Source organism: Pseudomonas sp. St290, assembly GCF_018325805.1.
GTDB lineage: Bacteria > Pseudomonadota > Gammaproteobacteria > Pseudomonadales > Pseudomonadaceae > Aquipseudomonas > Aquipseudomonas bijieensis.
Map to the genome: position 1 here is coordinate 748,662 of NZ_AP014703.1, position 912,897 is coordinate 1,661,558.

Here is a 912,897-nt window from a genome sequence, read left to right on the forward strand (position 1 = left end):
CGCAAGGCTGAAAGCGACGCCCTGGACCATGCGTTCTACTGGCTGGAAGTGGTGGACCTGGTGGATTGTGCCAACCGCCTCGCCGGGGAGCTTTCCTATGGCCAGCAGCGGCGCCTGGAAATCGCCCGGGCCATGTGCACCCGCCCGCAGATCATCTGCCTCGATGAACCGGCCGCCGGCCTCAACCCTCAGGAAACCGAAGCGCTGAGCGCGATGATCCGGCTGCTGCGTGACGAGCATGATCTGACCGTGGTGCTGATCGAACACGACATGGGCATGGTAATGAGCATTTCCGACCACATCGTGGTGCTGGACCACGGCAACGTGATCGCCGAGGGCGGTCCCGAGGCGATCCGCAACGATCCGAAGGTGATCGCGGCCTACCTGGGTGCCGATGAAGAGGAACTGGTATGAGTGGACCTATCCTCGAACTCAAGGAACTGGATGTGTTCTACGGGCCGATCCAGGCCCTGAAAAAAGTCTCGATGCACATTGGCGAAGGCGAGACCGTGAGCCTGATCGGCTCCAACGGGGCCGGCAAGTCCACGCTGCTGATGTCGATCTTCGGCCAGCCACGTGCGGCAGGCGGGCAGATCATCTACCAAGGCGTGGACATCACCCACAAGTCGTCGCACTACATTGCCTCCAACGGCATTGCGCAGTCGCCGGAAGGGCGGCGGGTCTTCCCCGACATGACCGTCGAGGAAAACCTGCTGATGGGCACCATCCCCATTGGTGACAAATACGCCAGCGAAGACATGCAGCGCATGTTCGAGCTGTTTCCACGGCTCAAGGAGCGGCGCAACCAGCGGGCCATGACCATGTCCGGTGGCGAGCAGCAAATGCTCGCCATCGCCCGGGCATTGATGAGCCGGCCAAAGTTGTTGCTGCTCGATGAGCCGAGCCTGGGGCTGGCACCGATCGTGGTGAAACAGATCTTCGCCACCCTGCGTGAGCTGGCCTCCACCGGGATGACCATCTTCCTGGTGGAGCAGAACGCCAACCACGCCCTCAGGCTGTCGGACCGGGCCTATGTGATGGTCAACGGCGAAATCCGCCTGACCGGCACGGGCAAGGAACTGCTGGCCAACGAGGAAGTGCGCAACGCGTATCTGGGCGGGCACTGAGGCGGGTACAGCAATAACAAAACCCGGCGAGTGATCGCCGGGTTTTTTTATTCTTCAACCCACCGAAAACCCCTGTGGGAGCGGGCTTGCTCGCGAAAGCGGAGTGCCGGGGACGTCAATGTTGACTGACCCGCCACCTTCGCGAGCAAGCCCGCTCCCACAATGGGATTTTGGCTGTGCCGAAGAATTGTGGACAACAATCCTGAGCCCCTGCGAAACCGCGACATAAAGTCGCCGCAAACAGTTGTTTTGTCACGGTTTTGACTTGTCCCCGTTTGCTGTGGAACTGGCTGTGGGTAACGTGGGAGTAGCTGGCTGCAAGCCTTTGAATACGTGGCTTGCAGGGCTGTGGTTATTTTTTGATCAGGTGTTTTTGGTCAAGCTCAAGGAGCTGTTGTCAACACTTTTATGGGCGCTGCAATGGGCTCGAAATTCTGCGGGCAAGCCTGTGGATAAGTCTGTGATTAAACTCTGGAAAGACCGCGCTGAGGGCCGTCGTTACTGGCTTGGAGCCATCGCCCACCGAGTGTCGGCTTATAGCAGATAAATTGCGTTGCACAACGTTACTTGCAGGGTCAAGCGAAAAAAATTTCCAAATACCTCGCAAAGCCTTATGCACAGCGGCTTGCGGGATTTGCACTTGCCCCCGATTACTGTGGACGTGCCTGTGGATAAGATGCGGGCAACCGGCTGCGGGCCTTGTTGGACAAGGCCTTGCCTGGATTGGATGTTTTATGAGCAGTTGTGGGGCAACGCGCGTGTGCAAGCCTTGCTCCCAGCGTGCCAGGCCGGGCATGCTGTGTGCCGTTTCCATTCAACGGCTTTTGAAGTTCAAACAAGGAGAACACGATGTCTGACACCCTGTTTATCACCGGCGCGACGTCCGGTTTTGGTGAAGCCTGTGCCCGTCGTTTTGCCGAGGCCGGTTGGAAACTGGTGCTGACCGGTCGTCGTGAAGAACGCCTCAATGCTCTCTGTACCGAGTTGTCGAAGCAGACCGAAGTCCATGGTCTGGTCCTGGACGTGCGTGATCGCAAGGCCATGGAAGAGGCAATCGCCAACCTGCCGCCGTCCTTCGCCAAATTGCGCGGGCTGATCAACAACGCCGGCCTGGCCCTGGGCGTCGACCCGGCGCCCAAGTGTGATCTCGATGACTGGGACACCATGGTCGACACCAATGTGAAAGGGCTGATCTATAGCACTCGCCTGCTGCTGCCGCGCCTGATCGCCCACGGCCGAGGGGCCGGGATCGTCAACCTGGGTTCCATCGCCGGCAACTACCCGTATCCGGGCAGCCACGTGTATGGCGCGAGCAAGGCGTTCGTCAAACAGTTTTCCCTGAACCTGCGTTGCGACTTGCAAGGCACGGGCGTGCGGGTGAGCAATATTGAGCCAGGCCTGTGCGAAAGCGAGTTTTCCCTGGTGCGCTTCGGTGGCGACCAGGAGCGCTACAACGCCACCTACGCCGGTGCCGAGCCGATCCAGCCACAGGACATCGCCGATACGATTTTCTGGGTGCTCAACACTCCCGCGCACATCAACATCAACAGCCTGGAGCTGATGCCGGTGAGCCAGACCTGGGCTGGTTTCGCCATTGAGCGCAACAAAACATAAGACCGCGTTATCGTTCATCGCGGGCAAGCCTTGCTCCCACAGGTTTTGATTCATTTCTGGGAAATAGGGCTGTTCCCACAGGCTTGATCTATCCCTGGGGGGGCAGGGCTGCTCAAATCCCTGTGGGAGCAAGGCTTGCCCGCGATAGCGGTTTGCCAATCAGCCTAGATAATCGGCCAGCCCGCGATAGCAGGTCAGCAGGTGATACGGCGTGGTGGACGGCATGTCCCGACGGCTGACCATGCCATCGGCGTCCAGGCATTCGTTCCAGCCCTTGGCATGCAGGAAATGCTGTTGCAACGCCCGTAGTTGAGACAACAAAGTCCCTTCGCTTCCCGAACGCAATGTCAGCGCCCGCAAGTATTCCGCCTGAGCCCAGATTCGTTGGGTGGCATCGCGTGGGCCTGCTTGTGGCTCCAGGTCCAGCATCGCGCACACCGCACCGGAGTCCGGCTCGACGCCGCGTTGTTCGGTATGGCCGAAGCTGTGTTCCAGGGCGGTGTGCAACTTGCCGTTGCGCAACAGGGGCGATGAGGCCAGCAAGTAATACCATTCGAACTGGTGACCTGGCTCGAACCAGTTATCCACAGCCTTGAGTGGTTTTTCCATCATGACCCGTTGCTGCGGTTCGATGAAATGCTTGGCCATCCCGTCGCACAGGCTCAGCAACGCTTGGCGGACGTTGGCGTCTTCGCGGACCGCGAGGGTGGCGAGGAACGCTTCGGCCAGGTGCATCAACGGGTTTTGCAACGGGCCGGATCCGCTCGTCGACCAGTCGCGCTTGAGGCTGGCTTCGTAGAGGCCGTCTGCACTGGCAAAGCGCTGGGCAATGACCTCCAGGCTGGCGTTGAGCACCGATTCCACCAGCGGTTCGCGAACCTTGCCCCAGTAATGGGCGCAGGCGAACAGGATAAAGGCGTGGGTGTAAAGGTCCTTGCTGGTGTCCAGCGGTGTGCCCTGCGGGTCGATGCTGTAGAACCAGCCGCCATGTTCGGCATCGTGGAAGTGCCGTTGCAACGAGCGGAACAATGCGCTGGCCCGCTCCTCGGCCTGGGGCACTTCGCCAATCAGGCTGGCGAACACATACAACTGCCGTGCACAGGCCATGGCGCGGTAGCGCTGGGGCGGCAGCGGCGCATGCCTGGCATCCAGGGATTCGTAGGGCAACGCCAGTTCGGCATTCCAGCCCGGGCCTTGCCACATTGGCACGATCACCTCGTGAAAATGCTCACGCACCGTGGCGAACAGGGCGGTCAATTCAGGCTGGGGGGCGGGGCGGGAAGCATCAGGCATTGGCGGACGTCGTCACGGCTGGGGGCGATTGCGCGACATGGTAGCAGAGTGGCAGGCCCGAGAGATGAGGGGCCTGCGAGTCCGCCATCGCGAGCAGGCTCGCTCCCACAGGGTATGGTGTACACCGATTAATGTGGGAGCGAGCCTGCTCGCGATGAGGCCTTAACGGGCGCTTGAAATCAACCGGCCAACAACCAAACCCCGGTCGCCGCAGAAGCCGCCCCAGCCAACCGAACCAATGGCGCCGCCGCTCGTGGCATCACCCGCACCAGGGCAAAACCTGCGCCGTGCAGCGCCGCCGTGGCCGCGACGAACCCTGCCGCATAGGCCCAGGGGCTCGACATGTCTGGCAGTTCCAGGCCATGGGCCACGCCATGGAACAGCGCAAACAGTGCCGTCGCGCCGATTGCCAGGCTCAACGGCGGACGCACGGCCAGTGCCACCGCCAGGCCCAGGGCGAGCACCGAGGCGGCGATCCCGCCTTCCAGCGCCGGCAGCGCCAGGCCTTCAAAGCCCAGCAGGCCGCCGAGCAGCATCGTGCCGACGAAGGTGCACGGCAGCGCCCAGCGTGCGGCACCCTGTTGTTGTGCGGCCCATAAGCCGACCGCGAGCATCGCCAGCAAATGGTCGAGCCCGCCGATGGGGTGGCCGAGGCCGGCGATCAGACCGTTGTCGCCGTGGCCGGGATGGGCGAAGGCCAGGGCTGGGGTCAGTAGCAGGGCGAGGGCGCCGAGGATACGTTTGAAGGTCATGGATAGGCTTCCTTGTGGTCAGTCGGAAAGATCAGGCGGCGGTCAGCAGGCCCTGGCGTTCGATGAAGGCGATGATGTCGTCCAGGCCCTGGCCGGTCTTCTGGTTGCTGAACACGAAGGGCTTGCCGTTGCGCATCCGCCGGGTGTCGCTGTCCATCATTTCCAGGGACGCGCCCACCAGCGGTGCCAGGTCGATTTTGTTGATCACCAGCAGGTCTGATTTGCAGATGCCCGGTCCGCCCTTGCGCGGCAGCTTGTCGCCGGCCGAGACGTCGATCACATAGATCGTCAGGTCCGACAGCTCGGGGCTGAAGGTCGCTGATAGGTTGTCACCGCCCGATTCCACCAGGATCAGGTCCAGGCCCGGGAAGCGTCGATTCAACTGATCCACCGCCTCAAGGTTGATCGACGCATCTTCGCGAATCGCCGTGTGCGGGCAGCCGCCGGTTTCCACGCCGATGATCCGCTCCGGCGCCAGGGCCTCGTTGCGTACCAGGAAATCGGCGTCTTCGCGGGTGTAGATGTCGTTGGTGACCACCGCCAGGTTGTAGCGTTCACGCAGGGCCAGGCACAGGGCCAAGGTCAGGGCGGTCTTGCCGGAACCCACCGGGCCGCCGATACCGACGCGCAGAGGTTGTGTATTCATGGGTGTCTCCTAGGAACGGAACAGACGGCTGTACTGGCGCTCATGGGCCATGCACGCCAGGGACAGGCCAAACGCGGCGCTGCCGTAATGATCGGGATCGAGGTTCGAGGCGTTGTGCTGGGCCTGTTGCAACAGCGGCAGCAGTTCGCTGGTCAGGCGCTGGGCGGCTTGCTGGCCCAGGGGCAGGGTTTTCATCAGCACTGCCAGTTGGTTTTCCAGCCAACTCCACAGCCAGGCGGCGAGGGCGTCCTGGGGGGCGATATGCCAGGCGCGGGCGGCCAGGGCCCAGCACAATGCCAGGTGCGGCTCGCTGCGTTGTTCCAGAAAGCCCCGTGCGGTGGCGTCGAGCTCCGGCAGGCCGGCGAGCAGTTGCTGCAACGAGTAGCCCATTTGCCGGCTTTCCTGATACAGCTCACGGGTTTCCCGGCTGGCGCGGTGCGCTTCACAATGTTGCAGCAGCGCGTCCCAATCGTCAGCGGCTGCTGCGGTGCAGTGAGCCAGCAACAAGGGCGCTTCGAAGCGGGCCAGGTTCAGCAGCAATTGATCGCTGATCCAGCGACGTGCGTCGTCGGGATTTTTTACTTGGCCGTTGTCCACCGCCATCTCCAGCCCTTGGGAATAGCTGTAGCCGCCAATTGGCAACTGTGGGCTGGCCAGACGCAGCAGCGCCCAGGCCGGGTTCATGTGCGCACGCCGAATTGATGCAGGCGTGGCGCGTAGTTGAAATCTTCGTCGCCGTGCCGGGAATGATGATGGCCGCCACCATAGGCGCCGTGTTCCGGTTGGAACGGCGCTTCGATGGATTCGGCGCGGGCCCCCAGTTGTTCGAGCATCGCCTTGAGTACGTAATCGTCCAACAGGCGCAACCAGCCGTCGCCCACTTGCAGGGCGACATGACGATTGCCCAGGTGATAGGCGGCGCGGGTCAGTTCGAACGCGTTGGCGCAGGTGACATGCAGCAATTGCTCGGCGCGGGCACAGACGCGCACGATGCGACCGTCTTCGGCTTGCAGGCATTCGCCGTCGTATAACGGCGGCTGGCCTCGCTCAAGGAACAACCCCACGTCTTCACCCTCGGCACTGAAACAGCGCAGGCGGCTTTTGCTGCGGGCGTCGAAGGTCAGGTGCAACTCGGCGTCCCAGCGCGGTTGAGTGTCGATTCTGCGGTGAATCACCAGCATCGGAGTGCTTCCAGCAATGAACAGTGCTGTGTTTAGAGCAAGGGGCTTGCCAATCGAAGGAGGTGTAGGAAATAGCTGGGATGGCGTTTCAGGATGGGGCGGATTGCGTGCCATATTGGTGCGTGTCCGGATATTGCGCACCATTTTGCGACTGACACAAAAAGAACCTGTGGGAGCGAGCTTGCTCCCACAGTGGGTACATCGGGGTTCATTCGGTACTGCCCAGCCCTTGCCAATGCTTGAGGCCGATAAAGATGAACCGCAGTTGCTGGGTAATCTTCGCCTGGGGCGTGAGGTGTTCGGGGAGCGCGTGAGCGGGTGGGTCGATGATGTCCGGCAGGGTGGCGAACACGCTCTTGACGATGAGGTCGGCCATCACCCCCAGGGCTGCGAGGTCCAGGTGCTGCAGCTTGGGCATCAAGGCCAGGTCGGCAGCCAGGTCCGAGCTGATGTCTTCGCGCAGTTGGGCGATGGCCTGGCGCACCGGCAGGGAGCCGCCGTATTGCTCGCGGGCCAGGAACAGGAACTGTGAGCGGTTGGCCTGCACCACATCGAGAAAGATCCGCACTGAGGCATCGATAATGCCGCCCATGACGAATTCGTTGTGGCGTACCAGGCGGATGGTTTCGCGAAAGGTCTGGCCGACTTCGCAGACCAGTGCCAGGCCCAGTTGGTCCATGTCGTCGAAGTGCCGGTAGAATCCGGTGGGCACGATGCCTGCCGTCCTGGCAACTTCCCGCAGGCTCAGGCTACCGAATCCCCGGCCACACTCCATCAAATGGCGGGCTGCATCCATCAGGGCAATTCGGGTCTGTTGTTTCTGTTCGGCGCGGGGCAGCATCGCAAGCTGACTTCTGATTCATGGGAGCGACGCACTCTAGCAAATCGGCTTTGCCAACGTCGAACGGTAGAGAGGGATCGATTGGGGAAAACGAAGGGCTTGAAAAGTCAAAAGCCCGATTGGAGGAATCGGGCTTTTTTCCGGGCCACCATGGGCTCAGCTCACTGCACTGTTGCGTTCGATCACGCGGTCACCACCGTCTGCTGCCAAGGCTTCGCCCAGTGGGGTGCGGTCAGAACCACCTTCGGCCAGGGTTTCGCCCAGTGGAGTGCGATCGGAACCGTCAGCTGCCAGGGTCTGGCCCTGTGGGGTGCGATCGGAACCGTCGGCTGCGAGGGTCTGGCCTTGTGGGGTGCGATCGGAACCGTCGGCTGCTAGGGTCTGGCCTTGTGGGGTGCGGTCGGAACCGTCGGCTGCGAGGGTCTGGCCTTGTGGCGTACGGTCGGAACCATCTTGAACCAGGCCTTTTTCTTCCAGGCGATCACGACCACCTTCAGCAACCGTCTGGCTGTAGACAGAGTGGCTGTCCTTGACCTGTGGCGTGGCTTGTTCGGAAGCTGGCAGTGCGAAAGCAGTAGAGGCCAGCAGTGAAAGGGACAGGCTCATCAGTAATTGGCGTTTCATGATCGTTGCTCCTTGGGAGGGCGATAAAGTGGGTACGAGGGCAATGCTACTCTCGATAAGTCGATATAAAAGTTCATAAAGACAATGGTAATAATCAACGGAATTGATTGTTTGCGCGGAAGGCTCTAGAACGGGCTTTTCCGAGGTGCGGTTTTGCACTGTCGTGGGTATTTTGTACCCATCGACGCCTCGCAAATGTGCGGGTGCGGTAACAGTTTGTTGGCTGGTTGGTCAGGATCCTGGCTTTTTTTGCGCCGTTCATCGGCACCTGTGGGCCGTTCTACCAGTCCAACCCTTTATAACGAACCGACTGCAGGTTCGTGTTTCCAAGGCGTCGCGATTGCGAGACGCTGATTTGTTCATCAGGAGCCTTGTGCATGACGCGCACCTCGAAAATCCTCGCCTGGAGCTTTGCCAGCCTTGTTGTCCTGCTGGCGGTGCTGGTCCTGGTCATCGCTTTCTTCGACTGGAACCGCATAAAGCCCACGCTCAATGCCAAGGTTTCCGAGGAACTGCATCGCCCCTTCGCTATCAACGGCAACCTGGCGGTGGCTTGGCAGCGTGAGCCAGAGGAAGGGGGTTGGCGAGCCTGGTTGCCCTGGCCCCATGTGGTGGCCGAGGACTTGAGCCTGGGTAACCCGGACTGGTCGAAAACCCCGCAAATGGTCACGCTCAAGCGTGTTGAATTGCGTATTTCGCCCCTGGCGCTGCTGGCCCGACGGGTGGCGATCCCGCGCATTGACCTGACTGAACCCGACGCCAACCTGCAACGCCTGGCCGACGGGCGCGCCAACTGGATCTTCCAGTTCGACCCGAAAGACCCGGACGCCGAGCCGTCCAGCTGGGCGGTGGACATTGGCGCCATCGGCTTCGACAAAGGCCATGTCATCCTTGATGACCAGACGCTCAAGACCCGCCTCGACCTATTGATCGACCCGCTGGGCAAACCCATCCCGTTCAGCGATATCGTCGGTGACAAGGCCGCGAAAAAAGCCCAGGACCAAGGTGCGACACCGCAGGACTACGCGTTCGCCTTCAAGGTCACCGGGCAGTATCATGGGCAAAGCCTGAGCGGCTCCGGCAAGGTCGGCGGCTTGCTGGCCTTGCAGGATGCATCACGACCCTTTCCACTCCAGGCCCAGGCGAAGATCGCCGATACCCGCGTCGAACTGGCTGGCACCCTGACCGACCCGATGAACCTCGGGGCCCTGGATTTGCGTCTGAAACTGGCCGGCAACAGCCTGGCTCATCTCTACCCGCTGACCGGCGTGACCCTGCCGGATTCGCCGCCTTATGCCACCGATGGCCGCTTGATTGCCAAGTTGCATGAGCCGGGTGGGGCGCTGTTTCGCTATGAGGCGTTCAACGGCAAGATCGGCGACAGCGATATCCACGGTGACTTGGCCTACGTCGCCAGCCAGCCCAGGCCGAAACTCAGTGGCGCACTGGTCTCCAATCAACTGCTGTTCAGCGACCTGGCGCCGCTGATCGGTGCTGACTCCAATACCGAGCAAAAGGCCCGGGGCGGCGCCAGCAAGCAGCCGGCCGACAAGGTCTTGCCCGTGGAAGAGTTTCGCACCGAGCGCTGGAGCGTGATGGACGCCGATGTGGAGTTCACCGGCAAGCGCATTGTCCATAGCGAACAGTTGCCGTTCACCGACCTTTACACCCATCTGGTGCTCAACGATGGGCAGTTGAGCCTTGAGCCCCTGCGCTTCGGCGTGGCTGGTGGCCGGCTCGATGCACAGATCCGCCTGAACGGGCACACCCAGCCCCTTGAAGGCCAGGCGAAGTTGACGGCGCGTGGGTTCAAGCTCAAGCAGCTGTTTCCGGGTTTTGAGCCGATGAAAACCAGCTTCGGTGAATTGAACGGCGATGCCGATATCTCCGGACGCGGCAATTCGGTGGCGGCGTTGCTGGGCACTTCCAACGGCACACTGAAAATGCTCATCAACGATGGCGCCATCAGCCGGGAATTGATGGAACTGGCGGGGCTGAACGTTGGCAACTACGTGGTGGGGAAAATCTTTGGCGACAAGGAAGTGAAGATCAATTGTGCGGCGGCGGACTTCGACATCAAGACGGGCCTGGCAACCACACGCCTGTTCGTGTTCGACACCGAGAACGCGATCATCTACATCGACGGCACGGCGAACATGGCGAGTGAACAGCTGGACCTGACCATCACCCCCGAGTCCAAGGGCTGGCGCCTGATTTCCCTGCGCTCGCCATTGTACGTACGAGGCACGTTCGCCAAGCCCGCCGCCGGGGTCAAGGCGGTGCCGCTGATGCTGCGCGGTGCCGGGATGGTGGCATTGGGCGTGATCGCCGCACCGGCCGCCGGGTTGCTGGCACTGGTGGCGCCCAGCGGCGGTGAGCCGAACCAGTGCGCGCCGCTGCTAGAGCAGATGAAGGCGGGCAAGGCGCCGGTGACGGTCAAGCCCACTCGGTAGCCAAGTCTTGCAGTGAGGCTACTGGCCCTATCGCGAGCAGGCTCGCTCCCACACTGGATCGCATTCTTCCTGAAGAAACCCGATCAAATGTGGGAGCGAGCCTGCTCGCGATAGCGGTATCAGAGGTCGGCCAGAATGTCGGCCATATCATCGGCGTGCTCTTCTTCCTGGGCCAGGATGTCTTCGAAGATGCGTCGAGTGGTCGGGTCTTTTTCACCGATGTACTGGATGATTTCCCGGTAGCTGTCGATAGCGATCCGTTCGGCCACCAGGTCCTCGTACACCATTTCCTTGAGGGTGTTGCCCGCCACGTACTGGGCGTGGGAATTGCGGGTCAACAGGTCGGGGTTGAACTCCGGCTCGCCGCCCAGTTGCACGATGCGCTCGGCGAGTTTGTCGGCGTGCTCGGCTTCCTGGTTCGCGTGTTCGAGGAACTCGTTGGCCGCCACGCTGGCCTTGAGGCCGGCGGCCATGAAGTAGTGGCGCTTGTAACGCAGCACGCAGACCAGTTCGGTGGCCAGCGCTTCGTTGAGCAGGCGGATGACTTCTTGTCGATCGGCGCCGTAGCCTTCGGTCACTGCGCCATTCTGCACGTTCTGCCGTGCACGTTCGCGCAGGGTGGTTACATCGGATAAGTGCATGTCGCTCATCTCGTTCTCCTGGAGGCTGATCCGGTTTGGGCGTCACGCTCTGCTGGCGCGATCACTCTAAATGTGAGTGACGCGGTCCTGAAAAAGTTTTACCGAGTTTTTCAGCGCATGACCGGACAGCCGCGCTTCCTCTCCCAGCCACTGGAAGAATGCCCGCACCGGCGGATGGCGTTCGCGACCCGGGACGCACAGGGCACTGTAGCCGGCGCCATTGACCTGGACGTCCGGGCGATAGCCCACCAGCAAGCCGCTGGCGATGCTTTCGGACGCCAGGATATTGCTCGCCAGCACCAGGCCCTGCCCGGCAATCGCCGCTTGCAAGGCGTAATGCTCCTCATCGTACTCGCGCATGCATGGCTGTCGGGTCAGCCAGGTTTCCCCGGCCTGGGCGCACCAGGCATCCCAACCGTGGGCGTACAGCTTGGAGTTGTGCCAGCGCACGCTGATCAGCGTCGGCGCCTGCCGGGTCGCCAGGGCTACCTGCTCAGGCGAGCCATAGACCCCGAAGCTCTCATCGAACAGGCACATGCCGTACAGGTTCGGGTAGGCCTCCAGGCTGTAGCGCACCACCAGGTCGACGCTGGCGTCCTGATGCAGGTCGATCACTTCGCAATGGGTGTCCAGGCGCACGTTGATGTTCGGGTGCCGCGCATAAAACCGGCCCAGGCGAGGCACCAGCCACAGGGCGGCAAACGCGGCGGTGGTGGACAGGGTCAGGTGGGTGGTGCTGCGTTGCGGGCGCAGGGTGTCGACACTTTGCGCCACCTCCAGCAAGGCCCCGTGCAGGCTGTGGAACAAGCGTTGCCCACCCTCGGTGAGGCGTACCTGGCGCGGCAGGCGCTCGAATAGCATCAGCCCCAGCCAGCTCTCCAAGGCTCGAATCTGATGGGAGACCGCCGTCGGTGTCACCGACAACTCCGCCGCAGCCGCCTTGAAGCTGAGCAGCCGCGCAGCTGATTCGAAGGCGCGCAAGGCATTGAGCGGCAGGCTGGCGAACATCTGAACTCTCCTGAAAACACAATGGATGAAATTAATTCATCCAGATGAACTAGCGCTCATTTGTCTGGAAGCAGCCCTGGATATCAAGCTGCAAGGCACGAACAGTGTTGATTGTAGCTGCATAAAAGGAGATTCAGATGAGCAAGATTCTTGTAGTGCACGGTAGTCCTCGTGGTGAACGCTCCCATTCCCGGCGCCTGGCCGAGGCGTTTGTCTCGGCGTGGCAGGCTGCCCATCCACAGTCGCAATTGACCCGTCGCGAAGTCGGACGGACGGTGATCGCGCCGGTCAACGAAGCCTTCATCGCCGCGGCGTTCTACCCCGAGCCTCAGGAGCGACCATTGATCATGCAAGCGGACCTGGCCCTGAGCGATACCTTGGTCGAGGAGTTGCAAGCCCATGATCGACTGGTGATCTCCGCGCCCATGCACAACTTCAGCGTGCCCAGTGGCGTGAAGGCCTGGATCGACCAGATCGTGCGCATCGGGCTGACGTTCAACCACCGCCTGGATAACGGCGTGTCGCACTACGAGCCGTTGGTGTTGGGCAAGAAGGCGCTGATCGTGACCAGTCGCGGCGATTTTGGTTTCGGGCCCGGCGGCCAATTGGAGAGCATGAACCACGCTGATACGCTGTTGCGTACCGTGCTGGGGTTTATCGGTATCACCGATGTGACGGTGGCGGCGGCCGAAGGCGAAGAATCGGCCGAGCGCAGTTTTGCCTTGTCCTGTGCCGAGGCCGAGGAGCGCTTGCTGGCGTTGGCACGGACCTTTTGAGAAAAGCCTGCTGCACCGCCCAACGGGAGCAAGCGCTCACAGTTTCATGGCTCGCAAGTGACACGGGTGTCATAGACTGGTCATCATCGGTACCGATGCTGGACCACCTCTTGATCACAAGGATGTCGCCATGTCGCAACGCTGCGCCACTCGCTACCCGCTGGTGCTGGTCCCGGGCATGCTCGGGTTCATACGCCTGGTGCTGTACCCGTACTGGTATGGGATCGTCTCGGCGTTGCGTCGCGGCGGGGCGGTGGTCGTGGCGGTGAAGGTTTCGCCGCTGCATTCGTCCGAAGTTCGCGGCGAGCAATTGCTGGCGCGGATCGAGGAGATCCTGCGGCAAACCGGTGCGCAGAAAGTCAATTTGATCGGCCACAGCCAGGGCAGCCTCACCGCCCGCTATGCAGCTGCCAAGCGCCCGGACCTGGTGGCGTCGGTCACGTCGGTGGCCGGCACCAACCACGGTTCCGAGCTGGCTGATTACCTGCAACTCCACTATCCGGCCGACAGTGCCGGGGGGCGCGTGCTCAGTGCCGTGCTGCGACTGATCAACGCCCTGATGAGCCTGCTGGATACTGGTTATCGGGGGCCGAAGCTACCGGTGGATATCCACGCTTCCCATGCCTCCCTGACCACCGCCGGGGTAACGCTGTTCAACCAGCGTTATCCACAGGGCCTGCCGGTGACCTGGGGCGGGCATGGCCCGGAAGAAGTCAACGGCGTGCGCTATTACTCCTGGTCCGGCACCTTGCAACCGGGCAAGACCGATAAGGGGCGCAACCTGTTCGACGGCACCAACCGCAGTTGCCGTTTATTCGCCCGCACCTTTGTAAGGGAGGTAGGGCAATGCGACGGCATGGTCGGACGCTACAGCTCGCACTTGGGCACGGTCATCCGCGATGACTATCCGTTGGACCACTTCGATATCGTCAACCAGTCGCTGGGGCTGGTGGGCAAGGGGGCCGAGCCGATCCGGTTGTTTGTCGAGCATGCCGAGCGGTTGAAGGCTGCCGGGGTGTAGCTGGTTGGACCGCGTTGTCGTTCTTCGCGAGCAGGCTCGCTCCCACAGTTGATCGCATTCTTCCTGAAGAAACTCAGTCAACTGTGGGAGCGGGCTTGCTCGCGAAAGCGGCATATCAGGCACTGAGGATCAATCGGGTGAAGGTGTAACAGGCTTTGTCTACACTGCACTTCATCGCCGTACCCTCGTGCGGCAGCCAGGAGAAACACCATGAAGATGCTTCGTGTGCCTTTGTTGATGATTGGTTTGCTGCTGTGTTCCCAGGGCTTCGCCGCGACGGCGCAGCAGACCAAGATGACCACCTGCAACGCCGATGCCTCCGCCAAGGCGCTCAAGGGCGACGAGCGCAAGGCCTTCATGAGTAACTGCCTCAAGGCCACTCCTGCTGCGCCGAGCACGCCCCAGGAACGCATGAAGACCTGCAACGCCACGGCCACCACCCAGGCCCTGAAGGGCGATGCCCGCAAGGCGTTCATGAGTGATTGCCTGAAGAACAAGTAAGTGGCGCCTGCGGGGGGCCTCATCGCGAGCAGGCCCGCTCCCACAGTGGATTTGTCGTGCTCGGTCCATCGTGGGAGCGAGCCTGCTCGCGATGGCCGGCGCAAAAGTTACAAAAAACCCCTGAACTGCGACCAAGGTCGGCCGACACAATCCCTAGTGCTGTCAGCGGATCGCTGGCAGACTGCCGATCCTTTCACGCCGTTTTGTCCTGAGGCTGTATGCCAACGTTTTCTCAGCGTCATGTGTTGTTGGTGATCAGTTGGGTGATCATTTTTGGTGGGCTGTTGCTGGTGCTGCCGCTGCGCCTGTTGCCGAGCCTGCTGGCCGGGTTGCTGGTGTTCGAGCTGGTCAACATGCTCACCCCGCAGTTGCAACGGTTGATCGAAGGCCGCCGCGCTCGCTGGCTGGCGGTGGCGTTGCTGGGCACGCTGGTGGTCAGTGTGCTGACGTTGATCTTCGCCGGTGCCTTCAGTTTCCTGCTCCATGAAGCGGAGAACCCTGGCGCGTCCCTGGACAAGTTCATGGCGGTGGTCGATCGTGCCCGCGGACAGTTGCCGCCGTTCATCGACGCTTACCTGCCAGCCAGCGCCGCCGAGTTCCGCGTGGCGATCGGTGACTGGGTGAGCAAGCACCTGAGCGACCTGCAACTGGTGGGCAAGGACGCGGCCCACATGTTCGTGACGCTGCTGATCGGCATGGTCCTGGGGGCCATCGTTGCCTTGCAGCGCATCCCCGACCTGACCAAGCGCAAACCCCTGGCCGCAGCGCTGTTCGATCGCCTGAACCTGCTGGTCAAGGCGTTTCGCAACATTGTCTTCGCCCAAATCAAGATTTCCCTGCTCAACACCTTTTTCACCGGGATCTTCCTGGCGGTGGTGCTGCCGCTATTCGGGATAAAACTGCCGCTGACCAAGACCCTGATCGTGATGACCTTCCTGCTGGGGCTGCTGCCGGTTATCGGCAACCTGATGTCCAACACGCTGATCACCATTGTCGGCCTGTCGCTGTCGATCTGGGTCGCCGTGGCGGCGCTGGGTTACCTGATCGTGATCCACAAGCTCGAATACTTCCTCAACGCCCGCATCGTCGGCGGGCAGATCAGCGCCAAGTCCTGGGAGTTGCTCATGGCGATGCTGGTGTTCGAAGCGGCATTCGGTCTGCCGGGGGTGGTGGCGGGGCCGATTTACTACGCTTACTTGAAGAGTGAGTTGAAGCAGGTGGGGATGGTTTGAACCGGTGGGTGTGGCGTCTGATCTGGCGCCATCGCGAGCAGGCTCGCTCCCACAGTCAACGGCATTCCTTCTGAAGAAACCCGGTCAAGTGTGGGAGCGAGCCTGCTCGCGATAGCTGCGCCTCGGTCTTGGATCAGGCCTGCGTGCCGTAGCGCTTCATCGCCTCGATCGCCAACCCGCTGCCGATGCTGCCGAAGATATTGCCTTCCACATGCCGCGCCTGGGGCAGCATTGCCGAGACGCTGTTGCGCAGCGCCGGGATGCCGCTGGAACCGCCGGTGAAGAACACCGTGTCCACCTGATCGACCCGCACGTTGGCATCGTTGAGCAACTGCGAGACGCTGCCGCGCACCCGTTCCAGCAAGCCGTCGATGGCCGACTCGAACAAGGCTCTGCTCAGGTCCACGCTCAGGCCCGGCTCGATCCGGTCCAGTGGCACGTGGCGCTGGTCGCTGTGAGTCAGCTGGATCTTGGTTTCTTCCACTTCCATCGCCAGCCAGTGCCCGGCGCGCTGTTCGATCAACTTGAACAGCCGGTCGATGCCGCCAGTGTCTTCGATGTCGTAGCGCATGCTGCCCAGGGCCAGGGTGGATTTCTGCGAGTACACCGCGTTGATGGTGTGCCAGGTCGCCAGGTTCATGTGGTGGCTGGTGGGCATGTAGGCGCCGCTTTTCATGCGGCTGCCGTAGCCGAACAGCGGCATCAGGCCGGCCAGCGACAGTTGTTTGTCGAAGTCCGTGCCGCCGATATGCACGCCACCGGTGGCGAGGATGTCGGCGTGACGGTTGTCGTGGGTGCGACGCTCGGGGGACAGGCGCACCAGGGAGAAGTCCGAGGTACCACCGCCGATGTCGACGATCAGCACCAGCTCTTCCTTCTCGATGGTCGATTCATAATCGAAGGCCGCCGCGATGGGTTCGTACTGGAATGAGACTTCCTTGAAACCGATGGCCCGGGCGACGTCCACCAGGGTGTTCTCCGCCTCCTGGTCGGCCAGTTCATCGTCGTCGACGAAAAACACCGGGCGCCCCAGTACCACTTCTTCGAATTCCCGACCGGCGGTGGCTTCGGCGCGTTTCTTCAACTGGCCGATGAACAACCCCAGCAAATCCTTGAACGGCATCGCCGTGCCCAACACGCTGGTGTCGTGCTTGATCAGCTTGGAGCCCAGCAGGCTCTTGAGCGAGCGCATCAGCCGGCCTTCGTAGCCTTCCAGGTATTCGTGCAGGGCCAGGCGGCCATACACCGGACGGCGCTCCTCGAGATTGAAAAAGACCACCGAGGGCAGGGTGATCTTGTCGTCCTCCAGCGCGATCAACGTTTCCATGCCGGGGCGCAGCCAGCCGACAGTGGAGTTGGACGTGCCAAAGTCGATGCCGCAGGCACGGGCCGGGGATGCGTTTTTCATGTCTTTCGGGTTCCAGTTGAAAAAACGGCCGCGCAGTGTATGTCAGTGCGGCGCGGATTCGAAGGCCGGTTATCCGCTAATTCGTAAACGTTGGCCTTGAAAGCTGCCCTCATACCCCCAAACTTGCTGGCATGGGCCTGGTAGCACAGGGCGGTGCAAGAACCGCCACCGGCTGCCGATAAACTTCTGAAGCGCCGCCCGGTCACAAACCTTGAGATCGGTCAAACCCTCAGGACTTGTATCACGAGCATGCTGCGGGTGGCGGTGCGATATCGATAACGGATGGTGATCCTTCGATGGACTTCAAAGACTATTACAAGATTCTGGGTGTGGAGCCGACGGCTGACGACGCCACGATCAAGGCCGCCTATCGCAAACTGGCGCGCAAATACCACCCGGATGTGAGTAAGGAAAAGGACGCCGAGACCAAGTTCAAGGACGTCTCCGAAGCCTACGAAGCGCTGAAAAGCGCCGACAAACGCGCCGAATACGATGACCTGCGCCGCTACGGCCAGCACGGCCAGCCGTTCCAGGGCCCGCCGGGCTGGCAGAGCCGTGGCGGTTTTGGTGGGCAGGACACTGGGGATTTCTCGGACTTCTTCAGTTCGATCTTCGGCAATCGCGGGCCGGGTTTCGGTGGCGGACAGTCAGGTCGCAGCGCCGGCCGTCGAGGGCAAGACGTGGAAATGGAACTACCGATTTTCCTGGAAGAGACCCTCTCGAGCGAGTCGAAGAAAGTCAGCTTCCAGGTGCCGCAGTACAACGCGGCCGGCCAGCATGTGAGCAACACCAGCAAAAGCCTGAACGTGAAGATTCCGCTGGGCGTGACCGACGGCGAACGCATCCGCCTCAAAGGCCAGGGTGCACCCGGCATTGGCGGCGGTGCCAATGGCGATCTGTACCTGACCATTCGTTTCGCGCCGCACCCCAAGTTCGATGTCGAAGGCCAGGACCTGATCATCACCTTGCCCCTGGCGCCGTGGGAGTTGGCACTGGGCACCGAAGTGGCGGTGCCGACCCTGACCGGCAAGATCAACCTCAAGGTCCCGGCCGGCAGCCAGAACGGCCAGCGCATGCGCGCCAAAGGCCACGGCCTGCGCAACAAGACCGGCGAGCGCGGCTACCTGTTCGTGCAGCTCAAGGCCGTGATGCCCAAGGCCAACGACGAGGCGGTCAAGGCGCTGTGGGCGGAGCTGGCGAAGAAGGCTGCGTTCGATCCGCGGGAGAACTTCTGATTGTCTTGAGGGGCTAGACTCGACAGTTAAAGCATTGGGAGAAGCAGACCATGAACAACCCGATCATTGAACTGACTCTGACGGAATTCTGCGAGGCCGCCGCGTTGGCGGATGTCCATGTTATCGAGATCGTCGAGCATGGCATCCTCGAACCCCACGGCGCGGCCCCGACGGATTGGCGCTTTACCGATTACGAACTGGTCTTGGCCAAGCGTGCCGCGAAGTTGCGGCACGACTTGGAGTTGGAATGGGAAGGCGTCGCCCTGGCCCTGGATTTATTGGAAGAGGTCCAGCTGCTGCGAGCCGAGAACCGCCGGTTGCGCCAGCAACTGGGCCGCTGGGTGGGCTGACAGGCCCGCCGGCCACAGTGCTCGAAGACGCAATAAATAGTTACCGCACACCGCGGTGACGCACTGGTTAGGCTCGGGTTTTCCATTATCAAGGATGACCCGATATGTCAGAGTTCACCCCCCGTCTTGCCATTCCCCAAGGCGAGCATTTCGACCTGCTCAAAGCCCGTATTCCCGGCTGGTACAGCGGGGCCATCGTGCAACGCCAGCAGGAGTTGAGCGACCATGCGCTGGAGTTTCCGGACTGGTACGCGAAAGCGTCCCCCGACCTCTGGAACAACCTCAAGGACAGCCACGCCCGATACCGTGAACGCCTGAACCAGGTCGACAACTACTTGGGCAATATCCAGGATATCCGGGCCTTTGCCGAACCGTTGCTCAAGCAGGCGATTCAGGATGAGTTCAAACTCTCGCTGAACGTCAACGAGGTTTATTTCGTCCGTAAGTACGGGCGCAAGACCCGCGATGATTTTTTTGCCGCGCTGGTCCTGGACAACGAAGGTGGCCACTTCGATCGCTACGAATACCGGGGCACGTCGTTGCTGGAGGCCGCGCTGGCCAATTTCGAGTCCGGCGAAGAGCGCAAGCCCGGTTGTGAAGACTGCAGCGCCATTACCACGCAGCGCCCGTTTTATGGTAGCGACGTCATGCCTTCCATCGAGGCTTTTCGCGCGTCGGCACTGCCGATGGCCCCTGAAGCCTTCGCCAGACTATGTCGCACGCTGGATTTGGGGCGCCAATACCAGGCACACATCAACGCTATCGTGCGACCCGACGACAGCGGCGCACGCAACCGCTTGGATCATCAGTTGCGCGAGCACCACAAACAGGGCTTGGCGCTGAGCATCGAGATCGCCCGGGCCAAGACGGACATCAGCCCGGCGGCCTACTCAATGCTGCAGCAGGTGATCCACGGGGCAAGCGGCATCAGCCTCGATGGTGAAGCGGTGACGTTCACGTCCCTGAAAATCTTCGACATCGAACTGGTCGGCCCCGTGTTGATCGGCCCCGACCTTGAAAGCAGTCGTCGGGTGGTGCCCGTCGTGGCCTACCTGCCTGGCGATCCCGAGCATCCCCTCAAGGAATATGCCTCCAGTACCGACTTCATGGCCGAACTGCGGCGACGCCTGCATGGCATTGCCTATCGCCGCTTCTTCAGCCGTTTTGTACCGCTGCGCCAGCAAGGGGCATTTTTCAAGCAGTTCAACCGTTTTTATCGACCCTCCTCGCAAGCGAGTGATCAGGCCGATTACCCGCTCAAGTCGTCATTGCGCAACCTGCCCATGGACAACTCACCGATTCCCGGCGACCTGTGGGAGGCGCTGCGTCTGCGGCAGCTCCAGAAGATTCAGGCGGACGCCCGGGCGGTGGCGGTGCCTACCGGCGATGAAGACAGGAGCGCGCGTCTGGCGCGCCTGGACAGCTACCTGAACGCGGTGGTCAATGTGTTCAACCTGGCGGCGTTCGTGGTGCCCGGATTGGGGCCGTTGATGCTGACGGTAGGGGCCGTGCAAATGTTCAACGAGGCGTTCGAGGGCATCGAAGCGTTCGAACATGGGGATATCCGGGAGTTGTGGGCGCATTTCTCCAGCGTGGCCCTCAACACGGCATTCGTTGCCACCGGCGCGGCGGTGCTGCCGCACATTCAATGGTCGGGCAGGGTGGAGCAGTTGGAGTCCGTCCAATTGGCCAATGGCGAGTCGCGTCTCTGGCGTCCCGACCTGACGCCCTACCGCAGTGAATTGGAACCGCCCGCGACCTCGATTCCGGATGCCCAGGGCCTGTACCGGTTCGACGACCGCCGGATCCTGCCTCTGGGTGAGCAATACTACGAAGTGCAACAGGACCGGCAGAGCTTGCGCTATCGCATTCGTCACCCTGCCCGCCCGGAGGCTTACCGACCCGAGCTGACGGGCAACGGCAGCGGTGCCTGGAACCATGAGCTGGAACGGCCGCGCACCTGGCAAGGGGGGACGTTAATGAGGCGGCTGGGTCATCGCGTCAAGGCTTTCAGCGACGCCGAGCTGGAGCAGATCCGCGTCGCCAGCGGTACCACCGAGGACGTGCTGCGACGGCTGCATGTCGAAGGCGAACCGCTACCGGTCTTGCTCGCCGATACGATCGAGCGCTTTGACCTCTGCCGGCAGATCGACCGTTTCATCGGGCAGTTGCAAAGCGAAGATTCGCTGCGCCGTGAGCAGGCCGATCCGATGCTCCAGTTGCATCTGCTCACCCAATACGGGCCGTGGCCAAGAGGGCTGAGACTGCAAGTGGTCGACGGTTCCCGCCGGAGCCTGTGGGAATACCTTCGGCCATCGGAAGGGGACGCCCCGATTCGTGACGTCATCGTTCCCGAGGCGGACGTACGCAGCTCTTTGGCGTTGAAAAAACTGATCGAGGCGGTGGACGCCGTGGGCATCGATCTGTTGGCCGGTACCCGGCCACCCATTGCAAAAACGAAAATAGACGCCCGAGTCGGGCAATTGCGCAAGACCCTGGCCGAGCTGGCGGAGAATGACAAAGTACAACTGCTCAATGATCTCTACACCAGGGGAACACCGCCGAGTGACCCGTCTGCTGCGCTGCTCAAATCCCGTTTTCCCTCGGTACCGACCGCGGCGATCGAGCAGATAGGCCTCTTCGCCAGCCCGCAAGAATTGCAAGAAATGCTCCGCTGGGACTTCGCCGATGCCACCCAGACCAAACCCATCCCGCTGCGTATCGCCGAAGAGCTGCGTTACTATCAGCGTGCGGTGCGTTTGAACCGAGTCTACGAGGGTTTGTATCAGGAGGCACTGGCCACGGCGGACACGCCCCGGCTGGTGTTGGCCACCTTGAAAACCTTGCCCGGCTGGAGCGATACGGTACGCATTGAACTGCGCGAGGCCGCTGTTTCCGGTGCTTTGATCGACAGCATCGGGCCGCAAGACGCCAGCCAGGTCAAGGTTGTGGTCAGGGACGATGATCGCTACCAGGCTTTTGACGACAGCGGCAATGAACTGAGCCATTGGGGCAGCGTTTTCGATGCCTTGCAGCACGCCCTTCCGGATGCCGAACGCAGGGCCATGGGCCGGCCTTCGATTCATCAGGCAGACCTGTTGAAACAGGCCATTGGTGCCGCGCCATTGCCCAGGGATGCGCTGGCGAGCCTTTTGAAGATGCCCGCGCTCAAACCCTCCTTCCGGTCGCCGATGCGCCTGGCTTCGGGCAAAGTCGGCTACCCCATGGGCGGGCTGCGGGATTGGTTGGGCCTGGGCCGATCGCCGCAAAGCCGGGTCCTGGAGTTGTACCCGGGCTATTCGGCGGAACAAACCCAGGCCCTGTTGCGATCATTGGGCGATGGCGCGGTAAAGGAACTCAAACGACGTAAAGTCGAGTTGAAAATGCTGCGGCGGGATCTGGACCGCTGGGTCGCTAGCCCTGCATGGCGCAGTGTGGGTAATTCCCAGCAGCGAGTGCCGATGTTGCTCAAGCAGGTGGCGGCTGACCAAATCGAGCGATGCTGGCGGCGCCAGAGCCCGGTCGCTGTGGGGGTGGACGGCCGCAGGATCGGCTATGAGCTTGAGCTCAACGGCGTCAATGTCGGGACATTGCCGGAGCTGACGGCCGATTTCAGTCATGTGGGCGTACTCAAGCTTCGTAACATGGGGTTGTCACTCAACCACTGCGACGACTTCCTCAGCGGGTTCTCCTCCCTTCGTCGGTTGGACATGTCCGGGAACAGGTTGAGTGATATTCCGCAGGCCGTGGCGGCAATGAAGGATCTGGACACGCTTGAACTGCAGAGGAACCGGATTGGCCTGAGCCCTGGCGGCGTGGAAGTCCTGCAAGGTCTTACCCGCTTGAAAAACCTCCACCTGGATCACAATGGGCTGAGGCGGTTACCGGATTTCAGTGCTTTGCCTGACCTGGAACGATTGGATCTGAGGCATACCGGGATCACTACCTGGCCCACCGGTCTGCGGGACCAACCGCTGGAGCTGATTGATTTGCGCAATAACGGGTTGACCGAAGTGCCGGATCATTTGCTCGATCCGCCCGCCGAGCGTGCTCATGCCACGGCACGTCTTAACCGCGTGACGCTGTTGCAGGGCAACCCTCTGAGCGAGATAGTCCAACAGCGCATGCGTGATTATTGGGATACGGTCTTGCAAACGCGTTCCGAATGGATGGTCCTGCGTCTGCCCGGTGCGTTTGGGCATGCGGTGCCGGGCAGGCCGTCGAACATGCAGCGATGGTTGCGCAACCTGTCCGGAGAGCAACTGGCGGACAAAAGGGCTTTGTGGATGAGCCTGGCGGGTGAGCCACAATCGGGAGAGTTTTTTGAGTTGTTGAACCGGTTGGCCGACTCCTATCAGGGCCTGAGAGATTATCCGGACCTTCATGCCCGCGTCTGGCAAATGCTCGAAGCGATGGGGAGCTCCACCGACCTGCGTCATGAGTTGTTCGACCTGGCTGGCCGGCCGGCGTGTGAAGATCGCGCGGCGCTGTCGTTCAGTTACCTGGAAATCAAATTGATGATCCACAACGCCAGGGCCTTGGCGGCTGGCAAGGATGAGGCGACAGCGCTCATCCAGTTGGCCAAGGGGCTGTTTCGCCTCGATGAGGTGGAGCGTATTGCCCTGCAGGATATCCAGCGGCGCCGTGACGCGATCAATGCCCGTACCGATCTGACCGACGAGGAGAAGCTCGAAAACCTGGTGCTGATAGAAGAAGTCGAGGTCCGTCTGGCTTACCGAGTGGGCCTCAAGGATCGGCTGGCGCTGCCGGGACAACCCGCAGGCGGGAGTTTTCTCACGCTGGGGGATGTCACCCCCGCAATGCTCGACGCCGCCGCCAGTCAGGTCCTGGCCCTGGACGACTCACCCCAGCAGTTTCAGTCATTGGTGGGCCGGGATTTCTGGATCGATTATTTGAAGCAGCAGCATGGGGCTTCTTTCCAGGCGCTGAATGACACCCTTATCGCCAGGCAGATTGAACTGGATGAGGCAAAGTCGGCCGGGACCCTGGAGGAATCCGACTACGTCAACCAGTCCGAGGCGTTGGACTTGCAACACAAGATCAAGGAAGCGGAGCTGATCCAGTCGTTGACGCGAACCGAGTTGGCCGCGCTGCCGGAAAGCACCGATCTGTAAGCGAATCCGGCCCGATCATTTCAGGCCGGAATGACCCCCGTGGTGGGGAACTCATTTGTGGCGAGGGGATAAATCCCCTCGCCACAGAAGCTCTCTCGCCACAAGGGTTGCGCGGGTTCAAAACAGGAAGTAGCGCTGCGCCATCGGCAGCACTTCGGCTGGTTCGCACCACAGCAACACCTCATCGGCCTTGACCTGATAGGTCTGCGGATCGACATCGATGCTCGGCAAGTAGTCGTTGTGAATCAGGTCGGTCTTCTGCACATCGCGGCAGCCCTTGACCACGGCGATTCTCTTCTTCAGCCCGAGCTGTTCCGGCAACCCGGCCTCGGCGGCGGCCTGGCTGATGAAGGTGAGGCTGGTGGCGTGTCGTGAGCCGCCGTAGCTGGCGAACATCGGCCGGTAGTGCACTGGCTGCGGTGTCGGGATCGAGGCGTTGGCGTCGCCCATCAGGCTGGCGGCAATGGCCCCGCCCTTGAGGATCAGCGTCGGTTTGACGCCGAAGAACGCCGGGCGCCACAGCACCAGGTCGGCCCACTTGCCCACTTCGATGGAGCCCACTTCATGGCTGATGCCGTGGGTGATCGCCGGGTTGATGGTGTACTTGGCGATGTAGCGTTTGATGCGGAAGTTGTCGTTGCCTTCGCCGTCACCGGGCAAGGCGCCGCGTTGCTTTTTCATCTTGTCGGCGGTCTGCCAGGTGCGGGTGATGACTTCGCCGACACGGCCCATGGCCTGGCTGTCGGAGCTGATCATCGAGAACGCGCCCAGGTCATGAAGAATGTCTTCGGCGGCGATGGTCTCGCGGCGGATGCGGCTCTCGGCGAAGGCCACGTCTTCGGCAATGCTCGGGTCAAGGTGATGGCAGACCATCAGCATGTCGAGGTGTTCGTCGATGGTGTTGCGGGTGAACGGCCGGGTCGGGTTGGTGGAGCTGGGCAACACGTTGGGGAAACCGCAGGCCTTGATGATGTCCGGCGCATGTCCGCCACCGGCGCCTTCGGTGTGGTAGGTATGGATGGTGCGGCCCTTGAAGGCGGCGAGGGTGGTTTCGACGAAACCGGATTCGTTGAGGGTGTCGGTGTGGATCGCCACCTGCACGTCGTACTGGTCGGCCACGCTCAGGCAGTTATCGATAGCCGCCGGGGTGGTGCCCCAGTCTTCGTGCAGCTTCAGGCCGATGGCGCCGGCCTTGACCTGTTCGATCAACGGCTCCGGCAGGCTGGCGTTGCCCTTGCCGGTGAAGCCGATGTTCATCGGGAAGGCGTCGGCGGCCTGGAGCATGCGCGCCAGGTGCCACGGCCCGGAGGTGCACGTGGTGGCGTTGGTCCCGGTGGCCGGGCCGGTGCCGCCGCCGATCATGGTGGTGACGCCGCTCATCAGCGCCTCTTCGATCTGCTGCGGGCAGATGAAGTGAATGTGGGTGTCGATGCCGCCAGCCGTGAGGATCATGCCTTCGCCGGCGATCACCTCGGTGCTGGCGCCGATGGCGATGGTCACGTCGGGCTGGATGTCCGGGTTGCCGGCCTTGCCGATGGCCGCGATGCGCCCGTCCTTGAGGCCGACATCGGCCTTGACGATGCCCCAGTGGTCGATGATCAGCGCGTTGGTGATCAAGGTATCGACGACCTCGGCGGCCAGCAACTGGCTCTGGCCCATGCCGTCGCGAATCACCTTGCCGCCGCCGAATTTCACTTCTTCGCCGTAGGTGGTGAAGTCCTTTTCCACTTCGATCCACAACTCGGTGTCGGCCAGGCGGACCTTGTCGCCGACGGTGGGGCCGAACATGTCGGCGTAGGCTTGTCTCGAAATCTTCATGTGCTTGCCTTGGAATTCAATTGAATGTGGAAACCGTTCGCTTCGCTCACTCATCGCGAGCAGGCTCGCTCCCACAGTTGATCGCATTCCCCTGTGGGAGCGAGCCTGCTCGCGATGGGGCCGGTGCTGGCACCCTATGACTTAAAGGTCGCCCATGACGCGCCCGGCAAACCCGAACACCCGCCGATGCCCGGCCAGGTCCACCAGTTCCACCTCGCGGCTCTGGCCCGGTTCGAAGCGCACCGCCGTGCCGGCCGGGATGTTCAGGCGCATGCCACGGCTGGCGGCGCGGTCGAAGGTCAGGGCGTCGTTGGTTTCGAAAAAGTGATAGTGCGAACCGACCTGGATGGGCCGGTCACCGCTGTTGGCGACGTTCAGCGTGAGCGTGCGGCGGCCGACGTTGAGTTCGATGTCGCCGGGTTGGACCTGGTATTGGCCTGGAATCATTGCGGTTGCCCCAAAAGCTTGTAGTAGATGGCGGTCGGGGTGTAAGTCCCGTCCGGGCTCTGGCAGTAGTCGGGCAGTTCACCGACGCGGGTATAGCCCATGGCGCGGTAGAATGCCTCGGCCTCGGAACCGGCCTCGGTGTCGAGGTACAACAGGCCACGTTTGTGTTGGCGGGCGCCGAGTTCCAGGGCGCTCATCAATTGCTGGCCCAGGCCCCGACGGCGAGCCTCGCCGCGCACGAGCAGCTTCTGTACCTCGGCGCGGTTGAGGCCGTTGGGTTTCTGGCACAAGGCGAGTTGGACACTGGCTTGTACCTGTTCATCCTTGACCACCACCCACAGCAACAGGTGGCCTTGGTTGAGGCTGGCCTGGACCTCGTCGAAATAGGCGCGGGCCTGGACGGCATCGAGATCGGCCATGAACCCCACGCTGGCGCCGTACCCGACGGCGTCGAGCAACAGATCGATCAGGCCCTGGCGATAATGCGCAAAGCTCTCGGCGTGGACTCGACGCAACTGGGCGGGGTTCATTGGCTTTTCACTCCTTATCGACGGCAGGCGGTAGCGCCCCGGGATTGAGGTTCAATTGCATGAAGGTCAGGTCCAGCCAGCGACCGAACTTGGTTCCCACTTCGGGCATTTGCCCGGTGATCACGAAACCGGCCCGCTCGTGCAGGCGAATCGAGGCCGCGTTACCGCTTTCGATGGCGGCGACCATGACATGTTTATCGCAGGCCCTGGCACGCTCGATCAAAGCGCTCATCAATAGAGGGCCAAGGCCATTGCCGCGCTGGTCGCTACGCACGTACACCGAATGCTCCACGGTGTGGCGGAAGCCGTCGAACGGCCGCCAGTCGCCGAATGAAGCGTAGCCGAGCATGTTCTCCTCGGGGTCACTGACCACCAGTATCGGGTAGCCCTGGGCTTGCCGGGCGCTGAACCATGCCTGGCGGTTGCCCAGGTCCACGGGCTGTTCGTTCCAGATCGCCGTGGTGTTGAGGACGGCGTCGTTGTAGATGTCACGGATCGCCGGCAGGTCGGCGGGCTGGGCGTCACGAACGTGATAGGTCATGACACGGCCTCAGGCGATGGGCTGGTGGACGGTGACCAATTTGGTTCCGTCGGGAAAGGTCGCCTCGACCTGGATTTCCGGGATCATTTCCGGGATGCCTTCCATTACCTGTTCGCGGCTTAGCAGGGTGGTGCCGTAATGCATCAGCTCGGCCACGGTCTGGCCGTCACGGGCGCCTTCGAGCAGGGCTGCGGAAATGTAGGCCATGGCCTCAGGGTAATTGAGCTTCAAGCCACGAGCCAATCGCCGTTCGGCGACGAGGCCGGCGGTGAAGATCAGCAGCTTGTCTTTTTCGCGTGGGGTCAGGTCCATGTGCAATCCAATAAAGGCAGGTAAAAATTACAGATCCTTGAATACTGCCCCTGTGGGAGCGAGCCTGCTCGCGATAGCGGTGTGTCAGTCAACATTTATGGTGAATGTTCCATTGCTATCGCGAGCAGGCTCGCTCCCACAGGACCAGCGGATTCAGGTGCTCCAGATTCTGGGAGGTACCGCCTCTCGACCGAGCATTGCCGGGCGCAGAAGCCTCCACAATTCAATCAACCATCCCCGCGCCAGCAGCGCCTCGCTCGCCAGGCAGCGGGCCACGACCAGCCCGGGCAACTGCGTCAAATCCCCACGCACGTCATGGCCCAGGGATCGGCATTGTTCCAGCCGCTCGCTGTCGATTTCGCCGGTCACCAACAACGTGGCGAACACCGGGTCGCCGCCCAGGCCGATGGGCGAGTCCAACAACCCATCACCGCCCACAATGCGCTGGCGCTCATGCCACAGCAACTGGCCGTCGCGGCGAATGTCCAGCCGCGACTGGAAATGCCCCAGGTCGAACCGCTCGCCGCTGGCCGGTCGGCCGAGGGCAACCATGTCCCAGTAGAACAGCCGCCCATCGCCCTGCAGGTCGATGCTCGTGCTCAGTTCGGCCTGGGCCGCGCTGAAGACGATGGTTTCCTGGGGCAGCCATTCCAGGGTTGCGCCGGGGGCGACGCTGAGGCTCAGTTGTTGATACGCCGGGCCGGCGGCGCGATACCACTTGGCCGCGCCGGGGCTGGTCAGTTGCGCCCAGGCGCCAGGGCCGACGTGGGCCGAGATGTCCAGGCGGTCACCGCCGGCAATCCCGCCAGGCGGGTGGACGATGATGTGCTGGCACACCTCGGGGCCTTCGGCGTACAGGTGCTTCTGCACCCGCAGCGGGCCTTTGTGCCGCCGCTGGACCGGGCGCGTGCAATCGCCAAAGCGGGCGTAACCCAGATCCAGCTCGGCATGCCAACTGGGGGTGAACACCGCAGAAGGGGCCAGTAATGAGACAGGTAGATTCATGATTTCTGATTATCGTCAGGACGCTACAGACTAGATCGTAACCAGCCCGCGCACACCCTCGGCTTCCATATTTTCTCCGCGCCCCTGCTGCACGATCTCGCCCCGGGACATCACCAGGTACTGATCGGCCAGTTCGGCGGCGAAGTCGTAGAACTGCTCCACCAGCAAAATCGCCATGTCGCCCCGGGCCGCCAGTTTCTTGATCACCGCGCCGATCTCCTTGATCACCGAGGGCTGGATGCCCTCGGTGGGCTCGTCGAGAATCAGCAGGCGTGGACGGCTCGCCAGGGCCCGGCCAATGGCGAGCTGCTGTTGCTGGCCACCGGACAGGTCACCGCCACGGCGTTGTTTCATCTGCAACAGCACCGGAAACAGCTCGTAGATGAACGCCGGCACTTCCTTGGCCTCGGCACCGGGGAAGCGCGACAGGCCCATCAGCAGGTTTTCTTCCACTGTCAGCCGCCCGAAAATCTCCCGGCCTTGAGGCACGTAGGCGATGCCAGCGTGTACCCGTTGGTGTGGTTTGAACGCGGTGATGGCCTTGCCTTCCCAATTCACCGCGCCTTCCTTGGCCGGCAGCAGGCCCATCAGGCATTTGAGCAGGGTGGTCTTGCCCACGCCGTTGCGCCCCAGCAGGCATGTAACTTCGCCGACCTTCACGTCAAACGACAGGCCGCGCAGGATGTGGCTACCGCCGTAGTATTGGTGCAGCTTGTCGACTTGCAGCATGTTCCAGATTCTCCTCAAGTCCCTTGTGGGAACAATGGCTTTCTGTGGGAGCAAAGCTTGCTCGCGACAGCGGCACCTCGGTCCATCGGAAGGACCGCGTTATCGTTCATCGCGAGCAAGCTTTGCTCCCACAGGCCCGCTCCCACAGGGGGAATGTGTTTGCAGGGCTAGCGACCGAGGTACACCTCGATCACCCGCTCATTGTCCTGCACCTGTTCCAGCGAGCCTTCAGCCAGCACACTGCCCTGGTGCAACACGGTGACGTGGTCGGCAATCGCGCCGACGAAGCCCATGTCGTGTTCCACCACCATCAGCGAATGCTTGCCCGCCAAGGACTTGAACAGCTCGGCGGTGAACTCGGTTTCGGCGTCGGTCATGCCCGCTACCGGTTCGTCGAGCAGCAACAGTTGCGGGTCCTGCACCAGCAGCATGCCGATCTCCAGGAACTGCTTCTGCCCGTGGGACAACAACCCGGCAGCACGATTGACCGAGGTGGTAAGGCGAATGGTTTCCAGCACTTCGCTGATGCGCGTGTGTTGCTCGCCAGTGAGTTTGGCCCGCAGGCTGGCCCACACCGATTTGTCGGTCTTGAGCGCCAGCTCCAGGTTTTCGAACACGCTCAAGGCTTCGAACACCGTGGGCTTCTGAAACTTGCGACCGATACCGGCCTGGGCGATCTGTACCTCGCTCATGCTGGTCAAGTCCAGGGTTTCGCCGAACCAGGCCTTGCCATGGCTGGGTCGGGTCTTGCCGGTGATCACGTCCATCAGTGTGGTCTTGCCGGCACCGTTGGGGCCGATGATGCAGCGCAATTCGCCGACGCCGATGTACAGGTTCAGATCGTTCAAGGCCTTGAAGCCATCGAAGCTGACGCTGATGTCTTCCAGGGTCAGGATGGTGCCGTGACGGGTGTTCAGGCCAACGCCCGCCGCCTGGCCGAGGCCGATGGCGTCGCGGCTGCTGCCGGCATCCTGGTTGGGTTCGGGCGGAAAAAAAGCGGGTTCGAGCATGAATTCGGCACTCGCTGTAATTCTCATTGTTCACCTCTTTTCTTCAGCAGGCCGATCACGCCCTTGGGCAAGTACAGCGTCACGACGATGAACAGCGCACCGAGGAAAAACAGCCAGTACTCAGGAAAGGCCACGGTGAACCAGCTCTTCATGCCATTGACCACGCCGGCGCCCAGCAGCGGTCCGATCAGCGTGCCGCGCCCGCCCAGGGCGACCCACACGGCCGCCTCGATGGAGTTGGTCGGCGACATTTCGCTGGGGTTGATGATGCCCACCTGCGGCACGTACAACGCGCCTGCCAGGCCGCACAAAACCGCACTCAACACCCAGACGAACAGCTTGAAGCCACGGGGATCGTAGCCGCAGAACATCAGGCGGTTTTCCGCGTCGCGCAGGGCGGTCAGCACACGACCGAATTTACTGCGGGCCAGGCGCCAGCCGATGAACAGGCTCGCCACCAGCAACACTACCGTGGCGAGGAACAACACCGCCCGGGTGCCCGGTTCGGTGATGCCAAACCCCAGGATCGAGCGGAAGTTGGTGAAGCCGTTGTTGCCGCCAAACCCGGTTTCGTTGCGAAAAAACAGCAGCATTCCGGCGAAGGTCAGGGCCTGGGTCATGATCGAGAAATACACGCCCTTGATCCGCGAGCGGAAGGCGAAGAAACCGAACACCAGCGCCAGCAACCCCGGCGCCAGCACCACCAGGCACATGGCCCAGAGGAAGCTGTCGGTGCCGGCCCAGTACCAGGGCAATTCGGTCCACGACAAAAAGGTCATGAACGCCGGCAAGCCATCCCCGGCCGCCTGGCGCATCAGGTACATGCCCATGGCGTAGCCGCCCAGGGCGAAGAACAGGCCATGACCGAGGGAGAGCAGGCCGGCGTAGCCCCAGACCAGGTCCAGGGCGAGGGCGACGATGGCGTAGCAGAGAATCTTGCCCACCAGGGTCAGGGTATAGGCCGAGACGTGCAACGGATTGTCCGCCGCCAGCAACGACAGCAACGGCAGGCTCAGCAGCACTGCCAGGATCACCGCGCCGACGGCGAGGGTGACTTTGGGGCCGGCCTTTTGCGTGGCCGTGAGCATCAGGGGCTGGTTCATCAGTCGATTACCCGTCCTTTGAGCGCGAAGAGGCCTTGCGGACGCTTCTGGATGAACAGAATGATCAGCGCGAGGATCAGGATCTTGCCGAGCACGGCGCCGATCTGCGGTTCGAGAATCTTGTTGGCGATGCCCAGGCCGAACGCGGCGAACACACTACCGGCCAACTGGCCGACGCCGCCGAGCACCACCACCAGGAACGAGTCGATGATGTAGCTCTGGCCCAGGTCGGGGCCGACGTTGCCGATCTGGCTCAGGGCCACGCCCCCGAGCCCGGCGATGCCCGAGCCGAGGCCGAAGGCGAGCATGTCCACGCGACCGGTGGGCACGCCACAGCAGGCAGCCATGTTACGGTTCTGGGTGACGGCGCGGACGTTCAGGCCCAGGCGCGTCTTGTTCAGCAACAGCCAGGTCAGCGCCACTACGAACAGGGCGAAGGCGATGATCACGATGCGGTTGTATGGCAGCACCAGGTTGGGCAACACCTGGATCCCGCCCGACAGCCAGGCCGGGTTGGCGACTTCGACGTTCTGCGCGCCGAACACCAGGCGCACCAGTTGGATCAGCATCAGGCTGATGCCCCAGGTGGCGAGCAGGGTTTCCAGTGGGCGCCCGTAGAGGTGGCGAATTACTGTGCGCTCCAGGGCCATGCCGATGGCGGCGGTGATGAAAAACGCCACCGGCAGGGCGATCAGCGGGTAGAACTCGATGGCGTTCGGGGCGAAGCGCTGGAACAGCATCTGCACCACATACGTGGAATAGGCGCCGAGCATGAGCATTTCGCCGTGGGCCATGTTGATCACCCCCAGCAGGCCAAAGGTGATTGCCAGGCCGAGGGCGGCGAGCAGCAGGATCGAACCCAGGGACATGCCGCTGAAGGCCTGGCCCAACAACTCGCCCACCAGCAGTTTGCGCTTGACCTGGCTGAGGCTGGTTTCCGCAGCGGTGCGTACGCTGGCATCGGTTTCGACGCCGGGTTCGAGCAAACCTTCGAGGCGGGTGCGGGCCAGCGGATCGCCGGTTTCTCCCAGCAACCGCACGGCAGCCAGGCGCACGCTCGGATTGGCGTCCACCAGTTGCAGGTTCGCCAGGGCCAGGCTCAGGGCGGCGTGTACGTCTTCGTCCTGCTCGCCGGCCAGTTGCCGATCGAGAAAGGCCAGTTGCGCCGGACGGGCGCTTTTTTGCAATTGCTGCGCGGCGCCCAGGCGTACGCGAGCATCGACAGCGAGCAGTTGATGGCTGGCCAGGGCGGTTTCGATCAGCCCGCGCAAGCGGTTGTTCAGGCGCAGGGTCTTGGGCTGGCCATCGACGGTCAACTGGCCTTGCTGCAAGGCATTGATCAGTTCGACACGCTCCGGCTCGGGCTGCGCGGCCCAGGTTTCCAGGAGCTTAGCCTGCTGGGTCGGGTTGGCAGCGACGAAGTCTTCGGCGTCGCCGGCGTGGGCCCCCAGTGGCAACAGCAGCACCAGGGCGAGGATGAGGCGGTAAAGGGCGGTGGGCATATGCTAGGCCTTGCGCGAACTTCTTTCTGTGGGAGCGAGCCTGCTCGCGATAGCGGTGTGTCAGTCACATCTTTTCTGGCTGACCCACCGCTATCGCGAGCAGGCTCGCTCCCACAAGGGTTGTGTGTCGGTTCCGGGATCCGGGACCGACACCCATGGGCTCAGTTGCTCTTCACTGCATAGTCAGGCTTCTTGTCGTTGCCGGCGATGAAGGGGCTCCACGGTTGGGCGCGGATCGGGCCTTCGGTCTGCCAGACCACGTTGAACTGACCGTCGGCCTGGATCTCGCCGATCATCACCGGCTTGTGCAGGTGGTGGTTGGTCTTGTCCATGGTCAGGGTGTAGCCCGACGGTGCGGCGAAGGTCTGGCCGGCCAGGGCTTCGCGGACTTTGTCGACGTCGGTGGACTTGGCTTTTTCCACCGCTTGCGCCCACATGTGGATGCCGACATAAGTGGCTTCCATCGGGTCGTTGGTCACCGCTTTATCGGCGCCTGGGAGGTTCTTGGCCTTGGCGTAGGCTTTCCAGGAGTCGACGAATTTCTTGTTTGCCGGGTTATCCACGGACTCGAAGTAGTTCCATGCCGCCAGGTTGCCCACCAGCGGTTTGGTATCGATGCCGCGCAGTTCCTCTTCGCCCACCGAGAAGGCCACGACCGGTACGTCGGTGGCCTTCAGGCCCTGGTTCGCCAGTTCTTTATAGAAGGGCACGTTGGAGTCGCCGTTGACCGTGGAAATGACCGCAGTCTTGCCGCCGGCCGAGAACTTCTTGATGTTGGCCACGATGGTCTGGTAGTCGCTGTGGCCGAACGGGGTGTAGACCTCTTCGATGTCTTTGTCCGCCACACCTTTGGAGTGCAGGAACGAGCGCAGGATCTTGTTGGTGGTGCGCGGGTAGACGTAGTCGGTGCCCAGCAGGAAGTAGCGTTTGGCACTGCCGCCTTCTTCGCTCATCAGGTATTCCACCGCTGGAATCGCCTGCTGGTTCGGCGCGGCACCGGTGTAGAACACGTTTGGCGACATCTCTTCGCCTTCGTATTGCACCGGGTAGAACAGCAGGCCGTTGAGCTCTTCGAACACCGGCAACACCGACTTGCGCGACACCGACGTCCAGCAGCCGAACACCACCGCGACCTTGTCCTGGGTCAGTAACTGACGGCCCTTTTCCGCGAACAGCGGCCAGTTCGACGCCGGGTCCACGACCACCGCTTCGAGCTTCTTACCGTTCACACCACCCTTGGCGTTGATCTCGTCGATGGTCATCAGCGCCATGTCCTTGAGGGACGTCTCGGAGATCGCCATGGTGCCGGACAGCGAATGCAAGATGCCAACCTTGATGGTCTCGGCGGCCTGGACGGTCCAGGCCATGCCCATCGCGGCAATGCTTGCCGAGAGTGTAAAAGCCTTGATCAAGCTACGACGCTTCATTGTGCGATCTCCGTGGACTTATGAGTTTTTTTTGAGGGCAGATGCAAACGCTGAAGGTGCTTTTGCAAGGGGTGTGCCCGGTCGGGGGAAGGCTTTGAAATGCGGGGTTGGCGGCGGGAGAGGAAAACGACAATGCACCATCAGTGACCGTATCACCGGCGCTGGTGCAATGTGGCGCTCTGCATTGGGGCGTGGATAAGGGTTAATTCAACGTGAGATTTTCGACCGCCCGACTATGCTGACTCTTCTGCCATTCTGAAGAGGGGAAATCCGTTTGAATGACGCTGGCGTTGCAAGCTTTTTTCTTCTCGATGAGACGGCGGTTTTTGACGTGTTGCCTGACGTTAAACTGGCCGAGCATCCGACATGGATGCATGTGGCGCACTTGAGAGAAGCAAGATATTCGCTGATTCTCATCGCTGGAGAGCACCTTCGAAGTAGTGAGCTGAAGGTGTTTCCTGATTCAACGTTACACATTCGTTTTTCGGCTGCTCTACCCAGCATCAGTTTGGATGGGCTCACATGCTCAGTTGCTTTTTTCGATGATAAAGCTCAAGCCGAATTTCAACTTGGAACTTTTCATTTTTGCGCAGGATATACACCGTCGGAATGGAGGACGGTGGATTTGGACTTGGCTTGGTTGGCAGGGATGCGTGGCCGTCTCTTGATAAAGTGCGGGCCTGGTGCGCAGAACGATCCTACGGCCGACTGGCTGGCGATAGCTGACTTGTGTGTCGCCAGGGAGGGACAGATGAAGGCGCTTCTGGCGAAAACCCATCATCAGATGCGCATGAAAAACGAGATAGCACACTTCAGTAGCGTCTACCGGAACGCGTTTTACTCAAACGTTCAGGAGCGACAGAGTGAAACTGCAATGGGCGTTGCTCGCACCGTTCGCCAATTAAACGGACTGGCTCAGGCGCAAGGGTTTGGTGCGCAGGCTGACATTGTCATTTCGGAGCCGTTTGAAGGAGAGGCCGCCTACTCTTATGCGACTCGTCTCCTGAGGGCGAACGTCCCGCAAACTCCGCCTGATTTTCAAGCGAGGCTACGCCAAAAAGTCACGGACCACGGGGCAATAAAGGTCTTGTCAATCTGCAGTGGCGCCGCGCGGATAGAGGCGGGTTTGTCAGCGGCTATTCCCGAAGGCGTCGAATGGTCACTGCTGGATATCAATGAGGACCTGCTCCAAATCGCGGCAAAGCAGTTTCCGCCAGGGATCAGCCTCGATTTGATCGTGGCGGATGCGAATAACCTGGTGCCTACCGGTGAACAGTGGGATGTCATTATTTGTGTTTCGGCATTGCATCATTTGGTGGAGCTGGAAAAGGTAATGCTCTTTATCTCCCGTAGTTTGAAAAATGATGGGGAGTTCTGGAGTGTGGGGGAGGCCGTGGGACGTAATGGCAATCGTTTGTGGCCCGACGCAATAATGGCTGCTGACGCAGCATTCTCTTCCTTGCCAGCGCGCTACCGATTAAATGCCGACACTCAGGTTGTCGATGCTGTCATTCCAGACAAGGACCATTCGATTGGGTGTTTTGAGGGGATTCGAAGCGAGGAAATTACCGCGCTCCTTGAGCGTTGGCTACAACCGGTAGATGTTTACCGCACCAACTGCTTCCTCTGGCGAATGGTTAATCTTGCCTACAGTGGAAATTTTCATCTTGAAGACGCTGAAGACCAGGAATTGGTCATTGATATGGTTCGAGCGGAGCTTGAGCATTTTCGTAATGGAGGCCTTGGGACCGAGCTATTCGGCGTGTACAAAAAGAAGCATCTTTTCAGCGACGGCGCATCAGGCCGATGAAGAATAGCCCGCCAATGGCTGCGGTAGCGACTCCAATCGGCAAGTCTTCTGGGGCGATCAACGTCCGCGCCGCCACGTCCACCCACACCAGGAACAGGCTGCCTAACAGCACGCAGGCCGGCAGCAACCGGCGATGTTCGGCACCGACCAAACGCCGGGCAATGTGCGGCACCATCAGCCCGACAAAACCAATCGAGCCGCTGATGGACACCAGCACCCCGGTCATCAGCGACGCGATCAAGAAGATCCACAGCCGTACCCGCGCCGCGTTCAAACCCAAAGTCACGGCGGTCTGTTCACCCGCCATCAACGCGTTCAGCGGCCGGGCCATGCCCAGCAGTAACACCAGCCCCAGCGATACACTGGCCGCCGGCACTGCCAGCAGCTCCCAGCGTGCCAGGCCCAGGCCACCGAGCATCCAGAACATCACTGCGGAGCTGGCGCGGTGATCTCCCAGGAACAGCAGTAGATTGGCCGCCGCCATCATCACGAAGGACACTGCCACGCCGCACAGCAACAACCGGTCACTCTCCAGGCGGCCCTGGCGGGCAGCGATGGCGAGCACCAGCAGCATGCTCAGCAGTGCGCCAATGAACGCAGCGAGGGGCAGGGTCAGCAGGCCGATGATTTCGCCGATATGCAGCACCACGATGACCGCGCCCAAGGTCGCACCGGACGTCACGCCCAGCAGGTGTGGATCGGCCAGTGGATTGCGCGTGACCGCTTGCAGCACCGCGCCGATCAATGCCAACCCAGCGCCCACCAGGGTACCGAGCAGCAGGCGCGGCACGCGGATCAGCCAGACAATATGTTCCTGCCCCGGCGTCCAATGCACCTCGCCCAAGCCGAAAGCCTTGTTCAGCAAGATGTCCCAGACCACCGCCACCGGCACCCGCGCCGGACCGAAGCCCAGGGATACCACGCACGACACCAGCATCAGCGCGCCGAGGAGCACCAACAGGGCGCCATAACGACGACCGTTCATTGGCGGTGAAACCCCCGCGCCAGGGTTTGCACCGCCAGCACGTTATCGATTCCCGGCGTGGCCTGCACGTAAGGAATGACGATGAAGCGCCGCTGCTTGATCGCCTCCACCGATTGCAGGGCCGGGTTGTTCAGCAGGAACTGCTGCTTCTGCTCGGCGCTGACTTCGCCGTAGTCGACGATCACAATGACCTGCGGGTTGCGCTCGACCACGTTCTCCCAGTTCACCCGGGTCCAACTGCTTTCCACGTCATCGAGAATGTTGCGTCCACCGGCGGCATCGATCAGGGCCTGGGGCATGCCCAGGCGGCCGGAGGTCATGGCGCGGTCTTCGCCGCTGTCATACAGGAACACCCGGGGCTGGTCGGTAGGCAGGTGCTTGCGCACTTCGGCCACCTGAGCCTGCATCGTGGCGATCAGTTCGTTGGCGCGATCCTGGACGTCGAAGATTTTTCCGAGGCTGCGCAGATCGTTGTAGGTGTCTTCCAGCGAGGCTGCCGGGCGTTTCATCACGAACGCGCAGGACTCGGTCAGCTCGTAGACGTTGATGCCCAGCGGTTGCAGGGATTGCGGCGTCAGGTCGCCGCCCACTCGCATGCCGTAGTCCCACCCGGCGAAGAAGAAGTCGACGTTGGCACTGAGTAGGGTTTCCACCGACGGGTACTTGGCCGCCAGTTCCGGCAGGCCATCGAGGATCTTCGCCATCTCGGGCGTCACCGACTTCCAGCCACTGATGCCGCTGTAGCCGACCATGCGTGGCTTGAGGCCCAGGGCGAGCATCATCTGGGTCATGTTGATGTCATGGCTGACGGCATGTCGGGGGGCTTCGTTGAACACCACCTGGCGGTTGCAGCTCTGGATCGTCAGCGGGTAGCGGGTGGCCTCGGCCAGGGCGTGGGCACTGCCCAGCAGCAGGGCGAGCGACAGCAGGGAACGCAAGGTCATGGTTGGGTTATCCAGGTGATTCGTGGGTAGCCGGACAGCGGGTGCTCATCCACCAGGGCGTCGACGCCGAACACCTCACGCAGCAGCTCGGCGCTGAGGACATCCTTGGGCGTGCCGCTGGCGACGATGCGTCCGTGTTCGATCACGTACAGGCGGTCGCAGAAGGCGGCGGCCAGATTCAGGTCGTGGAGGCTGGCGAGGGTGCCGATGCCCAGGCCCTTGATCAGTTGCAGCAATTGCAATTGATAGTGGGGGTCGAGGTGATTGGTCGGTTCATCGAGGATCAACAATTGCGGCTGCTGGGCCAGGGCGCGGGCGAGGATCACCCGTTGCTTTTCACCGCCCGAGAGGGTGGCGAATGCATGCTCGCCAAAACCTGCAAGCCCGGCCGATTCCAATGCCTGGAGCACCAGCCGGCGGTCGTCGTGATTGTCGCCGTCGAACAGGCCTTTGTGGGGTGTGCGGCCCATGGCGACCACCTCCTCCACCGTCAGGCCGAAGGCATCGGGAAACTCTTGCAGCACCACGGCGATGCGTTGGGCGCACCAGCGCGAAGACTGTTTCCAGACGTTGTGATGCTCGAGCTTGACCTCGCCCTGTTCCGGCCGGCTGAAACGGTAGGCACAGCGCAACAGGCTGGTCTTGCCGCTGCCGTTGGGCCCGATCAATCCGACGAACTCCCCGGCCGCCACCTGCAACGTCACGTCACGCAGCTGGAACTGGTGATGGCAGTGGCCGTGGCCCAGGGGCGTCCAGCCGAGGTGGGAGAGGGTTAGCGAGGTCATGCATCTACTCAAATTATTGGATCGACACACAGCCTCTTGTGGGAGCGAGCCTGCTCGCGATAGCGGTAGGTCAGTCACATCTCTGTTGGCTGATCCACCGCTATCGCGAGCAGGCTCGCTCCCACCATTCGGACTGTGGTTGCAGCTTGATAGCGGGCGCGATTGTAGAGGTTTCGCGCCGCCTTCCGTTAATGCACCGTCTTCAGCTTGAAGATGAAGCGATCTCAGGCTGGCGATTGAGCCGGCTGACGAGCCGGTCCAGCAACCACACCACCACCAGCGAAGCCCCCACCAGCGGGAACACCAGCGCCAGGGCCAGCATGATGAACACCCCGGTCTTCCAGGTCGGCAGATCGTGACGCAGCGGCGGCACGCCGAACTTGCCCTGGGGCCGGCGCTTCCACCAGATCACCACGCCACTCACGGCGCTGAGCAGGATCATCAGGCAAATCAGCAGCACCATGATCTGGTTCAGCGGGCCGAACATCTTGCCTTCATGGAGCATCACGCCGGTTTCGGTGGCGCGGGCGACGACGCTGTAATGCGCCCAGCGCACGTCGGCCAGGACCTTGCCGGTGTATTGGTCCACGTGCAGGGTGGCGTCGTTGCGCGGATCGTCGGCGAACACGGCGATGGTGAATACGCCGGTGGAGGTGGTCGGCAAGGTGATGCTGTAGCCGGGCTCGACCTGGCGCTCGGTGGCGATGTTCTGCACCGCTTGCAGGCTGACGGTCGGGGCGGCGGGGCCTTCGTGCATGCCGCCGTGGCCCATGTGCTCGGCATGGTCGCCGGACATCGGCATCGGCGTATTTTCCACCGCCCACGGCACGGTCTGGCGGTGGGCGTTGTTGAGGCTGCCGGCCTCGACGTCGGACTTGGGCACGTCGTTCCACATCACCGCCGGAAAGCGGTTCCAGAGGTTGGCGTATTGCTTGCCCCAGAAGCCGGTCCAGGTCATGCCGCTGAGCAGCATCACCAACAGCAACGCCGCGCCCCAGAAGCCGACGACGACATGCAAGTCGCGCCAGAACAGCCGACCGCGTGCGCTCCAGCGTGGCCACAGCACCCCGGCCGACGATTGCCCGCGCGGCCACCACAGGTACAGCCCCGACACCACCAGCACCACGCCCCAACCGGCGGCCATTTCCACCAGGCGGTCACCGACCGTGCCGATCAGCAGCTCGCCGTGGATGGCCCGGGCCATGGCTTGCAGGTTGTTCTTCGCATCCTGCTCGCCGAGGACATCGCCGTGGTACGGGTCGATGAACACGTTCAGTTCCCGGCCCTTGTCGATCACCACGAATTGCGCGCTGCGCTCGGCGTTGATCGGCGGCAGATACTGTTTGATCTGGCCTTCGGGATAGGCCTGGCGGACCTGCTTGAGCAAGTCGTCCGCCGCCAGGGTGTGATGGCCGGCGGGCACATTCAGCAGGCTGCCGTACATCAGTGGGTCGAGTTGCGGCTTGAACAGGTAAATGATCCCGGTCAGGGCCAGCATCACCATGAACGGTGCCACGAACAGCCCGGCATAGAAGTGCCAGCGCCAGGCCAGGTTGTAGAAATTGGGTTTCGGTTGGCTCATTAGAAAGCGCTCCGCAGGGCAAATTGGGTTGAACGATGGAACCCTTTGTGGGAGCGAGCCTGCTCGCGATAACGGCGGTACATTCAGCACCAATGTGTCTGATAGATCGCATCGCGAGCAGGCTCGCTCCCACAGGTTTTATGTTTGCTTCGGGCAAGTGTTTAGAAACTCATATCCACCTTGGTCCAGAGCGTGCGCCCCGGTTCATTGATGGCTTGCGGGTCGCTCGCCGGGTAGCCGAACCCGGCGTTACCGGCCAGGTTCAGGTGCTCGGCGTAGGCTTTGCCGAACAGGTTGTCGACGCCGCTGCTGACCTTCCAGTGTTTATTGATGCGGTAGGCGCCGTTCAATGAGAACACGCCGAAGCCTGAGCTTTTGCCGTAGTCCTTGCCGACCACGTTGCCCTTGTTCTCATCGACCCGGTGCTGCGCCGCCACCACCCGCCACAAGGCCCCGGCGCTCCAGCGGTCTTCGCTGTAGGTCAGGCCCAGGCGTGCGTCCAGCGGCGGCATTTGCGCCAGGGCGCTGCCGTCGCTGCTGTTCTTGCCCCAGGCGTAGGCCAGGGTGGCGTCGGCTTTCCAGCGCTCGGTCAGCTTGTAGGCTGCGCCCAGCTCACCGCCCATGATCCGCGCATCGATGTTCTCGGCCCGGGAAGTGGTACCCATCATCCCTGGGGTGTAGTCGAACAGAATGTAGTCGCGTACCTGCCCGACGTAACCCGATGCCCAGGCTTCGAGGGTTTCGGTCTTGTATTGCAGGCCGAAGTCGAGCTGGGTGGTTTTCTCCGGCTTGATCGCGTCGAAGGCATTCAACGAACCGCTGGGGCCGGCGTTCGCCGAGAACAGCTCCCAGTAGTCGGGGAAGCGTTGCGCGTGACCCACGCCTGCGTAGAGGGTGGTGGGGCTGTCGTCCAGATCGTGTTCGTAGCGCACGAAGCCGCTGGGCAGGGTGTCGGCACGGGTCTCGTCGGCGGTGGGGTTGGGCCGGGCCGACATGCCGGAACCGATGCTCTGGCGGTAATCCTTGGCCGAGGCCCGGTCGAGGCGGGCGCCGGTGATGACTCTGTCGCGGTCGGCGGCGTACCAGGTCAGCTCGCTGAACACGCCGTAATTGTGGAAGTCGGCGTCCTTGGTGTAGGGCAGGTCCTTATAGGTGTCCACGCCCATGCTGCTGCGTTGGCGATGCTCGTTGGTCTGGGCGTCCAGGCCGCTGATCAATTGCACATCGGCCCAGTGCCAGGTGGCCTTGATACGTGCGCCGAGGGTGCGGCGGTCGACGTTGGAGGCCATGGGCCCGGCCATCATCCCGGTGCCGGAGGGTGTGCGCAGCGTGTAGTTGTCCATCACATGGTCGGCGTAGTTGTAGTAGACCTGCGCCTCGACCTTATCCAGCACGTCACCGATGTTCGAGCGCTCGAAACGCAGCCCGAGGCTTTCGCGCTTGAACTGCGAGCCGTCCATGCCACGCCCGGCGTAGCGTGCTTCGCCGTCGCCCTTGCCGGCCGTCAGCTCCAGCAGAGTGTCGGCATCCGGGGTCCAGCCGAGGGTGACGTCGCCGTTCCACTTGTCATAGCGCGACGGCACGGTGTCGTTGTTGCCGTCGCGGTAGTCGTCCGAATGGGCGGTGTTGCCAATTACCCGCACATAACCCAGCGGTCCACCGGCGGCGGCATCCACCACTTTGTCGAAACGGCCGTTGGAGCCGGCCAGCACGCTGGCGTTGACCCGCGTGCCGAGCTCGCCGAACTGTTCCGGCTCGCGGTCGAACAGGATGGTCCCCGCCGATGAGCCGGGGCCCCAGAGCACGGTTTGCGGGCCCTTGATCACGGTGAGCTTGTCGTAGGTTTCCGGCGAGATGTAGGAGGTCGGCGCGTCCATCCGGCCTGGGCAGGCGCCCAACAGCATGCTGCCATTGGTGAGGATGTTCAGCCGCGAGCCGAACATGCCGCGCAGCACCGGGTCGCCATTGGTGCCACCGTTGCGCACCAGGGCGAAGCCGGGAATGGTCTTGAGGTAGTCGCCGCCATCACTGGCCGGTACCGGTTGGCGCGGATCCTTGGGGTTGGTGACGACGGTCAGGGGCGAACTGGGGGCGATGGCGGTGATGACTGTCGGGCTCAGTTCTTCGACCTGAGCCTCGTGATGCTCGTGCTCATCGGCAAGTACGTAGGGCGTGAGCAGCAGGCCGCACAGTGCGGCGACCGAATGACGTAAACGAACCCGTGGCTCGTTCGGGGGGCAGCGAACCTGGGCAGTGCCCAAAGCGGTGCCAGCAGAAAACCTGGACATGATAATTCCATCGAACAGACGTAGACGACACGGTCGGGCAGCCTGGGGCTGTCTTGTGCGACCGGGATGAGGTAAGTGTCGGGCTTACGCGTCGAGGGGCGGTGCGCGGGTGCGGGCACCTGGGAAGAACGCTTGCCGGGCATGGCCCAGGCGTGGGGAAGGGCTGGTGTAGGTGTTGGCGTGAGGTGTGCCGAAGACGGCGAAGGTGTGGCCGCCCGGTAATGCGGGACAGTTGAACAGCAGGCTGCAATAGCCGCACTTTTCCCACAGTGCGTGATGCTCGCTCTTGGGCTGGCAGTGTTCGGTCGCTGGTGCGGCATGCTCGGCGTGGGCTCCTGCCGACATGTCCATCTCCATGCTCATGCCTATAGACACAGGCATGGACGAAGACATGCGCTGATCCATCGGCATCGACTGAGAAATCAGTGGACCGATAAAGATCATCAGCATGGCGAACAGGCTGAGCCAGCTGCCGCGTGTCAGGCTCATGGGCTGACGGCGGGGCATGGCGGACCTGTTGCGAGGAAGAGCCACGGGCAAATGCGCTTAGTGCATGTGCATCTGGTTTTTTTCGCCGCCGGGGGCTTTTTTCTGCACCGCGACGTCGACCGTGACATCCCCCGCTTTTTCGAAATGCAGGGTCATGGCAAAGCGTTTGCCATCGCTGAGCAGGCTGCGATCGTTCAGGTCCAGCAGCATCACGTGATACGCCATCGGCGCGAAAGTGACGGTGGCACCGGGGGCGATATCCACGACGGGCACCGGTTGCATTTTCATCAGGTCGTTTTGCATCACGTGTTCGTGGAGCTCGGCCTTGCCGGCAATCGGCGAATCGACGCTGAGCAGTTTGTCGGCGGTGGTGCCCTTGTTGTGAATCACGAAATACGCGGCCACGGTCGGCGCGTTGGGCGGCAATTCCTGGGACCACGGATGGGCGATTTCAAGCTCGCCCACCTTGTACTGGTGAGCTTGGGCGAAGCCGACAGGAAGCAGCAGGGCAGCCAACAGGATGAGTCTGTTCAACATGGGTGATTCTCCAGAACGATTCAAGGCGCAGGGTTATGCGGAAGGAATCAGACCAGAGGCGAGGCGCGGGGGTTGAGGCTCGGCCATTGCTGGCGCGGTGTGGGACTGTCGAGTTTCGAATGGGCGATTCTGCGATGCGCCAGCTGTGCATCCAGATACAACTGTGGGGCCTGCCCGGTAAGCGCCACCGATGGCGCCGAACCTGAGCAGCACCAGCAATGCTGCATTGTCGAATGATTGTCCTTTTGCGGCGTGCCCTGCTCGAATTTGCCCAGGGAAATCGCCACCATTTTCATGCCGCTGGAGGAGCAGAAACTGCCCCACAGCACTTGTTCGGTCGGTGCACTCGCCATCGCGCCACCGCTGCCGGAAAGGGGCATGGCAAGCATGTTGAACAGCACTGCGAAGCAGGCGATCCAGGCAAATGCAAGCCGTTGTCGGGACATGGGGCAATCCGCTCGGTTGGGCGATCAGGTGGCGGTATTTAGCCTGATCGGGGTTGAGAAGTAAAAAGGCCACGTGCGGTGTAGGGTCGCAGGGCTAGGGTTTAACAGTAGCAACAGATCTTCAAGTAAGTGCTCTCGTGGCGAGGGAGAACGTTTTGTTAAATGGTTGTAGCATGTAACCTCAAGCCCAAAACTTTCATGACTTTCATGATAGTTGTGAACTCTGGATTACCCGCACTTCCCAGTGCTTTGTAAAGACTCTCTCGCCCCAGGCCCGCATCACGGGCAATTTGCGTCATGCCTTTTGCCCTGGCGATATCGTTAAGAGCTGCTCGAACCAGTACGCCGTCACCCGCATCTTCTTCAAAACAGGCATCCAGATATGCGGCCATTTCCTCAGGCGTCTTGAGGTAGGTGGCTGCATCGAAACGTGTGAATTCCTCGGTCATGATTCACTCCTCATTGCCCATGGTTTGCGCCATTTGAATAGCGCGTGTGATATCCCGTTTCTGAGTCGATTTGTCACCTCCCACAAGCAGTAAATAAAACACGGGCCCTCGACGGGAGAAGTACACTCTGTAGCCCGGACCCGAGTGAATACGCATCTCATATACTGCGCTGCCCACCGGTTCGCAATCACCAAAATTTCCATGCTCTGCAGATCGAAGCCTGGCGATGATGCGAGCCTTCCCAGAGATGTCCTTCAACCCGCTAAGCCAGCTTGAAAATACTCGGGAGTGTTCAAATTCGATCATTCGGATCGTATTCCTTGGGATACACATTGGCAAGCAGCACTTTCCTCGGCGCGAGACGGCTCGTTCATGCTTAATGGCAGTCAAGTGCTGCGGCGGGTATTAAGGATTGGAACTATAGAGTTGAACGTCTTGGACGAAACAGCCGGCTCCGTCTTGAAAGTTCGTCGGAAATGTCGCGTTGGCGTGCTGAATTCAGAACCCGTCAGGTACGAATAAAGCGTCCAGCACCTTATCGACCACTCCAAACTCCCGATCTACCCCCGGCAACACCGGCCGCTTCAACACCAACACCGGCACCCCCAGCTCCCGCGCCACCTCAAGCTTTGGTTCGGTGGCCGTACTCCCGCTGTTCTTACTGACCAGCACATCGATCTGCCGCCGCGCAAACAGCTCACGCTCATCCTCGATGTGAAACGGCCCCCGCGCCCCGATGACTTCACAGCGCTCATTCCCCGGGTAAACATCCAAGGCGCGCAGGGTCCAGAATTGCCCGGGCGGAATTTCGTGCAGGTGTTGCAATGGCTCACGACCGAGGGTGAACAGGGGCCGGTGGAACGGTTGCAGGGCCTGGATCAGGTCGGCCCAATCGGCCACTTCGCGCCAGTCGTCCCCGGCCTGGGGCTGCCAGGCCGGGCGGCGCAGGGCCCAGCAGGGGATGGCGCAGACGCTGGCTGCCTGGGCGGCGTTGTGGCTGATCTGGGCGGCGTAGGGGTGGGTCGCGTCCAGCAGCAGGTCGATGCCTTCGGCGCGGATGAATTGCGCCAGTCCTTCGGCACCGCCGTAGCCGCCGACGCGTACCTGGCAGGTCAGGTCGGTGGGGATGCGACCGATGCCGGCCAGGCTGTAGATGTGCTGGGGTCCGAGCGTGCGGGCGATGGCCAGGGCTTCGGTGACGCCACCGAGCAGCAGGATACGTTTCATTTAAAGACTCCGGCGTGGCCGACGATCCCGCCCTGGCGATCGATGGCGAAGACTTCGACCTGGACCTGGGTCGGCACCACACTGCGGGCGAAGGCCAGCGCATGCTCACACACCGCGTCGCCGAGGGCGATGCCGGCGGCGCTGGCCATTGCCAGGGCTTGCTGGCTGGTGTTGGCCTGGCGAATGCCTTGCTGCAACGCCTCATCGGCACCGATGGCGGCGGCCCATTCGGCCAGTTGTGGCAGGTCGATGCTGGAGTGACGGCTGTGCAGGTCCATGTGGCCGGCGGCGAGTTTGCTGATTTTGCCGAAGCCGCCGCAGAGGCTGAGTTTTTCCACGGGTACCTTGCGCACATGTTTGAGCACGGCGCCGACGAAGTCGCCCATTTCGATCAGGGCGATTTCCGGCAGGTTGTAGACCCGGCGCATGGTGTCTTCGCTGGCATTGCCGGTGCAGGCAGCGATGTGCAGGTAGCCGTTGGTTTTCGCCACGTCGATGCCCTGGTGGATCGAGGCAATGTAGGCCGCGCAGGAGAACGGCCGGACGATGCCACTGGTGCCGAGGATCGACAGGCCGCCGAGAATCCCCAGGCGTGGGTTCATGGTTTTCAGCGCCAGGGCTTCGCCGCCCTCGACATTGACCGTGACTTCGAAGCCGCCGGCGTAACCGCTTTCCTCGGCCAGACGGCCGAGGTGGTCGTTGATCATTTTGCGCGGCACCGGGTTGATCGCCGGCTCTCCGACGGCCAACACCAACCCCGGTCGCGTCACCGTGCCCACGCCGCGACCGGCGACGAAGCGCACGCCGGGCTCGGCGATCAAGCGCACCTGGGAAAACAGCAGGGCGCCGTGGGTCACGTCCGGGTCGTCGCCGGCGTCCTTGATCGTTCCGGCCTCGGCGCCTTGCTCGGTCAATCGGCAGAACTCCAGGCGCATCTGCACTTGCTTGCCCTTGGGCAGTACGATTTCCACGGCGTCGGCTTCGGTGCCGCGCAGCAGCAATCGAGCGGCCGCCAGGCTGGTGGCCGTGGCGCAACTGCCGGTGGTCAGGCCGCTGCGCAGGGGGGCGGGTTGTTCGGCGGTTTCGTCACGCATCGAGGGGTTTGACCAGGTCGAGCAAGGTGATCGGCAAGGCCTGGCGCCAGGTGTCGAATTCGCCCAATGGCTGGGCCTGGGCGATGTGGATGCGGGTCAGTTCGCCGCCGTGACGTTCGCGCCAGTGCATGAGGGTTGTTTCGCTTTGCAATGTCACGGCGTTGGCGACAAGCCGACCGCCGGGCTTGAGTTGGGCCCAGCAAGCGTCGAGCACGCCCGCGCGGGTGACGCCGCCGCCGATGAATACCGCGTCCGGGCGCTCCAGTCTTTCCAAAGCCTGCGGGGCTTTCCCGCGAATCAGTTGCAGGCCGGGCACGCCGAGGCTGTCGCGGTTGCGTTCGATCAAGGCTTGGCGGCCTTCGTCGGCCTCGATGGCCAGGGCTCGGCAACTGGGGTGGGTGCGCATCCATTCGATGCCGATGGAGCCGCTGCCGGCGCCGACATCCCAGAGCAGTTCGCCGGGCGTCGGGGCGAGGCGGGCCAGGGTGATGGCGCGCACGTCGCGTTTGGTCAACTGGCCGTCATGTTCGAACGCGGTGTCTGGCAAACCGGCCAGGCGTGACAGGCGCGGTGTCGACGGTTCGGCCCGGCATTCGATGGCGATCAGGTTCAGGTCGGCGACGCTCGGGTCGGACCACTGCGTCGCCGTGCTTTCGATCCGTCGTTCTGCCGCGCCGCCCAAGTGTTCCAGGACGGTCATGGGGCTGGGACCGAACCCGCGCTCGCGCAGCAATGTCGCCACGGCGGCGGGGCTGTGGCGATCATTGCTCAGCAGCAACAGCCTGACGCCTGTGGATAAATGCACATTGAGCGCTGCCAGGGGCCGTGCCACCAACGACAGCGTGACCACGTCCTGCAGTGGCCAACCCAGGCGCGCCGCGGCCAGCGAGCAGGATGAGGGCGCGGGGATGACCAGCATTTGCTCACTCGGCACCTGTTTCGCCAGGCTGGCGCCCACGCCGTAGAACATCGGATCGCCGCTGGCCAGCACGCACACCGGCTCACCCTTCCGAGCGAGCAGCGGTTCCAGGGAAAACGGGCTCGGCCACAGCTCCCGTTCGCCGCTGATACACAGTGGCAGCAGCGCCAGTTGCCGATCGCTACCGACAATGTGCGACGCCCGCAGCAAGGCATGGCGAGCCGTTCGGCCCAGGCCCTTGAAGCCGTCTTCACCGATGCCCACTACGGTCAGCCAGGGGGTCATCTCTGTTCCTCGAATGAATGGGGTTGATCGACAGGACGTTGCCGCCGCGAACCGGGCCGCCATCATACCGCGCCCCGGCGGATCAGGCGCCTGGCGCAACATCATTGTGGCTGCTAGACCGCTTTCGCGAGCAAGCCCGCTCCCACAGTGGATTTGTGGTGAACACAGGATTTGCGCACAACCTGACCAAACCTGTGGGAGCGGGCTTGCTCGCGAAGGCGGCGGTCCATCCGACATCACCTTTTCAGGCAGACCGCTATCGCGAGTAGGCTCGCTCCCACAGGGGATTTTGGGTGAACCACAGAGTTTGTGCACCACCAGACCAAAACTGTGGGAGCGAGCCTGCTCGCGATGGGGTCGGTCCATTCAGCATCAGCTTTTCAGACAGACCGCTATCGCGAGCAACAGACAACCTCATTGGAACAGGCCGCCCGTGTTCTTGAGCAATCTCACGTCAATCCGACCAGCAAGCTTTTCATGACCCCCGGCAAAGCAGGCATAATGGCGCTCCTTCGCCGTCATGGCGTGCCTCATTTCTCGGTCTGCCCTTGAACGAACGTCCATCCTCCAACGTCGTACGCCCCTCCGGTTGCCCGGGGTTGCTGCGTGTCGTCCAGGCGCTGGACGGCGGGATCTGCCGGATCAAGCTCGATGGCGGTTCCATTCAGGCCAGTCAGGCCGAAGCCGTGGCGTCGGTGGCCGAGCGGTTTGCCGGGGGCGTGATCGAGGCGACCAACCGGGCCAACCTGCAAATCCGTGGGATCGGCCTTGAGCACGGTGCGCTGATCGAGCCATTGCTGGCCGCCGGGCTTGGCCCTCGCAAACCGGCCGGCGATGACGTACGCAACCTGATGCTCAGCCCCTCGGCCGGGATCGACCGACAGATGCTGTTCGACACCCGCCCGTTGGCCGAGCAGACTCTCGTCACCCTGCAAACCCAGGAACGCTTCCATGAGTTGTCGGCCAAGTTCGCCGTGCAACTGGACGGTGGAGAAGCGTTGGCGATGCTCGAACATCACCACGACCTATGGCTGTCGGCCCTTGTTCGCGATGGCGAGCCTTGGCTGGCCTTCGGCTTGGCCGGCGTTCCGTTGGATAAACCGGCGGGCAGGGTGCCCCTGGCCCAGGGGCATGCGCTGGTGGTGGCGGTGCTGGAGTTGTTTCTCGAGCTGGCCCGCCCGGACCAGATCCGCATGCGCCACCTGCTGGCTGAAATCCCCATGAATGAGTTCATGGCCCGGTTGGCCCGTCGTGTGCCCCTGCAACCTTGTCTCGATTGGCAGCGGGACGTGTCCATCGACGGACTGCATATCGGTATCCATCCCCAGCACGATGACCGCGTCTACGTCGGTGCCGCTGCGCCCCTTGGTCGGCTCGACACCGCCATGCTGCGCGGTGCGGCGCAGTTGGCGCGGGAGAAGGGCGACGGCAGCCTGCGCTTCACCCCCTGGCAAAGCCTGTTGCTGCCCAATGTGCGCCGCGCGGATGCCGACGAAGTGCTGGCGGGGCTCGAGGGGTTGGGCCTGTTGTGCTCGGTCGAGCAGCCCCTGGCGCAACTCATCGCCTGCACCGGTTCCAGTGGCTGCGCCAAGGCCCTGGCCGACACCAAGGCCGACGCCCGCCAACTGGCCGAGCGGCTGCAAGGCCAGGGTCATGCCTTGAAGGCTCATCTATCGGGCTGCCCGCGCTCCTGCGCGGCGGCCCATGTCGCGCCGGCCACCTTGCTGGCCGTCGCTCCCGGTCGTTACGACCTGTATTTTCGCGATGCCACGCTGCCGGGTTTCGGCGCGTTGCAGGCACACAATCTGACTATTGAAGCGCTCGGCCACTGGCTCGACGCTCGCCCCCGGAGCCCCCTTGATGCTTGATTACATCCGCGACGGTCAGGAGATCTATCGCAACTCCTTCGCGATCATCCGCGCCGAAGCCAACCTGGCGCGCATTCCGGCCGACCTGGAGAAACTCGCGGTGCGAGTAATCCACGCCTGCGGCATGGTCGAGGCCATCGACGGCCTGCAGTTTTCCGAGGGCGCGGGCACGGCCGGGCGCCAGGCGTTGGCCGCCGGTGCGCCGATCCTGTGCGATGCACGGATGGTGTCCGAAGGCGTGACCCGCGCTCGGCTGCCGGCCAACAACCCGGTGATCTGCACCTTGCGCGACGAGCGCGTGCCGGCGTTGGCCGTGGAACTGGGCAACACCCGTTCGGCGGCAGCGCTGGAGTTGTGGCGTCCGCACCTGGAGGGCAGCGTCGTGGTCATCGGCAACGCGCCGACCGCGCTGTTCTACCTGTTGGAAATGCTCGATGCCGGCGCACCGAAACCGGCCTTGATCCTCGGTTTCCCGGTGGGCTTCGTCGGCGCCGCCGAGTCCAAGGCGATGCTGGCGGCCAACAGCCGTGGTGTGCCGTTCGTGATCATGCAAGGCCGCCTCGGCGGCAGTGCCATGGCCGCCGCCGCCGTCAACGCCCTCGCTACGGAGATCGAATGATGCAGCAGCCTGGACGTCTGATCGGCCTCGGCGTGGGCCCTGGTGATCCGGAACTGATTACCGTCAAGGCCCTGCGCCTGCTGCGCGAATCGCCCGTGGTGGCGTACTTCGTCGCCAAGGGCAAGAAGGGCAATGCCTTCGGCATCATCGAGGCGCATTTGCAGGACGCGCAGACGTTGCTGCCGCTGGTCTACCCGGTTACCACAGAAGCGCTGCCGGCGCCGCTGTCCTATGAACAGGTGATCGCCGATTTCTACGACACCGCCGCCGAGCAGTTGGCCGTGCACCTGGATGCCGGGCGCGACGTAGCGGTGATCTGCGAGGGCGATCCGTTCTTCTACGGCTCCTACATGTACCTGCACGATCGCCTGGCCGAGCGCTATGAGGCCCAGGTCATTCCCGGCGTGTGCTCGATGCTCGGCGGGGCCTCGGTGCTCGGTGCGCCGCTGGTCTATCGCAACCAGAGCCTGTCGGTGCTCTCCGGCGTCTTGCCCCATGACGAGCTCAAGCGACGCCTGGCCGATGCCGACGCGGCGGTGATCATGAAGCTGGGGCGCAATTTCCCCAAGGTTCGCCAAGTGCTTCAGGAGCTGGGCCTGGATGGGCGGGCGCTGTACGTCGAACGGGCGACCATGGCCAACCAGAAGATCGTGCCGTTGGATGAAGTCGAGCCGATGTCGTCGCCGTACTTCTCGCTGATCATCGTGCCGGGCGAACGGTGGCAGGGTTGATGGCCGCCAAGACGCCGGCCATCGTCATCCTCGGCCCCGGCAGCCTGGCAACCGCCCGACGGATTCAACAGCGCTACCCCGAGGCGTTGATCCACGGCCTGGCTGGGCGGGTCGAGGGGGTGGATCGTCAATACCTCGAGTTCGGCACCACGTTGCGCGAGCTCTATCAGCAAGACACGCCGATCATCGCCTTGTGCGCGGCGGGTATCGTCATCCGCACCCTGGCGCCGCTGCTGCTGGAAAAAGGCGTCGAGCCGCCGGTGCTGGCCGTGGCCGAGGATGGCAGCGCCGTGGTCCCGCTGTTGGGCGGCCTGGGCGGGGTCAATGTCATGGCCCGGGAAATCGCCGCAGCGCTGCAAGTCGCGCCGGCGATCACCACCAGCGGTGAACTGCGTTTTGGCACTTGCCTGCTCAATCCGCCGAGTGGCTATAGCCTCGGCGACCTGGAGCAAGGCAAGCGTTTCGTCTCCGATCTGCTGGCCGGTGAATCGGTGCGCATCGAAGGCGCCGCGCCATGGCTGGATCAGGCGCAGTTGCCCGAGGATGAACAGGCACGGCTGGCGATCCGTATCGACAGTGCTGCGGGTAAACCGGCGGCGGATGAACTGCGTATTTATCCGCGCAATGTGCTGGTGGCGTTGAGTGCAGGGGCGTCGGCGGACATCGGCGCGATACTGGAGCAGGCGAGCCTCGCGCCGCAGTCGCTGGCGTGCCTGTTGGCGGCGGACAGTGACATGGCCCGTGCCGAGCTGCACGAAACGGCTTCAGCGTTGGGGGTGCCGCTGCGTTTTGCCGCGGCCAATGGCAACCTCGAAACGTGGTTGAGCGATGCCCTCGGTCAACCGGCGTCGCTACAGGTCATGGGCAGCCATGCCATCGCCGTGACCGCGCAACCCCTCGATCCGCAGCAGATTGGTCGTGCGCGCGGGCGCCTGGCGGTGATCGGCCTTGGCCCGGGCGCCGCCGAGTTGATGGTGCCGGCGGTGCGCGCCGAGCTCGACCGTGCCACCGATGTGCTCGGTTATGAAACCTACGTGCGCATGGCCGGGCCCTTTCGGGCCGATCAGGTGCAACACTGCACCGACAACCGCGAAGAGATGCAGCGGGCCCGACATGCCTTCGAACTGGCGGCCGAGGGCCGCTCCGTGGTGGTGGTGTCGTCCGGCGATCCGGGCGTGTTCGCCATGGCTGCCGCCGTGTTGGAGGCGTTGCATGAGTCGACGGATGCCCATTGGCACAACGTCGACCTGCAGATCCTGCCGGGTGTCTCGGCGTCCCTGGCGACCGCTGCCCAGGCCGGTGCGCCATTGGGGCATGACTTCTGTGTGATGTCGCTGTCGGACAACCTCAAGCCCTGGTCGATCATCGAAAAGCGCCTGGCTCTTGCGGCTGAGGCCGACCTGGCCCTGGCCTTCTACAACCCGATCTCCCGCTCCCGGCCATGGCAGTTGGGCCGGGCGCTGGAGATCGTCGGGCAACATCGCACGGCGCAAACGCCAGTGGTGCTGGGGCGCGATATCGGTCGTCCGGGGCAGACGTTGCGTGTCACCACGCTGGGGGCATTGACCCCGGATCAAGTGGACATGCGCACCATGGTGCTGATCGGCTCCTCCACCACGTGCGTGTTCCCACGCGCCCAGGGTGGCGACTGGGTGTACACACCGCGCTGGTATGGCAACAAACCTCTTTGATCAAACCCGGTGGCCCGTTCGGGCCACCTTCACCTGAGCTCGTGATGCCCTGGCTTCTACATGGGCAAGTCTGTTCAATGATTGCTTATATAAAAACTTTTCAGCGCTGCGCTTATTAAGCGGTGAAGAAAAAAGTTTGAACTCCTGCTGGTTGGAAACTTATTGAATTCCTTGTTAGTTGAGCCGCGCGTCAATGACCGTTATGTTTTTATCCAGCCCATTGGGAATAATTGTTGCCTGAGTTGATGCTCATCATTTGGTTAGGCCGCAGGCTCCCAATGGCCTGTTCGCGCATGGATGCGTGAAGTTTTTCTTATCTCTATACAATAAATGGAAGTGTTGTTTATGAGTGAATCCAAGTTTTCATCGGCGGATAACTACGTCGATTTTGTGGGGTTGTTAAAACTCAGGGATCTCGAACAGGCATTAATTTCCCACAAGGGCTCCGAACAATATGATGCGGTGCTTCGGTATTACTTCGGTTGTATCACCTTGCTGGATTCGCCGCGCATGTTGGAACCGTTGGGGTTGCTCAAACAAGCGGTAGGCGCTTTGCGGGGAAGTAGCCGGTCTCGTCGTGCGACAGGGCCGTTGAACTCAGAGGACGCCAGGGCTGCGGACCTGGCGCAAACGTATAACAAGATAGAAGGGTTTGAAACGCGTCTGCACTACAGTTTCGAACAGTTGAAACTGCCCGCCACCGAGGTGCCGAAGAACCTGCATTTTGTCTGGCTCGGCGGCGGCGTCGGGGCCATTCAGCGTGACTACATCAATGTCTGGAAAAAAGTAATGGGCGCAGAGGGCTATCGTCTCAGCCTCTGGTACGACAGCGACGCGCTGCTGGCCCATGAAACCAACCGAATCATTGTCGAAGCCGCCAAGGCCGATGCCATGCTCAATGGCGCACAGGCCAGTAGCGATGCGTTGGCGTTGGGCGACCGTTATGAAGAGCGCGCCATTGTTCTCAAACAACAGATGTACGCCCATATCAAGAAGGTGGTGGAAAGCGGCGGCAGCGCCGATGACGCGAGAATCGATTTGCTGGTTCGGGCCTATGGGCAAGATAAGGCACGGCTGAAAGCCTTGGTGAACGATAACCGTCTCAGTCTCATGGCCGTGGCTGACGGCGACCTGATACTGCGCGATGTTGCCATTGGTGAGGCACCCTTGCATTTGCGGGATATCTACGAACGCGAGATCAGCCTGCGCGGCATGTTGGCGGGCGGCTCCGATATCGTGCGGGTCGAAGCCTTGCTCAGCGAGGGTGGCAGCTACGTCGATATCGATCACCTGCCGCCGTTGTTGGACAAGCTGGGCGAGGTGGACATTCGCGGGTTCAAGACCGACGCACGCCTGGGCGTGTTGCAGTTGCTGCTCGATCGAAATCCCGAATGGATGCCGGGCCGTCAGGCATTGCGCGGCCAGTACACGGATTATTCCAGTGCGATCCCGGCCGAGCATCGCGATGCACTCGAGCGTTTCGCCAAAAGCCGACCCGAGTTGAACCGCGTTTTCTGCCCGCCGGCGCAGCGCCTGGCTCGTCCGTACGAGCTGCGAGCCGTGACCGTACGAAATTCGTTGAGCAACGCCTTCCTGATGGCCCACCCAGGGGCGGCGATGCTCAACGCCGTGCTCGAGCGCTTCAGGCGCAATTATGCAATTGTCGATGCCACCGCTCGCCTGGCGGATGAACAAAACGTGGCCCTCACCGATGTCGAGGCCATGAGTGGTCTGGCGCGGCAGGCTGCGACGCAGGTTTTCGGTGCGTTCCATGAGCTGCCGCCGGAAGCGGAAATGGGCGCGGCTTTTCTGGTCGAGGCGGCCGCCACTTACTACAGCGACGGCATCCGTCCGCAGAGCGAAGGGACGATTTATCTGACCGGGCCTGGCGCCATGCGTGAGGGCATGGCGCAATACCTGAACACGCACTTTACGCCTCAAACCGCTGAGCAGTGGCGGGAGGAGGCTGCCATTGCCGCCGTCGGCACCGTCAATGGCGCCACCGAGGAGGAACTGGATCACTCCTGGAAAGAGAATCAGAGTGACACCCGGCAGTGGCTCAGCGATGAGATTGAACGTTGGCAAACGGGCCAGTTCAAGGTTCGTTATGCGGGTGAACTGGCTGAGCTGCTCAAGTACCGCACTCTCCAATTCGATGACGGCTGGCCGGTGATCGAGGGGCGGTATGTACTGTCCACCGACCTGTTGCAGCACCTGGCCGATGAGCTGGGTGAGCCGTTCAAGCAGAGCATGAGTCGGAGCCATGACGGCGTGGTGACTTTCGACAAGGCCATACCGCTGGGCTTTGATGAGCGTCAGGTGATTCTCGCCCAAGGCGTCGACGTGTTGCCGCCTGCTTCGTTGGGTGACGCGAAGACGCGGCAGTTGCCCATCGCCGAGCTCTTGAAGCAACTCGCCGAAGGGCGTTTCGAAGCCGCGCAATTGAGCCCCCTGCAACGCTTGCTGCTGGGCGCCTTGACGGGTGCGAAGACCTTGGATAATCGCAGCTTCGACGCGGTTCGCCCGCAGTTGGATAACCTCGCCAACAACCTTGCCGCCCATGGCACCGCTGGCCGTTACGCGACGATCGAACAGGCGTTGTATCAACATAAGGCCCCAGCCTTCCTGGCCGGGCTCGCCAGCGCTACCGATGATCCGCCAGGGCATGACGAAACTGCCTTGGGGCTGAAGAAAGCCGCGCTGGAACAGCCTTTGACACTGCGCCAATGGGGTCGGCAGGTGGCTCGCATCCGGCAGGTGGCGAAACTGGAATACCGTGTCCGGATCGTGGAGCACCTCGGTACCGTCCTGGACGATTTCGGAGCCGACACGATCAAGCTGGTGCCCCAGGATTTACTGCTCCAGGGTGAGGGCGATAGGGTCGGCGGACGTTGTTATCCCCTGGCCCTGGCAATGGCGGCTGCCTTGTCGGAGGGCAAGGCGGCAGTCAATACCCTGCGCGAGCGCTTTTACTTGGGGGTTATCGAGCCAGAGGCCAGCGATTCGGCGACCTTCTTGCAGTGCGTGGAGTCGTTGCGCGAGGTGCAGATCGGCGATGTCGGCAGTGCACTGGCACGCTCGGACCTGAATGCAGTCGTGGACATTCTGCAAGCCAGGACAGCCACCAGCACACTGATGCTCAACTCCGATAATCACGCCATGCTGGTAGCCAAGACCTGGGAGGGCGAGCGCGGTACTTACCACTTCTACGATCCGAATTTTGGGGTATTCGAATTCGAGGATTCGACTCGGTTCAGGCAGGCATTGGAGCAGTTCTTCCTCCAGCAGAAGATGGCCAGTCATTACGCGGCGTATGGCGATGCGGTTCGCCCGACGTTCGACCTGATCGAACTGGACGGCGCGCGGGTGTCACAGGTGACATTGGCGGGTGCCGTCCAGGTCGCGAAACTGCTGCAACCCGGAGCGTTGCCCGGCCAATTGCAACGTCCTGTCAGGCAGCGGTTGATCAACGCTCGTGGGCAGTCGCTGCAGAGCAATCCGCGGCTGGGCAACTGCCTGCTGGCGCTGGATGGTCACTGGTGGGGCCAGCAGATCGAGCACGTGACCAGCGGCCTCCAGCAGAAAAATCAGCTGGCCCCTCACCTTGTGCCGTTGTTCGAAACCCTGGAGGTCATGACGAACGGGTCGTACCGGATAAGCCTGATCGATCCTGGGAACCCGGAACAGTTGGTACGGGCCATCACGGACGACCCTCGACTCTTGCGGATAAAAAACTACCTCTCGGAACGTTTTTCAGCCTTGGCCAATAGACCCTCCGTAGCGAGCGATCCGACCGAGGTGGGCAGCGTCCACACCCTGAACGCCGGCTTCGCCATACAAGCGCTGATGAACGCCTTGCGGGGCCGAGAAGGGCCTGGTCGGCCCCTTAGCCTGGCGGTCCGGTTGCATGCCTATGTCAATTACGCGCAATTGGTGCACGGCAACGTGGCCGATATCGCTGGCCTGGTCGGCCTGGTTCGACAGGCATTGGCCCAGGAGAAACTGATTGCCCAAACCGTCGCGCCCGTGGTCAAGACCGCAGTGGGAAGCAGCGTGAGCGAAGCGACCGGGGGATTGCTGCAACTGGCGAATGTCGGGTTCGACATCTACCAGTTGTCGACTGCACAAAACGACGTCGAACGCGCTCAGTTCGGTACCCAACTGGCGTTCGACTCGGCCAGCCTGATGTTGTCGGTGAGCGCCTACGCTGCCGGCGCTACCACCGCTGGAGCATTGCTGGGCGGCGCTGCGGTGATGCTGGGCGGGTTGGCGGTGGGGGTGGCGGCGCTGGCCCAGGGCTTCGCCACCATTGCCGAAGAAGCCAAGCAGGTCGGGCTGTTTTTCGATGAGGTGGCAACCGCCCATCTCCAGCCTTATCGGGCTGATGCCCGCGGTGGCGCATGGTTGCCGCGTTCATCGCTGATCGTTCATACACTGGACCTGACCCGCGCCGAGCTGATGCTGGACAGCCCCAAGCTGTATCCGCTGCGCGATCATTTCGGGGTGCCTACCTTTGATGACGATTACGACCGGGCGATCGATATCCGTCGCCAGCTGAATCTGCCGGGTCGAGCCCGATTCACGCCACCGGCAGGTGCAGCCATCGTCCTGCCCTGTACGCCGCAAACCTGTTACCGCTACGAGTACAAGGCATTGCCCTTCGCCGGGCTGCGCCATGACATCGGGTTCGACACGGCACGGCGCCTGGAGAAAAAGACCGCGCAGGGAGGATGGCTGTTTCTGTTTTCTTTCTACTCGTTCCCCAGTGACTACATCCTTTATCGCCTGGTCCCGGATTACCGGCCGACGGTGATCAAGGTGTTGCTCGATGGCATCGATCGCTCGCTGGTGGTGCCCGTGTTGCCACCGGATTGGCACGGAAAAATCACCTATGAGATCCAGGGCGCCGGCAAGCGCTGTGCATTGGTGCTCCACCCCGGCGTGAGCCTGACCCTGGATACGGCGCGCCCGTTGAACTCGAGTTGGGTGTTGGACGCCCCTTGGGCCCAGGAGAGTGATATCCGGCTCGAGCGTTACGCGAGACTGTTCATCGGCGACGTTCAGGTGGCGCTCACTGGATCGGGGCGTCACGACGTGCTGCTGCGGATCAGCCAGAATCAAGTGTTCAAGGTGGAGGCGGGCAAGCTTGTGGTTGTCGAGCAGGATGTGCCTGCGGGCATGGATCGACAGGCATTGCAGGAGCACTTCAAGAGCCTTGCCAGGCAGCACCGCCTGGTGATGCCGTATACGCCGGTTCATCGTTACCTGGTGCCGTTCGAGAAGCCGGAAGAGCCCCGCTACATCACGGCCTGGTATGACGCCAAGGATGACCGTTTCCTGTTCATTCGTAATGAACTACCAGGCGTCGATGACGCGGTGCTGGGCGCGGTGGCAGGTGGTGCCTGCTATTTCTATGACCCACAGGACCTGATCATCTGGCAAGCCGACGCGGTCACCGGGTTGCTGAGCCATCGTTACTGGTTGCGCAGCACAAGGAATGCGACCGCCACCATCCAGCGTGTCGAGGCGGATGCGCAAGGGGTGATTCATGTCGTGCAGCGCATCACTCGCGAGGATCAGACCGACGATGTGCTGGTGTACGTGATCCATGAAGGGCAACTGCTGCTCAGTTCGGTCACGCGCGATCTGGACCCGGCGCTGGAATCCATTTTCAGCGCCAGCGAGACACTGGCCGACTGGTCCCAGGTGCTGGGCAGCGATTACCCCTTTGTCCCGTCTGTTCGCACCGAGGACACCTTTGTCACCGTCAATTGGCAACCGGCTCCCTTCGTTTCGGTCTGCTGGAAGAGCGAGCCGCAGTTGCGGGACATGGCCTGGGTTCGCCACAGGGACGGCTTGATCATTCGTCCTTCGTCGAGACGCGGCCGTCCCCGTGGCTGGGCCGACTCGATCAAGAACATGACGGACCTGACGCTGCTCACGCTGGCGGACGACAGCGATAGGTTTGTTGTGTATGACCGGCTTGCAAAGGAGCTGTGCCGCAGGCAGCGAACTTTGGTCGCGGGCAAAGGGCAGTGGTCCAACCGGTGGTTGCAATCCGACAAACTGGAGAATGTGATCGCTGCCGAGAGTGGCTACGTGGTGCTGACATCCGATGGCCGGTTCTTAAACCTGACGAGCCAGGGCGACCTCAAGCTGGGCGGCGTGAACGAGACATGGTTCAAGGATCGGGGGCATTGGTGGCTGGCATTGGAGTCGTTGGCCCGGAGATCGGCGAGCGAGCAATTTGCCCTTATCGGTTTGAGCAACTTCAACGACGACGCCAAATTATGTGCCTGGTACGTCGGCAACAGGCTGTTACTGGCTGAGCTGGGCCCTGCAAAGGAAGTACGCCTGCTCGGCGCTACCCCGGATGGCGAGGCGGCGTGGTTATTCGATGTTTCGAGGGGTGAAGTCTATCGCCAGGCCTTTATCGACCCACAGAAACTGGAGGCGGCTTTTGGCCAGGGTTCACGCTTGCTGCAGATCGATGCGCTACCCAGCGCGCAGCGTGAATGGGCGCCCTGGCAGTTTGTCGAGCTGACGGCTGAAGGTGTGGGGCTGCGTGGCGTGACATTCGAGGGGGTGGTGGTCGCGTTACGAGACCAGGAGCCGGCCTCGATAACTGGTGTCACTCATCAATGGCTGGTCGCTCAAGATGGCCGGGAGCAAGAGGGGCTCAGGCAATTGGCGGCCCAGTCGTCTCACGGCGCACTGCTGTCGGTGGAGGAGCCCGGTAGCCTGACGTGGTTCGTCGCCAAGACCGGACGTATGATCCGAGTTCCCAGGGCCGCGATTGCGCAGTCTTTCGAGCTATTGGGAACCCAGCGCCAGACCCAGGTATTACTTCATGAAAGCGAGAATGGAAAGCTGTTGACCCTGCCGGAGGCGGGGCATGTGGGGCCACTCAGTTATGTCCAGCGCGAAGGCGAGGTGCTGGTCGTCGAGGGCCAGGACATGAAGATCGATGATCTGCTGGCGCTGATGCCCGACGATGTCACGACCCTGATTTTGCGCATGGGGCAAGGTGCGGTGAGTTACCGGCTGTCAAAAGCGGCCTGGTTGCGGGTCAAGTCGGTCATCCTCGACTGCCGGCATGCCCTGGGCCGCGCGGTGACAATCCCCGGAAAATTGCTCTGGAGCCTGGATGAGCCTGATCAGTTGTTGTTCAGTCGTGTCCAGGAACACCTGGTGATCATTGATCCGGACAGTGGGCACAGTGTGATTGTTCGTGAGGTGTATGCGACAGATATCAACATGCGTGGGGAAGTCCTGCTCAGTTTTGGCGGGAATCGACATTATGCCGTTTCGACCCTGATAGAGCGATTGGACGCCTTGCAGGACGCCGAGAGCGGTATCACGCTCAAGGCGCTGAGTGTGTCGTCTGCGGTGGAAACCAATGAGGTGGGTTGATTACGGCACCAGATAGCCTTTGACCCCGGTAAAGATGATCTGCGCGGCCAGCGCACAGACAAACAGCCCCATCAGGCGGCTGACGATCTGCAAGCCCTGGTCGCCCAGGATCCGCTCGATGCGGCTGGACAGGTAAAGCACCACGCCGACGGTGAAGCTGGCCAGGGCGATGCTGATGATGGCCATGAGTTTGTCGTCCCAGTGCGGTTGGCTCACGCCCATCACCAGCAGGGCGCCGATGGTGCCTGGGCCGACGGTCAACGGAATGGTCAGCGGGACGATGGTCACGTCCTGCTGAACGCTGTCGGTCTGGACGGCCGACTTGCCTTGGGCCATGCCCAGCGCCGAAATGAACAGCACGCTGCCGGCGCCAATACGGAACGCGTCCACGGTGATGCCGAATACACTGAAAATCACTCGCCCGAACAGGTACAGCAATACGCTGGATACCAGCGTCGCGGTCGCGACCTTCCAGGCCAGGCGACGTTGTTCCTTGCGTGAATAGCCGCGAGTCAGGCCGATAAAACACGACAACACGAAGAAAGGGCTGTAGAGCACCAACATCTTCAGGTAAACGCTGAACAGCACATGGAGCATGGTCGAAGCTCACGACGAATGAAATTGCCGTGGAGTTTATCAGGCGCTGGGGGTGTCTGTCGGCTCGCCCGTGAACGTGAAATTTTTAAGTGCCGAAAACTTCGCTTTAATTGTGAGGAGCGAAGTGTCGTTGAAATGTCAGTGTCGCAGGAATTATGTGCCGTTACAGTTTTGCAGTTGTTGTTCGGAGTGGGTTTGAGTCATGTTGTCCCCGGGGTCCATGGAGGACCTTAATTAAATAAGGAATATATCTATGAGTGTTAAGTTTGATTCGGTTTTAACCTTGGCTGATCGTCTTGATCGGCTGAATAGTTATGAAATCATGCCGGAAAATTTAGTTGTTTCTTCGCGCACTGTTGCAATCAATCCTGTCGGGTATAAAGCGGCTGTGGAAAAGCCGGATCGCGCTTCGATTGTCGGGGAAAGTATCCTGGCATTCGTCTCGGGAATGACTGAGCAAAATCAGGCGGATATCCAGCATTCCTATCTGTATGCATCGTTGGCGGCGAACAGGGCGTATCCACGGGAAGATCAAGGTAGAGAGTGGTATCAATTCTTTCTGCAAGTCATGCAAGACTGCGGCTGGACGATCCTGCAACGCTATTACGACACAGTCGCGGCGTCGGGCAGGAGCTTCAAGATGGATCAACTGGTGTTGAGGATCCTGGGTTCGGCCGTGGCTGCCGCCGCTGTTCCTGGGCCAACGTCGGCACTGATGCTTAAAGTGGCAGGTGACGCAATAGCTGCGCTGCAAAGCAGTGACAAGCCACTTCAACTCTTTGATCAAAATATCAGGGAGACCGGTGCGGGTGGTTTTGGTGTGGCGACCTGCCACGAAACCCCACACGGTGAAGTCATCATGGCATTGGGGGCCGTGCGTTTCATTAATCGGACGAATCAGACCAAAGTCCTGTTTGTGAATTGGGACAGCAGTTCGGTCGATTTGTATCGCGGCGAATGTCATATGACCATGGTGCCGTCAATTATTAATCGTACCCGAGCCACCATCATTGCAAGGTTGGGTGATCGTGCGCAGAAAAAGATCGAAGACTACGAGATTTAATCTCGTTTGATCTTTTGGCGACTACACAGTGGTCGCCATCCATTAGCGAATCAGGTAACTATAATGAGTGATCATTGTTCGGTTTTTATCAACGCCGGGGCTGTTGTCTTGTTATCAGCGGATATGCTGGAGCAGGAGAAGTGCGATGTAATGAATTCGGTATTGTTTGCGCAGCTGGTAGCCGACAAGAAGTATCCGGCTCTTACGTCACTGGATGAATGGTACGGGGCATATCGGGAAGTCTTACAGACGGGTTGGTTGCAGAAGGCGGTAGCGTGGGACAACTTTACACTCGATGCTTCTTCGACATGCACCATGATGACTTGGGTGGAAAAACGACTGGGTACATATGTTGACCAAACTAAAGTGACTGAATTCACGCGCCTGTTGAATCGTGTCGCTCAATTGCCCTGCACCTTGCCGGCCATTGAACGATTGTGCAAGCGGGTTCAAGGCACCAGATCCCCGGAGCCTGCGTGCAGGGTCAGGCTGCAAGTCATCCTGGCCCAGCGGGGGCCTGTGCTGAACAGTGTTTGCGTGGAGTTTGAGACTGGGCACATTACGACCAATCCTCTTGGGTCGCTTTTTTCCACCGGTCCTGTATCGGGTGATATTCAACTGCGCTGCTTCCAGGCGAACTTGTCCGATGCGCTCTATGCGCCCGTTCGCGATGCCATTATCAAGAAACTGGGGGATAAGGCCGCCAAGAACATCATCGATATTTCCGACGCGGTCGAGCCTGAGGTAACGGGGGCTGTGTCTTTATGAATGACATGGGGGGGCGATCGACCGATGGGCAGTTGCTTCGCCACAGCGGCACACCGGCGGCTGCCGTGGTGGGCGGGAGTATCGTGTCATTCGATGAGGGGCTGTCCTTCCAGGATCGGGAGGATATCTACCTGAGCAACCTGTACGCGCAATTGGCAACACGTTCGGCCTACAAGGACGGTTTGGTCGGCAACTGGTTCGACTATTACAAGAATAAACTCAGGTATCTGGGATGGGATTCGGCGCGTCCTGTCAGTGCCGGGCGGGCGGGGCAGGGATTGATGGTTGATAGCGTTTCGCGGCAAATATCCCGGTCATTCGATGAACGTTTTTCCCGGCAGGCGAGCCAGGCGTTAGGAACCCTGAGGCGTAATCCCGATGCGCTCGAGGTATTCGAAAGGACAAGCCTGCTGCGTGATAGGGGATTCTTCCAAGTGATTCCTTGCACGTCCAAGTCTTCTGGAAGAATAGAAATAGGCCTCTACCACAAGCAGTTCCGCACCCGCAGAACGGTCTCGAGATTTCTGTTCTGGCCGATAGAGGACGTGGTGGAAAGCAGCCAGGAGGAAATGGCGGTCATTACATTCAGCACGCTGCACTACGCGACGTTCAGAGAAAAAGTCGCCGCCGCGGTGATGAGCGAGACAGTCCGACATCTGCATGCGTTGGAACTTTGAACAGAGCGGCGGGGCCCGCTGACAGCCATGTCGCCGCCTAGGATGTGTGCGCCGCCGACCTGTTCTGCTGATCACGCTGGGCCACCCAGTGCTCGATCAGCTCGCGCAATTGCGACAGCTCCACCGGCTTGGCCATGTGCCCGTCCATTCCGGCCTGGCGGGCGCGTTCCTTGTGTTCGGCCAGGATATGCGCGGTGAGCGCCACGACGGGGGTGCGGGTCCGCTGGTTGCCCATTTCCCAGGCGCGCAATTGCTGGGTGGCGGAAAACCCGTCGAGGATCGGCATTTCACAGTCCATCAGAACCAGGTCGTAGCGTTGTTCCTTCATGGCCTTGAGGGCTTCTTCGCCGTTGCTGGCGGTGTCGGGTTGCAGGTTGAGCTTACCGAGCATGCCGCGAATGACCTTGGTGGAAATGCTGTTGTCCTCGGCCACCAGGATGCGGAAATCGCTCGGTACCTTCACCGGCATGGGCGGACCGGCATTCACCTGTACATTCGTCGCCTGGCCCCTGTTGCGCTGGTTCAGCTCATCCGCCAGGGTAGTCTTGAGGGTATAACCGGCCACCGGTTTGGCGAGGATGCGCTTGACTCCGCTGTTGCGCGCCACGATCTTGCTCGGTGCGTTGCTGATACCGGTGAGCATGATCAACAGGATGTCGTGGTTAAGGCTCGGGTCTTCCTTGATCTTGGCCGCCAGTTGCATGCCGGTCATGCCCGGCATGTTCTGGTCCAGCAGCACCACGTCGAAATAATCGCGCAGGTGGGCCTTGGTACGCAGCAGCGCCAGGGCTTCCTTGCCCGATGGCACCGCGCTGACATTCAGGCCCCAGGCGCTGCACTGTTGCACCAGCACTTTGCGGCAGGTGTCGTTGTCGTCGACGATCAACACGCGCGCTCCTTGCAGCGGGCCATCGAGGTCGGAAGTCGGATGTTCGAGGCGATCCGGGTCCAGGGGCAGGGTCAGCCATAAGGTACTGCCCTGGTTGCTGCCGCTTTTGATGCCGAATTCCCCGTGCATCAGGATGATCAACTGGCGGGCGATGACCAGGCCCAGGTTACCCCCCAGGCGCGTGGCCGAAAGGAAATTCTTGCTGTGCAGCTCGGCGTGCATCAGTGTGTCGCGCTCTTCAGCGTCCATCGGTGTCCCGCTGTCCTGCACGGCGATGCGCAGGCGCGGCTGATTGCTGCGCTCGTCGAGGGCGACGACGATCAGCACTTCGCCCTCGTCAGTCTTCTTCAGGGCGTTTTCCAACAGGCTCAGCAGCGCCTGGCGTAGCCGTGTCGGGTCACCACTGATCACTCGCGGCACCTGGGGCTGGATGAAACTGATCAGCTCGACATTCTGCTGTTCGGCCTTGGCGCGGAAGATACTCAGGCAATCCTCGATCAGTGCATTGAGGTCGAACTGCACGTCGTCCAGCTCGATTTGCCCGGATTCGAGCCGGGAAATGTCGAGGATCTCGTTGATCAGGGTCAGCAGTTCATTGCCGGCGCTGTGGATCGTCTGTACGTAGTCGCGCTGCTTGACCGACAACGGCGTGCCCAGCAGCAGCTCGGTCATGCCCAGCACGCCGTTCATCGGGGTGCGGATCTCGTGGCTGATCTTGGCCAGGAACTCGGCCTTGGCATTGATTTCGGCATTGCTCGCCGCCAGGTCGCGGCTGATGCTGAACCGGCTTTCGTTGATCGAGCGTTGGCGCTCGCCCAGGGCGACACTCATCAACAGGCCGCTGATGCAGATGAAGATCAACAGGGTGATGATCAAGCCCTGGGGAGGAACTTCCGTGAGCCCTTGCAGCGCCGGAAGGATGATCAGCGTGCCCAGGTTGAAGACCACCATGGCCGCGACGAACAGCCGGGCCGGGCGGTAGCCCTTTTGCCAGTGCCAGGCGCTGACGAACAGCATGCTCAGGCCGGCCAGGGCCACCAGGGTATAAGTCATGATGTTGAGCGGCAGCGTGTTGACGAACAACAGCAGCAGGCAGCACAGCATGACGAACACAATGTCCCCCAGCAGCAGCCGGTTCAATGGGTGCGGTCCCAGGGGAGCGAAGAAGCGGTAGGCGAACATCAGGCCGCAGGGCGCCGTCAGCAGCAAGGCCAGGTAGGCTCCTGGCGTCTGGACCGCAGGCCAGTCAGGCAACCAGGGCCCGGCCAGGTTCAGCAGCAACGCGAGGCTGAGCATCAGCAGCCCTTCACAGGCTGCCAGCCACAGGCAACTGCGTGAGCGAGTGTAGGCATAGCGGGTGAGGTTGTGCAGGATCAGCATGGCGATGCAGCCGAACAGCAACCCGTAGATCAGCGTCTGGTTCTGATCGGCCGCCGCCACGACCGCCGATTGCAAGGTCACGTAGGGGCGCAGTTCATGGCGCGAGGCCAGTCGCAGGTAGACGTCCAGTGATTTGTCGCTGCGCGGCAGGGGCAGCATGAAGTCGCTGCTGGGGACCGCGGGTTCGGTGTGCGGCGTGGCATTGCCGCTGACTTGTTGGTCAACCAGGGTGTCGCCGTCCAGCACATAGAGGTTCAGGCGTGACAGGTCGGGCGCGAAGATGCGCAGGATCTGTTCGTGTCTGTCGGGGGCCAGGCGGAAACGCAGCCACAATGCTCCGCCGGGCTCGGCGGCCTTGAGGCGATCCAGGTCGATGGGGCTGAATTGATTGGTGTAGCGGGCAGAACGGATGTCGCTCAGCGTCAGGTCGCCCTGTTCGTCGAGCAATACCGCCCAGCCACTGCCTGGCGCGGCCTGGGCCGGGAGCATGCAGAGCAGCGTCAGCAGGGTGACGGTAAGGCCTATGGCAATCCTGAGCCAGCGCACGGCGAAATCCCTTCGTAGGTTGATGCCAGATTATAACTATGCGCGGCGCCGGAACAGTCAGGCAAGGGTCGTAGACCCTTGCCTGGCTGAATGGCTGGGTTATTCCAGATTTTCGCCACGCTCGCGGGCAATGGCGCGGTAGCCAATGTCCTTGCGGTAGAAACAACCTTCCCAGTCGATCTCGGCGGCAAGCTTGTAGGCCTGCTGCTGAGCTTCGTCGACACTCGCGCCCATGGCGGTGGCGCAAAGCACACGACCGCCGGCGGTGACCACGTGTCCATCCTTCAACGCTGTGCCTGCATGGAAGACCTTGCCTTCCAGCCGGGCCGCGGCGTCCAGGCCCAAGATCGCGCTACCTTTGGCATAGTCGCCCGGGTAACCGCCGGCCGCCAATACGACACCGACGCTTGGGCGTGGATCCCACTGGGCTTCCACTTTGTCCAGTGCCTGGGCCAGTGCGGCCTCGACCAGCAGGACCAGGCTCGATTGCAGGCGCAGCATCACCGGCTGGGTCTCAGGATCGCCGAAACGGCAGTTGAATTCGATGACTTTTGGGTTACCAGCCTTGTCGATCATCAGGCCAGCATAGAGGAAACCGGTGTAGACATTACCTTCCTCGGCCATGCCGCGCACGGTCGGCCAGATCACCTGGTCCATGACCCGTTGGTGCACTTGGGCGGTCACCACCGGGGCCGGGGAGTAGGCGCCCATGCCACCGGTGTTCGGGCCGCTGTCGCCATCGCCGACGCGCTTGTGGTCCTGGCTGGTAGCCATTGGCAGGACGTTCTTGCCATCGACCATGACGATGAAGCTGGCTTCCTCGCCGTCGAGGAACTCTTCGATCACCACGCGCGAACCGGCGTCACCGAAGGCATTGCCGGCCAGCATGTCGCGCACGGCGTCTTCGGCTTCGGCCAGGGTCATGGCGACGATCACGCCTTTACCGGCCGCCAGGCCGTCGGCCTTGATCACGATCGGTGCGCCTTTCTCGCGCAGGTAGGCCAGGGCCGGTTCGATTTCGGTGAAGTTCTGGTAGTCGGCGGTCGGGATCTTGTGACGCGCCAGGAAGTCCTTGGTGAACGCTTTCGAGCCTTCCAGTTGCGCGGCACCGGCGGTCGGACCGAAGCAGTCCAGGCCACGGGAGCGGAACAGATCGACCACGCCGGCGACCAGTGGCACTTCCGGGCCGACGATGGTCAGCGAGACGTTTTTCTCGGCGAAATCGGCCAGTTGTTCCAGGGCCAGCACGTCGATGGCGACGTTTTCACACTTGGCTTCAATGGCGGTGCCGGCATTGCCCGGTGCCACGAAGACCTTCTGCACACGCGGATCCTGAGCCACTTTCCAGGCCAGGGCGTGTTCGCGGCCACCGCTGCCAATGATCAAAACATTCATTTCAAAAACCTCGGATGACGCTGATTCTGTTGAGCACCACAGAGATGCTTTTCTGTGGGAGCGAGTCTGTGTGGGGGCAAGGCTTGCTCCCACACAAATCCAGCTCCCACATTGATCGATGTTAGTGACGGAAGTGACGCATGCCAGTAAAGACCATGGCGATGCCAGCCTCGTCGGCCGCAGCAATCACTTCAGCGTCACGCATCGAACCACCCGGCTGGATCACCGCGGTGATGCCGACCTTGGCCGCATTGTCGATGCCGTCGCGGAACGGGAAGAACGCATCGGAGGCCATGACCGCGCCTTGTACCTGCAAACCGGCGTGCTCGGCCTTGATGGCGGCGATGCGGGCCGAGTTCACGCGGCTCATCTGGCCGGCGCCAACGCCGATGGTCTGGCGGTTCTTGGCGTAGACGATGGCATTGGACTTGACGTACTTGGCGACTTTCCAGGCGAAGATCAGGTCGTTGATTTCCTGCTCGCTCGGGGCGCGCTTGGTCACCACTTTCAGGTCTTCGCTGCCGATCATGCCGATGTCGCGGCTCTGGACCAGCAGGCCGCCGTTGACGCGCTTGTAGTCCCAGGCCGGCGCACGGTCGGCCGACCATTGGCCGCAAGCCAGCAGGCGCACATTGGCCTTGGCGGCGACGATGGCGCGGGCTTCTTCGCTGACCGAAGGGGCGATGATCACTTCGACGAACTGGCGCTCGACGATGGCCTTGGCGGTCGCGGCGTCCAGTTCACGGTTGAAGGCGATGATGCCGCCGAAGGCCGACTCGGTGTCGGTGGCGTAGGCCAGTTCGTAGGCCTGGCGGATGCCGCCCTCGGCGTCCGGGCTCACGGCCACGCCGCACGGGTTGGCGTGCTTGACGATCACGCAGGCCGGCTTGACGAAGCTCTTCACGCACTCCAGCGCGGCGTCGGTGTCGGCCACGTTGTTGAACGACAGTTCCTTGCCTTGCAGTTGGGTGGCGGTGGCAATGCCGACTTCGGCTGGCTTGGCTTCCACGTAGAACGCCGCGCTCTGGTGCGGGTTCTCACCGTAGCGCATTTCCTGGGCCTTGATGAACTGGGTGTTGAAGGTGCGTGGGAATTCACTGCGGCCTTCTGTGCTCAGGGTTTCAGCGGCCTGGTTCACGGTGCCCATGTAGTTGGCGATCATGCCGTCGTAGGCGGCGGTGTGTTCGAAGGCCTTGAGCATCAGGTCGAAACGCTGAGCATAGGTCAGGCCACCGGCCTTGAGGTTTTCCAGCACGCCGGCGTAGTCGCTGGCGTTGACCACGATGGCCACGTCCTTGTGGTTCTTGGCTGCCGAGCGGACCATGGTCGGGCCACCGATGTCGATGTTTTCGATGGCGGTCGGCAGGTCGCAACCAGGCTTGCTGATGGTGGCTTCGAACGGGTAGAGGTTGACGGCCACCAGGTCGATCGGCTTGATGCCGTGTTCGTTCATGATTGCATCGTCGATGCCGCGACGACCGAGGATCCCGCCATGGATTTTCGGGTGCAGGGTCTTGACCCGACCGTCCATCATTTCCGCAAAACCGGTGTAGTCCGCGACTTCCACTGCGGCAACGCCATTGTCCTGCAGCAGCTTGAAGGTCCCGCCGGTGGAGAGAATCTCGACGCCCAGCTGTTGCAGCTCGCGGGCGAATTCGAGGATCCCGGTCTTGTCGGAGACGCTGATCAAGGCGCGGCGGATCGGCAGGCGGGTGGTCTGGTCGGTCATTTCAATTTCCATCAAAAGCAAGGGAAGTCAGCAAAAAAGGCGACCGTTTTTTACACGGGCGCCTTTCTGGTTTGATTGAATGCTTACAGCAGATCGTACTGCTTGAGTTTCTTGCGCAGGGTGCCGCGGTTCAGGCCCAGCAGCTCACTGGCTTTGGTCTGGTTGCCCTTGACGTAGTTCATCACGCTTTCGAGCAAAGGCGCCTCGACTTCGGAAAGCACCAGGTTGTACACATCCGTGACGGCAGCGCCCTCAAGGTGGGCGAAATAATTGTGCAGCGCCTTCTCGACACTCCCGCGAAGGGTCTGGCCTTCTTCGCTGGGCGTATTGAGGTGCTGTTTCAAATTCACGTTGTCGCTCACGGGTGTTGTTCCACTCACTAAAGTCTCGGTCATCATCGTCATGCGGCCACCCCTTCGTCCCCTGTCAGGCTCTTGTAACGCTCAGCGAAGAACGCCTGAACGTCGGCGCATTGTGCTTGCGTACCATCCAAACGATTGAAACGGGCGCGAAACTCCCTGGCGCCCGGCAGGGTTGCGAGATACCAGCCCACATGCTTGCGAGCGATGCGTACGCCCATGACTTCTCCGTAGAAGGCATGGAGCGCGGCCAGATGCTCTAGCAGAATACGTTCCACCTCGGCCAACTGCGGCGCCGCGAGCTTTTCCCCGGTGCGCAGGTAGTGTTCGATCTCACGAAAAATCCATGGCCGCCCTTGGGCGGCCCGACCGATCAACAGGCCATCGGCACCGGTCGCGTCCAGCACGTACCGGGCCTTCTCGGGCGAGTCGACGTCGCCATTGGCAAAGACCGGAATCGACACCGCCTGCTTGATCGCGGCGATGGTGTCGTACTCGGCCTCGCCCGTATACAGGTCGGCACGGGTGCGGCCGTGGACCGCCAGCGCCGTGATGCCTGCCTGTTCGGCGATCTTCGCCACCGTCAGGCCGTTCTTGTTCTCCCGGTCCCATCCGGTGCGAATCTTCAGGGTCACCGGCACATCGACTGCGGCGACGACCGCCTGCAGGATCTCGGTGACCAGGGCTTCATCCTTCAACAGTGCCGAGCCTGCGGCCTTGTTGCAGACCTTCTTTGCCGGGCAGCCCATGTTGATATCGATGATCTGCGCGCCCAACGCCACATTGGCCCGGGCTGCCTCCGCCAGCATCTGTGCATCGCCACCGGCGATCTGTACCGAGCGCGGCTCGGGATCGCCTTCGTGGATCATGCGCAGACGCGATTTGCGGGTGTTCCACAAACTCATGTCGCTGGTGACCATTTCCGAAACCACAAGACCTGCGCCCAAGCGTTTGCACAGCTGACGAAAGGGCTGGTCGGTGACGCCCGCCATAGGGGCGAGAACCAGGCCGTTCTGCAATGTATATGGGCCGATGCGTACCGCCGACATAGGACTTCCCTGAAGTGGGGCCGGATCATGAGAGTTCGAAAAAGGGTTGGCATGATACCCGCTCTCGATGACTGGATAAAGGTCGAATTGGATAAAATCTGAACAGCTATTTTGTTATCGCCAGCGGTTTGGTCTGGGTGGGGTGAGTCAGAAAGCTGCCGTCAATCGACCGACCCGCGCCGGCTTCATTCGGGAGAATGGAAGCTCAGGCTGTAGTTCACCGCTTTGGGACCAGGGTCCAGGATATCCAGCGCGATGTGGATGGGCGTCTGCGGCGGCATTTCGCCGCGCCCCTCGAGATCGCCACCCAGGTATTCCCCTGGCTTGAAGCGGCGACTGGCGATCAGGTGCCCGTTGAGGTCGGCAAAACGCAGTTCCAGCAGCGGAAAAGGCTGGGAGAAGGGCGCACGGTTATAGATGATCGCGTCCACCACCAGGGCGCCGCTGAATTCCGGATGGCTGCGCACCACCAGGTTGCTGCTCTTGATCTTGGCGATGTCGACCTTGGATGGCACGTCGCAACCGATGGTCGGACAGATTTGCAGGAACCATGGGCGGTACTGGTCCTGGCGGGCCAACTCCTCGAAATGGTAGGCAATGTACTGACCGCCCAGGGCCGCGGCGGCGAGCAGCACCAACAGGCCCCACAGCAGGCGGCGGCCCCAGGGCGAGCGGCGTTTGCGCCAATCCAGTTGCAGTGGGTCGTCGTCCAGGTCGTGGAGCGCCTCGGCACGTATCCCGGGTTCCTGGCGTTCGCGTGACTTGCGCAACGGTGCCGGTTGCTCGGGTTCGTCGTCGTGGTCGTCGGTGGCGGACAGGCGCTCGAGGTGTTCGTCGGGCTCGTCGTCTGGCGCCAGGTGGAGCGGGGCGACAGGTTCGTCGTCCGGTTCCAGTGGTTCAAGGGCCAGGGACAAGGACGGCTCGGTACGCGGTGGTCGCACCGGTTCGTGGGGTTCGAACGGTTCGAACGGGGTATCGAGGACAGTTTCGACGCGCTCGCTCGGGGTTTCGCTGTACAGGCTGTCGGGCCAGGCTTGCTGCTCGCTGGAGAGCGAGTCGCGTTGCGCGCTCAGGTTGTCTTCCCGGCGCCGGCCGGTATTTCCCGGGGCGCGATTGTCGCGTCGTTCCAGGCGCGCCAGTTCCTTGTCCAGGTCATCCAGATCCAGCTCGGCGGCGCTCCATTGTTTCTGGCTGATCGCCCGGGGCGGGGCTTCGACGGCAGGCTTGGCGGGCGGCGCGACGGCAGGAGCCGCTTGCTTGGCAGTGCGTTGTTCCAGCAACTGTCGTGCGGCATTGAATACCTGCAGGCACGAGCCGCAACGAACCACCCCGCGGGCCACGCTCAATTGAGCATGGCTGACGCGAAAACGGGTGTGGCAATGCGGGCACTGGGTGACGAAGCTGTCAGTCATGCGGCAATCCGGTGGATACAGGCGGTCATTCTAGCGCCGACGTCCGGTGATGCGCACCCAGCCATCGCGATTGGCGATCGGGTCCAGGTCAAAGTCCGCGGCATAAGCGCCAGCGACTTCTTCGCCCTGTTCGGCGAGGATGCCCGACAGCGCCAGGCGTCCGCCCGGCTTGACCAGGCTCGACAGCTGCGGCGCCAGGGACACCAGTGGGCCGGCCAGGATGTTGGCAACCAATACGTCAGCCTGGACCGCTGGCAAGTCTTGCGGCAGGTACAGCGGGAACTGCGCCTCGGCAATATTGTTGCGTCCGGCGTTGTCGCGGGAGGCTTCCAGGGCCTGGACGTCGATGTCGGTGCCGATCGCTTCCCTGGCGCCCAGCAGGAGCGCGGCAATCGCCAGGATCCCCGAGCCACAGCCGAAGTCGAGCACGTCGCAGCCCTTGAGGTCCTGGCCGTCGAGCCATTCCAGGCACAGTGCGGTGGTCGGGTGTGTGCCGGTGCCGAACGCCAGGCCCGGGTCCAGCAGCAGGTTGACCGCGTCCGGCTCCGGTGCGGCGTGCCAGCTCGGAACGATCCACAGGCGCTGGCCGAAACGCATCGGCTGGAAGTTGTCCATCCAGCTGCGTTCCCAATCCTGGTCCTCGATCACTTCGCTGTGATGCTCGGGCAGCGGGCTGCCGGTGAGCAGTTCGAGGTGGGCCAGCACGCTGGCCGCTTCGGTACCGCCTTCGAACAGGGCCAGCAGGTGGGTGTGGGACCACAGCGGGGTGGTATTGAGCTCTGGCTCGAAGATCGGCTGGTCTTCGGCGTCCATGAAGGTTACCGATACGGCGCCTACTTCAAGAAACGCGTCTTCGTAGGTTTCGGCTTGTTCCGGGCTGATGGCCAGACGTACTTGCAGCCAAGGCATGGCGGGCACCTTTGGAAAAAATCTACAGGGGGACAGCACGGGGCTGCAAAGGCGCGCAGTGTACGCCAGGTCGCCGTCAAAGTGGATAAGCGAGTCATGCGCCGTCCAGCTTGGTGTTTCGATATATATATGTATGACATGGAGGAACTGGCGGGCAGATAAGGTGCGGGTCCACACAACAGGGAGGAATGTGATGGATAACACGGTCGAGCGACAAAGAAACGTGAGCGGCAGGGGGCCGATATCTTCCCCGCAGGCGGCAACGGCACAAGCGGTCCTGGAAACACTGACTCGCTGGCAGGCAGTCATCGACCCTCGACTGCAAGCCCAGATGAGCGTGCTGGAGGTGCTGGAGGAGTATCTGCTGGTCGAACTGCGCACCCATTATTACCAAGACAACATCGATCCGCACTTCATCGGCACCCTGCTCGATACGGTGTTGCAACGCATGATCGACCAGCAGCCGGTCATGCCCGACGAAGAGCAGGACGCACCTTACCGTTGGCCGGACGCGGCTGATCGAGGGATGCCGGTCGAGCGCCAGGAGGTCATCGCCCAGGTGGTGGAAAGCAGCGCTTCGGGTTTTATCAGCCACTACCGGGCCTATCTGCAACGGCATTGGGCAATGGCCGAGGGCGAAGCCGCTTTGATGGAGTTGATCGAGCAACGGCTCGAAGGTCACATGGCCGACGTCGTCATGATTTTCCAACCGGACGGACTGGCAGGCCTGGACGTTGATGAGCTACGGGGCCAGCTTGAAGAGCTCCAGGAGGGCTGGCGTCGGATGAGCGAGCCGGTCGCGTTGGCGAGCGCGTCGCAGCGTCAGAGTCTGCAAGCGCTCGCGCGTTCGCAGCTGCCTGACTGGTTGCGGGGGCTGGGCGAAGCTGACCGTAGGCAACTTGAGCTTTGCCAGGACCAGACCTTCCAGGCGCAGGTGCTGGTGGACGGGTTGCTTGAGGGCTTGGGGTCGTTGCGGGCGTTCGCTCGGCAGTTGGTCAAGGACTATGTCAGGCATGAGTTGGACATGGAGGTCGAACCTGACAGCATTCGGGTGCAATTGCAGTGGCGAAGTGTGATGGGCCAGCCAGTGCGCACCCATAGCCTGAGTGAGTTGCTGGCGGCCGGTCCGATCAGGCCGGACGCTGTTTCGGTGTTCCTGGTGGAAAACGGCGCAATGCTGCGCAACCAGCCGCTTACACCAGCATTCATGAGCCAAATGCTGGCGCAGGTCGATGCCCCGGCCGGGTACTTGCGGGCACTGGTGGACCGGTATGGCCGGAGCGATCTGAAAGACGCCATGCTCGATTGGTTCACGGCACGGTTGCAGCAAAGCGCATTCATTGCCCGCTGTGCAGGTCACCTGAAGCAGGCGAACCATGAGGCGGTCAAAGCCTTGTGGGAGAGCGAGGCCTCGGCGCAGGCCGCCAGCGTTTGGCGGGTCAGCTGCGTGGTGCTTGCGAACGCTATGCGCTGTGCCGATTTTCTCTTGTTCTATCGCCAGGACCTGCAAGGTGACCTGCTGCTGTATGCCCCCGACAAGCCGGATGGGCAGGAGTGGATCGAGTTGCCCTCGTTATGGGCCGTCAGCGTGGAGATGGGCGCATGGACCCGTAGCGAAGTCGGTCGCGAGTACTTGCTGCAGCGCCTCTTTCCAGTCGAACGGAGCGGGGCGCGGGAGTACTTTGCCAGCGTGGTGGACAAGCCGACGACTTGGGATTCGAGCAAGGATCCCCGGGGGGCGGTGAGCGGTTTCAGGGCTTGCCTGGAAGACCTCGTTGCGATGGGCCTGAACAACAATCTGGCACAGGTGGCGGCGGACGAATCGCCTCGCTGGTACGCCGCCTTGCCGCTTGATTCCCGGCGAAACATCAGCAGTCTGAGCCAGGAGCTCCTGGTTCATCAGGAGGTGCTCAGCCAGCAGATGGCAGGCTACGAAGCCTTTGTGGATTTCGCCAAGCGTATCGTCACGCAAGCCATTGCCCCTTATATGCGCAGCAAAGGTGTGCAGGGGCCCGTCGATCCCGAAACGGTGCTCATCGACTACAACCCGGGGTTGGCCGATGGCAAGACGAACGTCTCCAGCCTGCTGGAGCTGGCCATCTACGGCTATGACGACAACTCGGGCATCGACAATCCGCGAAAAGGCGTACGTTCATCGGTGGGGCAGGATCTGAGGCAGGTCCGCAGTGCGGAGCTGGCGTCCTATCTTCGGCGGGCGTACGTGGGTGAGCAGTATGCGCGGCAGATCCGTGCCCGGTTCCTCGACGCCCGTGCCGCTGATTACATCTTGCGTCGCACCGCCTACCGTAACCTGGTGCTGACCCGGATGGACCGTGACCTGCGTGTCGCAACGGGTCAGTTCCAGTTGAGCGCGAACGAATTCTGGTGGCTCACTCGACAAGTCACCCTCCTGAGTGAAGCGGTGCCGGTGGTCGGCCCGGTGTATTCGGGGGCTGTCGTCCAGCGTGAGGGGGTGATCAGGTTTTCCGTCGGCGGTCATGTCGTGATGGGCGTCTACGTCTTCACCTACTTCGATCCGAAGGGCTCGTCTTGGCTGTATACGCCTGACGCTCCGGACGGTGTCACGTTTCGCCCGTACCGGGACTTTACCGGGAAAGTCGTCGCGCGCCTGCATGACTACGTGCTGGAGCGGGTCGGACTCGGCGCCCGTACGGCGGTCAGGCGTTCACTGGTGGCTCTGGCGGCGGCGAGCATCGGCGTCGATACGTTGCGCGAGTTCAATCGAGTGAGCGATATCCAGGCAGAGTTCGATGCTTGCATCGAGCGGGCTGTCACCGATGTGGAAGACATCACCCAGAGCCGTGCCGAAGTGATCAGGCGACAGGTCATCAAGGGGCTGCTGTTTGCATCGGCACCGGTGTGCCTGGTCTACCCGCCCTTTGCTCTGTTGCTGGATGCGGCCGTGATCGCCGTCAGTGTCAAGCAGGCTGCGCAGGCGCATGGGCAGGGGGACACGGATCGCGCGCTGGGCCACTGGTTGATGGCCTCCTGGGGGGTACTGTTCGCCGCGCTGGGAGCAGGAACCATTGCTTCGTTACTGGGGCCGGCGGCCAGAAGCCTGAAGCTTGTCGTGAAGTCCATGTCCTTGTCCGGGCAGCGCTTGAAACGCATGACGCCGCTGATTGCCAAGGAAGCCGGACCGATCGTCCAACCCATACGCTTCAAGCCGAAACAGGCGGTCAGCAAAACCCCCGAGAATCTGGAGCGGGTGACCGAGGAGGGCATTTACCAGGGGACTTATCGCAGCCCATCCAGTGCATCGCAGCCGCTCAATACATATTTCATACGCAGCAGGGGCAAGTACTACCAGGTGAAGGAAGATTCTCGTTTCGGCGGCTTGTGCCTGGTGGACGCCAGTCGCCCCGGCGCTCTGTACAACCTGCCCATCCGCAGAATGGGAAATGGTCAGTGGGCGCACAACTCAGTCGGCTTGAAGGGGGGCAATGAGCAAACGCTTGTCCTTGGGCGAGTGAGCGATCTGCGGGAGGCGTTTCCCAACCATGTCTTCCCGGATGTATCGAGGGGCGCGTTGCAAGGCGAGGCCGTGGTGGCAAGGTTCAGCGAGGCGGCGGCGGACAACTATCTGTTCTCGCTGAACGCGCAGACCTGTGTGATCGCTTCGTTGTACAACCCGACCACCCGGGTGGGGGCGGTGATTCATTTCGATCACAATATCCGCGCGCTCATCGAACGCAGTGTTCGCGACGTGATGCAACGCCTGGGGGGATCGGGCAAAGACATCCGCGCCACGCTGGTGGGGGGGGACTGGTTGACGGGGGTCGACATTGGCGGGCGAGTCCGCTCGGCGATGAGACGCCAGGGTTTGCAGCCCACCTGGGATCACTGGTCGTACTCTTCCTGCTTCGGCAATACCTACGGCGTGTCACTGGAGCTGCGCAGTGGTGTCACTACGGTCTTCAAGACCTCACGCAGTCAAGTCGAGCGCTACTACATACCGGTGCTGGCGAGGGCGAAAAAGAGCACCGATCCCGTATCAGTACGTGCCCGTGGGTTCATGACGCGCTTGCGCAGCGAACCGTTGGTAGCCACTGCCAGCGGGGCCATCCGTACTCCGCAGGGCAGGGTCGCGACAGCGTCGCAGATCGAAGCGCAGGCGTTGCCTACGGTGGTGCTGAGCTGATTGGGTTCGCCGCCATCCCGCAAGGCCGGCAAAAAAAAGACCCCGGCCAATGGACCGGGGTCTTTTCTACATCACTTGAAGCATCAGTGCTGGTTGCCCAGCTTGTGTTCCAGGTAATGGATGTTGACGCCGCCTTTGCAGAAGCCTTCGTCACGTACGAGGTCGCGGTGCAGCGGGATGTTGGTCTTGATCCCGTCTACCACGATTTCGTCCAGGGCATTGCGCATGCGCGCCATGGCTTCGTCACGGGTCGCGCCGTAGGTGATCAGCTTGCCGATCAACGAGTCGTAGTTCGGTGGAACGGCATAACCGCTGTACAGGTGCGAGTCGACGCGAACGCCATTGCCGCCCGGGGCATGGAAGTGCTTGACCGTACCTGGGCTTGGCATGAAGGTTTTCGGGTCTTCGGCGTTGATCCGGCATTCCAGCGCGTGACCGCGGATGACCACGTCATCCTGGGTGAACGACAGCTTGTTGCCGGCGGCGATGCTGAGCATCTCCTTGACGATGTCGATACCGGTGACCATTTCCGAGACCGGGTGCTCCACCTGAACACGGGTGTTCATTTCGATGAAGTAGAAACGACCGTTCTCGTAGAGGAACTCGAAGGTACCGGCGCCGCGATAGCCAATGTCGATACAGGCCTTGACGCAACGTGCCAGGACTTCTTCGCGAGCCTGCTCGTCGATGCCCGGTGCCGGCGCTTCTTCGAGCACTTTCTGGTGACGGCGTTGCAGCGAGCAATCGCGGTCGCCCAGGTGGATCGCATGGCCCTGGCCGTCGGACAGTACCTGGACTTCGACGTGACGTGGGTTGGTCAGGAATTTTTCCAGGTAGACCATCGGGTTGCCGAACGCCGCGCCAGCTTCGGAGCGGGTCAGTTTCGCCGAGGAAATCAGGTCTTCTTCCTTGTGTACCACGCGCATGCCGCGACCACCGCCGCCGCCAGCGGCCTTGATGATCACCGGATAACCGACTTCGCGACCGATGCGCAGAGCGGTTTCTTCGTCTTCAGGCAGTGGGCCGTCGGAACCCGGAACGGTTGGAACGCCGGCGGCGATCATGGCGTGTTTGGCCGATACCTTGTCGCCCATCAGGCGGATGGTTTCGGCTTTCGGGCCAATGAAGGCGAAACCGGAATTTTCGACCTGTTCGGCGAAGTCGGCGTTTTCCGCCAGGAAGCCGTAGCCAGGGTGAATGGCGGTGGCGCCGGTCACTTCGGCAGCGGCGATGATCGCCGGGATGTGCAGGTAGGAGTGCGCAGCCGACGCCGGACCGATGCAGACGGATTCGTCCGCCAGGCCCAGGTGCATCAGTTCTTTGTCGGCCTTGGAGTAAACGGCGACGGTCTTGATGCCCATCTCTTTGCAGGCACGCAGAATCCGCAGGGCGATCTCACCGCGGTTAGCGATCAGAACTTTTTCCAACTTCGCAGTCATCAAAGGCTCTCCGCGGTTCAAACGATGGTGAACAGCGGTTGGTCGTACTCAACCGGCTGGCCGTCTTCGACGAGGATGGATTCGATCACACCGCTGGTTTCAGCTTCGATGTGGTTCATCATCTTCATGGCTTCGACGATGCACAGGGTGTCGCCTTTCTTCACGGTCTGGCCGACTTCAACGAAGGACGGCGAGGATGGCGAAGACTTGCGATAGAACGTGCCCACCATTGGCGAACGGGCGACAGTGCCGTTGAGCGCTGGTGCCGCAGGTGCGGCTGGCGCTGCGGCGGCAACCGGGGCGGCGGCTGGAGCGGGCGCGGCGGCCGGAGCCTGCATTGGGGCCGGTGCATAGAACTGCTGGGCCGGGGTCTTGCTGTGGCGGCTGATGCGTACGGACTCTTCGCCTTCCTTGATCTCAAGCTCGTCGATGCCGGACTCTTCCAGCAATTCGATCAATTTCTTAACTTTACGGATATCCATGAATCATCAACTCCCAAGGGTCGGTCAGGGGCGTTTAACGCTTGTTGTTCAAGCTGTTGCCGGTCTTTCAAGCTGCTCTAGGGCGGCCTCCAGGGCCAGTCGGTAACCACTGGCGCCGAGGCCGCAAATCACTCCCACTGCTACATCGGAGAAGTAGGAGTGATGACGGAAAGGTTCGCGTTTGTGCACGTTGGACAAATGCACTTCGATGAATGGGATGCTCACCGCCAGCAGCGCGTCACGTAATGCGACACTTGTGTGTGTAAAAGCTGCTGGATTGATCAAGATGAAATCCACGCCTTCGCCACGGGCGGCATGGATACGGTCGATCAATTCATATTCGGCGTTGCTTTGCAGATAGAGCAAATGGTGGCCGGCGTTGCGGGCCCGCTGCTCAAGGTCCTGGTTGATCTGGGCCAGTGTCACGGCCCCGTAGACGCCCGGTTCACGGGTGCCCAGCAGGTTCAGGTTGGGTCCATGCAGGACCAATAGGGTCGCCATCTGCTGTTCCTTGTTATCTGTGAGCAGGTATCAGAACCTGGCGACTATGCCGCAAAGCCTTAATGACTGTCCAGTTCTCGGCAATAGCCAGCACGATGACCGATGTTTACGCGAAATTTGTGACCATCCTCCAAAATCCGGTCATCCCCGGTTTCGCCAGCCTGTCCTGAGCCCTGTGGGAGCGAGCCTGCTCACGAAGACGGCGGCACATTCAATATCGATGCACGCTGACCCACCGCAATCGCGAGCAGGCTCGCTCCCACAATGGATCTGTGCTGCTTAAACCCGAAACGCCTGCACCGCCGTGTGCAGCCGCCCGCCCAGCACCAGCAGGTTATCGCCCTGTTCCCGCCCTTGGCCGATGCGTAGCAGATTATCGCCACCCAATAGATGAATCCGCTCACTGTGATCGCGGATTTCGCTGACGGCGCCGCTTTGTTGGGCGGTGACGTCGGCGATACGTACCGCCGTGGCGGAGATGGTCTGGATGGCGCCGACGATTTCGTCCAGCGCGCCGTCGGCCGCCTGCGCCTGGTTGGCGGTGGCTTCGGCGTGTTCGACCTGGGCGCGCATGCCGTCCACCGATTGGCGCGCGGCCAGTTGCAAGCGGGCGATCAGCGTCTGGATTTCGGCGGTGGCGCCGGCCGTGCGTTGGGCCAGGGAGCGGACCTCCTCGGCCACTACCGCGAAGCCTCGGCCCATTTCCCCGGCGCGGGCCGCTTCGATGGCGGCGTTGAGGGCCAGCAGGTTGGTCTGGTCGGCAATCGAGCGAATCACCGTCAGCACGCCGCCGATGGTGGCCGATTCCTCGGCCAGTTGTTCGATCATCTGCGCGTTGTCCTGCACTTCCCCCACCAGTGCGTGCAGGCCCGTGAGGCTCAGGCCGATGACTTTCTGCCCTTGTTCCACCGCCTGCCCGGCATTGCGGCTGGCATCCGCGGCCTGGCTGGCATCGCCGGCCACTTGCTGGATCGTCGCTTCCAGTTCGCTGAGGGAATCACGGATCAGCGCCGTGTCGCCGGCCTGATCCTCGGCGCCGCTGTGTAGCTCGCCGCTCAACTCGGCCAGGGCCCGGCTGCTGCCGGCGACCTGTTCGGCGTTGACGCGGATGGTGCCCACCAGGTCCACCAGATAAGCGCGCAGACGATTGAGCGACGCTTCGATGTCTTGCAACTCGCGATTGCTGGCGCCGACATGGATATCGCGGCTGAAATCCCCTTCGGCCCAGGTCGACAGGGCCGGAGCGAGGTGCGTCAAGGTGCGGGCCAGGCGTCGCTGCAAGGTGTCGATGAGCAGCGCGATCAGCAGGATCAAGCCAATCATCACCCCTTGGATCAGGCGAACCTCGCCCTGGATCTGCCCATGCTGGGCCCGCACCGCCGGTTCCATGGCATCGATCGCCTGTTGCACGTCGGTGATTTTCAGATGCGTGGCGCTGCTCAGTTCGGTGCGTTTCTGGATCAGTTCGCGGGTGCGGGTCAATTCGGCGGGATAGCGACCCAGCAGGCTGTTGAGTTCGCGCTTGAGGGCGATGCCGGCATCTTCGGCAGCGGCTTTTTCCTGGGCCTCCAGGCCCATCAGCGCGGCGAAATCATCGCTGCCCGATTCACTGCTGGTAGTGACGCCCAGCAGTGGCAGGCTGTCGAGGCGTTCGGCCTCAAGGCGGATGCTCGCCAGTTCCCGCTCGACGTCGGCGGCCAATTCGCTGCGACCGCTGCTGACCAGTTTGTCCCGCGTGAGAGACAACCGGCCCAGGTGCTGTGAAGCGGCAAACAATGCGGGCAAGTAGGCAGGGGTGCCATTGGCGTATTGGGCCAGTTGGTCGAGGCTGGCACTCAGTTCGCGCTCGGCTTGCAACAATAAGGCTTGCGGATCGCCGGCCAGTTTGCCGGCGGCCAGTAGGTCGGTCTTGCTGAAACCGTCGAGGTTCGACAGGCTCGGGCGCAGGGTCTTGGCCAGTGCCGGGGGGAACTGATCGAGGTCTTTTTGCAGGGTCTCCAGGGCCTGGGTCGCCGCGCTCAGGCGCAAGGCGTCGCCGCTGGCCAGGTAGTCCTCGATGTTGCGCGCCACGTCGCCCTGGAATTGCCGCGACAGGCCCAGGTAGCGCTCCATCAGCAAGTAGGGTCGTTCCAGGGCGATCTGCGACCACCATAGCGTGGCCCCAAGACCCAGGCACACGGCAACGAGAAGAAGGGTATTGAGATTGGTCAGCAGCTTCAGGCGCATCAAGGGTCTACCAAGGGCAGAATCGTAAGTGCCTGAATTTATTGCGCTTGCGTTACAGGTTTATGACCGAATCGGTCGATTCCGATGAAAAGGTGGCACTTTGCTTTGATTGCCGGGCGCTCTGTACCCGATTGCGCCCGGCGTGCTTGGCGCGATACAGCGCTTCGTCCGCCTGGCTGGCCATCATCAGGCTGTCGGAGTCATCGCTCATCTCCACCACGCCGGCGCTGAAGGTGCACCACAAATCCTGGGGCTGGGCCGGATAGTGGATTTCGGCAAAGCGCTGGCGAATTTCATCCAGCACCTTGCAGGCGGCGTCGATATCGGTGTCGGGCATGACGATGGCGAATTCTTCGCCGCCGTAACGGCCGATGAAATCGGTCTTGCGCAGGCGCTGCTTGAGAAACAGCGCCAGGCTCTTGATCACCCGGTCGCCCATGGGATGGCCGTGGCTGTCATTGACTCGTTTGAAATGGTCGATGTCGAGCATGGCGAAGCTCAGGGGCTTGCCTTCGCGTCGAGCGCGGAAGCTGCAATCCTCGAGCAACTGGAGGATATGGGTGTGGTTGTACAGGCCGGTGAGGCTGTCGCGCACCATCCGCGCCTTGAGGTTGCGCGCCCGGGCGGCACGGTTGCGCACGGTGGTGATCAGGTGCCGGGGCTTGATCGGTTTGGTCAGGAAGTCGTCGCCGCCTTCGCTCATGGCGTCGAGTTGTTTGTCCAGGTCGTCTTCGGCGGACAGGTAGATGATCGGCACGCTGACATAACGGTCGTTATGGCGAATCACCTTGGCCAGCTCCGTGCCGGTGCAGGCCGGCATGTACATGTCGAGGATGATCAGGTCGGGCTGGAAGTCCGCCAGTTCGGCCATGGCCTGGATGGGTTCGATCAGCGTGCGAGTGATGATGCCGGCGCTGTTGAGCAAGCGTTCGGTGTGCATGGCCTGGGCGCGGGAGTCATCGATGATCAGCACTTTGTATGGATCGTACTGGGCGACGCAGGTCAGCACTTCGATCTTTTCCAGCAGGCTCGAGGCTTCGAGGGTGCCGGTGAGAAATTCCTGGCCACCGGCGCGCACCGCGGCCAGGCGTGTCGGCGTGTCGGTTTCCAACAGGCTGAAGAACAACAGTGGCAGCGGTTGTTCCAGGCCTTCCTGGGCTTCGGCGGCCAGTTTCAGGCCGGCGCCGGGGCCGCTGAAATCCACATCCATGACGATCGCTGCCGGCAGACGCTCGACCATCGCTGCCCGGAACGCCGCGACATTGTCCAGCGCCTGGGCGCTGAGGCCGAAGAACTCCAGCTGTTTGGCCAGGCGCTCGGCGCGGTCATGGTCCTGCAGCAACACGTAGATGGGTTTGCGCAGCGGTGGCAGGAAGGTTTGTTCGAGCTGGTCGCCGTGGCGCAGGCCGGTACGAGACAAGCGCTGCATCAAGCGGTTGATTTCGGTGATCAAGTGGCTGCTCAGGCGTCCGCGATTGGCGTCCACCGCTTGCAACGACTGGCTGATGCCTTGGGCCAGTTGGGAATGCTCGGGCTGTTCGAAGCGCTCGGCAAAGCGCAGCAAGCGCAGATTGGCCTCGCTGAGCTCCGCCAGGTCGGTGCTTGACCACTCAGTGCGTTGCAGGCGCTGCCAAATCTCCAGGATCTGACGAGCCTGATGAATTACCCGCTGGGCAAAGTGGTGCTTGAGGCGCTCACGGCTGGGGTCTTCTGGCTCGGTCATATCCTGACAACTAGTTAGGGTGCATGCTGAGGTCGACTGGTGGCTCTATGCTAGCACCTCTTTTCACCCACATGAGTGTCATACGTCAATAATCTGTCCTGGCACGAAATTCAGTTTGTGACCGGTCAGTCTCATAGGCCGCTGGCAGCGCTTCCTTTATAGTGCCGGTTCGACTGCCCTGTCGTGGCCGGCATGATTGGTGGCGCATTATCGCGTTTCAAATCAGGCACGATGGCGTAGGGTTGTGGTCGAACCGTGAACTCAAGTGATTGAAGGGATATCGCCATGCTGGACTGGAAAAACCGCGCGGGCAGCGCGCCTGAACGTGCCGCCGAGCCGAAATCGGAGGCCCGCAGCTACCTGGGCGGGCTTTTTTTCAGCCGCGCACTGGCTACGCTGATCGGCCTCTACCTGTTGGTGACCATTGCCGTCGGCTGGTATTGGAGCCAGGAGCCCGCGCTGTTCCCGGTGCAGCAGAACGCCCAGGCCGCGGCCGAGAAAGATGGCCGGCAAATGGTGGTGGGCTACACCACGGTCGAGACGCTCAAGACGGTGGCCGGGACCCTGCTGACCAAGCCGGGTGGCTACATCTCCAATGACCGCTTCCCGCCAGGCCTGTGGATGGACAACATGCCGAGCTGGGAATATGGCGTGCTGGTGCAGGTCCGCGACCTGAGCCGTGCCCTGCGCAAGGACTTCGCCCGTTCCCAGTCCCAGTCCGCCGAGGACGCCGACCTGGCCAAGGCCGAGCCGCGCTTCAACTTCGACAACCGCAGTTGGGTGCTGCCCTCCAGTGAGTCTGAGTATCAGGAAGGCATCAACTCCCTGAGCCGCTATCAGGCGCGCCTGTCCGACCCAAGCCAGAAAAGTGCACTGTTCTACGCCCGTGCCGACAACCTGAACAACTGGCTGGGGGATGTCGGCACTCGCCTGGGTTCGTTGTCCCAGCGCCTGTCGGCCAGCGTTGGCCGGGTCAAGCTCAACACCTCGCTGAAAACCGAAGTTCCGGCCCCGGGCCAGGTGCCGCAGGTGGATGAAGAGGTGGTCGAGACCCCGTGGCTGCAAATCGATAACGTGTTCTACGAGGCCCGCGGTCAGGCTTGGGCGCTGTCGCACCTGCTGCGCGCCATCGAAGTGGACTTCGCCGATGTACTGGCAAAAAAGAACGCCACGGTCAGCGTGCGGCAGATCATTCGTGAACTGGAAGCGTCCCAGGAACCTGTCTGGAGCCCGATGATCCTCAACGGCAGCGGCTTCGGTGTATTGGCTAACCACTCGCTGGTCATGGCCAACTACATTTCCCGGGCCAACGCAGCGGTCATCGACTTGCGGCAATTGCTGAACCAGGGCTGATACATGAGCGAAAGCCCCCGGGAGGTCGCTCACCGAGTGGCCTCGGATGCCGAGTTGATCGCGTGGGTCGATGAGCAGGACAACCTGCTTGGCAGCCTGGTGCGTTCAGAGCTGCGCGAGCGTGGCCTGATCGGACGTGGCACCTACATCATGCTGTTCAACTCGGCCGGTGAGCTCTGCGTGCATCGGCGTACCCTGAGCAAGGCCATTTACCCCGGTTTCTGGGACGTGGCGGCGGGTGGCATGGTGCAGGCCGATGAGACCTATGCCGAATCGGCCGCCCGTGAGCTGGCGGAGGAACTGGGTGTGAGCGGCGTGGAACTGACCGCCCACGACCATTTTTATTTCGAAGACCCCGGCAGTCGCCTGTGGTGCTCGGCGTTCTCGGCGGTGTGGGACGGCCCGCTGGTCCTGCAACCGGAAGAAGTCCTCGAGGCGCGTTTCCTGCCGCTCGAACAGGTGCTCGATGAAATTCAGCGTAAGCCCTACTGCCCGGACTCTTTGGCGGCGCTCGAACGCTATTTGCGGGTCCATGGCGACGGCGTCGCAAAGAAGCTATAAATTGGCGCTGATTGGCCCTTAGCAAGTCGGCTTTTTGCCGTTACACTGCGCGACTTTTCAAGCTGAACCGTCTCTGCGGTCCAGTAGCGCTGCCCCTGCCTGAGTGGGGTTTCGCGGTCGAGGCACGTTCCCCCTCGGCCAGTCTTTGTCCTCCCAAGAGGATTGCCGGTGGCCAAAAAAGCCGCATCCTTCGCCGCCCTGGGCGGCCTGGTATTTTCTACCGACGCCGGTCGTCATTGTCCTGATTGCCGTCAACCGGTGAATGCCTGCATCTGCAAACAGACCGCCATCCCTGAAGGTGACGGCATTGCGCGCGTGCGCCGTGAAAGCAAAGGCCGCGGCGGCAAGACAGTGACCACGATCACCGGCGTGCCGTTGGCCGAAGATGCGCTCAAGGAACTGGCCACCACGTTGAAGAAACGCTGTGGCACCGGTGGCGCATTGAAAGACGGCGTCATCGAGATCCAGGGCGATCACGTCGAACTGCTGCTGGCGGAACTGGTCAAGCACGGTTTCAAGGCAAAGAAATCCGGCGGCTAGCAGCCTCTGTGAAAACCACCCTCGGCTTGACCCGAACCCCACGTTCGAGGTCGCCCGCATGGTTTTCACAGAGCCTGTTCTGAACGGGTTTCTAAACTCATCGCTGGGAGCAGGGTCTACCTTGCTAACAGGCAATTCGTCATTTTCACTCTCTAGACTGCCCCAGCCTCCGACCGGATGGTGCATTTTGACTTCTTTATAGGGGACTTCGATGTCCGTACGACGCACACGCAAAGACGATGGCAGCCAATGGACAGTTGCGGACAGCCGCAGTGTTTACGGGATTCGCCATTGGGGGGCCGGGTATTTCGCGATCAATGAAGCCGGTCGCGTCGAAGTCCGCCCGAACGGTCCCGGCAGCTCGCCCATCGACCTGTTCGAGCAAGTCGATCAGTTGCGCCAGAGCGGCCTGTCGCTGCCCTTGCTGGTGCGCTTTCCCGACATCCTGCAAGACCGTGTACGCCAGCTCACCGGTGCCTTCGACAGCAACATCGCGCGCCTGGAATACCAGAGCAAGTACACCGCGCTCTATCCGATCAAGGTCAACCAGCAAGAAGCGGTGATCGAGAACATCATCGCCACCCAGAACGTCTCCATCGGCCTGGAAGCCGGCTCCAAGCCGGAGTTGCTGGCGGTGCTGGCCCTGGCGCCGAAGGGCGGCACCATCGTCTGCAACGGCTACAAGGATCGTGAGTTCATCCGCCTGGCGCTGATGGGCCAGAAGCTGGGCCACAATGTATTCATCGTCATCGAGAAAGAGTCCGAAGTCGGTCTGGTGATCGAAGAGGCTGCGGCGCTCAAGGTCAAGCCACAGGTTGGCCTGCGGGTGCGCCTGTCGTCCCTGGCATCGAGCAAGTGGGCTGATACCGGTGGCGAGAAATCCAAGTTCGGCTTGTCTGCCGCGCAACTGTTGTCGGTGGTCGAGCGCTTCCGCGCGGCCGGCCTGGACCAGGGCATTCGCCTGCTGCACTTCCACATGGGCTCGCAGATCGCCAACCTGGCGGACTACCAGCACGGCTTCAAGGAAGCGATCCGTTACTACGGTGAACTGCGCAACCTCGGCCTGCCGGTGGATCACATCGACGTCGGCGGTGGCCTCGGCGTGGACTACGACGGCACCCACTCGCGCAACGCCAGTTCGATCAACTACGACATGGACGATTACGCCGGTGTCGTGGTCGGCATGCTCAAGGAGTTCTGCGATGCCCAGAGTTTGCCGCATCCGCACATCTTCTCCGAAAGCGGCCGCTCGCTGACCGCCCACCACGCCATGCTGGTGGTGCAGGTGACCGACGTCGAGAAACACAACGATGACGTGCCGGTGATCGAAAACAAGGAAAGCCTGCCGGAAACCGTGCAATGGCTGGTTGACCTGCTGGGCCCGACCGATATCGAGATGGTCACCGAGACCTACTGGCGCGCCACTCACTACATGAGCGATGTGGCGACCCAGTATGCCGATGGCAAGTTGACCCTGGCTGAAAAAGCCTTGGCCGAGCAGTGCTACTTCGCGGTGTGCCGTCGCCTGCACAACTCGTTGAAGGCCCGCCAGCGTTCCCATCGGCAAGTGCTGGATGAGCTCAACGACAAGCTGGCCGACAAATACATCTGCAACTTCTCGGTGTTTCAGAGCCTGCCGGACACCTGGGCCATCGGCCAGGTGCTGCCGATCCTGCCGTTGCATCGTCTGGACGAAGAGCCGCTGCGTCGCGCCGTGCTGCAAGACCTGACCTGCGATTCCGACGGCAAGATCAAGCAGTACGTCGACGAACAGAGCATCGAGACCAGCCTGCCGGTTCACGGTCTCAATCCAGGTGAAGACTACTTGCTGGGCATTTTCCTGGTGGGCGCCTACCAGGAAATCCTCGGTGACATGCACAACCTGTTCGGTGACACCGACTCGGTGAACATCTACCAGAACGCCGATGGCAGCGTGTATCACGCCGGTATCGAAACCCACGACACCATCGAAGACATGCTGCGCTACGTGCACTTGTCGCCGGAGGAGTTGATGACTCACTACCGCGACAAGTGCGCCAGCGCCCGCATCAGCGCCGCCGAACGTACCCAGTTCCTCGATGCCTTGCGCCTGGGGTTGACGCGTTCGTCCTACCTGTCGTCTTGATGGGCAAGTTTGTGGCGAGGGGCTCACCCTTTTAACTGATCGGCAACGCCCTCCGGAGCTGTCAGAAAAGACACCGCATGTTGCGGGTTTTTTCGGATAGTTCCGGAGGGCGTTTTTGTTTACGCCACGGCTATTTCCTCCCTCCGGTGCGTTTAACCGGCGATGTCCTTATTTCGTGTAGTCCCTTTCCTAACTTGTACTTGGCCCCTCTACTCGGCCATGGCTCTCGGCGAGAATCCCCGACCGCCCCTCCTGTAGAGAAACGCCGATGTCCGATCCAGCCAGCGAACCAGCATTTCGTCTGGAGATAGCCGGTCTGCCCGAGCCCGTTGACGTCGTGGCTTTCACGGGTAGCGAAACCATCAGCGAACCCTTCGTTTATGAAGCGCAGCTGTTGTTGCCCGATGCGAACCTGGACTTGGCGGGCCTGCTATACCGCAGCGTCTGGCTGAGCTTCGGGGCCCCAGGCCGGGGCATTCATGGGCAGCTTCATGAGTTGGTCCAACACCCTCATGGCGCCGGCTGCCGGGTGCGTATCGGACCGAAGCTGGCCTGTCTGGCGCAGCGCTTCAGCCAGCGGGTCTTCAGCGCCCGCTCGGTGCCGCAGATCATTCGCCAGGTGCTCAAGGCCCATGGCATCAGCGGCCGCGGCCTGTGCCTGGACTTGATTGGTGATTATCCGCCACAGGACTTCTGTACCCAGTATCGGGAATCGGACTTGCAGTTTCTTCAACGCGTATGCGCCCAGGCAGGCATTCATTTTCATTTCGAACACACCCAGGACGGACACTGTCTGGTGTTCGCCGACAATGCCCACAGTTTTCCCCCCGTCGGTACAGCGGTTTACGCGGACGACGAGGCGACTGCCGCAGTGCGGACCTTCAGCGTGCAGACCGATGTGTCGGGGGAGCAGGTCGCCCAGGGCCGCAGCGATTTGATGAACCTGCATGGTGGTCGAATGTTGTCGCTGACGGCTCATCCTTTTGCTGGCTGGAACCGGCGCTGGCTGTTGACGAAGGTCGAGCACCGGGTGCAGGCGGGGGTGTACGGCAATCATTTCAAAGCCATTCCCCGGGGCGTGCTGTTCGTGCCGGATAAGATCCCGGCAAAACCACGGATGGTGAGCCGGCAACGCGGCTGGGTCGTGGCAGTGGACGAGCCGCCAGCGTTGGGGGCAGGGCGTGTGGCGGTGCAGTTTGACTGGGTCTACCAGGGCGAAGGTTCCAGCCCCAGTCATTGCTGGCTACCCTTGGCGCCCGAACTGGTCGCGGGCGGAGCGGGCGCCCTGTGTGACGGCACCGAGGTGTTGGTGAGCTTTATCGAAGGCGATCCGGATCGGCCATTGATCAGTGCATTTCTGGACGCGCCTGTCTCAGGGGAGGTTGCGGATGAATCATCCTCAGGCGAAACATTTGTGCAGTCTGTTGCCGATCCGCTCCTGTTGTCTGCAATCCGCGACGCCGAGCCGCTGGTCTTGTTGTGCCTGTTGCCCGAAGGCGGGCCTTTCAGCCCCTGCGCCCAACCGCTGTGCACCTGCCGTATGCTCATGGGGCGTGGCGCGGGCGTTGCTCGATGAGTGCCGCCGTCCTGCCTGGATCAACGCCGCAATGGCTGTTGCTCGACGTACCGAGTGCGCCTGCAGCCGCACGGCTGGTGCACGGGCAGTTCGCCAAGGCACGGTGCTTTGCCCTGTTTGAAGGTACCGAGCTGCATGGGCTGCGAGAGCACGGCCCGCTGCTGGTGGATCTGCGTCAATCGCCTGCGCTGGTCAGCCTCTGTCACCTGGACCCACGTTCCTGGCCGGGGCTGCTGTTGGTCAGCTCATCGCCCGCCGAGCAATTGCTGGCGCATCTGCGGCGCATGCTGACGGTGACGCTAGGCCTGCATCACAAAGCCTTGTTGAGCTACTACAACCCGCACATCGCCAGCTATTTCTTCGACGGCTGCGACCCTCGGGAGCTCAGTTGCTGGCTGGGTCCGATCAGTCTGTTGCGCTGGTTTGGTGGCACCTGGGCCGACCGGGCGATCGGCAGCCAGGGGTGGCAACAACTGTCCAACCCGGGGCTGCCGGTGGCGGCGCTGGAGACGGAGCACAGCCTCAGCGATCGACAGCAGAGCCAGTTGCAACGATGCCTGCTGGAGCGTCATGCCTGGCAATGGTCCCGTGCCACCGGGCGTGATTACCGTCGGCTCTGGGAGGATTTGCAGCAGGGACTGACGCTGGGGTTTACCGAGCGGACAGTGCTCGATGACTGGCTGTGGCTGCGCCTGCAATACCCCGAGGCCCGGCCGGTGCCGGACTTGGTGGGCGGTTCGCAGCGTGAACGGCTCGATCAGCTGCGACGGCGTTGGCAGGACGGCCAGGATTGAACGTTACTGGGCTGACGCGCCGAGCCAGCGGTCGTGTCGCTGCAAGCGCCAGGCGAAAGCGCCGAGGGTCAGGCTGCGCAAGGCCATGAACAGCAGGAAGGTGATCCACAACCCATGGTTGCCCAACCCTCGCAGCGCCCAAGCGATTGGCAGCACCAGCAGCAATGTCAGCAGCATGCCGTTGCGCATTTCCCGGGCGCGGGTGGCGCCGATGAACAGCCCGTCGAGCAAGTAACTCCAGACCGCAATGAGTGGCAGGGCCGCCAGATAAGGCAGGTAGCGGTAAGCGGTATCGCGCACGTCGGGGATGTTGGTCTGCATGTCGATGAACAGGTGGCCGGCGAGCAGGAACAGCAATGCGAAGCCCAGGCTTGCAATCAGCGACCAGCCACACGCCACCACCAGCGAGCGGCGCAGTGCCAGGCGGTCGCGGGCGCCAATGGCATGGCCGCACAGCGCTTCGACGGCATGGGCCAGGCCGTCCAGGGCATGGGCTGTCAGCAACAGGCCGTTGAGCAGCAAGGCATTGGCCGCCACGGTCGCATCCCCCAGGCGCGCGCCTTGCACGGTGATGAGGAAAAACACCGCTTGCAGCGCCAGGCTGCGAATGAAAATGTCCCGGTTCACGGCCAGCAGCGGGCGCCAGTTCTGCCACAGTCCCAGGGCGGCCCAGGCCACCTGTCCGGGCCAGGCGCGCAGTGTGTGGCGGGCCAGCGCCAGGCCGACCAGCGCGCCGGTCCACTCGGCGATTACCGAGGCCCGGGCCGAGCCGGTCACACCCCAGTCCAGGCCGATCACGAACCACAGGTTCAGGGCGATGTTGACCAGGTTGGTCACCAGCAGGATCGCCAACGGCGCCCGGGCATTCTGGGCACCGAGAAACCAGCCCACCAGCGCATAGCTGGCCAGCGCCGCCGGCAAGCCGAAGAGCCGGGTGTGGAAGAAGTCACGGGTCAATTGGTTGAGCTCGGCGGACGGCTGCATGAAGTGCAACGCCACGTCGCTCAATGGCACGCCGACGGCACCGAGCAGCACCGCCAGCCCCATCGCCAACAGCAGGCCTTGCAGTAACACTTGCCGCAATGCCGCGCCGTCACCACGCCCGGCGGCCTGGGCGGCGAACCCGGTGGTGCCCATGCGCAAGAAACCCATGGCCCAGGCCAACACCGTATACAGACTCGCCCCGACCGCCACCGCGCCCAACTGATGAGCATGGGGCAAATGGCCGATGACGGTGCTGTCCACCAGCGCCACCAGCGGCACGGAAATGTTGGAGAGAATCATCGGCGCAGCCAGCGCCCAGACCCGACGATGGGTCAGGCGGTCGCGCCAGTCGGTGATCAGGTTGGACATGCGGGCTCCTTGATGGAGCGCGATTGTAGCGGGTTATGGTCTGATCGTTCTCCAGGGGATCCTGGACTCCTTGTGGCGAGGGGATTTATCCCCATTCTGTGGGAGCAAAGCTTGCTCGCGATCCAGGCGCCTCGGTTCCCTGGGAAACCGCGTCATATTCATCGCGGGCAAGCCTTGCTCCCACAGAGCATCCTCGCCACAAGGGGGCTGGCGCAGTATCGATCCCAGCCTTAGTGAATGATCCAACTCAACAGCCACAACCCCAGCACCAGCCAGATGATGCCCATGACGATCGAGGCCCGCATGAAGGCGCGGATGGCCGAGTACAGCAGCATCAGCCCGAGGATCAGCGCGATGATGCTGATGATCGAGGTGTCCATGCCCAGGGTGCGTGACAGCCCATCGACGAAGTTGCCGCCGGCATTGGCCAGGGTGTTGAAGAGACCGCTGAGCAGGTCGACGATGAACCGGATCACCGAACCGAGCGCCTGGCCGAGCCATTCGAAAAAGCTTTCTACCTGCATATGTGCATCCTGATGGGAGGGAGTTTGAGCCGAGCCGTTGGCTCCTGATTGTAGGAGCTGTGGCGGCCGAGTTGGTTCGATTATGGGGTAAACCGTCGCTTCCTACCGAGACTCTTGCCTTCCCCGGTCATCCCCCTGAAGCTATGCGCATTCAGGAGAACCCGATGAACCTTGTTGAACTGACCGAACGCCTGCATGCCATTCGTGACCGTAACGACTGGCGGCAATTCCACAGCCCGAAAAACCTCGCCATGGCCGCCAGTGTGGAAATGGCCGAACTGGTGGAAATTTTCCAGTGGCTGACCGAGGACCAGTCACGCCAGTTGCCGGCGGACAAACTGGCCCACGCCGGGCAGGAGGTCGGTGACATCGTGTTGTACCTGTTGCTGCTGTGCAGCGAGCTGGGCCTGGACATGGACGCCGTGGTGCGCAGCAAACTGGCCGACAGCGAGCGGCGGTTCGGCCAATGAGCGACCGGCATTTCGATCAACTCGCCACGCGCTTTGCGGAAAAAATCTATGGTGGGGCCAAGGGCGCGATCCGTCTGGCGGTGCTTCAGGCCGATCTGCTGGAAACCTTGCCCCAACGTCCGCTGCGGGTGCTGGATATCGGCGCTGGCCTGGGCCATATGTCGTTGTGGCTGGCCGAGCGTGGCCACCAGGTGACCCTGGCCGAGCCGGCCGAGCCCATGCTCGAAGGCGCCCGCCAGCGCTTTGCCGATGCGGGCCAGAGCGCCACGTTCATCCAGGCGCCGTGGCAGGACCTGCTCGGCCAGCTCACTGAACCGTACGACCTGGTGCTGTGTCACGCGGTGCTGGAGTGGCTGGCCGAGCCCCACGCGATCCTGCCGGTGCTGCATCAACTCACGGCGCCTGGCGGTTGGCTGTCCCTGGCGTTCTACAACCGTGATGCGCTGGTCTATCGCAATTTGCTCAAGGGGCATTTCCGCAAGTTGCGCAAGAACGACATGGCCGGCGAAAAACAGAGCCTGACGCCGCAACAACCCCTTGATCCGCGAGCATTGGCGGCGCAACTTGAAGGCCTGTGGCAGGTCGAAAGCCAGAGTGGCGTGCGGGTTTTCCATGACTACATGCCGGTGGAATTCCAGGGCCGCGTGGAGCTTGCGCAGTTGCTGGAAATGGAGCTGGCCCACCGTCGCCACCCGGCGTTTGCCGGGTTGGGACGTTACCTGCACTGGATCTGCCGTCCCCTCTGATCGGAGGGGGCAATCGGAGAGCGAAATGAACGGTCGTTCAGGGTTGTTGGTGCTGTGCCTGGGGCTGGTGGCCTGCCAGGGCAGCAACCCCTATGTCGCCACTTCCAACCCGCTGCCACCGGCGCCGCCCGAGGCCGCCACGGTGTTCGATCGCAGCGCCTACCCGGCGCCACCCCGTGATTATGGGCGCTATCGCAGTTGGGCCTGGCGCGACGGGCGCCTGCCCTCGGGTACCGCCTGGGCGGATTCGGCCCAGGTGGCCGAAGCGGTGAGCAATGCCCTGGACCAGCGTGGCCTGCGCCCGCTGCATGACAACCGGCCCGCCGACTTGTTCGTCAGCGCCGACCTGCGCCTGGAGACCCGCGTACGCCAGGTCCGGGACGACTACGATGCCGGTTACTACGGCGGCTATAACCGTTATGACCGCTATGGCCCGGGGTATGGCGTGTACCATCCGGTGCCGATGGTGCGCACGTATCAGGAGCAGGTCGTGGTGGTTCGGGTGGACTTGTTCGATGCCCGCACCGGGCAGCCGGTGTGGAGCGCCAGCGCCGAGACCGGCCAGCGTGGCAGCCAGAGCGAGCGCACCGACGCCATTCGCGAAGCGGTGGAAAAAGCCCTGTCGGCGTATCCCCCAAGTTGATTGCTCAACGGAGAAAAACCATGTTTCGCCGTCTTGCTCTACTGGCCTTCACCCTGCTGTTGGGCGCTTGTGCCTCTAACCAGGTCAATCATGACTTCGACACCAGCCGCGATTTCGCGGCGTACCGCAGCTGGAGCTGGAAAGAGCCGGCGCTGCAATATCGCCCTGATGACCCACGCATCAAGAGCGACCTGACCGAGCAGCGAATCCGCCAGGCGGTTGCCGATCAACTCGATCAACGCGGCCTGCGCCCGGCTGCGGCTGGCGGACGCGGCGATGTGCTGGTCCAGACCTATTTGATCGTCGAGGATCGCCAGCAGCAGGTCACGACCAACTATGGCGGCGGTTGGGGCGGCCCTTGGAACGGCTATTGGGGTGGGCCGATGTACAACGAAACCCGCAACATCAGCTACAAGGTCGCCACCGTGCAGATCGACCTGCTCGATGGCAAGGACGGCAAGCTGGTGTGGCGTGGCAGTGACGAACAACTGCTCAGCAACTCTCCCAACCCGACGGACCGCAACACGGCCGTGCGCGAGACAGTGGGGCGGATTCTGGCCAACTATCCACCGCGCTGACCAGGGTGCATTCAAGATGGAGGCGAGCAGGCTCGCTCCCACAAGGATTTTGTGGCGAACACTCGACCCGTGAACACCCCGGAACAAAACTGTGGGAGCGAGCCTGCTCGCGATGACGGCGGCCCATTCAACCCTGGGGCAAGCTGATCCACCGCTATCGCGAGCAGGCTCGCTCCCACAGGAATTCGCTGTGAACACCATCGACCTGCTCAGGTCACCGGCCGCCACTCTCCTACCATATGCTCCAACCCCCCAGCCCCCATCAGTTGCAGTTGCCCACTGGAGCCCGCCGCACTCGCCAGCAGCGTCACCTCGCTGGGCAGGCGCACCGGTTTCTTGAAGGTCACATCGATCTCGATGTTGGCCTCGGGCAAGTGATCATCCAACGCTGCAAGAGTCCTGGCCTTGTTCCACAGGCCATGGGCGATGGCAGTGGGGAAGCCGAACAAGCGGGCACTGAGGCCGCTCAGGTGGATCGGGTTGTAGTCGCCGGACACCTTGGCATATTGCCGGCCGATGTCGGCCGGTGCCGTCCAGCGGGCGACTTCGATCAAGGGCAGACTGGCCTGCGGTGAATCCTCCACGAGTGCTCCGTCAAGCTGGACACCTTTGCAAAGCATCTGGCTGCGGGCCTCCCACAGCGGCCCCAGTTGATCATCGAGGCCGGTCACCAGGTCGAATACCGCGCCCTTGGGGTGGGCCTGCAGGTTCTCGACATTGACGCTGGCCCGCACCTGGCCGACCCCGCCCATGGGCCGCAATACACGGATGCGGTTGCTCAGGTGGATCAGCCCCAACAGCGGAAATGGAAAGTCCCGATCCGTAAGCAATTGCATCTGCAGGGCAAATGCCAAAACGTGGGGATAGGTCGGCGGCAGCAGTCCGTTATCGACGAAACCGCACACTTTGCGATAGGCCGCCAGGCGTTGCGGGTCGACCTGAAGCACCTGGCGCAAGCCTTTCTCGGGCAAGGTCGTTCCAGTGACCTTGCGCCGTGTCGCCGCTTTTGAATAGAGCCCGGACATGGATGGCGGGCTGCTGACCTCATGCCATTGGATCGTCATGCTCATGCTCCCAAAAGGCTTTGCCCGCATACCCGCAGGGCCTGTCCTGTCACCGCGCCTGTGCCCGGTTGCGCGAGCCAGGCCACGGCTTCGGCGACATCCTGGGGCAGGCCGCCCTGGCCCAGGGAACTCATGCGCCGCCCGGCTTCGCGCAAGGCGAAGGGAATCTCGGCGGTCATGCGCGTTTCGATGAAACCCGGCGCCACGGCATTGATGCTGATGCCCCGTGGTTGCAGCAGCGGCGCCCAGGCCTGGGCCAGGCCGATCAGCCCGGCCTTGCTCGCTGCATAGTTGGTTTGCCCACGGTTGCCGGCAATGCCGCTGATGGAGGCCAGCAGAACGACCCGGCCGTTGTCGCGCAGGGTGCCGCTGTCGAGCAGGGCCTTGGTCAGCACTTGCGGGGCATTGAGGTTGACGGCCAGCACCGCGTCCCAGAATTCCGGGGTCATGTTGGCGAGGGTCTTGTCCCGAGTGATGCCAGCGTTGTGCACCACGATGTCGATGCCGTCGGGGAGGTGCTCGATCAGTTGTGCGGCGGCGTCCTGGGCGCAGATATCCAGCGTGACGCTGCGCCCGCTCAAGCGTGCGGCCAGGGCGTCGAGGTCGGTCTTGGCCTGCGGCACGTCCAGCAGGATCACGTCGGCGCCATCACGGGCCAGGGTTTCGGCGATGGAAGCGCCGATCCCGCGGGCGGCACCGGTGACCAGTGCCTTGAGCCCGGTCAGCGGTCGGGTCCAGTCCTGGACCTGGGTGTCACAGGCGTTGAGGCGAATGACCTGCCCGGAGATGAAGGCGCTCTTGGGCGACAGGAAAAACCGCAATGCGCCTTCCAACTGAGCTTCGGCGCCGTCGCCGACGTACAGCAGTTGCAGCGTCCCACCGTGGCGCAGCTCTTTGGCCAGGGAACGGCTGAAGCCCTCCAACGCCCGCTGGGCACTGGCGGCGAACGGGTCGGCAAGACGCTCTGGCGCGCGACCGAGGATGACGACATGGGCGCTGTGATCGAGGTTTTTCATCAGTGGCTGGAAAAATTCCCGCAGCTGCTTGAGTTGGTCGGCCTGCAGCAAATGGCTGGCGTCGTACACCACCGCCTTGATTTTCGGGCCATGGCCGGGGATCCACTCGGTGGCCAGGGTCGGCTCGCCGCCGTAGATGAAAATGCTGTCGGTCAGGCGCTTGGCAAACGTGCCGATCTGTTCGATCAACGGCCCGCCGCCCAGCAGCAATGCGCCTTCGATCGGCCGCAGTCGCCCGGCCTGCCAGCGTTCCAGGCGTACCGGCGATGGCAGGCCGAGGGACCCGACCATGCGCCGGCCAATGGGCGAATTGGCGAAGTCGATATAACGGTCAGACATGGAACACACTCCGGCTGATGAGGTTCCAAGTGTGGACCATGATTGGCAATCAGTCGTTCGATCGGCCAGATAAAGCCTAAGCTTGGGCAGGAACAGTGTCTTTTTCAGGCCCTTTGGCGCCTTCAGACTTACACGGGGAGTTCTTCATGGCACAGCTACGTCGCGTCGCGATCATCGGTGGTAACCGCATTCCCTTTGCCCGTTCCAACGGGGCCTATGCCACCGCCAGCAACAAGGCGATGTTGACGGCTGCCCTCGAGGGGCTGATCGAGCGCTACGACCTGCATGGCTTGCACATCGGCGAAGTGGCCGCCGGAGCGGTGCTCAAGCACTCCCGGGATATGAACATGACCCGCGAATGCGTGCTCGGTTCGCGGCTGTCACCGATGACGCCGGCCTATGACGTGCAACAGGCCTGTGGCACCGGGCTGGAGACGGTGCTGCTGGTGGCCAACAAAATCGCCCTGGGCCAGATCGACAGCGGCATTGCCGGCGGCGTCGACACCACGTCGGATGCGCCGATCGCGGTCAATGAAGGGTTGCGCAGGATCTTGCTGCAAGCCAATCGCGCCAAGACCACTGCCGAGAAAATCAAAGTCTTCCTGCAATTGCGCCCCCAGCACTTGCTGCCGGACTTACCGCGCATCAACGAGCCGCGCACCGGCCTGAGCATGGGCGAGCACTGCGAATTGATGGCCCAGACCTGGCAGATCCCCCGGGAAGCGCAAGACCAGTTGGCCTTGGAAAGCCATCAGAAATTGGCCGCGTCCTACGCCGAAGGCTGGCAGAACGATCTGATGACACCGTTTCTCGGCCTGACCCGGGACAACAACCTGCGCCCGGACCTGACCCTGGAAAAACTCGCCTCCCTCAAGCCCGCCTTCGAAAAAAGCGCCAAGGGCACGATGACCGCGGGCAATTCCACGCCACTGACCGATGGTGCCTCGTTGGTGCTGCTGGGCAGTGAAGAGTGGGCCAAGGCCCGGGGCTTGCCGATCCTGGCGTACCTGCGCGACGGTGAAACGGCGGCGGTGGATTTCGTCAATGGCGCCGAAGGGCTGCTGATGGCTCCGGTCTATGCCGTGCCGCGCTTGCTGGCGCGCAACGGTTTGACCTTGCAGGACTTCGATTACTACGAAATCCACGAAGCGTTCGCCGCCCAAGTGTTATGCACGCTGAAGGCCTGGGAAGACCCGGACTACTGCAAGACCCGCCTGGGCCTCGACGCGCCGCTGGGGGCCATCGACCGCAGCCGGTTGAACGTCAAGGGCAGTTCCCTGGCCGCCGGGCACCCGTTTGCCGCCACGGGCGGGCGAATTGTCGCCAACCTCGCCAAGTTGCTGGATGCGGCCGGGCGAGGTCGTGGGTTGATTTCCATCTGCGCCGCCGCCGGCCAGGGCGTGACGGCGATTATCGAGCGTTGAGGAGGACGCCGTTCTGGCCAGACGCCAGTTCCCGGTGACGGCTGGCGTAGCGCTCGGCCAGGATCGAGCAGACGATCAACTGCAGCGGGTGATAGATCATGATTGGCAGCAGGATCAGCCCCAGGCCGGGATGGTTGCCGAAAATCAACGCCGCCATCGGCACCCCGGCGGCGAGGGATTTCTTGCTGGCACAGAACACGGCGGCAACTTCATCGGCACTGTTGAATCCCAGGGCTCGGGCGGTGCGGGTGGTCGCCCACAAGATGATCGCCAGCAGCACGGCACTGCCAATCACGGCGCTGAGCAACACGCCGTGGCCCTGCTGCTGCCAGATCCCCGACACCATCGAATTGCAGAACGCCGCGTAGACCAGCAACAGGATCACCAGCTTGTCGATGACGCTGGTGTAGCGTTTGTACCGACCGAAAAAACCGGCCAGCCAACGCCGCAGGAACTGCCCCAGCACTAGCGGCAGCAGCAACATCATGCACAGGTCGAGCAAGGTCGAACCCAGGTCGATGCCACCGGCACCGCTGCCGACCACGAAACTGACCAGCAATGGCGTCAGGACAACCCCCATTACACTGGACAGGCTCGCATTGAGAATCGCCGCTGGCACGTTACCGCCGGCACTGCCGGTCAGGGCCACCGAGGAAGAAATGGTCGAGGGCAGGGCGCACAGGTAGAAGAACCCCAGCATCAGCAGCGCCGGCACATGGCTGCCCAGGAGCCAGTTGCTGAGCAGCCAGAGCAACGGAAATACGCCAAACGTGAAGCCCTGCACCATCACGTGCAGCCGGATGTTCTTCAAGCCGTGGCGGATCTGTTCGCCGGACAGGTTGACTCCGTGCAGGAAGAACACCACGAAGATGCCGATGTTGACCACCCATTCGGCATGCATGGCCCCGCCCGTGGCGCCAAAGGTTGGAAAGAAGTACGCCAGCAGCGTGGCGAGCAACATGCCGCACAGGAACCAGTCGGTCGCCATGCGTTTGAGGTGTCTGAAGATGTGCATAGGGCACCGCAAGTTGTAAGAAAAGTCGACTTAGCCTAACGTCGTCCCTACTAGTCGTCTTGCGACATAAGGCCAATCAATGCCGCCTAACGGACACCAACAGCTCGAACGCCGCATTCCCGACCTGGTGCAATTGCCCAGGCCGCTTTATGCCCGTGTCGAAAGCTTGAGCGCCGGTTCCTGGACGCAAGCCCATCGGCATGACTGGGTGCAGTTTTCCTACGCCATCAGCGGCGTCCTCGGTGTACACACCGCCGCGGGCAGCTTCTTTGCCCCGCCACAACGGGGCATCTGGATCCCGGCCGACCTGGAGCACCATGTCGTCACCTCCACCCGGGCGGAAATGCGCAGCCTGTACGTGCATCGCCACGCCTGCCCATGGGCCGACGAACGCTGTCGGGTCCTGGAAGTCACGCCACTGGCCCGTGAGTTGATCAAGGTGTTCTGCCAGCTTCCGGTCGATTACCCACAGGGCGATACGCAGGAAGAACGGCTGGTGCAGGTGTTGCTGGATCAACTGGCAACCCTGCCGGAAGTGGGCTTCTCCCTGCCGCTGCCTAGGCATGCCCGTTTGCTGGGATTGTGTAACGAGTTGATCGAACAGCCGGAGCAGAACGTCACCCTGCAAGCCTGGGCCGAACGCTTGGGTACGTCGGAAAAAACCCTGATGCGCCTGTTCCAGCGCGAGACCGGCCTGAGCTTTCGCGCCTGGCGCCAACGCATGCGCTTGTTGTCGTCCCTGGGATCGCTGGAGAAGGGCGACAGCGTCACCAGCGCCGCGTTGTCCTGTGGGTATGACTCAACATCGGCGTTCATTGCCGCGTTCAAGGGAATGTTCGGCTTTACGCCGGGGGAACTGTTCAAGCATTGAGTCGTCGCACTGCCTACAACCAACGGTAGGCACGGCTGTCAGCTCTTGTCGCAAATACCCGTGCATTCAATGGGCAACGCCAAGTCCGGTCTCGGCTATGATTCGGCTCGGTCGATTAATCCGGCACATTGTGTGCATTGCAGGTTCATAGGTCGGCAACCCCTCCCCGTGGAGGAAGGATTGCCGTATAACGACTGTCATTCGCGTGTTTGGTAATAAAGGACCCACAATAAAAGCTGATGAAGACTCCAAAACGCATTGAACCCCTGATCGAGGACGGTCTGGTCGACGAGGTGCTGCGCCCACTCATGAGTGGTAAAGAAGCAGCTGTTTATGTGGTGCGCTGCGGCAACGAGCTACGTTGCGCGAAGGTCTACAAGGAGGCGAACAAGCGAAGTTTTCGTCAGGCGGCCGAATACCAGGAAGGCCGCAAGGTCCGCAATAGCCGCCAGGCCCGGGCCATGGCCAAGGGCTCGAAGTTCGGGCGCAAGGAAACCGAAGACGCCTGGCAGAACGCCGAAGTGGCGGCGCTGTTCCGCTTGGCTAGCGCCGGTGTACGCGTGCCCAAGCCGTACGACTTCCTTGAAGGCGTGCTGCTGATGGAACTGGTTGCCGACGAGTATGGCGATGCCGCGCCGCGTCTGAACGATGTGGTACTGGAGCCGGACCAGGCCCGTGAATATCACGCTTATCTGATTTCCCAGATCGTGCTGATGTTGTGTACCGGTCTGGTGCACGGCGACCTGTCCGAGTTCAACGTCCTGCTCACGCCGACGGGACCTGTGATCATCGACCTGCCGCAAGCGGTGGACGCTGCCGGTAACAACCATGCTTTCAGCATGCTGGAGCGGGACGTGGGCAACATGGCCTCCTACTTCGGCCGGTTTGCCCCGGAGCTCAAGCGCACCAAGTACGCGAAGGAAATGTGGGCGCTGTATGAAGCCGGTACCTTGCACCCGGCCAGCCTGCTGACCGGCGAGTTCGACGAGCCGGAAGAACTGGCGGATGTCGGCGGGATCATGCGCGAGATCGAGGCCGCGCGCCTGGATGAGGAACGTCGCCAGGCCGTACGCGCCGCCGACGATGCCCCGCCCGGCAAGACCGAAGAACCGCCTCCGCCCTGGATGCAGTGATCGGTTGACCAGAAACCCGGCCATGGCCGGGTTTCTTGTGCCTGCCAAAACCCTCAACCCCACAGGGGGGCGGTGGGCATCAATTCTTGCAACACCCCGACGCCAGTTCCTTGAGGATCGGACAATCCGGGCGGTGGTCGCCGTGGCAGTGCTCTACCAGGTCTTGCAAGGTGTCGCGCAGTTCGGCCAGTTCGCGGATTTTCTGGTTCAGTTCGTCGATGTGTTGCCGGGCCAGGGCCTTGACGTCGGCGCTGGCGCGTTGACGGTCTTGCCAGAGGGTCAGCAGTTTGCCGACCTCTTCCAGGGAAAACCCCAAGTCCCGGGAGCGCTTGATGAACGCCAGGGTGTGCAGATCGTCGGTGCCATAGATACGGTAGCCGCTGTCGGTGCGATGGGCGGCCTTGAGCAGGCCGATGGATTCGTAATAACGGATCATCTTCGCGCTCAGGCCGCTCTGGCGGGCCGCTTGGCCGATGTTCATCGCTTGTCCTCCAGGTGCTGGGGTGTCCAGAACTTCAACAGTAACGCATTGCTCACCACGCTGACGCTCGACAGGGCCATGGCCGCGCCGGCCAGCACCGGGTTGAGCAAGCCGAACGCCGCCAGGGGAATACCGATCAGGTTATAGACGAACGCCCAGAACAGGTTTTGGCGGATCTTGGCGTAGGTCTTGCGGCTGATGTCCAGTGCCGCCGGCACCAGTCGCGGATCGCCGCGCATAAGGGTAATGCCCGCGGCGTGCATCGCCACGTCGGTGCCGCCGCCCATGGCAATGCCGATGTCGGCGGCGGCCAGGGCTGGGGCGTCGTTGATGCCGTCGCCCACCATCGCTACCACCGAATCGCGCTTCAATTGCTGGACGATGGCGGATTTATCCGCGGGCAATACCTCGGCATGGACATTGGAGATCCCCAGTGCCTGGGCTACCACCCGGGCGCTGCCCTGGTTGTCGCCGGTGAGCAGGTGGCTGGCGATGTGCTGTTCATTCAAGGCTTGTACGGCGGCGAGGGCGCCGGGCTTGAGGGTGTCACCGAAGGCGAACAGGCCCAGCACCCGAGGCGCCGCGCCTTGCTCGATCAGCCAGGACAACGTGCGGCCTTCGGTTTCCCAAGCCTGGGCCGATTCGGCCAGCGAGCCGGGGTGCAGGCCCAGTTCGTCCAGCAGGCGCCGATTGCCCAGGGCCAGGCGCCGCCCGCCGAGGCTGCCGGCGATACCGCGTCCGGCCAGGGCCTGGCTGTCGCTGATATCCGGCACGTCCAGGCCGCGCTCGGCGCAGGTGTCCAATACTGCTTTGGCGAGGGGGTGCTCACTGCCGCGTTGCAGCGCGCCGGCCATTTTCAGCAGCGCGTCCTCATCTCCCTCCAGGGCCGTCAAGTGGGCGATGCGTGGCGTACCGGAGGTCAGGGTGCCGGTCTTGTCGAACACTACGGTCTTGACCTCATGGGCGCGTTCCAGGGCCTCTGCGTCCTTGATCAGGATCCCGTGGCGCGCGGCCACGCCGGTGCCGGCCATGATCGCCGTGGGCGTCGCCAGACCCAAGGCGCAGGGGCAGGCGATCACCAGCACGGCGACGGCGTTGATAAGTGCGGTTTCCAGTGGCGCGCCGTACAGCCACCAGCCGATCAATGTCGCCAGGGCCAGCACCAGCACGACCGGAACGAAAACCTGGCTGACTTTATCCACCAGTTTCTGGATCGGGGCCTTGGCCGCCTGGGCGTCCTCCACCAGGCGGATGATGCGCGCCAGGACGGTTTCGGTGCCCAGGGCTTGCGTGCGTACCAGCAGCCGGCCTTCGCCGTTGATGGCGCCGCCGGTGACTTTGTCGCCGGGCTGTTTGGGGACCGGCAGGCTCTCGCCGCTGATCAGCGCTTCGTCGGCGTGGCTCTGGCCTTTCAGCACTTCGCCGTCCACCGGGAAGCGTTCGCCGGGCTTGACCAGGACCAGGTCATTCAAGCGCAGTGCACTGATGGCAACGTCCCGCTCCTGGCCATCGATCACCTGGATCGCCCGCTCCGGTCGCAAGGCTTCGAGGGCGCGGATGGCGCTGGCGGTCTGGCGTTTGGCGCGGCTTTCCAGGTATTTGCCCAGCAAGACCAGGGCAATCACTACGGCCGAGGCCTCGAAATACAGGTGCGGCATGCTGCCGGGACGGGCGATCACCCATTCATAAAGGCTCAAGCCGTAGCCGGCGCTGGTGCCCAGGGCGACCAGCAGGTCCATGTTCCCGGCCCCGGCACGCACGGCCTTGAAGGCGGCGACGTAAAAGCGTGCACCGAAGATGAATTGCACCGGTGTCGCCAGGGCGAACTGCACCCAGGCCGGGAGCATCCAATGCACGCCGAACGGCTGCAGCAACATGGGTAACACCAGCGGCACGGACAGCAGGATCGCCAGCACCAGTACCAGGCGTTCACGGTTCAGGCGATTGACCTGCGTATCAACGGGCTGCTCGGCCTGCCAGACAGTGGCGTCATAGCCGGCGCGCTTGACCGCATCGATCAGGGTTTGTGGATTCACCTGGCCGAGCAGTTCGAGGTGGGCGCGCTCGTTGGCAAGGTTGACGCTGATACTGTTCACGCCGTCGACCTTGCCCAGGGCCCGTTCGACCCGGCCGACGCAGGAGGCGCAGGTCATCCCTTCGATGTTCAACTCCAGGGTTTGCACGGGAACGCTATAGCCCGCCTGTTCGACGGCCTGCATCAAGGCCGGCAGGCTGCCTTCGGGGGCCTGCACGCGCGCCAGTTCAGTGGCCAGGTTGACGCTGACGGCGCTGGCCCCGGTGACTTTGCTCAAGGCCCGCTCGACCCGCCCGGCGCAGCTGGCGCAGGTCATGCCGGCAATCGGTAGATCGAACGTGGTGGATTCGGACATCGGTCAGGCTCCCTGTAGTGAATGCCTACAGGATCAACCTTGCCATGCTGGCAAGGTCAAGCGCCAATCGAAAAGCTTGAACGCATCTCTGATATGGGAGCTGGTTTTGTGGGAGCAAAGCTTGCTCGCGATCCAGGCGCTGCGGTCATCCGCAAATCCGTGGTGCTTTCATCGTGGGCAAGCCTTGCTCCCACAAAGCTCGCTCACACGGTGGGGAAGTGGCGTGTCAGTAACCGAGCCCAGCCTGCTTGAGGTACATACCTTCCTGGGTCATGGCGATGCGGAACTTCAAGATGTCACCGGCCTTGAGGGTGATGTTCTGCGACCCAGGCGCGAGCATGCCCGGGTTGCAACCCGGCGCCTGTCCCGGCAGCAATTTCAGGCGCAAGGAAAACTGGCCTGGGGGCAGGTTGAAGGAGGTGCTTTGCTCCTGGAACAGCCTGGCCGAGAGCTGATCCTGGATGTAGATGCCGATTTCGCATGAGGTCGCCACTTCCAGGCGCTCGCGAGAAATGATCAGCACGCCGTAGTCTTCGCCGGCGGCCGATGCCTGGGGCGCCACCGCTGAAAAACCGAGCATGCAAAACAGGCTGAACGCTGACCAGCGCATGGCTGAACCTCCGGTGTGAAATCCTTGATGTGTGCAGCTTGGCTGAGCGCGATGCCGATTGCCAGCCCGGCAGTTTTTGTCAGAACTTGACCTTGTCATGATGGCAAGCTTGAAGCTATCGGCAACCTCAACCAAAGGAGTCATCTCATGCAAACTTTCAATGTCCAGGGCATGTCTTGCGGTCATTGCGTCAAGGCCATCACCCAGGCGGTCCAGGCCAAGGATCCGGCGGCCGACGTGCACGTGGACCTGGGCACCAGGACCGTCCAGGTCCAGAGTTCGTTGCCGGCCGATGCCGTGATCGCGGCCATCAAGGAGGAGGGCTATGAGGTCAGTGTCTCTTGAAATTTTTTAATCGTTAGCGACCTATCGGAATGTTCAAGAGCGCCCGGCCCGGCTAGACTGTCGGGCTGTCGAACGACGCCTGAGCTGGACGCCCGATGAACCTCCGTACCATTCTGATTCTTGGCGCCTTGAGCGCTTTCGGTCCCTTGGCGATCGACTTCTATCTGCCGGCCTTTCCGGCGATGGCCTCGGCCTTCGGTACTGACGAAAAGCACATCCAACTGACCCTGGCGGCTTATTTCCTCGGCTTATCCATCGGGCAACTGGCCTACGGGCCGGTGGCGGATCGATTCGGGCGGCGCATTCCGCTGCTGACTGGCGTCGGCTTGTTCACCCTGGCCTCACTGGCCTGCGCCTATGCGCCGAGCCTGGAATGGCTGATCGGCGCCCGCTTCATCCAGGCCCTGGGCGGATGCGCCGGGATGGTGATTTCCCGGGCGGTGGTCAGCGATAAATGCGACGCGGTGGGTTCGGCCAAGGTGTTTTCGCAGTTGATGCTGGTGATGGGCCTGGCGCCGATTCTCGCGCCGATGCTGGGCGGACTGCTGGTGAACCTGCATGGCTGGCAGTCGATCTTCATTGCGCTGACCGTGTTCAGCGCATTGGCGTCGACGGCAGTGGCCTTGTGGCTGCCGGAAAGCTTGCCGGACTATGTGCCTCGGCAACCCTTGTCGGGGGCGTTGCGCCAATATGGCCGGTTATTGACCGACGCCGTCTACCTTGGCCATGCGCTGACGGGGGGCATCGCCATCGCTGGGATGTTTGCCTACATCGCCGGTTCGCCTTTCGTCTTCATCAAGCTCTACGGTGTCCCGGCCGAGCATTTCGGTTGGCTGTTCGGCACCAACGCGGCGGGCTTCATCCTGGTTGCCCAGGTCAACGCCCGGCTGCTGTCCAAGCGCGGCCCGGCGTTCCTGCTGACCCGCGCGGTATGGGTCTACCTGGGCGCCGGCCTGAGCCTGTTGGCGGTCAGTTCATTGCAGCCTGTGCAGTTGTGGCCGCTGCTGGTCCCGCTGTTCATCTGCATCGCCAGCCTGGGTTGCATCCTTCCCAACGCGTCGGCTTGCGCCATGAGCGGGCAGGGCGCCCGCGCCGGTAGCGCTTCGGCGATGCTGGGATGCCTGCAGTTTTCCGTGGCCGCCGGGGCCGCCGCGTTGGTGGCGGCGCTGCATGACGGCACCGCCGTGCCGATGGCGCTGGTCATCAGCCTTTGCGGGCTGTTGGTGGTGGGTGCAGCGATGCTGACCCGTCGCCTGCAAAATGCCCGGGCACTGGCCCAGGCCAGTCGCGAGGGCTGATTCAGCCGGCCGCGCGTTGCTGTTGTTGTTCGGGGAAGTGATGGGGCGCGTGGATCCGCGCTTGCAAGGTCGTGGCGAAAGCCTGGGCTTCGGCCTCGGTACGGAAGGTGACGACGTGCTGGTCAAGACGCACTTGCCATTGGGATTTTGCCACTTCTTTTATCAGGATCTTCATTGCTGACCTCCTCACGAAAAGATTACGTTGCAAAGGCCTCGAGTGTAGACCCGAATGCGATCGCAATTGTGACAAGAGTCAATTCTCAGACTGACGGCACGGGATTTTTCTTGTAGGAGCAAAGCTTGCTCGCGATAAACGATGACGCGGTCCTATAGAGAACCGCGCTACCTCTATCGCAGCAAGCTTTGCCCCCACAAGAGCCTGGCTCTCAGCCCTGGTCAGAAGCCTTCGAGCACAATCTTGCCCTTGGACTTCCCGCTTTCGAGCAAGGCATGGGCCCGGCGCAGGTTCTCGGCGTTGATGGCGCCGAAATGCTCGCCGACGGTGGTCTTCAGCGTGCCGGCATCGATCAGGGCGGCCACGCGGTTGAGCAGCTTGTGCTGTTCAAGCATGTCGGCTGTCTCGAACAGTGAGCGGGTGTACATGAATTCCCAATGCAACGACAGGCTCTTGCGCTTGAGCTTGGTCACGTCCAGTGCCTTGGGATCGTCGATCAGCGCCAGTTTGCCCTGGGGCGCAAGGGCTTCGACGAGTTCATCCAGATGCTGGTCGGTCTGGGTCAGGCTGGCGACGTGAGTCACCTGGGGCTGACCCGATTCTTTCAATACCTTGCTCAGTGGCTGGCTATGGTCGATCACCAAGTCCGCACCCAGGCTGCGCACCCAATCCTGGGTCTGCGCGCGGGACGCAGTACCAATCACCTTCAGCCCCGTGAGTTGGCTGGCCAGTTGCGTCAGGATCGAACCCACGCCTCCCGCCGCGCCGACGATCAACAGGCTCTGGCCCTGGTCGCCCTGGTCGCCCTGGCCTTCCTGGATTTGCAAGCGCTCGAACAACAACTCCCAGGCAGTAATCGCCGTCAGCGGCAGCGCCGCTGCTTCGGCGAAACCAAGGGTCTTGGGCATGTGGCCGACGATGCGCTCATCCACCACGTGCAACTCGCTGTTACCGCCGGCGCGAGCGATGGAGCCGGCGTAGAACACCTTGTCCCCGGCCTTGAACAGCGTGACCTCGCTGCCCACCGCCTTGACCACGCCGGCCACGTCCCAGCCCAGCACCTTGGCTGCGCCGCCTTCGGGCTGGACGTTCTGACGGACCTTGGTGTCCACCGGGTTGACCGAGATGGCCTTGACCTCTACCAGCAGGTCCCTGGGGCCGGCGACCGGTTCCGGCAGCTCGACGTCCTGGAGCGATTGTGGATCGGTAATGGGCAACGAGTGGTAGTAGGCAATGGCTTTCATGAAGCGGCTCCGTTAGGTGAGTTCGATGGAGGCCATGTTTAGCTATTTATCACCGAGATAAAACCGGCTAAAAGAACAGGCTCTTTCAATAATTTTTTGATAATGGGGCCGTCATGCTTCGCTTCGATGACTTGCAATTGTTTGTCCGGGCGGCAGATCTGGGCAGCCTCTCGGCTGCGGCCAGGGTCATGGACCTGTCGGCGGCGGTGGCCAGTGCCGCGTTGAAACGCATCGAGCAGCACCTCGGCGCGCGGCTGTTGGCCCGTTCCACCCGTAGCCTGCGCCTGACGGCCGAAGGGGAGGGCTTTCTCGAATATGCCCGTGCCGCGTTGAGCAGTCTCGATGAAGGCCGGCGGTTATTGACCAGCGGCCAGGACCAGGTCAGCGGGGTGTTGCAGTTGTCCGCACCGTCGGACCTGGGACGCAACCTGCTGCTGCCCTGGCTGGATGCGTTCCAGCGCGAGCATCCCGGGCTGACGGTGCGGCTGTTGCTGGGCGATCGCATTGCCGATCTGTTCAAGCAGCCGGTGGACATTGCCTTGCGTTATGGCGAACCGGAAGATTCGAGCCTGGTCGCCCTGCCCATTGCCGCTGATAACCGCCGGGTGTTGTGCGCATCGCCAGACTATCTGGCTCGTCGGGGTGAACCCCATCAACTGGAGCAACTAGCCCAGCACAACTGCCTGTTGTACATGCTGGGCAGCCGGGTCCATGACCGATGGGGCTTTCATGATGGCAAACGGGAGGTGAGCCTCACCGTCAGTGGCGACCGCTTCAGTGACGACGCCGATGTGGTGCGACGCTGGGCGGTGGCGGGTGCCGGGATTGCCTACAAATCGTGGCTGGATGTGTCCACCGACGTGCTGGCCGGGCGCTTGAAAATCCTCTTGCCGCACCTGCAATGCGAACGCGCGCCCCTCAATCTGCTGTGCGCCCATCGGGCGCAATTGAGCAAGCCCATCAACCTTTTGCGGGACATGCTCCAGGCCCGCTGCGGCCAGTTGACGGCCCGATTTCCATTCTCGACAGGGGCCGGCCATTAGTCGCGGGCAAATAGAGACTTTTCCCTCATGAACAATCGCCTCCAAAGGTTTCCGGAGGACAGGAAAGCTCGATCGCCGCGCTTATACTAGCGACCGGCTGCGCCAGAGCAGTAGACGAATGATTCAACAGGGAGTGAATACATGGAACATGCACCTTGCATCAGCCAGATCGCCACGTTGCTGGCTGACCCCAAGCGCAGCGCAATGATGTGGGCCTTGATGGACGGCACGGCCCGACAGGCCGACGAGTTGGCGTTGCTCGCCGGGTTGTCGCCGTCCTCGGCCAACGCACATCTGGGACGCCTTTCCGCCGGTGGCCTGTTGAAAATCGAAGCCCGGGGCCGCAAGCGGTTTTTCCGTCTGGCAGCGCCTGAAATCGGCGCTGCCGTCGAAGCGCTGGCCAGCGCGACGCTGGTCAGTACGCCACGGCAGATTCCGGACGTGTTCAGGCGCAGGGTCATGCCGACCAAGGCCCCATCGGCCCCCGCTTCGTTGATGCGGGCCAGGCTTTGCGACGACCACCTGGGGGGAACCCTGGCGGCCGAGCTCTACCAACGTCTGCTGGACGCCGGGTGGATCGAGCAGTTCGAACAACGGGTGATCGTCACCCACAAGGGCGCCAATCAACTGGCCGAGCGTGGCCTGTTCATCCAGGCCCTGGCCCATCGCAACGCCCGTGTCGCCTGCGCCTGCCCGGACTGGAGCGAGCGTCGTCCGCACCTGGGGGGCGCGCTGGGGGCGGCCTTGCTGCAACTGTTCATGCAGTCGGGATGGCTGAGCTTGCCCAACGATTCGCGAGCGCTGCAGGTGACGACGCTCGGCCAGCAGGAAATCCACCGGTTCGCCCGGCAGGACACCGTGGAGATGGCGATCTAGGGAACGTTCCCGATGCGTCGCTCAGGGCTGTCGACAGGTCGTATTCAGCAATAGCCACCTGCAAGGTTCGCGCACACTCAGTCCGGGGAATTATCGGATTGGGGAGGCGGCATGGACACTCACGGCTACAGCGCGGCGGAACGCCTGGAACGGTTACCCATCAGCGGTTATCACCGGGTCATCTTCATTATCATCGCCTTGGCGTTTTTCTTCGACTCCATGGACCTGGCGATGATGACGTTCCTGTTGGGATCGATCAAAGCCGAGTTCGGCCTGAGCAGCGCCCAGGCCGGTTTGCTCGCCAGTTCCAGCTTCTTCGGCATGGTGGTGGGGGCGTCACTGTCGGGCATGCTCGCCGATCGTTTCGGGCGTAAACCGGTGTTCCAGTGGAGCATCGTGTTGTGGGGCATTGCCAGCTACCTGTGCTCCACGGCCCAGGACATCGAGACCTTGACGCTGTTTCGCATCCTGCTGGGGATCGGCATGGGCATGGAGTTTCCGATTGCCCAGTCGATGCTCTCGGAGCTGATCCCGGCCAAGCGTCGTGGCCGCTACATCGCCTTGATGGATGGTTTCTGGCCGCTGGGTTTCGTGGCGGCGGGGGTGCTGTCGTATTTCCTGCTGCCGGTGATCGGCTGGCGCGACATCTTCCTGGTGCTGGCGGTGCCGGCGGTGTTTGTCCTGGCGATTCGCTTCTTCATTCCCGAGTCGCCGCGCTGGCTCGAACAGGCCGGTCGAGGTGACGAAGCGGACACGGTGCTCAAGCGAATCGAAGACAAGGTCCGAGCCTCTCTGGGGCAGCAGAACCTGCCGGAGCCAATCCGTTTGCCGAGGGTCGAGAGCACGCCGGGCAATTTCTTTTCGGCCCTGGCGCAGATCTGGTCGCCGCTGTATCGCCAGCGCACGATGATGATCTGGAGCGTCTGGTTCTTTGCCTTGCTCGGTTTCTATGGCCTGACGTCCTGGCTCAGTGCGCTGCTGCAGCAGTCGGGGTTCGCCGTGACCCAGTCGGTGTACTACACCGTGTTGATTTCCCTGGGCGGGATTCCTGGTTTCCTGATGGCGGCCTGGCTGGTGGAGCGCTGGGGGCGCAAGCCGGTGTGCATCATCACGTTGCTGGGCGGCGGGGCGATGGCGTTTCTGTATGGGCAGAGCGCGGTGTTTGGCGGCAACGTCGGCCTGCTGATCGGCACCGGGCTGCTGATGCAGTTTTTCCTGTTCGGCATGTGGGCGGTGCTCTACACCTACACGCCGGAGCTGTACCCGACTTCGGCCCGAGCCACGGGATCGGGGTTTGCTTCGGCGGTCGGTCGCATCGGCTCTTTGCTCGGTCCGCTGGTGACCGGGTTGGTATTCCCCATCACTGTGCAGGGCGGTGTGTTCGCCCTCGGCGCGCTGTGCTTCGCCGTGGCGGCGGGGGTGGTCTGGTTGTTCGGGATGGAGACGCGGGGCAGGACGTTGGAGGAGTTGAGTGAGGGCACGGTGGCCGGTTAAACACCAACCCCTTGTGGGAGCGAGCCTGCTCGCGATGGCGATGAGTCAGTCGACATCAATGTTGAGTGTCATACCGCTATCGCGAGCAGGCTCGCTCCCACAAGGGTTCATCACGAGTCTTAGGGTTTTACTAGCCGCGCATCCAGGCTGTTCTGCGCCAAGCGCTTGGCCTGGTCCTGTGTCATGCCCAGGTGGGTGTATAGCGCGTGGAAGTTCTCGGTAACGTAGCCGCCGAAGTACGCAGGGTCATCAGAGTTCACTGTCACCTTCACACCGCGCTCAAGCATGTCGAGGATGTTGTGCTGCGACATGTCGTCGAACACGCACAGCTTGGTGTTGGACAACGGGCAGACGGTCAGCGGAATCTGCTCGTCGATGATCCGCTGCATCAGTCGCTCATCTTCGATGGCCCGCACGCCGTGGTCGATGCGCTGGATTTTCAGCAGGTCGAGGGCTTCCCAGATGTATTCGGGCGGACCTTCTTCACCGGCGTGGGCGACGGTCAGGAAGCCTTCGTTGCGCGCCCGGTCGAATACGCGCTGGAACTTGCTCGGTGGGTGACCCATTTCCGAACTGTCCAGGCCCACAGCCACGAAGGCATCGCGGAACGGCAGCGCCTGGTCGAGGGTTTTCTCGGCTTGTTCTTCGCTCAAGTGACGCAAGAAGCTCAGGATCAAACCGCTGGTGATACCCAGTTGCTGCTCACCGTCCTTGAGGGCGGCGGCGATGCCGTTGAGTACCACTTCGAACGGGATGCCACGGTCGGTGTGGGTTTGTGGGTCGAAGAACGGTTCGGTGTGGATCACGTTCTGCGCCTTGCAACGCAGCAGGTAGGCCCAGGTCAGGTCGTAGAAGTCCTGGGACGTGCGCAGCACATCGGCGCCTTGGTAATAGAGGTCGAGAAATTCCTGCAGATTGTTGAAGGCATAGGCCTTGCGCAGGGTGTCGACGTCGCTCCACGGCAGGGCGATCTTGTTGCGTTCGGCCAGGGCGAACAGCAGCTCGGGCTCCAGCGAACCCTCCAGGTGCAGGTGCAGTTCAGCCTTGGGCAGGGCGTTCAGCCAGTCGTACATGGTCTTTTCTCATCAGCGAATCGATGGCGGGCATTCTACAGGGGCTGGCCGCAATGTCTGGTAAAACCTGACCGGCTGATCCACTACACCGCCTGTTGCTCCCGCCGATAAGCATAGGTGTCGGCGAAGCGTGACAACAGGAATTGTGCGCAGGTGGTGGTCGGGTACTTCGGCGGATGGGCGTCATCCTGGCAACCGGGCAGGCACTGGATCAGTGTATCGGGGTGTGGTTCGGCAAAGAACGGCATCGAATACCGGTCTACCCCCAGCGGGCTGATCACCCGATGCGGCGTGGACAGGTAGCGGTCGTTGCTCCAGCGCGCCATCATGTCGCCGAGGTTGACCACGAAGGTGCCGTCGATGGGGGGCGCGTCGATCCACTGGCCGTTAACGTTGCGCACTTGCAGGCCGCCGGCGGCGTCCTGGTAGAGCAGGGTGATGCAACCGTAGTCGGTATGGGCGCCGGCACCTTGCTGCTCGGCGCTACTGGCGGTCTGGCGTGGTGGGTAGTGGATCAGGCGCAGTACGCTCACTGGTGCGTTGAAGCGTGTGTCGAAGAAGTCCCGCTCGATGCCAAGGGCCAAAGTCATGGCCCTTAGCAGGGTTTGAGCGAGTGCCTGCATGTCGCGGTAGTGCTCCTCCATCAAGTTTTCCCAGCCCATCAGGTCCGGGTGGCGGTTGGGACCACGCAGAGGTTTTTCCGCCAGCACATCAGGGTGATCGGCCGGCAGGTGCAGGCCCATGTCGAAGGTTTCCTTCAGGTCGCTGGGCTTGGTCGGGTCCAGTTGTTCGGTGGCGATGGCGCCGTAGCCACGATGATGGCGGGTCTGGGTGATGTCGATCTTGAGTTTTTCTTCCACGGGCAGGGCGAAGAAGCGTTGGGCGTTGTCCAGTACCTCGGCGATGCGCGCCGGGCTGATGGGGTGGCCCTTGATGTAGAAAAAGCCCCATTGACGACAGGCGCTGTCGATCTGCTCGGCGACGGTTTGCCAGGCGCTGGGCTCATCGCCGTAGAGAGGGCTGATGTCGATGATGGGCAGGCTGTTCATGCGGCTTTCCTGACTTAAGAATGAAGATCCCTGTGGGAGCGAGCCTGCTCGCGATAGCGATCTGTCAGTCGACATGCCTGTTGAATGTCGGTCCGCTATCGCGAGCAGGCTCGCTCCCACATTGGATCATGTGTTGAGGCCGGGATTACTTCGGAATCTCAGCCTTCATACCTTCGACGTAGTAATTCATCGACGCCAGTTCCGCATTGGTGGCGCTCACGCCCGCCGGGATTTTCTCGACGCCGGCCTGATCCTTGATCGGGCCGGTGAACGGGTGGAACACGCCGCTCTCGATGTCGGCGATGATCTGCTCGGCCTCGCCCTTGACCGCCGCCGGCACCAGGTCGCTGATCGGCAGTTTTACGGTGCCTTCCTTCAGGCCGCCCCAGTAGTCCTGGGATTTCCAACTGTGGTCGATCACGCTCTGGGTCGCCTGGATGTAATGCGGGCCCCAGTCATTGACGATGGAGGTCAGCACCGCCTTGGGACCGAAGTGAGCCATGTCCGAAGCGTAGCCCACCGCATAGACGCCGCGACGCTCGGCGGCCTGGATTGGTGCCGGGCTGTCGGTGTGCTGGAACACCACGTCCACGCCCTGGTCGATCAGCGCGTTGGCGGCATCGGCTTCCTTGCCCGGGTCGAACCAGGAATTGACCCACACCACTTTGATCTCGCTGCCGGGGTTGTATTTGTTCAGGGCCAGTTGGATGGCGTTGATGTCGCGGATGACTTCCGGGATCGGAAAGGAGGCAACGTAGCCGATCTTCTTGGTCTTGGTCATCTTGGCCGCGAGGAAGCCGCCGACGTAGCGGCCCTCGTAGGTGCGAGCCAGGTAGGTGCCCAGGTTCTTGTCCTGCTTGTAGCCGGTGGCGTGTTCGAAGATCACCTTGGGAAACTGCTTGGCGACTTTCAGCGTCGGGTTCATGTAGCCGAAGGAGGTGGTGAAGATCAGGTCGTAGTTGTCCTTGGCCATGTTGCGGATCACCCGTTCGGCGTCGGCGCCTTCCGGTACGTTTTCCACGTAGTTGGTGGTGATCTGCTCGCCGAACTTCGCCGCCAGCTCCTTGCGCCCTTGTTCATGCTGATAGGTCCAGCCGTGGTCGCCGATCGGGCCGATGTAGACGAAGCCGACCTTCAGCGGATCGGCGGCACTGGCATTCAGGCCGGCACCCAGGCCGACGGCTGCGACGACGGCGCAAAGCAACTTATTCAAGGGGCGTTTGTGCATGAACTCGAACTCCGTGTTGTTGTGAGGTTGGCTGTACGGCTTCAATGCAAAATGCTGACCAATAGGACAACAAATGCTCGATGTCCTGATGCCGCCATCGCGGGCAAGCCTTGCTCCCACAGATACTGAGTGGGTTTGGCCTTGCACTTGTGGGAGCAAGGCTTGCCCGCGACGAGGCCGCTGAGAACGATTAAGGTGCGCCTGCTTTCCGCTTGCCACCCCCTGGTGCATCACACCGAACGAAACGTTCGCGTCCCCCCATAGTCAGTAGCTCATGACCCCGCCCACGGTGATAGGCCCGCGATGCTCACTTTGATCAAGCAAGAAAAACTGCTGTTGCTGGCGCTGATCGCTGCGCTTGTTGCCTATCCGCTGGAGCACTGGCTGTTGGGCAGCGGGCAGATCGTGGCGTTGCTTGGCGGTTTGGTCCTGATCGGTTTTATCGTCGCGGCTTCCATGCGCGTGGCCCATCACGCCGAACTGCTCGCGGAAAAAGTCGGTGATCCCTACGGCACCATGATCCTGACCTTGTCGGCGGTGCTGGTCGAAGTAGTGATCCTGGCGATCATGATGAGCAACGAAGCGTCGCCGACCCTGGTGCGGGACACGATCTACTCGGCGGTGATGCTCGACATCAACGGGATTCTCGGGCTCGCGGCGCTGATGGGCGGGATCAAGCATGGCGAGCAGGCTTACAACGACGATTCGGCGCGCACCTACAGCGTGATGATCCTCACCGCCATGGGCGTATCGATGGTGGTGCCGGAGTTCATTCCCCGCGAGAGCTGGAAAATGTATTCGGCATTTACCATCGGCGCGATGATCGTGTTGTACACCCTGTTCCTGCGCATGCAGGTCGGGCCCCACAGTTACTTTTTCAGCTACAGCTACCCGGAAAAACGCCGCAAGAAAGAACCGGTGGAAAACGAGCCGAAACCCATCAGCCTGACATTCTCCATCAGTGCGCTGGTGTTTGGCGTGGTGGTGATCGGCGCGCTGGCCGAAGTCATGTCCAAGGCCATCGACCTGGGCTTGGAGGGTTCGGGTGCGCCGCCGGTGGTCACTGCGATTCTGGTGGCTGCCATCTCCGCGGCACCGGAAATCCTCACCGCCCTGCGCGCCGCCCTGGCGAATCGCATGCAATCGGTGGTGAACATCGCGCTGGGTGCTTCGCTATCGACCGTTATCCTCACGGTGCCGGTGATGGAGGCCATGGCGCTCTATACCGGCCAACCGTTCCAGATGGCAATGACCCCGGTACAGACGGTGATGATCTTCATCACCCTGATCGTCAGCGCCATCAACCTCAATGATGGTGAAACCAATGCCATCGAAGGCATGACCCACTTTGTGTTGTTCGCGACGTTTATCATGTTGTCGCTGTTAGGCCTCTAGAAGAGCATCGCGGGCAACCCTTGCTCCCACAGTGAAGGGTGGGTGTTTATGCAGGCAGCCTCGCCGCGAGCCTGTGGGAGCAAGGCTTGCCCGCGATGGCGTCCGGTCAGGCGCCGGCGATCAGTTCCCGCGCCGCCTGGCTGTGATCGGCAATCAAGCCCTTCAAGTCCAAGCCCTCGACCTGCCCGTCGATCACCCGCCATTGTCCGCCGACCATCACCCGATCCGCCCGGTCCGCCCCGCACAGCAGCAGGGCTGAAATCGGGTCGTGACTGCCGGAGAAACGCAGCTCATCGAGCTTGAACAGCGCCAGGTCTGCCTGCTTGCCCACCGCCAGTTCACCAATATCGCTGCGCCCGAGCAGTTGCGCCGAGCCCCGGGTCGCCCAGCCTAATACGCGCTCCGGGGTGATCGCTTGCGCGCCATAGCGCAGGCGCTGGATGTACAGCGCCTGGCGGGTTTCGAGGATCATGTTCGAGGCATCGTTGGACGCAGAACCGTCAACGCCCAGGCCCACGGGAGCCCCGGCGGTGCTCAGTTCCAGGGTCGGGCAAATGCCCGAGGCCAGGCGCATGTTGGAGCTCGGGCAATGACAGATGCCGGTGCCTGCGGCACCGAGACGGGTGATTTCATCCGGGTTGAAATGGATGCCATGAGCCAGCCAAGTGCGCGGGCCGAGCCAGCCGACGCTGTCCAGATATTCCACCGTGCGCAGGCCAAAACGTTGCAGGCAGAAGTCTTCTTCATCAAGGGTTTCGGCCAGATGTGTGTGCAGGCGTACGTCGAGTTTTTCCGCCAGCTCGGCGCTGGCGCGCATGATCTCGGGGGTGACCGAAAACGGCGAGCAGGGCGCCAGGGCAATCTGGATCTGCGCACCGTCGCCGCGCTCGTGGTACTCGGCGATCAAGCGCTGGCTGTCGGCGAGAATCACCTCGCCCTGCTGAACGGTCTGCTGCGGCGGCAAGCCACCGTCGGCCTCGCCCAGGCTCATGGAACCGCGAGTCAGCATCGCGCGCATGCCCAGCTCGCGGACGCTTTGCACTTGCACATCGATGGCGTTTTCCAGGCCCTGGGGAAACAGGTAATGGTGGTCGGCCGCCGTGGTGCAGCCCGACAGCAACAACTCGGCCAAGGCCACTTTGCTTGCCAGGGCAAGTTTCTCCGGGGTCAGTCGCGCCCACACCGGGTAGAGGGTCTTCAGCCAAGGGAACAACGGTTGGTTCACCACCGGTGCCCAGGCACGCGTCAGGGTCTGGTAGAAGTGATGATGGGTGTTGATCAACCCCGGCAGGATCACATGTTCGCGCGCGTCGAAGACGTTGTCGCAAGGCTGGGCGGGTTGCTGGCCGGCGCTCAGCAGCTCGACGATCACACCGTCCTGCAGGACGAGACCGCCACGGGCGTCGAGGTCGTTGGCGGTGAAAATGGCGAGGGGGTTTTTTAACCAGGTACGGGTCGCAGGCATGGTGGCCGGCTCCTCTGAAAGTGGGTTCAGGTTAGCCAGCTCAGTGATGCCCTGTCTGCTGATCCAGGGTCGCCCGTTGGGGGGCGAGGTGCGGAGTTTACTCAGGTTGTGTTGCAGATTTCCAGGGTCTGCCGAGATCCAAATGTGGGAGCGGGCTTGCTCGCGAAGGCGGACTGTCATTCAACATTGATGTCGACTGATATACCGCTTTCGCGAGCAAGCCCGCTCCCACAGAGGATCGTGGTGTTTACCAGGGAATCGTTTCGCCCTTGTAGTTGACGAAGTGATGCCCGCCCTTGCCGGCGAAGGCGTTGACTTGATCGATCAACCCGCGGGTGCTGGTCTCGACATCGATATCCGCGCCTTCACCGCCCATGTCGGTTTTCACCCAGCCCGGATGCAGCGACAGCACGGTCAATGCCTGCTCGCCCAGTTGGCTGACAAAGCTGTTGGTCATGGAGTTGAGCGCCGCCTTGCTGGCCTTGTACAGCGCCAGTTCCGGCGCGTCGGGCATGGTCACGCTGCCCAGCACCGAACTCATGAACGCCAGCACGCCGCTGCCATCGCGGATCTGGCCGATGAAGCGCTGAGCCAGGTTGATCGGAGCCACGGCGTTGGTGAAGAACAACTGACCGACTTCGGCCAGCGTCGCGCCGCCCGGGCTTTGGTTGTCCGGGCCTTTGACACCAGCGTTGACGAACAGCAGGTCGAAGGTTTCACCCTTGAGCTGCTGGCTCAGGGCGATGACGGCTTGCTGGTCGTCCATGTCGAGTTTTTCGATCCGCACCGGGCCCAGTGCCTTCAACGTCTCTGCGTTCTGCGGGTTGCGCACGGTGGCGGTCACGTTCCAGCCGTCGCTGAGCAGTGTCTTCACCAAGCCGAGGCCCAGGCCCCGGGAGGCGCCGATGATCAATGCGTTTCTTGCCGAATTCATGAAGGCATCCTTGAGTGAAAAGGTCACGGATTTAATGGACAACGTTGTCCGAGCCGTTGTTTCAGCTCGTGGCGCAACGCGTCGAGTTCGGTGATGCGGGTTTCGATCAGGTTCAGCTTGTCTTGCAGCAGTTGCGTCACGGCGCAGTCAGGGTCCTGCGCCTGCCACAAGGCGGCGACGCTGGCGCCGATTTCGCTCAGGGTAAAGCCCAGGCGCTGGGCCGTCTTGATGTAGAGCACCAGTTGCACCATATCGGCGGGGTAGTGGCGATAGCCGTTGGCGCTACGCTGCGCCGCGATCAGGCCGCGCTGTTCGTAGAAACGCAGGGTGTCTCGACTGACGGCGCAGGCCTGGGCTAATTCACCGATGCGCATTGTGGAGCTCCAGAGGACTTGACCTTGGAGCATACCCCAGGCTTTAGCCTCTTCGCTCCCCCCAATTATCTGGAGCAAAGTGTATGTGGACTTCGATGCAATATCGCCGGGTGGTGCGCGGCAGCGCCTGGTACGACCTTATCGTGTCGGCCGTGCTGGCGACGCCGTGGAGCTTTGCGGCGTTGCATGGTGTGTTGATGAGCCTGACTCAGCTGCTTGACCTGCCTGGAGAATTGCCGCCGTTTGCGCCGGCGCATCTGCTGATGGTGAATTTGCTGGGCTCGATAGTCTGCGTGTGGTCGGTGCTGCGGATTCGGGATCCGCAGCCGCTGTATGGGCGCTATGACGCGGCGGGGCGGTTTTTGTTTTCGACCTGGATGCTGTATGCATTGCTTCATGGGGCCAATGCGGTGTTGTGGGTTTTCCTGTTTCTCGAGTTGGCGTGGGGTTTGGTTCAGGTATTGCCTGTTCGGGACTCATCACGAGCAAGCTCGCTTCCACAGGGGGACCTGAGTCGAACCTGAGCCTCTGGTCAAGTGTGGGAGCGAGCCTGCTCGCGATAGGCTCGCCGCGGTCTACCTCAATGCCCTGCCTGCCAAGGCTGCCCCAGCGACACCGGCGCATACAGCCGGGTGCGCACGGCATCCCGCGACAGCAGCACCAGCACCACGATGGTCGCGGCGTACGGCAGCATCGCCAGCAGACTCGATGGAATCGCCAGCCCCAACCCCTGGGCCACCAGGTGCAGGATGCTGGCGAGGCCGAACAGGTAGGCGCCCAGCAGCAGGCGCCACACTCGCCAACTGGCGAACACCACCAGCGCCAGGGCGATCCAGCCGCGTCCGGCGCTCATGTTCTCGGCCCACATCGGCGTGTAGGCCAGCGACAGGTAGGCGCCGGCCAACCCGGCCATGGCGCCGCCGAACAGCACCGCCAGTGTTCGCACCCGCAACACTGGCAGGCCCATGGCGCTGGCGGCATCGGGATTCTCGCCGACGGCCTGGATGATCAACCCAGCGCGACTTTTCACGATCACCCAGGCCACCAGGGCAAACAGCGCGAAGGACAGGTAAACCAGCAGGTCCTGGGCAAACAGCATCCGCCCGATCAATGGGATGTCACTCAGGTAGGGAATGGCCAGCGGCTCGAAGCCCGCCAGCGGTTTGCCGACCCAGGCCGCCCCGACAAAACTCGACAGGCCCACGCCGAAAATCGTCAGCGCCAACCCGGTGGCCACCTGATTGGCGTTGAACACCAGCGCCACCATGGCGAACAGCGCCGACAACAGCATCCCGGCGGCCATCGCCAGCAGTACGCCGAGCCACAGGTTGCCGCTGTTGAACGCGACGATGAAACCGATCACCGCGCCGAACAGCATCATGCCTTCCTGGCCCAGATTGAGGACGCCACTTTTCTCGCAGACCAATTCCCCCAGGGCCACCAGCAGCAAAGGCGTGCCGCAGCGGACCATGGCGTAGAAAATGTTGCTCAACAGGTCGATATCCATCACAGCGCTCCTGCCTGTACGGCGGTGGTCTGGGTGCGCCGGGCCCAGCGCAGATTCAGGCGTGGCCGGTACAGGATCAGTACGTCGCAGGCCAACAGGAAAAACAGCATCATCCCCTGGAACAGTTGGGTGATCGCTTGGGGAAGGTTCAGCGACATCTGCGCGCTTTCGCCGCCGATGTACAACAGCGCCATCAACAGGCTGGAAAACAGAATGCCGATGGGGTTGAGGCGTCCCAGGAATGCCACGGTAATTGCCGCATAGCCGTAGCCCGGCGACACCTGCGGCACCAGTTGGCCGATCGGCCCGGTCACTTCGCAGACACCGGCCAGCCCGGCCAGGGCCCCGCTGATCAACAGCGCCAGCCACACCAGCGGCTTCTGGCGAAAACCAGCGAAACCGGCGGCGCGGGCGTCGAGGCCCAGCACCTTGATCTGAAAGCCGACGAAGCTTTTCTGCAGCAATACCCACACCGCCACCAACACCAGCAGGGCGAAATACAACCCGGCATGTACCCGGCCATCCTCCAGCAACAACGGCAGGCGACTGGCCTCGCCGAACATCGCCGACTCCGGAAAGTTGAACCCTGCCGGGTCTTTCAACGGCCCGTGAACGCAAAACAGCAGCAGGTTCAACGCAATGTAATTGAGCATGATGCTTGTGAGAATTTCATTGGCATTGAAGCGCGTGCGCAGCCACGCCGTCAGTCCGGCCCAAGCCGCACCGGCCAGGGTGCCGGTCAGCAGGATCAGCACCAATGCCCAGCGACTTTGCATGCCGATGATGTTCACCGCCAAGGCGCTGCCGGCCAGGGCGCCCAACAGCAGTTGGCCTTCAGCGCCGATGTTCCAGATTCGCGCCTGATAGGCCACTGCCAGGCCGAGGGCACAGAGCAGGATCGGCAGGGTCTTGACCAACCACTCGGACACGCCGTACAGGTCGCTGATCGGCGCGATCAACAAGGTGTACAAGGTTTGCAACGGGTCGTGCCCCAGGGCGATAAACAGCAGCGAGCCACAGGCCAGAGTCAACACGGCGGCCAGCAGCGGCGAGCACCAGAGCATCAGGCGCGATTGCTGGCCGCGAGGTTCGAGAGAAAGCAGCATGTAGAACTCCGTTACGCCGACGCGGGGGCGGGGGATTGAGGGGCGTCGAACTGGCCGGCCATCCAGCCGCCGACGTCGCTGAGGCGGGTCTCGAGCGCGGGCCTCAAGGCGGACAGGCGTCCACCGCACAAGGCACCGAGGCGATCGCTGATTTGGAACAGTTCGTCGAGGTCTTCGGAAATCACCAGAATGGCCGCGCCGGCATCGCGCAGGGCAATCAGTGCGCGATGGATAGTCGCGGCCGCGCCGACGTCCACGCCCCAGGTCGGGTGAGCGGCCACCAGCAGCTTCGGCTGTTGCAGGATTTCTCGGCCGAGAATGAATTTCTGCAAGTTGCCCCCCGAAAGGCTGCGTGCCGGGGTTCGAGTGTCAGGTGTCTTCACGCCGAAACGACGGATGATCTCCTCGGCCAAGTGCTCGACCTTGCCACGTCGAATCAGCCCGTGACTGACCAGGCCCTGTTGGAAAGCAGTGAGCAAGGCGTTATCCGCCAGGCTCAATTGCGGCACGGCGCCATGGCCCAGGCGTTCGGCGGGGACAAATGCCAGCCCGAGTCGGCGCCGGGCGTCGGGGCGCAGGTGCGCCACGGGTTGCCCGTCGAATCGGATCGTTTCGCCTTGCTGGCGGGGAAGTGGCGTTTCTCCGCTGAGCAATGCCAGCCACTCGTCCTGCCCATTGCCCGCGACCCCGGCGATACCAACGATTTCGCCGCTGCGTACCTCAAGGTCAATGTCCCGCAACGAGCAGCCGAACGGGTCCGGGTTATGCCAGGACAACTTGTCGATTTGCAGGAAGGCCTTGTCTGCGCTGACTTTCGGGTAGTCCGTGATCAATCCGGCCGCTTGGCCAACCATCAACTGCGCCAGCTCCCGATCCGAACAGTGCGCCGGAGTGCAATGCCCGGACACCCGCCCGCCGCGCAGCACCGTGGCGCTGTGGCACAACGCTCGCACCTCCCCGAGCTTGTGGCTGATGAACAAAATACTGCAGCCCTCGCTCGCCAGGCGACGCAGGGTCACGAACAGTTCTTCGGCTTCCTGAGGGGTGAGCACCGAGGTCGGTTCATCGAGAATCAGCAAGCGAATGTCCTGCATCAGGCAGCGAATGATCTCCACCCGCTGGCGCTCGCCAATCGACAGGCTGTGAACCAGCCGCTGCGGTTCCAGCACCATGCCGTAGCGTTGGGAAACGTCGCGGATCCGTGGTCCCAACTGCGCCGGCGAACCGGCCGCCGCGCCCATTGCCAGGGCAATGTTCTGTGCAACGGTGAGAGTTTCGAACAGCGAGAAATGCTGGAACACCATGCCGATCCCCAGGCTGCGGGCCTGGGCCGGGTTGCGCAGGTTGACGCGCTGGCCTTGCCAGATCACTTCGCCCGAATCGGCAGAGGTAACCCCGTAGATAATCTTCATCAGGGTACTTTTACCCGCGCCGTTTTCCCCGAGCAGGGCGTGGATCTCGCCAGGCTGGATACTCAGGTCAATGGCGTCGTTGGCCTGGCAACCGGGATAGCGTTTGCTGATCTTGCGCAACTGCAGGCGCGCGGTGGAGTCGGGGTTGGACATGACAAGCTCGGGTCGAAGGACAGGAATGCCTGTGGATAAAGCAATTTCCTGGCCATAAGGTCAGGAAATTGCCTTGGCCCTGTCCCTAGAGCCCTCTGCGTGAGGCCTGGAAACTTGTCATAGGAATTTTCTGCACTGGCTTGGAGCGCGCAGGCTGAATGCAGGCACCGGTTTGCCCTGAAATGGGTGGTTAAAAATTGAACAAGCGGCTGCGAGCCATGCCTTTCTTGGGGTGGAAGGAGCCATGAACGGGTTATCCACAGGTTGCTCCACAGTTATTGTGCGCAAGCCGAAAACTCGGGCATAAGCACTGCGGGGCTTTCTTCTAAAGGTGATAAACCGTCGCAAGCGTTTGTTTTGTGGATGGATTTGTCGCTTTGGCAGGACTTTGGATGAAAAATGAGCAACCCTCTCAAACCCGCATGACAGAAGGGTTACAGGGGGATGTGCTCAGGTTATCCACAGTCGGGTGCACAGTGGATGTGGGCAAGTTGAACGATTGCGAGGCGCCCTGAAAGGTTGCAAGCGTTGGAGCTCAACGCCCTAACAGAATCCGTCCACGGCTCAGGTCGGCCAGTTGCGTTTGCAACGTTTCGATCTGCGCTTCACCCACGGCCAACTGCAGGTCGACACCATTGGCCGTAAAGCGTTCTTCATTGACCAGTCCGCCACATTCGGCGACCCGCAGTTTTACCAGGGCCAGTTCGGCGAACCCACAGCTGCAGTGCAGCGCCACGCGGCTGATCAGTTCGATTTTCTCGGCGTTTTGCAGGCATTTGTTTGCGCCGCCACCATAAGCCCGGGCCAACCCGCCCGTGCCCAGTTGGATTCCGCCGTACCAGCGGATCACCAGCACTGCGACCTGATCGCAAGCCTGCGCTTCGATCGCTGCCAGGATCGGTCGCCCGGCGGTGCCCCCCGGCTCGCCATCGTCGTTGCTGCGGTATTGATCACCGAGTTTCCAGGCCCAGCAATTGTGCGAGGCATTCAGGTCGCTGTGCTGTTCGATAAAGGCCTGGGCGTCAGCGGGGCTGGTGATGGGCGCGGCGAAAGTGATGAAGCGGCTTTTGCGAATTTCTTCGCGGTATTCGCAAAAGCCGGCAAGGGTAAAGGGCATGGCGATCTTAGAGGGTTGGTGTCAGGCCGCAGCCCTTGAGAATGATACGGATCAGGTTGTCGCCAGCCTCGACCATGTCCTGCTTGGTCAACTTGCTGCGACCGGTCACACGACAGATCTGGGTGGCGAAGTCGGCGTAATGCTGGGTACTGCCCCACAACAGGAAAATGAGGTGCACCGGGTCGATCGGGTCCATCTTGCCAGCCTCGATCCAGGCCTGGAATACGGCCGCCCGACCGTTGAACCAGGTGCGGTAGTCCTGGTTGAAATACTCGGTCAGGCATTCGCCCCCGCTGATCACTTCCATGGCAAACAGTCGCGAGGCCTGGGGCTGGCGACGAGAGAACTCCATTTTGGCGCGGATATAGCGGGTCAAGGCTTCGGCCGGATCATCCTCGGCGGTGAGGGTATTGAAGGTGCTGTCCCACAACTCGATGATGTTGCTCAGCACCGCCACGTACAACCCGAGTTTATTGGTGAAGTAGTAATGCAGGTTCGCCTTGGGCAGACCGGCCTTCAGGGCGATGGTGTTCATGCTGGTGCCTTTGAATCCGTGACGGGCGAATTCATCTTCGGCGGCCTTGAGGATGGTCTCTTCGTTCTTCTGACGAATGCGACTGGTGGGCTTGCCACCGTGGGCAGGGACTTCAAAGGTCATGGACGTTTCCGGGCTGGTCTGTGGGGCGAGCAACTGCGTTGATAGCGCACCGGCAACGATCCGACAAGTGCCATCACACTAAAAGCTTTTCGCGAGTGGTCTGGCCAACCCCAACCAATGTGGGAGGAGCCAGGCTCGCTCCCACAAGGGGTCAGCGAGTCGCCGCAAGGCTCTCGAGAAAACTCTCCAGCACCAGGTGAGGCCGGCGGCCCTTGCGCGTGACCGATGCCAGGCTCAAATCATAGAACCGTGCCGCAGGTTTCAGGGCCCGCAACCGACCTTGCTGCACCCACAGGCTGGCGTAATGATCGGGCAGGTAACCGATGTAGCGCCCGGTGAGAATCAGGAACGCCATGCCTTCGCGGTCCGATGCGCTCGCGGTGCAATTGAGTGCCTGGTAGTGGGCCTGGATCTCGGCTGGCAGCCGGAAGGTCGGCGCGATGGCGTCCTGGCTATTGAGACGAGCGTCTTCGAGTTGCTGGTCATCCACATAGAACAGCGGATGTCCGACCGCGCAGTACAGTAGCGATCGCTCACTGTACAGCGGTTGATACTCCAGCCCGGACAGGGCACTGGCCTGGGGGACTACGCCGACATGCAGGCGTCCGTCGAGCACACCTTGCTCGACTTCGTTGGGGGCGATCATGCGAATCTGGATCTGCACGTCGGGCCCGCGTTCTTTCAATTGCGCCAAGGCATGGGTGATGCGCATGTGGGGCAGGGTGACCAGGTTGTCGGTCAGGCCGATGGTCAATTCACCACGCAAATGCTGGTGCAGGCCGTTGACCTCGGTGCGGAAGCTTTCCAGTGCGCTCAATAGTTGCAATGCTGATTGATACACCTCGCGACCTTCCTCGGTCAGGGAAAAGCCCGCGCGCCCACGCTGGCACAGACGCAGGCCGAGGCGTTGCTCAAGGTCGCTCATCTGCTGGCTGATGGCCGAGCGACCGATGCCAAGCACGGTTTCAGCGGCGGAGAATCCACCACACTCCACGACACTGCGGAAAATGCGCAGCAGGCGAATATCAAAGTCGCTGACCTGGGCCAGTGGATCGGGACGACGAGCGCTCATAAGTTTAGTGATCCACCGACTGAAGGTTACAAAAGTTGGATTTCACCGACTTTATCGCCGTGGCAACTTAGCTGCAAGAACGCTTTCGATCCCTGCCGCCTATGACCTGCGAGGTTTTGTCGATGAACATGCCCGAACACGCTGCCGGTTCCCTGGCCAGCCAGCTCAAGCTGGATGCCCACTGGATGCCTTACACCGCCAACCGCAATTTCCAGCGCGATCCGCGCCTGATCGTCGCCGCCGAAGGCAGCTGGTTGACGGATGACAAGGGGCGCAAGGTCTATGACTCGCTGTCGGGCTTGTGGACCTGCGGCGCCGGGCACACGCGCAAGGAAATCCAGGAAGCGGTCGCCAAGCAGTTAGGCACCCTCGATTACTCGCCAGGTTTCCAGTACGGCCATCCGTTGTCGTTCCAACTGGCGGAAAAAATCACCAGCCTGACCCCGGGCAATCTCAATCATGTGTTCTTCACCGACTCGGGCTCCGAGTGCGCCGATACCGCGGTGAAGATGGTCCGCGCCTACTGGCGTCTCAAGGGCCAGGCGACCAAGACCAAGATGATCGGCCGTGCCCGTGGCTATCACGGTGTGAACATCGCCGGCACCAGCCTCGGCGGCGTCAGCGGCAACCGCAAGCTGTTCGGCCAGGCCATGATGGATGTCGACCACTTGCCCCACACCTTGCTGGCCAGCAATGCCTATTCCCGTGGCATGCCGAAGGAGGGCGGGGTGGCACTGGCCGATGAGTTGTTGAAGCTGATCGAATTGCACGACGCGTCCAACATCGCGGCGGTGTTCGTCGAACCAATGGCTGGGTCGGCCGGTGTGCTGGTGCCGCCAGAGGGTTACCTCAAGCGTCTGCGGGAAATCTGCGACCAGCACAGCATCCTGTTGGTGTTCGACGAAGTGATCACCGGTTTCGGTCGCACCGGTTCGATGTTCGGTGCCGACAGCTTTGGCGTGACGCCGGACCTGATGTGCATCGCCAAGCAAGTCACCAATGGCGCGATTCCCATGGGCGCGGTGATTGCCAGTTCCGAGATCTACCAGACCTTCATGAACCAGCCGACCCCCGAGTATGCAGTGGAATTTCCCCACGGCTACACCTACTCGGCGCACCCGGTGGCGTGCGCGGCTGGCCTGGCAGCGCTGGACCTGCTGCAGAAGGAAAACCTGGTGCAGAGCGTGGCCGAGATCGCCCCGCATTTCGAGAATGCGCTGCACGGTTTGAAGGGATCGAAGAACGTCATCGACATTCGCAACTATGGCCTGGCCGGCGCGATCCAGATCGCCGGGCGGGATGGCGATGCCATCGTGCGTCCGTTCGAGGCCGGCATGGCGTTGTGGAAAGCCGGGTTCTATGTGCGGTTCGGCGGCGACACCTTGCAGTTCGGGCCAACGTTCAACAGCAAGCCGCAGGATCTGGATCGTCTGTTCGACGCGGTCGGTGAAGTGCTGAACAAGCTCGACTGATCCGTTCTTCTATATAGCTTTCAATTACAGGCGTTCGGTCATGGGCGCCTGTGGATAATTCTGGAGTCCCCATGAGCCTCATCCCGCATTTGATCAATGGCGAACTGCTGAGCGACAGCGCTCGCACCGCCGATGTGTTCAACCCGTCCACTGGCCAGGCGATTCATAAGGTGCCATTGGCTGATCGCGCGACCATCCAGCAGGCTATCGACGCCGCCAAGGCGGCTTTCCCTGCCTGGCGCAGCACACCTGCGGCCAAGCGTGCGCAGGTGATGTTTCGTTTCAAGCAATTGCTGGAGCAGAACGAATCGCGAATCGCCCAGTTGATCAGCGAAGAACACGGCAAGACCTTGGAGGACGCGGCCGGTGAACTCAAGCGCGGGATCGAGAACGTCGAGTTCGCCTGCGCGGCACCGGAGATTCTGAAGGGCGAATACAGCCGTAACGTCGGACCGAACATCGATGCTTGGTCAGACTTTCAGCCTTTGGGCGTGGTCGCAGGTATCACACCGTTCAACTTCCCGGCGATGGTGCCGCTGTGGATGTATCCGCTGGCGATCGTTTGCGGCAACTGCTTCATCCTCAAACCATCAGAGCGGGACCCAAGTTCGACATTGCTGATCGCCCAGTTACTGTTGGAAGCCGGCTTGCCCAAGGGCGTATTGAGCGTGGTGCATGGCGACAAGACTGCTGTGGACGCATTGATCGAGGCGCCGGAAGTGAAGGCGCTGAGTTTTGTTGGTTCGACGCCGATTGCCGAGTACATCTATGCCGAGGGCACCCGGCGTGGCAAGCGCGTCCAGGCACTGGGTGGTGCGAAGAACCATGCGGTGCTGATGCCCGATGCCGACCTGGACAACGCCGTCAGCGCACTGATGGGCGCGGCGTACGGTTCGTGCGGTGAGCGTTGCATGGCGATTTCTGTGGCGGTGTGTGTCGGTGACCAGGTCGCGGATGCGCTGGTGGCCAAGCTGGTGCCGCAGATCAAGGCGCTGAAGATCGGCGCTGGTACATCTTGCGGATTGGACATGGGGCCGTTGGTGACGGGGCAGCATCGGGATAAGGTCAGTGGCTATATAGAAGATGGTGTGGCGGCAGGTGCTTCGCTGATTGTCGATGGTCGTGGCTTGAGTGTGGCCGGGCATGAGGAAGGCTTCTTCCTGGGTGGTTGCCTGTTCGATCGCGTGACACCTGAGATGCGTATCTATAAGGAAGAGATCTTCGGGCCGGTGCTGTGCATCGTCCGGGTCAACAGCCTGGAAGAGGCCATGCAACTGATCAACGATCACGAGTATGGCAACGGTACTTGCATCTTTACCCGTGATGGCGAGGCGGCGCGGTTGTTCTGCGACGAGATCGAGGTCGGCATGGTGGGCGTCAACGTTCCATTGCCGGTGCCGGTTGCCTATCACAGCTTTGGCGGCTGGAAGCGTTCGCTGTTCGGCGACCTGCATGCCTATGGCCCGGATGGGGTGCGTTTCTACACCCGTCGCAAGGCCATTACCCAGCGCTGGCCGCAGCGTGCAAGCCATGAGGCTTCGCAGTTTGCGTTCCCCAGCTTGTAACGGGTAATAGAAGAGGCCGGCGCCCTGGGGCGCCGGCCTCTGCTTTTGCGGGGCTTTTTGACTGATGTGACAGAATTGTGAAAATAGGTGTTGACGGCAGATTCTGGACGTCTATAATTCGCCCCACTTCCGGCGCAGTCGAAACGGAAAACTCCTTGAGATTCAATGAGTTAAGTAGGTTTCGAAGGGGTCGGGCTTCAGTTCATCGAAGCCAGGAAGTAGCTGATAAGGCAGTGTGGGTTTGGCCTTTTCAGCGGTTCGATCTTCTCGGTCGAAAGCGGCGAAAAAGAGGTGTTGACAGCAGCGAGTAACGCTGTAGAATTCGCCTCCCGCTAACGAGAGATCGGAAGCGCAAGTGGTTGAAGTTGTTGATGTTTCTCAAGCGAAACTTTGAAAACTTCTGAAAATAACCGCTTGACAGATACATCGGGCGCTGTAGAATGCGCGCCTCGGTTGAGACGAAAGCTCTTAACCAACCGCTCTTTAACAACTGAATCAAGCAATTCGTGTGGGTGCTTGTGGAGTCAGACTGCTAGTCAACAGATTATCAGCATCACAAGTTACTCCGCGAGAAATCAAAGATGTAACCAACGATTGCTGAGCCAAGTTTAGGGTTTTCTCAAAACCCAAAGATGTTTGAACTGAAGAGTTTGATCATGGCTCAGATTGAACGCTGGCGGCAGGCCTAACACATGCAAGTCGAGCGGTAGAGAGGTGCTTGCACCTCTTGAGAGCGGCGGACGGGTGAGTAATGCCTAGGAATCTGCCTGGTAGTGGGGGATAACGCTCGGAAACGGACGCTAATACCGCATACGTCCTACGGGAGAAAGCAGGGGACCTTCGGGCCTTGCGCTATCAGATGAGCCTAGGTCGGATTAGCTAGTTGGTGAGGTAATGGCTCACCAAGGCGACGATCCGTAACTGGTCTGAGAGGATGATCAGTCACACTGGAACTGAGACACGGTCCAGACTCCTACGGGAGGCAGCAGTGGGGAATATTGGACAATGGGCGAAAGCCTGATCCAGCCATGCCGCGTGTGTGAAGAAGGTCTTCGGATTGTAAAGCACTTTAAGTTGGGAGGAAGGGCATTAACCTAATACGTTAGTGTTTTGACGTTACCGACAGAATAAGCACCGGCTAACTCTGTGCCAGCAGCCGCGGTAATACAGAGGGTGCAAGCGTTAATCGGAATTACTGGGCGTAAAGCGCGCGTAGGTGGTTCGTTAAGTTGGATGTGAAAGCCCCGGGCTCAACCTGGGAACTGCATTCAAAACTGTCGAGCTAGAGTATGGTAGAGGGTGGTGGAATTTCCTGTGTAGCGGTGAAATGCGTAGATATAGGAAGGAACACCAGTGGCGAAGGCGACCACCTGGACTGATACTGACACTGAGGTGCGAAAGCGTGGGGAGCAAACAGGATTAGATACCCTGGTAGTCCACGCCGTAAACGATGTCAACTAGCCGTTGGGAGCCTTGAGCTCTTAGTGGCGCAGCTAACGCATTAAGTTGACCGCCTGGGGAGTACGGCCGCAAGGTTAAAACTCAAATGAATTGACGGGGGCCCGCACAAGCGGTGGAGCATGTGGTTTAATTCGAAGCAACGCGAAGAACCTTACCAGGCCTTGACATCCAATGAACTTTCCAGAGATGGATTGGTGCCTTCGGGAACATTGAGACAGGTGCTGCATGGCTGTCGTCAGCTCGTGTCGTGAGATGTTGGGTTAAGTCCCGTAACGAGCGCAACCCTTGTCCTTAGTTACCAGCACGTTATGGTGGGCACTCTAAGGAGACTGCCGGTGACAAACCGGAGGAAGGTGGGGATGACGTCAAGTCATCATGGCCCTTACGGCCTGGGCTACACACGTGCTACAATGGTCGGTACAGAGGGTTGCCAAGCCGCGAGGTGGAGCTAATCCCACAAAACCGATCGTAGTCCGGATCGCAGTCTGCAACTCGACTGCGTGAAGTCGGAATCGCTAGTAATCGCGAATCAGAATGTCGCGGTGAATACGTTCCCGGGCCTTGTACACACCGCCCGTCACACCATGGGAGTGGGTTGCACCAGAAGTAGCTAGTCTAACCTTCGGGGGGACGGTTACCACGGTGTGATTCATGACTGGGGTGAAGTCGTAACAAGGTAGCCGTAGGGGAACCTGCGGCTGGATCACCTCCTTAATCGACGACTCAGCTGCTCCATGAGCTCCCACACGAATTGCTTGATTCATTGAAGAAGACGATTGGGTCTGTAGCTCAGTTGGTTAGAGCGCACCCCTGATAAGGGTGAGGTCGGCAGTTCGAATCTGCCCAGACCCACCAATTTCATGGTGTCCCCGGTAAAGATACGGGGCCATAGCTCAGCTGGGAGAGCGCCTGCCTTGCACGCAGGAGGTCAGCGGTTCGATCCCGCTTGGCTCCACCATTACAGATTGGCACAACGTTTAAAGCTTAGAAATGAGCATTCCACCCCAGGGTGATGAATGTTGATTTCTAGTCTTTTGATTAGATCGTTCTTTAAAAATTTGGGTATGTGATAGAAAGATAGACTGAACGTTACTTTCACTGGTAACGGCTCAGGCTAAGGTAAAATTTGTGAGTTGCTCTCATGAGCAAGATCGAATTTTCGGCGAATGTCGTCTTCACAGTATAACCAGATTGCTTGGGGTTATATGGTCAAGTGAAGAAGCGCATACGGTGGATGCCTTGGCAGTCAGAGGCGATGAAAGACGTGGTAGCCTGCGAAAAGCTTCGGGGAGTCGGCAAACAGACTTTGATCCGGAGATGTCTGAATGGGGGAACCCAACCATCATAAGATGGTTATCTTGTACTGAATACATAGGTGCAAGAGGCGAACCAGGGGAACTGAAACATCTAAGTACCCTGAGGAAAAGAAATCAACCGAGATTCCCTTAGTAGTGGCGAGCGAACGGGGACTAGCCCTTAAGCTTCTTTGATTTTAGCGGAACGCTCTGGAAAGTGCGGCCATAGTGGGTGATAGCCCTGTACGCGAAAGGATCTTAGAAGTGAAATCGAGTAGGACGGAGCACGAGAAACTTTGTCTGAATATGGGGGGACCATCCTCCAAGGCTAAATACTACTGACTGACCGATAGTGAACTAGTACCGTGAGGGAAAGGCGAAAAGAACCCCGGAGAGGGGAGTGAAATAGATCCTGAAACCGTATGCGTACAAGCAGTGGGAGCCCACTTTGTTGGGTGACTGCGTACCTTTTGTATAATGGGTCAGCGACTTATTTTCAGTGGCGAGCTTAACCGAATAGGGGAGGCGTAGCGAAAGCGAGTCTTAATAGGGCGTCTAGTCGCTGGGAATAGACCCGAAACCGGGCGATCTATCCATGGGCAGGTTGAAGGTTAGGTAACACTGACTGGAGGACCGAACCGACTACCGTTGAAAAGTTAGCGGATGACCTGTGGATCGGAGTGAAAGGCTAATCAAGCTCGGAGATAGCTGGTTCTCCTCGAAAGCTATTTAGGTAGCGCCTCATGTATCACTGTAGGGGGTAGAGCACTGTTTCGGCTAGGGGGTCATCCCGACTTACCAAACCGATGCAAACTCCGAATACCTACAAGTGCCGAGCATGGGAGACACACGGCGGGTGCTAACGTCCGTCGTGAAAAGGGAAACAACCCAGACCGTCAGCTAAGGTCCCAAAGTTATGGTTAAGTGGGAAACGATGTGGGAAGGCTTAGACAGCTAGGAGGTTGGCTTAGAAGCAGCCACCCTTTAAAGAAAGCGTAATAGCTCACTAGTCGAGTCGGCCTGCGCGGAAGATGTAACGGGGCTCAAACCATACACCGAAGCTACGGGTATCACGCAAGTGATGCGGTAGAGGAGCGTTCTGTAAGCCTGTGAAGGTGAGTTGAGAAGCTTGCTGGAGGTATCAGAAGTGCGAATGCTGACATGAGTAACGACAATGGGTGTGAAAAACACCCACGCCGAAAGACCAAGGTTTCCTGCGCAACGTTAATCGACGCAGGGTTAGTCGGTCCCTAAGGCGAGGCTGAAAAGCGTAGTCGATGGAAAACAGGTTAATATTCCTGTACTTCTGGTTATTGCGATGGAGGGACGGAGAAGGCTAGGCCAGCTTGGCGTTGGTTGTCCAAGTTTAAGGTGGTAGGCTGGAATCTTAGGTAAATCCGGGATTCTAAGGCCGAGAGCTGATGACGAGTTACCCTTTGGGTGACGAAGTGGTTGATGCCATGCTTCCAAGAAAAGCTTCTAAGCTTCAGGTAACCAGGAACCGTACCCCAAACCGACACAGGTGGTTGGGTAGAGAATACCAAGGCGCTTGAGAGAACTCGGGTGAAGGAACTAGGCAAAATGGCACCGTAACTTCGGGAGAAGGTGCGCCGGTGAGGGTGAAGCACTTGCTGCGTAAGCCCACGCCGGTCGAAGATACCAGGCCGCTGCGACTGTTTATTAAAAACACAGCACTCTGCAAACACGAAAGTGGACGTATAGGGTGTGACGCCTGCCCGGTGCCGGAAGGTTAATTGATGGGGTTAGCTAACGCGAAGCTCTTGATCGAAGCCCCGGTAAACGGCGGCCGTAACTATAACGGTCCTAAGGTAGCGAAATTCCTTGTCGGGTAAGTTCCGACCTGCACGAATGGCGTAACGATGGCGGCGCTGTCTCCACCCGAGACTCAGTGAAATTGAAATCGCTGTGAAGATGCAGTGTATCCGCGGCTAGACGGAAAGACCCCGTGAACCTTTACTATAGCTTTGCACTGGACTTTGAATTTGCTTGTGTAGGATAGGTGGGAGGCTTTGAAGCGTGGACGCCAGTTCGCGTGGAGCCATCCTTGAAATACCACCCTGGCAACTTTGAGGTTCTAACTCAGGTCCGTTATCCGGATCGAGGACAGTGTATGGTGGGTAGTTTGACTGGGGCGGTCTCCTCCTAAAGAGTAACGGAGGAGTACGAAGGTGCGCTCAGACCGGTCGGAAATCGGTCGTAGAGTATAAAGGCAAAAGCGCGCTTGACTGCGAGACAGACACGTCGAGCAGGTACGAAAGTAGGTCTTAGTGATCCGGTGGTTCTGTATGGAAGGGCCATCGCTCAACGGATAAAAGGTACTCCGGGGATAACAGGCTGATACCGCCCAAGAGTTCATATCGACGGCGGTGTTTGGCACCTCGATGTCGGCTCATCACATCCTGGGGCTGAAGCCGGTCCCAAGGGTATGGCTGTTCGCCATTTAAAGTGGTACGCGAGCTGGGTTTAGAACGTCGTGAGACAGTTCGGTCCCTATCTGCCGTGGACGTTTGAGATTTGAGAGGGGCTGCTCCTAGTACGAGAGGACCGGAGTGGACGAACCTCTGGTGTTCCGGTTGTCACGCCAGTGGCATTGCCGGGTAGCTATGTTCGGAAAAGATAACCGCTGAAAGCATCTAAGCGGGAAACTTGCCTCAAGATGAGATCTCACTGGGACCTTGAGTCCCCTGAAGGGCCGTCGAAGACTACGACGTTGATAGGCAGGGTGTGTAAGCGCTGTGAGGCGTTGAGCTAACCTGTACTAATTGCCCGTGAGGCTTGACCATATAACACCCAAGCAATTTGTATCCTCCAGGCCAAAGGCCAAGAGACCAGATTGCGGTGTGTGAAGACGAAACGAACCGAAAGTTCGCATCGCTCACGAACGCAGCACACAAATCTATCGCATACCCATTCGCTGGCACGTGACCGCAAGGCACGCACCGGCTACCGAATTTCTTGACGACCATAGAGCATTGGAACCACCTGATCCCATCCCGAACTCAGCAGTGAAACGATGCATCGCCGATGGTAGTGTGGGGTTTCCCCATGTGAGAGTAGGTCATCGTCAAGATTAAATTCCGAAACCCCTATCTGCTGACGCAGGTAGGGGTTTTGTTTTGCCCGCAGGAAAGTTCGTACGAGCATCGCGGACAGTTCCCGGCTGTCACAGCCCACCGACAGTGCTAAGGTTCTGCCCTAGCTTTTTGCATTTTCAAGGATGCCTTTCATGCCGGACGCAACGTCCCTTAGCCCAGCTTTCATGGTGGTTCACGGGAATCGCCTTGATGAATTGCGCAGCCTGGTGATCAGCTTGATGCGGCGCTATCCGCTGGCCCCCCTTGAAAATGAAATCGCACTGGTACAGAGCAACGGCATTGCTCAATGGCTCAAGCTCGCGCTGGCTGAAGACCCGGAAGACGACGATTCAGGCGGCTGCGGTATTGCGGCTGCCATTGATGTGCAACTGCCGGGCAGTTTCATGTGGCAGCTTTATCGAACAGTCCTGGGACGTGATGAAATTCCGGCCAAGTCCCTGCTGGATAAGGCCCCGCTAACCTGGCGCCTGATGCGGCTGCTGCCGCAGTTGATCGAGCAGCCTCATTTCGAACCTCTGCGACGATTCCTCACCCACGACGCTGACTTGCGCAAGCGTTATCAACTGTCCGAGCGTCTTGCCGATCTGTTTGACCAATACCAGGTGTACCGGGCCGACTGGCTTGAGGATTGGGCTGAGGGGCGACACCAGACAAGAAATGTCCGAGGCGAAATCAAACCGCTCGCGCCGGCAAATTGCTGGCAAGCGGAACTGTGGCGAGCCTTGTTGCTTGATGTGGGAGAGCAGGGCATGGCGCAAAGTCGTGCCGGTGTTCATCAGCGCTACATCGAACGTATCAACAGCCTGGAAGTCGCTCCAAAAGGCCTCCCCGCGCGGGTCATCGTGTTTGGTATTTCTTCATTGCCTGCCCAAGTCCTCGAGGCGCTCGCCGGTCTTTCCCGGTTCAGCCAGGTTCTGCTATGCGTGCATAACCCATGTCGTCATCATTGGGCGGACATCGTCGCCGACAAGGACTTGCTGCGTCATCAATACAAGCGCCAGGCACGCAAGGCTGGCATGCCCGTCGTCCTCGATCCGCAAACCCTGCATCAACATGCCCATCCGTTACTGGCTGCCTGGGGCAAACAGGGACGCGACTATATCAACCTGCTCGACAGCTACGATGATCCCAACAGTTATCGCTCTGTATTTCGTGATGGGCGAATCGACCTGTTCACTGATGGGACCCCCACGACCCTTCTCAGCCAGTTGCAGGATGACATCCTGGAGCTACGCCCCCTGAACGAAACCCGGGAACACTGGCCTGTCGTCGATACGGAGCGGGACGGCTCGATCCGTTTTCATGTGGCTCACGGTGCCCAGCGTGAAGTTGAAATTCTCCACGACCAATTGCTGGCCCACTTCAGCGCGGATCCGACCCTGCGCCCACGGGACATCATCGTCATGGTCCCGGACATCGACAGTTATGCGCCGCACATTCGCGCGGTGTTCGGCCAGCTTGACAGGAACGACCCTCGTTTCATTCCATTCACGCTGACCGACCAGGGCCAACGTGGACGTGATCCGCTGTTGATCGCCGTCGAGCATTTGCTCAAGCTGCCGGACAGTCGTTTCCCGGTCAGCGAAATCCTTGATCTGCTGGATGTCCCCGCGTTGCGCGAACGGTTTGGCATTGATGAGGCCGACCTGCCGACTCTGCATCGTTGGATCGAAGGGGCAGGCATTCGCTGGGGGATGAGCGCCGAACACCGTGCCGGGTTGGGCCTGCCCGCAGAACTTGAGCAGAACAGCTGGCATTTCGGCCTGCGTCGTATGTTGCTGGGGTATGCCGTCGGCAGTTCAAACGCTTATGAAGGCATTGAGCCCTATGACGAGATCGGAGGCCTGGATGCGGCGTTGATCGGTCCCCTGGTAGCTTTGCTGGATGCCTTGGAAGTCGCCCATCAGGAACTCACCCGGCCGGCTTCACCGCAGCAATGGGGGGCACGCCTGCAAGACCTGATGCAGTTGTTTTTCCAGGCGAGCAACGAGCATGACGACTATCTGCTGGCCCAACTTGAAGACTTGCGTGAAACCTGGCTGGAAACCTGTGAGTCGGTGGGGCTGCACGATGAATTGCCGCTGACGGTGGTGCGTGAGGCATGGTTGGCCGGGCTGGATCAGGGGCGACTGTCCCAACGTTTCCTGGCCGGGGCAGTCAACTTCTGTACCTTGATGCCGATGCGCGCGATCCCCTTCAAACTGGTGTGCTTGCTGGGGATGAATGATGGGGATTACCCACGCGCCCAGCCACCCCTGGATTTCGATCTGATGGGCGGCGATTATCGCCCGGGCGATCGTTCCCGGCGCGAAGATGATCGTTATCTGTTGCTGGAGGCCCTGCTTTCGGCCCGGGAAAAACTGTATATCAGTTGGGTTGGGCGCAGCATTCGCGACAACAGTGAGCGACCGGCATCGGTGTTGATTGGCCAACTTCGGGACCATCTCGCCAGTGGTTGGCGGCTGGCAGATGACAGTAAGAGTCTTCTCGATGCCCTGACCCAGCAGCACCCGCTGCAACCGTTCAGTGCGCGTTATTTCCATCAAGGCGATGAGCTGTTCAGTTACGCCAGCGAATGGCGGATGCTCCATGACGCTTGCGATCACACCGACAAGAACCAGGTGCTGGAACCCTACGTTCAGGAAGAACCTTTGGGCCTCGGACAGTTGCAGGATTTCCTGCGCAATCCAGTCCGCCATTTCTTCAGTCAGCGACTGAAGGTGTTCTTCGAGGCCATCGAAGCGCCTCTGGCCGATGACGAACCTTTTGTGCTCGATGCGCTGCAACGCTACAGCCTGAGTGACAGCTTGCTTGAAGCGGCCCTGGTACGCCTGGACCAGCCGGATCTTGCCCTCACCGCCCACGCCCAAAGGCTGCAGAACAGTGGCTTGTTGCCTATGGCCGGTTTTGGTGAGTGCCTGCAACGCGAGTTGATCGAGCCCTTGCCGGATCTGCTCCAACGTTACCAGCAGCTTCTGGCGTTATGGCCGACACCCTCGGCCAGCGCTGTGCCAGTCAGCCTGCAATTGCAGGGCGTGAATGTCGAAGGTTGGCTCAGCGGCTTGCACCAACGCTCCGACGGTGCGGTCCTCGCCATCACCGCCATACCCAACAGCATCGGTTCTACCAAGACCCGTAAATGGCATCGCCTGATACGACCCTGGGTCAATCATCTCGTGGCCTGCGCTAACGGCTTGTCGTTGACGACGGCGCTGGTGGCCAGTGATGACAGCTTGCTGCTGGCACCTTTTGAAGAGCCTGTGGCACAAAAGTTGTTGGGCGACATGCTGCAGGCCTGGCAGGCCGGTATGCGCCAGCCGCTACCGATCGCAGTGAAGACGGCTTTCGCCTGGCTCGGCCAGAGTGATCCGGTCAAGGCCGGAGCGGCGGCTCGCAAAGCCTATGAAGGCGATGGCCAGACGTTTGAAGGCGAGCGGCGGGAAAGTCCGGCCCTGGCTCGACAGTTTCCTGATTTCGATGCCTTGATGGCTGACGAAACATTCCCCGATTGGTGCGATGCGCTTTACCGACCCTTGCTCGAAGCTCCATGGCGTTCTTTGGTCGGCGAGGAGGTCCGTTCATGAGCCGGCAGACACCATTGGCACTGGCGTTCCCGCTACGAGGCAGCCAACTGATCGAGGCCAGCGCCGGGACCGGCAAGACCTTTACCATCTCGGCGCTGTACCTGCGACTGGTACTGGGGCATGGCGGTTCGGCGGCCGGTTTTGGCCGCGAGCTGCTTCCACCGCAAATCCTGGTCGTGACCTTTACGGACGCTGCCACCAAAGAGCTGCGTGAACGAATTCGCACCCGTCTGGCCGAAGCTGCACGTTACTTTCGTGAAGAAATTCCAGCCCCGGATTCGCTGATCGCCGAGCTGCGTGACGAATTCGATGCAGGGCAATGGCCCGGTTGTGCGAATCGGTTGGATATCGCCGCGCAATGGATGGACGAGGCCGCTGTCTCGACCATCCACAGTTGGTGCCAGCGCATGTTGCGTGAGCATGCCTTCGACAGCGGTAGCCTGTTCACCCAGACCTTGGAAACCGATCACAGCGAGTTACTGGGCGAGGTGTTGCGCGATTATTGGCGGCTGTTCTGCTATTCGATGCAAGGCGAGGCGCTGAACTGGGTGCGTACCCATTGGGGCGGGCCGGCGGCGCTGTTGCCACGGGTGAGGGGGTTGTTTTCCAGCGAGCGTGGCGACGCTGACGAGCTTGAGCCTGCCGAACTCATCGCTGCCTCCCTGCAGGAACGTAGTGCCGCCTTGCTTGATCTCAAGGCGCCGTGGCGGCAATGGGCGGTGGAACTGCTGGAGATCTGCCAGCAAGGCGTCGCCAGCAAGTCTGTCGATGGGCGCAAGATGCAGGCGCGTTACTTCGAACCGTGGTTTCAGAAGATCACTGCCTGGGTGGATGACGAAAGCCTTGAACTGCTGGATATCGGCACCGGGTTCACACGGCTGACCCCCGAGGGCATGGCCGAAGCCTGGAAAGGTGAAGTGCCCAATCATCCAGGGCTGGACGCCATGGCCGGTCTCAAGGCCAGCCTGGAGGCGTTGCCCACGCCGGATGCCGCGGTGTTGCAGCATGCCGCGCAATGGGTCGGGGCGCGCTTCGAGGCCGAGAAACGGCGCCGCGCCGAGATGGGCTTCGATGACATGCTCCTGCGCCTCGACACGGCTCTGCAGGCCGACGGTGGCGAGCGTCTGGCGAGCCTGATCCGCGAGCAGTTTCCGGTGGCGCTGATCGATGAGTTCCAGGACACCGACCCGGTTCAGTACCGGATCTTCGAAAGCATCTACCGCATCGAAGACAATGACCCGGAGACCGGGCTGTTCCTGATCGGCGATCCGAAGCAGGCGATCTACGCTTTTCGCGGTGCCGACATCTACACCTACCTGCGCGCTCGCGAAGCTACTGCTGGCAGGCTGCATACGCTGGGCAGGAATTTCCGTTCCAGCCACGCCATGGTGGGTGCGGTAAACCATATTTTCCAGAATGCCGAGTCCCGTCCAAAGGGGCGCGGGGCCTTCCTGTTCCGTGAACCTTCGGGCGAGAACCCGGTGCCGTTCCTGTCCGTTGAATCCCAGGGGCGCAAGGAGACCTTGCAGATTGCGGGACAGGCGGTGGCGGCACTGAACATCTGGCACCTGTCGTCGGACCAGCCGCTTTCCGGTGCGGTGTATCGACAGTCGATGGCGGCCGCCTGCGCCAGTGAGATCACGACGTTGCTCAACGGCGGCCAGTCGGGACGCGACGGCTTTACGGTCGATGGAGAAACGCTGCGAGGTTTGCGCCCGGCGGATATCGCCATCCTGGTGCGCGATGGGAAAGAAGCGCAGGCCGTGCGAGACGAGTTGTCCGCGCGGGGCGTACGCAGTGTCTATCTGTCCGACAAGGATTCGGTCTTTGCCTCGCAGGAAGCGCGGGATCTGCTGATCTGGCTCAGGGCCTGCGCTGAACCGGATGCCGAACGACCGCTCCGGGCAGCCCTGGCCAGCATCACGTTGAACCTCTCGCTGACGGAACTGGAGCGTCTCAATCAGGATGAGCTGGCCTGGGAAGCCCGGGTCATGCAGTTCCGCGGTTATCGTACGGTCTGGCGCAGCCAGGGCGTGCTGCCCATGTTGCGGCGCCTGTTGCATGACTTTGAGCTGCCCCAGGCCCTGATGGCGCGCAGTGATGGCGAGCGGGTGCTGACCAACTTGCTGCACCTTTGCGAACTGTTGCAGCAGGCCGCCGGTGAATTGGATGGCGAGCAAGCCTTGATCCGGCATTTGTCCGAGCACCTGGCCTTGTCCGGACAGGCGGGAGAAGAGCAGATCCTGCGCCTGGAAAGCGATGAGCAACTGGTCAAGGTGGTCACGATCCACAAGTCCAAGGGGCTTGAGTATCCGTTGGTCTTTTTGCCTTTCATCTGTTCGACGAAACCGGTGGACGGCAGCCGATTGCCGTTGCATTACCACGATGAGACCGGCAAGGCGCAGATCAGTCTCAAGCCCACCGCCGAATTGATCGCCAAGGCCGATGACGAGCGTCTGGCCGAGGATCTGCGGCTTCTCTATGTGGCCCTGACTCGCGCACAGCATGCCTGCTGGCTAGGTGTCGCGGATCTCAAGCGGGGCAGCAACAACCGCTCGATCCTGCATGTGTCCGCGCTGGGTTATCTGTTGGGAGGTGGTGCGCCGTTGGCCGAGTCGATGGAACTGGGGCGTTGGTTGGCCGACCTGCAACAAGGTTGCGTCGCGGTAAGTTGCCAGCCAATGCCCGCAGCCACCGACGAGCACTATCGGCCGCCGCGCAACGAAGCAGTGTTGCGCGAGCCCTTGGTGCCCTTGCGAAAAGCCAGCGAAAACTGGTGGATCGCCTCCTACAGTGCCTTGCGCATCGGCGAAAGCCTGAGCGAAGGCAGCGATACCGCGCCAGAGAGTCCGCAGGCCCAGAAGCTGTTCGACGATGAACGACTGGACCCGGACGCGCCCAGGGAAGCCCTCGCCGTGGGGGGCGACATCCATCGCTTTCCCCGTGGTCCTAACCCCGGCACTTTCCTGCATGGCTTGCTGGAGTGGGCCGCTGGGGAGGGTTTTGCATCTGAGCCAGCGGATATCGAGGATGCCATCGCCCGACGCTGTAATCGCCGAGGCTGGAAAGGCTGGATCCCGACGTTGAGTGACTGGCTGCAGCACTTGATCAAAATGCCCATGCACGTCGGCAATGACCAGGCGCCAGTGGTGCTCGAACAGCTGACCCGGTTCCAGGTCGAGATGGAGTTCTGGTTCGCCAGCCACAAGGTCGATGTGCAAAAGCTTGATCAGTTGGTTTGCCGGTTCACCCATGGCGGTGTGGCTCGCGTCGCTGCGGAACCGGTGTTGCTCAATGGCATGTTCAAGGGCTTCATCGATTTGACGTTCGAGCACGACGGTCGGTATTACGTGGCCGATTACAAATCCAACTGGCTGGGTGTCGATGACATGGCCTACACCGTACAGGCTATGGAACAGTCGATCCTGGACCATCGCTACGACCTGCAATACGTGCTGTACCTGTTGGCCCTGCATCGCCAGCTCAAGGCCCGGCTTCCCGATTACGACTACGACCGGCATGTCGGCGGCGCCTTGTACCTGTTCCTTCGCGGTACCCGCTCATCCAGCCAGGGTGTGTATTTCACCAAGCCGCCACGGGCATTGATCGAACAGCTGGATCGCCTGTTCCAGGGCGCGCCCGAACCCAAGGCTGAGCCGGCGTGGGTACAGGGGGAATTGCTATGAGTCGTTCTTTTGCCGACTTGCTCCCCAAGTCGTCCGACGACGAGAGCCTGGTGGCGCTGGCGCCCTTGAGCCGTGCAGACGACCTGCTGTTGTTACTGACGCGCTGGGTCGAGCGCGGCTGGTTGCGTGCCCTGGACAAGGCGTTCGTGGCGTTCCTCCATGAGCTGGCGCCTGACGATGATCCATTGGTCCTGCTCGCCGCTGCGCTGACCAGTCATCAACTGGGCCACGGGCATGTTTGCCTGGACGTGTTCGAAACCCTCAAGGAGCCGGACTTCGCCCTGTCGCTGCCCCCCGAGGGTGACCTGCAGACTGGCGTGATGCTGTTGCCATCGCAAATATTGCAGACCCTGGACGGCGCCCATTGGTGCAAGGCCTTGGCCTCCAGCCGGCTGGTGGCCCTGGCTGCGGATGGGAGCGAAGAGGCGCAGCAGCGGCCATTGGTGCTGTCCGGAAAACGTCTTTATCTACGTCGTTACTGGGGTTATGAGCGGCGGATCGATGAGGCGTTGCGCCAGCGGCTTAGCGAAAATGAGGCGGCGCCCGGTGACCTGCGCGAGCGTTTGGACGGGCTGTTCGGACCGGCCAATGCCAATGGTCCGATCGATTGGCAGAAACTGGCCTGCGCGCTGGCAACCCGTGGGGCCTTCAGCATCGTGACTGGTGGCCCGGGCACCGGCAAGACCACTACCGTGGTGCGTCTGCTGGCGCTGCTGCAGGCACCGGCCGTCGAGGCCGGGAAGCCGCTGCGGATTCGCCTGGCCGCGCCGACTGGCAAGGCGGCGGCACGCCTGACCGAGTCCATCAGCCAGCAGGTCCGGACCCTGGATGTGGACGACGCTGTGCGCGAACGGATTCCTTGTGATGTGACGACGGTCCATCGTTTGTTGGGCAGTCGGCCTGGTACCCGACATTTTCGCCACCATGCGGGCAATCGGTTGCCATTGGATGTGCTGGTGGTCGATGAGGCGTCGATGATCGACCTGGAGATGATGGCCAATCTGCTGGATGCATTGCCGGCCCACGCACGGTTGGTGTTGCTGGGGGACAAGGACCAGTTGGCCTCTGTGGAGGCCGGTGCGGTGCTGGGGGATTTGTGTCGAGACGCCGAGGACGGCTGGTACAGCCTCCAGACCCGAGCCTGGCTTGAGTCGGTCAGTGGTGAAAACCTGGCGACCAGTGACCTGCAGCAGGATCTTGATGGCACTCATCCCCTGGCACAGCAAGTGGTCATGCTCAGGCATTCCCGGCGCTTCGGCGAAGGCAGCGGGATCGGCCAACTGGCTCGCTGGGTCAATCAGCAGCAGCCTGAAAAGGCCCGTCAGTTGCTCAAGCAGGGGCAGCATGCCGATCTGTTTTCCCTGGCGTTAACGGGCGAACACGACGCGAAGCTGGAAAATCTGTTGCTCGGAGGCCGGCCAGAAGGGCCGCAAGGCTATCGGCATTACCTGAGCCTGCTACGGCAGCGACGCCCGGCGAATTCTCGCCCGCTGGAAGACAGTTGCTGGGCCGATTGGGCCCGGGAAGTCCTGGCGGCTTTCGACGAATTCCAATTGCTCTGCGCGGTGCGTAAAGGCCCGTGGGGCGTCGAAGGACTGAACCAGCGCATTACCGCCGCATTGCTCAAGGCCCGTCTTATCGATAGCGATCACCAGTGGTACGAAGGACGCCCGGTGCTGATGACCCGTAACGACTATGGGCTGGGATTGATGAACGGCGATATCGGTATTGCCCTCAAGTTGCCCGAGCGTGACGGCCCCGATGCCGGCAAACAGGTCTTGCGGGTCGCGTTCCCGCGCAACGACGGCCAGGGCGGTGTGCGTTTCGTCCTGCCCAGCCGCCTGAATGATGTGGAAACCGTGTATGCCATGACGGTGCACAAATCCCAGGGCTCGGAATTCACCCATACTGCGCTGATTCTCCCGGATGCGCTGAACCCGGTATTGACCAAGGAACTGGTGTACACCGCCATTACTCGGGGCAAGCAATGGTTCAGTCTGATCGAGCCGCGAGCGGGTGTATTCGAGGAGGCGGTCCGGCGCAAGGTCAAGCGCTTGAGCGGGTTGATGCTGGAGCTGGAGCAGGCTGACTGAACCATCAGCTTTTATTGATTCATGCCCCCGTCGCAATTTCGCCTGTACCGTTCCGAAGTCTACGTAACACGCTGTCTCGCTGGCTTTTTGGCACTGTGCTATCGTTCCGGCACTTATCGCTTGGATCAAGAGACTTTCCATGAAGGTGCCTGTACGGGAGGCAGTGCGCAGCAAGGGCTGGGGGCATTTTCTGCTTGCCGGCCTTTTGTGTCTGCTGTCGCCTGTCGCACTTACCCAGGAACAGGCAACCACGACCCAGGCTGAGCAGCGGGCCGAAGCGGTGACCCAGGTTGTGTTGGGAATCCTCAGCTACGCCCGTTGGCCTGTGGAGCCAACCCAGCTGCAACTGTGCATTGTCGGACCCACCCAATACACCGACGATCTGGTCAAGGGCACTACCCAGGCCACGGGGCGGCCGGTGACTGTGCAGCGGCTGCTGGCCGATCATCCCGATATCGCCACTGAGTGCAACGCGGTCTACATCGGCCGGCTGACCAACGATGAACACACCCGTCTGTTTGCGTCCTTGATCGGCAAGCCGGTGCTGAGCATCAGCGAAGGCGGCGACCAGTGCACAGTGGGAAGTCTGTTCTGCCTGCGGGTCGGCGATGAACAAGTGTCTTTCGAGGTCAACCTCGACTCGGTGGCACGCAGTGGCGTGCGCATCCATCCGAGTGTGCTGCAGCTTTCCCGCCGCAGGCCCGCAGCGCCATGAAACAGCGCAAACCAAAGGTCCGTCCCACCCTGGGTTCGGTCATCGGTCGCGGTCATCTGATCGTCGCCTTGGTGGCCATTACCATGGCCAGTGTTTCCCTGACTTTGCTCGGCCTGCTGGCGTTGCGGGTCTATGCCGATCACAACCTGCACCTGATCGCCCGTTCGATCAACTACACCGTGGAAGCCGCCGTGGTCTTCGATGACCCGGCCGCGGCCACCGAAGCTCTGGCCTTGATCGCTACCACCGAAGAGGTCGCCGATGCCCAGGTGTTCAATGAACATGGCCGTCTGTTGGCGCGCTGGCAACGACCGGAAACCGGCTTGTTGTCGGAACTGGAAGTGCACATTGCCAAGGCATTCCTGGAAAAGCCCATCAGCCTGCCGATCGTCCACCAAGGGCAGAGCATAGGTCGCATCGTGTTGGCCGGCCATGGCGGCAGCCTGTTGCGCTTTTTGCTCAGTGGCCTGGCGGGGATCATCCTGTGCACGGCGGTGAGTGCCTGGGTGGCGCTTTATCTGGCGCGGCGCCAGTTGCGTGCGATCACCGGGCCGCTGCGCAGCCTGGCCGAGGTGGCCCACGCGGCACGCAGCGAGCGAGCCCTGGAACGGCGCGTGCCGCCGGCCGCGATCGCCGAACTGGATAACCTGGCCAATGACTTCAACGCCCTGCTCGATGAACTGGAGTCCTGGCAGACCCACCTGCAAAGTGAAAATGAAAGCCTGGCCCACCAGGCCAGTCACGACAGCTTGACCGGCTTGCCGAACCGGGCGTTTTTCGAGGGCCGGCTGATTCGCGCCTTGCGCAATGCCAGCAAGCTCAACGAGCAAGTGGCCGTGCTTTACCTGGACAGCGACCGGTTCAAGGGGATCAATGACAACTTCGGTCACGCCGCCGGTGACGCGGTGTTGACGGCCGTGGCGACCCGAGTCCGGGCACAGTTGCGTGAAGACGACTTGGTCGCGCGCCTGGGGGGCGATGAATTCGCCGTGTTGCTGGCGCCCTTGCACAAGGCCGAGGACGCCGAGCTGATCGCTGAAAAGATCATCGCCAGCATGGAAATGCCGATTCAATTGCCCGGTAATGCTTCAGTGCTGACCTCCCTCAGTATCGGCATTGCCGTTTATCCCGATCATGGTGCCACCCCGGGTACCTTGCTCCACGCCGCCGATGCGGCGATGTACCAAGCCAAACGCCTCGCCCGAGGCGGACAACATACGGCGGGCTCGGATCATCCCGTCGCTGATCTTCAAACCAGGAGCTGACTCGTGCGTTCATATCCTCAATTTTCCCTGCGCTGGTTCGCGGCGTTTTTCTTGCTCGCCCTCCTGGCACTGGGCGGTTGCCAGACGGCACCGCAGAAAGGCCTGACGCCGGCGCAGATTACTGTGCTCAAACAGCAAGGCTTCGAATTGACTGACGATGGCTGGGCCTTTGGTCTGTCGGGCAAGGTGTTGTTTGGCAGCGATGTGGAAAATCTCAACCCGGCCAGCACCGAAATCGTCGAGCGCATTGGCAAGGCGCTGCTGGGTGCGGGAATCCAACGGGTACGCGTCGATGGCCATACCGATGCGTCGGGCTCCCAGGCCTACAACGAACAACTGTCGATGCGCCGGGCCGCCAGCGTCGGCAAGGTGCTGACCGGCGTTGGCATGCGCGAAGAAAACGTCCAACTGCGCGGCCTGGGCAGCAGCAAACCCGTCGCCTCCAACGACACTGCCAGCGGCCGCACCGAAAACCGCCGCGTCGCCATCGTGGTCATCGCCGATTAATCGGCGAACACCATCTCCCGGCTTTCGCCCATCAGCAGTGGCTGATTCTGTTCAGTCACCTCGCGAATGTAATCCCACAACAACGTAATCCGCTTGAGCTTCCTCAAGTCCTCCCGGCAATACATCCAGAACTGCCGGGTGACGGTGATTTCCTCCGGCAACACCGGCAACAGCCGTGGATCCTGGGCGGCGAGGAAGCACGGCAGGATCGCCAGCGAGCGGCCTTGCTGGGCCGCGACGAACTGCGCGATCACGCTGGTGCTGCGCAGATGGGCATGGGCGCCGGGCAGGACGTTGGCCAGGTAGAGCAGCTCGGAACTGAACGCCAGGTCGTCCACGTAGCTGATGAATGAGTGCTGGCTCAGATCGGCCGGGTGCTGGATGGGCGGGTGGTTGTCCAGGTATGGCTGGGTGGCGTAGAGCTGCAGTCGGTAGTCGCACAGTTTGCAGCACACGTATGGACCATGTTCGGGGCGTTCGAGGGCGATGACGATGTCGGCCTCGCGCTTGGACAGGCTGATGAAGTGCGGCAGCGGCAGGATGTCCACCGAAATGGCCGGGTAGGCGTCGACGAAGTGGCTCAGCTGCGGAGTGATGAAGAAGCTGCCGAAGCCTTCGGTGCAACCCATGCGCACGTGGCCGGACAGCGCGACCCCCGATCCTGAAACCTGTTCGCAGGCCATGTGCAGGGTGCTCTCGATCGATTCGGCGTAACCCAGCAGGCGCTGGCCTTCGGCGGTCAGGACAAAGCCGTTGGTCCGGGACTTTTCGAACAGCAACGTGCCCAACGAAGCCTCCAGCGAACTGATGCGGCGCGACACCGTGGTGTAGTCGACGGCCAGGCGCTTGGCCGCCGTGCTGGCCTTGCGGGTGCGGGCCACTTCGAGGAAGAACTTGAGGTCGTCCCAATTCAGCGACCCCAGGGAGGTGATGTTTTTTTGCATGATGGACCGGCTTTTATGTGCATTCTTATTAGAAGTTTGCACATCTATACTCCAAAAACCGTCTCATCACCAACGTGCTCCTGCATCTTGGTCTTTGCTGAACCAGCGCTCTCTATAAGAACAATCCCGGAGGCCAGCATGAACGTTTCCCTTACGCCCAGCGACACCACCCTGCAAACCGTCAGACTGCTGATCGATGGCGAGTGGGTCGAGTCCCAATCCAGCGAATGGCACGACATCGTCAACCCGGCTACCCAGCAAGTGCTGGCAAAGGTTCCGTTCGCCACAGCCTCGGAAGTCGATGCCGCCATTGCCGCTGCCCAGCGTGCTTTCCAGGCCTGGAAACTGACCCCCATCGGCGCGCGGATGCGCATCATGCTCAAGCTCCAGGCGTTGATCCGCGAGCATTCCAAGCGCATCGCCGCCGTACTGAGCGCCGAGCAGGGCAAGACCATCGCGGACGCCGAGGGTGATATTTTCCGTGGCCTGGAAGTGGTCGAGCACGCCTGCTCCATCGGCACCCTGCAGATGGGTGAGTTCGCCGAGAACGTTGCCGGTGGCGTCGACACCTACACGCTGCGCCAGCCGATCGGTGTGTGTGCGGGCATTACCCCGTTCAATTTCCCGGCGATGATTCCGCTGTGGATGTTCCCGATGGCCATCGCCTGCGGCAACACCTTCGTGCTCAAACCCTCGGAACAGGACCCATTGTCGACCATGCTGCTGGTGGAACTGGCCATCGAGGCCGGCGTACCAGCCGGTGTGCTCAACGTGGTGCACGGTGGCAAGGACGTGGTGGATGCGCTTTGCACCCACAAGGACATCAAGGCGGTTTCCTTCGTCGGCTCGACGGCCGTCGGCACCCACGTGTATGACCTGGCGGGTCGCCATGGCAAGCGCGTGCAATCGATGATGGGCGCCAAGAACCACGCGGTGGTGCTGCCCGACGCCAATCGTGAACAGACCCTCAACGCTCTGGTCGGGGCCGGTTTCGGCGCGGCGGGCCAGCGTTGCATGGCCACTTCCGTGGTGGTGATGGTGGGCGCGGCCAGGCAGTGGCTGCCGGAGCTCAAGGCCCTGGCACAGAAGCTCAAGGTCAATGCCGGCAGCGAGCCGGGCACGGACGTCGGCCCGGTGATTTCCAAGCGGGCCAAGGCGCGGATTCTCGAGTTGATCGAGAGTGGCGTGCAGCAAGGTGCGAAGCTGGAGCTCGATGGCCGTGGCGTCAGCGTGCCGGGCTTCGAGCAAGGCAACTTCGTCGGCCCGACCCTGTTTTCCGGCGTGACTACCGACATGCGCATCTACACCGAAGAAATCTTCGGCCCGGTGCTGGTGGTGCTGGAAGTCGACACCCTGGACCAGGCGATTGCCCTGGTCAATGCCAACCCGTTTGGCAACGGCACTGGCCTGTTCACCCAGAGTGGCGCGGCGGCGCGCAAGTTCCAGAGCGAAATCGACGTCGGCCAGGTGGGCATCAACATCCCGATCCCGGTACCCGTGCCGTTTTTCAGCTTCACCGGTTCCCGCGGTTCGAAACTCGGCGACCTCGGTCCGTACGGCAAACAGGTGGTGCAGTTCTACACTCAAACCAAGACCGTGACCGCGCGCTGGTTCGATGATGACAGCGTCAATGACGGTGTGAACACCACCATCAACCTGCGTTAAGGAGCCGGACATGAAGATCGCATTTATCGGCCTGGGCAACATGGGCGCGCCCATGGCGCGCAACCTGCTCAAGGCTGGCCATTCGTTGAATCTGTTCGACCTGAACCAGACGGTATTGGCCGAGCTGGCGGCGCTGGGCGGCACGATCAGCGCATCGCCGCGGGACGCGGCCCAGGGCGCCGGGTTGGTGATCACCATGTTGCCGGCCGCTGCCCATGTGCGCAGTGTCTGGCTGGGTGAGGACGGCGTGCTGGCCGGCATTGCCGCCGGTACGCCGGCTGTGGATTGCAGCACCATCGATCCGCAAACCGCCCGCGACGTGGCGGCTGCCGCTGCGAAGCAAGGGGTGGCGATGGCCGATGCGCCAGTCTCCGGCGGCACCGGCGGTGCGGCGGCGGGCACGTTGACGTTCATGGTTGGCGCCACGGCTGAGCTGTTCGCCACCTTGCAACCGGTGCTGGCGCAAATGGGCCGTAACATCGTGCACTGCGGTGAAGTGGGCACCGGGCAGATCGCCAAGATCTGCAACAACCTGCTGCTCGGGATTTCCATGGTCGGCGTCAGCGAAGCCATGGCCCTGGGCGATGCCTTGGGGATCGACACCCAGGTGCTGGCCGGCATCATCAACAGTTCAACGGGCCGTTGCTGGAGTTCGGACACCTACAACCCATGGCCCGGCGTAATCGAAACAGCACCGGCGTCCCGTGGCTACACGGGTGGCTTTGGCGCCGACCTGATGCTCAAGGACCTGGGCCTGGCGACCGAAGCCGCGCGGCAGGCCCATCAGCCGGTGGTGCTGGGGGCGGTGGCGCAACAGTTGTATCAGGCGATGAGCCAGCGGGGCGAGGGCGGCAAGGACTTTTCGGCGATTGTTAACAGCTATCGCAAGCCGCAATAAGCGCGACGATATCGACGAGCTTTTATGGCGAGGGGAATTGTGGGAGCAAGGCTTGCCCGCGATTACAGGCGATGCTGTCTCTGAGGTAACGAGGTGCCTGCATCGCGGGCAAGCCTTGCTCCCACAGATGACTTCCTCGCTACAGAGGTTGTGCAATCTAGGTTGTTTTCCGAGAGACCATGTCGGGTGGTCTCTCGGTTTTTTGCTTCAGGCAAACACGAAATATTTGCGCACGGTCTCGACCACTTCCCACGTGCCTTTCATGCCTGGCTCGATGACGAAGATATCACCGGCCCGCAGATGGATCGGCTCCATGCCTTCCGGGGTGATGATGCAGTAGCCTTCCTGGAAATGGCAGTACTCCCATTTCACATACTCCACATACCATTTGCCAGGTGTGCAGATCCAGGTGCCCATGATCTTGCTGCCGTCTTCGCTGGTGTAGGCGTTGAGGTTGACGGTGTGCGGGTCGCCCTCGAGCTTTTCCCATTTGCAGGCATCGAGGACGGGCAGCGGATGGGTGTCGCGCAGGACGGTGATGGGTGCGGTCATGTGAGCTCCGAAAGGGGGCAGAAGAGAACAGCACCCTACCGCGCGACATGAGCGAGGAGATGCCTGTGGTCGACACCGGCCTATCCAGAAGCGCGCATCAGTCGGCAAGATGCCGGGCCAGGGCCCTGGCGTAGGCCGGCAAACCTTCGAAGTTGCGGGCGCATAACAGCAACGCCCGATGGGTCCAGGACTCTTGCAGCGACACACATTGATACGAAGGTTCGGGCGGGCGCCGTTCGACGGCCGCCTTCGGCACGATGGCTACGCCTGCACCATGGGCCACCATGCGAATCATCCCGTCGAAACCATCGGCGCGAATACGGATTTGCATGCGCGAGCCGATGTGCAGCGCCTGCTCTTCCAGGTAAATCGCCAAGGCACTGGATGCGTTCAGGCCGACATAGTCGTGGCTGAGGGTCTCGCTGAACCGTACGGCTCGCCCGTCAGCCAGCGGGTGCCCGGTCGGTAGGATCAATACCAGCGGATCGTCGCGAAACGGCCAGGCCTGAAGGCCATCGGTGTCCACGGCGTCGGAAACGATGCCCAGGTCCGCCGCGCCCTGGCGCAGGGCATGGGTGATTCGTGAGCTGGGCAGTTCCTGCAGGTCGATGTCGAGGTTGGGATGGGTGCTGAGGAAACCGGCCAGCAGTTCGGGCAGGTATTCGGTCATGGCGCTGGTGTTGCACAGCAGCCGCACCCGGCCTTTGACGCCCTTGGCATATTCGGCCATGTCCTGTTGCAGGCGTTCGGCCTGTTGCAGCAGGACCCGGGCGTGCTCGGCCAGGGCCTTGCCGGCCGGAGTGGGGGTTACACCTCGCCGTCCGCGTTCAAGCAGGTCGATGCCCACGGAGGCTTCCATGGCACGGACTCGCGCACTGGCCGCGGCCAGGGACAAATGGCTGCGGGCCGCACCGGCGGTGATATTGCCGGTGTCGAGGATGTTCAGGTAGAGGCGCAGGTCGGTGAGGTCGAAGTGCATGGGCGATGTGATCCTGTCCGGGTCTGGGGTGGCTGGTGCATTGCTATCGCGAGCAGGCTCGCTCCCACAGTGGGCCGAGTTTCTCCAGAAAGAGTGCACCCTCCTGTGGGAGCGAGCCTGCTCGCGATAGGGCCAGAGGCATCGACGCATTCCTGCCTCTTGCCAGGCAATAGGCATCCTCAGTATATGGCAGATTTTCAAGTCAGGTCCCGGGGCGCACGATACCCCTATGGACACACTCAGCGCTTTCTATCAAAACCTCGGCCTGGCCCTTTCCCTGCTGGTTGTCGGCACCTTCCTGCTGGCCGGCACCATCAAGGGCGTGATCGGCCTCGGCCTGCCGACCATTTCCATGGGCTTGCTCGGGCTGGCTATGGCTCCGACGCAGGCTGCGGCGTTGCTCATCATCCCGGCAACCTTGACCAATCTCTGGCAATTGGCTTTTGGTGGCCATCTACAAGCCCTGATCCGGCGCCTGTGGCCGTTGCTGCTGGCGATATTCCTCGGCACCGGTCTCGGTACGTTGTGGATCGGCATGACGGGAGGCGCTTGGGTGGTACGAGCCTTGGGCGGGGCGCTGCTGCTGTATGCGTTGAGCGGGCTGTTGCTGCCGACGCTGCGGGTCGGCGCCGACGTCGAGTCATGGGGTGCTCCGCTCTGTGGGTTGCTGACCGGGCTCATCACGTCTGCCACCGGAGTGTTCGTCATTCCGGCGGTGCCCTATCTGCAAGCACTGGGCTTGAGCAAGGATGAACTGGTGCAGGCCTTGGGCCTGTCATTCACCGTATCCACATTGGCCCTGGCCGCCGGCCTGTTGTGGCGCGGCGAGCTGGGCGGGGGCGAATTGAGCGCTTCGTTGCTGGCGCTGGCACCGGCGCTGCTGGGGATGTGGCTGGGGCAATGGCTGCGGCAGCGGATCAGCGCCGTGCTGTTCAAGCGGGTGTTTTTCATTGGCCTCGGCGTGCTCGGCGGCCATTTGCTGATCAGCGGCTAGCCGAGGACGGGCTGAGCATGTCGACGCGGCGGATCTCGAAGTCGCGCTCCAGGTAATCCATGCGTCGCTCGAAGAACTGCTTCATGTGCGGCAGGTTCGAATGCACATCCAGGTGCGCCTGGGAGGCCCAAATCTCGTAAAAGATAAACAGTGTCGGATCTTGCTGGTCCCGCAGCATGTGGTACTCGATGCAACCGGGCTCGGCGCGGCTCGGTTCGACGTAGGCGCGAAACAGTGCTTCGAAGGCTTCGGCTTTTTCCGGACGGGTCTTGGCATGCAGGATGAAACCGTGCAGTTCACTCATGAGCTGGCTCCTGAAATAAAAGTGCCAAGAGCCTACGGCAATAATCGGTCGATCATTCGTGCGTATAGGTCAAATGAGTTTTGCCGCTGCGGTGCTTATTCCGCGCGACGCTCATCGTTACGCTGCCGCCATCGTTTTCAACCTTTCCATTCGGCCGCCATTCAAATGGCCCGCGCCGTGGAACCCGATGAGGCTCCCCATGAAAAAAGTCCTGTTGCTCAATGGCGGCAAACAATTCGCCCACTCCGACGGTCGCTACAACGCCACCCTCCACGACACGGCGGCCAGCGTGCTGGACCGTGGCGGTTTCGATGTCAAAACCACCTTCATCGACGGCGGCTACGACATCAAGGAGGAGGTCGCCAAGTTCCTCTGGGCCGATGTGGTCATTTACCAGATGCCAGGTTGGTGGATGGGCGCGCCCTGGACCGTGAAGAAATACATCGACGAAGTCTTCACCGAAGGCCACGGCAGCCTCTATGCCAGCGACGGTCGGACCCGTTCCGATGCATCGCAGAAATACGGCAGCGGCGGCCTGATTCACGGCAAGCAGTACATGTTGTCGCTGACCTGGAACGCCCCACAGCAAGCCTTCGACGACCCGACCGACTTCTTCGAAGCCAAGGGCGTGGATGCGGTGTATTTCCCGTTCCACAAGGCCAACCAGTTCCTGGGCATGACCGGCCTGCCGACCTTCCTGTGCGTGGACGTGATGAAGCGCCCGAACATCGAAGCCGATGTGGCGCGCTATGAGCAGCATTTGATTGAGGTGTTCGGCCTGAAGGCGTGACCTGTCTTTTGCTACGTATCCCGATACTATCTGTTTGATCCGGGGGCACGGTTTCCTGTGGCGAGGGGATTTATCCCCGCTCGTCTGCGAAGCAGACGCCAGGGCTGCCTACGCACGCTCTTAACTCAGGTCCGCTTCGCGGCCCAGCGGGGATAAATCCCCTCGCCACAAGAACTCAGTCGACAGGGGGATGCGTGAAAGCCAGATCCGACGAATTGCAGATTTTCGTCTGCGTGATCGAATGCGGATCAATCTCCGCTGCCGCCGAGCAGGTCGGGCAGACACCGTCGGCCGTCAGCCGCACGTTGTCGCGGCTGGAGGCCAAGCTCGAGACCACGCTGATCAACCGCACCACGCGGCGCATGGACCTGACCGAAGAGGGCAAGTATTTCTTCGAGCAGGCCAAGGGTATCCTCGATCAGATGGACGAGCTGGAAGAGCGCCTGTCGTCCCGCCAGAAGAACCCCGCAGGACGGTTGCGGATCAACGCGGCCTCGCCGTTCATGCTGCACGCCATCGTCCCGCACATCGAAGAGTTTCGTAAGCTCTACCCGGACATCCAGCTCGAACTCAACAGCAACGACCTGATCATCGACCTGCTGGAGCAAAGCACCGACATCGCCATTCGCATCGGCACCCTCACCGACTCGACCCTCCATGCCCGCGCCCTGGGCTGCAGTCCGTTGCACATCCTCGCCAGTCCGGCCTATTTGAAGCAGCACGGCACACCCACAAGTGTCGCCGAACTGGCGGACCATGCGTTGCTGGGCTTTGCTCAGAACGAAGGGCTCAACCAGTGGCCGCTGCGTCATGTGCACGGCGATCGCTGGGCGATCCAGCCGGCCATCAGTGCCTCCAGCGGCGAGACCGTGCGTCACTTGGTGTTGCAAGGGCAAGGCATTGCCTGCCTGTCGGATTTCATGACTCGCGAGGACATCCAGGCCGGTCGGCTGAAGGTGCTGCTGGCCGACGCCAACAGCGGATATCGCCAACCGATCAATGCGGTGTACTACCGCAATTCCCAACTGGCCCTGCGGATCCAGTGCTTCCTGGACTTCATCCAGGGCAAGCTCGCTGAATACGCCTCACGGGAATTCAAAGGCTGATTCGTGACTTCAAGGCAAGAGTGATTTGGGCAATGTGGGCTGTTTCGTCAAGGAGCGGTCCTCGATACTCGGTTCAATCACTGATGCAGCCAAGAGGTTTTCCATGAACGTATTCGTCACCGGCGCTGCCGGTTTTATCGGCGGTTCCATCGCCACCGGCCTGGTACGCGCCGGGCATCACGTCACCGGTCTGGTGCGCAACCCCGAACAGGCGAGCGAACTGACCGCGCTGGGTATCCAGCCGGTCATCGGCACCCTGGAAGACAGCGCGCTGCTCACCGCCCAGGCGCGTGCCGCCGACGCCGTGATCAATGCCGCCAGCAGCGACCATCGCGGTGCGGTCGAAGCCTTGATCCAAGGGCTCAAAGGCTCGAACAAAGTGTTGTTGCACACCAGCGGTTCGAGCATCGTCGGCGACGCTTCGGGCGGTCGTTCCAGCGAGGACATCTACTACGAAAACAAGCTGCCGCAACCGACCGCCGACAAGGCTGCCCGCGTCGCGATCGACAACCTGGTCCTGGCGGCGGCGAAGCAAGGCGTGAACTCGGCGGTGATCTGCAACACTTTGATCTACGGCCACAGCCTGGGCGTCAAGCGTGACAGTGTGCAGTTGCCGCGGCTGCTCAAGCAGGCGCGTAAAAGTGGGGTGGTGCGGCATGTGGGGACGGGGCAGAACATCTGGTCCAACGTGCACATCGAAGACGTGGTCGAGCTGTACAAATTGGCCCTGACCCGCAACGTACCCGGCACGTTCTATTTCGTTGAAAGCGGCGAAGCCTCGTTCATCGACATGACCACCGCCATGGCCCGCGCCTTGAAGCTTGGCGAACCGCAGGATTGGCCGTTGGCCGATGCCGAAGCCGAGTGGGGCTATGAAATGGCCAACTATGGCCTGGGTTCCAACAGCCGGGTACGAGGCAAGAATGCCCGTGAGTTGCTCGGTTGGGCGCCCAAGCGCACTTCGGTGGTGGAGTGGATTCTTGACGAAATGGTGTGAGGCAGACATCGACTTGTGGGAGCGAGCCTGCTCGCGATGGCATCGGATCAGTCAGTATTGATGTCGATCGACACACCGCTATCGCGAGCAGGCTCGCTCCCACAAGGTCTTATGCGGTCTTACAAAGTTGGTGGCAACCTCAGTCGTGCTGCACGCCCGCCCGCTTGAGCATTTGCTTGCAGCGCTCGGACAGGTGGAACACCCGCAGGTGCTTGTCGGCCTTGGCGTAGCGTTCGCGCAGAGTCTTGAGCGCGGCAATGGCCGAGTAGTCGACGAAGCGCAAGTGACGGCAATCGAGGGTCACCAGGGCCGGGTCGTTGGCTGGGTCGAACAGGTTGAGGAACGGCGTCGTCGAGGCGAAGAACAGCGTGCCGTGCAAGCGATAGAGTTTGCTGCCATCGGCTTCCAGGTGCATGTCGGCGTACAGCTCCCGTGCCTGTTGCCAGGCGAAGTTGAGCGCCGCGATCACGATGCCGCAGAGCACGGCCACGGCCAGGTCGGTGAATACCGTGATGACAGTCACCGCGATGATGACTAGCACGTCGTTCGCCGGCACTTTGTTGAGCACCCGCAACGAAGCCCAGGCAAAGGTCTGCTGTGACACCACGAACATCACACCCACCAGCGCCGCCAGCGGGATACGCTCGATCAGCGGCGACAGGAACAACACGAACAGCAACACCATCACCCCGGCCACCACACCCGACAGCCGCCCGCGCCCGCCCGAACTGAGGTTGATCATCGTCTGGCCGATCATGGCGCAACCGCCCATGCCTCCGAACAGGCCAGAGGCGATGTTGGCCGCGCCCAACGCCACGCATTCACGGTCCGGGTAACCACGGCTTTCGGTGATTTCATCGGTCAGGTTCAGGGTCAGCAGGGTTTCCAGCAAACCGACCATCGCCATGATCACCGCGTAGGGCGCGACGATCTGCAAAGTCTGAAGGTTCCAGGGAATGTCCGGCAGGGCAAAGGCTGGCAAGCCGCCGGCGATGTGGGCCATGTCGCCCAGCGTCCGGGTCGGCAGGCCGAGCAGGTCGACCGCCAGGCCAACACCGAGGATGGCCACCAGGGCTGGTGGCACGCTGCGGGTCAGGCGTGGCAGCAGGTAGACGATGGCCATGGTCAGCGCCACCAGGCCGGCCATCACGTACAGCGGCGGGCCGCTCAGCCAGGCCTCGCCATTCTTGAAGTGTTCCAACTGGGCCAGGGCAATGACGATCGCCAGGCCGTTGACGAAGCCGAGCATCACCGGGTGCGGCACCATGCGCACCAGCTTGCCCAGTCGCAACAGCCCGAACGCCATCATGATCAGCCCACCCAGCAACACGGTCGCCAACAGGTACTGCACGCCGTGCTGCACCACCAGCGCGACGATCACCACGGCCATCGACCCCGCCGCGCCCGACACCATCCCGGGCCGACCGCCAAACAATGCGGTCAGCGTGCAGAGGATGAACGCGCCGTACAGCCCCATCAATGGGTTGAGATGGGCCACCAGGGCGAAGGCGATGCACTCGGGGAGCAAGGCGAAAGAAGTGGTGAGGCCGGCGAGGGCGTCGGCGCGAAGGCGTGCTGGTTTCATGGTTTTCCTGACTGGGCGCCGGTGGAGCGTCGGCTGCCGGGGAGTGGTGCAAAAAAAACAGGGGGCGATGGTACGGAATTGAGTGCGGAGCGGCCAGCGGTCTGTGGCGAGGGGATAAATCCCCTCGCCACAGGAGGTCAATTGCGGGATGAAAGTCCGGGGGTGAATTTTCATAGCCGCTGCTTCGCGATGTCCGTCAGCGACAAATTTTATCTGTGCGCGAAAATTACTTTCAGTGGGTTTGAAGATTCGTCGTCGAAATGATTTATGAGTTTCACAACACATCGACGTGACCCCATTCGAGGAGTAACGCATGGCACCTGCTTTCGGTTACTGGCTACTGGTCTACGCGGCCATCGCGATCATTGCGCTGATCGTTCTGATCGCCCGGTATCGGCTCAATCCGTTCATCGTGATCACCCTGGTCTCCATTGGCCTGGCGCTGTTGGCCGGGATGCCGCCGTCGGGTGTGGTAGGGGCCTACGAGGCGGGTGTCGGCAAGACCCTGGGGCACATCGCGCTGGTGGTGGCCTTGGGCACGATGCTCGGCAAGATGATGGCCGAGTCCGGCGGGGCGGAGCGAATGGCGCAGACGCTGATCGAGCGTTTTGGTGAGCGCAACGCCCATTGGGCAATGGTGTGCATCGCGTTCCTGGTCGGGCTGCCGTTGTTCTTCGAAGTCGGTTTTGTGCTGCTGGTGCCCATCGCGTTCACCATTGCCCGCCGCGTTGGCGTGTCGATCCTCATGGTCGGGCTGCCGATGGTCGCCGGGCTTTCGGTGGTCCATGCGCTGGTACCGCCGCATCCGGCTGCGATGCTGGCGGTGCAGGCGTTCCAGGCCTCGGTGGGGCAGACCTTGCTGTACGCGATCCTGATTGGCATTCCCACCGCGATCATCGCCGGGCCCCTGTACGCCAAATTCATCGTGCCGCGCATCCAGTTACCGGCCGACAATCCGCTGGAACGACAATTTCTCGAGCGCGAGCCGCGTGCCGACTTGCCAGGTTTCGGCGTGACCCTGGGGACGATCCTGCTGCCGGTGATCCTGATGCTGATCGGTGGCTGGGCCAACCTGATCTCCACGCCGGGCAGCGGTTTCAACCAGTTCCTGTTGTTCATCGGCAACTCGGTGATCGCCTTGCTGCTGGCGACCATCCTGAGCTTCTGGACCCTCGGCCTGGCCCAAGGCTTCAGCCGTGAATCGATCCTCAAGTTCACCAACGAATGCCTGGCCCCGACCGCCAGCATCACTTTGCTGGTGGGCGCCGGTGGCGGTTTGAATCGGATCCTGGTGGACGCCGGTGTCACGCAACAGATCGTCGGCCTGGCCCAGGAATTCCAGCTGTCGCCACTGGTCATGGGCTGGCTGTTCGCCGCCCTGATGCGCGTCGCCACAGGCTCGGCCACGGTGGCGATGACCACGGCCTCGGGCATCGTTGCGCCGGTGGCGATCGGCCTGGGTTATCCCCATCCCGAACTGCTGGTACTGGCCACCGGGGCCGGCTCGGTGATCTTTTCCCACGTCAACGACGGCGGCTTCTGGCTGATCAAGGAATACTTCAATATGACCGTTGCCCAAACCTTCAAGACCTGGACGGTATTGGAAACGCTGATCTCCGTGGTCGCGTTCGCCTTGACCCTCGGGCTTTCGCGCTTGCTCTGAGCGCACCGTAACGCCACAGGAGCCGCCATGGACATCCTCTACCAGATCCGCTCCCGCCAGGATTCTTTCAGCGCTGGCGAAGGAAGAATCGCCCGGCTGATGCTCGACGACGTAGGCTTTGCCGCCTCCGCCAGCCTCGATGAACTGGCCCAACGGGCCGAAGTCAGCAGTGCCACGCTGTCGCGTTTTGCCCGCACCGTCGGTTGCCGCGACCTTCGCGACTTGCGCCTGCAACTGGCCCAGGCCAGTGGCGTCGGCAGTCGTTTTCTCGACCCGGCCGGGGCGCCAGAACAGTCGGCGTTCTATGGGCAGATCGTTGGCGATATCGAGTCGACCTTGCGCCAGCATCTGTCGGGGTTCGTAGAGTCACGGTTTGGCGATGCCGTACGGATGATCGGCAAGGCACGGATGGTTCATGCATTCGGCCTCGGTGGTTGGTCGGCCTTGTGCAGTGAGGAGTTGCAGGTGCGGCTGGTGCGTTTCGGCTACCCGATCTCCGCGTGCCGCGACCCGGTGATGATGCGCATCACGGCCACATCCCTGAGTGAACATCACCTGGTCATTGCCTGCTCGCTCACCGGCATCACTCCGGAATTGCTCGGCGCGGTGGAATTGGCTCGCAGCTACGGCGCGGCGATCCTGGCCATCACCCGTGCCGACTCGCCGCTGGCCCGCCTGGCGGATGTGGTGTTGCCCCTGCAAGGCGCTGAAACCTCGTTCATCTATAAACCTACAGCGGCGCGCTACGGCATGCTGCTGGCCATCGATGTGCTCGCCACCGAACTGGCATTGACTCACCCTGAAGACAATCAAGAGCGCCTGCGGCGGGTCAAGCTCGCCCTGGACGATTACCGCGGCGGCGACGATGACTTGCCGCTGGGAGACTGACATGCCCTACGACACCCTTATCCGCAACGCATTGGTCATCGATGGCAGCGACCGCCCCGGCTACAACGCCGACGTGGCGATTCGCGCGGGGCGCATCGAGCGCATTGGTGACCTGGGCGATGCCCCGACGCTTGAAGAAGTCGACGCCGCCGACCGCGTACTGGCGCCAGGTTTTATCGATGTGCACACCCACGACGACACGGTGGTCATTCGCCAGCCGCAAATGCTGCCCAAGCTCAGCCAGGGCGTGACCACGGTCATCGTCGGCAACTGCGGCATCAGTGCCGCGCCGGTCAGCTTGCGGGGCGACCCGCCGGACCCGATGAACCTGCTCGGCACCGCCCAGGCGTTCGCCTACCCGCGCTTCGCGGATTATCGCGGGGCGGTGGAAGCGGCCATGCCGGCGGTCAACGTAGCGGCGCTGGTGGGCCACACGGCGTTGCGCAGTAACCACATGGACGATTTGTTGCGCACTGCCAGCGTCGGAGAAATCGCCGCCATGCGCCAGCAACTGCGCGAAAGCCTGGAAGCCGGCGCACTTGGCCTGTCCACCGGCCTGGCCTATGCCAACGCGTTTTCGGCATCCACCGACGAAGTCATGCAACTGAGCGAAGAGTTGAAGGCCTTCGGTGCGATCTACACCACCCACCTGCGCAGCGAATTCGAGCCGGTGCTCGAAGCCATGGACGAGGCGTTCCGCATTGGCCGTCACGCCCAAAGCCCAGTGATCATTTCCCACCTCAAGTGCGCGGGTGCCGGTAACTGGGGGCGTAGTCCACAGGTGTTGGCAGCGCTGGAAAACGCTGCAAAAAACCATCCGGTCGGTTGCGACTGTTATCCCTACGCGGCCAGCTCCTCGACCCTGGATCTCAAGCAGGTGACCGACGCCCATCGCATCACCATCACCTGGTCGACCCCGCATCCGCACGTGGGTGGTCGCGATCTCGCCGACATTGCCAGCGATTGGGGCGTGTCGTTGCTGGACGCAGCGCGTCGTTTGCAACCGGCCGGCGCGGTGTACTACGGCATGGATGAGGGCGACGTACGACGCATCCTTGCCCACCCGTTGTCCATGGTCGGCTCCGACGGCTTGCCCGAAGACCCGTTTCCCCATCCACGTTTGTGGGGCGCTTTTCCACGGGTACTGGGACATTTCAGTCGCGACATCGGGCTTTTTCCGTTGCACACCGCTGTGCACAAAATGACCGGCCTTTCAGCGGCGCGCTTCGGTCTGAGGGATCGTGGCGAAATTCGTGAAGGGCATTGGGCGGACCTGGTGTTGTTCAATCCACACACCGTTCGCGACGTGGCCGATTTCAACGAACCTCAACGGGCTGCCGAAGGGATTGATGGCGTGTGGGTCAATGGTGTCTTGAGCTATCGCGAAGGGCAGGCAAACGGGCGTCGGGAAGGGCGGTTCCTGGCGCGCGAGGGCGATCTGCGCCAGGGGTTCAGGCCATCCCATGGCATGTAAGCGGCTGAAAATGTGTAAATTGACGTCACAATAATGGCACTGCGACACTAAAGAAGCCGGGTTTAAAGCCGAAGCATTGGAGTCAACCCATCTACACTGGGTCTTTTCAGCCAGGGAGCAACCCATGAGCTTCGGTAAAACCACTCCGATCCTGCGGATCTTCGATGAAGCCAAGGCGTTGGCGTTCTACGTCGACTTCCTGGGCTTTACCGTCGACTGGCAACACCGCTTCGGTAACGACTTCCCGCTGTACCTGCAAGTCTCCCGCGGCGACTGCGTGCTGCACCTGTCCGAGCACCATGGCGATTGCACACCGGGCTCGGCGTTGCGGATCGAGACCGATGAGCTGGAAGCCTTCCAGCAGCAATTGCAGGCCAAGCAATACCGCTATGCCCACCCACAGATCCAGGCCATGCCCTGGGGTAGCCAGGACATGGCGATCAGTGATCCGTTCGGGAATCGGTTGGTGTTTACCAATGCGATTAATGTCTGAACCGTTTGGCACCCCGTCCTCCTGATAACGCAGGATGTGTTAGCCTCAATCAATGATTTCATTGATTGCAGGAGGCATCGTGGCCAGCATCACCATTCGAAACCTTGACGACCAGATCAAAGAACAACTGCGAATAGCCGCTGCCCATAATGGGCATTCGATGGAAGAAGAGGCTCGGTTGATCTTGGGAAAGGCATTGGCCTCTGTTAATCAAACAGGAGGTCTTGGCAGCCGGATCCGCAACAGGTTCAGCGCAAGCGGCGGGGTTGAGCTCGATTTGCCTTCGCGGCAGGAGAAGGCGAAGGCGGCGGATCTTTCCGAATGATCGTGCTTGATACCAATGTCCTGTCAGCGTTCATGCGGTTTGAGCCCGATCCTAGAGTGTTGGCTTGGGTCGACGAGCTGCCGGCGATGGATCTTGCGATCACTGCGGTGACCGTGGCGGAAATTCTCCATGGCATTGCCCGACTCCCATCCGGTAAGCGTAAACAGAAATTTGAAGCCCATGCGATGGCGATGTTCGAAGAGGACTTTGTCGGGCGAATATTTCCGTTTGACGCCCATGCCGCCGTTGAGTACGCGACGCTGGTGGCGAACTGCGAAGCAAGGGGGCGGGCGATGTCGATGGCCGACGCGCAGATTGCTGCTATTTGCCGAGCCCACGGCACTTCGATTGCGACTCGAAATGTTCGGGATTTTGAGTTTTCCGGGGTCGAGATGATTAATCCTTGGCAGTCCGAGTAGCGAGTTTTATCTGATCATTCACGCGTTTCAGGTCATACCCTGAAATCCAGGGGATGATCGTCAATGCTCGGTTCATATACCTGATATGAACCGATCAAGTTCTGCATCAAGACTCCCACTCAAGACGCACTGCCAGAACGCCGGGGTCGATTTATTTCCGATACGTGAAAGTTGTACAACCCATAGTTTCTAGGGTTGCGACCAGTCGGGATGTTGACCTCTTCGGGGATAATGCCGCTGCAGTTGAAGCAGGCGATGAAAGGCTCCGGTTGCGTCACGCTGGTCAACTTTTCGGTGAACAGATGCGTATCCGAAAGTACCCTTTCAACTTGACCCGGGTAGAGCGCAACGACTGAGTTGAGCGCACGCACTTCTCCATGAGCCCCAGGCCCTCCGGTGCGCACCGGAATGATCCCGTTGGATTTCTCGATGTGCGTTGCAATGAGTTTCTGGGTGGGTTGCTGGAGTTCGTGGAGGGTCTCGAGCGTCCTGCTCAGCGTCGGTTCGAGCTTCCGCACCTCAGGATCTACCTCAAATTGGTGGACCGGATCGTTTTTCGTCGCGCTGTACCGTTCGGCCAGGTCCGTCAGGTATTCATCGGTATTGCCGATCTTGTAGCTTCCGAAATCCAGGTAGAACCTGTCGCTTTTGGCGGTACCGTCATAATCCTTGTCCACGCCGCGGTATCCCGCCGGGCCGGATTTGGGCCCGGTAAGGTTGTAGTACTCGTTGAGACCCACATCGTTGTTGCCCTTGCGATCCAGGACGACGCCGTAGGAGTGAACGACCAGGTCCTTGCGTTTCGTTTTGCTGAAGCTTGGGCTGGGGGCGGGTCCGGAACTGACGGCTGCTCGATGATCCCCGGCAGATTGGCGGGCCTTTTTTGCCGGTGGGGGCTGCATCATCGTCTGGGAGCGGGCGTGACCATCAGCTTTCATCCATTGGATGACGTCCTCTTTTCCCAGTCCTTGGTGGTCGACGAACCGCAGCGGATTGTTCCCCACCATGCAATACAGGTTCAACCCATCGATCGCTCCCGCCGGATCGGGGCTGATCCAGCGTTGCAGCCACGGCGCGTAATAGCGCTGCCCGTAGTAATACAGGCCACTGGCATCGCGCTCCTTGCCGGAGTAGCGCAGGGTCCGGTAATCGGCCTCCACGGCCGAACGGGACGCCGCCCAAGCGGTGGCCCCGTAAGGCAGGTAGCTTTCCTGGCTGATCAGGTTGCCCTGATCGTCCAGTTCCAATGAGCTTGAGCCCAGGTGGTCGCCGAAGCTGTAGCGCAGTGGGTTGGCGGCAATGGTGGCCGGTCGGCCTTGAGTCCAATGCAGATAACGCACATTGCAGCGCCCCGCCTGCAGGGTAATGACTTCCAGGCGTTCGTTATCCCGCGTGTGAATTTCAAGGCCAGGCAAATAACGCACGTCCCGGGTGTGGACCCTCGCCGCGCCCTGGGTTGTCTGGATCTTGCGTACGCGTTGGCCGCCGCTGTCGTAGTAATAGCGCTCGATGTCATCGGGCGCGTTTTCGCGCCGTACCAACACCACGTTGTCGAGCAGATTGCGCAGGTTCCAGGTCAGCGCCTGGCCCGGGGAGAGCGCCTGCTGGTTGCCGTTGGCATCGAAGTCCACGGTCACGTCGGACGTAGACTGGCCTTTGTTCCAGGCACGCAGGCGATTGCTCGCGGCGGCCACCTCCAGTGTGCGGGTGTAGTGATTGCCGTCGCGACGATGGCGCAATTCGATCAGGTTGCCGCCGGCGTCGTACTCGTAGTGTTCGGTGAAATTGAACAACTGCCCGGGGTCGATGGGTAGTTTGCCGAGGGCTGGAAGGTCCGCGGGGCTGGTCAATCCAGCGGCCTCGCGCCCCGTCGCGCTGATCAATTGATGCAAACTGTCGTAAGTGAACGTGCTGCTGGCTTCGACCCGTTGGTTACTGCCGAACTGCACCGGTTGGGCCTTGTCCTCGAGGTGCGTCACGTTACCCACCGGGTCGCAGGTGTAGCGCAGATTCTGCAAGGTCTTGGCAGCCAGCGATGTGCGCAGGGCGGTCAGTCTACCGTTGGCCGGATCGTACACGGCGTGGCTGACGACACCGTTGCCGGCCGTCTGGGACTCGATCTGGCCGGACGGGTTGTAGACGAGATCGCTCACGATGGATTTTTCGGTCGAGGTGTTTCTTATCAGCAGGCCCACGGACTTGAGCTGACCCGCGACATCGAAGGAGTAGCGCTGCTGGTGCTGGGCGGCATCGGTCTGCTGGATACACTCGGCGAGTGCGTCGTAGCGCCAGCTTGTCGTGTAGCCGTCGCCCTTTTCCAGCAAGCGATCGCGGTCTTTCTCCTCCGCTGGCCAGTCCAGTCGGTCGGTGACGGTCAGCAGATGCCTGGTCAGGCTGAGGGGTTTGGCGCAAAGCGCATAGTCATGGATCAGCAGGGTACCGGCGCTGTCATCGTGACGGATCAACGCACCGCACCGATTGCGCACCGCGGACTTCGGCGAATTGTCGCCGTATTGCAGGCATTCGACCCTGCGCGGCACGTCGCCTGCCGCTTGTTCATGGACGGCCGTCATGCGCAGTTGCGTGTCGTAGGTGGTCTGCCAATAGCTGCCTCGCTGATCCCAGCAGTGCAATATCTGCCCGGCATCCCCTGGCAGGTACAGGCGCCACCCGGCATCGATACTGTCGAGCAACAGCGTCTTGCCGGACAGGCTGTAGACAGTTTGCAGATTGGCGCCCCCCGTAGCACTGGCAAACAGTCGGGGATCGCGTTGCGCCACCTGTCGTCCCGCCGCGTCATAGTCTTGCTGGGTCACGCGCGCCAGGGACTGTTCCTGGGCGTCGCGCCGGTAGTAAGCGACTTGCCGCACGGCCAGGCCCCGGCTGTCGAAGGCGTTGATCGAGGGCGTCTTGTGATGAAGGCGTGCGCTCATGCTTCACCTCCAACAGTGGCGGCGTGTTCGGACATGACTTCCTGCAGCGTGTCATTCTCGTCTTCGTCCACGGTGTACCAAGGATGGCGGGTGTGTCGCCGCATGTAGGAGACGCCGGCTTGCCTGACCAGGCGCGTGAGGGTGGGGCGTCCGAGGGCGTCGTAGAACTGCCGGTCGTAATGGCCGAATTGACGCAAGGACTCGTCGTTGATGCAGCGATGTTGATCGGCAAAGTAAGGGCGGTAGATGCGCACCGCCAAGCCTTTGCTGTTGTATTCCACCCGTTCACTGACACGCCAGCGCCTTGCGGCGATCTGCTCCTTGGGCGTTCCATCCGTCAGTGTCAGGTCGCCCCTGGCGTCGACGACGTAAGCCATGCCCGGTTCGACGAGTTGCTTGCTTTGCAGGGTTCGCCCGAAGCCATCGAAACAGGTGACGGCGATGCGGATTTGTTTTCGGTCGTCATCGGGGTAGCGGTCGGCGACCAGTGTGGCGATGTGCACCGGTTCACGCAGCGCGGCCTTGAGTTCGTTTTTCAGCTTGAGGTCATCGGCCGAGAGTGCCTGAAGCTCCGCCAGCCGGTTTCGAGCCGACGCGCAGATATGCCCGCCAGGAAGCAGGTCGCCGTTGTTCACGCAACGCGCCAGCCAGTCGGTGTCCGCCAGGGCCGCCGTGGATACGCAACCCATCCAGCTGAAGGGCGCGTAATAGAGCGCCGTGGCGACGTCCTGCAGGGCCTCCCGGCTTTGGCTGATGGCCGCTGTCGGGCTGCTGAACGGTGGTGGTTTGAACTGCGCAAGCGGTTTGAAACCCCGTGGCCCGTGGTGCTCGTTGCCATAAAAGGAGGTGGCCAACACTTGGCCGAAAGCATCGAGCAGGCCTTCCTGCACATTGCCGTTGGGGTCGGTGACGCGCCGGGGCTGGAGCGAACGGTAATCATAGGTCGCCTCGGTGGCACAACCATCAGGCAGTTGGAACCGGGTGAGCACACAGTGACGGTTGTCGCGGCTGATCTCGATCACGCCATGGCTTTCGCTCGGCTGTAGGGTGCGGATTTTGTAGAACCCGTCCCACGGGGCATAGGTCGCGAAGCCGCTTTTGACTGACCAGAGGCGTACGGGGCGGCTGCTCGCCGGAAGAAAATCGGCCATGCGGTGGTAGTGATTGCGTTCGAGCATTCTTCCCTTGGGGCGTGTTTCCTGGGGCAGCAAACGGAAGGCCTTGAGGGCGTTTTCGTCCAGCTCGGCCGTTTCCAGATGGTCGGTCAGGGCCTGGAAGTCCGCGACGCCATCCGCCAGGGTGGCTGGGCTCAAAGCGTCTTTGTAGCGCTGCACGGTCAGGCCGGTCAGCGTGCTCTGGTTCGTCCAGGTTATTTGCTTCACGCGTTCGCTGAAGGTTTCGAAGGTCATGTCCTGCGGCGCCAGCCCACCGGCTTCGGGAGCCTTGGGGCATCGCAACGCTTGGGTACGCTGGCGATAAGGCAGGCCCAACCGCCACGCCTGAGGCGCTTGCAGGTGGATGAATTCGGCCCGGGTTTCGTTCAGGTAGTAAAACTGCTGCGCCGGATCATGCGCATCGCGCCACCATCGTTGTTGGTCGACATCGCTGAACGGTGGGTTATCGTCGGCGGTTTTCCTGCGGGCGTAATGGATGTCCAGGCTGTGGGTGAGCGCGCCGTACTGGTCGTGTTGCAGGTTCAAGGTGTGCTGGCATTGCGGGTCATCGACGGTGCCTTCGTATTGATACGTGATGGATTCCAGCGGCAGCGGTAGCATCCGGGCGTAGGACCGATGGCTGTCGGGCGCTTGCAGCAGGCGTATGCGATAGCGGTGTTCCTGGACCGAGTACAGGGTCCGGGTTTTCCGGCGCCTGTCGACCCCGAATGTTTCGCTTCGCAGCACATGGCCACTCAACGCGCGGGCCATTTCAATGCGGGTGGCTGGGGTTGGCGCGGCCACGGGGATGTCGTGCCCGGCCTCGCCCTGGTATTGGCAAAGCAGCGCTTTGCCCAGCGCTACGGCTTGCGGGTCGTCGTTGTAGCCGATACGGGGCATGTCCACCGTTTTTCCGGTGTGGAACCAGGTCTTCTTCAGGCTGGGCATGGTGAAGCCCTGGGCGTCGGCATCGTCGGGGTTGGTTTCATTGTCGGTTTCCAGCAACAGGCCGAAGCCGCGAAACTCGCGCTCGACGCCGTCGTAGTAGCCTTGGCGATAGGCAAACTTGCGGGTCAGTCGATTGCCGGTGATTTCATCCTCCCGGGTCTGGCTCGAAACCAGATGCAGTGCCATGGGCACATGACAGACCGCAGGCGTGCCGGCCTTGGTATGGGCGGCTTTTTCATCCAGCCATTCCTGCGCCGAGCTGCGGTAGCTGATGGTTTCGCTGGCACCCATGTTGTTGTGTGTGCCGGTGAGCAGATACGGTTTCGACTCGACGAAATCGTAGCGCCAGTGTTGCGGTGTGATGTGCGGCACGCTCAGGATCAGGCTGGAGCAGCCGAGCCCCCGCAGGTCGGCGATGCTCACCTGGCATAAGTTGTCGTAACGCAGTCCGGGAGGCCAGGGCAGTGCGACCGCTGGGCGAAAACCCTGGCCGCAGCGGTTCATGAAGATCAGTGCCTGGTCTGCTTGCAGATAAATCAGGTCGACGGCGCCGGAGCCATCCAGATCCGCCAGGCGAATACGCGAGGCATCGAAGGTTTCGTAGGCAAGTCCGGGAAAGTCCAGCACGATGCCCTTGCCAAAACGCCCGTGGCCCAGGTTTGGCCAGCACGTCACTTCGTTGTGGCGAATGCGCACCAAGTGCTGCTGGCCGCTGCCCAGCACATCGCTGAACGCCACCAGTTCGCCGGGTGAGGCGTTGAATACCGCCAGGGCATCTTCATGCTCGTCGCGGGCGACTTCCAGCGGGGCGGCAAAACCGTGTTCCCGCTGGTTGACGTACAGGCGAACGCTGCGCGGGCCGATCAAGACCAGATCGCCGAGCCCTTCGCCCGTCAGGTCGGCCAACTGCCATTGTGGGCTGAAAAACTCTGTTGGAAACGCGTTGAACGTGGCGAAATCCGCCCAGCTCCGATCGGCGCCGAGGGAGAAAAAACCGCTCAGCCCCGGTTGGGCAACGAGCCAGTCCAAACGACCATCACCGGTCAGGTCGTTCAATGACTGACGCATCGGTTTCCCATGGTCGGCAACCGGGATATGGGGCAGCTCCCGCCACGGGGCATAAGCCACTTTGTCGCTTTTGGCCTTGGCCCGCACGGGTTCGCGGTAAAGCCAACCTGCGTCGCTTTGATAGAGCACGCCCGGCAGGCCTTCGCCGTACAAATCCACCAGTTGATAACGGTGACCATCGTTGAGCCCCGGCAAGTCGTCAAAGCGTTGCCAGGCGCGGGCTTGCAACCGGGGCTTGAACTCGCTGTAGCTGAACTCGACGGGGGGCCGGCCGTCGACGGTTGTCCCATCGCCGAATGCCTGGTCATGGGCGGCGCTCAGTTGGTGCAAACCCAGGGATGTCTGGCGATAAGCGAGTAACAGGCGTCTCACCAGGATGGGGGCTGCCCCCAGTTCTTCGGGAAAACGGTGAAACATCAGGACCTGGCGGCACAGGCGTTCGGTGCGTAATTCAAAACCGTAGGCGAAGCTTGCAAAACCATCGCTACGGGTTGCCCACTGCTGGCCTGCATACGGCGGTTTCTGTTCGTAGGCTGTGGTCCGTTCACCGTAGTCGAACACCAATTCGAAGTGCCATTGCACGGGCGCGAGCCGGTCTGTTTTCCATGAGTACAGGTGTGGATCGGCTTTGAAATTGCCATAGCTCACCCGGCTCAAATAGCGTTGGGCCGTTGCGTCGGCCTTGTATTGGTAGAGGATGTGCTCGCCGTAAGGGTTCAGGCTCTCCTCCAGCAACCACTCGCCGACACGGCGCGTATCCAGGGAATCGGCTCGACGGGACGCAGGGTTCTTTCCGAACAGATGCAGGCTGCCATCGGCACCGTGCACCAGCCAGAAGCCCGGTTTGTCGTCGGGCGAGGACCAGTGTTCGATGCGGTCGAAGCGGCTTTCGATTCTGGGCAAATACCGGGTGACGGTGTAGGTCGTCCCCAGGTGCAGATCATTGTAGTGATCGATGCGGGTTGTGACGATGACGCCTTGCGCGTCGCGCTCGGGCAGCCAGACCACCCCGCTGGGGCCGATGATTTCGTCATCTTCGGTATAGGCCGGCACACCCTTGCCGGTGCGTCGCGCCACGCAGGGCAGCGACAGCTCCCAACCGATGCCGAACACACCGTTGCCGAGCGAGCTGGCATAGCTCAGGGACAAGGGCGGAGCAAAGCCGCGCCCCGGTGAAATCGGCAGTGCAATTTCATAGGAGGCCGTACCGTGGGCGCCGATGGCGGCCCATCCTTTGCCGATACTTTGAATGGCGCCACCGCCCTTGGGCAGTGACGGCGCGGTGACAGGCAGGAGGGGTTGTTCAGTCATTGCGCACCTCCGCCGACCCTGGCCGTGTAGCTCACATGCACGATGACGTCAGTCAGTGAGTCAAGCAGGTCTTTTTGTGCTTCGGGGTTTGGGAAGGTCAACTGCCACGTGGAGATGGCGCCGGTGTGTTCGAAAGGCAGGTAGCGGTCATCATTGAAATTCAGCGTGAACAGGCCGTTGTCGTCGACGCCCGTAGACAGGGCAATCTGCTGGTTGGCGCGCAGGCTCTGCAGGGTTTTGCCCCGGTCACCCGGGGAGAGGAATACCTTGCTGGCGGTCTGGGTCAGCGTGGCTCGAACGTTTTCGTACGGGCCGACGAGGGCCGGCAAGGACACGCTGATGGTCTTGATCCGCCGCAGGTAATGTTGCTGATCCTTGTAGTCGTCTTCGAACAATTGCTGGGTCAGCTCGAATTCGTAGGTGCCTTTTTTCAAGTCGGCATGGATTTGCGGCCATTCCTTGTTGAGGGTACTGGTCGGGGTGTGGCGTTTGAGCTGGCGCAGCGACACTGTCTTGCGTATCTCCAGTTCCCGCTCGTGACGCCGCAGGTACTCGGCGTGCATCTTCAACAGGTTCATCTTCAACAGCTCGCCCGCGCCCAGCCCGCGATAGGTCGTATGCCAGGCGCCGGGCTGGATGAAACGCGTGTCGAAGTCGGCAATTTCATACTGCCAACCGGCTTCGGCCGCCAGGCACAGCGCCAGTGTCGCGTCGTAGGCCTGGCGATAGAGCGCGGCAAATTGGCTGTTCAGCCATTGGTACAGTTGTGCCTTGGTAAAGCGCTTGCTGAGAAAATCGTAGTTGGCCTTGGCTTGGCTCAGGGTTGATTCGGCCAGACGCAGTTGCAGGCGAGTCGCGGTTTCCTGCTCGGCGAATTGCGCCAGTTGCGCGTCGATCTGGGCCAGTTCGAGCCGTGACTGATCGTAGGCGTGATGCCATTCATCCCGGCGGCGATCGAATGTGGCCTGACGGTCGAGTTGGGCCGCTACCGTGCGGCTTATGATCGCGGCGCTATGGAAGGCTGCAGAGGATGCGAGCGCTGGTCCCTCCCAACGGCTGCCGCCATTGCTGAAGCCAAAAACGTTCGGAGCCATCATCAGCCCACCTGCCACGATTTGGCAGGTCATTGCCCCGGCTTCCAAGGTGCCGCTGGTCACGTAGAAGTAATTGGCTTTTGTCTCGACGGCACTGAGATCATCGTCCAGCAGTTTTTGGTAATGGGTGATGCGGTTTTGAACAATGGCCTGGCTGGCCAGCAGCGCCTGGCGGTTTTGACGGTCGACGTTCAGGGCCTGGCGTTGCAGGTCAACGGAGACTTTCGCCAGGTCCCAGGCCTGTTGTTGCTGCAGCTCCTGCAACTGGGCCTGTTCCTTGCGCTCGATCAACGACAGCAGCGTGGCGCCGAACTGGCTGATGCTTTCAACGGCGTTCTGAGCCTGACTGTGCATGACCGTGAAGCGATAGTGGGGGATTTGTACCGACGGCAAATTGGGCGTGGCGCCGGCCGGGGTGTTCGGGGCGCTGATGCCGGGCAAGGCGCGAGGGGCCAGCGGGGCCGCGAATACGGGCAGACGTAGCGGTTTGCCGGTGATGTCGAGGTTATGCCGCAGGTTGTACAGGCGACTTTCGGCAACGTCCCAGCACTTGAGCAACTGCGGATTGAACGGCACGCGCAGATACGGGTTATCGATAGCCGTCAGGGACGTCTGCGAACTGCCTTCACGCACCTGCGATGGGCTGACGGTGGTGAGGGGCAGGCGGTTTTCAAAGCGGCGCAAGTCGTCATTGTTGGTGACGCTCAAGCCGTGAAGGCTGACGGCGGTCCAGTGATCGGTCGGTTGAACGACCGGGCGTGGCCCTAACAAGTCCAGTGTCCGAACGTACCAGAGTTTGGCCTCACTGAGGCTGTCCGGTGTCAGCTCGCGGTAGGCGGCGTCGCCACGGTTGGCCAGGATGTCGAGGTACAGAAAGTACAGCGCCTTGCGAAAGTGCACGGGATGACTGAGGGCAATCTGATGCGGATCATGGGGCGCCTGGGTGGAATACGAAGGTGTGTCACCTTCGAGCAAAGGGACGCTTCTCCAGCATTCGGCCTTCCGGCGGCCCGGGTCGAAGACATAGCGCAGCCAACGCTCAGCTTCCTCGTAGCGATGCTCGGCGTTCAATCGATGGGCGACCAGCCATGGCACGTAGAGGAACAGTTCGGTGAAGTAGCGGCCGTAAGGTCCGTGGAAGTCCATCCTGTTACTTGGGGCACCGGGCAAGGCGGGTTCCGGCAGGTGTTGAGTCGTCCAGTCAAACAGCTCGTCCAGGCTGTTTTCGGTACGCCGGATCAGTTCTGCGGCGAACACGGTGTTCAGCCTGATCGGCTGGCGCTTTTTGCTTGAGCCGTCGCTGTGCTTGATGGCGGAGTTGGCGAAGTCGATGAATTGGATGGTGCCCAGGTTGGGGGTCGATAGGCTGGTTATGCCCGGAGGCAGGGAGGGTACGGGGGCCAGGTTGAGCTTGATGGCTTTGAGGGCGAAGGAAATTGTCTTGTCCGGTTCGCGAGGACTGGCTAACGCCACCCCATAAAATAAAGTATCGCCATGTTCACTGAGCTCTTCGATGTGCAGAGGGTATTCATAGAGAGCCGGTAATTGCTTTGCCAGAGGGGACATTGCGACAGGCTTCAGGTTTTCATAGGTGAGTGAGTCCGGATCCAACATGGCTGGCTGACGGAAGACGACGTATTTTCTATATAACAGTTCTTCTTCGTAGTTCACGTCAGCCGGGATGTTGGAAGTCTGTCGTGGTGTTTGGAAGGTCATAGGAACAGATGCGGGCTGACGGTCCTTCTTACAGGCGGCGATCAAATACCGCACCGCAGCGACGGAAATGAGCTTGCCACTTAAATCGTGATTCCATGGAAGCGTAAGGCTCAGTGATTCTTCATCATCTACGAGTACATTGGTCATATTGCCGAATGACCAGACGTATTCGTCATTGTGGCCCCCGAGGAGTGTCATAGTGAACTTCGAATCATCACCCAGAGGTATGTAGGCGGAGGACGGCAAGTTTTCGCCAGGTGGCACCAGACTCAGTGTGAAAGTGCCTGAGTAGAAACGGATCTTGCTCACGGTGGGGAGGAGCGACGCGTTGTCGACATTGAACACCAGATGATGGCTTGAGTCGGTGGATCTAACGACGACTCCGTTCAGGTGCTCATCGAAGTTGGGAAGGGTATTAATGAGGTGCTTTGGCAGGGTGGCGTCAGAACCTGCTATTGCCAGAAAGGAGTGTTTTCTTTGGATGCGCTGATCGTGAGCACCGATGAGATCATCATCAGCGGGGTTGAGATTCGAAGCGGTGGTTTTTTCTTTCTGCGTTTGCTTGAAAGCTGAGCTATCCGGTTCATGGGCGAGATTTTTATCGACGCAAACCCTTTTGATAAAACTGAAAGCATTCGTCGGCATGGCTTTGGCGTCGGTATTGAGGCCCCTGGCGCACAGGATGAGACAGAGCGAGTCATGGGACCCGACCGCAACGGAGCCTATCAACGGTCTGATCGCCTCCAGGCTCTGACTGGCAAGCGCCTTGTCCTCGCAATACCCTTGCGGACCCACTCGCGGCGTACTCCAGGTGCCATCCGGCTTTTTGAAGCAATAACTCAAGCGCAGCAGTGGATGACTCGCACTCGGCTGCACGGCGTCGTCGCTCGACGGCGCGCTGGAGGCCGACTGATCCTGATGGATGCATTCTGCCCAGACAACGAACAGGCGATTGTTGAACCAGACAGGACGAATCGAGTGTTCGACTGCGCTTTCGGGGATCGGCACATCGGCTTTTTCCCAGTCCGACCAGGCAAACGGATCTGGATGATCCCGTTTGGCGGGCGACGGTGATGTACCGTCCGGCGGGCGTTGCGCCATGTTCAGCGAGCGCCAGAAGTACGTATCCTCGGAGCGGGATTTTGCAATGAAGTAGTAGGTGCTGTTGGCAAAGTCTGCGCCATCGATGTAGCCATTGAGAATATTCAGGTTGGCCACTTCTTCGAATCGGGTCAGGTAAGCCAGGACCGCCGATTGAACAGCCTCGGGTTGAATCCGGTTCTGGTTGAGGGCGTTTTCCAGTTGCTGGAAGTTATCGCTGCTGTTGGCCCTCAGTGCCGGGTCCAGGTAAGTCGCGGGGAAGTAGAGCAACTTTTGGTGAGCGGCCCAGGTGGGGTACTGATGCAGCTCGTTGCGCCACGTCTGCCGGTGTTCGGCGGTGAAGTCCTGCGGCTCGTAACCGGGCTCCAGGTTCATCAGGATACGGTTAATGTATTGCTGCAGGCTGGCGATGGCGCAGGCTACCGGCGTGGTGGGCACATCCTGGCTGACCAGCACATCGAGCAGCCAGTATTCATAAAGGTCTTGGGCACTCTTGAGCCCGGAGGCATTGTCGGGCGCGACTTTGTTCAGGTAGAGCGCCAACAGGGCGTCGCGCAGGCGTTCATCGAGCTGTTTTTTTATGGCATCGGGCATGTATTCAATCCTTGAATTTAAAGTGGGTGCCCCCCGTCAATGGCAGGCAGCGATCAGTGCTTGCCCAACGGTTTTCCAGTCTGATGCGGGGCTGGTGGTGCTCAGTTCCGTCGTCTTGAGCAGCAGGTTTGCCGACAACCCCGTGCTTACGCAGCATGCCTGGCAGCGCATGACCCAATCCACGGTTTCCATTGATTGCGCGCGTCTTGACGCCATTGACGCCGTCAGGGCGCTCACTTCTTCGGCGCTCCAATTCAACAGCTTGGCCAGCAGGCCATTGGCTTCTTTTTCCGAGTGTTGCGTGTCCTGATTGGCCACTTGCAGGTAGTGCAACAGGTTCTCTTCCGACTGGGCCTGATGGCGGGCGCAGTGGCTGAAGCATTCGAGCAGATACAGTGCTTCGGGCGTCAGGATTCTGGATAGGCGCGGGGCTAGCCACGTCGGGTTTTCCGTCAGCACCTTCAGCGTGCCGCTGCTCAAGTGCAAACGCTGGCAGGCCTCGGCGGTGCGCAAGACTGTCGCCAGCACATGGGGCATTGTTCCCGCAGAACCCTTGATGGCCTCGACGACCGCTATCGCATCGGTGCCGGCCATTTGCAATACACACGGGACGTATTCGGCGGACAGGTCCGCAATGTCATGCAGCAGCACCTCCACCCGATGCTGAGGGTCGTGGGCTGCGTGGGTGTCTGTCTGGAATTTCGCCAATCGGTTTTCCAGGTTCTGATTCAGCGCCAAGCCATTTGCGCTGGTTTCGAACAGGCGACACCATTGCAACACGTCCCGATTGTTTTGCCTGAGCCAGTCAACGGCCCAATCCATTGCCATCAGGACGTCGAGAATGTCCGGCTGGGTAGCGCCGACGGTTTTCAGCGCCCCTGTCACCAACGCCTTGCAGAAATCCTCCCCGCCGAGCAACCGGGCCAGCTCGGTGCATTCAAGAGGGGAGAGCCCGAACATCCGGGCGATACGGGCCTGGCGGTAAAGTGAAGAAACCGAGAGTAGATCGTATTCCAGCGAAACGTACTGGCTGGCCTGTTCCGTCAGCAGCAACAACGAATCTGGCGCCACGGGAAGTCCAAGGCCGGCGCTGAGGTAACTGAGAGTCTGCTCGTCCTTGGCGGTCAGGCTCAGCCTGGGGGCGTCCCACACAGGGCTTTTGAGCAGTTGGGTGCGATTGAACACCTGATCGAACAGCGGCACTCGATCGCCGCAAGCGTGGGTGGGCATGTCGTGCAGGAACGAAGCGAACTCTTCAGGCGCGATGCCACGGCGCTGGTTCAGGTACCGATAGACGCCCAGCGTGCGCAAGGTGTTGGCATTGAGCGCATCGACCCTTTCCGAGCGTTGGGCATTGGCGATCAGCGTGTCCAGTTCAGCAACAGCAATACCGGTCCAATGATGCAGACGGATCATTCGCTGCAAACGGTCGAAACGTTCAGGAGAACCGTTGGAAAAGACCCTCTGGTTCGCTTGGGTTTCAATCGTCAGGGCAGGGGCCGCTCCGGCGCCGTTGATGTAGCTGGCGCCGTAATTTGTCCGGGTAGACGCCGGACTGTCGCTCGACGTTCGCGGGCTACATTTGCCTTGCGCCAATAGCTGCTCGATCTGTTCCGTCGTAAGCCCAGTGCGCTCCTTGAAGAACTCAAGCTCACTCAAGCGTAGAAGGTTCTCGGTGCCATAGTTTGTTTTCAGTGTGCTGAGGTTGGTCTGCGAGGCGGTCGGTTCGATGAGCAGTGCCTGCTGCGCCGGGCTCAGCCCGGACAGGAGTTTTTGCGCCTCTTCAGGATTGACGAATACTTCCCCGTAAAGATTTCGCTCCTTTGAAAACGGCAGGTTCAGGCTAACCCGATAGTTCAGCTCGCCCAGCGTCGGCTTGCCTGCGCCCAATCCAAGCAAACATTGGTGATGATGGAGGTCGTAGGGCAGCGAGAAGGGATAATGTGTACTGGCGAGTACCTGGTGAACGCTCCTGTTCTTATCGGTTTTTGCCAGGTGCGCCTCGATATTGCTGCGCAGGGTGTCGTTGATGATGTCGAGCATCGGACGGGTAACGAAGGCACTCTGGCGATCGAGCATCAGTGCCTGGAGGTCCGGGCGCCGTTGCGCCAAGGTGACTCTGCTGGCGTGCGGTGACAGGTTTTCCAGCTCCCCGGCAAACAGATACAGCGCCCGCAGATACGCTACGGGCGAGTCGATTGCGGCGATATCACCCTCATTGCAGAACTGCTCCCAATTCTCTTCGAACAGCGCTTGATAGCCGGTGGGCACTGACGTTGAGCCTGCCTTCAGGCTGTGCTTGATACGTGACTTGTTGGCGCCGGACGATATTTGATGTTCCTGGTACAAGCGACTGATTTGCCGGGCATGGCTCGAAGCATTGTCGTAGGCCTGTTCACCGTCCGCGTCGCTATGCCTGGCGAGTTTCTCGGTGAACTGCGTCTTGCTCATGCGCACAATGTCGAATACCGACGTCACCCCCATTCGTAGCATGGCGGTTTTCAGTTCGGCTGTTGTGGCGTCCTCACCGTCTGGGGAGGTAACGAGCCTTTTCAACAGCGAGTCGTTGCTTACGTCCATGTGTTGTCATCTCCTGTTCGAGCGCAATGTGCTTGTTCAAGCGAAAACCGTACAGGAGCGTGCAGAGAAAGGCGGTAGGACTGGGGGCGGGGGATTTGTACGAAAGAGCGATTCGTGGGCTGCGCTGATGCAAATCCTGTGGGAGAGGGCTTGCTCGCGAAGGTGGTGGGTCAGTCAACTTCAATGCTGGCTGATCCGGTGCCTTCGCGAGCAAGCTCGCTCCCACAGTAGGTCATGCAAAATTGCGTCGGACGTTAGACGCGGAAGTGGCTCACCATCATCTGCAACTGATTACCCAGCCGCGCCAGTTCGACGCTGGACGCAGCGGTTTCTTCGCTGGCGGCGGCGGTCTGTTCGGACACGTCGCGCACGTTGATGATGCTGCGGCTGATCTCCTCGGCCACGGCGCTTTGCTGCTCGGCGGCGGCCGCGATCTGCTGGTTCATCGACTGGATGTTCGACACCGTGCGGGTGATGTTTTCCAGTGACGCGCCGGCCTTGCGGGTCAGGGCCACGCTGCTGTCGGTGAGGCTGCGGCTGTTGTTCATCACGGCGGCCACTTGTTGGGTGCCGTTCTGCAACCCGGCCACCAGTCCTTCGATTTCTTCGGTGGATTTCTGCGTGCGTTGGGCCAGGCCACGGACCTCGTCGGCCACCACGGCGAAACCACGCCCGGCTTCACCCGCACGGGCCGCTTCGATGGCGGCGTTGAGGGCCAGCAGGTTGGTCTGTTCGGCCACGGCCTTGATCACGTCCATGACGCTGCCGATCTTGTCGCTTTCCTGTTGCAGCACGGTCATGGCATCGGTGGAACGAATCACCTCGCTGGCCAGGCGTTCGATCTGGGCGATGGCTTCGCTGACCACCTGGTCGCCGGCACGGGCTTCGCCATCAGCGGCGGCGGCTGCCTGGGAGGCCTCTTCGGCGTTGCGCGCGACTTCCTGGACCGTGGCGGTCATCTCGTGCATGGCGGTCGCAACCTGGTCGGTCTCGACTTTCTGGTTGTTGACCCCGGCGCTGGTCTGCTCGGTCACGGCGGACAGTTCTTCGGCGGCGCTGGCGATCTGGGTCACGCCATCGCGGATGCCGCTGATCAGGTCGCGCAGCGTCACGCCCATGCGCGCGATGCCTTGTTGCAGCACGCCCAGTTCATCGCGGCGGGTGACGATGACCGTGTGCGACAGGTCGCCGCTGGCGATGCGTTCGACCACGGCCAGGGTTTCGCGCAGCGGACGGGTAATCTGGCGCGTGATGATCACGGCCGCAATGATCCCCACCAGCAACGCCAGCAGGGTGCTGACCAGTTGCAGGGTGCGCGCCTGGGCGCTTTCGGCGTCACGGCGGTCGAGTTGGATCTGGTACAGCTGCTCGCTCAAGGTCACGATGGTCGCGCCCTGGTCGGTCATTTCCTTGCGCGCCTGCACCACATCGGCAGTGGCTAGCTTGAAGGCCTGCACGGCGCTGCGGTATTGGGTCAGGGCGTTTTCCAGTTGGCGCAGTTCATCCTGGCGGGTGCTGGAGAAGTGTTCGTTCAGCGGCTTGAGCGAAGCGATGGCGGCGTCCAGTTGGGCGACGGCCTTGCGTTCGGTATCGGCGTTGCTGTTGGCGGTGTAGCCGCGCACTTCATAGCGGGCCAGCATGAAGGCTTGCTTGGCCTGGGTGATGGCCTGGAACTGCGCGAAACGCTCATCGCTGAGGGCCATCTGCCGTACGTCGGCGTCGATGGTCTCGATCAGCTTGTAGGCGATGTCGGCGTTCGTGCCCATGGTGTCGCGGGCGGTGTTGCCAGTGCGGTAGGCGCTGCGCATTTTGTTCAGGGACACCTGGTAGGCGCCGATGACCGCGCTCTGCTCCTTGAGCAGCTTGACGTTTTCCGGGCTCTTGAAACTGCTGAGCAGAGCGTTCTGTTGCGCCACGAAACCATCGAGGGTGGTCTGCACATTTTGTGCGGTGGTCTCGTCGCCGTTGGTCAGCATGTATTGCAAGCGCGTGATGCGCAGTTTGGTCAGGCCGGCGTTGAGCTGGGTGATGTCGCTCATCCAGTTGCTGCGATTGATCAGCCCGTCCAGGCTCGTCCAGCCGGTCAGGGCCAGCAGGCAGGTCAATACCAGCACCAGGCCGAAGCCCAGACCCAATTTCATGTTGACGCTAATGTTGCCAAACCAGCTGTTCATCAATTCCTCCAGGAACGTTGTGCTGCTTATCGTCGGTACGCTGGAAGATTGTTGTTGTTAAGAGCCAGCAAGAGCATGTAACAGGGCTATATCGGCGGCGGGTTCAAGATCTGTAAGTTTTTTTCCGGGTATCTGTGGGAGCAAGGCTTGCCCGCGATAAAGGCGATGCGGTCTTTCAGGGCATCGAGGTGCCTGCTTCGCGTTCACCCCAAGCTTTTTTTCACATCGGTTTCACTGCCTGCCCACGTCGGCCTCTCTACTGTCGCGCCATCGAATGACTGGGTGGATGCCGTCGGGGCGGCTTGATGTGGAACTGAGACTGAGCCTTTTCGGCCTGACGCGCTCGATCGATACGCGCCGGTTTGCCCGTTACCGAAACGCCGTGGTCGTGCTGGCGTCGGCGCTGCTGGTCATCCCGTTGACCCTCTGGCTGCTCAGCCCAGCGGCGGTGCCGGACCTGGCCCATGGCAACATCGCTGGCGCCCGGGCCCTGGCCGATGGCTGGGCCAAGGGCGAGATGATCGTGCTGGTGCGCCATGTCGAGCGCTGCGATCACTCCAAGGCCGCGTGCCTGAACGATCGCGAAGGCATCACCGATCGGGCCCGTGCCGTTGCGGTGGGCCTCGGTGCCCGGTTCGAACAATTGGGCCTGGACAACGCCGACCTCTACAACAGCCCGTTGGTGCGCGCGACCCAGACGGCGGGGTACATGTTCAACAAGGTGGGCAGCGGTGACGATTGGCTGATCAATTGCCGGCATGACTTTCTGCGTAATGCCCTGGCCCATAAAGTGGCCGGGCGCAACCTGATCCTGGTCACCCACAGCGAATGCATGCAAGCGATGGAAACCGCGCTCCAGCGCCCGACCTCGGCGTTTGGCTATGGGGCTTCGTTGTTCGTTTCCACCGCCCAGCCACAAGCGCCACGGCTGCTTGGCTTTATCGAAGCGTCTGACTGGCGTTCGATGACTTTTCCGTAACTTTTCCCACGATTAGGACCGCCCATGCTGACGTCTGCTCGCGCCCGTTTCTACGGATTCAACCTCGGAATTCCGCTGGTCTGTGCGGCCGTGGTGTTCTTGCTGTTCGACATGACCCGCATCGACATCGCCATCAGCAATCTTTTCTACGATCCGCTGCACCAAGTGTTTCCGTTGGAACACGTGCGGCTGTTCGAGCAAATCACCCACAAATGGGCGAGGGTCATCCCGAACTGGACCGGCGAGGCGGCCATCGTCGGTGTGCTGCTGTCGTTTTTCTGGCCGATCTTCAAACCGCAAACGCGCCCTGGACTGCTTCGCCTATTGGATAAAACCCGACTGAGCAAGCCTCTACGTTTTGCCCACGAGCACCGTCGCGATTTTCTCTACGTGGTCTTCGCTTTTTCCCTCAGCACCGGGGTCATTCATTACCTCAAAGGCCATACCAGCGTGTATTGCCCGGTGGAAACCACCCAGTACGCTGGCAAGATCGAGCACAAGGAGTGGTTCCAGAATTTCGACCTGCTGAACGTCGCCGGTGACGGTCGCTGCTGGCCCGGCGGTCATGCCTCCGGTGGTTTCACGATGCTGGCGCTGTATTTCGTCGCCCGCCGCTACCGCTGGCGTCATTCCAAAGCCTTGATGCATGGGGCGTTGGCCTTGGGGTTTGTCTATGGCACCACGCGAGTCCTGCAGGGCTGGCACTACATGTCCCATACATTCTGGGCGGGGATTTTCGTCTGGTTGAGCTGTTGGCTGATGGCGCTGCTGTTTTATGGGCGAGCGGCCCTGGAACAACCGGTGTCGAAACCAGTGCAAGCGACGCTGGCGCCTGTCTTGCCTGCGTTGGGCAACGCACGTTCATCAACCTGAATGCCGGGCAAAAAAAAGCCCGCTGGGAGAGCGGGCTAAAACCTTAGTTTCTTGAATGAGCGAGGCGACTGTACCCAATCACGCGGGGGCGTGGGGTGAAGAAAAGTTCATGAGGTCGCTTCCTTGCCAGACCTCATGCCTAGTGGCCTGTGTGGCTAATTCGTGCACTCAACTTCGGCGCCAGTGCTTGCCAAGCTGCGTTACCATTCCTCGCCGTAGCGGGCTACGACTCGTCATGGCGCCTTGCCTGGCAATCACTGGCACTCGAATTTGAGTACTCGAATTAACCGTACAGGCCACTAGATTCTTCTCACCTGAGATCAAACCGATCCAGGTTCATCACCTTGACCCACGCCGCGATGAAGTCGTTGACGAACTGCTCCTTCGCATCCGCGCTGGCATAGACTTCGGCCAAGGCCCGGAGCTGGGCGTTGGAGCCGAAGACCAGGTCGACGCGGGTGCCGGTCCATTTGACCTGGCCGGTCTTGCGGTCACGGGCTTCGAAGGTTTCCTGGGTGTCGGAGAGCGGTTTCCATTCCACGCCCATGTCGAGCAGGTTGACGAAGAAGTCATTGGTCAATGCCCCGGGCCGTTGAGTAAAGACACCGTGCGCCGAGTGGCCGACGTTGGTATCCAGTACCCGCAGACCGCCAATCAACGCCGTCATTTGCGGTGCGCTGAGGGTCAGCAATTGTGCCTTGTCGATTAATAGTGCTTCGGCGGACACGCGGTACCGGCCCTTGAGGTAGTTGCGAAAGCCATCGGCGATGGGCTCGAGAAAACCGAACGACTCGACATCCGTCTGCTCCTGGCTCGCGTCCATGCGCCCCGGCGAGAACGGTACCGTCACGTTGACCCCGGCATTTTTCGCCGCCTGTTCGATGCCGGCACTGCCGCCCAGCACGATCAGGTCCGCCAGGGAGATTTTCTTGCCTCCGGACTGGGCACTGTTGAACTCGTTCCGGACCTTTTCCAGGGTCGCCAGCACTTGAGCCAGTTGGTCCGGCTGGTTGGCCGGCCAGTCCTTCTGCGGGGCCAGGCGCAGGCGGCCGCCGTTGGCACCGCCGCGCTTGTCGGAACCGCGGAAGGTGGATGCCGCAGCCCACGCAGTGGACACCAGCTGTGAAACCGACAGGCCCGAGGCCAACAGCTTGCCCTTGAGGGCGGCGATGTCGCTGTCGTTGACCAGGGCATGGTCGACCGCCGGGATAGGGTCTTGCCACAGCAGCTCTTCGTTGGGCAGTTCCGGGCCCAGATAGCGCGAGAGTGGGCCCATGTCGCGGTGGATCAGCTTGAACCAGGCGCGTGCAAAGGCGTCGGCCAATTGGTCCGGATTCTCCAGGAAGCGCCGCGAGATCTTCTCGTAGATCGGGTCGAAGCGCAGCGCCAGGTCGGTGGTCAGCATTGTTGGATTGCGCCGTTTGGCCGGGTCATGGGCATCGGGGATGATGCCCGCGCCCGCGCCGTTTTTCGGTGTCCACTGATGCGCACCGGCCGGGCTCTTGGTCAGTTCCCACTCAAAGCCAAACAGGTTCTCCAGATAGTTGTTGCTCCAGCGGGTGGGCGTGGTGGTCCAGGTGACTTCCAGGCCACTGGTGATGGTGTCGGGCCCCTTGCCGGTGCCGAAAGTGTTCTTCCAGCCCAGGCCTTGCTGTTCCAGGCCGGCGGCCTCGGGCTCGGCACCGACGTTGTCGGCGGGCCCGGCGCCGTGGGTCTTGCCGAAGGCGTGGCCGCCAGCAATCAATGCCACGGTTTCTTCATCGTTCATCGCCATGCGGCCGAAGGTTTCGCGAATATCCAGCCCGGCAGCGACCGGGTCCGGCTGGCCCTCGGGGCCTTCCGGGTTGACGTAGATCAGCCCCATCTGCACGGCGGCCAACGGGTTCTCCAGGTTGCGCCCCAGGTCGGTACGGCTTTCTTCATTGCCCGGTTCGGCCACCAGTTGTCCTTCACCGGGATCCTGCATGGCGGCTTTATCCGGTTTGCCGTAGCGGACATCGCCGCCCAGCCATTTGTTTTCGGAGCCCCAATAGACATCTTCATCCGGCTCCCAGACGTCGGCGCGACCACCGGAAAAACCGAAGGTCTTGAAGCCCATGGATTCCAGCGCGACGTTGCCGGTAAGGACGATCAGGTCGGCCCAGGAAATGTTGCGGCCATACTTCTGCTTGATCGGCCACAGCAACCGACGGGCCTTGTCGAGGCTGACGTTGTCTGGCCAGCTGTTGAGCGGGGCAAACCGCTGCTGGCCGGAGCCTGCGCCACCGCGCCCGTCACCGGTGCGATAGGTGCCGGCACTGTGCCAGGCCATGCGGACAAAGAGCGGTCCATAGTGGCCGAAATCCGCCGGCCACCAGTCCTGGGAGTCGGTCATCAGCGCCCGCAGATCTTCCTTCAGGGCTTGAAAATCCAGGCTTTTGAAGGCTTGGGTGTAGTTGAAGTCCTCGCCCATGGGGTCGGACAGCGAGGAGTGCTGGTGCAGGATCTTCAGATTCAGTTGGTTCGGCCACCAGTCACGGTTCGTTGTGCCACCGCCAGCGGCGTGATTGAACGGACATTTCGATTCATTTGCCATGAGAAGCTACCTTTGGTCGTATTCATCCAGCTATCCAGCCCGGCCGGGACCCGAATAGCGACAGGCGAAATAAATGACACAGGGCGCAGGGCTCACAGTTCGCTCAACTGATCGTCATGACCACGTGGCAACGCGAGAGAGCGGTCTAGCTGCCAGTACGGTGGCCCACGGCAAGCCCGGTACGTTCTGAACGCTTCGTATCTCTTTGTCAGGTTTCACGGGCCGGATTACACCAGCCTGAATTCAGGCTAGTCCCGCTTTGGCAGATAGCTAATAGGCGCAGTATTAACGGTCGATAGGGATAATCTTTTATCGAGGCCCAACGGCGAGGCAGATGATATGAATGGCGCCTGCCGTGACGGACCCAATAATGAACAAATACCCGCGCAGCACGGCCTTCCACGAAGCGGGGCATGCCCTGGCCTTTTGGTGGAACGGTCAACCGATAAAACGCATCACTGTGCGTACCAAGGTCGAGGCCTGCACGGGGCCCCTGTTCGACTTGCGCGGCAACCCGCAATACGCAGAAGGATTGGTTGAAGCGGACTACCTTGTCCCACGCCCGGCCTTCGACGCGCCGGGGATCGCTGAATACCTGCCCTCGATGGTCGATGCCATTGAGCGTGACCTGCTCCATTGCTTCGCGGGGCCCGTGGCCGAAGCGGTCTACCGGCACCGCAGGTCCGACCGGCTGATCAGGGGCAGCGGTCGAGGGGACCTTGACCGTGGGCAGGAATTGATCAGCCTGCTGCCACCGCGCAAGCTGCTCGACGCCCAAGCGCTGGCCATCGCCCGTTGCCGCCGCTTGATGCATCGATACTGGCCCGCCGTGTGTGCGGTGGCGGATCTTCTGCAGGCGCGCGGCATGGTCGAAGGCAACGTCGTGACGGCCCTGTTGTGCGAGATGACCGGGGAGCGACCGATGTCGCTTGGCCATCAAGTGGCAAGCCTCGACTCGTAATCAAGGCGTTGCCACTGGCCCTATCCGACTCGGATGAAAGCCACTGCTCGCTAGCGCTTCACCGTTTCCTCGAGAGAGAAGCGCCCCAGTGGGTTTTGTTGGAAGTGCTCGATGTTCTTGCGCGAAATATTGATGTACGGGCTGTAGTAGAGATCGATCCAGTTGACGTCCTGCTTGGCGATCGCCTGAAGGTCGGTATACATCTGCTTGCGCTTGGTCGGGTCTACTTCTACCCGCGCGGCCGCGACCAGATCCTTGACCTTGTCGTTCTTGTAGCGGGTCATGTAATTCATGTTGGTGTCATGTCCCAGCACGAAGGTGGTCTTCTGGTCCGGGTCGAGGATGTCGTTGGTCCAGTACATCACGGACAGATCGTAATCGCCGTCGATCAGCATTTGCCAACTCTGGGTTGGGTCGACCTTCTGCAACGTGGCTGTCACGCCGACCGCTGCGAGCTGTTGCTGGACCAGCACGGCGATCTGCTCGTCGGCTTCATTGCCCGCATTGACCACATAGTTGAGCTTCAGGCCTGAGGCGCCTGCATCCGCCAGCATTTTCCTGGCTTTTTCCGGGTCGTACGGGCGCTGCAGATTATCGGCATTGTGATAAAGCGCTCCTTTAGGAATGTAGGAATAAGCCACCTGGCCATGGCCGAACGTCACGGTATCGACCAGGGATTTCTTGTTGATCGCAAGGTCCAGGGCCTGACGTACTTCAGGCTTGCCCAGCAGTCCGTGCTCATGGTTGATCAGCAGATGATCCTCACGGGTGGAGGGATCCATGTGTACGACCAGGTTGGGATCTTTCTTCAGGGTTTCGACGCGCGAGAAGGGCACGAAGATCGCCGAATCCAGTTCACCGGCCTGTACCTTCAACATCCGCGTATTGTCATCCGGAATGGAGATCCATTCCACGCCATCCAGGCTCACCTTGTCGGCCTGCCAGAAGTTGGGGTTCTTCTCCAGCACCACACGATCTCCGCGTAGCCACTCCTTGACGATAAAGGCGCCAGAGGCAACGGGGTCCTGGGCGTAGGCTTCCTCACCCATTTTTTCCATGGCCTTTTGCGACAGAATGGAGACGTTGGGCAACGCCAACTGCGCAAGGAAGGGCACTGAAGGGCTCGTGAGTGTCACCACCAGTGTCTGCGGGTCGGGCGCTTGGGCCTTGTCGATAATCTTGTAGGAGTCGCTCCACAGCGACCCTTTGTTGTCGCGAATGCGCAACAGACTGAACGCTGCATCGCTGGCGGTAATCGGTGAGCCGTCGGAGAACTTGGCCGAGCGAAGTTTGAAGGTATAGGTCAGGCCATCGTCGGAAACGTGCCAGCTTTCGGCCAGCCCCGGTACCAGCTTGGTGCCGGTGTTGTCGACGCGCACCAATACGTCGTAAACATTGGAGAACACCCAGTTGTCACGGTTCTGCGCGCTTTTGATCGGGTCGAACGTCGTACTTTCTTCACGGCAACCGATGGTCAGCACGCCTGCTGCCTGGGCGACACCGGCGGCCAATGTACAAACGGTCAACGTCGCGGCGGTCAGCAACTTCAAATGTTTCGATCGCATGGTCAACTCCCTATTGATGAATGTTTTTTTAGAGCAATGGCTCTCCGAGCACACAGCTATAGCGATGCCCACTGATGTCATGGATGGGGGGCGGCGCTTTTGCGCAGATGGGTTGTGCATACCGGCAGCGCGGGTGAAAAGCGCAGCCGGATGGAAGGTTCAGGGGGCTGGGTGGCTCGCCAGGCAGGGGTTCGCTCAGCAACGATCGAGTCGGGTCGATGTGTGGAATGGACTGGATCAGCGCGACGGTATAGGGATGCCGCGGGCTACTGAAGACGGCCTCCGTGGGGCCTTGCTCGACGATCTCGCCGAGGTACATCACGGCGACCCGATCACATAGCCGCCGAACGATCGCCAGGTCATGGGCAATGAACACAATCGCCAGGTTCATGCGCTGCCGCAGCTCCAGCAGCAGGTTGATGATCTGTCCCTGGATGGAAACGTCCAGCGCGGCCACGCATTCATCGGCGATGATCAACCGTGGCTCGATGGCCAGTGCCCGAGCGATCCCCACACGTTGACATTGACCGCCACTCAACGAACCCGGTTTGCGGTTGGCCAGCTCCGGCCGCAGGCCGACCAGGGTCAGCAATTCATCGACCCGATGGCGAATCAGCGAGGCAGGGATCGCACATCGCACTCGCAACACTTCAGCCAGGGTGTCACCAATGCTCAATCGCGGATTGAGGGCGGTATAAGGATCCTGGAAAATCATCGCGGTTTCGTGGCGCAGTCGCTCGATGTCGATTCGCTTGCCTTGAACCATATCCACGCCATCGAACAGGATTTGTCCGGCGCTGGCCTCAGTGAGGCGCAAGATGGCTCGACCCAGGGTGCTCTTGCCGCTGCCCGACTCACCCACCAGCCCAAGCACTTCCCCGGTGGCCAGACTCAGCGATACGCCGTTGACGGCGTTCACCCATTGCCTGTTGATCCCGAACGGACCACTGCCAGGGGCGGCGAAGCGCACCCGTAGATCCTTGACTTGCAACAGGGTCATGACGAGGCTCCCACGGGTAGCGGGTAATGGCAGGCGACTCGGTGTGCCTCGGCTGTGACTTGCATCTGTGGCAACAGCCGCGTGCACTGGCTGCCCTGCTGAAGGCAGCGTGGATTGAAGCGGCAACCGGTGGGCAGCGCATCCAGCAGAGGAGGCTGGCCGGCGATGGTTTTGAGCATGGCATGGCCGCTGCTGGTAGCCGGTTGGCAGTCGATCAGGGCCGCCGTATAGGGATGTCGTGGGTGAGCCAGCAGATCAAGCTTGTTGCCGTGCTCGCAGAGCCGCCCGGCGTACATTACCGCGATGGAGTCACAGGTCTGGGCGACGACCCCCAGGTCGTGGGTGATCATGATGATTGACAGGCCACGTTGGTCGCGCAAATCCAGGAGCAGGCGCAGGATCTGTGCCTGTACCGTGACATCCAGGGCGGTGGTCGGTTCGTCGGCGATCAGCACCTGGGGGTTGCAACCTAATGCCACGGCGATCATGGCGCGTTGACGCATGCCACCGGAAAACTCATGGGGATAACTGTCGACCCGCCGTAGCGGATCGGGAATGCCCACCTGGCGTAACACATCAATGGCCTTCGCCCGTGCTTCGCGTTTGGACGCCCCCTGATGCAGGCGTATGCCCTCGCCGATCTGTTCGCCGATGCGCATCAACGGGTCAAGATGACTGCCGGGATTCTGAAAGATCATCCCCAGCCGTCGACCTCGTATGCCTCGCATGCCGGCTTCATCCAGCGACAGCAGGTCCTCACCGGCAAGGCGCACGGCCTTGCCCTGGACCCGGAGGTTTGAAGAGGGTAGCAAGCGCATCAAGGCCCGGCAGGCCATCGTCTTGCCTGAACCGCTTTCACCCACCAGACCGAGGATTTCGCCTTCGGCCAGGTCAAATGACACACGATCCACCAGCGTGACTTCGCCCTCACCGTGGCCGGCGATCACGCTGAGGTCCTCGACGTGCAACACCGGTGTGCTCATGGGCGCTCTCCGAGGTGCTCGGCGACACCGTCGGCCAGCAGACTGAAGCCCATGGCCAGGGTGACGATCGCCAGTCCCGGGAAGGTGCTGATCCACCAGGCATTGGTGATGAAACTCTGGCCCTCGGCGACCATCGTGCCCCACTCGGCGGTGGGTGGCTGAACCCCCAGGCCGAGGTAGCTGACCGCCGCCCCATTGAGCAGTACCAGCACCGCGTCGGACATGGAGAACACGATCGAACCGAACATGGCATTGGGCAACAGGTGCCGAAACAGAATGCGTCCATGACCGAAGCCCAGGCTTTTGGCCGCCAAGGCGAAATCGCTTTCCTTGAGCACCAGAATCTGCGAACGGATCAGCCGTGCATAGGACACCCATCCCACCAAAGCCATCGCAATATAAAAGCTGCTCAGGCCGGGGCCGAGGATGGCCATGATTGCCAACATCAGCACCAGGAAGGGGAAGGCCAGGATAATATCGATCAGGCGCATGCAGATCGTGTCGAACCGGCCACCGATATAGCCGGCCAAGGCGCCGATGCAAGTACCGATCAAGAACGGGAAAATCACCCCGATCACGGAAATCTGCAAGTCGATGCGCGCGCCCCAGATCACTCGGGAAAGAACGTCGCGGCCGAAATTATCCGTGCCGAACGGATGGGCCAGGCTCGGCCCCAGCAGGCGGATATCGGTGTTCTGGGCAATCGGATCGAAGGGCGCGACCCAGGGTGCGAAGAGTGCGAGCAACAGCCAGGCAAACAGAATCGCCAGGCCCAGCGCGGTGGCCGGGCGACCGTTGCGCAAGCCGAAACGCAGCGCAAGACGCCAGGTGGGACTGATGATCTGGCCACTCATCGCATGTTCACTCGCGGATCAATCATCACGGTCAGCACATCGGCGAGGAAATTGACCGTGACGGTGGCGAGGGCCAGCACCATGGCCACGCCTTGGACCACCATGTAGTCACGGGTAAAGATGCCGCGCACCAGCAATTGGCCGATGCCGGGAATGGCAAACAGACTTTCGATGACCACCGTGCCGCTGATCAACCAGCCGATGTTCACCGCCAGCAGGTTGACCGCCGGCACCAGGGAGTTGGGCAGTACATGCCGATGAAATATCGCCCGCTCGGACAAGCCCCGGGCCCGTGCGGCGGTGGCATGATCGGCTTGTAGCTCCATGAGCATGCTGGCGCGCAGATTGCGCACCAGAACGGCGGAGAGTGCCAAGGCAATGGTCAGGCACGGCAAAACCATGTGATGCAGTTTGTCCCACCCTGTACGTCCATAGCCTGAGACCGGGAACAGCCCCAACTGCACGCTGAGCAGCAGGATCAACATGATGCCTAGCCAAAAAGCCGGCATGCCGAGCCCTGCCGTGGTGAACAGGCGAATCAGGTGATCCGGCCAGCCGCCCTTGTTGCGCGCCGCCACCGTTGCCAGCGGCACAGCAATCAGCAGCGCCAGCAGTACGCTGCCGAGCACCAGGAACAGGGTTGGCTCAATGCGGGTACTGATCAACGTCAAGGCATCGACTTTGTAGAGCAGCGATTGGCCGAGATCGCCTTCGAGCAGGTTCTTGAGAAAGTAGAAGTACTGCATCCACAGCGGCTGGTCGAGACCGTACTGGGCTCGAATCCTGATCAGCGCCTCCGGCGTGCTGCGCGAGCCCAGCAGTGCCCGGGCGGGATCCCCGGGGATTGAGCGTACGAGCACAAAGGTGATCATGCTGATGCCAAACAGCACCGGCAATAGCTGTAGCGGGCGCGACAGTATGAAACGGTAGCGCGCCAGGTTCATGGGCTAGTTCCGATGACGGTACAGAAAATCCAGCAGGACTGGGAAATAGGCTTGGGGCTCTTCGTAGAACGGCATGTGGCTGCTGTTGGGGAACACATTCAGTTGTACATCCTTGAGCGCCATTTTCATTCGCATTGCGCAGGCTGGCGTCAGTTCATCATGTTGACCGGTGGTGATCAGCACAGGCATTTCGAAGCCGGTCATCTGTTCGATGCGATTCCAGTCCTTGAGATTGCCGGTATAGAGAAATTCGTTGGGGCCCTGCATGGTCATGTAGGGCCCCATGTTCCAGTCGCCCAGGGAGCGTGTCACCGGTGCTGGCCACTCGTCCAGACGGCAGACATGACGATAGTTGAGCAGGGTGATGGCCGCCTGGTATTGCGGATGATCCAGGGTGCCCAAGGCTTCATGGCGCTGCATCATCGCGACGGTCTCACTGCCCAGGGCCGCCCGCAGACGCTCGAGCTCCAGGGACAGGTGAGGGATATCGCCGGCGGTATTTTCCAGGATCAGGGTTTTCAGCGATTGGGGGTGATGAATGGCGTACTCGATCGCCAGCCAGCCACCCCAGGAGTGCCCTAGCAGGTGCACTTTGCCCAGGTCGAGGGCCTGGCGGACGGTCTCTACCTCCGCCACATAACGAGTGATGTCCCACAGGGATTCGTCAGTCGGCCTGGCCGAGGCACCGGTACCCAACTGATCGAAAGCGATGACCCGCAAGCCCTTTTCCTTGAGCCAGCCGTGGCTGTCACGCAGATAATCGCAAGGCAATCCCGGGCCGCCATTGAGGCACAACAGCACCTCGTCGCCGTCGCCAAAGCCATAGGCCACCAGATGATGACCGTCGACTTCCAGGTCGTATCGCTGGTCCGGCTCGATCTCACGCCACATCATTGCTCTCCTGCTCAGGTGCCGCTCTTTGGCTAAACCTTACCGAGGAAGCTATGCGCCCATAAGCTAGCAATTCTTATAGGTTTGATCTGGCATTCCCTCGCTCAGGCGTGGCATTCTACTTGCACGATTTCAGGATTGAAATTAATAAGGGAGCTGAATGGATGCAGGCCAAGCTGTCTGACTTCAATACCCGTCTTTTGTCTGGCAGGAGCCTGGACGAGCAGATGGATAACGCCCTGGGGATGGCCCAGGCGTTAGGCTTTGAAGCCTTGGTGTACGACTACAGTCCGGTGCCGCTGGATCATGATGGGGCACTGATCACCCCGACTGTGCTGAAGTTGCGCAATACTCCCCGTGATTGGCACTCGCTCTGGTGTGAAGAAGGTTATTACCAGATCGACCCCGTCCAGCATCTGGCAATCAATGCCATTTCTCCTTTTGTCTGGTCCTATCGACCGGAGGCCGACACGGTGCTGCAGCCGTTCATCGGCCAGAGTCATGCACCGGTGGTGAGCTATCTGCAGGATTCGCGCATGACCTGTGGCGTGACGGTGCCGATGCATTTGCCCAAAGGCGGCTTTGCGACATTGACCGGGCTGCGCGCCGATACGAAGGGGAGCACCCTGCAGGATGTCCGGCAAACGCTGGGCGACTTCAGTCTGATTTCCCATGCCCTGCAAGAGGCGGCTTTTCCGCTGCTCGTCAAGGAAGCCCGCACATGCCCGGTTCGCTTGACCAAACGCGAGCGTGAGTGTTTGCGATTAGCCGCTGAAGGGTTGACGGCGGCGGACATCGCCAGGCAACTGAATCGCTCCTTGGCCACCATCACCCTCCACCTGACTTCTGCAATGCACAAGCTCGGCGCCAGGAATCGGGTCCAGGCCGTGGTCAGGGCAGTGCATTATCGGTTGCTCGATAGCTGAAGTCGGGCAAAAACCTATCTGTTTCTCTAGTTATTCCGCTGGCCAGTCCCCGGTATCGTGTGCCGCAGGATTTCTAGGGGGCGGCACGAAATGGATCTTCCCGTAACACACGAAGGCTTTGCGCCTTTCGGTCCGTATCAGACCTGGTATCGCATCACTGGCGATTTCAGCAGTGGCCGTACGCCGCTGCTGATCCTGCATGGCGGCCCGGGCTGTACACACGATTATGTCGATGCTTTCAAGGATATTGCCAACAGTGGCTATCCGGTGATTCATTACGACCAACTGGGTAATGGGCGTTCCACCCATCTTCCGGAAAAAGACCCCTCGTTCTGGAACGTGGCGCTCTTTCTCGATGAGTTGGGGAACCTGCTGGATCATCTGGGCATTCGCGACAATTACGCACTTTTGGGGCAATCCTGGGGCGGCATGTTGGCCAGCGAACATGCGGTGCTCCAGCCTGCGGGCTTGCGCGCGTTGATCATCGCCAACTCCCCGGCGGACATGTCCACCTGGCTCCTTGAAGTCAATCGCTTGCGCCAGCTTCTACCCATTGAGGTGCAGCAGACACTGCTCAAGCACGAGCGGGCTGGAACCTTGACGTCTACCGAGTACTTTGAGGCCGCTCGGGTTTTCTACGACCGTCATGTCTGCCGTGTCACGCCCTGGCCCGAAGAGGTCGCCCGTACCTTTGCCCAGATCGATGCCGATCCTACCGTTTATCACGCCATGAACGGCCCCACCGAGTTCCATGTGATCGGCAGCATGAAGGACTGGTCCATCACCGATCGCTTGCCTCGCATCAGGGTGCCGACCCTGTTGATTTCAGGCCGATACGATGAAGCGACGCCGTTGGTGGTCAAACCCTATGTGGATCATGTGCCCGACATTCGCTGGGCGTTGTTCGAACACTCCAGCCATATGCCCCATATCGAGGAGCGGATGGCTTGCATGGGAACTGTGGTGAGTTTCCTGGATGAGTGTTTGTAGGCGTCTGCGCAATCCGAGCAGTCGTTTTGTGTTGTGTTTTTCGACGCGTCCTGTGAGACGCGTCTCTTTTTTCAGTGGAAAATTCCCGCTCTCTTGAACCGAAAGCGATATGCAGGGTCTGGTGTCCGCGCATTGCTGTGCATGCCTGCTGTCATTTCTGTATCGAGGGATCGAACATGTCCGTATTCGCCTTAGGGACGAGGCTAGTTGTACGGCTTCGAACCAGCCGCCCATTCGGCACATCGTCATGACTAGAGAAGCGCCCTCGCTACGGAAGATGAAGACGGCTTGGCGCGACCCAACCCTGGCAGGCTCTTCAGCAGGACCCTTTTTTATGCTTCCCTAACAGTCATATTCTCTTTTTGCAGATTCCTAGACCGTGCAGACCCCCAACCGCAACGCTCTAATCACCCAACTCACCACCAACCCCGATGACATCACCGCACGCGCATCGCTCTATCGCGATCTACTCGACACCGGGGAGGCGTCACTGGAAGGTTTACGCGTCGCGGCGGGCCTGGGCGATCCGGCCGCAAACGTGGTGATGGCTCAACTGAACACCACGGCCCATACAAATCGCCCCGGGCCAATGCTCTCGCAACTGCGTGGCTTGCCGGTAGACCATCTGGAGTTGAACAACGCCGAGCCGCAGTGGTGTGACGCCCTGGCCGGGCTGCCCCTGCGCACGTTGGTGCTCAACAGCCCGAGGTTTATCTGCGGCCCGGAGATGTGGCAGCGTTTGCCCGCCAATGCCCTCGAAACCTTGGAAGTCAGCAACTTTTCCCGCGACGACAACGCCCACTGCCTCCCGTCGCCCACACGCTTGCGCCGGTTGAAGTTGCAAACCTACGGTGAAGACTTCGACGACAGTTTTCTCCGTCAACTGAGCGACAGCCCGTTGCAGGAATTGTCGTTGAACCGTTGCGATGAGATGACCGACGACGGCCTTCGCGCACTGTCACGCCTCAAGCTGCGATCACTGACGTTGCAACGGGTGAGTGAATTGACGTCCCGTGGCATGGCGCACCTGGCAAGTCATCCCCTCGAACAGTTGTCCCTCAGTGGCAGCGGCGCGATCCTCGACGATCCGTCCTGGCTTCGCGACCTGACGGGGTTGCGCTCGTTGAGTCTGGATGACTGTTACGCAAGCGAGAGCGTGTTGCAGGTGATTCGGGAACTGCCTCTTGAAAGGCTTTCGCTCCAATCTGCGTTCATCTGCGAAGACGATCTGGAAATACTGGAAGGCATGCCGCTTGCGGACCTGGACCTCAAGTGCCTACGACAGGTGATCGAGCGGCTCGATGTGCTGCACGGGTTTCCGCTCAAGCGATTGGGACTCTCCGATGTGCAGGGTGTCTGCGCGAGTACGTTGAGTGATCTGCGTGGATTGGAGTTGGAATCCCTGGACCTGTCCTTGAACGACATCACTTGGAAGGAGCTGAAACAACTGGCTGGCCTGCCGCTTAAGCGGCTCAATCTGAGTTTTTGTCAGGGCGTCGACGGTAAGGTCTTGCGCAAGCTCACCGAGTTGGGATTGCCGTTGGAGCAACTTGAAATAAGTGGTCTGAACCTGCGCGACGCCGACTTGGCCTGTTTGCGGGACCTGCCCCTGCAGCGCCTGAGTCTGTATGACAGCCCTTGGCTGACTGACGCGGGGGTGGCCCATCTCGCAGGCATGCCGCTGCGGGACCTGACGCTTGGGGCTGATCCAGGGGCATCGCGGATCACGTCGGCCGTGGTGCCTGTGTTGGAGCAACTGCCGCTGCAAGCACTGTGGTTGCCTAACTGCGCCGGGATCGATGCAAACGGTTGGGATCGCTTGGCCAGGTTGCTAGCCCGGGTGACGGGGCCTGGGATCTGATACTGGGGGACCGTCGACTTGATTTTACGGCCCAATAAAAAGCCCAGCTATATGGCTGGGCTGAGACTTCTTTTCTGCAGCTACGCGCAGTGAGGAATCTTCTCGACTTCCCTGTAAATCTGCTCCCCTTTTGCAATCTCAGCGGTACGTAAATCATACGCAGTCTGCAAATTCAGCCAAAACTGCGCCGACGTTTCCAATGCAGCTGCCAGGCGCAAAGCCACATCTGCACTAACGCTACGACGCATCAATACGATGTCGTTTACTGTCGGGGCAGACACGTGCAAAGCCCTCGCGAGCGCAGCGGCCGTAAGGCCAAGCGGTTCCAGATACTCTTCCTTGAGAATTTCTCCAGGGTGTACGGGCCTCATGCCATTCTTAAACATGACTCACCTCAGTGATAATCTACGATTTCTACATTTTCGGGGCCGTTGGCGCCCCAGATAAAACAGATCCGGTACTGACCGTTAATCCGGATGCTGTGTTGGCCTTCCCTGTCGCCATGCAACTGCTCCAGCCGGTTTCCAGGTGGGGAGCGTAGGTCGTTGAGATCGACCGCCGCATCGAGCATGCTCAGCTTTCGTTCCGCCACTGAAAGGATGGCGGCCCAGCGCCGGGTTTTGCCGGTTTCAAAAAGAGTTTGGGTGTCGGCGCATCTGAAGCTTCTGATCATAGCTTAATGCTTAACGTTATTCGTTAAGGTGAGTCTACATCGTTTGCAGGGATACTCAACGGGTTGTTGAATACTTTTTGTCGTGGCTGCGAGCTGGCTCGAGAGTCGTTCGGTTCCGTAGGGTCAGTCAATAGGCCCGTCGGCGAAGATGGTCCAAAGTAGACTGAGGAACGCGAGCGGACGCCGTCTGGCAATACTCGATCTGGTATCGCCATTCAATACTGCGAATCTTCGAACCACTGAGCTGAGCCGTGTACCAGGGACACTCACCTGCAGCATCATTTCCCATCTTGTTGCATCAGGGCTTTGCGTAACTTCCCTGGCGACAGGCCAAACATGCTCTGAAAGTGTCGAATAAAATGTGGCGCATCCGCGAAGCCACATTCAAAGGCGATCTCGCCGATCTGGCGATCGGAACTCACGAGCAGCCATCTGCCGAACCTGAGTCGGACCTGGCGGTAGAACTGGGCCGGGCTGTTGTTGGTTTCAGCGACGAACAGGCGTTCCAATTGCCGCTTGCTGGTGCCGACCAGATGCGCAATGGCCTCGATATCCAGGGGTTGGGCCATGTGTTTTTCCATCAACATCACGGCTTCGTGCAGCCGACGGTTGGAGGAGCTGGCGTAGCCGAGCGCCTTGCGTCGGTCGACGAAACTGTTGGACGTGTTCTTCGCTACCGTCATCTGATGCACGACTTTGCCCGCACGATCCGGTCCGCAATGCATGCCGATCAGGTGAAGGGCCAATTCGATCACTGACACGCCGCCCGCGCAGGTGATCCGGTCCTGGTCGATCAGAAAGTCTCTGTTGATGACAAAGCGCAACGAGGGAAACAGCCGCTTCCAGTCGTCGCCATGGTAGGCGTGGACACACGCCGTTCGCCCCGCCATCAGGCCATGTCGCGCGAGCACGAAGCTGCCGGTGCACAGGCCGATCAACGGCACCTGTGCCGCCGCGGCCTGGTGGAGGAACGCGGGATAGGTTTTCGGCACCGCCTCGATGGAATCGAGCAATCCACCAATCACCACGATGTAGTCGAAACGCGTCGGATCAGCGAGTTCGCTGTCGATCGGCACGTCCAGTCCGCTACTGGAAATGACCCTTTGCCCGGGCGTGCCGAGTACTTTCCATTGGCAGCGAATGGGGCGGCTTTGATCGCCCGTATCGGCGGCGTGCCGCAACGCATCGGTCAGGCCTGACAGTGACAGCAAGGGGAAGCGGGGCCATAACATGATGCCAATAGACAGCTCGGCGGTGCCGCGGCGGATGGGTGGGTGACGCGCCTGCCCATGATCGAGCCCGTCCACGAGGCTTTCCTGGGGCGTCCCGTTCTCTACATCGCCAGAATGTCGCAAATATTCAATCATTCGTGCAAAGCATCCAACAAGTTATAGCGCCGGTCCCACTACGATGGGGCCATGCGAAACGTTCTGCTGCCACAATAAAAACTATCGAGGAGCATCCGATGAAGACGTCCAAGGTTCAGCGTTTTTCCGGTATTTGTGCCGGTTTTCTGGTGTGCGTTCTGGCTGCGGCACCGGTGTTCGCATTGGAGACAGTAGAGCCGGGAAGCCTGACCATCGCCTTCAGTGGTGATATGCCAGGAACAGGGTATCAAGATAGTCGGATGGTCGGCTATGACGGTGAAATCCTTCAACAAATTTCCGAAAAGCTGGGGCTCAAGGTCAAGCCGGCATTGATGGAGTGGTCAGGGACGATTGCGTCGGTGCAGTCCAAGCGGGTGGATGTCATGGCAGGCACCATGGGCTGGACCGAGCAACGCTCGAAAATCATGGCCTTGAGCGATCCTATCCACTACTTCAAGAACGGCATCACCCAGACAGACAAGACCAATTGGAACAGCCTCAAGGATTTGCAAGGCAAGAAAGTCGGCACCATCACCGGCTTTTCGTTCATCCCTGAGATGCGCAAGATCGAGGGCCTGCAAGTCGCCCTGTACGACACGTCCGATGCGGCCGTTCGCGATCTGCTCGCCGGACGTATCGATGCGGTGATCGGCGATCCACCGGTCATGCAATACGCCATTTCCCGCAATGAGCAATGGCACCTGCATTTCAACGCCTTCATCGACAACGATCCTAATTTCCCACTGCTGACGGGCTTGGGTCAGGTGGTGTTCGGCTTCAACAAGGCCAGCCCGGAACTGGTGACGGCGGTCAACGCACAGATCCAGACGCTCTGGAAAAACTGTGAGATGCGCAAGATCGGCGCTCGCTACGGCCTGACCCAGGATGTCTGGTTCATGCCCGAAGGCAAGGACCTGCGGCTCGGCGTCGATCGCCCTGCAGGCTGGACGTTACCTGGCTGCAAATAAGTGTGTGAGGCGATGGGGAGGACTCCGGCGGATGCACCGATTCATCGCCACGCCTACAACAAAAAGAGGTTAGCCGAAATGTCGAACCCGTCTGACACCGCGTTGCTACGCGTGCACGAATTACACAAGAACTACGGCGATCTGGAAGTGCTCAAGGGCATCAGCCTGGAGTTGAAGCCCGGTGAAACCTTGTCGCTGATCGGCCCGAGCGGATCTGGAAAGTCCACCTGCCTGCGCTGCATCAATTACCTGGAAAAACCTACCAGTGGCGAGATCTGGCTGGGGGACGAGTTGATCGGGCAGGTCAAGGACGGCAGGCGTTTGCGTCTGATGAGTGACCGGGAGATGGCCCCGCAGCGCCGTGAGATCGCCATGGTGTTCCAGTTGTTCTACCTCTGGCCGCACTTGAGCGTGCGCGATAACGTCGCGCTCGGTCCTATCAAGGCCCAAGGCATGCCGCGCAAGCAGGCGTATGAGTTGGCCGACGCGATGTTGGAAAAAGTCCATCTGCGGCACAAGGCCGAGTCTTATCCCGAGCAATTGTCGGGTGGTCAGCAACAGCGGGTCGCCATCGCCCGGGCTTTGGCTCAGCAACCGAAAGTGATTCTGTTCGACGAACCAACCTCGGCGCTGGATCCCGAGTTGGTGGGTGAAGTGTTGGCAGTGATTCGCGAGCTGGCGGAAGAGGGCCGCAGCATGATCATGGTCACCCACGAGGTGCGGTTTGCCCGCGATGTGGCGGATCGGGTGATCTTCATGGACGGCGGGCGCATTGTCGAACAGGGGCCGTCGGCGCAAGTCATCGACAGCCCTCGTCACGAACGTACCCGCAGCTTTCTTGGGCGTATGGCTGTGGAGAGCGCTTGATGGCGAATCTGGAGGCTTTTCTCGGGCTGTTGCCCTTGCTGTTGAAAGGCGCAGTGAGTGCGCTGGAAATTGCCCTCTGCACCTTGGCGCTGGCCAGCGTCGGAGGCCTGGTGCTGGCGGTTTTACTGACGTTCAGCCGATCGCGACTGGTACATGGCGCCATTGCCTGTTTCATCGAGTGGATGCGCAATGTGCCCGCGCTGGCACACCTGTTTCTGATCTACTTTGGGCTGTCCTACCTGGGCATCAATTTGCCCGCGTGGCTGGCGGCCATCGTCGGTTTGAGCCTGGTAGGCAGCGCAGTGCTGGCCGATACTTTCCGCGCCGGCTTGCAATCGCTGCATGTCGGCCAGCATGAGGCCGGGCAGGCCATCGGCCTGAACCGTATGCAGATTCTGCGCTACATCCTCTTGCCCCAGGCCCTGCGCGTTGCGTTGCCGACTTATGCCAACTATGTCACGCAACTGATCAAGGATACGTCCATCGCCTCGGCCATTGCCGTGCCGGAAATCATGTTCCTTGCCCGCAATCTGGTGACCTCCACGTTCCAGACCTCGCTGATTTATCTGGCGGTGATGTGCATCTATGCAGCGATGATCCTGCCAATCGGCGCGGGATTCATCCGACTTGAACGTCATCTGGGGGCGGCGCGATGATCGGTTTTTTCCAGCAATACCCGGAGTACTGGAGCGACTGGGTCGCTCGCCTGCTGCTCGGCGCACGGGTCAGCGCCGAGTTGTCCCTGACAGGCTTCGCCCTGGCGGCGCTGTTGGGCGCGTTACTGGCCTGGGCGATGAAGAGTCCCAGCGCATTGCTCAAGCGCCTGGCCGTGTTTTTCATCCAGGGGATGCGTGCGGTGCCGCTTCTGGCGTTGCTGCTGGCGCTGTACTTCACCTTGCCCAGCTTCGGGCTGACGTTGTCCGGTTACTGGGCCGGAGCCATCGGTTTGGGGTTGCAGGGCAGCGCCTACGTCGCGGAGATCCTGCGCGGAGGGTTGGACTCCTTGCATCGAGGCCAGCGTGAGGCGGCCATAGCCACCGGCCTGACGCCATTGCAAGCCTTCACCGCCGTGATCTTTCCGCAAGCCATTCGCGGCATGTTGCCGCCGTTGCTCAATGCCTACGTGTCGATTCTGAAGGACAGCTCCCTGTGCGCCCTGATCGCCACCGATGAGTTGATGCTGGCGGCCAGGGCCATCGCCTCCGAGTCCTTTTTGCCGATGCATATTTTCCTGCTGGTGGGGCTGTTCTATTTCGTCATCGCTTTCCCTCTTTCTCTGTTGTCGCGAGCGCTGGAAGTACGATTTTCTCGCGGACGCAAAACCATTCGAGGTTGAACACATGAGCATCATGGATCGAACCGCTTCCCACAGCATTGGCCAATTGGGGCAAGCACTGGAGTCCGGAACACTCACGAGCGAGTCCCTGGTCTGCGCGCAACTGGAGCGGATCGAGTGCTTCAACGGGCAACTCAATGCTTATGTCGAGGCCTACCCTCAACGCGCGCTCGGTGCCGCCATCGCTGCCGATCGGCAGCGAGCCGCAGGTGTCAACCTGGGTCCGTTGCATGGCATTCCGATCGCGATCAAGGATCTGTTCGAAATCGACGGCAAGGCCATAACCGGTGGTTCGTTGGCGCAGATGCCGCGTATCTCGCGGCTTACCGCCACGGCGGTCCAGCGCCTGGAGCGCGCCGGTGCGATCATTATGGGCAAGACCCACACCGTCGAATTCGCTTTCGGCGGGTGGGGCACGAATGCAGTGATGGGCACGCCGTGGAACCCATGGGACCGCGAAGTGCATCGTGCTCCAGGTGGTTCCAGCAGTGGTTCAGCGGTGGCTGTGGCTGGAGGGTTGGCAAGCGCGGCATTGGGCACCGACACCGGTGGCTCGGTGCGGATTCCTGCGGGCATGTGTGGTCTGGTTGGGTTGAAAACCACGCGTGGGTTGGTCAGCCGCCACGGTTTGATCGAATTGTGCCCATCGCTGGATTCGGTGGGGCCGATTACGCACACCGTCGAAGACGCTGCGTGGATGCTTGATGCGCTGCTGGGGCCGGACCCGCTGGACCCGGTCTCGGCCAGATCGCCAGTCTTCAGCGCCGCGGCAGGCTTGAGTCTTCCGGTGGCCGGTCTGCGCATCTGGGTGCTGCCACAGGCCGAACGCGTACACATCGCGCCTGGCGTATTGGCCGCCTATGACCGGGGGCTGGAGCAATTGGCCGCACTGGGCATGCACCTGGTCGAACAGCCGCTACCGACTTCGCTGGAGCAATGCATGCGCGTCGCCGGTGGCCTCATGAGCGCCGAAGGCTACGCCAGCCTTGGCAGTTTGTTCGAGCGCGATGATCTGCGCTTCGATCCTCATGTGCAGCGTCGGGTGCTGAGCGGACGCGCCGTCGACGCGGCGGCCTATATCAATTTGCACAACCAGCGACGTGTTGCTCGCCGAGCCATGGACGAGGCCATGTCCAATGTCGATGCCTGTGCGTTTCCGACCAACGCCATTGGCAGTGTGCCGTTGAGTCAGGTCGATGAGTACGGGACACCGTTGGCCCTGCTCGGCCGTTTCGCCAACCTGCTCAATCTCTGTTCAGTGGCGCTGCCGGTGGGCTTCGACGAGCAACACATGCCGGTCTCGATGCAGATCGTCGGTCGCGCTTTCGCCGAACCATTGGTCCTGCGGATCGCCCACGCCTATCAGCAAGTCAGTGATTGGCACCAACAGCGGCCTGTGGGTTGGGACCTGCCGGACAGGGTGGTGGCGTAATCCGGTTGAGCGGCAGCACAGTCCCTTAACTTTCTCATTTCATGGATTAAACCCGATGGCAACGATTCAACGTTTTCAGAGCAGCGCGCGGATGTCCGGCGTGGTCAGTCACGGCGATCTGCTTTACCTCTCCGGCCAGGTGCCCACTGACCTACAGTCTGGCATCGAAGAGCAGACGCAGCAGGTGCTGGCCAAGATCGAAGCCTTGTTGGCGTTGGCGGGCAGTGACAAGGGGCAGCTTTTGAGCGCACAGATCTGGCTCAAAGACATTGACCGTGATTTCGCTCCGATGAATTCGGTGTGGGACGCCTGGCTGCCAACCGACAGCGCTCCGGCACGGGCCACTGTTCAGGCACGTCTGGCGCGGCCTGAGGTGCTGGTCGAGATCATGGTTATAGCAGTGAAACCTGCTTCTGGTGTTTGAGAGGACAGGGCCGACTCTTTCTGTCAGGCCTCAAAGGGGGATTTGGGTGGTCGACAAGACCTGGCGCAACCCCATGAACGAGCGAATCTGGCGAACCCCGGGCAGGTAAAGCAATTGCTCCGCGTGGAGCCGGTTGAAGCTGTTGCTGTCCTTGGTTCGTATCAACATGAAGTAGTCGAATTCCCCTGTCACCACATGGCATTCCATGCAGCCGGACACCTTTTGCGCCGCGGCTTCGAAGGCTGCGAAGGATTCCGGCGTCGAGCGGTCCAGCACCACGCCGATCAACACCACCATTCCTGCATCGAGCGCCTGATTGTCCAGCAACGCGACAATGTCCTTGATCAGGCCTGCCTGCTTGAGGCGTTCGACGCGTCGCAGGCAGGCCGGCGCGCTCAGTTTCACCTTCTCGGCGAGCGCCACATTGGAGATAGAGGCGTCTCGCTGCAGGGTCTTGAGAATGGCGCGGTCGGTCCGGTCCAGCGGGTGCGGCTCTGCGCCTGGAGTGCCGGATTTCCTGTGGCTGTTTATTGCGTTCATGTTGACTTCTGCACAATAAAAATATGTTCAAATTATTAATCGATGATTTATGTTTCTTTAATTGACTGAAACTTGCAACACATATTTTTGACTTTGTTCTTAATATTGAACTCATCGAAGCCCCTCTGAAAGAACCTGGAACGCAGCTTTTTTTTGCCTTTCGGTCTGGCGCTTGGATATCCATAAACAAGGAGCAGAGTCATGAACCTGAATCGTTTCAAACGTTATCCGCTGACCTTCGGTCCTTCTCCTATCACGCCCTTGAAACGTCTCAGCGAGCACCTGGGTGGCAAGGTCGAGTTGTATGCCAAACGTGAAGACTGCAACAGTGGCCTGGCCTTCGGCGGCAACAAGACGCGCAAGCTCGAATACCTGGTTCCCGAGGCTCTTGAACAGGGCTGCGACACCCTGGTGTCCATCGGTGGGATCCAGTCGAACCAGACCCGCCAGGTCGCCGCCGTCGCCGCACACCTGGGCATGAAGTGTGTGCTGGTCCAGGAAAACTGGGTGAACTACTCCGATGCGGTGTATGACCGCGTAGGCAATATCGAGATGTCTCGCATCATGGGCGCGGACGTACGACTGGACGCCGCCGGGTTCGACATCGGCATCCGACCCAGTTGGGAGAAGGCCATGAACGATGTGCTGGAGCGCGGTGGCAAGCCGTTCCCAATACCGGCGGGTTGTTCCGAACATCCCTACGGCGGCCTCGGGTTCGTCGGCTTTGCCGAGGAAGTACGGGAGCAGGAAAAACAACTGGGGTTCAAGTTCGACTACATCGTGGTCTGCTCCGTGACCGGCAGTACCCAGGCCGGCATGGTCGTCGGTTTCGCTGCGGACGGCCGTTCGAAGAACGTTATCGGCATTGATGCCTCGGCCAAGCCAGAGCAAACCAAGGCGCAGATCCTGCGCATCGCCCGGCACACCGCCGAGCTGGTGGAACTGGGTCGTGAGATCACCGAAGACGACGTGGTGCTCGATACACGCTTCGCTTACCCGGAATATGGTTTGCCCAACGAAGGTACGCTGGAAGCCATTCGTCTGTGCGGCAGCCTTGAAGGTGTGTTGACCGACCCCGTGTATGAAGGCAAATCCATGCACGGGATGATAGAAATGGTCCGCCGTGGCGAGTTCCCCGAAGGCTCGAAAGTACTTTACGCACACCTGGGCGGGGCACCTGCGCTGAACGCCTACAGTTTCCTGTTCCGCAATGGCTGATCAGCGCCAATAACCTGTAGCAGCAAGCTTGCTCATGAAGCGGTGGGGTAGTCGGCCATCGATGTTGAATGTCACGGCCCCATCGCCGCCCGGAGCAAGCGGCTCCTACCAAGCCGCCGGAGTACCGCCATGCATGCGATATCGCAATCCGCAGTCTGGATCAAGGAACCTTCGGCCGATGCCGGAGTGGTCATCGTTACCAGCGCTGCGTTGCCCAAATACATGATCGACAAGCTGCACGTAGCGATAGATGACTGGGACCAGGTGGCTTATCTGGCCGTCCAGCAATCCGAGGCGTTGATGGTCGACTGGTTGCGGGGTGGGTCTGGCCCTGAGCAATTGGCTGAGGCGGACGCGTGTTATGCCAGCCAACTGTTGCGTGCTGTCTCCCACGGCAGTTTCTTACTGGATGTCGAAGTCGGCACGGTTCCCGGCTTGACCTGGCTGGGGTCCGTGCACGGTCACCCGTTGCGCGTCGTCGAACTGGGAGCGATAGCCACTTCCACTGCTGCGATGGATCAACAGGTAGAGCAAGTGCTTTCGGCGACCCGCAGTCTGGCGAAAAGCGTGCTGCAGGCGCACGGCGTCATTTAGCCGGTGTCCGCGCCGATTCGCCTGTTGAATCAACCGCTCCAGACAACAAAGGCGACGCCTATGCGCCAAGCTGCCGACTGTCGTACCAACGCCCCGAAGTGGATGCGCGAGCCTTCAAACTGCACACGTATCGTGGTCATCGCGTGCGGGCTTGATAGCGACCATATTGATTTGATCCATCAGGGGTTCAGCTGTTTTGACAATGTGGCACTGATTCATGTCGATGCTGTGGCCCCGGTACTTGGCCCGCTCGCTGAAGTGCGAGTGGCCAAGGGGGACTATTGTTTTGTCGTGCTCGGTGAACTGGATGAGCGTTTATTGCACGACCTTTCCATCAGTCCGCCCTGCATCTACCCGATTGCTTCGGACGGGGCGGCCGAACGTTCGGTCATTGCTGCGGTAGAACAGGTGAAAAGCCTCGCCCGAGTGAACCGTTCGCACCACCTTGAAGTGTTACCCGACACCTGCAGGAGTTGCTCATGAGTCGGTCCGATATCCAGACCCAATTGCCGGGCCAGATAGCTGAAGATGCACAGGAAATGGCCGAGTGGCAGGAGGCGTTGCTGTCCGTCATCGCCCACGACGGCACGGCCCGGGCAAAACAGATCCTCGACATGCTGGTGACCGTGGCCAGCACCTCCAGGATCGGTTGGCGGCCCAGCCATGGCACGCCTTATATCAATACGATCAGCGTCGAGCAGCAGCCGCTGTTTCCGGGCGACCTGGCGCTGGAAGAGCGACTGGCTTCGATCATGCGCTGGAACGCGCTGGTCATGGTAGCCAGGGCCAACCAGGCCTATGGGGAACTGGGTGGCCACATCGCCAGTTATGCCAGCGCTGCGGATTTGTTCGAGGTGGGCTTCAACCACTTCTTCAAGGCGCGCACCGACACCCGTGGCGCCGACCTGGTGTTCTATCAACCGCACTCGGCGCCGGGCGTCTATGCACGAGCCTTTCTGGAAGGGCGCCTCGAGGAACAGGACCTGCAACATTATCGGCAAGAGATCAGCGCACGTGCCAATGGCGCCCGGGGTCTGTCGAGCTACCCGCACCCGTGGTTGATGCCGGACTTCTGGCAGTTCCCGACCGGCTCGATGGGCATTGGTCCGATCAGCTCGATCTACCAGGCGCGGTTCATGCGTTACCTGCACCACCGTGGTTTGCAGGACACCACCGGGCGCACGGTGTGGGGGGTATTCGGCGACGGTGAAATGGATGAGCCGGAAAGCATGTCGGCACTGACCCTGGCGGCGCGTGAAGGACTGGATAATCTGGTCTGGGTGGTCAACTGCAACCTCCAGCGCCTGGACGGTCCGGTGCGTGGCAACGGTCGCATCATCGATGAGCTGGAGGCGCTGTTCGGCGGGGCCGGCTGGAACGTCATCAAACTGGTCTGGGGCTCCGACTGGGACGGATTGTTCGCCCGGGATAAAGACGGCGCGCTGGTCCGTGCATTGTCGGCCACGGTCGACGGCCAGTTCCAGACGTTCGCGGCCAAGGATGGGCGCTTCAACCGCGAGCATTTCTTCGGCCAGGACGAAGCCCTGGCGCATTTGGCCCAAGGCTTGACCGATGAACAGATCGATCGCCTCAAACGGGGTGGTCATGACCTGGTGAAAATCTTTGCTGCGTATCAAAGCGCAGTGCTCGAGGGCAAGAAACCTACGGTGATCCTGGCCCAGACCAAGAAGGGCTTTGGCATGGGCGATGCCGGGCAGGGCAAGATGACCGTGCACCAGCAGAAGAAACTCGACAAGGACGCCTTGATTGCTTTCCGTAACCGCTTCAATTTGCCGTTGACCGATGAGCAGGCCGCCTCGCTGAGCTTCTTCAAACCCAGCGACGACAGTGCCGAAATGCGTTACCTGCATGCACGTCGCCGGGCATTGGGCGGGTACATGCCGTCGCGGCCCACCACTTCGGCGTCGTTGGCTGTGCCTGACCTCAACAGCTACGCCGGGTTTGCCCTCACCGCCGAAGGCAAGGAAATGTCCACCACCATGGCCTTCGTGCGCATGCTCAGCGGTTTGCTGCGGGACAAGCAGCTGGGGCCGCGAATCGTACCGATCGTGGCGGATGAAGCGCGCACCTTCGGCATGGCCAGCCTGTTCAAGCAGATCGGCATCTACTCCAGCGTGGGGCAGCGTTATGAGCCGGAGGACATTGGTTCGATCCTGAGTTATCGAGAAGCCCTGGACGGGCAGATTCTCGAAGAGGGCATCAGCGAGGCCGGCGCCATCAGTTCCTGGGTGGCTGCCGCGACCAGCTACTCGGTGCATGGCCTGCCGATGTTGCCGTTCTACATCTACTACTCGATGTTCGGCTTCCAGCGCATCGGCGACCTGATCTGGGCCGCGGCCGATCAGCGTGCTCGCGGGTTCCTGCTCGGCGCCACGGCGGGGCGTACCACGCTGGGCGGCGAAGGTTTGCAACACCAGGACGGCAACAGCCATTTGATGGCGTCGATGGTGCCCAACTGCCGTGCTTACGACCCGGCGTTCGCCAGTGAGTTTGCGGTGATTCTGGATCACGGCATGCGCCAGATGCTGGAGCGCCAGGTCGACGAGTTTTACTACGTCACGTTGATGAACGAGAACTACCCGCAGCCGAGTCTTGCCGAAGGTGTCGAGCAGGCGATCATCAAGGGCATGTACCGGTTCGCCCGGCATGAAGGCAAGGAGGCACTCGGCAGCATCCGGCTGTTGGGCTCCGGCGCGATCCTGCTCGAGGTGATCGCGGCGGCCGAGTTGTTGGCCCGCGATTGGAACATCGGCAGCGAAGTCTGGAGCGTCACCAGCTTCACCGAACTGGCTCGTGATGCACGGGAAGTGGAGCGCTGGAATCGCCTGCATCCCGGACAACCTGCGAAATGCAGTCATGTGCAAGAGTGCCTCGACGACTCGGCGCCGATCATTGCCTGTACCGATTACGTGCGTGCCTTGCCCCAGTTGATCGCCAGTTACCTCGACGCCCGTTACACCGTGCTCGGCACCGACGGGTTTGGCCGCAGCGATACCCGCAACCAGCTGCGCAGGTTCTTCGAAGTGGACCGCCACCAGATTGTCTTGAGTGCGCTGACCTCACTGGTGCATGAGGGTCGTCTGGACGCCAGTGTCTGTGCCGAGGCCATTGAACGGTACGCTATTGACGTTGACGCCGTAGTCCCTTGGGAGGCTTGAAACCGGGCAATGACTTCAACGGCTCTCGCCGACAGCCAGAATGGTCGCCACCAGGGCCTGGGCACGGGGCACCAGCGTGTCCAGTTCCAGATATTCACGATCGGTATGGACCTTGCCACCCACCGGCCCGAGGCCGCACAGGGTGGGAATGCCCAGGCTGGCGGTGAATCCGGAGTCGGCGCAACCGCCGGTGAACTCGCCTTCGACGCTGAAACCCAGCGCCAGCGCTTGTTGTTGGTAGATGCGCAGCAGCCGTTCGCTGTGATGGGCTTCCATCGGTAGAAAGGTCGTCGCTTCCTTGAGGATGGCGCTGGTGCCGATCAGTTCTTCTTCTGCAACGATGGCCAGGATTGCGCTAAGGATCTGGTCCCAGTGCTTGAGTTCGATGAAGCGTACGTCCAGCCGCGCGCAGGCGCTGGGCGCGACGGTGTTGCTGGACGTGCCACCGGATATCAGGCCAACGTTAGTGGTGATGCCTGCCGGATAGTCGGTCAAGGCATGGAGCTTGACGATCTTGCGTGCCAGGGCCTCGATGGCGCTGGCGCCGTCGGCATGGTTGACCCCGGCATGCGCCGCGCGGCCGCTGACTTCGATGATCAGCGTGGCACCGCCTTTGCGTGCGCTGACCACGTTGCCGCTGGCCCGGCCGGGTTCGGTATTGAGCACGGCACGCGCGCCACGGGCGGCTTTTTCGATATGAGTTCTGGCGCTGCCGGAACCGATTTCTTCGTCACCGGTGTACAGAACCTGTACCGGATAGGGCAACTGACCGGCGCGTTTGAGAGCCTTGAGGGCGAAGCAATTGAGCACCAGGCCGCCTTTCATGTCGGCGACGCCGGGGCCATAGGCGAGGTCGGCGTCGCGGCTGTAGCCGCGAGTCGTGGCGGTGCCTTTGGGAAACACCGTGTCGCGATGGCCGAGCAACAGCACCGGCTTTCCTGAGGCGCCCGGCACTTCGGCGAGCATCACGTCGCCAAAACCATCGACCGGCATGCGCTGGAGCAGGATGCCGTCGGCTTCCAGTTCAGCCGCGAGCAGCGCGCCCACAGCGTCGACGCCGGCCTTGTCATAGCTGTTGGAGTCGGTGTCGACGATACGCTGCAGCAGCGCTTCCATGGCTTGGCGCTGGTCGGCGAGCCAGTCCAGCGCCTGTTGTGGACTGGTATTCATTGCGCCTGCTCCCGTAACTGATGTTCCTGGGTCAGGCGTGCCGCGTCGTTGCCCAGGTCCCAGAATAGCCCTGCCATGATTTGCAGGCTTTCCTTGACCACCGGTGCCAGCAAGTGCTCGTTCGGCGCATGTTGTGAGCAGGCCGGGTACGAGTGCGGCACCCACAGGGTGGGCAGGCCGAGCACATCCGCGAACACATCGTTGGGCAGCGAGCCACCGAGGTTTGGCAGCAGCGCAGGTTTTTTGCCGGTGGTCTGGGCCAAGGAGCTGAGTGCCCAACTGACCCACGGGCTTTGTGGATCCAGCCGAGTGGCATGCATCACATCGATGCGGCTTTGCCTGACCTCGACATTGCTGAAGCCGTGAGCATCCAGGTGGGCACGAACAGCCGGGATAAAGGTCGTGTAGTCGCTGTTCACCACGAAGCGGATATGGCAGTGGGCATTGGCTTTACCCGGGATTGCATGCACGGGGGCGTCCGGGTTGCCGGTCTTGAAGGCAATGACGTCGAGGGTGTTCCAGCCGAACACTTTTTCGCTAAGCGAGAGCTGCGGGTTACCCCAGTTGGCGTCGATTTCCGGATCGCCCGGCCCGCCACCCACGTCAATATCCGCCAGTGCCTGGCGAACCGGCTCCGGCAGTGTCTCGGGCTGCAGGCCTGCCACTTTCACCCGACCGTGTTCATCGACCATGCTCGCGATGGCATTGGCCAGGATGATGCCAGGGTTAGCCAGCAACCCGCCCCAGTTGCCAGAGTGATGGGCGCCCTCGCGCAAATTGACCACCAACTCGAAGTTGAACACCCCACGTGAGCCCAGAAAAATCGTCGGTCGTGATGCCGCCAGGCGCGGGCCGTCCGAGGCGATGAAAATATCCGCCGCGAGCTCTTTGCTGTGCGCGGCACAGAACGCGTTCAAGCCCGGCGAGCCTTCTTCTTCGCCCATTTCCAGCAGCAGCTTGACGTTGAAACCCAGCTTGCCGTCGCGAGCCTTGAGCGTTTGTTCGAGCGCGGTCAGGTTGATCAGGTGCTGGCCTTTGTTATCCGCCGTGCCGCGGCCGTACCAGCGATCGCCTTCGACCGTGACTTGCCACGGCGACAGGCCTTCACGCCATTGCGCCTCATAGCCGCGCACCACATCACCGTGGCCGTAGCTGAGCACGGTCGGCAGCTCTGGGTGCTCAATGCGTGTGGCGATCATGAAAGGGCCGCGCTCTGCCACCGGGTTGTCATAGATTTTGACGCTGAAGCCCATCGCCTCGACGTGGGGGGTGATGAAGTCATTGAGGTAGCGATACAACTCGGGCTGGCTGTCCGCTGCCTGGCTTTCGGTGGGCAAGGCGACGCTGCGTTCGAGCAGATTGAAAAATGCGCCGTTGTTAAATTGCTCTGTGGTGTTGCTGATGGCCAGTGAACGACTCATGAGTGGACAAGCTCCAGTGTTTGGGCAGGATTGTCGTGAAGGTGGCAACGCACGTTGCCCCCGATAATCGAATCATTGGCCGGGTAGGCCGTTTTGCAGGGTGCGAAGCAGCTCGGGCAGCGTGGATGGAAGGCGCAACCGGACGGCGGTGACATCGGATTGGGGAAAGTGCCGTGCAGGCCGATTTCGGGAATGCCCAGGCGCGGATCGGGCGTGAGCACCGAATCCAGCAAGGCGCGGGTATAAGGGTGGCCGGGTTTGGCGAACAACGATTCGCGAGTGCGCTCTTCGACGATGCGCCCCAGGTACATCACCGCGACTCGGTCGGCGAGGTGTTCGATGACCGCGAGGTTGTGGCTGATCAGCAGGTAGGTCAGGCCGAATTCGCGCTTGAGGTCTTGCAGCAAGTTGAGAATCTGCGCCTGCACCGACACATCCAGTGCTGATGTGGGCTCGTCGCAAATCAACACATCGGGGCGCATGATCAGCGCCCGTGCGATCGCGACCCGCTGGCGTTGTCCGCCGGACAACTGGCTCGGGTAGCTGTCGATCACCCGCTTGGGCAGGCCGACCACATCGAGCATCTCTTCGGTCTTCTTGCGTCGCTCGGCAGGGTTGCCGATGTCATGCACGATCAGCGGTAGGGTAATGATTTCGCGCAGGGTCTTGCGCGGGTTCAGCGAGGAATACGGGTCCTGGAATATCGGCTGAATGTGCCGGGACATTTCCTTGCGATCAGTCGCCGCCAGATGTTTGCCATTGACCAGCACATCGCCGCTGGTAGGCGGCAACAGGCCGAGCAGGAGTTTTGCCAGGGTACTTTTTCCGCAACCGGACTCACCTACCAGACCGAGGGTCTCGCCACGCATCAGGCGCAGGGAAACGCCATCCACGGCCTTCAGGGTGGCGGCGGGTTTGAAAAAGCCCTTGTTGATCCGAAACTCGCGACGGATGTCACACAGCTCCAAAGCGATGTCTTTTTTCATGACCATGCACTCTTCTGATGGCGAATCGGTGCTGGGTCCGGAGCGGCGAACAGGCAGCGCGCCATGTGTCCGTTCTGCTCGACTTCGGGGATGTCTTGCGCGCAGGCCGGTATCGCCTGAGCGCAACGATTGCGGAACGCGCAACCTTGCTGTTCGCCAACCAGGCTTGGCACCAGGCCTGGAATCGAACCCAGCGCCTCCCCCGGTTTGGTCCGGCCAGGGATAGGAATACTGGCCAGCAGACCGCGGGTGTACGGGTGCTGCGGGTTCTCGAACAGTTGCAGGGCAGGGGCCGTCTCGACGATTTCCCCGGCATACATCACGGCGACCCGATCGGCGATCCGTGCCACCAGCCCGAGGTCGTGGGTGATGAAGATCACCGCCAGGCCGAGTTCTTTCTGGATGTCGCGGATCAAACGCAGGATCTGCGCCTGGATGGTCACGTCCAATGCAGTGGTTGGCTCATCGGCGATGATTAGGTCCGGTTCGCACATCAACGCCATGGCAATGATCACCCGCTGGCGCAAACCGCCCGAAAGCTGATGCGGATACTGACGCAAGCGCTCGGTGGCATTGCTGATACCGACTTTCTCCAGCATCTGCGCGGCGCGAGCCAGGGCATCCTTGCGGGACACCTTGCGATGCTGAATCAGAACTTCGCTGAGCTGATCGCCAATGCTGTAGGCCGGGTTCAACGAGGTCATCGGTTCCTGGAAGATCATCGCCAGGCGGTTGCCGCGCAGGTCGCACATGCGCCGCTCGCTCTGGCCCAGCATGTCGATTCCGTCCAGGGTCAGCCGGGACGCAGTGCGTTTGGCCTTGCGTGGCAACAGGTCCATCAGCGCCAGCGAGGTCAAGGATTTGCCGCAGCCGGACTCACCGACGATGCACAACATTTCACCGCGCTCGACTTCAAAGTTCAGACCGCGCACTGCATGCAGCATGTCATCCGGTGTCGGGCTGTTGCCCATGGGGATATCCACGCGCAGGTTTTCTACATGGAGTAGTGCCATGTTCGGTACCCTCTTTCAGTTACGGCCGTCGGGCAGAATCAGATCGCGCAGGCCATCGCCGACCAGGTTGATGCCCAGCACCAGAATCATCAGGGCGACACCGGGAATGGCGATGACCCACGGGGAAAAGAACATGTAGGGTTTGCCTTCGGCGATCATCAAACCCCAGGACGGTGTCGGCGGCTGCACACCCACCCCGAGGAATGACAACGCCGACTCCAGGAGGATCGCGTGGGCCATTTCCAGCGTCGCGACGACGATCAGCGCGCCGACCAGGTTGGGCAGGATTTCGCTGACCAGAATGCGCAGGGTCGAGCAGCCAAGCGCCTGGGCCGAGGCTACATATTCAGCATCGCGAATCTGTTGCACCGAAGCCCTGACCACCACCGCGAAGCGATCCCATAACAGGCAGCCGAGCAGCACGATCACCACTTTCAACGAGCCGCCCATCAGCGAGGCCGAGGCCAGCGCGACCATCACGACCGGCATCGCCAGCCGAGTGGTGATCAGGTAGCTGATGAACGCATCGACCTTGCCGCCGTAGTAACCGGCCAACAGCCCCATGACGGTGCCGATAAAGCCGGAGATCAGCGCCGCCGCAATGCCGATGAACAGCGAGATACGTGCGCCGTAGAGCAGTCGTGACAGGTAGTCACGGCCCAGCTTGTCGGTTCCCAGGGGGTATTCCCAGGTGCCGTTGGCCATCCATGCCGGCGGTTTCATACGCAGCATCACGTCTTGCGCATAAGGGTCGTAAGGTGCCAGCCACGGCGCGAACAATGCACCGGTGAAGATGATCAGCAACAACACCGCGCCGATGGCGAAACCCCGATGACGAAAGCTCTTGCCAAGTACTCGGCTCAGGCTGCTCGGGGGTGGCAGGTAGTCATTGATCGCGAGGGGCGTGGGGATGCTCATGTAAACCTCCTAGCGCACGCGAATGCGCGGGTCGAGCAGTGCGTTGAGCACGTCGGCCAGCAAGGTGAGGATGATGTAGATCACCGCAATCAGCAGGACCACGGCCTGTACCACCGGAAAGTCATCACGGGCGATGGCGTCCCAGGCAAGCTGTCCGATGCCTTGCAGGGAGAACACGGTTTCGATCACGACCGAACCGCCGAGCATGAAGCCAAACTCCACCGCCGCCAGTGCGACGACCGGAATCAAGGCATTGCGCAGGGCATGCTTGAACAACACGCGGGCAGGGCGCAGGCCCTTGGCGCGGGCGGTGCGGATGTAATCGGAGCTGAGCACATCAAGCATGCCTGCGCGTGTCAGGCGCATGATTGCCGGCGTCGCGTAGTAGCCCAGGGCAATGGCCGGCATGACGAAGTGCAGCATGGTCGAGTTACCGGACACTGGCAGCCATTTGAGCGTCACCGCAAACACCACGATCAACATCAGCGCAAACCAGAAACTGGGCATTGCCTGACCCAGCACCGCAATGCTCAAGGCCAGTCGATCAACCCAGGTGTCGCGTTTGACCGCGGCCAGCACGCCCAGTGGAATTGCCACCAGCAAGGCGATACCCAGCGCCATGGCACCTAGCCCGAGGGTAATCGGCAAGCGGCTGGCGACGAGGTTGTAGACCGATTCCTGAAAGAAAAAAGAGTTGCCCAGGTCCAGCTGCAACAAATCTCCCAGCCAGTTGAAGTACTGGGTCGGTAGCGGTTTGTTCAAACCGTACTGCACGCGGATCTGTTCGATCTGTTCGCTGGTGGCTTCCGGTCCGCCAATGGCAGTGGCCAGGTCGCCGGACAGGTGCAAAAGCGAAAAGCTGATCACCGACACGGTAATGGCAACGCAAATAGCGATGCCCAGACGGCGTAGAAGGAATCCAAGCATGGCAAGTTTCCTCATATCCAATGGATAACAGGTGTGAGGACGTGTCCGTGGTGCGGCTTAATCCACACCACGGCACCTCTCGATCGATCCGCTCTGTTGCGGATTACTTCCAGCTGGACTGAACGAAACGCGGCAGCTCATCCGGGTACGACGTGAACGCGAGTTCGGAGGTGTAGGCGTAGTTCATCGAGTAGTTGAACAACGGCGCCCAGTACGCCTGTTCGCTGATGCGCTGCAGCGCCTTGCGGTAGTTGTCCTTGCGCAATTGCGGGTCGAGGGCGTTGTCAGCGGTCTGCAACCAGCTCTGGACTTGTGGGTCCTTGATGTTGTCGTCCGGATTACCCTTGAACCAGGTGCCGGCCGACGCCGAAGTGTCGAGGATCGAGAACGAGCCCCAGGCCTGAAACGACATGGGCACCTTGCCGCCACGTTGCTGATCGCGCAGTGCGGCGTACTTCAAGTAGCGCAGCTTGGCGTTGATGCCCACGGCACGTAGGTTGCCGATGATGGCTTCGACGTAATCACGGTCGCGATAAGCGAAGATTTCTGTCTCGAAGCCATTTGGGTAACCGGCTTCGGCGAGCAGCGCCTTGGCTTTGGCCGGGTCGTAGTCGTAGACCGTGGCCGCGGTGGTATCGCAGCCGAATTGGCCTGGATAACAGGCAACCTGCAAGGGTTTGGCTTCGCCACCCACCATTTGCGTGGCCAGTGCATTGCGGTTGATCGCATGGTTGATGGCCTGACGCACCTTGAGGTTCTTCATCGGCGAGTTTTCAGTGGAGGTGCCCCGGGCATCGAGAATCAGGAAGCCGATGCGCATGGTTTCGCCGCTGGTCACGGTCAGGTTCGGCATACCTCTAAGGTCGACGGCCTGATCCGAGGTCACACGCCAAGTCCAGTCGACACCGTCGGTCATCAACTCGGCCAGGCGGGTTTCTGCATCCGGAATCACCCGGAACTTGAGGTGGCCGATATGGGGCTTGCCTTGAGGGCTGTCCGGAAAGTAGTCCTTGTTGATCTCCATGGTCACGCCTTCGCCAGCTACCACCGACGTCGCTTTATACGGCCCGGTACCCACTGGCTTGCGGCTGAATTCGGCCAGGCCGACCTTCTCGAAGTACTGCTTGGGGAACATCGGGACGGCGTTGGACAGGTATTCCAGTGCCGGAGGGAAAGGCTTCTTCAAATACAGGCGGACACTGTAGTCACCGGTTTTTTCGGCGCTCTTGATCCAGTCTACGTTTTGCACGGTAACGACTTTCGCTTCGGGCGACACCACGTAGTTGAGGGTGAACACCACGTCGTCGGCGGTGAAGGCGTCGCCGTTGTGAAATTTGACGCCTTTGCGCAGCTCAAAATCGATGGTGGTGTCGTCGACCTGTTTCCAACTGCTGGCCAGCATGGGTTTGTATTCGCCATTGCTGGGGTCGCGGTAGATCAGGTTGTCCCAGATCAGCCGGCCGAGAATCACACCTTCGCGTAAATCGTTGTGATAGGGGCTGATGTTTTCAGGTTCGCTGTCGGAAGCGTAAACCAGGGTGTCGTTGGCTTTACCGGCATGTGCCGGAAAACTGCTGATGAGGCCCAACAGCGCAATGCTGCAGGCGAAACCTTTGATGCCCATGCCGTCGTCTCCGTTGGCGAGAGTGGTTGAATCAAAGGGCAGCGAATCGCAAATGCGTAAAGGAGGGGGTGAAGCTCAGGTCATGTTTTTGGTCTAGACACGAATGTAGGGAAAGGCTATCAATGCCACAAGAATAATATTTCGATACTTGCGTTGCCGAAAAGGCAATCCTTGGGGGCGCCGATGCAGTTGTATGGTGTGCAGTCCACGGCACTGCGTTATTTCCTGGAGGTAGCGCGATGCGGATCGATCAGCGAAGCCTCCGTGCGCTTGAATGTCGCCGCGTCAGCGGTGAGCCGACAAATCGCCAAGCTTGAGTTGGCCCTGGATGCCAGTTTGTTTGAGCGTCGGGCCCGAGGCATGGTCCTTAGCGAGGCGGGGGCGCGATTGGCGGCCTATGCGCGCAAGTCGCAGCTTGAGGCCGAGCAGGTGGTGCTGGAAATTACCGAACTGCATGGCTTGCAGCGGGGTCATGTGCACGTTGCCTGTTCGGAAGGATTTGCACTGGAATACATGCCCAGGAGCATCAGCGCGTTCAGGCGCGAGTATCAGGGCATTCATTTCACCTTGGAGGTCTGTGCACCTGCCGAAGCGACCGAGAAGGTGCGCTCCGGCGAAGCCGATCTGGCGATGACCTTCAGCCTGACGCCGCAAAAGGAAATCAAGGTCGAACATGTCCTGAGCGGGGCGATTTTTGCCGTGGTCGCCAATTCCCATCCCTTGGCCGGGCGTGAAGCGGTCAGCCTCGCAGAGTTACAACCCTGGCCCATTGCGTTACCCAAGGCCGACACGACGATACGGCAACTGTTCGATATCTGTTGCGGCGTACAGGGGTTGTTGTTCGACCCTGTGTTGACCACCAACTACGTTGCCGCGCTCTATAGCTTCGTCCGCGAAGAAGGCGTTATCAGCCTGGCCAGCGAGATGACCTTGCAAAAGCAGGTGGCGGACAAGGCCCTGCAATGCGTGCCGATCCTCGACGAAGGCATGCAGGCACGACGCATCGAACTGCAAAGCATGGCTGGCCGAAATTTACCGGCCGCGGTTTCTGCGTTCAGGGATTTTCTGATTGCTGATCTGGGGAAAGCGAAGCGTCGTTGAAAAGGCCTGGTTACTTGATGCTTCGGCCTGCTGGGCATATCCACGCAAGTACCGTTGAAGCCTCGAGCTCACTGAATTTCAGGCACAAAAAAAGACGTCCTGGATGTCTTAGATGATGTAGTTGCCGATCCCTAACGCCGAGCTCCATGTAACTACCCACGATTCGGTGAATATTTTTTTTATAACCTTATGTCTTAAGAGTATTGGTGCTTAGATTCTTCACGATGTACTAATCGTTTCGAAGCCAGGTTGGATCCAAAAACTCAGGCCATTCCCTTGCCAGTCTGTCACAAAACTTGGAAAGCGCTCAGGACGGTGATCCATGGACGATCAGAAAATTTTGGATGAAGTGAAAGATTGGTTCATCAGTTGTTTGGGATGCGCGGCGGGTAGGCGAGAGTTTAGTAAGAATCGCTATATGCTGGCTATTGCTCGAACCGCGCAAGAGGCCAGGGATAGCTTTGAGGCTTATGTACGAGCGCTCGAGGCCAGGGAGGCAGTAGCTTGTCTAATCATCTGCCCGACCACCAGCGCAGAGCAAAGCACGTACAGCGTGGCTCAAGAAGTTCGACGTCTGTCTGCCCTGTTCAGTCCGCTCAGTGAGTTCTCTGCCGAAGAGTTGGCGACGGGCCGTGCTCTAAACAAAAAGCTCTATCTGACGTGTCCGGTCACCAACGTTAAAGTGTTGTTCGAAGACTTTGATGCGGTTGCATTTTGTCCACAGTCAGATGATCTGGATGACGAACTTTATGACCCTTTGATGTCAGCACCGATTCCAGCGGTCAACTTCAACTCCGATGTGTATGCCTTTTCAATATTCTGCCGTGACATGAGCCTGCAGAAGTTCAAACGCGAGGTGTATGAGTTGACCTCGGCAGAGCGCGGTCAGCTCTACGAGGTGGTGTTACATGGTTGGCAGCGTATTGCTGAGAAGACTCTGGGCAATTACATCAATATGACTAACGTTGAAAAGTGTCCGGTCTACTTGCATGACAACAATCAATACTGGTTCGCCAATCATCAGGACCCGGCGTTTGCAGAGTCGGTAAAGGCATTGTATCGACACGATATGCCGTTGATTTACGTGCCCAAGATATTTTGCGAATGGGAGCAGTATTTCGCCACCGGGCGTCTACCGGATTTCAGCGAGACCGCCACCCCTGGCAGCCAACACCTGGACGCAACTGAGTCCACTCTAGAGGCCATTTGAGATGAGCAAGGAAGCGAGTTTTTCGGGCAAAAAACTGGTATTTATCGGCTTCGGCTCGATCACCAAAGCGACCATCGGGCTGCTTGTCCGCGCGCGCGCATTCAATCTCTCATCGGTTGTGGTCATCGCTCCGCAGATAGCGCAACACCAGCCGTTCGTCGACCTGGGGGTAAGTTTTATCGACGTGGCGTTGACGCCCGAGAATCTTGGCCACGTGTTGCGCGATGTGGTCCAGCCAGGTGATTTCATCGTTAACCTGTCGGTCAATGTGAGCAGCGCTGATCTGATCAGGTTTGCCCATGCGCAAGGCGCGTTGTATCTCGATACCTGCATCGAACCCTGGGAGGGCACCTACAACGAACCCACTCTGACCACCTCGCAGCGTTCCAATTACGCGTTGCGCGACCAGTTGCTGGCCCTTGGAGACGAACTCGGGCCAGGCCCTACGGCAGTCGTGACTCACGGCGCGAACCCGGGCCTGGTCTCGCATTTCGTCAAATCGGCCTTGCTGCAACTCGCTGCGAAACTCGGCGTGGCCGTGCCTGAGGCCCAGGGTCGCTTGGCCTGGGGCGAACTGGCGATGGCGCTGAACGTAAAGGTGATACACATCGCTGAACGCGACACTCAGCGCTCGTCACGCATCAAGTCTGATGACGAGTTCGTCAACACCTGGTCCGTCGATGGGTTCGTCAGCGAAGCCGGACAGCCCGCGGAACTGGGCTGGGGGTCCCACGAGAAAACCTGGCCGCCTTTCGCTCGCCATCACCCATTCGGTTCAAATAACGCAATCTACCTCGAGCGCCCCGGTGCCTCGGTGCCAGTGAAAACCTGGACCCCCAACGGCGGCCCCTGCACTGGCCTGCTGATCACCCACAACGAAGCCATTTCGCTTCCCGACTTTTTGACGGTCAAGGATGGCAGCGTGCTGCTGTACCGGCCAACTGTGCATTACGCCTACCACCCTTGCGACGATGCCCTACTGTCGGTGCACGAGTATGTAGGAAGGGGCTGGAAGCTCCAGGACAGCAAGCGGATCATGAACGATGAGATTGCCCCAGGTGGTGTCGACGCGCTCGGCGTGCTGCTTATGGGGCACGCCCTCAACGCCTATTGGTACGGTTCGATCCTGAGCATCGACGAGGCGCGGCAGATTGCCCCCTTCAACACGGCCACCAGCCTGCAAGTGGCTGCCGGTGTGTACTCGGGCATTATCTGGGCCATCGAAAACCCCGACCGCGGGATCGTCGAGCCGGAACAGATGGATCATCGTCGGGTGCTGGAAATTGCTCTACCCTTCCTCGGAAGTCTCGAAGGCATCCAGACCGACTGGACGCCTCTGGACACCATTAATGCTCTATTCCACAAGCCCGAAGGTGAGCTCTGCCCGTGGCAGTTCGAACACTTTACCGCTGTCTAGCCAAGGTCGGTCACGAATGGAAAATGCCAGTATTGAGTACACCGACAAACGACGCTGGTTTGCGCTCACCAAGATAAACACTCTCTCGGCCCTGTCGCAGATCGTGCAGATTGGTACCGTCACTCCGCTGCTCTCGCTTTCGCTGGAGCAACAAGGCGTCGAGCCGGCAAAGATCGGGGTGATTGTCAGTGCCTCATGGTTGGCGATCCTGTTGCTCTACAAATGGGTTCCGCGTTTGCTGGCCCGTCTGGGGCTCGTCAAGACAAATATCCTCAGCGCAGCGCTAACGATTGCTGCGCTGATCGGTATGACTTTGACTTCCCATTTGGTACTGATTTTTTTGCTGAACTTCGTGCTCGGTATTGGCTTGATCCTGCGCTGGATTGCCTGCGATACGTGGATCGTCGCGGTCGCCTCGAAAGACGAGCGCGGGCGTGCGATCGGAGTTCATGAGACCTTGATGGGCCTGGGTATTGCTGTTGGCCCGCTGCTGTTGGTTGTGTTCGGCGTCGGGAGTGCCGCGCCTTACTACGCCTGTGCCGTGATCGTGTTGTTATCCGGCGCGCTGGCCTTGACCCTCAAGGACTACGATACGCGACCGCAAACCCCTGCGGAAAAACGCCATGGCAAGTTGTTCAGCGTCATCCCCACGGCGCTGTGTGGCGCGTTTATCGCAGGCTTTTCGGAAACCTCCTCCGTATCGTTCCTTGCAGGCTACAGCCTCTCGGCCGGTTATCTGTTGACCGCCGCCACCCTGCTGATATCGGTGTTCGGCATTGGCGGCACCGTCCTGCAACTGCCGATCGGCTGGATGGCCGATCGCAGTTCGTACAAAGTCGGCCAATTAGTCTGCGGCTTGATACTGTTGTTGGGCACCCTGGCCATTCCGTTCAGCCAGCCGCTTCCTTGGTTGGCGACGATTATCGTGTTCCTGTGGGGAGGCGCCATTGGCGGCATGAACACCCTGGCAGTGATCGAGGCGGGAGACCGGGTTGGAGAACATCAAGTGTCCACCGCCATGACGGCCATTGCGATGTTCTACACCTTGGGTAGCGTATTGGGCCCCATTGCCACGGGGGCCACAGTGTCCTACATCAGCGAGCATGGATTGATGATCTCGGTAGGGATCGTCGGTGCGGTTTTCATTGCAATGTTGATTTTGCATAGAGCCCCCACGCAAGAGTGAATTGCGCCAGTGCCTTTGTTTGGCACCGTATCCCTCTTGTGCCCCTCGCTGGAAAGCCTCCAGTAGCGCTGAAAGCCCCGTATTTACTGGATTTCAGGCACAAAAAAAGACGTCCGAGGACGTCTTTAGATGTTGAGCCGGGGGGATTTGAAACTATCGGGTATATGTATGAAATATGAAAAGAAAATATTGGTTGTAAAGCTCGATGGAATACCTTTTGGAATACCTGACCGGTTGAAAGCGAGCTCGGCATGCTGATATGAATCTTGAGGTTCGTCCGGTTATCCCTGCCGGCGCAACCTCCTTCATCGACATGATGGGGCACGCTAGCGTCAGAATTACTGCTCACCAGGGTCTCAATGATTTGAGCGCGTTTCACGCCGTGCTGCTTGGCTAGCGGGTCGAGTCGGGCGATCAACATTATGGATGGCAGGACGTTGACCTGCTTCTTGCCAGCGGAGCGCTCGGCGAATTGCTTACGGTTCCAGCGCCTCTTGACTCCGTGATTATGCCTTCAGTTCATTGCGACCTATCTCTTCTTGGTCGACGAGCATCAGCAGCTCTTGGAGGTTGCAGATGGGGCTGCCTTGAGAGGGGGGGGAGGTGGTTCTTCTGAATCCCGCTCCCAGGCGCAGCGCTTTTCACCGTTTTTTACTGGCGAATCACTACAGCAGTGTCCTTCATGCTGATAGACTTCAGCCGACTTTAAACGACTATGGCTGCTTAAGCTTGAGCGTAACCATAATGAGCACTGAACCTTGGGTCACTGCCGAACAGGTTTCCCTTCACTTGGGGGTGGCCAAAGACACAGTGTATCGCTGGCGCGAGCGTAAGGCTTTGCCGGCGCACAAAATTGGTCGTCTATGGAAGTTTCAGCTATCTGAGGTCGATGAGTGGGTGCGAGCGGGTGGCGCAGACGAGCACCAAAACTCAGGGAATGAGCAATGACTACTCCGAGCCACAATGAAGCGCAAACAAGAGCTCAGGTCATCGACTCTCAGCTTGCTCATGCTGGCTGGTCTCAAAGTCGGCGGACTCTTGTCGAAGAATTTTTGCTCAAAACAGCCGAGCCCGCCGGCAACTATGGCAATGAGCAATTTGCTGACTACGTTCTTCTCGGTTCAGATGGCAATCCGATTGCTGTAGTCGAGGCCAAGCGGTCATCGCGTGATGAGCTTGCTGGAAAGCGTCAGGCCGCTGACTACGCAGACGCAATCAAGGCCAAATTCGGTAACGACCCTTTCATTTTTCTCACCAACGGCAAAGAGATTCAATTCTGGGATCGTGAGCGCTATGCGCCCCGAAAAATCTCGGGGTTCTACACGCGAGACGACTTAGAGCGACTGCGCCATCAGCGGCAGTTTGCTCAGCCGCTGGGCAGCGTCACCATCAGCGCTGCGATCGCAGGCCGCGACTATCAGAACGAAGCTATTCGGCGTGTCACTGAAGGGGTAGATGCGGCCAAGCGCAAATTCTTGCTGGTGATGGCTACAGGCACAGGTAAGACTCGGACGACCATCGCCCTTGTTGATACTTTGCTGCGATCAAAGCGCGTGCAGCGAGTCCTATTCCTGGCCGACCGCCGGGAGTTAGTGCGCCAAGCTATGTCGGAGTTCAAGTCCCACTTACCCAACGAGAGTTTGGCTCGCATCGAGTCCGGCGAAACCTCCGGCGCACGCATTCAGTTCTCGACCTATCCCAGCATGATGCAGGTTTATTGGCGCCTGTCGGTTGGTTACTACGATCTGATCGTGGCCGATGAAAGCCACCGTTCTATCTACCAACGATATAAGGCCGTCTTCGATCACTTCGACGCCATCCAGCTCGGGTTGACAGCGACCCCCACTGACTACATCGATCACAACACTTTCGAACTGTTTGATTGCGGTGACGGCGCGCCCAGCTACTACTACAGCTACGAGCAAGCGATTGCCGACCAGAACCTGGTCAACTACCGCGTGCTGGATGCACAAACCAATTTTCAACTTCAGGGCATCCAAGGTGACGCACTACCCGAGCCCTTGAAACAGATGGCTCGCGATCAAGGCGTTGAGCTTGATGAGCTCAACTTCGATGGCAGTGACATCGAAAAGGGAATCATCAACCAAGGCACCAACGATGCCATGGTGAGAGAGTTTATGGATAAGAGCCGCAAAGATGTGCGCGGTCTACCACACAAGTCCATCATCTTCGCCGTCAGCCACGCCCATGCAAAGCGGCTCTACGAGGGATTTAACCGTTTGTATCCTGAGCTGCAGCGCCAAGGCATGGCTGAAATTATCGATAGCCATATGGAGCGCGCTGACGCGACGCTGGATGATTTCAAGTACCGCACCATGCCGCGAGTGGCTATTTCGGTGGACATGCTCGACACCGGCGTAGACGTCCCTGCCATCCAGAACCTAGTTTTCGCCAAGCCCGTATTTAGCAAGGTTAAGTTCTGGCAGATGATCGGGCGCGGCACACGGCTGCATACGGACAAGGCCACCGGTGAGGTCAAGAAAGATTTCTTGATCATCGATCACTGGAAAAATTTCGCGTATTTCAAGCTCAAACCCGACGGCGAGGTCGACCATCCCAGCGAACCGCTACCGGTTCGCCTGTTTCGACTGCAGCTTGAAAAGTGGCAACTCCTGGAAGCACAGCAGCAAGACACACAAGCCACCATTGCCGATCTGCAGGCGATGCTGCAGGCATTGCCCCGCCACAGCATCAATGTACGTCCGCACTGGGACGAGCTCGACGCGCTGGCAGCGCAATGGCCAAAGCCCAGTCAAAGCGCAATTGAACACCTGTCGCAAGCCATCGCCCCCCTGATGCGACTAGCACCACTGGCTGGCCTGGATGAACTTCAATTTCGCATTTGGTGCGAGCGTCTCTCAGTGGCTTGGCTTAAAGGTGATGCAGGTGAACAGGCCAAAGTGCGTGAGCGCATTCACGAGGCGATTGAAAGTCTGGCCGAAAACATCCCTCAGGTGCAGCGTGTAGCCGAACAACGTGCCTGGGTTCAGTCGGCCGGCTTTTGGCAGCACTTGGATATGGCGCGTTTGATCACACTACAAACCGTATTCGCCCCGCTGATGCGCTACCGCACCACAACACCCAGCCGCACGGTTGAAATCAACCTGCCGGACAGCATCACACAGCGTAGTTGGATCATCTACGGCCCCTCCGGCGAAGGCGCCTTTGCAGAAAGCTATCGCGAGCAGGTAGAGGCACTGGTGCGCCGACTGGCTAACCAGCTTCCTGAGTTGGCTAAGCTCAAGCAAGGCGAGCATGTAGGTGACGACGAGCTGGAACGAATCAGCAACACGCTGAACCAGGCCGATCTGTTTGTCACCGAGGACACTTTGCGCAAAGCCTTTGAAGCCCCCGCTGCATCGCTGGCCGAAGTCCTGCGTCACATACTTTGCGAAGGCGCACGCCTGCCTAACCGTGAGCAGCGCATCAATGCCGCGTTCGATGCGTTCATTGCCGCACACGGCTATTTGCGTGCCAACCAACTCAACTTCCTGCGGGCCGTAAAGGCTGCTGTGCTGCGCCACGGGCGCATTACCCGCGCTGCACTCAACGAACCTCCGCTGTCGCGTGTAGGGCGCGTGGAAACGCTATTTCCGTCGCAAGACATCGACGAACTCATCAATCTCACCAACAACTTATTGGATGAGACTGCCTGATCCATCAAGGACACTGCTGAATGCTTGCCCCTCATATCAAGAAAAAAGTCGACGAACTCTGGAACCGCTTCTGGGCTGCCGGCCTCACCAACCCCTTGGTGGCAGTCGAGCAGATCACCTATCTACTCTTTCTTAAGCGACTGGAAGACATAGATTTCAAGCGGCTACAGCGTGGTTTTCGGTCGATTTATACTGGGTTTGAATCTTGTAGGTGGAGTTATATCCGCCATGAGAAAACCAATCCGAGTCACTTAATCGACGTAGTGTTTCCCTGGCTCCGCGAGCTCGAAAAGCATTTCAGCAACACTAGCGCTGACGGCACCGAGCTGGCCAGCTTGAATAACCGCATGGCTGATGCTTACTTTCAGCTCGATCCTAATAAAGGCAAGGTGTTGTCGGATGCTATTGACGCTATCGACCAGCTCTTCGCCCGTGCTGGTGAGGGTTCTGCTGCCCAAGACATCATGGGCGACACCTTTGAGTACCTGCTCAGCGAAGTCGCTACGGCGGGTAAGAATGGCCAGTTCCGCACCCCACGTCATCTGATCCGGTTTATGGTCGAGTTGCTCGACCCCGAGCCTGGCCAACGTGTCATCGACCCTGCCGCCGGAACAGGTGGCTTCCTGTTTAGTACCCAGCAGCATCTGATGCGCAAATACTCAGCGCAAGAAAACCTCGTGCTCGAATGGGACGGCACTCCACATCGTACCGATGGCGCTGCGGCAACACCTGAGCAATACGCCGCTATCCACAACGGAGCCAATTTCGTCGGCTTGGATAACGACCGTACCATGGCCCGCATCGGCTGGATGAACCTGGTGCTGCACGACGTCACCGACCCGCATTTGCTGCAGGGCGACTCACTCAGCAAGCGCGAAGGAAAGGCCAAGCTCAAGGAGCTGTTGGAACCAGGCAGCTACCAGTTCGTATTGGCCAACCCACCCTTTACCGGTACGGTCGACAGCGGCGATCTTGAGCCCGACACCTTACTTTTCCCGCGTGTCGGCGGTGGCGGCAAGAAAAAAGGGGACACGATTACCAATAAGAGCGAACTTCTCTTTTTATGGTTGATGCTCGACTTGCTGGATATTGGTGGCCGCTGCGCAGTGATCATTCCTGAGGGCGTCCTGTTCGGTAATACCGATGCTCACGTGCGCCTGCGCCGAGAGCTCCTTGCCGAGCACGTGGTGGAGGGAGTCATCTCTCTTCCAGGTGGGGTCTTTCAGCCCTACACCGGCGTTAAGACCTCCGTTTTGATTTTCAGAAAAGTCACACGCCGTGACAACAAACAAACCTTGCCCAGCAACGCCACACCACTCAGTGAACACGTCTGGTTTTATGAAGTGGAGGAAGACGGCTACTCCAAAGATGCCAAGCGCAGTGCCCGTCCTGGCCAACAGAACGACCTGTGGGATGCGCTTGAAAAGTTCAAAGCCTGGATTTCGCAAGGACGCTCAGGCGCGCAGCTCAATGAGAAAACGCTGTTGCAACCCCGCTTTTACACTGAGCGGTGGCGTCAGGCCCTGCTGCGCGATACCGCCGACAAGCTTACGCCTGCTGGTGAGGCATTTTCAGCTTTAGCCGACACCAGTATGTGGGACGGTCAGGTGTGGAGTATACGCGAGCTGTTTCCCGAGCTTCCTGCCAATCCCAAAGAGGCTGAAGAGAAGGTGCGGTCAGCCTCTGGGAGTGTGTTGATTGAATTGGCAATTCAGGCACTTACCCCAGCTGCACAAAAGGCCTGGAATGCCACGATTAGCGCACGCCTTGCCGAAGAAATCACCGATTCCGAACTCATAGATGCTTGGAAAAAAGCAGCTAAGCCCTTTGAGGCGGAATTCAAGAAATTGGCCCGTGAGATGGAGGCCTTTTTCGAAAAAGAAGACTCTCCAGCGCTCTCGATGTGGAAAGACTTAGTTAAGGCAGCACTCGCTGAGGTTCAACGCGACGTCTATGTGCTGGGCCTATTGCGAGACAATCAGCCGCCCAAGGCCATGACGGTACATGACATCGGAGAAAAGCTGACTGAAACGGCCCGCGAAGTCGCCAAACTCGACGGCTTCGACGTCACCCTGCGCAGCTTGGCTATTGATCAGGCCACTGAGCTCAGCGCGGCCAAGCATTGGGTGGTGCCTGTGCGTGACTGGGCGCGCAACGACGAATGGCAGAGTGAAGATGGTCAGCTCATCGGCTCACACGATGCTGATGGCTGGGTGCGCCCAAGCTACGTGCAAGCAATGTTGGCCGATGGGCTTTACGACGACAAGGGCGCACTCAAGGATGGCTTGCTCGACCCGGACTGTATTGAGGCGCGTGAGTGGAACCTGTCCGCTGGGCAGTACAAGCCTTTTGATTTCACCCAACTTAAGAGCGACAAAAGTGTGGCTGAGTTAATCGGCACACTCAAAACCACCGAGCAAGACATCATCAATGGCTTGGACAAGTTGCTAGCGATGGTGGAGGGGCGGGAATGAGTTTGCCTGAAACGTGGGAGCAAGCTCGACTAACAGATATTTGCGAGCTCAACCCTCGGCTACTTGCCGAAGATCGACCCAATGACGGCACCACCGTCACTTTTGTGCCTATGTCCGCTGTCGATGAAGATAGCGGCGTTATCAGCAAGCCAGAAACCCGTTCGTTTACAGAGGTTGCCAAGGGTTATACGAGTTTTCGTGAGCGTGACGTGCTATTTGCGAAAGTTACGCCCTGTATGGAAAACGGGAAAGCCGCAGTCGCACGCGATCTTGAAAATGGATTGGGCTTTGGGTCCACAGAGTTTCATGTACTGCGCCCGACCGGGGTCGTACTTCCTGAATATGTTTTCAGTTTTATTCGGCAGAAAGCCTTTCGTGATCGGGCCGCAGCTGCGTTTGTGGGAACAGGAGGCTTGCAGCGGGTACCGCCTGACTTCCTCTCTCGAGTGAAGATCCCGCTTCCTACACTCCCCGAGCAGAAGCGAATCGTCGATGTGCTGCGGCAGACGGAGGTAGTGGCTAAGGCCAAGAAATCCATCAGCGATCAATTTGATCACCTAATTCGGACGGCTTACTGGGAGTACTTTGGTAAATGGTTCACTGCTGATGGTTTGATTGATCCCGTTCGAATTAGCGACTACGTGGCGGACTCCCAGTACGGAGTATCCGAAGCCATGGGTGAGACTGGAACGCACGCGGTGTTGCGTATGAATAGCATCACCACCAGTGGCTGGATAGACCTGTCAAACCTCAAGTACGCCAGTCTGTCGAAAAAAGACATCAGTTCTACCGAGTTGCGAGATGGAGACCTGCTGTTCAACCGGACGAACTCCAAGGAGCTGGTCGGTAAATGTGCTGTTTGGCGCCCTGTTACCGGCACATACAGCTTTGCTTCTTACCTCGTACGCTTTCGCTTAAAACCAGAAATGCTGCCGGAATACCTCTGGGCGACTTTAAACAGTGCCTACGGGAAATATCGTCTTTTGAATTCAGCCAAACAGGCTGTCAGCATGGCGAACGTTAGCCCAACAGGCTTGGGGCGAATAACAGTGCCGCTTCCACCACTGCTGCTTCAAGAGGCGTTCGCTAAGTTCGTGCGTGAAATTGAGCTACTGCGAGCACAGATGCTTAGCAAGTTGGAGTTGTATTCTGAATTGCAGGAGATAATTACTCAGAGAGCCTTGATTGGAGAGTTGACTGCCCAATGGCGAGCACTTCACACGGACGAAATCGTCGAGGCTGGCAAGGTTCGTGATGCGCTACTACGCAAACACGGAGCAAAGGTTTCCCAGAATAGCGCCGCCAAACCCAGCTTAACTAAACAAGCAGATCTCACTGTGCCCCCTGCGCGCCATAGACTCCTTGCCGACCTCAGTGAGTTTCAGCGCCAGGTGCTGACGGCATTCATCGAGTATTGCCAGCAAAGCGGGCAGCCCTTATTCGTGGAAGATCCTGAAGTATTTTCCCGCTTCTGCGACGACTCAGCCGTGGCTGAGCGCCTGCAAGCCTTTGGCCAATTCCACGGCAATCGCATTCGCCGCTCCTTGAGTCAACTAGCAGCGCTAGGGCTGGTCGCCAAAATCACTTTACCCAAGCAAGACCAGGGCAGTGGAGAGTGCGACTACCTCAAGGCATTTCGTCCCCTGCGCCCTGAAGAATTCACGCGCATGGTCGATGTGCAGACACTGCGGAAAGCGTCGTTAGCCGACGTTGATCAGCAACACTATTACTTTGAAGTCCAGTTGGATTATGAGACCTCTGAGCATGCTGGTGCGAGCGGGATGTTCCAAGTGATGACGGTTGTAGGCGAGGAAGACAAGGATTTCATCCACCTAGTGGATCAGGGCCAACAATACGCCTCGCTAGATGATCTCAAAGAGGACATTGCCCGTAGTCTCAAGGTAGAGGTGTGGCAAGTCGATCTGGAGGTCGTGTAATGCGCCTGCGATACCTGCACCTGCAGAACTACCCGCCGATCTCAGATATTAAAGTGTGTTTCGCCAGCGGATCACCGCTTGCGCGTGAATGCGCCATCCGTTTTGTAGTGGGTGTAAACGGCAGCGGAAAATCGAATCTTCTACGTGCTGTGGCCGAGGTGTTCCTGGCTCTAGCCGATCTGCGGGTGCCGGCATTTCCGGTCAGTCTGATTTACGAATTGGGCGTGCGCGGTTCCACAAATCACCGTACCTTGCTGCTGCACTGCCCGGGCAACCGTCAGCAAGCCAGTTTATGGCTGCACGAGCGCTTTGCCTTTGACGATAAGAACGACCAAGACGTGTTCGATACCTGCATCGAACACCTGAACCTCATGGGCATGCCGGCGGTGCCCGGTTTCTCGGCGCTCATTGAGCCTGGCGCCTGGCCGCTGCGCGACAGCTCACCGCCACAGATCGCATTGCCGTCGGCCGTGTTGGCCTACACCAGCGGCGACCTGCGTCCGTGGCGCTCTGTGTGGAACCGTAACCAGAGCGCTGATGGTTTTCTGGAAGGCGATGATAGCACGCAAAGCGACGAACGCCCGGCAGGCTGGACCGCTGCTCAGGAAAGCGCCTTGCAAGCGGTACGGCAAAAAGATACTGATAGTCCTCGGCAGGCGATGGGCCCAGACACCACTGTGTCTGACCTTTTCCGCCGTCCCTTACTGTTGGACGCCACGCTTTTGAAGTGTGCGCTGCTGGCGGTGACGTTGCCTCAGACGTTTGGTGAAGCGACAAACTATCCATCGCGCTCGGACGTTGATGCCACGATGGCCAAACTAAGCAGCGGTGACGACAACAAGAACTCGGTGCGAGAGCTGCTGAAGCTTGGCGGTTGGCATCATCTAGTGTCGGTCGCGTTCCGCTCGCGCCTGCAACCGGCTCAATGGGATCAGAAGCTTTGCGAAACTGCTCACGATTGGTGGCTTTGCGCAAGTGAGGTGATTGCCGAGCCTCACCCTGTGGAGTTAAGTCGCACTGTGTGGTTTGACTTAAAAGGGCCATTCGACGGTCAGGGGCAATCATTCTTATCGTCCGCCCGTGATGAACTGGAAAATTGCCGTAGCCAAGGCGAAGCCTTGTGGGTCTTGCTAGGCGGAGCCAGGGATGTCAGCAGCTTTGACCTATTTACCCGCCTTTTGGAGCTGAGTCAGAAGGGACTGTTTGACGACGTACTGCTGCGGTTGCGTCGACATGCCATACCAGTCGATGCGCCCGATTCTGCCAAACGTGATATTGGCGTAATGCGCTATGAAGAGCTGTCAGACGGGGAGCAGATGTTTATGGGCAGAATGGCTATGCTGCATTTGTTGAGCGGACGTCAAGACTCCCTATTGCTGCTGGATGAACCTGAAACCCACTTCAATGACTTGTGGAAGCGAGACGTGGTCTCTGTGGTTGATGATGCCTTGGCACACACGTCAGCCGACGTCCTGATTGCAACCCATGCCGCCTTGATGCTTACCGATGCGCTTAAAGATGAATTGCTCGTACTTGAGCGCACAACCGCCGAGGATGATTCTGGCCCCAGCGAGTCCGGTCTTCGTAAATTGGATGCCCAAACATACACATTTGGTGCAACCGGAGATCACCCGTTACGGGATATTTTTGGGGCGTCGGATACGGTCGGAAGGCGGGCAAGCCGCTTGCTCGAAGTACTCATTGCGACTGCTCATTTTGGCTCTGAAGTCGAACAGTGCTGGCGCAACAATGGATCATGGGACGATGACCTCATAAGTCGCATCCTACAGTTGGCGCAGCAAAATGAGAGCAGTCTGACCCGTAGCTACGTGATCGATTGCCTGGAAAGCTTTGAGCGCTTTGCTTTGTATTTCGACGTAGTGAAGCCTCTTACCATGAAGGCGCTGCTCGAAGCATTCATTCGCCAGACGGGCCCTGGTTATTTCCAGGTTGAGCTTAAACGAGCTTGGCGTCGCTTGGTTGGGGATACTGTAAATGCTTCATGAACGCCGTTTGCCTAATGACCAGGCGCAAGATTTGGAACGCGTCTTCCGCTTCAAACTGCGGTTGCTAGATTGGCTGCTTCGTAGCCCGCCACAAGCGCTTGATGACAACACGCTCCTTGTTCTGCAATTCGGCCAACCTCTTGGCGAGTGGCTCTGGACTAGGATTCGCAGGCCTGAAACACGCACAGCATTTGGGAACGCTGTCATGGCTCTGGCAGCTAAAGCCCTAATGACCCCTGCTGAAGCGACCGGTGTGGCGGATGCCATAGCTCAGGACGCAGATTTTCATTGCAATTGGGACCTTGCCGGAAACGAGCTCTTGTTCCCACGCCTGCATCTGGACTGGTTGGAAACTATTAGGAACGTAGCGGAGCCTTTCTATGACTGGTTTGCCGGCTCGGGCTTCCCGTCAGCACCGTTCGCTCTGACAGGGGGCACGATTGACCGCGCAACTTTAATGAAAGCCTTTCGTCCGCAATCTCATGGAGTGTGCGGCTACTGCGACGGGACTTTGGGTGAGTTAGGCACCAAATCTGAAGCCAATGACTGCGACCACTTCTTCCCAAAAGCACAATGGCCGCACCTCGCCATTCACCCTACGAATCTTTTCTCTGCTTGCCAGGGTTGCAATTCACGGTGGAAGCTTGCCAATACCCCCATGGGGAACGCTGACGCATCAGGATTAAATGACACATATCATCCCATGCTAAGGCCAGGTGCCTCATCGGTTGTGGTGAGTGCAACCATATCGCCAACTAATTCGCGTCAGGTAAAAATCAACATTACAGATCCGATTGTCCCTCGCCGAGCTGAAACACTTGTCGCGACATTAGACTTGGACAGTAGATGGACCAATTCATCTAATGAGGCTTTGGACAGAGGGGTTTCAGTGCTTGTTGCAAAGTCAGCGCGAGACAAAGGCAATGGTTGGCAACCGGATGCTGATTCGGTTCGATTACTGATTGAGGACGATATAGCATGGAAGCGAGAGCAGCTGGGCAAAGAGGAGCGCTGCATGCGTCTTATTGCAGTATTGGAGTGCATGCGCAACGACCTCCTTCATGAGGTAATCGCTGAGCTGTCGTAATGAGCTTTGCAGGCCTGACATGGATCACTAATGTGAGGAGGATTTTTCGTTGGGCTTGCTTGGTCAGATATTTTGCGTTGCAGTTTGCCATTAAGGCTGTCTAAATGAATACGCTTTAACAGAGCATGGCTGTTGGCGAACAATCATAGGCGGACATGAGGGACTGCTAATAACGGATTACTTACTGTAATGACCGACCGGTTTGGATCGTCTGTAGTCGGTCGTGACTATCAAAATCAAACTCTCTCTCTGGTGGGCAATGTCCATGATTTTTCTAAACGACGAACGATCAGCCGCATAGTCAGAAAATAGTAATACCGAGTCGCGTCGCAGCGTTGATCTAGGCGATGTTCAAGGAACCATGTCACATGCTTTCTCTGCCAAGCCCAAGGCGTTTTTCGCTGCCAGCGCGCTGCAATTTCAGTCTGGATGATTCTCGCCTGCCGCAAATGGCGTTGCCGCGTGGCGTGCGATCCGGTCAGCACGGCAGCCAAGAATAGTTCCATATCGAATGGCTGACTCATGCCCGCCCACCAATGTAGGCCGCGACCACGTCGATCCGCCCGTGCCCCAGCTCATAGCTGATTTGCCTTCGGGCCTCACGATCAAGGTTCTTATCTACTAGACAACATTGACCGCCGTTGATAAGCGCGGGGTGTTGGGTTATTTGCTCATAACGTTCACACGCGAACGCCGCCCTTAGTTCATGAAAGCCTTTGAAGTTGTGGGCATGGAGGATGTCCCGGGCAGGACGAACGACTTCCTGCAGAACGTTCAGATAACTCTCGTTTGGCGCAATCAGATTGCGGCTACCGGCAGGCGACACCTGCTCCGCCAATGCAAGCGCATCACGCACATAGCGATCCACCTCAATCCAACGTGGCGCCGAGGCGCCGGCGCGGCCGCCTTTGGTGCCATCCTGAATGTTAATCCTGCCAAGGTCGTTAGCCTCACGATGTAGCCGTGGCAGATCAGCCAAGATGGCCTCACGCAAGCGCATGCCGGTGGCTCGCGCTAACAGAACGATCGCGGCGGCCCGTCTCTGATCACGGCGGCAAAGCGCATCGACGATCTGCTTAACCTGTTCGCGGTCTTGGCCCTGCGGCACCGAGTGTCGAACCCCGCTGCGTTGCATTCCCAATGACTTGCTCGGGCTTGGCAATTTCACGTACTGATCACCGCGAAGCGCCGCCATGGTCCTGTTAACGCTGGAGAGCCGATTTTGTGCGGTGCTAATGGCGAGGTCACCGCGCCCAACCACATCGCGCAGGTACGCTGCATAGTCGGCCAACACTTTCCGATCAATCTGCCGCGCATCATTGATAGCGGGCCCTTGTTCGGAGCGGCACCACTTCACGAATGCCTGCCACCGATCACAGTGTGCCTTCACCGTGCCGTAGTGGCCGCCGCCGAACATGTCTTTCAGCGCCTGCGGCCCTGCATAGCTCAATTGCCTGCCGTAACCGAAATTGCGGCCATCGCGCCTACCCACCAATGCCATGTCGGTCACCTCATCGTCCGTTTTACGATCCTCGCCCACGTCATCCCGCCAAGAATGTTGAGTGTTATCAGGGATCAAGGCCCCTGCGACCTGTGGGGAATGTCCACTACGCAGGACTGGCGGCTCCTTACGACCGGGAGCAGGGGCATCTCATGATCTGGCCTCCTTAACACCGTTGCCGGTGGGCGGGTGGAGGCAGCGCTGGCTGACGAAACCAGCGCCTGAAGATCCTGAACCGGGTGAACGCAGCAATGCGATGACCGGGGCATGCCTGACTGTCAGTCAGGTGCAGTCCATTCCCTCGTCTGCGGCACCATCATCTACAGCGCTGTTGCTGGTGACACTGGCGTTTGTCACGCCAATTGTCACGAGGGGGATTGCCGCAAAGCCCTGTGCGATCAGGGCTGCAGCAGTGGTAGAAGTGCCCGTCTCTTTCCAGGAGAAAGAGACGGGTGCAGGTTGGCGCAAGATTCGGCCAAGCGGATAGGTTGCTGCAGGGCAGCGAAGTAGGAAGTGTCGTCTGGCGCACGAGGGCCATGATCTGAAGTAGGCATCCATCACCGGGGAGGTGACCGGGCGAGCTGCCGGACGCGAATCGCCTTTTGGGGGGAACCACCGCGGGAGCGGCGTGACCTTCAAGGTTCGGGCCACCTGGGTTGCTGTCATCGACAGCGCTTGCACGGCCAGTTCTACGCTTGTGGATAAACCCGGTCAAGGTTCGAAATTCAGCGCCACTTTGGACTTGAAGAACGGTTATCCACCGTTGGAATTCCGTGGTAAATCCTGGACATCGTTTTGGCTTTTAGCTTTTCAAAGTGAGGTCCTTCCAAACAGGGCGGCTTTGCAGCCCTGTTTGGAAGGACCCGTGCTTAAAAGCGGATAAGCGAAGATGCTTGCCCCGAATCTTGAGCGCTCAGTTGTCGCTGCTGCCGTTCTTGCGCCGTACAGAGCTAGCGGATCGGCACCACGTTCTTGTCTCTGACTTGGCCGTATGCGGAGGCGAGCAGACTGCCGGTGGCGGCTTTCTGGATGTACTCACTCCACCACGCCATCATCGGACGCCGGCGCTCGATGTAGTCGGCTCGGTTGTAGGCGCTGCGCACCTCATCCTTGTCGACGTGCGCCAGTGCGACCTCAATGAGTTCCGGGTCCCACCCATGTTCATTCAGAATGGTGCTGGCCATCGAGCGCATGCCGTGGCTGACCAATCGATCCTGGAACCCCATGCGTTTCAACGCCATGTTGGCGGTCTGGCTATTGGCGTGGGTGCGTGGATTTCTGTCTGCCGGGAAGACGTATTCGCGATGGCCGCTGTGAGTTTTCAGTGACTCCAGAAGTGCGACAGCGTGATCACTCAGCGGGATGCTATGTGGACGACGCTTCTTCATCCGCTCCGGTGGGATAGTCCAAACACGCCTTTCAAAGTCGATGTCTACCCAGCGAGTAGTTGCCGCCTCGGCGGGGCGAGTCATCGTGTGCAACTGCCATTCGATGAGGCAACGGGTGGTGCGTTTGATGCTGGCGTTTGCGATCTCCAGCATGAGCTCGGGGAGCTCTTCGGGCGGAAGCGCGGCCATGTTTTCTTTCTTGGGCTTCTTGAAGACTGCCCTGATACCGCTGAGTGGGTTGGCGAAGATCAGACCGGAGTTCACCCCGTAGGTCATGATCTCGTTAAGCCGCTGGCTAAGACGTTTGACCGTCTCCAGGCTGCCTTTCGCTTCGATTGGACGAAGCAATGCGATCACCATCGGCGCGGTGATTTTCGCGAGTGGTGTCGTCTTCAAATCGGGGAACACGTGCAGCGTGAGAGACCGCCAAATGTCCTCGGCGTAGGCAGGGGTGACCGAGTCTTTCTTGAGCTCGAACCAGGCGGTGGCCACGTTCTCGAAGGTGTGTTCTGTTTCTGCGCGCTTGGCTTCATTCAGCGTATTGCGCTGCACCTTCGGATCGATGCCCTGGGCGAGCAGCTCGCGCGCTTCGACTGCCTTCTTCCGTGCGTTCGCTAGTGACAGTTCGGGGTAGGTCCCGAAGCCGATGTTGATGCGCTTTTTGGTGAGCGGTTCGCGGTAGTTGAAATTCCACAGCAACGAGCCGTTGCTGCGTACGCGGAGCTGCAAACCGTCACCGTCGGTGAGGACGTAATCCTTGGACGCGGGTTTGACTCCCTTGAGCTGTCGATCGGAGAGGCGGAGGTTTTGGGCAGGCATGAGATTGTCCTCAGGCACTGATTCGGTATTCCAAAGATTAGCACCGGATGGGCTGGAATACCGTTTGGAATACCCGAATGGCTGGAACTCAAAAAAACTCAGAGGACCGCAAAAGCGCTGGAGGCCGCGTATTTACTGGATCTCAGGCACAAAAAAAGACGTCCTTGGACGTCTTTTTTTGATCATTTGGTGGAGCCGGGGGATTTGAACCCCCGTCCGCCAGTACTCCGCTGTCGGTACTACATGCGTAGCCGTGTCTATTAAGTTAACCCTCAGCGACCCGACGGGCAGGGTGCTTTGGGCGAGTTGTGTAAGTTTTAGCCGCTTCGTCCACAACGTACTGCACGGCGATTCTGTTCTATATGACAATCACTTTGGGTTTACAGACATCCCCTGGTGATTGCTGGACCCGAAGGTACCAGAAGCTCAGGATCTAAGGCTGCTTACGCAGCGATAGCGTATTCCTGGCCGTAGGTTTCGTCATTGGCAACTATAGGAAGTTGCAACAGTGGATTTACGAGTTCTGTTACCAACTCGGCATGCACCTAAAGTTTCGCAACCGGCGTCGAATCCTAAACGGCCCCGAGCCTGGCGCTTCTTGAAGCTATTGAAGCGGCAAGCATCTGCAGTGTACGCCAATCCGCGTCCGAGGCCAACCCGAAGGTTGGCCCGAGGCGGTCAGGAGTTTTTACCGTCTTTACTGACCTTCTGGATATCCTGGATGGTCTGGGTGGTTTCGGAAATGCATTTTTCGGTGCCTTCCTTGGTGTTCTGGGCTTGATGCGCCTTGGCTTGCTGGACGCTGGCCTCAACGCGTGCACTGACGTCCGGCGCCTTGATTTGGTTTTTGGCGTTGGCAATGGTTTGCAGGTTGGCCTCACAGAGATCTTCGGTGCCGCCAGCGGCAAACGAGGACGACGCCAGCATGGAGGCAGTGACGAACAGACCTAGCAGTACAGAGCGTTTCATGTGTCTCTCCTTGAACCGAGGGCGCAGGCATCGCCGGCCATCAGTACGGCTACCAATTTAGGGACGGTCCCGCATTTGCGGGACTTGATCAGTGGACTGCGACCCTGCGCCAGGGTTCTATTTTTCTTCAGGTCGCCCTGGCCTGGGTCACCCGATCCACCAAGTAGACCAGCCCGTGGTAGTCAATGGCGCCGTGCTGCGTAAGACCGATCTCACAGGTGCGGCTGGTGGAAATCCCTTCGCTGCAATGCTGCACCGCGTCCTTGAGCGTGCGCAGCGAATGGGCGTTCAACTCCGGTGTGGTGAAGCCTTTGTCGCCAGCGAAACCGCAGCAGTGAATGCCTTCCGGGATGACCACGTTCTTGCTGCACTTGCGCGCCAGGTCGATCAGCGCCTGGCTTTCGCCAAGGTGCTGCGTGCTGCACGTGACGTGCACCGCGATGGGCGCTTCTTGGGGGGTGAAGTCGAGACGATCCATCAGATGGGTGCGAATGAAGCGCACCGGGTCGTACAGATCCAGGCGCACATCGCCAAGGTCCTGGACCAGCCGCAACGTGCAGGGGCTGGTGTCGCAGTAGATCGGATCGAGCCCGCCGCGGCTGGCATGCAGCAATGCGCCGATCAGTTCCTGGCGTTTGTGCTCGGCCTGTTCGACGTAGCCTTTGGATGCAAAAGGTTGGCCGCAGCAGAGGCTGTCCACGTTGTCGGGAAAGATGACCTGGTAGCCGGCCTTTTCCAGCAGTCGTTGGGTTTTTTCGTACAGCGACATCTGCTCTTTATCCCCCGCAGCCGGGCCCATCACCCGCGACACGCACGCCGCCAGGTACACCACCCTCGGGCGTTCGTCCGACACGGCAATGCTTACGCGGATGGCCTTTTCCGGCTGGGGCATGGCGTTGGTCCACTGCGGAACCTGGCCCTTGGATAGACGCGTCAATGAGGCCGACAGTTTCGCCAGGCGGGGCGCTCCCAGCAGCATGCGCGCACCGTTGGCGACGTGCAGGACGAAGCGCGCGCCTTGCAATGTGGTGGCGAAATTTCCTTCAATCCAATCGGCAGTTTTCGTCCTTGTCGCGTCACGGCTGCGCAGCTTTTTCACCAGCTCGCCGGTATTGATGCCTACCGGGCAACGTTGTGCACACAAGCCTGTAGCGGCGCAGGTATCGATGCCCTGGTATTGGTAGGCTCGTTCCAGTTCGTTGGTGTCGGTGCCGGCGCGTTTCTTCGCCTGAATATCGCGCCAGATCACGATGCGCTGGCGCGGGCTCAAGGTCAGATCCTTGGATGGACACACCGGTTCACAGAAGCCGCACTCGATGCACTTGTCCACAATCTCATCGGCGGCCGGCAGCGGTTTGAGGTGCTTGAGGTGGATCTGCGGATCTTCGCTGAGCACCACGTCCGGGTTGAGGATGCCGTTGGGATCGAGCAGGCGTTTGAGTTGCCACATCAATTGATAGGCATCGCTGCCCCATTCCAGCTCGACGAACGGCGCCATGTTGCGCCCGGTGCCGTGTTCGGCCTTCAGCGAACCGCCGAATTCCACCGCCACCAATTGCGCCACGTCATCCATGAACGCCTGGTAGCGTGCGACTTCTTCAGGGTTGTTGAAGCCTTGGGTGAAGACGAAGTGCAGATTGCCTTCCAGCGCATGTCCGAAAAGGATCGCTTCGTCGTAGTGATGTTTGTCGAACAACTCGATCAGGCGGTTCACGCCGATGGCCAGTTGTTCCACCGGAAAGGTCACGTCTTCGATGATGACCGTGGTCCCGGTTTTGCGTACGGCGCCCACGGCTGGAAAGGTGTCTTTACGGATCGCCCAGAGCCGGGCGTTTTCCCGTGGGTCTTCGGTAAAGTCGACCTGTTTTTCCACTGGGAAGCCGGCCAGCGAGGCCATGATTCGGGTCAGTTGCTCTTGTAGCAACGACGAGGAGGCGGCGCGGGATTCGATCAGCAGGGCGCAGGCATTGATCGACAGATGCTGTACGAAATCCGGCATGCCCGGCTTGTCCTGCACCGAGCGCAGGCTGCGGCGGTCCAGCAGTTCCACGGCCGAGACGGGCTGGCTCTTCAGCACGGTGACGGCGTTGCAGCAGGTTTCCACATCCGGGAACACAATCAGCGCCGAGGCTTTGTTCGGATGGTCGATGACGGTGTTGTAGGTCACCGCGCTGATGAAACCCAGGGTGCCTTCGGAGCCCACCAGCAGGTGGCTCAAGATATCCACAGGCTCGTCGAAATCCACCAGGGCATTGAGTGACAGGCCGGTGGTATTTTTCAGACGGTATTTGTGGCGAATTCGCGCAGCCAGTTCGGTGTTGGCGCGGGTTTCGCGACCCAGATTGGCCAGGCGTTCCAGCAGTTCGCCATGGCTTGTACGAAAAGCCGCCACGCTGGCGTCGTCTTCGGTGTCCAGACGCGTGCCATCGGCCAGTACCAGGCGGATGCCGGCCAAGGTGTGATAGGTGTTCTGCGCGGTGCCGCAGCACATGCCACTGGCGTTGTTGGCGACAATACCGCCGATCTTGCAGGCGTTGATCGAGGCTGGATCAGGGCCGATCTTGCGCCCGAACGGTGCCAGCCAGGCGTTGGCCTGGGCGCCGATCACGCCGGGTTGCAAGCGAATCTGTGTACCTTGTTTGCGAATCTCGCGGCCGTTCCAGTTATCCCCAAGCACAATCAGCACCGAGTCGCTGATGGCTTGTCCGGACAGGCTGGTGCCGGCGGCACGGAAGGTGACCGGGACCTGGTCCCGTTGGGCCAGTTTCAGCAGGGCGATCACTTCATCTTCGGACTCGACCCGTACCACCAGTTTCGGAATCAGCCGATAGAAACTGGCGTCGGTGCCGAAGGCCAAGGTCGACAGCGGATCGTCGAAACGTCGTTTTTGCGGAATCAGTTGCTGTACGTCACGCAGGAAAGAGGCCGGAAGGGTCATTGGTCCTCCAGAATCAAAACCACCAGATCCTTTGGACCATGGGCGCCATAGGCCAGGACTTGTTCGATGTCGGCGGTCTTGGACGGGCCGGACACCAGCAGGGCGTTGGTGGGCATGCCTTGGGCCCATTCGAATTCCTGCTGCACCTCATAGAAGTTGTCGCGGATTTCGCTGGCCTTGAGCAGAGCGAAATGCACCGGTGGCACCAGGCTCATCAGGCGCGGCTCTTCCCGGGTAGGCCAGAGGATCAGGCTGCCGGTAGCGGCGATGGCGCCGAGGGTTCCGGTCAGACTGGCCGGGGTGTCATTGAATAACTCGGCCTTCCATTCCTCTATTGGCCGGTCGTAGGCCTTGAGAGTTGGCAGGTCTGGATTGTTCGCCCAGAACTGTGTGATTTTTTGCCCGTGCGGCGTGGTCGGGGCGATGAGCAGGCTCGGCAGCTGGCGGTCACGCAGCAACTGCGCCAGCAGCGCGGGCCAGTCGTCACCGGACGTCAGATGGATTTCGGTGTGCACCGCCTCCATCAGCTTGCGCAATTGCGGGATACGTTCCTCGGGCGCATAGCGGTAGGTTTGTGTCACCAGCTCGACATCGAAGTTGTCGGCAACCGGTGTGGCACCTGTCAGGCTTTTACGCAGCTTGGCGAGGATATTGTCCTTGGCGCTCATCAACGGTCTCCCTGCTGGTTCAGGTGTTCGCGGGCCAGGTCATGCAATGAGCGGGCGGCGGGTTTGGGGGCACTGTGGTTCTGGGTCCACGGGCCGACGTTTTTAGGCGTCAGGGCGCGCAGGCGCGTGGCGAGGAAACCGAACAGCCGATACAGCCGCGGCGAACTGTTGAGCCGGGCCCAGGCATTCCAGATGAAGCGTTCCTTGGGCGAGTATTTGCTGCCCTGGCCGCGCATCACTTGGTTGGGGCTGTCCGGCGCCTTGACGTTTTCTTCCCGCAGCCGCCGCAGCAAAGCCGGGATTGGAATTTTTACCGGGCACACTTCACCGCAAGCGCCGCACAGTGAAGACGCGCTCGGGTGGTCCGGCACCTTGGCCAGGCCGACCATGTGCGGCGTGATGATTTTTCCGATAGGCCCCGGGTACACCTCGCCGTAGGCATGACCGCCGATTCGGGTATAGACCGGGCAATGATTCATACAGGCACCGCAGCGGATGCAGTTCAGGGTCTGGCGCAATTCGCTGTCGGCAAACGCCTGGCTGCGACCGTTGTCCAGTAGCACCAGGTGAACCTCTTGGGGGCCATCCAGTTCGTCAGGCTTGCGTGGGCCGGAGATCATGTTGACGTAAGTGGTGATCGGCTGGCCGAGGGCCGAGCGGGTCAGCAGTGAAAGCAGTGGCACGACATCGCGCAGGTTTTCCACGACTTTTTCGATGCCGGTCACGGCGATGTGCACCGGCGGTACGGTGGTGGACATCCGCCCGTTGCCTTCGTTTTCCACCAGCAGCAGCGTGCCGGTTTCGGCGACGGCGAAGTTGACGCCGGAGACGCCGATGTCGGCTTCAAAGAATTTCTGCCGCAATACCTTGCGACCGATCTGAATGAGTTGGTCAACGTCCTTGGTGTACTCCACGCCGAGTTTGTCGTGGAACAAGGACGCGACCTGACCGGCGTTCTTGTGGATCGCCGGCATAATGATGTGTGAAGGCTTCTCGTGATCGAGCTGGACGATGTACTCCCCCATGTCGGACTCGAGACATTCAATGTCCCGAGCCTCGAGGAAATGGTTCATCTCCATCTCTTCGCTGACCATCGATTTGCCCTTGATCACTTGCCGCGCCTCGTGAGCCCGGATGATCGAGAGGACGATGCCATTGGCCTCGTCCACCGTCTCCGCCCAGTGCACGTTCACACCGTTGCGGGTCAGGTTGGTTTCAAGTTGCTCGAGCAGGTCGGGCAGCTTGGATAACGCGCGGGCGCGGACCGCATTGCCCAGCACCCGCAGGTGTTCTCTTTCGTGGGCATCGCTGAAGGACGTTGCCCGCTTGGTCATCAGTGAATCCATCGCGCTGCGAAAGTTGTTTCGCAGTTGCGTGTCGTCCAAAGCCTTGTGGGCCCGGGCGCGAAAATCTTCCTGCACCTCAATGGTCGGGATCAGCGTCGGCGTGCTCATGCGGCACCTCCGGTACGCTGCCAGAGGAAACTCGCCAGATGCTGGCCGCGTAACGCCTCCTGCTGTTTTTCCAGCGCGCCGTTGATGTTCATCAAGCAACCGCAGTCGGCGCTGACGACCTGATGTGCGCCGGATTCCTTCAGCGCTCGGGTCTTGTCGGCCACCATCGCACCGGAAATATCCGGCATGCGCACGCTGAACGTCCCACCAAAACCACAGCATTCACTTTCGTGGCCGTGCTCGACGCGTTCCACATTGCACAACTGCGCGAGCAATGCGCGACCGTGCAGGTGGGTGTTCATTTCACGCCGTGCCGAGCAGGACGTGTGCAGCGCGATTTTTACCGGCTTGCCGCTGTCCTGCAGCTGCACCTTGCAGACAAACAGCAGGAATTCGGCCAGTTCATAGGTCCGGGCCGCCAGGGCCTGGACCTGCTTGAGCGTCTCCGGCTCGTCCTTGAACAAATCTGCGTAATGCTCGCGTAGCATGCCGGCGCAGGAACCCGAGGGCACCACCACCGGATAATCTTCGGCAAACAAGGCCAGTTGCGCCCGCGCCACCGTCCGCGCCTGCTCGGTGTAGCCCGAGGTGTAGGCCGGTTGGCCGCAGCAACTTTGCCCTTGCGGGTAGTCCACCCGGATCCCTTCGCGCTCCAGCAGATGAATCGCATCCATCCCCGCTTCGGGATAGAACAGGTCCACCACGCACGTTCCGAACAGGTAGACCCGACGAGGTTTCTCGCTGGGGTACTGCCGAGGTTCGGGCAATGGCGGGGCGACGCGGGTCGCGTTGGGTACGGCGTTGTAAAAAAGCTCGCTCATCAGGCGTGTCTCCGGGTGGTCCCGGTTATCCGTCCGCTGAGGCTGCTGAATATAGCCAGGAAATCTTTCAGCAGCCTTGCAGACCCGGTTGTGAATAGCAGACGCCGAATCACGGTTCGGCGTCGGTTTTTCCAGTATTGCGTGTAGGACTTAATGAACCAGCATGCCGGTGAACCAGTAGGCCTGTGCCAACGTGATCAGGCCGACAATCGTTGCAAAGAATAGGCTGTGTTTGAGGGTGAAACGGAACAGATCCGATTCCTTGCCCACCAGCCCGGTAGCCGCGCAGGCCACTGCAATCGATTGTGGCGAAATCATCTTGCCGGTCACGCCGCCACTGGTGTTCGCCGCGACGAGCAAGGTGTCGTTGACGCCGAGTTGGTGCGCGGTGGTGGCTTGCAGCGAGCTGAACAGGGCGTTGGACGAAGTATCGGAACCGGTCAGGAACACACCCAGCCAACCCAGGAACGGCGAGAAGAACGGGAACGCCGCGCCTGTTCCAGCCAGCACCAGGGCCATGGTCGACGACATGCCCGAGAAGTTGGTAACGAAGGCGAACGCCAGCACCATACCGATGGACAGGATCGGCCAGCGCAGTTCGAAAAAGGTCTCTTTAAAAGTGGTAAGACCAGTTTTGATGTTGATCTTCAGCACCAGCATCGAGATCAGCGCGGAGAAGAAAATCGCCGTGCCGGTCGCGGAAATCGGGTCAAGCTTGAACACGGCCGGAATGGCGGTGGGGTTGATCACGATGGGTGCGACCTTGATCACCATCTGGTCCAGGTGCGGGATGGCGAAGTTGAACACCCAGCCGTACATGGACCCGCCAGCGGCGAACATCGCCTTGAACGGTTTCAGGGTCCAGATCGTCACCAGCACGGTCAGGATCAGGAACGGCGACCAGGCCTTGATAATTTCCCCCAGGCTGTAGGGCGAAGCCACGGTGCTGCGCGGTTGGCCGAAACCGCCGGCGCTGGCGGTAACCGCTGCGCTGGCAGTGGCGCCGGCAATCTGGGCGCCCGCGGTGCGCTTGGGCTGCCAGACTTTCAGGAACAGGGTCAGGGAAATCAGGCTGGCCAGGGCCGAGGTGATGTCCGGCAGTTCCGGGCCAATGAAGTTGGACGTGAAGTATTGGGTAATGGCGAAGCTCAAGCCTGCCACCAGCGCGGCTGGCCAGGTTTCCCGCACGCCGCGCAGGCCGTCCATCATGAACACCAGCCAGAACGGCACGAACAGCGATAGCAAGGGCAGTTGGCGACCGGTCATGGCGCCGATCTTGAAGGCGTCGATCCCGGTGACCTGGCCGGCCACGATAATTGGAATACCCAGCGCGCCAAACGCTACCGGGGCAGTGTTGGCGATCAGGCACAGACCCGCGGCGTACAGGGGGTTGAAGCCCAGGCCGACCAGCAGGGCGGCAGTGATTGCCACCGGAGCACCAAAACCGGCGGCGCCTTCCAGGAACGCGCCGAAGCAAAAGCCGATCAACAGCACTTGCAGGCGTTGGTCATCGGTAATCGACAGCACCGAGCTGCGAATCACCTCGAACTGACCACTCTTGACCGTCAGTTTGTAGAGGAACACGGCGGCGACAATGATCCAGGCGATGGGCCACAGGCCATAGGCAAAACCATAGCCGGCGGCGGCAAACGCCATGTCCGCAGGCATGTTGAACGCGAAAATCGCCACGGCAATGGCCAGGGCCAGGGTGATGCTGCCGGCCACGTGCCCCTTGAGGCGAAACACCGCCAGGGCCAGGAAGAAAAATACGATGGGAATGACGGCCGCGAGTGCGGACAAGCCAAGGCTGCCGAGCGGGCTGTAGAGCTGTTGCCAGGTTTGCATAGTGGGTGGGCCCCTAATTGTTGTTGGTCAGGCACTGCCAGCGTTTTGGTTAATTGGTAATACCAATTTACAATCGCTGTTGGCTAGGGTAAAAGCCTTGGTTGTCGTGTGTCAATTTGCCGCCCTGAAACTTTCGTCGAATAAGCGGTGCAGACGGCATCTGATCCGTTGATGCAAACGGTTTTTGATGGGTGTGGATAAGCCCCGGATGGGCCAGAATAGAGAGCCCGGCGAGCCGTCGGGATCGTGGAGAATCGAGTTATGGGGTTTGATCAGATTCGTCAGCGCCGTTTGTCTGACGATATTGTCGAGCGGCTTGAAGGAATGATCCTCGAGGGCACGTTGAAGTCCGGTGAGCGGTTGCCGGCTGAGCGGGCTCTGGCTGAACAGTTCGGCGTGTCACGCCCTTCGTTGCGCGAGGCGATCCAGAAACTGGCGGCCAAGGGCCTGCTGGTCAGTCGCCAGGGCGGCGGCAATTATGTGGTGGAGTCGCTGGGCTCGACGTTCAGTGATCCGCTGTTGCAATTGCTGGAGAGCAACCCCGAGGCGCAGCGTGACTTGCTGGAGTTTCGCCATACGCTGGAAGCCTCCTGCGCGTACTACGCAGCACTGCGGGCCACGGATGTGGACCGCGAGCGGCTGACGGCGGCGTTCGAAGCGCTACAGGATTGTTATTCGCGCCACGAAGAGGTGAGTCGGGCAGAGGAGGGCGCGGCGGATGCCCGGTTTCACTTGGCGATTGCTGAAGCCAGTCACAATGCGGTGTTGTTGCACACCATTCGTGGGTTGTTCGACCTGCTCAAGCGCAACGTGGTGACCAACATCGGCGGCATGTACAAGCAGCGCAGTGAAACCCGCGACATGCTGATCAGCCAGCATCGAGAATTGTATCAAGCCATTATGGATGGGCACGCCGAGCTGGCTCGGGAAGTGTCGAGCCGGCATATCTTGTATGTGCAGGAAGTCTTGGAAGAGGTGCGCCAGGAAGTGCAGCGGGTGGCGCGGGCGGAGCGGCGTAAAGGCATGTAGCTGTGGGTTCTTGGAGTGAATGCGGAACCTGTGGGAGCGAGCCTGCTCGCGAAGCGGTGTGTCTGGCACATCAATGTCGGATGTGACACCGTCATCGCGAGCAGGCTCGCTCCCACACTGGATGCGGTAGAGCGGGCTAGTCTTCCTTACCCTTGTTGCGCACCGCGCGCTGCAACTCGCGACCGGCGTCGCGTTCGCGTTCGGTATCGCGCTTGTCGTATTCCTTCTTGCCCTTGCCCAGCGCAATTTCGCACTTGATCAAGTGCTTGCTCCAGTACAGTGACGTACAGACGCAGGCGTAGCCTTTCTGCTGCACGGACGCGAAGAGTTTTTCCAGCTCGCGCTTGTTGAGCAGCAGCTTGCGCGAGCGCACCGGATCGGCGATCACGTGGGTGCTGGCGGTTGTCAGCGGCGTGATATGACTGCCCAGCAGCCAGGCTTCGCCGTCCTTGAGCAGCACATAACTGTCAACCAGCTGCGCCTTGCCGGCACGCAAGCTCTTTACTTCCCAACCGGCCAGGACCATGCCAGCCTCGAAACGCTGTTCGATGAAGTAATCGTGTCGCGCCTTTTTATTTTGCGCGATGGTCCCTGTGGGGTGTTTCTTCTGTTTAGCCATAGGGGCGGCATTATAGGCAGTTGCGTGCGTGTCGGCTACGGTGAAGCTGCGTGCTTGAGCACGTTGAGTGAATCCCGGACAATGCGGCCTCTTTTTTGAACGCTTGGGCGTGATCACGATGTCGACAGACAAGGTTTCTGTCCACGGCAGTTGGGCTAGCCGTTGGGTCTTCATACTCGCGGCGACCGGTTCTGCCGTGGGGCTGGGTAGTATCTGGAAGTTTCCGTACATGGTCGGCGTCTACGGTGGCGGCGCCTTCGTACTGATGTTCCTGGCGTGCATTGCGCTCATCGGCGCTCCGGTGATGCTGGCTGAAACCCTGATTGGTCGTCGGGCCCGGCAAAGCCCGGCCAATGCCCTGAAGGTGCTGGCGGTGGAAGCGGGGCATTCGACCAAATGGTCGTGGGGCGCCTTCGCCGGGATGATCACGGCGCTGTTGATCCTGTCTTTCTATAGCGTGGTCGGTGGCTGGTCGCTGGACTACATCATCGACATGGGGCGCGGGGACTTCCAGGGGGCCACGCCGGATCAGGTGGGCGCCTATTTCGGCAACGTGATCTCCGATCCCTGGAGGCTGACCCTCTGGCACACGATCTTCATGGTGCTTTCGGCGGTGGTGATTGCCCGGGGCGTGGTCGCCGGGCTTGAGCGCAGCCTGCGGATCATGATGCCGTTGCTGTTCGTGATGATCCTGGTGCTGCTGGGCTACAGCATGACCACTGGGCATTTCATGGAAGGCGTGCACTTCATGTTCGACTTCCAGCCAGAGAAAGTCCTGGATGGCCTTTTACCGGCGATGGGGCACGCGTTTTTCTCCCTGAGCGTCGGGGTCGGCTCGATCATGATCTACGGCGCCTACATGCCCAAGAACGCATCCTTGACCCGGACCGTCTTTGGCGTGGCACTGCTGGATACCTTCGTGTCGCTGTTGGCGGGCGTGGCATTGTTTCCGATTGTGTTCGCCGCTGGCCTGAACCCGAGCGAGGGGCCGGGGTTGATGTTTGTCAGCCTGCCCTTTGCCTTCGGCAGCATGGCCTTCGGCCAATTGATGGGCGTGGTGTTTTTTGTCCTGGTGGCCATCGCGGCCTGGAGCTCGGCCATTTCCCTGCTGGAACCCATGGTGGCCTACTTGGTTGAACGGACCCGCATCAGCCGCGCCTGGGTGACCTTCTGGCTGGCTTTCACCTGCTGGTTTGTCGGCCTGGGCACGGTGTTTTCCTTCAATATATGGAAGCAAGCGAAGTTTTTCGTGAACGAAGGCGGGTTGTTTCATCTCTACCAGTGGGGCGCAACCGGAGGACTGGATTTCTTCGGCGTGATTGATTTCTTCACATCACGGATCATGCTGCCATTGGGTGGTTTGTGTTTCGTGGTGTTTGCAGGATGGGTCATGGGGCGTGAAGCGGTGCGTGATGAATTGTCGCTGCGCAGCCCGGTTTTGTTTGCCTTGAGCCTGTTCTTGATGCGCTATGTGGCGCCCATCGGCATTCTCGTAGTGTTTGCCGCCCAGCTGTGGAAGTGACGCTTACATGACGACACATATTCAACGCTCAGCCTTGCTGCCCTACCCGGCGCAGGCGCTGTACGACCTGGTCAACGATGTGGCGAGCTACCCGGAGTTCCTGCCGTGGTGCGCATCCGCCGAGGTGCTGGAGAGCTCTGAAATTCATATGCGCGCCAGCCTCAACATTGCCAAGAGCGGCTTGAGCCAGCGTTTCGTCACGCGCAATACGCTGGTGCCAGGGCAATCCATCGAGATGAACCTGGAAGAGGGGCCCTTCAATCAGCTCCACGGCGTCTGGGTGTTCAAGCCGCTGGGCGATAAGGCCTGCAAGATCAGCCTGGACCTGTCGTTCGACTACGCCGGCCCATTGGTGCGAGCGACGTTGGGGCCGCTGTTCAATCAGGCCGCCAATACCCTGGTCGACGCGTTCTGCCAGCGGGCCAAGCAGAATGCCGAGCTCAAGCGTTGATTGAGATAGATGTGGTGTATGCCAGCGTCGACCGCCAGGTCCTGCGCACATTTGCCATGCCGCAAGGCACGAGTGTTCGCGCGGCGCTGAAGGCATCGGGCATTACCGATGCGTTCCCGGAACTGGATCTGGCGACCTGCCCGGTGGGGATTTTTGGCAAAGTGGTCGCCGATCCTGATCGGCAGGTGGTCCAGGCGGGTGATCGGCTGGAGATTTATCGACCTTTGCTGGCCGATCCTAAAGAAATTCGTCGATTGCGGGCGGCCAAGGCCGCTCAAGCGCGCCAATCCGATCAGTAACCCGCTTGAATCGCAGGCAATAAAAAACCCGGCATGCCGGGTTTTTTCATGTTGCGACTTATTGCGGCGAAGTATCCAGGGGCTCTGGTGTCGGGACTGGTACGGTCTCGACTTTGTCCACGTCCTTCTGGATCTGGTCCAGCAACGAACCTGGCTTGGCCGGTTTTTCCGGTTTCGGCTGTTCGGCGTTCTGAGTCGGATCGGTAACGGTAGTGCCGCTATCCTTGCCCATGATGGCCTCGTCGCGGCTCACGCCGGGCATGAAATCGCCCGACAGGCTGACGAGTTGGTCGTTAGAGTTGAAGATAACGCTGATGCGTTCCTGTTGGCGCTCGCCGCCGCCTGGCTGCAAGCTGTACAGATAATCCCAGCGATCGGCGTGGAACGTGTCGGTCAACAGAGGGTTACCCATGATAAACCGTACTTGCCGACGGGTCATTCCCGGGCGTAACTGGTCTATCATGTCCTGCGTGACGACATTGCCCTGCTGGATGTCGATTTTGTAAACCCCGGGGAATGAACAACCGGCGAGTGCGAGCAGTCCCACAAAGGTGAAACTGGTTAGCAAGAGCTTGGTGTTTTGCATCGGTGGGCGACTTCCACTATCTTGGCTGGGACAACGTAAACGCCGATCATACCCGCATTAAGAGAAGCTGCGAAGCAGCATCGCGAGAAAGCTGACCATGGTTGAAAATAGCGAACTACGCAAAGCCGGCCTCAAAGTGACCCTGCCAAGGGTCAAGATTCTGCAAATGCTCGATTCCGCCGAGCAACGCCACATGAGTGCCGAGGATGTCTACAAGGCGCTTATGGAGGCTGGTGAGGACGTCGGTCTGGCCACGGTTTACCGTGTTCTGACCCAGTTCGAGGCAGCTGGCCTTGTGGTGCGGCATAACTTCGACGGAGGCCACGCGGTCTTCGAGCTGGACGACGGCAAGCATCACGACCATATGGTCAACGTCGAGACCAGTGAAGTGATCGAATTCTTCGACGAAGAAATCGAGCGGCTGCAGAAAGCAATCGTCGACAAGTATGGCTTCGAGATGGTTGATCACAATCTCGTGCTGTACGTACGCAAGAAAAAGTAAGCATGTCGCGCGGACTTAAGGTTCGCGAAACGAACGAAGGCGACCCCAGGGTCGCCTTCGTGCTTTCTACGTTCTCAGATTTTCGCGGTAACGACCATTTTTTTCGCGTGGGCCAGGGATTCCTTGGTGAGGTCGATACCTCCGAGCATTCGCGCCACCTCTTCCACGCGCTCATTTTTGTTGAGTTTGGACACAGCGGTGCGGGTGGCGTCCTCGCCACGCACTTTGTGCACGAACAAATGCTGGTGTCCCTGGGCGGCGACTTGGGGCAGGTGGGTAACCGTCAGCACTTGGCCACGCTCACCCAGTCGGCGCAGCAGTTGGCCGACAATTTCCGCGGTTGGGCCGCCGATGCCTACGTCCACTTCGTCGAATACCAGCGTCGGCACGCGAGAGGTCTGTGCGGTGATGACCTGGATAGCCAGGCTGATTCGTGACAATTCGCCGCCGGAGGCGACTTTGGCCAGGGCCTTGAGTGGTTGTCCGGGGTTGGCGCTGACCAGCAATTCCACTTGCTCAAGTCCATTGGGCTGGAGCTCGTCGCCGGCATTGGGGCGCAATTCGATGGTGAAGCGCCCGCCGGGCATGCCCAGGCGCTGGATTTCCTGCTCAACGGCGCAGGCCAGCCCTGTTGCGGCCTGCCGGCGCAGTTCACTGAGTTCCTTGGCCTTTTCCTGATAATGACGGGCATAAGAAGCCAGTTCGTCCCCCAGGCGTTCGATGGATTCATCGTTGGCGTTCAGGGTTTCCAGTTCGTCCAGTAGCCGCTGCTGGAGCTCGGCAACATCGGTCGGCTGGATGCGGTGCTTGCGCGCCAGCGTATAGATGGTGTCCAGGCGTTCTTCCAGGTATTGCAGGCGTGCCGGGTCGGCATCGAAATGATCGAGGAAGCGATTCAGCTCCCCGACGGCCTCTTCGACCTGGATCTGCGCACTCGTCAGCAGGTTGGTCGCTTCGTTCAAGGCGCCCACCGAATTGTTCACGCTGGAGAGTCGGTTCAGGCTCGCTGTCAGTGCATTGAGCACATTGCCCGAATCGCTCTCACTGCATTGCTCGACCACTTGGCGGCAGATACCCAGCAAGGTTTCGGCGTTGGTCAGGTTCTTGTGTTCCTGCTCCAGCTCTTCCAGTTCATTTTCACCCAGGGCCAGGTTCTCCAGCTCTTCGAGCTGGTAGCTCAGCAACTGGTGACGGGCGCGTTGTTCGTCGCCGGAGTTGGAGAGTCGATCCAGTTCCTGCCGGGTCTGGCGCCAGCGTTGGGCCGCCAGTTGGACCTGCCGGGCCAGGTCCGTGGCGCCGGCATACTCATCCAGCAAGCGGCGGTGGGTGTCGGTCTTGAGCAGGGATTGGTGTTCATGCTGGCTGTGGATGTCGATCAGCAGTTCGCCAAGGGCCTTGAGATCGCCCAAGGGGCAGGGCGTGCCGTTGATATAGCCTCGGGAACGGCCTTCGGCGGTGATAACCCGGCGAAGGATGCACAGGCCATCGGTGTCCAGGTCGCGCTCGGCCAGCCAGGCGCTGGCCTCGGGGATGTCGACCAGGTCGAACGTCGCCAGGATGTCGGCCTTGTCTGCTCCGGGGCGCACTACGCCACTGTCGGCGCGGTCGCCCAGCGTCAGGCCCAGGGCATCGAGCATGATCGACTTGCCCGCGCCGGTTTCACCGGTGATCACGCTCATGCCTCGGTCAAGTTCGAGGTCGAGATGTTCGACGATGGCGTAGTTGTGTACGGACAGGTGCACCAGCATAAGGCCGCTCCCAGGCTTTAGGTCTGGTTATTTATACAGTGTTTTGTTTCGGCCTGACAATGCCCTCGCTTAGCTCGATTTGCTTGGGCGGAGGATTTTCTTAGCGCTTCGAGGAATGACTATGCAGCTGTTTTTTGTAAGGTTAATTCGTCAGATGGCCCTTGAAGCTGGAAAACCCGACCCCATATACCGGGGCAGAAGCGCGAGTCGAGCTCGCGGACGAAGTTGAGAGGAGAAATCTATGGCTGACGAACAGACGCAGGATACGCAAAATCTAGACGCCAACCAGGCTTCCCAGGATTCCGGTGAAGACCTGGCGGCACGTGTACAAGTGCTCGAAGAGCAACTGGCCGGTGCGCAGGATCAGGCGTTGCGTGTAGCAGCCGACCTGCAGAATGTCCGCCGTCGCGCCGAGCAAGATGTAGAGAAGGCTCATAAATTTGCCTTGGAGCGTTTCGCTGGCGACCTGCTGCCGATCATCGACAGCCTGGAGCGCGGCCTGGAACTGTCCAACCCGGATGACGAAAACATCCGTCCGATGCGTGAAGGCATCGAGCTGACCCTGAAAATGTTCCAGGACACCCTCAAGCGTTATCAGCTCGAAGCCCTCGACCCCCATGGCGAACCCTTCAATGCCGAGCACCATCAGGCCATGGCGATGCAGGAAAGTGCCGACGTCGAGCCAAACAGCGTCCTGAAGGTTTTCCAGAAGGGTTACCTGCTCAACGGTCGTCTGTTGCGCCCGGCCATGGTCGTGGTCAGCAAGACGCCAGCACCGGTTTCGCCTTCTATTGATGAGCAGGCTTGAAATCGGTCGTAGCGGCCCCATCTATTAAGTCAAGCGTTTAAGTGCTACCGCAGTTAGCCACCACTGCTGCGGCAACAAAATCCAAGTTCCGGGAGAGTTAACATGGGCAAGATTATCGGCATCGACCTGGGGACCACCAACTCGTGCGTCTCCGTGCTGGAAAACGGCAAGGCCAAAGTTATCGAGAACGCTGAAGGCGCGCGTACCACGCCGTCGATCATCGCTTACGCCAACGATGGCGAGATTCTGGTTGGCCAGTCGGCCAAGCGTCAGGCAGTGACCAATCCGCATAACACCCTGTACGCGGTGAAGCGTCTGATCGGTCGCAAGTTCGACGAAGAAGTCGTTCAGAAAGACATCAAGATGGTGCCTTACAAAATCGCCAAGGCTGACAATGGCGACGCCTGGGTTGAAGTGAACGGCCAGAAAATGGCACCGCCACAGATCTCGGCTGAAATTCTCAAGAAAATGAAGAAGACCGCTGAGGATTATCTCGGCGAAGCCGTGACCGAAGCGGTCATCACCGTTCCTGCATACTTCAACGACAGCCAGCGCCAGGCGACCAAAGACGCCGGCCGCATCGCGGGCCTGGACGTAAAACGTATCATCAACGAACCAACCGCGGCTGCTCTGGCCTACGGTATGGACAAGGCCAAGGGCGATCACACCGTGATCGTTTATGACCTGGGCGGCGGTACCTTCGACGTCTCTGTGATCGAGATCGCTGAAGTCGATGGCGAACACCAGTTCGAAGTACTGGCGACCAACGGTGACACCTTCCTCGGTGGTGAAGACTTCGACATCCGCTTGATCGACTACCTCGTCGACGAGTTCAAGAAAGAAAGCGGCATGAACCTCAAGGGTGACCCGCTGGCCATGCAGCGCCTGAAAGAAGCCGCTGAAAAAGCCAAGATCGAACTGTCCTCGAGCCAGTCGACCGACGTGAACCTGCCGTACATCACCGCAGACGCCACCGGTCCTAAGCACCTGAACGTAAAAATCTCCCGCGCCAAGCTTGAAGCGCTGGTGGAAGACCTGGTTCAGCGCACCATCGAGCCTTGCCGCATTGCGATGAAAGATGCCGGTATCGACGTTGGCTCGATCAACGACGTGATCCTGGTTGGCGGCCAGACCCGTATGCCGCTGGTTCAGAAGCTGGTGACCGACTTCTTCGGCAAAGAAGCGCGTAAGGACGTGAACCCGGACGAAGCCGTTGCCATGGGTGCTGCCATCCAGGGCGCCGTTCTGGCCGGTGATGTGAAGGACGTTCTGCTGCTCGACGTCAGCCCGCTGACCCTGGGTATCGAAACCATGGGTGGCGTGATGACCGCGCTGATCGAGAAAAACACCACGATTCCTACCAAGAAATCCCAAGTGTTCTCGACTGCTGACGATAACCAGGGCGCCGTGACCATCCATGTGCTGCAAGGTGAGCGCAAGCAGGCTGCCCAGAACAAATCCCTGGGCAAGTTCGACCTGGCCGAGATTCCACCGGCTCCACGTGGCGTGCCACAAATCGAAGTGACCTTCGACATCGACGCCAACGGCATCCTGCATGTCGGCGCGAAAGACAAGGCCACCGGCAAGACCCAGTCGATCGTGATCAAGGCCAACTCCGGTCTGTCCGAGGAAGAAATTCAGCAGATGGTTCGCGATGCTGAAGTCAACGCCGAGGAAGACCGCAAGTTCGAAGAACTGGCTAGCGCCCGCAACCAGGGCGACGCCCTGGTGCACTCGACCCGCAAGATGATCGCCGATGCTGGCGAGAAAGTGACCGCGGAAGAGAAAACCGCTATCGAAGCGGCTGTGGTTGCCCTGGAAGCTGCCGTCAAAGGCGACGACAAGGCTGCCATCGAGGCGAAGATCGAAGAGTTGTCCAAGGTCTCCGCTCCAGTGGCCCAGAAGATGTACGCCGAGCAGGCTCAGCCCGCTGAAGGCGCAGCCCAGGGCGAGTCGGCCGAAAAAGCCGACGATGTCGTTGACGCTGAGTTCGAAGAAGTGAAAGACCACAAGTAATCGCTTGTTGGTCGGCCGGTTGACTGCATTTGTGCGGTGGCTGGTAGGATGTCGCCGCGCGGGAGCTTGCTCCCGCGTTGGCGTGTCTGGAGTCAGTGAATTTTTACAGCATGCGACAACGCTCGGATGCTGGCGGTGTGATCGGGAATGCTCCTGCTTTCCGAACGACATACACCGCGTTTTGGCCGGGTCCCTGGCTGAAAGATTAAAGACCAGGATCGTTGAATCGACGTGAGTTGGGTCCGGGCCTGTATTGGGGCTCAACGAGTTTGGCAAGGTTCAGGAGAGGTTTGCCGGACGTCCTATAAGAGTGCAAAGACTAATGGCAAAGCGTGACTTTTACGAAGTATTGGGTGTCGAGCGGGGGGCCAGCGAGGCAGACCTGAAAAAGGCCTATCGTCGCCTGGCGATGAAGCACCACCCGGACCGTAATCCCGGCGACAAAGCGTCGGAAGAGATGTTCAAGGAGGCCAACGAGGCCTACGAAGTACTGTCCGATTCCAGTAAACGCGCGGCTTACGACCAGTACGGTCATGCCGGTGTCGACCCAAGCATGGGTGGCGGCGGTGCCGGTTTTGGCGGTCAGAATTTCTCCGATATTTTCGGCGATGTGTTCAGCGATTTCTTCGGTGGCGGTCGCGGCGGTGCCCGTGGTGGCGCCCAGCGTGGCAGTGACCTGCGTTACACGTTGGAGTTGGACCTGGAAGAGGCGGTGCGCGGTACTACCGTGAATATCCGTGTTCCGACACTGGTCAATTGCAAGCCGTGCGATGGCTCGGGTGCCAAGAAGGGGTCCTCGCCTGTTACGTGCCCAACCTGCGGCGGCATCGGCCAGGTCCGCATGCAACAGGGCTTCTTCTCGGTGCAGCAGACCTGCCCGCGTTGCCATGGCCAGGGCAAGATCATTTCCGACCCGTGCGACTCCTGCCACGGTGAAGGGCGTGTCGAAGAGTACAAGACGCTGTCGGTGAAAGTGCCGGCCGGGGTCGATACCGGTGACCGCATTCGTCTGTCCGGCGAAGGCGAGGCGGGTGCCCAGGGTGGCCCGACTGGCGACCTGTACGTGGTCATCAACGTGCGCGAGCATTCGATTTTCCAACGTGACGGCAAGCACCTGTTCTGCGAAGTGCCGATCAGCTTCGTCGATGCTGCCTTGGGCGGTGAGCTTGAGATCCCGACCCTCGACGGTCGCGTCAAGTTGAAAATCCCCGAGGGTACGCAGACCGGCAAGCAGTTCCGGATTCGTGGCAAGGGCGTTGCACCAGTGCGTGGTGGCGGCGCGGGTGACCTGATGTGCCGCGTGGCGGTGGAGACTCCGGTCAACCTGAGTCGGCGCCAGCGTGAGTTGCTGGAGGAGTTTCGCAGCTCGCTGGCCGATGACAACAGTCACTCCCCGAAAACCACCGGCTGGTTCGAAGGCGTGAAGCGCTTCTTCGGCGACCTGTAAGGAGTTGGCATGCGACGTATAGCTGTGATGGGCGCTGCGGGGCGCATGGGCAAGGCGCTGGTCGAGGCGGTGCAGCAGCGCTCTCCGCTCTCCGGCCTGACGGCAGCCATTGTGCGGCCCGACAGTACGCTGGTGGGTGCCGATGCTGGCGAGCTGGCCTCGCTGGGGCGTATCGGTGTGCCGATGTCCGGTGGCCTGGAGAAGGTGCTCGACGAGTTCGATGTGCTGATCGACTTCACCCTGCCGGACGTGATGCTGAAAAACCTCGCGATCTGCCGCAAACATGGCAAGGCCATGGTGATCGGCACGACGGGGCTGGATACCGCGCAAAAGCAGTTGCTGGCCGATGCGGGCAAAGACATTGCGATCGTGTTCGCGGCGAACTTCAGCGTGGGTGTGAACCTGTCACTGAAGCTGCTGGAGATGACGGCCCGGGTCTTGGGTGACGATGCGGATATCGAAATCATCGAGGCGCACCACCGCCACAAGATCGACGCGCCTTCGGGAACGGCCTTGCGCATGGGGGAAGTGATTGCCGATACGCTGGGTCGCGATCTGCAGGAAGTGGCCGTGTATGGGCGCCAGGGGCATACCGGTGCTCGTGAGCGCGATACCATCGGTTTCGCCACTGTGCGCGGTGGCGATGTGGTGGGCGACCATACCGTGCTGTTCGCCACTGAGGGCGAGCGCCTGGAAATCACCCACAAGGCATCGAGCCGGATGACCTTCGCCAAGGGTGCCGTACGTGCTGCGCTGTGGCTGGATGGCCGCGAGCCGGGTTTGTACGACATGCAGGACGTTCTCGACCTGCGTTGATGCCATTGAACGCGGGGTTCAGGTTATACTGAGCCCCGTTTTACACCGCTTCGCGACGGCCTGTCGCATTCCCCTGCCTTTAAGGCTCATTAGCGGTGGACCAAAAAAGCCTTTTTCTGTAAGCTACAGCTTTAGTGTGTCCACTAAAAGCGCGCAGAATAATTCAGTGAAGAAGCGGGGTGACGTGTCCATACGTCACTCCGCTTTTTTACAACCTGCGATCGCCCTTTCAGGCTTTATTTACGGGAGGTCTTCTTGACTAAGCCAGCCATACTCGCCCTTGCTGATGGCAGCATTTTTCGCGGCGAAGCCATTGGAGCCGACGGCCAGACCGTTGGTGAGGTGGTGTTTAACACCGCAATGACCGGCTATCAGGAAATTCTTACCGATCCTTCCTACGCCCAGCAAATCGTTACCCTGACTTACCCGCACATCGGCAACACCGGCACCACGCCGGAAGATGCCGAGTCTGATCGTGTCTGGTCCGCCGGCCTGGTCATCCGTGACTTGCCGCTGGTAGCGAGCAACTGGCGTAACACGATGTCCCTGTCCGATTACCTGAAAGCCAACAACGTTGTGGCGATCGCTGGTATCGACACTCGTCGCCTGACCCGCATCCTTCGGGAAAAAGGCGCGCAGAACGGCTGCATCATGGCCGGCGACAACATTTCCGAAGAAGCCGCCATTGCCGCTGCCCAGGGTTTCCCGGGTCTCAAGGGCATGGACCTGGCGAAAGTCGTCAGCACCAAGAAACAATACGAATGGCGCTCCACGGTCTGGGACCTGAAGACCGACAGTCACGCGACGATCGAGGCTTCCGAGCTGCCATACCACGTGGTTGCTTACGACTATGGCGTCAAGCTGAACATCCTGCGCATGTTGGTCGAGCGCGGTTGCCGCGTCACCGTGGTGCCAGCCCAAACCCCGGCCGCCGACGTCCTGGCCCTCAAGCCCGACGGCGTGTTCCTGTCCAACGGCCCTGGTGATCCCGAGCCTTGCGACTACGCGATCCAGGCGATCAAGGACGTGCTGGAAACCGAGATCCCGGTATTCGGCATCTGCCTCGGTCATCAATTGCTGGCCCTCGCCTCGGGCGCCAAGACCTTGAAGATGGGCCATGGCCACCATGGTGCCAACCACCCGGTGCAGGACCTGGACACGGGCGTGGTGATGATCACCAGCCAGAACCACGGTTTTGCGGTAGATGAAGCGACTCTGCCAGCCAACGTGCGTGCGATCCATAAGTCGCTGTTCGACGGCACGCTGCAAGGCATCGAGCGTACCGACAAGAGCGCGTTCAGCTTCCAGGGCCACCCTGAAGCCAGCCCGGGCCCGAACGATGTGGCGCCGCTGTTCGATCGCTTCATCAATGAGATGGCCAAGCGACGCTGACCGCGTGAAGCCCGAGGGCGGCCCCGAGTGCGGCGGCCCCCTCGGGCGCTTCAAAGATTGTTCGACGGCCTAGCCGACTGACCTGCGGATTTGAGTGACAAACCCATGCCAAAACGTACAGACATAAAAAGCATCCTGATTCTCGGCGCTGGCCCGATCGTGATCGGCCAGGCCTGCGAATTCGACTACTCCGGCGCCCAGGCCTGTAAAGCCCTGCGCGAAGAGGGCTACCGCGTCATCCTGGTGAACTCCAACCCGGCCACCATCATGACCGACCCGGCCATGGCCGACGCCACCTACATCGAGCCGATCAAGTGGCAGACCGTTGCCAAGATCATCGAGAAAGAGCGCCCGGACGCACTGCTGCCGACCATGGGTGGCCAGACCGCGCTGAACTGCGCCCTGGACCTGGAGCGCGAAGGCGTCCTGGAGAAATTCGGTGTGGAAATGATCGGCGCCAACGCTGATACCATCGACAAGGCCGAAGACCGTTCGCGCTTCGACAAGGCGATGAAATCCATCGGCCTGGACTGCCCGCGCTCGGGCATCGCCCACAGCATGGAAGAGGCCAACGCTGTCCTGGAACGCCTTGGCTTCCCGTGCATCATCCGTCCGTCCTTCACCATGGGCGGCACCGGTGGTGGTATTGCCTACAACCGTGAAGAGTTCGAAGAAATCTGTGCCCGTGGTCTCGACTTGTCGCCGACCAAGGAACTGCTGATCGACGAATCCCTGATCGGCTGGAAAGAATACGAAATGGAAGTTGTCCGCGACAAAAAGGACAACTGCATCATCGTCTGCTCCATCGAGAACTTCGACCCGATGGGCGTGCACACCGGTGACTCGATCACTGTCGCGCCGGCCCAGACCCTGACCGACAAGGAATACCAGATCCTGCGTAACGCCTCCCTGGCGGTATTGCGCGAGATCGGCGTGGAAACCGGCGGCTCCAACGTCCAGTTCGGCATCTGCCCGAACACCGGTCGCATGGTGGTCATCGAGATGAACCCGCGGGTATCCCGTTCGTCGGCCCTGGCTTCCAAGGCCACCGGTTTCCCGATTGCCAAGGTCGCTGCCAAGCTGGCCGTGGGCTACACCCTGGACGAGTTGTCGAACGACATCACCGGCGGCAAGACCCCGGCGTCCTTCGAGCCGTCCATCGACTACGTCGTTACCAAGCTGCCACGCTTCGCCTTCGAGAAATTCGCCAAGGCCGATGCCCGCCTGACTACTCAGATGAAGTCGGTTGGTGAGGTCATGGCCATCGGCCGGACTTTCCAGGAATCCCTGCAGAAAGCCCTTCGCGGCCTGGAAGTGGGCGTTTGCGGCCTCGATCCGAAGCTGGACCTGAATGATCCGGAAAGCATGAGCGTGCTCAAGCGCGAGCTGACCGTGCCGGGCGCCGAGCGTATCTGGTACGTGGCTGATGCCTTCCGTGCCGGCATGACCGTCGAGCAGATCTTCGGCATGAACATGATCGACCCTTGGTTCCTGGTGCAGATCGAAGATCTGATCAAGGAAGAAGAGAAGGTCAAGACCCTGGGCATGTCCAGCATCGACCGCGACACGATGTTCCGCCTCAAGCGCAAAGGCTTCTCCGACATGCGCCTGGCCAAGCTGCTGGGTGTGACCGAGAAGAGCCTGCGCGCTCATCGCCACAAGTTGGAAGTGTTCCCGGTCTACAAGCGCGTCGACACCTGCGCGGCCGAGTTCGCCACCGACACCGCCTACCTGTACTCCACGTACGAAGAAGAGTGCGAAGCGGCGCCATCGACCCGCGACAAGATCATGATCCTGGGTGGCGGTCCTAACCGGATCGGCCAGGGCATCGAGTTCGACTACTGCTGCGTACACGCGGCGCTGGCCCTGCGCGACGACGGTTACGAGACCATCATGGTCAACTGCAACCCGGAAACCGTCTCCACCGACTACGACACCTCCGATCGCCTGTACTTCGAACCCGTGACCCTGGAAGACGTGCTGGAAATCGTTCGCGTCGAGAAGCCCAAAGGCGTGATCGTCCAGTACGGCGGCCAGACCCCGCTGAAGCTGGCGCGCGCCCTTGAAGCCGCTGGCGTGCCGATCATCGGTACCAGCCCGGATGCGATCGACCGCGCCGAAGACCGTGAGCGTTTCCAGCAGATGGTCGAGCGCCTGAACCTGCGTCAGCCGCCAAACGCCACCGTGCGCAGCGAGGACGAAGCGATTCGTGCCGCGGCCAAGATCGGCTACCCGCTGGTGGTGCGTCCGTCCTATGTACTGGGTGGCCGTGCGATGGAAATCGTCTACCAGGAGGACGAGCTCAAGCGCTACCTGCGCGAAGCGGTCCAGGTGTCCAACGACAGCCCGGTGCTGCTGGACCACTTCCTCAACTGCGCCATCGAAATGGACGTGGACGCAGTCAGCGACGGCAAGGATGTGGTGATCGGTGCGATCATGCAGCACATCGAGCAAGCAGGTGTTCACTCCGGTGACTCCGCCTGTTCGCTGCCGCCTTACTCGCTGCCGGCGCACATCCAGGACGAGATGCGCGAGCAGGTCAAGAAAATGGCCCTGGAACTGGGCGTTGTCGGCCTGATGAACGTGCAGCTGGCCTTGCAGGGCGAGGACATCTACGTCATCGAAGTCAACCCGCGCGCTTCCCGGACCGTGCCGTTCGTCTCCAAGTGCATCGGTGTTTCCCTGGCGATGATCGCGGCACGGGTCATGGCTGGCAAAACCCTGAAAGAGCTGAATTTCACCAAGGAAATCATTCCGAACTTCTACAGTGTGAAAGAGGCGGTGTTCCCGTTCGCCAAGTTCCCAGGCGTGGACCCGATCCTCGGCCCGGAAATGAAATCCACCGGTGAAGTGATGGGCGTGGGCGATACCTTCGGCGAGGCCTTCGCCAAGGCCCAGATGGGCGCCAGCGAAGTATTGCCGACTGGCGGTACGGCGTTCATCAGCGTGCGTGATGACGACAAGCCACTGGTTGCAGGCGTAGCCCGTGATCTGATCAACTTGGGCTTCGAAGTGGTCGCCACTGCCGGCACTGCCAGACTGATCGAGGCGGCAGGCCTGAAAGTGCGCCGCGTGAACAAGGTGACCGAGGGGCGTCCGCACGTGGTCGACATGATCAAGAATGACGAAGTCACACTGATCATCAACACCACCGAAGGTCGCCAGTCGATCGCCGATTCCTACTCCATTCGTCGCAATGCGCTGCAGCACAAGATCTACTGCACCACGACCATTGCTGCGGGCGAAGCGATCTGCGAAGCGCTCAAGTTCGGTCCCGAGAAGACCGTGCGTCGCTTGCAGGATCTACATGCAGGATTGAAGGCATGAGCATAACCAAGTACCCGATGACGGTTCAGGGCGCGAAGGCCCTGGAAGAAGAACACGCTTTCCTGACGAAGGTCGAGCGCCCGCGCTTGAGCCAGGCTATTGGTGAAGCGCGCGAGCTGGGCGATCTCAAGGAGAACGCCGAATACCACGCTGCCCGAGAGGAGCAGGGGATGGTCGAGGCGCGTGTCCGTGATATCGAAGGCCGTATGCAGAATGCGGTGATCATCGACGTCACGACGATCCCGCACACCGGCAAGGTGATCTTTGGCACTACCGTGGAAATCGCCAACGTCGAGACCGATGAAAGCGTCACTTACCAGATCGTTGGTGAGGACGAGGCAGACATCAAGCTCGGCAAGATTTCCGTTGGTTCGCCCATCGCTCGCGCCTTGATTGCCAAGGAAGAGGGTGATGTGGTGGCGGTGAAGACACCTGGCGGTGTCATCGAGTATGAGATTGTCGAAGTCCGTCACATCTGAACGAAGGCGCCCGCTGCGAGCAGGCGCCATGATCTGGCAGCTCACCCAGATGTTGTGGGTGGGCGGCGTCTGGTTGTTGCACATCGGTTTGCTGCCGGTGCTGGGTCGAGTCGGCTTGGCACCGCTGCTCATCGATGAAATCGCAGGCATGCTGACGGCGCTGCTGGTAGGTTTTTCCGCAGCGTGCGTGATATTTCAGGTCTTGGTGCTGGTTCAGGCCGAGGGCCTTGCCAGTCTATGGCGCGACATTCGTGGGCAATTGTTGCTCATGTCGTTGTACGCGTGCGGGATGTTCTTTGCAGTGCGTCTCGGCTGGCCGGATGCGAGCCAATGGCAGGTATTCAGTTACCTGGTGCTGGGTTTTTCCGGGTTGGTGCTGGTGTTGCAGCCGGTTCCCGGATGGGGCGGCAGGGTGCGCGAGGCACACCCTTGACCCTTTGACATCACTTGAAGCGGTGAACGTTCGACAGTTGCTTGTTGACGCTGAAATTCTTGCGATAAATCAGCGCCATCTTGCCGATGACCTGCACCAGGTCGGCCTTGCCGGTCTTGCACAGTTCAGCAACGGCAGCCAGGCGGGCTTCGCGGTCGAGGATGTTGAGCTTGATCTTGATCAGCTCGTGATCGCCCAAGGCGCGTTCCAGTTCGGCGAGTACACCTTCAGTCAAACCGTTGTCAGCCACAGTCAAAACCGGTTTCAGATGGTGGCCAATGGATTTGTATTGTTTCTTCTGCTCTTGAGTGAGCGGCATAATCTGACCCCTGCGTCTGATCTTGTAAAAAGCGGCGGCCAGTTTACCCGAGCAAGTCCGGGACCGCCCACTTAATCACGACCCGTTTTATTTTTAGAGGTGGCCCGTGGCCCGTTCCAAGACTAGCCAGAACTGGCTCAGAGAGCATTTCAACGATCCATTCGTGAAAATGGCGCAAAAAGACGGGTATCGTTCCCGTGCCAGCTACAAGCTGCTGGAGATTCAAGAAAGAGACCGTTTGATCCGTCCAGGCATGAGCGTGATCGACTTGGGCGCCGCCCCGGGTGGCTGGTCCCAAGTGACCAGTCGTCTGATTGGTGGACAAGGCACACTGATCGCTTCCGATATCCTGGAAATGGACAGCATCCCGGATGTGACCTTCATTCAGGGTGACTTCACCGAGGACGCCGTACTGGCGCAGATCCTTGAAGCGGTTGGAAAAAACGAGGTGGACCTTGTGATTTCCGATATGGCCCCCAATATGAGTGGATTGGCATCTGTTGATATGCCGCGATCAATGTTCCTGTGCGAGTTGGCACTGGATCTTGCGACTCGGGTATTGAAGCCAGGTGGTGATTTTTTGATCAAGGTCTTCCAGGGTGAAGGCTTCGACGAATACCACAAGAGCGTGCGCAAGCAGTTCGAGAAGGTCACGACGCGCAAGCCGAAATCATCGCGTGATCGCTCCCGTGAGCAGTACCTGCTGGGCCGTGGTTTCCGTGGTCGCAGTGAGGAATAAGAGGTTTTTCGACCGGGGCGATAGGTTTTTCGTATTTCGTCCCGTGAGCATTAGCGAATATTGTGTAGAAAGTGTTTCACAAAGGGTTACAGACGGCGCCTGCCAGAGTCGTAGGTAATGTAGTAAGTTAGGCCGGTGAATATCATGCGAAGCGCGCGCCAGTAGCGGAGCTTGCTTCAGAGGGTAGTTAATTGAACGATATGGCAAAGAATCTGATCCTGTGGTTGATCATCGCCGCTGTCCTTGTGACCGTGATGAACAACTTCTCCAGCCCTAACGAGCCGCAGACCCTCAACTATTCCGACTTCATCCAGCAGGTCAAGGATGGCAAGGTCGAGCGTGTAGCCGTTGATGGCTATGTGATTACCGGCAAGCGCACCGATGGCGACAGTTTCAAGACCATTCGTCCGGCAATCCAGGACAATGGCCTGATCGGCGACCTGGTGGACAACCACGTCGTGGTCGAAGGCAAGCAGCCTGAGCAGCAAAGCATCTGGACCCAGCTCCTGGTCGCCAGCTTCCCGATCCTGGTGATCATCGCCGTGTTCATGTTCTTCATGCGCCAGATGCAGGGTGGCGGGGGAGGCAAGGGCGGGCCGATGAGCTTTGGCAAGAGCAAGGCTCGACTGCTTTCCGAAGATCAGGTGAAAACCACCCTGGCCGACGTCGCGGGCTGCGACGAAGCCAAGGAAGAAGTGGGCGAACTGGTCGAGTTCCTGCGTGATCCGGGCAAATTCCAGCGCCTGGGCGGTCGTATTCCACGCGGTGTGCTGATGGTTGGCCCGCCAGGTACCGGTAAAACCTTGCTGGCCAAGGCGATTGCCGGTGAAGCCAAGGTGCCGTTCTTCACGATTTCCGGTTCCGACTTCGTCGAAATGTTCGTCGGCGTGGGCGCCAGTCGTGTTCGCGACATGTTCGAACAGGCCAAGAAACACGCGCCATGCATCATCTTCATCGATGAGATCGACGCCGTCGGTCGCCACCGTGGCGCCGGCATGGGTGGCGGGCACGACGAGCGCGAGCAGACCCTCAACCAGTTGCTGGTCGAGATGGACGGCTTCGAAATGAACGACGGCATCATTGTGATTGCCGCCACCAACCGTCCTGACGTACTCGACCCTGCGCTGTTGCGTCCGGGACGTTTCGACCGCCAGGTCGTGGTGGGGCTGCCGGACATTCGCGGTCGCGAGCAGATCCTCAAGGTCCATATGCGCAAGGTGCCAATGGGTGATGACGTCGCTCCGGCAGTCATCGCGCGTGGTACGCCGGGCTTTTCCGGTGCAGACCTGGCGAACCTGGTCAACGAAGCGTCGTTGTTCGCCGCTCGTACCGGCAAGCGTGTCGTGGAGATGAAGGAGTTCGAGCTGGCCAAGGACAAGATCATGATGGGCGCGGAGCGCAAGTCCATGGTCATGTCGGAGAAAGAAAAGCAGAACACCGCGTATCACGAGGCGGGTCACGCGATCGTCGGTCGTGTCGTGCCCGAGCATGATCCGGTCTACAAGGTCTCGATCATCCCACGAGGTCGTGCCTTGGGCGTGACCATGTTCCTGCCGGAAGAGGATCGCTACAGCCTGTCCAAGCGTGCATTGATCAGCCAGATCTGTTCGTTGTATGGCGGCCGTATCGCTGAGGAAATGACCCTGGGCTTCGACGGTGTGACCACCGGCGCGTCCAACGACATCATGCGCGCCAGTCAGATCGCTCGGAATATGGTCACCAAGTGGGGCCTGTCCGAGAAGTTGGGGCCGCTGATGTATGCCGAAGAAGAGGGGGAGGTGTTCCTTGGTCGTGGTGGCGGTGGCCAGCATGCAAGCTTCTCCGGCGAGACAGCCAAGCTGATCGATTCCGAAGTGCGCAGTATCATCGACCAGTGCTACGGCACTGCCCGGCAGATTCTTACGGACAACCGTGACAAGCTTGATGCCATGGCCGATGCCTTGATGAAGTACGAAACCATCGACGCCGAGCAAATCGACGACATCATGGCGGGTCGCGAACCTCGCGAGCCTCGTGACTGGTCGGGTGGTACCGGCACCTCCGGTACGCCTCCGGCGGTACAGGGTGAGCGTCCGGAAACACCGATTGGCGGTCCGGCCGCTGATGTCTAAGGCTTGAAATGACTTCTGTTCAGTCCTCGACCCGGTTGCCTTGCGGCAACCGGGTTCTTGATTTGGCCCATGCGCATGTCATGGGCATTCTCAATGTCACGCCTGATTCCTTTTCCGATGGCGGTCGATTCAGCCAGCTCGATGCTGCGCTGCGGCATGCCGAAGCCATGGTGGCTGCCGGTGCAACGCTGATCGATGTAGGCGGCGAATCGACCCGGCCGGGCGCGCGGGCAGTCTCGCCTACCGAAGAGCTGGAGCGGGTAGCGCCGATTGTCGAGCGCATCCATCGCGAACTTGATGTCATTATCTCGGTCGATACGTCCACGCCTGCGGTCATGCGCGAGACTGTGCGACTGGGGGCAGGCCTGATCAATGATGTTCGGTCCCTGCGGCGCGACGGCGCCCTGGACGCTGCGGCGGCCACCGGGTTGCCGGTGTGCCTGATGCATATGCTCGGCGAACCGGGGACCATGCAGAATGACCCGCACTATGATGATGTAACCAGGGAGGTGGGTGAATTCCTGGTGGAGCGTCTGGACCAGTGTGCTGCCGTGGGCATTCCCGCCGAGCGGATCGTTCTTGATCCCGGCTTTGGCTTTGCCAAGACGCTGGCTCACAACCTGAGCCTGTTCAAACATATGGAAGCCTTGCATGCCCTGGGGCGGCCCCTGTTGGTTGGGGTTTCGCGAAAGAGCATGATAGGCAATGCCTTGGGCCGACCGGTGGGAGAGCGCCTGTATGGTGGTCTCGCCCTTGCGGCCTTGGCCCTTACCAAAGGCGCGCGCATATTGCGTGTGCACGATGTAGCCGAAACGATGGATGTCGTGCGGATGATCGCAGCTGTGGATTCAGCCGAATAAGAATGACGGAGCACTTATGAGCAAGAAATACTTTGGCACCGACGGTATTCGTGGTCGGGTCGGCGAATACCCTATTACCCCTGATTTCATGCTCAAGCTCGGCTGGGCGGCCGGCATGGCGTTCCGCAAGATGGGCGCCTGCAAGGTGCTGGTCGGCAAGGACACGCGAATTTCCGGCTACATGTTCGAATCGGCACTCGAGGCTGGCCTGACATCGGCGGGCGCCGATGTGATGCTGCTGGGCCCGATGCCGACGCCGGCCATTGCCTACCTGACGCGTACGTTCCAGGCCCAGGCAGGCATCGTGATCAGTGCCTCGCACAACCCTCATGACGACAACGGCATCAAGTTCTTCTCCGGCCAGGGTACCAAGCTGCCGGACGATATCGAGCTGATGATCGAAGAGCTGCTGGACACGCCGATGACTGTGGTTGAGTCGAGCAAGATCGGCAAAGTGTCGCGGATCAACGATGCGTCGGGTCGCTACATCGAATTCTGCAAGGGCAGTGTGCCCACAGGTACCAGTTTTTCCGGCCTGAAAGTCGTCGTCGATTGCGCCCACGGGGCAACCTATAAAGTCGCGCCGAGCGTCTTTCGCGAGCTGGGGGCCGAGGTGGTGGTGCTTTCCGCCCAGCCTAATGGCCTGAACATCAACCACAACTGTGGCTCCACCCATACCGAGGCATTGCAGGCTGCGGTGCTGGCTGAGCAGGCTGATCTCGGGATCGCCTTCGACGGCGACGGTGATCGGGTCTTGATGGTTGATCACACCGGTACGGTCGTCGATGGTGACGAGCTGCTGTTCATTATTGCTCGTGACCTGCATGGGCGCGGCAAGCTGCAGGGCGGCGTAGTCGGCACGTTGATGAGCAACCTCGGGCTGGAGCTGGCCCTGGCAGACCTGGATATCCCGTTCGTGCGGGCCAATGTGGGTGACCGCTACGTGATCTCGGAGCTGCTGGAGCGCAACTGGGTGATCGGTGGTGAGAACTCCGGCCACATCGTATGCTTCGACCATACCACCACGGGTGATGCGATCATTGCGGCCTTGCAAGTGCTGATGGCGCTCAAGGCGCGTAACGAAGGGCTCGCACAGTCGCGCCAGGCATTGCGCAAATGCCCGCAAGTGTTGATCAACGTGCGTTTCGGGGGCGGTGTGAATCCTCTCGAGGATGCCAAGGTCAAGCAGGCCAGTGAGCGTGTGACACAGGCGATGGCGGGGCGTGGACGTGTATTGTTGCGCAAGTCCGGCACAGAGCCTTTGGTGCGTGTCATGGTCGAAGGCGAGGATGAAGCGCAAGTTCGCGGTTATGCCGAAGAGCTGGCAAAACTGGTTACTGAAGTTTCTGCCTGAATTCGGCTTGCCAGTCATGGATCGGTTGGGTAACATCTGCGCCCACTTTGACCGACGAGGTACAGCATGCGTCGCCCTATGGTAGCTGGTAACTGGAAGATGCACGGTACCCGCGCCAGCGTCGCTGAGCTGATCAATGGCCTTCGTCATCTGGCCTTGCCAAGCGGTGTTGATGTCGCGGTATTCCCGCCTTGCTTGTATATCAATCAAGTGATTGATGGCTTGAAAGGTAAGTCGATTTCGGTCGGCGCGCAGAACTCTGCGGTGGAGTCCATGCAAGGTGCGTTGACCGGTGAGATTGCACCGAGTCAATTGGTGGATGCAGGTTGTTCCCTGGTCCTGGTCGGACATTCCGAGCGTCGCCAGATCATGGGCGAGCAGGACAAGGCCTTGATCCGCAAATTTGCTGCGGCCCAGGCCTGTGGTCTGACTCCGGTGTTGTGCATAGGGGAAACCCTTGCGCAGCGTGAAGCCGGCAAGACCCTTGAAGTTGTCGAGCGTCAGCTGGGCAGCATCATCGAAGAGCTGGGTGTTGGTGCTTTTGCAAAGGCAATTATTGCTTACGAGCCAGTCTGGGCCATTGGTACCGGGCTGACTGCTTCGCCGCAACAGGCGCAGGATGTGCACGCAGCCATCCGCGCGCAGTTGGCGGCAGAGAATTCTGAAGTGGCACGAGGTGTGCGGCTTCTATACGGCGGCAGCGTGAAGGCGGCCAATGCGGTCGAACTGTTCGGCATGCCGGATATCGATGGGGGGCTCATTGGTGGAGCGTCCCTGAATGCAGATGAGTTCGGTGCGATCTGTCGCGCCGCGGGAAACTGAAAAAATGCTGGAAACAGTCGTAGTCGTTTTTCATCTGCTGGGTGCACTGGGTGTAGTTGCTCTCGTATTGCTGCAGCAGGGTAAAGGTGCGGATGCTGGTGCGTCTTTCGGTGCAGGTGCTTCAAATACTGTGTTCGGAAGCCAAGGTTCCTCTACCTTTCTTAGTAAGTTTACTGCTATACTTGCCGCCGGTTTCTTCATGACCAGCTTGGGGTTAGGTTACTTTGCTAAAGAGAAAGCTCACGAGCTGACTCAAGTAGGTTTGCCAAACCCAGCAGTCTTGGAGGCGCCAAAGCAACAACCGGCTTCTGATGATGTCCCGGTGCTTCAAGAGCAAAAGTCGGCCAACCCGGCGACTGACGTGCCTCCAGCTCAAGAGCAGAAGTAAGAAGGTTTCAAACGCTGTATTGCCGAGGTGGTGGAATTGGTAGACACGCAACCTTGAGGTGGTTGTGCCCATAGGGTGTAGGGGTTCGAGTCCCCTTCTCGGTACCAATTATCAGGAGAGCCCGCGATTGCGGGCTTTCTTGTAGGTGGAAGGGTTACATTGACCCTGTAAGGGATCGGTCGTATACTTCCGCCCCAGCTTTGTCGCGGGATGGAGCAGTCTGGTAGCTCGTCGGGCTCATAACCCGAAGGTCGTCGGTTCAAATCCGGCTCCCGCAACCAGTTTCAGGGGCCCCTTCCAAGGGGCTTTTTGTTAGCTGGACACTTTATAACGCCGCTATTCGACGGCGTTTCAGGGATGGGCGATTCGCCCATTTTTTTTTATTTGCACAGCATGCACAAACATGCACGAGGGGGTTCAGGTGTCGAGCAAGCTAGAACAGTTGCAGGCCTTGTTGGCCCCGGTGGTCGTGGCCCTTGGCTATGAATGCTGGGGTATTGAGTTTTCGGCTCAAGGTCGCCACTCACTGTTGCGCGTTTATATCGATAAGGAAGGCGGCGTGTTGGTGGATGATTGCGCCATCGTCAGCCGTCAGATCAGCGGTGTACTGGATGTTGAAGATCCAATCACCTCCGAATACACCCTTGAAGTTTCCTCGCCTGGCATGGAGCGCCCCCTGTTCACTCTTGAACAGTTCGCTTTGTTTGCCGGTGAACAAGTGAAGATCAAGCTGCGCTCGCCTTTCGAAGGTCGACGCAACTTCCAAGGCCTTCTGCGCGGTGTAGAAGAACAGGACGTCGTGGTGCAGGTAGATGACCATGAGTTCCTGTTGCCGATCGATATGATCGACAAGGCCAACATTATTCCCAGTTTTGACTGATACGTGCCAGATACTGCGGATCCCGCGGATCCAATGGCTTGCGAAAGGCGAGGCGTACGATGAGCAAAGAAGTACTGCTGGTTGTTGAGTCGGTATCCAATGAAAAGGGCGTACCGGCTAACGTTATTTTTGAAGCGCTGGAGCTGGCCCTGGCCACTGCTACCAAGAAGCGGTTTGAAGACGAAGTTGATTTGCGTGTGGAAATCAATCGCCACACGGGTGCCTACGAGACTTTCCGTCGCTGGACGGTAGTCGAGGAAGCCGACCTGGACGATCCGGCTATCGAAACCTGGCCGAGCAAGGTTGCAGAAACGCACCCGGGCGCCAAGGTCGGTGATGTCGTCGAAGAAAAAATCGAATCCATCGAGTTCGGTCGCATCGCTGCACAGACTGCCAAGCAGGTTATTGTGCAGAAAGTTCGCGAAGCCGAGCGCGCGCAAGTCGTCGACGCTTATCGCGAGCGCCTGGGGGAAATCATCTCCGGCACCGTGAAAAAAGTGACCCGCGACAACGTGATCGTCGACCTGGGCAACAACGCTGAAGCGTTGCTGGCTCGCGAAGACATCATTTCTCGCGAAACTTTCCGGGTTGGCGTGCGTTTGCGTGCGCTGCTCAAGGAAATCCGCACCGAGAACCGCGGCCCACAGCTGATCCTGTCGCGTACAGCGCCGGAAATGCTGATCGAGTTGTTCCGCATCGAAGTGCCGGAAATTGCTGAAGGCCTGATCGAAGTCATGGCCGCCTCCCGTGATCCGGGATCGCGTGCCAAGATCGCGGTCCGCTCCAAGGACAAGCGCATCGACCCGCAAGGTGCTTGCATCGGCATGCGTGGTTCGCGTGTCCAGGCCGTATCCGGCGAGTTGGGCGGCGAGCGCGTGGACATCGTCCTGTGGGACGACAACCCGGCTCAGTTCGTGATCAACGCCATGTCGCCTGCTGAAGTGGCGGCAATTATCGTCGACGAAGATGCCCATGCCATGGACATCGCCGTTGGCGCAGACAATCTCGCTCAGGCTATCGGTCGTGGTGGTCAGAACGTGCGTCTGGCCAGCCAGTTGACTGGCTGGACCCTGAACGTGATGACCGAATCGGACATCCAGGCTAAGCAACAAGCGGAAACCGGCGACATCCTGCGCAACTTCATCGAAGAGCTCGAAGTCGATGAAGAACTGGCGCAGGTGCTGGTGGACGAAGGCTTTACCAGCCTGGAAGAGATTGCCTACGTACCGGTGGAGGAAATGCTCAACATCGACGGCTTTGACGAGGAAATCGTCAACGAGCTTCGCGCTCGGGCCAAGGATCGTTTGTTGACCAAAGCCATCGCTACTGAGGAAAAGCTGGCAGACGCCCATCCGGCCGAAGACCTGCTCTCGCTTGAGGGCATGGACAAGGATTTGGCGATGGAACTGGCGGTGCGCGGCGTAATTACCCGCGAAGACCTGGCCGAGCAGTCTATTGACGATCTGCTCGACATCGACGGCATTGACGATGATCGTGCCGGCAAGTTGATCATGGCCGCCCGAGCCCACTGGTTCGAGTAATTAGGCGCGGCCTGAGGAGAGAAGTGCATGACGCAAGTCACGGTGAAACAACTGGCCGATGAGGTCAAAACACCGGTAGAGCGCCTGTTGCAGCAGATGCGTGAGGCAGGTCTGCCGCACACCGCCGCCGAGGAACATGTGACCGACAGTGAGAAGCAGTCCCTGCTGACTCACTTGAAGAGCAGTCACAAGGCGAAAGTGGAAGAACCGCGCAAGATCACTCTGCAGCGTAAAACCACCAGCACCCTGCGTGTTGCCGGTAGCAAAAGCATCAGCGTTGAAGTACGCAAGAAGAAAGTCTTCGTACAGCGCAGCCCGGAAGAAATCGAAGCCGAGCGCAAACGCGAACAGGAAGAACGTCGCGCAGTAGAAAATGCTGCTCGTCAGAAGGCTGAAGAAGAAGCCAAGCGTCGCGCCGAAGAAGAAGCGCGCCGCCAGCCTGCTGCTGCGCAAACCGCTCCGGTGGAAGCTGTCGAGGCTGTTGCCCCGGTAGTCGAACCTGTGCGCGAAGCGGCTCCAGTCGTGGCGCCAGCTCCGGCTCCTGCCGATACTCGCAAGCGCGACGAACAGCGTCGTCCGGACAAGCCACGTGCCGACGACAATCGTCGTGGCAGCGGCGATGGCGAGCGCAAGAACGCGCCTCATCGTGCTTCGGTCAAGGAAAAGGCTCCAGCACCCCGTGTTGCGCCACGTACTACCGATGAAGAAAGCGATGGCTTCCGTCGCGGCGGTCGCGGCAAGGCCAAGCTGAAGAAACGCAACGCCCACGGTTTCCAGAGCCCTACCGGCCCTGTCGTGCGTGAAGTGAAGATCGGCGAGACCATCACTGTGGGCGATCTGGCCCAGCAGATGTCGGTCAAGGCTGCTGAAATCATCAAGTTCATGTTCAAGCTGGGTACGCCAGCCACCATCAACCAGGTACTGGACCAGGAAACTGCCCAACTGGTTGCTGAAGAGCTGGGCCACAAAGTGACCCTGGTCAGCGACACCGCCCTGGAAGATTCCCTGGCCGAGTCCCTGAAGTTTGAAGGTGAGGCGGTTTCCCGTGCACCGGTCGTGACCGTCATGGGCCACGTCGACCACGGTAAAACCTCCCTGCTCGACTATATTCGTCGTGCGAAGGTTGCGGCAGGTGAGGCTGGTGGTATTACCCAGCACATCGGCGCCTACCACGTTGAAACCGACCGCGGCATGGTGACGTTCCTCGACACCCCGGGTCACGCTGCGTTTACCGCGATGCGTGCCCGTGGTGCCAAGGCGACCGACATCGTGATCCTGGTGGTTGCAGCGGACGACGGCGTGATGCCGCAAACCATCGAAGCCGTTCAGCATGCCCAGGCAGCTGGCGTGCCGCTGGTGGTGGCAGTGAACAAGATCGACAAGCCGGGCGCTGATCTCGATCGCATCCGCAGCGAACTGTCGGTCCACGGCGTGACCTCCGAAGAGTGGGGTGGCGACACTCCATTCGTTCCGGTCTCGGCGAAGATGGGTACCGGCGTTGACGAACTGCTCGAAGCCGTTCTGTTGCAAGCCGAGGTCCTGGAATTGACTGCTACGCCTTCGGCTCCTGGCCGTGGTGTGGTCGTTGAATCGCGCCTCGACAAAGGCCGTGGCCCTGTCGCGACCGTCCTGGTTCAAGACGGTACCCTGCGCCAAGGCGACATGGTGCTGGTCGGTTCGAACTACGGCCGCGTGCGTGCCATGCTCGACGAGAACGGCAAGCCAATCAAGGAAGCCGGTCCGGCTATCCCGGTCGAGATCCTTGGCCTGGACGGTACCCCGGACGCTGGCGACGAGATGAGCGTTGTGGCTGACGAGAAGAAAGCCCGTGAAGTGGCTCTGTTCCGTCAAGGCAAGTTCCGCGAAGTCAAACTGGCTCGTGCTCATGCCGGCAAGCTGGAAAACATCTTCGAGAACATGGGCCAGGAAGAGAAGAAGACGCTCAACATCGTCCTCAAATCCGACGTCCGTGGTTCGCTCGAAGCGTTGAACGGCGCCTTGAATGGCCTGGGTAACGACGAAGTGCAAGTGCGTGTGGTCGGTGGCGGTGTCGGTGGTATCACCGAGTCCGACGCCAACCTGGCACTGGCCTCCAATGCTGTACTGTTCGGCTTCAACGTGCGTGCCGATGCCGGCGCTCGCAAGATCGTCGAGCAGGAAGGCCTGGATATGCGTTACTACAACGTGATCTACGACATCATTGAAGACGTCAAGAAAGCGTTGACCGGTATGCTGGGCAGCGACGTCCGGGAGAACATCCTGGGTGTGGCCGAAGTTCGCGACGTGTTCCGTTCGCCGAAGTTTGGTGCCATCGCCGGTTGCATGGTGATCGAGGGTGTCGTTCACCGTAACCGTCCGATCCGTGTATTGCGTGAAGACATCGTGATCTTCGAAGGCGAGCTGGAATCCCTGCGCCGCTTCAAGGATGACGCTTCCGAAGTACGTGCCGGCATGGAATGCGGTATTGGCGTCAAGAGCTACAACGACGTCAAGGTCGGCGACAAGATCGAAGTCTTCGAGAAGGTTCAGGTTGCTCGCAGCCTCTAACTCGCGCACTTCAAGAGCCGCACCGGGCAGCCGCACGAATATGCGCCGCCTCGCTGCCGGACTCTAAACGCAACGCCCGGTCTGGCTTTTGCCAGGCCGGGCGTTTGCCGCTTTCAGACCTCACGGGTTTGACCGTGGGGCAGTAACAGGTAACAAGACATGGCAAAAGAATACAGCCGTACCCAACGAATCGGCGATCAGATGCAGCGCGAGCTGGCCCAACTGATCCGTCGCGAAGTCAAAGACCCGCGCGTCGGCCTGGTCACCATTACCGCTGTGGAAGTCAGCCGTGACGTCGGTCACGCGAAGATTTTCATCACTGTGATGGGCCAGGACAGCGCCGAAGAAATCGCCCAGAGCATCAAGGTGCTCAACTCGGCCGCCGGCTTCCTGCGTATGCAGTTGGCCCGGGAGATGAAGCTGCGCAGCGTCCCACAGTTGCACTTCCACTACGACGAAAGCGTCGTGCGCGGTGCGCATCTGTCGGCCCTGATCGAGCGCGCCGTGGCTGAAGACAGTCAGCACCCGGTTGCGGCTGAACCCGAAGACACCAAGGAGTAATCGGTGGCTCAGGTCAAACGCATCCGTCGTAACGTCAGCGGCATCATCCTGCTCGACAAGCCGCTGGGGTTCACCTCCAACGCGGCGCTGCAGAAGGTTCGCTGGCTGCTCAATGCCGAAAAGGCCGGGCACACTGGTAGCCTCGATCCGCTGGCCACCGGCGTGCTGCCGCTGTGCTTTGGCGAGGCGACCAAGTTCTCCCAGTACCTGCTCGATTCCGACAAGGGTTATGAGACCCTGGCGCAACTGGGCAAGACCACCACCACGGCGGATGCCGAAGGTGAGGTTCTGCTCGAACGCCCGGTGACCGTTGGTCAGGCCGATATCGAGGCTGTATTACCGGCTTTTCGTGGGCAAATCAGCCAGATACCGCCAATGTACTCAGCCCTCAAGCGTGATGGGCAGCCGTTGTATAAACTGGCCCGTGCCGGCGAAGTAGTGGAGCGCGAACCGCGTTCTGTTACTATTGCGCGCTTGGAATTGCTGGCCTTTGACGGTAATACTGCGCGGCTGGCTGTGGATTGCAGCAAGGGCACCTATATCCGCACCCTGGTGGAGGATATTGGTGAACGGCTCGGCTGTGGCGCGTACGTGGCAGAGTTGCGACGGACCCAGGCCGGGCCTTTTACGCTGGCCCAGACGGTCACGCTCGAAGAGCTCGAAGCGGTGCATGCCGAGGGTGGTAACGAAGCGGTCGATCGTTTCCTGATGCCATCGGACAGCGGGTTGCTGGATTGGCCGCTACTGCAATTCTCGGAACATAGCGCGTTCTACTGGCTCAACGGCCAGCCGGTACGTGCCCCGGATGCGCCGAAATTCGGCATGGTCCGGGTACAGGATCACAACGGTCGCTTCATCGGTATTGGTGAAGTGAGTGAAGACGGGCGTATTGCGCCGCGTCGACTGATTCGGTCGGAATGACCGGAACCAGCCTGCGTAACAGCAGGTTGGCGAGTGTGGCTGTTAACAGGCACGGTCACTACTCATTTATAGATACAGGGATTTGTCCCTGGCCTGTTGGTACGGTTTCCCTGGAGACGGTACCTCACAAGAGGAAAGCCACATGGCACTCAGCGTTGAAGAAAAAGCTCAGATCGTGACCGACTACCAGCAAGCTGTTGGTGATACTGGTTCGCCAGAAGTGCAAGTTGCACTGCTGACCGCCAACATCAACAAACTGCAAGGTCACTTCAAGGCCAACGGTAAAGACCACCACTCCCGTCGTGGTCTGATCCGCATGGTAAACCAGCGTCGCAAGCTGCTGGATTACCTCAAGGGCAAAGACGTTAATCGTTACAGCACCTTGATCGGCCGCCTGGGCCTGCGTCGCTAATCAGCGATTGCGCTATGAGGTTGGTTGTCTGCCAGTTGCCCGCGTTTTGCGCTGGCAGCCGGCAGGCTCCCAGCCTCAAGTTTTATCTGGACAGTCGTTGGGCCGATTCCCCGCACTGCCCAAGAATTTCGCAAGAAGACAAGTTCCCCAAGAGCCACAAAGAAGGTAGGACACCGTGAACCCGGTAATCAAAAAATTCCAATTCGGTCAGTCGACCGTTACCCTCGAGACTGGCCGTATCGCCCGTCAGGCCTCCGGCGCAGTGCTGGTCACCGTTGACGACGACGTCAGCGTATTGGTGACCGTTGTCGGTGCCAAGCAAGCCGATCCAGGCAAGGGCTTCTTCCCTCTGTCTGTTCACTACCAGGAAAAGACTTACGCTGCCGGTAAGATCCCTGGCGGTTTCTTCAAGCGTGAAGGCCGTCCTTCCGAGAAAGAAACCCTGACTTCCCGACTGATCGACCGTCCGATCCGTCCGCTGTTCCCTGAAGGTTTCATGAACGAAGTGCAGGTTGTCTGCACCGTCGTGTCCACCAGCAAGAAAACCGATCCGGACATCGCTGCGATGATCGGTACCTCGGCTGCCCTGGCCATCTCCGGCATTCCTTTCGATGGCCCGATCGGCGCTGCCCGCGTCGCGTTCCACGAAAGCACCGGCTACCTGCTGAACCCGACCTACGAGCAACTGAAGGCATCGAGCCTGGACATGGTCGTGGCCGGTACTTCCGAAGCCGTGCTGATGGTTGAATCCGAAGCCAAGGAACTGACCGAAGACCAGATGCTGGGCGCCGTGCTGTTCGCCCACGACGAGTTCCAGGTGGTGATCAACGCCGTCAAGGAACTGGCCGCCGAAGCCGCCAAGCCAACCTGGACCTGGGCTCCGCAAGCCGAAGCCACCGAACTGCTGGGCGCGATCCGTGCCGAGTTCGGCGAAGCGATCTCCCAGGCCTACACCATCACCGTCAAGGCCGACCGTTATGCACGCCTGGGTGAGCTGAAAGACCAGGTCGTTGCCAAGCTGTCCGGCGAAGAAGGCCAGCCATCGGCCAGCGACGTCAAAGCCGCTTTCGGTGAAATCGAATACCGCACCGTTCGCGAAAACATCGTCAACGGCAAGCCGCGTATCGACGGTCGCGACACTCGCACCGTGCGTCCGCTGAACATCGAAGTCGGCGTCCTGCCGAAGACCCACGGTTCGGCACTGTTCACCCGTGGCGAGACCCAGGCCCTGGTCGTTGCCACACTGGGCACCGCCCGTGACGCGCAACTGCTCGACACCCTGGAAGGCGAAAAGAAAGACCCGTTCATGCTGCACTACAACTTCCCTCCGTTCTCGGTGGGCGAGTGTGGTCGCATGGGTGGCGCTGGTCGCCGCGAAATCGGCCACGGTCGTCTGGCCCGTCGTTCGGTCCAGGCCATGCTGCCTGCCGCTGATGTGTTCCCGTACACCATTCGCGTGGTCTCGGAAATCACCGAGTCCAACGGCTCGAGCTCGATGGCTTCGGTCTGCGGCGCTTCCCTGGCCCTGATGGACGCCGGTGTGCCGATGAAGGCGCCGGTTGCCGGTATCGCCATGGGCCTGGTGAAGGAAGGCGAGAAATTCGCCGTCCTGACCGACATCCTGGGTGACGAAGACCACCTGGGCGACATGGACTTCAAAGTGGCCGGTACCGCCAAGGGCGTCACCGCACTGCAGATGGACATCAAGATCAAGGGCATCACCGAAGAGATCATGGAAATCGCCCTGGGCCAAGCCCTGGAAGCGCGCCTGAACATCCTCGGCCAGATGAACCAGATCATCGGTCAGTCCCGTACCGAACTGTCGGAAAATGCTCCGACCATGATCGCGATGAAAATCGACACCGACAAAATCCGTGATGTCATCGGTAAAGGCGGCGCGACCATCCGTGCGATCTGTGAAGAAACCAAGGCTTCGATCGACATCGAAGACGACGGCTCGATCAAGATCTTCGGCGAAACCAAGGAAGCGGCAGAAGCAGCACGCCAGCGCGTCCTGGGCATCACTGCCGAAGCCGAGATTGGCAAGATCTACGTCGGCAAGGTTGAACGCATCGTCGACTTCGGCGCCTTCGTCAACATCCTGCCGGGCAAGGACGGTCTGGTTCACATCTCCATGCTGAGCGATGCTCGCGTCGAGAAAGTGACCGACATCTTGAAAGAAGGCCAGGAAGTGGAAGTGCTGGTGCTGGACGTGGATAACCGCGGCCGTATCAAGCTGTCCATCAAAGACGTGGCAGCAGCCAAGGCATCGGGCGTTTAATCACTCCCTCGCTTAGCCGCTGAACAAGCAAACGCCCCGACTGGTTCGGGGCGTTTTGCTGTGTGGTGAAAATCCCTGTGTCGCAGGTTGCCTGGCCACGGGGGACGGTGCTAGTTTTAGCCACCGCCCGTGTAGCTCAGCCGGTAGAGCAGCGCACTCGTAACGCGAAGGTCGCAGGTTCGATTCCTGTCTCGGGCACCATCTTGCATTCCACAGAGCGCTTTTGAGTTCTTTGGAAGTCTTGAAAAACCTGCCTTCTGACGGTTTTTTTCGTTTCAGCTATTCCGTTGGAATGCGATCGGTACAGGGGGCCAGTCGAGGTTGCCGCTGAAGAGGCCGAAATCGACTCAAAGCGGTCAATTACCGCAACCTGAAAAGGGCTTTATCTGCTGAATAGCTCTTGTGTAACAGTCATCGGTGGCCGTCCCGTGACTTCGCCAATGATGAAATCCTCACCTCCGTGCTGGTAGTCCTTCGCAACTTCCAGCAGATGCTGAATGAGAAAAGGCTGTAGGCCATCTCTCTCCAATTCCTGGCGGTATTGATCCAGTGTTGTCGCCACGTACTTGATCTCACGATCCAAGACTTTGCCGACTGCATCAGCTATGGACTGTTGGTTCAGTTCAATCGGACCGTGTAGCGGGTAAGTCTTGCCCTTGTGGGGTTAAGGGGTTTCCAGGATGGCTGCGATTAGTCGAGCCTGATCCTCGGCTGCGATCGGGGCATGGCGACCTGAGCCAAACGGTAGGCGAATCTCTCCGTGTTCAACGATATGCCTACGCCAGTGCGGATAGATCAGCCACTGTGCAAAGGAAGTCGGTTGCAAGTGCGTCACATCCACACCCGACCAGTCAAATACTCGCTCCGCAGTGTAATGATCAAGGGCCGCGTGACTCTTGGCCACGCGACGTGCGGAAATCTGAGACGTGTTTACAGGCGAGCGACTGCTGTGGTTTCTGTGGCTGTCGCCCGTTATCAGAGTAGTTGCAAGCTAAGGTAGCAGGCCCATCGAGCGATAGGTTTCGATCGTTTGGTCAAAAACACTGATGTCGTCACGCCCACGCGCGATCAACTGAGCGCCTTCCACTGCCGCATAAATCGCTAGCGCCTGCTGCTGCCGTTCTTCTTGGTTCAACTGCGGCCGGCAAACGGACAACACTTCCGATAACCATCGGACATTGAGTGAGTTAAAGGCTTCGACCTCTGTCCTAACCTCCGGCGGCAGGTCGTCGAATTCGGCGGACATGATTCCGCAAAGGCACATGCGGTTATCGTTCACCAGCGCCAGGCGAAAAATGTCGGTGTATCCCTTCATCCACACGCGAAGGTCATCGGAACGGGTCCGCAAACCCTCGAGGTACTCCTGACCGTCTTCGGTGTAACGCTTGGCCAGCGCGGCACCCAGGTCGCCTTTGGTAGGGAAATGGTAATGAATGCTAGCGCTCTTGATGCCTACCTCTTTGGCTAGCTCACGAAAGCTCAAGCCGTTGTAGCCCCGGGTCTGCACCATGGTTCGGGCGACTTGCATGATCGTTTCTCGCGTATCCGTCGTCACAAATTTACCTTCCTATCGATAGATAGATGTTGACAGTGAAAATATTCTTGCCGTAGTTTATACCTATCGATAGGTAGATAGATAGGTAAGGCATTTGTATGAAGGTTTTCGATATTCCCGGGTTTCCGAATCCTCTGCGTGTTCGCATTGTCCTGGCTGAAAAAGGCTTGGACTCGCAAGTGGAGTTCATCAAGATCGATCTGCCCGCGGCAGAGCACAAGCAACCTGCATTCCTGGCCATCAACCCGCTGGGCACTGTTCCCGTTCTTCAACTGGATGACGGCACCAACATTTCCGAGTGCACCGCGATCACCGAGTATCTGGACAATCTGGACGGAGAGCCGATTCTCACAGGCACAACGCCAAAGGAGAAGGCCATCATTCATATGATGCAGAAACGCGCGGAGTCAGAGCTGGTCGATCCGGTCGGGATCTATTTCCACCATGCCACGCCGGGACTCGGTGCTGCACTGCAGCCGTATAAAAGTCCGGAATGGGAAGGGCGTGTCGATTGGGGTAACCGCCAGCGCGACAGAGCGGTCGACGGAATGAAGTATTTCGATTATGTCCTCCGCAACCAGCCCTATATCGCCGGGGAGCAATTTTCCATGGCCGACATCACCGTATTCGCGGGGCTTGTGTTCGCCGGGTTCGCTTCTATCGCCATTCCCGAAGAGTGCACCGCGCTCCTGGCCTGGCAAATCAAGGTGCAGCAACGCCCTAGCGTGAAAAATCCCGCTTGATTCTGCTCCGCCCCCATCTGCAACCCGTCCGGGGCGGACCTTATACCCACCTTTTGTATCAGGTACATCTCTATGACCGCTCTCAACACCCGTGGGGCGTTGCGCCGTACGTTCGCCCTCGTCACGCTGGCGGCTGCCTGCTCGACGCTGACTGTTCAGGTCAGCGCCTCCCCGGCAAAGCACAAAGTGGCTTCCAGCTACACCCATCAAACCGCGCCGACCCAATTCGTCGAAGTTGATGGTGCGCGCTTGGCTTACCGTCGTTTTGGCAAAGCCGGTGGCGTACCGTTGGTGTTTCTCCAGCATTTCGTCGGCAACCTCGACAGTTGGGACCCGAAAGTCATAGACGGTTTTGCCCATGATCGCGAAGTCATACTTTTCGACAATGCCGGCGTCGCCAGCTCAAGCGGTGAAGTGCCGAATAATATCCAGGGCATGGCCAAATACGCCGCCGGGCTGCTCCAGCGGTTGGGTGTAACCAAGGCTGATGTGCTTGGTTTTTCCATGGGCAGTCTGATCGCCCAGCAAATGACGCTTGATCATCCGGAACTGGTACGTCGACTGATTCTGGTCGGCTCCTCACCTCGCGGTGGCGTAGGCATGTCTTCGCTGACGCCCGAGTTCCAAGGCTACCTGGCGAAAAAGCGCGACGTACCGGATGAGCTGCTGTTGGACGTATTTTTCACCCAAACTGCAGAAAGCCAGGCCGCTGGACGTGAATTTCTTACCCGTCTGCGTGCACGTAAGGTCAATCGGGATGTCGACGTCGATAGCAAGACCGCACCAGCGCAAGCCGCGGCCATAGCAGGCTGGGGAGCGCGGATAGACAACGCCAACGACTACCTGAAGGCCATCAAGCAACCGACGCTAGTAGTCGCCGGCAGCCACGATATTGTCTTCTACAGCGTCAATGACGTGACCTTGCAGCAGACGTTGCCCAATGCCCAATTGGTGATCTACCCGGATTCAAACCATGGCGCGATCTATCAATACCCGGATCTGTTTTTGAAACACGCTACGTTGTTTCTCAATGGGGTGAAGTAATTGAAACATTGCGCTGACGATTTGCTCGGCAGCACACGCCGCACCACTGATTAGGCTCCAAGTCGGGCCTGCGTCTACAGATCTGACGAGCGAAGAATCCAGGGTCTCAGATTATGAAAGCAATTCAGTTCCGTAGCTTCGGCGGCCCCGAAGTGCTCGAGTACGTCGACTTGCCAACGCCCGTGCCGGGGCCCGGCGAGGTATTGATAGACACCTCTGCGATCGGGGTGAATTTTCCAGATATTCGTGAACGGTTGGGCATGTATAACCGGCCCGAAACACGCGTTGGTGGTGTTACGCTGCCACATGTCGCCGGACTTCAGGTGGTCGGACGCGTTTCGGAAACAGGGGAGGGTGTTGACCCTGGTGTCGTCGGTCGCAAGGTCATGGCGCTCATGTCCAAAGGCGCATACGCACAGCAGGCTATCGCTCGCGTGAACATGCTGGTTACGCTGGATGAGATGGCAAACGATGTCGCAATGGCTGGCCTGCCTTGTCAGGGGGTTACTGCGTACCTCGCTTTACGTGTATGCGCACATCTGCAAGCAGGTGAAAACGTTTTGATTCAGGGGGCCGCCGGCGGTGTCGGGAGCCTGGCTGTACAGATCGCCAAAGCCATGGGCGCACAGTTGGTTTTCGGTACGGCCAGCACTGAAAGTCGACGCGCATTCGTGCGCGGCCTTGGGGCTGACCATGCCATTGCCTACGACACTCCTCAGTGGCCGCAACGCGTTCTGGAGCTGACAGCGGGGCGCGGGGTGAATGTGATCCTCGAGACGATCGGCGGCGAGGTGTTCGATCAGAACTTTGAGTGCCTCGCCACGCTTGGGCGTTGTGTGGTGGTGGGCTCCACGCGGGGTCCAGGCGAGGCATTGGCGCCTCGTCGGTTGATGGCCAAAGCGCAAACCTTGGCCGGCGTTTACCTACCGACGTTCTTTCAGCGCCCAGCGTTGATTCGCGAGGCTTTGGAGTTCCTCGCTGACGGCGTTTCAAGCGGCGTGATCAAACCCGTCATCGGCGCGACGCTCCCCTTAAGCGAAACGGCCCTGGCTCATGCCTTATTGGAACGAAGGGAAGTGCAAGGCGTCATTGTGCTGGATCCAAACCTCTAAGAGTGGATCACCGATCCCCCGGAATTTTCTTGCGAACTAGGGACGCAGGAGTGTCTGCGTCCCAGTCGAACCATTGGAAAGCCCAATGAGGGTACACCTAGAGGTAGAGAAATTTTCTAACTTAAAAATTTCCTTCTTTATGTTCAGAGGCAAAGAGGAGGATCGATTCCGGTTTCGCCTCTCGTTATTTCACTTTCCTGCTCAGCTCCTCGACCGTGCGTTTGAGCTGGTCCATCTGACCGTCCTGATCGCTGAGCTCCCGTTTCAGGGACGAAATCTCGCTGTTGCTCGAACTCGAACTGGAGCCGCTATTGCGCTTGAGTTCTTCCACTTGTTTGCCAAGGTCCTTCAGATCGTCTTGCTGTTCCTTGATCGTGCGCTTGAGCTCATCAATCTCCTTGCTGCTGGAGGTGGAGCTGGAGCCGCTGTTGCGCTTGAATTCTTCGATCAGGCGGGCCTGCTCGCTGAGGGTGCGCTTCTGGTTTTCCAGTTCGGCGGCGTTATCCCTGACTGCTTCTGGCAAGTTTTCCAAGTCACCCACGCTGATATTGGTCTTGATGAGAACATCTTTATCAAATGAGTTGCGGAGCACGGGGATTGTGTCGGAAGGCAAAGGTGTACCGGAGCTAACTTCGACAGCCGCTTGAGCAACGCCGGCCAAGCTCAGGCTGCCGAGCAGCAAGGTCGCGGTAGCAAGCCGAGTCAACGAACGTTTCGAAAAGCTGTGCATCACTAGGGTTCCTTGTGAAGTGCCTATATGGCACATCGCTATGACTGGTTATTTTGACAGATGTTCCCAAGCCCCCCTGGTTTCTCATGCGCATGGTTTTTTGTGGGATAGATGTAAAGAACCGTGTAAATCGTCGGCAAAACGTCCTATATTCGTTGCCTGCATGTGCATCGCCCAGCAGTTTTCAGATGATCCCCGAATGGTTCTGAAGGCCAGATAAACCGGGCTTCACACGGTTTTTTGCGTCAGAGAGATCCTTGATGATCCAGATCCATCTTCCATTCCCCAGATCAACGAGAACGCCATGACCGTTAAAGCATTGACCCAGGAAGCCAGGCACGAAGAAGCGCTGAAGAAGTACGTGCTGGATGCGCCCCAACTGCTGGAAGAGATCAAGGACTTGCCTGCCGATGATCAAAAAGACCAGATCCAGTGGGCGTTCGAGGATGAGGCCGAAGCCCAGGGCCTGCAGCCTTGGGAGTTGACGCTCAAGTACACCTGTACACCTGAAGAGTTCGAGGCGCAGCGCCTTGCATTGCACAAGGAAGCGGCCGAGGTGCTGGGTGTGGAATGGGATGAGTACTGCGAGATGAATAATCTGGTGGTCTGAAAAAAACGCCAGCCTTTCGAGGCTGGCGTTTTTCGTTGTCAGAGGCTCAAGCGCATCGACAGATCCACCGCCTTCACATCCTTGGTCATCGCCCCGATCGAGATGTAGTCCACCCCGGTCTCGGCAATCGGACGCAACGTGCTTTCGTTGATCCCGCCGCTGGCTTCCAACTTCGCCTTGCCGCCGTTCAGGCGTACGGCTTCCCGCATGTCGTCCAGGCTCAGTTCGTCGAGCATGATGATGTCGGCATTGGCCGCCAGCGCTTCTTTCAATTCCGCCAGGCTTTCCACTTCGATCTCCACCGGCTTGCCCGGTGCGATCTTGTGGGCGGCAGCGATGGCCTGGGCGATCCCGCCGCAGGCAGCAATGTGGTTTTCCTTGATCAGGAACGCATCGTACAGGCCGATGCGGTGGTTATGGCAGCCGCCGCAAGTGACTGCGTACTTCTGGGCCATGCGCAGCCCGGGCAGGGTCTTGCGGGTGTCCAGCAACTTGACCTGAGTGTCGGAGACGAAATCGGCCAGGTAGCGGGCCCGAGTGGCGACCCCCGAGAGCATTTGCAAAAAATTCAGTGCGCTGCGTTCGCCAGTCAGCAGCGAGCGGGCCGGGCCTTCGAGGTGGAACAGTGCCTGATCGGGGCTGACCCGGTCGCCGTCGTGCACTTGCCAATGCACCGCGACACGCGGATCCAGTTGCCGGAATACGGCATCGACCCAGGCCGTGCCGCTGATGATCGCCGCGTCGCGGGTGATGATGGTGGCCTTGGCCAGGCGTTCGGCGGGGATCAGTTGCGCGGTGATGTCGCCGCTGCCGATGTCTTCGAGCAACGCACGGCGCACGTTGGCTTCGATTTCGGCGGTCAGATCGGCGAGGCGTAGATTCGGCATAACAGGCTCCACAAACAAAGTGGCCTGATTATAGGGTGTCGAAACCTGCATTTGGTCGCGTCCTCGCAACATTTCCTCTTTTCGCCGGTCACTAATTGCGCCGTATTTCGAGCTGGATCACAGAGTCTACTGGTACGACGGGGTTCTTTTACCCGATAATCCGCCTTTCGATTGACGTCATGACTTTGACGTTGCGAACCGAAGAAAGCCGTTTCAGGAGGCCAGGATGCACAACGACGGGAATGTAGTGCCTTTGCACAAGGTGTCTACCGATGAGGCGAATCGTTCGCCGCTCGCCCGCCTGCCTGTGATTCTGCTGCAGGTTCGCGACAAGGCTGCCCAGCAGCTGCGCCTGGGTTTGCAGGGGCTGTTCGATAATGCCGACGACACCTTGTTTGAAATGGCCGACCGCGCGCGCGACGACGTCGAGCAGAACCTGTACTTCGAGGCCATGCGCGACCTGCGCCTGAAGCGCAAAAGTATCGAGCGGGAATTTATCGAGCAGTTTTTCGAAACCTTCGTCAGCCTTGCCCAGTACGACCTGACCCACGTCACCTTGACGCCCAGCCTGGCGCCGGACAGCCAGACCCAGCGCTCCCAGGACGAGCTGGAGCGGCAGCTGGCGGTCGAGGCGATGGTCACTCGGGTGCTCAGGCGCGATGGCGTGGCGCTGGAACAACTGACGGCCCGACTCGGTGTGTTGCTGGCTCGACCGCTGTCCAACCAGCACAATCCCCTGAGCCCGGCACTGCTGTGCGAGAAGTTCCTGCAGGCCGGACGCAACCTGGGGGTGGGCATCAAGGTCAAGCTGATCCTGCTCAAGCTGTTCGAACGTTATGTGCTCAGCGAGTGCGACCAACTCTATACCGAGGCCAACCAGTTGCTGGCCGCCACTGGCATCTTGCCGGAGCTCAAGGTTACGCCGGCGCGGCGCGCGTCGGATCGCTCCGAGGATCAGCCAAGGCCCAACGCCGAGATCGCTGCCAAGCCCAGCGATGGCGAGGTCGATGACAGCGTCCAGGAAGTGTTCGCCGCCTTGCAGAAACTGTTGATGCAAGTGCGTGGCAGCGTGGCGCCGACCCTGGAGCCCAGCGTACCGCCCCAGCCAATCTCCACGCGTGACCTGCTGCGGCTGCTCTCTCATTTGCAGCAATACGTACCGGCGCCTACCGTTCACGACGAATTCGACTTGCGTAGCCAGCTCGAACAGCTGTTGACCCGGGTCAGCGTCAGGAGTGGCAAGTCCCGGGTGGTCGAAGGCGCCGATGAAGACGTGATCAATCTGATCTCGATGATGTTCGAGTTCATCCTCGACGATCACAACTTGCCGGACTCCTTCAAGGCCCTGATCGGCCGCCTGCAAATTCCGATGCTCAAGGTCGCGGTGCAGGACAAGAGCTTCTTCAGCCGCGGCAATCATCCGGCCCGGCGGCTGCTTAACGAAATCGCGGCTGCGGCCATGGGCTGGGGCGATTGCGACGATCATCAGCGCGACAGTCTGTACCTGCGCATCGAGCAGGTGGTGCAGCGCTTGCTGAATGATTTCGTCGATGACCCGGCCATTTTCTCCGAATTGCTGGCCGACTTCCTGGCCTTCACCAGTGACGAGCGGCGCCGCAGTGAGCTGCTCGAACAGCGTATCCGCGATGCCGAAGAGGGCCGGGCCAAGGCCGAACTGGCACGCCAGCGAGTCGAAGGGGCGCTGAACCAGGTGATGCTGGGCAAAGTCTTGCCGCAAGCGGTGGTGGAGTTCGTGCAACACGCCTGGAGCCAGGTGTTGTTGCTGACCTGTTTCAAGCACGGCAAGTATTCCGCCGAGTGGCAGGCCGACGTCCTGACCCTGGAGCAATTGATCTGGAGCGTCCAGCCTCACGACGAACCTGATGCCGGCCTGCGTTTGCTGGCGATGGTGCCGGAGCTGCTCAAGGCCCTGCGTGAAGGCCTGAGCCGTTCGGCGTTCGACCCGTTCGCCACCAGCGAGTTTTTCAGTGAGCTGGAAGTCCTGCATGTGCAGGCCCTCGAACGTACGGGCCAGGCAACGGAACAGGCCCAGCCGTTCGATTCGCCGGCCATGGTCGAGGTGCGGGACAGAATCGTCCTGCGCCCCCCGCAAAAATCGGCGGGAGAGAGCGTGGCGGTGCATTTGCCGGCGGATGATGTCGGCCTGCTGCAGGTCGACCAGTTGCACCTGGGGAGCTGGGTCGAGTTCCAGGAGGACGATGACAACACCTTGCGTTGCAAGTTGGCGGCGATCATCGAGGCCACCGGCAAATACGTCTTCGTCAATCGCACTGGCCTCAAGGTGCTGGAGCACAGCCGCACCAGCCTGGCCCTGGAGTTTCGCCGAGGCGCGGCGCGGCTGTTGGACGACACCCTGTTGTTCGACCGCGCGCTGGAGTCGGTGCTGGGCAATCTGCGCCAGCTCAATCGCGGCAAGTGATCGCGCAGCCCGGTCCGATCACGGCATACTGGCGGCATTCACCGTCGTCATCGAAGGAACCTGTATGCAGTTGGACTCCGCGAGCGGTTGGTGCGAGGGGGTGCGTCATTGCCCATCGCCCAACTTCAATGCGCGCCCCGAAGGCGAAATCTCCCTGCTGGTGATCCACAACATCAGCCTGCCACCGGCACAGTTCGCCACGGGCAAGGTGCAGGAATTCTTCCAGAATCGTCTGGATGTCACGGAACATCCCTACTTTGCCGGTATCGCCGACCTGCGCGTCTCTGCGCATTTTCTGATCGAGCGTGACGGCACCGTGACCCAGTTTGTCTCTTGTCTGGATCGCGCATGGCATGCGGGCGTCTCGTGTTTCGAGGGACGTGAGACCTGTAACGATTTTTCCCTGGGCATCGAGCTTGAGGGCACCGATGATCTGCCGTTCACCGACGCGCAATATGCCGCATTGGTGGACCTGACCCGGCAGTTGCAAGCGGCGTTCAGGGCGATCACTGTGCAGCGTATCTGCGGGCACAGCGACATCGCCCCGGGGCGCAAGACCGATCCAGGACCGGCATTCGACTGGGCGCGCTATCGCGCGGCCCTGACAGAAGGGGAAGGACAATGAGTTTTCTGGTGTTGCTGCTGGCCGTCTGGATCGAGAAGTTCTCGGCCTTGCGCCAGCGGGTCCAGCGCGACGGCGGTTGGCTGCACGAGCTGAACAAGCTCGAGGCGAGCCCACGTTGGGTCGACCGACCCTGGTTGGTGCTGACGGTGATGGTCCTGCTGCCCGTGGCGCTGCTGGCGTTGCTGCTGTGGGTGCTGGAACCGGTAGCCTATGGCCTGCTGGCGCTGCCGGTGCATTTGCTGGTGGTGATTTACAGCCTGGGGCGCGGTGATCTACTGGCGGACCTGGGACCGTTTCGCGACGCGTGGCGCCGGGAAGACCTGCAAGCGGCGGCTCATGTGGCCAAGCGCGACCTGGACATCGAAGCCGATGATGGCGAGCAGTTGCTGGAGCGGGTCCAAGGGCATTTGTTGTGGCAGGCCTACCAGAGCTTTTTCGCGGTGATTTTCTGGTACTTCCTGCTCGGCCCGGTGGCGGCCCTGAGTTATCGATTGCTGGCCTTGGCTGCCGAGCACAGCCAGAACCCCGGCGTGGCCGAGCGGGCCACGCAAATGCGCCATGCCTTCGATTGGGTGCCGGTGCGGTTGCTGGCGGCAAGCTTCGCCCTGGTGGGCAATTTCGTCGCGGTCAGCCGGGTCATGCTGCATGAGCTGTTGAACTGGAACATCAGCGCCGCCGAACTCATCGATAAAGTCGGCCTGGTGGCTGGCGAGATCCCCAAGCCCGTCGCCGGACCGGACGGCATCAACAGCCTGGACCGTCTCTGGGAGTTGCTGCTGCGTGCGGCGGTGCTCTGGTATGCCGGGTTTGCGTTGTGGACGGTGTTGGCCTGAGAACACCAACACATTTCCTTGTGGCGAGGGGATTTATCCCCGTTGGGGCGCGAAGCGGCCCCTATCACTCTAAAGCCTGAGATCTATGGGGCTGCTCCGCAGCCCAACGGGGATAAATCCCCTCGCCACAGGGAACGGGTGATGGGCCTCGTTAACCTTAAGTTACAAATCTCCCCGCCGATTTAGGCTATACAGGGACAGCGCCCGAATAGTGGCTTTCTGCTGTCTCCGTGCGCGAGCTCATAACAATAAGAACACTACCGGGAGACTTCCTTGTGAAGAGTTTGCTCTGGCCCGCCGTCGCGCTGATGAACCGCCTGAGCTTCGGCATGAAGTTCAGCCTGATCAGCGTGCTGTTCCTGCTTCCCATGCTGGTGACCAACTTCTTTCTGGTGCGCGATTCCTATCGGGAATTCCAGGGCACACAAGTGGAGCTGCAAAGCCTCGATTTGCTAGGCAGCAGCCTGACTTTGCGTCGGGACCTGGAAACCCTCAACAACCTGGTACAGATCAACGCCAGCCTGGGCCAGTCCGGCAAGGCCGGTGATGTGGAAGCGAAGATCGGCAGCCTGGAGCAACAGGTTCTCGCACGCCTGCAAGGCATGACCGCCATGGCCATCGAGCCGGAGCAGGTCAGCGCCTTCGAGGCCAAGCGCGACGAGATGATCGGCGCTTTCAAGGCCCAGCAGGCCGAAAGCTCCCTGCAGAGCAAAAGTGCGCTGATCGGCAAGTTGCTCAACAGCGCCCAGATGTTCAGCCAGATCATCGCCAGCCAGGCGGGGCTCAGCCGCGACAACCAGAGCGACATCCGTCAGCTCAGCGAGTTGATCATCGGCACGACCCCCAAGGTCACCCAGATCCTCGGAGAGGGGCGGGCACTGGGGGCATCCTCATTGGGGCTGGGGTTTCTCAATTCGGCATCGAGCACCCGTTTCGACGAGTTGCTGGCGCAGATCGAAAAGCTTCAGGGCGAATATGATTTGAAACTGCAGGACGCCCTCGCTTCCAGCAAGGCCGCCGGGCAGGCCCTGGCCGTCCAGGCCGACGGCAGCAAGAGCAGCCTCAAGAAAGCCTCGGAACTGATCGAGGAGCAGGTGGTGATGGCCGACACCCTCGATGCACCTTGGCCGGCATTCTTTGAGCAGGTCAGCGGCCTGATGGCGCAGACGTATCGGCTGAACGAAGCGACCCAGGAATTTCTCGGCGTGCAGTTGCAGCAGCGCCTGGAGCAGAACCGCAGTCACATGGTGCTGCAAGCCGTGGCACTGGTGCTGGTGTTCCTGTTGATTTTTTACCTGTACGCCGGCTTCTACGCATCGACCCGCACCACCCTCCAGCACTTGGGCCAGATGATGGACAAGGTGGCGGCAGGGGACATGACGGTCAATTTCGTGGCTCGCAGCAAGGATGAGCTGGGCGAGTTGGGTGAGGTGTTCAATGGTACGGTGGCGAAGATCCATGACCTGATCGAACAGGTCGGCCGCACCGTCGCGGAAGTCGAACGTCAGGCCGGGCAAGTGGAAACGGTATCGGCCCGAAGCAACCAGGCCGTCGCCGGTCAGCGCAGCCAGATCGAACTGGTGGCCACGGCGATGAACCAGATGTCGGCCACGGCCCAGGAGGTAGCCCGCAGTGCCGCCGCTGCGGTCAGCAGCGCCCACAGCGTGAATGATGAAACCCTCAGCGGGCGTGGGCTGGTGGAATCCCAGCAGGGCAGCATCGCCCGCCTGGCCAGCGAGATCGATCAGTCGGTACAGGTGATCAATCAACTGGCGACCGACAGCCAGGCCATCAGCCGCGTGCTGGATGTGATCAAGAGCATCGCCGAGCAGACCAACCTGCTGGCGCTCAATGCCGCCATCGAGGCGGCCCGGGCCGGTGAGCAGGGGCGCGGTTTTGCGGTGGTGGCCGATGAAGTGCGGACCCTGGCCAAGCGCACCCAGCAATCGACCGAAGAAATCGAAGCGATGATCACCCGCCTGCACGGCGGTGTCGGCGCCGCCGTCAAGGCCATGGGCTCCAGCCATGAGATGGCCAGCGGCACTGTCAGTCAGTCGGAAAAGGTCCAGCAGGCCCTGGAAAATATCCTGGGTGCGGTCGGCATGATCGTCGACCAGAACCAGCAGATCGCCGCCGCTGTGGAGCAGCAAACGGCCGTGGCCCATGACATCGACCAGAACATCGTCGAGATCAACCGCGCTGGCGAACGAACTGCCGAAGGCGCCCACCAGACCGAAAACGCCAGCCGTGAGCTGTCCGCCCAGGTGGTGCAGCTCAAACAACTGATCAATGCATTCAGGGTTTAGCTACACAATGATGTTCACTGCCGAACCAGTGTGGGAGCGAGCCTGCTCGCGATAGCGGTGTATGAGTCGACAAATATATTGTCTGGCACACTGCAATCGCGAGCAGGCTCGCTCCCACAGGGGTCACCAGTTGAACAATTCGCGGGCGTTGGCCGTGCTGGCCTCGGCCAGCCGCTCCGGGCTCACCGCCATGAGCCCCGCCAGCGCCTCGCAAATCGCCGGCAAATGCGCCGGGCTGTTGCGCTGACCGGGGAACATCGCCGGAGCCATGTCCGGTGAATCGGTTTCCAGCACCACCGCTTCCAGCGGCAATTTCGCCAGCACCCGATGCATGCGCAGGGCCTGCGGCCAGGTGGCGGCGCCACCGAGGCCGAGCTTGTAGCCGAGCTTGATGTACTCGCGGGCCTCCTCAAAACTGCCGGCGAAGGCATGGATGATTCCCCCGCGCTTGAGACCAATGCGCTTGAGGGTGGCAGTCACGGCGGCATGGCTACGGCGCACATGGATCAGCGCCGGCAGTTCGAACTCCGCCGTCAGTTGCAGTTGCGCCTCGAACAACGCTTGCTGGCGCTCACGGTCGAGGGTCTCGATGTAGTAATCGAGGCCGATTTCCCCCACTGCACACAGCTGCCGATGCCCGGCCAGGCGGCTCAGCCACTCGCGCAATTGCGTCAGGTCTTCGGGGCGATGCTGATCAAGGTAGACCGGGTGCAGGCCCAGGGCGGCGTGCAGGTCGGGGTCGCTTTGCACCAGGTCCCAGACCCGCTGCCAGTTGTCCCGATACACGCCCAGTACCACCATTTGCCGCACACCCAGGGCTCGGCTTTCGGCCAGCAGCGCCGGGCGGTCCGCATCGAAGTCCGGAAAGTCCAGGTGGGTGTGGGTGTCGATCAACTCCATGCATCAATCCTGAAGAGTCTTCAACCCTGGTGAATACGCTGCTTGAACGTCCGTGCGATGGCCTGCACGCCTGGCTGGTAGTCATCGTTTTCGATGGCCGCCAGCGCCAGCTCCAGGGCTTTGTCAGCGATCAGCTGATGCTGCTGGGACATGGCATTGACCGGCAGCGGCAGGAAATCCAGCAACTGCGTGTCGCCAAACGTACCCAGGCGCAACGGCCGCGACTTGAGCGGGAAATCGTGCAGGGCGTCGAACACCCCTTGCAGCAGCACGTAGGACGTCGTGATCAGCGCGTCGGGCAGATGCCCCAGGCGCGTGAGCATTTCATCCATCAACTGGCGGCCGCATTCACGGCTGAACGACTCGCCGTGCTCGATCAGCACCTGGCCCTCGAACCCGGCCAGGGCTTCGCGAAAACCGGCGGCCCGTTCCTGGCTGATGCTCAATTCGGGACGGGCGCTGATCAAGGCGATTTGCCGAGGGTGGGTCTCCAGCAGGCTGCGCGTCAGGTGCAGGCTGGCCTGGCGGTCGTCGCTGATCACCGAGCAGAACCGCGCCGGGTCCATCACCCGGTCGATGGCGATGATCGGAATGCCCTTGGCCTGCAATTGCAGGTAACTGTCGTCTCCGGCCGGCAGGCAACTGGCGACGATCAGCGCGTCGCAGCGCCGGGCGCGGAACAACTGCAACAGTTGTCGTTCACTGTCGGGCGCGTCGTCGGAGCTGGCGATCAGCAACTGGTAGCCCCGTGCTCGTGCGCCTTGTTCCAACAACTTGGCGATGCGTGCGTAACTGGGGTTTTCCAGGTCGGGCAGGATGAAGCCCAGGGTGCGCGTATGCCGGCTGCGCAGCCCGGCGGCCTGGGGGTTGGGCGTGAAGCCGTGTTCCTGGACCACCGCCCGCACCCGTTCGACGGTGGCGCTGCTGATGCGTTGCTGTTCGGCCTTGCCGTTGATGACGTAGCTGGCGGTGGTTACGGACACACCGGCCAGTTGGGCAATATCACTGAGTTTCAACCCGGTTTTCCTTGTTTTTTCGAGTTAGCCCTGACGATAAGGGCCATCCTACCCGATTCAAGAGGGTGATCACCGTCCAAGCGCTTACGACAAGTTGCACTTCAACGATGAGAGATTATCGAGTAACGTGCCAATCTTTCTAGATTAAACGTTTCAGCAAGCGTATTTTCAAGGCTAGCAGGATTTTTGGCGGTGCTGCCGCGATACCGCCAAAAGCCGTCCTGTAACGCTAAGCTGATTCATTCAAAACAATACCTGGCGCCAACCCGGACGCCAAAAAGGAGAAAGCATGCTCGAGCTCACTCTAGAGCAGATATCCATGGCTCAGACGGCTGTGGATAAAGACGCTGCACTGCAATTGCTCGCTGACAAACTGGTGGCCGATGGCCTGGTAGCCGAAGGTTACCTCGCCGGCTTGCAGGCCCGCGAAGCCCAGGGCTCGACCTTTCTTGGCCAAGGTATTGCCATCCCCCACGGCACTCCGCAAACCCGCGACCTGGTCTATTCCACCGGCGTGCGTCTGTTGCAATTCCCCGAGGGCGTGGATTGGGGCGATGGTCAGATCGTCTACCTGGCCATCGGCATCGCGGCCAAGTCCGACGAGCACTTGCGCCTGCTGCAACTGCTGACCCGCGCCCTTGGCGAGACTGACCTGGGCCAGGCCCTGCGCCGTGCCGGTTCCGCCGAAGCCTTGTTGAAACTGTTGCAAGGCGCGCCACAGGAACTGGCCCTGGATGCCCAGATGATCGGCCTCGGTGTGTCGGCTGACGATTTTGAAGAGCTGGTATGGCGCGGCGCCCGCCTGCTGCGCCAGGCCGACTGCGTGAGCAACGGCTTTGCCGGGGTGTTGCAGCAAGTCGATGCGCTGCCCCTGGGCGATGGCTTGTGGTGGCTGCACAGCGAGCAGACGGTCAAGCGCCCGGGCCTGGCCTTCGTCACCCCGGACAAACCGATCCGTTACCTGGGGCAACCTTTGAGCGGTCTGTTCTGCCTCGCCAGCCTCGGCGAGGCCCACCAGGCCTTGCTGGAACGGCTCTGCGCCTTGCTGATTGAAGGTCGCGGCCACGAACTGGGCCGCGCCACCAGCAGCCGCAAGGTACTGGAAGTGCTCGGCGGCGAATTGCCCGCCGATTGGCCCAGCGCGCGTATCGGCCTGGCCAATGCTCACGGCTTGCATGCCCGTCCGGCGAAAATTCTTGCCCAGTTGGCGAAAAGCTTCGAAGGCGAGATCCGCGTGCGCATTGTCGACGGTCAGGACAGCGCCGTGTCGGCCAAGAGCCTGAGCAAACTGTTGAGCCTGGGCGCCCGTCGCGGCCAGGTCCTGGAGTTCATCGCCGAGCCGAGCATTGCCGCCGATGCGTTGCCGGCACTGCTGGCGGCCATCGAAGAAGGCCTTGGCGAAGACGTCGAACCGCTGCCGCCGCCCAGTGCGCCACGGGAAACCGTGATGGCCGAAGTCGCGACCGTCATGTTGGCCCCCGAGCCCGGCAGCCTGATCCAGGCCGTCGCCGCCGCCCCGGGCATCGCCATCGGCCCGGCGCACATCCAGGTCTTGCAGGCTATCGACTATCCGTTGCGCGGTGAATCGGCAGCCATCGAGCGCGAGCGCCTGCAAAACGCCTTGAACCAGGTACGCCGTGACATCCAAGGCCTGATCGAACGCGCCAAGGCCAAGGCCATCCGCGAGATCTTCATCACTCACCAGGAAATGCTCGACGACCCGGAACTGACCGACGAAGTCGACACCCGCTTGAAGCTGGGTGAGAGTGCGCAAGCGGCATGGATGGGCGTGATCGAAGCCGCCGCGAAAGAGCAGGAGGCCTTGCAGGATGCCTTGCTGGCCGAACGCGCCGCTGACCTGCGCGATGTCGGCCGTCGTGTGCTGGCGCAACTGTGCGGCGTCGAAACCCCGAACGAGCCGGATCAACCCTACATCCTGGTGATGGACGAAGTCGGCCCATCCGACGTGGCCCGCCTGGACCCGACGCGTGTGGCGGGGATTCTCACCGCCCGTGGCGGCGCCACCGCCCACAGCGCCATCGTCGCCCGGGCCCTGGGCATTCCGGCGCTGGTGGGCGCCGGTGCGGCGGTGCTGCTGCTGGCGCCGGGCACGTCCTTGCTGCTGGATGGCCAGCGCGGTCGCTTGCACGTGGACCCTGACGCCGCCACTTTGCAACGAGCCAGGGAAGAACGCGACACCCGCGAGCAGCGCCTCAAGATCGCCGCTGAGCAGCGCCACCAACCGGCGCTGACCCGTGACGGTCATGCTGTGGAAGTGTTCGCCAACATCGGTGAGAGCGCCGGTGTCGCCAGCGCGGTGGAGCAGGGCGCCGAAGGTATTGGCCTGTTGCGCACCGAACTGATCTTCATGGCCCACACCCAGGCGCCCGACGAAGCGACCCAGGAAGCCGAGTACCGCAAGGTCCTCGATGGCCTGGCCGGGCGGCCGCTGGTGGTGCGCACCCTCGACGTGGGCGGCGACAAGCCGCTGCCGTACTGGCCGATCGCGAAAGAAGAAAACCCGTTCCTCGGTGTGCGTGGCATTCGCCTGACGCTGCAGCGTCCGCAGGTCATGGAAGCGCAATTGCGTGCCTTGTTGCGCTCGGCGGACAACCGTCCGCTGCGGATCATGTTCCCGATGGTGGGCAGCGTCGACGAGTGGCGCCAGGCCCGGGCCATGACCGAGCGCCTGCGCCTGGAAATCCCCGTGGCAGACCTGCAACTGGGAATCATGATCGAAGTACCGTCCGCCGCGCTGCTAGCACCGGTGCTGGCCAAGGAAGTCGACTTCTTCAGCGTCGGCACCAACGACCTGACGCAATACACCCTGGCGATCGACCGCGGTCATCCGACGCTTTCGGCCCAGGCCGACGGCTTGCACCCGGCCGTGTTGCAATTGATCGACATCACCGTGCGCGCTGCACATGCCCATGGCAAATGGGTGGGGGTGTGTGGCGAACTGGCGGCCGATCCGCTGGCGGTACCGGTGCTGGTGGGCCTGGGCGTGGATGAGTTGAGTGTTTCGGCCCGCAGCATTGCCGAGGTCAAGGCGCGCGTGCGCGAATTGAGCCTGGCGCAAGTACAAACCTTGGCCCAAGAGGCCTTGGCCGTGGGCAGCGCCGATGATGTGCGCGCATTAGTGGAGGCGCTGTAATGGCGAAGATTCTTACCCTGACCCTCAACCCGGCGCTCGACCTCACGGTGGAGTTGGCGCGCCTGGAGCCGGGCCAGGTCAACCGCAGCGACGCCATGCACGCCCACGCCGCCGGCAAGGGCGTGAACGTGGCCCAGGTGCTGGCCGATCTCGGTCATACGCTGACGGTCAGTGGTTTTCTGGGCGAAGACAATGCCCAGGTGTTCGAGACGCTGTTCACCCAGCGCGGTTTCGTCGACGCCTTTATCCGGGTCCCCGGCGAAACCCGCAGCAACATCAAGTTGGCCGAGCAGGACGGGCGCATCACTGACCTCAACGGGCCCGGCCCGGTGGTCGATGAAGCCGCACAACAGGCCTTGCTGACGCGGCTGGAGCAGATCGCCCCCGGCCATGACGTGGTCGTGGTAGCGGGCAGCTTGCCTCGGGGCGTCAGCCCGCAATGGTTGCAGGCCTTGATCACTCGCTTGAAAACACTCGGCCTGAACGTGGCCCTCGATACCAGTGGCGAAGCCTTGCGCGTCGCCCTGGCGGCGGGGCCGTGGCTGATCAAGCCGAACACCGAGGAACTGGCCGACGCGTTGGGTTGCGAGGTGGTGAGCGAAATGGCCCAGGCGCAAGCGGCACAGCGCCTGCATGCCCAGGGCGTCGAGCATGTGGTGATTTCCCACGGTGCCGATGGCGTGAACTGGTTCAGTGTCGGCGCGGCGCTGCATGCCTCGCCGCCCAAGGTCAGTGTTGCCAGTACCGTGGGCGCCGGGGATTCGCTGTTGGCGGGCATGCTGCATGGCCTGCTCAGCGCCGACACCCCGGAACAGACACTGCGCACTGCCACGGCCATCGCCGCCATGGCGGTCACGCAGATCGGTTTTGGCATCCACGACACCGCGTTGCTGGCGTCGCTTGAACAGGGCGTGCGCGTGCGCCCCCTGACAGAACAATAAGAGGGTTCGCAAGAATGAAACTAGCCATTGTGACGGCCTGCCCCAACGGCATGGTCACCAGTGTGTTGTGCGCCCGCCTGCTGGACGCCGCGGCTCAGCGCCAGGGTTGGAGCACCAGTGTCGAAGTCCATGACGCCGCCCATCCGGAACGCCAGTTATCGGCCGCGACTCTCGAAGCGGCCGAATGGGTCTTGCTGGTTGCCAGCGGCCCGGTGGATATGTCGCGTTTCGTCGGCAAGCGTCTGTTCCGCAGCACGCCGGCCCAGGCCCTGCAAGACGTCGATTCGGTGCTGCGGCGCGGCGCCGAAGAGGCCAAGGTCTTTCTCGCCTCGGATGTCGTGGAGCAGGTGCCAACGGTGTCGAGCGAACGCGCGCCACGCCTGGTCGCTATCACCGCCTGCCCGACAGGCGTTGCCCATACCTTCATGGCCGCCGAGGCATTGCAGCAGGCAGCGAAGAAGCTGGGCTACGACCTGCAAGTGGAAACCCAGGGTTCGGTGGGCGCACGCAACCCGCTGAGCCCCGAGGCCATCGCCGAGGCGGACGTGGTGCTGCTGGCGACCGACATCGAAGTCGCCACCGAGCGTTTTGCCGGCAAGAAAATCTACCGCTGCAGCACGGGCATTGCCTTGAAACAGGCCGAAGCGACGCTGAACAAGGCGTTGGTCGAAGGTCGCCAGGAAAGTGCGTCGAGCGGCGCCAGCGCCCCGGCCAAGTCGGAGAAGACCGGCGTCTACAAGCACCTGCTGACGGGTGTGTCGTTCATGCTGCCGATGGTGGTGGCCGGTGGTCTGTTGATCGCCTTGTCGTTCGTGTTCGGCATCACCGCCTTCAAGGAGCCCGGCACGCTGGCGGCCGCGCTGATGCAGATCGGCGGCGACACCGCGTTCAAATTGATGGTGCCATTGTTGGCCGGCTACATCGCCTATTCCATCGCCGACCGCCCGGGCCTGGCGCCGGGCATGATCGGCGGGCTGCTCGCGAGCACCTTGGGCGCCGGTTTCATTGGCGGGATCATCGCCGGTTTCCTGGCCGGTTACGTGGCGAAGGCGATCAACCGCTACGCGCGCCTGCCCCAGAGCCTGGAAGCGCTCAAGCCGATCCTGATCATCCCACTATTGGCGAGCCTGATCACCGGCCTGGTGATGATCTACATCGTCGGCAAACCGGTGGCGGGCATGCTCGAAGGGCTGACCCATTTCCTCGACAGCATGGGTACCACCAATGCGATTCTGCTGGGCGTGCTGTTGGGGGCGATGATGTGCGTCGACCTCGGCGGGCCGATCAACAAGGCCGCCTATGCGTTTTCGGTTGGGCTGCTGGCGTCGCAGAGTTATGCGCCGATGGCCGCGACCATGGCCGCCGGCATGGTGCCGCCGATTGGCCTGGGCATCGCCACCTTCATCGCCCGGCGTAAATTCGCCCAGACCGAGCGCGAGGCCGGTAAAGCGGCGCTGGTGCTGGGGCTGTGCTTCATCTCCGAAGGGGCGATTCCGTTCGCCGCCAAGGACCCGCTGCGGGTGATCCCGGCCAGCATCGCCGGCGGCGCGCTGACCGGTGCGCTGTCGATGTACTTCGGCTGCAAGCTCATGGCCCCTCACGGCGGCCTGTTCGTGATGCTGATCCCCAACGCCATCAACCATGCGCTGTTGTATTTGCTGGCGATCGTGGCGGGGAGCCTGCTGACGGGAGTGGCGTATGCGCTGCTCAAGCGGCCTGAGGTGGTGGAGATGGCGTTGGAGCCGGCGAAGGCTTGATCACTTTTATTTGAGCAATGAAATTCCCTGTGGGAGCGAGCCTGCTCGCGATAGCGGTGTGTCAGTCGACAAATGGGTTGCCTGACACTCTGCAATCGCGAGCAGGCTCGCTCCCACAGTGGTTTTGGGGTGGTTATAAAATTCCTGTCACAGCCATTTCACAGAGCCATGCTTAAGTTTTCCCATTTCAAGGGAGAACACCATGAGCGAATTCGACCTGGGCCGTCGCCGTGTGATGCAAGCCGTGGGGGCGGGGTTGTTGTTGCCGGGGCTGGCGCCGGCGGTGATGGCTTCGGTCAAGGATCGGCCGGTGCTCACCGAGGGGGTGCAGTCGGGCGACTTGCAGGGCGACCGGGCGATGATCTGGAGCCGCAGCGACCGCCCGGCGCGGATGGTGGTGGAGTGGGACACCCGCAGCAAATTCAGCAATCCCCGCCGCTTCGTCTCGCCACTGGCCGACTCGCGCAGCGATTTCACCGCCCGGGTCGAACTCACCGGCTTGCCGCCCGACCAGGCGATTTTCTACCGCGTGCATTTCGAAGACGCCCAGAGCGGCGTCGCCAGTGAGCCCTGGCTTGGCCACCTGCGCAGCGTGCCGCAGTTCAAGCGCAACATCCGCTTTGTCTGGAGCGGCGATACCGTCGGCCAGGGTTTCGGGATCAACCCGGACATCGGCGGCATGCGCATCTACGAAGCCATGCGCCTGCGCCTGCCGGACTTTTTTATCCACAGCGGCGACACCATCTACGCTGACGGCCCGGTGCCGGCGCAGATCACCACCGAGGGTGGACGCGTCTGGCGCAACCTCACCACCGCAGCCAAGAGCAAGGTCGCCGAGACCCTGGATGAATATCGCGGCAACTATCGCTACAACTTGATGGACGAAAACGTGCGCCGCTTCAACGCCGAAGTGCCACAGATCTGGCAGTGGGACGACCATGAAGTGGTCAACAACTGGTCGCCGGGCAAGCAACTGGACGAGCGCTACCAGACCAAGGATATCCACAGCCTCGTCGGCCGGGCGCGACAGGCCTGGCTGGAATACGCACCGATGCGCCGGCAGAAGGCCGACGGCGGTGGGCGCATCTACCGCAAGCTCGGTTACGGGCCGCTGCTGGATGTGTTCGTGCTGGACATGCGCAGTTACCGCGGAGCCAATGACGCCAACCTCGGCGCGGCCAAACCGTTCCTGGGGCGTGAGCAATTGAATTGGCTCAAGCGCGAATTGAAGCACTCCCGTGCCCAGTGGAAAGTCATCGCCGCCGACATGCCCATCGGCCTGGGCGTGCCGGATGGCGAGGTCAGCCCCGGCGTGCCGCGCTGGGAAGCGGTCGCCAACGGTGACCCGGGCGCGGCCCAGGGGCGTGAGCTGGAAATCGCCGAATTGCTCGGTTACCTGCGTAAGCATCAAGTGCGCAACTACGTCTGGCTCACCGCCGATGTCCACTATTGCGCCGCTCACCACTACCACCCCGAACAAGCCGCGTTCCAGGATTTCGAACCGTTCTGGGAATTCGTCGCCGGACCATTGAACGCTGGCAGCTTCGGGCCCAATGCCCTGGACAAGACCTTCGGCCCCGAGGTGGTGTTCCAGAAAGCCCCACCGGCCCAGAACACCTCGCCGTTCGCCGGGTATCAGTTCTTTGGCGAAGTGAACATCGACGGGCCGAGCGGGGAGATGAGCGTGGTGTTGCGGGATCTGGAAGGCGTGGCGGTGTTCGAGAAGAAGTTGCAGCCGGTTTGATGATTGGCTGTAGTTATCTTCTGTGGGAGCGAGCCTGCTCGCGATGCGGTTTGTCAGCCGACACATAGGCTGTCTGATACTCCGCTATCGCGAGCAGGCTCGCTCCCACAGGGGATGGTGTGTGGCTGTGGATGAGGGTCTGTCAGTAGACATCCCGCCGATACCGCCCCTGCTCGATCAGCCGCTCCACTTCCTCGCGCCCCAGCACCATGTTGAGCACGTGATCCACCCCTGACGCCATGCCCTGCAAGCTGCCGCAGACATAGATCACCGCACCGTCGGCCAGCCATTGCTTGAGCAGTGCGGCCGATTCCAGCAGGCGATCCTGGACGTAGATTTTCTGTTGCTGATCCCGGGAGAACGCCAGGTCCAGGCGTTCCAGGTCGCCGGAAGTCACCCATTCCTGCAGTTCGTCGCGGCAGTGGAAGTCGTGTTCGCGGTTGCGTTCGCCGAACAGCAACCAGTTGCGTTGCATGCCCTCGGCGACGCGGGCCTTGAGCAGGCTGCGCAGGCCGGCCAGGCCGGTGCCGTTGCCCAGCAGGATCATCGGCACGCCCTGGGCCGGCAGATGGAAGCTACTGTTGCGACGCAGCCGCAGGCTGATGGCGCTGCCCAGCGGTGCGTGTTCGGTCAGCCAGCCGGAACCGACGCCCAGGCTGCCGTCGGCATGGCGCTCCTGGCGTACGATCAGCTCCAGCACTCCGTCGGCCGGGATCGAGGCGATGGAATACTCGCGCATTGCCAGCGGCGCCAGCGCATCCACCAGTGCCTGGGCATGCAGGCCAACCAGATGGGAGCGGTTCTCCGGCAGTTGGCGGGTCGCCAGCGCCTGAACGAGGCTCTGGGCCAGGCCATCGACTTGCACGCGTGCGTGGCCGGAGAGGCCGAGCCCGTCGAGGAAATGCTCGATGGCCCACAGGTCATTGCGCGGCAGGATTTCCACCAGGTCACCGGCCAGCCAACTGCTCGGGCCGGGGGCGGTGAGGCCCAGCAGGTACACGCCCGAGCCGCTGCTGGCGGGGTTGAGCAGGGTGCGTTGGCTGAGGGTCCAGTTTTCGAAGCTGGGTGCCTGCCAGGTGTCCACTGGCGCCTGGCCGGTCAGTTCGGCCAGTTGTTGTTGCCAGTGGCGCAGGGCGTAAGGGTCGCCGCTGTCGACTTCCACCGGCGCGAACAGGGTCTTGCCGCCGTGTTCCGCCAGCCAGGCGTGCAGGCGTCGGGCGAAACCACAGAAGTGTTCATATTGCCGGTCGCCCAGGCCCAGCACCGAATATTGCAGGCGCTCCAGGCTCAAGGCCTGGCCCAGCACCTTGCGTTCGAAACCGCGGGCACTGTCCGGCCCTTCGCCGTCGCCAAAAGTGCTGACGACAAACAGCGCGTGGGTGGTGTCGTTCAAGTCCTGCTCACGAACATCAGCCAGCGGCTGGACCTTCACCGGCAGGCCGGCCGCCTGGAGTTGGCCGGCGGTCTGCCAGGCCAGGCGCTCGGCGAAACCGCTTTGGCTGGCGAAGCCGATCAGCCAGGCCGGTGCATGGTCCGGGGGCGCGATGAGTGCCTGGCGGGCTTGCCGGACTTGGCGTTTCTTGCGGCGGCGGTCCAGGTACAACAACCAGCCGGTAATGAAGAACAGCGGCATGGTCAGCGCGGCGACGGTCACCAGGATCCGCCCGACCAGGCCGAAGTAACTGCCGACATGCAGGGCATACACACTGGTCAGCAATTGCGCCTTGAGGCTCTTGTCGCTGTAGCGGCTGTGTCGGCTGACAACGCCGGTGGCCGGGTCGAGGATGAGCTGGTTCAGTGCCCGGTCATGGGGCGAGTTTTTCAGCAAGTAGAACACGGTGGCCGGCTGCCCGGCCACGGGCGGCATGCGCACGTTATAGGCGGACAAACCCGGGCCGGCGGCGCTGTAGATGCTGCTCCACATCGCCCGGTAATCGGCGATCGGCGGCGGGCCCTCAGGAGCCGGGCCGCGATTGCGCACCCGTTCTTCCTTGGGCGAGTCCGAGAGCAGGCGGGTCACGCCTTTGTTGTACCACTCGTAGGACCAGGTCAGCCCGGTCAGTGCCGCCAGCAGGTAGAACAGCAGGCACCAGGTGCCTGCCACCGAGTGCAGGTCCCAATTGAAGCTACGACCTTTTTTCCCCCAGTCGAGGGTCAGCCAGGCGCGCCAGCTTTTCCATTGGCGCGGCCAACGCAAGTACAGCCCGGACAGGCAGAAAAACACCAGGATCAACGTGCAGGCACCGGTGATTTGCCGGCCCACGTCATCCAGGGTCAGGACGCGGTGCAGCCTGAGCAGCAGGCCGAAGAAATCCTGGCCCACCACATCACCCATGAACTGAGCGTTGTACGGATTGAAATAGCGCATTGGCCCGCGCTTTTCCCCAGGCGGTGCCGCGAAGATCACCCGCGCGGCGTTGCCGCTGTCAGTCTCGACCCAGAGCATGGCGACGGTCTTGCCGGTGACGGCCTCGATCTGTTCCACCAGTTCGGCGGGCGGCAGGACGCCGGCCGGTTGCTTCTCGACCGTCAGTACCTGCGGATTCAAGGCTCGCAGGATTTCATCCTGAAACGACACCGCCGCCCCGGTAACGCCCATCAACGCCAGGACCAGCCCGGCACTGATGCCGAAAAACCAGTGCAACTGGAACAGGGTTTTCTTCAACACGTCGCCCGCCTTTGAGTCATTACTGTTCATCACGGCGCGCATGTTATCGAGAATCATTAATAAACACACATAAAAGCCATGCTCTATGGGGATGAACGGGGCTATTTTGTGGCCGATTGTCTAAGTGGATGATGTATCGAACACCTCCTTGTGGCGAGGAGATCTATCGAAACGTCGCATCGCCCCGCTGGACTGTGGGAGCAAAGCTTGCTCGCGAAACAGGCGCCTCGACTTCTGGAAAACCGCTTCCATCGCGGGCAAGTCTTGCTCCCACAAAAAAGCCCGTGACACAGTCACGGGCTTTCGGGGCCGGCGATCAGCGCGTTATACGTAGAACGACTTCAGCGGCGGGAAGCCATTGAATTCCACCGCGCTGTAACTGGTGGTGTAGGCACCGGTCGACAGCCAGTACAGGCGGTCACCGATGGCCAGGTTCAGCGGCAAACCGTACTTGTAGTTTTCGTACATGATGTCGGCGCTGTCGCAGGTCGGGCCGGCGATGACCACTTCTTCCATCTCGCCTTTTTTCTCGGTCCAGATCGGGAACTTGATGGCTTCGTCCATGGTTTCGATCAGGCCGGAGAACTTGCCCACATCGGTGTATACCCAACGCTCGACGGCGGTACGGGACTTGCGCGCCACCAGCACCACTTCGCTGACCAGGATACCGGCGTTGGCGATCAACGAACGGCCCGGCTCCAGGATGATTTCCGGCAGATCGTCGCCGAAGTCTTCCTTGAGGAAGCGGATGATCTCCTCGGCGTAGGTTTCCAGGCTGTTGGTACGGGTGATGTAGTTGGCCGGGAAGCCGCCACCCATGTTGATCAGCTTCAGGACGATGCCGTCTTCTTCTTTCAAACGCTCGAAGATCACCTTGACCTTGGCGATGGCTGCGTCCCAGACGCTGATGTCGCGCTGTTGCGAGCCAACGTGGAACGAAATGCCATACGGCACCAGGCCCAGGTCGCGAGCCAGGATCAGCAGGTCCATGGCCATGTCGGTCTGGCAGCCGAACTTGCGCGACAACGGCCAGTCAGCGGTGGTCGAGCCTTCGGTGAGAATGCGCACATAGACTTTCGAGCCCGGCGCAGCCTTGGCGATGTTGCGCAGGTCGGCTTCGGAGTCGGTGGCGTACAGGCGCACGCCCTTCTCGTAGAAGTAGCGAATGTCGCGGGATTTCTTGATGGTGTTGCCATAGCTGATCTGATCCGGGCCCACGCCGCGGCTCATGACCTTGTCCAGCTCGTAGATCGAGGCGATGTCGAAGTTCGAGCCTTTATCCTTGAGCAGGTCGATGATTTCCACCGCCGGGTTGGCCTTGACGGCGTAGTAGACCTTGGCGAATTCGAAACCGGCGCGCAGGTCGTCATAGGCCTGGGCGATCATCGCGGTGTCGATCACCACGAACGGGGTTTCCTGCTTGTCGGCGAACGCCTTCATTTTCTGGAAGGTTTCGCGCGCGAAATAATCTTCGACCTGGATCGACATACTTGGGACTCCTACTGGCAAACATCAGGATCAATGGGTGTGAGGGCAAGCAGCCCTCGTGAACGTCCTCCGTATCCCCACTTTGGTTCGCCTACTTCCCAAGGCATGTCGCCGAAAGCAAAAAGGCCATGGGATGCATGATTCCCTTGGCCTTGCTGTCTCGTCGTCAGTACTTGAGCCGGATGGATCGTTTCCAGCATGGACGTTCGGCGCGAACTTTAGGGCGTGAGGGGCCTGAGATCAACTAAAAATGTCGCGTTTTTGCACACATCCGTCGTGCGGCCCGCGACAGCTCATGATGTAACCGACCGGCGTGACAGATTGATGTTCCCCTCAATAGGTTTATTGAGGCTATTCAATGGGGGGGGCTTTGTGGCGATGGAGCTTGCTCCCGCTTGAGTGCGAAGCGCTCATCGCTTTTTTGGGGGCCGCTTCGCGACCCAGCGGGAGCAAGCTCCCTCGCCACAAAAACCTCGCCACAAAGCCTGCGGTGCCTGATCAGACCAACGCTGTCTCGGCCGGCGAAACAATGCTGGTCTTGCCCCCACGGGATTTACCGGAGCTCAGGTACTCGGCAATCGATTCCTGGGTCACTTCACCGAGGAACACCCGCTCGGCGTCCATCACCGGCAGCCACGACCGGTTGAACTCGTACATGCGCGACAACAGGATCCGCAGGTGTTCGTCGTAGGCGGCGGTGGCGTTGAATTCGCGCAGGTATTGGCCGCACGTGCCGGCCTGGCGGTACAGGTCGCGACGGCGGACATAGCCCAGGGCCTTGTTCTCGGCACAGGTGACCACCACGTAGCGGCGGTCATGTTCGTCCATCAGCTCCAGGGCCTCATTCACCGGCGTCTCGGGGCTGACCGACGGAGCGTTGTCCGCCGCGTCCTCGGCCTTGACCAGCAACAGGCGCTTGAGGGTGCTGTCCTGGCCGACGAAGTTGCTGACGAACTCATCGGCAGGATGCGCCAGCAGGGTGTCCGGGTGATCGCACTGGACCAGCTTGCCGGCGCGGAAGATCGCGATCTTGTCCCCCAGCTTGATGGCTTCGTCGATGTCGTGGCTGACCATGATCACGGTCTTGTTCAGCGCCCGTTGCATCTCGAAAAACTCGTTCTGGATCATCTCGCGGTTGATCGGGTCCACCGCGCCGAAGGGTTCGTCCATCAGCAGCAGTGGCGCATCGGCCGCCAGGGCGCGGATCACGCCGATCCGTTGCTGCTGGCCGCCTGACAGTTCGCGGGGGTAGCGATGCAGGTATTGCTTGGGCTCGAGCTTGATCATGCTCATCAACTCGCGGGCACGGTCGTGGCATTTCTGCTTGTCCCAGCCGAGCAGGCGCGGGACCACGGTGATGTTTTCCTCGATGGTCATGTTCGGGAACAGGCCGATCTGCTGGATCACGTAGCCGATGTTGCGACGCAGGGTCACTTCGTCCAGGCCGGTGGTGTCCTCGCCATTGATCAGGACTTTGCCCGAGGTGGGCGGGATCAGACGATTGATCATCTTCAGCGTGGTGCTTTTGCCACAGCCCGACGGCCCGAGGAACACGCAGATCTCGCCTTCGTTGACGATCAGGTTCACCGAGTCCACGGCCTTGACGTCTTTGCCGTTGCTCTTGAAGGTTTTGCTGAGGTTTTGAAGTTCGATCATTTCAATAGTCCTTTTGGGGTCAGCGAGCGTTGCAGCCATTGCAGAAGCAGGTCGGCGAAGATGGCCAGGAGACTGACCAGCACGGCGCCGACGATCAGCATCGACATGTCGCTGCGGCTGATGGAAGCGAGGATGAGTACGCCCAGGCCACCGGCACCGATGGTGGCGGCGATGGTCATGACACCGATGTTCATGACCACGGCGGTGCGCACGCCGGCCAGAATCACCGGCACGGCGATGGGCAGTTCGACCATGCGCAGGCGCTGGCCGAAGGTCATGCCGATGCCACGGGCGGCTTCACGGATGCCCGGTTCGACGCCGGTGAGGGCCAGGTAGGTGTTGCGCATGATTGGCAGCAGGGAATAGAGGAACACGGCGGTGATCGCCGGCATCGGCCCCAGGCCCTGGCCGAATTTGGAATAGAACGGCAGCAACAGGCCGAACAGGGCAATCGACGGAATCGTCAGCAGCACCGTGGCGCTGGCCTGCAATGGGCCGGCGAGCGCCGGAAAGCGGGTCATGAAGATGCCCAGCGGCACGCCGACGACAATCGCCAGGGTCACGGCGATGCCCACCAGGGTGATGTGCTGCCAAGTCAGGTGCAGCACCAGCGGCCAGTCCAGATGGGAAAAGGCGTCAAGAAAATCCATGGCTTTTCCTCCAGGTCATTGGGTTGAGAGCAGGGAATGCTGGCGCAGGAAATCGGCGGCAACGGTGGAAGGGCTTTCGTGGTTGACGTCCACGCGGGCGTTGAGCTGGCGCATGGTTGCATCGTCGAACAGTTCGGCCAGAGGCTTGAGCAGTGCGGCCAGTTGCGGATGGGCGTCGAGGAACGCCTGGCGCACCACTGGCGCGGCGGTGTAGTCGGGGAAGTAATGCTTGTCGTCTTCCAGCAATTTCAGCTTGAACGCGTTCAGCCGACCGTCGGTGGTGTACACCAGCCCGGCGAATACCTGGCCGTTGCGCAAGGCGGTGTAGACCAGGCCCGCGTCCATCTGCCGGATATTCTTGCGGGTCAGGTTCATGCCGTACTGCTCGACCATGCCCGCCAGGCCGTCGGAGCGGTTGGCGAACTCGGTGTCCAGGGCTACCAGGTGATTGTCATCGGCTTCGGCCTGCAACACCGTGTTCAACTGGCTGATGCTGTTGATCTGCGGGTATTGGCGGGCGATTTTTTCCGGCAGGGCCAGGGCGTAGGTGTTGCTGAACTTCGACGGCGCCAGCCAGGCCAGGCCTTTTTTCGCGTCGAGTTCTTTCACTCGAGCGTAGGACTGGGCGCTGTCGAGTTTCTCGGTGACGTGGTTGTAGGCCACCAGCGACACGCCGGTGTATTCCCACAGCAGGTCCAATTGCCCGGTTTCATGGGCGCTGCGGGCCAGGTTACTGCCCAGGCCACCGGTGATCTGTGCGTCGTAGCCCTTGCTGCGCAGGTATTGCGCGGTGATTTCCGCCAGCAGCGTCTGTTCGGTGAACACCCGCGCGCCGAGGCGGATCAGCGGTTTTTCAGCGGCTTGGGCTAATCCCGCGAACAGCAGGACACAGCCCAGTATCAAGCTCAACTTCTTCATAACGATTTCCTTTATCCGGCCAGGCTTATGACGGGCGCAGGCCGCGTTCCAGCCAGAGGCGGCTGGCCAGTGTCACCAGGCCGTCGAGCAGCAACGCCAGCAGGGCGGTGCAGGCCGCGCCGAGCAGCAACTGCGGCTGGTTGTTCAAGGCAATGCCGGGGAAGATCAGGCTGCCGAGGCTGTTGGCGCCGATCAGGAACGCCAGGGGCGCGGTGCCGACGTTGATCGCCAGGGCCACGCGCACGCCGCCGATGATGATCGGCACGGCATTGGGCAATTCGACTTTCCACAGCACCTGGCGCGGGGTCATGCCGATGCCGACGGCGGCTTCCTTGAGGGAGCCCTGGACATTCTTCAGGCCTTCATAGGTGTTGCGCACGATGGGCAGCAACGAGGCGAGGAACAGGGCGAAGATAGCGGGCCCGCTGCCGATGCCCAGGATGCCCAGGGCGATGGCCAGTACGGCCAGGGGCGGTACGGTGTTACCGATGTTGAACACTTGCATGAAGCGTTCGGCGCGCCCGACCAGGCTGGGGCGGCTTAAGGCGATGCCGGCGGGGATGCCGACAATCAGGGCCGCCAGCATGGAGGCCAATACAAGCATCAGGTGCGCTTGCAGGTAGAACAGTAGGTCGTCGTGGTAGCGTTGGATCGTATCGATGCCGATCCAGTGGACCAACAGGGCCAGGAGAGCGACGACGACCGCACCCCCGATAAGCCCTTTGCCATAGCGGATAGCCACAGGCGGACTCCTTTGTCTTTCAGTCGGCGCACGCTTTCCCGGGCGGCGAACCATCACTGGTTGCCGGGAAAACGTTCGCGAGAAGCAGCTCTTTGGATGCCGGTAAACGGCCGCCAAATCGAGCCATGAGCGCAGCCTCGTCAGGCTAACTTGCTGATTTTTCAGACCCTGACGAATAGCCGTAACAGGGGGGTGGACGCCTCCACGCGGCAAAAGGTTCCCATGCCAGGGAAGATCTGGCCACCCTGGATGTGCTCAACGGTTCGGTTCCTGGCGCAAGTTGAGCTATAATCGCCGCCCTTTTTTGAATCACCTGCCAGGCGATTTCCCATGACCAAACAGGCCGCCGAAGTCGCGAAACGCCGCACTTTCGCCATTATTTCCCACCCCGATGCCGGTAAGACCACCATCACCGAGAAGCTCTTGCTGATGGGCAAGGCGATTGCGGTCGCCGGCACGGTGAAATCTCGCAAGTCCGACCGCCATGCCACCTCCGACTGGATGGAAATGGAAAAACAACGGGGTATTTCCATTACCACGTCGGTCATGCAGTTCCCGTATCGCGAGCACATGATCAACCTGCTCGACACCCCGGGCCACGAAGACTTCTCCGAAGACACCTACCGCACCCTGACGGCGGTGGACTCGGCGCTGATGGTCCTCGACGGCGGTAAAGGCGTCGAGCCACGGACCATCGCGCTGATGGACGTCTGCCGTCTGCGGGACACGCCGATTGTCAGCTTCATCAACAAACTCGACCGCGACATCCGCGACCCGATCGAACTGCTCGACGAGATCGAAGCGGTCCTGAAGATCAAGGCGGCGCCGATCACCTGGCCGATCGGTTGCTACCGCGACTTCAAGGGCGTGTACCACCTGGCCGACGACTACATCATCGTCTACACCGCCGGTCACGGCCATGAGCGCACCGAAGTCAAGATCATCGAGAAGCTCGACTCCGACGAGGCTCGCGCGCACTTGGGCGACGAGTACGAGCGTTTTGTCGAGCAACTGGAACTGGTGCAGGGCGCCTGCCATGAATTCGACCAGCAGGAATTCCTCGACGGCCAACTGACCCCGGTGTTCTTCGGTACCGCCCTGGGCAACTTCGGTGTCGACCATGTGCTCGACGCCGTGGTCGATTGGGCCCCGCGCCCGCTGGCCCGCGTCGCCAACGAGCGCACCGTGGAACCGGTGGAGGAGAAGTTCTCGGGCTTCGTGTTCAAGATCCAGGCGAACATGGACCCCAAGCACCGCGACCGCATCGCCTTCATGCGCATTTGCTCCGGCAAGTACGAAAAAGGCATGAAGATGCGCCACGTGCGTACCGGCAAGGACGTGCGCATCGGCGACGCCCTGACCTTTTTCTCCTCGGAGCGCGAGCAACTGGAAGAGGCCTTCGCCGGCGACATCATCGGTTTGCATAACCACGGCACCATCCAGATCGGCGACACCTTCACCGAAGGCGAAGCCTTGGGTTTCACCGGCATTCCGCACTTCGCCCCGGAACTGTTCCGCCGCGTGCGCCTGAAAGACCCGCTCAAGTCCAAGCAACTGCGCCAGGGCCTGCAGCAACTGGCCGAGGAGGGCGCCACCCAGGTGTTCTTCCCGGAGCGCAGCAACGACATCATCCTCGGCGCCGTCGGTGTGCTGCAGTTCGACGTCGTCGCCAGCCGCTTGAAAGAGGAATACAAGGTCGAATGTTCCTATGAACCGATCACCGTGTATTCCGCCCGTTGGGTTGAATGTGGCGACAAGAAGAAACTCGAGGAGTTTTCCAACAAGGCCGTGGAAAACCTCGCGCTCGACGGTGGCGGTCATCTGACCTACCTGGCCCCGACCCGGGTCAACCTGGCGCTGATGGAAGAGCGCTGGCCGGATGTGAAATTCCGCGCGACCCGCGAGCATCACTAAACGCTGAGCTGCAAATCAAAACCCCCGTTGTGAAAACAGCGGGGGTTTTTTATGGCTTGTCCCATGTTCTGAACATAAATAACTCACTGTGGGAGCGAGCCTGCTCGCGATAGCGGTGGGTCAGTCAGCATCTATGTCGGATGTGCCGCCGTCATCGCGAGCAGGCTCGCTCCCACACTGGATCTTCATGGGCAAATACTTGTGTTCGGCACAGATCTCCTTGTGAGAGCAAACCTGCCCCCATACGGGCGTTAGTAGGTTTGGAGATAACCCTTATTCGAAACCAATCTGTCGGGCAGCGGCATTTCTGGTTGTTCTTAAGCGTCCTATCTGGTGAACCGGCCTGTTCAGAACTAGATTTTCTTGAGCGCCGTCAGGCCCCGGCTTTATCCGGAAAAGAAGGAATTGGCTATGAACAAGCTTCTACGCATGATGTTTTTGCTGAAGGTGCTGGTGATGCTGTCTCTGGGTTCCACGGCTGCGTGGGCGGAATGCGATGAGCACGAGCAGCACGCGTCGAGTGGCTCGGTGGTGCACGGTGAGTGGATGCTTGCCGCGACCGATGCGGACGCAGGTGATTCGGACGATGGCGAGGACGATGATGGTGCGCCAATCGACACGCCAGATGACGATGAGGATGCAGAGGGCGATAGCCAGACGTAGATTTCTGACCTAAAGAAAACCCCTCCAGCCCCAACTGATACTCAGTCGGGACTGGAGGGGTTTTTTAGGCCGGGCGCATGACCCCAGGCGAAGACTTACCCTTGTGGCGAGTGCTGGCTGTTACGCCGCGCCTTCGAGGAACTGCTCGGCGTAGTGACACGCTACCTGCCGGTTATCGAGCAAGCGCAGGGCCGGTTCTTCCGTCTTGCAGCGCTCGGTTGCGTACGGGCAGCGCTTGTGGAAGGCGCAGCCGGACGGTGGGTTGAGCGGGTTGGGCAGTTCGCCGACGATCTTGATCTTCGGCTTGTTCGGGTCCGGGTGGATGGTCGGGGTGGCCGACAGCAGCGCCTGGGTGTACGGGTGCAGCGGGCGACTGTAGATCGACTCGTTGGGGCCCATTTCCACCGGGCGACCGAGGTACATCACCATCACGTCGTCGGCCACGTGTTGCACCACCGCCAGGTTGTGGGAAATGAATACGTAGGCGGTGTTGAATTCCTCCTGCAAGTCCATGAACAGGTTCAGCACCTGGGCCTGGATCGACACGTCCAGCGCCGACGTCGGTTCGTCCGCCACCAGCACCTTGGGTTGCAACATCATGGCGCGGGCCAGGGCGATGCGCTGGCGCTGGCCGCCGGAGAACATGTGCGGGTAGCGCTGGTAATGCTCGGGGCGCAGGCCCACCTGCTTCATCATCGCCTGGACTTTTTCCCGCCGCTCGGTGGCCGACAGGCTGGTGTTGATCAGCAACGGCTCGGCCAGCTGATCACCGATTTTCTGCCGCGGGTTGAGGGACGCATACGGGCTCTGGAAGACCATCTGCACGTCTTTACGCAATTGCTTGCGCTCGGCCTTGTTGGCACCGGTCACTTCCTGGCCGGCGATTTTCAAGGAGCCGGAGGACGGTTCTTCGATCAGCGTCAGGGCCCGGGCGAGGGTGGATTTGCCGCAGCCGGATTCACCCACCACGGCCAGGGTCTTGCCAGCTTCCAGTTCGAATGACACACCGTTGAGGGCGCGCACGGTCGCATGGCCCTTGAACATGCCACGGGACACTTCGTAATGACGGGTCAGGTCACGGGCGGTAAGTACGACGGCCATCACGCCACCTCCTGGTTCAACGGGTAGAAGCAGCGGGCGAGGCTGTTGGATTTCGGATCAAGGGCCGGGCGTTGCTGGCGGCAGTTGTCCTGCACATAGGGGCAGCGCGGTGACAGCAGGCAGCCTTGCGGACGGTCGTAGCGACCGGGGACGATGCCGGGCAAGGTCGCCAGGCGCTCGGCGCCCATGCTGTGCTCCGGAATCGCCGCCAGCAACGCTTCGCTGTACGGGTGGGCGGGGATGTCGAACAGCTCCGGCACCTTGCCCACTTCCACCGCTTGGCCGGCGTACATCACGCACACGCGCTGGGCGGTTTCAGCCACCACGGCCAGGTCGTGGGTGATCAGCACCAGGCCCATGTCCTGCTCTTTTTGCAGGGCCAGCAGCAGGTCCATGATCTGCGCCTGGATGGTCACGTCCAGGGCGGTGGTCGGTTCGTCGGCGATCAACAGTTTCGGCTCGCCGGCAATCGCCATGGCAATCGCCACGCGCTGGCTCATGCCGCCGGACAGTTGATGCGGGTAGGCGTCCATGCGGCTGGCCGCGCCGGGGATCTCGACCTTTTCCAGCAGCTCGATGGCGCGCTTGCGGGCGGCCTTGCCGGACATCTTCAGGTGCAGGCGCAGCACTTCTTCAATCTGGAAACCCACGGTGTAGCTGGGGTTGAGCGCGGTCATCGGGTCCTGGAAGACCATCGCCAGGTCCTTGCCGACGATCTGCCGGCGCTGGCGGCTGCTCAGCTTGAGCATGTTCTTGCCGTCGAAGTTCAGTGCATCGGCGGTGACGATGCCGGGGTGCTCGATCAGGCCCATCAGCGCCATCATGGTCACGGATTTGCCCGAGCCCGATTCGCCGACGATGGCCAGTACTTCGCCCTTTTCCACGGTCAGGTCCAGGCCGTCGACCACCGGCACGGCGGTGGCGTCGCCGAAGCGAACGTTGAGATTCTTGATTTCTAGCAGTGACATGGGAATCTCCTCAGGCGGCATTCTTGAGTTTCGGGTCCAGCGCATCGCGCAAACCGTCGCCCATCAGGTTGATTGCCAGCACGCTGAGCAAAATGGTCAAGCCAGGCAGGCTCACGACCCACCAGGCGCGTTCGATGTAGTCGCGGGCCGAGGCCAGCATGGTGCCCCACTCCGGGGTTGGCGGTTGTACGCCGAGGCCGAGGAAGCCCAGGGCGGCGGCGTCGAGGATCGCCGAGGAAAAGCTCAGGGTCGCCTGCACGATCAGCGGCGCCATGCAGTTGGGCAGCACGGTGATGAACATCAGGCGTGGCAGGCCGGCACCGGCGAGGCGGGCGGCGGTCACGTAGTCGCGGTTCAGCTCGCCCATCACGGCGGCGCGGGTCAGGCGCACGTAGGACGGCAGCGAGACGATGGCGATGGCGATCACGGTGTTGATCAGGCCTGGGCCGAGGATGGCGACGATCGCCACGGCCAGCAGCAGCGAGGGCAGGGCCAGCATGATGTCCATCAAGCGCATGATGGTCGGGCCGAGCAGGCGCGGGAAGAACCCGGCGAACAGCCCCAGCAGGATGCCCGGGATCAGCGACATCACCACCGACGACAAGCCGATCAGCAGCGACAGGCGCGAGCCCTGGATCAGGCGCGAGAGCAAATCGCGGCCCAGCTCGTCGGTGCCCAGCAGGAACTGGATCTGCCCGCCCTCGAGCCACGCCGGCGGCGTCAGCAGGAAGTCGCGGTATTGCTCGCTCGGGTCGTGAGGCGCGACCCACGGCGCGAAGATCGCACAGAACACCACCAGGATCATGAACAGCAGCCCGGCCACGGCGCCCTTGTTACGGGAAAACGCCTGCCAGAATTCTTTGTACGGGGACGGATACAGCAGGCTTTGATCGACTGCTACCGCGGTAGTTGGAGTACTCATGGTTTTGATCTCAGCGCTGGTGACGGATGCGTGGGTTGGCAAAGCCGTAGAGGATGTCCACGACGAAGTTGACCAGAATCACCAGGCAGGCGATTAACAGGATGCCGTTCTGCACCACGGGGTAGTCCCGGGCGCCGATGGCTTCGATCAGCCACTTGCCGATGCCCGGCCAGGAGAAGATCGTTTCAGTCAGGACCGCACCGGCCAGCAGCGTGCCGACTTGCAGGCCGACCACGGTCAGCACCGGGATCAGCGCGTTGCGCAGGCCATGCACGAATACCACGCGCGAAGGCGACAGGCCCTTGGCTCGGGCGGTACGGATGTAGTCTTCGCGCAGCACTTCGAGCATCGAGGAGCGGGTCATGCGGGCGATTACCGCCAGCGGAATGGTGCCCAGCACGATGGCCGGCAGGATCAGGTGGTGCAGCGCATCGAGGAACGCGCCGGGCTCATCGGCCAGCAGCGTGTCGATCAGCATGAAGCCGGTCCGCGGCTCGATGTCGTAGAGCAGGTCGATCCGCCCCGACACCGGCGTCCAGCCCAGGGACACCGAGAAGAACATGATCAGGATCAGGCCCCACCAGAAGATCGGCATCGAATACCCCGCCAGGGAGACGCCCATCACCCCATGGTCGAACAGGGATCCTCGCTTGAGTGCCGCGATCACCCCGGCCAAAAGGCCCAGGATGCCGGCGAACAACAGGGCGGCCATGGACAGTTCCAGGGTCGCGGGAAACAGAGAGCTGAACTCGGTCCATACGCTTTCACGGGTACGCAGCGATTCGCCGAGGTCGCCGTGGGCCAGTTTGCCGATGTAGTCCAGGTACTGGGCATACAGCGGTTTATTGAGGCCAAGGCGTTCCATTGCCTGTGCATGCATTTCGGGATCGACCCGACGTTCGCCCATCATCACTTCCACGGGATCGCCGGGGATCATGCGAATCAACGCGAAGGTCAGCAAGGTGATGCCGAAGAACGTGGGGATCAGTAATCCCAGTCGGCGGGCAATAAAACTAAACATCTTCAGGTGTACCTCATCAGCCGGTTAGGCGTGCCCGGCAACTCTTGGGTCAAGAGCGGCCGGGCGTTTTCTTATCTACTTCACCTGGGTGGTGGCGAAGTTGTTGGTGGTGAGCGGGCTAATCACATAACCCTCTACGTTGTTGCGCATTGCGGTGAACATGCGGGTGTGGGCCATGCTGATCCATGGCAGGTCCTGGTTGAAAAGCACCTGGGCCTGTTCATAGAGCTTGATGCGTTCCTCAGGGTTCACTGTGGCGCGAGCCTGGTCGATCAGCGCCTGGAATTTCTCATTGCACCAGCGCGCGTAGTTTTCGCCGTTCTTGGCCGCCTCGCAACTGAGCATAGGCGTCAGGAAGTTATCCGGGTCGCCGTTGTCGCCCGCCCATCCGGCGGAAACCATGTCGTGCTCGCCGTTTTTCGCGCGCTTGAGCATTTCGCCCCATTCCATCACGCGGATGTCGACCTTGATTCCGACCTTGGCCAGGTCGGCCTGCATCATCTGCGCGCCGAGCATCGGGTTGGGGTTGGTCGGGCCGCCACCGTTGCGGGTGAACAGGGTGAATACGGTGCCTTCCGGCACACCGGCTTCCTTGAGCAACTCACGGGCCTTGTCCAGGTTGCGAGGCGGGTTCTTCAGGTCGTGGTTGAAGCCCAGCAGGGTTGGCGGATACGGGTTGACGGCCACGGTGGCGTTGCCCTTGCCGAACAGCGCGTTGACGTAGGCTTCCTTGTCGAAGGCCAGGTCGATGGCTTTGCGCACCCGCACGTCGCTCATGTATTTGTGGCTGGTGTTCAGGGCGGTGTAGGAGACGGTCATCGCGTCCAGTTCAGCGACCTTCAGGTTCGGGTCTTTCTTGATGCTGGGGATGTCATCCGGTTTTGGATACAGCGCGATCTGGCACTCGTTGGTCTTGAGTTTTTGCATGCGCACGTTGTTGTCGGTGGCGATGGCCAGCACCAGGGCATCGGCCGGCGGCTTGCCACGGAAGTAGTCCGGGTTGGCCTTGAAGCGCACCTGGGCGTCCTTGTTGTAGCGCTGGAAGATGAACGGCCCGGTGCCGACCGGCTTGCTGTTGAGATCGCCGGCCTTGCCTGCCTTGAGCAACTGGTCGGCGTATTCGGCCGGGTAGATCGAGGAGAAGGCCATGGCGATGTCGGCCAGGAACGGCGCTTCGCGGCGGGTCAGGCTGAACTTGACCGTGTGCTCGTCGACTTTCTCGACGCTCTTGAGCAGCTCTTTGAAGCCCATGCTTTCAAAGTACGGGAAGCCCACGCTCGACAGCTTGTGCCATGGGTGATTCGGGTCCAGCTGGCGCTGGAAGCTCCAGACCACGTCGTCGGCGTTCATGTCGCGGGTCGGCTTGAAGTATTCGGTGGTGTGGAACTTGACGCCCTTGCGCAGGTGGAAGGTGTACGTCAGGCCATCGTCACTGATGTCCCAGGATTCGGCCAGGGCCGGAATCACTTCGGTGGTGCCGGGCTTGAAGTCGGCCAGGCGGTTGAAAATGGTTTCTGCCACGGCGTCGGCAGTGACTGCAGTCGTGTACTGGACCATGTCGAAGCCTTCCGGGCTGGCTTCTGTACAAACCACCAGGGGTTTGGCCGCGGCGCCAACGGCGACACTCAGCAACGCAGCGGCGATGGCTGCGCGTAGGGGGATCATGTTCATCGTCAATCCTCTGCAATCGGGTAAATGGCAAAAGACCGGGCGGTTGACCTTGTGAGTCGACCGCCCGGTGGGAGTTTAGAGAATGTTGAACGGAATGGTGGTGACCAGGCGGAACTCGTTGAGGCTGCCGTCGGCCTGGTTTTCGCTGGCGCGGTGTGCGGTGTAGGTCGCACGGATCGCGGTGGCTTTCAGAGGACCGCTCTGTACGGCATAGGACGCGCCGACGCCGTATTCATAGTGGTGCTCACCGTCCATGGCCCGCACGTCGCTATAGCCAGTGCTGTTGTAGTGGGTACCGTCGATGCCCCAGCCGCGCGCCTGGTAGATGTTGAACTTCAGGCCAGGCACGCCGTATTCGGCCATGTTCAGGCCGTAGGCGATCTGGAAGGATTTCTCGTTCGGGCCGTTGAAGTCCGACAGCAGGGAGTTGGCCAGGTAGATGCCGTTGGTTTCGTGCAGGTAGTCGAAGTACTCGTTGCCGTTCACTTCCTGGTACGAGAAGGTCAGGCTATGGGCCTGGTGCGTCAGGCCGAACGACAGGGAGTAGGTGTCGTTGTCGATCTCGCCGAGCTTGCTTTTGCCCGAGTCCACGGTCTTGTAGTAGTTCAGGCCGGTGGTCAGGCTCAGCACCGAGCTGTCGCCCAGTTCATGGGTGGCGCCGAAGTAGTACTGGTTCCACATGTCCTCGGCCTGGGTCGCCCAGAGGCTGGTCTTCAGGCTGGCCAGGGGCTGGTAGGTGATACCGGCGGTGTTGACGTGATCGGTTTCAACGCTGCTGTCGCCGTATTCGGAACGGAACTTGCGCAGGCTCTCTTCGGTACGCGGCGAGTTGCGGTCGAAGGTGGCGATGTCAAAGCCCAGGTTTTCGAACTCTTCGCTGTGCAGGCTCACACCCTGGAAGCTGGAAGGCAGGGCACGGTTGCCGATGACGTCGACCATCGGGCTGCTGAAGTTCTGGCGGCCAGCGGTCAGGGTGGTGTTGGAAACGCGGGCCTTGACGTTGGCCAGGCCCAGTTTGCTCCACTGGCCTACGGCGTCACCGCCTTCGCGGGTCAGGGTACGGTTGTTGCCGGCGCCAGGACGGGTGGTCGGTGCGCCGCCATTGTTGGACGCCAGGTCCTTGCGGTCCTGGTCCAGGGCGATGGCGTTGTAGGCGGCCAATTCGGTGCTGAAGCCTACGGTGCCTTCGGTGAAGCCCGAGTTGTACTTGATGATAGTGCCTTGCACCCAGTTGATACGCCGGTCGGTCTCGCGTGCTTCGCCGTTCTTGCGATAGGTGAGTTTCGCGCCGCGCTTGAATTGCTCGTTGGCGTACCAGTTGCGAGTGGTGCCACTGATGGACTGGCCTTCGATGAAGCCCTTGGCTTCGCTTTGCTCGCTGGTGGTCTTGAGGGTCACTGGAGTGACCGCCTGGCTCTGGGATTCTGCATAGGCTGTCGCGGTGATGCTGCTGATGGCCAGGGCCAGTATCGCGGTGCTGCTCAGTTTCATGGGTAAAGCTCCTTTTCTTTCTTTTTTAATGCCGGTCTTTTTTGGTGATACGGCTATTGGTTTTTACAACTCATTCACAGCTGGCAAACGTTTGCATGGCGCCTGATCGGCGAATTCAGGCAAGACGTCTGCGAGAGGGCTTCCAGAGGAAACCCTCGCTGCGTGGCTATACGGTTATGGGTTCAGGCTGACGCCCGAGAACACGTTGCGACCGAAGGGGCTGACTTTGAACCCTTCGACTTTGGCACTCAGCGGCTGGTTGACCGTCGAGTGGGCAACAGGGGTGATCGGCACTTGCTGCTTGAGCAACTGCTGGGCCTGTTTGTAGAGCACGGTGCGCTGGTCGCGGTCGGTGACGACCTTGGCCTGCTTGATCAGCTTGTCGTAATCCTGGTCACACCACATGGAGTAGTTGTTGCCACCAATGGCGTCGCAGCTGTACAGCGTGCCCAGCCAGTTGTCCGGGTCGCCATTGTCGCCGGTCCAGCCGATCAGGCTGATGTCGTGCTCGCCGTTCTTGGTGCGCTTGATGTACTCGCCCCATTCGTAGCTGACGATCTTCACCTTCAGGCCGATCTTCGCCCAGTCGGCCTGGAGCATCTCGGCCATCAGCTTGGCGTTGGGGTTGTACGGGCGTTGCACGGGCATGGCCCAGAGGGTGATTTCGGTACCTTCCTTGACCCCGGCGGCCTTGAGCAATTCCTTGGCCTTTTCCGGGTTGTAGGCGGTGTCCTTGATCGTATCGTCGTAGGACCATTGGGTCGGCGGCATGGCGTTGACCGCCAGTTGCCCCGCGCCCTGGTACACGGCATTGAGAATGCCGTGCTTGTTCACCGCCATGTCCAGCGCCCGCCGCACCTCGACCTGGTCGAACGGCTTGTGGCGGGTGTTATAGGCGATGTAGCCAAGGTTGAAGCCGGGCTTCTCGATCAACTGCAGCTTGGGGTCGTTTTTCAAGGCCGGCACGTCGGCCGGGCGCGGATGCAGGGTGACCTGGCATTCGTTGGCCTTGAGCTTCTGCACCCGTACCGAGGCATCGGTGTTGATGGAGAAGATCAGGTTGTTCAGCTTGACCCGTTCCGGCGCCCAGTACTGCTTGTTGGCGACGTAGCGGATGTTGGAGTCTTTCTGGTAGCTCTTGAACTCGAATGGCCCGGTGCCGATCGGTTTCTGGTTGATGTCGCTCGGCTTGCCGTTCTTGAGCAACTGGTCGGCGTATTCGGCCGACAGGATCGCGGCGAAACTCATGGCGATGTTCTGGATGAACGCGGCGTCCACGCTGTTGAGGGTCATGACCACCGTCAACGGCCCGGTCGCTTCCACCTTGGCGATGTTCTTGTTCAGGCTCATGCCGTTGAAGTACGGGAACTCGGTGGGGTAGGCCTTGCGGAACGGATGCTGCGGATCGAGCATGCGGTTGAAGGTGAACAGCACGTCGTCGGCGTTGAAGTCCCGGGTCGGGGTGAAGTAGTCGGTGGTATGAAACTTCACGCCTTCACGCAGGTGAAAGGTGTATTTCAGGCCGTCCTCGGAAATGTCCCAGCTGGTCGCCAGGCCCGGAACGACATTGGTCGCGCCTTTTTCGAACTCGGCCAGGCGGTTGTACAGCGGTTCGGCGGCATCGTTGTCGGTGGCCGTGGTGTATTGCGCGGTGTCGAAACCGGCGGGGCTGCCTTCGGAACAGAACACCAGGCTGCCGTCAGCGGCCTGGGCTGCGGATGTCGCGGCCAGCAGGCCGGTGCCCAGCAATGCGGATAAAACCAAGGTATGGCGCATGTGGCTCCCTCTCTCGTTCGGGGTGTTTTAACAGTGAACCGGTATTTGTCCGGGGACAGGTCCGGAGCACTGAGCTCATTCCATTGCGTAGCGATGCCGCAGGGCAGGCAAGCCGTCCAGGCCTCGACGGTATGAGTCGTGGACCGGTCGGTAAATGCGTAATGCCTGAAAGACTTGTGGGAAAAGGCGATACGTCCTAAACCAACTGCTGTGGTACGCAGTGTTTTTGGATGTAGGCGATTTCCTGAGTCTTGGTCTCGGCCGATAAAGCAACGGCGACGTTGAAGACGCCGCCGTTGCCTATCTTTATTTGCTGACGCTGACGCCGTAGAAGGAGTTCAAGCCGAATGGGCTGATCTTGAAATCCTGCACGTTGGCGCGCATGGGTTGATACACCGTCGAGTGAGCGATAGGTGTCATCGGCACGGCATCCTTGAGGACGTGTTGTGCCTGTTTGTACAGTTCGGTGCGCTTGGACTGGTCGGTGGTGCGCTTGGCTTCCTTGACCAGGCCATCGAACTTCTTGTCGCACCATTTGGAGAAGTTGTTACCGGCCAGCGAGTCGCAGCCGAACAGCACGTTGAGCCAGTTGTCCGGGTCACCGTTGTCACCGCTCCAGCCGATGATCATCGCCTGGTTCTCGCCGCCTTTGGAGCGCTTGATGTACTCACCCCATTCATAGCTGACGATGTTGACGTTCAGGCCGATCTTCTTCCAGTCGGACTGCAGCATCTCGGCCATCAACTTGGCGTTCGGGTTATACGGACGCTGGACCGGCATCGCCCACAGGGTGATGTTGGTGCCTTCCTTGACGCCGGCTTCCTTGAGCAGCGCCTTGGCTTTCTCAGGGTCGTACTTGGCGTCCTTGATGGTGGTGTCGTAGGACCATTGGGTCGGTGGCATGGCGTTGACGGCCAACTGGCCGGCACCCTGGTAGACCGAATCGATGATCTGCGGCTTGTTGACCGCCATGTCCAGCGCCTGGCGGACTTTCAGGTCAGCCAGCACGTTCGGCTCGTTGCTGCCCTTGATCTTGTCCATCACGTTATAGGCGATGTAGCCCAGGTTGAAACCGGCCTGGTCAGGCATCTTCAGCGTCTTGTCTTCCTTCAGGGCCTTGAGGTCGGCCGGGCGTGGGAAGAGGGTGATCTGGCATTCGTTTTTCTTGAGTTTCTGCATGCGCACCGACGGGTCGGTGGTGATGGCGAAGATCAGGTTGTCGATCTTCACGTCCTCAGGCTTCCAGTAATCCTTGTTCCCGGTGTAGCGGATGTTGGAGTCTTTCTGGTAGCTCTTGAACACGAACGGGCCGGTGCCGACCGGCTTCTGGTTGATGTCGGGTGCCTTGCCTTCCTTGAGCAGCTGGGCAGCGTACTCGGCGGACTGGATCGAGGCGAAGCTCATGGCCATGTTCTGGATGAACGCGGCGTCGACATCCTTGAGGGTGAACTTGACGGTGTGGTCGTCGACTTTGTCGATCTTGGTGATGTTGGTGTCCATCCCCATGTCGGTGAAGTACGGGAATTCGGTCGGGTACGCCTTACGGAACGGGTCGTCCTTGTTGATCATGCGGTTGAAGGTGAACAGCACGTCGTCGGCGTTGAATTCGCGGGTCGGCTTGAAGTACGGGGTGGTGTGGAACTTGACGCCTTCACGCAGGTGGAAGGTGTAGGTCAGGCCGTCTTGGGAAATATCCCACTTGGTCGCCAGGCCAGGAATCACAGCGGTGCCGCCGCGTTCGAACTGGGTCAGGCGGTTGAACATGGTCTCTGCAGAGGCGTCGAAGTCGGTTCCGGTGGTGTACTGACCAGGGTCAAAACCGGCCGGGCTCCCTTCGGAGCAGAACACCAGGTTAGTCGCGGCTTGGGCGAAAGGTGCGCTGGCTAGTAAGCTGGCGCCGACTAAAAACGGAATGACCGCTTGTTTAAGCATGTTGGCCTCATGATTTGTTGTCATTTTTGGATTTGAGGGCGACCTCGTGAGTCGTCCTGCGGATACTTATGCAGGCCCCATACCCAATGCAAGATCCAGAGCGGTCACAAGTCCGAAACAGTGGCACGAACGTACCTTAATGTCGCATCTGTGTAACTTCCGACGCATTTGATCGTTTGCGCGTGTTTTTTTGAGGAAAAACGCGCCCTTTCCCGGTGCGCTGCACAGCCGCAATGCACCGGAAATGGGCGGGTGTTACTTCTTCAAACCCACGCCGTAGAAGGGTGTGAGGCCGAATGGGCTGAGTTTGAAATCCACCACTTGCCTGTTTATCGGCTGGAATACCGTGGAGTTGGCGATCGGGGTGATCGGCACCTGTTGCTTGAGGATTTTCTGCGCTTGTCGGTACAGATCGATACGTTGCTGGCGGTCGGTCGAGACCTTGGCTTGCTGGATCAAGCGGTCATACGCCGGGTCGCACCACTTGGCGTAGTTGCTGCCCTTGACCGCCGCGCAGCTGTACAGCACGCCCAGCCAGTTGTCGGGGTCGCCGTTGTCGCCGGTCCAGCCGTAGATCATTGCATCGTGTTCGCCATTTTTTGCACGCTTGATGTACTCGCCCCATTCATAACTGACGATGTTGGCCTTGATCCCGATCTTGGCCCAATCCTGCTGGATCATCTGCGCAGACATTCGCGCATTGGGGTTGGAGGCACGCTGCACCGTCATCGCCCATAAATCGATGGTGGTACCCGGTGCAACCCCGGCTTCCTTGAGTAGCGCCTTGGCCTTGGTCACGTCGTGGGGCGCGTCCTGGATGCTCGGGTCGAACGACCACTGGGCCGGCGGCAAGGCGTTCTGTGCCAATTGCCCGGCGCTCTGGTACACGGCCTTGATGATTGCCGGCTTGTCGATGGCCATGTCCAGCGCCTGACGGACCTTGAGCTGGTCCAGGGGCGGGTGCGTGACGTTGTAGGCCAGGAAACCCAGGTTGAAACCTGGCTGCTTGAGCACTTGCAGGTTCGGGTCTTGCTCGATCACTTCGATGTCGGCCGGGCGTGGGTAACCACTGACCTGGCATTCGCCACGCTTGAGTTTTTGCAGGCGTACGGCGGCGTCCGGGGTGATGGAGAAAATCAGGTTGTCGAGCTTCACGTCCTCGGGTTTCCAGTACGCCGGATTGGCGGCGTAGCGGATCTGCGAGTCCTTCTGGTAGCGCTTGAACACGAACGGACCGGTGCCGACGGGTTTCTGGTTGAGGTCGCTGGCCTTGCCTTCCTTCAGCAACTGCGCTGCGTACTCGGCGGATTGTACGGATGCAAAACTCATCGCCAGGTTTTGCACGAAAGCCGCGTCGACGTTGTTCAGGTTGAAGCGCACGGTGTGCTCGTCGACTTTCTCGACGCTTTTGATCGTGGTGTTCAGGCCCATGTCGGTGAAGTACGGCGACTCGGTGGGGTAGGCCTGGCGGAATGGGTGTTGCGGGTTGAGCAGGCGCTGGAAGGTGAACAGCACGTCGTCGGCGTTGAAGTCGCGGGTGGGGGTGAAAGTGTCGGTGGTGTGGAATTTCACGCCGTTGCGCAGGTGGAAGGTGTAGGCCAGGCCGTCGGGTGACACGTCCCAGCTCGTGGCCAACCCGGGTTCGACCTCGGTGCCGCCGCGCTTGAATTGGGTGAGGCGGTTGAAGACGGTTTCGGCCGAGGCATCGAAGTCGGTGCCGCTGGTGTATTGGCTGGGGTCGAACCCGGCGGGGCTGGCTTCGGAGCAGTAGACCAGGGTGGTGGCGGCTTGGGCTATTGGGGCGCTGCTGATCAGGGCTAGGGTGAGCAGGAGGGGCTTGAAGGTGGTTCTGTCCATGAAATCCCTTGGGGTGGTGACGGTTTTCAGGAGGGTAGCGTTGTGGGTGGGGGTGTTGGAAATATCGAAAAGTGAGGGGGACTGTTGGGTTTGGGTATAGCGCTTTGGACGAGGCGGCCTGACAGCCGGCCTGCCTCTCCCTCCCTGTACATCTGTCAGGTCTGTGGGAGCAAAGCTTGCTCGCGATGGCGGCCTGACAGCCGGCCAGGATGTTGTTGACCGGGTACATATCCATTGCTGCGGTAACGGCCACTTATGGTTTCGCTTTTACAGCGACTCACTTTCGAAGAGCGCGAAAGTAAGCAAAGCGCTTTTGCCCCACCACTCGGCACCTCGCTTAGGCTCGGTGTGCCCTCACTCCGGCATTGCTCCGTGGGCCCGCCGCGAAGGGCCATCCATGGCCCAGCGCGGCTATCCCGGCATCCATGCCGGGATGCCCACTCCACAATGCCTGCGTTCGGCCATCGTGGTTAACGGGGCGCCGAGATCAACGTCCACCGCGAGGCGGCCTAACAGCCGACCTGGTTCTTGGTGGGACCGCGTTCCCCTGTGGGAGCGAGCTTGCTCGCGATGGCGGCCTGAGGGCCAACCTCAAATTGCTGGTCGACCACAAAATCGTGGCGAAGGAGCTTGCTCCCGCTGGGGCGCGAAGCGGCCCCAACAGCAGCGACTGCATCCAGCTGATACAGCGAGGTGTCAGGTTTGGGGCTGCTGCGCAGCCCAGCGGGGATAAATCCCCTCGCCACCGGGTTTCTCCTCGCAAGTTTGAGCGGTTCGGTCTGTATGGGCGTCCACCTGTCAGCTCTGACAGTAGACGGTCTCGGGGGCGTGGTTAGGATGCTGGATACGGGCGTGCTTTATTCAAAGCAGCGATGCCGTACCGATCTAACTTAACGGATGAGGTTCGATGATGGCCGCTAACGAAATCCGCATATCACTTAAAGATCTTGATCGTGATGAAAACCCTGAGGTTCGGCTCAAGTTCTACCGTGACGAACAGTGTTACCTCGATACCTTTGTGTCGTCCTCTCTGAAGGATGGCCACTACGACAAGGTGGGGATAAAAACTGATTTAAACGAGGATGGCGCGCGCGACGGGCAAGATATTGAGTTGCTCACCCAACTCGCGCAGGCGGCGGTGCCTTTGCTGAAGTAAACAATGCAGCAGGCAATTTGATCGTTCCCACGCGGGCGTGGGAACGATCAGGCGGGTTACTGCATCAACACCTCAATCACCCCATCCGCCGCCATCGTCACTTGGCTGGTGCCCGCTTCCACTTCCGGCGTAACCGACTCAGCATCCATGGACGCCGCTTTCATCATCATCTGTGGGCGCATGAACGGCTGTGGATAACCGTTGGTGTTGAAGTTCAGGTTGACGATTTTGTAGCCCTTGCCGCCCAGGGCGTCGGTGGCCAGTTGGGCGCGGGCCTTGAAGGCGTTGACGGCGTCTTTGAGCAGGGCGTCTTCGCTGCTTTGGCGCACGGCGGTCGAGATGGCGAAGTCCATGCCGCCCATTTTCATATCGGTGAGCAATTCGCCGGTGAGTTTGGACAGGGCGGCGAAGTCGGCGCTTTCCAGGCGCAGTTCGGCGCGTTCACGCCAGCCGGTGATTTTCCCGCCTTTGTTGTCGTAGATCGGGTAGCTGCTGCGGCTGCCCTGGCGCAGGGTGATGTCCTTGACCTGTTTGGCCTGGCCGATGGCTTTGTTCAGTGTGGTGCTGACGGCTGCGGCGAGTTTGGCCGGGTCGGTGTTCTGTTCCTCGGTGTAGAGGGTGACGATCATCAGGTCGCGCGCCACGTCCTTGTTGACTTCGGCGCGTAGGGAAATCTGGTTGTAATGCAGCTCATCGGCGGCCAGGGCCGGCAGGCTGGCGAGGGTGCCGAGGCTGAGGGCGAGCAGGGCGGCGGGGCGACTGAACGTGTGCATGAAAGCTCCTTGGGATGAGGCGCAGGGGTAAGGTCCGGGCCTGCGTGAACGGTAAGACTCTAGCTTTTATGGGCGGGTTCGCACAGTTACAACTTCTATACAGATTGCGGGTGGGAGGCTTTTTGTGGCGAGGGGATTTATCCCCGCTGGGCTGCGCAGCAGCCCCAATAGTGTCATGACACTGGTTCAGTGTGATGGCTGATCTTTTGGGGGCGCTTCGCGCGCCAGCGGGGATAAATCCCCTCGCCACAAGGTCATGCCGCGAGGCTGGAAGCTGTGGCGCTTTGCCGCATATCTGCCGCTGCAACCCGTGCCTTGGTTATACTCCGTGCGATCCGCCTGGAGCGCTCATCAGGAGAGCTCATGCTCGCCCCTTTGCAAATGACTTCCGCCTCTCGCCAGAACCTCTGGCGCCTGACGTTTATCCGCATTCTGGTCCTGGCGGCCCAGGCCGGGTCCGTGGGGCTCGCCTATTGGTTCGACCTGTTGCCGCTACCCTGGCTGCAATTGGCGATCACCCTGGTCTGTTCCAGTGTGCTTTGCGCGCTGACGGCGATTCGCCTGCGCACTTCGTGGCCGGTGACCGAGCTCGAATACGCCGTGCAACTGGCCTGTGACCTGTTTATCCACAGCGCGTTGCTGTATTTCTCCGGCGGTTCCACCAACCCCTTCGTTTCCTATTACCTGGTGCCGCTGACCATCGCCGCGGTGACGTTGCCATGGCGGTTTTCGCTGATCCTTTCGGGCATCGCCCTGGCGCTGTACACCTTGCTGCTGGCGCGTTTCTACCCGCTGGAAACCTTCCCCATCGCCCGGGAAAACCTGCAGATCTACGGCATGTGGCTGAGTTTCGCCCTGGCCGCGGCGGTGATCACGTTTTTTGCCGCGCGCATGGCCGAGGAACTGCGCCGCCAGGAAGAACTGCGGGCCATCCGCCGCGAAGAGGGCCTGCGCGATGAGCAATTGCTGGCCGTGGCGACCCAGGCCGCTGGCGCCGCCCATGAATTGGGCACGCCGCTGGCGACCATGAGCGTGTTGCTCAAGGAGATGCGCCAGGATCATCACGACCCGGCACTGCAAGAGGACCTGGGCGTGTTGCAGGATCAGGTCAAGCTCTGCAAGGAAACCCTGCAGTACCTGGTGCGCGCCGCCGAGGCCAATCGCCGGCTGGCCATCGATATGCAGGACGTCACTGACTGGCTCGATGAGGCGCTGAACCGCTGGCACCTGATGCGCCCGGAAGCCAGTTACCGCTTCCAGCGCCTGGGCCAGGGCCCGGTGCCGCGCATGGCACCGCCGCCGGACCTGACCCAGGCGTTGCTGAACCTGTTGAACAACGCTGCCGATGCCTGCCCCGAAGGGCTGGAAGTGGCGCTGGACTGGAACGCCTATGAGCTGACCATCAGCATCCGCGACCACGGCGCCGGTGTCCCGTTGGCGATCGCCGAGCAGATCGGCAAGCCGTTCTACACCACCAAGGGCAAAGGCTTCGGCCTCGGCCTGTTTTTGAGCAAAGCCAGCGTGACACGCGCCGGCGGCTCGGTGAAACTCTACCCCCATGAGGAAGGCGGCACGCTCACCGAGCTGCGCTTGCCCCATGCCGACCGAGGAGACGAAACATGAGTGACGAGATCCAAGTCGACGGCGAAGAACTGCCGCACCTGTTGCTGGTGGATGACGACGCCACGTTCACCCGCGTGATGGCCCGGGCCATGTCCCGTCGCGGCTTTCGCGTGAGCACCGCCGGCTCCGCCGAGGAGGGCCTGGCCCTCGCCCAGGCCGACCTGCCGGACTACGCCGCCCTGGACCTGAAAATGGACGGCGATTCCGGCCTGGTGTTGCTGCCCAAGTTGCTGGAGCTGGATCCGGAGATGCGCGTGGTGATCCTCACCGGCTATTCGAGCATCGCCACCGCGGTCGAGGCGATCAAGCGCGGTGCGTGCAATTACCTGTGCAAACCGGCGGACGCCGATGACGTGTTGGCGGCGCTGTTGTCCGAGCATGCCGACCTCGACACCCTGGTGCCGGAAAACCCCATGTCGGTGGATCGCCTGCAATGGGAACACATCCAGCGGGTGCTGACTGAACACGAAGGCAATATCTCCGCGACGGCCCGCGCCCTGGGCATGCACCGGCGGACCTTGCAGCGCAAATTGCAGAAGCGCCCCGTGCGTCGCTGAACCTGCGCTGAACAAATGTTGTCCACCCTCGCGATAAATCGGGCCGTTGCTCTATGATCGGCCCGAGTTCTTTTCTCTATTGAGCCTTAACCATGAATCAGAACGCTGAATATTCCGCGGTCAATGACGCGGTGCGCGGGCAGTTTTTCCGTCGTGTCTGGCAAATGACCACGCCATACTGGCGCAGTGAGGAGAAGGGCAAGGCCTGGACGTTGTTGATCGCTGTCATCGCACTGTCGCTGTTCAGCGTGGCGATCTCGGTGTGGATCAACAGTTGGTACAAGGATTTCTACAACGCCCTGCAAGAGAAGAACAGCGCGGCGTTCTGGCAGTTGATCCTGTATTTCTGCGGCATTGCGGCGGTGGCGATCCTGGGCGCGGTGTACCGCTTGTACCTGACGCAGATGCTCACCATTCGCTGGCGGGCCTGGCTGACGGAGCAGCACTTTGCCCGTTGGCTCAATGACAAGAACTATTACCGGCTGGAGCAGGGCGGTTATACCGATAACCCGGACCAGCGGATTTCCGAAGACCTCAACAGCTTCACCACCAATACCCTGAGCCTGGGCTTGGGGCTGCTGCGGACCGTGGTCAGCCTGGTGTCGTTCTCGATCATTTTGTGGGGCGTTTCGGGCAGCATCGAAGTGTTCGGCTACACCATCCCGGGCTACATGTTCTGGTGCGCACTGGTGTACGCGGCGGTGGGCAGTTGGCTGACGCACCTGATCGGCCGTCGCCTGATCGGGCTGAACAACAACCAGCAACGCTTCGAAGCCGACCTGCGTTTCTCCATGGTCCGGGTGCGTGAAAACGCCGAGAGCATTGCGCTGTACAACGGCGAACCGAACGAGAACCGTCGCCTGAGCGGGCGTTTCGGCCTGGTCTGGCATAACTTCTGGGACATCATGCGAGTGTCCAAGCGCCTGACGTTCTTCACTTCCGGCTATGGCCAGATCGCGATCATCTTCCCGTTCATCGTCGCCGCGCCGCGTTACTTCGCCGGCAAGATCCAACTGGGCGAGCTCATGCAGATCAACTCGGCGTTCGGCAATGTGCAGGAGAATTTCAGCTGGTTCATCAGTGCCTACGCCGACCTCGCCGCGTGGCGCGCCACCTGTGATCGTCTGCTGAGCTTCCGCCAGGCCATGAGCGACAACGAAGACCGTGTGCCGGCCATCGACGTGCAAAACCAGGGCGACGCATTGAAGGTGCGCAACCTGGGGCTGGACCTGGCCGACGGCCGTCATTTACTTGATAACGCCGATATGAGCGTGGCGCCGGGCGAGCGGGTCATGCTCAGCGGTCGTTCCGGCAGCGGCAAATCCACCCTGTTTCGCGCGATGGGGCATTTGTGGCCAGCGGGGCACGGGACGATCCGGCTTCCGGCGGCGCGTTATCTGTTCCTGCCGCAGAAACCCTATCTGCCGATTGGCAGCCTGCGCGAAGTACTGAGTTATCCACAGGCTGGCGACGTCTACCCCAACGAACGTTATGCACAGGTGCTGGAAACCTGCCGCCTGCCGCACCTGGTCCCGCGGCTGGATGAAAGCAACCACTGGCAGCGCATGCTCTCGCCCGGTGAGCAACAGCGCCTGGCGTTTGCTCGCGCATTGCTTTATGCCCCGCAATGGTTGTACATGGACGAAGCCACGTCGGCGATGGATGAAGAAGACGAGGCGACGCTGTACCAGGCGCTGATCGACCAGTTGCCGGGCCTGAGCATTGTCAGCGTTGGCCATCGAAGCAGTTTGAAACGTTTCCACCCGCGACATGTGCGGATCGAAAATGGCCAACTGGTGGAGCGCACCGTGACCGCCTGAACACTACAAAACCTGTGGGAGCGAGCTTGCTCGCGAAGGCGGTGGGTCAGTTGATATTGATGTATCGGACAACCGCTTTCGCGAGCAAGCCCGCTCCCACACTGGATTTGTGTTGATCGTGATATTTAGCTACGCAACCTATCCAATGTGGGAGCGAGCCTGCTCGCGATGAAGGCGACTCGGTGTCAGTACCAGACTTGCCACCGCACCCACGGTGATCGTACAACCACGTTGCGCTATGATGATGCCATTCAGCCGCTTGCCGAGACACAGACCCATGGAAAACCCGATCGACGTACCACGCCTTCCCCGCAAACGCCGCAGCCTGGCGCAGGAGCTGGTGACGGTGCTGACCGAGCAGATTCGCGACGGTCTGCTCAAGCGTGGCGATAAATTGCCAACCGAGTCGGCGATCATGGAAGCCCATGGCGTCAGCCGCACCGTGGTGCGCGAGGCGATTTCCCGGTTGCAGGCGGCCGGCCAGGTGGAAACCCGCCACGGCATCGGCACCTTCGTGCTGGACACCCCGAGCCCGAGCGGTTTCCGCATCGACCCGGCCACGGTGGTCACCTTGCGGGACGTGCTGGCGATCCTGGAGTTGCGCATCAGCCTGGAAGTGGAGTCCGCGGGGCTGGCGGCGCAGCGCCGTAGCGATGAGCAACTGGCGACGATGCGCGCCGCCCTCGATGCCTTGAAGGAAAGCGCCGCCCATGCCAGCGATGCGGTGGCTTCGGACTTCGCCTTCCACCTGGAAATCGCCCTGTCCACCGGCAACCGTTATTTCACCGACATCATGACCCACCTGGGCACCAGCATCATCCCGCGCACCCGGCTGAACTCGGCGCGCCTGGCCCACGATGACCACCAGCACTACATGGATCGCCTGAGCCGCGAGCACGAGGAAATCTACGAAGCCATCGCCCGCCAGGACTCCGACGCCGCCCGGGCGGCCATGCGCTTGCACCTGACCAACAGCCGTGAGCGGCTGCGCCAGGCCCATGAAGAGGCGCAGGCGCAGGGTTAGGTTCTGCCAGTTGAGAAGAGGTGAGTCACTGTTCTGGCTGGACCGGGGCATGATTTCTGTGGCGAGGGGATTTATCCCCGCTGGGCTGCGAAGCAGCCCCAAAGCAGTCGACCCAATCCTGATATCCAGAGGTATCAGTTTGGGGGCGCTTCGCGCCCCAGCGGGGATAAATCCCCTCGCCACAAGAGAATGGTGTCTGGCTTTGTATCTGGGTGTCTGTCTGATAGTAGGCGACCAGCCTTATGCCTCAACCCGCAACATTTGCGGCTCGGATTGATCGTTGTCCCAGCCGGCCTCGTAACTGACCTCGTAACGAAGCTCAACCAATTTGCCTTCGAATGCCATCAAGTCGGCGTTGGTTAAAGTCAATGTCACATCCTTGCGTGGCGTAGACTCCTCGCCCTCAGTCAGGGCGGCAAAAGCGCCCACACGTTTGGAGTCGAGGGTCAATTGGGCTGACGAGTTCGGTTCGAAATCTGCATTCGGAATCTCTATGGTCAACGTCTCGATCTTCGACAAGCGGATCGTGACCTCTTCATTGGCTGGAAAATCCTGAAGCGTCGGCTTCGCATACGTCGTCATGATTTCACTCCCTGTGAGGCGGCCCTGGTCGTCGCGTGCGGGCGGGCTCACTAAAACGATTGAGAAAAGGACTACGGCCGGGCGTGGCGCGGCCATACGGGGGTTATGCCCCCCTTGCTGTGGCGATGCCTACTGGCAGAGTTGACAGTGGCGATGAATGGTCCCGGCCTCGGCCGACAAGTTTCATCCTCTTCCAATCCCCTCAAAGTCCCGATTTACAAGGCTTCGCGACAAATCCCCCAGCCCCGGCACCCGACAAAAGACGAAATGCAGTTGACGTTCACATTTTAAGTTGTACGATGACCTACAACTTCTGGCCGAAGCTTAACCATTTCATACACATCATTTGCGTCCCAGGGTGTTCGAATAATGAATCCACAAGAACTGAAGTCCATCCTCTCGTCTGGCCTGCTGTCGTTCCCGGTCACCGATTTCACTGCCCAAGGCGATTTCAATCGCGACAGCTACATCAAGCGCCTCGAGTGGCTGGCCCCGTATGGCGCCTCTGCACTGTTCGCAGCGGGCGGCACCGGTGAATTCTTCTCCCTGGCCGCCAGCGAGTATTCGCAGGTCATCAAGACCGCTGTCGATACCTGCGCCACCAGCGTGCCAATCCTTGCCGGTGTCGGCGGTGCCACCCGCCAGGCCATCGAATACGCTCAAGAAGCCGAGCGCCTGGGTGCCAAAGGCCTGTTGCTGCTGCCGCACTACCTGACCGAAGCCAGCCAGGACGGCGTTGCCGCCCACGTTGAAGCCGTGTGCAAATCGGTGAAGATCGGCGTGGTGGTGTACAACCGCAACGTCTGCCGCCTGAACGCCACTCAGCTGGAACAACTGGCCGAGCGCTGCCCGAACCTGATCGGCTACAAGGATGGCCTGGGCGATATCGAACTGATGGTGTCGATCCGTCGTCGTCTTGGCGATCGCTTCAGCTACCTGGGCGGCCTGCCGACTGCGGAAGTCTACGCCGCGGCCTACAAGGCCCTGGGCGTGCCGGTGTACTCCTCGGCGGTGTTCAACTTCATCCCGAAAACCGCGATGGACTTCTACCACGCCATTGCCCGCGACGATCACGAAACCGTGGGCAAGATCATCGACGACTTCTTCCTGCCTTACCTGGACATCCGCAACCGCAAGGCCGGTTACGCGGTGAGCATCGTCAAGGCTGGCGCGAAGATCGTTGGCTATGACGCGGGCCCTGTGCGCACCCCGCTGACCGACCTGCTGCCAGAAGAATACGAAGCCCTGGCCGCGCTGATCGACAAGCAAGGCAAGCAGTAACAAACCCGATGAGGCCGCTGAGTAATCAGCGGCTTTTTACGTAAGGTTTGTTCGTCCCCACGCTCCAGGTGGGAATGCCACCAGGGACGCTATGCGTCCCTAGACAGCTTTTGTAGAAGGAGTAGCTCCGTGGCAGATTCAAAGCGTTTCGATAACTACATCAACGGTCAGTGGGTGGCCGGTGCCGACTATTGCACCAACATCAACCCGTCTGACTTGTCCGATGTCATTGGTGAATACGCCAAGGCTGATGCAGCGCAAGTCAATGCCGCCATCGAAGCCGCCCGCGCCGCGTTCCCGGCCTGGTCGACCTCGGGCATCCAGGCCCGTCATGATGCGCTGGACAAAGTCGGCAGCGAGATCCTCGCCCGCCGTGAAGAACTCGGCCAACTGCTGGCCCGGGAAGAGGGCAAGACCCTGCCCGAAGCCATTGGCGAAGTGACCCGCGCCGGTAACATCTTCAAGTTCTTCGCCGGTGAATGCCTGCGCCTTTCGGGCGATTACGTGCCGTCGGTGCGCCCGGGCGTCAACGTCGAAGTGACCCGCGAAGCCCTCGGTGTGGTCGGTCTGATCACCCCGTGGAACTTCCCGATCGCCATCCCCGCGTGGAAAATCGCTCCGGCCCTGGCCTACGGTAACTGCGTGGTGATCAAACCCGCCGAGTTGGTGCCGGGCTGCGCCTGGGCCCTGGCCGAGATCATTTCCCGCGCCGGTTTCCCGGCCGGTGCGTTCAACCTGGTGATGGGCAGCGGCCGCGTGGTCGGCGAAGTGCTGGTCAACAGCCCGAAAGTCGACGGCATCAGCTTTACCGGTTCGGTGGGTGTGGGCCGGCAGATCGCGGTCAACTGCGTGTCGCGCCAAGCCAAGGTGCAGTTGGAGATGGGCGGCAAGAACCCGCAGATCATCCTCGACGACGCCGACCTCAAGCAGGCCGTCGAACTGGCGGTGCAGAGCGCGTTCTACTCCACCGGCCAGCGTTGCACGGCTTCGAGCCGCCTGATCGTCACCGCCGGCATCCACGACAAGTTCGTCGCGGCCATGGCCGAGCGCATGCAGTCGATCAAGGTCGGTCATGCGTTGAAGGCTGGTACTGACATTGGCCCCGTGGTTTCCGAAGCCCAGCTCAGCCAGGACTTGAAGTACATCGACATCGGCCAGAGTGAAGGCGCGCGGCTGGTCAGCGGCGGTGGCCTGGTGACGTGCGACACCGAAGGTTATTTCCTGGCGCCGACCCTGTTCGCCGACAGCGAAGCCTCTATGCGCATCAGCCGCGAAGAGATCTTCGGCCCGGTGGCAAACGTCGTGCGTGTGGCCGACTACGAGGCGGCGCTGGCGATGGCCAACGACACCGAGTTCGGTCTGTCCGCCGGTATCGCCACCACCTCGTTGAAGTATGCCAATCACTTCAAGCGCCATTCCCAGGCGGGCATGGTGATGGTCAACCTGCCGACCGCCGGCGTGGATTACCACGTGCCATTCGGCGGGCGCAAAGGTTCGTCCTATGGTTCGCGTGAGCAAGGTCGCTACGCGCAAGAGTTCTACACCGTGGTGAAGACCTCTTACATCGGATCGTAAACGCAACACCGGCCGGAGCTGGATTTCCAGCCCCGGCCGTACAATCTGCTGACCCGCATAAAAATAAATAGTGGGAGTACTTTTACATGCAAGCGACCAAGCCGACTCACGTCCGCTATTTGATCCTGCTCATGCTGTTCCTGGTGACGACGATCAACTATGCCGACCGTGCCACCATCGCCATCGCAGGCTCCAGCCTGCAAAAAGACCTCGGCATCGACGCCGTCACCCTCGGTTATATCTTCTCCGCTTTCGGCTGGGCCTACGTGGCCGGGCAGATTCCCGGCGGCTGGCTGCTCGACCGTTTCGGGTCGAAAAAAATCTATGCCTTGAGCATTTTCACCTGGTCGCTGTTCACCGTGCTGCAAGGCTATGTCGGTGAATTCGGCATGTCCACGGCTGTGGTTGCGCTGTTCATGCTGCGCTTCCTGGTAGGGCTGGCCGAAGCGCCGTCCTTCCCCGGCAACGCACGGATCGTCGCCGCCTGGTTCCCTACCGCAGAACGCGGCACCGCCTCGGCGATCTTCAACTCGGCGCAGTATTTCGCCACCGTGTTGTTCGCACCGCTGATGGGCTGGATCGTCTACCGCTTCGGCTGGCAGCACGTGTTCATCGTGATGGGTGTGATCGGCATCGTGTTCTCGCTGATCTGGCTGAAGGTGATCTACAGCCCGCGTCAGCATCCGATGATCAACGAGGCCGAGTTCAATCACATCGCTGCCAATGGTGCGATGGTCGATATGGACCAGGACAAGGGCAAGGAAAAGAAAGCCGACGGTCCGAAGTGGGATTACATCCGCCAACTGCTGACCAACCGCATGATGCTCGGCGTGTACCTGGGCCAATACTGCATCAACGGTATCACCTACTTCTTCCTGACCTGGTTCCCGGTGTACCTGGTGCAGGAACGTGGCATGACCATCCTCAAGGCCGGTTTCATTGCGTCCTTGCCGGCGATCTGCGGTTTCATCGGCGGCGTGCTGGGCGGGGTGATTTCCGATTACCTGCTGCGCAAGGGCCACTCGCTGACCTTCGCCCGCAAGACGCCGATCATCGCCGGCCTGCTGGTGTCCAGCAGCATCGTGGCGTGCAACTACGTCGATATCGAATGGATGGTAGTGGGCTTCATGGCCCTGGCCTTCTTCGGTAAAGGCGTCGGCGCACTGGGCTGGGCCGTGGTCTCCGATACGTCGCCAAAACAGATCGCTGGCCTGAGCGGTGGCCTGTTCAACACCTTCGGCAACCTGGCATCGATCACGACACCAATCGTCATCGGCTACATCATCAGCGCCACCGGTTCGTTCAAGTGGGCACTGGTGTTCGTTGGTTGCAACGCGCTGGTGGCGGTGTTCAGCTACCTGGTCATCGTCGGGCCGATCAAGCGTGTCGTGCTCAAGGAACCCACGGCCAAGGATGCCGACATCTCCAGCCTGTCTGAAGCTAAATCCTGAAGGAGCGGCGTCAATGCAACTGATTGAACATGCCGATTCGCCCCGTTACATCCGCCTGCACGAGCGAGATAACGTGGTGATCGTCGTCAATGACCAGGGCGTACCAGCCGGGACCGAGTTCCCGGATGGCCTGGTCACCGTCGACTTTGTGCCGCAGAGTCATAAAGTCACCTTGCAAGACATTCCCGAGGGTGGCGAGGTGATCCGCTACGGCCAGGTCATTGGCTACGCGCTGCAACCGATCCCCCGTGGCAGTTGGGTCAAGGAAGACCAGTTGCGCATGCCCACCGCGCCGCCGTTGGACAGCTTGCCGCTGTCCACCGACGTGCCGACGGCCGATGCGCCGCTGGAGGGCTACACCTTCGAGGGCTATCGTAACGCCGACGGTACCGTCGGCACGCGCAACATCCTGGGCATCACCACCACCGTGCAGTGCGTCACCGGTGTGTTGGACCACGCGGTCAAGCGCATCAAGGACGAATTGCTGCCCAAATACCCGAACGTCGATGACGTGGTGGCGCTGACCCACAGCTACGGCTGCGGCGTGGCGATCACCGCCACCGACGCCTACATCCCGATCCGCACCGTGCGTAACCTGGCGCGCAACCCGAACCTGGGTGGCGAAGCACTGGTGATCAGCCTGGGCTGCGAGAAATTGCAGGCCGGGCAGGTGATGCATGAGAACGACAGTTCGGTGGACCTCAGCGAGCCGTGGTTGTATCGCTTGCAGGATTCCAGTCACGGCTTCACCGAAATGATCGAACAGATCATGGAGCTGGCCGAGACTCGCTTGAAGAAGCTCGACCAGCGCCGTCGCGAAACCGTGCCAGCCTCGGAGCTGATCCTGGGCATGCAGTGCGGTGGCAGCGATGCGTTTTCCGGCATCACCGCCAACCCGGCGCTGGGCTATGCCTCGGACCTGCTGTTGCGCGCGGGGGCGACGGTGATGTTCTCCGAAGTCACCGAAGTGCGCGATGCGATCTACCTGCTGACCTCCCGGGCACAAACCCAGGAGGTGGCCCAGGAACTGGTGCGGGAAATGGACTGGTACGACCGCTACCTGGCCAAGGGCGAGGCCGATCGCAGCGCCAACACCACGCCGGGCAACAAGAAGGGCGGGCTGTCGAACATCGTCGAGAAATCCCTCGGCTCGATCGTCAAGTCGGGCAGCAGCGCGATCAATGGCGTGCTCGGCCCGGGCGAGCGGTTCAAGCAAAAGGGCCTGATCTTTTGCGCCACACCGGCCAGTGATTTCGTCTGCGGCACGCTGCAACTGGCGGCGGGGATGAACCTGCATGTCTTCACTACCGGTCGCGGCACGCCGTACGGCTTGGCCATGGCCCCAGTGGTGAAGGTCTCGACCCGCACCGAACTGGCCCAGCGCTGGCCGGACCTGATCGACATCGACGCCGGCCGGATTGCCACCGGACGCGCCACCATCGAGGAGCTGGGCTGGGAGCTGTTCCACTACTACCTGGACGTGGCCAGCGGCAAGAAACAGACCTGGGCCGAGCGGCACAAGCTGTACAACGACATCACCTTGTTCAACCCGGCGCCGATTACCTGATGATTTCGTGATCGCTGGAGATCCAGTGTGGGAGCGAGCTTGCTCGCGATAGCGGTGGTTCAGCTTGGATTGATGTTGCATGTGCCGCCGTTATCGCGAGCAGGCTCGCTCCCACAGGGACTGGAGTGAATTCAGTTTCTGTGAGCCCCCAAAAAAAATGTGGGAGCGAGCCTGCTCGCGATAACGCTCTACCAGACGCCAATGCCGTGAGTGGCTTATCATTAGCCACCTAACGACACCCCTCTGAAGGTCCTCGGCATGCTGGCAATTTTCCTCGAAACCCTGAACGTCACCGCGCCGGTGTTTGCCATGCTGTTTCTGGGGGTGTTGCTCAAGCGCATCGACTGGATCAACGACAACTTCATCCACATCGCCTCGTCCCTGGTGTTCAACGTCACCATGCCGGCGCTGTTGTTCCTCGGCATCCTCCATGCCGACCTGCATGCGGCGTTGCAGCCTGACCTGCTGATCTATTTCTCCGTCGCTACCCTGGCGAGTTTCGCCATGGCCTGGGGCTGGGCGATCTGGCGATGCCCGCGGGAAGATCGCGGCATCTACACCCAAGGTGCGTTTCGCGGCAACAACGGCGTCATCGGCTTGGCGCTGGCGGCGAGCATGTACGGCGACTACGGGATTTCCCTGGGGGCGATTCTCGCGGCGCTGGTGATCCTGTTCTACAACACCTTGTCGACCATCGTGCTGGCGGTCTACAGCCCAGTGATCAAGTCCGACCCGTGGAGCATCTGCAAAAGCGTGATCAGCAACCCGCTGATCATCAGTGTGATTGTCGCCACGCCGTTCGCCTACTGGCAGATCGGCCTGCCGAACTGGTTCGAGACCTCGGCCAAGTACTTGTCGCAAATGACCTTGCCCCTGGCGCTGATCTGCATCGGCGGCACACTGTCGCTGGCGGCCTTGCGCAAGAGCGGCAAGATGGCCTTGAGTTCGAGCCTGGTGAAAATGGTCGGCTTGCCACTGTTGACCACCCTCGGCGCATGGCTCTGGGGCTTTCGCGGGGCGGAGCTGGGGATCCTGTTCCTGTACTTCGGCAGCCCCACCGCCGCCGCCAGCTTCGTCATGGCCCGGGCAGCCGATGGCAACCATGAACTGGCGGCGGCGATCATCGTCATCACCACCTTGATGGCAGCGATTACCACCAACCTGGGGATTTTTGTGTTGCAGTGGGGTGGGTGGATCTAGGTTCGAAGGTTGTGGTGTTCTTTAGGCCCAATCGCGAGCAGGCTCGCTCCCACAGAGCAGGTGTATCGGAATTTTATGTACACCGAAAATCCACTGTGGGAGCGAGCCTGCTCGCGATAGCGATCTAACGGTCACTCAGATTTCTGATAACTATCGATCACTTCCTGCGCCGCCCGAAACGCATCGATTGCCGCCGGCACGCCCGCATACACCGCGCAATGCAGCAACGCCTCGCGAATCTCTTCCACCGTGCAGCCATTGTTCAGCGCGCCACGTACGTGGCCTTTCAATTCCTGCGGGCATTTGAGGGCGGCGAGGGCGGCCAGGGTGATCAGGCTGCGGGTCTTCAGCGGCAGGCCTTCGCGGCTCCAGACGCTGCCCCAGGCATGTTCGTTGACGAAGTCCTGCAACGGTTGGGTGAATTCGGTGGCGTTGCCCAGGGCGCGGTCGACGAACGCGTCGCCCATGACCTGGCGACGCATGTCCAGGCCGGTCTTTGGAGTGTCGGTCATGGCAAATCCCTCTTGTGGTGTTGGCGGCGCCAGGCGCGCAGGGAGGTGAACAGCAAAAACGCGAGCAGGGTCGGCAGCACATAGAACAGCATCAGCCGTTCCAGTTGGCCGGCCAGGGGCATGCCGGTGGTGAACGCCACCACATGCAGCCCATAGGCCAGGTACAAGCCCAGGAACAGCAGGCCTTCGGCACGGGTGACACGGTAACCGGAATAGAACACCGGCAGGCACAGCACGGCGACGCCGAGCATTACCGGCAGGTCGAAATCCAGGGCGTTGGGCGAGACCGACAATGGCGAGGGTGCCGCCAGGGCGGTCACCCCCAGTACACCCAGCAGGTTGAACAGGTTGCTGCCGATCACGTTGCCCACCGCGATGTCCCGCTGCCCCCGCAGGGCGGCGATCAGCGAGGTGGCGAGTTCCGGCAGTGAGGTACTGACGGCGACGATGGTCAGGCCGATGATTCGCTCCGACAGCCCCAGGTCCGTCGCCACTTCCACCGCCGCACCCAACAGCAGGTGCCCGGCGAAAACCAGCATCGTCAGGCCCGTCACGATCATCGCCAGGCTTTTGGGCCAGGACATCTGCGCCATGTCGATACCCACGGTGTGCGGTCGCGCCGAATGCCGGGACTGGCGCAGCAACAGGCCCAGGTACACCGCCAGGGCCACCAGCAGCCATACGCCGTCCAGTCGGGTCAGTTCTTCGTTCCAGGCCAGCACGAACACCAGCAGGCTGGCACCGATCATCAACGGGATGTCCAGGCGCACCAGTTGGCGCGAAACGCGCAACGGAATGATCAGCGCCGACAGCCCGAGGGTGACGAGGATGTTGAAGATGCTGCTACCGATCACGCTGCCCACGGCGATGTCGGCGTTCTGCGCCAGGGTCGCCTGCAGGCTGACGGCCATTTGCGGCGCACTGCTGCCGAAGGCTACGACGCTCAGGCCGATGATCAGCGGCCGGATTTGCAAGCGTGCCGCCAGGCCCACGGCGGCGCGTACCAGTAGCTCGGCACCGCCGACCAGCAACAGCAGGGCGCCGAACAGTTCGATCAGGCTGAGCAGCGGTAGGGCGGTGAGTAGGGAAATGGCCGGGCTCCGTCTATCAATCGTCGAGGGCTTGCACGCGCACCCGTGCGGTGCCGCTGCGCAACATGCCCAGTTGCTCGGCTGCTTCGCGGGATACGTCGATCAGGCGGCCTCGGGAGTATGGGCCACGGTCGTTGATGCGCACCACCACACTGTTATTGTTGCCCAGGTTGGTGATTTTCACCCGTGTGCCGAACGGCAACTGGCGGTGGGCGGCGGTCAGGCCATTCTGGTTGAAACGCTCGCCGCTGGCGGTGCGCTTGCCGTGGTGTTTTGCACCGTAATAAGAGGCGACGCCGGTCTGGTCGTAGCCGTGTGGATCGACCGTCCCGCTCTGGCTGGCGCAACCGGCCAGCAGGGACAGCAGGGCGCAGGCGCCGAGGAGACGCTTCATGTTCGGGGTTCCCACATCAATGGGGTTGTGGAATGCATTGTGGCGAGGGAGCTTGCTCCCACTGGGGCGCGCAGCGGCCCCCATTTCCGCTGCCGGATTGAGGGGCTGCTGCGCAGCCCAGCGGGAGCAAGCTCCCTCGCCACAGGTGTCCGAGCCAGATACCGGTACTGGCTCCATGGCTATCAGCCCTCGAGCTTGCTTTTGAGCAGTTCGTTGACCTGCTGCGGGTTGGCCTTGCCCTTGGAGGCTTTCATGGCCTGGCCGACGAAGAAGCCGAACATCTTGCCGCGCTTGGCTTCGTCTGCCGCACGGTACTGTTCGACCTGCTCGGCGTTGGCCGCGAGCATTTCATCGAGCACGGCGCTGATCGCACCGGTGTCGGTGACTTGCTTCAGGCCGCGCTTCTCGATGATCTCGTCGGCGCTGCCTTCACCATTGGCCATGGCTTCGAAGACCATCTTGGCGATCTTGCCGGAGATGGTGTTGTCCTTGATCCGCAGCAGCATGCCGCCCAATTGCTCGGCCGAGACCGGCGACTGGTCGATTTCCAGGCCCTGCTTGTTCAACAGGCTGCCCAGCTCCACCATCACCCAGTTGGCCGCCAGCTTGGCGTCGCCGCCGATGCTCACGACTTTCTCGAAGTAATCGGCCTGTTCGCGGCTGGTGGCCAGGACGTTGGCGTCATAGCTCGACAGCCCGAACTGCGCCTGGAAGCGCTCGCGTTTCTGCGGTGGCAGCTCCGGCAGGGTGGCGCGTACATCATTGAGGAACGAGTCCTCGATGACCACCGGCAGCAGGTCCGGATCGGGGAAGTAACGGTAGTCGTTGGCTTCTTCCTTGCTGCGCATCGGACGGGTCTCGTCCTTGTTCGGGTCGTACAGACGGGTCTGCTGGATGACCTTGCCGCCGTCCTCGATCAGTTCGATCTGGCGCTGGATCTCGCTGTTGATCGCCTTCTCGATGAAGCGGAACGAGTTGACGTTCTTGATCTCGCAGCGGGTGCCGAACTCGGCCTGGCCCTTGGGGCGGATCGACACGTTGCAGTCGCAGCGCAGCGAGCCTTCGGCCATGTTGCCGTCGCAGATACCCAGGTAACGCACCAGCGCGTGGATCGCCTTGACGTAGGCCACGGCCTCCTTGGCGCTGCGCATGTCCGGCTCGGAGACGATTTCCAGCAGCGGCGTGCCGGCACGGTTCAGGTCGATGCCGGTGGCGCCGTTGAATTCTTCGTGCAGGCTCTTGCCGGCGTCTTCTTCCAGGTGCGCCCGGGTGATGCCGACGCGCTTGACCGTGCCGTCTTCCAGGGCAATGTCCAGGTGGCCCTTGCCAACGATCGGCAGTTCCATCTGGCTGATCTGGTAGCCCTTGGGCAGGTCCGGGTAGAAGTAGTTCTTGCGGGCGAACACGTTGTGCTGGCCGATCTCGGCGTCAATCGCCAGGCCGAACATCACCGCCATGCGCACCGCTTCGGCGTTGAGCACCGGCAGCACGCCGGGCATGCCCAGGTCGACCAGGCTGGCCTGGGTGTTGGGCTCGGAGCCGAACGTGGTGGAGCTACCGGAAAAGATTTTCGACCGGGTGGTGAGCTGGGTATGAATCTCCAGCCCGATCACGACTTCCCATTGCATGTGTTTCTCCTCAGAAGCCGGTTGGGGTGCGGGTATGCCAGTCAGTGTTCAACTGATACTGGTGGGCCACATTGAGCAGACGACCTTCCTGGAAATACGGTGCGAGCAGCTGTACGCCCACCGGCAGGCCATCGACGAAGCCGGCCGGCATGGACAGGCCCGGCAGCCCCGCGAGGTTGGCGGTGATGGTGTAGACGTCTTCCAGGTACTCGGCGACCGGGTCGCTGTTCTTGGCGCCGAGTTTCCAGGCCGGGTTCGGCGTGGTCGGGCCGAGGATGATGTCGACTTCGTTGAAGGCGGCCATGAAGTCGTTCTTCACCAGGCGGCGGATTTTCTGCGCCTTGAGGTAGTAGGCATCGTAGTAGCCGGCGGACAGCGCGTAGGCGCCGACCATGATCCGGCGCTGCACTTCGGCGCCGAAGCCTTCGCCGCGGGAACGCTTGTACAGGTCGATCAGGTTTTCCGGGTTCTCGCAGCGATAGCCGAAGCGCACGCCGTCGAAGCGCGACAGGTTCGAGGACGCTTCCGCCGGGGCGATCACGTAGTACGCGGGAATTGCGTGCTGCATGTTCGGCAGGCTGATTTCCTTGATGACCGCGCCGAGCTTCTCCAACTCCTTGACGCTATTGTGCACCAGCTCGGCGATGCGCGGGTCGAGACCGGCGCTGAAGTATTCCTTCGGTACGCCGATGCGCAGGCCTTGCAGCGAGCCGTTTAGGCTGGCGCTGTAGTCCGGCACCGGTTCATCGATGCTGGTGGAGTCGTTCGGGTCGAAGCCAGCCATGCCTTGCAGCAGGATCGCGCAGTCTTCGGCAGTGCGCGCCAGCGGGCCACCCTGGTCGAGGCTGGAGGCGTAGGCGATCATGCCCCAGCGCGAGACGCGGCCGTAGGTGGGCTTGAGGCCTGTGAGGTTGGTGAACGCCGCTGGTTGGCGAATCGAGCCGCCGGTGTCGGTGGCGGTAGCGGCTGGCAGCAGGCGCGCGGCCACGGCGGCGGCCGAACCGCCGGACGAACCGCCCGGTACGTGTTCCCGGTTCCACGGGTTCTTGACCGCGCCGTAGTAGCTCGACTCGTTGGCCGAGCCCATGGCGAATTCGTCCATGTTGGTCTTGCCCAGGGTCACGGTGCCGGCGGCGGCCAGCTTGGCGACCACGGTGGCGTCGTACGGTGCCTTGAAGTTGTCGAGCATCTTCGAGCCGCAACTGGTACGGATGCCCTGGGTGCAGAACAGGTCTTTATGGGCGATCGGCGCACCGAGCAGGGCGCCGCTCTCACCGTTGGCGCGCCGGGCGTCGGCGGCCTTGGCCTGGCCCAGGGCCAGCTCTTCGGTGAGGCTGATGAAGCTGTTGAGCTGCGGGTCGAGCTGGGCGATGCGCGCCAGCAGGACCTTGGTCAGTTCTTCGGAGGAAAACTTCTTGTCGGCGAGTCCGCGGGCGATCTCGGCCAGGGTCATGTGATGCATGAGAGGCTCTTTCCCTTTAGTCGATGACTTTCGGAACCAGGTACAGGCCGTTTTCGACCGCTGGTGCGATGGACTGGTAGGCCTCGCGGTGATTGGACTCGGTCACGACGTCGGCGCGCAGGCGCTGGCTGGCTTCCAGTGGGTGAGCCAGTGGTTCGATGCCGTCGGTATTGACCGCCTGCATCTCGTCGACCAGCCCCAGAATGCTGTTCAGGGCAGAAGTGATGTGTGGAAGATCGGCTTCATTGAGGCCCAGACAGGCCAGATGAGCGATTTTTTCCACGTCGGAGCGTTCAAGCGCCATGGGATTCTCCAGTGGAAAACAAAACGGACGCAGTCTGTCCGTGTGTTAGATTGTCGGAACACTACCGCATTTCTACGGCCTTACGGCCGCGATTGTGGGGTTTGGTGCACAGAAAAGCGGCCAATTTAACATATTGGCGCCTTGCCCAAAATCCCTGTCGTTGTTAGAGTTTGCCGCACTTTTTTACCCACGCGTTGCCTAGGGTCCCTTTCCCATGTTCAAGAAACTGCGTGGCATGTTTTCCAGCGATCTCTCCATTGACCTGGGCACTGCCAACACCCTTATTTACGTGCGCGAGCGCGGTATCGTCCTGAATGAACCCTCGGTCGTGGCCATCCGCACCCACGGTAACCAGAAGAGCGTCGTGGCTGTCGGCACCGAAGCCAAGCGCATGCTGGGCCGTACACCGGGCAACATCGCGGCCATTCGTCCGATGAAGGACGGCGTGATCGCCGACTTCAGCGTCTGCGAAAAGATGCTGCAGTACTTCATCAACAAGGTTCACGAAAACAGCTTCCTGCAGCCCAGCCCTCGCGTGCTGATCTGCGTTCCATGCAAGTCCACCCAGGTAGAGCGTCGGGCTATCCGTGAGTCGGCCCTCGGTGCCGGTGCCCGTGAAGTGTTCCTGATCGAAGAACCCATGGCCGCTGCCATCGGTGCCGGTCTGCCGGTGGAAGAAGCCCGTGGCTCGATGGTCGTTGACATCGGTGGCGGTACCACTGAAATCGCGCTGATCTCCCTCAACGGTGTGGTCTATGCCGAATCCGTGCGTGTGGGCGGCGACCGTTTCGACGAAGCGATCATCACTTATGTGCGTCGCAACTACGGCAGCCTGATCGGCGAATCCACCGCCGAGCGTATCAAGCAGGAAATCGGCACGGCCTACCCGGGCGGTGAAGTGCGTGAAGTCGACGTACGCGGCCGTAACCTGGCCGAAGGCGTTCCACGGGCCTTTACCCTCAACTCCAACGAAGTGCTCGAAGCGCTGCAAGAGTCGTTGGCGACCATCGTCCAGGCCGTCAAGAGCGCCCTGGAACAGTCGCCGCCGGAGCTGGCATCGGATATCGCCGAGCGCGGCCTGGTGCTGACCGGTGGTGGCGCACTGCTGCGTGACCTCGACAAACTGCTGGCCCAGGAAACCGGCCTGCCGGTGATCGTGGCCGAAGACCCGTTGACCTGCGTTGCCCGCGGCGGTGGCCGTGCATTGGAAATGATGGACAAGCACACCATGGACCTGCTCTCCAGCGAATAAGTTGGCTGGATCGTCTATGTTGTTCGCTCCCGGGCAGCACTTTGCAGTGCTGCCCGTTGGCGTTTATCTTCTGTCATTCGTATCCAGGCCGGTTTGATGCCGTATGAATAAAGAAAACATTTGCCTGGGAGGAGCGGCCTATTAAACCGCTTTTCGCCAAAGGCCCCTCATTGGGTGTGCGCCTGTTGGTGCTGACCGTGCTATCGGTCGCGCTGATGGTGGTCGATGCCCGTTTCACGGTGCTCAAGCCAGTGCGCAGCCAGATGTCGCTGGTGTTGATGGAATCCTACTGGATCACCGATCTACCGCAGCGGTTGTGGCAAGGTGTGGCCAGTCAGTTTGGCAGCCGGACCGAGCTGGTCGCCGAAAACGAAAAACTCAAGACCGAAAACCTGCTGTTGCAGGGACGCATGCAGAAGCTGGCGGCCCTCACCGAGCAGAACGTTCGGCTGCGCGAGTTGCTCAACTCTTCCGCGCTGGTCAACGAGAAGGTCGAAGTGGCCGAGTTGATCGGCATGGACCCCAACCCCTTCACCCACCGCATCCTGATCAACAAGGGCGAGCGTGACGGTGTGGTCCTCGGCCAGCCGGTGCTCGATGCCCGTGGCCTGATGGGCCAGGTGGTGGAGTTGATGCCTTATACCTCCCGCGTCCTGTTGCTGACCGATACCACCCACAGCATTCCGGTGCAGGTCAACCGCAACGGCCTGCGGGCGATCGCCAGCGGCACCGGCAACCCGGAACGCCTGGAGCTGCGGCACGTGGCCGATACCGCCGACATCAAGGAAGGCGACCTGCTGGTCAGCTCCGGTCTTGGCCAGCGCTTCCCGGCTGGGTATCCGGTGGCGACGGTCAAGGAGGTCATCCATGACTCTGGCCAGCCGTTCGCCATCGTGCGCGCGGTGCCGACGGCGGCCCTGAATCGCAGCCGCTATCTGCTGCTGGTCTTCAGCGATAACCGCACCCCGGAAGAGCGCGCCAACGATGCCGCCGCGGCCCAGGAAGCCCAGGACCGGCAGGGCGGTGAGTCGGTCGCCCCGGCGCCAGCAGTTCCGGCGCCAGTCCCTGCCACCGTGCCAAAACCACAAGCGCCTGCATCGGCTGCACCGGCACCCGCACCCGCGCCGGCCGCTGCACCGGCTACGCCCGCTGTGAAACCGACCCGTTCGAGCACTCACGCGCCGGCGTCCCAGCCTGCCCGGCCCGCCGCCAAGCCGCCAGCCTCCACGCCGGACACCGCGCCAGCCACCAGGGGAGCACGAGAAGAATGAGCAGTACCCAATCCGGTAACGGCTGGATGGTCTGGCTGACCTTCGCCATCGGCCTGTTGCTCAGCGTTTCGCCGCTGCCGCAGTTCATGGAAATCCTGCGCCCACTGTGGCTAGCCCTGTTGCTGGCCTTCTGGGCACTGGCCTTGCCGCACAAGGTCGGCATGGTCACCGCCTGGTGTCTGGGCCTGGCCGAGGATGTGCTCTATGGCACGCTGCTGGGGCAGAACGCGCTGATCCTGACGTTGATCACCTTCCTGGTGCTGTCGCTGCAACAACGCCTGCGAATGTTCCCCATGTGGCAACAGTGCCTGGTGATCCTGGTGATCTTTGGCCTGGCGCAACTGGTGCAACTGTGGCTCAGCGCACTGACCGGCAATCGCCAGCCGACCCTGGCCCTGGTGCTGCCGGCTCTGGTCAGCGCCTTGCTCTGGCCTTGGGTGAGCTTCGGTTTGCGTGGCCTGCGTCTGCGTTTCAAAATCAACTGATTCGGTCAGGCATTGGCCTTGATAGGGAGATGTCTTGATGAAGCCGCTTTACCTCGCCTCAGGCTCACCGCGTCGGCGTGAGCTGCTCACGCAGATCGGCGTACCGTTTACCGCCGTCAGCGCGGACATCGACGAAACTCCCCTGGCTCACGAAACCCCATCGGCTTATGTCGAGCGCCTGGCGCGCGGCAAGGCCGAGGCCGGGCGACGGGCCTTGCGCGCCGATGTGGATGGCTGCGTGCTAGGTGCGGACACCGCCGTGGTGCTGGACGGGCGGATTCTCGGCAAGCCACTGGACCAGGCCGACGCCATGACGATGCTCTTGAGCCTGTCCGGTCGCGAACATGAAGTACTGACTGCCATCGCCATACTGGATGGGCAGCATTGCGAATCTCGCGTGGTGCGCAGCCTGGTGCGCTTTCGTTCGATCACGGAGCAGGAAGCGGCGGCCTACTGGGCCAGTGGCGAACCCCGGGACAAGGCCGGCGGCTATGGCATCCAGGGTTTGGGGGCGGTTTTTGTCGCCGGGCTTGAGGGCAGTTATTCGGCCGTGGTCGGCCTGCCGCTGTGCGAAACCGCAGAACTACTGGGCCATTTCGGCATACCCTGTTGGCAAACCTTGAGCGCGCGCTGAGCGCCGTCTGACTGATGCGGCCATAATCGTGAACATGCCTGAACGAGACCCTGCCATGAGTGAAGAGATCCTGATCAACATCACGCCGATGGAATCGCGCGTGGCGGTGGTTGAAAACGGTGTGCTGCAAGAGGTCCACGTCGAGCGCACGCAAAAGCGTGGCATCGTCGGCAATATCTATAAAGGCAAGGTGGTGCGGGTGCTGCCGGGCATGCAGGCGGCCTTCGTCGATATAGGCCTGGACCGCGCGGCGTTCATCCATGCGTCGGAAATTTCCATGCGCGAAGGGCCGGCCGTGGAGAGCATCAGCGCGCTGGTCCATGAAGGCCAGAGTCTGGTAGTGCAGGTCACCAAGGACCCCATCGGCTCCAAGGGCGCGCGCCTGACCACGCAACTGTCGATTCCGTCGCGCTACCTGGTGTACATGCCGCGCACCGCCCATGTCGGCATTTCCCTGAAAATCGAAGACGAAGCCGAGCGCGAGCGCCTCAAGCAGGTGGTCAGCGACTGCGTGGAAAAAGAAGGCATCAAGGAAGCCGGTGGTTTCATCCTGCGTACCGCCGCCGAAGGGGCCGGGGCCGATGAAATCCTCATGGACATCCGCTACCTGCGCAGGCTCTGGGACCAGATCGCCGCGCAGATCAAGACCATCGCCACCCCCAGCGTGATCTACGAAGACCTGGGCCTGGCGCTACGTACGCTGCGGGATCTGGTCAGCCCCAAGATCGAGAAAATTCGCATCGACTCCCGGGAAACCTTCCAGAAAACCACCCAGTTCGTCGCCGAGCTGATGCCGGAAATCGCCGACCGCCTCGAGCATTACCCTGGCGAGCGACCGATTTTCGATCTGTATGGCGTCGAAGATGAAATCCAGAAAGCCCTGGAACGCAAGGTGCCGCTCAAGTCCGGCGGTTACCTGGTGGTCGATCCGGCCGAAGCCATGAGCACCATCGACGTCAACACCGGGGCGTTCGTCGGCCATCGCAACCTGGAAGAAACCATCTTCAAGACCAACCTGGAAGCCGCCACCGCTATCGCCCGGCAACTGCGCCTGCGTAACCTGGGCGGGATCATCATCATCGACTTCATCGACATGGAAGATGAAGAGCACCAGCGCCAGGTGCTGCGGACCCTGGAAAAACAACTCGAACGCGATCACGCCAAGACCAACATCATCGGGATCACCGAGTTGGGCCTGGTGCAGATGACCCGCAAGCGCACCCGCGAAAGCCTTGAGCAGGTGCTGTGCGAACCGTGCAGCAGTTGCCAGGGCCGCGGCAAGCTCAAGACTCCGGAAACCGTGTGTTACGAAATCTTCCGCGAAATCCTCCGGGAGGCGCGCGCCTACCAGGCGACCGGCTATAGAGTGTTGGCCAACCAGAAAGTGGTCGATCGCCTGCTCGACGAGGAGTCAGGTAATGTCGCGGAGTTGGAAGCATTTATCGGGCGCACGATTCGCTTCCAGGTGGAAACCATGTATTCCCAGGAACAATACGACGTGGTGTTGCTCTGAAGAGCTTGGGAAGCGGCGGGCCCGCGGATTTGATTGTCTTTGCCAGGGGAGCCCACTGACATGGAGCGTCTGACACGCATGATGGCGACGCTGACCCGTTGGGGGCTGGGTCTGTGCGCGCTGCTGTTGGTGCTGCTGGCGTTGTACGTCAGCCTCGGTCGCGAGCTGGTCCCGCTGGTAGCCGAATACCGTGCCGAGGTCGAGACCCGGGCCGGCGCAGCCCTGGGCATGCCCGTGCACATCGGCAGCCTCGACGGTAGCTGGAGCGGCCTGGCGCCGATCCTGGCGGCGCGCGACGTGGTGGTTGGCGAAGGCCCCAACGCCCTGCACCTGGACCAGGTGCGGGCCGTACCTGACCTGTGGGACAGCCTGTTGGCACGTCAGGTGCGCATCGCCCACCTGGAAGTCAGCGGTCTGAAGATCAGCCTCAAGGAGAGCGCCGACGGCAAGTGGGCCCTGGAAGGCTTGCCGGTGCAGGGCGATCAGCCCCTCGATCCGCAGCAATTGCTCGAACGCATGCAAATGGTTTCCAAGCTCTCGGTGCTCGATAGCCAGGTGACCTTGCAACCCGTCGAGCAACCACCGCTGACCCTGACCTACGTCGGCTTGAGTCTGCGCATCGGCGCCACCCGCCAGCGCCTGGATGCCCGCCTGACCCTGCCGGACGGCCAGCCGGTGGCGATCAACCTGCGTACCCGCCTGCGTGCCAGCGACTGGAAGAATGGTCAGGCCGATGCCTACTTGAGCCTGCCGCAAAGCGACTGGTCCAAATGGCTGCCGAAACGCCTGACCCAGCAATGGAATTTCTCCCAGATCAAGGCCGGCGGTGAGTTCTGGCTCAGTTGGGGCGAGGGCACGGTGCAAAGCGCGGCCATGCGCTTGAACGCACCGCAGCTCCAGGGCGCCTACGGCGAACGCAAGCCTGTGCAGATCCACAACCTGGCCCTCAACGGCTATTTCCAGCGCGGCAGCCAAGGGTTCACCGCAACCTTCGATTCCCTGGCGATGAACCTGGGCGAGACCCGCTGGGAATCGCGCCTGCAGCTGCAACAGAGTGCCGCCAGCGAAAAGACCGAGGAGCGCTGGCATCTGCAGGCCGACCGCCTCGACTTGACCCCGCTCACGCCTTTGCTCAATGCCCTGGCACCGCTGCCCGAGGGCCTGGCGACGACCATTGACCGTCTCAAGGTCACCGGTGGCCTGCGCAACGTGTTGCTGGACTACCGGCCGCAGAACACCGGTGACCAGAAAATCAGCTTCGCCACCAACCTGGACACCGTGGGCTTTGATGCCTATCGCGGTGCTCCGGCGGCGCGCAACGTCTCCGGGAGCTTGAGCGGTGACCTGGGCGGCGGCGAGCTGCGCATGGACAGCAAGGATTTTTCCCTGCACCTGGACCCGATCTTCGCCAAGCCCTGGCAGTACCTGCAGGCCAACGCCCGGCTGACCTGGAAGCTCGACAAGCAAGGATTCACCCTGATCGCGCCGTATCTGAAGGTGCTGGGCGAGGAGGGCCGGATTGCCGGCGACTTCCTGATCCGCCTGCATTTCGACCACAGCCAGGAAGACTACATGGACCTGCGGGTCGGCCTGGTGGACGGTGACGGACGCTACACCGCCAAGTACCTGCCGGCGGTCCTCAGCCCGGCGCTGGATGAGTGGCTGCGCACGGCCATCGTCAAGGGCGCGGTGGACGAGGGCTTTTTCCAGTACCAAGGCTCGCTGAATAAAGGTGCCGGGGACGCGGACCGCAGCATCAGCCTGTTTTTCAAGGTGCATGACGCCGAGCTGGCGTTCCAGCCGGGCTGGCCTTCGGTCAGCAAGGTCAGCGGCGATGTCTTCGTCGAAGACAGCGGCGTGCGCATCTTCGCCAGCCAAGGGCAACTGCTCGATACCCAGGTCAAGGATGTGTCGGTGAACATTCCCCATGTGCCGACCGGGCAGAGTTCTCATCTGCTGCTGGACGGCGGGTTCGCCGGAGGGCTGGGCGACGGCCTGAAAATCCTCCAGACGGCACCGATCGGGACCGCCGAGACGTTCGCCGGCTGGGAAGGCGAGGGCGACCTGCAAGGCAGCGTGAAGCTCGATATCCCGCTGGTCAAAGGCGAGCAACCGAAGATCCTGGTGGACTTCGCCACCGACAAGGCCCGCCTCAAGCTCAGCGAACCGGCGTTGGAGCTGACTCAGCTCAAGGGCGATTTCCGCTTCGACAGCAACAAGGGCTTGAGCGGCAAGGGCATCAGCGCCCGGGCATTCGACCGGCCTGTGACCGCGCAGATTTTCGCTGAGGGCCGTGCCGGCGCGCTCAATACGCGGGTCGCTGCGTCCGGGCAGGTGGAGATCAAGAAACTCAGCAGTTGGCTGAATGTCACCCAGCCGTTGCCGGTATCCGGTGTCGTGCCCTACCAGTTGCAAGTAATCCTCGACGGTGCCGACAGCCAGTTGTCGGTCAGTTCCAACCTCAAGGGCGTGGCCGTCGACCTGCCGGCACCTTTTGGCATGGCCGCCGATGTCGGGCGTGACACGGTGTTTCGCATGACCCTGCAAGGGCCGGAGCGGCGTTATTGGGTCGATTATGGCGACCTGGCCAGCTTCACTTACGCTGCACCGAGCGGGAAAATCGCCGACGGTCGCGGCGAGTTGTTGCTGGGTGCCGGTGATGCGGTCCTGCCTGGGGCCAAGGGGTTGCGACTGCGCGGCAAACTGTCGGAACTGGACGTAAGCCCGTGGCAGGACCTGGTGAACAAGTACGCCGGTCAGGATCCGGGCGGCAGCGCCAAGCAACTGCTCAGCAGCGTCGATCTGAGCGTCGGCAAGCTCACGGCCATGGGCACCACCCTGGACCAGGCGTCGGTGCAACTGGACCGCAAGCCGGACGCCTGGGCCTTGCGCCTCGACAGCCAGCAGGCCAAGGGCAACGTCAGCCTGCCGGATGCGAAGGCCGCCCCGATTGGTATCAAGCTTGATTATGTTCGCCTGCCAGCCACGGACCCGACGGTCCAGGCGGATGAAAACGCACCGGACCCGTTGGCGTCGGTCGATCCCGGGAAAATCCCGGCCATGGATATTGCCATCGACCAATTGTTCCAGGGCCCCGATCTTATCGGTGCGTGGTCGTTGAAAGTGCGCCCGACCGCCAAGGGCATCGCGCTGAACAATCTGGACATGGGCCTCAAGGGCATGGTGTTGAACGGCAGTGGCGGCTGGGAAGGCGTGCCCGGTTCCACCAGCAGTTGGTACAAGGGCCGTATCAGCGGCAAGAACCTGGGCGATGTGCTCAAGGGCTGGGGCTTTGCCCCGAGCGTGACCAGCCAGGAATTCCGCCTGGATGTCGATGGTCGCTGGCCCGGTTCGCCGGCGTGGGTTGCCACCAAGCGCTTTTCCGGCAGCCTCGACGCGTCGCTGAGCAAGGGCCAGTTCGTCGAAGTCGAAGGCAGCGCCCAGGCGTTGCGGGTATTTGGCCTGCTGAACTTCAACTCCATCGGCCGACGCTTGCGCCTGGACTTCTCCGACCTGTTCGGCAAGGGCTTGAGCTACGATCGGGTCAAGGGGCTGCTGGTGGCGAGCGACGGTGTATACGTAACCCGCGAACCCATTACCCTGACCGGGCCGTCGAGCAACCTGGAACTCAACGGCACGCTGGACATGGTGGCCGACCGGGTCGACGCCAAGCTGCTGGTGACGCTGCCGGTGACCAACAACCTGCCGATCGCCGCGCTGATCGTTGGCGCACCGGCGGTGGGTGGGGCGCTGTTTCTGATCGACAAACTGATCGGTGACCGCGTCGCGCGATTTGCCAGCGTAAGATACGACGTCAAGGGGCCGTGGAAAGAGCCGAAGATCACCTTCGACAAGCCGTTCTGACAGTTCGACGCCAACCCCCTTGTGGGAGCGGGCCTGTGGGAGAAAAGTTTGCTCGCGATTGCGGTGTATCAACCAGCCTATATGTTGGATGTACCTGCCTCATCGCGAGCAAGCTTTGCTCCCACACCCGCCTTGGGCGAGGACAAAAATGAGGGATGCACCATGCCAGTCGCAGTGATTCAAATGGTCAGCCAAAGCGATGTGCTCGCCAACCTGGCGCGCGCCCGTGTGCTGCTGGAGCAGGCTGCCGCCGGCGGCGCGAGGCTGGCAGTGCTGCCCGAGAATTTTGCCGCGATGGGACGCCGGGACATCGCCGAGATCGGTCGTGCCGAAGCCTTTGGTCAGGGACCGATCCTGCCCTGGTTGAAACAGGTCGCCCGTGACCTCAAGTTATGGATTGTGGCCGGCACGTTGCCGTTACCGCCGGTGGATCAGCCCGAGGCCAGGTCCCATGCCTGTTCGTTGCTGGTGGACGACCAAGGCCAGATCGTCGCGCGCTACGACAAGCTGCACCTGTTCGATGTGGATGTGGCGGACAATCGCGGGCGCTATCGCGAGTCGGATGACTATGCTTATGGTGCCAACGTGGTGGTTGCCGATACTCCAGTGGGGCGGGTGGGCCTGACGGTCTGTTATGACTTGCGGTTCCCGGAGCTCTACAGCGAGCTGCGAGCTGCCGGGGCCGAGCTGATCACGGCGCCCTCGGCGTTCACCGCGGTGACTGGCGCCGCCCATTGGGACGTGCTGATCCGCGCCCGGGCGATCGAGACCCAGTGCTATGTGCTGGCGGCTGCCCAGGGCGGCCTGCATCCGGGGCCACGGGAAACCTTTGGCCATGCCGCGATTGTCGACCCGTGGGGCCGCGTGCTGGCACAACAGGATCAAGGCGAGGCCGTGCTGCTGGCCGAGCGCGACAACAATGAACAGGCGTCCATCCGGGCGCGCATGCCGGTGGCTAGCCATCGGCGCTTTTTCTCGCAGGGCGCTCGACAGCGACCTGTCCAAGACGACGAATTCAAGGCGTAAATCATATGAGCGGGTTGTTGTCCTCAGTCAGTGAACACCTTTTAGCCCCCGGCGGCGTAACCCTCGAAAGCCTGCAAGGCGTGCTGGGCGACCTGGCCGGCCCGGGCATCGATGCCGCCGACCTGTATTTCCAGGGGCAGATCTCCGAGTCCTGGTCGCTGGAAGACGGCATCGTCAAGGAAGGCAGTTTCAACCTTGACCAGGGCGTGGGCGTGCGCGCCCAGTCCGGGGAAAAGACCGGTTTTGCCTATAGCAACGCCATCACCCTCGAAGCCCTCGGTGCCGCTGCCCGTGCGGCCCGCTCGATCTCCCGGGCCGGGCAGAATGGCACGGTCCAGGCGTTCAGCAGCCAGGACGTGGCGCAGTTGTATGCGCCGGACAACCCGCTGGAAGTCATGAGCCGCGCCGAAAAAGTCGAGTTGCTCAAGCGCATCGACGTCGCGACCCGGGCCCTCGACCCGCGCATCCAGCAAGTGACGGTGAGCATGGCCGGGGTCTGGGAACGGATCCTCGTGGCCTCCACCGACGGCGGCCTGGCGGCGGACGTGCGGCCCCTGGTGCGGTTCAACGTCAGCGTGATCGTCGAGCAGAACGGTCGTCGTGAGCGTGGCGGCCATGGCGGCGGTGGACGCACCGACTACCGTTATTTCCTCAGCGAAGACCGCGCCATGGGTTACGCCCGCGAAGCGCTGCGCCAGGCGCTGGTCAACCTGGAGGCGATCCCGGCCCCGGCCGGTACATTGCCGGTGGTATTGGGTTCCGGCTGGTCCGGCGTGCTCCTGCACGAAGCGGTGGGGCACGGCCTGGAAGGCGATTTCAACCGCAAGGGCAGCTCGGCCTACAGCGGGCGCATGGGTGAAATGGTCGCCTCGAAACTCTGCACCATTGTCGATGACGGCACCCTGGCCGGACGTCGCGGTTCCCTGAGCGTCGATGACGAAGGCACGCCGACCGAGTGCACCACGCTGATCGAGAACGGCGTGCTCAAGGGCTACATGCAAGACAAGCTCAACGCCCGCCTGATGGGCGTGGCCCGTACCGGCAACGGTCGCCGCGAATCCTACGCGCACCTGCCGATGCCGCGCATGACCAACACCTACATGCTGGGTGGCCAAAGCGATCCGGCGGAAATCATTGCCTCGGTGAAAAAAGGCATCTATTGCGCCAACCTCGGCGGTGGCCAAGTGGACATCACCAGCGGCAAGTTCGTGTTCTCCACCAGCGAGGCCTACCTGATCGAGGACGGCAAGATCACCGCGCCGGTCAAGGGCGCGACCCTGATCGGCAATGGGCCGGAGGCGATGAGCAAGGTGTCGATGGTCGGTAACGACCTGGCGCTGGACAGTGGCGTGGGGACGTGTGGCAAGGATGGGCAATCGGTGCCGGTAGGCGTCGGCCAACCGACCCTGAAGATCGATGCGATTACCGTGGGTGGCACGGGCGCATGAAAATGCTCAGGGGCTTGCGCGAGTCATCGTGGCGAGGGAGCTTGCTCCCGCTGGGCTACGCAGTAGCCCCGATGCGGTTGCTGCGCAACCGAGCGGGAGCAAGCTCCCTCGCCACGGAAACCTCTTGCAGGAGGGTAAAGCTGTTAGTGATCAGCGCAAGCCGCGTTGAGTCTCGTCCAGCTCACGGATGTATTTGAAGATTTTACGGCTCGAGGCTGGTGGCTTGTTTTGCGCCAGTTCGTGCTGGGCCTGACGGATCAGGGAGCGCAATTGCTGGCGATCGGCCTCCGGGTAGTCGATGACGAATTTTTCCAGCACACCGTCATCGCCGGCGATCAAGCGATCGCGCCAGCGTTCCAGGTTATGGAAGCGTTCGTTGTACTGCCGGGTGGAGGCATCGAGTTGATCGAGCAGAACCAGGATGGCGTCAGTGTCCTGATCGCGCATCAGTTTGCCGATGAATTGCAGGTGCCGTTTACGCGCGATATTCGCGGTGTGCTTGGGCGCATCGGCCAGGGCCCGGCGCAAGGCGTCGGTCAAAGGCAGTTTGGCCAGCAAGTCAGGCTTGAGTGTTGTCAGGCGCTCGCCGAGGTCAACCAGAGCATGCAGCTCGCGTTTGACCTGGGATTTGCTTTTTTCACCCTCGTAGAGGGAGTCGTCGTAAGAATCAACCATGGTGGCAGTCCGCAAAGAAACGCCGCCATGATAACCAGTCGGGGGCCGCTTGTCCGGCCCGGTCGCTCGAAGGCCATTACCGAGAGCAGAATTTGAGTGGAGAACACCATGAGTGCAGTTCAGAGCGTCGGCCCGCAAGCATTGCCGGCACTGCAGGAACAAGTCGAGCAGATCCTTGCCGAAGCCAAGCGACAGGGCGCCAGTGCCTGTGAGGTGGCGGTGTCCCTGGAGCAGGGGCTGTCGACCTCGGTGCGCCAGCGCGAGGTGGAAACCGTCGAATTCAATCGCGACCAGGGCTTTGGCATCACCTTGTACGTGGGCCAGCGCAAGGGCTCGGCCAGCACCTCGGCCAGCGGTCCGGAGGCCATTCGTGAAACCGTCGCCGCGGCACTGGCGATTGCCAAGCACACCTCCGAAGACGAAGCCTCGGGCCTGGCCGACGCCGCACTGATGTGCAAGGAACAGCGAGACTTCGACCTGTTCCACGCCTGGGACATCACCCCTGAACAGGCCATCGAGCAGGCACTGCGCTGCGAAGCGGCGGCATTCGATGCCGACTCGCGGATCAAGAACGCCGACGGCACGACGCTCAATACTCACCAGGGCTGCCGGGTCTACGGTAACAGCCACGGCTTCATCGGCGGTTATGCGTCGACCCGCCACAGCCTCAGTTGCGTCATGATCGCCGAAGCCGACGGCCAGATGCAGCGCGATTACTGGTATGACGTGAACCGCCAGGGCACCCTGCTGGCGGACCCGGTAAGCATCGGCCAGAAAGCAGCGCAACGGGCAGCCAGCCGCCTGGGCGCGCGGCCGGTGCCGACCTGCGAAGTGCCGGTGCTGTTTGCCGCCGAGCTGGCCGGTGGCTTGTTTGGCAGCTTCCTGTCGGCGGTGTCCGGCGGCAACCTGTACCGCAAATCGTCGTTCCTCGAGGGCGCCCTGGGCCAGAAACTGTTTCCGGAATGGATGACCATCGACGAACGTCCGCACCTGATGCAGGCCATGGGCAGTTCGGCGTTCGACGGCGATGGCCTGGCCACCTACGCCAAGCCGTTCGTGGAAAACGGCGAACTGGTGTCCTACATCCTCGGCACCTATTCGGGCCGCAAGCTCGGCATGCCGAGTACGGCCAATGCCGGTGGCGTGCATAACCTGTTCGTGACCCATGGCGAAGAAGACCAGGCGGCCTTGCTGCGACGCATGGGGCGTGGCCTGCTGGTGACCGAACTGATGGGCCACGGCCTGAACATGGTCACCGGGGACTATTCCCGTGGCGCGGCGGGTTTCTGGGTCGAGAATGGCGAGATCCAGTTCCCGGTCCAGGAAGTGACCATCGCCGGGAACATGCGCGATATGTTCAAGCAGATCCTGGCCGTGGGCAACGACCTGGAACTGCGCAGCAACATCCGCACGGGCTCGGTGCTGATCGAGCGGATGATGGTGGCGGGTAGCTGATACTCATCCCATAGAAAAAGGCGCGTCATCCGCTGGGTGACGCGCCTTTTTTGTGTCCGCGGAAATCCTTGTGGCGAGGGGATTTATCCCCGCTGGGGTGCGAAGCGCCCCCAAAAAACTGACACAGCGGTGCGTCTGGAAGATTGTTGGGGGGCCGCTACGCGCCCCAGCGGGGATAAATCCCCTCGCCACAATGCGATCTTCATCAGGCTTGTGTTGCTTCTTATTATCATCTAATAATGAATCTCATTCGCCGAGCGAGCCCCCGGTCATGAGTTCTGCCCTGCACGAACAACCCTACCTTGAAAGCTGGCGCTGGATGAGTCGCCAGATCCGTTGCGCGCTGAACCCCGACGAGCCGCGGCTGATCGAGCACTACCTGGCTGAGGGCCGCTATCTGGCCTGCTGCACCACGACATCGCCGTGGATGATTTCCGAAACCGCCTTGCGCTTGTTGCTCGACACCGCCTCCGACGTCGCGCTGCCCTGGCATTGGCGCAATCTCTGCCTCGACCAGGCCTGGCGCCCCTTGCGCGACCTCGAACGACAATCACTGTGCCGCTGCCGCCTCGAGCGCTGGCAGCGCCATGCCTGGGCGCTGGCGACCTGCGCCCTGGAGCCGTCGATTTCTCTTATTGAACTGGTGCAAGGATCTCCCGATGAGTAATACCCGTATCGAACGCGACAGCATGGGCGAACTGCAAGTCCCGGTGGACGCCCTCTACGGTGCACAGACCCAGCGTGCTGTGGATAACTTCCCGGTCAGCGGCCAGCGCATGCCGGCGCAGTTCATCCGCGCCCTGATCCTGGCCAAGGCGGCGGCCGCCCGGGCCAACGTAGAACTGGAGCAAATCAGTCCAGCCCAGGGCAAGGCCATCGTCGATGCGTCCCTGGGGCTGCTCGAAGGCCGGTTCATGGACCATTTTCCGGTGGACATCTTCCAGACCGGCTCCGGCACCAGCTCCAACATGAACGCCAACGAAGTGATCGCCACCCTCGCCAGTCGCCTGCTGGGAGAAGTGATCAATCCGAACGACCACGTCAATTGCGGCCAGAGCAGCAACGACATCATCCCCACCAGCATTCATGTCAGCGCTGCGCTGGCCTTGCATGAGCAGTTGCTGCCGGCGCTGTTGCACCTGGTGCAGGTGATCGAGCGCAAGGCCGAACAGGTCCACCCGTTCATCAAGACCGGCCGCACCCACCTGATGGATGCCATGCCGGTGCGCCTGAGCCAGGTGCTAGACGGTTGGGCGCAGCAGCTCAAGGCCAATATCGGTCACTTGCAGGATTTGCTCCCGAGCCTGCAATCCCTGGCCCAGGGCGGCACGGCGGTCGGTACCGGGGTCAACGCCCATCCACGCTTCGCCGAACTGTTCAGCCAACAACTGACGCAATTGACCCAGGTGCAATTCACCCCGGGCAAGAACCTGTTCGCGCTGATCGGTTCCCAGGACACCGCCGTTGCGGTTTCCGGGCAGCTCAAGACCACCGCCGTGTCGCTGATGAAAATCGCCAACGACCTGCGCTGGATGAATTCCGGACCGTTGGCGGGCCTGGGGGAGATCGAACTCGAAGGCCTGCAGCCGGGTTCCTCGATCATGCCCGGCAAGGTCAATCCGGTGATTCCGGAGGCCACCGCGATGGTTGCGGCCCAGGTGATCGGCAACGACACGGTGATCACTATCGCCGGTCAATCGGGCAACTTCGAATTGAACGTGATGCTGCCGATCATTGCCCAGAACCTGCTGAGCAGCATCGCCCTGATGTCCACCGCCAGCCGCTTGCTGGCGGACAAGGCCATCGCCACATTCAAGGTCAACGAGGCCAGACTCAAGGAAGCGTTGTCACGCAACCCGATCCTGGTGACCGCCCTGAATCCGATCATCGGTTACCAGAAGGCCGCTGAAATCGCCAAGAAGGCTTACCAGCAAGGCCGGCCGGTCATCGATGTCGCCCTGGAACACACCGACCTGACACGCAGCGAACTCGAAGTCCTGCTGGACCCGGAGAAGCTCACCGCCGGCGGCGTGTAATCCCGACACCTGTGTGGAGGACTCATCATGGAACACTGGAAACGTACGATCGAACGGGCCAATCGCTGTTTCATGCAGGGTGAGCTGGTAGATGCCCGCGAAGCCTACCTGCAAGCCCTGGCCCTGGCACAGGTGCTGTTCGAGCGCTGGGCGGATGCCGACGAAGCCGTGGCCGCCTGCGTCGTCTCCCACCACAACCTGGCGGACCTGCACTTGCGCCTGAACCAGCCGGAGGAGAGCGCCGAGTACTTGTGTGCGATCCACCAACGGTTGTTGCAGACGATCCAGGACGAACGTCTGGCGCCGGCCCTGCGCGCCGCCGCGCTGCGCCAGAGCCACAAGACCTATGTCGAACTGCTGAGTTTCATCAGCGAGCACGGTGAATACCCTCGCACCCAGCGCCTGCTGCACTGCAACGCCGCCAAGCCCCGGCAGCGCAATGCCCCTCTTCACCATGGAGTTCATTGAAAATGGCTTTTACCTTGCCTGCATTGCCCTACGCCTACGACGCCCTGGAACCGCACATCGATGCGCAAACCATGGAGATCCACTACACCAAGCATCACCAGACCTATATCAATAACCTCAACGCGGCGGTGGACGGCACTGAATACGCCGGGTGGCCCATCGAAAAGCTGGTGTCCAGCGTGGAACAGTTGCCGCCAAGCCTGCGGGCTGCGGTGATCAACCAGGGCGGTGGTCATGCCAACCATTCGTTGTTCTGGGAAGTGATGACGCCTCAGGGCGGCGGCCAGCCCGAGGGCGCCCTGGCGGCGGCGATCGAGGCGCAACTGGGCGGTATCGAGCGTTTCAAGGAAGCCTTCACCAAAGCGGCGCTGACCCGTTTCGGCAGCGGCTGGGCCTGGTTGAGCGTGACTGCGCAAAAGACCCTGGTGGTAGAAAGCAGCGGCAACCAGGACAGCCCGCTGATGAACGGCAACACACCGATTCTTGGCCTGGACGTCTGGGAGCACGCCTATTACCTGCGCTACCAGAACCGTCGTCCGGAATACATCAGCGCCTTCTACAACGTGATCAACTGGCCTGAGGTCGCCCGGCGCTACCAGGCTGCGCTGGCTACGAGCCCTTCCTGAAAATAACCCAAGGCTGACTATGGATACTCAAACACTGGCGATTGGAAGCGGACGGATGTTCCGCTATGCCTTGGGATCGTTGTTGCTGTTGGCCGGGATGACGTTGTTGGCGGCGCAGGGCCTGGCATGGCTGGACCTGGAGCCAAGGCTGTTGCGTGCGCTCGAGGGCGGCGGGCTGTGCGCCTTGGGCACCGCGCTGGGGGCCGTGCCGGTGTTGGTCATCCGGCGCATGCCCCAGGCCGTCAGCGATTTGTTGCTGGGCTTCGGTGCCGGGGTGATGCTCGCCGCCACGGCATTTTCGCTGATCGTGCCGGGCATTGCGGCGGCCGAGCAGTTGGGGCTAACCCCTTGGGCCTCCAGCGGTCTCATCAGTTTCGGCATTCTATTGGGCGCGTTCGGGCTGTACCTGGTGGACCGCAAGGTCTCGGCCAGCCCCGAAAGGCTTGTCGCGGTATCAGGACGGCCGATCATTGCGCCGAGGATATGGTTATTCGTGTTTGCCATCATCGCCCACAACATTCCCGAGGGCATGGCGGTGGGTGTGTCGGCGGGTGGCGGTATGCCGGATGCCGACAGCCTGGCGATGGGTATCGCCTTGCAGGATGTACCCGAGGGGCTGGTGATCGCCCTGGTGCTGGCTGCGGCGGGAATGTCGCGGGTCAAGGCATTCCTGATTGGCGCGGCGTCAGGGCTGGTCGAACCAGCGTTCGCGCTGCTGTGCGCCTGGTTGGTGAGCCTGGCCGAGATGCTCTTGCCCTTGGGGCTGGCGTTGGCAGCCGGGGCGATGCTCTTGGTGGTGACTCACGAGGTCATTCCCGAATCCCGTCGCAATGGCCACGAGAAACTGGCAAGCCTGGGGCTGTTGGTGGGGTTTTGTCTGATGATGGTGCTGGATACTGCGTTGGCGTGACAAGCGACGGGGCGTGAACACCGGCATCTGTGCTGGCGTGGTTTATCCGTGGCGAGGGGATCTGTGGGAGCAAGGCTTGCCCGCGATGCAGGCGCTGCGATTGTGCAGGTCAGCCGAGTTATCGTTCATCGCGAGCAAGCTTTGCTCCCACAAGAAATCCTCTCGTCACAATGAGTCTGCCCTGAGCTTGGGTCGGTTACTCGCCTTCGTCGAAGTATCTGTTGATCAAGTCCACCAGGGCATCCATCGCTTCTTGCGCTTGCTCCCCTTCAGTGCTCAGGTGGATCTTGGTGCCCTTGCCGGCGGCGAGCATCATCATCGCCATAATGCTTTTACCGTCGACCGCCGTCTCGGGTGTGCGGCCAACCCTGATGGTGGTGTCCTGGAACTGGCCGGCAACCCCGACGAACTTGGCCGACGCTCGGGCATGCAAACCCAGCTTGTTGATGATTTCAATTTCCCGAGCAGGCATCGCGATGTGAATCCTTTAGCTGAGGTCGCGGTGGCGAACCTGGACATTCTTCAGGGATTGTTGCAGGAGTTGGCCCAGGCGTTCGGTCAGGTAGACGGAGCGGTGATGGCCGCCGGTGCAACCGATGGCGATCGTGACATAGGCCCGGTTGCTCGCGGCAAAGCGGGGCAGCCATTTGAGCAGGTAGCTGGAGATGTCCTGGTACATTTCCTCGACATCCGGCTGTGCGGCCAGGTAGTCGATCACCGGCTGGTCGAGCCCGGACTGCTCGCGCAATTCCGGTTTCCAATAAGGGTTGGGCAGGCAGCGCACATCGAATACCAGGTCGGCGTCTACTGGCATGCCACGCTTGAAGCCGAACGACTCCACCAGGAACGCCGTGCCCGGCTCCGGCTGGTTGAGCAGGCGCAGCTTGATCGTGTCGCGCAACTGATACAGGTTCAGGTGCGTGGTGTTGACCTTCAGGTCCGCCAGGTCGGCGATTGGCCCCAACAGCTGGCTTTCATCCTCGATGGCTTCGGCCAGGGAGCGGTTGGCATTGCTCAGCGGATGGCGCCGACGGGTTTCGGAAAAGCGCTTGAGCAGTGTCTCTTCATCGGCATCCAGGTACAGCACGTCGCACTGGATATGCCGGCTGCGCACTTCCTCGAGCAGTTCAGGAAAACGCGACAGGTGGCTTGGCAGGTTGCGCGCATCGATGGACACCGCCACCAGCGGCTGCGCCAGCTCGGTGTGGATCAGGGCGCGCTCGGCCAGTTCCGGCAGCAGGCCGGCGGGCAGGTTGTCGATGCAATAGTAGCCGCTGTCCTCAAGCACATTGAGGGCAGTGCTTTTACCGGAGCCGGAGCGGCCACTGACGATGATCATGCGCATTTTTAATGACCGTTCTGCTCGTCCAGGACCACCTGGTACAAAGCTTCGTTACTCGGTGCGCTGCGCAGTTTTTCGCGCACTTCCTTGCGGTCCAGCATGCTGGCAATCTGGCGCAGCAGCTCGAGGTGCGCATCGGTCGCCGCTTCCGGTACCAGCAATACAAACAGCAGGTCGACCGGGGCGCCGTCGATGGCGTCGAAATCTATGGCGGCTTCAAGGTGCAGCAGTGCGCTGATCGGTGCGGCACAACCCTTGAGGCGGCAGTGGGGAATGGCGATACCGTTGCCAAAACCGGTGGAACCGAGTTTTTCACGGGCAACCAGGGCCTCGAAGACGTCCTGCATTTCCAGATCCGGCACTTCGCGGTGGATCAGGTTGGCAATTTGTTCGAGGGCTTTCTTTTTACTGCCACCCGGCGCGTTCACCAGGGAACGGCCGGGGGTCAGGATGGATTCTAGTCGGATCATGGATTGGGGGGGTTAACGACCGGTTGCGCCCTGGAGGAGGCTCTGGGTCTTTTCCTTATGCTTTTTGAGTTGGCGATCCAGCTTGTCGGTCAGCAGGTCAATCGCGGCATACATGTCTGTGTGCTCTGCGTTGGCAACCACTTCTCCGCCGGGGATATGCAGCGTGGCTTCGATTTTCTGCAGCAGCTTCTCGACGTTCATCGTGACCTGCACGTTGGTGATCTTGTCGAAATGCCTCTCCAATCGGTCGAGTTTTTCGCCGATGTAGGTGCGCAGGGGTTCGGTCACTTCCAGTTGGTGTCCACTGATGTTGACTTGCATACAGCTTCTCCTTCGTTGCCAGTGCATAAAGCGGCAGGCAGAAATGCCTGCCACTGGAACGCTGTGGCGTGGCCCGTTACATCAACCGCTTGCGTTCGCTCGAAGGCGCGATCCCGAGGGATTCGCGGTATTTGGCGACGGTGCGGCGGGCCACCTGAATGCCTTGTGCCTCCAGTAAACCAGCGATCTTGCTGTCACTCAACGGCTTTTTCTGATTTTCCGCGGCCACCAGTTTTTTGATGATCGCGCGGATGGCCGTGGACGAGCATTCGCCGCCTTCGGAGGTGCTGACGTGGCTGGAGAAAAAGTATTTCAATTCATAGATGCCCCGAGGGGTATGCATGAATTTCTGGGTGGTTACCCGGGAAATCGTCGACTCGTGCATGCCCACTGCCTCGGCAATGTCATGCAGGACCAACGGTTTCATCGCTTCGTCGCCATACTCCAGGAAGCCGCGCTGATGCTCGACGATCTGGGTGGCCACTTTCATCAGGGTTTCGTTGCGGCTTTGCAGGCTCTTGATGAACCAGCGCGCTTCCTGCAACTGGTTGCGCATGAAGGTGTTGTCGGCGCTGGTGTCGGCGCGTTTCACGAATCCGGCGTACTGGGCGTTGACCCGCAGCTTGGGCACCGACTCCTGGTTGAGCTCCACCAGCCAGCGATCGTTGTGCTTGCGCACGATCACGTCGGGGACCACGTATTCGGGTTCGGTGGATTCGATCTGCGAGCCGGGGCGTGGGTTGAGGCTCTGCACCAGTTCGATGACCTGGCGCAGCTCATCTTCCTTGAGCTTCATGCGCCGCATCAGTTGGCTGTAGTCGCGGCCACCCAGCAGGTCGATGTAATCGGTGACCAGTCGCTTGGCTTCGGTCAGCCAGGGTGTCTTGGCGGACAACTGGCGCAGTTGCAGCAACAGGCACTCGCCCAGGTTGCGGGCGCCGATGCCGGCTGGCTCGAACTGCTGGATGCGATGCAGGACAGCTTCGATCTCGTCCAGCTCGATGTCGAGCTCGGGGTCGAAGGCTTCGAGGATTTCCTCGAGGGTCTCGTCCAGGTAGCCCTGGTTGTTGATGCAATCGATCAGGGTCACGGCGATCAGGCGATCGGTGTCGGACATCGGTGCCAGGTTCAGTTGCCACAGCAGGTGGCTTTGCAGACTCTCGCCGGCCGAGGTGCGGGTGGTGAAGTCCCACTCGTCGTCATCGCTGCTCGGCAGGTTGCTGGCGCTGGTCTGGTAGACGTCTTCCCAGGCCGTGTCCACGGGTAGTTCGTTGGGGATGCGTTCGTTCCATTCGCCATCCTCGAGGTTATCCACCGTCGGGGCGGCTTCCTGGTAGGACGGTTCCGGGATTTCGGTGTTGGTCTTCTGCTCGACGTTGTCGGCCAGCGGATCGGTGTTGTCGAAGTCGTCGCCTTCTTCCTGGCGTTCGAGCATCGGATTGGACTCCAGGGCCTCCTGGATTTCCTGTTGCAGGTCCAGGGTCGACAATTGGAGCAGGCGGATGGCCTGTTGCAGCTGCGGTGTCATCGTCAGCTGCTGGCCCATTCTCAAGACTAGCGATGGTTTCATGGCAGGGGCTTAACACCTTATTCGCCGGCGCACATGCGCCATCCACTACAGGGCGCCGAGGCGCCAAACTTAAGCAAATTATATGCCTGAAACTGAAGTGTTTGCCTAGAGCGTCGCCATAATAAAATTAAACGACGCTCGAGCGATTCGCCAGACACTTGTGCTTACAGGCGGAACTCGTGGCCCAGATACACTTCCTTGACCAGGTCATTGGCCAGGATGGCTGCGGAATCGCCTTCGGCGATCAGCTGGCCGTCATTGACAATGTAGGCGGTTTCGCAGATATCCAACGTCTCGCGCACGTTGTGGTCGGTGATCAGCACGCCGATTCCCTTGGCCTTGAGGTGATGGATGATCTGCTTGATGTCGCCCACCGAGATCGGGTCCACGCCGGCGAACGGTTCGTCGAGCAGTATGAACTTCGGCGCGGTGGCCAGGGCGCGGGCGATTTCCACGCGACGCCGTTCGCCACCGGACAGGCTCATGCCCAGGTTGTCGCGAATGTGGCTGATGTGGAACTCCTGCAACAGGCTTTCCAGCTCCTGGCGACGGCCGGCCTTGTCGAGTTCCTTGCGGGTCTCGAGGATCGCCATGATGTTGTCGGCAACCGACAGTTTGCGGAAGATCGACGCTTCTTGCGGCAAATAGCCGATACCGGCCTTCGCCCGGCCGTGCATCGGCTGGTGGCTGACATCCAGATCGTCGATCAGCACGCGGCCCTGATCGGCCTGGACCAGGCCGACGATCATGTAGAAGCAGGTGGTCTTGCCTGCGCCGTTGGGGCCGAGCAGGCCGACGATCTGGCCGCTGTCGATGGACAGGCTGACATCACGCACGACTTGGCGGCTCTTGTAGCTCTTGGCCAGGTGCTGAGCTTTCAGAGTTGCCATTACTGGGCCTTCTGTTCGGTTTTCTTTTTCGGCTGGATCACCATATCGATCCGCGGACGCGACTCGGTCACCTTGCTGCCGGTGGCGCGACCGGCGCTGGCGAGTTTCTTGTTGGTGTCGTAGACGATCTTCTCGCCTTGGGTCACGTTGTTGTCCTTGTCGACCACCTTGGCACGGTCGATCAGCACGACGCGATCCTGGGAGGCGTGGTACTGGATGGTTACCCCGTAGCCCTGCACAGGCTTGGTGTCGCCCGCGGTTTGCAACTGCTCGAAATAGGCCAGGTTGCCCACCGAGGTCACTACGTCGATATCGCCGGACTGGGTGCGGGTGATGGTCACGGTATTGCCGGTAACCTTCATCGAGCCCTGGGTGATGATCACGTCGCCTTTATAGGTGGCGACGCCATTCTTGTCGTCGAGCTGGGCATCGTCGGCCTGGATACGGATAGGTTGGTTGCGGTCGTCGGGAAGAGCCCAGGCGCTCGCGCTTCCCAGTGCTGCGCCCAGACTGAGCAAAATAGGGAGGGTTTTAGCGAGCTTCATACTGTCCTCTTACGTTCGATAGCAGGTGTATCCTGCTTTCCTTCAAATACGCTTTCATTCCCGTGCCGGTCGATACACCCCCGGCGCCGTCGATTCTAACGGGTTGCTCGGTCTGCGCATATTCTTGCTGTGGGAACACGGTCATGCGTGTGCTGGTGATGATGGTCGTACGGTTTTTCTCGTCGGTTCGGGCGACGCGTACCGAGTCGATCAGTTCCACTTCGGTGCCGCCGGAGTTGACTTCGGCGTGCTCGCTCTGCACATGCCACGGAAACTCGGTGCCGCGGAACATGTTCAGGTCCGGCTTGGTCACCAGGGTAATATCAGTGGCCTTCACGTGGTCGACCTTGTCCGAGGTCATCTCGTACTGCACCTTGCCGTCGGGCAGGTACTGCAGGGTGTGCGTGTTGGTCGCGTACCAGTCGATCTTTTCCTCGACCTGGGCCGCAGGCTGGTCGAGAAACTGTTCGGGGCTGATGTTCCAATAGCCCACCGCCGCAAAAATCGCTGCGATACAGCCGAACACCACAATGGTGCGAATCTTCTTGCTCAGCATAAATGGCTCACAGGTACGCGGCGTTGGCCGCTTCGAGGCGGCCCTGGGCGCGCAGGATCAGTTCACAGAATTCGCGGGCCGCACCTTCGCCGCCTCGCGCCGTGGTGACGCCGTGGGCATGCTCGCGTACGAAGCTGGCCGCGTTGGCGACCGCCATGCCCAGGCCGACCCGGCGAATCACCGGCAGGTCTGGCAGGTCGTCACCGAGGTAGGCCACCTGTTCATAGCTTAGGTTGAGTTGCCCCAGAAGCTCGTCCAGCACCACCAGTTTGTCTTCGCGCCCCTGGTAAAGATGCGGGATACCGAGGTTCTTCGCGCGTCGCTCGACCACCGGGGTCTTGCGGCCGCTGATGATAGCGGTCTGCACGCCAGCGGCCATCAACATCTTGATGCCTTGGCCGTCGAGGGTGTTGAACGTCTTGAACTCGCTGCCGTCTTCGAGGAAATACAGGCGTCCGTCGGTCAGTACGCCATCCACATCGAAAACCGCCAGCTTGATGGCTTTGCCGCGTTGCAACAGGTCTGTGTTCATTTACATGACTCCGGCACGCAGCAGATCGTGCATGTTCAGGGCGCCCACCGGACGGTCTTCGTCGTCGACGACCACCAGGGCGCTGATCTTGTGGTCTTCCATGATTTTCAGGGCCTCGGCGGCGAGCATCTCGGCGCGGGCGGTCTTGCCGTGGGGCGTCATGACTTGCTCGATGGTCGCGCTGTGGATGTCGATGGTGCGGTCCAGGGTGCGGCGCAGGTCGCCGTCGGTAAAGATCCCGGCGAGCTTGCCGTCGGCCTCCAGGATAACGGTCATGCCCAGTCCCTTGCGGGTCATCTCCATGAGCGCGTCCTTGAGCAGCGTGCCGCGCAGCACCTGCGGCAACTCCTCGCCGGCGTGCATCACGTTTTCGACTTTCAGCAGCAGGCGACGGCCAAGGGCGCCACCGGGATGGGAGAAAGCGAAGTCTTCGGCGGTGAAGCCCCGGGCTTCCAGCAGCGCCACGGCCAGGGCATCGCCCATGACCAGGGCGGCGGTAGTGGAGGAGGTCGGTGCCAGGTTCAACGGGCAGGCTTCGTGCTCGACATGGACATTGAGATTCACTTCGGCGGCCTTGGCCAGCGGCGAGTCCGGGTTGCCGGTGATGCTGATCAACTGGATGCCCAGGCGCTTGATCAGCGGCAGCAGGGTGATGATCTCATTGGTGGAGCCGGAGTTGGACAGGGCCAGGATGATGTCGTCCCGGGTGATCATGCCCATGTCCCCGTGGCTGGCTTCGGCCGGATGGACAAAAAAAGCCGTGGTGCCGGTACTGGCGAGCGTGGCGGCGATCTTGTTGCCGATGTGCCCGGACTTGCCCATGCCGACCACGACCACGCGGCCCTTGCTGGCCAGAATCATCTCGCAGGCGCGTACGAAATCAGCGTCGATATGGGGCAGCAAGCCTTGCACGGCTTCGAGCTCGAGGCGGATGGTACGTTGTGCCGATTGAATCAGGTCGCTGGATTGGCTCATGTCAGAAATCGTATAGCCCGATGAAAAGGCGGCGATTATAGCGGCAATGAACAATTCCCTCACGTAAGTTCGTCATGCTTTGTTCGAGGAGCCGCAATGTTCGACATAAAATGTAGCTTTTTACCTTAAGCCAGGCTTAACGGACGGGGAGGTGGCCTTGGGCGCTTGGCTGTTGCAGTGATATAGTTCGCCGCCGGTTCGCACGCCCGGCGGTACCGGCGCTTGTCGGCTGCCAGGGCATTCGAATGTGAGGCTGCATCGCAAGGAGTTTAGATGAGTGCCGACAACGCCTACGCGGTCGAGCTGAAGGGACTGTCCTTCAAGCGAGGGACGCGCAGCATTTTCAATGACATCGATATTCGCATTCCGCGCGGCAAGGTCACCGGCATCATGGGGCCTTCCGGGTGTGGCAAGACCACGCTGCTGAGGTTGATGGGCGCACAACTGCGGCCCAGCGCCGGCGAAGTCTGGGTCAATGGTCAGAATCTTCCCGAGTTGTCTCGCAGCGACCTGTTCGATGCGCGCAAGCACATGGGCGTGCTGTTCCAGAGCGGCGCGCTGTTTACCGATCTCGACGTATTCGAGAACGTGGCGTTCCCGCTACGGGTCCATACCGACCTGCCGGAAGAGATGATCCGCGACATCGTGCTGCTCAAGTTGCAGGCAGTCGGGCTGCGGGGTGCCCTCGACCTGATGCCCGACGAGCTGTCCGGTGGCATGAAGCGTCGGGTCGCGCTGGCGCGGGCGATTGCCCTCGATCCGAAGATCCTCATGTACGACGAACCCTTTGTCGGCCAGGACCCGATCGCCATGGGTGTGCTCGTGCGCCTGATCCGCCTGCTCAACGATGCGCTGGGCATCACCAGTATCGTGGTCTCCCACGACCTGGCCGAAACCGCGAGCATCGCGGACTACATCTATGTGGTCGGCGATGGCCAGGTGCTGGGGCAGGGCACGCCGCAGGAACTGGCGGATTCGGACAACCCGCGTATTCGCCAATTCATGAAGGGTGATCCGGACGGGCCCGTGGCGTTCCATTTTCCGGCCACGGATTACCGTACCGATCTGTTGGGGAAGCGCTGATGCGCAAGAAATCGCTATTGGAAAGAATTCGCCTGTTCGGCCGCTCCGGCATCGACGTGGTGGCGGTACTGGGTCGTTCTTCGTTGTTCCTGATGCACGCCTTGCTCGGTCGCAACTCGACGGGCGGCGGCTTTGGCCTGCTGGTCAAGCAGTTGCACTCGGTGGGGGTGATGTCCCTGGTGATCATCGTGGTCTCCGGGATCTTCATCGGCATGGTGCTGGCGCTGCAGGGCTTCAGCATCTTGTCCAGCTACGGTTCGGAGCAAGCGGTCGGGCAGATGGTGGCGCTGACGCTGCTGCGTGAGCTCGGCCCCGTGGTGACCGCGCTGTTGTTCGCCGGGCGTGCCGGTTCGGCGCTGACGGCTGAAATCGGTAACATGAAGTCCACCGAGCAGTTGTCCAGCCTGGAAATGATCGGTGTCGACCCGCTCAAGTACATCATCGCCCCCCGCCTGTGGGCCGGCTTCATTTCCCTGCCGGTGCTGGCGATGATTTTCAGCGTCGTGGGGATCTGGGGCGGCTCGTGGGTGGCCGTCGACTGGCTGGGGGTCTATGAAGGATCCTACTGGGCCAACATGCAAAACAGCGTCGACTTTCTCGACGATGTCCTCAATGGCGTGATCAAAAGTGCCGTATTCGCTTTCGTCGTGACCTGGATCGCCGTGTTTCAAGGCTATGACTGTGAGCCCACGTCAGAGGGGATCAGCCGTGCCACAACCAAGACCGTGGTGTACGCCTCGCTGGCGGTCCTGGGCCTTGACTTTATTCTGACCGCCTTGATGTTTGGAGATTTCTGATGCAAAACCGCACCCTGGAAATCGGTGTCGGCCTTTTCTTGCTGGCTGGCATCCTGGCTTTGCTGTTGCTGGCCCTGCGGGTCAGTGGACTGGCGCCGACGGCAAGCACCGATACTTATAAACTTTACGCAAACTTTGACAATATCGCCGGTTTGACGGTCAGAGCCAAGGTGACCATGGCCGGTGTCACTATCGGCAAGGTCACGGCAATCGATCTGAATCGCGAGGATTTCACCGGGCGGGTAACGCTGCAGCTGGAAAAGCGCGTGGATAACCTGCCGACTGACTCCACTGCATCTATCCTCACGGCTGGGCTGCTGGGTGAAAAATACATTGGCATCAGCGTGGGTGGGGAAGACACCGTGCTCAAGGACGGTGGCGTCATCCACGACACGCAGTCGTCCCTGGTGCTCGAGGACCTGATCGGTAAATTCCTGCTCAATACCGTTAGCAAAGACGCCAAATGAGGAGCTTTTGAATGATCTCTATCTTGCGACGTGGCCTGTTGGTGTTGCTCGCGGCGCTGCCGTTGATGGCTAACGCCGTGGCGGCGCCTTCGGCCCATGACATCATCCAGGACACGACCACCCGGCTGCTGGCGGACCTTGCCGCCAACAAAGAGAAATACAAGCAGGACCCAAGTGCGTTCTATGACGCCCTCAACGGCATCGTCGGCCCTGTGGTCGACGCCGATGGCATCTCCAAGAGCATCATGACCGTCAAGTACTCGCGCAAGGCAACCCCGGCGCAGATGACCCGCTTCCAGGAGAACTTCAAGCGCAGCCTGATGCAGTTCTATGGCAATGCCTTGCTTGAATACAACAACCAGGGCATCACCGTTTCGCCGGCCAAGGACGAAAGCGGTACCCGCACCAGTGTCGACATGCAGGTCAAGGGCAACAACGGCGCGATCTATCCTGTGTCCTACACGCTCGAGAAAATCAACGACGAGTGGAAAGTGCGCAACGTGATCATCAATGGCATCAATATCGGCAAGCTGTTCCGTGATCAGTTCGCCGACGCGATGCAGCGCAATGGCAATGACCTGGACAAGACCATCAACGGTTGGGCCGGTGAGGTCGCCAAGGCCAAGGAAGTGGCTGAAGATGCCCAAGAGAAGCAGGCACAATGATCGAGTCGGTGAGTGAGTCGGCCGTTCGTCTGAGCGGGGCTGGTGAGCTGTTGCTCAGTGGCGTGCTGGATTACCGCACCGGCCCGGCCCTGCGCAAGCAGGGCCAGGCGCTGATCAAGTCCGTCAGTGCCGCCGAGGTGGTCATTGACTGCTCGGCGGTGCAGAAGTCCAGCAGCGTCGGCTTGTCGCTGCTGCTGTGCTTCATGCGCGACGCCAAGGCTGCCGGAAAAACGTGGAGCATCCGTGGGATGCCCGAAGACATGCGCGAAATAGCCCAGGTCAGCGAATTGACCGAGTTGTTGGCGCACCCCTGACCCACGTCGTTGGAAAAGTCCCCCCGTCAGAGTCCTGCTTCGCGGGGTTCGCAGGCGCGGGGCTTTTTTGTATGATGTGCGACCCGCGCGCACAGGGCGCCGATTGAGGTTGAGCATGCAGGCTGTAGAAGTGAAGAGCTTCCTTGAAGGAAAGCTGCCTGGTACGCAGGTGGAAGTTGAAGGCGAAGGCTGCAACTTCCAGTTGAACGTGATCAGCGATGAACTGGCGGCATTGAGCCCAGTGAAGCGTCAGCAGAGCATCTATGCCCATTTGAACCCATGGATCGCCGATGGCAGCATCCACGCGGTCACGATGAAATTTTTCAGCAGCGCGGCCTGGGCCGAGCGCACCTGAGCCCAAGGGCCTCGAGATTCTTATGGATAAACTGATTATTACCGGCGGCGTTCGTCTTGATGGCGAAATCCGTATTTCCGGGGCAAAGAACTCCGCCCTGCCGATCCTGGCCGCAACCTTGCTGTGCGATGGCCCGGTGACCGTGGCCAACCTGCCGCACCTGCACGACATCACCACGATGATCGAGCTGTTCGGCCGCATGGGCATCGAGCCGGTGATCGACGAGAAGCTCAGCGTCGAGATCGACCCGCGTACCATCAAGACCCTGGTCGCTCCGTACGAGCTGGTGAAAACCATGCGTGCGTCGATCCTGGTATTGGGCCCGATGGTCGCCCGTTTCGGTGAAGCCGAAGTCGCCTTGCCTGGCGGTTGCGCCATTGGCTCGCGTCCGGTGGACCTGCACATTCGCGGCCTGGAAGCCATGGGCGCGGTGATCGACGTCGAAGGCGGCTACATCAAGGCCAAGGCGCCGGAAGGCGGCTTGCGCGGCGCGCACTTCTTCTTCGATACCGTCAGCGTGACCGGTACCGAGAACATCATGATGGCCGCCGCACTGGCCAAGGGCCGCAGCGTACTGCAAAACGCCGCCCGCGAGCCTGAAGTGGTCGACCTGGCGAACTTCCTGATCGCCATGGGCGCCAAGATCAGCGGTGCCGGCACCGACACCATCACCATCGATGGCGTCGAGCGCCTGCATTCGGCCACCTACAAAGTGATGCCCGACCGGATCGAAACCGGTACCTACCTGGTAGCCGCCGCCGTCACCGGTGGCCGCGTCAAGGTCAAGGACACCGATCCGACCATCCTCGAAGCCGTCCTGGAAAAACTCAAGGAAGCCGGTGCCGAAGTCACCTGCGGTGAAGACTGGATCGAAGTGAACATGCACGGCAAGCGGCCAAAAGCCGTCAACGTGCGGACCGCTCCGTACCCGGCGTTCCCGACCGACATGCAGGCGCAGTTCATCTCCCTCAACGCCATTGCCGAAGGCACGGGCGCAGTGATCGAGACGATCTTCGAAAACCGCTTCATGCACGTCTACGAACTGCATCGCATGGGTGCCAAGATCCAGGTCGAAGGCAACACTGCCATCGTTACCGGTACCGAGAAGCTCAAGGGCGCGCCCGTCATGGCCACCGACCTTCGGGCCTCGGCCAGCCTGGTCATCTCGGCCCTGATTGCCGAAGGCGATACCCTGATCGACCGCATCTACCACATCGACCGTGGCTACGAGTGCATCGAAGAAAAACTGCAGATGCTCGGCGCCAAGATCCGCCGCGTACCGGGCTAGTCCCGGCTGCATGGGCACAAGGATGTGCCTGTTGAATAGTTTCAAATCGAGGGTGTTTGCACCCTCGATGTGTGTCCGGCGCCGCTTGCGACCGGGCATGAGTACCTTGATAAGGACTGACGTTTCCCATGTTGACCATCGCACTGTCCAAGGGCCGCATCCTTGACGACACCCTGCCGCTTCTGGCTGAAGCGGGCATTGTGCCGACCGAGAATCCGGACAAGAGCCGCAAGCTGATCATCCCCACGACCCAGGCCGACGTGCGCTTGCTGATCGTGCGTGCCACCGATGTGCCGACCTACGTGGAACATGGCGCCGCCGACCTGGGCGTTGCCGGCAAGGACGTGTTGATGGAATACGGCGGCCAGGGCCTGTACGAGCCCCTGGATCTGCGGATCGCCCGTTGCAAGCTGATGACCGCCGGTAAAGTCGGCGCGCCGGAGCCCAAGGGGCGTTTGCGCGTGGCGACCAAGTTCGTCAACATTGCCAAGCGTTACTACGCCGAGCAGGGCCGCCAGGTCGATATCATCAAGTTGTACGGTTCGATGGAGCTGGCGCCGCTGATCGGCCTGGCGGACAAGATCATCGACGTGGTCGACACCGGTAACACCCTGCGGGCCAACGGTCTGGAACCCCAGGATTTCATCGCTGACATCACCTCCCGGCTGATCGTCAACAAGGCTTCGATGAAAATGCAGCATGCCCGTATCCAGGCTCTGATCGATACCCTGCGCAAGGCAGTGGAATCGCGACACCGCGGCTGATTCACCTGCGCGACCTTGAGTCGCGCCCGTCTATCCGTGTCATAGCCAATTTTCTCAGGTGCCCACGCGAATGGACTGGTAGCTTAGGGCGCCTGAGCATTTGCCATTAATGAGGCCCTCGCTATGACCGCTCCCACTTCGATTCGCCGACTCAACGCTGCCGACCCGGATTTCGCACATCATCTGGATCATCTGCTGAGCTGGGAAAGTGTGTCTGACGACTCGGTCAATCAGCGGGTGCTGGACATCATCAAGGCCGTGCGCGAGCGTGGTGATGCCGCTTTGGTGGAATTCACCCAGAAATTCGATGGCCTGCAAGTGGCGTCCATGGCCGACCTGATCCTGCCGCGCGAGCGTCTGGAACTGGCCCTGACCCGGATCACCGTGCCCCAGCGCGAAGCCCTGGAAAAAGCCGCATCGCGGGTGCGCGACTACCACGAGAGGCAGAAACAGGACTCCTGGAGTTACACCGAAGCCGACGGCACGGTGCTGGGCCAGAAGGTCACGCCGCTGGACCGCGCCGGCCTGTACGTGCCGGGTGGCAAGGCGTCCTACCCGTCCTCGGTGTTGATGAACGCCATTCCGGCCAAGGTCGCCGGCGTGACCGAAGTGGTCATGGTGGTCCCGACTCCGCGCGGTGAAATCAACGAACTGGTGCTGGCCGCTGCCTGCATCGCTGGCGTGGACCGGGTGTTCACCATCGGCGGTGCCCAGGCCGTGGCTGCACTGGCCTATGGCACCGAAAGCGTGCCACGGGTCGACAAGGTGGTCGGGCCGGGCAATATCTATGTCGCCACCGCCAAGCGTCACGTGTTTGGCCAGGTCGGCATCGACATGATCGCCGGGCCTTCGGAGATCCTGGTGGTGTGCGACGGCCAGACCGACCCGGACTGGATCGCCATGGACCTGTTTTCCCAGGCCGAGCACGATGAAGACGCCCAGGCGATCCTGGTCAGCCCGGACGCCGAGTTCCTCGACAAGGTGGCCGCCAGCATCGATAAACTGCTGCCGACCATGGACCGCGCCGAGATCATCAACACGTCGATCAATGGCCGTGGTGCGCTGATCAAGGTCGATGACATGGCGCAGGCCATCGAGGTCGCCAACCGCATCGCGCCGGAACACCTGGAACTGTCGGTCGCCGACCCGCAGGCCTGGTTGCCGCAGATCCGCCACGCCGGTGCGATCTTCATGGGCCGCCACACGAGCGAAGCCCTGGGCGACTACTGCGCAGGTCCCAACCACGTATTGCCGACGTCCGGCACCGCGCGCTTCTCGTCGCCGCTGGGGGTGTATGACTTCCAGAAGCGTTCGTCGATCATCTTCTGTTCCGAACAGGGCGCGTCCGAACTGGGCAAGACCGCTTCGGTGCTAGCCCGTGGCGAATCGCTGAGTGCCCACGCCCGCAGCGCCGAGTACCGCATTCTTGATGAGAACGCCATTGACGGGCAGGGGAACTGAAATGAGTAAATTCTGGAGCCCGTTCGTCAAGAACCTGGTGCCCTATGTGCCGGGTGAACAGCCGAAGCTGACTCGCCTGGTCAAGCTCAACACCAACGAGAACCCCTACGGCCCATCGCCCAAGGCCTTGGCGGCGATGCAGACCGAGCTGAACGACAACCTGCGCCTGTATCCGGATCCCAACAGCGACCTGCTGAAAAACGCCGTGGCCCGGTATTACGGGGTGCAGAGCAACCAGGTGTTCCTGGGCAACGGCTCGGATGAAGTGCTGGCGCACATCTTTCACGGCCTGTTACAGCACGACCAGCCGCTGTTGTTCCCGGACATCAGCTACAGCTTCTATCCGGTGTATTGCGGGCTGTACGGCATTAAGTTCGATGCGGTGCCGCTGGATGAGCAATTCCAGATCGACCCGGCCGACTACGCCAAGCCCAACGGCGGGATCATTTTTCCCAACCCGAACGCGCCGACCGGCTGCCTGCTGGCGCTGGAAGCGGTCGAGCAAATCCTCAAGGCCAGCCCGGATTCGGTGGTGGTGGTCGACGAGGCCTATATCGACTTCGGCGGCGAGACGGCCATCAGCCTGGTGGACCGTTATCCGAACCTGCTGGTGACCCAGACCCTGTCCAAGTCCCGCTCCTTGGCGGGGCTGCGAGTGGGCCTGGCGGTGGGGCATCCGGACCTGATCGAAGCGCTGGAGCGGATCAAGAACAGCTTCAACTCCTACCCGCTGGATCGCCTGGCGAATGTCGGCGGCGCGGCGGCGTTCGATGATCGTGAGTATTTCGAGCGGACCTGCCAGTTGGTCATCGAGCACCGTGAATGGGTCGTGGCGCAACTGCAAGCCAAGGGTTTTGAAGTGTTGCCCTCGGCGGCCAACTTCATCTTCGCCCGCCACCCTGGGCACGATGCGGCAGGGTTGGCGGCGAAACTGCGGGAGCAGGGCGTGATCGTGCGGCACTTCAAGCAGGAGCGGATTGCCCAGTTCCTGCGGATCAGCATCGGCACACCGGAGCAGAACCAGGCCCTGATCGAAGCCCTCGGCGAACTCTAGAGTCCTGCATTGAACCTGTGGGAGTCTGTGGGAGCAAAGCTTGCTCGCGATAGTGTGTCAGTCACCTCAATGTTGGCTGATCTGACGCTATCGCGAGCAAGCTTTGCTCCCACAGTTTTTTGGGTGTTAGCAAGGTCGGAATTCCACCGCAAATCCTCTGTGGGAGCGGGCTTGCTCGCGAAGGCGGTTTATCAGTCAGTCTCTATGTGGCTGACCCGACGCCATCGCGAGCAGGCTCGCTCCCACAGTTGTTTTGGGGTGTTCGCAAGGTCGACATTCCACTGCAAATCCCCCTGTGGGAGCGGGCTTGCTCGCGAAGGCGGTGTGTCAGTCACCTCAATGTCGGCTGACCTGACGCTATCGCGAGCAAGCTTTGCTCCCACAGTTGTTTTGGGGTGTTCGCAAGGTCGACATTCCACCGCAAATCCCCTGTGGGAGCGGGCTTGCTCGCGAAGGCGGTGTGTCAGTCACCTCAATGTCGGCTGACCTGACGCTATCGCGAGCAAGCTTTGCTCCCACAGTTTTTTGGGGGGGTAGCAAGGTTGGAATTCCACCGCAAATCCCCTGTGGGAGCGAGCCTGCTCGCGATGAGGCCTTTGGATCAGACCCTGAACTGATTGATCAACCGCCGCTGCTGCTCTGCCAGTTTGGTCAGCCCGGCGCTGGCCGCGCTGGACTCGTCGGCACCGCTGGCCACCTCGTTCGCCACTTGCCCGATGTTGATCACGTTGCGGTTGATATCATCGGCGACGGCGCTTTGTTCTTCGGCGGCACTGGCGATCTGGGTGTTCATGTCGTTGATCACCGACACGGCCTGGGTGATCGTTTCCAGGGCCTGGGCCGCTTTCGCCGCATGCTGCACGCTTTCATCGGTACGGTGCTGGCTATCTTCCATCACGCGCACCACGTCCCGGGTGCCTTGTTGCAACTGTTGGATCATCGCCTGGATTTCTTCGGTCGCCTGCTGCGTCTTCTGTGCCAGGTTGCGCACTTCATCGGCGACCACCGCGAAGCCACGGCCCTGTTCACCGGCCCGTGCGGCTTCGATGGCGGCGTTGAGGGCCAGCAGGTTGGTCTGCTCGGCGATCCCACGGATGGCGGTGAGGATCGCGTTGATGTTCTCGCTGTCCTTGGCCAGGGTCTGCACCACACCCACTGCCTTACCGATTTCCACGGCCAGGGCACCGATGGAAGTGGAGGTGTCCCGCACGATCTGCATGCCCTGGCTGGCGGCCTGGTCTGCATGACTGGCGGCCTGGGCGGCTTGGGTCGCGTTGCGGGCCACGTCCTGGGCGGTAGTGGTCATTTCGTGCACGGCAGTGGCGACCTGATCGATCTCAGACATCTGCTTGTGCACGCCCTGGTTGGTGCGGATCGCGATATCGGCCGTGTGCTCCGATGAGTCGCTGACGCTCTGCACCGAAGTCACCACCTGGGTGATCATGCCCTGCAATTTGCTCAGGAACGTGTTGAAGCCCCTGGCGATCGCTCCCAGTTCATCGGCGCGGTCGCTGACCAGGCGCCGGGTCAGGTCGCCTTCGCCCTGGGCGATGTCATCGAGCATCGCCACCATTTGCTTGAGTGGCCGGGCAATGCCGTGGCCCACCAGCCAGATCACCAGCAGACCGATGCCGGCAATCACCAGGCCCACCATCGCCATGCCGAAGATATCGGCCTGGCGCTGATGGTCGAGGTCTTTTTGCAGGGCTTGCAGGTCGGCCATGACCGCATTCAGCGGCAGTTGCAGCATCAACGTCCAGCGGGCGTTGGTCTCGCCGATGCCGAACGGCATGTACACCTCGATATGCCCGTGTTCTTCGTCGATGTCATAGCGCACCTCGCCAATGCCAAGCTTGGCGAGGTTATCCAGTTCACTGGCATCCAGCAGGTCGCTGGCCTTTTCCCCGAGTTTGCTCGGGTCCTTGGTGAAGGCCACCAGCCGGTTGTTGCTCGAGAGCAAGGCCATTTCCCCGGCGCCGTCGTACAGCTTGCCGTCGGCGGCCACGAGCATGTCCTGGATGAAGTTCACCGACAGGTCGGCACCGACGATGCCCTGGAACTTGCCATCGATCATGATCGGTTCGATGAACGAGGCGAGCATGGTCATCGTGTTGCCAACGCGATAGGGCGCCGGGTCGATCACGCAGGCTTTCTTGCTGTCCTGGGAGCACAGGTAGTACTCACTGGCGCGGATGCCGGTGGAGAGCAGTTTCTGGTCGGTCACGTCGGCGAGTTTTTCCAGGCCCAGGGAGCCGTCCTGGTTACGAAACCACCAAGGCAGGAAACGCCCGTTGGTTTCCATGCCCAACACCTGACTGTTCACATAATTGGCGTCATCGTGGTCGATGGCATTCGGCTCCCAGGCGATGTAGGCGCCGAGGATCTTCGGGTTACGTACCACGGTTTCGCGCAACAGGCTGATCATTTGCTCGCGGGGCACCTTCAATTGCGGGTTGCCGTCCGCGCCGTTCATGCCCATCAAGGCGTTGCTGGTGGCCAGGCCACGGGCGAGCAGCAGCGGTGCTTCCAGTTCCCGCTGGATCAGGCTGGCCTGGGTGCGCGCCAAGGCACTGAGGCGTTGTTCGATGAGTTGTTCGAACTGCGCCGTGGTTCGCTGTTGCACCATCTCTTGGGTGCGGGCGCCGGCAAACAGTGCGTACAGCACAAGGGCGCCGACCACGCTGAGCACGATGGCACCGGCCAGGGCGGCCACGGAAAACTGGATCGATCTGAATTTCATAAAGGCTCCGGACGCGGAAATGACGTCTGGAGTCTTTATCGGCGTTTCTGTGGCGCGGCATGAGGCGCTGTTCGTCGGTTGACTGTTTTAGCTGCGTGGGTGTCGCAAATGAACTGGGTAGGCCCTGTCCGAAAAATCTGTAATCGCTCGTTGTGTATCTGGCGCCGATACAAATCAAGGCCTAGGATACGCCCACGTTTCCAGGGAGCTTCTTTTACATGAACAAGACATTGATGGTGAGTGCTCTGAGCGCGGCTCTGCTGCTCGCCGGTTGCCAGTCGGTCAATACCACCAGCGGCGGAGCCGTGGGCGTGGAGCGCAAGCAGTATATGTTCAGCATGCTGTCGACCGAGCAGGTCAACCAGATGTACGCCCAGTCCTACCAAAAGACGATGGGTGAGGCGAGCGCCCAGGGCGCGCTGGACAAGACCAGCAACGATGCCAAGCGCATCCAGGTCATTGCCGACCGCTTGATCGCCCAGGCACCGGTGTTCCGCCCGGATTCGGCGCAGTGGAACTGGGAAGTGAACCTGATCAAGAGCGATGAACTCAACGCCAATTGCGGCCCTGGCGGCAAGATCATGTTCTACACCGGCCTGATCGACCAGTTGAAGCTGACCGACGCTGAGATTGCCGCGATCATGGGCCACGAAATCGCCCACGCCCTGCGCGAGCACGGGCGCGAAGCGATGTCCAAGGCCTATGGCATCGAGATGGCCAAGCAGGGCGCTGGCGCCTTGTTCGGCCTGGGCCAGGACAGCCTGGCGTTGGCCGACACCGTCGCCAACTACGGCATGACCTTGCCCAACAGCCGTGGCAACGAGAACGAAGCCGACCTGATCGGCCTCGAACTGGCTGCCCGCGCCGGCTACGACCCGAACGCCGCGATCACCTTGTGGAACAAGATGGCCAAGGCCTCGGAAGGCGCGCCGCCGGAGTTCATGAGTACCCACCCTTCGTCGAGCAGCCGTATCGCTTCGTTGCAGGCGGCGATTCCGAAGGTGATGCCGCTGTATCAGCAGGCCAAGAAGTAAGCATTGTTGTGGGAGCAAAGCTTGCTCGCGACAGGGGTGGCGCAGACGTCAATCAGACCGCGTCATCGTTTATCGCGAGCAAGCTATGCTCCCACAGTTATCCTCAGCCCAAGGTGTGACACAGGGTCAAACCCACCCACTACTCTGCATCGCCTTGTACACCGCCACGATCGCCAGGACGAAGAATGCCGAGGCGGCCAGGCGGCGGATCAAGGTAAGGGGTAGTTTCTCGGCGGCGAAGTTGCCGGCCAGGACCACCGGCACGTTGGCGATCAACATGCCCACCGTGGTACCGATGATCACCAGCCACAACTCCGGGTATTGCGCAGCGAGCATCACCGTGGCGATCTGCGTCTTGTCGCCGATTTCCGCCAGGAAGAACGCAATCAGCGTGGTCAGGAACGGTCCGAACTTACGGGCCGTGTTCGTTTCTTCATCGTCCAGCTTGTCGGGGACCAGGGTCCACAGTGCCGTGGCCGTGAAGCTTGCCGCCAGTATCCAGTGCAAGACCGCGTCGGAGAAAAAACCGCTGACCCAGGCGCCGACCGCGCCGGCTGCCGCATGGTTGGCGAGTGTCGCGGCAACGATGCCTGCGATGATTGGCCAGGGTTTGCGAAAGCGAGCCGCCAGGATGAGCGCGAGCAATTGCGTCTTGTCGCCGATTTCGGCCAACGCAACGATAGCGGTAGGTACGAGGAGTGAGTCCAGCATCAGGAGTTCCTAAAGGGGCGGGTCGACACGGCTATGACACGTACAACCTTCCCGCCCCGGGTAAGGTGTGCGTGTCATAGGTCTTGTCAAACCCAGCGACCATCTGCGTGGACGCTTGGGCCGCATACGCCATGGTCTGCTGACCAAGTATGTTGACGTATGCCGGGCGAGCATGGCGCTCGCGGGAGACTACTCCCCTAGGACGGAGCGGATTCTGCCTAGGCAAATCCGATTGGGCAAGTGCTGTTTCTTAAAAATGCTTCAGCCGCGCTTGGCTCGGTAGATGCGAAAGCCTTGGCCTTCGGCCTTGATCGCACACACGCCCAGATGCTCTTCGATCAACGGCTGGTACTTGAGGAAACTGTTCGCCACCAACCGAAGTTCGCCGCCATTTTTCAGATGTTTGGCTGCTTTTCGTAGCAGGTTTTCCGTGGCGTGGTAATCGGTGTGCACGCCGACATGGAACGGTGGATTGCTCAGGATCGCGCTCAAGCCCATGGGAGCGGCGTCGATGCCGTCACCGGTCAGCACCTCGGCTTCCAGGCCATTGGCGGCCAGGGTCAGGCGACTGCTGGCGGCGGCGAACGCGTCCACGTCCAACAGGGTGACGGTGTTGTGTGGATAGCGACGCTTGACCGCCGCCCCCAGCACCCCGGCACCGCAACCGAAGTCGAGCAAATGCCCGCTGGGCAGTTTATCCAGGTGCTCCAACAGCAGCGCACTGCCGCGATCCAGGCGACCGTGGCTGAACACCCCCGGCAGGCTGATGACCTTCAACGGGCCTTCGGCCAGGGGCAGCTCGTAGGTCTGGGCCAGGCTTTCCAGAGGCTTGGCCTCAGGCGCGTTGGCGACCGTGACTTGCCACAGTTGGCAGTGCCGGGCGCTGTCGAGCTTGCGTGGCTTGCCGAACGGGTTGAGCTGCTTGGACGCACCTTCGATGCCGCTGCGTTTTTCCCCCACCAGGTACACCTCGCGCCCGGCCAGGCGCGCGGCCACGGCATTGAGGAGGTAGTCGGTGAGGTCCTTGGCCTTGGGCAGGAACACCACGGCGGTGTCGAACCCCAGCTCGGGGACGTTCACGCCAAAGTGGCTGCGCCCGGGAAAACGCGCGTCCAGCGCCGCCTGATCGCCGGCATGCCAGCACCAGCCATGGGCCTCGGGCAAGCGGCCGAGCAGGTCGTCGGCGGGCAGGCCGGCCAACAACACCGAGCCCTGGAATAACTCGGCCTGACGAAGCAGTACTTCACTGCGCGGATCCATGGTCTGCTCCTTGAAAAAAAAGTGCGGCAGTTTATCAACTGACGACACGCCGCGCTGTACCGCTGAAAAAGCCCTGGGCGTTTTCGCTCATTTGACCGACGATCCGTTGCCGCGCCTCGCGACTGCCCCAGGCGTTGTGCGGTGTGACGATCAACCGTGGGATATCGCTGGACAGCAGCGGGTTGCCTTGGACCGGCGGCTCTACGCTGAGCACGTCGGTGGCGGCGCCGCCCAAGTGACCGCTGCGCAGCGCCTCGGCCAAGGCCTGTTCGTCGATCAGACCACCGCGGGCGGTATTGACCACGAACGCACCCGGCTTGAGCAGCGCCAGCTCGCGGGCGCCGATGAAGTTCCGGGTGTGTTCGTTGAGCGGGCAGTGCAGGGTCAGGGCATCGATTTGCGGCAATAATTGCTCCAATGGCAAACGGTCGGGGCGAGGCGGGCGCCCGGGGATCTGCCCCAGCAACACACGCATGCCAAAGGCTTCGGCCAGCCGCCCGACGGCGCTGCCCAGTTCGCCATGGCCCAGCAGACCCAGGGTCTTGCCTTCCAGTTCGACAATCGGATAGTCCAGCAGACAGAACTGCGAAGCCTGCTGCCAGCGACCTTCGCCCACCGCTTTTTGATAATCGGCCAGGCGCGTCGCCAGGTTCAGCAACAGCATGATCGTATGCTGGGCCACCGACGGTGTGCCGTAGCCCTGGCAATTGCATACCGTGATGCCGTGGCGGCGGGCGGCTTCCAAGTCGACGTTATTGGTGCCAGTGGCACTGATCAGGATCAGCTTCAGTTCGGGGCTGGCCGCCATGGCCTGGGCATCGATCACGATCTTGTTGGTGATCGCCACGGTGGCGCCCTTGAGCCGCTCGATGACCTGATCCGGCGTGGTCCGGGCGAACAGTTGCAGGTCGCTGAAGCAACTGCGCAGCGGGCCCAGGTCCAGGTCGCCGAGGTCCAGGGAAGGGTGGTCGAGGAAAACTGCGCGGGCGGTGTTCGTCATCAGCTGTACCTTTTATGTCAAGAACCGAAGGCGTAATGTGGCGAGCCTATCAGATGCGTTACAGCCATGGCTTGGCCCGAATGTTGGGGCCTATGAAGAACTTTGTGGCGAGGGGATTTATCCCCGTTGGGCTGCGAAGCAGCCCTGAAACCTGAACACTGGGTGTGTCAGACAAGAAGTGTCTGAAGCTTCTTGGGGCTGCTCCGCAGCCCAACGGGGATAAATCCCCTCGCCACAGATTCATTTGCTACACAATGATGTTTGTTTTGAGATTCGAGCTAGCCAAGGAGCGCCACCATGTACCTCACCGAATTCCTCACCGTCGCCCTGATCCACCTGCTCGCCGTTGCCAGCCCCGGGCCGGATTTTGCCGTGGTGGTACGTGAAAGCGTGACCCATGGCCGGCGCGCCGGCACCTGGACGGCGCTGGGCGTCGGCACGGCGATTTTCCTGCATGTGGGCTATTCGTTGCTGGGCATCGGCCTGATCGTGTCGCAATCGATCGTGCTGTTCAACGCGCTGAAGTGGGCCGCCGCCGCGTACCTGCTGTACATCGGCTTCAAGGCACTGCGGGCGCAACCGGCCAAGCCGGCCGAGGAAAACCTGCACAAGGAAGTCGGTGAACGGACCGCCCGTGGCGCGTTCATTTCGGGCTTCGTCACCAATGGCCTGAATCCCAAGGCGACGCTGTTTTTCCTGTCGCTGTTCACTGTGGTGATCAACCCCCATACGCCATTGGCGATCCAGGCCGGTTACGGCGTGTACCTGGCGGTCGCCACGGCCGTCTGGTTCTGCCTGGTGGCGCTGCTGTTCAGCCAGCAACGGGTGCGCGCCGGTTTCGCGCGCATGGGTCACTGGTTCGACCGGACCATGGGCGCGGTGCTCGTCGCCATTGGAGTGAAGCTGGCGTTTACCGAGGCGCACTGACCGTTTCGGTCTTTCCTTTGATCGCACCACGCGAATGTGGGGCGATCAATGCCGTTGGCGGACGTAATCCAGGAAGGCGTCGATGTTGTCATTGCACAGCAGTGGCGACACCGCCTTGACCTCTTCCATCGGCCATTCCCACCAGGCCGACTCAAGCAGGGCCTGACGCACCGGCTCGTCGAAACGCCAGCGAATGAACCGGCACGGATTGCCACCCACCATGGCGTAAGGCTCGACATCGCGTATCACCACCGCGCCGGCCGCGACCACGGCGCCATGGCCGATGGTCACGCCCGACAGGATCATCGCTTCAGCGCAGATCCAGCAGTCGCTGCCAATCACCACGTCGCCTTTGGTCGAGTAGCTACCAGGAATATCCCGGGCTTCGTCGATCATCCGCGGGAATGGAAACGTGCTGACCCAGTCGGTGCGATGCCCACCACCCAACAGTATCTTCACCCCTTCGGCGATCGACGTATAAGAGCCGACCTTGAGGACCGTGTCGTCGCCGAACTCCATCACCTCGGGAATGCCATACGTACCCACCCCAACCTGGTATTTCGGATAGCGCAGGCGGATTTTTTCCGGCGCTCGTTCGAGTTTTTCCAGGCGCTTGAGGTGCTTTCGTACTTTGCGCTCCTTGAATTTCTGCAAGAACTTCATGATTTGGTCCTTGTCATCGGCAATCGCAAGACCAGCCGCCTGAGGCGCTTGAAGCTGGTTTTGTTCCAGTGGCGCCAGGGGATGCTGCGCAACAGTTGCCAGGCTTCTTTGCGGTCTTCGACCACGGCGTACTTCAGTGCTTTGTGCACCAGTACCGTGCGGGCCGACTCGTAGCCTGGGTGGTCCCGATAGGGCTCGATGGCCTGCAGGTCCGTCTTGAGCATCAAGCGGTATTTTCTCGACAGGTTATTGGGGTGGCGCCGATAGCGCGTGACGCAGATCGGTAGTTCATGGATTTCATAACCCTGGTGGGCGATCCGCAGGGTGATCTGGAAATCCTGGACCCTTAGCTGCGGATCATAAAAACCGGCGTCCCGCAGGGCACTCATACGGTACAGGGCCGTGGGCGCGCCGATGACGGCGGCGTTGCGCAGCAGGTCATCGAAGGTATGTACCTGGAGGTGATCGTGCTGTTGCTCCTTGATGGTCCGGCCTTCGCTGTCCATGTAGACGATCAGCGCGCCGACGCAGCCCACCTGCGGATGTTCGTCCAGGTAGTGGGCGCGGACCCGGATCGAATGGGGCAACATCACGTCGTCAAGGTCCGGGGTCGCTACGTACGTGCCCTTGGCATACTTCAGCCCGTGGTTGAGCGCCGCGCTCACGCCCTGGTTCTCCTGGGCGTAGAGCTGGAAATCGTAGGTTTGCTGCAACTGCCGGAGCATGGCGAGGCTGTCGTCGGTGGAGCCGTCGTCGACCACGATGACCTCAATGTTCGGGTAATCCTGGGCAAAGAGGCTGTGGATCGCTTCTTCCAGGTATTTTCCGGCGTTGTAGCAGGGGGCCACGATCGACACAAGCGGCGCGCCCTGAGGCACGGTGGCCTGGGAAGAGGTCGGTTCGGTGTTCATTATTTTCTGTCAAAAAGTGGTGGCATGCTGGGCACCTGCCAGGGCATTTCCCCCACAGGCTTTTGTAACAAGCGTGACACCTATGCTCGCTGTTGGATCCCGTTCTGACAAGGTTTGGTTACGCAATGCTTGCGAAACCCGGGGGGAAGATGGCTCAAGGCTAGTATTTGCGCGCGAATCAAATCATTCCTTTGGCTGATTTGATCCGTGTATAAGCGCTCTAGAGTGCTTGCTTCCAGCCAAGACCGTGCAGTCAGAAAAGGGACTCTTATGTTGCAGACTCGCGTTATTCCTCCAGCCGAAGGCGCCTATCAATACCCGCTGCTGATCAAGCGGCTGCTGATGTCCGGCACGCGTTACGAGAAAACCCGCGAGATCATCTACCGTGACCAGTTGCGCTACAGCTATCCGACGTTGATAGAGCGGGTCGCGCGGCTGGCCAATGTGCTGACCGAAGCCGGGGTCAAGGCCGGTGATACCGTGGCGGTGATGGACTGGGACAGCCATCGCTACCTGGAGTGCATGTTCGCGATCCCGATGATCGGCGCGGTGATCCACACCATCAATGTGCGCCTGTCACCGGAGCAGATCGTCTACACCATGAACCACGCCGAGGACCGCTTCGTGCTGGTCAACAGCGAGTTCGTCGGTTTGTACCAGGCGATTGCCGGGCACCTGACCACGGTGGACAAGACCCTGCTGCTGACCGACCTGCCGGAAAAAACCGCTGACCTGCCGAACCTGGTGGGTGAATACGAGCAACTGCTGGCCGCCGCCGCCCCCACCTACGACTTCCAGGATTTCGACGAAAACTCCGTCGCCACCACGTTCTACACCACCGGCACCACGGGCAACCCCAAGGGCGTGTATTTCACCCATCGGCAACTGGTGCTGCACACCATGGGCGTGGCGACCATCATGGGCTCCATCGACAGCGTGCGGCTGCTGGGCACCAACGACGTGTACATGCCCATTACGCCGATGTTCCATGTCCATGCCTGGGGTCTGCCGTACGTGGCGACCATGCTCGGGCTCAAGCAGGTCTACCCGGGTCGCTACGACCCCGAATTCCTGGTCCAGCTGTGGCGCAAGGAAAAGGTCACCTTTTCCCATTGCGTGCCGACCATCCTGCAGATGGTCCTCAATGCCAAGGGCGCCCAGGACACCGATTTCGGCGGCTGGAAAATCGTCATCGGTGGCAGCGCGCTGAACCGCAGCCTGTACGAAGCGGCCAAGGCCCGGGGCATCCAGCTCACCGCCGCCTATGGCATGTCGGAAACCGGCCCGCTGGTGTCCTGCGCCCACCTCAACGACGAGTTGATGGCCGGCAGCGAGGACGAACGCACCACCTACCGGATCAAGGCCGGCGTGCCGGGGCCATTGGTGGAAGCGGCGATCGTCGACAGCGAGGGCCGCTTCCTGCCGGCCGACGGCGAGACCCAGGGCGAACTGGTGCTGCGCGCGCCGTGGCTCACCGAGGGTTACTTCAACGAGCCGCAGAAGGGCGCCGAGCTCTGGGCCGGCGGCTGGCTGCACACCGGTGACGTCGCCACCCTGGACAACATGGGCTTCATCGACATCCGTGACCGCATCAAGGACGTGATCAAGACCGGTGGCGAATGGATCTCCTCCCTGGACCTGGAGGACCTCATCAGCCGTCACGTGGCGGTACGCGAAGTAGCAGTGGTCGGCATCCCCGATCCGCAGTGGGGCGAGCGGCCGTTTGCCTTGCTGGTGATTCGCGAAGGGCATGAGATCGGGGCTCGTGAGCTCAAGGAACACCTCAAGCCGTTCGTCGAGCTGGGGCACCTGAGCAAGTGGGCGATCCCGAGCCAGATCGCCCTTGTTACTGAAATTCCCAAGACCAGCGTCGGCAAGCTCGACAAGAAGCGCATCCGCGTCGACATCACCGAATGGCAGAGCAACAACAGCACCTTCCTGTCCACGCTTTAGGCCTTTTTGCCGTGCCCGAAAGGGCACGGCAGCCCCACCAAGCAAGCGCTTGCCTTGTCAAACCGCAAATTTCAGCCATCCTTGCCGTGCCGGCATCTGTCGGCCTGGCGAAAGGACTGTTCCAGAGTGGTCGAGGGCTGCAAATCACACTTTAGAGGGATCAAGCCGTACTACCTGCTGGCTATAGTCCGCTCACGGATTCTCAAGAACGGGGCGCACGCACGAAAGGGCGATGCGACCTTGATGGATGTCGGGACGCTGCCGCTCCCAGCCATCGAGGTGTTCTTGAAATGTCCACTGCCATAACAATAATGCACATGGAGTAGCGTCGATGACCTCAGCAACCACGTTCTGGCGCCGGGCAAAACTGCCTCTGGCGGTCAGTCTCGCCTCTTCGCTCGCCGGGCCAGCATTCGGCGTCAGTTTCAACATCGGTGAAATCGAGGGCCAGTTCGACTCGTCCCTGTCGGTCGGCGCGAGCTGGTCCACGGCCAACGCCAACAAGGACCTGATCGGTGTCAACAATGGTGGCAAGGGCCTGTCGCAGACCTCCGACGACGGTCACTTGAACTTCAAGCGAGGGGAAACCTTCTCGAAGATCTTCAAGGGCATCCATGACCTGGAGCTGAAATACGGCGATACCGGCGTGTTCGTGCGCGGCAAGTACTGGTACGACTTCGAACTCAAGGACGAACACCGCCTGTACAAGGACATCAGCGACAGCAACCGCAAGGAAGGCGCCAAGTCCTCCGGCGGGCAGATCCTCGACGCATTCGTCTACCACAACTACGCCATTGCCGATCAGCCGGGTTCGGTCCGCCTGGGCAAGCAAGTGGTCAGCTGGGGTGAAAGTACCTTCATCCAGGGCGGCATCAACTCCATCAACCCGGTCGACGTGTCCGCGTTCCGTCGCCCTGGTGCCGAGATCAAGGAAGGCCTGATCCCGGTCAACATGTTCTACGTCTCCCAGAGCCTGACCGACAACCTGTCGGCCGAGGCGTTCTACCAGATTGAATGGGACCAGACCGTGGTGGATAACTGCGGTACGTTCTTCTCCCAGCCGGATGTGATTGCCGATGGGTGTACCGATAACCTGCGGGTGCTGAACAAGCGTTCAAGCATTCCGTTCCCGGGCATCGTTCTCCCGATATTGGAAGGTCAGGGCGTCGACATCAACGAAGAAGGTGTGCTGGTACGGCGTGGCCCGGACCGTGACGCCCGCGACAGCGGCCAGTGGGGTGCATCGTTGAAGTACATGTTCGAACCGCTGGATACCGAGTTCGGTGCCTACTTCATGAACTACCACAGCCGTGCGCCGATTTTCAGTGCTACCGGTGCTCCTCAGTCGGTTTACAACAGCGCGCCTCTCTTTGGTCAATTGGCACCGCTGATCGTGGCGGGCAACTCCAACTATTTTGTTGAATACCCGGAAGACATTCGACTCTACGGCCTGAGCTTTTCCACCACGCTGCCTACCGGTACGGCGTGGAGCGGTGAGTTGAGCTATCGCCCGAATGCACCGGTGCAATTGAGCACCACCGATATCCTGTTCGCCGGCGTTCGCCCGCTCGGTGGTCCTACGTTGGGCAATGCTTCGCTGCTTACGGGTGTGCCAGGCCAGGATCTGCATGGTTATCGCCGCAAGGAAATCACTCAGTTCCAGACCACCTTCACTCACTTCTTGGATCAGGTCATGGGCGCCAGTCGCCTCACACTGGTAGGTGAAGTCGGCGTTACCCATGTTGGAGGCTTGGAAAGCAAGTCGGACCTTCGCTACGGTCGTGACCCTGTCTTTGGCCCGGGTCAACTGCCCGCCGGAGCCTGTGACAGGCTCAACGGCGCTACCGCCACAGGTGGCGGCCAGACCATCAACGACGTGAACAGCAACTGCAACAACGACGGCTTCACCACCTCCACGTCCTGGGGCTACCGCGCTCGCGCCATCTGGGAATACCCGGACGTCTTCGCCGGTGTGAACCTCAAGCCCAACGTGGCCTGGTCCCATGACGTCAAGGGTTACTCGCCAGGCCCTGGCGGCAACTTCGAAGAAGGCCGCAAAGCCGTCAGCCTCGGGCTGGATGCCGAGTACCAGAACACCTACAACGCCAGCCTGGCCTACACCAACTTCTTTGGTGGCGACTTCAGTACCGTGGACGATCGTGACTTCCTGGCGCTCAGCGTCGGCGTGACCTTCTAAGCACCGAATTTCAGGACGACACACTATGAAAATAACAAAGAATCTGTTGCAGGTCGGTGTTCTGGGGCTATCCCTGCTGGCCGCCAGCGTCATGGCGGCAGTACCCGCCGCCGAGGCCGACAAACTGGGCAAGAGCCTGACGCCGATGGGCGCCGAGATGGCCGGCAATGCCGACGGCTCGATCTCGGCCTGGAAACCCATGGCCAAGAATGCCGGTGCCGTGGACAGCAAGGGCTTCCTCGCCGATCCATTCCCGACGGAAAAACCGCTGTTCACCATCACGGCGCAGAACGTCGAGCAGTACAAGGCCAAACTCGCCCCGGGCCAGTACGCGATGTTCAAGCGCTACCCGGAAACCTTCAAGATGCCGGTCTACCCGACCCATCGCGGCGCCACCGTGCCGGACGAGGTGTTCGCCTCCATCAAGAAAAACGCGGTCAACACCAAGCTGGTGTCCGGCGGCAACGGCCTGGAAAACTTCGAGACGGCCGTGCCGTTCCCGATTCCCCAGAGTGGCGTGGAAGTCATCTGGAACCACATCACCCGCTATCGTGGCGGCAGCGTGACACGCCTGGTCACCCAGGCCACCCCGCAGCCCAACGGTTCGTACAGCCTGGTGTACTTCCGCGACCAATTCGTGTTCCGCGACAAAATGAAGGATTTCGATCCGGCCAACCCTGGCAACATCCTGTTCTACTTCAAGCAGCAAGTGACCGCGCCGGCACGCCTGGCCGGTGGCGTGCTGCTGGTGCACGAAACCCTCGACCAAGTGAAGGAGCCGCGTTCGGCGTGGGTCTACAACGCTGGCCAGCGCCGTGTGCGCCGTGCCCCGCAAGTGTCCTATGACGGCCCGGGCACGGCGGCCGACGGCCTGCGTACCTCCGACAACCTGGACATGTACAACGGTGCGCCGGACCGCTACGACTGGAAGCTGGAAGGCAAGAAAGAGCTATACATCGCTGCCAACAGCTACAGGATCGATTCGCCACAACTCAAGTACGCCGACATCATCAAGGCCGGCCACATCAACCAGGACCTGACCCGCTACGAGCTGCGTCGTGTCTGGCATGTGACCGCGACCCTGAAGGAAGGCCAGCGCCACATCTACGCCAAGCGTGACTTCTACATCGACGAAGACACTTGGCAAGCCGCGGTGATCGACCACTACGACGGCCGTGGCCAACTGTGGCGCGTGGCCGAGGCCCATGCCGAGAACTACTACGACAAGCAAGTGCCGTGGTACGCCCTGGAAACCCTCTACGACCTGCAGTCCGGCCGCTACCTGGCACTGGGCATGAAGAACGAAGAGAAATCGGCCTACGACTTCGGCTTCACCGCTACCACTGCCGACTTCACTCCGAACGCATTGCGCCAGGACGGCATCCGCTAAACCGCTGCACCCGAGGCCGCATCCTCGAAACAACGCCCCGACTGGTTCGGGGCGTTTTTTTGCTCGATCAGTCAACACAAAACCTGTGGCGAGGGAGCTTGCTCCCGCTTGAGTGCGAAGCGCTCATCGCTTTTTTGTGGCGGCTTCGCCACCCAGCGGGAGCAAGCTCCCTCGCCACAAGAGCGGTGGCTGCCTGAATTTTTCAAGTCAATCGGCTTGTAGTCTTTTTGTAGCCATTTGTAGCACTCCCTTCAATACGTCCTCGTTTACCGCTAGTCTGCGGACATCTGCAACGCCGCCACCCGCATTTCAACAAGAGCCGGCCATGACTGATTTGTCTTCACTTCCGGATTCTGCCCGCGCAGCCATCGCGGTACAGGACGGGCGCTTCTACCGCCCGCCCTTGCCCGACGGTCACGTTGTGCGGCCGCGGTTGTGCGAGCGTTTGAGCGCAGGGCTCGGCGGGCGGTTGCTGTTGGTCAGTGCCCCGGCGGGGTTCGGTAAAAGCTCCCTGGCGGTGGAGTTCTGCCAGGGTCTGCCGGCCCATTGGCAGAGCCTCTGGCTGGGGCTCAGCGCCCGGGACAACGACCCCGGGCGTTTCCTGGAACGGCTACTCGAAGGGCTCCAGGCGTTTTTCCCGCAACTGGGCGGTCGGGCACTGGGGCTGCTGAAAATGCGCCAGCGCCATCAACCGTTCGCCTTCGAAGAATGGCTCGACGGTCTGCTGGACGAATTGTCCACGCATTTATCGCCCCGCGAACCCTTGCTGTTGGTCCTCGACGACTACCACCTGGCGCAAAGCCAGGTGCTGGATCGCTGCCTACAGTTTTTCCTCAATCACCTGCCCGACGGTCTGCTGGTGCTCGTCACCAGCCGTCAGCGCCCGGACTGGCATTTGGCGCGCCTGCGCCTGTCCCGGCAACTGCTCGAACTCAATGAGCAAGACCTGCGCCTGACTCATGACGAAGCCCTGACCCTGCTCCAGCATCACAGCAGTTCGTTGCGCGGTGAGGCGCTGGAAAACCTCATCCAGCGTAGCGAAGGTTGGGTGGCCGGGCTGCGTTTCTGGCTGCTCGCCGCTTCCGAAGCCGGGACCGAAGGTTTGCTGCCCCAGGCCCTGCACGGTGGTGAAGGGCTGATTCGCGATTACCTGCTCGAAGAGGTTATCGACTGCCTGCCCACCGAGGTCCAGGCGTTTCTCTACGACACGGCCCCCCAGGAACGCTTTTGCAGCGAACTGTGCGACGCGGTGCGCGAGGCCCATGACAGCGCCGAAATCCTGCGTTACCTGGCGGCCCACCAGGTGTTCCTGGTGCCGCTGGACGAGCACGGTCATTGGTACCGTTACCACCACCTGTTTTCCGACCTTCTGCGCAGTCGTCCCAGTGCGCCGGCCATGGTGCCGGCCGCGACCCTGCATCTGCGGGCCTGTCGCTGGTTCAACGCCCAGGGCCTGATCGACGAAGCCGTGGAACAGGCCCTGCGGGCCGGGCACCTGGACGTGGCGGCGAACCTGGTGCAGAACCTCTCGGAGGAGCAACTGCTGGCCGAACAGAACGTCGGCATGTTGCTGCGCTGGAAAATGGACTTGCCCGACAGCCTGCTCATCAGCACCCCGCGGCTGATCGTGCTCTATAGCTGGGCGTTGGGCCTGGCCTGCCAACTGGACGCGGCCGAAGAGCTGGCGGCGCACTTGAGTCGTTTCCTGCCGGCCCCTTCGGCCACCGCGCAAAAATCCATGCTCGCCCAATGGCTGGCCCTGAGTGGGATTGTCGCCCGTGGCCGCGGGGATCGCGAGGCCACCGTGCGTTATTGCAGCGAAGCCCTGGAGAGCCTGCCCCATAAACGCTACGGCCAGCGCCTGATGTGCCTGTCCACGCTGTCGAACCTGGCGATTGCCGACGGCGACCTGTGGCGTGCGCGGAACCTGAACCGTGACTCCCTGGAGCTGGCGCAGCGGGTCGGCAACCCACTGTTCGAGGCCCTGGCCCATTACGATCGTGCCCGGGTCTTGCAAGCGCGGGGAGAGATCCTGCGGGCGCTGGATGAAGTGCACCAGGGCCTGCAACGTTTGCACGCGCTGTCGCCCCAGCGGCTCTATGCGGTGCGGGCGCGGTTGATCATGTACGAAGGTTTCCTGCTGACCTTGCGCATGCAACCCCAGGCCGGCCTTGCGCGGTTGCAGGCGGGCCTCACCGAAGCCCGCGCCTGCCGCGACATCAGCGTGCTGATCGGTCATTGCGTGATTGCGCGCATCGAGGGCTACCGTGGCGAGTTCGCCCGTGCCTTCGCCGAACTGGCTGAGGCCGAGCGCCTGATGCACATCTGGGACGTTCCGCCGATCTACTATCTGGCGATGATCACCCTGGTCAAATGCGAACTCTGGCTGGCCCAGGGGCGCACCGACCTGGCGGACGCCTGGCTGGCCCGTCTGGGCCAGACCTACACGGGCGAGCGGGCTGCCGCGCCACCGGAATTCCACCCGCAACTGCCCTTGCATGTGGAACTGCAGCAGGCGGTGCTGGAGTCCATCCGGGGTCAACCGATGCTCGCCCAAGGACGGCTCGATGCCTTGCTTGAACACGGTCAACAAACCGGCCGGCAGATGCTCAGCGTGATGGCCCTCAACCAGAAAGTCGCCTTGCTGCTGAGTATCGGGCGCGAACCCGAAGCCCGACGGACCCTGGCCCAGGCTTTCGAAGCCGCCAGCGGCGGCGTGTTGCAACCTTTCGAATGGTTGTTCGGCGAGCACCGTGAATGGTTGCGCGAACAACTGCTGCACGCACCACCCAGTTCCTTGCGCGATCATCTGCTCGAACGCCTTCCCTCGACGGCGGCCCAGCCTGCCGACCCGACGGCGCCCGTGGAAACCCTCAGCAGTCGCGAGCGGGCGGTGTTGCAACTGATTGCCCAAGGTTGCTCGAACCAGGAGATCAGCGAGCAATTGTTCATCTCGCTGCACACCGTCAAGACTCACGCCAGCCACATCAACAGCAAGCTCGGCGTGGAGCGCCGCACCCAAGCGGTGGCGCGGGCGAAGGCGTTGGGGTTGTTGAGCTGACGGGGCCGGTGAGAACCCTGTGGCGAGGGAGCTTGCTCCCGCTGGGCTGCGAAGCAGCCCCAACTGATAATCTGACACACCGCGGTGCCAAGTTTAGGGTCGCTTCGCAACCCAGCGGGAGCAAGCTCCCTCGCCACAAAGGCTTTGATAAGGATCCCCCGATGTTGCCTCTGTACAAAACCATCCCATCCCCCGTCGGCCAACTGATCCTCGTCGCCCGGGAGACAAGACTGGCGGCCATCCTGTGGGAAAACGAGCGGCTCAATCGGGTGCGCCTCGGGCCGTTGGAGGAGGACATTCAGCATCCGGTCCTCAAGGAAACCGAGCGTCAGTTGCTCGAATACTTCGCCGGCCAGCGCCGTCGTTTCGAGCTGGAGCTGGACTTCGCGGGCACTGATTTCCAGATCCGGGTCTGGCAGGCCCTGTTGTCCATCCCCTTCGGAGAAACCCGCAGCTACCGCGACATCGCCATCCAGATCGGCCAACCGACGGCGGTTCGGGCCGTCGGCGCCGCCAATGGCCGCAACCCCATCTCGATCATCGCCCCTTGCCACCGGGTCATCGGCAGCTCCGGCAGCCTCACCGGCTTTGCTGGCGGCCTGGCGGCCAAACAGTTCCTCCTGAGGCTGGAAGGCCAGCAGTCCCTGCAATTGGCGTTCTGAGTTTTGGACACTCCCCCAATCCCCTGTGGGAGCGAGCCTGCTCGCGATAGCGGTGGGTCAGTTACTGATGATGTCGACTGTGCCGCCGTCATCGCGAGCAGGCTCGCTCCCACAGTTGTCCGAGTGTTCTTCAGGGTTGCGGTGGTTTCGGTGGCAACATTCGCGTCGGTGGCTGGCCGTTGGCATTGTGCTGGTAGATTTGCGCGGGCTGGCCCTGGTCATTGAAAAACACTTGGCCAATACCGGCGCTGTTCCACAACCGTTCGCCCGCTTCGGCGTGTTCCGGGGTGTGGGGGACGATGCGCATGCTCCGGCGCTTGGTGAACCAGTTCAGGGGCGAACGCGGCGAGTAGAGCCAGCGGTTCAGGCGATCGAACCATTCCAGCAGCACGGGCGGGAATTCATTCTTGATGCCGCTGCTGGTGATCTGCCAGATACGCGGACCGCCCTTGCGGTGTGGGATCAACACTTCGTAGACAAAGGAATAATGCACGTCCCCTGACAGCACCACGTAATTACCGGGGGTACGCGAATGGCGGAAAATGTTCAGGATCACCTGGGCCGCGCCGCGATGGGCCATCCAGTTTTCCGCATCCACCAACAGCGGATAACCGCACCAACTGAACGCCCGCTGCACGGTTTCGATCAGCTTCACGCCGAAGATCGGTGCCGGTGAGACGATGATCGCTGACGGATGGTCCAACAACTCCTGCTGCAACTCGCTCAAGGCCTCCCAATCCAACAGGCCGGAAGGCTGCTTGAGGTTGTTCTCGCTGCGCCAGCGGCGGGTACGAGTGTCGAGCACCACCAGGGCCGGGGTGCTTGGCAACACGTAATGCCAGCGCTGGAACCCCAGCAGGGTGTCGATCAGTTTGTCCTGGGGTTCGCTGTCGAGGTAGCGGTCCCGGGCGGTGTTGCTCAGGGCCAGGGTTTGCGGGAGCACGTCCGCAAAGGCATCGGGGTTGTTGCCCCAGCCCTGGCAGAGCATGTAGGCGATCAAGGCGTTGCCGATGATGCGTTTGGAGAATGGATGACCGTAGGCCGTTTCCTCCCACTGTGCGGACAGGTTCCAGTCATCGGTAATGTCATGGTCATCGAAAATCATCAGGCACGACAAGTGCGCAAACACCCGCGCCACGCCGCCCAGCCCGGTCTTGAACGCATCGATGCGTCGCTGTTCCAGGTCGTAGCGCTGGCGCCGTTCGACGGTCAGTTCGGGCGGCTGCACGGCGATCAGTGTCCAGGGCACCGGCGACCACACCAGCAGGTACATTGCCATGACTTCGGCGAAGGTCACCAGGTGATTGTCGGCGCTGCTGCTGGTGAAAATCGGCTTGCGTGCCCCACCGAAAAATCGCTCGCGCAGGGTTTCGTTGCTTTCCAGTGCCGGTAACAGATCGGCGCGATGGTAATAACTGGCCGGGTGTCGATAGAGCTTGGCGCTGTCTTGCACCACGGCACCCTCAAGGCATTCCTCGAACAGCCCCAAGCGCTCGATCAGCCCATGGATCGCCCGCAGCATGGGTCCGGCGACGTCGTCGGCATAGACTTGGTCGCCGCTCATCATCAGCAGGGCCGGGCGTTGTGCCGGGGCTTGCGCCAACAGCCGGTCGACGCAAAGCAGGCCGTCGTTGGCCGGGTAGTGGGGTTTGCGGCAGGAGCCGTGGACCAATTGCTCGATGCGCGAGTGCAACATGAAGTTCGGGCATTGTGCGCCGTCATACAACAGATGTGGTGCCCACTCGGCGATGGGGGTGCCGTCCACCAGCAGGTCGTAGTCAATCGCCACGTCCTGGGGCAGGGGAGTGTCGAGCATCACATCGATCAAGTGCACAAACGCCCGCTGCCCCACCGGCACCACGGTGCAGCGCGACGCATCCAGTGCCAGGTCGCCGACACCGTCAATGCGTAGCGTCAACGCCAACGCTTGCGTCCCCACCAGCCACATCACCAGGCGCGCAGGCTCCAGCCGCCGTAACAGCGGGCCGACCAGGACGGGGGGCAGAGGGATGGTGTCGGGAGTGGACGGCAGCATTCGCGGGAAAAAGCTCTGTTCAGGGCGAGGCGGGGATCATAGCGCAATGTGCCGGGTTGCTGGGGACGGTAGGTTCAACGTGCGATGATCCCGCTTCTGTGGCGAGGGGATTTATCCCCGCTGGGCTGCGAAGCAGCCCCCCGGCAATTATGCAGGTACATCGCAGTGTCAGATTTTAGGGGCGCTGCGCACCCCAACGGGGATAAATCCCCTCGCCACAGGGGGCATCAAGTATCCCCGGCCTTGGTACATCACTGGGCCTTGTTGGAAGCCTCGGCCGCCTTGATCAAGTCCGGCCCGATCTGATTTTCGAACTTGGCCCACACCGGTTTCATCTTGTCGCGCCAGGCATTACGCTCCTGCGGCGTGAGGGCAATGATCTCGGTGGTCTTGGCGTCTAGCACATGCTGCTTGTCCTGCTGGTTGAATCGTTCCGCTTCCTTGTTGGCATAGGCGGTGGATTCGACCACGATCTTGTCCAGTTCGCTGCGGATATCCGGCGGCAGGCCGTTCCAGAAGTCCGACGTGGTGATGAGCATGTAATCGAGGACGCCGTGGTTGGACTCGGTGACGTATTTCTGTACTTCATTGAGCTTCTGGTTGTAGAAGTTCGAATAGGTGTTTTCCGTGCCGTTGACCAAACCGGTGCGCAAACCCTGGTACACCACCGAAAAAATCATCGGTTTGGCGTTGGCTTCCACCGCTTTGAACTGCTCCTCCAGCACCGCGGAGGTCTGTATCCGGAACGTCAGGCCGCGGGCATCCTCGGGCTGGCGCAGGGGCTTGTTGGCCGATAGCTGCTTCATGCCGTTATGCCAATAGGCCAGGCCGGTAATGTTCTTGCTTTCCATGGACTTGAGCAACTTCTGGCCTTCGGGGCTCTGTTGAAAACGGTCCACAGCGTTGATGTCGTCAAACAGGAACGGCAAGTCGAACAATTGCACGGTCTTGGTGTACTGATCGAACTTGGCCAGCGACCGCGCAATGATCTGCACCTCTCCAAGGAGCAAGGCTTCCAACTCCTTGTCATCGCCATACAGCGTGGAGTTGGGATACACCTCGACCTTCACCTTGCCCGGCAGTCGTTCGTCCACCAGCTTCTTGAACATCAACGCGCCCTGGCCCTTGGGCGTTTGTTCGGCCACCACGTGGGAGAATTTGATGACGATCGGCTCAGCGGCCATGAGCGTGCCCCACGCCCCGAAAGCCAGAGTGCAGGCGAGTGCTTTCCACACAGGTTTGAGCATTGCGAAATTCCCTTTGCATTTGTATTTATCGTACGGGCCTCTTCGAAGCCCGGCGTACAGCAAACAGCAACAAGTCTAGGGGAAAAATCACCCGACGAACGATTCACAGATCCAGTGCCCGCTGCCGCCCTCTGTGGGAGCGAGCTTGCTCGCGATGACGGCTGCACATCCAACATCACCGACCCAGACAGACCGCTATCGCGAGCCGGCTCGCTCCCACAGGTTTCCCGTCTTCCAGTCGTCGCGGCCCTCCCGCGAAGAGTCGTATCATTTTTGCTTTGTGGTATGACGACATTCTAGATTCACTTCAAGAAAAATAACCTCATTTGCGTGAGGAATCGCTGTTGTCCGTAATTTTTATTGAGTTTGTGTGTTGACAGTCTACGTGAAACGTCAGAATAATCCGTCACGTTGTATGACGACATACAAATAAACAATAACAACAGGGTGCTCCCTCTATGAGAATCACAGGCGTTCACGTCGAAGTCTTTTCCACCCCTTCGCGCCGCGCCCAGGACAGCGCCGGTCACGCCCATCCGGGCGATGAGGTCATGATCAAGATGGCCTTGCTGCGAATCGGTTGTGACGATGGCTCCGAGGGTTATGCCTTTGGTCCGCCGGAGTTGATTCGTCCGCACATCATCGAATCCTTCGTGCGCAAAGTGCTGGTCGGTCGCGACCCGATGGACCGCGAAAGCATCTGGCAAGACCTGGCGCACTGGCAGCGCGGCAGTGCCGGGCAGTTCACCGACCGGGCGCTGGCGCTGGTGGAGCAGGCGTTGTGGGACTTGGCCGGGCGTAAGCTCAAGTTGCCGGTGCACAAGTTGATTGGCGGCTATCGCGACAAGGTCCCGGCATACGGCTCGACGATGTGCGGCGACGATTTGCCGGGTGGATTGTCGACGCCGGACGAGTACGGCCAGTTCGCCGAGAAACTGGTCCAGCGCGGCTACAAGGCCATCAAGTTGCACACTTGGATGCCGCCGATTTCCTTCGCGCCGAATCCACAAATGGACATCCAGGCCTGCGCCGCCGTGCGTGAGGCGGTCGGTCCCAGCATCGCGTTGATGCTCGACGGTTACCACTGGTACAGCCGCATGGATGCGCTGACCATCGGCAAGGCGCTACAGGAACTGAATTTCGCCTGGTTTGAAGAACCGATGATGGAAGACTCGGCAGAGTCCTATGCGTGGTTGGCGGCCAACCTGGACATCCCGGTGCTGGGCCCGGAAAGTATCGCCGGCAAGTTCCACAGCCGCGCCAGTTGGGTGACCCAGAAGTCCTGTGACATCCTGCGCGCCGGCGTGGCCGGGGTCGGGGGGATCGGGCCGTGCCTGAAGGTGGCGCACCTGGCAGAGTCGTTCGGCATGGATTGCGAAGTCCACGGCAATGGCGCGGCGAACCTGGCGGTAGTTGGCGCCATCAGCAACTGTCGTTGGTACGAGCGTGGCCTGCTGCACCCGTTCCTCGACTACGAAGAAGTCCCGGCGCACCTCAACAGCATCGTCGACCCCATGGACGCCGACGGTTTTGTGCACCTGTCCGATCGGCCCGGGTTGGGCGAGGACATCAACTTCGCGTATATCGAAGCCAACACCCTGTCGCGACATTGATCCTGTTCCACGCCTGAGGCTGATGGCTGCCCGGGCAACAAAGTCTTTATAAATATAAGAAAGGACTGAACCATGAAACTCTGGCCCAAGCGCCTGACCAGGCTGCTGTGTGTCACCGTGGCCCTGTGCGCCGTGCAGGTGCCCGTCAGCCTGGCCCAAGGCGAAACGCCCCCCGACCAATTGGTGGTGGGCATGAGCATGATCAACCTGCTGTCCCTGGACCCTGCCGCGGCGACGGGGCTGGAGGTCGCCGAAGTCAACGCCAATGTCTATGACATGCTCCTGGAGCAGGACGCGGCGCAGCCGGACACGCTGATCCCCGCCCTGGCGAAAACCTGGGACGTCAGCCCCGACCGCATGCGGCTGACCTTCCAATTGCGCGATGACGTGCGTTTTCACTCCGGCGCAGCGCTCACCGCCCATGACGTCGCCTGGTCATTGCAGCGCGTAGTCACCCTCAACCGCGCCCTGGCTTCCACCTGGAAAGCCTACGGTTTCACCGCCGACAACGTCGTCAAACTGATGCGCGCCGAAGGGCCGCACACCTTTGTCATGGAGTTGCCGCGCAGCACCGACCCGATGCTGGTACTCAACACCCTGGCGACCTCGCCCAGTGCCTTCATCATCGATCGCAGTGTCGCCTTGCAGCATCAGGTCGGCGACGACCAAGGCGCGGCGTGGCTGGCGACCCACACGGCTGGCTCCGGCGCGTTCAAGCTCGACATCTGGCGCGCCAACGATGTGATCCTGATGAGTCGCAATGAGGACTATTGGCGTGGTCCTGCGAAATTGCGTCGGGTGATCATGCGCAACATGACCGAGTCCCAGGCCCTGCGCCTGATGGTCGAGCGCGGTGACCTGGACGTCGCCCGGGGCATGGCCGCCACCGACATCAAGGCGTTGGGCAAGGTCGATGAAGTGCGCATCCAGAGCATCGCCCGCGGCACGCTGTACTACGTGGCGATGAGCATGCAGCAGCCGGTGTTCCAGGACATCCGCGTGCGCCAGGCCATCCGCCTGCTGATCGATTACCAAGGCATCAATGACGTGGTGATGCCGCACTACGGCGTGATCAATCAGCGACCGTTGCAACTGGGGTTGCCGGCGCGTCTGGACGATCCGGGTTATCGCCTGGACGTGGCCGAGGCCAAGCGCCTGCTGGCAGAGGCGGGGCATGCCGAAGGCTTCAAGGTGAGCATTCGCTCGCTGACCGATCCGCCGTTTATCAACATCGCCACCAGCCTGCAAGCGACACTGGCCCAGGCCGGTATCCAGGCGACGATCATCACCGGCACCGGCAACCAGATCTATGGGGCGATGCGCGACCGCCAGTTCGACATCCTCGTCGGTCGTGGCGGCGGTGGGGCGGAGCGTCATCCGCATTCGAGCCTGCGGGCCCTGGTCTACAACCCGGACAACCGCACCGAAGCCAAGCTGAGCAACTTCCAGGGCTGGCGCACCTCGTTCTTCAATCCGCAGCTCAATCAACTGATCGAGCAGGCCGAGCGCGAGCGTGACCCTGAGCGCCAGCGCGAAATCTACGCGCAGATCCAGACCCTCTACGACCAACAGGCCGGGGCGATCATGCCGGTCTCACAGATGGTGGACGAAGTGGTGATCCATGCGGATGTGCGCAACTACATTGGCCACACCGCCGCCACCACACGTCTTCGGGACGTTTACAAGCAGCGCTGAAATCGACGGCCACAGGGCCAAGGCAGGAATGAACATGTCGACTGCATCCTTTTCAATCTGGAGCACCCGGGCCGCTTCGGCGACCCGGCGCGGCGGCTCGGTGGCGGTGACGCTGCTGGGGTTGCTGCTGCTGACCTTTTTCATCGGGCGAGTGATGCCGCTGGACCCGGTGCTGGCCATCGTCGGCCCGGACGCCGACGCCTCGGCCTATGCCCAGGTGTACCAGGAACTGGGCCTGGATAAACCGTTGTGGACCCAGTTCGCGATCTATTTAGGCGACCTGCTGCACGGTGACTTCGGCATGGCCTTGCTGACCGGCAACCCGGTCATCACCGACATTGCCCGAGTCTTCCCGGCCACCTTGGAACTGGCCACCCTGGCGATTCTGTTCGGTGTGCTGGCGGGCCTGCCGCTGGGTGTCTACGCCGCGACCCACCAAGGCCGCACCGGGGACCATATCGCGCGACTGATCACGCTGTTCGGTTATTCCACGCCGATTTTCTGGATCGGCATGATGGCTTTCCTGGTGTTCTACGCCTGGTTGGGTTGGGCCGGTGGCGTCGGGCGCATTGGCCTGGCCTATGACGGGCTGATCCCGAAACACACCGGGCTGTTGTTGATCGACACCGCCTGGTCCGGCGACTGGGAGGCCTTTCGTAGTGCGTTACGGCACATCCTGCTGCCAGCGGTGATCCTCAGTTTCAACTCGGTGGCCTACATCAGCCGCATGACCCGCAGCTTCATGCTCGAGCAACTGTCCCAGGAGTACATCATCACCGCCCGGGTCAAGGGTTTGTCCCAGCGGCGCATTGTCTGGGGTCACGCCTTCGGCAACATCCGCGTGCAGCTGTTGACCATCGTCGCGCTGGCCTACGGCGGTCTGCTGGAGGGCGCGGTGTTGATCGAAACCGTGTTTGCCTGGCCGGGCTTCGGCCAGTACCTGACCAGCAGTTTGCTGCTCGGTGACATGAACGCGGTGATGGCTTGCGTGCTGCTGATCGGCCTCATCTTCGTGACGCTGAACCTGATCAGCGACGCGCTGTACAAGATCTTCGACCCGAGGACTCGCTAATGAACCTGCCCCTGGCTTCCAGCGCACCCGGCGCCGCCGCGCTGCCCGCTTCCAGTACCGCAGCGATGGCCGCCAGCACCCTGCGTCTGCTGCGTTTTTTGCTGCGCAACCCGATGACCTTCGCTGGCCTGGTCGTGGTCTCGACCCTGATGCTGGTCGCGGCTTTCGCGCCCTGGATCGCCGGCCACGATCCGCTGTTGCAGAACCTCGCCGGCGCGTTGCAGGCACCGAGCAGCGCGCACTGGTTCGGCACTGACGAATACGGTCGCGATGTCTTCGCCCGGCTGGTGTATGGCTCGCGCATCACGCTGTACATCGTCTTGCTGGTGACGGTGATCGTCGGCCCCATCGGCCTGTTGGTCGGCACAGTGTCCGGCTACTTCGGCGGTTGGGTCGACAGCCTGTTCATGCGCATCACCGACATCTTCATCTCGTTCCCCAGCCTGGTCCTGGCGTTGGCCTTCATCGCCGCCCTCGGCCCAGGCCTGGAGCATGCGGTGATCGCCATCGCGCTGACGGCCTGGCCGCCGATTGCCCGGCTCGCCCGTGCCGAAACCCTGCCGCTGCGCAACGCTGACTTCGTCGTCGCGGTACAGCTACAGGGCGCATCGAGTACCCGGGTCATCCTGCGTCACATCATCCCGATGTGCCTGTCGTCGGTGATCATCCGCCTGACCATGAACATGGCGAGCATCATCCTCACCGCCGCCGCCCTGGGTTTTCTCGGCCTCGGCGCCCAGGCACCGTTGCCGGAGTGGGGCGCGATGATTTCCACCGGGCGGCGCTACATGCTCGAAAGCTGGTGGCTGGTGGCGGCGCCCGGTGCGGCGATCATGCTGGTCAGCCTGGCCTTCAACCTGTTGGGCGACGGCTTGCGCGACGTCCTCGACCCCCGCAGCCAATCCTGAGGAGCAGCCCCATGACTGAGATAAAACTTGCGGTACAGGATTTGTGCGTGGAATTCCGCAACGCCGGCAAAACCTCCCTGGCCGTGCGTGACGTGTCGTTCACCCTGGGCCGGGAGAAACTCGCCATCGTCGGCGAATCCGGCTCGGGCAAATCCACCGTCGGCCGCAGCCTTTTGCGTCTGCATCCACCGACGGCGCGGGTCACCGCCAAGACATTGCGCTTCGCCGATATCGACCTGTTGGCCGCCAGCGAAAAGCAGATCCAGGCGATTCGCGGTGCGCGCATGTCAATGATCATGCAAGACCCCAAGTACTCGCTGAACCCGGTGGTGCGGGTCGGCGAACAAATCGCCGAGGCCTATCTGGCCCATCACAAAGTGCCCCATCGCGAGGCCCGCGAACGCGCCCTGGACATGCTCGCCAAGGTGCACATTCGCGACCCCCGGCGGGTCTATGACCTGTACCCCCATGAAGTCTCGGGCGGCATGGGCCAGCGGATCATGATCGCCATGATGGTGATCACCGATCCCCAGGTGATCATCGCCGACGAACCCACCTCGGCCCTGGACGTGTCGGTGCGCCGGCAGGTGCTCAACGTGCTGGAAGAGTTGGTCAGCGAGCGGGACCTGGGGCTGATTTTCATCAGTCACGATTTGAATCTGGTGCGGCATTTCTGTGACCGCGTGCTGGTGATGTACGCCGGTCGCGTGGTCGAGTCCATTGCCGCCGCCAACCTGGACCAAGCCGTCCATCCCTACACCCAAGGTCTGTTGGCCGCATTGCCGAGCCTGGACCATCCGCGCGCCACGCTGCCGGTGCTGCAGCGCGACCCACTCTGGTTGAACGTTTGAGGAGCCTGTCATGAGCATGATTGAAATCACCGGCCTGAACCTCAGTTTTGGCACGGGCGCGGCACTGAACGCGGTATTGCACGACGTTGATTTGAGCGTGGCCGAAGGCGAGGCATTTGGTCTGGTGGGGGAGTCCGGTTCGGGCAAGACCACCGTGCTGCGTTGCCTGGCCGGGCAGTACCAGCACTGGAGCGGGCAACTGCGGGTCGCCGGCCAAGCGGTGACTCGCAATTTGCCACTGAACCACTACCGCACCGTGCAGATGGTGTTCCAGGACCCGTATGCCTCGTTGCACCCGCGCTACACCGTCGATGCCGCGCTGCAAGAACCGCTGCGCATCCATGGCATCGATGGGCGTGCACAGAAAGTCAGCGAGATTCTGCGCAAGGTCGGTTTGAACGACAGTTTCCGCTTCCGCTACCCGCACCAGTTGTCCGGTGGCCAGCGCCAACGGGTGGCGATAGCCCGGGCGCTGATCCTGCGTCCCCGGGTGCTGTTGCTGGACGAACCGACTTCGGCGCTGGACGTCTCGGTGCAGGCGGAAATCCTCAACCTGCTGGCCGACTTGCGCCGCCAGGAAGGGCTGACCTACCTCATGGTCACCCATGACCTGGCAGTGGTGGCGCATTTGTGTGATCGGCTGGCGGTGATGCAGCAGGGCAGGGTGGTGGAGACGCTCGACAGTCAGCTCCTGGCGAGCGATGGCGCCGCCCATGCGTACACCCGTTTGCTGGTGCAAGCCAGTCGCGACATACAGCGAATACCTATCGCTGTCTGAAGTAAGGCGTTCGTTGCACTTGTTTTAACCCGCAGAAGACGTTGAACCGCAGGTTTCACTGCTGCGCACGCGCTCGCCTGTGATTTGGCGTTCAACCCAACTAATCATTCAACTAACAAGAATAAAAAACATGAAAAAGACACTCGTCGTGCTGTCCCTCGTTTCCTTGTTCACTTCAGTGGTTGCCGTGGCCGATACCGGTTACATCAACGTACGCCACCAGTATGCGGAACAAACCCGCATGCACGCCGACCGCGCCAAGTTCGGCATGCGGCTGGACAACGGCGTGGGGCTCGAAGGTGAACTCAAGTACAAGACCGCCGGTGATCGTGAAGACGTCGCCTTCGACAACACCGTCGGCAGCGGCCATGAATTCACCGTCAATTACCAGCACAAGCTCAATGACCGCTGGACGCTGACGCCCTCGTTCGCCATGGAAAGCGACGAGGAATCCACCACCTACAAGATGGGCATGCGCCTGGGCTACAAGATCACCAAGGAACTGAGCATTGCCGGACGCTACCGTTACGATTCATCCAAGCTCGACCGCGACAAGGTTGACCATGACGTACCGGACAACGGCCAGGACGACCAGAAGATCCATCGCTACGACGTGTACATCAACTATGCCAACCAGGGGCCGTGGGCGTATGAATATCAACTGACGTACTTCGATGCCAACTACATCCGTTATAACGGCGGCACTGACGACTATGAACAGAATGCCGTGGTCAAGTACAAGTGGGATAAGCGCTGGGCGCCGTTTTTCGAAGTGGGCGATATCAAGGTCAACTCGGTCGACAGTGATCGGCAGTTGCGGCTGCGAGTCGGCATTCAATACAACTTCTTCTAAGTAGTTGAAGCACTGAGATCAACTTGTGGGAGCGAGCTTGCTCGCGATAGCGTCGGATCAGCTGGCATCCATGTTGACTGACCCACTGCCATCGCGAGCAGGCTCGCTCCCACAGGATCAGTGAGCATTTATTCGTTGTAAAAAGCCTGGCGTTGCTGGGTTTCACACAGGCGCATGCGGCTATTGCTCAAATGCAGGTACATGGCCGCCCGCGCCGCATCGACATTGCCACTGGCGATGGCGTCGAAGATCTGCTGGTGTTCGGCGTTGATCCCTTGCAGGTAAGCGCTGCGATCACTTTGCCCGGAGTAGGCGGAGTTCATGCGCGTACGCGGGATCAGCTTGGTGCCCAGGTGCTTCATGATGTCGATCAGGTAGTAATTGCCGGCGGCCTTGGCGATTTTCAGGTGGAACTGGAAATCGGCATTGATGGTGGTACCGGACTTCTCCGGCCCTTGCAGCAGCGCCTCCAGCGCCTGGGCCAGTTCGGCCAGGGCTTCAGGCGTCGCGCGCTCGGCGGCCATGCCAGCGGCCTGCACTTCCAGGCTCAGGCGAAACTCCAGCAGGTTGAGCACATCCGACAACGTGGCAATGGTCGCCGGCCCCAGGGTGAAGCCCTCCGGTGCCGGCATGTCCAGGACAAAGGTGCCGACGCCATGCCGCGTCTCCACCAGCCCCGCTGCCTGCAAGCGCGACAGCGCTTCGCGGACCACCGAACGACTGACGCCTTCGGCCTCCATGATGTGCACTTCGGTGGGGAGCTTTTCGCCGCGCTTGAGAACACCTTCACGCATGCGCTGGGCAAAGCGGTCGACCAGTGTTTCGGCGAGGCGGCGCGGCTTGTTCAGTGGAGATAACGCTTGATCCGTCATCGGCGTGCTCTAGTGTGATCAGCGGGCATTATAGTGAGTTTTAGCGCAAGGTCGCGGCTATAATGCCGCGATCGTCTGGCTTTAATGGATAGGTGCAATGGACCGTGTCACACCCGATCGACGCCTGAGCATGACTCAGCAATTGGTGGTCGACCTGACGCAGCAGATACTGGCCGGCGAGCTGCCCGCGGGCAGCAAGCTGCCGACCGAGCAGGTGATCATCAAGGAGCGCGGCGTCAGTCGGACAGTGGTGCGCGAAGCCATGTCGCGGCTGCAGGCCGAAGGCCTGGTCGAAACCCGTCACGGCATCGGCACCTTCGTGGTCGACACCGCCCGCCCCGGGGACTTCCAGGGCAGCAAACACGTCAAGGGCGGCGCCTACGACGCACTGGCCGTGATCGAACTGCGCCTGAGTCTGGAAGTGGAAGCGGCGGGCATTGCCGCACAACGTTCCACGCCGGAACAGCTGCAGGCGATGCGCGAAGCGCTGGATGCGGCGAATGCTCTTGAGGCGGCGGATGACGAAAGCACCCGGGTGGATTTCGAATTTCACTTGCAGATCGCCCAGTGCACCGGCAACAGCTTCTTCATCGACGCCATGGCCCATGTGGGCAATGCATTGATCGCGGTCGTGCAACAGGCCGGGCCTGCCGTCACGGTTGAGCATCGGGCGTTGGTGGTTCGCGAGCGTGAACAGATTTATGCCGCACTGGCGCGCCATGATGCCGAGGCGGCGAGGGCGTCGATGCGGTTGCATTTGATCAATATGCTGCAGCGGATTCGGGGTGCGGTTGAGTTGACGGCGCAATAACCCCCCATGGCTTTTCCCGATCCCCTGTGGGAGCGAGCCTGCTCGCGATGACGGCGGCGCATCCAACCAATCTGCTGACTGATTCACCGCCATCGCGAGCAAGCTCGCTCCCACAGTTTTTGATCGCCGGGTTCACAGATTTTGTGCCCTGCGGTTCCTGCCAAGTTGAAGCTCAAGGCTCCAGCGCCGGTCCCTTCAGCTCAATCTGATTACCATCCGGATCGAAGCAGTAGATCGACCAGCCCTTACCCTCCGCGCCATAGCGCATCTGCGCTTTCTCAACATTCAGGCCAACTGAGGCCAAATGAGCGAGGAGGGCTTGTTCATCGAACGGCTCGATGCGCAGGCAGAAGTGGTCGACATTTCTCCCTTGCTTGCCCGCCGCTGGCCCCCCCTCGCGACCAAGCGGCCCATCGACAGCCACCAGATCAATCATCGAAACACCGGTGCCAAGGTGGACCATGCCAAGATCGTCCCGGCGCTTCTTGAGCTCGCAACCGAGCACCGAGGTATAGAAAGCCAGGCTGCGCTCGATGTCTTTTACGCGCAGGACGATATGGTCGATGCGCTGGATCGTGAAGTTCCTCATACAGGCCTCATGTTCAGTGATGCCGCCAATGGGTTACTTCACCATAGCTGCCCATGCCGGAATGTCACCGCAGAACTTCGTCCCGTGCAGAGCAACCGCCGAACAGGCGATCGTGACGACGGGACATCCGGCATTCGGGGGCAGCGGTCTTGCTAGTTGCGGTTCCAGCACTCGGCAAACCGCGCGCATACCCCGTAACGCTCATCCATCTGCGCCATCCGCTCCAGGTGATGACCTACCGCTTCGCCCGTCACCCCATTCCCGATCCGGAAGTACTCCACCATCATTGCGACGTCCAGATCGATCTCGGCCTTTTCCGGCTTGGCATTGGTGCTTTTCGGCAATGCCCACTGTTCCAGTTGCTCGTCCTTCACCTGCCGCAGGCGCGTCTGGTATTCGTCCTTGAAGCGTTCCAGCGAGCGCGCCTTGTTCTGCGCCATGTCATCGCCAAACGTCTTCAGGTTTTCCCGGTACAGCGTCCAGTAGTCAGGCGGCAGGTCGAAGCCGAGCTTGGCCTTGCGTTCGCTGATCAGCGTGTCCAGTTTCTCTGGCGAATAGCTCTCGACTTTCTCCTTGGCCGGATCCGTCTTCACGGTGACGACCAGGCTTTTATCGATGACCCGGTTCATCAGCTCCAGGCGATGAGGCGTGTCCGGGTAAGTCTGGGGAAACAGCGCATTGCGGCCAGCACAGGCGGGGAAGTCTTTTTTCAGGATCGGGATCGGTGTGCGCACGTCCTTGCCGTCGACTCGTTGCAAGCGTTGCAACTGAGTCAGGCAGAAATTTTTCTCGGACTTGAACGTCACCTCGTATTCGGCATTGGCCTCGGGGGTAAAGTTGAAGCCCTTGCCGCACACGGCATAACCGCTGTTCATGTTGGTGCGCAGGTAAATCTGCTCACCGGGCTTGAGCTTGACCTCCAGGTAGCCCTTGGCATCCTTGGGCGCCGGAACGCTCATCCCCACCCGCCGCGCGGTATCGCTAAGCAGCAGATTGTTGAGAATACCCGTGGTTTGCCCGTCGCAATGGGCGGCATCGAAATAATCCAGCGTGGCGTTGCTGGTATTGGCAACGAACCGCAACTTGGCGGCGTCCGGTTCGATGGCATCGGGATAACTGCCATTGACGCTGCAACCGCCGAGCAATACAAACAACGCGGACAATGCTAGCAACGGGGCAGGATAGCGAGGCAGGGCGAGCATGGGGCATCCTTGAAGGATCGATAAAGTGGGCGAATGCTACTGAAGTGCCACTATCGCGTCCACCGCCGACCTCCTGTGGGAGCGAGCCTGCTCACGATGTCTCCACTTTTAGCCGCCACCAACGCCTGGACACGCCACCTCATGATGAAATGGTTCAAAACCCTCACTCGGACAGATGCCATTGCAACACTGGCCCTGATCGTCTCCATCGCCTCTGCCTACTTCAGCTACCAGCAATACCAGGACAGCGTCGCCAGCCGCAGAACGCCGATCATCATCCGGGTTGGCGCCGAACACAGCAAAGTGTCGTTCTACAAACCCTTCGCCGATTTCCCATTCGTACTCTTCAAGCAGCGCTACAAAATCATCCTCACCAACAACAGCTTCAACCCGGAAAGTGTCATCGACTGGCGAATATGGGAGCGCAGGGAAGATGGTGGCGGCGAGTACGCCGGTATGAAATTCAAGCTCCTCGACTCGACCGGAACACCCATTGCCTTGCCCTTCCTGATCGCCGCGAAAGAAAGCAAAGTGGTCTTCCTGGACGTCGGCCAGAAAGTCACGCCAGAGGCGTGGGCGGCGGTGGGCTCAAGTGTGAAGTTCGATAACGAGATGGACTGGTTCGAGGCCGACCGGATTTTTGCCGATGCAGGCTTCCCGCTGTTCGGGCAACTCACGCCCGGGGAGAGCTCCAGGTACCAGGACCTGCAAGTCAACCGCTGGTTGGCCGGGCCGGCCTATCAGGAGTTCCAGTTGAACTTCAGCAAGGCCGATGGCTACGAAGTGGCAGCGCAGTTGTCGTTGAATGTCAGTGATGCTTATCCACAGGGGGAGGCACAGCGATAGCCTGGTGGGCGAGTCGCTTTGAACAGGATTTGCGCACGCTATCAAGGTAGCTGATACCGTGCGAAAAACCTGAGCAAACGAGGCCGAAGGCTTCTCGAATGGCAGGGTGAAACACGCACTTGCTCGCCATAGCAGATTCACATCCAACCAATCTGCTGACTGATTCACCGCCATCGCGAGCAAGCTCGCTCCCACAAAAAGCGGCGAGGTCTTCTGGTGAAGACCTGCTGCACGTCTATCCTAGGTAGTCTTGAACCAGGCGCGGAATCGGCAACCGATCACCCATGGACTTCCATACCATGAAAAAACAAGAACAAGACAACCTTATCCAAACCCTGAAAACCCGCTTCGAACAGAACCCGAACCGTCACCCGGACATCCAGTGGGACGACGTCCAGACCCGGCTCGACAACCACCCCAATGCCCTGAAGTCCCTCCAGGCCATGGAAGCCACTGGCGGCGAGCCGGACGTGATCGGCCTCGACCCGAAGACCGGCGCCGTTACCTTCTGCGATTGCGCCAAGGAGAGCCCGACCGGTCGCCGCAGCCTGTGCTACGACCGCGCTGCCCTGGATGCGCGCAAGGAGAACAAACCCAAAGGCAGTGCCATCGAAATGGCCGAAGAGATGGGCATCGCCCTGCTGACGGAAGACCAATATCGAGCCCTGCAGAAGCTTGGCGAATTTGATGCGAAGACGTCCAGTTGGCTGGCAACCCCTCCAGAACTTCGCGCGCTCGATGGAGCGATTTTTGGCGATTACCGCTATGGTCGGGTGTTCATCTACCACAATGGCGTGCAGTCGTATTATGCGGCGCGCGGGTTTCGTGGCGTGCTGCGTATTTGAGCCAATGAATTGTGGCGAAGGGATTTATTCCCGTTGATCTGCGAAGCAGCCCCAAACCCATCAGCACGGACGCGCCAGGAAAAACAGTTGGCAGGTTTTACGACTGCTGCGCAGCCGAGCGAGAGCAAGCTCTGGCCACAATGGTTCGGCGTTAGCGAGTGATTCATCAGGTGGTTTACGTCATAGGTGGCTCTGTGTTTTTATACGTGCAGGCACAAGTAGCCTCCCTGCTGCGATGGGAAATACGAAAAATCTAAGTGAACTTACCCACTTATTTAGCCACTGCAAGCAGCATGCTAGTCGAAGCACGTCTTTGATTTGGCTAAAGGAGTGAGCTATGTCCCGTTCAAGTGCTGCTGAGTGTGTCGACGACCTTAAAGGATTGGCTCGAGTCTCGGTCATTGGCGAATACACGTATTGCCAGCGATTGACCCACATCTGCAAAGAGTTCGGTTTCAATAATTTCCATCACTTTCGCAAAGTCTTAGAACATCTTCCCGAAGACCTGATAGGCAATATCAGCACCACGCTGATGCGTCGGTATTGCGAGGTGGCTCAACCCAAGCCAGACGTCGCTTACTATGAATTCCTCTCGATCAACAACGACACTCGGCTAAGGTTTTATAGCCAATGGGCGGGCTGGGACAAATTTGGACAGGAAGTCCGGGTGCCCAGGTCGTTGCATGGCGAGTCGGCTCCCCGTCTACGCAAGTCGCTTAATAAAACCGTCTTTATCGTAGAAACCGATCGCCAGTTAATCGCATGGCGCCATCGCTGGCACGGACTGTGTTACATCTCTGCTGAGCTCTGCAAGGAGCACATGAAAGAAGCTTTTGAGCGAAAAAAAGCAGTCGTGGCAGGTGCCCGCAATGAGGAGTTTCCTCTGCTGGACGACTTTAGCGATAACTATGCGACGTGGTATCCGGTCATAGAGTAACGTCAGCTGGAAAGGGCTCTCAGGAGCCCTTTCTTGTTTTTTTCGCACGCAGCAAAAATGCGTCACTCAAAAACCAGGATCTCACACCCCTTGGCTTCAACCATCTCGTCAAACACCGGCAACCGCGCCACAAACCCGGTTTCAAACGCCAGGTACCGATCCTGTGCCGCCACATAACGAACATCCGGCTTGATCCGCGGCATGTCCTTTGAGGTCAGTTTCACCACTTCATTGCTGTTTTGATTCCAAAACCACGCCAGCGTCTGTGTGCCAAAGGTATTGGCGCGATAACTCCACACCCACCAATCCCCATGCCCCCGGGCCACATGCAGCTGCCCATGAAACGTGCGCAAGGTGATGACCTGCTTGGGCTGGGTGACGAGCAGGCGTGTGTCCTGGCGCAGTTCACTGCCGAAACCGTCCAGCGCCGCCTTGGTCTTGGCGCCGGTGATGAAGTTGAAGCGCCACGCCAACAGCACCGTCTCCTGATAACCCGAATGCTCGACGTTCTGCCGTGCGCCTTCGCTGAACAGCAGAATCTCGTCACCCCCCAGGTACGCGGTTGATGCCCGCAGCTTGTAGGCGTCGGCGGGCATTGGTTGGGCGGCGATGGTTTGGTGCGGCGGGTCTTGATGCCAAATCCAGCACTTGGGGCCGTTGTGCTGCATGAACAGCAAGCGGCGAGGGCCGATGGGCAGGATGGTCAGGTCATCGGTGTCCTCGAAAATCACCTCGCTGCTGTCCGCCGTGATCCGCCAGATCCGCGTCAGATGCTCGGGTTCGTAAATGCGCTGACGCTCGAATACCTCGGCACCCACCACCACGCAGGGCTCTTCAAAGCCTGGCCATTGCACGTCGGCAGGTCCGAACACCGCAATGTCATCGCCCTGACGGATCTCGTATTGGTACCGGTCATCTGCGCTGTAATCACCGCGCTTGACCTGGCGTCGCCACAGCGTTCGCTGGGCATTGGCATCGATGAGCGTCAGGTCAGCACCATCAACCCCATCGGTTCGATGCTCGAGCATGTCCTGCTCGGTGGGCGGCCATGGGTTGTAATCGATCAAGAAGCACAGCCACTGGTCTTCGTCCTGCTCGGTAATCGCGGCCCAACCGTTGCGGTAGTTGTATTCATGCACATAGGTGGCGCCGGGATAGTCATGGACTTCCTGCAGCCACTTCACCTTGCTGCGCTTGGGTTTGGCCGGTTTGCGTGCGACAGGGGCGGGTTTCTGCGGCTCGATCAAACTCGCGGTGAACCTCGGCTCGCCGCGCTGGCCCTGCCAGCGCTGGGCGAACGCCTCGCGCTGACCGACCGGGACAATCACCGGCCGGTAATCATCGCCACCGGCATCCAGGTTCCACAAGTCATAACCCTGACCCGCCAACACGGGTGCCAACGCCTCGAAACAGACCTCGGGCATCTCGTTGGACAGCTCATCCAACAACGCTTCGAACCCTGGGCCGGTAAACACATCGATGTCGGGATAGTAATGCTGCAACAACCCGAGCAACTCGCCGCCCGGTGTTTTCCAATCGATATGAACCAACGGGTCAAATGGCGATTGCATCACGGCTGTCTTCCTTGTGATTGTGTTTGCGGTGCCCGGCCAATGGGTTTGTGGCTAAACAACGCGTGCAACGCTGTTGCGACCAATACGGCCTTGCGCGGCCAACGCTCGGAGTCGCTCTGTAAGCGCTGCTCGCTCGGCCTTGGGCGTGACCGGATCGACCATCTGATATTGACGATCGCACCATAGGTTCAGTTGACGAAGCCAAAATGCTTGCATCGTTGGTTCCGCGTCCAGCCGAGCCAACAGGTACTCAGCCTGCTGCCATAGCGGTCGCAACCGGAAAATCGCGTCTCGGCGTTTTGGTGAAAGGTCATGCCAATCTCGATCCAGCTTGGCGTCTACCCCAGCTTTCACTAAAGACCAGGGATGTTTGTTCAAGCGCGCGATTGCTGCGGCAAAAACGTTGTCCGACGGGTCATCAAGCGCCCTGAGCAGTTCCGGCAGCAGGCTATCGGATACGGTGCTGACAGCGGCATGCCTCACCGTTGAATAGGGGCAACGCAGCGCTTCTTTTTGCCACTGCGCTTCCAGCTCGATGTTGAGCTCCGCTGCAAGGCCAAGCACACCAAGCCAGTCCCGCTTTCTGATGGGCATCTCCTGTTTCAGTCGGTCAGCCAGGATCGTCGCCGCATCGACATTGCTGTTTGGCGCAGCCCAACGCGCGAGGCTACGAATCGAGGGTGATGCGTCAAGCAAGGCCTCACACACAACAGGCCGCGGATCATCAAGCAGAGGAAGCAGCGCGCGCAGCACGCAAACGCGAAACTTGGCACCGGGCTGAGACAGGGCTTCAAGCAGCAAAAGCCGAGCATGGGCGCCCGGCATTTGCTGACAGGCAGAAACGGCCATCAACTTTACGGTCACTTCACGATGGGCGAGTGCACTGCGTAGCAGTGCTTGCGGGGCAGGATCATTTTCGAGCAAAAGTTCGAACAAATAGCGGGCAGCTTTACCCTGTCGTGTCAGGAAATTCGCGTGGACTGTCTGTCGGATAACAGGCGACTGTAAAACAGCACGAGCGGCTTGCAGGGGCTTGCCGTGATCAGCTCTACGACGCGCGGCCAAAGCCAAGAGGGGCTCCACCGCAAACAGCAATGCCTGGATGTGCTCGGGCGAAAGGTAATGCTCCAGCCCGGCAGTGGCTAAGTCGCGGATTTGCGGGACCCAGTCATTCAACCGCTCAATCAACGCGACCAACGCTTCAGGCGAGGGATGCCTGCACAGTTCCCTTACGGCGATTTCCCGGACGAAACCGTTGTAGTGATTGCTGAGCTCTGTCCACGTTGCGTGGGGCCCTGCCTGCGCGAGCGCTTCCAGCGCTTCGTTCTGCCGACGATCGGCCCAAGAGAGCACAGGCGTCTGCTTGTTCTTCAACCTGTCCAACCATGATCGTATTGCGCTCACGTTTCAGTCCTTTGCACGCCTTCATGCGAGTTTTTCTTATACCTCATTCCAGGGGCAAAATTCGCGTCGACCACGCCCCCAGACCAGCAACGCAACCCTGTGGTGATGGGATTCATCCACGCTGGGCTGCGCAGCAGCCCCAAACCCTCCAACACAACACACCAGAAAAATGGCGCCCAGGCTACCCCTCGTCTACCGTTGACGGAAACCGCCCCCCTGGAGAAAGCCCCCATGTTCACCTTCCCCCGAGCACACCAGAACAGAAGGTGGGAAGGCCAAGGCACTCTATTCGGCGGAGGGCTTCCCTGGTATGGCGGGGATAGCCTGGGCGTGTGCTTCGGTTTCAGTACACTCTGGGTCGATATCGGTGCGCCCTATGACTGTTTCGACGCGTTGCAGGCCAGAAAGGAGGCGATCGCTGATGCTCAGCAGGGGCTGACTGCCAATATGTTTCTCGGTGTGAGCATTGCGCTGGAGGACACTGCCGAGTCGATCATCGGGCGCGCTCCGAGCAGAGTAATGAGCTACGTCGGCGGGGTCGCCAGCCACATCATCCTCGACATCCTCCAGCGGTCCGGGGCCCATCACTTCATTATTTCGTTCTACTACGTCGATGGCCCGGAGGGCGGCGGTGGTCACGCCATCGCAGCGTCCTTTGACGACGGCCAGACGGGGCGACTCTTCGATCCCAACTACGGCGTCGGCGCCTATCAATCGCGAACCGACCTGTGCAACGACCTGCACGCGCTGTTGGCGAGCTACGTCGCTCCCGGCGGGCATGTGACCGAGAGCTACCTATTGGAGTTTGATCACGAGGATGAATTCGGGGCGTTCCAAGGAGCCGCAGCACCGCACTGATCGGCGATGAATTCAATTGACATCAATGGCCGGGGAACTCGGATCGATAGCAAACGGGTGAACTCGCGTCTGCCCGTTTCTCCACCTCATCCTCCAACCATTCAGCCAACACCACGGCATTGTTCTCGACCGTGGATTTGGCGGCATACACCAAGGTGAGGTTGCCGCCCTGTGCAACATCCACCAACCGCCACCAACACTGCGGCTGCGCGGCCAGTTCCTTGCGATAGGCGATTTTGAACTGCTCAAACGAAACCGTCCCCGCCTTGAACGCCTTGCGCAGCTCATGAGAAGGACCAACCTCCGGTAGCCACTCGGCAATAGCCAGCGCATCCTTGCGACAATTGCGCGGCCACAAACGGTCCACCAGGACGCGTACGCCATCTTCGGCGCTCGCTGTTTCATAGGCGCGTTTGCACTGAATCATCAAAAACCTGCCTGTCGAAGGGGAAGCGTTTCAGCATAGGCCGCCAGCGGTGGGGCGGTCAGGGGCATCCAGCGTCTTCAAGTCTTTGCCGGACCTGCCGCTATCGGTATAACGATTTTCAGCGATCCATCGATTGGTTTTGCAAAACCTTTGCTTTGCGGCAATTAATTGGCAAACGCACGACAAGAGAGCGTAGCGCATGGACGACGGACGATACGAAAGGCAGGCGGCTACGGCTGAAGGCGCGGCGTCGGCCGAGCCGCCGCATATTCTGCTGATCGACGACGTCCCGGAGGATATCCGTGCGACGCTCGTCCTGCTCAAGGCGCAACCCTGGCGCATTTCCCTGGCCAGCGATGCCCACCAGGGCTATCAGCGGGCACTGGCATTGCGTCCGGACCTGATCGTGCTGGACGTGCACATGCCGCAAATGAACGGTTTCAGTCTGTGTCGGCTTCTGCGTGAGGCACCGTCGACCCGCCAGATTCCGATCCTGTTTCTGTCGTCGGCCAACAGCTCAATCGAGCGCCTGGAAGGGCTGACCGTCGGCGGGGTCGATTACATCCCCAAATCCTGCGCCCCCGAGGAAGTGCTGGCGCGTATCAAGATCCACCTGCAATTGACCTGGCGCGCGCCGCCACCCAGCCAACACAACCCGGCAGACCCGGAGCCGCAGGGCGACGAGATCGTGCTGCGGGTCGCGATGCGCTTGATTGACGAACACCTCGACGACATGCCTTCGCTGGTGCAACTGGCGCAAAAAGTCGGCACCCATGAGAAACGTCTCTCGCGGATATTTCGCGAACACCTGGGGCTGACCGTGTTCGCCTACATTCGCGACGCGCGATTGCGGCGCGGCCAGGCGTTGCTGTCCGAAAGCGCCCTGAGCGTGCAGGACGTTGCCGATCTGGTGGGCTTTCGCAATGCCTGCAACTTCACCACCGCCTTTCGCCAGCGCATCGGCATGACCCCCAGCCAGTTTCGCCAGCAAACCCTGGGCGTTGCCGATGCAGAGTCGGCCGGGCACGCCTGATGCGGCTTCTACAGGTGCTATTGCTGGCGATGGCGATGTTGTCCGCAGGCCTGTTACGCGCGGCGCCCGTGGATGTCTGCCAGGCTGACCACCTGGACCTGATGCCCGCCATAAACATTTTCGAAGACACCCAGGCCAGCTTGAGCCTGGAGCAAGTCGCTCAACTGCCCGATACGCAATTCAACGCTGCAACCGCGAGCTGGCCGACGCAAGGCTATAGCCGCTCGGCCTTCTGGTTGAAAGTGCAGCTCACCAACTCAAGCCCCGTGGCGTGTTCGCGCTTGCTGGTGGTCGGGGCGCCGCGCCTGGAGGATATCCGCGTCTACCAACCGGGGCGTGATGCTCATGCCGGAGTTGCCCATCCCTTGGCCGAATGGCCCCAGCCGACGGTACGTCAGCCGGCGTTTCCAGTCACGCTGGCGGCAGGGCGGAACGTCACGTTGTACGTCCGGGTGGCAAGCAATTTCCAGATGCTGCTGGAGCCGCAATTGTGGGCCGAACCGGCGCTGCTGCGCAGTCAGCAACGGACTTACCTGAGCGATGGGCTCACCTTGGGCATCGTCCTGCTGGTCGTCCCGTTCGGCCTCATTGTCGGCTGGATTCTCCGCTCCCGACTGCTTTCCGTGAATGCGGGGGCGGTACTGAGCTACATCCTGCTGACCTGCATCTTGAACGGCTACCTGATCTACTGGCCGGCGGCGCTCAGCTGGACACGCGAGCTGCTGGTCTGCACCAGCGCGATCGCGTTCGTTCTTTTCCTGGCCTACATGCGTGTGCTGCTACAGGTTTCCCGATTGCCCAAAGTCGTTGGCTGGAGCTATTGGATACCTTTGCTGGGCTGTGTCTTCGGCCGACTCTGGTGGCTGAAGGTCGATCCGGTCCAGGGCGCGCAGATAGTCCAGATATCCATGTTGAGTTTCTACGGTGCGCTGTTTGCCACGCTGTTCATGGCCTGGCGCGGGCGGCTCAGCTACAACTGGATGGCCTGGCTGGTACCCGGGCTGCTGCTTGCGCAATTGTCGATGCGGTATTTCTTCCCCCAGGAACAGTTGCTCTGGCAGTCGCCGCAAAGCAAATACAGCTTATCGTCCACGTTGCCGGGCGTGGCGTTGCTGGTGTGCACATTGATCATGGAAGTCAGCCGCAGCCGCAACCGGGAAAAACACGCCCTGTCCAGCCTCGAACAACAACGCCAGGCCGAGCACGAACGCCTGGAAAGCACCGTGGCACTGCGCACGGCGCAGTTGCGCGAATCCCTGGCGGCCCGCAGTGCGTTGATGGCCCGCATCAGCCATGACCTGCGCTCGCCGCTGGTGCGCATCATCGACTATGCGCGCCTGTTGCACGCCGGGCCCAACCGCGACTATCAGGCCACGATCGAGCGCAACGCCCGCCAGCAACTGGAGCTGATCGACGAGATGCTCGAATTTTCCCGTGGCGAGTTGGAGCAGATGCAACTGACCCTCGCCGCAGGCTATTTGTACGGTTTCCTGAAAGAGATCGCAGACGAGGCGGGCTTTCTTGCCGCGCGCCAGGGCAACACGTTCGAGGCGGTGTTGGCGGATGACCTGCCGCCGCTGGTGGAGGCCGATTTCAAACGCCTTCGACAGGTCCTCATGAACCTCCTGGCGAACGCGGCAAAATTCACCCGCAACGGCCAGATCCGTTTCGAAGTGAGCGCCTGCCCCGGGGCGGCTCCTGACACAGTGGAACTTCGCTTCAGTGTGATCGACACCGGAATCGGCATCGACCCGCAAGAGTTCGAACAACTGCTGCAACCGTTCCGTCGCGGTCGCAATGCGCAACGCTATGAAGGCAGCGGGCTGGGTTTGTCCATCGTCACCCAACTGCTGGAGCGCATGGACAGCCGCCTCGAACCCCAGGCCACCGGGCAGGGCAGCCACTTCAGTTTTCGTCTGCAACTGAATTGCGCCCAGGAACACGACCTGGAAAACGGTATCGTCGACAACAACGTCACGCCGTTCGATGGCCAGGGCAAGCATGTCCTGCTGGTGGACGACATCGAGCAGAACAGCGAATGGCTCTACGACCTGCTGGCCGGTTACGGTTTTGACGTGAGCATGGCGGCGAACGGCGAAGACGCCTTGGCCTGCCTGGCTGAACAGTCGGTCGACCTGCTGATCAGCGACCAGATGATGCCCGGCATGGACGGTTGGGAGCTGCTGCGCCACGTGCGCGAGCGTTGGGATCATCTGCCCGTGATGCTTTACTCAGCGGTCCCGCCACGCAGACCGGAGGGCTATCCGAAGGACCTCACCTTCGACGCAGTGCTGCTCAAGCCCGCCGACAGCCGCGAATTGCTGGCCTGCGTCAAGGCACTGGTCTGCCCGGACACAGTGCGTCGCGAAATGGCTCGGGAGTTCTAGCATGTCGGGTTTGGGTTACCGACTGCTCTTGCTCGGCAGCCTTTCGACGTTGCCCTGGGCGTCGGTCCAGGCCGAACAAGAGGCACCCAGCGCCCTCACACTCGACGAAACCACCGTCACCGCTCGCCGCCGCGAAGAAGACCCGCAGCAGGTGCCGATCCCGATCAACGTCCTCTACGGTGAGCAACTGGACGAGGCTGGCCTGCATCGGCTGCAAGACATCCAACAGCGCGTCCCCGGCCTGGTGGTGTCCGGGCACGACTCTCGCTATGCCGGCTTCGGCCTGCGCGGGTTCGGCGCGACCGCCTACAACGATGGCCTGGAAGGCAGCGTCGGCACCTATGTCGATGGTGTCTACCAGGCGCGCCAGGGCATGGCCTTCACCGAGTTGATGGACATCGAGCGCATCGAAGTATTGCGCGGGCCGCAAGGCACCTTGTTCGGCAAGAACACCACCGCGGGCGCGTTGAACATCGTCACCCGGCAACCGACGTTCCAGCCCGAAGCCAACCTCGAAGCCAGCTACGGTGAACACGGTTTGCGTGAGTTTCGCGGGACGATTTCCGGGCCGTTGCAGGACGATGTGCTGGCTGGGCGACTGAACATTTTCGACAGCTCCACCGATGGCGCGGTGGAAAACCTGCAAGACGGTGCCCGCCTCGGCGACGCCGACAGCCAAGGCCTGCGGGGCCAGTTGCTGTGGACGCCGAACGCCGACTTCAGCGCCCGCCTGATCGCTGACTATGCCGAGCAAAACGAAGCCGGCAACGTCCTGCTGGTCAATCACTACAGCGAGCAAACCCGCAAACGCGCCAAGTTCCTCGGCTACCCGCTGACCGAGCCCGACCCCTACCAACGCGAAACGCGGATCGACGCGCCGGGTCATCCGCAAACCCTGCAGAACGGTGTCTCACTGGAATTGAACTGGGACCTCGACGAGGCAATGCGCTTCACCAGCATCACCGCCTACCGCGACTGGGACTACCGCGCCACCCGCGATAGCGACAGCACCGCGCTGTCGGTGATCCAATCCGAAACCGAGCTGGGCCACCGCCAGTTCAGCCAGGAATGGCGCCTGTCCGGCACGGCCGGCTCGTCCATCGACTATGTCGCCGGTCTCTACTACCTGCGCCAACAGCTCGACCGCCGGATCGACACCGAATTCGGCAAGGACGCCGCGCCCTGGTTCGTCGGCGATCAAGTGGAGCAACTGAAGAAACTGGGCATTAACATCACCGATCCGAGCCAGGTGCCGGCCATGCTGCTGGACGGCGCCCGGCAACGCTATGACGGTGAACAGAAAGGCGACAGCCGGGCGATTTTCGGCCAGCTCTCCTGGCGTCCGATTGAGCCGCTGGAGCTCACCGGCGGCCTGCGCTACAGCCAGGAGCGCAAGGACGGCTGGATCTCCCGCGACGTCAGCAACCTGGCCCCGCTGACCGGCTTACCACCGGTGTTCCAGTCGGGTGGGCAATTGCTGCGCGACATCGCCCTCGGTGGCGGTTACTACCGTGAGGATTCGATCGAGGAAGACAATATCTCCAGCCTCGCCAGCGCCAGTTACCGCTTCAGCGATGCGGTGATGGGCTACGTGAGTTGGTCGCGGGGCTACAAGGCCGGCGGCATCAACTTCGACGTGGTCGGCCCGTTCACCGCGCCCACCTTCGAACCGGAGCGGGCCACGTCCCTGGAGCTGGGCATGAAAACACGCTTCTGGGATGAGCGCGCATTGCTCGACCTCGCCGTCTACCAGACCGACGTCGACAACTACCAAGCGCTCACCTACAGCCCGCCCACGTCCGTGTTCGCGCCACCCCTGCGCGACAACCTGATCAACGTCGGCAAAGTCCGCCTGCGCGGCATCGAACTCGATTCCGCCTGGCAACTCCACCCGCAGCTCACCTGGCGCCTGGGCCTGGCCTGGAGCGACGCCCGCTACCGTAGCTTTCCCAACGCACCGTGCCCACCAGAGTCGGGCCAATGGACCTGCGACCTCAGCGGCGACCGCCTCTACAACGCGCCGGAATGGAGCCTCAGCAGCGGCCTCGACCATACCCACCCGCTGCCCTACGGGCTGGAAGCCTACAGCGGCATCGACTACAGCTTTCGCACCGGCTACTCCGGCACCCTCGAAGGCGGCGAAGGCAGCTATCAACCCAGCTACGGCCTCACCAATTTGCGCCTGGGCCTGCGCAGCCAGGACCGTGCCTGGGAAGTGGAAGGCTGGGTGCGCAACGTCTTCGACCGTCAGTACATCACCGCCGTGTATTCACTGCTCGGCTCCGGCGACTACGGCGTCATGACCGGCAGCGAACGAACCGTCGGCACCACCGTCAGGCTTCGCTATTGAGGGAAATAAACCGCGTCGGACAAAACGCCAAACGGTTACCGCCGGCCTTTTTCGACAGGTACATCGCCTGATCCGCCTTGCTGATCAGCCCATCGACCTCATGCCCATGCTCGGGGAAAAACGCCACCCCGATACTCGCGGCAATCTCCACCGTCTGCGCACCAATCAAAATCGGCGCATTCGCCGCCGCCAGCATCCGCTTGAGCAACGGCTCGCTGTCCTCCACCGCCTGCAACCCCACCAGCCCGGCGACAAACTCATCACCCCCCAGTCGCGCCAAGGTATCGCCCTCACGCAACGTCGCATTGATCCGCGCCGCGACAATCTGCAACACCCGATCCCCCCAGTCATGCCCATAACTGTCGTTCAGCGCCTTGAACCCATCCAGGTCAATGAACGCGATGGCCACCTTGTGCTGGTGAATCCGCGCCCTGCCCAACGCCTGACGCATCCGCTCGGCCAACAACAACCGATTGGGCAACTGCGTGAGCGCGTCATACCGCGCATCACGCTCCAGCAACTGCAGCCGCTGCTTCATCTGCGTCATATCGCTGAGCAGCGCCACATAGTGCTGGACGTTGCCGTGACGGTCATGCACCGCACTGACGCTGATCCGCGACGTCATCTCCCGGCCATCCTTGTGGCTGCTTTGAATCTCGCCGGACCAATGCCCGTGAAAATCCAGCGCGTTCTTCATCGGCCCATAAAACGCCGCGAGCCGCCGCACCATGCGATGGGAATTCAACTCGCGGCCCTGTATCTCTTCCTGCCCGTAACCGGTGAGCCGGGTGAAGGCCTCGTTCACGGCGATGACCCTGCCGAAAGGGTCGACCAGGATGATGCCTTCGCGGGCGTGGCTGAACACCGTGGCGGCGAGTTCTGGGCAGACGGTGTTGAGGCGACGGTCCAGCGTGGCTTCGTCACGGGTGGTCGGCCATGTATTGGAATCGAAACCTTGCTGCGCCAGATAACCGGCCAGGGAGGACAGCGCCTTGTGCAGCCGGGTCAGGGCGTTCGTGGCGAGCCTGGAGTTGTGGCAGTGGCTCCGGATGAAGGTGCGTAGGTTCATGGGGGGTACGCGGTGCTCGGTTGCAGCGGTAGGGGGTGATTGAAGAAAGCATTATCGAGGTGGGAATTGATGGGGAGCTTTGCTGGAGCGGATGGGAGCTTTGCGGGAAGGGATGGATTGGAAAGATTTTTTGGGTGGGGTGTAGGAACGTCAGTCGGGACTGTCAGCCATTGGGCAGACGGGACTCGCCAGCCGACGTCGCCTTGCGCCTTTGCCTACAACTACGCCAGAATCCGCCGGCTTGTTCGCCTGGAGTTGCGTCGGTAGTTTGGGGCCTGTCACTGCTCATCAGTGATCGGGTTTAGCAGCTCGCGGTGAAACAGGTTGTGCAAGGCGTCATCCAGTCAGGAATCTCCATCCTGCACTTGATGGTGGCTGTGCGCAGGGCGTCCCCGGACGCGCCGGTTTCTTGTTTCCCCGGTCTGCTAACCTGCGTACAGCTGCCTCCCATCGTTTAGCAGCGAGTGGGTGATGGCTCCAATGACAGGAAGCAAGAAGATGGTAAAAGTGACTCCGAATCCTCCTGCGGCAGACGAACCCACATCCCGCGCCCAGTCCGCCCGCAACAAGAAAATCGACGACGCTGCCACGCGAGCGTTGGATTTTTATCTGAAGCCCAAGCCTCAGAACGAAACGTCTGATAAGTCCGACTCCATTTTACGGATTGACCCTGGGGTTGATTCTGAGTGTTTGCTTGCGAACCTCAGTGAGAATCTGGCCTCGGCGAACGCGATGATTAGTGATTTGGCGTTTGATCTGGATGGATCGAGGCGGCATGTGGCGTTGGGGATTTTGCAGGTGATTGAGGTGAGTGAGCTGTTGGCGAATCGGGCTTTGGATATTGTTGAGGTGAGGTAGCCGAGGCGTTCGCCTCAGTACAGGAAAGGTCTGCATAGCTCGACCTTTCCTGCCACCTTGGCGTTGGAGCAAGCCGGTGAGGTTGGCAACCAGGCATTCAAATGTTGGATAGCGACCAACAAGCCCTGCCGGATGGCTAAACTCTCTGCTCATGAGCAGAGAAGGTCAGGGGCGCTAATGCACGAGTTGAGCGCTACCGGCTAAACACGAGCGGAGCAGCGACCATGGAATACGACGACAAATTGATAGAAGAAGCTGTGCTTGCCTTGTTGGCAGCCTTCAGCTCCGACAGCGGCAACACCTGGAAAGGTTTTGACTTCGAGGTCATGAACCGATTGCATGAGCAAGGCCTCATCAGCGATCCGGTAAACAAGAACAAGTCGATCTGGTTGACGGACGAAGGGTTGGAGCGAGGTCGGCAGATTGCCGAGCGGTTGTTTGGGAAGGAGCGTTGAGAGGGGCGCCATATCGTGATGGATCGCCAGAAGCCATAGCAAACCCTGTCGAAAGCCTAGGTTCAGCTAATGCTGCATTAAATTTCCATCTTTAATGGATCTTTGAAGTGGCAAGGAAACGTCGTTTTTTATCTAAGTAAAAGCCCGTTGTGGGTAAGTTTCGCATTTATCTGCCCTTCTAATTTGTAGTAGCTCAGCTATCGATGTATAAGGAGAATGTCTTGTCCAATAAGACTTTCTGTAATAAAACCACACCCCTAGCTTCTGATTTTTATTTTATTTTTATTTTCTGAAAATCCAACCCACCCAACTCCTGTTGGCGTCGATTGGACATGAGGATCGCTACAATCATCCATTTCGGCGATTAAGAGTCTGTCGGAGATGTAAGTGCCGAAAGCTCAACTGAATACTCCCTGTAATTCAAATCATGATATTCCAGGCGCTCGGCAAAAATCTCATGAAAATAAACCCATTGGGTTGTTTTGCTGTTGGGGTCAAGCCTGATCTGCACCTTATCACCCGCCTTGAAGTACTTGAAATCATCTTTAGTCAACATGACTATTCTCCTCCAGTCAGGCAGCATTTTTCGAGCCTCAAGCAACGAGTGCGCCTCGTATCGTTGGATACACCAGGCTTTCCTTTGCTCGAGACAAATGAAACATAAGGCTGGGACGCTTAGCTGCATACTGTCAGGAGTGACAGGTTATTAGTTTTTTTGGGGGCGGTTTTGTCGAGGGTTAGAATGATTGGTTATAGATAGGTGCTTGATCCGTTGATTTGCATTGAATGGATTTTTGTCCGATTTCTGTTGATGGCTAGTCAGCGCAAGTTCCGATGTAATACTCCAGCCCGTCAGGAAATTTTATATCTAGAACTTTTTCTATTTCTCTGAGCTGTTCCTCTGTTATCTCCAGCTCTCCTGGTTCAATTTCGTTGAAGGGTTTGGCTTCAGTTATTTGCGCCAACGCTTCATTTTGTTCGGCGTCTTCTATATAAATCTCGAACTGTAATGAGTCGTCCTTTTTGTCATCTGGGTAGAAACCTGTTATTGAGAAGCTAGGCATGATGTTCCTCTTTTATTGTCGTGGGGTGGTTCTGCCGGGTTTGGCAGGTTTTGTTTGGCGACCTGTTAAGTGGTCGTATTCGCCCAGATGGCTTCCTAGCTTGTCGTACTTTTCTACGGCATTACTTTTGGAGTCCCATTCATAAATACGACCCTTCCGATCAACCCAACGTCGTCTTTTTTTGCTCCCGCCTTGTACGGAGGACTTTGATTTTACCCTTACGGCATCGGGGAAGGCCGGTAGCAATGTTGGAGCTTCGTAGTACTTATGATCCCCCGGAACACTCAAAACCACATAAACCGGCCGAACCCCCGAATCCACCGGAAACACCAGAATGAAATCCCTGTACTCCGGCGGATAGATCGGGTCGACGATAATGCTGTCGGCCATCGGCGTCGGCGGATAGATCCAGATGGGAGGTGCCTGGGGCGCCGCTTCCAGGGCGGGAATGCCGAGGGTGTCGGACGGGTTGGTGGCTGGTGTCCAGATCAGTTCGATGCCGTCACCCAAGTTGGCGATAAACTGGTCGCCTCGCGGGGTGAACTGGACAACGTCGACCATTTCCCAATCGCGGTTCTGGCCGGTGTAGAAACCGTAGCCCTTGAGGCTGCCATCGGCCTGCTGCTCGACGCTCAAGCGCATGCGGCTGCGGGCTTGCTTGAGGTCACGTAGCTGGTCTTCGCTGTAAAGTGCGCTGTCGCCCAGGCTGGACGGCCAGAGCAGGGCAACGACACCGGTCAGCAGGGCCGCGCCGACGGTGCCGCCGGCAGCGGCAACCGTGGAAGTTGCCGAACCGCCCAGCGCCAACCGACCCAAGTTAACCGGAACCGAGCCCGCGCCAATCCGCTTGAGAGGAATGGCGCCGGATGGATCGGTGCTCCGGCCGCCGAGCCACATAAGATCGCCGTACTGCTTGACCAGATCCGCCGGGACGTAGCCGCTGGGGTTGCTGTAATCGATGATGCCGTTGGGCAGCTTGCAGCTTTTGGCAAACACGCTTCCAGTCATGGTGAATACGGGCTTCTTGACCACCGTGGCCCAGCGTTCCTGTTCATAGGCTGCCTGCCGGGCGAGCATGGCTTCATGAGCCTGCTGTCGGGCTTCGCGCTCGGCTAGTTCGGTGGCCGTCATGTCCCGATAGGTGACGTGATGCCCGTCGCCGCCGGGCGGGTTTCGAACCTGGGGGATGTCTTTTTTGCGTGTCGCCACGTAGTGAATCTCGTCCGCTAAATGCAGGACAGACGCTAACGCGGGAAGAGCGGGGCGCGATGTAGGAGGTTTCTTGAAGTGGTTGTTCCGGTTTCCTCAAAACAGGTAGGGTTGGCTATTGAGGGGCGGAACAATCTGAAGCGTCAGCCGGGGCTGTCAGCCATTGGGCAACCGCAACTCGCCAGCCGACGTCGCCTTGCGCCTTTGCCTACAACTACGCCAGAATCCGCCGGCTTGTTCGCCTTGGGTTGCGTCGGTAGTTTGGGGCCTGTCACTGCTCATCAGTGATCGGGTTTAGTCGCCCAGGGTGAAACAGGTTGTGCAAGGCGTCATCCAGTCGGGATTCCCATCCTGCACTCGATGGTGGCTGTGCGCAGGGCGTCCTCGGACGCGCCGGTTTCTTGTTTCCCCGGTCGACTAACCTGCGTACAGCTGCCTCCCATCGTTTAGTCGCGAGCGGGTGATGGCTCCAACTACAGGAAGCAAGATAATGGCAAAAGATACTCCGAATCCCCCTGATACGAACGAACACGTCTCCCGTGCTCAGTCTGCCCGCAACAAGAAAATTGATGACGCTGCAACGCGGGCGTTGGATTTTTACCTGAAACCCAAGCCTAAGGGCGAAGCGTCTGATAAGTCTGATTCCATTTTTCGGATTGATCCGGATGTGGACTCTGAGTGTCTGCTGGCGAATCTGAGTGAGAACCTGGCTTCGGCGAATGCCATGATCAGTGATTTGGCGTTTGATCTGGATGGGTCGAGGCGGCATGTGGCGTTGGGGATTTTGCAGGTGATTGAGGTGAGTGAGTTATTGGCGAATCGGGCTTTGGATATTGTTGAGGTGAGGTAGCGACTCAGCTACAGCGGTATAAGAAAAAGGTCTTGTCTAACAAGACCTTTTTCAAAAATGGCCGCGATCGTCATTCAAGGCAGACGATTTGAATGATGCGGTTATCACCATGAATGGTTGTGTGAGTCCACTCTTCTATGGTTTTTATCTGCTGTGGTGACAGGTCGTAGACAAAGCAAAAATCTTCAGGCTTTGTCCAGCCCATAAGTGCGGCCAATGGGTCCATGTATACGCTTGGGACTTCCACGGTCTGTATTAGCTCTTCGGTAGTCTGGTCAAAAATTTCAACGACGGGCTTCATTTTTCTACTTTCCTTGTCGGATCGGCGGGTTTGGTTTGTTCGCCAGTTATTGGATCGAACTCGCCAAGGTGTTGACCTTGTTTTGTGTATAGCTCTACAGCGCCATGCTGTGAGTCCCATTCATAAATCTTGCCTTTACGATCCTTCCATCTTCGACGTTTAACGCCACCTCCACGTACAAACGTTTTGGATGGAGCAATCTTGGCTTCTGGAAACGCTGGAAGCAGCGACGGGGGCTTGTAGTACTTATGATCCCCAGGAACACTCAAAACCACATAAACCGGCCGAACCCCCGAATCCACCGGAAACACCAGAATGAAATCCCTGTACTCCGGCGGATAGATCGGGTCGACGATAATGCTGTCGGCCACTGGCGTCGGCGGGTAGATCCAAATAGGCGGTGCCTGAGGCGCAGCTTCCAGGGCAGGAATGCCGAGGGTGTCGGCTGGATTAGTGGCCGGGGTCCAGATCAATTCGATGCCATCACCCAAGTCGGCGATGAACTGGTCGGCTCGCGGGGTGAACTGGACAACGTCGACCATTTCCCAACCGCGGTTCTGGCCGGTGTAGAAGCCGTAGCCCTTGAGACTGCCATCGGCCTGCTGCTCGATGCTCAGGCGCATGCGGCTGCGGGCCTGTTTGAGATTGCGTAACTGGTCTTCGCTGTAGAGCGCGCTGTCATCCAGGCTGGAGGGCCAGAGCAGGGCGACGAGGCCGGTCAGCAGGGCCGCGCCGACGGTGCCGCCGGCAGTTGCAGCCGCAGAAGTTGCCGAACCGCCCAGCGCGAGTCGGCCCAAGTTAACCGGAACCGCGCCCGCACCAATCCGCTTGAGGGGGATCGTGCCGGATGGGTCGGCGCTCCGGCCACCGAGCCACATGAGATCGCCGTACTGCTTGACCAGATCTGCCGGGACGTAGCCGTTGGGGTTGCTGTAATCGATGATGCCGTTGGGCAGCTTGCAGCTTTTGGCAAACACGCTTCCGGTCACGATGGGTAAAGGCTTCTTATCCACCGTGGCCCAGCGTTCTTGCTCATAGGCTGCCTACCGGGCAAGCATGGCTTCATAAGCCTGCTGTCGAGCTTCGCGCTCGGCCAGTTCGGCGGCCGTCATGTCCCGATAGGTGACGTAATGCCCGTCGCCGCCGGGCGGGTTTCGAACCTGGGGGATGTCTTTTTTGCGTGTCACCACTTAGTGAGTCTCGTCCGGTAAAGGCAGGACAGACGCTAACGCGGGAAGAGAGGGGCGCGATGTAGGAGGTTTCTTGAAGTGGTTGTTCCGGTTTCCTCAATACAGGTAGGGCTGGCTATTGGGGGCTGGAACAATCTGAAGCGTCAGCCGGGGCTGTCAGCCATTGGGCAACCGCAACTCGCCAGCCGACGTCGCCTTGCGCCTTTGCCTACAACTACGCCAGAATCCGCCGGCTTGTTCGCCTTGGGTTGCGTCGGTAGCTTGGGACCTGTCACTGCTCATCAGTGATCGGGTTTAGTCGCCCGTCGTTGCTAAGTCGCTCAAGTATCCGTCAGTCAGGCATCCCATGCCTGCACTTGATGGTGGCTGTGCGCAGGGCGCCTCCGGGCGCGCCGATTTCTTAGCTCGTCGGTCGACTAACCTGCGTACAGCTGCCTCCCAATCGTTTAGTCGCGAACGGGAAGTAGCCTCAACCAAAGAGAGCTAAGGCTATGGTCAAAATTACACCGAATCCTCCAGGTACAGATGACCCCACGTCTCGTGCACAGTCTGCCTGCAACAAAAAGCTCGAGGAAGCGGCTACCCGCGCGTTGGATTACTACCTGAAGCCCAAGCCTAAGGGCGAAACGTCTGACAAGACTGACTCCATTTTCCGGATTGATCCGGGGGTGGACTCTGAGTGTTTGTTGGCGAATCTCAGTGAGAATCTGGCTTCGGCGAACGCGATGATCAGTGATTTGGCGTTTGATCTGGATGGGTCGCGGCGGCGTGTTGCGTTGGGGATTTTGCAAGTGATTGAGGTGAGTGAGCTGTTGGCGAATCGGGCCTTGGATATTGTTGAGGTGAGGTAGGGCAGCAGTGCTACCTGCCGCCCGGATTGGAAAAAAGGTCTTGCCTAGCAAGACCTTTTTTGTGCCCGAGGGAGACCGTAGGCCTCCATATATCACGTGACTCGCAGCTAAATTATGTAGTTGCAGGGCAGTATCGCGCTGCTTCCTTGGATGTTCTTGGAAAATTTGGATCGTTAATCACCGTGATGAACGACTGTGGGCACGTCCTAGTGGTTCTCTAGCACAGCGTATTCTCCTCCTCTTCGTAACAAGAGAAATAGGCTGCGAGGATTCGCCCCGATCAATGGAATGCGAACCTCCAGACTCTGATCCTCGAAAGAACGAAGCTCTTGTATCAACTGTGCGACGGTTTTGCCGCGACCGGTACATTCTGGCGTCATACATATTCCAACTGAAGGTATGCGTAGAGATAGCAGCGATTGAGCGAAGGCATACTGGGGCTCGCCTTTAAAGTGGGAAAATACCATTATCCTCGACCCACTTCCCGTAGAAAATCACCGACGCTGCCACGCGAGCGTTGGATTTTTAATCTGAAGCCTAAGAACGAAACGTCTAAAAAATCCAACCCTATTTTTCGAATTGATCCGGGGTGGACTATGAATGTTTGCTTGTAAATCTGAGTGAAAACCTGGCATTCGGCGAATGCCATGATTAGTGATTTAGCATTGATTTGAATGGGTCTAGGCCGTGTGCTGCGTTTGGATTTTTTTTATCAGGTGATAAAGATGAGTGAGCTGTTGGCGAATCGGGCTCTGGATAATTGTGAGGTGAGGTAAGGAGCACCCGGGCATGAAGTACCTAATTTTGTGAGGTTGTTAATGCCCGAGTAAGATTATACGCGAGGCGTATAAGAGGATTTTGTGTTTTTATAGGTCTGCATTAACTGTATGTTTTTACGTTGAGTGCTGCTTTGAGTTTAAATTTAAAACGTCGTACGTTTGGTGTGGTACCTGGCCTTCTTTATGGTTTGTTTTTTGTTGGGGGAGCGCTTAGAGTAAATGGGCGAAAAATTTCTTTACTGGAAAAGCGCTCAGGTAGCCAGAATTTTGATTCCAGGTCTACATGCGTTAATTGCTTTGTGTTGGAGTGCTCAATGCTCAGTTCGTCTGCAATTAAGTGTGTGGCTCCTTCATGTTTGAACTTGAATAGCCAGCTGCCAGGCTTGTTAGATAGTTTTTCAATTTTTCTGAAATAAAAAACTGCGCCAGGGTTTTCCGTGATGTCTATCTTTTTTGTAAGTGCAGCAGCTTTCATCATTATTTCTGGAGCCCAGTTTGCATCTGATATTAAAGCTTCTCGTAGATGATTGACCAAAAGTACAAGTCTAAAATTTGGAGCATGTCGTTCATATATTTCTTCAGCTAGATTGTATTGCTGTTGTCCAGTTTCTAAATTGCCTGTACGGTAGTGGAACATTCCAGTGTTTGCTAAGGCATGAGCTTTTAGTGACCAGTCATCACTCTCTGCTAACAAGTTAAGAGTTCGTAGAGTCTTATCAATAAAGTCAGGTTGTTCGCTAGCGATTCGGTTTATGTCAGTGCTTGCGATCCAAGCAAATATCTGATTTAGTTTTAATGTCAGGTTTTGTGGGTTGGCAATTAGTCCCTTAGTAGTGATCTGTAGTAGAAGTTTATAATCGTCCAGCAGGGCGGCCAAATATGATATCGCAATTGCTGGGCCGCTTGAGTAAGGCTCTTGGTTGTACCATGCTTTCGCGAAGTCCATAGCAAGCGGAATGTTTTGCTTGCTATAGGCCTCCCAGTACTGAGCTTCATAGGCAACTATATGTGAATCTAAGGATACGTTGACTAGATTTTTTAATCTCGAATTGCGCTCTGCCCATTTAGCTTGCGCTAGAGAGTTTTGATTAGGGGCCAGCAGTGATTGTTTGAAAAAACTTTTTGCTTTTTTTTCTGCGCCATTCAAAAGTTCTAAAGTGCCAAAAGAGCTTGCTAATTCAGACATGTGTATGGGCGGAATGTTCGAGTCTAATAAGTTCCTTCCGTTTGAAAGCAGTTTGGATTGTCTGTTGGCCTTACGGGAAACAGCCATTTCGGTAGCAATTAGCCATGGGTCAGCTTTTATGCTGGGATTTTTTAACAGTGTGTAATGGGCCCGGTCGGGTTCGTTAAAGTGCACAAAAACTCTTGCTCCAATACGGGTGATCCAACGGTGATCGTTCGCATAATGTAGAGCCGCAAGCATTGCTTTTATGGATCGCTCCTGTTCTCCGAAGATGGCATATTCTCTGGATAAATCGGCCCATATGAGGGGGTTGTTATTTGAAAGCTTAAGCTGTTTCTTTAATATCGATATTGGGTGTTCGGTGGGCTTGTCCGGAACTTGAAAGTCCCAAGGGTTATGTAAGAGCTTTATTAATGAGGACGATAGAAGTCGTTTGTTTTTAAGGAATTGTGCAGCGATGTCGGCATTTTTTTGATCATTCTCTATGATTGCGACGTTGAGAAGTTCTGTAGCAATACCGACGGTTTGGGTAGTATGGAACTCTTTAAGGATATCTGGCGCTGATTTCTCTATGTTGAAGTGCGCTTTATTTTTTTTTACCGAATTTAATTCAGGCATTCCCGCCACGCTGTGTGATGTCATCCAAGCGGGTAATACATCTCTATCTGTGTCAAGATGCTTCATAATGCATCCTCAGGGTTTTGTAACTTTCAAGATTTTGCGAGCTTCGATAGTGGCTTTGAAACCAAGCCTGTCAAATTGTGAGACAAACCTATTAAGCCCAAGGTTAGAGGGGTTAGAGCTTAAAGTTTTTTTTGATCCTCTCTCACTAAAAGATGGGGTGCCACATTGCTGAAGAATGTCGATGATTTCAGGGGCTAGCCAATTCGGAAGTTCTTTTTCCCACTCCTGAAGCACCTCGTTAAATATTTTTATTAGATGAGGAAGTGCGTCGATGTAGGAAGCATGCGCTCCTCCCCATGCTATTGGCACTAATTGTGAGGGGAGCCTGTTTTTTAACATGGTATTCAAGCTTGCGGAGAAGAGTAAGTAGCTTATCAATGAGGCAAATTGATACAGGTCGCATCTTTGACGTCGATCATACCAATTGTCTAGTTGGTAGCCGTATAGCTGTTCTGGAGGGGCATATGCATAGTCTCCTGCTATTTTATAGAGGTCATTACTACTATTTATGTCTCGCTTGCTTGCACGGCCCAGGTCGCCAATTTTAGCTGTGGCACCACCAAAAATCATTACGTTGGAAGGCTTGAGGTCTTGGTGAGCGATTTCGGCCCCGTGTAATTGTATTAGTCCCGATGCTACATCTCGCAAGTAATATAGTTTTACTGATAAATCGATATATTCAGAGCTGCCTATGTAATTCCTAATGTCCCCACCATCCGCCAATTCCATTATCATGTATGGTACTGCACTAATTTGCTCGCCTGGAAAGGGAGGTAGGTTTACTTGTCCGTGTGATAGTATTTTAACTATCCTTTTCATGTTTTTATCGGCGCAGATCGAATGAAGCTTAGTTTCGAATTCGTAAGCCTGCAAATGAGCCAATAGCGTAGTGGTGAAAGTTTCTCCGGCGGCTACCGCGTTATTAATAGGTGTTAATATATCAAATGCTTTCAAAAAAGCTTTTCGTTCACCACTTGCTACTTCATATGAAACTGAGAAAAATCCGCCCGTGCCGCCGCTGCGACGCCCTGTAGGAATCATATTTCCTACCTGCCATCCACCTTCCAAGGCGGTACCGCTCAGCCGTTCTGCTGGATTTACGTTAGCTATACTCATCATTAGCTCCCTAAAATTGGATCTGGGCGGAACTTAATTCTGTAATATTTAGTGTTTTAGTAGGTTTCGTCGAGGCGATACCCTCTTTTAAATTAGTGGTGCCCCAGAATTTGTGGCCTGGAGCCGTTGGGTTGCGTATACATTATCATCTTCTAAAAAAGGAAGTTGGTTTTGTATTGACTGTCCAAGCGCGATGCGTTGCTCCTCTAAAAAAGGGGCTCCCTTGACTCGATCATAAAGTTTCAAAAGACGACTTTTAGCTCTTGCTATAACAATTTGATAATCCATGGGTTGGATAATGCAATTGTCGTTGTCTCGCCGAGCCTCTTTCTCGAAGGGATCCACTTCGTTGCCCAAAACAAAGCACGTAACTCTCGTGCTTCTACTAATCAGTCCTTTTTTTATCAGCTCACTCACATACTTCCAACATTGAGCTTTTTCGTCTGTGCTGATCGCTATTCCTGGCTTTTTAAGCTCAACTACTACTAATTTGTCAATCCCTATTTCGCCGCCATCGCTATCATATGTTGGATAACAGTAGGTCCCCACGGTACTATCTGGAAGAATCGCAAAGTCCGGTCGATTCCTACTTCCCGTATTGTCAGATTTAAACAGCTTTTGTATTACTTTTGTCATTCCTTCATTTGAGGTGAATTCGATTGTTTCATACTCGGGTCCGAAAATCCAAAGGCCCTGATGGAAGAGCGGTTGTAGGTCTTGAACTTCTCTAGTGTTGGTGTCTAAAACTCTTTCTTTTAGTTCGTCAAGAAGTTTAAGGCGAATCTGTAACTCGTCTAATACCTCTTTGGCTAAATCTAGACTCCAATCGTTGAGGATATTGTGCAAGCTGTCTAGCTGGTCAGGTTTCAACTCGTGCAGCTTGCTTATCAATGAGTACTTGTTATCTGATTTTTCTAGACTTACTAATATCTCGGAGATTTTTAATAAATCTTTTTCTGAAAGACTGGGGCACTCTTCTTGGACTTTTATAATTACCTTTTCCCAGCGTTCCTTCCGCAGAGGGGTTAAGTTGCTTATCTGAATGTTTTGCTTCTGTTTGATGCTGCTTAAGGTTTGGTCCCGCTTTTGTTGTGTTTGACCTAGAATGTGAGCTTTTATGAATTCAAAGCTTGCGTCTCGAGCTTTATTAAAATCTGGCGTGTCGTTGAAGCCTGTCCAGTCAGCCTTGATTGCGTCTTGTTTGCTGAGGAAGTCTGCATCAATAATAAATGTATGGCGTTTGGCTTCGGCAGATCTTCCGTCAATTATTTCGTCGAAACCATTATCTTTCCAATTTGCTTCGCCTACTAACCGACCATTCACATGCCAAGCTACGCCGTGCTGTTTTGTTGTTTTGTCGGATTCTATTGTGTCTATTATTGTTATTTTGAGTTTTTTATCTTTTTCGAGATTGATTTCATTAACTGAGATATTTGTTTCGGGTATGTTGGAGAAGTCGACTTTTACGCCATTTACGTAACAAGAGAATGAGGGGTCTGTCAAAAATCTCATGCCTATTTCAGACAAAATCGTACTTTCTGGAATTCTGGAGGGGGCTGCCTCGGATACGAAAATGCGAGTTCCATTAGGTTTTGAGGTTTTTTCTGACTTAAGTTTGTTGGTTCTGAAGGGCGTCGAGACGTTCTCTATGGTTACTTCGTACTGAATTAATGTTCCATCATTTATGGTTTCTACTACGTAACGCTCTCCAAAACAAAAACCTGCAAACCTTCCTATCCCGTTTTTTCCAAAAACTGTGCGTTTTTTATTATTAATAATTATGTTGTCGCCTTGAGATGAGATTCTATCGTATGCCAAAGTTCTCCATCGAGAAATAAATTCTTCCTCGGACATCCCTGTGCCATTGTCGCTGATGGAAAAATATTGTTCATTTTCCGGAGTGGGCCAAATTATTTTGACTTCGCTTGCTCCTGCGTCCCATGAATTCGCAATTAATTCGACAATAGCTACTTTAGGGTCGTACAGAATATTGCGCCCAACAAATTTCTCTAAAAATTTTGGTCCAAATAAACATGCCTGTTCCATTAGTTTCCTCCTTGAGTCCCGTTATAAGAAAAGCGGTAGGGCATGATTCGTTTAATACTATGTCCTATATCCATAACCCTAAAGTCCTATTCAAGGGCCGCCAATTGAAGCCAGTCGCATTTAGCCCTGAAGAGAAAGTAGGGCTTCACTCCCGTACGATTAAGATGGGGAGGGACGGCATAACGCTACTACAGACATGTCCGCTTGGACAGTCCGTTTCGTTGATGTGAATGCTTTTGGTTTGCATTTAATTTTTTCGCTCTGAATAATGGAGCGTAATCGCTCGAAGATAGAAGGAAAGGCGAGGGCTGTCCCGTTTTGGCGGGGCGCTGGAGTTTCTGGCTGCGAGTGGAAACGTCCGTGTTAGCAGTCGGGATTATTGGAAGGAAGATCCCAGCCTGCAACAGAGCTGACTATGGTGCTAAGGGCATATATCGATAAGTAAAATTATCATTAAAATCAATTGGATAATTGAGCGGGAAGGGGGGATGGTAGCGCCCGCTACACGTCTTCCAGATTATCCTCAAAAAGCGCGGTGAGAAAGGTATCGAGCCGTTCCATCGTCCGCGCAGCCTTAAGCACCGTTTACAACAACTCAGCCTTTGAAATCCGACAAAACAAACGAAGTGCAACTTGTAAGATAAACCTCAACCTTCCCCAACGACGGCATCACCTCGCTACACGACTCGATGCGCTCCCCGTCGACCTCCCGAATCAGGCTAACGGTATATCCGCCCTCAACCCGCCGCAGGGTGCCAACATATTTAACTGAACGACCCTGTTCGTCATTCAACGACGTCGCGATCAGGTCCCTCTCCGGCAAGGCTTGCTCCGTTCGCGTCATCAGCGCTTTACGCTTCGCAGCGTAATCCTTCGCGGCGAGTGCGCCGACAATTGCGACGGCGATCCAGAAGAGCATTTCCAGGTTGCTCACCATCCGCTGTTTCGCTTCATGGGTTTCGGTCAGCCAACTGCCTATCGCTGTGATGATGTCGTCCATGAATTACCTGCGTAGGAGCGTGTTTTGCCTGTAGGGCTGCAACGCGGAGCGTCGCGGGATGCGTTACCACGCGGAGCGTGGGAACGAGCGCTGGGGTTTATAGAATATCTTTCACATAACTGTTAAGCGCGATGAGCGGAGCGTAAAGATCATCCATTTTCTGCACTGCGTTGAAATCCGCAGCCAAACGATGCAGCTCTCGGCCCAGCACTGTATCCACCCCACCAATCGCTCCCATCGCTAAATCCAGGCATCGACCGATTTCGCCCTGAATCCCTGCTACATCGCCCCGCCGTATCAACAGCTCAAAAACCTCACGGTCGCAACTGCCCATCAACGGATCATCTCGCAGGATCGGGCTGTGACCCTCTGTCTCATAAGCCAGCTTGAGGGAGTAGAGAGCGACCGTTTCCAGTAGCAATTCCATGGGGTGAAATCCTTAGTGACTGGGTGAGGAGGGTGGAGTTGGGTTGATGGTTTATGCCTTGGCGGTGGCAGCTCGAAGTATCGGTGGGGGTGGTGACTTTTTTGTGAGCGCTTCGCGCTCAAGCGGGAGCAAGCTCCCTCGCCACAGTAGTTCTCTGCCACAGGTTCTTCTCTACCACCGGTTCTTCGTTGACCCAGGTTCTTCCTCATCAAGGGGGCGCCATGGGGGGCCGCTTCGCGGCCCAGCGGGGATAAATCCCCTCGCCACAAAGGGGACCCCTCACCACAAAAGGGGATCGGGGATTGAATGGGATCTGCGTGAGCCGCGAAAAACCACTTTCCTACAGACGAAAAAAAAGACCTTGAATTTCAAGGTCTTTCTTTAAGATGGTGCCCCGAGGGAGACTCGAACTCCCACTCCTTTCGAAAACGGATTTTGAATCCGCCGCGTCTACCAATTCCGCCATCAGGGCTCAATGGCGGCGAAGTATAGAGAGGTGCCTACCGTTGGTCAATCACGTTTCATGGTGAATTTTTGATATTTCCGCTAGACTTTCCGGCCCTGCTAGACGAACCCCATCATGCGTGTTGCTGACTTTACCTTCGAACTCCCGGATTCGCTGATCGCTCGCCACCCTCTGGCCGAGCGTCGCGCCAGTCGACTGTTGACCCTGGACGGGGTCAGCGGTGCCATGGCTCACCGTCAATTCACTGATTTGCTTGAGCATTTGCGCCCGGGCGATTTGATGGTGTTCAACAATACCCGGGTGATTCCGGCGCGGTTGTTTGGCCAGAAGGCCTCCGGCGGCAAGCTGGAGATTCTGGTGGAGCGGGTGCTGGACAGTCATCGTGTGCTGGCCCATGTGCGCTCCAGCAAGTCGCCCAAGCCGGGTTCGTCGATCCTCATCGACGGTGGCGGCGAGGCGGTGATGGTGGCGCGGCATGATGCGTTGTTCGAGCTGGAATTTGCCGAAGAGGTGTTGCCGCTGCTCGACCGTGTCGGGCACATGCCGTTGCCTCCTTATATAGACCGCCCGGACGAAGGTTCGGACCGCGAGCGTTATCAGACTGTGTACGCCGAGCGCCTGGGGGCGGTGGCGGCGCCGACGGCGGGGCTGCATTTCGATCAGCCGTTGCTGGAGGCGATTGCCGCCAAGGGCGTGGAGACGGCGTTCGTGACGCTGCATGTTGGCGCCGGTACGTTTCAACCGGTGCGTGTGGAGCGTATCGAAGACCACCACATGCACAACGAATGGCTGGAAGTGAGCCAGGAAGTCGTTGATGCCGTCGCGGCCTGTCGCGCCCGCGGTGGTCGGGTGGTGGCGGTGGGGACTACCAGTGTGCGGTCCCTGGAAAGCGCTGCCCGCGATGGCGTGCTCAAACCGTTCAGTGGCGACACCGACATCTTTATCTACCCGGGTCGGCCGTTTCATGTGGTCGATGCCCTGGTCACCAATTTTCATTTGCCCGAATCCACGCTGTTGATGCTGGTTTCGGCGTTCGCCGGTTATCCCGAAGCCATGGCCGCCTACAAGGCCGCCGTCGAGCATGGATACCGCTTTTTCAGCTACGGTGATGCGATGTTCATCACCCGTAACCCCGCGCCACGCGGACCCGAGGAAACAGTATGAGTCGCACCTGTCGCATGTCCTTCGAGTTGCTCGCCACCGATGGCAAGGCTCGTCGCGGTCGTCTGACCTTCCCCCGCGGTACCGTGGAAACCCCGGCGTTCATGCCGGTGGGCACCTACGGTACGGTCAAGGGCATGCTGCCACGGGACATCGTCGCCACGGGTGCGGAGATCATCCTCGGTAATACCTTCCACCTGTGGCTGCGCCCGGGCATGGAAGTGATCAAGGCCCACGGTGACTTGCACGATTTCATGCAGTGGAAAGGCCCGATCCTGACCGACTCCGGCGGCTTCCAGGTGTTCAGCCTCGGTGCCATGCGCAAGATCAAGGAGGAGGGCGTGACCTTCGCTTCTCCGGTGGACGGCGCCAAGGTGTTCATGGGGCCGGAAGAGTCGATGCAGGTCCAGCGTGACCTGGGCTCGGACATCGTGATGATCTTTGACGAGTGCACGCCGTATCCGGCCGATGAGGACGTGGCGCGGGTGTCCATGGAGCTGTCGTTGCGCTGGGCTCAGCGTTCGAAGAATGCCCATGCGGATAACACTGCGGCGCTGTTTGGCATCGTGCAGGGTGGCATGCACCAGGATCTGCGCATGCGTTCGCTGGAAGGCCTCGACAAGATCGGCTTCGACGGCCTGGCCATTGGCGGTTTGTCGGTGGGCGAACCCAAGCACGAAATGATCAAGGTGCTCGATTACCTGCCGGGCCAGATGCCCGCTGACAAACCTCGTTACCTTATGGGCGTTGGCAAACCGGAAGATCTGGTTGAGGGTGTGCGCCGCGGTGTGGACATGTTCGATTGCGTGATGCCAACCCGTAATGCCCGCAATGGGCATCTGTTCATCGACACTGGCGTGCTGAAGATCCGTAACGCGTTCCATCGCCATGATGATTCGCCGCTGGATCCGACCTGCGATTGCTACACCTGCCAGAACTTCTCCCGCGCTTATCTGCATCATTTGGACAAGTGCGGCGAAATGCTCGGCAGTATGCTCAATACCATCCACAATTTGCGCCATTACCAGGTGCTTATGGCTGGTTTGCGCGAGGCTATTCAACAGGGTACATTGGCCGCCTTTGTCGAGGCCTTCTATGCCAAGCGCGGGTTGCCTGTACCGCCCTTGGACTGAGTTTTCCGATCCCTAGATTCAATACTTGCAACTGGAGTGCTAAATGAGCTTTTTTATCTCTAATGCCATGGCTGACGCGGCTGCACCTGCTGCTGCCGGCCCTATGGGCGGCGGTTTCGAGTGGATTTTCCTGGTCGGCTTCCTGGTCATCTTCTACCTGATGATCTGGCGTCCACAGGCCAAGCGCGCCAAAGAGCAGAAGAACCTGCTCAGCAGCCTGCAAAAGGGCGATGAAGTGGTCACCACCGGCGGTATCGCTGGCAAGATCACCAAAGTGGCCGATGACTTCGTGGTTCTGGAAGTGTCCGACACTGTTGAAATGAAGTTCCAGAAGGGCGCTATCGCGGCCACGCTGCCAAAAGGCACGCTGAAAGCGATCTAAGTAACAACTTCTATTCAATCGACGGGGCGCGCAAGGCGCCCCGCGTCATAAGCGGGCGGCGTGATGCTGAACAAATACCCTCTGTGGAAATATGTACTGATCCTGGCGGTGCTGGCGGTCGGTCTGATTTATTCCGCTCCCAATCTATACCCGGATGACCCGGCCATTCAGGTCAGTGGCGCAAGCACTGCGCTGCAGGTCACCCAGGCCGATCTGGACCGTGCGAGCGCTGCGCTCAAGGCGTCCAATATCGAGGTCAAGGCTGCGTCCATCGCCGAAAACGGCAAGGGCGGCCTGTTGCGCCTGGTCAAGGCGGAAGACCAACTGCCAGCCAAGGACGTGGTGCGCAAGGCGTTGGGTGACGATTACGTCGTAGCCCTGAACCTGGCCCAGACCACTCCGCAATGGTTGCGCAAGCTTGGCGCGCATCCGATGAAGCTGGGCCTGGACTTGTCCGGCGGTGTGCACTTCCTGCTGGAAGTGGACATGGAAAAAGCCCTCGACGCGCGGATGAAAGTCTACGAAGGCGACGTCAAGAGCCTGTTGCGCAAAGAGCGCCTGCGTTATCGCAGCCTGCCGCAACTCGACGGTGCCATCCAGCTGGGCTTCAGCGACACCGATACCCGCGAGCAGGCCCGTGCGCTGATTCGCAAGAACTTCAACGATTTCGACATTGTGCCGGCCGACCTCAATGGTCAGGCGGTGCTGCGTCTGGCGATGACCCCGGCCAAGCTGGCGGAAATCCGCGAATACTCCATCAAGCAGAACTTGACCACGGTGCGTAACCGCGTCAACGAGCTGGGTGTGGCCGAGCCGATCGTGCAGCGCCAGGGCGCCAACCGCATCGTGGTTGAGCTGCCAGGCGTGCAGGACACCGCCGAAGCCAAGCGTATCCTCGGCAAGACCGCCAACCTGGAATTCCGCCTGGCCGCTGAGCCGGGTGCTTCCAAGGCCACTTCCGAGAGCTTCGAGTTCCGTGAAGGCGGGCGTCCGGCGGCGCAGATCGAGCGTGGCCTGATCATCACCGGTGACCAGGTAACCGACGCCCAGGCGGGCTTCGACGAGCAGGGTCGCCCACAGGTGAACATTCGCCTGGACGGCCATGGCGGCGAACTGATGAGCCGCGCCACGCGCAGCAACGTCGGGCGCAGCATGGCGGTGATCTTCATCGAGCAGAAGCCGACCACCACTTACACCAAGCAAGTGGTCGACGGTGTCGAGAAAGACGTCGCGGTGCAGACCTTCAAGGAAGAGAAGAAGATCATCAGCCTGGCGACCATCCAGTCGCCGCTGGGCAGCCAGTTCCGCATCACCGGCCTGAACGGCCAGGGTGAATCCTCGGAGCTGGCCCTGCTGCTGCGTGCCGGTGGTCTGGCCGCGCCGATGTACTTCGCCGAAGAGCGCACCATTGGCCCGAGCCTGGGTGCCGACAACATCACCAAGGGTATCGATGCTTCGCTGTGGGGCATGCTGTTCGTGTCGCTGTTCATCATCGCCATCTACCGCTTCTTCGGCATCATCGCCACCGTCGCGCTGGCGGTGAACATGGTGATGCTGCTGGCGCTGATGTCGCTGCTGGGGGCTACGCTGACCCTGCCCGGTATCGCCGGTATCGTATTGACCATGGGTATGGCGGTGGACGCCAACGTGCTGATCTTCTCGCGGATACGTGAAGAGATCGCCGCGGGCATGTCGATCCAGCGGGCAATCAACGAAGGCTTCGGCCGGGCATTCACCGCGATCCTCGACGCCAACCTGACCACGTTGCTGGTGGGCGGGATTCTCTTCGCCATGGGCACCGGCCCGGTCAAGGGCTTCGCAGTGACCATGTCCCTCGGGATCTTTACCTCGATGTTCACGGCCATCATGGTGACCCGCGCAATGGTCAACCTGATCTTTGGTGGTCGTGACTTCAAGAAGTTGTGGATTTAAGGGGCTGCCATGTTACGTACAATCAACTTCATGGGCGTTCGCAACGTTGCGTTCGGCGTCACATTGTTCCTTACCGTACTGGCGTTGTTCAGCTGGTTCCACAAGGGCCTGAACTACGGCCTGGACTTCACCGGCGGTACGCTCATCGAGCTGACCTACGAGCGTCCGGCCGACGTCACCAAGGTGCGTGAGCAACTGGCGACGTCGGGCTACAGCGATGCCATCGTGCAGAGCTTCGGTGCGACTACCGACCTGCTGGTGCGCATGCCGGGTGAAGATCCGCAGCTGGGCCACCAGGTGGCCGAAGCCTTGCAGAAGGCTGGCGGCGACAACCCGGCCCAGGTCAAGCGCGTCGAGTTCGTCGGCCCGCAGGTGGGTGAAGAGCTGCGCGACCAGGGCGGCCTCGGCATGCTGATGGCGCTGGGCGGCATCCTGATCTACCTGGCCTTCCGCTTTCAGTGGAAGTTCGCGGTGGGCGCCATTGTCTCGCTGATCCACGACGTGATCGTGACCGTGGGCATCCTGTCGTTCTTCCAGATCACCTTCGACCTTACGGTGCTGGCGGCGGTGCTGGCGATCATCGGCTACTCGCTCAACGACACCATCGTGGTGTTCGACCGGGTGCGTGAGAACTTCCGTGTGCTGCGCAAGGCCTCGCTGATCGAGAACATCAACATCTCGACCACCCAGACCCTGCTGCGGACCATGGCGACGTCGATCTCCACCTTGCTGGCGATTGCCGCGCTGCTGTTCTTTGGTGGCGACAACCTGTTCGGTTTCTCCATCGCGCTGTTTGTCGGTGTGTTGGCGGGTACTTACTCGTCGATCTACATCGCCAACGTGGTGCTGATCTGGCTGAACCTGAGCACCGAGGACCTGATTCCTCCTGCGGCCACCGAAACGGAAGTGGACGACCGCCCGTAAGGCTCATCGCCCCATCCGTCACTGCTGAAAAGGCGCGAGTTGAACTCGCGCCTTTTTTTATGCTCCAAGGCTGGGAGAAGCGCGGATTAATCCGCTTGTGATGGTCAGGAGGTTCAAGTGAACAAATCGATGCTGGTTGGTGCGGTATTGGGTGCTGTCGGTGTAACTGCCGGTGGTGCGGTCGCGACCTACAGCTTGGTAAAAAGTGGCCCTGAGTATGCGCAAGTATTGGCCGTGGAACCGGTCAAGACCCAGATCAAGACCCCGCGTGAAGTGTGCAAGGACGTCACCGTGACTCGGCAGAAGCCAGTCCAGGACCAACACCAGATCGCCGGCACAGTGATCGGCGCCCTGGCCGGTGGCCTGCTGGGTAACCAGGTCGGCGGCGGCACCGGCAAGAAAATCGCCACCGTGGCGGGTGCGGCCGGCGGCGGTTATGCCGGTAACAAGATTCAGGAAGGCATGCAGGAACGCGACACCTACACCACCACCCAGACTCGCTGCAACACGGTCAATGACATCAGCGACAAGGTTGTGGGCTACGACGTTCGCTACATGCTCGACGGCAAAGAAGGCAAAGTTCGCATGGACCGCGACCCGGGCAACCAGATCCCGGTGAACAAGGAAGGCCAGCTGATCCTGGGGCAGAACGAACCGGCTCAGTGATCCATCCGCTATGAAAAAAGCACCCTTCGGGGTGCTTTTTTTATGCCCGCATTTTATGGCTCATCCCTCAAATATCCTGTGAGATGGCTGTGGGAGCATAGCTTGCTCGCGATAGCGGTGGGTCAGGTGGCCTCTCTGTTGAGTGTGCCACTGCATCGCGAGCAAGCTTTGCTCCCACAGTCTTTGCTCCCACAGTGGTTCGGCTGTGGCAAAATCCAGGCATAAAAAAAGCACCCCGAAGGGTGCTTTTTTGTGTAGCCGGTTGCTTAGCGCTTCAGCGAAGCCGGCAAGTGCGGCTGGATAGCTGTCAGCACAGCCTTGAAGCATTTGGTGTTACCGGCAACGATGTGGCCTTTTTCAAGGAAGTCGTGGCCGCCGGTGAAGTCGCTCACCAAACCACCGGCTTCCTGGATCAGCAGGGCGCCTGCGGCCATGTCCCACTCGGACAGGCCCGATTCCCAGAACGCATCGAAACGGCCAGCCGCCACGTAGGCCAGGTCCAGGCTCGCAGCGCCGGCGCGGCGGATGCCGGCGGTCTGGCCGACCAGGGCGCGGAACATGCCCAGGTAGTTGTCCAGGTTGTCCATCTGGTCGTCACGGAACGGGAAGCCGGTGCCCAGCAGGGCGCCGTCCAGGCTGGTGCGGCCGCTGACGCGCAGGCGACGACCGTTCAGTTGGGCGCCACGGCCACGGCTGGCGGTAAATTCTTCCTGGCGAACCGGGTCCAGCACGACGGCGTGTTCCAGGCGGCCGCGGTATTTGCAGGCGATGCTGACAGCGAAGTGAGGAATGCCACGCAGGAAGTTGGTGGTGCCGTCCAGCGGATCGATGATCCACAGGTACTCTTCGCCTTCGATGCCCGTACCGGCGTGCATGCCGGTCTCTTCACCGAGGATCGAGTGGTTCGGGTAAGCCTTGCGCAGGGCGTCGACGATTTTTTGCTCGGCGGCGCGATCAACCTCGGACACGTAGTCCTTGGCGTCTTTTTCATCGACCTTGATGGTATCCAGGCGCTCGATGGAGCGGAAGATCAGTTCACTGGCGCTGCGGGCGGCGCGCAGCGCGATATTCAGCATGGGCTGCATGGATGTGTCACCTAAGGTTGTTAAAGAAAGCCGCGCATTCTATCAGAAAGTTTTCCGAGGAGAAGGTTGGTGTTCGCTTTCATAGCTTAACGGTAGGTGCTTATGTAAGATTTGCTCCCTTTATCGTGTTCGAGAGCGCCTCCCTTGTTGCAGAACATTCGTGTCGTCCTGGTCAATACCAGCCATCCGGGTAACATCGGCGGAGCTGCGCGGGCCATGAAGAACATGGGCTTGTCGCGGCTGGTGCTGGTCGAACCGCGCCTGTTTCCCCATCACGAGGCCGATGCCCGTGCCTCCGGCGCCGGCGACATCCTTGCCAATGCCCAGGTCGTCGCCACCCTCGAAGACGCCTTGGTGGGGTGCAACCTGGTGCTCGGCACCAGCGCCCGCGACCGCCGCATTCCGTGGCCGCTGCTCGACCCCCGCGAATGCGGGACCAAAGTGGTCGAGGAAGCCGCGCAAGGCTTTGAAATCGCCCTGGTGTTCGGTCGTGAAGACTCCGGCCTGACCAATGACGAGCTGCAGCGATGTCACTTTCACGTGCATATCCCTTCCGACCCCGAGTTCAGTTCCTTGAACCTCGGGGCGGCGGTGCAGGTGTTGAGCTATGAGGTGCGCATGGCCTGGCTGGCGGCTGAAGGGCAGCCCAGCAAGGTCGAAAAAACCGAAGTCACGTCGCCGCGCAGTGAGACAATGGCGACCATGGACGAACTGGAGCGATTCTATGAGCACCTGGAGCAGACCCTGGTGGACATCGAGTTCCTCGACCCGGAAAAGCCGCGACACTTGATGGCGCGCCTGCGTCGGTTGTACGGACGAAGCTCGGTGAGCCGGGCGGAGATGAATATATTGCGCGGCATCCTCACGGAAACCCAGAAGGCGGCCCGTGGCGAGCTGATTAAGCGGAAGAAATAAAATGTTCGAACGTTTGCGTGAAGATATCCAAAGTGTTTTCCATCGTGACCCGGCGGCGCGCAATGCCTTTGAAGTGCTGACCTGCTATCCCGGGATGCACGCGATCTGGATCCATCGTTTGTCCGGCGCCTTGTGGAACATGGGCTGGAAGTGGCTGGCGCGGCTGGTGTCGAATTTCGGCCGCTGGCTGACCGGGATCGAGATCCATCCCGGGGCCAAGGTCGGTCGCCGGTTCTTCATCGACCACGGCATGGGCATCGTCATCGGCGAAACCGCCGAGATCGGCGATGACGTGACCCTGTATCAGGGCGTGACCCTCGGCGGCACCAGTTGGAACAAGGGCAAGCGCCACCCGACCCTGGAAGACGGCGTGGTGGTGGGCGCCGGCGCCAAGGTGCTCGGGCCGTTCACGGTAGGGGCGGGGGCGAAAGTCGGCTCCAACGCCGTGGTCACCAAGGCGGTGCCGCCTGGCGCGACCGTGGTCGGTATTCCGGGGCGGATCATCGTCAAGTCCGATGACGAGCAAGACGCCCGGCGCAAGGCCATGGCCGAGAAGATCGGCTTCGACGCCTACGGTGTCGGCGAAGACATGCCCGACCCGGTGGCCCGAGCCATCAACCAGTTGCTCGATCACCTGCAAGCCGTCGATGGGCGCCTGGAGGGAATGTGTGGGGCCCTGAAGGAGCTGGGGAGTAATTACCGTGCCAAGGATCTGCCTGAACTGCGCGAGGAAGATTTCGCGTGTGTGAAGGACAAGGATGAGACTCAGGCCAGCTGAGCCGAGGCGCCTGCATCGCGGGCAAGCCTTGCTCCCACAAAACCTTGCCCCACAGGAGTCCTGTTTCGCAGGCGTCCTGTGGGAGCAAAGCTTGCTCGCGATGAACGATAACGCGGTATAGCTGGTCGTTAGTCGCCTACCTTTGCTATCATGCGCGCGCTCTTTCGCGGGTAAACCCGAGTAACCCACTAGGTCTTATACTTGACTTAAATACTCGGGAATTGCATACTCGCCCCCATTCCGAACTCCGTGGTAATTGTCCATGCGACTGACTACAAAAGGCCGATACGCCGTGACCGCGATGCTGGATCTGGCATTGCACGCGCAGCACGGGCCGGTGTCCCTGGCCGATATCTCCGAGCGCCAGGGCATTTCCCTGTCTTATCTTGAGCAGCTGTTCGCCAAGCTGCGCCGTAGCAACCTGGTTTCCAGCGTTCGCGGCCCGGGTGGCGGCTACCAGCTGTCGCGCGACATGCAGGGCATCCAGGTTGCCCAGGTGATCGATGCGGTGAACGAATCGGTCGATGCGACCAAATGCCAGGGCCTTGGCGACTGCCATGGCGGCGATACTTGCCTGACCCACCACTTGTGGTGCGACCTCAGCCTGCAGATCCACGAATTTCTGAGCGGTATCAGCTTGGCTGACCTTGTAACTCGCCGTGAGGTGCAAGAAGTAGCCCAGCGTCAGGACCAGCGCCGTTGCAATAGCAAGGCGCCGCACCTGGACAAGATTGAAGCGTCCGCCGTCGAATGACCGCCGCAGAGCAAGCGGAACGCCAGCCAGCCTGATTTAGGAGAGAGTCCATGAAATTGCCGATTTACCTTGATTACTCCGCGACCACCCCGGTTGATCCGCGTGTCGCGCAAAAAATGAGTGAATGCCTGCTGGTCGACGGAAACTTCGGTAACCCGGCGTCCCGCTCCCACGTGTTCGGCTGGAAAGCCGAAGAGTCGGTCGAAAACGCCCGTCGCCAGGTCGCCGACCTGGTCAACGCCGACCCGCGTGAAATCGTCTGGACCTCCGGTGCCACCGAGTCCGACAACCTGGCAATCAAGGGTGTCGCGCACTTCTATCACACCAAGGGCAAGCACCTGATCACCTCCAAGATCGAGCACAAGGCTGTCCTGGACACCATGCGCCAACTGGAGCGTGAAGGCTTCGAAGTCACTTACATCGAGCCCGGTGAAGACGGCATCATCACCCCGGCCATGGTCGAAGCCGCCCTGCGCGACGACACCATCCTGGTTTCGATCATGCACGTGAACAACGAAATCGGCACCGTCAACGACATCGCGGCCATCGGCGAACTGACCCGCTCCAAGGGCGTCCTGTTCCACGTCGACGCGGCGCAGTCCACCGGCAAGGTCGCGATCGACCTGTCGCAGCTGAAAGTCGACCTGATGTCGTTCTCCGCCCACAAGACCTACGGTCCTAAAGGCATCGGCGCCCTGTACGTCAGCCGCAAGCCGCGCGTTCGCCTCGAAGCGACCATGCACGGCGGCGGTCACGAGCGTGGCATGCGTTCCGGCACCCTGGCGACCCACCAGATCGTCGGCATGGGCGAAGCCTTCCGCGTGGCCAAGGAAGACATGGCTGCGGAGAACGTGCGCATCAAGGCCCTGAGTGACCGTTTCTTCAAGCAGGTCGAGCACCTGGAAGAGCTTTACGTCAACGGCAGCATGATCGCCCGCGTACCGCACAACCTGAACCTGAGCTTCAACTATGTTGAAGGCGAGTCGCTGATCATGGCACTCAAGGATCTGGCCGTGTCGTCCGGTTCGGCGTGCACCTCGGCATCCCTTGAGCCTTCGTACGTACTGCGCGCCCTGGGCCGCAACGACGAACTGGCCCACAGCTCGATCCGCTTCACCTTCGGCCGCTTCACCACCGAAGAAGAAATCGATTACGCCGCGCAGAAAGTCTGCGAGGCCGTCACCAAGCTGCGCGCTCTGTCGCCGCTGTGGGACATGTACAAAGACGGCGTCGACATTTCGAAAATCGAGTGGGCGGCGCACTGAAGAAGTCGCCACCAGAGCGACTCACTGATGAGGATTGAAGCAAATGGCATATAGCGAAAAGGTCATCGACCACTACGAGAACCCGCGCAACGTCGGCAAGATGGACGCGCAGGATCCTGATGTTGGCACCGGCATGGTCGGCGCCCCGGCGTGCGGCGACGTCATGCGCCTGCAGATCAAGGTCAACGAGCAAGGCATCATCGAGGATGCCAAGTTCAAGACCTATGGCTGCGGTTCCGCCATCGCGTCCAGCTCCCTGGCCACCGAGTGGATGAAGGGCAAGACCCTTGATGAAGCCGAAACCATCAAGAACACCCAGCTGGCTGAAGAACTGGCCCTGCCGCCCGTGAAGATCCACTGCTCGGTACTCGCCGAAGACGCCATCAAGGCCGCCGTTCGCGATTACAAGCAGAAAAAAGGCTTGATCTGATCTGTGCACAGGTAAGGAGTTTCCATGGCTATCCAGATGACAGAAGCGGCAGCTAAGCATGTGCAGCGCTCCCTCGCGGGGCGCGGCAAGGGCGAGGGTATCCGCCTGGGTGTTCGCACCACAGGCTGTTCTGGCCTTGCCTACGTGCTGGAATTCGTCGACGAAGTGGGCGAAGACGATCAGGTATTCGAGAGTCATGGTCAGAAAGTGATCATCGACCCGAAAAGCCTGACGTACCTGGACGGCACCGAGCTGGATTTCGTCAAGGAAGGGTTGAACGAAGGCTTCAAGTTCAACAACCCCAACGTACGCGGTGAATGTGGCTGCGGCGAAAGCTTCAACATCTGAGGCGGCTTGTGGGTACTCCTTGTCATTTTGCTTTGTTCCAGATGCAGCCTGCGTTCCAGCTGGATCTCGATCAGTTATCCGCGCGTTACCTGGAATTGGCCCGTGGTGTCCACCCGGACCGTTTTGCTGACGCCTCCGAAGCTGAACAGCGGCGGGCGCTCGAGCAGTCTGCGAACCTCAACGAGGCCTACCAGACGCTCAAGAGTCCTGCCAAGCGCGCGCGTTACCTGCTCGCCATCAGCGGTCATGAGTTGCCCCTGGAAGTCACGGTCCACGATCCCGAGTTTCTTTTGCAGCAGATGCAATGGCGCGAAGAGCTCGAAGACCTGCAGGACAGCGCCGACCTGGCCGGTGTCGCGGTATTCAAGCGCCGCTTGAAAGACGCCCAGCACACATTGAACGAAAGCTTCGCAGCCTGCTGGAACGATGCCGCGCAACGCGAACAGGCCGAACGCCTGATGCGGCGCATGCAGTTCCTCGACAAGCTCACCTATGAAGTGCGCCAGCTCGAAGAGCGCCTCGACGATTAACCCAGTGCCGCTCCGGTCGCACGCCTGATTACAGATAAGTCCTGATTACGATGGCCCTACTGCAGATCGCCGAACCCGGCCAAAGTCCACAACCGCACCAGCGTCGCCTGGCTGTCGGGATCGACTTGGGTACCACCAATTCCCTGGTCGCTGCCTTGCGCAGCGGTCTTTCCGAACCGTTGGCCGACGAGCAGGGGCGGGTGATCCTGCCTTCCGCCGTGCGTTATCACGCCGATCGCGTCGAAGTGGGCGAGTCGGCCAAGCTGGCCGCCGCTACCGATCCGCTGAACACCATTGTCTCGGTCAAGCGCCTGATGGGTCGTGGTCTGTCCGACGTCAAGCAATTGGGCGATCAACTGCCGTACCGCTTCGTTGGCGGCGAATCCCACATGCCGTTCATCGAAACCGTGCAGGGCCCGAAAAGCCCGGTAGAGGTTTCCGCCGATATCCTCAAGGTGTTGCGCCAGCGTGCCGAAGCGGCGTTGGGCGGTGAGCTGGTGGGCGCGGTCATTACCGTCCCGGCCTATTTCGATGACGCCCAGCGCCAAGCCACCAAGGATGCCGCCAAGCTGGCCGGCTTGAACGTGCTGCGCCTGCTCAACGAGCCGACCGCCGCTGCGGTGGCGTACGGCCTCGACCAGCACGCCGAAGGCCTCGTAGCTATCTACGACCTGGGCGGCGGTACCTTCGATATCTCTATTCTGCGCCTGACCGGCGGAGTCTTCGAAGTCCTGGCTACCGGTGGCGACAGTGCCCTGGGCGGCGATGACTTCGATCACGCTATTGCTGGCTGGATCATCGAGCAAGCGGGCCTGTCCGCCGATCTCGATCCGGGTGCCCAGCGTCACTTGCTGCAAACCGCCTGCGCGGCCAAGGAAGCCTTGACCGACGCTGCGAGGGTTGAAGTCGTCTACGGCGACTGGAAAGCCTCGCTGACCCGTGAAGCCTTCAATGCCCTGATCGAACCCATGGTCGCCCGCAGCCTCAAGGCTTGCCGCCGGGCCGTGCGCGATTCCGGCGTGGAGCTGGAAGACGTCAAGGCCGTGGTCATGGTCGGTGGTTCAACCCGCGTGCCTCGGGTTCGCGAAGCCGTTGCCGAGGCCTTTGGCCGCCAGCCGCTGACCGAAATCGACCCAGACCAAGTGGTCGCCATCGGCGCCGCGATCCAGGCCGATACCCTCGCCGGTAACAAGCGCGATGGTGGCGAGCTGCTGTTGCTCGACGTGATTCCGCTGTCCCTGGGCCTGGAAACCATGGGCGGCCTGATGGAGAAGGTGATTCCACGCAACACCACCATCCCCGTTGCCCGCGCCCAGGACTTCACTACTTATAAAGACGGCCAGTCGGCGATGATGGTCCACGTGCTGCAAGGCGAGCGTGAACTGATCAGCGACTGCCGTTCCCTGGCGCGCTTCGAATTGCGCGGCATCCCACCGATGGTGGCCGGTGCGGCGAAGATTCGCGTGACCTTCCAGGTCGATGCCGATGGCCTGCTCAATGTCTCCGCTCGCGAACTGGGTTCGGGCGTCGAGGCGAGCATCCAGGTCAAGCCGTCCTACGGCCTGACCGACGGCGAAATCGCCAAGATGCTCAAGGATTCCTTCCGGCACGCCAGCGACGACAAGGTGGCCCGCGTGCTGCGCGAGCAGCAGGTCGACGCCCAGCGCCTGATCGAAGCCGTGCAAGGTGCCCTTGAAGCCGACGGCGAGCGCTTGCTCGACGCCGAAGAGCGCATGGTCATCGAGCTGCAAATGCAGGAACTGTCCGAATTGATCAAGGGCACCGATGGTTATGCCATCGAGCAGCAGACCAAGCGTCTGTCGCAAGTCACCGATGCCTTTGCTGCCCGCCGCCTGGACTCGACGGTGAAAGCCGCCCTGGCGGGGCGCAACCTGAATGAAATCGAGGAGTAACTGATGCCGCAGGTGATTTTTCTGCCCCACGAGAAGTTCTGCCCGGAGGGCATGGTCGTGGAGGCTGAGCCCGGGATTTCCATTCTCGAGCTGGCCCATGAGCATCACATCGAGATGGAAAGTGCCTGTGGTGGCGTCTGTGCGTGCACCACCTGTCATTGCATTATTCGTGAGGGCTTCGATTCGCTGGAAGAAGCGGATGAGTTGGAGGAAGATTTCCTCGATAAGGCCTGGGGCCTGGAAGCCCAATCGCGGCTGGGCTGCCAAGCCATCGTCGGTACCGAAGACCTGACCGTCGAAATCCCGAAATATTCGCTTAACCATGCGGCTGAAGCGCCGCACTGATGGTGACACTGTCATGAGCTATGGTTGGAATGATGTACAACGCATCGCAGAAGAACTGGCCGAAGCCAAGCCGGACGTGAATCCGCTGACTGTGAATTTTGTCGATTTGCAGCGCTGGATCATGGAGCTTCCCGATTTCGACAATACCTCTGGCCGTTGTGGCGAGAAGGTCTTGGAAGCGGTCCAGACGCTCTGGATCGAAGAAATCGACTGATCTACCCGGCAGGTTAGGCAATACCCCTGAACCCGCGTATAATTCGCGGGTTTAATTTTTCGCAAATTACCGTTTCTGGAGTTACACCATGGCTGTTCAACGTACTTTCTCCATCATCAAGCCTGACGCCGTTGCTAAAAACGTGATCGGCAAGATCGTTACCCGTTTCGAAGACGCTGGCCTGCGCGTTGTAGCTTCGAAAATGAAGCAACTGTCCAAAGCCGAAGCCGAAGGCTTCTACGCTGAGCACAGCGAGCGCGGTTTCTTCGGTGAACTGGTTGCCTTCATGACTTCCGGTCCGGTTGTCGTTCAGGTGCTGGAAGGCGAAAACGCTATCGCTCGCAACCGTGAGCTGATGGGCGCTACCAACCCTAAAGAAGCCGCTGCCGGTACCATCCGCGCTGACTTCGCCGAGTCGATCGACGCCAATGCCGTCCACGGTTCGGACTCCGAAGCCGCTGCCGCTCGCGAAATCGCTTACTTTTTCTCCGCTACTGAAGTAACCACTCGCTAAGCCCAGGCTTTTGAGTGAAGGTGAATCCATGACTACATCGAACGGCAAAACCAACCTGTTGGGCCTGACCCAGCCGGAAATGGAGAAATTCTTCGACTCGATCGGGGAGAAGCGTTTCCGTGCCGGCCAGGTGATGAAATGGATTCACCACTTTGGCGTCGACGACTTCGACGCCATGACGAATGTCGGCAAGGCCCTGCGCGAAAAGCTCAAGGCTGTTGCCGAGATTCGCGGCCCCGAAGTGGTCAGCGAGGACATCTCCAGCGACGGCACCCGTAAGTGGGTGGTGCGCGTGGCGTCCGGCAGCTGCGTCGAGACCGTCTACATTCCCCAGGGCAAACGCGGCACCTTGTGCGTTTCGTCCCAGGCAGGCTGTGCCCTGGATTGCAGTTTCTGCTCCACCGGCAAGCAAGGCTTCAACAGCAACCTCACCGCCGCCGAAGTGATCGGCCAGGTGTGGATTGCCAACAAATCCTTTGGCAGCGTCCCGGCGACCGTCGACCGTGCCATCACCAACGTGGTGATGATGGGCATGGGTGAGCCGCTGCTGAATTTCGACAACGTCATCGCCGCCATGCACCTGATGATGGATGACCTGGGCTATGGCATCTCCAAGCGCCGGGTGACCCTGTCCACCTCGGGCGTGGTGCCGATGATCGATGAGCTGGCCAAGCACATCGACGTCTCCCTGGCGTTGTCGCTGCACGCACCCAACGACGCATTGCGTAACCAATTGGTGCCGATCAACAAGAAGTATCCGCTTAAGATGCTGCTGGAGTCGTGCCAGCGCTACATGTCGTCCCTGGGCGAAAAGCGCGTGCTGACCATCGAATACACGCTGCTCAAGGACGTGAACGACAAGGTCGAGCACGCGGTCGAGATGATCGAGTTGCTCAAGAACATCCCGTGCAAGATCAACCTGATCCCGTTCAACCCGTTCCCGCATTCCGGTTACGAGCGTCCGAGCAACAACGCGATTCGTCGCTTCCAGGATCAGCTTCACCACGCTGGCTTCAACGTCACCGTGCGCACCACCCGCGGCGAAGACATCGACGCCGCTTGTGGCCAATTGGTAGGACAGGTGCTGGATCGCACCCGTCGCAGCGAGCGCTACATTGCCGTGCGTGAGTTGAACGCCGCGGACGATGCGGTGCAAAACGCTGCGAACAGTCACTAAGAGAGGAACTCTATGTCCCTGCGCTTCGCGCTCGTTTTGCTGTTGGCCGGCCTTTGTTCCGGTTGTGTCCTGTCGGGTGACTACAACCCGATGAAGACCAGCAAAGGGCGCGACGAGGCACGTGTGGCCTATGTGCAACTGGGCATTGGTTACTTGCAGCAGGGCATGACCGAGCGGGCCAAGGTCCCGCTCAAGAAAGCCCTGGAGCTGGACAGTTCCGACGCCGATGCCAATGCGGCCCTGGCCCTGGTGTTCCAGGCCGAGATGGAGCCGGAACTGGCTGACGAACATTTTCGCAAGGCGCTGTCGGCCCGGCCTCAGGATGCACGGATCCTGAACAACTACGGCAGTTTTCTTTACGAGCAGAAACGCTACAAGGAAGCCTACGAGCGCTTCGAGCAGGCTGCCGCCGACACCCTTTACCCTGAGCGCTCGCGGGTTTTCGAAAACCTCGGCATGACGGCTGCGCAGCTCGGCCAACGCGACCTGGCGCGCCAGCAGTTGGAAAAAGCGCTGCGGCTCAACCGCCAGCAGCCGCGGGCACTGCTGGAAATGGCTGAGTTGTCTTACGAAGACAGGCATTATGTGCCCGCACGTGACTACTACGAGCGTTTTAGCCTGCTGAGCGAGCAAAATGCACGTAGTCTATTGCTCGGCGTTCGGCTGGCACATGTGTTTGAAGATCGCGACAAGGCTGCAAGTTACGGCCTGCAACTTAAAAGACTCTATCCCGGTACGCCGGAATATCAGCAATACCTGTCGGAGCAATGATGAAAGCGGCGCATCCCGAAGTTGTAGCAGCGACTCGCGTAAATCCCGGTGAGACCCTGCGTCAAGCCCGCGAAAGCAATGGTTGGTCGCTGGCCGAAGTGGCCCTCAAGCTCAATCTCACCGCGGCTTCCCTGGGCAACCTGGAAGCGGGCGCGTTCGACAAGCTGCCGGGGCATACCTTCGCCCGGGGCTATATCCGTGCCTATGCCAAATTGCTCGGCATGGACCAGACCTTGCTGGTCCAGCAATTCGATCAATACACCGGTTCCGATGCCCAGGGCAGCAGCGTGCACAGCCTGGGTCGCATCGAAGAGCCGGTTCGCGTTTCCCACACCATTTTGCGAATCGTCAGCCTGTTGCTGCTGATCGCGGTGATTGGTGGTGGTTTTGTCTGGTGGCAGGACCAGGCTTCCTTGCGCAACAAGGAGCCGGTCGCCTTGAACCCTGAGCATGTCGAGGTCGAGGGTGCCGACGGCACCACCCAGATCCATCCGCTGGACGAGCCGGAAGACCAGGCGGTCGTCGAAGGCCAGACCGAAGGCGAAACTGCCCTGGCGTTGCCACAGAGCCCGGATGCCGCCGATGCCGAGGCGGGCGCCGAGCCGGCTGTTCCAGCCCCTGCGCCCGCAGCGCCAGTTGCACCGGGCACTGGCAGCGCACCGATTGCCACGGCACCTGCCGCACCGACCGCGCCAGCGCCAAACGTCGCTGCGCCGACGACCCACACCGCGCCAGCCGCGCCAGTCGTTCCGGCAGCGCCAGTGGTTCCGGTGGCGCCTGCCGCAGGTGAAGGCCAGGTACAGATTCAGTTTGTCGCCGACTGCTGGACGCAGATCACCGACGGCAACGGCAAGGTGCTGTTCAGTGGCCTCAAGCGCAAGGGCGACAGCACCTCCATCAACGGCAAGCCACCCTTTGCCGTACGCCTGGGTTATGCCCGTGGCGCGCAGGTCAGCTACAACGGCCAGCCGGTCGATGTGGCTCCGTTCACCAGTGGCGAGACCGCTCGCCTGAAGTTGGGTCAATAAGTCATGCACGGCGAATCTCCAATCAAGCGTCGCGAATCCCGGAAGATCTGGGTCGGTAACGTGCCCGTGGGCGGCGATGCGCCTATCGCTGTGCAGAGCATGACCAACAGCGACACCAATGACGTGGCCGCCACGGTCGCGCAGATTAACCGCCTGGAAGCCGCCGGTGTCGACATCGTGCGGGTATCGGTGCCGGACATGGACGCCGCCGAGGCGTTCGGCAAGATCAAGCAATTGGTCAAGGCCCCCCTGGTGGCCGACATCCACTTCGACTACCGCATCGCCCTGCGTGTGGCCGAATTGGGTGTCGATTGCCTGCGTATCAACCCGGGCAACATCGGTCGCGAAGACCGTGTCCGTGCCGTGGTGGATGCCGCCCGCGACCGGGGCATTCCGATTCGCATCGGCGTGAACGCCGGTTCCCTGGAAAAAGACCTGCAAAAGAAATACGGCGAACCGACCCCGGCGGCGCTGGTGGAGTCTGCCCTGCGCCATGTCGAGCACCTGGAGCGCCTGAATTTCCAGGACTTCAAGGTCAGCGTGAAGGCGTCCGACGTGTTCATGGCCGTCGAAGCCTACCGCCTGCTGGCCAAGGAAATCGTCCAGCCGCTGCACCTGGGCATCACCGAAGCCGGTGGGTTGCGTTCGGGCACGGTGAAATCCGCCGTCGGCCTCGGTATGCTGCTCGCCGAAGGGATTGGCGATACCATCCGCATCTCGTTGGCGGCCGACCCGGTCGAGGAAGTGAAAGTCGGCTACGACATTCTCAAGTCCCTGCACCTGCGCTCCCGTGGGATCAACTTCATCGCCTGCCCGAGCTGCTCGCGGCAGAACTTCGATGTGGTCAAGACCATGAACGAGCTGGAAGGGCGCCTCGAAGACCTGCTGGTGCCGCTGGATGTCGCGGTGATCGGTTGCGTGGTCAACGGGCCGGGCGAAGCCAAGGAGGCCCATATCGGCCTGACTGGCGGCACACCGAACCTGATTTACATCGACGGCAAGCCGTCGCAGAAACTGACGAATGACAATCTGGTGGATGAGCTGGAACGGCTGATTCGCCAGAAAGCGGCCGAAAAGGTCGAAGCCGACGCCGCAGTGATTGCGCGTGGTTGAGTCGAACGAATTTAAGGATTACCTGTGAGCAAGTCCCTGCAAGCCATTCGTGGCATGAACGACATCCTGCCCGAGCAGACGCCCCTGTGGCGCTATTTCGAGGGCACCGTGGCGCGTTTGCTGGATAACTACGGTTACCGGCAGATCCGTATGCCGATCGTCGAGTTCACCGAGCTGTTCAAGCGCTCCATCGGCGAAGTGACCGACATCGTCGAAAAAGAGATGTACACCTTCGACGACCGCAACGGCGATTCCCTGACCCTGCGCCCCGAAGGCACAGCGGCGTGCGTGCGTGCGGTGCTCGAACACGGTATCACCGGCGGCGGCCAGGTGCAGAAACTCTGGTACATCGGCCCGATGTTCCGTCACGAGCGCCCGCAGAAGGGCCGTTATCGCCAGTTCCACCAGATTGGTCTCGAGGTGTTCAACCTCGAGGGGCCGGACATCGACGCCGAGCTGATCGTCATGACCTGGCGTCTGTGGGGCGAGCTGGGGCTGCGCGACGCGGTCAAGCTCGAGCTCAACAGCCTGGGTACCAGCGAGTCCCGTGGCCGCTACCGCGAGGCATTGGTGGAGTTTCTTTCCGCCCACCTGGACAAGCTCGACGAAGACAGCCAGCGCCGTCTGAAGACCAATCCGCTACGCGTGCTCGACACCAAGAATGCCGAGACCCAGGCGGTCCTGGTCGATGCGCCGAAAATGGCCGACTACCTCGACGACGAATCCCGTGCGCACTTCGAGGGGCTGAAGGCACGCCTGGACGCCGTTGGCATTCCTTACGTGATCAACCCCAAGTTGGTTCGCGGCCTGGATTACTACAGCAAGACCGTCTTCGAATGGGTCACCGACAAGCTCGGCGCCCAGGGCACCGTGTGTGCCGGCGGCCGCTACGACGGGTTGGTGGAACAGATGGGCGGCAAGCCGACCCCGGGCGTGGGCTTTGCCATGGGTATCGAGCGGCTGGTGTTGATGCTCGAAGCCCTGGACAAGGTGCCTGAAGAGCTTTCCCGCCAGGTCGACGTCTACCTGTGCGCCTTTGGCGAGGCCGCCGAACTGGCAGCCCTGGCCTTGAGCGAGCGGATCCGCGACCAGTTGCCCAACCTGCGCCTGCAGATCAACGCCGGCGCCGGTAGCTTCAAGAGCCAATTCAAGAAGGCCGACAAGAGCGGTGCGCTGTACGCACTGATCCTCGGTGACGACGAACTGGCCCAACAAGTGGTAGGTTTCAAACCCCTGCGTGGCCAGGGCGAACAACAAAGCATTGCCTGGGATGCGCTTGCTGCACACCTGGCCACCTGCGTCGTGCAGGGTTGAAGCTGTCAAACAGCCGATTTAGCGATTAAGGAGTATTGGGGTGTCGAGTACCGAAGATGAACAGCTGGCGGATTTGAAGGACTGGTGGACGCGCAACGGCAAGCCGCTGGTCACTGGCGGCCTGTTGGCGCTGGTCATCGTGTTCGGCTGGCAGGCCTACCAGAAATACCAGAGCAACCAGTCGCAAGGCGCCTCGGTGCTCTACCAGCAATTGCTGGAAACCACCCTGACCCCGGACGGCAAGCCTGACGCGGCCCGCGTGGCGGACCTGGCCGGCAAGCTGGACAAGGAATTCGGCGGCACCGCCTACGCGCAGTACGGTCGCCTGTTCGTGGCCAAGGTGGCGGTGGACAGCGGCAAGCTGGACGACGCGGCCACCGAGCTCAAAGGTATCGTCGACAAACCGGCCAACCCGACCCTGGGCGAAGTGGCGCGTCAGCGCCTGGCGCAGGTGCTGGCGGCACAGAACAAGGCCGAAGACGCCCTGAAACTGCTCGCCGGCGATGCCGACAAGGCGTTCCTGGCGACTCGCGAAGAACTCAAGGGCGACCTGCTGGTACAGCTGGGTCGTGCCGATGAGGCCTATGCGGCCTACCAAAAAGCCAAGGCTGCGCTGTCGGATGAAGCCGCAGTCGGTGGCCTGCAAATCAAGCTGGACGACCTGGCCAAAGGGGATGCGTGACGTGATCCGTTGGAAACATGCAGCATTGCTGGCCCTGGCCATTCTGGCCGCGGGTTGCAGCAGCAACAGCAAGAAAGAACTGCCTCCGGCCGAGCTGACCGACTTCAAAGAAGAAGTCGTGCTGCAGAAGCAGTGGAGCCGTTCCATCGGCGATGGCCAGGGTGAAACCTACAACATGCTGGTGCCGGCTATCGATGGCGACACCATCTATGCAGGCGACGTCACCGGTGTGGTGATGGCGATGGATCGCAGCAACGGCGACGTCAAATGGAAGAAAGATCTTGAACTGCCTGTTTCCGGCGCCGTTGGCGTGGGTTATGGCCTGGTCATGATCGGCACGCTCAAGGGCGAGATCGTCGCCCTGGACGCGAGCAGCGGTGAAGAGAAATGGCGCGCCCGCGTGACCAGTGAAGTGCTCGCACCGCCGGCCACCAACGGTGACGTGGTCGTGGTCCAGACCCAGGACGACCGTCTGATCGGCCTGGATGCCGCTACCGGCAACCAGCGCTGGTTGTATGACAGCACCCCGGCGGTCCTGACCCTGCGTGGCACCAGTGCGCCAGTCGTCACCAACCGCCTGGCGGTGGCTGGCTTGTCGACCGGTAAAGTGGTTGCCCTGGATATTTCCAATGGCGTGCCGGTGTGGGAACAGCGCGTGGCGATCCCGCAAGGTCGTTCGGAGCTGGAGCGTGTGGTCGACATCGACGGCGGCTTGCTGCTGTCCGGCGGTACACTGTACGTCGCCAGCTACCAGGGCCGTGTTGCGGCACTGGACCTGGAAAGCGGTCGTCCGCTGTGGCAGCGCGATGCGTCCAGCTACGCCGGTGTCGCCCAAGGCTTTGGCAGCGTCTACGTGAGCCTGTCCTCGGGCACCGTCGAAGGCGTTGACGAGCGTTCCACCACCGCACTGTGGAGCAACGACTCCCTGGCCCGTCGTCAACTGTCGGCCCCGGAAGTGTTCTCCAGCTACGTTGCAGTGGGTGACCTGGAAGGTTACCTGCACCTGCTCAGCCAGGTGGACGGTCGTTTCGTTGGCCGTGAGCGCATCGACAGCGACGGCCTGCGTGCCCGTCCGCTGGTGGTGGGCAACATGATCTATGTGTATGGCAACAGCGGCAAACTGGAAGCCCTGACCATCAAGTAAGACTATGCTTGGGGCTAATCCCCCAAGCGGCCTTGTTCACAAGGTTTGCAGTGCTTGCCCAGACTGCCCCGAGCACCAGCCGCTGCCTCGCAGCGGCTTTTGTATTTTCTGAAATAACGAAGTGGAGAGCCGTATGGTTCCCGTAATCGCCCTGGTGGGCCGACCGAACGTCGGCAAGTCCACCTTGTTCAATCGCCTGACCAGGACTCGCGACGCCATCGTCGGCGACTTGTCCGGTCTGACCCGTGATCGCCAATACGGTGAGGCCAAGTGGCAAGGGCGTACCTATATTCTGGTCGACACCGGCGGCATCTCCGGTGATGAACACGGCATGGACGAAAAAATGGCCGAGCAGTCGCTGCTCGCCATCGAAGAAGCCGATGTGGTGCTGTTCCTGGTAGACGCCAAGGCCGGTTTTACCGCCGCCGACCAGATGATCGCCGAGCATTTGCGCAAACGTAACAAGCGTTCCTATGTGGTCGCCAACAAGGTCGATAACATCGACCCGGACATGGCCCGCGCCGAGTTCGCCCCGTTGGGCATGGGTCAGGCGATCCCGATCGCCGGTGCCCACGGCCGTGGCATCACCCAGATGCTGGAAATCGCTCTGGAGAGCTTCCCGAAGGACGACGTGGAAGAACCGGAAGAGGGCGAGGAAGAGATCGTTGCCGAAGGCGAGGAAGCCAAGCGCATTCCGGGCCCGAGCGAAAAAGACGGGATCAAGATCGCCATCATCGGCCGCCCGAACGTGGGCAAGTCGACGCTGGTCAACCGCATGCTCGGTGAAGACCGGGTCATCGTCTACGACCAACCTGGCACCACCCGTGACAGCATCTACATTCCCTTCGAGCGTAACGAAGAGAAGTACACGCTGATCGACACGGCCGGTGTGCGCAAGCGCGGCAAGATCCACGAAGAAGTCGAAAAGTTCTCCGTGGTCAAGACCCTGCAGGCGATCAAAGACGCCAACGTGGTGATCTTCGTGATGGACGCCCGCGAGGGCGTGGTCGATCACGACCTCAACCTGCTGGGCTTCGCCCTGGAAGCCGGTCGTGCGCTGGTCATCGCGATCAACAAGTGGGACGGCATGACGCCGAGCGAGCGGGATTTCGTCAAGGTCGAATTGCAGCGTCGGCTGTTCTTCGTCGACTTCGCCGACATCCACTTCATCTCGGCCCTGCACGGTACCGGCGTGGGCAACCTCTATGCGTCGGTGCAGAACTCGTTCAAGTCGGCGGTCACCCGTTGGCCGACCAACCGCCTGACCCAGATCCTCGAAGACGCGGTAGGCGAGCACGCGCCACCGATGGTCAACAACCGCCGGATCAAGCTGCGTTACGCCCACTTGGGTGGTGCCAACCCGCCGATTATCGTGATTCACGGTAACCAGATCGAGAAGGTGCCCAAGTCGTACGTCCGCTACCTGGAAAACACCTATCGCCGCGTCCTGAAGCTGGTCGGCACGCCGATCCGCATCGAGTTCAAGGGCGGTGAGAACCCGTATGAAGGCAACAAGAACACGCTCACCGACCGCCAGGTCAACAAGAAGCGCCGCTTGATGTCGCACCACAAGAAGGCTGACAAGAAGCGTCGTGACAAGCGCTGATCCAGTCTGGATCTGAAAGTTGGGATGTTGATCTGTGGGAGCAAGGCTTGCCCGCGATGACCGCGCCGCGGTGTAACAGCTGAACCGCGTTATCGTTCATCGCGGGCAAGCCTTGCTCCCACAGGCATGAGTATTCAGCATGAAAAGGGTGCCCTGTGTGGCACCCTTTTTCATGCCCGGCGATTGGGCTATCCTCGAGCTCTCCCGCGCCGCACCTGAGCCGGGTGCAGACCAGGGAACCCTCGATGATCACCAGCAAGTTGCCGAATGTCGGCATCACTATTTTCACCCAGATGTCCCAGCTCGCCGCGCAGACCGGCGCGCTCAATCTGTCCCAGGGGTTTCCCGATTTCGATGGTCCGCAGGCCCTGCGCGATGCAGTTGGCCGGCATATTGCTCAAGGTCATAACCAATACTCGCCCATGACCGGCTTGCCGGCGCTGCGCGAGCAGATCGCGGCGAAGATTGCCCGCAGTTATGGCGTCAGCGTCGATGCCGATCAAGAAGTGACCGTGACCCCCGGCGCGACCCAGGCGATTTTCTGTGCCATTGCGGCCGTTGTGCACAGCGGCGACGAAGTGATCGTCTTCGACCCCAGCTACGACAGCTACGAACCTGCCGTGCAATTGGCTGGTGGGCGTTGCGTGCACGTGCCATTGGGCCTGGATGACTTCGCCATCGATTTTGAAAAGCTCGGCCAAGCCCTGAGCCCGCGCACGCGGATGATCATCCTCAACAGCCCCCACAACCCCAGCGGCGCCCTGATCAGCCACACTGAACTGGACCAGTTGGCGGCGCTGATTCGTGACCGCGACATTTACCTGGTCAGCGACGAGGTCTACGAACACCTGGTGTTCGACGGCGTCGCCCACGCCAGCGTCCTGGCCCATGAGGAGCTGTACCGGCGCGCCTTCGTGGTCAGTTCGTTCGGCAAGACCTACCACGTCACCGGTTGGAAAACCGGCTACGTGGTGGCGCCAGCGGCCCTGACGGCGGAACTGCGCAAGGTGCACCAGTACGTCAGCTTCTGTGGCGTGACGCCGTTGCAATACGCCCTGGCCGACTACATGGCCGAACATCCGGAACACGTCGATGAACTGCCGGACTTCTACCAGGCCAAGCGCGACCTGTTCTGCGATCTGCTGGCGCCGTCGCGGTTCAGCTTCAAGCGGGTGGCCGGCACTTATTTCCAGTTGGTGGATTATTCGCAAATCCGTCCGGACCTGAACGACGTCGACATGGCGGTGTGGATGACCCGCGAGCACGGCGTGGCAACGATTCCAATCTCGGTGTTCTACCAGAACCCACCACAAGGCCAGCGCCTGGTGCGCCTGTGCTTTGCCAAGCGCGAGGAGACGCTGCGCGAAGCGGCGGAAAAACTATGCGTGATCTGAGCACATTGCCCGACCTCAATATCGCCTTGGTCCAGACCACCTTGGCCTGGCACGACCGCCGGGCCAACCTGGAGCATTTCGAAGGTTTGCTGGAGCAGGCGCGTGGCGCGGACCTGATTATCCTGCCGGAGATGTTCACCACGGGCTTTTCCATGGAGTCCGAGACCTTGGCGGAAGCGGAGAACGGCCCGACACGCCAATGGCTCAAGGCCCAAGCCGCGAAGCTGGATGCGGTGATCACCGGCAGTGTGATCATCCAGGCCGCTGACGGCAGCCATCGCAATCGCCTGCTCTGGGCGCGGTCGGACGGTGAGGTGCTGCATTACGACAAGCGTCATCTGTTTCGCATGGCGGGGGAACACAATCACTACACGCCGGGTGACCGCCAGGTGCTGTTCGAACTCAAGGGCTGGCGCATTCGTCCGCTGATCTGCTACGACCTGCGCTTTCCGGTGTGGAGCCGCGATGCCGAGGACACCGACCTGCTGCTGTACACCGCCAACTGGCCCGGCGCGCGGCGTATGCACTGGAACCGGCTGCTGCCGGCCCGGGCGATCGAGAACCTGTGCTACGTGGCGGCGGTCAACCGCATCGGCACCGACGGCAAGGGTTTTGCCTACACCGGTGATAGTCAGGTGCTGGATTTCCAGGGCGAGACCCTGCTCAGCGCCGGCGAGGCCGATGGGGTATTTACGGTGTGTTTGAAGGCGGTGGACCTGGCGGCCTATCGCACGCGGTTTCCGGCGAACCTGGATGCCGATCGCTTCGAATTCACGAATTGAAACGATTCAGCCTCAAGGAGCAGTGTTGCGTGCCGATAACCGGTCAGCCAAGGAGAGAAGTCCCTATGACCAGTATCAGCGCAACCACCGTAAACCCTTACCCATTGTCAGCCCCTAAAGTCTCCATTCGCGGGGCTGAAGAGGAGAAAGCGGTCAGTCCAGTGGCATCGGCTGACAGCAGCGAAGACAAGGACAAGAAGCTGGAAGTCGACACCAGCGGCGCGAATATCGCAGGTGCGGGCGGCAGCAGTGGCAGCGGCGATGTTATCGAACAACTGAAGAAGCAGATCGAGCAGACCGAGAAGTTGCTGGCCGAACAGCAAGCTCAGCTGGCTCGGGTACAAAAAAGCCGGGCTGATGAGGAGCAGAAAGCCCAGGAAACCATGGCGATTCAGACCCAGATCATGGCGACCCAAGCGACTTTGCAGACCTTGCAGGCCGCGCTGTTGCAGGCGATGACCGTTTCGATCGATACCCATGCCTGACATCTCGGTTGCCTGAGAGGCCGCCATCGCGAGCAGGCTCGCTCCCACAGGGAGTCTGAGGTGGGCACAGGATTTCGGCCCCACTGAAGATCCAGTGTGGGAGCGAGCCTGCTCGCGATGAGGTCGGAACAGCCAGCGCAATAACATCAGCCAAACAAAAGGCCCCGAGGTTCACACCCCGGGGCCTTTTGCATTTCATCGATAGATCAGGCGGCCTTGGCCTCTGGCTGGCTCAGCGATCGGTTCAGCGCGCTGAACAGCGCCTTGAAGCTCGCCGTGGTGATGTTTTCATCGATCCCCACGCCGTGCACCGCACGCTCGCCGTTGACCCGCAGTTCGATGTACGCCGCCGCCTTGGCATTGGTGCCGGCGCCGATGGCGTGTTCGTTGTAGTCCATGATCTCCACCGGAATTGGCAGCCCGGCCACCAGCGCTTCCAGCGCGCCGTTGCCCTTGCCGCGCCAGTGCAGGTTGGTCTCGCCCTGGCCTTTGCTCGCCACTTCCACTTCCACGGCGCTGTGGCCGTTTTCTTCCTGCAGGCGATGGCTGACCAGCGCGTACGGGGTGTTGGCTTGCAGGTACTCGCTGTGGAGCAGGGCGTGGATCTGCTGGGCAGTCATTTCCAGGCCCAGGCGATCGGTTTCGCGCTGCACCACCTGGCTGAACTCGATCTGCATGCGACGCGGCAGGCTGATGCCGTATTCCTGTTCCAGCAGGTAGGCGATACCGCCCTTGCCGGACTGGCTGTTGACGCGAATCACCGCCTCGTAGCTGCGGCCGATGTCGGCCGGGTCGATCGGCAGGTACGGGACTTCCCACAGGGTGTCCGGTTTCTGCTGGGCAAAACCTTTGCGAATGGCGTCCTGGTGCGAGCCGGAGAACGCGGTGTGAACCAGGTCGCCAACGTACGGATGACGCGGGTGCACCGGGATCTGGTTGCATTCCTCGACCACTTTGCGCACGCCGTCGATGTCGGAGAAGTCCAGCTCAGGGTCGATGCCCTGGGTGTAAAGGTTCAGTGCCACGGTCACCAGGTCGACGTTACCGGTGCGCTCGCCGTTGCCGAACAGGCAGCCTTCGACACGGTCGGCGCCGGCCATCAGGCCCAGCTCGGTGGCGGCCACGCCGGTGCCACGGTCGTTGTGGGTGTGCAGGCTGATGAGCACGCTGTCACGACGAGTGATGTTGCGGTGGAACCACTCGATCTGGTCGGCGTAGATGTTCGGGGTGGCGACTTCCACGGTGGCGGGCAGGTTGAGGATCACCTTGCGCTCGGGCGTCGGGTTCCACACTTCGATCACCGCGTCGCAGACTTCCTTGGCGAACTCCAGCTCGGTGGCGCTGAAGGTTTCTGGCGAATACTCGAACTGCCACTGGGTTTCCGGCTGCTGCGCGGCGTATTTGACGAACAGCTTGGCCGCGTTCACCGCGATTTCCTTCACGCCTTCCTTGTCCTGGTTGAACACAATGCGGCGGAACGACGGGCAGGTGGCGTTATACAGGTGGACGATGGCTTTTTTCGCGCCGCGCAGGGACTCGAAGGTACGGGCGATCAGGTCTTCACGGGCCTGGGTCAGCACCTGGATGGTGGTGTCGTCCGGGATGTGGCCTTCTTCGATGAGAGTGCGCACGAAGTCGAAATCGGTCTGCGAAGCGGCTGGGAACGACGCCTCGATTTCCTTCACGCCCACCGCGACCAGGGTTTTCCAGAAGCGCAGCTTCTTGACCGCGTCCATCGGCTCGATCAGCGACTGGTTGCCGTCGCGCAGGTCGGAGCTGCACCAGATCGGCGCGGCGGTGATGGTCTTCGACGGCCAGGTGCGATCCGGCAGGTTGATGGTCGGGAAGGCGCGGTATTTGGAAGACGGGTCTTTGAGCATGCTCATGGGGAAATCCTTATTGTCGTGGCCGGAAAAAGGCGGCCTGCCGGTGGTTCGAATGGGGTGGCTTCGCAGCCGGGACGAGGTGCCGCGATTCAGCCCGGCAGTCGTGCGCTGACGAGGCACAGGCTGCGGTGCTGGCGAAGCTGGATGAGGGTGTGAGAGGTTTTCATGCCCTCAACCCTAACCGCGTGAGGGGCGGATCGCAAGCAGTCGGAAAAAATTGAGAGAAGTTCTGTTTTTGCGGAGGTTTGCGAGATTTAATCGCTCATATCTCGAATATTTGTCTTGGGAATTGCGTTGATGTTTAGAGCTTGGCAATTCCTGGAGTCGCGGTGATATGGCTGCCGTCATCGCGAGCAGGCTCGCTCCCACAGGGATTTCTGTTGGGCACAATGTTGTATTTACAAGAGATCCAAATGTGGGAGCGAGCCCGCTCGCGATGAGGCCAGTAGCCTCACCGCAAAAACTCAGGGTTGAAACGCGCCAATGAAAATCGCCGGATCCACCCGCGCATCGTTCAGGCTGATGTTCCAGTGCATGTGCGGCCCGGTCGCCCGACCGGTGGCGCCAACCTTGCCCACCACCGTGCCGCGGGCCAGTTGCTGGCCGACTTTCACGTCGATCTTCGACATGTGGCAGAACATGCTGATGAAGCCTTGGCCGTGATCGACGAATACCGTGTTTCCATTGAAGAAGTAATTGCCAGTGAGGATCACCTTGCCGGCGGCCGGGGTCTTGATCGGCGTGCCGGCGGGCACGGCGAAGTCCAGGCCGGCGTGGGGGTTGCGTTCTTCGCCGTTGAAGAACCGGCGCACGCCGAACTTGCTCGACAGCGGGCCGTTGACCGGTTTGTCCAGCAGCAGGTTACTGGGGATGTTCGGGCTGAAGCTGCGGTAGGCCTTCAGTTGCACGGCCAGTTCGGCGTCGATGCGCTTGAGATCCGCCGGGTTCGGGTTGACCTGGCGTTTGTTCTTCAGGGTGATGTGTTGCTCAGGGTACTTTTTATAGCCGACCACGAACGGTTGGGTGCTGCCGCCACTGCTGATCTGCTGAGTGCCGGGCTGGACCGTCAGCGGGATGCCGACAATCGCCAGCCAGTTGTCCTGTTCCTTGACCACCAACACCGGTTTGCCCTGGTAACTGGCCTTCGGCGCCTTGGCTGCGCTGCCCAGGTCCACCACAGCGACGCCGCCGGGCACCGGTTTGTTCAACAGGCGGGAGATGTAACTGTCGGCGTGGGCGTTGAAGGTCAGGCACAGCAAGAGCAATGGGGCGAGATATCGCGGCATGAATCAATCCAGTAAAGAAAGGGTGACCGGCGTCAGGTGATTGTCTTCGACCCGCACCAGCAGTTCGCCTTCGCCCAGCTTGGCAGTCAGGCGTTGGCCGGTCTGGGTTTGCCCGGCGCTACGGATGGCATGGCCGCGCTCGTCGAGCAAAATGCTGTAGCCCCGACCGAGGGTCGCCAGGGGGCTGACGATGTGCAACGTCTGCATCTGGTTGTGCAATTGCACGCGGCGTGTTTTCAGGCCTTCGCGCATGGCCCGGGGCAGGCGTTCGGCCAGGCTGTCCAGGCGCTGGCGCAGCAATGCCAGTTGCCGGCCCGGGTGTTGCCCGGCCAGGCGGGTTTCCAGGCGGATCAGGCGTTCGCGGCGGGTATTGAGGCTGCGTTCGAAGGCCCGGCGCAGGCGCATGTCCAGGTCGTCGAGGCGCTGGGCTTGCTGGCGCAGGCGTTCACCGGGATGACGCAGGCGCCGGGTGAGGCCTTCGAGGCGCAGTTGATCGCGCATCAACCGGTCGCGCATGCGCATCACCAGCCGGCGATGCAGGCTTTCGACCCGGCGCACCAGGTCGCCGGCATCGGGAGCCAGCAATTCGGCGGCGGCGGACGGGGTCGGGGCACGCACGTCGGCGACGAAATCGCTGATAGATACGTCGGTTTCATGGCCCACGGCGCTGACGATCGGCGTGACGCAGGCATCCACCGCCCGGGCCACGGCCTCTTCGTTGAAGCACCACAAGTCTTCCAGCGAACCGCCGCCCCGGGCCAGGATCAGCGCATCGAAGCCACGGGCATCGGCCAGTTTCAGGGCGCGGACGATTTGCGCGGTGGCTTCGCGGCCCTGCACTGCGGTGGGAATCAAGGTCAGGGATATCTGCGGCGCACGGCGGCGAAAGACGCTGATGATGTCGCGGATCACCGCGCCGGTGGGCGAACTGATGATGCCAATGCGTTGCGGGTGGGCCGGCAGCGGCACCTTGCGCTCGGCACTGAACAGGCCTTCGGCGCTGAGCTTTTCCTTCAGCGCCTCAAAGGCCAGGCGCAGGGCGCCATCGCCGGCCGGCTCCACGGTGTCGAGGATCAGTTGGTAGTCGCCACGGCCCTCGAACAGCGAGACCTTGCCGCGCACCTTCACCGCCAGCCCGTCCTTCAAGGCCTGGCGCACCCGCGCGGCGTTCTGCCGGAACAGCGCGCAGCGCACCTGGGCGCCGCTGTCCTTGAGGGTGAAATACACATGGCCGGACGCCGGGCGGGCAAGGTTGGAGATCTCGCCCTCGACCCAGATGTTGCTGAACACGTCTTCGAGCAACACCCGCGCGCGGCCGTTGAGCTGGCTGACAGTCAGGACCTCGCGGTCCAGGCCCAGTCGGGCAAAGGGATCTTTAATCATGGGCGGCATGATAAGGGCATTCGCCGATGAATCTCCATGCGTGCAGACAATTAGACCGAGTCGTCTGCATCGCGAGCAGGCTCGCTCCCACACTGGATCTTCGCTGCGACACAGATCCCCTGTGGGAGCGAGCCTGCTCGCGATAGCGGTGTATCAGCCACCACAAATACTGGATATGCCCCGACACATCTGGCTAAAGTCGCCGCTCTCCCCATCAAGGAAGTGCCGGATGAATCTTCTGTCATGGCTAGGCCAATGGGCATTCGCGCCAACGCAATGGCTGGTGATCGGCCTGGCCATCACCCTGGCCTACATCGTGTTCGGCATCGCCGGGTTCGGCACGGCGTTGGTGGCCGCCCCCGTCCTGCTGCTGTTCATGCCACTGTCGAAAATCATCCCGTTGCTGGTCTTGCTCGATTTTGTCGCGGCCTTCGGCAACCTGTTGCCATCGCGCCGGGACGTGTCTCGGCCTGAACTGTTGCGGTTGCTGCCGTGCATGGCGGTGGGCTGCACCCTGGGGGTGATTTTCCTGCTCAACCTCAAGTCCGACCTGTTGTTGCTGTTGATGGGGCTGTTCATCAGCAGTTATGCGATCTATAGCCTGTCGATAAAAACCCGGCCGAAGCAGCTGTCATCGCTGTGGGCGTTCCCGATGGGCACGGTGGGCGGGATGTTCGGCGCATTGTTTGGCAGCGGCGGCTTTTTATATGCGATCTACCTGAACAGCCGTCTGCCGAAGGACGCGGCCCGCGCCACGCAAAGTGCCTTGATCAGTTGCAGCACGGTGGTGCGCTTGAGCCTGTTTATCGTGGCCGGGGTGTATGCCGAGCTACCCTTGTTGGTACTGGCGCTGTGTTTGTTGCCGGCCATGGCGCTGGGGTTGTGGGTAGGGCGGCGCTTGACCATGAAGATGTCACGAGAGGCGTTCGTGCGGTTGGTCACCTGGCTGGTGCTTGCCAGCGGCCTTGCGTTGATTGTGCGCTACCTGAGTGCTTGACCTGGCCCCGCCAGGGATTAAGCTGCCGGCCTTCGATCAGACCCTGCCAGGGAAACAGCCAGGCCTCGCCATGAACTCGCAAAGCATCATTGTTCCGAAAATTTCCACCCTGCCGGTCCACGAGCCTCGGGCCCGGGCGATCGTGCGCTGGCTGGTGCGCAAGAATATCGTCGAAGAACAGCTGACCACCTGCGGGCGCACCGGCAATCGCATGGCCCACGCCATCGCCTCTGGTGCCCGCGAAGTGGTCATGCACCCCGAAGCCTTGCCGTTCGGTGAGTCGATCAATGGCCTGGAGATCATCACCAAGCGGTGCATCTATACGCCGGCCAAGGGCTTTCTCGAAGAGGCCGGCTGCGCCGAGTGCCGCAAGGAAATCGGCGAAGCGCTGTTCGAGAGCCTGGAAGACTGGATGCCGGCGCGTACCGACAACTTCACTTGTCCCGAATGTGGCCATGAAGATGACATCAATGGATTTCTGTTTCTGCAGCCCTGCGGCTTTTCCAACCTGGGGTTCATCTTCAACAACTGGCTGGAGGCGGGGTTCAAGCAGGCGTTTCTGGATGAATTCGCCGATTGGCTGGATCAGCCGGTGAGTTGGGTGAAGGTGGAGTTGTAGCGAGCAACACACACTGGGGCGATGAATACACAACCCCTGTGGCGAGGGAGCTTGCTCCCGCTGGGCTGCGAAGCGGCCCTGAGATGTTTGCGGTCGCTGCGCAATCGAGCGGGAGCAAGCTCCCTCGCCACGGGTTCGGCGTATGGTCGGAGTGCAGTGATTTAGCCCGTCAATCACCCCGCCAATAATAGACAGAGTTTTACATTGAGCCAGACGGGGTCCATGAGTATAATGGCGCGCTTCCATTTTCCCGCTCGGGAGCCCCCGCGATGCTGCGTATCAGCCAAGAAGCTCTGACCTTCGACGACATTCTCCTAGTGCCCGGTTATTCCGAGGTACTGCCTAACGAAGTCAGTCTCAAAACCCGTCTCACCCGTGGCATCGAACTGAATATCCCCCTGGTTTCCGCCGCCATGGACACCGTGACCGAAGCCCGTCTGGCCATTGCCATGGCCCAGGAAGGCGGTATCGGTATCATCCACAAGAACATGACCATCGAACAGCAGGCCGCCGAAGTGCGCAAGGTCAAGCGGTTCGAGGCTGGCGTGGTCAAGGATCCGATCACCATCGAGGCTGACGCCACGGTCCGGGATCTGTTCGAACTGACCCGCATGCACAACATCTCCGGCGTTCCGGTGCTGCACGATGGCGACCTGGTCGGCATCGTCACCTCTCGCGACGTGCGCTTCGAGAACCGCCTGGATGCCACCGTCCGCCAAGTGATGACGCCTAAAGAGCGCCTGGTCACGGTCAAGGAAGGCACCAGCAAGGACGAAGTTCGTGAGTTGCTGCACAAGCACCGCATCGAGCGCGTGCTGATCGTCGACGACAAATTCGCCCTCAAGGGCATGATGACCGTCAACGACATCGAAAAAGCCAAGGCCTACCCGCTGGCGAGCAAGGACGACCAGGGTCGTCTGCGCGTCGGCGCTGCGGTCGGCACCGGCAAGGACACCGGTGATCGTGTCGCCGCCCTGGTCAATGCCGGCGTCGACGTGGTGGTGGTCGACACCGCCCACGGTCACTCCAAAGGCGTGATCGACCGCGTTCGCTGGGTCAAGCAGAACTTCCCGGAAGTGCAGGTGATCGGCGGCAACATTGCCACCGGCGCTGCGGCCAAGGCCCTGGCCGAAGCCGGCGCCGACGCGGTCAAGGTCGGTATCGGCCCAGGCTCGATCTGCACCACCCGCATCGTCGCCGGTGTCGGCGTGCCACAGATCAGCGCCATCGCCAACGTCGCCGCTGCCCTTGAAGGCACTGGCGTACCGTTGATCGCCGACGGCGGCATCCGGTTCTCCGGTGACCTGTCCAAGGCCATCGTCGCCGGTGCCTCCTGTGTGATGATGGGTTCGATGTTCGCCGGTACCGAAGAAGCACCGGGCGAGATCGAACTGTTCCAGGGCCGTAGCTACAAGGCCTACCGCGGCATGGGTTCGCTGGGCGCCATGTCCCAGGCCCAGGGCTCTTCCGACCGTTACTTCCAGGACTCCTCCGCGGGTGCCGAGAAGCTGGTGCCGGAAGGCATCGAAGGTCGCGTGCCGTACAAAGGCACCCTGAGCGCCATCATCCATCAACTGATGGGCGGCCTGCGCTCTTCCATGGGCTACACCGGCAGCGCCAACATCGAAGAGATGCGCACCAAGCCGGAATTCGTGCGCATCACCGGTGCCGGTATGGCCGAGTCCCATGTCCACGACGTGCAGATCACCAAGGAAGCGCCGAACTACCGCGTAGGTTAAGGCTTCCAGCAAAACGTTAATCACCGGGGCTGTTCATTCAGCCCCGAGTTGTTTCTGATTCACTACATGAGAATGAGTCATGGCCCTCGACATTCACGCTCACCGCATCCTGATCCTCGACTTCGGTTCCCAGTACACCCAGCTGATCGCCCGCCGCGTGCGTGAAATCGGCGTGTACTGCGAATTGCATCCGTTCGACATGGATGACGAAGCGATTCGCGAATTCGCGCCTAAAGGCGTCATCCTCGCTGGCGGCCCCGAGTCCGTGCACGAAGCCGACAGCCCGCGCTGCCCGCAAGCGGTGTTCGACCTGGGCGTGCCGGTCTTCGGTATCTGCTACGGCATGCAGACCATGGCTGAACAACTGGGCGGCAAGGTCGAAGGTTCCGACCTGCGTGAGTTCGGTTATGCCCGCGTCGATGTGGTCGGCAAGAGCCGCCTGCTGGACGGCATCGAGGACCACGTCGACGCCGACGGCCTGTTCGGCCTGGACGTATGGATGAGCCACGGTGACAAGGTCACCAAGATGCCGGAAGACTTCCACATCCTGGCCAGCACCCCGAGCTGCCCGATTGCCGGTATGTTCAACGATGATCGTCGCTACTACGGCGTGCAGTTCCACCCGGAAGTGACCCACACCAAGCAAGGCGGCCGCATCCTGTCGCGCTTCATCCTCGACATCTGCGGATGCGAAGCCCTGTGGACCCCGTCGAAAATCGCGGAAGACGCCATCGCCCAGGTCCGTGCTCAAGTCGGCACCGACAACGTGCTGCTGGGCCTGTCCGGCGGTGTGGACTCCTCTGTGGTCGCGGCGCTGTTGCACAAGGCCATTGGCGACCAGCTGACCTGCGTCTTCGTCGACAACGGCCTGCTGCGCCTGCACGAAGGCGAGCAAGTGATGGCCATGTTCGCCGAGAACATGGGCGTCAAGGTGATCCGCGCCAACGCCGAAGAGCAGTTCCTGAACAACCTGGCCGGCGAGTCCGACCCGGAGAAGAAGCGCAAGATCATCGGCCGTACCTTCATCGACGTGTTCGATGCCGAATCCTGCAAGCTGGACAACATCAAGTACCTGGCCCAGGGCACCATCTACCCCGACGTGATCGAGTCGGCCGGCGCCAAGAGCGGCAAGGCCCACGTGATCAAGTCCCACCACAACGTCGGTGGCCTGCCGGAAGAGATGAACCTCAAGCTGGTCGAGCCGCTGCGCGAACTGTTCAAGGACGAAGTACGTCGCCTCGGCCTGGAGCTGGGCCTGCCGTACGACATGGTCTACCGCCACCCATTCCCGGGCCCGGGCCTGGGCGTGCGGATCCTCGGTGAAGTGAAGAAGGAATACGCCGACCTGCTGCGTCGCGCCGACCACATCTTCATCGAAGAACTGCGCAAGGCCGACTGGTACCACAAGGTCAGCCAGGCCTTCGTGGTGTTCCAACCGGTGAAATCGGTGGGCGTGGTTGGCGATGGCCGTCGTTACGCCTGGGTCGTGGCCCTGCGTGCCGTGGAAACCATCGACTTCATGACCGCTCGCTGGGCACACCTGCCGTACGAGCTGCTGGAAACCGTTTCCGGGCGCATCATCAACGAAATCGAAGGCATCTCCCGCGTCACGTATGACGTGTCGAGCAAGCCGCCGGCGACGATTGAGTGGGAATGATGGGGCGTCCGACATTGTCCGGCACCCATTAGCAGAAAATGCCCTGAAGCCCGCGTAATTGCGGGCTTTTGGCTTTTTTGGGCTGGCCAGTTCTGGCCGCTTTGTGCATCGCCGAGACCGTGTTTTCCATAGCCCACTCCATGCTGTTTGCCGACGCTAGGGTGACCCTTCCTGGGGGCCTAGAGCTGATCGAACGGTTTTCGATCCAGGAGACAGTCGATGAACGCCCCTAGGAGGGCTGGTCGATGCTGGCGGCTCGGATAGTAGAGGAACAGCCCCGGGCGCGAAATCGACCAGTCCGGCAGGACCTGGACCAGCCGCCCCTGGGTCAAGAGCTCGCCCACGCCATCTCGCTCAAAGTGATAGGCAATGCCGAGCCCGTTCAGCGCAGCAGCAATGCCGATGTCAGCATGATTGGTGACGACGGGGCCGTCCACCGCCACTTCGAGTCGTTGCCCTCGTTTCTTGAACTCCCAGCGATATTGCCTGCCGTCCATCTGGAGCCGCCAGTTGATGCATGTATGGTTATGCAAATCGGCGGGCGACTTGGGGGTTCCTCTACGGGCGATATAGTCCGGGGAGGCCACGGCCACCATGTTCAGGTCCGGCGTGAGGCGGACGGCAACCATGTCTTTCTCGAGCTGCCCACCCACGCGGATGCCCGCATCAAAGCGGCCCGCGACGATATCGGCGAGCGCGTCGTCGACCACGATGTCGAGAACCACGTCAGGGTGTGCTTGATGGAAGCGTGAAAGCCGGGGCGCGATGATGGTCCGCGCTGCGATCCCCAGCGTGTTGATGCGAAGCGTGCCGCTCATCTGTCCTGTCGCCTCACTGGCTTGGGCGACTGCAGCAGCCATCTCCCGAAACAATGGCGCTATGCGCCTGTAGAGCAGTTCGCCACTGGCCGATGGCGCGACGCTTCGAGTTGTGCGATTCAGAAGGCGAGCGCCGATGCGGCCTTCGAGTTGCCGGATGGTCTGGCTGAGTGCCGACGGCGATAGGCCCAAATGCTCTGCAGCTCGGGCAAAGCTCTGGCGTTCCACGACGGCTACGAAAGCCTTCAGTTCAGCGAAGTCGGATCCGCGCATTATGTATCGTTTCCTAAGCAACCTATAAAGATTCTAGCGTATTCACTGAATTCAAGTAGACGCGCATCCTGAGGCCTTCGCTGACCCCATGGAGCCAAAAATTGAACACCTTGACCCTTCCTGAGCCTATTGCCGCGTACTTCGCGGCCGAACACAACCCCGACGCCTTGGCGCGTTGCTTCACCGCGCAAGCCGTCATGAAGGACGACGGCCGTACCTACACGGGCATCAACGCCATCAAGGCCTTTATGGCCGAGGCATCGGCCAAGTACAGCGCGACGAGCGTGCCATTCGCCATTGAGGGAGAGGACGGCTTTCAACTTGTCCGCGCCAACGTCACCGGCAACTTCCCTGGCAGCCCGATCGTCCTGTCCTACCGCTTTCGCCTTGAACGCGGCCTGATCGCATCGCTGGAGATCACGGCATGAGCTTCGACCTTCATCTGAATGGCCTGCGGACATTGGTCACCGGCGGCACGCTGGGCCTTGGCGCTGCAGTCGTGAAAACCCTTGTAGAGGCCGGCGCTCGGGTGGCGACATCCGCGCGCACCGTGCCAGCGGAGCCGGTGGAGGGCGTCACCTACGTGGCTGCCGATCTGTCGACGGCGCAAGGTACGAATCACCTTGCTCAGACCGTCCTGCAGGACTGGGGCGGCGTCGATATCCTGATCAACGTGCTCGGCGGTTCGAAGACCCCCGGTGGCGGTTTCGCCGCGATCAGTGATGAGCACTGGTTCGCCGAGCTGAACCTGAACTTGATGCCTGCCGTACGCCTGGACCGTGCGTTGCTGCCAGCGATGCTGGCTCAGGGCTCCGGCGTCATCATCCACGTCAGCTCCATCCAGCGCGTGCTGCCTTTGCCCGAGTCCACCACCGCCTACGCCGCAGCCAAGGGAGCCCTCACGACCTACAGCAAGTCTCTGGCGAGAGAGGTGACGCCGAAGGGCGTTCGCGTGCTGAGCGTTGCGCCGGGCTGGATTGAGACTGAGGCTTCCGTAGCGTTTGCGCAGCGGATGGCGGCAGACGCCGGAACGGATTACGAGGGCGGCAAGAAAATCGTCATGGATTGGCTGGGAGGAATTCCAGTGGGCCGACCGGCCACACCACAAGAGGTGGCCGATTTGATCGCTTTCCTGGCGTCCCCTCGGTCCGCTTCGATCGCAGGGTCCGAGTATCGGATCGACGGCGGCACCGTTCCGACTCTTTAGCCAACAGCCGCGACTGGCTGAACACGGGGCGCGTGACCTCGCAGCATGGCCCCGGCAGGCGCCGAGGCTTTCCCGAACCGGACGTGGCAGGTCTGCCGCGTCCGGTATCAATGTCCACCCGCAAACGCCCCGTCGCTACAGTCAAAGCTCTGCTCTCAAACTGTCAAAGGCGTCCTCCAGGAATTTGGCCACCGGTTTTCGCTGGCCGGTCTGATCCCGCCACGCCTGAAGCGCGAGTCTCATCGCACCGACGGACACCACAGCCACCATCCGAAGGGCCAACCGCCGCTCAGGCTGCCGCCAGACCTCACACAGCGCGTTGAACAGCGCTTGCTCCTGTTCCGCGTAGTACGCCTGCTTGCGCGCAAGAAGCGACTCGCTCGAACGCATGAGATTGTCCACGGCTGTCATCTGCTCGGTCGTATAGCGCGCGATGTGCTTGACCATCACATCGCGAACAGCATCGAGTGGCGGTACGTCGGGCGATGTCTTCAGCAGATCGGCAATCAGCCTGGCCGAATCGGCGTCCTGCCAGAACAAGATGATGTCGTCCTTCGATTTGAAGTACGAGAAAAACGTGCGGCGCGAGATGCCAGCCGCTGCCGCGATGGTGTCCAGCGTTGTGCCTTCGTACCCGTTGGCGAGGAACAGGCGCTGGCCGGCCTCGGCGATGCGCTGGCGTGTTTCGCGGCGCTTGCTTTCGCGCAAGCCTTCTGTGGGTGCTGCATCTGCGGGGGGGAAGGATTCTGACATTCCAATGGCCTGTTGCATTTCTGCACTAAGTGCAGCAGAGTTAGCACTGAGTGCATATTTATATGCACCTAGTGTATATTTCAACTTCTCGACAGGCAAGGATCATGACCCACTGGACAGTTTCCGACATCCCTTCCCAACGCGGCCGTACGGCGGTCGTCACCGGTACTGGCGGCCTTGGATTCCAAGACGCGCTGGCACTGGCCCGGGCCGGTGCGAATGTCATCATCGCAGGTCGAAATCCGTCGAAAGGGGCGGCGGCAGTCGATCAGATTCGCCAAAGTGTTCCCGGCGCGAATGTGACTTTCGGGGCACTGGACCTCGCCAGCCTCGAATCCATCGAGTCGTTTGGTGAGCGTCTGCGGAGTTCGCGCGACAGCCTGGACTTGCTGATCAACAACGCGGCAGTGATGGCGCCGCCGAAGCGTCAGGTGACTTGCGACGGATTCGAGTTGCAGTTCGGCACGAACTACCTGGGTCACTTCGCCTTGACGGCCCAATTGCTGCCGCTGTTGCGCAAGGGCAACAAGCGCGCGTGGTCAGCCTTTCAAGCGTCGCCGCTCGAAGCGGCACGATCAACTTCGATGATCTGCAAGCTCAGCGCAGCTACAGGCCGATGCCGGTTTACAGCCAATCGAAACTCGCTTGCCTGATGTTCGCCCTTGAATTGCAACGCCGCAGCGATGCTGCGGGCTGGGGCATCCAGAGCATCGCTGCCCATCCTGGCATTTCGCGCACCGATCTGTTGCCCAATGGCGCCGGCGCATGGAGCGTTCCGGGTATGGCTCGTCGTTACATGTGGTTCCTGTTCCAGCCGGCAGCGCAGGGGGCGTTGCCGACCATCTTCGCCGCGACTTCACCGCAGGCTCAAGGCGGTGTCTATTACGGCCCGGACAGGCTCGGCGAAATACGCGGCTATCCGGCCGTTGCCAAGATTCCTGCGCAAGCACTGGATGCGAGCGTCGCTGCGAGGCTGTGGATTGAATCGCAAGGGCTTACGGAAGCGGTCTTTCGGTAAACCAACCCTGTACAAATACGTTGTCTATGCTTCGCGACTGCCAATCGCGCCTTCCGGCAGTACCCGACGGCCAGAATACCTTGAAATATCAGCTTGCTGACGATGGCTGCGCTCCGGATGAACTGGTCGAGCGGCTGGGTGAAGCGGGCTGCGATGATGCCTTGGTAGGCATCGGGCAGCCGGGGCGGCTTGCGCTTGAGTTCACGCGCGATGCGCCTGACGCGGTTGAAGCCGTGCTTAGTGCGCTGAGCGACGTTCGCCGCGCAGTGCCATCGGCCAGACTGATCGAGGTTGCGCCTGATTTAGTCGGGGGGGATAGCAAGGTATGCGTCCCAGATGAGTTCTATACTCTCGGCACCCATTGCGGCGATGAACAGGTCGCAATAAGGAGCCTGCCATGAATGACACTCAAAAACTTGCCGCCTTGCGCATCGTCTTGATCGTAGTCGGTCTGATCGCCGTCTTCGCGTTCTGGCCGTTGATGGTTCTGTGGCCGTCCGGTTGGGCGTGGCACAGCGGCCATTCCGATTATCCGCTGATGATGGTCGGCATCTATGCGACGCTCGGTGTGTTCCTGCTGCTGGCATCCCGCGATCCGCTGAAACACCTGAGCTTGATCTGGTTCACGGTGTGGTCGAGCGTCGTGCATGGCGCGATCATGGCTGTGCAGTCGTTTGGCATCGGGATGGACGGGGCAAGCCAGTACGGCCATCTATTGGGCGATGTGCCTACGTTGCTCATTGTCGCAGTGGTGCTGGCATTCTTAACACCGCGGGGCGAGAAAGCGCATTTGCTGCCTGATTGACCCTCAGTGCGGCGGTAATCCAAGGCCTTGTGGATAACTTCCATGAGGCTTTTTTCATTTTCGCCGCCCTTACTGTTTCTCATCTGCGGGTGTATCGTATTCGCCTTTTGCGGGCCCAACGGTTCGCCGCGGATTCAAGAGGTGCTTGCGTTCATGTCCTTTACCCGTCGCCAAATACTCGGTGGCCTGGCCGGTCTTGTTGTCGTTGGTGTGGGTGCGGGAGGTGCTTCGCGGTATTGGCTGGGCAAGATGGCGGATGCCGAGGCCGGCCATGACTATGAATTGATCGCGGCGCCCCTGGACGTCGAGCTGGTGGCCGGGCACAAGACCCAGGCCTGGGCCTTTGGCCCGTCGGCGCCGGGCACCGAGCTCCGGGTGCGCCAGGGCGAATGGTTGCGGGTGCGCTTCATCAATCACCTGCCGGTTGCCACCACCATTCATTGGCACGGGATCCGTTTGCCGTTGGAGATGGACGGCGTGCCGTATGTCTCGCAACTGCCGGTTCTGCCGGGCGAGTATTTCGATTACAAGTTCCGCGTGCCGGATGCCGGCAGCTATTGGTATCACCCCCACGTCAACAGCAGCGAGGAGCTCGGGCGTGGGCTGGTGGGGCCGCTGATCATCGAAGAGCGCGAGCCTACCGGGTTCAAGTACGAACAAACCCTGAGTCTCAAGAGCTGGCATGTGGACGAGCAAGGCCAGTTCGTGGCATTCAGCATTCCTCGCGAAGCCGCGCGAGGTGGCACGGCCGGGCGCCTGGCGACCATCAATGGCGTGCCGGAGGCGGTGATTGAGCTGCCGGCCGGGCAGATCACTCGGGTGCGTTTGCTCAACCTGGATAACACCCTGACCTACCGGATCAATATTCCAGGCGTTGAAGCGCAGATCTATGCGCTGGACGGCAACCCCGTCGAACCGCGCCCGCTGGGCAAGGAATACTGGCTTGGCCCGGGCATGCGCATTTGCCTGGCGATCAAGGCGCCGCCGGCCGGGGAAGAGCTGTCGTTGCGCAATGGCCCGGTGCGCCTGGGGACTTTGCGTTCGGTGCCTAACAGTGACGCACCGACCCAGTGGCCGCCGGCGCTGCCACCCAACCCGGTGTCCGAGCCGGACCTGGCCAATGCCGAGAAACTCAACTTCAATTTCGAATGGGTCGGCTCGGTGTCGGTCAACGTCGACAATGGCAAGCCGCCGAGTCTGTGGCAGATCAACGGCAAAGCCTGGGACATCACCGACAAGACCTGCGCCGACCGGCCAATCGCCACGCTGAAAAAAGGCCAGAGCTACATTTTCGAATTGAAGAACATGACCCAGTACCAGCATCCGATCCATTTGCACGGAATGAGCTTCAAGGTGATTGCATCGAACCGGCACAAGGTCGTGCCGTACTTCACCGACACTTACCTGCTGGGCAAGAACGAGCGGGCGCAGGTGGCGCTGGTGGCGGATAATCCGGGGGTGTGGATGTTCCACTGCCATGTCATCGACCACATGGAAACCGGCCTGATGGCCGCCATCGAGGTGGCTTGATGCGCCAGATTCGCCCCGCCAGAATCATCGACCGCAGCCGTGACCAGGACTTCATGCGCGAAGCCCTGGCCCTCGCCGCACAGGGCGCGGCCCTGGGCGAAGTGCCGGTGGGCGCGGTGCTGGTGCAGGATGGCGAGATCATCGGGCGCGGCTTCAACTGCCCGATCAGCGGCCACGACCCCAGCGCCCATGCGGAAATGGTCGCCATCCGCGCCGCCGCCCAGGCGGTGAGCAACTATCGCCTGCCCGGCAGTACCCTTTATGTGACGCTGGAGCCCTGCAGCATGTGCGCCGGCCTCATCGTCCATTCGCGTATCGCCCGGGTCGTCTACGGCGCCCTGGAGCCCAAGGCCGGGATCGTGCAGAGCCAGGGGCAGTTTTTCAGCCAGGGTTTCCTGAACCATCGGGTGATGTTCGAAGGCGGGGTGCTGGCTGAAGAGTGCAGTACGGTGTTGAGTGAGTTCTTCAAGGCCCGTAGAGCCAAATCCTCAGACTGACACCTTTCCCCCTAATGTGGGAGTGAATCTCTGTGGGAGCAAGGCTTGCCCGCGATGAACGATAACGCGGTCTTGCTATAGACCGCGGTGCCGCCATCGCGGGCAAGCCTTGCTCCCACAGGTTCATTCCTACAGAAGCTTGCACACAGCGGGGCGATTTATTTCCGCGCCACAATCACTGCCCGCATTGGTGCCGGCAGTCCTTCGATGGTCTTGCTGTGGTCGGCGGGATCGAGGAAGTCACTCAACGACTGGTATTTCATCCACTCGGTGCTGCGCTGTTCTTCCACGGTGGTCAGGCTCACGTCCACACAACGCACATCGCTGAACCCGGCGCGGCGCAGCCAGCGTTCCAGGGCCGGGACCGAGGGCAGGAACCACACGTTGCGCATCTGCGCGTAGCGGTCCTCGGGCACCAGCACCTGATGTTCGTCGCCTTCGATCACCAGGGTTTCCAGCACCAGTTCGCCGCCTTTGACCAGGCAGTCCTTGAGGGCCAGCAGGTGTTCGATCGGCGAGCGGCGATGGTAGAACACGCCCATGGAGAACACCGTGTCGAAGCCTTCCAGCTCCGCGGGCAAGGCTTCGAAGGGGAATGGCAGGTGCCAGGCATTGGGCTGTGACAGGTAACGCTGCACGGCCTGGAACTGGCAGAAGAACAGCCAGTTGGGGTCGACGCCGATCACCGTGTCGGCCCCGGCGCCGAGCATGCGCCACATGTAGTAACCATTGCCGCAGCCCACGTCGAGGATGCGCTTGCCTTTGAGATCCAGGTGCGGTGCGACCCGCGACCACTTCCAGTCCGAGCGCCATTCGGTGTCCACGTGCACGCCAAACAGGTCGAACGGCCCTTTGCGCCACGGCGACAGGCCCATCAACGCCGTGCGCATTCGTGCCCGGGTTTCGTCAGAGCAATCGGTGTCGAGGGTCAGCCCGTTCAGCAGGTCGATTTCAGTCGGTTGCAGCATTGGCAAGGCGTCGAGAGCGTTCTGCCAGCGCTCCAGGTCGCCATGGCCTTTTTCCATTTTGCTGTCGAGTTGCGTCTGCAGGGTCGCGGCCCAATCGGCCAAGGGGGTACCGGCCAGGCGGCGGGCGAGGGGAGACAGATCGATCATGGCAGGGCAATCAACGAGGCGAAGTTAAGACACTGGAACCACGGCACGACTTTCGAGAACCCGGCCGCCAACAGGCGTTCGCGGTGTTCTTCGAGGCTATCGGGCTTCATGACGTTTTCGATGGCGCTGCGTTTCTGGGCAATCTCCAGCTCGCTGTAGCCGTTGGCGCGCTTGAACGCCACGTGCAGGTCGGTGAGCAGGGCGTGTTCCTCGACATCGTTGAAGCGCAGTTTTTCCGACAGGATCAGGGCGCCGCCGGGCAGCAGCGACTGGCGAATGCGGCTCAACAGCGCGGTGCGCTGGTCCGGCGCGATGAATTGCAGGGTGAAGTTCAGCGCCACCACCGAGGCGGGCTGGAACGTCAGGGCGAGGATGTCGCCTTCGATCACCTCAACGGGCAGCAACTCCTGGAACATCGAGTCCTGGCCGTTGAGGTATTCGCGGCAACGCTCGACCATGGCCGCCGAGTTATCCACAGCGATGACACGGCAACCGTCGGTGCGCACGTGGCGGCGCAGGGCCTGGGTCACCGCACCCAGGGACGAACCCAGGTCATAGAGCACGCTATTGGGTTGGGCGAATTGCGCGGCGAGCACGCCGAGGTTTTCGACGATGGTCGGGTAACCCGGCACCGAACGCTTGATCATGTCCGGAAACACCCGCACCACGTCCTCGTTGAAGGCGAAGTCCGGCACTTGGGCCAGGGGTTGGGCGAATAGGCGATCGGGTTCTTTGCTCACGGCGGTTCCAGCGGCATGGGTGGTGAAAAGGCCGGCATTTTAACCAAAAAACCGGTGGGAGCGAGCTTGCTCGCTCCCACATTGATCTTTGTTCAGCGCTGCTTTTGCGGGAACGCTGACGCCGTGATGCCCCATTGGCCCAGCCAATAACTGATGATGATCAGATAAGGCGCGGCATGGAAGGGCTGTATGAACCGGTTGATGCCGATCAGGCTGTCGGAAAACACAAAGGCCAGCGCCCCGGCGGCGGCCAGCCAGGCCGAGCGTTTCGGCACCTCGGTACCCAACCGTGCCAGGGCTCGCCAGAGCATGGCGCTGATAGCCAGGCCGTAGACAATCACCGGCACCAGCAACGGCCCGAGACCGCTCGACAGCAGTATCCCCAACAGCACTGCGCCGATGCCCAAGGCCAGGGCCAATGGCAGCAGCGCCGGACGGTGACAGTCGCTCAGGTAAGCTTTCAGGTAAGCCAGGTGCGCCAGCAGAAACGCGCCAAGGCCGAACACGAACAGATCCCCCGGCCAGGCCAGTAACACATCGCCCACCAGCGAAAAAATCAGCCCGAGGCTGATCCAGCGCCGATACTCGCCTGGCGGCGCATCGTGCAGCCAACCGAGCAGGGCCAGCACCGGCATAGGCTTGACCAGCAGACACAGCAGCGTGGCGTGCATGGCCAGGCCGTACAGGTAAGTGGCTGCGCCCATCAGTGCAAGGATCAGCCAACCCACGGTCAATTCACCGCAATGGCGCAGTCGAAGGTTTCCACGGGCGGTACTTCCGGAGCCCAGGGTTGTTGATAAGTCAGGCGCAGACGCCCAGTGCCGGCGTTGAACGCCTGGAAGCGCCAGGTCGAGACCCCGGCGGCGCCGACGATGCCGGCGTCTTCCGGGTTGCGATAAACCTCGGGGCCGAGGCCTTTGAGCACGCCGCCGGCCGAATCCTGGATCGCCCAGCGATAACCGGTGGTGGGGTTGCTCGGCAAGCTCAAAATCAGGTTCTGCCCGTTATTGAGCCGCACCGGGCACTGGCTCAGTTTTTCCACGGTCACGTTGCGTCCGCTTTGCGTGGCGCAGGCGCTCAGCAGGGCGAGGCTCAAGGGGACGAGCAGGCGGGTGATGGACATAAGGGTGATGACTCCGGCATTCACGACGAACGGCGAGCATAACCGAAGATGCTACCAGGTGTGTCAGCTGGGGAAGTGCTGTCGCTGATGACGCTATCGCGGGCAAGCCTTGCTCCCACAATGGATCTTTGTCGCACACTGACTCTGTGAGCGACATTAAACCCTGTGGGAGCAAGGCTTGCCCGCGATGGGGCCCGCATAAGCGCTACAGTTCTATCAGAACAACACCTTGGCCACATCCGCAAACCGCTTGGCAAAGTGCACCGTGACGCCTTCCTTGAGGTAGTCCGGCAGTTCTTCGAAATTGCCCCGGTTGGCTTCCGGCAGGATCAGTTCATTGATTTTCTGCCGTCGCGCCGCGATCACTTTCTCGCGCACGCCGCCGATCGGCAGTACATGCCCGGTAAGGGTCAGTTCGCCGGTCATGGCCACGCCTTTTTTCGGTGGCTGGTTACGGGCCAGGGACAGCAGGGCGCTGGCCATGGTGACCCCGGCGCTCGGGCCGTCCTTGGGCGTGGCGCCTTCCGGTACGTGCAGGTGAACGAAGGCCTCGTCGAAGAATTTCGGATCGCCGCCGAATTGCTTCAGGTGCGAACTGACGTAGCTGTGGGCGATTTCCGCCGACTCTTTCATCACGTCGCCCAGTTGCCCGGTCAGCTTGAAACCGCGATTGAGGGTGTGGATGCGCGTTGCCTCGATGGGTAAGGTCGCGCCGCCCATGCTGGTCCAGGCCAGGCCGGTAATCACTCCGACGCCGGACAACACCTGCTCGTTGCGGAACACCGGTTTGCCCAGGGAGGCCTCCAGGTCTTTCGGCCCGAGCTTGATCACCGCTTTGGGGTCGTCGATCAGCTTCATCACCGCCTTGCGCACCAGTTTGCCCAGTTGTTTCTCCAACTGCCGCACCCCGGCTTCACGGGCGTAGCCGTCGATCAGGGCTTTGAGGGCGCTGTCGTTGATGCTCAGGCTGCCCTTGGACACGCCGGCCTTGGCCAACTGCTTGGGCCACAAGTGGCGCTTGGCGATGGCGACTTTTTCTTCGGTGATGTAACCCGACAGGCGGATCACTTCCATCCGGTCCAGCAAGGGGCCGGGGATCGAGTCCAGGGTGTTGGCGGTGCAGATGAAGAGCACTTTCGACAGATCCAGGCGCAGGTCCAGGTAGTGATCGAGAAATTCGACGTTCTGTTCCGGGTCGAGGGTCTCGAGCAGGGCCGACGCCGGGTCGCCCTGGTAGCTCTGGCCCATCTTGTCGATCTCATCGAGCATGATCACCGGGTTCATTACCTCGACATCCTTGAGCGCCTGTACCAGCTTGCCCGGCTGGGCACCGATGTAGGTGCGCCGATGGCCCTTGATCTCGGCTTCGTCGCGCATGCCGCCAACGCTGAAACGGTAGAACGGCCGCCCCAGGGACTCGGCGATGGACTTGCCGACGCTGGTCTTGCCCACGCCCGGCGGGCCCACCAGCAACACGATAGAGCCGCTGATCTCGCCTTTGTAGGCACCGACGGCGAGGAATTCCAGGATACGGTCCTTGATGTCGTCCAGGCCGGCGTGGTGCTGGTCGAGAACCTTGCGGGCATGCTTGAGGTCAAGTTTGTCCTGGCCGTACACGCCCCACGGCACCGAGGTTGCCCAATCCAGGTAATTGCGGGTAACGGCGTATTCCGGCGAGCCGGTTTCCAGGATGGAGAGTTTGTTCATCTCCTCTTCGATGCGCTTCTGCGCCTGGGCCGACAGCACCTTGCCTTCCAGCCGTTGCTCGAACTGTTCGATATCGGCGCTGCGGTCGTCCTTGGTCAGCCCCAGCTCCTGCTGGATGACCTTGAGCTGTTCCTTGAGGAAGAACTCGCGCTGATGCTCGCCGATCTTGTTGTTGACCTCGGCGGAAATCTCTTTCTGCAGCCGCGCCACTTCGACTTCCTTGCGCAGCATCGGCAGCACTTTTTCCATGCGCTTGAGCATGGGCACGCAGTCGAGCACTTCCTGCAGTTCGCTGCCGGTGGCGGAGGTGAGCGCGGCGGCAAAGTCGGTCAGTGGCGATGGGTCGTTGGGGCTGAAGCGGTTGAGGTAGTTCTTCAGCTCTTCGCTATACAGCGGGTTGAGTGGCAGCAGTTCCTTGATCGCGTTGATCAGCGCCATGCCGTAGGCCTTGACCTCGTCGGTCGGCTCGCTCGGCTGGTGCGGGTATTCGACTTCCACCAGATACGGTGGGCGATGGTGCTTGAGCCAGGTGCGGATGCGCACGCGAGTCAGGCCCTGGGCGACGAACTGCAGCTTGCCGCCTTCCCGGCTGGCGTGATGCACCTTCACCAGCGTGCCGTACAGCGGCAGTTTCGAGGTGTCGAAATGGCGCGGGTCTTCCTGGGGCGTGTCCATGAAGAACAGTGCCAGGGAGTGGTGTTCGGACTTGGCCACCAGCTCCAGGGTCTCGGCCCACGGTTCTTCGTTGACGATGACCGGCAACACCTGGGCCGGGAAGAAGGGGCGATTGTGGATGGGGATGATATAGACCTTGTCCGGCAGGTTCTGGCCAGGCAGGGCCAGGCCGGTACCGGACGAGGTGTGTTCGATGTGTTCGGAGTCAGCGTCGTAATCGTGAGTGGCTTCAGTAGAGTGCTGGTCGCTCATGGGGCACCTGCGCAATGGGGTATGGGTCTTAGATGGGGCAGGTGGGGGGTGGTTTCAATGGTAAGCGACTGTTAGCGGTTATTTCATTGGCGGGTGTTCAGGCTTGCGACAGCTTCCCGTGGCGAGGCATGCAGCGCTCGCCACGGGCCTCAACCTAGGCGACCCGGTTCAAGTCGTTGTGGCGCGTCTCCTTCAGGCACAGCACGGCGATCACGCTGAGCAGCGCGGCTGCTGAAACATAGCCTCCGACATAACTCAAACCGCCCATCGCCACCAGTTTCTGGGCGAAGAACGGCGCGGCCGAGGCACCGACGATACCGCCCAGGTTGTAGGCGGCCGAGGCGCCGGTGTAACGCACGTGGGTCGGAAACAGCTCCGGGAGCAAGGCGCCCATGGGGGCAAAGGTCACACCCATCAGGAACAGCTCGATGCACAGGAACAGTGCCACGCCCCCGGTCGACCCGTGGGTCAGCAAGGGTTCCATGAGGAAACCCGAGGCAATTGCCAGCACACCGCCGAGGATCAATATCGGTTTGCGGCCGTAGCGGTCGCTGGCCCAGGCCGACAGGGGGGTAGCGGCGGCCATGAACAGCACGGCAAAGCACAGCAGGCCCAGGAATGTCTCGCGGCTGTAGCCGAGGGTGGACACGCCGTAGCTCAGGGAAAACACCGTCGAGATATAGAACAGCGCGTAACACACCACCATCGCCGCCGCGCCCAGCAGCGTCGGCGCCCAGTACTGGCTGAACAGCTCGACCAACGGCACCTTGACCCGCTCCTGGCGGGCCATGGCATTGGCGAATACCGGGGTTTCATGGAGTTTGAGCCGCACATAGAGGCCGACGATCACCAGCACGGCGCTGAGCAGGAACGGAATCCGCCAGCCCCAGGAGCGGAATTGCTCATCGTCCAGGCTCATGGCCAGGGTCAGGAACAGCCCATTGGCCGCCAGGAAGCCGATGGACGGCCCCAACTGGGGGAACATGCCGAACCAGGCACGCTTGCCTTTGGGCGCGTTCTCGGTGGCAAGCAGCGCCGCCCCGCCCCATTCACCGCCCAAGCCCAGGCCCTGGCCGAAACGCAGCAGGCACAGCAGGACCGGTGCCCAGGCGCCAATGCTGGCATAACCGGGCAGCACGCCGATGAGCGTGGTGCACACCCCCATCAGCAGCAGGGACGCCACCAGCGTGGACTTGCGCCCGATCCGGTCGCCGAAGTGGCCGAACAGCGCCGAGCCCAGCGGCCGGGCGAGGAAGGCGATGCCGAACGTCAGGAAAGACGACAGCATCTGTGCCGTACCAGAAGTTTGCGGGAAGAACACCGGCCCGATCACCAGGGCCGCCGCCGTGGCATAGACGTAGAAATCGTAGAACTCGATGGCGGTGCCGATGAAGCTTGCGGTCGCCACGCGGGTGGCGGAATTTGTCGGCTGGACAGGCACAGCCTCGTTGCAGGTAGTGGTCGTCATGCGGTTATCCCTGACAGTCATGTGCTCCGTTGGAGCGAATTATTATGGTCGAACGCCCAGGGATGTGGGCGGGTACCCTTTCGCTGTTTCGGGTAGGAACAGTCGCAGGGCTGATGCGGATTTCGCCGATGGTCGGACCGGAACCGGCTGAGTGCAGGGTAGACGCAGGGTCCGGTAAGCGGCTTGAGTATAGGAAGGAGGCTAACGAATCAACAAGAGAGCCCGCACACAATATTGAAGCGTGCGCTGAGCTTCTGTGGCGAGGGGATTTATCCCCGCTGGGCTGCGCAGCAGCCCTAAAACCCGACAACTCGGTGCGCCAGGCAAAATTGAGTTGACTGTATTTGGGGCTGCTTTGCAGCCCAGCGGGGATAAATCCCCTCGCCACAACGGTGTTTCACTTGGGATTCAGGAAACAGCAGGCACCGAGCTGTTATGCCACGCCAGCACCTGGCTCACACGGTTGTCCACGGTTTCGATGATTTCCAGTCGATACCGCCCGATCTTCAGGCATACCGGGCTTTCGGGAATGGTTTCCAGGGCTTCGGTCACCAGCCCGTTGAGGGTTTTGGGGCCGTCGCAAGGCAGGTGCCAGCCCAGGGTCCTGTTCAACTCACGAATCGACGCCGCGCCATCGATCATCAGGCGGCCATCGGGCTGGGGATGGACATGGGGATTGTCGAGGCTGTGCTCGCTTTCGAATTCGCCGACGATTTCTTCGAGGATGTCTTCCAGGGTGACGATGCCCAGCACTTCGCCGTATTCGTCCACCACCATGCCCAGGCGCCGCTGCTGCTTGTGGAAATTCAGCAATTGCAGCTGCAGTGGTGTGCTCTCGGGCACGAAGTAGGGATCGTGGGAGGCGGCCAGCAGCGCTTCCTTGGTCAGGCTCGCGTCCGCCAGCAGGTGGCGGATCTGGCGGGTGTTGAGCACCGCTTCGACCTGGTTGATGTCGCTGTGGAACACCGGCAGGCGGGTACGACGGTTCAGGCGTAGCTGTTCGATGATCTCGCCGATGGGGTCGTCGAGGTTGATGCCATCGACCTCGCTGCGGGGCACGAGGATATCGTTGACGGTGATGTTGTCCAGGGCGTGGATGCCGGAAATCGGGTGCAGCCGGCCGCTGTTGTGCTCCGGTTCATGCTCGCTACGCGGTGGCGCGGGCATTTCGTCGTCGCTCTGTTGCACCATGCTGGCCTTGCGGGCAAATGGGCGCAGCAGCAATTGGCTGGCGCCATTCAACAGCCAGGCAAACGGATAGAGGATCTTCAACGGTATGCCCAGCAAGGTGTTGCCTAGTGCCAGCACCGCTTCGGGCTGGCGAGTGGCCAAGGTGCGCGGCAGGTAGTCGGCAAACACCAGCAGGGCGGCGCTGGTGCCGAGCCAGGCCACCCAGGGGCCGTTTTCCAGCCAGGTAAAAATCGCCAGCAAGGTGCCGATGACCACGGCCAGGGTGCGGCAGAGGGTATTGCACAGGATCAGGCTAGCCAGCGGGAATGTCAGCGTCGCCAGCGGTTTGTCAGTGGCGCGCGAGGCCGTACGCTGGGCCAGCAGGTGTTGCTGGGCGGCTTCGATCGCGGTGAACAGGGCCGACCAGAGGATCAGCACCACCAGCACGGCAAACAGCGGCGCCACGGGCAACGTATCCATCAGGGCCGTCCGTCACACATGCAGGATGTATTCGCGGACCAGCTTGCTGCCGAAGTACGCGAGCATCAGCAGGCAGAAACCGGCAAGGGTCCAGCGAATCGCCTTGTGCCCGCGCCAGCCGAGGCGGTTGCGGCCCCACAGCAGCACGCTGAAGACTATCCATGCCAGGCAGGCGAGCAGGGTCTTGTGCACCAGGTGCTGGGCGAACAGGTTCTCGACGAACAACCAGCCGGAGATCAGCGACAGTGACAGCAAGCCCCAACCGGCCCAGAGGAAGCCGAACAGCAGGCTCTCCATGGTTTGCAGCGGCGGGAAATTGCGGATCAGCCCGGACGGGTGCTTGTTCTTGAGCTGATGGTCCTGCACCAGTAACAGCAGGGCCTGGAACACCGCGATGGTGAACAGGCCATAGGCCAGGATCGACAGCAGGATGTGGGCGAGGATGCCCGGCTCTTCATCGATGATCTGCACTGTACCCGACGGCGCGAACTGCGCCAGCAGCACCGTGGCCAGCCCCAGCGGGAACAGCAGCACCAGCAGGTTTTCCACCGGGATGCGCGAGCAGGCCACTAGTGTCAGGGCGATCACGGCGACGGCGATCAGGCTGGCGGCGTTGAAAAAGTCCAGGCCCAGGCCGATCGGCGTCATCAGGTGGGTATAAAGGCTGGCCGCATGGCCGAGCACCGCCAGCACGCCAAGCGTGACCAGCAGGCGTTTGTTCGCCTTGGCACCGGTGGCCAGGCGTGAGCCTTGATAGAGGGTCGCAGCGGCATAAAGGCAAGCGGCGGCGAGCGTGGCAAACAAGCTGGGTGACAAGGGGAGCATAAATCCTGTTAGGCAAGCCCGAAAGGCGCTGAGTTTGGCATAGAACCCCCTCCGCACGAAAGACCACCGCAACTGACAGTAAGGTGTACGTCGCCCGCTTCTTCGCTATAATCCGCGACCTGCCCACGCCGCAGGCTCGCCGAGCACATTTTTCACGGTCTGGGCCGCCATTATCCCGGTCTCATCTGGGCCTGAAAGGATCGCGCATGTTTGAAAACCTAACCGACCGTCTCTCGCAGACGCTGCGCCATGTCACCGGCAAGGCGAAACTGACCGAGGACAACATCAAAGACACCCTGCGCGAAGTGCGCATGGCGTTGCTCGAAGCCGACGTCGCCCTGCCGGTGGTCAAGGACTTCGTCAATTCGGTCAAGGAACGCGCCGTCGGCACCGAAGTGTCGCGCAGCCTGACGCCGGGCCAGGCGTTCGTGAAGATCGTCCAGGCCGAACTCGAAAGCCTCATGGGCGCCGCCAACGAAGACCTGAACCTCGCCGCCGTACCGCCAGCGGTGGTGCTGATGGCAGGTCTGCAAGGCGCGGGCAAGACCACGACGGCCGGCAAGCTGGCTCGCTTCCTTAAAGAGCGCAAGAAAAAGTCGGTGATGGTGGTGTCCGCGGACATCTATCGTCCGGCGGCCATCAAGCAGCTGGAAACCCTGGCCAACGATATCGGCGTGACGTTCTTCCCGTCCGACCTGAGCCAGAAGCCGGTGGACATCGCCCAGGCGGCTATTAAAGAAGCAAAACTGAAATTCATCGACGTGGTCATCGTCGATACCGCCGGTCGCCTGCACATCGATGAAGAGATGATGGGCGAGATCAAGGCGTTGCATGCCGCGATCAACCCGGTGGAAACCCTGTTCGTGGTCGATGCCATGACCGGCCAGGACGCGGCTAACACCGCCAAGGCGTTCGGTGACGCACTGCCGTTGACCGGCGTGATCCTGACCAAGGTCGACGGCGATGCCCGTGGCGGTGCCGCGCTGTCGGTGCGCGCCATCACCGGCAAGCCGATCAAGTTCATCGGTATGGGCGAGAAGAGCGAAGCGCTCGAGCCGTTCCACCCCGAACGTATCGCTTCACGCATCCTCGGCATGGGCGACGTGCTCAGCCTGATCGAGCAGGCCGAGCAGACGCTCGACAAGGACAAGGCCGACAAACTGGCCAAGAAGCTGAAGAAGGGCAAGGGCTTCGATCTCGAGGACTTCCGCGACCAACTGCAACAAATGAAGAACATGGGCGGTCTTGGCGGGCTCATGGACAAACTGCCGAACATCGGTGGTGTGAACCTGGCGCAGATGGGCAATGCCCAGGGCGCGGCTGAAAAGCAGTTCAAGCAGATGGAAGCCATCATCAACTCCATGACCCCGGCCGAGCGCCGCGACCCTGAGCTGATCAGCGGTTCGCGCAAGCGTCGTATCGCCATGGGTTCCGGCACCCAGGTGCAGGACATCGGTCGCTTGATCAAGCAACACAAGCAGATGCAGAAGATGATGAAGAAATTCTCCGCCAAGGGCGGGATGGCCAAGATGATGCGCGGCATGGGCGGTATGTTGCCCGGCGGCGGCATGCCGAAAATGTAAAGAATCTGCGCCGGCTGTCATGTCGGCGTTGCCCCGCACGGATGCGGGGATCTCCAGCAAACCCGTGCTGCACGGGAGCTGACCTGCCGTTTTTCATGACGGCTCCATGGCAAATCTTGATCGCACGGCCCAGGCGCCGGAAAAAGACATTTGCAAAAGGCCGGATATTCCTTAGAATATGCGGCCTTTCGGGCACCTATGCCCGCTGTGCATTTAGATTTGCAGCACCGACTACAGGAACGATGTTCACATGCTAACAATCCGTCTTGCCCTTGGCGGCTCCAAAAAGCGCCCGTTTTACCACCTGACCGTAACCGACAGCCGCAACCCGCGTGACGGTTCCCACAAGGAGCAGGTTGGTTTCTTCAACCCTGTTGCCCGTGGTCAGGAAGTTCGTCTGTCCGTGAACCAAGAGCGCGTAGCCTACTGGCTGAGCGTTGGTGCACAACCTTCTGAGCGCGTTGCTCAGTTGTTGAAGGAATCGGCTAAGGCTGCGGCCTGAGCAATATGAACGCGACGCCAAAAGATGCCGGTGATTTGATCGTTGTCGGCAAGATCTATTCTGTACATGGCGTTCGCGGCGAAGTGAAGGTGTATTCCTTTACTGATCCGATCAAGAACCTGTTGGATTACAAAACCTGGACGCTCAAGCGCGAAGGTAGCGTGAAACAGGTGGAGCTGGTCAGCGGACGTGGGAACGACAAGTTCCTGGTCGCAAAGCTCAAGGGTCTCGATGATCGTGAAGAAGCGCGTCTTCTGGCCGGTTATGAGATCTGCGTGCCGCGCAACCTGTTCCCTGAACTGACCGACGGCGAGTACTACTGGTACCAGCTGGTGGGTCTGAAGGTCATCGACCACCTCGGGCAATTGCTCGGGAAAATCGATCACCTGCTCGAGACCGGTTCGAACGATGTCATGGTGGTCAAGCCTTGCGTCGGCAGCCTGGATGATCGCGAACGCCTGTTGCCCTATACCGAGCAATGCGTGTTGGCCGTCGACCTTGCCGCAGGCGAGATGAAGGTGGAATGGGATGCGGATTTCTAAACGTGGCTAATTTGCGCGTTGAAGTCATCACATTGTTTCCCGAGATGTTTTCCGCCATCAGCGAGTACGGCATAACCAGCCGCGCGGTGAAACAGGAGCTGTTGCAGCTCACTTGTTGGAATCCGCGGGACTACACCACGGATCGACATCACACTGTGGACGATCGCCCGTTTGGCGGTGGTCCGGGCATGGTGATGAAGATCAAGCCCCTGGAAGACGCTCTGGTTCAGGCCAGAACCGCAGCCGGGGAGGGCGCGAAGGTGATCTACCTGTCGCCCCAAGGCCGCCAGCTGACTCAGTCGGCGGTACGCGAGCTGGCGAATTCGGATGCATTGATCCTGATTGCCGGCCGTTACGAAGGCATTGACGAGCGTTTCATTGAAGCTCATGTCGATGAAGAGTGGTCGATTGGCGACTATGTACTGTCTGGCGGCGAGCTGCCGGCGATGGTCCTGATCGATGCGGTTACACGACTGCTGCCTGGAGCTTTAGGGCATGCAGATTCCGCTGAGGAAGATTCCTTTACGGATGGTCTGCTGGATTGCCCGCACTACACCCGACCGGAGGTGTATGCGGATCAGCGTGTTCCCGACGTGTTGCTAAGTGGCAACCACGCGCACATCCGGCGTTGGCGTTTACAGCAGTCCCTTGGTCGGACCTATGAACGACGCGCCGATCTTCTGGAAAGCCGCTCGCTTTCTGGAGAAGAGAAGAAGCTGCTCGAGGAATACATCCGCGAGCGGGACGATAGTTAACAACGTATCGATGGTGAGTCCGACGACTTGCCTTAGGAGCACAGCATGACTAACAAAATCATCCTTGCACTCGAAGCAGAGCAGATGACCAAAGAAATCCCTACCTTTGCCCCGGGCGACACCATTGTCGTTCAGGTGAAAGTGAAGGAAGGCGACCGTTCCCGTCTGCAAGCGTTCGAAGGCGTCGTTATCGCCAAGCGTAACCGTGGCGTGAACAGTGCATTCACCGTTCGTAAAATCTCCAACGGTGTCGGCGTAGAGCGTACTTTCCAGACCTACAGCCCGCAAATCGACAGCATGGCTGTGAAACGTCGCGGCGACGTGCGTAAAGCCAAGCTGTACTACCTGCGTGACCTGTCCGGTAAAGCAGCTCGCATCAAGGAAAAACTGGCTTAAGTCCAGCTTCCGATGCAAAAAAAAGCAGCCTGCGGGCTGCTTTTTTGTTGCCTGCGATTTGCGCTTTGAGCACCCTGCATGGCTTCATTTCCCCTTTCGATGCCGTGTGCCCGCATCCTTCAAGAGTCTTTATGCCAGCCATCGATCATCCGCTGATAGACCAGTTTCTCGACGCCCTGTGGCTGGAGAAGGGGCTGTCCGATAACACCCGCGATGCCTATCGCAGCGACCTGGCGCTGTTCAACGGCTGGTTGCAGGAAAACCACCTGGAGCTGGTCAATGCCGGCCGGGAGTTGATCCTCGATCACTTGGCCTGGCGCCTGGAGCAGAACTACAAACCACGCTCGACCGCGCGGTTTCTCTCCGGTTTGCGTGGGTTTTATCGCTACTTGCTGCGGGAAAAGCTGATTGCGGTGGACCCGACCTTGCGCGTGGAAATGCCGCAATTGGGGCGCCCGTTGCCCAAATCCCTGTCGGAAGCCGATGTGGAAGCGTTGCTGGCGGCGCCCGACCTCAGCGAAGCCATCGGTCAGCGCGACCGGGCCATGTTGGAAGTCCTGTATGCCTGCGGCCTGCGTGTCACCGAGTTGATCAGCTTGACGCTGGAGCAGGTCAATTTGCGCCAGGGTGTGCTGCGGGTGATGGGCAAAGGTAGCAAGGAACGCCTGGTGCCGATGGGGGAGGAAGCGATTGTCTGGGTCGAGCGCTACATGCGCGATGCCCGCCATGAATTGCTGGGTGGGCGTCCCAGCGACGTGCTGTTTCCCAGCCTGCGCGGCGAGCAGATGACCCGTCAGACCTTCTGGCACCGTATCAAGCACCAGGCCAAGGTGGCCGGGATCAACAAATCTCTTTCGCCTCACACCTTGCGCCACGCCTTCGCCACGCACCTGCTCAACCACGGCGCCGACCTGCGAGTGGTGCAGATGTTGCTCGGCCATAGCGACCTGTCCACCACCCAGATCTACACTCACGTTGCCCGGGCGCGGTTGCAGGATCTGCATGCCAGGCATCACCCGCGTGGCTGAATAAAATCCCCTGTGGGAGCAAGGCTTGTCCGCGATGAACGATAACGCGGCTCCGTTGTTACACCGCGGCGCGGCCATCGCGGGCAAGCCTTGCTCCCACACGCCCGCTCCCACGGAAAAGCCGCCACCAATGTCTTGCGTCAGCGGCATTCGGTCACGCGAGCCTTATGTGGTAGGCTTTGTCGGTTTGCACAGTGGGCGGTTGGAACCCGAATCTGCGGGTCGGCGTTTCCCGTCTCATTTGTTCGCCTCAGGAGTCCCCATGCGTTTGATCCAGATGTTCACCGCCGCCGCCATTGCGTTGGCCAGTACCTTTGCCATCGCCGACGACGCGGCCGACAAGGCTATCCGCAAGAGCCTGGAAAACCTTCAGCTCGAAGTGCCGATCGAAACCATTTCGGCCAGCCCCATGGCCGGCCTGTATGAGGTCAAGCTCAAGGGCAGCCGCGTGCTCTACGCCAGCGCCGACGGTCAGTACATCGTCCAGGGCAACCTGTTCGAGCTCAAGGATGGCAAGCCGGTCAATCTCACCGAAATGACCGAGCGCCAGGGCATTTCCAAGTTGATCAACGGCATTCCAGTCGCTGAAACCGTGGTTTATCCGGCGATTGGCGAAACCAAGTCCCACATCACGGTGTTCACTGACACCACCTGCCCGTATTGCCACAAACTGCACGCCGAAGTGCCCGAGCTGAACAAGCGCGGCATCGAAGTGCGCTATGTCGCGTTCCCGCGTCAGGGCCTGGGCTCGCCGGGCGATGAGCAGTTGCAGGCGGTCTGGTGCTCCAAGGACAAGAAAGCGGCCATGGACAAGATGGTCGATGGCAAGGAAATCAAGGCCGCCAAGTGCGAGAACCCGGTCTCCAAGCAGTTCGCCTTGGGCCAGTCCATTGGCGTGAACGGTACGCCGGCCATCGTTTTGGCCGACGGCCAGGTGATTCCGGGCTACCAGCCGGCGCCACAAGTCGCCAAACTGGCACTGGGCGCGAAATGATCATGGGCGATTCGCTTCTGAAGATCACGGCTCGGCGAAAACCTTCGTCGGGCCGTTAAACAAAAAGTCGCGTTGCTGCGCGGCTGTATTTCACGGCCGACCTTGCGTCGGCCGTTTCATGGGGAGTCAAGAGTGAATCCGGTCAAAGTAGGCATCTGTGGGTTAGGTACCGTCGGTGGCGGCACCTTCAACGTACTTCAGCGCAACGCCGAGGAAATTGCTCGTCGTGCCGGGCGTGGGATCGAAGTGGCACAAATTGCCATGCGCACGCCAAAGCCTCAGTTCCAGACGACCGGTATTGCGATTACCAACGATGTCTTCGAAGTGGCCACGAACCCTGAGATCGACATCGTCATAGAGCTGGTGGGCGGCTATACCGTTGCCCGCGAGTTGGTACTCAAGGCCATCGAGAATGGCAAGCATGTGGTCACCGCGAACAAGGCGCTTATCGCTGTTCACGGTAATGAAATTTTTGCCAAGGCCCGGGAGAAGGGCGTGATCGTGGCTTTCGAAGCCGCCGTGGCCGGTGGCATCCCGGTGATCAAGGCGATCCGCGAAGGCCTGTCGGCCAACCGTATCAACTGGGTCGCGGGGATCATCAACGGCACCGGCAACTTCATCCTCACCGAGATGCGCGAAAAGGGTCGCACCTTCGAGGATGTGCTAGCCGAAGCTCAGGCCCTGGGCTACGCCGAGGCGGATCCGACATTCGACGTGGAAGGCATCGACGCAGCGCACAAGCTGACGATCCTGGCCTCCATTGCGTTTGGCATTCCATTGCAGTTCGACAAGGCCTACACCGAAGGCATCACCAAGCTGACCACCGCTGACGTGAATTACGCCGAAGCCCTGGGCTATCGCATCAAGCACCTGGGCGTGGCGCGCAGCACCGCCAACGGCATCGAGCTGCGTGTGCACCCGACCTTGATCCCGGCCGATCGCCTGATCGCCAACGTCAACGGCGTGATGAACGCGGTGATGGTCAACGGTGATGCCTCCGGCTCGACGTTGTTCTACGGCGCTGGTGCGGGCATGGAACCGACGGCCTCTTCGGTGATTGCCGACCTGGTGGACGTGGTTCGCGCCATGACTTCGGACCCGGAAAACCGTGTGCCGCACCTGGCCTTCCAGCCAGACTCGCTGTCGGCTCACCCGATTCTTCCGATCGAAGCGTGCGAAAGCTCCTACTACCTGCGCATCCAGGCCAAGGACCATCCGGGCGTGCTGGCCCAAGTGGCGAGTATCCTCTCGGAACGCGGCATCAACATCGAGTCGATCATGCAGAAGGAAGTCGAGGAACACGACGGCCTGGTGCCGATGATCCTGCTGACCCACCGTGTGGTCGAGCAGCGCATCAACGATGCGATTGCGGCGCTGGAAGCGCTCCAGGGGGTCGTTGGCCCGGTGGTCCGTATCCGCGTTGAACATTTGAATTAATTTAGCGGCAAGCGGATAAGTTGCAGGCCGCGAACGAAGGCAAACGTGCCTTTGATGTGTAGCTTGCAACTTCAACGCTTGAAGCCCAAACCGAAGGTTTGCCCCATGCGCTATATCAGCACCCGCGGCCAGGCACCGGCCCTGAATTTCGAAGATGTCCTCCTGGCCGGCCTGGCCACGGACGGCGGTCTCTATGTGCCGGAAAACCTGCCGCGCTTCACCCAGGAAGAAATCGCTTCCTGGGCTGGCCTGCCGTATCACGAGCTGGCCTTCCGGGTCATGCGCCCGTTCGTCACCGGCAGCATCCCGGACGCCGATTTCAAAAAGATCCTGGAAGAGACCTATGGCGTCTTTTCCCACAACGCCATCGCGCCGCTGCGTCAGCTCAACGGTAACGAATGGGTCATGGAGCTGTTCCACGGCCCGACCCTGGCGTTCAAGGACTTCGCTCTGCAATTGCTCGGTCGCCTGCTGGACTACGTGCTGCAAAAGCGTGGCGAGCGTGTGGTGATCGTCGGTGCCACCTCTGGCGACACCGGCTCGGCGGCCATCGAAGGCTGCAAGCATTGCGAGAACGTCGACATTTTCATCCTGCACCCGCACAACCGGGTCTCGGAAGTGCAGCGTCGGCAGATGACGACGATTTTTGGCGATAACATCCACAACATCGCCATCGAAGGCAACTTCGATGACTGCCAGGAAATGGTCAAGGCCAGTTTCGCCGACCAGAGCTTCCTCAAGGGCACGCGGTTGGTGGCGGTGAACTCGATCAACTGGGCGCGGATCATGGCCCAGATCGTTTATTACTTCCACGCGGCCCTGCAATTGGGCGGCCCGGCCCGCTCGGTGTCGTTCTCGGTGCCGACCGGCAACTTCGGCGATATCTTCGCCGGCTACCTGGCGCGCAACATGGGTCTGCCGATCAACCAATTGATCGTCGCCACCAACCGCAACGACATCCTGCATCGCTTCATGAGTGGCAACCAGTACGTCAAGGAAACCCTGCATGCCACGCTGTCGCCTTCGATGGACATCATGGTGTCGTCGAACTTCGAGCGCCTGCTGTTCGATCTGCACGGTCGCAATGGGGCGGCGATTGCCGGCCTGATGGACAGCTTCCGCCAGGGTGGTGGTTTCAGCGTCGAGCCTGAGCGCTGGACCGAAGCCCGCAAGCTGTTCGATTCCCTGGCCGTGGACGATGAACAGACCTGCGAAACCATCGCCGAGGTGTTTGGTCAGAGCGGTGAACTGCTCGATCCGCACACGGCCATCGGCGTCAGGGCCGCCCGGGAGTGCCGTCGCAGCCTGGACATCCCGATGGTAATCCTGGGCACGGCTCACCCGGTCAAGTTCCCGGAAGCGGTGGAGAAAGCAGGTGTAGGAAAAGCGCTCGAACTACCTGCGCATCTTTCTGATTTGTTTGAACGAGATGAGCGTTGCACCGTGTTGCCTAACGACTTGAAGGCCGTGCAGGCCTTTGTCAGCCAGCATGGCAACCGCGGCAAGCCGCTCTGACCGCGTAAATCTGTCACATTTTGAAGCCCGTCTCCTGACGGGCTTTCTTGTTTCTGCATGCCAAACTGGTCGGGTTTCGCCCTTGGAGGAACGGGCGAGTCATCTCGAAGGAAATGCAGATGTCGTTTTTTATCAAAGGCAAGCCCGCCTTGGGCTGGGTAATGGGCCTGGCGCTGATGTACTCGGTGCAGGGGGGGAACGCGGCGCAGTTGGCGGCTTTCGAAACGCCGCCGTTCAATCCTGGCGAGCGCCTGATGCTGGATGCGCAGGAATTGAAGTGGATCAAGGAGAACCCCAGGGTCATCGTGGCGACGATGCAGTTTCCGTTGTACCTGTTCAAGAATGAACAGGGGCAGTGGAACGGACTGAACCACGACATTCTCCAGCGCATCGCGCAAATGACCGGCCTTGAGTTCGTGCATCGGGAGTCGTTCTCCCCCGGCGAGTTGCTGACGATGCTGGAGAATGGCGAGGCCGACATGACGACCCTGCTGGCGATGAATGAAGAACGTAGGGATTTTCTGAGTTTCAGTCATGCATTCGGCGGTTCCGGCTGGGTATTCGTCGGCCGTGACGGGGAATCGTCTCTTCATTCGCTGGAGCAGCTTGAAGGGAAGGTCCTGGCATTGCCGGCACGGCATGCATTGGAAGCGGAAATCAGGCGCGATTACCCGGCGATCAAATTGCGTACGACCAAGACCTATGGTGAGGCGCGGGCGCTGGTAGAGAGCCGGGAAGCCTATGCCACCATCGAAAATGAAACCGGGGTGCATCTCTATCCAGCCGGGCAATTGCAGGTAGGCAGCGGCCTCGAGGGCAAGTGGGAACCGGACTACCTGGCGGTACGCCAGGACCTGTCCGCGCTGTTGAGCATCTTGAATAAAGCCTTGGAAGCTTTTCCGGCCGAGGACATGCGCGCGCTGCGCACCAAGTGGATGGCCGGCATTACGCCGGTCCAGGCGCCATCGATCTGGGAGCGGCTGTCTCGATGGGGTTACTGGTGTGTGACCGTGGTCGTGGTCTTTGGCCTCTTGTCCCTGCTGTGGAACCGCCGCCTGCAGATTCAGATCGATCAACGCCTCAAGGCCGAAGCGGTTCTCAAGGACCAGTTGATGCTCCAGCGGGCCTTGATGGATGCCATTCCCGACCCGATTTTCATCCGTGATCTGGAGGGGCGCCTGATCATGTGCAACAAAAGCTACGAGGACCAGTTTGCGACCCGCTTCGAAAAGCTTCGGGGCACGCGGCTGACGGATTCGGCAGCATTCCCGCCAGCCACCGCGCAGTTGCTGCATGGGGAGGTGATGGAGCAATTGCGCACTGGCCAGTCTCGGTTCTTCGACCGGCAATTGATGTTCAGCGGCCAATTGCGGGAAATCTATCATTGGTCGGTGCCTTTCTATGGGGCCGATGGGCAATTGCGCGGCATCCTGGGGGGCTGGTCCGATGTCGGGCGGCGTTTGCGCCGTTGCGACAGGTTCATGGCTTGATGCCGACCGTCACCACGCAAAGGCTGCTAGAGAAAGCTGTTGTTTGCCTGTCATATTGGACGCGCATGCTTGGTTGAACAGGTTGAAGGCGTGCCGGTTCGGTGCGCTGACGAACTTTCTGCTGCGGCCCACGGTCACTTACTGTGAACATGCAGTTGTTTTCGGACTATTGAAGGGTGAGCGAATGGAAAGTATCAGCCTATTGCTGGGTGAGGCTTTGAGCCCGTATCAGGTCACGCTGACTCCCTCCGGCGCCAAGGGCGAATGCCTGGTGACGCTGAAGAATGCCTCCGGGGCCATTATGGTCGAGCGAGTGTTCAATCAGGCCCAATTGACCGACAAGCGTCAGTTGACGGATGTGGTCGATGGCCTGCATCGCGATGTGCTGATTGCCGAGGGTCGCCTGGAGCCTTGTGTGATTGCGGCGCTGCGTAATCTGGCGCGCGACAAGGTCATGGGCGCGGCGAATTGACCGGGATTTTGTGGGAACCTTCCTACTGCCTAATGAGTCAGACTCTTTACCAACAAGAGCGAGCATTGTGCTCCGGTGCTTGTCGCTTGTTGTACGGACCTTGAATGGTCACGTTTAACCCCGAGTTGTCTCCCCACTTCTCGGGGTTTCTTTTTGCCTGGCGTTTACGTTTTAGCGTGTTGGGGCAGGTGCTGGAGTCTTTGTGGGAGCGAGCTTGCTCGCGAAGGCGGCCTGACAGCCGGCCTGGTTCTCCCGGTCGCACACCAATCCCATTGTGGGAGCGAGCCTGCTCGCGATTGCGGTGTGCCAGTCAACATCAAGTCGGCTGAACCGATGCTATCGCGAGCAAGCTCGCCTCCCACAGTTGATTTTCAGTGGACCGCCGGTTTTCGCTCGCAGCATGGTGCATCAAATGGCGCCGTCGCTGCGCAGCTTGGCGATCTGCTGCGCGTCGTAGCCCAGCTCGCCGAGCACCAGGGCGTTGTGTTCCCCCAGCGCTGGTCCGACCCATTCGGAGGTGCCCGGGGTGTCGGAAAGCTTCGGTACGATTCCCGGCATCTTGAACGCCTTGCCGTCCGGCAGCTTGGCCTGCAGGAACATTTCACGGGCCAGGAATTGCGGGTCGCTGAACATATCCTCGGCACTGAAGATCCGGCTGGCCGGGACCTCGGCCTGGTTCAATTGGTCGATGACAGTATCGAGCGGCAGTGAGTTGACCCAGCGATCGATGACCCCGTACAGCTCATCACGGCGCTCGTCACGGCCATCATTGCTGGCCAGTTGCGGGTCGTTGGCCAAGTCGTCGCGGCCGATGATTTGCATGAAACGCTTGAAGATCGCGTCGCCATTGGCGCCAATTTGCACGTGCTTGCCGTCGGCGCTGGTGTGGATGGACGAGGGGGTGATGCCGGGCATGATGTTGCCGGTGCGTTCGCGGATGAATCCGAACACGTCGAATTCCGGCACCATGCTTTCCATCATGGCGAAAATTGCCTCGTACAAGGCTACGTCCACCACTTGCCCGGTTCCGCCGTTGATCTCGCGGTGACGCAGGGCCATCAATGCGCCAATCACGCCCCAGAGGGCGGCGATGGAGTCGCCGATGGAAATCCCGGTGCGCACGGGCGGGCGATCCTCGAAGCCGGTGATGTAGCGCAGGCCGCCCATGGATTCGCCCACCGCGCCAAATCCTGGCTGATCTTTCATCGGCCCGGTCTGGCCGAAGCCCGAAAGCCGCACCATCACCAGTTTCGGGTTCAGTGCATGCAGGACATCCCAGCCCAGGCCGAGCTTTTCCAACACCCCAGGGCGGAAATTCTCGATCAGGATGTCGGCTTCGCCGAGCAGTTTTTTCAGGATCGCCAGGCCTTCGGGGTGTTTGAGGTTCAAGGTCAGGGACTTCTTGTTGCGTGCCTGGACGAACCACCACAGCGAAGTGCCCTCGTACAGCTTGCGCCACTTGCGCAGCGGATCACCGCCATCGGGCGATTCGACCTTGATGATCTCGGCACCGAATTCGCCGCAGATGCGCGAGGCGAAGGGCCCGGCGATCAAGGTGCCGAGTTCGACGACTTTGACGCCGGCAAGGGGTTTGGCAGTAAGCGACATGACAGATCCTGTAGGACAAAGGCAGAACGAATAGAGCGTTTTATCATAGGCCAAGGCTGGTCGCCGCAGGTTGATGGTCGGCAATTCGTGGATTGCCCGCGTCATCGGTTAGACTTGCCGCCTTTCCTCGTATCAAGAAGCCCGTTCATGGCCCAGCCGTCCACGACTTATAAGTTTGAACTGAACCTCACCGACCTCGACCGCAGTGTGTATGAGAATGTGAAGCAGACCATCGCCCGCCATCCTTCGGAGACCGAAGAGCGCATGACCGTGCGCCTGTTGGCCTACGCGTTCTGGTACAACGAGCTGCTGGCGTTTGGTCGTGGTCTGTCAGACGTCGATGAACCCGCGCTGTGGGAAAAAAGCCTGGATGACCGTGTTTTGCACTGGATCGAAGTCGGCCAGCCCGACGCCGATCGCCTGACCTGGTGTTCGCGTCGCACCGAGCGTACCAGCCTGCTGGCCTACGGCAGCCTGCGAGTGTGGGAAGGCAAGGTGATCCCGGCCGTCAAAAACCTGAAGAACGTCAACATCGCCGCCGTGCCTCAGGAAGTGCTGGAAACCCTGGCCCAGGACATGCCTCGCGTGATCAAGTGGGATGTGATGATCAGCGAGGGTACGATTTTCGTCACCGACGACCGTGGTCAGCATGAAGTCCAGCTGCAATGGCTGCTGGGCGAGCGTGGTTGAGCCATTGACCCGGTATTGAGTGAACTCATTGTGGCGAGGGAGCTTGCTCCCGCTTGGGTGCGCAGCACCCACAAAAGGGGGCCGCTACGCAGCCCAGCGGGAGCAAGCTCCCTCGCCACAGTCCAGGATTCCAAAAAATAGAGAAATGTCCGTTCCCCCATGCGCATAGAACCCCGCCAGTTACCCGACACCCTGCCATTTCTCGGTGACCTGCCGCCGCTGTTGACCCGCCTGTACGCAGCGCGTGGCGTGCAGTCCGAGGCTGAACTGGACAAGAGCCTGGCGCGCTTGATTCCTTATCAGCAACTCAAGGGGATCGACGCCGCGGTGGATCTGCTGGTGACGGCGCTGGAAGAACGCCAGCGCATCCTGATCGTCGGTGACTTCGATGCCGATGGCGCGACCGCCAGCACCGTCGGCATGCTGGGGCTGCGTCTGCTCGGCGCGGCCCATGTCGACTATCTGGTGCCCAACCGCTTCGAATATGGCTATGGGCTGACCCCGGAAATAGTCGAAGTCGCGCTGACTCGCGAGCCGCAGTTGCTGATCACCGTGGACAACGGCATATCCAGCGTGGAAGGCGTGGCGGCGGCGAAAGCGGCGGGGCTCAAGGTGCTGGTCACCGACCACCACTTGCCGGGCCTCGAACTGCCGCTGGCCGATGCGATCGTCAATCCGAACCAGCCGGGCTGCGAATTCCCGAGCAAGGCGCTGGCGGGTGTCGGGGTTATTTTTTACGTGCTGATGGCGTTGCGTGCCCGTCTGCGCAGCCTGGGTTGGTACACCAGCAAACCCCAGCCGAACATTGGTGAGCTGTTGGACCTGGTGGCCCTGGGCAGCGTGGCTGACGTGGTGCCCCTGGACGCCAATAATCGCATTCTGGTGCACCAGGGCCTGGAGCGGATTCGTGCTGGGCGTGCCCGTCCCGGGATCAAGGCCATTCTCGAAGTGGCCAAGCGTGACCATTCGCGCATTACCTCCACGGACCTCGGGTTTATCCTCGGTCCGCGTCTGAATGCGGCGGGGCGCCTGGACGACATGAGCCTGGGTATCGAGTGCCTGCTCACCGACGATGCCGCCCTGGCGCGGGAGATGGCGGCGCAACTGGACGGCATGAACCAGGACCGCAAATCCATCGAGCAGGGCATGCAGCGCGAAGCCCTGGCCCAGCTCAAGGACCTGCCGGTGGAGTCGATGCCATTCGGCTTGTGCCTGTTCGATCCGCAGTGGCACCAGGGCGTGATCGGTATCCTTGCCTCGCGGATGAAAGAGCGCTATTTCCGCCCGACCATCGCCTTTGCCGATGCCGGCGACGGTTTGCTCAAGGGCTCGGGTCGCTCGGTGCCGGGCTTCCACATTCGCGATGCGCTGAGCGTGGTGGCGGCGCAGCATCCGACCCTGATCAGCAAGTACGGCGGTCACGCCATGGCGGCGGGCCTGACCTTGCCAGAAGCGAATTTCCCATTGTTCGCCGAGGCGTTCGACGCGGAAGTGCGCCGGCAATTGCGCGAAGAAGACCTGACCGGTCGGCTGTTGTCGGACGGCACCCTGGCGGTGGAGGAATTCCACTTGGAACTGGCCCGGGCGCTGCGTCACGCCGGGCCCTGGGGCCAGCATTTCCCGGAGCCGATGTTCCACGGCGTGTTCCAGTTGGTCGAACAGCGGGTGGTGGGCGAGCGGCACTTGAAGGTGGTGCTCAAGAGCGAATGCGGTTCGGTGAAGCTTGATGGCATCGCCTTTGGCATTGACCGCGAGATCTGGCCCAACCCAACCGTGCGCTGGGTGGAACTGGCCTATAAGCTCGACCTCAACGAGTTCCGCGGCCAGGAAACGGTGCAGTTGATGATTGCCCATATCGAGCCGCGGTAGATACAAGTGTTATCTATCAGGTGATAGCACTTGTGGCGAGGGGATTTATCCCCGCTCGGCTGCGAAGCAGTCGTGGAACCGGCCAGCGCCGTTTGGCTGAGGAAATGCGGTGCAGGAATATTTAGGGGCTGCTGCGCAGCCCAGCGGGGATAAATCCCCTCGCTACACAGTGACCGACCCAAGCGGGAGCAAGCCCTCTCGTCACACCGTCGGTTTTTAAGTTCTGAACCCTCCCGCCTCCCGGGTTGTCGACTAGGCTCTAAGCACTGCTTGATAGCCGTTGTGACGTCTTGTCGATTTTCGTTGCCCGCGGGGGCGGGTGTTGCACCTTTTGTCACTCGTCGACTTTTCAAACAGAACCCTGGAGCCTGCCCACTGATTCGAGAGGTGCCCCATGAGTCTGCTGCTGGAACCCTATACTCTTCGCCAATTGACCCTGCCCAATCGCATCGCGGTATCGCCGATGTGCCAGTATTCGAGCACCGATGGCCTGGCCAACGATTGGCACCTGGTGCACTTGGGCAGCCGCGCCGTGGGCGGTGCCGGCCTGGTGTTCACCGAAGCGACCGCCGTTACCGCCGACGGCCGCATCACCGCCCAGGACCTGGGGCTGTGGAACGACGAACAGATCGAACCCTTGCAACGCATCACCCGGTTCATCACCGCCCAAGGGGCCGTGCCGGGCATACAGCTGGCCCATGCCGGGCGCAAGGCCAGCACTTGGCGGCCCTGGCTGGGCAAGCATGGCAGCGTCAAACCAGCGGACGGCGGTTGGGTGCCGGTCGGTCCGTCGCCGATAGCCTTCGACCCGCAACACACCCAGCCGGTGCAGTTGGACGAAGGGCAGATCGCCGGCGTGATCCAGGCCTTCGTCGATGCGGCCAAGCGTGCGCTCGCGGCCGGCTTCAAGGTGGTCGAGGTCCACGCGGCCCATGGCTATCTGCTGCATCAATTCCTGTCGCCCTTGAGCAATCAGCGCCGCGATCAATACGGCGGCTCGTTCGAGAACCGCATCCGCCTGGTGCTGCAAGTGACCGAGGCGGTGCGGGCCGTATGGCCTGAAGAGTTGCCGGTGTTCGTTCGTGTCTCCGCTACCGACTGGGTCGAGGATGGTTGGAACCCGGATGAAACCGTGGAGCTGGCGCGACGCTTCAGGGCCCTGGGAGTGGACTTGATCGATGTGTCATCGGGCGGCACCGCCGCGAATGCGGAAATTCCCACCGGCCCGGGCTACCAGACACGCTTTGCCGAACGGGTTCGCAAGGAGTCGGAAATCGCCACCGGCACTGTCGGCATGATTACCGAGCCGGCCCAGGCCGAGCACATCCTGCGTACCTGCCAGGCCGACATCATTTTCCTCGCCCGGGAATTGTTGCGCGATCCGTACTGGGCCCTGCATGCCGATGATGACTTGGGTGGACGCAAGGCTACATGGCCGGCGCAGTACCAGCGGGCCACGCATCGGGACCAGCCGATCCATGAGTCGGATTTGCGGGATTGAGTGCTTGGTAAAACCCAAAGCCCCGGTCGTCATTGGCCGGGGCTTTGGGTTTGTTTGAAAAAAATTGGTGCTTGTACCGGCCTCATCGCGAGCAGGCTCGCTCCCTCAGTGGATCTGTTGTGTGGCGCGGATAGCGTTCACAACAAGGCTCAATGTGGGAGCGAGCCTGCTCGCGAAGGCGTCATTCCTGACACAGCAGGGCTCAGGGATACTTGCGCTTATCCGGCGCCGGCGGGAAGTACTGGTACAACCAGGTCTCGCTCAAGGTCCGGTCCTTGGTGCGAATGAACAGGCGCATCTGCACCGGGTCCACACGGTCGTCGGTCGGGTACCAGTCGAAGGTGATGCGGTAGCCCTTGATCGCATCCAGCACCAGCACGTTGAAGTCCTTCACCTCGCCGTGGGAACAGGTCACCACCGGTTCGATGCCGGTGCCCGGCGGCAATTGGTCGAGGCCGCCGCCGCTGAAGTCCACGGCAAAGCGACGGGCCCAGACGGTCGGGTAATGCTCGCCAGGCGCCCAGCCCTCGATGAAACCGCCCATGCCTGAGCGGGTGGCGTCGACGTGGGCCAGGTCCGTGCTCACGGGTGGCAGCGCGCTCCAGTAAAGCTTGTAGCCGTAGTTCAGCGAGTCACCGGCAGCCACCGGTTTTTTCGGTGTCCAGAACGCAACGATGTTATCCAGGGTTTCGCCGGTGGTAGGGATCTCTAGCAGGTCGACCGAGCCTTCGCCCCAGGCCGTCGTAGGCTCGACCCACAGGCTCGGGCGCTTGCTGTACCAGTCCACGGTGTCCTGGTAGCTGGCAAAGTCATGGTCGGTCTGCACCAGGCCGAAGCCTTTCGGGTCCTTGTCGGCGTAGGCATTGAACTGCAGGTTGGCGGGGTTGTTCAACGGGCGGCAGACCCACTCGCCGTTGCCGCGCCACATGGCCAGCCGGTCGGAATCGTGGATTTGCGGATGGATGGTGTCGCACATGCGCCGCTCGACGGTGCCGCAGCTGAACATGCTGGTCATGGGCGCAATGCCCAGTTGCTCGATGGCGGTACGGGCATTGATGTGCGCGTCGATCTCCATCACCACCCGGGTCGGCTGGCAATCGATATCAAACCGATAGGCACCGGTGGCGCTGGGGGAGTCGAGCAGGGCGTAGACCACGAACCGGGTGCTGTTCTTCTCCGGGGTTTCGAACCAGAACTTGGTGAAGTCCGGGAATTCCTCACGCTTCTTGGCATAGGTGTCGATGGCCAGGCCGCGTGCCGACAGCCCGTACTGGCCGCTGGCGTCCACGGCGCGGAAATAGCTGGCCCCCAGGAAAGAAACGATGTCGTGCCGGTCCAGTTCCGGCGCCTTGAAGACACGGAAGCCGGCGAAGCCCAGGTCACCCGTCAACTGCGAGGTGTTGACCGTGGTTTTCTCATAGTTGAACAGTTCCGGACGAAAGTGCACCTCACGGGCCATACGCGTCTTCGGGTCGACGCTGTACATGCGCACCGGCTGCTTGAAACCCATGCCGACGTGGAAGAATTGTGCGTCCAGTTGCCCGTCCAGCTCATTCCACAGCGAATGATTGGCGTCATAACGGATGGCGTTGAACTGCAGCGGCGACATTTGGGCCAGGGTCGGTGGCAGGACTTGCTTGGTGTCGACGTAGCGGCTCTCGGCCAGCCGCCGGGCCTGATCCTTCAAACCGTTGAAATCGAAGGGACGGGCTTCGCCGTCGGCAGTCTGATCGGCGGCCCAGGCGCGGGCGGCCATGAGCCCGGAGGCCGATAGCCCAGTGTAGGCGGCGAAAGCCATGGAGGCCTTGAGCAGATTCCTGCGGTGCATAAATACAACCTTTCTCGAAACAATCCCGAGCCGATCCTGGCAACAGAGATTGGTAAAGGAGTTCGGACATGCCTTTGGCCAAACGCGACGAACGTTAGAACAGATGCCTGAGAGCTGGATCGGTTCACCGAGGCGCAAAATCATAGGGGAAATGCAGGCTTGGAGAGAAAGGGAAAGCGTGGCGTGGTCAAATTTTCTTACAGTTATTTCTTTTTTTATGTCGATTCCAACTTTTTTTGACTAATTACTCTAAAACTCCCTTTTCACGCTTTGAATCCTCCCTATTCTTTAGCGTGATAGACGATTCAACCCGGATTCAGACGGCGCTATCAGGTCAACTCGACGTAAAGAAGGACAGTTCATGACAAAAATACAGGGCATTACCGAAATGCTGGGGATCTTTCCAGGCCTGACCAATGGACGCAGGACACGACGGCTCAGCCTGGAAGAGTTAAGGCTGGTGGAGCGCTATCGGGAACTGTCGGAAAACGACCGCATCGCCATGCGTTACCTGGTGGATGCGATGCGCAGTGTTTCCAGATTCTGATCAAGCGCGGTGATGATGGCCGGGCCAGGAGAGCACCGGCCAAAGTTACTCCATCGACCAATCCTGGGGCCGTTCGCCGCGCTGGTGCAATATCCGCAGGATTTGCAATTGCCCCTGTACGAGTCGGTAAGGCGCAACGAATGGATAGCGTGTCAGCACCAGCTCTCGAATATCGGGAACGACTGAAGGACGGCCTGAACCGGGAAAACGCTGCAATTGTCGCAGCGTCTCCAGGATGGCGATGATGCCATCGTCAGCGCCTTGTGTGCCGATAGCGCTTTGGTAATGTTCATGAATTGAGTCGAGGTCACTCTGTGCTTTATCGGTCAGTACGATGCTCGGCACGTTTTGCCCACTTAGCCTTCACGGCATCCAGATCGGTCAGATTTCCAGCATCGGCGTCTGCTATGCCTTCGCTAATGGCTTGCAGATGCCAGGACTCGGCCTCTACATATCGAACCAGTGCACGCTTGAGGTGATATTGACGGTCGCGGTCGGTGGCGGCAGCCAGCAAATCCAGCTGTTGGGCCAGACCTTCTTCCACACGAAAGGACAAAACGGGCGAGGCCATGGCTAATCTCCAAGCTGTATACGTTGTAGACACCCTAGGTCCTGCCAGGATTTCCGTCAACCGGCGAGCGTGCGCCCGTCGACGAAAACCTTAGCAGCGTGCAGGCAGGGCGGGCGCGAGCATGTGTTGCTAACGTTGTCTTGGCTTCAATGCTTGAACATCACATGCCGCACCACCGTGTAATCCTCCAGCCCGTACATGGACATGTCCTTGCCATAGCCGGAACGTTTCTGACCGCCATGGGGCATTTCGCTGACGAGCATGAAGTGCGTGTTGACCCAGGTGCAGCCGTATTGCAGGCGTGCCGACAGGCGATGGGCGCGGCCGACGTCGGCGGTCCACACCGATGAAGCCAGGCCGTAGTCCGAATCGTTGGCCCAGGCCAGCACTTGCGCTTCGTCGAGGAACGGCGTGACGGACACCACCGGCCCGAAGACTTCGCGGCGGACGACTTCGTCATCCTGCTGCGCGTCGGCCAGCACCGTTGGTTCGAAGAAGAACCCGTTGCCGTCCACGGCCTTGCCGCCGGTGACCAGGCGGATATGCGGCTGGGCGATGGCGCGTTCGACGAAGCCGGCGACGCGGTCACGGTGCTGGGCGGTGATCAGCGGGCCCATCTCGGTGTCTGGCGCCGTTTGCAGGCCGTACTTGATACTGCCCACCGCGGCGCCGAGCTTCTCGACGAAGCGGTCGTAGATGCCTTGCTGGGCATAGATGCGGCATGCGGCCGTGCAATCCTGGCCGGCGTTGTAGAACCCGAAGGTGCGGATGCCTTCCACCGCCGCGTCGATGTCGGCGTCGTCGAAAATGATCACCGGGGCCTTGCCGCCCAGTTCCATGTGCGTGCGCTTGACGCTGTCGGCGGTGCTGGAAATGATGTTCGAACCGGTGGCGATGGAGCCGGTCAGCGACACCATGCGCACTTTCGGATGAGTCACCAGCGGTTGGCCGACGGTTTGCCCACGACCGAACACCACGTTGAGCACACCCGCTGGGAAAATTTCCGACGCCAGTTCCGCCAGGCGCAACGCGGTCAGCGGGGTCTGTTCCGATGGCTTGAGCACCACGGTATTACCAGCGGCCAGGGCCGGGGCGATTTTCCAGGCAACCATCATCAACGGGTAGTTCCATGGCGCGATGGAGGCGATGACCCCCACCGGGTCGCGGCGGATCATCGAGGTGTGCCCCGGCAGGTATTCGCCGCCCGCCGAGCCGTTCATGCAGCGGCTGGCGCCGGCAAAGAAGCGGAACACGTCGGCGATTGCCGGGATCTCGTCGTTCAGCGCGGCGCTCAAGGGTTTACCGCAATTGTCCGATTCGAGCTTTGCCAGTTCTTCGCCGTGGGCTTCGATGGCATCGGCCAGTTTGAGCAGGAGCAGGGAACGGTCCTTGGGCGAGACTTGGGACCAGCTTTCGAAGGCACTGTCGGCCGCACGCACGGCGGCATCGACCTGGGCCTCGCTGGCTTCGTTGATTTCCACCAGAACCCGCCCCAGTGCCGGGTTGAACACCGCCTGGCCGGGGCCTTCGCCGTTTACCAGGTGGCCGTTGATCAGCAGTTTGGTTTGCATGTGCATATCCTCGTCTGTCGCCGTTTTTCTGTGGGAGCGAGCCTGCTCGCGAAGCTTTTGGCGCCTTCAGAAACGCCATCGCGAGCAGGCTCGCTCCCACATTGGGTGGTCATCGTTAGTATCAGATTCATTTCCCGCCACTCCCCGCCACGCTCTCACCCCCGCGGGTCAGGTAATAAGCGCCGAGTATCGGTAGCATCGTCACGATCATCACCAGCATCGCCACCACGTTGGTCACCGGCACGTCGCGGGGGCGGCTGAGCTGGTTGAGCAGCCACAGCGGCAGCGTGCGTTCGTGGCCGGCGGTGAAGGTGGTAACGATGATTTCGTCGAACGACAGCGCAAACGCCAGCATCCCTCCGGCCAGCAGTGCCGAGCCGAGGTTGGGCAGGATGATGTAGCGGAAGGTTTGCCAACCGTCGGCGCCCAGGTCCATCGAGGCTTCGATCAGGCTGTGGGAGGTGCGGCGCAGGCGGGCGATGACGTTGTTGTAGACGATCACCACGCAAAAGGTCGCGTGGCCGACGATGATGGTGAACATGCCCGGTTCGATGCCCAGGGTCTTGAAGGTCGCCAACAGGGCAATGCCGGTGATGATCCCTGGCAGGGCAATCGGCAGGATCAGCATCAGCGAAATGCCCTGCTTGCCGAAGAAATCCCGGCGGTACAGCGCTGCCGAGGCCAGCGTACCGAGCACCATGGCGATGAGCGTGGCGATGGCCGCGATCTGCAACGACAGCTTGATAGCTTCGAGCACATCCGGGCGCGCGAAGGCGACGCTGAACCACTTCAGGGTCAGGCCCTTGGGCGGAAAGCTGAAGGCTGCGTCTTCGGTGTTGAAGGCGTAGAGGAAGATGATCAGGATCGGGAAATGCAGGAACACCAGCCCGCCCCATGCGGCGATCTTCAGGCCCCAGGAGGATTTTTCAGAGTGCATCGAAAGCCCCCAGGCGCTTGACGATAGACAGGTAGATGGCAATCAGCACGATGGGTACCAGCGTGAACGCCGCAGCCATGGGCATGTTGCCGATGGCGCCTTGCTGGGCGTAGACCATGCTGCCGACGAAGTAGCCCGGCGGGCCCACCAGTTGCGGCACGATGAAATCCCCCAGGGTCAGCGAGAAGGTGAAGATCGAGCCGGCGGCAATGCCCGGGATCGACAGCGGCAAGATCACCTGCATGAACGTCTGGCGTGGTCTGGCGCCCAGGTCCGCCGAGGCTTGCAGCAGCGATGGCGGCAGGCGCTCCAGTGAGGCCTGGATCGGCAGGATCATGAACGGCAGCCAGATGTAGACGAACACCAGGAAACGTCCCAGGTGTGAGGTGGACAAGGTGCTGCCGCCCACTCCGGGGATCCCCAGTACGAACTGCAACAGCGGTTCCAGCCCCAGGTGCTGGACGAACCACTGCGCTACGCCACCCTTGGCCAGCAGCAGCGTCCAGGCATAGGCCTTGACGATGTAGCTGGCCCACATTGGCAACATCACTGCGATGTAGAAAAACGCCTTGGTCTTGCCGCTGGTGTAGCGCGCCATGTAGTAGGCAATCGGGAACGCGACGATGGCGCTGGCGATGGACACGACAATGGCCATGCTCAAGGTGCGCAGGATGATGTCGAAGTTCGAGGGCTGGAACAGTGCGGTGAAATTCGCCAGGGTCAGGTCGGGGGTGACCGCCATGGTGAAGTCATCGAAGGTGTAGAAGCCCTGCCACAGCAAGGTCAGCAGCGAGCCCAGGTAGATCGCGCCGAACCAGATCAGCGGCGGCACCAGCAACATCGACAGGTACAGGTTGGGCCGCCGATACAGCAGGTTGGAAAAACGCCGCAACGGTGAACCGGACGCAGGCGTTTGGTTGATGGTCAGGGTGTTCATCTCACACCTCACCGCCGACAGTGTCATGCAGCGCGACCATCGCCTCCCGCGCCCAGCGTACGCTGAGGGGCTGGCCAGTCTGGTGCTGGGCGGTGTTGTCGAGCCACTGGGTGTTGGCCTGGCTGAGGTTCAGGGTCTGGCCGTTGGCAAGTTTCAACTCGTAGCGCGTGGCGCTGCCCTGGTACTGGATGTCGTGCAGCAGGCCGTGGACTTCGATTTCATGGGCGGCCAACGGACCTTCGGCGAAGCGTACGTGTTCCGGACGGATCGAGAACGGCTGTGGATAACCGCTCAGTTCCCGGGCCAGTTCGCCGCGAATCACATTGGAAGTACCGACGAACTCGGCGACGAAGGTGGTCGCCGGTTTCATGTACAGGTTGCGCGGCGTGTCGACCTGTTCGATCCGGCCCTTGTTGAACACTGCCACGCGATCGGACATCGACAAGGCTTCGGTCTGGTCGTGGGTGACGAAAATGAAGGTGATGCCCAGCTGGCGTTGCAGTTTCTTCAACTCGCCTTGCATCTGCTCGCGCAGCTTCAGGTCCAAGGCGCCCAAGGGTTCGTCCAGCAGCAACACCCGCGGGCGATTGACCAGTGCACGGGCGAGGGCCACGCGTTGACGCTGGCCGCCGGAGAGTTGCACGGGCTTGCGTTCGCCATAACCGCCCAGGGCCACCATCTCCAGTGCTTCATCGGCGCGCTTGATGCGCTCGGCCTTGGCGACGCCTTTGACTTTCAAGCCGTAGGCGACGTTGTCGCGCACATTCATGTGCGGGAAAAGCGCGTAATCCTGGAACACCGTGTTGACGTCCCGTTGATAGGGCGGGAGTCCGGCGGCTTCTTCGCCGTGGATGCGGATCGAGCCGGCACTGGGTTGTTCGAACCCGGCGATCAAGCGCAGGCAGGTGGTCTTGCCCGAGCCGGAGGGGCCCAGCATGGAAAAGAACTCGCCGTCCTGTATGTCGATGGAAACCCGGTCAACGGCCTTCACTTCGCCAAACTGACGGGATACCTGGGTGAATTGGACTGCAAGCGTCATGGTGCGGGGCTCCAAAAAGCGCGACTTCCGTTGGATTGTTGGTGGTGGGCCGGACACTGGACCTGTGGGAACAGCGCTGTGGGAGCAAAGCTTGCTCGCGATACAGGCACCTCGGTTCCCCGAAAGACCGCATCATCTTCATCGCGGGCAAGCCTTGCTCCCACACAAGAGCGGTGTTCAGTTTCCTAAGCCGACTGAGGCTTACCGCCCACCCATGATCGCAATGTAGTCCTGGGTCCAGCGGCTGTACGGCACGAACTTGCCGCCCTCGGCCTGCGGGGTTTTCCAGAAGGCGATCTTGTCGAACTGGTCGAAGCCGTTGGTCTTGCAGCCTTCGGCACCGAGCAGTTCGCTGCCCTTGCACGCCGCCGGTACCGCTGGCAACGAGCCGAACCATGCGGCCACGTCACCCTGGACTTTCGGTTGCAGCGACCAGTCCATCCATTTGTACGCGCAGTTGGGGTGCTTGGCCTCGGCGTGCAGCATCGTGGTGTCGGCCCAACCGGTGGCACCTTCTTTTGGAATGGTCGAGGCGATCGGTTGTTTTTCGTTCATCAGGCCGTTGACCTGATACGGCCAGGCGCCGGACGCCACCACGCCTTCGTTCTTGAAATCGCTCATCTGCACGGTGGTGTCGTGCCAGTAGCGATGGATCAACGGTTGCTGGGCCCGCAACAATTCCAGCACGGCCTTGTACTGCGCTTCGTCGAGTTGGTAGGGGTCCTTGATGCCCAGCTCAGGCTTGGCGGTCTTGAGGTACAGCGCCGCGTCGGCGATGTAGATCGGGCCATCGTAGGCTTGCACGCGTCCCTTGTTCGGCTTGCCGTCGGGCAGGTTCTGGGCGTTGAACAGCACGCCCCAACTGGTGGGCGCCTGCTTGAATACTTCGGTGTTGTACATCAACACGTTCGGGCCCCACTGATACGGGGTTCCGTAGGTCTGCTGGTTGACCACGTACCACGGCGCATCCTTGAGGCGCGGGTCGAGGTTTTTCCAGTTGGCGATCAGCGCGGTGTTGATCGGTTGCACGCGCTTGCCGGCAATCAGCCGCAGCGAGGCGTCGCCCGACGCGGTGACCAGGTCGTAGCCGCCCTTGGTCATCAGGCTGACCATTTCGTCGGACGTCGCGGCGGTTTTCACATTGACCTTGCAGCCGGTTTCCTTCTCGAAACCGGTCACCCAGTCGTAGGCCTTGTCGCTTTCGCCGCGTTCGATGTAACCCGGCCAGGCGACGATATCCAGTTGGCCCTCGCCGGCGCCGATGGCCTTGAGCGGTTCGGCGGCCTGGAGGCTGACGCTGGTCAGCAGCGCCGTGGTGATTGCACTGAGCAATACGGTCTTGTGCGCGTACATGGAAATCCCTCTTGCTTTAATTATGGTCGGGGCAGTGTTTCAACGGGGTGAAGCGCCATTGAAGGCCTGTTATTAGAGTAGTGCTGTTATCTACAGATGCTGGCCGTGGCGGGCCATGATGTGGCGCACCACGCTGTAGTCCTGGAGCGAATCGCTGGACAGGTCTTTGCCATAACCGGACCGTTTCAGGCCGCCGTGGGGCATTTCGCTGACCAGCATGAAGTGGCTGTTGATCCAGGTGCAGCCGTATTGCAGCCGCGCCGCTACCTGCATGGCCTTGTCCAGGTTCTGGGTCCATACCGAGGATGCCAGGCCGTATTCGGAATCGTTGGCCCAGTCCACCGCCTGGCTGAGTTCGTCGAAGCGGGTCACGGTGACCACCGGGCCGAACACCTCGCGCTGGACGATTTCATCGCTTTGCTTGCAGCCGGCCAGCAGCGTGGGCTGGTAATAGAAACCGGCACCGGAATGCACCGCCGCGCCAGTGATGCGTTCGATGTGCGGCTGGCCGAGGGCGCGCTCGACAAAACTGGCAACCCGGTCGCGCTGGCGGGTGCTGATCAGCGGGCCGATTTCATTGTCGGCATCGCGCTTGCCGGCAAAGCGCAGGCTGCTGACTGCTGCGCCGAGTTCGGCCACCAGCCGGTCATGAATCGCCCCTTGGGCGTAAATCCGGCACGCCGCGGTGCAATCCTGCCCAGCGTTGTAATAACCGTAGGTACGCACGCCTTCGACCACCGCCTGGAGGTCGGCGTCGTTGCACACGATCACCGGCGCCTTGCCTCCGAGCTCCAAGTGCGTGCGCTTGAGGGTTTTCGCCGCCGCCTGGAGGATTTTCTGCCCGGTGACGATATCGCCGGTCAGCGAGACCATGCGCACTTTCGGATGGCTGACCAGATGGCTGCCCACACCTTCGCCACCCCCGCAGACGATGTTGATCACGCCCCGTGGCAGGATCTCGGCCAGCGTTGGAGCCAAGGCCAGGATCGACAGCGGCGTGTGTTCCGAGGGTTTGAACACCAGCGTATTGCCGGCGGCCAGGGCCGGGGCGATTTTCCACGCGGCCATCATGATCGGGTAATTCCATGGCGCAATGGACGCCACTACACCGATTGGGTCGCGGCGCACCATGCTGGTGTAGCCGGGCAGGTATTCGCCGCTGAGCTGGCCGGTCTGGCAGCGCACGGCACCAGCGAAGAAACGAAATACATCCACCGTGGCGCTCAGGTCATCCTGGCGCGCCAGGTGCAGTGGCTTGCCGCAGTTCAGGGATTCGAGGCGGGCCAGCTCATCGGCGTTTTTCTCGATGGCACTGGCAATCTCCAACAGCAGGTTCGAACGCTGTTGTGGCGTGGTCCGCGACCAGCCATCGAAGGCGTGATAGGCGGCGAGAATCGCGGCTTCGACCTGCTCGGTGCTGGCCTCGGCGATGTGAGCCAACACTTCGCCGGTGGCCGGGTTGAGGATCGGCTCGACAATGCCCTCACCAGGAGCGAGTTCCCCGTCTATCAGCAACGCGGTGCATAACGGGGTTTGCGTGCCTGCCATTTTTTTATAGGTCTCAGTGGAAACAAAGAACCTGTGGGAGCGAGCCTGCTCACTCCCACAATGGAATGTGGTGATGCAGCAAGACTAGTGCTCAGCCTCAAGGCCGACAAATTCGAAATACTCAAGGCTTCGTTCGATTAAATAGATGGCTTGCGTCCGCCATGGGGCTGTTCCCGGGCGACGGCCAGGAACGGGTCGACCGACGCCGGTCGCGCCGTGCCCCGGCGCCAGGCCAGGCCGACGTCGAGGGTCTGGTTGAGGTCGGCAATCGGTCGCGCTTCGATGATGTCGCCTTCCAGCGACCATGGGCGGTACGTCATGTCCGGCTGGATCGACACGCCCAATCCCGCCGCCACCAGGCTGCGCACCGCTTCGGTCGAGGCGGTGCGCAGGGTGACCTTCGGTTGCAGGCCGGCACCGCGCCACAGGCGCTGGGCGTTGCGGTCCATTTCATCGACGTTCAACTGGATCAGCGGTTCGCGGGCGACGTCGGCCAGGTTGATGCTGTCGTGTTCCAGCAGCGGATGCTGCGCCGGCAGCCACAAGCGATGGGGCGAATGGGTCAGGACTTCGGTCTGCAAGGCGTGGCGGTCTTCCAGGTTGGACAGGATCAGCACCCCGACATCGATTTCGCCGCTGACCAGCAGATGCTCGATGTAGGGCCGCTCGTCCTCCATGACGCGGATTTCCACGTTGGGATAGGCGCGCTGGAAACGGGTCAGCAGGTCCGCCAAGTAATACCCGGCGACCAGGCTGGTGACGCCGATGGTGACTTGGCCGGCAACCTGGTCGGTGCTTTGTTGCAGGCTGCGCTTGGCGTTGTCGACGGTGGCCAGAATCAAGTGGGCCTGGCGCAGGAATTGGTGGCCCTGGTGCGTCAGGGTCATGCCCTTGGCGTGGCGATTGAACAGGTTGACGCCGATCTCCTGCTCCAATTGCTGGATGGCCAGGGTCAAGGTCGACTGGGAAATGAAGGCCGTTTGCGCAGCGGCAGAGATGGAGCCGGTTTCGGCCACGGCGATGAAATGGCGAATCTGACGCAACGTCATCATGGGGATTGCCCGCTGAGCGGTTTTATCGATGAGCTCCAGTGTATATCGTTTTTTTCAATGGGTAGCGAGTCGACAGGCAACATCTCGAAGCAATCTCGCCGAAGGCGGCGGGGCACTTTCGATCTAGGCTGATGGCCTTAATGATCCGGTTACTCCGAATGCGTGGAGGCAGCAAATGAACACTCGTGGATTGCTCGATCAGCTTCTCAAGTCCGGCCAGGAAATGTTGCAGAACAAGGCGGGCGGCTCCCAGGGCAAATCGTCCGGCGGCCTGGGCGGATTGCTCGGCGGCTCCGGCAACCTGGGCGGAATGCTTTCCGGTGCGGGCGGCGGGGCATTGGCCGCCGGGGCCATGGGCCTGTTGCTGGGCAACAAGAAAGCCCGCAACTTCGGCGGCAAGGCCCTGGCCTATGGTGGCCTGGCGGCCTTGGGCGTGATCGCCTACAAGGCTTACGGCAACTGGCAGGCCCAGCAGGGCAGCGCACCGAAAACCGAACCGCAGACCCTCGACCGCGTTCCGCCGGCGCAGGTCGAACAGCACAGCCAGGCGATCCTCAAGGCGCTGGTGGCGGCGGCCAAGGCCGACGGCCATGTGGACGAACGTGAGCGGCAGTTGATCGAAGGTGAGTTCACCAAGCTCGACAACGACCAGGAACTGCAACACTGGCTGCACGCCGAACTCAACAAGCCCCTGGACCCCACTGACGTCGCCCGCGCCGCCAGCACCCCGGAAATGGCCGCGGAAATGTACATCGCCAGCGTGATGCTGGTGGACGAGGAAAACTTCATGGAGAAGTCCTACCTCGATGAACTGGCGCGCCAACTCAAGCTGGAACCGGGGTTGAAGGTGGAACTGGAGAAACAGGTGCGCCAGGCGACCGTATAGAACAGCCCCAACGCTATTCCCTGTGGGAGCGAGCCTGCTCGCGATGGCGCCTGGTCAGTCACAGCATCATTGGCTGATACACCGCTATCGCGAGCGGGCTCGCTCCCACACTGGTTTAGTGTCGTTTGACAGTCTTGTATCCAACGCATTTTCCTGTGGGAGCGAGCTTGCTCGCGATGGCGCCCGGTCAGTCACAGCATCATTGGCTGATACACCGCTATCGCGAGCAAGCTCGCTCCCACAAGGGGGCATTGCTCATTTTGAGAAAACGGTGAACTTCGGCCTCGCCAAAATCACCCCACAGCGCCATACAGATGCGACGCCGCCCTCGGCTATACTCCCCAGCATTTTCAAGTGCCCGAGGTTTTACTGTGAAGAATTGGACATTGCGCCAACGCATCCTGGCGAGTTTTGCGGTGATCATCGCCATTATGTTGCTGATGGTGGTGGTCTCTTATTCACGGTTGTTGAAGATCCAGGACAGTGAAGAAAAGGTGCGGGCCGATGCGGTGCCGGGGGTGTATTACAGTTCCATGATTCGCGGTGGCTGGGTCGACAGCTACGTCTTGACCCAGCAAATTGTCGGTCTCTCGGGGAACCGGGAAATCACCGCCGAGGACAAGGCCCGCTACCAGGGCTTCGAGCAGCACCTGCGCGAAGAAATACAGAACTATCAAAAGCTGATCCAGAACCCCGCCGACCAGGCCTCTTTCGATGAGTTCGAGGCCAATCACCTGGCATTCAACCAGGCCATGGCAAAGGTCCTGGACTTGTACCAGCGCAAGGACTACGAAGGTGCCCGGCTGGCGCTGGATAAAGAGCTGACGCCGGCATGGATCGGCGGTCGCGGGCATCTGAATCACATTATCGAGCGCAATCGTGAACTGGCGGAAGACGCCACCCAGACCATCGGTGATGCGGTGACGGCGGCCAAGGTCGCCATGGGCCTGTCGTTCCTGGTCGCGCTGATTATCGCTGTACTGTGTGGCCTGTTGCTGATGCGCGCGATCATGGCGCCGATGAACCGTATCGTCGAAATCCTCGAGATCATGCGCAGCGGTGACCTGAGCGGGCGCCTGAACCTGGCGCGCAAAGACGAGTTCGGTGCCGTGGAAACCGGCTTCAACGACATGATGGCCGAGCTGACCTCACTGGTGTCCCAGGCCCAACGCTCGTCGGTGCAGGTCACCACCTCGGTCACCGAGATCGCCGCCACCTCGCGCCAGCAACAGGCCACGGCCACCGAAACCGCCGCGACCACCACCGAGATCGGCGCGACGTCCCGGGAAATCGCCGCCACCTCTCGCGACCTGGTGCGCACCATGACCGAAGTCTCCACCGCCGCCGACCAGGCCTCGGTGGCCGCCGGTTCCGGCCAGCAAGGCTTGGCGCGCATGGAAGAAACCATGCATTCGGTGATGGGCGCCGCCGACCTGGTGAACGCCAAACTGGCGATCCTCAACGAGAAGGCGGGCAACATCAACCAGGTGGTGGTGACCATCGTCAAAGTGGCCGACCAGACCAACCTGCTGTCCCTCAACGCGGCCATCGAGGCCGAGAAGGCCGGTGAGTACGGTCGCGGTTTCGCCGTGGTGGCGACTGAAGTCCGACGCTTGGCCGACCAGACCGCCGTGGCGACCTATGACATCGAGCAGATGGTGCGCGAGATCCAGTCCGCTGTATCGGCCGGCGTGATGGGCATGGACAAGTTCTCCGAAGAAGTGCGCCGGGGCATGGCCGAAGTGCAGCAGGTCGGCGAGCAACTGTCGCAGATCATCCATCAGGTCCAGGCCTTGGCGCCGCGGGTGTTGATGGTCAACGAGGGCATGCAGGCCCAGGCCACGGGGGCTGAGCAGATCAACCACGCCCTGGTGCAACTGGGCGATGCCAGCAGCCAGACCGTGGAGTCCCTGCGCCAGGCCAGTTCCGCCATCGACGAGCTGAGCCAGGTCGCCGTGGGGCTGCGCAGCGGCGTCTCGCGTTTCAAAGTCTGATGGGCGAGTTCGAGACCCGGCGTGGTGCCGCACCGACGGCCCGCCAGACGTTGTTCCTGGAGTTCCGCATCGGCAGCGAGCGTTATGCCCTGCAGGCCATCGATGTGGTGGAAGTGCTGCCGCGCCTGCCCCTCAAGCCGATCGCCCGGGCGCCGTCCTGGGTGGCGGGGGTGTTTGCCTGGCGCGGGACGGTGGTGCCGGTGATCGACCTGTGCGCCCTGACCTTTGGCCAGAGTGCCGAGGCCAGGACCAGCACGCGACTGGTGCTGGTGCGCTATCAGTGCGACGCACAACAAACGGAACAGGTGTTGGGCCTGATCCTGGAACAGGCGACCGACACCGTGCGCTGTGACCCGACCGATTTCAAACCCTACGGCCTGGACAATCGGCAGGCGCCGTACCTCGGTCCGGTCCGCGAAGATGCCCATGGGTTGTTGCAATGGGTACGGGTCAATGACCTGCTCGATGAGTCAGTGCGTGGGCTGCTGTTTCCTGCGTCGCCGCTGAACCTCGATGACCTCGAGGCTCTGCCATGAACAACGACCAGCGGTTTTTCGATTTTCTCAAGGAGCGCATCGGCCTGGATGTGACCTCCGTCGGCACCGCGATCATTGAGCGGGCCGTGCGCCAGCGCATCATTGCCGTGCCCGGGCGTACCGCCGATGAATATTGGCAGGGCCTGCAGCATTCGGCCCAGGAGCAGCAGGCGCTGATCGAAGCAGTGATCGTTCCGGAGACCTGGTTCTTCCGCTATCCCGAATCCTTCGCGACCCTCGCCAGGCTGGCCGTCAAGCGCCTGGCCGAGATCAAGCACCTGCGGGCCCTGCGCATTCTCAGCTTGCCGTGCTCCACCGGTGAAGAGCCTTACTCTATTGCCATGGCCTTGCTCGACGCCGGCCTGGGGCCACATCAGTTCAAGGTGGACGGCCTGGACGTCAGCCCGCTGTCGGTGGCGCGGGCCAAGGAGGCACGTTACGGCAGGAATTCCTTTCGTGGTGCGGAGCTGGGTTTTCGCGAGCGGTATTTCGACGCCGAAGACGAGGGCTACCGCCTCAGCGAACGGGTGCGTGAACAGGTGCGCTTGCAAGTGGGCAACCTGCTGGATCCGGCCCTGCTGGTGAACGAGGCACCTTACGATTTTGTGTTCTGTCGCAACCTGCTGATCTATTTCGACCAGCCGACCCAACAGCAAGTGTTCGAGGTACTCAAGCGCCTGACCCATCAGGACGGCGTGCTGTTTATCGGCCCTGCCGAGGGCAGCTTGCTGGGACGACTGGGCATGCGCTCGATCGGGATTGCTCAATCGTTCGCTTTCAGCCGCCAGGGGGCTCCCGAGCCACAGCCAGTGCCGGCGTTGATGTCGACCCCGTTGCCGGTTCGGCAGCCACCGTCGCGCGTTGTCCCGCCGGTGATTCGGCCGCGACCGTTTGCGGCGAGCGTGACGCCGATTGCCGAGCCCAAAGGCAGCGATGCCGCGACCTTGCTGGCCAATATCGCCGCCCTGGCCAACGGCGGCAAAAGCGCCGAGGCCCGTGCGACTTGCGAAGAATACTTGCGCAGCCACGCGCCAAACGCCCAGGTGTTCTATTGGTTGGGCCTGCTCAGCGACATGGCCGGCAGCGCGCTGGAAGCCCAGGGTTTTTATCGCAAGGCGCTTTATCTTGAACCGCAACACGCCGAGGCCCTGGTGCATCTGGCGGCGCTGCTGGCTTCCCAGGGAGACGCGGCCGGAGCCCGTCGATTGCAGGAACGTGCCGCCCGCAGCGGGCGCACGGCAGACAGTGAGCACAAACGATGAGCGGTTCGGCTTCTTACACCGTCACCCATGACGATGCCCAGGCAATCGACGACTGCTGGAATCGCATCGGTGTGCATGGCGACAAATCCTGTCCGTTGTTGGCCGAGCATATCCACTGCCGTAATTGTTCAGTGTATTCGGCGGCCGCCACCCGGCTGCTCGACCGTTATGCCTTGCCGCACGATCAGCGGGATTTGTCCCTTGCCCCGGTAGACAGCGATGTTGTCACGCGCTCGCTGCTGATGTTCCGCCTCGGCGAGGAATGGCTGGGCCTGACGACGCGCAGCCTGGTGGAAGTGGCGCCGTTGCAGCCGATCCATTCCTTGCCTCACCAGCGTTCACGGGCCTTGCTGGGCGTGGCGAACGTGCGCGGGGCGCTGGTGGCTTGCTTGTCGCTGGTGGAACTGTTGGACCTGGAATCCGGCGTGGCGGCAGTTTCCGGCGCACGGGTGATGCCACGCATGTTGATTGTCGCGGCCAAGGGCGGGCCAGTGGTGGTGCCGGTGGATGAGGTGGACGGCATCCACGCCATCGATGAGCGCATCCTGGCGGGTGCTTCGCAATCGGCGGCCAAGTACACCCGGGGCGTGCTGCCCTATAAGGGCCGCAGTCTGCGCTGGCTGGATGAAGAACAGTTGCTGTCCGCTGTGGCCCGGAGCCTGTCATGACCCCCGATCAGATGCGCGACACCTCGTTGCTGGAGCTGTTCAGCCTGGAAGCCGAAGCCCAGGTCCAGGTGCTGAGCGCCGGCCTGCTGGCCCTGGAGCGCGATCCGACCCAGGCCGATCATCTTGAATCGTGCATGCGTGCGGCGCATTCCCTCAAGGGCGCGGCGCGTATTGTCGGGGTGGACGCCGGGGTCAGCGTGGCCCATGTGATGGAAGATTGCCTGGTCAGCGCCCAGGAGCGGCGCCTGGTGCTGGGCGCCGAACATATCGACGCCTTGCTGCAAGGCACTGACCTGCTGACACGCATCGCCACCCCGGGCAACAGCGTCGGCGCCCCGGACATCGATGCCTACGTGGCGTTGATGGGGCGTCTGCTCGATCCCAACGCGCCACAGGTCCCGGCGGTGGCGCCACCGATCATCGAGACGCCAGTCGAGCCGGTACGCGTCGAGCTGTCGCAAGCGCCATCGCCCGAGGCAATGGAACCGGCGCCGAAACGCAAGCGGGTCACCGAAGGCGGCGAGCGGGTCCTGCGGGTCACGGCTGAGCGCCTCAACAGTCTGCTCGACCTGTCGAGCAAGTCCTTGGTGGAGACGCAGCGCCTCAAGCCCTGGCTGGCGACGCTGCAACGGCTCAAGCGCCAGCAAGGCAGTGGCTTGCGCGCCCTTGAAGAGCTGAACGTGCACCTCAAGGCTCACCCCCTGAGCCTGCAAGCCCAGGAAGCCCTTGGTGATGCCCGCCGCTTGCTCGCCGAAACCCAGCAGTTGTTGGCGCAGAAAACCGCCGAGCTGGATGAATTCGCCTGGCAGGCCAGTCAGCGGGCGCAGGTGCTCTACGACACCGCACTGGCCTGTCGCATGCGGCCGTTCGCCGACGTGCTTTCGGGTCAGGCACGAATGGTCCGTGACCTGGGCCGCAGCCTGGGCAAACAGGTGCGCCTGGAGATTGAAGGCGAGAAAACCCAGGTCGACCGTGATGTGCTGGAAAAGCTCGAAGCACCGCTGACCCACTTGTTGCGCAACGCCGTGGACCATGGCATCGAAACCCCGGAGCAACGGCTGCTGGCCGGCAAGCCCGCCGAAGGCCTGATCCGCCTGCGCGCCTCTCATCAGGCCGGTCTGCTGGTGTTGGAGCTGGCGGACGACGGCGCCGGGGTGGACCTGGAGCGGGTGCGCCGCAGCATCGTCGAGCGCGGTCTTTCTCCTGAGCAAACCGCCGCCAGCCTGAGCGAAGAGGAGCTGCTGACCTTCCTGTTCCTGCCCGGGTTCAGCCTGCGCGACACCGTCACCGAAGTGTCCGGGCGCGGCGTCGGCCTGGACGCCGTCCAGCACATGGTCCGGCAGTTGCGCGGCGCGGTGGTGCTGGAGCAGGCGGCAGGCGAGGGCAGTCGTTTCCATCTCGAGGTGCCGCTGACGCTATCGGTGGTGCGCAGCCTGGTGGTGGAAGTCGGCGATGAAGCGTATGCCTTTCCCCTGGCCCACATCGAACGCATGTGCGACCTGGCGCCGGAAGACATCGTGCAGGTCGAAGGCCGCCAGCACTTCTGGCATGAAGGCCGGCACGTGGGGCTGGTCGCCGCCAGCCAGTTGCTCAATCGCCCGGCCACGCAGAACAACGGCCAGACCCTCAAGGTCGTGGTGATCCGCGAGCGCGAGACGATCTACGGCGTGGCGGTGGAGCGCTTCATCGGTGAGCGGACCCTGGTGGTCTTGCCCTTGGACGAACGCCTGGGCAAGGTCCAGGACATTTCTTCCGGGGCCTTGCTCGACGATGGCTCGGTGGTGTTGATCGTCGATGTCGAAGACCTGCTGCGTTCGGTGGACAAGTTGCTCGATACCGGGCGCCTGGAACGCATTGCCCGGCAGGACCAGGCCCAGGCCCCGCGCAAGCGGATCCTGGTGGTGGACGATTCCCTGACCGTGCGCGAGCTGCAGCGCAAGTTGTTGCGGGGTCGCGGCTACGACGTGGCCGTGGCGGTGGATGGCATGGACGGCTGGAACGCCTTGCGCTCGGAGGATTTCGATCTGCTGATCACTGACATCGACATGCCGCGCATGGACGGTATCGAGTTGGTGTCGCTGTTGCGGCGTGACAACCGTTTGCAATCGCTACCGGTGATGGTGGTGTCCTACAAGGATCGCGAAGAAGATCGCCGCCGTGGCCTGGACGCTGGCGCCGACTATTATCTGGCCAAGGCGAGTTTCCATGACGACGCCTTGCTCGACGCCGTGGTCGAATTGATCGGAGGGGCACGCGCTTGAAGATCGCCATCGTCAATGACATGCCCCTGGCGGTCGAGGCCCTGCGCCGCGCCCTGGCGTTCGAGCCGGCGCATCAACTGGTCTGGGTGGCCAGCAACGGGGCCGAGGCGGTGCAGCGCTGCGCCGAATACACCCCGGACCTGATCCTGATGGACTTGCTCATGCCGATCATGGATGGCGTGGAGGCCACCCGACGGATCATGGCCGACAGCCCCTGTGCGATCGTGATTGTCACTGGTGACAGCCAGCAGAACGTTCACCGGGTGTTCGAGGCGATGGGCCATGGCGCGCTGGATGTGGTCGATACCCCGGCCCTGGGCGTCGGTAACCCGGCGGACGCGGCGGCGCCGTTGCTGCGCAAGATCACCAACATCGGCTGGCTGATCGGTGAGCGCAACAAGCGTGAACGACCCGCGCCAGCGCCGCAGCGTGCGGCAGTGTCGCGCAAGAGCCTGGTGGCCATCGGATCGTCCGCGGGCGGGCCGGCGGCGCTGGAGGTGCTGCTCAAGGCGCTGCCGCGTGACTTTGCCCCGGCCATCGTGCTGGTCCAGCATGTGGACGAGGTGTTCGCCGCAGGCATGGCCGAGTGGCTGGGCAGTGTATCGGGCCATACGGTGCGCCTGGCCCGGCACGGCGAGACACCGCAGAGCGGTACCGTGTTGCTGGCCGGGACCAACCATCATTTGCGTTTGTTGAAGGATGGCACCCTGGCCTACACCGCCGAGCCGGTGAACGAGATCTACCGGCCCTCCATCGACGTGTTTTTCGACAGTGTCGCCCAGTACTGGAGTGGCGACGCGGTGGGCGTATTGCTCACTGGCATGGGCCGTGATGGTGCACAAGGGCTTAAACTCATGCGCCAGCAGGGCTATGTGACCATCGCCCAGGACCAGCGCAGCAGTGCGGTGTACGGGATGCCCAAAGCGGCCGCCGCCATCGACGCCGCCGCCCATATTCTTGCCCTGGACGCTATCGCGCCACGGTTGTTGGAGATTTTTACCCCATGAAGAACCCCGCCAGCTTTGCCCCAGGCCGTATTCAGGTAAGCCACCATGAATGATCTGCAGCTCGACGAATTCAAGCGCGATGAGAACGCCGCCATGGTCTTGCTCGTCGACGACCAGGCGATGATCGGCGAAGCGGTGCGGCGCGGGCTGTCGAATGAAGAAAACATCGACTTCCACTTCTGCGCCGACCCGCACCAGGCCATCGCCCACGCGGTTCGCATCAAGCCGACGGTGATTCTCCAGGATTTGGTGATGCCTGGCCTCGATGGCCTGAGCCTGGTGCGCGAGTACCGTAACCATCCGGCCACCCGTGATATCCCGATCATCGTCCTGTCCACCAAGGAGGACCCGCTGGTCAAGAGCGCGGCGTTTGCCGCCGGGGCCAACGACTATCTGGTCAAGTTGCCGGACAACATCGAACTGGTGGCGCGCATCCGCTATCACTCGCGTTCCTACATGATGCTGTTGCAGCGCGACGCGGCCTATCGCGCGCTGCGGGTCAGCCAGCAGCAACTGCTCGACACCAACCTGGTGCTGCAACGCCTGATGAACTCCGATGGCCTGACCGGGCTGTCCAATCGCCGGCACTTCGACGAGTACCTGGAGCTGGAATGGCGCAGGGCGATGCGCGACCAGAGTCAATTGTCGCTGCTGATGATCGACGTGGATTACTTCAAGTCCTACAACGACAACTTCGGTCACCTGGAGGGCGACGAAGCCTTGCGCAAGGTCGCCACGGCGATCCGCGAGGCGTGCAGCCGTCCGTCCGACTTGCCGGCCCGCTACGGCGGCGAAGAGTTTGCCTTGGTACTGCCCGGCACCTCGCCTGGCGGCGCCCGGCTGATGGCCGAGAAACTGCGCCAGAACGTCGTCGCCCTGAAAATCCCCCACGCCACGCCCGACGGCGGCGAGAACCTGACTATCAGCATCGGCGTCTCGACCTTTACCCCACAGCAGGGTAGCGATAGCCGGCAATTGATCTCGGCGGCGGACAAGGGGCTGTACGTGGCCAAGCACAGTGGGCGCAATCGGGTGGGGGTTGAATAGATCACCCTGGATGTCGACTGGAACGCCTTTGTGGCTGAGGGGCTTATTGTGGCGAGGGGATTTATCCCCGCTGGGCTGCGTAGCAGCCCCAAATACAGTCAACTCAATTTGCCTGGCACACCGAGTTGTCGGGTTTTTAGGGCTGCTTCGCAGCCCAGCGGGGATAAATCCCCTCGCCACAGGGGTATTGTGCAGAATCCCCCCTGAACCTCATTGCCCCTAAAGCCGCCAGGCGGGCTGCCGCTGGCGCTTGATTACGTTATACTCGCCGGCTTTCAAAAGTTCGCCAACGAGTGCTGCCCGCCATGGAAATCAACCCGATCCTTAACACCATCAAGGACCTGTCCGAGCGCTCCGAAACTATTCGGGGGTATCTTTGACTACGATCAAAAGCATGAGCGCCTGACCGAAGTCAATCGCGAGCTTGAAGATCCGAATGTCTGGAACAACCCTTCGTACGCCCAGGAACTGGGCCGCGAGCGTTCTGCGCTGGCGCAGATCGTCGAGACCCTGGATGAACTGTCCAGCGGCCTGGCCGATTGCCGCGACCTGCTGGACATGGCTGTCGAAGAGAACGATGAAGGCGCGGTCGGCGATGTCGTCGCCGAGCTGACACGCCTTGACGAGAACCTCGCCAAGCTGGAATTCCGTCGCATGTTCAGCGGCGAGATGGACATGAACAACGCCTACCTGGATATCCAGGCCGGTTCCGGCGGCACCGAAGCCCAGGACTGGGCCAACATCCTGCTGCGCATGTACCTGCGCTGGGCTGACAAACGCGGTTTCGACGCCACCATCATGGAGCTGTCGGCCGGTGAAGTCGCCGGGATCAAGGGCGCCACCGTGCACATCAAGGGCGAATATGCCTTTGGCTGGCTGCGTACCGAGATCGGCGTGCACCGCCTGGTGCGCAAGAGCCCGTTCGACTCCGGCAACCGTCGCCATACCTCGTTCTCGGCGGTGTTCGTCTCGCCGGAAATCGATGACAACATCGAGATCGAGATCAACCCGGCGGACCTGCGCATCGATACCTACCGCTCCTCCGGGGCCGGTGGCCAGCACGTTAACACCACCGACTCGGCCGTACGGATTACCCACGTACCGACCAACACCGTGGTCAGCTGCCAGAACGAGCGTTCCCAGCACGCCAACAAAGACACCGCGATGAAGATGCTGCGGGCCCGCCTGTACGAGCAGGAAGTGCAGAAGCGCAATGCGGCGTCCCAGGCGCTGGAAGACACCAAGTCGGATATCGGCTGGGGTCACCAGATCCGTTCGTACGTGCTCGATGCCTCGCGGATCAAGGACCTGCGTACCAGCATCGAACGCAGCGATTGCGACAAGGTGCTCGACGGCGATATCGATGAATACCTGATCGCCAGCCTCAAACAAGGGCTGTAACGCGACACCCATGCGGCGGGCAGGCACGCTTCCACCAGGGAGCGCGGCTCGCCCGCAAACTCCGGCCCCGGGGCCGGGGGCAACGAACCTGTGATGGAATCCTTAAAGACATGAGCGACCTAGAACTCGACCCGCAAGCCCTGCAACAGGAAGAAAACTCCCTGATCGCCCTGCGCAAGGAAAAGCTTGCTGCCGAGCGTGCCAAGGGCCAGGCCTTCCCCAACGACTTCCGCCGCGACGCCTACTGCGACGTCTTGCAGAAGACGTACGCGGACAAGACCAAGGAAGAGCTGGCCGAGGCGGCGATTCCAGTCAAGGTGGCCGGTCGCATCATGCTCAATCGCGGTTCGTTCATGGTGATCCAGGACATGACCGGGCGCATCCAGGTCTACGTCAACCGCAAGACCCTGCCGGAAGAAACCCTGGCCGCCGTCAAGACCTGGGACCTGGGTGACATCATTGCCGCCGAAGGTACCCTGGCCCGTTCCGGCAAGGGTGACCTGTACGTCGAAATGACCAGCGTGCGCCTGCTGACCAAGTCCCTGCGCCCACTACCGGACAAGCACCACGGCCTGACCGACACCGAGCAGCGCTATCGCCAGCGCTACGTCGACCTGATCGTCAACGAAGACGTGCGCCAGACGTTCCGCGTGCGCTCGCAAGTCATCGCCCACATCCGCAGCTTCCTGATGAAGCGCGACTTCCTGGAAGTCGAGACGCCGATGCTGCAGACCATCCCCGGTGGCGCGGCGGCCAAGCCGTTCGAAACCCACCACAACGCCCTGGACATGGAAATGTTCCTGCGTATCGCGCCGGAGCTGTACCTCAAGCGCCTGGTTGTCGGCGGCTTCGAGAAAGTCTTCGAGATCAACCGCAACTTCCGTAACGAAGGTGTTTCGACCCGGCACAACCCCGAGTTCACCATGCTCGAGTTCTACCAGGCCTACGCCGACTACGAAGACAACATGGACCTCACCGAGGAGCTGTTCCGCGAGCTGGCGCAGCTTGTTCTCGGGACCACCGACGTGCCGTATGGCGACAAGGTGTTCCACTTCGGCGAACCGTTCGTGCGCCTGTCGGTGTTCGACTCGATTCTCAAGTACAACCCCGAGATCAGCGCCGCTGACCTGAACGACATCGACAAGGCCCGTACCATCGCCAAGAAGGCCGGGGCCAAGGTGCTCGGCTTCGAAGGCCTGGGCAAGCTGCAAGTGATGATTTTCGAAGAGCTGGTCGAGCACAAGCTGGAACAGCCGCACTTCATCACCCAGTACCCGTTCGAAGTGTCGCCGCTGGCCCGTCGTAACGACGAGAACCCTAGCGTGACCGACCGTTTCGAGCTGTTCATCGGTGGCCGCGAGATCGCCAATGCCTACTCCGAGCTCAACGATGCCGAAGACCAGGCCGAGCGCTTCATGGCCCAGGTGGCCGACAAGGACGCCGGCGACGACGAAGCCATGCACTACGATGCCGACTTCGTGCGTGCCCTGGAGTACGGCATGCCGCCGACCGCTGGTGAAGGCATCGGCATCGATCGCCTGGTGATGTTGTTGACCAACTCACCGTCGATCCGGGATGTGATTCTCTTCCCGCACATGCGGCCTCAAGCGTAAGTGTTTCAACTAAAAAGCCGCCTGGAAGGGCGGCTTTTTATTGCCTGTCTGGTACAAACGTATCAATTGGTTACTTTTGAAAAAAAGAGGAAGACCTGTCGTGAATCGTGCAATGGCTTCAGAAGGTGCAGCGGGCGTCGCCACGGCTGTCGCTGAAAGTGTTCAGTACCAGGGCCGCAAGGCCAGCCGACAGGGCAGTGAGCAGCGTCGCCAGGAAATTCTCGACGCGGCCATGCGCATCGTGGTGCGCGATGGCGTGCGAGCCGTACGCCATCGCGCCGTGGCTGCCGAAGCCGGCGTGCCGCTGTCGGCCACCACGTACTATTTCAAGGACATCGATGACCTGCTCACCGACACCTTTGCCCAGTACGTGGAACGCAGTGCGGCATTCATGGCCAAGCTGTGGACCAACAACGAAGGCCTGCTGCGGGAAATGGTCGCCTACGGTGACGGCAGCGCCCAATCACGCTCGCAACTGGCGGACGACATCGCCCGGATGACCGCTGACTATGTACAGCACCAACTGGACAGTCGCCGCGAGTACCTGATGGCCGAACAGGCCTTTCGCCAGGAAGCGCTGCTCAACCCACGCCTGGCGGAGTTGGTGCGTTCCCACCAGCAGATTTTGCTGCACGGCACGTGTCAGTTTTTCCAGGTATTAGGCTCCCGCGAGCCGCAACAGGATGCCAAAGTGTTGACGGCGATTATCGGACGGATGGAATATCAGGGCTTGCTCAATGGCGCCGAGCCGGTAGCCGATGAAGATATGCTCGGTATCCTGACCCGCTACATGCACCTGGTACTGGCGTCGGTGTAACCCCGATGGGTTCACCACAGCCCCTGTGGCGAGGGGATTTATCCCCGCTGGGCTGCAAAGCAGCCCCAAAACCAGCCAACTCGGTACATCTGGCTAACTGAGCTGACTGCAAGGGGGCTGCTTCGCAGCCCAACGGGGATAAATCCCCTCGCCACAGAGGACACAGGCAACCTGTGCCATAGGGAGTTCCAATGAAAGCCTGGCGTGCCGCCGTACTGGCCATGTCGTTGCTGCTGCTCAGTGGCTGCCTGGTGTCCTTCAAGGCTCCGTTGCCGGAGAGCGAAGCGGCGCCCAAGGGCTTGCTCGGTCACTGGACCAGCACCAACGCCTGGGGTGAGCCGTTGAACCTGGAGTTGACCGAGATCGGCAAACACCACTACCAGGCCATCAGCTACTTCAGGGCCAGGCCCCACGAGCGCGAAGCCATCCCGCTAACCGTCTCCCGTCATGGCAGCCGCTGGTACCTGTCGGCCAAGGTGCCGGCACGGTATGGCGGGCATTTCGTGATCGCCGGTTTTGAACTGACCGATAAACAGGAGCTGGTGGTCTACAACCTGGACCTGGAGCAGATTAACCAGGCCATCGACCAGAAACGCCTCAGTGGCCAGCCGAACCCGAGCGAAGAAGGCGACGGCGTGCTGGTGGACAGCGACATGAACAAGGTCTTCAGTTACCTCGACGACCCGGCCAATTCCGATGTGTTCTCGGAGGCCGTGCGTTACCAGCGGCTGCTCAAATCCCAATAAGCAACAACCCAATAACAGCAACAAGCGGACGTTTTTTCACAGGAGTTCCGGGTGGACGATTACCAGCAGACGATACGCACCTTGTCCGATCGCATTGTGCTGGCGCAAACGCCGATTCGCATTCTCGACGCGGTGAAATGGGATGACAGCATCCGTAAGGGATTCCTCAAGGCCAAGGGCAAGGAAATGCCCGCCGTGGACCGCGACTATTACCTCAACCGGCCGTTGTCCTTCGATTCCAGCAAGGTGAAGCTGGAGTTCCAGAACATCGAGCGTGACATCACCCGCCAACTCGGGCAGTTCAACCCGGTCGGCCAGATCATGCGGCGCATGTGCAAGGAATACCGCATGGTGGTGCGCATGCTCGAAGCGCGCGGCACCGAGGATTTCGGGCTGATTTCCCAGGAGCTGTACGGTGCGGCTTCCGATGCGTTCCACGCCGGCGACCCGACCCTGGCAGACCTGGGGTTGATGCTGTCCGACTACCTGAACAACATCGATGGCCGTGGCGACCTGAAGGACGAGCCGAAGATCCTCACCGCCAAGGACGCTGTCAGCTTGCTGCAGCATCGGCTCAACCGGGTGTTCGGCGAAGCCGAGGAAACCATCCGCGTGTTCGAGTCCGATGGCATCGTGGCCGATGCGGCGGCGGGGGCGGACTACATCAAGATCCGCACCGATGCGATGTTCAACGAGCGTGACGTGCGGGCGCTGGAGGTCCACGAAGGGCTGGTGCATGTCGGCACCACCCTCAACGGCCTGAACCAACCGATCTGCACCTTCCTGTCCAAGGGGCCGCCCTCATCCACCGTGACTCAGGAAGGCCTGGCGATCCTGATGGAGATCATCACTTTCGCCTCCTACCCCAGTCGTCTGCGCAAACTCACCAACCGCACCCGCGCCATTCATATGGTGGAGGAGGGGGCCGATTTCCTGCAGATCTTCGAGTTCTTCCGCGAGCAGGGCTTTGAAATGGCTGAAAGCTACGGTAACGCCAGCCGGGTGTTCCGTGGCTCGGTGCCGACCGGGCTGCCATTCACCAAAGACTTGTCCTACCTCAAGGGCTTCATCATGGTTTACAACTACATTCAGTTGGCCGTGCGCAAGGGCAAGCTGGAACAGGTGCCACTACTGTTCTGCGGCAAGACCACGCTTGAGGACATGCGCACGTTGCGGCAACTGGTGGACGAAGGCCTGGTCGTACCGCCCAAGTACCTGCCCGAGCAGTTTCGCGACATGAACGCGCTGTCGGCCTGGATGTGTTTCTCCAACTTCCTGAACCACCTGAGCCTGGATCGGATCGAAGCGGATTATTCCAACATCCTTTGAACACAATGCGATGCGGTTAAAGATGTGGGAGCGAGCCTGCTCGCGATAGCGGTGTTCCAGTCAACATTGATGTTGAATGTCCGACCGCTATCGCGAGCAGGCTCGCTCCCACAGGGGGACTGTTTATAACTTCTGATTTTGCGAGGCTTCACCGGATGCGAACCCTCGGCATCATTTGCCTGCTGCTGGCCCTGAGCGGTTGCAGCTCCCTGCTGTTCTACCCCGAGCGCGGCCTGCCGTTCACCCCGGAGCGGGCCAAGCTCGAGTACCGCGACGTCACCCTGACCACCGCCGACGGTCTCAAGCTGCGTGGTTGGTGGCTGCCGGTCAAACCCGGCGTGGAGGTCAAGGGCACGGTGCTGCATCTGCACGGCAATGGCGGCAACCTGGCCTGGCACCTGGGTGGGAGTTGGTGGTTGCCGGAGCGTGGTTACCAGGTGTTGATGGTCGACTACCGTGGTTACGGCGTGTCCGAAGGCGAGCCGAGCCTGCCGGCGATTTACCAGGACATCGACGCCGCGTTCAAATGGCTCGATCAATCTCCTGATGTCCAAGGCAGGCCACTGGTACTGCTCGGCCAGAGCCTGGGCGGCGCGCTGGCGGTGCATTATCTGGTCGAGCATCCCCAGCGCCAACGGCAGCTCAAGGCCCTGGTGCTCGATGGCGTGCCGGCCAGCTATCGCGACGTCGGGCGTTTCGCCCTGAGCACTTCGTGTCTGACCTGGGCGTTCCAGGTGCCGCTGTCCTGGCTGGTGCCCGACGGTGACAGCGCGATTGCCTCCGTTGCGCAATTGACCGGCGTACCGAAATTGATCTACCACAGCCTGGATGATCCCATCGTGCCTCTTTCCAACGGCATCCGTCTGTATCAAGCTGCGCCGCCGCCGCGGGTCCTGCAATTGACCCGCGGCGGACATGTGCAGACATTCGCCGACCCGGTCTGGCGCACAGTGATGCTGCGTTACCTTGACGACCCCCAGCACTTTGACGGCCTGCGCCGCCTGGGCGAAGTCCCGAATTATCCGAAATCACCCGTTGAATCTTCAGAGAGCCCGCAATGAGCGAAGAACGTAACGCCATCCCCCTGATCATCACCGGTATCTGCAGCATCCTCGGCACCGTCGCGGTGCTCTGGTACTACGGCTACCTGCACTTCGCCAAACCCGAGGACGCGTTGCTGCTCAATGAATTCACCATGCTCAAGACCGTGCCGGGCGAGGACTACAAAGTCGCCCTGGAACCGGCGCCGCAGGTGGCCCAGTGCATCGACGGCGTGCTGGTGTTGTTCGACACCGAACAGAAAGGCCTGACCGGCGTGCTGATCAACGAGAAGAAGCGCGCGGTGCGTTGCATGGGGCAGGAGACGCCACAAAAATTGCAGCCATAAGCAACCCCCCTGTGGGAGCGAGCCTGCTCGCGATGGCGGCAGGTCAGCTGTATAGGTGTTTACTGAACCACCGCTATCGCGAGCAGGCTCGCTCCCACAGGGAATATGGCTGGCTCGAAGAATGTGTGCGGGCATGAAAAAGCCCCGCCTGATTAACTCAGACGGGGCTTTTGTGTTGCACTCAGCCGATCAGTTGGCGCTCATGGTCGAACGCGGGGCCACTGGCTGGTTGTCGTTGGAAATGGTCACTTCCACCCGACGGTTCATGGCACGGCCCGAGACACTGGTGTTGTCGGCCACCGGGAATTCCTTGCCGTAACCCTGGGTCACGATACGGGCCGGATCGACGCCCATTTTCACCAGCGCGAGTTGCACGGAACTGGCGCGGCGTTCGGACAGCGACTGGTTGTAGGAATCCGAACCGGTGCTGTCGGTGTAGCCTTCGATGATCACCTTGCGGTCCGGGTTTTCCTGGAGGAACTGCGCCAGTTTGCTCACATTCGTCATGCCGCTGGCGCGCAGGTCGGACTTGTTGGTGGCGAACAGCACGTCACCGAAGGTCACCAGCGTACCGCGTTCGGTCTGCTTGGCGTTCAGGCTGTCCTGCAATTGCTTGATCTGCGCATTACGCGCATCGAGCAGGGCACGGGCGCGTTCGTCACCGGCGTTTTTCAGCTCGGCTTCGGCGTTGCGCAGGGCGATGGTCTGCTTGGCCACTTCAACGCGTTGGTTGGTCAGGTAGGCCAACTGGTCGACCTTGGCTTCGTCTTCCTTGTCCAGGTAGGCCTTGTCGGCCTTGGCCAGGAAGTCGGCGGCGTCTTTGGTTTCCAATGCGGCCACTTTCGTTGCCGCCGGGTCAGCCTGCAGACCGTTGTAGTTGGTGCGAGCCTGTTCCAGGTTCGCGTTCGGGTCGTGGGAGCAAGCGGCCAGGGCTACGCAGGCAGCGAGCAGGGCGGGCATCATCAAGTGTTTGTGCATCATAGTCTGTCGTCCTTTTATCAATGAGAAGTACGTCGTGGCGTGAACGGTTTACTGAACCTTGTTCATGCCTTCCTGACGCAGTTCCTGAACCCCTTTCTGAGAGTCCTTGAGGGCTTGTTCGGCCTTGGCGGCCTGGGCCTTGCGCTCGGCGACGCGGGCGTCCCACTCGGCCTGTTCGGCCAGACGCTTGGCTTCTGCGTAGTTCTTGTCATGCATGGCGATCTCGGCCTGCTTGAGCTTGTCCTGGGCCGATTTCATTTCCACCGCGGCGAATTCGGTACCGCCGGCGCTGACGGCGCTGTTGACCGCCGATTGGGTCACCGCGTACTGCTCCGAAGGTGGATTGCCGGCACAACCGGCGAGGATGAAGCTGCTACCGATAGCCAGGGCAGCCAACTTCAGGCCGCGCAGGCCAGTGGATGAGGGTTTGGCAGTGCAGGTATTCATAGGCTTCAACTCCATTGGAAAACTCCTGAAAAAACTACAAATCCATGCTGGGACCGAAGCTGTGACGTGTGGGTTGGCGCGGGCGCCAAGGCGCGTTTATTTAAACGACCGTTCCAGTATGGTTACTCGGTGTGACCCAAGGCGTTTTTCAAAAGTTCAGCGAGGATGGCCATTCGCCAAAAGAATTACTGACTGATCGGTCAGTGGCAGAAAAGCTGAACTTTCCAGGCGCGCAGCGGTATTGCGGCGCAGTGGAAAGAGACACCGCGCCGCAAAATCGCAACCTGGAAATGAAGGACGTCAGTGTTTGGATTTGTCGTTCTGCGAGGAAAGTTCGTGCAGATGCCGACGGGACAACGCGAGGAACCGTGGCGTCGGGCCCACGTCTTCGTACAGCGGGTCGCCTTCTTCATCGGTGGCGACGACTTGCGAACCCTTGATGTAGGGGAAGCTTGCTTCCAGCTCTTCCAGCGCCGCCCCGATCAGTTCGCCCAGCAGCTCTTCGGGCTGGCGCTTGGGGTACATATCGCAGATCGCCGCCAGCCGTGCGGCGGCTTCCACGTCCAGATGGATCGTGTAGCCGGTCTGGGTCAGGCGGCCCTTGGCGTTTTCTTCCCAATGCTGGGCAAGTTCACGAATTTTCATGATGACCTCAATCAGCCTGCTCGTGGCAGGCGCGGTGAGTGACAAGCCGTTGTGTGGCTTACTCATGAGACTAGCTTCGTTGTGTAAGGTTTAAAGTCCCTTCGTCGCTTGTCATAAGCGACGGGCATCGGCACTCTCTAATGCAAGAGCTGTCCGGACTTTTTTGCTGGAGAAATGCTGATGACCGATATCGATGCCCGCTTGCGCGAGGATGTCCACCTGCTCGGCGAACTGCTGGGCAATACCATCCGCGAACAGTATGGGGACACGTTTCTCGACAAGATCGAGCAGATCCGCAAGGGCGCCAAGGCTGACCGGCGCGGTTCCGTGGATGCCGAGCTCAGCGCCAGCCTCAACCAGTTGAGCGAGGACGAACTGCTGCCGGTGGCGCGGGCGTTCAACCAGTTTCTCAACCTGGCCAACATCGCTGAGCAATATCAACTTATCCATCGTCGCGAAGAGTCACAGCCGCAACCCTTCGAGGCGCGGGTGCTGCCCGAACTGCTTGCAAGGTTGCGAGCCGAGGGCCATGGCGCCGAGGCCCTGGCCCGGCAACTGGGGCGGCTGGAAATCGAATTGGTCCTCACGGCTCACCCGACGGAAGTGGCCCGCCGTACGCTGATCCAGAAGTACGACGCCATCGCTGCGCAATTGGCGGCACAGGATCACCGCGACCTGACCAGCGCCGAGCGCGCGCAGATCCACGAGCGCCTGCAACGATTGATCGCCGAAGCCTGGCACACCGAAGAAATCCGCCGCACCCGGCCGACTCCGGTGGATGAAGCCAAGTGGGGGTTCGCGGTGATCGAGCATTCGCTGTGGCAGGCCATTCCCAATTACCTGCGCAAGGCCGACCAGGCCCTGCATGCCGCCACCGGGTTGCGCCTGCCACTGGAGGCGGCGCCGATCCGCTTTGCCTCGTGGATGGGCGGCGACCGTGACGGCAACCCGAATGTCACCGCTGCCGTGACCCGCGAGGTATTGCTGCTGGCGCGCTGGATGGCGGCGGACCTGTACTTGCGTGACGTCGATCAACTGGCGGCCGAGCTGTCGATGCAGCACGCCAGCGAGGCCTTGCGTGCCCAGGCTGGCGACAGCGCCGAGCCTTATCGCGCCGTGCTCAAGCAACTGCGTGAGCGCCTGCGCGCCACCCGCAACTGGGCCCACGCCTCCCTGACCGCCGCCACGCCGCCAGGCGCCGATGTGTTGCAGCACAACCGCGAGCTGCTGGACCCGCTGGAGCTGTGCTACCACTCGTTGCACCAATGCGGCATGGGCGTGATTGCCGATGGGCCGCTGCTCGATTGCCTGCGCCGGGCGGTGACGTTCGGCTTGTTCCTGGTGCGCCTCGATGTACGCCAGGACTCGACGCGCCATACCGCCGCCATGACGGAAATAACCGACTACCTGGGCCTGGGGCGCTTTGAAGATTGGAACGAGGATCAGCGCATCAGCTTCTTGCTGGAGGAGCTGAACAACCGGCGTCCGTTGCTGCCGGCCCATTTCAAGCCGTCGGCCGACACCGCGGAAGTGTTGGCGACGTGCCGGGAAGTGGCCGCGGCGCCGGCGGCGTCCCTGGGTTCCTACGTGATCTCCATGGCCGGCGCGGCTTCTGATGTCCTCGCCGTGCAGCTGTTGTTGAAGGAGGCCGGTGTATTGCGGCCGATGCGGGTGGTGCCGTTGTTCGAGACCCTGGCCGACCTGGATAACGCCGGGCCGGTGATCGAGCGCCTGTTGCGGCTGCCCGGCTATCGCTCGCGGCTGCAAGGCCCCCAGGAAGTGATGATCGGCTATTCCGACTCGGCCAAGGATGCCGGGACCACGGCGGCGGCCTGGGCGCAGTATCGGGCCCAGGAACGACTGGTGGACATCTGCCGCGAGCAGCAAGTCGAACTGCTGTTGTTCCACGGTCGTGGCGGCACCGTGGGCCGTGGTGGTGGTCCGGCGCATGCCGCGATCCTGTCCCAGCCACCGGGTTCGGTGGCCGGGCGTTTCCGCACCACCGAGCAAGGCGAAATGATTCGTTTCAAATTCGGCCTGCCGGACATCGCCGAACAGAACCTCAATCTTTACCTCGCCGCGGTGCTTGAAGCGACGCTGCTGCCACCGCCGCCACCCACGCCCCAGTGGCGACACCTGATGGACGAACTGGCGGCCGACGGCGTCAGTGCCTACCGCGCCGTGGTGCGGGAAAATCCGCAATTCGTCGAGTACTTCCGCCAGTCCACGCCGGAACAGGAACTGGGGCGCCTGCCCCTGGGCAGCCGTCCGGCCAAGCGTCGCGCCGGCGGTATCGAAAGCCTGCGGGCGATCCCGTGGATCTTCGGCTGGACCCAGACCCGCCTGATGCTGCCGGCCTGGCTCGGCTGGGAAACCGCGCTGAGCAAGGCCTTGGAGCGCGGCGAAGGTGAATTGCTGGGGCAGATGCGCGAGCAATGGCCGTTCTTCCGTACCCGCATCGATATGTTGGAAATGGTGCTGGCCAAGGCTGACGCCGATATTGCCCGCTCCTACGACGAGCGTCTGGTGGAGCCGGGGCTCCTATCTTTGGGTGCGCATTTACGCGACCTATTGTCGCAGGCCTGTTCCGTGGTCCTGGGGTTGACCGGTCAGTCGCAGCTACTGGCACATAGCCCAGCCACACTGGAATTCATTCGCCTGCGCAACACCTACCTTGACCCGCTGCACCTGTTGCAAGCCGAACTGTTGGCACGCTCGCGGCAACAGGATGGGGCCCAGGGCAGCCCCGTGGAACAGGCGTTGCTGGTGTCTGTGGCGGGGATTGCCGCCGGTTTGCGCAATACCGGCTAAGGTTAGGCAGCGCACCGAAACGGCTCGCCCGGCGTTCCCGGGCGTTGTCCGGTGGGGGAGGGAGCAGGTCGGCCGGGCGACAGTTTGTTGCCCGGTTGCGACTCTCGCTACCCCCTCCGAAGGTCGTATCGGGCGCGGGTTCCTCCGACTTTCGGCGGCTTGTGTGGGTCGGGCCTGCTGTGTATCTTGATCAGCCTTTGGCCGTTTGGGCGGTCACGATCCTGTTTTCCGCGATTGGCCCCACGAGGCGAATCCGAGCGTTTACATAAAAAAATTGAGGAGCACATCGATGCGCGTCATTCTGCTGGGAGCTCCCGGGGCCGGTAAAGGTACTCAGGCAAAGTTCATCACCGAGAAATTCGGTATCCCGCAAATTTCCACTGGCGACATGCTGCGTGCCGCAGTCAAGGCGGGCACCGAGCTGGGCGTCAAGGCCAAGAGCATCATGGATGCCGGCGGCCTCGTGTCGGATGACCTGATCATTGCCCTGGTCAAGGATCGCATCGCTCAGCCCGACTGCGCCAAGGGGTTCCTGTTCGACGGTTTCCCGCGCACCATTCCCCAGGCCGAAGCCCTGGTGACTGCTGGTGTCGAGCTCGATGCGGTGGTTGAAATCGCCGTCGAAGACGAGGAAATCGTCCAGCGTATCGCCGGTCGACGCGTTCATGAGCCTTCCGGTCGTGTTTACCACACCGTCTATAACCCGCCGAAAACCGAAGGCAAGGACGATGTGACGGGTGAAGACCTGGTGCAGCGCAAGGACGACACCGAAGAAACCGTGCGTCATCGCCTGTCGGTCTACCATTCCCAGACCAAGCCGCTGGTGGATTTTTACCAGAAACTGTCGGCTGCCAATGGCAAGCCGAAGTACAGCCATATCGAAGGCGTCGGTTCGGTTGAAGCGATCACTGCCAAGGTGCTTGCAGCCTTGAGCTGAAAAGTCTGATCAGTTGCACTAACTACGGCCCGCTTGCGGGCCGTAGTTGTTTATACTGGCGCACTTTTTTCCACCTGATTTACGGACACATCGATGAGTACCTTGCTGGCCCTGGACACCGCGACTGAAGCTTGCTCCGTTGCCTTGCTGCACGACGGCACGGTCACGAGCCATTACGAGGTGATCCCGCGCCTGCACGCGCAGAAGCTGTTGCCGATGATCCAGCAATTGCTCAGCGATGCCGGGACGACCTTGCAGGCCGTGGACGCGATTGCTTTTGGCCGCGGGCCGGGGGCTTTCACCGGCGTGCGCATCGCCATTGGTGTGGTGCAGGGGCTGGCGTTTGCGTTGGAGCGGCCGGTGTTGCCGGTGTCGAACCTGGCGGTGCTGGCCCAGCGTGCCTTGCGCGAACAGGGAGCGCGCCAAGTCGCGGCGGCCATCGATGCGCGCATGGACGAGGTGTATTGGGGCTGCTATCGCGAAACCGACGGTGAGATGCGCCTGGTCGGTGCTGAGGCAGTACTGCCACCCGAAGCCGCGGCTTTGCCGAGCGGGGCCGACGGTGACTGGTTCGGCGCCGGTACCGGTTGGGGTTATGGCGAGCGGATTGCCGTCAGCCTGACCGGCCAGGACGCCTCGATGCTGCCCCATGCCGAAGACCTGCTAACCCTGGCCCGCTTCGCCTGGGCGCGTGGCGAAGCCATCCGGGCTGACGATGCGCAACCGGTGTACCTGCGGGACAAGGTCGCAACGCCCAAGTCCGAGCGGTAAAAAAACTCACCCCATTCTCAAATGAGCACACTGTGGCGAGGGGATTTATCCCCGCTCGAGTGCGTAGCACTCGCCATGTGTGCATGGCACATAGATGTCGGGGGGGCGCTTCGCACCCAGCGGGGATAAATCCCCTCGCCACAAAGGCATTCCCCACCCTCAGCCCCCAAGTCAGTCGCCCTGCAACAAAATCATTCCGCTTAAAAAGTCATTTCCTCACCCAAAAGTCACGCCTGATATTGCCAGTCGTCACTTTTTCAGCCCGTTTTTAAACCTTTTAGGCTTTATGTGTTCTAGTTATCACTTGCGCATTTGCGCGGCTGCGAAAGTGCCGCTAAATTGCCATCATTGATACCGAGCATTCTGTTATGCGTATAGACGGCGTTTCATCCCAGTCCTACCCCATCAAGCGCAAGCCTCGTGCAGGCAAAATCGCTGAGCAGGAGTCCTTCGATGATATCGATGGCGAACTGGAGTTTCCGTCTGAAGAGCAGCTGGCCGCCCGTGCCGCCAAAGCCTCCGCGCAACGCCTGAGCAATCTTCCCGCCCGTCAGCAAGACATGCTTTATCACCGTGCGATGAGCCGCAGTGTCGCCACGGCCCTGGCCAGCTACCTGAGCACCGCCGGTTTCGTCGATTGGGATATGGAAGTGCTGGGACTCGATCTCTACATCTGATGGTATTGCCTTACTACCTGGGCTGCCCCTCCTGGAGCGAAAACGCCTGGCGCGATTATCTTTATCCCCAGGACGCCAAAAGCACCGACTTCCTGAATCTCTATTGCCAAGTGTTCAATGCCGTGGAAGGCAATACGACCTTCTACGCCAGCCCATCTGCGGCCGTCGTGCAGCGGTGGGCAGAAACCATGCCCGAGCACTTTCGCTTCACCGCCAAGTTTCCCGGTGACATCAGCCACAACGGTGATTTGCGTGAGCGCCTGACGGCCACCGAAACCTTCCTGCAACTGCTCAGCCCTTTGGGCGAGCGTGTCTCGCCGTACTGGCTGCAACTGTCCAAGGCCTTTACCCCGAATCGGTTGCCGGAGCTGGCGGGGTTCATCGACGCCTTGCAGCGGCCCTTGGCCGTGGAGGTCCGTCATGATGAGTTCTTCGCCAAGGGCGATGCCGAACGACGTCTCAATCGCCTGTTGCTCGATCGCGGTGTCGAACGCATCTGCCTCGATTCCCGGGCCTTGTTCAGTTGCACTTCGCCCGATCCCGCCGTGCTCCACGCACAATCGAAAAAGCCCCGTGTACCGCCCCGGCCTGCGGCGTTCACCCAATGTCCGCAAGTGCGCTTCATCGGCCATCCGGTGCTGGAAGCCAACGAGCCGTTCCTGACGCCCTGGGTGGAAAAAATCGCCGGGTGGATCGAAGAAGGGCGCACGCCCTATATTTTCCTGCACACCGCCGACAATCTGCTGGCGGCCCGGCTCGCGCAACACTTCCACAGCCGATTGATGCGTCGATTGCCTGGCTTGCCGGCCCTGCCTGAGCTATATAGAGAGCCCGCCGCCGAGCAACTGGGTTTGCTCTGAGGCCACTTCCTCTCTGCTCAGGAGCGAACTCATGGATGCGCAAACCCGTCGAGCCCAGGCGTTCAAGGCCTTGCACGAACGCGAAGGGGCTTTTGTCATTCCCAACCCATGGGATGCCGGTTCGGCCAAAATGCTGGCCAGCCTCGGCTTTGAAGCCCTGGCGACCACCAGTGCCGGCCATGCCTTTTCCTTGGGACGGCCCGATGGTGCACTGGGCCTGGATGACACATTGGCTAACGTGCGAGCGATTGTGGCCGCTACTGATCTGCCGGTGGCCGTCGATCTGGAGAACGGTTTTGCCGATGCGCCCGAGGAGTGTGCGCGTAACTTGCTCCGTGCGGCGAAGGCCGGTGCGGTGGGTGGTTCGATCGAGGATGCCACGGGGCGCGAAGACAGCCCGATCTATTGCTTCGAACATGCCGTGGCGCGGGTCAAGGCCGCTGCCGACGCCGTACGCGGTTTGCCGTATCCCTTCCTGCTGACGGCCCGGGCGGAAAACTTCCTGCACGGCAATCCGGACCTGGATGACACCATTGGCCGTCTGAAGGCCTTCGCGGACGCGGGGGCCGACGTGTTGTACGCCCCGGGGCTGAGCAGCGCCGAACAAGTACTTGCGGTGGTGCGGGCCGTGGCGCCGAAACCGGTGAACGTGCTGATGTCCGGGGCGCTGGACCTGACCGTCGCGCAGTTGAGCGAATTGGGCGTCAAGCGCATCAGCGTTGGATCGGCGTTGGCCCTGGCCGCGTATGGTGAATTCTTCCGCGCCGCCGAGGAAATCCAGCAACAGGGCACGTTCACTTTCACCCGCCGCTCGATGCCGTTCAAGCAGGCCAATCAATTATTCAAGGGTTGATGCCCGAGGCATTGTCGTGCGGTTTTGGAAAGCTCTTGCGGTAGTGGCACTGATTGTTGGTTTCGCAGGGCTGGGGGTATGGCGCGGTTGGGTGGCGCTGCCGCCGCAATGGAATCCCTGGGCGCCCCTGGACGTCAATCTCGCGCCCAACCTGCTGACCCGCTTCAAGCTCATGGCCCTGCGCAACGACCCGCAGCTGTGCGATCAGGCCCTCGCCACCTCGGGGCTGCGCACCGCTCGCCAGGCGGACAGCGGCGCCAATTCGACGTGCCCGCTGACCAACGTGCTGAGGGTGCAGGGCGGTGAGGTGGCGCTGAGCAGCAGTTTCCTCGCCAGTTGCCCGTTGGCGGTAGCGTTCGCGCTGTTCGAGCGCCATGGGTTGCAGCCGGCGGCAATGGCGGTCTACGGGCAGAAAGTGACGCGGGTCGATCACCTGGGCAGTTTCGCCTGCCGCAACATGTACGGGCGTGAGAGCGGCGCGCGCAGCCAGCATGCTACCGCCAGTGCGTTGGACATCGCCGGGTTTCGCCTGGCCGATGGCCGCACGGTCAGCGTGCTCAGGGACTGGCCCAAGGACAATGCCGATGCACGGTTTCTACGCCAGGCCCGCGATGGCGCCTGCGATATGTTCAGTGTGGTCTTGAGTCCGGATTACAACGCGGCGCACCGCAACCATTTTCATCTGGATGTGGGTCCATGGTGGATCTGCCGCTAGTGTCCTGAGCGGGTCAGGCGGCGATACGCAGGTTCTGCAGCACGATCGGGCGTGCCCAGCGGATGTCGAAGTCCAGTTGCTTCTGTTGCGCCACCAATTCCTCTTCCGGGAAGGGCGGGAACGGCTTGTCCAGCAGGTCGAGTTCGAACTCGGCAATCGGCAGGTGCAATGGGCGCGGTTGCGGTGCCGGGCCGGGTTCCGGCAGCGGTTGGCCAGCGGCGAGGACGAGTGGGCGAACCCAGTTGCTCTCGAAGGTCTGCTGTTTTTGCTGGGCAGCGATTTCTTCCTCTGGGAAGGGCGGGAAGGGCTTGTCCAGCAGGTCGAGTTCGAATTCGGCGATGGGCAGGAACAACGGCTCAGGCGGCTTGACCGGTGTTTCGGTCACTTCGCAGGTGCGTTGGCTGACGATGTGCTCCAGCAGCTCAGCGCCGAGGGTCGGTTCAACAGCCTCATCGAGGGCCACTGGCTGGTAGCTGCCAGGCGCCGGTGCGTTATCCCCCAGTTGATCGGCCAGGGCCCGGGCAAAAAAGTCCTGCCACAGGTGACTGACGCCGCTCAGCGCTTGGGTGTTACGCAGGCTGTAATCGCCGTAAGGGGAGATAACGCCTATCGATGTGGATTGAATGTCTGACATTTTTCTCGGTCGACGCTCAGCTCTGGCAAAATGCCGTTCACCTTTGTTATCGGCCATTTTTGCCGATCATTAATTTTTTGAGCGTGTTTTTCATGAGTGAGCAACCTGTGGCCTGCCGCATCCATGTCGAAGCCCTGGCCCCGGCCTTCCAGCCGCAGGCCGAGCGTTGGGCGCAGCGGCTTGGCCTGCCTTTGCAGGTGGACGATGGCGAGTTTGCCTTGCAGGTCGGCGAGCAGGGCCTGCAACTGCAGCAACTGGGCCCGGACGCGCCAGGACCGGTGCGGGTGGACTTCGTCGAGGGCGGGGCGGCTCATCGTCGGTTGTACGGCGGTGGCAGTGGTCAGATGATCGCCAAGGCCGTCGGGGTCGCCCAGGGTGTGCGCCCGCGGGTGCTGGATGCCACGGCCGGGTTGGGCAAGGACGCGTTCGTGCTGGCCAGCCTGGGCTGCGAAATGAGCCTGATCGAGCGTCAACCGCTGATCGGGGCCCTGCTGGAGGATGGCCTGGCCCGTGGGGCGGAAGACTTCGACGTGGCGCCGATCGTGGCGCGCATGCGTTTGCTCCAGGGCAACTCCATCGAAGTGATGCGCAACTGGGAAGGCGAACCGCCCCAGGTGATCTACCTGGACCCGATGTTTCCCCATCGTGAGAAAACCGCCCTGGTGAAGAAGGAAATGCGCCTGTTCCGGCCCCTGGTGGGCGATGACCCGGACGCCCCGGCGCTGCTCGCCGCGGCCCTGGCGCTGGCGACTCACCGGGTGGTGGTCAAGCGTCCGCGCAAGGCCCCGTGCATCGAAGGGCCGAAGCCGAGCCATGGGCTTGATGGCAAGTCCAGTCGCTACGACATCTACCCCAAGAAAGCGCTCAAGGCCTGAGACCGCGGCGTTTGCATCGCGAGCAGGCTCGCTCCCACAGGAATCGCTGGTGAACACAGACTCTGTGAGCCTTCTCGATCAAACTGTGGGAGCAAGCTTGCTCGCGATGAGGCCCTTCCAGCTAGCGAAGGGCCATTGGTCGAGCTAAGGCCGATAAGCCCGCATAAACAACCCCACCACTTCCTGCACATGACTCTCGGCCGCTTCAGGCTCCAGTGGCGCGCCGCAGCCATACAATAGGCGAAAGTTCGCCGCGCCCTTGATCAGACAGAAGAAATGCTCGGCGGCATTGCGCGGTTTGTCGATGCTCAGGGCGCCGCTCTGGTTGACCTTGGTCAACAGGCGTTCCATGCCTGAGAGCATCCGCTGCGGGCCGGCTTCGTAGAAAATCGCCGAGAGTTTCGGATCCTGGCTACCCAGGGCCATGATCACCCGATGCAGGTTCACCGATTCCTCGCTGCTGACGAGCTGGTGAAAACCACGGGCAATGTTCAGCAACACGTGTTCGATCAGAACGCCGTCCGGCCATTCGAAAAACAGCGGCGGCACCTGTTCTTCGCACTTGGCGATCACGGCAGCGGAAAACAACGTTTCCTTGTCGGTGAAGTGGCTGTAGACGGTCAGCTTCGACACGCCCGCCTCGGTGGCGACGGCATCCATGCTGGTGCTGGCGTAACCCATGCTCACGAATAGCCGCTTCGCCGCGTCGAGAATGGCCTGGCGCTTGGCCAGATCCTTCGGGCGACCGGGGCCGCTGGGGGGTGAAAGATTGTTCGACATTTCTTCGCTTTAATACTGGACTGGTGAGTTTGCTATTAATAACATACTCGTCAGTATAATTATTCCAAGCACCATTAGCGAAAGGTCACTCGCCATGTTCCGCTATGCCCTGCCCCTCGCCGTGCCAGTCACCCTGGCTTTTTTATTGTCTGCGTGTGGTCATGACGAGCCGGTGCCCGTCGCCGTGCGCCCCGCCATGGTGGTCAAGCCCGAGCCGTCGGCCCAGGCGATGGACAGTTACCCTGGCGAAGTGCGGGCCCGATTCGAGCCTGACCTGGCCTTTCGCATTGGCGGCAAGGTGAGCCGACGGCTGGTCGAAGAGGGGCAGCGGGTCAAGGCCAATCAACCGCTGGCCGAACTCGATCCCGAGGATGTGCGCCTGCAACTGGAAGCGACCCGTGCCCAGGTCGCCGCCGCCGAGGCCAACCTGAACCTGGTCCGCGCCGAGCGTGATCGCTACAAGACCTTGATGGAGCGGCAGATGGTCAGCCGTTCCCAATACGACAACGCCGAAAACCTTTACCGCTCAGGCTCTGCGCGGCTCAAGCAGATCAAGGCCGAGTTCGATGTCGCCAACAACCAGGCCAGTTATTCGGTGCTGCGTGCGCCCCAGGATGGCGTGGTCGCCCGGCGTTCGGTGGAGGTTGGGCAGGTGGTGTCGGCCGGGCAAACCGTCTTCACCCTGGCCACCGATGGCGAGCGTGAAGTGTTGATCAGCCTCCCGGAACAGGGGTTTGGCCGGTTCAAGATCGGCCAGCCGGTTTCGGTCGAACTGTGGAGCCAGCCCAACCAGCGTTTCAGCGGACGCATTCGCGAACTGTCGCCGGCCGCCGACCCCAGGTCCCGTACCTTCGCCGCCCGGGTGGCCTTCACTGCCGGCAGTGTTCCGGCCGAGCTGGGCCAGAGTGCCCGGGTATTTATCCAGACCGCCGACAAGGTGCCGCTGTCGGTGCCGTTGTCGGCCCTGACGGCTGAAAATGGCGCGACCTATGTCTGGGTCGTCAACGCCGACAACACGCTGAAAAAGGTCCCGGTCCGGGTCGGCGCCTTCGGCGAAAAGACCGTTCCGGTGCTTGAAGGCCTCAGCCCCGACGACTGGGTGGTGGCGGCCGGCGTGCATGTGCTCCTCGACGGCCAGCAGGTGCGGCCGGTGGATCGCTCCAACCGCGTGGTCAACCTGACGGCGAAGGAGTAATCCACGATGGGTTTCAATCTTTCCGAATGGGCGCTGCGCAACCGCCAGATCGTACTGTTCCTGATGCTGTTGCTGGCCATCGTTGGCGCGCTTTCCTACACCAAGCTCGGCCAGAGCGAAGACCCGCCATTCACTTTCAAGGCCATGGTGATCCGTACCAACTGGCCGGGCGCCACGGCCGAGGAAGTCTCGCGCCAGGTCACTGAGCGCATCGAAAAGAAGCTGATGGAAACCGGCGATTACGAAAGGATCGTTTCGTTCTCCCGGCCGGGGGAGTCCCAAGTGACTTTCATGGCGCGCGACTCCCTGCATTCGGCGCAGATCCCGGAGCTGTGGTACCAGATCCGCAAGAAGATCAGTGACATCCGCCATACCTTGCCGCCGGGTATCCAGGGGCCATTTTTCAACGATGAGTTCGGGACTACCTTCGGCAATATCTACGCCTTGACCGGCGATGGTTTCGACTACGCCGTGCTCAAGGACTACGCCGATCGCATCCAGATCCAGCTGCAGCGGGTCAAGGACGTGGGCAAGGTCGAACTGATCGGTTTGCAGGACGAGAAGATCTGGATCGAGCTGTCGAACGTGAAGCTGGCGACCCTTGGCCTGCCCTTGGCGGCGGTACAGCAGGCCCTGGAGGAGCAGAATGCGGTATCGACCGCGGGCTTCTTCGAAACCGACAGCGAGCGATTGCAGCTACGGGTTTCGGGGAATTTCCAGAGCGTGGAAGAGATCCGCAACTTCCCGATCCGGGTCGCCGATCGTACGTTCCGTATCAGTGATGTGGCGGATGTGCGCCGGGGTTTCAACGACCCACCGGCGCCACGCATGCGTTTCATGGGCGAAGACGCCATCGGCCTGGCCGTGGCGATGAAGGACGGTGGTGACATCCTGGTCCTGGGCAAGGCCCTTGAGGTCGATTTTGCCCGTATCCAGGATACGCTCCCGGCCGGCATGCAATTGCGCAAGGTGTCGGACCAGCCGGCGGCGGTGAAGACCGGGGTCGGTGAGTTCGTCCAGGTGCTGGTGGAAGCGCTGACGATTGTATTGCTGGTGAGCTTCTTCTCCCTGGGCCTGCGCACCGGGATGGTGGTGGCCCTGGCGATTCCGCTGGTGCTGGCGATGACCTTCGCGGCGATGTATTACCTGGGGATCGGCCTGCACAAGATTTCCCTCGGCGCGCTGGTACTGGCGCTGGGGCTGCTGGTGGACGATGCGATCATCGCGGTGGAGATGATGGCGATCAAGATGGAGCAGGGCTTCGACCGGATCAAGGCCGCCAGTTTTGCGTGGACCAGCACGGCGTTCCCGATGCTCACCGGTACGTTGATCACGGCGGCGGGGTTCTTGCCGATCGCCACCGCGCAATCGGGCACCGGCGAGTACACCCGTTCGATTTTCCAGGTCGTGACCTTGGCATTGCTGGCGTCCTGGGTGGCTGCCGTGGTGTTTGTGCCGTACCTGGGGGAAAAACTCCTGCCGGACCTGGCGAAAATTCACGCGGCCAAACATGGCACGGCTGACGGCCAGACCGACCCTTACGGCACGCCGTTTTATCAGCGTGTCCGGCGGATGGTGGAGTGGTGCGTGCGTCGTCGCAAAACCGTCCTCACCCTGACCGTGCTGTTGTTCGTGGGCTCGGTGGTGTTGTTCCGTTTCGTGCCGCAGCAATTCTTCCCGGCGTCGGGACGGCTGGAGTTGATGGTGGACCTGAAACTGCAGGAAGGTGCCTCCCTGAGCAACACCGCCGAGCAGGTCAAGCGCCTTGAAGCGCTGCTCAAGGACCACGCCGGCATCGACAATTACGTGGCTTATGTCGGCACCGGTTCACCGCGTTTCTACCTGCCGCTGGATCAACAACTGCCAGCGTCCAGCTTCGCCCAGTTCGTGGTGCTGGCCAAGACCATCGAAGATCGCGAGCCGTTGCGCAGTTGGCTGATCACTACCCTGAACGAACAGTTCCCGACCCTGCGCTCGCGGGTCACACGCCTGGAAAACGGCCCGCCGGTCGGCTACCCGGTGCAGTTCCGCGTTACTGGTGAACACATCGAAGTGGTCCGGGCCCTGGCACGCAAAGTGGCGACGAAAGTTCGAGAAAACCCTTACGTGGCCAATGTGCATCTGGACTGGGAAGAGCCGAGCAAGGTGGTGTACCTGAACGTCGACCAGGACCGTGCCCGGGCCCTGGGTGTCAGCACCGCCAATCTGGCGAGTTTCCTGCGCAGCTCCCTCACGGGCTCCAGCGTCAGCCAGTATCGCGAAGACAATGAGCTGATCGAAATCCTGCTGCGCGGCACGGTGCATGAGCGCACCGAATTGTCATTGCTGTCGAGCCTGGCGGTGCCGACCGACAACGGCAGGAGCGTTGCCCTGTCGCAGATCGCGACCTTGGAATACGGTTTCGAAGAGGGGGTGATCTGGCACCGCAACCGTCTGCCGAGCGTGACCGTACGGGCCGATATCTATGGCAAGGAGCAACCGGCGACCCTGGTGCAGCAGATCTTCCCGACCCTGGACCCGATTCGTGCCGAACTGCCGTCCGGTTACTTGCTCGAGGTGGGCGGTACAGTAGAGGATTCGGCTCGCGGCCAGAAATCGGTGAATGCCGGTGTGCCGCTGTTCATCGTGGTGGTGTTGACGTTGCTGATGCTGCAACTGCGCAGCTTCTCGCGCACGGCCATGGTGTTTCTTACCGCGCCCTTGGGGCTGATCGGCGTCACCCTGTTCCTGCTGGTGTTCCGCCAGCCGTTCGGTTTCGTCGCCATGCTCGGCACTATCGCGCTGTCGGGGATGATCATGCGCAACTCGGTGATCCTGGTGGACCAGATCGAACAGGACATCAAGGCGGGGCTGTCGCCCTGGCAGGCGATCATCGAAGCGACGGTCCGCCGCTTCCGCCCGATCGTACTCACCGCGCTGGCGGCGGTGCTGGCCATGATCCCGCTGTCGCGCAGCCTGTTCTTCGGGCCGATGGCCGTGGCAATCATGGGGGGCTTGATCGTGGCGACGGCGTTGACGCTGTTGTTCCTGCCGGCGTTGTATGCGGCGTGGTTCAGGGTCAAGAAGACTTGACGCGATTCGGATAACACTGAAGATCAAATGTGGGAGCGAGCCTGCTCGCGATAGCGATGTAACAGCCAACAGAGATGCTATGGCTGATACCGCAATCGCGAGCAGGCTCGCTCCCACAGGTGTTTTGCGCGCAATCCTAGAGCGTACCGAAAACCTTCTTCGCCAAACTGGTCGCTGCAGCTGCCGGGTTCTGGCGAATGGCGGCTTCCTGCTTGCCGATCATCTCGAACAATCCGTCCAGCGCCTGCTCGGTCACGTAGTTTTCGATGTTGGCGCTTTTGGTGTCGAGCACGCCGAAGGTCGCGGCCTGGCCGGCGAAGGCGTTGTACTTCTGCGCCAGGCCGACCTTGTCGGTGGCTTGCTTGACGATGGGCAGGAACTTGGCGCGGATCTGTTCGCGACTGCTCTTGTTCAGGTATTGCGTCGCCGAGTCGTTACCGCCGCTCAAGATCCCCTTGGCATCGTCCACGCTCATGTTCTTCACGGCATTGACCAGGATCGGCTGGGCCTGGACCACGGCGGCTTCGGCGGCCTGGTTCATGCTGGTTTCCAATTGATCGACCTGGTCTCCCATGCCGAAGGCTTTCATCTTGCTGGCGACTTTGCCCAGCTTGCCTGGCAGTTCGATCTTCACATCCGGGTTGTTGCTGAAGCCGCCGGGTGTACCCAGTTGCTTGACCGCAACCTGTGCGCCTTGGGTCAAGGCATCCTTGAGGCCGCCCGCGGCGTCTTTTTGCGACAGGTCGCCCAGGGACAGGGCCATGGCATTGGCGCAGATCAACAGGCCTGCGCACAGGCCGGTGAAACGGAGGGTAGAGCGAAGCATGATGGCGTCCTTGAAGAAATTTGGAAAAAGCGATCAGCGTGCGGCGTTGACGCGGACCTTCAACGGCTGCGGATCCTTGCCATCGAGTTGTACGGCGTGCTGTTCGGTAGTGATGAACATCAACTGGCCGTCCACTTCGATGCGGGCGCTCACGGCATAACGATGGCCGGGCTTGACCTGGGCGGGATCATAACTGAGGTGGAACGGCAGCGGGACCTGGCCTTTGATCGGGCCGCTCTGCTCATCGAGCACCACGGCGGGGGCGTCGGCCAGGGAAACGTCCTGCAGGCTCACGCTCAAGGTAGCGTTGGGCGGCAGGGCGATGCGTTGCAGGTAGAACACTTCGCCATCCAGGGATGCGGTGGTGGAGGGTGGCGTTGCCGATTGGCAAGCGGCCAGTAACGCCATGGATGCAAGCAGAGCTATTTTTTTCATTGGAAGCACCTTGCCCATTGACGCCAGCAACACACAGGCGTCAATGGGCATTTAGCGGGTTTGCGTCCAAGCACCCATTCGCAACGTTGCGGCTCAGGAGCCGAACGCGGGCGCTTGAACAGTTTCAGCCAGCGATGCTGGCGCCAGGCTCAGGGGGATGTCAACGTGTTGATTGCCGCCATCCCAGGTGAAGGCCTGTTCGGCCTCAAGAAAAAGAGCGGTGTCGGCTCGGTACACTCGTGCCTTTACCAGGAGCTCTTCCCCTACACGCGTCGTCTTGGAATCGACAAGAAAGCGATATTGCCAAGGCTGCTGGGCCCCCGGTTCCTTGGGTGCCACGTTGGAGCCCTGGCCGCCGCTGACGCTGATCTGCGCACCGGCTGCATTTAGAACACTGACTTCGGTGCGGCCGGCTTCGGGAAGTTGATGGCCTTCGGGCAGTTGCATGGTTAACGTGATGATATTCATGCTGAATTCCTTTTCAGTACGTCGACATTGACGTGGCCTCATCCTAGAAGCCTGCTCCAAAGTTCTCTGTAGGTCTTTTCTTCGTTTGACGTCGCTTTAGCCGCTGCGCAGCGTCGGAGTAAGTTCCTTGATGCCCCCATCAGCTCACCGAAACCGCTCCATGGTTCTGGGTGAGTGATCGGAAAGTTTCAAACGCCAGGACTGGCGGCCACCTCCGCCGCATCTTCACTGCGATGCAGCGCCACCTGGCGGATCGACAGGCGAATTTCCGCCGGCAGCACCCGCTTGGCCGCGCCTTCGGCCAGTTCGCCCAGCAGCTCGTGGTAGCTGAGTTTGCCGGCTTCGTCGCGGCGCAGCACATCGAGGTCCAGCATCGTCTGGATGAAGTGGCGGAACAGGCTCTTGTCGAAGAACTCCGGCGCGTTCAGGCCATGCAGGATCGACAGGCGCTGGGCCATGACGGTGCAGAGGTCCTCCAGTTCTTCGGCGCTGATGGTGTTCTGGCCGCTGTTGAGCAGTAGCGAGACGGTCATGTAGAAGCGCTGCAAGGTCTGGGCGATGCTTTTGGACAGCAGGGTCAGCAGCACGAAGTGCCGCGAGCTCGGCGCCGGACGCAGGTACAGGTCGTTTTCGAAACGCAGCAGGCCCTGTTCGACGAACGCTTCGAGCCACTGGTCGACCACGCCATCCAGTTCTTCCAGCGACCAGCGAATGAACAACTCCGATTGCAGGTACGGGTACAGCGCATGGGTGTAGCGCAGGATCTGTTCGCGGCTCATGCGCGAGCTGCTCTGGAAGAAACTCGCCAGCAACGCCGGCAGGGCGAAGATGTGCAGCACGTTGTTGCGGTAGTAGGTCATCAGTACCGCGTTCTGCTCGTCCAGGTACAGAATCTTGCCCAGGGCATCACTCTGTTCCGACAGCAGGTCCATGCCCTTCACGTGCTCGATCAGCGCCTGGCCATCGCCTTCGGGCAGGGTGGTGTGGGGCGAGTACGGGACTTTTCGCAGCAGCGCCAGGTACAGGTCCAACACCCGGGCCATGGCGCGGTCGTCCAGGGCTAGGCGACTGGTTGACAGCAGCGCCAGGGCGACGAGGTTGACCGGGTTGATGGCCGCGGCCTCGTTCAGATGTCGGGCCACGCGCTCGCCGAGGCGGTGGGTGGTCGCGTTGAGCCAGGCCGGTTTGAATTGCGGGCCCAGTTCCTGTTGGCGCCAATCCGGCTGTTCGCCGTCGAGGAATTCCGCCAGCTTGATCGGTTCGCCGAAGTTCACCGCCACCTGGCCGAAGCGTTGCTTGAGGGCGCCGATGACCTTGAAGATGTCGAAGATCGATTCCTTTTTCTTGCTGGCCCCGCGCAATTCGCCCAGGTAGGTACGGCCTTCGAGTACACGCTCATAACCGATGTAGACCGGCACGAAGACGATGGGCATGCGCGAAGAGCGCAGGAAGCTGCGCAAGGTGATGGCGAGCATGCCGGTCTTGGGTTGCAGCATGCGCCCGGTGCGCGAGCGACCGCCCTCGACGAAGTACTCCACCGGGAAGCCTTTGGTGAACAGCGTGTGCAGGTATTCGTTGAACACGGCGGTGTAGAGCGGGTTGCCCTTGAAGGTGCGGCGCATGAAGAACGCCCCGCCACGGCGCAGCAGGCCGCCGATCACCGGCATGTTGAGGTTGATGCCGGCGGCGATGTGCGGTGGGGTCAGGCCGTTGCGAAACAGCAGATACGACAGCAGCAGGTAGTCGATGTGACTGCGGTGGCACGGCACGTAGATGACTTCGTGGCCCTGGGCGATGTTCTGCACGCCTTCGATGTGGTTGACCTTGATGCCGTCGTAGATTTTGTTCCAGAACCAGCTCAGCACCACTTCCAGGAACCGGATCGCGGTGTAGGTGTAGTCCGAGGCGATCTCGTTGCCGTAGCGCAGGGCCTGGGCCTTGGCTTTTTCCGCGGAGATTTTTTCCCGCTCGGCTTCCTCGGCAATCGCCTGCTTGACCAGTGGCTGGTTCAGCAGGCCCTTGACCAGGTTGCGGCGGTGGGAAATGTCCGGGCCGATGACCGCTGCTTTCAAATTGCGGAAGTGCACCCGCAGGATCCGCTGGGCCATGCGCACGGTGCGTTCGTGGCCCTTGTCGTGTTCGATCAGTTCGCGCAGATGGATCGGCGCGGAGAACTGCACGCGGGTCTTGCGTCCCAGGATCATGATGCTCAACAGGCGGCGCAGACGCCCGGTGACAGCCCAGCTGTCGGCGAACAACAGCTTCCAGGGGCTCGATTCGCTGTCGGGCGACTGTCCCCAGAACACGCTGACCGGGATGATCTGTGCATCTTCGGCGGCGTTGTGGGTCAGGGCATTGACCAGCCGCGTCAGGGTCGGTGGCGCGCCGCGCTTGTCCTGGCGCCCGATCCAGTCCGGTGCTGGCGTCAGGTAGAAAAACGCCGCCGGTTCCAGCAGGTTACCCACCGAGACTGGCAGCACCGGACGGGGCAGGCCAGCCTTGGTGCATTCGGTGTCGAGCACCGCCAGGTCGGTGAGCGAAGGATCTTGCAGGACGTAGAACACCGGACGACTGCGGTCGAGGTTGAGGGTGAAGGACGACTGGTTGATGGTCTCGGAGCGAACCCAGAGGTACAACAGTCGGCGCAGGGTGCCAAACACAAGACGGCGGAACGGGGAGCGGGTCATACGGCTTCTGCATGAGTGGATAAAACCGAGCGGCTGCTCGGGCTGGCTAGTGTGCCGGATTCATCGAAAATCGGCAAAAAAGCACCGAAGTAAAGTCAGTTGAGAGTTTTTACGTGTGTCATATACTCGGCCAGTGACTGCCACGGCCACCTTTGGACGGCTGGACGGCAGCTAACGTTCGTACGGCTTTCCTTCGAAAAGCCGACTTAAAAAATAAAAATGGGAGTGAGCATCATGGCAGCACGGGAAACCGGCAGTGTGAAGTGGTTCAACGACGCCAAGGGCTACGGCTTCATCCAGCGTGAAGGCGGCGCGGATGTGTTCGTGCATTACCGCGCCATTCGTGGCGAAGGCCACCGTTCACTGACCGAAGGCCAGCAGGTCGAGTACGCGGTTGTGGAAGGGCAGAAGGGCTTGCAGGCTGAGGATGTGGTGGGGTTGTAACCCCACGCACGCTTGAAGCCCAGGTAGATCCCTGTGGGAGCAAAGCTTGCTCGCGATAGTGATAGGTCAGCTTGCATCAATGTTGAATGTACTTCAGCCATCGCGAGCAAGCTTTGCTCCCACAGTGCTCCCACATTTGGATCTAGGCTGCACCTGAGACTAGGGTCACGCCGTCTTCCAGGTAATCTCTTCTTCCCCATCGGCGCTGATGCGAATCCAGCGATCCGCCGACTCTTCACCTTCTTCTTCCACCCACGACCCAGGCGCGCAGCGCACTTCGACATTCAGGGCGGCGAAGGCGGCGCGGGCGCAGGCGATGTCGTCTTCCCACGGGGTCTGGTCGCTTTCCAGGTACAGGCTGTTCCATTTGCCCACGGCCTTGGGCAGCCAGGTCACCGGGATGCTGCCGGCCTTGCACTTGTAGGTCTGGCCTTTCTGTACCCATTCGCTGCATGGGCCCAGGGCCTGGCCGAGCCAGGCGGCGATGGCCTTGTGGTCGACGTCGGCGTCCTTGAGGTAAATCTCGATATCGGGTTGGCGCATGGATGTCCTCACTGCGGTCTTGAAAAATCCATTCGCGGATTTAACTGGCCCCGGACGGTTGCCCGGGCCCGGAAACAAAAGGGTTATTGAAGAACGAAATAATCGTAGCGCATCGACACCGTGACTTCGAACGGCTCGGCCTGCTCGATCACGCTGGCACGGCGTTCGGCACTGGCACGCCAGCCGTGGGGCGTCATGGCCAGCAGGTTGGCGCGGTCCTGGCCGCTGTCGAGCGTCAGCTTGAATTCGAGGGTTTCGCTGTGATCGAGCGCCATGCCCGAAGGCACCAGGGCCAGGTGCTTGTCATCGGTGTACTGGCGAACTTCGTCGTACAGGCGTTCGCGCAATTCCATCAGATGGCCGGCGGTGGGGCCGACTTTCATCAGGCCGCCACCGGGGCTGAGTAAACGCTTGGCTTCCTGCCAGTCCAGCGGGCTGAACACGCTGGCCAGGAACTGACAGCAGCCGTCCGCCAAGGGCACGCGGGCCATGCTGGCGATCAACCAGGTCAGTTGTGGGTTGCGTTTGCAGGCACGCTTGACCGCCTCTCGGGAGATGTCCAGGGCATAACCATCGGCATTGGGTAACGCTTCAGCGATTTGCGCGGTGTAGTAGCCCTCGCCACAGCCGATGTCCAGCCAGCGTCCGGGCGCACGTTCGGCGGCCAGTTCCGCCAGACGCCGGGCGACGGGGGCGTAATGCCCGGCGTTGAGAAAATCGCGGCGGGCTTCGACCATCGCCTGGTTGTCGCCGGGGTCGCGGCTGTTCTTGTGCTGCACCGGCAGCAGGTTCAGGTAACCCTGCCGCGCGCGGTCGAAGCGGTGGCCGGCCGGGCACACCACACCGTTGTCCACCGCGTTCAGCGGCTCACTGCAGATCGGGCAAGCAAGCATCAGGCGAGCAACTTGATCAGCGTCTTGTAGTAGATCTCGGTCAGCACCTCGAGATCGGCTGCCAGCACTCGTTCATTGACCTGGTGGATGGTCGCGTTGACCGGCCCCAGCTCTACCACTTGCGTGCCCATGGTGGCGATGAAGCGACCATCGGAGGTGCCGCCGCTGGTAGACGCCTGGGTCTCGCGACCGGTGACGTCCTTGATGCTCGACGACACCGCGTCGAGCAATGCACCCGGTTCGGTGAGGAACGGCAGGCCGGACAACGCCCAGTCGATGTGCCAGTCCAGTTGATGTTTGTCGAGAATGTCGGCGACGCGCTGTTGCAGGCCTTCGACGGTGGACTCGGTGGAAAAACGGAAGTTGAACACCGCCACCAGGTCACCGGGGATCACGTTGGTCGCGCCGGTGCCAGCGTTGAGGTTGGAGATCTGGAAACTGGTCGGCGGGAAGAAGTCGTTGCCGTGGTCCCAATGCTCGGCGGCCAATTCAGCCAGCGCCGGGGCAGCCAGGTGAATCGGGTTCTTCGCCAGGTGTGGATAGGCCACGTGGCCTTGCTTGCCACGCACGGTCAGCTTCGCGCCGAGGGAACCGCGCCGGCCGTTCTTGACCACATCGCCCACCAAGGTGGTGCTCGATGGCTCGCCGACGATGCACCAGTCCAGCCGCTCCTGACGGGCCTTGAGACGTTCGACCACGGCCTTGGTGCCGTGGTGGGCCGGGCCTTCTTCATCGCTGGTGATCAGGAAGGTGACCGAGCCCTTGTGGTCCGGATAGTCGGCGACGAACCGTTCGGCCGCCACCACCATCGCCGCCAGACTGCCCTTCATGTCCGCTGCGCCACGGCCACAAAGCATGCCGTGCTCATCGATGACCGCGTCGAACGGGTCGAGCTGCCAGGCCTGCACCGGGCCGGTCGGCACCACGTCGGTGTGCCCGGCGAAGCACAGCACCGGACCGTCATGCTTGCCATGGCTGGCCCAGAAGTTATCCACATCCTCGATGCGCATCGGCTCGAGCGCAAAACCCGCATTACCCAGGCGCTGCATCATCAGTTTCTGGCAATCAGCATCCACCGGCGTCACGGACGGACGGCGGATCAGGTCGCAGGCGAGTTGCAGGGTCGGCGAGAGGTCGGCGTGGGCCGTCATGGAAACTCCGGGAATATTTAGTATGAACGCAAGGCTTGTGTGGGGGCTGGCTGACACCCACAAAATGGCGGTTATCTTATAGCAAAACGACTGGCATGGGCCCCTGGTGCTGGTCAGTTGGAGCACAAAACCTGTGGGAGCGAGCCTGCTCGCGATGGCGGTGTGTCAGTCAACATCACTGCCACTGATCCACCGCCATCGCGAGCAGGCTCGCTCCCACAGAGGTTTTGCTTAAATTGCCGAGACAAAGCCCTATAATGCGCGCCGGTTTTTGGGGTAATGGTCATGAGTACAGAAGATCCACGGTTTGCCGGTATCGCCCGTTTGTATGGCATCGAAGGCCTGGAGCGCCTGCGGGCGGCCCATGTGGCGATCGTCGGGGTGGGTGGGGTCGGTTCCTGGGCGGCGGAAGCCATTGCCCGTTGTGGTGTGGGCGAGATTTCGCTGTTCGACCTGGACGATGTCTGCGTCAGCAACGCCAACCGCCAGTTGCACGCCCTGGACAGCACCGTCGGCAAGCCCAAGGTCGACGTGATGGCCGAGCGGCTGCGGGGGATCAACCCCGACTGCACGGTGCACGCGGTGGCGGACTTCGTCACCCGCGAGACCATGGCCGAATACATCACGCCGAACATCGACTGTGTTATCGACTGCATCGACAGCGTCAACGCCAAGGCTGCGCTGATCGCCTGGTGCAAGCGCCGCAAGATCCAGATCATCACCACGGGCGGGGCGGGTGGGCAGATCGATCCGACGCTGATCCAGGTCTGCGACTTGAACCGCACGTTCAACGATCCCCTGGCCTCGAAAGTGCGCTCCACCTTGCGCCGCGACTATGGTTTTTCCCGCACCGTGACCCGCCACTACAGCGTGCCCTGCGTGTTCTCTACCGAACAACTGCGCTACCCCAAACCGGATGGCAGCATTTGCCTGCAGAAGAGTTTTGTCGGCGACGGCGTCAAGCTCGACTGCGCCGGTGGGTTTGGCGCGGTGATGATGGTCACGGCGACGTTCGGCATGGTCGCGGCGACCAAGGCTGTGGATAAGATCGTGGCGGGTGTGCGGCGGCCGGCGGATCGGCTCAAGGGCGGGCAGTAACGGCCTTTGTGGCGAGGGAGCTTGCTCCCGCTGGGTCGCGAAGCGGCCCTGAAACCGGGCAACGCGGTATGTCAGACAGATTGAGTTGACTGCTTTTGGGACTGCTGCGCAGTCCAGCGGGAGCAAGCTCCCTCGCCACGGTTATTGTGTCAATTCGCGCATCCGCTTTAACACCGCATTCAAGCCATTGCTACGCGACGGCGACAACTGTCGCGACAATCCCAGCTGATTGAACCAATCCGGCAAATCCACCTGCTGCAACTCGTCAGTGGATAACCCGTTGACCCGCGCCAGCAACAACGCCACCAACCCACGGATCAACCTTGCATCGCTGCTGGCGGCAAACTGCCAATGTCCGTCGTGCAACTGGCCCACCAACCACACCTGGCTCTCACAGCCATGAACGAGGTTGGCGTCGCATTTGTCTGCGTCACTCAGGGGCGGCAGGCGCTCGCCCCATTGCATCAGCAGCCGGGCGCGTTGTTCCCAGCCCGAGGCGTCCTGGAAAATCTGCAACGCTGCGGCGGCATCGGCGGGTAGATTCATCGAAGCATCTCCAAGGCCTGATCCAGCGCTTCGAAGAAGCGTTCGATATCGGCGGAGTCGTTGTACAGCGCCAGTGACACCCGAATCGCCCCGGACAGCTTCAAATGCTTGAACAGCGGCATGGCGCAGTGATGCCCGGCGCGCACGGCGATGCCTTGTTCGGTCAGCAGATGGGCCAGGTCGGCGTTGTGCACGCCTTCAACCACGAAGCTGGCCAGGGCCAGCCGTGGGTTGCCTACCAGGCGCACGCCGTTGCGAGCCAACAAACCATGGAGCAGGTAGTCATGCAGCGCCGCCTCATGGTCAATGACCGCTTGCGGATCAAGAGTGGACAGGTAGTCCAGGGTCGCGCCCAACCCGATCACGCTGGCAATCGGCGGCGTGCCGGCCTCGAAGCCCAGCGGCGCCGGGCGGAACGTGGCGTTGTGGTAATCGGCCTGTTGCACCATTTCGCCACCGAACTGCCAATGGCGCAGGTTGCCAAGGGCCTCGGTACGACCAAACAGCACGCCCAGCCCGTCGGGGCCGTAGAGTTTGTGGCTGGAAAACACATAAAAGTCGCAGCCCAGTGCCTGAACGTCGTGGCGACCATGGACCACGCCTTGGGCGCCGTCGATCACTGTCAGTGCGCCCTGGGCCTTGGCCAGCGCCAGCAGCGTAGGCACTGGCTGCCAGGCTCCCAGCACATTGGACAACTGGCTCACCGCCAGCAAGCGGGTACGCGGGCCGATCAGTTCGGCGGCGGCGCCAGGATCGATCACCCCGTCAGCGTCTAGCGGCAACACCACCAGGGTCAACGAGCGGCGCTCGGCCAGTTGCTGCCAGGGCAGCAGATTGGCGTGGTGTTCCAGGGCGCTGATGACAATTTCATCGCCCGGGTTGAACAGATGTTCCAGCCCGTAGGCCAGCAGGTTCAGCGCCGAAGTGGCGCCATGGGTGAAGACGATCTGCCCGCAATCCCCGGCGTTGAGCCATTGCGCCACCTTGAGGCGGCTGTCTTCGAACGCCTGTGTGGCGTGGGCGCCGGGTAGGTGTTGTGCACGGTGCACATTGGCGGCGCCATTGGCGTAGTAATGCGTCAGGGCATCGAGCAGGGCTTGGGGTTTTTGCGTGGTGGCGGCGCTGTCCAGGTAGGTCTGGCCTTGCCGTTGCAGGGCGGCGATGGCCGGGAAGTCGGCGCGCCAAGGGGATGGGATCAACATGCTTTCGGGCCCTGCTGGAGTTACGCCGGACCCTGTGGGAGCAAACTCGCTCCCACAGGTGAGGGGGTGAAGCGACTTAGTTGTGGGCGTGCAGCGCTTCGTTCAGCTCGATGGCCGATTTATGGGTCTTGCATTCCACCGCGCCAGTCTCGGAGTTGCGGCGGAACAACAGGTCGGGTTGGCCAGCCAGTTCACGGGCCTTGACCACCTTGACCAGTTGGTTGTTCTCGTCCAGCAGCGCGACCTTGGTGCCGGCGGTCACGTACAGGCCCGACTCCACGGTGTTGCGGTCGCCCAGCGGGATACCGATGCCGGCGTTGGCGCCGATCAGGCAGCCTTCGCCAACCTTGATCACGATGTTGCCGCCGCCCGACAGGGTGCCCATGGTCGAGCAACCGCCGCCCAGGTCCGAGCCCTTGCCGACAAACACGCCAGCCGACACGCGGCCTTCGATCATGCCCGGGCCTTCGGTGCCAGCGTTGAAGTTGACGAAACCTTCGTGCATCACGGTGGTGCCTTCGCCCACGTAGGCGCCCAGGCGGATCCGTGCGGCATCGGCGATCCGTACGCCAGCCGGAACCACGTAGTCAGTCATTTTCGGGAACTTGTCCACCGAGAACACTTCCAGCAACTCGCCACGCAGGCGGGCTTCGAGCTGGTGCTCGGCCAGTTCGCTCAGGTCGATCGCGCCCTGGCTGGTCCAGGCCACGTTCGGCAGCAGCGGGAAGATGCCGGCCAGGTTCAGGCCATGGGGCTTGACCAGGCGATGGGACAGCAGGTGCAGCTTGAGGTAAGCCTCAGGCGTGGAGCTCAGTTGGGCATCTTCGGCCAGCAGCGTGGCGACCAGCGGCTTGTGGCTTTCGGCCAGGCGGGTCAGCAGGGCGGCTTGCGCGGCATCGACGCCCTTGAGCGCTTCAGCCAGTTGCGAGGCCTGGGCGGTGGTGAAGGTGATGGCCTGGTTGCCTTCGCTGTAGCCAAGGATCGGCGCGATGGCTTTGACGATGTCAGCCGACGGGTTGAGCAGCGGCTGTGCGTAGAACACTTCCAGCCAGGCGCCTTGACGGTTTTGAGTGCCGACACCGAAGGCCAGGCTGAACAGGGTAGTGGACATGAAATTACCTCTACAGAATGGACTGGGCAGGCTTACTTGATCTCTGCCGCATAAATATCTGGCTTGAAGCCAATCAGGGTTCGGTCACCGAGATCAAGCACCGGGCGCTTGATCATCGAGGGTTGGGCGAGCATCAGTTCGATGGCTTTCGTCTGGTCGAGATCGGCTTTGCGTTCGTCGTCGAGTTTGCGAAAGGTCGTACCGGCACGGTTCAACACCACTTGCCAGCCATGTTCGTTGCACCATTGGGTCAGGTGCTCACGGTCGATGCCGGCAGTTTTGTAATCGTGAAAGTCATAGCGCACCGCGTGCTCATCGAGCCAGGTACGCGCTTTTTTCATCGTATCGCAGGCTTTGATGCCGAAAAGCTGTAAATGCTTGTTTTCCCTGGGCATGAATGCTCCTCCAAAACGTTCCCGGTATCGTCCTGAAAATCAGCGGACGATTATGCCACGTCGTTCCTTTCAGTGCCTTGACTGTCGCGACGGATCGGACAAGGCGGAACCGATAGAAAAGAGGCGACCACACAGCACAGGTAAACCCAACACTTTTGCGCACGAGAGAGCAGCCCATGGATCCTATTTCCCTGACCCCCCCGCTCCATTCAACGACATCGACCACCGGGACCGCCGCAGCCGTCCCGATCGGTCCTGTCACGGCTGAACAGGACCTGGCAAATCGCACTGGTGCAATCAAGGCCCAGCTCACCCGGGTATTCGAGCCGCATATAAACGGTGCCAATCGCGAGGCCTTCGAAGCACTGATCGACGATCGTTCGCGCACCTTGGCCAATGACGGGGAAACCGCGGAAAGCGTCGATGCCGTACTGACCAAAGGCTCGCGGCTGGATCGCGCGGCCCATGACACTGTTGGATTCGTTCGTTCGGTTCCCTTCGGCGTGGCGTCCATTGCGCTGGACTTCGTCCCGGCGGTGACCGGCAATGGCTCGATTACCGCGCCGTTGGCGCTGTCGGCGATTGCCGGCCTGGTCAGCAGCGCCGCCGACACGGTCGGCAATGGCCTGATCCAGCGCGCCACCAGCGACACCCAGTGGCTGGTGGCCGAAGATGCCGATCTGGAACCGGTCATGCGGGAATCCGCCCAGGCGGCGAAGCCGAGCCTGACGACCCGGGCTATCGAAGGCAGCCTGACTTTCCAGACCTTCAGCGCGCGAAACGCGTTGCGCACGGTCGTCCAACCCGTCGTGACGCATCTCGTCGATGCGCAAACGGGCAGCAGGGTGGACTCTGTGATAGCTGCCGTCGGTTCTCCGCTTTCAGGCATGGCCGCCTATGACCTGCAACATTCCATCGATAAATCGAAACACCGGATTGGCCCGCAATACCTGTTGGGGCGTCAAGACTGGCACCAGCGTTACAAGGATCTCAAGAATTATGGCGTAGGAAGTGCTGCGATGGGCATTGCGAAGCGGGTCGGCAGCCTGCCGCTGGACGCGATGCGCGATGGCAGCAAATCGCTGCAAGCCCTGGTTACGCCGACCGGCTTGACCAGTGGTCTTGGAGCGTTGGCCGGCGGGATTACCGCGATCGGCATGGCCCAGACCGCCGCTGTCAATGCAGCCAGGAACGCCGGGATTTCGCCTGCGGGTGTTGCGGCGGCTGGCAAGGCGACGGTTACGGCCACGATGGCCCCGGTGCTCGCCGCCTGGGTGACGACGGGAGTGATGACCCAGCCGTTGGCGGACGAGGCCTCCGCCGCGTTGGACAGGCTATCTGCCGGTCCCGCTCATCCGGATGAGCTGCAGGGAATGTTGCCCTTGGTCGAAATGTCGGCGGCCGAACAGATCGGGGAAGACAGCGACAATGAGGGTGACGGCGTCGATGTTGTCTCGGGCCGCCCGACCCTCAATGCCGCTGAGCGAGCTGTTTAGCTTCGGATAGTCGCCGGTCGCTCCTGCCGCGTGGAGGTTGGGAGCGACCAAGGGGCGACTGCGCATTGACGCCGCTCAGGTGCGACCAATGTGCAACGGCAGCGGTTCACCTTGGCAGTTAATATGGCACTTCACCGGCCAGCTGTTGCCGCAGATGTGTATGGCTGTCATTGGAAGTCCGTTATGCAAAGCGCCTATACCGTCCTGATCCTGTTGATGCTGGTGGGCGTGTCGCGCCTGATCGGACGGTTGATTCCGCTGCCGTTGCCCCTGGTGCAGATCGGCGCCGGCGCCGTGCTGGCCTGGCCCTCACTGGGGCTGCATGTGGCGCTTGATCCCGAGTTGTTTCTGTTTCTGTTCCTGCCGCCACTGCTGTTCTCCGATGGTTGGCGCATGCCCAAGCGCGAATTCTGGCGCCTGCGCGGGCCGATCCTGACGCTGGCGGTAGGGTTGGTGCTGTTTACGGTAGTTGGGGCGGGGTATTTCATTCATTGGCTGCTGCCCGGTATCCCGTTGCCGGTGACCTTCGCCCTGGCGGCTGTCCTGTCACCGACCGACGCCGTGGCGGTCTCGGCGATTGCCCGGGACCGCTTGCCCGCGCCATTGATGCACATGCTCCAGGGCGAAGCGTTGATGAACGATGCGTCGGGCCTGGTGACCTTCAAGTTCGCCCTGGCGGCGGCGATCACTGGCGTGTTTTCCCTGGCGGGGGCGAGCCTGGCCTTTGTCCTGGTGGCGGTCGGTGGCTTGTTGGTGGGCGTGGTGTTGAGTTGGCTGGTGGGCCGCTTGCGGGCCTGGATGATTGCCCGGAGCTGGGACGATCCGGCCACTCACGTGGTGTTCATGTTGCTACTGCCATTCGCAGCCTATGTGCTGGCTGAACGCTTGGGCGCCTCGGGGATTCTCTCGGCGGTGGCGGCAGGCATGATGCAGAGCTGGCTCGACCTGCTGCCGCGCCAGACCGGCACGCGATTGCTCAATCGCAGTGTCTGGTCGCTGTTGGAATTCGCCTTCAACGGCTTGATCTTCCTGCTGCTGGGCTTGCAATTGCCGGACATCATCAAGGCCGTGACCAGCCATGAGCCGACGTTGTGGCCTACGTTGTTCTATCGCTGCCTGGACGTGGTGGCGATTTTCCTGGTGTTGTTGGTGCTGCGGTTTGTCTGGGTGCAAAGCATCTGGCGCGTGTCCGGGCTGTTGCGCCGCTGGCGCGGCAAGGGCGAGTTGACCCTGGTGCCGACGGCGCGTTCCTGCTGGTTGCTGACCTTCGGCGGTGTGCGCGGGGCGGTGACGTTGGCAGGTGTGTTGTCGGTGCCATTGTTGCTGGGGGCGGGGGAGGCATTTCCCGAGCGGAACTTGCTGATCTTCATTGCCGCCGGGGTGATTCTGCTGTCGCTGATTGCGGCCTGCATCGCCCTGCCACTGCTGCTGCGGGGTATCGAGAAGAGCCCCGACGACAAGCGTCGCAACGAAGTTCGCGAGGCTTGGCGCAAAACCGCTGAAGCGGCGATCCATGCGCTGGAAGTGGAGGAGCCGACCGAAGCGACCAGTACGCCGGATGCGGCCCAGGCGGCGTTGGCGACCGAGGTCAAGGCGCGGTTGATGTCTGAATATCGCCATCAGTTGGAGGTGTTCAACGACTCCGCCGAAGCCCAGGCGTTGGCGTTCGAGATGGACCTGCTGGAACGCCGGCTGCGCTTGAAGGCTTTTCGGGCGCAGCGGCTGGAGCTGTATCGCCTCAGCCGTCATCACCAGATTGGGGATGACGTGTTGCGTGAGGTGCTGGGGGAGTTGGATCTGGCGGAGGCGAATTTGGGGTTGGGTAAATAACGGTTGGGGTTAGAGCGGAAGGTAGGCCTTCACACCGGCGATCACGCCTTGCATGTCTTCAGAGCCCAGGCGAGGAACGAGCTACTCTCGGCCCTTGGATCGAGTCTTTCTGTGCAGCTTGTCCAGACGTTCAAAACTCACGGTATAAATCATGTCGCACTTCACCCAAAGCTCTTTGTAGCCATCGGACTGGAGGGGGTTGGTGCGGAGCAGGTGGTGCCAGTCCTGCTGAGTTTGTGGAGTTGTGGAGGAAATCGGCACTACGGTACAGAGCTTGCGACTGTGTGTGGCGGTAGGGGAGATCACTACCACCTTGCGGATCTTCAGCATTTCAGGTGCAACAAAGCCCCGCGTGAAGTCGCAAAGAAGAACATCGCCTTGCTTGGGATGGTAATAGAGAGGCATTCCTTATCCTCATAAAAAGCAAAGCCGCCCGAAGGCGGCTTCAATCGACACGCAGTTGAGCTTGCTTCGCCCTTTCTGCGCCGCTGGGTCAACCTCGAGAGGGACCCAGACTCCTGCCAGCTTTCGCTGGTGACGGGGAGGATTATGGCTACAGGGGATAGCGAATTCAAGCCAGCTTGAACCCTCGCAACAGGGTTGAATGAGATCTTTCGGTGTACAAAGTAAGCGAAATCAACGGCTTGGCGTTCGCGGTACGTTTTATGTCTTTTCTTGTCTGAGCAGACAGACCGTGGTCTGTCAGACGCGCCGAAGTTTCCGACAAGTTTTTAAGGTTGTCCGTCGGAAGCGAGGGCTCTAGCCTCTGGGTGTCGCTGCCCAAGGCTTTGGATCGGGTAGAGCTTCGGACTTGATGCAATAAATGCCGGCCTCATCGCGAGCAAGCTTTGCTCCCACAGGGTCCGGTATCGATCACAGGTTGTGAGAGCCACACAAGTCCACTGTGGAAGCAAAGCTTGCTCGCGATAAATCGAAAGGCAAACACAAAAATACCTGTGAAGCACTGGACCTGTGGCGAGGGGATTTATCCCCGCTGGGCTGCGCAGCAGCCCTAGAGCAGTGAACTCAATCTTCCTGGCACACCGAGTTGGCTGGCTTGGGGGCCGCTTCGCAGCCCAGCGGGGATAAATCCCCTCGCCACAACAGCCCCGATACAGTCATTAACCCCGACGCTGAATGAACGCGCGAATCCGCTCGGCCGCTTCCACGCATTCAGCCAATGGCGCGACCAGGGCCATGCGCACACGCCCGGCGCCTGGGTTGACGCCATCCACATCGCGAGACAGGTACGAGCCCGGCACCACGGTCACGTGTTCCTGTTCGAACAGGTCACGGCAGAAGGCTGCATCATCGCCCGCCACATTCGGCCACAAGTAGAAGCTGCCATCGGGACGCTGTACATCCAGTACCGGGCTGAGGATTTCCAGCACAGCGTCGAACTTTTCCCGGTACAGCGCGCGGTTGGCGCGCACGTGCACTTCGTCGTTCCACGCCGCGATGCTTGCCAGTTGGGTCTGAACCGGCATCGCACAGCCGTGGTAGGTGCGGTACAGCAGGAAACCCTTGAGGATGTCCGCGTCGCCAGCGACGAAACCGGAGCGCAGGCCGGGCAGGTTGGAGCGTTTGGACAGGCTGTGGAAAACCACGCAGCGTTTGAAATCCTTGCGGCCCAGTTCGACGCAGGCGCTGAGCAGCCCTGGCGGCGGGGTCTGCTCGTCGAAGTACAGTTCGCTGTAGCACTCGTCCGCGGCGATGACGAAGTCATATTCGTCAGCCAGGGCGATGAGTTTCTTCAGTACATCCACCGGAATCAGCGCGCCGGTCGGGTTGCCAGGTGAGCACAGGAACAGGATCTGGCAGCGTTTCCAGATGTCCGGCGAAACCGCGTCGAAATCCGGGTTGAAGCCATTCGCGTCCAGGCACGGCAGGTAGTGCGGCTTGGCGCCGGCCAGGAACGCTGCGCCTTCGTAGATCTGGTAGAACGGGTTCGGGCTGACCACCAGGGCTTCATCGCCACGGTTGACCACGGTCTGGGTGAAGGCGAACAAGGCCTCACGGGTGCCGTTGACCGGCAGCACATGGCGCGCCGGGTCCAGCCAGCCGTTCGGCACGTTGAAACGGTGCTCGCACCAGCCGGTGATGGCTTCACGCAATTCCGGGATACCGAGGGTGGTCGGGTACACGGCCATCTTTTCCAGATTGCTGGCCAGGGCCTCGGCCACGAAGCTCGGCGAACGGTGCTTGGGCTCGCCGATGGACAACGCGATCGGGCGCTTGTCGGGGTTGGGCGTGACGCTGCCGAGCAGGGCGCGGAGCTTCTCGAACGGATAGGGCTGCAGCTGGTTCAGGGCGTTGTTCATCGGAGGGCCTCGTTCAATGTGGGAGCGGGCTTGCTCGCGAAAGCGGTGTGTCAGTTAGTGATTATGTTGATTGACACACCGCTTTCGCGAGCAAGCTCGCTCCCACAGGGGGAAATTTGTTCGTTCAGATGCTGATGCGTGTCAGGTGGGCATCGGGTTCCTGGTTGACGCTCAAATGCCGCACGATCGCTTCCTGCAGGCGGCTGCACAACTGTGGGTCGGACAGCGGTTGGCCATGGGCGTCGGTGATGAAGAACACGTCTTCCACCCGTTCGCCGAGGGTGGCGATCTTGGCGTTCTGCAGCGACAGGTCGAACTCCAGGAAGATATGCCCGATCCGCGCCAGCAGGCCGGGACGATCCGGGGCGCTGAGTTCCAGCACTGTGATCTGACGCTGGGCATCGTTGTGGATCGTCACCTGGGGCGCAAAGGCGAAATGCTTGAGCTGGCGTGGCACCCGGCGCTGGATGATGGTCGGGTAGTCCGCCGGGTTGCGCAGGGCCTCGGTGAGGCCGTCGCGGATCTGCTTGACCCGTGCCGGGTTATCGCCAATCGAATCGCCGTCGGTGTCGAGCACGATATAGGTGTCGAGGGTGAACTGGCTGCTGGAGGTGATAATCCGCGCATCATGGATGTTGAGGTTGAGCTGGTCCATCGCCGCCACGGTCACGGCGAAGAAGTCGTGCTGGTCCGGGGCGTAGATGAAGATCTGCGTGCCGCCTTCGAACTCGCGTTGGGTGGTTTCCTTGATCAGCACCAGCGGCCCGCCGTCGGCCGGTTGCTGGAGGATCGCGTCGCTGTGCCAGGCCACGTCGCCGGCGGTATGGCGCAGGAAATAGTCGTCGCCCAGTTGTGACCAGAGTTGCTCGACATCGTCCGGGTCGGTACCGCCGCGCACCAGGATGTCCAGGGCTGCGCTCTGGGTCCGGCGGATCTGTTCTTCGCGGTCCACCGGGTTTTCCAGGCCACGGCGCAAGGCCCGTTTGGTCTCGGTGTACAACTGGCGCAACAGGCTGGCGCGCCAGGAGTTCCACAGGGTCGGGTTGGTGGCGTTGATGTCGGCCACGGTCAGCACGTAGAGGTAATCCAGGCGCGTTTCATCGCCAACGATCTGGGCGAAGTCGTGGATCACCTGCGGGTCGGACAAATCCTTGCGCTGGGCGGTGGTCGACATCACCAGGTGGTTCTGCACCAGCCAGACGATCAGCCGGCTGTCCCATACCGGCAGTTGATGGCGCTGGCAGAACGCTTCGGCATCCACCGCGCCGATCTCGGAGTGATCGCCCTGGCGGCCCTTGCCGATGTCGTGGTACAGCCCCGCCATGTAGATCAGCTCGGGCTTGGGCAGTTTGCCCATGAGCTTGCTGGCCAGCGGGAATTTCTCCGAGACCTGGGTGTACTGGAGTTTACGCAGGTGTTTGATCAGGTTCAGGGTGTGGGCATCGACCGTGTAGATATGGAACAGGTCGTGCTGCATCTGTCCGACGATGAAGCCGAACTCCGGCAGATAGCGCCCGAGGATCCCGTAGCGGTTCATGCGCCGCAGGTTGCGGTGCACGCCGATCTTGCACTTGAACAGCTCGATGAACAGGCTGGTGTTGCGGATGTCGTGGCGGAAATCCTCGTCGATCAGATGACGGTTTTCCCGCAGCAGGCGAATGGTATCGGCGCGCACGCCCTTGATTTCCGGCTGCTGGGCCATGAGCACGAAGATTTCCAGCATGGCGAACGGCGTGCGGCGGAACACATTGGCGTTGCGAGCTTCGATGTAGCCGTCGTGGAGCTGGAAGCGAGAGTTGATCGGCTGCGGCGGTTCTTCGTCTTCTGGGGCGAGGATGACCTCCTCGAAGTGCTGGATGATCAGTTCGCTGAGCTGGGCGATGCTCATCACCACCCGGTAATACTGCTGCATGAAGTTTTCGATGGACTGCTTGGCGTCCTGGCCCTCGAAGCCCAGCAGGCCGGCGATGGAGCGCTGGTGATCGAACAGCAGGCGGTCTTCGGCACGCCCGGCCAGCATGTGCAGGGCGTAGCGAACCTTCCACAGGAATTCCTGGGACGAGGCCAGCAAGGCGTTTTCGCTTTCCACCAGGAACCCTTCGCCAGCCAGGGCCCGCAGGTTCAGCGTGCCGTACTGGCGGCGGGCAACCCAGAGGATCGTCTGGATGTCCCGCAGCCCACCGGGCGAGCCCTTGACGTTGGGCTCCAGGTTGTACTCGGTGTCGTTGTACTTGTGGTGACGGGCCTTCTGCTCGGCGTGCTTGGCCAGGAAGAAGTCCTTGCTCGGCCACATGTGCTCCGTGCTGGTGACATCGAGCATGCGCTGGCGCAGGCGTTCGGGGCCGGCGATGGTGCGGCTTTCCATCAGGTTGGTGATCACCGTCAGGTCGGCGCGGGCTTCGTCGGCACATTCCTGCACCGAGCGCACGCTCTGGCCGACTTCCAGGCCGATGTCCCACAGCAGCGTCAGGAACCGCTCGATGGAGTCGCGGAAAACCTCATGATCGGCGCTGTCCAGCAGGATCAGCAGATCGATGTCGGAGTAGGGGTGCAGCTCACCGCGCCCATAGCCGCCGACCGCCACCAGGGCGATGTCGGCGTCTTCGCTCCAGTCGAACTGCTCCCAGGCCTTTTGCAGGATGTTATCGACGAACCAGGCGCGGTCCTCGATCAGCCGACGAATGTCCCGGCCATTGCGAAAGCGCTGGTCGAGCACTTCGTGGGCCTGGCGGATCGCCTTCTTGAACGCCGAGATGGGGCTTGCCTTCAGGGCCAGTTCAGCCTGGAACTGGCCGCGGTCGAAGAGTTCGGGGTCCACCTGCGGCATTGAATGGCTTTCCTTTCTATCTATAGCTATAGGCTGGGTTCGGATCAGGCGGAAACGCGCGGGATGGTGTCATCGCTGCGCAGGGTGAAGATCTCGTAGCCGGTCTCGGTGACCAGCAAGGTGTGCTCCCACTGGGCCGACAGCTTGCGGTCCTTGGTGATGGCGGTCCAGCCGTCGCCCAGCACCTTGGTGTCGGCGCGGCCCTGGTTGATCATCGGCTCGATGGTGAAGGTCATGCCCGCTTGCAGCTCCATGCCGGTGCCGGCACGGCCGTAGTGCAGGATTTGTGGCTCTTCGTGGAACACCTTGCCGATACCGTGGCCGCAGAACTCACGCACCACCGAAAAGCCGTTCTTCTGTGCGTGCTTCTGGATCACTTCGCCGATGTCACCCAGGCGGCAGCCCGGTTTCACCAGTTCGATGGCCATGTACATGCATTCCTGGGTGACTTTCGACAGGCGCTCGGCCCACTCCGGCACGTTGCCGACATGGAACATGCGGCTGGTGTCGCCGTGGTAACCGTCCTTGATGACGGTGACGTCGATGTTCAGGGTGTCGCCATCCTTCAACGGTTTTTCGTTGGGGATGCCGTGGCAGACCACGTGGTTGATCGAGGTGCAGATCGACTTCGGGAAACCTTTGTAGTTGAGCGGGGCAGGGATGGCCTTCTGCTCGTTGACGATATAGTCGTGGCAGATGCGGTCCAGCTCTTCGGTGGTCACGCCAGGCTTGACGTAGTCGGCGATCATCTCCAGCACTTCGGCGGCAAGTTTGCCGGCGACACGCATTTTGGCGATGTCCTCGGGGGTCTTGAGGGTAACGGTCATACAGGCTCTCTCTGCGCCCGACGGCGCTGTTCAAAGCGAAATGGGCGGCGGATGATGATTCACGTGGCCCTGAAAGAGGCGATTCTAACAGACGATCAGCGCAAATCCGCGTCCACATGCATCGCTTCTCTCTATAAGGGTGTGCATTCATTGCCCATGAAAGGGCTGTGGGAGGGGGGCTTCACCAGGATTTCAGAATCCGTGTTCCGTTTTCGCCCTTGCTGTGGTATAAAATGCGCCGCTTTCCGGGGATGACCCCGTAAGCTTAAATCCACACACGTGTCGACACGATGACCTGGGTGCCTCGGCTTATATAAGCCGCTGGTTGGTCATTGGGATACGTGGAGGCCAAACCCGACTTATCAAGGAACTATCATGTCCCAAGTCAACATGCGCGATATGCTGAAGGCCGGTGTGCACTTCGGTCACCAGACCCGTTACTGGAACCCGAAAATGGGTAAATACATTTTCGGCGCGCGTAACAAGATCCACATCATCAACCTTGAAAAAACCCTGCCGATGTTCAACGAAGCACTGACCTTCGTAGAGCGCCTGGCCCAGGGCAAAAACAAGATTCTGTTCGTCGGCACCAAGCGTTCCGCTGGCAAGATCGTTGCTGAAGAAGCAGCACGTTGCGGTTCGCCGTACGTCGATCACCGCTGGTTGGGCGGCATGCTGACCAACTTCAAGACCATTCGCGCGTCCATCAAGCGTCTGCGTGACCTTGAAGTCCAGTCCGAAGACGGTACTTTCGCCAAGCTGACCAAGAAAGAAGCGCTGATGCGCACTCGCGATCTTGAGAAGCTGGACCGCTCCCTGGGCGGTATCAAGGACATGGGCGGTCTGCCTGACGCACTGTTCGTGATCGACGTTGACCACGAGCGCATCGCGATCACCGAAGCCAACAAGCTGGGTATCCCGGTCATCGGCGTTGTCGATACCAACAGCAGCCCGGAAGGCGTTGACTACATCATCCCAGGCAACGATGACGCCATCCGCGCCATCCAGCTGTACATGGGTTCGATGGCAGACGCTGTTATCCGTGGTCGCAACAACGTGAACGGCGGCACCGAAGTCTTCGCTGAAGAAGCTCCGGCAGCAGCCGCTGAGTAATCGACGCCCCTGGCGTTGACTCAGTAAGCAAAAAGGGGGCTTGGCCCCCTTTTTGCCACCTCGAAAACCATTTGCCGCCAGCGCAGTGACCTGTTTGTAACCTGCCGCGGCCTATAAGCAGTGGTTTTCCAGGAAGAATTGATCGCCCGTTCGATCGGGTGGAATGGTTGAAAACCTATCCAAGAGGATTTTGAAATGGCAGAGATTACTGCAGCGTTGGTCAAAGAACTGCGCGAGCGTACCGGCGAAGGCATGATGGACTGCAAGAAGGCCTTGACCAAGGCTGGCGGCGACATCGAGAAAGCCATTGATGACATGCGTGCTTCGGGCGCCATCAAGGCTGCCAAGAAAGCGGGCAACGTTGCCGCTGAAGGCGCCATCGCCATCAAGGACGACGGCAAGGCAGCCGTGCTGCTGGAAGTCAACTCCCAGACCGACTTCCTGGCTTTGCAGGATGACTTCAAGGCATTCGTCGCTGCCAGCGTCGAAAAAGCCTTCGCTGACAAACTGACCGACGCAGCTCCGCTGATCGAGTCTCAGGAAGAAGCGCGCCTGGTCCTGGTTGGCAAGACCGGCGAGAACGTCAACATCCGTCGTCTGGTTCGCGTTGAAGGTGACGTGGTCGGTACCTACCTGCACGGCAACAAGATCGGTGTTGCGGTTGTCCTCAAGGGCGGCGATACCGAGCTGGCAAAAGACATCGCCATGCACGTTGCAGCAACCAACCCTGAGTTCCTGCTGCCTTCGGACGTTTCGGCTGAAGCGATCGAGCGCGAGAAGAGCGTCTTCCTGCAGCTGAACGAAGAGAAGCTCAAAGGCAAGCCTGCTGAAATCGCAGAAAAAATGGTCAGCGGTCGTATCTCCAAGTTCCTGGCCGAAGCCAGCCTGGTTGAGCAGGCTTTCGTCAAGAACCCGGAAATCAAGGTCGGCGACCTGGCGAAGAAAGCCGGTGCTGAAATCGTTTCTTTCACCTACTTCAAGGTAGGCGAAGGCATCGAGAAGCCGGTCGACAACTTCGCTGAAGAAGTTGCTGCCCAATTGGCTGCTGCCAAGCAATAAGACGGTTCTTACAACTGTCGCCCTGAAGAGGCTGCCCGCTTAACGCGCGCAGCCTCTTTTTGGATGGGGATGCCGATTTTTATTGGTTTCCTGTCGGAACTGGCTTACAAAGCCGTGTTCCGATGGCGCTGTGTCAGCGTCAAACCAGGCTTTGAACGAAAAGTCGCGCAGGCATTTTTCGTTCAAAGCCTAGAGTAGATGCAGGCTGCAAACAGCCTGCAAAAATTTTCGAAAATACGCCGCAGGAGAGATTCGCAATGGCTCAGCAGGGCAGTGGTTATCAGGCTCGCTATAAACGCATTCTACTCAAGCTTAGCGGCGAGGCCCTGATGGGCTCGGAAGAGTTCGGGATCGATCCGAAAGTGCTGGATCGCATGGCCCTGGAAGTTGGCCAGTTGGTCGGGATCGGTGTGCAGGTCGGCCTGGTCATCGGCGGCGGCAACCTGTTCCGCGGCGCAGCGCTGAGCGCGGCCGGCATGGATCGGGTCACAGGCGACCACATGGGCATGCTGGCCACTGTGATGAACGCCCTGGCTATGCGTGACGCGCTGGAGCGTGCCAATATCTCGGCCATCGTGATGTCGGCCATTTCCATGGTTGGCGTGACCGATCACTACGACCGCCGCAAAGCCATGCGCCACCTCAACTCCAAGGAAGTGGTGATTTTTGCCGCCGGTACCGGTAATCCGTTCTTCACCACGGATTCGGCCGCCTGCCTGCGAGCGATCGAGATCGATGCCGATGTCGTGCTCAAGGCAACCAAGGTCGATGGCGTCTATACCGCTGACCCGTTCAAGGACCCGCATGCCGAGAAGTTCGATCATCTGACCTACGATGAAGTGCTGGATCGCAAGCTGGGTGTAATGGATCTGACGGCTATCTGCCTGTGCCGCGACCACAAGATGCCGTTGCGCGTATTTAACATGAACAAGCCCGGTGCCCTGCTGAATATCGTCCATGGTGGCGCCGAAGGAACACTGATCGAGGAAGCTCAACAATGATCAATGAAATCAAGAAAGACGCTGAACAGCGCATGCAGAAATCCCTGGAGTCCCTGGCGCACAACTTCGGTCGCATCCGCACCGGCCAGGCACACCCGAGCATCCTTGAAGGCGTGATGGTGCCGTACTATGGCGCTGACACCCCGATCAAGCAGGTGGCCAACATCACCGTCAAGGACGCTCGTACCCTGCAGGTCGTAGCCTTTGAACGCAATATGCTGGGCGCGGTCGACAAGGCCATTGGCAGTGCCGGCCTGAACCTGAACCCGACCAACCTGGGTGAACTGCTGCTGATCTCCATGCCGGCCCTGACCGAGGAAACCCGCAGGGGCTTCACGAAGCAGGCACGTGATGTGGCTGAAGATGCCCGTGTTGCCGTACGCAACATTCGTCGCGATGCCAACAGCCAGCTCAAGGACCTGGTCAAGGAAAAGGAAATCAGCGAAGACGAAGAGCGCCGCGCCACTGGTGAGATTGACGACCTGACCAAGAAATACGTGGCTAAGATCGACGCGGATTTGGCGCAGAAAGAAAAAGACCTGATGGCCGTATAAGGGTCTCGTTTTCATGGAAAAGACCAAGCAGGCCGTGCCGTTCGCGGTGCCGCGCCACGTGGCGATCATCATGGACGGCAACAACCGCTGGGCCAAGAAGCGCTTTATGCCTGGCGTTGCCGGGCACAAGGCGGGGGTCGATGCGGTTCGTGCGGTCATCGAGGTGTGCGCCGAGGCAGGGGTCGAGGTGCTGACCCTGTTCGCCTTCTCCAGCGAGAACTGGCAGCGGCCGGCCGATGAAGTCAGCGCCTTGATGGACCTGTTCCTCAAGGCCCTGCGTCGTGAGGCCAAACGCCTCAACGACAACAAGATCAGCTTGCGTATCATCGGCGATCGTTCGCGTTTCCATCCCGAGTTGCAGGCTGCGATGCGTGAAGCCGAGGCCGCGACAGCAGGTGCCGATCGCTTTGTCCTGCAGATCGCCGCCAACTATGGCGGTCAGTGGGACATTGCCCAGGCTGCCCAGCGGTTGGCGCGGGAAGTCCAGGCTGGGCACCTGCGTCCGGAAGACATCACGCCGCAACTGCTGCAGACCTGCCTGGCGACCGGCGACCTGCCGTTGCCGGACCTGTGCATCCGTACCGGTGGCGAGCATCGCATCAGCAACTTCCTGCTCTGGCAGCTGGCTTATGCCGAGCTGTACTTCTCCGACCTGTTCTGGCCGGACTTCAAACACGAAGCCATGCGCACCGCGCTGGCCGATTTCGCTTCCCGTCAGCGTCGCTTCGGTAAAACGAGCGAGCAGATCGAAGCTGGAGCCCGGGTTTAATGCTCAAACAACGAATCATCACTGCCCTGATCCTGTTGCCCATTGCCCTGGGTGGTTTTTTCCTGCTCGAAGGCGCCAGTTTTGCGCTGTTCATCGGCCTGGTCGTGACCTTGGGGGCGTGGGAGTGGGCGCGGTTGGCGGGTTTTCCTGCGCAGTCGGCCCGCGTGGCTTACGCCGTGGCCGTGGCGGCCATGCTGTTCATCATGTACGTGGTGCCCGGCCTCGCGCCTTGGGTGCTGGGCGCTGCGGTGCTGTGGTGGGCGACAGCGACCTTCCTGGTCCTGACTTATCCGCGCACGACCCATCATTGGGCCAACGCAGCGACCAAGCTGGTGATCGGCCTGTTGATCCTGCTGCCGGCCTGGCAAGGGCTTATCTGGATCAAGCAAGGCCCGCTGGGTAACTGGCAGATCATGGCCGTGATGGTGCTGGTCTGGGGGGCCGATGTTGGCGCCTATTTCTCCGGCAAGGCCTTCGGCAAGCGCAAGCTGGCGCCGAAAGTCAGTCCCGGCAAGAGTTGGGAGGGCGTCTATGGTGGCCTGGCCTTGAGCCTGGTGATCACCACCGTGGTCGGCTTCGTGCGGGACTGGACGGTGGCGCAACTGCTGATGGGGCTCATTGGTGCAGCCCTGATCGTATTTGTGTCCGTGGTCGGCGACCTGACCGAAAGCATGTTCAAGCGCCAATCCGGGATCAAGGACAGCAGTAACCTGTTGCCCGGTCACGGTGGCGTGCTGGACCGTATCGACAGTCTTACCGCCGCGATCCCGATCTTTGCCGTGCTGTTGTGGATGGCGGCATCGTGAGTCGCCCCCAGCAGATCACCGTCCTTGGCGCGACCGGTTCGATCGGCCTGAGTACGCTTGACGTCATCGGCCGGCATCCGGAGCGTTACCAGGTGTTCGCCCTCAGCGGCTTTACGCGCTTGAGTGAATTGCTGGCATTGTGCATACGCCACACGCCACGGTTTGCCGTAGTGCCTGAGGCCGGCGTGGCGCGGGCGTTGCAGGACGATCTGCGCGCAGCCGGTTTGCACACTCGCGTGCTGGTGGGGGAGGAAGGGCTCTGCCAAGTGGCCTCAGACCCTGAAGTCGACGCCGTGATGGCGGCAATCGTCGGTGCGGCGGGCTTGCGTCCGACGCTGGCGGCGGTGGAGGCCGGCAAGAAGATCCTGCTGGCCAACAAAGAGGCGCTGGTGATGTCCGGCGCACTGTTCATGCAGGCCGTGCGCAAAAGCGGTTCGGTGTTGCTGCCCATCGACAGCGAGCACAATGCGATTTTCCAGTGCATGCCGCAGGACTTTTCCCGTGGCCTCGGTGCTGTGGGGGTCCGGCGGATTTTGCTGACAGCCTCCGGTGGTCCGTTCCGGCAGACGCCGCTGGAAGAATTGATGCATGTTTCACCCGAGCAGGCCTGTGCGCACCCGAACTGGTCCATGGGGCGCAAGATTTCCGTGGATTCGGCCAGCATGATGAACAAAGGCCTGGAGCTGATCGAGGCCTGCTGGCTGTTCGATGCCAAGCCGTCCCAGGTCGAGGTGGTGATTCATCCCCAGAGCGTGATTCACTCCCTGGTGGACTACGTCGACGGTTCGGTACTGGCCCAGTTGGGCAACCCGGATATGCGCACCCCGATCGCCAATGCCCTGGCCTGGCCAGAGCGCATCGATTCGGGCGTTGCGCCGCTGGACCTGTTCGCCATCGCCCGCCTGGATTTCCAGGCTCCCGATGAGCAGCGTTTCCCTTGCCTGCGCCTGGCGCGCCAGGCGGCCGAGGCGGGCGACAGTGCCCCGGCCATGCTTAACGCCGCCAATGAAGTGGCGGTTGCAGCGTTTCTCGATGGACGTGTCCGTTACCTCGAGATCGCGAGTATCATCGAGGAAGTCTTGAATCTCGAGGCCGTGGTTTCGGTCGATGACCTCGATACAGTGTTTACGGCGGATGCCAGGGCTCGTGAGTTGGCGGGCCAATGGCTGCAGCGCCACGGGCGTTGAAGCTGCGATACGTTAGCCAGGGCTACCCTGGACAGGATTGCGGAGAAAACAGATGAGCGCGCTCTATATGATTGTCGGCACCCTGGTTGCCTTGGGGGTGTTGGTCACATTTCACGAATTCGGTCATTTCTGGGTCGCACGTCGCTGTGGCGTCAAGGTCCTGCGTTTTTCCGTGGGCTTCGGCATGCCCTTGCTGCGCTGGCACGACAAGAAAGGCACCGAGTTCGTCGTGGCGGCCATCCCGCTGGGCGGCTACGTGAAAATGCTCGACGAGCGTGAAGGCGAAGTGCCTGCTGATCAGCTCGACCAATCCTTCAATCGCAAGGCCGTCCGTCAGCGCATTGCCATCGTCGCGGCGGGGCCGATTGCCAACTTCCTGCTGGCCATGGTGTTTTTCTGGGCCCTGGCCATGCTGGGCAGCGAACAAGTGCGTCCGGTCATCGGTGCGGTGGAGGCTGGCAGCGTTGCCGCCCGCGCCGGGTTGGGTGCCGGGCAGGAAATCGTCGCTATCGACGGCGAGCCGACGTCGGGCTGGGCTGCTGTCAATCTGCAACTGGTGCGGCGCCTGGGTGAGAGCGGTTCGTTGCAATTGATGGTGCGCGAGCAGGGCTCCACGGTGGATTCACCTCGCGAACTGGCATTGGATAACTGGCTCAAAGGTGCCGACGAGCCCGATCCGATCCGATCCCTGGGGATTCGGCCATGGCGGCCAGCGTTGCCACCGATACTCGCAGAACTCGACCCGAAAGGCCCGGCCCAGGCTGCTGGCCTGAAAACCGGCGATCGGTTGCTGGCACTCGATGGCCAGCCGGTCAGCGATTGGCAGCAGGTGGTCGATTCGGTTCGCGTACGTCCTGATACCAAAATTGTGCTGCGCATCGAGCGCGACGGTGCTCCAATCGACGTCCCGGTGACCCTGGCCGCCCGTGGCGAAAGCAAGGCGCCGACCGGTTACCTGGGGGCGGGTGTCAAGGCGGTCGACTGGCCGCCGGAAATGATCCGCGAGGTCAGTTTCGGCCCTGTGGCGGCGATTGGCGAGGGTGCGCGTCGTACCTGGACCATGAGCGTCCTGACGCTGGACTCGCTCAAGAAAATGTTGTTCGGCGAGCTCTCGGTAAAAAACTTGAGTGGACCGATAACCATTGCTAAAGTGGCGGGCGCTTCTGCCCAGTCGGGCGTCGCTGATTTCCTGAATTTCCTTGCTTATCTGAGCATTAGCCTGGGGGTTCTGAATTTGCTGCCTATCCCGGTACTGGATGGGGGGCATCTGCTGTTTTATCTGATCGAGTGGGCGCGTGGTCGTCCCTTGTCGGATCGGGTGCAAGGTTGGGGGATACAGATCGGCATCAGCTTGGTGGTCGGGGTCATGTTGCTTGCCCTCGTCAACGATCTGGGTCGTCTGTAACGCTTCGCTGAATTGCGAATCTGCCGCATTTTGCGGCAGTTTGTTTATTGCCAGTTGGAATAAGAAAGGACTTCATGAAACGTCTGCTGCTAACTGCGGTTCTCACCGTATTGATGATCGCCGAAGTTCACGCCGAGTCCTTCACTATCTCTGATATTCGCGTCAATGGCCTCCAGCGGGTCTCCGCGGGTAGCGTCTTTGGTGCCTTGCCGTTGAACGTCGGCGAGCAGGCGGATGATCGGCGCCTGGTGGAATCCACTCGTGCGCTGTTCAAGACCGGCTTCTTTCAAGATATCCAACTGGGCCGTGACGGCAATGTCCTGGTCATCACCGTTGTCGAGCGTCCGTCGGTCGCCAGTATCGAGATCGAAGGCAACAAGGCGATCTCCACTGAAGACCTGATGAAGGGCCTCAAGCAGTCCGGCCTGGCCGAAGGCGAGATCTTCCAGCGCGCCACCCTCGAAGGTGTGCGTAACGAGCTGCAACGCCAGTACGTTGCCCAGGGCCGCTACTCGGCCACTGTCGACACCGAAGTGGTGCCGCAGCCGCGCAACCGCGTCGGCCTGAAGGTCAACATCAACGAAGGCACCGTGGCGGCCATCCAGCACATCAACGTGGTGGGCAACACGGTTTTCCCGGATGAAGACCTGATCGACCTGTTCGAACTCAAGACCACCAACTGGCTGTCGTTCTTCAAGAACGACGACAAGTACGCCCGTGAAAAGCTCTCCGGTGACCTGGAGCGCCTGCGTTCCTACTACCTGGACCGTGGCTACATCAACATGGACATCGCTTCGACCCAGGTGTCCATCACCCCGGACAAGAAGCACGTCTACATCACCGTCAACGTCAACGAAGGCGAGAAATACACCGTTCGTGACGTCAAGCTCAGCGGTGACCTGAAGGTCCCTGAAGACCAGGTCAAGTCGCTGTTGCTGGTGCAGAAGGGCCAGGTGTTCTCGCGCAAGCTGATGACCACCACCTCCGAGCTGATCACCCGCCGCCTGGGCAACGAGGGCTACACCTTCGCCAACGTCAACGGCGTGCCACAGCCCCACGATGAAGACCATACCGTCGACATCACCTTCGCCGTGGACCCGGGCAAGCGTGCCTACGTCAACCGCATCAACTTCCGTGGCAACACCAAGTCCGAGGACGAAGTGCTGCGCCGTGAAATGCGCCAGATGGAAGGTGGCTGGGCCTCGACCTACCTGATCGACCAGTCCAAGACCCGCCTCGAGCGCCTGGGCTTCTTCAAGGAAGTCAACGTCGAGACGCCGGCCGTACCGGGCGTCGATGACCAGGTCGACGTGAACTACAGCGTCGAGGAGCAGGCTTCCGGCTCGATCACCGCCAGTGTCGGTTTCGCCCAGAGCGCCGGCCTGATCCTCGGTGGCTCGATCACCCAGAACAACTTCCTGGGTACCGGTAACAAGGTCAGCATCGGCTTGACCCGCAGTGAGTACCAGACCCGCTACAACTTCGGCTTCGTGGACCCCTACTGGACTGCTGACGGTGTGAGCCTGGGCTACAACGCCTTCTATCGCACCACCGACTATGACGAGCTCGATTCCGACATCTCCAGCTACGCGGTGGACAGCTACGGTGTCGGCGCCAACGTGGGCTACCCGATCAGCGAGACTTCGCGCCTGACGTTCGGTCTGACTGCCCAGCAGGACAAGATCAACACCGGTCGCTACACCGTCGACGAGATCTTCGATTTCGTTAACAAGGAAGGCGACAGCTACCTGAACTTCAAGGCGTCCGCCGGCTGGTCCGAGTCGACCCTGAACAAAGGTGTGTTGGCGACCCGTGGCCATTCCCAGAGCCTGGTGTTCGAAACCACCACTCCTGGCAGCGACCTGTCGTTCTTCAAGCTCGACTACCGTGGCCAGTTGTTCCAGCCGCTGTCTGATAACTACACCATGCGCCTGCACACTGAACTGGGCTATGGTGACGGCTACGGTTCGACCGATGGCCTGCCGTTCTACGAGAACTACTACGCCGGCGGTTTCAACTCGGTACGTGGCTTCAAGGACAGTACCCTGGGCCCGCGCAGTACGCCGAGCCGAGGCAACAACCCAGGCACAATTGCCGACCCGGACCAGGATCCACTACCGTTCGGCGGCAACGTACTGATCCAGGGTGGCCTCGAGGTCTTGTTCCCGATGCCGTTCGTCAAGGATCAACGCTCCCTGCGTACCTCGGTATTCTGGGACGTGGGTAACGTATTCGACTCCAAGTGCAGCGACACCACTAACGCCAACGGCACCAGGTCCAACACACAGTGCAACGACATCAGCCTGAGCAACATGGCCAGTTCCGTTGGTGTGGGCGTGACCTGGGTCACCGCGCTGGGTCCATTGAGTTTCGCGCTGGCAATGCCGATCAAGAAACCGGATGACGCTGAAACCCAAGTGTTCCAATTCTCCCTCGGCCAGACGTTCTAAGTATCTGGCCCAAGATAACGACAATGGATTTTGTAGGAGTACATCGTGCGTAAGTTGACTCAATTGGTTCTCCTGGCGACCGTACTGGTCGCAGGTCCGGCTTTTGCCGACATGAAGATCGCCGTGCTGAATTATCAGATGGCCTTGCTGGAGTCCGACGCGGCGAAGAAATACGCCGTGGATGCGGAGAAAAAGTTCGGCCCGCAACTGACCAAGCTCAAGGGCCTGGAAAGCAGCGCCAAGGGCATCCAGGATCGTCTGGTAGCCGGTGGCGACAAGATGGCCCAGGGCGAGCGCGAGCGTCTGGAGCTTGAATTCAAGCAAAAGGCCCGTGACTTCCAGTTCCAGTCCAAGGAGCTGAACGAAGCGAAAGCCGTTGCTGACCGCGAAATGCTCAAGCAACTCAAGCCGAAACTCGACAGCGCCGTGGAAGAAGTCATCAAGAAAGGTGGTTTTGACCTGGTGTTCGAGCGTGGCGCAGTGATCGATGTCAAGCCTCAATACGACATCACGCGCCAGGTGATCGAGCGCATGAATCAGCTGAAGTAATCCATGACAGCGACTATCAAGCTCGGCCAATTGGCCGAGTTCCTCGGCGCCACCCTGCGTGGCGACCCGGAGAAGGCAATTACTGGGCTAGCCACTTTGCAAGAGGCTGGCCCAGCTCAGTTGAGCTTTCTGGCAAATCCCCAATACCGCAAGTACCTGGCCGACAGCCGGGCTGCCGCGCTGTTGCTCAAGGCCGCTGATGCCGATGGGTTTGCCGGCGATGCCCTGATCGTGCCTGATCCGTACCTGGCGTATGCACGAATCTCCCACCTGTTCGACCCCAAGCCCAAGTCGGCTGCTGGTATTCATCCCAGCGCAGTGATTGCGGCGGATGCCGTGGTCGATCCCACGGCCAGCGTCGGTCCGTTCGTGGTCATCGAAAGCGCGGCCCGAATCGGTGCCGGCGTTACGCTGGGCGCCCATTGTGTCATCGGCGCGCGCAGCGAGATCGGCGAAGGCGGCTGGCTGGCACCACGGGTCACCCTGTACCACGATGTGCGCATCGGCAAACGGGTCGTGATTCAGTCCGGCGCAGTGCTGGGCGGTGAAGGGTTCGGTTTCGCCAACGAAAAAGGCATCTGGCAAAAGATCGCCCAGATTGGTGGCGTCACCGTTGGCGATGATGTGGAGATCGGCGTCAACACCGCGATCGACCGTGGTGCCCTGGCCGACACGGTCATCGGTAATGGCGTCAAGCTCGACAACCAGATCCAGATCGCCCACAACGTCCAGGTCGGTGATCACACCGCCATGGCGGCCTGCGTGGGCATCTCCGGCAGCACCAGGATCGGCAAGCACTGCATGCTCGCCGGTGGCGTGGGGTTGGTGGGGCATATCGATATCTGTGACAACGTGTTCCTGACCGGGATGACCATGGTGACCCACTCGATTACCGAGCCGGGTGCCTATTCTTCCGGTACGGCCATGCAACCGGCAGCCGAATGGCGCAAGAGCGCGGCCCGTATCCGCCAGCTCGATGACATCGCGCGGCGCCTCAAGCAGGTGGAAAAGCGTGTAGGGGACGTGACCCCTGGCGGTAATGCTTCATCAGATGGCTGATACCATTTCCATATCAAGTGTGCACAGCCGTTAGGGCTTCTTGATTTGCTAGCGGAGTGCGCGTCACTCGTGCGCTCCCAATCTTTACATAGGCTTCCCCCCGAAATGATGGACATCAACGAGATTCGCGAATACCTGCCTCACCGTTACCCGTTCCTGCTGGTGGATCGGGTGGTGGACCTGGACGTTGAAGGCAAGCGCATTCGCGCCTACAAGAATGTCAGCATCAACGAGCCGTTCTTCAATGGCCACTTCCCCGCGCATCCGATCATGCCGGGCGTGCTGATCATCGAGGCAATGGCTCAGGCTGCCGGGATCCTTGGTTTCAAAATGCTCGACGTAAAGCCTGCCGACGGCACGCTCTATTACTTCGTCGGTTCCGACAAGCTGCGTTTCCGCCAGCCGGTCACCCCGGGCGATCAGTTGATCCTCGAAGCCAAGTTCATCAGTTGCAAGCGCCAGATCTGGAAATTCGAATGCCAGGCTTCGGTCGACGGCAAGCCAGTCTGCTCCGCTGAAATCATCTGTGCGGAACGCAAGCTATGAGTTTGATTGACCCTCGCGCAATCATCGATCCGACGGCCGTCCTGGCCGCCGATGTCGAGGTCGGCCCGTGGTCGATTGTCGGCGCAGGTGTGGAAATCGGCGAGGGTACGGTGATCGGCCCCCACGTAGTGCTCAAGGGCCCGACCCGGATTGGTCGTCACAATCGCATCTACCAGTTTTCTTCGGTAGGCGAGGATACGCCCGATCTCAAATACAAAGGTGAAGAGACCCGTCTGGTCATCGGCGATCACAACGTGATCCGTGAAGGCGTGACGATTCACCGTGGCACCGTTCAGGACCGCTCCGAAACGACCCTGGGCGACCACAACCTGATCATGGCCTATGCGCACATCGGCCATGACAGCGTGATCGGCAACCATTGCATCCTGGTCAACAACACCGCGCTGGCCGGCCATGTGCACGTGGATGATTGGGCGATCCTGTCCGGGTTCACCCTGGTGCACCAGTATTGCCATATCGGCGCCCATAGCTTCTCTGGCATGGGCACGGCCATTGGCAAGGACGTCCCGGCCTATGTCACGGTGTTCGGTAACCCGGCCGAAGCCCGAAGCATGAACTTCGAAGGCATGCGTCGCCGTGGTTTCAGCGAAGAGGCTATTACGGCGCTGCGTCGTGCCTACAAGGTCGTGTATCGCCAGGGCCTGACGGTCGAGCAGGCGCTCGCCGAACTGGCCGAGGCCTCGACGCAGTACCCGGAAGTCGCGATCTTCCGCGACTCCATCCAGTCTTCGACCCGCGGCATCACTCGCTGACCATGGCTAACTTGCGTGTTGCACTGGTGGCGGGAGAGGCTTCCGGTGACATTCTGGGCGCCGGTCTGATGCGGGCGCTCAAGGCGCAGCATCCGGCGGTCGAATTCATCGGTGTCGGCGGGCCGTTGATGGAGGCCGAGGGGCTGACGTCCTATTTTCCGATGGAGCGTTTGTCGGTCATGGGGCTGGTGGAAGTGCTCGGTCGCCTGCGCGAGCTGCTGGCCCGACGCAAGAAGCTGATCCAGACCCTGATCGATGAAAAGCCGGATGTGTTCATCGGCATCGATGCCCCGGATTTCACCCTCAATATCGAACTCAAGTTGCGTCAGGCCGGGATCAAGACCGTGCACTACGTCAGCCCGTCGGTCTGGGCCTGGCGGCAGAAGCGGGTGCTGAAGATTCGCGAAGGCTGCGACCTGATGTTGACGTTGCTGCCGTTCGAAGCCCGGTTCTACGAAGAGAAGGGTGTACCGGTGCGGTTCGTCGGGCACACCCTGGCCGATACCATTCCCCTGGAAGCCGACCGCGATGCGGCTCGCCAGGCGTTGGGCCTGCCCGAAGGGCCTCTGGTGGCCTTGATGCCCGGCAGTCGGGGCGGCGAGGTGAGTCGCCTGGGTGGCTTGTTCTTTGACGCCGCCGAACGCCTTCGGGCGCTGCGCCCAGGTGTGCGTTTTGTCTTGCCGTGTGCCAGTGCACTGCGCCGGGCTCAGTTGGAAGCGCTGCTGGTCGGCCGCGATTTGCCGGTGACGTTGCTCGACGGCCGTTCCCATGAAGCGCTGGCGGCTTGCGATGCGGTGTTGATTGCCTCCGGTACTGCTACCCTTGAGGCATTGTTGTATAAACGCCCGATGGTGGTCGCCTATCGCCTGGCACCGCTGACGTTCTGGATTCTCAAGCGCATGGTCAAGAGTCCCTACGTTTCCTTGCCGAACCTGTTGGCCCAGCGCCTGTTGGTGCCGGAGCTGCTGCAGGACGAAGCGACCGCCGAGGCGTTGGCCAACACGCTGTCGCCCTTGCTCGACGGCGGTGAGGAGCAGACCCGGGGCTTTGACGAAATCCACCGTACCCTGCGTCGCGATGCCTCCAACCAGGCCGCAGACGCAGTACTGACCCTGATCGGCGCAAAACCATGAGTAACTCGAAGCTACAGATGGGCCTGGACTTCAACCTGGTTGCCGAAGTGGAAGAGCTGGTGGCCGGTGTCGATGAGGTGGGGCGTGGCCCATTGTGCGGCGCAGTGGTGACGGCGGCGGTGATTCTCGACCCGAAGCGGCCGATCCTTGGCCTCAACGATTCGAAAAAACTCACTGAGGCTCGTCGGGAAAAACTCTACGACGAGATCTGCGAGAAAGCCCTGAGCTGGTGCATCGCCCGGGCCGAAGTCGAAGAAATCGATGAACTCAATATCCTGCACGCCACCATGCTCGCCATGCAGCGTGCCGTGCAGGGGCTGCATATCACGCCGAAGCTGGCGATGATCGATGGCAATCGCTGCCCGAAACTGTCGATGCGCGCCGAAGCGGTCATCCAGGGCGACGGCAAGGTACCGGCCATCGCGGCGGCCTCGATCCTGGCAAAGGTCAGCCGCGATCGGGAAATGAGCGCCTTCGAGCTGATCTACCCGGGCTACGGCATCGGTAGCCACAAGGGCTATCCAACCCCCGTTCATCTGGAAGCCCTGGCGCGCCTGGGGCCAACGCCGATCCACCGGCGTTCGTTCGCGCCGGTGCGGCTGGCTTATGAAGCCCGTGATGGCTTGATCGTGCGTGGTCAGATTACGGTTTCTTGATGCAGGCTGTTTGTGGCGAGGGGATTTATCCCCGCTGGGGCGCGAAGCGGCCCGAAAAGTCTGCCTGACACAACGAGTTCTCAAGATCCAGGGGCCGTTTCGCAGCCCAGTGGGGATAAATCCCCTCGCCACAAAGTAGTGTGCATGTTTGCCTGGCAGGATGCTCATGGCTGATGTTTTACCCAAGGCCCGGTACAATCCGGGCCTTGTTGTTTTCATGACTTAACGCAGGATCACTATGCCGGCTTCATTCGTTCATCTACGCCTGCACACTGAATACTCCCTGGTCGACGGTCTGGTGCGGATCAAGCCCCTGGTCAAGACCCTGGTGGGCATGAACATGCCTGCCGTGGCGGTCACCGACCAGAACAACATGTGTTCGCTGGTCAAGTTCTACAAGGCCTCCATGGGTGCCGGGATCAAGCCGATCTGTGGGGCCGACCTGTGGCTGTCGAACAAGGACCCGGATGCCCCGCTGAGCCGTATCAGCCTGCTGGTGATGAACGCCGTGGGTTATCGCAACCTCACCGAGCTGATCTCCCGTGGCTTTATCGACGGCCAGCGCAATGGTTCGATCATCATCGAGCGCGAGTGGGTGGCCGAGGCCAGCGAAGGGCTGATCATGCTGTCGGCGGCCAAGGAAGGTGAAATCGGCCTGGCCCTGCTCAGTGGCAACCCCGAGGAAGCCGAGACCCTGGCCCGTGACTGGATGTCGGTGTTCCCGGACCGCTTCTACATCGAGGTGCAGCGCACCAATCGTCCCAACGACGAAGAGCACCTGCATGCCGCCGTGGCCCTGGCCGACAAGATCGGCGCGCCGCTGGTGGCGACCAACGACGTGCGCTTCATCAAGCAGGAAGACTTCGAGGCCCACGAAACCCGTGTCTGCATCGGTGAAGGTCGCGCCCTCGATGACCCGCGACGTCCAAAGAACTACAGCGACCAGCAATACCTCAAGAGCGCCGAGGAAATGGCCGAGTTGTTCAGCGACCTGCCCGAGGCGCTGGAAAACACCGTCGAAATCGCCAAGCGCTGCAACATCGAAGTGAAGCTGGGCAAGCACTTCCTGCCCAACTTCCCGATTCCCGATGGCATGACCATCGACGAGTATTTCCGCAAAGTGTCCTTCGACGGCCTGGAGGAACGCCTCAGCGTCCTGCTGCCCAAGGACACCACTGAAGATTATGAAGCCAAGCGCCAGGTCTATGTCGACCGCTTGAATTTCGAGCTGGATATCATCATCCAGATGGGGTTCCCCGGTTACTTCCTGATCGTGATGGACTTCATCCAGTGGGCCAAGAACAACGGCGTGCCGGTGGGCCCTGGCCGTGGGTCGGGCGCCGGGTCGCTGGTGGCCTACGTACAGAAGATCACCGACCTCGATCCGCTGGAATATGACCTGCTGTTCGAACGTTTCCTCAACCCGGAACGGGTGTCCATGCCCGACTTCGACGTCGACTTCTGCATGGACGGTCGCGACCGGGTGATCGACTACGTGGCCGAGAAATACGGTCGCAACGCGGTGAGCCAGATCATCACTTTCGGTTCCATGGCCGCCAAGGCTGTGGTGCGCGACGTGGCGCGGGTGCAGGGCAAGTCCTACGGTTTGGCGGATCGTCTGTCGAAGATGATCCCGTTCGAAGTCGGCATGACCCTGGAAAAAGCCTACGAGCAGGAAGAAATCCTGCGGGACTTCATCAAGGTCGATGAAGAAGCCGCGGAAATCTGGGAGATGGCGCGCAAGCTCGAAGGCGTGGTGCGTAACGTCGGCAAGCACGCCGGGGGCGTGGTGATCGCGCCGACCAAGCTGACGGACTTCTCGCCGATCTATTGCGACGAAGAGGGCGACGGCCTGGTGACCCAGTTCGACAAGGATGACGTCGAGGCGGCGGGCCTGGTGAAGTTCGACTTCCTCGGCCTGCGGACCCTGACCATCATCGACTGGGCCCTGAAGACCATCAACCGTGACCGGGCCAAGGTCGGCGAAGAGCCGCTGGACATCGCCTTCATCCCGCTGGATGACAAGCCGACCTACAGCCTGCTGCAAAAAGCCGAAACCACGGCGGTGTTCCAGCTCGAATCCCGGGGCATGAAAGAGCTGATCAAAAAGCTCAAGCCCGACTGCCTGGAAGACCTGATCGCACTGGTGGCCCTGTTCCGTCCGGGCCCGTTGCAGTCGGGCATGGTGGACGACTTCATCAACCGTAAGCACGGTCGCGCCGAACTGGCGTATCCGCATCCCGACTACCAGTACGACGGCCTCAAGCCGGTGCTGGCGCCGACCTACGGCATCATCCTGTACCAGGAACAGGTGATGCAGATTGCCCAGGTGATGGCCGGCTACACCCTCGGTGGCGCGGACATGCTGCGCCGAGCCATGGGTAAGAAAAAGCCCGAGGAAATGGCCAAGCAGCGTGGCGGTTTCATTGAAGGTTGCGCGAACAACGGTATCGATGCGGACCTGGCCGGTAACATCTTCGACCTGGTGGAAAAGTTCGCTGGCTATGGCTTCAACAAATCCCACTCCGCCGCCTATGGCCTGGTGTCCTACCAGACCGCGTGGCTGAAGGCCCATTATCCAGCGCCGTTCATGGCCGCGGTACTGTCGGCGGATATGCACAACACCGACAAGGTCGTGACCTTGATCGAAGAAGTGCGGACCATGAAGCTGCGCCTCGACGCACCGGACGTGAACGCTTCGGAGTTCAAGTTCACGGTGAACGACGAAGGTCGCATCATCTACGGTCTCGGTGCGATCAAGGGCGTGGGCGAGGGCCCGGTGGAGGCCATCACCGAAGCGCGCCAGGACGGGCCGTTCAAGGACCTGTTCGATTTCTGCGCCCGGGTCGACCTCAAGCGCATCAACAAGCGCACCCTCGACGGTTTGATCCGCAGCGGGGCATTGGACCGCCTGGGGCCATACTTCCAGGATGAGCCCAAGGCCTACCAGGCCAACATCGACCGCAATCGCGCGGTGTTGCTGGCAGCCATGGAAGAAGCGATCAAGGCCGCCGAACAGACCGCCCGCACCCACGATAGCGGTCACGCCGACCTGTTTGGCGGGCTGTTCGTCGAAGAGGACGCCGATGTCTACGGCAACCATCGCAAGGCCAAGGAACTGACCCTCAAGGAACGCCTCAAGGGTGAGAAAGACACCTTGGGCCTGTACCTCACCGGGCACCCGATCGATGAATACGAAGGCGAGATCCGCCGCTTCGCCCGCCAGCGCATCATCGACCTCAAGCCGGCTCGCGATACGCAGACCGTCGCCGGCATGATCATCGCCCTGCGGGTGATGAAGAACAAAAAGGGCGACAAGATGGGCTTCATCACCCTCGACGACCGCTCCGGGCGCATCGAGGCTTCGTTGTTCGCCGATGCGTTCCACTCGGCGCAATCGCTGCTGCAGACCGACGCGATGGTGGTGGTGGAAGGCGAGGTCAGCAATGATGACTTTTCCGGTGGCCTGCGGCTGCGGGTCAAGCGGGTGATGAGCATGGAAGATGCCCGTACCAACCTGGCCGAGAGCCTGCGCCTGAAGTTGCAGACCCAGGATCTCAAGGGCGATCAGCTACGCTGGTTGGGCGAATTGTTCAAGCGCCATCGCGGTGCCTGCCCGATCACCATGGAGTACGTGCGCCCCGATGCCAAGGCTGTGCTGCAGTTCGGCGAGGGCTGGCGAATCGATCCGGCGGATGCGTTGATTCAAGCCTTGCGTGACCAGTTCGGCAAAGACAACGTCTTCCTCCAATACCGTTGACGGCCAGGGGCCATTCTTGAAACCGGAATGCCCCTGATCTCGACCCGAATTTTTAATCTCGACCTGAACGCGCCTCTCCCTTAAGGTAGGCGCGAATAGACAACCGGCCGGCCCAAGCTCTCTTGGACGTCGACCCAAGACGGACGCCTATGAACCCGAATTTTCTAGATTTCGAACAGCCGATCGCCGACCTGCAAGCCAAGATCGAAGAGTTGCGCTTGGTCGGTAATGACAATTCGCTGAATATCGGCGATGAAATCTCTCGTCTGCAGGACAAAAGCCGCACGCTGACCGAAGACATCTTCGGCAAGCTGACCAGCTGGCAGATCGCCCGCCTGGCGCGTCATCCACGTCGTCCCTACACCCTGGACTACATCGAGCACATCTTTACCGAGTTCGATGAGTTGCATGGCGACCGTCACTTCTCCGACGACGCCGCGATCGTCGGCGGTGTCGCCCGCCTGGAAGACCAGCCGGTGATGGTGATCGGTCACCAGAAAGGCCGTGAAGTGCGCGAGAAGGTACGCCGCAACTTCGGCATGCCGCGTCCGGAAGGCTACCGCAAGGCCTGTCGCCTGATGGAAATGGCCGAGCGCTTCAAGATGCCGATCCTGACGTTCATCGATACACCTGGCGCCTACCCGGGCATCGACGCCGAAGAGCGCAACCAGAGCGAGGCGATTGCCTGGAACCTGCGGGTCATGGCTCGCCTGAAAACCCCGATCATCGCCACTGTGATCGGCGAAGGTGGTTCCGGCGGTGCGCTGGCCATCGGTGTCTGCGATCAACTGAATATGCTGCAATATTCCACTTACGCGGTGATCTCGCCGGAAGGCTGCGCCTCGATCCTGTGGAAAACCGCCGAGAAGGCCCCGGACGCGGCTGAAGCCATGGGCATTACTGCCGAGCGTCTCAAAGGCCTGGGCATCGTCGACAAAGTGATCAACGAGCCAGTGGGCGGCGCCCACCGCGACCCGGCTGCGGCGGCGGCACTGATCCGCGCCGAGCTGAGTTCGCAACTGTCGATGCTCAAGAAGTTCGACAACGACGCGCTGCTGGCTCGTCGTTACGAGCGGTTGATGAGCTACGGTCTCTGATCTGACCAAGCTTCCAGCAGTTGTGGGGGCCAGTGTGGGAGCGGGCTTGCTCGCGAAAGCGGTTTAACATTCAACCCATGTGTTGACTGATTCACCGCCTTCGCGAGCAAGCCCGCTCCCACATTTGATTTGTGCCAAGGCTGATACCCATGAACACAAGCATCGACCTGCCCACCCGGCTCCTCACACAGCTATCCCCCTGGCGCAACGCCGCTACCTGGCGCATCGCCTTCTCCGGCGGCCTCGATTCCACCGTCCTGCTGCACCTGCTTGCGTCCCTGGCAAAAAACCAAACCCTGCCGCCCCTGAGTGCTATCCACATCCATCATGGCCTCCAGGCTGTGGCCGATGCATGGCCGGACCATTGTCGTTCGGTCTGCAACGCGCTTGGAGTACCGCTTGAGGTAGTGAGCGTGCAGGTCCAGCCCGGCGCCAGCATCGAGCGCGCTGCCCGGGACGCTCGTTATGGTGCCTTCGTGGCGGCGCTCCGCAGCAATGAAGTGCTGCTTACCGCCCAGCACCGCGACGACCAGGCCGAAACCCTGTTGTTTCGTTTGCTGCGTGGGGCAGGGGTGAGGGGCTTGGCGGCGATGCCGAGGCAGCGTCCGCTGGGCCAGGGCTGTTTGCTGCGACCCCTGCTCGACGTGTCCCGCGCTGAGCTGGAGGCCTATGCGACGCAACAAGGCTTGAGCTGGATCGAAGATCCCTCCAACGACGACCACCGTTACGCGCGCAATTATCTGCGCCAACGGGTTTTTCCAGTGCTGGCCGAGCAATGGCCGCAAGCTTCGGCGACCCTGGCCCGCAGCGCTGCGCACATGGGCGAAGCCCAAGGTTTGCTGGATGATCTGGCGCGGATCGACCTGGCCCAGGCCGCGCCCCCGGACGCGTTCGATTGGCTTGGTCTGCAATCCCTGGCGCTGGCGCCTTTGCGGGCGTTGTCGCCGGCCCGTCAGCGTAACGCGTTGAGCCATTGGTTGGCGCCGATGACCCTGCTGCCCGACAGCGATCACTGGTCGGGCTGGGATTCGTTGCGCGATGCCGCAGACGATGCCCGGCCGATCTGGCGGCTGGCCGGTGGTGAGTTGCACCGGGCCGCCGGGCGGGTCTGGTGGTTATCCGACCACTGGCTATGTCCGGTGTCAGGCGCCGTCGGCTGGGCGGATCCGGTGGTTGCGCTGTACTTGCCGGGCAATGGTCGGGTGGCACTCAACGGCAAGCCACCTGCGGGACCGCTTTGCGTGCGCTATCGTCAAGGCAGCGAGGTGATGGCGTTACCGGGTCGTGGTCATCGTGACCTCAAGCGTTTGCTCAATGAAAAGGGCGTGCCGGCGTTCGTTCGCGGCCGATTGCCGCTGCTGTATCAGGGCGAGCAATTGCTGGCGGTGGCCAACCTGGCCGGGCTCGATGCGCCGGTTGATGGCAGTTGGCAATTGATCTGGACGCCAGGAAGCCAAGATCTGGGTTTGAGCTGAAAGGGGCTTTCCGGTAGACTACGCTCCCTTCTTGATACAACTTCTGTGGATTCGCCTGAATTGCAGGAGTTGCCGATTACCAAGCAGTCTTTGCTGGGCGATTCCAAAAAATGTGTAGCGAGCAACGTACCGGTGATTTCACTTCCGGTCTGTCCCAACGCGGCGGTTTTTTTGAAAGGTGCACTGTGATTAATGCAGGTGATCGGGGGCTTCGGCCTTCCTTCGCTTTCCCCGGCGGCTCGGACCGCTTTAACGCAGACTTCTAGGGTTTTTCATGACGCGCTACATATTCGTCACGGGCGGTGTTGTTTCTTCATTGGGGAAAGGCATTGCCTCGGCTTCATTGGCGGCCATCCTGGAGGCGCGGGGACTTAAGGTCACCATGCTCAAGCTGGACCCGTACATCAACGTTGACCCGGGCACCATGAGCCCGTTCCAGCACGGTGAAGTGTTCGTCACCCACGACGGCGCCGAGACCGACCTGGACCTGGGCCACTACGAGCGGTTCATCCGCACGACCATGACCCAGAACAACAACTTCACCACCGGCCGTGTCTACGAACACGTGCTGCGCAAAGAGCGCCGTGGTGACTACCTGGGCGCGACCATCCAGGTCATCCCGCACATCACCGACGAAATCAAGCGCCGCATCATCAAGGGTGCTGGCGATGCCGACGTGGCGATGGTCGAGATCGGCGGCACCGTGGGCGACATCGAGTCGCAACCGTTCCTCGAAGCCATCCGCCAGTTGCGTTTCGAGATCGGCGCCAAGCGCGCGATGCTGATGCACCTGACGCTGGTGCCGTACATCGCCACCGCGGGTGAAACCAAGACCAAGCCAACCCAGCACTCGGTCAAGGAACTGCGTTCCATCGGCCTGCAGCCGGATGTGCTGATCTGCCGCTCCGATCACCCGATCGACATTTCTTCGCGTCGCAAGATCGCCCAGTTCACCAACGTTGAAGAGCGCGCGGTCATCGGCCTGGAAGACGCCGACACCATCTACAAGATCCCGGGCATCCTGCACTCCCAGGGCCTGGACGATTTCGTCGTCGAGCGCTTCGGCCTGCAGTGCGCTGGCGCCGACCTGTCCGAATGGGATGCCGTGGTCGATGCCAAGCTCAACCCGGAACACGAAGTCACCATCGCCATGGTCGGCAAGTACATGGAACTGCTGGACGCCTACAAGTCGCTGATCGAAGCGATGAGTCACGCCGGTATCAGCAACCGTACCAAGGTCAACCTGCGCTACATCGATTCCGAAGACATCGAGAACCAGGGCACCGGCCTGCTCGAGGGCGCCGATGCGATCCTCGTGCCGGGCGGCTTCGGCCTGCGGGGCGTGGAAGGCAAGATCACGGCCGTGCAGTACGCTCGCGAAAACAAGGTGCCTTACCTGGGTATCTGCCTGGGCATGCAAGTGGCGGTCATCGAGTTCGCCCGTAACGTATTGGGCTGGAAAGACGCCAACTCCACCGAGTTCGACCGTGCCAGCGGCCATCCGGTCGTGGGCCTGATCACCGAGTGGGAAGACGCCACCGGCGCCGTGGAAGTGCGCACCGAAAGTTCGGACCTGGGCGGCACCATGCGCCTCGGTGCCCAGGAATGCCTGCTCGAATCCGGCTCCAAGGTGCACGATTGCTACGCCAAGGATGTGATCGTCGAGCGTCACCGTCATCGCTACGAAGTGAACAACAACCTGCTGCCGCAACTGATCGAGGCCGGCCTGAAGATCTCCGGTCGTTCCGGTGACGGCGCGTTGGTGGAAGTGGTCGAGGCGCCGGATCATCCATGGTTCGTCGCCTGCCAATTCCACCCCGAGTTCACCTCGACGCCACGGGACGGTCATCCACTGTTCAGTGGTTTCGTGAAAGCCGCTTTGGCTCAACACCAGAAAAAGGCATAAGACGATGGCCCAGAAGATCATTCGTGTCGGCGACATCGAGGTTGCCAACGACAAGCCCATGGTGCTGTTTGGCGGCATGAACGTGCTGGAAAGCCGCGACATGGCGATGCAGGTCTGCGAGGAATACGTGAAGGTCACCCAGAAACTGGGTATCCCTTATGTCTTCAAGGCCAGCTTCGACAAGGCCAACCGCTCGTCCGTGACGTCCTACCGTGGCCCGGGCCTGGAAGAAGGCATGCGGATCTTCCAGGACATCAAGCAAGCCTTTGGCGTGCCGATCATCACCGACGTCCACGAGCCAGTCCAGGCCGCGGTCGCCGCCGAGGTCTGCGACGTCATCCAGTTGCCGGCCTTCCTGTCGCGCCAGACCGACCTGGTGGTCGCGATGGCCAAGACCGGTGCGGTGATCAACATCAAGAAAGCCCAATTCCTCGCGCCCCAGGAGATGAAACACATCCTGAGCAAGTGTGAAGAAGCCGGCAATGACCAGTTGATCCTCTGCGAGCGTGGTTCGAGTTTCGGCTACAACAACCTGGTGGTGGACATGCTCGGCTTCGGCATCATGAAGCAGTTCGAATACCCGGTGCTCTTCGACGTGACGCACGCCTTGCAGATGCCGGGCGGTCGCTCCGACTCCGCCGGCGGTCGTCGCGCCCAGGTCACCGACTTGGCCAAGGCTGGCATGAGCCAGTCCCTGGCCGGTCTGTTCCTCGAGGCCCACCCCGATCCGGACAACGCCAAGTGCGACGGCCCTTGTGCCTTGCGCTTGAACAAGCTGGAACCTTTCCTGTCTCAGCTCAAGGCATTGGATGAGCTGGTCAAGAGTTTTCCGACGATAGAAACCGCGTAACGCGGTTTTCTCCGGTAGAGTACCGCTCGATTATCGCTCTGGCCCGCTGGCCGCACTGCTCTTGTGGGAGCATGGCTTGCCAGCGATGGCGTCCTTGAGGCCCCCATCGCCGGCAAGCCGTGCTCCCACAGCGTTTTCGTCAACTTTGGAGTGTTTACAACAATGGCAAAAATCGTCGACATCAAAGGTCGTGAAGTTCTCGACTCCCGTGGCAACCCCACTGTCGAAGCGGACGTGCTTCTCGACAACGGCATCATCGGCAGCGCCTGCGCGCCGTCCGGTGCTTCCACTGGCTCGCGCGAAGCGCTGGAGCTGCGTGATGGCGACAAGAGCCGTTACCTGGGCAAGGGCGTGCTCAAAGCCGTCGCCAACATCAACGGTCCGATCCGTGAGCTGTTGCTGGGCAAGGATCCTGCCGACCAGAAAGCCCTCGATCACGCAATGATCAAGCTCGACGGTACTGAAAACAAAGCCACCCTGGGCGCCAACGCGATCCTCGCCGTATCCCTGGCCGCTGCCAAGGCCGCTGCCCAGGACCAGGACCTGCCGCTGTACGCCCACATCGCCAACCTCAACGGTACCCCGGGCGTCTACTCGATGCCGGTGCCGATGATGAACATCATCAACGGTGGCGAGCACGCCGATAACAACGTCGACATCCAGGAATTCATGGTGCAGCCGGTTGGCGCCAAGACCTTCTCCGAAGGCCTGCGCATGGGCACCGAGATTTTCCATCACCTCAAGGCTGTGCTCAAAGCCCGTGGCCTGAGCACCGCTGTTGGCGACGAAGGTGGTTTCGCTCCGAACCTGGCCTCCAACGAAGACGCGCTGAAAGTGATCTCCGAAGCCGTGGCCAACGCTGGCTACAAGCTGGGCACCGACGTGACCCTGGCCCTGGACTGCGCCGCCAGTGAGTTCTTCGAAGACGGTAAATACAACCTGTCTGGCGAAGGCCAGGTGTTCACCGCCGAAGGTTTCGCCGACTACCTCAAGGGCCTGACCGAGCGTTACCCGATCATCTCCATCGAGGACGGTCTGGACGAATCCGACTGGGCTGGCTGGAAAATCCTCACCGACAAGATCGGCGAGAAAACCCAGCTGGTGGGTGACGACCTGTTCGTGACCAACACCAAGATCCTGAAAGAGGGCATCGACAAGAAGATTGCCAACTCGATCCTGATCAAGTTCAACCAGATCGGCACCCTGACCGAAACCCTGGAAGCCATCCAGATGGCCAAGGCCGCCGGCTACACTGCCGTGATCTCCCACCGCTCCGGCGAAACCGAAGATTCGACCATCGCCGACCTGGCCGTGGGCACTGCGGCGGGCCAGATCAAGACCGGTTCGCTGTGCCGTTCCGACCGCGTTTCCAAGTACAACCAACTGCTGCGTATCGAAGAGCAGTTGAACGGCAAGGCCAAGTACAACGGTCGCGCCGAGTTTCGCGGCTAAGCAGTAAATGGTAAAAAGACAGCGGATTGTGTCGAAAAGGTCGCCTTGGCGGCGGTTTTGCTTCTAATCTGATGCCTTATCAAGCACAAGCCTGGTTTTTCCAGGCTTCGTGCTATCAGACGTTTCAAAGTTTGGCATGGCTGTCTTTTTTCACTGGATACCTGATATTCGATGCGCAGTCCCAATTGGTTGTTTCTTGTCTTGCTCCTGTTGCTGGCCGGCCTGCAGTACCGCCTGTGGGTGGGCAATGGCAGTCTGGCGCAAGTGGCCGACCTGACTCAGCAAATAGCCGATCAGCATGCGGAAAACGAAGCATTGCTGGAGCGCAATCGGGTGATGGACGCTGAGGTCAGCGAGTTGAAAAAAGGCATGGAGACCGTTGAAGAGCGGGCTCGCCATGAACTGGGCATGGTCAAGGAGGGTGAAACCCTCTACCAGTTGGCCCAATGAGTATCCGTTTGCCGGCCTTCTGGGCCGTGATTCCTGCCGCGGGCGTCGGTGCCCGTATGGCCGCGGACCGTCCCAAGCAATACCTGCAGTTGGGCGGGCGCACAATTCTCGAACACAGCCTTGGCTGTTTCCTCGATCACCCGACCGTTAAAGGCGTGGTGGTCAGCGTTGCTCACGATGATCCTTACTGGCCGACCCTGGCCTGCGCCAACGACCCGCGCATCCAGCGCGTGGACGGTGGCGAGCAGCGTTCGGACTCCGTGCTCAATGCTTTGCTGCATCTGCACGAACAGGGTGCCGACGATTACGATTGGGTGCTGGTGCATGACGCCGCCCGGCCCAACCTGGCCCGGGATGACCTGGATACATTGCTCAGTGAACTGGCGAACGACCCGGTCGGCGGCCTGCTGGCCGTCCCGGCGCGCGATACCCTCAAGCGTGTCGACAAGCAGGGCCGCGTGCTGGAAACCGTTGATCGCAGTGTGATCTGGCAAGCCTACACGCCACAGATGTTCCGCCTCGGTGCCTTGCATCGGGCCCTCGCCGATAGCCTGGTGGCGGATGCGCTGATTACCGACGAAGCGTCCGCCATGGAATGGGCGGGGCAGGCGCCACGGTTGATCGAAGGGCGGGCCGATAACATCAAGGTCACTCGGCCGGAAGATCTGGAGTGGTTGCGCCAGCGCTGGGCGAATCGGCATTAACCAGAGATGCGGCACGTCCTGAATCGCCATCGCGAGCAGGCTCGCTCCCACAAGGGATCTTGGCTGTACACAAAATTTGCAGGCACTGAAGATCCAATGTGGGAGCGAGCCTGCTCGCGATAGCAATCGCTCAGACAACCCGAAAAACCAGTGCTACCCTCGATACTCCGGTCGCTGCGCCAATCCCTCCTTCAAGTAATCCACCAACTTGCGCACCTTCGGCGACAGATGCCGCTGCTGCGGATATAGCGCCCACACCGCCGTATTCGGCGGCTGATGAGCCTCCAGCAGCGAGATCAACGCGCCGCTGTGCAGATGTTCCAGCACGTAATAATCCGGCAGTTGGCACAACCCGACCCCTTGCAGCGCCGCATCGAGCACCGCTTGCCCACTGTTGCAGCGCCAGTTTCCTTGTACCCGCTGGGAAAATTCCCGCCCGTTCTGCTCTAACTGCCAAATGTCGGAACTGCCGATCAAGCAATTGTGGCGGCTCAGTTCCGACAAACTATGGGGTCGGCCATAGCGTTCCAGATAAGAAGGTGAAGCGCACAAGTACATGCGCCGGGGTGCCAGACGCGTAGCGACCAGGCGCGAGTCCTGCAAGCGACCCAGGCGAATCGCCAGGTCCAGGCCCTCATGCACCAAGTCCAAAGGCCGGTTGCTCAGCTCGATGTCTACCCGCAACTGTGGATAAAGGCCCATGAACCGCGTCACCAGCGGCACGATAAACCGTTCGCCATAGGCCACGGCGCAGGTCATTCGCAGCATGCCCTTGGGTTCGCTGGTGAGATCGCCCACCGCTCGCAACGCTTCCTCGCGGCCATCCTGCAGGCGCTGGCAGTGCTGCAAAAAAGTCTGCCCGGCCTCGGTGAGGGTGACCCGGCGGGTGCTGCGGTAGAGCAACCGTGTCTGAAGGCGTTCTTCCAGCCGTACGATTTGTCGACTGATATGGGAAGACGAAACCCCAAGACGTTCGGCTGCGGCGGTGAATTGACTGCATTCGGCCACGGCGACGAACTCGTCGATCCCTTCCCAGCGGTTGTCGGACATAACGATTATCCCTGTACAGCAATAATGTTTTGCTTTTGGTTGGATTATTCATCGTCCAGTGGAGGATTACACTCCCGGTCTTGTTTTTATTTGCTGGAGAACCCGGATGATCAAGTCGCGCGCTGCCGTTGCCTTCGAGGCCAAGAAACCCCTGGAAATCGTTGAAGTCGACGTCGCCATGCCCAAGGCGGGCGAAGTGCTGTTGCGTGTGGTGGCTTCCGGTGTCTGCCACACCGATGCCTATACCTTGTCGGGCGCTGACCCGGAAGGAATCTTCCCGTCGATCCTCGGCCATGAAGGCGGCGCCATTGTCGAAGCCATCGGCGAAGGCGTGACGTCGGTGGCGGTGGGTGACCATGTGATCCCGCTGTACACGCCGGAGTGCGGCCAGTGCAAATTCTGTAAGTCGGGCAAGACCAACCTGTGCCAGGCGATTCGCGCCACCCAGGGCAAAGGCCTGATGCCGGACGGTACTTCGCGTTTTTCCTACAAAGGCGAGACGATTTTCCACTACATGGGCACCTCGACGTTCTCGGAGTACACCGTGTTGCCGGAGATCTCCGTCGCGAAGATCCCAAAAGAAGCGCCGCTGGAAAAAGTCTGCCTGCTGGGTTGTGGCGTCACCACTGGCATTGGCGCGGTGATCAACACCGCCAAGGTCAAGCCGGGTGACACCGTGGCGATCTTCGGCCTGGGCGGCATCGGCCTGTCGGCGGTGATTGGCGCGGTGAAGGCCAAGGCCTCGCGGATCATCGCCATCGACATCAACCCGGCCAAGTTCGAAATCGCCAAACAACTGGGCGCCACCGATTGCGTCAACCCGAAAGACTTCGACCGTCCGATCCAGGAAGTCATCGTGGATATGACTGACGGCGGCGTGGACTTTTCCTTCGAGTGCATCGGCAATGTCCAATTGATGCGTGCTGCGCTGGAGTGCTGCCACAAAGGTTGGGGCGAGTCGGTGATCATCGGTGTCGCCGGGGCCGGCCAGGAAATCGCCACCCGTCCATTCCAGTTGGTGACCGGACGCGTCTGGCGCGGCTCGGCGTTTGGCGGCGTGCGTGGTCGCAGCGAGTTGCCAAGCTATGTGGAAATGGCCGAGAAGGGCGAGATTCCGCTGGATACTTTCATCACCCACACCATGGGCCTGGAAGATATCAACAAGGCATTCGACCTGATGCATGAAGGCAAGAGCATCCGCACCGTCATCCATTTCTGAGGTCGGTCATGAGTCTGGAAAACATTTCCTGCCAGAAAAGCTTCGGCGGCTGGCACAAGCGTTACCGGCACCGTTCCGAAGTGCTCGGGTGCGACATGGTGTTTGCCGTATACCTGCCGCCGCAAGCCGAGCAGGGCGGCAAGTTGCCGGTGCTGTATTGGTTGTCCGGGTTAACCTGCACCGACGAAAACTTCATGCAAAAGGCCGGTGCCCAGCGCATGGCCGCCGAGCTGGGGTTGATCATCGTTGCGCCGGACACCAGCCCACGAGGCGCCGATGTGCCGGGCGATCCGGACGGTGCCTGGGATTTCGGCCTGGGGGCGGGCTTTTATCTGAACGCCACGCAGGAGCCGTGGGCCCGGCACTATCGGATGCATGACTACGTGGTGCAGGAATTGCCGACACTCGTCGAGGCGCATTTCCCGGCCTCGGATAAACGCGGCATCAGTGGTCATTCCATGGGTGGCCATGGCGCGTTGATCTGTGCCTTGCGCAACCCGGGGCGTTACCGTTCGGTGTCGGCCTTTTCGCCGATCAACAATCCGATGGATTGCCCATGGGGCCAGAAAGCGTTCTCTCGTTACCTGGGGGAAGACCGCTCGAAATGGCGCGAATGGGATGCCTGCGCGCTGATCTCCGAAGCCGACGAGAAACTGCCATTGCTGGTGGATCAGGGCGATCGCGATGACTTCCTGGCTAATCAGCTCAAGCCCGAAGCCCTGCAGCAAGCCGCCAAGGCCGCTGGTCATCCGCTGGAGTTGCGCCTGCAACCGGGCTACGACCACAGCTACTTCTTCATCGCCAGCTTCATTGACGACCACTTGCAGCATCATGCGCGCGCTCTAAACGCCTAATGCAGGTAGAATCACGCCCTGACAAAAATCGGGGCGTTTTTTTATGCGTATTGGCCACGGCTACGATGTTCACCGTTTCGCTGAAGGCGACTTCATTACTCTGGGCGGCGTGCGGATCGCACACGGCTTCGGGCTGCTCGCGCATTCTGACGGTGATGTCCTGCTGCACGCCTTGAGCGATGCCTTGCTCGGCGCGGCTGCCCTGGGTGACATCGGCAAGCACTTCCCCGACACCGACCCGCAATTCAAGGGCGCCGACAGCCGCGTGCTGCTGCGGCATGTGGTCTCGCTGATCCACGCCAAGGGCTGGAAAGTCGGCAATGTCGATAACACCATCGTTGCCCAGGCCCCCAAGATGGCGCCGCACATCGAAGCGATGCGCCGGTTGATCGCCGAGGATCTTCAAGTTGAGTTGGACCAAGTGAACGTGAAAGCCACCACCACCGAGAAGCTGGGTTTCGTCGGTCGCGAAGAAGGCATTGCCGTCCACTCCGTTGCCTTGTTGCTGCGCCCATGACTGAACTGGAACTGTTGGGGCCGCGGGCCTATGGCGAGTCGTTGGGCAGCGCGGTACTCAAGGCCAGCGCTGAAGATTTCCAGGTCGATGAAGTGCTGGATATCCCGTTGAGCGGCGATGGCGAGCACTTGTGGATCTGGGTTGAAAAACGTGGCTTGAACACCGAAGAAGCGGCCCGGCGAATCGCCAAGGCCGCTGGCGTGCCGTTGCGCACTGTCAGCTACGCCGGGCTCAAGGACCGCCAGGCCTTGACCCGCCAGTGGTTCAGCGTCCAATTGCCGGGCAAGGCCGATCCGGACTTGTCGGCGGCAGAGAATGACACACTGAAGATCCTCAAGATCGCACGCCACAGGCGCAAGCTGCAACGCGGCGCGCACTCGGCCAACGGCTTTACCTTGCGCCTGACCCAATTCAAGGGCGACACAGCGGCGATCGACGCGCGCCTGCAACAGATTGTCCGTCAGGGCATCCCCAACTATTTTGGCGCCCAGCGCTTCGGGCATGACGGTGGCAATGTCGTCGATGCCCGTGCCTGGGCGGCGCGCAAGGCCTTGCCGGAGCAGCGCAATGTGCGCTCGCGGCTGCTGTCTACCGCCCGCAGTTTTCTGTTCAACCGGGTGTTGGCGGCGCGGGTCGCCGACGGTACCTGGCAGAAAGCCCAGGTGGGCGACTTGCTCGCATTCACCGATAGTCGCAGCTTCTTCCCGGCCGGCGAGGCTGAGTGCAGCGATCCACGCCTGGCGATCCTCGATCTGCACCCGACCGGGCCGCAGTGGGGCGAGGGGCCTTCGCCTGCCGCCGGTGCGACGTTCGAGCTGGAACAAGCCGTCGCAGCGGGCGAGGCCGATTTGCGCGACTGGTTGATAAACACGGGAATGAGTCACGAACGTCGCATCCTGCGACTGCCCATTGGCGGGCTGTCGTGGCATTATCCCTCGCCTGACATTCTGCAACTGGAATTCGTCCTGCCGGCCGGATGTTTCGCCACTGTCTTGGTGCGCGAACTCGTCGATCTGGTGCCGGTGGGGCAGACGGACAGCCCATGCGTATTCTGATTTCTAACGACGACGGGGTGACTGCACCCGGTCTTGCCGCGCTTTATGCTGCGCTGGCGGATTTTGCCGAGTGCGTGGTCATCGCCCCGGACCAGGACAAAAGCGGCGCCAGCAGCTCGCTGACGCTCGACCGTCCGTTGCACCCCTGCTATCTGGACAACGGTTTCATCAGCCTCAACGGCACACCGACCGATTGCGTGCACCTGGGGATCAACGGGTTGCTGGAACGCGCGCCGGACATGGTGGTGTCGGGCATCAACCTGGGGGCCAACCTGGGGGATGACGTGCTGTATTCCGGCACGGTCGCCGCGGCCCTGGAGGGACGCTTCCTGGAAAAACCATCGTTTGCCTTTTCGTTTGTTTCACGCCAGGTCGACAACTTGCCTACCGCCGCCTACTTCGCCCGTAAATTGGTCGAGGCCCACGGTGCGCTGGACCTGCCGCCACGCACGGTGCTGAACGTGAATATCCCCAACCTGCCGCTCGATCACATCCGCGGCATCCAGCTCACTCGCCTGGGCCACCGTGCCCGCGCCGCCAAACCGATGCACGTCGTCGACCCGCGCGGCAAGGCCGGTTACTGGATCGCCGCCGCCGGTGATGCCGAAGACGGTGGGCCGGGCACCGATTTCCATGCGGTCATGCAAGGTTATGTCTCGATCACGCCGTTGCAACTGGACCGTACCTTCAACGACGCCTTTCGAAATCTCGATGGCTGGCTGGAGGGGCTGCGCTGATGGCTCGTGAGCAAGACGATATGCTGCGCCGCGGAATCGGCATGACCTCCCAGCGCACCCGTGAACGACTGATCCAGCGTCTCTACGAAGAAGGCCTGTCCAACGCCCAGGTGTTGGAGGTGATTCGCCGAACGCCGCGTCATCTGTTCGTCGATGAAGCCCTGGCTCATCGCGCCTATGAAGATACGGCATTGCCGATCGGCCACAACCAGACCATTTCCCAGCCGTACATGGTGGCCCGCATGAGCGAGTTGCTGCTGGAGGCGGGGCCGCTGGACAAGGTGTTGGAGATCGGTACCGGTTCGGGTTACCAGACGGCGGTGTTGTCGCAGTTGGTGGAACGGGTGTTTTCCGTTGAGCGGATCAAGGTATTGCAGGATCGCGCCAAGGAGCGCCTGGTTGAGTTGAACCTGCGCAACGTGGTGTTTCGTTGGGGCGATGGCTGGGAAGGCTGGCCGGCCCTGGCGCCGTATAACGGCATCATTGTGACCGCGGTGGCCACCGATGTACCCCAGGCCCTGTTGGATCAACTTGCTCCTGGTGGGCGGCTGGTCATTCCAGTAGGGGCCGGCGAGGTTCAGCAATTGATGCTGATCGTGCGTGAAGAACACGGTTTCTCGCGGCATGTCCTGGGTGCGGTGCGATTCGTGCCGTTGCTCAACGGGCCGTTGGCCTGAGCATTTATAAACAGACGCTGAATTCTGCGGCATCGGTTGTGTCTTACAGCGGCGCTGCTTTATGAAACAGCGGGCAACGGTATCGAGCAAACGTGTGCGGCGGCACTTGGCGCCTCATTAATAGAGACGCGTTCGCTGCCAGCTATATTTGTATGTATTTCTGCCTGGACAGGCAGTTTCCCATTTTTCAGCCACCACAAAGGGAGCGGCGGGTGAGTCTCACAGTCATTGCGCAGCGTATGGGTATCACGAGCTTTCAGCGCCTGTTGACTGGCCTTGTCTTGAGCACTTTGCTGGTCGGATGTTCCAGTACACCATCGGGTAATGTCCGGGTTGTCGATCGCAACAGTGCAGCACCACAACGTCCTACAGTAACGACCGGCCAGTATGTAGTCCGTCGCGGCGATACGCTGTTTTCCATCGCTTTTCGCTATGGCTGGGACTACAAGGCCCTCGCGGCGCGTAACAACATTCCTGCGCCTTATACGATCCACCCCGGTCAGACGATTCGCTTCGATGGCCGTAGCGGTTCAACGCCTACCGCAGTGGTGACGCAGTCGGGATCGACGGCATCGTCGTCGAGTAAAACCACGGTCATTCGCCGCCCGGCGGGGGCTGCAACGGCGACAGTACCGTCCGTCGCGAGCAAACCGACCCCCGCTCCGATGCCTCCGGCAGGCCCCGCCCCGACAGGCTGGGGATGGCCTTCTAATGGCGTTCTTATTGGAAAATTCTCTTCAAACGGTAGTTTGAATAAAGGAATTGATATCGCCGGGGATTTGGGACAGCCTGTTTTAGCCGCGTCTGATGGCACGGTTGTGTACGCCGGGAGTGGTTTGAGGGGCTACGGCGAACTCGTGATCATCAAACACAGCGATACCTACGTCAGTGCCTACGGTCACAACCGCAGGCTGTTGGTTCGGGAGGGGCAGCAGGTCAAGGTCGGACAGACAATTGCCGAAATGGGATCGACGGGAACGGACCGGGTGAAACTGCACTTTGAGATTCGCCGACAAGGTAAACCAGTAGATCCGCTGCAATTCCTGCCACGTCGTTGATTTGATTGTCAGCCTGTTCCGTCACGTAGAGGGAACAGGCTCCAGCGTTGCCAAGGATAAAGGCGTCGCTTGAGCTTGAGGTCGAACTCACCAAAGGACTATAACAATGGCTCTCAGTAAAGAAGTGCCGGAGTTTGACATCGACGATGAGGTTCTCCTTATGGAGACCGGCATCGCTATGGATTCGATGTCGAATGATGAAGGGGCGACTCCACCTTCCGTTCGTGCCAAATCCAGACACTCCGCTTCACTTAAACAACATAAGTACATCGATTACACCCGGGCGCTGGACGCCACTCAGCTGTACCTCAACGAAATCGGGTTCTCGCCGCTGCTCTCCCCCGAGGAAGAAGTTCATTTTGCGCGGCTGTCGCAAAGTGGCGACCCGGCCGGTCGAAAACGCATGATTGAAAGCAACTTGCGCCTGGTGGTGAAAATCGCCCGACGCTATGTCAATCGCGGGCTTTCGCTGCTGGACCTGATCGAAGAGGGCAACTTGGGCCTGATTCGCGCCGTGGAAAAATTCGACCCCGAACGCGGCTTCCGTTTCTCGACCTACGCCACTTGGTGGATCCGCCAGACCATCGAACGGGCGATCATGAATCAGACCCGGACCATCCGGTTGCCGATCCATGTGGTCAAGGAACTGAACGTCTACCTGCGGGCCGCCCGTGAGTTGACCCAGAAACTTGACCATGAACCCTCACCCGAAGAAATCGCCAACCTGCTGGAGAAACCGGTAGGTGAGGTCAAGCGAATGCTTGGGCTCAACGAGCGGGTGTCCTCGGTGGACGTTTCGCTGGGGCCGGACTCGGATAAAACCCTGCTCGACACCCTCACCGACGATCGCCCCACGGACCCGTGCGAGCTACTTCAGGATGATGACCTTTCCCAGAGCATTGACCAGTGGCTTTCGGAACTGACCGACAAGCAACGGGAAGTGGTGATTCGCCGCTTCGGTTTGCGGGGGCATGAAAGCAGCACCCTGGAAGATGTTGGTCTGGAGATTGGCCTGACCCGTGAGCGGGTCCGGCAGATCCAGGTAGAAGGCCTCAAGCGTCTGCGAGAGATCCTGGAGAAAAACGGCTTGTCGAGCGAGTCGCTGTTCCAGTGACATGAAGCTCAGTGCAACAGCGAAAGCCCCGACTGGTTCGGGGCTTTTTCGTTTCTGCGGTGACTGCTTTCCAATCTCATTCTATTTGTAGTTTCAGCTTGTAAGCTTTTGCCTAGTATTGCGTAAGTGTTTGGTTTCCCATTGAAGGGATAGACGACTATGGAAACCGTAAAATTTTCTGTACTTTCATGATTTTAAAGGAAAATTTAATTGATGAACGTGGTGTGACAACGTGCGTTGACCGTATCAGGTGAATTGCACTCGTCCGGGAAAACACTAATATCAGTCCTGTGTCGACGGACAGACACACCCGTCAAGGACGATGGGAAGGAAGGACATCGCAGGACGCGATTCATCAGGATGATGAATAGGATTAAAGGGATTAGGGAAAAAATGTGGGCGGGTCAAACCGCCCCTTTTTTTTGCCTGCGATTTTGTTCGAGGCAGCAAAAAGGCCCACGAGGGGCCTTTCGAGGAGCGCAGGGGTAATCAGCGTTCGAGGTCTGCGATCTTGCCAGGCTTGCCATCCCACTCTGCGGCGTCCGGCAGGGCGTCTTTCCTCTCGGTGATATTCGGCCAGATATCCGCCAGCTCGGCGTTCAGCTCGATGAAGTTCTCCATGCCGGTCGGCACTTCGTCCTCCGAGAAAATGGCATTCGCCGGGCATTCCGGTTCACACAGGGCGCAGTCGATGCACTCGTCCGGGTGAATGACCAGGAAGTTCGGGCCTTCGTAAAAGCAGTCCACCGGACAGACTTCTACGCAGTCGGTGTACTTGCACTTGATGCAGTTGTCGGTGACGACGAAGGTCATTTCTAATTCTCTCCTCAGGCGGCGGCAGCGAATCCCCTTCACGGGTGGGGTCGCCAGGTTCGGGAGCGGTAGTCTGCGAACCAGGCTAATAGTCCGCAGCATCCCAAACCGCGCGAGATTCTAACAGCTTGAAAGCCTGTGCGTTAGATCCGTGTCTTCAATGTATAGAGTAAATCCAGCGCCCGACGTGGAGTCAGGTCGTCCAGATCGAGCTTGGCCAGTTCATCGAGCACCGGATGGGGCAGGCTGGCGAACAGGTCGCTTTGCTGTGGAGCGGCCGGTTTGCCTTTGGTCGGGCGCGGTGCTTCGTGGGGCAGGCTGGTAGTTTCCAGGCGGCTCAGGTGCTCGCGAGCACGGCTGATCACTTCGCTCGGCACGCCGGCCAGCTGCGCCACTGCCAGGCCGTAGCTCTGGCTGGCCGGGCCGGGCAGCACGTGGTGCAGGAAAACGATGCGTTCGTTGTGCTCGGTGGCGTTGAGGTGCACGTTGGCCACCAGCGGCTGGCTTTCCGGTAGTACCGTCAGCTCGAAGTAGTGGGTGGCGAACAGGGTGTAGGCTCGCAAATGCGCCAGCCGTTCGGCCGCCGCCCAGGCCAGGGACAGGCCATCGAAGGTGCTGGTACCGCGTCCGACTTCGTCCATCAGCACCAGGCTGCGTTCGGTGGCGTTGTGCAGGATGTTCGCGGTTTCGCTCATTTCCACCATGAAGGTCGAGCGCCCACCGGCCAGGTCATCGCTGGAGCCGATCCGGGTGAAAATCCGGTCCACCAGGGACAATTCGCAACTGGCCGCCGGGACGAAGCTGCCGATGTGGGCCAGCAGCACGATCAAGGCAGTCTGGCGCATGTAGGTGGATTTACCACCCATGTTCGGACCGGTGATCACCAGCATGCGGGTGTTGTCGTCCAGGCTCAGGTCGTTGGCCACGAACGGCGTGGTCAACACTTGCTCGACCACCGGGTGACGACCCTGGCTGATGCGCATGCACGGTTCGCTGACGAAGCGTGGGCAGTTCAGGTCCAGGTTCAGTGCGCGTTCGGCCAGGTTGCTCAGCACGTCCAGTTCCGCCAGGGCACTGGCGGTGTCCTGCAAGGGCGGCAGTTGGCTGATCAGGTCCTCGAGCAGTGCTTCATAGAGCATCTTTTCCCGAGCCAGGGCGCGGCTCTTGGCCGACAACGCCTTGTCTTCGAACGCCTTGAGTTCTGGAGTGATGAAGCGCTCGGCACCCTTGAGGGTCTGGCGGCGAACATAGTCCGCCGGGGCCTGTTCGGCCTGCTTGCTCGGCAACTCGATGAAATAACCGTGGATGCGGTTGTAGCCGACCTTGAGGTTGGCCAGGCCGGTGCGGGCTTTTTCCCGGGCTTCAAGGTCGATCAGGAACTGGCCGGCGTTTTCGCTCAGCGCTTGCAGTTCGTCGAGTTCGGCGTCGTAGCCGGTTTTCAGCACGCCACCGTCACGGATCACCGCCGGAGGGTTATCGATAATGGCTTTTTCCAACAGCGCGGCCAGCTCCGGGTAGGTGCTGGTGGTGCGCGCCAGTTGCTGCAGGTGCGGTGCTTCGAGGTCGGTCATCGCCACTTGCAGCTCGGGCAGGGCGCCGAGGGCATCACGCAGGCGTGCCAGGTCACGGGGACGGGCATTGCGCAGGCCGATACGGGCGAGGATGCGCTCGATGTCGCCGATTTCCTTGAGCTGCGGCTGCAACTGCTCGAAGCGATAACGATCCAGCAGGCAGGTAATGGAGGACTGGCGCGCCAGCAGCACCGTCAGGTCCCGCAGTGGGCGGTTCAGCCAGCGGGTCAGCAGGCGGCTGCCCATGGCGGTCTGGCAACGGTCGACCACCGATTGCAGAGTATTGTCGCGCCCGCCGGCCAGGTTGGTATCCAGTTCCAGGTTGCGCCGGCTCGCGCCGTCCAGCACCACCGTGTCATCCAGGCGTTCGTGGCGCAGGCTGCGCAAGTGGGGCAGGGCGGTGCGCTGGGTTTCCTTGGCGTAGGCCAGCAGGCAACCGGCCGCGCCGATGGCCAGGGTCAGGTTCTCGCAGCCGAAGCCCTTGAGGTCCTGGGTGGAAAACTGCTGGCAGAGACTTTTCAGCGCCGAATCACGTTCAAAATCCCACGGCGCCCGACGCCGCACACCACGGCGTTTTTCTGCCGGCAGGTCTTTGGGCCAGTCATCCGGGATCAACAGTTCTACCGGGTTGACTCGTTCGAGCTCCGCCAGCAGGTTTTCCCAGCCCTTGATTTCCAGCACCGAGAAATTGCCGCTGGTGATGTCCAGCACCGCCAGGCCGAACAGGCGCTCATCGCCCAGGACTGCGGCGATCAGGTTGTCCCGGCGTTCATCCAGCAGGGCTTCATCACTGACTGTGCCCGGTGTGATGATACGTACGACTTGGCGTTCCACCGGCCCTTTACTGGTGGCCGGGTCGCCGACTTGCTCGCAGATCACCACGGACTCGCCGAGCTTGACCAGCTTCGCCAGGTAGCCTTCCGCCGCGTGGTAAGGAATCCCACACATCGGAATCGCCATGCCCGCCGATTGCCCACGCGCCGTCAGGGTGATGTCCAACAACTTGGCGGCTTTCTTCGCATCTTCGTAGAAGATCTCGTAGAAGTCGCCCATGCGGTAGAACATCAGCTGGTCGGGGTGCTGGTTCTTCAGGCGCCAGTATTGCTGCATCATCGGCGTGTGGCTGGAGAGGTCGTTCACGGCTGTATTCATGGGTGTCAGGCAGGCTCGTTGAAAGGTTTGGGGCAAAAGGAGGGGCATTGGCCCGGCTTTTCCGCGATGGGCGCAAGGTTAACATGGGCGGTCTGGTGCTACCCATATGTGAGTGGTTTTTGGGACTTTGGTGTGTTTGGGATTGAGTGCATATCCGTTGCTGCGGTAACGGCCACTTAGGGTTCCGCCCTGACGGCGGGTCACTTTCGAAAAGCGCGAAAGTAACCAAAGCGCTTCTGCCCCACCACTCGGTGCCTCGCTTAGGCTCGGCATGCCTGAACAAAGGCATTGCTCCGTGGGCCGCCGCGAAGGGCCATCCATGGCCCAGCGCGGCTAACCCGGCATCCATGCCGGGTTGCCCACTGCGCAATACCTTCGTTCAGCCATCGTGGTTAACGGGGCGCCGAGATCAACGTCCACCGCGAGGCGGCCTGACAGCCGGCCTGGCTCTCCCGGTCGTACACCCATCATATCTGTGGGAGCAAAGCTTGCTCGCGAGGCGGCCTGACAGCCGGCCTGGCTCTCTCGGTCGTACACCCATCATATCTGTGGGAGCAAAGCTTGCTCGCGAGGCGGCCTGACAGCCGGCCTGGCTCTCCCGGTCGTACACCCATCATATCTGTGGGAGCAAAGCTTGCTCGCGAGACGGCCTGACAGCCGGCCTGGTTCTCTGGCTGTACGCCGATCCAATTGTGGGAGCGAGCCTGCTCGCGATGACGGCAGCCAAAACAACTTAGTTGTCACTGGACTACCGCTATCGCGAGCAAGCTCGCTCCCACAGTGATTGCTCGGGCTTCTCTTAGGTCTCGGCTTGCATCATGAATGCTTACCTCACCTCAACCACATCCAACGCCCGGTTCGCCAGCAACTGACTGAGCTCAATCATCTGCTGAACCCCCAGGGCGATATTTCGTCGCGAGCCCTTCAGGTCGAATGCCAGGTCGCTGACCATGGCGTTGGCCGAGGCCAGGGTTTCGCTGAGGTTGGCGAGCAGGCATTCGGCGTCGATGTTCGGGGCGATGATGAAAAGGGTGTCGGGTGTGTCGCCGGTTTCTTTGTCTGCTTTGGGTTTGAGGTAATAGTCCAGGGCACGAGTGGCCGCGTCGTCGAGTTTTTTGGCGTTGGCCGATTGGCTGCGGGAGATGTGATCGTCTGGGGGATTTGGTGTGTTCTTCGGCATTCTATGGATCCTTGAAGTTGAGCCACCACTCACTCGCGACTAAACGAGGGGTGGCAGCTGTACGCAGGTTAGTCGACCGGGGATCCAAGAAACCGGCGCGCCCGAGGGCGCCCTGCGCACAGCTACCATCAAGTGCAGGAATAGAAGTACCTGACTGAATGGAGCAATGAGCACCTTGGAATACCGAGCGACTAAACCCGATCACTGATGGGCAGTGACAGGATCAAAAGTACCGATGGGCCCCAAAGCGCACAAGCCGGCGGATTCTGGCGTAGGTGTAGGCAGAGACGCAAGGCAACGTAGCCTTGTGTTGCGCTTTTGAAGGACGGATTTGAAGTCTTTTCCTAGGGACGTGTAGGGCGAATTCCCCATGTGATCAGCAGGGGCATCAAATATGGAGCCAAGCTCCTGTGGCGAGGGGATTTATCCCCGTTGGGCTGCGTAGCAGCCCCTAAGTGGCTAGTGCGCCTGGGGTGGAATTTAGGGCCGCTTCGCGTCCCAGCGGGGATAAATCCCCTCGCCACAGTGAATCAAGTGAGGCTTAAGTGAGGCGTATTGCCTATTTATGCAAAACAGCATTTGTCTTCTGCAAAAAGAACAAGCATCATGCGCGTTATGCAAAAACGCAACGTTTCTACCGTATTAAGAGCATTGCTCGATCAGCACGGGATCTCCCCCACGGAGCTTCACCGGCGTACCGGCGTGCCTCAGTCCACTCTCTCGCGGATCCTCAGCGGCAAGATCGTCGATCCTTCGGATAAACACATCTCGAAGATCGCCGAATACTTCGCCGTGAGCACCGATCAGTTGCGCGGGCGTGCGGACGTTGTGCCCGCCGGCAATGCTCGCCGCGATGAGCCGCATTCCGAACTCAAGGACATAAGCCTGTGGGACGACGAAACACCCGTCGAAGAAGACGAGGTGTCGGTCCCTTTTCTGCGTGAGGTTGAATTGGCTGCTGGATCAGGAAGATTCGTCATCGAGGAAAGTGAGCGCTCTAGCCTGCGCTTTGGCAAACGCAGCCTGCGCCATAACGGCGTGCAGTTCGACCAGGCCAAATGCGTGACGGTGCGCGGCAACAGCATGTTGCCAGTGCTGCGCGATGGGGCAACGGTCGGGGTGAATGCAGGCAAATGCGGGATCGGCGACATCGTCGACGGCGACCTCTATGCCATCAACCACAACGGCCAACTGCGGGTGAAGCAGCTTTATCGCCTGCCCACCGGCATCCGCCTGCGCAGCTTCAACCGCGACGAGCATCCGGATGAGGACTACACCTTCCAGGAAATGCAGGATGAGCAAATCGTCATCCTCGGTCACGTCTTCTGGTGGGGCATGTACGCCCGCTAACCCCTCCGCTGTCAGATAAAACCCGCCGCCGTGCGGGTTTTTTTTCGCCTCCTGAAAACCTGCAACCCCTGTACTTACAAGGGTTTCATGCATTTGCGCATTCTAAATGCATAAATAAATGCATTTACGCATTGACTGTATATGCATCCATGCATATTCTGTGTCCAAGCCGCTCGACAAAGCGGCTGGCAACAAAGCTCTTTAGTTCCACCAACAGGCAGCGATGAACCGGCCTTAACGGTTCAGAGGGTTGGCAACTGACCCGGGTGTGCAGCGTAAAGCACCAGAAGCAGTTATCCGGCGGGCAGGGACCGCGGCCGGAGGAACAATTTGAATGGATCCGTACCGCGCCAGTCGCGCCGAAAGATCAAGCGCATTACTGAAAAGCCTGGGTAACCGGGCTTTTTGGAATGCCTGTGCCGTGAGGCACTTCAAACCGCCGCCAATGGGAGGGCTTTCGATGCTGAAGGATTTCAGATGCGGTCACTGCAAACGACTTCTGGCCCGGATGGGCGAGAACACCGAACTCCAGATCAAATGTGCCCGATGCGGGACGTTGAATCATGTGCAGGCCCTTGAGCCTCGAGTGATCGCCAGAGAGCGAGATGAGCGCTGTTGATCAAGCGCGCGATCAATCAATAACTCAAGAGGTGAATCATGAATCGTTTCAAGAAATACGTCGCCCCGCTGTTGCTCTCCATTGCGCTGCTCGGCGTTGGGAGCAACGCGAGCGCCGCCAACCTTCTGGTCAACGGCAGCTTCGAACAGCCAGGCTGCAGCGGCAGTTGCATCCTCGATACCCCGGCGAAAGCCAATTTCATCACCGGTTGGACGACGTTTCTGTCCGGTGCCGAGTACTTCAATATGCCCGCTTCGATCGGGGGTTCCGTGGCTGCGGATGGCGTTGTGATTGTCGACCTGGCCAATTATGTCTACGGCAACGGCGGTGGTATCCAGCAGAACTTCGCTACCGCAGTCGGCGCCAAGTATCGATTGACCTTCAGCGCGGGTAATTCGCGCTACGCCAGCCGCTCCGGCGACGGCACCATCCAGGTCAAGGTGGCGGGGCAGAGTGTCACCTTCGACACGCCGTCGGCCAAAGGTACCGCAGTGGAGTGGAGCACCATCACGTATGACTTCACGGCCACTTCGGCCCAAACGACTTTGGCGTTCTCCAATGAGCAGAACCCTTACGCCCACTTCGCCTTCATCGACAACGTCAGCGTTGAGCCACTGTAAACCAACGATTGTCCTGCGAAGACCCGCCGCCCCCAAGCACTCATCCCTCACCCCCCAGGAAGCGTGACATGACAAACGAGCAACAAGCGTTGCTGGACATGCCGATCTGGCTGGTCATCGTGCTCGCCCTGGTGGGTGGGGTGACTGGCGAGATGTGGCGTGCCGACAAGGAGGGCGCCCGAGGCTGGTCGCTGCTACGTCGCCTGGCCCTGCGTTCCGGCGCCTGCATGGTCTGCGGCGTCTCGGCGATCATGCTGTTGTACGCCATGGGCTTGTCGATCTGGGCCGCTGGTGCCTTTGGTTGCCTGACGGCGATGGCCGGGGCGGACGTGGCCATCGGTCTTTACGAACGCTGGGCCGCCAAGCGGATGGGCGTCAGTGAGCTGCCGCCGCGCGATCCCCGTTCCGACCAACACTGATCCCTCGCTGGTGATCTTCGTGCCGCCATAAAAAACAGGAGGCCTTGATGCCTGCCGTCCTCGAAAAACCGTCGCAGCTGTTCGCCGCCGTTGCCCAGACGCTGCGCGCCACTTACCCCACTTTGAAAATCGGCAGCCCCCAGGATTTCGATGGCACCGACGACCAACCCTGGGTGCTGATTGCCCTTGAGCGTGATGGGCCTGGCCACCGTGCCAACGACGGGCGTATCGCCCATGTCCTGACGGTTTCCCTGCAAGTGGTCATGGCTGTTCCGGGCTGGGATGCCTGCGACTTGGCCGCTGAGCTGAAACACCTGGTTGTGGATAACCGCTGGGGGCTGTCGGCCAATCAATGCGATCTGCCCACGGAGCTCGATGGCCTGCCATCCACGTTCATTAACCCGGCGCGGGCATACACCGCCTGGACCCTTTCCTTCAGTCAAACCCTGTACCTCGGTCCGACGCTGCTGGAGGACCCGCTGGGCATCCCGAAGTTTGCCCGTACCTGGGAAGTCTCGAACATCGACGACCCGGACCAATACACCGCACTCGAGGGTTGAGCCATGTTTGATGCGCTGTTACGGATGCATCTGGGGCCGATCATCGAGCGTCTGGCCGAGATGGAAACCGAGTTGGAAGACTTGCATCGGCGTGCGGAGAGTTTCTGCCGTATCGGCGTTTGCCAGGAAGTCGATGCGGCCAGCAACACCTGCAAGGTCAGCCATGGTGGGTTGCTGACCCCGGCGATCCGCTTTTTCAACCCGAGTGCCGGCGCCCAGAGCGAGTCGCGGATTCCGTCCGTGGGTGAGCAGTGCCTGTTGCTGAACCATGGCGGCGGCGAGGGCGGCGGGCAGGCGGTGGCGTTGTTCGGCCTCAACGGCGGTCAGTTTCCGCCCGTCTCGACCCAGGCCACGTTGACGCGTCGCCTCTATCAGGATGGTACGGAAAACGGCTACGACCATGCCAGCCATGTCCTGCACTGGCAAAACGGTCCGGCGGCATTTACCGGCTCTCGTGAGTCGCTCCAATTAAGCATTGGCCCGGCGAGGTTGGCGATGACGCCCGAGGCTATCGACTTGCAACTGGGCGCCGTCGGCATTCGGCTCGACGCCTCCGGTGTGCACCTGAGCGGCCCGGTGGTGGATCACCAGGGACGTGTCATCAGTACCGCATAAGAGATTTCCCCATGATTGGAATCGATCGAAATACCGGCGCCACGGTCGACGACTGGCTGCAATTTGTCCAGCGCGCCACTCGGGCGTTGACCACGCCGTTGGGCACGCGGCAGAAGCGCCCTTTGTATGGCTGTGCACTCACGCAATTGCTCGGGCAGAACCTCGGCGATGACTTGCTGATTCTGGCCCAGAGCCACGCGGCCCAAGCGTTCTACAACCCGGACAATGGCATCGGTGATTTCGAGCCGCAGGTCATTGTCGCCAGCCGACAGGGCGCCGGTTTGTTGTTGCGCTTCGCCGGCATCTGGAAAAACCGCAAACAGACTTTCGAGGTGGTGACATGAGCATGTTGATACCTGGCCAGAACCAGTTGGCTGAACCGGCCATCGTCACCGTCGACGCGTTCGAGGATCTGCTCGCCGAATTCAAGACTTTCGTGGTCGAGTACGTCGGTGCCCGTTCTCCTGAGAGCGCGGCCAAGCTTGTAAACAGCCTGGAAAACGAAAGCGAACTGCTGACCCTGGCCCTTGAGGCGTTCTGTGTTCGGCTGCAAACCCACGAACGCAAATACAACGCCCGCATCAAGCAGATGCTCGCGTGGTGGGCCACTGGCACCAACCTCGATGCGCGCCTCGCGGACATGGGCCTTGAGCGCCAGTTGCTCGATCCCGGCGATCCGGCGGCGTTCCCGCCCATTCCACCGGTCTACGAGAGCGATGACGATGCCCGCTTGCGCTATTACCTGGCGCCCCATGCCCCGGCGGCCGGTTCGCGCATGCAGTATCGACGGGAGATTTTTACCTTGGGTGAACGGCCCGTGGTGAAGGTGGAAAACGCCTCGGCGGGCGTAGTGACGGTCACCTACACCTTCGACCCGGATGGCCATGCGGCGCAGGTCAAGGACGGCAACGGACGCCGTACCGCGCCGGGCGAAGTCACGGTCACGGTGCTGTCCCGAGAGGGCAATGGCACACCGTCCGAGGCGCTGCTCGAGGGCGTTCGCCAGCATTTCGCCCGGTCTGATGTGCGACCGGAAACCGACCTGGTCATCGTCCAGGCCGCGCAAATCAAACCCTACAAAATCCGCGTCGTGGCGAAGATCAATGCCGGTCCTGATTCAGGTTTGACCAAGGTCGCTGCCGAGCAGCAATTGCGGACGTACGCCGAGGCCTGTCATCGCCTGGAAGGGCGAGTGGATCCGAGCTGGATCGACTACACGCTGCACAGTGCGGGCGCGGTTCAGTTGCAGATTCTCGAACCGCTGGCGCCGATTGTGACGACGGCTTTCCAAGCCCCGTACTGCACGGGCGTCGAGGTCGAGGTGGATACGTTATGAGTGACGACACACCTCGCCCAAGCCTGTTGCCGGCCAACAGCTCGGCGCTGGAAAGGGCGCTCGATCTGGGCTTCGCCCGGTTGCTCGAGCGCGTTGATCCGCCGTTTCCTGAGTTGATGAACGCGAATCAGACCCCATCCGCTTTCCTGCCTTATCTGGCGGCGGATCGCGGCGTCAGCGAGTGGGATGCGGCCGCCAGCGACCTGGAAAAACGTTTGACGGTTTCGCTGTCCTGGCAGATCCAGCGCCAGGCCGGCACTCGCCAGGCCTTGAACCACGCTGTCGAGTCTCTGGGGTTCACGCCCCATGTCACTGCCTGGTACGAACAGCAGCCCAATGCCCATCCATACACTTTTGATGTGCAAGCCATCATCGGTCAAGGCTGGGCCAGTGGTGATCACAATCGCTTGATACAGCGAATCAATGCCGCCAAGAGCGAGCGCGACCAGGCCACCATCACCCTCGTGCATCAAACGGGCGGCGGCCTGGCAGCGGCGGCAGTTTTGCACGGACCGCTGAGCGACGGTGAGCTGTTTTTGTGCGGGGCACTGCCGCTACTCGATCTCGGTGCGCGGCTTATCGGCATTGGGATTTCCCAACGCTACACCATTAACGATTACGACCTCAGGGCGCAGCCATGACAGAAGATATTACGCGCTTGGTTCGCTTCACTTCCGCCGGTCTGGCGGAAGTGTTGCAGGCAAAGAACCAAGGCTTGAAAGGTGAGATCACTCACATCGGTGCCGGTACCGCTCGCTACGATCCCAACGGATCGGAAACGGCGCTTCGCAATGAACGGCAGCGCGTGGCGATCGTGGATTACGAAGACCTCGATCCAGGGCAACTGAGAATGGCCGCCTTGTTCGACGGGCCTGATGAATACGAGATCGGCGAATTCGGTTTTTATCTCTCCACCGGAACGCTGTTGGCCGTGTACTCGGTGGCTGGAAAGTTGCTGACTTACAAAGCCGCTGCTGCGCGCGTATTGCAAAAATTCACACTGGATATCTCACCGCTGCCAGCGCAAAGCGTCACGGTGGTGGTTGGGTCTGACGATCTGAACATTCTGTTGAGTGAGGAAATCGCCGCGCTGGCGACGGCTAACATCGACAACATGGCCCGGCATGTCGGTTTGATGTTTCGTGTGATGACGCTTGAAGCCAAATAAATCAATAGCACAAGGAACTTGAAACGTGAGTCTGGAAACCACTATCGCGTCGCTGGTGACAGCGGCCAACAACTTGACCACGGTGGTCAATGGAAAGATCGGCAGTATCAACACGACCATGGCCACGGCTTTGGTTCAGTTCAATGAATGGCGAAGCCTGAAGGATGTGGAAGGGGATCCGAACGCTCTTGGCACGATCCGCCGCAACGTACTGCAAGGACATGTTTACGGGACTGGCGGCGTCTATGGCGCCACGGCACAGGGTGATTTTGTCTCCACCAACCTGGGCGTCAGCACAAACGTGTACATGCATTTCAAAGTGCCGCTTAACATCAATGTCAATTCGGAGATGTTCTGGTTCAACATAAAGGGGTACAGCTACGGCACGGCAAAGATAATCGACGAGACGTTGGTGGGGTATTGCTATCAGCCTACGCGGGTCCTGCAAAATGTCTCGACCTTCGGGAATATGACCCCCGCTGTCTATGCCGATACAAACGGCAATATTGTCATGCGGATTCTGGTTCCCAATATCTACTACACCACCGTGCGCATCGACACGATGCGGGTGGGTAATGGTCGATTGTTCAATCTGGGCGACTTGAGCACCAAATTGTCCTTGGCCGAAACCGTTGTCTTCAGTTAAGGAACGAACATGTCTGATATATCCAACGCTGATACGCTTGAAATTCCACTCGCCGTACCGTCGCGTGAAATCGAATGGGCTGCCATTCGCAACCGTCGCAACCAGCTTCTGCGGGACACGGATTTCACTCAACTGCCGGACTACCCAGCGACAGACGCACAGCGCGCCGAGGTTAAGTCCTACCGCCAAGCCCTGCGGGATATCCCCGAGCAGATCGAGGATCAATCGAACCTGGTCTGGCCCGTGCTACCGACCTTCGTCAAGTAACCCCAACCGCGACAGCGGTTTTTTTTCGCCCGCAATAAGCCCCGTGACGGGGCTTTTGTGTTTTTCGCGTCTGGAGACCCCGTAGATGCCCATTCGTAAGCAATACACCGTGCTGTTGCCATTCCCTGCCGGCGGCGGCCACTGGTCGAGCATCGGCCAGAAGCTCGAACTGCTGGATGTCGAGGCTAATGCCTTGCGCAGTGCTGGTCGCCTTGAGCTGACCAGCGTCCTGGAGGCGCACAAACAGGCTGTCGACACGCAAGCCATCCCAACCCAACCGGCCAAAAAGGCCACAACCAAAAAGGCTGAATAACCATGGCTGAGGTTTTGAACTTCGAGCACAACGGCATTACCGTCAATGCCACTGAATCTCCCGAGGCCATGGGTGGCCTGGGTGACAACGTCATCGGGCTGGTCGGCACCGCGCCGAATGCCAACTTGCTGATTCCGAAAAATACCCCGTTCCGCATCAACAGCTTCACCACCCAGGCCCAGTTGGACCCGACCGGTGCCGAGGCGGGCACGCTGTTCCAGGCGGTCTACCAGATCCTCAAAGTGGTCAAGGTGCCGGTGTACGTGGTCATCGTCGAAGAGGGCGCGACACCAGCCGATACACAGAACAACGTCATTGGCGGCATCGAAGCGCAGACCGGTCGCAAGCTGGGCCTGGCGGCGTTGAGTGGCGTTGCCGAAGACCTGACCATCATCGGCGCGCCGGGCTTCACCGGCACCAAGGCCGTAGCCAGCGAGTTCGCCTCGTTCGGCAAGCGCATCAAGGCGCGTGTGGTGCTCGATGGCAAGGACGCCTCGGTCGCTGATCAAGTGACTTACAGCCAGGAGCTGGGCGGCGCCGACCTGGGTTTCGACCGTTGCCTGGTGGTGCACAACATGCCGGCGGTGTACTCCAAGGCGGCGAAGAAAAACGTCTTCCTGGCCCCGTCGAGCCTGGCCATCGCCGCGCTGGCCAAGGTCAAGCAATGGGAGAGCCCGGGTAACCAGGTGACCTTCGCCGAAGACGTCTCGCGCACCGTCGAATACAACATCCTCGACACCTCCACCGAAGGCGATCTGCTCAACCGCTACGGCGTCAGCTACTACGCCCGGACCATCCTCGGCGGCTTCTCGCTGCTGGGTAACCGCTCCATCACCGGCAAGTTCATCAGCTACGTCGGCCTGGAAGATGCCATCAGCCGCAAGCTGGTGAAAGCCGGCCAGAAGGCCATGGCCAAGAACCTGACCAAGTCGTTCATGGACCAGGAGGTCAAGCGCATCAACGACTGGCTGCAAACCCTGGTCGCCGACGAAACCATCCCCGGCGGCAGCGTGTACCTGCACCCGGAATTGAACAGCGTCGAGAAGTACAAGAACGGCACCTGGTACGTGGTCATCGACTACGGCCGCTACGCGCCGAACGAACACATGATTTATCAACTCAATGCCCGCGATGAAATCATCGAGCAGTTCCTGGAGGACGTTCTCTAATGTTTACCAACCGCGTAAGACAGGCCATCGCGGCCACCCTGCAAGGCTTGCCGTTGTCGGCGACCGTGGAAGAGTTCAGCCCGCCGAAGATCGAATTCGACATGGAAGATATGCGTGGCGGCCGTTTCATTGGCGAGGAAATGGTCAAGAGCGGCAAGGTGCTGACGGCCAAGTTGACGCTGCAAGGTCTCGGCCCGGAAATCATGCTGGCGCTGGGCGTGAGCGTGGGCGACGACATTCTGCTGAACGTTCGTGAAGCCGGTCAGGATCAGGACGGCAACACTTGGTTCACTTACCACACGGTCGGCGGCAAGTTGAAATCCCTCGAGGAGACGCCGCTGAAAATGAGCGAGAAGCCCAAGACCAACCTTGAGCTGTCCTGCCGCACCTACAACCGTCTGGAAAACGGCGTCCCGGTGATCGACATCGACGTGCGCACCCAGAAGTTCGTGCTCAACGGCGTCGACATTCTCGGCGATGCGCGCCGTGCGGTGCTGTTGCCTTAAACACCCGCCAGCCGGCTGAACAAAACCCCTGTGGGAGCGAGCCTGCTCGCGATAGCGGTGTATCAGACATCTCGATGCTGAATGTACCTCCGTCATCGCGAGCAGGCTCGCTCCCACAGGTTGTCCCCTGATTCACCAAGGAATTGATTTCATGTCCTGGATGCCTCCTATCCATGAGCTGTTGTCGCCGATCACCGCTGATGACGAGTCGCAGATCGAGCAGCTCCAACTCAAACCCTTGTTCTACGCCGCGCAGAAAGACGCCCTGGCCCGTGCCGGCGATGACGAAGACGATCAGTTTTTCGAGCTGGCCAAATTGGCCACCGGCCTGTCGGTCAAGGAGCTGGATCAGCTCAAGCGCCCGGACTACGTCAGCATTGCCCAGTACGTGCACGACATGTCCACGCGCCCGGCGTCGTATTTTCTGGATGATCCGCAGACCGACCCCGACCAGGTGCAACTGCTGCAACCGCTGAACGTGGCGGGCCGCAGCCTGACGTCGCTGACGTTGGAAATGCCGGTGCTGCGTGCCACCAAGGCGATGAAGAAACTGAAGACGGCCAAGGAACGCGCCGAGTTCATCACCGCCCATTGCACCGGCCTGATGATTCCCGACCTGGACCTGCTGAGCGTGCCCGACTGGACGCAACTTCAGGTGCGCATCGACGATTTTTTAAACAAACCGGCGGACTACTTTCGGAGCGCGACATCGAAGTGATTCTCGATGTGGTGCCGCTCATTTACTCGGTAAGTGAGGCGGAAATCCTGGAGTGGGACGCCGGCAAGGCCTTGCGCCGTTACGACATCGCGATCACTCGCCTTGGCGTGAAACAGGAGTAGAGCGGGATGGCGGACGATAGATATTCGCTCAAATACGCAGCCTTCAATGAGAGTGGGCTGGCGTTCGGTAATACCAGCCTCGCCAGTGGCGTGTCGGCACAGGGCGCGTTTGCCAGGGACCAGCTGTCGAGTCTCGATCTGGCGCTGGAAACGCTCGGGCTCAAGCTCGGGCTGCTGACCACGGCGATCGAGTCGCTGACCGTGAAGCTGTCGGCGCAACGATTGTTCTCCCAAACGATGGGCGTCGGCGCCAAGGGCGAGTCGGCCAATGAGCCAAAGGGCAAGTCGGGTGGCGGTATCGAACCACCCGAGTCGCTCAAACCCGCGATAGCGATGGATTCGGCCATGGCCGATCTGAAGCTGGCCACCCAGTTTACCCCTCGCCAGATCGCAGAGATGGCTGAGCCGACTCAGCAGATCGCCCGCGCACCGCTGGTAGCAGCCGGCGGAACCAAAGCGGTTGACCTGGTGAGAATCGAAAGCCTGGCAGCCAGTGCTGGCATCGGTCGCGATCTGCCCCATGCATCGGACCGACAGTTCGAACTGTTGCGCTTTGCCAGTGATGTTGGTGTCACTGCATCGGCGTTCAGAAAACCGGCCATGGAAGTCGCCGAGATGATGGTCGGCTGGCGCACCTCCATGAAGCTCAGCGGCGCTCAAGCCTTTGACCTGGCGGATGCCATCAACCAGTTGAGCAAGATCCCCGGTGGGGCGAAACCGGGAGACATCGGCGCCGTCTTGCAGCGTGACGGTGCGGCGGCGACGACGGCGGGCCTGGCTCCTGCGCAAGCGGCAGCGTTGACGGCGGCATTGCTCAATACCGGCACGCAACAGGCTGAAGCCGGCGTGGCGCTTGATCACTTCACGACTGCCCTGGGCAAGGGGGATCGGGCCTCTGCCACCGAGCAAGCGGCCTGGAAGCAACTGGGCCTGGAGCCGAACGCGGTGGCGAGCGGCTTGCGTGACAAGGACACGACGTCTGGCACGGTGATGACGGTGCTCGCGGCCTTGAACGCCCAACCTGCTGATAAACGCTTGACCCTTGCTTCTTCGCTGTTTGGCAGTGGGGATGAATCGGTGCTGCGCATGGCGCAGAAACTGGCCGATGTGAATGAAGCCTTCGGACAAGTGAAAGACCCGGCCCAATACGCCACGTCGCAGTTGGGTGATAAGGGGTCGGTAAGGCAGGACGCGTTGGCGCTGTCGAATACCCAGCAAGGCCAGTGGAATGTCTTGGGTGCACGTGCTGAGCGTCTGTCGGTGACCACGGGCAATGCCCTGGCGCCCGTGGCGGATAGCTCGCTTCAGGCGTTGGGTTCGCTGGCCGATGGCATGAGTGAATTGGCTGAGTCCTCACCTAAAGCCACCGCGGCAATTGTGCTTGTCGCCGCAGCGATCAAACCGCTGGTGAGTGCGTTGCTCAAGGCGGTTACGGATGAGCTGAGTAACCAAGCGGCCAAGCGCGTATTGGGGGCTGCGAGCGTTGGAGCTGGGGTGAGTGCCAGCGGTTCCCTGGTCGGCGTGGGTGCTTCGATACGCACGGTTACCCGCTTTATACCCGGGGCGTTCGCGCTGAGTGCCGCCCCCGAGGTGGTCGAAGGCGCGATGAGCGGCGACGCTCGAATGATCGGTGCTGGCCTCGGAACCGCTGGCGGCGGCTGGGCAGGGGCGTCGGCTGGCGCTACCGCCGGAGCCACTGTCGGTACTTTTTTCGGCCCGCTCGGCACCGCCATTGGCGGAGCACTTGGCGCGGTCGTTGGCGGACTGGCCGGTAGCTGGATCGGTGGAGAGTCGGGCTCCTGGCTGGGTGACCAACTCGCCACGCCCGCCGACAAGCTCCCCCCTCCGGATCAGGCCGCCAAGGCGCTGACCAATGCCCAGGCCACCACGGCACAGAACACCATGACCGCGAACATCTACATCAACGGCCAGGACCAGGCCAGCGCCAGTCAATTGGCCAACCTGGTGGTGCAGCAGCTCTCGGGCCAATTCGGCTTAACGACCATGCCCAACACACTCGCCATGCGCAGTGACGCGGCCCTGACCGATGGAGGTACGTGATGCGCCAACAAATGGCATTGGGCAGTTTCATTTTTGGCCTGTCGAGAAACTTCGCGTACCACAGTCTGGTACGCACCTCGGACGGCGGCTGGAAGAGCATCGACATCCTCACCAGCAAACCCAAGTCCAGTCAGGTCGGCCAAGGCCTGCAAGGGCTGACGATCACCGGCAAGTCGATGTACGCGATTGCCATGGACCGTCTCGATGAATTGCGGGCATTGCAGGCGCAGCGCGTCCCAGTGCCGTTGGTTGATGGCATTGGTCGCAACTGGGGCCTGTGGCAAATCAACAAGGTCACGGAAACCCAGACCGAGATCATTGATGACGGCACCGCGATGGTGGTCGGCTGGGTCATTGAATTAGTGGAGTTCGCCAATGCGTAGGGTTCGAAGCATCGCCGGTGATTCGGTGAATCTGTTGCTGTACCGCGAGTTGGAGCGTTGCGACGATTCCACCGAAGAGGCGCTCTGGCTGCTCAATCCGACGCTGGCCGAATGGGGCCCGGTCTTGCCGGCCGGGGTGTGGGTGATCCTGCCGGAAGTGGATCTCAAGCCTGTCGCACCGACACCGGTTTCGGCCTGGGATTAAGGAGGCAACATGTCATTGGGTTTCACGCCGGCGGTGGAAATTTATGGTGCAAACGCGGCACTGCTCAACGAACGCTTGCTCAAGTGGTCGCACGTCGACGCGGCGGGGATCGAGTCCGATCAACTGACGCTGACGATCAGTCTGGACGGGCTTGAAGGGTTGCCCAGCCTGGGCGGAAAAATCGGCCTACGGATCGGTTACCTGGAGTCGGGGCTGGTGGATAAAGGCGAGTTCGTTATTACCCGACGTACACCGATTCTGTTTCCCCTGCAACTGGTCCTGGTGGCCATGGCCGCGCCGTTCAGCGCGGCGGACCAGAGCGGGTTCAAGCAACGCCGATCCGTCAGCCATGGCCCGACGACCCTGGGGGCGTTGTTTCGGCAATTGACCAGCAGGCACGGCTTTTCTCCTCGTGTCGCGCCGGATCTGTCGCTGATAAAAATCGAGCACGTCGACCAGTCCAACGAAACCGACATGGGGTTCCTGACGCGCCTGGCCCACCGTTATGACGCCGTCGCCAAGCCAATCAACGAGTTGTATGTGCTGGCTCGGCGCGGTCAGGCGAAGTCGTTGTCGGGCAAGGTCTTGCCGGAGATAAAGTTGTCGGTGACCACCAACAATCGCCCGGGGGATAACGCCTTTATCTCGGCCAAGCTGGAAGAAACCGCCCGGGCGAAATACCAGGGCTGCAAGACCAGTTGGTGGGACGCGGCGGCCGGCAAAGTGCGTGTCGAAGAGAGCGGCCTCGCGCCGTTCAAGACCCTGCGCCAACGTTTCCAGAGCGCAGACGATGCCCGCGCCGCTGGCGAAGGCGAGGTGCGGCGGATGATGCGCGAGGCCCTCAAGGTGACGATCGAATGCCCTGGCAATCCGGGATTATCTGCTGAAGGCATCGTGCTGTTGGACCCTACCTGGCCGGATTTCATGCGCGGTCGCTGGTCGATTGACAAGGTCACTGCCAGCGGTGACCGGGAAAAAAGCTATCGCTGCAGCATTGAAGCGACCTGCCTGGATGCCAGGGCCTGACGCCACCAGCCCTTGTGGTAGCGAGCTTGAACTGTGTGGCGCATGCTCGCTGCGCACGCCTAGATTCCTTGTGAGGATCTTAGCCATTTTTCACCCCAAGCATTTCGCAACTTTTTCGATAGTGGATTGCGATTTTTCACATGGAGAAGAACATGCAACAAGACGCCGGTAATCCAATAGAACAAGAGAGTTCCACCGACTCAAGCGATCTTTCCTGCCCTTCCTCCGTCGTCATAAATGGTGAACTTTCTCATGCCATCACCCCATCCGATTACGGCGCCACGGGAGATGGCGTAACCGATGATACTGCGGCACTTATCAGCTGGGCTGCAAGTGGTACGGCTGTACGCAAGTACATTCCAGCCGGTGTCTACAAGTGTTCCCAAGAGTTGATTTTCAATCCGGGTGATTACGTCTACGGAGACGGCGAATTATCAGTTATTGACTTCACTGGAGGAATTGGCGGCGCACTGCGTTGTGTATCTGTGAGCGGATCCTTGGTTCCACTGCCTGCCCTCGCATCTTCTGTCCCCCTCAGCACTAACACGTTGTCCTTTGTCTCGGCGCCCTCTCTGGTGAGTGGTGAAGTTGTACTTATCTGGAATCCAACCGATTCATCCTGGTCCACTTGGAGGCCCGAGTATCACGCGGGTGAATGGGCCCGTGTGGCCACTGTTTCTGGCAACCAGGCAACTCTCTGGGGGCTGACGTATGACACGTACATTGCGGCATCCGTACAGCTTTATAAGCTGGTGGGCACTCAGTCCACATTTCGGGATTTTCAGATCAAGCAGCCGGCCACCAACAATGCTGGATTGGTGATAGACCTTATTGATTCTCCGGTTGTCTTCAATGTGCTCGCCAGCGGTGGGTTGTATGCCGGTATTGATGTTCGTCGGTGTTTTGACTTGAACATGGATACCCGGGCCAGGCAAGCGAGTGCCCCGAGCGGAAATAACTATGGCCTGGCGGTGGGTAACTGCCAGGGCGGATCGATAAGAGGGGTCTACTATGGAACCCGCCACTCCATTTCTCTTGGTGGTAGCCCCAGCGTTGGATCGGTATCCTGCCGAGATATCGACATCTATGCCAATTACAAGGCGCTTGACGCCAATATCAATGCGATTGACCTTCATGGGAACACCGAGGATATCCGGTTCCATGGCGTTTCGGGAGCGAACGGTCTGGTAGTCGCAGGCAAGAACCACAAATGGATCGGTTGCAAAGCAAGAGGTAGGACTAACGCAGGGATTGCCGTTTACATGGGCGAAGTGGTATCGGGGATGTTTGAATTTATCGGGCTTTCTGTTGAAACGTCTGTAGATCCAAATCCCAGTGGGAATGGAATATTGAGTTTTCAGAACTTCAATGCAAACGTGACGGGGGAGTGCCACTTCATTTTCACAGGCACCTCTATAAAGTGTCCGTCGACCACGGTTTTTCCGATACTTTTCGCGCTCAATGGTACGTCCGCGAGCGTAAATATCTCATTCAAGGGAGGACTAACATTTACTGCCGCTGTAGCGCTCACCCAAGTCCTTCGATTGCGCCAATTCGGGACGACTGGTAGGTTCGGCTCCGTGTGTATGCCAGAAGTGAGCGGGTTGCCTTCGACCGGTTGTGCATACGCTGTTGAGGTTGGATCTCCGATTGTGTCGGGTTATGAGTTGCCGCGTCAGGACGGTACCGTCAACGTCCCAGTCACCACGTCAACGAGTCTGTCGACATCGGCAGTCTCGTTCCGTCATGCATACCCCCGTGTACCGTCTGTCCGGTGCAGTACGGTAAGCCCGACCGTGGGAGGGAAACGAGTTGTTACAGGGCATCAGGCAGACGCTACCGCAGGGTTTGTTGCCATTGTCGCAACGACAGATGCAGCGCCTTTTACAGCCTCGGCGACCGCTGGCGTCGATTGGTCTGTAGTGTTGAATATTTGATTTTTTTTACTGACCTATCAACAGGCTCCGCTTAAATTCAAGTATTGAAATTTGCCTCCGCGCAATGCCCTACCCGTCATTCTCAACTATCAAAACCTTTGTGTAATCGCGTTGTAATTCCATCGCGTTAAGGAGAACGCCATGCCAATCACGCAGGCACAACTGCTGCATATCCTCCCGAACGCCGGCGCAAACGCCGGCGTTTTTGCACCTGTACTAAATGTAGCCATGGGTCGTTATCAGATCATCGGCCCGAAGCGTGTTGCCGCGTTCATTGCCCAGGTGGGGCATGAGTCCGGCCAACTGCGTTACGTGCGAGAACTGGGCAACAATGCCTATCTGTCGAAATATGATACCGGCCTATTGGCCTTGCGCCTGGGTAACACGCCCCAGGCTGACGGTGACGGCCAGAAGTATCGCGGTCGAGGACTGATCCAGATTACTGGCCGCGACAATTACCTTCGTTGCAGCCAAGGGGTGTTTGGCGACGCACGTCTGCTGGTATTGCCGGAGTTGCTGGAACAACCGCAATGGGCCGCGGAGTCCGCTGCATGGTTCTGGCAGCAGGGTGGCTTGAACGAACTGGCTGACCGCGATCAGTTCAACACTATCACCCGCCGTATCAACGGCGGCTTGAACGGATTGGAGGATCGTCTGCAACTCTGGGCACGGGCGAGGGCGGTGTTATGCCAACCTTCGACTTGATGCCTTTTTCGTCCCGCACTCTGGGCATTGTTGTGCTACTCGCGCTGCTGGCCGGCGGTTCAGGGATGCTTGCGTGGCGGTTCCAGGACTGGCGCTACGGTCATCAACTGGCCCGACTCGCACAGGCCCAGGCCGAAACCCTGAATCAAATCACCCAGGCGACCGCGGTGCAGCAAAAGGCCGAGCAGGACAAACGCCTCGCCCTTGAGCAACAACTCTCCACCAGCGAACAAACCCATTACCGAGCCCTGAGCGATGCCCAACGTGACCAGGATCGCCTGCGCGATCGCCTTGCTACTGCCGATGTCCGGCTGTCAGTCCTCCTCGACGCCGATGATGTTGCCGCCGGCTGTGCAGTGCCTGCCACCACCCGCCCCGGCGGCGTGGATCATGGCGCCCCACGCGCCCGACTTGACCCGGCGCATGCTCAACGAATTATCGCCATCACCGACGCCGGTGATCGCGGATTGATTGCCTTGCAGGCCTGTCAGGCCTATATCAGAGCGCTGGGTCGGTAATCCGGCGAGCCTTGCAAGCTTCGGCTGCTCGTGTACGGTAGGCCCCATTGTGTCGAATCAGGAGAGCATCATGGACGACATTACCGAACTGGCCGCCGAACTGGGCAGGCGCCTGCAATTGCTCAATGCCCATGTGACCACGGCCGAATCCTGTACGGGCGGGGGGATTGCCGAGGCGATTACCCGGATTCCCGGGAGTTCGGCCTGGTTCGAGGCCGGTTACGTCACTTATTCCAATCGCCAGAAGAGCCAGCAACTGGAGGTGCCGGCCGAGTTGTTCGAGAAGGTCGGGGCGGTCAGCCGCGAGGTGGTCGAGGCTATGGTGCGGGGCGCCCAGCACAAGAGCCTGGCGCGTTTTGCTGTGGCGGTCAGTGGAGTCGCGGGACCGGACGGTGGTTCGCCGAACAAACCGGTGGGCACCGTTTGGCTGGCCTGGGGCGTTGGCGAGAAGGTCGTCAGCGAGCAGCAATTCTTTCCTGGCAACCGCGACGAGGTTCGCCGACAAACGGTGAAGGCCGCGCTAGAGGGGCTGCTGCAACATGCCGCTGTAGAAATCTCAAATCAGGGGTAGGCGATCTTCGAACGCTGTGGAATAATACTGGCTACTTATACAGGTGTTGGCCGTCAGGCCTTATTGATTACGTGAGGACTTTAATGGACGACAACAAGAAGAAAGCCTTGGCTGCGGCCTTGGGTCAGATCGAACGTCAATTCGGCAAGGGTGCCGTAATGCGTATGGGCGATCAGGACCGTCAGGCTATTCCTTCCATCTCCACTGGCTCCCTGGGTCTGGACATCGCACTGGGCATCGGCGGTCTGCCAAAAGGCCGTATCGTTGAGATCTACGGTCCTGAGTCGTCCGGTAAAACCACACTGACCTTGTCCGTGATCGCCCAGGCCCAAAAAGCCGGCGCGACCTGCGCCTTCGTCGACGCCGAACACGCCCTGGACCCTGAATACGCAGGCAAACTGGGGGTCAACGTCGATGACCTGCTGGTTTCCCAGCCGGACACCGGCGAGCAGGCCCTGGAAATCACCGACATGCTGGTGCGTTCCAACGCGGTTGACGTGATCATCGTCGACTCCGTGGCGGCGCTGGTACCTAAAGCTGAAATCGAAGGTGAAATGGGCGACATGCACGTGGGCCTCCAGGCTCGCCTGATGTCCCAGGCCCTGCGCAAGATCACCGGTAACATCAAGAATGCCAACTGCCTGGTGATCTTCATCAACCAGATCCGTATGAAGATCGGCGTGATGTTCGGCAGCCCGGAAACCACCACTGGTGGTAACGCGCTGAAGTTCTACGCCTCGGTCCGCCTGGACATCCGCCGTACTGGCGCGGTGAAAGAAGGTGATGAGGTTGTCGGCAGCGAAACCCGCGTCAAGGTCGTGAAGAACAAGGTGGCTTCGCCGTTCCGTCAGGCCGAGTTCCAGATTCTTTATGGCAAGGGCATCTACCTCAATGGCGAGATGATCGACCTGGGTGTGTTGCACGGTTTCGTCGAAAAATCCGGCGCATGGTATGCCTACAACGGCACCAAGATCGGTCAGGGCAAGGCCAACTCGGCCAAGTTCCTGGCAGATAATCCGGAAGTTGCCGCGGCTCTCGAGAAGCAACTGCGTGACAAGCTGCTGAGCCCAGTGGCAGACGTCAAGTCAGTCGCCAACCGCGAGACCGCTGACGACCTGGCTGACGCTGACATCTGATCGATCCAATGACCGCCGTACTCGATACCCTCGTCGCGGTGCGGCGAACCGCGATGGACCTGCTCGCCAGACGCGAGCACGGTCGAGTCGAGCTGACGCGTAAACTTCGTCAGCGTGGCGCGCCTGATGAGTTGATCGACACGGCCCTTGATCGTTTGACTGAAGAGGGCCTGCTGTCGGAGTCCCGTTACCTGGAAAGCTTCGTCTCTTATCGCGCCCGCTCCGGCTATGGGCCTTTGCGCATTCGTGAGGAGCTGGGCCAGCGTGGTTTGCAGCGCCCGGATATCGAACTCGCCTTGCGCGAAAGCGGTATCGATTGGCAGGAGCAACTGAGGGACACCTGGCGGCGCAAGTTCTCAGGGCATTTGCCTATCGATGCACGAGAACGCGCGAAGCAAGGGCGTTTCCTGGCGTACCGAGGCTACTCCATTGAAATGATCAACCGCTTGTTCAGCGGTCGCGGTATGGACGATTAAATAAAACGGCCCGCTATTTCGATAGCGGGCCGTTTTTTATGGGCTCAGGTTACCTTGATCGGCTCCCACGTGAGGGGATGGGGCTTTTGGGCGGGTTGGGCCCAGTTTTCCGGCAAATTGATGAAGTCCACCAGTTCCCTCAAGCGGCCGTGATCGCGGGCATTGAAAGTAAACGCCAGTCGCGTCAGATGACTGAAGCGGGGCTCGTCGTGCTCTTCACCGCTGTACTCATGTTGATGGAAGCAGTCGTTCAGGCACAGGTCGGCAAAATCCGCCTGCATCTGCTGCAATGCCTGTTCGCTTAGCTTGTGATTCATGCGGATCACGAACTGATGCTTGAGCCAGCGACTGGAGTGGAAGTTGCGGTAGAACTGGTTGATCTCTTCCACGGCGTCTTCAGCGTTGTACACCAGGCGCATCAGTTTCATGTCTGTGGGCAGGATGTAGCGGTTTTGCTCCAATTGCTCACGGATAAAATCCAGGGCACCTTGCCAGAACTTGCCCCCTGGGACATCCAGCAGCACCACCGGTACCAGCGGACTCTTGCCTGTCTGTACCAGCGTCAGGACTTCCAGAGCCTCATCTAGCGTGCCGAAACCGCCGGGGCAGAGCACCAGTGCATCGGCCTCTTTGACGAAAAACAGTTTGCGGGTGAAGAAGAAGTGGAACGGCAGCAGGTTCGGCGTGCCTTCAACGGTCGGGTTTGCGTGTTGTTCGAAAGGCAGGGTGATATTGAATCCCAGGCTATGGTCACGCCCCGCGCCTTCGTGGGCAGCTGCCATGATGCCACCGCCTGCACCGGTGATGACCATCATGTCCGAGCGGGCCAGCGCAGCCCCCAGCTCTCGGGCCAGGCCATACAAAGGATGTTCGATGGGTGTTCGGGCCGAGCCGAAGACGGTGACCTTGCGCCGGCCCTTGAACTGTTCGAGCGTACGGAAGGCGTGCTCCAGTTCCCGCAGGGCCTGTAGCGTGATCTTGGCATTCCAGCGGTTGTGATCTTCCTGGGCCATGCGCAGCACGGTCAGGATCATGTCTCGGTAAATGGGGAGGTTGGGACTGTTGGGGGATACCAGGTTGAGTTGCTCTTCGACCTTGCGGGTGAGGTCGTGGCCGTGGTTCTCAAAATGACGACTGAGCAGGTCATTCGGTTTGTAAGGCATTCAACTTCTCCTTCTTAACAGAACCCTGGCCCGAACGAGAGATTCGTCAGGGCCACGACACCCCGTGTGTCGTTGTCGGCCCAGGCCCGTGCCTGGACGTTCGACCTGGCTCGACGCGGTCTGCAACAAAGCGATCAAGCCATCCAACAGGTTCCGTTTTTCCCTTGGATGAAAACAATCACACGGCAAGGTACTGGCAGGGCAGCCTCGTTCTGCCCGATGACAAAAGATACTTCTGAATCTAGCTGATCTTCGTAGCCCTGATCATGGCGCTCAAAAGTGACCGTTGGCAACCGCTGAAATACCCCACCGCTCGTCAGATTAGCGACTGGCTACGTGCCGCTCTGATTTACTGATAACAAGCGTGCCAATGCAATTCGGCGCTCAGGGCTGGGCGTCAGGCGATGGACTGAAGCGGATAGGGCATGGAGGCGGGAGAGATGGCCAGGGTGACTCTGGAACTCGACAGGCAGTTATACCTGACGTTGTTGGAAGCGGCTAAGGCCAATCAGGTAAGTCTTGAAGAGGAATGCTGCCGACGGCTGGAAGGCCGGACCTGGCGCTCGCGTTATCTGCAAGCGCTGGTAGCCGAACTGCGCGCCGACGATGAGCAGCGGCGCGCACGCTTGGGTTGATTACTTCTTGGTCTTGGCCGGTTTCGGGCAGTCCGATTCCTGGAAGCGCTCGGTCGCGACCGGGCGGTTGGTCTTAACTTCGGTGAATTCGTAGCGCATGGTCGCGCCCTTGGCCATCAACTTGCGAAAGCCCGGATTGGTGCACACCGTGGAGCCCAACTGGAAATACACGGCCTTGGGGTCAGCACGCATTTTCTGCGCATGGCTGCTTTGCACGCTCAGGTGATTGATCAACTCGGTGCCTTCGACGGTATAGCCCTGGTCTAGGATGTCTTCGTTGATCGCCCGTGGCGTACCGACGCTACTTTCCCTGGCGACGTTCTGCAGCATCTTGTTCAGTTCGAGTTCTTTCAGCGAGGCAGCCTGAGCGCTGAGGGACGTTGCCAGCAAAACGGCAACGGTAGGGACGATAAGGCGCAGCATGAAACTCTCCTGGTTCAGTGACTGGTGGTTCGACCGATCACATGACTGTGCGTTCAGTGGCCGGGAATTATAGGGGAGCCCGGGTGGACGGTACAGGCTCGTGCGCTCTGGTAGACTGCCGGCCTTTATTGCCCTGCCGAGTGTCGTTCGTGTCGAGTTTTCCTGTCTGTCGGCGTCACCCACGATGAATCATGCCCCTAACGCCGTAGCCCGCCTGCGCGACCAGCGCATCGACGAAGGAATCAAGCCGATCCAGGCCCGTGGTTGGCGCGCCCCCCGTTGCAGCGCTTGCCGAGTGATCGAGAGCCATTGCCTGTGCGCCTGGCGTCCTAGCGTCGAGACCCGCTCCGGGGTCTGCCTGATCATGACCAACAAGGAAGTGTTCAAGCCGAGCAACACCGGTTGGCTGATTGCCGATGTGGTGCGCGACAATCATGCATTCATCTGGTCGCGCACCGACGTTGATGAACAACTGCTGGCATTGCTGAACGATCCGCAATGGCAACCGTACCTGGTGTTTCCTGGCGAATACGTCGAGCCATCGCGGGTTACCCACACGGTTGACCTAGATCATGGCAAGCGCCCGTTGTTCATTCTGCTGGACGCGACCTGGACGGAGGCGCGGAAGATTTTCCGTAAAAGCCCGTATTTCGACCGGCTGCCGATCCTGAGCCTGCTACCCGACAGACTGTCGCGCTACCGCTTGCGCCGTTCGACCCGTAGCGAGCACCTATGCACCGCCGAAGTGGCGGCGTTGTGTCTGGAACTGGCGGGGGACACCGACGCCGCGTCGGCCCTGGACGCCTATTTCGATGTGTTCAGCCAGCATTACCTGGGGGCCAAGGGGCAGCAGGAGGTGAACGTGTCGACCCCGGCGCACGCGCAGTTGCAAGCCTTTATCGGTACACCGCAGGCGGTATTGGCCCAATAGTGGCCCATACTGGACACAGGGGCGGCCGTGCTGCTTGACCACCCCGGCTTCGCTGGGCATGCTTGGCGCCGACCCGGGTGCAGCCGATGTTTGAAACGCCATGTTTGGCGTTGAACGTGCCCCTGTGGATGCCGCTGCATGGCGGTGTCTTGAGTTGTCTTGGCGAGGCGCGAATGCATCGGGCCTGCCATTAAAAACAGGATCATTGGAAAAATGGCCACATACGAAATCCTGATTGCCGATGACCACCCGCTCTTTCGCAGCGCGTTGCATCAGGCAGTGACCCTGGGCCTTGGCCCGGCTGTCCGGTTGACGGAGGTGGCCAGTATCGCGGAACTGGAGGTCCAACTGACGGCGAAGGCCGATTGGGACCTGGTGCTGCTGGATCTGAACATGCCCGGTGCCTATGGGTTTTCCGGGCTGGTGCTGTTGCGCGGCCAATACCCGCAGATCCCCGTGGTCATGGTCTCGGCCCAGGAAGAAGCCTCGGTGATGGTCAAGGCCCGGGAGTTCGGTGCCAGTGGCTTCATACCCAAGTCCAGTTCCCTGGAGATGATCCAGAAGGCTGTGAAAGCGGTCCTGGACGGCGATGTCTGCTGGCCGCCCCAGGCGTTCGAAGCAGTGAGCGTGTCCGAGGAAGCCAAGGCCGCCAGCGAGGGGCTGGCCAGCCTCACGCCGCAGCAGTTTCGGGTGTTGACCATGGTCTGCGAAGGCCTGCTGAACAAGCAGATTGCCTATGAGCTGAACGTGTCGGAGGCCACCATCAAGGCCCACGTCACGGCGATCTTTCGTAAGCTGAACGTGCGCACCCGGACCCAGGCAGCCTTGCTGTTGCAACAACTTGAGTCAATTTCACCGCAGGCTTAGTGTTCTGATTCACGCTTTTTTGACCGGGTTTGAATTAGCTTCTCCACTCCTTTTCGATCAGTTGCCCACTCTATGTCACCTTTTAAAGGCCAGACCGGCCTGAAACGCATCCTCAACGCCTCCGGCTATTCCTTGGACGGACTGCGTGCGGCTTTTGTCGGCGAAGCGGCTTTCCGTCAGCTGGTGCTGCTCAACGTCGTGCTGATTCCGTTGTCATTCTTCCTGAACGTCAGTCGTGTCGAGCAGGCGCTGCTGATAGCCGTGTGTCTGCTGGCATTGATCGTGGAGCTGCTCAACTCGGCGGTGGAGGCGGCCATCGACCGCATCTCCCTGGAACTGCACCCATTGTCGAAAAACGCCAAGGACATGGGCAGCGCCGCCCAGTTCGTCGCCCTGACAATGATCGCGTTGGTCTGGGGCGTGGTGCTGTTGTAGCGGCTCACGCAATGGCCGGTAGCACGATTTCGTCGCTGCGTTGGGCTCCGGCGGTGAACGCTCGGCACAGTTCGAGGAATTCACGCATGGCCGAGGTCTGGTACTTCTGTTTATGCCAGATGAAATAAAACTGCCGCGCCAGGTCCATGTCCGGGGTTTCCACCGCGACGAGGCTGCCGCGGCGGAAGGCGTCGCGCAGGGCCAGGCGTGAAATGCAGCCAATGCCCAGGCCGGACTCCACGGCGCGCTTGATCGCTTCGGTGTGTTCCAGTTCCAGGCGGATGTTCAGCGCACTGCGGTGGTGGCGCATGGCTTGGTCGAAGGTCAGGCGGGTGCCGGAACCCTGTTCCCGCAGGATCCAGGCCTCATGGGTCAGTTCCTCCATGGTCGCCTGGCCGCGCTTGGCCAGCGGGTGTTGGGGGGCGCAGAACACCACCAGTTCGTCCTCGACCCAGCTCTGCACCTCGATGTCCGGATGGCTGCAGTCACCTTCGATTAGACCCAGATCAATTTCATAGTGGGCAACCTGGTGCACGATATTGGCAGTGTTCTGCACGTGCAGCTTCACCTGGCTTTCCGGATGGCGCTGCATGAAGCCGCCGATCAGCAGGGTCGCCAGGTAATTGCCGATGGTCAGCGTGGCGCCGACCGCCAATGAGCCGAAACCGGACTTGCCATTGAGCAGGTCTTCGATCTCCTTGGCCTGGTCCAGCAGCGCCACGGCCTGGGGCAGCAGCTGTTTGCCCAGGGCATTGAGGCTCAGGCGTTTGCCGGCGCGGTCGAACAACTGGCAGCTGGATTGGCGCTCCAGTTCAGTGATGGAGGTGCTGGCGGCCGACTGCGATAGATTGAGCAGGCCCGCAGCACGGGACACACTCTCTTGCTGAGCGACGGCGACGAAGACTTGAAGTTGACGAAGAGTAAATCGCATATCGATATAACCGATAACCCTTATCTTAATAATCCATTTAACAGATATTGTCGCCGCCATTAGAATGCGATGCAATTGCGCAAATTAACGACGCAGGCATCATTCCCCAGGAGTCACCGTACATGAGCAACATGAACCACGAGCGTGTCCTCAGTGTTCATCACTGGAACGACACTCTGTTCAGCTTCAAGTGCACCCGCGATCCGGGCCTGCGCTTCGAGAACGGCCAGTTCGTGATGATCGGCCTGCAACAGCCCAACGGCCGCCCGCTCATGCGCGCTTACTCGATTGCCAGCCCGAACTGGGAAGAGCATCTCGAGTTCTTCAGCATCAAGGTGCCTGACGGTCCGCTGACCTCCCAGTTGCAGCACTTGAAGGAAGGCGACGAGATCATCATCAGCAAGAAGCCCACTGGCACGCTGGTGCTGGACGATCTCAAGCCTGGCAAGCATTTGTACCTGCTCAGCACCGGCACTGGCCTGGCGCCGTTCATGAGCGTCATCCAGGATCCGGAAACCTACGAGCGTTTCGAAAAGGTGATCCTGTGCCACGGCGTACGTTACGTCAATGAAGTCGCCTATCGCGAATTCATCACCGAGCACTTGCCGCAGAACGAGTTCTTCGGCGAAGCGCTGCGTGAAAAGCTGATCTACTACCCGACCGTGACGCGCGAACCGTTCGAGAACGAAGGTCGCCTGACCGACCTGATGCGCAGTGGCAAGCTGTTCCGCGACATCGGCCTGCCGCCGATCAATCCGCAGGACGACCGCGCCATGTTGTGCGGCAGCCCAAGCATGCTCGACGAGACCAGCGAAGTGCTCAACAGCTTCGGCCTGACCGTTTCGCCGCGTATGCGCGAGCCGGGTGACTACCTGATCGAGCGGGCGTTTGTAGAGAAGTAAACCTCGACATCTGCGGTGGCTGAATGATCGCCATCGCGAGCAGGCTCGCTCCCACAATGAATCCTGTGTGAACACAAATCTCGTATCCACTGCAGATCAAATGTGGGAGCGAGACTGCTCGCGATGGTCGTGACTCGGTCCAGACAGCCAAAAAAAGCCCGCGCTACCTGAAGAAGGCAGCGCGGGCTTTTTCGTTTCTGGCGGTTACGATTTCGCCGGAATCACTTCCAGCACCCGGATCACCCCCGGCTGTGGGTAATGCCAGCGAACGTCCAGGTCCCAGAACTGCGCGCCGTACTCCCGCTCGGCTGTAGGAATCTGGTACGCCGGGCGTGGGTCTTGGGCCAGGCACTGTTCAATCAGCGCCACCAAGGGCTCTTCCAGGCGCGTGGCGTGATCTTGGGCCTGCAGCAGGGCGGTGTCCGCCCATTGCACGGGGATCAGCTCAGGCGCGGCGCTGGCAATGTCGTTGGACGCCGAATCGATGATGTCGGCGTAGGGCACGTAGGGCTTGATGTCCAGCACTGGCGTGCCGTCCAGCAAATCGATACCCGAGATCCACAGGCGCCCGGCTTCGACCCGTTCCAGCTTCACCACCGACTGGCCGATGCCGTTGGGTCGGTGGGTGGCGCGGGTGGCGAATACGCCCATGGACTTATTGCCGCCCAGGCGCGGTGGACGAACCTTCAACCGTGGCTTGTCTTCCAAGGCCTGATGGAACAGGAACAGCAGCCAGACATGACTGACCTGCTCCAGCCCTTGCACCGCATCTCCCTGGTCGAACGGCGCCACCAGCTCCAGCACACCGCGCGCGGCCGGGGCCAGTTGCGGTTGACGGGGGATGGCGAACTTCTCCTTGAAGCAGGAGCGGACGAAGCCGATGGGGGAGACGGTGTAGGTCATGGGCAGGGATCGGGGCGAGGTTGAAAGAGCATCATAACGCGCGGCCAAGATTGACACTGTTCGTATGGCGAGAACTTTTTTGTGGCGAGGGGATTTATCCCCGTTGGGCTGCGCAGCAGTCCTAAAAGAAGTGAACTCAATCTTCCTGTTACACCGAGTTGTCTGGTTTGGGGGCCGCTTCGCAGCCCAGCGGGGATAAATCCCCTCGCCACAACAGCTCTGCAAAAGTCAGCAGATATTCAAGAATCAGCGGCCCTTCAAGGTCAGCCGCGCACGCGCAGCGTCAGGCCCTTGAGGAAGTTGCGCAGCAACTGGTCGCCGCAAGGGCGGTAGTTGGTATGTCCGAATTTGCGGAACAGCGCGCTCAGCTCCGGCTTGGACACCGGGAACTCGGCGGCCTTGAGGATGGCGTGCATGTCGTCTTCCTTCAGTTCGAAGGCCACCCGCAGTTTCTTGAGGATGATGTTATTGGTCACCGGCACTTCGATCGGCTGCGGCGGACGACTTTCGTCCTTGCCACGCTTGAAAATCACCAGACCGTCGAGAAAATGCGCCATGACCTCGTCAGGGCAGAACACGAAGCCTTCTTCCTCGTCTTTCTTGAGGTAGCCCGCCAGGTCCGCCAGGGAGACTTCCAGGCCGCCGAGCTTGATGATCTCGATGACTTTCTTGTCGCTGATGTCGAGCATGTAGCGCACGCTGCGCAGTACGTCGTTGTGAATCATGTGTGCAGTCCTGATCAATCGGCAATGGGCGCCCCGGCTCTGCGGGGCGCCGGAAAATTAGAATTTCTCTTTGGCGGACAGGTAGCGCCACTGGCCCAGCGGCACCTTGCCGATGGACACGCCGCCGATGCGGATGCGGCGGATGGCGACCACCTTGAGGCCGACCGCCTGGCAAAACAGTGCGATCACACCCGGTTGCGGGTTTTTCATGGCGAAGCGCAGGCGGTTCTCGTTCTGCCAGCTGGCCTTGACCGCCGGCAGTTCCTTGCCCTTGTAGCTCAAGCCATGGTTCAGGCGATTGAGGCCATGGGCGACCATCTCGCCTTCGACTTCGACCACGTATTCCTGCTCGATCTTGGCGGCGTCGGCGGTGAGCTTGCGCAGGATCTTCCAGTCCTGGGTGAACACCAGCAGCCCGCTGGCGTTGGCCTGCAGGTCGGCGCTGGCGGTCAGGCGCAGGAAGTGGCCCTTGAGCGGCCGCTTGCCGAAGCGATGTTCTTCGCTCAGGGTCTGCGGTCCAAGGGAGGCCATTGCAGTGTCTACATCGGTGCCTGCCGGGACGTTCAGCAGCAGGGTCACCGGCTCCGGCGCGGTGGCCTTGGCCTCGGGATCGAGTTCGACTTTCTGGGTAGTGACCTTGAACTGCGGTTCATCGATCACTTCGCCATCCACGGTGACCCAGCCGCCCTCGATGAACAGCTCAGCCTCCCGACGGGAGCAGCCGACGAGTTCGATGAGGCGTTTGGAGAGACGAATCGGGTCAGTCATGACAGGGCCGTAACAAAAAGAGGGTGGGCATTGTACCTGCCTGGCGCGGGTTAATCGCGGGTCCATTTGCCTCGTGTGGCTTTTAGCCGCGTCGGGCCTTCAGGTCGGGCTGTTTGTAGCGCATGTGCAGCAGTGGATAAGGCTGGTTCATGCCATCCCGTGCCGAGCGCCCAATCACTTCGAACCCCTGCTTGAGGTAAAAGCCCAGGGCTTGCGGGTTCTGTTCGTTGACGTCCAGTTGATCGGCGTTCAGGTGTTCCATGGCGTAGTGCAGCAGTTGTTTGCCCAGGCCCTGGCCACGGTGTTGCGGGTCGATGAAGAGCATCTCGATCTTGCCGGCGGCAACACCGGCGAAACCGGTGATTCGCTGGCGAGTATCCCGGGTGCAAATGAGCATGACCGCATCGAGGTAACGGGTGAGCACCAGGTTTTTCAGCAGCTCGATATAGCTGTCCGGCAGAAAGTCATGAGTGGCCCGCACCGAAGCCTCCCAGACCTGGGTCAGTTCCTGATAATCGCTGGGTTTGGGGGTGTGGATGACCGAATGCTGGCGCATGCCCGTCAGTTCCTTGTGCTGGATGTCCCGGATTTCTTCATACGATAGCCGTAAAAAAGCCCCGCATCTTGTCGCAAGGCAGGGCTTTTCAATTTTTCGGCTTGTGAAAGCATCTGTGGGAGCCGAGCTTGCTCGCGATGGCGTCGTGTCAGCCAACTTTCATGCTGACTGATACACCGCCATCGCGAGCAAGCTCGGCTCCCACAGGTCATGCAGCAGCCTGTAAAGCGCGGCAGATCAACCGATCTGTTCAGCCCACAAGTCGTATTCGTCGGCGTCGGTCACCTTGCACCAGACCTTGTCACCCGGCTTGAGGTTGCTGCCATTGTCGATGAAGACGTTGCCATCGATTTCCGGGGCGTCGAAGAAGCAGCGGCCCACGGCACCTTGCTCGTCCACTTCATCCACCAGCACTTCGATTTCACGGCCGATGCGCATTTGCAGGCGCGCCGAACTGATGGCTTGCTGGTGCGCCATGAAACGTTCCCAACGGTCCTGCTTGACGTCGTCCGGCACCACGTCCAGGTCCAGGTCGTTAGCCGGTGCGCCTTCGACGGGCGAGTACTGGAAGCAGCCGACGCGGTCGAGCTGGGCTTCGGTCAGCCAGTCCAGGAGGTACTGGAAGTCTTCTTCGGTTTCACCGGGGAAGCCGACGATGAAGGTCGAGCGGATGATCAGGTCGGGGCAGATTTCGCGCCAGTTCTTGATCCGAGCCAGGGTCTTGTCTTCGAACGCCGGGCGCTTCATGGCCTTGAGGACCTTCGGGCTGGCGTGCTGGAACGGGATGTCCAGGTACGGCAGGATCTTGCCGGCGGCCATCAGCGGGATCAGTTCGTCGACATGCGGGTACGGGTAGACGTAATGCAGGCGGACCCAGACGCCGAGGGTGCTAAGGGCTTCGCACAGTTCGGTCATGCGGGTTTTCACCGGCGCGCCGTTCCAGAAGCCGGTGCGGTATTTCACGTCGACACCGTAGGCGCTGGTGTCCTGGGAGATTACCAGCAGCTCCTTGACGCCGGCCTTGACCAGGCGCTGGGCCTCGTCGAGCACATCACCTACCGGGCGGCTCACCAACTTGCCGCGCATCGACGGGATGATGCAGAAGCTGCAGCTGTGATTGCAGCCTTCGGAAATCTTCAGGTAGGCATAGTGGCGCGGGGTCAGCTTGATGCCTTGCGGCGGCACCAGGTCGATCAGCGGGTTGTGGTCCTGGCGCGGTGGCACCACGTCATGGACGGCGTTGACCACTTGCTCGTACTGCTGCGGACCGGTTACGGACAACACGCTCGGGTGCACGTTGCGGATGTTGCCTTCTTCCACGCCCATGCAGCCGGTGACGATGACCTTGCCGTTTTCCTTGATGGCTTCGCCGATCACTTCCAGGGACTCGGCCTTGGCCGAATCGATGAAGCCGCAGGTGTTGACCACCACCACGTCGGCGTCCTGGTAAGTGGACACTACGTCATAGCCTTCCATGCGCAGTTGGGTCAGGATGCGCTCGGAGTCGACCAGAGCCTTCGGGCAACCCAGGGATACGAAGCCAACCTTCGGATTGGCTGGCGCGGTAGTGGTGGACATGTCTAACCTCGGTGTAGGGGGATCGTCTCTTGCCGAGACAGGGCGCCTGGCGCGCCTCTGATCAAAAAGTGCGCAATTCTATCCATGGCCGACGCACTTGACCAGCTTTATACCGGGAAATGCGACGAGTGCTGCGCTATGCTTCGCGCCTTTGCGTTCTGACGATTGCTACAGTCAACGAAACGTCTGTAACAATACGTAAAACAGCGCATGCTGCTTCAGCAAAACAAAGTGCTTCGTTCAAGAAGACAGGTCTGGGAATCGGGAGTGTTGGATGGGTCATGCAAGTAGTCAGGCGGCGGGTGCCGAGCATTCGGCAGCGAAGCCGCTGAGCATGCTGGTCGCGGCGGTCGGAGTGGTTTATGGCGATATCGGCACAAGCCCGTTGTACACCCTCAAGGAAGTGTTTTCCGGTGCCTATGGCGTGCCTGTCAATCACGATGGGGTGCTGGGGATTCTCTCGCTGATTTTCTGGTCGCTGATCTGGGTCGTGTCGATCAAGTACATGATGTTCGTCCTGCGCGCCGACAACCAGGGCGAGGGCGGGATCATGGCGCTCACTGCCCTGGCGCGGCGAGCGGCGGCGGGAAAGGCACGACTGCGGACATTCCTGGTGGTCTGCGGCTTGATCGGTGCGGCGCTGTTCTACGGCGACAGCATGATCACCCCGGCGATTTCCGTACTCTCGGCAATTGAAGGCCTTGGCCTGGCGTTCGAAGGCATCGATCACTGGGTGGTGCCGTTGTCGTTGGTGGTGCTGGTGGGGTTGTTCCTGATCCAGCGCCACGGTACCGCACGGATTGGCATCCTGTTTGGCCCGATCATGGTCACCTGGTTCCTGGTGCTCGGCGCTCTTGGCGTTTACGGCATCAGTCAGCAACCGGAAGTGATGCATGCGATCAACCCGGCCTGGGCTGTGCGCTTTTTTGTCGTCCATCCTGGCATGGGTGTGGCGATCCTTGGCGCGGTGGTGCTGGCACTGACCGGCGCCGAAGCCCTGTACGCCGACATGGGCCACTTCGGCCGCAAACCGATCGCCCGGGCTTGGTTCATCTTGGTGTTGCCGGCGCTGGTGCTCAATTATTTCGGCCAGGGGGCGTTGCTGCTGGGTGACCCGGAAGCGGCGCGCAACCCGTTCTATCTGCTGGCGCCAAGCTGGGCACTGATCCCGTTGGTGGGCCTGTCGACCCTGGCCACGGTGATCGCTTCGCAAGCGGTGATTTCCGGCGCGTTCTCCCTGACGCGTCAGGCGATTCAGCTCGGTTATATCCCGCGCATGTACATCCAGCACACCTCCAGCGCCGAGCAGGGCCAGATCTACATCGGTGCGGTGAACTGGTCGCTGATGGTCGGCGTGGTGCTGCTGGTACTGGGTTTCGAGTCTTCCGGCGCGCTGGCCTCGGCCTACGGCGTGGCAGTGACCGGTACCATGCTGATGACCACGATCCTGGTGTCCTCGGTGATCCTGCTGTTGTGGAAATGGCCGCCGTTTCTGGCGGTGCCGCTGTTGTTCGGTTTCCTGCTGGTGGACGGCCTGTACTTCGCTGCCAACGTGCCGAAGATCATCCAGGGCGGCGCTTTCCCGGTCATCGCCGGCATTGCCTTGTTCGTGCTGATGACCACCTGGAAGCGCGGCAAGCAGTTGCTGGTGGATCGCCTGGATGAAGGGGCGCTGCCGCTGCCGATCTTCATTAGCAGCATCCGCGTGCAGCCCCCTCACCGTGTCCAGGGTACCGCCGTGTTCCTGACCGCGCGTTCGGACGCAGTGCCCCACGCGTTGTTGCACAACCTGTTGCACAATCAGGTGCTGCATGAGCAAGTCGTACTGCTGACGGTGGTCTATGAAGATATCCCCCGGGTGCCGCCGCAACGGCGCTTCGAGGTCGACGCCTATGGCGAAGGGTTCTTCCGGGTGATCCTGCACTTCGGCTTTACCGACGAGCCGGACGTCCCGCAGGCGCTCAAGCTTTGCCATCTGGATGACCTGGACTTCAGTCCGATGCGCACGACCTACTTCCTCAGCCGCGAGACCGTCATTGCCTCCAAGCTCGAGGGTATGGCCCGCTGGCGCGAGATACTGTTCGCCTTCATGCTGAAAAATGCCAACGGCAATCTGCGCTTCTTCAATCTGCCGCTGAACCGGGTGATTGAATTGGGAACGCAGGTCGAAATGTAAGCCTGGGCAAGAAGCCCCCGTTGCCTTGCGGCGGCGGTGGCTTTTTTGTGGGCGACCCAAATGTAAGATGCTAATGAATCCTTGTGGGAGCGAGCCTGCTCGCGATAGCTGAGGGTCAGTTGACGGTGATGTTGACTGTGCTGCCGTCATCGCGAGCAGGCTCGCTCCAACAGGGGTATGTGCAAATCGAACGACCACAAAAAAGCCCCTGCATCCGTAAAGGCTGCAGGGGCTTCTCGTTAAGCCTGCATCAGGTCACTGGTCGGCAGGCTTGCTCTGGCGCTTGTTGATCTCATCGATCAGGCGCTTGGCCAGGGCCGGGTAGTTTTCGTCAAAGTGGTGGCCGCCAGGCAGTTTGATGGCTTCGCCCACGGCGGTCTTGTCGGTGCAACCGCTTTCGTCAGCCTCTTCGCCGCCATAGATGCACACCACTTTCTCGGCAGGCAGCTTGGCCATTTCCGGGCCGGTGGCCGCCTCGGTGCCGGCGTTGCCGAGCCAGCCTTCGACTTCGATCTCGAAGCTGCCGGTGCGGGCGAAGGCCAGCAGGATGATCGCATCGACCCGCTGTTGTTCGGTGGCTGGCAGGCGATTGTAGATGGCCGGCAGCACGTCGGCGCCGAAGGAGTAGCCGGTCAGGATGAAGCGCTTGGTGCCCCAGATCTGACGGTAGTGCTGCATCAGTTCGGCCAGGTCGACCGCGCTCTGCTCAGGGCTCTTGTGCTGCCAGTAGTAGCGCAGGGTGTCGATACCGACCACTGGGTAGCCGATCTTGGCCATTTCATCGGCCACGTCGCGGTCCAGGTCACGCCAGCCACCGTCGCCGGAGAGGAACAGGGTTACGGTGTCCCGCGCCTGGCTGGCTGGGACTTCCACCACCGGGATGCTCAGGCCACCCTTGCCCTTGTCGGCGCCTACCAGGATCTTGCGCAGTTCGTTGTTCAGCACTTGCGGCAGGTTGATGTCGTAGTCGCTGATGCTGGTTTCGGCATTTTTCTGATCCCGTACGAAACCGGCGCTGGTGTCGTCAGGGTTATCGTTCCACGCCACCAGCCAGTGGCCATGGGCCGCGCTTTTGGGCAGCAAGTGCGTGCAGCCGGGTTTTTCCAGGGCCAGGTCCACCGAAACGGCCTTGGCCTTGTCGTCTTTCTGCTCGGCCAGCCAGCGCCAGGCCAGTACGGCGCCAGGGCCGATGCCGCTAACCAGCGTGGCCGGCCCCTGGAGCTGCCGCAGGCCCGCTTGCAGGGCGCGGCCTTGCAGCATGCAGTCCTTGGGCAGGATCACCTGGACGATCTGTGCCGAGCCGCTGCGGCTGAGGGTCGTCAATTGGGTGTCGCTGAGCTTCTGGTCTTCATTGACCGCCACCAGCACCTGGGCACGTGGCTTGGTGCCAGGGATGACCCGGGTCATTGCCACGCCGTCGGCGGGCGCCAGTTGTTCCAGGGTGGGTTGCGGGGCCGGGCGGTTCCAGTACCAGTAACCGCCACCGAGAATCACCGCCAGCACCAGCAGGGCGGCCACTACGTATCGCCAGGAGCGTTGCATCATCAGCGTTTCACCAGTCCAGTCAGGCCGCCTGCAATCAGGGCGGCAGTATCGGCCAGCGCCACCAGCGGATCGAGTCCGGCGGGCACGGCCATGTAACGAGGTTCCCAGTCAGGCTGGAATTTATCTTTGAAGCGGCGCAGCCCCTGGAAGTTGTAGAGCTGCTCGCCACGGCGGAACACCATCGAGCCTAGGCGCTGGGTCAGCGGTGCGCCACGACGCGGCTGCAGGCCCGACAGTGGGACCATGCCCAGGCTGAAACGGGCAAAGTCATGGTTCTTATAGTGTTGGATGAGGCCGACCATCATGAACTCCATGGTCAGCTTCGGGGCTTCGGGGTGGGCGCGCATCAGGTCGAGGCTGGCCAGATCATGGCTGTGGGTCTCCAGCAGGTTGGCGAATGCGACCGGGCGGCCTTCGAATCGAATCACCGCGATACGAAAGTGCTTGAGGTAGTCGTCGCTGAAACGGCCCAGGGAAAAACCTTTCTCGCGCACGTTCTTGCCGGTCAGCCAGGCATCGGAAATGACCTTGAGCTCATCCATCGGCGCCTGGCCCGGTTCGTGGATCTCCAGCGAAAGCCCGTCACGGGTGCCGCGGTTCCAGGTGTAACGCAAGTCCTTCATCTCTTTGCCCTTGGCTTCGAGATCGAAACGCTTGAGGTCGACCCGTGCTTCCTCGCCCAGCTTGATGGCTGTCAGGCCGATGTCCATGTAGTACGGCAGGTTCTCGGCACGCACCTGGTAGAACACCGGGCGGGCATGGTGGATGTCACACAGGTCACGGAACTGCCAGATCATTTCGGCCCGTTGTTGGGTTGGCCCGATAGGGTCATACAACGCCACCAGGCTGCGACCACGGCGGGCATACATCAGGAAGGCTTCGTCGTTGGGGTGAAACAGCAATGCCTTGTCACCGGTCAGGGCCAGGCCACCGTCGGGTTGCGAAGACGCCATGAGGATCGTCTTGGCCCGCTCCAGTTCTTCTGCGGTCGGCAAATGGATCACCGGCCGGGCGGTGCGCAGCAGCCAGGTCAGGGACACCACCACCAGCAGCACTGCCGCCCCCAGCAGCGAGCGCAGGCCACGAGGGGCGTCGGCGTCGAGGGTGAACTGCCACCAGAGTTGATGGCTGTAGGGCACGTCCTGGTAAGCAAACAGCAACAGCCAGATCGACGCGCCAAGCACGCAAAGGCTGGCGATCAGGAACAGTGGGGAAAACGGCAGCTCGGTCAGGCGACTCGGACGATAGAAGGAACGTCGGAATACCGCCAGCAGGGAGGCCGTCAGCGTCAACAACGTGGCTTCTTCCCAGTCAAAACCCTTGAGTAGGGAGAGCAGGGCGCCCACCAGCAGCAAAATAGTGGTCAGCATCCAGGCCGCCGACAGGCGGCGACGCAGCCCCTGGGCGAGCAACAGGCACAACACGCCCACCAGGCTGGCACCGAAGTGCGAAGCGTCGACCAGCCGATGAGGGATGAGGAAACCGATGTGCTCCAGGCGGGTGTCGATTTCTGGTGTCACCCCGGAAAACAGCAGCACCACGCCCGAGAGGAACACCAGCACTGCCAGGATCGGTGCCGCGAAGCCCGATGCCGCCCGCAGGGTCTGGCGCGTCTGGAACAGCCGTTGCGCTTCATTGATCAGCAGCAATACACAAGCCACCAGCATCGGCAGCAGCACGTAGATCAAGCGATACAGCAACAGCGCGGCGGCCAGTGGGGCGGCGCCGAGTTTGTCGGCAAACGCGGCCAGCAGGATCGCTTCGAACACGCCGACACCGCCCGGTACATGGCTGAGCACCCCGGCGGCCAGCGCCAGCAGGTACACCAGCAGGAAAGCGCCGAACGGCGGCGCCTCGGGCAGCAACAGATACAACACGGTGGCGGCGGCGGCGACGTCCAGCGCGGTGATCACCAGTTGCAGAAAGGTCAGGCGTCGGCCCGGCAGGCGCAGTGTGCGGCGCCCGGCCTTGACCAACAGGCTGTCCCGATGAGGCTGTTCCGGCAGGCGCCGGCGGTAAATGCCGATGGCCAACACGCTGGTGAGCAGCAGCACCGCCACGGAAATGGCCCCCAGCAAAGTCGCAGGCAGGTGCAGCGCGGCGGACGCGGCGGGCAGGTTGCTGAGGGTCGCCAGGGCCGCCAGCGGCGGCAACGCGCAGCCCAGGGACAGGCTGGCGAACAGCGTCATGTGGGCGACATCCGAGGCCCCCAGGCCATGACGCGCATACAGGCGGTAGCGCACCGAACCGCCCGACAGCAGTGACAGGCCAATGGCATTGCCGATGGCGAACGCGGTGAATCCGCCCAGGACCATGGTTTGTGGTGGCAGCGTCACTCCGGCGTAACGGCTGGCGGACCATTCGTAGCCCAGGAGAATGATGAAACCGGCCACCGTGGCGGCGATCGCACCGAGCAGGGCTGGCCGGGGCACCTCCAGAATAGAGTCGTGCAGGGCGTACAGATCGAGCTCGCTCAGCAGGTGGCGGCAGGCAATCAATGCAATCGCAAACAGCAGCAGCGTGACGGCGAGGCCGATGGGCTGGCGGTACTGGCTGATCCGATCCAGCCAACGCAGTCGCTCGGCCTTGATCGGTTGTGTCGCAGTAGCGGAGTCTTGCGGGTCAGACGAGTGGGCGCGCATCAATCACCTCTTGAGCTATGCGCGACAGGATGGGGGTATCCAGCCAAGTTACCAATCCCTGCGGCAGAAAATAATTACAAAACATTTGTAATGAAGTCTTTTTCGCCAGACACAAAAAAGGCCACTCTTTCGAGCAGCCTTTCTTGATATTTGGTTGCGGGAGCCGGATTTGAACCGACGACCTTCGGGTTATGAGCCCGACGAGCTACCAGACTGCTCCATCCCGCGTCTGTGTGGCGGCATTCTACAGGCGAACGCCCGAGTGTCAACCGTTAAAAGGCGATGGGGCCAAATAAACGAGCGATCCACACCTGGTCTTCCTAAATGCTCGGAATGTAAGGGAATTGTCCTACAACTTGGGGGGGGGCGTGGAGGGGCGCAGGCGGCGACTCTCTGATCATGTAGTCAAAAACGAGCACGCACAAAAAAGGCCACTCTCTCGAGTAGCCTTTCTTGATGTTTGGTTGCGGGAGCCGGATTTGAACCGACGACCTTCGGGTTATGAGCCCGACGAGCTACCAGACTGCTCCATCCCGCGTCTGTGTGGCGGCATTCTACAGAGGATCGCCTTGCTGTCAACCCCGGCGTCATAAAAACCTGTTCCGCTTCAAGCGCTTAGACTTGGTAAAGGGCATTGTGACAGCGCTGTGACGCAGGCCTGGCAAGGGCTGGCGCTCTATCGGATGATTCGCTGCGATTGAATAAATAAATTTATGTAGGCACTTTCCTTACTGAGCGAAGGATCTTTCAAACTACTGGTGCTATATACAGGTGCGAGTGCGATACTGGTGACCCGATTCGTCGCACACTCCGCTTCTTTATGACGCAACGTAAAATCATCCACGTCGACTGTGACTGCTTCTATGCCGCTATCGAGATGCGCGATGACCCGCGGCTGGCCGGCAAGCCCCTGGCGGTGGGTGGTTCGGCGGATCGGCGGGGCGTGATTGCCACCTGTAATTATGAGGCTCGTGCCTATGGCGTACGCTCGGCCATGTCCTCCGGTCACGCGTTGAAGCTCTGTCCGGATCTCACTATCGTCAAGCCACGAATGGATGCCTACAGGGAAGCGTCGAGGGAAATTCATACGATTTTCAGCGATTACACTGACCTGATCGAGCCGCTGTCGCTGGACGAGGCTTACCTGGACGTCTCCGCCAGCGCTCATTTCGGTGGCAGCGCCACCCGCATCGCCCAGGATATTCGCCGACGCGTTTCCAACCAGTTGCACATCACCGTGTCCGCAGGCGTCGCGCCGAACAAGTTCCTGGCCAAGATCGCCAGTGACTGGAAAAAGCCCAACGGCCTGTTCGTCATCACCCCGGACCAGGTCGAGGACTTCGTCTCGGCCCTGCCGGTCAGCAAGCTCCACGGTGTTGGAAAAGTCACCGCCGATAAGCTGAACCGGCTTGGTATCGTCGATTGCCTGCAATTGCGTCAATGGGACAAGTTGGCGCTGGTGCGCGAATTCGGCAGTTTCGGTGAGCGGCTCTGGAGCCTGGCCCGTGGGATCGATGAGCGTCTGGTGCACAACGACAGCCGACGGCAGTCCATCAGTGTGGAAAATACCTACGATGTCGACCTGCCCGACCTGGTGAGCTGTCTAGACAAGCTGCCGGAACTGATGGAAACCCTCAGCGGACGCATGGCGCGGATCGACAGCAGTTATCGGCCGGGCAAGCCGTTCGTCAAAGTGAAGTTCCACGACTTCACCCAGACCACTCTGGAGCAGGCTGGGGCGGGGCGGGACCTGGGCAGTTACCAATTGCTGTTGACCCAGGCGTTCAACCGCGGTGGTAAACCGGTGCGATTATTGGGGATAGGCGTGCGGTTGGAAGATTTGCGCGGTGGGTTCGAGCAGTTGGAGTTGTTTGAGCGGTGAGGCTGACGATGAGTGCCCTGCTTGGCGCGGTCCTTGTGGCAAGGGAATCCTGTAGGAGCAAGGCTTGCTCGCGATGGCATCCTTGAGACCGCCCTCGCGGGCAAGCCCTGCTCCCACAGGTCTCTCCTTCACACAACCTCCTGCCGCAGGAGGTATTTCAATTCACGCCAGGATCCGCCACCAGCCGCCCGCCATCCTTGGTCAGCGCTTTCATGAATTCGGCTTGCAGCTCTGGATCATTGCGGGTCAGTTCGATCAGGCTCTGCTCCAGTTCGCTGGCTTCTTCTTCCAGTCCCAGCTCCGACAGGCGCTTGACTCGATGAACCCACTGGCTCACTTCGTCGTCTTCCAGGTCGTCGTAGATCAACGCATGGGCTTCCAGCAGCTTGCTGCGCAAGGTGCTGCTGATGCTCAGGGATGAGTCGGTGTGCACTTCGTCCTGGGCATCCGTCACGCTGATCTGCAATTTGCCGAACTGGCTCAGATCCTGTTCGGCGAACGGGCTTTCCAGCAGGTTCAAGCGCAGCACGCCGTTACGGTCGGTGCTCAGCTCGAAGGTCTGCCGGGCGGCCTTGACCTCCACCGGGCGTTCGCTCCAAGGCAGGCTCGAGTGTTCCGTGCGCTTGTCGCGCTGGACTTCGTCGATGCCCGCCAGGTTCTGCTGGGCACGACCATGGGAAGGGACGTTCATGAATGGGTTGAGCCCGGCGAAACCATAGCTGATCCAGTCACGGGTCACGGTGTCCGGCAGGCTGCCGAGGGCGAACACATTGACCACGTTCGCGCCGACACCGGCCACCACGGCCACGGCACCCAAGGGGATTTCGTAAATCTCCCGCCAGGGTTGGTACGGCGTGTAACGATCGTAATGGCGCGTGACCTCGAACTCAGTGACTTCGAAAGTCTTCTGCTCGTTGATTCGCACCCGCCGCTGGGGCAGGTCGAGCACCTTGGGTTCGCCCACGTCGATCTGCAGGCTGTGGTCGAGCAATTTACGCTCGACCCGCTCTTCGTGCTCGCTGCGTTGTGACATCTGGTTGGCACAGCCGCTGACCAGCAGGGCGCCACACAGGGCGGCGCCACCGAGGCCTAAGGTGTTTCGCTTGAACATGACGTCTCTATCTGGTGTCAGCGGCGGATACGGGCCTGGAGGAACGACAGCACGTCGGCGACCGGCAGCGCTTGCGGCTCGGCCTCGGTGCGGCTCTTGTATTCCAGGTTGCCTTCGGCCAGGCCACGGTCACTGACGACGATCCGATGGGGGATGCCGATCAGTTCCATGTCCGCGAACTTGATGCCGGGGCTGGTTTTCTTGTCGCGGTCGTCCAGCAGCACTTCGAAGCCGGCGGCCGTCAATTCGGCGTAGAGCTTGTCGGTGGCTTCACGCACCAGGTCGGTTTCATAGCGCAGCGGCACCAAGGCAATCTGGAAAGGCGCCAGTGTGTCGCTCCAGATGATGCCTTTCTCGTCGTTGTTCTGCTCGATGGCGGCTGCCACCACGCGGGAAACGCCGATGCCGTAGCAACCCATTTCCAGGGTGACCGGCTTGCCGTTCTCGCCCAGCACTTCGCACTTCATCGCCTTGCTGTACTTGTTACCCAGCTGGAAGATGTGCCCGACTTCGATGCCGCGCTTGATTTCCAGGGTGCCCTTGCCGTCCGGGCTCGGATCGCCGGCCACGACGTTGCGCAGGTCCGCGACGGTTGGCACCGGCAGGTCGCGTTCCCAGTTCACGCCGAAATAGTGCTTGTCATCGATGTTGGCACCGATGGCGAAGTCGCTCATCAACGCCACCGAGCGGTCGATGATGATCGGCAGCGGCAGGTTCAGCGGGCCGAGGGAACCGGCACCGGCGCCGATGGCGTCGCGCAGTTCGGCGTCGGTGGCCATGACCAGCGGGCTGGCGACGCCAGGCTGGTTGGCGGCCTTGATTTCGTTCAGCTCATGATCGCCACGGATGATCAGGGCAATCAGCTTGCCGGCTTCTTCCGCGCGGACGATCAGGGTCTTGATGGTCCGTTCGATCGGCAGGTTGTGGCCTTCCACCAACTGGGCAATGGTCTTGGCGTTCGGAGTGTCCACCAGGCGCAGCTCTTCGGTCGGCGCGGCGCGGGAGGTTTCCCGCGGCACGGCTTCGGCTTTCTCGATGTTGGCGGCGTAATCGGAGCCATTGCTGAAGACGATGTCGTCTTCGCCGGACTCGGCCAGTACGTGGAACTCGTGGGAGCCGGCACCGCCGATGGAGCCGTTGTCGGCTTCAACCGGGCGGAATTTCAGGCCCAGGCGGGTGAACACGTTGCAATACGCCTGGTGCATGCGGTCGTAGGTGACTTGCAGCGAGGCCAGGTCGGTATGGAACGAGTAGGCGTCCTTCATGATGAATTCGCGACCGCGCATCAGGCCGAAGCGTGGACGAATCTCGTCACGGAACTTGGTCTGGATCTGGTACAGGTTGATCGGCAACTGCTTGTAGCTGCTCAACTCGTTGCGCATCAGGTCGGTGATCACTTCTTCGTGGGTCGGGCCTGCACAGAAGTCGCGACCGTGACGGTCTTTGATGCGCAGCAGCTCAGGGCCGTACTCTTCCCAGCGCCCCGATTCCTGCCACAGCTCGGCCGGTTGGGTGCCCGGCATCAACACTTCCAGGGAACCGGCGGCGTCCATCTCTTCGCGAACGATGGCTTCCACCTTGCGCATGACCCGCAGGCCCATCGGCAGCCAGGTGTACAGGCCCGAGGCGAGTTTGCGGATCATGCCGGCACGCAGCATCAACTGATGGCTGATCACGACGGCGTCGGAAGGCGTTTCTTTCTGTGTGGCGAGCAAAAATTGACTGGTGCGCATGGTTGGCCGTTGTCGGTTGCTGATGACGAGAAGTGACGGAGCATTGTACGGGCGAGATGCCCTGGCGTACAGGCGCGTGGCCGGTCGCCAGGTGCGAACGCCGGTTTCCCCGGCGTTTGCTGAAGTTTCCTACGACTCTTCTGCGGGCCGGGTGGGCGCCGGTTCCTCGGTCGGGGGCGAATCTTGGCGCCGGTTCTCCTGGAACCAGTGCAGGGCGATCAGCACCAGGGTCGGCACGCCAAGCAGGGCGGTGATCAGGAAGAAGTTGTGATAACCGAACTTCTCCACCATCACCCCTGAATAACCACCGATCAAGCGCGGCAGCAACAGCATGATCGAGCTGAGCAGGGCGTATTGGGTGGCGGAGAATTTCAGGTTTGTAAGACTCGACAGATAGGCGACGAACGCTGAAGTGGCCAGGCCGGAGCTGAAGTTGTCCAGGGAGATGGTGACGATCAACATCTTCAGGTTGGCGCCCATGTCGGTGAGCATCAGGAAGAGGATGTTGGTGCCGGCCGAGGCGACACCGCCTATGAACAGGATGGGCAGGATGCCGAAACGGACGATCAGCAGGCCGCCCATGCCGGCACCGACGAGGGTCATGATCAGCCCGAAAATCTTGCTGACGCTGGCGATCTGGTCCTTGGTGAAGCCCTGGTCGATGTAGAACACGTTGGCCATGACGCCCATGACCGTGTCGGACATCCGATAGGTTGCGATCAGCCCGAGCAGCAGCAGGGCCTGCCAGCGGTAACGGAGGATGAAATCGTTGACCGGCGTCAGCACTGGCGCCAGTCCACGGCGACCCATGGCCGACAGGCACAGGGCAGTCAGGATGATGTAGAGGATGGCCCGCAGGAACGCACGGTCTTCGAGCAGCAGGTCGAGCAGGCTGACGCCCTCGAACAGCACGCTGGCGAAATCGGTGTTGTAGAGTTGGGTGAACATCGCCGGGACTGACACCAGCAGCACGATGAGCACGAACACCGACGCCAACTGATGAACGAACGTGTAGCGTCCGGCCTGCAATTGGGTGCGCAGCGGCACTGGCGGCTCGCGCATGAACAGCGAGGTCAGCAGCGCCGGGACCATCAATACGCCGAACAGCAGGTAGGTACCGGCCCAGGCCGAGTGCTTGTAGCTGAAGCCGGTGGAGCCAAATCCTTCGGCGAAGAACAGGGCGCCAGCGGTGGCCAATAGCGCGGCGATGCGATAACCGGACATGTAGCTGGCGGCGAGGGCGGCCTGGCGGGTGTCGTCGGCGATCTCCAGGCGATAGGCGTCGACGGCGATGTCCTGCGTCGCGGAGGCGAAGGCGACGATGACGGCGATGGCGATCAACCAGGACAGGTGTTTTTGTGGGTCGCAAAAGCCCATGCCGATCAGGCCGAGGATCACCAAGGCCTGGGAGAGCACCAGCCATGAGCGGCGACGCCCCAGTTTGCCCAGTAGCGGCAGGCGCCATTGGTCGAGCAGCGGCGACCAGACCCACTTGAAGGCATACGCCAGGCCGATCAGGCTCGCATAGCCAATGGTTTCGCGGGCCACGCCGGCCTCGCGCAACCAGACCGAAAGCGTGGAAAACACCAGCATGTAGGGCAAGCCGGCGGCGAAGCCAAGCAGCAACAGCACGAGCGTCGAGGGACTGGCATAGGCGGCGAGGGCGGCGCGCCAGGTTTTACGGGGCATGGGCTGGAGTCTGCCTCAAAAATTGCGAAAACAAAGCGCGCACTCTAACCGCTGTGCTCTACCGGGCGCCAGCCATGGCGCTGAATATCAACACGATTGTTCAGGACACTGACTCCCTCCATGCGCAGGCGTGCGCGCTGTTCATCTCCTGAAGAGCTGCCCACCGGCAGACTGATCCGACCGCCGGCACCCAAGACTCGGTGCCAGGGCAGCTTGGTGTCATTCGGCAATTGGCTGAGGGTCCGCCCGACCCAGCGCGCCGCACGGCCCAGGCCGGCCATTTCGGCGAGTTGGCCGTAGGTGACGACCTTGCCCGCCGGCACTTGTGCCAGGGTCAGGTAGAGGGTGGTGCGGCGGATTTGGGCAGCGTTCTCGGTATCCGCTGGGGTATCAGTCACGTTGGGGGCTCCTCGGGTGTCCGTCTGTAGATTAATTCCTACAAGGTTGATTGAGAAATGAACTCATCACCCATACACGGGTCAGTCCTTGCTGAGGTGTCATCCTGGGGGATAATGCCGCCTTTTCACCGCAAACTTGAGCCCTTTATCGCTTATGTTGTCTAGAACCCTGCTATGCCTGGCTGTTGCCAGCGCCTCTACGCCCTTGCTCGCCGACACTGTCTGGTTGAAGAATGGGGACAAACTCAGTGGCAAGATTACCGTTTTCGATGGCGGCAAGCTGCTGATCCAGACCGATTACGCCGGTGCGATTCCCATTGACTGGAAACAGGTCAAGACCCTGGAGAGTGACCAGCAACTCCTGGTCAAGCAGGATGCCTATACCGGCGAGAAAGCCAAGGCGTTGCAGGCGGCCGAGGATGGCAAGGTCACTTTGGCCAACGGTGATGCGCCCAAGACCGTCGAGCTGGCCAGTATCCAGCAGATTCTCAAGCCCAAGCCGGTGGTCGAGGACCTGGTGTGGAAAGGCAATATCGATGCCGCGCTGGATTACCAGCGTGCGGAAAACGATACCGACGATTACGACATCGACTTCAAGACTTCGGCACGCCACGGCAGATGGCGGCACACAGCCGAAGGCGAATACAACCGTGAGTTCCAGGACGATGTGGTTTCCGCCGATAACTGGCGCTTGGAGTATTCCCTCGACCGGTTCCTGACGGACAAGTGGTTCTGGCAAGGCCGCCTGAACTACAAGCGGGACAAAGTCGAAGACCTGGCGCGCCAGCGCGTGGTGGGTACCGGTCCGGGCTATCAATTCTGGGATGACGAGCTGGGTGCGTTCTCGCTGGGTTCGCTGTTGAACCGCACCGATTATGAATACCGTGACGGCGGCAAGGACAACTTCTATTCCGTCGCCATGAAGTGGGACTACAACCGCTACCTGATTGGCAAGCGCGTCGAGTTCTTCACCAACGGCGAAGTGGGCAAACCGCTGTCCGATGTGGCGGATTACGCTTACGACGCAGAGATCGGGTTGCGCTATAAGGTGACCGATTGGGCGTCGCTCAACCTCAAGGCCGAGAAGGATGTCATCGAGGGTACCGAAGACAGCGACTTGAGCAAGACGCGCTACACGGCTGGGTTTGGCGTTACCTGGTAGTCCCAGGCTAACCAGCAAACCCATGTGGGAGCGGGCTTGCTCGCGAAAGCGGTGTGTCAGTCAACGTTGATGTTGCTGATCCACCGCTTTCGCGAGCAAGCCCGCTCCCACAGTTTTTTGTGCACAGTAGAAAACTGACAGGCACAAAAAAGCCCCGCTTTTGAGGGCGGGGCCTTTTACTAAAGCAAGGACAAGTTAGATAACTTGAACTTCTTCAGCTTGCATGCCTTTCTGACCGCGGGTAGCGATGAAAGAAACCTGTTGGCCTTCTTTCAGGCTTTTGAAGCCGTCGGATTGGATAGCTTTGAAGTGAACGAACAGGTCGTCACCGGATTGTGGAGTGATGAAGCCGAAGCCTTTTTCATCGTTGAACCACTTAACGGTACCGGTTTGGCGATTAGACATGGTGTAACTCCTTGAACAAAGATAACTGCGACTCAGGAAGAACCCTGGCCGAGACTGAGTGCAAAGAGCAGGAAAAATTCTTGTAGATGGTTGGATCGAAATTCAACATATCGTGTAGAGATTCTCAGTGACACAAGCAGCACAGTGGCGCCACCTTAACCCTTTTTCCGGAACGTGCCAATGGTCTTTGCGAAGGTTTCTCGGATTTAGTGACTGGCGGTGCGCGGTATTGCCGTCAGGACCCGGAAATCAAGGTGGATCGGCGAGAATTGCGTGTCGCGCTTTGAACCCGGCCCCGTGCCCCGGTAAGATGCCGGACGTATTTTTTCCACCTCGCTATTTCAGGAAACCGCCATGAGCATCAAATCGGACAAGTGGATTCGCCGCATGGCGCAAGAGCACGGCATGATCGAGCCCTTCGTCGAGCGCCAGATGCGTGGCGAAGGCGCCGACCGGCTGATCTCCTTCGGTGTCTCCAGCTACGGCTACGACGTGCGCTGCGCCGACGAATTCAAGGTGTTCACCAATATCAATTCGGCTACCGTCGACCCGAAGAACTTCGACGAGAAGAGCTTTGTCGACGTCAAGAGCGATGTCTGCATCATCCCGCCGAACTCCTTCGCACTGGCCCGCACTGTCGAGTACTTCCGCATTCCGCGCAACGTGCTGACCATTTGCCTGGGCAAGAGCACCTACGCCCGTTGCGGCATCATCGTCAACGTCACGCCGCTGGAACCGGAGTGGGAAGGCCACGTGACCCTGGAATTCTCCAACACCACGACCTTGCCGGCGAAAATCTACGCCAACGAGGGTGTGGCGCAGATGCTGTTCCTCGAATCCGATGAAGAGTGCGAAGTGTCCTACAAGGATCGTGGCGGCAAATACCAGGGCCAGCGCGGTGTAACGCTGCCGCGTACCTGAATCTGACGAGCTGCTGGAATTCCTGGGCGGGTAGGCACTCTATTGCGTGTACTGCCCGTTTTTTGTGCGTCAGCGCAGCGGGCCTTCGCTCAGGAGTTGCTCTATGAAGATCGATCCGCGAATCAGTGCCGAACTGGCAAGGCTTGAGCCCAATCAGATCGGCGTCATGGCCTGGTCATTGCTGGCCCATCCTGCCGAAGCGGCGGGTGGCATTCCCGGCCAGCCCGATCCCGATACTCCCAACGAACAACCCAACGATCCCACTGAACCCGGCGAACCGACCTTGCCGGATGAGCCGCCTCCTGCGCCTGTTGCCTGATGAGACGATGGCCCGGCAGCGATAGCACCGCGTGCTTCAGTTGACGGGCCATATTTCGTTATCGCCGAGGACAAAAATCCTGCAATCGCTGTCGTGCTCGACTCGATAGCCGCCCGTGAACGCACCGAAGGCCGGTAGCAGGCTGATCTCGCTGCCCAGTCGAAAGCAGGCCAGGCGCAGGCGTTGCCGGCCTTTGCCGCTCAGGTGGTAGACCGGGTGCACGTGACCGGCCAGCACATGGCGGCTGGGGTGCGGGTCAGGCTCGTGTTGTACGGCGAAAGGGCCCAGCAGCAGGGGCTCCGGTACGACGCGAATATTCAGCGCTGGCGGTGGGTCGCCGGCGCGTTTGTCATGGTTGCCCCGAATCAGCGTCATGGCCAGGTGCGGATGTCGCTCACGCCAATCGGCAAGGGCCTGCAAGGTGCCGGGCGCGTGGGAGCCCGGGCCGTGGAGAAAATCCCCGAGGAAAAGCAACTGTCGACACGGCAGGCTGGCCAGTATTGCATCGAGTACGGCGATGTTGCTGGCGGTGGTGCCATGGGGTACCGGTTGCCCGAGGCTGCGGTAGGCGGCGGCCTTGCCGAAATGAACGTCGGCCACCATCAGGGTTTCCTGGGCGGGCCAGTACAGGGCTTTTTCCGGGAGCAACCAGAGTTCTTCTCCGGCCAGGCTGACAGGATAGGGCGCTGGCATCAGGCGTCACCGCGATCGGCAGTCTTTTCCAGCTCGCTGACCATTCGCCGGATGCGGTCGGCGAGCTTTTCCGAGCTCATGCTTTCCCGGAACCGCTCCACCAGTAGCGGGAACCCGAGTGGGGTGGGGCGCTTGATCACGTGCAGGTCCAGCGTCAAGGTATCGAGGCGTTGCAAGGTCTGCTCCAGTCGATGGATATCCAATTCTTCACGCAGAACTTCCTCCCCAGCCTGGGCCAGCAACAGATTGTCGGCGTCGTATTGCTTGAACACCTGGAAGAACAGCCCACTGGACGCCTGCACTTGCCGGGTGCTTTTCGGCGCACCGGGGTAGCCGGCGAAGACCAGCCCGGCGATCCTGGCGATTTCGCGAAAGCGCCTGAGGGCCAGTTCCCCGGCATTCAGGCTCGCAAGCACGTCGGCGAGCAGGTGATCGACGCTCAGCAGTCCCGGGGTCAGGTACTGCGACCAATCCACTGCCGTGGCACTGAGCAGCTCCAGGCCGTAATCGTTGACCGCAATGGAAAACGTCAGCGGTTGTTGCCGACTGACACGCCATGCCAGCAGGCTGGCCAGGCCCAGATGAACCTGGCGTCCGGCAAATGGGTAGAGGAACAGATGCCAGCCTTCCCGGGACTTGAGGGCTTCGGCCAGTAATGTGCTTTGCGTGGGCAACCCGGACCAGCGTTGCTGAGTCAGCAGCAAGGGCTGCACGGCCTGCATCTCCGGGCCCTCGAAACGGCCCGCGGCGGCTTCGCTCAAACGGGCCACGACGGCGGCCGCCAGTTCGCTGGAGAGCGGCATGCGTCCGCCGTTCCAGCGCGGTACGGCGGCTTTCTTGGCCTGGCTGCGTCGCACGTAGGCGGTCATGTCTTCGACCCGGACCAATTCCAGCAGCCGCCCGGCGAACAGGAAACCGTCACCGGGGCGCAGGCGGGCGATGAAGCCTTCCTCTACGCTGCCCAGGGGCTTGCCGCCTCCGCCCTTGCTCCAGAACTTCAATTGCAGGCTGGCATCGCTGACGATGGTGCCGATGCTCATGCGGTGGCGGCGGGCCAGGCGTGCGTCGGGGACGCGCCAGATCCCGTGTTCGTCCGGCTCGACCCGTCGGTAGTCAGGGTAGGCGGTCAAGGACAGGCCGCCATGACGTACGAAAGCCAGGGCCCAGGCCCATTCGGCTGGGTTGAGATCGCGGTAGGCCCAGGCGCCGCGCACTTCCCGAAACAGTTCATCGGGCACGAAGCCGCCACCCAGGGCCATGCTGACCAAGTGCTGCACCAGGACATCCAGCGGCTTGTGGGGCGATTCGCGAGGTTCGATGCGCCGTTGGGCCACGGCGTCCTGTGCGGCGGCGGCCTCGATCAACTCCAGACTGTGGGTCGGCACCAGCGTCACCCGCGAGGCGCGCCCCGGTGCGTGGCCGGAGCGCCCGGCCCGTTGCATCAGACGTGCTACGCCCTTGGCCGAACCGATCTGCAGTACCCGTTCCACTGGCAGGAAATCCACCCCCAGGTCCAGGCTGGACGTACAGACCACCGCCTTGAGCTGGCCGTCCTTCAATGCCTGTTCCACCCAGTCCCGGGTATCACGCGACAGCGAGCTGTGGTGCAGGGCGATCAGCCCGGCCCAATCGGGCCTCGCCTCAAGAAGCGCCTGATACCAGATTTCCGACTGTGCCCGGGTATTGGTGAAGACCAGGCAACTGCTGCTGGCGTCGATTTCGGCAACGACCTGGGGCAGCATTTTCAGGCCGATGTGCCCGGCCCAAGGGAAGCGTTCGAGGGCCGGGGGTATCAGCGTGTCGACCTGCAGTGCCTTGCCGTCGGCCCCCTGCACGCTGACCCCGTTGCCCTGCGGGATCAATACCTGTTCGGCGTGGGCCTGGTTGCCCAGGGTCGCGGACACGCCCCAGACGATGAGTTCGGGATGCCAGTGCCGCAAGCGCGCCAGGGCCAGTTGCAATTGCACACCACGTTTATTGCCGAGCAACTCGTGCCATTCATCCACCACGACCATGCGCAGGCTCGAGACGGCGACTTGCGCATCGGCCCGGGCGAGGATCAGGGTCAGGCTTTCGGGAGTGGTGATCAACGCGGTTGGCAGGCGCCGGCCCTGGCGGGCGCGTTCGCTGGCACTGGTGTCGCCGGTACGCAGGCCGACGCTCCACGGCAGGTTCAGGTCTGCCAGGGGCGTTTCGAGGGCTTTGCCAGTGTCGGCAGCCAGCGCCCGCATTGGCGTGATCCACAGCACCGTGAGCGGCTCGGCCGGCGGTTTGCGTTTGCGCGGTTTATCCGGCGGTGGGGCGGGGCGGGCGTAGCGGTTGAGGGCGGCGAACCACACGGCGTAGGTCTTGCCGGCACCGGTGCTGGCATGCAGTAAACCGGATTGTCCTCGCTTGACGGCGGTCCAGACCTGCTTCTGAAAGGCGAACGGCTTCCAGCCGCGGGCGCTGAACCACTGGTTTGCGAAGTCGTTGGATGTCGCCATGCCTGCCGTGTGCGCCCTGAAAGTCCTTCTTCAGTGACCACGGCGAGCGATGAAAGGTTTAATGGGGAGTCAGTGCAGGGGGCCTGTGGGAGCAAAGCTTGCTCCCACAAAATCCCCTTGCCACAAGGTTTATTTCAGGTTGCCACTGAGAAACTGCTTGAGGCGTTCGCTGGTGGGATTGCCCAGCACGTCTTCCGGCCTGCCTTCTTCTTCCACCAGGCCCTGGTGCAGGAACAGCACCTGATTCGAGACTTTGCGGGCGAAGCTCATTTCGTGGGTCACCATGATCATGGTCCGGCCTTCTTCGGCCAGGCCCTGGATCACCTTCAGCACCTCGCCCACCAGCTCCGGGTCCAGGGCCGAGGTCGGTTCGTCGAACAGCATCACCTCCGGCTCCATCGCCAGGGCGCGAGCAATGGCCACGCGCTGTTGCTGGCCGCCGGAGAGGAACGCCGGGTACTGCTCGGCAACCCGCGCCGGCAGGCCGACCTTGTCGAGATAACGACGGGCGCGGTCGTCGGCTTCCTGTTTGCTGACACCCAGCACCCGGCGCGGCGCCATGGTGATGTTTTCCAGCACGGTCATGTGGCTCCACAGGTTGAAGTGCTGGAACACCATGGCCAGGCGCGTGCGGATGCGTTGCAGTTCGTTGGCGTCGGCCACGTGCATGCCGTGGCGGTCCTTGATCATCTGGATCGGCTGGCCGTCCAGGCTCATGGCGCCGTCGTTGGGTTGTTCCAGGAAGTTGATGCAGCGCAAAAACGTGCTTTTGCCTGAGCCGCTGGCGCCGATGAGGCTGATGACGTCGCCGGTCTTGGCCTTGAGCGAAACGCCCTTGAGCACTTCATGTTCGCCATAGCTTTTATGCAGGCCTTCGATGGTCAGTTTGTACATGGAGCATGCATCCTCAAGGCGAAAGTAAGTAGCCGCTGCGGTAGGCTTCGGTGCCGGCGACATGGGCGATGACCATGCCGGCAGTCGCCATGCGGCGCAGCGAGCGGGCGTACATCAGCCCGGCGTTACGGCAATGGACAGGGGTGACAGTGTCGTTGACCGGGTCAATGACTTCCGCCACCAGTTGCCCCGCCTCCAGATACTCGCCGGGCAGGGCGCTATAGACCAGCAACCCGCCCACGGGCGTTGCCACCGGCTCGACAGCGGCCAGCGGCGTGGCAGGGTAGGGCAGTTCTGGCATTGGCATCGGTTCGCCGTCGATGGCGCCGAAACGGATCAGGTACTCGATCAGGGCCTGGCAGTCGAGGCTCGCCAGCCCGTGGTTGACGTCACCCTGGCCACGCAATTCCACTGTGACCGAAAAGCTGCCCAGGGGGATCTCGTAGCGTTCGCCGAAGCGTTCCTTGAGTTGCCACCAGAGCAGGGTGAAGCATTCGTCGAACGACTGGCCACCCGAATCGGTCGCCAGCAGGCTGGCTTCGGCACCGATGTAGCGCGCCAGCGGCTCGACCTGCGGCCAGGCTTCGGGCGTGGTGTAGAGATGGGCCACGGCTTCGAAGTCGCAATGCAGGTCCAGCACCATGTCGGCGTCGCAGGCCAGCCGTTGCAGGGTCAGGCGCAGGGATTGCAATTGCGTGCCTGGGGTCTGCCGGGCGAGAGCGTCGCGCAAGCTGGTGCGGATCAGCATCAGGTTGTGCTGCGGATCGTCGGTGAGCAGGTCCTGGATGTCGTTGCCGATCTCTTCGCTCAGGTCGACGAAGCGCCGGTTGAAGTTCTGCCCGCTCTCGGTTTCGTAGCGGCCCAGGGGCACGTCCATCAACACCTGTTCGAGGCCGATGGGGTTGGCGACGGGCACCAGCACGATCTCGTGCCGCAGGTGGCCCGACGCTTCGAGTTCGGCCAGGCGCTGCTTGAGGTGCCAGGCGACCAGCATGCCGGGCAGTTCATCGGCGTGCAGGGACGACTGGATGTAGATCTTGCCCTCGGCTTTTTCCGGGCCGAAGTGGAAGCTGTGGATCTTGCGCGCGGTCCCCGGTACGGGCCCCAGCAAGTCATGGATCTGGTGGCGCATTTGCGTGTGTTTCCTGGAACAAAAGCCCTAGTGGGTCGGCCCGAGAAAGGCCAGCCAGCGGCGTTCGGCGAGGCGGAAGAGGCCCACCAGTGCAAAGGTGACGGTCAGGTAGATCAACGCGGCGATGCCAAACGACTGGAACGTCAGGAACGTGGCCGAGTTGGCGTCCCGGGCGACTTTCAGCACATCAGGAACGGTAGCGGTGAACGCCACGGTCGTCGAGTGCAGCATCAGGATCACTTCGTTGCTGTAGTACGGCAGCGAACGACGCAGGGCCGAGGGCATGATCACGTAGGCGTACAGCTTCCAGCCGGTGAGGCCGTAAGCCTTGGCCGCTTCGACTTCGCCATGGTTCATGCTGCGGATCGCCCCGGCGAAAATCTCCGTGGTGTAGGCGCAGGTGTTCAAGGCGAAGGCCAGGATCGTGCAGTTCATCGCATCGCGGAAGAAGCTGTCGAGCAATGGCTGGGCGCGCACCGCTGCGATGCTATAGATGCCGGTGTAGCAGATCAGCAATTGGATATAAAGCGGCGTGCCACGGAACAGGTAGGTGTAGAACTGCACCGGCCAGCGTACGTAGAACTTGGGTGAAACCCGGGCGATGGATAGTGGGATCGACACCACGAAACCGATCAGCAGCGAGGCGCTGAGCAGCCACAGGGTCATGGCCAGGCCCGTGACGTTGACGCCATCGCTGTAAAGGAACGGCCGCCAGTATTCTTGCAGAAGTTCGATCATCGCACCGCCTCCCGGGCTCCGGCGGCGTAGCGACGTTCAAGCCAGCGCAGGACGAAATTGGACGCGCTGGTGATCAGCAGGTAGATCAGTGCCGCCAGTACCAGGAAGTAAAACAGTTGGTAGGTGCTCTTGCCCGCATCCTGGGCGGCCTTGACCAGGTCGGCCAGGCCGATGATCGACACCAGCGCGGTGGCCTTGAGCATCACCATCCAGTTGTTGCCGATACCCGGCAGGGCAAAGCGCATCATTTGTGGAAACACCACGAAGCGAAAGCGCTGGCCACGCTTGAGGCCATACGCGGTGGCGGCTTCGACCTGGCCCCGGGGGACCGCGAGGATCGCGCCGCGAAAGGTTTCGGTGAAGTACGCGCCATAGATGAAACCCAGGGTGATCACCCCGGCGCCGAATGGGTCGATTTCGATGTATTCCCATTCCATGAAGTCGGTAAACGAGGTCAGCCAGGTTTGCAGGCTGTAGAAAATCAGCAGCATCAGCACCAGGTCCGGCACGCCGCGAATCAGCGTGGTGTAGAGCTGGGCAGGAATTCGCAGCAGTTTGACGCTGGACAGCTTGGCGCTGGCGCCCAGCAGGCCGAGCAAGACGCTCAGCAACAAGGACAGGGCCGACAGCTTGATGGTCATCCAGGTGCCTTGCATCAGCAACGGGCCAAAGCCCTGCAGGCTGAAGGCGGAGAGCCCCAGATTTTGTAGGAGTTGTTCGAACATGAAAGAGGCCTTTGGCAGGAGAAAAGCGCCCATCCGAGGCCGGATGGGCGCCGCGCATTATTTGCCGCTGTACAGATTCAGATCGCCAAAGTGTTTTTTCTGGATTTCGGCGTACTTGCCGTCGTCGTGTAACGCTTTGATACCTTTGTCCAAAAGAGCCTTCAGCTCGGTGTTACCTTTCTTGATACCGATGGCGGTCTTGGCCGGCAGCAGTTCGCTGTCCACTGGCTTGCTGATTTCATAGCCTTCGCCTTTTGGCGATTTCAGGAAGCCCAGCTCGGCTTGCAGCATGTCCTGGATCGCTGCATCGAGGCGGCCGGAGGTCAGGTCGGAATAGACCTGGTCCTGGTTCTGGTAGGCCTGGGTCTTGACGCCGGCCTTGTCCAGCACGGCCTTGGCGTAGGCTTCCTGGATGGTGCCTTGTTCGTAGCCGACGGTTTTGCCTTTGAGCGAGGCAACGTCTTCGCTCAAGCCTGAACCTTTCTTGAACACATACGCCGTCGGGCCGGAGAACAGCTCGCTGGAGAAGTCGATGACTTTTTCGCGGGCCGGGGTCACGGTCATGGAAGAGATCACACCGTCGAACTTATTGGCTTTCAGGCCAGGGATCATGCCGTCGAAATCGCTTTCGACCCATTTGCATTTGACCTTCAGTTCCGCGCAGATCGCATTGCCCAGGTCAATGTCGAAACCGACCAGGCTGCCGTCGGCGGCCTTGGATTCAAACGGGGCGTAGGAGGGGTCGACACCAAAACGCAGTTCCTTGTATTCCTTGGCCGTGGCGACGCCGGCGGCCATGCACAACGCCAGTGCAGAAAGGGTCAGCAGTGCTTTTTTCATTATTCAATCCCTAAAACCAATATGAGCGCTTGTGGCGCGTAAGTATTGTTACCGGTGAAGGCGAGAACGGTATGACGGCATAAAGGTAGCAATTTCCGAACCAGAGTGCCGAACAAGTGTTTTAAAAGCACGGACGGCTGTGGACGGAACGCGATGGTGCGCGAGGGTGAGCGTACATCAAAAAGCGCACCGGGATGGAGCGTGCGTTGTTTGGGGAAACACTATGGGGGGAGCAATTATTTGTGGCGAGGGGATTATCCCCGCTGGGCTGCGCAGCAGACCCAACAGTCAGCCGCCTCGGAGTGTCAGGTTGTTCATCTCAGGCTTTTTGGGGCTGCTTCGCAGCCCAGCGGGGATAAATCCCCTCGCCACAAAGGGAGTGCCTGCTATTTCAGTAGGTCCTGGAGCGTTGCCAATGTGTCGGCTTCGTCGACGCGCTTGTCCTGGCGCCAGCGCAACATCCGCGGAAAGCGCACCGCGATCCCACTCTTGTGGCGCTTGGACAGGGCGATGCCCTCGAAGCCCAGCTCGAATACCAGGGTCGGCGTGACACTGCTCACCGGGCCGAACTTTTCCACGGTGGTCTTGCGCACGATGCTGTCGACCTGGCGCATTTCTTCATCGGTCAGCCCCGAATACGCCTTGGCGAAGGGCACCAGGCTGCGTTCGCGACTGCCCGGCGGGTTGTCCCACACCGCGAAGGTGTAGTCGCTGTAGAGGCTGGCGCGCCGACCGTGGCCGCGCTGGGCATAGATCAACACCGCGTCGACACTGAACGGGTCGATCTTCCACTTCCACCACACGCCCATGTCCTTGGTCCGACCGACGCCGTACAGGGCATCGCGGGCCTTGAGCATCATGCCTTCGACACCGAGGCTGCGAGAGGCTTCGCGTTGCCGGGCGAGGTCGAACCAATCCGGGCCGGTGACGATCGGCGATGGCAATAGCACCGGGCTATGGGCGCGGGCAATCAGCGCTTCCAGTTGCTCGCGGCGCTCGACCTGGGGGCGGCTGCGCCAGTCTTCGCCTTGCCATTCCAGAAGGTCGTAGGCCATCACCACCACGGGCGCATCCTCGAGGATTTTCTTGCCCAGGGTCTTGCGCCCGATGCGCTGTTGCAGCAGGGCGAAGGGTTGCACCGCCGGTTGCAGCGGCGCATCCGGGTCGAAGGCGTCTTCGGTCAACGGCTCGGTGGTTTTCCACACGACGATTTCTCCGTCGATGACCGTGCCGTCGGGCAGCGCCTGGGCCAACACCTGCAATTCAGGGAAGCGCTCGGTTACCAGGTCCTCACCCCTGGACCAGACCCAGAGCTGGCCGTCACGCTTGACCACCTGGGAGCGGATGCCATCCCACTTCCATTCCACTTGCCAGTCACTGGCCGGCCCCAGCAGCGCGTCGAATTGCTCCACCGGTGCGGACAACCCATGGGCCAGGAAGAATGGATAAGGCTGGCCGCCGCGCTGGGCGTGCTCATCGGCGGATTCGGCGGCGATCAACTTGAGGTAGCCGGCGGCAGTCGGACGATGGGACAGATCGGTATAGCCCACCAGGCGCTGGGCCACCCGCTTGCTGTCCAGGTTGGCCATGCCGGCCAGGGCCCGGGTTACCAGCAGTTTGGATACGCCGACGCGGAAACTGCCGGTGATGAGCTTGATACACAGCATCAGGCTCGGTCGGTCCAGTTGTGCCCACAATGCTGGCAGCCGCTGCGCCAACACCTCGGGCGATTCGCCGCGCAACGGCAGCAATTTCTCCTCGATCCACAGCGCCAGGCCTTCGTCGGAGCTGTGGGGCGATTCCGGCAATACCAGCGAAATGGTTTCGGCCAAGTCGCCCACGGCCTGGTAGCTCTCTTCGAACAACCACGTCGACAAGCCCGACACCTGCACTGCCAATTCCCGCAGAATCTTGACCGGCACCAGTTGCCGTGGGCGTCCACCGGAAAGGAAATACACGGCCCACGCGGCGTCCTGGGGCGGGGCCAGGGTGAAATAATTTTGCATGGCGGCAAGCTTGGCGTTGCTGGAGGTCGTAGCGTCCAATTCAGCGTACAGCTCGGCGAAGGCCTTCATGACGCCCCCTCGCTGGTGTCGGCACCGAGCTCTTCTTCATCGTCGCCGTATTCGGTGATGAAACCCTGGGCGTCGAGGCCTTGCTCGCACAAATGGCGCACTAGCACGCCGACCGAGCCATGGGTGACCATTACCCGTTCGGCGCCGGTCTGTTCGATGGCCCAGAGAAGGCCGGGCCAGTCGGCGTGATCGGACAGCACGAACCCCCGGTCCACGCCACGCCGCCGACGTGTACCGCGCAGGCGCATCCAGCCGCTGGCGAAGGCGTCGCTGTAGTCACCGAAACGGCGCATCCAACTGCTCCCCCCGGCGGAGGGCGGGGCGATGACCAGCGCCTGGCCCATGATCGGGTCGTTCTTCTTCACGTCGCCGGCATAGATCGTCGGCGGTAGCCGCACGCCGGCCTCGCGGTAGACCCGGTTCAGCGGTTCCACCGCGCCATGGGCCAGGATCGGTCCGAGGCTTTCATCGATGCCGTGGAGAATCCGCTGGGCCTTGCCAAAGGAATAGCAGAACAACACGCTGGCGCGACCGACCGCGATGTTCCCGCGCCACCATTGGTTGATCTCGTCGAAGACTTGCGCCTGGGGCTGCCAGCGATAGATGGGCAGGCCGAAGGTCGATTCCGTAATGAATGTATGACATTTCACCGGTTCGAACGGCGCACAGGTACCGTCGGGCTCGACCTTGTAATCCCCCGATGCCACCCAGACCTCACCTTGGTATTCCAGCCGCACCTGGGCCGAACCCAGTACATGGCCGGCGGGATGGAAACTCAAGGTCACGCCGTGATGCCGCAAGCGCTCGCCGTAGGGCAGGGTTTGCAAGTTGATGTCCTGGCCCAGGCGTGAGCGCAGAATGCCTTCGCCGGGTGCCGCTGCCAGGTAGTGTTGGTTGCCGATGCGGGCATGATCGCCGTGGGCGTGGGTGATAACCGAACGTTCGACCGGGCGCCACGGGTCGATGTAGAAATCTCCAGGCGGACAGTACAGGCCTTCGGGGCGGGCAATGACAAGATCCATGCAGTCACCGGGGCGATGGGCTTGTCAGGTAGAGGCTCAGGCGAGAGGGGAAGTTCTATCGGATTGTTGGCGGACAGGATCAGGTGACAGGAGGGAAAAATGTGGCGAGGGGATTTATCCCCGCTGGACTGCGAAGCAGTCCCAAATCAGCCAACTCAATTTGCCTGAAAGATCGAGTTGCTTGGTTTCAGGGCTGCTTCGCAGCCCAGCGGGGCGGTGCGACGTTTCGCTAAATCCCCTCGCCACAGTGGAGAGTCTATTTGCCCGGCACCAGGGTCAACCGCGTCTTGCCATAGGCCCGATCGAAGTTCTGCGGCTGCAAGGGCAGGTTCTGATATTGCCCCTTGATCCACGGATCGATGCCATTGGCATAGTTCGGGCTGACCGGGTTGCCGGACTGGCCGGTGCCGTCCTGGATCATCAGCGGTTCAGGTTGGCCGAAGTCAACGATAAAACGCATGGCCGGTGCCAGGGTGGTATTGAAATCCTGCCCCACGGCGTACGCCGCGGTGTTGAGCGTGGTGGCGTCGCCACCGGCCGGCAGCGGTCCGCGCACGATCTGGCCGTTACTGTTCTTCCACTCGTAGCGATGCAACTTGCCCCACTGCCAAGCCTTGTGGTCACCGCCCAACTGGCTGTCACCGGCGCTGATGGTCGCGGCGAGGCTGCGGGCCAGGATGACGGCCTTGTCTTCCTTCTGCGGTGTCCGCACGTCGTCCCAGAACGGGCTGTCCTCGCGAGCCAGCAGATGATCGGCCTGGGCCGAGTAGGACAATTGGCCATTGGCGATCAGCGCTTTCCACGCCGGGCTGCTGTCCGGGCCCAGTTCGTCGAGGAAGATCTGTTTCATGCTTTCCTGCAGGAACAGCTCATAGATCGCCGCATCGGCGGAGGTCGGGCTGAGCCGGCCATCGAATGCCATCAAGCGGGTATAGGCTTCGCGGGCCTTGGCCCGGTCAGCCACCGGCAGGGCTTCGATCGCCTGTTTGAGCGGTTGGGACATGCCCGGGGCTTCGAAGACCTTCTTGAGTTTGGCGGCGAAGGTCGTGGTCTGGTCGTATTGCATGGCGGTCAGGCTGCGGGAGTCGTGCTTGCCCGCGCTGGCCAGTTCGGCCAGGCGCTCGCCACGCTCCGGTGCGGCCCAGGAGTTGGACAACTGCATGCCGTAGCCGTGGGGAATGACCCGCTGGTTGGCTGTGCCGAGCCAGCCTTGGGCCGGATCCTGGTCGTACGGGTGCAGCATCGGGTCGGCGTAACCGTCCCAATCGTAGCGACCATCCCAGCCTGGGGACGGTAACAGGCCTTCGCCTTCGCGGCGGTTGGGGTAGCGACCGGTGACTTGCCAGCCGATGTTGCTGGCGTCGGCGAATACCATATTCACGGCCATGGCGCGGATTTCCCGGCTGGCATCGGAGGCTTTCTCGACGTTTTGTGCCCGGGACAGGTCGAAGAAGGCATCCAGGGTCTTGTCGTCGCCCAGGCTCGGCATCTGCAACGCCAGGCCAAAGCCGTTGGCCATGGCCGGGCCCTGGGCGCTGTTGAGCAGCGGGCCGTGGCGGGTCTCGAACACCGCTTCACGAATCGGCCGCTGGCCTTTGATGAAATAGGTTTCGTTGCGCACGATTGCCGGTTGCCATTTGCCGTTGGCCTCGTAGGACAAGCCGTTGCCCTGGCGCCGGATTTTTTCCAGGAACAGGTCCTGGTTATCGCCCAGCACGCTGGTCATGCTCCAGGCCACTTTGCCGTTGAAACCGGCCAGGATCATCGGAATGCCCGCCACGGAAACCCCGGCCGCCTGGTACTTGGGCGCCCGGATCTGTACGGGGCTCCACAGTCCTGGCATGCCCAGCGGGCCATGGCTGTCGCTGGCCAACAGACTCTTGCCGCTGCGGCTGCGTTGCGGCGCGATGGCCCAGTTACTCGAAGAGGCAGCACTCAAAAGGTTCAGCCCGGCCAACTGGCTGGTGGCCTTGCTGATCTCGTTCAGGCCCGGAATCTGGCCGTTGAGCCGCACGCCCTGAAGCTTGTCGGCTTCGGCCTGGGGCAGTTGTTCATCCGGATAGGATGGGCTCAGCCAGGCGAGTTTGTCGTTGGTGACCGTCTGGGCCAGCACCAGGCTAGCGATTTCTTCCGGCAGGTTGGCCGATTGGCTGAAATTCAGCAGGCAGAACATCAGCGCCGAGTCTTCCGGTTTCCAGTACTCGGGTTTGTAACCGGTGGCGGCCAAGTCCGCCGGCAACTTGTCGCGGTAGCGGAACAGGTAGGCGTTGACGCCGCGGGCATAGACTTCGAAGAAGCGCTTGAGCCGTGGCGAAGACGCCTTGTACAGCTCATCGGCGTTTTTCTTCAGGTTGACGGCGCGCATGTAGCGGTCGACGTCCAGCCGTTCGGCGCCGGACATCTCTGCCAACCGCCCCTGGGCCAGCAGACGCAGGGTCACCATCTGGGTGATGCGGTCACTGGCATGGACGTAGCCGAGGGTGAACAGGGCGTCATGAAAACTGTTGCTTTCGATCAGCGGCATGCCCGTGGCATTGCGGCGGACCGAGACGTTCTGCGCCAGCCCCTTGAGCGGCTGCACGCCGGAAGTGGGCGGGACAGTGTCCTGGGCATTCCAGGTCTGGCATCCGCTCAAACCGAGCACACTGGCCACCGCGGCGGCAACGCCGAGCCGGGGGATGAAGGAAATAGAGGCTGGCGAGGCCATGGCAAAGCTCCTGCGGGAGGGGGTGGCGGCAATAAAGGCGCTACGTTAGTGAGCAGGAGGGGGGCGCGCAAGCGGGGGCGAGGGTTATTTGTTGATTTGGCGACAAAACCCAGGGCTCGGGTAAGCTCTTTCGCTCGAGGGCTTGCCTGTCAGGAAGAGGTGATGCCCAAGTGTGGAAATTCAATGACTGAGCAAGAGGAAATCGGCATGGAGCTACAGATCAACGCAGCGCTGATCCTCATCGATCAACAAAAAGGCATTCTTCACCCCAGGCTCGGCCCTCGCAACAACCCCGAGGCAGAACTGCGGATGCTGGAGCTTCTGGCTTTCTGGCGGCACACGGTTCGACCGGTGATTCATGTCCACCACTTGTCCCGCTCGCCGGATTCGGTGTTCTGGCCGGGACAGTCGGGCGTGGAGGTCCAGCCACGGTTCGAGCCGATGGCCGGGGAGTGGTTGATTCAAAAACAGGTGCCGGATGCGTTCAGTGGCACGCCCCTGGAAGAAGACCTGCGCAGGGCAGGCATCGGGCAACTGGTGATCGTCGGCGTGGCGACGCACAACTCGGTGGAGTCCACGGCGCGTACGGCCGGTAATCTGGGGTTCGACACGTGGGTGGTCGAGGATGCCTGCTTTACCTTCGACAAGACCGACTATTTCGGCAATGCCCGTTCGGCTGGCGAGGTGCACGCCATGTCCCTGGGCAACTTGCATGGCGAGTATGCGACGGTGGTCAGTGTGAAGCGGGTTCTTGAGGCAGTCTGATAGACAGGCATTGAAAGTGCCGGCCTCATCGCGAGCAGGCTCGCTCCCACACTGGATTCTGCACTGATCATGGAATATCGCTTCACCGCAATGCCCTTGTGGGAGCGGGCTTGCTCGCGAAGAGGGTGTGTCAGGTTAATCAATGCCAACTGACCCGCCGCATTCGCGAGCAAGCCCGCTCCCACAGAAGTCGGTGGTGAGCCCCGGCCTTACGAGCGTCGCAGACCCCCTGTGGGAGCGAGCCTGCTCGCGATAGCGATTCAACAGGCGAAGATTATCTGCGCCCGAACCTTCAAGCCCCGTGGCACTTCTTGAATTTCTTGCCATTACCGCATGGGCAAGGGTCGTTGCGGCCGACATCCTTCAGGGCGTTGCGTACCGGTTCCTGGTGGGCGTGGCCGCAGTTCGGGCCGTGGACGTGGCCGTGGTCATGATCGTGATGATGGTCGTGATCGTGGTTGCAATCAGGGCCGTGGACATGGGGTTGCTGGGTCATCGGGGTTACTCCGCAATAAAATCGGCGGCGATTATCACGCCATTGCGCTCAAGGTGCACGTAGTGGGCGATGAATAATCCGGTTTCCAGCTCACCTTCCAGACGATAGGGGATCTGTTCCCGGGGTTTCTCCAGCAACTTCACCACATCCCGCACCTGCGGCCACAGGTTGGTGCGGATCGGCACCTTGAAGTAGGCACTGTGTCTGGGGCGTACGGTGAACCAGTGTTCATGCTCACCTTCGGTCAGCAACAGGTCGCCCAGGTGGATGCGATACGTCAGGCCGCGAACGGTCAGGTCGCTGTCGCCCGGGTTGTCGACGCGAAAGTGCAGCATGAACTTCTGTTCCAGCAGCCGGGCCCGCACCACCTCGACCTTGACCAGATGCACTTGTGGCTCAGGGGCTTCTTCACCCCACCAGGACGCGCAGCCGCCGAGCCCGACGAATAGCAGCAGGCAGGTGATGCGCAGCAAGAGTGATGGTGGGGTCATGTCCGTGCCTCTGGTTTATCCCCAGTCTAGCCCTATGGGCCGATGGACGAGCGTCGGACGTTTCCGAAAAGTCAGCGATTGAAGTAGCCGGCGCAGCACTTCTTGAATTTGTGCCCGCTGCCGCACGGGCAGTTGTCGTTGCGGCCAGTCTTGACTGGCACGGTCGGGTCGATGAAGTACCAGCGCCCGTTGTTCTGTACGAACGAAGATTGTTCACGGTGGCTGTGCTCCCCCTGGCCGTCGTGCCAGCGCGCCGTGAACGTGACAAAGGCGTGCTCAGGTTGCCCGCCGAACACTTCGCTGCTTTCCACCTCCAGTCCCAACCAGGTGCTGTTGGCGCTCCACTCGCTGATCGACTGGCGATCGAGCCCTTGCTGCTGGGCGGGCAGGGTGGTGGCGACCAGATAATCCACCAGGCCCAGCACGTAGGCGCTGTAGCGCGAGCGCATCAAGGCTTCGGCGCAAGGCGCCGGGTGACCGTCGTGGTAATGGCCGCAGCAGGCGTCCAGTGTGTTGCCACTGCCGCAGGGGCAAATGGGTGTGTGCGGGCTTGTGTTCACGGCTACCACCAATATTTTCCAAAGTTTTCCGGGTTGGCCCAAAAGCGCGAGTTGAGCCAGTCGGGGACTTGCTTGTATTCAAGCAGATCATAGGTAAACAGGGTCAGCACCTGCTCTTCGCGCTGGAATCGCTCGCTGGCTTGCAGGGCCAGGGAAAAAAAGTCCGTCTCTTGCCAGCCGCAGGCGTTGAGGTCTGCCAGCACGGCGATACGGCTGGCGTTGAGATTGCGGATGCCGCCCAACAGGTTCAGACCGTCGCGCTTGGGCAAATGCTCCAGGCAATCGAGCGCCAGGGCCAGGTCAAAACGCCGCGCCGCCACGTCCGCCGGCAGCGCGCCTGGGCCGGCATGGACCACTTCGGTGTCGGGGTGGGCCTGCTGGAACGCTTCGAGTGCGGGAAAGCCACTGGCACCGATCAACAGCAGTTTTTGCGGGGCATAACGGTCAAGCACGGCCGCCAGGGCTTGCTGGGGCGTACGCGAAGAAATGGCAACGGTCATCGAAGTTCCTCAGTCAGAAGCGTCACGATAGCCTGCCCGGACATCCTGGCCTAGAGCGGTTTGTCCCTGAATGGGCGCAAACGTCGCAAACACGGGGCGAAAACCCGCGATTGCTCAGGCTGGCGCAGATCCGCAGACGGGTCTTTACTCCCCTGAATCGGCGCAGAGCCGATCCCTCAAGGAGAAAACCCAATGAGCATAGTTCGGACAGCGTTACCCCTGGTTCTGCTAACCAGTGTGTTGACTGGTTGCGCAGGTTTGCAGAAAACCGACTGGCCGATCTGTGCGGCCACTGGTGGTGTTGTCGGCGCGGGACTGGGCGCCATCGAAAGCAGTTCCTGGATCGGCCCGGGAGCGCTGGTGGCCGGCACCGTTGCGGCGGGCTGGTGCTGGGCCCATGGCGACGGCGACGAAGACGGCGATGGCGTGCCGGACAGCCGCGACAAGTGCCCGGGTACACCGAAGGGCGTGCAGGTCGATGCCGACGGTTGCCCACCGCCCGCTCCAGCGCCGGTGGTTGAAGAACCCGCAGTGGTCAAGGAAGAAACCATCGTGATCCGCGATGTGCACTTTGAATTCAACAAAGCCACGTTGACCCCGGGCGACAAAGAGGTCCTGAGCACAGTCGCCACCCGGCTGAAACAGGAAACGTCCACCGCGCAATTGCGCGTCACCGGCCATACCGACAGCGTCGGCAGCGATGCCTATAACCAACGCCTGTCAGAGAAACGGGCCAATTCGGTGGTGAACTACCTGGTCGATCAAGGCGTGCCTCGCGCCAGTTTCGTCTCGGTGAGTGGTGCCGGGGAAAGCCAGCCAGTGGCCGACAACAAGACCGCCGACGGACGCGCCCAGAACCGTCGCACGGAAATCCGGATAAATCGCTAAAACCCTTGCCATCCGCGGCTTGTAGAGTGGCGGATGACAGTCTTTACTCCTGTGTGACCGGTATGGGCCGGTGACACAGGAGCCTTCACCATGAACGTTCTTATCAAGGCCGTCTTACCGGTGCTGCTGGCCAGCAGCGTGTTGTCCGGTTGTGCCACGCACAGCGATGGCAGCGCCCCCCTCAATCAACGCACCTGGCCGATCTGTAGCCTGATCGGCGGCTTGGTCGGTGGCGGATTGGGGGCCATCGAAAGCAGCGGCTGGGCCGCCGGTGGCGCCGCGTTGGGGCTGCTGGGCGGTGGTTTGATCTGCTACGCCCAAGATGGCGATGAAGACAACGACGGGGTGTTCGACCGCCGCGACCGTTGCCCCGATACGCCGGCCAATACTCCCGTCGAGCATCACGGCTGCCCGCTGCCGCAATACCCGGCCAGCGCCCCGCCGGTCGAGCCTGAAGCACCGGCCACCGAAGTCATCACCCTTAACGATGCCGGCAAGGTGCTGTTCGATTTCGACAAATCCGATCTCACCGCGCAAGCCCGAAGCCAACTCGATGGGCTGATGGGCAAACTCAGCCATGCCAATGTCGCCAGCATCCGGGTGGTGGGGCACACCGACAGTGTCGGCACTGATGCCTATAACCAGGGGCTGTCCGAACGTCGGGCCAGCAGCGTCGTCGAATATTTGCTGACCCAGGGGCTGGCTCCCGACAAACTCACCAGTGAAGGCAAGGGCGAAAGCGAGCCGGTGGCTGACAATGAAACCGACGAAGGGCGGGCACAGAACCGTCGGGTCGAGCTGCATATCCAGCGTTGAGCCCTGAGCCAGAGCCGTCGGATCGCGAGGAGGGCGGTTCGGCGGTCGCTGGCCGGCGGTAAATTAAATTTGCCTTGCCCTCTGGCTTATCCTGCGCGCAAGCCGTTACTGTGCGGCCAAAGAATAATACTCATCGGGGGGGCATATGAAGGTGTTTTGGGGGCTGGGGCGTTTACTGACCCTACTGTTCTGGCTGGTGGTGCTGGTCAACCTGATTGTGCCGTTCGTCCATCCGTTGCATCTGCTGGTCAATTTCGCCGCAGCGTTTTTACTGGCGCTCCATCTATTGGAACTGCTGGTGTTCAGGGCCAGTTTTCGTGGCCGTCCCGCGCCTGGCCGCGATCGCCTCAGAGTGCTGCTGTTCGGCATCTTCCATCTGCAAACCCTCCCGACCGCGCCAGAGGCTTCCCATGCGTAAATTGTGTCTGCTCGCCGCACTCGTATGCCCATGGGCTTCGGCCCAAGTGGTCCAGGTCGAAAGCCATTCGTTGATGCGTCTGCCCAACACCACCAGTACCCTGACCCTGGAGCGGCTGGACGTGGCCGACTACGGCACGCTGCTGGTGCCTTCCAATGTCACGGAACTGACCATCGACCAATTGCACCTGGGACGTGAGGCACGGATCGCCATCGTGCCGGCGCAGCAGGTATTGGAAATGAAAGTGGCCCAGGCTGAGTTGGCCGAGGGCAGCCAGATCACTTCACGCGGCGCACCGGGTACCTACACCAAAGCGGCGCGGCCGGGGCGGGATCTGAACCTGCGCTTCAATGCCTTGAATGCGCCGCTGTTGTCGGTGGATGCCCGTGGTGGCACCGGTGCGCCGGGTTTCGTCGGCCTGGACGGCGCCAATGGCCAGGCGCCAGGTTGCACCTGGGGGGCGGCCGGTCGCGGGGCCGACGGCAGCAACGGCAGCGATGGCCAGCCCGGTGCGGCCGGTGCACTGGTGCGTCTTGAGCTGCCCCGCGCCTATCCTGCCGAGCAGATCAAGGTGACGGTGGACGGCGGCGCCGGTGGCGCGGCTGGGCACGGCGGCAAACCCGGTGTCGGTGGCAAGGCCAAGGGTTGTCTGGTCTATACCGCTGACGGCGGCAAGAGCGGCCGTCCGGGTGCCGATGGCCAGCCGGGGCCTGCCGGCGCGGCGGGGGCGGTGACGGTGCAGCGGTTCTGAAGAAAATCTGATCCCGACTTGTAGGAGCGAGCCTGCTCGCGATGGCATTGGGTCAGTCGATCAAGTATTGCCTGATGTGCCGCCATCGCGAGCAAGCTCGCTCCCACAGGGTTAGGTGCAATATTTTCAGAACATCGGCCGCGCCGCGCCAATCGCCACCACCAGCAGCCCGATCAGCAAATTGATCCCCACCAGTTTGCGAATTCTCCCCAGCACCGCCGCACCCGTCGGCCAATCCTGCGCAGTCACAGCGTTACGCAACGAAGGCAGTTGCAGGCCCTGGATGCGGATAAACAGCGCCGCCATCACCACATACAGGCCCATCATGATCTGCACATAACGCGGCGCGGTTTCGAAGCCGGCGAAGCGCACGTGGATCAGGCCTACACCGCTGATCGGCAAAAGCACCACCGCCACCCAGACCCAGACGAAAAAACGTTGAAACACTTCTACCCACAATTTGAGCCGGGCAGGGCCCTCAAGTGCCGTCATTGCGGCGGGGCGCAGGATCATCCAGGCGAAGAACATGCCGCCGACCCAAACCAGGGCCGCCAGCAAATGCAGGGTGTAGACAAGGGCAAAGGGTGTCATTGGGTTACTCCGTTCTGCGCAGGATTCATTAGCGGGGTATGATAGCCGCCGATCCGAACCACTGAAAATTTATCCAGCGTTTTTAGCGCCCGACCATTCATGATCAGCACCGAACTCAAAACCACGATCCAGGGCGCCTATTCGCGTTTTCTCGAAGCCAAGAGCCTCAAGCCGCGATATGGCCAGCGCCTGATGATTGCCGAAGTGGCAAAAGTCCTGGGTGACATCGACACCGATGACGAAGGCCGGCGCAGTGGCGAGCCCGCCGTCGTGGCGGTGGAGGCCGGCACCGGTACCGGCAAGACCGTGGCCTACAGCCTTGCGGCGATCCCCACCGCCAAGGCCGCCGGCAAGCGCCTGGTGATTGCCACCGCGACCGTCGCCCTGCAGGAGCAGATCGTCTACAAGGACCTGCCCGACCTGATGCGCAATAGCGGCCTGAACTTCACGTTCGCGCTGGCCAAGGGCCGTGGGCGCTACATGTGCCTGTCCAAGCTCGACATGCTGCTCCAGGAAGGCCAGGCGCAGACCGCCACGGCCCAGCTGTTCGAAGAAGAAGGCTTCAAGATCGAAGTCGATGAAGCCAGCCAGAAGCTGTTTACCAGCATGATCGAGAAACTGGCCGGCAATAAGTGGGACGGCGACCGCGACAGCTGGTCCACGGCCCTGGAAGACGCCGACTGGTCGCGCCTGACCACAGACCATAGCCAATGCACCAACCGCCATTGCCCGAACTTCGGCCAGTGCGCCTTCTACAAGGCCCGCGAAGGCATGGGCAAGGTCGACGTCATCGTCACCAACCACGACATGGTCCTGGCCGACCTGGCCCTGGGCGGTGGCGCGGTGCTGCCGGACCCGCGCGACACGATCTACGTATTCGACGAAGGCCATCACCTGCCGGACAAGGCCATCGGCCATTTCGCCCATTACACCCGGCTACGCTCCACCGCCGACTGGCTGGAAACCACCGCCAAGAACCTCACCAAACTGCTGGCCCAGCATCCATTGCCGGGTGACCTGGGCAAGTTCATCGAGCAAGTGCCGGAGCTGGCGCGGGAAATCAAGACGAACCAGCAGTTCATGTTCACCGCCTGCGAGCAAGTGGCCGACTTCAAGCCCGGCGAAGACGTCGAGGGCCGCGAGCGGCCACGCCATCGCTTCGTCGGCGGGGTGATTCCTGAACACATGCGCGAAATGGGCATCGAGCTCAAGAAAGGCTTCGCCCGCCTGACCGATCTGTTCACCCGCCTGACCGACCTGCTCAAGGAAGGCATGGATGGCGAGGTCAACATCGGCATCGCCAGCAACCAGGCCGAGGAATGGTACCCGCTATTTGGCAGCCTGTTGTCCCGCTCCCAGGGCAACTGGGAACTGTGGACGGCCTTCACCGCCGAAGACCCGGAGGACAACCCGCCGATGGCCCGGTGGCTGACCCTGGCCGAAAGCGGTTCGCTGTTTGACATCGAGGTCAATGCCAGCCCGATCCTGGCGGCGGAAATGCTGCGGCGCAACCTGTGGAACGTGGCCTACGGTGCGTTGGTGACGTCCGCGACGCTGACCGCCCTGGGCACGTTCGACCGTTTCCGCATGCGCGCCGGCCTGCCGAAGAAAGCCGTGACCGCGGTGGTCCCGAGCCCCTTCCATCACGCCGATGCCGGCGTGTTGCGGGTGCCAGACCTCAAGGCCGACCCACGGGATGCCGCCGCCCACACTGCGGCGATCATTCGTGACTTGCCGGAATTGGTGGAAGGCTCGCGGGGCACCCTGGTGTTGTTTTCCTCGCGTAAACAGATGCAGGACGTGTTCGATGGGCTTGACCGTGACTGGCGCAAACAGGTGTTCATCCAGGGCAACCTGTCGAAGCAGGAAACCCTGAACAAGCACAAGGCGCGGGTCGACGGCGGGGACTCCAGCGTGCTCTTCGGCCTGGCGAGTTTTGCCGAAGGCGTGGATTTGCCCGGTGCCTATTGCGAGCACGTGGTGATCGCCAAGATCCCGTTCTCCGTCCCTGACGATCCGGTGGAAGCCGCGCTGGCCGAGTGGATCGAAGCCCGTGGCGGCAACCCGTTCATGGAAATCTCCGTGCCGGACGCATCGCTGAAACTGGTCCAGGCCTGTGGCCGCTTGCTGCGTACCGAAGAGGACCGCGGCACCATCACCTTGCTTGACCGCAGGCTGGTAACCCAGCGCTACGGCAAGGCGATCCTCAATGCGCTGCCACCGTTTCGGCGGGAGATTTCCTAGATTCTGGTGATTTGCTTGACGGGGGCTGTGTCAGTCCGGTCAGCCGTCTTGCGGCGGTTCCCAAAAGCCTGAATGGCTGAAACAATGCCAGCACTTTAAAAAGTGTTTGTTTCAAAGGAGTTGCGGGTGCAGATTCAAGGCCATTATGAACTTCAGTTCGAGGCGGTGCGTGAAGCCTTCGCGGCGCTGTTCGATGATCCCCAGGAGCGTGGCGCCGCGTTGTGCATTCAAGTGGGTGGCCGGACTGTCGTCGATCTGTGGGCCGGTACCGCCGATAAGGATGGCAGCGAAGCCTGGCACAGCGACACCATCGCCAATCTGTTTTCCTGCACCAAGACATTTACCGCCGTCACTGCCTTGCAACTGGTAGCCGAGGGCAAGCTGCAACTGGATGCCCCGGTTGCCCGCTATTGGCCGGAATTTGCCGCCGCCGGCAAGCAATCCATCACCCTGCGCCAGTTGCTCTGCCATCAGGCTGGACTACCAGCTCTGCATGAATTGCTGCCGCCCGAGGCGCTTTATGATTGGCAAGCCATGGTCGATGCCCTGGCCGCTGAAACGCCGTGGTGGACGCCGGGCGAAGGCCATGGCTACGCGGCGATCACTTATGGCTGGCTGGTCGGCGAGCTGCTGCGCCGGGCCGATGGGCGTGGCCCGGGGGACTCCATCGTGGCCCGCGTTGCCAAGCCATTGGGCCTGGATTTCCATGTCGGCCTGGCCGATGAGGAGTTTCATCGCGTGGCCCACATTGCCCGTGGCAAAGGCAACGTGGGGGATGCAGCGGCCCAGCGCCTGTTGCAGGTGACGATGCGCGAGCCCACGGCCATGACCACCCGGGCCTTCACCAACCCGCCGTCGATCATGACCAGCACCAACAAGCCGGAGTGGCGACGCATGCAGCAACCGGCGGCCAACGGTCACGGCAATGCCCGCAGCCTGGCCGGGTTCTACGCCGGTCTGTTGGACGGCAGCCTGCTGGAAGGCGAAATGCTCGACGAACTGACTCGCCAGCACAGCCTCGGCGAGGACAAGACACTGTTGACCCGGACCCGTTTCGGCCTGGGTTGCATGCTCGATCAACCGGATGTACCGAACGCGACCTACGGCCTCGGCCCACGGGCATTCGGCCATCCGGGGGCGGGAGGCTCCATCGGGTTTGCCGATCCGGAACAGGATGTTGCCTTTGGTTTCGTGACCAACACACTCGGGCCTTATGTGCTGATGGATCCGCGCGCGCAGAACCTGGCGAGGGTGTTAGCCACTTGTCTGTAAAACGCCATTGAAGGCAGCGGACACCGGAACCTCGTGTCCTTTTCAGTTTCCAAGCGTCTGTTTATGCGGCCCGAACATGGCCTTTTGTTTTTTCATTTAGATCATTTTGTGGATATCCAATGTCATCGAATAAAACCCTCGCTCTGGCGCTGTGCTTCGCTATCACCGGTTGCGCACAAACCCCACAAAATGATGCCGAGGCCGGCAGTAGCTGGTGGCCGTTCGGCTCTTCCGACAAGGTGGTAGCCAAGGAAACGACACCGGCGGCGCCCCTGAAACCGGCCGCCGTCGCTCCGCAAGCCAAGGCCGAGAGCGCTACGCACTGGTGGTGGCCGTTCTCTTCCGATGAGGCTGCTGACGTCGCGAAGAAAGATGACGTCAAGCCTCAAGACAAGCCTGAAGCCAAGGCGCCGGCCGTTGCCAAGGCCGAAGCCGAAAGCAACGGCAAGTGGTGGTGGCCGTTCGGCGGCAAGGACCAGGAAACCGCCAAGGCGGTGCCGATGCCCGATCCGAAAGTCACCCAGGCCTGGCTCGACGACTACGAACCGAAGCTGCGCACAGCCATCAAGGACAGCAAGCTCGAACTCGAACGTCGCGACAACGTGTTGGTGGTCACCGCGCCCGTGGACGGCTCCTTCAACCCAGACCGTCCGGCCATGCTGCTGCCCGTGACCCTCGGCCCGTTCACACGCGTGGCGAAGATCCTTGAAGCCGACCCGAAGACCGCCGTGCTGATCCTCGGCCACGCCGATACTTCGGGCGCCGCGCCTGCGAACTTGAAGCTCAGCCAGGAGCGTGCCCAGTCCGTGGCGGCGATTTTCCGTCTCAGCGGCCTGCAACGTGATCGCCTGATGCTGCGTGGCATGGGCGCAGTGGCACCTCGTGCGGCCAACGACAGCGTGGAAGGCCGTGCCTTGAACCGTCGCGTGGAACTGCTGGTCACGCCGGCCAACACCATGGTTGCGCTGCTGAGCAAGTACAACATGCCGGCCCCTGCGCCGGTGACGCTGGTGGCGGCCCAGGACGTGAAGCCCGCAGCCCCGACCCCAGCGCCTGCGGCTAAAAAAGCCGTGACCTCAACGGCCAAGAAGGCTCCGGCCAAAAAAGCCGCGGCCAAGGCTCCGGCGAAGAAAGCGCTAGCCAAGGCCACTACTGCGGCGAAGAAACCCCAACCGGCCAAAGCCGCCACCGATACCAAGAAAGTCGCGGCCGCCGATACTCCCAAGCAGTGATGGGCTAACCACAAGGAACGCGCCATGACCCAACCGCTGGCTGATATGCGCCGCGACTACACCCGCGATGGCTTGACCGAGGCACAAGCCCCGGCCGAGCCGTTTGCATTGTTCCACCAATGGTTCGCCGACGCGGTGAAAACCGAACAGGCTCCGGTTGAGGCTAACGCCATGACCCTGGCCACGGTGGATGCACAAGGGCGACCGCACTGTCGAATTCTGCTGCTCAAGGGCCTGGATGCCTTGGGCTTCACGTTCTTCACCAACTACGACAGCGCCAAGGGCCAGCAACTGGCCGCGAATCCATTCGCGGCCATGACGTTTTTCTGGCCGGCCCTGGAACGCCAGGTGCGCATCGAAGGCAAAGTGGTCAAGGTCACGGCGCAGGAGTCGGACGCCTATTATCAGGTTCGCCCGCTGGGCAGCCGTCTCGGCGCCTGGGCTTCCCCCCAGAGCCGGGTGATTTCAGGGCGCGCTGAGCTGGACGACTTGCTCAAGGCCACCGAACAACGTTTCAGCGACAGCCAGCCGCACTGCCCGGAGCATTGGGGTGGTTATCGTTTGCTGCCCGAGCGCATCGAGTTCTGGCAAGGCCGTCCGAGCCGCCTGCACGATCGCCTCAACTATCGTCTGCAAGGGACGAACTGGATTCGCGAGCGTCTGGCGCCTTAGCCGCGATAACCTGCCGCAGCGGTTTGAAGCCATTGCGGCAAGTCCCGGCGCTTGATGCCTTGCTCCCGGGCGCGGGCCAGTTGTTGCAGCATGTAGGTCTTTTTCCGTTCATCCTGCCCCGCCAGGGACAGCGCCAGGTCGCGGTCCATCCAGCGTTTGATCCGTACGTACAACCACCAGTGGAAGTACAAGCCGGCCACGGTGATCGCGACGATAATGAAATAATCCATGAAAAATCCCCGGGTTGATGACGCAGGTTTTGGAAATTGGCGCTACTGTTGGGTGAATTTTTCCGGTGCGCCTGTATCCCACCTGAATGAAAACAATTTTATCCCGGCGAGACCGTGACAGGCGTCAAGTCGCGGAGTTTAATGAATCCCTGTCTTTTGGAGTTGATGCTATGCGTAAGTCTGTTTTGCTGGTTGCTTCCTTTTCCACGATGGCGATGTTGCTCACTGGCTGTCAGTCGAGCCTGACCGGTGACTCCTATTCCCGTGACGAAGCGCGTCGCGTGCAGACGATTCGCATGGGGACCATCGAATCCCTGCGTCCGGTCAAGATCGAAGGCACCAAGACCCCTATCGGCGGTGCGGCCGGTGCCGTGGTCGGTGGTGTAGGCGGTAGCGCCATCGGTGGCGGTCGTGGCAGCATCGTCGCCGCAGTGATTGGCGCTGTGGCCGGTGGCCTGATCGGCTCCGCCACCGAAGAAGGCCTGACCCGTACCCAGGGTGTGGAAATCACCGTTCGTGAAGATGACGGCAGCATGCGTGCCTATGTGCAGCAGGTTCAGGAAAACGAGGTGTTCCGTGTGGGTGAGCGGGTTCGTATTTCCACTGTGGATGGTACGAGTCGCGTATCCCACTAAGCTGGAATTGTTTGAGAAAACGGCGCCTTGTCCTGGACGGAAGGCGCCGTTTTTTTATGGCTTTGTTTCCGGGGGCGGGGCGGTGTACATAGCCGTTACCGCAGCAATGGATACACACACACCTCAGGCAGCCAGGAATCAGCTTGGCAATGCAGGCTGCTTGCGACTGGACGCCGCTGTCACCGCGTAACCCAACAACGCCGCGAGGATCGAACCGGTGAGAATCCCCATCCGATCCATGCCGGCGTAGTCACTCACGCCAGGCTCGAACGCCAGGGAGCCGACGAACAGGCTCATGGTGAACCCGATGCCACACAGGATCGCCACGCCCAGTACCTGACCCCAATTGGCGCCGGCGGGCAGGCTGGCAATGCCGATTTTCACGGCCAGCCAGGTCAGGCCGAAGACGCCGACGGTCTTGCCCAGTAACAGGCCGATCGCGATACCCATCGGCACGTGATGGGTGAAGCTTTCGACGGTGACGCCACTCAGGGACAGGCCGGCGTTGGCGAAGGCGAACAGCGGCAGGATACCGTAGGCCACCCAGGGATGCAGTGCATGCTCCAGGCTCAGCAGCGGTGAAGATTCGGCATTCTTCGTGCGCAGCGGGATGCAGAACGCCAGGGTCACACCGGCCAAGGTGGCGTGGACACCGCTCTTGAGTACGCAGACCCAGAGAATCAGGCCCACGACCATGTAGGGGCCGAGCTTGACCACGCCCATCCTGTTCATCGCCACCAATGCGGCGATGCAGGCAGCTGCCAGCATGAGCGACAAGGTCGACAGTGCGCCGGAGTAGAAGATGGCGATGATGATAATGGCGCCCAGGTCGTCGATGATCGCCAGGGTCATCAGGAACAGCTTGAGCGACACCGGCACCCGCTTGCCGAGCAAGGCCAGCACGCCGAGGGCGAACGCGATGTCGGTGGCCGTCGGGATTGCCCAGCCAGCGAGGGCGGGGGGATTGTCGCGGTTGAGGAACCAGTAGATCAGCGCCGGCACCACCATGCCGCCAATCGCCGCCGCGCCCGGCAGGACGATTTGCGAAGGTTTCGACAGTTGCCCGTCGAGGACCTCGCGCTTGACCTCCAGGCCGATGAGCAGGAAGAACATCGCCATCAGGCCGTCATTGATCCATAGCAGCAAGGGTTTGGCGATTTTCAGCGCGCCGACCTGGGCCACCACCGGGGTGTCCAGCAGGCCATTATACAGCCAGGACAGCGGCGAATTATTGATGGCCAGGGCCAGTACGGCGGCAGCGATCAGTAGCAGGCCACTGGCCGCTTCCAGCTGGAAAAAACGTGTCAGAGAATTACGTAGAGCCACGATCGCTCTCCATTCATCGAATCAAAAAGATGGCACACCCTAACCCGTACTGTTAGTTGTTAAAACAAAAGTTATATTCTTTTTTGTTATATGGCGTTACAACGCCTGCACGGCGCGGTCGGGCAGTTACGGCGCATATTGGACCTTAGCTGTACCTGTGCGCGCTGTCGGTTTTTTCCTAAGCTTGTGCCTGGTTTTTCCGAGACCAAAGTCGCGCCTGCATGACCGTCAGGTTCCCCGCGTCGAACCGATCCAGTGAGAAAACACCATGAACGACCACCGCCAGTGGGCGCGCGAAGCGATCCGCATCATCGAGGCTGACTTCCAGCGCAGCGCCGATACCCACCTGATTCCGCTATCGCTGCCTGGCCTGCCGGGCATCGAACTGTATTTCAAGGATGAGTCCAGCCATCCCACTGGCAGCCTCAAGCATCGGCTGGCCCGTTCGCTGTTTCTCTATGCGTTGTGTAACGGTTGGCTCAAGCCTGGGGCGCCGGTGATCGAAGCTTCCAGCGGTTCGACAGCCATTTCGGAGGCGTACTTTGCCCGTCTGCTGGGCCTGCCGTTCATTGCAGTGATGCCAGCGACCACCTCCAGGGAAAAAATCGCACAGATCGCCTTCTATGGCGGCCAGAGCCATCTGGTGGACGATCCGACGCAGATCTACGCCGAATCCGAACGCCTGGCCCGCGAGCATGACGGGCATTTCATCGACCAGTTCACCTATGCCGAGCGCGCCACGGACTGGCGGGCCAATAACAACATTGCCGAATCGATCTTCCAGCAGATGCGCTTCGAGCGGCATCCGGAGCCAAGCTGGCTGATTTCCAGTCCCGGCACGGGCGGCACCACGGCCACCCTGGGGCGCTACGTGCGTTATCGCCAGCACGGCACCCGGGTGTTGTGTGCCGACGCCGAGCGTTCGGTGTTCTTCGACTACTACCGCAGCGGCGATGCCAATCTGCGCATGGATTGCGGCTCGCGCATCGAGGGTATCGGCCGGCCACGGGTCGAGGCGTCGTTCTTGCCCAAAGTCATCGATGCGATGGTCAAGGTCCCGGACGCCCTGTCACTGGCGGCCATGCATTACCTGGCCGAGCGCTTGGGACGACGGGTTGGTGGTTCCAGCGGTACCAACCTGATCGGTGCGTTGATCGCCGCGAAGCAGATGATGGAGGCGGGGGAGTCAGGGTCGATCGTGGCGATCTTGTGTGACGGCGGCGAGCGCTATGCCACGACCTATTACGACCCGGCGTGGCTCAAGGCCCAGGGCTATGAGTTGAGCGGGCTGATGGCAGCCGTGGCGGCGAGTGTGGAGCGGGGTGAGGCGCTGCCGGAGAGTGTGTTGCGGGCGAATATCTGAACCTTGAAAACACCGGAATCCCTTGAGGGAGCGAGCCTGCTCGCGATAGCGGCGGACCAGTCAACATCTGTGTTGAATGCCAGGCCGCCATCGCGAGCAGGCTCGCTCCCACAGGGTCATGCTGTTCACTTAAGCAAATTCGGCCTTGAGTGAACAGCATTGCCCTCACAAGGACGCTTCTGTCAGGCCTCCAGCCCCAGGATATCCCGCGCCACCGCCTCGGCAATCCGGATCCCGTCCACGCCCGCCGACAAAATCCCGCCCGCATAACCGGCGCCTTCACCGGCAGGAAACAAGCCCTTGACGTTCAGGCTCTGCAGCGATTCGTTGCGGGTAATGCGCAGGGGCGACGAGGTGCGGGTTTCGATCCCGGTCAGCACCGCATCATGCAGCGAATAACCGCGAATCTGTTTCTCGAACGCCGGCAGGGCTTCACGGATGGCTTCGATGGCGAAGTCCGGCAGGGCCAGGGCCAGGTCGCCCAGGGAGACGCCGGGTTTGTAGGACGGTTCGACGCTGCCCAGTGCCGTGGACGGCTTGCCGGCGATGAAATCGCCCACCAGTTGCGCCGGGGCCTCGTAGTTGCTGCCGCCGAGCACGAACGCGTGGGACTCCAGGCGCTCCTGCAACTCGATCCCGGCCAGTGGGCCACCCGGATAATCCACTTCCGGAGTAATGCCGACGACGATGCCGGAGTTGGCGTTGCGCTCGTTGCGTGAATACTGGCTCATGCCGTTGGTCACGACGCGGTTCGGCTCGGAGGTCGCGGCCACCACGGTACCGCCCGGGCACATGCAGAAGCTGTACACCGAGCGACCGTTCTTGGCGTGGTGCACCAGTTTGTAGTCGGCGGCCCCCAGTTTCGGGTGGCCGGCGTACTTGCCCAGGCGTGCGCTGTCGATCAGCGATTGCGGGTGTTCGATCCGGAAACCCACCGAGAACGGTTTGGCTTCCATGTACACGCCACGGCTGTGGAGCATGCGGAAGGTGTCCCGGGCGCTGTGGCCCAGGGCCAGGATCACATGCCTGGAATGAATCCGTTCACCGCTGGCCAGTTCGACGCCGACCAACTGGCCGTCCTCGATCAGCACATCGGTGACGCGCTGCTGGAAGCGCACTTCACCGCCCAGGGCGCGAATTTGCTCACGCATGTTTTCCACTACGCCTGTCAGGCGGAACGTACCGATGTGCGGCTTGCTGACGTAGAGGATTTCTTCCGGTGCGCCGGCCTTGACGAATTCGTGCAGGACCTTGCGACCGAGGAATTTCGGATCCTTGATCTGGCTGTAGAGCTTGCCGTCGGAAAACGTCCCCGCGCCGCCTTCACCGAACTGCACGTTGGACTCGGGGTTGAGCACGCTTTTGCGCCACAGGCCCCAGGTGTCCTTGGTGCGCTGGCGCACTTCCGGGCCGCGTTCGAGGATGATCGGCTTGAAGCCCATCTGTGCCAGCAACATGGCGGCGAAGATCCCGCACGGGCCAAAGCCGACCACGATTGGCCGTTCGCTCAGGTCGGCTGGTGCCTGGCCGACCACTTTGTAGCTGACATCCGGCGCCTCGTTGACGTTACGGTCATCGGCGAACTTGCGCAGCAGGCTGGCTTCATCGCGCACCGTCAGGTCGATGGTGTAGATGAAGCACAGTTCGGAGGATTTCTTGCGCGCGTCGTAGCTGCGCTTGAACAAGGTGAAATCGAGCAGATCATCGCTGGCGATGCCCAGGCGTTGCACGATGGCGGGGCGCAGGTCTTCTTCGGGATGATCGATTGGCAGCTTGAGTTCGGTGATTCGTAACATGGCGGGGTCCGGTTCGCGGGATGCACAACTGCATCAGGGCGTGAACCGGCGATTATAAGCCAAAACCTGTGAGTCAGTCGTTGCGCGCGCCGCCGAAATAGGCGCAGCCGCGCTGGACCTGTCCGTTGACCCGCAGTTCGGCGCTCATGTGTTGCACACTGCCGGTGACGCTGTCGACGCAGCGCTGGGTGGCCAGCCAGAGCTCGACCTTCTGGCCGTTGGCTTCGGTGCTGATGTTGAGGCGACCATCACCCAGTTGCTCCTCCATGTAAGGCACCGCCAGTGGTGGCTGGCCATCACGTTCGAGCACCAGGCCCTTGCCGCTGGCCTTGAGGTTCCACTCGGGGCCATGGCCGGCGGCGCGCAGGATCAACAGTCTGAAATTTTCGTCATTGCATGCGGTGCTCGACCGTTCCAGGCGATACAGCTGCTCCACCTCCAACTGGCTATCGGTGCCGGCCGCCGCGCTGGAGCCGATACGACCGCGCATATCGGCAAACAGTTTGCCCTGGTCATCGGCCAGGCTGGCGGCCTGTTGCAGCACGCTGGTACCACCGCTGTCGTTGACGATGTAGCGGCGCTGTTCCTGGCATGGCTGGAACACCAGCTTGCCATTGGCCGCCGTGAGTTCGCCCTGCATGCGCGTCTGGTCGGCGTGGGACACGCTCTGGCGCGGGGCGTCGAGCAATTGGCAGCCGGCAAAGAGCGGCAGGAGGGCGACAAACAGCAGGGAGCGGGCGGCACGCATCATTGGGTCTCCAGACAAGTGCCGCCACGTTACTCAGACTGTTCCTGCATCACAAGGGGTGTCAGCCCACGTGAAAGGTCTGACCGGTTTGTAGGCCTTCGACACTCTTGGCGTAGGCCAATGCCACATCGACGGCTGGCACCGGTTTGTAGCCACGGAAGTAGGGGGCGTATTTGCCCATGGCTTCCACCAACACGTTCGGGCTCACCGAGTTGACTCGCAAGCCCCGTGGCAACTCGATTGCCGCGGCGCGCACGAAACTGTCCAGGGCACCGTTGACCAGGGCCGCCGACGCGCCGCTCTTGATCGGATCGTGGCTGAGCACGCCGGTGGTGAAGGTGAAGGATGCGCCGTCGTTGGCGAATTCGCGGCCGATCAGCAGCAGGTTCACCTGGCCCATCAGCTTGTCTTTCAAACCCAGGGCAAAGCTGTCTTCGGTCATGTCGGCCAGGGGGGCAAAGGTGACATTGCCCGCTGCGCAGACCAGGGCATCAAAACGGCCGGTCTTTGCGAACAGCGCGCGAATCGAGGCGCTGTCGCTGATATCCACCTGCAGTTCACCACTGTGGCGGCCGATCCGAATGATTTCGTGGCGGGGCGACAGTTCCTTATCAATGGCCGAACCGATGGTGCCGTTAGCGCCGATCAACAGGATTTTCATGAGCTGTTCCTCAATGGGTTGAATGAGTTTTCAGTCTAGAGGGGTTCTTTCCTTGGATAATCATGCTAATAGGCAACCTTTGGTTTTCAATTGGAAACAATCTAATGAGCGAAATGGATGACCTGGCGGCGTTTGCCGTGTTGATAGAGGCCGGCAGTTTCACCCTGGCGGCCCAACAGTTGGGCTGCAGCAAAGGCCAGTTGTCCAAGCGCATCAGCCTGTTGGAGAGCCGATTTTCGGTGGTGTTGCTGCAACGTACCACCCGGCGCTTGAGCCTCACGGCGGCAGGGGCGGCGTTGTTACCCCAGGCCCAGGCGCTGCTGGTGCAAGTGGAAAGGGCACGTCAGGCATTGGCTCGATTGAAGGATGATGTTTCTGGACCGGTGCGTATGACGGTTCCGGTTTCGTTGGGCGAAACCTTCTTCGAAGGCTTGCTGATGGAGTTCGCTCGCACCTATCCCGATGTGCAGATCGAACTGGAGCTCAACAACGGTTACCGTGACCTGACCCGCGACGGCTTCGACCTGGCGATCCGCTCCGACGCCGCCATCGATGAGCGGCTGGTGGCCCGGCCGTTGCTGGCGTGGCACGAAATGACCTGCGCCAGCCCTGCCTATCTCGAACACTATGGCGAACCCGCGACCCCCCAGGTCCTGGCCGAACACCGCTGCCTGCTCAACAGCCACTACAGCGGCCGGGAAGAATGGCTCTATCACCAGCAACACGAACTGCTGCGGGTCCGCGTGTCGGGGCCGTTTGCCAGCAATCACTACAGCTTGCTGAAAAAAGCCGCCCTGGCCGGCGCCGGAATCGCCCGGCTGCCGTCGTATCTGCTGCATGAAGAATTGGCTGACGGGCGCCTGCGCTGGGTGCTACGCGATTACCAGACTCGGCGTATGCCGATGTACCTGGTGCATCCGTACCAGGGCGGATTGCCCAAGCGCACCCAGGTGTTGGCCGATTACTTGATCGATTGGTTCAAGCGCAGTGGCGAGGTGTTGGATCGGTTGCAGCGATAGCCCGGCCATTGGGCCTCTTGTGGGAGCGGGCTTGCTCGCGAAGGCGGCGGTACATCCAGCATTTATGCAAGCTGACCCACCGCCCTCGCGAGCAAGCCCGCTCCCACAGGGTGTGCTGGGTTTAGTCAGTGGGTGTAACGCCTGGCGATCAGGTGGTCGATGGACAGCAACCCCGGTCCGCGGGCCATCAGGTAGAGCAATACCGCTGCCCAAGTGCCGTGGGTGGGGTAGGCGTCCGGGTAGACAAACAGCTGAATGGTCAAGGTCATGCCCAGCAAGGCCATCGCCGAGAAACGTGTTGCCAGGCCAAACAGAATCAACACCGGGAATACATGTTCAGCAGAGGCCGCCAGATGCGCCGCCAGTTCCGGCGACAGCAACGGCAGGGCGTATTCGCTTTTGAACAGGGGAATGGTCGAGTCCGCCAGATGCGGCAGGCCGATCTGGAAGGTGCCGTCGAACAGGTCGATGGCCAGGCCTTCGATTTTGGTCTGGCCGGACTTCCAGAACACCGCGGCGATGGAGAAACGGGCAATAAAGGCGATCAGGCTGTGGGGGATTTTCTCCAGCCATTGAATGAAACCAGTAATCAGGGCGTTCATTGGGTTACCTGTTCAGATAGGAGGCCAGTGATGGCCTGGTGGCGGATGAGCCTCCCCAGGAGGTGCTCCAGGTCGAGGTCGGTGTAGCGCTCGATTGCCGCTGTCAGGGGTAGGCCTTGCTGCAGGGAGGTGATGAAGGCATGGGCACCATGGCTGATCGCGAGCACTTCCACGTCGAGGCCATTGCGCAGTACCAGGGCGTTTTGTGCGGCGCGCGGCTCGAACGCTACGAGAGGCTTTTGTTGATGGGCAGCCCAGATCGTGACCACGGCGAAAGGTGATTTCAGCAGGCGCAGCGATGGGTGGAAGGCGATCTTCAGATGCGCTGCGAGGGTGGGGCAGGACAGTAATTCCACGACTCGTTCCGCGCTCATGGGCTGGGCGTCGGCTGCATGCCCGGCCTCGATTTGCAGCCGTTCCAGGCGAGCCACGTCCGCGAGATAGGGCACGCCGGCGGCGGGTTCGAAGCGTTCGATGAAACCGGAAAAATCGGCACCGTAGTCGCTCATGATCGGGCTCCGTGGTGCCGCCGACTGGACATAGACACCGGCCATGCCCCGGAAGAATTCCTCGCCCACCAGTTGTGTCACCACTGGATAGTTGTCGGCCAGGGCGTTGATCAATGAGCTGAGCACGTTGTTGCGGTACACCGCGAAGCGGCTCTCGGAGTCGGCGCCATTAGCGCTGATCAGGCCCGGCGGACAGGCCTGGCGCGGATCGAGCAGGGCCGCGGCAAATTCGCTCTGGCGGCTCATGGCCGGGCTCCGGCGGCGCTTAGCAGTCGCTCGGCCTGGCGCGCTTCGGCCAGCAGCACCTCGAATGCAGGGACGTGGTTGTCTCGCTCGATCAGGGTGGCTACCGGCCCGGTTCGCGCCAGTGCCTTGCGATACAGCTGCCAGACTTCGTTGGCGATGGGCGCCCCGTGATCGTCTATCAGCAGGCGCTCGCCAAGGCTGTCGGCGTCTTCGGCAAACCCGGCCAGATGAATCTCGCGGGTGGCTTGCAAGGGCAGGGCGTCGAGGTAGACCTGTGGATCGCGGCTGTGGTTGATGCACGAAACGTAGACGTTGTTCACATCCAATAGCAGGCCGCAGCCGGTGCGACGAATGACTTCGCCAATGAAGTGAGGTTCGTCGAGGGTCGATTCCTCGAACGTCAGATAAGTGGCCGGGTTTTCCAGCAACAGCCGGCATTTGAGGCTGGACTGCACCTGATCGACGTGTTCGCAGACACGGTCGAGGCTCGCCTGGTCGTAGGCCAGGGGCAGCAGGTCATTGAGGAACACCGGGCCATGGCTGGACCAGGCCAGGTGTTCGGAAAAGGACTGGGGCTGATAGCGTTCGATCAGTGTGGCCAGGCGCCGCAAATGCGTGACATCCAGCGGCCCTTCGCCACCGATCGACAGGCCGACGCCGTGCAGCGACAGCGGGTACTGTTCGCGTATCCGCCCCAGGTAGTGATGAAACGGCCCACCAGCCACCATGTAGTTTTCCGCATGCACTTCGAAGAAGCCCAGATCCGGTTGGGTCTGGAGTACTTCATGGAAATGCTCGGCCTTGAGCCCCAGACCCGCCCTTGGCGGCAATCGGGTATCAGTGGCGAGGAAAAGCGCAGTGGACATGGCAGTGAGCCTCAGGCAGATGTGATCAGGACTTGGCTTTGAACGCTTGGAGTTGGCCGAAGCCGGTGGGGGAGGTCTTGCTTTCAAGGGTGGTGCAAGTGCCTTTAGGGACCGATTTCCACGCGTTGCCTTGATAGTCCATTTTCGCGGTGCCGGCGCAGGTGGTGCCGGCACCGGCGGCGCAGTTGTTCATGCCTTTGAGGGCGACGCCGAAGCATTTTTCCATGTTGTCGTCGGCTGCGTGGGCGGACGAGACGGCCGTCATGCTCAGGGCAGAACCCAGGGCCAGGATCAGGGCGGTGGCGGACAGGGTGCGAGTCGAAGCAGTCATGGTGATTCTCCAGTTCTTCAGGGAAATGAACCGGCGTTAGCGCCGGTCTGCTGAACTAGAGAAGGGGCGTGGGGAAGTGTTACAGCGGTTCTCGATTTTTTATTTCGAAACCCAATGGGGTGAGGGTAGGTTTTTGTGGGAGCAAGGCTTGCCCCAAAAAAAAACGGCCCGAAGGCCGTTTTTTCATTGCGACAGACTCAACCGCCCAAGTACGCCTCGCGCACTTTCGGGTCGATCAGCAGCGCTTCACCGGTGCCTTGCATCACCACGCGACCGTTCTCCAGCACGTACGCCCGGTCGGCGATTTTCAGCGCCTGGTTGGCGTTCTGCTCCACCAGGAACACCGTCACGCCATCCTTGCGCAGTTGTTCGATGATGTCGAAGATCTGCTGGATGATGATCGGCGCCAGGCCCAACGAAGGCTCGTCGAGCAGCAGCAGCTTGGGCTTGCTCATCAGTGCGCGGCCGATGGCGAGCATTTGCTGTTCGCCGCCGGACATGGTACCGCCGCGCTGGGTAAAGCGTTCTTTCAGGCGGGGGAAAAGGTGCAGCACCTTGTCCATTTGCTCCTGATAGTCGCCCTTGTCGGTGAAGAACCCGCCCATGGCGAGGTTTTCTTCCACGGTCAGACGGGCAAAGACCCGACGGCCTTCCGGCACCACCGCGATGCTCTTGCGCATGATGTGTGACGAGTCCTGGCCCACCAGTTCCTCACCCATGTAGCGGATGCTGCCGCTGTGGGCCTGGGGCGAACCGCAGAGCGTCATCAGCAGGGTGGACTTGCCGGCGCCGTTGGCTCCGATCAGCGTCACGATTTCGCCCTGGCGGACCTCCACGTTGACGCTGTGCAGGGCCTGGATCTTGCCATAGAAGGTGGAAACGTTTTCGAACTGCAGCATTTACGCTTCCCCCAGGTAGGCTTTGATCACTTCAGGATTGTCGCGGATCTGTTCCGGCGAGCCGTTGGCCAGGGGCGTGCCCTGGTTGATCACGACGATGTGGTCGGAAATGCTCATGACCAGCTTCATGTCGTGCTCGATCAGCAGCACGGTGACATTGTGCTCTTCACGCAACACGCCGATCAGGGCTTTGAGGTCTTCGGTTTCCTTGGGGTTCAGGCCGGCGGCCGGCTCGTCGAGCATGAGGATCCGCGGACGGGTCATCATGCAGCGGGCGATTTCCAGGCGCCGTTGCTGACCGTAGGCCAGGGTCCCGGCGGTACGGTTGGCGAACTCCTTGAGGTTGACCTTCTCCAGCCAGTACTCGGCGTACTCCATGGCCTCGCGTTCGCTTTTGCGGAACGCCGGGGTCTTGAACAGGCCGGCAAAGAAGTTGGTGTTCAGGTGACGATGCTGGGCGATCAACAGGTTCTCGACCGCCGTCATGTCCTTGAACAGCCGCACGTTCTGAAAGGTGCGCACTACACCCTTGCGGGCGATCTGGTGGCCGGGCAGGCCCTGGATCGGCTCGCCGTCCAGCACGATGGTGCCGCCGGTGGGCTGGTAGAAGCCGGTCAGGCAGTTGAACACGGTGGTCTTGCCCGCGCCGTTCGGTCCGATCAGCGCAACCACTTGTTTCTCTTTCACGGTCAGGGCCACGCCGTTGACCGCCAGCAAGCCGCCGAAGCGCATGCTCAAGTTTTCGACTTTGAGGATCTCGCGGCTCATTTGCGCAGCTCCATGTGGGGGCGTTGCATAGGCAGCAGACCTTGAGGACGCCAAATCATCATCAGCACCATCAAGGCGCCGAACATCAACATGCGGTATTCACTGAATTCACGCATCATTTCGGGCAGCAGGATCATCACGATGGCTGCCAGGATCACGCCCAGCTGCGAGCCCATCCCACCCAGTACCACGATGGCGAGGATGATCGCCGATTCGATGAAGGTGAAGGATTCCGGCGTCACCAGGCCCTGGCGGGCGGCGAAGAAGCTACCGGCAAAACCAGCGAAGGCGGCACCGAGGGTGAAGGCCGACAGCTTGATCACGGTTGGGTTGAGACCCAGGGCACGGCAGGCGATTTCGTCTTCACGCAACGCTTCCCATGCACGGCCGATTGGCATGCGCAACAGGCGGTTGATGACGAACAGCGCGGCCAGGGCCAGCAACAGCGCGACCAGGTAGAGGAACACCACCTTGCTGACGGGGTTGTAGGTCAGCCCGAAGAACTGGTGGAAGGTCTGCATGCCCTCGGCCGCGGTGCGGTCGAAGCTCAGCCCGAAGAACGTCGGCTTGGGAATGTTGCTGATGCCGTTGGGGCCGCCGGTGAGGTCGGTGAGGTTACGCAGGAACAACCGGATGATCTCGCCGAAGCCCAGGGTCACGATGGCCAGGTAGTCGCCCCGCAGCCGCAGCACCGGGAAGCCCAGCAGGAAGCCGAAGGTGGCCGCCATCATCCCGGCGATGGGCAGGCAGATCCAGAAGCTCAGGCCAAAGTAATGGGACAGCAGCGCATAGCTGTAGGCACCGACGGCGTAGAAGCCCACATAACCCAGGTCGAGCAGGCCGGCCAGGCCGACCACGATGTTCAGGCCCAGTCCCAGCAGGACATAGATCAGGATCAGCGTGGCGATGTCCACCGCGCCGCGGGAGCCGAAGAACGGCCAGACCAGCGCAACCACGATCAACGCGATGATGATCTGGCGCTGGGTGCGAGGCAGGGACAGGAACTGGCTGACCTTGGGCGAAACCAGCGGGCCACGGTTGGAGCGCAACAGCGTGCCGACCTGTTGGCTGAACAGCACCCGCAGGAACATCAGCACCGAGCACAGGGCAATCACGCTCAATGTCAGGGGACCGGTGCCATGCACTTCAAGGTTGACCCCGACGATGCTCAGCTTGAGGCCCAGCACAGGGAAGGCCACGGCCCAGACCAGCGCGGCGCTGAACAGCGCCTGTTTAAGATATTTGTTCATACTTTCTCAACCTCCGGACGGCCCAGGATGCCGGTCGGCCGGAACAACAGGACCAGGACCAGGAGACCGAACGCCACGACGTCCTTGTACTGGTCGCCAAAGATATCGGCACCGAACGCTTCGGCCACCCCAAGCACCAGCCCGCCGAGCATCGCGCCCGGAATGCTGCCGATGCCACCCAGTACCGCTGCGGTAAAGGCCTTCAGGCCCACCAGGAAACCGGCGTTGGGGTTGATCACGCCGTACTGCATGCTCAGCAGCACCGCGGCGACAGCCGCCAGCGCGGCACCGATGACGAAGGTGAGGGCGATGATGTTATTGGTGTTGATGCCCAGCAGGTTGGCCATCTTGATGTCCTCGGCGCAGGCGCGGCAGGCGCGGCCAAGGCGGGAACGGGAGATGAACAGCGTCAGCCCGAGCATGGCGACCAGGGTCACGATGAACACCAGGATCTGCATGTAGGAAACCAGTACTTCTTCGGCGCCGCCCGGGCCGAAGGAGAAGCTCCCCGGGATCAGGTTGGGAATCGACTTGTCCTTGGAGTCCTGGGACAGCAATACGGTGTTCTGCAGGAAGATCGACATGCCGATGGCGGAGATCAGCGGGATCAATCGGTTGCTGCTACGCAAGGGGCGGTAGGCAACGCGCTCGATACTGTAGCCATAGGCACTGGTTACGATGATCGACGCCACGAACGCGGCGGTCATTAACAGCGGCAGTGAATCGATACCCATCATGGCCAGCCCGGCAAGGGCGATGAAAGCCACGTAGGAACCGATCATGTAGACCTCGCCATGGGCGAAGTTAATCATTCCAATGATGCCGTAGACCATTGTGTAGCCAATGGCTATCAAGGCATAGGTGCTGCCAATGGTCAGGCCATTAACCAGCTGTTGGAAAAAATGATAGATCTCAGGCATTACAGCGCTCCTAAAAACCCGATACGCATTTCACTGGTGGAGTCATGTTCCGGCCCGGTGCTGTGTTCTCTGATCACATTCGCCCCGAGCGTTTGCCAGCGAACCGCTGGTGACGGTTTTAAGATTTTCAGGTGAACCAGCTCCCGGATCGCGGGTGCCTGGCCCATAAACCTCGTAAAACAAAGCCCACTGCTCGCACAGTGGGCTTGTTGACCAGTAAGGCCTGGCTTACTGAGGGGAGACTTCAGTCTTCGGTTTGTTGAAGTGCCATTCGTAGACCACGAACTGGAAGTCCTTCAGGTCGCCCTTCGCGTCGAACGACAGGTCGCCGGTCGGGGTCTTGAAGGTGCCTTTGTGGATGGCCTCGGCGACCTTGGCAGTGTCTTCGCTCTTGGCTGCCTTGATGCCTTCGGCGATCAGTTGGACCGCGGAGTAGGCCGGGAACACGAACGGACCGCTCGGATCCTTGCCGTCGGCCTTGATGGCGTCGACGACGGCCTTGTTCGCCGGATCGGCATCGAAGGACTTCGGCAGGGTGACCAGCAGGCCTTCGGAGGCGTCCTGGGCGATTTGCGAGATGGAGTCGTTGCCGACACCTTCCGGGCCCATGAACTTGGCTTTCAGGCCTTTTTCCTTGGACTGACGCAGGATCAGACCCAGTTCAGGGTGGTAGCCGCCGTAGTAGACGAAGTCGACGTTGTTTTGCTTGAGGCGCTGGATGATCGAGGAGAAGTCCTTGTCGCCAGCGTTCAGGCCTTCGAATACGGCTACTTTGACGCCTTTGGCCTCGAGGGTTTTCTTCACGGCGCTGGCGATGCCTTCACCGTACTGCTGTTTGTCGTGCAGTACAGCGACGACTTTCGGCTTGACGTGGTCGGCGATGTAGTTGCCGGCGGCAGGGCCCTGGGCGCTGTCCAGGCCGATGGTGCGGAAAATCATCTTGTAGCCACGAGTGGTGATGTCCGGGCTGGTGGCTGCCGGAGTGATCATGATCACGCCTTCGTCTTCATAGATGTCCGAAGCTGGCTGGGTGGAGCTGGAGCACAGGTGGCCGACGACGAACTTGACGCCATCGTTGACCACTTTGTTGGCCACGGCAACGGCCTGTTTAGGATCGCAAGCGTCATCGTATTCCTTGACTTCGAGCATCTTGCCATCGACGCCGCCCTTGGCGTTGATGTCCTTGATGGCTTGTTTCGCGCCAATGAATTGCATGTCGCCGTACTGGGTGACCGGACCGGTTTTCGGACCGGCAATGCCGATGGTGATGGTGTCGGCGGCGAACGAATGGCTGGCAACCCCGGCCAGAACCATAGCGGCAAACAGTTTGGAAATCTGCTTAGTAGCCTTAGTCATAGTGCTCCACTCATGCTGTTGTAGTTTTTATAGTCCTGGCGCCGTAGCAGCAGAACCGGGTCAGATATCTTGGATACCCTCGCGGAAATGCCCCCGGCAACTGTACCGGTACAGTGTAGAGCGCCGGTTGTTGGCAAGGGAAGCTGGCGCTTGGGGGCAAAACCTGAGGGTGTCGCTTAATTGAAAGAAAAAGACAGAATGGCGGCGGGGGTTGTCCGGTCATATCGGCAATCCTTGGCTTTCCTGCGCTTTTCAATCGGTGCTGCAATTACTACCGGGTTTTTCTGCCAGACCACCGACGTTATCATTCGCGCCGATTTCTTTTCCGGACAGGTCCCATGAATCAAGAACCTAGCACCCTCTATGCCAAGCTGCTTGGTGAAACCGCATCCATCACCTGGAAAGAGCTGGAGCCGTTCTTTGCCAAGGGTGCCCTATTGTGGGTCGATCCGGCACTGGATTTGATCGCCGCCGCCGAAGCCGTTGCCCAGGACGAAGGTACCAAAGTCGCTGTCTGGCTGGCCGCCGACCAGCTCGCCAAGCTGTCTGAAACGCGGGCGCTGGATTTTCTGGAGCGTGATCCGCAGCTTTGGGCGGTGGTGGTTTCGCCCTGGATTATGATCCAGGAAAGGGCGTCGAACTGATCGGCGCACCAACTTGGTTCGTGATTTTTGTCGAATGAAAGTGTGTAGGTGAGTAGCGTGATGGCGTCCTGCCGTGGCGAAACGCCACAGGAGAGGGTGACGTATACGTAACGGGAACAGTTTCTGGACCAGCCGTGGGGCTGGTTAATTGTTTCTGGATGTTGTTGTGTAGTGTATTTGAGATCGCCATCGCGAGCAGGCTCGCTCCCACAGTAGACCGAGTTTCTTCAGGAAGAACGCGATCAAATGTGGGAGCGAGCCTGCTCGCGATTCGGGGCGACGCGCTCTTGCGCCTACCTCAATAAGTTCTGCCAGTATGGTTATTAAGGGAAATAACCTTGGTCTTGCCAATGCGGTGACGGTAGATCTCGCGCAGGTACTTGATGGACTTCTTCACGCAGTCACGGGACAGGCGGATATCGTTGATCGAGACGAACTTGTCCTTGTCATTGATCAGCTCGCGGTATTTCTTCTCGTACATCGGCTTGATCGCGTACCAGTTGGTGTCGAGGATCTTCGCCGGGTTCTCGAATTCGTTGAGCAGATCGTCGATCCGTTCTTCGTCGAAGTCTTCATTGATGATGAAGTCCAGGATCGAGTTGTCCAGGGTGTCGTCGAAACGGTACGGGGTGCGGGCGAAGCAGCGTTTGATGAAGGCCACGATCAGGGTCAGGAAGTCGTCCGACAGGCACGGGCTCTTGGCGATCAGGGTGGTCAGCGACAGGTTGGCCGAGGCGCCGATCACCAACGCGTAACGCTTGAGGGTCGTGTTGGGGAACAGGCTGTTGAGATGGGTCTTGAGCCGGTTCAGGTCCATGTAGGACAGCTTGTAGTCCTTGGGCAACGAGACGATGGACACCACCGACGAGCAGTTCTTGAAGAAGTGCAGGTCGTGCAGGGCGGCTGCGTCGTAGCCGGAATTCTTGTACTGCTCCAGCGAGGCGCGGTAGCGCTTGGATTCGATCGGCAACAGGCTGATGCCTTCGATGGCCTGGGTGACTTTGTTGAAGTGCGGCAGGTCGATGGAGCGGAAGAACAGGTCGTCGATGTTCAGGCGTGGTGGCTCTTTCTCGAACACCTTGAACTTGTCGCCGCTTGGCGCCGGGGTTTCCGGGACCACGGATTCGGCGTAGGCAATCGCTACCGGCCCGGCCAGGCTCATGAACAGGTCGTTGGCGTCCAGGCGAATGGTTTCGCCGATGTCGATGCCGGCACGCCTGAAGTAGTTCTGGTCGTAATCGGTCGTGACCGCCTGGGCCGTCAGGATGTTGAAGATCTGTTGGGAGATGTACTGGTTGGCGTGCTTCTCCATGGCATTGACATCAATGTTCTGGATGTTGCCGTCATCGCTTTCTTCGGCGTAGCGCATGATGTCGTTGGAAATCAGCATCATCGCGTTCCACGGGCGGATGCGGCCCATGACGCTGGCTTCGCTGCTGTCTTCGTTGGCGAAGTTGTACGAGAAATCCCATTCTTCCGACAGGTACTTGCACAGCAGGCGTCCGGCGTTGATGTGCAGGGCCTCGGACATTTCGCTGCGGTGGTCGGAAATGTTCGGCAGCACGCAGATGCCGCTGGTGAAGATCGGTTCGAAGACGAAGGAATGACCGCTCTTGCTGTCGTGTTCGTCCATCGGCTTGGTGTCGAACGTCTTGTTCATGTACGAGTATTGCTGGGCCAGGCCGAACTCCGAGGCCATGCCCGAACCGGTACCGCCGCCGGCACTGAAGATCGAGAAGTACAGGCGCGACTGGTTGGCCTTGATGCCGCAGCTGTCGATCAGGTACGAGTGGATCATTTTCCAGTCAGGGCTGGAGAAGCGCTGGGTGTCCTTGTTCAGGATGATCTTGGCCAGGTACTGGCCCAGGATCGGCGCGTTACCGGCACCACCGGCGTGGACTTCCGACAGGTCCATGATTTTCATTTTGCTGTAGTCGCGCAAAAAGCCGCTTTTCTCACCCTTGCGCGAGAAGCGGATGCGCCCGGCGATGTCCTTGTCCAGGTCGCCGAGCATTACCAGCGGTTCCACCAGGAACACCGGTTTGCTGGCCTTGCTGGTGCCCAGGCGCAGATTGTTGCGGATCCACTGCGCGGGGCTGTAGCCCTTGTCGCTGTAGGCCTTGTCTTCGGCGTTGAATTCGTTGAGGTAGAACTTGCGGGCGTTGTACACCAGCTCGGCCACGTCCAGGGCAATGTTGGAGCCGCAGCGCCCCAGGCCGATCAGGCACACCGACGGGAATTCCTGCTGGGTACGGTCGCTCTCGTCTTCTACCAGATGAGGCGGACGCGGGAACACCGCGTCGCGCAGGCCATCGAGGTTGTCGAGGATCCGATCGGTGTTGGTTTCGGTGAAATACAGATACTGCTGAGTCGACAGGGGACGCGAGCTGCTCGAGGGTTTCGAGACTTCAGGGCCGTTGGCGGCCGGGCTCAGGGTCAGATCGGATACCGCAGTGGCTGTTTTTTTGGAAGTCATTGTGCGCCATATGCCTGAACTGGTTGGTTCGACGAGCGCTGTCATCGAACCGTCGCGGATGGGAGCTCGCGTCCTTGGATGGCGCGAAGGTCGGCCCGAGCGTTCAGGACTGTGCCTGAGCGCCGCTCGGGAGATTCTTTCCTGATAGGTTGAATCGGCCACCTGGAGACGATCTTTAATCAAGAACGGGCAAAATGATGGCAATTGTTACAGGAAATTGACCGCTATCAATAAACACGCCCCTCGCCATGGGCGGGTATCAACCTTGCGAATGATTGGAGACAGTCCACGCGCCGCTGTCTAGATTGCAGACTTCGGGCTCGGATGCCTCGCCGTTGCCCCCATAACAATAAAGAGACGGACCCATGCAGAACTCGACCCAAGCGGCGAATGCCTGGCGCATTCTGTTCCTGCTGTTCCTGGCCAACCTGTTCAACTTTTTCGACCGCACCATCCCGGCGATCATCATCGAGCCGATCCGTATGGAGTGGAGCCTCAGCGACTTCCAGATCGGCATCATCGGCACCGCCTTCACCATCGTCTACGCCATTGCCGGGTTGCCGTTGGGGCGCATGGCCGATACCGGTTCGCGCAGCAAGTTGATGGGCTGGGGCCTGGCAGCCTGGAGCGGACTGACCGCGGTGAACGGCCTGGTGGGCAGTTTCTGGGCGTTCCTGGTGGTGCGCATGGGCGTCGGCATCGGCGAGGCCAGCTACGCGCCAGCCGCCAACTCACTGATTGGCGATCTGTTCCCGGCCCACCGTCGGGCGCGGGCCATGGGCATCTTCATGCTGGGGCTGCCGCTGGGCCTGCTGTTGGCGTTTTTCACCATTGGCGCGATGGTCAAGGCGTTCGACAGCTGGCGTGCGCCGTTCTTCATTGCGGCGGTGCCGGGGCTGGTGCTGGCGGTGTTCATGTTTTTCATCAAGGAACCCAAGCGCGGCGCGGCGGAAACCGTGCAGGTGTCCCAGGAAAAGATCGACAGGCCGGTTCGCCGGGTACTGGCGATTCCCACTTTCCTATGGCTGGTGCTGGCCGGGCTGTGCTTCAACTTCGCCACCTATGCTTGCAACTCGTTCCTGGTGCCGATGCTGCAACGTTATTTCCTGATGCCGCTGCACGAGGCGGCCGTGGCCACCGGGATCATGGTGGGTGTGACGGGGCTGTTCGGGCTCACCCTGGGTGGCTGGGTCGCGGACAAGATCCACCAGCGCGTGCCCAACGGCCGGCTGCTGTTCGCAGCGTTCAGCCTGGCGATCTCGACGGTCACCACAGCGTGGGCCCTGCATGCCGGGCGCATTGAAATCGGCGTGTTCGTGGCGGTGTTCAGCGTCGGTTGGCTGTTTGCCTATAACTTCTACACCTGTGTCTACACTGCGATCCAGGACGTGGTGGAACCGCGCCTGCGCGCCACGGCGATGGCGTTGTACTTTGCCGGGCTGTATTTGCTCGGTGGCGGTTTGGGGCCGGTGGTGGTGGGCGGCTTGTCCGACTACTTTGCCCGCACGGCCATGGCAACCGCGGGTGTCGACCAGATGACCGAAGCGTTCAAGGCCATCGGCCTGCACGACGCGATGTACCTGATCCCGGTGGCGCTGCTCCTGACCATGGTGTTCCTGTTCCTGGCGTCACGCTGCTTCGTGCGCGATGCCAAGCGGATGAAGGACGGGATGAGCGCGGAGGTGATGCCGGAGGGTGTCGCGGCGACGGCCTGAAGAGATTTTGTGACAACAATGCTTTTGTGGCGAGGGAGCTTGCTCCCGCTCGGTTGCGCAGCGACCGCAACATTTTTGGGGCCGCTTCGCGCCCCAACGGGAGCAAGCTCCCTCGCCACAGATCGTGTCTTACAGGTTATCCAACCTTTTCATCCCGTCCCCGCAGCAAGCGATCAGGCATCGCCACCGCCGCTGCCAGCCCCAACAGCGACACCGCCGCGCTGATCAGCAGCAAATGCCGGAACGTCGCCTGCAATGCCTGGCGCAAGGCACTCTGGGCCTCGCCCGGGGCGGCGTTCAGGCCGTCCAGCAAGACATTGCCGGAATGCCCTTCGCCGATCAGCGACGAGCTGGCGATCTGGGCGAAGCTTGAATCCTGCAGCAACGCCAGCAGCAACGCCGACATCAGTGCCACGCCCACCGCACCGCCGAGGGAGCGGAACAGGTTGGTGGTGCTGGTGGCGACGCCGATGTCCTGTTGGTCTACGGAGTTTTGCGAACCCACCAACGAAGTGGGGAATTGCATGCCGGAGGCGATGCCAGAGAGCAGCATGAACAGGCTGCTGAGCCAGAACGCGGCGGGCGGGGTGAAGGCCATGCCGAGGATGGCGAGCGGGAAGAGCAGGGCACCGCTCAGGATCATCGGTTTGTAGCGCCCCGTGATTGAGGTCCGGCGTCCAGCGAAGTACGCGCCTATCGGCAGCCCTATCGCCAGCGGCAACAAGTGCAACGCCGCGCTATCGGCACCCGCGCCGGTCACGCTCTGGAAGCGCAACGGAACCAGCACGGTCAGGGAAATCGCCTGGAAACTGGTGAAGAACACCGTGCACCAACACAACACCGCGCTGCGGTTGGCGAACAGGTGCATTGGCAGCAATGGTTCCCGAGCCCGGCGCTCGTGCCAGGCGAACACCCCCAGCGTTACCCCCGCACAACCGAGTAACCCCAGTACTTCCTGGCTGTGCCAGGCATGGCCCTGGCCGACCTGGGTGATCCCCAGTAAAAGCGCCGTCAGGCCGATGATCAGCAGCACGGTACCCAAGTAATCGATGATCGGCGTGCGTTGCGGCACCGGCAGCCCGACCAGGGTGCGCCGGGCCACCCACCAGGCCGCGAGCCCCAGCGGCAGGTTGATCCAGAACACCCAGCGCCACGACAGGTATTCGGTCATATAGCCGCCGAGCACCGGCCCGGCCACGCTGGCCACCGCGTACATGCTGCTGAAATAGCCCTGGTAGCGGCCACGCTCGCGGGGCGGGATGATGTCGCCGATGATCGCCTGGCTCACCGAAATCATCCCGCCGGCGCCGATGCCCTGGAAAATCCGCGCCAGCACCAGTTGTTCCATGTTTTGCGCCAGGCCACAGAACAGCGAGGCCAGGGTGAACAGGCCCATGCCGAACAGCATCAGCGGCCGGCGCCCATAGAGGTCGCCGAGCTTGCCGTAGATCGGCACCGCCACGGTCATGGCGACCATGTAGCCGGAAATCACCCAGGCCAGCAGGCTGACGTCGGCAAATTGGGCGGAGATGGCCGGCATCGAAACGGCGACGATGGTCTGGTCCAGTGCACCCAGGAAAATCGCCAGCATCAGCGCCACCAGCACGCTGCGGATGGCCGGCTTCGGGGCTTGGAGCGTATTGAACTGAGTCACGGCAGAACCTGCGGGCCGTAGAGGCGAATGAGACAAGGCCCGCAGTTTAAATCGGTAGCCGGCTATTCGATAGCCTCGTAAGGAAGGCCGACGTAATTTTCCGCGATGGTTTTGCGACCGGCTTCGGAGTCGACGAAATATTCCAGCTCGGCTTCGCTGATGCGCTGGTTGAAGGCATCGTCGTCGAAGCGGTGCAGCATCGAGGTCATCCACCAGGAGAACCGTTCGGCTTTCCAGACGCGGCGCAGGCAGATGGCCGAATACTTTTCAAGCAAATCCACCCGCCCGTCGCGATAGACCTTGAGCAGGATGTTGAACAGCGTGCTGACATCGCTGGCCGCCAGGTTCAGCCCCTTGGCGCCGGTGGGCGGGACGATATGGGCGGCATCGCCCACCAGGAACATACGCCCGTATTGCATCGGCTCGACCACGAAGCTGCGCAGCGGTGCGATGCTTTTCTCGATGGAAGGGCCGGTCACCAGGGCTTCGGCCAGATCAAAGGGCAGGCGGTTTTTCAGCTCCTGCCAGAAGCGCTCGTCCGGCCAGTCGGCCACTTGCTCCTCGGCGGGTACTTGCAGGTAATAACGGGTGCGGGTCTTGGAGCGCATGCTGCACAGGGCAAAACCGCGGGTGTGACGAGCGTAGACCAGTTCTTCGTGGACCGGCGGCGTGTCGGCCAGCACGCCGAGCCAGCCAAACGGGTAGACGCGCTCGAAGACCTTGAGTTTTTCCGCAGGAATGGACTGTCGCGCCACGCCGTGGAAACCGTCGCAACCGGCAATGTAGTCGCAGTCCAGGCGCCAGGATTGCCCTTCATGCTCAAAGGTCACGAAGGGCTGTTCGGTTTGCATGTCGTGGGGCTGGGCGTTGCTGGCCAGGTACAGGGTCCGGGCGCCGGCGGCTTCGCGGGCGGCCATCAAGTCTCGGGTGACTTCGGTCTGGCCGTAGACCATGACGTTTTTGCCACCGGTCAGGCCCTTGAGGTCGATGTGTACCCGCCGATCGTTGAGCACCAGTTCAAAGCCGTCATGGGGCAGGCCTTCGGCGTCCATGCGTTGGCCAACGCCGGCCTGGCGCAGCAGCTCGACCATGCCTTGCTCCAGCACACCGGCGCGGATGCGGCTCAGTACGTATTCCGGGGTTTGGCGTTCGAGGATGACAGTGTCGATCCCGGCGTTGTGCAGCAACTGGCCGAGCAGCAGGCCAGAGGGGCCGGCGCCGATAATAGCGACTTGGGTCTTGAGGGTTTTCATTGTTCTTATGACTCGCACGAAGCACGCGACCAGGGTCGGTGTTGATTATTAGAAATCGAGTGCCTACATTTTTCGCTTGCGGACCTGTCAGTTGAAGGGGAAAACTGAGCCGATACCTGTTCTTTTCGCCAATTGGTGCGATTATCGCCCGCCACCCCAGGCCCGGATCCACGTTATGAAAAAACCTGACCTGCCTTCGATCCCGGTGTTCAAGCTCTACGGTGAAAGCCAGGAATGGCCGACGCCGGACCTGTTGCATTGCGAAACCATCTCCAAGCGCAGCCGCGAGCATCAATGGGAAATCAAACCCCATCGGCATGCGGATCTGTGCCAGTTGCTGTTTGTCTTCAAGGGCCAGGCGGAACTGGAGATCGAAGGCCGGCGCACGCTACTCACCGAACCGGCGGTGCAGATCCTGCCGCCGTTGTCGGTCCATGGCTTTCGTTTTTCCGAGGATGTGGAAGGTTACGTGGTGACCCTGGCTGCACCGCTGGTCACGCACCTGCAAGCGCAACTGGGGCATTCGGTCAATGTCCTGGCCCAGGCCGAAAGCTACCCCGCCCTTGAGAATGCCGAGTACCTCAATAGCCTGTTCAGCGCCTTGCAGAATGAGTACGTGGGGCATCAACCGGCCCGGGAAATGCTGATGCATGCACTGGTCAGCGTGATCATGGTCTGGGTCAGCCGCCAGGTGATGCAGCGCCACACCCAGGCCCAGCGCCCGCAACGGGCCCGGGAATACCTCAACGGGTTCATTCAGTTGGTGGAAGAAACCTATCGCGAGCACGTCAAGGTCGAAGACCTGGCCCATCGCCTGGGCATTTCCGTGTCGCACCTCAATGGCACCTGTCGGGAATTGGCGGGGCAACCGGCGTTGCAGATCATGCACGAGCGTCAGTTGCTGGAAGCCAAGCGGCTGCTGACCTACACCGGCATGACCATCTACGAGATTTCCGAAATGCTCGGGTTTTCCGACCCGACCAACTTCACCCGGCTATTCCGCCGGCGCGTCGGCATCTCGCCCAAGGCGTTCCGGGACCGGCTCAAGACCGATCAACAGGACGACTGACCACGCCTTAGCGCAGGGCGTTCAGGGTCGCACTGTGGGGGATGCAACGTTCGAAGTTGCAACTGGCGTATTCACGGGGCAGTTGCCTGGCCTGCTCGACCCGGTAGGCCGCAGTGCCATATAGCGCAAGCGTGGCGGCGCAGGTGACGAAGATGGCGAGGCGTCTTCTTGTTTTGATGTTCATGGCGGTGACCTCTGAACGAATACCCGGGGGTACTACATTGAGCATAGGTCAGCCGTGGTGGGATGCCAGCCAGGCAGGTGTTGCATTTAACCCGATATTCAGATCGCTGATACTCCCCTGTGGAAGCGAGCTTGTGGGAGCAAGGCTTGCCCGCGATGCAGACACCTCGGTGTAGCGGATAAACCGAGGCGATGCCATCGCAGGCAAGCCTTGCTCCCACAGATCAGTTCCACAGGGGACTGGGGTGGTCTTTTAACCGGGTTATTCCAGGTGTTCAGGCTTCATCGGATCCCCTGGCTTGACGTCCAGTTGCTTGCGCACGTCTTCGAACATTTCGTCGTAGTACTTGTGCATCGAGCCGATGCTGGCGGTCTTGGGCAAGCCGTATTTCTGGGCGATGCGCGTGGCATGGCGGGCGAAGTCGAAGGCCTGGTCCTTGGCCAGGAAGAACGTCTCGTCCAGGGGCTTGTCTTCGACGGTGCCATGCACCCGGAACGACATGCCCGTGCCTTCCTTTTCGTCCTGGTCGACCTTGTAGTCGATGCACAGGTTGTAGCTGAAATCATCCTTGTTCAGTGCATGGCGTTCCATGTGCAGGTGACCGGGTTCGAACATGGCCATAAGCGACTCTCCTTCGAAGGCATGGGAGTAGGGCAGACCCTGGATCTGCCCGACAAGTTTCCTGTTATCGATAAGCGATGCCCGGTGTCGCCGTGCTGATGCGGGTGCCGGCCTTGCCCTGGACGATCGCGTCGATGTCCGAGAGTGAACCGATCACCGCGACCTTGCCAGTGTTGCGCGCGAACTCGCAGGCCGCTTGCACCTTCGGCCCCATGGAACCGGCGGCGAAGCCGAGTTTTTCCATTTCGTCGGGGTGGGCCTGGGCGATGGCTTTCTGGGTCGGTTTACCGAAGTCGATGAACGCGGCATTGACGTCGGTGGCGATCACCAGCAGATCGCTTTCCAGCTGCTCGGCCAGCAGCGCCGAGCACAGGTCCTTGTCGATCACCGCTTCCACGCCTTGCAGCTTGCCGTCGGCGTCATACATCGTCGGGATGCCGCCACCGCCGGCGCAGATCACGATGCTGCCCTTTTCCAGCAGCCATTTGATCGGGCGGATTTCAAAGATGCGCTTGGGCCTGGGGCTTGCGACCACGCGGCGGAACTTGTCGCCGTCCGGGGCGATGGCCCAGCCTTTTGCGGCGGCCAGTTTTTCGGCTTCGACCTTGTCGTAGACTGGGCCGATCGGTTTGGTCGGGTTCTTGAAAGCCGGATCGTTGGCGTCGACTTCGACTTGGGTCAGCAGCGTTGCGAAGGGCACTTCGAAGTCCAGCAGGTTGCCCAATTCCTGTTCGATGATGTAGCCGATCATGCCTTCGGTTTCGGCGCCGAGCACGTCCAGCGGATACGGCGTGACCGAGGTGTAGGCTGCCGCCTGCAATGACAGCAGGCCGACCTGCGGGCCGTTGCCGTGGGCGATGACCAGTTGGTTGCCGGGGTGGATCTTCGCGATCTGTTCGGTCGCGGTACGGATATTGATGCGCTGGTTGTCTGCGGTCATGGGTTCACCCCGACGCAGGAGGGCGTTACCGCCCAGGGCAACGACGATACGCATGATGCTGTCCTTTCAAAAATGGATCGAACAATGCTGTTCCCTTGTGGAAGCTGGCCTGTGGGAGCAAGGCTTGCCCGCGATGCAAACACCTCGGTGTTAACTGATGGACCGGGGCGATGCCATCGCGGGCAAGCCTTGCTCCCACAACTGCATGAGGTTCTAGATATCCGCCAGCGCCGACACCAGGATCGCCTTGATGGTGTGCATGCGGTTTTCCGCTTGCTCGAAGGCGATGTTGGCCGGCGATTCGAAGACCTCTTCGGTCACTTCCACACCGTTGGCCAGGTTCGGATAGCGGGCGGCGATGTCCTTGCCAACCTTGGTTTCGCTGTTATGGAACGCCGGCAGGCAGTGCATGAATTTCACCCGCGGATTGCCCGAGGCCTTCATCATTTGCGCGTTGACCTGGTAGGGCAGCAATTGCTCGATGCGCTCATCCCAGGCTTCCACTGGCTCGCCCATGGACACCCAGATGTCGGTGTGGATGAAGTCCACGCCCTTGACCGCTTCCTTCGGGTCCTCGGTGATGGTGATGCGCCCGCCACTTTCGGCGGCGAAGGCCTGGCACTGGTCGATGAAGTCCTGATGCGGCCAGAGTGCTTTCGGTGCGCCGATGCGTACGTCCATGCCCAGCTTGGCGCCGATCATCAGCAGCGAATTGCCCATGTTGTAGCGTGCGTCGCCCAGGTACGCGTAGCTGATGTCATGCAACGGCTTGTCGCTGTGCTCGCGCATGGTCAGGGTGTCGGCGATCATCTGGGTGGGGTGGAATTCGGCGGTCAGGCCGTTGAACACCGGCACCCCGGCGAACTTGGCCAGTTCCTCGACGATCTCCTGTTCGAAGCCACGGTATTCGATGGCGTCGAACATCCGCCCCAGCACCCGGGCGGTGTCTTTCATGCTTTCCTTGTGGCCGATCTGCGACGACACCGGGTCGATGTAGGTGACGTGGGCGCCCTGGTCATGGGCCGCGACTTCGAAGGCGCAGCGGGTGCGGGTCGAGGTTTTCTCGAAGATCAGCGCGATGTTCTTGCCCTTGAGGTGCGGCTGTTCGGTGCCGGTGTACTTGGCACGCTTGAGGTCGCGGGACAGGTCCAGCAGATAGTGCAGCTCGCGGTTGGTGTGATGCATCAAGCTCAGCAGGCTGCGGTTGCGCATGTTGAAAGCCATGATTTGGATCTCCTTGGGTTCGGTTATCCCCTGGGCCGGTCTCTGCCGTGGGATGGAGAGCGGTGCCGGTCCAGGCTCAAAGGTCAGTAGTCGATCGGGTCGCGGATGATCGGGCAGGTCATGCAGTGACCACCGCCCCGGCCCCGGCCCAGTTCGCTGGCGCTGATGGTGATGACTTCCACACCGGCCTTGCGCAGCAGGGTGTTGGTGTAGGTGTTGCGGTCGTAGCCGATCACCACGCCCGGCTCCACGGCCACCACGTTGTTGCCGTCATCCCATTGCTCGCGCTCGGCGGCGAAGCTGTTGCCGCCGGTTTCCACTACTCGCAGCGCCTTCAGCCTGAGGGCCGAGGCGACGGTGTCGAGGAAGCTGCCTTCCTCGCGACGTATATCGATACCGCCGGGCTTGCTTTCGTCGGGGCGCAGGGAGAAGGCGACGATCTGGCTCACCACTTCCGGGAAAACCGTCACCAGGTCGCGATCGCAGAAGCTGAACACGGTGTCCAGGTGCATGGCGGCGCGGGATTTCGGCAAGCCGGCGACGATCACCCGTTCCACGGCCTTGTGCTTGAACAGGTTCAGCCCCAGTTGGCCGATGGCCTGGCGGGACGAACGTTCGCCCATGCCGATCAGCACCACGCCGTTGCCGATGGGCATCACGTCGCCGCCTTCGAGGGTCGCGTTGCCGTGATCCTGGTCCGGGTCGCCGTACCAGATCTGGAAGTCAGCCTGGGTGAACTCGGGGTGGAATTTGTAGATGGCGCTGGCCAGCAGGGTTTCCTGGCGGCGCGCCGGCCAGTACATCGGGTTCAGCGTCACGCCGCCGTAGATCCAGCAAGTGGTATCGCGGGTGAACTGGGTGTTGGGCAGCGGTGGCAGGATGAAGCTGGAGTGCCCGAGGAAGTCGCGGAACATCTGGATGGTCTTGCCACCGAAGCTGTCCGGCAGGTCATCGGCCGAGACGCCGCCGATCAGGAATTCGGCGATATGGCGTGGCTCCAGGCTGCGCAGCCACGAGCCGACTTCATTCACCAGGCCCAGGCCCACCGAGTTGGCGGTGATCTTGCGCTCCAGGATCCAGTCGAGGGCTTCGGGGATGGCGACGATGTCGGTCAGCAGGTTGTGCATTTCCAGTACGTCGATGTCACGCTCGCGCATCTTGGTGACGAAATCGAAATGGTCGCGCTTGGCCTGGTTGACCCAGATCACGTCATCGAACAGCAGCTCGTCACAGTTGTTCGGGGTCAACCGCTGATGGGCCAGGCCTGGGGAACACACCATGACTTTACGTAATTTACCGGCTTCGGAATGAACGCCGTATTTCACTTTTTCCGTGGTCATTACAAATCCTCCAGTTAAAACAATCAGCCAGCTACAAGGTCAGGAAGCCGTCGTAGAGCCCATAGGCAGCCACCAGGGCGCCTGCGATCACTGCGGCGAAAATCAGCTTCTCGACAGAGGTGAAAACCGGTTTGCCCAGCTCGTGCTTGGCTTTGGCGAACAGGATCGCGCCGGGGGCGTAGAGCAGGGCGGAGAGCAGCAAGTACTTGACCCCACCGGCATACAGCAACCACATCGCGTAAATCAGGGCGATGGCACCGATGATCAGGTCCTTGCGGCGTTCGGCCAGGGCGTTTTCGTAGGTCTCGCCGCGCACCGCCAGCAGCACTGCGTAGGCCGCCGACCACAGGTAAGGCACCAGGATCATCGAGGTGGCGAGATAGATCAGAGACAGGTAAGTGCTGGCCGAGAACAGGGTGATGACCAAAAACAGCTGGACCATCGCATTGGTCAGCCACAGGGCGTTGGCCGGTACGTGGTTGGCGTTCTCCCGGCGCAGGAACTCGGGCATGGTGTGGTCCTTGGCGGCGGCGAACATGATCTCGGCGCACAGCAACACCCAGGACAGCAGGGCGCCGAGCAGCGAGATGATCAGGCCGACGCTGATCAGCACCGCGCCCCAGTGCCCCACCACATGCTCCAGCACGGCGGCCATGGACGGGTTCTGCAATTTTGCCAATTCAGGCTGGGTCATGATGCCCAGGGACAATACGTTCACCAGCACCAGGAACAGCAGCACGGTGATGAAACCGATCACGGTGGCCTTGCCCACGTCGGTACGTTTCTCGGCCCGGGCGGAAAAAATACTCGCACCTTCGATGCCGATGAACACCCACACGGTGACCAGCATCATGTTGCGCACCTGGTTCATCACACTGCCCAGATCCGGGTTCTTCAGGCCCCAGATGTCGGCGGTGAAAATATCGAGCTTGAAGGCGAACACCGCGATCAGCACGAACAGCACCAGCGGTACGATCTTGGCGACGGTGGTCACCAGGTTGATGAACGCCGCTTCCTTGATGCCGCGCAGCACCAGCCAATGCACCGCCCATAACAACACCGAGGCGCCAATTACCGCGGCGACGGTGTTGCCCTCACCAAAAATCGGGAAGAAGTAGCCCAGGGTGCTGAACAACAGTACGAAGTAACCGACGTTGCCCAGCCAGGCGCTGATCCAGTAGCCCCAGGCCGACGAGAAACCCATGTAGTCGCCGAACCCGGCCTTGGCATAGGCATACACACCGCTGTCCAGATCGGGTTTGCGGTTAGCCAGGGTCTGGAACACGAAAGCCAGGGTCAGCATGCCGACGGCGGTGATGGCCCAGCCGATCAGCACCGCACCGACATCGGCACTGGCCGCCATGTTTTGTGGCAAGGAAAAGATCCCGCCACCGATCATCGAGCCGACCACCAGTGCAACCAATGCACCCAATCGAAGTTTTGCGGGGGTATCAGACATTTGCGAGACTCCAGCGCAGGAGAAGAGAGTCAACAGACTAAGTCGATTTGAAAGTTGAATAGCTGATCTGGATCAGTGCATGGCAACATTCCATTGTTAATGAAGAAGTTAACAGCGTCCGTGGGTGTCTGTAGTGCTTGGAAGGCCCGTTTCGTGCGGCTTCGGCGAGGGTGTTGGAAGTTTTCCTCGCCTTGGGATTATTCACGCTAGTTGATTTTCACTGAGTCGCAACTATTTTGTAGGCTGCCTGCATGACAGAAATAATCGTGCCGCATGGTCTTTTAAATTAACGTCTTGGATAATGGACAGGACATAAGCTTTTGGACTTTGCGGGGGTGACGTTATTCAAAAACGTTATGTCGCTTTATTTACTTATTTAATAGTGAGAGAACATGTCGCAGCCGATTGAAAAGTTGCCACTTGGCGCCCTGGTCGCCCTGGTGGTGGGGTCGATGATCGGAGGTGGGATCTTTTCCCTGCCGCAAAACATGGCGGCTCGGGCCGACGTCGGTGCGGTGCTGATCGGCTGGGCCATTACCGCCGTCGGCATGCTGACCCTGGCCTTCGTGTTCCAGACCCTGGCCAACCGCAAGCCGGAATTGGACTCGGGCGTGTATGCCTATGCCAAGGCCGGGTTCGGTGACTACATGGGCTTCTCGTCCGCCTGGGGCTACTGGATCAGCGCCTGGATGGGCAACGTCGGTTACTTCGTATTGTTGTTCAGTACCTTGGGCTATTTCTTCCCGGTGTTCGGTCAAGGCAATACGCCGGTGGCTATCGGGTGTGCATCGTTGCTGCTGTGGGCGGTGCATTTCCTGGTGCTGCGTGGGATCAAGGAGGCGGCGTTCATCAACCTGGTGACCACTGTGGCCAAGGTCGTGCCGCTGTTGATGTTCATCGTCATGGCCGCCGTGGCCTTCAAGGCAGAGATTTTCACCCGCGATATCTGGGGCGTGCTGAGCCCGGACCTGGGCAGTGTGATGGACCAGGTGCGGCACATGATGCTGATCACGGTGTTCGTGTTCATCGGTATCGAAGGCGCCAGCGTGTATTCGGCACGGGCAGAAAAACGTGCGGACGTAGGGCGTGCGACGGTGATCGGGTTCCTCGGGGTATTGGCGCTGCTGGTACTGGTGAATGTGTTGTCCCTGGGGGTCATGAGCCAGCCTGAACTGGCGCAGTTGCAGAACCCGTCCCTGGCTGGCGTCCTGGAGCACATTGTCGGGCCGTGGGGCGCCTTGCTGATCAGTGTCGGATTGGCGGTGTCACTGCTCGGCGCTCTGCTGTCCTGGGCGTTGCTGTGCGCGGAAATTCTCTACGCCACCGCCCGGGACAAGACCATGCCCGCGTTCCTGACCAAGGAGAATGCCAACCATGCTCCGGTCAATGCGCTGTGGCTGACCAATGGCATGATCCAGCTGTTTTTGTTGATCACCCTGTTTTCCGCAGGCACCTACACCAGCCTGATCTATCTCGCCTCGTCGATGATCCTGGTGCCGTACCTGTGGTCGGCGGCCTATGCGGTGCTGCTGTGCGCCCGCGGGGAAACCTATGAACAGGCCTCGGCCCGGCGCATGAAAGACCTGTGCATCGGTGGCGTTGCGCTGTGCTATGCGGTGTGGCTGCTGTATGCCGGTGGGGTGAAATACCTGCTGCTGTCGGCGCTGTTGTATGCGCCGGGGGTGATCCTGTTTGCCCAGGCCAAGCGTGAGCAGCGGCAGCCGTTGTTCACTCACGTGGAGAAGGGCGTCTTTGCGTGTGTGATGTCCGGGGCGGGCTTGGCGGCTTATGGGTTGTACAGTGGGTTTTTGACACTGTGAGGCGAAGGTCACCTTTGCGGCGGGTTAGAGGCGGCCGTTGTGGCGAGGGGATTTATCCCCGTTGGGGCGCGAAGCGGCCCTGAAACCTGGCGCCTCGGTGTGCCAGGAAAATCACTAACCTGCTCTTGGGGGGCCGCTTCGCGCCCCAGCGGGGATAAATCCCCTCGCCACAACGTCTTGCTCGCATCGGCGGCTATCACCACTGCGCGCGATGTGCACCCAGTTCAGCCGCCGGCAAGGTCCATTGCAGCGGTGTCCCGGTAATTTTCAAGGGCACCTGCAGGCGATGGGCCGGTCCCCAGGGTGTCTGCTCGACCAGCAGTCCCTGATCATCGGCGGCCTCGGCGCGCAATGGGGTTGGGTCCCCTGCGCCATGCTCGATCAACAGCTTCGCCGTACGCGCGAGTGACAAGCGTGCCGAGCCGCCGTGACCGCTTGCCAGGCGCCGGGACAACAACACCAGGACGCTGGCCGCCAGCAGATAGCCGGTGCCGTGATCCAGCGCTTGCACCGGCAGCGGTGTCGGTTTGTCGGTGTGTTTCCAGCCCATGCCGGCGTCGGCAATGCCGCTGCTCATCTGCACCAGACTGTCGAAGCCGCGCCGGTTCTGCCACGGGCCGCTCCAGCCGTAGGCGTTGAGGCTGACGTCGATCAGGCCCGAGGCTATCTGCCGGCGCTGCTCGGCGCCATAGCCCAGGCGTTCCAGGGCGTCGGCACGGTAGCCGTGCAGGAGGATGTCGGTGTCCTTGAGCAGAGCCTCGAATGCCACGCGATCTTCAGCTTGGTGCAAATCCAGGCGAGCGCAGCGTTTGCCCAGGGTGACTTCCGGCACTACGCCGGGTTCGTTCCAGGTCGGTGGGTCGATGCGCAGCACGTCGGCCCCCAGGCCCGCGAGGAAGCGACTGGCGACGGGGCCGGCCAGTACGCGGGTCAGGTCCAGTACCTTGAGGCCCGCCAGTGGCTGGGTCACGGAGCCGAGCCAGGGCTTGCGCTGCTCTCCAGGCGTTTCACTCAGGTGCACCAGCGGCTCGGCATTGACTGCCAGGCCTTGAGGGTGGGTTTGCCATGCCTGCCATGAACGCATCTCGGCGGCGCAACCGCCCGCGTCGACCACCGCCTGCTCCAGCTCGGCCTTGTTCCAGCGGGCCACCCTGGCCGCCATGTCGGCGCGGTCGGTGCAGGTGCCGAGGACTTTTTCCGCGGCCAGACGATGATGCGGCGCGTTGGTGTGCAGGCGAATCCAGCCGTCGGCGCTGGCATAGTCGCCGGCCACCGGATCCCACATCGGCGGCACGCTCCAGCCGACGGGGCGCAGGGAGGTGGAGAACCAGAACGACGCCAGGCGCCGATCGACCTCCACGGGCGGCAGGCGGCCGGTTTGTTGGTGGATGAGCTCGGCGGCGGCCTGGCCGGCCGCGGCGATGCTGGCGCAAGCCAGTTCCGTGACGGCGAACGCCGAGGGCAGGGCACCGTCGCCGGTGAAGGTGATCGGGGTCGTGGGCAAACCAAGCGCGGCTTGCATGGACGTGAGCAGAACTGACATCGAAAGCCCTCCGGTACGAGAGGGCGATCATAGTTCAAAATCCCGTTGGGGGCTGCTTTGCGGCCCAGCGGGAACAAGTGCCCTGTACCTGTTCCGGTCGCGACCAGATCCACAGGTTGCCCAGGCCCATGCCCATGAGTGCCAGATAAACCGGCCAGCCGTGGTCAAGCATCACCAGCATCAGTCCGGCGCAGAACAGCATGCTGGCGGTGGCACCGAGCTTGGCCCGGCGCGGGATGATTTTTCCGTTGCGCCAGTTGTGCAGCATCGGCCCGAACAACCGATGGTTCTCCAGCCAGGCGCTCAGGCGCGGCGAACTGCGGGTTGCGGCCCAGGCGGCCAACAGGATGAACTCGGTCGTCGGCAGGCCGGGCACGACGATGGCGACCAGGCCGATGGCCAGGCTGGTGTAGGCGAGCAGGGCGAAGAGCAGTTGGGTGAGTTTCGTGGGACGGTTCATCAGTATCTTTCACGCATACGCATGTCCTCGTGGGAGCGAGCCTGCTCGCGATAGCGGTGTGTCAGGCGCCATCATTGGAGCTGACACACTGCAATCGCGAGCAGGCTCGCTCCCACAAGGGACAGCGGTGAATTTTCAGGCCAACTCGACCGCATAGGCATGCTCTAGCAACACCGTAAAGCGGTTGAAGGCATCCAGCGCGCCTTGGTCCGCCTCGGCTTCCTGCTGCTCGGTGAAGGCCAGGCCATCGAGGGTGCGGGTGAAGGTTTTCCAGCCTTCGGCGCGCCCGCCAGCGGGTTCCGCCAGGTGCCGGGCGCCGAAGGTTTCGCTCAGCCCCAGGCCCACGGCACGCTTGATCAAGAATGCGGCGCCGAGCTTGGAGCCTTCGGAGACGAACAGCCAGCCCAGGGCTTCGGCCAGGGTCGGGTTTTTCACCGCTCCGGTCACTGGCATGGGGACTTCGGTGTCCAGGTCTGCCAGATCCGCCTTGGCCGCTTCTGCCCGGCAACGGGCCGGCAGGTCGGGGATCAGGGTGGACAGTTCGGCATCGTTGTACAGCGCCACCAGTTCCGATTGGAACAGGTACTGGGCCACGACGAAGCGGGCGAAGCTGGCCGGGGTTTCGAACGGGGCGTGGGCCTTGACCAGTGCGTCGAGCTTGCTGTGGGGCTCGTGGGTGATCTGGTTCAGGCGTTGGGAGCGTGAAGTGGGATGTTGTGTGGTCATGGAAACTCCTTCGAATTAGAACGGTGTGGCGAGGGGCTGTGGGAGCAAAGCTTGCTCGCGAACAGGCGCCTCGATCTCTGGAAAGACCGCATGGCCTTCATCGCGGGCAAGCCTTGCTCCCACATGACCCTCCTCACTACGGGTATTTGTTTGGCCTGGGCAACCGAGTCAGATATCCCAGATCAGGTTCACCGCGAAGTTACGCCCGGGCGCCGTCAGGCGATCGAGGTTGGCGGGGTTCAGCACCGCCGCTTCGCCGACGCTGTCGTAGCCGCGCACGTCATCCCACAGCCAGTACTTCTTGTCGGTGAGGTTGTAGAGACCGCCGCTGACGGTGATGTCGTCGGTCACCTTGTAGAAGCCGCTCAGGTCGAGAATGCCGAAACCCGGGGTCTTGAACTGGCTGCTCACGCCATCGGGCGAGTTGAAGTTGCTGTCGTCGACGCGGTCCTTTTTCTTGACCAGGGTCCAGCTGAGCAAGGTGCCGTAGTGGTCCTGGTCGTAACCCAGGCCGAACACGCCGGTCAGCGGGTTGACGCTGTTGAGCGGTTCGCCGGTGTCGGCGTTGCGTCCGTAGGCGTAAGCCACCGAGCCTTGGGTGTACAGGCCCTTTGGCGCGCCCAGCACGTCCAGTTCCAGGCGTCCCCTGGCTTCGACGCCCTTGATGGTGGCGTGCTTGATGTTGTTGCTCTGGAAGGTCAACTGGTTGGCGCCGGGGGTGATGGCGTCCTCGTTGATGAAGTCGCGGTACTTGTTGTAGAACACCGCCACGTCGAACGAGCCGGCGTCGAAACGGCCGCGCAGGCCAGTCTCGTAGCTTTTGCTTTTTTCCGGCTCCAGGTCGGGGTTGGGCTCCACGCTGTAGCCAGCGCCGGGGTTGTCGAAACGCCCGTACAAGGCCTTGGCGGTCGGGGTGCGGAAACCCTCGGCGTACTGACCGTACCAGGTGTACTGGTCGGTCAGGGCATAGGTCATGCCGAACTTGGGCGAGACGCGGTGCCAGGTCTTGTTCTTGTCGCTGACTTCACCGCCACTGGTTGGGTCCACGGTGTTGAGGAACTCCTCGGTCAGGTGAGGTTTGAGGCGGGTGTAGTCGTAGCGCAGGCCGGGTGTGAAGGTCCAGCGGTCCCAACTGATCTGGTCCTGGGCGAACAGGCTGTAGGTGTCGATGGTCGGATCCGGGAAATCACTGGCTTTTGCCAGCACGTCCCGGGTGCTGATGGCGCCCACTGCTGAACAACCCACGCCTACCGCCAGGCACACGCCATTGCCACTGCGCGAACCGGTGACTTTCTGTTGCTTGATCGTGGTGCCGTAGGTCAGGGCGTGATCGGTGTCGGCGACGTTGAAGGCCTTGTCCAGTTGCGCGTCGAAGACCCACTGTTTTTCTTCGTAGAGGGTGTCCCGGGTGCGCAGCACCTGGCGGGTGATCGGGAAGTAGAACTCGGCGGTGCTCTGGTCGGTCTTGGCGATCTGGTGGTTCAGGCTCCACTTGACGTGATCGGCCAGCAGGCTGTCGAGGGCGAAGCTGTGCTCCAGGCCGAAACGCTCGCGGCTGATGGTGTCGTTGCCGGTGCGCCACTGGTACATGCCGCCGGGCAGCATGGAGGTGGGGATTGTGGGGCGGCCGTTGGAGTAGGGGCCGCCATAGGCGCTTTTCAGATCGGTGTCGCGGTCGTCCTTGTATTTCTCGTAGACCAGGCTCAGGCGCGCGTCGTCGTTGTAGTTCCAGCCGAGCTTGGCCAGCACGTTGTTGGCGCGCACGTCTTCCGGGTTGGCGGCGGTACGGTCCAGGCCGGTGCCGTTGTGGCTGCCGTAGGATTCGGTTTCGTGACCGTCGCGTTGGCTGTAGTGCAACAGGCCGTCGAACGGCCCGCTGCGACCGGCGACGGTGGCGGACTTGAGCCAGCTCTCGTCGGCGGAGCTGTAGCCGGTCTTCAGGCGAGCGCCAACGTCCTGGCCTGGTTTGATGATGTCATCCGGATCGAGGGTGAAGTAGCTGACGGCACCGCCAATGGCATTGCTGCCGTACAGCACCGAGGCCGGGCCGCGCAGGATTTCCACACGCTTGACGATTTCCGGGTCGACGTAGTTGCGCTGGGTCTTGGCATAGGGACCGTTGAAAAAACCATCGGGTACTTCCACGCCGTCGACCTGGGTCAGGATCCGGTTGCCGTCGATGCCGCGGATGTTGTAGCCGCTGATGCCGCCGCGCTGGCCCGCGCCGCCCACCGATACGCCCGGTTCATAGCGCACCAGGTCCTTGAGGGTGTTGACGTTGTTGCGGTCCAGTTCCTGGCGGTCGTGGACAGTGACCGTGCTCGGTACGCTGGTGATGTCCTGTTCCTGGCGGGTGGCGCTGATGGTTACCTGTTGCAACTCCAGCGTGCTGCCGGTACTGCGCTTTTGCAGGATGATGCTGTTGTCGCCCAGCTTGCGGTAGCTCAGGTTGGTCCCCACCAACAGGCGCTCCAGGGCTTTGTCTGGTGGCAGCGAGCCGCTCACCCCTGGCGAGGCGACGCCTTCGGCCAGTTCCGCCGGCATGCCGACTTGCCAGCCTGTGATAGCGGTGAATGCATTCAGGGCCGAGACCAATGGCTGCCGGGCAATGGCAAAGGTGTAGTCGCCCATGTTGCGCGAAGGGGGTTGCACCGTGGCGGCGGCCAGGGCGAGCGGCGCGGTGCCGGCCATCAGGATGGCGGCGGTCAGCAGTGACAGCGTGCAAGAGGGGGCAAGAAACCGGCAAGTAAGGCGAGAGGACATCGATAGCGCTCCGTGTCGCATCTGTTATAGGTGCAGACTCACATCCGTGGATGCGAATCAATTGCATTGGCTATAACGAGACGAACCAGCGAAGCCTATCGAGTAAAAATAATTCTCATTCAGTTCAGGATCACCAGCGCCGGGAACTCCTGGAGCCGCGCCGAGGTGATGTGGGCCAGCGAGCGCACCACGTCCAACGGCTGGTCGAGGCGGTAATTGCCGGTCACGGCAACGTTGGCCAACTGTTCGTTGCTGTTGATGATCCAGCCGGGGTAGTAACGGCGCAGCTCGGCCAGTACCTGGCTCAGTGGCCGGTTCTCGAACACCAGCCGACCCTGGACCCAGGCCAGGTCAGTGTTGGCATCGAGCCGGGCCGGGCGGTCGAAGCCGTTGGGACCGATGCGGATGCTTTCGCCAGCGGACAGCCGTACATGGGTGTCGTTGCGGTTGGCCCGCAGGTCCACATCGCCGCGCTGGACCTGGACCTGGGCCACGCCGTCGAGGTAACGCACGGCGAAGGTGGTGTCGCTGACGCTGGCCGTGACGGGGCCGGCATCGATTTGCAGCGGCAAGTTGCGGTTGCCCGGTACTTCGAAAAACGCCTCGCCCTTGTACAGGCGCGCCACGTGCCGTTGTTCATTGAACGTGCTGGAGAAGGCCGAATCGGTGTTGAGCAGGACCTGGGAGCCGTCCTCCAATTGCAGGCGCTGGCGCTCACCGACCACGGTCAGGTGGTCGGCCTGCAAGCGCAGGGGCAGGTCACTGAAATTGAACAGGCCGAGAAGCAGCACGGCGGCGGTGGCCAGGGGCTTCCAGTGGGCACGCAGGCGCGACAGCGCGGTGACCCTGGGCGTGGCGTCGAGTCGACGGGCACTTTCCATCACCTGCGGGCCGTTCCAGATCGCCTGGGCCCGGGCGAACGCCTCGCCATGGCGTGGATCGGCCGCCAGCCAGGCGTGGAACTGCCGCGTCTGTTCCTCGCTGGGGTTGTCTAGCAGGATCAGCCAGTCCAGCGCCTGTTCCATGGCATGGGCGGTTTCCTGCGTCGCAGTCGGCTCAGCAGAGCGGTGATTGTCCGTCACAGTGGGATCTCGGTATTAGCGGCACGGGCCCAAGCTACAAGTTGGACGCAGCAAGTGGCAAGTCTGTAGGCAGTTCATGGCCTGAAGCGTGAGGCAGGTCACTGCTCACCGTGGCTGCGTTCCGCCACACCCACACAGATCGCCATGATCAGTTTCAGTTCCTTTTGCACGGTACTCAGGGACACGCCCAGCCGTTCGGCGATTTCCTGATAACTGTGGCCATGCAGGCGGCTGAGGATGAAGATCTGCTGCTGTCGCGAGCTCAGGGCCTGCAGGCTGACATTCAGGCGCTCGAGCAGTTGCTGGGCGTGGGCGGCGTCCTCGGCACTGCTCTGGGGGGCGACGACGTTGTGGACGACTTCCAGCGGCACGTCATCGAGCAAGGTCCGTGACTGGATACGCCGGGCACGCAGATGGTCCCGCGCCAGGTTGCGGGCGGTCTGGAAAACAAAGGGTTCGAGGTGTTCGACCGTGCGTTCGCCCAGTGCGCGGGTCACGCGCAGGTAGGTTTCCTGAAGCAGGTCTTCGGCGGTGCTGGGGTTGCTGACCATGCGCTCAAGGGTGCGCAGCAGCGGCGTGCGCTGGGCGAGGAAGACGTGATGAAAGCGCGATTGACTCACGGTAAGGCCCGATCCGGTTTGAGTAGATGATAATGCTTATCATCTACGGAGCGGGTCAAGCGTTCATTCATTGGCGCCGAAGCAAATGTGGGAGCGAGCCTGCTCGCGATAGCGTCGTATCAGCCAGCACAGTGTTGACTGATAGACCGCTATCGCGAGCAGGCTCGCTCCCACACGACAAGGCGCGGCCGGCTCTGCGAGGATTACTCGGCGTTACACAACGCCAGGCAGTTATCGAGCATGCGGTTGGAGAAGCCCCATTCGTTGTCATACCAGGCCAGTACCTTGAGCAGCTTGCCGCTGACCTTGGTGTGGTTGGCGTCGAAGATCGACGACAGCGGGTTGTGGTTGAAGTCACTGGAGACCAGCGGCAGGGTGTTGTAGCCGAGGATCTTGGAATGCTGGCTGGCGTGGCGCAGCAGTTCGTTGACGTCTTCGGCCGATGCTTCGCGCTTGAGCTGCACGGTGAGGTCGACCAGGGACACGTTGATCACCGGTACACGTACCGCCATGCCGGTCAACTTGCCCGCCAGTTCCGGCAGCACCAGGCCCACCGCTTCGGCGGCGCCGGTCTTGCTCGGGATCATGTTCTGGGTGGCCGAACGGGCGCGGTACGGGTCGCTGTGGTAGACGTCGGTCAGGTTCTGGTCGTTGGTGTAGGCATGAATGGTGGTCATCAGGCCGCTTTCGATGCCCAGTTCGCGGTGCAGCACCTGGGCTACCGGGGCCAGGCAGTTGGTGGTGCACGAAGCGTTGGAGATGATCTGATGGGACTGGCGCAGGATGTCGTGGTTCACGCCATACACCACGGTGGCATCGGCGCCCTTGGCCGGGGCCGAGATGATCACCTTGCGCGCGCCGGCGCTGATATGGGCCGCCGCTTTGGAACGGTCGGTGAACAGACCGGTGCATTCGAACACAACGTCGATTTTTTCAGCGGCCCAAGGCAGTTCGGCCGGGTTGCGGATGGCACTGACCGAGATGCGGTCGCCATTGACTGTCAGGCTTTCGTGATCATGCTGTACGTCGGCATCGAAGGTGCCGTGGACGGTGTCGAACTTGAGCAGATGGGCATTGATCGCACTGTCGCCCAGATCGTTGATGGCGACGATCTGCAAGTCGCGACGATAGCCTTGGGTATACAGTGCTCGGAGGACGTTGCGGCCGATGCGGCCAAAACCATTGATTGCGATTCGAAGAGTCATTAACTGCGCCGCCGTCGATTTGTTGTTGGAATTACAAGATTATTCGCATAAAAATAGAAAACAAGCCTTTTTAGTGGCAATATTTTGTTTTATCTACAACGAGTGACCTGAATCAACTGGTCCGAACGGTCAATAAACAGTCTGCCGCCTAGCCTTTACACAGCGTGCGGCGGGCTTTTGACCAGCATAGACAATCAGGTCGCCACACCCGTTAGCCTGGAGTTCTACACATGCATCCCCGCGTTCTTGAGGTCACCGAACGGCTTATCGCCCGCAGCCGCGCCACGCGTCAGGCTTACCTTGCATTGATCCACGGTGCAGCCAGCGATGGTCCGATGCGCGGCAAGCTGCAGTGCGCCAACTTCGCTCACGGTGTGGCCGGTTGCGGCACCGAAGACAAACACCACCTGCGGATGATGAACGCCGCCAACATCGCCATCGTGTCGTCCTATAACGACATGCTCTCGGCCCACCAGCCCTACGAAACCTTCCCGGAACAGATCAAGAAAGCCCTGCGCGAAATCGGCTCGGTCGGCCAGTTTGCCGGCGGTACGCCAGCGATGTGCGACGGCGTGACCCAGGGCGAGGCGGGGATGGAACTGAGCCTGCCGAGCCGCGAAGTGATCGCGCTCTCCACGGCGGTGGCGCTGTCCCACAACATGTTTGATGGCGCGCTGATGCTTGGCATCTGCGACAAGATCGTGCCGGGCCTGATGATGGGCGCGCTGCGCTTCGGTCACTTGCCGACGATCTTCGTGCCGGGCGGGCCGATGGTCTCGGGCATTTCCAACAAGGAAAAAGCCGACGTGCGCCAGCGCTATGCCGAAGGCAAGGCCACCCGCGAAGAGCTGCTGGAATCGGAGATGAAGTCCTACCACAGCCCTGGCACCTGCACCTTCTACGGCACCGCCAACACCAACCAGTTGCTGATGGAAGTGATGGGCCTGCACTTGCCTGGCGCCTCGTTCGTCAACCCGAACACGCCGTTGCGCGATGCCCTGACCCGCGAAGCGGCGTTCCAGGTCACGCGCATGACCAAGCAAAGCGGCAACTTCATGCCCATCGGCGAGATCGTCGACGAGCGCTCGCTGGTCAACTCCATCGTTGCGCTGCACGCCACCGGCGGCTCCACCAACCACACCCTGCACATGCCGGCCATCGCCATGGCGGCAGGCATCCAGTTGACCTGGCAGGACATGGCCGACCTTTCCGAGGTGGTGCCGACCCTGAGCCACGTCTACCCGAACGGCAAGGCCGACATCAACCACTTCCAGGCTGCGGGCGGTATGTCGTTCCTGATCCGTGAACTGCTGGAAGCCGGTTTGCTCCACGAAAACGTCAACACCGTGCTCGGTCATGGCTTGAGCCGCTATACCCAGGAACCGTTCCTGGAGGATGGCGAGCTGGTGTGGCGCGACGGCCCGATCGAAAGCCTCGACGAAAACATCCTGCGCCCGGTAGCCCGCGCGTTCTCGCCTGAAGGCGGCCTGCGGGTGATGGAAGGCAACCTGGGGCGTGGGGTGATGAAGGTCTCGGCCGTGGCCCTGGAAAACCAGATTGTCGAGGCGCCGGCGATGGTGTTCCAGGATCAGCAGGACCTGGCCGATGCATTCAAGGCCGGTTTGCTGGAGAAGGATTTCGTCGCGGTGATGCGCTTCCAGGGCCCGCGCTCCAACGGCATGCCGGAGCTGCACAAGATGACGCCATTCCTCGGTGTGTTGCAGGACCGTGGCTTCAAAGTGGCGCTGGTGACCGATGGGCGCATGTCCGGCGCGTCGGGGAAAATCCCGGCGGCCATTCACGTCAGCCCCGAAGCTTATGTCGGCGGTGCGTTGGCCCGGGTGCAGGAGGGCGATATCATCCGCGTCGATGGCGTCAAAGGCACCTTGGAATTGAAGGTGGACGCCGAGGAATTCGCCGCGCGCACGCCGGCCAAGGGCCTGTTGGGCAACAACATCGGCACCGGTCGTGAGCTGTTCGGTTTCATGCGCATGGCCTTCAGCTCGGCGGAGCAGGGCGCCAGCGCCTTCACTTCTGCCCTGGAGACGCTTAATTGAAACTGGCTTTGGTCGGTGATATCGGTGGGACCAACGCACGTTTCGCGTTGTGGAAGAACCACAACCTGGAAAACATCCAGGTGCTGGCGACGGCGGATTACGCCTGCCCGGAAGATGCTATCCAGGTTTACCTGAGCGGCTTGGGCTTGAAACCGGGCGCCATCGGTTCGGTGTGCCTGTCGGTGGCCGGTCCCGTGAGCGGCGATGAGTTTCGTTTCACCAACAATCACTGGCGCCTGAGCAACCTGGCGTTCTGCGAGACCCTGCAGGTGGAGAAGCTGTTGCTGGTCAACGACTTCTCGGCCATGGCCCTGGGCATGATCCGTTTGCGTCCCGATGAATACCGGGTCGTCTGCGAAGGTACCCCGGAGCCGATGCGTCCGGCGGTGGTGATCGGGCCGGGCACCGGGCTGGGCGTCGGTACGCTGTTGGATCTGGGGGAAGGCCGTTTCGCGGCGTTGCCGGGGGAGGGTGGCCATGTCGACCTGCCCATGAGCAGCCCGCGGGAAACCCAGCTGTGGCAGCACATCTACAACGAGATCGGCCACGTCAGCGCCGAAACTGCCCTGAGCGGCAGCGGTTTGCCGCGGGTGTACCGGGCCATTTGCGCGGTGGACGGCCATGTGCCGGTGCTCGACACTCCCGAGTCCATCACCGCAGCTGGCCTGGCTGGCGATCCCATTGCCCTGGAAGTGCTCGAGCAGTTCTGCCGCTGGCTGGGGCGCGTGGCCGGCAACAACGTATTGACGCTGGGCGGGCGCGGCGGCGTCTACATCGTCGGTGGCGTGGTCCCGCGGTTCGCCGATTTCTTCCTCGAAAGCGGCTTCGCCCGCTGTTTCGCCGACAAGGGTTGCATGAGCGACTACTTCAAGGGCATTCCGGTCTGGCTGGTGACTGCGCCGTACTCCGGCCTGATGGGAGCGGGCGTGGCGTTGGAGCAATCGACCCCCGTTTAAAGTTGAAAATGTGGTCTCCTGTGGGAGCGGGCTTGCTCGCGAAGGCGGTGTGTCATTCAATATTTTCGTTGTCTGACACACTGCCTTCGCGAGCAAGCCCGCTCCCACAATGGTTTAGCGATGTTTGTAGTCCTCATCCATCAGGCATAATCGCCGCAATCCAAACAACAAGGACGAGGCCCCGTGAGTTCAGTGAACAAATCGATTTTGTTGGTCGACGACGACCAGGAGATTCGCGAACTGCTGGACACTTACCTCAGTCGTGCGGGTTTCCACGTGCGTACCACGCCCGACGGCGCCGGGTTTCGCCAGGCGCTGAACGAGGCGCCGAGCGACCTGGTAATCCTCGATGTGATGCTGCCCGATGAAGACGGCTTCAGCCTTTGTCGCTGGGTTCGCCAGCACCCACGCCAGGCCCATGTGCCGATCATCATGCTCACCGCCAGTTCCGACGAGGCCGATCGGGTTATCGGCCTTGAATTGGGCGCCGATGATTACTTGGGCAAGCCTTTCAGCCCGCGTGAATTACAGGCACGCATCAAGGCTCTGCTGCGCCGGGCGCAGTTCGGCCAGGAGCGCTCCGGCAGCGAAGTGCTGGCCTTCGATGAATGGCGGCTGGACATGGTCAGCCATCGGCTGTTCCACACTGACGGTGAAGAGGTGATTCTCTCCGGTGCCGACTTCGCCCTGCTCAAGTTGTTTCTCGACCATCCCCAGGAAATCCTCGATCGCGACACCATCGGCAATGCGACCCGTGGGCGTGACCTGATGCCTCTGGATCGGATCGTCGACATGGCGGTCAGTCGCCTGCGCCAGCGCCTGCGTGACACCGAAAAGCCGCCGCGGCTGATTCGCACGGTGCGTGGCAGCGGCTATCAACTGGCGGCCAGTGTGGTTGCCAGCAATGGTCATTGATTGGGTCAAGAAAGTCGCTCGGCGGGTGCCGTTACCGCGCTCATTGCTGGGACGGATGCTACTGCTGACCTTGCTGGTGGTGCTGTTCGCCCAGACCCTGTCCAGCCTGATCTGGGTCTCGCAACTGCGCGCTACCCAGCTCGAAGGCCTGGTCACCAGCGCCCGCAGCCTGGCCCATTCGATGACTGCCAGCGTCAGTTACTTGCGTTCGCTACCCGTGGCGTACCGGCCGTTGGTGCTGGACCAGCTGCGCAGCATGGGCGGTACGCGGTTTGTCGTGACGCTCAACGATAAGCCCCTGGGCATGGACGTGCTGCCGGTCACGCCGCGCAAGCTGGCGGTGCTCAAGGCGGTGGACGATGTGCTGCGGCGCTCGTTGGGCAGTAACGCCGATATCTCGGTGAATTTTGTCAGCCCCGACGACCTGCGGATTTTCAACGCCGGGCTCAAGCTCGATGAATTGCCCCGCTCGTGGGCTCACTATGCCCTGACCCTAGAGCCCGTGAACCCTCCGGTGCTGGTCACGCAGATCCAGATGGCGCCAGGCGAATGGCTGTACATCGCTTCGTTGCTGCCCGAGCCCTACACCAGCCTTGAAGAACAAGACCTGCCCAAGCAACAGGTCGGTTTCATCGTGCTCACCAGTAGCTTGTTGCTGCTGTTCATTGGTTTGCTGGTGCATTGGCAGAGCCGGCCCCTCAAGCGTTTGGCGCGGGCGGCGCGGGACATGTCCCTGGGCGCCGAAGTGGAGCCGGTGGCCGAGGGCGGCGGCAGCGAAGTGGTGGAGGTGGGGCGGGCGTTCAATGCCATGCGCGAACGCATCAGCCGTTACCTCACTGAACGCAGCCAGTTGTTCAGCGCGATTTCCCATGACTTGCGCACGCCAATCACGCGGCTGCGCTTGCGGGTCGAACTGCTGGAGGACGAAAACCTGCAAGCCAAGTTCGGCCGCGACCTGGACGAACTGGAGTTGTTGGTCAAAGGCGCGCTGCAATGCGTCAAGGACACCGACATTCACGAGAATATCGAGCCGGTGGATCTCAACCATGTGCTCGATTGCCTGGTCGAACCTTACCTGGCGCCCAACGGCAACGGCCGGGTAACCCAGGATGGTCGGGCACTGGCGCCGTATCCCGGCAAGCCGCTGGCCCTCAAACGCTGCATAGGCAACCTGATCGACAACGCCTTGAAATACGGGCAGAACGCCCACCTGCATATCGATGACGATGAAACCGCGTTCATCCTGCACGTCGACGACGAAGGTCCGGGCGTACCGGAACAGCGCCTGGAGCAAGTCTTCGAACCGCACTTTCGCCTCGCCGGGCAACAGCAGGGCTATGGCCTGGGCCTGGGCATCGCTCGCAACATCGCCCACAGCCATGGTGGTGAAGTGAGCTTGCAGAACCTGCGCGAGGGTGGGTTGCGGGTGACGTTGCAGTTGCCGCGCAGTGTGGATTGATTGGACTGCGTTATCGTTCATCGCGAGCAGGCTCGCTCCCACAGGGTTCAGTGGTGGACACAAAAATTGTGTACACCATGGCGCTCAATGTAGGAACGAGACTGCTCGCGATGGCGCCATGAACCTCAATACATCTCTCCAGGGAAATGTCACAAGTCGGTGACATAGCTCGTCCCTTTCGTTACCTGCCGCCCGTCATCCCTTGTTTAGACTCCCTGCGTCAAAACAACAAAAAAGGTACCTCCCGATGGACACCTTCCAACCGGCCTTCAGCAGTTGGCTGAACGCGCCTGCCCACCAGCGCTGGCTCGCCGACGAAGGCTTGCGGCTGCTGGCGTTCGCCAAGGCCTCGAAGCTGCCGGACGGCTTTGGCAACCTGGACGAGCACGGCCATCTGCCGGCCGACGCCCGGGCCGAAACCATGAACACCGCGCGCATGACCCACAGCTTCGCCATGGCCCACATTCAGGGCCTGCCGGGCTTCGCCGAGCTGGTGGATCACGGTATCCAGGCCCTCAGCGGCCCGTTGCGCGACGCCGAGCACGGTGGCTGGTTTGCCACGACGCGACCCGATGAAGACGGCGCCGACAAGGCTGCCTACCTGCATGCCTTCGTCGCCCTGGCCGCCAGTTCCGCGGTGGTGGCCCAGCGTCCCGGCGCGCCAGCGTTGCTGGACGAAGCGGTGCGGATCATCGACACGCATTTCTGGAGTGAAGAAGAGGGCGCCCTGCGCGAGTCCTTCAGTCGCGACTGGAGCGTCGAAGAGGCCTATCGCGGTGCCAACAGCAACATGCACGCCACCGAAGCCTTCCTGGCCCTGGCCGATGCCACCGATGATCCTCGCTGGCTGGCTCGCGCCCTGCACATCGTCGAACGGGTCATCCACGGCCATGCCGCCGCCAACGATTACCTGGTGGTGGAGCATTTCGATCGCCATTGGCAGCCTTTGCGCGAGTACAACCAGGACAATCCCGCCGACGGTTTCCGCCCCTACGGCACCACCCCCGGCCACGGTTTCGAATGGGCGCGGCTGCTGTTGCACCTTGAAGCTGCCCGGGTGCAGATCGGCATGCTGACCCCGGGTTGGCTGGCCCAGGACGCGCAGAAACTCTTCGACCAGAACTGCCGCCATGGCTGGGACGTCGATGGTGCGCCAGGCATCGTCTACACCCTGGACTGGGACAACCGCGCCGTGGTTCGCCATCGCCTGCATTGGGTTCACGCTGAAGCGGCGGCGGCCGCCAGCGCCTTGCTCAAGCGTACCGACGAGGCAAAATACGAAGCCTGGTATCGGCGCTTCTGGGAGTTCTGTGACAAACACTTCATCGACCGCTGCAATGGCAGTTGGCATCACGAACTCGACCCGCAAAACCGCCCCAGCGCCGACATCTGGCCAGGCAAGCCGGACCTGTATCACGCCTGGCAGGCGGTGCTGATTCCGCGCTTGCCCCTGGCACCGAGCATGGCCACGGCCCTGGCGAAACTTTCCAGTCCCGCGCCTGTGTAACCATGTCGTGACATTTACGCGTCCCTTCGTTACCTGCGAAGGGATTTCCCCTGTTTAGAATCCATGCAGCGCAAGCACCAGACTTGCATGCATAACAACAAGAAAGGTACTTCTAGATGAATGCGATTTCTCGCCTCGCTACTGTCATTTCTCTTGCTTCCCTGCTTCCCGTCGCAGCATTCCCTGTCAGCACCCTTGCCGCCGAATCCAAAGGTTCCGTGGAAGTCGTCCACTGGTGGACGTCGGGTGGCGAAAAAGCCGCGGTCGATGTGCTCAAGGCCCAGGTAGAGAAAGACGGCTTTACCTGGAAGGACGGCGCTGTCGCCGGCGGTGGTGGTTCCACTGCCATGACCGTGCTCAAGAGCCGCGCCGTGGCTGGCAACCCACCGGGTGTCGCCCAGATCAAGGGCCCGGACATCCAGGAGTGGGCGTCCACCGGGCTGCTCGACACCGACATCCTGAAAGACGTCGCCAAAGAAGAGAAGTGGGACAGCCTGCTCGACAAGAAAGTCTCCGATACCGTGAAGTACGACGGTGACTACGTCGCCGTGCCGGTGAACATCCACCGCGTCAACTGGCTGTGGATCAACCCGGAAGTCTTCAAGAAAGCCGGTATCACCAAGAACCCGACCACCCTCGAAGAGTTCTACGCCGCCGGTGACAAGCTCAAGGCCGCGGGCTTCATTGCGCTTGCCCACGGTGGTCAACCTTGGCAGGACAGCACCGTGTTCGAAGCCGTGGTGCTCTCGGTCATGGGCGCCGATGGTTACAAGAAGGCCCTGGTCGACCTGGACAACAAGGCGCTGACCGGTCCGGAAATGGTCAAGGCTTTGACCGAGTTGAAGAAAGTCGCGACCTACATGGACGCCGACGGCAAGGGCCAGGACTGGAACCTGGAAGCGGCCAAGGTCATCAACGGCAAGGCCGGCATGCAGATCATGGGTGACTGGGCCAAGAGCGAGTGGACCGCCGCGAAGAAAGTCGCCGGCAAGGACTACGAGTGCGTAGCGTTCCCGGGGACCGACAAGGCGTTCACCTACAACATCGACTCCCTGGCGGTGTTCAAGCAGAAAGACAAAGGCACTGCGGCTGGTCAGCAGGATATCGCCAAGGTCGTGCTGGGTGAGAACTTCCAGAAAGTCTTCAGCATCAACAAGGGCTCGATCCCGGTGCGCAACGACATGCTCGGCGACATGGCCAAGTATGGGTTCGATTCCTGCGCCCAGACCGCTGCCAAGGACTTCCTGGCGGACGCCAAGTCCGGCGGCCTGCAGCCGAGCATGGCGCACAACATGGCGACCACGCTGGCGGTACAAGGTGCGTTCTTTGACGTGGTGACCAACTACATCAACGACCCGAAAGCCGACCCTGCCGATGCCGCCAAGAAACTGGGCGCAGCGGTGCAGGCTGCCAAGTAATTAGCGCCGCGGTCCCTTTGTGGGAGTGAGCAAGCTCGCTCCCACAAAGGGAATGTTTTGTAGTCTTTTTCTCTTGTACTGGATCTTCCCATGAGTTCTGTTGCTGTGTTCAGCAAGGCCTCGCCGTTCGATGCATTGCAGCGCTGGCTCCCAAAACTGGTGCTGGCGCCGAGCATGTTCATCGTTCTGGTGGGCTTCTATGGCTATATCTTGTGGACGTTCGTCCTGTCGTTCACCACCTCGACCTTCTTGCCGAACTACAAGTGGGCAGGCCTGGCGCAGTATGCGCGGCTGATGGACAACGATCGCTGGTGGGTGGCGAGCAAGAACCTGGTGCTCTTTGGCGGCATGTTCATCGGTATCACCCTGGTGATCGGCGTGCTGCTGGCGGTGTTTCTTGACCAGCGCATTCGTCGCGAAGGTTTCATCCGCACCATCTACCTGTACCCGATGGCGCTTTCGATGATCGTTACCGGTACGGCCTGGAAATGGTTGCTCAACCCGGGCATGGGCCTGGACAAATTATTGCGGGACTGGGGCTGGGAAGGCTTCCGCCTCGATTGGCTGATCGACCCGGATCGCGTGGTGTACTGCCTGGTGATCGCGGCAGTGTGGCAGGCCTCGGGCTTCATCATGGCGATGTTCCTGGCCGGCCTGCGGGGTGTCGATCAATCGATCATCCGGGCCGCGCAGATCGATGGCGCGAGCATGCCGCGCATCTACTGGAAAGTGGTGCTGCCGAGCCTGCGCCCGGTGTTCTTCAGTGCGGTGATGATCCTGGCGCACATCGCGATCAAGAGCTTCGACCTGGTGGCGGCGATGACGGCCGGCGGCCCGGGTTACTCCTCCGACCTGCCAGCCATGTTCATGTATTCCTTCACCTTCAGTCGCGGCCAGATGGGCATGGGCTCGGCCAGTGCAATCCTGATGCTCGGTGCGATTCTCGCAATCATCGTGCCTTACCTGTACTCCGAGCTGAGGACCAAGCGTCATGACTAGTCTCGCTGCCAAACCTTCCATCAGCCTGAGCCGCATCGCGATCTACGCGGTGCTGATCCTCGCCGTACTGCTTTACCTGGTGCCGTTGGTGGTCATGCTGTTGACCAGCTTCAAGACGCCGGAAGACATCAGCACCGGCAACCTGCTGAGCTGGCCGACCGTGGTCAGCGGCATCGGCTGGGTCAAGGCCTGGGCCACGGTGGACGGCTACTTCTGGAACTCGATCAAGATCACCGTCCCGGCGGTGCTGATCTCTACCGCCATCGGTGCCTTGAACGGCTACGTGTTGTCGATGTGGCGTTTTCGCGGTTCGCAGTTGTTCTTCGGCCTGTTGCTGTTCGGTTGCTTCCTGCCGTTCCAGACCGTCCTGCTGCCGGCCTCGTTCACCCTCGGCAAGATGGGCCTGGCCAGTACCACCACGGGCCTGGTGTTCGTGCATGTGGTCTACGGCCTGGCGTTCACCACGCTGTTCTTCCGCAACTACTACGTCAGCATTCCCGATGCACTGGTGAAGGCGGCGCGACTGGACGGTGCGGGGTTCTTCACCATTTTCCGGCGGATCATCCTGCCGATGTCCACCCCGATCATCATGGTCTGCCTGATCTGGCAGTTCACCCAGATCTGGAACGACTTCCTGTTCGGCGTGGTGTTCTCCAGTGGTGATTCGCAGCCCATCACGGTGGCGCTGAACAACTTGGTCAACACCAGTACCGGGGCCAAGGAATACAACGTGGACATGGCGGCGGCGATGATCGCCGGGCTGCCGACCCTGCTGGTCTATGTGGTCGCAGGCAAGTATTTCGTGCGCGGTCTGACGGCCGGCGCAGTCAAGGGGTAATCATGGCAACGCTTGAACTTCGCAACGTAAACAAGACCTATGGTGCCGGCCTGCCGGACACCCTGAAGAACATCGAGTTGTCGATCAAGGACGGTGAGTTCCTGATCCTCGTCGGACCTTCGGGCTGCGGCAAGTCCACACTGATGAACTGCATCGCTGGCCTTGAGACCATCACCGGCGGCGCGATCATGATCGGTGACCAGGATGTCAGCGGCATGAGCCCGAAGGATCGTGACATCGCCATGGTGTTCCAGTCCTACGCGCTGTACCCGACCATGAGCGTGCGCGAGAACATCGAGTTCGGTCTGAAAATCCGCAAGATGAACCAGGCTGCCATCGACGAAGAAGTCGCGCGCGTGGCCAAGCTGCTGCAGATCGAACACCTGCTCAACCGCAAGCCCGGCCAGCTTTCCGGCGGCCAGCAACAGCGTGTGGCCATGGGCCGGGCGCTGGCGCGGCGGCCGAAGATCTACCTGTTCGACGAACCGCTGTCCAACCTCGACGCCAAGCTGCGGGTCGAGATGCGTACTGAAATGAAGCTGATGCACCAACGCCTGAAGACCACCACGGTCTACGTGACCCACGACCAGATCGAAGCCATGACCCTGGGCGACAAAGTGGCGGTGATGAAGGACGGGATCATCCAACAGTTCGGCACGCCGAAAGAGATCTATACCAACCCGGCCAACCTGTTCGTGGCGAGTTTCATAGGTTCGCCTCCGATGAACTTCATCCCGTTGCGCCTGCAACGCAAGGACGGTCGCCTGCTGGCGCTGCTCGACAGCGGCCAGGCCCGTTGCGAGCTGCCGATGGGCATGCAGGACGCCGGCCTGGAAGACCGCGAAGTGATCCTGGGCATGCGCCCGGAGCAGATCATGCTGGCAGGCAGCGAGCCCAATGGCTTGCCGACCATCCGCGCCGAAGTCCAGGTCACCGAGCCTACCGGGCCGGACACCCTGGTATTCGTCAACCTCAACGACACCAAGGTCTGCTGCCGCCTGGCGCCGGACGTGGCGCCGCAGGTTGGAGAAACCCTGACGCTGCAATTCGATCCGTCGAAAGTGCTGCTGTTCGATGCCCAGTCCGGCGAACGCCTGGGCGTGGCCGGCCAGGCGCAAACAGATGCCCGGAGCGCAAACGTCGCGCAGTTCAAAGGCCGATGAGAGGCCTGTGTGGGAGCAAGCCGCTCCAACAGGAAAAGGAGTATGCGGTGAGTGGGGGACCACCCATCGCAATCGTTGTAAACCGCGTTAGATAAAAACAGTTAATAACAATAAAGACGAGGATGTAGGGATGAAGAAGAAAAATAACGCCCAGCTTATCTGCCAGTTGTCAGCCGTTGCGGCGATGATGCTGGTCGGTAGCGCACAGGCTGCCGACGCGTTCAGCGCCGATTCGCAGTGGATGACGGGTGACTGGGGTGGCGAACGGACCAAGCTGATCGAGCAGGGTATCGACATCAAGGCCGACTACGTCGGCGAAATGGGCGCCAACCTGCATGGCGGCTACAACAACGACAAGACCGCGCGTTACTCCGACCAGTTTGGCCTGGGCGTAGCGCTGGACCTGGAAAAGCTGTGGGGTTGGGATAACACCCAGGCCAAGATCCAGCTGACCAATCGTAATGGCGAGAACATCTCCAACGACCGTGTCGGCGATCCGCGTGCCGGGACCTTGAGTTCCTCTCAGGAAGTCTATGGCCGGGGTCACATGGTCCGTCTGACCCAGTTGTGGATCAAGCACCAGTTCCTCGATAACAAACTGGACGTCAAGGCCGGTTACTTCGGCGAAGGCGAAGACTTCAACACCTTCCCTTGCGAATTCCAGAACCTGGCCTTCTGCGGCTCTCAAGTGGGTAACTGGGCGACCGGTATCTGGTACAACTGGCCGGTCATGCAGGCCGCGATCCGCGTGAAGTACAACATCACGCCTGAGTTCTATGCGCAGATCGGTGCGTACAACCAGAACCCCTCGCAACTGGAACACGGCAACGGCTTCAAGCTCAGCGGCAGTGGTACCAAGGGCACCGTCATTCCGGTCGAGCTGGTCTGGTCGCCGAAGGTCAACAACCTGCCGGGCGAATACCGTGTCGGCTACTACAAGAGCACGGCCAAGGCTGATGACGTCCGTGAGGACGACAACGGCGACGATGCGGCGACCACCGGTAACGCCTATCGCAGCCACAGCAGCAAGCACGGCTACTGGTTCGTGGCGCAGCAACAACTCACGACCCACAACGGTGACGCTTCCCGCGGCCTGAACATCGCAGCCAATGCGACCTTCCACGACAAGGACACCAACGTCGTCGACAACTACCAGTCGCTGATGTTCGTGTACAAGGGGCCGTTCGACGCACGTCCCAAGGATGACATCGGGATTGGCTTCGCCCGCATCCATGTCAACGAAGACGTGAAGAAAAACGCTGAGCTGACCAACGCTGCCAATGGTGTGTCTGACTACAACGATCCACTGTTCGCGCCGTTGCGTAGCACTGAGTACAACTACGAGCTCAATTACGGCATCCATGTCACCAACTGGCTGACCGTACGTCCTAACCTGCAATACATCACTCATCCAGGCGGTGTGGATGAAGTGGACAACGCGCTGGTGGCCGGCCTGAAAATTCAGTCGGTGTTCTAACGCTGTTGCGATAAGCTCCTCTCTATGTGCGCATATTTGCGGATGGCCAAGGCTGTCCGCTTTTTTTTGGGGTGTGCGTTTGGCTAGCGCAGAACCTGTGGCGAGGGGCCTGTGGGAGCAAGGCTTGCCCGCGATGAAGGCAACGCGGTCTCCCAGGGAAGCGAGGCGCTTTCATCGCGAGCAAGCTTTGCTCCCACAGCTCAATCGCCTTGCCACAACAAGCGTTGCAAACAGATGAGCAACTCAATGATTTCCAGGACTGCGGCCCATGCATGAGCATCCGCTACAACGCTTTTTCAGATCCTTGCGCGAGCGCCCGGTGTTCGCCTGGGAGCGCTATCGACAGCGCGACGTGTTGGTGATCGATCACCCGTTGTGCCAGGCGGTGTTCAGTCGTCAGGGCGCACAGTTGCTGCATTTTCAGCCCAAGGGCCAGAAGCCCTGGTTGTGGTGCGCGGCCAAGTGGCCGCAAGTCGGGGCGATCCGCGGCGGGGTGCCGGTGTGCTGGCCGTGGTATGGCCGCCATCCGAGCGAAAACGCCTGGCCGTCCCACGGTTGGGCGCGGTTGATCGATTGGAAGCTGCTCGACAGCCGTAGTGACGAAGAGGGTGTGCACCTGCATTGGCAATTGCAGTTGTGCGACTGGCAGGTTGACCTGCATGCGGACCTGGGTGAACGCATGGAACTGCGCTTGAGCACCGAGCACCAGGACAGCCTGCCGTGCCAGTTGAGCCAGGCTTTGCACGCCTACTGGCGTATTGGTGACGTTGGTGAGGTAGCGCTGTCTGGGCTCGAAGGTGCACAGGGTTACGACCAGTTGAACCGTGCGGCTTGTCAGCAGGAAGGCGAGTTGCGCGTCGAGGGCGGTTGTCAGCGGGTGTTTCAGCATGAGGGCGAATTGCAGCTCAAGGACCACGCTTGGCAGCGCGAATTGTGCATCGACACCGGTGACAGCGCCGACACCGTGGTCTGGCATCCCGGCGCGCGGCCGTTGCTGGGGGTGAGTTGGGATGAGGTCAGCGAATTCGTCTGCGTCGAAGCCGCCAGTGGCGGCACCGACAGCCTGTGCCTGGCGCCGGGGGAGCGGGCGCATCTGAGTTTGCAGGCGTGGGTGGGGGCTTAGATCAGGATCTCTGGTGTGGCGGCTGGCCCCTTCGCGAGCAAGCCCGCTCCCACAGGGTTTTGTGAACGCCAAAGATCCAGTTGTGGGAGCGAGCCTGCTCGCGATGACGGCCTGTCAGGCAATAAAGCACTCAGGTCCGATCAGTTGAACTCATCCCCCACCGGATACCGGCTGGCATTCAGGCTTTCCTTGATCTTGCGCAGGTGTGGCTGGAAGTCCACGCCTCGGCGCAAGGTCATACCGGTGGCGAGCACGTCCAGCACGGTGAGCTGGATGATCCGTGAGGTCATCGGCATATAGATGTCGGTGTCCTCGGGCAACGGAATGTTCAGGCTCAGGGTACTGGCCTTGGCCAAGGGCGAGCCTTCGGCGGTCAGGCCCAGCACCGAAGCGCCGTTTTCCCGAGCGATGCGCGCCACTTCCACCAGCTCACGGGTGCGGCCAGTGTAGGAAATGATCACGAACAGTTCGCCGGTATGGGCCACCGAGGCGATCATGCGCTGCATCAGCACGTCGGCGTGGGCGGTCACCGCCAGATTGAAGCGGAAAAACTTGTGCTGGGCATCCAGCGCCACCGGGGCGGAGGCGCCGAGGCCGAAGAAGTGGATCTGCCGGGCCTGGATCAACAGGTCCACGGCACGACTGATCAAATTGGGATCAAGGGCCTGGCAGGCGCTGTCCAACGAGGCAATGGCACTGCCAAAGATTTTCCGGGTATAGGCTTCCGGGTTGTCGTCGGCTTCCACCGCACGGCTGACATAAGCGGCGCCGCTGGCCAGGCTTTGGGCCAGTTGCAGCTTGAGCTCCGGGTAGCCGCTGACGCCGAACGAGCGGCAGAAACGGTTGACGGTCGGTTCGCTGACCGAAGCGGCCTGGGCGAGGGCGGCGATGCTGAAGCGGGTCGCCTGCTGCGGGTTGAGCAGGATGATCTCGGCCACCTTGCGTTCAGCCTTGTTCAGGTCTTCAAGGCGACTCTGGATCTGTTCCAGTAAATTTCGCACGCGGTCCATACAAGATTCCTAGAAAGACGGGTCTTTGATACGACCCTTTGCGGTGGCCTATCCTACTGATGGCTCCGGCGGACCACCACTCGGAATCGGTATTTTCGAAAAATGTTGTGGTTATTACTACATTTTTCCTTGAGTGATACCTTGAAAAAAGGTATTTGTAGTTTAACTTGATAAAAGAACAAACATCATGCCTTCGATTACGGTTGAACCGTGCACCTTTGCCTTGTTCGGCGCGTTGGGCGATCTGGCCTTGCGCAAGCTTTTTCCTGCCCTGTATCAGCTCGATGGCGCCCAATTGTTGCACGAGGACACGCGGATCATTGCGCTGGCCCGTGAACCCGGTAGCGAGCAGCAGCACCTGACATTCATCGCCGCCGAGCTGCGTCGTTACGTGGGTGAAAAAGACCTGGACGAAGCCGTACTCGAGCGCTTCCTGGCACGATTGACCTACCTGCACGTGGATTTCCTCAAGGCCGACGATTATGTCGCCCTGGCCGAAGCGGTCGGTTCGACCCAGCAGGTCATTGCCTATTTCGCCACCCCTGCGGCGGTGTATGGGGCGATCTGCGAGAACCTGGCGAAGGTCGGTTTGAGCGAAAACACTCGGGTCGTGCTGGAAAAACCCATCGGCTCGGACCTGGAGTCCTCGCGCAAGGTCAACGATGCCGTGGCGCAGTTCTTCCCGGAAAACCGCACCTATCGCATTGACCATTACCTGGGCAAAGAGACGGTCCAGAACCTGATCGCGCTGCGCTTCGCCAACAGCCTGTTCGAAACCCAGTGGAACCAGAATTACATTTCCCACGTGGAAATCACCGTGGCCGAGAAGGTCGGCATTGAAGGCCGCTGGGGCTATTTCGACAAGGCCGGCCAACTGCGGGACATGATCCAGAACCACTTGCTGCAGCTGCTTTGCCTGATCGCCATGGACCCACCGGCCGATTTGTCCGCCGACAGCATCCGTGACGAGAAGGTCAAGGTGCTCAAGGCCTTGGCGCCGATCAGCCCGGAAGGCCTGACCACCCAGGTGGTGCGCGGCCAGTACATCGCGGGTCACAGCGAGGGCAAGGCGGTGCCGGGCTACCTCGAAGAACCCAACTCCAACACCCAGAGCGACACCGAGACGTTCGTCGCCCTGCGCGCCGACATCCGCAACTGGCGTTGGGCCGGGGTGCCGTTTTACCTGCGTACCGGCAAGCGCATGCCGCAGAAGCTGTCGCAGATCGTCATCCACTTCAAGGAACCGTCCCACTACATCTTCGCCCCCGAGCAGCGTTTGCAGATCAGCAACAAGCTGATCATCCGCCTGCAACCGGACGAAGGGATTTCCTTGCGGGTGATGACCAAGGAGCAGGGCCTGGACAAGGGCATGCAATTGCGCAGCGGTCCGCTGCAACTCAACTTCTCCGACACTTATCGCAGCGCACGGATTCCCGATGCCTACGAGCGGTTGTTGCTGGAAGTCATGAACGGCAATCAGAACCTGTTTGTCCGTAAAGACGAAATTGAAGCCGCGTGGACGTGGTGTGACCAGTTGATCGCCGGGTGGAAAAAATCCGGCGATGCGCCCAAGCCCTATGCGGCCGGGTCCTGGGGGCCGATGAGCTCCATTGCACTGATCACGCGGGATGGGAGGTCGTGGTATGGCGATATCTGAAGTGAAACTGCCCCAGGGCGTCAGCGCCCATGAATTCAAGAATCCGGTGCTGCTGGCTGAAGGCATGGCGCTGAACGTGGCCGAGCAGTTGCGCAACGCGATAGACGCGCGCGGTACGGCGACCCTGGTGGTATCCGGTGGCCGCAGCCCGGTGGCGTTCTTCCAGCACCTGGCCAAGCAGGCATTGGACTGGTCCAAAGTGGTGGTCAGCCTGGCCGACGAGCGCTGGGTACCGGTTGAACACGCTGACAGCAACGCCGGCCTGCTCAAGCGTTACCTGCTGCAAGGCGCCGCGGCCAAGGCCCAGTTCCTCAGCCTCTACAGCGCCAGCGCCAACCTGGAAGCGGCTGCCGAGCAGGCCGATCGTTTGCTGGCCGAGCTGCCGCCTATCGATGTACTGGTACTGGGCATGGGCGATGACGGGCACACCGCCTCGCTGTTCCCTGACAGCCCGAACCTGGCGCAAGCCCTGGATGCCAACGGCACGCGCCGTTGCTGGCCGATGCTGGCGCCGACCGTGCCACACCAGCGCTTGACCATGAGCCGCGCCTTGCTGGCTTCGGCGCAACACAAAGTGCTGTCGATTTCCGGTCAGTCGAAATTGACCACTCTGAACGCCGCGGTGGCGGGTGACGATGTCGCCGAAATGCCAATCCGCGCGTTTTTGCAACCTACGTTAGAGATTTACTGGTGCCCATGAACCAAGGATCAGCCGCTATGACAAACCCATCCCCGACCGTTTCCATGGCGGACAAAGTTGCCCTGATCGACAGCCTCTGCGCCAAGGCGCGGATCCTGCCGGTGATCACCATCGCCCGCGAACAGGACATCCTGCCACTGGCCGATGCCCTGGCCGCCGGTGGCCTGACGGCGCTGGAAGTGACGCTGCGCTCCCAATACGGCCTCAAGGCCATCCAGGTGCTGCGCGAGCAGCGTCCGGAACTGGTGACCGGCGCGGGCACGGTGCTTGACCGTCACATGTTGGAGGCCGCCGAGGTCGCGGGCTCGCAGTTCATCGTCACCCCAGGCATCACCCGTGATTTGCTTGAGGCCAGCGTCCATAGCTCGATCCCGTTGCTGCCAGGTATCAGCAACGCTTCGGGCATCATGGAGGGCTACGGCCTGGGCTATCGTCGCTTCAAACTGTTCCCGGCCGAAGTCAGCGGCGGTGTCGCGGCCATCAAGGCCTTGGGCGGCCCGTTCGGCGAAGTGAAGTTCTGCCCGACCGGCGGCGTGAGCCCGGCCAACATCAAGAGCTACATGGCGTTGAAGAACGTGATGTGTGTGGGCGGAAGCTGGATGCTTGATCCGGAGTGGATCAAGAACGGCGACTGGGCTCGCATCCAGGAATGCACCGCCGAGGCCCTGGCGCTGCTGGACTGATTGCTTTACCGAAACCTCGTTGGGTGTTCTACGGCTTTACGGTGCGCTTGGTCGGCGCGCCGTTTTTTTGCCCGGGTTTTTGTGCCGGCACAGATTTCCTGTGGCGAGGGAGCTTGCTCCCGCTGGGCTGCGAAGCAGTCCTGAAACCTGTCACCACGGTCCGCCAGGTCAATCTCATCGTGCCTTTTTGGGGCTGCTGCGCAGCCCAGCGGGAGCAAGCTCCCTCGCCACAACTATGTCTGGCTCAGGCTGATCAGCGCCGCAGTCAACCGCTCGATATCACTGGCCAAGGTAATCAGCCCCGGGGTTATGCGGATGCACGGCCCGACGCTGGTATTGCGCACCACGGTGAAGATCCCGTGCTCATTGAGCAGTCGATCGGCCATCGCCTGTTGATCGACATGGGCGGTGAAGCGCATCGCCGTGATGCCGCAATAGAGACGCCGGTCATCCGGGGTCATGACTTCGATGCCCGGCACATCGCGCACGGCATTCACCCACAGGTCGCGCAGGTAGCACAGGCGCGCGCCTTTGGCCAAGGCGCCGCCCAGGCTCCGGTGTTCTTCGAAGACCAGGGGCAGGGTGAGCAAGGCCGGGATATTGGGCGTGCTGTGGGGCGTGCGCGAGCGGACGTCGGTGGAGGGGTAGCTGTCTTCGTCCATGTCCGGGGCGATGTCGGCCAACCGCTGCGGCGCGATGTACAGGAAGCCCTGGGAGAGAGGGCCGCCGATCCATTTCTGCAGGTTGAACCCGGCAAATTCGATCCCCAGCTTCTTCAGGTCGAAATCAATCTGGCCCAGGGCGTGGGCACCGTCGAGAATGATATCGACGGCAAACTCCCGGGCGCTCTCGGCAATGGCCTGGACCGGCATGACCAGGCCGGTGAGGTGGTTAACGTAGGTCAGTGCCATCAGCCTGAGACGCGGGTAGCGAATGAATGCTTCGCGATAAGTGCCCACCAGGCTTTCGAAACTGGCAGGGTGCTGGTGGACGATTTCGATCACCTCCACGCCCCGCTGGCGAGCCAGCCAGCGCATTGCGCTTTTGACCGAGGCATATTCCAGATCGCAGATCAGCACTTGGTCGCCCGGCTTCAGACCGTTGTAGTTGCGAATCAGCGTCTGCAAGGCATCCACCGCGCTGCCGGCCAACGCCACGCTCTGGGGGGAAGCGTGGATCAGCCGGGCGATCTGCTGACGAATGGCTTCACCGTGTCCACGGTCGAAATGCTGGCGCACGTACACCGAATTGCCCCGATTGATGAATTCGATATGGCGCTGGTATTCCTCCACCACGGTACGGGACATGCGGCCGAAGTAGCCGTTCTCCAGATTGAGTGGCCCGGCGGGATCGACGTCGTAGCGACCGACAAACGTCTGCCAGAAAGCTTCATCGTGGGCGCGTAGCGTGTTTTCGGGCATGACGGGGGCTCAACTGGTCAGGGGCGAGGCTTGGGTTTGCCGTGTTTGGCGCGCAATGGATCGAGCAGGTCCGACAGTCCGTTATGATCGATTTCCTGCATCAGTGCCAGCAAACCACCCAGTTCACCGTGAGGGAAACCCTCGCGGGCGAACCAGTTCAGGTATTGACCAGGCAGGTCAGCCAGGATTCGACCCTTGTATTTACCGAAGGGCATCTGGCGCGTGACCAGCAGTTCGAGCTTTTCCGGGTTCATGGCAATCGTCTTGATTCAAACAGCTTGGAAAATACAGGCATTCTGCATGCAGGCCAAATGACAGATCATGCAAATAACGCGGATACAGATTTCTTCTTTTTTGATAACTGATTGATTTTAAACGGAATTATATCGATTATTCGGCTGGCACGGCCGATGCAATATCCCTTGCAGGTTTTCTATTCACCAAGCAAAGGAACTGAAAAATGACTGACATCAACAAAGAATCCATCTCCGTCTTGAACGACCTGATCGAGACCAGTAAAGATGGCCAGGAAGGCTTCAAGACCTGCGCTGAAGACATCAAGCATCCGGAACTCAAGTCTCTGTTCGTTCAACGTGCCGCTGATTGCGCAACCGCGGCGGCCGAGCTGCAAGCTGCCGTTCGCTCGCTGGGTGGCGATCCGGAAACCTCCACCAGCGTCGCCGGTGACCTGCACCGTCGTTGGGTGGACGTGAAGTCCATGTTCACCGGCAAGGATGAAGAAGCGGTGCTCAACGAAGCCGAGCGTGGCGAGGACCATGCGCTCAAGGCCTACAAGGAAGCACTGGAGAAAATCACCAAGCACAACCTGGTCGGTATTCGTGACCTGGTTGAGCGTCAGTACCACGGTGTGCAACGCAACCATGACCAGGTCAAGGCTCTGCGCAACCAGGCACGTGCCAGCTAAATAACGCGTCCTGATCCAGAAAACGCCAGCTTGCCTGGCGTTTTTTTTATGGGGACGACTCAGGCTCAAGGTGACCACTGTTGTGGCGCCAGATAGAAACAGTGTGTTGTTGAATCCACAATAATCAGCTGTGGACTCTTAATAGGTAGCTAGCTAATAATTGCATCGGCTATCTCCCCGCATTGCATCTATTGTTACTGGCGTCCCCCAAAGAGTTTTTCGCGTGCCCATAACCTTCCAGGCCTTGTTTGCCCCTGACCGCCTCGCTTTGCAGTTCGCCACCAAGACCGTGCTTGGCGCTGGGCTGGCGTTGTGGCTGGCGTTGCGCTGGGGTCTGGAGCAGCCGTCATGGGCGCTGATGACCGCGATCATCGTCGCTCAGCCCCTGTCCGGGATGGTGATACAGAAGGGCTTGGCGCGATTGGTCGGCACGCTGGTGGGCACCGTCATGTCGGTGCTGTTCATGGGGCTGTTTGCCCAGGCGCCGTGGCTGTTCCTGCTGGCCCTGGCGCTCTGGCTGGGGTTGTGCACCGCCTGTTCGACGCTGCTGCGCAGTGCCTGGTCGTACTCATTCGTGTTGGCCGGTTACACGGTGGCGATTATTGCGCTGCCGGCCATTTCCCATCCGCTGAGTGTGTTCGACCAGGCGGTGGCGCGCTGCACTGAGATCAGCCTGGGCATCGTCTGCGCCACGGCGGCCAGTGCCTTGCTCTGGCCGTTGCGGGTCGAGCGCCAGTTGGCCGGCCAGGCTTTTGCTGCCTGGCAGAGTGGCATGCAGGCCGCCCGTGCCACCCTGGCTGGCGATGCCCAGGCCCGTAAAGGCTTGCTGGAAATTCTTGGCAGGATTGTCGCGGTGGATGCCCAGCGCGAGCATGCCTGGTTCGAAGGTAGCCGTGGCCGACAGCGAGCCCGGGCCATCAGCGGCTTGAGCCAGAAATTGCTGATGCTGCTGCGCCTTTCGCGTTCGGTGCGCCGGCAGTGGAAACAGCTTGAGCCCGAGGAGGCGCAGGCCCTCCAGCCGTGGATGAACGAGGTGCGGCAAGCCCTCGACGCCGACAGTGCGACCTTGCAAGCCTTGCGCCCCCGGGTATGGGATGCGTCTCACGACCCCCAGATGAGCTCGGCGCAAAGTTACTGCCTGGCACGGTTCGCCTTGTTGCTCGATACCGCCCTGGCCGCCTGCGCCGCCTTGACGGCGGTACAGGAGGGCAGGGAAGCGGCGGATCCGCCGCGAACCCTGGCGCCCCATCGTGATCTGTCCCTGGCTATGGTCTTCGGTGCTCGCAGCGCCCTGGCATTCCTGGCGGTCGCCTGTTTCTGGCTGGCGACCGCCTGGCCCGCCGCATCGGGTGCGCTGGTGCTGACGTGCGTGGTGTGCAGCCTGTTTGCCAGTCGCGAAAACGGCGCGCAGATTGGCATGAGTTTTCTGCGGGGCATCCTGTTGGCCGTGCCGACGGCATTTGTGATCGGTGAGCTCGTGCTACCGCAATGGAGCAGTTTTGCGATGCTCTGCATGGCCATGGGCGTGCCGTTGTTTTTCGGTGCGCTGGGTATGGCCAAGCCGCAGATCTTCGCCACCGCGACATCGTTCTGCCTGCATTTTGTCGTGCTGGTTTCACCACTCAATACCATGAAATACGACGTCGCGGCGTTCTTCAACAATGCCCAGGCAATGATGATTGGCGTAGGCGCGGCGGTGCTGGCTTTCAACCTGCTGATTTTGCGCAATCCGGCCTGGCACAGCCGCCGTCTGCTGGCCGCGACCCTCCACGATCTGGTGCGCCTGACCCGTCGCAGCCTGCGTGGTGCCGAGAGCTGGTTCGGCGGGCGCATGGCCGACCGGCTGTTGCAGTTGGCGCGGCATTACCCTGAGTTGCCGGTGCAGGCGCGCAGCCGTTGGGATGATGGTTTGCTTGGCCTGGACATTGGCGATGAGCTGTTGCATCTGCGCCTGAGCCTGGCCGTCGCCCAAGTACCCGATACCCGGGCGCAGCGGCGTTATTTCGAAGCGCTGGAGCAGGTGCTCGAACGCGGCCCGGCCGGTGACCAGGCCGATGCGTTGGCTGCGGCGAGCACGGAGTTCCTGAACGTGTTGTCGACCCAACCACCCGGTGACGCCTTGAAGCTGGCCCAGGGCGCGGTGGTGCAATTGCAAAACAGCTGGCGCGCCTGGTGCCACCAGCACGAACCTGAACGACGGGAGCACAGCCATGGGCTTGCGTGAGTGGTCGATTGGCGGGGTGTTGCTCAGCCCGTTCCTGATTTATGTGGTGCTGGCGTTGCTGGTGACCGGCGCGTTGCGCCTGTTGCTCAGCCTGGTGCCGGCCGGGCGCTGGATCTGGCATGAAGCCTTGTTCGACTGCGCCCTGTATGTCTGTGTCCTGACCGTTATTACCGTGGTCCTCGGGCCGCTATAGGAGTTGAACATGCGTACCTCCGTACGTGTTGCCGTCACGCTGTGCATGGTGGCCGTGGCGATCTTCGCCGGGTTTCACCTGTGGCAGTACTACATGCTCACGCCCTGGACCCGTGATGCGCGGATCCGTGCCGACGTGGTGGTGATTGCACCCGATGTGTCGGGTTGGGTGCGCGAACTCAAGGCTGTGGACAATCAGCAGGTCAAGGCCGGCGATGTGTTGCTGAGTATCGACCGTGAGCGTTTCGAGGCGGCGCTGGAGAAAGCCCGGGCGGTGGTCCAGACGCGCCAGCAGCAACTGAGCCTGCGCGAACACGAAGCCAGTCGCCGCGCGGCCCTGGGGCCTCAGGCCATCAGTGCCGAACTGCGGGAAAACGCCCAGATCAACGCTGGCATCGCCCGAGGCGAACTGCGCGAAGCCCAGGCCGAGACCAAGGTGGCCGAGCTCAACCTGGCCCGCAGTCAGGTCCTGGCCCCACGCAACGGCCACATCACCAACTTGCGCCTGGCCGAAGGCAACTACGTGAATGCCGGGCAGCCGGTCATGGCACTGATCGATGACTCGACGTTCTATGTGCAGGCCTATTTCGAAGAAACCAAATTACCCAGGATTCGTGTGGGCGATCCGGTCAAGATCTGGCTGATGAGTGCCGGCCATGCCTTGGAAGGCCATGTCGAAAGCATCAGCCGTGGCATTACCGACCGCAACACCAACCCCGATGCGCAGTTGCTGGCAGAGGTCGAGCCGACCTTCAATTGGGTGCGCCTGGCCCAGCGGATACCGGTGCGGATCAAGCTGGACAAGGTGCCGGAAGGGGTGAATCTGAGTGCCGGGATGACGGCGAGCGTGCAGGTGCGCGAAGACCAGCCATAAATGTGGGAGCAAGGCTTGCCCGCGATGAAGATGACTCGGTCTCTCAGGGAACCGAGGCGCTTGCATCGCGAGCAAGCTTTGCTCCCACACAGTGGCTCGCCACATGTCATTCACTTTAGAGGGTGGTAATCAGCCGACTGTGATCGCCGGCAACGTCGGCAAGGTCACGGTCTGCTGTTTGCGCGGGGCGAGGATTTCGGCTTCGCCGTCCACCACCAGTTCATCGCGCTGGTTGAATACGCGCGTGGCGATGCGCACACGGAACTTCGGCATTTTCTCCAGGATTTCCAGGCGCACGGTCAGGGTGTCGCCGATCTTTACCGGTTTCTGGAAGCTCATCTGCTGGCCGATATAGATGGTGCCCGGCCCAGGCAACTCGCAGGCCACCGCCGCGCTGATCAGCGCACCGCTGAACATGCCATGGGCGATGCGCTCCTTGAACATGCTCGCTGCGGCGAACTCGGCGTCCAGGTGCACCGGGTTGTGATCGCCCGACATCGCCGCGAACAGTTGGATGTCACGCTCTTCGACGGTCTTGCTGTAGCTGGCGGTCTGGCCGATTTCGAGGGCTTCGTAAGGGGTGTTGGTAACCTGGGTCATCTGTTTCAGATCCTGTGACAGAGTAAAGGAAAAATGCTGCAAGCCTACTCGCTGCGTGGCGGCCGTTTGTGGCTCAGGGCCTGGGCTATCCAGGCCAGCACATCGGCGGTCACTTCATCGCGGTTGGTTTCATTGAACAATTCGTGCCGGGCCTGCGGGTAAATCGTCAATTGCAGGTGCTGGCTGCCGGCGTCACGCAGAGCGTCAGCCAGATCCTTCAGACGCTTGCCTTCGCTCACCGGATCACATTCGCCACCGATCACCAGCAGGGGCAGGCCCGGATCGATTTGGGCGAGATTGGACGCTTTGCTGATTTGCTGCAACCCGCCGAGCAGATCGACCCACAGTTGATTGGTGCAGCGAAAGCCGCACAGCGGATCGTGGACATACTTGTCGACTTCGGCCGGATCGCGACTGAGCCAGTCGAAGGGGGTACGCGTGGGTTTGAATTTCTTGTTGAAACTGCCGAACGACAGCCACTCGATCAGGGCACTGCGCCCCGTGGCACCCTGGCGCCAGCGTTCGAAGCGGGCGATCAGGCGAGCGCTGCGGTAAAGCGCCACCGGCTGAAAGTTCGAGCCGCTGAGGATCGCCCCGTGCAGGCTGGCGCTGTGATGTAACAGGTAACCCTGGGCGATGTAGCTGCCCATGCTGTGGCCCAGCAGCAGGATGGGGGTATCGGGGTATTGCTGGACGATATGGTGGTTGAGGCTGGCCAGGTCGCCCACGACCTTGGCCCAGCCGTCCTCGTCGGCAAAATGGCCGAGAATCGCTTGCTCGCCGGTCTTGCCGTGGCCGCGCAGATCCATGGCGCAGACGCCGTAGCCGGCGTCGCACAGCGCCTGGGCCAGGCGTGCGTAGCGACCGCTGTGTTCGGCCATGCCGTGGGCCAGCATGATCACCGCCAATGGGGCGGTGTCGGGCAACCACTGGTTGACGAACAGGCGGCTATGGTCGGTTGCTGTCAGCCAGAACGTTTGGTGGATCATGGCGATTCCTTTGCACAAGGTCAGACGCAGCGTCGCAGCATTGTATAGCGCATCCGTTGCGTCTCGTCTGAACCGAGGCAGGAAGATTCACACAATCTATGACGCAGGTCGCCATATTTGCCTGATTGGCCATAGCTGCTAGTGTCCCAAGAGCTCCGCCTCTGCAAGCGACACAGAAGCGGCCCGGATACGCTCAGGTAAAGAGGACAAAAACAATGCAGCCTGATTTCTGGAATGACAAACGCCCGGCCGGCGTGCCCCTGGATGTTGACCTTGGGGGCTACAAGTCGGTGGTCGAGGTGTTCGAGCGTTCCTGCAAGAAATTCGCCGACCGTCCGGCGTTCAGCAACATGGGGGTAACCCTCACGTATGCCGAGCTCGAACGCTACAGCGCGGCCTTCGCCGGTTACCTGCAAGCCCATACCGACCTGGCACCGGGCGATCGTATCGCGGTACAGATGCCCAACATCCTGCAATACCCGATCGCCGTGTTCGGTGCCTTGCGCGCCGGGCTGATCGTGGTCAATACCAACCCGCTGTACACCGCGCGGGAAATGCGTCATCAGTTCAAGGACTCCGGTGCTCGCGCGCTGGTGTACTTGAACATGTTCGGGCAGAAGGTCCAGGAGGTGCTGCCCGATACGGACCTGCAGTACCTGATCGAAGCGAAGATGGGCGACCTGATGCCCGGCGCCAAGGGCTGGCTGGTCAACACGATGGTAAGCAAGGTCAAGAAAATGGTCCCGGCCTATTCGCTGCCCCAGGCCATTTCCTTCAAGAGCGCCTTGCGCCTGGGACGTGGCCAGGGCATCAAGCCGCTGAAAGTCAGTCTCGATGATATTGCAGTGCTGCAATACACCGGCGGCACCACCGGGTTGGCCAAGGGCGCGATGCTGACCCACGGCAACCTGGTGGCCAACATGCAACAGGCCCGGGCTTGCCTGGGGCAGCTCGGCGATGACGGTCATCCACTGCTGCGCGAAGGCCAGGAAGTCATGATCGCGCCGCTGCCGCTTTATCATATCTATGCGTTCACGGCGAACTGCATGTGCATGATGGTGACCGGTAACCACAACGTGCTGATCACCAATCCACGGGACATCGGTGGTTTCATCAAGGAACTGAAGAACTGGCGTTTCTCGTTGCTGCTGGGGCTCAACACGCTGTTCGTGGCGCTGATGGATCATCCGGATTTCAAGACCCTGGATTTTTCCCACCTCAAGGTCACCAACTCTGGCGGCACTGCGCTGATCAAGGCCACCGCCGAGCGCTGGGAGCAGATCACCGGCTGCGGCATTACCGAAGGTTATGGCCTGACCGAAACCTCGCCGGTAGCCTGTGCCAATCCCTATGGCGGCAAGTCCCGGCTAGGTACCGTGGGAATGCCGGTGCCAGGCACGCTGATGAAAGTGATCGACGACGCAGGTGTCGAACAGCCCCTGGGCGAGCGCGGCGAGCTGTGTATCAAGGGCCCGCAGATCATGAAAGGCTACTGGAACAAGCCCGAGGCCACGGCCGAAGTGCTGGACAGTGAGGGCTGGTTCAAGTCAGGCGATATCGCGGTGATCGACCCGGACGGTTTCGTGCGCATCGTCGACCGCAAGAAGGACATGATCATCGTCTCGGGTTTCAATGTGTACCCCAACGAGATCGAAGACGTGGTGATGGCCCACCCCAAGGTGGCCAACTGTGCGGTGATCGGTGTGCCGGACGAGCGCTCGGGGGAGGCGGTAAAACTGTTCGTGGTGGCGCGCGAAAGCGGGGTCAGCCTTGAAGAGCTCAAGGCCTACTGCAAGGAGAATTTCACCGGCTACAAGATTCCCAAGCACATCGTGTTGCGAGAGTCGCTGCCGATGACGCCGGTGGGCAAGATCCTGCGGCGGGAGTTGCGGGATATCGCCTGACGCCAGAGAGGTCCCGTAGAAGACCCTGTGGGAGCGAGCCTGCTCGCGATTGCGGTATATCAGTGACAGAGATGTTGACTGGTACACCGCAATCGCGAGCAGGCTCGCTCCCACAGCTGTTTGTGTATTCAGAGCGATTTAGTGAGTTTTGGAATTTTTACTCTAAAAGTGACCATTGCACATTCTTGAGTCATGTTTATGACCGTTAGGCCCACTTTTGGCTCTAGGCGACCCTTGGCAAAGCTGCTACTCTCGGCGCGCTTTTGTGACTTCTCGGCCTTGATTCAAGCCAGATTCACCAATAAACACACCAATAATAATCGCATCAAATGCGGTGAGAATTCGCGTTGCTGAGGAGTGGGCTTCCATGATCGAAGACTTTTGGAAGGATAAGTACCCAGCTGGGATTGCTGCCGACATCAATCCAGATGAGTATCCGAATATTCAGGCGGTGTTGAAGCAGTCCTGCCAACGCTTTGCCGACAAGCCGGCATTCAGCAACCTCGGCAAGACGATCACCTACGGTGAACTCTACGAGTTGTCCGGGGCCTTTGCCGCATACCTGCAACAGCATACCGATTTACAGCCGGGCGATCGAATCGCTGTGCAACTGCCCAACGTTCTCCAGTATCCGGTGGCCGTGTTCGGTGCTATTCGCGCCGGGCTGATCGTGGTCAATACCAACCCGCTGTACACCGCGCGGGAAATGGAACACCAGTTCAACGACTCCGGGGCCAAGGCGCTGGTGTGCCTGGCGAACATGGCGCACCTGGCCGAGACTGTGGTGCCCAAGACGGGCGTCAAGCACGTCATCGTCACCGAAGTCGCCGACCTGCTGCCGCCGCTCAAGCGCCTGTTGATCAACAGCGTGATCAAGTACGTCAAGAAGATGGTCCCGGCCTACCACTTGCCCAAGGCCGTCAAGTTCAACGACGTGCTGAGCAAAGGTCATGGCCAACCCGTGAACGAAGCCAACCCCACCAGCGACGATGTGGCTGTGCTGCAATACACCGGCGGCACCACTGGCGTGGCCAAGGGCGCGATGCTCAGCCACCGCAACCTGGTGGCGAACATGTTGCAGTGCAAGGCGCTGATGGGCTCCAACCTCAATGAAGGTTGCGAAGTGCTGATCACGCCGCTGCCGCTGTACCACATCTATGCCTTCACCTTTCATTGCATGGCGATGATGCTGATCGGCAACCACAACATCCTGATCAGCAACCCGCGCGACCTTTCGGCGATGGTCAAGGAGTTGTCGAAGTGGAAGTTCAGCGGTTTCGTCGGCCTCAATACGCTGTTCGTGGCCCTGTGCAACAACGAAGCCTTCCGCAAGCTGGACTTCTCGGCACTGAAAGTCACCCTGTCCGGCGGCATGGCCCTGCAACTGGCAGCGGCTGAACGTTGGAAAGCGGTGACCGGCTGCCCGATCTGCGAAGGCTATGGCATGACCGAAACCAGCCCGGTGGCTACCGTCAACCCGATCCAGAACATCCAGGTCGGCACCATCGGCATTCCGGTGCCGTCGACGCTGTGCAAGGTGATCAATGACGCGGGCGTCGAACAGCCGTTGGGCGAAATCGGCGAATTGTGTGTGAAAGGTCCGCAGGTCATGAAGGGCTACTGGCAGCGCCAGGAAGCCACCGACGAGATCCTCGACAGCGAAGGTTGGCTCAAGACCGGCGATATCGCGGTGATCCAGCCAGACGGCTACATGCGCATCGTCGATCGCAAGAAAGACATGATCCTGATCTCCGGCTTCAACGTGTACCCCAATGAGCTGGAAGATGTGTTGGCAACCCTGCCGGGCGTGCTGCAATGCGCGGCCATCGGCATCCCGGACGAGAAGTCCGGCGAGGCGATCAAGATCTTCATCGTCGCACGGCCGGGTGTCACGTTGACCAAGGAACAGGTGATGGAACACATGCGCGCCAACGTCACCGGCTACAAGGTGCCCAAGGCCGTGGAGTTCCGCGACGCGTTGCCGACCACCAACGTGGGCAAGATCCTGCGGCGCGAATTGCGTGACGAAGAGCTCAGGAAGCTGGGGCTGAAGAAGTAAGACCGTTGCCAATGAAAAGCCCGGTTCTTGGCGGCAATGCCAGTCAACTTGACTGACTGGCATTGCCGCCAAGAACCGGGTTTTTTACATTCCCGCCGGTGAACGAAGTGGCGGGTCAGCTCCTTCCTTCACGGCACCTGGAACACTTGCGTTCAGGCCGGCCAGATCTTGGCTCGGGCCGGCTGGCTGTCGAGAGGGAATTTATAGTCCTTGGTGTCCGAGGCCTCGATTTTAAAGTGCTTCAATGCAGCGGCGACCCATACTGCAGAGAGGTCGTGATTGGCATATTTCTCTTTGCTGCAGTAGGTAGTGCGGGTCGATTTCTGCAGAAACGACTGGTATCCCTTAGGCATTTCAATACTCCTTTCAGATAGAGTTTCAAATAGGGGTCAGAGCACACGACTGACGTTACTTGGCGACCAGCGCATTTCCGTGTCCTGGCCACGGTACGACGCCACCTTCACGCGCCGATCTCCAAAGGCGCGCAGGTCCCAATTCGGCTGGTAAGACAGGCACAAAATGTAGGGGTAGCGCAGGTCCCACAGGTTGATATCGAGATTGGGCACGAAGGGGCGCAACACGGCTTCCTTCTCCTGGGCCGCGCCGCCACTGTCCCATTGCAGAACCCCGCAGGTCTGGGCGTTGATCAGATAGAAGGGGTGCATGCCGTATTTTGGCCCCGCCGGCTGCGCGTACCACAGCGCCTTGGCGCCATCGCCCGCGCTATCGTCTTCCAATGTGATGCGCTCCGGGACATGGGGGTCGACGGCGATCTGCCAGGTGTTCCAATGGTGGCTGCGGAACTTCACGAAGGGGATGGCTTGCCCCTTGAAGATGTCGTTGCAAGTGAACTTCGCCGTACCGTCTTCAGTGGTATAGAGGTCGGCGTCAATCTCTAGCTCCGTGCGCAGTGTTCGTTCCGGATCGCCGAAGCCGATCACGTAGACATCCCCACCTTTGTCATGGGATGTGCCGTTGCCGTAGCCGATCAGCCCATAGCTGGCTCCGGCATAGGGGCATGGCACGCAGCGAAGGGAATCGTCGCGCCAGCGATGCAGTGTCGCCTCCGAGCCGCCGCATTTATTCTTCAGGAACGCGATGATGTGATCCGGCGGGCTATAGCGGCTTTCCCGCGGCCAGAATTGCGTCGCCAGCAGTACGATGGCGTGCTCAAGTCCCATGGACTCGACACCGGACTTGAACGTATTCCAGAACTGGTTGATGTCGGACACGGCGCTACCGATGGCGGGGGCTGCGAAATGCTCTTCCCGGCCCTGCAATGTCTTGCGATCAACCACCCGCACCTTGATCCCGGGCGTGCCGACGGCTCCGCTCGCAAGCGCTTGCCGTGTCACGTTGCCGACGTCGAGGCTGCTGTAGCGCCAGGTCGAATGGACGCTCAGCGAGCGGCCCCTATAGTGTTCCAAGGCCGTCTGTGCCGCGATGCGCCGCTGCTTGTCGGCAATGAAGGCGTAGACAGGCTTGAATTCTCGCCCGACGACTACCGGTTTTTTCCCCACCGAAGCGATCCATTGGTTCGTCTTACCGTCATACTTTTTCGGCTTGGTGAAGATGACGTCGGAGAAGATGTCGTTGTCGCCGCCCTCAGTGGTGACCGAGGCGTCGCGGCTCTCCATGTATTGCTTGCGCTCGACCGTATCGTCGATCGAACCGTCGGCCGTGAAGAAGATGCCGTACTCGGCCTCCAGTTCGACCTTGATCTTTTCGAGTTCCGTCACTTTGGATTTCTGCACCAGGGCCTGGAAGTACAGATTGCCGCCCAGGGTGATCGAGGTCACCACGTCGGTCCCGAACAGGTCGAAGAACCGATAGAACTCATGCGCGTCCTGGGGGGTGAACGCCGTCGGCAGGCGGGCGACTTCTTCGCTGAACCTGGGCGAGAGCGCCGCGTCCGAGACCGCATCGAGTTTCGCGCCGCCGAAGATGAGGCGCAGGGTCCGCACGGCGGCCGTGTTGTCTTGGTGAGAGGTATATTTCTTTTCAAAGTTGAGGTGAAATTCGGCGGAAAATTCACCGTAGCTGGCACTCGAATTGAATTCGGCCTTTGTTGTGTGGCGATAGTCCAGAATCGATTGGAAGAACGATGAGTAATCTTCGCGTCGGGTATCCGTGTGCCGTTTGATGCCGGCGCCGGAGGTCGGGTCAAATACGCGTTCATCCGGTGCCCGGGCTGCGCTGAGGCGGTTTCGACCATAGCCGAGATCGCCGTTGAGCTTGTTGTAATCCGCGGCTTGGAGGACGCCTGGTATATCCATTTTGTTATTCATGGTTTGCTCCTGCCCAATAATGGATTGATAGATGTATGCCTTGTCTTGGCCTTATCGGGTGGAGCCAATATGAGGCGACGACGCTCATGGCGACAGGCCACGGCGGTATCAGCTCGGTATCAGTTTGGTATCAGACGCAACGATGAGAAATGAACGAGCCGCAGCGCGGGAACCGCGTTGCTGGTGCAGGGTTGTTCAAGGGCCTGTTCGAGGGTGTTGGGCAGTTCCAGTGCCCAAGCGAGACGCATAAAAAAATCCGACACCTGGTCAGGTATCGGATTTTTCTTGCAAAGCACAAAACCTGTGAGGAGGGGATTAAGCCCCTGCGCCGCTACCCGCTACAACCGGAACTGCGCAAAATCCAGGTTGGTGCCACCGGGCCGCATGTCTTGCAGGTAGGAATCCTTGTCGGCACTCAGTTCCAGGCTCAGGGCTGCCTTGCGCTTGCCCTGGTTGCGCACTTCCAGGCCTTCCATCTTCTCGCGCAGGAACACGGTCGGCACCTTCAGGTGCAGCAGCTCATCGGTGGCTGGCGTGTGTAGCAACAGATGAATCCATTCGTATTGACCGATGGCCAGGCGCGCCACCGGGATATCGAACCAGAAGATGTTGCGATTGCGGTTCAATTCGCTGAAGTGGCAGTTATTGACGCCCAGTACGGCGCCGCCCAGTTCCTGGTTTCTGCGGGCGATGGCCTGCTTTTTATCGAGTTTCATAACGTTCCTACGAGATTGGAGCTTCAGGGCGCAGCCTGAATACGTGGGGCATTCTCGGGGGTGGATCGGCAAACATAAAGCGCAACCTGCATCTGACGATGAAATGCGCTGCTGAAAAAATGAAACTCCCCGCAAACGGCCTCGGTCAACCCTTATGTAATGACTTTTCGTACAGTTGTTCACAGGAGAAACATCATGGGTAGCACGAGCGATAAAGTGAAGGGCGTTGCCAACGAAGCCGTCGGCAACATCAAGCAAGGCGTCGGCAAGGCCACCGACAATGACCGCATGCGCGCCGAGGGCGTGGTCCAGGAGAAAAAAGGTGAAGCCCAGCAAACCGTGGGCAAGGCCAAGGATGCAGTCAAGAAAGGCGTTGACGAGGCATAACCGGCCTGTTGAAAAATCGATTGAAACGGCCATCTGCGGGTGGCCGTTTTCATGTCGGCTCGAACTTGCACCGGGGAAATTGTTCCAAAGTCGCCAAACAGGTTACTTTTGTCTTGGATAGCAAACCCGTGAGTCGCCAGGCGACCTTCCTTTTTTGCGGCGAAAGGAGACGCACATGATGTTCCCGGCCTTGAAAGGCTTGCCCTTGCATCGTGTGATGATGCGTACCGTGACCGAGTTTCTCGACGACGAGATGTCGACCTACGCCTCGGCATTGGCGTACCAGATGCTGTTCTCGCTGTTTCCGTTCATTCTCTTTTTGATCGCGTTGATCGGCTTCCTGCACCTGCCGGACTTCTTCTCCTGGCTGCGCCTGCAATCGGAGCTGGTGCTGCCACCCCAGGCCCTGGAGCAGGTCAACCCGGTGATCGACCAGCTCCAGCAATCCAAGGGCGGGTTGTTGTCGGTGGGTATCGTCATTGCCCTGTGGACCGCCTCGGCGGGCGTGCGGCTGATGATGAGCGCGATGAACGCCGCCTACGATGTGGTGGAAGGCCGCCCGGCCTGGAAACGCTTTCCGCTATCGATCTTCTACACGGTCGGCATCGCCGGCATGCTGCTGGCGGCTGCGGCGCTGATGGTGCTCGGGCCGCAAGTGATGGGCTGGATCGCGGCCCAGGTCGGCCTGGAGGAGTTCATCGTCACGCTCTGGACCATCGTGCGCTGGCCGGTGATCGTGATCTTGCTGATGGTGGCCGTGGCCCTGATCTATTACGTGATGCCCGACGTCAAGCAGGAGTTTCGCTTCATCACGCCGGGGTCGGTGCTGGCGGTGGTGGTGTGGATCATCGCTTCCCTGGGCTTCGCGTTTTACGTCAAGACCTTTGCCAACTACAACGCCATGTACGGCAGCATCGGCGCGATCATCGTGTTGTTGCTGTATTTCTATATTTCTTCGGCGGTGCTGTTGCTTGGCGCGGAGATGAATGCGGTGATCGAACACATGTCTAGCGAGGGCAAGAACCCGGGCGAAAAGAGCGCGGGCGAGCACGAAAAACAGCATGTGTCGGGCCTGGGCCGCGACCATTCCATTCCTCTCACCCATCCTGACGAAGCCCGACCATGATCCGTGAAATCCTGAAAATGGGCGACGAACGCCTACTGCGCATCGCCCCGCCGGTGCCTGTCGAAATGTTCGACAGCCCAGAGTTGTGGCAATTGATCGACGATATGTTCCAGACCATGGAAAGCGTTGGCGGTGTCGGCCTGGCGGCGCCGCAGATCGGCGTCGACCTGCAACTGGTGATCTTCGGCTTCGAGCACAGCGAGCGTTACCCCGACGCCGAGGCAGTGCCCCAGACCATCCTGATCAATCCGTTGATTACCCCGCTGAGTCCACTGATGGAGGAGGGCTTCGAAGGCTGCCTGTCGGTGCCTGGCTTGCGTGGGGCGGTGGATCGCTACCAGCACATTCGCTACGAAGGTTTTGATCCGAAGGGCGAGCCGATCGTGCGAGTGGCCTCGGGGTTCCATGCGCGGGTGGTGCAGCATGAGTGCGATCACCTGATCGGGCGGTTGTACCCTTCGCGGATAACGGATTTCAGCAAGTTCGGGTTTACCGAGGTGATGTTTCCCGACCTGGACCCGACTGCGGACGACTGACGAATCACCACCCCCCCCCTGTGGGAGCGAGCCTGCTCGCGATAGCGGTGTACCTGTCAGCTCATCTGCTGGATGTTAAACCGGAATCGCGAGCAGGCTCGCTCCCACAATGGATTGTATTGAATTTCAGAAGAGTACTTTTGACTCAAGCCCCATCGCAATCATCGGCTTGCTGCGCGCATACCGGCTCAGACGCTCAGCCATCGCATAGGGCAGTTCAGGGTCGAAGCTGAAACCACGTCGCTCATAAAAGCCGCGCAAATCCGGGTGGCAGAACAGCCACACCGGTCCTTCGACACCCTTCACCGCTTCAGCGATCAACCGCGCCGCAATCCCTTGTTCGCGATACGCCGGGTCGACCAACAACCCCGTCAACCAATGCCCGCCCGACACCGGTCGCAAGCACAGTGCGGCGACGATTTCATCCCGCCGCGCCACCCATAGCTGCGCTTCCCGAACCGCTTTCATCGAGGATTGGTGGGTGCGGTAAAACTTGTTCATCAGCGGCCACAGCGGCTCTTGGAGCTGTGTGTAGTGGATTTCGGACATGGCAGGGTCGAGGGCGATAAGGGGAGGGCGATTATAAAAGAACGCGAGTGCGGCGATAGGTGTATACCTGACTTCACATCCCGTATGACTGGAGTACGTATCATGGCCAAAGGCATGGATTCAAAAAAAGCGGCAAAGAAAAAACCGGCGAAGACCGCCGATGAAAAACGCGCCGACAAAAAAACCAAGAAGGTGAACCTGTTCGGTCATTGAACCGCTACCGTCTTGATTGACCTCAGGATGAGCTGGGGCGCTAACCCCAGCTCAAACGCTATGCAATGCGTCGAGGCTCAAAGCGAAGCCAGAAACATGTCCGTGGCCGAGATTTTGTCGTCGGTGCGGCTTTCCTGGGCCTTTTCCACTTGCGCCATCGCCGACTTGTCCTGCATACGCTGGGCAATTTCCTGGCTGACCGCCATCTGCTTCTCGGGCGGCATTGCCTCGAACTCTTCCTCGGTAATGCCCATTTCTTCAAGGATGCTGTCGCGCAGGCGCTCTTCGGGCGTCTTGCTCATGTAGTCCTTGAATGCTGCTGTCGCGGAGCCGCCAAGCGCCTTGGTTTCTTCGGCCGTTGGCGAAGCCACGGTCTGCAATTGTACGCGGGTCTTGGCGAAGGCCTCGTCCACCTTGTCGCTGATGGCGGTGGCGGCGTTGACCTGTTGCGTGGCTTGTCGGGTGAAGGAGTCCTGGACCTGGGCACTGCCCTGGCTCGCCTGGGCCTGGACGTTATCGCGCAACGCCTGCAACGCGGCGCTTTGCAGGCCGCTGGCGGCTTCGGCGGTAGGGTCTTCGCCCGGGCGTTTGAGCGGCAAGACCATCGCTTGCTGTTTTGCACTGACCAACATGATGAACACCTGTGGGTAATGGCTGAGCGATGGGCAGGAGCAATTCCCGTGCCGTCGCCGCAAGGCCTCTGTGTCATGGGTTGTGCGCAGGCGGTCGGCGGGCGGGGCGGCCAACCCTTGCCGGCGGACGGCATGGATCGACCGCGTTTGTGGGTATCAGGTGCTTTCGCGGACCTTGAGCTCAAAGCCCATGTCCACCACCGGCTGCGTGATGCGGTTGCCAGCCATCAACGTCAGCATTTGTTCGGCGGCGCGGCGGCCGATGGCTTCCCGTGGGGTGCTGATGCTGCTCAGGCGCGGCACCATGTGGGCCGAGGCGGGCAGGTCGTTGAAACCCAGGACCGAGACTTGCTCGGGAATCTTGATGCCGCAGCGAAGTGCCTCGAACAAGGCGCCGTGGGCCAGGTCGTCGTTGCCGAAGAAGATCGCATCGACGTCCGGATGACTGGCCAGCAGTTGCAGGAACAGCTCGCCGCCCAGGCCCACCGAGGACGGGCGCGGCGTCAGCACTTCCAGGTCCGGGTCATACAACCCGGCGCTCTGCAGGGCGCGACGAAAGCCTTCGCCGCGCAGCAGGGTGCGCTGATCCAGTTGCGCGCCGATGTAGGCCAGGCGCTTGCGCCCTTTGGAAATCAAGTGCTCGGCCGCCGTTTCGCCGGCCTTGAGCTGGGAAAAACCGACGCAGTTGAGCCCCGCGCCAGGGTCCAGCTCCATCATGTACACGCACGGGATATTGCTGGCCTCGATCATGCGTCGGGCGCTTTCGGTGCGGTCGAAACCGGTCAACAGCAAACCACGCGGCTGGTAGGCCATGTAGTTGCGCAACAGGTCTTCTTCTTCGTCCCGGGAATAGTGGTAATTGCCGATCACCACTTCGAAGCCCTTGGGTCGCAGCACCCGATGAATGGCTTCCAGGGTGTCGATGAACAACAGGTTGGACAACGACGGCACCAGCACCACCACCGAATGGCTCTGGGCCGAAGCCAGGGCTCGGGCGGCGGGGTTGACGACGTAGTTGAGCTCCACGGCGGCCTGGCGGACTTTTTCCACCAGCTCAGTGGCGACGGTGCTGACGCCACGCAGGGCACGGGAGGCGGTGATCGGGCTGACACCGGCCAGGCGTGCGACTTCGTTGAGCGTAGGGCGACCAGTGGTGCGAGTATTCTTATCGTTTTTAGGGGCGGTCATCAGGGCGGCTTGCCAAACAAAAATCAAGGCACTAAGGTAGCGCTGTCTCGACGCGTCTGCAAATGCGTGAGTGGGGTTTGCCTGAGCCCCGTCCGTTGGCGTCGTGAACGAACATGCTGCAACCACAAAAATGACAAGAAGGCGTCGGCAACTTCTGCTTTTGCTGCGGTGTCATAACTGGCAAAGGTAGCGCTGTCTGCGCGCTGAGGTGTTACATGAATAATCCCATCTCCGCCCTGGTCATCATGGGCGTTGCCGGTTGCGGCAAAACCTGCGTCAGCCAGGCCCTGTGCCAGTTGAGCGGCGCCACCGCCATCGAAGGCGACACGTTCCACCCCGCGGCCAACATCCAGAAGATGAGCGCCGGTATCCCCTTGAACGACGACGACCGTGCCGGCTGGCTCGACAGCCTCTGCGACGAGTTGCGCCGTGTCGATGCCTTGGGCGAGCGCCCGGTGCTGACCTGCTCGGCCCTCAAGCACAGTTATCGCGAGCGTCTGCGCAGCGCCTTGCCAGGCCTGGGCTTCGTATTCCTTGAATTGACCCCCGAAGTGGCCGCCGATCGCGTTTCCCATCGTCCCGGCCATTTCATGCCGTCGACCCTGATCGACAGCCAGTTTGCCACCCTTCAATCCCCTGTCGGCGAGCCCCTGACCCTGGCTCTGGATGCGTCCAGCCACAGTGTGGATGAACTGGCGCATCAGGCTTACGTCTGGTGGTTGGACCATGGTTTGAAGCTTGCCAGCTGAGTTTCAAAAGTTTGCGTCAGAAAGATAGCGCTACCCCGACGGCTAACCAATAACTGCTTCAATAACAACAACAAATCAGGAGACACCTCCCATGTTCGGCATGTCCCACGAGACGTTCCTGCTGCTCGATGCAGTGGTCACGGTGATCGGACTCATCATCCTCATCACCAAGTTCAAGTTCCACCCGTTCATTGCCCTGACCATCGCCGCCGCGTTCCTCGGCCTGACGTCGGGCATGCCGACCGGCACCATCATCAAGGCGTTCCAGGACGGCTTCGGTGGCGTGCTGGGCTTTGTCGGCATCATCCTGGCGCTGGGCACGATGCTCGGCAAAATGATGGCCGAGTCGGGCGGGGCCGATCAGATCGCCCAGACCCTGATCCGCGCCTTCGGCAAGGACAAGGTGCAGTGGGCCATGATGTTCGCCGCGTTCCTGGTGGGCATCCCACTGTTCTTCGAAATCGGCTTCGTGTTGCTGATCCCGCTGGTGTTCATCGTCGCGCGCCGCACTGGCGTGTCCATCATCAAGATCGGTATCCCGCTGCTGGCCGGTCTTTCCGCGGTCCACGGCCTGGTGCCACCGCACCCGGGGCCGCTGCTGGCGATTGGTGTGTTTGGCGCCGACATCGGCAAGACCATTCTCTATGGCCTGATCGTCGCGCTGCCAACCGCCATCATTGCCGGGCCGATCTTCGGTACGTTCATTGCCAAGCACATCCCCGGTCACCCGAATCAGGAACTGGTGGACCAACTGGCTCGCGAGACGAACTCCGCCGAGCTGCCAAGCTTCAGCATCACCCTGATCACCGTACTGTCGCCGGTATTCCTGATGCTGCTCAAGACTTTCGCTGACGTGGCGCTGCCGGACGGCAACCTCTTCCGCGCCTGGATGGACATGATCGGCCACCCGATCTCGGCCTTGCTGCTGGCGCTGTTGCTGTCGCTGTACACCTTCGGCTACAAACAAGGCATCGGTTCCAGCCAGATGCTCAAATGGCTGGACGCCAGCCTTGCGCCGACCGCTGCGATCATCCTGATCATTGGTGCCGGTGGTGGCTTCAAGCAGATGCTGGTCACCAGCGGCGTGGGCGATGTGATCGGTCACATGGCGGTGAGTGCGCAGATTTCCCCGATCCTGCTGGCTTGGCTGGTGGCAGCGGTGATTCGTATTGCGACGGGCTCGGCGACGGTGGCGACCATTACCGGTGCCGGGATCGTGGTGCCGGTGGTGGGGATGATTCCAGGCGTGAACCGTGAGCTGCTGGTCCTGGCGACCGGTGCCGGTTCGTTGATCCTGTCTCACGTCAACGACGCAGGCTTCTGGCTGGTCAAGCAGTACTTCAACATGACCGTGGCCGAAACCTTCAAGACCTGGACCGCGATGGAAACCATCCTGTCCGTGGTGGGCTTGATCTTTATCCTGTTGCTGTCGCTGGTGGTCTGACTTACAGCAGCGCATAACAACTGTGGGAGCGAGCCTGCTCGCGATAGCGGTGTGACAGTCGACACAAGTATTGACTGTCTGTCTGCCATCGCGAGCAAGCTCGCTCCCACATTGTTTCTGCTGATCAGCCTGGTTTTGTTTCAGGCGCCAGGTTTGTTTATCAAGCCATCCGCCCGGAACATCCCACGGATGCCACGGACAGCCTGGCGAATCCGGTCCTGGTTTTCGATCAGCGCAAAGCGCACGTGATCATCCCCATATTCCCCGAAACCCACCCCTGGCGAGACGCAGACCTTGGCTTCGGCCAACAGCTTCTTGGCGAACTCCAGTGAACCCAGATGTGCATAAGCCTCGGGGATCTTGGCCCAGACATACATCGACGCCTTGGGGTTTTCCACCATCCAGCCCAGTTCATGCAGGCCCTTGACCAGCACATTGCGGCGCTGGCGGTACTGTTCGGCGATGTCGCGCACACATTGCTGGTCGCCTTCAAGGGCGGCGATGGCGGCCACTTGCAGCGGCGTGAAGGTGCCGTAGTCGTGGTAGCTCTTGATCCGCGCCAGGGCGCTGACCAGTTCCGGGTTGCCCACCATGAAACCGATGCGCCAGCCGGCCATGTTGTAGCTCTTGGACAGGGTGAAGAATTCCACCGCGATATCTTTCGCGCCGGGTACCTGCATGATCGACGGGGCTTTCCAGCCGTCGTAGACGATGTCGGCGTAGGCCAGGTCGTGGATTACCAGTACGTCGTATTGCTTGGCCAGGGCGATGACCCGTTCGAAGAAGTCCAGCTCCACGCACTGGGCGGTGGGGTTGGAGGGAAAGCCGAGAATCATCATCTTTGGCTTGGGGATCGAGCCGCGAATGGCCCGTTCCAGTTCGTCGAAGAAATCCACGCCCGGCACCAGCGGCACTGAACGCACCTGGGCGCCGGCGATCACCGCACCGTAGATGTGGATCGGATAGCTGGGGTTGGGCACCAGTACCGTGTCGCCCTGGTCCAGGGTCGCCAGCATCAGGTGGGCCAGCCCCTCCTTGGAGCCGATGGTAACGATGGCTTCGGTTTCCGGGTCGATGTCCACCTCATAGCGGTCCTTGTACCAGCGCGAAATGGCGCGGCGCAGGCGCGGGATGCCTTTGGAGGTGGAATAACCGTGGGTATCTTCACGCTGGGCGACGGTGACCAGTTTTTCCACGATGTGCGGGGGCGTGGCGCCGTCGGGGTTACCCATGCTCAAGTCGATGATGTCTTCGCCGCGCCGACGCGCAGCCATCTTCAGCTCGGCAGTGATATTGAATACATAGGGGGGGAGTCGATCGATGCGCGCAAAGCGGCGCGGCGAACCTTGTTCGGCCATTGTTGCCTCGAGATACGTGAGCGCCCGGAACCGTCCGAGCGACGTTGGCCACTGCGGTGGCCTGTGGCGGAAGATAATGGCGCTGATGGCCAATTGTCCAGTAGCGGCGCGCAACTATTTTCGACGACACTGTCGGCCTCGCCGCGCGGCCATCAATGACGGCTGCGGGCAGTTGAATTCGCCGCACCCCAATCGAACGGAATGAATGATGGAATTTTCCAGCGGTTTCCTGCTGAGTCTCTCCCTGTGCCTGGACATTGGCGTGGCCAATATCGCGATGATCACCCTGGCGATGCAGCGCGGCTATTTCCAGGGTTTCGCCCTGGGCCTGGGCACCTGCGTGGGCGACCTGGTCTATGCGGTCCTGGCCCTGGCCGGCATGACCGTGCTGCTGCAATACGAAGCGGTGCGTTGGGTGTTGTGGCTCGGTGGCTCGGTGCTGTTGCTGTATTTCGCGGCGAAGATGATCCATTCGGCGATCTATCACAGCGCAGTGCTGGCCGAGGCTGGCGAGGTGCAGGGCAACTCCTCGCGCCAGGAGTTTTTTCGCGGGATTTTCCTGGCCATGTCATCGCCCAGTGCCATTCTCTGGTTCGCGGCGGTGGGTGGTACGTTGATCGCTCGTTCGGGTGGCGGGACCTTGCTCAGTTCGGCGCTGTTTCTCAGCGGTTTTCTCTGCGCCGGGCTGCTGTGGTGTGCGGCTCTGTGCCTGGCAGCGACCCAGGGCGGCAGACTGTTGGGGGATAAACTGTTGCGTTACTCCTATTGGGCATCCGCTGCGATCTTCTGTTATTTTGCGGTGTATGTGATTGTTTCTGGCTACAACGAGTTTGTAGGAAAAACCGTCGCCGGCGCCTTGCCTGGCATCTGATAAGCGAAACGGCCCTGGCAATCACCGTTTGGCTTCTATACTGCCAAGCCCGACTTCAAGTTTTGCTGGAGTGTTGCCGCATGGAAAAGCATAAACGCGATTACACAGCCGAACCACGCTTTGAACAGGGACGTTTTCAGCTCATCGCCGGCTTCGGTGCTCGTTTTACCCAGGACACTGCCCAAGATATCCCTTTGCTTTGGGAAAAGTTCCTGCCCTGGCTCGGCAAGGTGCCAGGGCAGAAAGATGAAGTGACCTACGGTGTGTGTTGCAACCCGGACGAGGAGGGCGGGTTCGAATACATTGCCGGCGTGGAAATCAGCCGGCTCGACGATCTGCCGGAACAATACCATTGGATCGAAATCCCGCCCGGGCGCTACGCCGTGTTCGAACATCGGGGCCCGTTGAAGACACTGCCGCAAACTTTCCAGTACATCTGGAGCGAGTGGTTACCGCAGTCCGGTCATGAAGGGGCCTGCACACCGGAATTCGAACGCTACAGCGAAGACTTCAACCCCAGGACCGGCCAAGGCACCCTGGAGATCTGGATCCCGCTCAAGCCGAGCTGATCATCACCCTTTTTGCGCAATGGGAAACCTGTGGGAGCGAGCCTGCTCGCGATTGGGGTGGGCCAGCTTGCATTGAGGTTGGATGTGCCACCGCTATCGCGCTCGCTGCCACAGAAGTGTCATGCCTTGGTCAAAACACCAACCCCATCCGCCGCTCATAACCGATGCGGCCCCTGTAGGCCTCGCCACTGTCGACCCAGCCCAGCCGGGTGTACAGGCCGATGGCCGAGTCGTTGTCGGCGTCCACCGAGAGTTCCAGCCCGCGGATTTCCGGCCAGGCGGCTCGCGCCACGGCGGGTAGCGCCTGCAGGCAGGCCTTGCCATAACCTTTGCCCTGGGCCCGATAGTCGACTTGCAGGGCATGCAGGGTGGCGCTGTGTTCATTGGCCCAGGCGGGCAGTACCGGCGGGCGCTTGAGCAGCAGGAAGGCCACCGGCACCTGCTCAGCCAATAGTGCAAAGCCCCTGACCCCGGGGCCGGGCTTGGACAGCAGCGTGTGCAGGGCACCGTGGATATCGCCGGCGAACTTGATCTGTTCGGGGTGGATTTCGATGGCGCTGACCTGTTCGCGTTGAAGCGGGGTCAGGTCTTCGTAGGGTACGAGCTGAACGGTCACAAAAACGTCCGTTGTCTGCCGGCAGAATTGGATTTGGATTCTAGCGAATTTTTTCCTTGAATTATTTTTGTTGGGTTGTCGATTCGCTGTTTCTCCAAACGACGAAGGGTGTCTTCAATAAAAACCTGCGGAGAATCACCATGAATACCCAAGCCACTGAAACCCAGATCCAGGCCCTGATCGACACCTATCGCCAAGCCGTCATGGCCAAGGACGTTGACAAGGTCATGGCGCTCTACGACGAGAACATTGTCTCGTTCGACGCCATCCAGGCCTTGCAATTCAAGGGTAAGGCCGCTTACCGGGCCCATTGGCAAGCCTGCATGGAAATGTGCCCCGGCCCGCACAAGTTCGATTTCCACCAGGTCAAGATCACCTCGGCTGAGAACATCGCCTTCGCCCACTGGCTGGCCTATTGCGGCGGCACCAACGACAAAGGCGAAGAACAGGCCTGCTGGATGCGTGTGACGGCCTGCTACCAGCGTGCAGCCGGGCAATGGCGGATCGTCCATGAGCATTGGTCCGCGCCGTTCGATCCGATGGCCGGTACGGCGCTGTTCGACCTGCAACCCTGATCGTCGGTTTTTTCGCCGAGTGTCTTCCAGCCGTTCATAGTTGATCAGTTCGATCACGGAGCCTTCCATGAAGTACCTATGCCTGGTGTATAGCAACGAACACACGCTGCATAACTCGCCCGACAGCCCGGAGGACGCCGAGTGCATGGCCTATGCCGAATCGATCCAAGGCAGTGGGCGCATGCTCGCCGCCGAGGCCCTGGAGTCGGTGCAGACCGCTACCACGGTGCGCATGCGCGGCGGCAAGCTGTCGATCACCGACGGTCCGTTCGCCGAAACCAAGGAGCAACTGGCGGGCTTCTACCTGATCGATGCCAAGGACCTCAACGAAGCCATCCAGGTCGCCGGCAATATTCCGGCGGCCCGGGTCGGCTGCGTCGAAGTACGACCGGTTCGCCAACTGAACCCCTGAACAACAAGCACAAACAGGATTTCATTCATGAACCTTGCAGCTGCCGCTTACGCGTTATCCATCAGCCGGGTGATCGATGCCCCGCGCCAGAAGATTTTCCGCGCCTGGACCGAGCCGGCCTTGCTGGTCCAATGGTGGGGCCCCCATGGCATGACCACGCCAGAGTGCGAAATGGACCTATGGGTCGGCGGCCAGTTTCGCACCCTGATGCATGCGCCCGACGGCAGTGAATACCCGACCATGGGCGTGTTCCTGGAAATCCTCGCCCCGCGGCGCCTGGTGTTCACCGATGCGTTCGTGCCCGGTTGGATCCCCTCCGGTAAGGCCTTCATGACCGCAGAGGTGCTGCTCGAGGAGGTGGACGGCAAAACCCATTACACCGCCCGTGCGCTGCACTGGAGCGAGGAGGACCGTCAGGCGCACGAAGCCATGGGCTTCCATGAGGGGTGGGGCCAGAGCTTGGATCGGCTTGAGGCACTGGTTACCCAAGGCATGCCCGACTGATGTCGGCCGAAACGGTCAAGGCGCGCGTCGAGCAGGTTTATCGGCAAGACTCGCGGCGGATCCTGGCGACGCTGATTCGCCTGCTGGGGGACTTCGACCTCGCCGAAGAAGCCTTGCACGAGGCCTTCTTCATTGCGGTCGAGCGCTGGCAGCGCGACGGTGTGCCGGACAACCCGCGGGCTTGGCTGGTGTCTGCCGGGCGTTTCAAGGCCATCGACAGTTTGCGCAGGCGCGCGCGTTTCGCCGCGTCCCGGCCGATGTTGATCGCCCAGCTCGAAGAGCTGGAACAGGGCCAATGGAGTGAGGAAGACGTGGAAGACGATCGCCTGCGGCTGATTTTTACCTGTTGCCACCCGGCCCTGGCGGCTGATACCCAGGTGCCCCTGACGCTGCGGGAAGTCTGCGACCTGACCACCGAGCAAATCGCCCGGGCTTTCCTCGCCGCCCCGGCGGCCATAGCCCAACGCATCGTGCGGGCCAAGGCGAAAATCCGCGATGCCGGGATCCCTTACCAGGTGCCGTCTCGTGCGGAGCTGCCGGAACGGTTGGACAGCGTGCTGCGGGTGATCTACCTGGTGTTCAACGAAGGTTATTCGGCGTCGATGGGCGCTGAGTTGACTCGCGAAGACCTGACCCGCGAAGCCATCCGCCTTGGGCGTTTGTTGATGGAGTTGCTGCCCGAGGCCGAGGTCATGGGGTTGCTGGCGTTGATGTTGCTGCACGAGTCCCGGCGACCGGCGCGAACGTCGTCGACTGGCGAGCTGATCCTGCTGGATGAGCAAGAGCGCTCGTTGTGGGACGCCGAGATGATCGCCGAGGGCTGTGGGTTGGTGGAAGCCGCGCTGAAGACCCGGCGGTTCGGGCCGTACTGCCTGCAAGCGGCGATTGCGGCGGTGCATGCCGAAGCGCCGACGGCGGAGCAGACCGACTGGCCGCAGATCGTCGGGCTTTATGATGTTTTGTTGCGGGCTGTGCCGTCGCCGGTAATCGAGCTCAATCGCGCCGCCGCCCTGGCCAAGCGCGACGGACCGGAAGCAGGCTTGCGCCTCGTTGACGGGATACTCGCCAGGGGGGATTTGACTGACTATCACCTGGCCTATTCGGCACGGGCGGAGTTCTGTCGGCAGTTGGGGCAAGTGGACGAGGCCAGGGCCGCGTACCGACGTGCGCTCGAACTGACGCAGCAACTGCCCGAACGGCGATTTATCGAAGGGCGGCTTGCTGGATTGCAGCGATGAACCACAAACAACGAAGTTCCTGTGGGAGCGGGCTTGCTCGCGAAGGCTGAGTGTCAGGCTACATCAATGTCGACTGTGCCGACGTCTTCGCGAGCAAGCCCGCTCCCACAGGGTCTGTGGCTGGCATCACTTTTGTGAACAGCTGAAATCAACTGTGGGAGCGAGCCTGCTCGCGATAGCGGCGGATCAGCCAACCGTGATGTCGACTGATATGCCCTCATCGCGAGCAGGCTCGCTCCCACAGGTTTTGTTTCTCGCGTTGATCAGAACTCGTGATCAGCGTTGTCCGGGTTCAGGTCGCTGATGCCCAGCTTGCCCGCAGCCTGTTCGATCGAACCGGTCTGCTTGACCAGTGCGGCGATGGCGTCGCGCACGATCTGATTGCCGGCAGTGTTGCCTGCGGCGATCAGTTGGTCGTAGTGCTCACCCTTGTTGGCGTGATCGACCATGACCTGGATCTTGGCCTCGGTATCCGCCAGGTCGGCCTTGAGCGCGGTGTCGGCGGCCGGGTCGGCCTTGGCCACCAGGGACGAAAGGCTGGCACCGGTCATCTTGGTACCGTCGACGCGGGTGTATTCGCCCAGGTACACGTTGCGCACGCCCTTGGCATCGTAGAAGTGCGAGTTGTGGGTGTTGTCGCTGAAGCAATCCTGCTCGTCTTCTGGCGAGTTGGCCTCCAGGGACACCTTCATGCGCTCGCCCGCCAGTTCGCCCAGGGACAGGCTGCCCATGCCGAACAGCATCTTGCGCAGGCCGCTTTCGGCTGGTTCGGCTTCCAGGGTGGCGCGGTAGTTGTCGGTCACGTTCGGCTTCCAGTTGCCGACCATTTCTTCCAGGTCGCTGACCAGCAATTGGGTCACGGACTTGAGGTAGGCACGGCGACGGTCGTTGTGGCCGCCCGTGGCGCCGGCACCTTGCAGGTAGTCCGAAGCCGGACGGTTGCCCGCGCCAGGGCCGGTGCCGTTGAGGTCCTGGCCCCACAGCAGGAATTCGATGGCGTGGTAGCCGGTGGCGACGTTCGCCTCGGAACCGCCCAGCTCGTTGAGACTGGCGAGTTTTTCCGGGGTGATGTCCTTCACGTCGACCTTGTCTTCGCCCACCTGGACTTCAGTGTTGGCGATGATGTTGGCGGTGGCGCCCGGGTTGCCCAGGGCGTGCTCGTAGGACTTGTCGACGTAGTCGATCAGGCCTTCGTCCAGGGGCCAGGCGTTCACCTGGCCTTCCCAGTCGTCGATGATGGTGTTGCCGAAGCGGAACACTTCGCTTTGCAGGTACGGCACGCGTGCGGCGACCCAGGCAGCCCTGGCGGCTTTCAGGGTCTCGGCGTTCGGCTTGGCCAGGAACGCGTCGACGGCGGTTTGCAGGGTCTTCGCAGTGGATTCGGCATCGCTGTAGACGGCATAGACGATGTCGGCATAGTGCGCGACAACGGCCTTGGCGGCGGCTTCGTCGACTTTGCCGGCAGCAGCAGGGGCGACCGGTGCCGCGGTGCTGGCGGCAGGCGTTGGCGCTTGCGGCGCGGCGGCCTTGTCTTTGCCTTCGCCGCAACCGGCGAGGGAAATAGCGATGGCCAGCAGACTGGCGGTAGCCAGGGGCATACGAATCATGGCGAACATCCTGCTTCGGTGATGGATGGGACAGGCGCGAGGGTGCGCAAAAACTGCGACATAATGCGAAAGATTTGCATTATGTGTAAAGGGTTATGGTTGTAAATATTTCTTATTTAATGATGCGGATCGCTGCCTTTCGGCAGCGTCTGTAGGCGCCTGGGAGGGGGAATCAGATGATGGAAACCTTGCTGCGCTCGGCCTGCTTCAGATAAGCGCCCAATTCCCGTGCCGGCAGTGGTTTGCTGTAGTAATACCCCTGACCTTCGTGGCAGCCCTCGGCGATGATGTAGGCTTCCTGCTCGACTGTCTCGACGCCCTCGGCAATGACCTGCATCCCCAGGCTCTTGCCCAATTGGATGATGGCCCGGACGATGGTGGCGTCGTCCTCGTCGTCGAGCAGGTCCTGGACGAAGCTCTTGTCGATCTTGATCTTGTCCAGCGGCAGGCTCTTGAGGTAGCTCAGGGACGAATAGCCGGTCCCGAAGTCATCGATGGCAATCAGCGCCCCGGAACGGCGCAGGCTCAGCAAATGCTGGGCAGCGGTGGTGATGTCTTCCATCAGGCCGGTTTCGGTGACTTCCAGCTCCAGGCTGCGCGGCGGCAGCCGGTACATTTGCAGGAGATTGTTCACCACCCGTGGCAATTCGGCGTGGTGCAGTTGCACCGTCGACAGGTTGACCGCCATGCGCAGGTCGACGAAGCCCTGGTCGTGCCATTCGCGCAATTGACTGCAAGCCTGGTCCAGTACCCATTCGCCAATGGCGATGATGGTGCCGTTCTGCTCGGCCAGGGGAATGAACAGGTCCGGCGGCACCAGGCCGTGCTCGGGATGATGCCAGCGGATCAGGGCTTCGGTGCCCACCACGCGCAGGTCGCGGTAACTGATCTGTGGCTGGTACACCAGGGAGAACTGCTCGCGGGCCAGGGCCTCGCGCAAGTCTTTTTCCAGTTCACGCCGGCGGCGCATTTCGCTGTCGACGCTGGCGATGTAGAACTGGTAGCGATTGCGTGAGCGACTCTTGGCCAGGGTCATGGTCTGCTCGGCTTTCTGCAACAGTTTCTCGGTGCTGTCGCCATCTTCGGGGAAGAGGGTGATACCGATGGTGGCCCGCAGGCGGATTTGCTGGTCGTCGATGACGAACGGCGCTTCCAGGTCATCGAGGATGCTCTGGGCCAGCTCGGCGGCCTCGTAAGGCTGTTCGATGTCGGCCTGGACCAGGGCGAACTGGTCGCCCCCCAGTCGCGCCAGGGCGCCGAGCCGGCCACTGTGGGCCCGCAGCCGATCGGCCAAGGCCAGCAGCAACTGGTCGCCGGTCTGGTAGCTGAACTGTTCGTTGATACCCTTGAAATCATCCAGCCCCACACACAGCACCGCTACCCGGCGTTGCAGGCGCCCGGCATCCACCAGGATCTTGTCCAGTTGCTGTTGAAGCTGCTGGCGGTTGGGCAGGCCGGTGAGAAAGTCGTACTGGGCCATTCGCAGCAGGCTGTTTTCCGCTTCGTGGCGCAGGTGCGTGTTGCGCTCGATGGATTCGAGCAATTGGTTGGCCGTATTGATCCACAGGCCCAGCTCGTTTTGCTCGTGGCCTCGCAACTGCGGGATCTTGTGCTCGCTGGGGCGATCCGGGTTGATTTCAGTCAGGTGCTCGATGATCCGCGACAACGGTTTGGTCAGCAGCCAGTGATAGACCAGGTACAACACCAGGCCCATGGCCAGGGCCCGCAGCATCCCGGAAATGAAGATGATCACCGAATTGACGATGAAACCCTCGCCGTAGGTGGCGGTGTCGAGCGTAATGCTCAGGTCGCCGTAATATTCACTGTAGGGCCCGCGTCCTACCAGTTGCGTGGTGTAAGTGCGCTCCTTGCCCAGGATCAGGTCGGTCAGCCAGCGGCTTTCGGAGTGCTGCAAGGGCCGGGTTTTTTCGGCGAGCATGGTTTCGCGGGGATGGCCGATGGAAGCCATGCGCACGGCTTTGTCCTGGAACAGGCCCTCGATCACTTGCATGCCCATTTCCCGGTCCAGGCTGTAGACGGCCTGGGTCGAAGGATCGCGGAACATATCGAGGATACGGTGGGCGTCACTGGCGACAGCCTGGTTGGTTTTATAGGCATCGAACACGATCTGGGCGCAGCTCAAGATCATGCCAACGATCAATGCCGAGAGGAGCACGACCCGGAGCAACTTCACAGACAAGCTGTTCTTGAGTTCCAGCTTCAAAGAGTGGTTCCTTGTTCCGTGCGGGTAGCGTCAAGTTGCCATGAGTATTGGCAATCCTGTGATGGCAGTCAAAGGGACAATCAAACACAAGGGTTTTCGCTTGAAACCTGACCGATGTACGTTTTTTCCAGAGTGTTTGCTCTATGACCATTGTGTCGGTTGGAAGGGGCCGCAACTTGAGGCCTCCAGGGATTTTTTCTTGGGTTCCAGACGCGAGGTATTTTGCCTGCGGACATTTTTACCCGGCGAAAAAAACCCGGCGCGGTGCCGGGTTCTTTTGTCTGGCATCGCGACTTACGCGGCGAAGGCCTTGCTGCCTTTGAACTGCTCGGCCACGAATTCCCAATTGACCAGGTTCCAGAACGCTTCGACGTATTTCGGACGAAGGTTACGGTAGTCGATGTAGTAGGCGTGTTCCCAGACGTCGCAAGTCAGCAGCGGGGTGTCGCCGCTGGTCAGCGGGTTGCCGGCGCCGATGGTGCTGGCCAGGGCCAGGGATCCGTCAGCCTTTTTCACCAGCCAGCCCCAGCCGGAACCGAAGGTGCCGATGGAAGTCTTGCTGAACTCTTCCTTGAACTTGTCGAACGAACCGAAGGCCTTGTTGATGGCTTCGGCCAATTCGCCGGTTGGTTGACCGCCGGCGTTTGGCGCCAGGCAGTTCCAGTAGAAGGTGTGGTTCCAGACCTGAGCGGCGTTGTTGAAGATACCGCCCGAGGAAGTCTTGACGATTTCTTCCAGGGACTTGCCTTCGAACTCGGTGCCTGGCACCAGGTTGTTCAGGTTCACGACATAGGTGTTGTGGTGCTTGTCGTGGTGGAATTCCAGAGTTTCTTTGGAGATGTGCGGCGCCAGTGCGTCGTGTGGATAGGGCAGCGGCGGCAATTCGAAAGCCATGGTGATTCTCCTAATCAGGTCAGTTGCGGTGAGCGCAAGGCCGATCACGGGCGGCCAGACTAGCGCCGGGGAGTTTGTACTCTTTGCGGCGCAGGAGTCGGATCATAGCACCGGGGGTGCGGCATAACCACGCAACAACTGTGTGGGATAGAGGTTCCAGAGCGGTTTGGAATAATCAGCCGTTGACGATCAATTGCACCGCCACGGTAAACATCATCGCCGCCACCAGCAGGTCGAGAATCCGCCAGGTGCTTGGACGAGCCAGCCAGGGTGCCAGCCACGCGGCACCGAAGGCCAGGGTGAAGAACCACAGCAGTGAGGCGCTGGCCGCCCCCACCACATAGGCACCGGGGACACTTTGCTGGGCACCGAGGGAGCCGATCAGCAACACGGTATCGAGGTACACGTGGGGATTGAGCAGCGTCACCGCCAGCGCGCTGAGCAGTACCGCCCGTAGCGAGCGCACGGCCTGTTTTTCCCCTTGTTGCAGGCTCTGTTTCGAGCAGGCCCGACGCAACGCCTGGCTGCCGTACCAGAGCAGGAATATCGCGCCGCCCCAGCGAGCGATCGACAGCAGCAACGGGCTTTGAGCCAGCAAGGTCGCCAGCCCGAACACGCCGGCGGCGACCAGCAACGCATCGCAGGTGATACACAGCGCCGCTACCGGCAAGTGATGCTCGCGACGCAGGCTCTGGGCCAGCACAAACGCGTTCTGCGCGCCAATGGCCATGATCAGCCCAAGTGCCACCAGCAGTCCGTTAACGTAGCTTTGCCACATGATTTTTACTCCCCCGTCGATGCTTGAATGCTGGCCATTCTCCGGTGGCAAGCTGTATAAGAAAAACCAATCTTGCTGATTGCTCATTAGGAAAACTGATGTTCGATTACAAATTGCTTTCCGCCCTGGCGGCGGTCGTCGAGCAAGCCGGTTTCGAGCGGGCCGCCCAGGTACTGGGGCTGTCGCAATCGGCGATTTCCCAGCGCATCAAACTGCTCGAGGCGCGGGTCGGCCAGCCCGTACTGGTGCGTGCCACGCCGCCTGCGCCGACCGAGATCGGTCGCCGCTTGCTCAACCATGTGCAACAGGTGCGTCTGTTAGAGCGTGACCTGCAAAGTTTGGTACCGGCACTGGATGAAGAGGGCCTGCCCGAACGCCTGCGCATCGCCTTGAATGCCGACAGCCTGGCGACGTGGTGGGCAGCGGCTGTGGGCGATTTCTGCGCCCGGCATCATCTGTTGCTCGACTTGGTGGTAGAAGACCAGACCGTCGGCCTCAAGCGCATGCGCGCTGGCGAAGTGGCGGCGTGTGTTTGCGCCAGTGAGCGTCCTGTGGCTGGCGCCCGCAGCGTATTGCTGGGGGCCATGCGTTATCGGGCCCTGGCCAGTCCGGCGTTCATAGCCAGGCATTTCCCCGATGGCGCGCGCGCTGATCAGTTGGCCCATACGCCGGCACTGGTGTTTGGCCCGGACGATTTCCTGCAACACCGCTACCTCGCGTCCCTGGGGGTGGAGGGCGGTTTCGAGCACCATCTGTGCCCGTCGTCCGAAGGATTCATCCGTCTTGCCGAGGCCGGCCTCGGCTGGGGGCTGGCGCCGGAGCTGCAAGTGCGTGGGCAACTGGAACGAGGCGAGCTGGTGGAGTTGTTGGCAGATAAACCGATCGATGTGCCGCTGTACTGGCATTATTGGCGCAACGGCGGGCAGTTGCTCGGTTCATTGACCGAACAGTTGATTCAATCCTCCCGGCAATGGCTGGTGCCTTGGGAGCCGCAATAGACGTCAAGCTGCAACTAAATAAGCAGCGCACAGATTAATTTGCAGGTTGTAGCTTGAGGCTCGTAACCGCATTTCTTAGGAGCATTCATGAAAATTCTGGTCACCGGCGCGAGCGGCTTCATCGGCGGGCGCTTTGCGCGTTTCGCCCTGGAGCAAGGCCTGGATGTACGGGTCAACGGTCGCCGGGCCGAGAGCGTGGAGCACCTGGTGCGGCGCGGTGCACAGTTTGTCCAAGGGGATCTGAGCGACCCGCTGCTGGCCCGCGATTTGTGCCTGGATGTCGAGGCCGTCGTGCATTGCGCCGGCTCCGTGGGGCTTTGGGGCCGCTACCAGGATTTTCACCAGGGCAATGTCCAGGTGACGGAAAATGTCGTCGAGGCCTGCCTCAAGCAGAAGGTTCGCCGCCTGGTTCATCTGTCCTCGCCGTCCATCTACTTCGACGGCCGTGATCACCTCGGGCTGACCGAAGAACAAGTGCCCAAGCGCTTCAAGCACCCCTACGCCGCCACCAAGTACCTGGCCGAGCAGAAGGTCTTCGGCGCCCAGGAATTCGGCCTCGAAGTGCTGGCCCTGCGCCCGCGTTTCGTGACCGGCGCCGGTGATATGAGCATTTTCCCGCGCCTGTTGAAAATGCAGCGCAAGGGGCGCCTGGCCATTGTTGGCAACGGGTTGAACAGGGTGGATTTCACCAGCGTGCAAAACCTCAATGAAGCATTGCTCAGCAGCCTGCTGGCGACCGATTCAGCCTTGGGCAAGGCCTACAACATCAGCAACGGGGCACCGGTTCCGCTATGGGACGTGGTCAATTATGTGATGCGTCAGATGGAAGTCCCACAGGTCCGGCGTTATCGTTCCTACGGCTTGGCTTACAGTGTCGCGGCCTTGAATGAAGGTTTCTGCAAGCTGTGGCCGGGCCGCCCCGAACCGACGCTGTCGCGCCTGGGCATGCAGGTCATGAACAAAAGTTTCACCCTGGACATCAGCCGGGCGCGGCATTATCTGGATTACGATCCGCAAGTCAGCCTGTGGACCGCCCTCGATGAATTTTGCGCTTGGTGGAGGGTCCAAAATGCCCGCTGATCGGCCCGTCATGAACCGAGTGTCATGTTCGGGGTCAATCGGTGCGGCGGGCGAGGGGGTTATACTCGCCGCATCACGCCATCACCGGTTTCTCAAAGGTTGAATCCATGCCCATGCGTAACGATGCCAACGACGACTTCGATGATGTACCGAGCCTGCGGATGCGGGCCGACATTCCCGATGACGATGATTTCCTGCCCAACCGCCAGCCCCACGTGCAAGCGCGCCCGGCGCCCGTGGCTGCGGCCAAGGTCAAGGGTCCCAGCACCGGGCCGCTGTGGGCATTGGTCGGCGCGCTGCTGTGTGCGTTCGGTTTCCTGGCCTGGTGGAGCTTCCAGCAGATTTCCATGATGGAGCAGCAATTGGTGGCTACCCAGGAAAGCTTCGCCCGGATCAGTGAAGATGCGGCGGGGCGCCTGCAGGAGTTTTCCGGCAAGGTCGTCGCCGGTCAGTCCAATGTGATGAGCGACAGTGAGGCCTTGAAACTGCAGATCAAGCAGTTGGAAAGCAAGCTGCAGGATCAGGGCAGGCAATTCGACAGCAAACTGCTGGAGCAGTACAAGCAACAGCAAGCCACCTTCGGCCCGTCCGCCGACCTGGACAAGGAACTGGCCCAGCTCATTGCCCAGGCCTCTGAACAGCAGAACACCAACACTCAACTGCAAGCGGCCAACAAGGAGCTCCAGGCCCAGGTCAAGACGCTGGCGACTGAAGTTACCGCCCTGAAAAGCCAGGGCGAGGGCGGTGCCCTGGATGCCCAGCTCAAGAGCATCGGCGCCGACATCACCGCCCTGAAAAGAGCCACCTCCAATTCTGCCATCGACCGTCTGGAACAGGACGTGATCGTGCTCAAGAGCCAGCAGGATAAGGGCGGCAACACCGCCGAGTTCGACGCCTTTCGCGGCCAGGTCACCCGTAACATCAACACTTTGCAAGCGCAGATCCAGCATTTGCAGCAGCAGCTCAACGCTCGGGCTCAGTGAGCCAGTGAAAGTGAGCGTGCCTGCGATAGCGCAGGGCCAGTGGCATCATGGGTGAATGTGCCACCGCCATCGCGAGCAAGCTCGCTCCCACCAACGCGGTCCAGTGTGGGAGCGAGCTTGCTCGCGATAGCGCCATCTCAGTCAATGTCCATATCCACTGATTTCCCCCAGCAATCCCCTGAATACTCGTACATCACCCCACGCCGTCTACGCTCTTGAAATACCAACAAGAACGAGGGGCGCGTATATGGGTTTTTTTCGCAGGATGGCCTGGCTGGGGGTAATGCTTGTGTTGGGGTTGGCACAGGCTCATGCAGCGACACCTGATGACGGCCAGGCGGCCCGGGCGCTGCTGGAGAAAGCCTTGGCCTATTACCACGACAACGGCGACAAAGCTTTTGCCGCCTTCAGTCGCCAAGGGGAATTCGTCGACAAGGATCGCTACGTCTTCGTGGTGGACACCCAGGGTGTGATGCTCGCCAGCGGCGGGCCTTCCTCGGCGCTGATCGGGCGAGACGTTTCCGAAGTGTTGGGACCGGATCTGCGCAAAGCCTTCAAGGACGCCTTGAAAACCCCCGAGGCCAGTGGCATCCAGCAAGCCGAGTACCGTTGGCAGAACTGGGCGGATGGCAAGGTCGAGCGCAAGCATGTGTATTTCCAACGCGTCGGCGAGCGAATCCTGGCCGTCGGCTACTACCTGCCACGGGCCTCTGCCGAGCAGGCCAGGGCCTTGCTGGACAAGGCTTCGAGCGATTTACTGAAAAACGAAAAAGCCACGCTGACGGCGGTTAACTCCCTTAAGGGCGGTTATCTGCAGGATGACTTGTATGTCTTTGTCGTCGATCTCAATACCCGGCGCTATGTCGGCCACGGCACCAACCTGCGATTGATCAATACCGACTTCGCCAAGGTCAAGGACCCCGATGGCAAGCCAGTGGGGGAACCGATCCTGGCCATGATCGGCAAGCAGGACGTGGGGGAGTATGAATATCGCTGGAAGAACCCGGTGACCGGCAAGGTCGAGGACAAGCACGCGTACCTGAAGAAGGTCGGGCATTTCCTGGTGGCGGTGGGGTATTACAGTCCTTGAGGCTGGCACCGAGGCGCGTGTATTTGTGGCGAGGGGATTTATCCCCGTTGGGCTGCGCAGCAGCCCCATAATCCATCAACCAACACGATCATTAGTTAGAACGCAGAGGGTTGCTGCGCAACCCAGCGGGGATAAATCCCCTCGCCACAGTGATCATGTCTCCGGTCTAAACAGTTCTGTGTATGGCAGGTTCCACAAAAAAAGGCCCGCATCGCTGCGGGCCTTTTGTCGGGTTGCTGCGGCAATCAGCCCGCCACCAACACCCGAATCGCCTCCAGGCGCAACGCGGCCTTCTCAAGCATCGCCAGGCCCTGCTCACGCTGTTGGCGCAGGGCCACCAGTTCGCTGTCGCGCACGGTCGGGTTGACCGCTTGCAGGGCGGTCAGGCGCGCCAGTTCCTCGTCGGTATCGGCGGCCAGGCGGCGCTGGGCCTCGGCCACGCGTTCGGCATGACGCGGGGCGATTTTCTCTTCGCCGGCGTTGATCCGTGGCGTCAGTTGGTCGCGCTGGGCCTGGATGAACTTGTTGGCGCTGGCACGGGGCACGCTTTCGAGCTGGTCGTTCAGGGTTTCGAACGAGACCCGGGCGGCCAGGTCGTTGCCGTTGGCGTCCAGCAGGCAGCGCAGGGCGGCCGGTGGCAGGTAACGGCCCAGTTGCAGTGAGCGTGGGGCTACCACTTCACTGACGTAGAGCAATTCCAGCAACACGGTGCCAGGCTTGAGGGCCTTGTTCTTGATCAGCGCCACGGCGGTGTTGCCCATGGAGCCGGACAACACCAGGTCCATGCCGCCTTGCACCATCGGATGCTCCCAGGTGATGAATTGCATGTCTTCGCGAGACAGCGCCTGGTTGCGGTCGTAGGTGATGGTCACGCCTTCGTCGTCGCCCAGCGGGAAGCTGGCGTCGAGCATCTTTTCACTTGGCTTGAGGATCAGGGCGTTTTCCGAGTGGTCCTCGCTGTCGATGCCGAACGCGTCGAACAGGGTTTCCATGTAGATCGGCAGGGTGAACTGGTCGTCCTGCTCGAGAATGGCTTCCACCAGCGCATCGCCTTCACCCGCGCCGCCGGAGTTGAGCTCCAGCAAACGGTCGCGGCCGGTGTGCAGCTCAGCCTCCAGGCGCTCGCGTTCGGCGCGGGCCTCGTCGATCAGCGCTTGCCACTGGCCATCGTCGGCTTCTTCCAGCAAGGGCAGCAGGCGCGGGCCGAACTGATGCTGCAAGGCGTTACCGGTCGGGCAGGTGTTGAGGAAGGCATTCAGGGCTTCGTGATACCACTGGAACAAGCGCGCTTGCGGGCTGGTTTCCAGGTACGGCACATGCAGCTCGATGGTGTGTTTCTGGCCGATCCGGTCCAGACGGCCGATGCGCTGCTCCAGCAAGTCCGGGTGGGACGGCAGGTCGAACAGCACCAAATGATGGGCGAATTGGAAGTTACGGCCTTCACTGCCGATTTCCGAGCAGATCAGCACCTGGGCGCCGAATTCTTCGTCGGCGAAATAGGCTGCCGCGCGGTCGCGCTCCAGGATGTTCATGCCTTCGTGGAACACCGTGGCCGGGATGCCGGAACGCACGCGCAGGGCGTCTTCCAGGTCCATGGCGGTTTCGGCGTGGGCGCAGATCACCAGCACTTTAGTGCGCTTGAGCATTTTCAGGGTGTCGATCAGCCACTCGACCCGCGGGTCGAAACGCCACCAGCGCTCTTCTTCGCTGGCGTCCGGCTGGGCCTGGAAGCTGACTTCCGGGTACAGCTCGGCATGATCGCCCAACGGCAGCTCGAGGTATTCGTCCGGGCAGGGCAGCGGGTAGGCGTGTAGCTTGCGCTCCGGGAAGCCCTGCACCGCGGCGCGAGTATTGCGGAACAGCACGCGGCCGGTGCCGTGGCGGTCCAGCAATTCGCGCACCAGGCGGGCACTGGCTTCGACATCGCCGTCATTGACGGCGGTCAGCAAGGCTTCGCCTTCGTTGCCCAGGAAGCCGTGGATGGTCTTGTGGGCTTCGGGCGAGAGACGGCCCTTGTCCAGTAATTCCTGCACGGCTTCGGCCACCGGGCGATAGTTTTCGCTCTCGGCGCGGAAGGCCTTCAGGTCATGGAAGCGATTGGGGTCCAGCAGGCGCAGGCGGGCGAAGTGGCTGTCCTGGCCCAGTTGTTCCGGGGTCGCGGTCAGCAGCAGCACGCCCGGGATCGTCTCGGCGAGCTGTTCGACCAAGGCGTACTGCGGGCTGACCTGGTCTTCGTGCCAAACCAGATGGTGAGCTTCGTCGACCACCATCAGGTCCCAGCCGGCGGCGAACAGCGCGTCCTGGGCCTTCTCGTCGTCCACCAGCCACTCCAGCGCCACCAGGGCCAACTGGGTGTCTTCGAACGGGTTGCTGGCATCGCTTTCGATGAAGCGTTCTTCGTCGAACAGCGCGACTTGCAGGTTGAAACGCCGACGCATTTCCACCAGCCACTGATGCTGGAGGTTTTCCGGAACCAGGATCAGTACGCGATTGGCACGGCCGGAGAGCAGTTGACGGTGGATCACCAGGCCGGCTTCGATGGTCTTGCCCAGGCCGACTTCGTCCGCCAGCAACACCCGTGGTGCGATGCGGTCGGCCACTTCACGGGCAATGTGCAACTGGTGGGCGATTGGCTGTGCGCGTACGCCGCCCAGGCCCCAGAGCGAAGACTGCAACTGGCGACTGGTGTGCTCCAGGGTGTGGTAGCGCAGGGAGAACCAGGCCAGTGGGTCGATCTGACCGGCGAACAGACGGTCGCTGGCCAGGCGGAACTGGATGAAATTCGAGAGCTGGGTTTCCGGCAGGGTGACGACTTCGTTCTGCCCATTGAGGCCGTGGTAGACCAGCAGCCCATCGACATCATCGACTTCGCGCACGGTCATTTTCCAGCCTTCGAAGTGAGTGATCACATCGCCCGGGGAAAACCGTACACGGGTGAGCGGCGCATTCCGTAGCGCGTACTGGCGAGTGTCGCCAGTGGCCGGATAGAGCACGGTCAACAAGCGGCCGTCCTGTGCCAGAACGGTGCCTAAACCCAGCTCGGCTTCGCTGTCACTGATCCAGCGTTGCCCCGGTTGATACTGCTGCGCCATGCTGCCTGACTCCCGCCTTGAAAAAGCCGGTTATCTTAACGGAAGGAACCTTCAGACCAAAGGATTTACGCACGCTGATTCATTACCGACGACACGGAACTTAAGCTTGCCCTGCGATCAAACAAGCTCGGCCCCGGGGATTGCAGCAATGCCAACAGGGTCACAAGTTTCAGACCGGCGGTTCAAGCTGCCACTATCCTAGCCGACAACCTGAAGACAGGAGACCTTTATGTTGCCACCCATGCTCCCTTTGAGCGCCGTACCCATCACCGCTCAACAGGATCCGGTTCGCCAGCGACCGGACATACCGCCCGTGGTCCCGGTGCAGCAGAGCTCTAACGAAAGCACCATCGACCTGCAAAATCGCGACCCGGAAGAGGCCGCGCTGCTGTTGCGCGAAGAACAGCGTCGCCAGCAGGAGCGCCAAAGGCGCCGCCGCGAGGCCGATCAAGACCCTGAAGAACATCTGGCCGTACCGGGTACCGAACTCAATGCCGACAACACCGTGCCGGTGGTGCCGCTGATAGACGAAGAGTCCCGCCAGGGCCTGTGGGTCGATATCCAGATCTGATTCAGGCGTTTGCCCTCCCGCACAGGCTGGTCAACGCCGCCAACAGCACGCATCATGGGCACACCGCAATTCACTGCACGATGCCCACACGCCATGAGCCAAGACGACAAGCTGATCGACCTCAGTGCCGAGCGCGCCAAGCGCGTTCACGACCTCAATGAAAAACGCCTTAACGAAGTCCGTCAGGCTTTCGAACAGGCCATGCCTTTGGGCAAGCCCAAGAAAAAGCCGAAAAACAAACCGAAAAAGCGCTGAACCCCCTCGATCCATTGATGCAGATCAGTTATTGCCCCTCCTTTTCGCCCCGTTGCGGGCGTTATTGACCCCGGTCAATTTTCATCCAGGCCTGATTGGTTAACTTGAACCCATCGCAACAGGGGCAAGACCAGGAGGTCAGTCATGTTTTTCGATAATGTGGTGTTTGCCGGGGTGTTGACGGTCGGCCTCATGTTCGTATTTTTCGCAGGCTTTGGATTATTCATCTGGAAAGACGCGCACAAGCGCAAAAAGCCGTAGGTCTTTCCAGCGGCAACGAGCACGCAAGGCATTTTGGGCGACTTCGGTCGCCCTTTTTTTTTGGCGATTTTTCAGGCCTACACCGAACTCCTGTGGGAGCGGGCTTGCTCGCGAAAACGGTGTGTCAACCACTGTACAGGTAGCTGACCCAACGCCTTCGCGAGCAAGCCCGCTCCCACAAGGAAAGTGGTGGTTTTGGGCATAAAAAAAGGTGCGATCCGCAAGGATCGCACCTTTTTTGTAAGCCGCGGGAATCAGCTACCCAAGGCCTTGGACGCCAGCCAGAACAACCCGGCCGACAGCGCCACCGTTGCCGGCAGGGTCAATACCCAGGCCAGCAGGATGTTGCGCACAGTGCCACCTTGCAGGCCGCTCTTGTTCGCGACCATGGTGCCGGCCACGCCCGAGGACAGTACGTGAGTGGTGGAGACCGGCAGGCTGAAGATGTTCGCCATGCCAATCATGCACGCGGTGGTGATCTGGGCCGACATACCCTGGGCGTAGGTCATGCCTTGTTTGCCGATCTTCTCACCGATGGTGAGCACCACACGCTTCCAGCCGACCATGGTACCCAGGCCCAGCGCCAGGGCGACCGCCAGGATCACCCAGAACGGGGCGTATTCGGTGGTACCGGTCAGGTCCTTGCGCAGCTTGTTCAGGTCGTCTTTTTCACGGGCGGCCAAGCCAGGCAACTTGCCGACCTTCTTCGCCGTGTCATCCAGGCAGAGCAGGTAGCGACGTACTTCGATACGGCTTTCTGACGGCAGCGAATGGTAGTCCGCCACACCTTTGAGGGTGCTGAGCAGCGCGTCGATGGTGGGTTCGGTCTGTTGCGGGTTGCAGCGGAATTTCTCCGGCAGATCGCCTTCCACGCTTTTACCCAGAGCCAGGAATTCCCCCAGGGATTCGCTGTTGCGCTGGTAGAACTGGCTCAGGTGCAAGGTCGCATCGCGGGTCCGTTCGATCTGATAGGTGGTGCTGCTCAGGTCGAGGACGAACTGCGAAGGCACGATGCCGATCAGCACCAGCATGATCAAGCCGATACCTTTTTGACCATCGTTGGAGCCGTGGACAAAGCTGACGGCCATGGCCGAGATCACCAGCACCAGGCGGTTCCAGAACGGCGGGTGTTTCTTGTCGTCGATCTTGCGGCGCTGCTCAGGCGTCTTGTGCATCTTCGACAGCGGACGCCACCACTTCAGGCCGATCAGCACCAGGGCGGCGATCAGGAAGCCGGCCATGGGCGAGAACACCAGGGAGGCGCCGATATCGATCGCCTTCTGCCAGTTTACCCCGTCGGCCAACGGGATATCGTTGATCAACGCGTTGGCCAGGCCCACGCCGAGGATCGAGCCGATCAAGGTATGGGAGCTGGACGCCGGGATACCGAAGTACCAGGTGCCCAGGTTCCAGGTGATGGCCGCTGCGAGCAGCGAAAACACCATGGCCAGCCCGTGTCCGGTGTTCACATTGATCAGCAGCTCCACGGGCAGCAGGTGAACGATGGCGTACGCCACCCCCACGCCGCCCAGCAGTACACCGAGGAAATTGAACACACCGGAAAAGAACACCGCCAGATGGGGCGGCATGGCTTTGGTGTAGATAACAGTGGCAACCGCGTTAGCGGTGTCATGAAAGCCGTTGATGAACTCGAAGGCGAGGACAAAAGCCAGGGCGAGCAAGAGGCTCACAAGCACCCAAGCATCCAGTCCGCTGAATAAATCGATCATGAAGGTTTTCTGACCCGGTCGTAAGGGGGCGCGATTATGCCAGAAAACCTTGGCAATCGATGCATTGCCTGCTCATCGGTAACATTCTTCAACGAAATAATTTGTAGGAAAGCCTCTGGTGCCAGGTTTTCCGCGGGGTACGTAACCCTTTGATTCAGGGGCGCAAAGCGCACCCGAACAGGATCGTCGCAAGCTGACGAGCGCCTCACGCGGTTGTAGAAATATCTGAAAGAAGGTCGGCCATAGACGCTTCCCAGCCGTCGGGCGGGGAAAGGATGGCGGCCCGCTCATGGCGGGCGTGCACTACGGTTTCCAGCCTGGGTGGCGACCGGAGACCTCTTCACAAGAACATCTGGCCCAGAGCGTCACTGCTCTTCGGCTTTGAGTTCTTTTTCCATCTTCTGGAGTTCCTGGGTGAAGGCCTGGTCCTGAACGGTGGCGCGCTTACGCCAGGGTTTGCGTTCCGGTTCAGGTTGCGCGGCGTAGGTGGTGATTTCCCCGCCGTAAACTTCCTTGTAACGTTGTTCCTGGCGCTCAAGTTCCGCGCGCAGTTCGTCTTTCGTCACAGTTCTACCTAATTAATTGAAATTGAATCTGGTGATACGCACTGCATGTAGACATGCAGACGGCCACGGCACCAGAGCTGACAGCTGACGTAGCATCAGGGCTTCGTGTTGTTGCCAATACAGGGGAAGCGATCCTTGAAGATGCTTCGGGCACCACGGTATCAACCACGGCGCCTGCGTATGGGAGCGGTCGATTGGCCGCACCGTCGCTGAATTGCATTATAGCGGTCTAGCTGAATAACACTATCGGGAAAAATTTAAAGGGCCTGCTGTTTTGTGAGTCGATGTTTGTATGTCCAAACTTGTGTCAATGAGGTTTCAGAAGATGCTGGCGAGTGCCGGTATCCTGATACCGTTCAAGGCGACAAGTTCAATATCGCCCGCATTCTTCACCTCAAACCGCTGCCACTGTCGCTCAACTTGTTATCGCGAGTTCGCCGGCTGGCGACAGGATTGCGATTATCGGTCGTCGGTTCGATAATCGAACGCTGTTGGCGGTCTGGCCCTTGTCGATCCGTCAGGCAGCCGCTTGTAATAGCCGTCATTCCCGGGGAAGGACCAGACATGAACGACCAATTGCGCAATGCCTTCACTTCAGTCGCGCCACCGATCGTCGCCTCGCCGGCCAAACGGATCCAGGCCCTGACCGGTGATCCCGACTTCATGACGTCCCTGGCCCGCGGGTTGGCCGTAGTCCAGGCCTTCCAGGAGCGCAAGCGGCACCTGACGATCGCCCAGATCAGCCACCGCACGGAAATTCCTCGCGCCGCCGTCCGGCGTTGCCTGCATACCTTGATCAAGCTTGGCTACGCCACCACGGACGGGCGCACCTATTCGCTGCTGCCCAAAGTGCTGACCCTGGGGCACGCCTATCTGTCCTCGACGCCCCTGGCCGTTTCCGCCCAGCCGTATCTGGACCGCATGAGCGAGCAACTGCACGAAGCCTGCAACATGGCGACGCTCGAAGGCGACGACATCCTCTATATCGCCCGGTCCGCCACTACCCAGCGCCTGATTTCGGTCGATCTATCGGTTGGCGGGCGTCTGCCAGCCTATTGCACTTCAATGGGCAGGATTCTCCTGGCCGCCCTGGATGATGCATCGTTGCGTGACTACCTCGACCACGCCGACCTGCAAGCCAAGACCAGCCGGACCTTGCACACCCCCGAAGCGTTGCTTGAGTGCCTGCAACAGGTACGGCAGCAGGGCTGGTGCATCGTTGACCAGGAACTGGAGCAGGGCCTGCGTTCGATTGCCGTGCCGGTCTACGACGCTTCCGGCCAGGTGGTAGCGGCACTGAATGTCAGTACCCACGCCGGACGGGTCAGCCGCAATGAGTTGGAACAACGCTTCCTGCCCGGTCTGTTGGGGGCCAGTCGCGACCTGAGCGCGCAGCTGTTCACTTAAGCTGTTCGATAAACGCACACAGTCAGCGGCGATGAATTGACGGTCTTTGCCTGGCCTCATTAATGTCGCGCAGCGTCATCCGGCGAGTTTCGCCGGTCTCTGTCCGTTCGCCTGCGTTTCTTGCGTGGAATAAAAATAAAATGAACCAGCCCCAGACCTCCGTAGGCTCCTGCCTCGATGTGCAGTCCTTCATCAATGCCCAGCCCATTTCGCGCTACCAATGGCGGGTGGTGATTCTCTGTTTCCTGATTGTCTTCCTCGACGGCCTCGATACGGCGGCCATGGGTTTCATCGCCCCGGCCCTGTCCCAGGATTGGGGGATCGATCGCGCCAGCCTTGGCCCGGTGATGAGTGCCGCGCTGATTGGCATGGTCTTCGGCGCGCTAGGTTCCGGGCCATTGGCTGACCGCTTCGGGCGAAAAGTCGTATTGGTGGGCGCGGTCCTGCTGTTTGGCGCATTCAGCCTGGCGTCGGCCTACAGCACCAGCGTCGATCAATTGTTGGTGTTGCGCTTCCTCACTGGCCTGGGATTAGGCGCCGGGATGCCGAACGCTACCACCTTGCTCTCGGAATACACCCCGGAGCGCAAGAAATCCCTGTTGGTGACCAGCATGTTCTGCGGCTTCAACCTGGGCATGGCCGGCGGCGGGTTCATCTCCGCCAAGCTGATCCCGGCGTTCGGCTGGCACAGCCTGTTGCTGATCGGCGGGATCCTGCCATTGATCCTGACGGTCGTCCTGCTGTTGTGGCTGCCGGAGTCGGCGCGTTACCTGGTGGTGCGCAATCGCGGCAGCGACAAAGTGCGCAAGACCTTGGCGCCGATCGATCCGGCCATCGTCGCCCAAGCGGCGAGCTTCAGTGTGCCGGAACAGAAAACTGTGAAGGCCCGCAACGTGCTCGCGGTGATTTTCTCCGGCACCTACAGCGTCGGTACGTTATTGCTGTGGCTGACCTATTTCATGGGCCTGGTGATCGTCTACCTGTTGACCAGTTGGTTGCCGACCCTGATGCGCGACAGCGGCGCGAGCATGGAACAGGCCGCGTTTATCGGTGCGTTGTTCCAGTTCGGCGGCGTATTGAGCGCCGTTGGAGTGGGTTGGGCGATGGACCGGTTCAATCCGCACAAGGTCATCGGCCTTTTCTATCTGATGGCCGGGTTGTTTGCCTACGCGGTGGGACAGAGCCTGGGCAACATCACCTTGCTCGCCACGCTAGTGCTGGTGGCGGGCATGTGTGTCAACGGCGCGCAATCGGCGATGCCATCCCTGGCCGCGCGTTTCTACCCGACCCAGGGCCGTGCCACCGGTGTGTCGTGGATGCTGGGTATCGGTCGTTTCGGCGCGATCCTCGGCGCCTGGATGGGCGCGACCCTGCTGGGCCTGGGCTGGAATTTCGAACAGGTCCTGACTGCCTTGGTGATCCCGGCGGCCCTGGCCACCACGGCGGTGGTGATCAAGGGCATGGTCAGTCATGCGGATGCGACCTGATCCAAGGACTATGAGTCCTGTGATGGATCTGTGGGAGCGAGCCTGCTCGCGAAACGTCGGGTCAGCCCCACATGCGGTGGCTGACACACCGCTATCGCGAGCCGGCTCGCTCCCACAAGGATCGGAGTGTCTGAAAAAATCGATAGCCAAACAACAATCTGTTCGATAAACGAACACTCAGTCGATTATCGGATTGTTCGACCTTTTCCCGCAGCTTAATCTTCAGTCACTCCGGCGCCTAACCTCGCGCCTTTTTCTTCATGTCGGTCTACTGGAAAACGGGAGCCTGCCCCATGGCTGAAATCCTTTCGCTGCACGACGCGGTGAAGCAATTCGTCAACGACGGCGATACCGTCGCGCTCGAAGGCTTCACTCATCTGATTCCGACGGCGGCGGGTCATGAAATCATTCGTCAGGGCAAGAAAGACCTGACCCTGGTGCGCATGACGCCTGACCTGATCTACGACCAGTTGATCGGCGCCGGCTGTGCTCGCAAGTTGATTTTTTCCTGGGGCGGCAACCCTGGCGTCGGGTCGTTGCACCGCCTGCGCGATGCAGTGGAGAAACAATGGCCGCACCCGCTGGAGATCGAGGAACACAGCCATGCCGACCTGGCCAACGCCTACGTCGCTGGCGCCTCCGGCCTGCCGTTCGCGGTGTTGCGGGCCTACGCCGGCTCCGACCTGCCGAAGGTCAACCCGTTGATCAAGAGCGTGACCTGTCCCTTCACCGGTGAAGTCCTGGCCGCTGTACCTTCGGTGCGCCCGGACATCACGGTGATCCACGCCCAGAAAGCCGACCGCAAGGGCAATGTGTTGCTGTGGGGCATTCTCGGCGTGCAGAAAGAAGCCGCCCTGGCCGCCAAGCGTTGCATCGTCACCGTGGAAGAGATCGTCGACGACCTGAATGCGCCGATGAACGCCTGTGTCCTGCCGACCTGGGCGTTGAGCGCCGTGTGCCTGGTACCGGGCGGGGCCCATCCGTCCTACGCCCATGGCTACACCGAACGTGACAATCGTTTCTACCAGGCGTGGGATCCGATCGCCCGGGATCGTGAGACGTTTACTGCATGGATCGATGAATACATCCATGGCACCAAGGATTTCAGTGAGTTCCAGGCCAGACTGGCAGCCGCTTCGCAGGTGAAATCATGACTTACTCCACCAATGAAATGATGACCGTCGCCGCGGCGCGTCGCTTGCAGAACAACGCCGTATGCTTCGTTGGCATCGGCCTGCCGTCGAAAGCGGCCAACCTGGCGCGGCTGACCTCGTCGCCGGATGTAGTACTGATCTACGAGTCCGGTCCGATCGGTGCCAAGCCCAGCGTGCTGCCGTTGTCCATTGGCGACGGTGAGCTGGCGGAAACCGCCGATACCGTCGTCCCGACCGGGGAGATTTTCCGCTACTGGTTGCAGGGCGGGCGTATTGACGTCGGTTTCCTCGGCGCTGCCCAGGTCGACCGCTTCGGCAACATCAACACCACGGTGGTGGGCGACTATCATCAGCCGAAAGTCCGCCTGCCGGGTGCTGGTGGCGCACCGGAAATCGCCGGTTCGGCCAAGAGCGTGTTGATCATCCTCAAGCAGTCGGCACGTTCGTTTGTCGACAAGCTGGACTTCATCACCTCGGTCGGTCATGGCGAGGGTGGCGATTCGCGCAAGCGCTTGGGCCTGCCAGGTGCCGGTCCCGTGGGCATCATCACCGACCTGTGCATCATGGAGCCGGAAGCCGGCAGCCATGAGTTCGTGGTCACCGCGCTGCACCCCGGCGTGACCCGCGAGCAAGTCATTGCCGCCACCGGGTGGGCGATCCGTTTCGCCGACCAGGTGCAAACCACCGCCGAACCGACCGAGGTGGAGTTGCGCGCATTGCGCGATCTTGAAGCTCGTACCGCGGCGGCCCACGGCCAGGCACCGGGAGAAGCCTGATGCGCGACGTGTATATCTGTGATGCGATTCGAACCCCCATCGGCCGGTTTGGCGGCGGCTTGTCCGCCGTGCGCGCCGATGACCTGGCGGCCGTGCCGATCAAGGCGCTGATGGAGCGCAACCCATCGGTGGACTGGAGCTCGGTGGACGAGGTGTTCCTGGGCTGCGCCAACCAGGCGGGTGAAGACAACCGCAACGTGGCGCGCATGGCGCTGTTGCTGGCAGGCCTGCCAGAGAGCATTCCCGGGGTGACCCTCAACCGCCTCTGTGCCTCGGGCATGGACGCCGTCGGCACGGCGTTTCGCGCCATTGCCAGCGGTGAAATGGATTTGGCCATCGCTGGCGGCGTGGAGTCGATGTCCCGCGCACCGTTCGTGATGGGCAAGGCCGACTCGGCGTTCTCGCGCAACATGAAACTGGAAGACACCACCATCGGCTGGCGCTTCATCAACCCATTGATGAAAGCCCAGTACGGTGTGGACGCGATGCCACAGACGGCGGACAACGTGGCCGACGATTACGCCGTGTCGCGCGCCGACCAGGATGCTTTCGCCCTGCGCAGCCAACAACGCACGGCAGCGGCCCAGGCCGCAGGATTTTTCGCCGAGGAAATCGTTGCGGTGCGCATTGCTCATAAGAAAGGCGAAACCGTGGTCGAGCAGGACGAGCACCCTCGCGCTGACACCACGCTGGAAACCTTGAGCAAACTCAAACCGGTCAATGGCCCGGACAAGACCGTCACTGCCGGCAACGCCTCGGGTGTGAACGATGGCGCGGCGGCGTTGATCCTGGCGTCGGCCGAAGCGGTGAAGAAACACGGCCTGACGCCACGGGGCAAAGTGCTGGGCATGGCCAGTGCCGGCGTGGCGCCACGGGTGATGGGCATCGGCCCGGTGCCGGCGGTGCGCAAGCTCACTGAGCGCCTGGGCCTGGCGGTCGCCGATTTCGATGTGATCGAACTCAATGAAGCCTTCGCCAGCCAGGGCCTGGCGGTGCTGCGCGAACTGGGGCTGGCGGACGATGCGCCGCAGGTCAACCCTAACGGCGGCGCCATTGCCCTGGGCCATCCGTTGGGCATGAGCGGGGCGCGCTTGGTGATGACGGCGCTGCACCACTTGGAAAAGACCGGTGGCAAGAAAGGCCTGGCGACCATGTGCGTCGGCGTCGGCCAGGGTCTGGCATTGGCAATCGAACGCGTCTGACGCGTCGTTCTACTAATAAGAAACCGAGGAATGCTACATGACTGACAAGCCTGGTTATCGTCGCCCTCAAGCGGGCACCCAGCCGGAGTATCTGCACCCGCCGTACCAGTCCACCAACCTGCGCTCGCCATCCAAGCCGTTGGTGTATCTGCCTCACTCGCTGTCGGAAATCACCGGTCCGACCATAGGCGCCGACCGCGTGCAGGAGAAGGACAACGACCTGACCGCCCAGCATGCCGGCGAGCCGTTGGGGGAACGGATCATCATTCACGGACGGGTGCTGGATGAGCACGGCCAGCCGGTGCCGGGCATTCTCGTGGAGATCTGGCAGGCCAACGCCGCCGGTCGCTACAACCATGACCGTGACAACCATGACGCGCCGCTGGACCCGAACTTCACCGGCACCGGTCGCACCATTACCGACGCCGACGGTTGGTATCAGTTCCAGACCATCAAGCCCGGTGCTTATCCGTGGGGCAACCACCATAATGCCTGGCGCCCGGCGCATATCCATTTCTCACTGTTCGGGCCGAGCATTCTGACGCGCCTGGTGACGCAGATGTATTTCCCCGGCGATCCGTTGCTGGCCTACGACCCGATCTATAACTGCGTGCCGGACACCAGCGCCAAGGAACGCCTGATCGCCAGTTTCGACCTGGAAAAAACCGTCCCTCACTACGCCCTCGGTTACCGCTGGGACATCGTCTTGCGCGGCCGCGATGCCACGCCGATGGAGAAATAAGATGACGCTCACCGCCACCACATCCCACACCGTTGGCCCTTACTACCATATCGGCCTGACCTGGCTGAACCGTGAAGACCTGACTGTTGCCCAAACCCTTGGCCAACGCGTGGCGATCACCGGGCAGGTGGTCGACGGCAATGGTGAATTCGTCAACGACGCCATGCTGGAAGTCTGGCAGGCCAACGCCGCCGGTAAATACGCCCACCCCGAAGACGACCAGGACAAGCCCCTGGACCCGCATTTCGAAGGCTTCGGTCGGGTGCCGGTGGACGCTGAAGGGCGCTTTCGCTTCACCACCATCAAGCCAGGCACAGTGCCAGGGTTGAGCGGCACGACCCAGGCACCGCACCTGGTAGTGCTGGTGTTCGCCCGCGGGTTGGTCAAGCATTTGCTGACGCGCATCTACTTCGATGGCGAGCCGACCAACGAAACCGACCCGCTGTTGGCCTGCGTGCCCGAGGAACGTCGTGCCACCATTGTGAGCAAACCCGATGCCTCGGGCGTGTATCAGTGGAACGTGATCCTGCAGGGCACGGATGCCGAGACGGTGTTCTTCGATTATTGAGTGATTACACCTGTGGGAGCGAGCCTGCTCGCGATAGCGGTGGGTCAGCTTGCATCCATTATTGAATGTGCCGCCCTCATCGCGAGCAGGCTCGCTCCCACATGGCGGCGGCACAGGCAATGCAATACTGTGGAACGGGACTGTTACGAAGTGTGTCTAGACTCTGTCCAGTCCCCAACGAGTGAATAGCCCATGACCATCCCAATCAGCCACTACACCGGTGAAGAACGCAGCAAGCGCATCTTCGCCATCGTCGGTGCCTCATCCGGCAACCTGGTCGAATGGTTCGACTTCTATGTCTATGCGTTTTGTGCGATTTATTTCGCGCCGGCGTTTTTTCCGTCGGACAACCCCACGGTGCAACTGGTCAACACGGCAGGTGTGTTCGCCGCCGGGTTCCTGATGCGACCCATCGGTGGCTGGATTTTCGGCCGGGTGGCGGACCGTCACGGGCGCAAGAATTCGATGATGATTTCGGTGCTGATGATGTGCTTCGGCTCGTTGCTCATCGCGTGCCTGCCCACCTATAAAGACATCGGCGTCTGGGCGCCGGTGCTGCTGTTGTTCGCACGCCTGTTACAAGGCTTGTCGGTGGGTGGCGAGTACGGCACCACCGCTACTTACATGAGCGAAGTCGCCCTTAAGGGCCAGCGTGGTTTTTTTGCTTCGTTCCAGTACGTGACGCTGATCGGCGGGCAACTGCTGGCGGTGTCGTTGGTGGTGATCCTGCAGCAGTTTCTCAACGAGGACGAACTGCGCGCCTATGGCTGGCGGATCCCGTTCGTGGTGGGCGCCCTGGCTGCGTTGATCTCCCTGTTCCTGCGGCGCTCACTGAAGGAAACCAGCAGCAAGGAAATGCGCGAGAACAAGGACGCCGGCAGCATCGCGGCGCTGTTTCGCGACCACAAGGCCGCGTTCATCACCGTGCTGGGCTACACCGCTGGCGGCTCGCTGATTTTCTATACCTTCACCACCTACATGCAGAAATACCTGGTGAACACCGCCGGCCTGCACGCCAAGACCGCCAGCTACATCATGACTGGTGCGTTGTTCCTCTATATGTGCATGCAGCCGCTGTTCGGCATGCTGGCGGACAAGATCGGCCGGCGTAATTCCATGCTCTGGTTCGGTGGCCTGGGGGCGTTGTGCACGGTGCCGATCCTGCTGACCCTCAAAAGCATCAGCAGCCCGTTCCTGGCGTTCGTCCTGATCACGTTGGCGCTGGCGATCGTCAGTTTCTACACGTCGATCAGTGGCCTGGTGAAAGCGGAAATGTTTCCCCCTGAAGTGCGGGCGCTGGGAGTAGGGTTGGCGTACGCGGTGGCCAATGCGATTTTTGGCGGCTCGGCCGAGTACGTCGCCTTGAGCCTGAAGGCACAGGGCATGGAGAACGCCTTTTACTGGTATGTCACGGTGATGATGGTGGTGGCGTTCCTGTTCAGCCTGCGTCTGCCCAAGCAACCGGCATACTTGCATCACGACCTTTGACTCAACTGCGCCGGCCCTTGAGGCCGGCGCTCCCAAGGACTGTTTATGAGCGACCGACTGGGCAATCAACTGTTCGATGCCTACTTCACCGCCCGCGACATGCGCGAGGTGTTCTGCGATACGGGCCGGCTCCAGGCCATGCTCGACGTCGAGGCGGCATTGGCCCGGGCCGAAGCGCGGGTGGGTTTGATTCCCCAGAGCGCGGTGGCGCCGATCGAGCAGGCCTGTCGTGCCCAGCTTTACGATTTTTCGGCCTTGAGCGAAGCGATCGCCAGTGCCGGCAATTCGGCGATCCCGCTGGTCAAGGCGTTGGGCAAACGCATCGCCGCCGAGGATGCTGAAGCCGAACGCTACGTGCACCTGGGCGCAACCAGCCAGGACGTGATGGACAGCGGGTTGGTGCTGCAACTGCGCCAGGCGTTGGGCTTGATCGAGGCAGAACTGGCCCAGCTGGCCGGCACCCTGGCCCGCCAAGCCGAACGCTACGCCGCCACTCCGCTGGCCGGGCGTACCTGGTTGCAGCATGCCACGCCGGTGACCCTGGGTATGAAAATCGCTGGTTGGCTGGGAGCGATCACCCGCAGTCGGCAACGTCTGAAAGAACTCAAGCCACGCTTGCTGGTGCTGCAATTTGGCGGCGCCTCTGGAACGCTCGCCGCCTTGGGCGAACACGCCTTGCCCATCGCCGAAGCCTTGGCTGCCGAGCTACAACTGAACCTGCCGGAACAACCGTGGCACACCCAGCGCGACCGCCTGGTGGAGTTCGGCTCGGTGTTGGGTTTGATCGCCGGCAGCCTGGGCAAGCTGGGCCGCGACATCAGCCTGTTGATGCAGACCGAGGCTGGCGAAGCGTTCGAACCGTCGGCGCCGGGCAAGGGCGGTTCGTCGACCATGCCCCACAAACGCAACCCGGTGGGCGCGGCGGTGCTGATCGGCGCGGCGACGCGAGTGCCTGGTTTGTTATCGACGCTGTTCAGTGCCATGCCTCAGGAACACGAGCGCAGCCTGGGCCTGTGGCACGCCGAATGGGAAACCTTGCCGGAGATCTGCTGCCTGGTATCCGGTGCCTTGCAGCAGGCACGGCTGCTGGCTGATGGGCTGGAAGTCGACGCGGCGCGCATGGCCCGCAACCTGGAACTGACCCAGGGATTGGTGCTCGCCGAAGCGGTAAGCATCGTCCTGGCCCAGCGGGTGGGGCGCGACACGGCGCATCATCTGCTGGAGCAATGTTGCAAGCGCGCCGTGGCCGAACAACGGCATCTGCGGGACGTGTTGGGGGACGAACCCCAGGTCACTGCACAGTTGTCCGCTGCTGAAATCGATCATCTACTCAACCCCGCTCACTACCTCGGCCAGGCCCAGACCTGGGTCGCCCGAGCGGTGGCCGAACACCTTGCCTTGAACGCCTGAAAGGAGATTGTTGTGGGATTCGTCAAACTCGCCGAGGGCGATCTGAATTACCGATTGGACGGGCCGCAAGAGGCCCCGGTGCTGGTGCTTTCAAACTCTCTCGGCACTGACCTGCACATGTGGGATGCGCAGGTCCCGGCTTTCAGCGAACACTTTCGCGTATTGCGTTTTGACACCCGTGGTCATGGCCAGTCGCTGGTCACCGAAGGGCCCTATAGCATCGAACAACTGGGCCGCGATGTGCTGGCGATGCTTGATCAGTTGGGCATCGACAAGGTGCATTTCTGTGGCTTGTCCATGGGCGGGTTGATCGGCCAATGGTTGGGGATCAATGCCGGTGAGCGGCTACATAAACTGGTGGTGTGCAACACTGCCGCGAAGATCGGTGACCCCTCGGTATGGAACCCGCGCATCGAAACCGTGCTGCGTGATGGCAAGGCGGCGATGGTGGCGTTGCGCGATGCCTCGATTGCCCGTTGGTTTACCCCAGACTTCGCCGAGGCGCAGCCTGCGACGGTGAAACAAATCACTGACATGCTCGCCGCCACTTCGCCCCAGGGCTATGCGGCCAACTGTGCGGCGGTGCGCGATGCCGATTTTCGCGAGCAACTGTCGTCGATCCAGGTGCCGCTGCTGGTGATTACCGGCACTGAAGATGCTGTGACGCCGCCGTCGGGTGGGCACTTTATCCAGGAGCGGGTCAGTGGCGCCGAGTACGCCGAGTTTTATGCCGCGCACCTGTCCAACGTCCAGGCCGGCGCTGCGTTCAGCGCCCGGGTGCTGGATTTCCTGCTTGATTCTGGCCGAGCCTGAGGAGTTTTTTGTGGACGAGAAACAACGTTACGACGAAGGCATGCAGGTACGCCGCGCGGTGCTGGGCGATGCCCATGTCGACCGCAGCCTCAATGCCTTGACCGAGTTCAACAGCGAATTCCAGGAGATGATCACCCGTCACGCCTGGGGCGACATCTGGACCCGCCCGGGCCTGCCGCGCCACACTCGCAGCCTGATCACCATCGCCATGCTGATCGGCATGAACCGTAATGAGGAACTCAAGCTGCACCTGCGCGCCGCCGCCAACAACGGCGTGAGCCGCAGCGAGATCAAGGAAGTGATCATGCAGAGCGCGATCTACTGCGGCATTCCGGCGGCCAACGCCACCTTCCACCTGGCCGAGTCGGTGTGGGATGAGCTGGGTGTCGAATCACGGGGTTAAGGGGTTACTTCATTCCCTGTGGGAGTGGGCTTGCTCGCGAAAGCGGTGGGGCAGCTTGCATCGATGCTGAATGTGCTGACGCCATCGCGAGCAGGCTCGCTCCCACATTGGATCTTCAGTGAGTACAAATTTTGTGCCCGATGCTGATCCCTCTGTGGGAGCGAGCCTGCTCGCGATGACGGTGGGACTGCCTCGACCCATGTTGGTTTTTACAACAGGCTGATCGGATAGCTGACAATCAACCGGTTTTCATCGAACTCATTAGTGCTGTAGTCCCGACGCATCGTCGAGTTACGCCATTTCACATTCAGACTCTTGAGCGCGCCGCTCTGTACGGTGTAGGCCAGCTCACTTTCCCGGCCCCATTCCTTGCCATCGTCGACCGTGGCGGTGTGCACATTGTCGCCGCTGATGTAGCGGTTCATCAGGGTCAGGCCCGGCACGCCGACGGCGGCGAAGTTGAAGTCGTGGCGCAATTGCCAGGATTTTTCCTTGGCGTTGTCATAGCTGGAGTTGTAGCTGTCGTTGGCCAGGGTGCCGCCGCTGGTGCCATTCACGCGCATCCAGGCATCATCGCCGCTGACTTTCTGCAGGCCGACGTAGAAGGTGTTGCCGCCGTATTTGGCCGAGAGCATGGCGAACGCGGTCTTGTTGTCCAGGTCGCCGGCCAGCGCGCTGCCGTCTTCCTTGCCGATGAAGTAGCCAAGGTTGGCGCCCAGGGTCCAGTCGCCGATGGGCTGGCTGTGGGTCAGGTTGAAATATTGCTGCTGGTAGATGTCGGACAGTTCCGCGTACCAGACGCCAACCTGAGTGCGCTTGTCGTTGAAGGCATATTCGCCGCCGCCGAAGTTGAAGCGGTCGGACGTGAAGGCGCCGCGGCCGTTCATCGACATGTCTTCCATGCTCGCGTCGTTGCGCGGGCTGTTGGCGCGGAACTGGCCGCCGTAGAGGGTCAAACCGCTGATTTCGGTGGAGGTCACCTGGCCGCCACGGAAGGTTTGCGGCAGGGAGCGGCCGTCGTCGGAGCGCAGGATTGGCAGCACTGGCATCCATTCGCCGACCTTCAGTTCGGTCTTCGACACCTTGGCCTTGAGAGCCACGCCCAGGCGACCGAAGTCATCGGCAGGACGGCCGTCATCGTGCACCGGCAGCAACTGGGTGCCCGCCGTGCCGCGCCCGCCGTCGAGCTTGAGCGAGTACGTGCCCAGCACATCCACGCCAAAACCGACCACGCCCTGGGTGAAACCGGACTTGGCGTCGAGGATGAAACTCTGCGTCCATTCCTCGGCTTTGCCTTGGGCATTGTTCGGGTTGGTGAAGTTGCGGTTGAAGTAGAAGTTGCGCAGGTTCAGCGTGGACTTGGCATCTTCGACAAACCCCGATTCTGCGGCCAGGACGGGCAGGGCGGTAGTGGTCAGGGCTACGGCAATGAGGCTGGGGAAAAAGTGCTGTGTGGGTTTCATGGCGTGTCTCTGATTTTTATGGGCAAAACGGGTCGTTGCCGCAACCTTGGGTTGCAGACGGTGTGGTGTAACTTGGGTGTTTAGGCGATCGAGGGATCAGCCGGGTGAGGCGGGGCGTAGGGGCATGGCGTCGAACCTGTTGTTATTGGTTTTGTGCGAGGGATGGTGAAGGGCTGCCTGGGATCGCTTCAATTGGCGTTTGCGGGTTTTGGGCGATTATCGAACAGCAAAAAGGGCCGATTGGCTGGATGAAGAACCTGTGGGAGCGAGCCTGCTCGCGAATACGGCGGTACATCCAACACTGATGCAGGCTGATCCACCGTATTCGCGAGCAGGCTCGCTCCCACAGGGATTTTCGGTGGCCGCAAATTCATAGGTCGCCACTGACCCAATGTGGGAGCGGGCTTGCTCGCGAATACGGAGGTACATCCAACGCTGATGCAGTCTGGTCTACCGCCATCGCGAGCAGGCTCGCTCCCACAGAATTCGTGGTCGGTCTGACAGACGCGGTGACTTTTCCGACGAGGTTTTAAGGTTGCTGCTCGGAAGCGGCATCTCTAGCTTGTTCATGTCGCTGCCAATCCAGCGACCGGGTCTGCAAGCCCGCCGAATTCGTTAGGCGCCAGCGCCCGGACCCAACGTCTCGGGCTCCAATTGATGCAGGAGCGCCGTTATGAACAAACACCATCCTTCTTCGCCATCAGAGAGCACCTTCCCCTACAACGACCCCGATCCAGAAAAGCTCCAAGAGGCCGCAGACCGAGCACTCGATTACCATCTGGGCACCCACCCTGATCCCAAACCCAAAACCTCAACTCAAGTTTTCACCGTCATCGATACCCTCGACACCGAGTGCCTACTAGCAAATCTCAGCGAAACCCTGGCCTCGGCCAGTGCGATGGTCAACGACCTGGCGTTCGACCTGAAAGGCTCTCGGCGGCATGTCGCGCTCGGCGTGGTGCAGATGATTGACTTGAGTGAGTTGTTGGCCAATCGAGCGCTGGATCTCGTCGACCCGCGTTAACCAAGTGTGGCGAGGGGATTTAGCGAAGCGTCGCATCGCCCCGCTGGGCTGTGGGAGCAAAGCTTGCTCGCGAAACAGGCGCCTCGGTTCCTGAAAGACCGCATCGCCTCCATCGCGGGCAAGCCTTGCTCCCACATAGGCCAGCGTTAAAGCGCACACAAACAAAAAGCCCACCTTTCGGTGGGCTTCATGTTCAGCGTTCAAACATCAATCAGAACAGCTTCATCTTCGGCGCTTCTTCTTTCACCGGTTCGTTCTTGCCCGTCTCGGCGTTCCAGCCACCGCCCAGTGCCTTGTACAAATTGACCTCGCTGGTCAGTTGCGCCAGGCGGTCGGTGATCAGCGATTGTTGCGCGCTGAACAGTTGGCGTTGGGCGTCGAGGAAGGTCAGGTTGCTGTCGACACCAATGCGGTAGCGCCGCTCGGCCAGGCGGTAGTAGTCCTGGTTGGAAGCAACGTAGGCGGTCTGGGCCTGCAACTGTTCGTTGTAGGTCCGGCGTGCGGCCAAGCCATCGGAGACTTCTTGGAACCCCGTCTGAATGGCCTTCTCGTAATTGGCAACGTTGATGTCTTTTTGGATCTTCGCGTAATCCAGGCTCGCCCGCAGGCTGCCGGCGTTGAAGATCGGCAGGTTGATTTGCGGAGCGAAGGTCCAGGTGCCCGAACCGCCCTTGAACAAGCCGGACAGGTCCGGGCTCAAGGTGCCGGCGTTGGCCGTCAGGCTGATGCTCGGGAAGAACGCGGCCCGCGCGGCGCCGATGTTGGCATTGGCAGCCAGCAGGTTACGTTCGGCCTGGAGAATGTCCGGACGACGTTGCAGCAAGTCCGACGGCAACCCGGGCGGCACTTCGCTGAGCAGGTCATCGCTCAGCGGTTGCGTGTTCAGGTTGGCCGGCAGGCCGGTGCCCAGCAGCAGGGTCAGGCTGTTTTCGTCCTGGGCGACCTGGCGGGTGTAGCGCGCCAGTTGCACGCGGGCATTTTCTACCGCGGTGCGTGCCTGGCTCAGGTCCAGGGCCGAGGCCACGCCGACTTCGGCGCTGCGTGAGGTCAGCTTGAAGCTTTGCTCGTAGGCCCCGAGGGTTTCCTGGGTCAGCTTGAGCAGTTCCTTGTCGGCCTGCCAGGTCAGGTAGGCATTGGCGACGTTGGCCACCAGGCTGATCTGGGTGCTGCGACGGGCTTCTTCGGTGGCGAAGTAGCTCTGCAGCGCTTGCTCGCTCAGGCTGCGAACCCGGCCGAACAGGTCCAGCTCGTAGGCGCTGATGCCCAGGGTGGCCGAGTAGGAGCTGCTGATGGCCGCTTCACCAGTTTGCGAGGCCCGTGCCGGCACGCGCTGGCGGCTGGCGGAACCGGTGGCCGAGACCGCCGGGAACAGGTCTGCGCGCTGGATGCGATATTGCGCGGCATAGGCATCGATGTTCAGCGCCGCGACACGCAGGTCGCGGTTGTTTTCCAGGGCAACCTGGATCAGCTGTTGCAACGCCGGGTCATGGAAAAACTGTTTCCAGCCTTGCTCGGCGGCGGCCTGGCCGGGCGCATTGGCCGAGTCGTAGGCCAGCCCTTGCGGGTATTGCGCCGCGACCGGTGCTTCGGGCCGCTGATAGTCGGGGATCAGCGAGCAACCGCTGAGCACGACGGCGGCGATGGTCAGGGAGAGTAGCGACTTGCTCATTGGCCAGCCTCTTTGGAAGTTTCAGGAGTGTCGTGCCCATCGGTATTTTTGCGACGGCCTATCGACGACACGGTCACGAAGAACAGTGGCACCCAGAAGATTGCCAGGATGGTCGCGGTGAGCATACCGCCAATCACGCCGGTACCGATGGCGTGCTGGCTGCCTGAACCGGCGCCAGTGGAAATCGCCAGCGGAACCACGCCGAGGACGAACGCCAGGGACGTCATGATGATCGGTCTCAGACGCATCCTACAGGCTTCAATGGCGGCCTCCACCAAGGTTCGGCCCTGTTCATGGAGCTCCTTGGCGAACTCTACAATCAGAATGGCGTTTTTCGCCGCCAAACCGATGGTTGTCAGCAAGCCCACCTGGAAGTACACGTCGTTGGACAGGCCACGCAGGCTGGTCGCCATCAAGGCACCGATGATCCCCAGTGGCACCACGAGCATGACCGCGATCGGAATCGACCAGCTTTCATACAGTGCCGCCAGGCACAGGAAGACCATCAGCAGCGACAGGGCGTACAGCGCTGGCGCCTGGGAGCCCGACAGACGTTCCTCGTAGGACAGGCCCGTCCAGGAAATACCGACACCGGCCGGCAGCTTCTTGGCGATGGCCTCAACCTCGGCCATGGCTTCACCGGTGGAGTATCCAGGCGCCGGGGTGCCGAGGATTTCCATGGCTTCCACGCCGTTGTAACGGGCCAGTTTCGGCGAGCCGTAGACCCACTCACCCTTGGCGAACGCAGTGAACGGCACCATGGTTCCGGCGCTGTTGCGCACGTACCACTTCTTCAGGTCTTCGGGACTCATGCGCGCATTCGGCTGGCCCTGGACGTACACCCGTTTCACTCGACCACGGTCGATGAAGTCGTTCACATAGCTACTGCCCAAGGCAATCGACAGGGTGTTGTTGATTTCCGAAAGGGTAATGCCCAGGGCACTGGCCTTCTCGTCATCGATTTCCAACTGGTATTGCGGTTCATCGTTCAGACCGTTCGGACGCACCTGGGCCAGTATCTTGCTCTGGGACGCCATGCCCAGGAACTGGTTGCGGGCTTCCATCAGCTTGTCGTGGCCGATACCGGCACGGTCCTGCAGGAACACGTCGAAACCGGTGGCGTTACCCAGTTCCATCACCGCTGGCGGTGCGAAGGCGAACACCATCGCGTCGCGGAAGGTGAAGAAGTGTTGCTGGGCCCGACCGGCGATCTTGAACACGCTATTGTCAGCGTTACGTTCTTCCCACGGCTTGAGCATGATGAACGCCAGGCCGGAGCTCTGGCCACGGCCGGCAAAGTTGAAGCCGGTCACGGTGAACACCGAGGCCACGCCATCGCCTTCGCCGCCGTCCTTGCTGGGTCGCAGCAGGAACTCACGCATCTTGTCCACCACCACCTGGGTACGCTCGGCGCTGGAACCCGCCGGTGTCTGTACCTGGGCAAACAATACGCCCTGGTCTTCTTCCGGCAGGAACGCCGTCGGGATGCGGGTGAACAGCCAGACCATGCCAACCACGATGATGATATAGGCCAGCAGATACGGGGCCTTGTGCTTGAGCATGTTGCCCACGCCCCGTTCGTAGCTCCTGACACCACGGTCGAAGGTGCGGTTGAACCAGCCGAAGAAGCCGCGTTTCGGTGTGCCGTGCTCACCCTTGGGGATTGGCTTGAGCATGGTGGCGCACAGGGCCGGCGTAAAGATCAATGCCACCATGACCGACAGGGCCATGGCCGAAACGATGGTGATGGAGAACTGCTTGTAGATCACACCGGTGGAGCCGCCGAAGAATGCCATCGGCAGCAGTACCGCCGAGAGCACCAGGGCGATGCCCACCAGGGCGCCCTGGATCTGGCCCATGGATTTCTTGGTGGCTTCCTTGGGCGACAGGCCTTCTTCGCTCATCACCCGTTCGACGTTTTCCACCACGACGATGGCGTCGTCCACCAGCAAGCCGATGGCCAGCACCATGCCGAACATGGTCAGGGTGTTGATGCTGAAGCCGAACGCCGCGAGGATCCCGAAGGTGCCCAGCAGTACCACCGGCACGGTCATCGTGGTGATGATGGTGGCGCGGAAGTTTTGCAGGAACAGGAACATCACCAGGAACACCAGGGCGACCGCCTCGACCAGGGTTTCAACCACACCTTTGATCGATTCGCTCACTACCGGGGTGGTGTCGTAGGGGAACACTACTTCCAGGCCTTGGGGGAAGAACGGCTTGAGGTCGTCGACGGTCTTGCGCAGGGCCTTGGCGGTATCGAGGGCGTTGGCGCCAGTTGCCAGCCGCACGGCCAGGCCGGAGGCCGGAGCGCCGTTGAACTGGGCATTGATGCTGTAGTTCTCGCCACCCAGGGCGACATCGGCCACATCGCCGACACGCACTTGCGAGCCGTCCGGGTTGACCTTGAGCAGGATCGCCTTGAACTGCTCGGCGGTCTGCAGGCGGGTCTTGCCGATGATGGTGGCGTTCAGTTGTTGGCCGGGCATGGCCGGCAGGCCGCCGAGCTGGCCGGACGCGATCTGGACGTTCTGCGCGGAAATGGCCGTGCTCACATCCACCGGGGTCAGGTTGAAGTTGTTCAGCTTGGCCGGGTCGAGCCAGATCCGCATCGCGTATTGGGCGCCGAAGACCTGGAAGTCACCGACACCAGCGGTGCGCGAGATCGGGTCCTGCATGTTGGAGACGATGTAGTTGGACAAGTCTTCCCGAGTCATGCTGCCGTCGCGCGACACCACGCCGATCACCATCAGGAAGTTTCTCACTGACTTGGTCACGCGGATGCCCTGTTGCTGCACTTCTTGCGGCAGCAGCGGGGTGGCCAGGTTCAGTTTGTTCTGGACCTGGACCTGCGCGGTATCGGAGTTGGTGCCTTGCTCGAAGGTGGCCGTGATGGTCATGCTGCCATCGGAGTTACTTTCCGAGGACACATAACGCAGGTTGTCGATGCCGTTGAGCTGCTGCTCGATCACCTGTACCACGGTGTCCTGCACGGTTTGCGCGGACGCGCCCGGGTAGGTCACTTGGATCGCGATGGCCGGCGGTGCAATGCTCGGGTACTGGTTGATCGGCAACTTGAGGATCGAGAGAGCCCCGACCAGCATGATCACCAGGGCGATCACCCAGGCGAAAATCGGACGGTCGATAAAGAATTTCGACATGGTTTACTCCCCTTTGCCGCCGGCGGCTTTATCAGCTGCCTGTGCGGGGACCGGGTTCTTGGTGCCAACGTTGGTGGCTTCGGTGGCTTTGACTTCCACGCCAGGGCGTACGAACTGCAACCCTTCGGTGATCAGGCGATCGCCGGCCTTGAGCCCGTCTTCGATCAGCCATTGGCTGCCGACGGTGCGGCTGGCCTTGAGCTGACGCAGTTCGACCTTGTTGTCAGCGCCAACGACCAGGGCGGTCGGCGTACCCTTCAGGTCGCGGGTCACGCCTTGCTGTGGTGCCAGGATCGCCGCGCTGTTCACACCAGCTTGCAATTGCGCGTGGACGAACATGCCCGGCAACAGGGTGTGGTCAGGGTTGGGGAACACGGCGCGCAAGGTCACGGAACCGGTGGTCTGGTCGACCGACACTTCGGAGAACTCCAGCTTGCCTTCGTGTGGATACAGGCTGCCGTCTTCCAGGGTCAGTTTGACCATGGCGGCGTTTTCGCCGGCCTTTTGCAAGCGGCCGCTTTCCAGTTCGCGGCGAAGTTGCAGCAGTTCGACCGAGCTCTGCGTCACGTCGACATAGATCGGGTCCAGTTGCTGGATGGTCGCCAGCGCGTCGGCCTGGCCGTTGCTCACCAATGCTCCCTCAGTGACCGAGGACCGGCCGATGCGACCGGAAATCGGTGCATAGACCTTGGTGTAGCGCACGTTGATCTGGGCAGTCTGCAGGTTGGCCTCCGACTCCAGGCGATTGGCCACGGCGGTGTCGTATTCCTGACGGCTCACCGCCTGTTCATCCACCAGTTGCTTGTAGCGGTCGGCAATCGACTTGGTGGAGCGCAGGTTGGCCTCGGCGCTCTTGAGGGTCGCTTCATAGACGGCCGGGTCGATCTGATACAGCTGCTGGCCGGCCTTGACGTCAGCGCCTTCTTTGAACAGGCGCTTGAGGATGATGCCGTTGACCTGTGGGCGAACTTCGGCGACACGGAATGCGCTGGTGCGCCCCGGAAGCTCCGAGGTCAGGGTGAAGGGCTGGGTCTTGAGGGTTACGACGCCGACCTGAGGAGGGGGAGGAGCGGGTGCAGCCTCTTCCTTTTTGCATCCGCTGAGCAGCGATGCCAGGGCGATGGCAGTGACCAGAGCAGTAACAGCTGGCTTGAATTGCATGGAAATCCTCGGGTCCAGGCGCGTAACTGGCGCACTCGAAAGGTGGAAGGGTAAAAAAGGAGCATTTTTTCAATTAGTAGGATGCTAAGAAATATACTTACGTACACGGTTGTTTGTAAACAGCCAGATTGCGTAACATCCGGATTTACAAAAGCCTGACAAAGGCCAGCGTAGATCGGGGACGCGTTCCAAAGAGACGTCGCCTCATATTTTGTTCAGCTGATTCTTACGCATTGCTGACCGCATCCTGATTGAGGTGTTTACTGCCATGGTCCGTCGTACCAAAGAGGAAGCCCAGGAGACTCGCAGCCAGATCCTCGAAGCGGCCGAAAAGGCCTTTTTCGAGCGTGGCGTGGCGCGTACGACCCTGGCCGACATCGCGACACTGGCGGGTGTGACGCGGGGTGCCATCTATTGGCATTTCAGTAACAAGGCAGACCTGCTCCAGGCCATGCTCGACACCCTGCACGAGCCGCTCGACGAGTTGGCCCGTGCCAGTGAGAGTGAAGAGGAGCTTGATCCGCTGGGCTGTATTCGCAAACTGCTGGTCCAGTTGTTCCAGCAGGTGGCCCTGGACCCGAAAACCCGCCGCATTAATGAGATTCTGTTCCATAAGTGTGAATTCACCGATGAAATGTGCGATCTGCGCCAGCAGCGGCGCGAGGTCAGCCTCGACTGCAATGTGCGCATCGCCCTGTCGTTGCGCAATGCGATGAAACGCGGCCAGTTGCCGGATGATCTGGACCCTGAAAGGGCCGCAGTCGCCATTCATGCCTACATCGATGGCATTTTGTACCAGTGGCTGCTGGCCCCCGACAGCTTCGCCCTGGCGGGTGAGGCCGAGCGCTGGGTGGAGATCGGGCTGGACATGCTGCGCCTGAGCCCCAGCCTGCGCAAATGAAACAAAATGCGTAATTGCGTCGGTTTGTGTCAATACGAGCGCGTAAGGATGCTTTTATAAACCGACACTGGCGCGGTTGATAGGCAGTCGGTGGCGAATTTTGTAGGAAATTTGTTTCGCTCTGGTGAAGGGCGGGAAAAATCCGCTCGGCAGGGTCATCCGAACGGATCGGCCGATGCCTCGCCAGACTGCCCTGGCGAGGCCGGATTTTCAGCTCAGCGTGAGTTCCACGGTAAAACCATAGGGCTCTTCACTGGCTGTGCGAGTGATTCGTGTCGTGCATTGGATTGGGCTCATTCCAATCGAGGTCAGTGTGTGGCTCCGGACGGGTGTCAGCGTCGGTGATATAACACCGAAGGACGTATTGACGTGCAGACCGAAGTCAAAGCGAAAACCAAACTCTTCATCGCCGAACACAATGAAGTGTTTGAACATCTCTTTACTGCGACTGCCCAGGCGTCGGGTATATGCGAGGTCGAACTTCCAGGCTTGGATATCCCAGGGACGAATCTGTGTGGCGTGTTGTTCGTCCGCATTCAACTGCAGCGTGCGTTCACCGATTTCAAAATCCAAGTCGGTATGGTTGATCAACTTTACGATGACACGGGTGCGGTTTGGGTTGATGTGCTCCTGTTCCCAGGCTTGAACCTGCTTGTTGACCTTATCATTCAGGTTCGCTTTCTCTATCAGTGCCGTGAGCATCGGCATATATTCTTGCGTGTCGAGTGATTTGAGGTATTGGTACAACACGGCCAACGGTGCCCAACTGAATTGAGAGGCGATCAGTTCATAAATGCCATTGTCGGTCTGTTGGTTATTTTCAGGGGTGGTGTTCATTTGAAATCCTTTTCAAAGAGAGTGATTGCAAGCGGCAAGACGTGTTGCCTTGTTGTTGGCGATAATATGGATAGTTAGAGAGGTTTTAGAAGTTTGGATGTTTGACTGGTTATTTAGCGCATATAAAAAAGCCCTGGTTCTTTCGAACCAGGGCTTTCGTTTTTTACGACTTAGAGTACGGGGTAATCGATGTAGCCCACCGGTCCCTTGCCATAAAACGTTTCCGGATGCGCTTCGTTCAGCGGTGCATCGGCTTTCAAGCGCGCCGGCAGGTCCGGGTTGGCAATGAACGGCACACCGAAGGCGACGGCATCGGCCTTGCCCTCGGCCAGCCAGGCGTTGGCGCTGTCCTTGGTGAAACGTTCGTTGGCAATGTACGGGCCGCCGAAAGCTTGCTTGAGTTGTGGGCCAATGCTGTCTTCGCCTTCCTTCTCGCGAGAGCAGATGAAGGCAATGCCACGCTTGCCCAGTTCGCGAGCCACGTAGCTGAAGGTCTCCAGACGGTTCTCGTCGCCCATGTCATGGGAGTCGGCGCGTGGCGCCAGGTGCACGCCCACCCGGCCGGCGCCCCAGACTTCGATGGCCGCGTCGGTCACTTCCAGCAGCAGGCGGGCACGGTTTTCCAGGGAGCCGCCGTAGTTGTCGGTGCGCTGGTTGGTGCTGCTTTGCAGGAACTGGTCGAGCAGGTAGCCGTTGGCGCCGTGGATTTCCACGCCGTCGAAACCGGCGGCCTTGGCGTTCTCGGCACCGACACGATAAGCGTCGACGATGTCGGCGATCTCAGCGGTTTCCAGCGCGCGCGGCGTTGGGTAGTCGGCCAGGGGGCGGACCAGGCTCACGTGGCCCTTGGGCTGGATCGCGCTAGGCGCCACCGGGGTTTCGCCGTTCAGGTACGACGGGTGGGAGATCCGGCCCACGTGCCACAGTTGCAGGAAGATCTTGCCGCCGGCGCCGTGGATCGCCTTGGTGACGTTGGCCCAGCCGCGCACCTGGTCGTTGGACCAGATGCCCGGGGTGTCCGGGTAGCCCACGCCCATCGGGGTGACGGAGGTCGCTTCGCTGAGGATCAGGCCAGCGGAGGCACGTTGCACGTAGTACTCGGCCATCAACGCGTTAGGCACGCGACCTGCGTCGGCGCGGCAGCGGGTGAGCGGGGCCATGATGATGCGGTTCTTCAACTCGATGTCGCCGAGTTTGATGGGGTCGAAAATAGTCGCCATGGAATACAACCTCGAAAGTGGAAGGATTAAAAGTCAGTGAGTTGCCGGGGCCAGGTCGGCATTGCCGCCCTGGCGGAAAGTGATCAGGGTGATCAGCAGCGCCAACACAGCCAGCGCGCCGGCGGCCAGGGGCACGGAGGTCAGCCCCAGGCCGTGGTCGATGACGCTGCCGCCGACCCAGGCGCCCAGGGCGTTGCCGATGTTGAAGGCGCCGATGTTCAAGGTGGACACCAGGTTGGGCGCGGCTTTGCCGAAGGTCACCACGTTGACTTGCAGGGCCGGCACGGCGGCGAAGCAGGCGGTGGCCCAGAGGAACAGGGTGATTTCGCTGGGGATCAGCGCCACGCTGGTCCAGCTCAGCACGGTGGACACCACGGCCATGGTGAGGAAGACGCCCATTAGCGTGTTCGCCAGGCTCTTGTCCGCCAGCTTGCCGCCGATGATGTTGCCCAGGGTCAGGCCCAGGCCGATCAGCACCAGGGTCCAGGTCACGCCACGGGGCGACACGCCGGTCACTTCGCCCAGCAGCGGGGCGACGTAGGTGAACAGGGTGAACACCGAGGCGGAGAACAGCGCGGTCATGCTCAGGGACAGCCACAGGCCGGCCCCCTTGAGCGCCACCAGTTCCGAGCGCATGTCGAGTTTTTCTTCATCGCGCTTGGCCGGCAGGAAGCGAATCAGGCCGATCAGCGCCACCACGCCAATGACAGTCACCGCCCAGAAAGTCGAACGCCAGCCGGCTTCCTGGCCCAGTGCGGTGCCCAGCGGCACGCCGAGTACGTTGGCCAGGGTCAGACCGGTGAACATCAGGGCCACGGCCGAGGCGCGCTTGTTGGGTGCCACCAGGCCGGCGGCCACTACCGAACCAATGCCGAAGAACGCGCCGTGGCACAGGGCGGTGACGACCCGGGCGAACATCAGCACGTTGTAGTCGCTGGCAATCGCGCAAAGCAGGTTACCGATGATGAAGATCCCCATCAACACCACCAGGGCGGCCTTGCGCGGCAGCCGCGCGGTGGCCAGGGCCATGAACGGTGCACCGATGGCCACGCCCAGGGCGTAGCCGGTGACCAGCCAGCCGGCGCCAGGAATCGACACGCCCAGGTCGGCCGCGACATCGGGCAACAGGCCCATGATGACGAACTCGGTGGTGCCGATGGCGAAGGCGCTCAGGGCCAGGATGAGAAGTGAGAGGGGCATGATGGGTCCTTGTCAGGTCAGAGCTCTTGGCTCATTTGCTTGAGGAACTGCTGGATCACTTCCTCGTTGCGTTTGAAGAAGTGCCATTGACCGACCTTCTGGCTGGTGATCAGCCCCGCCCGTTGCAATACCGCCAAGTGCGCAGACACCGTGGATTGCGACAGGCCGCAACGCTGGTCGATCTGCCCGGCGCAAATGCCGAACTCGTGGTTGTGCAACTGGTCGGGGAACTGGACCTTGGGGTCCTTGAGCCAGTTGAGGATGTCTCGCCGTACTGGGTGCGCCAGGGCTTTTATTATTTCGTCGAGGTCGAGGGTCATGGTGGCAAGCTCGGGATGGGTAAAACGCTATATCGCGATGGAGCGAACCTTAAATCGTTATTTCGCGATACACCAATATGGATTTGATCTGAATACCGAACAAATCGCTATATCGGGTTATAACGATATGGGCGCGGTGGTGCTAAGCTGCGGGCCATGAACTATCTCGCGCACCTGCATCTCGGCGGCCCCGGCCGGGAACAACTGCTCGGCAGCCTCTACGGCGATTTCGTCAAAGGGCCGCTGCAAGGGCTCTACGATCCACGGATCGAAGCGGCGATTGCCCTGCATCGGCGCATCGACATGTACACCGACCGCCATCCCTTGGTGGATATTGCCCTGTCGCGTTTTTCCACGGTGCGCAGGCGGTATGCCGGGATCGTGCTCGATGTGTTTTTCGATCACTGCCTGGCCCGGGACTGGACGTTGTACGGCGAAGGGCCGCTGCTGGACTTCACGGCCCGGGTGTACCAGGTACTCAATACCGAACCGCAGCTACCAGGGCGCCTGGCGCACATCGCGCCTCATATGGCGGCGGATGACTGGCTGGGGTCTTACCGGGAGTTCGAAGTGCTTGGGCAGGTACTGCGCGGGATTTCCCGGCGTCTGTCCCGGCCGGAGGAACTGGCTGGAGCGATGCCGGAACTGGTCAGGCTCTATGAACCGTTGAGCGAGGATTTCCGGTTGTTCTACCCACAGCTTCAGGATTTTGCGCTGAGCCAGATTGCACCACAAAACTAATTGTGGGAGCGGGCTTGCTCGCGAAAGCGGCGGTCCAGTCAACATCTCTGCTGAATGTTAAGCCGCTATCGCGAGCAAGCCCGCTCCCACAAGGGATTTCCACAGGTTCTCGGATCAGGCCGCAATGGCAGGTCGCATCGGGGCTTGCTGCTTCTCCGGGATCGCCCCGAACAACGCCTTGTGCACCGCCTGTTGCGCCTGGAACGCCAGCGCCGCACGCTCCTGGCCGTGGCAGGCGATGGGTTGCAGCAGGTGGATGTGCACCTCGCCCCGATCGTTGGCAAACAAGCGCATCAGGTGCGACAGCAAATCATCATCGCCAATGAACGGTGCCAACGCGTCAGGTTCACCGTTACGCACATAACGGATCGCCACCGGCTGCAACGCCACATCGGCATCGATGGCCGCCGACAACAAGCGACCGTGGAAGGTGCGCAGGGAGCGACCATCGGTGGTGGTGCCTTCCGGGAACATCAACAGCGGATGGGCCTGCTCCAGATGGCGGCTCATTTGCTTGCGGATCAATTGGCTGTCGCCCGAACCGCGTCGGATAAACAGGCTGCCGGCCTTGGCGGCCAGCCATCCGGCGACCGGCCAGGTACGCACTTCGGCCTTGGACAGGAATGACATCGGCGTGAGCATGCCCAGCAACGGGATGTCGGTCCAGGACACATGGTTACTGACCCACAGCATTGGCCGTTGTGGCAGTTGACCATGGACGGTGACTGAAAAGGGCAGGGCATGGCTCAGCCGCGCCATGAAGAACCGCGACCAGCGCTGGCGACGGACCATCGAGTTGGCGACCCCCAGGCGTTCGAACAGGCCGAACACGCTGGCCATGCTCAGGCCCAGGGTCACCACCAGCAAGACTCGCGCGATACGCGCGTACACCCGCAACCGGCTCATTACACCGCTGCCTTGAAGTGGCGGGCGTAGCGCGGGCAGAGTTCGTCGCGCTTGAGCAGGATGAACACGTCGGCCACCTGGAAATCCTCGTCCCAGCATGGCTCGCCGCAAATCTTCGCGCCCAGGCGCATATAGGCCTTGAGCAGCGGCGGCATCTCGGCAATGACGTTGGACGGTACGTCCAGGCTCGGCAGCGGTTTTTTCGGTACGGCTTGCAGGTGCTCGGTGCACAGGTAGCGTTCGCGCAGGCGCTGCATGATCGCCTGGGCCTGGACGCCACCATCCTGCATCGGAATGCTCGCGCAACCCATCAGGTAGCTGTAGCCGCCTTCGTTCAGGACCTCGGCCAGTTCGCCCCACAGTACGGCGATGGTGCCGCCGTTGCGGTAGGCCGGGTCGACGCAGGTACGGCCGATTTCCAGGATCGGGCCCTTGAGATGGACCAGGCCGTGGAGGCTGAATTCTTCTTCGCTGTAGAACCGGCCCAGGCTGCTGGCGGCCTGGTGGTCGAGCAGGCGAGTGGTCGCCACGAGGCGACCGGTGTTCAGGTCGCGTACGCCGATGTGGGCGCAGTGAACATCATAGTCATCCATGTCCAGACCCTTTTCCGCGCCTTTGAGCTTGGCGTTGAATTCGCCACTGAAGACGTTGAAGCGCAGGGCCTGGGCTTCTTGCAAGGCGTGGGCGCCGATCAGGCGTTCGGCTTGCAGGCGGCGTTCATTGCCGGTGTCGCTGATGCGGGCGATCTGGGTCATAGCGAATCTCCGTGCGGGCTGTTCAGTTGCAGCCTGTCGACTTTCTTTATGCAGCCATGTTGTGCAAAGTCAGGCTATGTAGCCCCGGTGTCATCGCCATGAAGCTTTGGTGATGCTTATATGACAGCCCTCAAGGAGTCCCCCATGCCCTGGCACACTCTGATCGAACGCGGCGAGCGCCTGCCTGCCCATCCGGACCTGGCCGAAGGTTATGCGACCTTGTTGCAACGCCTGGGGCCGGTGACGCCGTTCGAACTGGCCGTGGCCGGGGCGCGGTTGATGGCGACACCGGGGCTGGCGTTCCTGGTGGGGTACCAGGCGGCGCTGCGGGTGCTTTGGCCCAGCGCGCCCCAGAGCCTCGGCGCCTTGTGCGCCACCGAACAACGCAGCTTGCGCCCGGCGGACATGCAGACCCGCCTCAGTGATTTGCGCCTGAGCGGGCGCAAGGATTTCGTCACCGCCGGCGACGCCGCCGAGTGGTTGCTGATTGCCGCCCGCTGCGAAGCGTCCGGTGAAACGCCGCGACTGAACCTGGCGGTGGTCTATCCCGGTGAGCCGGGCGTGACCCTGGAAAAACTCCCGGCCATTGCCCTGATGCCGGACGTCAGCCATGGCCGCGTCCTGCTCGATGGCGCGCTGTGCGAGTTGCTGGCAGGCGACGGTTGGGATGCCTACGTCAAGCCGTTCCGCACCCTGGAAGACCTTTATGTGCTCAGCGCGATGACCGCCTGGTTGTATGGCGTCGGACAAGAGTGTGCCTGGCCCCAGGCGTTGCAATTGCGCCTGCTGGGGCTGCTGGCCGGTTGCGCGGAGGTGAGCCGTCACAACCCTTCGAGTGCTGCCGGGCATGTGCTGCTGGGTGGGTTGTTCGCCCAGTTTGACGGGCTCGCTGGCGAGCTGAAGGACGCACTGGCCGCCGGGCCTGCAACGTGGTGCGAGATGTGGACGCGGGATAAGGCAGTGATGGAGATGGCAGCGGGCGCGCGGGCCAAGCGGTTGGCCAAGGCTCTGGAATCTTCATTGGCTTGACGAGCCTCATCGCGGGCAAGCCTTGCTCCCACAGGTTCAGTGTTAAATGACAGTCTGTCGTAGACCTGTGAGAGCAAGGCTTGCCTGCGATGGCGTCGGTACTGTCGGCACAAACATCCAAACTGTCATCAAGCCTACCTAAGCTCATCAGGTTCAATCCTGCGAGCCCCAAGCATGTCCAAAGGCTGGTTCCTGATCCCACTCCTGTTGCTCACCTTGGGCGCTCACGCCGAAGATTGGCCCAGCGAGCAGTGGCCAACCGCTCCGACCCCTACCGGGCCGGCCATCGAAGCCTTGGAGCAATATGCCTTCCCACCCCGGGACGACGTCACCCGCCGAGGCATCCGCACCGACGCGCTGCTGGTGATCCGGGACGGTCGGCTGGTCTACGAACGCTACGCCGGGCCAACCACTGCCCAGACCCCGCACCTGACCTGGTCCATCAGCAAAAGCCTGCTGGCGACGGTGTTCGGCGTCGCCTACGGGGAAAAGCGCTTTGCCCTGGATGATCCGGCAGCCAAGTACTACCCGCCCCTGAGCCGGCACCCGGGGCTGACCCTGGCCGATCTTTTCCATTGGGCCTCGGGCCTGGACTGGCAGGAAGACTACGAATACGCGCCGCTCAACTCCTCGGTGGTGGCAATGCTGTATACCCGTGGACGGCGCGACATGGCGGGATTCACCGCGGAGCATGAAAGCGCCGGTCCGCCAGGCCAGGCGTTCCGTTATTCCAGCGGCGACAGCAACCTGCTGGCTGGCGCGTTGAAAAACATCGTCGGCCCGGCGCGCTACTCCGACTATCCCTGGACGGCTTTGTTCGACCCCCTGGGCATCCGCCATGCTACCTGGGAAACCGATGCCAGCGGCACCTTCGTGGGATCGTCCTACGCCTACCTCACGGCGCGGGACTTGGCGCGTGTCGGGTTGTTGATGCAGCGGGACGGCCGCTGGGGCCAACGGCAACTGATCCCCAGGGAGTGGGTCGCGTTCAATCGTGAACCTTTCGCCCACTTCCAGGCCGGCCAGGACGAGGCCGTGCCCGGCGGGCATTGGTGGCTCAACCGCGCTGTCGACCCGGCAATCCACCCCTGGCCCGACGCGCCGCCGGACACCTTCGCCGCGCTGGGCCATTGGGGCCAGGCGCTGTACATCATCCCCAGCGCCAAACTGGTGATCGTGCGTTACGGCGACGACCGCGACGGTAGCTATCGCCATAACGAACTGCTCAAGCGCGCCATGGCGGCGTTCGCCGCAAAGGTGCAGCCATGAAGCGCAAAATCTTGCTTAGCCTGCTGTCGGTGCTGCTCATTGCCTTGTTCGGTTGGGTCTGGCTCGAGCGGGTGGCGTTGCGGGCCTTTCCCGACATCATCAGTGCCTACACCGCCAAGGAATATTGCTCGTGCCGCTATGTGATGCAGCAACCGGCCGAGTATTGCCATGGCTATGTGCAACAGTCAGTGCCCGTCAGCGATTTTCTCGAGACCCCTGAGGCGAAACGCATCACCGTCAGTGGGTTGGGGCGTAGCCACAGTGCGCGGTGGATGGGCGCGCGGCAAGGGTGTCGGTTGGAGTAAGGCCTGACTCCGGTTCTATTGTGGGAGCAAGGCTTGCCCGCGATGGCGATTCCAAAAACGCCATCGCGGGCAAGCCTTGCTCCCACAAACGAATCCCTTTACCACAGGTTCTGTGTGTTCCTGCAGTTATTGAAACAGACAGTTTGCAAGTGCCCTCGGCCCGGTTAAGGTTCGCCACAGGTTTATGTGCCCTGCGAGTGTGTATGTTCAAGCGGTTTTTCCCTCACGCTGTCGCCAGCTTGCTGCTGGCCTGCGCAGCGCTGCCGGCCCAGGCCGACTGGTACCTGGACGGCGAGTCTTCGCGGCTGTCGTTTATCAGCAGCAAAAATGGCAATGTCTCCGAGGTCCAGCGTTTCCTGGTACTTCACGGCCAAGTGCAGCCCAACGGCCTGGCCCGCCTGGAAGTGGAGCTGGAATCCGTCAACAGCGGCATCCCCCTGCGCGATGAGCGCATGCGCGCCGAGCTGTTCGAGATCAAGCAATTTGCCGAAGCCACCATCACCGCACAAATCGACCTGATGCCGATCCAGGACCTGGCCAACGGCGCGCAGTTGGAGTTGCGCCTGCCGCTGACGGTGAACCTGCACGGCAAACAGCACGAGTACCCTGTCGAACTGCTGGCCACGCGCCTGGACGAACGCCGCTTCCAAGTGGTGACCCTGGAACCGGTGGTGCTCAACGCGGCGGATTTCTATCTGGCGCCGGGGCTGGAAAAACTGCGAAACCTGGCCGGGTTGTCGGCCATCAGCCTCTCGGTGCCGGTGAATGCGGTGCTGATTTTCACGGCGCGCTGACATGAGTGGCCCGGTATTCCCCTGGCGTGAAGGCAATCGCTTCGAGCTGTTGATCGACGGCCCGCAGTTCTTCCCGCGCATGCTGGTGGAAATCGCCCGTGCCCAGGAACAGGTCGAGCTGGAGCTGTACCTGGTGGAGGCGGGCGCTTGCGCCGAAGCGATGGTCCAGGCTCTGGTCCAGGCCGCCGAACGTGGCGTTCGCGTGCGTTGCCTGTTCGATGACTACGGCAGCCTGGCGTTTACCCTGGCCCTGCGCAAGCGCCTGACCGAGGCCGGAGTGGAGTTGCGTTTCTACAATCGGCTGAGCTGGCGCCGTTGGGTGCGCAACCTCTACCGGGATCACCGCAAGCTGCTGTTGGTGGACCAGCGCCTGGCCGTGGTCGGTGGCACCGGAGTGACCGATGAATTCTGGAACCCCCTCGACGACCGCAGTGAGTGGCACGAAGTGATGGTGGAAATCGTCGGTCCGCTGGTGCTCGACTGGCAATTGCTGTTTGACCGCCAGTGGCTCGCCAACCGTCATCGGAGAGCCTGGAAACCGGCGTCCAACTTCGGCTTGCCGCGCCTGCCGCGCGTTCCTCCGGTGGGCGAGGGCATGGGGCGTGTGGCGTATGCCGACGCCCGCCAGCATCGCGACATCCTGCAATCGCTGTCCCGTGCACTGAACAGCGGCCAGAAACGCATCTGGATGGCGACGCCGTATTTCTTGCCGACCTGGAACGTGCGCCGTTCCTTGCGCAAGGCCGCCGCCCGGGGTATCGACGTGCGCCTGCTGCTGACCGGCCCGCGTACCGATCACCCATCCGTGCGCTACGCCGGGCATCGTTATTACCCACGATTGCTCAAGGCCGGCGTACAGATCTTCGAATACCAGCCGTGTTTCCTGCACCTGAAGATGGTGTTGGTGGACGACTGGGTCAGCATCGGCTCCTGCAATTTCGATCACTGGAACCTGCGTTTCAATCTGGAAGCCAACCTCGAAGCCCTGGATTCCAGGCTCAGTGGCGCAGTGGCGGCCAGTTTCGAACGGGACTTCGCCCAGAGCCTGCAGGTCAGCCTCGACGCCTGGCAGCGCCGGCCGCTGTGGAAGCGGTTCAAGCAGCGGGTGTGGGGGTTGGTGGATCGGGTGGTGGTGAATCTGTTGGATCGGCGGGGGTAAGCGCAATTCTTTAAAACACTGGGCCCCAATGTGGGAGCGGGCTTGCTCGCGAAGGCGGTGTGTCAGTCGACTCCATTGCTGACTGATCCACCGCCTTCGCGAGCAAGCCCGCTCCCACAGGGAGTTTGTGTTGCCTGAGGGTCAGAGCAACTCAAAACTCTGCTGCTTCACGTCCTGGGAGTCCAGGCCGATCTGCACGTTGAACTTGCCCGGCTCAGCCGCGTACTTGAGCTGGGCATTGAAGAACTTCAAGTCGTCTTCGGTGATGGTGAAGTGGATGACTTTCTTCTCGCCGGCCTTGAGCATCACCTTGCGGAAGTTCTTCAGCTCCTTCACCGGGCGGATGATCGAGCCGGTCACGTCCTGGATGTACAGCTGCACCACGGTTTCGCCGTCACGCTTGCCGGTGTTTTCCAGGGTTACGCTGGCGTCGAGCTTGCCGGTCTTGTTCAGCGTGGTGGATGACAGGGCCATGTCCGACAGGCTGAATTCGGTGTAGCTCAGGCCATAGCCGAACGGATAGAGCGGGCCGGTGGTGTCATCGAAATATTGCGAGGTGTAGTTGCCCGGCTTGCCCGGTGTGAACGGCCGGCCGATGCTCAGGTGGTTGTAGTAGGTCGGAATCTGCCCCACCGAACGAGGGAAGGTAATCGGCAGCTTGCCCGACGGGTTGTAGTCGCCGAACAGCACGTCGGCGATGGCGTTGCCGCCTTCGGTGCCGCTGAACCAGGTTTCCAGGATCGCATCGGCCTGCTGTTTTTCTTCCAGCAACGACAGCGGACGGCCATTCATCAGCACCAGTACCAACGGCTTGCCGGTGGCCTTCAGGGCCTTGATCAACTCGCGCTGGCTGGCCGGGATGTTCAGTTCGGTACGGCTCGACGACTCATGGGACATGCCGCGGGACTCACCCACGGCGGCCACCACCACATCGGCATCCTTGGCGGCTTTTACCGCTTCGTCGATCAGCACCTGGGCCGGGCGCGGGTCGTCCACCACTTCCGGGGCATCGAAGTTGAGGAAGTTCAGGTAGTCGAGCACCTTCTTGTCGCTGGTGATGTTGGCGCCACGGGCATAGATCAGCTTCGACTCAGCACCCAGGGCGCGAGTCATGCCATCGAACAGGGTGACCGATTGCGCAGGACGCCCGGCGGCGGCCCAACTGCCCATCATGTCGATCGGTGCCTTGGCCAGTGGGCCGACCAGGGCGATTTTCGCCGTCTTCTTCAGGGGCAGGGTCTGGTTGCGGTTTTCCAGCAGGACCAGGCTGCGGCGCGCCACGTCACGGGCATCGGAGCGGTGCATGCGGCTTTCGGCGTAGGTGTCGGCCGGGTCATCCTCGGCCTTGCCGATGCGCAGGTACGGGTCCTTGAACAGACCCATGTCGTATTTGGCCGCGAGCACTTCCCGTACCGCGTTGTCGATGTCGCTCTGCTCGATCTCACCGGCCTTGAGCAGCCCCGGTAGCTCCTTGCCGTAGAGCGAGTCGTTCATGCTCATGTCGATGCCAGCCTTGATCGCCAGCTTCGCCGCTTCGCGACCGTCCTTGGCGACGCCGTGCTTGATCAATTCGAAGATGGCGCCGTGGTCACTGACCGCCAGGCCCTTGAAGCCCCACTCCTTGCGCAGCAGGTCGTGCATCAGCCAGGTATTGGCGGTGGCGGGCACGCCGTTGATGGAGTTCAGCGCGACCATCACCCCGCCAGCTCCGGCGTCGATGGCGGCACGATAGGGGGGCAAGTAGTCCTGGTACATTTTCACCGGGCTCATGTCCACGGTGTTGTAGTCCCGACCGCCTTCCACCGCGCCGTACAAGGCGAAGTGCTTGACGCTGGCCATGATGCTGTCGGCCGCGTTGGCGCCGTTGCCCTGGAACGCCTTGACCATCACCCCGGCGATGCGCGACACCAGGTAGGTGTCCTCGCCGAAACCTTCGGAGGTCCGGCCCCAGCGCGGGTCGCGGGAAATGTCGACCATCGGCGCGAAGGTAATGTCCAGGCTGTCGGCCGCGGCTTCCTGGGCGGCGATGCGGCCGGAGTGGTAAATGGCGTCCATGTCCCAGCTCGAGGCCAGGGCCAGGGGGATCGGGAAAATGGTGCGGTGGCCGTGGATCACGTCGTAGGCGAAGAACATCGGGATCTTCAACCGGCTGCGCATGGCCGCGTCCTGCATCGGACGGTTTTCATCGCGAGTGATGGAGTTGAACGTGCCACCGATATTGCCGGCGGCGATTTCCTTGCGGATCATCTCCCGAGGCATTTCCGGGCCGATGCTGATCAGGCGCAACTGGCCGATCTTCTCTTCGAGGGTCATTTGCTTCATCAGGTTACTGATGAACGCGTCCTTGTTCTCTATGGGGGCTGGCAGGTTGTCGGCAAATACGGATTGACTGGCCAGACTGACAAACAGGCCCAGCAAACACAGCTTCTTCATGAATAGTTTTCTCGCAAGCCTAAAGGGCGGGGATCACGCCACGCCGGTCAGCCAAAATGTGAGGAGCGGCTATTGTTGTTCAGTTAAATGCAGCACACTTTCGAACCCATTGGGCTGAACTTAGTTTCGCACTGCGCATCTTTTAGCCCATCGACCCGATTCAATCCAGTGCGGCGGCAGATTATGCCCCAGACGCCTGTGAGATAGGTGCCGGGTTTTTCCAATGTCATGCCAGGGAGCGCTTCATCCCATGAATCCACGACTGAACCACCTTCGCAGCCTGCCGATGCTGGCCTTGATGCTGTTCACCACGCTGCTGGCCGGTTGTGGCATCAATAACATCCCGACCCTGGACGAACAGGCCAAGGCCGCCTGGGGCCAAGTGCAGAACCAGTACCAGCGCCGCGCCGACCTGATCCCCAACCTGGTGGAAACCGTCAAGGGCTATGCCCAGCACGAACAGGACACCCTGACCGCGGTGGTTGAGGCGCGGGCCAAGGCCACGTCGATCCAGGTGGACGCCAGCACCTTGGACAACCCGGAAAAACTCAAGCAGTTCCAGCAGGCCCAGGACCAGTTGAGCGGTGCGTTGAGCCGGCTGATGGTGGTGGTCGAGCGTTATCCGGACCTCAAGGCCAACCAGAACTTCCTGGCCCTGCAATCGCAGCTCGAAGGCACCGAGAACCGCATCGCCGTGGCCCGCCGCGACTTTATCCTGGCGGTGCAGAAGTACAACACCGAGATCCGCACGTTCCCGGGACGCCTGTGGCACAGCGTGATGTACAGCGACTTGCCGATCCGCGAAACCTTCGAGGCGACCAGCCCCAATGCCGAGAAAGCGCCTGAGGTGAAGTTCTGAAAAAACTGTGGGAGCGAGCCTGTGGGAGCAAAGCTTGCTCGCGATGAACGATAACGCGGTCATTAGAAAGACCGAGGTGCCTTCGTCGCGAGCAAGCTCAGCTCCCACACCCGCTCGCTCCCACACAGGAGTTACGATGCGAGTGTTGAAAATTGGCCTGGTGCTGTTGCTCTGGGTGTTTGCAGTCACGGCCCAGGCCGAATTGAAGTTTCCGGCGCTGACCGGGCGGGTGGTGGACACCGCCCAGATGCTTGACCCGTCGGTGCGCGGGCAACTGGAGGCGCAGCTCAAGGCCCATGAACAGGCCACTGGCGAACAAGTGGTAGTGGTCACGCTGGCGGACCTGCAAGGCAGCAGCATCGAAGACTTCGGCTATCAACTGGGACGCCACTGGGGCATCGGGCAGAAGGACAAAAACAACGGCGCGCTGCTGATCGTCGCCCGGGATGACCGTAAACTGCGCATCGAAGTGGGCTACGGTCTGGAGGATCGCCTGACCGACGCCCAGAGTTCGGTGATCATCAACCAGGTGATTACCCCGGCCTTCAAGACGGGCAATTTCAACAAAGGCATCAGTGATGGCGTCGCGGCGATGCTGGTGGTGTTGGGCGGCAGTCCGCTGGATGAACCGGCGCCGGCATACAGTGCGGACGGGCAGCAGGAGCAGGGTGATTTCGTCGAGCGCCATCCGGGGCTGTTCATCTTTCTGGTGATCCTGTTTATTTTGACGATATTGGTGTGCCAGATGCTCGGTATCCTGCCGAGCGGAAGCGGTGGCTCCAGCCGTTCGGGCGGAGGCGGTGGAGGCTTCGGCGGTGGAGGCGGTGGGGGCTTCAGTGGTGGCGGTGGCAGTTTCGGGGGCGGCGGTTCGTCGGGCGGCTGGTGACAATAATAATGAGCAGGCACTTTTGACCATGGCATTACTGACTGAACACGAACAACGCAAGGTCGCCGAAGCCATTGCCCGGGTCGAGCGAGATACCGACGCCGAGCTGGTCACCGTGTTGGCCGCTCGCGCCGACGACTACGCCTACATCCCATTGCTTTGGGCCAGCCTGTTGGCTCTGGTGGTGCCCGGCGTGGTCCATTACCTCACCGGCTGGCTGGCCATGCACAGTCTGTTGCTGGTGCAGTGGGTCAGTTTCATTGTGCTGTGCCTGGTGTTTCGCATCCCCAGGATCACCACGCACCTGATCCCCCGTTCCGTGCGTCACTGGCGGGCCTCCAACCTGGCGCGCCGGCAATTTCTCGAGCAGAACCTGCACCACACCGTGGGCAGCACAGGCATGCTGATCTTTGTTTGCGAGGCCGAGCGCTATGTGGAAATCCTGGTGGACGAAGGTATTTCCAAGCGCCTCGACAACAAGAACTGGGACGCCATCGTCGCGGCGTTCACCCAGCAGGTCCGCCAGGGGCAGACGTTGCAGGGCTTCGTGACGTGTATCGAGGCCTGCGGCGAATTGCTCAAGGAGCACGTGCCGGTGACCCAGGAGCGCAATGAATTGCCGAATCGGTTGGTGGTGCTGGGCTGAAAATTTCCCGCCAGCACAAGCCTGTGGGAGCAAAGCTTGCTCGCGATGAACGATAACGCGGTGAGCCTGCACTATCGCGGCGTATTCATCGCGGGCAAGCCTTGCTCCCACAGAGGCTACTGCTCACTACACGAACTTTTCCGTGCCCTCGCTGCCCATCCCCCCTAAAATACCCGCCATTCCCGATTCGCCCGCCCCGAGGCCGCTTGTTCATGTCCGCCACTGCAACCCCCGCCCGTTCCGCGCCGAATCACCACGCCCAGTTCATCGAGCTGCTGAACGCCAGCCTTGCGCAAAACACTTTCATCAAACTGGTGCTGGCCAAGTATGTCGGGGATGAGGCGGACCTGCAGCGGCTGATCATCAAGCAACTGACGGTCAAGGACCAGCCGTGCCTGTCCTTCGTCTACCGCTACAAGACCCGCGACATCACCAAGAATTTCCCGCTGGCCGAAGGCGTGGACACCATCGCCGCGCTGTTGCCAGCGTCGTTCAAGAACGCGCATTTGCTGGCGGTCACCGACGAGGCGCAGTTGGAATACAGCAAAAAGGGCAAGAGTTCGCTGTTCAAGAGCAAGCCCCAGCAACTACGGGAAGTGCCGTCTGCCGAGCACAATCGCGAGAAAAACCGCTTCCTCGACCTGAGCCGGCCTTTTTTGGCCGACCTGGGCGTGACCAACCACAAGCACGAGCTGATCCCGGCGATGTCGCGCAAGTGGAAGCAGATCAACAAGTTCATCGAGGTCTTCAGCCATGCGCTGACGTCTTCGCCGCTGGCCCTGGACAAACCGGTGCGGGTCTCGGATTTCGGTTCGGGCAAGGGTTACCTGACCTTCGCCATCCATGATTACTTGCGCAACACCTTGCAGGCCGAAGGCGTGGTGACCGGTGTCGAGTTGCGCGAAGACATGGTCAAGCTGTGCAACGAAGCCGCCGCGCGCCTGGAACATCCTGGCCTGAGCTTCCAGCACGGTGACGTGCGCAGCGTGGCGCCAAGCGCGGTGGATGTGATGATCGCCTTGCACGCCTGTGATATCGCCACTGATTACGCGATCCACATGGGCATTCGTTCGGGCGCCTCGATCATCATGTGCTCGCCGTGCTGCCACAAGCAGATCCGCCTGCAGATCCAGAGCCCGGCCTTGCTCAAGCCGATGCTGCAATATGGCCTGCACCTGGGCCAGCAGGCGGAAATGGTTACCGACAGTTTGCGGGCGCTGTTCCTGGAAGCCTGCGGCTACGAGACCAAGGTTTTCGAGTTCATCTCCCTGGAGCACACCAACAAGAACAAGATGATTCTGGCCGTCAAACGCGCCGAACCGGCGGACCCCACCGAGCTGCTGGCCAAGATCCAGGAGCTCAAGGCCTTCTACCACATCTCCGAGCACTGCCTCGAAACGCTGTTGCGGGCGGATGGTTATCTCGCCTGACTCCTGTTTACGCCAACTCCTGTGATAGGGGACTGTGGGAGCAAAGCTTGCTAGCGACGAAGGATGACTCGGTTCTACTGTCGAGTCGTGGTGCCTGCATCGCGAGCAAGCTTTGCTCCCACAAGGTTGAGTTTGGCCTGTGAGACCAGCGTATCGATGCAGCCCGTCAGGTAATCGCCGCTTATCCCTCATCTACCGACGTGCCGGTCTACCTTTAATGCGTTAACCCCTCACGCATTCCCAAAGGAGCCCTTCCCATGGCGGCCAAGAAAATCCTGATGCTGGTCGGCGATTACGTCGAAGATTATGAAGTCATGGTGCCGTTCCAGGCCTTGCAGATGGTCGGCCACACCGTGCATGCCGTGTGCCCGGACAAAACCGCGGGGCAGACGGTGCGCACAGCGATCCATGATTTCGAAGGTGACCAGACCTACAGTGAAAAACCGGGGCACTTGTTCGCCCTCAACCATGACTTCGCCAACGTCCAGGCCACCGACTACGACGCATTGCTGGTGCCGGGTGGACGCGCGCCGGAATACCTGCGCCTGAATGAAACCGTCCTGCAACTGGTGCGTGATTTCGACCTGGCGGGCAAGCCAATCGCCGCCGTATGCCATGGCGCGCAACTGCTGGCGGCGGCGGGCATCCTCGAAGGGCGCGAATGCAGCGCCTACCCCGCGTGTGCCCCGGAAGTACGGCTGGCGGGCGGGACCTATATCGACATTCCCGTGACCCAAGGCCATGTCCAGGGCAACCTGGCGACCGCACCGGCCTGGCCTGCGCATCCAAGCTGGCTGGCGGGGTTCCTGACTTTGCTGGGCACGGCCATCACTTTGTAAACGCTGCATAGCGCACTGGCAGGACAAGCGCAGCGGGTCTTTACTCTCGGGGCATGTCTTCATTGCCAGGAGAAAAATCATGTCCGGATGGTACGAAATCAGCAAAAGCAGCAGCGGCCAGTTTCGGTTTGTGCTCAAGGCGGCCAACGCCGAGACCATTTTGACCAGCGAGCTGTACACCACCCGCAGCGGTGCCGATGGTGGCATTGCTTCGGTGCAGAAAAACAGTCCGTTGGCCGAGCGCTATGAACTCAAGAACACCAAGGACGGCCACCCGTACTTCAACCTCAAGGCGGCCAACCACGAAGTGATTGGCAGCAGTGAGGCGTATTCATCGGACGCCGCCCGGGACAAAGGCATCGCCAGCGTCAAGGCCAACGGACCGACGACCGTGATCAAGGACAAGACCGTGGTAGCGCTCTGACAGGACGGTAATAAGAGGATCTGTGACGAGGGGACCTGTGGGAGCAAGGCTTGCCCGCGATGCAGGCGCTGCGATTGTGCAGGCTAGCCGAGTTATCGCTCATCGCGAGCAAGCTTTGCTCCCACAAGTGAACCCCTTGCCACTCAGGTTTACCCTGCCTTTAAACCTCCACTGGCACCGACAGCTTCGGATCGCCCAGCGGGTGGCTCTTGGCATCGAAGAAGCGCAATTGCACCTCCAGTCCCTGGAACACCTTGGCGTAATGGCGCTTCTGATGCTGGATGAACGCCTGGCTACGGGGATAGATCGAAATCGCCACGGTTTTCGGTGCGGCCAGGCGCAGGGCATGGACAATATGCCGGTCTTGCTCGCCCAGGGCCTGGCCGAACAGACACAAGTTGTCGCCGTGCTGCAGCAACTGCTCATAGCAGAACGACAGGTAGTCGCTGCTGCGGATGGTCTTGAGCTTGTCGCTGCTGGGGCCTTCATTGACGAACAGCGGCACGTCGTCGAGGGTCTTGAGGGTGTTGTTGATGGCGAAACTGCCGAGCAAGGTGCCTTCGGTGGAGGTGAGCTTGCGCGCCGTGCCGTCCTGGTTACGCACCAGGTGCAGGCCGCCGTGCAAGTACAGCAGGCGCGGTTTGTCCGTGGTCGCCTGGCTCAGGTCGAAACTGTGGTCATCGCCCAGGAATAGGTCGCTGATGGTCTCGGGCGCGTGCTGGATCGCCCAGTAGTTGAGCAGGTCGTAGTTGGTGGTGAACACCGTGCGGTAGCGTCCCAGCTCCTGGTTGAGCGTCGCCAGGGTCGAGGGTTGCACCAGGCGCCATGGGATATGCACCGCATGTACGGTGTTGATCAGCGCTTCCTTGATCGCGTAGTAGCGATTGCGCGGGGCGGCAGAGCTGACGGCCAGGGCCTTGTTGATCCGACTGGTGGTTTTCAGCGCACCGAGCACCTGTTCGAAACTGCGGGTTTGCATCGCGTCGAACACGCTCAGCTCCGACGGGCTCAGGGGTTTTTCTTCGACAACGCGGGCATTTTCGAACAGCGAGTCATAGCCGAAATCGTCCCACACCGCGCGGCTGGCTCCATTGCCCACCAGCAGGCCGCTGAAGGCGGTATCGGCGCGCACGGCCTCCCAGTCTTCGAGCCGGGTGTCGTATTCCTGGAAATCGGTCATCGCAAGGGTCATCTCAAAAACGTGGCAAAGGCAGGTCGCGACTTTATCACGACCCAGTCTTGAGCCAGATCAAGATACGTCATGACTACTGGGTCATTCTGTAGGCCCGCCGATCCGGCCTCTATCCTGGAGCATGACCTCATGAGCAGCACTTTTTTCATTCCCGCCGTGAACATCATGGGGCTGGGCTGCCTCGATGAAGCAATGACCGCCATTCGCAACTACGGCTTTCGCAAGGCCCTGATCGTCACCGACGCGGGGCTGGCCAAGGCCGGTGTCGCCAGCAAGGTGGCTGAGCTGCTGGCACTCCAGGATGTCGACTCGGTGGTTTTCGACGGTGCCAAGCCCAACCCAAGCATTGCCAATGTCGAACTCGGGCTGGGGCTGCTGAAGGAGAGCCAGTGTGACTTCGTCGTGTCCCTGGGTGGCGGTTCGCCCCACGACTGTGCCAAGGGCATCGCCCTGTGCGCCACCAATGGCGGGCAGATTCGTGACTATGAAGGCGTCGATCGTTCGAGCAAACCGCAATTGCCGTTGATCGCCATCAACACCACGGCAGGCACCGCCAGCGAGATGACCCGTTTTTGCATTATCACCGACGAGACGCGCCACGTGAAAATGGCGATTGTCGATCGTAACGTGACCCCCTTGATGTCGGTCAATGATCCGGCGCTGATGGTGGCAATGCCCAAGGGCCTGACGGCCGCCACCGGTATGGATGCGCTGACCCACGCGATCGAGGCTTATGTCTCCACCGCCGCCACGCCGATTACCGATGCCTGTGCGCTGAAGGCCATCACCTTGATCAGCAACAACCTGCGCCTGGCTGTGCGCGACGGCAGCGATCTGCCAGCCCGGGAGAACATGGCCTACGCGCAGTTTCTCGCAGGGATGGCGTTCAACAATGCGTCGTTGGGTTTCGTCCACGCCATGGCGCATCAACTGGGTGGTTTCTACGACTTGCCTCACGGTGTGTGCAACGCGGTGCTGTTGCCTCATGTGCAGAGTTTCAACGCCTCGGTATGCGCTGCTCGCCTGACCGACGTGGCCCATGCCATGGGCGTCGATACACACGGAACCAGCCCGGAAGAGGGGGCCCGGGACGCCATTGCGGCGATCCGCAGCCTGGCTCATGACGTGGACATTCCGGCCGGTTTGCGTGACCTGGGCGTACGCCTCAACGACGTACCGGTGCTGGCCGCCAACGCCTTGAAAGACGCCTGCGGCCTGACCAACCCACGGGCGGCGGACCAGCGGCAGATCGAAGAGATTTTCCGCAGCGCGTTTTAAGCGGCCCGGGGCGGCACGCACCTCACACAGAGCATCGCCGCCGCCCCCAGCAGTACGCACAACGCCGCCAGCGGCCAGGCCTGTTGGCTCAACGACAGGCTGGCCATGGCGCCGATCACCGAGGCCATCAGTTGATGCAGAAACCCGCTCAACGCCATGGCATAGGCGCCGGCCACCGGTGAGCCTTCGTTGGCCAGGGACAGGCTGATGGGGTAGGTCAATGACTGGCCAAACACCGCGAAACAATACGGCAGCCAGAAGAGCAACGCGATGCTGTCCAGGGTAAGGCTGCCTGCCAGCATGGTCGCGCTGCCGCCCAGCACCAGCGCGATGCCCCAGCCCATCATTCGTCGTTGGCCGGTACGCAGTACAAAAGCGTTCACCGCCAGCGCCCCGAGCAAGTACGCCGCACTGACCGGCCAGCCCAGCAGGCCGTATTCAATGGGCGACCAGTGGAAGCTCTCCTGCAGGATCAGCGGCGCTGCGGTATTGAACGCGACGATCACGCCGTAACCCAGCCCACCGGCCAATGCCGGCATCAGGAACGCGCGCTGTCGGAGTATTTGCCCGTAGATACCCCACGCCGATTGCCCGTTGCTGGCGTTTACCAGCACCGGGAACCGAGCCCGGGACACCGCTGCCGCCATGGCCAGGCTGACGGCGCCCAAGCCCTGGAAAATCGCTTCCCAACCGAAAGCGGCCTGGATCAGCGAGCCCAGGTACTGGCCGATCCCGAGGGCAATCACAAAGGCGATGGATATCCATGACAGCGCCTTGGCCAACAGGTCGCCGCTGAAACTGTCACGGATCAATACTCGCGCCATCACCGAGATACCGCTGGCGCCGATGCCCTGGATCAACCTGAGCGTCAGGAACGCCTCCACGGTTGTGCCCATTGGAAGGGCCAGGTTACCCAGGCCGTATAACCCCAAGGCCGCCAGCAAGACCGGCTTGCGCCCCAGGCGTTGGCTCAGGCTGCCCCACAGCAACATGGGCAGCGCCATGCCAATCAGATACACCGACAAACCCCAGGAAACCCGGGACGCATCGGCGCCCAGGTCCCGGGCTATATCGGGCAGGGCCGGCAAGTAGATGCTCATGCCCAGTTGTGCCAGGAAGACGGTGGTGCAGGTGACGATCAGGGTTGTACGGTTCTTCATCGAGCGTCCTGTCTCAAGGGCGGATGTCACGCCCGTGGGTCAGCAGCAGTTCGGTGATCTTTTCGCAAAACGAGCGAATCACGTTCGGCTCCATGTCGGCGCGCAGGGTAATGCGAATAGCCGCCTTGCCTTGCGGCACCACGGGGAAAAAGACCGCCGAGGTGAAATACCCCAGTTCGGCCAGTTCGACCGCCAGGCTGTTGGCCAGGGCCGCTTCACCGCAAGGCACCATACGGATTGCCATGGGGTTGCCGCGCTGTTCGGTACGCACGAGGCTGTCGAAGAGGCGAATATTAGCCTGTAAGCGCTCCTGCAAGGTGCTGAATTCCCGGCTGCGGTGCAGGCGGATCGAGGCCATGCCGGCGCCGATGGCTGCTGCGTTCAGGCTCTGGGACCAATTGCTCGGCCCACCGTAACGCTGCACCAGCGCCTTGTGCCGTTCACTGCCAAACATGACCAGCCCGCCACTGGCGCCAAATGACTTGGCCAGGGAAGCCACGATCAGGGTGCGCTCGTCCACGGCAGGGAGGCGCGAACGGACCAGGCCCGCTCCGGACTCCCCGACCGCGGACAATGCGTGGGAGTCATCCAGATAGAGAAACAGACCGTAGCGTTGCTTGAGATACATCAGGCTGTCGAGGTCCGCCAACCCGCCCATGCTGTAGGCGCCGTCAGCCACGTACGCCACGCTGCGCTGGCGTTTGCACATGTCTTCAATGAAATCCATGTCGTTGTGGGGGCAGGTGATGACCTGGGTTTCATCGGCGCAGGCAGCCTTGTTGTGGTTCATCGAGTAATGGGCGTGTTTGTCGAACACCATGACGGGCGAACAATTGTTGGTGAACGCACCGCTGGCCAGCAGTGGCAGGATTCCAGCGCTCGCCGCGCTGCACGACAGGGCACTGAGACAACTGGCGCCAAACAGCTCCGACAATTGGGTTTCGTACTGGTCCAGGATCGCCAGCTTGCAGCGATTCTTTGAATTGGCGACCCGAAGGGTTCCGGTTTCCCACAGTGTGGTCATGGCGCCGTCCAGCAATGCGGGGTGGTAGTCCAGGCCCAGGTAGGAAGTGGTGCAGAAGTGATGGAAGGTGCGACCGTATTGGTCGACCAGCACGTTGGGTGTCTTGACCTCGACATTCAGCCCTGAGACTTTTCCGGCCTCGGTGCTCTGCCAGTTCTGGTCTGCGAGGGAAATGACCTTGCGATAGTTGGTGAAGTGGTGGGGCGCTTGAGCAGTCTGGTTCATGGTGCGATTACATTCCTTGGTGAGTGGTGCTGTCCGTGGGGTGTTTCAATAGCGGTGTGTTTCCAGACTTTACAGATTGTTGTGCAGGGCTTTGAATCGGCTGTTTCCGGCGTGTTTGAGTGTCACTGGAGATTTCTGCGTAGGACTTTGCCTAAGGCCTTGGGCGGGGAATCCATCGGCGACGTCGGAGCTTGGGAACGTCATGGGTTCGCCCCAAGCCCGCTGGGTTATCACTATTTTTCTGAAGGTTGCTTGCTGATGCTTTCTGGCCTCAATCATCTGACCCTTGCCGTCACCGACCTGGATCGCAGTGTGGTTTTTTATGGCGAGCTGTTGCAGCTGCGTCTTGAGGCCAAGTGGAACAGCGGGGCCTATTTGTCGCTGCCGGGATTGTGGTTGTGCCTGTCTTTTGACCCGTTGCGCAGGACCGAGCTGGCGTCGGACTACACCCATTACGCTTTCAGCACCAACGCCGAGGATTTCCCGGTGCTGGTGGCGCGGCTGAACGCGGCCCGGGTGGCGTCGTGGCGGGATAATCGCAGCGAAGGGAATTCGTTCTACTTTCTCGACCCGGATGGGCACAAACTCGAGGTTCACGTGGGAGACCTGGCATCCAGGCTGAAGGCCTGTCGGCATGCTCCTTATGCCGGAATGGAGTTTTTTACGGAGCCGTGACGAGGCGGCTCTCTGGAGTCGTGACATCAGGCGATGAGCCCTGCTTATCTCGCGCAGTTTGCATACTGATCACCTACGCTATCCTCATCGTATGATGGGTGCGCGTCGGGTCCGCACGCTGTACCAGCGTGGTGAACCGGCGATCCCCGGTTCACTCACCGCCGCATTGTCCGGATGACCTCCTGCCCCATGGACACTCGAAGCTCCGCGCCGCTGGCCAGCTACATCGACCTTCTGCTGGACGCCGTGTGTGCCGTCGACGGTCAAGGGCGTTTCGTGTTTGTCAGTGCCGCCTGCGAACGCATTTTTGGCTACACCCCGCAGGAGCTGATCGGCCAACCAATGATTGACTTGGTGCATCCCGCCGACCGCCTGCGAACCCTCGAGGCGGCGCGGGAGATCATGAACGGTGAGCCCAAGCTCAATTTCGAGAACCGCTACCTGCGCAAGGACGGTCGGGTGGTGCATATCCTGTGGTCGGCACGCTGGTCGCCGGCGGATCAACTGCGCATTGCCGTGGCCCGGGACATCACCGAACGCAAGCAGGCCGAGTCCCGCCAGGCGGCGTTGTATGCGATTTCCGAGGCGGCCCATGCCGCGGCCGACTTGCTGGCGTTGTTCAAGCGCATCCACCTGATTATTGGCGAGTGGCTGCCGGCGCTGAATTTCTCGGTGGCACTGTATGACGAGCAATGCGCGCAACTGAATTTTCCCTATCACGTTGACGACCGGGAAGGGCAGCCTGAACTGCCGGGCACCGTCACCGGACGTTTGTGCGCCGAGGTGATTCGCAGCGGACAGCCAATCCTGCTGACGCCCGGTAGCAGCCAGCTGCCGTCGGGGTTCGCCGACCTTGTGGCGCAGCCGGACGCGCCGTGTTGGCTGGGCGTGCCGCTGAACTCGCAAAGCGGCACGATTGGCGCGCTGATCGTCAGGAGTGCGCCGGACACCGAGCGGTATACCGAGCAGGACAAGGAACTGCTCCAATATGTCTGTGCACAGATCACCATCGCCATCGAACGCAAGCAGTTGCATGCCCGGTTGCAGCACATGGCTCAGTACGATCAGCTGACCCAGGTACCCAACCGCGAATTACTCCGTGAACGGTTCAAGTGTGCACTGGCGACCGCCCGCGCTGCGTCCGGGCGCATGGCCTTGTTGTACATCGACCTGGACCGTTTCAAGCAGGTCAATGACACCTATGGCCATGGGGTTGGCGACATGCTGTTACAAGCGGTGGCTAATCGGCTCAAGGGCTGTATACGCGACACCGATACTGTGGCGCGTATTGGCGGAGATGAGTTCGTGGTCTTGCTGCATAGCATCCAGGCCCTGGAGGATGCCCACGGCGTACAAGAAAAAATCCGTCATGCACTGGTCCAGCCACTGCGTCTGGACGGCCACTGCCTGAGCATCGAACCGAGTATCGGTGTGGCCTGTTTCCCTGACCATGGCACGGAAGATGTCGCACTGTTTCGCCATGCCGACGAGGCGATGTATGCCGCCAAACGCCACAATCACAGGGCGTTCGGTATCTAATAGCGCACCACCGTTCGTCGTGGTGCCGCTGGCTTTTTTCAACCTTTCGAGCGTTGTCCTTTTCAGATGTCAGGCGGGCTCCGCTCGCCGGAAACATCGTCCATGATCGAACGAAGAGGCTTGAAGCGGGTCGCAGAAGTAGGAGAACCCTCCTCGCGGCTGTTGACAGCTACTCAGCGGAAAGCGAAATCGGGTGGGTTCTGATTCAGAGGCGGGTACCCCGCCAGAACTTTTATCAGAGGAGGGCGCGACCATGAGCCGTATGGCCAGCTTTTTTCGCACCACCAGCGTCATTGTGCTGATGGGCCTGGGGGCCAACAGTGCCTGGGCCCAATCGCCTGCCGAATTCATCAACGATGCTTCAGCCAAAGGCATGGCCGACATCGAGGCCAGTCGCATGGCCCACGGGAAAGCCGAATCCAGAGAGGTCAAGGATTACACCATCATGGTGATCAATGACCGTACCACCGCTAATCAACACCTGGCGAAGATCGCCAAGAAACTCGACTTGCCTGTCGCTCCCCGGGAGGAAGTGGCTGACAAGGCCAAGGCCTTGATGCCGCAGGTCCAGGAAGGCGAGTCCTTCGAGGCTGCTTATGCCGCCAGCCAGGTCAAGGCCACTGAAGAGGCCATCGCGCAGATCCAGCAGCAGGCCCAGACCACCGAAGTGCCGGAAATCAAGGCCTTCGCCGATGAGACCCTGCCTAAGTTGCAGACCCATCTCGAAATGGCCAGGGCGTTGCAAGCCAGCCGCTGATCCGCTGGTTTTTGTATCCAGGACCGGGACGTTCGCGTCCCGGTTGATTTTTGCCTGTCGAAGGAGAACCTTTCAGCGCATCTGCGTCAGCACTGGTTCAGGTCCACTTTGTTCTTTTCTTCCAGGCCTTCAAGGTTCTTGGCTTCGCCCTGGCCCATGGCTTGGTAGTGCTTTCTCAGCGCCTCCAGTTGCTTGAGGTCCAGCGACTCGAGCCCGAGCATTGCATTCTGCGCCTCCTTGGTTGCTCGCAATAACTCATCGACCTTGAGGTGCAGGATGTCGGTATCGCGGTTCTGCGTGTTTTGGATCAGGAACACCATCAGGAAGGTAATGATCGTGGTTGACGTGTTGATGATCAGTTGCCACGTGTCATTGAACTGGAAAAGAGGTCCGCTAAGGGCCCAGAGCACCAACAACACGATGGCCCCCAGAAATGTCTTTGGGCTTCCCGCCCAGAGAGCCAGTTTTTGAGCGATTTTTGCGAAGGTCATTGCTGTGTTCCTTATGGATGCACCTGTCTGGTGTGACAGCAATGAAACGATGAAAATTCTACTTACATTTCAGTCGCCAACATCCGTCGACGTTCATCGGCCGGCACGATGACAGTCGCAACGATTGCCACTCTCGCAGGTCACTGCTGAAAGCCCTCGGTATCGGAGTACATCATGAATCTCGCCCGTACTTTTTGCCTCGCCTGCGCTTTGTTCGCCCTGCAAGGCTGTTTCGACAACTCGGATAACGAGACCAAGGACAACACTGATGGCACCAAGTCTTCGGTGCAGATGCAAGAGTCTGGAAAGGAGAGCAAATAACGTATAGCTGAAACCTGTGGGAGCTCGCTCCCACAGGTTGTGGCGGTTTTCTCACCGGCCTTGCTGCAACACCTTCAGCGCTGCCGAAGCGAGGAAGCCGGATCGGCTCTTCTCTTCAGGATGGTGCAACACATATTCATCAATACGATTGAGCAGGTAGCCGGGCAGCGTGATGTTGAGTTTCTGCGCCTTGCCCAGGTACTTGGTCACATCGATGTCCACCAGCGCCCAGGTGCAGCCGGCAAATTTCGGATTGGCTGCGTGCAAGGTAACGGTGTTGGCCGGTGGAATCGGCGAACCATCTTCAGCCAAAATCTCGAAGTGTCCCTCAATGGCCTCACGGGCCATCGCCATGGCCTCGTCCAGGTCGTCGCCTGCAGAAAAACAACCGGGAATATCCGGCACTTCAACACCCCAGGCGTGCTTGTCATCGCCCATGGAAATCGCAATCGGGTAAAGCATATTCATCGTCCTCCGGGAACGTCGCGCAACGAGCCGGCTGAAGCAGCGCCTGTTGCAAAATACTGATGGCCGTCTTCTTGAGCAGATCTTTCTTCGGATGAGGAACCGTGACCAATCCCGGTTTGGTCGGGTGCTTGAAGTGATGGTGACTGCCCCGAACCCGCACCAGATACCACCCGTCTGCAACGATCTGGCTTATCAAAAATCGGCTATTCACAACACCTCCGTGTGGTGTGCTTGGTGGGTACTATACCTACTGAAAATTAATGATCAACACTATACCTACCAGGGACGCCACTGGTGGGTTCGCGCAGGCATTGCAACGAAGTCTAGAAGCGGTGTTGTACAAGGGCGGCAGAGGGGCAGGGTGGGTTTATTTCGGGATGTGAGACAGGGCGAAAAATGCGGGTGGGGCGAGGGAGCTTGCTCCCGGTGGGGGGCGAAGCAGCCCTGGATTTACAGCTCAAACACCAGGAGCCACTCCGCGAAGCTGCGGTCGCTATGACTGCTGCACAAACGTCAGCCGTACAGCAAAACCAATCAGAAGACTCCCGAACAACCACTGCTGTACACGCTGGGCCGAAGGCGATCGCTGAAGCCAGCGTCCAAGTGCGACACCCACCAAGGCGTAAGTGCTATCGAAGAGCAGGCCGACGCCGACCAGCACCACGCCCAGGGTCGCGAATTGCCCCAGCACCGGCCCGCCCTGTGGATCGATGAATTGCGGTAACAACACTGAACAAAACAGCAAGGCCTTGGGGTTGAGCAGATTGGTCAGCAGCCCACGCCGAATCGCCTGGTACCAGCGCCGCTTTCCGGCCTCGACAGTGGTGTTTTCAAAACTCGGCAACAACGTGCTCCGCAAGCATTGAAAACCGATCCATAACAGGTAGGCGGCCCCGGCCAGACGCACCATATCAAAGGTCCATGGCGCGGTCTTGAACAAGGCCGAGAGCCCCAACGCTGCCAATGCAACATGACACCCACGAGCAATTCCCAGGCCCACCGCCGTCGCCAGCGCCGCGCCTCTGCCCTGACGGGCACCGGTTTGCAGCAGCAGGATCATGTCCGGCCCGGGCAACACGTAGACCACCATCAAGGCCATCAGGAACAACCAGAGCTCTGCCATGCCACACCCCCTTCATCGACGATTCGCGAGTGCCCAGTCTATGGCGTAGGGGCAGGGCAGGTGGTTGCGAAGTCAGCTTCTAAAGCTTCATTAATTGGCATAATCTGCCAGCTATTCGCACCATTCCATCGGAAACTGCCAATTCATGAAGCTGGATGCCTTCGATCGCAAAATCCTCGCCGCGCTGCAACGCGACGGCCGCCTGAGCAACGTGCAACTGGCCGAAGAAATCGGCCTGTCCCCGTCACCCTGCCTGCGCCGGGTGCGGATGCTCGAAGAGGCCGGTGTCATTCGCGGTTACCAAGCCATCCTCGACCGTGATGAAGTGGGGCTCGGACTGACGATCTTTGTCGGCGTGAAGGTTGAACGGCACAACGACGAACAAGCCGAAGCGTTTCGCCAGGCGGTTACGGCATTGCCGGAGGTGATCTCGGCTTTTCTGGTGTCGGGTGAATCGGATTTTCTGTTGCAAGTGGTGGTGCCGGATTTGCGGGCCTACGACCGTTTTCTCACCGGGCGGCTGCTGAAACTGCCGGGGGTGAGCGATATCCGCAGCAACTTTGCGATCCATACGGTGAAGACGCCGGGGGCGTTGCCGTTGGGGCATTTGCCGGGCACTGAGCAATGAACGACACAAGTGGGCGGCCAAGATCCCAAAAGCCCCGCTGTGAAAAACACCGGGGCTTTTTGTCTTGTCGTTAGGTGGGAGTCTCGTGGCTCCCATTCTCAAACGTACGGTCTATCTATTGTTTCTCGGCTTTTTTTCTAACTTCAACTTTTTGTCTAGGCGTAATGACTTTCACAACGTCATCAATCACCGCCTTGCTCATTTCCAACAAAAAATGCGCAGCCCAGGCGTAGCGGTCGGTGCTCTTTTCAAACGCCGCGTCTTCGGCCAACCGGTGAGCGAGATGCAAAAGGTCCGACGCCCGTTCCAATGCCTCTTGGATGGGGACGCCGCCGTTGACACGGAACAGCGCTCGATCAGCGGAATAGTTGAAGGGGGTGTAGCCGATGGTTTTTAGCTCAGTGTTTTCGTTCATGGCCTGCCTCTGAGGATCGGAAGGTCGTTGGCCCGAAGCTGAAGCTTGGTTCGGTAAGAGCGGAAATAGGATGGAATTGCGTTTCGCATAGTTTCACTCCTTGACTTGAGAAACCGCCGCCATCCTTTCCTAGATTCGGGTGGCGGCCGTACGTGGGCTAGGAACCGGGAATCAAGGCACCCGGCACACCCGAGGGTGTCCCACGCACAGCCGCCATAGAACATCATCGCAAACACAAAAAGCGCCTGCAATTTTATGGGCGTTGTGCGCCTTGAATTCAACGGGTTCCTAGGCCCGGTCGCTGAATTTGCAGCGACGTTTGGGAGAGTAGCCACCGAAGGACAAGGGCAACAAGGCGAAAACTCGCCGAAAAGCGAAGTAAGCGCACCCCCTACGTAATTCTCGGATTTTGCCTACAAATCTCCTTTGGGGCCATGCGATACGTGGCGAGGACTCATTTGTTCTCAGGACTATCTCCGAGGTTGGCTCTACTTAAAAAACAAGGGCCAACAATCCGATCAACTGACCGAAAAACAGTTGATTCTCTGTCGCACGCAACTCTCTGATCTTGCCTACAGACGAAGCGGGAGTTACCCGCTATCCACAGCAGGGTAGATAGGAAATAGTGCCCCGCAGAACGGACTGCACGATTAGTGATAAGCGATTGACGTCCGACATATTTTGCCGGCTTCGCGAAAGGTGGGGCTGGAGGGCTGGTTAAAACCGAAAGGATGACCATGTCCGCATCTTGACTTTATTAATCGGTGCTACTCACACGTCGGCGTCGTCAGCGCAGGTGATAAATCTTTTTTTTGGTATCACGGTGTAATACCATGAACAATAAGCAGCACAGCACGCTCAGAGCCATATTTTCCAGGCCGACGCCTTCAACGCTGGAGTGGGCTCGTATTGAGTCGCTGCTTGGCGCAGCGGGTGCCAAGACCATTGAAGGCAGTGGATCGCGTGTACGTTTTGAATTGAATGGCGTGGTCGCAACGTTCCACCGGCCCCACCCAGACAAAGAAGCAAAGCCCTACCAAATACGTGATGCTCGGGCTTTCCTTGAACAAGCAGGAGTTACCCCGTGAACGTTATGAATTATCAGGGCTACGCCGCCCGGATCGACTACAGTGATGAAGACGGTCTGTTTGTGGGCCATATCGCTGGTATTAAGGATGTCGTCGGGTTTCACGGCGAATCTGTCAGCGAGCTTCGAGCCGCGTTTGAAGAGGCGGTGACTGATTATCTGGAAACCTGTGCCAAGCTGGGGCGAGCACCGCAGAAGCCCTATTCTGGCAATCTCAGCTTACGCCTAGCCCCCGCGCTCCATGCAACAGTCGCCGTGAAAGCTCAGCTCGCCCACAAGAGCATCAACCAGTGGGTGGCCGATGTTCTTGATCGTGAAGTGCACGCTTGAAGACAGGCTGCGACAGGAAGTCAGATTTCATTTGCCTCCGTTAAACATCGTTTGCCGACAGTCCACGGCCCATAACTGGGGCTGAGCAATGAACGACACAAGTAGGCGGCCAAGATACAAAAAGCCCCGCTACGAAAACGCCGGGGCTTTCGGCATAGCCCAATCCGGTTGGGTAGGCACGCTTACCGCCCTAAATCCTCGGCGCGACCGTCAGGGGCGCAACCTCCACAAACACCAGACCAAAAAAAACCGGCCACCAAGGGCCGGTTTTTTTATCCCTCGCCAACACACAGCGCGGGACCAGAATTCGATTGGAGCGGGTGAAGGGAATCGAACCCTCGTTATCAGCTTGGGAAGCTGGAGTAATGCCATTATACGACACCCGCTCAGAGCGGCTGACTTTGTACCAGATGTGGGCACGGATTTGAAGTTTTTCTTCACATGGCGTGCGGTCAGTCGTCTATGCGAGCCTCAAACCAGAGCGGTCGTTGGCGGGCAAGCCCCGTTGCTGAAGGCGCAGGATGGGGCTTGCTCGCCAGGACTCGGTTTCAGATGGCCAGTGCATGGTAGCTCTGCACATTGCTATAGCGCGGACGGCTTTCGTGGTGTTCCGGTGTGAGGAAACCCATCAAGGCGTTGCGGCTGTCGCGGCAGGCGGCTTTGTGTTCCATGTCCAGGAAGTGCCCGGTGGCTTGCAGCGTGCTGAAGGTGCTGTGCTCGACATGGTTGGCGAAGAGCCTGGCGTCGTCGGCCGAGGTGTATTCGTCCCATTCGCCGTTCAGGAACAGCACCGGTACGTTGATTTTCTTGGCCGCATTGATGTAGCACTGCTGGTCGCTGTTGAGCACGTCGGTGATGTGGAAGCGCATCTGCCCGTACTCATGTTCGGCCAGACTGCTGACATGGCGATAGTTGAAGCGCTTGAACAGTGGCGGCAAATGCTTGCCGATGGTGCTGTTGACCAAGTGCCCGACACGGTCGCCGTCCAGGCTGCCCAGGTAATCCACACCGCGTTCAAGGTAGTCGCGCATCGGCGCATTGAGCACTGGCGAGAACGAGCTGATCACCGCTTTTTCGATGCGTCGTGGCCGGTGGGCCAAGGCGCTCAGCGTGGCGGCGCCACCCCAGGAAAACGACAGCACGTGCTCGGCGGCGAAGTGGTCGATCAGTTCCAGGAGGATCTGCCCTTCGACCTCCTTCGTCAGCATTTTCTCGTGCCGATTGTGGGCCTTGGACTTGCCCGCGTAGGGCTGGTCGTACAGCACGACATTGAATTGCGGGTAGAGGTTTTTGGCGGTCTGTGCAAACGACGCGGTGGTGGCCATTGAGCCGTTGACCAGAATGATGGTCTTTTGTGCGGCGTCTGCGCGATAGAACTCCGTGTAAACCCGATACTGACCCTGTATATCCAGCACAGCGATTTCTGGCCTCATGTCATAAGACTCCTGGCAAGCGGGTATGCGCGCAATGAGATTGCACGGGCAATGTGACAGGTAGGCATACGCCTGGAAGATAAGGCCCATGTCGATCCAGAAAAATGGTCGACGGGTGTTGTTATAGGCGGGCAGTTCGCCGGCGGCACAAGGCGGAACCTGAGGGTTCCAGCCGGCAAAAAGTTTCTTGGAAGTATGTTGTGACTCATCGGTCACATTTCGGCCGACGGTTTGATTCAAGCAGGGGGACGAGCGTTGCGCAAGTACCTCTTGGAAAATTGTTCGACACTTCTGCCCAGCGGTAGCGGGTTCAGATGAGATGGACTTCTTCGGAGCTCAGGGCGCGGTATTGGCCCGGTTCGAGATCGGCGTCCAACGTCAGCGGGCCCATGCGCTCGCGATGCAGGCGCAGCACCTTGTTGTTGAAGTGGCCGAACATGCGCTTGACCTGATGGTAGCGCCCTTCAACGATGCTCAGGCGCGCCGATCTTTCCCCCAGCAGCGTCAGTTCTGCCGGTTGGGTGGTGAGGTCTTCGAAGGCAAAGTACAGGCCCCGGGCGAAGGTGTCGGCATATTCGGCGGTAATGATTTGCTCGGTTTCGACGTAGTAGACCTTGGGCAGTTTGGTCTGCGGTTGGGTCAGGCGCCGTGACCAGGTGCCGTCATTGGTGATCAGCATCAGCCCGGTGGTGTTGAAATCCAGGCGCCCGGCGATGTGCAGGTCATCCTTGTCCGCTTCGTCCAGCCAGTCGAGGACAGTGGAGTGTTGCGGATCGCGGGTCGCACTGACGCAGCCGGGTGGCTTGTGCAGCATGAAGTAGCGCGCGGGGCGGCCTGCTTGCAGCACTTCATCGTCGATTTCAACGCGACTGAATTCACGTACGGAAGCATGGGGATCGCTGACGACTTGGCCATCGATCCGCACCCGGCGCTCCACCAGCAACAGGCGTACTTGTTGGCGATTGAATCGCGGCAGATTACTGAGGAAACGGTCGACGCGCATGGGCAGTTCAGGCAGGGCAGCGGAGGGCGGGTATCTTACGCGATTGGTCGAGGCTTGGCGCGCAACTGGGCTTCGACCTGCGCGCAACGCGGGCACAGGCAGGCGCGATCACGCAGCTCGGCTGGCAATGCCTCGAGCACGGCCGGGTCGATGCTCACGCCGAAACACCAGCAGGCCCGGTCGACGGTTCGTGGGTCGGCCAGGGTGCAGTCATTGGCGCCACCGCAGGCCGGGCAAAGGTCGGGTTTATTCATAACTGGAGTGAGGCATTTCCACGCAGGTTCGGTTGCACCCGGTTTGCCGGGCGCGTTGCAGTGCATGATCGGTCCGCGACAGCAGGCTGTGCAAGGTGTCTTTGTCCTGCAAGGTGGTGAGGCCGAGACTGACGGTGACCAGCAGTTGTTTTCCACTGCAGAAATAGCGCTGCTTTTCGATGTACTGACGAATTTTCTCAGCGATTTTCAGACCGGTCTGTCCATCGGTGTCCTTGAGCAGAACGACAAAGGCTTCAGTGCTCCAACGACATACGATGTCCGAATGCCGCAGGCTTTGCGTCAGGTCGCGAGCGAATCCGGTCAGTAGTTGATCGGTGGCGATATGACCATGGAGGGTATCCAACCGTTTGAAATCGTCCAGTTCCAGCAGCAGCGCAGTCAAGGGTTTTGGCTCGCGCTGGGCTTCATGCAGGGCTTGCACGGCCAGCAGGTCGAAGCCACGGCGGTTTGGCAGTTCGGTCAGGCTGTCGAGAGTCGCTTGGGCATCAATGCGCTGTTGGTAGCTGTTGATCAGCCGATAAACGATTGTCAGGACAACCAGCATCACGAGGGCGCCGATCAGCAGGTTCAAGTACAGCGTCTTGAGCATGTGGTCGCGTACTGAGGCATGGGCTGCGTAATAGCCCAGTAATGCAATGATCAGGAATCCTGTACCGAGCAGCGCCGCCACGGCCAGGAGCGGCTTGTGCTGGGAATACAACGGCGAACGGAGCGACATGGCGTTTCCCTTGGCGCAGACCCAATGAAATCAGTTTAGTGGCCCTGTGGGAAAAGGTGCTCGGATTTGCAGGTTTGCAAGATTGTGGCGAGGGGATTTATCCCCGCTGGGTCGCGAAGCGGCCCCAATGCACTCTGTCTGATACACCGCGCTGACAGGTTTTGGGGCTGCTGCGCAGCCCAGCGGGGATAAATCCCCTCGCCACAGAGTACTGTTTACTCAAGGGTAATTTAGATAAGCCCGCCATCCCCCCAAATGACTGATGTCCTGCGCGCCCTCCAAACCATATGCCTCGCAGATGAATCCGCTTTCCCAGCGGCCATCGGCCAGTTGCACCTTGCCCAGTCCCAACGGTGCGGGGATGCCAGTCAGGAATGAGCCCAGTTCACTGCTCGGCAGTTCCCAGACCTCGACCTCGATCGCCACGCCGCCTTCGTCGACCCGAAGCATGCCGGGACGCAAGGGTGGGCCGCCGGCCAAGGCATAAAGGCGGTAGTCCGCCGAGCTTTGGGTGACCTCGATCAGCCGGGCACCGCGTTGCTTGAGCTGCCAGTTCAGCGCCAACCCGTCCAGGTGTGCGCCACACACCACCAGCCGCGCGCGGTCGTGGCGAGCCGGGGCATCGGGAACTGGCAAGGCCTTGTCCCGTTGACGCTGCAAGGCATCGGCCACGCTCAAGAGGTATTGATCGGTAAAGGCCCGACCGAACAGCGTCACTCCCCAAGGCAAGCCGTTGGCCATGAACGCACAGGGAACGGCGACGGCGGCGTAGTCCAGCAGATTCATGAAATTGGTGTAGTAACCCAGCTCCGAGTTGCGTAGCACAGGTTCGGCGGCCAGTTCGGCGAGGGTCACCGGACGGCCGATGGTGGGTGTGAGCACGCAATCGAGCGCGTCCATGGCGCGGTCGCATTGAGCTTTGAGCGCTTGCAAACGGTACCGGGCGCGGAAGGTCTGTACGCCATCTACCGTCGGCGCTTTCGCCAGGACGGCGCGGATGACCGGCAGTACGGCTTGCGGCTCGCGCTCTATCAATGGGCCGGCAACGCTGTAGCGTTCGGCTACCCAAGGTCCTTCATAAAGCAACCGCGCCGCTTCCAGGAATGGCGACAAGTCCAGTTCCACGGCTTCGCCGCCCAGGCGTTCAAGTCGTTCGATGGTTTCCATAAACAGTTGCGGACCTTCAGGGCAGCCGAAAAATGCCAGGTCCTGCTGGCGCGGCACGCCGAAGCGAAAGCGCCGGGGCGCGCCGAACGCAGAGCCATCGTTCCACTGCGGGTTGTGGCGGCTGTAGTCGTCACGAGGGTCTGGACGGGCCGTCAGCGCCAGTAACTGGCTGGCTTCTTTCGCCGTGGCCGTGAAGGTCGTGACGCAGTCCAGTGTGCGACAGGCCGGGACCACGCCCGCCGTAGAGATCAACCCCAGGGTGGCCTTCAACCCCACCAGGTTATTCAGTGCTGCTGGCACTCGACCGGAGCCGGCGGTATCGGTGCCCAAGGCAAAGCTCGCCACGCCCAGGGCCACGGCCAGCGACGAGCCGGCGCTCGAACCGCCTGCCGGGTAGTCGGGCAACACGCTGTTGCGGCATGCGCCGTAGGGCGAGCGAGTGCCATTGAGCCCGGTGGCGAATTGGTCGAGGTTGGTCTTGCCCAGGGGGATCGCGCCCAGTGCCAGCAATTGCTCGACGACGGTGGCCGAACGGTCCGGCACGTAGGCAAACGCCGGGCAGGCGGCCGTGGTCGCAATGCCGGCCAGGTCGATGTTGTCCTTGATGGCAAAAGGAACACCGTACAGGGGCAGGCTTTCCAGGTCGCGGCTTTCCAACGCGGCCAGGTAGGGTTCCAGTTCTTCGACCGTGAGCAGGTGGATAAACAGGTGATAGTCCGGATTCAACGCCGCGGCTTTTTCCCGCAGGCCCAATAGCAATGTGCGTGGCGTCAGTTCGCCGCTGCGGTAGGTATTGCGCAGGTCGTCCAAGCGAAGAGAGAGGTTCATGGTGTTAATCCTTTGATTGAGTTCAGTCACGGTCCAGTACCACGACGCGCTGTCCGGCGCGCACCGCCGAACCGGGCTGCACGCGCACTTCGCGCACCACGCCGGCCGAGGGCGCAAGCAACGGGATTTCCATCTTCATCGACTCCAGAATCACCAGCACATCACCGGCGGCGACCCGCGCGCCAACATCCACCTGAACCTGCCAGAGGTTGCCGGCGATGTGGCTGTCGACGCTCAGTTGATTCTCGCTCAGCAGCGAATCTTCGCTTGGCGCGATGGCCGCTTCTTCACTGTCGAAGTGCGCCTGGCCACTGGCGATCCAGCGCTCGCGCTCGGCATCGAAGGCGCGTTGTTGCTGCTGTCGGAACGCGGCGATGCTGTCCGCCTCCTGCATCAGGAAACGCTGATAGTCAGCAAGGTTCAGCTGGCTGTGTTCGATGTTCAGGTCGAAACGGCCCAGGGGGAAATCCCGGCGAATGCGCAGCAGTTCATCGGCGCTGACCGGGTAGAAGCGGATCTGGTCGAAAAACCGCAGCAGCCAGGGCTTGCCGTCGAATGCGGCGACATCCCGATAACGATTCCACATCTGCAACGTGCGGCCGACGAACTGATAGCCGCCGGGACCTTCCATGCCGTACACGCACATATAAGCACCGCCGATGCCCACCGAGTTTTCCGCGGTCCAGGTCCGGGCCGGGTTGTATTTGGTGGTCACCAGCCGATGACGTGGGTCCAGCGGCGTGGCGACCGGTGCGCCGAGGTAGACGTCCCCCAGGCCCATCACCAGGTAGCTGGCGTCAAACACCGTGCGTTGCACTTCGTCGAGGTTGGGCAGGTCGTTGATGCGTCGGATGAACTCTAGGTTGCTCGGGCACCAGGGCGCGTCCTTGCGCACCGTGGTCATGTATTTTTCGATGGCCAGTTGGCAGGCCGGATCATCCCAGGACAATGGCAGGTGGACGATGCGCGAGGGTACTTGCAGGTCCTGTGCGGCGCACACCGCGTCCCATTCACCGACAATGATGCTCAACAGATCGGCCAGGGGCATTCGCTCGGGTTGGTAGTGCACTTGCAATGAGCGAATGCCCGGCGTGAGGTCGATCACGCCAGGCAGTTGCTTGTGTTCCAAAGCCTGCATCAAGGCGTGGCCGCGAAAGCGCAGTGCCAGGTCCAGTTCGGGGGCGCCGATTTCCAGCAGCAGATGGGTGTCGCCGGCTAATCTCGCCACGAGGCGGGTATCGTCCTGGGCGATATCCAACACCACAGGCGACCCCAACCCCTGTGGGAGCGAGCCTGCTCGCGATGGGGCCATATCAGACACCGCATCAACTTCATCGCGAGCAGGCTCGCTCCCACATTGATCCCATTCCAAGGCCAGTGAGCGGGCAGTTTTCAGGTCCACAGGTACAAATCGCACCTTGTCCCCAGCCTTGAGTTGCCCCAATTGCCAGAGGTCTGCCTCGATCACCGTCACCGGGCAGACGAATCCCCCCAGGCTCGGGCCGTCGGGGCCGAGGATGACAGGCATGTCGCCGGTGAAGTCCACGGCCCCGATGGCGTAGGGGTTGTCATGGATGTTGGAAGGATGCAGCCCGGCCTCGCCACCGTCGACGCGTACCCATTCGGGTTTCGGCCCGATCAGGCGGACACCGGTGCGGCTGGAGTTGAAGTGCACTTCCCAGGCCGTGTCGAAGAATGTCTGGATGTAGCGCTCGGTGAAGTATTCGGGCGCGCCGTGCGGGCCGTAGATCACGCGGACCTGGCGTACGCTCGGCAAGTCCAGAAGCGGCGCGCTCGTTGGCGGCAAGGTCGAGTGCTCATCCAGCTGCGCCAGGTGCAGCACGTCACCGGTGCACAGCGCTCGTCCGCCGTGGCCGCCAAACTGGCCGAGGGTGAAGGTGCTTTTACTGCCCAGGTAATCCGGCACTTGCACGCCGCCTTGCAGGCACAGGTAGCTGCGCGCGCCGGCGCCAGAGATATTGCCGATCGCGAGGGTAGCACCGGCGTCAATCGACAACGGGGTGTTCATCGGCACGGCTTCACCATTGAGCGTGAGGGCAATCGCCGCACCGGTCACTGCCACCCGGGCAGCGCAGTTGAAACGCAGCAGCGGCCCGTTCATGGTGATTTCCAATGCCGCTGCCCCGTCTTCGTTGCCCAGCAGGCGATTGCCCAGGCGCAGCGAACGGCTGTCCATCGGCCCTGACGGCGGCACCCCCACCGCCCAATAACCGAGCCGGCCAGGATAGTCCTGGACGCTGGTCTGGGTGCCGGGGCTGAGGACTTCAACGGTATTGGCGCGATAGACCAACGCTTCCAGGCAACGCGTCCACGGCTGGCCGCTGGCGAACGGCGCGTCGAGGAGAATCTGTTGCAGGTATTGGCGGTTGGTTTCGACGCCGTACAACAGGCTTTCGTCCAGCGCTTGATGCAAGCCCAGGCGCGCCTGCTCGCGGGTCGGCGCCCAGCGAATGACTTTGGCGATCATCGGGTCGAAATAGGGCGGGATCTGGCAACCGGCCTCGACCCACGTGTCGATTCGCAGTTGTGTACCGTCGGCCTGGGGGAAATTCACGGCAGTCAGCAGCCCTGGACTCGGCTGGAAATCCCGGCCCGGATCTTCGGCGTACAAGCGCGCCTGGATCGCGTGGCCCTCGGCTTTCAGACCCTGGCTCAATTCGCTCAGTGGCGGCAGATCACCGGCGGCCAGTTGCACCATCCAACGCACCAGGTCCACGCCCCACACCTGCTCGGTGACGCCGTGCTCCACTTGCAGGCGGGTGTTCACTTCCAGGAAATAGAAGCGTCCCGCGTCGCTGTCGAAGACGAACTCCACAGTGCCGGCGCTGCGGTAGTTCACGGCCTTGGCCAGTTGGATCGCCGCTGCGCAGAGCTCGTCAGCCATGCCCTCGGGCAGATTCGGCGCAGGCGTTTCTTCGAGGACTTTCTGGTTGCGCCGTTGCACCGAGCAGTCGCGCACGCCCAGGGCGATCACCTGGCCCTGGCCGTCGCCGAACACCTGCACCTCAAGATGCCGCGCGCGCTCGATGTACTTCTCGATGAACACCCCGGCATCGCTGAAGTTGTTCTGGCCCAGGCGCTTCACTGTTTCGAAGGATTCGCTCAGCTCGGCGGCACTGCGACACACGCGCATGCCGATGCCGCCGCCGCCGGCAGTGCTTTTGAGCATCACCGGATAACCGACCTGCGTCCCCGCCAGCAGCGCGGCGTCGAGGCTGTCGAGCAGTTCGGTGCCTTCGAGCAGTGGTACGCCGTGTCGGCGCGCCAGGTCGCGGGCGGTGTGCTTGAGGCCGAACACCCGCAGTTGCTCTGGCGTCGGACCGATGAAGGCGATTCCGGCAGCCTCGCAGGCTTCGGCGAAGGCGGCGTTTTCCGAGAGGAAACCGTAGCCGGGGTGAATCGCCGTCGCGCCGCTGCTTTTGGCGATCGCCAGGAGCTTGTCCACCGCCAGGTAAGTAGCGGCCGCCGCGCCGTCGCCCAGGCAGTGGGCTTCATCGGCCTGGAGGATATGCAAGCTGGCGGCGTCGGCCTGGGAATACACCGCGACGCCTTCGACTTTCAGTTCGCGCAAGGTCCGCAGAATGCGGCAGGCGATGGCGCCACGGTTGGCGATGAGGATTTTTTCGAACATGGCATTACCCCTTCAGGCATGAGCGCTGCCTGAACTGGGATGCGGGCCGTCCCGCAGTTTTCGATGGCCGCCGGGGTCGTCCCTGGCGGCAAACTTCCAAACACCACTGCACCCCTTGTGGGAGCGAGCCTGCTCGCGATAGCGGTGGTACATCCAACATCAATGTGACTGACAGATCGCTATCGCGAGCAGGCTCGCTCCCACAGGGGATTGGTGGTGTTCATAAAATCTGTGTTTATTTAATGCACTGCCCCGACCGGCTCTGGCACAACACAAACAGCCAGCGCCGCAGGCGGCTGAATTTCAGTTCCATATCAAGAGCTCCGCTGGCGTGGGGTTGTAGGCGTTGCACGGGTTGTTCAGTTGTGGGCAGTTGGAGATCAGGACGATCACATCCATCTCGGCCCGCAGGTCGACGTATTTGCCCGGTGCCGAGATGCCGTCTTCGAAGGTCAGGCCGCCGTCGGCGGTGACCGGCACGTTCATGAAAAAATTGATGTTCGGCCCGATGTCGCCCTTGCCCAGGCGCCCGTCGTGGGCACAGGCCCGCAGGTAGTTGTCGCGGCAGCTGTGCATGTAGCGTTTTTCCAGGGCGTAGCGCACGGTGTTGCTTTCCTGGGCGCAGGCACCGCCGAGGGTGTCGTGGCGTCCGCAAGTGTCTTCGACGATGGTCAGCATCGGCTGGCCGAGGTTGGAGTACAGGACGCTGCCGGTGCTCAGGTAAACGCTGTTTTGTCGGCGCAGGGTGCGCTGTACGTCATAGCGCTCCTTGGGGTTGGCCAGGCTGTAGAACAGCGTATCGACCGCCTGGTTGCCTTCCAGGTCGAGGATGCGCAGGGTCTGGCCCTTCTTGACTTCCGTCAGCCAGGGCTCCCCGGCGGGAATGGTGGCGCGGTAGATAGCGCTTTCAGGCTGCTTTTGTACGGTGGCGATGGCGGGTGACATGGCAGCGATCCTCAGGCGAACAGGCGGTCGGTGTTGATGAAGCCGCGCTGGTTTTCCGGGCGCGACTGGCGGCAGTGCTCGGCGACGCTGGGGTCAGCGTTCATCCAGCTGAGCTTGAGCGGTTGCGGGGCGTATTGTGGATTCGGGTCCATCGGATGTTGCAGCGCGGTCAGCACCACCAGGGTGTCCATCGGTGCATAGAGCTCGATGTAGTCGCCGGCCTGGGAGTTGCCTTCAACGAAATGAAAGCCTCCGGCCTCATCGACATCGACCCGGCTGAACAGATTGAGGGTCATCAGCAGGTCGGACAGGCCCAGCCCCCATTTGCCCAATTCCACCAGCAGGTTGTCGGTGCCGTTGCGAAAGAAGCCGTTGCGCAGTTCCTGGTAGCGGCCCTGGCCGTATTTTTCAGCGACTTCCTCGGCGCAGAGCACACCGCCCAGGCTGTCGCTCCAGCCGCAGGTGTCGGCGGTGATGGCCGCCAGTACCCGGCCCATGTCCGAATACAGGCAATGGCCGGCGGTGAGCTTGGCGGTGTGTTGGCATTTGAGGCTGTCGGGCAGGTTCAGGCGTTCGGTTTTTTCGTGGGCATTGAGCAGCGTCAGGCTCACGTTGGCTCCGCCGCGCAGATCGGTCAGGCGCAGCAGTTGGCCGCGCTTGAGCACGAAGGAACGGTGGCCGCCACCGGGCAGCAGTTCTTCGGCGAAGGGTGGAAACATAGAGATCGAATCGGTCATGGCAAAACTCCTTTCAAGCGATACGCAACGTGCCGGCCAGTTCGGCGGGCAGGGCGTCGACGGCGGCACGGGCGGTGCGGCGGTCGCTGTTCAATGGAATGTCGTAGGTGATGCGTGCGCCATAGGCGCTGGGGGCATGCGGGTCGACGCGGACTTTGTCGAACACCAGCAGGCGTGTGCCGAGGCTGAAACCTTCGGACAGGTCATGGGTGACCATGAACACCGTCAGACGGGTTTCGCGCCACAGCTCCAGCAACAGGGCGTGCATGTCTTTGCGGATGCCCGGGTCGAGGGCGCCGAAAGGTTCGTCCAGCAGCAGCACCCGGGGTTTCATGATCAGCGCCTGGGCAATGGCCAGGCGCTGTTGCATGCCGCCGGACAACTGCGCCGGGTATTTGTCCAGCGCGTGGCCGAGGCCGACCTTTTCCAGCAGTTGCGCAGCCTCTTCACGGGCCTGACGCTTGGCGTTGCCAAACAGCCGTCCCAGCAGCGCCGAACGCGGCAATTCCAGGCCCAGGACTACGTTGTCCAGCACGGTCAGATGCGGGAACACCGAGTAGCGTTGGAACACCACGCCCCGGCTGGCATCCGGTTCTCCGGCTAACGGCTCGCCATCCAGGAGAATCTGTCCGCGGCTGGCGCGCTCCTGGCCCAGCAGCAAGCGCAGGAAGGTCGACTTGCCGCAACCGGACGCGCCCACGAGTGTGCAGAACTCACCCTCGGCGACCCTCAGGTTCAAGCGTTCGAGCACTACCTGATCGGCGTACTGTTGCCAGACATTGTTCACTGTGATGAAACTCATGCCTTCGCCCCCTCATACCACGGGAACGCTTGCCGGGTCAGGTGCTTGAGGCCCCAGTCCATCAGCCAGGCGAGCAGGGTGATCCACACCACGTACGGCAAGATCACGTCCATCGCCAGGTAACGTCGTACCAGGAAAATCCGATAGCCCAAGCCATCGGTGGAGGCGATGGCTTCGGCAGCGATCAGAAACAGCCAGGCCGAACCGAGCATCAGCCGCAGGGAAATCAACAGGCGTGGCAGCAACTGCGGTAGCACCACCCGCAGCATCAGGGTCCAGGTCGAAGCGCCGAGGGTCTGGGCCTTGATCAGCAGCTCGGGCGGAATTTCCCGGGCGCGCTGTTCCAGGTCCCGGGCCAGGCACGGCGTGATGCCAATCACGATCAGCATCACTTTCGACAGTTCCCCCAGGCCGAAGACGATGAACAGGATCGGCAGGATCGCCAGCGGCGGCACCATCGACACCACGGTGAGCAGCGGCGATAACGGCGCGCCCAACAGCGGCAACGTGCCGGCGGCGATGCCCAGGCACAGTCCGGCCAGGGCGCTGATGCCCAGGCCGATGGCCAACCGCCGCAGGCTCGACGCGGTGTCTTGCCAGAGCAGGTATTCGCCGCTGCGGGCATCGGCGGTGAAGGCCAGGCGTTTGACCGCATCGGCCATTTGTACGGCGCTGGGCAGCAGTTTGTCGTTGGGGTTATCCGTCAACCGTTCGGCCGAGCCCATGAAGTAGGCGAACAACACCAGCGCGAATGGCAGGATCACCAGCAACAAGCGGCTGGGCCGATCCGGGTAGCGGTTGATCAGGCGCATGCCAGGTCCTCCGGTCTACAGCTTGGCGTCGGCGGCCAGCTGCACGTAGGTCGGATTAAAGCGCAGCTTGAGGTTGGCCTTGTCGCCGCGGGTCACGCCATTGGCGAATGTCATGCCGACCGCGTCGGTGCTCTTGGCGCCTTCGCCCAACAAGCCGTGCTGGAACGAGAACGCGGCCACCTTGCCCATGGTGGCGGGCAGTTGTTCGCTGGTGGCGAAGTCGAGCGCTTCCTTGGGCGTGGCGAACAGCTTGGTGGTGTCCAGTTGCGATTGGAAACCGGCCAGGTCGGTGCCCGAGGCCTTGGCCATGTGCTCCAGTGCTGCCTTGCTTGCGGCGTTTTTCGCGTTCATCAGCGCCACCACTTCAAACCAGGCACCGGTCAACGCCTTGCCCAGGGCCGGGTTGTCGTGGAGGGTCTGGGTGTTGACCACCATCATGTCCATGATCTCGCCGGGGATCTGGCTGGAGTTGAACACCTCGCTCACGTCGGGTTGGGCCTTGATGTCCGAGAGCATCGGGTTCCAGGTGGTGACGGCCTTGACCTGGTCGGTGTTGAAGGCGGCGGAAATATCGGCGTCGGAGGTGTTGACCACTTTCAGGTCTTTCTCGGTGAGACCGACCGAATCGAGGGCGCGGGCCAGCAGGTAATGGGAGACCGACAGTTCGACCAGGTTGACGTCCATGCCCTTGAGGTCAGCGACCTTCTTGCCCTCACCCTTGAGGACGATGCCGTCGTTGCCGTTGGAGAAGTCGCTGACGATCAGCGCGGTGCTGTCCACGCCACCGGCGGCGGGAATGGTCAGGGCGTCCATGTTGGTCATGGTGCAGCCGTCGAACTGACCGGCGGTGTACTGGTTGATGGATTCGACGTAATCGTTGAGCTGCACGACATCGATCTTGATACCGTACTTTTTCGCCCACTTGTCGACAATCCCTTGGCTGCCGGCGTATTCCCAGGGCATCCAGCCGGCGTAGATGGTCCAGCAGACGCTGAAGTGGTCTTTTTGTGCGGCGGCGGACGAGAAGCTCATGAGGGCCGAGAGCGCGGCGAGGAGCAGGGCGGACAGACGAAGCTTGAACATGGTGGTTCTCCAGTTGATCAAGGGCGGACAGGAGCAACGCGGCACCGCGAACGGTGGCTTGTCTCCCGGGCTTTTGTCCCGCCGTGTAACCTCAACTGGAGGTCGCCAACTCTCGGACCAGCCACTCGCCAGAAGCGAGCCGGAACCCTAGTCAGCCATTGCAAATTGTGGTGCCGCGAACCTGTGATGACTCCTGCACAGCGTTTGTTAAAGCGAGAGCCGTGCCAAGTCTGCCAAAGGCCCGGGCCAGAGAGGGCAGGTGTTGGGAGGGGATGATTGAGGGCACATTTGTGCTTGCTTGTGGTGCCATCGCGCACCGGAAGAGGGCGACGAGGGACATGTTTCTAGTTGTTGCCGAATCGCACCAGATTCCGAATTTGCTGTCTGAATATTCGTCAGTCACACAAAGTTGACTGCCGCCCATCAGCGTCGCTGATGTGGCCCATCCGCGGTCCAGGAGGCCGCCATGTATCGACGACTGCTGCTCATTGCGTTTCTCGGTTTGACTCTTTCGGCATGCGTGCCTTATTACGACGGAGACTCGAGCTACTACCGTTCCGAGGTCTACACCTCACCGGCGCCGGTCTATTACGGTTACGGTGGCGGGAGTTATTATTCGGCACCGCGTGGCTATTACGCCCCGCGGTATTACCAACCGGCGCCGCGCTATTACTCGGCACCGCGCTACTACCAACCAGGGCCGCGCTACTACTCGCCACCGCGAGCGGCGTACCGGTCTTATCCGAATCGGGGTGGCTGGGACGGCCACAACCGGGGCGGCTGGAATGACGACCGAGGCGGTGGTCGAGGCGGGCGTGATCATCGGGGACGCGGCGATCACGATGGACGGGGCGGCCACCGCTGATCTTTGGGCAACAAGAAGCGGCGCATTGAGCGCCGCTTTTTTATGCCTGTAATAAACCCGATAGGACAACGCTTGTGGGAGCAAAGCTTGCTCGCGATAGCGGTATGCCAGTCACAGGGAGGCTGACTGATACCCTGTCATCGCGAGCAAGCTTTGCTCCACAGATGTCACTCTCCCAGAATGTCACCCGGATCTTTACTCGTTGGACAAATCCGCCAACGGATGCCGCCCTTCCCACGCCTTGTGGAAGTGCGCCTCGACCGCCGCTTCGGGCACATGGTTGATGTCCGGCCAGTGCCAGCGAGGCTTGTGGTCCTTGTCGATCAGACGCGCCCGCACGCCTTCGCTGAATTCGGGATGACGGCAGCAGTTGAGGCTCAAGGTGTATTCCATCCGGAACACACCGGCCAAGGACAAATGCCGGGCCCGGGCGATCTGCTCCCAGACCAGATGAGCGGTCAACGGCGAGCCGTCGGTCATGGTCTTGGCGGCGCGGGCGATCAACGGATCCGGGTGGTCCACCAGCAGGCTGAGGGCTTTCCAGGCGCAGCGCACATCGCTGACATCCAGCCATTCATCGATTTTCTGCCGCCGTGGCAGCCATTGGGCTTCGGGCAATTGGCCGATGGCTTCCTGCTGCAGGGCCTTGAGCAAACTGTTGAGCTGCATCTCGGTCTGCTCCTGCCAGTTGAGTTGCAGCAGGCCTTCGATCAAGTCGTCCTGTTGTTCATCCAGCAGGAAGCGATCGGCCAGGCCCAGGTCGATGGCATCCCGGGCATTCATGTGGGCGCCGGTCAGGCCGAGAAACAGCCCGAGCTTGCCGGGCAGGCGTGACAGAAACCAACTGGCGCCGACATCCGGGTACAGGCCGATGCTGATTTCCGGCATTGCCAGGCGACTGCTTGGGGTGACGATACGGGTACTTGCGCCTTGCAGCAGCCCCATGCCGCCGCCCAGCACATAACCGTGGCCCCAGCACAGCAAGGGTTTTGGGTAGGTGTGCAGATTGAAGTCCAGGCGGTACTCCGCCGCAAAGAATTGCGCAGCCAGCGGCGGTACCTCGCCGGGGTGGGCACGGCAGGCCTCCACCAGGCTGCGCACTTCACCGCCGGCGCAAAATGCCTTGGCACCATTGCCGCGCAGTAACACACAAACGACCTGCGGCTCCCTGGCCCAGGTATCGAGACGATCACGCAAGGCGTTGATCATTGGCAGGGACAGGGCGTTCAGGGATTTTTCGGCGTCCAGGGTGGCGACGCCAATACGAGCACCGTCGATGCCGGTGAGTTCTTCGAAGTGCAGATTCATTCGTGACCTCGATCAGAAATTTGAATGATCAGTATGACCGCTGCGTAGGAAAGTGCCGGTTCTGCGTCAGATCAATTGACAAGCCATGTAGGCTTTCCTAGGGTGCGCCCATTGTTTTTACCGGATGCGACCATGACTGCTGACGACCGTATCAAACTCGAACCGAGCTGGAAGCAGGCACTGCGTGCCGAGTTCGACCAGCCCTACATGGCAGAGTTGCGCGAATTCCTGCGTCGGGAATACGCCGCCGGCAAGGAGATTTATCCACCGGCATCGTTGATTTTCAATGCCCTCAATTCCACGCCGCTGGATAAGGTCAAGGTGGTGATTCTCGGCCAGGACCCGTACCACGGCCCGGGCCAGGCCCACGGTTTGTGCTTCTCGGTGCAACCGGGCGTGCCGACTCCGCCGTCGCTGGTGAACATCTACAAGGAATTGAAGCGCGATCTGAACATCGACATTCCGAATCACGGCTACCTGCAAAGCTGGGCCGACCAGGGCGTGTTGCTGCTCAACACGACCCTGACCGTGGAGCGCGCCAATGCCAACGCCCACGCCAAAAAAGGTTGGCAGCACTTTACCGACAGGATCATTGAAGTCGTCAGCGAACACCAGCCGCACTTGGTGTTCCTGTTGTGGGGTGCCCATGCCCAGAGCAAGCAGAAGTTGATCGATGCGACCAAGCATCTGGTGTTGACCTCGGTCCACCCGTCGCCGCTGTCGGCCCACCGAGGCTTCATCGGCTGTGGGCATTTCAGCCGGACCAACAAATTTCTCCAGCAGCAGGGTGAGAAGCCGATCGACTGGCGGTTGCCACCGGTTTGAACGGTTGGCAATGAAGGCCTCATCGCGAGCAGGCTCGCTCCCACAGGCAACACATATCCCTGTGGGAGCGAGCCTGCTCGCGATGATGGCGACTCGGTCTATAGATCCGAACCCGGCCTGCGCATCCAATACCTGAACAACGGCTCCGCCAGAAACAGCACGAACAGCAATCGCATCACCTGCAACGCCGTCACCAATGGCACCGACAGTTGCAGCGTCTCCGCTGTCAGGCTCATTTCCGCAATGCCGCCGGGCATCATGCCCAGTGTCAGCGAGCGCAGGTCCAGATGGGTCAGGGTACTCAGGCCCAAGGCCGCCAGGGTGGCGATCAGCATCGTCAATACCGTGCCGACCAGGGTGCGCCCCATGAACGATGGTGCCCGACGAAAGAACTGCCGGTTGAAATGACAGCCCAGGCCGCTGCCGATCAGCCACTGGCCGACCTGGCTGGCGCCATTGGGCAGGCCAATGTGCAGGTCCCCACCGATGCTGACCGCCGCACTCACCAGCAACGGCCCGAACAACCAGGGATTGGGTTGGCGCAAGCGCTCCCAGACCCGGGCGAGCAGAGCGCCCGCCGGGAACAGGATCGCCAGCCACAGCCAGTCCACCGTCGTGGCGTGTTGCACCGGCTCGCCTTCGCCCAACAGATACTTGAAGGCCGCCGGCACGCACAGCACCACCACCAGCACCCTCAGGCTCTGGCCCGCCGCGACACGGCTGAGATCCGCGCCGTTGCGGGCACCGAGGTTGACCATTTCGCCGGAACCGCCCGGCATGCTCGAGAAAAACGCGGTGGCGCGGTCCTCGCCGGTGCGACGCATCAGCCAGACACTTACCACGCTGGACACGCTGGTGATCAGCGCGCCGAAGAAGATCAGGCCGAAGTGGCCCAGCACCTGCTCCATCACCAGCGGGGTGAAGTGCAGGCCGATGCCGATGCCCACCACCCATTGGCCGCATTTACGGCCGCCGGGGATTTCCATCAACTGCCACGGCGTGAGACAGCGCACCAGAATGATCGCCAGCAACGAGCCGACCATCCAGGGCAAAGGCCAGCCGATCAGGCTGGCCAGGTAACCGCCGGCCAGGCCGACCAGCGGTGTTCCCCACCATTGTCTGAAAGTTGCTTCAGACATTGGCCAGGGCGCGACGTTGTGCGGCGCGGCGACGCCAGATCCGCAGCAGCGGCATGAACAACATGATCGCCGTCAGTACCCAGCAGCCGAAGGTGATCGGGCTCGACCAGAGGATCTCCAGCGCACCGTTGGAGATCGACAGCGCACGCCGCAGGTTCTGCTCCATCAGCCCACCAAGGATGAAGCCCAGCAGCACAGGCGACAGCGGGAAGTCCAACTTGCGCAGGATGTAGCCGAAGATGCCGATGCCGATCATCAGGAACAGGTCGAACGTGGTGGCATGCACCGCATAGACACCGATCCCGGTGATGATTGCGATGACCGGCACCAACGCCCAGTTCGGCACCGCCAGGATGCGGGTGAAGATGCGGATCATCGGGATATTGAGAATCACCAGCATGATGTTGGCGACGAACAACGACGCGATCAGGCCCCAGACGATATCCGGCTGTTGCTGGAACAGCAGGGGACCGGGGGTGATGTTGTACAGCGACAGGGCGCCGATCATCACCGCCGTGGTGCCCGAGCCGGGAACCCCGAGGGTCAGCATCGGCACCAGCGCACCGCAGGCTGCGCCGCCGATGGCGGTTTCCGGAGCGGCAAGGCCGCGCTTGTCACCCTGGCCGAACGTGCCACTGGCACCGGCGATGCGTTTCTCGGTCATATAGGCCACGGCGCTGGCCAGGGTCGCACCGGCACCCGGCAGCACGCCCATGATGAAACCGAGCACGCCGCAACGCAGGTTCACGACGAACACCGACGCCGCTTCCTTGAAGTTGAACATCATCCGTCCGGTGGCTTCCACCGCTTCCTGGCCGCGATGGGTTTTCTCCAGCAGCAACAGGATTTCACTGATGGAGAACAGGCCCAACACCAGCACGACGAACTGAATCCCGTCGGTCAAGTGGATGTTGTCACCGGTGAAGCGGTAGACGCCGCTGTTGGCATCGATCCCGACACTGGACAGGAACAGGCCGATCAGCGCCGCGATGAAGGTCTTGAGTGGTCGGTCGCCGGCCATGCCGCCGAGGCAGACAATGGCGAATACCATCAGGACGAAGTATTCCGCCGGCCCGAACGCAATCGCCCATTTGGCCAGTAGCGGTGCGAACAACACCATGCCGCAGGTGGCGATGAACGCGCCGATGAACGAACTCCACGCCGACAGCGACAACGCCACGCCGGCCAGGCCCTGACGGGCCATCGGATAGCCGTCGAGGGTGGTCATCACAGTGGAGGCTTCACCGGGGATGTTGAGCAGGATCGAGCTGATACGTCCGCCGTATTCACACCCCAGGTACACCGCTGCCAGCAGGATCAGCGCCGATTCCGGCGGCAACCCCAGCGCGAAGGCAATCGGAATCAGCAGCGCCACGCCGTTGATCGGGCCCAGGCCCGGCAGCAGGCCGACCACGGTGCCGATCAAGGTGCCGCTCAGTGCCGTGACGAGGTTGTAGGGGGTCAGTGCAACGCCAAAACCCTGGCCGAGATAATTCAGGGTATCCATATCAATTCTCCAGGACGTCGAGCAGGCCCAGGGGCAGCGGCACGTCCATCAGCTTGTCGAACAACAGATAAAGACCGATGGCCATCAGGCTGATGATCACCACGCTCGGTACCCAGCGACCGCCATACAGGCGCGCCATCGGCACACCGATCAGGATGCTGGCGACGATGAAGCCCAGGGGTTCGAAGGTTCCGGCGAAGACCAGCAGCAGCACCACGCAGATGCCGATCTTCTGCAGGGTTTCACGGTCCAGTTGGGGGTCTTCCTCGCTGTGCACGATGGGTGTCGGACGAAACAGCATGTACAGCAACGCCAACCCCATCAGCCCGAGCATCAGCAAGGGGAAGGCCCGCGGGCCGACCGGTTCATAGGAAAAAGCAGCCTGATAGGGCCAGGCCATCAGTGCCAGGCCGATACAGACCAGTAGCAGCACCGCGGCAAAAATACGTTGGATGGTGAGCATGACTAACTCCTGGGCGGCGCAGGCACTGCCAGCGCCGCCGCGAGAACAGAGACGGTTACTGGATCAGGCCGAACTCTTTGGCCAGTACCTTGTAATCAGCCACTTGCTTCTTCACGTAGGTGTCCAGTTCCGGACCGGTCATGGCAAACGGGAACAGCTCGCGCTGGTCACGCAGCTTGGCGAACTCCTCGGAAGCGAGCAGTTTGTCGAAAGCGTCTTTCCACCAGGCATAGTCTTCGTCGCTGACCTTTGGCCCCAGGTAGAAGCCGCGGACCACCGGCCAGACGATGTCGTAGCCTTGTTCCTTGGCGGTCGGAATGTCTTTCATTTCCGGCTCGTCGATGCGTTTCTCGGCAAACACGGCGAGCAGGCGCATGTCGCCGCTCTGGATGTGCGGCATGGAGTCGGAAATATCCGTACTGCCGACCTGGATGTGCCCACCGAGCAGCGCGGTGGCGATTTCGCCGCCGCCTTCGAGGGCCACGTAGCGCAGGTCGCGAGGGTTGATGCCGGCGGCCTTGGCGATGAGGGCGGTCTGCATCCAGTCCTGGCTACCCACGGTGCCGCCGGAGCCGATCACCACCGAGCCAGGATCCTTCTTCAGGGCTTGTACCAGATCGTCGAGGGTCTTGTAGGGCGAATCGCTCTTCACGGCGATGGCGCCATAGCTGGTGCCCACGGCGGCCAGCCAGCGCACCGCGCTTTCATCGAAACGACCGAACTTGCCCTGGGCCAGGTTCAACAGCGAACCACTGGACCAGGCCACCAGCGTGCCAGCGTCGGCCGGGCGTTGGGCAACCACTGCGTTGTAGGCCACCGCGCCGACACCGCCGGGCATGTAGGTGACGCGCATTGGCTTGGTCAGCAGCTTCTGGTTGACCAGCGCGCTTTGTGCCAGCTTGCACGTCAGGTCGAAACCGCCGCCGGGGGAGGCCGGGGCGATGCACTCGGGGCGCTTGGGTTCTTTGGATGGATCAGCGGCGAGCAACTGCCCGGCGAACATCAGGCATCCGGCGGCCAGGGCTACTTTACGCAGTGATAGGTTCATTGTTGTCTCCACAGGAATTGTTGTTGTGTGTGGTGAAAATGTGTCGTGGACGAATCCCCGCCCAGGTCATCGCTGATAGGGTGCACAGGTCGTTACCGGGACTGAATGCAAGGTGGTCTGGTTCAAGCGAGAAGGGCGAGCAGGCACTGGGGCCTGGAGCTGCATGGACAGCATGGTGAATACTCCGCTTTTATTTTTCTTATTAGGACGAAAACGCTTCGTGGCATTTTTCATTCGCGAGCTGGCGTCGCGGCGGGCAGTCGAAACTATCCGTAAAGGGACTCTAATGGCTCAACCTTTCGCTAACCTTTCAAAAGCTTTCAGCGTGTTTTTTGGCTTCACAGCGGCGGATGCGGCTGTAAACTCCGCGCCAAAGAATGGCGCCGGCCATCCCTGAATCGAGGAATAACCCATGCGTGTTCTGCTCGTCGAAGACCATCTGCAGCTCGCCGAAAGCGTTGCCCAGGCGCTCAAGAGCACCGGTTTGACCGTGGACGTGCTGCACGACGGCGTCGCGGCCGACCTGGCTCTGAGCAGCGAGGAGTACGCCGTGGCGATCCTTGATGTCGGGCTGCCACGCATGGACGGTTTCGAGGTGCTGGCGCGTCTGCGCGCCCGCGGCAAGACCTTGCCGGTGCTGATGTTGACCGCCCGCAGCGACGTCAAGGACCGCGTCCATGGCCTGAACCTCGGCGCCGACGATTACCTGGCCAAGCCCTTCGAACTCACTGAGCTGGAGGCCCGGGTCAAGGCACTGTTGCGCCGCAGCGTACTGGGCGGCGAACGCCAGCAGCGCTGTGGTGGGCTGATCTATGACCTGGACACTCGCCGCTTCACCCTCGACGATGAATTGTTGACCCTGACGTCTCGCGAGCAAGCCGTGCTGGAGGCGTTGATCGCCCGGCCAGGACGGGTGATGAGCAAGGAGCAACTGGCGGCCCAGGTGTTCGGCCTGGACGAAGAGGCCAGCCCCGACGCCATCGAAATCTACGTGCATCGCTTGCGCAAGAAACTCGATGGTCATGCGGTGGCGATCGTGACGTTCCGCGGCCTGGGCTACCTGCTGGAAAACCGCAATGCATAAGCCCGACAGCCTGCGCTGGCGGCTGCTATGGAACCTGGCATTGCTGCTGGTGGTGCTGATGCTCGCCAGCGGCTTGAGCGCCTACTGGAACGGTCGCGAAGCAGCGGACACCGCCTATGACCGGACCCTGCTGGCCTCGGCCCGGACCATCGCCGCGGGCCTTTCCCAGCGCGATGGCAGCCTCAGCGCGGACGTGCCCTACGTGGCCCTGGATACCTTCGCCTACGACAGCGCCGGGCGCATTTATTACCAGGTCAATGACATCGACAAGAAGTTGATTTCCGGCTACGAAAACCTCCCCGGTCCGCCACCCGGAACGCCCCGCACGGACGATTACCCAGCCCTGGCGCGCTTCTATAACGCCCAATACCAGGGGCAGACCGTGCGGGTGGTGAGCCTGCTCAAGGCGGTGAGCGAGCCGAACATGAACGGCATGGCGGAAATTCGCGTGGCGGAGACTGAAGAGGCCCGGGTCAGCATGGCTCGCAGCCTGATGGCCGACACGCTGTTGCGCTTGGGCATGCTGGCCGTGGGCGCGCTGCTGTTGGTGTGGTTCGCGGTCAGTGCAGCGTTGCGCCCTCTGGAGCGTTTGCGCACGGCGGTGGAGGAGCGCCAGCCGGACGATTTGCGGCCGTTGCCGCTGGTGGAGGTGCAGCACGAGTTATGGCCGCTGGTGAGGGCGCTCAACCATTTCACCGAGCGTCTGCGCGAGCAATTCGAACGGCAGGCACAGTTCATCGCCGATGCCTCCCATGAGCTGCGCACGCCCTTGGCCGCGCTCAAGGCGCGTCTTGAGCTGGGCTTGCGTGCCAGCGAACCGGCAACTTGGCGCGAGACCCTGGAAACGGCCGCCCAAGGCACCGACCGGCTGACCCATCTGGCCAACCAATTGCTTTCCCTGGCTCGCGTGGAAAACGGCGCCCGGGCCATTGCCGAAGGCGGCGCGCAGTTGCTTGACCTGAGCCAACTGGCCCGGGAATTGGGCATGGCCATGGCCCCGCTGGCCCATGCCCGGGGCGTGGCACTGGCCCTGGAAGCCGATGAGCCGGTATGGCTGCGAGGCGAGCCGACCCTGCTGAATGAGTTGCTGAGCAACCTGGTGGACAACGCCCTGGCCCACACCCCCTCCGGCGGCAACGTGATCTTGCGGGTCACCGCACCGGCGGTGCTGGAAGTCGAAGACGATGGGCCTGGTATTCCGCTGCATGAGCGGGACCGGGTGTTCGAGCGCTTCTATCGACGTAACCAGCAAGTGGCCGGCTCCGGGCTGGGGTTGGCGATCGTCGGCGAAATCTGCCGCGCGCACTTGGCGCAGATCACCCTGCATGACGGACAAGAGCGTGGCTTGAAGGTGCGAGTCAGTTTCATCCCTGGCTCAGACTGAGCCGGAGCCAACTCGATTCCGTGGCTGGCTCAATTTCATTGACCGTCAGTCTGGGCTACCTAATAGAACATCGACCGCGCTTCTTCGATATCCGCGCAGCGAGCCTTGTTGTCCAGGTCGATACCCAGCTTCCTGAAAGCCGGGACGGAGAACAGATCGACATCGCTGAGGGGATGGTCGGTTTCCTTGTAGCAATACAGCGCAGCGACCTGCACGAGGTCGACGTAATCGATGTGCTTCGAGTCCCGGGTGAAGTCCAGATACAACCCTGGGAGCTTCACCAACCGTTCCGGAAACTCCCAGACACTGAGGAGTTTGTCTCCCAGCACCGGGTGAATCGTCTCGATGACGTGGTTGAGGCTGACCGGGTCCGACAGCAATTCATTGTTGTCTTGGGCATACGTCAGGATCGGCAGCACGCCGATCTGGTGCACCAGCCCACCCAAAGCGGCCTGATCGGGCTTGAGTTGGGTATAACCGCGACACAGGGCATAGCTGACGCCCGCGATCTGCAGGCTCCTGCGCCAGACTTCGCGCATCTTCAGTTCCACCACTTCGGAGCGGGCGTGGAAAATCTGCTCCATGACCAGGCCGATGGCCAGGTTGCTGCTGTAGTTGACGCCCAGTCGAGTGATGGCCGTGTGCAGGTCCGTGACTTCCTGGGTCGCGCGTAGCAGTGGACTGTTGACCACTTTTATCAGGCGTGCCGAGAGAGCTGTATCGCGGCCGATCACTTTGCTCAGGTTGCTGACGCTGATTTCCGGGTCTTCGGCGGCCCGGCGAATCTGCAGGGCCACTTCCGGTAATGTTGGCAGAACCAAGTCATCGTTATCGATGGCCTGCACCAAATCCCGTTGGACCTTATCCGCCAAATCGCTCATTTCGGTTCTCTAGGGTATTGCGGCAAATGCTGCGATCAGCGCTGGATTTCGCGGTCGCGGTCCAGTTCGTAAGGCAGGTCCAACATTTGAAGGCGTGGGCCTTCCAAGGTGCCGAGGTGCAAATTGTCGTCTTCTGCTGCTTCGGCCTGTAATACCGCCAGCAGTTCAATGTTTCCCTCGCCGCGGGCGGCAATCACCACTTCGCCGATGGAGCTGCCGTGCGTGGGGGAGAATAGCGCGGTCCCGGGTTCTGGCAATTGGCTGGCGTCCAGTTGCAGGCGATACAGGCGCCGCTTGAGCTTGCCCAGGTATTGCATGCGGGCGACGATTTCCTGGCCGGTGTAGCAACCTTTCTTGAAACTGACGCCACCGACGGCTTGCAGGTTGAGCATCTGTGGGATGAACAGTTCACGGGTGGCCGGCATGACCTGGCCGATCCCGGCACGGATCTGCCCCAGTAGCCACTGGTTCAGGTCTGCCTCGGTCAGTTCTGCCCGCAGGCGGGTTTGCAGCGTCTGTGCCTGTTCGGCGGGCGCCCATAGTTCGGTGCGGCCGGGAGAGACGCGGATGGCGATCAAGGATTCGTGGCGTGCCACGCTGTCGGTCTCGCTCGGCAGTTCGAGGCCCAGGCCAGCCAGCATCTTGTCGGCGTTTTCCAGGCCGAAGCGAACCCAGGCTGCACTTTCGTCGGTGAGCTTGGATTTGGAGAACACGGCATATTTTTTCAGGTCGGCCAGTTGCGGTTCGAGCAATTCGCTGGCCATGGCCATCAACACGCCGTCACCTTCGAGCAGGATGCGGAAGCTCGATTGCATCCGGCCTTTCTGGGTGCAGCGGGCACCGAGGCTGGCCCGGCTGTCGCTCAGGTAGTCGAGGTTGCAGGTCAATTGGCCTTGCAGGAATTTGCCGGCGTCCACGCCGCGGACCGCGAGAACGCCTTCGTGGGACAGGGTGCAGAAAAAAGCGGAATCAGCCATGGGTCATCGCAGGGTAAAAAGTCTGGTAGACATCATAAGGGGACGCCCTTGAAATGGGTAGTTCACAAAGGATCGGTGGTGCCCGACCAAAGCCGTCTGTTCCAGTGCCGCGGGGCCTGTATACTTGCGCACTATTTGAGGAGCGCTCCATGGTCGAAGATGTTGAACTCAATCGCCTCTACTGGCACAGCCGCCGCGGCATGCTGGAACTGGATGTGTTGCTGGTGCCGTTCGTGAAAGAGGTTTATCCCCATCTCAATGAAGTGGATCGTGCCTGCTATGTCCGCCTGCTCGAATGCGAGGATCAGGACATGTTCGGCTGGTTCATGGAGCGCAGCGAATCCGAAGACCCAGAGTTGCAGCGCATGGTCCGGATGATTCTGGACCGTGTCCAGCCCAAGTAATCGCTTCGAATGCCGCTGGCAGGCCTCCGGGCAACTGCTGGCGGCCTATCTGCTGGCCCAGGTGTTCGCCCTGGGGTCGTTGTTCCTGTTGTCTGTCCCGTCCGGGTTCGCAGCGCTTGGCGTTGTATTGTGCCTGGCCCATGGCGCCTGGGTGATTCCCCGACATTTGTTGCTGACCCATCGCCGGGCCTTTTGCGGGTTGCGTCGTAATGCCGCTGGCTGGCAGCTCTGGAGTCGGGCCGATGGGTGGCGGGCGGTGCAGCTGCGCCCCGATAGCTTGGCGCTGCCGATGATCATCGTGCTGCGTTTTCGCTTGCAGGGTGAACGGCGGGTCCGGTCGTTGTGCGTACCGCGCGACGCGCTGGCACCGGATATCCATCGGCGCCTGCGCGTGCGGCTCAGGTTCAGTCGGCGTAGGTGGGCGGCACCAGGATAGTGTCCCGTGCCTCGGGCAGCAGGTTCGGGTAGTCGAGGGTGTAATGCAGCCCCCGGCTTTCCTTGCGTTCCATGGCCGAGCGAATCATCAGTTCGGCCACCTGGGCCAGGTTGCGCAGTTCGATGAGGTCGCGGCTGACTTTATAGTTGCTGTAGAACTCATCGATCTCATCCAGCAGCAAGCGCACACGGTGCTGCGCCCGTTGCAGGCGCTTGTTGGTGCGCACGATGCCAACATAGTCCCACATGAAGCGCCGCAGTTCGTCCCAGTTGTGGGCAATGATCACGTCTTCGTCCGAGTCGGTGACCTGGCTGGCGTCCCATGAGGGCAGGGCGGCCGGAATGACGACCTGCGGTAATTGTTCCAGGATGTCTGCCGCCGCCGAGCGGGCATAGACGAAGCACTCCAGCAGTGAGTTGCTGGCCATGCGGTTGGCGCCGTGCAGGCCGGTGAAGCTGGTTTCGCCGATGGCGTACAGGCCTGGCACGTCGGTACGCCCCCGCTGATCGACCATCACGCCACCGCAGGTGTAATGCGCCGCCGGCACCACCGGGATCGGTTGCTTGGTGATATCGATGGAAAATTCCAGGCAGCGCTCGTACACCGTCGGGAAGTGGCTCTTGATGAACGCTTCGGGTTTGTGGCTGATGTCCAGGTAAACGCAATCGATGCCCAGGCGCTTCATTTCATGGTCGATGGCCCGGGCGACGATGTCCCTTGGCGCCAGTTCGGCGCGCGGATCGAAGCGCTGCATGAAGCGTTCGCCGTTGGGAAGCTTCAAGTGTGCGCCTTCGCCACGCAGGGCCTCGGTCACCAGGAAACTCTTGGCCAGCGGGTGATAGAGGCAGGTGGGGTGGAACTGGTTGAACTCCAGGTTCGCCACTCGGCAACCCGAACGCCAGGCCATGGCGATGCCATCGCCGCAGGCACCGTCGGGGTTACTGGTATAAAGGTAGACTTTCGCCGCGCCACCGGACGCCAGGATGACGAAGCGCGCGCCGTAGGTGTCGACTTCACCGGTGCCGCGATTGAGCACGTAGGCGCCCAGGCAGCGATCACCGTCCAGGCCCAGGCGTTTTTCAGTGATCAGGTCGATCGCGACGCGCTGCTCCAGCAATTCGATGTTCGGCCGTTGCCGAGCCTTGGCCAGCAGGGTCTTGAAGATCGCCGCGCCGGTAGCATCAGCCGCGTGAATGATGCGCCGGTGGCTATGACCGCCTTCGCGCGTGAGGTGGAACTCGAAGCCGCCGTCTTCGGTGCCCGATTGTTCGTCACGGGTAAACGGTACACCCTGGTCGATCAGCCACTGGATGGCTTCCCTGCTGTGTTCCACGGTGAAACGCACCGCTTGCCGATTGCAGAGGCCGCCGCCGGCGTTGAGGGTATCCTCGACATGGGATTCAATGGTGTCGGTATCGTCCAGCACGGCTGCGACGCCGCCCTGGGCCCAGAAGGTCGAACCGTTGGCCAGGTCGCCCTTGCTCAGTACTGCAATGCGCAAATGTGCAGGCAAAGTCAGGGCAAGGCTCAATCCGGCGGCTCCGCTGCCGATTACCAGAACATCGTGTTGAAACTGTTGGCTCATTCGAATGGTTTCCGCTCAAGGCGACCCGGGTCGGGGTTGGCGCAAGACACCGCTTCAACGGGTCAGGCAGCCACGCAGCCCACTAGTATATAGAGGGGGGGATCGGCACAATAGCCGGGCGTACATGGCAATGTGAAACCAGCGTGACAGAAAAGTGGCACGCTTCGTCGGATCGCCGGTTTTGGTGAAAGGGCGATAAGGCCGCCGTTTCGAGGACAGAACGCTGTTTATCTCGTCACGGTTGCCTGATATTCAGTGCACAACGCTATAAATAGTGGGAACTTTTGCCAAGCGCCTACGTTCAATAGACGGTTGTCTGCAAAAGGGAGCAGCGTCGGGTTGGTGCAAGATTTCGATTGGGGTCTCTGCCAGCAGACCCGGTGACAGATTATTCGCGCAGCCGGGGAATCTCCTGCTGCGTTTTTCGTGCGTGCCGAGATCAGAGCGCGCCGGAAACTTGCTTGGAAGGGGGAGAACTTTTGCGAAAAGCCCGAGTCTATGTTTGCAAGCCCGGTCAATTAGTAATGCAAGCCTCCTTCGAGCTTATCGAGGAGTGTTCATGCTAACCCAGGAAGAGGATCAGCAGCTGGTCGAGCGCGTGCAACGCGGCGACAAGCGAGCTTTCGATCTGCTAGTGCTGAAATACCAGCACAAAATTCTCGGGTTGATCGTGCGTTTCGTGCACGACACCCATGAAGCGCAGGATGTTGCTCAGGAAGCCTTCATCAAGGCCTACCGTGCACTTGGTAATTTTCGCGGGGACAGCGCGTTTTACACGTGGCTTTACCGCATCGCCATCAACACGGCGAAAAACTATCTGGTTTCACGCGGCCGCCGGCCGCCGGATAGCGATGTAAGTTCTGAGGATGCCGAGTTCTATGATGGCGATCATGGCCTCAAGGATCTCGAATCACCGGAACGTGCGTTGCTGCGGGATGAGATCGAAGGCACTGTCCATCGAACCATCCAGCAATTGCCCGAAGATTTGCGTACGGCTTTAACTTTACGTGAGTTCGACGGTCTGAGTTACGAAGACATTGCGAGCGTCATGCAATGTCCTGTAGGCACCGTGCGCTCCCGGATCTTCCGCGCCCGGGAGGCCATTGATAAAGCCCTGCAACCTTTGTTGCAGGAAAACTAGAGACAGCGGCGACAGCCAAGAGAGGAACGCCATGAGTCGTGAAGCCCTGCAGGAATCGCTGTCCGCAGTGATGGATAACGAAGCGGACGAACTGGAATTGCGTCGGGTATTGAATGCCTTCGACGATGTTGAAACCCGTGAGACCTGGGCTCGTTACCAGATCGCCCGGGCTGTGATGCACAAGGACTTGTTGCTTCCACGCCTGGACATCGCTGCGGCCGTTTCTGCTGCCTTGGCTGACGAAGCCGTACCGGCAAAAGCTTCTCGCGGACCATGGCGCAGCCTGGGTCGCCTGGCGGTAGCCGCTTCGGTCACCGTGGCCGTGCTGGCCGGTGTGCGCCTGTACAACCAGGATGAGATTGCCGGCGTGCAAATGGCGCAGCAATCCAACCAGCCAAGCCTGGCTGCTCCACAGGTCAAGGGCCCAGCGGTACTGGCCGGTTACAGCGAGAGCTCGGAAACCGCAGGCCCGATGGTCAATGGTGTTCTGCAAGGCCAACCTGGCTGGCATGATCAGCGTCTGCCCAACTACCTGCGTCAGCATGCTCAGCAAGCTGCCCTGAAAGGTACTGAAAGCGCACTGCCTTATGCCCGTGCCGCCAGCCTGGAAAACCGTTAATAAGGAAAACCATTGCGCGCCATACCTCTATTCACGCTTCTGCTTGGTGGCTGGTGTGCGATTCCAGCCTATGCCGATGAGGCACAGGATTGGTTGAACCGCCTGAGTCAAGCCGAGCAACAGCAGAGCTTCCAGGGCACTTTCGTTTACGAGCGCAACGGTAGTTTCTCTACCCATAACATCTGGCATCGAGTCCAGGATGGCAAAGTCCGCGAGCGGTTACTCCAGCTCGACGGCTCGGCACAGGAAGTCCTGCGCATTGATGGGCATACTCAATGCGTCAGCGGCTCCTTGATCGCGGGGCTGGGCAATACACCTGACGGCTCCTCACGTACGCTTGATCCGCAGAAACTCAAGAATTGGTATGACCTTGCCGTCATTGGCAAGTCGCGCGTGGCTGGGCGTCAAGCGGTCATTGTGGCGTTGACGCCCAAGGATCAGCATCGCTATGGCTTCGAACTGCACTTGGACAAAGAGACCGGCCTGCCGCTCAAGTCCCTGTTGCTCAATGACAAGGGCCAGTTGCTCGAGCGTTTCCAGTTCACCCGCTTGAGCGTCGGGGCGCCGACAGACGGTGATCTGCAAGTCAGCTCCGAATGCAAGGCTGTCGCGCAGGATCCGGGCAAGGCCGTCGCGGTGAAAACCGCCTGGCACTCGGACTGGCTTCCGCCTGGCTTTGAACTGATTAGCAGTGCTGCGCGCAAGGACCCGGACACCCAGGTCCAGGTCAACAGCTTGATGTACGATGATGGCCTGGCGCGCTTTTCGGTGTTCCTGGAGCCGTTGAACGGTGCCAACGCCACCGATACCCGCACTCAACTCGGCCCGACGGCTGCCGTCTCCCGTAGGCTCACGACGCCCCAGGGCGAAATGATGGTCACGGTGGTCGGTGAGATTCCTATCGGTACGGCGGAACGGATCGCGCTTTCCATGCGCTCCGACGTCACTACGACCCAATAGCTTGCCGACTGCACGGGTGGTTCGATTGCGCGAGAGGCTGATGATGCCAGGGCTTGATCGAAATGCCGAAACTTCCTGTCAGCATTTTCATTTGCAAAAAACCAGCTTTTTTTCTATAGGTCAGAGCCGCTCGGCCCTGGCCTTGTCTGTTCCCGGAACAAAAATACTGGCGTATCTTTTCCCGGTATTCCTTGCTCCATATCGCTTAACCATGCTCGTCGTAACGGGAGCCGTATGTCGATACCACGCTTGAAAACCTATCTCTCCATTTTTGCCACCGTGCTTGTGCTCGGCCAGGCCGTTCCTGCCGTGGCGGTCGAATTGCCCGATTTCACGCAACTGGTCGAGCAGGCGTCGCCCGCCGTGGTGAACATCAGCACCACCCAGAAACTGCCGGACCGTCGTGTATCGGACCAGCAGATGCCGGACCTGGAAGGCTTGCCGCCGATGCTGCGGGAGTTCTTCGAGCGCGGAATGCCGCAACAGCCACGTTCTCCCGGCGGTGGTCGTCAGCGTGAAGCGCAATCCCTGGGTTCGGGTTTCATCATTTCGCCTGACGGCTACATCCTGACCAATAATCACGTGATCGCCGATGCCGACGAAATCCTGGTACGCCTGGCTGATCGCAGCGAACTCAAGGCCAAGCTGATCGGTACCGATCCACGTTCCGACGTGGCGCTGTTGAAAATCGAGGGCAAGGACCTGCCAGTGCTCAAGCTGGGCAAATCCCAGGACCTGAAAGCCGGCCAATGGGTCGTGGCCATCGGTTCGCCGTTCGGCTTCGACCACACCGTGACCCAGGGGATTGTCAGCGCCATCGGTCGCAGCCTGCCGAACGAAAACTACGTGCCGTTCATCCAGACCGACGTGCCGATCAACCCGGGTAACTCCGGTGGCCCGCTGTTCAACCTTGCGGGTGAAGTGGTCGGCATCAACTCCCAGATCTATACCCGCTCGGGCGGCTTCATGGGAGTGTCCTTCGCGATTCCGATCGACGTTGCCATGGATGTCTCCAACCAACTGAAAAGCGAAGGCAAGGTCAGCCGTGGCTGGTTGGGCGTGGTGATCCAGGAAGTGAACAAGGACCTGGCCGAATCGTTCGGGTTGGAGAAACCCGCCGGTGCACTGGTGGCGCAGATCCAGGAAGGTGGCCCGGCTGCCAAGGGCGGTCTGCAAGTGGGTGACGTGATCCTGAGCATGAACGGTCAACCGATCGTCATGTCCGCCGACCTGCCGCACTTGGTGGGTGCCCTCAAGGCTGGTGCCAAGGCCAATCTGGAAGTGATTCGCGAAGGCAAGCGCAAGAACGTCGAATTGACCGTTGGGGCCATTCCTGAAGAAGGCAAGGAGCTGGATTCGCTGCCCAAGTCTGGCGTCGAGCGTAGCAGCAACCGTCTGGGTGTTGCGGTGGCCGAACTGACCGAAGAGCAGAAACGTACCCTGGAACTGCAGGGTGGTGTGGTGATCAAGGAGGTACAGGATGGTCCTGCCGCGATGATCGGCCTTCAGCCGGGCGACATCATCACGCACCTGAACAATCAAGCCATCGGTTCCGCCAAGGAATTCACCGACATCGCCAAGGCGTTGCCGAAGAATCGTTCGGTTTCGATGCGGGTCCTGCGTCAAGGGCGTGCGAGCTTCATTACCTTCAAACTGGCCGAATGACCGGTTAGCGGCTCATAAAAAACCGCCTCGAGAGAGGCGGTTTTTTATTGCCTGGCCAGTGCTCAGCCCATCATGTCCTTGACCATGCGTTCCTGCTCCATGAGTTCCCGCTGGCGGGCATCGATGCGTGAAGACAGGGGGAAGTTGGTGCCGGCTCGCCGTTTGGCGAAGTCCAGTTGCTGGATGGCCTGACGGTAATCGCCCACCAGGGCGAAGTACTCGGCACGGGCCTGGTGCAGGCCAATGATGTTGCCTGACAGCCCGCGGGTCTCGGCCACCATGTACCAGACGTCCGGATCGTCCGGGCGGGTCTTGAGCAGGGTTTCCAGGGCTTTCTCGGCATCGGCGGGGCGGTTCTGCTTGAGCAGCAGGTCGACGCGCACCTGGTTGAGCGGATAGTTGCCCGGGTATTGGCTCAGCATCCGGTCGACACGGGCCTGAGCGTCGGCCAGCTTGTTGCTGGTGATATCCAGGTCCACCTGGGCGAGGTTGTAGATGATCTCGTTGGGTGATTTGGCCAGCAACGGCTTGAGATTCTCCCGTGCTTCATTCAACTGGCCGCCCTTGATCTGCGCGATCGCCAGGCCATAGCGCGCCACGTCGTTCTTCGGATTCTCATCCAGCTGTGCCCGGAAGCGCTTGGCGCCCAGGCCTGGGGTTTCTTCATAGGTCAGTTGGACCCGAGCGCGAATCAGTTGATAACGCACACTGTCCTCGATGCCCCCCGGCTTGGCCTGTTCGGCGCGGTTGCGGGTGTCGGCGATCCGGGATTCGGTCACCGGGTGAGTCAGCAGGAATTCCGGCGGCCTGGCGTCGAACCGGTACTGACGCATCAGGCGCTCGAACATGGTTGGCATGGAGCGCGGATCGTAGCCGGCTTTCTCCAGGTTCTGGATGCCGATACGGTCGGCTTCCTGTTCGTTCTGCCGGGAAAAACGCCGTTGTTCTTGAATGGCGGCGGCCTGGGTCCCGGCAATGGCCGCGATCCCGGCGTCACCGCCACCGGCGGCGGCAATCACGATGCCAGCCAGCAGTGCGGCCATCATCGGCACCTGCATGCGTTGCTGGGCTTCCACACCGCGGGCAAAGTGGCGTTGCGACAAGTGCGCGAGTTCGTGAGCCATGACCGAGGCGTACTCGCCTTCGGTCTGCGCATTGAGGAACAAGCCGCCGTTGACCCCGACGATTCCACCAGGTGCGGCGAAGGCGTTGAGTTGCGGGCTGTTGATCAGGATGAATTCCAGGCGCCGGTCGTTGACCTGGCTGGTTTCCACCAGCTTATAGACGCTGGATTCGACGTAGTCCTTGAGCTGTGGATCGTTGAGCTGTGAAACCTGGCTGCGCAGCAGGGCCAGCCAGGCGCGGCCCAGTTGGTGCTCCTGTTCTGGCGAGACGATGGCAGAACTGGCGTCGCCAAGTGACGGCAGGTCGTCGGCGAAGCCCGGTGAGGCAAGCAGGCAAGCGAGCGTCAGCAGGGTGGGGCGCAGAAATGTCATGCACGAAGCCTTAGTCGACAAAGACCTTACTGTAGCCGGACACCGGGCCCGGGACCAGATATTCTAGGCCGCTCAACGACCTGCCGCGGAGTGAACCCATGACTGATGCTGTAGCCCACGATGCCGAACTGGACGCCAGCGGCCTGAACTGTCCGTTGCCGCTACTCAAGGCCAAGCTGGAGCTCAATCGCCTGGCCAGTGGCAGTGTGCTCAAGGTAATTGCCACGGATGCGGGCTCCCAGCGTGACTTTCGCACCTTCGCCCGATTGGCCGGTCATACGCTGCTGCATGAAGAAGACGAAAACGGCGTCTACCGTTACTGGCTGAAAAAGGCTTGAAAAAACCAACAGCGTCTCTTAAGGATTTTTAATGTTCAAAGTGTTACGCGACTGGATTCAGCGCTACTTCTCCGATGAAGAGGCTGTGGTCCTGGCGGTGCTGCTGTTCCTGGCCTTCACCGCCGTGCTCACCCTGGGTGGCATGTTGGCGCCGGTGTTGGCGGGGATGGTGCTGGCGTACCTGATGCAAGGGTTGGTCACGACGCTGGAGCGTCTGCGGCTACCCGGCACGGCAGCGGTTGGACTGGTGTTCGCCCTGTTCATGGGTGTGCTGGTGGTGTTTGTCGTGGTGATCGTGCCGCTGCTCTGGCATCAACTGGTGACCTTATTCAACGAGTTACCAGGGATGCTCGCCAAATGGCAGTCCCTGCTGTTGCTGTTGCCTGAGCGCTATCCGCACCTGGTGTCCGATGAACAGGTGCTGCAGACCATCGAAGTGGTGCGCGGTGAGATTGGCAAGTTCGGCCAATGGGCACTGACGTTTTCGCTGTCCAGCCTTCCGCTTCTGGTCAACATCATGATCTACCTGGTGCTGGTACCGATCCTGGTGTTTTTCTTCCTCAAGGACCGGGAAATGATCGGGCGTTGGGTCCGTGGCTACCTGCCGCGCGAGCGGGCGCTGATTACCCGGGTGGCCCAGGAGATGAATCGGCAGATCGCCAACTACATCCGCGGCAAAGTCATCGAGATTTTCATCTGTGGCGGCGTGACTTATATCGGCTTCGTCGCCCTGGGGCTCAATTATGCTGCCCTGCTGGCGCTGCTGGTGGGCATTTCGGTGGTGGTGCCTTATGTCGGCACCGTGGTGGTGACCGTGCCGGTGGCCTTGATTGCGCTGTTCCAGTGGGGCTGGAGCGATCAGTTCATCTACCTGATGGCGGTCTACGGGATCATCCAGACGCTGGATGGCAACGTGCTCGTCCCGCTGCTGTTCTCCGAGGCGGTGAACCTGCATCCGGTGGCGATCATCTGTGCGGTGCTGCTGTTTGGCGGGCTGTGGGGATTCTGGGGGGTGTTCTTTGCGATTCCCCTGGCGACGCTATTCAAGGCTGTGCTGGATGCGTGGCCGAGCAAGGAGCCGGTTGTGGCGCCGCTTCTATAGCTGATTCTGATGGCCTCATCGCGAGCAGGCTCGCTCCCACATTGGACTGAGGGTGTTAATCAATTCCCTGTGGGAGCGAGCCTGCTCGCGATAGCGCCAGTCCAGGCAGCAAAAATTTCAGCCTTTGTTGAGGGACTGGGCCGCCGCCAACACCGCATCCACATGCCCCGGCACTTTCACGCCACGCCATTCCTGGCGCAGCACGCCGTTCTTGTCGATCAGGAAGGTGCTGCGGTCAACGCCCAGGTATTCCTTGCCATAAAGCTTTTTCAGCTTGATCACATCGAACAGCTGGCAGACGGCTTCGTCCTTGTCGCTGATCAGTTCGAACGGGAACTCCTGTTTGCACTTGAAGTTCTCGTGGGACTTGAGGCTGTCCCGGGAGATGCCGAACACTTCGGTGTTGGCGGCCTGGAACTGCGCGTACTGGTCGCGAAAACCCTGGCCCTCGGTGGTGCAGCCGGGGGTGCTGTCCTTGGGGTAGAAGTAGATCACCACCTGCTTGCCCTTGAGGGCGGCGAGGCTGACGGTCTGCCCGCTGGTGGCGGGCGCCTGGAAATCGGTAACCGGCTGGTCGACGGCAACGGCCATGAACGCTTCCTTACATTGGGTTTTGTGGGCGCCACGGTTCGATCAGGGCATCCAGGTTCATCGCATCGGCGAAGTCCAGGAACTGATCGCGCAGCCAACTGATCTGGGTGCCGGCCGGCAGGGTCACGGTGAACGTGGCATTGAGCATGGTGCCGCCGGTCTGTGGTGCCTGATAGGTATCGCAGGTCAGGTTTTCCAGCTCGACGTGATGGTCCATGAAGAACTGGCACAGCTCGTTGATGATGTCCGGACGGTAGGCCGAGCTCACATAGGCCACGTAGGGCAGGGCCTGGGGACGGTTCTCCAGCGCGGCGCTACGCACCACGTTGACGGTGAAGGCATGCTTCTTGGCCAGCACCGGCAGGCTGCCTTCCAGGCGAGCCAGGGCGTCCCAGCTGCCGGAAATCTCGAGCACGAGCGCACTGCATTCGCCATGACGGGTCAGGCGTGAGGTTACGACTGCGCAGCGATTTTCATGGCTGGCGCGGCACAGGACGTTAGTCAGCTCCATGGGGTTGGCGCCAAGGGCACTGATAACAAGGAATTGTTCGCGGACTGTGGGGGTGGACATGCAGCATTCCTAAAGCGATGAGCGGTCGGTACTTCTGCAGCTCGACACGGCGTCAGGCCCGGATAAACGAACGACTCAAGCCCTGTGCCTGGGTTGCGCTGCATTCCGAGGACGGCGGGAATGCATCAGGACAAACGCAGGATCGGGGCTTGTGGCGACGAAAACGGAGGCTGGGAACCGGTGAATGAGCTTATCAGTACCGATCAAAGCCTGAAGGGTAGCGAAAACCATCGCCAAGGGGAATGGTAGTTCGCTTGTACAAGCATCTTGGCGCCAGTACCATTACCGCTCTCTTTTTCCGGCAGGAGCGGTTTCATGATTGCGGGCAGTATGGTGGCACTGGTCACACCCATGGATGCACAAGGGCATCTTGACTGGGCCAGCCTCAGCAAACTCGTGGACTTCCACCTTGAGAACGGCACCCATGCCATTGTCGCCGTCGGTACTACCGGCGAGTCGGCAACCCTCGACGTCAATGAGCACATCGAAGTCATCCGTGCCGTGGTCAAGCAGGTCAACGGTCGCATCCCCGTCATCGCCGGCACCGGCGCCAACTCGACCCGCGAGGCCGTCGAGCTGACCCGCAACGCCAAGGAAGCCGGTGCCGACGCCTGCCTGCTGGTCGTTCCGTACTACAACAAGCCGACCCAGGAAGGCTTGTACCAGCACTTCAAGCACATTGCCGAAGCCGTCGACATCCCGCAGATCCTCTATAACGTTCCCGGCCGCACCTCCTGCGACATGCAGGCCGAGACCGTGATCCGCCTGTCCACCGTGCCGAACATCATCGGCATCAAGGAAGCCACCGGCGACATGAAGCGCGCCAAGGCCATTCTCGATGGCGTGAGCAAGGACTTCATCGTGCTGTCCGGCGATGATCCGACCGCGGTCGAGCTGATCCTGCTGGGCGGCAAGGGCAACATCTCCGTCACGGCCAACGTTGCCCCGCGCGAAATGGCCGACCTGTGCGAGGCCGCGCTCAAGGGCGACGCCGAGACTGCACGGGCAATCAACGAAAAACTGATGCCGTTGCACAAGGACCTGTTCATCGAGGCCAACCCGATTCCGGTGAAGTGGGCCTTGGTTGAAATGGGCCTGATGCACGAAGGTATCCGCCTGCCACTGACCTGGCTGAGCACCCCTTGTCAAGAACCGCTGCGGCAGGCCATGCGCCAGTCCGGCGTCCTGGTTTAATTGAGGAAGTACAACGCATGAAGCGAATGGCCGGACTTTCCGCACTTGCCTTGATTATCTCCAGCACCAGCGGCTGCGGATGGATCTGGGGGCCGGAAGGTTATTTCCGCGACCGGGGTAGCGATTACCTGCAAGCGCAACAGACTGCACCGATGCAACTGCCGCAAGACGTCAACGTCGCCAAGCGCCTGGATCCGCTGCTGCCGATTCCACGCAACGTCGCCGACGACAGCGTCAAGGGCGAGTACATCGTCCCACGTCCACAGCCGCTGTCGGCCGTGGCCGACGCCAGCGACTACACCCTGCAGAAGAGCGGCGATTCCAGCTGGGTCATGGGCCAGCATCCACCGGCCGAAGTCTGGCCCGTGGCGATCCAGTTCTTCCAGGACAACGGTTTCCGCCTGGACGAACAGCGCCCGCAAACTGGCGAATTCACCACCACCTGGCAGCGTTCCGATGAACTGTCCGCCGCTATGGCCAAGCGCCTGAGCGCCGCCGGTGTCGCGGCCGACAGCGAAACCCGCGTGCGAGTGCGTATCGAGCCGGGCGTGCAGCGCAACACCAGTGAAGTCTATGTGGTCAGCGCCGAGCGACCTGCCGGCAGTACCGCCGACGTGGCCTTCACCAACCGTTCGGTCAACACCGGCCTCGACGCTGCGCTGGTGGACGACATGCTTGCCAGCATGAGTCGTACCGCAGAGCAGGGCGGTTCGGTCTCGATGCTGGCGTCCAAGGAGTTCGATGCGCCGAGCCGCGTCAGCCTGAGCGAAGACGGCAGCGGCAACCCGGTGCTCAACGTCGGCTCCGACCTGGACCGTGCCTGGTCGAGCGTTGGCCGTGCGCTGGAGCAGGGTGAGTGGCGGGTTGAAGACATCAACCGCAGCCTGGGCCTGTACTACATCAACCTGGCCGAGAAAGCCGAGAAGAAAGACGAGAAGCCTGGCTTCTTCGGTAGCCTGTTCGGTAGCAAGCCGGACAAGGAAGAAATCGAAGCCCGCGCCGAGCGTTATCAGGTTCGCCTGAGCAAGGTCGGCGACAACGTCCAGGTCACCGTCGAGAAGAACATCAACACCGTGGCGCCGGCCGATGTGGCCCGCAAGGTGTTGAGTGTGATTCAGGACAACCTGGGCTGATCCGATGCGTTTCGCCGTTCTCGGCAGCGGTAGCCAAGGGAACGGCACGCTGGTAGCCAGCGCTGGTACGTATGTGCTGGTCGATTGTGGTTTCTCCCTGCGGGAAACCGAGAAGCGCCTGTTGCGCCTAGGTGTGCACCCGGCGCAACTGAGCGCGATACTCGTGACCCACGAACATGCCGACCATGTGCATGGCGTGGGTTTGCTGTCTCGGCGCTACAATCTGCCGGTGTACCTGAGCCGTGGAACACTGGAAGGCCTGCGCAAACCCATCGAGCCGGCCGGTTTCGTGGCCGGTGGCGAGCAACTGCGCATCGGTAGTCTGGATATCAGCGTGGTCAGCGTGGCACACGATGCCCGGGAACCGACGCAGTATGTGTTCAGCGACGGTGAGCGACGTTTCGGGTTGTTGACCGACCTGGGTTCGTACTGCGACAGGGTCATGGACAGTTACCGGGACCTCGATGCATTGATGATCGAGTCCAACCACTGCCGCGACATGCTGGCCCGTGGTTATTACCCGTACTTTCTCAAGCAGCGGGTAGGCGGGGAGCACGGACATTTGAACAACCACCAGGCAGCGTTCCTGGTGGCCGAGTTGGGCTGGCAAGGCCTGCAACACCTGGTCCTGGCCCATCTGAGCAGCAAGAACAACCTGCCGCAGCTGGCCCGGCAATGTTTTGTCGACACCCTCGGGTGCGACCCGGACTGGCTACAATTGGCCGATCAAGATTCAGGGCTCGACTGGCGACATATCGCCTAGCCCACTACTTAGCAAGCGGAGCCCATCATGGAAAAACGTGAAGAACTCTACCGCGGCAAAGCCAAGTCGGTTTACAAGACCGACGATGCTGACCGCTTGATCCTGCTGTTTCGCAACGACACCTCGGCGTTCGACGGCAAGCGCATCGAACAGCTGGATCGTAAAGGCATGGTGAACAACAAGTTCAATGCCTTCATCATGCAGAAGCTCGAAGCCGCCGGTGTGCCGACCCAGTTCGACAAGCTGCTGGGCGACAACGAATGCCTGGTCAAGAAACTGGACATGATCCCGGTCGAATGCGTCGTGCGTAACTACGCCGCCGGCAGCCTGGTCAAGCGCCTGGGCGTGGAAGAGGGCATGAAGCTCAACCCTTACACCTTCGAGCTGTTCCTGAAGGACGACGCCAAGGGCGATCCGTTCATCAACGAATCCCACGTCGTGGCATTCGGTTGGGGCACCGCCGAGCAACTGGCGCGCATGAAGGAGCTGTCCCTCAAGGTCAACGAAGTGCTGACCAAACTGTTTGACGACGCCGGCCTGCTGCTGGTGGACTTCAAGCTTGAATTCGGCGTGTTCAGCGACGGCTCCATCGTCCTGGGCGATGAATTCAGCCCGGACGGCTGCCGCCTCTGGGACAAGGACACCAAGAAGAAGATGGACAAGGACCGCTTCCGCCAGGGCCTCGGTGATGTCATCGAAGCCTACGAAGAAGTCGCCCATCGCCTGGGTGTGCCGCTGTAATCGACGCAAGCATCTGATAGCACGGAAAAAATTTCGCTCGGGGGTTCGCTTCCGGCGAATGTGCTGGTATGATGCGCGCCACTGGAGAGATGCCGGAGTGGCCGAACGGGACGGATTCGAAATCCGTTGTACTGGCGACAGTACCTAGGGTTCAAATCCCTATCTCTCCGCCATATTTAAAGGCCCCGAGCGCTTAACCGCCTCGGGGTTTTTTTGTATTTGGGGGAATTATGGGGGAATGGGGGCGGATGTCATTTCCCCCACCATGCTGGAATCGTCCTCGGTTCCGCCCCGTCACTGCTTGGCCTTTCTGTTGCACCACCTGAATGGCCGTCCATCCGAAATAATTGTATTCAGTGGGCCACGGCATGATCGTACCCGACTTGTATTGCCGCACAGAGGCACACAAGTCGGCGTCTGATATGACATTTTCGTCTTGTCTGGTCATTCGCACAGGCTTCGCTATCTGTTACATCATCACGCTTCCTTTATTCGGCTTTGATGGTGTTAAATGCACTCCTCGTGAACCATAGTGATCTACAGTGATCCTACAGAGGGCACGGATACACCCCATAAGGTCATGCTCGCCATGAAGCGTTCAGGCCATGTCCTGCTGAAAGTGCAGGAAAATTTGCGATGGAGAGAAGTCATGTCTAAAGGCAATGTCGTCTCGTTTACCGACAGAAAGGCGGAGATTCAAACAGGTATCGAGTTCCTTGATCTGCTTGACAGGGATATCAAGGAAAATCCTGAAGGTATCCAGCCTATTCCTCGCGGCCTGCTGCAGCGAATTCAAGCAATTCGCAATCAGGCAGACGACAATCGTCGCCGCGAGCTTCAAGAAGGCTAAGCGTGACTGAAAGCACGATTCATATCGAAAACGGGTGGGCACTTTATGCTCACCCGTTATTCATTGCGCGCCTCGAAGAAATCACCGTCGCTGTTGAGAGGGCGATGGCTAATGACCCGGAAGGCTTTCACCATCATCCGGTCTACAAGCTTTTCGATGCAGTGAGCGTGAATATCCTGATAAATGTTCCGTCTGATCCGGCCCATACCTGCTATCGCCAGGGGAACACGCTAGGGCGTGACTTCAAACATTGGTTTCGAGTGAAGAAGCAAGGGATACCTCCACGATATCGCCTGTTTTTTCAGTTCAGATCCGAGGCGCCGAAGACCATCATCTACGCGTGGCTCAATGATGAGAAAACGTTGAGGAAGGATGGCGATAAAAATGATGTGTATGCAGTTTTTACCGCAATGCTCCTAAACGGGAAAATGCCTAATTCCTACACCGACCTCGTCGCGGCTTGCGGAGTCTTGGAATATGGAAGTTCTACGACAGGAACGGAGGAAGAATAAAGCCATCCGTTTTCCATAAAAGCCCGGCGTATCCGCTGGGCTTTTTCGTTTCTGGCGTTTTGTCGCGTACGGGAGCGCGGCGATATGGATTGCGCGACAGTATTGCGAGCGTGAACTTCGGGGGCGCGGATCGCCTGACCTATGATGTGCGCCGCGGTTTTGCCTCGTTTACGGATGAGCCACGTTACGACATGGAGTTTGTCGAGAACTGGTTGAACATGGGCCTGCCCGAATGCCAACGAGGCAAGAACTTCCCCGTGACCTACTTGGCTGGCTCAGTACGACGACGCTTGAAAGGGATCGCCCTGCGATAAGTTCGGAGCTTTTCGGCAGGTCTACTTTGTAATAGGAAGGTTGCCGGTGATTACAGATTTAACTGATCGGCATCTCCACGTAGATGCCTTTTGATCTAGGCCGGCTCTGCGTCCAAGCGTCGGGCTATGACATCAAGCACGTCGCAACCGTCCCTCAAGGAGATGCAGCACAGTTGTGCAAAGTCTTGGAGGACGACTGAGTCACTTGGAATGTACCCTCGCATGACGAGGTTCTCTAAAAGCTGGGTGACCGCGCGAATTCTATAGCCTGCCGTGTCAAGCAAGATGTGCAAAGGCGCAGAGGTATCGACGAAGAGGGGTTGATCATCGGCATTGCTGGTAAGAGCCATGTATCTATTCATTTTTTAACTTCCATGATTGAGGACCTTCTTACCATTTGTCATCGAGTCGCCAAACCCAAGCCGCTCTTACGAACGACGCTAGGACTTTAGAGCCCTTCTGTAGAAATCATCAATCAGATGATGAGTCAGAAAATTCCCTAAATTATGCGGGTGAGAAATGTCAGAAAATTCCCCGCTGCAATTACGTCCCCCCGGTTTTTTTAGTCCGCCCAACCCACTCCGTAACCTGCATAACCACAGCCTTCCCAACACCCAAAGCTTTGTAACAATTGGACAAATGGTCTATAGCTCAAGGCATGGCTGCCGATAGGCAAGCTAACCCCCATGAAAGGAGTGTCACCCCATGTTGCGGTTTTTCGCCGATCTAGGCTTCCGCTGGAAAATCACCCTGCCCATTGCGTTCCTGGCGCTGCTGTTGGTGCTGATGGGGTGGTCGGGCATGCGGGGCATCGGCCAGGTGACGGAGTCCAGCACGCAACTGACCAAGCGCTATCTGCCGGCCATCAGCCTGTTGCTCAACGCCGATCGCGATCTCTACCAGGCCTTTGTCGCCGAGCGCAGCCTGCTTGGGGGGAATGCGGGCAGTCATTCCGAGGCACTGCGGGCCAGTCATCGAGATAATCTGAAGCAAGCTTATGATCGTGTGCAGAAATATGCCGCGATGCAACCCAGCGCCGAGGCGTTGGCGCTGGTCAGTCAGTTCAATGATCGTTTTGCACAGTGGTCGCAGGTTTCGCGGCAGGTCGTCGAGCAGGCCGCGAGCAATCCGCAGGCGGCCAGTGCGCTGAGTTTTGGTGACGGCGAAAGTAAGTTCGACACCATGCGTGATGCCATCGATAAGCTGGGTGAGCTGGAAGACGAAGCGTCGCTGCGCGAGGGGCAAGCAGCGATTGACCGTGGCCAGGCGGTTGGGGTGCAGCAGGGCGGTATCTTGTTGGTGGGTCTGCTGGGTTGCATCCTGCTGATCGTTGCCTTGCCGATGGTCGTGCTGCGTCCAATGCGTCGCCTGCTGCACCGTGTCGAGCAGATCGCCGAGGGCGGTGGTGATCTGAAGGGCCGTCTCGAAGTGCGTTCGGCTGATGAGTTGGGTCAGCTTGGCAGCGCGTTCAACCGCTTCCTCGATAAGCTTCAGCCGCTGATTGCCGAAGTGGGCCGGGTGACCGGGGAGGTCGATGCCGCGGCCCGCGCCATGGCGAATATGGCCGCGACCAATGATCAACTGATCAGCAGCGAACATGCGGCGCTCGACCAGGTCAGTACCGCCGCGACCCAGATGAGTGCCGCTGTGCATGAAGTGGCACACAATGCCGTGAACGCGTCGGACGCCGCACAGCAAGCCAGCAGCCAGTCTCGCGATGGCACTGAAGTGGTCAGCAGCACCATCGAATCGATCCGTCAGTTGGCCCAGGAAGTGGAGAGCGCCTCGGGCACCATCGAGGCTTTGGCCCAGGAAACTTCCAGCATCGGTGCCGTGCTCGAGGTGATCCGCGGCATTGCCGAACAGACCAACCTGCTGGCGCTGAACGCTGCTATCGAGGCTGCACGAGCGGGCGAGCAAGGCCGTGGTTTTGCTGTCGTGGCCGATGAAGTCAGGGCCCTGGCGGCACGTACCCAGGATTCGACCAAGGACATCCAGGTTCGCATCGAGCGCTTGCAAAGCGGTGTCGCCAAGGCCGTGCAAGCCATGCAGGTCGGTAGCAGCAAGGCTCGTGACAGTGTCGAGCGCGCCGCGGGCGTCGATCAGGTGCTCAGTGGCACCAGCGGCTCGATCCAGCGGATCAACGACATGGCCGCGCAAATCGCCAACGCTTGTGAGGAGCAGAGCAGCGTCACCGAGGAGATTGCCCGCAACATTTCCGACATCCGCGACTTGTCCAACGAAGCGGCAGCGAATTCCGCCCAGAGCATGCAGGCCAGCCAACAGCTTTCCACCCTGTCACAAAACCTGGCAGGGTTGATCGGTCGCTTCCGCACCTGAGGCAGGTGCGCGGTGGACACCAACGACAGTCTCCAAGCGTTGCATCAGGACGGTTTCGTCCTGCTGCCCGCGGTACTGAGCGCCACACAGGTTGCCGACCTGCGCCACGCCATCGACCAGTTGAAGCCTGAGCATTGGGACTACAGCGGCGTCATCGATCATTACAAATGTGTGTTCAATCGTGATCCGTTCTGGCTACCGTTCCTGGATGTGGCCGGGGTGATCGAACTGGCCGAGGCGGCCCTGGGCGATGATTGCCATGTCATCGGCCAGACGGCCTGGCGCTGCCATCCCGGTTTTGCCGGGGCACCGTTGCACCTGGATCACCTGGCGATGGCGTTGCCGCCCAACCTGTTGGCTGACCCGACCTTTGACCTGCCGATGCAGGTGTTCACCGCGCAGTTTTACCTGGATGACATCGACGCCGACTTGAGCCCGACCCAGGTGATTCCTGGCAGCCACAAGGCCGGTCGAGCACCGCTAGCGGGCGAAACGCAATGGCAAGGGCGCCCCGCGCAGCCAGTACTGTGCAGGGCGGGCGATGTGCTGATTCTGCGCAGCGAACTATGGCATGCCGGCAGTGACAACCGCACCGTCGACCGCACGCGGTACCTGCTCCAGGTGCACTACGGTCGGCGGATGGTCGCGCAGAAGTTCTCACCCTATCTGCACTGGCAGTTCAATCCTGAGGTCCTGGCCGCCGCGACACCTCGCCAGCGGCGGTTATTGGGCGAGCACCAGGAAGCTGAATACGATTGAGCCTGGCTCAGTCAGATCCACACATCGTTGACCGCCGTTCGTTCATTGGTTTCGTCGCCGGTATTGATGACGCCGCGAGGCTCGATCAACAGCAGTTTCACTTCCTGGGCGGCGCAGGGCTTATGCTCCACACCTTTCTTGACCACATACATCTCGCCCGGGCCAATCGTCACCGCACCGTCGCGAAAGTCGATGCGCAGCTCGCCCTCCAGCACGATGAAGGTTTCATCCGTATCGGCGTGGGCGTGCCAGACGAAGTCGCCTTCGAGCCGGGCGATCTTGAATTGGTAGTCGTTCATTTCGGCCACGACTTTTGGCATCCACTGTTCCTGGAACAGGGTGTATTTCTGGGCGAAGTTGATGGGGGCGTAACGGGTCATCGAGGATGCTCCTTGGTGGGTGGTGCGTCCTACTTTATTGCTCGAGCCAACGTCGCGTATTGGATGATCGTGCAGCTTTTCGCGGCGCGCAGTCGCTGTCTTAGCGCAGCATGTTCAGCCAGCGTGCCGGTGAAATACCGAAGGCCTGGGTATGCAATCGGGTCATGTGGCTCTGATCGAAAAAACCACAGGCCAGGGCCACTTCGCTCAAGGGCGTGCCGTGGAAGGCCAGGCGCCGGGCTTCGCTCAAGCGCCGCTGGGTGATGTAGCGATAGGGGCTGGTGCCGTACAGCGCCCGGAAATCCCGGGACAGGCTCCATCGATCCCGGCCGCTGGCCTGCACCAGGTCGTCCAAGGTGATCACCTGGTCGAGGGCGTCGTGGATGAACAGGCGGGCACGCTCTGCCGCCGGGTAGTCGATCAGCCGCCGTCCCCGCCTGTTGCCTGCCGCGATATCCAGTGCCTGGGCCACATCGTAGATGGCGTCTTCTTCTTCCAGCGGGTCGAGGGGATGATCCAGGCTGTTCAACAGTCGACGGGTCGCGATGTTGAGGCGAGGGTCGTTGGACAATCCACCTTCGATAAAGGGCAATGGCTTGCCCCCCAGCACGTGCTGGATCACCGACGGTTCTATGTAGAACATCCTGTAGCGAAAACCCTCGCTCGTCCCTGCTTCGCCATCGTGTACCTCGTCCGGGTGCAGGACGATGGTTCCGCCGGGCTGACTGTGGCGTTTGCTGTGGCGGTAGTTGAAGCTCTGCACGCCCGAAAGCGTAATTCCGATGGCGTAGGTGTCATGGCGATGGGTGGTATAGCCATGCCCGCTGAAATAGGCCTCGATACGCTCCATGTTCCTCGACTCGGGCGCCCGCACCAGCCAGTCGCGGTTAGGGATTGATCGAGTCATTGCACCGGCCTCCTGCTGTTGTCCGTATACCCTACCTGCCTGAAAACTTTCGTCACAGCAAAAAAACTCCGCCTGTTCACTTGAGGCGATTGAGCCTGTGGCGAGGGGATTTATCCCCGTTGGGCTGCGCAGCGGCCCCCAAACCAGGCAACTCGGTGTGCCAGGAGGATTGAGTTCACTGCTTTAGGGCTGCTGCGCAGCCCAGCGGGGATAAATCCCCTCGCCACAATGATCGATCAGACAAGCCGGTGAAGATGAGCTCAGGTCGAGCCCGCAAGCTGCCCGTTCGTCGAGCAGCTTGTCGGCCAATCCCACACAGCACAGTTCAGATCTCTTTTACCGGCGTTTCACCCTGGACATTCTTGATCAGCCCGATGACGTGTAGGCAATCACTCTTGTTCACATAGGATTCGCCACTGGCGATCGTTTCATGGTTGCCGGCCCTCAAGCGCCAGCGCCATTGGCCTTTTCCGGTGCTGGGGGTGCCTCGGGTCTGTCGATAGATTTCAAAATACATGGGTTCGCTCCCTGCGATTCATTCAGTCAAGACATGCGTTGGACATGTGGCTGCAAGCCTATCCAAGTGGGTGGTTTTGGCTACGGGGAATTCGTTTCCATTGGTTATCAAATATTGCTGGGTATGAGCCCGGATCGAGTATTCGACTTTATGCGTGGAAAAAGTCATGTTGCGAGCATGCAGTCTGCTGAAGTTCCAGTTTGATCCTTGCGTTGCCTTCTCCGGTCCTGCTTAATACGTTTCGACGCCAAGGGCCGGAAGCCCGATGGGACTGAAAACACTATAAGAAAAAGAGCCATCAAGTGACTGAATATCCAGGAGTGGATCTGCAAGGTCGTCTAGCGCTTTCGCTTGTCATTCCGGTCTACAACGAAGTCCAGTCCATCGATGTGTTCATGGCCAGGATCGACCAGGTCTTTGCCCATGAATCGCTGTTGGACCTGGAGCTGGTGTTCGTCAACGACGGCAGTGTGGACGACACATTGGTGCTGCTGCTGGAACGGCAGAAGACCGACCCGCGCATCCGGATCGTCGACCTGAGTCGCAACTTTGGCAAGGAGGCGGCGTTGAGTGCCGGCCTGCAAGCCGCCCGTGGCCAGGCGGTGGTGCCGATCGATGTCGATCTGCAAGACCCTCCCGAAGTGATCCTGGAAATGATCGCCCATTGGCGCAACGGTGCCGAAGTGGTGCTGGGGCACCGGATCAACCGCGACTCCGACTCCTGGGCCAAGCAGGTTTCCGCCAACGGGTTTTACCGGCTGCACAATAAAATCGCCGACCACAAGTTGCCGGAAAATGTCGGCGATTTTCGCTTGATGGATCGCTGCGTGGTCGATGCGTTGCAAACCCTGCCTGAATCGCGCCGCTTCATGAAAGGGCTGTTCGCCTGGGTCGGGTTCCGGACCACCTACGTGGACTACGTCAGACCTGAACGGGCGGCCGGCGTAAGCAAGTTCAATGGCTGGCGCCTATGGAATTTTGCCCTTGAAGGCATCACCAGCTTCAGCACCGAACCGCTGCGTATCTGGACCTACCTGGGACTTTGCGTCTCGCTGGTGTCCTTTGCGTTCGCCATCTTCATCGTGCTGCGAACCCTGATTTCCGGAGTTGACCTGCCAGGTTATGCCTCGCTGATGGTGGCGGTCACCTTCCTGGGCGGGTTGCAACTGATCGGCATCGGCGTACTGGGTGAATACCTGGGCCGCACCTATATCGAATCCAAGCGCCGACCGGTTTTTCTGGTGCGGCGCATCTATGACGCCAAGGACTGACCATGGACCTCAAGGAAACCGACATCCTGGGCCCCGATATCGGGCAGCATTGGTACTACCGGTCGAAAGCGCGCGCCATGCTGCACATGCTCAAGGGCACTTCAGCCAATACGCTACTGGACGTGGGCGCCGGGTCGGGTTTTTTTTCCCATCACCTGCTGACCCATACCGCAACGGCTCAGGCCTGGTGCGTAGACATCAGTTACCCGGCCGACTCCGATGCCAGCACCGCCGGGAAACCGGTGCGTTATCGTCGGGCGGTGGACTCGCTGGACGCCGACCTGGTGCTGCTGATGGATGTGCTGGAGCACGTGGACGATGACGTGGGGCTGCTCAAGTCTTATGTCGACAAAGTGCCGTCCGGCAGCCGCTTCCTGATCACCGTGCCGGCATTCCAGTTCCTCTGGAGCGGCCATGACGATTTTCTCGAGCACAAGCGCCGTTACACCCTCAAACAGTTGGAAGCCGTCGTGGCACAGGCCGGTTTGCAGGTCCAGCAAGGTGCCTATTACTTCGGCCTGGTATTCCCCATTGCCGCCGGCCTGCGCCTGTTGCAGCGCAAATCCCACGGGGCACCCAAGTCGCAGCTTGCGCGGCATCATCCGCTGGTCAATGGCGTGTTGAGGTCACTGTGTAGCCTGGAACGTCCGATCATGGGCGCCAATCGTATTGCCGGTCTGACGGTGTTCTGCCTGGCGCAGAAGCCGTGACCTGGACGCACTCGCCGTTGCTGCGACGTGCCTTTCGCTTTGCCATGACGGGCCTGGTGGTCACTGCGGTCCATGTGGTGGCTGCCGTGCTGTTCGTGCACCTGATCCTGGAAAACCCGCCGCTGGCCAATGGTTTCGCCTTTGTGGTGGCGACCGTGGTGTCGTACCTGATCAACACCCTCTGGAGTTTTTCCAGCCGCTTGCATGGGCGGACTCTTGGCCGGTTCCTGGTGGTCTCGGCCGGTGGGTTCGGGCTGGCGATGCTGGTGGCCTGGGTGGCCCAGAGCCTCGGCCTGGGTTACCTGGCTGGCATCGCGGCCGTCGCGCTGATCATCCCCGTGTTCACCTTCATCCTGCATAATTTCTGGACGTATCGATGACTGCTCGCGGCAAGCATTACTCGCTTTCCCTGTTGCCCATACTGTTGGGGGCGCTGGCATTTCTGCTGGTGATCGGCCCGCGGGTCCTGGACCCGACGAACATCGCCTGGCTGGGGGAGGGCGATGCGGCGACCCACTACATGGGCTGGGCGTTCTTCCGCAGTTCGCCCTGGACCTTTCCGTTGGGCATGAACCCGTCCTATGGTTTGGAGTTGGGCAACGGCATCATTTTTTCCGATTCCAATCCGCTGTTGGCGTTTCTGTTCAAACCCTTCAACGCCTGGCTTCCCGAGACATTCCAGTATTTCGGTCTCTGGTTGCTGGCCTGTTTCATCCTGCAAGCCTGGTTCGCCTGGAAACTCGTCGGCCTGCTGACACCGTCGGTGTGGATCAGGTTGTTGGGGGCGGGCCTGTTTGTGTTTTCGCCGCCGATGTTCCTGCGCATGGGCGGGCACCTGTCGCTGTCCGGGCACTTCCTGATCCTGGCGGCCCTGTATCTGGCGCTGCGGCCCGGCCTGGAGAAGCGTCGGCTGGCCTGGGGCGGGTTGTTGGCTGCTACGGCGCTGGTGCATGCGTATCTGCTGGCCATGGTGGCGTTGATCTGGCTGGCCGATCTTGCCAGCAGGGCCGTCAAGGCTCGGTTATCCCGGCGCAATGCCTTGGTCGAGTTGTGCGGCTTGTTCCTGCTCGTCGCATTCTGCTGCTGGCAGGCGGGTTATTTCAGCGTGGGCGGCGGGACCGTGGCGGGCGGCTATGGGTTGTATCGCCTCAACGTCATGTCGCTGGTCAACCCCAGCGGCTGGTCTTACACCTTGCGCGACATGCCCCAGGGCCCCGGGGACTACGAAGGTTTCAATTACCTGGGATTGGGCGTCCTCCTGCTGGCGATCTGCGCCGGCGTGGCATTGCTGCAGGGCAACACCGGTCTGGCGAAGGCCGTGCGCCACCGGCGACTGTTGCTGTTGGCATTGATCGGACTGACGCTGTTCTCGCTGACCAACCACCTCGGCATCGGCATGCAGAATATGCATTACTGGCTGCCCAAGCCCCTCGAGCTTCTGGCAAACGTCTTTCGCGCGGCTGGCCGGATGTTCTGGCCGGTGTTCTACGCCATCGTATTTGTCGTCATCTTCGCGGTGATCCGCGGCAACAAGCCACGGGCAGCGGCGTGCCTGCTGGCTATCGCGCTGGTGGTACAAGTCCTGGACACCCGCGCGGGATGGGCCGGCCTGCGTCACAGTCGGATGACGCCGGTCGCCTCGAGTTGGCCCACGTCCATGAATGATCCGTTCTGGGCCAGCGCGGCCCGCCATTATTCGAAAGTCCGGACGCTGTTGCCGCAGAACCAGCCGGACAACTGGCTGCTGACCAGTCAATACGCCCTGACGCATGGCCTGGAAATCGATGGCGTGTACCTGGGACGCATGAGCGACCGGGCGATCGAGCAGGCCCAGCGACACACTGAGCAGATGCTCGCCAGCGGCCAGTACGCGGCGGATTCGCTGTACATCCTCGACCCTCGCGCCGCGCTCCAGGCGACGAAAACCGTCAACCGCCAAACCGACCTGTTGACCCGTGTCGATGGCCTCGTGGTGTTGGCGCCGGGCTGGAAAACGTGCGCCCAATGTCCGCCGTTTACCAACGAGACGCTGGATGTGCAGGTCAAGCTCGGTGAGCGCCAGGTGTTCAGCCGAATCAACGCCATGTTGGCCGACGGCTGGGGACGCGTCGAGGAGTGGGGCACCTGGTCGGAAGGAACCGAGGCCGAGGTTGTTTTGCGCATACCGCCAGAGGCGCGCGCCATCTCGATCGAAGCGGCGGCGTTCGTGCAGCCCTCGCACATGCGTCAGCGGGTGAAGGTCTCGATCAACGGTGTCGAGGCGCTGTCGACGCAGTTCACGCGCTTGCAAGACAACACCCTTGAACTGTTCCTGACTCCGGCCATTCGTGAAACGATTGGCGCGGATGGGCGGTTGCGCGTGCAGTTCCAATTACCCGATGCCATCAGTCCCAAGGCGCTGGAGTTGGGGAGTGACGAGCGAGTCATGGGGCTGGGACTGAAATCGCTAACGGTTAAGTAGCTGTTCACCGTGGCGAGGGAGCTTGCTCCCGCTGGGCCGGTCCGACGCTTCGGGCGAAGCGGCTCCAAGACTTTGCGGTTGCCGCGCAACCGAGCGGGAGCAAGCTCCCTCGCCACAAAAGCAGGGGGCCTCTTCCAACTCTTTGGATGGTATTGCGCAGGCCATGGGCCTTTTGCGCATAGACGCACGACCCCCAGCATTTCTACACTGCATCCAGTCAAGGAATCAGGGGGCAGTGGATGAACCGCAACGAATTGCGCAAGGCCGACATCAACCTGATGGTGGTTTTCGAAACGCTGATGCTTGAGCGTAACGTGACACGGGTGGCGGAAAAACTGTTCCTGGGCCAGCCGACCATCAGCTCGGCCCTCAATCGCTTGCGCAAGATGTTCAACGACCCGCTGTTCATTCGCGTCGGCCACCGCATGGAGCCGACGGCAAGGGCCGAGGAAATCATCCGGCATCTATCCCCAGCGCTCGATTCGCTGTCGGTGGCTTTGAGCCTGACCCACGACTTCGACCCCTCCAGCAGCACCATGACGTTTCGCATCGGCCTGTCGGACGACGTCGAGTTCGGCCTGCTGCCGCCACTGTTGAGCAGCTTGCGGCAAGAGGCGCCGCAAATCGTGTTTGTGGTCCAGCATGTCGATTACTGGCGCATCCCCGACTTGCTGGCCTCGGGCGATATCACCGTGGGCATCAGCCAGACTCGCGGGCTGCCGGCCAATGCCAAGCGCAAGCTGTTACGACACATCCAGCCCCGCGTGCTGCGTGCCGATGCGTCGGACACACCGCTGAGCCTGGACGAATACTGCGCGCGGCCTCATGTGCTGGTGTCCCATACCGCGAACGTCGCCGGTTTTGCTGACGAATGGCTGGCCGAGATCGGACGCAAGCGCCAGGTCGTGCTGTCGGTGCCGCAATACAGCGCATTGCCGGCGTTGCTGGCCGGCACGGACTTGATCGCCAGCCTGCCGGACTATACCGCCGCCGCCATGGCCGCCTCGGGGCAACTGTTCAACGAACCCTTTCCCTTCAAGACTCCAACCCTGGATTTATCCATGGTCTGGCTGAGCCATGTCGACAGTGACCCGGCCGAACGCTGGTTGCGGTCGCGGTTGGAGGCCTTCATGGGCGAACGTGGGGTCTCGGCGCACGCCTGACACCGGCCCGTGGCGAAACAAAACCTGCCTCAATCAAGAAAGTCGAGGTAAGGTTGTGATGGCTGACATCACCTCGTCATATTTTCGAATCGGAGTCGAACACATGCCTCACCTGCACCTGGAGTACACCGCCAACCTGCCTGAGCTGAAGGCCGATTCCGCGCTGATGCGCCTGAACAATGCGCTGGTGGCCTCCGGTCAATTTGGCGCCGAGTTGGATATCAAGAGCCGGGCCGTGAAGCACGAGACTTTCCGGGTGGGTACGAGTCTGGGCGAGCGGGGTTTCGTACACGTGAAGCTGGCCTTGCTGAGCGGTCGCTCGCCGGAAATCAAGAAACAACTGTCCGCTAGCCTGCTGGCGGTGATCCAGGACCTGGGGCCATGGCCGGCTGGGGTCAGCGTGCAGCTGTGCGTGGAGATCCTCGACATCGACCGGGAGTCGTATGCCAAGGCCTTGATCGGTCAATGACGATCAGGCGTCGGGTGGGACGCAGGCCTTGATGATCTGTTCGCGCAGCCAGGCGTTGGCACTGTCCTGATCGACGGCCAGGCTCCATTGCATGTTCAAGGTAAACCCCGGCAGACCCTTGGGCACTTCGTGGTGATTGAAGATCGCCTCGTTGGCCAGCAGTTTCTGGATGCGGCGGGGCAGGGTCAGGATGAAGTCGGTGCCGGTGATCATCTTCAGTGCGGCACCGTAGCTGTTGGCGCGCGCGGCAATCTGGCGTTGGTGCGCCTGTTGCGACAGCCAGCCGTCCACCATGTTGGTCGCTGACGTCCAGGGTGTCGGAAACACGTGTCGGCGCTGTACGAAAGATTGAAGGCTCAGTTGCGGCTCAAGTGGTGTCGCCCGTTTGTCCACGACACAAACCAGGTCTTCCTCCAGTAACTGCCGGGATTTGAAATCGGCATGGTTGCTGTGGAAATTCGGGCCGAAGCAGATCACCAGGTCCAGGCTGCCGTCGCGCAGTTCTTCGGCGGGAATGTCGGCTTCGAGCTTGTGCACGTTCACCACCACCGGCAAGTTGGCGTAATCGAAGCTTTGCAGCAGTGGCGGCAGGATCAGTTGTTCGAAATATTCCGGTGCGCAGATGTTGAAAGTAATGGCTTGTCGGGTCGGATCGAAGGTTGGCGTACCGGCATGGCACAGGTTGATGCTTTGCAAAATGGCGCGCACGTGATCGTACATGCCCTCGGCCTTGTAGGTGGGACGCATGCCCGTGCGGGTGTTGATGAACAACTCGTCTTCGAAACAGGTTCGCAGTTTCTTGAGGCAATAACTGACGGTTGACTGGCTGACGCACAATGCCTCGGACACGCCGGTGACACTGCTTTGCTCGTACACGGCGCTAAACACCATGAGGTCTTGCATGTCGAGCTTTCTGAGGGAGTTACTGTTCAGCATCCGTTCTGTCTCTCGCTGTGCTCCTTGCGCGGACTTTGCGCAAACCAGGCTGACGATCCTAGCGGAACGATCGTGCCAAGAGAATGCCGGGCAGGCGCTTTCATGGTCGGGAACGGGACAGATAATGTAGGGAACACGACGTCTCGATCAACGACTGATTCGTTGACCTATGTTTAGCTCGCTGTGATCCAAGCTCCATCAAATCCAGGTTTAACCTGCCAGGATGCCGTGGGACGCTTGCCCGATGTGTTTCCTGTGATGCGCTCATGGACGGTTGGCCCCTGGCAGTGCAATACCCTTCATCCGCCGCAGTCGATCCGGTCGGCAGGTTCACGCCTGCCACGGCCCCGACCCTCAGTGCGTTGCCCTCCGAGCTGGCCTTTTGGGCGCTCTGGCATTGCCGTCACGCGCGTCCTCCAGATATTCGTATTTCCTGTTGATCATTCACGGTGCTCGCGCAGTGGCGAGCACAGACTGACGGCGCCTTGTCGCCCGTCCGACATGGAAATACGAGCCTTCTCATGAGCCTTGCCAAGATTTCTTTCGCACCCGTAGAGCACGCCCAGGCGTTCCTTGCCCAGAACCCCGATATTGAACTGTTCGAGCTGTTCATTCTCGACAACAACGGCGTGCCCCGGGGCAAGTTGTTGCACCGGGACGAGTTGCTGGCGGTCTTTGAAAGTGGCCGGCCGCTGCCCAGTACGATTCTCGGGCTGACCATCAATGGCGACGATGTGGAAAATTCCGGGCTGGTGTGGGACGTCGGTGACATCGATTGTCGTGCCTATCCCATCAGCGGCAGCTTGCAGCGCATGCCGTGGCGGTCGATTCCCACGGCTGCCGTGCAGGTTGGCATGCATCCCCAGGAGGGAATGCCGGCGGCCATCGCCGATCCGCGTTATCTGCTCAGCCGGGTGATAGAGGCCTTGCAGGCCGACGGTTATTACCCGGTTATGGCGGCGGAGCTGGAGTTTTATCTGCTGGACACGCAACGCGACAGCCAAGGCCGACCACAGCCGGCGCCGGACGCCGACGGCGGTCGACCGCGCGCTACCCAGGTCTACGGTTTGCGCGAGCTGGAACAGATCGAGCCGTTCCTGGCCGACCTGTACGCTGCGTGCAAGCTGCAAGGCATTCCAGCCCGGACCGCCATTTCCGAATACGCACCGGGGCAAGTGGAGATCACCCTCGAACACCGCAGCGATGCGTTGCAAGCCATGGACGAGGCGGTGCGTTACAAGCGACTGGTCAAGGGGGTGGCCCACAAGCATGGCATGCAGGCGTGCTTCATGGCCAAGCCGTTCGATCACCTGGCGGGCTCCGGCATGCACATGCATGTCAGCCTGGCGGACCGCGATGGCCACAACCTGTTCGCCAGTGAGGCTGGCGACGGCACGCCGCTGTTGCGCCAGGCGGTGGGCGGGATGCTCGACACCTTGCTCGATTCGCTGTTGATGTTTTGTCCGAACGCCAACTCCTACCGGCGATTCCAAAGCAACAGCTATGCACCGCTGGCGGCGACCTGGGGCGTGGACAACCGCACCGTGAGCCTGAGAGTGCCGGGCGGCCCGGCATTCTCGCGGCACATCGAGCATCGCATCTGCGGTGCCGATGCCAACCCTTACCTGGCTGCGGCGGCGATACTGGCCGGCATTCATCGCGGCATACGTGAGCAGTGCGACCCTGGGGAACCTGTCGAAGGCAACGGCTATGCCCAGGCGACTGAGCTGTTGCCCACCGACTGGCTCACCACCCTGCATACCCTCGAAGCGTCGGCCTGGGCGCGGGAAGCATTTGGCGCTGAATTTCTTGGCGTTTATCTGGCGGTCAAGCGCGCCGAGTACCGTCAATTCATGGGGGAAGTCGGGGAGCAGGATTGGCGCTGGTACCTGAATCAGGCTTGAAAACGGCTGGCCGCCTGTTTCTTAAATAATTATTTAGTAGCAACTTTTTCACGAAAAATTGATGGTGAGCTACCTAAAGTTTGTGTTGCCGTAGGAAATGAATTTTTCACATTTCCTACGGCACTTCTTTTTAAAAGAGCAACTTTCAGGAAGCCGTCAACCATCATGCTGACCATTAAAGCCGTGCGCCCCGAGTGGGTGACGCTGGCCGCCAGTGCCTTTTTATTAGTGGGCTTCAACCTCGTTCTCTGGCAACACTTGCTGGCGATCACGACGGCTGACGCCCGCGGCCTGCTGATGTGCGTGGCGTTCGGCGTGATGATCTTCTGCGCGTTTAACCTGGTGTTGACGCTCGTGGCTTTCCGTCCACTACTCAAGCCGGTGTTGATGCTGCTGTTCATGATCAGCGCCGGCGTGGCCTATTTCATGGCCCAGTACGGCGTATTGATCGACGCCGGCATGTTTCGCAACTTTGCTGAAACCAATGCCACGGAAGTCCGCGACCTATTGTCGCTGAAGTTGTTTATCTACCTCGGGTTATTGGGCGTGGTGCCTTGTTGGTTGTTGTTCAAGACACCGATCAACTATCGTCGCTGGCCTAAAGAGTTAATAAGTAAGTTGGTGGTCGGCGTGGCCTCGGCTGCGGTGATAGGCATGGTTGCCCTGGTCAACTACCAAGGCCTGTCTTCGTTGTTTCGCAACCACCACGAGTTGCGCTTGATGGTGGTGCCGAGCAACTACATCGGTGCTTCGCTCGGGTACTTGCGTGAGCAGGTCGCGTCGGCCAAGCAGCCATTCATCACGCTGGGCGAGGACGCCAGTCGCAACCCGGCCTGGCAAACCCATGGCCGCAAATCCCTGACCGTATTGGTGGTGGGCGAGAGCGCCCGGGCCGAGAACTTCGGCATCCTCGGCTATAACCGTGATACCACGCCGACACTGGATAAAGAGGCTGGGTTGATCGCCTTCACCGACGTGCATTCCTGCGGCACTGAAACCGCCGTGTCGGTGCCCTGCATGTTTTCCAACATGGGGCGCAAGAACTACGACGCCAGCAAGGCCAGAAATGAAGAAGGCCTGTTGGATGTGCTCAAGCGCGCCGGGCTGGAGGTGATCTGGCGGGATAACCAGTCCGGTTGCAAGGGCACTTGCGATCGGGTCACGTTGCAGGATGTCAGCAATCTCAAGGACCCGGACCTGTGCGCCAACAGTGAGTGCCGCGACGAGATCCTGCTCCAGGGGTTGCAGCATTTCATCGACACGCTCGACAAAGACACGGTGCTGGTGCTGCACCAAATGGGTAGCCATGGGCCGGAGTATTTCAAGCGCTATCCCAAGGAGTACGAACATTTCACCCCGGTGTGTGAAAGCAACGCGCTGAACAATTGCAGTCGCGAAAGCATCGTCAACGGCTACGACAACACGCTGGTGTATACCGATCATGTGCTGTCGACCCTGATCGATCTGCTGCGGGCCAACCAGGACAAGGTCGACACGGCCATGCTGTACCTGTCGGACCACGGCGAGTCCCTGGGCGAATACAACCTGTTTCTCCACGGCACGCCCTACATGCTCGCCCCGGAGCAACAAAAGCATGTGGCGATGCTCGCCTGGTTCTCCGACAGTTATCAGAAGTCTTTCTCGGTCGATACCCATTGCCTGCAACTGAGCCGGGAAAAGCCTCTGAGCCAGGACAACCTGTTTCACTCGATGCTCGGGTTGCTGGAAGTCAACAGCCAGGTCTACAACCGGGACCTGGACCTGTTCGCCAACTGTCGCGGCGCGGTGATTGACGGTGTCCTGGCGCGGGAGTGATGGCCTGGACCTTTTTTTCACGTGGCGTTGATTAACCTGTCATCCAATCTTTTCCAAGAGCCGTTTGTATGTCCAGGCTACCCCCTTCCACCGTCGAGCTTGAGTTCGCCAGGCAGCATGACCAGGAACATGCGCAGATCTGCTGCCAGCCGGCGCCTCGGCGGTTGCGCCTGGCGTTCTGGCGCGACGAGCAAATGGTGCGCAACGCCCTGAAAGTGGCGGGTGAGCCTGGGTTGGTGCTGGATGTGGCCTGTGGGGCGGGGCGGTTCTGGCCGGTGCTGGCCGAGCACGCCAACCGGGTGATCCTGGCGGCGGACCCGTCGCCGGACATGCTCGAACACGCGCTCACTCACCATGGCGGCGCGTTGCTCCAGCGGGTCAAGACCTTCCCGAGTTCGGCGTTCACCATCGGGCTGTCGGCCAACGCGGTGGATTGTATTTGTTGTCTGCAACTGTTCCGTCATGTCAGCGCCAGCGAACATCGCCTGGCGCTGTTGCGCGAATTTCATCGGGTCAGTCGCGATACGGTCATCGTTTCGCTGCAAATCGAAGGGCGTCTCAAGATTGGCCAGGCGCCGCAACGAAGCCTGGCCGACAAGGCCGATGTCGAAGCCGAGTTTCGCCAGGCCGGTTTTAGCGTGCTCTGGTATCAGGATTTCCTGCCCGGTTTTGCGCTGACGCGTGTTTATGTACTGCGTAAGACCGGTTAAGTCCTGATGTAGGACTATTCTTGCTTTTTCGCAGGCGATTTCTCTTAGGCTGCTGCTCTATGGATGCTCGCAATCGCCGGCGGCGATATATACTGCGCGCCATTCTTCAAGGGAGAGCCGTGTGGCCATCGATATTCACTGGATTCGCGACAACGATAGCCTCGGTCAGTTTTGCGCCGAGTGGCAGCAGTTGCCATTCGTCGCCCTCGACACCGAATTCATGCGGGTCGACACCTTTTATCCTATTGCCGGTTTATTGCAGATCGGCGACGGCAAGCGTGCCTACCTCATCGACCCCTTGACCATCGACAATTGGCAACCCTTGGCCGCGCTGCTGGAAAACCCGGCGGTGCTCAAGGTGTTGCACGCCTGCAGCGAAGATCTTGAAGTGCTGCTGCGTTTGACTGGCAGCCTGCCTGCGCCGCTGTTCGATACTCAACTGGCTGCCGCTTACCTGAACCTGGGTTTCTCCATGGGCTATTCGCGGCTGGTGCAGGAAGTGCTGGGTATCGAGCTGCCCAAGGGCGAGACCCGTTCCGACTGGTTGCAACGGCCGCTATCCGAGACGCAGATCAGCTACGCGGCAGAGGATGCCGTGCATCTGGCAGAAGTTTTCGTACAGCTGCGCCCGAAGCTTTCCGACGAAAAATACAGTTGGGTCCTGGAGGATGGTGCCGAACTGGTGGCCAACCTGCGTCGCGAAGTCGACCCGTACGAGGTCTACCGCGAGGCCAAGCTCGCCTGGAAACTGTCCCGCGCCCAATTGGCCGTGCTGCGCGAGCTGTGCGCCTGGCGCGAACGCGAGGCGCGGGCCCGTGACCTGCCGCGCAATCGCATCATTCGCGAGCATTCGCTGTGGCCCCTGGCCCGCACCCAGCCGGATAACCTCGGCGCGCTGGCGAAAATTGAAGACATGCACCCGCGCACCGTGCGCCAGGACGGCCAGTTTCTGCTGGACCTGATCCAGCGCGCCGCCAGCGTGCCGCCCGAGCAATGGCCACCGGCCGTGGCCGAGCCGTTGCCCATCGAGGCGTCGGCGCTGGTCAAGCGTCTAAAGGCGCTGGGGCAGGCTGAAGCCGAGCGCCTGGGGATCGCCCCGGAGTTGATGCTACGCAAGAAAACCCTCGAAGCGCTGATCAAGAGCGGCTTTCCCGAGGGCCCTTACCAATTGCCCGATTCGCTGCGTGGCTGGCGCCGCGAATTGATGGGCCAGGCGCTGCTCGACAGCCTGGCCACTGCCGGAGAACAGCCTTGAAACGTATCTGTTCCATCTACCGAAGCTCGAAGAAAAACGAGATGTACCTGTATGTGCTCAAGAGCGATGCCTTGAAGCGTGTGCCGGAGCCCCTGATGGCTGCCTTTGGCAAGGCTATCCACGCCTTCGACCTGGTGCTGAGCCCCGAACGGGAGCTGTCCCGGGAAGACATCAACAAGGTGCTGGAAAACCTCGACACCCAGGGCTATCACTTGCAGATGCCGCCGGCCGAAGACGAGTACATCGAGCATTTACCCGAAGAGTTGTTGCGCCGCAACGACCCGGTCTGACGGTAATCGGAGGTGCCTGTTCTGGGGGCCTCTTGAAACACACTGGAATGGTTTATTGACGACGATCGCATGGATGGAGCGACACTCTGTCGGCGGTTGTCTGCACTGTTTTTGAAAGGTTTGATTCATGCGCGTTCTGATTGCCGAACACGACCACGCGGTGTATGCCCAGCTTCTGCGCCAGGCTGCACCCGATATTGAAGTGCTGACCAGCGGCGATTCCGCCGAACTGTCGCGACTGGCCACCGATTGCCCGGTCTGGCTTGGCCAGCCCGATCTGCTGGCCACCCTGTTGCGTCAAGGCCATAAACCCCGTTGGCTGCAATCGACCTGGGCAGGCATCACGCCGCTGTTGGCCGAGGGCTTGACGCGCAATTACCGCCTGACCCGCGCGGTAGGCATTTTCGGCCAGGTGATGGCTGAGTACGTGCTCACCTACATGCTCGGCCATGAGCGCGAGGTACTGGCGCGGTTGGTCAGCCAGGTCGAGCGCAAGTGGGACAACCGCCAGGGGCAAGGCCTGGCCGGGCGCAAGGTGCTGATCGTCGGCACCGGCGATATCGGCCAGCGCGTGGCGCAGTTCCTGGTGCCGTTTGGCGTGCAGCTGTACGGCATCGCCAGCGAAGCCCGGGAGCTGGCGCCGTTCATCGAAGTCGGGGCACTGCAGGATCTGCCGCGCTTGGTGGGCGAAGTGGACTACGTCATCAACCTGCTGCCCAACACGCCCAACACTCATGATGTATACGACGCGGCGCTGTTCAAGCAATTCAAGCCAACCGGGCTGTTCATCAATGTCGGACGCGGCGTGGCGGTAGTGGATGCGGATCTGGTGCAAGCCTTGAAGGAAGGGCACCTGGCCGGTGCGGTGATCGACGTATGCCGCCAGGAGCCGCTGCCGCAGCGCCATCCATTCTGGACCGCCTGGGGGCTGTTGTTGACCGGGCATAGCTCGGCACCGACCTCGCCGACGATGATGGTGCAGTTGTTCCTGGAAAACCTGCGGGCCTATCAGGCCGGCGAAGCGTTACGCGGGGAAGTGGATTTCACCCGGGGCTACTGACACTGCCCCAATCAACTTGTGGGAGCGGGCTTGCTCGCGAAGGGGCCGATACATTCAACAATTATGTTGACTGACATTTCGCTTTCGCGAGCAAGCCCGCTCCCACAGTTGATCTTCAGCGGTCACAAAGTTGGGGTTACAGGCTGAAATCACCCTCAGCCACCAGTTCGCTCAACGGCCGGCGCGAGCTTGGGACTTCACGGGCCTGGAGGTACTCAGCCAGTGTCGATTTGTCCCCCAGCTTGCCAATCGCCACGGCGGCGTGCAGGTCGTAGCCTTGCGGGATCTTCAGTTCCTTGCGGGTCAGTTCCTGGTCGAAACCGGCCATGCCGTGGGTGTGCCAGCCGCTGAGGCTGGCTTGCAGCGCCAGGTGGCCCCAGGCCGCGCCCGTGTCAAAGGTGTGGCTCTGTGCTGGGGTTTCTTCAGTGGCGCCGGGCACGGCGAAGGTGGTTTTCGAAACGACGATCACCAATGCCGAGGCGTGTTGGGCCCAGCCGCGGTTGAATTCATTGAGCAGGCCCAGGAACCGCTCCCAATTCGGCGTATCGCGGCGCGCATACAGGAAACGCCACGGCTGCGAGTTGTAGGCCGATGGTGCCCAGCGGGCGGCTTCGAAAAAGCCCAGCAGGGTTTCTTCTGCAATGCTCTCGCCGGTAAAGGCACGAGGCGACCAGCGTTCGATAAACTGAGGGTGGATAGCGTAATCGGCGATGCGGGGATTGGCGCTCATGGGATTACCTTGAAGGGATAGGGAAAGTGGATAAAGCAACCTACGTCCCGGCGCCGAGCCTGACAAGCCCCCAGTTTACCGACAGTCGCCAACGCTTGGCCTGAAGAGGCCCCGGCACTAGACTGTCGGCCTTTTCACCACCTGATGTTGATGCTCGAGCCATGGCCGCCAAAGTCGAACCGTTCTGGATACGCAAAACCCTCGATCAGCTCGATCCGCAGGAGTGGGAATCGCTGTGCGACGGCTGTGGCCTGTGCTGCCTGCAAAAACTCGAAGACGAAGACGACAACAGCGTCTATTACACGCGTATCGCCTGCAAACTGCTGGACCTGAAAACCTGCCAGTGCAGCGACTACCCCAACCGCCGTGAGTTCGTGCCCGATTGCATCCAGCTCACGCCGGGCAAGGCCGATGAGTTCAAATGGCTGCCGCCGACCTGCGGTTATCGGCTGGTCAGCGAGGGCAAGGACTTGCCGTTGTGGCACCACCTGGTCTGCGGTGATCGCGATGCCGTGCACCACGAACGCATTTCCCAGTCCGGGCGTATGCTGGCCGAAGGCAGTGTGCCGGAAGAAGATTGGGAAGATCATCTGATTTTCCGCGCCGGCTGAACCGCCGGGCATCGCACCCTCAGGGAGACCCCATGGCGGCAGGATTGAAACGGATGCTGGCAGTCGGGCTGCTGGTAATGTGCGGGCCGCTGTGGGCGGCGCAGAAAGTCGATCTGGATTATCACGTGCACCTGCTGCCGCAAAGCGATCAGGCTGAGGTGCGCCTGACCCTGGCCCGGGGTTCGGCGGTGCGCAGCCTGGACTTCGACCTCGGCGACGGCAGCCGCTATAGCGATTTCAAGGCCGACGGCCAATGGCAGCTCACCCCCGGCAATGAGGCGCGTGGCGTCTGGCGCCCGGCCGCCGACAAGGCCAGCCTGAGCTACCGCGTACGCATCAGCCATGCGCGCAAGAGCGCGACCTTCGAAACCCGCATGACCCCGACGTGGGCGTTGTTGCGCGGCGACGATCTGGTGCCGTCGGCCAAACTCGATCAGCAGGACGGCGTCGAATTGGTGGCCCGTCTCGAAGTTGAATTGCCCGATGGCTGGAAAAGCATAGAGACCCCTTGGCCACGCATCGGCAAGCAACGCTTTCGCATCGACAACCCCTCGCGCCTGTTCGACCGTCCCACCGGCTGGATGCTCGCCGGCAAACTGGGGAGCCGGCGCACACGCCTGGGCGAAACCGAAGTGACAGTGGCCTCGCCCCGAGGTCAGGGCATGCGCCGGATGGATGTGCTGACGCTACTGACTTTTGTCTGGCCGCAGGTGCAGGCGCTGGTGCCGCGCCATCCTGCCAAGTTGCTGATTGTCGGTGCCGGTGATCCGTTGTGGCGTGGTGCCCAGGCCGGGCATGATTCGATTTATCTGCACAGCCGTCCGCCGCTGGTCAGCGAGCGGGGCAGCAGCCCGTTGTTGCGCGAATTGGTGCAGGCGCTGGCGCGTATCAACGATCATGATCGCAGCGATTGGATCAGCGAGGGACTGACCGAGTACTACGCCGTCGAACTGCTGCGCCGCGCTGGCGGCCTGAGTGATGAGCGCTATCAGGCCTTCAATGACCGCCTCGCCCGCGACAGCAAAGGCGTCACCACCTTGCGCGGTGAGCGGGTCGGCACCGCGACAGTGGCCAAGGCGGTATTGCTGCTACAGGAGCTGGACCGCGAGATTCGCTTGAAAACCCGTAACAAGCGTTCGCTGGATGATGTGTTGCAGGGGGCGATGCGGCTGGAAACAGTTGATACCCAGGAGTTTGTGCAGCTCAGTGAAAGTGTCCTGGGTGGGAACTCTGCAGTGCTGGATACCAAGTTACTTCAGTAATATCGCTATCGCGGGCAAGCCTTGCTCCCACACTGAATCTTCGCCGGATGAGCTATTGGATACGACTCGATCCTGTGGGAGCAAGGCTTGCCCGCGGTGAGGCCATCAGCCCCACCGCAAAAAATCAGAGCCCAACTTTGGGTGAAACCAGCGAATCATTCCCCGTCACCGTAGCCGTACCGGTCGCCGCCTCGGCATTGGCCTTCAGGCGGCTCAGCTCGTCGCCGGCCTGCTCGATGCGGGCGCGGGCGTCGCTGAGGTTCTGACGGTTCTTTTCCAGCAAGGCCTTGGCCGAACAATGCCCGGTGATCCCCCGCGCCAGCGCCATGCCGCCGATCGCCAGTTGGGCCAGGCCGATCACACCACCACGACGCAAGCCCTTGCCCATCATCAGGACACCGCCGGCCAGTGAGCCAATGCGTTCCCAACCATGTACGTTTTGCGGCGGATGAGATTGGAAAGGGGTGGTCTCAATCGGCTCGAACGGGTTGTTATCGCTCATGATCTGTCTCCGGTGTGGGGGTTGGTATAAAACTGACTGCCCGAGCGATTGCCTTGTTCAATTGGATTTAGCGCCGGTCAGCGGAATTGCGGCCCCGAACGGGTGTTGTTGCCTTTGGCCATGCGGTCATACAGCACGACGTTGACCGTGGCGGCCAGGTTCATGCAGCCGGTGGTGGGGATGTACACCACGTCCTCGCACCAATCGCGAATGTCTTTATCCAGTGAACCGTCCTCGGGACCGAAGATGTACAACGCCCGGTCCGGGTGGGTGTATTCGGGCAGTGGACGAGCGCCCTCCACCAGTTCCACGGCCACCGGTACGCAACCCAGGGGCAGGATCTTCTTCAGGTCGTCGATACCGATCAGCGGGATGTCGTAGTGGACTTTCTTGGTGTCGGTGACGAAGTCGGCGGCACGCTCATAGCGCTTGCCGGTGTAGAACACCGACGCCACGCCGTAGCAGCCGGCGGCACGCATGACCGAACCGACGTTTTCCGGTGACTTGGGGTTGAACAGACCGATGCAGCTATAGCGTTTGTTGGCCACGGACGGGGTGCCTTTGGGAAAAGGCGCGATTATACGGGGAATGGGGCTGCGTGTTCAGTTTGTGAGTGGGGACTGATGGTCGGTTACCTATCACGAACCTGACCAATCGGTAACGTCCCCGCCAGCGTCGTGAAAGGCGCCAGTCGTTATGGTTTGCCTGACAAATGACTGCCGGAGTTCCCTATGAAAACCCTTGATGCCTTGCTCGCCGTTTCGATCCTGTCCCTTTCTTCCCTTGCCTTGGCGGAAGGAGGAGGTGACCGGGTTTATGGCCGGATGATCCAGAACAATCAACAAGCCATGGCCCAATTCGCCGCCGAAAACGGCAAAGCCGTCGCCGAAATCGTTCATTACGAATACGGCATGAAACTCGATGTAAAAAAAGTGGTGAGCATTACACCGGCCATTAAAGGCTGTGGTGTCGGACCGTCGCGTATGACTTACGAAGATTCGAACGGCAAGCTCAACACCGTGGAATACAGGCTCCTGGGTGATAACTGTCCGAAGGGCGGCTGATTACCGTCTCGTTTGTTCTCCTTTGGTTTTGAGACGGTCAGGCGCCCTGGTGGCGCCTGTTTTTTATGTGCGCCGGATTATTGTGCTGGCGTGTTACGCAACCTCAAGGCATTGAACACCACCGATGCCGAACTTACGCTCATGGCGATGGCGGCAATCATGGGCGAGAGCAAGTGACCGGTCAGGGGGTACAGCAGGCCGGCAGCCAACGGAATACCCATCGAGTTGTAGAGGAAGGCAAAGCCGAGGTTCTGGCGCATGTTCCTGACGGTTGCCACCGAAAGGGTGCGGGCTCGCAAGATCCCCATCAAATCGCCTTTTACCAAGGTCAGTTGGGCGCTGTTCATCGCGACGTCCGTGCCTGTCCCCATTGCAATGCCTACGTTCGCCCGAGCCAGGGCCGGTGCGTCGTTTATCCCGTCACCCGCCATCGCGACCTGGCGGCCATCGCGTTGCAGGTCCGCCACCAGGCGCTCTTTGTCCTCGGGTTTGACTTCGCCATGGACCTCTTCAATGCCCATCTCCATGGCCACGGCGCGTGCAGTGGTGAGGCCGTCGCCGGTGGCCATGATGATTTTTATGTCGTGAGCCTTGAGGCGGTTGACCGCTTCCCTGGAGGTCGGCTTGATCGGGTCCGAGACGGCCAGTAGCCCGGCCAGCACGCCGTCGATCGCCATGTAGATAATGCTGATGCCTTGGGCGCGTAGCTGCTCGGCCTGTTGCTGCAATGGATAAACGCTGATGCTGACGGCATTCATCAGCGCGGTATTGCCCACGTGGACCAGTTTGCCGTCCACCCGGCCACTGACACCGATGCCACTGGCGGATTCAAATGAAGCCGGCTTGATCAGTTCAAGATGCTCGGATCGGGCGTGATCGACGATGGCGTGGGCCAGGGGATGCTCGCTGCCCTGGTCGAGGCTGGCGGCCAACAGCAGCACTTGGCGGCCGTCGAAGCCCTGGGTGGCTTTTACGCTGTGAAAAGCCGGGCGCCCTTCGGTCAGGGTGCCGGTCTTGTCGACGATCAGCGTGTCGATCCTGCATAAGTTCTCGATGGCGCTGGCGTCCCGGAAAAGCACGCCCAGGCTGGCCGCCTTGCCGGTGGACACCATGATCGACATGGGGGTTGCGAGCCCCAACGCACAGGGGCAGGCGATGATCAGCACGGCGACGGCATTGATCAACCCGAAGACCCAGCCAGGTTCGGGACCCAACAGCCCCCAGCCGAAAAAGGTCAGTACGGCGATGGCAATCACGCCCATGACGAAATAACCAGCGATCACGTCGGCCATGCGCTGCATCGGTGCTTTCGAGCGTTGGGCCCGGGCGACCATCTGAACAATCTGCGCCAGGACGGTCTCGGCACCGACCTTCTGGGCCGTCATCACCAAGCTGCCGTGGGTGTTGATCGTGGCCCCGATCAGGCTGTCCCCGGCGCGTTTGATCACCGGAACCGGCTCGCCGGTGAGCATCGACTCGTCAACGGCACTTTCGCCTTCGAGCACCGTACCATCGACCGGGACCTTCTCACCGGGCCTGATCCTCAGGTGGTCACCCCGATGGACGTGGCTCAGGGGGATGTCTTGCTCCTGGCCATCGGCATTGATCCGGCGCGCGGTCTTGGGTGACAGCCCCAGCAGCGACTTGATGGCGGCCGACGTCTGTGAGCGAGCCTTGAGCTCCAGCATCTGCCCCAGCAATGTGAGGGAGATGATCACCGCGGCGGCTTCAAAGTAGACGCCGATACGCCCCTCTTGCATGAACGTGGCGGGAAATCCTCCAGGCCAAAACGTGGCGGCGACACTGTAGAGATAGGCCGCCGCAGTGCCCAGGCCAATCAGGGTCCACATGTTCGGGCTGCGCTGGCGAACAGAGGCCACTCCCCGCACAAAAAACGGCCAGCCTGCCCACAGGACCACTGGCGTGGCCAGAAAAAACTCGACGAAATTTTGCGTGACACCGTGGAACAGCGACAAGGCGTGCCCCGCCATGGCGAGCACGGTGACGATCACCGTCAACGGCAGGGACCACCAGAAGCGGCGGGTGAAATCCTTGAGTTCTGGATTGCCCTCTTCTTCCAGCGCGGGCATCACCGCCTCCAGCGTCATGCCGCACTTGGGGCAGGTACCGGGGCCGGGTTGGCGTATTTCCGGGTGCATGGGACAGGTGTATTCAGTCGCCATGTCGCCGCTGAGCGCTGCGGCGCTGTGGTGAAGGTGCGCGGGAGTGTCGGACATGGTCAGCGGCCTTCCTCATCCTTGCCGTCTACGGGTGGCTCGTCATGTCGTCCGTGACCGCTGTGGCCGTGTCCGAAGACATGCATCAAGGGACACATCAGGAGAATCAGGTACGGCCAATTCCCCGCGATGTGGCTGAAGTGTTCTCGCGTCAGATAGAAGAGGCCGATGGCCAACAGCATGATCAATACAATGCCGGTCTTGTTCCGCCAGAATGGCGTTGCGCCAGCAGATGGGGGTTGATGAGTGTTCATGGTATCGCTCCTTCAGGCCGGGCGAGCCACCCATAGCCACAGCATAGGCAGGGCGTGCTTTGGCAGATTGACATTCATCAACCTTGGCTTACTTCACCTCTGAATGAGGGAAGCAACGGGCATGCTAAAGGTGCGAGGCTGTCAGCGACCTGACGGGGACATTGCAGATTTGTCAGCGGGTCCATGCGAGCGGCATGGGCAGTCGAGTGGGCCACGTGTGGCGAGGGGGTTATCTGGGCGCAAAACGTTGCAGCGCAAGATAAACACCCTCGCCGCAATGGCTGACTATTCGTCTTTCTTCATCAACCCGGCCAGCGCGGCGAAGGGGTTGTGGGTGGCCTTGGCGATTTTCGGCGTGCTCAGGGAGCCGTCGCCGAAGTATTGCTGGTCGGTGTAGCGCGAGTGCTCGTTGTCGTGGCAGTACAGGCACAGCAGTTCCCAGTTGGAACCGTCCTGCGGATTGTTGTCGTGGTTGTGGTCGCGGTGGTGAACGGTCAGTTCGCTCAGGCGCTTGCCGGAAAATTCGCGGGCGCAGCGGCCACAGACATGGGGGTACATTTTCAGGGCTTTGTCGCGATAGCCCATCTCCCGGTCGCGCTGGGCATCGGCGAGGATGCGGTCCAGCTTGGCGGTGTTGGACGGCGGTGTTGACGAACTCATGGGTCCACCTTTGTAGAAAAGACTGATGACGGTTGGACAGAGTTTAGCTCAGCCCTTGAGCTTCTCGGCAATCCAGATGGTGTGGCGGGTGCCTTTGTTGCCATGGGCGAACACCTGCACCTCTTCGGCCTTGAAGCCGGCTTTCTTCAGCTTGTCGGAAAACTGCCGGTCAGCGCTGGCCGACCACACCGCCAGCACGCCCTTGGGCCGCAGGGCCTTGGCGCAGGCAGCCAGGCCTCCTGCCGAATACAGCCAACTGTTAGCTTTCTGGGTCAGGCCTTCCGGGCCGTTGTCGACATCCAGCATGATCGCGTCGAAACCCTGGGGCTCGGCTTGCAGCACCTTGGCCACGTCTTCCATGCGGATCACCGTGCGCGGGTCCGACAAGGGGCGCCCGGCCTTTTCACCCAAAGGGCCACGGTTCCACTCCACCACGCCGGGCACCAGCTCGGCCACCACCACTTCGGCAGTCTTGCCCAGGTGCTTGAGGGCCGAGGCGAGGGTGAAGCCCATGCCGAGGCCGCCGATCAGCACGCGCGAGCCGGGGCGGCCGGCGACCTTGCGGCAGGGAATTTCCGCCAGGGCGTCTTCGGAACCGTGCATACGGGTGTTCATCAACTGCCCGCCGTCACCGCCCTGGATCTTGATGACGAAGTCTTCGCCGTACTCGAACAGGCACAGGGCACCGCCGTTATCAGGGATGGGCGTGGTGTCGAGCAGGACGAAACGTTTCATGGAAATCTCGTAGGAGGGCGAACCGGCGCGGCAACGACTAGCCTTAAAGCAGACAATAGCCACGGAGCCATTGATGAAGTGCATCATTCTAACGGCCATTGCCCTGGCGACGCTCTCAATAAGTTGCGCCCAGGCCCAACAACCGACGATTCCGGTCAACCCACCCAGTATCCCCGGGTCGCCTGGCACCGCGACCCCGATGCCGTATCCGCCGGTCACGCCCAACGGCATACCCAAGTCCGGTGCTGGAAGTGGTGGGCCGCCGTTGCTGCCACCGATCGAAATGCCCAAGCCGCCCAAGGACCAGCCGATACCGGGCATGGAGCCTCAGCCGGTGAAGGCCAAGACGCCCGGGGGATAGGCTTGTAGCCAGTCGGTGAAACAACTGAATGGCAAAGACCTGTGGGAGCGAGCCTGCTCGCGATAGCGATATACCAGTCAACATGGATACTGGCTGATCCGACGCTATCGCGAGCAGGCTCGCTCCCACAGATTCTGTATTTCAACTGGAGGTGAGCTAGACCTGCTGCGACAGCAACTGCCCATCGGCCATGCGCAGACGCTTGGACAGGGAGACGGCGAGGGCGCGGATGATCTTGGCGGCGATCTTCGGGGCATCGTTGAGCATTTTTTCCAGGGAGTCCTTGCCCAGGTTCAGCAACTGGCAATCACTGGCCGCGATGCAGCTGGCCGAGCGTCGTTCGCCGTCGAGCACGGCCATTTCGCCGAAGGCCCGTCCGCTGCGCAACGTGGCGATGGTCACGGGTTGGCCGTCGGGGCCGGTTTTCTGCACGGCCACTTGGCCGGTGTGGATGATGCACATGAAACTGCCGGCATCCCCTTCGCGGAAAATCGCTTCACCCTCGGCGATGGCGCTGATGCTGAAATAGCCAGACGCCGCGGCGAAGTCGACAGGCAGCAACTGGTCGAACAGACCGCAGTCCATCAGCCAGTCGCGGATTTCTTTGTTCAGTAAGGTCGGTTCTGACATGTTGTCACGGTCTTTTTCTTGTGTTTGTTGCGGTTTCGGGTTGGCCTGGATGTAAGAAGATCCAATGTGGGAGCAAGCTCGTTCCCACATTGGACTGTGGTTGCATCAGAGCCTGCGCATGGAGCTAAGACCCGGCGATCCGATGGAGTTCCTCAACCCAACCCCAAAACTTTCAAGACAAATGCATATTCGAGCGCTACGTCACGCAATCCCTGGTAGCGCCCACTCATCCCGCCGTGGCCGGCGTCCAGTTCGGTCTTGAGCAGCAAAGGGTTGTCATCGGTCTTGGTGGCGCGCAATTTCGCCACCCACTTGGCCGCTTCCCAGTACTGCACGCGGCTGTCGTTGTACCCGGCGATCACCAGCAGCGCCGGATAGGCCTGGGCGCTGACGTTTTCGTACGGGGCGTAGGCCCGGATCCGATCATAAACGTCTGGTTCCTCGGGGTTGCCCCATTCGTCGTATTCAGTGACGGTCAATGGCAAGTCCGGGTCGAGCATGGTGTTGAGCACATCGACGAACGGCACTTCGGCAATCGCCACCTTGAACAGCTCCGGGCGTTGATTGAGTACTGCGCCAATCAGCAGGCCACCGGCGCTGCCGCCGCTGATCGCCAGTTGTCCGGCGGTGGTGAAACCGTTGGCGATCAAATGTTCGGCACAGGCGATGAAGTCGCTGAAGGTGTTGTGCTTGTGCTCCTGCTTGCCGGCGCGGTACCAGGCTTCTCCCAGCTCTCCGCCGCCGCGCACGTGGGCGATGGCAAACGCCACACCACGGTCGAGCAGGCTCAGCCGCGCGTGGGAAAACCAAGGGTCGAGACTCTCGCCATAGGCTCCGTAGCCGTACAGGTACAGCGGTACGGGCCGGCCGAGGGCTTCGCGCTTGACCACCAGGCTGATGGGCACCTGGGTGCCGTCCGGTGCCGTTGCCCAAAGTCGCTGGCTGACGTAGGCGTCGGCGTCGAACGGGCCTAGTACCGGGGTTTGCTTGAGTACGACCTGTTCGCCGCTGGCCAGGTCCAACTGACGGATCTGCGCCGGGCGGTTCAGGGCTTCGTAGCGCAGGCGAATGCGATCACTGATGAATTCCAGGCTGTTCTGCACATGCAGGCTGTAGGCCGCGTCCGGCAATTGCACCCGATAGGCCGGCAAACCCTGGGGGTGAACCTCGATGATCGGCAGGCCACCTTCACGCAGGCTCAGGGTCATGGCCCCTGCGTTCAGGCTCAGGCCGTCGATCATCACCGTGTCGCTGTGGGGGATCAGGTTCTGCCAGTCGGCCTCGGTCGGCGCGACGCCGGTGTCGACGGCTTGGTACAGGGCGAAGTTGATCCCGTCGCGGTTGCTGCGGATCAACCAGGTCCATTGGCCATCGAGCAGGCCATGGTCGACGTCATACTCGTGGTCTTCCCGCCGAGGCGTCAGGCAGGTGAAGGGCTGTTGCGGCTGCGTGGCGTCCAGCACCCAGACTTCGCTGGTGGTCTTGCTGCCCAGGGACAGGATCAACTGCTGTTCCGAGCTCGAACGATAGCAATGCAGGAAGAAGCGCCCGTCCGGCTCATGGAACACCTCCTCGGCGGCCGTGCCGTCCAGGCGGTAGCGCCAGAGTTTGTGAGGACGGTGGGTGTCGTCCAGCTCGCCAAAAAACAGCGTCAGGCTGTCATTGGCCCAGGTCATGCTGCCGTCGCAATCGTCGAAGGACAGTTCACTGACCTTGTCGTTGGACAGTTCCTTCACGAACAGGGTGTAGATCTCGTCGCCTGTGGTGTCCAGGCTGTAGGCCAGGCGCTGGTGGTCGGGGCTGATGCTGAAGGCGCCCAGGGAGAAGAAGCCGCCGCCGGCCAACGCGTTCGGGTCCAGCAGCAGTTGTTCGCGGCTTTCATCCACGGTCAGGCTGTCATCGGTCGGGCGCGGGCAGCGGTAGTGGCGCGGGTATTCGTCACCGGCCGTGGTGCGGGTGTAATACAGGTACGGACCCCAGGGCGACGGCAGCGACAGATCGGTCTCGAGGATCCGGCCCTTGATCTCCTGGAACAGGGTTTCGCGCAGTTCGGCCTGATCGGCCAGTTGCGCCTGCTGGTAGCTGTTTTCGGCCTTGAGGTAGTCGAGCACGGCGTCGGTGTCGCGTTCCTGCAGCCAGGCGTACGGGTCAACACCGGGGTCCCTGCGGGCAATCGGGGCGTTGGAAACGTGGGCAGATAGGGACATGAAAGGCTCTCGAACGTTGTACGAAAAGGGGCGCGTGGCCTGGGCAGAAGCAACCACACAGGCCATTCGCCAGACGCCGGGGCAGCCTGACGAGCGAAAAGCCGTTACTATAAGCGTCTCTTTGCCTGCCTTGCCATGGACACCATGACCGAGAATGACTATCTGATCGCCTGGGGCCTCTACGCCTTCGCCGCCCTGGGCTGCCTGCTGGTGTGGATGCGCATGACCCGCTGGATGTGGCGCTGGTTGCGCGAACCGCTGCGGTTGCTGATGGCGGTGTTGCTGTTCAGCCCCACCATCGTCGACCCAGTGAAGGACAAAGTTGCCCCGGCCTTGGCCATTGTCGCCCTGGACGTACTGTTCAAGGTCGGCAACAACGTCTGGCGAGCAGCGTCCGATCTGCTCATGTACGGCATGATTGCCTTCGGCCTCTACCTGGTGATCGTGTTGATCCGCTTCCCCATCGAACGTTCCGCCAACGCTCGCAAGGAACGGGCCGCCGCCGCAAAAGCCGCCGCTGCGGCCGATGAACCCGACGATGAGCCGCCGTTCGGCGTGGCCGGTGATGACCGTTACGGTCGCCCGCCCGTGCCGAGTAACCCCCAGCGTTCGCGTATCGAACCGCGCCTGTAACCGGGCCTGCCCTTTGAAGCGAGAGTTCGAGCATGTGTGAGTTATTGGGCATGAGCGCCAATGTGCCGACCGACATCGTGTTCAGCTTTACCGGGCTGATGCAGCGCGGCGGCAAGACCGGGCCGCACCGGGACGGTTGGGGCATCGCCTTCTATGAAGGCCGCGGCCTGCGCCTGTTCCAGGACCCGGCCGCCAGCAGCGAATCGGAAGTGGCGAACCTGGTGCAGCGCTATCCGATCAAGAGCGAAGTGGTGATCGGGCATATTCGCCAGGCCAATGTCGGAAAGGTCTGCCTGTCCAACACGCACCCGTTCGTGCGTGAGTTGTGGGGGCGCAACTGGTGCTTTGCCCACAACGGCCAGCTCGCTGGTTTCCAGCCTGAAGTCAGTTTCTACCGGCCAGTGGGCGACACCGACAGCGAAGCGGCCTTTTGCGATTTGCTCAACCGCGTGCGCCAGGCCTTCCCCGAGCCGGTGGAGGTGGAACAGTTGCTACCGTCGTTAATCCAGGCCTGCACCGAATACCGCAGCAAGGGCGTGTTCAACTGCCTGCTCAGCGATGGCGACTGGCTGTTCTGCTATTGCTCGACCAAACTGGCCCAGATTACCCGTCGCGCGCCGTTCGGCCCGGCACGGCTCAAGGATGTGGATGTGATTGTCGATTTCCAGGCTGAAACCACGCCCAACGACGTGGTCACGGTGATCGCCACCGAACCCTTGACCGAAAACGAAACCTGGACCCGCTACGAACCGGGCCAATGGAGCCTGTGGCGACGCGGCGAATGTGTCAGTCACGGTCGGACCGAATAAGGACGTCACGTTATGTTGCTCAGTTATCTACGCCTGGTGTTGTTCGCGGTGGGCCTGCTGGTTGGGGTCCAGGTGCCGGGCTTCATCAATGATTACGCCAAGCGGGTCGAGGCTCACCTGATCGAGGCGCAAACCGGCCTGCAAGGGTTCCAGGGCACCGCCAACCAGTTCTTCAAGGGCGACATGCAGGCCCTGGTGGCCCATTACCGCGCCAGCGAGGACCCGATCTTCCGCAGCGATGCCGACAGCCTGAACACCTTGCTCGTGCGCCAGCAGGCCTTGGACAAGCAATTCCAGGCGATGCAAGGCCCGTGGTACATCCGCTTTCTGCAAGTGGCGCTGGCCGCCGACCCGGACATTCGCAAGGAAACCTGGAACGGCTACAGCTACCAGATCCTGCTGACTCCCGAGGCGATGATCTGGGGCATCAGCGGTGCGATGCTGCTGTCGTTCGGCCTGGAATGCCTGTTCCGCCTGATCGATTGGGTGGTGTTGGGCGGCAAGCGTCTGCGCCAGAGCCGGCCGATTGAAGAGCGGGATTTGCGCGGGCTATAGCGCCGCAGCGAGCCTCTGTGGCGAGGGGATTTATCCCCGTTGGGCTGCGAAGCAGCCCCCTCATTGCAGTCAATTGAATGATCCTGCCTGATACATAAGGTGGCCTTGTCGGGGGGGCCGCTTCGCAGCCCAGCGGGGATAAATCCCCTCGCCACAACTGTGTTCATTGCGTTCCGGCAATGTCATTTCTTCATCCCTGCTCCTCCAATCAAGTTTTTCTTATGACCCAGCCAAGGTTTTATTCGTTGGACGGGATCGGCCGTGCGCTCAAGAATCGGGGCAACGGTCTCCACGTCAGCGTCGTCGAGACTCAAGAACAATAAAACCGTGGAGAACCACCATGAGTGCACCCGACACGCTCGGCGTCCCCCAACCCCAGGCCCGTTCTGGCCCGTTCGATTGGTATCGCAACATCAACCAGCAGGAACGTCGCACCTTCTGGAGTTGCAAGATCGGCTACGCCCTGGACGGCATGGACACGCAAATGCTCAGTTTCGTGGTGCCGACCCTGATCGCGATGTGGGGCATCACCACCGGCCAGGCAGGGCTGATCCACACCAGCACCTTGATCGCTTCGGCCATCGGTGGCTGGGTGGCGGGCATACTTTCCGACCGCATCGGTCGGGTGCGCACCCTGCAGCTGACGGTGCTGTGGTTCGCGTTCTTCACTTTCCTCTGTGGCTTTGCCCAGAACTATGAACAACTGTTGATCGCCCGCACGCTGATGGGCTTTGGCTTCGGCGGTGAATGGACTGCCGGCGCGGTGTTGATGGGCGAGGTGATCCGCGCCAAGGATCGCGGCAAGGCAGTGGGCATGGTGCAGTCGGGCTGGGCGCTGGGCTGGGGCATGACGGCGATTTTATATGCGTTGCTGTTCTCGGTGCTGCCACCGGAGGATGCCTGGCGTGCCTTGTTCATCCTTGGCATTGTCCCGGCGGTGTTCGTGATTTTCGTTCGCCGGCTGGTCAAGGATCCGGAAGTCTATAACCAGACCAAGGCCCGGTTGACGCCGGAAAACCCCGCGAAGTTCTACGAGATTTTTGCCCCCGGCATCCTCTTTACCACCCTTCGCGCCTCGCTGCTGACCACCGGGGCCCTGGGCGGCTACTACGCCATCACGTCCTGGCTGCCGACGTTCCTCAAGAATGAACGTGGATTGAGTGTATTGAGTACCGGTGGCTACCTGGCGATGGTGATCGTCGGTTCCTACGTGGGTTACGTCATCAGCGCGTACCTGTCGGATATCCTGGGTCGGAAAAAGAACTTCGTCCTGTACGCCATCGGCTCGTTCACCATCGTCCTCCTGTATACCCAGGTGCCGGTGAGCAATAACGTGATGCTCTGGCTGGGCTTTCCCCTGGGGTTCTTCGCGTCGGGGATGTTCAGCGGCATGGGCTCGTTCCTCACCGAACTGTTCCCTACACGCATTCGTGGTTCGGGTCAGGGTTTCTGCTACAACATTGGCCGGGCGGTGGCGGCATTGTTCCCGCTGTTGATCGGTATTTTGAGCCAGAAGGTGCCGCTGAGCGTGGGTATCGGCGCATTTGCGGCGGTGTCCTATGGCGTCGTGATTCTGGCGGCCCTGAGCCTGCCGGAAACCCAGGGCAAGCAGTTGGAAGCCGAGTAACTGATAACCTGCGGGGCACGTGCCTCACAGTTAAACAAAGAAAGAACCTACAGGAGCGTTCACCGTGAACCGCCTGCTATTGAACTGCGACATCGGCGAAAGCTTCGGCAGCTGGACCATGGGTCTGGACGCCGAGGTGATGCCCTTCATCGATTGCGCCAACATCGCCTGCGGCTTTCACGCCGGCGACCCGAGCATCATGCGCAAAACCGTCAGCCTGGCCCTGAGCCACGGCGTGCGGATCGGTGCGCACCCGGCCTATCAGGACCTGGCGGGCTTTGGTCGCCGCTCCATGGCCTATGGCGCCCAGGAGTTGCAGGACTTGCTGCACTACCAGATCGGCGCCCTTGACGGCATTTGCCGGGCTCAGGGCGGACGGGTCAGCTACGTCAAGCCTCATGGGGCGATGTACAACGACATGATGGCCAACCCGACGCAACTGCGTGCCGTGATCCAGGCCGTCGCAGCCTATGATCGGCAGTTGCCGTTGATGCTCATGGCGACCCGGGACAACAGTGCCGCCCAGGCCCTGGGCGACGAATACGGCCTGACCCTGTGGTTCGAAGCCTTCGCTGATCGCGCCTATGACAGTGCCGGTCGCCTGGTTTCGCGGCAAACGCCGGGTGCGGTGCACCACGAGCCCGAGGTGATTATCGGGCAGGCCCTGACCATCGCCCGCGGCGATGCGTTGACCGCCAGTGATGGCAGCGCCTTGCACCTGAAGGCCAACACCCTGTGTGTGCACGGCGACAACGCCAGCTCCGTGGCGGCCGTGCAACGCATCCGCGAATCCCTGGACCGGCAGAGTGCACCATGAAACCACGCTTGGAAGTGGTGGCGGTGGACT

At 60.9% G+C, this 912,897-nt stretch carries 823 protein-coding genes, 10 tRNA genes, 3 rRNA genes, 1 other RNA gene, 9 pseudogenes and 2 riboswitches (2 of these 848 running past the window's edge); of the genes and pseudogenes, 481 read left to right on the forward strand and 365 right to left on the reverse strand.

The features are described 5' to 3' along the window. The 3 genes from PBDP_RS03175 to PBDP_RS03185 form a co-directional block, all read left to right on the forward strand. Positions 1–414, forward strand: partial view of an ABC transporter ATP-binding protein gene (locus PBDP_RS03175; RefSeq protein WP_109752188.1) — the 3' portion only. It extends 459 nt beyond the left edge of the window; 414 of the gene's 873 nt are visible here — the last part of the coding sequence; its start codon lies beyond the left edge, outside the window; the stop codon is at positions 412–414. Continuing rightward, positions 411–1,127, forward strand: a complete 717-nt coding sequence (locus PBDP_RS03180) for an ABC transporter ATP-binding protein (protein WP_018606262.1) — start codon at positions 411–413, stop codon at positions 1,125–1,127. Before PBDP_RS03175 ends, PBDP_RS03180 begins: the two co-directional genes overlap by 4 nt. An 849-nt stretch (positions 1,128–1,976) precedes the next feature. After that, entirely contained in the window at positions 1,977–2,741 is a 765-nt protein-coding gene (locus tag PBDP_RS03185; RefSeq protein ID WP_212801804.1) for an SDR family oxidoreductase, read from the forward strand. 159 nt (positions 2,742–2,900) lie between these two features. Here PBDP_RS03185 and PBDP_RS03190 read toward each other — a convergent pair whose 3' ends face one another. The 7 genes from PBDP_RS03190 to PBDP_RS03220 all read right to left on the reverse strand — a co-directional run bounded on the left by PBDP_RS03190 (position 2,901) and on the right by PBDP_RS03220 (position 8,078). Next, positions 2,901–4,034: an AGE family epimerase/isomerase gene (locus PBDP_RS03190; protein WP_212801805.1), complete on the reverse strand. Its 1,134-nt coding sequence runs from the start codon at positions 4,032–4,034 to the stop codon at positions 2,901–2,903. A 179-nt stretch (positions 4,035–4,213) separates the two neighbouring features. After that, the gene (locus PBDP_RS03195) at positions 4,214–4,786 is read right to left on the reverse strand and encodes a HupE/UreJ family protein (RefSeq protein WP_109752191.1); all 573 of its coding nucleotides are present in this window, start codon (positions 4,784–4,786) and stop codon (positions 4,214–4,216) included. A 31-nt stretch (positions 4,787–4,817) separates the two neighbouring features. Then, a complete protein-coding gene (gene ureG / locus PBDP_RS03200) occupies positions 4,818–5,432 on the reverse strand; it encodes an urease accessory protein UreG (protein ID WP_003197309.1) in 615 nt (204 codons plus the stop codon). Positions 5,433–5,441: 9 nt separating this feature from the next. Further along, positions 5,442–6,116 carry an urease accessory protein UreF gene (locus tag PBDP_RS03205; protein ID WP_116834055.1) on the reverse strand — a complete coding sequence of 225 codons (675 nt, stop codon included), beginning with the start codon at positions 6,114–6,116 and terminating at the stop codon, positions 5,442–5,444. After that, positions 6,113–6,613 carry an urease accessory protein UreE gene (gene ureE, locus PBDP_RS03210; protein WP_063323158.1) on the reverse strand — a complete coding sequence of 167 codons (501 nt, stop codon included), beginning with the start codon at positions 6,611–6,613 and terminating at the stop codon, positions 6,113–6,115. Before ureE ends, PBDP_RS03205 begins: the two co-directional genes overlap by 4 nt. A 208-nt stretch (positions 6,614–6,821) precedes the next feature. Continuing rightward, positions 6,822–7,454, reverse strand: a complete 633-nt coding sequence (locus tag PBDP_RS03215) for a TetR family transcriptional regulator (RefSeq protein ID WP_109752193.1) — start codon at positions 7,452–7,454, stop codon at positions 6,822–6,824. A 156-nt stretch (positions 7,455–7,610) separates the two neighbouring features. Continuing rightward, positions 7,611–8,078 (reverse strand): hypothetical protein, encoded by a 468-nt coding sequence (locus tag PBDP_RS03220; RefSeq protein ID WP_116834056.1) that lies wholly within the window; start codon positions 8,076–8,078, stop codon positions 7,611–7,613. 377 nt (positions 8,079–8,455) lie between these two features. Between PBDP_RS03220 and PBDP_RS03225 the strand changes: the two genes are divergently transcribed. After that, on the forward strand, positions 8,456–10,531 hold the full coding sequence (locus PBDP_RS03225) for an AsmA family protein (protein ID WP_109752195.1): 2,076 nt from the start codon (positions 8,456–8,458) through the stop codon (positions 10,529–10,531). A gap of 119 nt (positions 10,532–10,650) precedes the next feature. Here PBDP_RS03225 and PBDP_RS03230 read toward each other — a convergent pair whose 3' ends face one another. Both PBDP_RS03230 and PBDP_RS03235 read right to left on the reverse strand, forming a co-directional pair. After that, on the reverse strand, positions 10,651–11,181 hold the full coding sequence (locus tag PBDP_RS03230; RefSeq protein ID WP_109752196.1) for a ferritin-like domain-containing protein: 531 nt from the start codon (positions 11,179–11,181) through the stop codon (positions 10,651–10,653). A 57-nt stretch (positions 11,182–11,238) separates the two neighbouring features. After that, complete coding sequence (locus tag PBDP_RS03235) at positions 11,239–12,180, reverse strand: LysR substrate-binding domain-containing protein (RefSeq protein WP_116834057.1); 942 nt, start codon at positions 12,178–12,180, stop codon at positions 11,239–11,241. A gap of 137 nt (positions 12,181–12,317) precedes the next feature. Here PBDP_RS03235 and PBDP_RS03240 point away from each other — a divergent pair, with 137 nt between their 5' ends. The 4 genes from PBDP_RS03240 (at position 12,318) to PBDP_RS03255 (ending at position 15,710) form a co-directional block, all read left to right on the forward strand. Next, the gene (locus PBDP_RS03240) at positions 12,318–12,956 is read left to right on the forward strand and encodes an FMN-dependent NADH-azoreductase (RefSeq protein WP_212801806.1); all 639 of its coding nucleotides are present in this window, start codon (positions 12,318–12,320) and stop codon (positions 12,954–12,956) included. A gap of 130 nt (positions 12,957–13,086) precedes the next feature. Beyond that, a complete protein-coding gene (locus PBDP_RS03245; protein ID WP_109752199.1) occupies positions 13,087–13,977 on the forward strand; it encodes an esterase/lipase family protein in 891 nt (296 codons plus the stop codon). Positions 13,978–14,187: 210 nt separating this feature from the next. Beyond that, positions 14,188–14,478 (forward strand): PsiF family protein, encoded by a 291-nt coding sequence (locus PBDP_RS03250; RefSeq protein WP_116834059.1) that lies wholly within the window; start codon positions 14,188–14,190, stop codon positions 14,476–14,478. A 218-nt stretch (positions 14,479–14,696) separates the two neighbouring features. Beyond that, on the forward strand, positions 14,697–15,710 hold the full coding sequence (locus tag PBDP_RS03255) for an AI-2E family transporter (protein ID WP_109752201.1): 1,014 nt from the start codon (positions 14,697–14,699) through the stop codon (positions 15,708–15,710). A 133-nt stretch (positions 15,711–15,843) separates the two neighbouring features. Here PBDP_RS03255 and PBDP_RS03260 read toward each other — a convergent pair whose 3' ends face one another. After that, positions 15,844–17,118: an Hsp70 family protein gene (locus PBDP_RS03260; protein WP_109752202.1), complete on the reverse strand. Its 1,275-nt coding sequence runs from the start codon at positions 17,116–17,118 to the stop codon at positions 15,844–15,846. Between the two features lie 296 nt (positions 17,119–17,414). Between PBDP_RS03260 and PBDP_RS03265 the strand changes: the two genes are divergently transcribed. The 3 genes from PBDP_RS03265 to PBDP_RS03275 all read left to right on the forward strand — a co-directional run bounded on the left by PBDP_RS03265 (position 17,415) and on the right by PBDP_RS03275 (position 23,838). Next, the gene (locus PBDP_RS03265; protein WP_163855516.1) at positions 17,415–18,353 is read left to right on the forward strand and encodes a DnaJ C-terminal domain-containing protein; all 939 of its coding nucleotides are present in this window, start codon (positions 17,415–17,417) and stop codon (positions 18,351–18,353) included. A gap of 50 nt (positions 18,354–18,403) precedes the next feature. Then, a complete protein-coding gene (locus PBDP_RS03270) occupies positions 18,404–18,703 on the forward strand; it encodes a chaperone modulator CbpM (RefSeq protein ID WP_109752204.1) in 300 nt (99 codons plus the stop codon). A 104-nt stretch (positions 18,704–18,807) separates the two neighbouring features. Beyond that, entirely contained in the window at positions 18,808–23,838 is a 5,031-nt protein-coding gene (locus PBDP_RS03275; RefSeq protein WP_212801807.1) for an NEL-type E3 ubiquitin ligase domain-containing protein, read from the forward strand. 117 nt (positions 23,839–23,955) lie between these two features. On the opposite strand, the gene ureC is transcribed toward PBDP_RS03275, so the two are convergent. The 11 genes from ureC to urtA all read right to left on the reverse strand — a co-directional run bounded on the left by ureC (position 23,956) and on the right by urtA (position 34,262). Then, a complete protein-coding gene (gene ureC, locus PBDP_RS03280) occupies positions 23,956–25,656 on the reverse strand; it encodes an urease subunit alpha (RefSeq protein WP_212801808.1) in 1,701 nt (566 codons plus the stop codon). Between the two features lie 141 nt (positions 25,657–25,797). Next, on the reverse strand, positions 25,798–26,103 hold the full coding sequence (locus tag PBDP_RS03285) for an urease subunit beta (RefSeq protein ID WP_014336352.1): 306 nt from the start codon (positions 26,101–26,103) through the stop codon (positions 25,798–25,800). Next, positions 26,100–26,633 carry a GNAT family N-acetyltransferase gene (locus tag PBDP_RS03290; RefSeq protein WP_109752206.1) on the reverse strand — a complete coding sequence of 178 codons (534 nt, stop codon included), beginning with the start codon at positions 26,631–26,633 and terminating at the stop codon, positions 26,100–26,102. Before PBDP_RS03290 ends, PBDP_RS03285 begins: the two co-directional genes overlap by 4 nt. Before the next feature lie 7 nt (positions 26,634–26,640). Then, positions 26,641–27,174: a GNAT family N-acetyltransferase gene (locus PBDP_RS03295; RefSeq protein ID WP_109752207.1), complete on the reverse strand. Its 534-nt coding sequence runs from the start codon at positions 27,172–27,174 to the stop codon at positions 26,641–26,643. 9 nt (positions 27,175–27,183) lie between these two features. Continuing rightward, positions 27,184–27,486 (reverse strand): urease subunit gamma, encoded by a 303-nt coding sequence (gene ureA, locus PBDP_RS03300; protein WP_003197350.1) that lies wholly within the window; start codon positions 27,484–27,486, stop codon positions 27,184–27,186. A 153-nt stretch (positions 27,487–27,639) separates the two neighbouring features. Next, positions 27,640–28,491, reverse strand: a complete 852-nt coding sequence (locus tag PBDP_RS03305) for an urease accessory protein UreD (protein ID WP_109752209.1) — start codon at positions 28,489–28,491, stop codon at positions 27,640–27,642. A 30-nt stretch (positions 28,492–28,521) separates the two neighbouring features. Beyond that, positions 28,522–29,220 carry an urea ABC transporter ATP-binding subunit UrtE gene (gene urtE, locus PBDP_RS03310; RefSeq protein WP_212801809.1) on the reverse strand — a complete coding sequence of 233 codons (699 nt, stop codon included), beginning with the start codon at positions 29,218–29,220 and terminating at the stop codon, positions 28,522–28,524. Between the two features lie 167 nt (positions 29,221–29,387). Next, a complete protein-coding gene (gene urtD / locus PBDP_RS03315) occupies positions 29,388–30,257 on the reverse strand; it encodes an urea ABC transporter ATP-binding protein UrtD (RefSeq protein ID WP_109752211.1) in 870 nt (289 codons plus the stop codon). Continuing rightward, positions 30,254–31,333: an urea ABC transporter permease subunit UrtC gene (urtC, locus tag PBDP_RS03320; RefSeq protein ID WP_109752212.1), complete on the reverse strand. Its 1,080-nt coding sequence runs from the start codon at positions 31,331–31,333 to the stop codon at positions 30,254–30,256. Before urtC ends, urtD begins: the two co-directional genes overlap by 4 nt. Further along, complete coding sequence (gene urtB, locus PBDP_RS03325) at positions 31,333–32,835, reverse strand: urea ABC transporter permease subunit UrtB (protein ID WP_109752213.1); 1,503 nt, start codon at positions 32,833–32,835, stop codon at positions 31,333–31,335. The genes urtC and urtB overlap by 1 nt, the downstream gene beginning before the upstream one ends. 161 nt (positions 32,836–32,996) lie before the next feature. After that, positions 32,997–34,262 (reverse strand): urea ABC transporter substrate-binding protein, encoded by a 1,266-nt coding sequence (gene urtA, locus PBDP_RS03330; RefSeq protein ID WP_025211599.1) that lies wholly within the window; start codon positions 34,260–34,262, stop codon positions 32,997–32,999. Between the two features lie 274 nt (positions 34,263–34,536). Here urtA and PBDP_RS03335 point away from each other — a divergent pair, with 274 nt between their 5' ends. Beyond that, complete coding sequence (locus tag PBDP_RS03335; RefSeq protein ID WP_109752214.1) at positions 34,537–36,072, forward strand: class I SAM-dependent methyltransferase; 1,536 nt, start codon at positions 34,537–34,539, stop codon at positions 36,070–36,072. Here PBDP_RS03335 and PBDP_RS03340 read toward each other — a convergent pair. The 13 genes from PBDP_RS03340 to cbiE form a co-directional block, all read right to left on the reverse strand. Then, entirely contained in the window at positions 36,047–37,009 is a 963-nt protein-coding gene (locus tag PBDP_RS03340) for a FecCD family ABC transporter permease (protein WP_502936867.1), read from the reverse strand. The two genes, PBDP_RS03335 and PBDP_RS03340, sit on opposite strands and share 26 nt — an antisense overlap. A gap of 44 nt (positions 37,010–37,053) precedes the next feature. Further along, on the reverse strand, positions 37,054–38,001 hold the full coding sequence (locus tag PBDP_RS03345) for an ABC transporter substrate-binding protein (protein ID WP_212801810.1): 948 nt from the start codon (positions 37,999–38,001) through the stop codon (positions 37,054–37,056). Further along, positions 37,998–38,786 carry an ABC transporter ATP-binding protein gene (locus PBDP_RS03350; protein ID WP_109752217.1) on the reverse strand — a complete coding sequence of 263 codons (789 nt, stop codon included), beginning with the start codon at positions 38,784–38,786 and terminating at the stop codon, positions 37,998–38,000. The genes PBDP_RS03345 and PBDP_RS03350 overlap by 4 nt, the downstream gene beginning before the upstream one ends. A gap of 202 nt (positions 38,787–38,988) precedes the next feature. After that, positions 38,989–40,368, reverse strand: a complete 1,380-nt coding sequence (locus PBDP_RS03355; RefSeq protein ID WP_109752218.1) for a PepSY-associated TM helix domain-containing protein — start codon at positions 40,366–40,368, stop codon at positions 38,989–38,991. A gap of 161 nt (positions 40,369–40,529) precedes the next feature. Beyond that, positions 40,530–42,656 (reverse strand): TonB-dependent copper receptor, encoded by a 2,127-nt coding sequence (locus tag PBDP_RS03360; RefSeq protein WP_212801811.1) that lies wholly within the window; start codon positions 42,654–42,656, stop codon positions 40,530–40,532. A gap of 84 nt (positions 42,657–42,740) precedes the next feature. Further along, on the reverse strand, positions 42,741–43,145 hold the full coding sequence (locus PBDP_RS03365) for a DUF2946 domain-containing protein (RefSeq protein ID WP_163858909.1): 405 nt from the start codon (positions 43,143–43,145) through the stop codon (positions 42,741–42,743). A 57-nt stretch (positions 43,146–43,202) separates the two neighbouring features. Continuing rightward, the gene (locus PBDP_RS03370; protein WP_109752221.1) at positions 43,203–43,682 is read right to left on the reverse strand and encodes a copper chaperone PCu(A)C; all 480 of its coding nucleotides are present in this window, start codon (positions 43,680–43,682) and stop codon (positions 43,203–43,205) included. A gap of 47 nt (positions 43,683–43,729) precedes the next feature. Beyond that, complete coding sequence (locus PBDP_RS03375) at positions 43,730–44,128, reverse strand: DUF2946 domain-containing protein (RefSeq protein ID WP_116834073.1); 399 nt, start codon at positions 44,126–44,128, stop codon at positions 43,730–43,732. Positions 44,129–44,286: 158 nt separating this feature from the next. Beyond that, a complete protein-coding gene (locus PBDP_RS03380) occupies positions 44,287–44,577 on the reverse strand; it encodes an addiction module antidote protein (RefSeq protein ID WP_109752223.1) in 291 nt (96 codons plus the stop codon). Positions 44,578–44,580: 3 nt separating this feature from the next. After that, positions 44,581–44,883 carry a type II toxin-antitoxin system RelE/ParE family toxin gene (locus PBDP_RS03385; RefSeq protein ID WP_109752224.1) on the reverse strand — a complete coding sequence of 101 codons (303 nt, stop codon included), beginning with the start codon at positions 44,881–44,883 and terminating at the stop codon, positions 44,581–44,583. Positions 44,884–45,075: 192 nt separating this feature from the next. Continuing rightward, positions 45,076–45,804 (reverse strand): cobalt-precorrin-6A reductase, encoded by a 729-nt coding sequence (locus PBDP_RS03390; RefSeq protein WP_109752225.1) that lies wholly within the window; start codon positions 45,802–45,804, stop codon positions 45,076–45,078. After that, complete coding sequence (locus tag PBDP_RS03395) at positions 45,801–46,898, reverse strand: cobalt-precorrin-5B (C(1))-methyltransferase (protein WP_212801812.1); 1,098 nt, start codon at positions 46,896–46,898, stop codon at positions 45,801–45,803. The genes PBDP_RS03390 and PBDP_RS03395 overlap by 4 nt, the downstream gene beginning before the upstream one ends. Next, complete coding sequence (cbiE, locus tag PBDP_RS03400) at positions 46,891–48,102, reverse strand: precorrin-6y C5,15-methyltransferase (decarboxylating) subunit CbiE (protein ID WP_212801813.1); 1,212 nt, start codon at positions 48,100–48,102, stop codon at positions 46,891–46,893. Before cbiE ends, PBDP_RS03395 begins: the two co-directional genes overlap by 8 nt. Positions 48,103–48,650: 548 nt before the next feature. On the opposite strand from cbiE, the gene cobG reads away from it, so the two are divergent. The 5 genes from cobG to PBDP_RS03425 all read left to right on the forward strand — a co-directional run bounded on the left by cobG (position 48,651) and on the right by PBDP_RS03425 (position 60,424). Next, positions 48,651–49,970, forward strand: a complete 1,320-nt coding sequence (gene cobG / locus PBDP_RS03405) for a precorrin-3B synthase (protein WP_212801814.1) — start codon at positions 48,651–48,653, stop codon at positions 49,968–49,970. Further along, positions 49,963–50,589, forward strand: a complete 627-nt coding sequence (locus tag PBDP_RS03410; RefSeq protein WP_109752230.1) for a precorrin-8X methylmutase — start codon at positions 49,963–49,965, stop codon at positions 50,587–50,589. The genes cobG and PBDP_RS03410 overlap by 8 nt, the downstream gene beginning before the upstream one ends. Next, positions 50,589–51,320, forward strand: a complete 732-nt coding sequence (locus PBDP_RS03415; protein WP_109752233.1) for a precorrin-2 C(20)-methyltransferase — start codon at positions 50,589–50,591, stop codon at positions 51,318–51,320. Before PBDP_RS03410 ends, PBDP_RS03415 begins: the two co-directional genes overlap by 1 nt. After that, positions 51,320–53,011: a precorrin-3B C(17)-methyltransferase gene (gene cobJ / locus PBDP_RS03420; RefSeq protein WP_163855491.1), complete on the forward strand. Its 1,692-nt coding sequence runs from the start codon at positions 51,320–51,322 to the stop codon at positions 53,009–53,011. Before PBDP_RS03415 ends, cobJ begins: the two co-directional genes overlap by 1 nt. 345 nt (positions 53,012–53,356) lie before the next feature. Next, positions 53,357–60,424: a TcdA/TcdB pore-forming domain-containing protein gene (locus PBDP_RS03425; protein WP_212801815.1), complete on the forward strand. Its 7,068-nt coding sequence runs from the start codon at positions 53,357–53,359 to the stop codon at positions 60,422–60,424. Here the strand turns inward: PBDP_RS03425 and tspR are convergent, their stop codons facing one another. After that, the gene (gene tspR / locus PBDP_RS03430; RefSeq protein WP_109752236.1) at positions 60,425–61,021 is read right to left on the reverse strand and encodes a type III secretion system genes modulator TspR; all 597 of its coding nucleotides are present in this window, start codon (positions 61,019–61,021) and stop codon (positions 60,425–60,427) included. It abuts the gene before it with no gap. 253 nt (positions 61,022–61,274) lie between these two features. Here tspR and PBDP_RS03435 point away from each other — a divergent pair, with 253 nt between their 5' ends. The 3 genes from PBDP_RS03435 (at position 61,275) to PBDP_RS03445 (ending at position 63,529) form a co-directional block, all read left to right on the forward strand. After that, positions 61,275–62,084, forward strand: coding sequence for a hypothetical protein (locus PBDP_RS03435; protein ID WP_109752238.1), 810 nt, complete (start codon positions 61,275–61,277; stop codon positions 62,082–62,084). Positions 62,085–62,147: 63 nt separating this feature from the next. After that, positions 62,148–62,852, forward strand: a complete 705-nt coding sequence (locus PBDP_RS03440) for a hypothetical protein (RefSeq protein WP_212801816.1) — start codon at positions 62,148–62,150, stop codon at positions 62,850–62,852. Then, positions 62,849–63,529, forward strand: a complete 681-nt coding sequence (locus PBDP_RS03445) for a hypothetical protein (RefSeq protein WP_249411834.1) — start codon at positions 62,849–62,851, stop codon at positions 63,527–63,529. Before PBDP_RS03440 ends, PBDP_RS03445 begins: the two co-directional genes overlap by 4 nt. A 37-nt stretch (positions 63,530–63,566) precedes the next feature. On the opposite strand, the gene PBDP_RS03450 is transcribed toward PBDP_RS03445, so the two are convergent. The 7 genes from PBDP_RS03450 to prmA all read right to left on the reverse strand — a co-directional run bounded on the left by PBDP_RS03450 (position 63,567) and on the right by prmA (position 73,197). Further along, positions 63,567–66,344 (reverse strand): hybrid sensor histidine kinase/response regulator, encoded by a 2,778-nt coding sequence (locus PBDP_RS03450; protein WP_109752242.1) that lies wholly within the window; start codon positions 66,342–66,344, stop codon positions 63,567–63,569. A 99-nt stretch (positions 66,345–66,443) separates the two neighbouring features. Continuing rightward, a complete protein-coding gene (purD, locus tag PBDP_RS03455; RefSeq protein WP_109752243.1) occupies positions 66,444–67,739 on the reverse strand; it encodes a phosphoribosylamine--glycine ligase in 1,296 nt (431 codons plus the stop codon). Between the two features lie 121 nt (positions 67,740–67,860). After that, complete coding sequence (purH, locus tag PBDP_RS03460) at positions 67,861–69,468, reverse strand: bifunctional phosphoribosylaminoimidazolecarboxamide formyltransferase/IMP cyclohydrolase (protein WP_212801817.1); 1,608 nt, start codon at positions 69,466–69,468, stop codon at positions 67,861–67,863. Positions 69,469–69,551: 83 nt separating this feature from the next. Next, positions 69,552–69,872 (reverse strand): DNA-binding transcriptional regulator Fis, encoded by a 321-nt coding sequence (gene fis, locus PBDP_RS03465; RefSeq protein WP_003186237.1) that lies wholly within the window; start codon positions 69,870–69,872, stop codon positions 69,552–69,554. Next, on the reverse strand, positions 69,869–70,876 hold the full coding sequence (gene dusB, locus PBDP_RS03470; RefSeq protein WP_109752247.1) for a tRNA dihydrouridine synthase DusB: 1,008 nt from the start codon (positions 70,874–70,876) through the stop codon (positions 69,869–69,871). Before dusB ends, fis begins: the two co-directional genes overlap by 4 nt. 185 nt (positions 70,877–71,061) lie before the next feature. Next, positions 71,062–72,288 carry a DUF3426 domain-containing protein gene (locus tag PBDP_RS03475; protein WP_109752249.1) on the reverse strand — a complete coding sequence of 409 codons (1,227 nt, stop codon included), beginning with the start codon at positions 72,286–72,288 and terminating at the stop codon, positions 71,062–71,064. Between the two features lie 30 nt (positions 72,289–72,318). After that, positions 72,319–73,197, reverse strand: a complete 879-nt coding sequence (gene prmA / locus PBDP_RS03480) for a 50S ribosomal protein L11 methyltransferase (RefSeq protein ID WP_109752251.1) — start codon at positions 73,195–73,197, stop codon at positions 72,319–72,321. Between the two features lie 193 nt (positions 73,198–73,390). Between prmA and PBDP_RS03485 the strand changes: the two genes are divergently transcribed. After that, positions 73,391–77,359 carry a dermonecrotic toxin domain-containing protein gene (locus PBDP_RS03485; RefSeq protein WP_212801818.1) on the forward strand — a complete coding sequence of 1,323 codons (3,969 nt, stop codon included), beginning with the start codon at positions 73,391–73,393 and terminating at the stop codon, positions 77,357–77,359. Between the two features lie 83 nt (positions 77,360–77,442). Here PBDP_RS03485 and accC read toward each other — a convergent pair whose 3' ends face one another. The 5 genes from accC to PBDP_RS03510 form a co-directional block, all read right to left on the reverse strand. Continuing rightward, a complete protein-coding gene (accC, locus tag PBDP_RS03490; protein WP_109752255.1) occupies positions 77,443–78,798 on the reverse strand; it encodes an acetyl-CoA carboxylase biotin carboxylase subunit in 1,356 nt (451 codons plus the stop codon). 17 nt (positions 78,799–78,815) lie between these two features. Continuing rightward, the gene (gene accB / locus PBDP_RS03495) at positions 78,816–79,280 is read right to left on the reverse strand and encodes an acetyl-CoA carboxylase biotin carboxyl carrier protein (RefSeq protein ID WP_030138029.1); all 465 of its coding nucleotides are present in this window, start codon (positions 79,278–79,280) and stop codon (positions 78,816–78,818) included. Between the two features lie 48 nt (positions 79,281–79,328). After that, positions 79,329–79,781: a type II 3-dehydroquinate dehydratase gene (gene aroQ, locus PBDP_RS03500; protein WP_109752257.1), complete on the reverse strand. Its 453-nt coding sequence runs from the start codon at positions 79,779–79,781 to the stop codon at positions 79,329–79,331. A 279-nt stretch (positions 79,782–80,060) separates the two neighbouring features. Next, on the reverse strand, positions 80,061–80,609 hold the full coding sequence (locus tag PBDP_RS30215) for a methyl-accepting chemotaxis protein (RefSeq protein ID WP_502936868.1): 549 nt from the start codon (positions 80,607–80,609) through the stop codon (positions 80,061–80,063). 1,450 nt (positions 80,610–82,059) lie between these two features. After that, the gene (locus tag PBDP_RS03510) at positions 82,060–83,730 is read right to left on the reverse strand and encodes a GGDEF domain-containing response regulator (protein WP_116834085.1); all 1,671 of its coding nucleotides are present in this window, start codon (positions 83,728–83,730) and stop codon (positions 82,060–82,062) included. Between the two features lie 285 nt (positions 83,731–84,015). On the opposite strand from PBDP_RS03510, the gene PBDP_RS03515 reads away from it, so the two are divergent. From PBDP_RS03515 to PBDP_RS03540, 6 genes are all read left to right on the forward strand, one after another. Further along, the gene (locus tag PBDP_RS03515) at positions 84,016–85,083 is read left to right on the forward strand and encodes a DUF2333 family protein (protein ID WP_109752262.1); all 1,068 of its coding nucleotides are present in this window, start codon (positions 84,016–84,018) and stop codon (positions 85,081–85,083) included. Between the two features lie 3 nt (positions 85,084–85,086). Then, positions 85,087–85,644 carry an NUDIX hydrolase gene (locus PBDP_RS03520; RefSeq protein WP_109752263.1) on the forward strand — a complete coding sequence of 186 codons (558 nt, stop codon included), beginning with the start codon at positions 85,087–85,089 and terminating at the stop codon, positions 85,642–85,644. 168 nt (positions 85,645–85,812) lie between these two features. Beyond that, entirely contained in the window at positions 85,813–86,184 is a 372-nt protein-coding gene (locus PBDP_RS03525) for a translation initiation factor Sui1 (protein WP_109752265.1), read from the forward strand. Positions 86,185–86,395: 211 nt separating this feature from the next. Continuing rightward, positions 86,396–88,309 carry an arginine decarboxylase gene (speA, locus tag PBDP_RS03530; RefSeq protein ID WP_109752267.1) on the forward strand — a complete coding sequence of 638 codons (1,914 nt, stop codon included), beginning with the start codon at positions 86,396–86,398 and terminating at the stop codon, positions 88,307–88,309. Between the two features lie 268 nt (positions 88,310–88,577). After that, entirely contained in the window at positions 88,578–89,885 is a 1,308-nt protein-coding gene (locus PBDP_RS03535) for a type VI secretion system Vgr family protein (RefSeq protein WP_109752269.1), read from the forward strand. Beyond that, on the forward strand, positions 89,882–90,679 hold the full coding sequence (locus tag PBDP_RS03540; RefSeq protein WP_109752271.1) for a DUF4123 domain-containing protein: 798 nt from the start codon (positions 89,882–89,884) through the stop codon (positions 90,677–90,679). The genes PBDP_RS03535 and PBDP_RS03540 overlap by 4 nt, the downstream gene beginning before the upstream one ends. Positions 90,680–90,682: 3 nt before the next feature. Here PBDP_RS03540 and PBDP_RS03545 read toward each other — a convergent pair whose 3' ends face one another. Next, on the reverse strand, positions 90,683–92,032 hold the full coding sequence (locus PBDP_RS03545; RefSeq protein ID WP_109752273.1) for an MATE family efflux transporter: 1,350 nt from the start codon (positions 92,030–92,032) through the stop codon (positions 90,683–90,685). Positions 92,033–92,262: 230 nt separating this feature from the next. After that, on the reverse strand, positions 92,263–92,556 hold the full coding sequence (locus tag PBDP_RS03550; protein WP_003197447.1) for a hypothetical protein: 294 nt from the start codon (positions 92,554–92,556) through the stop codon (positions 92,263–92,265). A 164-nt stretch (positions 92,557–92,720) separates the two neighbouring features. Here PBDP_RS03550 and PBDP_RS03555 point away from each other — a divergent pair, with 164 nt between their 5' ends. The 4 genes from PBDP_RS03555 to PBDP_RS03570 are packed head-to-tail and all read left to right on the forward strand — an operon-like array spanning position 92,721 to position 94,993. After that, complete coding sequence (locus PBDP_RS03555; protein WP_003186192.1) at positions 92,721–93,026, forward strand: MazG-like family protein; 306 nt, start codon at positions 92,721–92,723, stop codon at positions 93,024–93,026. Next, positions 93,023–93,772, forward strand: coding sequence for a methyltransferase (locus PBDP_RS03560; RefSeq protein ID WP_109752274.1), 750 nt, complete (start codon positions 93,023–93,025; stop codon positions 93,770–93,772). Before PBDP_RS03555 ends, PBDP_RS03560 begins: the two co-directional genes overlap by 4 nt. A gap of 25 nt (positions 93,773–93,797) precedes the next feature. Then, positions 93,798–94,415, forward strand: a complete 618-nt coding sequence (locus PBDP_RS03565) for a DUF4136 domain-containing protein (protein ID WP_212801820.1) — start codon at positions 93,798–93,800, stop codon at positions 94,413–94,415. A 20-nt stretch (positions 94,416–94,435) separates the two neighbouring features. Further along, the gene (locus PBDP_RS03570) at positions 94,436–94,993 is read left to right on the forward strand and encodes a DUF4136 domain-containing protein (protein ID WP_116834089.1); all 558 of its coding nucleotides are present in this window, start codon (positions 94,436–94,438) and stop codon (positions 94,991–94,993) included. A gap of 209 nt (positions 94,994–95,202) precedes the next feature. Here the strand turns inward: PBDP_RS03570 and PBDP_RS03575 are convergent, their stop codons facing one another. Both PBDP_RS03575 and PBDP_RS03580 read right to left on the reverse strand, forming a co-directional pair. Continuing rightward, on the reverse strand, positions 95,203–96,057 hold the full coding sequence (locus PBDP_RS03575) for a MaoC family dehydratase (RefSeq protein WP_212801821.1): 855 nt from the start codon (positions 96,055–96,057) through the stop codon (positions 95,203–95,205). Between the two features lie 2 nt (positions 96,058–96,059). After that, complete coding sequence (locus tag PBDP_RS03580; RefSeq protein ID WP_109752282.1) at positions 96,060–97,412, reverse strand: 3-oxoacyl-ACP reductase; 1,353 nt, start codon at positions 97,410–97,412, stop codon at positions 96,060–96,062. Positions 97,413–97,558: 146 nt separating this feature from the next. Between PBDP_RS03580 and PBDP_RS03585 the strand changes: the two genes are divergently transcribed. Beyond that, complete coding sequence (locus PBDP_RS03585; protein WP_109752284.1) at positions 97,559–98,836, forward strand: acetyl-CoA C-acetyltransferase; 1,278 nt, start codon at positions 97,559–97,561, stop codon at positions 98,834–98,836. Here the strand turns inward: PBDP_RS03585 and PBDP_RS03590 are convergent. Next, complete coding sequence (locus tag PBDP_RS03590; RefSeq protein ID WP_109752286.1) at positions 98,823–99,851, reverse strand: bile acid:sodium symporter family protein; 1,029 nt, start codon at positions 99,849–99,851, stop codon at positions 98,823–98,825. The genes PBDP_RS03585 and PBDP_RS03590 overlap by 14 nt on opposite strands. Positions 99,852–99,930: 79 nt before the next feature. Here PBDP_RS03590 and PBDP_RS03595 point away from each other — a divergent pair, with 79 nt between their 5' ends. Together PBDP_RS03595 and PBDP_RS03600 are read left to right on the forward strand one after the other, a co-directional pair. Next, positions 99,931–100,722, forward strand: a complete 792-nt coding sequence (locus PBDP_RS03595; RefSeq protein ID WP_109752288.1) for an AraC family transcriptional regulator — start codon at positions 99,931–99,933, stop codon at positions 100,720–100,722. Positions 100,723–100,961: 239 nt separating this feature from the next. Next, positions 100,962–101,855, forward strand: coding sequence for a PA4780 family RIO1-like protein kinase (locus PBDP_RS03600; RefSeq protein ID WP_109752290.1), 894 nt, complete (start codon positions 100,962–100,964; stop codon positions 101,853–101,855). Positions 101,856–101,934: 79 nt separating this feature from the next. Here the strand turns inward: PBDP_RS03600 and cueR are convergent, their stop codons facing one another. The 3 genes from cueR to PBDP_RS03615 all read right to left on the reverse strand — a co-directional run bounded on the left by cueR (position 101,935) and on the right by PBDP_RS03615 (position 105,336). Then, positions 101,935–102,336: a Cu(I)-responsive transcriptional regulator gene (cueR, locus tag PBDP_RS03605; RefSeq protein WP_109752292.1), complete on the reverse strand. Its 402-nt coding sequence runs from the start codon at positions 102,334–102,336 to the stop codon at positions 101,935–101,937. After that, the gene (locus PBDP_RS03610) at positions 102,333–104,726 is read right to left on the reverse strand and encodes a heavy metal translocating P-type ATPase (protein WP_212801822.1); all 2,394 of its coding nucleotides are present in this window, start codon (positions 104,724–104,726) and stop codon (positions 102,333–102,335) included. Before PBDP_RS03610 ends, cueR begins: the two co-directional genes overlap by 4 nt. 226 nt (positions 104,727–104,952) lie before the next feature. Beyond that, a complete protein-coding gene (locus PBDP_RS03615; protein ID WP_109752296.1) occupies positions 104,953–105,336 on the reverse strand; it encodes a hypothetical protein in 384 nt (127 codons plus the stop codon). A 147-nt stretch (positions 105,337–105,483) separates the two neighbouring features. On the opposite strand from PBDP_RS03615, the gene PBDP_RS03620 reads away from it, so the two are divergent. Together PBDP_RS03620 and PBDP_RS03625 are read left to right on the forward strand one after the other, a co-directional pair. Then, complete coding sequence (locus tag PBDP_RS03620) at positions 105,484–105,681, forward strand: heavy-metal-associated domain-containing protein (protein ID WP_109752298.1); 198 nt, start codon at positions 105,484–105,486, stop codon at positions 105,679–105,681. Between the two features lie 95 nt (positions 105,682–105,776). Further along, positions 105,777–106,979, forward strand: a complete 1,203-nt coding sequence (locus PBDP_RS03625; RefSeq protein ID WP_109752300.1) for a multidrug effflux MFS transporter — start codon at positions 105,777–105,779, stop codon at positions 106,977–106,979. 1 nt (position 106,980) lies between these two features. On the opposite strand, the gene PBDP_RS03630 is transcribed toward PBDP_RS03625, so the two are convergent. Together PBDP_RS03630 and PBDP_RS03635 are read right to left on the reverse strand one after the other, a co-directional pair. Further along, a complete protein-coding gene (locus tag PBDP_RS03630) occupies positions 106,981–107,154 on the reverse strand; it encodes a hypothetical protein (RefSeq protein WP_162893890.1) in 174 nt (57 codons plus the stop codon). A 221-nt stretch (positions 107,155–107,375) separates the two neighbouring features. Next, entirely contained in the window at positions 107,376–108,398 is a 1,023-nt protein-coding gene (locus PBDP_RS03635) for a zinc-binding alcohol dehydrogenase family protein (protein WP_212801823.1), read from the reverse strand. Between the two features lie 113 nt (positions 108,399–108,511). Between PBDP_RS03635 and vimR the strand changes: the two genes are divergently transcribed. From vimR to PBDP_RS03650, 3 genes are all read left to right on the forward strand, one after another. Then, positions 108,512–109,441: a transcription regulator VimR gene (gene vimR / locus PBDP_RS03640; protein ID WP_109752303.1), complete on the forward strand. Its 930-nt coding sequence runs from the start codon at positions 108,512–108,514 to the stop codon at positions 109,439–109,441. A 141-nt stretch (positions 109,442–109,582) separates the two neighbouring features. Next, on the forward strand, positions 109,583–110,317 hold the full coding sequence (locus PBDP_RS03645) for an ArsR/SmtB family transcription factor (protein ID WP_109752305.1): 735 nt from the start codon (positions 109,583–109,585) through the stop codon (positions 110,315–110,317). A gap of 111 nt (positions 110,318–110,428) precedes the next feature. Then, positions 110,429–111,811, forward strand: coding sequence for an MFS transporter (locus PBDP_RS03650; protein ID WP_212801824.1), 1,383 nt, complete (start codon positions 110,429–110,431; stop codon positions 111,809–111,811). Positions 111,812–111,930: 119 nt separating this feature from the next. Here the strand turns inward: PBDP_RS03650 and PBDP_RS03655 are convergent, their stop codons facing one another. The 3 genes from PBDP_RS03655 to PBDP_RS03665 all read right to left on the reverse strand — a co-directional run bounded on the left by PBDP_RS03655 (position 111,931) and on the right by PBDP_RS03665 (position 115,161). Beyond that, positions 111,931–112,884, reverse strand: coding sequence for an adenosine deaminase (locus PBDP_RS03655; protein ID WP_163855466.1), 954 nt, complete (start codon positions 112,882–112,884; stop codon positions 111,931–111,933). A gap of 83 nt (positions 112,885–112,967) precedes the next feature. Next, complete coding sequence (locus PBDP_RS03660; protein ID WP_176688695.1) at positions 112,968–113,933, reverse strand: 2-oxoglutarate and iron-dependent oxygenase domain-containing protein; 966 nt, start codon at positions 113,931–113,933, stop codon at positions 112,968–112,970. A 145-nt stretch (positions 113,934–114,078) separates the two neighbouring features. Continuing rightward, entirely contained in the window at positions 114,079–115,161 is a 1,083-nt protein-coding gene (locus PBDP_RS03665; protein WP_109752314.1) for a BMP family ABC transporter substrate-binding protein, read from the reverse strand. A gap of 303 nt (positions 115,162–115,464) precedes the next feature. On the opposite strand from PBDP_RS03665, the gene PBDP_RS03670 reads away from it, so the two are divergent. After that, the gene (locus tag PBDP_RS03670) at positions 115,465–116,556 is read left to right on the forward strand and encodes a calcium:cation antiporter (protein ID WP_109752316.1); all 1,092 of its coding nucleotides are present in this window, start codon (positions 115,465–115,467) and stop codon (positions 116,554–116,556) included. 106 nt (positions 116,557–116,662) lie between these two features. On the opposite strand, the gene PBDP_RS03675 is transcribed toward PBDP_RS03670, so the two are convergent. The 3 genes from PBDP_RS03675 to PBDP_RS03685 all read right to left on the reverse strand — a co-directional run bounded on the left by PBDP_RS03675 (position 116,663) and on the right by PBDP_RS03685 (position 119,329). Then, entirely contained in the window at positions 116,663–118,021 is a 1,359-nt protein-coding gene (locus tag PBDP_RS03675; protein WP_212801825.1) for an 8-oxoguanine deaminase, read from the reverse strand. Positions 118,022–118,268: 247 nt separating this feature from the next. Then, complete coding sequence (locus PBDP_RS03680) at positions 118,269–118,955, reverse strand: SDR family oxidoreductase (RefSeq protein ID WP_212801826.1); 687 nt, start codon at positions 118,953–118,955, stop codon at positions 118,269–118,271. A 23-nt stretch (positions 118,956–118,978) separates the two neighbouring features. Beyond that, positions 118,979–119,329 (reverse strand): MerR family transcriptional regulator, encoded by a 351-nt coding sequence (locus tag PBDP_RS03685; RefSeq protein WP_109752322.1) that lies wholly within the window; start codon positions 119,327–119,329, stop codon positions 118,979–118,981. Positions 119,330–119,412: 83 nt separating this feature from the next. Here PBDP_RS03685 and PBDP_RS03690 point away from each other — a divergent pair, with 83 nt between their 5' ends. After that, positions 119,413–119,853 (forward strand): hypothetical protein, encoded by a 441-nt coding sequence (locus PBDP_RS03690; RefSeq protein WP_109752324.1) that lies wholly within the window; start codon positions 119,413–119,415, stop codon positions 119,851–119,853. A gap of 56 nt (positions 119,854–119,909) precedes the next feature. Here the strand turns inward: PBDP_RS03690 and PBDP_RS03695 are convergent, their stop codons facing one another. The 6 genes from PBDP_RS03695 to PBDP_RS03720 all read right to left on the reverse strand — a co-directional run bounded on the left by PBDP_RS03695 (position 119,910) and on the right by PBDP_RS03720 (position 126,354). After that, positions 119,910–120,836: an ABC transporter permease gene (locus tag PBDP_RS03695; RefSeq protein ID WP_109752325.1), complete on the reverse strand. Its 927-nt coding sequence runs from the start codon at positions 120,834–120,836 to the stop codon at positions 119,910–119,912. Continuing rightward, complete coding sequence (locus PBDP_RS03700) at positions 120,836–121,942, reverse strand: ABC transporter permease (protein WP_212801827.1); 1,107 nt, start codon at positions 121,940–121,942, stop codon at positions 120,836–120,838. The genes PBDP_RS03695 and PBDP_RS03700 overlap by 1 nt, the downstream gene beginning before the upstream one ends. Before the next feature lie 11 nt (positions 121,943–121,953). After that, on the reverse strand, positions 121,954–123,507 hold the full coding sequence (locus tag PBDP_RS03705; RefSeq protein WP_212801828.1) for an ABC transporter ATP-binding protein: 1,554 nt from the start codon (positions 123,505–123,507) through the stop codon (positions 121,954–121,956). A 535-nt stretch (positions 123,508–124,042) separates the two neighbouring features. Further along, positions 124,043–124,624: an IMPACT family protein gene (locus tag PBDP_RS03710; protein ID WP_109752330.1), complete on the reverse strand. Its 582-nt coding sequence runs from the start codon at positions 124,622–124,624 to the stop codon at positions 124,043–124,045. A 7-nt stretch (positions 124,625–124,631) separates the two neighbouring features. Next, positions 124,632–125,282 (reverse strand): TetR/AcrR family transcriptional regulator, encoded by a 651-nt coding sequence (locus tag PBDP_RS03715; protein ID WP_109752332.1) that lies wholly within the window; start codon positions 125,280–125,282, stop codon positions 124,632–124,634. A gap of 151 nt (positions 125,283–125,433) precedes the next feature. Further along, positions 125,434–126,354 carry a LysR family transcriptional regulator gene (locus tag PBDP_RS03720; RefSeq protein ID WP_109752334.1) on the reverse strand — a complete coding sequence of 307 codons (921 nt, stop codon included), beginning with the start codon at positions 126,352–126,354 and terminating at the stop codon, positions 125,434–125,436. 122 nt (positions 126,355–126,476) lie between these two features. Here PBDP_RS03720 and aptA point away from each other — a divergent pair, with 122 nt between their 5' ends. The 13 genes from aptA to yfiB all read left to right on the forward strand — a co-directional run bounded on the left by aptA (position 126,477) and on the right by yfiB (position 147,113). Continuing rightward, positions 126,477–127,826 carry an omega-aminotransferase AptA gene (gene aptA, locus PBDP_RS03725; RefSeq protein WP_109752369.1) on the forward strand — a complete coding sequence of 450 codons (1,350 nt, stop codon included), beginning with the start codon at positions 126,477–126,479 and terminating at the stop codon, positions 127,824–127,826. 71 nt (positions 127,827–127,897) lie between these two features. Further along, positions 127,898–129,391: a CoA-acylating methylmalonate-semialdehyde dehydrogenase gene (locus PBDP_RS03730; RefSeq protein WP_109752336.1), complete on the forward strand. Its 1,494-nt coding sequence runs from the start codon at positions 127,898–127,900 to the stop codon at positions 129,389–129,391. Between the two features lie 638 nt (positions 129,392–130,029). Next, positions 130,030–131,566: ribosomal RNA gene (locus tag PBDP_RS03735) — 16S ribosomal RNA — on the forward strand. Between the two features lie 64 nt (positions 131,567–131,630). Next, positions 131,631–131,707, forward strand: a tRNA-Ile gene (locus tag PBDP_RS03740). A 27-nt stretch (positions 131,708–131,734) separates the two neighbouring features. Further along, positions 131,735–131,810, forward strand: a tRNA-Ala gene (locus PBDP_RS03745). A 249-nt stretch (positions 131,811–132,059) separates the two neighbouring features. Beyond that, positions 132,060–134,951, forward strand: a 23S ribosomal RNA gene (locus tag PBDP_RS03750). 171 nt (positions 134,952–135,122) lie between these two features. Then, a 5S ribosomal RNA gene (gene rrf / locus PBDP_RS03755) occupies positions 135,123–135,238 on the forward strand. Together the 16S, 23S and 5S rRNA genes with 2 tRNA genes alongside form the textbook arrangement of a ribosomal RNA operon. A gap of 156 nt (positions 135,239–135,394) precedes the next feature. Continuing rightward, positions 135,395–138,847 carry an exodeoxyribonuclease V subunit gamma gene (gene recC / locus PBDP_RS03760; RefSeq protein WP_212801829.1) on the forward strand — a complete coding sequence of 1,151 codons (3,453 nt, stop codon included), beginning with the start codon at positions 135,395–135,397 and terminating at the stop codon, positions 138,845–138,847. Further along, entirely contained in the window at positions 138,844–142,533 is a 3,690-nt protein-coding gene (gene recB / locus PBDP_RS03765) for an exodeoxyribonuclease V subunit beta (protein WP_109753398.1), read from the forward strand. The genes recC and recB overlap by 4 nt, the downstream gene beginning before the upstream one ends. After that, positions 142,530–144,626 (forward strand): exodeoxyribonuclease V subunit alpha, encoded by a 2,097-nt coding sequence (gene recD, locus PBDP_RS03770; RefSeq protein ID WP_163855446.1) that lies wholly within the window; start codon positions 142,530–142,532, stop codon positions 144,624–144,626. Before recB ends, recD begins: the two co-directional genes overlap by 4 nt. 139 nt (positions 144,627–144,765) lie before the next feature. Further along, positions 144,766–145,341 (forward strand): regulatory sequestration protein YfiR, encoded by a 576-nt coding sequence (yfiR, locus tag PBDP_RS03775; protein WP_109753400.1) that lies wholly within the window; start codon positions 144,766–144,768, stop codon positions 145,339–145,341. Continuing rightward, positions 145,338–146,606 carry a diguanylate cyclase DgcN/YfiN gene (dgcN, locus tag PBDP_RS03780; protein WP_116834101.1) on the forward strand — a complete coding sequence of 423 codons (1,269 nt, stop codon included), beginning with the start codon at positions 145,338–145,340 and terminating at the stop codon, positions 146,604–146,606. Before yfiR ends, dgcN begins: the two co-directional genes overlap by 4 nt. Before the next feature lie 3 nt (positions 146,607–146,609). After that, complete coding sequence (gene yfiB, locus PBDP_RS03785; RefSeq protein WP_116834102.1) at positions 146,610–147,113, forward strand: outer membrane lipoprotein YfiB; 504 nt, start codon at positions 146,610–146,612, stop codon at positions 147,111–147,113. On the opposite strand, the gene PBDP_RS03790 is transcribed toward yfiB, so the two are convergent. Continuing rightward, positions 147,110–148,057, reverse strand: coding sequence for a LysR family transcriptional regulator (locus tag PBDP_RS03790; protein ID WP_176688684.1), 948 nt, complete (start codon positions 148,055–148,057; stop codon positions 147,110–147,112). The two genes, yfiB and PBDP_RS03790, sit on opposite strands and share 4 nt — an antisense overlap. Before the next feature lie 138 nt (positions 148,058–148,195). Here PBDP_RS03790 and PBDP_RS03795 point away from each other — a divergent pair, with 138 nt between their 5' ends. Together PBDP_RS03795 and mmsB are read left to right on the forward strand one after the other, a co-directional pair. Next, positions 148,196–149,722 carry a CoA-acylating methylmalonate-semialdehyde dehydrogenase gene (locus tag PBDP_RS03795; RefSeq protein ID WP_212801830.1) on the forward strand — a complete coding sequence of 509 codons (1,527 nt, stop codon included), beginning with the start codon at positions 148,196–148,198 and terminating at the stop codon, positions 149,720–149,722. A 10-nt stretch (positions 149,723–149,732) separates the two neighbouring features. After that, entirely contained in the window at positions 149,733–150,620 is an 888-nt protein-coding gene (gene mmsB, locus PBDP_RS03800) for a 3-hydroxyisobutyrate dehydrogenase (protein WP_109753405.1), read from the forward strand. A 207-nt stretch (positions 150,621–150,827) separates the two neighbouring features. Here mmsB and PBDP_RS03805 read toward each other — a convergent pair whose 3' ends face one another. Both PBDP_RS03805 and PBDP_RS03810 read right to left on the reverse strand, forming a co-directional pair. Beyond that, positions 150,828–151,172 carry a cupin domain-containing protein gene (locus tag PBDP_RS03805; RefSeq protein ID WP_024781087.1) on the reverse strand — a complete coding sequence of 115 codons (345 nt, stop codon included), beginning with the start codon at positions 151,170–151,172 and terminating at the stop codon, positions 150,828–150,830. A 97-nt stretch (positions 151,173–151,269) separates the two neighbouring features. Then, positions 151,270–152,151, reverse strand: coding sequence for a LysR substrate-binding domain-containing protein (locus PBDP_RS03810; RefSeq protein ID WP_212801831.1), 882 nt, complete (start codon positions 152,149–152,151; stop codon positions 151,270–151,272). A 229-nt stretch (positions 152,152–152,380) separates the two neighbouring features. On the opposite strand from PBDP_RS03810, the gene PBDP_RS03815 reads away from it, so the two are divergent. Then, on the forward strand, positions 152,381–153,145 hold the full coding sequence (locus PBDP_RS03815) for a sulfite exporter TauE/SafE family protein (protein WP_163855439.1): 765 nt from the start codon (positions 152,381–152,383) through the stop codon (positions 153,143–153,145). On the opposite strand, the gene PBDP_RS03820 is transcribed toward PBDP_RS03815, so the two are convergent. Further along, entirely contained in the window at positions 153,135–153,449 is a 315-nt protein-coding gene (locus PBDP_RS03820; protein ID WP_163855436.1) for a putative quinol monooxygenase, read from the reverse strand. The two genes, PBDP_RS03815 and PBDP_RS03820, sit on opposite strands and share 11 nt — an antisense overlap. 199 nt (positions 153,450–153,648) lie before the next feature. Here PBDP_RS03820 and mdaB point away from each other — a divergent pair, with 199 nt between their 5' ends. From mdaB to PBDP_RS03835, 3 genes are all read left to right on the forward strand, one after another. Beyond that, a complete protein-coding gene (gene mdaB / locus PBDP_RS03825) occupies positions 153,649–154,239 on the forward strand; it encodes an NADPH:quinone oxidoreductase MdaB (protein ID WP_109753409.1) in 591 nt (196 codons plus the stop codon). Positions 154,240–154,433: 194 nt separating this feature from the next. Continuing rightward, the gene (locus tag PBDP_RS03830) at positions 154,434–155,345 is read left to right on the forward strand and encodes a LysR family transcriptional regulator (protein ID WP_212801832.1); all 912 of its coding nucleotides are present in this window, start codon (positions 154,434–154,436) and stop codon (positions 155,343–155,345) included. A 103-nt stretch (positions 155,346–155,448) separates the two neighbouring features. Continuing rightward, positions 155,449–156,342: an NAD-dependent epimerase/dehydratase family protein gene (locus PBDP_RS03835; protein WP_212801833.1), complete on the forward strand. Its 894-nt coding sequence runs from the start codon at positions 155,449–155,451 to the stop codon at positions 156,340–156,342. A 139-nt stretch (positions 156,343–156,481) separates the two neighbouring features. Here PBDP_RS03835 and PBDP_RS03840 read toward each other — a convergent pair whose 3' ends face one another. Next, positions 156,482–157,927 carry a SulP family inorganic anion transporter gene (locus PBDP_RS03840; protein WP_212801834.1) on the reverse strand — a complete coding sequence of 482 codons (1,446 nt, stop codon included), beginning with the start codon at positions 157,925–157,927 and terminating at the stop codon, positions 156,482–156,484. Positions 157,928–158,240: 313 nt separating this feature from the next. Between PBDP_RS03840 and PBDP_RS03845 the strand changes: the two genes are divergently transcribed. The 6 genes from PBDP_RS03845 (at position 158,241) to PBDP_RS03870 (ending at position 163,189) form a co-directional block, all read left to right on the forward strand. Further along, positions 158,241–159,590: a GntT/GntP/DsdX family permease gene (locus PBDP_RS03845; protein WP_109753413.1), complete on the forward strand. Its 1,350-nt coding sequence runs from the start codon at positions 158,241–158,243 to the stop codon at positions 159,588–159,590. Between the two features lie 27 nt (positions 159,591–159,617). Further along, positions 159,618–160,478, forward strand: coding sequence for a MurR/RpiR family transcriptional regulator (locus tag PBDP_RS03850; RefSeq protein ID WP_109753414.1), 861 nt, complete (start codon positions 159,618–159,620; stop codon positions 160,476–160,478). 1 nt (position 160,479) lies between these two features. Next, the gene (locus PBDP_RS03855; RefSeq protein WP_249411835.1) at positions 160,480–161,952 is read left to right on the forward strand and encodes an N-acyl-D-amino-acid deacylase family protein; all 1,473 of its coding nucleotides are present in this window, start codon (positions 160,480–160,482) and stop codon (positions 161,950–161,952) included. A 124-nt stretch (positions 161,953–162,076) separates the two neighbouring features. Next, complete coding sequence (locus PBDP_RS03860) at positions 162,077–162,445, forward strand: glyoxalase superfamily protein (protein ID WP_109753416.1); 369 nt, start codon at positions 162,077–162,079, stop codon at positions 162,443–162,445. A 79-nt stretch (positions 162,446–162,524) separates the two neighbouring features. Then, positions 162,525–162,770 carry a FitA-like ribbon-helix-helix domain-containing protein gene (locus PBDP_RS03865; RefSeq protein WP_212801836.1) on the forward strand — a complete coding sequence of 82 codons (246 nt, stop codon included), beginning with the start codon at positions 162,525–162,527 and terminating at the stop codon, positions 162,768–162,770. After that, complete coding sequence (locus PBDP_RS03870; RefSeq protein ID WP_212801837.1) at positions 162,767–163,189, forward strand: type II toxin-antitoxin system VapC family toxin; 423 nt, start codon at positions 162,767–162,769, stop codon at positions 163,187–163,189. The genes PBDP_RS03865 and PBDP_RS03870 overlap by 4 nt, the downstream gene beginning before the upstream one ends. Before the next feature lie 119 nt (positions 163,190–163,308). Here the strand turns inward: PBDP_RS03870 and PBDP_RS03875 are convergent, their stop codons facing one another. The 6 genes and pseudogenes from PBDP_RS03875 to PBDP_RS30225 all read right to left on the reverse strand — a co-directional run. Continuing rightward, positions 163,309–166,122, reverse strand: coding sequence for an RHS repeat-associated core domain-containing protein (locus PBDP_RS03875; protein WP_212801838.1), 2,814 nt, complete (start codon positions 166,120–166,122; stop codon positions 163,309–163,311). Further along, a complete protein-coding gene (locus PBDP_RS03880; RefSeq protein ID WP_212801839.1) occupies positions 166,119–170,603 on the reverse strand; it encodes a SpvB/TcaC N-terminal domain-containing protein in 4,485 nt (1,494 codons plus the stop codon). Before PBDP_RS03880 ends, PBDP_RS03875 begins: the two co-directional genes overlap by 4 nt. Continuing rightward, positions 170,600–175,108, reverse strand: coding sequence for a Tc toxin subunit A-related protein (locus PBDP_RS03885; protein WP_212801840.1), 4,509 nt, complete (start codon positions 175,106–175,108; stop codon positions 170,600–170,602). Before PBDP_RS03885 ends, PBDP_RS03880 begins: the two co-directional genes overlap by 4 nt. A gap of 36 nt (positions 175,109–175,144) precedes the next feature. Further along, positions 175,145–177,688 (reverse strand): Tc toxin subunit A, encoded by a 2,544-nt coding sequence (locus tag PBDP_RS03890; RefSeq protein WP_212801841.1) that lies wholly within the window; start codon positions 177,686–177,688, stop codon positions 175,145–175,147. A 254-nt stretch (positions 177,689–177,942) separates the two neighbouring features. Continuing rightward, entirely contained in the window at positions 177,943–178,806 is an 864-nt protein-coding gene (locus tag PBDP_RS30220; protein ID WP_502936870.1) for a methyl-accepting chemotaxis protein, read from the reverse strand. 42 nt (positions 178,807–178,848) lie between these two features. Further along, positions 178,849–179,862, reverse strand: a pseudogene (locus PBDP_RS30225) (methyl-accepting chemotaxis protein); the annotation flags it as partial. A 307-nt stretch (positions 179,863–180,169) separates the two neighbouring features. On the opposite strand from PBDP_RS30225, the gene pmrG reads away from it, so the two are divergent. Next, entirely contained in the window at positions 180,170–180,841 is a 672-nt protein-coding gene (pmrG, locus tag PBDP_RS03900; protein ID WP_371925587.1) for a lipopolysaccharide core heptose(II)-phosphate phosphatase PmrG, read from the forward strand. A 24-nt stretch (positions 180,842–180,865) separates the two neighbouring features. Further along, positions 180,866–181,714 (forward strand): phosphatase PAP2 family protein, encoded by an 849-nt coding sequence (locus PBDP_RS03905; RefSeq protein WP_109753425.1) that lies wholly within the window; start codon positions 180,866–180,868, stop codon positions 181,712–181,714. Positions 181,715–182,024: 310 nt separating this feature from the next. Here PBDP_RS03905 and katG read toward each other — a convergent pair whose 3' ends face one another. Beyond that, positions 182,025–184,289, reverse strand: a complete 2,265-nt coding sequence (katG, locus tag PBDP_RS03910) for a catalase/peroxidase HPI (protein ID WP_212801843.1) — start codon at positions 184,287–184,289, stop codon at positions 182,025–182,027. 370 nt (positions 184,290–184,659) lie between these two features. On the opposite strand from katG, the gene PBDP_RS03915 reads away from it, so the two are divergent. Then, a complete protein-coding gene (locus tag PBDP_RS03915) occupies positions 184,660–185,250 on the forward strand; it encodes a hypothetical protein (RefSeq protein WP_116834121.1) in 591 nt (196 codons plus the stop codon). Between the two features lie 50 nt (positions 185,251–185,300). Here the strand turns inward: PBDP_RS03915 and PBDP_RS03920 are convergent, their stop codons facing one another. The 6 genes from PBDP_RS03920 to PBDP_RS03945 are packed head-to-tail and all read right to left on the reverse strand — an operon-like array spanning position 185,301 to position 191,487. Next, positions 185,301–186,815 (reverse strand): ABC transporter substrate-binding protein, encoded by a 1,515-nt coding sequence (locus PBDP_RS03920; protein WP_176688668.1) that lies wholly within the window; start codon positions 186,813–186,815, stop codon positions 185,301–185,303. 28 nt (positions 186,816–186,843) lie between these two features. Further along, positions 186,844–187,815, reverse strand: a complete 972-nt coding sequence (locus PBDP_RS03925) for an ABC transporter ATP-binding protein (RefSeq protein ID WP_163855409.1) — start codon at positions 187,813–187,815, stop codon at positions 186,844–186,846. Beyond that, entirely contained in the window at positions 187,812–188,798 is a 987-nt protein-coding gene (locus PBDP_RS03930; protein ID WP_109753430.1) for an ABC transporter ATP-binding protein, read from the reverse strand. The genes PBDP_RS03925 and PBDP_RS03930 overlap by 4 nt, the downstream gene beginning before the upstream one ends. Next, positions 188,795–189,652 carry an ABC transporter permease gene (locus PBDP_RS03935; protein WP_109753431.1) on the reverse strand — a complete coding sequence of 286 codons (858 nt, stop codon included), beginning with the start codon at positions 189,650–189,652 and terminating at the stop codon, positions 188,795–188,797. The genes PBDP_RS03930 and PBDP_RS03935 overlap by 4 nt, the downstream gene beginning before the upstream one ends. Continuing rightward, on the reverse strand, positions 189,649–190,596 hold the full coding sequence (locus tag PBDP_RS03940; RefSeq protein WP_212801844.1) for an ABC transporter permease: 948 nt from the start codon (positions 190,594–190,596) through the stop codon (positions 189,649–189,651). Before PBDP_RS03940 ends, PBDP_RS03935 begins: the two co-directional genes overlap by 4 nt. 3 nt (positions 190,597–190,599) lie before the next feature. After that, complete coding sequence (locus PBDP_RS03945) at positions 190,600–191,487, reverse strand: proline iminopeptidase-family hydrolase (protein ID WP_212801845.1); 888 nt, start codon at positions 191,485–191,487, stop codon at positions 190,600–190,602. A gap of 164 nt (positions 191,488–191,651) precedes the next feature. Here PBDP_RS03945 and PBDP_RS03950 point away from each other — a divergent pair, with 164 nt between their 5' ends. From PBDP_RS03950 to PBDP_RS03960, 3 genes are all read left to right on the forward strand, one after another. Continuing rightward, positions 191,652–192,413, forward strand: coding sequence for a LuxR family transcriptional regulator (locus PBDP_RS03950; protein ID WP_135843586.1), 762 nt, complete (start codon positions 191,652–191,654; stop codon positions 192,411–192,413). 90 nt (positions 192,414–192,503) lie between these two features. After that, a complete protein-coding gene (locus PBDP_RS03955; protein ID WP_212801846.1) occupies positions 192,504–193,403 on the forward strand; it encodes a proline iminopeptidase-family hydrolase in 900 nt (299 codons plus the stop codon). A gap of 379 nt (positions 193,404–193,782) precedes the next feature. Next, positions 193,783–195,264: a leucine-rich repeat domain-containing protein gene (locus PBDP_RS03960; RefSeq protein ID WP_212801847.1), complete on the forward strand. Its 1,482-nt coding sequence runs from the start codon at positions 193,783–193,785 to the stop codon at positions 195,262–195,264. Positions 195,265–195,344: 80 nt separating this feature from the next. Here the strand turns inward: PBDP_RS03960 and PBDP_RS03965 are convergent, their stop codons facing one another. The 3 genes from PBDP_RS03965 to PBDP_RS03975 form a co-directional block, all read right to left on the reverse strand. Then, on the reverse strand, positions 195,345–195,650 hold the full coding sequence (locus PBDP_RS03965) for a HigA family addiction module antitoxin (RefSeq protein ID WP_212801848.1): 306 nt from the start codon (positions 195,648–195,650) through the stop codon (positions 195,345–195,347). 8 nt (positions 195,651–195,658) lie between these two features. After that, a complete protein-coding gene (locus tag PBDP_RS03970; protein WP_212801849.1) occupies positions 195,659–195,937 on the reverse strand; it encodes a type II toxin-antitoxin system RelE/ParE family toxin in 279 nt (92 codons plus the stop codon). A 278-nt stretch (positions 195,938–196,215) separates the two neighbouring features. Further along, positions 196,216–197,244, reverse strand: coding sequence for a GlxA family transcriptional regulator (locus tag PBDP_RS03975; protein ID WP_249411836.1), 1,029 nt, complete (start codon positions 197,242–197,244; stop codon positions 196,216–196,218). Between the two features lie 158 nt (positions 197,245–197,402). Between PBDP_RS03975 and PBDP_RS03980 the strand changes: the two genes are divergently transcribed. The 6 genes from PBDP_RS03980 to PBDP_RS04005 all read left to right on the forward strand — a co-directional run bounded on the left by PBDP_RS03980 (position 197,403) and on the right by PBDP_RS04005 (position 202,331). Further along, positions 197,403–198,272 carry a substrate-binding periplasmic protein gene (locus tag PBDP_RS03980; RefSeq protein ID WP_109753440.1) on the forward strand — a complete coding sequence of 290 codons (870 nt, stop codon included), beginning with the start codon at positions 197,403–197,405 and terminating at the stop codon, positions 198,270–198,272. A gap of 78 nt (positions 198,273–198,350) precedes the next feature. Further along, positions 198,351–199,139 (forward strand): amino acid ABC transporter ATP-binding protein, encoded by a 789-nt coding sequence (locus PBDP_RS03985; protein ID WP_109753441.1) that lies wholly within the window; start codon positions 198,351–198,353, stop codon positions 199,137–199,139. Further along, complete coding sequence (locus PBDP_RS03990) at positions 199,139–199,795, forward strand: amino acid ABC transporter permease (protein ID WP_212801851.1); 657 nt, start codon at positions 199,139–199,141, stop codon at positions 199,793–199,795. Before PBDP_RS03985 ends, PBDP_RS03990 begins: the two co-directional genes overlap by 1 nt. Next, entirely contained in the window at positions 199,792–200,475 is a 684-nt protein-coding gene (locus PBDP_RS03995; RefSeq protein WP_109753443.1) for an amino acid ABC transporter permease, read from the forward strand. The genes PBDP_RS03990 and PBDP_RS03995 overlap by 4 nt, the downstream gene beginning before the upstream one ends. A 4-nt stretch (positions 200,476–200,479) precedes the next feature. Then, positions 200,480–201,907, forward strand: coding sequence for an amidase (locus PBDP_RS04000; RefSeq protein ID WP_212801852.1), 1,428 nt, complete (start codon positions 200,480–200,482; stop codon positions 201,905–201,907). Positions 201,908–201,962: 55 nt separating this feature from the next. Next, positions 201,963–202,331 (forward strand): RidA family protein, encoded by a 369-nt coding sequence (locus tag PBDP_RS04005; protein WP_212801853.1) that lies wholly within the window; start codon positions 201,963–201,965, stop codon positions 202,329–202,331. A gap of 30 nt (positions 202,332–202,361) precedes the next feature. On the opposite strand, the gene PBDP_RS04010 is transcribed toward PBDP_RS04005, so the two are convergent. Then, a complete protein-coding gene (locus PBDP_RS04010) occupies positions 202,362–202,871 on the reverse strand; it encodes an Lrp/AsnC family transcriptional regulator (RefSeq protein ID WP_116834134.1) in 510 nt (169 codons plus the stop codon). Between the two features lie 201 nt (positions 202,872–203,072). On the opposite strand from PBDP_RS04010, the gene PBDP_RS04015 reads away from it, so the two are divergent. The 4 genes from PBDP_RS04015 to mdeB all read left to right on the forward strand — a co-directional run bounded on the left by PBDP_RS04015 (position 203,073) and on the right by mdeB (position 207,862). Continuing rightward, positions 203,073–204,089 carry a 1-aminocyclopropane-1-carboxylate deaminase gene (locus PBDP_RS04015; protein WP_109753447.1) on the forward strand — a complete coding sequence of 339 codons (1,017 nt, stop codon included), beginning with the start codon at positions 203,073–203,075 and terminating at the stop codon, positions 204,087–204,089. A 129-nt stretch (positions 204,090–204,218) separates the two neighbouring features. Continuing rightward, positions 204,219–204,683: a transketolase gene (locus PBDP_RS04020; protein WP_212801854.1), complete on the forward strand. Its 465-nt coding sequence runs from the start codon at positions 204,219–204,221 to the stop codon at positions 204,681–204,683. 60 nt (positions 204,684–204,743) lie between these two features. After that, complete coding sequence (locus tag PBDP_RS04025) at positions 204,744–205,166, forward strand: hypothetical protein (protein ID WP_109753449.1); 423 nt, start codon at positions 204,744–204,746, stop codon at positions 205,164–205,166. After that, the gene (gene mdeB, locus PBDP_RS04030; RefSeq protein ID WP_212801855.1) at positions 205,163–207,862 is read left to right on the forward strand and encodes an alpha-ketoglutarate dehydrogenase; all 2,700 of its coding nucleotides are present in this window, start codon (positions 205,163–205,165) and stop codon (positions 207,860–207,862) included. Before PBDP_RS04025 ends, mdeB begins: the two co-directional genes overlap by 4 nt. 15 nt (positions 207,863–207,877) lie before the next feature. On the opposite strand, the gene PBDP_RS04035 is transcribed toward mdeB, so the two are convergent. From PBDP_RS04035 to PBDP_RS04065, 7 genes are all read right to left on the reverse strand, one after another. Further along, entirely contained in the window at positions 207,878–209,032 is a 1,155-nt protein-coding gene (locus tag PBDP_RS04035; RefSeq protein WP_212801856.1) for a M20 family metallopeptidase, read from the reverse strand. Continuing rightward, positions 209,029–210,453, reverse strand: coding sequence for a M20 family metallopeptidase (locus PBDP_RS04040; protein ID WP_212801857.1), 1,425 nt, complete (start codon positions 210,451–210,453; stop codon positions 209,029–209,031). The genes PBDP_RS04035 and PBDP_RS04040 overlap by 4 nt, the downstream gene beginning before the upstream one ends. Continuing rightward, on the reverse strand, positions 210,450–211,439 hold the full coding sequence (locus PBDP_RS04045; RefSeq protein ID WP_109753716.1) for an ABC transporter ATP-binding protein: 990 nt from the start codon (positions 211,437–211,439) through the stop codon (positions 210,450–210,452). The genes PBDP_RS04040 and PBDP_RS04045 overlap by 4 nt, the downstream gene beginning before the upstream one ends. Then, positions 211,436–212,452 (reverse strand): ABC transporter ATP-binding protein, encoded by a 1,017-nt coding sequence (locus PBDP_RS04050; protein ID WP_109753453.1) that lies wholly within the window; start codon positions 212,450–212,452, stop codon positions 211,436–211,438. Before PBDP_RS04050 ends, PBDP_RS04045 begins: the two co-directional genes overlap by 4 nt. A 15-nt stretch (positions 212,453–212,467) precedes the next feature. Continuing rightward, positions 212,468–213,370 (reverse strand): ABC transporter permease, encoded by a 903-nt coding sequence (locus PBDP_RS04055; protein ID WP_212801858.1) that lies wholly within the window; start codon positions 213,368–213,370, stop codon positions 212,468–212,470. A 9-nt stretch (positions 213,371–213,379) separates the two neighbouring features. Further along, a complete protein-coding gene (locus PBDP_RS04060; protein WP_116834141.1) occupies positions 213,380–214,297 on the reverse strand; it encodes an ABC transporter permease in 918 nt (305 codons plus the stop codon). A gap of 103 nt (positions 214,298–214,400) precedes the next feature. Further along, positions 214,401–215,921, reverse strand: coding sequence for an ABC transporter substrate-binding protein (locus PBDP_RS04065; RefSeq protein ID WP_109753456.1), 1,521 nt, complete (start codon positions 215,919–215,921; stop codon positions 214,401–214,403). A 183-nt stretch (positions 215,922–216,104) separates the two neighbouring features. Between PBDP_RS04065 and PBDP_RS04070 the strand changes: the two genes are divergently transcribed. The 10 genes from PBDP_RS04070 (at position 216,105) to PBDP_RS04115 (ending at position 232,016) form a co-directional block, all read left to right on the forward strand. Then, positions 216,105–217,022 carry a LysR substrate-binding domain-containing protein gene (locus PBDP_RS04070; RefSeq protein ID WP_025569579.1) on the forward strand — a complete coding sequence of 306 codons (918 nt, stop codon included), beginning with the start codon at positions 216,105–216,107 and terminating at the stop codon, positions 217,020–217,022. 322 nt (positions 217,023–217,344) lie between these two features. Further along, complete coding sequence (locus PBDP_RS04075; protein WP_212801859.1) at positions 217,345–218,232, forward strand: hypothetical protein; 888 nt, start codon at positions 217,345–217,347, stop codon at positions 218,230–218,232. A gap of 1 nt (position 218,233) precedes the next feature. Beyond that, on the forward strand, positions 218,234–219,649 hold the full coding sequence (locus PBDP_RS04080) for a saccharopine dehydrogenase C-terminal domain-containing protein (protein WP_212801860.1): 1,416 nt from the start codon (positions 218,234–218,236) through the stop codon (positions 219,647–219,649). Between the two features lie 16 nt (positions 219,650–219,665). After that, positions 219,666–220,835 carry an MFS transporter gene (locus PBDP_RS04085; RefSeq protein ID WP_212801861.1) on the forward strand — a complete coding sequence of 390 codons (1,170 nt, stop codon included), beginning with the start codon at positions 219,666–219,668 and terminating at the stop codon, positions 220,833–220,835. A 744-nt stretch (positions 220,836–221,579) separates the two neighbouring features. Then, positions 221,580–221,783 (forward strand): helix-turn-helix domain-containing protein, encoded by a 204-nt coding sequence (locus tag PBDP_RS04090; protein WP_212801862.1) that lies wholly within the window; start codon positions 221,580–221,582, stop codon positions 221,781–221,783. Beyond that, on the forward strand, positions 221,780–224,512 hold the full coding sequence (locus tag PBDP_RS04095) for a type I restriction endonuclease subunit R (protein ID WP_249411837.1): 2,733 nt from the start codon (positions 221,780–221,782) through the stop codon (positions 224,510–224,512). Before PBDP_RS04090 ends, PBDP_RS04095 begins: the two co-directional genes overlap by 4 nt. 20 nt (positions 224,513–224,532) lie before the next feature. Next, complete coding sequence (locus PBDP_RS04100; RefSeq protein WP_212801863.1) at positions 224,533–226,986, forward strand: type I restriction-modification system subunit M; 2,454 nt, start codon at positions 224,533–224,535, stop codon at positions 226,984–226,986. Beyond that, positions 226,983–228,923, forward strand: a complete 1,941-nt coding sequence (locus tag PBDP_RS04105) for a restriction endonuclease subunit S (protein WP_096106731.1) — start codon at positions 226,983–226,985, stop codon at positions 228,921–228,923. The genes PBDP_RS04100 and PBDP_RS04105 overlap by 4 nt, the downstream gene beginning before the upstream one ends. Beyond that, a complete protein-coding gene (locus PBDP_RS04110) occupies positions 228,923–230,929 on the forward strand; it encodes an AAA family ATPase (protein WP_212801864.1) in 2,007 nt (668 codons plus the stop codon). The genes PBDP_RS04105 and PBDP_RS04110 overlap by 1 nt, the downstream gene beginning before the upstream one ends. Next, the gene (locus PBDP_RS04115; protein WP_212801865.1) at positions 230,919–232,016 is read left to right on the forward strand and encodes an HNH endonuclease family protein; all 1,098 of its coding nucleotides are present in this window, start codon (positions 230,919–230,921) and stop codon (positions 232,014–232,016) included. The genes PBDP_RS04110 and PBDP_RS04115 overlap by 11 nt, the downstream gene beginning before the upstream one ends. A gap of 236 nt (positions 232,017–232,252) precedes the next feature. Here the strand turns inward: PBDP_RS04115 and PBDP_RS04120 are convergent, their stop codons facing one another. From PBDP_RS04120 to PBDP_RS04165, 10 genes are all read right to left on the reverse strand, one after another. Then, a complete protein-coding gene (locus tag PBDP_RS04120; RefSeq protein WP_212801866.1) occupies positions 232,253–232,540 on the reverse strand; it encodes a hypothetical protein in 288 nt (95 codons plus the stop codon). Continuing rightward, a complete protein-coding gene (locus PBDP_RS04125) occupies positions 232,537–233,517 on the reverse strand; it encodes an integrase domain-containing protein (RefSeq protein ID WP_212802475.1) in 981 nt (326 codons plus the stop codon). Before PBDP_RS04125 ends, PBDP_RS04120 begins: the two co-directional genes overlap by 4 nt. A gap of 950 nt (positions 233,518–234,467) precedes the next feature. Beyond that, positions 234,468–235,724, reverse strand: coding sequence for an integrase domain-containing protein (locus PBDP_RS04130; RefSeq protein WP_212801867.1), 1,257 nt, complete (start codon positions 235,722–235,724; stop codon positions 234,468–234,470). A gap of 187 nt (positions 235,725–235,911) precedes the next feature. Continuing rightward, positions 235,912–236,308, reverse strand: a transfer-messenger RNA (tmRNA) gene (gene ssrA / locus PBDP_RS04135). A gap of 94 nt (positions 236,309–236,402) precedes the next feature. Continuing rightward, on the reverse strand, positions 236,403–236,693 hold the full coding sequence (locus PBDP_RS04140) for a PA2433 domain-containing protein (protein WP_116834143.1): 291 nt from the start codon (positions 236,691–236,693) through the stop codon (positions 236,403–236,405). A gap of 127 nt (positions 236,694–236,820) precedes the next feature. Next, a complete protein-coding gene (locus PBDP_RS04145) occupies positions 236,821–239,631 on the reverse strand; it encodes an FAD-binding and (Fe-S)-binding domain-containing protein (protein WP_212801868.1) in 2,811 nt (936 codons plus the stop codon). Continuing rightward, positions 239,628–240,299 (reverse strand): LutC/YkgG family protein, encoded by a 672-nt coding sequence (locus tag PBDP_RS04150; protein WP_212801869.1) that lies wholly within the window; start codon positions 240,297–240,299, stop codon positions 239,628–239,630. The genes PBDP_RS04145 and PBDP_RS04150 overlap by 4 nt, the downstream gene beginning before the upstream one ends. Next, on the reverse strand, positions 240,299–241,753 hold the full coding sequence (locus PBDP_RS04155) for a LutB/LldF family L-lactate oxidation iron-sulfur protein (RefSeq protein WP_212801870.1): 1,455 nt from the start codon (positions 241,751–241,753) through the stop codon (positions 240,299–240,301). The genes PBDP_RS04150 and PBDP_RS04155 overlap by 1 nt, the downstream gene beginning before the upstream one ends. Beyond that, complete coding sequence (locus PBDP_RS04160) at positions 241,750–242,574, reverse strand: (Fe-S)-binding protein (RefSeq protein ID WP_212801871.1); 825 nt, start codon at positions 242,572–242,574, stop codon at positions 241,750–241,752. The genes PBDP_RS04155 and PBDP_RS04160 overlap by 4 nt, the downstream gene beginning before the upstream one ends. A 150-nt stretch (positions 242,575–242,724) precedes the next feature. Then, positions 242,725–244,419, reverse strand: coding sequence for a lactate permease LctP family transporter (locus PBDP_RS04165; protein ID WP_109753471.1), 1,695 nt, complete (start codon positions 244,417–244,419; stop codon positions 242,725–242,727). Positions 244,420–244,680: 261 nt separating this feature from the next. Here PBDP_RS04165 and PBDP_RS04170 point away from each other — a divergent pair, with 261 nt between their 5' ends. After that, positions 244,681–245,448, forward strand: coding sequence for a GntR family transcriptional regulator (locus PBDP_RS04170; protein ID WP_109753472.1), 768 nt, complete (start codon positions 244,681–244,683; stop codon positions 245,446–245,448). A 136-nt stretch (positions 245,449–245,584) separates the two neighbouring features. On the opposite strand, the gene smpB is transcribed toward PBDP_RS04170, so the two are convergent. Then, positions 245,585–246,067 carry an SsrA-binding protein SmpB gene (smpB, locus tag PBDP_RS04175; protein WP_030139770.1) on the reverse strand — a complete coding sequence of 161 codons (483 nt, stop codon included), beginning with the start codon at positions 246,065–246,067 and terminating at the stop codon, positions 245,585–245,587. A 118-nt stretch (positions 246,068–246,185) separates the two neighbouring features. Between smpB and PBDP_RS04180 the strand changes: the two genes are divergently transcribed. Genes PBDP_RS04180 through PBDP_RS04190 form a run of 3 tightly spaced genes read left to right on the forward strand, consistent with a single transcriptional unit; the run spans position 246,186 to position 248,339 of the window. Continuing rightward, the gene (locus tag PBDP_RS04180; RefSeq protein WP_109753718.1) at positions 246,186–247,589 is read left to right on the forward strand and encodes a sodium-dependent transporter; all 1,404 of its coding nucleotides are present in this window, start codon (positions 246,186–246,188) and stop codon (positions 247,587–247,589) included. A 7-nt stretch (positions 247,590–247,596) separates the two neighbouring features. Then, positions 247,597–248,040, forward strand: coding sequence for a type II toxin-antitoxin system RatA family toxin (locus PBDP_RS04185; RefSeq protein WP_116834150.1), 444 nt, complete (start codon positions 247,597–247,599; stop codon positions 248,038–248,040). Next, positions 248,037–248,339 carry an RnfH family protein gene (locus PBDP_RS04190; RefSeq protein WP_212801872.1) on the forward strand — a complete coding sequence of 101 codons (303 nt, stop codon included), beginning with the start codon at positions 248,037–248,039 and terminating at the stop codon, positions 248,337–248,339. Before PBDP_RS04185 ends, PBDP_RS04190 begins: the two co-directional genes overlap by 4 nt. Before the next feature lie 58 nt (positions 248,340–248,397). On the opposite strand, the gene PBDP_RS04195 is transcribed toward PBDP_RS04190, so the two are convergent. Beyond that, positions 248,398–248,925, reverse strand: a complete 528-nt coding sequence (locus PBDP_RS04195; protein ID WP_109753475.1) for an outer membrane protein assembly factor BamE — start codon at positions 248,923–248,925, stop codon at positions 248,398–248,400. A gap of 97 nt (positions 248,926–249,022) precedes the next feature. Between PBDP_RS04195 and fur the strand changes: the two genes are divergently transcribed. Next, positions 249,023–249,427, forward strand: coding sequence for a ferric iron uptake transcriptional regulator (gene fur / locus PBDP_RS04200; RefSeq protein WP_003197684.1), 405 nt, complete (start codon positions 249,023–249,025; stop codon positions 249,425–249,427). A 74-nt stretch (positions 249,428–249,501) separates the two neighbouring features. Here fur and recN read toward each other — a convergent pair whose 3' ends face one another. Continuing rightward, positions 249,502–251,175 (reverse strand): DNA repair protein RecN, encoded by a 1,674-nt coding sequence (gene recN / locus PBDP_RS04205; RefSeq protein WP_109753476.1) that lies wholly within the window; start codon positions 251,173–251,175, stop codon positions 249,502–249,504. 241 nt (positions 251,176–251,416) lie between these two features. Between recN and grpE the strand changes: the two genes are divergently transcribed. The 8 genes from grpE to PBDP_RS04245 all read left to right on the forward strand — a co-directional run bounded on the left by grpE (position 251,417) and on the right by PBDP_RS04245 (position 261,893). Continuing rightward, positions 251,417–251,983 carry a nucleotide exchange factor GrpE gene (gene grpE, locus PBDP_RS04210; protein ID WP_109753477.1) on the forward strand — a complete coding sequence of 189 codons (567 nt, stop codon included), beginning with the start codon at positions 251,417–251,419 and terminating at the stop codon, positions 251,981–251,983. Between the two features lie 102 nt (positions 251,984–252,085). Beyond that, positions 252,086–253,999, forward strand: coding sequence for a molecular chaperone DnaK (gene dnaK, locus PBDP_RS04215; RefSeq protein ID WP_109753478.1), 1,914 nt, complete (start codon positions 252,086–252,088; stop codon positions 253,997–253,999). A gap of 322 nt (positions 254,000–254,321) precedes the next feature. Continuing rightward, positions 254,322–255,446, forward strand: a complete 1,125-nt coding sequence (dnaJ, locus tag PBDP_RS04220; RefSeq protein ID WP_109753479.1) for a molecular chaperone DnaJ — start codon at positions 254,322–254,324, stop codon at positions 255,444–255,446. Positions 255,447–255,455: 9 nt separating this feature from the next. Further along, positions 255,456–256,262, forward strand: coding sequence for a 4-hydroxy-tetrahydrodipicolinate reductase (gene dapB, locus PBDP_RS04225; protein WP_212801873.1), 807 nt, complete (start codon positions 255,456–255,458; stop codon positions 256,260–256,262). 255 nt (positions 256,263–256,517) lie between these two features. Then, positions 256,518–257,654 (forward strand): glutamine-hydrolyzing carbamoyl-phosphate synthase small subunit, encoded by a 1,137-nt coding sequence (gene carA / locus PBDP_RS04230; protein WP_003197697.1) that lies wholly within the window; start codon positions 256,518–256,520, stop codon positions 257,652–257,654. A 105-nt stretch (positions 257,655–257,759) separates the two neighbouring features. After that, entirely contained in the window at positions 257,760–260,981 is a 3,222-nt protein-coding gene (gene carB / locus PBDP_RS04235) for a carbamoyl-phosphate synthase large subunit (protein WP_109753481.1), read from the forward strand. A gap of 2 nt (positions 260,982–260,983) precedes the next feature. Beyond that, on the forward strand, positions 260,984–261,460 hold the full coding sequence (gene greA, locus PBDP_RS04240; protein ID WP_030139783.1) for a transcription elongation factor GreA: 477 nt from the start codon (positions 260,984–260,986) through the stop codon (positions 261,458–261,460). Between the two features lie 28 nt (positions 261,461–261,488). Further along, complete coding sequence (locus tag PBDP_RS04245; protein WP_109753482.1) at positions 261,489–261,893, forward strand: MFS transporter; 405 nt, start codon at positions 261,489–261,491, stop codon at positions 261,891–261,893. 10 nt (positions 261,894–261,903) lie between these two features. On the opposite strand, the gene PBDP_RS04250 is transcribed toward PBDP_RS04245, so the two are convergent. Next, positions 261,904–262,212, reverse strand: a complete 309-nt coding sequence (locus tag PBDP_RS04250) for a YhbY family RNA-binding protein (RefSeq protein WP_003177852.1) — start codon at positions 262,210–262,212, stop codon at positions 261,904–261,906. Positions 262,213–262,318: 106 nt separating this feature from the next. On the opposite strand from PBDP_RS04250, the gene rlmE reads away from it, so the two are divergent. The 16 genes from rlmE to PBDP_RS04330 all read left to right on the forward strand — a co-directional run bounded on the left by rlmE (position 262,319) and on the right by PBDP_RS04330 (position 277,830). After that, on the forward strand, positions 262,319–262,951 hold the full coding sequence (rlmE, locus tag PBDP_RS04255; RefSeq protein WP_109753483.1) for a 23S rRNA (uridine(2552)-2'-O)-methyltransferase RlmE: 633 nt from the start codon (positions 262,319–262,321) through the stop codon (positions 262,949–262,951). A 200-nt stretch (positions 262,952–263,151) separates the two neighbouring features. Then, positions 263,152–265,062 (forward strand): ATP-dependent zinc metalloprotease FtsH, encoded by a 1,911-nt coding sequence (gene ftsH / locus PBDP_RS04260; RefSeq protein WP_109753484.1) that lies wholly within the window; start codon positions 263,152–263,154, stop codon positions 265,060–265,062. Between the two features lie 8 nt (positions 265,063–265,070). Continuing rightward, a complete protein-coding gene (gene folP, locus PBDP_RS04265; RefSeq protein ID WP_212801874.1) occupies positions 265,071–265,922 on the forward strand; it encodes a dihydropteroate synthase in 852 nt (283 codons plus the stop codon). A 16-nt stretch (positions 265,923–265,938) separates the two neighbouring features. Continuing rightward, positions 265,939–267,276: a phosphoglucosamine mutase gene (gene glmM / locus PBDP_RS04270; protein WP_109753486.1), complete on the forward strand. Its 1,338-nt coding sequence runs from the start codon at positions 265,939–265,941 to the stop codon at positions 267,274–267,276. Positions 267,277–267,342: 66 nt separating this feature from the next. Then, the gene (gene tpiA, locus PBDP_RS04275; RefSeq protein WP_109753487.1) at positions 267,343–268,098 is read left to right on the forward strand and encodes a triose-phosphate isomerase; all 756 of its coding nucleotides are present in this window, start codon (positions 267,343–267,345) and stop codon (positions 268,096–268,098) included. Between the two features lie 4 nt (positions 268,099–268,102). After that, positions 268,103–268,486: a preprotein translocase subunit SecG gene (gene secG, locus PBDP_RS04280; RefSeq protein ID WP_003197714.1), complete on the forward strand. Its 384-nt coding sequence runs from the start codon at positions 268,103–268,105 to the stop codon at positions 268,484–268,486. A 21-nt stretch (positions 268,487–268,507) separates the two neighbouring features. After that, a tRNA-Leu gene (locus PBDP_RS04285) sits at positions 268,508–268,593 on the forward strand. 97 nt (positions 268,594–268,690) lie between these two features. After that, positions 268,691–268,767, forward strand: a tRNA-Met gene (locus PBDP_RS04290). A 140-nt stretch (positions 268,768–268,907) separates the two neighbouring features. Continuing rightward, positions 268,908–269,366 carry a ribosome maturation factor RimP gene (gene rimP / locus PBDP_RS04295; RefSeq protein WP_053118762.1) on the forward strand — a complete coding sequence of 153 codons (459 nt, stop codon included), beginning with the start codon at positions 268,908–268,910 and terminating at the stop codon, positions 269,364–269,366. A gap of 59 nt (positions 269,367–269,425) precedes the next feature. Further along, complete coding sequence (nusA, locus tag PBDP_RS04300; protein WP_003177868.1) at positions 269,426–270,907, forward strand: transcription termination factor NusA; 1,482 nt, start codon at positions 269,426–269,428, stop codon at positions 270,905–270,907. Between the two features lie 27 nt (positions 270,908–270,934). Continuing rightward, positions 270,935–273,454 (forward strand): translation initiation factor IF-2, encoded by a 2,520-nt coding sequence (infB, locus tag PBDP_RS04305; protein ID WP_109753488.1) that lies wholly within the window; start codon positions 270,935–270,937, stop codon positions 273,452–273,454. Between the two features lie 159 nt (positions 273,455–273,613). Further along, a complete protein-coding gene (rbfA, locus tag PBDP_RS04310) occupies positions 273,614–274,015 on the forward strand; it encodes a 30S ribosome-binding factor RbfA (protein ID WP_003177871.1) in 402 nt (133 codons plus the stop codon). A 3-nt stretch (positions 274,016–274,018) separates the two neighbouring features. Next, on the forward strand, positions 274,019–274,936 hold the full coding sequence (gene truB / locus PBDP_RS04315) for a tRNA pseudouridine(55) synthase TruB (protein WP_109753489.1): 918 nt from the start codon (positions 274,019–274,021) through the stop codon (positions 274,934–274,936). Positions 274,937–275,078: 142 nt separating this feature from the next. Continuing rightward, a complete protein-coding gene (gene rpsO / locus PBDP_RS04320; protein WP_039592311.1) occupies positions 275,079–275,348 on the forward strand; it encodes a 30S ribosomal protein S15 in 270 nt (89 codons plus the stop codon). Positions 275,349–275,523: 175 nt separating this feature from the next. After that, positions 275,524–277,629, forward strand: coding sequence for a polyribonucleotide nucleotidyltransferase (gene pnp / locus PBDP_RS04325; RefSeq protein ID WP_003197725.1), 2,106 nt, complete (start codon positions 275,524–275,526; stop codon positions 277,627–277,629). Between the two features lie 125 nt (positions 277,630–277,754). Continuing rightward, positions 277,755–277,830: transfer RNA gene (locus tag PBDP_RS04330), tRNA-Thr, on the forward strand. Between the two features lie 790 nt (positions 277,831–278,620). Here the strand turns inward: PBDP_RS04330 and PBDP_RS04335 are convergent. Beyond that, positions 278,621–279,157 (reverse strand): TetR/AcrR family transcriptional regulator, encoded by a 537-nt coding sequence (locus PBDP_RS04335; protein WP_109753490.1) that lies wholly within the window; start codon positions 279,155–279,157, stop codon positions 278,621–278,623. Between the two features lie 125 nt (positions 279,158–279,282). On the opposite strand from PBDP_RS04335, the gene PBDP_RS04340 reads away from it, so the two are divergent. The 3 genes from PBDP_RS04340 (at position 279,283) to PBDP_RS04350 (ending at position 282,083) form a co-directional block, all read left to right on the forward strand. Continuing rightward, positions 279,283–279,927, forward strand: a complete 645-nt coding sequence (locus PBDP_RS04340) for a glutathione S-transferase (RefSeq protein WP_109753491.1) — start codon at positions 279,283–279,285, stop codon at positions 279,925–279,927. Between the two features lie 72 nt (positions 279,928–279,999). Further along, the gene (locus PBDP_RS04345; protein WP_109753492.1) at positions 280,000–280,971 is read left to right on the forward strand and encodes an alpha/beta fold hydrolase; all 972 of its coding nucleotides are present in this window, start codon (positions 280,000–280,002) and stop codon (positions 280,969–280,971) included. A gap of 113 nt (positions 280,972–281,084) precedes the next feature. Beyond that, positions 281,085–282,083, forward strand: a complete 999-nt coding sequence (locus PBDP_RS04350) for a quinone oxidoreductase family protein (protein ID WP_109753493.1) — start codon at positions 281,085–281,087, stop codon at positions 282,081–282,083. 184 nt (positions 282,084–282,267) lie between these two features. Here PBDP_RS04350 and PBDP_RS04355 read toward each other — a convergent pair whose 3' ends face one another. Beyond that, positions 282,268–282,813, reverse strand: coding sequence for a hypothetical protein (locus tag PBDP_RS04355; protein ID WP_212801875.1), 546 nt, complete (start codon positions 282,811–282,813; stop codon positions 282,268–282,270). Between the two features lie 304 nt (positions 282,814–283,117). Between PBDP_RS04355 and PBDP_RS04360 the strand changes: the two genes are divergently transcribed. Beyond that, complete coding sequence (locus tag PBDP_RS04360; protein WP_109753495.1) at positions 283,118–283,423, forward strand: DUF6388 family protein; 306 nt, start codon at positions 283,118–283,120, stop codon at positions 283,421–283,423. A gap of 38 nt (positions 283,424–283,461) precedes the next feature. On the opposite strand, the gene nadC is transcribed toward PBDP_RS04360, so the two are convergent. Beyond that, complete coding sequence (nadC, locus tag PBDP_RS04365) at positions 283,462–284,310, reverse strand: carboxylating nicotinate-nucleotide diphosphorylase (RefSeq protein WP_212801876.1); 849 nt, start codon at positions 284,308–284,310, stop codon at positions 283,462–283,464. Positions 284,311–284,536: 226 nt separating this feature from the next. Here nadC and PBDP_RS04370 point away from each other — a divergent pair, with 226 nt between their 5' ends. The 5 genes and pseudogenes from PBDP_RS04370 (at position 284,537) to PBDP_RS30235 (ending at position 290,514) form a co-directional block, all read left to right on the forward strand. Continuing rightward, positions 284,537–286,750 (forward strand): DUF1631 domain-containing protein, encoded by a 2,214-nt coding sequence (locus tag PBDP_RS04370; protein ID WP_116834158.1) that lies wholly within the window; start codon positions 284,537–284,539, stop codon positions 286,748–286,750. A gap of 64 nt (positions 286,751–286,814) precedes the next feature. Then, positions 286,815–287,375: a 1,6-anhydro-N-acetylmuramyl-L-alanine amidase AmpD gene (ampD, locus tag PBDP_RS04375; protein ID WP_109753498.1), complete on the forward strand. Its 561-nt coding sequence runs from the start codon at positions 286,815–286,817 to the stop codon at positions 287,373–287,375. Further along, positions 287,372–288,208, forward strand: coding sequence for a regulatory signaling modulator protein AmpE (gene ampE / locus PBDP_RS04380; protein WP_109753499.1), 837 nt, complete (start codon positions 287,372–287,374; stop codon positions 288,206–288,208). The genes ampD and ampE overlap by 4 nt, the downstream gene beginning before the upstream one ends. A gap of 1,244 nt (positions 288,209–289,452) precedes the next feature. Then, a pseudogene (locus tag PBDP_RS30230) lies at positions 289,453–289,656 on the forward strand (HAMP domain-containing protein); the annotation flags it as partial. Positions 289,657–289,809: 153 nt separating this feature from the next. Then, positions 289,810–290,514: a methyl-accepting chemotaxis protein gene (locus PBDP_RS30235; RefSeq protein WP_370873796.1), complete on the forward strand. Its 705-nt coding sequence runs from the start codon at positions 289,810–289,812 to the stop codon at positions 290,512–290,514. Positions 290,515–290,637: 123 nt separating this feature from the next. On the opposite strand, the gene PBDP_RS04390 is transcribed toward PBDP_RS30235, so the two are convergent. Together PBDP_RS04390 and cra are read right to left on the reverse strand one after the other, a co-directional pair. Then, a complete protein-coding gene (locus PBDP_RS04390; RefSeq protein ID WP_212801877.1) occupies positions 290,638–291,414 on the reverse strand; it encodes a TatD family hydrolase in 777 nt (258 codons plus the stop codon). A 20-nt stretch (positions 291,415–291,434) separates the two neighbouring features. Next, positions 291,435–292,430 (reverse strand): catabolite repressor/activator, encoded by a 996-nt coding sequence (gene cra / locus PBDP_RS04395; RefSeq protein ID WP_109753502.1) that lies wholly within the window; start codon positions 292,428–292,430, stop codon positions 291,435–291,437. Positions 292,431–292,719: 289 nt separating this feature from the next. On the opposite strand from cra, the gene ptsP reads away from it, so the two are divergent. From ptsP to PBDP_RS04415, 4 genes are all read left to right on the forward strand, one after another. Next, positions 292,720–295,584 carry a phosphoenolpyruvate--protein phosphotransferase gene (ptsP, locus tag PBDP_RS04400; protein ID WP_109753503.1) on the forward strand — a complete coding sequence of 955 codons (2,865 nt, stop codon included), beginning with the start codon at positions 292,720–292,722 and terminating at the stop codon, positions 295,582–295,584. Beyond that, the gene (gene pfkB, locus PBDP_RS04405) at positions 295,584–296,525 is read left to right on the forward strand and encodes a 1-phosphofructokinase (RefSeq protein ID WP_109753504.1); all 942 of its coding nucleotides are present in this window, start codon (positions 295,584–295,586) and stop codon (positions 296,523–296,525) included. Before ptsP ends, pfkB begins: the two co-directional genes overlap by 1 nt. Before the next feature lie 14 nt (positions 296,526–296,539). Beyond that, on the forward strand, positions 296,540–298,282 hold the full coding sequence (locus tag PBDP_RS04410; protein ID WP_163855330.1) for a PTS fructose-like transporter subunit IIB: 1,743 nt from the start codon (positions 296,540–296,542) through the stop codon (positions 298,280–298,282). 202 nt (positions 298,283–298,484) lie between these two features. Further along, positions 298,485–300,026 (forward strand): alkaline phosphatase D family protein, encoded by a 1,542-nt coding sequence (locus PBDP_RS04415; RefSeq protein ID WP_212801878.1) that lies wholly within the window; start codon positions 298,485–298,487, stop codon positions 300,024–300,026. 142 nt (positions 300,027–300,168) lie between these two features. On the opposite strand, the gene PBDP_RS04420 is transcribed toward PBDP_RS04415, so the two are convergent. The 6 genes from PBDP_RS04420 to PBDP_RS04445 form a co-directional block, all read right to left on the reverse strand. Next, positions 300,169–302,694 carry a PepSY domain-containing protein gene (locus PBDP_RS04420; RefSeq protein ID WP_212801879.1) on the reverse strand — a complete coding sequence of 842 codons (2,526 nt, stop codon included), beginning with the start codon at positions 302,692–302,694 and terminating at the stop codon, positions 300,169–300,171. 324 nt (positions 302,695–303,018) lie between these two features. Then, positions 303,019–304,182 carry a type III PLP-dependent enzyme gene (locus PBDP_RS04425; RefSeq protein WP_072341133.1) on the reverse strand — a complete coding sequence of 388 codons (1,164 nt, stop codon included), beginning with the start codon at positions 304,180–304,182 and terminating at the stop codon, positions 303,019–303,021. A 498-nt stretch (positions 304,183–304,680) separates the two neighbouring features. Further along, positions 304,681–305,838 (reverse strand): osmoprotectant ABC transporter ATP-binding protein OsmV, encoded by a 1,158-nt coding sequence (locus tag PBDP_RS04430; protein ID WP_109753509.1) that lies wholly within the window; start codon positions 305,836–305,838, stop codon positions 304,681–304,683. Further along, positions 305,835–306,488, reverse strand: coding sequence for an ABC transporter permease (locus PBDP_RS04435; protein ID WP_003197757.1), 654 nt, complete (start codon positions 306,486–306,488; stop codon positions 305,835–305,837). Before PBDP_RS04435 ends, PBDP_RS04430 begins: the two co-directional genes overlap by 4 nt. A 15-nt stretch (positions 306,489–306,503) precedes the next feature. Further along, a complete protein-coding gene (locus PBDP_RS04440; RefSeq protein WP_212801880.1) occupies positions 306,504–307,406 on the reverse strand; it encodes a glycine betaine ABC transporter substrate-binding protein in 903 nt (300 codons plus the stop codon). A 25-nt stretch (positions 307,407–307,431) separates the two neighbouring features. Further along, positions 307,432–308,148: an ABC transporter permease gene (locus PBDP_RS04445; RefSeq protein WP_134922816.1), complete on the reverse strand. Its 717-nt coding sequence runs from the start codon at positions 308,146–308,148 to the stop codon at positions 307,432–307,434. Positions 308,149–308,478: 330 nt separating this feature from the next. On the opposite strand from PBDP_RS04445, the gene PBDP_RS04450 reads away from it, so the two are divergent. Continuing rightward, on the forward strand, positions 308,479–310,062 hold the full coding sequence (locus tag PBDP_RS04450; RefSeq protein ID WP_116834164.1) for a peptide chain release factor 3: 1,584 nt from the start codon (positions 308,479–308,481) through the stop codon (positions 310,060–310,062). A 411-nt stretch (positions 310,063–310,473) separates the two neighbouring features. Further along, on the forward strand, positions 310,474–310,725 hold the full coding sequence (locus PBDP_RS04455) for a hypothetical protein (RefSeq protein WP_109753513.1): 252 nt from the start codon (positions 310,474–310,476) through the stop codon (positions 310,723–310,725). A 120-nt stretch (positions 310,726–310,845) separates the two neighbouring features. Here the strand turns inward: PBDP_RS04455 and PBDP_RS04460 are convergent, their stop codons facing one another. From PBDP_RS04460 to PBDP_RS04500, 9 genes are all read right to left on the reverse strand, one after another. Further along, positions 310,846–311,826, reverse strand: coding sequence for a peptide ABC transporter ATP-binding protein (locus PBDP_RS04460; protein WP_109753514.1), 981 nt, complete (start codon positions 311,824–311,826; stop codon positions 310,846–310,848). Further along, positions 311,826–312,794 (reverse strand): ABC transporter ATP-binding protein, encoded by a 969-nt coding sequence (locus PBDP_RS04465; protein ID WP_109753515.1) that lies wholly within the window; start codon positions 312,792–312,794, stop codon positions 311,826–311,828. Before PBDP_RS04465 ends, PBDP_RS04460 begins: the two co-directional genes overlap by 1 nt. A gap of 10 nt (positions 312,795–312,804) precedes the next feature. Next, positions 312,805–313,716, reverse strand: coding sequence for an ABC transporter permease subunit (locus PBDP_RS04470; protein WP_109753516.1), 912 nt, complete (start codon positions 313,714–313,716; stop codon positions 312,805–312,807). A gap of 10 nt (positions 313,717–313,726) precedes the next feature. After that, positions 313,727–314,737: an ABC transporter permease subunit gene (locus PBDP_RS04475; RefSeq protein ID WP_109753517.1), complete on the reverse strand. Its 1,011-nt coding sequence runs from the start codon at positions 314,735–314,737 to the stop codon at positions 313,727–313,729. A 75-nt stretch (positions 314,738–314,812) separates the two neighbouring features. After that, the gene (locus PBDP_RS04480; protein WP_116834165.1) at positions 314,813–316,408 is read right to left on the reverse strand and encodes an ABC transporter substrate-binding protein; all 1,596 of its coding nucleotides are present in this window, start codon (positions 316,406–316,408) and stop codon (positions 314,813–314,815) included. A 75-nt stretch (positions 316,409–316,483) separates the two neighbouring features. Continuing rightward, positions 316,484–317,899 carry an OprD family porin gene (locus PBDP_RS04485; protein ID WP_109753519.1) on the reverse strand — a complete coding sequence of 472 codons (1,416 nt, stop codon included), beginning with the start codon at positions 317,897–317,899 and terminating at the stop codon, positions 316,484–316,486. Positions 317,900–318,073: 174 nt separating this feature from the next. Further along, positions 318,074–319,675 carry an ABC transporter substrate-binding protein gene (locus PBDP_RS04490; RefSeq protein ID WP_212801881.1) on the reverse strand — a complete coding sequence of 534 codons (1,602 nt, stop codon included), beginning with the start codon at positions 319,673–319,675 and terminating at the stop codon, positions 318,074–318,076. A gap of 306 nt (positions 319,676–319,981) precedes the next feature. Continuing rightward, positions 319,982–321,607, reverse strand: a complete 1,626-nt coding sequence (locus tag PBDP_RS04495; RefSeq protein WP_109753521.1) for an ABC transporter substrate-binding protein — start codon at positions 321,605–321,607, stop codon at positions 319,982–319,984. Positions 321,608–321,862: 255 nt separating this feature from the next. Then, entirely contained in the window at positions 321,863–323,464 is a 1,602-nt protein-coding gene (locus PBDP_RS04500) for an ABC transporter substrate-binding protein (RefSeq protein ID WP_212801882.1), read from the reverse strand. Between the two features lie 907 nt (positions 323,465–324,371). Between PBDP_RS04500 and PBDP_RS04505 the strand changes: the two genes are divergently transcribed. After that, positions 324,372–324,620, forward strand: a complete 249-nt coding sequence (locus tag PBDP_RS04505; RefSeq protein ID WP_116834167.1) for a hypothetical protein — start codon at positions 324,372–324,374, stop codon at positions 324,618–324,620. Between the two features lie 56 nt (positions 324,621–324,676). On the opposite strand, the gene PBDP_RS04510 is transcribed toward PBDP_RS04505, so the two are convergent. Continuing rightward, a complete protein-coding gene (locus tag PBDP_RS04510) occupies positions 324,677–325,393 on the reverse strand; it encodes an SIMPL domain-containing protein (RefSeq protein ID WP_109753525.1) in 717 nt (238 codons plus the stop codon). Between the two features lie 363 nt (positions 325,394–325,756). Here PBDP_RS04510 and PBDP_RS04515 point away from each other — a divergent pair, with 363 nt between their 5' ends. The 4 genes from PBDP_RS04515 (at position 325,757) to PBDP_RS04530 (ending at position 330,417) form a co-directional block, all read left to right on the forward strand. Continuing rightward, complete coding sequence (locus PBDP_RS04515) at positions 325,757–327,016, forward strand: ATP-binding protein (RefSeq protein ID WP_116834169.1); 1,260 nt, start codon at positions 325,757–325,759, stop codon at positions 327,014–327,016. After that, the gene (locus PBDP_RS04520; protein WP_042732380.1) at positions 327,013–327,573 is read left to right on the forward strand and encodes a response regulator transcription factor; all 561 of its coding nucleotides are present in this window, start codon (positions 327,013–327,015) and stop codon (positions 327,571–327,573) included. Before PBDP_RS04515 ends, PBDP_RS04520 begins: the two co-directional genes overlap by 4 nt. Positions 327,574–327,665: 92 nt before the next feature. Then, positions 327,666–329,393 (forward strand): ABC transporter ATP-binding protein/permease, encoded by a 1,728-nt coding sequence (locus PBDP_RS04525; protein ID WP_109753527.1) that lies wholly within the window; start codon positions 327,666–327,668, stop codon positions 329,391–329,393. Positions 329,394–329,670: 277 nt separating this feature from the next. Then, complete coding sequence (locus tag PBDP_RS04530) at positions 329,671–330,417, forward strand: FadR/GntR family transcriptional regulator (RefSeq protein WP_072410832.1); 747 nt, start codon at positions 329,671–329,673, stop codon at positions 330,415–330,417. Between the two features lie 240 nt (positions 330,418–330,657). Here PBDP_RS04530 and PBDP_RS04535 read toward each other — a convergent pair whose 3' ends face one another. Then, entirely contained in the window at positions 330,658–330,999 is a 342-nt protein-coding gene (locus PBDP_RS04535; protein WP_163855312.1) for a hypothetical protein, read from the reverse strand. 369 nt (positions 331,000–331,368) lie between these two features. Between PBDP_RS04535 and kdgD the strand changes: the two genes are divergently transcribed. The 5 genes from kdgD to PBDP_RS04560 all read left to right on the forward strand — a co-directional run bounded on the left by kdgD (position 331,369) and on the right by PBDP_RS04560 (position 338,073). Continuing rightward, positions 331,369–332,280: a 5-dehydro-4-deoxyglucarate dehydratase gene (kdgD, locus tag PBDP_RS04540; RefSeq protein WP_014336610.1), complete on the forward strand. Its 912-nt coding sequence runs from the start codon at positions 331,369–331,371 to the stop codon at positions 332,278–332,280. Between the two features lie 129 nt (positions 332,281–332,409). Then, positions 332,410–333,855 (forward strand): aldehyde dehydrogenase family protein, encoded by a 1,446-nt coding sequence (locus PBDP_RS04545; RefSeq protein WP_060739176.1) that lies wholly within the window; start codon positions 332,410–332,412, stop codon positions 333,853–333,855. An 86-nt stretch (positions 333,856–333,941) separates the two neighbouring features. Continuing rightward, the gene (locus PBDP_RS04550) at positions 333,942–335,306 is read left to right on the forward strand and encodes an MFS transporter (RefSeq protein WP_109753530.1); all 1,365 of its coding nucleotides are present in this window, start codon (positions 333,942–333,944) and stop codon (positions 335,304–335,306) included. Between the two features lie 13 nt (positions 335,307–335,319). Next, the gene (garD, locus tag PBDP_RS04555; protein WP_116834171.1) at positions 335,320–336,873 is read left to right on the forward strand and encodes a galactarate dehydratase; all 1,554 of its coding nucleotides are present in this window, start codon (positions 335,320–335,322) and stop codon (positions 336,871–336,873) included. 258 nt (positions 336,874–337,131) lie between these two features. Then, entirely contained in the window at positions 337,132–338,073 is a 942-nt protein-coding gene (locus tag PBDP_RS04560; protein ID WP_109753533.1) for an AEC family transporter, read from the forward strand. A gap of 131 nt (positions 338,074–338,204) precedes the next feature. On the opposite strand, the gene PBDP_RS04565 is transcribed toward PBDP_RS04560, so the two are convergent. The 6 genes from PBDP_RS04565 to gatC all read right to left on the reverse strand — a co-directional run bounded on the left by PBDP_RS04565 (position 338,205) and on the right by gatC (position 343,464). Next, the gene (locus PBDP_RS04565) at positions 338,205–338,585 is read right to left on the reverse strand and encodes a carboxymuconolactone decarboxylase family protein (RefSeq protein WP_212801883.1); all 381 of its coding nucleotides are present in this window, start codon (positions 338,583–338,585) and stop codon (positions 338,205–338,207) included. Further along, the gene (locus PBDP_RS04570) at positions 338,582–339,643 is read right to left on the reverse strand and encodes a calcium/sodium antiporter (protein ID WP_109753534.1); all 1,062 of its coding nucleotides are present in this window, start codon (positions 339,641–339,643) and stop codon (positions 338,582–338,584) included. Before PBDP_RS04570 ends, PBDP_RS04565 begins: the two co-directional genes overlap by 4 nt. Before the next feature lie 49 nt (positions 339,644–339,692). Next, positions 339,693–340,070 (reverse strand): septal ring lytic transglycosylase RlpA family protein, encoded by a 378-nt coding sequence (locus PBDP_RS04575; RefSeq protein ID WP_109753719.1) that lies wholly within the window; start codon positions 340,068–340,070, stop codon positions 339,693–339,695. A 182-nt stretch (positions 340,071–340,252) separates the two neighbouring features. Further along, a complete protein-coding gene (gatB, locus tag PBDP_RS04580) occupies positions 340,253–341,698 on the reverse strand; it encodes an Asp-tRNA(Asn)/Glu-tRNA(Gln) amidotransferase subunit GatB (protein ID WP_109753535.1) in 1,446 nt (481 codons plus the stop codon). A 10-nt stretch (positions 341,699–341,708) separates the two neighbouring features. Then, the gene (gatA, locus tag PBDP_RS04585; protein ID WP_116834172.1) at positions 341,709–343,160 is read right to left on the reverse strand and encodes an Asp-tRNA(Asn)/Glu-tRNA(Gln) amidotransferase subunit GatA; all 1,452 of its coding nucleotides are present in this window, start codon (positions 343,158–343,160) and stop codon (positions 341,709–341,711) included. Between the two features lie 16 nt (positions 343,161–343,176). Continuing rightward, entirely contained in the window at positions 343,177–343,464 is a 288-nt protein-coding gene (gatC, locus tag PBDP_RS04590) for an Asp-tRNA(Asn)/Glu-tRNA(Gln) amidotransferase subunit GatC (RefSeq protein ID WP_003197816.1), read from the reverse strand. A 214-nt stretch (positions 343,465–343,678) separates the two neighbouring features. On the opposite strand from gatC, the gene mreB reads away from it, so the two are divergent. From mreB to tldD, 8 genes are all read left to right on the forward strand, one after another. Next, on the forward strand, positions 343,679–344,716 hold the full coding sequence (mreB, locus tag PBDP_RS04595; protein WP_002555108.1) for a rod shape-determining protein MreB: 1,038 nt from the start codon (positions 343,679–343,681) through the stop codon (positions 344,714–344,716). A 140-nt stretch (positions 344,717–344,856) separates the two neighbouring features. Continuing rightward, on the forward strand, positions 344,857–345,987 hold the full coding sequence (gene mreC, locus PBDP_RS04600; RefSeq protein ID WP_116834173.1) for a rod shape-determining protein MreC: 1,131 nt from the start codon (positions 344,857–344,859) through the stop codon (positions 345,985–345,987). Further along, positions 345,984–346,472, forward strand: coding sequence for a rod shape-determining protein MreD (gene mreD / locus PBDP_RS04605; protein WP_003197820.1), 489 nt, complete (start codon positions 345,984–345,986; stop codon positions 346,470–346,472). The genes mreC and mreD overlap by 4 nt, the downstream gene beginning before the upstream one ends. Before the next feature lie 37 nt (positions 346,473–346,509). Further along, the gene (locus tag PBDP_RS04610) at positions 346,510–347,106 is read left to right on the forward strand and encodes a Maf family protein (RefSeq protein ID WP_109753538.1); all 597 of its coding nucleotides are present in this window, start codon (positions 346,510–346,512) and stop codon (positions 347,104–347,106) included. Between the two features lie 55 nt (positions 347,107–347,161). Beyond that, complete coding sequence (rng, locus tag PBDP_RS04615; protein WP_018613976.1) at positions 347,162–348,619, forward strand: ribonuclease G; 1,458 nt, start codon at positions 347,162–347,164, stop codon at positions 348,617–348,619. Between the two features lie 60 nt (positions 348,620–348,679). After that, entirely contained in the window at positions 348,680–352,483 is a 3,804-nt protein-coding gene (locus PBDP_RS04620; RefSeq protein ID WP_163855307.1) for a YhdP family protein, read from the forward strand. Between the two features lie 162 nt (positions 352,484–352,645). Then, positions 352,646–353,509 carry a carbon-nitrogen hydrolase family protein gene (locus PBDP_RS04625; RefSeq protein WP_109753540.1) on the forward strand — a complete coding sequence of 288 codons (864 nt, stop codon included), beginning with the start codon at positions 352,646–352,648 and terminating at the stop codon, positions 353,507–353,509. Positions 353,510–353,514: 5 nt separating this feature from the next. Beyond that, positions 353,515–354,957 carry a metalloprotease TldD gene (tldD, locus tag PBDP_RS04630; RefSeq protein ID WP_072341241.1) on the forward strand — a complete coding sequence of 481 codons (1,443 nt, stop codon included), beginning with the start codon at positions 353,515–353,517 and terminating at the stop codon, positions 354,955–354,957. A gap of 150 nt (positions 354,958–355,107) precedes the next feature. Here tldD and yjgA read toward each other — a convergent pair whose 3' ends face one another. Continuing rightward, positions 355,108–355,632, reverse strand: a complete 525-nt coding sequence (gene yjgA, locus PBDP_RS04635) for a ribosome biogenesis factor YjgA (RefSeq protein WP_003197830.1) — start codon at positions 355,630–355,632, stop codon at positions 355,108–355,110. Between the two features lie 108 nt (positions 355,633–355,740). Here yjgA and pmbA point away from each other — a divergent pair, with 108 nt between their 5' ends. The 6 genes from pmbA (at position 355,741) to PBDP_RS04665 (ending at position 361,127) form a co-directional block, all read left to right on the forward strand. Beyond that, positions 355,741–357,087 carry a metalloprotease PmbA gene (gene pmbA / locus PBDP_RS04640; RefSeq protein ID WP_163855304.1) on the forward strand — a complete coding sequence of 449 codons (1,347 nt, stop codon included), beginning with the start codon at positions 355,741–355,743 and terminating at the stop codon, positions 357,085–357,087. A 271-nt stretch (positions 357,088–357,358) separates the two neighbouring features. Beyond that, positions 357,359–357,754 (forward strand): FagA protein, encoded by a 396-nt coding sequence (locus tag PBDP_RS04645; protein WP_109753544.1) that lies wholly within the window; start codon positions 357,359–357,361, stop codon positions 357,752–357,754. Next, complete coding sequence (locus PBDP_RS04650) at positions 357,747–359,123, forward strand: class II fumarate hydratase (protein ID WP_176688618.1); 1,377 nt, start codon at positions 357,747–357,749, stop codon at positions 359,121–359,123. The genes PBDP_RS04645 and PBDP_RS04650 overlap by 8 nt, the downstream gene beginning before the upstream one ends. 27 nt (positions 359,124–359,150) lie before the next feature. Continuing rightward, the gene (locus PBDP_RS04655; protein ID WP_163855302.1) at positions 359,151–359,591 is read left to right on the forward strand and encodes a DUF2753 family protein; all 441 of its coding nucleotides are present in this window, start codon (positions 359,151–359,153) and stop codon (positions 359,589–359,591) included. Between the two features lie 2 nt (positions 359,592–359,593). Next, positions 359,594–360,217, forward strand: a complete 624-nt coding sequence (locus PBDP_RS04660; RefSeq protein ID WP_163855300.1) for a superoxide dismutase — start codon at positions 359,594–359,596, stop codon at positions 360,215–360,217. Positions 360,218–360,236: 19 nt separating this feature from the next. Then, on the forward strand, positions 360,237–361,127 hold the full coding sequence (locus PBDP_RS04665) for a ZIP family metal transporter (protein ID WP_212801884.1): 891 nt from the start codon (positions 360,237–360,239) through the stop codon (positions 361,125–361,127). A gap of 196 nt (positions 361,128–361,323) precedes the next feature. Here the strand turns inward: PBDP_RS04665 and PBDP_RS04670 are convergent, their stop codons facing one another. The 10 genes from PBDP_RS04670 to PBDP_RS04715 form a co-directional block, all read right to left on the reverse strand. Then, complete coding sequence (locus PBDP_RS04670; protein WP_109753549.1) at positions 361,324–361,599, reverse strand: HPr family phosphocarrier protein; 276 nt, start codon at positions 361,597–361,599, stop codon at positions 361,324–361,326. Positions 361,600–361,614: 15 nt separating this feature from the next. After that, positions 361,615–362,472 carry an RNase adapter RapZ gene (rapZ, locus tag PBDP_RS04675; protein WP_018613998.1) on the reverse strand — a complete coding sequence of 286 codons (858 nt, stop codon included), beginning with the start codon at positions 362,470–362,472 and terminating at the stop codon, positions 361,615–361,617. Positions 362,473–362,474: 2 nt separating this feature from the next. Continuing rightward, on the reverse strand, positions 362,475–362,939 hold the full coding sequence (ptsN, locus tag PBDP_RS04680; protein WP_109753550.1) for a PTS IIA-like nitrogen regulatory protein PtsN: 465 nt from the start codon (positions 362,937–362,939) through the stop codon (positions 362,475–362,477). A 12-nt stretch (positions 362,940–362,951) separates the two neighbouring features. Beyond that, the gene (hpf, locus tag PBDP_RS04685) at positions 362,952–363,260 is read right to left on the reverse strand and encodes a ribosome hibernation-promoting factor, HPF/YfiA family (protein WP_003178005.1); all 309 of its coding nucleotides are present in this window, start codon (positions 363,258–363,260) and stop codon (positions 362,952–362,954) included. Between the two features lie 76 nt (positions 363,261–363,336). Then, the gene (locus PBDP_RS04690; protein ID WP_109753551.1) at positions 363,337–364,830 is read right to left on the reverse strand and encodes an RNA polymerase factor sigma-54; all 1,494 of its coding nucleotides are present in this window, start codon (positions 364,828–364,830) and stop codon (positions 363,337–363,339) included. A 164-nt stretch (positions 364,831–364,994) separates the two neighbouring features. Beyond that, the gene (gene lptB / locus PBDP_RS04695; protein WP_018614004.1) at positions 364,995–365,720 is read right to left on the reverse strand and encodes an LPS export ABC transporter ATP-binding protein; all 726 of its coding nucleotides are present in this window, start codon (positions 365,718–365,720) and stop codon (positions 364,995–364,997) included. Then, a complete protein-coding gene (gene lptA / locus PBDP_RS04700) occupies positions 365,720–366,265 on the reverse strand; it encodes a lipopolysaccharide transport periplasmic protein LptA (RefSeq protein WP_109753552.1) in 546 nt (181 codons plus the stop codon). The genes lptB and lptA overlap by 1 nt, the downstream gene beginning before the upstream one ends. Then, positions 366,252–366,821 (reverse strand): LPS export ABC transporter periplasmic protein LptC, encoded by a 570-nt coding sequence (gene lptC, locus PBDP_RS04705; protein WP_109753553.1) that lies wholly within the window; start codon positions 366,819–366,821, stop codon positions 366,252–366,254. Before lptC ends, lptA begins: the two co-directional genes overlap by 14 nt. A 7-nt stretch (positions 366,822–366,828) precedes the next feature. Beyond that, on the reverse strand, positions 366,829–367,353 hold the full coding sequence (locus PBDP_RS04710) for a KdsC family phosphatase (protein ID WP_109753554.1): 525 nt from the start codon (positions 367,351–367,353) through the stop codon (positions 366,829–366,831). Next, positions 367,354–368,328, reverse strand: a complete 975-nt coding sequence (locus PBDP_RS04715; protein ID WP_109753555.1) for a KpsF/GutQ family sugar-phosphate isomerase — start codon at positions 368,326–368,328, stop codon at positions 367,354–367,356. A 273-nt stretch (positions 368,329–368,601) separates the two neighbouring features. Between PBDP_RS04715 and PBDP_RS04720 the strand changes: the two genes are divergently transcribed. The 10 genes from PBDP_RS04720 to hisC all read left to right on the forward strand — a co-directional run bounded on the left by PBDP_RS04720 (position 368,602) and on the right by hisC (position 376,576). Further along, positions 368,602–369,411, forward strand: coding sequence for an ATP-binding cassette domain-containing protein (locus PBDP_RS04720; RefSeq protein WP_024618943.1), 810 nt, complete (start codon positions 368,602–368,604; stop codon positions 369,409–369,411). Continuing rightward, positions 369,411–370,208: a lipid asymmetry maintenance ABC transporter permease subunit MlaE gene (gene mlaE / locus PBDP_RS04725; protein ID WP_079302654.1), complete on the forward strand. Its 798-nt coding sequence runs from the start codon at positions 369,411–369,413 to the stop codon at positions 370,206–370,208. The genes PBDP_RS04720 and mlaE overlap by 1 nt, the downstream gene beginning before the upstream one ends. Then, positions 370,208–370,675: an outer membrane lipid asymmetry maintenance protein MlaD gene (mlaD, locus tag PBDP_RS04730; RefSeq protein ID WP_003178020.1), complete on the forward strand. Its 468-nt coding sequence runs from the start codon at positions 370,208–370,210 to the stop codon at positions 370,673–370,675. Before mlaE ends, mlaD begins: the two co-directional genes overlap by 1 nt. Positions 370,676–370,686: 11 nt before the next feature. Next, a complete protein-coding gene (locus tag PBDP_RS04735) occupies positions 370,687–371,340 on the forward strand; it encodes an MlaC/ttg2D family ABC transporter substrate-binding protein (RefSeq protein WP_109753556.1) in 654 nt (217 codons plus the stop codon). A gap of 8 nt (positions 371,341–371,348) precedes the next feature. Then, positions 371,349–371,654 carry an STAS domain-containing protein gene (locus PBDP_RS04740; RefSeq protein ID WP_212802476.1) on the forward strand — a complete coding sequence of 102 codons (306 nt, stop codon included), beginning with the start codon at positions 371,349–371,351 and terminating at the stop codon, positions 371,652–371,654. Positions 371,655–371,769: 115 nt separating this feature from the next. After that, positions 371,770–372,009, forward strand: a complete 240-nt coding sequence (locus tag PBDP_RS04745; RefSeq protein ID WP_007953556.1) for a BolA family protein — start codon at positions 371,770–371,772, stop codon at positions 372,007–372,009. Positions 372,010–372,031: 22 nt separating this feature from the next. Next, positions 372,032–373,297 (forward strand): UDP-N-acetylglucosamine 1-carboxyvinyltransferase, encoded by a 1,266-nt coding sequence (gene murA, locus PBDP_RS04750; RefSeq protein WP_041020860.1) that lies wholly within the window; start codon positions 372,032–372,034, stop codon positions 373,295–373,297. A 128-nt stretch (positions 373,298–373,425) separates the two neighbouring features. After that, positions 373,426–374,061: an ATP phosphoribosyltransferase gene (gene hisG / locus PBDP_RS04755; RefSeq protein ID WP_047228656.1), complete on the forward strand. Its 636-nt coding sequence runs from the start codon at positions 373,426–373,428 to the stop codon at positions 374,059–374,061. 123 nt (positions 374,062–374,184) lie between these two features. Further along, a complete protein-coding gene (hisD, locus tag PBDP_RS04760; protein WP_212801885.1) occupies positions 374,185–375,522 on the forward strand; it encodes a histidinol dehydrogenase in 1,338 nt (445 codons plus the stop codon). A gap of 1 nt (position 375,523) precedes the next feature. Next, positions 375,524–376,576 carry a histidinol-phosphate transaminase gene (gene hisC, locus PBDP_RS04765; protein ID WP_109753558.1) on the forward strand — a complete coding sequence of 351 codons (1,053 nt, stop codon included), beginning with the start codon at positions 375,524–375,526 and terminating at the stop codon, positions 376,574–376,576. A gap of 601 nt (positions 376,577–377,177) precedes the next feature. Here the strand turns inward: hisC and PBDP_RS30240 are convergent. Further along, positions 377,178–378,020 (reverse strand): methyl-accepting chemotaxis protein, encoded by an 843-nt coding sequence (locus PBDP_RS30240; protein ID WP_371925589.1) that lies wholly within the window; start codon positions 378,018–378,020, stop codon positions 377,178–377,180. Positions 378,021–378,035: 15 nt separating this feature from the next. After that, a pseudogene (locus PBDP_RS30245) lies at positions 378,036–379,316 on the reverse strand (methyl-accepting chemotaxis protein); the annotation flags it as partial. Between the two features lie 218 nt (positions 379,317–379,534). On the opposite strand from PBDP_RS30245, the gene PBDP_RS04775 reads away from it, so the two are divergent. Continuing rightward, positions 379,535–380,350: a M48 family metallopeptidase gene (locus PBDP_RS04775; RefSeq protein ID WP_109753560.1), complete on the forward strand. Its 816-nt coding sequence runs from the start codon at positions 379,535–379,537 to the stop codon at positions 380,348–380,350. Positions 380,351–380,476: 126 nt separating this feature from the next. Here the strand turns inward: PBDP_RS04775 and PBDP_RS04780 are convergent, their stop codons facing one another. The 3 genes from PBDP_RS04780 to PBDP_RS04790 form a co-directional block, all read right to left on the reverse strand. Then, a complete protein-coding gene (locus PBDP_RS04780) occupies positions 380,477–381,061 on the reverse strand; it encodes a TMEM165/GDT1 family protein (protein ID WP_109753561.1) in 585 nt (194 codons plus the stop codon). A gap of 88 nt (positions 381,062–381,149) precedes the next feature. Then, a riboswitch (yybP-ykoY riboswitch) is annotated at positions 381,150–381,272 on the reverse strand. Positions 381,273–381,322: 50 nt separating this feature from the next. Continuing rightward, a complete protein-coding gene (locus PBDP_RS04785; RefSeq protein WP_212801886.1) occupies positions 381,323–382,321 on the reverse strand; it encodes a methyltransferase in 999 nt (332 codons plus the stop codon). A gap of 34 nt (positions 382,322–382,355) precedes the next feature. Continuing rightward, the gene (locus PBDP_RS04790; RefSeq protein WP_212801887.1) at positions 382,356–383,321 is read right to left on the reverse strand and encodes a 2-hydroxyacid dehydrogenase; all 966 of its coding nucleotides are present in this window, start codon (positions 383,319–383,321) and stop codon (positions 382,356–382,358) included. A 297-nt stretch (positions 383,322–383,618) separates the two neighbouring features. Here PBDP_RS04790 and PBDP_RS04795 point away from each other — a divergent pair, with 297 nt between their 5' ends. Continuing rightward, positions 383,619–384,248 (forward strand): LysE family translocator, encoded by a 630-nt coding sequence (locus PBDP_RS04795; RefSeq protein WP_060739142.1) that lies wholly within the window; start codon positions 383,619–383,621, stop codon positions 384,246–384,248. A gap of 45 nt (positions 384,249–384,293) precedes the next feature. On the opposite strand, the gene PBDP_RS04800 is transcribed toward PBDP_RS04795, so the two are convergent. Both PBDP_RS04800 and PBDP_RS04805 read right to left on the reverse strand, forming a co-directional pair. Beyond that, positions 384,294–384,911, reverse strand: a complete 618-nt coding sequence (locus PBDP_RS04800) for a CatB-related O-acetyltransferase (protein WP_212801888.1) — start codon at positions 384,909–384,911, stop codon at positions 384,294–384,296. Next, a complete protein-coding gene (locus PBDP_RS04805) occupies positions 384,908–385,822 on the reverse strand; it encodes a glycosyltransferase family 2 protein (RefSeq protein ID WP_109753565.1) in 915 nt (304 codons plus the stop codon). Before PBDP_RS04805 ends, PBDP_RS04800 begins: the two co-directional genes overlap by 4 nt. A 270-nt stretch (positions 385,823–386,092) precedes the next feature. Between PBDP_RS04805 and PBDP_RS04810 the strand changes: the two genes are divergently transcribed. The 5 genes from PBDP_RS04810 to PBDP_RS04830 all read left to right on the forward strand — a co-directional run bounded on the left by PBDP_RS04810 (position 386,093) and on the right by PBDP_RS04830 (position 395,085). Beyond that, on the forward strand, positions 386,093–387,775 hold the full coding sequence (locus tag PBDP_RS04810) for a fatty acid--CoA ligase (RefSeq protein ID WP_116831486.1): 1,683 nt from the start codon (positions 386,093–386,095) through the stop codon (positions 387,773–387,775). Between the two features lie 331 nt (positions 387,776–388,106). Next, entirely contained in the window at positions 388,107–389,972 is a 1,866-nt protein-coding gene (locus tag PBDP_RS04815) for a DUF1302 domain-containing protein (RefSeq protein ID WP_212801889.1), read from the forward strand. A 25-nt stretch (positions 389,973–389,997) separates the two neighbouring features. Next, positions 389,998–391,362: a DUF1329 domain-containing protein gene (locus PBDP_RS04820; protein ID WP_109753569.1), complete on the forward strand. Its 1,365-nt coding sequence runs from the start codon at positions 389,998–390,000 to the stop codon at positions 391,360–391,362. A gap of 325 nt (positions 391,363–391,687) precedes the next feature. Then, positions 391,688–394,423, forward strand: a complete 2,736-nt coding sequence (locus PBDP_RS04825) for a winged helix-turn-helix domain-containing protein (RefSeq protein ID WP_116831488.1) — start codon at positions 391,688–391,690, stop codon at positions 394,421–394,423. 161 nt (positions 394,424–394,584) lie between these two features. Beyond that, complete coding sequence (locus PBDP_RS04830) at positions 394,585–395,085, forward strand: methylated-DNA--[protein]-cysteine S-methyltransferase (RefSeq protein ID WP_212801890.1); 501 nt, start codon at positions 394,585–394,587, stop codon at positions 395,083–395,085. Between the two features lie 130 nt (positions 395,086–395,215). On the opposite strand, the gene PBDP_RS04835 is transcribed toward PBDP_RS04830, so the two are convergent. Together PBDP_RS04835 and PBDP_RS04840 are read right to left on the reverse strand one after the other, a co-directional pair. Beyond that, positions 395,216–397,120, reverse strand: a complete 1,905-nt coding sequence (locus PBDP_RS04835; protein ID WP_212801891.1) for an alkaline phosphatase D family protein — start codon at positions 397,118–397,120, stop codon at positions 395,216–395,218. Between the two features lie 251 nt (positions 397,121–397,371). After that, positions 397,372–398,367, reverse strand: coding sequence for a TRAP transporter substrate-binding protein (locus tag PBDP_RS04840; RefSeq protein ID WP_176688611.1), 996 nt, complete (start codon positions 398,365–398,367; stop codon positions 397,372–397,374). Between the two features lie 458 nt (positions 398,368–398,825). Here PBDP_RS04840 and PBDP_RS04845 point away from each other — a divergent pair, with 458 nt between their 5' ends. From PBDP_RS04845 to PBDP_RS04875, 7 genes are all read left to right on the forward strand, one after another. Next, positions 398,826–399,980: a mandelate racemase family protein gene (locus PBDP_RS04845; protein WP_109753574.1), complete on the forward strand. Its 1,155-nt coding sequence runs from the start codon at positions 398,826–398,828 to the stop codon at positions 399,978–399,980. Positions 399,981–400,052: 72 nt separating this feature from the next. Further along, positions 400,053–401,675, forward strand: coding sequence for an ABC transporter substrate-binding protein (locus PBDP_RS04850; RefSeq protein ID WP_212801892.1), 1,623 nt, complete (start codon positions 400,053–400,055; stop codon positions 401,673–401,675). A 34-nt stretch (positions 401,676–401,709) separates the two neighbouring features. Further along, complete coding sequence (locus tag PBDP_RS04855) at positions 401,710–402,747, forward strand: ABC transporter permease (protein WP_212801893.1); 1,038 nt, start codon at positions 401,710–401,712, stop codon at positions 402,745–402,747. After that, the gene (locus PBDP_RS04860) at positions 402,747–403,655 is read left to right on the forward strand and encodes an ABC transporter permease (protein ID WP_109753577.1); all 909 of its coding nucleotides are present in this window, start codon (positions 402,747–402,749) and stop codon (positions 403,653–403,655) included. The genes PBDP_RS04855 and PBDP_RS04860 overlap by 1 nt, the downstream gene beginning before the upstream one ends. 11 nt (positions 403,656–403,666) lie before the next feature. Next, positions 403,667–404,506 carry an ABC transporter ATP-binding protein gene (locus PBDP_RS04865; protein ID WP_109753578.1) on the forward strand — a complete coding sequence of 280 codons (840 nt, stop codon included), beginning with the start codon at positions 403,667–403,669 and terminating at the stop codon, positions 404,504–404,506. 10 nt (positions 404,507–404,516) lie between these two features. Continuing rightward, complete coding sequence (locus PBDP_RS04870; RefSeq protein ID WP_116831494.1) at positions 404,517–405,284, forward strand: ABC transporter ATP-binding protein; 768 nt, start codon at positions 404,517–404,519, stop codon at positions 405,282–405,284. A gap of 130 nt (positions 405,285–405,414) precedes the next feature. Beyond that, entirely contained in the window at positions 405,415–406,137 is a 723-nt protein-coding gene (locus PBDP_RS04875; RefSeq protein ID WP_109753580.1) for an oligogalacturonate-specific porin KdgM family protein, read from the forward strand. Between the two features lie 128 nt (positions 406,138–406,265). Here the strand turns inward: PBDP_RS04875 and PBDP_RS04880 are convergent, their stop codons facing one another. Continuing rightward, entirely contained in the window at positions 406,266–407,009 is a 744-nt protein-coding gene (locus PBDP_RS04880; RefSeq protein WP_109753581.1) for a FadR/GntR family transcriptional regulator, read from the reverse strand. 97 nt (positions 407,010–407,106) lie between these two features. Here PBDP_RS04880 and PBDP_RS04885 point away from each other — a divergent pair, with 97 nt between their 5' ends. Continuing rightward, complete coding sequence (locus PBDP_RS04885; RefSeq protein WP_109753582.1) at positions 407,107–407,820, forward strand: FadR/GntR family transcriptional regulator; 714 nt, start codon at positions 407,107–407,109, stop codon at positions 407,818–407,820. A gap of 172 nt (positions 407,821–407,992) precedes the next feature. Here the strand turns inward: PBDP_RS04885 and PBDP_RS04890 are convergent, their stop codons facing one another. Further along, the gene (locus PBDP_RS04890; protein WP_212801894.1) at positions 407,993–408,409 is read right to left on the reverse strand and encodes a VOC family protein; all 417 of its coding nucleotides are present in this window, start codon (positions 408,407–408,409) and stop codon (positions 407,993–407,995) included. A 152-nt stretch (positions 408,410–408,561) separates the two neighbouring features. Then, positions 408,562–409,611: a hypothetical protein gene (locus PBDP_RS04895; protein ID WP_212801895.1), complete on the reverse strand. Its 1,050-nt coding sequence runs from the start codon at positions 409,609–409,611 to the stop codon at positions 408,562–408,564. Positions 409,612–409,752: 141 nt separating this feature from the next. Between PBDP_RS04895 and PBDP_RS04900 the strand changes: the two genes are divergently transcribed. From PBDP_RS04900 to PBDP_RS04910, 3 genes are all read left to right on the forward strand, one after another. Further along, entirely contained in the window at positions 409,753–410,457 is a 705-nt protein-coding gene (locus tag PBDP_RS04900; protein ID WP_212801896.1) for a hypothetical protein, read from the forward strand. A 299-nt stretch (positions 410,458–410,756) separates the two neighbouring features. After that, positions 410,757–411,302 (forward strand): DUF4256 domain-containing protein, encoded by a 546-nt coding sequence (locus PBDP_RS04905; protein ID WP_176689589.1) that lies wholly within the window; start codon positions 410,757–410,759, stop codon positions 411,300–411,302. A gap of 337 nt (positions 411,303–411,639) precedes the next feature. After that, positions 411,640–412,239 carry a hypothetical protein gene (locus PBDP_RS04910; RefSeq protein ID WP_109753590.1) on the forward strand — a complete coding sequence of 200 codons (600 nt, stop codon included), beginning with the start codon at positions 411,640–411,642 and terminating at the stop codon, positions 412,237–412,239. A 62-nt stretch (positions 412,240–412,301) separates the two neighbouring features. Here PBDP_RS04910 and PBDP_RS04915 read toward each other — a convergent pair whose 3' ends face one another. Next, complete coding sequence (locus PBDP_RS04915) at positions 412,302–413,810, reverse strand: hypothetical protein (RefSeq protein WP_212801897.1); 1,509 nt, start codon at positions 413,808–413,810, stop codon at positions 412,302–412,304. 54 nt (positions 413,811–413,864) lie between these two features. Next, positions 413,865–415,187 (reverse strand): HEAT repeat domain-containing protein, encoded by a 1,323-nt coding sequence (locus tag PBDP_RS04920; RefSeq protein WP_249411838.1) that lies wholly within the window; start codon positions 415,185–415,187, stop codon positions 413,865–413,867. Positions 415,188–415,448: 261 nt separating this feature from the next. On the opposite strand from PBDP_RS04920, the gene PBDP_RS04925 reads away from it, so the two are divergent. Further along, on the forward strand, positions 415,449–416,075 hold the full coding sequence (locus tag PBDP_RS04925) for a YopT-type cysteine protease domain-containing protein (protein ID WP_212801899.1): 627 nt from the start codon (positions 415,449–415,451) through the stop codon (positions 416,073–416,075). Between the two features lie 22 nt (positions 416,076–416,097). On the opposite strand, the gene PBDP_RS04930 is transcribed toward PBDP_RS04925, so the two are convergent. Next, a complete protein-coding gene (locus tag PBDP_RS04930) occupies positions 416,098–416,502 on the reverse strand; it encodes a DUF488 domain-containing protein (protein WP_212801900.1) in 405 nt (134 codons plus the stop codon). A 199-nt stretch (positions 416,503–416,701) separates the two neighbouring features. Between PBDP_RS04930 and PBDP_RS04935 the strand changes: the two genes are divergently transcribed. The 3 genes from PBDP_RS04935 to PBDP_RS04945 are packed head-to-tail and all read left to right on the forward strand — an operon-like array spanning position 416,702 to position 422,272. Continuing rightward, positions 416,702–417,535, forward strand: a complete 834-nt coding sequence (locus PBDP_RS04935; RefSeq protein ID WP_204334261.1) for a response regulator transcription factor — start codon at positions 416,702–416,704, stop codon at positions 417,533–417,535. Continuing rightward, the gene (locus PBDP_RS04940; RefSeq protein WP_212801901.1) at positions 417,535–419,922 is read left to right on the forward strand and encodes a hybrid sensor histidine kinase/response regulator; all 2,388 of its coding nucleotides are present in this window, start codon (positions 417,535–417,537) and stop codon (positions 419,920–419,922) included. Before PBDP_RS04935 ends, PBDP_RS04940 begins: the two co-directional genes overlap by 1 nt. Before the next feature lies 1 nt (position 419,923). Continuing rightward, a complete protein-coding gene (locus PBDP_RS04945; RefSeq protein WP_212801902.1) occupies positions 419,924–422,272 on the forward strand; it encodes a TonB-dependent receptor in 2,349 nt (782 codons plus the stop codon). On the opposite strand, the gene PBDP_RS04950 is transcribed toward PBDP_RS04945, so the two are convergent. Beyond that, positions 422,256–423,341 (reverse strand): sensor domain-containing diguanylate cyclase, encoded by a 1,086-nt coding sequence (locus PBDP_RS04950; RefSeq protein ID WP_212801903.1) that lies wholly within the window; start codon positions 423,339–423,341, stop codon positions 422,256–422,258. The genes PBDP_RS04945 and PBDP_RS04950 overlap by 17 nt on opposite strands. Positions 423,342–423,839: 498 nt before the next feature. Between PBDP_RS04950 and PBDP_RS04955 the strand changes: the two genes are divergently transcribed. Next, positions 423,840–424,199: a DUF6124 family protein gene (locus tag PBDP_RS04955; protein ID WP_109753596.1), complete on the forward strand. Its 360-nt coding sequence runs from the start codon at positions 423,840–423,842 to the stop codon at positions 424,197–424,199. A 224-nt stretch (positions 424,200–424,423) separates the two neighbouring features. Beyond that, positions 424,424–424,654: a DUF6429 family protein gene (locus PBDP_RS04960; protein WP_109753597.1), complete on the forward strand. Its 231-nt coding sequence runs from the start codon at positions 424,424–424,426 to the stop codon at positions 424,652–424,654. A gap of 364 nt (positions 424,655–425,018) precedes the next feature. On the opposite strand, the gene PBDP_RS04965 is transcribed toward PBDP_RS04960, so the two are convergent. The 3 genes from PBDP_RS04965 to PBDP_RS04975 form a co-directional block, all read right to left on the reverse strand. Continuing rightward, a complete protein-coding gene (locus PBDP_RS04965; protein ID WP_176688591.1) occupies positions 425,019–425,210 on the reverse strand; it encodes a hypothetical protein in 192 nt (63 codons plus the stop codon). A 259-nt stretch (positions 425,211–425,469) separates the two neighbouring features. After that, positions 425,470–425,718: a pyocin S6 family toxin immunity protein gene (locus PBDP_RS04970; protein WP_212801904.1), complete on the reverse strand. Its 249-nt coding sequence runs from the start codon at positions 425,716–425,718 to the stop codon at positions 425,470–425,472. Between the two features lie 12 nt (positions 425,719–425,730). Beyond that, positions 425,731–426,927: an S-type pyocin domain-containing protein gene (locus PBDP_RS04975; protein ID WP_212801905.1), complete on the reverse strand. Its 1,197-nt coding sequence runs from the start codon at positions 426,925–426,927 to the stop codon at positions 425,731–425,733. 490 nt (positions 426,928–427,417) lie between these two features. On the opposite strand from PBDP_RS04975, the gene PBDP_RS04980 reads away from it, so the two are divergent. Further along, positions 427,418–427,777 (forward strand): DUF6124 family protein, encoded by a 360-nt coding sequence (locus PBDP_RS04980; RefSeq protein ID WP_212801906.1) that lies wholly within the window; start codon positions 427,418–427,420, stop codon positions 427,775–427,777. A 70-nt stretch (positions 427,778–427,847) separates the two neighbouring features. Here the strand turns inward: PBDP_RS04980 and PBDP_RS04985 are convergent, their stop codons facing one another. Then, the gene (locus PBDP_RS04985; protein ID WP_116831504.1) at positions 427,848–428,078 is read right to left on the reverse strand and encodes a DUF7683 domain-containing protein; all 231 of its coding nucleotides are present in this window, start codon (positions 428,076–428,078) and stop codon (positions 427,848–427,850) included. Beyond that, positions 428,075–429,268 (reverse strand): annotated as a pseudogene (locus PBDP_RS04990) (colicin E3/pyocin S6 family cytotoxin). Before PBDP_RS04990 ends, PBDP_RS04985 begins: the two are co-directional and overlap by 4 nt. 491 nt (positions 429,269–429,759) lie before the next feature. On the opposite strand from PBDP_RS04990, the gene PBDP_RS04995 reads away from it, so the two are divergent. Beyond that, on the forward strand, positions 429,760–430,119 hold the full coding sequence (locus tag PBDP_RS04995; RefSeq protein WP_212801907.1) for a DUF6124 family protein: 360 nt from the start codon (positions 429,760–429,762) through the stop codon (positions 430,117–430,119). A 960-nt stretch (positions 430,120–431,079) separates the two neighbouring features. Here the strand turns inward: PBDP_RS04995 and PBDP_RS05000 are convergent. The 6 genes from PBDP_RS05000 to PBDP_RS05025 all read right to left on the reverse strand — a co-directional run bounded on the left by PBDP_RS05000 (position 431,080) and on the right by PBDP_RS05025 (position 437,829). Continuing rightward, positions 431,080–432,768 (reverse strand): hypothetical protein, encoded by a 1,689-nt coding sequence (locus PBDP_RS05000; RefSeq protein WP_212801908.1) that lies wholly within the window; start codon positions 432,766–432,768, stop codon positions 431,080–431,082. A gap of 9 nt (positions 432,769–432,777) precedes the next feature. Continuing rightward, positions 432,778–433,884 carry a protein kinase domain-containing protein gene (locus PBDP_RS05005; RefSeq protein WP_212801909.1) on the reverse strand — a complete coding sequence of 369 codons (1,107 nt, stop codon included), beginning with the start codon at positions 433,882–433,884 and terminating at the stop codon, positions 432,778–432,780. An 87-nt stretch (positions 433,885–433,971) separates the two neighbouring features. Continuing rightward, positions 433,972–435,930, reverse strand: coding sequence for an ATP-binding protein (locus PBDP_RS05010; RefSeq protein WP_212801910.1), 1,959 nt, complete (start codon positions 435,928–435,930; stop codon positions 433,972–433,974). Positions 435,931–436,525: 595 nt separating this feature from the next. After that, entirely contained in the window at positions 436,526–436,930 is a 405-nt protein-coding gene (locus tag PBDP_RS05015) for a hypothetical protein (RefSeq protein WP_212801911.1), read from the reverse strand. 97 nt (positions 436,931–437,027) lie between these two features. Continuing rightward, positions 437,028–437,357: a hypothetical protein gene (locus PBDP_RS05020; protein WP_212801912.1), complete on the reverse strand. Its 330-nt coding sequence runs from the start codon at positions 437,355–437,357 to the stop codon at positions 437,028–437,030. Between the two features lie 387 nt (positions 437,358–437,744). Beyond that, positions 437,745–437,829 (reverse strand) — tRNA-Leu (locus tag PBDP_RS05025). Positions 437,830–437,937: 108 nt separating this feature from the next. Here PBDP_RS05025 and queA point away from each other — a divergent pair. From queA to PBDP_RS05055, 6 genes are all read left to right on the forward strand, one after another. Then, a complete protein-coding gene (queA, locus tag PBDP_RS05030; RefSeq protein ID WP_025211994.1) occupies positions 437,938–438,987 on the forward strand; it encodes a tRNA preQ1(34) S-adenosylmethionine ribosyltransferase-isomerase QueA in 1,050 nt (349 codons plus the stop codon). Positions 438,988–439,001: 14 nt separating this feature from the next. After that, entirely contained in the window at positions 439,002–440,117 is a 1,116-nt protein-coding gene (gene tgt, locus PBDP_RS05035) for a tRNA guanosine(34) transglycosylase Tgt (protein WP_167659374.1), read from the forward strand. A gap of 43 nt (positions 440,118–440,160) precedes the next feature. Beyond that, a complete protein-coding gene (gene yajC / locus PBDP_RS05040) occupies positions 440,161–440,499 on the forward strand; it encodes a preprotein translocase subunit YajC (RefSeq protein ID WP_007916913.1) in 339 nt (112 codons plus the stop codon). Positions 440,500–440,562: 63 nt separating this feature from the next. After that, positions 440,563–442,431: a protein translocase subunit SecD gene (secD, locus tag PBDP_RS05045; RefSeq protein WP_109753610.1), complete on the forward strand. Its 1,869-nt coding sequence runs from the start codon at positions 440,563–440,565 to the stop codon at positions 442,429–442,431. 9 nt (positions 442,432–442,440) lie between these two features. Further along, the gene (gene secF / locus PBDP_RS05050; protein ID WP_109753611.1) at positions 442,441–443,355 is read left to right on the forward strand and encodes a protein translocase subunit SecF; all 915 of its coding nucleotides are present in this window, start codon (positions 442,441–442,443) and stop codon (positions 443,353–443,355) included. 117 nt (positions 443,356–443,472) lie between these two features. After that, the gene (locus PBDP_RS05055; protein WP_109753612.1) at positions 443,473–444,021 is read left to right on the forward strand and encodes a glycine zipper 2TM domain-containing protein; all 549 of its coding nucleotides are present in this window, start codon (positions 443,473–443,475) and stop codon (positions 444,019–444,021) included. Between the two features lie 266 nt (positions 444,022–444,287). On the opposite strand, the gene suhB is transcribed toward PBDP_RS05055, so the two are convergent. Beyond that, a complete protein-coding gene (gene suhB / locus PBDP_RS05060) occupies positions 444,288–445,106 on the reverse strand; it encodes a type III secretion system regulator SuhB (RefSeq protein ID WP_003185165.1) in 819 nt (272 codons plus the stop codon). A gap of 144 nt (positions 445,107–445,250) precedes the next feature. Between suhB and trmJ the strand changes: the two genes are divergently transcribed. The 22 genes from trmJ (at position 445,251) to PBDP_RS05170 (ending at position 464,608) form a co-directional block, all read left to right on the forward strand. Further along, complete coding sequence (gene trmJ, locus PBDP_RS05065) at positions 445,251–446,021, forward strand: tRNA (cytosine(32)/uridine(32)-2'-O)-methyltransferase TrmJ (RefSeq protein WP_109753613.1); 771 nt, start codon at positions 445,251–445,253, stop codon at positions 446,019–446,021. A 1-nt stretch (position 446,022) separates the two neighbouring features. Continuing rightward, positions 446,023–446,799, forward strand: coding sequence for a serine O-acetyltransferase (cysE, locus tag PBDP_RS05070; protein WP_109753614.1), 777 nt, complete (start codon positions 446,023–446,025; stop codon positions 446,797–446,799). A gap of 262 nt (positions 446,800–447,061) precedes the next feature. After that, positions 447,062–447,553, forward strand: coding sequence for a Fe-S cluster assembly transcriptional regulator IscR (gene iscR / locus PBDP_RS05075; protein WP_003185160.1), 492 nt, complete (start codon positions 447,062–447,064; stop codon positions 447,551–447,553). Between the two features lie 50 nt (positions 447,554–447,603). Beyond that, positions 447,604–448,818 carry an IscS subfamily cysteine desulfurase gene (locus tag PBDP_RS05080; RefSeq protein ID WP_212801913.1) on the forward strand — a complete coding sequence of 405 codons (1,215 nt, stop codon included), beginning with the start codon at positions 447,604–447,606 and terminating at the stop codon, positions 448,816–448,818. Positions 448,819–448,861: 43 nt separating this feature from the next. Further along, positions 448,862–449,248, forward strand: a complete 387-nt coding sequence (gene iscU, locus PBDP_RS05085; protein WP_003185157.1) for a Fe-S cluster assembly scaffold IscU — start codon at positions 448,862–448,864, stop codon at positions 449,246–449,248. 24 nt (positions 449,249–449,272) lie between these two features. Further along, complete coding sequence (gene iscA, locus PBDP_RS05090; RefSeq protein WP_030139597.1) at positions 449,273–449,596, forward strand: iron-sulfur cluster assembly protein IscA; 324 nt, start codon at positions 449,273–449,275, stop codon at positions 449,594–449,596. An 8-nt stretch (positions 449,597–449,604) separates the two neighbouring features. Beyond that, complete coding sequence (gene hscB / locus PBDP_RS05095; protein ID WP_003197997.1) at positions 449,605–450,126, forward strand: co-chaperone HscB; 522 nt, start codon at positions 449,605–449,607, stop codon at positions 450,124–450,126. Positions 450,127–450,176: 50 nt separating this feature from the next. Further along, positions 450,177–452,039 (forward strand): Fe-S protein assembly chaperone HscA, encoded by a 1,863-nt coding sequence (gene hscA / locus PBDP_RS05100; protein WP_212801914.1) that lies wholly within the window; start codon positions 450,177–450,179, stop codon positions 452,037–452,039. A gap of 3 nt (positions 452,040–452,042) precedes the next feature. Continuing rightward, positions 452,043–452,384: an ISC system 2Fe-2S type ferredoxin gene (gene fdx / locus PBDP_RS05105; protein ID WP_092402602.1), complete on the forward strand. Its 342-nt coding sequence runs from the start codon at positions 452,043–452,045 to the stop codon at positions 452,382–452,384. Positions 452,385–452,397: 13 nt separating this feature from the next. Further along, positions 452,398–452,598 carry a Fe-S cluster assembly protein IscX gene (iscX, locus tag PBDP_RS05110; protein ID WP_109753617.1) on the forward strand — a complete coding sequence of 67 codons (201 nt, stop codon included), beginning with the start codon at positions 452,398–452,400 and terminating at the stop codon, positions 452,596–452,598. Between the two features lie 88 nt (positions 452,599–452,686). Beyond that, positions 452,687–453,112, forward strand: coding sequence for a nucleoside-diphosphate kinase (ndk, locus tag PBDP_RS05115; RefSeq protein WP_042727994.1), 426 nt, complete (start codon positions 452,687–452,689; stop codon positions 453,110–453,112). A gap of 28 nt (positions 453,113–453,140) precedes the next feature. Beyond that, positions 453,141–454,289 carry a dual-specificity RNA methyltransferase RlmN gene (gene rlmN / locus PBDP_RS05120; RefSeq protein ID WP_109753618.1) on the forward strand — a complete coding sequence of 383 codons (1,149 nt, stop codon included), beginning with the start codon at positions 453,141–453,143 and terminating at the stop codon, positions 454,287–454,289. Positions 454,290–454,301: 12 nt separating this feature from the next. Next, positions 454,302–455,060, forward strand: a complete 759-nt coding sequence (pilW, locus tag PBDP_RS05125; RefSeq protein WP_109753619.1) for a type IV pilus biogenesis/stability protein PilW — start codon at positions 454,302–454,304, stop codon at positions 455,058–455,060. Continuing rightward, a complete protein-coding gene (locus PBDP_RS05130; RefSeq protein WP_212801915.1) occupies positions 455,060–456,088 on the forward strand; it encodes a RodZ domain-containing protein in 1,029 nt (342 codons plus the stop codon). The genes pilW and PBDP_RS05130 overlap by 1 nt, the downstream gene beginning before the upstream one ends. A 3-nt stretch (positions 456,089–456,091) precedes the next feature. Then, positions 456,092–457,201 carry a flavodoxin-dependent (E)-4-hydroxy-3-methylbut-2-enyl-diphosphate synthase gene (ispG, locus tag PBDP_RS05135; RefSeq protein WP_212801916.1) on the forward strand — a complete coding sequence of 370 codons (1,110 nt, stop codon included), beginning with the start codon at positions 456,092–456,094 and terminating at the stop codon, positions 457,199–457,201. A 24-nt stretch (positions 457,202–457,225) separates the two neighbouring features. Beyond that, positions 457,226–458,515, forward strand: coding sequence for a histidine--tRNA ligase (hisS, locus tag PBDP_RS05140; RefSeq protein ID WP_109753621.1), 1,290 nt, complete (start codon positions 457,226–457,228; stop codon positions 458,513–458,515). A gap of 40 nt (positions 458,516–458,555) precedes the next feature. Beyond that, positions 458,556–459,197 carry a YfgM family protein gene (locus PBDP_RS05145; protein ID WP_116831519.1) on the forward strand — a complete coding sequence of 214 codons (642 nt, stop codon included), beginning with the start codon at positions 458,556–458,558 and terminating at the stop codon, positions 459,195–459,197. Then, positions 459,190–460,341 carry an outer membrane protein assembly factor BamB gene (gene bamB, locus PBDP_RS05150; RefSeq protein ID WP_109753623.1) on the forward strand — a complete coding sequence of 384 codons (1,152 nt, stop codon included), beginning with the start codon at positions 459,190–459,192 and terminating at the stop codon, positions 460,339–460,341. Before PBDP_RS05145 ends, bamB begins: the two co-directional genes overlap by 8 nt. Positions 460,342–460,474: 133 nt before the next feature. Continuing rightward, positions 460,475–461,947, forward strand: coding sequence for a ribosome biogenesis GTPase Der (gene der, locus PBDP_RS05155; protein WP_063322847.1), 1,473 nt, complete (start codon positions 460,475–460,477; stop codon positions 461,945–461,947). A 245-nt stretch (positions 461,948–462,192) separates the two neighbouring features. After that, complete coding sequence (locus PBDP_RS05160; protein ID WP_109753624.1) at positions 462,193–463,341, forward strand: pyridoxal phosphate-dependent aminotransferase; 1,149 nt, start codon at positions 462,193–462,195, stop codon at positions 463,339–463,341. Further along, positions 463,329–464,123, forward strand: a complete 795-nt coding sequence (locus PBDP_RS05165; RefSeq protein ID WP_212801917.1) for an amidohydrolase — start codon at positions 463,329–463,331, stop codon at positions 464,121–464,123. The genes PBDP_RS05160 and PBDP_RS05165 overlap by 13 nt, the downstream gene beginning before the upstream one ends. Positions 464,124–464,188: 65 nt before the next feature. Further along, a complete protein-coding gene (locus PBDP_RS05170) occupies positions 464,189–464,608 on the forward strand; it encodes a hypothetical protein (RefSeq protein ID WP_109753626.1) in 420 nt (139 codons plus the stop codon). Between the two features lie 206 nt (positions 464,609–464,814). On the opposite strand, the gene leuA is transcribed toward PBDP_RS05170, so the two are convergent. The 3 genes from leuA to xseA all read right to left on the reverse strand — a co-directional run bounded on the left by leuA (position 464,815) and on the right by xseA (position 469,163). Then, positions 464,815–466,494: a 2-isopropylmalate synthase gene (leuA, locus tag PBDP_RS05175; protein WP_109753627.1), complete on the reverse strand. Its 1,680-nt coding sequence runs from the start codon at positions 466,492–466,494 to the stop codon at positions 464,815–464,817. A 464-nt stretch (positions 466,495–466,958) separates the two neighbouring features. Then, on the reverse strand, positions 466,959–467,780 hold the full coding sequence (locus PBDP_RS05180) for a peptidoglycan DD-metalloendopeptidase family protein (RefSeq protein WP_109753628.1): 822 nt from the start codon (positions 467,778–467,780) through the stop codon (positions 466,959–466,961). Positions 467,781–467,783: 3 nt separating this feature from the next. Next, positions 467,784–469,163 carry an exodeoxyribonuclease VII large subunit gene (xseA, locus tag PBDP_RS05185; protein ID WP_116834181.1) on the reverse strand — a complete coding sequence of 460 codons (1,380 nt, stop codon included), beginning with the start codon at positions 469,161–469,163 and terminating at the stop codon, positions 467,784–467,786. Between the two features lie 229 nt (positions 469,164–469,392). Between xseA and PBDP_RS05190 the strand changes: the two genes are divergently transcribed. The 4 genes from PBDP_RS05190 to guaA all read left to right on the forward strand — a co-directional run bounded on the left by PBDP_RS05190 (position 469,393) and on the right by guaA (position 474,175). Then, entirely contained in the window at positions 469,393–470,160 is a 768-nt protein-coding gene (locus PBDP_RS05190; protein ID WP_212801918.1) for a sulfite exporter TauE/SafE family protein, read from the forward strand. 70 nt (positions 470,161–470,230) lie between these two features. Continuing rightward, positions 470,231–470,779 (forward strand): sugar ABC transporter ATPase, encoded by a 549-nt coding sequence (locus PBDP_RS05195; protein ID WP_212801919.1) that lies wholly within the window; start codon positions 470,231–470,233, stop codon positions 470,777–470,779. Between the two features lie 269 nt (positions 470,780–471,048). Beyond that, entirely contained in the window at positions 471,049–472,518 is a 1,470-nt protein-coding gene (gene guaB / locus PBDP_RS05200) for an IMP dehydrogenase (RefSeq protein ID WP_212801920.1), read from the forward strand. Positions 472,519–472,597: 79 nt separating this feature from the next. After that, entirely contained in the window at positions 472,598–474,175 is a 1,578-nt protein-coding gene (gene guaA / locus PBDP_RS05205; protein ID WP_045155136.1) for a glutamine-hydrolyzing GMP synthase, read from the forward strand. A gap of 179 nt (positions 474,176–474,354) precedes the next feature. On the opposite strand, the gene PBDP_RS05210 is transcribed toward guaA, so the two are convergent. After that, positions 474,355–475,266: a LysR family transcriptional regulator gene (locus PBDP_RS05210; RefSeq protein ID WP_109753632.1), complete on the reverse strand. Its 912-nt coding sequence runs from the start codon at positions 475,264–475,266 to the stop codon at positions 474,355–474,357. Positions 475,267–475,367: 101 nt separating this feature from the next. Here PBDP_RS05210 and PBDP_RS05215 point away from each other — a divergent pair, with 101 nt between their 5' ends. Beyond that, complete coding sequence (locus PBDP_RS05215) at positions 475,368–475,694, forward strand: nuclear transport factor 2 family protein (RefSeq protein WP_212801921.1); 327 nt, start codon at positions 475,368–475,370, stop codon at positions 475,692–475,694. After that, positions 475,691–476,473 carry an SDR family oxidoreductase gene (locus PBDP_RS05220; RefSeq protein WP_176688579.1) on the forward strand — a complete coding sequence of 261 codons (783 nt, stop codon included), beginning with the start codon at positions 475,691–475,693 and terminating at the stop codon, positions 476,471–476,473. The genes PBDP_RS05215 and PBDP_RS05220 overlap by 4 nt, the downstream gene beginning before the upstream one ends. Before the next feature lie 141 nt (positions 476,474–476,614). Here the strand turns inward: PBDP_RS05220 and PBDP_RS05225 are convergent, their stop codons facing one another. Then, positions 476,615–477,226 carry a TetR/AcrR family transcriptional regulator gene (locus PBDP_RS05225; protein WP_109753635.1) on the reverse strand — a complete coding sequence of 204 codons (612 nt, stop codon included), beginning with the start codon at positions 477,224–477,226 and terminating at the stop codon, positions 476,615–476,617. A gap of 104 nt (positions 477,227–477,330) precedes the next feature. On the opposite strand from PBDP_RS05225, the gene PBDP_RS29855 reads away from it, so the two are divergent. The 6 genes and pseudogenes from PBDP_RS29855 to tadA all read left to right on the forward strand — a co-directional run bounded on the left by PBDP_RS29855 (position 477,331) and on the right by tadA (position 481,076). Next, a complete protein-coding gene (locus PBDP_RS29855) occupies positions 477,331–477,879 on the forward strand; it encodes an SDR family NAD(P)-dependent oxidoreductase (RefSeq protein WP_249411839.1) in 549 nt (182 codons plus the stop codon). After that, positions 477,879–478,244 (forward strand): SDR family NAD(P)-dependent oxidoreductase, encoded by a 366-nt coding sequence (locus tag PBDP_RS29860; RefSeq protein ID WP_249411840.1) that lies wholly within the window; start codon positions 477,879–477,881, stop codon positions 478,242–478,244. Before PBDP_RS29855 ends, PBDP_RS29860 begins: the two co-directional genes overlap by 1 nt. Positions 478,245–478,270: 26 nt before the next feature. Next, a pseudogene (locus tag PBDP_RS05235) lies at positions 478,271–478,555 on the forward strand (hypothetical protein); the annotation flags it as partial. Between the two features lie 86 nt (positions 478,556–478,641). Next, positions 478,642–479,049 carry a DUF6632 domain-containing protein gene (locus tag PBDP_RS05240; protein ID WP_109753637.1) on the forward strand — a complete coding sequence of 136 codons (408 nt, stop codon included), beginning with the start codon at positions 478,642–478,644 and terminating at the stop codon, positions 479,047–479,049. A gap of 153 nt (positions 479,050–479,202) precedes the next feature. After that, a complete protein-coding gene (locus tag PBDP_RS05245) occupies positions 479,203–480,579 on the forward strand; it encodes a multicopper oxidase family protein (protein WP_109753638.1) in 1,377 nt (458 codons plus the stop codon). Further along, positions 480,579–481,076: a tRNA adenosine(34) deaminase TadA gene (gene tadA / locus PBDP_RS05250; RefSeq protein ID WP_060739067.1), complete on the forward strand. Its 498-nt coding sequence runs from the start codon at positions 480,579–480,581 to the stop codon at positions 481,074–481,076. The genes PBDP_RS05245 and tadA overlap by 1 nt, the downstream gene beginning before the upstream one ends. Before the next feature lie 158 nt (positions 481,077–481,234). Here the strand turns inward: tadA and cmoB are convergent, their stop codons facing one another. The 8 genes from cmoB to PBDP_RS05290 form a co-directional block, all read right to left on the reverse strand. Further along, positions 481,235–482,191 (reverse strand): tRNA 5-methoxyuridine(34)/uridine 5-oxyacetic acid(34) synthase CmoB, encoded by a 957-nt coding sequence (gene cmoB, locus PBDP_RS05255; RefSeq protein WP_116831527.1) that lies wholly within the window; start codon positions 482,189–482,191, stop codon positions 481,235–481,237. Then, a complete protein-coding gene (cmoA, locus tag PBDP_RS05260) occupies positions 482,188–482,931 on the reverse strand; it encodes a carboxy-S-adenosyl-L-methionine synthase CmoA (protein ID WP_109753640.1) in 744 nt (247 codons plus the stop codon). The genes cmoB and cmoA overlap by 4 nt, the downstream gene beginning before the upstream one ends. A 92-nt stretch (positions 482,932–483,023) precedes the next feature. After that, positions 483,024–483,659: a lysoplasmalogenase gene (locus tag PBDP_RS05265; protein ID WP_109753641.1), complete on the reverse strand. Its 636-nt coding sequence runs from the start codon at positions 483,657–483,659 to the stop codon at positions 483,024–483,026. A gap of 2 nt (positions 483,660–483,661) precedes the next feature. After that, positions 483,662–484,054 (reverse strand): protease inhibitor I42 family protein, encoded by a 393-nt coding sequence (locus PBDP_RS05270; protein WP_109753642.1) that lies wholly within the window; start codon positions 484,052–484,054, stop codon positions 483,662–483,664. A gap of 216 nt (positions 484,055–484,270) precedes the next feature. Further along, positions 484,271–486,688 (reverse strand): endopeptidase La, encoded by a 2,418-nt coding sequence (lon, locus tag PBDP_RS05275; RefSeq protein WP_109753643.1) that lies wholly within the window; start codon positions 486,686–486,688, stop codon positions 484,271–484,273. Positions 486,689–486,842: 154 nt separating this feature from the next. Beyond that, positions 486,843–488,156 carry an MFS transporter gene (locus PBDP_RS05280; protein WP_109753644.1) on the reverse strand — a complete coding sequence of 438 codons (1,314 nt, stop codon included), beginning with the start codon at positions 488,154–488,156 and terminating at the stop codon, positions 486,843–486,845. A 408-nt stretch (positions 488,157–488,564) separates the two neighbouring features. Beyond that, the gene (locus tag PBDP_RS05285) at positions 488,565–489,806 is read right to left on the reverse strand and encodes an HlyC/CorC family transporter (RefSeq protein ID WP_212801922.1); all 1,242 of its coding nucleotides are present in this window, start codon (positions 489,804–489,806) and stop codon (positions 488,565–488,567) included. 12 nt (positions 489,807–489,818) lie between these two features. Beyond that, positions 489,819–490,631 (reverse strand): cytochrome C assembly family protein, encoded by an 813-nt coding sequence (locus PBDP_RS05290; protein ID WP_109753647.1) that lies wholly within the window; start codon positions 490,629–490,631, stop codon positions 489,819–489,821. A gap of 206 nt (positions 490,632–490,837) precedes the next feature. Between PBDP_RS05290 and ffh the strand changes: the two genes are divergently transcribed. From ffh to PBDP_RS05345, 11 genes are all read left to right on the forward strand, one after another. Beyond that, the gene (gene ffh, locus PBDP_RS05295) at positions 490,838–492,214 is read left to right on the forward strand and encodes a signal recognition particle protein (protein ID WP_060739058.1); all 1,377 of its coding nucleotides are present in this window, start codon (positions 490,838–490,840) and stop codon (positions 492,212–492,214) included. 250 nt (positions 492,215–492,464) lie between these two features. After that, positions 492,465–492,716 (forward strand): 30S ribosomal protein S16, encoded by a 252-nt coding sequence (gene rpsP / locus PBDP_RS05300; protein WP_003198088.1) that lies wholly within the window; start codon positions 492,465–492,467, stop codon positions 492,714–492,716. A 5-nt stretch (positions 492,717–492,721) separates the two neighbouring features. Next, positions 492,722–493,258, forward strand: coding sequence for a ribosome maturation factor RimM (gene rimM, locus PBDP_RS05305; RefSeq protein WP_053182269.1), 537 nt, complete (start codon positions 492,722–492,724; stop codon positions 493,256–493,258). Further along, positions 493,240–494,013 (forward strand): tRNA (guanosine(37)-N1)-methyltransferase TrmD, encoded by a 774-nt coding sequence (gene trmD / locus PBDP_RS05310; RefSeq protein ID WP_170845966.1) that lies wholly within the window; start codon positions 493,240–493,242, stop codon positions 494,011–494,013. The genes rimM and trmD overlap by 19 nt, the downstream gene beginning before the upstream one ends. A 45-nt stretch (positions 494,014–494,058) precedes the next feature. After that, positions 494,059–494,409, forward strand: a complete 351-nt coding sequence (rplS, locus tag PBDP_RS05315; protein ID WP_003175895.1) for a 50S ribosomal protein L19 — start codon at positions 494,059–494,061, stop codon at positions 494,407–494,409. A gap of 131 nt (positions 494,410–494,540) precedes the next feature. Continuing rightward, the gene (xerD, locus tag PBDP_RS05320) at positions 494,541–495,437 is read left to right on the forward strand and encodes a site-specific tyrosine recombinase XerD (protein ID WP_116831531.1); all 897 of its coding nucleotides are present in this window, start codon (positions 494,541–494,543) and stop codon (positions 495,435–495,437) included. A gap of 262 nt (positions 495,438–495,699) precedes the next feature. Further along, complete coding sequence (locus PBDP_RS05325; protein ID WP_063322825.1) at positions 495,700–496,431, forward strand: DsbC family protein; 732 nt, start codon at positions 495,700–495,702, stop codon at positions 496,429–496,431. Between the two features lie 132 nt (positions 496,432–496,563). Beyond that, entirely contained in the window at positions 496,564–497,868 is a 1,305-nt protein-coding gene (locus PBDP_RS05330) for a homoserine dehydrogenase (protein WP_003198098.1), read from the forward strand. Positions 497,869–497,973: 105 nt separating this feature from the next. Continuing rightward, positions 497,974–499,383, forward strand: coding sequence for a threonine synthase (gene thrC / locus PBDP_RS05335; RefSeq protein ID WP_109753649.1), 1,410 nt, complete (start codon positions 497,974–497,976; stop codon positions 499,381–499,383). Positions 499,384–499,502: 119 nt separating this feature from the next. Next, positions 499,503–500,873 (forward strand): transporter substrate-binding domain-containing protein, encoded by a 1,371-nt coding sequence (locus PBDP_RS05340; protein ID WP_116831532.1) that lies wholly within the window; start codon positions 499,503–499,505, stop codon positions 500,871–500,873. Between the two features lie 184 nt (positions 500,874–501,057). After that, positions 501,058–501,345 (forward strand): DUF3509 domain-containing protein, encoded by a 288-nt coding sequence (locus tag PBDP_RS05345; protein WP_109753651.1) that lies wholly within the window; start codon positions 501,058–501,060, stop codon positions 501,343–501,345. 408 nt (positions 501,346–501,753) lie between these two features. On the opposite strand, the gene PBDP_RS05350 is transcribed toward PBDP_RS05345, so the two are convergent. Beyond that, entirely contained in the window at positions 501,754–502,953 is a 1,200-nt protein-coding gene (locus tag PBDP_RS05350; RefSeq protein ID WP_212801923.1) for a CaiB/BaiF CoA transferase family protein, read from the reverse strand. A 147-nt stretch (positions 502,954–503,100) separates the two neighbouring features. Here PBDP_RS05350 and PBDP_RS05355 point away from each other — a divergent pair, with 147 nt between their 5' ends. The 3 genes from PBDP_RS05355 (at position 503,101) to PBDP_RS05365 (ending at position 507,013) form a co-directional block, all read left to right on the forward strand. Continuing rightward, positions 503,101–503,643 (forward strand): YaeQ family protein, encoded by a 543-nt coding sequence (locus PBDP_RS05355; protein WP_109753653.1) that lies wholly within the window; start codon positions 503,101–503,103, stop codon positions 503,641–503,643. 159 nt (positions 503,644–503,802) lie between these two features. Next, positions 503,803–505,512 (forward strand): single-stranded-DNA-specific exonuclease RecJ, encoded by a 1,710-nt coding sequence (recJ, locus tag PBDP_RS05360; RefSeq protein ID WP_109753654.1) that lies wholly within the window; start codon positions 503,803–503,805, stop codon positions 505,510–505,512. A 394-nt stretch (positions 505,513–505,906) separates the two neighbouring features. Then, positions 505,907–507,013 (forward strand): NADH:flavin oxidoreductase/NADH oxidase, encoded by a 1,107-nt coding sequence (locus PBDP_RS05365; protein WP_116831536.1) that lies wholly within the window; start codon positions 505,907–505,909, stop codon positions 507,011–507,013. 202 nt (positions 507,014–507,215) lie between these two features. Here the strand turns inward: PBDP_RS05365 and PBDP_RS05370 are convergent, their stop codons facing one another. After that, positions 507,216–508,841, reverse strand: a complete 1,626-nt coding sequence (locus PBDP_RS05370) for a glucan biosynthesis protein D (protein ID WP_176688572.1) — start codon at positions 508,839–508,841, stop codon at positions 507,216–507,218. Between the two features lie 361 nt (positions 508,842–509,202). Between PBDP_RS05370 and PBDP_RS05375 the strand changes: the two genes are divergently transcribed. Beyond that, on the forward strand, positions 509,203–509,388 hold the full coding sequence (locus PBDP_RS05375; RefSeq protein ID WP_109753657.1) for a hypothetical protein: 186 nt from the start codon (positions 509,203–509,205) through the stop codon (positions 509,386–509,388). 45 nt (positions 509,389–509,433) lie between these two features. Here the strand turns inward: PBDP_RS05375 and PBDP_RS05380 are convergent, their stop codons facing one another. The 9 genes from PBDP_RS05380 to PBDP_RS05420 all read right to left on the reverse strand — a co-directional run bounded on the left by PBDP_RS05380 (position 509,434) and on the right by PBDP_RS05420 (position 518,396). Continuing rightward, positions 509,434–509,733 (reverse strand): type II toxin-antitoxin system RelE/ParE family toxin, encoded by a 300-nt coding sequence (locus PBDP_RS05380; RefSeq protein WP_212801924.1) that lies wholly within the window; start codon positions 509,731–509,733, stop codon positions 509,434–509,436. Beyond that, positions 509,708–509,959 carry a CopG family ribbon-helix-helix protein gene (locus PBDP_RS05385; RefSeq protein WP_109753659.1) on the reverse strand — a complete coding sequence of 84 codons (252 nt, stop codon included), beginning with the start codon at positions 509,957–509,959 and terminating at the stop codon, positions 509,708–509,710. Before PBDP_RS05385 ends, PBDP_RS05380 begins: the two co-directional genes overlap by 26 nt. Before the next feature lie 146 nt (positions 509,960–510,105). Next, positions 510,106–511,530: a gamma-aminobutyraldehyde dehydrogenase gene (locus PBDP_RS05390; RefSeq protein WP_212801925.1), complete on the reverse strand. Its 1,425-nt coding sequence runs from the start codon at positions 511,528–511,530 to the stop codon at positions 510,106–510,108. A 127-nt stretch (positions 511,531–511,657) separates the two neighbouring features. Further along, entirely contained in the window at positions 511,658–512,467 is an 810-nt protein-coding gene (locus tag PBDP_RS05395; RefSeq protein WP_116831540.1) for an ABC transporter permease, read from the reverse strand. Next, entirely contained in the window at positions 512,457–513,404 is a 948-nt protein-coding gene (locus tag PBDP_RS05400) for an ABC transporter permease (protein WP_109753662.1), read from the reverse strand. Before PBDP_RS05400 ends, PBDP_RS05395 begins: the two co-directional genes overlap by 11 nt. 1 nt (position 513,405) lies before the next feature. Further along, entirely contained in the window at positions 513,406–514,443 is a 1,038-nt protein-coding gene (locus PBDP_RS05405) for an ABC transporter ATP-binding protein (RefSeq protein WP_109753663.1), read from the reverse strand. A 201-nt stretch (positions 514,444–514,644) separates the two neighbouring features. Continuing rightward, on the reverse strand, positions 514,645–515,796 hold the full coding sequence (ydcS, locus tag PBDP_RS05410; RefSeq protein ID WP_109753664.1) for a putative ABC transporter substrate-binding protein YdcS: 1,152 nt from the start codon (positions 515,794–515,796) through the stop codon (positions 514,645–514,647). Positions 515,797–515,886: 90 nt separating this feature from the next. Next, positions 515,887–517,344, reverse strand: coding sequence for a gamma-aminobutyraldehyde dehydrogenase (locus tag PBDP_RS05415; RefSeq protein WP_176688568.1), 1,458 nt, complete (start codon positions 517,342–517,344; stop codon positions 515,887–515,889). Positions 517,345–517,481: 137 nt separating this feature from the next. Next, complete coding sequence (locus PBDP_RS05420; protein WP_109753666.1) at positions 517,482–518,396, reverse strand: LysR family transcriptional regulator; 915 nt, start codon at positions 518,394–518,396, stop codon at positions 517,482–517,484. A 175-nt stretch (positions 518,397–518,571) separates the two neighbouring features. On the opposite strand from PBDP_RS05420, the gene PBDP_RS05425 reads away from it, so the two are divergent. The 15 genes from PBDP_RS05425 (at position 518,572) to PBDP_RS05495 (ending at position 535,350) form a co-directional block, all read left to right on the forward strand. Beyond that, positions 518,572–519,282, forward strand: coding sequence for a tellurite resistance TerB family protein (locus PBDP_RS05425; protein WP_109753667.1), 711 nt, complete (start codon positions 518,572–518,574; stop codon positions 519,280–519,282). Positions 519,283–519,653: 371 nt separating this feature from the next. Next, the gene (locus PBDP_RS05430) at positions 519,654–521,276 is read left to right on the forward strand and encodes a methyl-accepting chemotaxis protein (RefSeq protein WP_109753668.1); all 1,623 of its coding nucleotides are present in this window, start codon (positions 519,654–519,656) and stop codon (positions 521,274–521,276) included. Beyond that, complete coding sequence (locus tag PBDP_RS05435) at positions 521,276–521,812, forward strand: chemotaxis protein CheW (protein WP_116831543.1); 537 nt, start codon at positions 521,276–521,278, stop codon at positions 521,810–521,812. The genes PBDP_RS05430 and PBDP_RS05435 overlap by 1 nt, the downstream gene beginning before the upstream one ends. Further along, positions 521,809–523,074: a CheR family methyltransferase gene (locus tag PBDP_RS05440; RefSeq protein ID WP_109753670.1), complete on the forward strand. Its 1,266-nt coding sequence runs from the start codon at positions 521,809–521,811 to the stop codon at positions 523,072–523,074. Before PBDP_RS05435 ends, PBDP_RS05440 begins: the two co-directional genes overlap by 4 nt. Further along, positions 523,071–523,742: a chemotaxis protein CheW gene (locus tag PBDP_RS05445; protein WP_212801926.1), complete on the forward strand. Its 672-nt coding sequence runs from the start codon at positions 523,071–523,073 to the stop codon at positions 523,740–523,742. The genes PBDP_RS05440 and PBDP_RS05445 overlap by 4 nt, the downstream gene beginning before the upstream one ends. Then, entirely contained in the window at positions 523,739–526,003 is a 2,265-nt protein-coding gene (locus PBDP_RS05450; RefSeq protein ID WP_109753672.1) for a hybrid sensor histidine kinase/response regulator, read from the forward strand. Before PBDP_RS05445 ends, PBDP_RS05450 begins: the two co-directional genes overlap by 4 nt. Further along, positions 526,000–527,010, forward strand: coding sequence for a chemotaxis response regulator protein-glutamate methylesterase (locus PBDP_RS05455; RefSeq protein WP_212801927.1), 1,011 nt, complete (start codon positions 526,000–526,002; stop codon positions 527,008–527,010). Before PBDP_RS05450 ends, PBDP_RS05455 begins: the two co-directional genes overlap by 4 nt. A gap of 45 nt (positions 527,011–527,055) precedes the next feature. Then, complete coding sequence (locus PBDP_RS05460; RefSeq protein ID WP_109753674.1) at positions 527,056–528,057, forward strand: diguanylate cyclase domain-containing protein; 1,002 nt, start codon at positions 527,056–527,058, stop codon at positions 528,055–528,057. A gap of 305 nt (positions 528,058–528,362) precedes the next feature. Continuing rightward, a protein-coding gene (gene prfB, locus PBDP_RS05465) for a peptide chain release factor 2 (protein WP_095963568.1) occupies positions 528,363–529,458 on the forward strand; the annotation gives its coding sequence in 2 pieces (ribosomal slippage) (positions 528,363–528,434 and positions 528,436–529,458; 1,095 coding nt in all). Between the two features lie 110 nt (positions 529,459–529,568). Further along, entirely contained in the window at positions 529,569–531,071 is a 1,503-nt protein-coding gene (lysS, locus tag PBDP_RS05470; protein WP_212801928.1) for a lysine--tRNA ligase, read from the forward strand. A gap of 100 nt (positions 531,072–531,171) precedes the next feature. After that, positions 531,172–531,888, forward strand: coding sequence for a TetR/AcrR family transcriptional regulator (locus tag PBDP_RS05475; protein WP_109753676.1), 717 nt, complete (start codon positions 531,172–531,174; stop codon positions 531,886–531,888). Positions 531,889–532,079: 191 nt separating this feature from the next. Continuing rightward, complete coding sequence (locus PBDP_RS05480; protein WP_212801929.1) at positions 532,080–532,634, forward strand: hypothetical protein; 555 nt, start codon at positions 532,080–532,082, stop codon at positions 532,632–532,634. A gap of 51 nt (positions 532,635–532,685) precedes the next feature. Next, on the forward strand, positions 532,686–533,963 hold the full coding sequence (locus PBDP_RS05485; protein WP_109753678.1) for a flavohemoglobin expression-modulating QEGLA motif protein: 1,278 nt from the start codon (positions 532,686–532,688) through the stop codon (positions 533,961–533,963). A gap of 155 nt (positions 533,964–534,118) precedes the next feature. Continuing rightward, positions 534,119–535,024 carry an alpha/beta hydrolase gene (locus PBDP_RS05490; RefSeq protein WP_212801930.1) on the forward strand — a complete coding sequence of 302 codons (906 nt, stop codon included), beginning with the start codon at positions 534,119–534,121 and terminating at the stop codon, positions 535,022–535,024. Further along, on the forward strand, positions 535,021–535,350 hold the full coding sequence (locus tag PBDP_RS05495) for a PA3694 family proteiin (RefSeq protein ID WP_045155163.1): 330 nt from the start codon (positions 535,021–535,023) through the stop codon (positions 535,348–535,350). The genes PBDP_RS05490 and PBDP_RS05495 overlap by 4 nt, the downstream gene beginning before the upstream one ends. A gap of 189 nt (positions 535,351–535,539) precedes the next feature. Here PBDP_RS05495 and lptF read toward each other — a convergent pair whose 3' ends face one another. The 3 genes from lptF to PBDP_RS05510 all read right to left on the reverse strand — a co-directional run bounded on the left by lptF (position 535,540) and on the right by PBDP_RS05510 (position 537,423). Next, complete coding sequence (gene lptF, locus PBDP_RS05500; protein ID WP_109753723.1) at positions 535,540–536,328, reverse strand: lipotoxin F family OmpA-related lipoprotein LptF; 789 nt, start codon at positions 536,326–536,328, stop codon at positions 535,540–535,542. A 51-nt stretch (positions 536,329–536,379) separates the two neighbouring features. Then, complete coding sequence (locus PBDP_RS05505; RefSeq protein ID WP_109753680.1) at positions 536,380–536,793, reverse strand: DUF4398 domain-containing protein; 414 nt, start codon at positions 536,791–536,793, stop codon at positions 536,380–536,382. A gap of 285 nt (positions 536,794–537,078) precedes the next feature. After that, positions 537,079–537,423: a hypothetical protein gene (locus tag PBDP_RS05510; RefSeq protein WP_003198166.1), complete on the reverse strand. Its 345-nt coding sequence runs from the start codon at positions 537,421–537,423 to the stop codon at positions 537,079–537,081. A gap of 180 nt (positions 537,424–537,603) precedes the next feature. On the opposite strand from PBDP_RS05510, the gene ppc reads away from it, so the two are divergent. The 7 genes from ppc (at position 537,604) to PBDP_RS05545 (ending at position 545,047) form a co-directional block, all read left to right on the forward strand. Further along, entirely contained in the window at positions 537,604–540,234 is a 2,631-nt protein-coding gene (gene ppc, locus PBDP_RS05515; protein ID WP_212801931.1) for a phosphoenolpyruvate carboxylase, read from the forward strand. A gap of 289 nt (positions 540,235–540,523) precedes the next feature. After that, the gene (gene adk / locus PBDP_RS05520; RefSeq protein WP_109753681.1) at positions 540,524–541,171 is read left to right on the forward strand and encodes an adenylate kinase; all 648 of its coding nucleotides are present in this window, start codon (positions 540,524–540,526) and stop codon (positions 541,169–541,171) included. 93 nt (positions 541,172–541,264) lie between these two features. Next, a complete protein-coding gene (gene tsaB / locus PBDP_RS05525) occupies positions 541,265–541,942 on the forward strand; it encodes a tRNA (adenosine(37)-N6)-threonylcarbamoyltransferase complex dimerization subunit type 1 TsaB (protein ID WP_109753682.1) in 678 nt (225 codons plus the stop codon). A 368-nt stretch (positions 541,943–542,310) separates the two neighbouring features. Then, a complete protein-coding gene (locus PBDP_RS05530; protein ID WP_109753683.1) occupies positions 542,311–542,619 on the forward strand; it encodes a hypothetical protein in 309 nt (102 codons plus the stop codon). Continuing rightward, positions 542,619–543,479 (forward strand): DUF72 domain-containing protein, encoded by an 861-nt coding sequence (locus tag PBDP_RS05535; RefSeq protein WP_212801932.1) that lies wholly within the window; start codon positions 542,619–542,621, stop codon positions 543,477–543,479. Before PBDP_RS05530 ends, PBDP_RS05535 begins: the two co-directional genes overlap by 1 nt. Positions 543,480–543,510: 31 nt before the next feature. Continuing rightward, positions 543,511–544,332 carry an isocitrate lyase/PEP mutase family protein gene (locus tag PBDP_RS05540; RefSeq protein WP_212801933.1) on the forward strand — a complete coding sequence of 274 codons (822 nt, stop codon included), beginning with the start codon at positions 543,511–543,513 and terminating at the stop codon, positions 544,330–544,332. A 16-nt stretch (positions 544,333–544,348) separates the two neighbouring features. Beyond that, positions 544,349–545,047 carry an extensin-like domain-containing protein gene (locus PBDP_RS05545; RefSeq protein WP_176688560.1) on the forward strand — a complete coding sequence of 233 codons (699 nt, stop codon included), beginning with the start codon at positions 544,349–544,351 and terminating at the stop codon, positions 545,045–545,047. A 13-nt stretch (positions 545,048–545,060) separates the two neighbouring features. Here the strand turns inward: PBDP_RS05545 and PBDP_RS05550 are convergent, their stop codons facing one another. Further along, on the reverse strand, positions 545,061–545,681 hold the full coding sequence (locus PBDP_RS05550) for an energy transducer TonB (RefSeq protein WP_109753687.1): 621 nt from the start codon (positions 545,679–545,681) through the stop codon (positions 545,061–545,063). A 92-nt stretch (positions 545,682–545,773) separates the two neighbouring features. On the opposite strand from PBDP_RS05550, the gene PBDP_RS05555 reads away from it, so the two are divergent. Beyond that, entirely contained in the window at positions 545,774–546,556 is a 783-nt protein-coding gene (locus tag PBDP_RS05555) for a class I SAM-dependent methyltransferase (RefSeq protein WP_109753688.1), read from the forward strand. 144 nt (positions 546,557–546,700) lie between these two features. Here PBDP_RS05555 and PBDP_RS05560 read toward each other — a convergent pair whose 3' ends face one another. After that, entirely contained in the window at positions 546,701–547,336 is a 636-nt protein-coding gene (locus PBDP_RS05560) for a TetR/AcrR family transcriptional regulator (RefSeq protein ID WP_163855185.1), read from the reverse strand. Between the two features lie 94 nt (positions 547,337–547,430). Here PBDP_RS05560 and PBDP_RS05565 point away from each other — a divergent pair, with 94 nt between their 5' ends. Both PBDP_RS05565 and PBDP_RS05570 read left to right on the forward strand, forming a co-directional pair. Further along, entirely contained in the window at positions 547,431–548,531 is a 1,101-nt protein-coding gene (locus PBDP_RS05565; RefSeq protein WP_163855183.1) for an efflux RND transporter periplasmic adaptor subunit, read from the forward strand. 6 nt (positions 548,532–548,537) lie between these two features. Then, positions 548,538–551,603, forward strand: coding sequence for an efflux RND transporter permease subunit (locus PBDP_RS05570; RefSeq protein ID WP_109753691.1), 3,066 nt, complete (start codon positions 548,538–548,540; stop codon positions 551,601–551,603). Positions 551,604–551,739: 136 nt separating this feature from the next. Here PBDP_RS05570 and PBDP_RS05575 read toward each other — a convergent pair whose 3' ends face one another. From PBDP_RS05575 to plsB, 4 genes are all read right to left on the reverse strand, one after another. After that, positions 551,740–552,429, reverse strand: a complete 690-nt coding sequence (locus PBDP_RS05575) for a DUF4197 domain-containing protein (RefSeq protein ID WP_109753692.1) — start codon at positions 552,427–552,429, stop codon at positions 551,740–551,742. Between the two features lie 33 nt (positions 552,430–552,462). Beyond that, entirely contained in the window at positions 552,463–552,864 is a 402-nt protein-coding gene (locus PBDP_RS05580) for a YbaY family lipoprotein (protein WP_109753693.1), read from the reverse strand. Between the two features lie 93 nt (positions 552,865–552,957). Further along, positions 552,958–553,332 carry a hypothetical protein gene (locus tag PBDP_RS05585; protein ID WP_109753694.1) on the reverse strand — a complete coding sequence of 125 codons (375 nt, stop codon included), beginning with the start codon at positions 553,330–553,332 and terminating at the stop codon, positions 552,958–552,960. A gap of 188 nt (positions 553,333–553,520) precedes the next feature. Then, on the reverse strand, positions 553,521–556,019 hold the full coding sequence (gene plsB, locus PBDP_RS05590; protein WP_109753695.1) for a glycerol-3-phosphate 1-O-acyltransferase PlsB: 2,499 nt from the start codon (positions 556,017–556,019) through the stop codon (positions 553,521–553,523). Positions 556,020–556,253: 234 nt separating this feature from the next. Between plsB and PBDP_RS05595 the strand changes: the two genes are divergently transcribed. Next, positions 556,254–556,463: a cold shock domain-containing protein gene (locus PBDP_RS05595; protein WP_003198198.1), complete on the forward strand. Its 210-nt coding sequence runs from the start codon at positions 556,254–556,256 to the stop codon at positions 556,461–556,463. Positions 556,464–556,628: 165 nt separating this feature from the next. On the opposite strand, the gene PBDP_RS05600 is transcribed toward PBDP_RS05595, so the two are convergent. From PBDP_RS05600 to dapE, 3 genes are all read right to left on the reverse strand, one after another. Further along, entirely contained in the window at positions 556,629–557,006 is a 378-nt protein-coding gene (locus PBDP_RS05600) for a hypothetical protein (protein ID WP_109753696.1), read from the reverse strand. Positions 557,007–557,089: 83 nt separating this feature from the next. Beyond that, complete coding sequence (locus tag PBDP_RS05605; RefSeq protein ID WP_109753697.1) at positions 557,090–557,899, reverse strand: putative RNA methyltransferase; 810 nt, start codon at positions 557,897–557,899, stop codon at positions 557,090–557,092. Continuing rightward, the gene (gene dapE / locus PBDP_RS05610) at positions 557,899–559,050 is read right to left on the reverse strand and encodes a succinyl-diaminopimelate desuccinylase (protein ID WP_109753698.1); all 1,152 of its coding nucleotides are present in this window, start codon (positions 559,048–559,050) and stop codon (positions 557,899–557,901) included. The genes PBDP_RS05605 and dapE overlap by 1 nt, the downstream gene beginning before the upstream one ends. A 279-nt stretch (positions 559,051–559,329) precedes the next feature. On the opposite strand from dapE, the gene tcdA reads away from it, so the two are divergent. Continuing rightward, the gene (gene tcdA / locus PBDP_RS05615) at positions 559,330–560,148 is read left to right on the forward strand and encodes a tRNA cyclic N6-threonylcarbamoyladenosine(37) synthase TcdA (RefSeq protein ID WP_163855181.1); all 819 of its coding nucleotides are present in this window, start codon (positions 559,330–559,332) and stop codon (positions 560,146–560,148) included. A 141-nt stretch (positions 560,149–560,289) separates the two neighbouring features. Here tcdA and PBDP_RS05620 read toward each other — a convergent pair whose 3' ends face one another. The 4 genes from PBDP_RS05620 to PBDP_RS05635 all read right to left on the reverse strand — a co-directional run bounded on the left by PBDP_RS05620 (position 560,290) and on the right by PBDP_RS05635 (position 563,402). Then, positions 560,290–560,694, reverse strand: a complete 405-nt coding sequence (locus tag PBDP_RS05620) for a SufE family protein (RefSeq protein ID WP_212801934.1) — start codon at positions 560,692–560,694, stop codon at positions 560,290–560,292. After that, entirely contained in the window at positions 560,691–561,896 is a 1,206-nt protein-coding gene (locus tag PBDP_RS05625) for an aminotransferase class V-fold PLP-dependent enzyme (protein WP_109753701.1), read from the reverse strand. Before PBDP_RS05625 ends, PBDP_RS05620 begins: the two co-directional genes overlap by 4 nt. Before the next feature lie 76 nt (positions 561,897–561,972). Next, the gene (gene dapD, locus PBDP_RS05630; protein ID WP_176688557.1) at positions 561,973–563,007 is read right to left on the reverse strand and encodes a 2,3,4,5-tetrahydropyridine-2,6-dicarboxylate N-succinyltransferase; all 1,035 of its coding nucleotides are present in this window, start codon (positions 563,005–563,007) and stop codon (positions 561,973–561,975) included. Positions 563,008–563,039: 32 nt separating this feature from the next. Then, positions 563,040–563,402: an ArsC family reductase gene (locus tag PBDP_RS05635; protein ID WP_212801935.1), complete on the reverse strand. Its 363-nt coding sequence runs from the start codon at positions 563,400–563,402 to the stop codon at positions 563,040–563,042. Between the two features lie 176 nt (positions 563,403–563,578). Between PBDP_RS05635 and PBDP_RS05640 the strand changes: the two genes are divergently transcribed. Both PBDP_RS05640 and PBDP_RS05645 read left to right on the forward strand, forming a co-directional pair. Next, positions 563,579–564,898 (forward strand): type III effector protein RopAA, encoded by a 1,320-nt coding sequence (locus PBDP_RS05640; RefSeq protein WP_163855177.1) that lies wholly within the window; start codon positions 563,579–563,581, stop codon positions 564,896–564,898. A 183-nt stretch (positions 564,899–565,081) separates the two neighbouring features. Then, positions 565,082–566,728, forward strand: a complete 1,647-nt coding sequence (locus tag PBDP_RS05645; protein WP_212801936.1) for a Na+/H+ antiporter — start codon at positions 565,082–565,084, stop codon at positions 566,726–566,728. A gap of 81 nt (positions 566,729–566,809) precedes the next feature. On the opposite strand, the gene PBDP_RS05650 is transcribed toward PBDP_RS05645, so the two are convergent. From PBDP_RS05650 to map, 4 genes are all read right to left on the reverse strand, one after another. After that, positions 566,810–567,133: a type II toxin-antitoxin system PemK/MazF family toxin gene (locus tag PBDP_RS05650; RefSeq protein WP_249411841.1), complete on the reverse strand. Its 324-nt coding sequence runs from the start codon at positions 567,131–567,133 to the stop codon at positions 566,810–566,812. Between the two features lie 716 nt (positions 567,134–567,849). Continuing rightward, positions 567,850–569,049, reverse strand: coding sequence for a succinyldiaminopimelate transaminase (gene dapC, locus PBDP_RS05655; protein WP_212801937.1), 1,200 nt, complete (start codon positions 569,047–569,049; stop codon positions 567,850–567,852). A 124-nt stretch (positions 569,050–569,173) separates the two neighbouring features. Continuing rightward, positions 569,174–571,876 carry a [protein-PII] uridylyltransferase gene (locus PBDP_RS05660; protein ID WP_109753708.1) on the reverse strand — a complete coding sequence of 901 codons (2,703 nt, stop codon included), beginning with the start codon at positions 571,874–571,876 and terminating at the stop codon, positions 569,174–569,176. Positions 571,877–571,920: 44 nt separating this feature from the next. Further along, on the reverse strand, positions 571,921–572,703 hold the full coding sequence (map, locus tag PBDP_RS05665; RefSeq protein WP_030139491.1) for a type I methionyl aminopeptidase: 783 nt from the start codon (positions 572,701–572,703) through the stop codon (positions 571,921–571,923). Between the two features lie 375 nt (positions 572,704–573,078). On the opposite strand from map, the gene rpsB reads away from it, so the two are divergent. The 23 genes from rpsB to ispD all read left to right on the forward strand — a co-directional run bounded on the left by rpsB (position 573,079) and on the right by ispD (position 599,457). Next, positions 573,079–573,816 carry a 30S ribosomal protein S2 gene (rpsB, locus tag PBDP_RS05670; protein WP_003198231.1) on the forward strand — a complete coding sequence of 246 codons (738 nt, stop codon included), beginning with the start codon at positions 573,079–573,081 and terminating at the stop codon, positions 573,814–573,816. 195 nt (positions 573,817–574,011) lie between these two features. Then, positions 574,012–574,875, forward strand: a complete 864-nt coding sequence (gene tsf / locus PBDP_RS05675; RefSeq protein WP_109753709.1) for a translation elongation factor Ts — start codon at positions 574,012–574,014, stop codon at positions 574,873–574,875. A 257-nt stretch (positions 574,876–575,132) separates the two neighbouring features. Then, complete coding sequence (gene pyrH / locus PBDP_RS05680) at positions 575,133–575,876, forward strand: UMP kinase (protein WP_186705496.1); 744 nt, start codon at positions 575,133–575,135, stop codon at positions 575,874–575,876. Continuing rightward, on the forward strand, positions 575,873–576,430 hold the full coding sequence (frr, locus tag PBDP_RS05685) for a ribosome recycling factor (RefSeq protein ID WP_109753710.1): 558 nt from the start codon (positions 575,873–575,875) through the stop codon (positions 576,428–576,430). Before pyrH ends, frr begins: the two co-directional genes overlap by 4 nt. Positions 576,431–576,443: 13 nt before the next feature. Then, positions 576,444–577,199, forward strand: coding sequence for a polyprenyl diphosphate synthase (gene uppS / locus PBDP_RS05690; RefSeq protein WP_109753711.1), 756 nt, complete (start codon positions 576,444–576,446; stop codon positions 577,197–577,199). Continuing rightward, entirely contained in the window at positions 577,199–578,005 is an 807-nt protein-coding gene (locus tag PBDP_RS05695; protein WP_116831567.1) for a phosphatidate cytidylyltransferase, read from the forward strand. The genes uppS and PBDP_RS05695 overlap by 1 nt, the downstream gene beginning before the upstream one ends. Further along, entirely contained in the window at positions 578,002–579,192 is a 1,191-nt protein-coding gene (gene ispC, locus PBDP_RS05700; protein WP_116831568.1) for a 1-deoxy-D-xylulose-5-phosphate reductoisomerase, read from the forward strand. The genes PBDP_RS05695 and ispC overlap by 4 nt, the downstream gene beginning before the upstream one ends. Positions 579,193–579,244: 52 nt before the next feature. Further along, positions 579,245–580,597: a sigma E protease regulator RseP gene (gene rseP, locus PBDP_RS05705; RefSeq protein WP_212801938.1), complete on the forward strand. Its 1,353-nt coding sequence runs from the start codon at positions 579,245–579,247 to the stop codon at positions 580,595–580,597. A gap of 74 nt (positions 580,598–580,671) precedes the next feature. Further along, complete coding sequence (bamA, locus tag PBDP_RS05710) at positions 580,672–583,047, forward strand: outer membrane protein assembly factor BamA (protein ID WP_116831569.1); 2,376 nt, start codon at positions 580,672–580,674, stop codon at positions 583,045–583,047. Between the two features lie 45 nt (positions 583,048–583,092). Beyond that, entirely contained in the window at positions 583,093–583,596 is a 504-nt protein-coding gene (locus PBDP_RS05715) for an OmpH/Skp family outer membrane protein (RefSeq protein WP_003184901.1), read from the forward strand. Positions 583,597–583,599: 3 nt separating this feature from the next. Further along, the gene (gene lpxD, locus PBDP_RS05720) at positions 583,600–584,655 is read left to right on the forward strand and encodes a UDP-3-O-(3-hydroxymyristoyl)glucosamine N-acyltransferase (protein ID WP_116831570.1); all 1,056 of its coding nucleotides are present in this window, start codon (positions 583,600–583,602) and stop codon (positions 584,653–584,655) included. Positions 584,656–584,760: 105 nt separating this feature from the next. Then, positions 584,761–585,201: a 3-hydroxyacyl-ACP dehydratase FabZ gene (gene fabZ, locus PBDP_RS05725; protein ID WP_003184897.1), complete on the forward strand. Its 441-nt coding sequence runs from the start codon at positions 584,761–584,763 to the stop codon at positions 585,199–585,201. After that, positions 585,198–585,974 carry an acyl-ACP--UDP-N-acetylglucosamine O-acyltransferase gene (gene lpxA / locus PBDP_RS05730; protein ID WP_109756634.1) on the forward strand — a complete coding sequence of 259 codons (777 nt, stop codon included), beginning with the start codon at positions 585,198–585,200 and terminating at the stop codon, positions 585,972–585,974. The genes fabZ and lpxA overlap by 4 nt, the downstream gene beginning before the upstream one ends. A 2-nt stretch (positions 585,975–585,976) precedes the next feature. Further along, positions 585,977–587,107, forward strand: coding sequence for a lipid-A-disaccharide synthase (gene lpxB / locus PBDP_RS05735; RefSeq protein ID WP_212801939.1), 1,131 nt, complete (start codon positions 585,977–585,979; stop codon positions 587,105–587,107). Continuing rightward, complete coding sequence (rnhB, locus tag PBDP_RS05740; protein ID WP_212801940.1) at positions 587,104–587,763, forward strand: ribonuclease HII; 660 nt, start codon at positions 587,104–587,106, stop codon at positions 587,761–587,763. The genes lpxB and rnhB overlap by 4 nt, the downstream gene beginning before the upstream one ends. A 238-nt stretch (positions 587,764–588,001) precedes the next feature. Then, on the forward strand, positions 588,002–591,523 hold the full coding sequence (gene dnaE / locus PBDP_RS05745) for a DNA polymerase III subunit alpha (protein ID WP_109756631.1): 3,522 nt from the start codon (positions 588,002–588,004) through the stop codon (positions 591,521–591,523). 149 nt (positions 591,524–591,672) lie between these two features. Next, positions 591,673–592,620 carry an acetyl-CoA carboxylase carboxyltransferase subunit alpha gene (locus PBDP_RS05750; RefSeq protein WP_047701999.1) on the forward strand — a complete coding sequence of 316 codons (948 nt, stop codon included), beginning with the start codon at positions 591,673–591,675 and terminating at the stop codon, positions 592,618–592,620. 149 nt (positions 592,621–592,769) lie between these two features. After that, the gene (gene tilS / locus PBDP_RS05755; protein WP_212801941.1) at positions 592,770–594,095 is read left to right on the forward strand and encodes a tRNA lysidine(34) synthetase TilS; all 1,326 of its coding nucleotides are present in this window, start codon (positions 592,770–592,772) and stop codon (positions 594,093–594,095) included. A gap of 274 nt (positions 594,096–594,369) precedes the next feature. Further along, positions 594,370–596,001 (forward strand): CTP synthase, encoded by a 1,632-nt coding sequence (gene pyrG, locus PBDP_RS05760; protein WP_116831575.1) that lies wholly within the window; start codon positions 594,370–594,372, stop codon positions 595,999–596,001. 4 nt (positions 596,002–596,005) lie between these two features. After that, positions 596,006–596,851, forward strand: a complete 846-nt coding sequence (kdsA, locus tag PBDP_RS05765) for a 3-deoxy-8-phosphooctulonate synthase (protein ID WP_063322754.1) — start codon at positions 596,006–596,008, stop codon at positions 596,849–596,851. A gap of 162 nt (positions 596,852–597,013) precedes the next feature. Next, positions 597,014–598,303 (forward strand): phosphopyruvate hydratase, encoded by a 1,290-nt coding sequence (eno, locus tag PBDP_RS05770; protein ID WP_072408299.1) that lies wholly within the window; start codon positions 597,014–597,016, stop codon positions 598,301–598,303. Between the two features lie 171 nt (positions 598,304–598,474). Further along, positions 598,475–598,753, forward strand: a complete 279-nt coding sequence (ftsB, locus tag PBDP_RS05775) for a cell division protein FtsB (RefSeq protein ID WP_025212129.1) — start codon at positions 598,475–598,477, stop codon at positions 598,751–598,753. After that, positions 598,750–599,457: a 2-C-methyl-D-erythritol 4-phosphate cytidylyltransferase gene (gene ispD / locus PBDP_RS05780; protein ID WP_109756628.1), complete on the forward strand. Its 708-nt coding sequence runs from the start codon at positions 598,750–598,752 to the stop codon at positions 599,455–599,457. The genes ftsB and ispD overlap by 4 nt, the downstream gene beginning before the upstream one ends. 153 nt (positions 599,458–599,610) lie before the next feature. Here the strand turns inward: ispD and PBDP_RS05785 are convergent, their stop codons facing one another. After that, complete coding sequence (locus PBDP_RS05785) at positions 599,611–600,507, reverse strand: LysR substrate-binding domain-containing protein (RefSeq protein WP_109756627.1); 897 nt, start codon at positions 600,505–600,507, stop codon at positions 599,611–599,613. A 106-nt stretch (positions 600,508–600,613) separates the two neighbouring features. Between PBDP_RS05785 and PBDP_RS05790 the strand changes: the two genes are divergently transcribed. The 8 genes from PBDP_RS05790 to rpoS all read left to right on the forward strand — a co-directional run bounded on the left by PBDP_RS05790 (position 600,614) and on the right by rpoS (position 607,738). Then, a complete protein-coding gene (locus PBDP_RS05790; protein ID WP_024779034.1) occupies positions 600,614–601,726 on the forward strand; it encodes an S-(hydroxymethyl)glutathione dehydrogenase/class III alcohol dehydrogenase in 1,113 nt (370 codons plus the stop codon). Between the two features lie 8 nt (positions 601,727–601,734). Then, a complete protein-coding gene (gene fghA / locus PBDP_RS05795) occupies positions 601,735–602,580 on the forward strand; it encodes an S-formylglutathione hydrolase (RefSeq protein ID WP_109756626.1) in 846 nt (281 codons plus the stop codon). Between the two features lie 43 nt (positions 602,581–602,623). Beyond that, positions 602,624–603,097: a 2-C-methyl-D-erythritol 2,4-cyclodiphosphate synthase gene (ispF, locus tag PBDP_RS05800; protein WP_109756625.1), complete on the forward strand. Its 474-nt coding sequence runs from the start codon at positions 602,624–602,626 to the stop codon at positions 603,095–603,097. Continuing rightward, entirely contained in the window at positions 603,094–604,152 is a 1,059-nt protein-coding gene (gene truD, locus PBDP_RS05805) for a tRNA pseudouridine(13) synthase TruD (RefSeq protein ID WP_212801942.1), read from the forward strand. The genes ispF and truD overlap by 4 nt, the downstream gene beginning before the upstream one ends. Beyond that, the gene (surE, locus tag PBDP_RS05810; protein WP_109756623.1) at positions 604,140–604,889 is read left to right on the forward strand and encodes a 5'/3'-nucleotidase SurE; all 750 of its coding nucleotides are present in this window, start codon (positions 604,140–604,142) and stop codon (positions 604,887–604,889) included. The genes truD and surE overlap by 13 nt, the downstream gene beginning before the upstream one ends. Positions 604,890–604,930: 41 nt before the next feature. Further along, a complete protein-coding gene (locus tag PBDP_RS05815; protein WP_161796107.1) occupies positions 604,931–605,566 on the forward strand; it encodes a protein-L-isoaspartate(D-aspartate) O-methyltransferase in 636 nt (211 codons plus the stop codon). 212 nt (positions 605,567–605,778) lie between these two features. Next, positions 605,779–606,624: a peptidoglycan DD-metalloendopeptidase family protein gene (locus PBDP_RS05820; RefSeq protein WP_116834186.1), complete on the forward strand. Its 846-nt coding sequence runs from the start codon at positions 605,779–605,781 to the stop codon at positions 606,622–606,624. Between the two features lie 106 nt (positions 606,625–606,730). After that, complete coding sequence (gene rpoS, locus PBDP_RS05825) at positions 606,731–607,738, forward strand: RNA polymerase sigma factor RpoS (protein WP_047227588.1); 1,008 nt, start codon at positions 606,731–606,733, stop codon at positions 607,736–607,738. A gap of 489 nt (positions 607,739–608,227) precedes the next feature. Here the strand turns inward: rpoS and fdxA are convergent, their stop codons facing one another. From fdxA to PBDP_RS05840, 3 genes are all read right to left on the reverse strand, one after another. Next, positions 608,228–608,551, reverse strand: coding sequence for a ferredoxin FdxA (fdxA, locus tag PBDP_RS05830; protein WP_109756621.1), 324 nt, complete (start codon positions 608,549–608,551; stop codon positions 608,228–608,230). Positions 608,552–608,694: 143 nt separating this feature from the next. Then, positions 608,695–611,262 carry a DNA mismatch repair protein MutS gene (mutS, locus tag PBDP_RS05835; RefSeq protein WP_178082512.1) on the reverse strand — a complete coding sequence of 856 codons (2,568 nt, stop codon included), beginning with the start codon at positions 611,260–611,262 and terminating at the stop codon, positions 608,695–608,697. Positions 611,263–612,100: 838 nt separating this feature from the next. Next, positions 612,101–612,454, reverse strand: coding sequence for a DUF6124 family protein (locus PBDP_RS05840; protein WP_109755644.1), 354 nt, complete (start codon positions 612,452–612,454; stop codon positions 612,101–612,103). 615 nt (positions 612,455–613,069) lie between these two features. On the opposite strand from PBDP_RS05840, the gene PBDP_RS05845 reads away from it, so the two are divergent. The 26 genes from PBDP_RS05845 to recX all read left to right on the forward strand — a co-directional run bounded on the left by PBDP_RS05845 (position 613,070) and on the right by recX (position 631,900). Continuing rightward, entirely contained in the window at positions 613,070–613,804 is a 735-nt protein-coding gene (locus PBDP_RS05845) for a LexA family transcriptional regulator (RefSeq protein WP_003198297.1), read from the forward strand. A gap of 460 nt (positions 613,805–614,264) precedes the next feature. Beyond that, positions 614,265–614,423, forward strand: coding sequence for a Com family DNA-binding transcriptional regulator (locus PBDP_RS05850; RefSeq protein ID WP_212802477.1), 159 nt, complete (start codon positions 614,265–614,267; stop codon positions 614,421–614,423). Between the two features lie 38 nt (positions 614,424–614,461). Beyond that, the gene (locus tag PBDP_RS05855) at positions 614,462–615,043 is read left to right on the forward strand and encodes a DUF642 domain-containing protein (RefSeq protein WP_212801943.1); all 582 of its coding nucleotides are present in this window, start codon (positions 614,462–614,464) and stop codon (positions 615,041–615,043) included. Positions 615,044–615,111: 68 nt separating this feature from the next. Further along, on the forward strand, positions 615,112–615,462 hold the full coding sequence (locus PBDP_RS05860) for a phage holin family protein (RefSeq protein ID WP_109755648.1): 351 nt from the start codon (positions 615,112–615,114) through the stop codon (positions 615,460–615,462). Between the two features lie 47 nt (positions 615,463–615,509). After that, complete coding sequence (locus PBDP_RS05865; protein WP_109755649.1) at positions 615,510–616,022, forward strand: hypothetical protein; 513 nt, start codon at positions 615,510–615,512, stop codon at positions 616,020–616,022. A 3-nt stretch (positions 616,023–616,025) separates the two neighbouring features. Further along, positions 616,026–616,637: a phage baseplate assembly protein V gene (locus PBDP_RS05870; RefSeq protein ID WP_109755650.1), complete on the forward strand. Its 612-nt coding sequence runs from the start codon at positions 616,026–616,028 to the stop codon at positions 616,635–616,637. Between the two features lie 11 nt (positions 616,638–616,648). Further along, entirely contained in the window at positions 616,649–616,981 is a 333-nt protein-coding gene (locus PBDP_RS05875; RefSeq protein WP_109755651.1) for a phage baseplate protein, read from the forward strand. Then, positions 616,978–617,973, forward strand: a complete 996-nt coding sequence (locus PBDP_RS05880) for a baseplate J/gp47 family protein (RefSeq protein ID WP_212801944.1) — start codon at positions 616,978–616,980, stop codon at positions 617,971–617,973. The genes PBDP_RS05875 and PBDP_RS05880 overlap by 4 nt, the downstream gene beginning before the upstream one ends. Continuing rightward, positions 617,970–618,614, forward strand: coding sequence for a phage tail protein I (locus PBDP_RS05885; RefSeq protein ID WP_109755653.1), 645 nt, complete (start codon positions 617,970–617,972; stop codon positions 618,612–618,614). Before PBDP_RS05880 ends, PBDP_RS05885 begins: the two co-directional genes overlap by 4 nt. Beyond that, positions 618,611–619,141 (forward strand): hypothetical protein, encoded by a 531-nt coding sequence (locus PBDP_RS05890; protein WP_109755654.1) that lies wholly within the window; start codon positions 618,611–618,613, stop codon positions 619,139–619,141. Before PBDP_RS05885 ends, PBDP_RS05890 begins: the two co-directional genes overlap by 4 nt. A gap of 25 nt (positions 619,142–619,166) precedes the next feature. Beyond that, positions 619,167–619,787, forward strand: coding sequence for a hypothetical protein (locus tag PBDP_RS05895; RefSeq protein WP_176688543.1), 621 nt, complete (start codon positions 619,167–619,169; stop codon positions 619,785–619,787). Between the two features lie 9 nt (positions 619,788–619,796). Beyond that, on the forward strand, positions 619,797–620,054 hold the full coding sequence (locus tag PBDP_RS05900) for a tail fiber assembly protein (protein ID WP_212801945.1): 258 nt from the start codon (positions 619,797–619,799) through the stop codon (positions 620,052–620,054). 85 nt (positions 620,055–620,139) lie between these two features. After that, complete coding sequence (locus PBDP_RS05905; protein ID WP_122565427.1) at positions 620,140–620,367, forward strand: hypothetical protein; 228 nt, start codon at positions 620,140–620,142, stop codon at positions 620,365–620,367. A 2-nt stretch (positions 620,368–620,369) separates the two neighbouring features. Then, entirely contained in the window at positions 620,370–621,536 is a 1,167-nt protein-coding gene (locus PBDP_RS05910) for a phage tail sheath protein (protein ID WP_212801946.1), read from the forward strand. Further along, positions 621,536–622,042, forward strand: a complete 507-nt coding sequence (locus PBDP_RS05915; protein WP_109755659.1) for a phage major tail tube protein — start codon at positions 621,536–621,538, stop codon at positions 622,040–622,042. The genes PBDP_RS05910 and PBDP_RS05915 overlap by 1 nt, the downstream gene beginning before the upstream one ends. 151 nt (positions 622,043–622,193) lie before the next feature. Then, positions 622,194–622,760 (forward strand): phage tail assembly protein, encoded by a 567-nt coding sequence (locus PBDP_RS05920; protein WP_212801947.1) that lies wholly within the window; start codon positions 622,194–622,196, stop codon positions 622,758–622,760. 128 nt (positions 622,761–622,888) lie between these two features. Continuing rightward, the gene (locus PBDP_RS05925; RefSeq protein ID WP_212801948.1) at positions 622,889–624,943 is read left to right on the forward strand and encodes a phage tail tape measure protein; all 2,055 of its coding nucleotides are present in this window, start codon (positions 622,889–622,891) and stop codon (positions 624,941–624,943) included. Further along, entirely contained in the window at positions 624,943–625,326 is a 384-nt protein-coding gene (locus tag PBDP_RS05930; protein ID WP_109755662.1) for a phage tail protein, read from the forward strand. The genes PBDP_RS05925 and PBDP_RS05930 overlap by 1 nt, the downstream gene beginning before the upstream one ends. Further along, positions 625,319–625,531: a tail protein X gene (locus PBDP_RS05935; protein WP_109755663.1), complete on the forward strand. Its 213-nt coding sequence runs from the start codon at positions 625,319–625,321 to the stop codon at positions 625,529–625,531. The genes PBDP_RS05930 and PBDP_RS05935 overlap by 8 nt, the downstream gene beginning before the upstream one ends. A 9-nt stretch (positions 625,532–625,540) precedes the next feature. Beyond that, positions 625,541–626,557, forward strand: coding sequence for a contractile injection system protein, VgrG/Pvc8 family (locus PBDP_RS05940; RefSeq protein WP_116831589.1), 1,017 nt, complete (start codon positions 625,541–625,543; stop codon positions 626,555–626,557). Between the two features lie 152 nt (positions 626,558–626,709). Then, positions 626,710–628,494 (forward strand): phage tailspike polysaccharide lyase family protein, encoded by a 1,785-nt coding sequence (locus tag PBDP_RS05945; RefSeq protein WP_212801949.1) that lies wholly within the window; start codon positions 626,710–626,712, stop codon positions 628,492–628,494. A gap of 141 nt (positions 628,495–628,635) precedes the next feature. Next, complete coding sequence (locus tag PBDP_RS05950; RefSeq protein WP_163855138.1) at positions 628,636–629,199, forward strand: glycoside hydrolase family 19 protein; 564 nt, start codon at positions 628,636–628,638, stop codon at positions 629,197–629,199. Then, positions 629,181–629,717 carry a lysis system i-spanin subunit Rz gene (locus tag PBDP_RS05955; RefSeq protein WP_212801950.1) on the forward strand — a complete coding sequence of 179 codons (537 nt, stop codon included), beginning with the start codon at positions 629,181–629,183 and terminating at the stop codon, positions 629,715–629,717. The genes PBDP_RS05950 and PBDP_RS05955 overlap by 19 nt, the downstream gene beginning before the upstream one ends. A 70-nt stretch (positions 629,718–629,787) precedes the next feature. Continuing rightward, positions 629,788–630,288: a CinA family protein gene (locus PBDP_RS05960; RefSeq protein ID WP_212801951.1), complete on the forward strand. Its 501-nt coding sequence runs from the start codon at positions 629,788–629,790 to the stop codon at positions 630,286–630,288. Between the two features lie 83 nt (positions 630,289–630,371). Continuing rightward, the gene (gene recA / locus PBDP_RS05965; RefSeq protein ID WP_003198351.1) at positions 630,372–631,424 is read left to right on the forward strand and encodes a recombinase RecA; all 1,053 of its coding nucleotides are present in this window, start codon (positions 630,372–630,374) and stop codon (positions 631,422–631,424) included. Positions 631,425–631,432: 8 nt separating this feature from the next. Further along, entirely contained in the window at positions 631,433–631,900 is a 468-nt protein-coding gene (gene recX / locus PBDP_RS05970) for a recombination regulator RecX (RefSeq protein ID WP_212801952.1), read from the forward strand. A 44-nt stretch (positions 631,901–631,944) separates the two neighbouring features. On the opposite strand, the gene PBDP_RS05975 is transcribed toward recX, so the two are convergent. Beyond that, a complete protein-coding gene (locus PBDP_RS05975; RefSeq protein ID WP_109755669.1) occupies positions 631,945–633,063 on the reverse strand; it encodes an LOG family protein in 1,119 nt (372 codons plus the stop codon). Positions 633,064–633,503: 440 nt separating this feature from the next. Between PBDP_RS05975 and PBDP_RS05980 the strand changes: the two genes are divergently transcribed. Next, a complete protein-coding gene (locus tag PBDP_RS05980; protein ID WP_109755670.1) occupies positions 633,504–633,698 on the forward strand; it encodes a hypothetical protein in 195 nt (64 codons plus the stop codon). Here PBDP_RS05980 and PBDP_RS05985 read toward each other — a convergent pair whose 3' ends face one another. After that, entirely contained in the window at positions 633,699–634,121 is a 423-nt protein-coding gene (locus tag PBDP_RS05985; protein ID WP_109755671.1) for a quorum-sensing-regulated virulence factor family protein, read from the reverse strand. Positions 634,122–634,305: 184 nt separating this feature from the next. Between PBDP_RS05985 and PBDP_RS05990 the strand changes: the two genes are divergently transcribed. The 3 genes from PBDP_RS05990 to PBDP_RS06000 all read left to right on the forward strand — a co-directional run bounded on the left by PBDP_RS05990 (position 634,306) and on the right by PBDP_RS06000 (position 636,354). Next, a complete protein-coding gene (locus PBDP_RS05990) occupies positions 634,306–635,052 on the forward strand; it encodes a tRNA-uridine aminocarboxypropyltransferase (protein WP_212801953.1) in 747 nt (248 codons plus the stop codon). Between the two features lie 213 nt (positions 635,053–635,265). Then, positions 635,266–635,919, forward strand: a complete 654-nt coding sequence (gene erdR / locus PBDP_RS05995) for a response regulator transcription factor ErdR (protein WP_003198362.1) — start codon at positions 635,266–635,268, stop codon at positions 635,917–635,919. 72 nt (positions 635,920–635,991) lie between these two features. Then, positions 635,992–636,354 (forward strand): diacylglycerol kinase, encoded by a 363-nt coding sequence (locus PBDP_RS06000; RefSeq protein ID WP_003184792.1) that lies wholly within the window; start codon positions 635,992–635,994, stop codon positions 636,352–636,354. Between the two features lie 4 nt (positions 636,355–636,358). On the opposite strand, the gene PBDP_RS06005 is transcribed toward PBDP_RS06000, so the two are convergent. After that, complete coding sequence (locus PBDP_RS06005) at positions 636,359–637,285, reverse strand: LysR family transcriptional regulator (RefSeq protein WP_162893797.1); 927 nt, start codon at positions 637,283–637,285, stop codon at positions 636,359–636,361. Between the two features lie 122 nt (positions 637,286–637,407). On the opposite strand from PBDP_RS06005, the gene fpr reads away from it, so the two are divergent. Further along, the gene (gene fpr, locus PBDP_RS06010) at positions 637,408–638,187 is read left to right on the forward strand and encodes a ferredoxin-NADP reductase (RefSeq protein ID WP_003198368.1); all 780 of its coding nucleotides are present in this window, start codon (positions 637,408–637,410) and stop codon (positions 638,185–638,187) included. A 204-nt stretch (positions 638,188–638,391) separates the two neighbouring features. Here fpr and tsaA read toward each other — a convergent pair whose 3' ends face one another. The 5 genes from tsaA to rimO all read right to left on the reverse strand — a co-directional run bounded on the left by tsaA (position 638,392) and on the right by rimO (position 642,717). Continuing rightward, a complete protein-coding gene (gene tsaA / locus PBDP_RS06015) occupies positions 638,392–639,090 on the reverse strand; it encodes a tRNA (N6-threonylcarbamoyladenosine(37)-N6)-methyltransferase TrmO (RefSeq protein WP_212801954.1) in 699 nt (232 codons plus the stop codon). 263 nt (positions 639,091–639,353) lie between these two features. Further along, positions 639,354–639,815 carry a YehS family protein gene (locus tag PBDP_RS06020; protein ID WP_063322707.1) on the reverse strand — a complete coding sequence of 154 codons (462 nt, stop codon included), beginning with the start codon at positions 639,813–639,815 and terminating at the stop codon, positions 639,354–639,356. 57 nt (positions 639,816–639,872) lie between these two features. Then, complete coding sequence (locus tag PBDP_RS06025) at positions 639,873–640,583, reverse strand: rRNA pseudouridine synthase (RefSeq protein WP_109755675.1); 711 nt, start codon at positions 640,581–640,583, stop codon at positions 639,873–639,875. Positions 640,584–640,665: 82 nt separating this feature from the next. Continuing rightward, entirely contained in the window at positions 640,666–641,139 is a 474-nt protein-coding gene (locus tag PBDP_RS06030) for a GNAT family N-acetyltransferase (RefSeq protein ID WP_109755676.1), read from the reverse strand. A gap of 237 nt (positions 641,140–641,376) precedes the next feature. Further along, a complete protein-coding gene (rimO, locus tag PBDP_RS06035; protein WP_003198379.1) occupies positions 641,377–642,717 on the reverse strand; it encodes a 30S ribosomal protein S12 methylthiotransferase RimO in 1,341 nt (446 codons plus the stop codon). A 334-nt stretch (positions 642,718–643,051) separates the two neighbouring features. On the opposite strand from rimO, the gene PBDP_RS06040 reads away from it, so the two are divergent. Continuing rightward, positions 643,052–644,893, forward strand: coding sequence for a potassium transporter Kup (locus PBDP_RS06040; protein WP_502936872.1), 1,842 nt, complete (start codon positions 643,052–643,054; stop codon positions 644,891–644,893). Positions 644,894–645,148: 255 nt separating this feature from the next. Here PBDP_RS06040 and PBDP_RS06045 read toward each other — a convergent pair whose 3' ends face one another. The 4 genes from PBDP_RS06045 to PBDP_RS06060 form a co-directional block, all read right to left on the reverse strand. Continuing rightward, positions 645,149–646,438, reverse strand: coding sequence for a virulence factor family protein (locus PBDP_RS06045; RefSeq protein ID WP_109755679.1), 1,290 nt, complete (start codon positions 646,436–646,438; stop codon positions 645,149–645,151). After that, a complete protein-coding gene (gene mprF / locus PBDP_RS06050; RefSeq protein ID WP_116831594.1) occupies positions 646,438–649,080 on the reverse strand; it encodes a bifunctional lysylphosphatidylglycerol flippase/synthetase MprF in 2,643 nt (880 codons plus the stop codon). Before mprF ends, PBDP_RS06045 begins: the two co-directional genes overlap by 1 nt. 151 nt (positions 649,081–649,231) lie before the next feature. Then, positions 649,232–649,308, reverse strand: a tRNA-Met gene (locus tag PBDP_RS06055). 233 nt (positions 649,309–649,541) lie between these two features. Beyond that, positions 649,542–649,618, reverse strand: a tRNA-Met gene (locus tag PBDP_RS06060). Between the two features lie 282 nt (positions 649,619–649,900). Between PBDP_RS06060 and dinB the strand changes: the two genes are divergently transcribed. Next, positions 649,901–650,962, forward strand: coding sequence for a DNA polymerase IV (dinB, locus tag PBDP_RS06065; protein WP_109755681.1), 1,062 nt, complete (start codon positions 649,901–649,903; stop codon positions 650,960–650,962). Positions 650,963–651,119: 157 nt separating this feature from the next. Here the strand turns inward: dinB and PBDP_RS06070 are convergent, their stop codons facing one another. The 4 genes from PBDP_RS06070 to PBDP_RS06085 form a co-directional block, all read right to left on the reverse strand. Continuing rightward, complete coding sequence (locus tag PBDP_RS06070; RefSeq protein ID WP_109755682.1) at positions 651,120–652,073, reverse strand: hypothetical protein; 954 nt, start codon at positions 652,071–652,073, stop codon at positions 651,120–651,122. Between the two features lie 17 nt (positions 652,074–652,090). Next, complete coding sequence (locus PBDP_RS06075; protein WP_116831595.1) at positions 652,091–653,806, reverse strand: proline--tRNA ligase; 1,716 nt, start codon at positions 653,804–653,806, stop codon at positions 652,091–652,093. A 129-nt stretch (positions 653,807–653,935) separates the two neighbouring features. Next, positions 653,936–655,495 carry an AmpG family muropeptide MFS transporter gene (locus tag PBDP_RS06080; protein ID WP_109755684.1) on the reverse strand — a complete coding sequence of 520 codons (1,560 nt, stop codon included), beginning with the start codon at positions 655,493–655,495 and terminating at the stop codon, positions 653,936–653,938. 44 nt (positions 655,496–655,539) lie between these two features. Further along, entirely contained in the window at positions 655,540–655,893 is a 354-nt protein-coding gene (locus tag PBDP_RS06085; RefSeq protein WP_109755685.1) for an MGMT family protein, read from the reverse strand. 154 nt (positions 655,894–656,047) lie between these two features. Between PBDP_RS06085 and PBDP_RS06090 the strand changes: the two genes are divergently transcribed. Then, the gene (locus PBDP_RS06090) at positions 656,048–657,055 is read left to right on the forward strand and encodes a DUF481 domain-containing protein (protein WP_109755686.1); all 1,008 of its coding nucleotides are present in this window, start codon (positions 656,048–656,050) and stop codon (positions 657,053–657,055) included. Between the two features lie 195 nt (positions 657,056–657,250). Here PBDP_RS06090 and PBDP_RS06095 read toward each other — a convergent pair whose 3' ends face one another. Beyond that, the gene (locus tag PBDP_RS06095; RefSeq protein ID WP_002554837.1) at positions 657,251–657,460 is read right to left on the reverse strand and encodes a cold-shock protein; all 210 of its coding nucleotides are present in this window, start codon (positions 657,458–657,460) and stop codon (positions 657,251–657,253) included. A gap of 354 nt (positions 657,461–657,814) precedes the next feature. Between PBDP_RS06095 and dcd the strand changes: the two genes are divergently transcribed. Continuing rightward, positions 657,815–658,381, forward strand: a complete 567-nt coding sequence (gene dcd / locus PBDP_RS06100) for a dCTP deaminase (protein ID WP_003184751.1) — start codon at positions 657,815–657,817, stop codon at positions 658,379–658,381. Positions 658,382–658,484: 103 nt separating this feature from the next. Beyond that, positions 658,485–658,700, forward strand: a complete 216-nt coding sequence (locus tag PBDP_RS06105) for a hypothetical protein (protein WP_109755687.1) — start codon at positions 658,485–658,487, stop codon at positions 658,698–658,700. Positions 658,701–658,736: 36 nt separating this feature from the next. On the opposite strand, the gene pdeM is transcribed toward PBDP_RS06105, so the two are convergent. The 10 genes from pdeM to PBDP_RS06155 form a co-directional block, all read right to left on the reverse strand. Beyond that, the gene (pdeM, locus tag PBDP_RS06110) at positions 658,737–659,393 is read right to left on the reverse strand and encodes a ligase-associated DNA damage response endonuclease PdeM (protein ID WP_176688533.1); all 657 of its coding nucleotides are present in this window, start codon (positions 659,391–659,393) and stop codon (positions 658,737–658,739) included. Next, positions 659,393–661,879, reverse strand: coding sequence for a ligase-associated DNA damage response DEXH box helicase (locus PBDP_RS06115; protein ID WP_212801956.1), 2,487 nt, complete (start codon positions 661,877–661,879; stop codon positions 659,393–659,395). The genes pdeM and PBDP_RS06115 overlap by 1 nt, the downstream gene beginning before the upstream one ends. 129 nt (positions 661,880–662,008) lie before the next feature. After that, complete coding sequence (locus tag PBDP_RS06120) at positions 662,009–662,773, reverse strand: ABC transporter ATP-binding protein (RefSeq protein ID WP_109755690.1); 765 nt, start codon at positions 662,771–662,773, stop codon at positions 662,009–662,011. Between the two features lie 13 nt (positions 662,774–662,786). Next, the gene (locus tag PBDP_RS06125) at positions 662,787–663,905 is read right to left on the reverse strand and encodes a succinylglutamate desuccinylase/aspartoacylase family protein (protein WP_109755691.1); all 1,119 of its coding nucleotides are present in this window, start codon (positions 663,903–663,905) and stop codon (positions 662,787–662,789) included. Positions 663,906–663,932: 27 nt separating this feature from the next. Further along, positions 663,933–664,643: an ABC transporter permease gene (locus PBDP_RS06130; RefSeq protein ID WP_109755692.1), complete on the reverse strand. Its 711-nt coding sequence runs from the start codon at positions 664,641–664,643 to the stop codon at positions 663,933–663,935. Continuing rightward, a complete protein-coding gene (locus PBDP_RS06135) occupies positions 664,640–665,368 on the reverse strand; it encodes an ABC transporter permease (protein ID WP_109755693.1) in 729 nt (242 codons plus the stop codon). The genes PBDP_RS06130 and PBDP_RS06135 overlap by 4 nt, the downstream gene beginning before the upstream one ends. A gap of 57 nt (positions 665,369–665,425) precedes the next feature. Then, positions 665,426–666,208: a transporter substrate-binding domain-containing protein gene (locus PBDP_RS06140; RefSeq protein WP_109755694.1), complete on the reverse strand. Its 783-nt coding sequence runs from the start codon at positions 666,206–666,208 to the stop codon at positions 665,426–665,428. 386 nt (positions 666,209–666,594) lie between these two features. Continuing rightward, positions 666,595–668,283: an ATP-dependent DNA ligase gene (locus PBDP_RS06145; RefSeq protein ID WP_109755695.1), complete on the reverse strand. Its 1,689-nt coding sequence runs from the start codon at positions 668,281–668,283 to the stop codon at positions 666,595–666,597. Further along, positions 668,280–669,305, reverse strand: a complete 1,026-nt coding sequence (locus tag PBDP_RS06150) for a ligase-associated DNA damage response exonuclease (RefSeq protein ID WP_212801957.1) — start codon at positions 669,303–669,305, stop codon at positions 668,280–668,282. Before PBDP_RS06150 ends, PBDP_RS06145 begins: the two co-directional genes overlap by 4 nt. 256 nt (positions 669,306–669,561) lie before the next feature. Further along, positions 669,562–672,012 (reverse strand): penicillin acylase family protein, encoded by a 2,451-nt coding sequence (locus PBDP_RS06155; protein ID WP_109755697.1) that lies wholly within the window; start codon positions 672,010–672,012, stop codon positions 669,562–669,564. 207 nt (positions 672,013–672,219) lie between these two features. Here PBDP_RS06155 and PBDP_RS06160 point away from each other — a divergent pair, with 207 nt between their 5' ends. Further along, entirely contained in the window at positions 672,220–672,777 is a 558-nt protein-coding gene (locus tag PBDP_RS06160; protein ID WP_109755797.1) for a cysteine hydrolase family protein, read from the forward strand. Between the two features lie 292 nt (positions 672,778–673,069). On the opposite strand, the gene PBDP_RS06165 is transcribed toward PBDP_RS06160, so the two are convergent. The 4 genes from PBDP_RS06165 to PBDP_RS06180 form a co-directional block, all read right to left on the reverse strand. Continuing rightward, a complete protein-coding gene (locus PBDP_RS06165; RefSeq protein ID WP_003198420.1) occupies positions 673,070–673,273 on the reverse strand; it encodes an SEC-C metal-binding domain-containing protein in 204 nt (67 codons plus the stop codon). 5 nt (positions 673,274–673,278) lie between these two features. Further along, positions 673,279–673,764, reverse strand: a complete 486-nt coding sequence (locus PBDP_RS06170) for an LEA/WHy family protein (protein WP_109755698.1) — start codon at positions 673,762–673,764, stop codon at positions 673,279–673,281. A 71-nt stretch (positions 673,765–673,835) separates the two neighbouring features. Further along, the gene (locus PBDP_RS06175; RefSeq protein WP_162893798.1) at positions 673,836–674,324 is read right to left on the reverse strand and encodes a YchJ family protein; all 489 of its coding nucleotides are present in this window, start codon (positions 674,322–674,324) and stop codon (positions 673,836–673,838) included. 2 nt (positions 674,325–674,326) lie between these two features. Continuing rightward, positions 674,327–674,824 (reverse strand): DUF6231 family protein, encoded by a 498-nt coding sequence (locus PBDP_RS06180; protein ID WP_109755699.1) that lies wholly within the window; start codon positions 674,822–674,824, stop codon positions 674,327–674,329. A gap of 192 nt (positions 674,825–675,016) precedes the next feature. Between PBDP_RS06180 and PBDP_RS06185 the strand changes: the two genes are divergently transcribed. The 4 genes from PBDP_RS06185 to PBDP_RS06200 all read left to right on the forward strand — a co-directional run bounded on the left by PBDP_RS06185 (position 675,017) and on the right by PBDP_RS06200 (position 677,697). Further along, the gene (locus PBDP_RS06185; protein ID WP_109755700.1) at positions 675,017–675,712 is read left to right on the forward strand and encodes a PA1041 family peptidoglycan-binding anchor lipoprotein; all 696 of its coding nucleotides are present in this window, start codon (positions 675,017–675,019) and stop codon (positions 675,710–675,712) included. 90 nt (positions 675,713–675,802) lie between these two features. Continuing rightward, positions 675,803–676,528, forward strand: a complete 726-nt coding sequence (locus PBDP_RS06190; protein ID WP_212801958.1) for a PA1041 family peptidoglycan-binding anchor lipoprotein — start codon at positions 675,803–675,805, stop codon at positions 676,526–676,528. A gap of 145 nt (positions 676,529–676,673) precedes the next feature. After that, positions 676,674–676,946: a DUF1145 domain-containing protein gene (locus PBDP_RS06195; protein ID WP_116831602.1), complete on the forward strand. Its 273-nt coding sequence runs from the start codon at positions 676,674–676,676 to the stop codon at positions 676,944–676,946. Then, positions 676,939–677,697 carry a collagen-like protein gene (locus tag PBDP_RS06200; RefSeq protein WP_163855104.1) on the forward strand — a complete coding sequence of 253 codons (759 nt, stop codon included), beginning with the start codon at positions 676,939–676,941 and terminating at the stop codon, positions 677,695–677,697. Before PBDP_RS06195 ends, PBDP_RS06200 begins: the two co-directional genes overlap by 8 nt. Positions 677,698–677,823: 126 nt before the next feature. Here PBDP_RS06200 and PBDP_RS06205 read toward each other — a convergent pair whose 3' ends face one another. Continuing rightward, positions 677,824–678,288, reverse strand: coding sequence for a CopD family protein (locus PBDP_RS06205; protein WP_109755704.1), 465 nt, complete (start codon positions 678,286–678,288; stop codon positions 677,824–677,826). A gap of 99 nt (positions 678,289–678,387) precedes the next feature. Here PBDP_RS06205 and dinG point away from each other — a divergent pair, with 99 nt between their 5' ends. The 4 genes from dinG (at position 678,388) to pdxH (ending at position 683,708) form a co-directional block, all read left to right on the forward strand. Then, positions 678,388–680,532, forward strand: coding sequence for an ATP-dependent DNA helicase DinG (gene dinG, locus PBDP_RS06210; protein ID WP_092329194.1), 2,145 nt, complete (start codon positions 678,388–678,390; stop codon positions 680,530–680,532). Positions 680,533–680,658: 126 nt separating this feature from the next. Then, positions 680,659–681,804 carry a serine hydrolase domain-containing protein gene (locus PBDP_RS06215; RefSeq protein ID WP_163855102.1) on the forward strand — a complete coding sequence of 382 codons (1,146 nt, stop codon included), beginning with the start codon at positions 680,659–680,661 and terminating at the stop codon, positions 681,802–681,804. A gap of 119 nt (positions 681,805–681,923) precedes the next feature. After that, positions 681,924–683,036, forward strand: coding sequence for an OmpA family protein (locus PBDP_RS06220; RefSeq protein ID WP_212801959.1), 1,113 nt, complete (start codon positions 681,924–681,926; stop codon positions 683,034–683,036). Positions 683,037–683,060: 24 nt separating this feature from the next. Next, the gene (pdxH, locus tag PBDP_RS06225; protein ID WP_109755707.1) at positions 683,061–683,708 is read left to right on the forward strand and encodes a pyridoxamine 5'-phosphate oxidase; all 648 of its coding nucleotides are present in this window, start codon (positions 683,061–683,063) and stop codon (positions 683,706–683,708) included. On the opposite strand, the gene PBDP_RS06230 is transcribed toward pdxH, so the two are convergent. Continuing rightward, complete coding sequence (locus PBDP_RS06230) at positions 683,705–683,938, reverse strand: hypothetical protein (RefSeq protein ID WP_109755708.1); 234 nt, start codon at positions 683,936–683,938, stop codon at positions 683,705–683,707. The two genes, pdxH and PBDP_RS06230, sit on opposite strands and share 4 nt — an antisense overlap. A gap of 170 nt (positions 683,939–684,108) precedes the next feature. Here PBDP_RS06230 and PBDP_RS06235 point away from each other — a divergent pair, with 170 nt between their 5' ends. Beyond that, positions 684,109–684,573: an outer membrane lipoprotein gene (locus PBDP_RS06235; RefSeq protein WP_003184697.1), complete on the forward strand. Its 465-nt coding sequence runs from the start codon at positions 684,109–684,111 to the stop codon at positions 684,571–684,573. A gap of 138 nt (positions 684,574–684,711) precedes the next feature. On the opposite strand, the gene nhaA is transcribed toward PBDP_RS06235, so the two are convergent. Beyond that, on the reverse strand, positions 684,712–685,899 hold the full coding sequence (gene nhaA, locus PBDP_RS06240) for a Na+/H+ antiporter NhaA (protein ID WP_109755709.1): 1,188 nt from the start codon (positions 685,897–685,899) through the stop codon (positions 684,712–684,714). A gap of 268 nt (positions 685,900–686,167) precedes the next feature. On the opposite strand from nhaA, the gene PBDP_RS06245 reads away from it, so the two are divergent. Beyond that, positions 686,168–687,262, forward strand: a complete 1,095-nt coding sequence (locus PBDP_RS06245) for a PLP-dependent cysteine synthase family protein (protein ID WP_212801960.1) — start codon at positions 686,168–686,170, stop codon at positions 687,260–687,262. 182 nt (positions 687,263–687,444) lie between these two features. Here the strand turns inward: PBDP_RS06245 and PBDP_RS06250 are convergent, their stop codons facing one another. The 3 genes from PBDP_RS06250 to PBDP_RS06260 form a co-directional block, all read right to left on the reverse strand. After that, positions 687,445–689,058 carry an NAD(P)/FAD-dependent oxidoreductase gene (locus tag PBDP_RS06250; protein WP_176688525.1) on the reverse strand — a complete coding sequence of 538 codons (1,614 nt, stop codon included), beginning with the start codon at positions 689,056–689,058 and terminating at the stop codon, positions 687,445–687,447. 73 nt (positions 689,059–689,131) lie between these two features. Further along, positions 689,132–689,806, reverse strand: a complete 675-nt coding sequence (locus PBDP_RS06255; RefSeq protein ID WP_212802478.1) for a COG3650 family protein — start codon at positions 689,804–689,806, stop codon at positions 689,132–689,134. 61 nt (positions 689,807–689,867) lie between these two features. Further along, the gene (locus tag PBDP_RS06260) at positions 689,868–690,467 is read right to left on the reverse strand and encodes a short chain dehydrogenase (RefSeq protein WP_163855096.1); all 600 of its coding nucleotides are present in this window, start codon (positions 690,465–690,467) and stop codon (positions 689,868–689,870) included. A gap of 104 nt (positions 690,468–690,571) precedes the next feature. Here PBDP_RS06260 and PBDP_RS06265 point away from each other — a divergent pair, with 104 nt between their 5' ends. Further along, a complete protein-coding gene (locus tag PBDP_RS06265) occupies positions 690,572–691,486 on the forward strand; it encodes a LysR family transcriptional regulator (protein ID WP_212801961.1) in 915 nt (304 codons plus the stop codon). Positions 691,487–691,611: 125 nt separating this feature from the next. Here the strand turns inward: PBDP_RS06265 and PBDP_RS06270 are convergent, their stop codons facing one another. From PBDP_RS06270 to PBDP_RS06310, 9 genes are all read right to left on the reverse strand, one after another. Then, complete coding sequence (locus PBDP_RS06270; RefSeq protein ID WP_109755714.1) at positions 691,612–692,088, reverse strand: DoxX family protein; 477 nt, start codon at positions 692,086–692,088, stop codon at positions 691,612–691,614. Continuing rightward, the gene (locus PBDP_RS06275; RefSeq protein ID WP_116831609.1) at positions 692,085–692,843 is read right to left on the reverse strand and encodes an HvfC/BufC N-terminal domain-containing protein; all 759 of its coding nucleotides are present in this window, start codon (positions 692,841–692,843) and stop codon (positions 692,085–692,087) included. The genes PBDP_RS06270 and PBDP_RS06275 overlap by 4 nt, the downstream gene beginning before the upstream one ends. After that, positions 692,840–693,709 carry an MNIO family bufferin maturase gene (bufB, locus tag PBDP_RS06280; RefSeq protein WP_212801962.1) on the reverse strand — a complete coding sequence of 290 codons (870 nt, stop codon included), beginning with the start codon at positions 693,707–693,709 and terminating at the stop codon, positions 692,840–692,842. Before bufB ends, PBDP_RS06275 begins: the two co-directional genes overlap by 4 nt. 25 nt (positions 693,710–693,734) lie before the next feature. Further along, positions 693,735–694,040, reverse strand: coding sequence for a BufA1 family periplasmic bufferin-type metallophore (locus PBDP_RS06285; protein WP_109755717.1), 306 nt, complete (start codon positions 694,038–694,040; stop codon positions 693,735–693,737). A 197-nt stretch (positions 694,041–694,237) separates the two neighbouring features. After that, positions 694,238–694,939, reverse strand: coding sequence for an ABC transporter ATP-binding protein (locus PBDP_RS06290; protein ID WP_109755718.1), 702 nt, complete (start codon positions 694,937–694,939; stop codon positions 694,238–694,240). After that, positions 694,940–695,707, reverse strand: a complete 768-nt coding sequence (livG, locus tag PBDP_RS06295) for a high-affinity branched-chain amino acid ABC transporter ATP-binding protein LivG (protein ID WP_014336890.1) — start codon at positions 695,705–695,707, stop codon at positions 694,940–694,942. It lies immediately after the preceding gene. Further along, positions 695,704–696,957, reverse strand: coding sequence for a high-affinity branched-chain amino acid ABC transporter permease LivM (locus PBDP_RS06300; protein ID WP_109755719.1), 1,254 nt, complete (start codon positions 696,955–696,957; stop codon positions 695,704–695,706). Before PBDP_RS06300 ends, livG begins: the two co-directional genes overlap by 4 nt. Beyond that, a complete protein-coding gene (livH, locus tag PBDP_RS06305; RefSeq protein WP_109755720.1) occupies positions 696,954–697,877 on the reverse strand; it encodes a high-affinity branched-chain amino acid ABC transporter permease LivH in 924 nt (307 codons plus the stop codon). Before livH ends, PBDP_RS06300 begins: the two co-directional genes overlap by 4 nt. Positions 697,878–698,105: 228 nt before the next feature. After that, a complete protein-coding gene (locus tag PBDP_RS06310; protein WP_109755721.1) occupies positions 698,106–699,233 on the reverse strand; it encodes a branched-chain amino acid ABC transporter substrate-binding protein in 1,128 nt (375 codons plus the stop codon). A 338-nt stretch (positions 699,234–699,571) separates the two neighbouring features. On the opposite strand from PBDP_RS06310, the gene PBDP_RS06315 reads away from it, so the two are divergent. Continuing rightward, a complete protein-coding gene (locus PBDP_RS06315) occupies positions 699,572–699,877 on the forward strand; it encodes a DUF2288 domain-containing protein (protein ID WP_212801963.1) in 306 nt (101 codons plus the stop codon). Positions 699,878–700,175: 298 nt separating this feature from the next. Here PBDP_RS06315 and PBDP_RS06320 read toward each other — a convergent pair whose 3' ends face one another. Beyond that, entirely contained in the window at positions 700,176–702,353 is a 2,178-nt protein-coding gene (locus tag PBDP_RS06320) for a hypothetical protein (protein WP_109755723.1), read from the reverse strand. Between the two features lie 365 nt (positions 702,354–702,718). On the opposite strand from PBDP_RS06320, the gene PBDP_RS06325 reads away from it, so the two are divergent. Next, positions 702,719–704,068, forward strand: a complete 1,350-nt coding sequence (locus PBDP_RS06325) for a spinster family MFS transporter (RefSeq protein ID WP_109755724.1) — start codon at positions 702,719–702,721, stop codon at positions 704,066–704,068. A gap of 136 nt (positions 704,069–704,204) precedes the next feature. Here PBDP_RS06325 and PBDP_RS06330 read toward each other — a convergent pair whose 3' ends face one another. Both PBDP_RS06330 and pobA read right to left on the reverse strand, forming a co-directional pair. After that, the gene (locus PBDP_RS06330) at positions 704,205–705,722 is read right to left on the reverse strand and encodes an MDR family MFS transporter (protein WP_212801964.1); all 1,518 of its coding nucleotides are present in this window, start codon (positions 705,720–705,722) and stop codon (positions 704,205–704,207) included. 62 nt (positions 705,723–705,784) lie between these two features. After that, on the reverse strand, positions 705,785–706,975 hold the full coding sequence (gene pobA, locus PBDP_RS06335; RefSeq protein ID WP_109755726.1) for a 4-hydroxybenzoate 3-monooxygenase: 1,191 nt from the start codon (positions 706,973–706,975) through the stop codon (positions 705,785–705,787). A gap of 175 nt (positions 706,976–707,150) precedes the next feature. On the opposite strand from pobA, the gene PBDP_RS06340 reads away from it, so the two are divergent. Continuing rightward, positions 707,151–708,044 carry a helix-turn-helix domain-containing protein gene (locus PBDP_RS06340; RefSeq protein ID WP_003198494.1) on the forward strand — a complete coding sequence of 298 codons (894 nt, stop codon included), beginning with the start codon at positions 707,151–707,153 and terminating at the stop codon, positions 708,042–708,044. Between the two features lie 7 nt (positions 708,045–708,051). On the opposite strand, the gene PBDP_RS06345 is transcribed toward PBDP_RS06340, so the two are convergent. The 6 genes from PBDP_RS06345 to arcD (PBDP_RS06370) all read right to left on the reverse strand — a co-directional run bounded on the left by PBDP_RS06345 (position 708,052) and on the right by arcD (PBDP_RS06370) (position 713,812). Beyond that, positions 708,052–708,228, reverse strand: a complete 177-nt coding sequence (locus PBDP_RS06345; protein WP_162843733.1) for a hypothetical protein — start codon at positions 708,226–708,228, stop codon at positions 708,052–708,054. Positions 708,229–708,489: 261 nt separating this feature from the next. After that, a complete protein-coding gene (locus PBDP_RS06350; protein ID WP_109755727.1) occupies positions 708,490–708,849 on the reverse strand; it encodes a DUF5064 family protein in 360 nt (119 codons plus the stop codon). A gap of 64 nt (positions 708,850–708,913) precedes the next feature. Continuing rightward, the gene (gene arcC / locus PBDP_RS06355) at positions 708,914–709,843 is read right to left on the reverse strand and encodes a carbamate kinase (RefSeq protein WP_212801965.1); all 930 of its coding nucleotides are present in this window, start codon (positions 709,841–709,843) and stop codon (positions 708,914–708,916) included. 159 nt (positions 709,844–710,002) lie between these two features. Next, positions 710,003–711,013 carry an ornithine carbamoyltransferase gene (locus PBDP_RS06360; protein ID WP_092166001.1) on the reverse strand — a complete coding sequence of 337 codons (1,011 nt, stop codon included), beginning with the start codon at positions 711,011–711,013 and terminating at the stop codon, positions 710,003–710,005. A gap of 83 nt (positions 711,014–711,096) precedes the next feature. Then, positions 711,097–712,353 (reverse strand): arginine deiminase, encoded by a 1,257-nt coding sequence (gene arcA / locus PBDP_RS06365; RefSeq protein ID WP_212801966.1) that lies wholly within the window; start codon positions 712,351–712,353, stop codon positions 711,097–711,099. A gap of 31 nt (positions 712,354–712,384) precedes the next feature. After that, positions 712,385–713,812: an arginine-ornithine antiporter gene (gene arcD, locus PBDP_RS06370; protein ID WP_116831614.1), complete on the reverse strand. Its 1,428-nt coding sequence runs from the start codon at positions 713,810–713,812 to the stop codon at positions 712,385–712,387. A 392-nt stretch (positions 713,813–714,204) separates the two neighbouring features. On the opposite strand from arcD (PBDP_RS06370), the gene arcD (PBDP_RS06375) reads away from it, so the two are divergent. Beyond that, on the forward strand, positions 714,205–715,632 hold the full coding sequence (gene arcD / locus PBDP_RS06375; RefSeq protein ID WP_212801967.1) for an arginine-ornithine antiporter: 1,428 nt from the start codon (positions 714,205–714,207) through the stop codon (positions 715,630–715,632). Positions 715,633–715,828: 196 nt separating this feature from the next. Here the strand turns inward: arcD (PBDP_RS06375) and PBDP_RS06380 are convergent, their stop codons facing one another. The 7 genes from PBDP_RS06380 to gap all read right to left on the reverse strand — a co-directional run bounded on the left by PBDP_RS06380 (position 715,829) and on the right by gap (position 724,031). Next, positions 715,829–717,175: a CoA transferase gene (locus PBDP_RS06380; RefSeq protein ID WP_212801968.1), complete on the reverse strand. Its 1,347-nt coding sequence runs from the start codon at positions 717,173–717,175 to the stop codon at positions 715,829–715,831. 34 nt (positions 717,176–717,209) lie between these two features. Further along, positions 717,210–717,635 (reverse strand): YbaN family protein, encoded by a 426-nt coding sequence (locus PBDP_RS06385; protein WP_212801969.1) that lies wholly within the window; start codon positions 717,633–717,635, stop codon positions 717,210–717,212. Between the two features lie 135 nt (positions 717,636–717,770). After that, positions 717,771–718,361, reverse strand: a complete 591-nt coding sequence (locus PBDP_RS06390) for a biliverdin-producing heme oxygenase (RefSeq protein WP_212801970.1) — start codon at positions 718,359–718,361, stop codon at positions 717,771–717,773. Positions 718,362–718,529: 168 nt separating this feature from the next. Continuing rightward, a complete protein-coding gene (locus PBDP_RS06395; RefSeq protein ID WP_212801971.1) occupies positions 718,530–721,124 on the reverse strand; it encodes a TonB-dependent receptor in 2,595 nt (864 codons plus the stop codon). 119 nt (positions 721,125–721,243) lie between these two features. After that, positions 721,244–722,206, reverse strand: a complete 963-nt coding sequence (locus tag PBDP_RS06400) for a FecR family protein (protein WP_116831619.1) — start codon at positions 722,204–722,206, stop codon at positions 721,244–721,246. Between the two features lie 98 nt (positions 722,207–722,304). After that, on the reverse strand, positions 722,305–722,826 hold the full coding sequence (locus tag PBDP_RS06405; RefSeq protein WP_109755738.1) for an RNA polymerase sigma factor: 522 nt from the start codon (positions 722,824–722,826) through the stop codon (positions 722,305–722,307). A 203-nt stretch (positions 722,827–723,029) separates the two neighbouring features. Beyond that, on the reverse strand, positions 723,030–724,031 hold the full coding sequence (gene gap, locus PBDP_RS06410) for a type I glyceraldehyde-3-phosphate dehydrogenase (RefSeq protein WP_212801972.1): 1,002 nt from the start codon (positions 724,029–724,031) through the stop codon (positions 723,030–723,032). Between the two features lie 230 nt (positions 724,032–724,261). On the opposite strand from gap, the gene edd reads away from it, so the two are divergent. From edd to PBDP_RS06465, 11 genes are all read left to right on the forward strand, one after another. Continuing rightward, a complete protein-coding gene (gene edd / locus PBDP_RS06415; protein WP_109755740.1) occupies positions 724,262–726,088 on the forward strand; it encodes a phosphogluconate dehydratase in 1,827 nt (608 codons plus the stop codon). Next, entirely contained in the window at positions 726,085–727,044 is a 960-nt protein-coding gene (locus PBDP_RS06420) for a glucokinase (RefSeq protein ID WP_212801973.1), read from the forward strand. Before edd ends, PBDP_RS06420 begins: the two co-directional genes overlap by 4 nt. A gap of 183 nt (positions 727,045–727,227) precedes the next feature. After that, positions 727,228–727,959: a response regulator gene (locus tag PBDP_RS06425; RefSeq protein ID WP_109755742.1), complete on the forward strand. Its 732-nt coding sequence runs from the start codon at positions 727,228–727,230 to the stop codon at positions 727,957–727,959. Continuing rightward, the gene (locus PBDP_RS06430) at positions 727,949–729,418 is read left to right on the forward strand and encodes an ATP-binding protein (protein WP_109755743.1); all 1,470 of its coding nucleotides are present in this window, start codon (positions 727,949–727,951) and stop codon (positions 729,416–729,418) included. Before PBDP_RS06425 ends, PBDP_RS06430 begins: the two co-directional genes overlap by 11 nt. Positions 729,419–729,665: 247 nt before the next feature. Then, positions 729,666–730,925 carry a D-mannose isomerase gene (locus PBDP_RS06435; RefSeq protein WP_109755744.1) on the forward strand — a complete coding sequence of 420 codons (1,260 nt, stop codon included), beginning with the start codon at positions 729,666–729,668 and terminating at the stop codon, positions 730,923–730,925. Between the two features lie 116 nt (positions 730,926–731,041). Beyond that, positions 731,042–732,343, forward strand: coding sequence for an ABC transporter substrate-binding protein (locus PBDP_RS06440; RefSeq protein WP_109755745.1), 1,302 nt, complete (start codon positions 731,042–731,044; stop codon positions 732,341–732,343). 90 nt (positions 732,344–732,433) lie between these two features. After that, positions 732,434–733,342, forward strand: a complete 909-nt coding sequence (locus tag PBDP_RS06445) for a carbohydrate ABC transporter permease (RefSeq protein WP_060738869.1) — start codon at positions 732,434–732,436, stop codon at positions 733,340–733,342. Next, positions 733,335–734,180 (forward strand): carbohydrate ABC transporter permease, encoded by an 846-nt coding sequence (locus tag PBDP_RS06450; RefSeq protein ID WP_003198539.1) that lies wholly within the window; start codon positions 733,335–733,337, stop codon positions 734,178–734,180. The genes PBDP_RS06445 and PBDP_RS06450 overlap by 8 nt, the downstream gene beginning before the upstream one ends. 2 nt (positions 734,181–734,182) lie before the next feature. Further along, on the forward strand, positions 734,183–735,343 hold the full coding sequence (locus PBDP_RS06455) for an ABC transporter ATP-binding protein (protein WP_109755746.1): 1,161 nt from the start codon (positions 734,183–734,185) through the stop codon (positions 735,341–735,343). A gap of 130 nt (positions 735,344–735,473) precedes the next feature. Beyond that, positions 735,474–736,820, forward strand: a complete 1,347-nt coding sequence (locus tag PBDP_RS06460) for a carbohydrate porin (RefSeq protein ID WP_109755747.1) — start codon at positions 735,474–735,476, stop codon at positions 736,818–736,820. Between the two features lie 268 nt (positions 736,821–737,088). Then, entirely contained in the window at positions 737,089–737,943 is an 855-nt protein-coding gene (locus PBDP_RS06465; RefSeq protein WP_109755748.1) for a D-hexose-6-phosphate mutarotase, read from the forward strand. 140 nt (positions 737,944–738,083) lie between these two features. Here PBDP_RS06465 and PBDP_RS06470 read toward each other — a convergent pair whose 3' ends face one another. After that, positions 738,084–738,944, reverse strand: a complete 861-nt coding sequence (locus tag PBDP_RS06470) for a MurR/RpiR family transcriptional regulator (RefSeq protein WP_170842276.1) — start codon at positions 738,942–738,944, stop codon at positions 738,084–738,086. Positions 738,945–739,140: 196 nt separating this feature from the next. On the opposite strand from PBDP_RS06470, the gene zwf reads away from it, so the two are divergent. The 3 genes from zwf to PBDP_RS06485 are packed head-to-tail and all read left to right on the forward strand — an operon-like array spanning position 739,141 to position 741,993. Then, complete coding sequence (gene zwf / locus PBDP_RS06475; RefSeq protein WP_109755749.1) at positions 739,141–740,610, forward strand: glucose-6-phosphate dehydrogenase; 1,470 nt, start codon at positions 739,141–739,143, stop codon at positions 740,608–740,610. Next, complete coding sequence (pgl, locus tag PBDP_RS06480; protein ID WP_212801974.1) at positions 740,597–741,310, forward strand: 6-phosphogluconolactonase; 714 nt, start codon at positions 740,597–740,599, stop codon at positions 741,308–741,310. Before zwf ends, pgl begins: the two co-directional genes overlap by 14 nt. Positions 741,311–741,327: 17 nt before the next feature. Further along, positions 741,328–741,993, forward strand: a complete 666-nt coding sequence (locus PBDP_RS06485) for a bifunctional 4-hydroxy-2-oxoglutarate aldolase/2-dehydro-3-deoxy-phosphogluconate aldolase (protein ID WP_109755751.1) — start codon at positions 741,328–741,330, stop codon at positions 741,991–741,993. A 233-nt stretch (positions 741,994–742,226) separates the two neighbouring features. On the opposite strand, the gene PBDP_RS06490 is transcribed toward PBDP_RS06485, so the two are convergent. Further along, positions 742,227–743,414 (reverse strand): aminotransferase class V-fold PLP-dependent enzyme, encoded by a 1,188-nt coding sequence (locus PBDP_RS06490; RefSeq protein WP_163855069.1) that lies wholly within the window; start codon positions 743,412–743,414, stop codon positions 742,227–742,229. A 17-nt stretch (positions 743,415–743,431) separates the two neighbouring features. Further along, positions 743,432–743,668: a DUF3820 family protein gene (locus PBDP_RS06495; RefSeq protein ID WP_027912035.1), complete on the reverse strand. Its 237-nt coding sequence runs from the start codon at positions 743,666–743,668 to the stop codon at positions 743,432–743,434. Between the two features lie 206 nt (positions 743,669–743,874). Here PBDP_RS06495 and PBDP_RS06500 point away from each other — a divergent pair, with 206 nt between their 5' ends. The 4 genes from PBDP_RS06500 (at position 743,875) to PBDP_RS06515 (ending at position 747,629) form a co-directional block, all read left to right on the forward strand. Continuing rightward, positions 743,875–744,339 carry a PA2169 family four-helix-bundle protein gene (locus tag PBDP_RS06500; protein ID WP_109755753.1) on the forward strand — a complete coding sequence of 155 codons (465 nt, stop codon included), beginning with the start codon at positions 743,875–743,877 and terminating at the stop codon, positions 744,337–744,339. A 223-nt stretch (positions 744,340–744,562) separates the two neighbouring features. After that, entirely contained in the window at positions 744,563–746,563 is a 2,001-nt protein-coding gene (locus PBDP_RS06505) for an FUSC family protein (RefSeq protein ID WP_212801975.1), read from the forward strand. Then, positions 746,550–746,756 (forward strand): DUF1656 domain-containing protein, encoded by a 207-nt coding sequence (locus PBDP_RS06510; protein ID WP_003198565.1) that lies wholly within the window; start codon positions 746,550–746,552, stop codon positions 746,754–746,756. The genes PBDP_RS06505 and PBDP_RS06510 overlap by 14 nt, the downstream gene beginning before the upstream one ends. Before the next feature lie 9 nt (positions 746,757–746,765). Beyond that, positions 746,766–747,629 carry an efflux RND transporter periplasmic adaptor subunit gene (locus PBDP_RS06515; RefSeq protein WP_212801976.1) on the forward strand — a complete coding sequence of 288 codons (864 nt, stop codon included), beginning with the start codon at positions 746,766–746,768 and terminating at the stop codon, positions 747,627–747,629. Positions 747,630–747,758: 129 nt separating this feature from the next. Here the strand turns inward: PBDP_RS06515 and PBDP_RS06520 are convergent, their stop codons facing one another. Together PBDP_RS06520 and PBDP_RS06525 are read right to left on the reverse strand one after the other, a co-directional pair. Beyond that, positions 747,759–748,229 (reverse strand): MaoC family dehydratase, encoded by a 471-nt coding sequence (locus tag PBDP_RS06520; protein WP_092166033.1) that lies wholly within the window; start codon positions 748,227–748,229, stop codon positions 747,759–747,761. 44 nt (positions 748,230–748,273) lie between these two features. After that, entirely contained in the window at positions 748,274–749,218 is a 945-nt protein-coding gene (locus PBDP_RS06525; RefSeq protein WP_212801977.1) for an alpha/beta hydrolase, read from the reverse strand. A 215-nt stretch (positions 749,219–749,433) separates the two neighbouring features. Here PBDP_RS06525 and fadD2 point away from each other — a divergent pair, with 215 nt between their 5' ends. After that, positions 749,434–751,122, forward strand: coding sequence for a long-chain-fatty-acid--CoA ligase FadD2 (fadD2, locus tag PBDP_RS06530; protein WP_212801978.1), 1,689 nt, complete (start codon positions 749,434–749,436; stop codon positions 751,120–751,122). Between the two features lie 367 nt (positions 751,123–751,489). Continuing rightward, complete coding sequence (gene fadD1 / locus PBDP_RS06535; RefSeq protein WP_109755758.1) at positions 751,490–753,181, forward strand: long-chain-fatty-acid--CoA ligase FadD1; 1,692 nt, start codon at positions 751,490–751,492, stop codon at positions 753,179–753,181. A gap of 152 nt (positions 753,182–753,333) precedes the next feature. Here the strand turns inward: fadD1 and PBDP_RS06540 are convergent, their stop codons facing one another. The 3 genes from PBDP_RS06540 to PBDP_RS06550 all read right to left on the reverse strand — a co-directional run bounded on the left by PBDP_RS06540 (position 753,334) and on the right by PBDP_RS06550 (position 756,185). After that, a complete protein-coding gene (locus PBDP_RS06540; protein WP_109755759.1) occupies positions 753,334–753,534 on the reverse strand; it encodes a hypothetical protein in 201 nt (66 codons plus the stop codon). A gap of 36 nt (positions 753,535–753,570) precedes the next feature. Next, on the reverse strand, positions 753,571–755,469 hold the full coding sequence (locus PBDP_RS06545) for an MAC/perforin domain-containing protein (protein ID WP_109755760.1): 1,899 nt from the start codon (positions 755,467–755,469) through the stop codon (positions 753,571–753,573). Positions 755,470–755,807: 338 nt separating this feature from the next. Continuing rightward, on the reverse strand, positions 755,808–756,185 hold the full coding sequence (locus tag PBDP_RS06550) for a hypothetical protein (RefSeq protein WP_030139341.1): 378 nt from the start codon (positions 756,183–756,185) through the stop codon (positions 755,808–755,810). 195 nt (positions 756,186–756,380) lie between these two features. On the opposite strand from PBDP_RS06550, the gene PBDP_RS06555 reads away from it, so the two are divergent. The 3 genes from PBDP_RS06555 (at position 756,381) to def (ending at position 758,234) form a co-directional block, all read left to right on the forward strand. Continuing rightward, complete coding sequence (locus tag PBDP_RS06555) at positions 756,381–756,572, forward strand: CsbD family protein (protein ID WP_058545733.1); 192 nt, start codon at positions 756,381–756,383, stop codon at positions 756,570–756,572. Positions 756,573–756,747: 175 nt separating this feature from the next. Beyond that, positions 756,748–757,698 (forward strand): YihY/virulence factor BrkB family protein, encoded by a 951-nt coding sequence (locus tag PBDP_RS06560; protein WP_109755761.1) that lies wholly within the window; start codon positions 756,748–756,750, stop codon positions 757,696–757,698. Further along, the gene (gene def, locus PBDP_RS06565) at positions 757,695–758,234 is read left to right on the forward strand and encodes a peptide deformylase (protein WP_212801979.1); all 540 of its coding nucleotides are present in this window, start codon (positions 757,695–757,697) and stop codon (positions 758,232–758,234) included. The genes PBDP_RS06560 and def overlap by 4 nt, the downstream gene beginning before the upstream one ends. Positions 758,235–758,360: 126 nt before the next feature. On the opposite strand, the gene PBDP_RS06570 is transcribed toward def, so the two are convergent. The 3 genes from PBDP_RS06570 to gntR all read right to left on the reverse strand — a co-directional run bounded on the left by PBDP_RS06570 (position 758,361) and on the right by gntR (position 760,816). Continuing rightward, positions 758,361–758,783 (reverse strand): GNAT family N-acetyltransferase, encoded by a 423-nt coding sequence (locus tag PBDP_RS06570; RefSeq protein WP_109755763.1) that lies wholly within the window; start codon positions 758,781–758,783, stop codon positions 758,361–758,363. Positions 758,784–759,073: 290 nt separating this feature from the next. Then, complete coding sequence (locus tag PBDP_RS06575; RefSeq protein WP_212801980.1) at positions 759,074–759,628, reverse strand: hypothetical protein; 555 nt, start codon at positions 759,626–759,628, stop codon at positions 759,074–759,076. 156 nt (positions 759,629–759,784) lie between these two features. Next, complete coding sequence (gene gntR, locus PBDP_RS06580; protein ID WP_109755765.1) at positions 759,785–760,816, reverse strand: HTH-type transcriptional regulator GntR; 1,032 nt, start codon at positions 760,814–760,816, stop codon at positions 759,785–759,787. Between the two features lie 215 nt (positions 760,817–761,031). On the opposite strand from gntR, the gene PBDP_RS06585 reads away from it, so the two are divergent. Next, a complete protein-coding gene (locus tag PBDP_RS06585; RefSeq protein WP_109755766.1) occupies positions 761,032–761,565 on the forward strand; it encodes a gluconokinase in 534 nt (177 codons plus the stop codon). A gap of 91 nt (positions 761,566–761,656) precedes the next feature. After that, a complete protein-coding gene (locus tag PBDP_RS06590; protein ID WP_109755767.1) occupies positions 761,657–763,009 on the forward strand; it encodes a GntP family permease in 1,353 nt (450 codons plus the stop codon). 140 nt (positions 763,010–763,149) lie between these two features. On the opposite strand, the gene alaC is transcribed toward PBDP_RS06590, so the two are convergent. Next, the gene (gene alaC, locus PBDP_RS06595; protein ID WP_109755768.1) at positions 763,150–764,367 is read right to left on the reverse strand and encodes an alanine transaminase; all 1,218 of its coding nucleotides are present in this window, start codon (positions 764,365–764,367) and stop codon (positions 763,150–763,152) included. Between the two features lie 208 nt (positions 764,368–764,575). Between alaC and PBDP_RS06600 the strand changes: the two genes are divergently transcribed. Beyond that, positions 764,576–765,238: a LysE family translocator gene (locus PBDP_RS06600; RefSeq protein WP_109755769.1), complete on the forward strand. Its 663-nt coding sequence runs from the start codon at positions 764,576–764,578 to the stop codon at positions 765,236–765,238. A gap of 80 nt (positions 765,239–765,318) precedes the next feature. Continuing rightward, a complete protein-coding gene (locus PBDP_RS06605; RefSeq protein ID WP_109755770.1) occupies positions 765,319–765,807 on the forward strand; it encodes a GyrI-like domain-containing protein in 489 nt (162 codons plus the stop codon). A gap of 130 nt (positions 765,808–765,937) precedes the next feature. Here the strand turns inward: PBDP_RS06605 and PBDP_RS06610 are convergent, their stop codons facing one another. Continuing rightward, on the reverse strand, positions 765,938–766,423 hold the full coding sequence (locus tag PBDP_RS06610; RefSeq protein WP_116831628.1) for a GNAT family N-acetyltransferase: 486 nt from the start codon (positions 766,421–766,423) through the stop codon (positions 765,938–765,940). 140 nt (positions 766,424–766,563) lie between these two features. Here PBDP_RS06610 and PBDP_RS06615 point away from each other — a divergent pair, with 140 nt between their 5' ends. From PBDP_RS06615 to PBDP_RS06630, 4 genes are all read left to right on the forward strand, one after another. After that, positions 766,564–766,998, forward strand: coding sequence for a YybH family protein (locus PBDP_RS06615; RefSeq protein WP_212801981.1), 435 nt, complete (start codon positions 766,564–766,566; stop codon positions 766,996–766,998). 67 nt (positions 766,999–767,065) lie between these two features. After that, entirely contained in the window at positions 767,066–767,410 is a 345-nt protein-coding gene (locus PBDP_RS06620) for a YciI family protein (protein WP_003198606.1), read from the forward strand. A gap of 27 nt (positions 767,411–767,437) precedes the next feature. Further along, a complete protein-coding gene (locus PBDP_RS06625) occupies positions 767,438–767,914 on the forward strand; it encodes an SRPBCC family protein (RefSeq protein WP_109755773.1) in 477 nt (158 codons plus the stop codon). Further along, a complete protein-coding gene (locus PBDP_RS06630) occupies positions 767,914–769,152 on the forward strand; it encodes an RNA polymerase sigma factor (protein WP_109755774.1) in 1,239 nt (412 codons plus the stop codon). The genes PBDP_RS06625 and PBDP_RS06630 overlap by 1 nt, the downstream gene beginning before the upstream one ends. A gap of 263 nt (positions 769,153–769,415) precedes the next feature. Here the strand turns inward: PBDP_RS06630 and PBDP_RS06635 are convergent, their stop codons facing one another. The 4 genes from PBDP_RS06635 to PBDP_RS06650 form a co-directional block, all read right to left on the reverse strand. Further along, positions 769,416–770,759, reverse strand: coding sequence for an imelysin family protein (locus PBDP_RS06635; RefSeq protein ID WP_109755775.1), 1,344 nt, complete (start codon positions 770,757–770,759; stop codon positions 769,416–769,418). Positions 770,760–770,931: 172 nt separating this feature from the next. Continuing rightward, positions 770,932–772,983 carry a putative bifunctional diguanylate cyclase/phosphodiesterase gene (locus tag PBDP_RS06640; protein WP_116831631.1) on the reverse strand — a complete coding sequence of 684 codons (2,052 nt, stop codon included), beginning with the start codon at positions 772,981–772,983 and terminating at the stop codon, positions 770,932–770,934. Positions 772,984–773,277: 294 nt separating this feature from the next. Next, positions 773,278–773,877, reverse strand: a complete 600-nt coding sequence (locus tag PBDP_RS06645; protein ID WP_109755777.1) for a superoxide dismutase — start codon at positions 773,875–773,877, stop codon at positions 773,278–773,280. 175 nt (positions 773,878–774,052) lie between these two features. Continuing rightward, positions 774,053–774,655: a LysE/ArgO family amino acid transporter gene (locus tag PBDP_RS06650; protein WP_109755778.1), complete on the reverse strand. Its 603-nt coding sequence runs from the start codon at positions 774,653–774,655 to the stop codon at positions 774,053–774,055. 98 nt (positions 774,656–774,753) lie between these two features. On the opposite strand from PBDP_RS06650, the gene PBDP_RS06655 reads away from it, so the two are divergent. From PBDP_RS06655 to PBDP_RS06670, 4 genes are all read left to right on the forward strand, one after another. After that, positions 774,754–775,653 carry a LysR family transcriptional regulator ArgP gene (locus PBDP_RS06655; RefSeq protein ID WP_109755779.1) on the forward strand — a complete coding sequence of 300 codons (900 nt, stop codon included), beginning with the start codon at positions 774,754–774,756 and terminating at the stop codon, positions 775,651–775,653. Between the two features lie 87 nt (positions 775,654–775,740). Continuing rightward, the gene (locus PBDP_RS06660; protein ID WP_109755780.1) at positions 775,741–776,733 is read left to right on the forward strand and encodes an NAD-dependent epimerase/dehydratase family protein; all 993 of its coding nucleotides are present in this window, start codon (positions 775,741–775,743) and stop codon (positions 776,731–776,733) included. Between the two features lie 107 nt (positions 776,734–776,840). Next, positions 776,841–777,716: an ATPase gene (locus PBDP_RS06665; protein ID WP_109755781.1), complete on the forward strand. Its 876-nt coding sequence runs from the start codon at positions 776,841–776,843 to the stop codon at positions 777,714–777,716. Positions 777,717–777,963: 247 nt separating this feature from the next. Beyond that, entirely contained in the window at positions 777,964–778,806 is an 843-nt protein-coding gene (locus PBDP_RS06670; protein ID WP_109755782.1) for a cache domain-containing protein, read from the forward strand. A gap of 245 nt (positions 778,807–779,051) precedes the next feature. Here the strand turns inward: PBDP_RS06670 and rapA are convergent, their stop codons facing one another. After that, positions 779,052–781,898, reverse strand: a complete 2,847-nt coding sequence (gene rapA / locus PBDP_RS06675; RefSeq protein WP_109755783.1) for an RNA polymerase-associated protein RapA — start codon at positions 781,896–781,898, stop codon at positions 779,052–779,054. Between the two features lie 229 nt (positions 781,899–782,127). Here rapA and PBDP_RS06680 point away from each other — a divergent pair, with 229 nt between their 5' ends. The 3 genes from PBDP_RS06680 to ccoM all read left to right on the forward strand — a co-directional run bounded on the left by PBDP_RS06680 (position 782,128) and on the right by ccoM (position 782,985). Beyond that, on the forward strand, positions 782,128–782,469 hold the full coding sequence (locus PBDP_RS06680; protein ID WP_109755784.1) for an aspartate-semialdehyde dehydrogenase: 342 nt from the start codon (positions 782,128–782,130) through the stop codon (positions 782,467–782,469). Positions 782,470–782,562: 93 nt separating this feature from the next. Next, positions 782,563–782,724, forward strand: coding sequence for a hypothetical protein (locus PBDP_RS06685; protein ID WP_003184513.1), 162 nt, complete (start codon positions 782,563–782,565; stop codon positions 782,722–782,724). Positions 782,725–782,868: 144 nt separating this feature from the next. Next, the gene (gene ccoM / locus PBDP_RS30100) at positions 782,869–782,985 is read left to right on the forward strand and encodes a cytochrome c oxidase subunit CcoM (RefSeq protein ID WP_025212288.1); all 117 of its coding nucleotides are present in this window, start codon (positions 782,869–782,871) and stop codon (positions 782,983–782,985) included. Between the two features lie 254 nt (positions 782,986–783,239). Here ccoM and PBDP_RS06690 read toward each other — a convergent pair whose 3' ends face one another. Beyond that, positions 783,240–784,715, reverse strand: coding sequence for an inorganic phosphate transporter (locus tag PBDP_RS06690; protein ID WP_109755785.1), 1,476 nt, complete (start codon positions 784,713–784,715; stop codon positions 783,240–783,242). Between the two features lie 365 nt (positions 784,716–785,080). Then, on the reverse strand, positions 785,081–785,281 hold the full coding sequence (locus tag PBDP_RS06695) for a hypothetical protein (protein ID WP_003198635.1): 201 nt from the start codon (positions 785,279–785,281) through the stop codon (positions 785,081–785,083). Between the two features lie 564 nt (positions 785,282–785,845). Between PBDP_RS06695 and pcaR the strand changes: the two genes are divergently transcribed. The 11 genes from pcaR to pcaC all read left to right on the forward strand — a co-directional run bounded on the left by pcaR (position 785,846) and on the right by pcaC (position 796,731). After that, on the forward strand, positions 785,846–786,688 hold the full coding sequence (pcaR, locus tag PBDP_RS06700; protein WP_003184507.1) for a pca regulon transcriptional regulator PcaR: 843 nt from the start codon (positions 785,846–785,848) through the stop codon (positions 786,686–786,688). A 140-nt stretch (positions 786,689–786,828) separates the two neighbouring features. Then, a complete protein-coding gene (pcaK, locus tag PBDP_RS06705) occupies positions 786,829–788,175 on the forward strand; it encodes a 4-hydroxybenzoate transporter PcaK (RefSeq protein WP_163855045.1) in 1,347 nt (448 codons plus the stop codon). Positions 788,176–788,468: 293 nt separating this feature from the next. Beyond that, on the forward strand, positions 788,469–789,329 hold the full coding sequence (locus PBDP_RS06710) for a CoA transferase subunit A (RefSeq protein WP_109755787.1): 861 nt from the start codon (positions 788,469–788,471) through the stop codon (positions 789,327–789,329). Further along, positions 789,323–790,105 carry a CoA-transferase subunit beta gene (locus PBDP_RS06715; RefSeq protein WP_176689584.1) on the forward strand — a complete coding sequence of 261 codons (783 nt, stop codon included), beginning with the start codon at positions 789,323–789,325 and terminating at the stop codon, positions 790,103–790,105. Before PBDP_RS06710 ends, PBDP_RS06715 begins: the two co-directional genes overlap by 7 nt. Next, positions 790,102–791,307: a 3-oxoadipyl-CoA thiolase gene (pcaF, locus tag PBDP_RS06720; protein WP_178082503.1), complete on the forward strand. Its 1,206-nt coding sequence runs from the start codon at positions 790,102–790,104 to the stop codon at positions 791,305–791,307. The genes PBDP_RS06715 and pcaF overlap by 4 nt, the downstream gene beginning before the upstream one ends. Positions 791,308–791,344: 37 nt before the next feature. Further along, positions 791,345–792,049 carry a protocatechuate 3,4-dioxygenase subunit beta gene (gene pcaH, locus PBDP_RS06725; protein WP_116831638.1) on the forward strand — a complete coding sequence of 235 codons (705 nt, stop codon included), beginning with the start codon at positions 791,345–791,347 and terminating at the stop codon, positions 792,047–792,049. 1 nt (position 792,050) lies between these two features. Then, a complete protein-coding gene (gene pcaG, locus PBDP_RS06730) occupies positions 792,051–792,617 on the forward strand; it encodes a protocatechuate 3,4-dioxygenase subunit alpha (RefSeq protein WP_109755791.1) in 567 nt (188 codons plus the stop codon). A gap of 192 nt (positions 792,618–792,809) precedes the next feature. Then, positions 792,810–794,105 carry an MFS family transporter gene (locus tag PBDP_RS06735; RefSeq protein WP_109755792.1) on the forward strand — a complete coding sequence of 432 codons (1,296 nt, stop codon included), beginning with the start codon at positions 792,810–792,812 and terminating at the stop codon, positions 794,103–794,105. A 45-nt stretch (positions 794,106–794,150) separates the two neighbouring features. Then, positions 794,151–795,515: a 3-carboxy-cis,cis-muconate cycloisomerase gene (locus PBDP_RS06740; RefSeq protein ID WP_212801982.1), complete on the forward strand. Its 1,365-nt coding sequence runs from the start codon at positions 794,151–794,153 to the stop codon at positions 795,513–795,515. Positions 795,516–795,527: 12 nt separating this feature from the next. Continuing rightward, positions 795,528–796,328 carry a 3-oxoadipate enol-lactonase gene (gene pcaD, locus PBDP_RS06745; RefSeq protein ID WP_212801983.1) on the forward strand — a complete coding sequence of 267 codons (801 nt, stop codon included), beginning with the start codon at positions 795,528–795,530 and terminating at the stop codon, positions 796,326–796,328. Between the two features lie 10 nt (positions 796,329–796,338). Next, positions 796,339–796,731: a 4-carboxymuconolactone decarboxylase gene (gene pcaC / locus PBDP_RS06750; protein ID WP_030142291.1), complete on the forward strand. Its 393-nt coding sequence runs from the start codon at positions 796,339–796,341 to the stop codon at positions 796,729–796,731. Between the two features lie 209 nt (positions 796,732–796,940). On the opposite strand, the gene PBDP_RS06755 is transcribed toward pcaC, so the two are convergent. Further along, positions 796,941–798,194, reverse strand: coding sequence for an OprD family porin (locus PBDP_RS06755; RefSeq protein WP_212801984.1), 1,254 nt, complete (start codon positions 798,192–798,194; stop codon positions 796,941–796,943). Between the two features lie 673 nt (positions 798,195–798,867). Here PBDP_RS06755 and PBDP_RS06760 point away from each other — a divergent pair. Then, the gene (locus PBDP_RS06760; RefSeq protein WP_109755948.1) at positions 798,868–799,218 is read left to right on the forward strand and encodes a DUF6124 family protein; all 351 of its coding nucleotides are present in this window, start codon (positions 798,868–798,870) and stop codon (positions 799,216–799,218) included. A 211-nt stretch (positions 799,219–799,429) separates the two neighbouring features. Here the strand turns inward: PBDP_RS06760 and adeC are convergent, their stop codons facing one another. Genes adeC through PBDP_RS06775 form a run of 3 tightly spaced genes read right to left on the reverse strand, consistent with a single transcriptional unit; the run spans position 799,430 to position 805,209 of the window. After that, positions 799,430–800,887 (reverse strand): AdeC/AdeK/OprM family multidrug efflux complex outer membrane factor, encoded by a 1,458-nt coding sequence (gene adeC / locus PBDP_RS06765; protein WP_109755947.1) that lies wholly within the window; start codon positions 800,885–800,887, stop codon positions 799,430–799,432. Then, on the reverse strand, positions 800,884–804,048 hold the full coding sequence (gene emhB, locus PBDP_RS06770) for an efflux RND transporter permease subunit EmhB (protein ID WP_109755946.1): 3,165 nt from the start codon (positions 804,046–804,048) through the stop codon (positions 800,884–800,886). The genes adeC and emhB overlap by 4 nt, the downstream gene beginning before the upstream one ends. Before the next feature lie 3 nt (positions 804,049–804,051). After that, positions 804,052–805,209 (reverse strand): efflux RND transporter periplasmic adaptor subunit, encoded by a 1,158-nt coding sequence (locus PBDP_RS06775; RefSeq protein ID WP_109755945.1) that lies wholly within the window; start codon positions 805,207–805,209, stop codon positions 804,052–804,054. 268 nt (positions 805,210–805,477) lie between these two features. Between PBDP_RS06775 and PBDP_RS06780 the strand changes: the two genes are divergently transcribed. Further along, a complete protein-coding gene (locus PBDP_RS06780) occupies positions 805,478–806,110 on the forward strand; it encodes a TetR family transcriptional regulator (RefSeq protein WP_109755944.1) in 633 nt (210 codons plus the stop codon). A gap of 210 nt (positions 806,111–806,320) precedes the next feature. Here the strand turns inward: PBDP_RS06780 and PBDP_RS06785 are convergent, their stop codons facing one another. The 4 genes from PBDP_RS06785 to PBDP_RS06800 form a co-directional block, all read right to left on the reverse strand. Continuing rightward, a complete protein-coding gene (locus PBDP_RS06785) occupies positions 806,321–806,947 on the reverse strand; it encodes a hypothetical protein (protein ID WP_212801985.1) in 627 nt (208 codons plus the stop codon). 170 nt (positions 806,948–807,117) lie between these two features. Next, on the reverse strand, positions 807,118–808,167 hold the full coding sequence (locus tag PBDP_RS06790; protein ID WP_163855036.1) for an alkene reductase: 1,050 nt from the start codon (positions 808,165–808,167) through the stop codon (positions 807,118–807,120). Between the two features lie 33 nt (positions 808,168–808,200). After that, entirely contained in the window at positions 808,201–809,367 is a 1,167-nt protein-coding gene (locus tag PBDP_RS06795) for an MFS transporter (protein ID WP_116831646.1), read from the reverse strand. A gap of 17 nt (positions 809,368–809,384) precedes the next feature. After that, positions 809,385–809,687, reverse strand: coding sequence for an ArsR/SmtB family transcription factor (locus PBDP_RS06800; protein WP_053119236.1), 303 nt, complete (start codon positions 809,685–809,687; stop codon positions 809,385–809,387). A gap of 156 nt (positions 809,688–809,843) precedes the next feature. Here PBDP_RS06800 and PBDP_RS06805 point away from each other — a divergent pair, with 156 nt between their 5' ends. Beyond that, positions 809,844–810,428: an acyl carrier protein phosphodiesterase gene (locus PBDP_RS06805; RefSeq protein WP_116831647.1), complete on the forward strand. Its 585-nt coding sequence runs from the start codon at positions 809,844–809,846 to the stop codon at positions 810,426–810,428. Between the two features lie 114 nt (positions 810,429–810,542). Here PBDP_RS06805 and PBDP_RS06810 read toward each other — a convergent pair whose 3' ends face one another. Both PBDP_RS06810 and olsB read right to left on the reverse strand, forming a co-directional pair. Further along, on the reverse strand, positions 810,543–811,334 hold the full coding sequence (locus tag PBDP_RS06810) for a lysophospholipid acyltransferase family protein (protein WP_212801986.1): 792 nt from the start codon (positions 811,332–811,334) through the stop codon (positions 810,543–810,545). After that, positions 811,334–812,089 carry an L-ornithine N(alpha)-acyltransferase gene (olsB, locus tag PBDP_RS06815; protein ID WP_109755937.1) on the reverse strand — a complete coding sequence of 252 codons (756 nt, stop codon included), beginning with the start codon at positions 812,087–812,089 and terminating at the stop codon, positions 811,334–811,336. The genes PBDP_RS06810 and olsB overlap by 1 nt, the downstream gene beginning before the upstream one ends. 144 nt (positions 812,090–812,233) lie before the next feature. Here olsB and PBDP_RS06820 point away from each other — a divergent pair, with 144 nt between their 5' ends. The 5 genes from PBDP_RS06820 (at position 812,234) to PBDP_RS06840 (ending at position 816,645) form a co-directional block, all read left to right on the forward strand. Then, entirely contained in the window at positions 812,234–813,118 is an 885-nt protein-coding gene (locus PBDP_RS06820) for an acyl-CoA dehydrogenase family protein (protein ID WP_212801987.1), read from the forward strand. A gap of 174 nt (positions 813,119–813,292) precedes the next feature. Further along, on the forward strand, positions 813,293–814,387 hold the full coding sequence (locus PBDP_RS06825; protein WP_212801988.1) for a serine hydrolase domain-containing protein: 1,095 nt from the start codon (positions 813,293–813,295) through the stop codon (positions 814,385–814,387). Further along, a complete protein-coding gene (locus PBDP_RS06830; protein WP_212801989.1) occupies positions 814,384–814,692 on the forward strand; it encodes an amidase in 309 nt (102 codons plus the stop codon). The genes PBDP_RS06825 and PBDP_RS06830 overlap by 4 nt, the downstream gene beginning before the upstream one ends. A gap of 203 nt (positions 814,693–814,895) precedes the next feature. Continuing rightward, on the forward strand, positions 814,896–815,486 hold the full coding sequence (locus tag PBDP_RS06835; protein ID WP_212801990.1) for a YceI family protein: 591 nt from the start codon (positions 814,896–814,898) through the stop codon (positions 815,484–815,486). Between the two features lies 1 nt (position 815,487). Continuing rightward, the gene (locus tag PBDP_RS06840) at positions 815,488–816,645 is read left to right on the forward strand and encodes a phospholipase D-like domain-containing protein (RefSeq protein ID WP_116831651.1); all 1,158 of its coding nucleotides are present in this window, start codon (positions 815,488–815,490) and stop codon (positions 816,643–816,645) included. A 141-nt stretch (positions 816,646–816,786) separates the two neighbouring features. Here PBDP_RS06840 and bglX read toward each other — a convergent pair whose 3' ends face one another. After that, the gene (gene bglX, locus PBDP_RS06845) at positions 816,787–819,078 is read right to left on the reverse strand and encodes a beta-glucosidase BglX (RefSeq protein WP_109755931.1); all 2,292 of its coding nucleotides are present in this window, start codon (positions 819,076–819,078) and stop codon (positions 816,787–816,789) included. A 250-nt stretch (positions 819,079–819,328) separates the two neighbouring features. Between bglX and PBDP_RS06850 the strand changes: the two genes are divergently transcribed. From PBDP_RS06850 to PBDP_RS06875, 6 genes are all read left to right on the forward strand, one after another. Then, entirely contained in the window at positions 819,329–819,937 is a 609-nt protein-coding gene (locus PBDP_RS06850) for a LemA family protein (protein WP_212801991.1), read from the forward strand. A 136-nt stretch (positions 819,938–820,073) separates the two neighbouring features. Next, complete coding sequence (locus PBDP_RS06855; protein ID WP_116831652.1) at positions 820,074–820,823, forward strand: TPM domain-containing protein; 750 nt, start codon at positions 820,074–820,076, stop codon at positions 820,821–820,823. A 28-nt stretch (positions 820,824–820,851) separates the two neighbouring features. Beyond that, positions 820,852–821,469 (forward strand): TPM domain-containing protein, encoded by a 618-nt coding sequence (locus tag PBDP_RS06860; RefSeq protein WP_109755928.1) that lies wholly within the window; start codon positions 820,852–820,854, stop codon positions 821,467–821,469. 212 nt (positions 821,470–821,681) lie between these two features. Next, positions 821,682–822,899, forward strand: coding sequence for a class I SAM-dependent methyltransferase (locus tag PBDP_RS06865; protein WP_212801992.1), 1,218 nt, complete (start codon positions 821,682–821,684; stop codon positions 822,897–822,899). Positions 822,900–823,156: 257 nt separating this feature from the next. Next, the gene (locus PBDP_RS06870) at positions 823,157–823,738 is read left to right on the forward strand and encodes a DJ-1/PfpI family protein (protein ID WP_109755926.1); all 582 of its coding nucleotides are present in this window, start codon (positions 823,157–823,159) and stop codon (positions 823,736–823,738) included. Positions 823,739–823,817: 79 nt separating this feature from the next. Next, positions 823,818–824,162, forward strand: coding sequence for a YegP family protein (locus PBDP_RS06875; RefSeq protein ID WP_109755925.1), 345 nt, complete (start codon positions 823,818–823,820; stop codon positions 824,160–824,162). Between the two features lie 160 nt (positions 824,163–824,322). On the opposite strand, the gene PBDP_RS06880 is transcribed toward PBDP_RS06875, so the two are convergent. Then, entirely contained in the window at positions 824,323–825,342 is a 1,020-nt protein-coding gene (locus PBDP_RS06880; RefSeq protein WP_109755924.1) for a DUF4917 family protein, read from the reverse strand. 141 nt (positions 825,343–825,483) lie between these two features. On the opposite strand from PBDP_RS06880, the gene yiaY reads away from it, so the two are divergent. Then, positions 825,484–826,632 (forward strand): L-threonine dehydrogenase, encoded by a 1,149-nt coding sequence (gene yiaY, locus PBDP_RS06885; protein WP_163855021.1) that lies wholly within the window; start codon positions 825,484–825,486, stop codon positions 826,630–826,632. On the opposite strand, the gene PBDP_RS06890 is transcribed toward yiaY, so the two are convergent. Together PBDP_RS06890 and PBDP_RS06895 are read right to left on the reverse strand one after the other, a co-directional pair. Beyond that, on the reverse strand, positions 826,629–827,792 hold the full coding sequence (locus tag PBDP_RS06890; RefSeq protein WP_212801993.1) for an MFS transporter: 1,164 nt from the start codon (positions 827,790–827,792) through the stop codon (positions 826,629–826,631). The genes yiaY and PBDP_RS06890 overlap by 4 nt on opposite strands. A gap of 13 nt (positions 827,793–827,805) precedes the next feature. Further along, entirely contained in the window at positions 827,806–829,041 is a 1,236-nt protein-coding gene (locus PBDP_RS06895) for an aminotransferase class I/II-fold pyridoxal phosphate-dependent enzyme (RefSeq protein WP_212801994.1), read from the reverse strand. Between the two features lie 258 nt (positions 829,042–829,299). Here PBDP_RS06895 and fos point away from each other — a divergent pair, with 258 nt between their 5' ends. From fos to PBDP_RS06910, 3 genes are all read left to right on the forward strand, one after another. Next, a complete protein-coding gene (fos, locus tag PBDP_RS06900) occupies positions 829,300–829,716 on the forward strand; it encodes a fosfomycin resistance glutathione transferase (protein WP_212802479.1) in 417 nt (138 codons plus the stop codon). A gap of 189 nt (positions 829,717–829,905) precedes the next feature. Next, positions 829,906–831,255 carry a sensor domain-containing protein gene (locus PBDP_RS06905; protein ID WP_176688498.1) on the forward strand — a complete coding sequence of 450 codons (1,350 nt, stop codon included), beginning with the start codon at positions 829,906–829,908 and terminating at the stop codon, positions 831,253–831,255. A gap of 253 nt (positions 831,256–831,508) precedes the next feature. Next, on the forward strand, positions 831,509–832,012 hold the full coding sequence (locus tag PBDP_RS06910) for a DUF4142 domain-containing protein (protein ID WP_109755919.1): 504 nt from the start codon (positions 831,509–831,511) through the stop codon (positions 832,010–832,012). Between the two features lie 86 nt (positions 832,013–832,098). On the opposite strand, the gene PBDP_RS06915 is transcribed toward PBDP_RS06910, so the two are convergent. Next, positions 832,099–832,503 (reverse strand): low affinity iron permease family protein, encoded by a 405-nt coding sequence (locus PBDP_RS06915; protein WP_109755918.1) that lies wholly within the window; start codon positions 832,501–832,503, stop codon positions 832,099–832,101. 174 nt (positions 832,504–832,677) lie between these two features. Between PBDP_RS06915 and PBDP_RS06920 the strand changes: the two genes are divergently transcribed. Further along, the gene (locus tag PBDP_RS06920) at positions 832,678–832,824 is read left to right on the forward strand and encodes a hypothetical protein (protein ID WP_162893799.1); all 147 of its coding nucleotides are present in this window, start codon (positions 832,678–832,680) and stop codon (positions 832,822–832,824) included. Positions 832,825–832,875: 51 nt separating this feature from the next. Here PBDP_RS06920 and PBDP_RS06925 read toward each other — a convergent pair whose 3' ends face one another. The 3 genes and pseudogenes from PBDP_RS06925 to PBDP_RS06935 form a co-directional block, all read right to left on the reverse strand. After that, positions 832,876–833,286: a type II toxin-antitoxin system HicB family antitoxin gene (locus PBDP_RS06925; RefSeq protein WP_109755917.1), complete on the reverse strand. Its 411-nt coding sequence runs from the start codon at positions 833,284–833,286 to the stop codon at positions 832,876–832,878. A 40-nt stretch (positions 833,287–833,326) separates the two neighbouring features. Continuing rightward, positions 833,327–833,503 (reverse strand): annotated as a pseudogene (locus PBDP_RS06930) (type II toxin-antitoxin system HicA family toxin); the annotation flags it as partial. 282 nt (positions 833,504–833,785) lie between these two features. Next, positions 833,786–834,415, reverse strand: coding sequence for a LysE family translocator (locus PBDP_RS06935; protein ID WP_212801996.1), 630 nt, complete (start codon positions 834,413–834,415; stop codon positions 833,786–833,788). 145 nt (positions 834,416–834,560) lie between these two features. Between PBDP_RS06935 and PBDP_RS06940 the strand changes: the two genes are divergently transcribed. Beyond that, on the forward strand, positions 834,561–835,043 hold the full coding sequence (locus tag PBDP_RS06940) for an Lrp/AsnC family transcriptional regulator (protein WP_024616088.1): 483 nt from the start codon (positions 834,561–834,563) through the stop codon (positions 835,041–835,043). 115 nt (positions 835,044–835,158) lie between these two features. On the opposite strand, the gene PBDP_RS06945 is transcribed toward PBDP_RS06940, so the two are convergent. Continuing rightward, positions 835,159–835,458, reverse strand: coding sequence for a DUF3077 domain-containing protein (locus PBDP_RS06945; protein WP_212801997.1), 300 nt, complete (start codon positions 835,456–835,458; stop codon positions 835,159–835,161). Positions 835,459–836,291: 833 nt separating this feature from the next. Here PBDP_RS06945 and PBDP_RS06950 point away from each other — a divergent pair. Both PBDP_RS06950 and PBDP_RS06955 read left to right on the forward strand, forming a co-directional pair. After that, a complete protein-coding gene (locus PBDP_RS06950) occupies positions 836,292–836,546 on the forward strand; it encodes a type II toxin-antitoxin system HicA family toxin (RefSeq protein WP_212801998.1) in 255 nt (84 codons plus the stop codon). Continuing rightward, a complete protein-coding gene (locus tag PBDP_RS06955; RefSeq protein WP_024616089.1) occupies positions 836,543–836,875 on the forward strand; it encodes a type II toxin-antitoxin system HicB family antitoxin in 333 nt (110 codons plus the stop codon). Before PBDP_RS06950 ends, PBDP_RS06955 begins: the two co-directional genes overlap by 4 nt. A 312-nt stretch (positions 836,876–837,187) precedes the next feature. On the opposite strand, the gene PBDP_RS06960 is transcribed toward PBDP_RS06955, so the two are convergent. The 12 genes and pseudogenes from PBDP_RS06960 to PBDP_RS07015 all read right to left on the reverse strand — a co-directional run bounded on the left by PBDP_RS06960 (position 837,188) and on the right by PBDP_RS07015 (position 850,330). Continuing rightward, positions 837,188–837,261: transfer RNA gene (locus tag PBDP_RS06960), tRNA-Gly, on the reverse strand. A 162-nt stretch (positions 837,262–837,423) separates the two neighbouring features. After that, complete coding sequence (locus PBDP_RS06965) at positions 837,424–838,308, reverse strand: alpha/beta fold hydrolase (protein WP_212801999.1); 885 nt, start codon at positions 838,306–838,308, stop codon at positions 837,424–837,426. A gap of 310 nt (positions 838,309–838,618) precedes the next feature. Continuing rightward, positions 838,619–839,311, reverse strand: coding sequence for a pseudouridine synthase (locus PBDP_RS06970; protein ID WP_109755911.1), 693 nt, complete (start codon positions 839,309–839,311; stop codon positions 838,619–838,621). Between the two features lie 35 nt (positions 839,312–839,346). Then, a complete protein-coding gene (locus PBDP_RS06975) occupies positions 839,347–839,565 on the reverse strand; it encodes a cysteine-rich CWC family protein (protein WP_109755910.1) in 219 nt (72 codons plus the stop codon). Then, positions 839,558–840,169 (reverse strand): annotated as a pseudogene (locus PBDP_RS06980) (GGDEF domain-containing protein); the annotation flags it as partial. The gene PBDP_RS06975 and the pseudogene PBDP_RS06980, both read right to left, overlap by 8 nt. Positions 840,170–840,523: 354 nt before the next feature. Beyond that, positions 840,524–842,299, reverse strand: coding sequence for an allophanate hydrolase (atzF, locus tag PBDP_RS06985; protein WP_212802000.1), 1,776 nt, complete (start codon positions 842,297–842,299; stop codon positions 840,524–840,526). 22 nt (positions 842,300–842,321) lie between these two features. Further along, entirely contained in the window at positions 842,322–845,951 is a 3,630-nt protein-coding gene (gene uca, locus PBDP_RS06990; protein ID WP_212802001.1) for an urea carboxylase, read from the reverse strand. A 303-nt stretch (positions 845,952–846,254) separates the two neighbouring features. After that, on the reverse strand, positions 846,255–846,896 hold the full coding sequence (locus PBDP_RS06995) for an urea amidolyase associated protein UAAP2 (RefSeq protein WP_212802002.1): 642 nt from the start codon (positions 846,894–846,896) through the stop codon (positions 846,255–846,257). Positions 846,897–846,907: 11 nt separating this feature from the next. Beyond that, a complete protein-coding gene (locus tag PBDP_RS07000; RefSeq protein WP_109755905.1) occupies positions 846,908–847,633 on the reverse strand; it encodes an urea amidolyase associated protein UAAP1 in 726 nt (241 codons plus the stop codon). A 13-nt stretch (positions 847,634–847,646) separates the two neighbouring features. After that, positions 847,647–848,435: an ABC transporter ATP-binding protein gene (locus PBDP_RS07005; RefSeq protein WP_212802003.1), complete on the reverse strand. Its 789-nt coding sequence runs from the start codon at positions 848,433–848,435 to the stop codon at positions 847,647–847,649. Beyond that, on the reverse strand, positions 848,432–849,247 hold the full coding sequence (locus tag PBDP_RS07010) for an ABC transporter permease (protein ID WP_116831666.1): 816 nt from the start codon (positions 849,245–849,247) through the stop codon (positions 848,432–848,434). The genes PBDP_RS07005 and PBDP_RS07010 overlap by 4 nt, the downstream gene beginning before the upstream one ends. 15 nt (positions 849,248–849,262) lie before the next feature. Beyond that, positions 849,263–850,330, reverse strand: a complete 1,068-nt coding sequence (locus tag PBDP_RS07015) for a putative urea ABC transporter substrate-binding protein (RefSeq protein WP_212802004.1) — start codon at positions 850,328–850,330, stop codon at positions 849,263–849,265. 60 nt (positions 850,331–850,390) lie between these two features. Then, a riboswitch (guanidine-I (ykkC/yxkD leader) is annotated at positions 850,391–850,492 on the reverse strand. A 304-nt stretch (positions 850,493–850,796) separates the two neighbouring features. Between PBDP_RS07015 and PBDP_RS07020 the strand changes: the two genes are divergently transcribed. Further along, complete coding sequence (locus tag PBDP_RS07020) at positions 850,797–851,195, forward strand: hypothetical protein (RefSeq protein WP_109755902.1); 399 nt, start codon at positions 850,797–850,799, stop codon at positions 851,193–851,195. Positions 851,196–851,390: 195 nt separating this feature from the next. Here PBDP_RS07020 and dspII read toward each other — a convergent pair whose 3' ends face one another. After that, positions 851,391–852,503 carry an enoyl-CoA hydratase/isomerase DspII gene (gene dspII, locus PBDP_RS07025; RefSeq protein ID WP_109755901.1) on the reverse strand — a complete coding sequence of 371 codons (1,113 nt, stop codon included), beginning with the start codon at positions 852,501–852,503 and terminating at the stop codon, positions 851,391–851,393. 132 nt (positions 852,504–852,635) lie between these two features. Here dspII and ung point away from each other — a divergent pair, with 132 nt between their 5' ends. Continuing rightward, on the forward strand, positions 852,636–853,328 hold the full coding sequence (ung, locus tag PBDP_RS07030) for a uracil-DNA glycosylase (RefSeq protein WP_109755900.1): 693 nt from the start codon (positions 852,636–852,638) through the stop codon (positions 853,326–853,328). A 98-nt stretch (positions 853,329–853,426) separates the two neighbouring features. Here the strand turns inward: ung and PBDP_RS07035 are convergent, their stop codons facing one another. From PBDP_RS07035 to PBDP_RS07050, 4 genes are read right to left on the reverse strand one after another with little or no spacing between them, the layout of a single operon-like run. Beyond that, complete coding sequence (locus tag PBDP_RS07035) at positions 853,427–854,467, reverse strand: AbrB family transcriptional regulator (protein ID WP_212802005.1); 1,041 nt, start codon at positions 854,465–854,467, stop codon at positions 853,427–853,429. After that, entirely contained in the window at positions 854,460–855,974 is a 1,515-nt protein-coding gene (locus PBDP_RS07040; protein ID WP_163854998.1) for a tripartite tricarboxylate transporter permease, read from the reverse strand. The genes PBDP_RS07035 and PBDP_RS07040 overlap by 8 nt, the downstream gene beginning before the upstream one ends. Before the next feature lies 1 nt (position 855,975). Continuing rightward, complete coding sequence (locus PBDP_RS07045; RefSeq protein WP_109755897.1) at positions 855,976–856,437, reverse strand: tripartite tricarboxylate transporter TctB family protein; 462 nt, start codon at positions 856,435–856,437, stop codon at positions 855,976–855,978. 55 nt (positions 856,438–856,492) lie between these two features. Further along, positions 856,493–857,485, reverse strand: a complete 993-nt coding sequence (locus PBDP_RS07050) for a Bug family tripartite tricarboxylate transporter substrate binding protein (protein ID WP_109755896.1) — start codon at positions 857,483–857,485, stop codon at positions 856,493–856,495. Between the two features lie 163 nt (positions 857,486–857,648). Between PBDP_RS07050 and PBDP_RS07055 the strand changes: the two genes are divergently transcribed. From PBDP_RS07055 to tctE, 3 genes are read left to right on the forward strand one after another with little or no spacing between them, the layout of a single operon-like run. Further along, positions 857,649–857,882, forward strand: coding sequence for a hypothetical protein (locus tag PBDP_RS07055; RefSeq protein WP_146206884.1), 234 nt, complete (start codon positions 857,649–857,651; stop codon positions 857,880–857,882). Between the two features lie 15 nt (positions 857,883–857,897). Next, positions 857,898–858,569, forward strand: a complete 672-nt coding sequence (gene tctD / locus PBDP_RS07060) for a two-component system response regulator TctD (RefSeq protein WP_109755895.1) — start codon at positions 857,898–857,900, stop codon at positions 858,567–858,569. Continuing rightward, a complete protein-coding gene (tctE, locus tag PBDP_RS07065; protein WP_212802006.1) occupies positions 858,562–859,953 on the forward strand; it encodes a two-component system sensor histidine kinase TctE in 1,392 nt (463 codons plus the stop codon). The genes tctD and tctE overlap by 8 nt, the downstream gene beginning before the upstream one ends. A 59-nt stretch (positions 859,954–860,012) precedes the next feature. On the opposite strand, the gene PBDP_RS07070 is transcribed toward tctE, so the two are convergent. Together PBDP_RS07070 and ygfZ are read right to left on the reverse strand one after the other, a co-directional pair. Then, positions 860,013–860,834, reverse strand: a complete 822-nt coding sequence (locus tag PBDP_RS07070; protein WP_212802007.1) for an HDOD domain-containing protein — start codon at positions 860,832–860,834, stop codon at positions 860,013–860,015. Between the two features lie 35 nt (positions 860,835–860,869). Continuing rightward, complete coding sequence (ygfZ, locus tag PBDP_RS07075; protein ID WP_109755892.1) at positions 860,870–861,811, reverse strand: CAF17-like 4Fe-4S cluster assembly/insertion protein YgfZ; 942 nt, start codon at positions 861,809–861,811, stop codon at positions 860,870–860,872. A gap of 149 nt (positions 861,812–861,960) precedes the next feature. Here ygfZ and PBDP_RS07080 point away from each other — a divergent pair, with 149 nt between their 5' ends. Further along, positions 861,961–862,215 (forward strand): FAD assembly factor SdhE, encoded by a 255-nt coding sequence (locus tag PBDP_RS07080; protein WP_003184348.1) that lies wholly within the window; start codon positions 861,961–861,963, stop codon positions 862,213–862,215. Continuing rightward, the gene (locus PBDP_RS07085; protein WP_212802008.1) at positions 862,199–862,651 is read left to right on the forward strand and encodes a protein YgfX; all 453 of its coding nucleotides are present in this window, start codon (positions 862,199–862,201) and stop codon (positions 862,649–862,651) included. Before PBDP_RS07080 ends, PBDP_RS07085 begins: the two co-directional genes overlap by 17 nt. Here the strand turns inward: PBDP_RS07085 and nadB are convergent. Then, on the reverse strand, positions 862,620–864,236 hold the full coding sequence (nadB, locus tag PBDP_RS07090; protein WP_212802009.1) for an L-aspartate oxidase: 1,617 nt from the start codon (positions 864,234–864,236) through the stop codon (positions 862,620–862,622). The genes PBDP_RS07085 and nadB overlap by 32 nt on opposite strands. A 559-nt stretch (positions 864,237–864,795) precedes the next feature. On the opposite strand from nadB, the gene rpoE reads away from it, so the two are divergent. From rpoE to PBDP_RS07110, 4 genes are all read left to right on the forward strand, one after another. After that, positions 864,796–865,377, forward strand: a complete 582-nt coding sequence (rpoE, locus tag PBDP_RS07095; RefSeq protein WP_003172477.1) for an RNA polymerase sigma factor RpoE/AlgU — start codon at positions 864,796–864,798, stop codon at positions 865,375–865,377. Positions 865,378–865,408: 31 nt separating this feature from the next. Next, on the forward strand, positions 865,409–865,996 hold the full coding sequence (locus PBDP_RS07100; protein WP_109755889.1) for a sigma-E factor negative regulatory protein: 588 nt from the start codon (positions 865,409–865,411) through the stop codon (positions 865,994–865,996). Between the two features lie 12 nt (positions 865,997–866,008). After that, a complete protein-coding gene (locus tag PBDP_RS07105) occupies positions 866,009–866,956 on the forward strand; it encodes a MucB/RseB C-terminal domain-containing protein (RefSeq protein ID WP_212802010.1) in 948 nt (315 codons plus the stop codon). A 234-nt stretch (positions 866,957–867,190) separates the two neighbouring features. Next, the gene (locus tag PBDP_RS07110; RefSeq protein WP_109755887.1) at positions 867,191–868,621 is read left to right on the forward strand and encodes a DegQ family serine endoprotease; all 1,431 of its coding nucleotides are present in this window, start codon (positions 867,191–867,193) and stop codon (positions 868,619–868,621) included. A gap of 62 nt (positions 868,622–868,683) precedes the next feature. On the opposite strand, the gene PBDP_RS07115 is transcribed toward PBDP_RS07110, so the two are convergent. Next, positions 868,684–870,117 carry a M48 family metalloprotease gene (locus PBDP_RS07115; RefSeq protein ID WP_109755886.1) on the reverse strand — a complete coding sequence of 478 codons (1,434 nt, stop codon included), beginning with the start codon at positions 870,115–870,117 and terminating at the stop codon, positions 868,684–868,686. A 98-nt stretch (positions 870,118–870,215) separates the two neighbouring features. On the opposite strand from PBDP_RS07115, the gene PBDP_RS07120 reads away from it, so the two are divergent. Both PBDP_RS07120 and PBDP_RS07125 read left to right on the forward strand, forming a co-directional pair. Next, on the forward strand, positions 870,216–870,455 hold the full coding sequence (locus PBDP_RS07120; protein ID WP_109755885.1) for a sulfurtransferase TusA family protein: 240 nt from the start codon (positions 870,216–870,218) through the stop codon (positions 870,453–870,455). 31 nt (positions 870,456–870,486) lie between these two features. Next, on the forward strand, positions 870,487–871,557 hold the full coding sequence (locus PBDP_RS07125) for an AI-2E family transporter (RefSeq protein WP_109755884.1): 1,071 nt from the start codon (positions 870,487–870,489) through the stop codon (positions 871,555–871,557). 117 nt (positions 871,558–871,674) lie between these two features. Here the strand turns inward: PBDP_RS07125 and PBDP_RS07130 are convergent, their stop codons facing one another. Beyond that, positions 871,675–872,148, reverse strand: a complete 474-nt coding sequence (locus PBDP_RS07130; protein WP_212802011.1) for a peroxiredoxin — start codon at positions 872,146–872,148, stop codon at positions 871,675–871,677. 10 nt (positions 872,149–872,158) lie between these two features. Beyond that, on the reverse strand, positions 872,159–872,719 hold the full coding sequence (locus tag PBDP_RS07135) for a glycine cleavage system transcriptional repressor (RefSeq protein WP_003184325.1): 561 nt from the start codon (positions 872,717–872,719) through the stop codon (positions 872,159–872,161). A 315-nt stretch (positions 872,720–873,034) separates the two neighbouring features. Here PBDP_RS07135 and dapA point away from each other — a divergent pair, with 315 nt between their 5' ends. The 9 genes and pseudogenes from dapA to PBDP_RS07175 all read left to right on the forward strand — a co-directional run bounded on the left by dapA (position 873,035) and on the right by PBDP_RS07175 (position 878,226). Beyond that, entirely contained in the window at positions 873,035–873,913 is an 879-nt protein-coding gene (gene dapA / locus PBDP_RS07140; protein ID WP_014337035.1) for a 4-hydroxy-tetrahydrodipicolinate synthase, read from the forward strand. Positions 873,914–873,930: 17 nt separating this feature from the next. Continuing rightward, positions 873,931–875,046 carry an NlpB/DapX family lipoprotein gene (gene bamC / locus PBDP_RS07145; protein ID WP_109755882.1) on the forward strand — a complete coding sequence of 372 codons (1,116 nt, stop codon included), beginning with the start codon at positions 873,931–873,933 and terminating at the stop codon, positions 875,044–875,046. 4 nt (positions 875,047–875,050) lie between these two features. After that, positions 875,051–875,809 carry an MBL fold metallo-hydrolase gene (locus tag PBDP_RS07150; RefSeq protein ID WP_109755881.1) on the forward strand — a complete coding sequence of 253 codons (759 nt, stop codon included), beginning with the start codon at positions 875,051–875,053 and terminating at the stop codon, positions 875,807–875,809. A gap of 27 nt (positions 875,810–875,836) precedes the next feature. Next, entirely contained in the window at positions 875,837–876,550 is a 714-nt protein-coding gene (purC, locus tag PBDP_RS07155; protein ID WP_109755880.1) for a phosphoribosylaminoimidazolesuccinocarboxamide synthase, read from the forward strand. An 83-nt stretch (positions 876,551–876,633) separates the two neighbouring features. Continuing rightward, positions 876,634–876,723, forward strand: a tRNA-Ser gene (locus PBDP_RS07160). Between the two features lie 85 nt (positions 876,724–876,808). Further along, positions 876,809–876,971: pseudogene (locus PBDP_RS29865) on the forward strand (phage tail protein); the annotation flags it as partial. A 168-nt stretch (positions 876,972–877,139) separates the two neighbouring features. After that, positions 877,140–877,400 (forward strand): AbrB/MazE/SpoVT family DNA-binding domain-containing protein, encoded by a 261-nt coding sequence (locus PBDP_RS07165; RefSeq protein ID WP_146206883.1) that lies wholly within the window; start codon positions 877,140–877,142, stop codon positions 877,398–877,400. Between the two features lie 2 nt (positions 877,401–877,402). After that, positions 877,403–877,912, forward strand: a complete 510-nt coding sequence (locus PBDP_RS07170) for a type II toxin-antitoxin system YhaV family toxin (protein WP_109755878.1) — start codon at positions 877,403–877,405, stop codon at positions 877,910–877,912. A gap of 89 nt (positions 877,913–878,001) precedes the next feature. After that, on the forward strand, positions 878,002–878,226 hold the full coding sequence (locus tag PBDP_RS07175; RefSeq protein ID WP_212802012.1) for a hypothetical protein: 225 nt from the start codon (positions 878,002–878,004) through the stop codon (positions 878,224–878,226). Between the two features lie 95 nt (positions 878,227–878,321). Here PBDP_RS07175 and PBDP_RS29870 read toward each other — a convergent pair whose 3' ends face one another. Continuing rightward, on the reverse strand, positions 878,322–878,588 hold the full coding sequence (locus PBDP_RS29870; protein WP_109755876.1) for a short-chain dehydrogenase: 267 nt from the start codon (positions 878,586–878,588) through the stop codon (positions 878,322–878,324). Between the two features lie 343 nt (positions 878,589–878,931). Between PBDP_RS29870 and PBDP_RS30250 the strand changes: the two are divergent. The 3 genes and pseudogenes from PBDP_RS30250 to PBDP_RS07185 form a co-directional block, all read left to right on the forward strand. Next, positions 878,932–879,708 (forward strand): annotated as a pseudogene (locus tag PBDP_RS30250) (HAMP domain-containing protein); the annotation flags it as partial. Between the two features lie 78 nt (positions 879,709–879,786). Beyond that, complete coding sequence (locus PBDP_RS30255) at positions 879,787–880,566, forward strand: methyl-accepting chemotaxis protein (protein WP_502936873.1); 780 nt, start codon at positions 879,787–879,789, stop codon at positions 880,564–880,566. Positions 880,567–880,578: 12 nt separating this feature from the next. Further along, complete coding sequence (locus PBDP_RS07185) at positions 880,579–881,325, forward strand: phytanoyl-CoA dioxygenase family protein (protein ID WP_212802014.1); 747 nt, start codon at positions 880,579–880,581, stop codon at positions 881,323–881,325. Positions 881,326–881,336: 11 nt separating this feature from the next. Here PBDP_RS07185 and PBDP_RS07190 read toward each other — a convergent pair whose 3' ends face one another. The 3 genes from PBDP_RS07190 to PBDP_RS07200 form a co-directional block, all read right to left on the reverse strand. Continuing rightward, on the reverse strand, positions 881,337–881,705 hold the full coding sequence (locus PBDP_RS07190; RefSeq protein WP_109755873.1) for a cupin domain-containing protein: 369 nt from the start codon (positions 881,703–881,705) through the stop codon (positions 881,337–881,339). 100 nt (positions 881,706–881,805) lie between these two features. Continuing rightward, entirely contained in the window at positions 881,806–882,612 is an 807-nt protein-coding gene (locus PBDP_RS07195) for an AraC family transcriptional regulator (protein ID WP_176688478.1), read from the reverse strand. Positions 882,613–882,937: 325 nt separating this feature from the next. After that, positions 882,938–883,129 carry a YegP family protein gene (locus PBDP_RS07200; protein WP_014337049.1) on the reverse strand — a complete coding sequence of 64 codons (192 nt, stop codon included), beginning with the start codon at positions 883,127–883,129 and terminating at the stop codon, positions 882,938–882,940. 302 nt (positions 883,130–883,431) lie between these two features. Between PBDP_RS07200 and PBDP_RS07205 the strand changes: the two genes are divergently transcribed. The 6 genes from PBDP_RS07205 (at position 883,432) to PBDP_RS07230 (ending at position 889,203) form a co-directional block, all read left to right on the forward strand. Then, entirely contained in the window at positions 883,432–884,400 is a 969-nt protein-coding gene (locus PBDP_RS07205) for a glycosyltransferase family 2 protein (protein ID WP_116831674.1), read from the forward strand. A gap of 2 nt (positions 884,401–884,402) precedes the next feature. After that, positions 884,403–885,110: a class I SAM-dependent methyltransferase gene (locus PBDP_RS07210; RefSeq protein WP_212802015.1), complete on the forward strand. Its 708-nt coding sequence runs from the start codon at positions 884,403–884,405 to the stop codon at positions 885,108–885,110. Positions 885,111–885,154: 44 nt separating this feature from the next. Further along, positions 885,155–885,490, forward strand: a complete 336-nt coding sequence (locus PBDP_RS07215; protein WP_109755951.1) for a GtrA family protein — start codon at positions 885,155–885,157, stop codon at positions 885,488–885,490. After that, complete coding sequence (locus PBDP_RS07220; RefSeq protein WP_212802016.1) at positions 885,487–887,571, forward strand: DUF6311 domain-containing protein; 2,085 nt, start codon at positions 885,487–885,489, stop codon at positions 887,569–887,571. Before PBDP_RS07215 ends, PBDP_RS07220 begins: the two co-directional genes overlap by 4 nt. A gap of 239 nt (positions 887,572–887,810) precedes the next feature. Continuing rightward, positions 887,811–888,734, forward strand: coding sequence for a LysR family transcriptional regulator (locus PBDP_RS07225; RefSeq protein WP_212802017.1), 924 nt, complete (start codon positions 887,811–887,813; stop codon positions 888,732–888,734). Positions 888,735–888,837: 103 nt separating this feature from the next. Next, complete coding sequence (locus tag PBDP_RS07230) at positions 888,838–889,203, forward strand: 5-carboxymethyl-2-hydroxymuconate Delta-isomerase (RefSeq protein ID WP_109755950.1); 366 nt, start codon at positions 888,838–888,840, stop codon at positions 889,201–889,203. Between the two features lie 3 nt (positions 889,204–889,206). Here PBDP_RS07230 and PBDP_RS07235 read toward each other — a convergent pair whose 3' ends face one another. After that, positions 889,207–890,139, reverse strand: a complete 933-nt coding sequence (locus PBDP_RS07235; RefSeq protein WP_116831677.1) for a LysR family transcriptional regulator — start codon at positions 890,137–890,139, stop codon at positions 889,207–889,209. A 521-nt stretch (positions 890,140–890,660) separates the two neighbouring features. On the opposite strand from PBDP_RS07235, the gene PBDP_RS07240 reads away from it, so the two are divergent. From PBDP_RS07240 to PBDP_RS07265, 6 genes are all read left to right on the forward strand, one after another. Beyond that, entirely contained in the window at positions 890,661–892,043 is a 1,383-nt protein-coding gene (locus PBDP_RS07240; RefSeq protein ID WP_502936859.1) for a glutamine synthetase family protein, read from the forward strand. A 165-nt stretch (positions 892,044–892,208) separates the two neighbouring features. Beyond that, positions 892,209–893,858 carry a phosphoethanolamine transferase gene (locus PBDP_RS07245; protein WP_163854974.1) on the forward strand — a complete coding sequence of 550 codons (1,650 nt, stop codon included), beginning with the start codon at positions 892,209–892,211 and terminating at the stop codon, positions 893,856–893,858. Positions 893,859–893,926: 68 nt separating this feature from the next. Then, positions 893,927–894,568 carry a class I SAM-dependent methyltransferase gene (locus PBDP_RS07250; RefSeq protein WP_109755864.1) on the forward strand — a complete coding sequence of 214 codons (642 nt, stop codon included), beginning with the start codon at positions 893,927–893,929 and terminating at the stop codon, positions 894,566–894,568. Positions 894,569–894,689: 121 nt separating this feature from the next. Continuing rightward, positions 894,690–895,823, forward strand: a complete 1,134-nt coding sequence (gene rnd, locus PBDP_RS07255; RefSeq protein ID WP_109755863.1) for a ribonuclease D — start codon at positions 894,690–894,692, stop codon at positions 895,821–895,823. After that, the gene (locus tag PBDP_RS07260; RefSeq protein ID WP_053120094.1) at positions 895,820–896,113 is read left to right on the forward strand and encodes a YcgL domain-containing protein; all 294 of its coding nucleotides are present in this window, start codon (positions 895,820–895,822) and stop codon (positions 896,111–896,113) included. The genes rnd and PBDP_RS07260 overlap by 4 nt, the downstream gene beginning before the upstream one ends. A 127-nt stretch (positions 896,114–896,240) precedes the next feature. Beyond that, the gene (locus PBDP_RS07265; RefSeq protein ID WP_163854969.1) at positions 896,241–897,173 is read left to right on the forward strand and encodes a D-2-hydroxyacid dehydrogenase; all 933 of its coding nucleotides are present in this window, start codon (positions 896,241–896,243) and stop codon (positions 897,171–897,173) included. 136 nt (positions 897,174–897,309) lie between these two features. Here the strand turns inward: PBDP_RS07265 and PBDP_RS07270 are convergent, their stop codons facing one another. Next, positions 897,310–897,903 carry a nitroreductase family protein gene (locus tag PBDP_RS07270; protein WP_109755861.1) on the reverse strand — a complete coding sequence of 198 codons (594 nt, stop codon included), beginning with the start codon at positions 897,901–897,903 and terminating at the stop codon, positions 897,310–897,312. A gap of 161 nt (positions 897,904–898,064) precedes the next feature. On the opposite strand from PBDP_RS07270, the gene PBDP_RS07275 reads away from it, so the two are divergent. Together PBDP_RS07275 and PBDP_RS07280 are read left to right on the forward strand one after the other, a co-directional pair. Beyond that, positions 898,065–898,514 (forward strand): YcgN family cysteine cluster protein, encoded by a 450-nt coding sequence (locus PBDP_RS07275; protein WP_109755860.1) that lies wholly within the window; start codon positions 898,065–898,067, stop codon positions 898,512–898,514. Positions 898,515–898,546: 32 nt separating this feature from the next. Then, positions 898,547–899,776, forward strand: coding sequence for a hypothetical protein (locus PBDP_RS07280; RefSeq protein WP_212802018.1), 1,230 nt, complete (start codon positions 898,547–898,549; stop codon positions 899,774–899,776). A gap of 124 nt (positions 899,777–899,900) precedes the next feature. Here the strand turns inward: PBDP_RS07280 and PBDP_RS07285 are convergent, their stop codons facing one another. Then, positions 899,901–900,278 (reverse strand): YgaP family membrane protein, encoded by a 378-nt coding sequence (locus tag PBDP_RS07285; RefSeq protein ID WP_109755858.1) that lies wholly within the window; start codon positions 900,276–900,278, stop codon positions 899,901–899,903. Positions 900,279–900,355: 77 nt separating this feature from the next. Next, the gene (locus PBDP_RS07290) at positions 900,356–900,826 is read right to left on the reverse strand and encodes an RNA methyltransferase (RefSeq protein WP_003198862.1); all 471 of its coding nucleotides are present in this window, start codon (positions 900,824–900,826) and stop codon (positions 900,356–900,358) included. A gap of 183 nt (positions 900,827–901,009) precedes the next feature. On the opposite strand from PBDP_RS07290, the gene PBDP_RS07295 reads away from it, so the two are divergent. After that, a complete protein-coding gene (locus tag PBDP_RS07295) occupies positions 901,010–901,342 on the forward strand; it encodes a DUF2790 domain-containing protein (protein WP_116831682.1) in 333 nt (110 codons plus the stop codon). 77 nt (positions 901,343–901,419) lie between these two features. Here the strand turns inward: PBDP_RS07295 and PBDP_RS07300 are convergent, their stop codons facing one another. The 4 genes from PBDP_RS07300 to PBDP_RS07315 form a co-directional block, all read right to left on the reverse strand. After that, a complete protein-coding gene (locus tag PBDP_RS07300; RefSeq protein ID WP_212802019.1) occupies positions 901,420–903,579 on the reverse strand; it encodes a copper-transporting P-type ATPase in 2,160 nt (719 codons plus the stop codon). Between the two features lie 2 nt (positions 903,580–903,581). Beyond that, on the reverse strand, positions 903,582–903,833 hold the full coding sequence (locus PBDP_RS07305) for a DUF2933 domain-containing protein (RefSeq protein WP_212802020.1): 252 nt from the start codon (positions 903,831–903,833) through the stop codon (positions 903,582–903,584). Between the two features lie 285 nt (positions 903,834–904,118). Further along, on the reverse strand, positions 904,119–904,493 hold the full coding sequence (locus PBDP_RS07310; protein ID WP_003184246.1) for a YajD family HNH nuclease: 375 nt from the start codon (positions 904,491–904,493) through the stop codon (positions 904,119–904,121). 48 nt (positions 904,494–904,541) lie between these two features. Further along, entirely contained in the window at positions 904,542–905,228 is a 687-nt protein-coding gene (locus tag PBDP_RS07315) for a spermidine synthase (protein WP_003184244.1), read from the reverse strand. A gap of 73 nt (positions 905,229–905,301) precedes the next feature. Here PBDP_RS07315 and PBDP_RS07320 point away from each other — a divergent pair, with 73 nt between their 5' ends. Further along, positions 905,302–905,589, forward strand: a complete 288-nt coding sequence (locus PBDP_RS07320) for a hypothetical protein (protein ID WP_212802021.1) — start codon at positions 905,302–905,304, stop codon at positions 905,587–905,589. Positions 905,590–905,745: 156 nt separating this feature from the next. On the opposite strand, the gene PBDP_RS07325 is transcribed toward PBDP_RS07320, so the two are convergent. Beyond that, a complete protein-coding gene (locus tag PBDP_RS07325; protein WP_014337065.1) occupies positions 905,746–906,219 on the reverse strand; it encodes a cyclic nucleotide-binding domain-containing protein in 474 nt (157 codons plus the stop codon). 152 nt (positions 906,220–906,371) lie between these two features. Beyond that, positions 906,372–908,426 carry a S9 family peptidase gene (locus PBDP_RS07330; RefSeq protein ID WP_212802022.1) on the reverse strand — a complete coding sequence of 685 codons (2,055 nt, stop codon included), beginning with the start codon at positions 908,424–908,426 and terminating at the stop codon, positions 906,372–906,374. A gap of 135 nt (positions 908,427–908,561) precedes the next feature. On the opposite strand from PBDP_RS07330, the gene PBDP_RS07335 reads away from it, so the two are divergent. From PBDP_RS07335 to pxpB, 6 genes are all read left to right on the forward strand, one after another. Continuing rightward, positions 908,562–909,059 (forward strand): MFS transporter, encoded by a 498-nt coding sequence (locus tag PBDP_RS07335; protein WP_109755851.1) that lies wholly within the window; start codon positions 908,562–908,564, stop codon positions 909,057–909,059. A gap of 32 nt (positions 909,060–909,091) precedes the next feature. Further along, entirely contained in the window at positions 909,092–909,868 is a 777-nt protein-coding gene (locus PBDP_RS07340) for a class II glutamine amidotransferase (protein ID WP_109755850.1), read from the forward strand. A gap of 12 nt (positions 909,869–909,880) precedes the next feature. Then, positions 909,881–910,423 (forward strand): DUF2937 family protein, encoded by a 543-nt coding sequence (locus PBDP_RS07345; protein ID WP_109755849.1) that lies wholly within the window; start codon positions 909,881–909,883, stop codon positions 910,421–910,423. Between the two features lie 340 nt (positions 910,424–910,763). Next, entirely contained in the window at positions 910,764–912,050 is a 1,287-nt protein-coding gene (locus PBDP_RS07350; protein WP_109755848.1) for an MFS transporter, read from the forward strand. 64 nt (positions 912,051–912,114) lie between these two features. Continuing rightward, complete coding sequence (locus PBDP_RS07355; RefSeq protein ID WP_212802023.1) at positions 912,115–912,867, forward strand: 5-oxoprolinase subunit PxpA; 753 nt, start codon at positions 912,115–912,117, stop codon at positions 912,865–912,867. Continuing rightward, a protein-coding gene (gene pxpB, locus PBDP_RS07360) for a 5-oxoprolinase subunit PxpB (protein ID WP_212802024.1) crosses the window boundary here: on the forward strand, positions 912,864–912,897 show its beginning. The gene runs 671 nt beyond the window's last position; 34 of the gene's 705 nt are visible here — the first part of the coding sequence; it begins with the start codon at positions 912,864–912,866; its stop codon lies beyond the right edge, outside the window. Before PBDP_RS07355 ends, pxpB begins: the two co-directional genes overlap by 4 nt.

Excerpts from the sequence above, each read along its gene's own strand:
- PBDP_RS05555 (WP_109753688.1), top strand. The coding sequence starts at position 545,774 with ATGAGTGAGCAACCTGTGGCCTGCCGCATCCATGTCGAAGCCCTGGCC.
- PBDP_RS07125 (WP_109755884.1), top strand. The coding sequence starts at position 870,487 with ATGTTCAAAGTGTTACGCGACTGGATTCAGCGCTACTTCTCCGATGAA.
- PBDP_RS04560 (WP_109753533.1), top strand. The coding sequence starts at position 337,132 with ATGCTGGCAATTTTCCTCGAAACCCTGAACGTCACCGCGCCGGTGTTT.
- PBDP_RS03425 (WP_212801815.1), top strand. The coding sequence starts at position 53,357 with ATGAGTGAATCCAAGTTTTCATCGGCGGATAACTACGTCGATTTTGTG.
- PBDP_RS05850 (WP_212802477.1), top strand. The coding sequence starts at position 614,265 with ATGCTGAAGGATTTCAGATGCGGTCACTGCAAACGACTTCTGGCCCGG.
- PBDP_RS06740 (WP_212801982.1), top strand. The coding sequence starts at position 794,151 with ATGAGCGACCGACTGGGCAATCAACTGTTCGATGCCTACTTCACCGCC.
- PBDP_RS04620 (WP_163855307.1), top strand. The coding sequence starts at position 348,680 with ATGGAGCGTCTGACACGCATGATGGCGACGCTGACCCGTTGGGGGCTG.
- pcaH (WP_116831638.1), top strand. The coding sequence starts at position 791,345 with ATGACTGACAAGCCTGGTTATCGTCGCCCTCAAGCGGGCACCCAGCCG.
- PBDP_RS06655 (WP_109755779.1), top strand. The coding sequence starts at position 774,754 with ATGTTCGATTACAAATTGCTTTCCGCCCTGGCGGCGGTCGTCGAGCAA.
- cmoB (WP_116831527.1), bottom strand. The coding sequence starts at position 482,191 with ATGATCGATCTGTCTCCCCTCGCCCGCCGCCTGGCCGGTACCCCCTTG.
- PBDP_RS04625 (WP_109753540.1), top strand. The coding sequence starts at position 352,646 with ATGCCAGTCGCAGTGATTCAAATGGTCAGCCAAAGCGATGTGCTCGCC.
- PBDP_RS04915 (WP_212801897.1), bottom strand. The coding sequence starts at position 413,810 with ATGCAATCGCCATTTGACCCGTTGGTTCATATCGATTGGAAAACACCG.
- PBDP_RS04080 (WP_212801860.1), top strand. The coding sequence starts at position 218,234 with ATGAGCAAGGAAGCGAGTTTTTCGGGCAAAAAACTGGTATTTATCGGC.
- PBDP_RS05875 (WP_109755651.1), top strand. The coding sequence starts at position 616,649 with ATGATTGGAATCGATCGAAATACCGGCGCCACGGTCGACGACTGGCTG.
- PBDP_RS03790 (WP_176688684.1), bottom strand. The coding sequence starts at position 148,057 with ATGCAAAAAAACATCACCTCCCTGGGGTCGCTGAATTGGGACGACCTC.
- PBDP_RS06465 (WP_109755748.1), top strand. The coding sequence starts at position 737,089 with ATGCATGAGCATCCGCTACAACGCTTTTTCAGATCCTTGCGCGAGCGC.
- PBDP_RS07015 (WP_212802004.1), bottom strand. The coding sequence starts at position 850,330 with ATGTTCAAGCTTCGTCTGTCCGCCCTGCTCCTCGCCGCGCTCTCGGCC.
- PBDP_RS06830 (WP_212801989.1), top strand. The coding sequence starts at position 814,384 with ATGAAGCGCAAAATCTTGCTTAGCCTGCTGTCGGTGCTGCTCATTGCC.
- PBDP_RS03665 (WP_109752314.1), bottom strand. The coding sequence starts at position 115,161 with ATGCACAAACGCCCCTTGAATAAGTTGCTTTGCGCCGTCGTCGCAGCC.
- PBDP_RS03695 (WP_109752325.1), bottom strand. The coding sequence starts at position 120,836 with ATGGATATCGACCTGTTGAGCAACATTTTCTACGCCATGGTCCGCTGC.
- PBDP_RS07020 (WP_109755902.1), top strand. The coding sequence starts at position 850,797 with ATGTATCGACGACTGCTGCTCATTGCGTTTCTCGGTTTGACTCTTTCG.
- guaB (WP_212801920.1), top strand. The coding sequence starts at position 471,049 with ATGCTGCGTATCAGCCAAGAAGCTCTGACCTTCGACGACATTCTCCTA.
- PBDP_RS06785 (WP_212801985.1), bottom strand. The coding sequence starts at position 806,947 with ATGAACACCACCCCTGAAAATAACCAACAGACCGACAATGGCATTTAT.
- PBDP_RS04355 (WP_212801875.1), bottom strand. The coding sequence starts at position 282,813 with ATGCACAGCTTTTCGAAACGTTCGTTGACTCGGCTTGCTACCGCGACC.
- PBDP_RS04050 (WP_109753453.1), bottom strand. The coding sequence starts at position 212,452 with ATGGCACTACTCCATGTAGAAAACCTGCGCGTGGATATCCCCATGGGC.
- PBDP_RS03955 (WP_212801846.1), top strand. The coding sequence starts at position 192,504 with ATGGATCTTCCCGTAACACACGAAGGCTTTGCGCCTTTCGGTCCGTAT.
- fpr (WP_003198368.1), top strand. The coding sequence starts at position 637,408 with ATGAGCAACATGAACCACGAGCGTGTCCTCAGTGTTCATCACTGGAAC.
- rimO (WP_003198379.1), bottom strand. The coding sequence starts at position 642,717 with ATGTCCACCACTACCGCGCCAGCCAATCCGAAGGTTGGCTTCGTATCC.
- PBDP_RS07215 (WP_109755951.1), top strand. The coding sequence starts at position 885,155 with ATGACGGGCCTGGTGGTCACTGCGGTCCATGTGGTGGCTGCCGTGCTG.
- PBDP_RS06625 (WP_109755773.1), top strand. The coding sequence starts at position 767,438 with ATGAACCTTGCAGCTGCCGCTTACGCGTTATCCATCAGCCGGGTGATC.
- PBDP_RS04505 (WP_116834167.1), top strand. The coding sequence starts at position 324,372 with ATGATGGCCGCTAACGAAATCCGCATATCACTTAAAGATCTTGATCGT.
- PBDP_RS03510 (WP_116834085.1), bottom strand. The coding sequence starts at position 83,730 with ATGACCGAGCCAGAAGACCCCAGCCGTGAGCGCCTCAAGCACCACTTT.
- recC (WP_212801829.1), top strand. The coding sequence starts at position 135,395 with ATGCCGGACGCAACGTCCCTTAGCCCAGCTTTCATGGTGGTTCACGGG.
- PBDP_RS04120 (WP_212801866.1), bottom strand. The coding sequence starts at position 232,540 with ATGAGTCAGCCATTCGATATGGAACTATTCTTGGCTGCCGTGCTGACC.
- PBDP_RS07115 (WP_109755886.1), bottom strand. The coding sequence starts at position 870,117 with ATGACATTTCTGCGCCCCACCCTGCTGACGCTCGCTTGCCTGCTTGCC.
- mmsB (WP_109753405.1), top strand. The coding sequence starts at position 149,733 with ATGAAGATCGCATTTATCGGCCTGGGCAACATGGGCGCGCCCATGGCG.
- PBDP_RS04710 (WP_109753554.1), bottom strand. The coding sequence starts at position 367,353 with ATGAACACAGACCTGTTGCAACGCGGCAAAGCCATCAAGCTGGCGGTT.
- PBDP_RS04785 (WP_212801886.1), bottom strand. The coding sequence starts at position 382,321 with ATGGATCCGCGCAGTGAAGTACTGCTTCGTCAGGCCGAGTTATTCCAG.
- pilW (WP_109753619.1), top strand. The coding sequence starts at position 454,302 with ATGTCCCTGCGCTTCGCGCTCGTTTTGCTGTTGGCCGGCCTTTGTTCC.
- recA (WP_003198351.1), top strand. The coding sequence starts at position 630,372 with ATGGACGACAACAAGAAGAAAGCCTTGGCTGCGGCCTTGGGTCAGATC.
- PBDP_RS05195 (WP_212801919.1), top strand. The coding sequence starts at position 470,231 with ATGAACTCGCAAAGCATCATTGTTCCGAAAATTTCCACCCTGCCGGTC.
- arcD (WP_116831614.1), bottom strand. The coding sequence starts at position 713,812 with ATGTCTGATACCCCCGCAAAACTTCGATTGGGTGCATTGGTTGCACTG.
- PBDP_RS06250 (WP_176688525.1), bottom strand. The coding sequence starts at position 689,058 with ATGTTACGAATCACCGAACTCAAGCTGCCAATCGATCATCCCGAAGAA.
- accC (WP_109752255.1), bottom strand. The coding sequence starts at position 78,798 with ATGACTGCGAAGTTGGAAAAAGTTCTGATCGCTAACCGCGGTGAGATC.
- PBDP_RS06390 (WP_212801970.1), bottom strand. The coding sequence starts at position 718,361 with ATGACCACACAACATCCCACTTCACGCTCCCAACGCCTGAACCAGATC.
- pgl (WP_212801974.1), top strand. The coding sequence starts at position 740,597 with ATGGCGATATCTGAAGTGAAACTGCCCCAGGGCGTCAGCGCCCATGAA.
- purH (WP_212801817.1), bottom strand. The coding sequence starts at position 69,468 with ATGACCGACCAGACCACCCGCCTGCCGATCCGCCGCGCCTTGATCAGC.
- recX (WP_212801952.1), top strand. The coding sequence starts at position 631,433 with ATGACCGCCGTACTCGATACCCTCGTCGCGGTGCGGCGAACCGCGATG.
- rpsB (WP_003198231.1), top strand. The coding sequence starts at position 573,079 with ATGTCCCAAGTCAACATGCGCGATATGCTGAAGGCCGGTGTGCACTTC.
- secF (WP_109753611.1), top strand. The coding sequence starts at position 442,441 with ATGTTACGTACAATCAACTTCATGGGCGTTCGCAACGTTGCGTTCGGC.
- PBDP_RS06760 (WP_109755948.1), top strand. The coding sequence starts at position 798,868 with ATGAACAAACACCATCCTTCTTCGCCATCAGAGAGCACCTTCCCCTAC.
- PBDP_RS04870 (WP_116831494.1), top strand. The coding sequence starts at position 404,517 with ATGAGCATGATTGAAATCACCGGCCTGAACCTCAGTTTTGGCACGGGC.
- PBDP_RS03845 (WP_109753413.1), top strand. The coding sequence starts at position 158,241 with ATGGCACCTGCTTTCGGTTACTGGCTACTGGTCTACGCGGCCATCGCG.
- PBDP_RS04180 (WP_109753718.1), top strand. The coding sequence starts at position 246,186 with ATGTCGACAGACAAGGTTTCTGTCCACGGCAGTTGGGCTAGCCGTTGG.
- PBDP_RS05350 (WP_212801923.1), bottom strand. The coding sequence starts at position 502,953 with ATGTCGCTTACTGCCAAACCCCTTGCCGGCGTCAAAGTCGTCGAACTC.
- dnaJ (WP_109753479.1), top strand. The coding sequence starts at position 254,322 with ATGGCAAAGCGTGACTTTTACGAAGTATTGGGTGTCGAGCGGGGGGCC.
- PBDP_RS06945 (WP_212801997.1), bottom strand. The coding sequence starts at position 835,458 with ATGAACGAAAACACTGAGCTAAAAACCATCGGCTACACCCCCTTCAAC.
- PBDP_RS05340 (WP_116831532.1), top strand. The coding sequence starts at position 499,503 with ATGTCGTTTTTTATCAAAGGCAAGCCCGCCTTGGGCTGGGTAATGGGC.
- PBDP_RS05190 (WP_212801918.1), top strand. The coding sequence starts at position 469,393 with ATGAATCTTCTGTCATGGCTAGGCCAATGGGCATTCGCGCCAACGCAA.
- PBDP_RS03230 (WP_109752196.1), bottom strand. The coding sequence starts at position 11,181 with ATGAGCGACATGCACTTATCCGATGTAACCACCCTGCGCGAACGTGCA.
- emhB (WP_109755946.1), bottom strand. The coding sequence starts at position 804,048 with ATGTCGAAATTCTTTATCGACCGTCCGATTTTCGCCTGGGTGATCGCC.
- dapC (WP_212801937.1), bottom strand. The coding sequence starts at position 569,049 with ATGAACAACGCCCTGAACCAGCTGCAGCCCTATCCGTTCGAGAAGCTC.
- ptsN (WP_109753550.1), bottom strand. The coding sequence starts at position 362,939 with ATGATCCGACTAGAATCCATCCTGACCCCCGGCCGTTCCCTGGTGAAC.
- PBDP_RS07300 (WP_212802019.1), bottom strand. The coding sequence starts at position 903,579 with ATGTCCGACACTCCCGCGCACCTTCACCACAGCGCCGCAGCGCTCAGC.
- PBDP_RS05020 (WP_212801912.1), bottom strand. The coding sequence starts at position 437,357 with ATGGAATTGCTACTGGAAACGGTCGCTCTCTACTCCCTCAAGCTGGCT.
- mdaB (WP_109753409.1), top strand. The coding sequence starts at position 153,649 with ATGAAAAAAGTCCTGTTGCTCAATGGCGGCAAACAATTCGCCCACTCC.
- PBDP_RS05480 (WP_212801929.1), top strand. The coding sequence starts at position 532,080 with ATGAAAGCCTGGCGTGCCGCCGTACTGGCCATGTCGTTGCTGCTGCTC.
- fdxA (WP_109756621.1), bottom strand. The coding sequence starts at position 608,551 with ATGACCTTCGTCGTCACCGACAACTGCATCAAGTGCAAGTACACCGAC.
- PBDP_RS03610 (WP_212801822.1), bottom strand. The coding sequence starts at position 104,726 with ATGTCCGAATCCACCACGTTCGATCTACCGATTGCCGGCATGACCTGC.
- PBDP_RS06935 (WP_212801996.1), bottom strand. The coding sequence starts at position 834,415 with ATGGCAGAGCTCTGGTTGTTCCTGATGGCCTTGATGGTGGTCTACGTG.
- PBDP_RS03385 (WP_109752224.1), bottom strand. The coding sequence starts at position 44,883 with ATGATCGAATTTGAACACTCCCGAGTATTTTCAAGCTGGCTTAGCGGG.
- PBDP_RS06805 (WP_116831647.1), top strand. The coding sequence starts at position 809,844 with ATGAACTATCTCGCGCACCTGCATCTCGGCGGCCCCGGCCGGGAACAA.
- PBDP_RS06570 (WP_109755763.1), bottom strand. The coding sequence starts at position 758,783 with ATGTCCGAAATCCACTACACACAGCTCCAAGAGCCGCTGTGGCCGCTG.
- PBDP_RS05535 (WP_212801932.1), top strand. The coding sequence starts at position 542,619 with ATGGTATTGCCTTACTACCTGGGCTGCCCCTCCTGGAGCGAAAACGCC.
- gatC (WP_003197816.1), bottom strand. The coding sequence starts at position 343,464 with ATGGCGCTTGAACGCTCCGACGTGGAAAAAATCGCTCATCTGGCCTGT.
- PBDP_RS03550 (WP_003197447.1), bottom strand. The coding sequence starts at position 92,556 with ATGCAGGTAGAAAGCTTTTTCGAATGGCTCGGCCAGGCGCTCGGTTCG.
- cobJ (WP_163855491.1), top strand. The coding sequence starts at position 51,320 with ATGGCCGCCAAGACGCCGGCCATCGTCATCCTCGGCCCCGGCAGCCTG.
- PBDP_RS03245 (WP_109752199.1), top strand. The coding sequence starts at position 13,087 with ATGTCGCAACGCTGCGCCACTCGCTACCCGCTGGTGCTGGTCCCGGGC.
- PBDP_RS03655 (WP_163855466.1), bottom strand. The coding sequence starts at position 112,884 with ATGTACGACTGGCTGAACGCCCTGCCCAAGGCTGAACTGCACCTGCAC.
- PBDP_RS04025 (WP_109753449.1), top strand. The coding sequence starts at position 204,744 with ATGCGCCAAGCTGCCGACTGTCGTACCAACGCCCCGAAGTGGATGCGC.
- PBDP_RS03730 (WP_109752336.1), top strand. The coding sequence starts at position 127,898 with ATGAGCCTCATCCCGCATTTGATCAATGGCGAACTGCTGAGCGACAGC.
- fadD1 (WP_109755758.1), top strand. The coding sequence starts at position 751,490 with ATGATCGAAGACTTTTGGAAGGATAAGTACCCAGCTGGGATTGCTGCC.
- PBDP_RS04860 (WP_109753577.1), top strand. The coding sequence starts at position 402,747 with ATGAACCTGCCCCTGGCTTCCAGCGCACCCGGCGCCGCCGCGCTGCCC.
- PBDP_RS05880 (WP_212801944.1), top strand. The coding sequence starts at position 616,978 with ATGAGCATGTTGATACCTGGCCAGAACCAGTTGGCTGAACCGGCCATC.
- PBDP_RS06950 (WP_212801998.1), top strand. The coding sequence starts at position 836,292 with ATGAACAATAAGCAGCACAGCACGCTCAGAGCCATATTTTCCAGGCCG.
- PBDP_RS06160 (WP_109755797.1), top strand. The coding sequence starts at position 672,220 with ATGGAGCTACAGATCAACGCAGCGCTGATCCTCATCGATCAACAAAAA.
- PBDP_RS04895 (WP_212801895.1), bottom strand. The coding sequence starts at position 409,611 with ATGCTCGCCCTGCCTCGCTATCCTGCCCCGTTGCTAGCATTGTCCGCG.
- iscA (WP_030139597.1), top strand. The coding sequence starts at position 449,273 with ATGGCTATCCAGATGACAGAAGCGGCAGCTAAGCATGTGCAGCGCTCC.
- queA (WP_025211994.1), top strand. The coding sequence starts at position 437,938 with ATGCGTGTTGCTGACTTTACCTTCGAACTCCCGGATTCGCTGATCGCT.
- PBDP_RS03715 (WP_109752332.1), bottom strand. The coding sequence starts at position 125,282 with ATGACCTTTGAAGTCCCTGCCCACGGTGGCAAGCCCACCAGTCGCATT.
- PBDP_RS04655 (WP_163855302.1), top strand. The coding sequence starts at position 359,151 with ATGGAACACTGGAAACGTACGATCGAACGGGCCAATCGCTGTTTCATG.
- PBDP_RS04250 (WP_003177852.1), bottom strand. The coding sequence starts at position 262,212 with ATGCCGCTCACTCAAGAGCAGAAGAAACAATACAAATCCATTGGCCAC.
- nadC (WP_212801876.1), bottom strand. The coding sequence starts at position 284,310 with ATGCCGAATCTACGCCTCGCCGATCTGACCGCCGAAATCGAAGCCAAC.
- PBDP_RS03395 (WP_212801812.1), bottom strand. The coding sequence starts at position 46,898 with ATGCGTGACGAAACCGCCGAACAACCCGCCCCCCTGCGCAGCGGCCTG.
- PBDP_RS05600 (WP_109753696.1), bottom strand. The coding sequence starts at position 557,006 with ATGCGCCAACCCGATATCGAGATTTACCTCAAGGACGCCGACGTCGAC.
- PBDP_RS05565 (WP_163855183.1), top strand. The coding sequence starts at position 547,431 with ATGTTCCGCTATGCCCTGCCCCTCGCCGTGCCAGTCACCCTGGCTTTT.
- ygfZ (WP_109755892.1), bottom strand. The coding sequence starts at position 861,811 with ATGGCTGATTCCGCTTTTTTCTGCACCCTGTCCCACGAAGGCGTTCTC.
- recN (WP_109753476.1), bottom strand. The coding sequence starts at position 251,175 with ATGCTGGTGCACCTGTCCGTACACAACTACGCCATCGTCGAACATCTC.
- PBDP_RS07235 (WP_116831677.1), bottom strand. The coding sequence starts at position 890,139 with ATGCTGAACAGTAACTCCCTCAGAAAGCTCGACATGCAAGACCTCATG.
- PBDP_RS05975 (WP_109755669.1), bottom strand. The coding sequence starts at position 633,063 with ATGCCTTACAAACCGAATGACCTGCTCAGTCGTCATTTTGAGAACCAC.
- PBDP_RS06665 (WP_109755781.1), top strand. The coding sequence starts at position 776,841 with ATGCCCATGCGTAACGATGCCAACGACGACTTCGATGATGTACCGAGC.
- PBDP_RS04485 (WP_109753519.1), bottom strand. The coding sequence starts at position 317,899 with ATGAAACTGAGCAGCACCGCGATACTGGCCCTGGCCATCAGCAGCATC.
- mlaD (WP_003178020.1), top strand. The coding sequence starts at position 370,208 with ATGCAAAACCGCACCCTGGAAATCGGTGTCGGCCTTTTCTTGCTGGCT.
- rapA (WP_109755783.1), bottom strand. The coding sequence starts at position 781,898 with ATGGCGCAGCAGTATCAACCGGGGCAACGCTGGATCAGTGACAGCGAA.
- PBDP_RS30215 (WP_502936868.1), bottom strand. The coding sequence starts at position 80,609 with ATGATCGAACAACTGGCCGAGGAATCGGCCACCATCGGCGGCGTGCTG.
- katG (WP_212801843.1), bottom strand. The coding sequence starts at position 184,289 with ATGGCAAATGAATCGAAATGTCCGTTCAATCACGCCGCTGGCGGTGGC.
- PBDP_RS06500 (WP_109755753.1), top strand. The coding sequence starts at position 743,875 with ATGACTGACATCAACAAAGAATCCATCTCCGTCTTGAACGACCTGATC.
- PBDP_RS06920 (WP_162893799.1), top strand. The coding sequence starts at position 832,678 with ATGAATCTCGCCCGTACTTTTTGCCTCGCCTGCGCTTTGTTCGCCCTG.
- urtB (WP_109752213.1), bottom strand. The coding sequence starts at position 32,835 with ATGCCCACCGCCCTTTACCGCCTCATCCTCGCCCTGGTGCTGCTGTTG.
- PBDP_RS06260 (WP_163855096.1), bottom strand. The coding sequence starts at position 690,467 with ATGAAAATCCTGTTGATCGGCGCTAACGGCACCATCGGTTCGGCCATT.
- PBDP_RS03660 (WP_176688695.1), bottom strand. The coding sequence starts at position 113,933 with ATGAACAGCCTGCCCATCATCGACATCAGCCCTCTCTACGGCGATGAG.
- PBDP_RS04415 (WP_212801878.1), top strand. The coding sequence starts at position 298,485 with ATGAGCGAATTCGACCTGGGCCGTCGCCGTGTGATGCAAGCCGTGGGG.
- PBDP_RS05505 (WP_109753680.1), bottom strand. The coding sequence starts at position 536,793 with ATGGAGTTGAAGCCTATGAATACCTGCACTGCCAAACCCTCATCCACT.
- carB (WP_109753481.1), top strand. The coding sequence starts at position 257,760 with ATGCCAAAACGTACAGACATAAAAAGCATCCTGATTCTCGGCGCTGGC.
- PBDP_RS04065 (WP_109753456.1), bottom strand. The coding sequence starts at position 215,921 with ATGGGCATCAAAGGTTTCGCCTGCAGCATTGCGCTGTTGGGCCTCATC.
- ffh (WP_060739058.1), top strand. The coding sequence starts at position 490,838 with ATGTTTGAAAACCTAACCGACCGTCTCTCGCAGACGCTGCGCCATGTC.
- PBDP_RS03945 (WP_212801845.1), bottom strand. The coding sequence starts at position 191,487 with ATGTGGCGTGAGATCGAGCCGGACCAGCGATACGACCTGGAAGTCGAC.
- PBDP_RS06660 (WP_109755780.1), top strand. The coding sequence starts at position 775,741 with ATGAAAATTCTGGTCACCGGCGCGAGCGGCTTCATCGGCGGGCGCTTT.
- iscX (WP_109753617.1), top strand. The coding sequence starts at position 452,398 with ATGAGCTATGGTTGGAATGATGTACAACGCATCGCAGAAGAACTGGCC.
- PBDP_RS03555 (WP_003186192.1), top strand. The coding sequence starts at position 92,721 with ATGAACCTTGTTGAACTGACCGAACGCCTGCATGCCATTCGTGACCGT.
- PBDP_RS05000 (WP_212801908.1), bottom strand. The coding sequence starts at position 432,768 with ATGAAGCATCTTGACACAGATAGAGATGTATTACCCGCTTGGATGACA.
- PBDP_RS06755 (WP_212801984.1), bottom strand. The coding sequence starts at position 798,194 with ATGAAACCCACACAGCACTTTTTCCCCAGCCTCATTGCCGTAGCCCTG.
- PBDP_RS04865 (WP_109753578.1), top strand. The coding sequence starts at position 403,667 with ATGACTGAGATAAAACTTGCGGTACAGGATTTGTGCGTGGAATTCCGC.
- PBDP_RS05890 (WP_109755654.1), top strand. The coding sequence starts at position 618,611 with ATGACAGAAGATATTACGCGCTTGGTTCGCTTCACTTCCGCCGGTCTG.
- PBDP_RS04040 (WP_212801857.1), bottom strand. The coding sequence starts at position 210,453 with ATGAGTCGTTCACTGGCCATCAGCAACACCACAGAGCAATTTAACAAC.
- PBDP_RS03590 (WP_109752286.1), bottom strand. The coding sequence starts at position 99,851 with ATGCACATCTTCAGACACCTCAAACGCATGGCGACCGACTGGTTCCTG.
- PBDP_RS05625 (WP_109753701.1), bottom strand. The coding sequence starts at position 561,896 with ATGTTGATCCCATCCCCTTGGCGCGCCGACTTCCCGGCCATCGCCGCC.
- PBDP_RS03970 (WP_212801849.1), bottom strand. The coding sequence starts at position 195,937 with ATGATCAGAAGCTTCAGATGCGCCGACACCCAAACTCTTTTTGAAACC.
- PBDP_RS07330 (WP_212802022.1), bottom strand. The coding sequence starts at position 908,426 with ATGTCCCTATCTGCCCACGTTTCCAACGCCCCGATTGCCCGCAGGGAC.
- PBDP_RS05785 (WP_109756627.1), bottom strand. The coding sequence starts at position 600,507 with ATGTCCGACAACCGCTGGGAAGGGATCGACGAGTTCGTCGCCGTGGCC.
- PBDP_RS05005 (WP_212801909.1), bottom strand. The coding sequence starts at position 433,884 with ATGAGTATAGCTAACGTAAATCCAGCAGAACGGCTGAGCGGTACCGCC.
- PBDP_RS04475 (WP_109753517.1), bottom strand. The coding sequence starts at position 314,737 with ATGTTTAGTTTTATTGCCCGCCGACTGGGATTACTGATCCCCACGTTC.
- gap (WP_212801972.1), bottom strand. The coding sequence starts at position 724,031 with ATGACTCTTCGAATCGCAATCAATGGTTTTGGCCGCATCGGCCGCAAC.
- PBDP_RS05210 (WP_109753632.1), bottom strand. The coding sequence starts at position 475,266 with ATGCGCGGATCCGACTTCGCTGAACTGAAGGCTTTCGTAGCCGTCGTG.
- PBDP_RS03835 (WP_212801833.1), top strand. The coding sequence starts at position 155,449 with ATGAACGTATTCGTCACCGGCGCTGCCGGTTTTATCGGCGGTTCCATC.
- PBDP_RS06045 (WP_109755679.1), bottom strand. The coding sequence starts at position 646,438 with ATGATGCAACGCTCCTGGCGATACGTAGTGGCCGCCCTGCTGGTGCTG.
- PBDP_RS06145 (WP_109755695.1), bottom strand. The coding sequence starts at position 668,283 with ATGAAGGCCTTCGCCGAGCTGTACGCTGAATTGGACGCTACGACCTCC.
- PBDP_RS07050 (WP_109755896.1), bottom strand. The coding sequence starts at position 857,485 with ATGAACCTATCACTGCGTAAAGTAGCCCTGGCCGCCGGATGCCTGATG.
- PBDP_RS06325 (WP_109755724.1), top strand. The coding sequence starts at position 702,719 with ATGCAGAACTCGACCCAAGCGGCGAATGCCTGGCGCATTCTGTTCCTG.
- PBDP_RS04810 (WP_116831486.1), top strand. The coding sequence starts at position 386,093 with ATGTTGCAGACTCGCGTTATTCCTCCAGCCGAAGGCGCCTATCAATAC.
- PBDP_RS05695 (WP_116831567.1), top strand. The coding sequence starts at position 577,199 with ATGCTCAAACAACGAATCATCACTGCCCTGATCCTGTTGCCCATTGCC.
- PBDP_RS06860 (WP_109755928.1), top strand. The coding sequence starts at position 820,852 with ATGGCATTACTGACTGAACACGAACAACGCAAGGTCGCCGAAGCCATT.
- PBDP_RS04015 (WP_109753447.1), top strand. The coding sequence starts at position 203,073 with ATGAACCTGAATCGTTTCAAACGTTATCCGCTGACCTTCGGTCCTTCT.
- PBDP_RS04460 (WP_109753514.1), bottom strand. The coding sequence starts at position 311,826 with ATGGCCGTCGTACTTACCGCCCGTGACCTGACCCGTCATTACGAAGTG.
- PBDP_RS06915 (WP_109755918.1), bottom strand. The coding sequence starts at position 832,503 with ATGACCTTCGCAAAAATCGCTCAAAAACTGGCTCTCTGGGCGGGAAGC.
- PBDP_RS04550 (WP_109753530.1), top strand. The coding sequence starts at position 333,942 with ATGCAAGCGACCAAGCCGACTCACGTCCGCTATTTGATCCTGCTCATG.
- PBDP_RS03270 (WP_109752204.1), top strand. The coding sequence starts at position 18,404 with ATGAACAACCCGATCATTGAACTGACTCTGACGGAATTCTGCGAGGCC.
- PBDP_RS05390 (WP_212801925.1), bottom strand. The coding sequence starts at position 511,530 with ATGCAAACCAAACTGCTGATCAACGGCCACCTGGTAAACGGCGAAGGC.
- rpsO (WP_039592311.1), top strand. The coding sequence starts at position 275,079 with ATGGCACTCAGCGTTGAAGAAAAAGCTCAGATCGTGACCGACTACCAG.
- iscU (WP_003185157.1), top strand. The coding sequence starts at position 448,862 with ATGGCATATAGCGAAAAGGTCATCGACCACTACGAGAACCCGCGCAAC.
- PBDP_RS04350 (WP_109753493.1), top strand. The coding sequence starts at position 281,085 with ATGAAAGCAATTCAGTTCCGTAGCTTCGGCGGCCCCGAAGTGCTCGAG.
- PBDP_RS03645 (WP_109752305.1), top strand. The coding sequence starts at position 109,583 with ATGGAACATGCACCTTGCATCAGCCAGATCGCCACGTTGCTGGCTGAC.
- vimR (WP_109752303.1), top strand. The coding sequence starts at position 108,512 with ATGCTTCGCTTCGATGACTTGCAATTGTTTGTCCGGGCGGCAGATCTG.
- PBDP_RS04805 (WP_109753565.1), bottom strand. The coding sequence starts at position 385,822 with ATGAACACCGAACCGACCTCTTCCCAGGCCACCGTGCCTCAGGGCGCG.
- PBDP_RS04515 (WP_116834169.1), top strand. The coding sequence starts at position 325,757 with ATGCTCGCCCCTTTGCAAATGACTTCCGCCTCTCGCCAGAACCTCTGG.
- lpxD (WP_116831570.1), top strand. The coding sequence starts at position 583,600 with ATGACAGCGACTATCAAGCTCGGCCAATTGGCCGAGTTCCTCGGCGCC.
- PBDP_RS03390 (WP_109752225.1), bottom strand. The coding sequence starts at position 45,804 with ATGAAACGTATCCTGCTGCTCGGTGGCGTCACCGAAGCCCTGGCCATC.
- PBDP_RS03205 (WP_116834055.1), bottom strand. The coding sequence starts at position 6,116 with ATGAACCCGGCCTGGGCGCTGCTGCGTCTGGCCAGCCCACAGTTGCCA.
- PBDP_RS05290 (WP_109753647.1), bottom strand. The coding sequence starts at position 490,631 with ATGCTCCCCTTGTCACCCAGCTTGTTTGCCACGCTCGCCGCCGCTTGC.
- tsaA (WP_212801954.1), bottom strand. The coding sequence starts at position 639,090 with ATGACCTACACCGTCTCCCCCATCGGCTTCGTCCGCTCCTGCTTCAAG.
- PBDP_RS06120 (WP_109755690.1), bottom strand. The coding sequence starts at position 662,773 with ATGTACAAACTGACCATCGAAGGCCTGCATAAAAGCTATGGCGAACAT.
- PBDP_RS04170 (WP_109753472.1), top strand. The coding sequence starts at position 244,681 with ATGGGGTTTGATCAGATTCGTCAGCGCCGTTTGTCTGACGATATTGTC.
- PBDP_RS06690 (WP_109755785.1), bottom strand. The coding sequence starts at position 784,715 with ATGATCGATTTATTCAGCGGACTGGATGCTTGGGTGCTTGTGAGCCTC.
- PBDP_RS05160 (WP_109753624.1), top strand. The coding sequence starts at position 462,193 with ATGATCACCAGCAAGTTGCCGAATGTCGGCATCACTATTTTCACCCAG.
- PBDP_RS04885 (WP_109753582.1), top strand. The coding sequence starts at position 407,107 with ATGGACCGTGTCACACCCGATCGACGCCTGAGCATGACTCAGCAATTG.
- PBDP_RS30220 (WP_502936870.1), bottom strand. The coding sequence starts at position 178,806 with ATGGGCGTGACGCTGCGCGACCTGATCAGCGGCATCCGCGATGGCGTG.
- urtC (WP_109752212.1), bottom strand. The coding sequence starts at position 31,333 with ATGAACCAGCCCCTGATGCTCACGGCCACGCAAAAGGCCGGCCCCAAA.
- lysS (WP_212801928.1), top strand. The coding sequence starts at position 529,569 with ATGAGCGACCTAGAACTCGACCCGCAAGCCCTGCAACAGGAAGAAAAC.
- PBDP_RS03565 (WP_212801820.1), top strand. The coding sequence starts at position 93,798 with ATGAACGGTCGTTCAGGGTTGTTGGTGCTGTGCCTGGGGCTGGTGGCC.
- PBDP_RS03520 (WP_109752263.1), top strand. The coding sequence starts at position 85,087 with ATGAGCGAAAGCCCCCGGGAGGTCGCTCACCGAGTGGCCTCGGATGCC.
- PBDP_RS05180 (WP_109753628.1), bottom strand. The coding sequence starts at position 467,780 with ATGCCGCGATATCTCGCCCCATTGCTCTTGCTGTGCCTGACCTTCAAC.
- PBDP_RS06855 (WP_116831652.1), top strand. The coding sequence starts at position 820,074 with ATGCGAGTGTTGAAAATTGGCCTGGTGCTGTTGCTCTGGGTGTTTGCA.
- PBDP_RS06385 (WP_212801969.1), bottom strand. The coding sequence starts at position 717,635 with ATGAACCGTCCCACGAAACTCACCCAACTGCTCTTCGCCCTGCTCGCC.
- pdxH (WP_109755707.1), top strand. The coding sequence starts at position 683,061 with ATGACCCAACCGCTGGCTGATATGCGCCGCGACTACACCCGCGATGGC.
- PBDP_RS04450 (WP_116834164.1), top strand. The coding sequence starts at position 308,479 with ATGACCAAACAGGCCGCCGAAGTCGCGAAACGCCGCACTTTCGCCATT.
- PBDP_RS04855 (WP_212801893.1), top strand. The coding sequence starts at position 401,710 with ATGTCGACTGCATCCTTTTCAATCTGGAGCACCCGGGCCGCTTCGGCG.
- PBDP_RS03365 (WP_163858909.1), bottom strand. The coding sequence starts at position 43,145 with ATGAGCCTGACACGCGGCAGCTGGCTCAGCCTGTTCGCCATGCTGATG.
- lptF (WP_109753723.1), bottom strand. The coding sequence starts at position 536,328 with ATGCACAAACACTTGATGATGCCCGCCCTGCTCGCTGCCTGCGTAGCC.
- PBDP_RS03545 (WP_109752273.1), bottom strand. The coding sequence starts at position 92,032 with ATGTCCAACCTGATCACCGACTGGCGCGACCGCCTGACCCATCGTCGG.
- PBDP_RS04850 (WP_212801892.1), top strand. The coding sequence starts at position 400,053 with ATGAAACTCTGGCCCAAGCGCCTGACCAGGCTGCTGTGTGTCACCGTG.
- PBDP_RS03580 (WP_109752282.1), bottom strand. The coding sequence starts at position 97,412 with ATGTCTGACCGTTATATCGACTTCGCCAATTCGCCCATTGGCCGGCGC.
- PBDP_RS05595 (WP_003198198.1), top strand. The coding sequence starts at position 556,254 with ATGGCAGCACGGGAAACCGGCAGTGTGAAGTGGTTCAACGACGCCAAG.
- PBDP_RS03180 (WP_018606262.1), top strand. The coding sequence starts at position 411 with ATGAGTGGACCTATCCTCGAACTCAAGGAACTGGATGTGTTCTACGGG.
- purD (WP_109752243.1), bottom strand. The coding sequence starts at position 67,739 with ATGAATGTTTTGATCATTGGCAGCGGTGGCCGCGAACACGCCCTGGCC.
- frr (WP_109753710.1), top strand. The coding sequence starts at position 575,873 with ATGATCAATGAAATCAAGAAAGACGCTGAACAGCGCATGCAGAAATCC.
- dspII (WP_109755901.1), bottom strand. The coding sequence starts at position 852,503 with ATGAATCTGCACTTCGAAGAACTCACCGGCATCGACGGTGCTCGTATT.
- PBDP_RS04835 (WP_212801891.1), bottom strand. The coding sequence starts at position 397,120 with ATGCTGCCGTCCACTCCCGACACCATCCCTCTGCCCCCCGTCCTGGTC.
- PBDP_RS04690 (WP_109753551.1), bottom strand. The coding sequence starts at position 364,830 with ATGAAACCATCGCTAGTCTTGAGAATGGGCCAGCAGCTGACGATGACA.
- PBDP_RS06540 (WP_109755759.1), bottom strand. The coding sequence starts at position 753,534 with ATGCCTAAGGGATACCAGTCGTTTCTGCAGAAATCGACCCGCACTACC.
- hisC (WP_109753558.1), top strand. The coding sequence starts at position 375,524 with ATGAGTAAATTCTGGAGCCCGTTCGTCAAGAACCTGGTGCCCTATGTG.
- PBDP_RS06440 (WP_109755745.1), top strand. The coding sequence starts at position 731,042 with ATGAATGCGATTTCTCGCCTCGCTACTGTCATTTCTCTTGCTTCCCTG.
- erdR (WP_003198362.1), top strand. The coding sequence starts at position 635,266 with ATGGCCACATACGAAATCCTGATTGCCGATGACCACCCGCTCTTTCGC.
- PBDP_RS06070 (WP_109755682.1), bottom strand. The coding sequence starts at position 652,073 with ATGTTCAAGCGAAACACCTTAGGCCTCGGTGGCGCCGCCCTGTGTGGC.
- hscA (WP_212801914.1), top strand. The coding sequence starts at position 450,177 with ATGGCCCTACTGCAGATCGCCGAACCCGGCCAAAGTCCACAACCGCAC.
- grpE (WP_109753477.1), top strand. The coding sequence starts at position 251,417 with ATGGCTGACGAACAGACGCAGGATACGCAAAATCTAGACGCCAACCAG.
- PBDP_RS05530 (WP_109753683.1), top strand. The coding sequence starts at position 542,311 with ATGCGTATAGACGGCGTTTCATCCCAGTCCTACCCCATCAAGCGCAAG.
- PBDP_RS04245 (WP_109753482.1), top strand. The coding sequence starts at position 261,489 with ATGATCTGGCAGCTCACCCAGATGTTGTGGGTGGGCGGCGTCTGGTTG.
- PBDP_RS06795 (WP_116831646.1), bottom strand. The coding sequence starts at position 809,367 with ATGCCCCTCTCACTTCTCATCCTGGCCCTGAGCGCCTTCGCCATCGGC.
- PBDP_RS30235 (WP_370873796.1), top strand. The coding sequence starts at position 289,810 with ATGTCGGCCACGGCCCAGGAGGTAGCCCGCAGTGCCGCCGCTGCGGTC.
- PBDP_RS03195 (WP_109752191.1), bottom strand. The coding sequence starts at position 4,786 with ATGACCTTCAAACGTATCCTCGGCGCCCTCGCCCTGCTACTGACCCCA.
- PBDP_RS04985 (WP_116831504.1), bottom strand. The coding sequence starts at position 428,078 with ATGAAGCCCGTCGTTGAAATTTTTGACCAGACTACCGAAGAGCTAATA.
- PBDP_RS04150 (WP_212801869.1), bottom strand. The coding sequence starts at position 240,299 with ATGAGCGCCAAGGACAATATCCTCGCCAAGCTGCGTAAAAGCCTGACA.
- rbfA (WP_003177871.1), top strand. The coding sequence starts at position 273,614 with ATGGCAAAAGAATACAGCCGTACCCAACGAATCGGCGATCAGATGCAG.
- PBDP_RS06925 (WP_109755917.1), bottom strand. The coding sequence starts at position 833,286 with ATGCTTTACCCGATTGCGATTTCCATGGGCGATGACAAGCACGCCTGG.
- PBDP_RS05935 (WP_109755663.1), top strand. The coding sequence starts at position 625,319 with ATGCGTAGGGTTCGAAGCATCGCCGGTGATTCGGTGAATCTGTTGCTG.
- PBDP_RS03540 (WP_109752271.1), top strand. The coding sequence starts at position 89,882 with ATGAGTGCCGCCGTCCTGCCTGGATCAACGCCGCAATGGCTGTTGCTC.
- PBDP_RS04795 (WP_060739142.1), top strand. The coding sequence starts at position 383,619 with ATGTACCTCACCGAATTCCTCACCGTCGCCCTGATCCACCTGCTCGCC.
- PBDP_RS06545 (WP_109755760.1), bottom strand. The coding sequence starts at position 755,469 with ATGAATAACAAAATGGATATACCAGGCGTCCTCCAAGCCGCGGATTAC.
- PBDP_RS06290 (WP_109755718.1), bottom strand. The coding sequence starts at position 694,939 with ATGCTGCAGTTCGAAAACGTTTCCACCTTCTATGGCAAGATCCAGGCC.
- PBDP_RS03880 (WP_212801839.1), bottom strand. The coding sequence starts at position 170,603 with ATGACTGAACAACCCCTCCTGCCTGTCACCGCGCCGTCACTGCCCAAG.
- ftsH (WP_109753484.1), top strand. The coding sequence starts at position 263,152 with ATGGCAAAGAATCTGATCCTGTGGTTGATCATCGCCGCTGTCCTTGTG.
- PBDP_RS06445 (WP_060738869.1), top strand. The coding sequence starts at position 732,434 with ATGAGTTCTGTTGCTGTGTTCAGCAAGGCCTCGCCGTTCGATGCATTG.
- dapB (WP_212801873.1), top strand. The coding sequence starts at position 255,456 with ATGCGACGTATAGCTGTGATGGGCGCTGCGGGGCGCATGGGCAAGGCG.
- yajC (WP_007916913.1), top strand. The coding sequence starts at position 440,161 with ATGAGCTTTTTTATCTCTAATGCCATGGCTGACGCGGCTGCACCTGCT.
- PBDP_RS04465 (WP_109753515.1), bottom strand. The coding sequence starts at position 312,794 with ATGTCACTGCTAGAAATCAAGAATCTCAACGTTCGCTTCGGCGACGCC.
- PBDP_RS04510 (WP_109753525.1), bottom strand. The coding sequence starts at position 325,393 with ATGCACACGTTCAGTCGCCCCGCCGCCCTGCTCGCCCTCAGCCTCGGC.
- PBDP_RS06965 (WP_212801999.1), bottom strand. The coding sequence starts at position 838,308 with ATGAGGCCAGAAATCGCTGTGCTGGATATACAGGGTCAGTATCGGGTT.
- PBDP_RS04520 (WP_042732380.1), top strand. The coding sequence starts at position 327,013 with ATGAGTGACGAGATCCAAGTCGACGGCGAAGAACTGCCGCACCTGTTG.
- rnhB (WP_212801940.1), top strand. The coding sequence starts at position 587,104 with ATGAGTAACTCGAAGCTACAGATGGGCCTGGACTTCAACCTGGTTGCC.
- PBDP_RS03905 (WP_109753425.1), top strand. The coding sequence starts at position 180,866 with ATGCTGACGTCTGCTCGCGCCCGTTTCTACGGATTCAACCTCGGAATT.
- PBDP_RS04035 (WP_212801856.1), bottom strand. The coding sequence starts at position 209,032 with ATGAATACCAGTCCACAACAGGCGCTGGACTGGCTCGCCGACCAGCGC.
- PBDP_RS06320 (WP_109755723.1), bottom strand. The coding sequence starts at position 702,353 with ATGACTTCCAAAAAAACAGCCACTGCGGTATCCGATCTGACCCTGAGC.
- PBDP_RS05560 (WP_163855185.1), bottom strand. The coding sequence starts at position 547,336 with ATGTCGAACAATCTTTCACCCCCCAGCGGCCCCGGTCGCCCGAAGGAT.
- secG (WP_003197714.1), top strand. The coding sequence starts at position 268,103 with ATGCTGGAAACAGTCGTAGTCGTTTTTCATCTGCTGGGTGCACTGGGT.
- infB (WP_109753488.1), top strand. The coding sequence starts at position 270,935 with ATGACGCAAGTCACGGTGAAACAACTGGCCGATGAGGTCAAAACACCG.
- PBDP_RS03485 (WP_212801818.1), top strand. The coding sequence starts at position 73,391 with ATGGATAACACGGTCGAGCGACAAAGAAACGTGAGCGGCAGGGGGCCG.
- PBDP_RS06510 (WP_003198565.1), top strand. The coding sequence starts at position 746,550 with ATGGGCTTGCGTGAGTGGTCGATTGGCGGGGTGTTGCTCAGCCCGTTC.
- PBDP_RS07345 (WP_109755849.1), top strand. The coding sequence starts at position 909,881 with ATGTTGCTCAGTTATCTACGCCTGGTGTTGTTCGCGGTGGGCCTGCTG.
- PBDP_RS05385 (WP_109753659.1), bottom strand. The coding sequence starts at position 509,959 with ATGGCCTCGCCCGTTTTGTCCTTTCGTGTGGAAGAAGGTCTGGCCCAA.
- PBDP_RS03635 (WP_212801823.1), bottom strand. The coding sequence starts at position 108,398 with ATGAAAGCCATTGCCTACTACCACTCGTTGCCCATTACCGATCCACAA.
- PBDP_RS03600 (WP_109752290.1), top strand. The coding sequence starts at position 100,962 with ATGAAGACTCCAAAACGCATTGAACCCCTGATCGAGGACGGTCTGGTC.
- PBDP_RS03375 (WP_116834073.1), bottom strand. The coding sequence starts at position 44,128 with ATGTCCCGACAACGGCTTGCATTTGCCTGGATCGCCTGCTTCGCAGTG.
- PBDP_RS06020 (WP_063322707.1), bottom strand. The coding sequence starts at position 639,815 with ATGATTCACAACGACGTACTGCGCAGCGTGCGCTACATGCTCGACATC.
- PBDP_RS05170 (WP_109753626.1), top strand. The coding sequence starts at position 464,189 with ATGACCAGTATCAGCGCAACCACCGTAAACCCTTACCCATTGTCAGCC.
- PBDP_RS06130 (WP_109755692.1), bottom strand. The coding sequence starts at position 664,643 with ATGATCGAACTTCTGCAAGAATACTGGCGGCCGTTCCTTTACAGCGAT.
- PBDP_RS05950 (WP_163855138.1), top strand. The coding sequence starts at position 628,636 with ATGCCAATCACGCAGGCACAACTGCTGCATATCCTCCCGAACGCCGGC.
- PBDP_RS04195 (WP_109753475.1), bottom strand. The coding sequence starts at position 248,925 with ATGCAAAACACCAAGCTCTTGCTAACCAGTTTCACCTTTGTGGGACTG.
- PBDP_RS06865 (WP_212801992.1), top strand. The coding sequence starts at position 821,682 with ATGTCCGCCACTGCAACCCCCGCCCGTTCCGCGCCGAATCACCACGCC.
- PBDP_RS05370 (WP_176688572.1), bottom strand. The coding sequence starts at position 508,841 with ATGCACCGCAGGAATCTGCTCAAGGCCTCCATGGCTTTCGCCGCCTAC.
- PBDP_RS06150 (WP_212801957.1), bottom strand. The coding sequence starts at position 669,305 with ATGGATCTTGTCATTGCCCGCCCCGAAGGCCTGTACTGTCCGCCTGGA.
- PBDP_RS06455 (WP_109755746.1), top strand. The coding sequence starts at position 734,183 with ATGGCAACGCTTGAACTTCGCAACGTAAACAAGACCTATGGTGCCGGC.
- PBDP_RS06585 (WP_109755766.1), top strand. The coding sequence starts at position 761,032 with ATGAATAATCCCATCTCCGCCCTGGTCATCATGGGCGTTGCCGGTTGC.
- mlaE (WP_079302654.1), top strand. The coding sequence starts at position 369,411 with ATGCGCAAGAAATCGCTATTGGAAAGAATTCGCCTGTTCGGCCGCTCC.
- PBDP_RS07275 (WP_109755860.1), top strand. The coding sequence starts at position 898,065 with ATGGCCGCCAAAGTCGAACCGTTCTGGATACGCAAAACCCTCGATCAG.
- PBDP_RS04095 (WP_249411837.1), top strand. The coding sequence starts at position 221,780 with ATGACTACTCCGAGCCACAATGAAGCGCAAACAAGAGCTCAGGTCATC.
- PBDP_RS05865 (WP_109755649.1), top strand. The coding sequence starts at position 615,510 with ATGCCTGCCGTCCTCGAAAAACCGTCGCAGCTGTTCGCCGCCGTTGCC.
- PBDP_RS05405 (WP_109753663.1), bottom strand. The coding sequence starts at position 514,443 with ATGACGCTTGCAGTCCAATTCACCCAGGTATCCCGTCAGTTTGGCGAA.
- PBDP_RS03690 (WP_109752324.1), top strand. The coding sequence starts at position 119,413 with ATGTGGACTTCGATGCAATATCGCCGGGTGGTGCGCGGCAGCGCCTGG.
- PBDP_RS05905 (WP_122565427.1), top strand. The coding sequence starts at position 620,140 with ATGCCCATTCGTAAGCAATACACCGTGCTGTTGCCATTCCCTGCCGGC.
- PBDP_RS06825 (WP_212801988.1), top strand. The coding sequence starts at position 813,293 with ATGTCCAAAGGCTGGTTCCTGATCCCACTCCTGTTGCTCACCTTGGGC.
- PBDP_RS06125 (WP_109755691.1), bottom strand. The coding sequence starts at position 663,905 with ATGCGCCACCAGATCCATGACTTGCTGGGGCCCGTACCGGGGACCGCG.
- der (WP_063322847.1), top strand. The coding sequence starts at position 460,475 with ATGGTTCCCGTAATCGCCCTGGTGGGCCGACCGAACGTCGGCAAGTCC.
- PBDP_RS03700 (WP_212801827.1), bottom strand. The coding sequence starts at position 121,942 with ATGCTGCTTTCTCTCGAACCTCGCGGCCAGCAATCGCGCCTGATGCTC.
- hisD (WP_212801885.1), top strand. The coding sequence starts at position 374,185 with ATGACCGCTCCCACTTCGATTCGCCGACTCAACGCTGCCGACCCGGAT.
- rseP (WP_212801938.1), top strand. The coding sequence starts at position 579,245 with ATGAGCGCGCTCTATATGATTGTCGGCACCCTGGTTGCCTTGGGGGTG.
- PBDP_RS04360 (WP_109753495.1), top strand. The coding sequence starts at position 283,118 with ATGACCGTTAAAGCATTGACCCAGGAAGCCAGGCACGAAGAAGCGCTG.
- pfkB (WP_109753504.1), top strand. The coding sequence starts at position 295,584 with ATGGCGAAGATTCTTACCCTGACCCTCAACCCGGCGCTCGACCTCACG.
- olsB (WP_109755937.1), bottom strand. The coding sequence starts at position 812,089 with ATGACCCAGATCGCCCGCATCAGCGACACCGGCAATGAACGCCGCCTG.
- nusA (WP_003177868.1), top strand. The coding sequence starts at position 269,426 with ATGAGCAAAGAAGTACTGCTGGTTGTTGAGTCGGTATCCAATGAAAAG.
- PBDP_RS06080 (WP_109755684.1), bottom strand. The coding sequence starts at position 655,495 with ATGCCCCGTAAAACCTGGCGCGCCGCCCTCGCCGCCTATGCCAGTCCC.
- tcdA (WP_163855181.1), top strand. The coding sequence starts at position 559,330 with ATGGTCATGAGTACAGAAGATCCACGGTTTGCCGGTATCGCCCGTTTG.
- PBDP_RS05540 (WP_212801933.1), top strand. The coding sequence starts at position 543,511 with ATGGATGCGCAAACCCGTCGAGCCCAGGCGTTCAAGGCCTTGCACGAA.
- PBDP_RS04745 (WP_007953556.1), top strand. The coding sequence starts at position 371,770 with ATGCAGGCTGTAGAAGTGAAGAGCTTCCTTGAAGGAAAGCTGCCTGGT.
- PBDP_RS03795 (WP_212801830.1), top strand. The coding sequence starts at position 148,196 with ATGAACGTTTCCCTTACGCCCAGCGACACCACCCTGCAAACCGTCAGA.
- PBDP_RS07210 (WP_212802015.1), top strand. The coding sequence starts at position 884,403 with ATGGACCTCAAGGAAACCGACATCCTGGGCCCCGATATCGGGCAGCAT.
- PBDP_RS04125 (WP_212802475.1), bottom strand. The coding sequence starts at position 233,517 with ATGGCATTGGTGGGTAGGCGCGATGGCCGCAATTTCGGTTACGGCAGG.
- PBDP_RS03240 (WP_212801806.1), top strand. The coding sequence starts at position 12,318 with ATGAGCAAGATTCTTGTAGTGCACGGTAGTCCTCGTGGTGAACGCTCC.
- PBDP_RS05445 (WP_212801926.1), top strand. The coding sequence starts at position 523,071 with ATGAGCGGTTCGGCTTCTTACACCGTCACCCATGACGATGCCCAGGCA.
- PBDP_RS07250 (WP_109755864.1), top strand. The coding sequence starts at position 893,927 with ATGTCCAGGCTACCCCCTTCCACCGTCGAGCTTGAGTTCGCCAGGCAG.
- PBDP_RS03855 (WP_249411835.1), top strand. The coding sequence starts at position 160,480 with ATGCCCTACGACACCCTTATCCGCAACGCATTGGTCATCGATGGCAGC.
- ydcS (WP_109753664.1), bottom strand. The coding sequence starts at position 515,796 with ATGTACGCGCACAAGACCGTATTGCTCAGTGCAATCACCACGGCGCTG.
- PBDP_RS04825 (WP_116831488.1), top strand. The coding sequence starts at position 391,688 with ATGACTGATTTGTCTTCACTTCCGGATTCTGCCCGCGCAGCCATCGCG.
- yjgA (WP_003197830.1), bottom strand. The coding sequence starts at position 355,632 with ATGGTTGATTCTTACGACGACTCCCTCTACGAGGGTGAAAAAAGCAAA.
- PBDP_RS05435 (WP_116831543.1), top strand. The coding sequence starts at position 521,276 with ATGGGCGAGTTCGAGACCCGGCGTGGTGCCGCACCGACGGCCCGCCAG.
- kdgD (WP_014336610.1), top strand. The coding sequence starts at position 331,369 with ATGAATCCACAAGAACTGAAGTCCATCCTCTCGTCTGGCCTGCTGTCG.
- rapZ (WP_018613998.1), bottom strand. The coding sequence starts at position 362,472 with ATGCGCATGATCATCGTCAGTGGCCGCTCCGGCTCCGGTAAAAGCACT.
- PBDP_RS04955 (WP_109753596.1), top strand. The coding sequence starts at position 423,840 with ATGGTAAAAGTGACTCCGAATCCTCCTGCGGCAGACGAACCCACATCC.
- PBDP_RS06360 (WP_092166001.1), bottom strand. The coding sequence starts at position 711,013 with ATGGCTTTCAACATGCGCAACCGCAGCCTGCTGAGCTTGATGCATCAC.
- plsB (WP_109753695.1), bottom strand. The coding sequence starts at position 556,019 with ATGACCCGCTCCCCGTTCCGCCGTCTTGTGTTTGGCACCCTGCGCCGA.
- PBDP_RS07305 (WP_212802020.1), bottom strand. The coding sequence starts at position 903,833 with ATGAACACTCATCAACCCCCATCTGCTGGCGCAACGCCATTCTGGCGG.
- recB (WP_109753398.1), top strand. The coding sequence starts at position 138,844 with ATGAGCCGGCAGACACCATTGGCACTGGCGTTCCCGCTACGAGGCAGC.
- rimM (WP_053182269.1), top strand. The coding sequence starts at position 492,722 with ATGAACGCGACGCCAAAAGATGCCGGTGATTTGATCGTTGTCGGCAAG.
- PBDP_RS05165 (WP_212801917.1), top strand. The coding sequence starts at position 463,329 with ATGCGTGATCTGAGCACATTGCCCGACCTCAATATCGCCTTGGTCCAG.
- PBDP_RS03445 (WP_249411834.1), top strand. The coding sequence starts at position 62,849 with ATGAATGACATGGGGGGGCGATCGACCGATGGGCAGTTGCTTCGCCAC.
- PBDP_RS06310 (WP_109755721.1), bottom strand. The coding sequence starts at position 699,233 with ATGACTAAGGCTACTAAGCAGATTTCCAAACTGTTTGCCGCTATGGTT.
- PBDP_RS03890 (WP_212801841.1), bottom strand. The coding sequence starts at position 177,688 with ATGGACGTAAGCAACGACTCGCTGTTGAAAAGGCTCGTTACCTCCCCA.
- PBDP_RS04085 (WP_212801861.1), top strand. The coding sequence starts at position 219,666 with ATGGAAAATGCCAGTATTGAGTACACCGACAAACGACGCTGGTTTGCG.
- ampD (WP_109753498.1), top strand. The coding sequence starts at position 286,815 with ATGCAGTTGGACTCCGCGAGCGGTTGGTGCGAGGGGGTGCGTCATTGC.
- PBDP_RS03415 (WP_109752233.1), top strand. The coding sequence starts at position 50,589 with ATGCAGCAGCCTGGACGTCTGATCGGCCTCGGCGTGGGCCCTGGTGAT.
- PBDP_RS05585 (WP_109753694.1), bottom strand. The coding sequence starts at position 553,332 with ATGAATATCATCACGTTAACCATGCAACTGCCCGAAGGCCATCAACTT.
- PBDP_RS05345 (WP_109753651.1), top strand. The coding sequence starts at position 501,058 with ATGGAAAGTATCAGCCTATTGCTGGGTGAGGCTTTGAGCCCGTATCAG.
- PBDP_RS04070 (WP_025569579.1), top strand. The coding sequence starts at position 216,105 with ATGCAGTTGTATGGTGTGCAGTCCACGGCACTGCGTTATTTCCTGGAG.
- PBDP_RS06520 (WP_092166033.1), bottom strand. The coding sequence starts at position 748,229 with ATGACCCAGGTTACCAACACCCCTTACGAAGCCCTCGAAATCGGCCAG.
- PBDP_RS07190 (WP_109755873.1), bottom strand. The coding sequence starts at position 881,705 with ATGACCCGTTACGCCCCCATCAACTTCGCCCAGAAATACACCCTGTTC.
- PBDP_RS04660 (WP_163855300.1), top strand. The coding sequence starts at position 359,594 with ATGGCTTTTACCTTGCCTGCATTGCCCTACGCCTACGACGCCCTGGAA.
- PBDP_RS04965 (WP_176688591.1), bottom strand. The coding sequence starts at position 425,210 with ATGTTGACTAAAGATGATTTCAAGTACTTCAAGGCGGGTGATAAGGTG.
- PBDP_RS03650 (WP_212801824.1), top strand. The coding sequence starts at position 110,429 with ATGGACACTCACGGCTACAGCGCGGCGGAACGCCTGGAACGGTTACCC.
- PBDP_RS03990 (WP_212801851.1), top strand. The coding sequence starts at position 199,139 with ATGGCGAATCTGGAGGCTTTTCTCGGGCTGTTGCCCTTGCTGTTGAAA.
- PBDP_RS05635 (WP_212801935.1), bottom strand. The coding sequence starts at position 563,402 with ATGCCCAGGGAAAACAAGCATTTACAGCTTTTCGGCATCAAAGCCTGC.
- PBDP_RS05750 (WP_047701999.1), top strand. The coding sequence starts at position 591,673 with ATGAACCCGAATTTTCTAGATTTCGAACAGCCGATCGCCGACCTGCAA.
- PBDP_RS07005 (WP_212802003.1), bottom strand. The coding sequence starts at position 848,435 with ATGAGTTTCATCACAGTGAACAATGTCTGGCAACAGTACGCCGATCAG.
- PBDP_RS06880 (WP_109755924.1), bottom strand. The coding sequence starts at position 825,342 with ATGACCGATTTCCAGGAATACGACACCCGGCTCGAAGACTGGGAGGCC.
- PBDP_RS04935 (WP_204334261.1), top strand. The coding sequence starts at position 416,702 with ATGGACGACGGACGATACGAAAGGCAGGCGGCTACGGCTGAAGGCGCG.
- secD (WP_109753610.1), top strand. The coding sequence starts at position 440,563 with ATGCTGAACAAATACCCTCTGTGGAAATATGTACTGATCCTGGCGGTG.
- PBDP_RS03225 (WP_109752195.1), top strand. The coding sequence starts at position 8,456 with ATGACGCGCACCTCGAAAATCCTCGCCTGGAGCTTTGCCAGCCTTGTT.
- pcaR (WP_003184507.1), top strand. The coding sequence starts at position 785,846 with ATGAACGACCAATTGCGCAATGCCTTCACTTCAGTCGCGCCACCGATC.
- PBDP_RS06645 (WP_109755777.1), bottom strand. The coding sequence starts at position 773,877 with ATGGCTTTCGAATTGCCGCCGCTGCCCTATCCACACGACGCACTGGCG.
- PBDP_RS04155 (WP_212801870.1), bottom strand. The coding sequence starts at position 241,753 with ATGAGCACGCCGACGCTGATCCCGACCATTGAGGTGCAGGAAGATTTT.
- pyrG (WP_116831575.1), top strand. The coding sequence starts at position 594,370 with ATGACGCGCTACATATTCGTCACGGGCGGTGTTGTTTCTTCATTGGGG.
- PBDP_RS05945 (WP_212801949.1), top strand. The coding sequence starts at position 626,710 with ATGCAACAAGACGCCGGTAATCCAATAGAACAAGAGAGTTCCACCGAC.
- PBDP_RS04905 (WP_176689589.1), top strand. The coding sequence starts at position 410,757 with ATGAAAAAACAAGAACAAGACAACCTTATCCAAACCCTGAAAACCCGC.
- PBDP_RS03370 (WP_109752221.1), bottom strand. The coding sequence starts at position 43,682 with ATGTTGAACAGACTCATCCTGTTGGCTGCCCTGCTGCTTCCTGTCGGC.
- PBDP_RS03215 (WP_109752193.1), bottom strand. The coding sequence starts at position 7,454 with ATGCTGCCCCGCGCCGAACAGAAACAACAGACCCGAATTGCCCTGATG.
- folP (WP_212801874.1), top strand. The coding sequence starts at position 265,071 with ATGACTTCTGTTCAGTCCTCGACCCGGTTGCCTTGCGGCAACCGGGTT.
- PBDP_RS03535 (WP_109752269.1), top strand. The coding sequence starts at position 88,578 with ATGTCCGATCCAGCCAGCGAACCAGCATTTCGTCTGGAGATAGCCGGT.
- PBDP_RS30255 (WP_502936873.1), top strand. The coding sequence starts at position 879,787 with ATGGCCGCGACCAATGATCAACTGATCAGCAGCGAACATGCGGCGCTC.
- ispF (WP_109756625.1), top strand. The coding sequence starts at position 602,624 with ATGCGTATTGGCCACGGCTACGATGTTCACCGTTTCGCTGAAGGCGAC.
- PBDP_RS06790 (WP_163855036.1), bottom strand. The coding sequence starts at position 808,167 with ATGGCGACTATTTTCGACCCCATCAAACTCGGCGACATCGAGTTGAAG.
- PBDP_RS07325 (WP_014337065.1), bottom strand. The coding sequence starts at position 906,219 with ATGTCAGAACCGACCTTACTGAACAAAGAAATCCGCGACTGGCTGATG.
- bglX (WP_109755931.1), bottom strand. The coding sequence starts at position 819,078 with ATGAAGAAGCTGTGTTTGCTGGGCCTGTTTGTCAGTCTGGCCAGTCAA.
- PBDP_RS06195 (WP_116831602.1), top strand. The coding sequence starts at position 676,674 with ATGAAGGTGTTTTGGGGGCTGGGGCGTTTACTGACCCTACTGTTCTGG.
- PBDP_RS05840 (WP_109755644.1), bottom strand. The coding sequence starts at position 612,454 with ATGCCGAAGAACACACCAAATCCCCCAGACGATCACATCTCCCGCAGC.
- glmM (WP_109753486.1), top strand. The coding sequence starts at position 265,939 with ATGAGCAAGAAATACTTTGGCACCGACGGTATTCGTGGTCGGGTCGGC.
- fadD2 (WP_212801978.1), top strand. The coding sequence starts at position 749,434 with ATGCAGCCTGATTTCTGGAATGACAAACGCCCGGCCGGCGTGCCCCTG.
- PBDP_RS05985 (WP_109755671.1), bottom strand. The coding sequence starts at position 634,121 with ATGCTGCGCCTTATCGTCCCTACCGTTGCCGTTTTGCTGGCAACGTCC.
- PBDP_RS03685 (WP_109752322.1), bottom strand. The coding sequence starts at position 119,329 with ATGCGCATCGGTGAATTAGCCCAGGCCTGCGCCGTCAGTCGAGACACC.
- guaA (WP_045155136.1), top strand. The coding sequence starts at position 472,598 with ATGGCCCTCGACATTCACGCTCACCGCATCCTGATCCTCGACTTCGGT.
- PBDP_RS03875 (WP_212801838.1), bottom strand. The coding sequence starts at position 166,122 with ATGAGCGCACGCCTTCATCACAAGACGCCCTCGATCAACGCCTTCGAC.
- gatA (WP_116834172.1), bottom strand. The coding sequence starts at position 343,160 with ATGCATCACATGACCCTGGCCGAGATCGCCCGCGGACTCGCCGACAAG.
- PBDP_RS03815 (WP_163855439.1), top strand. The coding sequence starts at position 152,381 with ATGGACACACTCAGCGCTTTCTATCAAAACCTCGGCCTGGCCCTTTCC.
- PBDP_RS05015 (WP_212801911.1), bottom strand. The coding sequence starts at position 436,930 with ATGGACGACATCATCACAGCGATAGGCAGTTGGCTGACCGAAACCCAT.
- PBDP_RS03440 (WP_212801816.1), top strand. The coding sequence starts at position 62,148 with ATGAGTGATCATTGTTCGGTTTTTATCAACGCCGGGGCTGTTGTCTTG.
- PBDP_RS06000 (WP_003184792.1), top strand. The coding sequence starts at position 635,992 with ATGTCACCTTTTAAAGGCCAGACCGGCCTGAAACGCATCCTCAACGCC.
- PBDP_RS06190 (WP_212801958.1), top strand. The coding sequence starts at position 675,803 with ATGAACGTTCTTATCAAGGCCGTCTTACCGGTGCTGCTGGCCAGCAGC.
- PBDP_RS06235 (WP_003184697.1), top strand. The coding sequence starts at position 684,109 with ATGCGTAAGTCTGTTTTGCTGGTTGCTTCCTTTTCCACGATGGCGATG.
- rplS (WP_003175895.1), top strand. The coding sequence starts at position 494,059 with ATGACTAACAAAATCATCCTTGCACTCGAAGCAGAGCAGATGACCAAA.
- truD (WP_212801942.1), top strand. The coding sequence starts at position 603,094 with ATGACTGAACTGGAACTGTTGGGGCCGCGGGCCTATGGCGAGTCGTTG.
- bamB (WP_109753623.1), top strand. The coding sequence starts at position 459,190 with ATGCGTGACGTGATCCGTTGGAAACATGCAGCATTGCTGGCCCTGGCC.
- PBDP_RS04980 (WP_212801906.1), top strand. The coding sequence starts at position 427,418 with ATGGCAAAAGATACTCCGAATCCCCCTGATACGAACGAACACGTCTCC.
- bamA (WP_116831569.1), top strand. The coding sequence starts at position 580,672 with ATGAAACGTCTGCTGCTAACTGCGGTTCTCACCGTATTGATGATCGCC.
- PBDP_RS06870 (WP_109755926.1), top strand. The coding sequence starts at position 823,157 with ATGGCGGCCAAGAAAATCCTGATGCTGGTCGGCGATTACGTCGAAGAT.
- PBDP_RS05940 (WP_116831589.1), top strand. The coding sequence starts at position 625,541 with ATGTCATTGGGTTTCACGCCGGCGGTGGAAATTTATGGTGCAAACGCG.
- dapA (WP_014337035.1), top strand. The coding sequence starts at position 873,035 with ATGATTGCGGGCAGTATGGTGGCACTGGTCACACCCATGGATGCACAA.
- PBDP_RS04370 (WP_116834158.1), top strand. The coding sequence starts at position 284,537 with ATGCACAACGACGGGAATGTAGTGCCTTTGCACAAGGTGTCTACCGAT.
- PBDP_RS06650 (WP_109755778.1), bottom strand. The coding sequence starts at position 774,655 with ATGTGGCAAAGCTACGTTAACGGACTGCTGGTGGCACTTGGGCTGATC.
- ccoM (WP_025212288.1), top strand. The coding sequence starts at position 782,869 with ATGTTTTTCGATAATGTGGTGTTTGCCGGGGTGTTGACGGTCGGCCTC.
- PBDP_RS07135 (WP_003184325.1), bottom strand. The coding sequence starts at position 872,719 with ATGTCCACCCCCACAGTCCGCGAACAATTCCTTGTTATCAGTGCCCTT.
- PBDP_RS04010 (WP_116834134.1), bottom strand. The coding sequence starts at position 202,871 with ATGAACGCAATAAACAGCCACAGGAAATCCGGCACTCCAGGCGCAGAG.
- PBDP_RS05375 (WP_109753657.1), top strand. The coding sequence starts at position 509,203 with ATGACAAAAATACAGGGCATTACCGAAATGCTGGGGATCTTTCCAGGC.
- PBDP_RS06170 (WP_109755698.1), bottom strand. The coding sequence starts at position 673,764 with ATGACCCCACCATCACTCTTGCTGCGCATCACCTGCCTGCTGCTATTC.
- PBDP_RS03595 (WP_109752288.1), top strand. The coding sequence starts at position 99,931 with ATGCCGCCTAACGGACACCAACAGCTCGAACGCCGCATTCCCGACCTG.
- PBDP_RS07035 (WP_212802005.1), bottom strand. The coding sequence starts at position 854,467 with ATGTCTGAAGCAACTTTCAGACAATGGTGGGGAACACCGCTGGTCGGC.
- lpxA (WP_109756634.1), top strand. The coding sequence starts at position 585,198 with ATGAGTTTGATTGACCCTCGCGCAATCATCGATCCGACGGCCGTCCTG.
- PBDP_RS04840 (WP_176688611.1), bottom strand. The coding sequence starts at position 398,367 with ATGCTCAAACCTGTGTGGAAAGCACTCGCCTGCACTCTGGCTTTCGGG.
- zwf (WP_109755749.1), top strand. The coding sequence starts at position 739,141 with ATGCCTTCGATTACGGTTGAACCGTGCACCTTTGCCTTGTTCGGCGCG.
- PBDP_RS06630 (WP_109755774.1), top strand. The coding sequence starts at position 767,914 with ATGTCGGCCGAAACGGTCAAGGCGCGCGTCGAGCAGGTTTATCGGCAA.
- PBDP_RS04425 (WP_072341133.1), bottom strand. The coding sequence starts at position 304,182 with ATGTCGATCCAGGTCGAAGATTATTTCGCGCGCGAAACCTTCCAGAAA.
- PBDP_RS04575 (WP_109753719.1), bottom strand. The coding sequence starts at position 340,070 with ATGAAGCGTCTCCTCGGCGCCTGCGCCCTGCTGTCCCTGCTGGCCGGT.
- dapE (WP_109753698.1), bottom strand. The coding sequence starts at position 559,050 with ATGACGGCCCACGCCGACCTCTCGCCGACCCTGCAACTCGCCTGCGAC.
- PBDP_RS06025 (WP_109755675.1), bottom strand. The coding sequence starts at position 640,583 with ATGACTGACCCGATTCGTCTCTCCAAACGCCTCATCGAACTCGTCGGC.
- PBDP_RS06340 (WP_003198494.1), top strand. The coding sequence starts at position 707,151 with ATGAAAAAACCTGACCTGCCTTCGATCCCGGTGTTCAAGCTCTACGGT.
- PBDP_RS06780 (WP_109755944.1), top strand. The coding sequence starts at position 805,478 with ATGGTCCGTCGTACCAAAGAGGAAGCCCAGGAGACTCGCAGCCAGATC.
- PBDP_RS06800 (WP_053119236.1), bottom strand. The coding sequence starts at position 809,687 with ATGACCCTCGACCTCGACGAAATAATAAAAGCCCTGGCGCACCCAGTA.
- PBDP_RS04100 (WP_212801863.1), top strand. The coding sequence starts at position 224,533 with ATGCTTGCCCCTCATATCAAGAAAAAAGTCGACGAACTCTGGAACCGC.
- PBDP_RS06075 (WP_116831595.1), bottom strand. The coding sequence starts at position 653,806 with ATGCGCACCAGTCAATTTTTGCTCGCCACACAGAAAGAAACGCCTTCC.
- PBDP_RS05930 (WP_109755662.1), top strand. The coding sequence starts at position 624,943 with ATGCGCCAACAAATGGCATTGGGCAGTTTCATTTTTGGCCTGTCGAGA.
- PBDP_RS03720 (WP_109752334.1), bottom strand. The coding sequence starts at position 126,354 with ATGAGCGCTCGTCGTCCCGATCCACTGGCCCAGGTCAGCGACTTTGAT.
- PBDP_RS06140 (WP_109755694.1), bottom strand. The coding sequence starts at position 666,208 with ATGAAAAAAGCACTGCTGACCCTTTCTGCACTGGCGTTGTGCATGGCC.
- PBDP_RS03630 (WP_162893890.1), bottom strand. The coding sequence starts at position 107,154 with ATGAAGATCCTGATAAAAGAAGTGGCAAAATCCCAATGGCAAGTGCGT.
- PBDP_RS29860 (WP_249411840.1), top strand. The coding sequence starts at position 477,879 with ATGTTCGCCCTTGAATTGCAACGCCGCAGCGATGCTGCGGGCTGGGGC.
- PBDP_RS06555 (WP_058545733.1), top strand. The coding sequence starts at position 756,381 with ATGGGTAGCACGAGCGATAAAGTGAAGGGCGTTGCCAACGAAGCCGTC.
- gatB (WP_109753535.1), bottom strand. The coding sequence starts at position 341,698 with ATGCAATGGGAAGTCGTGATCGGGCTGGAGATTCATACCCAGCTCACC.
- PBDP_RS06115 (WP_212801956.1), bottom strand. The coding sequence starts at position 661,879 with ATGGCGACATCCAACGACTTCGCAAACCAGTGGTTCAGCGCCCGCGGC.
- PBDP_RS03925 (WP_163855409.1), bottom strand. The coding sequence starts at position 187,815 with ATGACCCTGTTGCAAGTCAAGGATCTACGGGTGCGCTTCGCCGCCCCT.
- PBDP_RS04875 (WP_109753580.1), top strand. The coding sequence starts at position 405,415 with ATGAAAAAGACACTCGTCGTGCTGTCCCTCGTTTCCTTGTTCACTTCA.
- PBDP_RS05460 (WP_109753674.1), top strand. The coding sequence starts at position 527,056 with ATGAATGATCTGCAGCTCGACGAATTCAAGCGCGATGAGAACGCCGCC.
- PBDP_RS03570 (WP_116834089.1), top strand. The coding sequence starts at position 94,436 with ATGTTTCGCCGTCTTGCTCTACTGGCCTTCACCCTGCTGTTGGGCGCT.
- PBDP_RS03915 (WP_116834121.1), top strand. The coding sequence starts at position 184,660 with ATGAACAAATACCCGCGCAGCACGGCCTTCCACGAAGCGGGGCATGCC.
- urtA (WP_025211599.1), bottom strand. The coding sequence starts at position 34,262 with ATGAAGCGTCGTAGCTTGATCAAGGCTTTTACACTCTCGGCAAGCATT.
- PBDP_RS06775 (WP_109755945.1), bottom strand. The coding sequence starts at position 805,209 with ATGCAATTCAAGCCAGCTGTTACTGCTCTGGTCACTGCCATCGCCCTG.
- accB (WP_030138029.1), bottom strand. The coding sequence starts at position 79,280 with ATGGATATCCGTAAAGTTAAGAAATTGATCGAATTGCTGGAAGAGTCC.
- PBDP_RS03260 (WP_109752202.1), bottom strand. The coding sequence starts at position 17,118 with ATGAAAAACGCATCCCCGGCCCGTGCCTGCGGCATCGACTTTGGCACG.
- PBDP_RS03255 (WP_109752201.1), top strand. The coding sequence starts at position 14,697 with ATGCCAACGTTTTCTCAGCGTCATGTGTTGTTGGTGATCAGTTGGGTG.
- PBDP_RS07280 (WP_212802018.1), top strand. The coding sequence starts at position 898,547 with ATGGCGGCAGGATTGAAACGGATGCTGGCAGTCGGGCTGCTGGTAATG.
- PBDP_RS06995 (WP_212802002.1), bottom strand. The coding sequence starts at position 846,896 with ATGTCACCCGCCATCGCCACCGTACAAAAGCAGCCTGAAAGCGCTATC.
- rlmN (WP_109753618.1), top strand. The coding sequence starts at position 453,141 with ATGACTACATCGAACGGCAAAACCAACCTGTTGGGCCTGACCCAGCCG.
- PBDP_RS04925 (WP_212801899.1), top strand. The coding sequence starts at position 415,449 with ATGTTCACCTTCCCCCGAGCACACCAGAACAGAAGGTGGGAAGGCCAA.
- PBDP_RS04715 (WP_109753555.1), bottom strand. The coding sequence starts at position 368,328 with ATGAGCCAATCCAGCGACCTGATTCAATCGGCACAACGTACCATCCGC.
- PBDP_RS07265 (WP_163854969.1), top strand. The coding sequence starts at position 896,241 with ATGCGCGTTCTGATTGCCGAACACGACCACGCGGTGTATGCCCAGCTT.
- PBDP_RS07055 (WP_146206884.1), top strand. The coding sequence starts at position 857,649 with ATGGACAGCATGGTGAATACTCCGCTTTTATTTTTCTTATTAGGACGA.
- PBDP_RS05855 (WP_212801943.1), top strand. The coding sequence starts at position 614,462 with ATGAATCGTTTCAAGAAATACGTCGCCCCGCTGTTGCTCTCCATTGCG.
- rpsP (WP_003198088.1), top strand. The coding sequence starts at position 492,465 with ATGCTAACAATCCGTCTTGCCCTTGGCGGCTCCAAAAAGCGCCCGTTT.
- PBDP_RS07220 (WP_212802016.1), top strand. The coding sequence starts at position 885,487 with ATGACTGCTCGCGGCAAGCATTACTCGCTTTCCCTGTTGCCCATACTG.
- PBDP_RS04075 (WP_212801859.1), top strand. The coding sequence starts at position 217,345 with ATGGACGATCAGAAAATTTTGGATGAAGTGAAAGATTGGTTCATCAGT.
- PBDP_RS04110 (WP_212801864.1), top strand. The coding sequence starts at position 228,923 with ATGCGCCTGCGATACCTGCACCTGCAGAACTACCCGCCGATCTCAGAT.
- arcC (WP_212801965.1), bottom strand. The coding sequence starts at position 709,843 with ATGCGTATCGTCGTTGCCCTGGGCGGTAACGCCCTCCTGCGTCGGGGT.
- PBDP_RS06380 (WP_212801968.1), bottom strand. The coding sequence starts at position 717,175 with ATGTCAGTTCTGCTCACGTCCATGCAAGCCGCGCTTGGTTTGCCCACG.
- PBDP_RS07230 (WP_109755950.1), top strand. The coding sequence starts at position 888,838 with ATGCCTCACCTGCACCTGGAGTACACCGCCAACCTGCCTGAGCTGAAG.
- PBDP_RS06670 (WP_109755782.1), top strand. The coding sequence starts at position 777,964 with ATGGGTTTTTTTCGCAGGATGGCCTGGCTGGGGGTAATGCTTGTGTTG.
- PBDP_RS07120 (WP_109755885.1), top strand. The coding sequence starts at position 870,216 with ATGACTGATGCTGTAGCCCACGATGCCGAACTGGACGCCAGCGGCCTG.
- PBDP_RS03950 (WP_135843586.1), top strand. The coding sequence starts at position 191,652 with ATGCAGGCCAAGCTGTCTGACTTCAATACCCGTCTTTTGTCTGGCAGG.
- PBDP_RS07320 (WP_212802021.1), top strand. The coding sequence starts at position 905,302 with ATGAAGTGCATCATTCTAACGGCCATTGCCCTGGCGACGCTCTCAATA.
- PBDP_RS05955 (WP_212801950.1), top strand. The coding sequence starts at position 629,181 with ATGCCAACCTTCGACTTGATGCCTTTTTCGTCCCGCACTCTGGGCATT.
- PBDP_RS06165 (WP_003198420.1), bottom strand. The coding sequence starts at position 673,273 with ATGACCCAGCAACCCCATGTCCACGGCCCTGATTGCAACCACGATCAC.
- PBDP_RS07240 (WP_502936859.1), top strand. The coding sequence starts at position 890,661 with ATGAGCCTTGCCAAGATTTCTTTCGCACCCGTAGAGCACGCCCAGGCG.
- PBDP_RS05980 (WP_109755670.1), top strand. The coding sequence starts at position 633,504 with ATGGCCAGGGTGACTCTGGAACTCGACAGGCAGTTATACCTGACGTTG.
- def (WP_212801979.1), top strand. The coding sequence starts at position 757,695 with ATGATCCGTGAAATCCTGAAAATGGGCGACGAACGCCTACTGCGCATC.
- PBDP_RS06495 (WP_027912035.1), bottom strand. The coding sequence starts at position 743,668 with ATGAACCCGGAAAAGCTCGAACTGCTGGTCACGCGCCAGATGCCCTTC.
- livG (WP_014336890.1), bottom strand. The coding sequence starts at position 695,707 with ATGAGCCGCGAGATCCTCAAAGTCGAAAACTTGAGCATGCGCTTCGGC.
- PBDP_RS07195 (WP_176688478.1), bottom strand. The coding sequence starts at position 882,612 with ATGACTCGATCAATCCCTAACCGCGACTGGCTGGTGCGGGCGCCCGAG.
- ptsP (WP_109753503.1), top strand. The coding sequence starts at position 292,720 with ATGCTCGAGCTCACTCTAGAGCAGATATCCATGGCTCAGACGGCTGTG.
- adeC (WP_109755947.1), bottom strand. The coding sequence starts at position 800,887 with ATGAGCAAGTCGCTACTCTCCCTGACCATCGCCGCCGTCGTGCTCAGC.
- PBDP_RS05245 (WP_109753638.1), top strand. The coding sequence starts at position 479,203 with ATGTCCTTTACCCGTCGCCAAATACTCGGTGGCCTGGCCGGTCTTGTT.
- PBDP_RS06300 (WP_109755719.1), bottom strand. The coding sequence starts at position 696,957 with ATGAACAAATATCTTAAACAGGCGCTGTTCAGCGCCGCGCTGGTCTGG.
- PBDP_RS05640 (WP_163855177.1), top strand. The coding sequence starts at position 563,579 with ATGGATCCTATTTCCCTGACCCCCCCGCTCCATTCAACGACATCGACC.
- PBDP_RS03625 (WP_109752300.1), top strand. The coding sequence starts at position 105,777 with ATGAACCTCCGTACCATTCTGATTCTTGGCGCCTTGAGCGCTTTCGGT.
- lptC (WP_109753553.1), bottom strand. The coding sequence starts at position 366,821 with ATGCTGAGCAAGAAGATTCGCACCATTGTGGTGTTCGGCTGTATCGCA.
- mreB (WP_002555108.1), top strand. The coding sequence starts at position 343,679 with ATGTTCAAGAAACTGCGTGGCATGTTTTCCAGCGATCTCTCCATTGAC.
- PBDP_RS04435 (WP_003197757.1), bottom strand. The coding sequence starts at position 306,488 with ATGGATTTTCTTGACGCCTTTTCCCATCTGGACTGGCCGCTGGTGCTG.
- dcd (WP_003184751.1), top strand. The coding sequence starts at position 657,815 with ATGAGCATCAAATCGGACAAGTGGATTCGCCGCATGGCGCAAGAGCAC.
- PBDP_RS04800 (WP_212801888.1), bottom strand. The coding sequence starts at position 384,911 with ATGAAGTTCTTGCAGAAATTCAAGGAGCGCAAAGTACGAAAGCACCTC.
- PBDP_RS06095 (WP_002554837.1), bottom strand. The coding sequence starts at position 657,460 with ATGTCTAATCGCCAAACCGGTACCGTTAAGTGGTTCAACGATGAAAAA.
- tctE (WP_212802006.1), top strand. The coding sequence starts at position 858,562 with ATGCATAAGCCCGACAGCCTGCGCTGGCGGCTGCTATGGAACCTGGCA.
- PBDP_RS04790 (WP_212801887.1), bottom strand. The coding sequence starts at position 383,321 with ATGACGAACACCGCCCGCGCAGTTTTCCTCGACCACCCTTCCCTGGAC.
- dinG (WP_092329194.1), top strand. The coding sequence starts at position 678,388 with ATGATCAGCACCGAACTCAAAACCACGATCCAGGGCGCCTATTCGCGT.
- PBDP_RS05910 (WP_212801946.1), top strand. The coding sequence starts at position 620,370 with ATGGCTGAGGTTTTGAACTTCGAGCACAACGGCATTACCGTCAATGCC.
- PBDP_RS04430 (WP_109753509.1), bottom strand. The coding sequence starts at position 305,838 with ATGATCGAACTTCAAAACCTCAGCAAAACCTTCAAGAGCAACGGCAAA.
- PBDP_RS04470 (WP_109753516.1), bottom strand. The coding sequence starts at position 313,716 with ATGAGTACTCCAACTACCGCGGTAGCAGTCGATCAAAGCCTGCTGTAT.
- PBDP_RS03290 (WP_109752206.1), bottom strand. The coding sequence starts at position 26,633 with ATGAACCCCGCCCAGTTGCGTCGAGTCCACGCCGAGAGCTTTGCGCAT.
- PBDP_RS05225 (WP_109753635.1), bottom strand. The coding sequence starts at position 477,226 with ATGTCAGAATCCTTCCCCCCCGCAGATGCAGCACCCACAGAAGGCTTG.
- PBDP_RS05365 (WP_116831536.1), top strand. The coding sequence starts at position 505,907 with ATGAGTCTGCTGCTGGAACCCTATACTCTTCGCCAATTGACCCTGCCC.
- PBDP_RS04185 (WP_116834150.1), top strand. The coding sequence starts at position 247,597 with ATGACGACACATATTCAACGCTCAGCCTTGCTGCCCTACCCGGCGCAG.
- PBDP_RS07045 (WP_109755897.1), bottom strand. The coding sequence starts at position 856,437 with ATGCTCACCATCCAACGTATTTTTGCCGCGGTGCTGCTACTGGTCTGT.
- thrC (WP_109753649.1), top strand. The coding sequence starts at position 497,974 with ATGCGCTATATCAGCACCCGCGGCCAGGCACCGGCCCTGAATTTCGAA.
- gntR (WP_109755765.1), bottom strand. The coding sequence starts at position 760,816 with ATGACCGCCCCTAAAAACGATAAGAATACTCGCACCACTGGTCGCCCT.
- PBDP_RS06040 (WP_502936872.1), top strand. The coding sequence starts at position 643,052 with ATGCTGGTCGCGGCGGTCGGAGTGGTTTATGGCGATATCGGCACAAGC.
- arcA (WP_212801966.1), bottom strand. The coding sequence starts at position 712,353 with ATGACCACGGAAAAAGTGAAATACGGCGTTCATTCCGAAGCCGGTAAA.
- PBDP_RS03985 (WP_109753441.1), top strand. The coding sequence starts at position 198,351 with ATGTCGAACCCGTCTGACACCGCGTTGCTACGCGTGCACGAATTACAC.
- PBDP_RS04140 (WP_116834143.1), bottom strand. The coding sequence starts at position 236,693 with ATGAAACGCTCTGTACTGCTAGGTCTGTTCGTCACTGCCTCCATGCTG.
- pmbA (WP_163855304.1), top strand. The coding sequence starts at position 355,741 with ATGAGTGCAGTTCAGAGCGTCGGCCCGCAAGCATTGCCGGCACTGCAG.
- cbiE (WP_212801813.1), bottom strand. The coding sequence starts at position 48,102 with ATGACCCCCTGGCTGACCGTAGTGGGCATCGGTGAAGACGGCTTCAAG.
- PBDP_RS03190 (WP_212801805.1), bottom strand. The coding sequence starts at position 4,034 with ATGCCTGATGCTTCCCGCCCCGCCCCCCAGCCTGAATTGACCGCCCTG.
- PBDP_RS05885 (WP_109755653.1), top strand. The coding sequence starts at position 617,970 with ATGAGTGACGACACACCTCGCCCAAGCCTGTTGCCGGCCAACAGCTCG.
- PBDP_RS06490 (WP_163855069.1), bottom strand. The coding sequence starts at position 743,414 with ATGCCCGAAAACACGCTACGCGCCCACGATGAAGCTTTCTGGCAGACG.
- PBDP_RS06485 (WP_109755751.1), top strand. The coding sequence starts at position 741,328 with ATGACAAACCCATCCCCGACCGTTTCCATGGCGGACAAAGTTGCCCTG.
- PBDP_RS07000 (WP_109755905.1), bottom strand. The coding sequence starts at position 847,633 with ATGACCGATTCGATCTCTATGTTTCCACCCTTCGCCGAAGAACTGCTG.
- PBDP_RS07315 (WP_003184244.1), bottom strand. The coding sequence starts at position 905,228 with ATGAAACGTTTCGTCCTGCTCGACACCACGCCCATCCCTGATAACGGC.
- garD (WP_116834171.1), top strand. The coding sequence starts at position 335,320 with ATGCAACTGATTGAACATGCCGATTCGCCCCGTTACATCCGCCTGCAC.
- PBDP_RS03920 (WP_176688668.1), bottom strand. The coding sequence starts at position 186,815 with ATGCGATCGAAACATTTGAAGTTGCTGACCGCCGCGACGTTGACCGTT.
- PBDP_RS06205 (WP_109755704.1), bottom strand. The coding sequence starts at position 678,288 with ATGACACCCTTTGCCCTTGTCTACACCCTGCATTTGCTGGCGGCCCTG.
- PBDP_RS06895 (WP_212801994.1), bottom strand. The coding sequence starts at position 829,041 with ATGAACCAGACTGCTCAAGCGCCCCACCACTTCACCAACTATCGCAAG.
- PBDP_RS04775 (WP_109753560.1), top strand. The coding sequence starts at position 379,535 with ATGAACAAGACATTGATGGTGAGTGCTCTGAGCGCGGCTCTGCTGCTC.
- PBDP_RS04565 (WP_212801883.1), bottom strand. The coding sequence starts at position 338,585 with ATGACCGACACTCCAAAGACCGGCCTGGACATGCGTCGCCAGGTCATG.
- PBDP_RS29855 (WP_249411839.1), top strand. The coding sequence starts at position 477,331 with ATGACCCACTGGACAGTTTCCGACATCCCTTCCCAACGCGGCCGTACG.
- PBDP_RS06680 (WP_109755784.1), top strand. The coding sequence starts at position 782,128 with ATGTTGCCACCCATGCTCCCTTTGAGCGCCGTACCCATCACCGCTCAA.
- PBDP_RS06395 (WP_212801971.1), bottom strand. The coding sequence starts at position 721,124 with ATGTCCTCTCGCCTTACTTGCCGGTTTCTTGCCCCCTCTTGCACGCTG.
- prmA (WP_109752251.1), bottom strand. The coding sequence starts at position 73,197 with ATGCCTTGGCTGCAAGTACGTCTGGCCATCAGCCCGGAACAAGCCGAA.
- PBDP_RS04645 (WP_109753544.1), top strand. The coding sequence starts at position 357,359 with ATGAGTTCTGCCCTGCACGAACAACCCTACCTTGAAAGCTGGCGCTGG.
- PBDP_RS05355 (WP_109753653.1), top strand. The coding sequence starts at position 503,101 with ATGGCCCAGCCGTCCACGACTTATAAGTTTGAACTGAACCTCACCGAC.
- PBDP_RS04830 (WP_212801890.1), top strand. The coding sequence starts at position 394,585 with ATGTTGCCTCTGTACAAAACCATCCCATCCCCCGTCGGCCAACTGATC.
- ispD (WP_109756628.1), top strand. The coding sequence starts at position 598,750 with ATGAGTATCCGTTTGCCGGCCTTCTGGGCCGTGATTCCTGCCGCGGGC.
- PBDP_RS04910 (WP_109753590.1), top strand. The coding sequence starts at position 411,640 with ATGTCCCGTTCAAGTGCTGCTGAGTGTGTCGACGACCTTAAAGGATTG.
- livH (WP_109755720.1), bottom strand. The coding sequence starts at position 697,877 with ATGCCTGAGATCTATCATTTTTTCCAACAGCTGGTTAATGGCCTGACC.
- PBDP_RS06550 (WP_030139341.1), bottom strand. The coding sequence starts at position 756,185 with ATGAAACTCGATAAAAAGCAGGCCATCGCCCGCAGAAACCAGGAACTG.
- map (WP_030139491.1), bottom strand. The coding sequence starts at position 572,703 with ATGACCGTTACCCTCAAGACCCCCGAGGACATCGCCAAAATGCGTGTC.
- hisG (WP_047228656.1), top strand. The coding sequence starts at position 373,426 with ATGTTGACCATCGCACTGTCCAAGGGCCGCATCCTTGACGACACCCTG.
- PBDP_RS06615 (WP_212801981.1), top strand. The coding sequence starts at position 766,564 with ATGAATACCCAAGCCACTGAAACCCAGATCCAGGCCCTGATCGACACC.
- PBDP_RS05400 (WP_109753662.1), bottom strand. The coding sequence starts at position 513,404 with ATGAACACCCTGACCATCAACCAAACGCCTGCGTCCGGTTCACCGTTG.
- PBDP_RS06230 (WP_109755708.1), bottom strand. The coding sequence starts at position 683,938 with ATGGATTATTTCATTATCGTCGCGATCACCGTGGCCGGCTTGTACTTC.
- pcaG (WP_109755791.1), top strand. The coding sequence starts at position 792,051 with ATGACGCTCACCGCCACCACATCCCACACCGTTGGCCCTTACTACCAT.
- PBDP_RS06090 (WP_109755686.1), top strand. The coding sequence starts at position 656,048 with ATGTTGTCTAGAACCCTGCTATGCCTGGCTGTTGCCAGCGCCTCTACG.
- PBDP_RS06890 (WP_212801993.1), bottom strand. The coding sequence starts at position 827,792 with ATGAAGAACCGTACAACCCTGATCGTCACCTGCACCACCGTCTTCCTG.
- PBDP_RS06605 (WP_109755770.1), top strand. The coding sequence starts at position 765,319 with ATGGAAAAGCATAAACGCGATTACACAGCCGAACCACGCTTTGAACAG.
- PBDP_RS05605 (WP_109753697.1), bottom strand. The coding sequence starts at position 557,899 with ATGCTTGCTTGCCCGATCTGCAGTGAGCCGCTGAACGCGGTGGACAAC.
- PBDP_RS03345 (WP_212801810.1), bottom strand. The coding sequence starts at position 38,001 with ATGACCTTGCGTTCCCTGCTGTCGCTCGCCCTGCTGCTGGGCAGTGCC.
- PBDP_RS03995 (WP_109753443.1), top strand. The coding sequence starts at position 199,792 with ATGATCGGTTTTTTCCAGCAATACCCGGAGTACTGGAGCGACTGGGTC.
- PBDP_RS03185 (WP_212801804.1), top strand. The coding sequence starts at position 1,977 with ATGTCTGACACCCTGTTTATCACCGGCGCGACGTCCGGTTTTGGTGAA.
- PBDP_RS04530 (WP_072410832.1), top strand. The coding sequence starts at position 329,671 with ATGGAAAACCCGATCGACGTACCACGCCTTCCCCGCAAACGCCGCAGC.
- arcD (WP_212801967.1), top strand. The coding sequence starts at position 714,205 with ATGTCGCAGCCGATTGAAAAGTTGCCACTTGGCGCCCTGGTCGCCCTG.
- PBDP_RS05490 (WP_212801930.1), top strand. The coding sequence starts at position 534,119 with ATGCGAACCCTCGGCATCATTTGCCTGCTGCTGGCCCTGAGCGGTTGC.
- PBDP_RS05650 (WP_249411841.1), bottom strand. The coding sequence starts at position 567,133 with ATGCCTCTCTATTACCATCCCAAGCAAGGCGATGTTCTTCTTTGCGAC.
- pobA (WP_109755726.1), bottom strand. The coding sequence starts at position 706,975 with ATGAAAACCCTCAAGACCCAAGTCGCTATTATCGGCGCCGGCCCCTCT.
- PBDP_RS04500 (WP_212801882.1), bottom strand. The coding sequence starts at position 323,464 with ATGGACAGAACCACCTTCAAGCCCCTCCTGCTCACCCTAGCCCTGATC.
- dnaK (WP_109753478.1), top strand. The coding sequence starts at position 252,086 with ATGGGCAAGATTATCGGCATCGACCTGGGGACCACCAACTCGTGCGTC.
- lptA (WP_109753552.1), bottom strand. The coding sequence starts at position 366,265 with ATGAAGCTCGCTAAAACCCTCCCTATTTTGCTCAGTCTGGGCGCAGCA.
- mdeB (WP_212801855.1), top strand. The coding sequence starts at position 205,163 with ATGAGTCGGTCCGATATCCAGACCCAATTGCCGGGCCAGATAGCTGAA.
- pyrH (WP_186705496.1), top strand. The coding sequence starts at position 575,133 with ATGGCTCAGCAGGGCAGTGGTTATCAGGCTCGCTATAAACGCATTCTA.
- PBDP_RS06285 (WP_109755717.1), bottom strand. The coding sequence starts at position 694,040 with ATGACTGCTTCGACTCGCACCCTGTCCGCCACCGCCCTGATCCTGGCC.
- ureA (WP_003197350.1), bottom strand. The coding sequence starts at position 27,486 with ATGGACCTGACCCCACGCGAAAAAGACAAGCTGCTGATCTTCACCGCC.
- PBDP_RS06975 (WP_109755910.1), bottom strand. The coding sequence starts at position 839,565 with ATGAATAAACCCGACCTTTGCCCGGCCTGCGGTGGCGCCAATGACTGC.
- PBDP_RS07080 (WP_003184348.1), top strand. The coding sequence starts at position 861,961 with ATGGTCGAAGATGTTGAACTCAATCGCCTCTACTGGCACAGCCGCCGC.
- PBDP_RS07110 (WP_109755887.1), top strand. The coding sequence starts at position 867,191 with ATGTCGATACCACGCTTGAAAACCTATCTCTCCATTTTTGCCACCGTG.
- PBDP_RS06460 (WP_109755747.1), top strand. The coding sequence starts at position 735,474 with ATGAAGAAGAAAAATAACGCCCAGCTTATCTGCCAGTTGTCAGCCGTT.
- PBDP_RS04335 (WP_109753490.1), bottom strand. The coding sequence starts at position 279,157 with ATGCAAGTCGCCCGAACCATGGTGCAGACCCGGGGCTACAACGGCTTG.
- PBDP_RS03250 (WP_116834059.1), top strand. The coding sequence starts at position 14,188 with ATGAAGATGCTTCGTGTGCCTTTGTTGATGATTGGTTTGCTGCTGTGT.
- PBDP_RS04000 (WP_212801852.1), top strand. The coding sequence starts at position 200,480 with ATGAGCATCATGGATCGAACCGCTTCCCACAGCATTGGCCAATTGGGG.
- rng (WP_018613976.1), top strand. The coding sequence starts at position 347,162 with ATGAGTGAAGAGATCCTGATCAACATCACGCCGATGGAATCGCGCGTG.
- PBDP_RS03515 (WP_109752262.1), top strand. The coding sequence starts at position 84,016 with ATGCTGGACTGGAAAAACCGCGCGGGCAGCGCGCCTGAACGTGCCGCC.
- PBDP_RS06575 (WP_212801980.1), bottom strand. The coding sequence starts at position 759,628 with ATGTTGGTCAGTGCAAAACAGCAAGCGATGGTCTTGCCGCTCAAACGC.
- PBDP_RS07335 (WP_109755851.1), top strand. The coding sequence starts at position 908,562 with ATGGACACCATGACCGAGAATGACTATCTGATCGCCTGGGGCCTCTAC.
- PBDP_RS07285 (WP_109755858.1), bottom strand. The coding sequence starts at position 900,278 with ATGAGCGATAACAACCCGTTCGAGCCGATTGAGACCACCCCTTTCCAA.
- PBDP_RS03475 (WP_109752249.1), bottom strand. The coding sequence starts at position 72,288 with ATGACTGACAGCTTCGTCACCCAGTGCCCGCATTGCCACACCCGTTTT.
- PBDP_RS06710 (WP_109755787.1), top strand. The coding sequence starts at position 788,469 with ATGGCTGAAATCCTTTCGCTGCACGACGCGGTGAAGCAATTCGTCAAC.
- PBDP_RS03560 (WP_109752274.1), top strand. The coding sequence starts at position 93,023 with ATGAGCGACCGGCATTTCGATCAACTCGCCACGCGCTTTGCGGAAAAA.
- mreD (WP_003197820.1), top strand. The coding sequence starts at position 345,984 with ATGAGCAGTACCCAATCCGGTAACGGCTGGATGGTCTGGCTGACCTTC.
- fur (WP_003197684.1), top strand. The coding sequence starts at position 249,023 with ATGGTTGAAAATAGCGAACTACGCAAAGCCGGCCTCAAAGTGACCCTG.
- PBDP_RS04995 (WP_212801907.1), top strand. The coding sequence starts at position 429,760 with ATGGTCAAAATTACACCGAATCCTCCAGGTACAGATGACCCCACGTCT.
- PBDP_RS04345 (WP_109753492.1), top strand. The coding sequence starts at position 280,000 with ATGACCGCTCTCAACACCCGTGGGGCGTTGCGCCGTACGTTCGCCCTC.
- PBDP_RS05395 (WP_116831540.1), bottom strand. The coding sequence starts at position 512,467 with ATGCACTCTGAAAAATCCTCCTGGGGCCTGAAGATCGCCGCATGGGGC.
- edd (WP_109755740.1), top strand. The coding sequence starts at position 724,262 with ATGCATCCCCGCGTTCTTGAGGTCACCGAACGGCTTATCGCCCGCAGC.
- PBDP_RS07225 (WP_212802017.1), top strand. The coding sequence starts at position 887,811 with ATGAACCGCAACGAATTGCGCAAGGCCGACATCAACCTGATGGTGGTT.
- PBDP_RS03220 (WP_116834056.1), bottom strand. The coding sequence starts at position 8,078 with ATGAAACGCCAATTACTGATGAGCCTGTCCCTTTCACTGCTGGCCTCT.
- PBDP_RS29870 (WP_109755876.1), bottom strand. The coding sequence starts at position 878,588 with ATGAATAGATACATGGCTCTTACCAGCAATGCCGATGATCAACCCCTC.
- tilS (WP_212801941.1), top strand. The coding sequence starts at position 592,770 with ATGAACACAAGCATCGACCTGCCCACCCGGCTCCTCACACAGCTATCC.
- dgcN (WP_116834101.1), top strand. The coding sequence starts at position 145,338 with ATGAAACAGCGCAAACCAAAGGTCCGTCCCACCCTGGGTTCGGTCATC.
- speA (WP_109752267.1), top strand. The coding sequence starts at position 86,396 with ATGTCCGTACGACGCACACGCAAAGACGATGGCAGCCAATGGACAGTT.
- PBDP_RS07165 (WP_146206883.1), top strand. The coding sequence starts at position 877,140 with ATGAAGCGTTCAGGCCATGTCCTGCTGAAAGTGCAGGAAAATTTGCGA.
- aroQ (WP_109752257.1), bottom strand. The coding sequence starts at position 79,781 with ATGGCGACCCTATTGGTCCTGCATGGACCCAACCTGAACCTGCTGGGC.
- PBDP_RS04535 (WP_163855312.1), bottom strand. The coding sequence starts at position 330,999 with ATGACGACGTATGCGAAGCCGACGCTTCAGGATTTTCCAGCCAATGAA.
- tadA (WP_060739067.1), top strand. The coding sequence starts at position 480,579 with ATGCGCCAGATTCGCCCCGCCAGAATCATCGACCGCAGCCGTGACCAG.
- PBDP_RS06905 (WP_176688498.1), top strand. The coding sequence starts at position 829,906 with ATGGACACTCGAAGCTCCGCGCCGCTGGCCAGCTACATCGACCTTCTG.
- PBDP_RS06180 (WP_109755699.1), bottom strand. The coding sequence starts at position 674,824 with ATGACCGTTGCCATTTCTTCGCGTACGCCCCAGCAAGCCCTGGCGGCC.
- PBDP_RS05790 (WP_024779034.1), top strand. The coding sequence starts at position 600,614 with ATGATCAAGTCGCGCGCTGCCGTTGCCTTCGAGGCCAAGAAACCCCTG.
- smpB (WP_030139770.1), bottom strand. The coding sequence starts at position 246,067 with ATGGCTAAACAGAAGAAACACCCCACAGGGACCATCGCGCAAAATAAA.
- PBDP_RS04735 (WP_109753556.1), top strand. The coding sequence starts at position 370,687 with ATGATCTCTATCTTGCGACGTGGCCTGTTGGTGTTGCTCGCGGCGCTG.
- PBDP_RS04455 (WP_109753513.1), top strand. The coding sequence starts at position 310,474 with ATGAACAAGCTTCTACGCATGATGTTTTTGCTGAAGGTGCTGGTGATG.
- urtE (WP_212801809.1), bottom strand. The coding sequence starts at position 29,220 with ATGCTGCAAGTCGACAAGCTGCACCAATACTACGGCGGTAGCCACATC.
- PBDP_RS04900 (WP_212801896.1), top strand. The coding sequence starts at position 409,753 with ATGATGAAATGGTTCAAAACCCTCACTCGGACAGATGCCATTGCAACA.
- PBDP_RS07010 (WP_116831666.1), bottom strand. The coding sequence starts at position 849,247 with ATGCGCCTGATCAACCGCTACCCGGATCGGCCCAGCCGCTTGTTGCTG.
- aptA (WP_109752369.1), top strand. The coding sequence starts at position 126,477 with ATGAACATGCCCGAACACGCTGCCGGTTCCCTGGCCAGCCAGCTCAAG.
- PBDP_RS06910 (WP_109755919.1), top strand. The coding sequence starts at position 831,509 with ATGAGCCGTATGGCCAGCTTTTTTCGCACCACCAGCGTCATTGTGCTG.
- PBDP_RS04930 (WP_212801900.1), bottom strand. The coding sequence starts at position 416,502 with ATGATTCAGTGCAAACGCGCCTATGAAACAGCGAGCGCCGAAGATGGC.
- PBDP_RS30240 (WP_371925589.1), bottom strand. The coding sequence starts at position 378,020 with ATGATCACCCAGGTGGTGACTTCGGTGCAGAGCGTCAGCGACTCATCG.
- ispG (WP_212801916.1), top strand. The coding sequence starts at position 456,092 with ATGCACGGCGAATCTCCAATCAAGCGTCGCGAATCCCGGAAGATCTGG.
- PBDP_RS03680 (WP_212801826.1), bottom strand. The coding sequence starts at position 118,955 with ATGAATTCGGCAAGAAACGCATTGATCATCGGCGCCTCCCGGGGCCTG.
- PBDP_RS07040 (WP_163854998.1), bottom strand. The coding sequence starts at position 855,974 with ATGGATACCCTGAATTATCTCGGCCAGGGTTTTGGCGTTGCACTGACC.
- PBDP_RS03350 (WP_109752217.1), bottom strand. The coding sequence starts at position 38,786 with ATGACCTCGCTAACCCTCTCCCACCTCGGCTGGACGCCCCTGGGCCAC.
- PBDP_RS03265 (WP_163855516.1), top strand. The coding sequence starts at position 17,415 with ATGGACTTCAAAGACTATTACAAGATTCTGGGTGTGGAGCCGACGGCT.
- PBDP_RS06850 (WP_212801991.1), top strand. The coding sequence starts at position 819,329 with ATGAATCCACGACTGAACCACCTTCGCAGCCTGCCGATGCTGGCCTTG.
- PBDP_RS06835 (WP_212801990.1), top strand. The coding sequence starts at position 814,896 with ATGTTCAAGCGGTTTTTCCCTCACGCTGTCGCCAGCTTGCTGCTGGCC.
- PBDP_RS04815 (WP_212801889.1), top strand. The coding sequence starts at position 388,107 with ATGACCTCAGCAACCACGTTCTGGCGCCGGGCAAAACTGCCTCTGGCG.
- PBDP_RS04480 (WP_116834165.1), bottom strand. The coding sequence starts at position 316,408 with ATGAACATGATCCCCCTACGCGCAGCCATCGCCGCTGCGTTGCTGAGT.
- PBDP_RS04390 (WP_212801877.1), bottom strand. The coding sequence starts at position 291,414 with ATGGAGTTGATCGACACCCACACCCACCTGGACTTTCCGGACTTCGAT.
- PBDP_RS06265 (WP_212801961.1), top strand. The coding sequence starts at position 690,572 with ATGAGCGAAATGGATGACCTGGCGGCGTTTGCCGTGTTGATAGAGGCC.
- fdx (WP_092402602.1), top strand. The coding sequence starts at position 452,043 with ATGCCGCAGGTGATTTTTCTGCCCCACGAGAAGTTCTGCCCGGAGGGC.
- PBDP_RS04940 (WP_212801901.1), top strand. The coding sequence starts at position 417,535 with ATGCGGCTTCTACAGGTGCTATTGCTGGCGATGGCGATGTTGTCCGCA.
- xseA (WP_116834181.1), bottom strand. The coding sequence starts at position 469,163 with ATGATTAAAGATCCCTTTGCCCGACTGGGCCTGGACCGCGAGGTCCTG.
- PBDP_RS06105 (WP_109755687.1), top strand. The coding sequence starts at position 658,485 with ATGAAGATCGATCCGCGAATCAGTGCCGAACTGGCAAGGCTTGAGCCC.
- PBDP_RS06255 (WP_212802478.1), bottom strand. The coding sequence starts at position 689,806 with ATGCGTGCCGCCCGCTCCCTGCTGTTTGTCGCCCTCCTGCCGCTCTTT.
- PBDP_RS03935 (WP_109753431.1), bottom strand. The coding sequence starts at position 189,652 with ATGAGTGGCCAGATCATCAGTCCCACCTGGCGTCTTGCGCTGCGTTTC.
- PBDP_RS05285 (WP_212801922.1), bottom strand. The coding sequence starts at position 489,806 with ATGGATACGTTGCCCGTGGCGCCGCTGTTTGCCGTGCTGGTGGTGCTG.
- dusB (WP_109752247.1), bottom strand. The coding sequence starts at position 70,876 with ATGTCGGCGGTACGCATCGGCCCATATACATTGCAGAACGGCCTGGTT.
- ndk (WP_042727994.1), top strand. The coding sequence starts at position 452,687 with ATGGCTGTTCAACGTACTTTCTCCATCATCAAGCCTGACGCCGTTGCT.
- pcaK (WP_163855045.1), top strand. The coding sequence starts at position 786,829 with ATGAACCAGCCCCAGACCTCCGTAGGCTCCTGCCTCGATGTGCAGTCC.
- alaC (WP_109755768.1), bottom strand. The coding sequence starts at position 764,367 with ATGGCCGAACAAGGTTCGCCGCGCCGCTTTGCGCGCATCGATCGACTC.
- PBDP_RS06135 (WP_109755693.1), bottom strand. The coding sequence starts at position 665,368 with ATGTTCGAACAACTCCTACAAAATCTGGGGCTCTCCGCCTTCAGCCTG.
- PBDP_RS06345 (WP_162843733.1), bottom strand. The coding sequence starts at position 708,228 with ATGAACATCAAAACAAGAAGACGCCTCGCCATCTTCGTCACCTGCGCC.
- kdsA (WP_063322754.1), top strand. The coding sequence starts at position 596,006 with ATGGCCCAGAAGATCATTCGTGTCGGCGACATCGAGGTTGCCAACGAC.
- PBDP_RS04890 (WP_212801894.1), bottom strand. The coding sequence starts at position 408,409 with ATGAGGAACTTCACGATCCAGCGCATCGACCATATCGTCCTGCGCGTA.
- PBDP_RS06940 (WP_024616088.1), top strand. The coding sequence starts at position 834,561 with ATGAAGCTGGATGCCTTCGATCGCAAAATCCTCGCCGCGCTGCAACGC.
- PBDP_RS04340 (WP_109753491.1), top strand. The coding sequence starts at position 279,283 with ATGAAGGTTTTCGATATTCCCGGGTTTCCGAATCCTCTGCGTGTTCGC.
- PBDP_RS04880 (WP_109753581.1), bottom strand. The coding sequence starts at position 407,009 with ATGACGGATCAAGCGTTATCTCCACTGAACAAGCCGCGCCGCCTCGCC.
- PBDP_RS03860 (WP_109753416.1), top strand. The coding sequence starts at position 162,077 with ATGAGCTTCGGTAAAACCACTCCGATCCTGCGGATCTTCGATGAAGCC.
- PBDP_RS03235 (WP_116834057.1), bottom strand. The coding sequence starts at position 12,180 with ATGTTCGCCAGCCTGCCGCTCAATGCCTTGCGCGCCTTCGAATCAGCT.
- PBDP_RS06635 (WP_109755775.1), bottom strand. The coding sequence starts at position 770,759 with ATGATTCGTATGCCCCTGGCTACCGCCAGTCTGCTGGCCATCGCTATT.
- PBDP_RS06450 (WP_003198539.1), top strand. The coding sequence starts at position 733,335 with ATGACTAGTCTCGCTGCCAAACCTTCCATCAGCCTGAGCCGCATCGCG.
- tldD (WP_072341241.1), top strand. The coding sequence starts at position 353,515 with ATGAGCGGGTTGTTGTCCTCAGTCAGTGAACACCTTTTAGCCCCCGGC.
- PBDP_RS05575 (WP_109753692.1), bottom strand. The coding sequence starts at position 552,429 with ATGCTTCGCTCTACCCTCCGTTTCACCGGCCTGTGCGCAGGCCTGTTG.
- PBDP_RS05860 (WP_109755648.1), top strand. The coding sequence starts at position 615,112 with ATGACAAACGAGCAACAAGCGTTGCTGGACATGCCGATCTGGCTGGTC.
- PBDP_RS04970 (WP_212801904.1), bottom strand. The coding sequence starts at position 425,718 with ATGCCTAGCTTCTCAATAACAGGTTTCTACCCAGATGACAAAAAGGAC.
- rpoE (WP_003172477.1), top strand. The coding sequence starts at position 864,796 with ATGCTAACCCAGGAAGAGGATCAGCAGCTGGTCGAGCGCGTGCAACGC.
- leuA (WP_109753627.1), bottom strand. The coding sequence starts at position 466,494 with ATGAGCATGCTCAAAGACCCGTCTTCCAAATACCGCGCCTTCCCGACC.
- dnaE (WP_109756631.1), top strand. The coding sequence starts at position 588,002 with ATGCCGGCTTCATTCGTTCATCTACGCCTGCACACTGAATACTCCCTG.
- PBDP_RS03885 (WP_212801840.1), bottom strand. The coding sequence starts at position 175,108 with ATGCCCGATGCCATAAAAAAACAGCTCGATGAACGCCTGCGCGACGCC.
- PBDP_RS07340 (WP_109755850.1), top strand. The coding sequence starts at position 909,092 with ATGTGTGAGTTATTGGGCATGAGCGCCAATGTGCCGACCGACATCGTG.
- PBDP_RS03930 (WP_109753430.1), bottom strand. The coding sequence starts at position 188,798 with ATGAGCACACCGGTGTTGCACGTCGAGGACCTCAGCGTGATCGCCGGC.
- ureC (WP_212801808.1), bottom strand. The coding sequence starts at position 25,656 with ATGAAGATTTCGAGACAAGCCTACGCCGACATGTTCGGCCCCACCGTC.
- lon (WP_109753643.1), bottom strand. The coding sequence starts at position 486,688 with ATGAGCGACCAGCACTCTACTGAAGCCACTCACGATTACGACGCTGAC.
- PBDP_RS06245 (WP_212801960.1), top strand. The coding sequence starts at position 686,168 with ATGAACGACCACCGCCAGTGGGCGCGCGAAGCGATCCGCATCATCGAG.
- PBDP_RS07295 (WP_116831682.1), top strand. The coding sequence starts at position 901,010 with ATGAAAACCCTTGATGCCTTGCTCGCCGTTTCGATCCTGTCCCTTTCT.
- PBDP_RS05440 (WP_109753670.1), top strand. The coding sequence starts at position 521,809 with ATGAACAACGACCAGCGGTTTTTCGATTTTCTCAAGGAGCGCATCGGC.
- PBDP_RS04780 (WP_109753561.1), bottom strand. The coding sequence starts at position 381,061 with ATGCTGGACTCACTCCTCGTACCTACCGCTATCGTTGCGTTGGCCGAA.
- PBDP_RS04495 (WP_109753521.1), bottom strand. The coding sequence starts at position 321,607 with ATGCTTAAACAAGCGGTCATTCCGTTTTTAGTCGGCGCCAGCTTACTA.
- PBDP_RS05845 (WP_003198297.1), top strand. The coding sequence starts at position 613,070 with ATGCAAAAACGCAACGTTTCTACCGTATTAAGAGCATTGCTCGATCAG.
- PBDP_RS03965 (WP_212801848.1), bottom strand. The coding sequence starts at position 195,650 with ATGTTTAAGAATGGCATGAGGCCCGTACACCCTGGAGAAATTCTCAAG.
- fghA (WP_109756626.1), top strand. The coding sequence starts at position 601,735 with ATGAGTCTGGAAAACATTTCCTGCCAGAAAAGCTTCGGCGGCTGGCAC.
- cysE (WP_109753614.1), top strand. The coding sequence starts at position 446,023 with ATGTTCGAACGTTTGCGTGAAGATATCCAAAGTGTTTTCCATCGTGAC.
- surE (WP_109756623.1), top strand. The coding sequence starts at position 604,140 with ATGCGTATTCTGATTTCTAACGACGACGGGGTGACTGCACCCGGTCTT.
- xerD (WP_116831531.1), top strand. The coding sequence starts at position 494,541 with ATGCCAGCCATCGATCATCCGCTGATAGACCAGTTTCTCGACGCCCTG.
- PBDP_RS06840 (WP_116831651.1), top strand. The coding sequence starts at position 815,488 with ATGAGTGGCCCGGTATTCCCCTGGCGTGAAGGCAATCGCTTCGAGCTG.
- purC (WP_109755880.1), top strand. The coding sequence starts at position 875,837 with ATGGAAAAACGTGAAGAACTCTACCGCGGCAAAGCCAAGTCGGTTTAC.
- PBDP_RS03620 (WP_109752298.1), top strand. The coding sequence starts at position 105,484 with ATGCAAACTTTCAATGTCCAGGGCATGTCTTGCGGTCATTGCGTCAAG.
- PBDP_RS05550 (WP_109753687.1), bottom strand. The coding sequence starts at position 545,681 with ATGTCAGACATTCAATCCACATCGATAGGCGTTATCTCCCCTTACGGC.
- dinB (WP_109755681.1), top strand. The coding sequence starts at position 649,901 with ATGACGCAACGTAAAATCATCCACGTCGACTGTGACTGCTTCTATGCC.
- PBDP_RS06620 (WP_003198606.1), top strand. The coding sequence starts at position 767,066 with ATGAAGTACCTATGCCTGGTGTATAGCAACGAACACACGCTGCATAAC.
- tspR (WP_109752236.1), bottom strand. The coding sequence starts at position 61,021 with ATGCTCCATGTGCTGTTCAGCGTTTACCTGAAGATGTTGGTGCTCTAC.
- PBDP_RS03585 (WP_109752284.1), top strand. The coding sequence starts at position 97,559 with ATGGCACAGCTACGTCGCGTCGCGATCATCGGTGGTAACCGCATTCCC.
- PBDP_RS04440 (WP_212801880.1), bottom strand. The coding sequence starts at position 307,406 with ATGAAGAAGTTGAGCTTGATACTGGGCTGTGTCCTGCTGTTCGCGGGA.
- ureE (WP_063323158.1), bottom strand. The coding sequence starts at position 6,613 with ATGCTGGTGATTCACCGCAGAATCGACACTCAACCGCGCTGGGACGCC.
- PBDP_RS04950 (WP_212801903.1), bottom strand. The coding sequence starts at position 423,341 with ATGAACCTACGCACCTTCATCCGGAGCCACTGCCACAACTCCAGGCTC.
- fabZ (WP_003184897.1), top strand. The coding sequence starts at position 584,761 with ATGATGGACATCAACGAGATTCGCGAATACCTGCCTCACCGTTACCCG.
- PBDP_RS07245 (WP_163854974.1), top strand. The coding sequence starts at position 892,209 with ATGCTGACCATTAAAGCCGTGCGCCCCGAGTGGGTGACGCTGGCCGCC.
- mprF (WP_116831594.1), bottom strand. The coding sequence starts at position 649,080 with ATGCGCGCCCACTCGTCTGACCCGCAAGACTCCGCTACTGCGACACAA.
- ampE (WP_109753499.1), top strand. The coding sequence starts at position 287,372 with ATGAGTTTTCTGGTGTTGCTGCTGGCCGTCTGGATCGAGAAGTTCTCG.
- PBDP_RS05130 (WP_212801915.1), top strand. The coding sequence starts at position 455,060 with ATGAAAGCGGCGCATCCCGAAGTTGTAGCAGCGACTCGCGTAAATCCC.
- fos (WP_212802479.1), top strand. The coding sequence starts at position 829,300 with ATGCTTTCTGGCCTCAATCATCTGACCCTTGCCGTCACCGACCTGGAT.
- PBDP_RS05220 (WP_176688579.1), top strand. The coding sequence starts at position 475,691 with ATGAGCTTCGACCTTCATCTGAATGGCCTGCGGACATTGGTCACCGGC.
- lptB (WP_018614004.1), bottom strand. The coding sequence starts at position 365,720 with ATGGCAACTCTGAAAGCTCAGCACCTGGCCAAGAGCTACAAGAGCCGC.
- PBDP_RS07270 (WP_109755861.1), bottom strand. The coding sequence starts at position 897,903 with ATGAGCGCCAATCCCCGCATCGCCGATTACGCTATCCACCCTCAGTTT.
- trmD (WP_170845966.1), top strand. The coding sequence starts at position 493,240 with ATGGGATGCGGATTTCTAAACGTGGCTAATTTGCGCGTTGAAGTCATC.
- PBDP_RS04145 (WP_212801868.1), bottom strand. The coding sequence starts at position 239,631 with ATGACCCTTCCGGCCTCTTTCCTGCGTGACGTACAGCAACTGATTCCG.
- urtD (WP_109752211.1), bottom strand. The coding sequence starts at position 30,257 with ATGAGAATTACAGCGAGTGCCGAATTCATGCTCGAACCCGCTTTTTTT.
- uca (WP_212802001.1), bottom strand. The coding sequence starts at position 845,951 with ATGTTCGAAAAAATCCTCATCGCCAACCGTGGCGCCATCGCCTGCCGC.
- PBDP_RS06185 (WP_109755700.1), top strand. The coding sequence starts at position 675,017 with ATGAGCATAGTTCGGACAGCGTTACCCCTGGTTCTGCTAACCAGTGTG.
- PBDP_RS06735 (WP_109755792.1), top strand. The coding sequence starts at position 792,810 with ATGACCATCCCAATCAGCCACTACACCGGTGAAGAACGCAGCAAGCGC.
- PBDP_RS04160 (WP_212801871.1), bottom strand. The coding sequence starts at position 242,574 with ATGAGCGAGCTTTTTTACAACGCCGTACCCAACGCGACCCGCGTCGCC.
- PBDP_RS05415 (WP_176688568.1), bottom strand. The coding sequence starts at position 517,344 with ATGGCAGGCACGCAAACCCCGTTATGCACCGCGTTGCTGATAGACGGG.
- PBDP_RS04720 (WP_024618943.1), top strand. The coding sequence starts at position 368,602 with ATGAGTGCCGACAACGCCTACGCGGTCGAGCTGAAGGGACTGTCCTTC.
- uppS (WP_109753711.1), top strand. The coding sequence starts at position 576,444 with ATGGAAAAGACCAAGCAGGCCGTGCCGTTCGCGGTGCCGCGCCACGTG.
- PBDP_RS03675 (WP_212801825.1), bottom strand. The coding sequence starts at position 118,021 with ATGCCTGCGACCCGTACCTGGTTAAAAAACCCCCTCGCCATTTTCACC.
- PBDP_RS03805 (WP_024781087.1), bottom strand. The coding sequence starts at position 151,172 with ATGACCGCACCCATCACCGTCCTGCGCGACACCCATCCGCTGCCCGTC.
- PBDP_RS06200 (WP_163855104.1), top strand. The coding sequence starts at position 676,939 with ATGCGTAAATTGTGTCTGCTCGCCGCACTCGTATGCCCATGGGCTTCG.
- PBDP_RS04610 (WP_109753538.1), top strand. The coding sequence starts at position 346,510 with ATGAAGCCGCTTTACCTCGCCTCAGGCTCACCGCGTCGGCGTGAGCTG.
- PBDP_RS04130 (WP_212801867.1), bottom strand. The coding sequence starts at position 235,724 with ATGCCTGCCCAAAACCTCCGCCTCTCCGATCGACAGCTCAAGGGAGTC.
- suhB (WP_003185165.1), bottom strand. The coding sequence starts at position 445,106 with ATGCAGCCCATGCTGAATATCGCGCTGCGCGCCGCCCGCAGCGCCAGT.
- PBDP_RS05325 (WP_063322825.1), top strand. The coding sequence starts at position 495,700 with ATGCGTTTGATCCAGATGTTCACCGCCGCCGCCATTGCGTTGGCCAGT.
- PBDP_RS03285 (WP_014336352.1), bottom strand. The coding sequence starts at position 26,103 with ATGATTCCAGGCCAATACCAGGTCCAACCCGGCGACATCGAACTCAAC.
- PBDP_RS05240 (WP_109753637.1), top strand. The coding sequence starts at position 478,642 with ATGAATGACACTCAAAAACTTGCCGCCTTGCGCATCGTCTTGATCGTA.
- PBDP_RS05495 (WP_045155163.1), top strand. The coding sequence starts at position 535,021 with ATGAGCGAAGAACGTAACGCCATCCCCCTGATCATCACCGGTATCTGC.
- PBDP_RS04165 (WP_109753471.1), bottom strand. The coding sequence starts at position 244,419 with ATGCAAACCTGGCAACAGCTCTACAGCCCGCTCGGCAGCCTTGGCTTG.
- PBDP_RS05620 (WP_212801934.1), bottom strand. The coding sequence starts at position 560,694 with ATGAATCTACCCGCCGATGCCGCCGCAGCGTTGCAGATTTTCCAGGAC.
- PBDP_RS06430 (WP_109755743.1), top strand. The coding sequence starts at position 727,949 with ATGGTCATTGATTGGGTCAAGAAAGTCGCTCGGCGGGTGCCGTTACCG.
- PBDP_RS06220 (WP_212801959.1), top strand. The coding sequence starts at position 681,924 with ATGTCATCGAATAAAACCCTCGCTCTGGCGCTGTGCTTCGCTATCACC.
- PBDP_RS07350 (WP_109755848.1), top strand. The coding sequence starts at position 910,764 with ATGAGTGCACCCGACACGCTCGGCGTCCCCCAACCCCAGGCCCGTTCT.
- PBDP_RS03340 (WP_502936867.1), bottom strand. The coding sequence starts at position 37,009 with ATGCTGGTGTCGTGCGTGGTATCCCTGGGCTTCGGTCCGGCGCGGGTG.
- PBDP_RS04820 (WP_109753569.1), top strand. The coding sequence starts at position 389,998 with ATGAAAATAACAAAGAATCTGTTGCAGGTCGGTGTTCTGGGGCTATCC.
- PBDP_RS03980 (WP_109753440.1), top strand. The coding sequence starts at position 197,403 with ATGAAGACGTCCAAGGTTCAGCGTTTTTCCGGTATTTGTGCCGGTTTT.
- tgt (WP_167659374.1), top strand. The coding sequence starts at position 439,002 with ATGTCCTTCGAGTTGCTCGCCACCGATGGCAAGGCTCGTCGCGGTCGT.
- tsaB (WP_109753682.1), top strand. The coding sequence starts at position 541,265 with ATGAGTACCTTGCTGGCCCTGGACACCGCGACTGAAGCTTGCTCCGTT.
- PBDP_RS04845 (WP_109753574.1), top strand. The coding sequence starts at position 398,826 with ATGAGAATCACAGGCGTTCACGTCGAAGTCTTTTCCACCCCTTCGCGC.
- PBDP_RS03295 (WP_109752207.1), bottom strand. The coding sequence starts at position 27,174 with ATGACCTATCACGTTCGTGACGCCCAGCCCGCCGACCTGCCGGCGATC.
- PBDP_RS06155 (WP_109755697.1), bottom strand. The coding sequence starts at position 672,012 with ATGGCCTCGCCAGCCTCTATTTCCTTCATCCCCCGGCTCGGCGTTGCC.
- PBDP_RS04960 (WP_109753597.1), top strand. The coding sequence starts at position 424,424 with ATGGAATACGACGACAAATTGATAGAAGAAGCTGTGCTTGCCTTGTTG.
- PBDP_RS05870 (WP_109755650.1), top strand. The coding sequence starts at position 616,026 with ATGTTTGATGCGCTGTTACGGATGCATCTGGGGCCGATCATCGAGCGT.
- PBDP_RS05960 (WP_212801951.1), top strand. The coding sequence starts at position 629,788 with ATGGACGACATTACCGAACTGGCCGCCGAACTGGGCAGGCGCCTGCAA.
- nadB (WP_212802009.1), bottom strand. The coding sequence starts at position 864,236 with ATGAGCCAACAGTTTCAACACGATGTTCTGGTAATCGGCAGCGGAGCC.
- PBDP_RS03360 (WP_212801811.1), bottom strand. The coding sequence starts at position 42,656 with ATGTCCAGGTTTTCTGCTGGCACCGCTTTGGGCACTGCCCAGGTTCGC.
- PBDP_RS05660 (WP_109753708.1), bottom strand. The coding sequence starts at position 571,876 with ATGCCGCAGGTGGACCCCGAACTCTTCGACCGCGGCCAGTTCCAGGCT.
- PBDP_RS03850 (WP_109753414.1), top strand. The coding sequence starts at position 159,618 with ATGGACATCCTCTACCAGATCCGCTCCCGCCAGGATTCTTTCAGCGCT.
- PBDP_RS03870 (WP_212801837.1), top strand. The coding sequence starts at position 162,767 with ATGATCGTGCTTGATACCAATGTCCTGTCAGCGTTCATGCGGTTTGAG.
- PBDP_RS06970 (WP_109755911.1), bottom strand. The coding sequence starts at position 839,311 with ATGCGCGTCGACCGTTTCCTCAGTAATCTGCCGCGATTCAATCGCCAA.
- PBDP_RS03355 (WP_109752218.1), bottom strand. The coding sequence starts at position 40,368 with ATGAGCCAACCGAAACCCAATTTCTACAACCTGGCCTGGCGCTGGCAC.
- yfiR (WP_109753400.1), top strand. The coding sequence starts at position 144,766 with ATGAAGGTGCCTGTACGGGAGGCAGTGCGCAGCAAGGGCTGGGGGCAT.
- PBDP_RS06270 (WP_109755714.1), bottom strand. The coding sequence starts at position 692,088 with ATGAACGCCCTGATTACTGGTTTCATTCAATGGCTGGAGAAAATCCCC.
- PBDP_RS05280 (WP_109753644.1), bottom strand. The coding sequence starts at position 488,156 with ATGACGACCACTACCTGCAACGAGGCTGTGCCTGTCCAGCCGACAAAT.
- PBDP_RS05815 (WP_161796107.1), top strand. The coding sequence starts at position 604,931 with ATGACCTCCCAGCGCACCCGTGAACGACTGATCCAGCGTCTCTACGAA.
- PBDP_RS06685 (WP_003184513.1), top strand. The coding sequence starts at position 782,563 with ATGAGCCAAGACGACAAGCTGATCGACCTCAGTGCCGAGCGCGCCAAG.
- PBDP_RS04105 (WP_096106731.1), top strand. The coding sequence starts at position 226,983 with ATGAGTTTGCCTGAAACGTGGGAGCAAGCTCGACTAACAGATATTTGC.
- PBDP_RS03305 (WP_109752209.1), bottom strand. The coding sequence starts at position 28,491 with ATGAATCTACCTGTCTCATTACTGGCCCCTTCTGCGGTGTTCACCCCC.
- PBDP_RS05425 (WP_109753667.1), top strand. The coding sequence starts at position 518,572 with ATGAACACTCGTGGATTGCTCGATCAGCTTCTCAAGTCCGGCCAGGAA.
- PBDP_RS06350 (WP_109755727.1), bottom strand. The coding sequence starts at position 708,849 with ATGGCCATGTTCGAACCCGGTCACCTGCACATGGAACGCCATGCACTG.
- PBDP_RS03940 (WP_212801844.1), bottom strand. The coding sequence starts at position 190,596 with ATGAACCTGGCGCGCTACCGTTTCATACTGTCGCGCCCGCTACAGCTA.
- PBDP_RS05010 (WP_212801910.1), bottom strand. The coding sequence starts at position 435,930 with ATGGAACAGGCATGTTTATTTGGACCAAAATTTTTAGAGAAATTTGTT.
- PBDP_RS06560 (WP_109755761.1), top strand. The coding sequence starts at position 756,748 with ATGATGTTCCCGGCCTTGAAAGGCTTGCCCTTGCATCGTGTGATGATG.
- PBDP_RS05920 (WP_212801947.1), top strand. The coding sequence starts at position 622,194 with ATGTCCTGGATGCCTCCTATCCATGAGCTGTTGTCGCCGATCACCGCT.
- recJ (WP_109753654.1), top strand. The coding sequence starts at position 503,803 with ATGCGCATAGAACCCCGCCAGTTACCCGACACCCTGCCATTTCTCGGT.
- PBDP_RS06005 (WP_162893797.1), bottom strand. The coding sequence starts at position 637,285 with ATGCGATTTACTCTTCGTCAACTTCAAGTCTTCGTCGCCGTCGCTCAG.
- PBDP_RS03275 (WP_212801807.1), top strand. The coding sequence starts at position 18,808 with ATGTCAGAGTTCACCCCCCGTCTTGCCATTCCCCAAGGCGAGCATTTC.
- PBDP_RS03810 (WP_212801831.1), bottom strand. The coding sequence starts at position 152,151 with ATGCACTTCGACCTCACCGACCTGCGCCTCTACCTGAACATCCTCGAC.
- PBDP_RS05645 (WP_212801936.1), top strand. The coding sequence starts at position 565,082 with ATGCAAAGCGCCTATACCGTCCTGATCCTGTTGATGCTGGTGGGCGTG.
- bamC (WP_109755882.1), top strand. The coding sequence starts at position 873,931 with ATGAAGCGAATGGCCGGACTTTCCGCACTTGCCTTGATTATCTCCAGC.
- iscR (WP_003185160.1), top strand. The coding sequence starts at position 447,062 with ATGCGACTGACTACAAAAGGCCGATACGCCGTGACCGCGATGCTGGAT.
- fis (WP_003186237.1), bottom strand. The coding sequence starts at position 69,872 with ATGACGATGATGACCGAGACTTTAGTGAGTGGAACAACACCCGTGAGC.
- murA (WP_041020860.1), top strand. The coding sequence starts at position 372,032 with ATGGATAAACTGATTATTACCGGCGGCGTTCGTCTTGATGGCGAAATC.
- eno (WP_072408299.1), top strand. The coding sequence starts at position 597,014 with ATGGCAAAAATCGTCGACATCAAAGGTCGTGAAGTTCTCGACTCCCGT.
- PBDP_RS06600 (WP_109755769.1), top strand. The coding sequence starts at position 764,576 with ATGGAATTTTCCAGCGGTTTCCTGCTGAGTCTCTCCCTGTGCCTGGAC.
- PBDP_RS05915 (WP_109755659.1), top strand. The coding sequence starts at position 621,536 with ATGTTTACCAACCGCGTAAGACAGGCCATCGCGGCCACCCTGCAAGGC.
- PBDP_RS05450 (WP_109753672.1), top strand. The coding sequence starts at position 523,739 with ATGACCCCCGATCAGATGCGCGACACCTCGTTGCTGGAGCTGTTCAGC.
- PBDP_RS06875 (WP_109755925.1), top strand. The coding sequence starts at position 823,818 with ATGTCCGGATGGTACGAAATCAGCAAAAGCAGCAGCGGCCAGTTTCGG.
- lpxB (WP_212801939.1), top strand. The coding sequence starts at position 585,977 with ATGGCTAACTTGCGTGTTGCACTGGTGGCGGGAGAGGCTTCCGGTGAC.
- PBDP_RS07130 (WP_212802011.1), bottom strand. The coding sequence starts at position 872,148 with ATGGCCGTTGCCGTCGACCAGCCGGTTACCGATTTCCAGGCGCCCGCC.
- PBDP_RS05925 (WP_212801948.1), top strand. The coding sequence starts at position 622,889 with ATGGCGGACGATAGATATTCGCTCAAATACGCAGCCTTCAATGAGAGT.
- PBDP_RS04055 (WP_212801858.1), bottom strand. The coding sequence starts at position 213,370 with ATGAGCATCCCCACGCCCCTCGCGATCAATGACTACCTGCCACCCCCG.
- PBDP_RS03710 (WP_109752330.1), bottom strand. The coding sequence starts at position 124,624 with ATGCCCTTTACCCTTGCCGGCTTTTGCGAATACCGCGAAGAAATTCGC.
- PBDP_RS06515 (WP_212801976.1), top strand. The coding sequence starts at position 746,766 with ATGCGTACCTCCGTACGTGTTGCCGTCACGCTGTGCATGGTGGCCGTG.
- PBDP_RS04060 (WP_116834141.1), bottom strand. The coding sequence starts at position 214,297 with ATGCTTGGATTCCTTCTACGCCGTCTGGGCATCGCTATTTGCGTTGCC.
- rpoS (WP_047227588.1), top strand. The coding sequence starts at position 606,731 with ATGGCTCTCAGTAAAGAAGTGCCGGAGTTTGACATCGACGATGAGGTT.
- PBDP_RS07070 (WP_212802007.1), bottom strand. The coding sequence starts at position 860,834 with ATGAGCGATTTGGCGGATAAGGTCCAACGGGATTTGGTGCAGGCCATC.
- PBDP_RS03670 (WP_109752316.1), top strand. The coding sequence starts at position 115,465 with ATGCTCACTTTGATCAAGCAAGAAAAACTGCTGTTGCTGGCGCTGATC.
- ureG (WP_003197309.1), bottom strand. The coding sequence starts at position 5,432 with ATGAATACACAACCTCTGCGCGTCGGTATCGGCGGCCCGGTGGGTTCC.
- PBDP_RS03705 (WP_212801828.1), bottom strand. The coding sequence starts at position 123,507 with ATGTCCAACCCCGACTCCACCGCGCGCCTGCAGTTGCGCAAGATCAGC.
- PBDP_RS06435 (WP_109755744.1), top strand. The coding sequence starts at position 729,666 with ATGGACACCTTCCAACCGGCCTTCAGCAGTTGGCTGAACGCGCCTGCC.
- PBDP_RS05270 (WP_109753642.1), bottom strand. The coding sequence starts at position 484,054 with ATGTCCATCACCCGCCTGCTCGTCCCCTTGAGCCTCGCCCTGCTGAGC.
- PBDP_RS05580 (WP_109753693.1), bottom strand. The coding sequence starts at position 552,864 with ATGAAAAAAATAGCTCTGCTTGCATCCATGGCGTTACTGGCCGCTTGC.
- PBDP_RS04115 (WP_212801865.1), top strand. The coding sequence starts at position 230,919 with ATGCTTCATGAACGCCGTTTGCCTAATGACCAGGCGCAAGATTTGGAA.
- PBDP_RS03410 (WP_109752230.1), top strand. The coding sequence starts at position 49,963 with ATGCTTGATTACATCCGCGACGGTCAGGAGATCTATCGCAACTCCTTC.
- yiaY (WP_163855021.1), top strand. The coding sequence starts at position 825,484 with ATGAGCAGCACTTTTTTCATTCCCGCCGTGAACATCATGGGGCTGGGC.
- tctD (WP_109755895.1), top strand. The coding sequence starts at position 857,898 with ATGCGTGTTCTGCTCGTCGAAGACCATCTGCAGCTCGCCGAAAGCGTT.
- PBDP_RS07100 (WP_109755889.1), top strand. The coding sequence starts at position 865,409 with ATGAGTCGTGAAGCCCTGCAGGAATCGCTGTCCGCAGTGATGGATAAC.
- PBDP_RS03615 (WP_109752296.1), bottom strand. The coding sequence starts at position 105,336 with ATGCGCTGGTCAGCGTTCAGCCTGTTTTGCATGCTCGGTTTTTCAGCG.
- PBDP_RS04020 (WP_212801854.1), top strand. The coding sequence starts at position 204,219 with ATGCATGCGATATCGCAATCCGCAGTCTGGATCAAGGAACCTTCGGCC.
- tpiA (WP_109753487.1), top strand. The coding sequence starts at position 267,343 with ATGCGTCGCCCTATGGTAGCTGGTAACTGGAAGATGCACGGTACCCGC.
- PBDP_RS04670 (WP_109753549.1), bottom strand. The coding sequence starts at position 361,599 with ATGCCTGCTCGGGAAATTGAAATCATCAACAAGCTGGGTTTGCATGCC.
- PBDP_RS06590 (WP_109755767.1), top strand. The coding sequence starts at position 761,657 with ATGTTCGGCATGTCCCACGAGACGTTCCTGCTGCTCGATGCAGTGGTC.
- PBDP_RS03840 (WP_212801834.1), bottom strand. The coding sequence starts at position 157,927 with ATGAAACCAGCACGCCTTCGCGCCGACGCCCTCGCCGGCCTCACCACT.
- PBDP_RS05420 (WP_109753666.1), bottom strand. The coding sequence starts at position 518,396 with ATGATGACGTTGCGTCAGATTCGCCATTTCATCGCCGTGGCCGAAACC.
- PBDP_RS06030 (WP_109755676.1), bottom strand. The coding sequence starts at position 641,139 with ATGCGCCAGCATTCGGTCATCCACACCCCCAAACCCAGCGATTATCAG.
- hpf (WP_003178005.1), bottom strand. The coding sequence starts at position 363,260 with ATGCAAGTCAACATCAGTGGACACCAACTGGAAGTGACCGAACCCCTG.
- PBDP_RS04650 (WP_176688618.1), top strand. The coding sequence starts at position 357,747 with ATGAGTAATACCCGTATCGAACGCGACAGCATGGGCGAACTGCAAGTC.
- PBDP_RS07150 (WP_109755881.1), top strand. The coding sequence starts at position 875,051 with ATGCGTTTCGCCGTTCTCGGCAGCGGTAGCCAAGGGAACGGCACGCTG.
- cueR (WP_109752292.1), bottom strand. The coding sequence starts at position 102,336 with ATGAACATCGGCCAAGCGGCCCGCCAGAGCGGCCTGAGCGCGAAGATG.
- adk (WP_109753681.1), top strand. The coding sequence starts at position 540,524 with ATGCGCGTCATTCTGCTGGGAGCTCCCGGGGCCGGTAAAGGTACTCAG.
- bufB (WP_212801962.1), bottom strand. The coding sequence starts at position 693,709 with ATGTCCACTGCGCTTTTCCTCGCCACTGATACCCGATTGCCGCCAAGG.
- PBDP_RS04045 (WP_109753716.1), bottom strand. The coding sequence starts at position 211,439 with ATGAAAAAAGACATCGCTTTGGAGCTGTGTGACATCCGTCGCGAGTTT.
- PBDP_RS07310 (WP_003184246.1), bottom strand. The coding sequence starts at position 904,493 with ATGAGTTCGTCAACACCGCCGTCCAACACCGCCAAGCTGGACCGCATC.
- ftsB (WP_025212129.1), top strand. The coding sequence starts at position 598,475 with ATGCGCAGTCCCAATTGGTTGTTTCTTGTCTTGCTCCTGTTGCTGGCC.
- PBDP_RS03380 (WP_109752223.1), bottom strand. The coding sequence starts at position 44,577 with ATGACCGAGGAATTCACACGTTTCGATGCAGCCACCTACCTCAAGACG.
- PBDP_RS04490 (WP_212801881.1), bottom strand. The coding sequence starts at position 319,675 with ATGCGCCATACCTTGGTTTTATCCGCATTGCTGGGCACCGGCCTGCTG.
- dapD (WP_176688557.1), bottom strand. The coding sequence starts at position 563,007 with ATGTCCACTACCCTGTTCAGCCTGGCCTTCGGTGTCGGCACTCAAAAC.
- PBDP_RS06810 (WP_212801986.1), bottom strand. The coding sequence starts at position 811,334 with ATGAGCCGGTTGCGGGTGTACGCGCGTATCGCGCGAGTCTTGCTGGTG.
- PBDP_RS04945 (WP_212801902.1), top strand. The coding sequence starts at position 419,924 with ATGTCGGGTTTGGGTTACCGACTGCTCTTGCTCGGCAGCCTTTCGACG.
- PBDP_RS03435 (WP_109752238.1), top strand. The coding sequence starts at position 61,275 with ATGAGTGTTAAGTTTGATTCGGTTTTAACCTTGGCTGATCGTCTTGAT.
- PBDP_RS05570 (WP_109753691.1), top strand. The coding sequence starts at position 548,538 with ATGGGTTTCAATCTTTCCGAATGGGCGCTGCGCAACCGCCAGATCGTA.
- pdeM (WP_176688533.1), bottom strand. The coding sequence starts at position 659,393 with ATGCCAGCGCCCTATCCTGTCAGCCTGGCCGGAGAAGAACTCTGGTTG.
- PBDP_RS05900 (WP_212801945.1), top strand. The coding sequence starts at position 619,797 with ATGTCTGATATATCCAACGCTGATACGCTTGAAATTCCACTCGCCGTA.
- PBDP_RS04410 (WP_163855330.1), top strand. The coding sequence starts at position 296,540 with ATGAAACTAGCCATTGTGACGGCCTGCCCCAACGGCATGGTCACCAGT.
- tsf (WP_109753709.1), top strand. The coding sequence starts at position 574,012 with ATGGCAGAGATTACTGCAGCGTTGGTCAAAGAACTGCGCGAGCGTACC.
- PBDP_RS04090 (WP_212801862.1), top strand. The coding sequence starts at position 221,580 with ATGAGCACTGAACCTTGGGTCACTGCCGAACAGGTTTCCCTTCACTTG.
- recD (WP_163855446.1), top strand. The coding sequence starts at position 142,530 with ATGAGTCGTTCTTTTGCCGACTTGCTCCCCAAGTCGTCCGACGACGAG.
- PBDP_RS05990 (WP_212801953.1), top strand. The coding sequence starts at position 634,306 with ATGAATCATGCCCCTAACGCCGTAGCCCGCCTGCGCGACCAGCGCATC.
- PBDP_RS07200 (WP_014337049.1), bottom strand. The coding sequence starts at position 883,129 with ATGTATTTTGAAATCTATCGACAGACCCGAGGCACCCCCAGCACCGGA.
- PBDP_RS06315 (WP_212801963.1), top strand. The coding sequence starts at position 699,572 with ATGAATCAAGAACCTAGCACCCTCTATGCCAAGCTGCTTGGTGAAACC.
- PBDP_RS06820 (WP_212801987.1), top strand. The coding sequence starts at position 812,234 with ATGCCCTGGCACACTCTGATCGAACGCGGCGAGCGCCTGCCTGCCCAT.
- ppc (WP_212801931.1), top strand. The coding sequence starts at position 537,604 with ATGACCGATATCGATGCCCGCTTGCGCGAGGATGTCCACCTGCTCGGC.
- ung (WP_109755900.1), top strand. The coding sequence starts at position 852,636 with ATGACTGCTGACGACCGTATCAAACTCGAACCGAGCTGGAAGCAGGCA.
- atzF (WP_212802000.1), bottom strand. The coding sequence starts at position 842,299 with ATGAACCTCTCTCTTCGCTTGGACGACCTGCGCAATACCTACCGCAGC.
- PBDP_RS05080 (WP_212801913.1), top strand. The coding sequence starts at position 447,604 with ATGAAATTGCCGATTTACCTTGATTACTCCGCGACCACCCCGGTTGAT.
- PBDP_RS06525 (WP_212801977.1), bottom strand. The coding sequence starts at position 749,218 with ATGATCCACCAAACGTTCTGGCTGACAGCAACCGACCATAGCCGCCTG.
- PBDP_RS04665 (WP_212801884.1), top strand. The coding sequence starts at position 360,237 with ATGGATACTCAAACACTGGCGATTGGAAGCGGACGGATGTTCCGCTAT.
- PBDP_RS03820 (WP_163855436.1), bottom strand. The coding sequence starts at position 153,449 with ATGAGTGAACTGCACGGTTTCATCCTGCATGCCAAGACCCGTCCGGAA.
- PBDP_RS06275 (WP_116831609.1), bottom strand. The coding sequence starts at position 692,843 with ATGAGCCGCCAGAGCGAATTTGCCGCGGCCCTGCTCGATCCGCGCCAG.
- PBDP_RS03575 (WP_212801821.1), bottom strand. The coding sequence starts at position 96,057 with ATGACGATCCAATGGCATGAGGTCAGCAGCCCGCCATCCATGTCCGGG.
- PBDP_RS04005 (WP_212801853.1), top strand. The coding sequence starts at position 201,963 with ATGGCAACGATTCAACGTTTTCAGAGCAGCGCGCGGATGTCCGGCGTG.
- PBDP_RS04525 (WP_109753527.1), top strand. The coding sequence starts at position 327,666 with ATGAATCAGAACGCTGAATATTCCGCGGTCAATGACGCGGTGCGCGGG.
- PBDP_RS05510 (WP_003198166.1), bottom strand. The coding sequence starts at position 537,423 with ATGAAAATTCGTGAACTTGCCCAGCATTGGGAAGAAAACGCCAAGGGC.